The sequence below is a fragment of the Microbulbifer maximicatervae (SeqCode) genome (genome assembly GCF_056231245.1).
In genome coordinates this window covers 233,187-1,155,932 of sequence record NZ_CP174334.1, presented here as the reverse complement: position 1 = coordinate 1,155,932, position 922,746 = coordinate 233,187, and the positions used below count along the sequence as shown (strand labels likewise).

Annotated in this window: 771 protein-coding genes, 8 tRNA genes, 2 other RNA genes and 6 pseudogenes (2 of these 787 running past the window's edge); 382 read left to right on the top strand and 405 right to left on the bottom strand. The window is 48.9% G+C overall.

Features of this window, described 5'->3' with window-relative positions; all coding sequences use genetic code 11:
- Both ACJJIS_RS05015 and ACJJIS_RS05010 read left to right on the top strand, forming a co-directional pair.
- Positions 1 to 1,130, top strand: partial view of a glycoside hydrolase family 16 protein gene (locus tag ACJJIS_RS05015; protein WP_475709614.1) — the 3' portion only. Its footprint begins 904 nt before the window's first position; the window shows 1,130 of its 2,034 coding nt (coding positions 905-2,034); its start codon lies beyond the left edge, outside the window; the stop codon is at positions 1,128 to 1,130.
- A 514-nt stretch (positions 1,131 to 1,644) separates the two neighbouring features.
- On the top strand, positions 1,645 to 4,377 hold the full coding sequence (locus ACJJIS_RS05010) for a discoidin domain-containing protein (protein WP_475709613.1): 2,733 nt from the start codon (positions 1,645 to 1,647) through the stop codon (positions 4,375 to 4,377).
- 162 nt (positions 4,378 to 4,539) lie between these two features.
- Here the strand turns inward: ACJJIS_RS05010 and ACJJIS_RS05005 are convergent, their stop codons facing one another.
- On the bottom strand, positions 4,540 to 4,974 hold the full coding sequence (locus tag ACJJIS_RS05005) for a GNAT family N-acetyltransferase (protein ID WP_475709612.1): 435 nt from the start codon (positions 4,972 to 4,974) through the stop codon (positions 4,540 to 4,542).
- 31 nt (positions 4,975 to 5,005) lie between these two features.
- Between ACJJIS_RS05005 and ACJJIS_RS05000 the strand changes: the two genes are divergently transcribed.
- Positions 5,006 to 5,611, top strand: a complete 606-nt coding sequence (locus ACJJIS_RS05000) for a tRNA-uridine aminocarboxypropyltransferase (protein WP_444911313.1) — start codon at positions 5,006 to 5,008, stop codon at positions 5,609 to 5,611.
- A gap of 42 nt (positions 5,612 to 5,653) precedes the next feature.
- On the opposite strand, the gene ACJJIS_RS04995 is transcribed toward ACJJIS_RS05000, so the two are convergent.
- Positions 5,654 to 6,424 (bottom strand): TSUP family transporter, encoded by a 771-nt coding sequence (locus ACJJIS_RS04995; protein ID WP_475709611.1) that lies wholly within the window; start codon positions 6,422 to 6,424, stop codon positions 5,654 to 5,656.
- 3 nt (positions 6,425 to 6,427) lie between these two features.
- The gene (locus tag ACJJIS_RS04990; protein ID WP_282933761.1) at positions 6,428 to 7,216 is read right to left on the bottom strand and encodes a TauD/TfdA family dioxygenase; all 789 of its coding nucleotides are present in this window, start codon (positions 7,214 to 7,216) and stop codon (positions 6,428 to 6,430) included.
- A 551-nt stretch (positions 7,217 to 7,767) separates the two neighbouring features.
- Here ACJJIS_RS04990 and ACJJIS_RS04985 point away from each other — a divergent pair.
- Entirely contained in the window at positions 7,768 to 8,436 is a 669-nt protein-coding gene (locus ACJJIS_RS04985) for a FecR family protein (protein WP_475709610.1), read from the top strand.
- A gap of 270 nt (positions 8,437 to 8,706) precedes the next feature.
- Here the strand turns inward: ACJJIS_RS04985 and ACJJIS_RS04980 are convergent, their stop codons facing one another.
- From ACJJIS_RS04980 to ACJJIS_RS04940, 9 genes are all read right to left on the bottom strand, one after another.
- Positions 8,707 to 10,647: a hypothetical protein gene (locus ACJJIS_RS04980; protein ID WP_475709609.1), complete on the bottom strand. Its 1,941-nt coding sequence runs from the start codon at positions 10,645 to 10,647 to the stop codon at positions 8,707 to 8,709.
- 432 nt (positions 10,648 to 11,079) lie between these two features.
- Positions 11,080 to 11,382, bottom strand: a complete 303-nt coding sequence (locus ACJJIS_RS04975; RefSeq protein WP_475709608.1) for a macro domain-containing protein — start codon at positions 11,380 to 11,382, stop codon at positions 11,080 to 11,082.
- Positions 11,383 to 11,445: 63 nt separating this feature from the next.
- On the bottom strand, positions 11,446 to 12,285 hold the full coding sequence (locus ACJJIS_RS04970) for a GH12 family glycosyl hydrolase domain-containing protein (RefSeq protein ID WP_475709607.1): 840 nt from the start codon (positions 12,283 to 12,285) through the stop codon (positions 11,446 to 11,448).
- A gap of 284 nt (positions 12,286 to 12,569) precedes the next feature.
- Positions 12,570 to 12,698, bottom strand: a complete 129-nt coding sequence (locus ACJJIS_RS04965) for a transposase (RefSeq protein WP_475709606.1) — start codon at positions 12,696 to 12,698, stop codon at positions 12,570 to 12,572.
- 130 nt (positions 12,699 to 12,828) lie between these two features.
- A complete protein-coding gene (locus ACJJIS_RS04960) occupies positions 12,829 to 13,572 on the bottom strand; it encodes a lysozyme inhibitor LprI family protein (RefSeq protein ID WP_475709605.1) in 744 nt (247 codons plus the stop codon).
- Between the two features lie 46 nt (positions 13,573 to 13,618).
- Positions 13,619 to 13,915, bottom strand: a complete 297-nt coding sequence (locus ACJJIS_RS04955; protein WP_475710332.1) for an IS4 family transposase — start codon at positions 13,913 to 13,915, stop codon at positions 13,619 to 13,621.
- A gap of 17 nt (positions 13,916 to 13,932) precedes the next feature.
- A complete protein-coding gene (locus ACJJIS_RS04950) occupies positions 13,933 to 14,982 on the bottom strand; it encodes an IS4 family transposase (protein WP_475709604.1) in 1,050 nt (349 codons plus the stop codon).
- A gap of 134 nt (positions 14,983 to 15,116) precedes the next feature.
- Positions 15,117 to 15,824, bottom strand: a complete 708-nt coding sequence (locus ACJJIS_RS04945) for a hypothetical protein (RefSeq protein ID WP_475709603.1) — start codon at positions 15,822 to 15,824, stop codon at positions 15,117 to 15,119.
- Between the two features lie 158 nt (positions 15,825 to 15,982).
- Positions 15,983 to 17,539, bottom strand: coding sequence for a transposase (locus ACJJIS_RS04940; protein WP_475708433.1), 1,557 nt, complete (start codon positions 17,537 to 17,539; stop codon positions 15,983 to 15,985).
- Between the two features lie 382 nt (positions 17,540 to 17,921).
- Here ACJJIS_RS04940 and ACJJIS_RS04935 point away from each other — a divergent pair, with 382 nt between their 5' ends.
- On the top strand, positions 17,922 to 18,863 hold the full coding sequence (locus tag ACJJIS_RS04935; protein WP_475709602.1) for an IS110 family RNA-guided transposase: 942 nt from the start codon (positions 17,922 to 17,924) through the stop codon (positions 18,861 to 18,863).
- A gap of 40 nt (positions 18,864 to 18,903) precedes the next feature.
- On the opposite strand, the gene ACJJIS_RS04930 is transcribed toward ACJJIS_RS04935, so the two are convergent.
- The 3 genes from ACJJIS_RS04930 to ACJJIS_RS04920 form a co-directional block, all read right to left on the bottom strand.
- Positions 18,904 to 19,194 (bottom strand): hypothetical protein, encoded by a 291-nt coding sequence (locus tag ACJJIS_RS04930; RefSeq protein WP_475709601.1) that lies wholly within the window; start codon positions 19,192 to 19,194, stop codon positions 18,904 to 18,906.
- 485 nt (positions 19,195 to 19,679) lie between these two features.
- Positions 19,680 to 19,976, bottom strand: a complete 297-nt coding sequence (locus ACJJIS_RS04925; RefSeq protein ID WP_475709600.1) for a hypothetical protein — start codon at positions 19,974 to 19,976, stop codon at positions 19,680 to 19,682.
- A 213-nt stretch (positions 19,977 to 20,189) separates the two neighbouring features.
- On the bottom strand, positions 20,190 to 20,639 hold the full coding sequence (locus tag ACJJIS_RS04920) for a hypothetical protein (RefSeq protein ID WP_475709599.1): 450 nt from the start codon (positions 20,637 to 20,639) through the stop codon (positions 20,190 to 20,192).
- A gap of 326 nt (positions 20,640 to 20,965) precedes the next feature.
- On the opposite strand from ACJJIS_RS04920, the gene ACJJIS_RS04915 reads away from it, so the two are divergent.
- On the top strand, positions 20,966 to 21,907 hold the full coding sequence (locus ACJJIS_RS04915) for an IS110 family RNA-guided transposase (RefSeq protein ID WP_413662913.1): 942 nt from the start codon (positions 20,966 to 20,968) through the stop codon (positions 21,905 to 21,907).
- A 40-nt stretch (positions 21,908 to 21,947) separates the two neighbouring features.
- Here ACJJIS_RS04915 and ACJJIS_RS04910 read toward each other — a convergent pair whose 3' ends face one another.
- Positions 21,948 to 22,289: a hypothetical protein gene (locus tag ACJJIS_RS04910; protein WP_445360530.1), complete on the bottom strand. Its 342-nt coding sequence runs from the start codon at positions 22,287 to 22,289 to the stop codon at positions 21,948 to 21,950.
- A 327-nt stretch (positions 22,290 to 22,616) separates the two neighbouring features.
- Here ACJJIS_RS04910 and ACJJIS_RS04905 point away from each other — a divergent pair, with 327 nt between their 5' ends.
- Positions 22,617 to 23,558, top strand: coding sequence for an IS110 family RNA-guided transposase (locus ACJJIS_RS04905; RefSeq protein WP_445360964.1), 942 nt, complete (start codon positions 22,617 to 22,619; stop codon positions 23,556 to 23,558).
- 49 nt (positions 23,559 to 23,607) lie between these two features.
- Here ACJJIS_RS04905 and ACJJIS_RS04900 read toward each other — a convergent pair whose 3' ends face one another.
- From ACJJIS_RS04900 to ACJJIS_RS04875, 6 genes are all read right to left on the bottom strand, one after another.
- Positions 23,608 to 23,814, bottom strand: a complete 207-nt coding sequence (locus ACJJIS_RS04900; RefSeq protein WP_444914640.1) for a hypothetical protein — start codon at positions 23,812 to 23,814, stop codon at positions 23,608 to 23,610.
- Between the two features lie 79 nt (positions 23,815 to 23,893).
- The gene (locus ACJJIS_RS04895) at positions 23,894 to 24,226 is read right to left on the bottom strand and encodes a hypothetical protein (protein WP_444914641.1); all 333 of its coding nucleotides are present in this window, start codon (positions 24,224 to 24,226) and stop codon (positions 23,894 to 23,896) included.
- An 84-nt stretch (positions 24,227 to 24,310) separates the two neighbouring features.
- Positions 24,311 to 24,604, bottom strand: a complete 294-nt coding sequence (locus ACJJIS_RS04890; protein ID WP_444912470.1) for a hypothetical protein — start codon at positions 24,602 to 24,604, stop codon at positions 24,311 to 24,313.
- A gap of 107 nt (positions 24,605 to 24,711) precedes the next feature.
- The gene (locus ACJJIS_RS04885) at positions 24,712 to 25,017 is read right to left on the bottom strand and encodes a hypothetical protein (RefSeq protein WP_475709598.1); all 306 of its coding nucleotides are present in this window, start codon (positions 25,015 to 25,017) and stop codon (positions 24,712 to 24,714) included.
- A 67-nt stretch (positions 25,018 to 25,084) separates the two neighbouring features.
- The gene (locus tag ACJJIS_RS04880) at positions 25,085 to 25,600 is read right to left on the bottom strand and encodes a hypothetical protein (RefSeq protein ID WP_444942911.1); all 516 of its coding nucleotides are present in this window, start codon (positions 25,598 to 25,600) and stop codon (positions 25,085 to 25,087) included.
- An 85-nt stretch (positions 25,601 to 25,685) separates the two neighbouring features.
- Positions 25,686 to 26,159, bottom strand: a complete 474-nt coding sequence (locus ACJJIS_RS04875; protein WP_445356287.1) for a hypothetical protein — start codon at positions 26,157 to 26,159, stop codon at positions 25,686 to 25,688.
- A 324-nt stretch (positions 26,160 to 26,483) separates the two neighbouring features.
- Between ACJJIS_RS04875 and ACJJIS_RS04870 the strand changes: the two genes are divergently transcribed.
- Positions 26,484 to 27,563, top strand: a complete 1,080-nt coding sequence (locus ACJJIS_RS04870) for an integron integrase (RefSeq protein ID WP_444914441.1) — start codon at positions 26,484 to 26,486, stop codon at positions 27,561 to 27,563.
- 58 nt (positions 27,564 to 27,621) lie between these two features.
- Here the strand turns inward: ACJJIS_RS04870 and aroC are convergent, their stop codons facing one another.
- Both aroC and prmB read right to left on the bottom strand, forming a co-directional pair.
- Entirely contained in the window at positions 27,622 to 28,698 is a 1,077-nt protein-coding gene (gene aroC, locus ACJJIS_RS04865) for a chorismate synthase (protein WP_444933916.1), read from the bottom strand.
- A 173-nt stretch (positions 28,699 to 28,871) separates the two neighbouring features.
- Positions 28,872 to 29,795, bottom strand: coding sequence for a 50S ribosomal protein L3 N(5)-glutamine methyltransferase (gene prmB, locus ACJJIS_RS04860; RefSeq protein WP_444907556.1), 924 nt, complete (start codon positions 29,793 to 29,795; stop codon positions 28,872 to 28,874).
- Positions 29,796 to 30,136: 341 nt separating this feature from the next.
- Between prmB and folE the strand changes: the two genes are divergently transcribed.
- A complete protein-coding gene (gene folE / locus ACJJIS_RS04855; RefSeq protein ID WP_282933775.1) occupies positions 30,137 to 30,679 on the top strand; it encodes a GTP cyclohydrolase I FolE in 543 nt (180 codons plus the stop codon).
- 54 nt (positions 30,680 to 30,733) lie between these two features.
- Entirely contained in the window at positions 30,734 to 31,078 is a 345-nt protein-coding gene (locus tag ACJJIS_RS04850; protein ID WP_282933776.1) for a 5-carboxymethyl-2-hydroxymuconate Delta-isomerase, read from the top strand.
- Here the strand turns inward: ACJJIS_RS04850 and ACJJIS_RS04845 are convergent.
- From ACJJIS_RS04845 to ACJJIS_RS04815, 7 genes are all read right to left on the bottom strand, one after another.
- The gene (locus ACJJIS_RS04845; protein WP_475709597.1) at positions 31,075 to 31,953 is read right to left on the bottom strand and encodes an alpha/beta fold hydrolase; all 879 of its coding nucleotides are present in this window, start codon (positions 31,951 to 31,953) and stop codon (positions 31,075 to 31,077) included. The two genes, ACJJIS_RS04850 and ACJJIS_RS04845, sit on opposite strands and share 4 nt — an antisense overlap.
- Before the next feature lie 121 nt (positions 31,954 to 32,074).
- On the bottom strand, positions 32,075 to 32,527 hold the full coding sequence (sixA, locus tag ACJJIS_RS04840; protein ID WP_413662951.1) for a phosphohistidine phosphatase SixA: 453 nt from the start codon (positions 32,525 to 32,527) through the stop codon (positions 32,075 to 32,077).
- Between the two features lie 125 nt (positions 32,528 to 32,652).
- Positions 32,653 to 33,135, bottom strand: a complete 483-nt coding sequence (locus tag ACJJIS_RS04835; protein ID WP_413662952.1) for a DUF4389 domain-containing protein — start codon at positions 33,133 to 33,135, stop codon at positions 32,653 to 32,655.
- A gap of 13 nt (positions 33,136 to 33,148) precedes the next feature.
- Entirely contained in the window at positions 33,149 to 34,180 is a 1,032-nt protein-coding gene (locus tag ACJJIS_RS04830) for an NAD(P)H-dependent glycerol-3-phosphate dehydrogenase (RefSeq protein ID WP_413662953.1), read from the bottom strand.
- A 246-nt stretch (positions 34,181 to 34,426) separates the two neighbouring features.
- Positions 34,427 to 36,346 (bottom strand): molecular chaperone HtpG, encoded by a 1,920-nt coding sequence (gene htpG / locus ACJJIS_RS04825; RefSeq protein ID WP_444933917.1) that lies wholly within the window; start codon positions 36,344 to 36,346, stop codon positions 34,427 to 34,429.
- 97 nt (positions 36,347 to 36,443) lie between these two features.
- A complete protein-coding gene (locus ACJJIS_RS04820; RefSeq protein WP_413662955.1) occupies positions 36,444 to 37,646 on the bottom strand; it encodes a serine hydrolase domain-containing protein in 1,203 nt (400 codons plus the stop codon).
- Positions 37,647 to 37,887: 241 nt separating this feature from the next.
- The gene (locus ACJJIS_RS04815) at positions 37,888 to 38,490 is read right to left on the bottom strand and encodes a peroxiredoxin (RefSeq protein ID WP_143730920.1); all 603 of its coding nucleotides are present in this window, start codon (positions 38,488 to 38,490) and stop codon (positions 37,888 to 37,890) included.
- Positions 38,491 to 38,804: 314 nt separating this feature from the next.
- On the opposite strand from ACJJIS_RS04815, the gene ACJJIS_RS04810 reads away from it, so the two are divergent.
- The 3 genes from ACJJIS_RS04810 to bfr all read left to right on the top strand — a co-directional run bounded on the left by ACJJIS_RS04810 (position 38,805) and on the right by bfr (position 41,722).
- The gene (locus tag ACJJIS_RS04810; RefSeq protein WP_413662956.1) at positions 38,805 to 39,035 is read left to right on the top strand and encodes a bacterioferritin-associated ferredoxin; all 231 of its coding nucleotides are present in this window, start codon (positions 38,805 to 38,807) and stop codon (positions 39,033 to 39,035) included.
- A 570-nt stretch (positions 39,036 to 39,605) separates the two neighbouring features.
- A complete protein-coding gene (locus ACJJIS_RS04805) occupies positions 39,606 to 40,925 on the top strand; it encodes a DUF2254 domain-containing protein (protein WP_445358801.1) in 1,320 nt (439 codons plus the stop codon).
- 305 nt (positions 40,926 to 41,230) lie between these two features.
- Positions 41,231 to 41,722 carry a bacterioferritin gene (gene bfr, locus ACJJIS_RS04800; protein WP_020412720.1) on the top strand — a complete coding sequence of 164 codons (492 nt, stop codon included), beginning with the start codon at positions 41,231 to 41,233 and terminating at the stop codon, positions 41,720 to 41,722.
- A 110-nt stretch (positions 41,723 to 41,832) separates the two neighbouring features.
- On the opposite strand, the gene grxD is transcribed toward bfr, so the two are convergent.
- Positions 41,833 to 42,165 (bottom strand): Grx4 family monothiol glutaredoxin, encoded by a 333-nt coding sequence (gene grxD, locus ACJJIS_RS04795; RefSeq protein WP_282933784.1) that lies wholly within the window; start codon positions 42,163 to 42,165, stop codon positions 41,833 to 41,835.
- Positions 42,166 to 42,482: 317 nt separating this feature from the next.
- On the opposite strand from grxD, the gene ACJJIS_RS04790 reads away from it, so the two are divergent.
- The 6 genes and pseudogenes from ACJJIS_RS04790 to ACJJIS_RS04765 all read left to right on the top strand — a co-directional run.
- On the top strand, positions 42,483 to 43,667 hold the full coding sequence (locus ACJJIS_RS04790) for an acetylornithine transaminase (protein ID WP_444896447.1): 1,185 nt from the start codon (positions 42,483 to 42,485) through the stop codon (positions 43,665 to 43,667).
- 22 nt (positions 43,668 to 43,689) lie between these two features.
- Complete coding sequence (argF, locus tag ACJJIS_RS04785) at positions 43,690 to 44,604, top strand: ornithine carbamoyltransferase (protein ID WP_444907550.1); 915 nt, start codon at positions 43,690 to 43,692, stop codon at positions 44,602 to 44,604.
- Positions 44,605 to 45,411: 807 nt separating this feature from the next.
- On the top strand, positions 45,412 to 48,351 hold the full coding sequence (locus ACJJIS_RS04780) for a ribonucleoside-diphosphate reductase subunit alpha (protein WP_475709596.1): 2,940 nt from the start codon (positions 45,412 to 45,414) through the stop codon (positions 48,349 to 48,351).
- A 203-nt stretch (positions 48,352 to 48,554) separates the two neighbouring features.
- Positions 48,555 to 48,689, top strand: coding sequence for a hypothetical protein (locus ACJJIS_RS04775; protein ID WP_444907548.1), 135 nt, complete (start codon positions 48,555 to 48,557; stop codon positions 48,687 to 48,689).
- 74 nt (positions 48,690 to 48,763) lie between these two features.
- Positions 48,764 to 50,008, top strand: a complete 1,245-nt coding sequence (locus ACJJIS_RS04770) for a ribonucleotide-diphosphate reductase subunit beta (RefSeq protein ID WP_108734126.1) — start codon at positions 48,764 to 48,766, stop codon at positions 50,006 to 50,008.
- 431 nt (positions 50,009 to 50,439) lie between these two features.
- Positions 50,440 to 50,781: pseudogene (locus ACJJIS_RS04765) on the top strand (helix-turn-helix domain-containing protein); the annotation flags it as partial.
- A 272-nt stretch (positions 50,782 to 51,053) separates the two neighbouring features.
- Here the strand turns inward: ACJJIS_RS04765 and ACJJIS_RS04760 are convergent.
- Both ACJJIS_RS04760 and ACJJIS_RS04755 read right to left on the bottom strand, forming a co-directional pair.
- On the bottom strand, positions 51,054 to 51,425 hold the full coding sequence (locus tag ACJJIS_RS04760; RefSeq protein WP_475709595.1) for a hypothetical protein: 372 nt from the start codon (positions 51,423 to 51,425) through the stop codon (positions 51,054 to 51,056).
- Positions 51,426 to 51,445: 20 nt separating this feature from the next.
- Positions 51,446 to 58,297 (bottom strand): FG-GAP-like repeat-containing protein, encoded by a 6,852-nt coding sequence (locus ACJJIS_RS04755; protein WP_475709594.1) that lies wholly within the window; start codon positions 58,295 to 58,297, stop codon positions 51,446 to 51,448.
- A 715-nt stretch (positions 58,298 to 59,012) separates the two neighbouring features.
- On the opposite strand from ACJJIS_RS04755, the gene ACJJIS_RS04750 reads away from it, so the two are divergent.
- The gene (locus tag ACJJIS_RS04750) at positions 59,013 to 59,399 is read left to right on the top strand and encodes a DUF2750 domain-containing protein (protein ID WP_475709593.1); all 387 of its coding nucleotides are present in this window, start codon (positions 59,013 to 59,015) and stop codon (positions 59,397 to 59,399) included.
- 241 nt (positions 59,400 to 59,640) lie between these two features.
- Here ACJJIS_RS04750 and ACJJIS_RS04745 read toward each other — a convergent pair whose 3' ends face one another.
- A complete protein-coding gene (locus ACJJIS_RS04745) occupies positions 59,641 to 59,994 on the bottom strand; it encodes a hypothetical protein (protein ID WP_475709592.1) in 354 nt (117 codons plus the stop codon).
- A 93-nt stretch (positions 59,995 to 60,087) separates the two neighbouring features.
- Entirely contained in the window at positions 60,088 to 60,618 is a 531-nt protein-coding gene (locus ACJJIS_RS04740; protein ID WP_475709591.1) for a redoxin domain-containing protein, read from the bottom strand.
- A 72-nt stretch (positions 60,619 to 60,690) separates the two neighbouring features.
- On the opposite strand from ACJJIS_RS04740, the gene ACJJIS_RS04735 reads away from it, so the two are divergent.
- Positions 60,691 to 61,653, top strand: coding sequence for an alpha/beta hydrolase (locus tag ACJJIS_RS04735; RefSeq protein WP_475709590.1), 963 nt, complete (start codon positions 60,691 to 60,693; stop codon positions 61,651 to 61,653).
- 86 nt (positions 61,654 to 61,739) lie between these two features.
- Here the strand turns inward: ACJJIS_RS04735 and ACJJIS_RS04730 are convergent, their stop codons facing one another.
- On the bottom strand, positions 61,740 to 62,957 hold the full coding sequence (locus tag ACJJIS_RS04730; RefSeq protein ID WP_444907544.1) for a hypothetical protein: 1,218 nt from the start codon (positions 62,955 to 62,957) through the stop codon (positions 61,740 to 61,742).
- Positions 62,958 to 63,595: 638 nt separating this feature from the next.
- Here ACJJIS_RS04730 and ACJJIS_RS04725 point away from each other — a divergent pair.
- On the top strand, positions 63,596 to 64,204 hold the full coding sequence (locus ACJJIS_RS04725) for a class I SAM-dependent methyltransferase (protein ID WP_475709589.1): 609 nt from the start codon (positions 63,596 to 63,598) through the stop codon (positions 64,202 to 64,204).
- 136 nt (positions 64,205 to 64,340) lie between these two features.
- Here the strand turns inward: ACJJIS_RS04725 and ACJJIS_RS04720 are convergent, their stop codons facing one another.
- A complete protein-coding gene (locus ACJJIS_RS04720) occupies positions 64,341 to 66,545 on the bottom strand; it encodes a hypothetical protein (RefSeq protein ID WP_475709588.1) in 2,205 nt (734 codons plus the stop codon).
- Between the two features lie 373 nt (positions 66,546 to 66,918).
- On the opposite strand from ACJJIS_RS04720, the gene ACJJIS_RS04715 reads away from it, so the two are divergent.
- Positions 66,919 to 67,707 carry an SIMPL domain-containing protein gene (locus ACJJIS_RS04715; protein WP_444907541.1) on the top strand — a complete coding sequence of 263 codons (789 nt, stop codon included), beginning with the start codon at positions 66,919 to 66,921 and terminating at the stop codon, positions 67,705 to 67,707.
- A 68-nt stretch (positions 67,708 to 67,775) separates the two neighbouring features.
- On the opposite strand, the gene ACJJIS_RS04710 is transcribed toward ACJJIS_RS04715, so the two are convergent.
- The 3 genes from ACJJIS_RS04710 to ACJJIS_RS04700 form a co-directional block, all read right to left on the bottom strand.
- Complete coding sequence (locus tag ACJJIS_RS04710) at positions 67,776 to 68,444, bottom strand: DNA-3-methyladenine glycosylase I (RefSeq protein WP_444907540.1); 669 nt, start codon at positions 68,442 to 68,444, stop codon at positions 67,776 to 67,778.
- A 305-nt stretch (positions 68,445 to 68,749) separates the two neighbouring features.
- Positions 68,750 to 70,933 carry a S9 family peptidase gene (locus ACJJIS_RS04705; RefSeq protein WP_444915779.1) on the bottom strand — a complete coding sequence of 728 codons (2,184 nt, stop codon included), beginning with the start codon at positions 70,931 to 70,933 and terminating at the stop codon, positions 68,750 to 68,752.
- A gap of 84 nt (positions 70,934 to 71,017) precedes the next feature.
- Positions 71,018 to 72,397, bottom strand: a complete 1,380-nt coding sequence (locus ACJJIS_RS04700) for an SLC13 family permease (RefSeq protein WP_413662969.1) — start codon at positions 72,395 to 72,397, stop codon at positions 71,018 to 71,020.
- 397 nt (positions 72,398 to 72,794) lie between these two features.
- On the opposite strand from ACJJIS_RS04700, the gene ACJJIS_RS04695 reads away from it, so the two are divergent.
- Positions 72,795 to 73,391, top strand: coding sequence for an SLATT domain-containing protein (locus tag ACJJIS_RS04695; RefSeq protein ID WP_444907538.1), 597 nt, complete (start codon positions 72,795 to 72,797; stop codon positions 73,389 to 73,391).
- Positions 73,392 to 73,465: 74 nt separating this feature from the next.
- Positions 73,466 to 73,966 (top strand): TrmH family RNA methyltransferase, encoded by a 501-nt coding sequence (locus ACJJIS_RS04690; RefSeq protein ID WP_444907537.1) that lies wholly within the window; start codon positions 73,466 to 73,468, stop codon positions 73,964 to 73,966.
- Here the strand turns inward: ACJJIS_RS04690 and ACJJIS_RS04685 are convergent.
- The 3 genes from ACJJIS_RS04685 to purL all read right to left on the bottom strand — a co-directional run bounded on the left by ACJJIS_RS04685 (position 73,963) and on the right by purL (position 79,635).
- Entirely contained in the window at positions 73,963 to 74,847 is an 885-nt protein-coding gene (locus tag ACJJIS_RS04685; RefSeq protein ID WP_444907536.1) for an aldo/keto reductase, read from the bottom strand. The two genes, ACJJIS_RS04690 and ACJJIS_RS04685, sit on opposite strands and share 4 nt — an antisense overlap.
- A gap of 203 nt (positions 74,848 to 75,050) precedes the next feature.
- Entirely contained in the window at positions 75,051 to 75,374 is a 324-nt protein-coding gene (locus ACJJIS_RS04680) for a TfoX/Sxy family protein (RefSeq protein WP_282933807.1), read from the bottom strand.
- A gap of 394 nt (positions 75,375 to 75,768) precedes the next feature.
- Positions 75,769 to 79,635, bottom strand: coding sequence for a phosphoribosylformylglycinamidine synthase (gene purL / locus ACJJIS_RS04675; protein WP_475709587.1), 3,867 nt, complete (start codon positions 79,633 to 79,635; stop codon positions 75,769 to 75,771).
- A 413-nt stretch (positions 79,636 to 80,048) separates the two neighbouring features.
- Between purL and mltF the strand changes: the two genes are divergently transcribed.
- On the top strand, positions 80,049 to 81,527 hold the full coding sequence (mltF, locus tag ACJJIS_RS04670; RefSeq protein WP_475709586.1) for a membrane-bound lytic murein transglycosylase MltF: 1,479 nt from the start codon (positions 80,049 to 80,051) through the stop codon (positions 81,525 to 81,527).
- A gap of 94 nt (positions 81,528 to 81,621) precedes the next feature.
- Positions 81,622 to 82,026, top strand: a complete 405-nt coding sequence (locus tag ACJJIS_RS04665; RefSeq protein WP_444907534.1) for a hypothetical protein — start codon at positions 81,622 to 81,624, stop codon at positions 82,024 to 82,026.
- A 25-nt stretch (positions 82,027 to 82,051) separates the two neighbouring features.
- Here ACJJIS_RS04665 and ACJJIS_RS04660 read toward each other — a convergent pair whose 3' ends face one another.
- The 16 genes from ACJJIS_RS04660 to sdhC all read right to left on the bottom strand — a co-directional run bounded on the left by ACJJIS_RS04660 (position 82,052) and on the right by sdhC (position 100,294).
- A complete protein-coding gene (locus ACJJIS_RS04660) occupies positions 82,052 to 82,705 on the bottom strand; it encodes a TIGR04282 family arsenosugar biosynthesis glycosyltransferase (protein WP_475709585.1) in 654 nt (217 codons plus the stop codon).
- On the bottom strand, positions 82,698 to 83,372 hold the full coding sequence (locus ACJJIS_RS04655; protein WP_444907532.1) for a TIGR04283 family arsenosugar biosynthesis glycosyltransferase: 675 nt from the start codon (positions 83,370 to 83,372) through the stop codon (positions 82,698 to 82,700). The genes ACJJIS_RS04660 and ACJJIS_RS04655 overlap by 8 nt, the downstream gene beginning before the upstream one ends.
- Positions 83,372 to 84,847 carry a dihydrolipoyl dehydrogenase family protein gene (locus tag ACJJIS_RS04650; RefSeq protein WP_475709584.1) on the bottom strand — a complete coding sequence of 492 codons (1,476 nt, stop codon included), beginning with the start codon at positions 84,845 to 84,847 and terminating at the stop codon, positions 83,372 to 83,374. Before ACJJIS_RS04650 ends, ACJJIS_RS04655 begins: the two co-directional genes overlap by 1 nt.
- A gap of 7 nt (positions 84,848 to 84,854) precedes the next feature.
- Positions 84,855 to 85,538: a TVP38/TMEM64 family protein gene (locus tag ACJJIS_RS04645; RefSeq protein ID WP_444933941.1), complete on the bottom strand. Its 684-nt coding sequence runs from the start codon at positions 85,536 to 85,538 to the stop codon at positions 84,855 to 84,857.
- Between the two features lie 32 nt (positions 85,539 to 85,570).
- On the bottom strand, positions 85,571 to 86,518 hold the full coding sequence (gene arsS, locus ACJJIS_RS04640; protein WP_444933942.1) for an arsenosugar biosynthesis radical SAM (seleno)protein ArsS: 948 nt from the start codon (positions 86,516 to 86,518) through the stop codon (positions 85,571 to 85,573).
- Between the two features lie 5 nt (positions 86,519 to 86,523).
- Positions 86,524 to 87,423 (bottom strand): S-methyl-5'-thioadenosine phosphorylase, encoded by a 900-nt coding sequence (gene mtnP / locus ACJJIS_RS04635; RefSeq protein ID WP_444933943.1) that lies wholly within the window; start codon positions 87,421 to 87,423, stop codon positions 86,524 to 86,526.
- Positions 87,424 to 87,858: 435 nt separating this feature from the next.
- Positions 87,859 to 88,578, bottom strand: a complete 720-nt coding sequence (locus tag ACJJIS_RS04630) for a M12 family metallopeptidase (RefSeq protein ID WP_444917962.1) — start codon at positions 88,576 to 88,578, stop codon at positions 87,859 to 87,861.
- A 479-nt stretch (positions 88,579 to 89,057) separates the two neighbouring features.
- On the bottom strand, positions 89,058 to 89,930 hold the full coding sequence (gene sucD / locus ACJJIS_RS04625) for a succinate--CoA ligase subunit alpha (RefSeq protein WP_108734154.1): 873 nt from the start codon (positions 89,928 to 89,930) through the stop codon (positions 89,058 to 89,060).
- A gap of 2 nt (positions 89,931 to 89,932) precedes the next feature.
- Complete coding sequence (gene sucC / locus ACJJIS_RS04620) at positions 89,933 to 91,099, bottom strand: ADP-forming succinate--CoA ligase subunit beta (RefSeq protein WP_282933818.1); 1,167 nt, start codon at positions 91,097 to 91,099, stop codon at positions 89,933 to 89,935.
- A gap of 161 nt (positions 91,100 to 91,260) precedes the next feature.
- On the bottom strand, positions 91,261 to 92,703 hold the full coding sequence (lpdA, locus tag ACJJIS_RS04615) for a dihydrolipoyl dehydrogenase (protein WP_445362283.1): 1,443 nt from the start codon (positions 92,701 to 92,703) through the stop codon (positions 91,261 to 91,263).
- Positions 92,704 to 92,768: 65 nt separating this feature from the next.
- On the bottom strand, positions 92,769 to 93,968 hold the full coding sequence (gene odhB / locus ACJJIS_RS04610; protein ID WP_282933820.1) for a 2-oxoglutarate dehydrogenase complex dihydrolipoyllysine-residue succinyltransferase: 1,200 nt from the start codon (positions 93,966 to 93,968) through the stop codon (positions 92,769 to 92,771).
- Positions 93,969 to 94,014: 46 nt separating this feature from the next.
- Entirely contained in the window at positions 94,015 to 96,846 is a 2,832-nt protein-coding gene (locus tag ACJJIS_RS04605) for a 2-oxoglutarate dehydrogenase E1 component (RefSeq protein ID WP_282933821.1), read from the bottom strand.
- A 211-nt stretch (positions 96,847 to 97,057) separates the two neighbouring features.
- Positions 97,058 to 97,762, bottom strand: coding sequence for a succinate dehydrogenase iron-sulfur subunit (locus ACJJIS_RS04600; protein ID WP_282933822.1), 705 nt, complete (start codon positions 97,760 to 97,762; stop codon positions 97,058 to 97,060).
- 19 nt (positions 97,763 to 97,781) lie between these two features.
- Complete coding sequence (gene sdhA / locus ACJJIS_RS04595; RefSeq protein ID WP_282933823.1) at positions 97,782 to 99,554, bottom strand: succinate dehydrogenase flavoprotein subunit; 1,773 nt, start codon at positions 99,552 to 99,554, stop codon at positions 97,782 to 97,784.
- A 3-nt stretch (positions 99,555 to 99,557) separates the two neighbouring features.
- Positions 99,558 to 99,926 carry a succinate dehydrogenase, hydrophobic membrane anchor protein gene (gene sdhD, locus ACJJIS_RS04590; RefSeq protein ID WP_282933824.1) on the bottom strand — a complete coding sequence of 123 codons (369 nt, stop codon included), beginning with the start codon at positions 99,924 to 99,926 and terminating at the stop codon, positions 99,558 to 99,560.
- Positions 99,920 to 100,294, bottom strand: coding sequence for a succinate dehydrogenase, cytochrome b556 subunit (sdhC, locus tag ACJJIS_RS04585; RefSeq protein WP_282933825.1), 375 nt, complete (start codon positions 100,292 to 100,294; stop codon positions 99,920 to 99,922). Before sdhC ends, sdhD begins: the two co-directional genes overlap by 7 nt.
- A gap of 439 nt (positions 100,295 to 100,733) precedes the next feature.
- Here sdhC and gltA point away from each other — a divergent pair, with 439 nt between their 5' ends.
- The 5 genes from gltA to ACJJIS_RS04560 all read left to right on the top strand — a co-directional run bounded on the left by gltA (position 100,734) and on the right by ACJJIS_RS04560 (position 107,307).
- Positions 100,734 to 102,023: a citrate synthase gene (gltA, locus tag ACJJIS_RS04580; protein ID WP_413662987.1), complete on the top strand. Its 1,290-nt coding sequence runs from the start codon at positions 100,734 to 100,736 to the stop codon at positions 102,021 to 102,023.
- A gap of 317 nt (positions 102,024 to 102,340) precedes the next feature.
- Entirely contained in the window at positions 102,341 to 102,877 is a 537-nt protein-coding gene (locus ACJJIS_RS04575) for a hemerythrin domain-containing protein (protein ID WP_413662988.1), read from the top strand.
- A gap of 489 nt (positions 102,878 to 103,366) precedes the next feature.
- Positions 103,367 to 105,394, top strand: a complete 2,028-nt coding sequence (locus ACJJIS_RS04570) for an FAD-dependent oxidoreductase (RefSeq protein ID WP_444917966.1) — start codon at positions 103,367 to 103,369, stop codon at positions 105,392 to 105,394.
- Entirely contained in the window at positions 105,395 to 106,747 is a 1,353-nt protein-coding gene (locus ACJJIS_RS04565) for a cytochrome c3 family protein (protein WP_475709583.1), read from the top strand.
- Positions 106,748 to 106,758: 11 nt separating this feature from the next.
- Positions 106,759 to 107,307, top strand: a complete 549-nt coding sequence (locus tag ACJJIS_RS04560; RefSeq protein WP_282933830.1) for a Tll0287-like domain-containing protein — start codon at positions 106,759 to 106,761, stop codon at positions 107,305 to 107,307.
- A gap of 368 nt (positions 107,308 to 107,675) precedes the next feature.
- On the opposite strand, the gene ACJJIS_RS04555 is transcribed toward ACJJIS_RS04560, so the two are convergent.
- A complete protein-coding gene (locus ACJJIS_RS04555; RefSeq protein WP_475709582.1) occupies positions 107,676 to 107,885 on the bottom strand; it encodes a DUF3820 family protein in 210 nt (69 codons plus the stop codon).
- A 148-nt stretch (positions 107,886 to 108,033) separates the two neighbouring features.
- On the opposite strand from ACJJIS_RS04555, the gene ACJJIS_RS04550 reads away from it, so the two are divergent.
- Complete coding sequence (locus ACJJIS_RS04550) at positions 108,034 to 108,303, top strand: YMGG-like glycine zipper-containing protein (protein ID WP_475709581.1); 270 nt, start codon at positions 108,034 to 108,036, stop codon at positions 108,301 to 108,303.
- 457 nt (positions 108,304 to 108,760) lie between these two features.
- Here the strand turns inward: ACJJIS_RS04550 and ACJJIS_RS04545 are convergent, their stop codons facing one another.
- The gene (locus ACJJIS_RS04545) at positions 108,761 to 109,228 is read right to left on the bottom strand and encodes an RrF2 family transcriptional regulator (RefSeq protein WP_475709579.1); all 468 of its coding nucleotides are present in this window, start codon (positions 109,226 to 109,228) and stop codon (positions 108,761 to 108,763) included.
- Between the two features lie 509 nt (positions 109,229 to 109,737).
- Between ACJJIS_RS04545 and ACJJIS_RS04540 the strand changes: the two genes are divergently transcribed.
- Both ACJJIS_RS04540 and ACJJIS_RS04535 read left to right on the top strand, forming a co-directional pair.
- Complete coding sequence (locus ACJJIS_RS04540; RefSeq protein ID WP_475709578.1) at positions 109,738 to 109,920, top strand: hypothetical protein; 183 nt, start codon at positions 109,738 to 109,740, stop codon at positions 109,918 to 109,920.
- Between the two features lie 75 nt (positions 109,921 to 109,995).
- Positions 109,996 to 112,278, top strand: a complete 2,283-nt coding sequence (locus ACJJIS_RS04535) for a nitric-oxide reductase large subunit (RefSeq protein WP_475709577.1) — start codon at positions 109,996 to 109,998, stop codon at positions 112,276 to 112,278.
- A gap of 240 nt (positions 112,279 to 112,518) precedes the next feature.
- Here ACJJIS_RS04535 and ACJJIS_RS04530 read toward each other — a convergent pair whose 3' ends face one another.
- From ACJJIS_RS04530 to dcd, 3 genes are read right to left on the bottom strand one after another with little or no spacing between them, the layout of a single operon-like run.
- The gene (locus tag ACJJIS_RS04530; protein ID WP_475709576.1) at positions 112,519 to 112,704 is read right to left on the bottom strand and encodes a hypothetical protein; all 186 of its coding nucleotides are present in this window, start codon (positions 112,702 to 112,704) and stop codon (positions 112,519 to 112,521) included.
- Positions 112,704 to 113,912, bottom strand: coding sequence for a BaiN/RdsA family NAD(P)/FAD-dependent oxidoreductase (locus tag ACJJIS_RS04525; RefSeq protein WP_475709575.1), 1,209 nt, complete (start codon positions 113,910 to 113,912; stop codon positions 112,704 to 112,706). The genes ACJJIS_RS04530 and ACJJIS_RS04525 overlap by 1 nt, the downstream gene beginning before the upstream one ends.
- 33 nt (positions 113,913 to 113,945) lie before the next feature.
- Positions 113,946 to 114,515 carry a dCTP deaminase gene (dcd, locus tag ACJJIS_RS04520; protein WP_282933840.1) on the bottom strand — a complete coding sequence of 190 codons (570 nt, stop codon included), beginning with the start codon at positions 114,513 to 114,515 and terminating at the stop codon, positions 113,946 to 113,948.
- A 205-nt stretch (positions 114,516 to 114,720) separates the two neighbouring features.
- Between dcd and imuA the strand changes: the two genes are divergently transcribed.
- The 3 genes from imuA (at position 114,721) to ACJJIS_RS04505 (ending at position 120,214) form a co-directional block, all read left to right on the top strand.
- Entirely contained in the window at positions 114,721 to 115,428 is a 708-nt protein-coding gene (imuA, locus tag ACJJIS_RS04515) for a translesion DNA synthesis-associated protein ImuA (RefSeq protein WP_475709574.1), read from the top strand.
- Positions 115,429 to 115,449: 21 nt separating this feature from the next.
- Positions 115,450 to 116,955 carry a Y-family DNA polymerase gene (locus tag ACJJIS_RS04510; protein ID WP_475709573.1) on the top strand — a complete coding sequence of 502 codons (1,506 nt, stop codon included), beginning with the start codon at positions 115,450 to 115,452 and terminating at the stop codon, positions 116,953 to 116,955.
- A gap of 82 nt (positions 116,956 to 117,037) precedes the next feature.
- Entirely contained in the window at positions 117,038 to 120,214 is a 3,177-nt protein-coding gene (locus tag ACJJIS_RS04505; RefSeq protein ID WP_475709572.1) for an error-prone DNA polymerase, read from the top strand.
- Positions 120,215 to 120,360: 146 nt separating this feature from the next.
- Here ACJJIS_RS04505 and ACJJIS_RS04500 read toward each other — a convergent pair whose 3' ends face one another.
- Both ACJJIS_RS04500 and ACJJIS_RS04495 read right to left on the bottom strand, forming a co-directional pair.
- Entirely contained in the window at positions 120,361 to 121,101 is a 741-nt protein-coding gene (locus ACJJIS_RS04500) for a hypothetical protein (protein WP_475709571.1), read from the bottom strand.
- A 65-nt stretch (positions 121,102 to 121,166) separates the two neighbouring features.
- Positions 121,167 to 121,724: a pilin gene (locus ACJJIS_RS04495; RefSeq protein ID WP_475709570.1), complete on the bottom strand. Its 558-nt coding sequence runs from the start codon at positions 121,722 to 121,724 to the stop codon at positions 121,167 to 121,169.
- A 385-nt stretch (positions 121,725 to 122,109) separates the two neighbouring features.
- Here ACJJIS_RS04495 and pilB point away from each other — a divergent pair, with 385 nt between their 5' ends.
- The 5 genes from pilB (at position 122,110) to yacG (ending at position 127,071) form a co-directional block, all read left to right on the top strand.
- Positions 122,110 to 123,822 (top strand): type IV-A pilus assembly ATPase PilB, encoded by a 1,713-nt coding sequence (gene pilB, locus ACJJIS_RS04490; protein WP_475709569.1) that lies wholly within the window; start codon positions 122,110 to 122,112, stop codon positions 123,820 to 123,822.
- 156 nt (positions 123,823 to 123,978) lie between these two features.
- Positions 123,979 to 125,193: a type II secretion system F family protein gene (locus ACJJIS_RS04485; protein WP_445361280.1), complete on the top strand. Its 1,215-nt coding sequence runs from the start codon at positions 123,979 to 123,981 to the stop codon at positions 125,191 to 125,193.
- 5 nt (positions 125,194 to 125,198) lie between these two features.
- Complete coding sequence (locus ACJJIS_RS04480) at positions 125,199 to 126,083, top strand: prepilin peptidase (protein ID WP_475709568.1); 885 nt, start codon at positions 125,199 to 125,201, stop codon at positions 126,081 to 126,083.
- A 111-nt stretch (positions 126,084 to 126,194) separates the two neighbouring features.
- On the top strand, positions 126,195 to 126,803 hold the full coding sequence (gene coaE, locus ACJJIS_RS04475) for a dephospho-CoA kinase (RefSeq protein WP_475709567.1): 609 nt from the start codon (positions 126,195 to 126,197) through the stop codon (positions 126,801 to 126,803).
- Positions 126,804 to 126,855: 52 nt separating this feature from the next.
- Positions 126,856 to 127,071, top strand: a complete 216-nt coding sequence (gene yacG, locus ACJJIS_RS04470) for a DNA gyrase inhibitor YacG (protein ID WP_108734183.1) — start codon at positions 126,856 to 126,858, stop codon at positions 127,069 to 127,071.
- A gap of 53 nt (positions 127,072 to 127,124) precedes the next feature.
- Here yacG and mutT read toward each other — a convergent pair whose 3' ends face one another.
- The 21 genes from mutT to rsmI all read right to left on the bottom strand — a co-directional run bounded on the left by mutT (position 127,125) and on the right by rsmI (position 152,303).
- Positions 127,125 to 127,523 carry an 8-oxo-dGTP diphosphatase MutT gene (mutT, locus tag ACJJIS_RS04465; RefSeq protein WP_475709566.1) on the bottom strand — a complete coding sequence of 133 codons (399 nt, stop codon included), beginning with the start codon at positions 127,521 to 127,523 and terminating at the stop codon, positions 127,125 to 127,127.
- A gap of 9 nt (positions 127,524 to 127,532) precedes the next feature.
- Entirely contained in the window at positions 127,533 to 128,735 is a 1,203-nt protein-coding gene (gene argJ, locus ACJJIS_RS04460) for a bifunctional glutamate N-acetyltransferase/amino-acid acetyltransferase ArgJ (protein WP_475709565.1), read from the bottom strand.
- Positions 128,736 to 128,967: 232 nt separating this feature from the next.
- A complete protein-coding gene (gene secA / locus ACJJIS_RS04455; RefSeq protein WP_475709564.1) occupies positions 128,968 to 131,718 on the bottom strand; it encodes a preprotein translocase subunit SecA in 2,751 nt (916 codons plus the stop codon).
- A gap of 163 nt (positions 131,719 to 131,881) precedes the next feature.
- Positions 131,882 to 132,817, bottom strand: coding sequence for a M23 family metallopeptidase (locus ACJJIS_RS04450; RefSeq protein WP_413663007.1), 936 nt, complete (start codon positions 132,815 to 132,817; stop codon positions 131,882 to 131,884).
- 157 nt (positions 132,818 to 132,974) lie between these two features.
- Positions 132,975 to 133,889: a UDP-3-O-acyl-N-acetylglucosamine deacetylase gene (gene lpxC / locus ACJJIS_RS04445; protein ID WP_475709563.1), complete on the bottom strand. Its 915-nt coding sequence runs from the start codon at positions 133,887 to 133,889 to the stop codon at positions 132,975 to 132,977.
- 394 nt (positions 133,890 to 134,283) lie between these two features.
- Entirely contained in the window at positions 134,284 to 135,525 is a 1,242-nt protein-coding gene (ftsZ, locus tag ACJJIS_RS04440) for a cell division protein FtsZ (RefSeq protein ID WP_413663008.1), read from the bottom strand.
- An 88-nt stretch (positions 135,526 to 135,613) separates the two neighbouring features.
- Positions 135,614 to 136,849 carry a cell division protein FtsA gene (gene ftsA / locus ACJJIS_RS04435; protein WP_282933862.1) on the bottom strand — a complete coding sequence of 412 codons (1,236 nt, stop codon included), beginning with the start codon at positions 136,847 to 136,849 and terminating at the stop codon, positions 135,614 to 135,616.
- 115 nt (positions 136,850 to 136,964) lie between these two features.
- Positions 136,965 to 137,651 carry a cell division protein FtsQ/DivIB gene (locus ACJJIS_RS04430; protein ID WP_413665884.1) on the bottom strand — a complete coding sequence of 229 codons (687 nt, stop codon included), beginning with the start codon at positions 137,649 to 137,651 and terminating at the stop codon, positions 136,965 to 136,967.
- Between the two features lie 133 nt (positions 137,652 to 137,784).
- The gene (gene murC, locus ACJJIS_RS04425) at positions 137,785 to 139,248 is read right to left on the bottom strand and encodes a UDP-N-acetylmuramate--L-alanine ligase (RefSeq protein ID WP_475709562.1); all 1,464 of its coding nucleotides are present in this window, start codon (positions 139,246 to 139,248) and stop codon (positions 137,785 to 137,787) included.
- A 29-nt stretch (positions 139,249 to 139,277) separates the two neighbouring features.
- Positions 139,278 to 140,375: an undecaprenyldiphospho-muramoylpentapeptide beta-N-acetylglucosaminyltransferase gene (gene murG, locus ACJJIS_RS04420; protein ID WP_475709561.1), complete on the bottom strand. Its 1,098-nt coding sequence runs from the start codon at positions 140,373 to 140,375 to the stop codon at positions 139,278 to 139,280.
- Positions 140,375 to 141,598: a putative lipid II flippase FtsW gene (ftsW, locus tag ACJJIS_RS04415; protein WP_475709560.1), complete on the bottom strand. Its 1,224-nt coding sequence runs from the start codon at positions 141,596 to 141,598 to the stop codon at positions 140,375 to 140,377. Before ftsW ends, murG begins: the two co-directional genes overlap by 1 nt.
- Positions 141,595 to 142,977 carry a UDP-N-acetylmuramoyl-L-alanine--D-glutamate ligase gene (gene murD / locus ACJJIS_RS04410; protein ID WP_475709559.1) on the bottom strand — a complete coding sequence of 461 codons (1,383 nt, stop codon included), beginning with the start codon at positions 142,975 to 142,977 and terminating at the stop codon, positions 141,595 to 141,597. The genes ftsW and murD overlap by 4 nt, the downstream gene beginning before the upstream one ends.
- Positions 142,978 to 142,985: 8 nt before the next feature.
- Positions 142,986 to 144,071 carry a phospho-N-acetylmuramoyl-pentapeptide-transferase gene (gene mraY, locus ACJJIS_RS04405; RefSeq protein ID WP_413663013.1) on the bottom strand — a complete coding sequence of 362 codons (1,086 nt, stop codon included), beginning with the start codon at positions 144,069 to 144,071 and terminating at the stop codon, positions 142,986 to 142,988.
- Positions 144,071 to 145,450, bottom strand: coding sequence for a UDP-N-acetylmuramoyl-tripeptide--D-alanyl-D-alanine ligase (locus ACJJIS_RS04400; RefSeq protein WP_475709558.1), 1,380 nt, complete (start codon positions 145,448 to 145,450; stop codon positions 144,071 to 144,073). Before ACJJIS_RS04400 ends, mraY begins: the two co-directional genes overlap by 1 nt.
- The gene (locus ACJJIS_RS04395) at positions 145,443 to 146,975 is read right to left on the bottom strand and encodes a UDP-N-acetylmuramoyl-L-alanyl-D-glutamate--2,6-diaminopimelate ligase (protein WP_475709557.1); all 1,533 of its coding nucleotides are present in this window, start codon (positions 146,973 to 146,975) and stop codon (positions 145,443 to 145,445) included. The genes ACJJIS_RS04400 and ACJJIS_RS04395 overlap by 8 nt, the downstream gene beginning before the upstream one ends.
- Positions 146,972 to 148,732 carry a peptidoglycan D,D-transpeptidase FtsI family protein gene (locus ACJJIS_RS04390; RefSeq protein ID WP_475709556.1) on the bottom strand — a complete coding sequence of 587 codons (1,761 nt, stop codon included), beginning with the start codon at positions 148,730 to 148,732 and terminating at the stop codon, positions 146,972 to 146,974. Before ACJJIS_RS04390 ends, ACJJIS_RS04395 begins: the two co-directional genes overlap by 4 nt.
- Before the next feature lie 188 nt (positions 148,733 to 148,920).
- A complete protein-coding gene (gene ftsL / locus ACJJIS_RS04385) occupies positions 148,921 to 149,196 on the bottom strand; it encodes a cell division protein FtsL (RefSeq protein ID WP_413663017.1) in 276 nt (91 codons plus the stop codon).
- A gap of 4 nt (positions 149,197 to 149,200) precedes the next feature.
- Positions 149,201 to 150,133, bottom strand: a complete 933-nt coding sequence (gene rsmH, locus ACJJIS_RS04380; RefSeq protein WP_444907502.1) for a 16S rRNA (cytosine(1402)-N(4))-methyltransferase RsmH — start codon at positions 150,131 to 150,133, stop codon at positions 149,201 to 149,203.
- Between the two features lie 12 nt (positions 150,134 to 150,145).
- Positions 150,146 to 150,589: a division/cell wall cluster transcriptional repressor MraZ gene (gene mraZ, locus ACJJIS_RS04375; protein WP_282933875.1), complete on the bottom strand. Its 444-nt coding sequence runs from the start codon at positions 150,587 to 150,589 to the stop codon at positions 150,146 to 150,148.
- Positions 150,590 to 151,044: 455 nt separating this feature from the next.
- Positions 151,045 to 151,401, bottom strand: an RNA gene (gene rnpB / locus ACJJIS_RS04370) — RNase P RNA component class A.
- Between the two features lie 59 nt (positions 151,402 to 151,460).
- A complete protein-coding gene (rsmI, locus tag ACJJIS_RS04365; RefSeq protein ID WP_444925700.1) occupies positions 151,461 to 152,303 on the bottom strand; it encodes a 16S rRNA (cytidine(1402)-2'-O)-methyltransferase in 843 nt (280 codons plus the stop codon).
- 39 nt (positions 152,304 to 152,342) lie between these two features.
- Here rsmI and ACJJIS_RS04360 point away from each other — a divergent pair, with 39 nt between their 5' ends.
- The 4 genes from ACJJIS_RS04360 (at position 152,343) to ACJJIS_RS04345 (ending at position 155,854) form a co-directional block, all read left to right on the top strand.
- Complete coding sequence (locus tag ACJJIS_RS04360; protein ID WP_444893029.1) at positions 152,343 to 154,256, top strand: penicillin-binding protein activator; 1,914 nt, start codon at positions 152,343 to 152,345, stop codon at positions 154,254 to 154,256.
- A complete protein-coding gene (locus tag ACJJIS_RS04355; RefSeq protein WP_444893028.1) occupies positions 154,243 to 154,605 on the top strand; it encodes a YraN family protein in 363 nt (120 codons plus the stop codon). The genes ACJJIS_RS04360 and ACJJIS_RS04355 overlap by 14 nt, the downstream gene beginning before the upstream one ends.
- Positions 154,606 to 154,669: 64 nt before the next feature.
- Complete coding sequence (locus ACJJIS_RS04350) at positions 154,670 to 155,260, top strand: SIS domain-containing protein (RefSeq protein WP_108734203.1); 591 nt, start codon at positions 154,670 to 154,672, stop codon at positions 155,258 to 155,260.
- 3 nt (positions 155,261 to 155,263) lie between these two features.
- Entirely contained in the window at positions 155,264 to 155,854 is a 591-nt protein-coding gene (locus ACJJIS_RS04345; RefSeq protein WP_444893027.1) for a BON domain-containing protein, read from the top strand.
- 70 nt (positions 155,855 to 155,924) lie between these two features.
- Here ACJJIS_RS04345 and ACJJIS_RS04340 read toward each other — a convergent pair whose 3' ends face one another.
- A complete protein-coding gene (locus ACJJIS_RS04340; protein WP_444893026.1) occupies positions 155,925 to 157,115 on the bottom strand; it encodes an acetyl-CoA C-acyltransferase in 1,191 nt (396 codons plus the stop codon).
- 174 nt (positions 157,116 to 157,289) lie between these two features.
- Here ACJJIS_RS04340 and ACJJIS_RS04335 point away from each other — a divergent pair, with 174 nt between their 5' ends.
- Both ACJJIS_RS04335 and ACJJIS_RS04330 read left to right on the top strand, forming a co-directional pair.
- Positions 157,290 to 157,886: a LemA family protein gene (locus ACJJIS_RS04335; protein ID WP_444893025.1), complete on the top strand. Its 597-nt coding sequence runs from the start codon at positions 157,290 to 157,292 to the stop codon at positions 157,884 to 157,886.
- Positions 157,887 to 157,888: 2 nt separating this feature from the next.
- Complete coding sequence (locus tag ACJJIS_RS04330) at positions 157,889 to 159,796, top strand: M48 family metallopeptidase (protein ID WP_475709555.1); 1,908 nt, start codon at positions 157,889 to 157,891, stop codon at positions 159,794 to 159,796.
- A 38-nt stretch (positions 159,797 to 159,834) separates the two neighbouring features.
- On the opposite strand, the gene ACJJIS_RS04325 is transcribed toward ACJJIS_RS04330, so the two are convergent.
- The 9 genes from ACJJIS_RS04325 to zapE all read right to left on the bottom strand — a co-directional run bounded on the left by ACJJIS_RS04325 (position 159,835) and on the right by zapE (position 168,218).
- Positions 159,835 to 160,458, bottom strand: coding sequence for a Yip1 family protein (locus tag ACJJIS_RS04325; RefSeq protein ID WP_282933883.1), 624 nt, complete (start codon positions 160,456 to 160,458; stop codon positions 159,835 to 159,837).
- Positions 160,459 to 160,565: 107 nt separating this feature from the next.
- A complete protein-coding gene (locus ACJJIS_RS04320) occupies positions 160,566 to 161,753 on the bottom strand; it encodes a GGDEF domain-containing protein (RefSeq protein ID WP_444915738.1) in 1,188 nt (395 codons plus the stop codon).
- A gap of 134 nt (positions 161,754 to 161,887) precedes the next feature.
- Complete coding sequence (locus ACJJIS_RS04315; RefSeq protein ID WP_108735312.1) at positions 161,888 to 162,283, bottom strand: ClpXP protease specificity-enhancing factor; 396 nt, start codon at positions 162,281 to 162,283, stop codon at positions 161,888 to 161,890.
- Between the two features lie 25 nt (positions 162,284 to 162,308).
- Positions 162,309 to 162,935 (bottom strand): glutathione S-transferase N-terminal domain-containing protein, encoded by a 627-nt coding sequence (locus tag ACJJIS_RS04310; protein ID WP_108734210.1) that lies wholly within the window; start codon positions 162,933 to 162,935, stop codon positions 162,309 to 162,311.
- Positions 162,936 to 163,042: 107 nt separating this feature from the next.
- Positions 163,043 to 165,244 (bottom strand): ubiquinol-cytochrome c reductase, encoded by a 2,202-nt coding sequence (locus ACJJIS_RS04305; RefSeq protein WP_475709554.1) that lies wholly within the window; start codon positions 165,242 to 165,244, stop codon positions 163,043 to 163,045.
- Positions 165,241 to 165,840, bottom strand: coding sequence for a ubiquinol-cytochrome c reductase iron-sulfur subunit (petA, locus tag ACJJIS_RS04300; protein ID WP_413663029.1), 600 nt, complete (start codon positions 165,838 to 165,840; stop codon positions 165,241 to 165,243). The genes ACJJIS_RS04305 and petA overlap by 4 nt, the downstream gene beginning before the upstream one ends.
- 302 nt (positions 165,841 to 166,142) lie before the next feature.
- Positions 166,143 to 166,535, bottom strand: coding sequence for a 30S ribosomal protein S9 (gene rpsI, locus ACJJIS_RS04295; RefSeq protein WP_413663030.1), 393 nt, complete (start codon positions 166,533 to 166,535; stop codon positions 166,143 to 166,145).
- Between the two features lie 15 nt (positions 166,536 to 166,550).
- On the bottom strand, positions 166,551 to 166,979 hold the full coding sequence (rplM, locus tag ACJJIS_RS04290; protein ID WP_108734214.1) for a 50S ribosomal protein L13: 429 nt from the start codon (positions 166,977 to 166,979) through the stop codon (positions 166,551 to 166,553).
- A 114-nt stretch (positions 166,980 to 167,093) separates the two neighbouring features.
- Positions 167,094 to 168,218 carry a cell division protein ZapE gene (gene zapE / locus ACJJIS_RS04285; RefSeq protein WP_413663031.1) on the bottom strand — a complete coding sequence of 375 codons (1,125 nt, stop codon included), beginning with the start codon at positions 168,216 to 168,218 and terminating at the stop codon, positions 167,094 to 167,096.
- 350 nt (positions 168,219 to 168,568) lie between these two features.
- Between zapE and ACJJIS_RS04280 the strand changes: the two genes are divergently transcribed.
- Positions 168,569 to 169,009 carry a Z-ring associated ZapG family protein gene (locus tag ACJJIS_RS04280; RefSeq protein ID WP_157954137.1) on the top strand — a complete coding sequence of 147 codons (441 nt, stop codon included), beginning with the start codon at positions 168,569 to 168,571 and terminating at the stop codon, positions 169,007 to 169,009.
- A gap of 87 nt (positions 169,010 to 169,096) precedes the next feature.
- Here the strand turns inward: ACJJIS_RS04280 and sat are convergent, their stop codons facing one another.
- On the bottom strand, positions 169,097 to 170,287 hold the full coding sequence (gene sat, locus ACJJIS_RS04275) for a sulfate adenylyltransferase (RefSeq protein ID WP_475709553.1): 1,191 nt from the start codon (positions 170,285 to 170,287) through the stop codon (positions 169,097 to 169,099).
- Between the two features lie 391 nt (positions 170,288 to 170,678).
- On the opposite strand from sat, the gene ACJJIS_RS04270 reads away from it, so the two are divergent.
- Positions 170,679 to 171,821 (top strand): S1C family serine protease, encoded by a 1,143-nt coding sequence (locus tag ACJJIS_RS04270; protein ID WP_444958459.1) that lies wholly within the window; start codon positions 170,679 to 170,681, stop codon positions 171,819 to 171,821.
- 20 nt (positions 171,822 to 171,841) lie between these two features.
- Complete coding sequence (locus ACJJIS_RS04265) at positions 171,842 to 172,270, top strand: nuclear transport factor 2 family protein (protein WP_475709552.1); 429 nt, start codon at positions 171,842 to 171,844, stop codon at positions 172,268 to 172,270.
- Between the two features lie 49 nt (positions 172,271 to 172,319).
- On the opposite strand, the gene hisD is transcribed toward ACJJIS_RS04265, so the two are convergent.
- From hisD to ACJJIS_RS04240, 5 genes are all read right to left on the bottom strand, one after another.
- Positions 172,320 to 173,630 carry a histidinol dehydrogenase gene (hisD, locus tag ACJJIS_RS04260; protein WP_475709551.1) on the bottom strand — a complete coding sequence of 437 codons (1,311 nt, stop codon included), beginning with the start codon at positions 173,628 to 173,630 and terminating at the stop codon, positions 172,320 to 172,322.
- A gap of 14 nt (positions 173,631 to 173,644) precedes the next feature.
- Complete coding sequence (gene hisG, locus ACJJIS_RS04255) at positions 173,645 to 174,283, bottom strand: ATP phosphoribosyltransferase (RefSeq protein ID WP_413663036.1); 639 nt, start codon at positions 174,281 to 174,283, stop codon at positions 173,645 to 173,647.
- Positions 174,284 to 174,333: 50 nt separating this feature from the next.
- On the bottom strand, positions 174,334 to 175,596 hold the full coding sequence (gene murA / locus ACJJIS_RS04250) for a UDP-N-acetylglucosamine 1-carboxyvinyltransferase (RefSeq protein WP_444896352.1): 1,263 nt from the start codon (positions 175,594 to 175,596) through the stop codon (positions 174,334 to 174,336).
- Positions 175,597 to 175,640: 44 nt separating this feature from the next.
- Positions 175,641 to 175,874: a BolA family protein gene (locus ACJJIS_RS04245; protein ID WP_444896351.1), complete on the bottom strand. Its 234-nt coding sequence runs from the start codon at positions 175,872 to 175,874 to the stop codon at positions 175,641 to 175,643.
- Positions 175,875 to 175,961: 87 nt separating this feature from the next.
- Positions 175,962 to 176,615, bottom strand: a complete 654-nt coding sequence (locus ACJJIS_RS04240) for an MlaC/ttg2D family ABC transporter substrate-binding protein (protein ID WP_444907490.1) — start codon at positions 176,613 to 176,615, stop codon at positions 175,962 to 175,964.
- A gap of 410 nt (positions 176,616 to 177,025) precedes the next feature.
- On the opposite strand from ACJJIS_RS04240, the gene ACJJIS_RS04235 reads away from it, so the two are divergent.
- The 12 genes from ACJJIS_RS04235 (at position 177,026) to yjgA (ending at position 186,453) form a co-directional block, all read left to right on the top strand.
- Entirely contained in the window at positions 177,026 to 177,997 is a 972-nt protein-coding gene (locus ACJJIS_RS04235) for a KpsF/GutQ family sugar-phosphate isomerase (RefSeq protein WP_444907489.1), read from the top strand.
- Positions 177,998 to 178,088: 91 nt separating this feature from the next.
- Positions 178,089 to 178,628 (top strand): KdsC family phosphatase, encoded by a 540-nt coding sequence (locus tag ACJJIS_RS04230; RefSeq protein ID WP_444907488.1) that lies wholly within the window; start codon positions 178,089 to 178,091, stop codon positions 178,626 to 178,628.
- Positions 178,625 to 179,194, top strand: coding sequence for an LPS export ABC transporter periplasmic protein LptC (lptC, locus tag ACJJIS_RS04225; protein ID WP_444907487.1), 570 nt, complete (start codon positions 178,625 to 178,627; stop codon positions 179,192 to 179,194). Before ACJJIS_RS04230 ends, lptC begins: the two co-directional genes overlap by 4 nt.
- A complete protein-coding gene (gene lptA / locus ACJJIS_RS04220; RefSeq protein WP_444907486.1) occupies positions 179,181 to 179,738 on the top strand; it encodes a lipopolysaccharide transport periplasmic protein LptA in 558 nt (185 codons plus the stop codon). Before lptC ends, lptA begins: the two co-directional genes overlap by 14 nt.
- Before the next feature lie 92 nt (positions 179,739 to 179,830).
- Positions 179,831 to 180,556 (top strand): LPS export ABC transporter ATP-binding protein, encoded by a 726-nt coding sequence (gene lptB / locus ACJJIS_RS04215; protein WP_475709550.1) that lies wholly within the window; start codon positions 179,831 to 179,833, stop codon positions 180,554 to 180,556.
- Between the two features lie 194 nt (positions 180,557 to 180,750).
- Positions 180,751 to 182,217 (top strand): RNA polymerase factor sigma-54, encoded by a 1,467-nt coding sequence (locus tag ACJJIS_RS04210; RefSeq protein ID WP_475709549.1) that lies wholly within the window; start codon positions 180,751 to 180,753, stop codon positions 182,215 to 182,217.
- A 196-nt stretch (positions 182,218 to 182,413) separates the two neighbouring features.
- On the top strand, positions 182,414 to 182,704 hold the full coding sequence (gene hpf, locus ACJJIS_RS04205; protein ID WP_108734230.1) for a ribosome hibernation-promoting factor, HPF/YfiA family: 291 nt from the start codon (positions 182,414 to 182,416) through the stop codon (positions 182,702 to 182,704).
- A gap of 3 nt (positions 182,705 to 182,707) precedes the next feature.
- On the top strand, positions 182,708 to 183,169 hold the full coding sequence (ptsN, locus tag ACJJIS_RS04200; RefSeq protein WP_444896344.1) for a PTS IIA-like nitrogen regulatory protein PtsN: 462 nt from the start codon (positions 182,708 to 182,710) through the stop codon (positions 183,167 to 183,169).
- A gap of 105 nt (positions 183,170 to 183,274) precedes the next feature.
- Positions 183,275 to 184,135: an RNase adapter RapZ gene (gene rapZ / locus ACJJIS_RS04195; RefSeq protein WP_444918012.1), complete on the top strand. Its 861-nt coding sequence runs from the start codon at positions 183,275 to 183,277 to the stop codon at positions 184,133 to 184,135.
- 19 nt (positions 184,136 to 184,154) lie between these two features.
- Positions 184,155 to 184,424: an HPr family phosphocarrier protein gene (locus tag ACJJIS_RS04190; RefSeq protein WP_444918013.1), complete on the top strand. Its 270-nt coding sequence runs from the start codon at positions 184,155 to 184,157 to the stop codon at positions 184,422 to 184,424.
- A 99-nt stretch (positions 184,425 to 184,523) separates the two neighbouring features.
- Entirely contained in the window at positions 184,524 to 185,891 is a 1,368-nt protein-coding gene (gene mgtE / locus ACJJIS_RS04185; RefSeq protein WP_413663049.1) for a magnesium transporter, read from the top strand.
- Between the two features lie 46 nt (positions 185,892 to 185,937).
- The gene (yjgA, locus tag ACJJIS_RS04180; protein WP_444896341.1) at positions 185,938 to 186,453 is read left to right on the top strand and encodes a ribosome biogenesis factor YjgA; all 516 of its coding nucleotides are present in this window, start codon (positions 185,938 to 185,940) and stop codon (positions 186,451 to 186,453) included.
- A gap of 59 nt (positions 186,454 to 186,512) precedes the next feature.
- On the opposite strand, the gene msrB is transcribed toward yjgA, so the two are convergent.
- From msrB to ACJJIS_RS04145, 7 genes are all read right to left on the bottom strand, one after another.
- A complete protein-coding gene (gene msrB, locus ACJJIS_RS04175) occupies positions 186,513 to 187,055 on the bottom strand; it encodes a peptide-methionine (R)-S-oxide reductase MsrB (RefSeq protein ID WP_413663051.1) in 543 nt (180 codons plus the stop codon).
- 74 nt (positions 187,056 to 187,129) lie between these two features.
- Entirely contained in the window at positions 187,130 to 191,332 is a 4,203-nt protein-coding gene (locus ACJJIS_RS04170) for a YhdP family protein (RefSeq protein WP_475709548.1), read from the bottom strand.
- 36 nt (positions 191,333 to 191,368) lie between these two features.
- The gene (rng, locus tag ACJJIS_RS04165; protein WP_413663053.1) at positions 191,369 to 192,856 is read right to left on the bottom strand and encodes a ribonuclease G; all 1,488 of its coding nucleotides are present in this window, start codon (positions 192,854 to 192,856) and stop codon (positions 191,369 to 191,371) included.
- Positions 192,853 to 193,464, bottom strand: coding sequence for a Maf family protein (locus ACJJIS_RS04160; protein ID WP_475709547.1), 612 nt, complete (start codon positions 193,462 to 193,464; stop codon positions 192,853 to 192,855). Before ACJJIS_RS04160 ends, rng begins: the two co-directional genes overlap by 4 nt.
- Positions 193,465 to 193,561: 97 nt before the next feature.
- Positions 193,562 to 194,041 carry a rod shape-determining protein MreD gene (gene mreD, locus ACJJIS_RS04155; RefSeq protein ID WP_444896337.1) on the bottom strand — a complete coding sequence of 160 codons (480 nt, stop codon included), beginning with the start codon at positions 194,039 to 194,041 and terminating at the stop codon, positions 193,562 to 193,564.
- On the bottom strand, positions 194,028 to 194,870 hold the full coding sequence (mreC, locus tag ACJJIS_RS04150; RefSeq protein WP_445358854.1) for a rod shape-determining protein MreC: 843 nt from the start codon (positions 194,868 to 194,870) through the stop codon (positions 194,028 to 194,030). The genes mreD and mreC overlap by 14 nt, the downstream gene beginning before the upstream one ends.
- 139 nt (positions 194,871 to 195,009) lie before the next feature.
- Positions 195,010 to 196,044, bottom strand: coding sequence for a rod shape-determining protein (locus ACJJIS_RS04145; protein WP_020412569.1), 1,035 nt, complete (start codon positions 196,042 to 196,044; stop codon positions 195,010 to 195,012).
- Between the two features lie 357 nt (positions 196,045 to 196,401).
- Between ACJJIS_RS04145 and gatC the strand changes: the two genes are divergently transcribed.
- The 5 genes from gatC (at position 196,402) to cysZ (ending at position 200,906) form a co-directional block, all read left to right on the top strand.
- Positions 196,402 to 196,689 (top strand): Asp-tRNA(Asn)/Glu-tRNA(Gln) amidotransferase subunit GatC, encoded by a 288-nt coding sequence (gene gatC, locus ACJJIS_RS04140; RefSeq protein ID WP_445361249.1) that lies wholly within the window; start codon positions 196,402 to 196,404, stop codon positions 196,687 to 196,689.
- Between the two features lie 71 nt (positions 196,690 to 196,760).
- On the top strand, positions 196,761 to 198,206 hold the full coding sequence (gene gatA / locus ACJJIS_RS04135; RefSeq protein WP_475709546.1) for an Asp-tRNA(Asn)/Glu-tRNA(Gln) amidotransferase subunit GatA: 1,446 nt from the start codon (positions 196,761 to 196,763) through the stop codon (positions 198,204 to 198,206).
- 11 nt (positions 198,207 to 198,217) lie between these two features.
- Positions 198,218 to 199,669, top strand: coding sequence for an Asp-tRNA(Asn)/Glu-tRNA(Gln) amidotransferase subunit GatB (gatB, locus tag ACJJIS_RS04130; RefSeq protein WP_475709545.1), 1,452 nt, complete (start codon positions 198,218 to 198,220; stop codon positions 199,667 to 199,669).
- 66 nt (positions 199,670 to 199,735) lie between these two features.
- Positions 199,736 to 200,032 (top strand): PA4642 family protein, encoded by a 297-nt coding sequence (locus tag ACJJIS_RS04125; protein WP_475709544.1) that lies wholly within the window; start codon positions 199,736 to 199,738, stop codon positions 200,030 to 200,032.
- 43 nt (positions 200,033 to 200,075) lie between these two features.
- On the top strand, positions 200,076 to 200,906 hold the full coding sequence (gene cysZ, locus ACJJIS_RS04120) for a sulfate transporter CysZ (RefSeq protein ID WP_475709543.1): 831 nt from the start codon (positions 200,076 to 200,078) through the stop codon (positions 200,904 to 200,906).
- A 53-nt stretch (positions 200,907 to 200,959) separates the two neighbouring features.
- Here cysZ and ACJJIS_RS04115 read toward each other — a convergent pair whose 3' ends face one another.
- From ACJJIS_RS04115 to ACJJIS_RS04105, 3 genes are all read right to left on the bottom strand, one after another.
- Complete coding sequence (locus tag ACJJIS_RS04115; protein WP_475709542.1) at positions 200,960 to 202,108, bottom strand: hypothetical protein; 1,149 nt, start codon at positions 202,106 to 202,108, stop codon at positions 200,960 to 200,962.
- 298 nt (positions 202,109 to 202,406) lie between these two features.
- A complete protein-coding gene (rhlB, locus tag ACJJIS_RS04110; RefSeq protein ID WP_475709541.1) occupies positions 202,407 to 203,918 on the bottom strand; it encodes an ATP-dependent RNA helicase RhlB in 1,512 nt (503 codons plus the stop codon).
- Between the two features lie 47 nt (positions 203,919 to 203,965).
- The gene (locus ACJJIS_RS04105; protein WP_475709540.1) at positions 203,966 to 204,595 is read right to left on the bottom strand and encodes an HvfX family Cu-binding RiPP maturation protein; all 630 of its coding nucleotides are present in this window, start codon (positions 204,593 to 204,595) and stop codon (positions 203,966 to 203,968) included.
- Positions 204,596 to 204,727: 132 nt separating this feature from the next.
- On the opposite strand from ACJJIS_RS04105, the gene ACJJIS_RS04100 reads away from it, so the two are divergent.
- The 3 genes from ACJJIS_RS04100 (at position 204,728) to ACJJIS_RS04090 (ending at position 208,632) form a co-directional block, all read left to right on the top strand.
- A complete protein-coding gene (locus tag ACJJIS_RS04100; protein ID WP_444933985.1) occupies positions 204,728 to 205,441 on the top strand; it encodes an alpha/beta fold hydrolase in 714 nt (237 codons plus the stop codon).
- A 172-nt stretch (positions 205,442 to 205,613) separates the two neighbouring features.
- A complete protein-coding gene (locus ACJJIS_RS04095; protein WP_475709539.1) occupies positions 205,614 to 207,044 on the top strand; it encodes an MATE family efflux transporter in 1,431 nt (476 codons plus the stop codon).
- Between the two features lie 121 nt (positions 207,045 to 207,165).
- Positions 207,166 to 208,632 (top strand): succinylglutamate desuccinylase, encoded by a 1,467-nt coding sequence (locus ACJJIS_RS04090; RefSeq protein WP_444915717.1) that lies wholly within the window; start codon positions 207,166 to 207,168, stop codon positions 208,630 to 208,632.
- An 11-nt stretch (positions 208,633 to 208,643) separates the two neighbouring features.
- On the opposite strand, the gene ACJJIS_RS04085 is transcribed toward ACJJIS_RS04090, so the two are convergent.
- From ACJJIS_RS04085 to hemA, 4 genes are read right to left on the bottom strand one after another with little or no spacing between them, the layout of a single operon-like run.
- Positions 208,644 to 209,543, bottom strand: a complete 900-nt coding sequence (locus ACJJIS_RS04085; RefSeq protein WP_444892994.1) for a cation diffusion facilitator family transporter — start codon at positions 209,541 to 209,543, stop codon at positions 208,644 to 208,646.
- A 42-nt stretch (positions 209,544 to 209,585) separates the two neighbouring features.
- Positions 209,586 to 210,413: a peptide chain release factor N(5)-glutamine methyltransferase gene (gene prmC, locus ACJJIS_RS04080; RefSeq protein WP_444925732.1), complete on the bottom strand. Its 828-nt coding sequence runs from the start codon at positions 210,411 to 210,413 to the stop codon at positions 209,586 to 209,588.
- A gap of 50 nt (positions 210,414 to 210,463) precedes the next feature.
- Entirely contained in the window at positions 210,464 to 211,546 is a 1,083-nt protein-coding gene (prfA, locus tag ACJJIS_RS04075; RefSeq protein WP_282933938.1) for a peptide chain release factor 1, read from the bottom strand.
- Complete coding sequence (gene hemA, locus ACJJIS_RS04070) at positions 211,543 to 212,820, bottom strand: glutamyl-tRNA reductase (RefSeq protein ID WP_282933939.1); 1,278 nt, start codon at positions 212,818 to 212,820, stop codon at positions 211,543 to 211,545. Before hemA ends, prfA begins: the two co-directional genes overlap by 4 nt.
- A 237-nt stretch (positions 212,821 to 213,057) precedes the next feature.
- Here hemA and ACJJIS_RS04065 point away from each other — a divergent pair, with 237 nt between their 5' ends.
- The 11 genes from ACJJIS_RS04065 (at position 213,058) to ACJJIS_RS04015 (ending at position 221,872) form a co-directional block, all read left to right on the top strand.
- The gene (locus ACJJIS_RS04065) at positions 213,058 to 214,875 is read left to right on the top strand and encodes a tetratricopeptide repeat protein (protein WP_475709538.1); all 1,818 of its coding nucleotides are present in this window, start codon (positions 213,058 to 213,060) and stop codon (positions 214,873 to 214,875) included.
- Positions 214,859 to 215,506: a lipoprotein insertase outer membrane protein LolB gene (gene lolB, locus ACJJIS_RS04060; RefSeq protein WP_475709537.1), complete on the top strand. Its 648-nt coding sequence runs from the start codon at positions 214,859 to 214,861 to the stop codon at positions 215,504 to 215,506. The genes ACJJIS_RS04065 and lolB overlap by 17 nt, the downstream gene beginning before the upstream one ends.
- An 86-nt stretch (positions 215,507 to 215,592) precedes the next feature.
- A complete protein-coding gene (gene ispE, locus ACJJIS_RS04055; protein ID WP_475709536.1) occupies positions 215,593 to 216,498 on the top strand; it encodes a 4-(cytidine 5'-diphospho)-2-C-methyl-D-erythritol kinase in 906 nt (301 codons plus the stop codon).
- 11 nt (positions 216,499 to 216,509) lie between these two features.
- A tRNA-Gln gene (locus ACJJIS_RS04050) sits at positions 216,510 to 216,584 on the top strand.
- A gap of 355 nt (positions 216,585 to 216,939) precedes the next feature.
- Entirely contained in the window at positions 216,940 to 217,869 is a 930-nt protein-coding gene (locus tag ACJJIS_RS04045; RefSeq protein WP_475710331.1) for a ribose-phosphate pyrophosphokinase, read from the top strand.
- A 189-nt stretch (positions 217,870 to 218,058) separates the two neighbouring features.
- Positions 218,059 to 218,679, top strand: a complete 621-nt coding sequence (locus tag ACJJIS_RS04040) for a 50S ribosomal protein L25/general stress protein Ctc (protein WP_413663073.1) — start codon at positions 218,059 to 218,061, stop codon at positions 218,677 to 218,679.
- 5 nt (positions 218,680 to 218,684) lie between these two features.
- Positions 218,685 to 219,281 carry an aminoacyl-tRNA hydrolase gene (pth, locus tag ACJJIS_RS04035; protein ID WP_444892988.1) on the top strand — a complete coding sequence of 199 codons (597 nt, stop codon included), beginning with the start codon at positions 218,685 to 218,687 and terminating at the stop codon, positions 219,279 to 219,281.
- A 205-nt stretch (positions 219,282 to 219,486) separates the two neighbouring features.
- Positions 219,487 to 220,578, top strand: coding sequence for a redox-regulated ATPase YchF (gene ychF / locus ACJJIS_RS04030; RefSeq protein ID WP_413663075.1), 1,092 nt, complete (start codon positions 219,487 to 219,489; stop codon positions 220,576 to 220,578).
- Between the two features lie 57 nt (positions 220,579 to 220,635).
- The gene (locus ACJJIS_RS04025; RefSeq protein WP_475709535.1) at positions 220,636 to 221,589 is read left to right on the top strand and encodes a DMT family transporter; all 954 of its coding nucleotides are present in this window, start codon (positions 220,636 to 220,638) and stop codon (positions 221,587 to 221,589) included.
- Between the two features lie 92 nt (positions 221,590 to 221,681).
- Positions 221,682 to 221,758: transfer RNA gene (locus tag ACJJIS_RS04020), tRNA-Met, on the top strand.
- A gap of 39 nt (positions 221,759 to 221,797) precedes the next feature.
- Positions 221,798 to 221,872, top strand: a tRNA-Gln gene (locus ACJJIS_RS04015).
- A 119-nt stretch (positions 221,873 to 221,991) separates the two neighbouring features.
- Here the strand turns inward: ACJJIS_RS04015 and ACJJIS_RS04010 are convergent.
- Together ACJJIS_RS04010 and ACJJIS_RS04005 are read right to left on the bottom strand one after the other, a co-directional pair.
- A complete protein-coding gene (locus ACJJIS_RS04010; protein WP_475709534.1) occupies positions 221,992 to 223,074 on the bottom strand; it encodes a sulfite exporter TauE/SafE family protein in 1,083 nt (360 codons plus the stop codon).
- Positions 223,075 to 223,213: 139 nt separating this feature from the next.
- Positions 223,214 to 223,921, bottom strand: a complete 708-nt coding sequence (locus ACJJIS_RS04005) for a SapC family protein (RefSeq protein WP_475709533.1) — start codon at positions 223,919 to 223,921, stop codon at positions 223,214 to 223,216.
- A 428-nt stretch (positions 223,922 to 224,349) separates the two neighbouring features.
- Between ACJJIS_RS04005 and ACJJIS_RS04000 the strand changes: the two genes are divergently transcribed.
- Both ACJJIS_RS04000 and ACJJIS_RS03995 read left to right on the top strand, forming a co-directional pair.
- Positions 224,350 to 224,505, top strand: coding sequence for a DUF5993 family protein (locus ACJJIS_RS04000; protein ID WP_475709532.1), 156 nt, complete (start codon positions 224,350 to 224,352; stop codon positions 224,503 to 224,505).
- Positions 224,506 to 224,515: 10 nt separating this feature from the next.
- Positions 224,516 to 225,076 (top strand): disulfide bond formation protein B, encoded by a 561-nt coding sequence (locus ACJJIS_RS03995; RefSeq protein ID WP_444933996.1) that lies wholly within the window; start codon positions 224,516 to 224,518, stop codon positions 225,074 to 225,076.
- An 81-nt stretch (positions 225,077 to 225,157) separates the two neighbouring features.
- On the opposite strand, the gene ACJJIS_RS03990 is transcribed toward ACJJIS_RS03995, so the two are convergent.
- Both ACJJIS_RS03990 and ACJJIS_RS03985 read right to left on the bottom strand, forming a co-directional pair.
- A tRNA-Cys gene (locus ACJJIS_RS03990) sits at positions 225,158 to 225,232 on the bottom strand.
- 197 nt (positions 225,233 to 225,429) lie between these two features.
- Positions 225,430 to 226,611 (bottom strand): MFS transporter, encoded by a 1,182-nt coding sequence (locus ACJJIS_RS03985; RefSeq protein WP_475709531.1) that lies wholly within the window; start codon positions 226,609 to 226,611, stop codon positions 225,430 to 225,432.
- A gap of 408 nt (positions 226,612 to 227,019) precedes the next feature.
- Between ACJJIS_RS03985 and ACJJIS_RS03980 the strand changes: the two genes are divergently transcribed.
- From ACJJIS_RS03980 to ACJJIS_RS03970, 3 genes are all read left to right on the top strand, one after another.
- On the top strand, positions 227,020 to 228,033 hold the full coding sequence (locus tag ACJJIS_RS03980; protein ID WP_444958489.1) for a Vgb family protein: 1,014 nt from the start codon (positions 227,020 to 227,022) through the stop codon (positions 228,031 to 228,033).
- A gap of 364 nt (positions 228,034 to 228,397) precedes the next feature.
- A complete protein-coding gene (locus ACJJIS_RS03975; RefSeq protein WP_475709530.1) occupies positions 228,398 to 228,997 on the top strand; it encodes a class I SAM-dependent DNA methyltransferase in 600 nt (199 codons plus the stop codon).
- A 37-nt stretch (positions 228,998 to 229,034) separates the two neighbouring features.
- Positions 229,035 to 229,898 carry a DUF4396 domain-containing protein gene (locus tag ACJJIS_RS03970; RefSeq protein ID WP_444958491.1) on the top strand — a complete coding sequence of 288 codons (864 nt, stop codon included), beginning with the start codon at positions 229,035 to 229,037 and terminating at the stop codon, positions 229,896 to 229,898.
- Between the two features lie 77 nt (positions 229,899 to 229,975).
- Here ACJJIS_RS03970 and ACJJIS_RS03965 read toward each other — a convergent pair whose 3' ends face one another.
- The 3 genes from ACJJIS_RS03965 to ACJJIS_RS03955 all read right to left on the bottom strand — a co-directional run bounded on the left by ACJJIS_RS03965 (position 229,976) and on the right by ACJJIS_RS03955 (position 232,437).
- On the bottom strand, positions 229,976 to 230,377 hold the full coding sequence (locus ACJJIS_RS03965; RefSeq protein ID WP_475709529.1) for a hypothetical protein: 402 nt from the start codon (positions 230,375 to 230,377) through the stop codon (positions 229,976 to 229,978).
- 33 nt (positions 230,378 to 230,410) lie between these two features.
- Complete coding sequence (locus tag ACJJIS_RS03960) at positions 230,411 to 231,325, bottom strand: zinc metalloprotease (RefSeq protein WP_444958493.1); 915 nt, start codon at positions 231,323 to 231,325, stop codon at positions 230,411 to 230,413.
- 554 nt (positions 231,326 to 231,879) lie between these two features.
- Entirely contained in the window at positions 231,880 to 232,437 is a 558-nt protein-coding gene (locus ACJJIS_RS03955; protein WP_475709528.1) for a putative adhesin, read from the bottom strand.
- Between the two features lie 1,087 nt (positions 232,438 to 233,524).
- On the opposite strand from ACJJIS_RS03955, the gene ACJJIS_RS03950 reads away from it, so the two are divergent.
- Both ACJJIS_RS03950 and ACJJIS_RS03945 read left to right on the top strand, forming a co-directional pair.
- Positions 233,525 to 233,725 (top strand): hypothetical protein, encoded by a 201-nt coding sequence (locus ACJJIS_RS03950; protein WP_475709527.1) that lies wholly within the window; start codon positions 233,525 to 233,527, stop codon positions 233,723 to 233,725.
- 258 nt (positions 233,726 to 233,983) lie between these two features.
- Positions 233,984 to 234,556: a hypothetical protein gene (locus tag ACJJIS_RS03945; protein WP_475709526.1), complete on the top strand. Its 573-nt coding sequence runs from the start codon at positions 233,984 to 233,986 to the stop codon at positions 234,554 to 234,556.
- Between the two features lie 84 nt (positions 234,557 to 234,640).
- On the opposite strand, the gene ACJJIS_RS03940 is transcribed toward ACJJIS_RS03945, so the two are convergent.
- The 8 genes from ACJJIS_RS03940 to edd form a co-directional block, all read right to left on the bottom strand.
- Entirely contained in the window at positions 234,641 to 234,889 is a 249-nt protein-coding gene (locus ACJJIS_RS03940; protein WP_445362355.1) for a hypothetical protein, read from the bottom strand.
- The gene (locus tag ACJJIS_RS03935; RefSeq protein ID WP_475709525.1) at positions 234,873 to 239,930 is read right to left on the bottom strand and encodes an RHS repeat-associated core domain-containing protein; all 5,058 of its coding nucleotides are present in this window, start codon (positions 239,928 to 239,930) and stop codon (positions 234,873 to 234,875) included. The genes ACJJIS_RS03940 and ACJJIS_RS03935 overlap by 17 nt, the downstream gene beginning before the upstream one ends.
- 879 nt (positions 239,931 to 240,809) lie before the next feature.
- Positions 240,810 to 242,246, bottom strand: a complete 1,437-nt coding sequence (gene pyk, locus ACJJIS_RS03930) for a pyruvate kinase (RefSeq protein WP_444907446.1) — start codon at positions 242,244 to 242,246, stop codon at positions 240,810 to 240,812.
- Between the two features lie 117 nt (positions 242,247 to 242,363).
- On the bottom strand, positions 242,364 to 243,398 hold the full coding sequence (gap, locus tag ACJJIS_RS03925; RefSeq protein ID WP_475709524.1) for a type I glyceraldehyde-3-phosphate dehydrogenase: 1,035 nt from the start codon (positions 243,396 to 243,398) through the stop codon (positions 242,364 to 242,366).
- Positions 243,399 to 243,473: 75 nt separating this feature from the next.
- Positions 243,474 to 244,100, bottom strand: a complete 627-nt coding sequence (locus ACJJIS_RS03920; RefSeq protein WP_444940911.1) for a bifunctional 4-hydroxy-2-oxoglutarate aldolase/2-dehydro-3-deoxy-phosphogluconate aldolase — start codon at positions 244,098 to 244,100, stop codon at positions 243,474 to 243,476.
- A gap of 21 nt (positions 244,101 to 244,121) precedes the next feature.
- Positions 244,122 to 244,832 carry a 6-phosphogluconolactonase gene (pgl, locus tag ACJJIS_RS03915; protein WP_475709523.1) on the bottom strand — a complete coding sequence of 237 codons (711 nt, stop codon included), beginning with the start codon at positions 244,830 to 244,832 and terminating at the stop codon, positions 244,122 to 244,124.
- 69 nt (positions 244,833 to 244,901) lie between these two features.
- Positions 244,902 to 246,362: a glucose-6-phosphate dehydrogenase gene (zwf, locus tag ACJJIS_RS03910; protein ID WP_475709522.1), complete on the bottom strand. Its 1,461-nt coding sequence runs from the start codon at positions 246,360 to 246,362 to the stop codon at positions 244,902 to 244,904.
- Between the two features lie 53 nt (positions 246,363 to 246,415).
- Positions 246,416 to 248,236 (bottom strand): phosphogluconate dehydratase, encoded by a 1,821-nt coding sequence (edd, locus tag ACJJIS_RS03905; RefSeq protein ID WP_475709521.1) that lies wholly within the window; start codon positions 248,234 to 248,236, stop codon positions 246,416 to 246,418.
- A gap of 828 nt (positions 248,237 to 249,064) precedes the next feature.
- Here edd and ACJJIS_RS03900 point away from each other — a divergent pair.
- Positions 249,065 to 250,111 (top strand): LacI family DNA-binding transcriptional regulator, encoded by a 1,047-nt coding sequence (locus tag ACJJIS_RS03900; protein WP_475709520.1) that lies wholly within the window; start codon positions 249,065 to 249,067, stop codon positions 250,109 to 250,111.
- 29 nt (positions 250,112 to 250,140) lie between these two features.
- Here the strand turns inward: ACJJIS_RS03900 and nagA are convergent, their stop codons facing one another.
- Positions 250,141 to 251,271: an N-acetylglucosamine-6-phosphate deacetylase gene (gene nagA / locus ACJJIS_RS03895; protein WP_475709519.1), complete on the bottom strand. Its 1,131-nt coding sequence runs from the start codon at positions 251,269 to 251,271 to the stop codon at positions 250,141 to 250,143.
- 32 nt (positions 251,272 to 251,303) lie between these two features.
- Positions 251,304 to 252,302, bottom strand: a complete 999-nt coding sequence (gene nagB-II, locus ACJJIS_RS03890) for a glucosamine-6-phosphate deaminase NagB-II (protein WP_444915685.1) — start codon at positions 252,300 to 252,302, stop codon at positions 251,304 to 251,306.
- A 262-nt stretch (positions 252,303 to 252,564) separates the two neighbouring features.
- Here nagB-II and ACJJIS_RS03885 point away from each other — a divergent pair, with 262 nt between their 5' ends.
- Together ACJJIS_RS03885 and ACJJIS_RS03880 are read left to right on the top strand one after the other, a co-directional pair.
- A complete protein-coding gene (locus ACJJIS_RS03885; RefSeq protein WP_475709518.1) occupies positions 252,565 to 253,431 on the top strand; it encodes a DUF6279 family lipoprotein in 867 nt (288 codons plus the stop codon).
- Positions 253,432 to 253,622: 191 nt separating this feature from the next.
- Positions 253,623 to 254,897: an aspartate aminotransferase type Ic gene (locus ACJJIS_RS03880; RefSeq protein WP_475709517.1), complete on the top strand. Its 1,275-nt coding sequence runs from the start codon at positions 253,623 to 253,625 to the stop codon at positions 254,895 to 254,897.
- A gap of 84 nt (positions 254,898 to 254,981) precedes the next feature.
- On the opposite strand, the gene olsF is transcribed toward ACJJIS_RS03880, so the two are convergent.
- The 3 genes from olsF to ACJJIS_RS03865 form a co-directional block, all read right to left on the bottom strand.
- Positions 254,982 to 256,655, bottom strand: a complete 1,674-nt coding sequence (gene olsF, locus ACJJIS_RS03875) for a bifunctional ornithine lipid synthase OlsF (protein WP_444915682.1) — start codon at positions 256,653 to 256,655, stop codon at positions 254,982 to 254,984.
- A complete protein-coding gene (locus tag ACJJIS_RS03870; protein ID WP_444896292.1) occupies positions 256,652 to 257,443 on the bottom strand; it encodes a UDP-2,3-diacylglucosamine diphosphatase in 792 nt (263 codons plus the stop codon). Before ACJJIS_RS03870 ends, olsF begins: the two co-directional genes overlap by 4 nt.
- Positions 257,444 to 257,754: 311 nt before the next feature.
- On the bottom strand, positions 257,755 to 258,087 hold the full coding sequence (locus ACJJIS_RS03865) for a DUF1820 family protein (protein ID WP_172975496.1): 333 nt from the start codon (positions 258,085 to 258,087) through the stop codon (positions 257,755 to 257,757).
- A 180-nt stretch (positions 258,088 to 258,267) separates the two neighbouring features.
- Here ACJJIS_RS03865 and miaB point away from each other — a divergent pair, with 180 nt between their 5' ends.
- The 6 genes from miaB to ACJJIS_RS03835 all read left to right on the top strand — a co-directional run bounded on the left by miaB (position 258,268) and on the right by ACJJIS_RS03835 (position 264,998).
- Positions 258,268 to 259,635: a tRNA (N6-isopentenyl adenosine(37)-C2)-methylthiotransferase MiaB gene (gene miaB, locus ACJJIS_RS03860; protein ID WP_413663105.1), complete on the top strand. Its 1,368-nt coding sequence runs from the start codon at positions 258,268 to 258,270 to the stop codon at positions 259,633 to 259,635.
- A 194-nt stretch (positions 259,636 to 259,829) separates the two neighbouring features.
- On the top strand, positions 259,830 to 260,885 hold the full coding sequence (locus ACJJIS_RS03855) for a PhoH family protein (protein ID WP_413663106.1): 1,056 nt from the start codon (positions 259,830 to 259,832) through the stop codon (positions 260,883 to 260,885).
- A 16-nt stretch (positions 260,886 to 260,901) separates the two neighbouring features.
- Positions 260,902 to 261,372, top strand: a complete 471-nt coding sequence (gene ybeY / locus ACJJIS_RS03850) for an rRNA maturation RNase YbeY (RefSeq protein WP_444940901.1) — start codon at positions 260,902 to 260,904, stop codon at positions 261,370 to 261,372.
- Between the two features lie 71 nt (positions 261,373 to 261,443).
- The gene (locus ACJJIS_RS03845) at positions 261,444 to 262,340 is read left to right on the top strand and encodes a CorC family transporter (protein WP_413663108.1); all 897 of its coding nucleotides are present in this window, start codon (positions 261,444 to 261,446) and stop codon (positions 262,338 to 262,340) included.
- A 60-nt stretch (positions 262,341 to 262,400) separates the two neighbouring features.
- Entirely contained in the window at positions 262,401 to 263,966 is a 1,566-nt protein-coding gene (gene lnt / locus ACJJIS_RS03840) for an apolipoprotein N-acyltransferase (protein ID WP_475709516.1), read from the top strand.
- 114 nt (positions 263,967 to 264,080) lie between these two features.
- Positions 264,081 to 264,998, top strand: coding sequence for a TIGR01777 family oxidoreductase (locus ACJJIS_RS03835; protein ID WP_475709515.1), 918 nt, complete (start codon positions 264,081 to 264,083; stop codon positions 264,996 to 264,998).
- A 10-nt stretch (positions 264,999 to 265,008) separates the two neighbouring features.
- Here the strand turns inward: ACJJIS_RS03835 and ACJJIS_RS03830 are convergent, their stop codons facing one another.
- The 3 genes from ACJJIS_RS03830 to ACJJIS_RS03820 form a co-directional block, all read right to left on the bottom strand.
- Positions 265,009 to 265,422, bottom strand: coding sequence for a hypothetical protein (locus ACJJIS_RS03830; protein ID WP_413663111.1), 414 nt, complete (start codon positions 265,420 to 265,422; stop codon positions 265,009 to 265,011).
- Between the two features lie 172 nt (positions 265,423 to 265,594).
- On the bottom strand, positions 265,595 to 266,176 hold the full coding sequence (locus ACJJIS_RS03825; RefSeq protein WP_282931508.1) for a YdcF family protein: 582 nt from the start codon (positions 266,174 to 266,176) through the stop codon (positions 265,595 to 265,597).
- A gap of 197 nt (positions 266,177 to 266,373) precedes the next feature.
- Positions 266,374 to 266,823, bottom strand: a complete 450-nt coding sequence (locus ACJJIS_RS03820; RefSeq protein ID WP_108734284.1) for a zinc ribbon-containing protein — start codon at positions 266,821 to 266,823, stop codon at positions 266,374 to 266,376.
- Between the two features lie 161 nt (positions 266,824 to 266,984).
- On the opposite strand from ACJJIS_RS03820, the gene leuS reads away from it, so the two are divergent.
- The 3 genes from leuS (at position 266,985) to holA (ending at position 271,210) form a co-directional block, all read left to right on the top strand.
- Positions 266,985 to 269,582 carry a leucine--tRNA ligase gene (gene leuS / locus ACJJIS_RS03815; RefSeq protein ID WP_444934024.1) on the top strand — a complete coding sequence of 866 codons (2,598 nt, stop codon included), beginning with the start codon at positions 266,985 to 266,987 and terminating at the stop codon, positions 269,580 to 269,582.
- An 85-nt stretch (positions 269,583 to 269,667) separates the two neighbouring features.
- Complete coding sequence (locus tag ACJJIS_RS03810) at positions 269,668 to 270,192, top strand: LPS-assembly lipoprotein LptE (protein WP_444896284.1); 525 nt, start codon at positions 269,668 to 269,670, stop codon at positions 270,190 to 270,192.
- A gap of 13 nt (positions 270,193 to 270,205) precedes the next feature.
- Positions 270,206 to 271,210, top strand: a complete 1,005-nt coding sequence (gene holA / locus ACJJIS_RS03805; RefSeq protein ID WP_475709514.1) for a DNA polymerase III subunit delta — start codon at positions 270,206 to 270,208, stop codon at positions 271,208 to 271,210.
- 92 nt (positions 271,211 to 271,302) lie between these two features.
- Here the strand turns inward: holA and ACJJIS_RS03800 are convergent, their stop codons facing one another.
- The 6 genes from ACJJIS_RS03800 to ACJJIS_RS03775 all read right to left on the bottom strand — a co-directional run bounded on the left by ACJJIS_RS03800 (position 271,303) and on the right by ACJJIS_RS03775 (position 275,732).
- Positions 271,303 to 272,481 (bottom strand): hypothetical protein, encoded by a 1,179-nt coding sequence (locus ACJJIS_RS03800; RefSeq protein ID WP_475709513.1) that lies wholly within the window; start codon positions 272,479 to 272,481, stop codon positions 271,303 to 271,305.
- A 54-nt stretch (positions 272,482 to 272,535) separates the two neighbouring features.
- On the bottom strand, positions 272,536 to 273,021 hold the full coding sequence (locus ACJJIS_RS03795; RefSeq protein ID WP_413665886.1) for a hypothetical protein: 486 nt from the start codon (positions 273,019 to 273,021) through the stop codon (positions 272,536 to 272,538).
- 306 nt (positions 273,022 to 273,327) lie between these two features.
- Complete coding sequence (locus ACJJIS_RS03790) at positions 273,328 to 274,173, bottom strand: CsgG/HfaB family protein (RefSeq protein ID WP_413663117.1); 846 nt, start codon at positions 274,171 to 274,173, stop codon at positions 273,328 to 273,330.
- A 41-nt stretch (positions 274,174 to 274,214) separates the two neighbouring features.
- Positions 274,215 to 274,616, bottom strand: a complete 402-nt coding sequence (locus ACJJIS_RS03785; protein ID WP_444907428.1) for a curli assembly protein CsgF — start codon at positions 274,614 to 274,616, stop codon at positions 274,215 to 274,217.
- Positions 274,616 to 275,044, bottom strand: coding sequence for a CsgE family curli-type amyloid fiber assembly protein (locus ACJJIS_RS03780; RefSeq protein WP_444907427.1), 429 nt, complete (start codon positions 275,042 to 275,044; stop codon positions 274,616 to 274,618). Before ACJJIS_RS03780 ends, ACJJIS_RS03785 begins: the two co-directional genes overlap by 1 nt.
- Positions 275,045 to 275,048: 4 nt before the next feature.
- Entirely contained in the window at positions 275,049 to 275,732 is a 684-nt protein-coding gene (locus ACJJIS_RS03775) for a helix-turn-helix transcriptional regulator (protein ID WP_444907426.1), read from the bottom strand.
- A gap of 691 nt (positions 275,733 to 276,423) precedes the next feature.
- Between ACJJIS_RS03775 and ACJJIS_RS03770 the strand changes: the two genes are divergently transcribed.
- The gene (locus ACJJIS_RS03770) at positions 276,424 to 278,082 is read left to right on the top strand and encodes an acyl-CoA dehydrogenase family protein (protein WP_475709512.1); all 1,659 of its coding nucleotides are present in this window, start codon (positions 276,424 to 276,426) and stop codon (positions 278,080 to 278,082) included.
- A gap of 42 nt (positions 278,083 to 278,124) precedes the next feature.
- Here ACJJIS_RS03770 and ACJJIS_RS03765 read toward each other — a convergent pair whose 3' ends face one another.
- The 5 genes from ACJJIS_RS03765 to ACJJIS_RS03745 all read right to left on the bottom strand — a co-directional run bounded on the left by ACJJIS_RS03765 (position 278,125) and on the right by ACJJIS_RS03745 (position 283,749).
- Positions 278,125 to 278,865 carry an SDR family NAD(P)-dependent oxidoreductase gene (locus ACJJIS_RS03765; RefSeq protein WP_444907424.1) on the bottom strand — a complete coding sequence of 247 codons (741 nt, stop codon included), beginning with the start codon at positions 278,863 to 278,865 and terminating at the stop codon, positions 278,125 to 278,127.
- 31 nt (positions 278,866 to 278,896) lie between these two features.
- On the bottom strand, positions 278,897 to 280,945 hold the full coding sequence (locus ACJJIS_RS03760; RefSeq protein ID WP_475709511.1) for an aminotransferase class I/II-fold pyridoxal phosphate-dependent enzyme: 2,049 nt from the start codon (positions 280,943 to 280,945) through the stop codon (positions 278,897 to 278,899).
- A gap of 247 nt (positions 280,946 to 281,192) precedes the next feature.
- Complete coding sequence (locus ACJJIS_RS03755) at positions 281,193 to 281,597, bottom strand: NUDIX hydrolase (RefSeq protein ID WP_413663124.1); 405 nt, start codon at positions 281,595 to 281,597, stop codon at positions 281,193 to 281,195.
- 80 nt (positions 281,598 to 281,677) lie between these two features.
- Positions 281,678 to 282,790: a phospholipase A gene (locus ACJJIS_RS03750; RefSeq protein WP_413663125.1), complete on the bottom strand. Its 1,113-nt coding sequence runs from the start codon at positions 282,788 to 282,790 to the stop codon at positions 281,678 to 281,680.
- Between the two features lie 236 nt (positions 282,791 to 283,026).
- Positions 283,027 to 283,749: a hypothetical protein gene (locus ACJJIS_RS03745; protein ID WP_413663126.1), complete on the bottom strand. Its 723-nt coding sequence runs from the start codon at positions 283,747 to 283,749 to the stop codon at positions 283,027 to 283,029.
- Between the two features lie 945 nt (positions 283,750 to 284,694).
- On the opposite strand from ACJJIS_RS03745, the gene ACJJIS_RS03740 reads away from it, so the two are divergent.
- Positions 284,695 to 285,645: an IS5 family transposase gene (locus tag ACJJIS_RS03740; RefSeq protein WP_444959510.1), complete on the top strand. Its 951-nt coding sequence runs from the start codon at positions 284,695 to 284,697 to the stop codon at positions 285,643 to 285,645.
- Between the two features lie 427 nt (positions 285,646 to 286,072).
- Here ACJJIS_RS03740 and ACJJIS_RS03735 read toward each other — a convergent pair whose 3' ends face one another.
- Together ACJJIS_RS03735 and ACJJIS_RS03730 are read right to left on the bottom strand one after the other, a co-directional pair.
- Positions 286,073 to 286,582, bottom strand: coding sequence for a GNAT family N-acetyltransferase (locus tag ACJJIS_RS03735; protein WP_475709510.1), 510 nt, complete (start codon positions 286,580 to 286,582; stop codon positions 286,073 to 286,075).
- A 136-nt stretch (positions 286,583 to 286,718) separates the two neighbouring features.
- A complete protein-coding gene (locus ACJJIS_RS03730; RefSeq protein WP_444934032.1) occupies positions 286,719 to 286,922 on the bottom strand; it encodes a hypothetical protein in 204 nt (67 codons plus the stop codon).
- Between the two features lie 136 nt (positions 286,923 to 287,058).
- Between ACJJIS_RS03730 and can the strand changes: the two genes are divergently transcribed.
- The 4 genes from can to ACJJIS_RS03710 all read left to right on the top strand — a co-directional run bounded on the left by can (position 287,059) and on the right by ACJJIS_RS03710 (position 290,933).
- Entirely contained in the window at positions 287,059 to 287,715 is a 657-nt protein-coding gene (can, locus tag ACJJIS_RS03725) for a carbonate dehydratase (RefSeq protein WP_475709509.1), read from the top strand.
- A 94-nt stretch (positions 287,716 to 287,809) separates the two neighbouring features.
- Positions 287,810 to 289,426, top strand: coding sequence for an FAD-dependent oxidoreductase (locus tag ACJJIS_RS03720; RefSeq protein ID WP_475709508.1), 1,617 nt, complete (start codon positions 287,810 to 287,812; stop codon positions 289,424 to 289,426).
- Positions 289,427 to 289,529: 103 nt separating this feature from the next.
- Positions 289,530 to 290,042 carry a flavin reductase family protein gene (locus ACJJIS_RS03715; protein ID WP_475709507.1) on the top strand — a complete coding sequence of 171 codons (513 nt, stop codon included), beginning with the start codon at positions 289,530 to 289,532 and terminating at the stop codon, positions 290,040 to 290,042.
- Positions 290,043 to 290,201: 159 nt separating this feature from the next.
- The gene (locus tag ACJJIS_RS03710; protein ID WP_413663131.1) at positions 290,202 to 290,933 is read left to right on the top strand and encodes a glycerophosphodiester phosphodiesterase; all 732 of its coding nucleotides are present in this window, start codon (positions 290,202 to 290,204) and stop codon (positions 290,931 to 290,933) included.
- A gap of 126 nt (positions 290,934 to 291,059) precedes the next feature.
- On the opposite strand, the gene ACJJIS_RS03705 is transcribed toward ACJJIS_RS03710, so the two are convergent.
- The 3 genes from ACJJIS_RS03705 to ACJJIS_RS03695 all read right to left on the bottom strand — a co-directional run bounded on the left by ACJJIS_RS03705 (position 291,060) and on the right by ACJJIS_RS03695 (position 297,504).
- Complete coding sequence (locus tag ACJJIS_RS03705; protein WP_475709506.1) at positions 291,060 to 293,687, bottom strand: TonB-dependent receptor plug domain-containing protein; 2,628 nt, start codon at positions 293,685 to 293,687, stop codon at positions 291,060 to 291,062.
- Between the two features lie 357 nt (positions 293,688 to 294,044).
- Positions 294,045 to 295,610, bottom strand: coding sequence for a M28 family peptidase (locus ACJJIS_RS03700; RefSeq protein WP_475709505.1), 1,566 nt, complete (start codon positions 295,608 to 295,610; stop codon positions 294,045 to 294,047).
- Between the two features lie 472 nt (positions 295,611 to 296,082).
- Entirely contained in the window at positions 296,083 to 297,504 is a 1,422-nt protein-coding gene (locus ACJJIS_RS03695; RefSeq protein WP_475709504.1) for an amidase, read from the bottom strand.
- 248 nt (positions 297,505 to 297,752) lie between these two features.
- On the opposite strand from ACJJIS_RS03695, the gene ACJJIS_RS03690 reads away from it, so the two are divergent.
- Entirely contained in the window at positions 297,753 to 298,313 is a 561-nt protein-coding gene (locus ACJJIS_RS03690) for a DUF2799 domain-containing protein (RefSeq protein WP_444940888.1), read from the top strand.
- Between the two features lie 291 nt (positions 298,314 to 298,604).
- Here ACJJIS_RS03690 and arfB read toward each other — a convergent pair whose 3' ends face one another.
- A complete protein-coding gene (arfB, locus tag ACJJIS_RS03685) occupies positions 298,605 to 299,024 on the bottom strand; it encodes an alternative ribosome rescue aminoacyl-tRNA hydrolase ArfB (RefSeq protein ID WP_475709503.1) in 420 nt (139 codons plus the stop codon).
- Positions 299,025 to 299,451: 427 nt separating this feature from the next.
- On the opposite strand from arfB, the gene ACJJIS_RS03680 reads away from it, so the two are divergent.
- The 3 genes from ACJJIS_RS03680 (at position 299,452) to ACJJIS_RS03670 (ending at position 302,918) form a co-directional block, all read left to right on the top strand.
- A complete protein-coding gene (locus tag ACJJIS_RS03680) occupies positions 299,452 to 301,830 on the top strand; it encodes an autotransporter domain-containing protein (protein WP_475709502.1) in 2,379 nt (792 codons plus the stop codon).
- A gap of 119 nt (positions 301,831 to 301,949) precedes the next feature.
- Positions 301,950 to 302,480, top strand: coding sequence for a GNAT family N-acetyltransferase (locus ACJJIS_RS03675; protein ID WP_444925773.1), 531 nt, complete (start codon positions 301,950 to 301,952; stop codon positions 302,478 to 302,480).
- A gap of 147 nt (positions 302,481 to 302,627) precedes the next feature.
- Positions 302,628 to 302,918 carry a DUF1540 domain-containing protein gene (locus ACJJIS_RS03670; RefSeq protein WP_413663139.1) on the top strand — a complete coding sequence of 97 codons (291 nt, stop codon included), beginning with the start codon at positions 302,628 to 302,630 and terminating at the stop codon, positions 302,916 to 302,918.
- 71 nt (positions 302,919 to 302,989) lie between these two features.
- On the opposite strand, the gene ACJJIS_RS03665 is transcribed toward ACJJIS_RS03670, so the two are convergent.
- The 14 genes from ACJJIS_RS03665 to ACJJIS_RS03600 form a co-directional block, all read right to left on the bottom strand.
- On the bottom strand, positions 302,990 to 304,705 hold the full coding sequence (locus tag ACJJIS_RS03665) for an AMP-binding protein (RefSeq protein ID WP_475709501.1): 1,716 nt from the start codon (positions 304,703 to 304,705) through the stop codon (positions 302,990 to 302,992).
- Between the two features lie 783 nt (positions 304,706 to 305,488).
- Entirely contained in the window at positions 305,489 to 306,472 is a 984-nt protein-coding gene (lipA, locus tag ACJJIS_RS03660) for a lipoyl synthase (RefSeq protein ID WP_444934041.1), read from the bottom strand.
- Entirely contained in the window at positions 306,465 to 307,166 is a 702-nt protein-coding gene (lipB, locus tag ACJJIS_RS03655) for a lipoyl(octanoyl) transferase LipB (RefSeq protein WP_444934042.1), read from the bottom strand. Before lipB ends, lipA begins: the two co-directional genes overlap by 8 nt.
- Positions 307,166 to 307,447, bottom strand: a complete 282-nt coding sequence (locus tag ACJJIS_RS03650; RefSeq protein ID WP_282931473.1) for an HP0495 family protein — start codon at positions 307,445 to 307,447, stop codon at positions 307,166 to 307,168. The genes lipB and ACJJIS_RS03650 overlap by 1 nt, the downstream gene beginning before the upstream one ends.
- A gap of 167 nt (positions 307,448 to 307,614) precedes the next feature.
- Positions 307,615 to 308,760: a D-alanyl-D-alanine carboxypeptidase family protein gene (locus ACJJIS_RS03645; RefSeq protein ID WP_282931472.1), complete on the bottom strand. Its 1,146-nt coding sequence runs from the start codon at positions 308,758 to 308,760 to the stop codon at positions 307,615 to 307,617.
- 239 nt (positions 308,761 to 308,999) lie between these two features.
- Positions 309,000 to 309,875 (bottom strand): septal ring lytic transglycosylase RlpA family protein, encoded by an 876-nt coding sequence (locus ACJJIS_RS03640; RefSeq protein WP_282931471.1) that lies wholly within the window; start codon positions 309,873 to 309,875, stop codon positions 309,000 to 309,002.
- 147 nt (positions 309,876 to 310,022) lie between these two features.
- The gene (gene mltB / locus ACJJIS_RS03635) at positions 310,023 to 311,033 is read right to left on the bottom strand and encodes a lytic murein transglycosylase B (RefSeq protein WP_413663142.1); all 1,011 of its coding nucleotides are present in this window, start codon (positions 311,031 to 311,033) and stop codon (positions 310,023 to 310,025) included.
- 42 nt (positions 311,034 to 311,075) lie between these two features.
- On the bottom strand, positions 311,076 to 312,221 hold the full coding sequence (rodA, locus tag ACJJIS_RS03630; RefSeq protein WP_413663143.1) for a rod shape-determining protein RodA: 1,146 nt from the start codon (positions 312,219 to 312,221) through the stop codon (positions 311,076 to 311,078).
- A complete protein-coding gene (gene mrdA, locus ACJJIS_RS03625) occupies positions 312,214 to 314,109 on the bottom strand; it encodes a penicillin-binding protein 2 (protein WP_475709500.1) in 1,896 nt (631 codons plus the stop codon). Before mrdA ends, rodA begins: the two co-directional genes overlap by 8 nt.
- A 120-nt stretch (positions 314,110 to 314,229) precedes the next feature.
- Positions 314,230 to 314,706 (bottom strand): 23S rRNA (pseudouridine(1915)-N(3))-methyltransferase RlmH, encoded by a 477-nt coding sequence (gene rlmH / locus ACJJIS_RS03620; RefSeq protein WP_444896240.1) that lies wholly within the window; start codon positions 314,704 to 314,706, stop codon positions 314,230 to 314,232.
- A gap of 5 nt (positions 314,707 to 314,711) precedes the next feature.
- The gene (rsfS, locus tag ACJJIS_RS03615) at positions 314,712 to 315,089 is read right to left on the bottom strand and encodes a ribosome silencing factor (RefSeq protein WP_413663146.1); all 378 of its coding nucleotides are present in this window, start codon (positions 315,087 to 315,089) and stop codon (positions 314,712 to 314,714) included.
- Positions 315,086 to 315,769 carry a nicotinate-nucleotide adenylyltransferase gene (gene nadD / locus ACJJIS_RS03610; RefSeq protein ID WP_444934045.1) on the bottom strand — a complete coding sequence of 228 codons (684 nt, stop codon included), beginning with the start codon at positions 315,767 to 315,769 and terminating at the stop codon, positions 315,086 to 315,088. The genes rsfS and nadD overlap by 4 nt, the downstream gene beginning before the upstream one ends.
- 48 nt (positions 315,770 to 315,817) lie before the next feature.
- Positions 315,818 to 317,101, bottom strand: a complete 1,284-nt coding sequence (locus tag ACJJIS_RS03605; protein WP_444934046.1) for a glutamate-5-semialdehyde dehydrogenase — start codon at positions 317,099 to 317,101, stop codon at positions 315,818 to 315,820.
- 96 nt (positions 317,102 to 317,197) lie between these two features.
- Entirely contained in the window at positions 317,198 to 317,779 is a 582-nt protein-coding gene (locus tag ACJJIS_RS03600; RefSeq protein WP_475710330.1) for an LON peptidase substrate-binding domain-containing protein, read from the bottom strand.
- Positions 317,780 to 317,967: 188 nt separating this feature from the next.
- Here ACJJIS_RS03600 and ACJJIS_RS03595 point away from each other — a divergent pair, with 188 nt between their 5' ends.
- Positions 317,968 to 318,249: a peptidylprolyl isomerase gene (locus ACJJIS_RS03595; protein WP_282931463.1), complete on the top strand. Its 282-nt coding sequence runs from the start codon at positions 317,968 to 317,970 to the stop codon at positions 318,247 to 318,249.
- 72 nt (positions 318,250 to 318,321) lie between these two features.
- Here ACJJIS_RS03595 and ACJJIS_RS03590 read toward each other — a convergent pair whose 3' ends face one another.
- The 4 genes from ACJJIS_RS03590 to mpl form a co-directional block, all read right to left on the bottom strand.
- The gene (locus tag ACJJIS_RS03590; RefSeq protein ID WP_475709499.1) at positions 318,322 to 320,904 is read right to left on the bottom strand and encodes an efflux RND transporter permease subunit; all 2,583 of its coding nucleotides are present in this window, start codon (positions 320,902 to 320,904) and stop codon (positions 318,322 to 318,324) included.
- Between the two features lie 118 nt (positions 320,905 to 321,022).
- The gene (locus ACJJIS_RS03585; protein WP_282931461.1) at positions 321,023 to 321,310 is read right to left on the bottom strand and encodes an Rdx family protein; all 288 of its coding nucleotides are present in this window, start codon (positions 321,308 to 321,310) and stop codon (positions 321,023 to 321,025) included.
- Positions 321,300 to 321,962, bottom strand: a complete 663-nt coding sequence (locus ACJJIS_RS03580) for a flavin prenyltransferase UbiX (RefSeq protein ID WP_475709498.1) — start codon at positions 321,960 to 321,962, stop codon at positions 321,300 to 321,302. Before ACJJIS_RS03580 ends, ACJJIS_RS03585 begins: the two co-directional genes overlap by 11 nt.
- A 31-nt stretch (positions 321,963 to 321,993) precedes the next feature.
- Positions 321,994 to 323,376, bottom strand: coding sequence for a UDP-N-acetylmuramate:L-alanyl-gamma-D-glutamyl-meso-diaminopimelate ligase (gene mpl / locus ACJJIS_RS03575; protein ID WP_413663151.1), 1,383 nt, complete (start codon positions 323,374 to 323,376; stop codon positions 321,994 to 321,996).
- 287 nt (positions 323,377 to 323,663) lie between these two features.
- Here mpl and ACJJIS_RS03570 point away from each other — a divergent pair, with 287 nt between their 5' ends.
- Complete coding sequence (locus ACJJIS_RS03570) at positions 323,664 to 324,926, top strand: 6-phosphofructokinase (RefSeq protein WP_282931458.1); 1,263 nt, start codon at positions 323,664 to 323,666, stop codon at positions 324,924 to 324,926.
- A 65-nt stretch (positions 324,927 to 324,991) separates the two neighbouring features.
- Here ACJJIS_RS03570 and ACJJIS_RS03565 read toward each other — a convergent pair whose 3' ends face one another.
- From ACJJIS_RS03565 to ACJJIS_RS03555, 3 genes are all read right to left on the bottom strand, one after another.
- Complete coding sequence (locus ACJJIS_RS03565; protein ID WP_475709497.1) at positions 324,992 to 325,354, bottom strand: VOC family protein; 363 nt, start codon at positions 325,352 to 325,354, stop codon at positions 324,992 to 324,994.
- A 30-nt stretch (positions 325,355 to 325,384) separates the two neighbouring features.
- Positions 325,385 to 325,753 carry a hypothetical protein gene (locus tag ACJJIS_RS03560; RefSeq protein WP_475709496.1) on the bottom strand — a complete coding sequence of 123 codons (369 nt, stop codon included), beginning with the start codon at positions 325,751 to 325,753 and terminating at the stop codon, positions 325,385 to 325,387.
- 456 nt (positions 325,754 to 326,209) lie between these two features.
- Positions 326,210 to 329,062 (bottom strand): ExeM/NucH family extracellular endonuclease, encoded by a 2,853-nt coding sequence (locus ACJJIS_RS03555; protein WP_475709495.1) that lies wholly within the window; start codon positions 329,060 to 329,062, stop codon positions 326,210 to 326,212.
- Between the two features lie 264 nt (positions 329,063 to 329,326).
- Between ACJJIS_RS03555 and ACJJIS_RS03550 the strand changes: the two genes are divergently transcribed.
- Together ACJJIS_RS03550 and ACJJIS_RS03545 are read left to right on the top strand one after the other, a co-directional pair.
- Positions 329,327 to 329,797: a MarR family winged helix-turn-helix transcriptional regulator gene (locus tag ACJJIS_RS03550; protein WP_475709494.1), complete on the top strand. Its 471-nt coding sequence runs from the start codon at positions 329,327 to 329,329 to the stop codon at positions 329,795 to 329,797.
- A gap of 2 nt (positions 329,798 to 329,799) precedes the next feature.
- Entirely contained in the window at positions 329,800 to 330,774 is a 975-nt protein-coding gene (locus ACJJIS_RS03545) for a S41 family peptidase (protein WP_475709493.1), read from the top strand.
- Between the two features lie 28 nt (positions 330,775 to 330,802).
- Here ACJJIS_RS03545 and ACJJIS_RS03540 read toward each other — a convergent pair whose 3' ends face one another.
- Positions 330,803 to 331,402, bottom strand: coding sequence for a pyridoxamine 5'-phosphate oxidase family protein (locus ACJJIS_RS03540; protein ID WP_444940868.1), 600 nt, complete (start codon positions 331,400 to 331,402; stop codon positions 330,803 to 330,805).
- 103 nt (positions 331,403 to 331,505) lie between these two features.
- Here ACJJIS_RS03540 and pdxR point away from each other — a divergent pair, with 103 nt between their 5' ends.
- From pdxR to ACJJIS_RS03525, 3 genes are all read left to right on the top strand, one after another.
- Positions 331,506 to 332,960: a MocR-like pyridoxine biosynthesis transcription factor PdxR gene (pdxR, locus tag ACJJIS_RS03535; RefSeq protein ID WP_475709492.1), complete on the top strand. Its 1,455-nt coding sequence runs from the start codon at positions 331,506 to 331,508 to the stop codon at positions 332,958 to 332,960.
- A gap of 260 nt (positions 332,961 to 333,220) precedes the next feature.
- The gene (locus ACJJIS_RS03530) at positions 333,221 to 334,030 is read left to right on the top strand and encodes a right-handed parallel beta-helix repeat-containing protein (RefSeq protein ID WP_475709491.1); all 810 of its coding nucleotides are present in this window, start codon (positions 333,221 to 333,223) and stop codon (positions 334,028 to 334,030) included.
- A 201-nt stretch (positions 334,031 to 334,231) separates the two neighbouring features.
- Positions 334,232 to 335,164 carry an ADP-ribosylglycohydrolase family protein gene (locus ACJJIS_RS03525; RefSeq protein ID WP_475709490.1) on the top strand — a complete coding sequence of 311 codons (933 nt, stop codon included), beginning with the start codon at positions 334,232 to 334,234 and terminating at the stop codon, positions 335,162 to 335,164.
- A gap of 178 nt (positions 335,165 to 335,342) precedes the next feature.
- Here the strand turns inward: ACJJIS_RS03525 and ACJJIS_RS03520 are convergent, their stop codons facing one another.
- From ACJJIS_RS03520 to ACJJIS_RS03500, 5 genes are all read right to left on the bottom strand, one after another.
- The gene (locus ACJJIS_RS03520; RefSeq protein WP_475709489.1) at positions 335,343 to 336,386 is read right to left on the bottom strand and encodes an alpha/beta fold hydrolase; all 1,044 of its coding nucleotides are present in this window, start codon (positions 336,384 to 336,386) and stop codon (positions 335,343 to 335,345) included.
- Between the two features lie 25 nt (positions 336,387 to 336,411).
- Positions 336,412 to 337,002 (bottom strand): peptide-methionine (S)-S-oxide reductase MsrA, encoded by a 591-nt coding sequence (gene msrA, locus ACJJIS_RS03515; RefSeq protein ID WP_475709488.1) that lies wholly within the window; start codon positions 337,000 to 337,002, stop codon positions 336,412 to 336,414.
- Positions 337,003 to 337,067: 65 nt separating this feature from the next.
- The gene (locus ACJJIS_RS03510; RefSeq protein ID WP_475709487.1) at positions 337,068 to 338,252 is read right to left on the bottom strand and encodes an iron-containing alcohol dehydrogenase; all 1,185 of its coding nucleotides are present in this window, start codon (positions 338,250 to 338,252) and stop codon (positions 337,068 to 337,070) included.
- 105 nt (positions 338,253 to 338,357) lie between these two features.
- On the bottom strand, positions 338,358 to 339,764 hold the full coding sequence (locus ACJJIS_RS03505) for an aldehyde dehydrogenase family protein (protein ID WP_475709486.1): 1,407 nt from the start codon (positions 339,762 to 339,764) through the stop codon (positions 338,358 to 338,360).
- A gap of 18 nt (positions 339,765 to 339,782) precedes the next feature.
- The gene (locus tag ACJJIS_RS03500; protein WP_444907395.1) at positions 339,783 to 341,156 is read right to left on the bottom strand and encodes a glutamine synthetase family protein; all 1,374 of its coding nucleotides are present in this window, start codon (positions 341,154 to 341,156) and stop codon (positions 339,783 to 339,785) included.
- A gap of 162 nt (positions 341,157 to 341,318) precedes the next feature.
- Between ACJJIS_RS03500 and ppa the strand changes: the two genes are divergently transcribed.
- Positions 341,319 to 341,855: an inorganic diphosphatase gene (gene ppa, locus ACJJIS_RS03495; RefSeq protein ID WP_282931443.1), complete on the top strand. Its 537-nt coding sequence runs from the start codon at positions 341,319 to 341,321 to the stop codon at positions 341,853 to 341,855.
- A gap of 83 nt (positions 341,856 to 341,938) precedes the next feature.
- Here the strand turns inward: ppa and ACJJIS_RS03490 are convergent, their stop codons facing one another.
- From ACJJIS_RS03490 to ACJJIS_RS03480, 3 genes are all read right to left on the bottom strand, one after another.
- Positions 341,939 to 342,415 carry a hypothetical protein gene (locus ACJJIS_RS03490; RefSeq protein WP_444907394.1) on the bottom strand — a complete coding sequence of 159 codons (477 nt, stop codon included), beginning with the start codon at positions 342,413 to 342,415 and terminating at the stop codon, positions 341,939 to 341,941.
- Positions 342,416 to 342,433: 18 nt separating this feature from the next.
- Positions 342,434 to 343,240, bottom strand: a complete 807-nt coding sequence (gene cysE / locus ACJJIS_RS03485; protein ID WP_444934062.1) for a serine O-acetyltransferase — start codon at positions 343,238 to 343,240, stop codon at positions 342,434 to 342,436.
- A gap of 155 nt (positions 343,241 to 343,395) precedes the next feature.
- Positions 343,396 to 344,115, bottom strand: a complete 720-nt coding sequence (locus ACJJIS_RS03480; RefSeq protein WP_444934063.1) for a M15 family metallopeptidase — start codon at positions 344,113 to 344,115, stop codon at positions 343,396 to 343,398.
- A gap of 246 nt (positions 344,116 to 344,361) precedes the next feature.
- On the opposite strand from ACJJIS_RS03480, the gene ACJJIS_RS03475 reads away from it, so the two are divergent.
- The 6 genes from ACJJIS_RS03475 (at position 344,362) to ACJJIS_RS03450 (ending at position 348,445) form a co-directional block, all read left to right on the top strand.
- Positions 344,362 to 344,646 (top strand): TfoX/Sxy family protein, encoded by a 285-nt coding sequence (locus tag ACJJIS_RS03475; protein WP_108735343.1) that lies wholly within the window; start codon positions 344,362 to 344,364, stop codon positions 344,644 to 344,646.
- A 174-nt stretch (positions 344,647 to 344,820) separates the two neighbouring features.
- The gene (htpX, locus tag ACJJIS_RS03470) at positions 344,821 to 345,705 is read left to right on the top strand and encodes a protease HtpX (protein WP_475709485.1); all 885 of its coding nucleotides are present in this window, start codon (positions 344,821 to 344,823) and stop codon (positions 345,703 to 345,705) included.
- Positions 345,706 to 345,813: 108 nt separating this feature from the next.
- Positions 345,814 to 346,173: a hypothetical protein gene (locus tag ACJJIS_RS03465; protein WP_444915637.1), complete on the top strand. Its 360-nt coding sequence runs from the start codon at positions 345,814 to 345,816 to the stop codon at positions 346,171 to 346,173.
- A 7-nt stretch (positions 346,174 to 346,180) separates the two neighbouring features.
- Positions 346,181 to 346,711: a hypothetical protein gene (locus tag ACJJIS_RS03460; RefSeq protein WP_444915636.1), complete on the top strand. Its 531-nt coding sequence runs from the start codon at positions 346,181 to 346,183 to the stop codon at positions 346,709 to 346,711.
- A 285-nt stretch (positions 346,712 to 346,996) separates the two neighbouring features.
- Entirely contained in the window at positions 346,997 to 348,052 is a 1,056-nt protein-coding gene (locus ACJJIS_RS03455; RefSeq protein ID WP_282931426.1) for a S1C family serine protease, read from the top strand.
- A gap of 48 nt (positions 348,053 to 348,100) precedes the next feature.
- On the top strand, positions 348,101 to 348,445 hold the full coding sequence (locus tag ACJJIS_RS03450; protein WP_444915635.1) for a Rieske (2Fe-2S) protein: 345 nt from the start codon (positions 348,101 to 348,103) through the stop codon (positions 348,443 to 348,445).
- Between the two features lie 18 nt (positions 348,446 to 348,463).
- Here the strand turns inward: ACJJIS_RS03450 and sfsA are convergent, their stop codons facing one another.
- A complete protein-coding gene (sfsA, locus tag ACJJIS_RS03445) occupies positions 348,464 to 349,165 on the bottom strand; it encodes a DNA/RNA nuclease SfsA (protein ID WP_445361200.1) in 702 nt (233 codons plus the stop codon).
- A 258-nt stretch (positions 349,166 to 349,423) separates the two neighbouring features.
- Here sfsA and dksA point away from each other — a divergent pair, with 258 nt between their 5' ends.
- The 5 genes from dksA to ACJJIS_RS03420 all read left to right on the top strand — a co-directional run bounded on the left by dksA (position 349,424) and on the right by ACJJIS_RS03420 (position 355,607).
- The gene (dksA, locus tag ACJJIS_RS03440) at positions 349,424 to 349,861 is read left to right on the top strand and encodes an RNA polymerase-binding protein DksA (RefSeq protein ID WP_108734345.1); all 438 of its coding nucleotides are present in this window, start codon (positions 349,424 to 349,426) and stop codon (positions 349,859 to 349,861) included.
- Between the two features lie 80 nt (positions 349,862 to 349,941).
- The gene (gluQRS, locus tag ACJJIS_RS03435) at positions 349,942 to 350,814 is read left to right on the top strand and encodes a tRNA glutamyl-Q(34) synthetase GluQRS (protein WP_475709484.1); all 873 of its coding nucleotides are present in this window, start codon (positions 349,942 to 349,944) and stop codon (positions 350,812 to 350,814) included.
- 142 nt (positions 350,815 to 350,956) lie between these two features.
- On the top strand, positions 350,957 to 351,133 hold the full coding sequence (locus tag ACJJIS_RS03430) for a hypothetical protein (protein WP_169337099.1): 177 nt from the start codon (positions 350,957 to 350,959) through the stop codon (positions 351,131 to 351,133).
- On the top strand, positions 351,123 to 354,086 hold the full coding sequence (locus ACJJIS_RS03425; protein WP_444937308.1) for an ATP-binding protein: 2,964 nt from the start codon (positions 351,123 to 351,125) through the stop codon (positions 354,084 to 354,086). Before ACJJIS_RS03430 ends, ACJJIS_RS03425 begins: the two co-directional genes overlap by 11 nt.
- A gap of 129 nt (positions 354,087 to 354,215) precedes the next feature.
- The gene (locus ACJJIS_RS03420) at positions 354,216 to 355,607 is read left to right on the top strand and encodes a sigma-54-dependent transcriptional regulator (RefSeq protein ID WP_475709483.1); all 1,392 of its coding nucleotides are present in this window, start codon (positions 354,216 to 354,218) and stop codon (positions 355,605 to 355,607) included.
- A 182-nt stretch (positions 355,608 to 355,789) separates the two neighbouring features.
- Here ACJJIS_RS03420 and ACJJIS_RS03415 read toward each other — a convergent pair whose 3' ends face one another.
- Entirely contained in the window at positions 355,790 to 356,413 is a 624-nt protein-coding gene (locus ACJJIS_RS03415) for a hypothetical protein (protein WP_475709482.1), read from the bottom strand.
- A gap of 6 nt (positions 356,414 to 356,419) precedes the next feature.
- Here ACJJIS_RS03415 and pcnB point away from each other — a divergent pair, with 6 nt between their 5' ends.
- The 9 genes and pseudogenes from pcnB (at position 356,420) to ACJJIS_RS03370 (ending at position 363,910) form a co-directional block, all read left to right on the top strand.
- Positions 356,420 to 357,796, top strand: coding sequence for a polynucleotide adenylyltransferase PcnB (gene pcnB, locus ACJJIS_RS03410; RefSeq protein ID WP_444918100.1), 1,377 nt, complete (start codon positions 356,420 to 356,422; stop codon positions 357,794 to 357,796).
- Positions 357,796 to 358,272, top strand: a complete 477-nt coding sequence (folK, locus tag ACJJIS_RS03405) for a 2-amino-4-hydroxy-6-hydroxymethyldihydropteridine diphosphokinase (protein ID WP_445361196.1) — start codon at positions 357,796 to 357,798, stop codon at positions 358,270 to 358,272. Before pcnB ends, folK begins: the two co-directional genes overlap by 1 nt.
- Positions 358,273 to 358,373: 101 nt before the next feature.
- The gene (locus ACJJIS_RS03400) at positions 358,374 to 359,060 is read left to right on the top strand and encodes a deoxynucleoside kinase (RefSeq protein WP_444915629.1); all 687 of its coding nucleotides are present in this window, start codon (positions 358,374 to 358,376) and stop codon (positions 359,058 to 359,060) included.
- 5 nt (positions 359,061 to 359,065) lie between these two features.
- Positions 359,066 to 359,878, top strand: coding sequence for a 3-methyl-2-oxobutanoate hydroxymethyltransferase (panB, locus tag ACJJIS_RS03395; RefSeq protein ID WP_413663177.1), 813 nt, complete (start codon positions 359,066 to 359,068; stop codon positions 359,876 to 359,878).
- A 78-nt stretch (positions 359,879 to 359,956) separates the two neighbouring features.
- The gene (locus ACJJIS_RS03390; protein ID WP_475709481.1) at positions 359,957 to 360,136 is read left to right on the top strand and encodes a hotdog family protein; all 180 of its coding nucleotides are present in this window, start codon (positions 359,957 to 359,959) and stop codon (positions 360,134 to 360,136) included.
- 20 nt (positions 360,137 to 360,156) lie between these two features.
- Positions 360,157 to 360,204: pseudogene (locus tag ACJJIS_RS03385) on the top strand (hypothetical protein); the annotation flags it as partial.
- A gap of 33 nt (positions 360,205 to 360,237) precedes the next feature.
- Positions 360,238 to 360,747: an acyl-CoA thioesterase gene (locus ACJJIS_RS03380; RefSeq protein WP_475709480.1), complete on the top strand. Its 510-nt coding sequence runs from the start codon at positions 360,238 to 360,240 to the stop codon at positions 360,745 to 360,747.
- Between the two features lie 398 nt (positions 360,748 to 361,145).
- Positions 361,146 to 362,183 (top strand): endonuclease/exonuclease/phosphatase family protein, encoded by a 1,038-nt coding sequence (locus tag ACJJIS_RS03375; protein WP_444907381.1) that lies wholly within the window; start codon positions 361,146 to 361,148, stop codon positions 362,181 to 362,183.
- 164 nt (positions 362,184 to 362,347) lie between these two features.
- Positions 362,348 to 363,910 carry a hypothetical protein gene (locus ACJJIS_RS03370; protein ID WP_444911444.1) on the top strand — a complete coding sequence of 521 codons (1,563 nt, stop codon included), beginning with the start codon at positions 362,348 to 362,350 and terminating at the stop codon, positions 363,908 to 363,910.
- 55 nt (positions 363,911 to 363,965) lie between these two features.
- On the opposite strand, the gene ACJJIS_RS03365 is transcribed toward ACJJIS_RS03370, so the two are convergent.
- The 14 genes from ACJJIS_RS03365 to ubiM form a co-directional block, all read right to left on the bottom strand.
- The gene (locus ACJJIS_RS03365; protein ID WP_444911445.1) at positions 363,966 to 364,934 is read right to left on the bottom strand and encodes a zinc transporter ZntB; all 969 of its coding nucleotides are present in this window, start codon (positions 364,932 to 364,934) and stop codon (positions 363,966 to 363,968) included.
- Positions 364,935 to 364,985: 51 nt separating this feature from the next.
- The gene (locus ACJJIS_RS03360) at positions 364,986 to 365,390 is read right to left on the bottom strand and encodes a GFA family protein (protein WP_413663182.1); all 405 of its coding nucleotides are present in this window, start codon (positions 365,388 to 365,390) and stop codon (positions 364,986 to 364,988) included.
- A complete protein-coding gene (locus ACJJIS_RS03355; RefSeq protein ID WP_445361194.1) occupies positions 365,383 to 366,033 on the bottom strand; it encodes a hypothetical protein in 651 nt (216 codons plus the stop codon). The genes ACJJIS_RS03360 and ACJJIS_RS03355 overlap by 8 nt, the downstream gene beginning before the upstream one ends.
- 114 nt (positions 366,034 to 366,147) lie before the next feature.
- Positions 366,148 to 368,271, bottom strand: a complete 2,124-nt coding sequence (gene pnp, locus ACJJIS_RS03350; protein ID WP_444918105.1) for a polyribonucleotide nucleotidyltransferase — start codon at positions 368,269 to 368,271, stop codon at positions 366,148 to 366,150.
- A gap of 263 nt (positions 368,272 to 368,534) precedes the next feature.
- Entirely contained in the window at positions 368,535 to 368,804 is a 270-nt protein-coding gene (gene rpsO / locus ACJJIS_RS03345; RefSeq protein ID WP_252083174.1) for a 30S ribosomal protein S15, read from the bottom strand.
- A 413-nt stretch (positions 368,805 to 369,217) separates the two neighbouring features.
- Positions 369,218 to 370,159 carry a tRNA pseudouridine(55) synthase TruB gene (gene truB, locus ACJJIS_RS03340; protein WP_108734360.1) on the bottom strand — a complete coding sequence of 314 codons (942 nt, stop codon included), beginning with the start codon at positions 370,157 to 370,159 and terminating at the stop codon, positions 369,218 to 369,220.
- Between the two features lie 3 nt (positions 370,160 to 370,162).
- Entirely contained in the window at positions 370,163 to 370,561 is a 399-nt protein-coding gene (gene rbfA / locus ACJJIS_RS03335) for a 30S ribosome-binding factor RbfA (RefSeq protein WP_108734361.1), read from the bottom strand.
- 89 nt (positions 370,562 to 370,650) lie between these two features.
- A complete protein-coding gene (infB, locus tag ACJJIS_RS03330) occupies positions 370,651 to 373,545 on the bottom strand; it encodes a translation initiation factor IF-2 (RefSeq protein ID WP_444934074.1) in 2,895 nt (964 codons plus the stop codon).
- Between the two features lie 64 nt (positions 373,546 to 373,609).
- The gene (gene nusA, locus ACJJIS_RS03325; RefSeq protein WP_475709479.1) at positions 373,610 to 375,112 is read right to left on the bottom strand and encodes a transcription termination factor NusA; all 1,503 of its coding nucleotides are present in this window, start codon (positions 375,110 to 375,112) and stop codon (positions 373,610 to 373,612) included.
- Between the two features lie 42 nt (positions 375,113 to 375,154).
- Entirely contained in the window at positions 375,155 to 375,619 is a 465-nt protein-coding gene (gene rimP, locus ACJJIS_RS03320) for a ribosome maturation factor RimP (RefSeq protein WP_108734364.1), read from the bottom strand.
- A gap of 136 nt (positions 375,620 to 375,755) precedes the next feature.
- Positions 375,756 to 375,832, bottom strand: a tRNA-Met gene (locus ACJJIS_RS03315).
- Between the two features lie 37 nt (positions 375,833 to 375,869).
- Positions 375,870 to 375,946, bottom strand: a tRNA-Met gene (locus ACJJIS_RS03310).
- A gap of 41 nt (positions 375,947 to 375,987) precedes the next feature.
- Positions 375,988 to 376,064 (bottom strand) — tRNA-Met (locus ACJJIS_RS03305).
- A 288-nt stretch (positions 376,065 to 376,352) separates the two neighbouring features.
- The gene (ubiM, locus tag ACJJIS_RS03300; RefSeq protein WP_444911447.1) at positions 376,353 to 377,519 is read right to left on the bottom strand and encodes a 5-demethoxyubiquinol-8 5-hydroxylase UbiM; all 1,167 of its coding nucleotides are present in this window, start codon (positions 377,517 to 377,519) and stop codon (positions 376,353 to 376,355) included.
- A 194-nt stretch (positions 377,520 to 377,713) separates the two neighbouring features.
- Here ubiM and ACJJIS_RS03295 point away from each other — a divergent pair, with 194 nt between their 5' ends.
- Together ACJJIS_RS03295 and ACJJIS_RS03290 are read left to right on the top strand one after the other, a co-directional pair.
- Positions 377,714 to 378,505, top strand: a complete 792-nt coding sequence (locus tag ACJJIS_RS03295; RefSeq protein WP_475709478.1) for a PhzF family protein — start codon at positions 377,714 to 377,716, stop codon at positions 378,503 to 378,505.
- An 82-nt stretch (positions 378,506 to 378,587) separates the two neighbouring features.
- The gene (locus tag ACJJIS_RS03290; protein WP_444896197.1) at positions 378,588 to 379,010 is read left to right on the top strand and encodes a GFA family protein; all 423 of its coding nucleotides are present in this window, start codon (positions 378,588 to 378,590) and stop codon (positions 379,008 to 379,010) included.
- Positions 379,011 to 379,092: 82 nt separating this feature from the next.
- Here the strand turns inward: ACJJIS_RS03290 and ACJJIS_RS03285 are convergent, their stop codons facing one another.
- Positions 379,093 to 380,253 (bottom strand): NnrS family protein, encoded by a 1,161-nt coding sequence (locus ACJJIS_RS03285; protein ID WP_444907373.1) that lies wholly within the window; start codon positions 380,251 to 380,253, stop codon positions 379,093 to 379,095.
- Between the two features lie 810 nt (positions 380,254 to 381,063).
- On the opposite strand from ACJJIS_RS03285, the gene ACJJIS_RS03280 reads away from it, so the two are divergent.
- Positions 381,064 to 382,275: a hypothetical protein gene (locus tag ACJJIS_RS03280; protein WP_444907372.1), complete on the top strand. Its 1,212-nt coding sequence runs from the start codon at positions 381,064 to 381,066 to the stop codon at positions 382,273 to 382,275.
- 35 nt (positions 382,276 to 382,310) lie between these two features.
- On the opposite strand, the gene ACJJIS_RS03275 is transcribed toward ACJJIS_RS03280, so the two are convergent.
- Positions 382,311 to 383,699, bottom strand: a complete 1,389-nt coding sequence (locus ACJJIS_RS03275; RefSeq protein WP_444934079.1) for an MFS transporter — start codon at positions 383,697 to 383,699, stop codon at positions 382,311 to 382,313.
- 1,307 nt (positions 383,700 to 385,006) lie between these two features.
- Between ACJJIS_RS03275 and ACJJIS_RS03270 the strand changes: the two genes are divergently transcribed.
- The 5 genes from ACJJIS_RS03270 to ACJJIS_RS03250 all read left to right on the top strand — a co-directional run bounded on the left by ACJJIS_RS03270 (position 385,007) and on the right by ACJJIS_RS03250 (position 393,770).
- Entirely contained in the window at positions 385,007 to 386,302 is a 1,296-nt protein-coding gene (locus tag ACJJIS_RS03270) for a hypothetical protein (RefSeq protein ID WP_444934080.1), read from the top strand.
- A 554-nt stretch (positions 386,303 to 386,856) separates the two neighbouring features.
- A complete protein-coding gene (locus tag ACJJIS_RS03265) occupies positions 386,857 to 388,281 on the top strand; it encodes a hypothetical protein (protein ID WP_475709477.1) in 1,425 nt (474 codons plus the stop codon).
- 71 nt (positions 388,282 to 388,352) lie between these two features.
- A complete protein-coding gene (locus ACJJIS_RS03260; protein WP_444896190.1) occupies positions 388,353 to 389,651 on the top strand; it encodes a hypothetical protein in 1,299 nt (432 codons plus the stop codon).
- Between the two features lie 628 nt (positions 389,652 to 390,279).
- Positions 390,280 to 391,584 (top strand): hypothetical protein, encoded by a 1,305-nt coding sequence (locus ACJJIS_RS03255; protein ID WP_475709476.1) that lies wholly within the window; start codon positions 390,280 to 390,282, stop codon positions 391,582 to 391,584.
- A gap of 875 nt (positions 391,585 to 392,459) precedes the next feature.
- Entirely contained in the window at positions 392,460 to 393,770 is a 1,311-nt protein-coding gene (locus tag ACJJIS_RS03250; protein ID WP_475709475.1) for an autotransporter outer membrane beta-barrel domain-containing protein, read from the top strand.
- A gap of 841 nt (positions 393,771 to 394,611) precedes the next feature.
- On the opposite strand, the gene ACJJIS_RS03245 is transcribed toward ACJJIS_RS03250, so the two are convergent.
- Entirely contained in the window at positions 394,612 to 395,451 is an 840-nt protein-coding gene (locus ACJJIS_RS03245; RefSeq protein WP_475709474.1) for a right-handed parallel beta-helix repeat-containing protein, read from the bottom strand.
- A 410-nt stretch (positions 395,452 to 395,861) separates the two neighbouring features.
- On the opposite strand from ACJJIS_RS03245, the gene ACJJIS_RS03240 reads away from it, so the two are divergent.
- The 3 genes from ACJJIS_RS03240 to ACJJIS_RS03230 all read left to right on the top strand — a co-directional run bounded on the left by ACJJIS_RS03240 (position 395,862) and on the right by ACJJIS_RS03230 (position 399,882).
- The gene (locus ACJJIS_RS03240) at positions 395,862 to 396,104 is read left to right on the top strand and encodes a hypothetical protein (RefSeq protein WP_445355749.1); all 243 of its coding nucleotides are present in this window, start codon (positions 395,862 to 395,864) and stop codon (positions 396,102 to 396,104) included.
- Positions 396,105 to 397,174: 1,070 nt separating this feature from the next.
- A complete protein-coding gene (locus ACJJIS_RS03235; RefSeq protein ID WP_475709473.1) occupies positions 397,175 to 398,533 on the top strand; it encodes a hypothetical protein in 1,359 nt (452 codons plus the stop codon).
- A 125-nt stretch (positions 398,534 to 398,658) separates the two neighbouring features.
- Positions 398,659 to 399,882, top strand: a complete 1,224-nt coding sequence (locus tag ACJJIS_RS03230; RefSeq protein WP_475709472.1) for a hypothetical protein — start codon at positions 398,659 to 398,661, stop codon at positions 399,880 to 399,882.
- A gap of 127 nt (positions 399,883 to 400,009) precedes the next feature.
- On the opposite strand, the gene ACJJIS_RS03225 is transcribed toward ACJJIS_RS03230, so the two are convergent.
- Positions 400,010 to 402,445: a glycoside hydrolase family 19 protein gene (locus ACJJIS_RS03225; RefSeq protein ID WP_475709471.1), complete on the bottom strand. Its 2,436-nt coding sequence runs from the start codon at positions 402,443 to 402,445 to the stop codon at positions 400,010 to 400,012.
- A gap of 846 nt (positions 402,446 to 403,291) precedes the next feature.
- Between ACJJIS_RS03225 and ACJJIS_RS03220 the strand changes: the two genes are divergently transcribed.
- Positions 403,292 to 404,245 carry a hypothetical protein gene (locus ACJJIS_RS03220; RefSeq protein ID WP_475709470.1) on the top strand — a complete coding sequence of 318 codons (954 nt, stop codon included), beginning with the start codon at positions 403,292 to 403,294 and terminating at the stop codon, positions 404,243 to 404,245.
- Between the two features lie 109 nt (positions 404,246 to 404,354).
- Here ACJJIS_RS03220 and ACJJIS_RS03215 read toward each other — a convergent pair whose 3' ends face one another.
- The gene (locus ACJJIS_RS03215) at positions 404,355 to 404,861 is read right to left on the bottom strand and encodes a hypothetical protein (RefSeq protein ID WP_475709469.1); all 507 of its coding nucleotides are present in this window, start codon (positions 404,859 to 404,861) and stop codon (positions 404,355 to 404,357) included.
- Positions 404,862 to 405,143: 282 nt separating this feature from the next.
- On the bottom strand, positions 405,144 to 406,649 hold the full coding sequence (locus ACJJIS_RS03210) for an MFS transporter (protein ID WP_475709468.1): 1,506 nt from the start codon (positions 406,647 to 406,649) through the stop codon (positions 405,144 to 405,146).
- 28 nt (positions 406,650 to 406,677) lie between these two features.
- On the opposite strand from ACJJIS_RS03210, the gene ACJJIS_RS03205 reads away from it, so the two are divergent.
- Entirely contained in the window at positions 406,678 to 407,112 is a 435-nt protein-coding gene (locus ACJJIS_RS03205) for a helix-turn-helix domain-containing protein (RefSeq protein ID WP_475709467.1), read from the top strand.
- A 20-nt stretch (positions 407,113 to 407,132) separates the two neighbouring features.
- Here the strand turns inward: ACJJIS_RS03205 and cueO are convergent, their stop codons facing one another.
- Positions 407,133 to 408,704 (bottom strand): multicopper oxidase CueO, encoded by a 1,572-nt coding sequence (cueO, locus tag ACJJIS_RS03200; RefSeq protein ID WP_475709466.1) that lies wholly within the window; start codon positions 408,702 to 408,704, stop codon positions 407,133 to 407,135.
- Positions 408,705 to 408,940: 236 nt separating this feature from the next.
- On the opposite strand from cueO, the gene ACJJIS_RS03195 reads away from it, so the two are divergent.
- The 3 genes from ACJJIS_RS03195 to ACJJIS_RS03185 all read left to right on the top strand — a co-directional run bounded on the left by ACJJIS_RS03195 (position 408,941) and on the right by ACJJIS_RS03185 (position 411,922).
- Positions 408,941 to 409,675 (top strand): tetratricopeptide repeat protein, encoded by a 735-nt coding sequence (locus ACJJIS_RS03195; protein WP_475709465.1) that lies wholly within the window; start codon positions 408,941 to 408,943, stop codon positions 409,673 to 409,675.
- Between the two features lie 41 nt (positions 409,676 to 409,716).
- The gene (locus ACJJIS_RS03190) at positions 409,717 to 410,220 is read left to right on the top strand and encodes an endonuclease V (protein WP_475709464.1); all 504 of its coding nucleotides are present in this window, start codon (positions 409,717 to 409,719) and stop codon (positions 410,218 to 410,220) included.
- A 343-nt stretch (positions 410,221 to 410,563) separates the two neighbouring features.
- Positions 410,564 to 411,922, top strand: a complete 1,359-nt coding sequence (locus tag ACJJIS_RS03185) for a hypothetical protein (RefSeq protein ID WP_475709463.1) — start codon at positions 410,564 to 410,566, stop codon at positions 411,920 to 411,922.
- 783 nt (positions 411,923 to 412,705) lie between these two features.
- On the opposite strand, the gene cas6e is transcribed toward ACJJIS_RS03185, so the two are convergent.
- From cas6e to rlmE, 21 genes are all read right to left on the bottom strand, one after another.
- Entirely contained in the window at positions 412,706 to 413,476 is a 771-nt protein-coding gene (gene cas6e / locus ACJJIS_RS03180) for a type I-E CRISPR-associated protein Cas6/Cse3/CasE (protein ID WP_475709462.1), read from the bottom strand.
- A 10-nt stretch (positions 413,477 to 413,486) separates the two neighbouring features.
- The gene (cas5e, locus tag ACJJIS_RS03175; RefSeq protein WP_475709461.1) at positions 413,487 to 414,245 is read right to left on the bottom strand and encodes a type I-E CRISPR-associated protein Cas5/CasD; all 759 of its coding nucleotides are present in this window, start codon (positions 414,243 to 414,245) and stop codon (positions 413,487 to 413,489) included.
- 8 nt (positions 414,246 to 414,253) lie between these two features.
- Positions 414,254 to 415,330 carry a type I-E CRISPR-associated protein Cas7/Cse4/CasC gene (gene cas7e, locus ACJJIS_RS03170; protein ID WP_444911466.1) on the bottom strand — a complete coding sequence of 359 codons (1,077 nt, stop codon included), beginning with the start codon at positions 415,328 to 415,330 and terminating at the stop codon, positions 414,254 to 414,256.
- Between the two features lie 183 nt (positions 415,331 to 415,513).
- Positions 415,514 to 416,092, bottom strand: a complete 579-nt coding sequence (gene casB, locus ACJJIS_RS03165; RefSeq protein ID WP_444911467.1) for a type I-E CRISPR-associated protein Cse2/CasB — start codon at positions 416,090 to 416,092, stop codon at positions 415,514 to 415,516.
- Positions 416,092 to 417,693, bottom strand: a complete 1,602-nt coding sequence (gene casA, locus ACJJIS_RS03160) for a type I-E CRISPR-associated protein Cse1/CasA (protein ID WP_475709460.1) — start codon at positions 417,691 to 417,693, stop codon at positions 416,092 to 416,094. Before casA ends, casB begins: the two co-directional genes overlap by 1 nt.
- 739 nt (positions 417,694 to 418,432) lie before the next feature.
- On the bottom strand, positions 418,433 to 418,978 hold the full coding sequence (locus ACJJIS_RS03155) for a hypothetical protein (RefSeq protein ID WP_475709459.1): 546 nt from the start codon (positions 418,976 to 418,978) through the stop codon (positions 418,433 to 418,435).
- A gap of 2,954 nt (positions 418,979 to 421,932) precedes the next feature.
- Positions 421,933 to 423,972, bottom strand: coding sequence for a protease Lon-related BREX system protein BrxL (gene brxL, locus ACJJIS_RS03150; RefSeq protein WP_444911470.1), 2,040 nt, complete (start codon positions 423,970 to 423,972; stop codon positions 421,933 to 421,935).
- A 51-nt stretch (positions 423,973 to 424,023) separates the two neighbouring features.
- Positions 424,024 to 426,648 carry a BREX-1 system phosphatase PglZ type A gene (gene pglZ, locus ACJJIS_RS03145; RefSeq protein WP_475709458.1) on the bottom strand — a complete coding sequence of 875 codons (2,625 nt, stop codon included), beginning with the start codon at positions 426,646 to 426,648 and terminating at the stop codon, positions 424,024 to 424,026.
- Positions 426,645 to 430,244, bottom strand: a complete 3,600-nt coding sequence (gene pglX, locus ACJJIS_RS03140; RefSeq protein ID WP_475709457.1) for a BREX-1 system adenine-specific DNA-methyltransferase PglX — start codon at positions 430,242 to 430,244, stop codon at positions 426,645 to 426,647. Before pglX ends, pglZ begins: the two co-directional genes overlap by 4 nt.
- 53 nt (positions 430,245 to 430,297) lie before the next feature.
- Positions 430,298 to 430,954: a hypothetical protein gene (locus ACJJIS_RS03135; protein ID WP_444911474.1), complete on the bottom strand. Its 657-nt coding sequence runs from the start codon at positions 430,952 to 430,954 to the stop codon at positions 430,298 to 430,300.
- 56 nt (positions 430,955 to 431,010) lie between these two features.
- Positions 431,011 to 431,655: a hypothetical protein gene (locus tag ACJJIS_RS03130; RefSeq protein WP_444911475.1), complete on the bottom strand. Its 645-nt coding sequence runs from the start codon at positions 431,653 to 431,655 to the stop codon at positions 431,011 to 431,013.
- 119 nt (positions 431,656 to 431,774) lie between these two features.
- Positions 431,775 to 435,464, bottom strand: coding sequence for a BREX system P-loop protein BrxC (gene brxC / locus ACJJIS_RS03125; protein WP_444911476.1), 3,690 nt, complete (start codon positions 435,462 to 435,464; stop codon positions 431,775 to 431,777).
- A 23-nt stretch (positions 435,465 to 435,487) separates the two neighbouring features.
- Positions 435,488 to 436,069, bottom strand: coding sequence for a DUF1788 domain-containing protein (locus ACJJIS_RS03120; protein WP_475709456.1), 582 nt, complete (start codon positions 436,067 to 436,069; stop codon positions 435,488 to 435,490).
- A gap of 34 nt (positions 436,070 to 436,103) precedes the next feature.
- Positions 436,104 to 436,709 carry a DUF1819 family protein gene (locus ACJJIS_RS03115; protein ID WP_475709455.1) on the bottom strand — a complete coding sequence of 202 codons (606 nt, stop codon included), beginning with the start codon at positions 436,707 to 436,709 and terminating at the stop codon, positions 436,104 to 436,106.
- Positions 436,710 to 437,339: 630 nt separating this feature from the next.
- Positions 437,340 to 437,425 (bottom strand) — tRNA-Leu (locus tag ACJJIS_RS03110).
- Positions 437,426 to 437,434: 9 nt separating this feature from the next.
- A complete protein-coding gene (secG, locus tag ACJJIS_RS03105; protein WP_475709454.1) occupies positions 437,435 to 437,869 on the bottom strand; it encodes a preprotein translocase subunit SecG in 435 nt (144 codons plus the stop codon).
- A 70-nt stretch (positions 437,870 to 437,939) separates the two neighbouring features.
- The gene (gene tpiA / locus ACJJIS_RS03100) at positions 437,940 to 438,674 is read right to left on the bottom strand and encodes a triose-phosphate isomerase (RefSeq protein ID WP_444925834.1); all 735 of its coding nucleotides are present in this window, start codon (positions 438,672 to 438,674) and stop codon (positions 437,940 to 437,942) included.
- A gap of 119 nt (positions 438,675 to 438,793) precedes the next feature.
- Positions 438,794 to 440,146, bottom strand: a complete 1,353-nt coding sequence (glmM, locus tag ACJJIS_RS03095; protein ID WP_282931361.1) for a phosphoglucosamine mutase — start codon at positions 440,144 to 440,146, stop codon at positions 438,794 to 438,796.
- A gap of 94 nt (positions 440,147 to 440,240) precedes the next feature.
- Positions 440,241 to 441,086 carry a dihydropteroate synthase gene (gene folP / locus ACJJIS_RS03090; protein WP_444934103.1) on the bottom strand — a complete coding sequence of 282 codons (846 nt, stop codon included), beginning with the start codon at positions 441,084 to 441,086 and terminating at the stop codon, positions 440,241 to 440,243.
- A 91-nt stretch (positions 441,087 to 441,177) separates the two neighbouring features.
- Positions 441,178 to 443,097 (bottom strand): ATP-dependent zinc metalloprotease FtsH, encoded by a 1,920-nt coding sequence (gene ftsH / locus ACJJIS_RS03085; protein ID WP_475710329.1) that lies wholly within the window; start codon positions 443,095 to 443,097, stop codon positions 441,178 to 441,180.
- A 187-nt stretch (positions 443,098 to 443,284) separates the two neighbouring features.
- Positions 443,285 to 443,905, bottom strand: a complete 621-nt coding sequence (gene rlmE / locus ACJJIS_RS03080) for a 23S rRNA (uridine(2552)-2'-O)-methyltransferase RlmE (protein WP_108734402.1) — start codon at positions 443,903 to 443,905, stop codon at positions 443,285 to 443,287.
- A gap of 143 nt (positions 443,906 to 444,048) precedes the next feature.
- On the opposite strand from rlmE, the gene yhbY reads away from it, so the two are divergent.
- Positions 444,049 to 444,351: a ribosome assembly RNA-binding protein YhbY gene (gene yhbY / locus ACJJIS_RS03075; RefSeq protein ID WP_108734403.1), complete on the top strand. Its 303-nt coding sequence runs from the start codon at positions 444,049 to 444,051 to the stop codon at positions 444,349 to 444,351.
- Positions 444,352 to 444,385: 34 nt separating this feature from the next.
- On the opposite strand, the gene ACJJIS_RS03070 is transcribed toward yhbY, so the two are convergent.
- From ACJJIS_RS03070 to ACJJIS_RS03055, 4 genes are all read right to left on the bottom strand, one after another.
- Positions 444,386 to 444,760, bottom strand: coding sequence for a hypothetical protein (locus ACJJIS_RS03070; RefSeq protein ID WP_444896162.1), 375 nt, complete (start codon positions 444,758 to 444,760; stop codon positions 444,386 to 444,388).
- Position 444,761: 1 nt separating this feature from the next.
- Positions 444,762 to 446,369 carry a S41 family peptidase gene (locus tag ACJJIS_RS03065; RefSeq protein ID WP_475709453.1) on the bottom strand — a complete coding sequence of 536 codons (1,608 nt, stop codon included), beginning with the start codon at positions 446,367 to 446,369 and terminating at the stop codon, positions 444,762 to 444,764.
- Between the two features lie 213 nt (positions 446,370 to 446,582).
- Positions 446,583 to 447,974: a Re/Si-specific NAD(P)(+) transhydrogenase subunit beta gene (pntB, locus tag ACJJIS_RS03060; protein WP_413663233.1), complete on the bottom strand. Its 1,392-nt coding sequence runs from the start codon at positions 447,972 to 447,974 to the stop codon at positions 446,583 to 446,585.
- A 15-nt stretch (positions 447,975 to 447,989) separates the two neighbouring features.
- On the bottom strand, positions 447,990 to 449,537 hold the full coding sequence (locus tag ACJJIS_RS03055) for a Re/Si-specific NAD(P)(+) transhydrogenase subunit alpha (RefSeq protein ID WP_444934106.1): 1,548 nt from the start codon (positions 449,535 to 449,537) through the stop codon (positions 447,990 to 447,992).
- A 775-nt stretch (positions 449,538 to 450,312) separates the two neighbouring features.
- Here ACJJIS_RS03055 and ACJJIS_RS03050 point away from each other — a divergent pair.
- From ACJJIS_RS03050 to ACJJIS_RS03020, 7 genes are all read left to right on the top strand, one after another.
- Positions 450,313 to 450,900, top strand: a complete 588-nt coding sequence (locus tag ACJJIS_RS03050) for an ANTAR domain-containing response regulator (protein ID WP_444934107.1) — start codon at positions 450,313 to 450,315, stop codon at positions 450,898 to 450,900.
- A 7-nt stretch (positions 450,901 to 450,907) separates the two neighbouring features.
- Positions 450,908 to 451,972 (top strand): CmpA/NrtA family ABC transporter substrate-binding protein, encoded by a 1,065-nt coding sequence (locus ACJJIS_RS03045; protein ID WP_475709452.1) that lies wholly within the window; start codon positions 450,908 to 450,910, stop codon positions 451,970 to 451,972.
- A gap of 180 nt (positions 451,973 to 452,152) precedes the next feature.
- Positions 452,153 to 453,616 carry a NarK family nitrate/nitrite MFS transporter gene (locus ACJJIS_RS03040; protein ID WP_444958594.1) on the top strand — a complete coding sequence of 488 codons (1,464 nt, stop codon included), beginning with the start codon at positions 452,153 to 452,155 and terminating at the stop codon, positions 453,614 to 453,616.
- Entirely contained in the window at positions 453,606 to 455,387 is a 1,782-nt protein-coding gene (locus tag ACJJIS_RS03035) for a bifunctional protein-serine/threonine kinase/phosphatase (RefSeq protein WP_475709451.1), read from the top strand. The genes ACJJIS_RS03040 and ACJJIS_RS03035 overlap by 11 nt, the downstream gene beginning before the upstream one ends.
- Before the next feature lie 270 nt (positions 455,388 to 455,657).
- Positions 455,658 to 458,195, top strand: coding sequence for a nitrite reductase large subunit NirB (nirB, locus tag ACJJIS_RS03030; protein ID WP_475709450.1), 2,538 nt, complete (start codon positions 455,658 to 455,660; stop codon positions 458,193 to 458,195).
- A gap of 87 nt (positions 458,196 to 458,282) precedes the next feature.
- Positions 458,283 to 458,729 (top strand): nitrite reductase small subunit NirD, encoded by a 447-nt coding sequence (nirD, locus tag ACJJIS_RS03025; RefSeq protein ID WP_282931350.1) that lies wholly within the window; start codon positions 458,283 to 458,285, stop codon positions 458,727 to 458,729.
- Positions 458,729 to 461,491: a nitrate reductase gene (locus ACJJIS_RS03020; protein WP_475709449.1), complete on the top strand. Its 2,763-nt coding sequence runs from the start codon at positions 458,729 to 458,731 to the stop codon at positions 461,489 to 461,491. The genes nirD and ACJJIS_RS03020 overlap by 1 nt, the downstream gene beginning before the upstream one ends.
- Before the next feature lie 68 nt (positions 461,492 to 461,559).
- Here the strand turns inward: ACJJIS_RS03020 and ACJJIS_RS03015 are convergent, their stop codons facing one another.
- Positions 461,560 to 462,519 carry a LysR family transcriptional regulator gene (locus ACJJIS_RS03015; protein ID WP_475709448.1) on the bottom strand — a complete coding sequence of 320 codons (960 nt, stop codon included), beginning with the start codon at positions 462,517 to 462,519 and terminating at the stop codon, positions 461,560 to 461,562.
- A 375-nt stretch (positions 462,520 to 462,894) separates the two neighbouring features.
- On the opposite strand from ACJJIS_RS03015, the gene ACJJIS_RS03010 reads away from it, so the two are divergent.
- From ACJJIS_RS03010 to ACJJIS_RS03000, 3 genes are all read left to right on the top strand, one after another.
- Positions 462,895 to 463,497: a LysE family translocator gene (locus tag ACJJIS_RS03010; protein WP_475709447.1), complete on the top strand. Its 603-nt coding sequence runs from the start codon at positions 462,895 to 462,897 to the stop codon at positions 463,495 to 463,497.
- An 83-nt stretch (positions 463,498 to 463,580) separates the two neighbouring features.
- Complete coding sequence (locus ACJJIS_RS03005) at positions 463,581 to 463,994, top strand: VOC family protein (RefSeq protein ID WP_475709446.1); 414 nt, start codon at positions 463,581 to 463,583, stop codon at positions 463,992 to 463,994.
- 80 nt (positions 463,995 to 464,074) lie between these two features.
- The gene (locus ACJJIS_RS03000) at positions 464,075 to 464,800 is read left to right on the top strand and encodes a dienelactone hydrolase family protein (RefSeq protein WP_475709445.1); all 726 of its coding nucleotides are present in this window, start codon (positions 464,075 to 464,077) and stop codon (positions 464,798 to 464,800) included.
- A gap of 92 nt (positions 464,801 to 464,892) precedes the next feature.
- Here the strand turns inward: ACJJIS_RS03000 and soxR are convergent, their stop codons facing one another.
- Entirely contained in the window at positions 464,893 to 465,381 is a 489-nt protein-coding gene (gene soxR, locus ACJJIS_RS02995) for a redox-sensitive transcriptional activator SoxR (RefSeq protein WP_282931344.1), read from the bottom strand.
- Positions 465,382 to 465,465: 84 nt separating this feature from the next.
- On the opposite strand from soxR, the gene ACJJIS_RS02990 reads away from it, so the two are divergent.
- The 5 genes from ACJJIS_RS02990 to ACJJIS_RS02970 all read left to right on the top strand — a co-directional run bounded on the left by ACJJIS_RS02990 (position 465,466) and on the right by ACJJIS_RS02970 (position 469,202).
- The gene (locus ACJJIS_RS02990) at positions 465,466 to 465,621 is read left to right on the top strand and encodes a hypothetical protein (RefSeq protein ID WP_413663245.1); all 156 of its coding nucleotides are present in this window, start codon (positions 465,466 to 465,468) and stop codon (positions 465,619 to 465,621) included.
- An 18-nt stretch (positions 465,622 to 465,639) separates the two neighbouring features.
- Entirely contained in the window at positions 465,640 to 466,863 is a 1,224-nt protein-coding gene (locus tag ACJJIS_RS02985; protein ID WP_445355728.1) for an MFS transporter, read from the top strand.
- Positions 466,864 to 466,955: 92 nt separating this feature from the next.
- Entirely contained in the window at positions 466,956 to 467,921 is a 966-nt protein-coding gene (locus ACJJIS_RS02980) for an ABC transporter ATP-binding protein (RefSeq protein WP_413663247.1), read from the top strand.
- Positions 467,918 to 468,679 (top strand): ABC transporter permease, encoded by a 762-nt coding sequence (locus tag ACJJIS_RS02975; RefSeq protein ID WP_413663248.1) that lies wholly within the window; start codon positions 467,918 to 467,920, stop codon positions 468,677 to 468,679. Before ACJJIS_RS02980 ends, ACJJIS_RS02975 begins: the two co-directional genes overlap by 4 nt.
- A 58-nt stretch (positions 468,680 to 468,737) precedes the next feature.
- On the top strand, positions 468,738 to 469,202 hold the full coding sequence (locus ACJJIS_RS02970; protein ID WP_475709444.1) for a GFA family protein: 465 nt from the start codon (positions 468,738 to 468,740) through the stop codon (positions 469,200 to 469,202).
- Here ACJJIS_RS02970 and ACJJIS_RS02965 read toward each other — a convergent pair.
- The gene (locus ACJJIS_RS02965; protein WP_413663250.1) at positions 469,183 to 469,815 is read right to left on the bottom strand and encodes a TetR/AcrR family transcriptional regulator; all 633 of its coding nucleotides are present in this window, start codon (positions 469,813 to 469,815) and stop codon (positions 469,183 to 469,185) included. The genes ACJJIS_RS02970 and ACJJIS_RS02965 overlap by 20 nt on opposite strands.
- A 134-nt stretch (positions 469,816 to 469,949) precedes the next feature.
- Here ACJJIS_RS02965 and ACJJIS_RS02960 point away from each other — a divergent pair, with 134 nt between their 5' ends.
- Both ACJJIS_RS02960 and ACJJIS_RS02955 read left to right on the top strand, forming a co-directional pair.
- Positions 469,950 to 471,068 (top strand): efflux RND transporter periplasmic adaptor subunit, encoded by a 1,119-nt coding sequence (locus ACJJIS_RS02960; RefSeq protein ID WP_475709443.1) that lies wholly within the window; start codon positions 469,950 to 469,952, stop codon positions 471,066 to 471,068.
- A gap of 120 nt (positions 471,069 to 471,188) precedes the next feature.
- The gene (locus ACJJIS_RS02955) at positions 471,189 to 474,308 is read left to right on the top strand and encodes an efflux RND transporter permease subunit (protein ID WP_444896146.1); all 3,120 of its coding nucleotides are present in this window, start codon (positions 471,189 to 471,191) and stop codon (positions 474,306 to 474,308) included.
- Positions 474,309 to 474,371: 63 nt separating this feature from the next.
- On the opposite strand, the gene ACJJIS_RS02950 is transcribed toward ACJJIS_RS02955, so the two are convergent.
- The 3 genes from ACJJIS_RS02950 to ACJJIS_RS02940 form a co-directional block, all read right to left on the bottom strand.
- Positions 474,372 to 475,274 (bottom strand): MBL fold metallo-hydrolase, encoded by a 903-nt coding sequence (locus ACJJIS_RS02950; RefSeq protein WP_475709442.1) that lies wholly within the window; start codon positions 475,272 to 475,274, stop codon positions 474,372 to 474,374.
- Positions 475,275 to 475,331: 57 nt separating this feature from the next.
- Entirely contained in the window at positions 475,332 to 476,123 is a 792-nt protein-coding gene (locus ACJJIS_RS02945) for a glycerophosphodiester phosphodiesterase family protein (RefSeq protein WP_475709441.1), read from the bottom strand.
- Between the two features lie 162 nt (positions 476,124 to 476,285).
- Entirely contained in the window at positions 476,286 to 477,722 is a 1,437-nt protein-coding gene (locus ACJJIS_RS02940) for a hypothetical protein (protein WP_475709440.1), read from the bottom strand.
- A gap of 868 nt (positions 477,723 to 478,590) precedes the next feature.
- On the opposite strand from ACJJIS_RS02940, the gene ACJJIS_RS02935 reads away from it, so the two are divergent.
- The 11 genes from ACJJIS_RS02935 to ACJJIS_RS02885 all read left to right on the top strand — a co-directional run bounded on the left by ACJJIS_RS02935 (position 478,591) and on the right by ACJJIS_RS02885 (position 489,540).
- Positions 478,591 to 479,022: a response regulator transcription factor gene (locus tag ACJJIS_RS02935; protein ID WP_282931332.1), complete on the top strand. Its 432-nt coding sequence runs from the start codon at positions 478,591 to 478,593 to the stop codon at positions 479,020 to 479,022.
- Positions 479,019 to 479,447, top strand: coding sequence for a CsgE family curli-type amyloid fiber assembly protein (locus ACJJIS_RS02930; protein ID WP_413663257.1), 429 nt, complete (start codon positions 479,019 to 479,021; stop codon positions 479,445 to 479,447). Before ACJJIS_RS02935 ends, ACJJIS_RS02930 begins: the two co-directional genes overlap by 4 nt.
- Positions 479,447 to 479,866, top strand: coding sequence for a curli assembly protein CsgF (locus ACJJIS_RS02925; RefSeq protein ID WP_413663258.1), 420 nt, complete (start codon positions 479,447 to 479,449; stop codon positions 479,864 to 479,866). Before ACJJIS_RS02930 ends, ACJJIS_RS02925 begins: the two co-directional genes overlap by 1 nt.
- A 32-nt stretch (positions 479,867 to 479,898) precedes the next feature.
- Positions 479,899 to 480,771, top strand: a complete 873-nt coding sequence (locus ACJJIS_RS02920; protein ID WP_413663259.1) for a CsgG/HfaB family protein — start codon at positions 479,899 to 479,901, stop codon at positions 480,769 to 480,771.
- A gap of 59 nt (positions 480,772 to 480,830) precedes the next feature.
- A complete protein-coding gene (locus ACJJIS_RS02915) occupies positions 480,831 to 481,373 on the top strand; it encodes a hypothetical protein (RefSeq protein WP_444896142.1) in 543 nt (180 codons plus the stop codon).
- 467 nt (positions 481,374 to 481,840) lie between these two features.
- Complete coding sequence (locus ACJJIS_RS02910) at positions 481,841 to 482,863, top strand: hypothetical protein (protein ID WP_444896141.1); 1,023 nt, start codon at positions 481,841 to 481,843, stop codon at positions 482,861 to 482,863.
- Positions 482,864 to 483,311: 448 nt separating this feature from the next.
- The gene (locus ACJJIS_RS02905; protein WP_444896140.1) at positions 483,312 to 484,331 is read left to right on the top strand and encodes a hypothetical protein; all 1,020 of its coding nucleotides are present in this window, start codon (positions 483,312 to 483,314) and stop codon (positions 484,329 to 484,331) included.
- Positions 484,332 to 484,983: 652 nt separating this feature from the next.
- Positions 484,984 to 485,868 (top strand): hypothetical protein, encoded by an 885-nt coding sequence (locus ACJJIS_RS02900; protein WP_444896139.1) that lies wholly within the window; start codon positions 484,984 to 484,986, stop codon positions 485,866 to 485,868.
- 306 nt (positions 485,869 to 486,174) lie between these two features.
- On the top strand, positions 486,175 to 487,065 hold the full coding sequence (locus ACJJIS_RS02895) for a hypothetical protein (protein WP_444896138.1): 891 nt from the start codon (positions 486,175 to 486,177) through the stop codon (positions 487,063 to 487,065).
- 295 nt (positions 487,066 to 487,360) lie between these two features.
- Positions 487,361 to 488,242 (top strand): hypothetical protein, encoded by an 882-nt coding sequence (locus ACJJIS_RS02890; RefSeq protein WP_475709439.1) that lies wholly within the window; start codon positions 487,361 to 487,363, stop codon positions 488,240 to 488,242.
- Positions 488,243 to 488,664: 422 nt separating this feature from the next.
- Complete coding sequence (locus ACJJIS_RS02885; protein WP_475709438.1) at positions 488,665 to 489,540, top strand: hypothetical protein; 876 nt, start codon at positions 488,665 to 488,667, stop codon at positions 489,538 to 489,540.
- A 57-nt stretch (positions 489,541 to 489,597) separates the two neighbouring features.
- On the opposite strand, the gene greA is transcribed toward ACJJIS_RS02885, so the two are convergent.
- The 7 genes and pseudogenes from greA to dapB form a co-directional block, all read right to left on the bottom strand.
- Positions 489,598 to 490,074, bottom strand: a complete 477-nt coding sequence (gene greA / locus ACJJIS_RS02880; protein ID WP_413663270.1) for a transcription elongation factor GreA — start codon at positions 490,072 to 490,074, stop codon at positions 489,598 to 489,600.
- 87 nt (positions 490,075 to 490,161) lie between these two features.
- Positions 490,162 to 493,389: a carbamoyl-phosphate synthase large subunit gene (gene carB, locus ACJJIS_RS02875; protein ID WP_475709437.1), complete on the bottom strand. Its 3,228-nt coding sequence runs from the start codon at positions 493,387 to 493,389 to the stop codon at positions 490,162 to 490,164.
- A 112-nt stretch (positions 493,390 to 493,501) separates the two neighbouring features.
- Positions 493,502 to 494,650: a glutamine-hydrolyzing carbamoyl-phosphate synthase small subunit gene (gene carA, locus ACJJIS_RS02870; protein WP_475709436.1), complete on the bottom strand. Its 1,149-nt coding sequence runs from the start codon at positions 494,648 to 494,650 to the stop codon at positions 493,502 to 493,504.
- Between the two features lie 330 nt (positions 494,651 to 494,980).
- A complete protein-coding gene (locus tag ACJJIS_RS02865) occupies positions 494,981 to 495,556 on the bottom strand; it encodes a YfiR family protein (RefSeq protein ID WP_444896134.1) in 576 nt (191 codons plus the stop codon).
- A 168-nt stretch (positions 495,557 to 495,724) separates the two neighbouring features.
- Positions 495,725 to 496,633: a 30S ribosomal protein S6--L-glutamate ligase gene (gene rimK / locus ACJJIS_RS02860; protein WP_413665891.1), complete on the bottom strand. Its 909-nt coding sequence runs from the start codon at positions 496,631 to 496,633 to the stop codon at positions 495,725 to 495,727.
- Positions 496,634 to 496,762: 129 nt separating this feature from the next.
- A pseudogene (locus tag ACJJIS_RS02855) lies at positions 496,763 to 497,047 on the bottom strand (ATP-dependent zinc protease family protein); the annotation flags it as partial.
- 224 nt (positions 497,048 to 497,271) lie between these two features.
- Positions 497,272 to 498,087 (bottom strand): 4-hydroxy-tetrahydrodipicolinate reductase, encoded by an 816-nt coding sequence (gene dapB / locus ACJJIS_RS02850; RefSeq protein WP_444891981.1) that lies wholly within the window; start codon positions 498,085 to 498,087, stop codon positions 497,272 to 497,274.
- A gap of 232 nt (positions 498,088 to 498,319) precedes the next feature.
- Here dapB and ACJJIS_RS02845 point away from each other — a divergent pair, with 232 nt between their 5' ends.
- A complete protein-coding gene (locus tag ACJJIS_RS02845) occupies positions 498,320 to 498,769 on the top strand; it encodes a hypothetical protein (RefSeq protein WP_444959758.1) in 450 nt (149 codons plus the stop codon).
- 125 nt (positions 498,770 to 498,894) lie between these two features.
- On the opposite strand, the gene dnaJ is transcribed toward ACJJIS_RS02845, so the two are convergent.
- The 3 genes from dnaJ to grpE all read right to left on the bottom strand — a co-directional run bounded on the left by dnaJ (position 498,895) and on the right by grpE (position 502,938).
- Positions 498,895 to 500,019 (bottom strand): molecular chaperone DnaJ, encoded by a 1,125-nt coding sequence (dnaJ, locus tag ACJJIS_RS02840; RefSeq protein ID WP_282931314.1) that lies wholly within the window; start codon positions 500,017 to 500,019, stop codon positions 498,895 to 498,897.
- Positions 500,020 to 500,247: 228 nt separating this feature from the next.
- Complete coding sequence (gene dnaK / locus ACJJIS_RS02835; RefSeq protein ID WP_282931313.1) at positions 500,248 to 502,194, bottom strand: molecular chaperone DnaK; 1,947 nt, start codon at positions 502,192 to 502,194, stop codon at positions 500,248 to 500,250.
- Between the two features lie 123 nt (positions 502,195 to 502,317).
- Positions 502,318 to 502,938 carry a nucleotide exchange factor GrpE gene (gene grpE, locus ACJJIS_RS02830; protein WP_282931312.1) on the bottom strand — a complete coding sequence of 207 codons (621 nt, stop codon included), beginning with the start codon at positions 502,936 to 502,938 and terminating at the stop codon, positions 502,318 to 502,320.
- A 228-nt stretch (positions 502,939 to 503,166) separates the two neighbouring features.
- On the opposite strand from grpE, the gene recN reads away from it, so the two are divergent.
- Positions 503,167 to 504,834 carry a DNA repair protein RecN gene (gene recN / locus ACJJIS_RS02825; protein ID WP_475709435.1) on the top strand — a complete coding sequence of 556 codons (1,668 nt, stop codon included), beginning with the start codon at positions 503,167 to 503,169 and terminating at the stop codon, positions 504,832 to 504,834.
- A gap of 280 nt (positions 504,835 to 505,114) precedes the next feature.
- Positions 505,115 to 505,714, top strand: coding sequence for a 1-acyl-sn-glycerol-3-phosphate acyltransferase (locus ACJJIS_RS02820; RefSeq protein WP_413663277.1), 600 nt, complete (start codon positions 505,115 to 505,117; stop codon positions 505,712 to 505,714).
- Positions 505,715 to 505,764: 50 nt separating this feature from the next.
- Here ACJJIS_RS02820 and fur read toward each other — a convergent pair whose 3' ends face one another.
- Positions 505,765 to 506,175: a ferric iron uptake transcriptional regulator gene (gene fur / locus ACJJIS_RS02815; RefSeq protein WP_282931309.1), complete on the bottom strand. Its 411-nt coding sequence runs from the start codon at positions 506,173 to 506,175 to the stop codon at positions 505,765 to 505,767.
- A 278-nt stretch (positions 506,176 to 506,453) separates the two neighbouring features.
- Between fur and ACJJIS_RS02810 the strand changes: the two genes are divergently transcribed.
- Positions 506,454 to 506,798, top strand: a complete 345-nt coding sequence (locus tag ACJJIS_RS02810; RefSeq protein ID WP_413663278.1) for an outer membrane protein assembly factor BamE — start codon at positions 506,454 to 506,456, stop codon at positions 506,796 to 506,798.
- Here ACJJIS_RS02810 and ACJJIS_RS02805 read toward each other — a convergent pair.
- Positions 506,795 to 507,148 (bottom strand): RnfH family protein, encoded by a 354-nt coding sequence (locus ACJJIS_RS02805; protein ID WP_413663279.1) that lies wholly within the window; start codon positions 507,146 to 507,148, stop codon positions 506,795 to 506,797. The two genes, ACJJIS_RS02810 and ACJJIS_RS02805, sit on opposite strands and share 4 nt — an antisense overlap.
- Positions 507,145 to 507,585, bottom strand: coding sequence for a type II toxin-antitoxin system RatA family toxin (locus tag ACJJIS_RS02800; protein ID WP_413663280.1), 441 nt, complete (start codon positions 507,583 to 507,585; stop codon positions 507,145 to 507,147). Before ACJJIS_RS02800 ends, ACJJIS_RS02805 begins: the two co-directional genes overlap by 4 nt.
- A gap of 193 nt (positions 507,586 to 507,778) precedes the next feature.
- Here ACJJIS_RS02800 and ACJJIS_RS02795 point away from each other — a divergent pair, with 193 nt between their 5' ends.
- The 9 genes from ACJJIS_RS02795 to ACJJIS_RS02755 all read left to right on the top strand — a co-directional run bounded on the left by ACJJIS_RS02795 (position 507,779) and on the right by ACJJIS_RS02755 (position 515,568).
- Positions 507,779 to 509,197: a sodium-dependent transporter gene (locus ACJJIS_RS02795; RefSeq protein WP_444915565.1), complete on the top strand. Its 1,419-nt coding sequence runs from the start codon at positions 507,779 to 507,781 to the stop codon at positions 509,195 to 509,197.
- 15 nt (positions 509,198 to 509,212) lie between these two features.
- Positions 509,213 to 509,692 carry an SsrA-binding protein SmpB gene (gene smpB, locus ACJJIS_RS02790; RefSeq protein ID WP_445355710.1) on the top strand — a complete coding sequence of 160 codons (480 nt, stop codon included), beginning with the start codon at positions 509,213 to 509,215 and terminating at the stop codon, positions 509,690 to 509,692.
- Between the two features lie 40 nt (positions 509,693 to 509,732).
- Positions 509,733 to 511,079 carry a sodium-dependent transporter gene (locus ACJJIS_RS02785; RefSeq protein ID WP_475709434.1) on the top strand — a complete coding sequence of 449 codons (1,347 nt, stop codon included), beginning with the start codon at positions 509,733 to 509,735 and terminating at the stop codon, positions 511,077 to 511,079.
- Between the two features lie 173 nt (positions 511,080 to 511,252).
- Positions 511,253 to 511,642: a transfer-messenger RNA gene (gene ssrA / locus ACJJIS_RS02780) on the top strand.
- 185 nt (positions 511,643 to 511,827) lie between these two features.
- Positions 511,828 to 513,057: a tyrosine-type recombinase/integrase gene (locus ACJJIS_RS02775; protein ID WP_475709433.1), complete on the top strand. Its 1,230-nt coding sequence runs from the start codon at positions 511,828 to 511,830 to the stop codon at positions 513,055 to 513,057.
- Positions 513,058 to 513,096: 39 nt separating this feature from the next.
- Positions 513,097 to 513,645 (top strand): hypothetical protein, encoded by a 549-nt coding sequence (locus ACJJIS_RS02770; protein WP_475709432.1) that lies wholly within the window; start codon positions 513,097 to 513,099, stop codon positions 513,643 to 513,645.
- A gap of 309 nt (positions 513,646 to 513,954) precedes the next feature.
- Positions 513,955 to 514,263 (top strand): hypothetical protein, encoded by a 309-nt coding sequence (locus ACJJIS_RS02765; RefSeq protein ID WP_445355707.1) that lies wholly within the window; start codon positions 513,955 to 513,957, stop codon positions 514,261 to 514,263.
- Complete coding sequence (locus tag ACJJIS_RS02760; RefSeq protein WP_445355706.1) at positions 514,263 to 514,733, top strand: hypothetical protein; 471 nt, start codon at positions 514,263 to 514,265, stop codon at positions 514,731 to 514,733. The genes ACJJIS_RS02765 and ACJJIS_RS02760 overlap by 1 nt, the downstream gene beginning before the upstream one ends.
- Before the next feature lie 583 nt (positions 514,734 to 515,316).
- Positions 515,317 to 515,568 carry a hypothetical protein gene (locus ACJJIS_RS02755; protein ID WP_475709431.1) on the top strand — a complete coding sequence of 84 codons (252 nt, stop codon included), beginning with the start codon at positions 515,317 to 515,319 and terminating at the stop codon, positions 515,566 to 515,568.
- A gap of 343 nt (positions 515,569 to 515,911) precedes the next feature.
- On the opposite strand, the gene ACJJIS_RS02750 is transcribed toward ACJJIS_RS02755, so the two are convergent.
- Positions 515,912 to 516,796, bottom strand: a complete 885-nt coding sequence (locus ACJJIS_RS02750) for a putative phage abortive infection protein (protein ID WP_475709430.1) — start codon at positions 516,794 to 516,796, stop codon at positions 515,912 to 515,914.
- 576 nt (positions 516,797 to 517,372) lie between these two features.
- Between ACJJIS_RS02750 and ACJJIS_RS02745 the strand changes: the two genes are divergently transcribed.
- The 3 genes from ACJJIS_RS02745 to ACJJIS_RS02735 all read left to right on the top strand — a co-directional run bounded on the left by ACJJIS_RS02745 (position 517,373) and on the right by ACJJIS_RS02735 (position 519,149).
- Complete coding sequence (locus ACJJIS_RS02745; protein WP_475709429.1) at positions 517,373 to 517,984, top strand: AHH domain-containing protein; 612 nt, start codon at positions 517,373 to 517,375, stop codon at positions 517,982 to 517,984.
- Between the two features lie 6 nt (positions 517,985 to 517,990).
- Positions 517,991 to 518,533 carry a hypothetical protein gene (locus ACJJIS_RS02740; protein ID WP_475709428.1) on the top strand — a complete coding sequence of 181 codons (543 nt, stop codon included), beginning with the start codon at positions 517,991 to 517,993 and terminating at the stop codon, positions 518,531 to 518,533.
- Between the two features lie 73 nt (positions 518,534 to 518,606).
- Positions 518,607 to 519,149, top strand: coding sequence for a hypothetical protein (locus ACJJIS_RS02735; protein ID WP_475709427.1), 543 nt, complete (start codon positions 518,607 to 518,609; stop codon positions 519,147 to 519,149).
- Positions 519,150 to 519,226: 77 nt separating this feature from the next.
- On the opposite strand, the gene ACJJIS_RS02730 is transcribed toward ACJJIS_RS02735, so the two are convergent.
- Positions 519,227 to 520,333 (bottom strand): competence protein CoiA family protein, encoded by a 1,107-nt coding sequence (locus ACJJIS_RS02730; RefSeq protein ID WP_475709426.1) that lies wholly within the window; start codon positions 520,331 to 520,333, stop codon positions 519,227 to 519,229.
- A gap of 940 nt (positions 520,334 to 521,273) precedes the next feature.
- On the opposite strand from ACJJIS_RS02730, the gene ACJJIS_RS02725 reads away from it, so the two are divergent.
- From ACJJIS_RS02725 to ACJJIS_RS02705, 5 genes are all read left to right on the top strand, one after another.
- Positions 521,274 to 521,867, top strand: coding sequence for a hypothetical protein (locus ACJJIS_RS02725; RefSeq protein WP_475709425.1), 594 nt, complete (start codon positions 521,274 to 521,276; stop codon positions 521,865 to 521,867).
- A gap of 2,418 nt (positions 521,868 to 524,285) precedes the next feature.
- Positions 524,286 to 527,969, top strand: coding sequence for a S8 family peptidase (locus ACJJIS_RS02720; protein WP_475709424.1), 3,684 nt, complete (start codon positions 524,286 to 524,288; stop codon positions 527,967 to 527,969).
- Between the two features lie 14 nt (positions 527,970 to 527,983).
- Complete coding sequence (locus tag ACJJIS_RS02715) at positions 527,984 to 528,241, top strand: hypothetical protein (protein WP_475709423.1); 258 nt, start codon at positions 527,984 to 527,986, stop codon at positions 528,239 to 528,241.
- 764 nt (positions 528,242 to 529,005) lie between these two features.
- The gene (locus tag ACJJIS_RS02710) at positions 529,006 to 529,458 is read left to right on the top strand and encodes a nucleoside deaminase (RefSeq protein ID WP_475709422.1); all 453 of its coding nucleotides are present in this window, start codon (positions 529,006 to 529,008) and stop codon (positions 529,456 to 529,458) included.
- Positions 529,459 to 530,207: 749 nt separating this feature from the next.
- Positions 530,208 to 532,769, top strand: coding sequence for a hypothetical protein (locus ACJJIS_RS02705; protein ID WP_475709421.1), 2,562 nt, complete (start codon positions 530,208 to 530,210; stop codon positions 532,767 to 532,769).
- Positions 532,770 to 533,247: 478 nt separating this feature from the next.
- Here ACJJIS_RS02705 and ACJJIS_RS02700 read toward each other — a convergent pair whose 3' ends face one another.
- A complete protein-coding gene (locus tag ACJJIS_RS02700; protein WP_445362479.1) occupies positions 533,248 to 534,135 on the bottom strand; it encodes a LysR family transcriptional regulator in 888 nt (295 codons plus the stop codon).
- A gap of 110 nt (positions 534,136 to 534,245) precedes the next feature.
- On the opposite strand from ACJJIS_RS02700, the gene ACJJIS_RS02695 reads away from it, so the two are divergent.
- The 7 genes from ACJJIS_RS02695 to ACJJIS_RS02665 all read left to right on the top strand — a co-directional run bounded on the left by ACJJIS_RS02695 (position 534,246) and on the right by ACJJIS_RS02665 (position 542,639).
- The gene (locus ACJJIS_RS02695; protein ID WP_475709420.1) at positions 534,246 to 535,220 is read left to right on the top strand and encodes an MBL fold metallo-hydrolase; all 975 of its coding nucleotides are present in this window, start codon (positions 534,246 to 534,248) and stop codon (positions 535,218 to 535,220) included.
- Between the two features lie 82 nt (positions 535,221 to 535,302).
- Complete coding sequence (locus tag ACJJIS_RS02690; protein WP_475709419.1) at positions 535,303 to 537,135, top strand: amidohydrolase; 1,833 nt, start codon at positions 535,303 to 535,305, stop codon at positions 537,133 to 537,135.
- A 56-nt stretch (positions 537,136 to 537,191) separates the two neighbouring features.
- Positions 537,192 to 538,415 (top strand): MFS transporter, encoded by a 1,224-nt coding sequence (locus ACJJIS_RS02685; protein ID WP_475709418.1) that lies wholly within the window; start codon positions 537,192 to 537,194, stop codon positions 538,413 to 538,415.
- 711 nt (positions 538,416 to 539,126) lie between these two features.
- The gene (locus ACJJIS_RS02680) at positions 539,127 to 539,972 is read left to right on the top strand and encodes a pirin family protein (RefSeq protein ID WP_475709417.1); all 846 of its coding nucleotides are present in this window, start codon (positions 539,127 to 539,129) and stop codon (positions 539,970 to 539,972) included.
- An 863-nt stretch (positions 539,973 to 540,835) separates the two neighbouring features.
- Positions 540,836 to 541,825, top strand: coding sequence for a restriction endonuclease (locus ACJJIS_RS02675; protein ID WP_475709416.1), 990 nt, complete (start codon positions 540,836 to 540,838; stop codon positions 541,823 to 541,825).
- Between the two features lie 18 nt (positions 541,826 to 541,843).
- Entirely contained in the window at positions 541,844 to 542,137 is a 294-nt protein-coding gene (locus ACJJIS_RS02670; RefSeq protein ID WP_444915550.1) for a hypothetical protein, read from the top strand.
- 181 nt (positions 542,138 to 542,318) lie between these two features.
- Positions 542,319 to 542,639: a hypothetical protein gene (locus tag ACJJIS_RS02665; protein WP_445361149.1), complete on the top strand. Its 321-nt coding sequence runs from the start codon at positions 542,319 to 542,321 to the stop codon at positions 542,637 to 542,639.
- Between the two features lie 69 nt (positions 542,640 to 542,708).
- On the opposite strand, the gene ACJJIS_RS02660 is transcribed toward ACJJIS_RS02665, so the two are convergent.
- A complete protein-coding gene (locus ACJJIS_RS02660) occupies positions 542,709 to 543,173 on the bottom strand; it encodes a hypothetical protein (RefSeq protein ID WP_444940775.1) in 465 nt (154 codons plus the stop codon).
- 651 nt (positions 543,174 to 543,824) lie between these two features.
- Here ACJJIS_RS02660 and csrA point away from each other — a divergent pair.
- Positions 543,825 to 544,013 (top strand): carbon storage regulator CsrA, encoded by a 189-nt coding sequence (gene csrA, locus ACJJIS_RS02655; RefSeq protein ID WP_444940774.1) that lies wholly within the window; start codon positions 543,825 to 543,827, stop codon positions 544,011 to 544,013.
- A 23-nt stretch (positions 544,014 to 544,036) separates the two neighbouring features.
- On the opposite strand, the gene ACJJIS_RS02650 is transcribed toward csrA, so the two are convergent.
- The 3 genes from ACJJIS_RS02650 to ACJJIS_RS02640 form a co-directional block, all read right to left on the bottom strand.
- A complete protein-coding gene (locus tag ACJJIS_RS02650; protein ID WP_444940773.1) occupies positions 544,037 to 544,792 on the bottom strand; it encodes a hypothetical protein in 756 nt (251 codons plus the stop codon).
- A gap of 272 nt (positions 544,793 to 545,064) precedes the next feature.
- The gene (locus ACJJIS_RS02645; protein ID WP_475709415.1) at positions 545,065 to 546,159 is read right to left on the bottom strand and encodes a serine hydrolase domain-containing protein; all 1,095 of its coding nucleotides are present in this window, start codon (positions 546,157 to 546,159) and stop codon (positions 545,065 to 545,067) included.
- Between the two features lie 148 nt (positions 546,160 to 546,307).
- The gene (locus ACJJIS_RS02640; protein ID WP_475709414.1) at positions 546,308 to 547,159 is read right to left on the bottom strand and encodes an alpha/beta hydrolase; all 852 of its coding nucleotides are present in this window, start codon (positions 547,157 to 547,159) and stop codon (positions 546,308 to 546,310) included.
- Positions 547,160 to 547,379: 220 nt separating this feature from the next.
- Here ACJJIS_RS02640 and ACJJIS_RS02635 point away from each other — a divergent pair, with 220 nt between their 5' ends.
- A complete protein-coding gene (locus ACJJIS_RS02635; protein ID WP_475709413.1) occupies positions 547,380 to 549,545 on the top strand; it encodes a winged helix-turn-helix domain-containing protein in 2,166 nt (721 codons plus the stop codon).
- A 293-nt stretch (positions 549,546 to 549,838) separates the two neighbouring features.
- Positions 549,839 to 550,657: a hypothetical protein gene (locus tag ACJJIS_RS02630; RefSeq protein WP_475709412.1), complete on the top strand. Its 819-nt coding sequence runs from the start codon at positions 549,839 to 549,841 to the stop codon at positions 550,655 to 550,657.
- 167 nt (positions 550,658 to 550,824) lie between these two features.
- On the opposite strand, the gene ACJJIS_RS02625 is transcribed toward ACJJIS_RS02630, so the two are convergent.
- The gene (locus ACJJIS_RS02625) at positions 550,825 to 551,760 is read right to left on the bottom strand and encodes a LysR family transcriptional regulator (protein WP_475709411.1); all 936 of its coding nucleotides are present in this window, start codon (positions 551,758 to 551,760) and stop codon (positions 550,825 to 550,827) included.
- 146 nt (positions 551,761 to 551,906) lie between these two features.
- Here ACJJIS_RS02625 and ACJJIS_RS02620 point away from each other — a divergent pair, with 146 nt between their 5' ends.
- Positions 551,907 to 553,031 (top strand): alkene reductase, encoded by a 1,125-nt coding sequence (locus ACJJIS_RS02620; protein ID WP_475709410.1) that lies wholly within the window; start codon positions 551,907 to 551,909, stop codon positions 553,029 to 553,031.
- A gap of 373 nt (positions 553,032 to 553,404) precedes the next feature.
- Here ACJJIS_RS02620 and ACJJIS_RS02615 read toward each other — a convergent pair whose 3' ends face one another.
- A complete protein-coding gene (locus ACJJIS_RS02615; RefSeq protein ID WP_475709409.1) occupies positions 553,405 to 554,397 on the bottom strand; it encodes a hypothetical protein in 993 nt (330 codons plus the stop codon).
- A gap of 396 nt (positions 554,398 to 554,793) precedes the next feature.
- Between ACJJIS_RS02615 and ACJJIS_RS02610 the strand changes: the two genes are divergently transcribed.
- The 6 genes from ACJJIS_RS02610 (at position 554,794) to ACJJIS_RS02585 (ending at position 562,892) form a co-directional block, all read left to right on the top strand.
- Positions 554,794 to 555,153, top strand: coding sequence for a hypothetical protein (locus ACJJIS_RS02610; protein WP_444915539.1), 360 nt, complete (start codon positions 554,794 to 554,796; stop codon positions 555,151 to 555,153).
- A 116-nt stretch (positions 555,154 to 555,269) separates the two neighbouring features.
- Entirely contained in the window at positions 555,270 to 555,650 is a 381-nt protein-coding gene (locus ACJJIS_RS02605) for a DUF5329 family protein (RefSeq protein WP_475709408.1), read from the top strand.
- 26 nt (positions 555,651 to 555,676) lie between these two features.
- Complete coding sequence (locus ACJJIS_RS02600; protein WP_444915537.1) at positions 555,677 to 556,237, top strand: DUF4166 domain-containing protein; 561 nt, start codon at positions 555,677 to 555,679, stop codon at positions 556,235 to 556,237.
- A gap of 107 nt (positions 556,238 to 556,344) precedes the next feature.
- Positions 556,345 to 559,362, top strand: a complete 3,018-nt coding sequence (locus ACJJIS_RS02595; protein ID WP_475709407.1) for a DUF2339 domain-containing protein — start codon at positions 556,345 to 556,347, stop codon at positions 559,360 to 559,362.
- Between the two features lie 1,346 nt (positions 559,363 to 560,708).
- On the top strand, positions 560,709 to 561,593 hold the full coding sequence (locus tag ACJJIS_RS02590) for a hypothetical protein (RefSeq protein WP_475709406.1): 885 nt from the start codon (positions 560,709 to 560,711) through the stop codon (positions 561,591 to 561,593).
- Between the two features lie 36 nt (positions 561,594 to 561,629).
- A complete protein-coding gene (locus tag ACJJIS_RS02585) occupies positions 561,630 to 562,892 on the top strand; it encodes a hypothetical protein (RefSeq protein WP_475707777.1) in 1,263 nt (420 codons plus the stop codon).
- Between the two features lie 390 nt (positions 562,893 to 563,282).
- On the opposite strand, the gene ACJJIS_RS02580 is transcribed toward ACJJIS_RS02585, so the two are convergent.
- A complete protein-coding gene (locus ACJJIS_RS02580) occupies positions 563,283 to 564,149 on the bottom strand; it encodes an alpha/beta hydrolase (protein ID WP_475709405.1) in 867 nt (288 codons plus the stop codon).
- Between the two features lie 396 nt (positions 564,150 to 564,545).
- On the opposite strand from ACJJIS_RS02580, the gene ACJJIS_RS02575 reads away from it, so the two are divergent.
- The 5 genes from ACJJIS_RS02575 (at position 564,546) to ACJJIS_RS02555 (ending at position 568,710) form a co-directional block, all read left to right on the top strand.
- Positions 564,546 to 565,283: an OmpW/AlkL family protein gene (locus ACJJIS_RS02575; RefSeq protein ID WP_475709404.1), complete on the top strand. Its 738-nt coding sequence runs from the start codon at positions 564,546 to 564,548 to the stop codon at positions 565,281 to 565,283.
- 172 nt (positions 565,284 to 565,455) lie between these two features.
- Entirely contained in the window at positions 565,456 to 565,890 is a 435-nt protein-coding gene (locus ACJJIS_RS02570; RefSeq protein ID WP_444896104.1) for a DoxX family protein, read from the top strand.
- Between the two features lie 39 nt (positions 565,891 to 565,929).
- Positions 565,930 to 566,901 (top strand): glutathione S-transferase family protein, encoded by a 972-nt coding sequence (locus ACJJIS_RS02565; RefSeq protein WP_444896103.1) that lies wholly within the window; start codon positions 565,930 to 565,932, stop codon positions 566,899 to 566,901.
- Positions 566,902 to 567,002: 101 nt separating this feature from the next.
- Positions 567,003 to 567,905 carry a LysR family transcriptional regulator gene (locus ACJJIS_RS02560; RefSeq protein ID WP_475709403.1) on the top strand — a complete coding sequence of 301 codons (903 nt, stop codon included), beginning with the start codon at positions 567,003 to 567,005 and terminating at the stop codon, positions 567,903 to 567,905.
- A gap of 109 nt (positions 567,906 to 568,014) precedes the next feature.
- The gene (locus ACJJIS_RS02555; RefSeq protein ID WP_475709402.1) at positions 568,015 to 568,710 is read left to right on the top strand and encodes a pirin family protein; all 696 of its coding nucleotides are present in this window, start codon (positions 568,015 to 568,017) and stop codon (positions 568,708 to 568,710) included.
- Between the two features lie 55 nt (positions 568,711 to 568,765).
- Here the strand turns inward: ACJJIS_RS02555 and ACJJIS_RS02550 are convergent, their stop codons facing one another.
- Positions 568,766 to 569,590, bottom strand: a complete 825-nt coding sequence (locus ACJJIS_RS02550) for a right-handed parallel beta-helix repeat-containing protein (protein ID WP_444896100.1) — start codon at positions 569,588 to 569,590, stop codon at positions 568,766 to 568,768.
- 572 nt (positions 569,591 to 570,162) lie between these two features.
- On the bottom strand, positions 570,163 to 570,951 hold the full coding sequence (locus ACJJIS_RS02545) for a NosD domain-containing protein (RefSeq protein WP_475709401.1): 789 nt from the start codon (positions 570,949 to 570,951) through the stop codon (positions 570,163 to 570,165).
- A gap of 348 nt (positions 570,952 to 571,299) precedes the next feature.
- Here ACJJIS_RS02545 and mbhE point away from each other — a divergent pair, with 348 nt between their 5' ends.
- The 7 genes from mbhE to mnhG are packed head-to-tail and all read left to right on the top strand — an operon-like array spanning position 571,300 to position 577,043.
- Entirely contained in the window at positions 571,300 to 573,585 is a 2,286-nt protein-coding gene (gene mbhE / locus ACJJIS_RS02540) for a hydrogen gas-evolving membrane-bound hydrogenase subunit E (RefSeq protein WP_475709400.1), read from the top strand.
- Positions 573,582 to 574,001 (top strand): Na+/H+ antiporter subunit B, encoded by a 420-nt coding sequence (locus tag ACJJIS_RS02535; protein ID WP_475709399.1) that lies wholly within the window; start codon positions 573,582 to 573,584, stop codon positions 573,999 to 574,001. The genes mbhE and ACJJIS_RS02535 overlap by 4 nt, the downstream gene beginning before the upstream one ends.
- A gap of 1 nt (position 574,002) precedes the next feature.
- The gene (locus tag ACJJIS_RS02530; protein ID WP_444907269.1) at positions 574,003 to 574,377 is read left to right on the top strand and encodes a Na+/H+ antiporter subunit C; all 375 of its coding nucleotides are present in this window, start codon (positions 574,003 to 574,005) and stop codon (positions 574,375 to 574,377) included.
- Complete coding sequence (locus tag ACJJIS_RS02525) at positions 574,374 to 575,879, top strand: Na+/H+ antiporter subunit D (RefSeq protein WP_444925922.1); 1,506 nt, start codon at positions 574,374 to 574,376, stop codon at positions 575,877 to 575,879. The genes ACJJIS_RS02530 and ACJJIS_RS02525 overlap by 4 nt, the downstream gene beginning before the upstream one ends.
- Before the next feature lie 21 nt (positions 575,880 to 575,900).
- Positions 575,901 to 576,374: a Na+/H+ antiporter subunit E gene (locus ACJJIS_RS02520; protein ID WP_413663317.1), complete on the top strand. Its 474-nt coding sequence runs from the start codon at positions 575,901 to 575,903 to the stop codon at positions 576,372 to 576,374.
- Positions 576,374 to 576,709, top strand: coding sequence for a cation:proton antiporter (locus ACJJIS_RS02515; RefSeq protein ID WP_413663318.1), 336 nt, complete (start codon positions 576,374 to 576,376; stop codon positions 576,707 to 576,709). The genes ACJJIS_RS02520 and ACJJIS_RS02515 overlap by 1 nt, the downstream gene beginning before the upstream one ends.
- The gene (mnhG, locus tag ACJJIS_RS02510; protein ID WP_413663319.1) at positions 576,699 to 577,043 is read left to right on the top strand and encodes a monovalent cation/H(+) antiporter subunit G; all 345 of its coding nucleotides are present in this window, start codon (positions 576,699 to 576,701) and stop codon (positions 577,041 to 577,043) included. Before ACJJIS_RS02515 ends, mnhG begins: the two co-directional genes overlap by 11 nt.
- A gap of 3 nt (positions 577,044 to 577,046) precedes the next feature.
- Here the strand turns inward: mnhG and ACJJIS_RS02505 are convergent, their stop codons facing one another.
- From ACJJIS_RS02505 to ACJJIS_RS02490, 4 genes are read right to left on the bottom strand one after another with little or no spacing between them, the layout of a single operon-like run.
- A complete protein-coding gene (locus ACJJIS_RS02505; RefSeq protein ID WP_444896095.1) occupies positions 577,047 to 578,147 on the bottom strand; it encodes a 5-(carboxyamino)imidazole ribonucleotide synthase in 1,101 nt (366 codons plus the stop codon).
- Positions 578,148 to 578,159: 12 nt separating this feature from the next.
- Positions 578,160 to 578,651, bottom strand: coding sequence for a 5-(carboxyamino)imidazole ribonucleotide mutase (purE, locus tag ACJJIS_RS02500; RefSeq protein WP_282931253.1), 492 nt, complete (start codon positions 578,649 to 578,651; stop codon positions 578,160 to 578,162).
- A gap of 6 nt (positions 578,652 to 578,657) precedes the next feature.
- The gene (locus ACJJIS_RS02495; protein ID WP_282931252.1) at positions 578,658 to 579,587 is read right to left on the bottom strand and encodes a sodium-dependent bicarbonate transport family permease; all 930 of its coding nucleotides are present in this window, start codon (positions 579,585 to 579,587) and stop codon (positions 578,658 to 578,660) included.
- Positions 579,588 to 579,589: 2 nt separating this feature from the next.
- Complete coding sequence (locus tag ACJJIS_RS02490) at positions 579,590 to 579,808, bottom strand: hypothetical protein (protein WP_282931251.1); 219 nt, start codon at positions 579,806 to 579,808, stop codon at positions 579,590 to 579,592.
- Positions 579,809 to 579,921: 113 nt separating this feature from the next.
- On the opposite strand from ACJJIS_RS02490, the gene ACJJIS_RS02485 reads away from it, so the two are divergent.
- From ACJJIS_RS02485 to ACJJIS_RS02475, 3 genes are all read left to right on the top strand, one after another.
- On the top strand, positions 579,922 to 580,851 hold the full coding sequence (locus tag ACJJIS_RS02485; RefSeq protein ID WP_444896093.1) for a LysR family transcriptional regulator: 930 nt from the start codon (positions 579,922 to 579,924) through the stop codon (positions 580,849 to 580,851).
- Between the two features lie 323 nt (positions 580,852 to 581,174).
- Positions 581,175 to 581,939: an OmpW/AlkL family protein gene (locus tag ACJJIS_RS02480; protein ID WP_475709398.1), complete on the top strand. Its 765-nt coding sequence runs from the start codon at positions 581,175 to 581,177 to the stop codon at positions 581,937 to 581,939.
- Between the two features lie 151 nt (positions 581,940 to 582,090).
- On the top strand, positions 582,091 to 584,451 hold the full coding sequence (locus tag ACJJIS_RS02475) for an autotransporter family protein (protein WP_475709397.1): 2,361 nt from the start codon (positions 582,091 to 582,093) through the stop codon (positions 584,449 to 584,451).
- Positions 584,452 to 584,531: 80 nt separating this feature from the next.
- On the opposite strand, the gene ACJJIS_RS02470 is transcribed toward ACJJIS_RS02475, so the two are convergent.
- On the bottom strand, positions 584,532 to 585,449 hold the full coding sequence (locus tag ACJJIS_RS02470) for a glycosyltransferase family A protein (RefSeq protein ID WP_445358965.1): 918 nt from the start codon (positions 585,447 to 585,449) through the stop codon (positions 584,532 to 584,534).
- A 211-nt stretch (positions 585,450 to 585,660) separates the two neighbouring features.
- Complete coding sequence (locus ACJJIS_RS02465; RefSeq protein WP_444892036.1) at positions 585,661 to 586,563, bottom strand: bile acid:sodium symporter family protein; 903 nt, start codon at positions 586,561 to 586,563, stop codon at positions 585,661 to 585,663.
- Positions 586,564 to 586,826: 263 nt separating this feature from the next.
- On the opposite strand from ACJJIS_RS02465, the gene ACJJIS_RS02460 reads away from it, so the two are divergent.
- The 11 genes from ACJJIS_RS02460 to katG all read left to right on the top strand — a co-directional run bounded on the left by ACJJIS_RS02460 (position 586,827) and on the right by katG (position 600,936).
- Complete coding sequence (locus ACJJIS_RS02460; protein ID WP_475709396.1) at positions 586,827 to 587,780, top strand: DUF1853 family protein; 954 nt, start codon at positions 586,827 to 586,829, stop codon at positions 587,778 to 587,780.
- A 125-nt stretch (positions 587,781 to 587,905) separates the two neighbouring features.
- Positions 587,906 to 588,463 (top strand): GbsR/MarR family transcriptional regulator, encoded by a 558-nt coding sequence (locus ACJJIS_RS02455; protein ID WP_282931244.1) that lies wholly within the window; start codon positions 587,906 to 587,908, stop codon positions 588,461 to 588,463.
- A 317-nt stretch (positions 588,464 to 588,780) separates the two neighbouring features.
- Positions 588,781 to 590,169, top strand: coding sequence for a cytochrome ubiquinol oxidase subunit I (locus ACJJIS_RS02450; protein ID WP_475709395.1), 1,389 nt, complete (start codon positions 588,781 to 588,783; stop codon positions 590,167 to 590,169).
- The gene (gene cydB / locus ACJJIS_RS02445; RefSeq protein WP_444915521.1) at positions 590,166 to 591,185 is read left to right on the top strand and encodes a cytochrome d ubiquinol oxidase subunit II; all 1,020 of its coding nucleotides are present in this window, start codon (positions 590,166 to 590,168) and stop codon (positions 591,183 to 591,185) included. Before ACJJIS_RS02450 ends, cydB begins: the two co-directional genes overlap by 4 nt.
- Positions 591,186 to 591,330: 145 nt before the next feature.
- The gene (locus ACJJIS_RS02440) at positions 591,331 to 592,083 is read left to right on the top strand and encodes a TetR/AcrR family transcriptional regulator (protein WP_282931241.1); all 753 of its coding nucleotides are present in this window, start codon (positions 591,331 to 591,333) and stop codon (positions 592,081 to 592,083) included.
- A gap of 314 nt (positions 592,084 to 592,397) precedes the next feature.
- The gene (locus ACJJIS_RS02435) at positions 592,398 to 592,649 is read left to right on the top strand and encodes an HP1242/YdcH family protein (protein ID WP_282931240.1); all 252 of its coding nucleotides are present in this window, start codon (positions 592,398 to 592,400) and stop codon (positions 592,647 to 592,649) included.
- An 83-nt stretch (positions 592,650 to 592,732) separates the two neighbouring features.
- Positions 592,733 to 593,335 (top strand): glutathione S-transferase N-terminal domain-containing protein, encoded by a 603-nt coding sequence (locus ACJJIS_RS02430; protein ID WP_444934181.1) that lies wholly within the window; start codon positions 592,733 to 592,735, stop codon positions 593,333 to 593,335.
- Between the two features lie 291 nt (positions 593,336 to 593,626).
- Positions 593,627 to 595,210: an ethylbenzene dehydrogenase-related protein gene (locus ACJJIS_RS02425; RefSeq protein WP_475709394.1), complete on the top strand. Its 1,584-nt coding sequence runs from the start codon at positions 593,627 to 593,629 to the stop codon at positions 595,208 to 595,210.
- The gene (locus tag ACJJIS_RS02420) at positions 595,210 to 595,851 is read left to right on the top strand and encodes an Lcl C-terminal domain-containing protein (protein ID WP_475709393.1); all 642 of its coding nucleotides are present in this window, start codon (positions 595,210 to 595,212) and stop codon (positions 595,849 to 595,851) included. Before ACJJIS_RS02425 ends, ACJJIS_RS02420 begins: the two co-directional genes overlap by 1 nt.
- Before the next feature lie 87 nt (positions 595,852 to 595,938).
- Positions 595,939 to 598,287, top strand: a complete 2,349-nt coding sequence (locus tag ACJJIS_RS02415; protein WP_475709392.1) for a DNRLRE domain-containing protein — start codon at positions 595,939 to 595,941, stop codon at positions 598,285 to 598,287.
- 375 nt (positions 598,288 to 598,662) lie between these two features.
- A complete protein-coding gene (gene katG, locus ACJJIS_RS02410; protein WP_475709391.1) occupies positions 598,663 to 600,936 on the top strand; it encodes a catalase/peroxidase HPI in 2,274 nt (757 codons plus the stop codon).
- Between the two features lie 71 nt (positions 600,937 to 601,007).
- Here katG and ACJJIS_RS02405 read toward each other — a convergent pair whose 3' ends face one another.
- On the bottom strand, positions 601,008 to 603,215 hold the full coding sequence (locus ACJJIS_RS02405) for a S9 family peptidase (RefSeq protein WP_475709390.1): 2,208 nt from the start codon (positions 603,213 to 603,215) through the stop codon (positions 601,008 to 601,010).
- 412 nt (positions 603,216 to 603,627) lie between these two features.
- Between ACJJIS_RS02405 and ACJJIS_RS02400 the strand changes: the two genes are divergently transcribed.
- On the top strand, positions 603,628 to 604,050 hold the full coding sequence (locus tag ACJJIS_RS02400; protein ID WP_475709389.1) for a hypothetical protein: 423 nt from the start codon (positions 603,628 to 603,630) through the stop codon (positions 604,048 to 604,050).
- 128 nt (positions 604,051 to 604,178) lie between these two features.
- Here ACJJIS_RS02400 and fghA read toward each other — a convergent pair whose 3' ends face one another.
- The 3 genes from fghA to ACJJIS_RS02385 form a co-directional block, all read right to left on the bottom strand.
- Positions 604,179 to 605,036 carry an S-formylglutathione hydrolase gene (fghA, locus tag ACJJIS_RS02395; RefSeq protein ID WP_444896078.1) on the bottom strand — a complete coding sequence of 286 codons (858 nt, stop codon included), beginning with the start codon at positions 605,034 to 605,036 and terminating at the stop codon, positions 604,179 to 604,181.
- A gap of 14 nt (positions 605,037 to 605,050) precedes the next feature.
- Positions 605,051 to 606,184, bottom strand: coding sequence for an S-(hydroxymethyl)glutathione dehydrogenase/class III alcohol dehydrogenase (locus ACJJIS_RS02390; RefSeq protein ID WP_413663342.1), 1,134 nt, complete (start codon positions 606,182 to 606,184; stop codon positions 605,051 to 605,053).
- A gap of 174 nt (positions 606,185 to 606,358) precedes the next feature.
- Positions 606,359 to 607,372, bottom strand: a complete 1,014-nt coding sequence (locus ACJJIS_RS02385) for an AraC family transcriptional regulator (protein ID WP_413663343.1) — start codon at positions 607,370 to 607,372, stop codon at positions 606,359 to 606,361.
- A gap of 233 nt (positions 607,373 to 607,605) precedes the next feature.
- Between ACJJIS_RS02385 and ACJJIS_RS02380 the strand changes: the two genes are divergently transcribed.
- A complete protein-coding gene (locus ACJJIS_RS02380; protein WP_444911533.1) occupies positions 607,606 to 607,848 on the top strand; it encodes a DUF6868 family protein in 243 nt (80 codons plus the stop codon).
- A 145-nt stretch (positions 607,849 to 607,993) separates the two neighbouring features.
- Here the strand turns inward: ACJJIS_RS02380 and ACJJIS_RS02375 are convergent, their stop codons facing one another.
- The 3 genes from ACJJIS_RS02375 to ACJJIS_RS02365 all read right to left on the bottom strand — a co-directional run bounded on the left by ACJJIS_RS02375 (position 607,994) and on the right by ACJJIS_RS02365 (position 609,761).
- Positions 607,994 to 608,569: a PhnA domain-containing protein gene (locus tag ACJJIS_RS02375; RefSeq protein WP_282931227.1), complete on the bottom strand. Its 576-nt coding sequence runs from the start codon at positions 608,567 to 608,569 to the stop codon at positions 607,994 to 607,996.
- A 272-nt stretch (positions 608,570 to 608,841) separates the two neighbouring features.
- Positions 608,842 to 609,258, bottom strand: coding sequence for a CBS domain-containing protein (locus ACJJIS_RS02370; protein WP_108734525.1), 417 nt, complete (start codon positions 609,256 to 609,258; stop codon positions 608,842 to 608,844).
- Between the two features lie 74 nt (positions 609,259 to 609,332).
- Positions 609,333 to 609,761 (bottom strand): Hsp20/alpha crystallin family protein, encoded by a 429-nt coding sequence (locus ACJJIS_RS02365; RefSeq protein WP_282931225.1) that lies wholly within the window; start codon positions 609,759 to 609,761, stop codon positions 609,333 to 609,335.
- 315 nt (positions 609,762 to 610,076) lie between these two features.
- Here ACJJIS_RS02365 and ACJJIS_RS02360 point away from each other — a divergent pair, with 315 nt between their 5' ends.
- The gene (locus ACJJIS_RS02360; RefSeq protein WP_413663346.1) at positions 610,077 to 610,514 is read left to right on the top strand and encodes a host attachment protein; all 438 of its coding nucleotides are present in this window, start codon (positions 610,077 to 610,079) and stop codon (positions 610,512 to 610,514) included.
- Between the two features lie 52 nt (positions 610,515 to 610,566).
- Here the strand turns inward: ACJJIS_RS02360 and yihG are convergent, their stop codons facing one another.
- Entirely contained in the window at positions 610,567 to 611,469 is a 903-nt protein-coding gene (yihG, locus tag ACJJIS_RS02355) for a 1-acylglycerol-3-phosphate O-acyltransferase, YihG family (protein ID WP_475709388.1), read from the bottom strand.
- Between the two features lie 574 nt (positions 611,470 to 612,043).
- On the opposite strand from yihG, the gene ACJJIS_RS02350 reads away from it, so the two are divergent.
- The 3 genes from ACJJIS_RS02350 to ACJJIS_RS02340 all read left to right on the top strand — a co-directional run bounded on the left by ACJJIS_RS02350 (position 612,044) and on the right by ACJJIS_RS02340 (position 614,028).
- On the top strand, positions 612,044 to 612,712 hold the full coding sequence (locus tag ACJJIS_RS02350) for a hypothetical protein (protein WP_444907251.1): 669 nt from the start codon (positions 612,044 to 612,046) through the stop codon (positions 612,710 to 612,712).
- A 134-nt stretch (positions 612,713 to 612,846) separates the two neighbouring features.
- The gene (locus tag ACJJIS_RS02345; RefSeq protein WP_475709387.1) at positions 612,847 to 613,452 is read left to right on the top strand and encodes a cytochrome b; all 606 of its coding nucleotides are present in this window, start codon (positions 612,847 to 612,849) and stop codon (positions 613,450 to 613,452) included.
- A gap of 12 nt (positions 613,453 to 613,464) precedes the next feature.
- Positions 613,465 to 614,028, top strand: coding sequence for a YceI family protein (locus tag ACJJIS_RS02340; protein ID WP_108734532.1), 564 nt, complete (start codon positions 613,465 to 613,467; stop codon positions 614,026 to 614,028).
- A gap of 49 nt (positions 614,029 to 614,077) precedes the next feature.
- Here ACJJIS_RS02340 and ACJJIS_RS02335 read toward each other — a convergent pair whose 3' ends face one another.
- A complete protein-coding gene (locus ACJJIS_RS02335) occupies positions 614,078 to 615,472 on the bottom strand; it encodes a cytosine permease (RefSeq protein ID WP_475709386.1) in 1,395 nt (464 codons plus the stop codon).
- A gap of 716 nt (positions 615,473 to 616,188) precedes the next feature.
- Between ACJJIS_RS02335 and ACJJIS_RS02330 the strand changes: the two genes are divergently transcribed.
- The 3 genes from ACJJIS_RS02330 to ACJJIS_RS02320 all read left to right on the top strand — a co-directional run bounded on the left by ACJJIS_RS02330 (position 616,189) and on the right by ACJJIS_RS02320 (position 622,538).
- Positions 616,189 to 617,163: an FHA domain-containing protein gene (locus ACJJIS_RS02330; RefSeq protein ID WP_413663351.1), complete on the top strand. Its 975-nt coding sequence runs from the start codon at positions 616,189 to 616,191 to the stop codon at positions 617,161 to 617,163.
- A gap of 107 nt (positions 617,164 to 617,270) precedes the next feature.
- Complete coding sequence (locus ACJJIS_RS02325) at positions 617,271 to 619,886, top strand: protein kinase domain-containing protein (RefSeq protein ID WP_475709385.1); 2,616 nt, start codon at positions 617,271 to 617,273, stop codon at positions 619,884 to 619,886.
- 93 nt (positions 619,887 to 619,979) lie between these two features.
- A complete protein-coding gene (locus ACJJIS_RS02320) occupies positions 619,980 to 622,538 on the top strand; it encodes a protein kinase domain-containing protein (protein ID WP_475709384.1) in 2,559 nt (852 codons plus the stop codon).
- On the opposite strand, the gene ACJJIS_RS02315 is transcribed toward ACJJIS_RS02320, so the two are convergent.
- The gene (locus ACJJIS_RS02315; protein WP_475709383.1) at positions 622,535 to 623,032 is read right to left on the bottom strand and encodes a hypothetical protein; all 498 of its coding nucleotides are present in this window, start codon (positions 623,030 to 623,032) and stop codon (positions 622,535 to 622,537) included. The genes ACJJIS_RS02320 and ACJJIS_RS02315 overlap by 4 nt on opposite strands.
- A gap of 1,213 nt (positions 623,033 to 624,245) precedes the next feature.
- Between ACJJIS_RS02315 and ACJJIS_RS02310 the strand changes: the two genes are divergently transcribed.
- The 6 genes from ACJJIS_RS02310 (at position 624,246) to ACJJIS_RS02285 (ending at position 631,570) form a co-directional block, all read left to right on the top strand.
- Positions 624,246 to 626,027, top strand: a complete 1,782-nt coding sequence (locus tag ACJJIS_RS02310; RefSeq protein ID WP_444934200.1) for a trans-sulfuration enzyme family protein — start codon at positions 624,246 to 624,248, stop codon at positions 626,025 to 626,027.
- Between the two features lie 110 nt (positions 626,028 to 626,137).
- Positions 626,138 to 627,436, top strand: a complete 1,299-nt coding sequence (locus ACJJIS_RS02305; RefSeq protein ID WP_413663356.1) for a S1C family serine protease — start codon at positions 626,138 to 626,140, stop codon at positions 627,434 to 627,436.
- Positions 627,427 to 628,467 (top strand): FHA domain-containing protein, encoded by a 1,041-nt coding sequence (locus ACJJIS_RS02300; protein ID WP_475709382.1) that lies wholly within the window; start codon positions 627,427 to 627,429, stop codon positions 628,465 to 628,467. Before ACJJIS_RS02305 ends, ACJJIS_RS02300 begins: the two co-directional genes overlap by 10 nt.
- On the top strand, positions 628,464 to 629,537 hold the full coding sequence (gene hisC, locus ACJJIS_RS02295; protein ID WP_475709381.1) for a histidinol-phosphate transaminase: 1,074 nt from the start codon (positions 628,464 to 628,466) through the stop codon (positions 629,535 to 629,537). The genes ACJJIS_RS02300 and hisC overlap by 4 nt, the downstream gene beginning before the upstream one ends.
- A 76-nt stretch (positions 629,538 to 629,613) precedes the next feature.
- Positions 629,614 to 630,555 (top strand): penicillin-insensitive murein endopeptidase, encoded by a 942-nt coding sequence (gene mepA / locus ACJJIS_RS02290; protein WP_475709380.1) that lies wholly within the window; start codon positions 629,614 to 629,616, stop codon positions 630,553 to 630,555.
- Between the two features lie 4 nt (positions 630,556 to 630,559).
- Positions 630,560 to 631,570: a D-alanine--D-alanine ligase gene (locus tag ACJJIS_RS02285; RefSeq protein ID WP_445361105.1), complete on the top strand. Its 1,011-nt coding sequence runs from the start codon at positions 630,560 to 630,562 to the stop codon at positions 631,568 to 631,570.
- Positions 631,571 to 631,623: 53 nt separating this feature from the next.
- Here the strand turns inward: ACJJIS_RS02285 and ACJJIS_RS02280 are convergent, their stop codons facing one another.
- Complete coding sequence (locus ACJJIS_RS02280) at positions 631,624 to 632,193, bottom strand: HNH endonuclease (RefSeq protein ID WP_282931208.1); 570 nt, start codon at positions 632,191 to 632,193, stop codon at positions 631,624 to 631,626.
- A gap of 796 nt (positions 632,194 to 632,989) precedes the next feature.
- Between ACJJIS_RS02280 and ACJJIS_RS02275 the strand changes: the two genes are divergently transcribed.
- The 7 genes from ACJJIS_RS02275 to tcuB all read left to right on the top strand — a co-directional run bounded on the left by ACJJIS_RS02275 (position 632,990) and on the right by tcuB (position 642,304).
- Complete coding sequence (locus ACJJIS_RS02275) at positions 632,990 to 634,477, top strand: PQQ-dependent sugar dehydrogenase (protein ID WP_475709379.1); 1,488 nt, start codon at positions 632,990 to 632,992, stop codon at positions 634,475 to 634,477.
- A gap of 50 nt (positions 634,478 to 634,527) precedes the next feature.
- Positions 634,528 to 634,842 (top strand): exodeoxyribonuclease VII small subunit, encoded by a 315-nt coding sequence (locus ACJJIS_RS02270; protein ID WP_413663362.1) that lies wholly within the window; start codon positions 634,528 to 634,530, stop codon positions 634,840 to 634,842.
- A gap of 15 nt (positions 634,843 to 634,857) precedes the next feature.
- Positions 634,858 to 635,751, top strand: a complete 894-nt coding sequence (locus ACJJIS_RS02265) for a polyprenyl synthetase family protein (RefSeq protein WP_475710328.1) — start codon at positions 634,858 to 634,860, stop codon at positions 635,749 to 635,751.
- A 95-nt stretch (positions 635,752 to 635,846) separates the two neighbouring features.
- Positions 635,847 to 637,763, top strand: coding sequence for a 1-deoxy-D-xylulose-5-phosphate synthase (gene dxs, locus ACJJIS_RS02260; RefSeq protein ID WP_475709378.1), 1,917 nt, complete (start codon positions 635,847 to 635,849; stop codon positions 637,761 to 637,763).
- Between the two features lie 140 nt (positions 637,764 to 637,903).
- Positions 637,904 to 639,754 carry a DUF885 domain-containing protein gene (locus tag ACJJIS_RS02255; RefSeq protein WP_444934207.1) on the top strand — a complete coding sequence of 617 codons (1,851 nt, stop codon included), beginning with the start codon at positions 637,904 to 637,906 and terminating at the stop codon, positions 639,752 to 639,754.
- A gap of 80 nt (positions 639,755 to 639,834) precedes the next feature.
- A complete protein-coding gene (gene tcuA, locus ACJJIS_RS02250) occupies positions 639,835 to 641,244 on the top strand; it encodes an FAD-dependent tricarballylate dehydrogenase TcuA (RefSeq protein WP_475709377.1) in 1,410 nt (469 codons plus the stop codon).
- On the top strand, positions 641,231 to 642,304 hold the full coding sequence (gene tcuB / locus ACJJIS_RS02245) for a tricarballylate utilization 4Fe-4S protein TcuB (protein WP_475709376.1): 1,074 nt from the start codon (positions 641,231 to 641,233) through the stop codon (positions 642,302 to 642,304). Before tcuA ends, tcuB begins: the two co-directional genes overlap by 14 nt.
- Before the next feature lie 12 nt (positions 642,305 to 642,316).
- On the opposite strand, the gene ACJJIS_RS02240 is transcribed toward tcuB, so the two are convergent.
- The 4 genes from ACJJIS_RS02240 to ACJJIS_RS02225 all read right to left on the bottom strand — a co-directional run bounded on the left by ACJJIS_RS02240 (position 642,317) and on the right by ACJJIS_RS02225 (position 648,269).
- Positions 642,317 to 644,395, bottom strand: coding sequence for a TonB-dependent receptor (locus tag ACJJIS_RS02240; protein WP_475709375.1), 2,079 nt, complete (start codon positions 644,393 to 644,395; stop codon positions 642,317 to 642,319).
- 584 nt (positions 644,396 to 644,979) lie between these two features.
- The gene (speA, locus tag ACJJIS_RS02235; RefSeq protein ID WP_475709374.1) at positions 644,980 to 646,914 is read right to left on the bottom strand and encodes a biosynthetic arginine decarboxylase; all 1,935 of its coding nucleotides are present in this window, start codon (positions 646,912 to 646,914) and stop codon (positions 644,980 to 644,982) included.
- Between the two features lie 10 nt (positions 646,915 to 646,924).
- Entirely contained in the window at positions 646,925 to 647,254 is a 330-nt protein-coding gene (locus ACJJIS_RS02230; protein WP_444915492.1) for a DUF2218 domain-containing protein, read from the bottom strand.
- Positions 647,255 to 647,585: 331 nt separating this feature from the next.
- A complete protein-coding gene (locus ACJJIS_RS02225; protein ID WP_475709373.1) occupies positions 647,586 to 648,269 on the bottom strand; it encodes a response regulator transcription factor in 684 nt (227 codons plus the stop codon).
- A 476-nt stretch (positions 648,270 to 648,745) separates the two neighbouring features.
- On the opposite strand from ACJJIS_RS02225, the gene ACJJIS_RS02220 reads away from it, so the two are divergent.
- The 6 genes from ACJJIS_RS02220 (at position 648,746) to ACJJIS_RS02195 (ending at position 657,557) form a co-directional block, all read left to right on the top strand.
- Entirely contained in the window at positions 648,746 to 650,128 is a 1,383-nt protein-coding gene (locus ACJJIS_RS02220; RefSeq protein ID WP_475709372.1) for an MATE family efflux transporter, read from the top strand.
- A 125-nt stretch (positions 650,129 to 650,253) separates the two neighbouring features.
- The gene (locus ACJJIS_RS02215) at positions 650,254 to 652,095 is read left to right on the top strand and encodes an IucA/IucC family protein (protein ID WP_475709371.1); all 1,842 of its coding nucleotides are present in this window, start codon (positions 650,254 to 650,256) and stop codon (positions 652,093 to 652,095) included.
- Positions 652,082 to 654,001 carry an IucA/IucC family protein gene (locus ACJJIS_RS02210; protein WP_475709370.1) on the top strand — a complete coding sequence of 640 codons (1,920 nt, stop codon included), beginning with the start codon at positions 652,082 to 652,084 and terminating at the stop codon, positions 653,999 to 654,001. Before ACJJIS_RS02215 ends, ACJJIS_RS02210 begins: the two co-directional genes overlap by 14 nt.
- The gene (locus tag ACJJIS_RS02205) at positions 653,985 to 655,292 is read left to right on the top strand and encodes an AMP-binding protein (protein ID WP_444911553.1); all 1,308 of its coding nucleotides are present in this window, start codon (positions 653,985 to 653,987) and stop codon (positions 655,290 to 655,292) included. Before ACJJIS_RS02210 ends, ACJJIS_RS02205 begins: the two co-directional genes overlap by 17 nt.
- 43 nt (positions 655,293 to 655,335) lie before the next feature.
- Positions 655,336 to 656,712, top strand: a complete 1,377-nt coding sequence (locus tag ACJJIS_RS02200) for a DUF6005 family protein (protein WP_413663375.1) — start codon at positions 655,336 to 655,338, stop codon at positions 656,710 to 656,712.
- The gene (locus ACJJIS_RS02195) at positions 656,709 to 657,557 is read left to right on the top strand and encodes a sugar phosphate isomerase/epimerase family protein (RefSeq protein ID WP_444911554.1); all 849 of its coding nucleotides are present in this window, start codon (positions 656,709 to 656,711) and stop codon (positions 657,555 to 657,557) included. The genes ACJJIS_RS02200 and ACJJIS_RS02195 overlap by 4 nt, the downstream gene beginning before the upstream one ends.
- Before the next feature lie 53 nt (positions 657,558 to 657,610).
- Here the strand turns inward: ACJJIS_RS02195 and ACJJIS_RS02190 are convergent, their stop codons facing one another.
- On the bottom strand, positions 657,611 to 658,498 hold the full coding sequence (locus ACJJIS_RS02190; protein ID WP_413663377.1) for a carbon-nitrogen hydrolase: 888 nt from the start codon (positions 658,496 to 658,498) through the stop codon (positions 657,611 to 657,613).
- A 58-nt stretch (positions 658,499 to 658,556) separates the two neighbouring features.
- Positions 658,557 to 659,591, bottom strand: coding sequence for an agmatine deiminase family protein (locus ACJJIS_RS02185; RefSeq protein ID WP_475709369.1), 1,035 nt, complete (start codon positions 659,589 to 659,591; stop codon positions 658,557 to 658,559).
- Positions 659,592 to 660,066: 475 nt separating this feature from the next.
- On the opposite strand from ACJJIS_RS02185, the gene ACJJIS_RS02180 reads away from it, so the two are divergent.
- On the top strand, positions 660,067 to 660,384 hold the full coding sequence (locus tag ACJJIS_RS02180; protein WP_108734565.1) for a DMT family transporter: 318 nt from the start codon (positions 660,067 to 660,069) through the stop codon (positions 660,382 to 660,384).
- Between the two features lie 39 nt (positions 660,385 to 660,423).
- On the opposite strand, the gene rsgA is transcribed toward ACJJIS_RS02180, so the two are convergent.
- Positions 660,424 to 661,542: a ribosome small subunit-dependent GTPase A gene (rsgA, locus tag ACJJIS_RS02175; protein WP_475709368.1), complete on the bottom strand. Its 1,119-nt coding sequence runs from the start codon at positions 661,540 to 661,542 to the stop codon at positions 660,424 to 660,426.
- A gap of 590 nt (positions 661,543 to 662,132) precedes the next feature.
- On the opposite strand from rsgA, the gene pulA reads away from it, so the two are divergent.
- Positions 662,133 to 665,459, top strand: a complete 3,327-nt coding sequence (pulA, locus tag ACJJIS_RS02170; RefSeq protein WP_475709367.1) for a pullulanase-type alpha-1,6-glucosidase — start codon at positions 662,133 to 662,135, stop codon at positions 665,457 to 665,459.
- A 151-nt stretch (positions 665,460 to 665,610) separates the two neighbouring features.
- Complete coding sequence (locus ACJJIS_RS02165) at positions 665,611 to 666,885, top strand: amidohydrolase family protein (RefSeq protein WP_475709366.1); 1,275 nt, start codon at positions 665,611 to 665,613, stop codon at positions 666,883 to 666,885.
- 125 nt (positions 666,886 to 667,010) lie between these two features.
- Here the strand turns inward: ACJJIS_RS02165 and ribA are convergent, their stop codons facing one another.
- The 13 genes from ribA to ACJJIS_RS02100 all read right to left on the bottom strand — a co-directional run bounded on the left by ribA (position 667,011) and on the right by ACJJIS_RS02100 (position 677,091).
- Positions 667,011 to 667,628 (bottom strand): GTP cyclohydrolase II, encoded by a 618-nt coding sequence (gene ribA, locus ACJJIS_RS02160; protein ID WP_108734569.1) that lies wholly within the window; start codon positions 667,626 to 667,628, stop codon positions 667,011 to 667,013.
- Between the two features lie 17 nt (positions 667,629 to 667,645).
- Positions 667,646 to 668,281, bottom strand: coding sequence for a retropepsin-like aspartic protease family protein (locus ACJJIS_RS02155; RefSeq protein WP_444918235.1), 636 nt, complete (start codon positions 668,279 to 668,281; stop codon positions 667,646 to 667,648).
- A 17-nt stretch (positions 668,282 to 668,298) separates the two neighbouring features.
- Positions 668,299 to 668,787 carry a phosphatidylglycerophosphatase A family protein gene (locus ACJJIS_RS02150; protein WP_445361096.1) on the bottom strand — a complete coding sequence of 163 codons (489 nt, stop codon included), beginning with the start codon at positions 668,785 to 668,787 and terminating at the stop codon, positions 668,299 to 668,301.
- 42 nt (positions 668,788 to 668,829) lie between these two features.
- The gene (gene thiL, locus ACJJIS_RS02145) at positions 668,830 to 669,771 is read right to left on the bottom strand and encodes a thiamine-phosphate kinase (protein ID WP_475709365.1); all 942 of its coding nucleotides are present in this window, start codon (positions 669,769 to 669,771) and stop codon (positions 668,830 to 668,832) included.
- A gap of 10 nt (positions 669,772 to 669,781) precedes the next feature.
- On the bottom strand, positions 669,782 to 670,225 hold the full coding sequence (gene nusB, locus ACJJIS_RS02140) for a transcription antitermination factor NusB (protein WP_282931196.1): 444 nt from the start codon (positions 670,223 to 670,225) through the stop codon (positions 669,782 to 669,784).
- Between the two features lie 69 nt (positions 670,226 to 670,294).
- Positions 670,295 to 670,765, bottom strand: a complete 471-nt coding sequence (gene ribH, locus ACJJIS_RS02135; protein WP_108735355.1) for a 6,7-dimethyl-8-ribityllumazine synthase — start codon at positions 670,763 to 670,765, stop codon at positions 670,295 to 670,297.
- Positions 670,766 to 670,842: 77 nt separating this feature from the next.
- The gene (gene ribBA, locus ACJJIS_RS02130; protein ID WP_413663385.1) at positions 670,843 to 671,964 is read right to left on the bottom strand and encodes a bifunctional 3,4-dihydroxy-2-butanone-4-phosphate synthase/GTP cyclohydrolase II; all 1,122 of its coding nucleotides are present in this window, start codon (positions 671,962 to 671,964) and stop codon (positions 670,843 to 670,845) included.
- Between the two features lie 78 nt (positions 671,965 to 672,042).
- A complete protein-coding gene (locus ACJJIS_RS02125) occupies positions 672,043 to 672,705 on the bottom strand; it encodes a riboflavin synthase (protein WP_108734575.1) in 663 nt (220 codons plus the stop codon).
- Positions 672,705 to 673,850: a bifunctional diaminohydroxyphosphoribosylaminopyrimidine deaminase/5-amino-6-(5-phosphoribosylamino)uracil reductase RibD gene (ribD, locus tag ACJJIS_RS02120; RefSeq protein WP_445362541.1), complete on the bottom strand. Its 1,146-nt coding sequence runs from the start codon at positions 673,848 to 673,850 to the stop codon at positions 672,705 to 672,707. Before ribD ends, ACJJIS_RS02125 begins: the two co-directional genes overlap by 1 nt.
- Complete coding sequence (nrdR, locus tag ACJJIS_RS02115) at positions 673,847 to 674,314, bottom strand: transcriptional regulator NrdR (protein WP_108734577.1); 468 nt, start codon at positions 674,312 to 674,314, stop codon at positions 673,847 to 673,849. Before nrdR ends, ribD begins: the two co-directional genes overlap by 4 nt.
- Positions 674,315 to 674,467: 153 nt before the next feature.
- On the bottom strand, positions 674,468 to 675,736 hold the full coding sequence (gene glyA / locus ACJJIS_RS02110) for a serine hydroxymethyltransferase (protein WP_108734578.1): 1,269 nt from the start codon (positions 675,734 to 675,736) through the stop codon (positions 674,468 to 674,470).
- Between the two features lie 219 nt (positions 675,737 to 675,955).
- Complete coding sequence (locus ACJJIS_RS02105) at positions 675,956 to 676,450, bottom strand: porin family protein (protein ID WP_475709364.1); 495 nt, start codon at positions 676,448 to 676,450, stop codon at positions 675,956 to 675,958.
- 152 nt (positions 676,451 to 676,602) lie between these two features.
- Positions 676,603 to 677,091 (bottom strand): outer membrane beta-barrel protein, encoded by a 489-nt coding sequence (locus ACJJIS_RS02100; RefSeq protein ID WP_444915482.1) that lies wholly within the window; start codon positions 677,089 to 677,091, stop codon positions 676,603 to 676,605.
- A 480-nt stretch (positions 677,092 to 677,571) separates the two neighbouring features.
- Between ACJJIS_RS02100 and ACJJIS_RS02095 the strand changes: the two genes are divergently transcribed.
- Both ACJJIS_RS02095 and ACJJIS_RS02090 read left to right on the top strand, forming a co-directional pair.
- The gene (locus ACJJIS_RS02095) at positions 677,572 to 678,147 is read left to right on the top strand and encodes a hemerythrin domain-containing protein (protein ID WP_475709363.1); all 576 of its coding nucleotides are present in this window, start codon (positions 677,572 to 677,574) and stop codon (positions 678,145 to 678,147) included.
- Positions 678,148 to 678,176: 29 nt separating this feature from the next.
- Positions 678,177 to 678,620, top strand: a complete 444-nt coding sequence (locus ACJJIS_RS02090) for a SpoIIAA family protein (RefSeq protein WP_475709362.1) — start codon at positions 678,177 to 678,179, stop codon at positions 678,618 to 678,620.
- Between the two features lie 68 nt (positions 678,621 to 678,688).
- Here ACJJIS_RS02090 and ACJJIS_RS02085 read toward each other — a convergent pair whose 3' ends face one another.
- The 4 genes from ACJJIS_RS02085 to ACJJIS_RS02070 all read right to left on the bottom strand — a co-directional run bounded on the left by ACJJIS_RS02085 (position 678,689) and on the right by ACJJIS_RS02070 (position 682,571).
- Positions 678,689 to 679,390, bottom strand: coding sequence for a putative adhesin (locus ACJJIS_RS02085; protein ID WP_444915480.1), 702 nt, complete (start codon positions 679,388 to 679,390; stop codon positions 678,689 to 678,691).
- Between the two features lie 362 nt (positions 679,391 to 679,752).
- Positions 679,753 to 680,415 (bottom strand): putative adhesin, encoded by a 663-nt coding sequence (locus tag ACJJIS_RS02080; RefSeq protein WP_444934223.1) that lies wholly within the window; start codon positions 680,413 to 680,415, stop codon positions 679,753 to 679,755.
- Positions 680,416 to 680,812: 397 nt separating this feature from the next.
- Positions 680,813 to 681,535 carry a fumarate/nitrate reduction transcriptional regulator Fnr gene (gene fnr, locus ACJJIS_RS02075; protein WP_475709361.1) on the bottom strand — a complete coding sequence of 241 codons (723 nt, stop codon included), beginning with the start codon at positions 681,533 to 681,535 and terminating at the stop codon, positions 680,813 to 680,815.
- A 169-nt stretch (positions 681,536 to 681,704) separates the two neighbouring features.
- Positions 681,705 to 682,571, bottom strand: a complete 867-nt coding sequence (locus tag ACJJIS_RS02070) for an SDR family oxidoreductase (protein ID WP_475709360.1) — start codon at positions 682,569 to 682,571, stop codon at positions 681,705 to 681,707.
- Positions 682,572 to 682,873: 302 nt separating this feature from the next.
- Between ACJJIS_RS02070 and ACJJIS_RS02065 the strand changes: the two genes are divergently transcribed.
- Entirely contained in the window at positions 682,874 to 683,896 is a 1,023-nt protein-coding gene (locus tag ACJJIS_RS02065) for an adenosine deaminase (protein ID WP_475709359.1), read from the top strand.
- A gap of 52 nt (positions 683,897 to 683,948) precedes the next feature.
- On the opposite strand, the gene fnr (ACJJIS_RS02060) is transcribed toward ACJJIS_RS02065, so the two are convergent.
- From fnr (ACJJIS_RS02060) to ACJJIS_RS02040, 5 genes are all read right to left on the bottom strand, one after another.
- A complete protein-coding gene (gene fnr / locus ACJJIS_RS02060) occupies positions 683,949 to 684,674 on the bottom strand; it encodes a fumarate/nitrate reduction transcriptional regulator Fnr (RefSeq protein WP_444916193.1) in 726 nt (241 codons plus the stop codon).
- A gap of 73 nt (positions 684,675 to 684,747) precedes the next feature.
- On the bottom strand, positions 684,748 to 686,130 hold the full coding sequence (gene hemN, locus ACJJIS_RS02055; protein ID WP_475709358.1) for an oxygen-independent coproporphyrinogen III oxidase: 1,383 nt from the start codon (positions 686,128 to 686,130) through the stop codon (positions 684,748 to 684,750).
- A 123-nt stretch (positions 686,131 to 686,253) separates the two neighbouring features.
- A complete protein-coding gene (locus ACJJIS_RS02050) occupies positions 686,254 to 686,952 on the bottom strand; it encodes an OmpW/AlkL family protein (RefSeq protein ID WP_444896042.1) in 699 nt (232 codons plus the stop codon).
- 397 nt (positions 686,953 to 687,349) lie between these two features.
- Positions 687,350 to 688,255, bottom strand: coding sequence for a 3-hydroxyisobutyrate dehydrogenase (mmsB, locus tag ACJJIS_RS02045; protein WP_475709357.1), 906 nt, complete (start codon positions 688,253 to 688,255; stop codon positions 687,350 to 687,352).
- A 72-nt stretch (positions 688,256 to 688,327) separates the two neighbouring features.
- Positions 688,328 to 689,434, bottom strand: coding sequence for an enoyl-CoA hydratase/isomerase family protein (locus ACJJIS_RS02040; protein WP_475709356.1), 1,107 nt, complete (start codon positions 689,432 to 689,434; stop codon positions 688,328 to 688,330).
- A 180-nt stretch (positions 689,435 to 689,614) separates the two neighbouring features.
- Here ACJJIS_RS02040 and ettA point away from each other — a divergent pair, with 180 nt between their 5' ends.
- Positions 689,615 to 691,279, top strand: a complete 1,665-nt coding sequence (gene ettA / locus ACJJIS_RS02035) for an energy-dependent translational throttle protein EttA (RefSeq protein WP_413663399.1) — start codon at positions 689,615 to 689,617, stop codon at positions 691,277 to 691,279.
- Between the two features lie 112 nt (positions 691,280 to 691,391).
- On the opposite strand, the gene ACJJIS_RS02030 is transcribed toward ettA, so the two are convergent.
- From ACJJIS_RS02030 to ACJJIS_RS02010, 5 genes are all read right to left on the bottom strand, one after another.
- On the bottom strand, positions 691,392 to 693,509 hold the full coding sequence (locus ACJJIS_RS02030; protein WP_475709355.1) for an ATP-binding cassette domain-containing protein: 2,118 nt from the start codon (positions 693,507 to 693,509) through the stop codon (positions 691,392 to 691,394).
- Positions 693,499 to 696,231: an ATP-binding cassette domain-containing protein gene (locus ACJJIS_RS02025; protein WP_475709354.1), complete on the bottom strand. Its 2,733-nt coding sequence runs from the start codon at positions 696,229 to 696,231 to the stop codon at positions 693,499 to 693,501. Before ACJJIS_RS02025 ends, ACJJIS_RS02030 begins: the two co-directional genes overlap by 11 nt.
- A 2-nt stretch (positions 696,232 to 696,233) precedes the next feature.
- Positions 696,234 to 697,298, bottom strand: a complete 1,065-nt coding sequence (locus ACJJIS_RS02020; RefSeq protein ID WP_282931176.1) for an HlyD family secretion protein — start codon at positions 697,296 to 697,298, stop codon at positions 696,234 to 696,236.
- Between the two features lie 1,057 nt (positions 697,299 to 698,355).
- Complete coding sequence (locus ACJJIS_RS02015; RefSeq protein WP_444959510.1) at positions 698,356 to 699,306, bottom strand: IS5 family transposase; 951 nt, start codon at positions 699,304 to 699,306, stop codon at positions 698,356 to 698,358.
- A gap of 1,818 nt (positions 699,307 to 701,124) precedes the next feature.
- Positions 701,125 to 701,388, bottom strand: a complete 264-nt coding sequence (locus ACJJIS_RS02010) for a transposase (protein WP_475709353.1) — start codon at positions 701,386 to 701,388, stop codon at positions 701,125 to 701,127.
- A gap of 728 nt (positions 701,389 to 702,116) precedes the next feature.
- On the opposite strand from ACJJIS_RS02010, the gene ACJJIS_RS02005 reads away from it, so the two are divergent.
- Positions 702,117 to 702,434 carry a hypothetical protein gene (locus tag ACJJIS_RS02005; protein WP_475709352.1) on the top strand — a complete coding sequence of 106 codons (318 nt, stop codon included), beginning with the start codon at positions 702,117 to 702,119 and terminating at the stop codon, positions 702,432 to 702,434.
- Between the two features lie 143 nt (positions 702,435 to 702,577).
- Here ACJJIS_RS02005 and ACJJIS_RS02000 read toward each other — a convergent pair whose 3' ends face one another.
- Both ACJJIS_RS02000 and ACJJIS_RS01995 read right to left on the bottom strand, forming a co-directional pair.
- Entirely contained in the window at positions 702,578 to 705,592 is a 3,015-nt protein-coding gene (locus ACJJIS_RS02000; RefSeq protein WP_475709351.1) for a TonB-dependent receptor, read from the bottom strand.
- A 631-nt stretch (positions 705,593 to 706,223) separates the two neighbouring features.
- Positions 706,224 to 706,925, bottom strand: coding sequence for a glutamine amidotransferase-related protein (locus ACJJIS_RS01995; protein ID WP_444907202.1), 702 nt, complete (start codon positions 706,923 to 706,925; stop codon positions 706,224 to 706,226).
- 315 nt (positions 706,926 to 707,240) lie between these two features.
- On the opposite strand from ACJJIS_RS01995, the gene ACJJIS_RS01990 reads away from it, so the two are divergent.
- The 4 genes from ACJJIS_RS01990 (at position 707,241) to ACJJIS_RS01975 (ending at position 712,447) form a co-directional block, all read left to right on the top strand.
- On the top strand, positions 707,241 to 708,842 hold the full coding sequence (locus ACJJIS_RS01990; RefSeq protein ID WP_444896033.1) for an AbgT family transporter: 1,602 nt from the start codon (positions 707,241 to 707,243) through the stop codon (positions 708,840 to 708,842).
- Positions 708,843 to 709,578: 736 nt separating this feature from the next.
- Positions 709,579 to 710,637, top strand: coding sequence for an AraC family transcriptional regulator (locus tag ACJJIS_RS01985; RefSeq protein ID WP_413663407.1), 1,059 nt, complete (start codon positions 709,579 to 709,581; stop codon positions 710,635 to 710,637).
- A 396-nt stretch (positions 710,638 to 711,033) separates the two neighbouring features.
- Positions 711,034 to 711,288, top strand: a complete 255-nt coding sequence (locus ACJJIS_RS01980; RefSeq protein WP_475709350.1) for a hypothetical protein — start codon at positions 711,034 to 711,036, stop codon at positions 711,286 to 711,288.
- A gap of 52 nt (positions 711,289 to 711,340) precedes the next feature.
- Entirely contained in the window at positions 711,341 to 712,447 is a 1,107-nt protein-coding gene (locus ACJJIS_RS01975; RefSeq protein WP_475709349.1) for a YHYH protein, read from the top strand.
- Between the two features lie 83 nt (positions 712,448 to 712,530).
- Here the strand turns inward: ACJJIS_RS01975 and radA are convergent, their stop codons facing one another.
- Entirely contained in the window at positions 712,531 to 713,925 is a 1,395-nt protein-coding gene (gene radA / locus ACJJIS_RS01970; RefSeq protein ID WP_475709348.1) for a DNA repair protein RadA, read from the bottom strand.
- 261 nt (positions 713,926 to 714,186) lie between these two features.
- Here radA and ACJJIS_RS01965 point away from each other — a divergent pair, with 261 nt between their 5' ends.
- The 10 genes from ACJJIS_RS01965 (at position 714,187) to ACJJIS_RS01920 (ending at position 722,449) form a co-directional block, all read left to right on the top strand.
- Positions 714,187 to 714,630 carry a pseudoazurin gene (locus ACJJIS_RS01965; RefSeq protein ID WP_282931168.1) on the top strand — a complete coding sequence of 148 codons (444 nt, stop codon included), beginning with the start codon at positions 714,187 to 714,189 and terminating at the stop codon, positions 714,628 to 714,630.
- Between the two features lie 13 nt (positions 714,631 to 714,643).
- The gene (locus ACJJIS_RS01960; RefSeq protein WP_475709347.1) at positions 714,644 to 715,441 is read left to right on the top strand and encodes an oxygen-binding di-iron domain-containing protein; all 798 of its coding nucleotides are present in this window, start codon (positions 714,644 to 714,646) and stop codon (positions 715,439 to 715,441) included.
- Positions 715,442 to 715,522: 81 nt separating this feature from the next.
- Positions 715,523 to 715,870, top strand: a complete 348-nt coding sequence (locus ACJJIS_RS01955) for a hypothetical protein (RefSeq protein WP_475709346.1) — start codon at positions 715,523 to 715,525, stop codon at positions 715,868 to 715,870.
- Between the two features lie 108 nt (positions 715,871 to 715,978).
- Positions 715,979 to 716,467 (top strand): DUF411 domain-containing protein, encoded by a 489-nt coding sequence (locus tag ACJJIS_RS01950; RefSeq protein ID WP_444907198.1) that lies wholly within the window; start codon positions 715,979 to 715,981, stop codon positions 716,465 to 716,467.
- 11 nt (positions 716,468 to 716,478) lie between these two features.
- Positions 716,479 to 718,269 (top strand): copper resistance system multicopper oxidase, encoded by a 1,791-nt coding sequence (locus ACJJIS_RS01945; RefSeq protein WP_475709345.1) that lies wholly within the window; start codon positions 716,479 to 716,481, stop codon positions 718,267 to 718,269.
- A complete protein-coding gene (locus ACJJIS_RS01940) occupies positions 718,262 to 719,008 on the top strand; it encodes a copper resistance protein B (protein ID WP_475709344.1) in 747 nt (248 codons plus the stop codon). Before ACJJIS_RS01945 ends, ACJJIS_RS01940 begins: the two co-directional genes overlap by 8 nt.
- Before the next feature lie 146 nt (positions 719,009 to 719,154).
- The gene (locus ACJJIS_RS01935; protein ID WP_475709343.1) at positions 719,155 to 719,907 is read left to right on the top strand and encodes an alpha/beta hydrolase-fold protein; all 753 of its coding nucleotides are present in this window, start codon (positions 719,155 to 719,157) and stop codon (positions 719,905 to 719,907) included.
- Positions 719,882 to 720,427: a tetratricopeptide repeat protein gene (locus ACJJIS_RS01930; RefSeq protein WP_475709342.1), complete on the top strand. Its 546-nt coding sequence runs from the start codon at positions 719,882 to 719,884 to the stop codon at positions 720,425 to 720,427. Before ACJJIS_RS01935 ends, ACJJIS_RS01930 begins: the two co-directional genes overlap by 26 nt.
- A gap of 51 nt (positions 720,428 to 720,478) precedes the next feature.
- A complete protein-coding gene (locus ACJJIS_RS01925; RefSeq protein ID WP_475709341.1) occupies positions 720,479 to 721,009 on the top strand; it encodes a DinB family protein in 531 nt (176 codons plus the stop codon).
- Between the two features lie 429 nt (positions 721,010 to 721,438).
- Entirely contained in the window at positions 721,439 to 722,449 is a 1,011-nt protein-coding gene (locus ACJJIS_RS01920; RefSeq protein WP_475709340.1) for a hypothetical protein, read from the top strand.
- A 163-nt stretch (positions 722,450 to 722,612) separates the two neighbouring features.
- Here ACJJIS_RS01920 and ACJJIS_RS01915 read toward each other — a convergent pair whose 3' ends face one another.
- Complete coding sequence (locus ACJJIS_RS01915; RefSeq protein ID WP_475709339.1) at positions 722,613 to 723,689, bottom strand: MBL fold metallo-hydrolase; 1,077 nt, start codon at positions 723,687 to 723,689, stop codon at positions 722,613 to 722,615.
- A 134-nt stretch (positions 723,690 to 723,823) separates the two neighbouring features.
- On the opposite strand from ACJJIS_RS01915, the gene ACJJIS_RS01910 reads away from it, so the two are divergent.
- A complete protein-coding gene (locus ACJJIS_RS01910; RefSeq protein ID WP_444907191.1) occupies positions 723,824 to 724,435 on the top strand; it encodes a TetR/AcrR family transcriptional regulator in 612 nt (203 codons plus the stop codon).
- Positions 724,436 to 724,741: 306 nt separating this feature from the next.
- On the top strand, positions 724,742 to 725,467 hold the full coding sequence (locus ACJJIS_RS01905; RefSeq protein ID WP_444907190.1) for a L,D-transpeptidase family protein: 726 nt from the start codon (positions 724,742 to 724,744) through the stop codon (positions 725,465 to 725,467).
- A 297-nt stretch (positions 725,468 to 725,764) separates the two neighbouring features.
- Here the strand turns inward: ACJJIS_RS01905 and gbpA are convergent, their stop codons facing one another.
- From gbpA to ACJJIS_RS01885, 4 genes are all read right to left on the bottom strand, one after another.
- The gene (gbpA, locus tag ACJJIS_RS01900) at positions 725,765 to 727,435 is read right to left on the bottom strand and encodes an N-acetylglucosamine-binding protein GbpA (RefSeq protein WP_444907189.1); all 1,671 of its coding nucleotides are present in this window, start codon (positions 727,433 to 727,435) and stop codon (positions 725,765 to 725,767) included.
- Between the two features lie 783 nt (positions 727,436 to 728,218).
- Positions 728,219 to 729,046 carry a DUF417 family protein gene (locus tag ACJJIS_RS01895; RefSeq protein ID WP_445359001.1) on the bottom strand — a complete coding sequence of 276 codons (828 nt, stop codon included), beginning with the start codon at positions 729,044 to 729,046 and terminating at the stop codon, positions 728,219 to 728,221.
- Between the two features lie 155 nt (positions 729,047 to 729,201).
- Positions 729,202 to 729,570 (bottom strand): cupredoxin domain-containing protein, encoded by a 369-nt coding sequence (locus tag ACJJIS_RS01890; protein ID WP_282931156.1) that lies wholly within the window; start codon positions 729,568 to 729,570, stop codon positions 729,202 to 729,204.
- Positions 729,571 to 731,814 carry a heavy metal translocating P-type ATPase gene (locus ACJJIS_RS01885; RefSeq protein ID WP_475709338.1) on the bottom strand — a complete coding sequence of 748 codons (2,244 nt, stop codon included), beginning with the start codon at positions 731,812 to 731,814 and terminating at the stop codon, positions 729,571 to 729,573.
- 200 nt (positions 731,815 to 732,014) lie between these two features.
- Between ACJJIS_RS01885 and ACJJIS_RS01880 the strand changes: the two genes are divergently transcribed.
- The 5 genes from ACJJIS_RS01880 (at position 732,015) to ACJJIS_RS01860 (ending at position 736,713) form a co-directional block, all read left to right on the top strand.
- Entirely contained in the window at positions 732,015 to 733,322 is a 1,308-nt protein-coding gene (locus ACJJIS_RS01880) for a DnaT-like ssDNA-binding domain-containing protein (RefSeq protein WP_475709337.1), read from the top strand.
- Positions 733,234 to 733,899 carry a replication protein P gene (locus ACJJIS_RS01875; RefSeq protein WP_108734620.1) on the top strand — a complete coding sequence of 222 codons (666 nt, stop codon included), beginning with the start codon at positions 733,234 to 733,236 and terminating at the stop codon, positions 733,897 to 733,899. The genes ACJJIS_RS01880 and ACJJIS_RS01875 overlap by 89 nt, the downstream gene beginning before the upstream one ends.
- A gap of 142 nt (positions 733,900 to 734,041) precedes the next feature.
- Entirely contained in the window at positions 734,042 to 734,752 is a 711-nt protein-coding gene (locus tag ACJJIS_RS01870; RefSeq protein ID WP_475709336.1) for an outer membrane beta-barrel protein, read from the top strand.
- A 218-nt stretch (positions 734,753 to 734,970) separates the two neighbouring features.
- Positions 734,971 to 735,681, top strand: a complete 711-nt coding sequence (locus ACJJIS_RS01865; RefSeq protein WP_444915450.1) for an outer membrane beta-barrel protein — start codon at positions 734,971 to 734,973, stop codon at positions 735,679 to 735,681.
- 594 nt (positions 735,682 to 736,275) lie between these two features.
- Positions 736,276 to 736,713 carry a VanZ family protein gene (locus ACJJIS_RS01860; protein WP_475709335.1) on the top strand — a complete coding sequence of 146 codons (438 nt, stop codon included), beginning with the start codon at positions 736,276 to 736,278 and terminating at the stop codon, positions 736,711 to 736,713.
- Here the strand turns inward: ACJJIS_RS01860 and ACJJIS_RS01855 are convergent.
- Both ACJJIS_RS01855 and ACJJIS_RS01850 read right to left on the bottom strand, forming a co-directional pair.
- Complete coding sequence (locus tag ACJJIS_RS01855) at positions 736,691 to 738,571, bottom strand: phytase (RefSeq protein WP_475709334.1); 1,881 nt, start codon at positions 738,569 to 738,571, stop codon at positions 736,691 to 736,693. The genes ACJJIS_RS01860 and ACJJIS_RS01855 overlap by 23 nt on opposite strands.
- Positions 738,572 to 738,702: 131 nt before the next feature.
- A complete protein-coding gene (locus ACJJIS_RS01850) occupies positions 738,703 to 741,306 on the bottom strand; it encodes a TonB-dependent receptor (protein WP_475709333.1) in 2,604 nt (867 codons plus the stop codon).
- A gap of 229 nt (positions 741,307 to 741,535) precedes the next feature.
- On the opposite strand from ACJJIS_RS01850, the gene ACJJIS_RS01845 reads away from it, so the two are divergent.
- The gene (locus ACJJIS_RS01845) at positions 741,536 to 743,458 is read left to right on the top strand and encodes a PhoX family protein (RefSeq protein WP_475709332.1); all 1,923 of its coding nucleotides are present in this window, start codon (positions 741,536 to 741,538) and stop codon (positions 743,456 to 743,458) included.
- A gap of 111 nt (positions 743,459 to 743,569) precedes the next feature.
- Positions 743,570 to 744,652: a phosphate ABC transporter substrate-binding protein PstS gene (gene pstS / locus ACJJIS_RS01840; RefSeq protein WP_475709331.1), complete on the top strand. Its 1,083-nt coding sequence runs from the start codon at positions 743,570 to 743,572 to the stop codon at positions 744,650 to 744,652.
- Between the two features lies 1 nt (position 744,653).
- Here the strand turns inward: pstS and ACJJIS_RS01835 are convergent, their stop codons facing one another.
- Positions 744,654 to 746,516 (bottom strand): sensor domain-containing diguanylate cyclase, encoded by a 1,863-nt coding sequence (locus ACJJIS_RS01835; protein ID WP_475709330.1) that lies wholly within the window; start codon positions 746,514 to 746,516, stop codon positions 744,654 to 744,656.
- 912 nt (positions 746,517 to 747,428) lie between these two features.
- On the opposite strand from ACJJIS_RS01835, the gene ACJJIS_RS01830 reads away from it, so the two are divergent.
- Positions 747,429 to 747,788, top strand: a complete 360-nt coding sequence (locus ACJJIS_RS01830; RefSeq protein ID WP_444915443.1) for a putative quinol monooxygenase — start codon at positions 747,429 to 747,431, stop codon at positions 747,786 to 747,788.
- Positions 747,789 to 747,916: 128 nt separating this feature from the next.
- On the opposite strand, the gene ACJJIS_RS01825 is transcribed toward ACJJIS_RS01830, so the two are convergent.
- Positions 747,917 to 748,651 carry a sulfite exporter TauE/SafE family protein gene (locus ACJJIS_RS01825; RefSeq protein WP_444907181.1) on the bottom strand — a complete coding sequence of 245 codons (735 nt, stop codon included), beginning with the start codon at positions 748,649 to 748,651 and terminating at the stop codon, positions 747,917 to 747,919.
- A 150-nt stretch (positions 748,652 to 748,801) separates the two neighbouring features.
- Entirely contained in the window at positions 748,802 to 749,410 is a 609-nt protein-coding gene (locus ACJJIS_RS01820; protein WP_413663436.1) for a MarC family protein, read from the bottom strand.
- 156 nt (positions 749,411 to 749,566) lie between these two features.
- On the opposite strand from ACJJIS_RS01820, the gene aceK reads away from it, so the two are divergent.
- Both aceK and ACJJIS_RS01810 read left to right on the top strand, forming a co-directional pair.
- A complete protein-coding gene (aceK, locus tag ACJJIS_RS01815; protein WP_444934262.1) occupies positions 749,567 to 751,321 on the top strand; it encodes a bifunctional isocitrate dehydrogenase kinase/phosphatase in 1,755 nt (584 codons plus the stop codon).
- Between the two features lie 56 nt (positions 751,322 to 751,377).
- The gene (locus ACJJIS_RS01810) at positions 751,378 to 751,887 is read left to right on the top strand and encodes a hypothetical protein (protein ID WP_444907179.1); all 510 of its coding nucleotides are present in this window, start codon (positions 751,378 to 751,380) and stop codon (positions 751,885 to 751,887) included.
- Between the two features lie 124 nt (positions 751,888 to 752,011).
- Here ACJJIS_RS01810 and ppk1 (ACJJIS_RS01805) read toward each other — a convergent pair whose 3' ends face one another.
- Both ppk1 (ACJJIS_RS01805) and ppk1 (ACJJIS_RS01800) read right to left on the bottom strand, forming a co-directional pair.
- Entirely contained in the window at positions 752,012 to 754,063 is a 2,052-nt protein-coding gene (gene ppk1, locus ACJJIS_RS01805; RefSeq protein WP_475709329.1) for a polyphosphate kinase 1, read from the bottom strand.
- 360 nt (positions 754,064 to 754,423) lie between these two features.
- Positions 754,424 to 756,472 carry a polyphosphate kinase 1 gene (gene ppk1, locus ACJJIS_RS01800; protein WP_444934264.1) on the bottom strand — a complete coding sequence of 683 codons (2,049 nt, stop codon included), beginning with the start codon at positions 756,470 to 756,472 and terminating at the stop codon, positions 754,424 to 754,426.
- Between the two features lie 385 nt (positions 756,473 to 756,857).
- Between ppk1 (ACJJIS_RS01800) and ACJJIS_RS01795 the strand changes: the two genes are divergently transcribed.
- The 3 genes from ACJJIS_RS01795 to ACJJIS_RS01785 all read left to right on the top strand — a co-directional run bounded on the left by ACJJIS_RS01795 (position 756,858) and on the right by ACJJIS_RS01785 (position 760,472).
- A complete protein-coding gene (locus ACJJIS_RS01795; protein ID WP_475709328.1) occupies positions 756,858 to 758,330 on the top strand; it encodes a Ppx/GppA phosphatase family protein in 1,473 nt (490 codons plus the stop codon).
- A gap of 72 nt (positions 758,331 to 758,402) precedes the next feature.
- Positions 758,403 to 759,869, top strand: a complete 1,467-nt coding sequence (locus tag ACJJIS_RS01790) for a protein adenylyltransferase SelO (protein ID WP_475709327.1) — start codon at positions 758,403 to 758,405, stop codon at positions 759,867 to 759,869.
- A 183-nt stretch (positions 759,870 to 760,052) separates the two neighbouring features.
- Positions 760,053 to 760,472 (top strand): DUF2147 domain-containing protein, encoded by a 420-nt coding sequence (locus ACJJIS_RS01785; RefSeq protein WP_108734638.1) that lies wholly within the window; start codon positions 760,053 to 760,055, stop codon positions 760,470 to 760,472.
- A gap of 64 nt (positions 760,473 to 760,536) precedes the next feature.
- Here the strand turns inward: ACJJIS_RS01785 and ACJJIS_RS01780 are convergent, their stop codons facing one another.
- From ACJJIS_RS01780 to ACJJIS_RS01765, 4 genes are all read right to left on the bottom strand, one after another.
- Positions 760,537 to 761,616: an HlyD family secretion protein gene (locus tag ACJJIS_RS01780; RefSeq protein ID WP_282931136.1), complete on the bottom strand. Its 1,080-nt coding sequence runs from the start codon at positions 761,614 to 761,616 to the stop codon at positions 760,537 to 760,539.
- Positions 761,609 to 762,058, bottom strand: a complete 450-nt coding sequence (locus tag ACJJIS_RS01775) for a MarR family winged helix-turn-helix transcriptional regulator (protein WP_444907174.1) — start codon at positions 762,056 to 762,058, stop codon at positions 761,609 to 761,611. Before ACJJIS_RS01775 ends, ACJJIS_RS01780 begins: the two co-directional genes overlap by 8 nt.
- 137 nt (positions 762,059 to 762,195) lie before the next feature.
- The gene (parC, locus tag ACJJIS_RS01770; protein ID WP_282931134.1) at positions 762,196 to 764,445 is read right to left on the bottom strand and encodes a DNA topoisomerase IV subunit A; all 2,250 of its coding nucleotides are present in this window, start codon (positions 764,443 to 764,445) and stop codon (positions 762,196 to 762,198) included.
- A 236-nt stretch (positions 764,446 to 764,681) separates the two neighbouring features.
- The gene (locus ACJJIS_RS01765; protein WP_444926010.1) at positions 764,682 to 765,143 is read right to left on the bottom strand and encodes a DUF2846 domain-containing protein; all 462 of its coding nucleotides are present in this window, start codon (positions 765,141 to 765,143) and stop codon (positions 764,682 to 764,684) included.
- Positions 765,144 to 765,502: 359 nt separating this feature from the next.
- Here ACJJIS_RS01765 and ACJJIS_RS01760 point away from each other — a divergent pair, with 359 nt between their 5' ends.
- The 4 genes and pseudogenes from ACJJIS_RS01760 to ACJJIS_RS01745 all read left to right on the top strand — a co-directional run bounded on the left by ACJJIS_RS01760 (position 765,503) and on the right by ACJJIS_RS01745 (position 768,279).
- Entirely contained in the window at positions 765,503 to 765,823 is a 321-nt protein-coding gene (locus ACJJIS_RS01760) for a hypothetical protein (RefSeq protein ID WP_445362576.1), read from the top strand.
- A 153-nt stretch (positions 765,824 to 765,976) separates the two neighbouring features.
- Positions 765,977 to 766,168, top strand: a pseudogene (locus ACJJIS_RS01755) (ABC transporter permease); the annotation flags it as partial.
- 708 nt (positions 766,169 to 766,876) lie between these two features.
- Positions 766,877 to 767,479 (top strand): ABC transporter ATP-binding protein, encoded by a 603-nt coding sequence (locus tag ACJJIS_RS01750; RefSeq protein ID WP_475709326.1) that lies wholly within the window; start codon positions 766,877 to 766,879, stop codon positions 767,477 to 767,479.
- Entirely contained in the window at positions 767,479 to 768,279 is an 801-nt protein-coding gene (locus tag ACJJIS_RS01745) for an ABC transporter permease (RefSeq protein WP_444911598.1), read from the top strand. Before ACJJIS_RS01750 ends, ACJJIS_RS01745 begins: the two co-directional genes overlap by 1 nt.
- 72 nt (positions 768,280 to 768,351) lie before the next feature.
- On the opposite strand, the gene ACJJIS_RS01740 is transcribed toward ACJJIS_RS01745, so the two are convergent.
- The 4 genes from ACJJIS_RS01740 to ACJJIS_RS01725 form a co-directional block, all read right to left on the bottom strand.
- Entirely contained in the window at positions 768,352 to 768,657 is a 306-nt protein-coding gene (locus ACJJIS_RS01740; protein ID WP_282931129.1) for a hypothetical protein, read from the bottom strand.
- Between the two features lie 292 nt (positions 768,658 to 768,949).
- Entirely contained in the window at positions 768,950 to 769,357 is a 408-nt protein-coding gene (locus ACJJIS_RS01735) for a GFA family protein (RefSeq protein WP_282931128.1), read from the bottom strand.
- 92 nt (positions 769,358 to 769,449) lie between these two features.
- Positions 769,450 to 769,821, bottom strand: a complete 372-nt coding sequence (locus tag ACJJIS_RS01730) for a hypothetical protein (protein WP_475709325.1) — start codon at positions 769,819 to 769,821, stop codon at positions 769,450 to 769,452.
- Between the two features lie 478 nt (positions 769,822 to 770,299).
- Positions 770,300 to 775,498 carry a DUF748 domain-containing protein gene (locus ACJJIS_RS01725; protein ID WP_475709324.1) on the bottom strand — a complete coding sequence of 1,733 codons (5,199 nt, stop codon included), beginning with the start codon at positions 775,496 to 775,498 and terminating at the stop codon, positions 770,300 to 770,302.
- Between the two features lie 258 nt (positions 775,499 to 775,756).
- Here ACJJIS_RS01725 and ACJJIS_RS01720 point away from each other — a divergent pair, with 258 nt between their 5' ends.
- The 3 genes from ACJJIS_RS01720 to cobB all read left to right on the top strand — a co-directional run bounded on the left by ACJJIS_RS01720 (position 775,757) and on the right by cobB (position 780,460).
- Complete coding sequence (locus tag ACJJIS_RS01720) at positions 775,757 to 778,039, top strand: slr1591 family oxidoreductase (RefSeq protein WP_475709323.1); 2,283 nt, start codon at positions 775,757 to 775,759, stop codon at positions 778,037 to 778,039.
- 207 nt (positions 778,040 to 778,246) lie between these two features.
- Positions 778,247 to 779,554 (top strand): NAD(P)/FAD-dependent oxidoreductase, encoded by a 1,308-nt coding sequence (locus tag ACJJIS_RS01715; RefSeq protein ID WP_445355581.1) that lies wholly within the window; start codon positions 778,247 to 778,249, stop codon positions 779,552 to 779,554.
- 195 nt (positions 779,555 to 779,749) lie between these two features.
- A complete protein-coding gene (gene cobB / locus ACJJIS_RS01710; protein WP_475709322.1) occupies positions 779,750 to 780,460 on the top strand; it encodes a Sir2 family NAD+-dependent deacetylase in 711 nt (236 codons plus the stop codon).
- On the opposite strand, the gene ACJJIS_RS01705 is transcribed toward cobB, so the two are convergent.
- Positions 780,457 to 781,020: a SixA phosphatase family protein gene (locus tag ACJJIS_RS01705; protein WP_475709321.1), complete on the bottom strand. Its 564-nt coding sequence runs from the start codon at positions 781,018 to 781,020 to the stop codon at positions 780,457 to 780,459. The genes cobB and ACJJIS_RS01705 overlap by 4 nt on opposite strands.
- A 169-nt stretch (positions 781,021 to 781,189) precedes the next feature.
- Entirely contained in the window at positions 781,190 to 781,666 is a 477-nt protein-coding gene (locus ACJJIS_RS01700; protein ID WP_282931121.1) for a DNA binding protein, read from the bottom strand.
- A 550-nt stretch (positions 781,667 to 782,216) separates the two neighbouring features.
- On the opposite strand from ACJJIS_RS01700, the gene ACJJIS_RS01695 reads away from it, so the two are divergent.
- A complete protein-coding gene (locus tag ACJJIS_RS01695) occupies positions 782,217 to 782,663 on the top strand; it encodes a CBS domain-containing protein (protein ID WP_413663453.1) in 447 nt (148 codons plus the stop codon).
- Between the two features lie 11 nt (positions 782,664 to 782,674).
- Here the strand turns inward: ACJJIS_RS01695 and ACJJIS_RS01690 are convergent, their stop codons facing one another.
- Positions 782,675 to 784,516: an SLC13 family permease gene (locus tag ACJJIS_RS01690; RefSeq protein ID WP_445355580.1), complete on the bottom strand. Its 1,842-nt coding sequence runs from the start codon at positions 784,514 to 784,516 to the stop codon at positions 782,675 to 782,677.
- A gap of 128 nt (positions 784,517 to 784,644) precedes the next feature.
- Complete coding sequence (locus ACJJIS_RS01685; protein ID WP_413663455.1) at positions 784,645 to 785,235, bottom strand: hypothetical protein; 591 nt, start codon at positions 785,233 to 785,235, stop codon at positions 784,645 to 784,647.
- 351 nt (positions 785,236 to 785,586) lie between these two features.
- Between ACJJIS_RS01685 and mnmH the strand changes: the two genes are divergently transcribed.
- On the top strand, positions 785,587 to 786,678 hold the full coding sequence (mnmH, locus tag ACJJIS_RS01680) for a tRNA 2-selenouridine(34) synthase MnmH (protein WP_475709320.1): 1,092 nt from the start codon (positions 785,587 to 785,589) through the stop codon (positions 786,676 to 786,678).
- Positions 786,679 to 786,696: 18 nt separating this feature from the next.
- On the opposite strand, the gene ACJJIS_RS01675 is transcribed toward mnmH, so the two are convergent.
- The 9 genes from ACJJIS_RS01675 to ACJJIS_RS01635 form a co-directional block, all read right to left on the bottom strand.
- The gene (locus tag ACJJIS_RS01675; protein WP_413663457.1) at positions 786,697 to 787,626 is read right to left on the bottom strand and encodes an SDR family oxidoreductase; all 930 of its coding nucleotides are present in this window, start codon (positions 787,624 to 787,626) and stop codon (positions 786,697 to 786,699) included.
- A 23-nt stretch (positions 787,627 to 787,649) separates the two neighbouring features.
- Positions 787,650 to 788,024 (bottom strand): VOC family protein, encoded by a 375-nt coding sequence (locus ACJJIS_RS01670; protein WP_475709319.1) that lies wholly within the window; start codon positions 788,022 to 788,024, stop codon positions 787,650 to 787,652.
- 55 nt (positions 788,025 to 788,079) lie between these two features.
- Positions 788,080 to 788,448, bottom strand: a complete 369-nt coding sequence (locus ACJJIS_RS01665) for a DUF2750 domain-containing protein (protein WP_444895989.1) — start codon at positions 788,446 to 788,448, stop codon at positions 788,080 to 788,082.
- 61 nt (positions 788,449 to 788,509) lie between these two features.
- The gene (gene rlmD / locus ACJJIS_RS01660) at positions 788,510 to 789,871 is read right to left on the bottom strand and encodes a 23S rRNA (uracil(1939)-C(5))-methyltransferase RlmD (RefSeq protein WP_475709318.1); all 1,362 of its coding nucleotides are present in this window, start codon (positions 789,869 to 789,871) and stop codon (positions 788,510 to 788,512) included.
- Positions 789,872 to 789,914: 43 nt separating this feature from the next.
- Entirely contained in the window at positions 789,915 to 790,622 is a 708-nt protein-coding gene (locus tag ACJJIS_RS01655) for a M48 family metallopeptidase (protein WP_413663460.1), read from the bottom strand.
- Between the two features lie 33 nt (positions 790,623 to 790,655).
- Positions 790,656 to 791,084 carry a hotdog fold thioesterase gene (locus ACJJIS_RS01650; protein ID WP_444892114.1) on the bottom strand — a complete coding sequence of 143 codons (429 nt, stop codon included), beginning with the start codon at positions 791,082 to 791,084 and terminating at the stop codon, positions 790,656 to 790,658.
- A gap of 83 nt (positions 791,085 to 791,167) precedes the next feature.
- Positions 791,168 to 791,782: a DUF2799 domain-containing protein gene (locus ACJJIS_RS01645; protein WP_475709317.1), complete on the bottom strand. Its 615-nt coding sequence runs from the start codon at positions 791,780 to 791,782 to the stop codon at positions 791,168 to 791,170.
- Positions 791,783 to 791,837: 55 nt separating this feature from the next.
- Entirely contained in the window at positions 791,838 to 792,488 is a 651-nt protein-coding gene (locus ACJJIS_RS01640; RefSeq protein WP_475709316.1) for an MBL fold metallo-hydrolase, read from the bottom strand.
- Positions 792,489 to 792,538: 50 nt separating this feature from the next.
- Positions 792,539 to 793,432 carry a hypothetical protein gene (locus ACJJIS_RS01635; protein ID WP_475709315.1) on the bottom strand — a complete coding sequence of 298 codons (894 nt, stop codon included), beginning with the start codon at positions 793,430 to 793,432 and terminating at the stop codon, positions 792,539 to 792,541.
- Positions 793,433 to 793,864: 432 nt separating this feature from the next.
- Between ACJJIS_RS01635 and malT the strand changes: the two genes are divergently transcribed.
- The 14 genes from malT (at position 793,865) to ACJJIS_RS01565 (ending at position 808,827) form a co-directional block, all read left to right on the top strand.
- The gene (gene malT, locus ACJJIS_RS01630) at positions 793,865 to 796,579 is read left to right on the top strand and encodes an HTH-type transcriptional regulator MalT (protein ID WP_475709314.1); all 2,715 of its coding nucleotides are present in this window, start codon (positions 793,865 to 793,867) and stop codon (positions 796,577 to 796,579) included.
- A 210-nt stretch (positions 796,580 to 796,789) separates the two neighbouring features.
- Positions 796,790 to 798,433 (top strand): alpha-amylase family glycosyl hydrolase, encoded by a 1,644-nt coding sequence (locus tag ACJJIS_RS01625; RefSeq protein WP_475709313.1) that lies wholly within the window; start codon positions 796,790 to 796,792, stop codon positions 798,431 to 798,433.
- Between the two features lie 1,018 nt (positions 798,434 to 799,451).
- Positions 799,452 to 800,660, top strand: a complete 1,209-nt coding sequence (locus ACJJIS_RS01620; RefSeq protein WP_475709312.1) for an IS91 family transposase — start codon at positions 799,452 to 799,454, stop codon at positions 800,658 to 800,660.
- Between the two features lie 68 nt (positions 800,661 to 800,728).
- Positions 800,729 to 801,085, top strand: coding sequence for a hypothetical protein (locus ACJJIS_RS01615; RefSeq protein ID WP_445361047.1), 357 nt, complete (start codon positions 800,729 to 800,731; stop codon positions 801,083 to 801,085).
- Positions 801,086 to 803,749: 2,664 nt separating this feature from the next.
- Positions 803,750 to 804,139 carry a DUF6678 family protein gene (locus tag ACJJIS_RS01610; RefSeq protein WP_475709311.1) on the top strand — a complete coding sequence of 130 codons (390 nt, stop codon included), beginning with the start codon at positions 803,750 to 803,752 and terminating at the stop codon, positions 804,137 to 804,139.
- A 78-nt stretch (positions 804,140 to 804,217) separates the two neighbouring features.
- Entirely contained in the window at positions 804,218 to 804,538 is a 321-nt protein-coding gene (locus ACJJIS_RS01605) for a hypothetical protein (RefSeq protein ID WP_445361045.1), read from the top strand.
- An 80-nt stretch (positions 804,539 to 804,618) separates the two neighbouring features.
- Complete coding sequence (locus ACJJIS_RS01600) at positions 804,619 to 804,918, top strand: hypothetical protein (protein ID WP_444926028.1); 300 nt, start codon at positions 804,619 to 804,621, stop codon at positions 804,916 to 804,918.
- Positions 804,919 to 805,025: 107 nt separating this feature from the next.
- Positions 805,026 to 805,439: a hypothetical protein gene (locus ACJJIS_RS01595; protein ID WP_445361042.1), complete on the top strand. Its 414-nt coding sequence runs from the start codon at positions 805,026 to 805,028 to the stop codon at positions 805,437 to 805,439.
- Positions 805,440 to 805,548: 109 nt separating this feature from the next.
- Positions 805,549 to 806,004, top strand: coding sequence for a hypothetical protein (locus ACJJIS_RS01590; protein WP_445361040.1), 456 nt, complete (start codon positions 805,549 to 805,551; stop codon positions 806,002 to 806,004).
- An 88-nt stretch (positions 806,005 to 806,092) separates the two neighbouring features.
- A complete protein-coding gene (locus ACJJIS_RS01585; protein ID WP_445361039.1) occupies positions 806,093 to 806,770 on the top strand; it encodes a hypothetical protein in 678 nt (225 codons plus the stop codon).
- An 18-nt stretch (positions 806,771 to 806,788) separates the two neighbouring features.
- Positions 806,789 to 807,151 carry a hypothetical protein gene (locus ACJJIS_RS01580; protein WP_444917893.1) on the top strand — a complete coding sequence of 121 codons (363 nt, stop codon included), beginning with the start codon at positions 806,789 to 806,791 and terminating at the stop codon, positions 807,149 to 807,151.
- A 117-nt stretch (positions 807,152 to 807,268) separates the two neighbouring features.
- Positions 807,269 to 807,694, top strand: a complete 426-nt coding sequence (locus ACJJIS_RS01575; protein ID WP_445361038.1) for an ankyrin repeat domain-containing protein — start codon at positions 807,269 to 807,271, stop codon at positions 807,692 to 807,694.
- A gap of 101 nt (positions 807,695 to 807,795) precedes the next feature.
- The gene (locus ACJJIS_RS01570; RefSeq protein ID WP_475709310.1) at positions 807,796 to 808,368 is read left to right on the top strand and encodes a hypothetical protein; all 573 of its coding nucleotides are present in this window, start codon (positions 807,796 to 807,798) and stop codon (positions 808,366 to 808,368) included.
- A gap of 36 nt (positions 808,369 to 808,404) precedes the next feature.
- Positions 808,405 to 808,827 carry a hypothetical protein gene (locus ACJJIS_RS01565; RefSeq protein WP_445361036.1) on the top strand — a complete coding sequence of 141 codons (423 nt, stop codon included), beginning with the start codon at positions 808,405 to 808,407 and terminating at the stop codon, positions 808,825 to 808,827.
- A 42-nt stretch (positions 808,828 to 808,869) separates the two neighbouring features.
- Here the strand turns inward: ACJJIS_RS01565 and ACJJIS_RS01560 are convergent, their stop codons facing one another.
- A complete protein-coding gene (locus tag ACJJIS_RS01560) occupies positions 808,870 to 809,811 on the bottom strand; it encodes an IS110 family RNA-guided transposase (RefSeq protein WP_445360964.1) in 942 nt (313 codons plus the stop codon).
- A gap of 641 nt (positions 809,812 to 810,452) precedes the next feature.
- Positions 810,453 to 811,394: an IS110 family RNA-guided transposase gene (locus ACJJIS_RS01555; protein WP_413662913.1), complete on the bottom strand. Its 942-nt coding sequence runs from the start codon at positions 811,392 to 811,394 to the stop codon at positions 810,453 to 810,455.
- Positions 811,395 to 811,716: 322 nt separating this feature from the next.
- Here ACJJIS_RS01555 and ACJJIS_RS01550 point away from each other — a divergent pair, with 322 nt between their 5' ends.
- The 7 genes from ACJJIS_RS01550 to ACJJIS_RS01520 all read left to right on the top strand — a co-directional run bounded on the left by ACJJIS_RS01550 (position 811,717) and on the right by ACJJIS_RS01520 (position 814,889).
- Positions 811,717 to 812,076 (top strand): hypothetical protein, encoded by a 360-nt coding sequence (locus ACJJIS_RS01550; RefSeq protein ID WP_445361034.1) that lies wholly within the window; start codon positions 811,717 to 811,719, stop codon positions 812,074 to 812,076.
- A gap of 90 nt (positions 812,077 to 812,166) precedes the next feature.
- On the top strand, positions 812,167 to 812,568 hold the full coding sequence (locus ACJJIS_RS01545; RefSeq protein WP_445361033.1) for a hypothetical protein: 402 nt from the start codon (positions 812,167 to 812,169) through the stop codon (positions 812,566 to 812,568).
- An 84-nt stretch (positions 812,569 to 812,652) separates the two neighbouring features.
- Positions 812,653 to 813,036, top strand: coding sequence for a hypothetical protein (locus ACJJIS_RS01540; RefSeq protein WP_445361032.1), 384 nt, complete (start codon positions 812,653 to 812,655; stop codon positions 813,034 to 813,036).
- Between the two features lie 77 nt (positions 813,037 to 813,113).
- Complete coding sequence (locus ACJJIS_RS01535) at positions 813,114 to 813,614, top strand: hypothetical protein (protein WP_445361031.1); 501 nt, start codon at positions 813,114 to 813,116, stop codon at positions 813,612 to 813,614.
- Between the two features lie 75 nt (positions 813,615 to 813,689).
- Positions 813,690 to 813,968 carry a hypothetical protein gene (locus tag ACJJIS_RS01530; protein ID WP_445361030.1) on the top strand — a complete coding sequence of 93 codons (279 nt, stop codon included), beginning with the start codon at positions 813,690 to 813,692 and terminating at the stop codon, positions 813,966 to 813,968.
- 81 nt (positions 813,969 to 814,049) lie between these two features.
- Positions 814,050 to 814,268: a hypothetical protein gene (locus ACJJIS_RS01525; protein WP_444907144.1), complete on the top strand. Its 219-nt coding sequence runs from the start codon at positions 814,050 to 814,052 to the stop codon at positions 814,266 to 814,268.
- A gap of 144 nt (positions 814,269 to 814,412) precedes the next feature.
- The gene (locus tag ACJJIS_RS01520; protein WP_475709309.1) at positions 814,413 to 814,889 is read left to right on the top strand and encodes a hypothetical protein; all 477 of its coding nucleotides are present in this window, start codon (positions 814,413 to 814,415) and stop codon (positions 814,887 to 814,889) included.
- A gap of 251 nt (positions 814,890 to 815,140) precedes the next feature.
- Here ACJJIS_RS01520 and ACJJIS_RS01515 read toward each other — a convergent pair whose 3' ends face one another.
- Positions 815,141 to 815,263, bottom strand: coding sequence for a hypothetical protein (locus tag ACJJIS_RS01515; RefSeq protein WP_444934288.1), 123 nt, complete (start codon positions 815,261 to 815,263; stop codon positions 815,141 to 815,143).
- A gap of 223 nt (positions 815,264 to 815,486) precedes the next feature.
- Here ACJJIS_RS01515 and ACJJIS_RS01510 point away from each other — a divergent pair, with 223 nt between their 5' ends.
- The 3 genes from ACJJIS_RS01510 (at position 815,487) to ACJJIS_RS01500 (ending at position 820,242) form a co-directional block, all read left to right on the top strand.
- Entirely contained in the window at positions 815,487 to 816,134 is a 648-nt protein-coding gene (locus tag ACJJIS_RS01510; RefSeq protein WP_475709308.1) for an outer membrane beta-barrel protein, read from the top strand.
- Positions 816,135 to 816,846: 712 nt separating this feature from the next.
- Positions 816,847 to 819,372 carry a plasma-membrane proton-efflux P-type ATPase gene (locus ACJJIS_RS01505; protein WP_475709307.1) on the top strand — a complete coding sequence of 842 codons (2,526 nt, stop codon included), beginning with the start codon at positions 816,847 to 816,849 and terminating at the stop codon, positions 819,370 to 819,372.
- 39 nt (positions 819,373 to 819,411) lie between these two features.
- Positions 819,412 to 820,242: a polyphosphate kinase 2 family protein gene (locus tag ACJJIS_RS01500; protein WP_475709306.1), complete on the top strand. Its 831-nt coding sequence runs from the start codon at positions 819,412 to 819,414 to the stop codon at positions 820,240 to 820,242.
- A 764-nt stretch (positions 820,243 to 821,006) separates the two neighbouring features.
- Here ACJJIS_RS01500 and ACJJIS_RS01495 read toward each other — a convergent pair.
- Positions 821,007 to 821,321, bottom strand: coding sequence for a cupin domain-containing protein (locus tag ACJJIS_RS01495; protein WP_475709305.1), 315 nt, complete (start codon positions 821,319 to 821,321; stop codon positions 821,007 to 821,009).
- 298 nt (positions 821,322 to 821,619) lie between these two features.
- On the opposite strand from ACJJIS_RS01495, the gene ACJJIS_RS01490 reads away from it, so the two are divergent.
- The gene (locus tag ACJJIS_RS01490; RefSeq protein WP_475709304.1) at positions 821,620 to 822,678 is read left to right on the top strand and encodes a hypothetical protein; all 1,059 of its coding nucleotides are present in this window, start codon (positions 821,620 to 821,622) and stop codon (positions 822,676 to 822,678) included.
- Positions 822,679 to 822,758: 80 nt separating this feature from the next.
- Here the strand turns inward: ACJJIS_RS01490 and ACJJIS_RS01485 are convergent, their stop codons facing one another.
- Positions 822,759 to 824,159, bottom strand: coding sequence for an aryl-sulfate sulfotransferase (locus tag ACJJIS_RS01485; RefSeq protein ID WP_445362608.1), 1,401 nt, complete (start codon positions 824,157 to 824,159; stop codon positions 822,759 to 822,761).
- Between the two features lie 43 nt (positions 824,160 to 824,202).
- On the opposite strand from ACJJIS_RS01485, the gene ACJJIS_RS01480 reads away from it, so the two are divergent.
- The 3 genes from ACJJIS_RS01480 to ACJJIS_RS01470 all read left to right on the top strand — a co-directional run bounded on the left by ACJJIS_RS01480 (position 824,203) and on the right by ACJJIS_RS01470 (position 825,767).
- Entirely contained in the window at positions 824,203 to 824,454 is a 252-nt protein-coding gene (locus tag ACJJIS_RS01480; protein ID WP_444918344.1) for a hypothetical protein, read from the top strand.
- 585 nt (positions 824,455 to 825,039) lie between these two features.
- Entirely contained in the window at positions 825,040 to 825,363 is a 324-nt protein-coding gene (locus tag ACJJIS_RS01475; RefSeq protein ID WP_445361025.1) for a hypothetical protein, read from the top strand.
- Positions 825,321 to 825,767, top strand: coding sequence for a L,D-transpeptidase family protein (locus ACJJIS_RS01470; protein ID WP_238152069.1), 447 nt, complete (start codon positions 825,321 to 825,323; stop codon positions 825,765 to 825,767). Before ACJJIS_RS01475 ends, ACJJIS_RS01470 begins: the two co-directional genes overlap by 43 nt.
- Positions 825,768 to 825,834: 67 nt before the next feature.
- Here the strand turns inward: ACJJIS_RS01470 and ACJJIS_RS01465 are convergent, their stop codons facing one another.
- Positions 825,835 to 827,238, bottom strand: a complete 1,404-nt coding sequence (locus ACJJIS_RS01465; RefSeq protein WP_444907135.1) for an alanine/glycine:cation symporter family protein — start codon at positions 827,236 to 827,238, stop codon at positions 825,835 to 825,837.
- A 177-nt stretch (positions 827,239 to 827,415) separates the two neighbouring features.
- Entirely contained in the window at positions 827,416 to 828,933 is a 1,518-nt protein-coding gene (locus tag ACJJIS_RS01460) for an MFS transporter (protein ID WP_475709303.1), read from the bottom strand.
- A 186-nt stretch (positions 828,934 to 829,119) separates the two neighbouring features.
- Here ACJJIS_RS01460 and ACJJIS_RS01455 point away from each other — a divergent pair, with 186 nt between their 5' ends.
- The 3 genes from ACJJIS_RS01455 (at position 829,120) to ACJJIS_RS01445 (ending at position 834,374) form a co-directional block, all read left to right on the top strand.
- Positions 829,120 to 831,561 (top strand): glycoside hydrolase family 31 protein, encoded by a 2,442-nt coding sequence (locus ACJJIS_RS01455; protein WP_475709302.1) that lies wholly within the window; start codon positions 829,120 to 829,122, stop codon positions 831,559 to 831,561.
- Between the two features lie 51 nt (positions 831,562 to 831,612).
- A complete protein-coding gene (locus tag ACJJIS_RS01450; RefSeq protein WP_475709301.1) occupies positions 831,613 to 833,526 on the top strand; it encodes an alpha-amylase family glycosyl hydrolase in 1,914 nt (637 codons plus the stop codon).
- Positions 833,527 to 833,741: 215 nt separating this feature from the next.
- On the top strand, positions 833,742 to 834,374 hold the full coding sequence (locus ACJJIS_RS01445; protein ID WP_475709299.1) for a hypothetical protein: 633 nt from the start codon (positions 833,742 to 833,744) through the stop codon (positions 834,372 to 834,374).
- 47 nt (positions 834,375 to 834,421) lie between these two features.
- Here the strand turns inward: ACJJIS_RS01445 and ACJJIS_RS01440 are convergent, their stop codons facing one another.
- A complete protein-coding gene (locus ACJJIS_RS01440) occupies positions 834,422 to 836,974 on the bottom strand; it encodes an alpha amylase C-terminal domain-containing protein (protein WP_475709298.1) in 2,553 nt (850 codons plus the stop codon).
- Between the two features lie 898 nt (positions 836,975 to 837,872).
- Positions 837,873 to 838,031 (bottom strand): ADP-ribosylglycohydrolase family protein, encoded by a 159-nt coding sequence (locus ACJJIS_RS01435; RefSeq protein WP_444907129.1) that lies wholly within the window; start codon positions 838,029 to 838,031, stop codon positions 837,873 to 837,875.
- 249 nt (positions 838,032 to 838,280) lie between these two features.
- Between ACJJIS_RS01435 and ACJJIS_RS01430 the strand changes: the two genes are divergently transcribed.
- The 3 genes from ACJJIS_RS01430 (at position 838,281) to ACJJIS_RS01420 (ending at position 841,234) form a co-directional block, all read left to right on the top strand.
- Positions 838,281 to 838,610: a hypothetical protein gene (locus tag ACJJIS_RS01430; RefSeq protein WP_444911623.1), complete on the top strand. Its 330-nt coding sequence runs from the start codon at positions 838,281 to 838,283 to the stop codon at positions 838,608 to 838,610.
- 761 nt (positions 838,611 to 839,371) lie between these two features.
- A complete protein-coding gene (locus tag ACJJIS_RS01425) occupies positions 839,372 to 839,911 on the top strand; it encodes a hypothetical protein (RefSeq protein WP_475709297.1) in 540 nt (179 codons plus the stop codon).
- A gap of 471 nt (positions 839,912 to 840,382) precedes the next feature.
- Positions 840,383 to 841,234 (top strand): universal stress protein, encoded by an 852-nt coding sequence (locus tag ACJJIS_RS01420; RefSeq protein WP_475709296.1) that lies wholly within the window; start codon positions 840,383 to 840,385, stop codon positions 841,232 to 841,234.
- A gap of 67 nt (positions 841,235 to 841,301) precedes the next feature.
- On the opposite strand, the gene ACJJIS_RS01415 is transcribed toward ACJJIS_RS01420, so the two are convergent.
- Complete coding sequence (locus tag ACJJIS_RS01415) at positions 841,302 to 842,948, bottom strand: alpha-amylase family glycosyl hydrolase (RefSeq protein WP_475709295.1); 1,647 nt, start codon at positions 842,946 to 842,948, stop codon at positions 841,302 to 841,304.
- Between the two features lie 270 nt (positions 842,949 to 843,218).
- Here ACJJIS_RS01415 and ACJJIS_RS01410 point away from each other — a divergent pair, with 270 nt between their 5' ends.
- The 5 genes from ACJJIS_RS01410 to ACJJIS_RS01390 all read left to right on the top strand — a co-directional run bounded on the left by ACJJIS_RS01410 (position 843,219) and on the right by ACJJIS_RS01390 (position 851,176).
- On the top strand, positions 843,219 to 844,067 hold the full coding sequence (locus ACJJIS_RS01410; RefSeq protein WP_475709294.1) for a DUF3014 domain-containing protein: 849 nt from the start codon (positions 843,219 to 843,221) through the stop codon (positions 844,065 to 844,067).
- Positions 844,068 to 844,465: 398 nt separating this feature from the next.
- On the top strand, positions 844,466 to 846,463 hold the full coding sequence (locus tag ACJJIS_RS01405; RefSeq protein WP_475709293.1) for a DUF3857 domain-containing transglutaminase family protein: 1,998 nt from the start codon (positions 844,466 to 844,468) through the stop codon (positions 846,461 to 846,463).
- Between the two features lie 3 nt (positions 846,464 to 846,466).
- Entirely contained in the window at positions 846,467 to 848,638 is a 2,172-nt protein-coding gene (locus tag ACJJIS_RS01400; protein ID WP_475709292.1) for a tetratricopeptide repeat protein, read from the top strand.
- Between the two features lie 287 nt (positions 848,639 to 848,925).
- Positions 848,926 to 850,845: a VCBS domain-containing protein gene (locus tag ACJJIS_RS01395; RefSeq protein WP_475709291.1), complete on the top strand. Its 1,920-nt coding sequence runs from the start codon at positions 848,926 to 848,928 to the stop codon at positions 850,843 to 850,845.
- Between the two features lie 31 nt (positions 850,846 to 850,876).
- Positions 850,877 to 851,176 (top strand): hypothetical protein, encoded by a 300-nt coding sequence (locus ACJJIS_RS01390; RefSeq protein ID WP_444895935.1) that lies wholly within the window; start codon positions 850,877 to 850,879, stop codon positions 851,174 to 851,176.
- 90 nt (positions 851,177 to 851,266) lie between these two features.
- Here ACJJIS_RS01390 and ACJJIS_RS01385 read toward each other — a convergent pair whose 3' ends face one another.
- The 4 genes from ACJJIS_RS01385 to ACJJIS_RS01370 all read right to left on the bottom strand — a co-directional run bounded on the left by ACJJIS_RS01385 (position 851,267) and on the right by ACJJIS_RS01370 (position 857,406).
- Positions 851,267 to 852,778 (bottom strand): tryptophan halogenase family protein, encoded by a 1,512-nt coding sequence (locus tag ACJJIS_RS01385; RefSeq protein ID WP_475709290.1) that lies wholly within the window; start codon positions 852,776 to 852,778, stop codon positions 851,267 to 851,269.
- Positions 852,779 to 852,911: 133 nt separating this feature from the next.
- Positions 852,912 to 855,776 (bottom strand): TonB-dependent receptor, encoded by a 2,865-nt coding sequence (locus tag ACJJIS_RS01380; RefSeq protein ID WP_475709289.1) that lies wholly within the window; start codon positions 855,774 to 855,776, stop codon positions 852,912 to 852,914.
- Between the two features lie 170 nt (positions 855,777 to 855,946).
- Positions 855,947 to 856,909, bottom strand: coding sequence for a glucokinase (gene glk / locus ACJJIS_RS01375; RefSeq protein WP_282931051.1), 963 nt, complete (start codon positions 856,907 to 856,909; stop codon positions 855,947 to 855,949).
- Positions 856,910 to 857,097: 188 nt separating this feature from the next.
- Positions 857,098 to 857,406: a DUF1272 domain-containing protein gene (locus ACJJIS_RS01370; protein WP_444907116.1), complete on the bottom strand. Its 309-nt coding sequence runs from the start codon at positions 857,404 to 857,406 to the stop codon at positions 857,098 to 857,100.
- Positions 857,407 to 857,646: 240 nt separating this feature from the next.
- Here ACJJIS_RS01370 and ACJJIS_RS01365 point away from each other — a divergent pair, with 240 nt between their 5' ends.
- Together ACJJIS_RS01365 and ACJJIS_RS01360 are read left to right on the top strand one after the other, a co-directional pair.
- The gene (locus ACJJIS_RS01365; RefSeq protein ID WP_475709288.1) at positions 857,647 to 859,521 is read left to right on the top strand and encodes an MFS transporter; all 1,875 of its coding nucleotides are present in this window, start codon (positions 857,647 to 857,649) and stop codon (positions 859,519 to 859,521) included.
- A gap of 1,087 nt (positions 859,522 to 860,608) precedes the next feature.
- Complete coding sequence (locus ACJJIS_RS01360) at positions 860,609 to 861,916, top strand: NAD(P)/FAD-dependent oxidoreductase (protein WP_475709287.1); 1,308 nt, start codon at positions 860,609 to 860,611, stop codon at positions 861,914 to 861,916.
- Between the two features lie 384 nt (positions 861,917 to 862,300).
- On the opposite strand, the pseudogene ACJJIS_RS01355 reads toward ACJJIS_RS01360, so the two are convergent.
- The 7 genes and pseudogenes from ACJJIS_RS01355 to ACJJIS_RS01325 all read right to left on the bottom strand — a co-directional run.
- Positions 862,301 to 862,420: pseudogene (locus ACJJIS_RS01355) on the bottom strand (hypothetical protein); the annotation flags it as partial.
- Between the two features lie 228 nt (positions 862,421 to 862,648).
- Positions 862,649 to 862,759: pseudogene (locus ACJJIS_RS01350) on the bottom strand (DDE-type integrase/transposase/recombinase); the annotation flags it as partial.
- A gap of 853 nt (positions 862,760 to 863,612) precedes the next feature.
- Positions 863,613 to 864,326, bottom strand: a complete 714-nt coding sequence (locus ACJJIS_RS01345; RefSeq protein WP_475709286.1) for a cysteine hydrolase family protein — start codon at positions 864,324 to 864,326, stop codon at positions 863,613 to 863,615.
- A gap of 400 nt (positions 864,327 to 864,726) precedes the next feature.
- Positions 864,727 to 865,017, bottom strand: coding sequence for a hypothetical protein (locus tag ACJJIS_RS01340; RefSeq protein WP_475709285.1), 291 nt, complete (start codon positions 865,015 to 865,017; stop codon positions 864,727 to 864,729).
- 167 nt (positions 865,018 to 865,184) lie between these two features.
- Entirely contained in the window at positions 865,185 to 865,403 is a 219-nt protein-coding gene (locus ACJJIS_RS01335; protein WP_475709284.1) for a hypothetical protein, read from the bottom strand.
- A gap of 659 nt (positions 865,404 to 866,062) precedes the next feature.
- Positions 866,063 to 866,374, bottom strand: a complete 312-nt coding sequence (locus tag ACJJIS_RS01330) for a cupin domain-containing protein (RefSeq protein ID WP_475709283.1) — start codon at positions 866,372 to 866,374, stop codon at positions 866,063 to 866,065.
- Positions 866,375 to 866,422: 48 nt separating this feature from the next.
- Complete coding sequence (locus tag ACJJIS_RS01325; protein WP_475709282.1) at positions 866,423 to 866,722, bottom strand: hypothetical protein; 300 nt, start codon at positions 866,720 to 866,722, stop codon at positions 866,423 to 866,425.
- Positions 866,723 to 867,040: 318 nt separating this feature from the next.
- Here ACJJIS_RS01325 and ACJJIS_RS01320 point away from each other — a divergent pair, with 318 nt between their 5' ends.
- Positions 867,041 to 867,634 carry a TetR/AcrR family transcriptional regulator gene (locus ACJJIS_RS01320; protein ID WP_475709281.1) on the top strand — a complete coding sequence of 198 codons (594 nt, stop codon included), beginning with the start codon at positions 867,041 to 867,043 and terminating at the stop codon, positions 867,632 to 867,634.
- 68 nt (positions 867,635 to 867,702) lie between these two features.
- On the opposite strand, the gene ACJJIS_RS01315 is transcribed toward ACJJIS_RS01320, so the two are convergent.
- Genes ACJJIS_RS01315 through ACJJIS_RS01305 form a run of 3 tightly spaced genes read right to left on the bottom strand, consistent with a single transcriptional unit; the run spans position 867,703 to position 872,052 of the window.
- On the bottom strand, positions 867,703 to 868,887 hold the full coding sequence (locus ACJJIS_RS01315) for a hypothetical protein (protein WP_413663520.1): 1,185 nt from the start codon (positions 868,885 to 868,887) through the stop codon (positions 867,703 to 867,705).
- 11 nt (positions 868,888 to 868,898) lie between these two features.
- The gene (locus ACJJIS_RS01310) at positions 868,899 to 869,714 is read right to left on the bottom strand and encodes an outer membrane lipoprotein-sorting protein (RefSeq protein ID WP_475709280.1); all 816 of its coding nucleotides are present in this window, start codon (positions 869,712 to 869,714) and stop codon (positions 868,899 to 868,901) included.
- Positions 869,695 to 872,052 (bottom strand): efflux RND transporter permease subunit, encoded by a 2,358-nt coding sequence (locus ACJJIS_RS01305; protein ID WP_475709279.1) that lies wholly within the window; start codon positions 872,050 to 872,052, stop codon positions 869,695 to 869,697. Before ACJJIS_RS01305 ends, ACJJIS_RS01310 begins: the two co-directional genes overlap by 20 nt.
- A 726-nt stretch (positions 872,053 to 872,778) precedes the next feature.
- Here ACJJIS_RS01305 and ACJJIS_RS01300 point away from each other — a divergent pair.
- Positions 872,779 to 874,080, top strand: coding sequence for a M20 family metallopeptidase (locus tag ACJJIS_RS01300; RefSeq protein ID WP_444918366.1), 1,302 nt, complete (start codon positions 872,779 to 872,781; stop codon positions 874,078 to 874,080).
- Positions 874,081 to 874,206: 126 nt separating this feature from the next.
- On the opposite strand, the gene ACJJIS_RS01295 is transcribed toward ACJJIS_RS01300, so the two are convergent.
- Entirely contained in the window at positions 874,207 to 875,682 is a 1,476-nt protein-coding gene (locus tag ACJJIS_RS01295; protein ID WP_475710327.1) for a DEAD/DEAH box helicase, read from the bottom strand.
- A 461-nt stretch (positions 875,683 to 876,143) separates the two neighbouring features.
- Here ACJJIS_RS01295 and ACJJIS_RS01290 point away from each other — a divergent pair, with 461 nt between their 5' ends.
- Positions 876,144 to 876,746 carry a GNAT family N-acetyltransferase gene (locus ACJJIS_RS01290; protein WP_475709278.1) on the top strand — a complete coding sequence of 201 codons (603 nt, stop codon included), beginning with the start codon at positions 876,144 to 876,146 and terminating at the stop codon, positions 876,744 to 876,746.
- Between the two features lie 212 nt (positions 876,747 to 876,958).
- On the opposite strand, the gene ACJJIS_RS01285 is transcribed toward ACJJIS_RS01290, so the two are convergent.
- Together ACJJIS_RS01285 and ACJJIS_RS01280 are read right to left on the bottom strand one after the other, a co-directional pair.
- A complete protein-coding gene (locus ACJJIS_RS01285; RefSeq protein ID WP_444934320.1) occupies positions 876,959 to 877,183 on the bottom strand; it encodes a DUF7661 family protein in 225 nt (74 codons plus the stop codon).
- Positions 877,184 to 877,357: 174 nt separating this feature from the next.
- Entirely contained in the window at positions 877,358 to 878,401 is a 1,044-nt protein-coding gene (locus ACJJIS_RS01280; protein WP_444934321.1) for a hypothetical protein, read from the bottom strand.
- Positions 878,402 to 878,727: 326 nt separating this feature from the next.
- Between ACJJIS_RS01280 and ACJJIS_RS01275 the strand changes: the two genes are divergently transcribed.
- Positions 878,728 to 880,239: a CoA-acylating methylmalonate-semialdehyde dehydrogenase gene (locus tag ACJJIS_RS01275; protein WP_475709277.1), complete on the top strand. Its 1,512-nt coding sequence runs from the start codon at positions 878,728 to 878,730 to the stop codon at positions 880,237 to 880,239.
- A gap of 18 nt (positions 880,240 to 880,257) precedes the next feature.
- Positions 880,258 to 881,151 carry a 3-hydroxyisobutyrate dehydrogenase gene (gene mmsB, locus ACJJIS_RS01270; RefSeq protein WP_444911636.1) on the top strand — a complete coding sequence of 298 codons (894 nt, stop codon included), beginning with the start codon at positions 880,258 to 880,260 and terminating at the stop codon, positions 881,149 to 881,151.
- Positions 881,152 to 881,218: 67 nt separating this feature from the next.
- Here the strand turns inward: mmsB (ACJJIS_RS01270) and ACJJIS_RS01265 are convergent, their stop codons facing one another.
- Positions 881,219 to 881,749, bottom strand: a complete 531-nt coding sequence (locus ACJJIS_RS01265; RefSeq protein WP_444911637.1) for a hypothetical protein — start codon at positions 881,747 to 881,749, stop codon at positions 881,219 to 881,221.
- Between the two features lie 131 nt (positions 881,750 to 881,880).
- Positions 881,881 to 882,603, bottom strand: coding sequence for an SDR family oxidoreductase (locus ACJJIS_RS01260; protein ID WP_444895922.1), 723 nt, complete (start codon positions 882,601 to 882,603; stop codon positions 881,881 to 881,883).
- 117 nt (positions 882,604 to 882,720) lie between these two features.
- On the opposite strand from ACJJIS_RS01260, the gene ACJJIS_RS01255 reads away from it, so the two are divergent.
- Complete coding sequence (locus ACJJIS_RS01255; RefSeq protein WP_444916190.1) at positions 882,721 to 883,635, top strand: LysR family transcriptional regulator; 915 nt, start codon at positions 882,721 to 882,723, stop codon at positions 883,633 to 883,635.
- Positions 883,636 to 883,692: 57 nt separating this feature from the next.
- Here the strand turns inward: ACJJIS_RS01255 and ACJJIS_RS01250 are convergent, their stop codons facing one another.
- Positions 883,693 to 884,088, bottom strand: coding sequence for an FAD-binding oxidoreductase (locus ACJJIS_RS01250; protein ID WP_282931030.1), 396 nt, complete (start codon positions 884,086 to 884,088; stop codon positions 883,693 to 883,695).
- Positions 884,089 to 884,227: 139 nt separating this feature from the next.
- Here ACJJIS_RS01250 and ACJJIS_RS01245 point away from each other — a divergent pair, with 139 nt between their 5' ends.
- From ACJJIS_RS01245 to ACJJIS_RS01235, 3 genes are all read left to right on the top strand, one after another.
- Positions 884,228 to 885,340 carry a bifunctional nicotinamide-nucleotide adenylyltransferase/Nudix hydroxylase gene (locus tag ACJJIS_RS01245; RefSeq protein ID WP_475710326.1) on the top strand — a complete coding sequence of 371 codons (1,113 nt, stop codon included), beginning with the start codon at positions 884,228 to 884,230 and terminating at the stop codon, positions 885,338 to 885,340.
- A gap of 204 nt (positions 885,341 to 885,544) precedes the next feature.
- Positions 885,545 to 886,960: a nicotinate phosphoribosyltransferase gene (locus tag ACJJIS_RS01240; RefSeq protein ID WP_475709276.1), complete on the top strand. Its 1,416-nt coding sequence runs from the start codon at positions 885,545 to 885,547 to the stop codon at positions 886,958 to 886,960.
- Between the two features lie 34 nt (positions 886,961 to 886,994).
- Entirely contained in the window at positions 886,995 to 887,834 is an 840-nt protein-coding gene (locus ACJJIS_RS01235) for an ADP-ribosylglycohydrolase family protein (RefSeq protein WP_475709275.1), read from the top strand.
- A 20-nt stretch (positions 887,835 to 887,854) separates the two neighbouring features.
- Here ACJJIS_RS01235 and ACJJIS_RS01230 read toward each other — a convergent pair whose 3' ends face one another.
- Both ACJJIS_RS01230 and ACJJIS_RS01225 read right to left on the bottom strand, forming a co-directional pair.
- Positions 887,855 to 888,568 (bottom strand): NUDIX hydrolase, encoded by a 714-nt coding sequence (locus ACJJIS_RS01230; RefSeq protein WP_413663534.1) that lies wholly within the window; start codon positions 888,566 to 888,568, stop codon positions 887,855 to 887,857.
- A 60-nt stretch (positions 888,569 to 888,628) separates the two neighbouring features.
- Positions 888,629 to 888,985 (bottom strand): winged helix-turn-helix transcriptional regulator, encoded by a 357-nt coding sequence (locus ACJJIS_RS01225; RefSeq protein ID WP_413663535.1) that lies wholly within the window; start codon positions 888,983 to 888,985, stop codon positions 888,629 to 888,631.
- A 111-nt stretch (positions 888,986 to 889,096) separates the two neighbouring features.
- On the opposite strand from ACJJIS_RS01225, the gene ACJJIS_RS01220 reads away from it, so the two are divergent.
- Positions 889,097 to 889,888, top strand: a complete 792-nt coding sequence (locus tag ACJJIS_RS01220; protein WP_413663536.1) for an SDR family NAD(P)-dependent oxidoreductase — start codon at positions 889,097 to 889,099, stop codon at positions 889,886 to 889,888.
- 150 nt (positions 889,889 to 890,038) lie between these two features.
- Here ACJJIS_RS01220 and asnB read toward each other — a convergent pair whose 3' ends face one another.
- On the bottom strand, positions 890,039 to 891,973 hold the full coding sequence (gene asnB, locus ACJJIS_RS01215) for an asparagine synthase (glutamine-hydrolyzing) (protein ID WP_413663537.1): 1,935 nt from the start codon (positions 891,971 to 891,973) through the stop codon (positions 890,039 to 890,041).
- Between the two features lie 436 nt (positions 891,974 to 892,409).
- On the bottom strand, positions 892,410 to 894,095 hold the full coding sequence (locus tag ACJJIS_RS01210; RefSeq protein WP_475709274.1) for a histidine kinase: 1,686 nt from the start codon (positions 894,093 to 894,095) through the stop codon (positions 892,410 to 892,412).
- Positions 894,096 to 895,516: 1,421 nt separating this feature from the next.
- On the opposite strand from ACJJIS_RS01210, the gene ACJJIS_RS01205 reads away from it, so the two are divergent.
- Complete coding sequence (locus tag ACJJIS_RS01205) at positions 895,517 to 896,467, top strand: IS5 family transposase (RefSeq protein WP_475709273.1); 951 nt, start codon at positions 895,517 to 895,519, stop codon at positions 896,465 to 896,467.
- Positions 896,468 to 896,655: 188 nt separating this feature from the next.
- Here the strand turns inward: ACJJIS_RS01205 and ACJJIS_RS01200 are convergent, their stop codons facing one another.
- From ACJJIS_RS01200 to ACJJIS_RS01165, 8 genes are all read right to left on the bottom strand, one after another.
- On the bottom strand, positions 896,656 to 897,159 hold the full coding sequence (locus ACJJIS_RS01200; protein ID WP_475709272.1) for a hypothetical protein: 504 nt from the start codon (positions 897,157 to 897,159) through the stop codon (positions 896,656 to 896,658).
- Between the two features lie 528 nt (positions 897,160 to 897,687).
- Positions 897,688 to 898,458: a hypothetical protein gene (locus ACJJIS_RS01195; RefSeq protein WP_444907089.1), complete on the bottom strand. Its 771-nt coding sequence runs from the start codon at positions 898,456 to 898,458 to the stop codon at positions 897,688 to 897,690.
- A gap of 83 nt (positions 898,459 to 898,541) precedes the next feature.
- Positions 898,542 to 900,428, bottom strand: coding sequence for a DNA topoisomerase IV subunit B (gene parE, locus ACJJIS_RS01190; protein ID WP_282931020.1), 1,887 nt, complete (start codon positions 900,426 to 900,428; stop codon positions 898,542 to 898,544).
- 12 nt (positions 900,429 to 900,440) lie between these two features.
- The gene (locus ACJJIS_RS01185) at positions 900,441 to 901,034 is read right to left on the bottom strand and encodes a YqiA/YcfP family alpha/beta fold hydrolase (RefSeq protein WP_413663541.1); all 594 of its coding nucleotides are present in this window, start codon (positions 901,032 to 901,034) and stop codon (positions 900,441 to 900,443) included.
- A gap of 102 nt (positions 901,035 to 901,136) precedes the next feature.
- A complete protein-coding gene (locus ACJJIS_RS01180) occupies positions 901,137 to 901,811 on the bottom strand; it encodes a hypothetical protein (protein WP_475709271.1) in 675 nt (224 codons plus the stop codon).
- Between the two features lie 344 nt (positions 901,812 to 902,155).
- Complete coding sequence (cpdA, locus tag ACJJIS_RS01175; RefSeq protein ID WP_475709270.1) at positions 902,156 to 902,980, bottom strand: 3',5'-cyclic-AMP phosphodiesterase; 825 nt, start codon at positions 902,978 to 902,980, stop codon at positions 902,156 to 902,158.
- A 41-nt stretch (positions 902,981 to 903,021) separates the two neighbouring features.
- Positions 903,022 to 903,543: a DUF1249 domain-containing protein gene (locus tag ACJJIS_RS01170; RefSeq protein ID WP_444926083.1), complete on the bottom strand. Its 522-nt coding sequence runs from the start codon at positions 903,541 to 903,543 to the stop codon at positions 903,022 to 903,024.
- A gap of 87 nt (positions 903,544 to 903,630) precedes the next feature.
- Positions 903,631 to 904,293 (bottom strand): NUDIX domain-containing protein, encoded by a 663-nt coding sequence (locus ACJJIS_RS01165; RefSeq protein WP_475709269.1) that lies wholly within the window; start codon positions 904,291 to 904,293, stop codon positions 903,631 to 903,633.
- A 146-nt stretch (positions 904,294 to 904,439) separates the two neighbouring features.
- Between ACJJIS_RS01165 and ACJJIS_RS01160 the strand changes: the two genes are divergently transcribed.
- Together ACJJIS_RS01160 and ACJJIS_RS01155 are read left to right on the top strand one after the other, a co-directional pair.
- Entirely contained in the window at positions 904,440 to 905,480 is a 1,041-nt protein-coding gene (locus ACJJIS_RS01160; RefSeq protein ID WP_444892190.1) for a glycosyltransferase family protein, read from the top strand.
- A gap of 37 nt (positions 905,481 to 905,517) precedes the next feature.
- Positions 905,518 to 906,570 carry a glycosyltransferase gene (locus ACJJIS_RS01155; protein WP_444895910.1) on the top strand — a complete coding sequence of 351 codons (1,053 nt, stop codon included), beginning with the start codon at positions 905,518 to 905,520 and terminating at the stop codon, positions 906,568 to 906,570.
- A gap of 69 nt (positions 906,571 to 906,639) precedes the next feature.
- Here the strand turns inward: ACJJIS_RS01155 and ACJJIS_RS01150 are convergent, their stop codons facing one another.
- The 4 genes from ACJJIS_RS01150 to ACJJIS_RS01135 all read right to left on the bottom strand — a co-directional run bounded on the left by ACJJIS_RS01150 (position 906,640) and on the right by ACJJIS_RS01135 (position 910,917).
- Positions 906,640 to 907,191, bottom strand: a complete 552-nt coding sequence (locus ACJJIS_RS01150) for a DUF4136 domain-containing protein (RefSeq protein WP_413663548.1) — start codon at positions 907,189 to 907,191, stop codon at positions 906,640 to 906,642.
- Between the two features lie 22 nt (positions 907,192 to 907,213).
- A complete protein-coding gene (locus tag ACJJIS_RS01145) occupies positions 907,214 to 909,598 on the bottom strand; it encodes a PqiB family protein (protein WP_475709268.1) in 2,385 nt (794 codons plus the stop codon).
- Positions 909,591 to 910,127, bottom strand: a complete 537-nt coding sequence (locus ACJJIS_RS01140) for a paraquat-inducible protein A (protein ID WP_444934342.1) — start codon at positions 910,125 to 910,127, stop codon at positions 909,591 to 909,593. Before ACJJIS_RS01140 ends, ACJJIS_RS01145 begins: the two co-directional genes overlap by 8 nt.
- A 136-nt stretch (positions 910,128 to 910,263) precedes the next feature.
- On the bottom strand, positions 910,264 to 910,917 hold the full coding sequence (locus ACJJIS_RS01135; RefSeq protein WP_444934343.1) for a paraquat-inducible protein A: 654 nt from the start codon (positions 910,915 to 910,917) through the stop codon (positions 910,264 to 910,266).
- 350 nt (positions 910,918 to 911,267) lie between these two features.
- Here ACJJIS_RS01135 and ACJJIS_RS01130 point away from each other — a divergent pair, with 350 nt between their 5' ends.
- Positions 911,268 to 912,791 (top strand): TolC family outer membrane protein, encoded by a 1,524-nt coding sequence (locus tag ACJJIS_RS01130; protein WP_413663552.1) that lies wholly within the window; start codon positions 911,268 to 911,270, stop codon positions 912,789 to 912,791.
- A gap of 14 nt (positions 912,792 to 912,805) precedes the next feature.
- On the opposite strand, the gene waaA is transcribed toward ACJJIS_RS01130, so the two are convergent.
- Positions 912,806 to 914,131, bottom strand: a complete 1,326-nt coding sequence (waaA, locus tag ACJJIS_RS01125; protein WP_475709267.1) for a lipid IV(A) 3-deoxy-D-manno-octulosonic acid transferase — start codon at positions 914,129 to 914,131, stop codon at positions 912,806 to 912,808.
- 103 nt (positions 914,132 to 914,234) lie between these two features.
- Entirely contained in the window at positions 914,235 to 915,155 is a 921-nt protein-coding gene (locus ACJJIS_RS01120) for a glycosyltransferase family 2 protein (RefSeq protein WP_475709266.1), read from the bottom strand.
- A 237-nt stretch (positions 915,156 to 915,392) separates the two neighbouring features.
- Between ACJJIS_RS01120 and ACJJIS_RS01115 the strand changes: the two genes are divergently transcribed.
- Complete coding sequence (locus ACJJIS_RS01115; RefSeq protein ID WP_475709265.1) at positions 915,393 to 916,523, top strand: glycosyltransferase family 4 protein; 1,131 nt, start codon at positions 915,393 to 915,395, stop codon at positions 916,521 to 916,523.
- Positions 916,516 to 917,181 carry a YrbL family protein gene (locus tag ACJJIS_RS01110; protein WP_444940582.1) on the top strand — a complete coding sequence of 222 codons (666 nt, stop codon included), beginning with the start codon at positions 916,516 to 916,518 and terminating at the stop codon, positions 917,179 to 917,181. The genes ACJJIS_RS01115 and ACJJIS_RS01110 overlap by 8 nt, the downstream gene beginning before the upstream one ends.
- Here the strand turns inward: ACJJIS_RS01110 and ACJJIS_RS01105 are convergent.
- Positions 917,178 to 918,065 (bottom strand): ELM1/GtrOC1 family putative glycosyltransferase, encoded by an 888-nt coding sequence (locus ACJJIS_RS01105; protein WP_444940581.1) that lies wholly within the window; start codon positions 918,063 to 918,065, stop codon positions 917,178 to 917,180. The two genes, ACJJIS_RS01110 and ACJJIS_RS01105, sit on opposite strands and share 4 nt — an antisense overlap.
- A 353-nt stretch (positions 918,066 to 918,418) precedes the next feature.
- Here ACJJIS_RS01105 and ACJJIS_RS01100 point away from each other — a divergent pair, with 353 nt between their 5' ends.
- Positions 918,419 to 919,696: an O-antigen ligase family protein gene (locus ACJJIS_RS01100; protein WP_444940580.1), complete on the top strand. Its 1,278-nt coding sequence runs from the start codon at positions 918,419 to 918,421 to the stop codon at positions 919,694 to 919,696.
- A 24-nt stretch (positions 919,697 to 919,720) separates the two neighbouring features.
- A complete protein-coding gene (locus ACJJIS_RS01095) occupies positions 919,721 to 921,064 on the top strand; it encodes a UDP-glucose dehydrogenase family protein (protein ID WP_475709264.1) in 1,344 nt (447 codons plus the stop codon).
- Between the two features lie 52 nt (positions 921,065 to 921,116).
- On the opposite strand, the gene ACJJIS_RS01090 is transcribed toward ACJJIS_RS01095, so the two are convergent.
- Positions 921,117 to 922,070 (bottom strand): branched-chain amino acid transaminase, encoded by a 954-nt coding sequence (locus ACJJIS_RS01090; protein WP_444895899.1) that lies wholly within the window; start codon positions 922,068 to 922,070, stop codon positions 921,117 to 921,119.
- A gap of 59 nt (positions 922,071 to 922,129) precedes the next feature.
- On the bottom strand, positions 922,130 to 922,746 hold the end of the coding sequence (gene glnE / locus ACJJIS_RS01085; RefSeq protein WP_475709263.1) for a bifunctional [glutamate--ammonia ligase]-adenylyl-L-tyrosine phosphorylase/[glutamate--ammonia-ligase] adenylyltransferase. The gene runs 2,227 nt beyond the window's last position; the window shows 617 of its 2,844 coding nt (coding positions 2,228-2,844); its start codon lies off the right edge, out of view; the stop codon is at positions 922,130 to 922,132.

Below are 922,746 nucleotides of genomic sequence, written 5' to 3'. Positions count from 1 at the left end.
AGGGCAGCAACCTCTCCGAATCCTTGGAGCTTGGCACCGATACCGAGCTGTATGTCTGGAACCAAAACAGCATGTCAGCTACTGTCAGCGCCGAAGCTGCCGAGGGTGATGAAGCCCTGGAGTTTGATATTACCGCTGGTGAATGGTTCGGCATGGGCTTCTGGATGCACTATGACCTAAACCTAATGAACTACGAAAACGGTCATCTCAATTTCAAAATGAAAACCACCAGCAGCCAGACTATCGGCATTGGTATTTCCAGTACTGGTGGCGGAGATGCCTGGGTAGACCTGGTGGATGGTGATGATACCTACGGCCTGGAGCGCGATGGCGAATGGCATCAGGTCAGTATCCCCCTGAGCAAACTGGGAGTGGACTTCAACACTATCAGTCAGGCGTTTATGATTCGAGGTGATGCCGCCTCTGAAGATTTTGTTCTGTCCATTGACGATATCTACTTTAGCGAAAGTGTTGAGAAAACAGCCCCGACCGGTGTCTTTTCTCTCTACACCGAAACTACAGAGGCCAATTCAACTTTCACACTGGGAACTGATGGCAACCTGTATATTTGGGGCGATACCCTGCTGGAGGCCACTCAAACCCCATTCGAAGGTGAAGAATCCCTCTCCTATTACTCCTCCGGGGCCGGCTGGTTTGGAATGGCATTTACTGCCGACAGCTACTACGATCTATCCGCTTTCGATAATGATACTGCAACGCTGAATTTCGCCCTGAAAACCAGCTCAGAAACCACCTTTAAGATTGGCATGAAGAGCGGTAGCGTCAGCGATATTGGCCAGCAGTGGATTGAATTTGCCAGCGGCTCCGATCCTTATGAATTCGCGCGGGATGGCGAGTGGCACCAGATATCAATCCCCGTTACTGATTTCAGTAGCGAGGTAGATATGTCAAATGTTATTCAGTTATTTGAACTACTGGGCGTCGATGGAGATATCAGCGATATTGAGATTGACGATATCTATTTCTCTGGCGGAAGCTCAGACAGCGATAGCAATGGCAACTGCCGTCCTCACTCTCACAAGTGCCACCCTCATCATAAAAGGCACAAGCATCGCCATGGAAACTGCACCCCACCTGCACGATGCGCACAGGGACCTCGCAGAAACTAAAAGTACAAGGGCGCTGCCAAATAGCAGCGCCCTTTTTATTACACCACTCAACCTTTTTCACCAATATCAAAACCTGTCTTATCCGCCGACAGATATTATCTTTTAGGGTATAACCTGGTGTAAGACAAAGTATAAAAACAATAAATCCAGATTAAATCTGCCTACAATTTTGTTCAATGCAGCAAGACCAGGAAAAGAACTTCCACACAAAATATTTGCGAACAAAAACACAAAAAGGAATTTATTCTTTTGTAAAAAAATTACAAGGAATTATTTTTCCGCTGTATGCGACAAGCAGGACCGCAACCACGACGAGAGGTCTAAATTCACTTCCCAGCAGAACGATCGTTTTGCTAGGCTTTGCCCGTGGCCGGCACCTGATTTTCAAGTGAATTGAAGGAAACTGCAATTTAAGTATCTAGTATTCACTAGATTCATAAATAGCATTTAACTGTGCCACACCATCACTATCAGGCATTTTATTCTTATAAATAATTAACAACGAAAGAAAATTATGATTATTAAAAAATCAGCGATAGCCGCAGCTATTGTCGGCACTTTTGTGTCCTCAATAGCTAATTCAAAAACTCTGGTCTGGGAAGATAATTTTGACGGGGACACGATCGATACCTCCGTCTGGACCTACGACGTTGGCAACTCCGGCTGGGGCAACAACGAATTACAAAACTATACCGATGATAGCGACAACGCTTATATTGAAGACGGCAACCTGATTATTCAGGCCGTACAGGAAAGTGACGGCAGTTTTACTTCTGCTCGCCTAAAGTCTCTCGGGCGCCTATCCTACAAATACGGAACCATTGAAGCTCGAATTAAATTACCAGATTTGGATGCGGGACTATGGCCAGCATTCTGGCAACTGGGCAGCGACTACGGTCAAGCCGGCTGGCCTGCCTGTGGCGAATTGGATATTCTCGAAGCGGGCATGGCCGAAGCGCTAGAAGCTGACGTCGTAAATTCTGAAGTTTCCGGAGCCTTCCACTGGTGGCATGAATCCGATGACTATACCGGACAAGCAGATTACGGGGAGTCCAAGAACCTAGTTGATGATTTCGGCTCCAGCTCTGATCTCACCGAGGATTACCATATCTTCGGTATGACCTGGACGCCCGATAGCATCGTTATGTGGGTGGATGACGAATCCAACCAAATCGCAGCTTTAACGGATACCAGTGATTCCGCATTCGATGAATTTCGTCAGCATAACTTTTTAATTCTCAACCTGGCAGTAGGTGGCATCTTCCCGCAGATCTATGACAACAGCGAGATCACAGCCCCAATGCCCGCAAAGATGTATGTTGACTACGTACGTATCTACGACAACGATGACAGTAGCTACAGCACCGAACTTTCCCTGGCTACCGATACCGCCAAAAATGGCAACCTGGGCGTGTTCGGGGACAGCAGCGATATCTCCGAATCCCTGACGTTTGGAACTGATATCGAACTCTACGTCTGGAACAATATGGAAAGCCAATCCAGCGTCGACGAGAGTGATGCCCTGGAATTCCAAATCGATGCCGGCGAATGGTATGGCATGGGTGTATGGATGCACTACGACCTGAATTTGATGAACTATCAAAATGGTCACCTGAACTTCCGCATGAAAACCACCAGCGAAGAGACTATCGGCATCGGTATTAACAGTACCAGCGGTGGTGAGTCCTGGGTGGACCTGAGCGTAGAAGGCGATACTTTTGGCCTGGAGCGCGATGGGCAATGGCACGAGGTGAGTATCCCCCTGAGCAAATTTGGGGTTGACTACAACACCATTAGTCAGGCATTTATGGTGCGCGGCGATGGACCGGCAGAAGCCTTTACCCTGTCCATGGACGATATTTACTTTAGTGAGAGTATCGAAAAAGCGGCTCCGACCGGCACTTTCTCCCTATACAGTGAGACCACCGAGGCAGACTCCAGTTTCGAGTTGGGCACCGATGGTAACTTGTATATTTGGGGCGAAACCCTGATCGAGACTTCCCCTTCTCCATACGAAGGCTCTGAATCCCTATCCTACACCTCCGCAGGTGCTGGCTGGTTTGGCATGGCTTTCACTGCTGATTATTACTACGACATGTCAGCCTTCAATAACGATACCGCCACCCTCAATTTTGCGTTGAAAAGCAGCTCTACTACGACCTTCAAGATCGGCATGAAGAGCGGCAGCATCGGCGATGTAGAACAAAAGTGGATTGACTTTGCCAATGGCGCCGATCCCTACGGTTTCGCACGGGATGGCCAGTGGCACCAGATCTCCATCCCCGTAAGCGACTTTAGTGACGAAGTGGACATGTCTAACGTGGTTCAACTATTCGAGCTTCTAGGCGTGGATGGAGAAATCAGCGACATCGAGATCGACAATATCTACTTCTCTGGCGGTATCGGCGGCAACGATGACTCCGGTGACGACTCCGATAATGGAGATGACGAGGGTGACAACGAAGACTCTGGTGATAACGGTGAGGCTGGCAGCCAGGACCTGATCGCACAGGCAACCGTCACCGCCAGCAACGAAATCCAGTCCATCGCAAATGCAGTTGATGGCAACAGCGGCACCCGCTGGGAGAGCGCCCATGGCGGTGACTCAGTGTGGGTACTTCTGGATCTGGGTGAAGCAGAAGCTCTGAACACCCTGACTATCGACTGGGAAACCGCCAACGCTGCAACCTATACGGTGGAAGGCAGTAACGACGCAGCCTCTTGGACTACGCTGGCCAACTTTAGTGGCGGTACCGCCGGAGAGAGAACCGATGAACACGCCCTGAGTGGAAGCTATCGATATGTGCGCCTGTACTTCACTGAGCGCAGCACAAGCTATGGGTACTCCATCTGGGAACTGGGCTTAACTGGTGGCGACAGCCAAGCTTCAAGTATCTCTGCAACCTCTGAACTGCAAAGTGCTGAACTGGCAATCGACGGAGACAGTAGCACCCGCTGGGAGAGTGCCCACGGTGTGGACAATGTCAGCCTGACTTATGATCTCGGCTCTGTGCAGTCCATTGGCACCCTCAATATCGACTGGGAAACTGCCAATGCGGCTGCCTACACTCTGCTCGGCAGTACCGATGGCAGCAACTGGACAACTGTTGAGTCATTTTCTGGAATGGGAACCGGTGAACGCACCGACGCAATCACCGTAGAGGGAAACTACCGTTACCTGAAGATTGACTGCACCGAACGCAATACTGTGTACGGCTACTCCATTTGGGAAATTAGCACTTACTAATTGCAGCTGGTAGTAGCAACCTGGGCAGCACTTTTACAGTGCTGCCCTGCCTATAATCTGTCCCTGAAAGAACTAAAATTCCAAAGCTAGAGGTGCTCCACACCTTTGCACAGTAATTCTTTCTAATTCAAATCCAACCCGAAAATAATAATCTTCCCAAGGCTAGCGGTAGACCATCGCTAGAATCGAGCGCCCCTGCTTCACGTAACTGCAGAATAAATCCCCAACAGGACCACTTAGCTCATTCAATTCAATCCTCTCAAACCCCAAAGAGGAGTAAAATGGCTCTAGGTGGTCGTAGGGAAATGTATAGGTGTCACTATCAAAACGTTCAGCAAGGAGCGTCAACAGCTGCCTTGCAACACCCTGCCCTTGATGATCTGGTGCAACAGCAACTCCGGCCAGGAGCTTAAAGCTCTCATAGCGCCGCAAATAACCGCAGGCAATCACCTCCCCCCGTTCGCCGCGTACTATCCCGCAGTCCTCATGGCGTTTGGCTTTGCCACGAAATCCATACATGCGATAAAATTTGTTCGCTAGCGGAATCTCTATATCTGCCAGCCACTGAACACTATTAGAAGGCTGCGTTTTCGCCATAAACCTGCCCCTGTACCCCTGAAGTAGAAAAATGCCCAGAGAGACCTGTAGCACCTGCCTGCGCCCGCCCAATGTCTGCTACTGCAGTGCGTTGGTGAGCCTGACCAATACCGTAAAGGTGGTGATCATACAGCACCCACAAGAAGAGAAGCACCCGTTCAATACCGGGCGTATGGCGCACCTGTGTTTAAATAACAGCGAAATGCTTATCTCTGAAACCCTTCCTAATCATCAGCTGGACAGGCTACTCGATACACCCAGCGCTCTACTCTATCCGTCACTATCATGGCTACCCCAAACACCCCAATTAGCTGAAGGGAACAATACCCCTAGCCACCAAAATCAGCTGGAAAAGATTGAACAGCTAATTGTTATTGATGCGACTTGGAAAAAATCTAAAAAGATTCTTCATCTGAACCCCAAGCTACAACAGCTTCCAAGAGTCAATCTCAGTGGGGACTTGAAATCCAACTACGCTATTCGGAAAACCACTGTTGCCGATGGTCTATCAACCATTGAAAGTCTTGCCTTGGCTATGGCTCAACTTGAAGATAAAAATGAGTATTCCAAGCTTCTGCAACCATTTGAAAAGATGATTAGCCTGCAACAGCAGAGCTATTCAGTAGAGCCAGCTTAGGGTATTTGGTTGTCACAATCAGTGAGACCTCAAACAGAGAACCTAAACAATCGCACCATCAGGAAATACCAAATTAGAAATTCCCTGATAAGTCAGCACACACATAAAAACTGATAAGGCATACCGAATAATCGATCGATATCGCTCTTCATCAATCCTCGATTGAAGCTTAAATCCGATAACAAGTCCAAAATATGCAAACACGGTGATTGCAGATAGCGACATCAACTCCAAATCATCAAAACTCAAGTAAACTGAAAGCACAGAAAGCTGTATCAGCTTGCCAATCAAGAAACAAATATTGGAAACAAGAATTACTTCCTTTGATGATCTGGCAACTTCCAATAAATAAATCATCAGTAGAGGCGCAATCGCATTAGTTGCGCCACCAATCACCCCGGCCAAGCCGCCCATAATAACAGGAAAAAGTACTGGCCGACTGGAGAATTTGGACAGATAACCCCTTAAACGATTGGAAAACAGGTAAATCAAGATTGAAACCGCCAGTAACAACTTGAGAATATCCGGATTTGCCCAGGTTAATAGCCATGTTCCGGTAAGGCTTCCAACAGACACCAATAGTATTACTAAACTATATTTAGCAAGATTAACCCTATAATCTCGGCACTTATAAAGACTGGATATAATTACCAAAAGCGACGGCAAGATGGTTAACACCACTGCCGTTTTCAAATCATAAGCAAGCGCCAGAATAGGCGTCGCAAGCATTGGGAAACCAAACCCCAATGCTCCGTGAGCCATACCTGCTACCAGAATAAGCAACAACCCAACTATAACTATCTCTATGACCACCCGTTAAGCAACCCTCGATATAGCAGGCATATTAAAACGTATTCGTTTAAGGTGCCTTTTCCTATCCTTAATTCCTGTTCTCGCGTGAAGGTATCGTCGATTATCCAATAACAATATCTGATTATTATTCAACCTAACCTTAAACATATTATGTGGCAACGATATTTTTAGCTCCAGCTCACGTAAAGCATCAAGCTCATCTGAAGAGCAATACTCACGCTCGATAATATCATACCTGTATCTGAAACCATGGCTCTCATCAATTAAGGATGCCTCTATAAACTCAGACGACTTGCGAAACTCTTCAGGAACACGAAGTTTAAACTTACTACTTGAAAGTACCTGGAAAGTTTTATCGGAGAGACTCTCGATTATCCTGTCGGCACAGACAAGAATATTTTCTCCGCCTCCATGCATATCAGCGTGCACAACGAAGAGACCAAAGTAGCCAGGCATCTCCGATTCAAAAGCACCGTCATTGTGCAAGAAGAATTCTCTATCACTATGAGATATAGCCAATGCCTCATCGCCTGTCTCACCACCAATCCTCACATCCCAAACCGTTCGCCCCATAGAATCATGCTCATGTACCAACCCAATGGTATTGACAATATCCTCCATCACTTCAGCAGAATCATCAGAAAATTTGAGATGGATAAGCGCAATCCCCTTTTTAAACAGGGCTATCTTATAACTTTCATACTCTATGTCCGAGCAGGACCCAAGTTCAAAGCAGCAGTAACTTGGGACTCTAAGTGGCATGGCATGCGATGAAAAATAGAGTGACGACATTTTCAGCTCCCTTGATGAACAATTCCTTTACGATTCCCACAATATGAACTTCTACCCACAAGATAAAAGGAGCAATCTTTATGCCAAATATCACACATGTACCAAACTCATACGTCTCGAACTTTAGTCCCTGATGGCGTTTAAAGCTCTTTTACATCGAAAAAGTAAATGTCCCCGTGGAAACTCTCTGAATCGCCTATCACAAAGTAACCCAGGCCACCCTAATAAGCCCCCTGTTTATTTCACAAAACAGCAACAATCCCCGGTTCAGGCCAAGATAACCTACCTCCAAGCAGATAAAATTTATCGTAGTACGGTAAAACCACAGCGAAATATCTTTACCATTTAATAAAATCACAACAAATCCCCCTTAAAAAAGAAAAGAAAGCATCGCAAGATAACAGCCAGTATCGGAGACAAGCATGCCCTATTAATTCCCCAACCAGGTGGAATAATAAAAAGTCAGGCGCTAACAATAAAATATATAAAGCGAACTAAGGTCCCACCTATAAGGACCAGTTCTGATTTCGAGCCAAGCCGAGGGGGAAAGTATGGAAGATTTAAAGACACGGGAGCCATTTAAATGCCGTTACCAAACAGCCCCCAAGGAAATATCTAAACAAACCCTCCCCGATGGTAGCCATATAAAGTTGAGCGCCACAACTAAAGTACTCGTCAATTATTCAGAGACACGCAGACGCATACGTCTATTAAATGGGGAGGCCCAAATAAGCATTTGTAAAGAGGTAACCTGGCCATCTATAGTAGAATCACGACAAGCATTGATCCGTACACATAAAGCCACTTTCAATATTGACCAGCGATATGGGATAACAGAAGTCACTGTTCTCGAAGGGAATATCACTATCAGCCCAATAAAACAAAATAAAAATCGCGCCGAAATAAAGAAGGGGGAGATGCTCAAAGTAACTGAGCACAACACCGGTGCAGTCAAAGGTTTTGAGGTTTCCAGCTATAAGGATTGGGGAAGTGGATTTACAAAGGCTGATAACATCAGATTAACAGAACTCCTAATATCGCTAAATCGCTTTACAAATACCCCACTTGTGACGAGAGACCAGAACACTAGTAGACTACTTGTTAGTGGAGTTTATGACCTGAATCATATAGAAGATACCGTCCTCTGTCTGAGCAAATTTTATAACCTGAAAGTCACAAAAGAAGAGTCTCACACAGTGCTAGAGTTGCTTCCAGAATAATAACCTAGCTTGTTAAATACCAACAAAAGTAGTCTTGTGTACCTAACAATAAAGATAAAACAGTACTTTTCTGTAATTCTACCAGCAAATACGGTCAATCTTAGGGGCTCAGTATTACTAAAAATACGTAATTTGCTAGCCTAGTACCCTCAGCTGGCAAGGGGTACCAGGAATTCTCTTTCTGGTCCAGAGACTCCGAACCTTGCCAGCTTTTTTTATCACTTTGACTCAATGTAAGTGATAGTAGAACCAAAGAAAAGACTGTAAATCCTACTCAACCGTGTCCTTATCTTCTTGCCTCAAATAACCAGCCGCATTTTCATCTTGAGCTAATTGTCCCTGTTCTGTCATTGGCAAAGCACGACTTTGCTGATTAATAGCATGAATATTCGAAGTGTTTTCCAAATCTCTACTGCTTGTAATGGAGGCAATAGACTCTCTATCTTTCAAGAAACTAATTACGTCATCCCTGATTTCAGATAAGTCGCGTTCAGACTTATGCATTTCAAGTATATGCCTTGGATACTCCAAGTTTCTCATGCCAGATGCGGCAAATGTACTTGAGACAACCCTGGTTACTATCACCCAAGGCGTAATCGAACTTCTAACTAGTACATTTTCAGAGCGAGTGCTGTCATGTATTCCTGTGCCCGTTGAGATCTTAGATTCAGTGAATGTCCCTTCGCATTTAAAATACACCAATAGTGATTCAAACTGTATCTCAGCAAAGAAGATATGTGCCGCATTGACCAACAATCGAGCAAATGTATTAAGAATAAATCCTATCAAAAGCAGGTGAATTAGCGTCATACAGAGAGCGCCACCTGCTGAAATATACTGTTCTAGCAGAGCTAAGCGGCCAGCTTCCCCCTCTAAGGCGCCAAACTCCTGCTTAATGGCTGTAATAGATTCCGGCTGAAAGAAGTGAATAACATCAATCAAAGAGTATGCCAGCCAAATAGCTAGCGCAGTAACAACGATATAAAGCGCATTACCTGCGAAAAGACTAATATCGCGAATCAGCCTGAATTTTTCACCCAAATCAACAGGACGAACCGTAGGTTGTACTTCCTGGATCATTTCCCCATTGAATGAACCTTTACCATCCACTTGCTCTTCAAGTTTTGGATCAAGCTCTCTGTAAATACGATTGGGCACTTCCTTATAACGACGATTTGCCATCACAAGGTTATCCAAGTTTATAAAGATTTCCTTCGGGTGAACCGATTCCTGCCAGTTATCCCTTAATTCAGAAACCTCAGTGACCGGGTTTGCAATTTCGCTTCTAAAGCGCAGCATATAGACAACAGCGAAACTACAAGCGGCGCCTACAAATATAACCCCAAGAATATACAAGAACGGGCTAAAGCTCGGTAAAGCCTCAGTCAATACACCGGACACACTGATTATTTCATCTAGGGAAGTAGTACCTTCTCCCTTAAAAGCCTCAACGCCTAAACTTAACCCCAATCCCAGTAACAGGGGCACCACAATCGAGAATAATATCGTTTTTGCAATACTTCCCCCCGTAAGACTCGCTACACTTTTCTGGGCTTCCCGCGAAATACCTTTACTCGCAGAGTGCCATACAATCAATGTATAAAGTAAAGCGATGGCAGAGTACATCGGGAATAGCTTTTCTCCCATATCACCAGCAAAACCACTGAGACAAATAAAAGCGACAATGACATAAGAGAGCAAGACAGTTAATGTACTTACCCATGCGCCAAACTGTGCCTGAGCCATATTTCGAATGGGGTATGGCATATAAAGCAATTTAGGGAAGATACTGTGTAATACCCGAGCCAAGAAGCCCTTAGGCTCTAGAAAGGTTGGATTCTTACGGCCAACTAACATCTCTTCTAAGCCGGAAGCGGTATAAGCCACTTCATTTTTCTCTTCTGATGCCGTACTCGTTTCAGATTTCGAGTGGTTAAAAGCTAATGATACCGGATGATTTCGACCAACAAAGAAGCGTAATAAGGCCAAAATTCCACCTGATAGAGCTCTGATACCGCTGACCAGTAGGATTGCCCCCACCACGACAAGCACCCAACCACTTACGGGGTCCGACTTCACCTGGCCAGCAGCGATAAACAGCAAGATTAGGGCTACAAGAAACTGAACTCCCCCCCTAATTGCGGTAACCCGGCCTTCTTTCTTAAAAGGGTTCTTCAGGCCCAAATCAATCGAGCCGTAATCAAACGCCATAGAGTATCCCCTTAGTACTGGTACTTATGCCTAAAGCCTTAATCTGCTAAAAGAAGATGTACTTCTCAACTCAATGCAGCTTAAGGCTTTCCTGACTATTTTTCACTCACTTTCTATAAAGATACTTGCTATGCACTAGTAAGCTAATTGCAGCCCTCTATGTGTTGCATGTATTTCTGTATAACTAGGTATTCTTGAAGGCTTGGATAAGGAGTTATAGGCTGCTCGCATATGGCCTGTACAACGCCTAGCCGATAAGCTATCTATACCTGTTCCCAGGCCAGGACATAGAATCGAGTTAATTCTCTCCGAGGAGTTTGATCGGTTAAATAGCTGCACAGAGTTTAAGATTGCTCGAAAAACGTAATATGCATTTAGCGTATTGGAAGCCTCTTCCGGCACTCGCATAGTTGGAGCTGATATTAAATATGGCTAATTCTCATGGGAGGTAGGTACTACGACTGCTGACCCTACCGGAAGCTCTCCATGAAAGTCGTATTTGATCCGTTCTTGCACCCGATCCTCTACTTGAAAACCGAGCCTATCCCTAATTGGCAGATCTAACCCGCCATCCACAATTCCGAAGCTATTGGCAGGGCTAACCATTACATCAGTTGACTTGGAGAAGAAATCACCCTCTATAACGTCTATAATTTCAACATCTTCGAATACTTCACTCCAATCTTTCACAAGCTCCTTGGATTTATCAATTAAATAGATTTTATCTGGCAGCATAGGTATCTCGACCTTCAGAGAAACGAAACTTGTAGCAATATATAATCAACAATATCTACAAATTCACAATTCTCTCACCTGATAATCAACTGTAAAATCCTTTACCCATGTAATTCCAGAGCCACTCATAACTTCATTCCCAAGTTCTATATCGGCAATAAATAGACCCTTGGGGATTAAACTATTTCGAACTGCGTAATTCAGTAATTCCAAACCAGGAATAGTGGCAATCATGGAAGGTTGCTTGGCCCTAAATGATACATACACCCAATTATTATCATTTATTCCCGACATGTCCTTCCAATTCTTATGGTACCAAACCTCCCATACTGAATCATTAATTGATACCTCACTATGTTTTACCCCCGCAGGGTTGAAATGTCCGTCAGTAAAATATGTCCAGATCATAATTTCAGCCGCTATTACCGAACGATTTGGTTTACGCCCTCTATAAGCTTCAGAAGTTAACCACATCGTCGTAGCCGTATTATAATCTCCACTCGACTTACTTTCTGTATGATGTGAAATATCAAGATTCGCCAGACTGGATATCTTTAAGGGGAATGTATCATCAAACTTAGGTTCCGGCGACCAGGGGGAAGATCCTATTTTTATTTGTGGCTGGGAGTAAATTACCCGTCGATCCAAAGGCCAAGACCATGACCAACCAAATTGTAACTCCCCCTCTACCAGTCGCTTCTCCAAGCATTGGGACCAAGGGTCATCTTCTGCAGCATATTTATTCCAGACGTTATTAGTCACGATACCCAGCTTGGTAGGTACATTGTGAAAGTCTTCACAGCTGATAGTTGTAGTTTCTGGCTTTACCCAATTAGGATCATTACTAACTTTACCAGTACAAGCAACAATCAGAGTAACAAAAAAACATAACAAAAACCTCAAAATCCCACTCCTATTTAAATTATAAAATACCATTTTAAACCTTAATCTACCCAACTCTCTATTATTGATATAAAGCAAGACATTTATCTTCCAATATTAGCCCCAATATTTATATTTGCGATACCAAAGCAGGTTATTAAACAGAGTGTTGCCTTGACAGGTTGAACCTAAAGCTGCTTTTTTAGAAATTCAACCACCTGACGAGCTTCATGTAGTTCCTTCTTTAGCTTGCAAACTTCAGCGCTTTCCTGTTTGGAGTAGTCGACACCGTCTAAACTATTGAACTACTTCTGCTGTGCGCTGACGCCTAGCTCTCGCGCCATAGAAGCCGTTGTTGCTCCAGGCTTTTCCACTCTCTTAACTGCTTCTCTGCGGAACTCCTCCGTATACGCCTGAGTTCTTTTCTTACCCATGATACACCTCCGTGTTAGACCTAAACCTAACTATACAGGGTGTCTACTAAACGTGGGTAAGTCGTAAATTTAACGCCTGCGTCATTTGCCGCAGCGAAGTGGAGGTCAAATGCACGCGCTTGTTACGTTTTTATTCAGAACTAGCATAGATTTTTTCTAGTTCGACCACTCTCATTTCACTTAACCGGCGCTTACAGAATGTCATATGTAATCGGTAACCACTGAAGTTTTCAAGTCCATCCATTTCATTTGTAAGTGCGCAATGTGAATCTCTATATGAGCGCCACGCAGCTGAGGTTGATTTAAAGCGTTCTATTAATTCGTTTCCATCAGCAGCTTTACTTAGTTTCTCAATAATCTCTGTGTCTAGGGCATCAATTCTTCTTTCAGCTATCATATTATGAGCCCAACCACATTGTGCCACCCCCCATTTACCACCAGCATCGTCACATGGATCGTAAATATTCAACTTAATGCACTTTATTAGAATCTCCTGATCTTTAGTTGCCCTACATGACTGCCTATCAATCGAAAACGATTCTAAGTCACTCCCGCCCCACAAAAGTTCTCTGAGTTCTGCTGTGCGTTGCTTGTATGCCGAGATGCAACTCTTTTCATCTTTACAGGCATCATCCCGCTTTTTAATCCAGCTAATCTGCTCTTTCTTAATCTCCAACGACTTTTGCCCTGCAAATGTCGACATGACAGATTTATAGACAGCTGATAGATTTTCATCATAAGATCCAAGTCGCCTATTAGAACAGATCAATAATTCAGAACTGGTAGAAGCCTTCTCACAATCAAAGCTTGTGGCAAAAATATCAGGTGAGCTAACAATCAAAAAAGCAATTAATGGAAAGAAACTAATTTTCATTAAATGTCCTTATCTCACGTAACGCCTTGCCTGTGTTTTATACACATTATTTAAGTCCATTTAGAGCTTCTGCTGCCTCTATATAATGAAGTAGCTTGGTGTATCCCTGCCAAACGGTTTTAACCCCTGGCTCGCCATCCCCTTTACGCCCCAAAAAACCTCCTAAACCTGCCAACATACGGGTTATCTCCCTCATGCTTGGGGGTTCATTTGGTGGAGTAGTTTTATCTCGCATCATCCATATCATACGACATTCTTTTTCAGAGTAGGCACTTGTACACGGTGCGTCAGGAACTCTTCGTGCATGCGTAGTTATCGAATGTAGCCGCCATCCAATAATCATATAGATCGCAATGCAGTTCAACATGCGCTGCTCTGTTCTAAACGGTTACTTTCTATCTGGCATCCGCCTTTCACCACCCGAAAATAGGTTTCAATTTCCCACCGGCTTCGATACCACTCAATGATGACCCTTGCCTGCTTAAAGTCTTCAACTGGAAGATCAGTTAACAGCATCCACTCAATGCCTTTTTCACTCTCTGGTGGGTTTAATTCTTTAGCCAATACAGCATAGAGAGAAAGTGGTCGTTTAGATTTTCCTTTCCCAAGTAGCCGTATCTCAGTAGTGGATACGTTGACCTTGGCTTTTCTTCCAGGCTCTCCATTCCGTTTGGGAATATCTACCGTGTATAGACCGACAGATTTCTGCTCATTCATATGATCCCAAAGCAAAACCGTTTCTTCTCCATCGAGCTCTAAAGTGCGATTGGCCTTAGCTCGAACGATATAGCTCGCCCGCCGCTGTTCACTTTGATCTTCAGCCAGTTGAAACCACTCATGAATATCACCCTCTCTATCAGCAATACTCACAATTGTACTTTCAGGGCAGCGCTCCTGTATCTGACAAGCCGTTTCGTAATGGTCTAGCCAGCGTCGGCTCTCCTTATCCTTTATCGACTTGGTATAACGGGAATTAGAGCTTGATTCCTTGTCTCTCTGCCACATACTACCCTCAACAACACCCAAGTTAACTCTTGATGGCGTTATAGCGATGGAGGTGTGCAAGAGTTGCTGATTGGTCTCTTTCCGCCTAAGTGTTCCCATCTCTTTACTTTCTAAGTCAGTGGCAAAATTTAGAAAGGTGGTATCTTGAGGGATAAGAACAACGGGCTGCGCCTTGATTCTCTCAAGAGTTGCCGATTTATGGCCGCTCATAATAGAGTCAAAATTGACTTTATCATTTTCGATAAAGCGATAAGCTGCAAACGTTTCTGCCCAAGTTTTGTTTGCACAGGGAATGCTATTCTTTGGATCTGAACTTAAACTACTAAGAATATTGGACAAGCGCTTATTCAAGCGTGTATCACCCATAACCTGATTTTTTACTTCGTCCATGACCCAGTCCTGCATAATAATCCAATCAAACCTGTAATTCATGCCAGGTCAAACTGTAACTTATTGATTTACATAATAAAACCGGAAAAACTTGTGTATAAAACTTAGCGCCGCGCTCTGCGGAAAATTTGTCCGACAGCAGCGCCTTGTTAGGCATGATCTTCAAACCAATACCCCAAAGCCCCAAAGTAATCGCGGGCAAACCTTATTTTAAGTTCATCTGTCATCTTGAATGAACCTGAAATATTAAACAATTCGGTGCTACCTGTAGCCTCGGAGATATTTGCATCGATGATTTCTATGAAATTGCTCTTCGGTGATTCAGAAACTAGACGTTTTTCTACTTTACCGTTAAACGAAATATTCCATTCTTGGTCTGGCCCGATAAATAATTCAGAGCTACCATTTTCATAGTTCAAACAATCGCACTTCATTTGTAATAGTGAATCAGTACTTTTTAAAAAGTACCAAACAATATCAATATAGTGATGACACTTATCAGTTTCTGGAGGGGTTACATCCTCATGCTCTAGAAGGTTTCTAACCTCAAATAGATCTCTTAATATCGAAGGCCTAATCAGCCCATAATCTTGATATTTTTCTAGAGCTTGTTTTTTTGAGCGTAAACTTGGGAGTTTATTGAAATTATAGACACTTTCAATTGTTTTAAGTCGGCTGTTCACAGCACGTTTTAGCGATGAAATACAATCCACACGCTCAAACTCATTGGGCTCGCTCTTCACCCTGCTTTGAGCATGCCTCCACATATAATGGCCACGTAATAACTTATCGAAGTCTACTCCCGTAGCTTCATAATCACCGTATGGCCAATTAAAAAAATCATCGTTTAGATACATGCTAATTGCCTAACGAGGCTGTAGAAAAACAGTTTTAGAAAAAGCTGTCATTCCTCAGGTTCCTCCAAACAAAAATTTCGGTCTAAATTTAGCGATACCACTAAATTTCTTTCATTGTATTAAATTTAGGCGCCTTGATGCCCCTAATTTATACTCAATCAATGGATACTGCCATATCTCATCAACTTTTCTATATTATGTACCAAGCAGAACATCTGCCATTGTCCCTGAACCTTACTTTTTCCTCGTAGCGAGAAGCGATTCAATCGCTTGTTGGTACCAATGTTCCCGAACACTGGCTCGACAACAGACATTCGATGTCCATAAATGGTCTTGCCTTCGATACTATCAACCCGCTTTTTCATCCAGTCAGTGGCTGTCCGTCCGTTTGTCCAAGTTAGGGATACTTGCCTTCCATGTCCTTTTCGAGAGCTGGCAGATTCCGGGTTTCGCATACACTGATTTTTAAGGCTGCATTCCCTGCAGTCAGTGAGGCGCCCTTCGAACAGTAGTTTTTTCTTACCTTCACTGACATGCTCTTCTTTTAACAAGAGCATCGCTTTTCCTGCAGGACAGATACAGGTTTTCTTTTTCTTGTTGAATGTAAATTCACTAGCTGGGATAGTCTTCTGGACATTAGCCCTACCTTTTTGATTGCGCTTGCCATACTTGGTTTTTTGCTTTGTAAAAGCTTTATCACGTGAACGGAATTTATTGTCAGGTATATAGGCATTGATGCCGCTCTCTCGCAGGTAGCTGTAGTTAGCGTCGTTGGAGAACCCAGTATCAGCAGTAATGATGACCTGTTTGGCCAAGATGTCTTCATCTATTCCTATATGCTGATAATGGCAACTGATGCCATCGAGAATAGGCTTCAATGTATGATGTTCTTGCCCCTCACCAAAGGCCTGTGCTTCAACAACTATCTGATGCTTCCTATCAACTGCGGCAACGCCGTTATAGCCCTGGATGGTTCCCTTGCTGGTAGTCATCTTGGCTGACTCATTGTCTGTGATATTACTTTTTACTTCTTTAGGGTTTTTACCTTGTCCCATCCTGGGGGAGTGATTCTTTAAGAACTGATCAATTTTATCAAAGTGTTTCTGAAGAGTATCCGCCGCTTTAGCTACCGCTTGTTTTCGCTCTTTTTCATTAGGCTTCCTGCCATCAAGCCTCTTGTGCTCTTTGAGACAATATTTGATCTTCTTGAGAATTTTTTCCTGCTTCTGTTCTAGTTCTTTAAAAGTTCCCGAATGTTCTTTGCTGGCATTGGATGGCATCTTGCATCCATCTATTGCGAAAAGTTCGTTGCCAAGCAGCCCCTGCTGATCGCAGACCAGTAACACTTGCTCAAACACCGACTCAATCGCATCAGGATAACTGCTTACGAAACTCGCAATACTAGTAAAATGTGGAACGGTATCGCATGACAGTGCTTTGAAGAGGATATTGTTCTCACATTGCCATTGAATTTCACGGCTTGAGGTAATGCCTTTTGAGTAAGCAAACAATATGATTTTCAGGAGGATAGCTGGATCATAAGCGGTTCGCCCGCCGCTATCATTTTGATATTTTTTATGGAAGACAGAGAGGTCGATATGGTCATCAATCAGATGATGAAGTGTAAACTCAAAGGTTTCAGGTTGTAGTTGCTCTTCGAAATTGATGATTACCATTGCATCTTGGTTGTAATCGTAACGTTTGAAATTGGGCATATGGATAATCTCGACATCAAGACCTCCATTTTAACAAAAAAGCTACCTTTTAAGAGTTTTTCTACAGCCTGAACGTTGCCAACAGCGGAAGCTTTGCAGCGGCGAAGCTGCGGAAAAGCTGTCCAGCGCACGCAGTGCGCGTTGCTGCTTGGCCTTGTATGGTTGTTCTTGATCGATTCTGATGTTGAAAATCCTTTTCGCTAACGGGTAAATTGAGACCCACCTTCGGCGGCCACCGAAGGCCTTGTTTATCACAGTTCGCTGCCTGGCCGGTTCGTAAAAGACCGATAACAAGTATGAACGCGATAAGCACTCACTAGGCATAACTCGGATAGTCATGTGGGCCTCGAGCCCGAATAGCAAGGCGGAGATAGCTTATCTTATGGAACCTCAAGAGATCAATGTCGGTATCGATACCAGCAGTAAACAACTCGATATTTATGTGAGACCTACTGGCCAATTCTTTAGTGTTGCCAATGATAAAAATGGCATTAAGAATGCCATTAAAAAATTACAACCTCTTAAACCTCAAAGAGTATTAATAGAGTCTACAGGAAGACTTGAATTAGAGTTTGTTTGCGCCGCTGATAAAGCAGGATTACCTGTTGTTGTTTGCAACCCTTCACAGATAAGAAGCTTCGCTAAATCCACAGGGCGCCTCGCCAAAACTGACAAGCTAGATGCAATAGATATTGCACATTTTGGTGAGGCCATGAAGCCAAGGCTGTCGGTGCTAAAGCCAGAAAAGCTTAGAGAGATCAGTGACTTACTGGCGGTAAGAAGTCAGTGTTTAGAGATGAGTACAATGCAAAAGAATCGGCTTCAGAGAATGCCGAAATCAGTACACAAACCTATACGGACCATTCTAAACACCATCAAGAAAGAGCTACAAGGTATCGACAAGCAACTAGATAAACTGGTTAACAGTGTGTCTGAGTGGCGGCAAAGGCGCGACTTATTGTTGAGTGCTAAAGGGGTCGGAAATGTATTGGCTTATACGTTGATGAGTGAACTTCCCGAGCTAGGAAAATTGAACCGTAAAGAAATCGCTGCACTTGTCGGTATCGCCCCGATGAACCGTGATAGCGGCAGCTTCCAGGGAAAGAGATATATTCGGGGTGGAAGGCATCGTGTACGAACGGTTTTGTTTGTTTCCATCATGTCGGCCATACAGCATCATCCCAAACTAAAGCCGATGTACAAGCGATTAGTCGACGCTGGCAAACCTAAAAAGGTCGCTCTGGTTGCCTGCATGAGAAAGCAGATTACGATCCTGAATACAATGGTGAAAAACAACACCTACTGGGATGAAAGTATGGCTTAAAAACTTGACGAGCAACCATAGTCACTTGTTATAAGTGACGCTACCCAATAATTTCATTTTTAGCACCGACAATTTTGCGTGCAACCCTAAGACAATGCTCTTTGGTAGCACCCAAACCAATATTGCCCTCTATTGTTGCTACCAGTGACGAGGATATATGCTCGGCATCTTTACCCTCGACCGCAAGACGAAAAATATGTGGCAGATAACTCTGATACTCGTCGCGAGCTTCTGGCATGTCATTTACACCAATAGGGTCCCAATCACACCATAAAATTTCATCTATGGCTTTATAGAGTTCTAGTTCTTCTGGAGGTAATTTCTTGCCCATACTCTTACTTATAACGAAAATAGATATGCGGAACCGTTAAGAAAGTTGGCAGTGCCTTTGTGCAAGCAAAGGGAATGACAACTTTTAGGTTTCCGCATAATCGGGTTGTTATTTGTTGCTCGTGGCACTGTGTACAAATCCACTACAAATATCTTTCTTTTATTGTCTACCACGATTCGGAGAGAGAAACTAGCAGCACTAGGTTCGCGGCCTTGCTTCGAAGCGGCTGCGCCGTCCGCATTAACTTCGTTATGCGAGCGTCGCTGAAGCTTCGAAGCTTACATGAAGGTCGAACCGTTGGCTATGGGCTTTCCCGCCAATACTGTTTTTTTATACAGCAACCTAATAATTACCTGCTATTCTTTATTGAACCCCCGCAAAACTGGAGCGAGCGACCAATAACGCCGTGCTCAATTGCTGGCAAAAGTGGCGCGACTTTTGAATCAAAAGGCGTGACGCTTTTGACTGTCAACTGCAGCACTTGGTTATAACCTTTCCAGCACAACATCTGATTCAAAATCAGTATTATCACTGAGCCTTAGCAATAAATTGACCCCCTCAAATCTAAACTCTATTGAGGAGAACTCTTCGAAAGACCCTTTGCAAGTAATTGATAAAACTTTCTTATGCTTCAGGTCTAGCTCTTTAGCAAGATCTACATGCTCCAAATCATCCACGTCGCAAAATGCATCTTCTTCACTCCACTCTTCCCAAAACCCGAGCGCAGCATCAAGAAAAAAGCGCTGGTAGAGTTCAACTTCTTTTAACTTCAAAATGAGCATTAAAACATTGCTTTCACTCTCTTCCGTATAAATGACAATGAAATTCTCAACTGTCTTACTCGTTAGAGAGGCGCATTCAAAGCTATGATCGTTCGTAATTCTCTGACCGATTTCGATATCCTCAGAAAGTTATAACGCCCCGCACAGGGGCAGACAAATAAGCGCAGCGTTTTGGCTGTCCCAGCGACCAACGGGAGCGATTGCTGCGGATTGTTAAGTACTTTTAGCACGATCTACTCGCTTAATAAGATCATTCACTATTGGATTTTTAGTGAACATGTTAAAGCGCATGGGAGGATTAAATGCCAGCTCTTTGCCAATTGCTCCTTCTTTCCGCAAATGAAGTACAACCTTTTCTGGGGACTGCATTTGAGTATGACTAATATTGATGATGTCTTTTAAGTACACCCTTTGTTCTTTATCCCCTTTTCGGAACATTAACGAATCTCCTTCGTCGTAGACCTCATCAGCCAAGTCCCAAAGCGACTTCTTAAAGAATAAGAAACCAAACACCATCATAAAAGCAGGGACAACAACGAACATGAAAGACTCAGCCATTGCACCCGACAATGCCGCTGTAATGATAAAAAAAGCCAGAAATCCAAACCACACGGAGGGGAATAGCTTTTTAAAATAAAATGTCGAACCTGAAATTTTCTTCATATTCTTCCTGCACTTAACGCCGCCAACACGGGCCGAAATGGAGCAGCGAAGCTGCGGAATGTAGGTCCAGCCAGCCTTGCTGGCGAATGTGCTTGGCTTTGTATGGTTGTTCTTGCCCGATTCTGATGTTGAAAATCCTTTTCGTTAACGGGTAAATTGAGACCCACCTTCGGCGGCCACCGAAGGCCTTGTTTATCACAGTTCGCTGCTTGGCTGGTTCGTAAAAGACCGATAACAAGTATGAACGTGATAAGCACTCACTAGGCATAACTCGGATAGTCATGTGGGCCTCGAGCCCGAATAGCAAGGCGGAGATAGCTTATCTTATGGAACCTCAAGAGATCAATGTCGGTATCGATACCAGCAGTAAACAACTCGATATTTATGTGAGACCTACTGGCCAGTTCTTTAGTGTTGCCAATGATAAAAATGGCATTAAAGATGCCATTAAACAACTACAACCTCTTAAACCTCAAAGAGTATTAATAGAGTCTACGGGAAGGCTCGAGTTAGAGTTTGTTTGCGCCGCCGACAAAGCCGGATTACCTATTGTTGTTTGCAATCCTTCGCAGATAAGGAGCTTCGCTAAATCCGCGGGGCGCCTCGCCAAAACTGACAAGCTAGATGCAATGGATATTGCACATTTTGGTGAGGCCATGAAGCCAGGGCTGTCGGTGCTAAAACCAGAAAAGCTTAGGGAGATCAGTGACTTACTGGCGGTAAGAAGTCAGTGTTTAGAGATGAGTACAATGCAAAAGAATCGGCTTCAGAGAATGCCGAAATCAGTACACAAACCTATACAGACCATTCTAAACACCATCAAGAAAGAGCTACAAGGTATCGACAAGCAACTGGATAAACTGGTTAACAGTGTGTCTGAGTGGCGGCAAAGGCGTGACCTATTGTTGAGTGCCAAAGGGGTCGGAAATGTATTGGCCTATACGTTAATGAGTGAACTTCCTGAGCTAGGACAATTGAACCGTAAAGAAATCGCTGCACTTGTCGGTATCGCCCCGATGAACCGTGATAGCGGCAACTTCCAGGGCAAACGATATATTCGAGGTGGAAGGCATCGCGTACGCACGGTTCTTTTTGTTTCCATCATGTCGGCCATACAACATCATCCCAAACTAAAGCCCATGTATAAGCGATTAGTCGACGCTGGCAAACCTAAAAAGGTTGCTCTGGTTGCCTGCATGAGAAAGCAGATTACGATCCTGAATACAATGGTGAAAAACAACACCTACTGGGATGAAAGTATGGCTTAAAAACTTGACGAGTAACCATAGTCACTTGTTAAGCATTGGACTATCCATCGAAGCTCTCTAGTTTTTCAGAGCTTAGATCACATACCTCTTCATGGTATTGATAAGTAAACCATGACGAAAACAGCTCATATGTTATTTCTTTAGGCCAAAGCTTTTTATCTATATAGAGATAAGATAATTCGTGTTTCACGATCTTCTTATAATAATTCTCTAATGCTAAGCCGTGACAATTCTGATCTTCCTCTTCAATTAAGTATGCAGTTGGCCGATTATTGATCGTTTCAAGGGTCCATCTGTGAAGGTCAGGTTGAACCAACTTAACCCAAGACAGAAGCTCTTCGGTTGCATAGAGAGTAATCTGATGTCTATTTAAGTACTTCATATTGGATGCTTAACGCCCAGCACACGGGCGGCCGAAACAGAGCGAAGCGGCGTGTAGGCCGTCCAGCCTGGCGCTTTTTGCCGGGCGTTCGTGCTGCTGCTTGTATGGTTGTTCTTGCCTGATTCTGATGTTGAAAATCCTTTTCGCTAACGGGTAAATTGAGACCCACCTTCGGCGGCCACCGAAGGCCTTGTTTGTCACAGTTCGTTGCTGCGCCGGTTTATAAAGACCGTTAACAAGTAGGAACGTGACAGACACTCACTAGGCATAACTCGAATAGTCATGTGGGCCTCGAGCCCGAATAGCAAGGCGGAGATAGCTTATCTTATGGAACCTAAAGAGATCAATGTCGGTATCGATACCAGCAGTAAACAACTCGATATTTATGTGAGACCTACTGGCCAGTTTTTTAGTGTTGCCAATGATAAAAACGGCATTAAGGATGCCATTAAACAACTACAACCTCTTAAACCTCAAAGAGTATTAATAGAGTCTACAGGAAGACTCGAATTAGAGTTTGTTTGCGCCGCCGACAAAGCAGGATTACCTGTTGTTGTTTGCAACCCTTCACAGATAAGAAGCTTCGCTAAATCCGCAGGGCGCCTCGCCAAAACTGACAAGCTAGATGCAATGGATATTGCACATTTTGGTGAGGCCATGAAGCCAAGACTATCGGAGCTAAAGCCAGAAAAACTCAGGAATATCAGTGACTTACTGGTAGTACGAAGTCAGTGTTTAGAAATGAGTACAATGCAAAAGAATCGGCTTCAGAGAATGCCGAAATCAGTACACAAACCTATACGGACCATTCTAAACACCATCAAGAAAGAGTTACAAAGTATCGACAAACAACTAGATAAACTGGTTAACAGTGTGCCTGAGTGGCGGCAAAGGCGAGACCTATTGTTAAGCGCTAAAGGAGTCGGAAATGTATTGGCTTATACGCTGATGAGTGAACTTCCCGAGCTAGGAAAATTGAACCGTAAAGAAATCGCTGCACTTGTCGGTATCGCCCCGATGAACCGTGATAGCGGCAGCTTCCAGGGAAAGAGATATATTCGGGGTGGAAGGCATCGTGTACGAACGGTTTTGTTTGTTTCCATCATGTCGGCCATACAGCATCATCCCAAACTAAAGCCGATGTACAAGCGATTAGTCGACGCTGGCAAACCTAAAAAGGTCGCTCTGATTGCCTGCATGAGAAAGCAGATTACGATACTGAATACGATGGTGAAAAATAACACCTACTGGGATGAAAGTATGGCTTAATAACTTGACGAGCAACCATAGTCACTTGTTAGAGTTTGTGGCACTCATGTTAATTTTTAAATGACAATATTTTGAGACCAAGACAAACCAGCGCTCCAATTAACACGCCTTGCCCAGCAGCTATGATCGGAACTAATGGTACGGCTAAAAGCATATTACCAGGGGCGTCAGGTTGTACCAAAGCAGCAATTAAGAACAGCGGCGTAAAGATAACGGAAACACCCGTAGTCCAACCTTTCCATATTTGTGTGAACATTAATTACACTCGGTTTTATTGGTAGCTCTAACGCCCAAAGCTGCGGGTGCGAAGCATCCGTAGCCTTTGTTTGTTAAATTTAGTTCTCCATACCACCAGAAACATACTCCCGCAGGGCTTCAATCCCAACCCTAAACGGATGATTCTCATCTAATGGTTTAGGTTTTTTTGAGTAGTCTGAATAATTTAAAGCCCTCATTTTTCTCTGCATCCATCCCTCGTTTGTGGTGGGACAGTATGCCGCTGTACGTAACATCGTTTGAAAAATGTATTGACTGGGGATCAAATCAATTACTTCAGAAATATTCTTTGACGTTATGTGTTCTAGAAATCGATCACATGCCTCTCCGTTGGGTATTTCACCGGAGTTATAGGCCTCTAATACTTCTTCATATGTACGATAATTATCCATGGTTTTGCAATTTAACGCCCGCATTTGCGGCTGGTTTGGAGCGCAGCGGAAAACCAGTCCGACAACATGCGCTTGTTAGGTGGGTTACGCAATGTGATAAACCTCTTCTGGAAAGAGCTCGCCATTCTCAGCGCTTTTACGTATTTTGGAAAGAAGCGTAAAAATAACATGCTCTTCCGGACGGTTGCTAAAAAGCTTTACATCACCAGCCTTAGCCAAAATTTCATATTCTCGCTCTTGCTCGCCCACAAGGCTTGATGGTTTAACCTTAAATAAACCAACTGCCGACTCGTAAGATAGGTAATCAGGGTAATACTCGTAAGTCGCCCACTCACCATCTATAGAAACGAGTTTTCCTTTGTGATGATACGCTGACATTCTTTACACCTAACGTCTGGCTCAGCGGCGAGTTAAACTGGCGGGCCTTTTGGTACAAAAGGCGTGACAGTTTGACGAGTCCGATGCAGCCATTTGTTACACCTTGCCTACGATAAGTTTTGATCTACAAACATCATCGCGAAATGCTCAGCTTGTAGATCAGTGCTATTTTGTTTAGCAATCTCTTTGTTTCTATGCCACATATCACTTATCAGAGATTGCATATTATCGGGAAGCTCCATGACGCTCTGGATGATTTCCTTCCAGCTTCCTTCGATTCCATAGGTTTGAGACAGCTTTGGTGCCATTTGCTGTAATAGAGCTTCATCCTTTGCATCTAGAGAACCGATCGCATCTAAAACGTAAAGTTCTAACAATCTAAGTAGTGGCTTTCCTTCGTATCTCTCACTCATTCTCGATTCCTATTGAGGGTGTAACGCTCGGCTCTGGGGCTGCATGGAGCGCAGCGTAATGCAGTCCCTAGCAGCCGCTTGTTAAGGCCGACTCTAGGCTCATAGGTGAACCGGAGAATAGGCCATTTATTTTAACAATATATTGTTGGTGCCAATCTCTTATGGCGCCCCATTCTTTGGGACTTCCCGACCACCAACTAAACGTTGACTCAGATAGAAAGTCTTTGACAGACACGCCAGACCTAACACCATCAATACCAACTAAATCTCCAGGAATTAATGGGGAAACACTTACCTCTGAGAAGCTCTCGATAAGTTCTTCGAAAACACTGCTCTCAACTTTTACCTCTGCACAGTATGTTTGAGGATCACCAGAGGGCACTGTTTTGTACTGATCCCAGATCACCCGTCGGGCGTAAAACTCTTCTTTTTCCTTTGCCACCATAAATGAAATGAAAGGATCAAAGGAAGAGTAGCTCCAAATTCTGATACTTTTAAAAAGCACCTTACGTTCAATCATTGATGGATACTCAAATGGATTTTCGAGTAATTCATATGCTCTTTTGTCTTGTTCGATACCCATACTTAGTGAGCCTTAACGACCGCCGCAAAGGCCGACCGAAAGGGAGGTCCAGCACCATGAAATGGTGCGATTTTGCCGGCGCTTGTTAGGCATTTTTAATCTCCAAACTCGGAAGCTTTACTTTTGGTATCGGCTGACCCGGCCTCCAATCAGGAGGTAATCTCGGGCCTCTGAGCTGGAACGGTTCTTTTGGAAAGGTGCTTTCTATAAATCGCTTATTTGTAATATTTTCACTAGGACACACTTCGATGACTAAATGCGTAGCTGTTACTGCAAAAGGAGAAATATGTATCCACTCTGGGTACCAACCTTTTTCATTTAGAAGTGTATCAATCACTTTCTCAGACTCTACAAACAATCTAGTATTAGGCAGCTTAACTTTACCTAGCCCAGGCTCCCACTCCTGATCATCAATATCAAAAACGCGATAAAACAAAAGCTTATCTGGAAGTGGACCGATGCACGACTCTTCATTACATCTTTTTACGCAGCGGGTGACCTCTTCTAGAAACATTTCTAGAAAAGCTTCCTTCGTAAACGTTTCTTCAATTAGTTTCATAGCTTTACGCCTAACAGTTAATTCAAAAGAAGCGTCTTTATATCACCCTTCTATATAATTCTACTCACTTCTTTCAAGATAACCTCAAAAACCCAATAATATCAAAAAGTTAAGAAATTTGGCATATTTCTCAACAGGTAGATATATAGCAGGCGCTATATATCTACCTGCTTTTTCTGCTCTTTATAACATTACCGACCCTATAAAAATCAAAGAGATAGATCGCCACCCCCCAGAAATAGGAGAAGCTTCTCTTGAATTCTGATATTGACAGCAGGACAAAAGAGTAAATACTGTATATAAAAACAGTCTAAGAGCAATATCATGGACGACATTCGCCACAAAATCCCAGGTAAGCCTGAACGATTTATGGACAATCTGCGATTTCACATTCGAAAGCAGGGACTATCGTACCGAACAGAGCAAACTTACACCCATTGGGTTAAACGTTTCATTCATTTCAATAAAAAGAAGCACCCTGACGATATGGGAGCTGTTGAGATTGAGACGTTTCTCTCTCACCTTGCAGTTCAGGGTCTTTGCTCCGCAAATACACAGAGAATAGCTCTGAACGCTTTGATATATCTGTACAAGAGATTCTTAGGTAGGGATATTCAGGCTCTGGACTTTAAACTGGCAAAACAACAAAAGTACTTGCCCGTGGTTTATAGCCGTAGAGAAATATCAGCAATTTTGGATCACCTTGAAGGCACCTACAGATTACAGGTTGAGCTAATGTACGGTAGTGGCCTTCGCAGCGCCGAACTGCTTTCTTTGCGTATAAAGGATATAGACTTCGACAGCAATAATATTTTTGTTCGAGGTGGTAAGGGGGATAAGGATCGCACTACGATATTACCTAACGGGTTAATTGTGCAGCTACATAGGCAGGTAGAGACTGTTTCCCTATTACACCAACAAGATATTTTGGCTGGTTTTGGTTCGGTTTATTTACCTAACGCTTTGGAAAGAAAGTATCCAAGTGCAAGCCGACAACTGGCTTGGCAATACCTTTTCCCTTCCAGCACCATCGGCCAATGTCCTCGCTCCGGTGAAAACAGAAGGCACCATATGCACGCGTCAACTTTAGCGCGCCAGGTTCGTATAGCTGTCAAGCTAGCGGGAGTCAACAAGCCGGCTCGTTGCCATGCATTTCGCCATAGCTTTGCGACTCACTTGCTCGAAGCAGGTTATGACTTGCGTACGATTCAGGAGTTGCTAGGGCATTCGGATGTTAGTACTACTGAAATTTATACCCATGTCGTAAATCGGGGAAATAAAGGCGTTTTAAGCCCCTCAGATCGACTGCGCAACATTAATAAAATTGAGGAGGATGGAGCTAACTATTTTGTTGGGAGTAAAGTTGGGGAAGTACAGGGGCTTAGCTTATTGGCTGCATCTTAGTAGTGCGGAGACCGGATACCGGCTCCCGCCGGTATCTAATAGAAAAAAGCCGATCGAATTATCCCGGTGTTACATCGCCATTCTGCGCGCGATGGCGCAGTGCGTGATCGATCAGAACCAGGGCCATCATGGCCTCTGCGATAGGCGTTGCTCGAATACCAACACAGGGGTCGTGGCGGCCTTTGGTAACGACTTCAATGGGATTGCCGGAGCGGTCAACGCTGCGGCCGGGAATACGCAGACTGGAAGTCGGCTTCAGGGCGATATGAGCAATGATATCCTGGCCACTGGAAATACCACCCAACACACCACCGGCATTATTCGACAGGAACCCCTCTTCTGGAGTGATCTCATCTCGGTGCTCAGTGCCCTTTTGCTCCACGCTGTCAAAGCCAGCTCCAATTTCCACGCCTTTTACCGCGTTAATGCTCATTAAGCCGTGGGCCAGATCTGCATCCAGGCGATCAAAAATAGGTTCACCCAGTCCGGCTGGGACGCCGCTGGCGTGTACTGAGATACGCGCACCAATGGAGTTCCCCTCTTTGATCAGCTCCTGCATATAGGTCTCCATTTCGGGGACCCGATCAGCATCCGGGCAAAAGAAGGGGTTTTGCTCTACTTGGCCCCAATCCAGCTTTTGTACTTTGATCGGGCCCAATTGCGAGAGATAACCGCGCACTTCAATGCCATATTTTTGTTTTAGCCATTTTTTGGCGATGGCCCCAGCGGCAACCCGCATGGCAGTTTCACGGGCGGAGGATCGACCACCCCCACGGTAGTCGCGAATGCCGTATTTTTGCCAATAGGTGAAATCGGCATGGGCTGGCCTTACCTGTTCAGCGATATTGCTGTAGTCCTTGGAGCGCTGGTCGGTATTTTCAATCAACAGACCAATAGGCGTGCCGGTGGTTTTTCCCTCGAAAACACCGGAAAGGATTTTTACCTGGTCGGGCTCGCGGCGCTGGGTGGTATAGCGGGAAGTGCCCGGCTTGCGGCGGTCCAGCTCTCGCTGAATTTCTTCTTCACTAATCTCCAGACCCGGAGGGCATCCATCGACGATACAGCCGAGCGCGGGGCCGTGGCTTTCGCCAAAGGTGGTGACACAAAACAGCTTGCCAAAGGTATTGCCCGACATAGACGACTTTTCCAGCTAGTAGGTGGTAAAACAGGATGGCCCACAATAGGGGCGCGCATTATAAATGATCTGCCCGCCCCAGTGCGCAGACTGGGGCAAAAAGCACAAGTGTCCGCAGAACCGGGCTTGTGCCCATAACCCGGCAACCGAGATTGCCGGGGAGGCAAAAGGAATTATTCCTTTTCGAAGTAGGGTTGATAGGCGAGCAGCTCTTCCCGGCTGATGGCAAAAACACCGTGGCCACCATCCTCAAACTCGGGCCACATAAACGGCACCTCCGGGAAGGCTTTTTCCAGGGCTTCCCAGCTATTGCCCACTTCGCAGATCAACAGGCCATCGGGCTGTAAGTGGTTGGCAGCCTCGCGCAGCAAGCGACGGGTAAAATCGAGACCGTCATCGCCAGAGCCCAGGGCTATATCCGGCTCAGCGTGGTATTCCTTGGGCATTTCAGCTAAATCGCGGGCATCGACATAGGGCGGGTTGCACACGATCAACTCGTAACTCATACCGTGCAGGCCGGAAAATAGGTCCGACTGCACTGCACGCACGCGTTCGTTCAACTCGTGACGATTGATATTGATCTGTGCAACTTCGATCGCGTCCTCGGAAATATCGCTCACATCGACACGCGCTTCCGGGAAGGCCTCAGCACAGGCGATACCGATACAACCGCTACCACAGCAGAGATCCAGAATCGCCAGGGGCTCAACATTGAGCCAGGGTTGGAAGTTGTGGCGGATCATCTCGCCAATCGGTGAACGGGGTACCAGTACCCGCTCGTCCACATAAAATGTCATATCGCAGAAATGCGCTTCCTTAGTCAGGTAGGCCGCCGGTACCCGCTCGCTAAAGCGCCGCTCCAGGATAGTGAGTACGTCGCGGCGCTCCTCCATGGTCAAACGGGCCTGGAGTATCTCCGGCTTACTGTAAGGGGGGAGATGCAGGGCGTGGGTTACCAGTAAAACGGCCTCGTCCCAGGCGTTGTCGGTGCCATGGCCGTAGTAGAGGTCGGCCTCATTGAATCGGCTGGTCCCCCAGCGGATATAGTCCAAAACCGTGGTCAGTTCGTGGAGGCTTGTTTCACGCCTTTCTATCATCAATCTATCCTTAAGTGCTTTGTATCTCGTCGGGGCCCACTGTCACCTGCGGGTGCCCTCTGTTGTTGCTTCAGAGGGGCCAATCAATGCCCGGGGAGTGTAGTTTGCTCACACCAAATAAGCGACGAGTAAGGTTAAGTGGCCATTTTACAGCTGCTACCTAAAGGCCCTAAGCCATTTTTCCGCCCAACTTCCTCCGCCCTGCTAACAAAATAGCCTTCGTCAGTGGTCGTCAAATAACAGCTAACAAGCTCCTCGGGCCGCGTGGATCTTTACTCTCGGGTTACAAACGCTTAGGGTAGCGCACCCGCCCTTCGGGCTGAGATGTTGGAAAGAGCAGCATGAACGAACATTACGCGCGAATTATTGAAGCAATCGGCGAAGATCCGCAACGCCCTGGGCTCAAAGACACCCCGGAGCGCGCCGCCAAAGCCATGGAATACCTGACCCGCGGCTATAAACAGACCGTGGAAGATGTAGTCAACGACGCGCTCTTCCCGTCCGACTGCAGCGAAATGGTGTTGGTTAAGGATATCGAACTCTACTCCCTGTGTGAGCACCACCTGCTGCCGTTTATCGGCCGCGCCCACGTAGCCTATATTCCCAATGGCAAGGTCGTTGGCCTGTCCAAGGTAGCACGCATTGTGGATATGTTTGCGCGCCGCCTGCAGATCCAGGAGCAGCTGACCGTAGAGATCGCCGAGACCCTGCAAAACGTTACCGGTGCTGCCGGTGTCGGCGTGATCATCGAAGCCAAGCATATGTGCATGATGATGCGCGGTGTGGAAAAACAGAACTCTGTGATGAAGACTTCGGCTATGCTCGGTACTTTCCGCAGCAACCAGGCCACCCGCAACGAGTTCCTCTCCCTGCTGCGCCAGTAAACGCCACAGGTACCCAGCGGCCGCCAGGGCCGCTTTGACCGAGGAGTGACCGCTATGCCTCACCTGATCATAGAGTATGCGAAAAATCTGGAAGAGAAGATTTCTGTCGCTGCACTGGTCAGCTCGGCTCAGGAGGCGATGCACCGTTCCGGTTTGTTCGCCTCCCACAATATCAAGACCCGCGCCAAGTCCTACGACCAATTTATCGCTGGGGACAATGGCAACAGCTTTATCCACGCAGAGATCCGTTTGCTTGAGGGGCGCTCTACGCGGGAAAGGGAAGCATTGAGCTCGGCGGTTTTTAACAGCCTGTGCCAATTTGCCGAGGGAGTTCCCGCAGTCTCCGTAGAGGTGCGGGAGATGGATGCCAGCTGCTATTCCAAGCGGGTTCCCTTCTAAGCGGTCTCACCGCGCAAGAAAGGCCCAAACCACTCTGCAATCGCCCGGGCACCACTCTCCTCCAGGTGTAAGTGGTGGCTTCCGGGAATCTCACGCGCCTCAATACCCGGAAACTCTTGCAGTACAGGGCGCAGGCGCTTGAGCATATCTGCGATACCGTCTTCAGCGAGAACCAACTGCACCGGCATCTTCAATCGGGATAAGTAAGCTTTAATCTGTGGCTCATTGAGCTTGGCCGTGGAAGCCGCCATCAGCCGGGGATCATTACTCCACATATAGCCACCCTCCACTTCCCGGGTGCCCCGCTCGGTCAATACCTGCGCAGCCCACTCAGTTAGCGGAAACATGCCATTTTTGCGCGCTTCGACCGCCTCTTCGAAGGTACCGTAAACCCGCAGCTTGCGCGTGCCGTAACGGGCTCTCTGGGCAATGGCCTTGGCCAGGTTCTCCGGAGCTTTTTCATCTTCGGTGGAGGGAGGTACCAGGCCATCGATCAGTGCCAGGCGCTTTACCCGATCGGGAAAAGCACCAGCGGTTATCACCCCAGCGATAGCACCTCGGGAGTGCGCCACAATGGAGAACTTGCGCCAGCCGAGCGCGTGCACCGCCCCCAAAATATCTTCCGCCTCTTCCCAGATGTTGTAGTTGGCATCGAGTGAGCGGTGATAGCTGCGTCCGTGGCCCGACATATCTATCGCTACCAGGTTAATTCCGCTCAGCAGGGGAGCCAGCCGACTGAAGGTGGCACAGTTATCCAACCAGCCGTGAAGAGCAATTACCGGCTCTCCCTCCGGGTCGCCCCACTGACGTGCAGCAATCGACTTGTGATCAAACTCAAGGGTGATTTCACGGGGAGTGATTTGATTTATCGCCAAAGTGATATCCACCGGATAGTGACTAAAACAGGTGGTGAAATGGTGCGGCCCACCAACAACATCCGCAATGACAGTTGTGATCAGCGCAATAGGGATTTACTGGCAGACACGACCGGAAAAATTACTCTGCGTGCTGCAACCACTCCAGGTCAGCGCAGCCATTAGCCCATACATCCGCACTGACACAGGCGAGGCTGGAAGTGCCCATCGGGTGTTCATTAACGCTGCCACAGAGGCCATTGAGCAGGCTGCCCACCAAAGGCTGGTGGCTAACCAGCAGAAGCGGAAAGGTATCCTGGGTTTGCAAATGGTCGAGCAGTTGCTGTGGGTGGGTATTGCCGATCAGCAGCGGTTCGGTAATAACGGGCAATCCCAGTTGAGCAGCAGCAATCTCAGCGGTTTCCTGGGTGCGTACAAATGGGCTGGCCCAAATTGCCTTTACCGCCGCCAGTTCCTCGGCGCGCTTTTTACAAACCTGTGCAACCTGCCTGCGCCCGCGCTCTGTCAGGGCTCTCTCTGCATCATTGGCGAGCATGGGCTCGGCTTTACCGTGACGCAAAATAAACAGCTGCATGGGGCTTCCTCAAGGGTAGGTTGTGACTTTGTTGATATCTGCGGGAATATTCGTAGGGAGGGCAGCGGATATTTATCCGGTGCCCACGGATAAGGCACCGGATAAATTAGCGATAGGAAAAGCGATCAGTTCTTGTCGACAGGTTTGTCGGCGTCGTCGGCACTTTCCTCAACCAGCTCGGGCTTTTCGCTGCTCTCAGGCTCGGAGCTACCCAGGATAATGGCATCCTCGGCTTCGTCTTCAGCCTTTTCCTTTTCACGCTTTACTTCCGTAGAAACCACTTCTGCAGAAACATCTTCGGCGCCCTCGTAACCGGACAAATCCTCTACTTCAGATTCAGGCCACTCGGCAAACGGGAAAGGTTTTTCGTCGGAGTTGTAGATCAGGAACTGGATCGCCTGGTAAACATAGGAGGCGAGCTGATCGCCAAAGCGACGCAGATTATCGTTGGATTTCCCGCTGATAATCGAAAACAGGAATTGCAGTATCACTACCGCCATCAGTAACCACGCGGCAACCTGAAGGCACACTGCAAACAGCACCATATAGATAAGGCGCACCCACTGGTTGCCGGAAGTAAGATTGCGCTTTAGATCGTCATTTTTCATATGAGGCTTCCATTTAAGGCTTGGCCGAGTAGGCCACATCAAAAGTTTGTGCGCCCGACATCAAATTGCGAATCACCTCAGGAATCGGCCGCTGTTCAAATAATATGGCGTGAATCGCGGAAACCAAGGGCATGTAGACACCCATTTCGTCAGCTTTCTGTTTAATCAGACGAACCGTATTCACACCTTCGGCCACCTGACCGATTTCTGCGACAGCCTGATCGAGCGGCTTGCCTTTACCGACCATATACCCCACCCGGTAATTTCGGCTGAGGTCTGAGGAACAGGTCAAAATCAAGTCGCCAACACCGGCAAGACCAATAAACGTCATGGGATCAGCACCCATCGCTTCGGCAAAACGCATCATTTCTGCCAGAGAGCGGGTGATCAATAAACTGATGGTATTTTGCCCGCGCTCCAGCGCCGCAGCCATACCAGTGATGATCGCGTAGATATTTTTTAGCGCACCGGCAAGCTCTACTCCAAACACATCGCTACTGGAATAAACCCGGAAAGTCTCCGAGTGCAGTGCCGATTGAATCGCTTTACAAAGTGCCTCGTCTTCACTGGCCACCACCGTTGCAGTGTAGTGCCCCGCAACAATTTCTTTTGCAAAATTTGGTCCGCTCAAGACCCCGACACGCATGTCGGTGGTTTCCTCGCGCAGGATATCGCTCATTAAGTGGAAGTTGTCATGCTCGATTCCCTTAGTGGTGGAGATCAGCATGGTGCCCGGCGCCAACAACGGGGCTACTTTTTTTACCACCTCGCGAAAGGACTTACTGGGTATCGCAACAAAAACGATACTGCAACCATCGACCGCTTGCTCCAGGTCGCTGGTAAGTTGTAATTCCGGGTGCAGCGGCACGCCGGGCAGGTATTTATGGTTTTCTCGAGTGTCGCGACACTCAGCCGCCGTCTCCGCATTGCGCATCCACTGGCGGGTGTCGTGGCCGTTGCCCGCCACAATGTTAGCAATCGCGGTTCCGAAACTGCCGCCGCCCAATACGGCAATAGCGAGGGGGTTGGAAGTTTCTTTTTGCATTGTCACACCGATAAAGCTTCTTATAAGACTTGCGGATTATAGAGGCATGACCCGCTGAGCCCAATGGGGTCAATTTGTTTTAAACTTCTGCCAATTGTGCGAAACGGCACAGTAAATAGCAAAAACGGCCCTCTGCCTTGACCAACCGATAAAACACCGTTCGATCCGGCAGGGGCCGCTTCTGGGACCAGCAAAGTCTAAAACAACTCCGCTGGCCATCGCTTAGCACCAATCAATAGCGCTGACTTAGCCGTGCATTTCCAGCAGCAGCGTGTTCAAACGGCGCACATAATCCGCCGGATCTGCCAACTGGTTACCGGCAGCCAGATTAGCCTGGTCCATCAGGATATTGGTGAGGTCCGCAAAACGATCTTCATCCGCCTCCTGGTCCAGACGCTTTACCAGTGGGTGGGACGGATTGATTTCAAAGATCGGCTTGGCATCTGGCAGGGCCTGGCCGGCCTGTTCCAGGATGCGGCGCATTTGCGGGCCCATATCCTGTTCGCTCACCACCAGACACGCTGGGGAGTCCACCAGGCGAGTGGTTGCGCGTACGGATTCAACGCGACCTTCCAGAACTTCCTGTACCCGCTCAACCAGGGCACCGGACTCCTGCTCAACTTTTTCGCGCTCAGCCTTGTCCTCATCGCTCTCGGCTTCACCCAGATCCAGCGCACCTTTGGCCACGTCTTGGAACTGCTTGCCGTCGAACTCGTTCATATGGCCCACGAACCACTCGTCCACCTGATCGGTGAGCAGCAGCACTTCGATACCCTTCTTGCGGAATACTTCCAGGTAGGGGCTGGACTTGGCCGTAGCGAAGTTGTCGGCACACACGTAGTAGATCGCCTTTTGGCCATCCTTCATGCGACCCACATAGTCTTCCAGGGATTGATCCTGCTTCTCGGTATCGGTATGGGTGCTGGCGAAGCGCAGCAGCTTGGCAATTTTCTCTTTGTTGGAGAAATCTTCAGCCGGACCTTCTTTCAATACATTGCCGAACAGATCCCAGAACTTCTGGTATTCATCGCCATCTTTCTTCGCCAATTTATCCAGCATATCCAGAACACGCTTGGTCAGTGCGCTCTTGATTGCATCAGTATTGCGATCTTTTTGCAGGATTTCACGGGATACGTTCAGCGGCAGATCGTTGGAGTCCAGAACACCTTTCACGAAACGCAAGTACAGCGGCAGGAACTGCTCCGCATCGTCCATGATAAAAGTGCGCTGCACATACAGCTTGAGGCCGCGAGCGGCATCGCGCTGGTACAGATCAAACGGTGCGCGCGCTGGGATGTAAAGCAGGCTGGTGTAATCCTGTTTGCCCTCTACGCGGTTGTGGCTCCAGGTTAAGGGATCGTCGAAATCGTGGGAGATATGCTTGTAGAACTCCTTGTACTCCTCAGATTTCACATCGGAGCGGGGACGAGTCCACAGGGCCTGGGCAGCGTTTACTGCTTCAAACTCAGGCGCCTTCTCTTCTTTCGGCTCTTCGCCCTCTTCCGCCGCCGGCATTTCCTCTTTCAACATCTCCACCGGAATGGCGATGTGATCGGAGTACTTTTTAATGATGGAGCGCAGGCGCCAGTTATCGGCAAACTCTTTCGCTTCTTCTTTCAGGTGCAGAACCACCCGGGTGCCACGCTGGGGCCATTCAACAGTCTCTACGGAGTATTCCGCTTCACCGTGACACTCCCAGTGCACACCCTGGTCGGAATTCAAACCGGCGCGACGAGTGAATACGTCCACTTTGTCAGCGACGATAAAGGCGGAGTAAAAGCCCACACCGAACTGGCCGATCAGGTGCGCATCTTTTTTCTGGTCTCCGGTCAGCTGCTGCATAAACGCAGAGGTGCCGGAGCGGGCGATAGTACCGAGGTTTTCGATAACTTCATCGCGGCTCATACCAATACCGTTATCGGTAATGGTGAGCGTTCCCTCTTCCTTGTCAAACTCGATGCGAATGCGCAGGTCTGCATCTTCGCCCAGTAATTCGGGCTTGGACAACGATTCAAAACGCAGCTTGTCGGCGGCATCAGAAGCGTTGGATACCAGCTCGCGCAGGAAAATCTCCTTGTTGGAGTAGAGCGAGTGGATCATCAGGTGCAGTAGCTGCTTGGCTTCCGTCTGGAATCCATGGCTCTCTTTTTGGGCCTCAACGGTCATCTATTCGGTCTCCCCGTAAACGTCAATCGGAACAGGGAGCAAATATTGGGATCAGCCAGCAGGTTTCAAGGGGGGACTTCACACTTGCCAGTGGAGATCAGCGATCTCCACTGGTTTGAGCAGTAGCGAGGTTACCTTTACCGGTAATATCGATCACGAAATTGGCAGTGAGATCTGAGATCACACGGGACTCCGCATTCATCAGGATGGCGATACCCACTTTCAACTTTTCCGAATAGGCCACCGCTGCACGGAAGCCCGCAACCCAACCGCCGTGGTAAATAATACGATCGTCACCAATGGTATAGAGGCGCCAGCCCAGACCATAGCCCGCGTGAGACAGGTAATCTCTCCAGATACGATGGCGCATATGGCGCTGCGTAGCGACTCGCTCAGTAGTCATATCGGCGATCACTTCCGGTGACAGCACCTTCGGGTAGTAGCCCATCTGCGCTTTCAACCACTGGGCCATATCGGAAATACTGGCATTCACTCCCGCCGCCGGTGCAGCAAAGTAGTATTCCTTCTCCACTTTTACCGGGCGCCAGCCGCTGCCTGTCTGAATATGGGGTGCCGCACGGTTGTCGGAGGCCATAAAGCTCTCCCAGCCGACCGATGCGTTCTGCATTTTCAGCGGGACAAAAATCCGCTTTTTCAGCTGGCTGGCAAAGGAGACCCCGGTCGCCTCAAAAATCACATCTTCAATAAGACTGAACAACACATTCTGGTAGCCGTAGCATTTTCCCGGCGTGCAGCGCGGATCGATATTGGCAAACTTGGGCAATATCTTGCTGAGAGGCTTGTTGTCCTCAAGGTAGTTGTCGTAGGCGTTGGGGGTCAGACCCGAGGAATGGCTGAGCAAGTGTTCCACCTGAAGCTGGCGAGACAGCGAAGGCGTCTTAAAGCTCAGGTCCGGCACATAGTTGACCACCTTGTCATCCCATTTGAAGCGATCTTCATGCTCCAACATAGTGGCCATACTGGCAGCGAAGGTCTTGGATACCGAGGCCAGACGGAACACCGTGTCCTGATCCACCTTGCCGGATTTACCCCTGACCCTAACGCCATAGGTGTCCATCGCGACCACCCGGTTGCCATCCACGATGACATAGGCGCCGCCGGGTATAGATTTACCCGCCATCATCTGTTTGAAGTATCGGCCAAACTGTTTGGCCCTGTCGTCTATATCAGCCGCTTGCGCAGGCAGGGACAGACTCCCCAGAATCACCAGGAAGAGAAAAAAACGTGCCATAGAGGCGCGCATGACGTAGACGATATTTGAAAGAATTGCAGGTCTCATAAGCAAATCGAGCCGCCAAAGCAATCCGGTAGTTGCAGATAAGACTAGCAGCCAGCGGGCAAAAACTCTATTTAGGCGCCACGCAGGACTGACTGCTGAATTCTAGTCTGCACTTTTCTCCGGCGCGGGGACGGCCATGCCAATCAGCGCAGGTCAGCGCAACAAGGCTTGTACAAACAAAAAAACCGCCTTGCGGCGGTTCTTCTTTTTGGGGTCCGGAGACCCCAGTGCAAAAAGCGTCTTACAGCTTCTCAGCGTTCTCGCTCAGGTAAGCCGCTACACCTTCCGGAGAAGCGTTCATACCTTTGTCGCCTTCCTGCCAGCCGGCGGGGCAAACTTCACCGTGCTCCTGGTGGAACGCCAGAGCGTCAACCATGCGCAGCATTTCGTCAACGTTACGGCCCAGCGGCAGATCGTTAACTACCTGGTGACGTACATTGCCTTCTTCGTCGATCAGGAAGGAACCGCGGAAAGCAACACCAGCGTCAGCTTCTACGTCGTACGCCTGGCAGATTTCGTGCTTAACGTCTGCAACCAGGGTGTACTTAACCGGGCCGATACCACCGTCGTTGACGGAGGTGTTACGCCATGCGTTGTGAGAGAACTGGGAATCGATGGATACACCGATTACCTCAACACCGCGCTTTTCAAACTCAGCGAAACGGTGGTCGAAAGCGATCAGCTCAGAAGGACATACGAAGGTGAAGTCCAGCGGGTAGAAGAAAACTACAGCCTTCTTACCTTTGATTGCTTCTTTCAGGTTAAAAGTATCGACGATCTCGCCGTTACCCAATACCGCTGCAGCGGTGAAATCCGGAGCCGGCTTGCCTACCAGAACTGCCATGAAAACCTCCTCAATCCAATGATGGGTTGTTGATGATACGTAGAGTGTTCAATTTATGAGCAACAGCTATAAATCGAATGGGAATTAATAGTGGGCCGCTATGATACACACCCACTTATTTCAGGCCCATAAATTTTTTAAATCAGGCTGATAGCAGAACGGCTATGCGTGAACTAACACCCAAAATAGGATGACCTACCCGCAAAAATGTACAAATAGCAAACAAAGAGGGCGAAATGCGACCATTCCGGAATCTTATTGACACTCATTCTCAATTGCAATAGGATTCCTACCTGACTACTATTGAGTAAGAGTTGAACAGAGCCACCGCCATGTATGTATGTATTTGTAAGGGCATAACTGACCGCCAGATTAAAGAGGCGATCTATGATGGCTCCACTTCGGTGAAGGCGTTGAGGCGCCAGCTGGGCGTTTCTTCTCAATGTGGACGCTGTGCCGAGCAGACCAAGGAGATCATCGATGAGACCATGAGCGGTGGGATGGTATCCTCTGCCAACAACGGCCTCTTCTACTCCGCCAGCTGATTTTGGCTTTTGACCTGCGATCGTGTCCCTGGCGATCGCCTCCCCTCTTCTTATATCTCAGCTTCCACTCAACACCTGCTAGTTGAGTCAGGCTCTTCCCTTTAACGGCTTAGCGCGGTTCAACTGAAATTCAAAAATGGTGCCTCAGTTTTCCCTGCTACACACAAAAACGATTGTATTTAGATATAGCAATATTCCTGATCCATACATTTTTGTACCGCCCACTGACAACAACAAGTGCAGTGAACTGAACCAGAAATATGTATTTGTAAGTTCTTAGCAGACCGCCAGACCAAAGAGATAATCTATGGTGGTGCTATCTCAGTAAGGGCCTTGGGGCACCAGTTGGCGGTCTCATCCCTGTGCGGGAGGCCGAATAAACGAATGAGCTTATCGAATAGACCATGAGCGGGAGTATGGTCTACTCAGCTAACTACCGCCGATTCTACTTCACAAGCTGACCCCGAATCCCGGCTACCACAATCTATAACCACTAAGTTACCTTCCCGAATGCTCCCTCTAAAGCTCATAGACTAAGCTGATAGCACGCTGGCGTGCCTTTCTCCATCTATGAAGCAGTATCTTATACACCTCTATGAACGCCTCCACTCCAGTTTCTGGAGCGTCCCGCTGATTATGATCCTAGCGGCGCTAGCGCTCTGCGCCCTTACCGTTCACCTGGACACAGCACTTCCTGCTCCTCCCCTTTTATTCCGGGGCAGTTTGCAGTGGTTTAATTTGGGTAATATCGAAAATGCTCGAGCCCTTTTGTCAGTCATTGCTGGCTCCACTATCACGGTAGCCGGAACGGTATTCTCAATAACAATGGTTGCCCTCTCCCTCGCCTCTAATCAATTCGGCCCCCATTTGATCAGAAATTTTATCCGGGACCGAGCGACCCAGATATCCCTCGGGATTTTCCTGGCGACCTATGTCTATGCCATTGTCACTATGCGTTCGATTGGCACAGCGGAAAACGAAATAGCTAACTATGGCATTAGCGTGCTCACGGCTTTGGTGCTGACTTTAATCAGTGTTATCTACCTTATTTACTTTATTCACAATGTCGCACAGTCAATTCAGGTCGATAACATTACCCACCGTATTAATCTCGAGTTTCAGCAGGCGATAGAGCGTGAATATCCAGATTGCCATGAATCTACGAACAAAAAAGTATTCGATACTAAACGCCTGGACCTCGGCTCAAGTTGGATCGACATCCCCACCCCAAAGGGCGGTTATGTCCAATTTATCGATAAGCAAAGAATTACTCGCACAACCCAGAATTTCCAATGCTGCCTAAAGCTGAACTGCCACCCGGGAAGCTACCTGCATCACTGGGAGATGATCGGCCAGGTTTATCCGGCAAATAACCCAGAAAGAGTAATTCCTGCAATTCAGTCTGCAATACAGATCGGCACCCAGCCAACGGCAGAACAAGATGTGGTCTTTTCTATCCAGCAGCTTTCACAAATTGCTGTGCGAGCTTTATCTCCAGGCATTAATGACCCATTTACTGCTTATTCCTGCGTTGATCGCCTGATTGAGGGGCTTGGTACTGTATTATATCGACCTGAGCCCGCAAATTGTTTTACCGACTCATCGGGGGAATTGCGAATAATTTGCAGTAAGCTTGAGTTTTCTCAACTGCTCCAAGCTTCTCTCGACGAAATTGTCGAACACGGCAGATCAAGTAGTGTATTTATGTGCCATTTACTCAACGCACTAGAAACACTTGTTGAGGTTTGCCATAGGAAAACAGATAAACAGGCATTAAAGGACTATTTAAAGCGCCTGAATGACGACAACTCAGTTTTTATAAAAAGCAAAATCGATCAACAAATCATTAATGACAAATTAGTTTTTATTAGAGAAAAACTAAAAAGCTGAAATATTGCCCTACAACCTAAATGAGAATTATTTTCGTTGCCATTTTCGGCTAAATTTGCGTTAAAACCCTTGTTTTTCCTGCATTCCGCAAGAAAAATTATTTCTTGACTTGCCGCAAATCGCAACGCAAACTCAGCCCCGATTGCAGCTTAAACCCTAAAATAAAATTAGGTAAATCAGGCAGCCGCAGACTTTAGTGACTAATAAACTTTAGTAACTAAAAATATCAACTAATCTCTAGCGACTAACAAATAGGAACTCTCTGCAAACCTTATTGAGTTGGCAGGGCTTCAGGAGCACAGGCTATGAAAGGCGACCCCAAGGTAATTGAGCATTTAAATAAAGTACTGGGTAATGAACTGGTAGCTATTAACCAGTATTTCCTACACGCCCGCATGTACGACAATTGGGGTTTAAAAGAGCTGGGCAAACAGGAATATCACGAATCCATTGATGAAATGAAGCACGCCGATTGGCTGATCGAGCGCATTCTTTTCCTCGAAGGTATTCCCAACCTGCAGCACCTGGGCAAACTTCTGATCGGCGAAAATACCGAAGAGATGCTCAAGTGCGACCTGAAAATTGAATCCAAGGCCATTCCCGACTTGCGTGAAGCCATCGCCTATTGCGAGTCCGTTCGGGATTACGGCAGTCGTGAATTGCTGGAGAAAATCCTCGAGTCTGAGGAAGAGCATGTAGATTGGCTGGAAACCCAGCTGGAGCTGATCGACAAAGTTGGCATTCAAAACTACCTGCAAACTCAAATGGAAACTGCAGCCGGCCACTCTGGCAAGTAGTTTAAGTCCTCTCACAGGCATAAAAAAACCGCAGCTTCCGCTGCGGTTTTTTTGTTTCTACAGTATGCCTACTACCTATAGCAGCAGACATATTGGAGCAAAAGCGGAAATTAATCCTCGCCTTCGCTCTCCGCTGATGCCTCATCAATCAAGGTTTTCAGCTCACCGTTCTCATGCATTTCCATAATGATGTCACAGCCACCGATCAGCTCGCCCTTAACCCACAGCTGGGGGAAGGTCGGCCAGTTCGCATACTTAGGCAGCTCAGCGCGGATGTCCGGGTTAGCCAGAATATCAACGTAGGCAAAGCGCTTACCGCAAGCCATCATCGCCTGGGAGGCCCGCATGGAAAAGCCGCACTGGGGGGCATTAGGGCTACCTTTCATATAAAGCAGAATGGTGTTATCAGCGATCTGCTGCTTGATGTTCTCCAGTGTATCCATAAGCGTGAAAAACCTCAGGTGGTCGAAGCAAAAAGTAAGTGTACAGGCACCATACCATCATCTGATATAGCGCACCGGCATCCATTGTACCCCAGTGGGGCCGGCAATAAGTACACCATCCCCTCGATGAAAGCAAAAACCGCAGATCTACAACACCGGATACCATGTTGAAAATTCAGCCAGCCAGATAGCACACAGCTTATAAAGGCTGTGTTACCATTGCTCCAATCGATATAAAGTGCAGATTAAAAAGCTTAAACAGAATTTTCTGCGGAAAATAAACAATCTAAATAGTCAATATTTAAGGAGATGCCCCGGTGGCCACCCCGACACTCATGCAAAACTATGGCGATCGAACCCTCACACTGGTGCGGGGTGAAGGCAATTATGTATGGGATGATCAGGGCCGACGATACCTGGATGCAATCTCTGGAATCGCCGTCTGCGGCCTTGGCCACTGCCACCCCAAAGTTACCCTGGCCCTGCACGAGCAGATTCGGACCCTGTTACATGTATCCAATCTCTACAATATCCCTGCGCAGGAGAAACTGGCAGACAAGCTGGTACAGCTATCCGGTATGGACAATGTGTTTTTCTCCAATTCTGGAGCTGAGGCCAATGAAGCAGCGATTAAATTAGCCCGGCGGCTAGGCAATAGCCGCAACATTGAAACCCCTCAAATCCTGGTAATGGAAAGCGCTTTCCACGGCCGCACCCTGGCTACCCTGACAGCAACCGGCAATGAAAAAATCCAAGAGGGCTTCGGCCCTCTGCCCGAGGGTTTTTTGCGTGTGCCGTTTAACGATACCGCAGCCATCGAAAAGCTCGCAGGTGAGCGCAACGATATTGTCGCAGTGCTGGTTGAGCCGGTTCAGGGAGAGGGCGGTGTACGCGTGCCCACTTCCAACTACCTGGGACAATTGCGCGAAATCTGCGATCAACATAACTGGCTCCTGATGCTGGATGAAGTGCAAACCGGAAACGGCCGCAGCGGCAAAATGTTTGCCTACCAGCATGCGGACATATTGCCCGACGTGGTGACCACTGCCAAAGGACTGGGTAACGGTGTCCCCATCGGAGCCTGCCTGGCCAGGGGAGTTGCCGCACAATTATTTTCTGCGGGCACCCACGGCTCCACTTTTGGCGGCAACCCTCTAGCCTGCAGTGCCGCACTGGCTGTAATCGATACGCTGGAAAGTGAATGGCTGTTAGAGCGCGCCGAGGCATTGGGGCAACGCCTGCAGCACCAACTCAAACAGCAGTTATCCGATTGCGACCAGGTCAAAGAGGTGCGGGGCTTGGGGCTGATGATCGGAATAGAATTGCAGCAGCCCTGTGCCAAACTGGTGGACATAGCCCGCGAGCGCGGATTGCTGATAAATGTTACCGCCGGCAATGTAGTGCGCCTGCTCCCCCCACTCACACTCAGCGACGACGAGTGCCATCAATTGGCAAACGATGTCAGCTCACTGATTCACCAGTTTGCACTGCAAGCAGTCTGATGCAAAAAAAGGAGAACAGCTTATGGCGATCAGACATTTTCTCACCCTGACAGACTTGTCTTCGGAAGAGCTCAAGCAAATTATTGAGCGCGCGATCGAACTCAAAACACTGCGCACTCAAGGAATAAATACTGACCTTTTTCGCGGCAAAGTGCTGGGGATGATTTTTGAAAAATCCTCTACTCGTACCCGCGTTTCATTTGAGGCCGGTATGGCACAGATGGGAGGCAGCGCCCTCTTCCTGTCTCCCCGCGATACTCAGTTAGGCCGCGGGGAGCCCGTTGAAGACAGCGCCCGAGTAATTTCCAGCATGGTGGATATGGTGATGATTCGCACCTTTGGCCACCAGGTACTGGAGCGCTTCTCAGAATATTCAAAGGTACCGGTGATTAATGCCCTCTCCGACAGCTACCACCCCTGCCAGCTGCTCGCAGATATCCAAACCTTTGTGGAGCACCGCGGCAGCCCTGAGGGCAAGGTGGTCGCCTGGGTCGGCGATGGCAACAATATGTGCCACTCCTATATTAATGCTGCCCGCCTGTGCAATTTTGAGCTGCGTATAGCCTGCCCGCCCGGCTACGAGCCCAACGCCAATATCCTCGCTTCGGCAAGTGATCGGGTCACCGTAGTACACGATCCGGTGGAGGCTGTTAAAGGGGCCGATTGGGTGGCCACCGATGTGTGGGCTTCCATGGGACAGGAAACTGAACAACAGATCCGCCTGAAAGCCTTCGAGAGCTTCCTGGTGGACCATGAGCTGATGGGCCACGCCAATAGCGATGCCATCTTTATGCACTGCTTGCCCGCCCACCGTGGAGAGGAAGTGAGTGCCGAACTTTTAGAGGATGGCAATATCTCGGTGGTATGGGATGAGGCTGAAAACCGCCTTCACGCGCAAAAAGCCCTGATGGAATTCCTCCAAGACCACAGTCGATAAACCCTAATAGGGTACAGCCACTCCTGCGGTTGTACCCTGCTACCTGTACTCACTCCCCTGCGCCTCTCCTCCCGACAACGTATAAAAGATGCGATTGGCGACAAAAAATCCAAGAGATCACTAAATTTAGCAATCGGCGCCAACGACTAATTTACAGCCAGCCAAGATGTCAGAATTAAATAAGCGTCAGTAAATTGAGCAATTGAGTACCACTTTGCTCAAAGAGCAGCCATTTGCAAATGGTTATTGCCGTTGTTAATTTACAGCGCTCTAGCTATTAAAAAAAATTGTAAGACACTGTACCCAGCGTTCTTTCCCGGCACCCACTCCTTTGCAGCCCAGGGCTGGCGGGCTCTGCCGCGAAAGTGGCTACTGACTCAGCACCTCTACCCACAATTTATCCACAAACAACTACATAGTTATTCGCCTTGAACTGACCCGCCTACCGCATTATCTTGTAGCGCACTCGAGGCCGACCCCCTATATATTGGGGTAGAGGCTCAAGAGCACCCCCATTATGTGGGGCAAATTCCGGCGCACCACCACACTTTTTGGCGGTGGGCGTCAGGCGCTGCTTTTTTCAAAGCAGAATCAGAGGTAAGCGGGCGGAATGGAATTTCCGCCACAGGCAGCAGCTGGCAAACCTTTTCAGATAGCCGGTGACAAGCCGCCTGTTTCCAGTGTCCACAGCTGTGGATAAACACTGGCAAAGCGAAGGACACGCTCCGCCATGCCACACAGTCATGTGGCCGCCGTTCTTTTGAACGCACGCGGACAGACAACAGAACAAACCTTTCGGAGATTTACATGCACACAGAGACAGGGCGCTCTCAAGCCGTGCCTGCGGAAAAATCAGGCACCTCCAGCGACCAGGCGACTGGCGGCACGACTCTGGCCGCTACTGCACCGGGCCAGATCCGCGTAATCAAGCGCAATGGCACCGTTGTACCCTACGACGACAGCAAAATTGCCGTCGCCGTCACTAAAGCCTTCCTCGCTGTTGAAGGCGGCACCGCCGCTGCTTCCAGCCGTGTCCACGAGCAAGTTGAAGAACTGGTCAGCCAGATCAGTGCCACTTTCAAACGCCGCATGCCCTCTGGCGGCACTATCCACATTGAAGAGATCCAGGACCAGGTAGAACTGGCCCTGATGCGCGCCGGTGAACAAAAGGTTGCCCGCGACTACGTACTCTACCGCGAAGAACACGCCCGCCTGCGCGCAGAGAAAGAAAAAACTGCTCAAATTGCCGAGCAAGCCGTCGATGCCCACCCCAGCATCCGTGTAAAGCAGGACGATGGCAGCCTTGCACCTCTGGATATGGAGCGCCTGCGCACCGTTGTCAAAGAAGCCTGTGAAGGCCTGAAAGATGTCGACAGCGCGGCAATTCTTAACGAAGCCCTGAAAAACCTGTACGACGGTGTTTCCGAAAACGATATCAATACCGCGCTGGTAATCACTGCGCGCACCTTGGTTGAGCAGGAGCCCAATTACACCTTCGCCACTGCCAGCCTGCTGCTGGACAAGCTGCGCTCCGAAGCGCTGCGCTTCCTCGGTGTTGCCGAGCGCGCCACCCAGCACGAGATGGAAAAGCTGTACGCCTCTACCCTGCCCACTTACGTGAAAAAGGGTATCGAGCTGGACCTGCTGGACCCTGCACTGGCCACCTTCGACCTGGAAAAACTCGGCGAAGCTCTAAAAGGCGAGCGCGATCACCAGTTCACTTATCTGGGCCTGCAGACTCTGTACGACCGCTACTTCCTGCACAGCGACGATATTCGTTTCGAGCTGCCGCAGATCTTCTTTATGCGCGTCGCCATGGGCCTCAGCATTAATGAAGAGAACAAAAACGAGCGCGCGGTAGAGTTCTACAACCTGCTGAGCTCTTTCGACTACATGAGTTCCACCCCGACCCTGTTCAACGCCGGCACCCTGCGCCCGCAGCTGTCCTCCTGCTACCTGACCACGGTACCCGACGACCTGCACGGCATTTACGGCGCGATCCGCGATAACGCCATGCTGTCCAAGTGGGCAGGCGGTCTCGGCAATGACTGGACGCCGGTGCGCTCCCTGGGTTCCTATATCAAAGGCACCAACGGCAAGTCCCAAGGTGTTGTGCCCTTCCTGAAAGTGGCCAATGACACCGCAGTAGCCGTCAACCAGGGCGGTAAGCGCAAAGGCGCTGTCTGTGCCTACCTGGAAACCTGGCACCTGGATATCGAGGAATTCCTCGAGCTGCGCAAAAACACTGGTGACGACCGCCGCCGCACCCACGATATGAACACCGCCAACTGGGTCCCCGACCTGTTTATGAAGCGCGTGTTCGAAGACAAAGAGTGGACCCTGTTCTCCCCGGCCGATTGCCCGGACCTGCACGATCTGTTCGGCACCGCATTCGAAGAACGCTACAACCACTACGAGCAACTGGCTGCCGAAGGCAAGCTGCGTCTGTTCAAGAAGATCCGCGCACTAGACCTGTGGCGCAAGATGCTGGGCATGCTGTTCGAAACCGGCCACCCCTGGATCACCTTTAAAGACAGCTGCAACCTGCGCAGCCCGCAGCAGCACGCCGGTGTGGTTCACAGCTCCAACCTGTGCACCGAGATCACTCTCAACACCAAGGCCGACGACGAAATCGCCGTGTGTAACCTGGGCTCCGTCAACCTGGCTCAACACATTGGTGAGAACGGTGAACTCGACCGCTCCAAGCTGGCCAATACCGTAAAAACTGCGGTGCGTATGCTCGATAACGTTATCGACATCAACTACTACGCAGTTGAAAGTGCGCGTCAGTCCAACATGCGTCACCGCCCTGTGGGCATGGGCCTGATGGGCTTCCAGGATGCGCTGTACAAAGCCGGCATCGCCTACGCCAGCGACGAAGCCGTCGCCTTTGCCGACAACACCATGGAAGCGATCAGCTTCGAAGCCATCTCCGCTTCCAGCGACCTGGCTGCCGAGCGCGGCAAGTACCAGACCTACGAAGGCTCCCTGTGGAGCAAAGGTGTTCTGCCGCTGGATTCCATCCAGATCCTGGCTGAGCAGCGCGGACAGCAGTTTATCGAACAGGACACCAGCTCCACTCTGGACTGGGATGGCCTACGCGAGAAAGTCAAAGCCCAAGGTATGCGCAACTCCAACGTGATGGCGATCGCTCCTACTGCGACCATTGCCAATATCACCGGAGTATCCCAGTCGATCGAACCGACCTACCAAAACCTGTATGTGAAATCGAACCTGTCCGGCGAATTCACCGTAGTAAACCCCTATCTGGTACACGATCTCAAAGATCGCGGCCTGTGGGATCAGGTCATGGTTAACGACCTGAAATACTATGAAGGTTCTGTACAGAAAATCGATCGCGTACCGGAAGACCTGAAAGCGAAATACCGCACAGCGTTTGAAGTGGAACCGCGCTGGATCGTGGACGCTGCCAGCCGTCGCCAGAAGTGGATCGACCAAGCCCAGTCCCTGAACCTGTATATTGCCGGCGCCGACGGCAAGAAGCTGGACCTGACCTATCGCATGGCTTGGTTCCGCGGCCTGAAAACCACTTACTACCTGCGCGCACTGGCTGCCACTACCACAGAGAAATCTACGGTAAATAGTGGCACCCTGAACGCGGTAAGTGCACACGGCGGTAGCAACGGAGTGGCTGCGGCAGCACCTGCTGAGCAAGCTGCACCTGCACCGGCCGCAGTGCCTCAAGCCTGCTCACTGGACGACCCGGATTGCGAGGCCTGCCAGTAAAATTTAAGCCCCTTTTTTATAGGGGCTGCACTGACTCTCGGGGGAGAGCGTCGTAACCGCAAGTGCGGGCATGACCATGCGCAGCGACCCCGGTCCACCCATTATTTTAATAGTGGGTAATACCATAGGGACCGGGGATCGGCTGCGGCTTATTTTCCCGGGAAAACCCAGTGCAATTGCCAGCGAAAATTCAGTGCAAATAAATGCACAAAAGCGCAGCAAAAATTGATCTGGCACAGGATTTTCTGTGCCCAGGCGAGTTAAAAATACGAGCCTGTAATGAATTATTACCGGTAAAAAATATCACCGGTATGTCATCCCTGGTTGCACACAATTAGTGAGTAATACACCAGGAAGATTTAAGAATTTTTTATCGAACTTTCGATAGTGAGACCGATCAAAAGGGCCAACTATGCTGAGCTGGGACGACATCGACACCAAGCCCCAACAACCTGAAAAAGCAACCGAACCGCGACCGACGCCGGAGGCTCAGGCAAAATCCGTGCAGGAGCCCAGCGCTTCCTACACAGCCGCTCCGGCGTCGCCTGCGGCCCAAAGCGGCTCCACTGCCGTTGATGCCGCCCGTGCCGCAGTTGCTAATATGGACCCGGCTCCCGGCCTGGAAGAACTGGAAATGGGTGCGGCCCGCATCCAGGTAGATGAAAAGCGCATTATTAATTGCCGCGCTGACCTCAACCAGTTGGTTCCCTTTAAATACGACTGGGCCTGGCAAAAATACCTGGACGGCTGCGCCAACCACTGGATGCCCCAGGAAATCAACATGAACAAAGACGTGTCCATGTGGAAAGACCCCAACGGTCTGACCGAGGACGAGCGTCGCATCGTGGAATACTCCCTGGGCTATTTCTCCACCGCAGACTCCCTGGTTGCTAACAACCTGGTATTGGCGATCTACCGCCATATCACCAACCCTGAGTGCCGCCAGTACCTGCTGCGTCAGTCTTTTGAAGAAGCCATTCACACCCACGCCTACCAGTACTGTGTAGAGTCCCTGGGTATGGACGAAGGTGAAGTCTTCAATATGTACCGCGAAGTGCCTGCGGTTGCCAAAAAAGCGGCCTGGAGCCTATCTCACACCCAGGCCATCGGTGATCCCAACTTCAAAACCGGCACCGTTGAATCCGACCAGGAGCTGCTGCGCAACCTGATCGCCTTCTACGCTGTCACTGAAGGTATCTTCTTCTACTGTGGCTTCAGCCAGATCCTGTCCATGGGTCGCCGTAACAAAATGACCGGTGTTGCCGAGCAGTTCCAGTACATCCTGCGCGACGAGTCTATGCACCTGAACTTCGGCATCGACGTCATCAACCAGATTAAGCTGGAAAACCCACACCTGTGGACAGCAGAATTCCAGCAGGAAGTCACCCAGATGATTCTCGAGGGTATGGAGCTTGAAGTAGCCTATGCCCGCGACACTATGCCCCGCGGCGTACTCGGCATGAATGCGAATATGATGGAGGAATACCTCCAGTTTATCGCCAACCGTCGCCTTAGCCAGCTGGGCCTGAAAGAGCAGTTCCCTGGCGCCCAGAACCCATTCCCGTGGATGTCTGAAATTATGGACCTGCGCAAAGAGAAAAACTTCTTTGAAACCCGCGTTATCGAATACCAAACCGGCGGCGCACTGCAGTGGTAAGCGCTTCCTGGTTAGCGAATTACTAAAAAGGAGAAAGTAGTCGCTCACAGGAAGAGAAGTATTGAAAACGGGCTTAATGCCCGTTTTTTTTATGAGGGACAGGATTACGTTGAAATATCCCACAAACTACAAAAATCCAGCAAGTTGGACTACCAATAAGTTAAGTCACAACTTAAAATCTATATTCAAAAAATGTGCCCCTGGCAAGCGAGCCAACTCTTTTGCATCAAGACAAGTGCCTCAGCCCTTATCGTCCTTAATTTGAGGTAGAAGATTAACTGATATTAACAGCAAGTTCTAAACCTCCTTTGCAAACTGCCCCTTAAACCCCCTGGCACCACAACGTCCAAGGAGTGCCTAATAATGAAGCGCAGTGTCCAATTCTTAGGTCGACAACTAGTATGGAGAAGCAACTTTTATAAGGCACCCAAATCAAATTCAAGACCGAATTACTCAATCCTACAGAGAGTTCGGCAACGTATCCAAAGCTTGCAAGATGCTTGGTGTATCGAGAGAAACTTTCTATCGCTACAAGGAGGCCGTTTCAAGTTGCGATGTGGACGCCCTTCTTGAAAAGAATCGGCGGGTGCCCAACCACAAGAACTGTGTTGATACTGTCACTAAAGAGACTCTGTTAACCTGCGCCCGTCAAGAGCCTGCACATGGACAAGGTTCAAGTCTCAAATGAGCTGCGCAAACGCGGTGTATTTGTGTCTCCCAGTGGTGTACGGAGCATCTGGTTACAGCGCGACCTAGCTAACTTCAAATTCCGATAAAAAGCGCTGAAGGCCAAGGTAGCTGACGAGGGAGTGACCTTAGCTCGGTTATAGATTCAGGCTTTGTAAAAAAGCAATAAGATGATGTACCCTAGGGTGAGATCGATATTCAACACCTCATCCATTTAGGTCCTCAGGACTGTAGTGGTCTACTAAAACCGGACACCAATTTAGGAAGTAAAATTACCGCTAAAAAAGAGAAACTTAATTTTTTTGTCCGAAAATAGTTAATCACTACAGATTATTCTTTAAAGTATTGTGTCTACTGACTATCTATTATTCTCTCTCCTATAGTTTTCCACCTTTTGCCTCAATTCAGCGGGCATTTCCCAAGACACTTGAAACTTATCTTTAACTGAATCATAGAGCTCCAATCCAGCATCCATCATGGTCAAAAATGTAGCTCCACCTTGATCAGGGTACGACTCAACAAAGCACTTCAGACCAATCTCAATAAATTCTAAATCAGCCTTTCCATATTCGTATACTTGTAATCTAGGGGGTATTAAATGAATAAGCTCTAGAATAAGAACAGGCCTATTATCAAAGATTTTTTTATACCAGGGCTGATAAAAAAAATTTTTTGAGAAAATCAACCCAAAATTCAAAATATGCGTGTATAGTGAAAGTCTTCTTTTCACTTTAAAACTCTCCTAGTGAGCTATTTTTTTCTTCTCGGTAACTTTGTAGATTTCCAATCAGGGGTACCTTTTGGTAGAAAGGATCGTCCATCAACCCCTTGTCGCGCGCTTTGAAGCAGCCGATTAACATAGCTTGCATCGCCATTTGAGTCTAATATTTCCAGCGCCGCATTCATTCTATGCTGCCCCTCTCCTAGATGGATTACGCCTCTTGAATCTTCTACTCCCGATATAATTCCTCTAGGCGAATCAAATTCATAGTCTCCACTCAACATATCGTCTTTTATTTGATCAATCTGTGATGGATTTCTTAGAGACTTGGTATGGCCACGAATTTCAGGTATTCCTTGATTAGGCTCCGGCTCTTTTTTAGATAAACGTTCTTTGAGGCGAGTCTTAGCCTTTTCCACCAGTGATTTAAGACTACCCTTGGCTTTCCTTAAGCCAATTTTTACCGTAACGGTCACTCCTTTTTGAGTAACTTTGACAACTACCGCAGCAGGCGCTCCGGCTCCCCCGGACAAGGCAGTTCCCGTCACAGCAACTGCGGTCGTAGTAACGTCAATTACATCTAGGGTTGTGTTGGTTGTATCGATTGCAGACTCAATTGCACTCTGATTTTGAATCAGGAACATCGCAGTCTGATCAAGAGCATCATTTATGAGCACAGAAGTATCATGCTTAAAGCTATTTAAATAACCACCAATATTTTCCACCGTCAAAACAACTTCATCCATAATGTGATCCCCCATAAAGCCGGAGGGATCGACAAAGCTCAGCGGATTATTGAAAACATAGGTGTAACGATTGTAACTTTGAGTGTTATTGGGCTCCTGCACGAATGGATCTGCACTCAAAAAACGGCCTATCGATGGGTCATAGACTCTCCCATTCATATGCACCAAACCGACGCTATCTAAATGCTCATGATCGGTAAAGCCTCGAGCAGTATTTGATGGCTCAAAGGTTATTTGAACATCATTACCATCCCAAGTTGTTTCCACCCGTGCTCCCCAAGGATCGAAGGAGGTGAATTCCACATCCGCATCGGAGCTCACCGCATCACCAGTTACGGCTACTACAGAGCCTAAATGATCCCTGTGAACGTACTGATACTCAGCTCCTTCTTGAGTACCCGAGTGCATTACATAGCGGACATCATCCCCAATATAGTGAACCTCCTGGAAATGCCCGTTCTTACCAATGACCTCATAGTGATCACCTACGTAGGTAAAAGCAGTGCCATCACTATCATTACGACTCACTCTATCCTTGTGAGGACCATAAACAACTGTCGCTGAGTTTACTCCATTAGTTATCTGTGCTGGCTTATCAAAAGCCGTGTATGTCACGGTTTTTAATTGACCACCACCCTTCACTCCAACCAAGCTACCATTATCATCGTAGGTATAAATCGCATCGCCAATAGAGGTAACTGCATGAGGACCAGCATTACCGCTACCATAACTATAATTACCCGTGACCCCTTCTTTAGAACGAATGTTTCCCAATACATCGTAGGTAAAATCTGCATGAGAGGAAGTGCAAGTACCAAAGCGTGCCGCTTTCAGACGATTCAAGTTGTCATAGCAAAATGACTGGGTAACACCGTGCTTATAGTCAACACGCCGAGTCAAATTACCAATCGGTGAAAAGTCATAGTCATGATCCTGAACCGTATAACTGTTACGAGTTGCAACAATGGTATCTATCAAACCGGTATTGGCATCATAGTTACGATTGGTGACCACGCCATTTCCAAAGGTAAAGCGCGTCATCTGGTTGCGCGCATTGGACGTATTACCCGTCCACATCACCTTCTTCGTGGTAGCGTCTTGTAACTGTCGGGCAAACCCATAGTCATTGTATCGGGTGGCGACGGTAAAACTGGATGGGTAAACAGTACCAACTGCACGCCCAAAGTCATCGAACAAGAACAGAGTCGAGTAGGAGAAACCATCAATAGTGATATCTGACTGTACCTGCTGTGCTAGGTCATCGTAATGCAGGACCTCCGTATACTTGGAGCCATCGGTATTAAAGCCATCGACCCGGGAGAGCAACCCCTCACTCGCCCCTGAAGCATTGTCGTAAGTCCAAGAATGGGTGCGCTGTGTGCTACCGCTACCCAGGGCATCATCTACTCGCTGGATTATCCGCTCCAGCTTATCGTATTCGTAATAAGTGCGCTGGCCCTTTCCGTCGATTTCGCTAGCCAACATATTCAACGGGTTATAATTATAAGTCCGCGTGCCCAAATCCGGATCGATCAACTGTGTTTTTCGCCCTACGCTGTCATAACGCATGGTTACTAAGGTGCTGACATCATTATTGATCCGTACGGTTTCCAGGTCACCGAATGGGGTATAGCTGGAAACAATCGGCGTACCATTGGCATCTTGGCTACGCATGATCCAACCAGGACCATTAAGTAGCATCATCATTTTTTGTCTCGCACGATTCATCTTGGTGATGACGTATCCACCGTAAAGGGTAGTTTCGCTGGAACCATCCGGAAATGTACGAATACGCACTCGATCCACCTCATCGTATTTAAACTGATGCAGGGGAGGCGTCCCACCTATAAAAGGCTCACTTTGAGTCAGAATACGACCAAAAAAATCATAGGATGTTGTGGTATAGACATAATTGCCATCAAAATTACGTTGACGGGTTCCCACACGCCTATCTTTCTGGTCAAAGTAAATTCGTTCCGCAGCCATACTGCGGGTCTTGGATTGCTGGAACCAACGCGCTTGCGGTTGCTGAGAAAAGCAATTAGAACATACTCTATACCAATACCTTGTAGTGTTTCCCACATGGTCGACCGTTGTTTCAATACGGCCTTGTTTATCATAACTGGCTGTAGAAACTAGGTCGTTAATGTCAGTTTCCTTTCGTGGCAAACCAAACTTTGCCTCGAATACTGTCGTAGAGCTCTGATTTAGGGCGTTTCGAGTGGTCGTGGTACGCTCACCATTGCTGGCATAGGAATTAGTGATTGTGGTTGTTCGAGAGGTAAAGTTGACCCCATCGTTGCTAAAGTCGTTCCATCGTTCAGTGATATCTCGCTTTAAGCCATAAACATCATATTTATAGGTAGTAGTGATCTCTACCGCTTGATCTCCACCCGGCTCGACCGTATCACTTTTTTGCATACCGGCATAACCATCTGCCCCACTGGTGGAATAGTAGGTATAGTCGGTGCTGCGCGTCGCACTAGTAGCACCGCCAGTACTTGCGCCAGCCCAACGATGTCTACGTACGGTCTGCGGCAACCCCCTAACATTACCAGCATCAATAATGTCAAGCTTTTCCGTGGCATGGGCGGTGACATCTTGACTACTGCCCGACGTGTCACAGGTCGTGGTACGCGTATAAAAGATTACTCCCGAGTCCGAAAGGTCGCTATCTCCGACACTGCCAGCAGCAACCTCTACAATATCATTAGCACTATCCAGTTCGCTCAAGGGTACCGCACTACAGCTCAATGATGCCTGTTGTGAATTTTCTGTACGGGTGTCTGCCAAATGAACTTTAGCGATATCGCGTTGGGTGGTACTGCCGTAAATAACATAGGGAAAGAAATGCGGACTATTAAAACTGCCGGAATCTATATCATCTGAATATTCCCGCACTTTCCAGCGGTACCGTTCATCGGAGAGTACATTCAGGGAGCTGTCGGATACCCCTACAGCGCCTGCTTTGTCGATTTTGCGTTTGACTCTCCCAGCTAGATAATAGCGCCCTTGCGCATCCACCACTTGGTGGTACATGGTCAGGGTCTTCATTTGCTGATTAAAGCCCGATTCATCAGGCTTGATAATCAGCTCTTCGACTTGGCTAAATCCCAGATGCCCCAAGCCGCGGCGGTGGAACAAAGAACCTTTATAAGTAAAATCTTTAGAGAGCCTCCCGCCGATACCATCATTCATATTTACTGATTTCACGACCGGGTATTGGGAGCTAGCAATGGTGATTGTTTGGACTCCGCTCTCATGCCCATTATATTGGCTAGTGGCTCTGGTCGCACTGGCGGTTTCGATCAGGTCATTCTCAGAGCTCGCTTCGTGCCCTAGGTAAGTACTTTTATCCGACAAGTTACTGTATTCAACATTTACATAATCACCAAGCGCATCACGAATCTCTGTGACCCGATTGTGGCTGCTACTCAATGTCGATGTACTGACAAAAACGCCTAAACCGTCATCCCCCATATAAGCGGCACCCAAATCACTGTAGCCATCCCCATTCAAATCTGCGGTAAAGCGACGAAACTTAACGTCATGTAAGTCACCGTCATAACCGAAATAAGTACCTGGCAGAGCTGTGAACTTGGTGAATGTGCCGTTGGCAGATCCGTAGGCTACATAAATCTTGTCCTCATGATATTCATAGTTCACTAGGTCTAGGTAACCATCACCGTTGAAATCTGCTGTGACAATACCATCCCAAGGAGCAATAGCCCCTCTTGTCTTTAAACCTCCTGAGTACCCCTGATCTAACGGTAACCCATGGTTAGCAATTACAACTGGTGCTGCAAACGTACCATCCCCATTACTCAAGTGCGCATGGTAGGTGCGTTCTGCCCGAGTGCGAAGAGAATCATTTTTATAGAAAAGGGTAGAGCTCAGTAAGTCAGCATTACCATCGCGATTGAGATCAACAACCAGTGGTTTACTCGAAAATTCAATATAGTTAGTGGGCGTAGAAAAATACTGTTTTTCCTGCATTTTAAAGGTGCCATTACCAGTACCTAACGCCACATGAAAAGCAATTTTTTCTATGGGGTCTCGTGAATTTAACAGATTTTCTCCCTCTAAACTCCAGATCAAGAAGTCATCAATGCCATCACCATTAAAGTCACCAGTATAATTAGAGCCAGGCAAAGTAGGGGCGGTTGTAATCATGCCACCTATTTGTGGCCGGAAAGTGCCATCACCGTTGCTTAAAAACGTATAAACCTCTACTCCTACTGAGCCCCAGCCGCTGCCCGTGTTTCTTCTGATAAACACCACATCTTCTTTTAAATCTTCATTACATTGGCAACTAAAAGAGGTGAAGGTCAGAGATTTTGATTCTGAAACGCCACCCACCGTAGATGTGCTACCGCCACCCGCAAGCGGATACTCAAAGGTGCCATCACCTCTCCCCAGTGCGGTATAAATCTTAAATTCATTCTGGTATTCATGTGTAAATAAAAGATCGAGATTACCGTCACCATTGTGGTCATAGACCATGTTCTGCCAATCTACTGAGTCACCTTCGATATAAGCTGCGGCATCGGGAAAACCACCCACAGCATTGATGAAACTGTCAGGCGGAGTCACCAAGGTGAATGTACCATCACCATTTCCCAGCGCAGACTTGTAACCAACACTAGGGCCGGTGGTATAAACCCATAACAAATCCGCCAACCCATCCTTATTCAAGTCGGCAGGAATTGTCGTATGGGTGCGATTCAAAAGATCTGTGTCATCTATAGTCTGGTGCGTTGTAGGCGCATAAGTAGCGGTTAGGTCTCCCCAGTCAACCTCTGTTGGGTCTGCACAATTGGAAAGAGTATCGAAGCACAACTGGATACTGGACAAGCGGCTTGCCTTCAAATCTGCCGATATAGTTTTGCCGTAGTAAGTTTTACCCGGCACTTGATAGTTGAGCTGATAATTTCGAACTAGTGCATTGTTGGTTTTAACTTCAATGCGTGACAAACGTTGATCCGTGATGCGCATCGCCCCTGCAGTCGCGGAAGATATGGGGTCAAAACGACTTTCGTAAACAAAAGACACATCATGGTTAGTATTTCGGGCTCCACTGCCATCATTCATCGTATATTCAATGAGGGAAATACGGTTGTCGTTGCCAGTGTAACTATAAGTAAGGTAATTCCCGGCAATGTCAGTTGTTCTACTAATGAGCCATGCTAGATTCTGGCTCGCGCCGTCTTGAATGCGACTATTTGTATCCAATCCAAAATGATCCACCTTGCCGTCTTTGTGGTATACCGTCCAGAAGTAAGGCGCAGCGGCGCTCCCAGTACGTTCAATACGGCTAAAAGATTCAACTTCCGTTTGATATACGCCGCTGCTAGTTTCGACCAAGCGTCGTCCATCGAGACAGTATTTGTAGCCATCCCCCCAATTCACACTAGCAAAGTAGTTATCCTGAAAGGGTGTTGCCTTGCACCGAGTGATTGAGGACAAGCCAGAAAGATTCCAACCCCAACCAAGTAGCCCATTCCCTGCCGAGCTTGAGTAGGTGAGTGCCAACTGTGGCTGCATGTCGTTGATACCGGGGGGGAGTTCTATAGGCACTCGGTAATTAAAAATGCCATTCTTAGTAACGGCTGGCTCGGCCCCCAAACGGCCTTTGTATTCAGATCCAGTTATGATATCGTTGCTGGGATCAACAGCCACCATTGCTACATTACCAATCTGGGTTATCGGAGTATCTACACCCAAGACCGTCGGCACAACGCCACTGGAACTTCCTGCAATTACCAAGCTGTACGACATAGCATTCTGCTGGTCGATGCTCAGGTCTACGTTACCGTCTCCGTCAAAATCAAACTGAGTAATGCCATTTTGCACTCTAGCAAGGGAGTCGGGGTCTACGTTGTTGGAGACCACCCCATCCTCGTATGAAAGAGCACTGGAATAAAACGTATAGCTATCGTTCGTAGTTGGCAAGACTATAGGGGTTCTTACATCACCATGGATAATGATGACTTTGTCCAACGCATGTAAATATACATCATCAACCTGATCACCGTTTAGATCACCTAGATATACATCGTAAAGCTCACCATTAAACGTGAGTGCATTGGCAAAACTGCTTGCGATTACAAGCAACAAAAATAGAATTACGCGCATTACAAAGCTACCGACGATAGACCGAGGCGCAAGAGTGCCAGATTGTGGCTATAAAAAAAAGTGGCTAGTACCAAAGGGCAATCGCTAAAATAGTTGAGGTCAGCCTGCAGTAATCATTTTTTTCCTTCAGGTCTCGAGGGTTATAATACTAATAGCAACTCTTACTCGCATGACCCCACCTATAAACCTGATTAAATTTACAAAACAGCCGTTGGGTAATGATGGCCAAACATAAAACCTTAAAATCGCGCTCTGATACAAAGTCTACGCGCTGAGGGCCTATAGTACTGCACTGATCAAGAACCGCAGGCCCCAGTTACATGTCGCTTGCTGACCTACAGACTTGCCCCTACAACTTCAGAACAATTGATGAAAAAAACCACACCATTTTAGGCAGCCTAATAACCTTAACTTCTAAAATCACTAAATAAAGAAAAAAGTAGTCACTCACTGGGAGAGAAGTATTAAAAACGGGCGTTATGCCCGCTTCTTATCTTGAGAATCCCAACTTACTCTCTATGCTAACCACAGACTTAAGCTCCAGGGAATTACTCCTCCAACCTCTTTAGCCTTGGATACAGGACTAAACCATTTGGACAGCCGCTTGTATTCGCGCATAATGCCTCGCGCTTATTTGTGTAGCAGCTACACCCCGAAGTGAACAGGCTTTGAAATATCCCTAACTGCCTATTATCCAGCTATTGTGAATTTTTATATGAACAACCCTGATTTAAATAAAGTACTTAACCTCAGCTGCGGAGATCGCTACGAGTATTTTCTGAGCATATCCGGAGAAGAGCGGGAGATCTGGATACTGATCGATAGCCAAAATTGCTTTCTTAAAATACACACCGATGAAGACGGTGGCTTTGAATATCTGCCAGTATGGCCAAGCGCTGAATTTGCCCAAGCCTATGCTGAGAATGAAACGGGCCTCACCCCTAAAAGCATTCCCTTACCACAGTTTTTAAAGAAGTGGCTTTCTGGCTTAAAAGGTGACGGCATTGAAATAGGTGTGTTTCCTGCGCCGGATAAAAGCGTATGGATTACTAGCTCAGAGGAACTAGAGATCGATCTACGGGAAGAACTGAACAACTTCTAAATAGGCTCTTCACATTGAAGCTATCGCTTCAAAAATCCGACAAAGAAAGTTCAGCTCTGTTGAATAAAAGTAAGATAACAGGGTGAACACCTGTTATCTTACTTGGGTAATATACAATTACAGATTCGCCGCCTGATATTTATATATACTATTCACTTGAGGCGCTGCAATGAAAACCAGGAATAAAATTAGTTTCGACGCCACCAAAAACTATAAGGCAAAGAAAGATATAAAGCCGGCCTTACCCGCTTATAGCAACGCAGTCGCCAGTGCAAAGCATTCGGAAAAGAAAGCAAATAGTATCCGGCTGGATAACTTTCACGTCATCAAAACCTTCCCATAAGTCGATATCCGAACTCAAAGTAAAATCCAAAAATCTTCCTCTAGAGAGCAGGTAGATATTAACTCCCTGATCCAGAGACCACCAATCATGTAGGATAACTAACACTTTATCGAGAAATTGGTATTGAGCAACAATCTCTCTACCATAAACGGGTATAGCTCTTTGGCTGGAGCCATCAATTAATACGACTTTACTATTATCAATTGGATTAAGCTTGAAGTTATTCACCACAGAGAGAAAAGCGTTCGTCACTACCCTACCCCCTTAAATTCCAGACCTCTAACTTTACTACAAACTTTTAATCCAAAATATAGCTCGCTGAATTAGCAGGGTATTTAAAAAAACTTAATATGTTCCCCTAATTGGGTAATGGTTATCAGGATTTCGGATAAACTCGATACCCACCAATAGCGTTTGCAAGTCAGGCCTCGCAAAAGGTGCATTGGAAATGTCGACTATTTGCAGCCTTCCAGATTCGTTGATGACAAAAACACCCGGTTCAGCAAAGGGTCTATCTGTTTCTTCAGGGGAGCGGGGTTTTGAAATATAGAGCCCAAGCTGCTGCATTTGGGGTATTGATAAACCGTAACCGATAGTAAATCCCGGCTGAATTGTTTCCATATGCAGAGAAGCTTTTTCCTCCGTATCAGCAGAGACAGCGACCACATCAATACCCTCCGCGTGATAGCGGGGTAGTAGCACACTCAATACACGCAAATATTTGGTACAAAGAGGGCAGTGCTTACCTCGGTAAACGACTACCATCTGCCAAGGGAAACTATCTTCGGGCTTCCCCAGTACCAACTCACCTCCACCAAGTCGCTTTACTTCTATAGCAGGAAAATCGATACCAGCAGCAAGCTTTATATTGCTCATTAGCGCCCCACTTGAGAATATAAGAAGAGATTTGGTCAACCAATGAATCCCACCGTTAGTATAGGAGACTCGATGAAAAAGCCCCTTATTCGTTTTCTATCAACGCTATTAGCAGCTGGAATGCTAAGTGGCTGCCCTGCTAACCACCAAAGTAACTCTTCTCCTGAAAGTCATTCCCAGCCTCTTGAGTTTTTGCCTGCCCTGAAAGGGGACTACTTTAAGCTGGATTCAGCGATTATTGGGAGCCCCTACCATATCTATACTCGCCTGCCTGAGGGCTATAATCCAAACGAGGATACAACTTACCCGGTCATCTATCTCCTTGATGGGGATTCCCTGTTCCCAATTTTGGCTACTAATCACCTGTTTATGCATTACGATGATTATGCCCCCGAGGCGATTATCGTTGGTATTGCTTACGGCTCATTTAAACCCGAGATCAATCATCGCAGTTTTGACTTTTCACTACCCGGTGACAATGACAGTGACAGTGACAGTGACAGTGACAGTGACAGTGACAGTGACAGTGACACACTTAAGTATGGCGGTGCACCTCAGTTTCTCAACTTTCTAGAGCAGGAGCTCTTACCAGCAGTTGAAAGCCGCTACGCGGTAGACCCTCAGCAGCGAGTTCTCTTCGGTCAAAGTCGAGGGGGATATTTTGTGCTTTACACAGCATTTTCTAAGCCCGACTTGTTTAAAGGATTGATAGCCAGCAATGCCACCTTCCTACCACAACAGGAATTTTTCTACAGGGAACCTGTACAAGCGACAAGAGAGGATCTGACTCTGGTAGTAACAAGTGGCTCCAAAGACATGCCAAACCTGCGCAAAGATGCACTCTCCTGGCATAAGCACTGGAAAGAACAAGAGACCACTCCCTGGCGCATTGCATTTACAACGATTCCAGGCGGTACCCATGCGACAAATAGTACTGACAGTTACCGTTTCGGCATCCACGAGATTTTTGCAGAAGAGATCGAAATATCTCGTATGAAAGCAGAGAACAATTTGCAAGTGGTAGAGGATCACTAGAGCTAAAAACTAATAGAAGTAAATATGTGATTCCCGCAAACTAAAAAGCCCGCTTTTAAGCGGGCTTTTTTAAAACGATGAGCCAATTACTCTGTACAGGCAGCAATACGACCAGCCGTATTTTTACCGGCACCACAGTTCAGGCCATCGGGGATACCCGTGTAGTCTGGGGCCATAATACCGCCGTTACGCTGAGCGTCATGATCGGTATAAATACTCGCCAGGTTATAGGAACGCGCTGTCCCCTTATTGTCATTATCGCAGGAGAAGATAGCGCTTCCGTAAGCAATACCCAGAAAGGTCTTGTATTCCTTCAGGTTTGACCACAAGTTGCGCTTAGCTGAACCAGAGCAGTTCATCTGGGAAGCCAGATTGATGTAACCATCGTCTTCACCGCCCAACAGCAAAGAGCTAGCACTCTCAATACCAGGGAAACCGGCGTAGCCTCCAATGGTATAAACCGGTGCAGCCAGGTTGGTGCCGACATAGTTGCGCACAGCATAGACATCATTAGTCTGCAGGTAACGTACTGCTGCGCACTCGCGACCGATAAACCAATCGTTGATCAAATCTTCGATCCAGCTACCGTTACACAGTCGATCAACCCCCTCAGTACCGGTGATTGCACCACCAGTAGTAAAGATTGCCGCGATACCGCTAATAGCAGTGTCAAAGTCCACTTCAACCGCGTAACTATCATTCAGGCCTGCGACATTAACGGTTTCGGTTTTCGTCTTACAGCTTTTCCAGAACCAGGAGCCAGTACAAACCTTCGAGGTTTCGGTCACAGTATTGGAATCCAGCTGGTTGTAAGCACGGTTATAGTAAGGGGACCCCGGTACGGCATTGCCTGCGAGGTACATCATCTGGGTGGCGCCCTGACTGTGGGCAATCACATAGAAAGTGTCATCGGCAGCACACTGGTTTTCATGCTCATAATCATCGCCTTCGCCATTGCGAATAGCGATTATCTGCCGAGCGATTTCACCCGCTGTGCCGTCATGCCAGTAGGGCATCTCGCCCTCATCGGTGGAGTTGTAACCAACCACACCGTAATTGCCGCCATTTACACGCAACTGTTCAATAAAGTCACTACCCGCGTATTCATCGAAGTAAGCCTCACTCCAATAATCTAAAGCCGGCTGCTCAAGATTACCCTGGGAGTTAGTACGCTGCTTAATATGGCCCTCAGTACCATGGCCATGAACCAGGATGTAGCAGTTATCCGCACTAGCAGAGGCTGATCCCAAAAGCCCCGCTAATAGTAAAGAGAAGCTCGCACCCAATCGTTGATAAAGTGTCATTGTGATGTCCTTTTATTTTTGCTCGGGCTTGATCCCAATTTTTTAAATTGTCTTTTTATGTTGCCGAGACTGTTTTATGGCTTGCGAAAGGTATCTGGTTAATTAGTGCCAAGAATATGACTAATAGCGCCAAACAGAATCTTAGGGCGACAAGCAATATGACTATTTAGTCATAAAGAGAAGGAGGCTTAGGTGAATGTGACATAGTTCGCAAAAACTAAGAACCGCGACTTCGCTCTAGGTCACAGTATTGATGAAGCTAAAGGTGAGTGAGCACTTCTAAAAAACTTTTGGAGCAAGCTATCTTTTCGAAGAAATAACTTACGTAAAGAAAAGGTTGAAATCGTTTAAATTTTGATCAACCCCTATCGTAGCACACAAGTATCGTAGCCACTTTTCTATCGATATACCTATGACACGTTATGCACCCTTTCCATAAAAAATTGTGGCACTAAATTAAAACATGCAGCAAGAATTACAAGGTATAAATATATGAGCACCTCTACGGAGATAATTTTTAGAGTCTAACGATTCGGGAAATATACTACATATACTTAAAATCAAAAGGTAATCATCTAGTAGTAGATTATCCGCCGACCGAATGCATACTCATTGAACATCTACGGTAGGAAGGAAAAATGATAGAGCCAAAAAAGTTTTGGGATAAAACTGCAGCGCGCTATGCCAAAAGCCCTATAAAAGATTTAAAAAGTTACAAGAGAAAACTGGCTATAACACAAGAATATTTGCAGGCAGACTGGTCTGTACTGGAATTTGGATGCGGCACCGGCAGCACCGCTATTCAGCACTCTCCATATGTGAACAGTATAACTGCTACTGATATTTCCGAGAAGATGCTGGATATTGCCAAGCAAAAAGTAAAAATCGCTTCCATAAAAAACATAAATTTTAAACAAGGCACCTTAGGTTCACTAAAATTCGAACCAGATAGTTTTAACGCCATCTTAGGGCTAAATATATTACATCTTCTGGAGGATATAGATGGTGCTATCGCGCGGGTTTACAATTTATTAAAACCGGGGGGCATATTTGTATCAAGTACTGCATTAATTAAGAAAAGCAATTGGCGATTCCTGATCCCAGTGATGCAACGCATAAATCTGGCCCCTTATGTCCACAAAATTGACAGACAGGAGCTTTTAGACAAGCTTACACGAGTTGGTTTTCTTATTGATCAGGAGTGGCAGCCTAGTAAGGAATCAATTTTTTTGATAGCAAAAAAGTAAGTTCTTCATTCCCCATATACGCGGCCACATTTCAGAAATCAGGATGAATTCCAGTAAAAAAGCAGGAGAGCGGTAAGGGGGAGCCCCCTTACCAAACTTATCTCCCAGTATCATTACAACAGTTCAGGAGAAAAAATTAATTAACGCTATTTGAGTGGTAAATCATCGCCTGCCAAATATTTTTCTGACCACTCACATAGTTATCGTAGGTGGGGTTTTTAATATAAGTCCAAGCTACTTTTCCATCACCTAAGTACATAGGCTCATCCAAACCACCCCATCCATAATTAGGTAACTCGATTGGCCCTTCAAGTACGTTTAGATCTGCATCGACTTCCATTACATAATAAGCTTTTGGTACTAATAACCGTTTAGAGCCGCTGTCGGCATAAATACGGTTATAGGACAAGTTATCAGAAATACACTGGAATTTTGCATACCCAAACAAGTAGCGTCCATTTTTTAAATCAATAAGTTGTGGATCACTAATTTGGCAATCATCATCCTCAACCAACCAATTAAAACCCTGGCCTTCCATACTACCGGTAGAGCTGACCTTGGCGATGCCAATACGGGTTAAAGAGCTGGAGTCTAATGCATCACCAGAATAAAGTCCCTGTCTTGTTATTGTGGCGAAACTATCATCATCTTCCCAATAGTTATAACTCATATAGGACAGGAAACAGTTTGTGGTGTCGTAATCTGCACAATCTTCATCAAACGGACCTTCCCCAGACGGATCAATACCGACTTCATCCTGGAGAAAGCGATCCATATCCGCATCTTCAATATATTTAGGCGAGACGATCAAAGAAAGGTTCGTATTGGCATCCACTGGTACAACAGTATGACCGCCACCATTAGATACCATCGCAGACGTTGATGGTACGAAGTGATTAAAGCGCCCTTCTGTAGACGAACTGGAAGTTTCCATTTTCACTGCAATGGTACCCAGTTGCCCATGAGTGCTACCTATCCAGTCGTTCCAATCACTGGTGCAAATTGCACCAAACATCTCATTGTCTGGATTATAGAATGAGCGAATGTTTACTACGTGACCATCGCCGCAGGCCCAATACCAACCGCGATTATCTGAGCTGCTCATATCCAGGGACCAATTATTACGGTCAATAACCGTTAAGCCTGCCGAATAGTGAGAACTCCCATTTCCATCAAATACCCGTGCAGAAACTGAGAAACCATAGCTACTACGACCCTGGCTGTCATCCTCAACATAAATCAGCTCTTGTGCGCCAAGATGAGTTCCACCGTGCATTTTATTTACTACGTAAGCATCAGGAACTTCACTTAAAGGCTGATTTTCCCACTCTAGCAGCCAAATTTGCTCGTTATAGCTGTAACTGGCATCTCGAATGTGCTGCAGTAAATCGTCATAGTCGCCAGAGGAAAGACTGGAAATAATATACTCCATCTCCTCTTGCATATCGGACCCTTTAATAGTGGTAAAGGATGGCGAATCCCCAAAATCAGTATCCGGGAAGTTTGCCTCCAAACCGGCAAGGAAATCGTCAAACGTCAGCGTAGGGTGTTCAGTAAAAAAGTCGATATATTTACCGTGATTGGTCGCAACCAGAAGACCAATTTCATTCGCAATACGGGATTCAATGGTGTCAATGTTATCTTCCATTTTCATCCACGTTGAACCGTATTGCTCAACAAGGTCAGCTTCAACCTCATAACGCTCATTGGCTTGATAATCTGTATTGCATAGAACTGCTACTGTGGAGCAATCAGAGCTTACAGCCACACCGTGGGATTCATAACACTGATTTAACAGCGTTGCATTACCTGTTGCCTCAAAACTGGAAGTATCCGGATCATACTGTAGCTCATAAATAGAACCGTGAGTTGTATCCGCAGCAGTGTCCCCCTCTGACAAAGTAGTGGAAACAAACATTCTCGGAGTATCGGTATCTGTTGCACAGGTCGCAGTATAACTACGAATCGGGATATCAATATCCTCTTCATCCTGCTCCCCGTCAGTTCGTGCTATATAGTGTGCCATCTGGTAAACCTCACGGGCATTGTTCATACCTTCTGGCAAAGTTACGTCAATGGCAGTCAATGAGGCGAAGCCTAAATCTGTATGCTCTACGTCTCCCACCACAACTGTAGTGCCCACATTATCCGAGATCGGATTATCATCGCTGCCGGACGAACCCTGATCGCTACCGCTACTGCCACTATTATTACCACTACCGCTACTATCTGAAGAGGGGTTGTCCGAATCCGAAGAGGAGCTCCCTCCACCACCTCCACACGCGGCCAGCAATGCCGTCAAAGAAAGCGCTATTAACTTCTTATTTATCAGTAAACCCATCAGCTCTGCCCAACTCGTATGTCACTAAGATAATTTGTTATTACTTGCCGTCATCCATTGAATTTTTATCCTCAATTGATGACCAAGTGCGCACTTTAAAGTGATGCAATCGATTGTCTGTGAACTGGTTTTAGAACCTGGCTGAGACCGATAAGTGGTAATTTTGCAGCGATAAACGGTACTAAAATACCAAAGCAGAAATAGTCGCATCATGAATGGTAATTGGGCGATACTTTGCGAATATACAACTACAACGAACGGTTTCAGCTGCAACAATTGGATAGAAACTAGGAAAGCCGATATAGTGCTATTGATCGGCAATAAGCTAGTTTCCTGATAGATTGTCATTTATTCACAGTTTGGAAGTGTCAATATGAAAAGACTTGCTCTTTTAGCTTCGCTACTCATTCCCAGCCTTTCAATGGCAACCCCAGAGATTAAAGGCTCCCCCCAGGACTTACGCGACCTAATTTACCCAATATCAAGAGTTGTGACTCTCCACGGCAGTGCAAAAGAAACGGCTTATTCAGACCAGGCTATAGTCAATATTATTGTCACCACTGAAGAGCCCCTCCTATCAGACGCCATTGCTAACAATAGTTCTTTGCGTGAACAATTAACCGAGAGCTTAATAAAGGCTGGCATAGACCGAGCTAAGATTAAAAATTCAAAATTTTCATCTTCCCCACAATTTGGTTGGCTAGGCAAAAATCCTTCCAGCTATAAAGTTATTAATAGGGTCGCAATAACTATTAACAAGGAGGGACATTTACAGTCTATCGCAAGGCTAACCGATGAAAATAAAGAAATAGAAATAGTGAGTACTTCTTTTGAGCATTCAGAAGTATCTGAATATACAAAAAAGGTCCGATCTAAGGCACTAGCCAAAATCATGGAACAAAAAGCTGACTATGAGAGAACCCTGAGCATTCAGTTAACACCAGTTAATGTCCGTACAAATAATATCGGCTATCATGGGACAGCGGGAGCTGGAGCAATAGAAGAGGTTATCGTTACTGCTTCCAGAACTCGAAAAAGCAAATTTGAAGATAGCTTTTCAGAAGCATATATAGAAACAGAGGTTAGTTCCTTCGACGAAGTTCAGTATGAGGCTTCATTGTCCGTGGATTTTCAGGTTGTGCCGTCAGCTACAACCGATTAACTTTTGATTAAGCATTCAGGTTGGTAGGAGTGAAATAGATACTTCTACCAACTAAATACCCCAGTTGTTTAACCTACCGAAAGTGATAATATCTGGCTAATCTCATTCAAACTACGATTTGACTGAGACTGCCAAGTTTCGATGGCTGCTTTTAGTGCAGCCCAGTCTTTCTTGGAGGAGGGAGACTTGTCGACAACCCCTTCTCGGATTAAGGCTCGAATGGTATCACTTGCAAAAACCAAAGTATCAACTCCCATTCGTCTTAGAAATACCTGGGCAGTCTTACCGCCGAGTCGATCACCACCTTTACGCAAGTACAAAAGATTCTCAATATAGTTGTCTGTATTCCAGCTAGAGAAATACGCTCCCAAACTTCCATGCTCATTAGATAAATGCCAAAAGAAGTCTGCATTTCTCTGAATGGAGCGAGTTTTAGTCCAGTGCTTGATCATTCCTTCCTGCCGCATTAGGTCATCTAATGCCTCCTCCGGTAAGTAACGACAGAATGAAACATCAAAGCCATAAAAGATCTTCTCTATATCCGGCCACTTTTTTTCAACAACCTTCCAACTAAAACCGGCTTGAAAAACAGCCCGGGATGCCGATGACAACCACTGACTGTCATGTATCTCTCTCAAGAGCTGCGCAGGCTTTGGCTTAACCAGCTTCGACTGAAGTCCGTCTAACCCTCCAAATCGATCAATCACAGGTGCCTCAATGGCGGCGAACTCACGCATAATTCAGACCTTCCAGTAAATCTATCTCCATTCTACGCCTATAAATAGAAATTCAAAGCATTTGGAGTTTTAGCGGAATACTAAAAAGGTGGTGCGTGTTTATCCTGCCCAAACAACACGAAAAGCCAATTGACTCTAGAAGTTAATATTTCAGAAAGCTGAAAAAGAAAAGGACATTTCAACTTCCCCAACAAATAAAGGGGAGCTAGCTCCCCTTTATTTACATGATACTTAAGTAGAGATATAAAGAATAATTAGCTACCCATAATCAGACCTATATCTCTAAAATAAGCATAACATATTTATTACTTAACCTTCTTATCAGTCTCTCCATTTTTATACCCAAGTAAATCGAGGTAAAATGCATACTGTAAAGCGGTCTCCTTATAGCGACGGAAACGACCCGAAGAGCCACCGTGACCTGCTTCCATATTGGTATTGAATAACAACTGATTTTCATCGGTCTTCAATTCGCGTAACTTTGCCACCCATTTCATTGGCTCAAAGTATTGCACCTGGGAATCATGTAGCCCAGTGGTTACCAACATATTGGGGTAATCCTGAGCTTTCACCTGGTCATAGGGAGAATAGGAAAGCATATATTCATAACTATCCTTATTATTAGGATTGCCCCACTCGTCATACTCATTAACAGTCAGGGGAATTGACTCATCCAGCATGGTAGTTACCACATCAACAAATGGCACCGCCGCAGTAACACCCCGGTACAAACCCGGTTCCATATTGACTACCGCGCCCATCAACAGCCCCCCAGCACTACCACCTGAAGCAAAGATCTTATCAGGGGCCCCATATTTTAATTTCCCCAACGCCTTGGTAACGTCGATAAAATCAGTGAAAGTATTCTTTTTATTGAACATCTTTCCATCTTCGTACCAGGCACGTCCCAGTTTTTGGCCGCCACGAATATGGGCAATAGCAAATACAAAACCTCGGTCAAGCAAGGACACCACTGAAGAGCGGAACCAGGGGTCTACGGTACTACCGTATGAGCCATAGGCATATTGCAGTAATGGATTAGAGCCATCTTTCTTAAATTTATCTTTACGATAAACCAAAGATACCGGCACCTTAACGCCATCTCGTGCCGCTACCAGGATACCCTCGCTCTGATAGTGCTCTGGGTCAAAACCACCCAGAACTTTGTCTTGCTTAAGCAATTCCAAATCGCCACTATCCAACTTGGCTTCATAAACACTATTTGGTGTCGTTAAACTCGAATAAGATACTCGAACACTCTCTGAGTCCAAGTTTGGGTTTGAACTCAAGCCCAGCCTGTATACTGGATCATTAAACCCGACTTGAAGGTCCTTATTATTCTCTAAATTAATAATTCGGAGACCCGTTTGCCCCGCTTTTCGTTCTATTACTGCCAGATGATGATCAAATAAAGTGAAATCTTCCAACAAAACTTTACTACTATGAGGTATGACTTCCTGCCAATTAGACTTATCTGTTGCGTCGTCCATGGCAACCTTCATAAGGCGGAAGTTTTCAGCTTGCCAGTTGGTCATGATATAAAAATCATTCCCTAACTTTAGCGCTGAATACTCGTGATCCTCTTCCCGGGGATATAAGGGAGCAAAATCGGCAAGAGGGGTGTTTGCGTCCAGGATTGACTGGCCACTGCTAGTTGTAGAACTGTGGTGAATGCGTATCAGCTCTCCATCCCGGGATTTGGAAATCCACGTATAGAAAGCCTTATCCATCTCTTCGTAAACAACAACATCTTCACTCTGCGGCGTGCCCAACTTATGGCGCATTACTTGATAGCCGAGCAGAGTTTGATGGTCCTTATTGATATAGAAGACAGTTTGGTTATCGTTTGCCCAAACGGCAACTGGTGAAGCATTCTCCAATTTATCTGGCAGCATCTCACCAGTCTTTAAGTCCTTGAAGCGAATCGTGTAAACACGGCGCCCAACACTATCTTCAGGATATGCTACCAATTGATTACTGGGAGAAACCGCCAGGCGCCCTACACTAAAGTAGCCGTGGCCTTCAGCCAGCACATTCACATCCAGCATAATCTCTTCAGGTGCTTTCTGGGTCCCTTTACGCCGCGCGTGGATCGCGTATTCTTTCTCAGGAAGATAGCGGCTGTAATACCAGTAGCCATTATAATAAACGGGAACCGTTGATTTATCTTTCTCCAGGCGGCCAGTCATTTCTTCAAAGAGTAATTCCTGTAACTCTTCGGTGTGGTGCATTACCAAATCGGTATAAGCATTTTCTGCTTCCAGATGAGCAATAACATCTGGCGCCTTACGTTCATCGTCACGCATCCAGTAGTAATTATCGATGCGCTCATGGCCATGCATAACCATTTTGTGTGGTACTTTCTTCGCTACAGGAGCAGAGGTTTGTTCACTAAACAAGGCTTTTTCCTCTACAGCTTGGTTGCTCTTCTCTTCGCCACACCCTGTTAAACCAAGGGTGAGCAACAGTGTTGCTGTGGTTTTATTCATCGAACTCTATCTCTCCTATCTATTTTTCTTTTATCCATTCGCCTGCTTATGCACATCTCACACTGGCTATGATGGAGACAAACACTATCCAGCCAGGATCAACCAACTCATCCCCGCTATTATCAGCGATGCCGTCACACTGAGTATCGCGCCCTCTCGAACCATATCCTGTATACGTACTTTACCGGTTCCATACGCAATCGCATTAGGCGCTGTAGCTACAGGCAACATAAATGCACAACTGGCACTCATCGCCGCAGGTATCATCAGCACCATGGGCTCAAAACCCGCTGAAGTGGCGGCTACAGCTAAAATTGGCATAAGTAGGGTTGCCGTAGCTGTATTGCTGGTTATCTCTGTCAAGAAGGTCACACTAAGGCATAGAATTACCAACAACAACCACAGTGGCATCGCCGTCAGGAAAGAAAGACCGTTGCCGAGCATATCGCTCAGTCCGGAACTGGAGAAACCTTTTGCTAGCGCTATACCACCAGCAAACAGTAATAGCATTCCCCAGGGGATCGTCTCTGCCGTCTGCCAATCCAGCAAGCGCCCTCCCTTACCGTTGGGCACTAGAAACATAGCGACAACGGCTGCTAGAGCCACGGTTCCATCACCGGCAGCATCAATACCTATCAATTCGCTCCAACCACCAAACGGTGCATTGCGAGTAACCCATAGGAGAATTGCCACACCGAAAACCATTAAGGTTCGCTTTTCCTCTTGCCTCCACTCTCCCACTTGAGGGGGCTCAATATCATTTTTCAGATGCACATGACGGGTCAGCCAGAGGGCCATTATAGGCAGCGTCACCAAAGCAACTGGGACTCCTATTTTCATCCAGCCCAGGAAGCTAAACTCTCGTCCGGTTACTTCCTCGTATATTCCCATAAAAATAACATTGGGCGGCGTGCCCAGAGGAGTACCTACCCCACCCAGACTTGCGGCATAGGCAATACCCAGGATCAGGGCAATACTTAAGCGCTCGTTGTCGATCTTACTGAGAATTGCCAGGGCTATAGGCAGCATCATCAATGTGGTAGCAGTGTTGGAAATCCACATGCTCAGGAAGCCTGCTGCCAGCATAAATCCGAGCACCAGCCTGCGGCCGCTGGAGACGCCCACAATACGCAACATATACAGGGCAAGGCGCTCGTGGGCCCCACTTTTCTCCAGGGCCTTGGACAAAATAAAGGCCCCCATCAGCAACAGAATGACATGACTTCCCAAGGAAGCTGCCACCTCCCGATGATCCGCTACTCCAAATAGAGGCAAGAGGACAAAAGGCACCAGTGACGTTGCGGGGATTGGAAGTGCTTCCGTTATCCACCAGATCACAGTTAACAAGGTAATTGCAGCAGTTACTGCCGGTAGATACTGCATCCCCAACGCTGATAAAAAGAAATAGAAGGCCACAGCAAAAAGAGGCCCCAAAACTATAAAGCGCTGCCGCGCGATTGACATACCTGCCCCCAACTACTCAAGGGTTTAATTTTTATAAGTTTGAATCTTGGGAGGGGGATAAACTCCTCGGTCAAGATGGCCGATAAAAATACAAGAAACTGGTCCTTTTGCGCAGCTCTTTTTATTCCTAGAGTAAAATTCCCTCATGGAATTGGGTGTTACACCGTTGAATCCCTTAAATAGCTGATGTTCAGTGATCAAATAGCAATCTATGTAACTGAAGGCATTTCGAGCAGCAAGGGTATGCAATCACTTACGCGAACCCCAAAATATGGACATACCTGACTATCAAGACTGAAAAACTAGCCCTTTGTACCATCACTTTTGTACATCTCGCTGGCATCCGTCAAACTATCGCCCACAATAGCTAGTAGTAGAATGAGGGCGGAAAGGAATCATGAGCAATATACCCAACACTGTGGAAGTCCTGGAGAAGCTCCGCTGGAATGCCCACCTGTGCAAACACAGCCACTTCCGAGCCTCCATGAAGGGGCGCAATTTGCATGTGCTTTGCGGGGTGCCCATCGTTGTCGTCAACCTGTTCCTCGGTTCGCTTTTCTTCTCCCTGATCAATGCAGAGCTGCCTGATTGGACCAAGTGGAGTGGTGCGGCGCTGGCCCTGCTGGCCGCGCTATTGGGCGGCGTGCAAACTTTCTTCAATTTTAAGAAAAACTATGAGGGACATCGGCAGGTAGGCAACGAGTACCTGGCAATCGCCAGGGAGTGCGAGCGGCTGATCGCCCTTTACTTCGACGATATCCTGGATCTTGAGCATCTATCCAAGAAGATCTCAGAACTGAATACACGCTACAGTGAAATCAACCAGCGAGCGGAAGAGTTTATTGTCTCAGATAAGGTATACAGGCAAGCGGTGCATATCCAGAATCAAAAGGCCAACCGGGAGCCCTCTCTGGTAGAGCAGATGCGTAATCGCCAGGCCACTGCGCAAAGAGTCGCCGAGGAGGCTCTCGAAATCGCAGAGAGCAGTCACTAACTCCCCCATCAATACCGCAACATTATCCTGGGGAAGTGGTAACTTCCCTACTTCCTATAGTAACAAATCGAAAAATGCAGACAGATCACAGTAGTCATCAACCCAGTAAAAACACTTACCCATTATGCTATTTAGCCACCGATATCGGCACACCGAGCAATGTCGGCGGCCTATTTCGTATCGCCGATGCACTCGGCGTAGAGAAAATTTATTTAACCGGTGAAAGCCTGGTTCCACCTAATTCCAAAATTCGAAAAGTTTCCCGGTCTACAGAAAAGTACGTTCCCTACGAATATCACTCATCTGCAGTCAATATCGCGCAAACCTTAAAAAATAAGGGCTATCGATTAATTTGTCTGGAGATTGCCTCAAACAGCGTCGAACTCAAAGATACCCCCGTTTCCAAAGGGGATAAAATATGTTTGGTATTGGGCTCTGAAAAGGATGGAGTTACCCCTGAACTCCTTGAACTGGCAGATGCTGTGGTACACATACCTATGCAGGGTATCAATTCCTCAATGAATGTTACTTCCGCCTGCGCTATAGCGACCTATGCTTTGTTGGAAAAAATTTAATCGGGCACTTTGACCATTATATTTTTCTGATTAACATAATCGGGATCACCGCCCAACCTTTTATTGCAGTTCAATCCATTAATTGCCTGGATCTCCGCATTGCTCAAATTAAAATCAGATATTAAGAAGTTATTGCGTATGTGATCCAGGCTTTCCGCCTTGGGAATAACTATGCGATGCTGCTGGATATTCCACTTAAGGATAACCTGCCCCGAAGTCACCCCATGATTATTCGCAATGTCCACAATTACTGGATCTATGAGAGGTTTTTCATGAGCCTCGACACCGCTCCATGTAGATCCCGACCCCAAGGGAGACCAGCTGCAAATCGCAATTTTATGGAACTGGCAATAATCTACTAAAGGCTGCTGAGTAAAATAGGGATGCAGTTCAATTTGATTACAAACAGGGCGCACTTCCGAGAAAGTCGCCAGTTGTTCAATATCAGATTTACGAAAGTTTGACACCCCCAGGGCCCGCACTTTTTTCTGCTGGTAAAGCGCCTCCATTGCACCCCAGGTCTCCCGGGTATAGGCCGGCATGGGCCAATGGATCAGATATAGGTCCAGGTATTCCAGCTGCAAACGCTCTAGGCTACGGGCAAATGCATCGTGAGTTTTATTGGTTCCCTGCTCCGTATCCCAAACTTTACTGGTAATAAAAAGCTCTTCCCTCGCTAGGCCGGATTCTTTGATCGCTCTTCCCAGCGCTCGCTCATTTCCATAGACCGATCCTGTGTCAAAATGACGATATCCCACAGACATGGCTTTCAAGATAACTTCTGTTACATACTCATCATCCTGCTGCCAGCTGCCAATCGCAGCCATTCCCATGCCGAGCTGAGGTATCTCTACACCGTTATTCAATTCGAGAAAATACATAATCAATATCCTTTCAGACTACTGAGCGGTAAATCAGCAAGGACCAAGAGGGAATAGAACCGGGGTCACATTTATTTCGCTGAGTGTAGGCCGTACAGAAGTCAACGCGTAGAAAACAGCGAACTCACGCCAACTCCTGACTGCTAATCACTCACCATGCAATAAAAAGAAACTAATTTGCTAAGTTCAGTGAATATAAGCGATTATTTTGGAGGAAGTGAGCCCGCAAATACCGCTCCACGACTGACCCAGTTATCCAAATCCTCTGCGACAGCATCTTCTTCCACATACACCATGCCTTTTAAGGGGCGCCCGGTGTAATCCATAGGCCGGGTATAGCGTTCGGCCAACGCAGTTTGATACTCATCAGGCCCAACCCGGACCATCAACTCCTCTCCAACAACCCCACAGGCCATATTGCCATTCAACATAAAAGCGAGACCTCCAAACATCTGCTTTTCACTGAGGCCTTCATTTCCCTGAAGTAATTTGCGCACTTTTTCAGCCAGAGTTTCGCTGTACGCCATAGTTTTCTCCTTAATCACTTTTACCAGGCAGGAATACCCCCTCAGAAACTGCTTTTTTCTGAAAAGGTTAAAAACGATGAAATTTGAAAAGAATCGAGCGGAATTAAATGTGAACCCTAATCCCAGCAAGACATTGGATGGAGCAATGAGCAAGTAAACTGCAAATACAACAGATAACTGCACCATAGCAAAAACGTTATTTCGAATAATCGTTTAAGTATAGCAGTAGCTGAAGTTTCTACTTTAAGGAAGGGAAAAAATACGCCAGGAAATGAAAGGGCTGAAAAAAATTACAGAAATATTTCTATATTTGCTAAAGATTGTGGTGACCTGAAACGGCCACCACAATCTTTACGTGTACCTCGGCAGGCAAAAACCGAGGGAATGACTTGTCTTAGTCGACAAACACCCGCGCGTTACGGAACAAGCGCATCCAGCCGGAATCTTCTTTCCACTCATCTGGATGCCAGCTATTGCTGACAGCTCGAGCAACACGCTCAGGATGCGGCATCATAATAGTCACGCGGCCATCCTCAGAACTCAGAGAGGTAATACCATTTACCGAGCCGTTGGGGTTGGCCGGATAAGTTTGGGTAATTTCCCCTTTGTTATTCAGGTAGCGCATCGCGATAGTGCCGGAAGCTTCACACTTCTCGAGCGCCTGCTGGTCAGCAAACTCCACTCGCCCCTCACCATGAGCAACGGCAACCGGCATGTAAGTACCCGCCATACCTTTAAACAACACGGAAGGTGAGTCTTCAATGCCTACCAGTGCGAAGCGCGCTTCATACTGCTCAGAGAGGTTGCGCACAAAGCGCGGCCAGTGATCAGCACCTGGTATCAGCTCTTTGATCACCGAGAACATCTGGCAACCGTTACACACCCCCAAGCCGAAGGTATCGTTGCGATTGAAGAAGCCCTCAAACTGATCGCGGGCACGATCGTTAAAGAGGATGGTTTTAGCCCACCCCTCACCAGCACCCAGTACGTCGCCGTAAGAGAAGCCACCACAGCCCACCAAACCTTTGAACTCATCCAACGCTACACGGCCAGACAGGATGTCACTCATATGTACGTCGACAGCGTTAAAGCCAGCGCGGTGGAAAGAGTGCGCCATTTCCACTTGGCTATTCACGCCCTGCTCTCGCAGTACAGCAACTTTCGGGCGAACACCTTTAGCGATATAAGGTGCGCTGATATCGTCGTTGATATCGAAAGTGAGGTTTACTGTCAGGCCCGGGTCTTCTTTGGCTATTGCAGCGAATTCCTGCTCGGCACACTCGGCGTTATCGCGCAGGGACTGGATACGGTAGCTGGTTTCCGACCAGATCTGCTGCAATTCAGCACGGGAGCGCTTGAAGATTTCAACACCGTTATTAGTGATGCACAGGTGTTCGTTATTGTTCAGGTAACCGATCTTGTGGGTGGGTACACCCACAGCGGCAAAGCGCTGTACCAGCATATCCGCTTCACAGGCGGGAACCTGCAATACCGCACCCAGCTCTTCACTGAACAGCGCCGCAATCGGGTCTTCACCCAATTCGTAGATTTCCACATCCATACCCACGCGGCCGGCAAAGCCCATTTCCGCCAGGGTTGTAAACAGACCGCCGTCAGCGCGGTCGTGGTAGGCCATGATCAGGTCTTCATTCAGAGCCTGCTGTACCACCTCGAAGAAACCTTTCAGCTTCTTGGCATCGTCCAGGTCTGCGGGCTTGTCACCCAGCTCGTTGTAGACCTGCGTCAGACAGGAGCCGCCCAAGCGATTTTTGCCGGCACCCAGATCGATAAACAGTAACTCACTCTCACCTTTATCGGTGCGCAGCTGCGGTGTCACTGTCTTGCGGACATCAGTTACCGGAGTAAAGGCAGAAATTACCAGAGACAGCGGTGCAGTAACCGATTTCTGCTCGCCCTCTTCCTCCCAGGCAGTGCGCATAGACATGGAATCCTTGCCCACCGGGATGGTAATGCCCAATTCAGGACACAACTCCATACCCACCGCTTCTACGGTTCGATAAAGTTTTTCCTCTTCACCCGGATGGCCCGCAGCACACATCCAGTTGGCGGAGAGTTTGATATCGGACAGTTGCTTCACTGGGGTACAGGCGATATTGGTAATTGCCTCACCCACTGCCAGGCGGCCCGAGGCCGGTGCATCCAGCAATGCCACCGGGGTGCGCTCACCCATAGACATGGCTTCGCCGGCGTAGCTGTCATAGGCAACGGTAGTTACCGCGCAATCAGCCACCGGCACCTGCCAGGGACCGACCATCTGATCGCGGGAAACCTGACCGGTTACAGTGCGGTCACCGATAGTGATCAGGAAGCTCTTGCTAGCCACTGTGGGCAGGCGCAGCACCCGCTCAGCCGCTTCATTCAGGTCGATATCTGCTGTGGAAAATGCCTTACTTTCCACCTGGCGAGTTTCTGCTTCACGGTGCATGCGCGGCGGCTTGCCGAACAACACCGACATCGGCAGGTCTACAGGCTTGGATTCAAACTTCTTGTCATTTAACAGCAGGTGCTTGTCTTCGGTAGCTTCACCGACAACGGCGTAAGGCGCGCGCTCACGCTCACAGATTTGCTCGAAGCGCTCCAGGTCTTCCGGCATCACTGCCAATACATAGCGTTCCTGGGATTCGTTACACCAGATTTCCAGCGGGCTCATACCCGGCTCATCACAGGGCACATTGCGCAGTTCAAAATTACCGCCGGTACCGCCATCTTTCACCAACTCGGGGAAAGCATTGGACAAACCGCCCGCACCCACATCGTGGATAAAGGCAATGGGGTTGCTCTCACCCAACTGCCAGCACTGGTCGATCACCTCTTGGCAGCGACGCTCGATTTCCGGGTTTTGGCGCTGTACTGAAGCGAAATCCAGATCTTCAGAGCTGGAGCCGCTGGCCATACTGGAGGCTGCACCACCACCGAGGCCAATCAACATCGCCGGGCCACCCAGCACTACCAGTTTTGCGCCAGGGGAAAACTCGGGCTTGTCTACATGCTCTTCGCGGATATTGCCGTACCCACCAGCCAACATGATCGGCTTGTGATAGCCGCGACGCTCGCCATCGAAATTTTCTTCAAAGGTACGGAAGTAACCGCAGATATTCGGGCGGCCAAACTCATTGTTAAATGCTGCACCACCGATCGGGCCTTCGATCATAATATCCAGAGCGGTAACAATACGCTCAGGCTTGCCATAGTTGGCTTCCCAAGGCTGCTCCCAGCCGGGAATGCGCAAGTTGGAAACCGTAAAACCGGTCAGGCCCACTTTTGGTTTGGAGCCACGGCCAACTGCACCTTCATCACGAATTTCACCACCGGCCCCGGTACCAGCACCGGAGAAAGGAGCAATCGCGGTAGGGTGATTGTGGGTTTCCACTTTCATCAGCAGATGAATGGCTTCAGTGCTGAAACCGTATTCCTTGCTGTCAGGATCCGGGTAGAAACGCCCCGCTTCGCTACCAGTAACGACGGCTGCATTATCCGCATAGGCGGACAACACATTGTCCCCCCCCTTCTGGTAGGTATTCTTGATCATGCCGAATAGGGAGTGCGGCATTTCTTCGCCGTCGATGGTCCAGGAGGCATTGAAGATCTTGTGGCGGCAGTGCTCGGAGTTTGCCTGGGCAAACATCATCAGCTCTACATCTGTGGGATTGCGCTCCAGCTCTTGGAAACTGGTGAGCAGGTAATCAATCTCATCTTCGGCCAAGGCCAAGCCCAAGGTGACATTGGCATCTTCCAGAGCTTCGCGACCGCCCTCGAGAATATCCACACCGCGCAACGGGCGCGGCGCTTCTTCCACAAATAATTGCTCAGCTTGAGCAAAATCGGTGAATACCGCTTCAACCATACGATCGTGTAAGCGGGAGGCCAGCACAAGGCGTTCAGCTTCGGTTAACTCGACACCAGTAACGTAGTAGGCGATGCCACGCTCCAGGCGATGAACTTTGTTCAGGCCAGTGTTATGAGCAATGTCAGTAGCCTTGGAAGCCCAGGGAGAAATTGTGCCCGGACGCGGCACTACCAGGATCAACTCGCCTTTCGGCTCGTGCTTTTCCTCGGTTGGGCCGTATTGGAGCAGTCGCTCCAGCAGGGCCATCTCCTGGTTATCCAGTGAGTCGCTGTCTGCAAAGTGAACGAACTCAGCGTAGAGATCGTCGATGGTCGGTTGCAGCGCGCGCAGTTGATTGAGCAGGTTTTTATGGCGGAATTTCGACAGTGCAGGAGCACCACGCAGAACTAACATTGCGGGAGATAGCCTCTTGTCTAAATGAGAAAGATTGCGCGAATGGGATTTCGCACAAGGCCCCGGAAATTTGAGAGGCGCAATTGTACCTGAAGCATCGCTACTCCAACACACCCGCCCGACACTTGGGTACACATGAACTAATTAGTAACCTGAATGTTCAAAAGACCAGCAAGCTTGGCTGTAAATAAACCAACTTTGTATCAAAGTCAGGCTCGCCTACCTAAGTCTGTAATGCTTTGCAAGCGCGCAGATCACAGTGTTCAAAAGACAAACTGGGCAGATTGTCGTCAAATAATGTAAAATTGGCGGACTGCGTCAAATTTTGCCCTCGTACTTGAGAGCGAAATCGACATACAGGGCCTTAGGCACAACAGCAAATAAACCAACGGACTAGCTAGAGAGGACAGCCTATGATGATGAAAAGCCGTATGCTGCGCTACGTCCGCCGTGTGTGCAAAGGGATCGCCTTGTCCTGCTGCGCCTCCCTGCTGGTTGCCAGTAAAGCACCGAATACACTCGAGCGTGTCAAAGCCACCGGTGAATTGGTTGTCCTGTCACAAAACGGCCCCACCACTTATTACGAAGACGCCTCCGGCAACCCGACGGGCTTTGAATACGGCATGCTGCGTGCATTTGCTGAGGAGCTGGGGGTGAAATTGGTAATTCGCGACGTGCACGATCTGGACGAAATGTTCGATCAGCTGCGCGACCCGGAGGGTGGTGCGCACTTCGCGGCTGCCGGCCTCACGGTAACTCCAGAGCGTCGCGAACAAGTCCGCTTTACCCCATCCTATTTTGAGATTCGCCAACAGGTTATCTACCGAGTTGGCGAACAGCGGCCGCGTAAAACTAGCGATCTCGAAGGAAAAAAGGTCGCCGTCATTGCCGGTAGTGCTCACGCAGAAGAAATGAAGAAACTCTCCACCCGCTATACCGAGTTGGATTGGGAGGAAGTCTCCGACGTGGACGCCATGGAATTGGTGGAGATGGTGCAGGAAGGAAAATACAATTATGCAATTGTGGATTCCAACGCTTACGCAGTTCACCGCGGCCTTTACCCAAACACTGCAGTTGCGTTCAACCTCACCCAATTCCAAGCGGTTTCCTGGGCCTTCCCACAAAGTGATGACGACAGCCTATATCGCAGTGCACGCCGCTTTATGTTGCGCGCCAATACCAATGGCATGATTGCCCAGTTGCGGGAAGAATTTTTCGGCCACGTCAGCGACCTAAATGTGGGCGGCGCCAAAGCCTTTGCCAAGCGCAGCCGCGAGCGCCTGCCCCAGTGGCGCGGCACCATGCAAAAGGTTGCCGACCAATATGACCTCGACTGGCACTTACTCGCGGCCCTCAGCTACCAGGAATCCTATTGGAATCCGCGTGCCCGCTCTCGCACCGGTGTACGCGGCCTGATGATGCTGACTCTGAACACCGCAAAAGATCTCGGTGTAAACCGCCTAAACCCCGAAGAGAGCATTGAGGGTGGTGCCCGCTATATCGTACAAATCCGCAACAAACTGCCGGATCGCATTCGCGAGCCCGACAGAACCTGGATGGCACTGGCTGCCTACAACGTAGGCTATGGCCACCTTGAGGATGCCCGGGTACTGACAGAACGAATGGGCGGCAATCCAGATCTTTGGCCCGATGTGCGCGAACACCTGCCCCTTCTGGCCAAGCGTCAGTATTACAAGACCACCAAACACGGCTATGCCCGAGGCTGGGAACCGGTGACTTATGTACAGAATATCCGCCACTATCAAGCCCTTCTGAGCTGGAGTAGCCGCATTGAGGAACAACGACTGGCCGCAGCCAATGATGAAAACGGCGGGATCCTTGCTGAGAACAGCGCAGTGAATTCCGAAGCCAGCGCCGCCCCCGCTCTCTAATCCCCCTCTAGGCCAGCTTAGCCTGGCCGAAGAAAGCCCCAAATATCTCCACCTTAATCTATATTCATCTGGTCCCGGTTGGAGTGCCTGAGCGATGGATAATCCAGATACGGTAAGAGAGATCGAGCAGTTTATTGACTACCTCGTGCAGGCCGGGGTGTACTGCAGAGAAGACGAACTGGAAAGTGTCTACCACCGGGAAATGGAGGTCTTCATACTAGATCCTTCGGACCGGGTCACGGTGGCAGACAAAACGGCCTTCATCAATATGTTTAAAGCCAAGCGTGACGCGGGTGAACTACCTCTCAACGACTGGAAAAAAATTCACCGCATAGTGGCAAATGAAAACAGTGCTTTAGTAATCTTCTCGCGAAAAAACAATTTGGCTGGCCAGGAGCAACTGTTAAAACTGGCGATAGATTTGGTGTATGAAAATGGGCGCTGGCAGGTCACGAGGGAAGTTATATTCCTAGAGCCAGCACTTCCTGGTTCAAGCTAGAAATACTCCTTACTCTCAATTGCTTTTAATCTGCTTCCCGAAAATCTGCCAGATTCATCGAAAGAGCTCTAGGTAAAAACTGCAAATCCTCAGGTTCATCAATATCCGCAAGCACATCCAATTGCTGACAGCGCATATCACATTCCAGTAATCGCTCCAGGGTTTGCTGGGCAACGACTTCAGTACTCCAACATATATCTTCAAACAAGCGAGAATGCAGGTACTTCAAGCCCAACAGGGTGTAGCCACCATCATTTGCGGGATACATAACAGAGTCCGTGTGCACTAGCGCCACAGCTGCGGCTCGGATTCTTTCTGCATTTAATGCCGGACAATCTGTCCCCAATAAAAAGAGCCCCTGGCCAGCGGCATAAGAACTTTTCGCTGCCCGCCACAAGCGCTGACCGAGATCACCTTCTGACTGGCTGTATAGCTTTACCCCCTGAGGCAACTTGAACTCCTGCCAAAAAGGGTGCCTGGAGTTAGGCGCAACATGCAGCTCGACAGGGCCCAGATTCGCCTTAACCGCTTCTGCCAATGTATCCTGCAATAACTGTAATGCGAGAGCGGCTGCGCCCTTCTCTCCCAAAGTAGGAATTAGCCGAGTTTTTGCATACCCTGGCAACGGAGCCTTAGCCATCACTACAAGACGCATGGGCGGCAATAGAAAACTACTCATAGCGTTTTGCCAAACTCTCTGCTGATACGCCCCGCCAGTAATCAAAACGCAATCGCCACATCAATAAAATGGTTCTCAATACGCCGTACTTTTCCCAGCGACGCCCTGAGGTTTCTACTTTTTCACGAGAACAATAGGGCCAGTAATAACTGCGCAAACGGCGACTCAGCTCAATATCTTCCATCAACGGCTGCGCAGGGAATCCACCGATAGTTTCGAACAAACCACGGCGCACAAAAATGGCCTGATCCCCTGTAGCAATACCACTAAAACGAGAGCGTAAATTAACTAAAGTCGCAATCAAGGGAAACCAAAAACTGTGTCCGACAATTTGAATATTAAAACGCCCCCAGTGGGCATTCTCCTTTTCGAGGTTTGTGATGGACTTGAGGGCATCTGCGGGTAGACGGCTATCGGCATGCAAAAACACTAACCACTGACCTTTAGCCATTAACGCACCGGCATTCATCTGAACCGCCCTACCCCGAGTGGCGTGGACCAGCTGCAAACCAGACTGCTCTAGGGTCTCAACACTACCATCGGTACTGCCGCCGTCTACGACAATAACCTCACAATCTTCCTGCACGCTCAATTGCTGCAAGTGCTCCAGTAAAGAGGCTATGTGTTCCTTTTCATTTAATAGAGGAACTATCACACTGAATTGCATTAGTTGCGCCTCCAGCGGTTAAAAACCTCTAAGAAACGTAAAATAGCTGCTGGTGCGTGAGCACGTTTCCAATTGCCCGCGACAAATTTATTGGCTTCACTCATGGTCGGATAGATATGGATGGTTGAGAGAATTTTATTCAACCCCAACCCATGCTTCATCGCTAAAATAAACTCCGCAATTAGTTCTGCAGCATTTTCCCCAACAATAGAAACACCTAGTATTTTATCTTTTCCCGGCACCGTAAGGACTTTGACAAATCCTCGCCGCGCACCATCGACTATAGCTCGGTCCAAATGCTCGATATCATAGCGGGTTATCTCGTAATTCACTCCCTGCTCACTAGCAGTTTTTTCAGAAAGGCCTACAGTCGCCACTTCCGGATCGACAAATACAGCACTAGGAACCAGAGAGTAGTCTACGGCAAATTTTTTAATGTCACCGAAAAGGGCATTTACCGCTGCATACCAAGCTTGGTGTGAGGCCATATGGGTAAATTGGTATGGCCCTGCCACATCCCCAGCTGCAAGGATATGTGGATAGCGAGTTCGCAGGTAGCCATCAAGTTTCAACCTGCCATTATCCAGCAAGTCCAGGTTCTCGAGACCTTCGTCGGTTACTTTCGCCTTTCTGCCGAGAGCTAGTATCACCTCATCAAACTCGAGCTTAACCCTATCGCCCTTATTTTCTACAATGAGTATGCCTCCTTCTCGATCAGGAACACCTTCAAACTCAACAGCTTCGTGGTCTGTCAAAATTTTAACGCCATCCAGAGTAAGCGCCTCAGCGACGGCCGCAGATACGTCAGCATCCAACTCCAATAATATAGTGTCGGACCTCTCCACCAGAACCACTTCCGAACCCAACCTGGCCATGGCTTGTGCCAGCTCACAACCAATAGCTCCCCCACCCAGTAATACCAGCCTGTGGGGAGGGGTTTTTAACTGAGAAAACCGCTCCCATAAAGTATCACTGGTGAGGTAATTCACTTGATCGAGCCCAGGAAAAGGCGGAACACTCGGCTCGGCGCCAGTGGCTAGTACAATAGCCCTTGCCGTCAGGATTTTCTCCCCTCCACTATTTAATTGGGTTTTAACTGTCCAGGGATCGATAAGCTCTGCAGTTCCCTTGAGCACTTCAACCCCCAGCTCGTTATAGCGCTCCACACTATCATTGGGTTCAATAGTTTTAATCGACTCCTTGATATGTTGCATAACCCGGGGAAAATTAATTGTTGGCTCATGGAGTACAACCCCAAACTCACCCGCACATCTTGCCCTATGGGCCTGTCGCGCACACATAATCAATGCTTTACTGGGTACACAGCCGGTATTGAGACAATCTCCCCCCATTTTACCTGCTTCGATCAAAGTGACTCTTGCTTTTATCGCCGCAGAGATGTAAGCCGTAACCAGGCCCGCCGCACCACCACCAACGACAATTAAGTTACGATCAAACTTCTTAGGTTTCTGCATAATTAGATCATCCAGCCTGACGCCTGCGCTTAAGCCAGTTGAGCGCATATTTTGCAATTAAGGGAAACACACCCAATAGAACAAAAGACAATAACAGTGGCAAAGATAAAATATCCTTGAGATTTTCCACTCTCATCAACTGGGTGCCGGCATTTACGTAAACTATCGTACCCGCCAGCATTCCGAGCTGACTAACCCAGTAGAAAGTCCAGGCTTTAATATGGGTGAGCCCCATCAGGATATTAATTAGGAAAAAAGGGAAAGCCGGCACCAATCGCAGCGCAAAAAGGTAAAATGCCCCCTCCCGCTCAATTCCCTTATTGACGACTTGAAGCCGCTCGGAGAAACGCCCCTGAATATAGTCCCGGAATAAATATCGAGCCATTAAAAAGGCCAGGGTGGCACCGATACTGGAAGCAAAAGAAACGATTACAGTACCCCAGAAAAGACCGAACAATGCGCCGGCTGCAATAGTTAGAATTGCCGCCCCGGGAAGTGATAAGCCAGTCACCAAAATATAGAAGACCAGAAACAAAAACTCGACTAAAAGCGGTGACGACATCTGCCAGCGCTTAAAGTCCTCCGCTCCATCCTTTAACTTTTCCAGGCTCAACCAATGGTGTAGATCAAGCAAGTAGAAAGCCACCACCAATACGACAATAGCGGCTACCAGCAGGATTTTTTTACTCATCGTTTTCAGGTTCCATCTGCGTTAACAGAAAGTTAGAGAGCCCCACCACAACTACTTCCCTGCCCGGCTGTACAACCGTAACAGTGATCTGCAACGCAAATTGCCGCCCCCTTTAGATCTATCTCGATTAAATCTCGCAAATGTAATCGGCCGGGAATAGGCATGTTGAGCTGTTGGTTAAAATCGCAATCAAATAGGTTTCCCTGCCAATCGACACTAACCAAGCTGCGACACATAACATCAGCGAGATTATCCGCACTGTAACTGTCTTTAAGTAGCGCCATATAATCGTGAAACTGCCCCTTGGAAACCAACATGGAACCAAAACGCTTGATTGGCATATTGGCGAGAGCGAACAAATGATTAAATTTAATGGAAAAGTGGTTCGCCAACTCTCTTCGGTAGTCCGCCTCCAAAGCACTTTGCTCCGGGGGTAAAAAGGGTCCTTGGGGGTTATAGACCAAGTTGAGCTCTAAGCCACTGCCGGGCTTGCCATAGCCCAATGCATTTAATTTTTGTAGCGCCGCAATGCTCTTATCGAATACTCCTTTACCTCGTTGCTTATCGACATTATCGATTGAGTAACACGGCAGGGAGGCAACGACCTCAACCTGGTTTTCAGCGAGGAATTCAGCGGTATCTTCCTGGCCCGGCTCAAAAAGAACTGTCAGGTTACAGCGATCAATTACATGTACTCCGCGCTCTCGCGCCCCTCTTACAAGGGATCGAAAACCCCAGTGCAATTCCGGGGCCCCACCAGTCACATCCAGCACACGGGGTTTACGGACCGTAAGAACTTCCAATAACAGCGCCAAATTGTCGTCCGACATCATCTCGGTTCGATTAGGCCCAGCATTGACGTGGCAGTGTAAACAGCGCTGATTACAACGGTAGCCAATGTTGACCTGCAAGGTCTCAATGGCCCCTCGGTGCAGAGAGGGGAAGTCCGATAGCTCCAGCAGAGGTAAGGTCTCACGCATCGATATCACTGCTCCATTTCTTCAAGCTCCGGTTCTGTCGGAGCGAGCAGTGGTTTTATTACAGCTTGTGTTTCCTCAGGCATAGCTTCGAGGGGAGTCACCAGACCGCTCAACAGTGCTGTATGAGCGGAGGACTCCGGTTGCTCAGCCCCTAAAATACGTATGGTTTCCATCGCAATTTGCTGCGCGCGCGTGGCATTTTGCTGAAGATTCGCAATCGCTACCTCTGCGGTTACCGCCTCCTCACGAGGGTGCCAACAATCATAGTCAGTAGCCATAGCCAGCGTGGCGTAGGCAATTTGTGCCTCCCGGGCCAACTTGGCCTCAGGCATATTGGTCATGCCGATAACCGACGCCCCCATACTGCGATACCAGTGGGACTCGGCACGGGTGGAAAACTGTGGGCCCTCGATACAGATATAACTGCCGCCTCGGTGTAACTCAATTGGCTGCCCTGCCTGGGTCTGCGTGAAAGCACGCGCCAAACTATCAGCGACAGCAGAGCATACTGGATCGGCCATGGACACATGGGCAACCGCGCCATCTCCAAAAAAGGTACTCTGCCGCCGGCGAGTCATATCAATGAACTGATCGGGGATTAACATATCCAGCGGCCGTACCTCTTCCTGTAGGGAGCCCACAGCCGAGAGAGACAGGATGTAGCGCACGCCGAGCTGGCGCAGGGCATGGATATTTGCCCGATAAGGCACTTGGGAGGGGATCAGGTGATGATTGCGACCATGACGGGCCAGGAAAGCTACTGATACACCTGCGAGCTTACCGCAGACAATGGCGTCCGAAGTCCTGCCAAAGGGAGTGTCGATATGGACCTCCTCCACCTCAGTCAGCCCCGGCATATCGTAAAGGCCACTTCCTCCAATCACCCCAATCAATGCCCTGGTCATATTCGCTCCTAAACAATTGGTTTTCGGCAGTATAGGAGTGGGGGCAAGTCGTGTATATCACCAGCTACGAGAAAGGAAAATTAGAAAAGCATTGGCATCTATATTACCTATACCCCTGGCCGCTAAAATTTGACAGGTAAGCTAGAGTTACTCTTCAGAATTTAGATCAATAGGGCGCCACGATTTACAGCTTACGATAATAAATTTTTATCCGCCACATTAAGAGCTGACAGTTAATAATCATCGACACCGAAAGGCAATATTCTCCTAGTAAAACCCAGCAAATTCTTTTCTTAATTGATAGATATGAAATTGAATTTTAAAGAGGCCACTACAGCTCAGCCCGACACCATGTAGCAACATAAAAAAGGGAGCAAAAAACTCCCTTATTTTTATTCCAATAAAAATAACCGCATCGCACCCTAGCTCTTTTGGCTACATCAAAGGCCCGGCAAAAGATCTCGGCAGAGTCTGACGATTGCCATCATAGAGATATGAAAGCATATCAAGATCCCCAGCACTGGGATTCCAGGTAGAACTATTCACCTGATTGGCCGATATTTTACAGCCTCCCTCACGAGTGTTTTTTACAATCCCCAGTGCCCTTGCCTGGTCGTCATACATCATGATGGAGTTTCCATCAAAAGCAGAATTGTGTGTTAAAAACCTGGTGAGGGTTTGCACCCGAGTTTGCTGCTGCAGGGAGTCAAGTGTGTTCTTCACTGACAGAGGGGCGTCGGCACGCATGTGTTCGTGGGCCAAACCCAGTGTATGACCGATTTCATGGGGAAGGGAGGCAATCGCTGCTCTATTAGTTTTCCAATCTACACCACAATATTGATCGGTTTTATTGGTAAACCCTACCGTCGCACTACTGCGGTCGTCCTTAATTGTAACCACTCCACGGCCTGCCGCTCCAACCTGCAGGAACTTAATCGCTGCAAATCTGAACTTTCGATAAATGCAAATTTCCCAATGAGACATAGCCTTTTTTACCGAATTAACATAACCGGAATCTAAATTGGAGGGCACATAATATTTCACCACACCATTCGGCCAAACCCCACCTACCTCTTCATTCCTATCCAAAGAAAATCCACCAAAGTCTATCTTATAGGATATTTTTCGAATATTTTTATCTATAGCTAGCCCCATGCTGACGCACCTCCTGAAAAGTTATTTTCGCTGCCATAACGAGAACCAACACTGCCGCACCAAATTCGGCAAGTCAAAATTCACCCGACAGAAATAGAAAACAAAAAGAGGGAAGAGATCACAAAAAACCTTTCCCAAACACCAAAACCAAAATCGATTCCTGTAATAAAAAATATTCAAATATTTTCAGCAAGCAACCAAAAGAACTAGGAACCACAAGAAAAGCCTTACAAAACGCAGACTTACGTGACCTATAGATAGAAGTACAAAAATGAAGAGAGAATGAAAATCAACTTTCAGCGATAAAAAGAAAACTTAACAACAGATAAAACTGTAAACACCATGAAAATGTAAAGATAGGTAAAACTATTTACTGGGGGAGCCCAGCGCAACTCTGCCTAATCTGACCCGACTTTATACAGCCATAAAAAAAGCCACCCAATGGGTGGCTTTTTTGAAAACTAAAAGTTGGCAATTACTTACCAGCCAGTAATTTCCTTCAGAGCGTCGCCGATCTGAGCCAGGGAGCGCACGGTTTTAACACCAGCGTCTTCCAGAGCAGCAAATTTCTCATCGGCGGTGCCTTTACCACCAGAGATGATCGCGCCCGCGTGACCCATACGCTTGCCGGGAGGAGCAGTTACACCAGCGATGTAGGAAACTACAGGCTTGGTAACATTTTCCTTGATGTAAGCAGCTGCTTCTTCTTCAGCAGTGCCACCGATCTCACCGATCATAACGATTGCTTCGGTCTGCGGATCGTTCTGGAACATTTCCAGGATATCGATGAAGTTGGAACCCGGGATGGGGTCACCACCGATGCCCACACAGGTGGACTGGCCAAAGCCGTAGTCGGTGGTTTGCTTAACCGCTTCATAGGTCAGGGTACCGGAACGGGAAACGATGCCCACTTTACCCGGCTTGTGGATGTGACCTGGCATAATACCGATCTTGCACTCACCCGGAGTGATAACACCCGGGCAGTTCGGGCCGATCAGGCGCACGCCCAGCTCGTCGCACTTCACTTTAGCGTCGAGCATATCCAGAGTCGGAATACCTTCGGTGATACAAACAATCAGCTTGATACCAGCGTTGGCCGCTTCCAGGATGGAATCCTTACAGAAAGGCGCAGGTACGTAGATTACGGAAGCTTCAGCGCCGGTCTTCTCTACCGCTTCTTTAACGGTGTCGAATACTGGCAGGCCCAGGTGAGTCTGGCCGCCTTTACCCGGAGTTACACCACCAACCATCTTGGTGCCGTAAGCAATCGCTTGCTCGGAGTGGAAAGTACCCTGGGAGCCGGTGAAGCCCTGGCAGATTACTTTAGTGTCTTTGTTAATCAATACTGACATGATTATTTACCCTCCGCAGCTTTAACCACTTGCTGAGCCGCATCGGTCAGACTGGTAGCCGCGATAATGTTCAGGCCACTGTCGCTCAGAACCTTGGCGCCCAGATCTGCGTTGTTACCTTCCAGGCGAACAACAACCGGTACTTTAACGCCAACTTCTTTTACTGCGCCCACAACGCCTTCGGCGATCATGTCACAGCGAACGATACCACCGAAGATGTTGATCAGTACGGCTTTTACGTTCTCGTCAGACAGGATGATCTTGAACGCTTCAACAACGCGCTCTTTGGTCGCGCCGCCGCCAACGTCCAGGAAGTTAGCTGGCTTGCCGCCGTGCAGGTTTACGATGTCCATGGTACCCATGGCCAGACCAGCACCGTTTACCATGCAGCCGATGTTGCCATCGAGAGCTACGTAGTTCAGGTCGAACTTGGCAGCGTGCGCTTCACGGGAATCTTCCTGGGAAGGATCGTGCATTTCGCGCAGGTCAGCGTGGCGGTATAGCGCGTTGCTGTCGATTACCACTTTGGCGTCCAAGCAGTGCAGGTTGCCTTCGGTGGTGATTACCAGCGGGTTGATTTCCAGCAGGGCCAGATCTTTTTCCTGGAACATTTTTGCCAGGCCGAGGAAGATCTTGGTGAACTGCTTAACCTGAGTCGGGTTCAGGCCCAGTTTGAAAGCCAGCTCGCGCGCTTGGTAAGGCTGAGCGCCTACCAGCGGATCGATAGTGGCTTTCAGGATTTTTTCTGGAGTCTCTTCCGCTACTTTCTCGATCTCAACGCCGCCTTCGGTGGAAGCCATGAAAACGATACGACGGGTGGAGCGGTCAACAACGGCGCCAAGGTACAGTTCTTGGTCGATGTCAGTGCAGCTTTCAACCAGGATACGGGAAACCGGCTGGCCATTTTCGTCTGTTTGATAAGTTACCAGACGCTCGCCCAGCCACTTCTTGGCAAACTCTTCAATCTCTGCCTTGGAATCTACCAGCTTTACACCGCCAGCCTTACCGCGGCCACCAGCGTGTACCTGGGCCTTTACTACCCACTTATCACCGCCAATTTCGTCAGCCGCTGCTGCTGCCGCTGCCGGGGTTTCCGCTGCAATGCCTTTGGAAACCGGCAATCCGTATTCCGCAAACAGTTGTTTGCCCTGATACTCATGCAAGTTCATAGTCAATACCAATTCACATATAAAATGTGTTTACTAATTGCAGATCACTCTGCACCTGAAAGAGAAATTTAAAATTTCCGTCGTTGCAAATTTCAAATTCCACAAATGAAACCGGGGCGCTAATTAATCAATAATTAGTGCCCCGAAATCGAAAAATATTCTTACTTGCGCTTCTTGCGATTTACGGTGTGAATCGCATGGCCGTTCACTCCCAGCGCCGCTTCTTTCACAGTTTCGGAAAGAGTCGGGTGCGCAAATACCGTCATACCGATGTCTTCAGCACTGGAGCCGAATTCCATCGCGATCGCCACTTGCTGAACCAGGTCTGCGGCAGACGGGCCAACAATATGGGCACCCAGTACGCGGTCAGTTTCCGCGTGAGCAATGATTTTCACAAAGCCCTGGGTATCGTTGGCGGCCATAGCGCGGCCGTTGATAGCAAACGGGAAGCTGCCTACGTTGTAGGGCTCGCCATCGGCCTTCACCTGCTCTTCGGTGCGACCAACCGCAGCGATTTCCGGGTGAGTGTAAATAACGTTGGGGATCACGTCGTAGTTCATCATCGGCTTCTGGCCAGCGATGCGCTCGGCAACCACAACACCTTCTTCTGAGGCCTTGTGTGCCAGCATTGGGCCGCGCACCACGTCACCAATCGCCCATACGCCCGGTGCAGAAGTCATGCACAGGTCATTGACATAGATGAATCCACGCTCGTCCATCTTCACACCGGCATCTTCAGACAGAAGGCCTTCGGTGTAAGGACGACGACCAACGCAAACGATCAGCTTGTCGAAAGTTTCCTGGTGCTCTTTACCATCTTTGTCCTGGTAAGTAACAACCACTTCATCGCCTTTCACTTCGGAGCCGGTTACGCGGCAAGCGAGGCGGATATCCAGGCCCTGCTTCTTGAAGATCTTCTGGGACTCTTTGGCAACCTGTTGGTCCATGATCGCCAGGAATTTATCCATCGCTTCCAGAACAACCACTTCAGAGCCCAGGCGGTTCCATACAGAGCCCAGCTCCAGACCGATAACACCGGCACCGATAACACCCAAACGCTTTGGAGTTTCAGTGAATTCCAGAGCACCAGTGGAATCGACAATAATTTTGTTATCTACCGGAGCGGGCGGAATATTTACCGGTACAGAACCGGAAGCCAGAATGACGTTTTCAGCTTCGTAGACGGTGCTGTTGCCTTCGTCGTCGGTTACTTCCACTTTCTTGTTCGCCAGCAGTTTGCCGGTGCCGAAAATGGAGGTTACTTTATTGGCTGTGAACAGACCTGCTACACCACCGGTCAGCTTCTTAACGATCTCGCCTTTGCGCTCGATCATCTTGCTCACATCCATCTTGACCTTGCCGACTTCAATGCCGTGCACGTCGAGAGCATCTTTGGCTTCGTGGTATTTCCAGGAGCTGTCCAGCAGTGCCTTGGAAGGAATACAGCCAACGTTCAGGCAGGTACCGCCATTTACGTATTTACCTTCCTTGTTTTTCCACTTTTCGATACAAGCCGTTTTCAAGCCCAACTGAGCGGCACGGATGGCAGCGACATAACCACCAGGACCGGAGCCAATTACGATTACGTCAAATTTTTCGGACATGATCAGTTCCAGATATTTCTAATGCAGTGTGATCGAGGGGGCCCGCAGGCCCCAAGATTTATTGTTTAAACTTCGAGCAAGATACGCGCTGGATCTTCGATCATTTCCTTGATCGCTACCAGGAAGCCAACCGCTTCCTTACCATCGATCAGACGGTGGTCATAGGACAGCGCCAGGTACATCATCGGCAGGATTTCCACCTTGCCATTTACCGCCATCGGGCGCTCCTGGATTTTGTGCATACCCAGAATTGCAGTTTGCGGTGGGTTCAAAATCGGAGTGGACAGCAGGGAACCGAAGACACCACCGTTGGTGATGGTGAAGGTACCGCCAGTCATCTCTTCGATAGACAGTTTGCCATCGCGGGCGCGAACACCCAGATCGCGGATATTGTTTTCCATATCCGCCAGGCCCATGTTCTCCGCATTGCGCAGAATCGGCACAACCAGGCCTTTCGGAGAGGAAACCGCTACACCGATATCCTGGTAACCGTGGTAAACGATATCGTTGCCGTCGATAGACGCGTTCACTGCGGTGTAGCGCTTCAGCGCTTCTACTGCAGCTTTTACGAAGAAGCCCATAAAGCCCAGGCGAGTGCCGTTGTGGGTCTTCTCAAACAGGTCTTTGTAGTTCTTGCGCAGGTCCATAATCGGCTTCATGTTCACCTCGTTAAAGGTGGTGAGCATGGCGGTGGACTGGGAAGCGTCCAGCAGGCGCTCAGCGATACGCTTGCGCATACGGGTCATGGGAACACGCTTCTCTACGCGCTCACCCGGAGCAACCGCAACTTCAGCAACAGCGGCGGCAGGTGCAGCAGCGGCAGCCGGCGCAGTGCCCGCTTTCATTACGTCTTCCTTGAGAACGCGACCACCCTTGCCAGTGCCTTCAACACCCGCCAGGTCTACGCCCTTCTCAGCAGCCATTTTCTTGGCAGATGGCATGGCAATTTTGTCGCCAGCCGCAGGAGCTGCGGCTTCGGCAGCCGGAGCTTCTGCTTTTTCTTCCGCCGGGGCAGCAGCTGCGCCAGCGCCCGCTTCAAACTTGGCAATCACCTCATTGGAGAGAACGGTATCGCCCTCACCCTTGATGATTTCAGTCAGGGCACCATCGGCAGGTGCAACAACTTCCAGCACAACTTTATCGGTTTCGATATCCACGATCAGTTCATCGCGGGACACAGCTTCACCGGGTTGTTTATGCCAGGTGGCGACAGTTCCGTCCTGAACTGATTCAGGGAAAGTTGGCGCTTTAATCTCGATCGTCATTTTTTCTGTTTCCTGAGATTGACTCTTCACTTATTACTGCCGCCGGTTATTTGACGGTCAGCGCCTCGTTGATGAACTTATTCTGTTCTTCAAGGTGCGTGGACATATAGCCCGCCGCAGGTGCTGCGGATGGGGCGCGGCCCACATATTCCAGATCCAGCTTCGGATGGGTTTCCGACAACAGGCGACGCAAGTGGTGCTGGCTGGAGTACCAGGCGCCCTGGTTCATGGGCTCTTCCTGACACCAGGCAACACTCTTGATCTTCTTGAATGCGGAAACCGCTTCCACAAACTCTTCGTCCGGGAATGGGTACAGCTGCTCGATTCGTACGAACGCCACATCTTCCTGTTCGCGCTCCATACGGGCTTCCAGCAGGTGGTAGTAAACCTTGCCGGAACACAGAACCACACGCTTCACTTTGTCTGGATCTACGCCCTGGTCCTGGATCACGTTGTGGAAGCGACCTTCTGCCAGCTCTTCCAGGCTGGAAGTGGCCAGCTTGTGACGCAGAATCCACTTTGGACTCATAATCACCAGAGGACGACGCATGGGGCGCACAGCCTGGCGACGCAGCAGATGGAAGATCTGTGCCGGGGTAGTGGCGTTACACACCTGGATATTGTGCTCCGCACACAGCTGCATAAAGCGCTCGAGGCGCGCAGAGGAGTGCTCTGGGCCCTGACCTTCATAGCCGTGCGGCAACAGCATTACCAGGCCGCACATACGGCCCCACTTGTGCTCACCGGAAGTGATGAACTGGTCGATCACAACCTGGGCACCGTTGGCGAAGTCACCAAACTGGGCTTCCCACACCACCAGGGACTTTGGTGTCGTGGTGGCGTAGCCGTATTCAAACGCCAACACCGCCTCTTCGGACAGCAGCGAGTCGTAGATATAGAAAGGCGGCTGGTCTTCAAACATATGCTGCAAAGGCACGTAGCTCTGACCGTCTTTCTGGCTGTGAACCACCGCGTGGCGGTGGGAGAAGGTACCGCGACCCACGTCTTCACCGGTAAAGCGGACCATAAAGCCCTCTTCCAGCAGAGTACCGTAAGCCAGGGTTTCCGCCATGCCCCAGTTCAGAGGCAGGGCGCCACCGGCCATTTTGCGGCGGTCTTCATAAATTTTGGAGACCTGGCGCTGCATTACCACGCCGTCGGGCACGTTGGTCATGCGAGTAGCGACATCCTGCAGCTTCGGCAGCGCATAGCCGGTATCTGCAGGCACCTGCCAGTCGTGGCCCAGGTAGGGGCTCCAGTCAACAAACATGGAGGAGTCCGGCTTCTTCACAAGACCGGTAGCAACGTCTTCACCGGCATCCAGTTTGTCGCGGTAGTCGTTAGCCAGCTTGTCTGCGGCAACCTTGTCCAGGATGCCCTCGCCCACCAGCTTCTCGGAATAGAGCGTGCGGGTAGTCTTGTGCTTGCGGATAGTCTGGTACATCAGCGGCTGGGTACCAGAGGGGTCATCGGTCTCGTTGTGGCCGCGACGACGGTAGCAGACCAGGTCGATAACGATGTCTTTCTTAAATTCGTAGCGGTAGTCCACCGCCAGCAGCGCGGCCAATACGACCATTTCCGGGTCGTCGCCATTTACGTGCAGCACCGGCGCATCGATCATCTTAGCGGGATCGGTGGAGTACTCGGTGGAGCGGGCATCTTCGCGCTTGCTGGTGGTAAAGCCCACCTGGTTGTTCAGTACGATGTGCACAGTACCGCCGGTGTAGTAACCGCGGGTCTGGGACATCTGCAGGGTTTCCTGCACCACACCCTGGCCGGCAAAAGCCGCGTCGCCATGGATGTTGATCGGCATTACTTTCTCACCGGTCGCATCTTTGCGGCGATCCTGGCGGGCGCGTACGGAACCCACTACCACAGGCGCACTGATTTCCAGGTGCGACGGGTTAAAGGCCAGGGCCAAGTGCACTTCCCCACCGGGAGTCATCACGTTGGAAGAGAAGCCCTGGTGGTACTTCACGTCACCGGAAGTATCGAGGGTCTTCTTGCCTTCAAACTCCTGGAACAGATCCGCAGGGTTTTTACCGAGGATATTAACCAGGGTATTCAGGCGGCCGCGGTGGGCCATACCGATCACCACTTCCTTCACCCCGTAGGTGCCGGAGCGACGGATCAGGGCATCCATCATCGGGATCAGGCTCTCACCACCCTCTACACCGAAGCGCTTGGTGCCGGGGTACTTGGAGTCCAGGTGGCGCTCCAGGCCTTCAGCGGCGGAAAGGCGCTGCAGGATTTCAATCTGGATGTCGGTGCCGAAGTTGGCTTTAGACTGGCTGCGCTCAAGGCGCTGCTGGAACCACTGCTGCTCTTCCAGGTTGGAGAGATGCATGATCTCCGCACCCAGATTGCCACAGTAGGTATTCTCCAAACCCTCGACGATTTCACGCAGGGTCGCCTCTTCTTTACCGAGGAACAGGCTACCGGTATTGAAAGTGGTATCGAAATCACCTTCAGTCAGGCCGTGGTAGCTCAGTTGCAGGTCGGGCACTTGTTCGCGAGCCATCAAACCCAGGGGGTCGAGGGTCGCTTTTTTATGGCCGCGATGGCGGTAGGAATCGATCAGTTGCAGAACTTTAATCTGCTTGCGCTCGTGCTCAATATTGGCAGAGCCGGCCGCACCGGGAGCGGCCACCGGACGCGCGCGGTGTTTGCTGAGCAGCTCAAAGTGCTGGCGAACAGCGGCGTGGGAAACATCGCTGCTGCCCTCAACGCGGGGGAGGCTATCGAAATAATTGCGCCACTCCTCGGGGACACCGTTGGGGTCGTGCAGATAGGTCTCGTAAAGCTCCTCCACGTAGGCAGCATTGCCCCCGGAGATATGGGAGCTACGCCACAGCTGCTCCATGGTACTTTCGTGCATGTTGATGCCTACCTCAATTGCAGTGTGCTTATCTTCTCTTGAGCCACTGCGCTTTCCTTTCACTCACAAAAGGGGAGGCGCACAAAGCCACCTCCCCTTTTCAGTTTTTTACCGGTTAGAACCGGCTTTTTGTCGTTTGCTTGGCACCCTACCTGGCACCGGGTTCGCAGAGCGCGAACCCCAGCGGGCCGATAACCGGCCGCAGCATCCCCTACACGGCGCGGGTCAGCAGCATATTGCGGATATGGCCGATCGCGCGCGTCGGATTCAGTCCTTTCGGGCAAACATTGACACAGTTTTGAATACCGTGACAACGGAATACGCTGAAGGGGTCATCCAGATTTGACAGGCGCTCATCAGTAGCCAGGTCGCGGCTATCTGCCAGGAAGCGGTAAGCCTGCAACAAACCAGCTGGGCCGATAAACTTGTCCGGATTCCACCAGAAAGACGGACAGGAAGTGGAACAGCAGGCGCACAGGATACACTCGTACAGACCGTCAAGCTTTTCGCGATCTTCCGGAGACTGCAGACGCTCGATGGCCGGAGCCGGGGTATCGTTTTGCAGGTACGGTTCAATCTTCTTGTACTGCTCGTAGAACTGCTCCATATCCACAACCAGGTCGCGGATAACAGGCAGGCCCGGCAGCGGACGCAGAACCAGTTTACCCTTGGGGGCAGCTTCAGACAGTGGCGTAGTGCACGCCAGACCATTGCGACCGGAAATGTTCATACCGTCGGAGCCACAAACGCCCTCACGGCAGGAACGACGGAAAGACAAGGTCTGATCTTCGGCTTTCAGCAGTTCCAGAACGTCCAACACCATCAGGTCCTTGCCCTTGGTGTCCAGTTCATAGTCCTGCATATAAGGCGCTTTGTCGGTTTCCGGGTTGTAACGGTAAATGCTTACTTTCAACATACTCTATTCCGCTCCCGAATCAGTAAGTCCGAGCTTTCGGTTCAAAGGCTTCCATAGTGTTAGGCGCGAAGTTTACTGCACGCTTGCCAACACGTTTTTCCGTGGGGAAATACATAGAGTGGCACAGCCAGTTTTCATCATCGCGCTCCTGGAAGTCCTCACGGGCGTGAGCACCGCGGCTCTCAGTACGGGTCTCTGCAGCAACTGCAGTGGCCTCGGCAACTTCCAGTAAGTTTTGCAGCTCCAGCGCTTCAACACGGGCGGTGTTAAACGCGCGGCTCTTGTCTTCGAGGCGCACATTTTCAATACGCTCGCGCAGATCTGCAAGCTTCTTCACACCTTCGGCCATAAAGTCGCCGCGACGGAATACGCCGAAGTGGTTCTGCATCACGCCCTGCAGCTCTTTGCGCAGGTCGGCAGCCTTCTCACCCTTCTCATTGGTTTCCAGGTGATTCAGGCGAGCCATAGCGGCTTCGAGATCAGACTCGGAAGCTTCGCGGTGCTCGATACCTTCGCGCAGGGACTTCTCAATAAACAGGCCAGAAGCGCGACCGAATACCACCAGATCCAGCAGGGAGTTACCACCTAAGCGGTTGGCTCCGTGTACGGACACACAGGCAACTTCGCCACAGGCGTAGAAGCCATCAACAATCTGGTCGTTACCCGCAGCGTCCTGGGTCAGAGCCTGACCGTGAACGTTGGTGGGAATACCACCCATCATATAGTGACAGGTAGGTACTACCGGGATCGGCACCTTAACTGGGTCGGCGTGGGCGAAGGTCTTGGACAGCTCACAGATACCGGGCAAACGGCTGTTGAGCAGCTCTTCACCCAGGTGATCAAGCTTCAGGAATACGTGATCGCCTTCCGGGCCACAGCCGCGGCCGTCGAGAATCTCGAGAACCATAGAGCGAGCCACAACGTCGCGGGAAGCGAGGTCTTTGGCGTTGGGCGCATAGCGCTCCATAAAACGCTCACCATCTTTATTGATCAGGTAGCCACCCTCACCGCGACAACCTTCGGTCACGAGTACACCGGCACCGTAAATACCAGTGGGGTGGAACTGCCACATCTCAATATCCTGGACCGGCATGCCAGCACGCAGGGCCATACCGACACCGTCACCGGTATTGATGTGTGCGTTGGTGGTGGAAGCGAAGATACGACCGGCACCGCCGGTAGCGAATACAGTCGCTTTGGATTTGATATAAACCACTTCGCCATCTTCGATGCACATGGCGATCACACCCACAACAGCACCGTCCTGGTTCTTCACCAGGTCAATCGCAAACCATTCGTTCAGAAATTCGGTTTTGTGCTTAACGTTGTTTTGATAGAGGGTGTGCAGCAGTGCATGGCCGGTACGGTCAGCAGCAGCACAAGTACGTGCAGCCTGGCCACCGCGGCCGAAATCTTTAGACTGACCGCCGAAGGGGCGCTGATAAATACGACCTTCCTCAGTACGGGAGAAAGGCAGGCCCATGTGCTCCAGCTCAAATACCGCTTCCGGACCTACGGAACACATATATTCAATAGCGTCCTGGTCACCGATATAGTCGGAACCCTTAACGGTATCGTACATATGCCAGCGCCAATCATCGTTGGGATCTGAACTGGCAATTGCACAGGTAATGCCACCCTGGGCAGATACTGTGTGAGAACGAGTCGGGAATACCTTGGTAATAACCGCAGTTTTATAGCCGGACTGGGCCATCTGCAGGGCAGCGCGCATACCGGCACCGCCTCCACCAATTACAATCCCGTCAAATGAAATAGTACGCATGTTCGCCATTGCTTATACACCCCAAAGAATTTCAATGCCCCACACCGCGTACAACACGGCAACGGCAGCCAGAATCACTTCTACGAACAAGCGCAGAACAGTGGCTTTACCGCCCATCATCCGGTTGGTGATGTAGTCAGTTACCACGGACCAGAGGCCAATCCAAGCGTGAATAATGGTGGACAGCAAGGCAACCAGGCTGAAAACACGCATCCAGCGCTGGGCGAACAGTTCGGACCAGGCTTGGTAGCCGAAGTCTTTACTAAAAAAGATAAAACCCACTATAAAGAGGGTATAGGCGAGCAATATTACCGCAGTGACTCTCTGGTAGAGCCAATCGAAAGTACCGCTACGGCCAAAGCTTGTTACTGTTTTTACCACAACCATACTCCCGCCAGAAGAATAAGGATTACAGCCAGCACCAGCACTGACACAGCGCTGCGACGGCCGCCTTCGAGACTTTCACCTACTCCCATATCCATAAACAGATGACGAACACCTGCCAGAATGTGGTAAATAAGTGCCGCCAGCGATGCCCAGAGAATGAGCTTGGCAGGGATACTGTTAAATACCGCTGCAATTTCGGCGAATCCCTGCTCGGATTCCAAACTGACATCGAGCATCCACAGTAGTAGTGCAACAACAACGAAGAGCACTACACCGGAAATACGATGCAAAATGGAAACCACAGCGGTAGCGGGAAGCTTTATAGTGGAAATGTCTAAATTGACAGGTCTGTTTTTGTTCACAGGAAAAACACCTTGTTGCCCTGAACGACCGGGCGCCCGTTAGCTTTTCAATGGAGGGACGAGCTGCTTGCTGATTACTTTGCACTCGACCTGATGAAGCCTTATACAAAGTAGCCGTACCATGGCGCAAGCCGCGCGGATTATAGGCATTCACTAGTCAAAACACAACGAACGCCTGCGATTACGCCGGGTTCCCACCAGTATCGCGCAGTAAATCGGGAATCGCGGGATTTCCTCAGACTTTCCTGTGCATTATCTAGACAAATACTCTAAGAGTATGGAGCGGAACCGGATATCCTGTCGCCAATAGACTGGTCGTCCATTCCTTTTGGTTTGACAATTTGCGGCGCGGCACTTAAGTTTGGCCCCGCTCAAAAGGCCGCTAGCTCCCGAAAACAGCGGGAAAAGGCCGGCATAAGAACATTTTTAGGAGTCCGCAATGTCCGATAAAAAAGCGCACCTCACAGTCGATGGTATCGACGGCGCCCTTGAGATGCCAGTTCGCTCCGGCACCCTCGGCCCCGATGTTATTGATGTCGGCGGTCTGACCAGTAAAGGCTTATTTACTTACGACCCGGGCTTCGTATCTACCGCCTCATGTGATTCCAAGATCACCTTTATTGATGGCGGCAAGGGCCAACTGCTGCACCGCGGCTACCCCATCGAGCAACTGGCAGAAAAATCCGATTACCTGGAAACCTGCTACCTGCTGATGAATGGCGAACTGCCCAACGCAGAAGAAAAGAAGAAGTATGTAGACACCATTATGTCTCACACCATGGTTCACGAATCCCTGGTGAGCTTCTTTAAAGGCTTCCGTTACGATGCCCACCCAATGGCGATGATGTGTGGCGTAGTCGGTGCCCTCGCTTCCTTCTATCACGACTCCCTGGATATCACCAATCCGGAGCACCGCGAGATTTCCGCCCACCGCCTGATTGCCAAGATGCCAACCCTGGCAGCCATGTGCTACAAGCACTCCCAGGGCATGCCTTTCATGTACCCGGACAATAGCCGCAGCTATTCCGAGAACTTCCTGCACATGATGTTTGGCAACCCCTGCGAGCCAAGCAAGATAGACCCGGTTGTCGCCAAGGCAATGGACATCATCTTCCTGCTGCACGCAGACCACGAGCAGAATGCGTCCACCTCCACTGTCCGCCTGGCTGGCTCTTCTGGTGCCAATCCGTTCGCCTGTATTTCTTCCGGCATTGCCACTTTGTGGGGACCCGCTCACGGCGGTGCCAATGAAGCGGTATTGAACATGCTGCAGGAAATTGGCGACGAAAGCCGTATCGACGAATTCGTGAAGCGCGCCAAAGATAAGAATGACCCCTTCCGCCTAATGGGCTTTGGTCACCGCGTCTACAAGAACTTCGATCCACGCTCCCGCGTAATGCAGGGCATCTGTGATGAAGTTTTGGGCGCCATGGGTGCAGAAAATGATCCTCTGCTGAAGATCGCCAAGAAGCTGGAGAAAATCGCCCTTGAGGACGATTACTTCGTAGAGAAGAAACTCTACCCGAACGTAGATTTCTACTCCGGCATTATTATGAAGGCTATCGGTATCCCCACCGATATGTTCACCGTAATTTTCGCCACCGGCCGTACTTCAGGCTGGATTGCACACTGGAATGAAATGATTTCCAATCCGTACAAAATTGGTCGTCCTCGCCAGCTGTATACCGGCTACCCGCAGCGCGATTATGTACCGCTCGAGCAACGCTAAGCTCAAGCAATTAAAAAAACCCGGCTATGCCGGGTTTTTTTATTAATTAGATATTTAAATTTATTTTGATTCTACCGGCAATAATCAACTGCATTTCGATAAAAATTAAAAAGCAAAGATCTAAAATGTGACACAAGTCCCACTTTGAAAATTTTGCTTTACTCGCCCCTTCCATAACAGTTAAACCAACTGTCATCCAATGTAAAATCCGCCACGCCCGCCGGGACCCAAATAGCTTTGCTTTCTTTAAGTTACCCCCAACTTCGCGGCGCGATCAAACCTAATAACAAACCTTTAAATTTACTGAGACTAAATTCATGCTTAGTTTTATTTCTGGAATGTTCCGAAGTAACAAAACAGAAGACGCGGCGGACCTTGAGGAAAAATATACTCGCAGCTCTTATGCAGGAGCTAAAGGTGCCCGCACAATCTCTTACGATCCCACTCTAATTAAAGCCCTTGAAGACGATCACCGCACCTTGATCAGTATTTTTCAGCGCATGTGGTCAGAGGGTTATGAGAAGCAGAACTACCGCCAGCTATCGCAGCTACTGACCCAATTTAAATCTGGCTTCCAGGCCCATCTAATCAAAGAAAATGTACGTTTTTACGTATACCTGGAGCAAGCACTGGCTGGCGATGCCCACACACTGCAAGTAGTTAAAGATTTCCGCACCGATATGAATGAAATTGCAAATGCTGTTGTGCAATTTTGCAAGCGCTATAACCACGAAGCCTTCACTCCTGAAATGGTTCGCGACTTCAAAATGGATTATCAGAAAATCGGTGAAGCGCTAACTCGTCGTACTGCCCTAGAAGAAAAAGAACTCTACGTCCTTTACCAGCCCTCCTAAAAGCAACGTTTAGTTTTTTTATCAGGAGTAGTGAGATATTTAACCTAGGAATGCCGATAGGAAACAAATCTTTACAATAGGCATACTATTTTACAGTCCGCAGCCCACAAGGACGGGGCCGCATATTTTTTGGCCGCTCAGCGGTCACAAAGTAACTGGAAAGCACTCCCCTCACCCCACCAATTTTTCACAGCCAAATTAAATTTAAGCACTGAATTTGGGCAAGATACATTTAGCCCCCCAAAAAAACTGTGCGCATCAGTTAAATCCAGCCTTATTTTCCGACCTGACCTTACTTTACACCCAATTCTCTATCGTCATGTTCTAATCGGTACTAGACGTTTATTTAATTTTGTTTAAACATATAGGGATTAGAATTCAAAAAAACACCTAAGAGTGGGATATTAGTCTAAGAAAATTAGCAGGCCATCTGGCAGACAAATTAAAAATACAAAGACTAATAGAAAATCAAAGCAGTCGGGGGGAGGTATGACTGAGCTAGACGACACACTTGTCGAGCAATTACCAAGCGGCATCCACACTAATGATAACAGTTACCCAATTTATGTAATTATCGGTACTGGTCCGGTGGGTGTGCGTTGTGCACAAAAATTATTAGAATTCTGTGATGAAGCTCAAATTGTTATCTATGGAGCAGAAACAGAGTCTCCCTACAACCGGGTTAAACTTTCTCAATATCTATCAAGCCATGTAGAGTTGGAGGAGCTTGATAACCCTATTCTCAGTCAAAGTGACCACCGCCTGGCAGAATATATTGACCGTAAAATAGTCTCTATTGATCGCTCCAAAAAAACAGTCACCGATGCTGCAGGGAATATACAACCTTATTCCAAGCTAATAATAGCGACTGGATCAAATCCTATTATTCCGAAGATTCCGGGTGCGGATCTGCCTGGTGTTTACCCTTTTCGAAGTCTGCGTAACACCAATGATTTACTTGAGTTAAGGGAGCAGAATGCAGACATCTGTGTTATCGGTGCTGGTGCTCTGGGCCTTGAAGCTGCAACCGCGTTAAAAACACCTAAAAACAACATCACTTTACAATCCAGAGGACACTTACTCAGCGGGCTCCTGGGTGAAGAAGGAGAGGAGTTCCTAAAGTCCGCACTCACTGCACTGGGTGTAGAGTTAAAAATTTCGGACTCCCTAACATCCATTGAAGAGAGCGATAGCAAGCGCCTACTCACTTTTGAAAGTGGCGAAAAAATTCCCGTCGACGCTATCGTGTTGTGCACTGGAATTAAGCCGGAAATTAGCCTGGCCGAACAGAGCGGACTTTCAACTAAACGCGGAATCGTAGTCAATGAATGGATGCAAACTTCCGACCCGGATATTTACGCCGTAGGCGAGTGCGCTGAGTTTGACAAGAAAGTCTACCAATTGGTCCGACCGGGCTACGAACAAGCTGAAAGCTGCTGCTCACATATTCGTCGCAACCATAGCGGTAAATCTCTCTCGCAGCCCTACTCCGGCACTTATACCGATATTCAGCTGAAAATTGCCCATATTCCCTGCGGAATAATGGGAGAGGTAACCCCGGAAAACCTCAATCAGCAAGAGGGCGTTGAGAGCCATGTCTATCGCAATCGTTTTAAGGGGATCTATAGACGCTTATTTATCAAAGGCGAATACATCGTTGGGGCCATTTATATTGGCAGCTGGGATGAAGCCAATGAATTGCGTCAGACTGTAGCACAGGAACAAAAAATCTCTCTGCGCACACTGAAAGACTTTGAAAGCGAAGGGCGAGTGTTTGCCAAAAAAAGCGGCAATAGCATTAAAGATTTTCCCGATAGTTATCTAGTCTGCCAGTGCAACTCTGTCACCAAAGGGGAATTATGCAAGGCTATTTCCGCTGGGAAGCGCAATTTAAATGAGCTGCAACAAGCGACAACAGCCGGGTCTGTTTGTGGTAGTTGCCGCCCACTAATGGCTGAGCTTCTGGATGTGCCAGCTCCCAACTTGGTAATGCGGCACTCCAAGGGGATATTGATAACTTCTGTTCTGTCATTAATCCTGATAGCCCTGGCTTTCCTGATGCCGCCAGCTCCAGTTTCCCCCTCAGTACAGACTGCACTTTTTTGGGAAAAGCTCTGGTACGACAATTTTTGGAAGCAGGTTACGGGCTATACCATTCTCGCTATGTGCTTGTTTACTGCCGCTCTCAGTATCAGGAAACGTTGGAATAAACTTAGCCTTGGGCATGTCGATCACTGGCGCTATGCACACAGCGTTACAGGTTTAATCGCTCTACTTGCTCTCGCTGTACATTCAGGCTTCCGCCTTGGTGAAAACCTGAATTTGGCATTGATGCTGGTATTTCTAACTGCAACCGCAACTGGTTCTCTCGTCGGCGTTTTTATGGCGCGCAACCACCACTGGACTGACCTGAAACTTCGCGAACACCGAAAATGGTGGTCCCGAGTTCACTATGCCCTGCTCTGGGCCTTACCGGTCCTTCTCGCCTACCATATTTTTGCGGTTTATTACTTCTAGATGAAATCATATCAATTTAAATTCTGGCATTACGGTGTATTGCTAACGCTGGCTATCGGCTCTGCGGTGGCATACAACCTTAACGTTGACGATAAATCTCTATTTATCAGTGGAGATGCCACGCACGGTCACCATCAAATTGAGCTGGCTTGTACTTCCTGCCATACCGATGGCTTTGCCGGTGAGGATGCTGTTCAGCAAGCTTGCCTGAATTGCCATGCGGAAGAACTGGAGCTTGTAGACGACTCACACCCCCGGCAGAAATTTTTAGATCCGCGCAATGCTGTACTTCTGGAGACTCTTGACGCCCGGCTATGTGTAAGTTGTCACACTGAGCACAAACCACAAATCACCGGAGAGATGGGAGTAACCCTGGCGGGCGACTTTTGCTTTCACTGCCACAGCGATATTGCCGAAGAGCGCAGTAGTCACAAAGACCTGGGATTTGAAACCTGCGCAAGTGCGGGCTGCCACAACTATCACGATAATGGCTCCCTCTATGAAGACTTCCTTATCGCCCATGTTGATCAACCTGATCTATTGGAAACTGCAAAGCTTCCCGCTCGTACAGCAGTTCAGTCCTGGCTAAATGAGCATTCAGATAAAGCCCCTTTAAAAGTTAGCGAAGCAGACATTAGCAGCTCTAGCCAGACTGCAGAAATCGCAACGGTCTGGGCACAGAGTATTCACGCACAAACAGAGGTGAACTGCAGCAGCTGTCACGTCGATGGGCAAATGCTATTCAGTAGCGTTGAGATTGTCGAGCAATGTGCTAGTTGCCACAGCGATCAAAAAGAATCCTTCACTCAAGGAAAACATGGAATGCGCATGTCCAACAAGCTGGAAGAAGGCTTTATCCAGCAGGTCGGTGCCATCTCCCCGCAACAGGCCCGCCTTCCCATGAATACCAGCGCAACGGATGAATTGAGCTGTGTCAGTTGTCACGGGCCCCATGAAGTAAATCTGCAATTTGCCGCTGTAGAGGCTTGCCTGGGTTGCCACAGTGATGAGCACAGTCTCTCTTACAAAGAGTCCCCTCACTTCGATACCTGGAATTCAAACCCAGAGGGTGGCGTAAGCTGTGCCAGCTGCCATTTACCACGGGAAACCCATGGCGAACAGGTTGTAGTTAACCATAATCAAAATCATAACCTTCGCCCCAATGAAAAAATGATGCCCGTTTGCCTGAGCTGTCATGGAGCCGAATTCTCCCTTGCTGCCCTGGCTGACAAAACTCTGATTAACAATAATTTCAAGCATAAACCCGCAGAGAAGCATGAAACCTTCGAGCTGATCCGCGAGCGTATTGGCAGGATTTCCAAAAGCAAAAACAAGCAAAATCAATCCCAATAGGAGGGGAAAATATGCGTATTGCCGCTTGTATTATCGCTGGACTGGCACTGCTCACCGGCTGTGAGAAAAACCAGGGAGTTGCTCCGGAGCGAATGGCGGATGCCATCTTTGCCGTTATCGAGGCAGACAGGGCCAACTACACCAACAAGGTTGTAAACCGCCTGCAGAACGAGGAGAAAATCCTCGACGCTGATGAGCACTGGCAAGATAAGAAATTGCTACCACTCCCCGCGCAGATGATGCGTATGGGAGCTGAGCGTGTTGCCGAAAATGAGTCTGGCTTTAACTATGCCCTGCTCTCTCTGTGGCCAATCAACAAGCAAAACAAACCGCGCACTGAGATGGAAAAAGAGGGCTTGCAGTACGTAATCGACAACCCAGGGAAAAACTTTTACGGCCGCGAAAAACTAGGTGATACCGAGTACTTCACTGCAGTATATGCGGATGTAGGTGTTTCACCTGCTTGTGTGAGCTGTCACAACGATCACGTAGACAGCCCGCGCACTGACTTTGAGCTGGGCCACACTATGGGTGGTGTTGTTATCCGAATCCCACTCTGATCAGTTAGTTAGTAGATAGTTGCGTCCGACTTTCGAGTCGGGCAACTCTCTCACAAAATATTTCCGGCGGATATTAGTCGGTGAGAACTGAGTTTAGAATAATTTAAAAGAGTGGCGGCCGAATTCGTTTCGACCGCTCCCTCTTTTAAGCTGACTGGCTCTACTCCCGCTACTACCTCGCTGAAATCATTCAGACCAGTGGTTACCCGCTGTGGGCCTATTTCCGGGTCAGTCCAGTCTCCATTACGGCCCGCTTTTTCTTGGGCTTCGCTCCGCAAAGCACACCTAGGCATTACTATATTAATGTCAAAGTCCCGCAGAGCAAACCGACCAAGGTGATTGCAATACTGGGAAAACCTGCTAAAAGGTCAGCGCAGTGGATCAATAAGCCCCTGCAATCCCGCTACTTTTATCTCCAAGGCTAATGCCATCAACTGTCCTAGACGCCCCTCTGGAAACCCCTTTTTTGCGAACCAAAGCAGGTACTCCTCAGGCAAATCTATTAAAACCCGGCCCGAGTATTTTCCAAATGGCATTTTGAGTCGAGCCAGTTCTACCAAGTCTTGTTTTTCGAACACCTTAACAACCACCTAAATATCGACAAAAAAAGGGAATGAAACTCCCAATTTGGATTTGTTGCCAGTGCATGCGGACTCTACACTGGCTCCGAAATAGTCGGCCTGCGCCGATTCTTTATACCTCAACCTTCCAGTAACAGAGGTGTCTATGCGTATCAAAGCTATCAAATATCTCAGCTTGGCCGCAGTATTGACTGCAAGCCTTGGAGTTACGGGCTGCGCCAATATGAGTGATACCGACCGCCGAATCGGCACCGGTGTCGGTATAGGCGCAGTAACAGGTGCCTTGATCAGTGGCGGGCGCCCTGGTGGCACTGCCGCAGGTGCGGTTATTGGTGCCGGTGCAGGCTACCTCTATGATAGGGAAAGAAAGCGCAGAGATTACTATCGTTATCGCGGTCGCTACTATCGTTATTAATTCGCTGCTGCTTTTAAGTTGTTAATCAGTATCGTGCGGGTTCGTAGTACTTCGATACTCGCACTACTCAGGCAGGGAAGCCGACTCCCGATTAAACTGATTCCTTTAAGACAAAATTGACACAATCCTCGCTTTCGTTTTGCCACAGCACTCATAACGATATTCAGTAACCATCTCCCAGAACAAGGAGTTGCGCTTGTGCAGGAGCAATAAATTTGTGCGCTGAGTATTTCCCTACTCCAGGAAGCACTCCCAATACCCCCTAAAACCTAAAAGTCAGACCAACGTGCATTGAGTGGCTATCCTGATATAGGGTGAAAGGAAATTGAAGATCGGCTTTTCATCTGGTGGGATAAAAAGCCCCTTATGTAATAAAGATCCTAGAGTATGAATATTCCAGGCTTTGAATGGAAAACTGTACTTTTTCTCCCTCAAGCAAATATTAGATAAGCCTAACCTAGGGACCTTGCTGCGCCCTCTCAGTTTTCGCAGGAAAAGCTAGTATATTGATAAGGTCAGTCTGACTCGGGCCTGATACCAGGTCTTCCAAGGTGTATTGCTCCAAACAAATAAAAAAATTTTCCATAGCCTCGGCGAACATTTTCTTTAACCTACACGCAGGAGTTATGACACATTGATTATTTGTCCCAAAGCATTCTACTAACACGGTATCTTGCTCCAATAATCGAACTAGCTCTCCAACATTAATGTCTTCAGGAGTTCGGCTTAGCCGAATGCCACCATACTTACCCCGGGTTGCAATCAAGTAGCCTTTGAGATTCAACTCTTGTACCACCTTCATTAGGTGGTTTTTAGATATTTGGTAGCGCTCAGCAACTTCTCTGATGGTTACTAACTCTCGATCCTGTATAGCAAGGTACATCAACACTCGCAAAGAGTAGTCGGTAAATTGCGTGATCTTCATTGGCAAAGTCCCTCATTGTGAAGCCAAGAATTTTCATCCCTTGAAAATTTAAAGATGCATCTAGTTTACATCATTGGGATTTAGGTGTAAATTGCCACGCAAAAGATGCATCTTATATGCATGTATAGATAAAGGGGTAGAGAATGCTCAGTCTCAAATGTTCGTTCAACCTAGCCCTTAGGCTGCGGTTACAGCCGAATGTGCTATTTATGACTGCCCCAAAAGCTATTAGAGGAATTTCGAGCGAAAGCGCCCTGAAGTCAGAGGCTGCTTTCCTGAATTCAAGGTCGCTAATTAATCCAAGAGGCCGAGAAGTGAACATCGATATATTCGCTTACGTAAACTCTACCCAGGAGCGGCAGATTAACAACGATTAATGGTCACTTTTCATTACCCAAATACAAGGTATCAGTCACCTAAAAATTCAATGTCTTACAAGACCAAACATTATTTTGAGAAACCCATTCTCAATTTGATTTATTCAAGCAACACAAGGAAAAGGAGAGTTTATGTTTTTTCTGTTGCAAGTTAACGCCTCTGCTGGAGGCCAATCTCGTGAGATCAACACAGCTAAGCAAGAACGTGAAAAGTCAGGCTTAAAACCTATTAACACTCAATCAGGTAGCATAGATCCACTCCAAAAAATTAGAGATACCCGATGTTTACGTTGTTTTGTTTTACAAGCAGCCTAGGGAGATATACAAAAATTAATAGTTTAAATAGCATATTGCTAAAAAAGCCAATTTATATTGGCAAGGATAATTCTGATGAGAACTTACAAATCTCTTTGGTGGACATTGATCGGCGTTTTAGCTGTAACCTTTTCAATACTCGGATATTTTGGCAGTGAAATATATCGGAAAGCACCTCCGATACCTGACGCCTTTGTCTCAGAAAATGGCAACATACTGACCACTAAAGATAAAATTTTAGATGGTCAAACTTCTTGGCAATCCGTTGGAGGAATGCAACTGGGATCTATTTGGGGACATGGAGCCTATCAAGCCCCAGACTGGACCGCTGACTGGTTACATCGAGAGCTAATTAATTGGTTATCAATAGCGGCAAAAGAGGAATTTGGCCTACCATATGAATCTTTATCCAAAAGAGAAAAACACAAACTTCTGTATGATCTTAAATTAGATTATAGAACCAACACCTATAGCAGCGAATCTGGAATTGCCACTTTATCTAAGCGAAGAATCACAGCTATAGAGAAAACTGCAAAATATTATAATGCACTTTTTGGAGGTGATCCCGCTTTACAGCCAACCCGCGCAAATTACGCAATGAAAGAGGTTACACTGCCCGATGCTGATCGCCGAGCACGACTTACTGAGTTCTTCTTTTGGACATCCTGGGTAGCTTCAACCGAGCGTTCAACAGGTGGCGCAACCTACACTAACAATTGGCCCCACGAACCATTAATTGACAACAAGCCAACTAGCGAAAATATTATTTGGTCTATTATTAGTGTGGTCTTATTGATTTCCGGTATTGGCGCCCTAGTTTGGGCATGGGCGTTCCTACGCACCGAAGACAAACACCCAACTGCCCCCAAGCAAGATCCAATCAGCACCTTTAAATTAACTCCCTCACAGAAAGCTCTTGGAAAATACTTACTAGCTATAGTAGGACTATTTACTTTCCAAGTTTTCTTAGGTGGTTTCACTGCACATTATACCGTAGAAGGACAAGGATTCTATGGGATAGAAACATCGGAGTGGTTTCCATACAGCCTGGTACGCACCTGGCATATACAGGCTGCTCTATTTTGGATAGCTACAGGATTTTTAGCTGCCGGACTATTTCTTGCTCCAATTATCAACGGTGGAAAAGATCCTAAGTTCCAAAAACTTGGTGTTGATATATTGTTTTGGGCATTAATAGCAGTCGTTATTGGATCATTTGTCGGCAATTATCTAGCCATTGCGCAAACTCTGCCACCAGAACTCAGCTTTTGGCTAGGTCATCAAGGATATGAATTTGTAGATCTTGGCAGACTATGGCAAATCGGTAAATTTACCGGCATCGTATTATGGTTGGCATTAATGCTGCGCGGCATTGTTCCAGCATTAAAGCAAAAAGGTGATAAAAACCTGCTAGCCCTGTTTACTGCCTCCGTAATTGCCATAGGATTGTTTTATGGTGCTGGCTTCTTTTATGGCGAGCGCACACACATATCGGTCATGGAGTTTTGGCGCTGGTGGATAGTGCACTTATGGGTAGAAGGTTTCTTTGAAGTTTTTGCTACAACTGCGCTTGCATTTATCTTCTTCAGTATGGGCCTTGTATCTAAACGCATGGCTACTGTGACTTCTCTAGTATCAGCGTCATTATTTCTACTAGGGGGGGTACCGGGAACTTTTCACCACCTATATTTCTCAGGGACGACAACACCCGTTATGGCGGTAGGGGCCACATTTAGTGCGCTCGAAGTGGTCCCACTTATCTTATTGGGTTATGAAGCCTGGGATCACTATAGCTTAAAAAATCGTGCACCCTGGATGGTGAAAATCAAATGGCCTTTGATGTTTTTTGTAGCTGTTGCTTTCTGGAATATGTTAGGAGCAGGCGTACTTGGCTTTACCATTAATCCACCGATAGCGTTATATTATCTTCAGGGCTTAAATACCACAGCCACACATGCCCATGGTGCATTGTTTGGAGTATATGGGTTCTTGGCATTGGGCTTTAGTTTACTCGTTCTTAGATATATTCGTCCCCAGTTTATATTTAGCGAGAAATTGATGAAAACGGCATTCTGGTGGATGAATATAGGTTTGGCTTTAATGTTGTTCACCAGCCTTTTGCCGGTCGGTATTATCCAGTTTATGGCGAGCGCTTCAGAAGGCCTTTGGTATGCCCGCAGTGAAACCCTAATGCAAAGTGGAACGCTAGTTACTCTAAGATGGATACGAACTATTGGTGATGTCGTGTTTATCGTCGGTGCACTGGCTATCACATGGCAAGTAACACAAGGCGTGCTGAACCTAAAGAGGCACAGTTCAGTAGACTATCTATCAGGGCAAACCAAATCAGTCTCTTAATCTACTTATAAACCTATGCAACGTTGCTGCGCAACTCATCAGTAACGTTGCATTATTTGCTAACCCCGTAATCATAGATAGGTGAATTATAGAAATTCCTGAGACCCCAAAATATCTTTTCGCAGTAATCACCCGTATTAGAGATGTTGAATTTTGACAACTCTCTTAGTAGGGGAAAGTAAATTACCTAATTATTAATTGAGTCGGCCTATGAATGCCCGATCTGGCGGGAATGAAAATTTACAAGTGTTTAATTTTCTTTTTTCCGCAGCGTTCACAGCGATATTCAGTAACCAACTTTCCCTGCTTTACGTCAAACTTGCGCTCGGTGACCACTTTCCATTTATGAAAACCTTCCCTGCACAGGGTGCTGCCCTTGTGCTTTTGCCAAGCGGTTTTTCTTTTGAAAGGAATAACATCTCCCATTAAGCCACCTCTCCTGCAGCATGACCTGAAGCCCAAGCCCATTGGAAGTTAAACCCGCCGAGCCAGCCGGTTACATCGAGAACCTCACCAATAAAATAAAGCCCCTGCCGGGTTTTACATTCCATAGTACGAGAAGAGACCTGTGCAGTATCGACTCCACCTAATGTTACCTCAGCAGTGCGATATCCCTCAGTGCCCACCGGTACCAATTTCCAGCTTTGTAACTTTTCCCCAGCTTGCTGTAACTCCCCCTCCCCAAACTGTTTTAGGGGGCGGCTAACAATTTGCGCTCGCTGCAGGAAAAACTGTACTAACTTTTTGCTCCAAACCTCAGCCAAAACGCTGTGTAAGTGGCTATCCGGGCTCTGTTGTCGGCGCAGCGGTAACCACTCTGCCAGATTTTTCTCTGGAGCCAAGTCAAATATTACCGTTTGACCTTCTCGCCAGTGGCTGGAAATTTGCAAAACCGCAGGGCCACTTAGCCCCCGGTGAGTAAACAGCATCTGCTCGTGAAAACTGCCCTCAGCACAAGAGGCTGTCACCGAAAGAGAGGTACCGGGCAGGGTGCTCTGGCGCTCCAACTGGCGTTTATGCTGGGTAAACGGCACCAGTGCGGCTCGTGTCGGGACTATCTCCAGTCCAAACTGCTGGGCAATCTCATAGCCAAATCCACTCGCCCCCATGGTGGGAATAGAAAGGCCTCCAGTAGCCACGACCAAGGATTCACAGGTAACCGTCCCCATACTGGTTTCGACCTTATACCCCTGCCCCAAAGCTCGAATTTGAGTAATGCTACAGCGCGTGCGGATCTGTGCCTTGGCCGCACGGCATTCCGCTAGTAACAAGTCGACAATATCCCTTGATTTATTGTCGCAAAAGAGCTGACCGAGGGTTTTCTCGTGGTAGGTAACCCCGTGCTTCTCCACCAGTGCAATAAAGTCCCACTGGCTATAGCGAGCCAAGGCGGACTTACAAAAATGGGGGTTATTACTGTAGAAGTTCTCTGCACTGGTGTAGAGATTGGTAAAGTTGCAGCGGCCACCACCAGACATCAGGATTTTCTTTCCGACTTTGTTGGCGTGGTCTAGGACCAACACGTTGCGCCCGCGCTGGCCCGCTGTAGCCGCGCACATTAGTCCAGCTGCCCCAGCGCCAATGACCAATACATCGACGCTTTCCGGTAGCTGGCTGGTAGAAACCTCTGTCATAGGTAGGAAATAGTACTGCAGTAAGACCGGTGATCAGGTGCGAGGCAGGGTAACGCCGCGCTGGCCCTGGTATTTGCCACCACGATCGGCATAGGACACATCACAAACTTCATCGGATTCGAAGAACAGCATCTGTGCCACGCCCTCGTTGGCATAGATCTTCGCGGGCAAGTTAGTGGTGTTGGAGAACTCCAAAGTCACATGACCTTCCCACTCCGGCTCCAGTGGCGTCACATTGACGATAATACCGCAACGGGCATAAGTGGATTTACCCAGGCAAACCGTCAATACAGAGCGCGGGATACGGAAATACTCCACCGTACGCGCCAGGGCAAAGGAGTTTGGCGGAATAATGCAGTGGTCGCCTTCAACATCCACAAAGCTGTTTTCATCGAAGGTCTTGGGATCAACTGTCGCTGAGTGAACATTGGTGAAAATCTTAAATTCACGAGCACAGCGAACATCGTAGCCATAGCTGGAGGTGCCATAGGAGATGAGTCGATCGCCATTATCGTTATGACGCACCTGACCAGCCTCAAAAGGCTCAATCATACCGTGCTGCTCTGCCATGCGGCGAATCCACTTGTCGGACTTGATACTCACTCCGTCCCCCTGAATAGAATAATTAGTGCTCAATTAAAGAGGCGGAATCATAGCCGGTTTAGGCTGTGCAAAAAAGTGCCTATCCAATGAATTCTCACTTGTTGCCACTGGATGGATACTGTATAAATTAACAGTATCACTGTATACACATACAGATTAAGACGAAGACAGTGGCCAGATCGGACTAAAATTCAGTGGTGGAATCGTGGGCAGCGCAGAAAACTTCATAGAAAACAATCAGTTAGAAAGCCAGGCAAAACACCAGAAACTGGCACAGCTACTCACCAGAGCCGATATCTGGCAAGCAGCGAATGAACCCCGACGACAGCGAAACGGCATCGCCAGTGGTTTTCCAAGCCTCGATGCCCTCCTAGCGAACCACGGCTGGCCAAGAGGGGCCACTACTGAGCTACTCATGGACCAGATGGGTATCGGTGAACTCACCTTAATACTACCGGCCCTGGCAGGCCTCACTCAGAGGGGGCAAATGGTCATACTGGTCAATCCACCCCATATCCCCTATGCGCCCTCATTGGCCAACAGTGGTATCCGCCTTGAGAACCTGCTGATCCTGCACCCCCGAGGCCCCAAGGATACTCTCTGGGCGATCGAGCAATCCCTACAATCCGGAAGCTGTGGTGCCTTACTCAGCTGGCAGGGGCGGCAATCCATGAACCATAAAGATCTTCGTCGCCTGCAACTCGCTGCCCGCAATGGGGACTGCCTGCACTTCCACTTTCGCCCTCAGTGTGAATCAGCAAACCCCTCACCCGCGAGCTTGCGCCTACAGCTCACCCCCAGGGAAGGAGAGCTGGCACTAAGGCTTTTAAAGCAATTGGGTGGAAATTCAGGCCAAAACCTCTATTTGGCAAGAGCAGCAAAACTGGTCCGACGGGACCAACCAATGCACTGAACGGTTTCGAGGGATAGCTCCATGCTCTGGCTTTGTATTCAATTCCCCAGGCTTCCGTTAGAGGTTCTGACCCGCGCTCAGCTACAAGGAGAAGAGGCTCTAGCCCAAGTTGTGGTTGAAAAACAGTTGGTGATTGATAGAAACCCAGCGGCATCCCAATGCGGCGTTGAGACCGGGCTCAGTATTGCTACTGCGTCTGCTCTCTGTGCAGACTTACAGCTGCTACAACGCGATTCCCAGCGGGAACAACAAGAATTACAGCAACTGGCCCAGTGGGCATACAGCTTTACACCGCTTGTATCACCTCAGTCCGCAGGGCCTATGAGCAATGCTGAGAGCACTCCCGCCCACCTCTACCTGGAACTGAGCGGCTGCCTAAAGGCCAGCGGTGGCTTCAAGGCATTGATACAACAGCTGAGCGATGAGCTTGAGCAGATGGGAATCCACAGCCTGATGGGCCTCAGCCACAGTCCCAGTGCGGCTCATATGCTAAGCCAACTGACCGAACACCGGCGCTGGCTTGCGCAATCAGATTCTCCCCCCAGCCCTCAGCAGTGGAGACAGTGGATTAGCTTTGCCCCATCCAAGCTCCTTAATTGCGACAACAAAACTATTTCCAAGCTCTACGCATGTGGTATCAAGCGAGTAAGCCAGCTGCTCGCTATTCCACTCTCTGAGGTAGGCTCTCGTTTTGGTCGTCCATTTGTGGACTACCTGGCACGCCTGAACGGAACTCGCCAAGATCCAGTCTGTAGTTATCAGCCCCCAGCACAATTCCGCAGCGAGCTATTTTTCCCCAGCCCCTTGGATAATAGCGAACAGCTGCTATTTCCTATCGGTCGCCTACTAAGGGAATTATGCTCCCAGTTGCAGCGGCGCCAGCTCTACACACAACAGTTAAATTGGCATATGGATTTCGGCCAAAATAAATCTCAGGAAATAACCGTAGAACTCTCCACTCCGCAGTTGGACCCTCAACGCCTAATAGCACTAACCAAACTGCAATTGGAAAGAGCAACTCTTGATCAGCCAGTACAATCGATCAGCTTAAATTGCAAGCATTTACTCCCCTTGGAGCAGGGATCACTGGATGAAGATTTATTTGGTGAAGGCAGCCAACACAAACGCAACCAACAGCTATTAGACAAATTAAAAGCCCGCCTCGGTCATCAAGCACTCTCGGGAATCGCCCTGAGAGAAAGCTACCTACCGGAGCAGGCCTGGCAAAATACAGATACCCTGATAATTAAAAGTAACGCTAAGGGACAGCAAATTAAGCCCATCCAAGCACCGCGCCCCAATTGGCTATTAGCTCGTCCAACCAAACTGGAAAGTAGCGAGCACAAATTATTTTATCAGGGAGAGCTACAACTATTACAGGGGCCAGAGCGAATTGATGGCTATTGGTGGCAGCACGGGCGTCACGGGCGGGATTACTATATCGCAAAAAATAGAAGAGATGAGCTCTACTGGGTCTTTCAGGATCTTACAACCGAAGAGTGGTTTTTACATGGTGTTTATAGCTAAGCCTAAACCCCCTTCGTAATACTGATCTTCACCAAAATCCAAATCCCATCACAATCAACAGATAGACGCCGAGAGAATCAGCATGAGGTACGCCGAACTCTTTTGTCAAAGCAACTTTTCTTTTCTGCAGGGGGCATCGCATCCGCAGGAATTGGTCTACACTGCTTACAATCTGCAATATACAGCCCTTGCTATCACCGATGAATGCTCTCTTTCCGGAGCCGTTAGAGCCTATAAAGAACTTGAAAACATCAAGTCTACAGACTCTAAAAACCCTGAGTTTAAATTAATTTTTGGCAGCTATTTCCGGCTGCATGACAACATAGAAATAGTTCTACTGGCTCCCGACAAAACTGCCTACAGCGAGCTATGCCAGTTAATTTCAAAATCACGCTTAAGGGGGGAAAAAGGAACCTACATTACTTATCAAAGTGACTTGGTAGAGTTATGCAAAAACCTAATTGCCATCTGGATTCCAAATTTTATTAAGATAGAAATACCTGAAGAAATCAAGAAAACCTTCAGCGAACGGTTTTACATTGCCATCAACAACCACCTACACGCAGAGGAAAGCCTTAAGTCCAATAGAATTACTGAGCTTGCAAGAAGAGAGAATATTTCCTTGGTTGCAACCAATCATGTGTTGATGCACTGCTATAGCCGAAAGCCATTACAAGATGTACTCAACGCAAATTATCATAACTGTACCCTGGATAATCTAGGGTATCGTATTGAGCAAAATGCTGAACGTTACCTTCGCAGCTTAGGTGATATCCAGTCATTACACTCCAAAGAATCTATAGATAATACCAACTTCATTGCCAAACAGTGTACTTTTTGCTTGAGTGAACTCAGCTATGAATACCCATCAGAAGTTATCCCCCAAGAAAGTAATGCGAGCAGCTATTTAAAGAAGCTAGCTCAAATAGGAAAGGCTGCTCGCTGGCCACAGGGCCCTGAAAAGCGAATTGATGAGATTATTAATAAAGAGCTCGCAATAATAGCAGAGCTGCAATATGAGCATTACTTTCTAACCATTTACGATATAGTCCAGTTTGCCCGGAAAAATCATATCTTGTACCAGGGCCGTGGCTCCGCAGCCAATTCAGTAGTTTGCTACTGCCTATTCATCACAGAGATAGATCCTCATAAAATTGGATTACTATTTGAACGGTTTATCTCACGGGAACGCAATGAACCCCCCGATATTGATGTAGACTTTGAGCACGAACGACGTGAAGAAGTTATTCAGTATATTTACACAAAATATAGCCGCGAAAGAGCTGGACTTACCGCTAGCAAGATCACCTACCGCTTTAAAAGCGCCGTAAGGGATATCGGCAAAGCCCTTGGTATCAACGCTGCCACAATAGAACAACTTATTGCTGAACGCGCCTGGTGGGACACTCTAGATGGTTTCCCCCAGCAGATGCAAAAAGTGGGAATAGATCCGAGCAGCGCAATAGGAAAAATGTTCCCGCAGTTACTGCAGCAAATATATGGTTTTCCAAGACATCTATCGCAACATGTAGGCGGTTTTGTTATTACAGAACAACCATTACACCAGCTGGTTCCAATTGAAAATGCCGCTATGGAGGATCGCACCCTAATCCAATGGGACAAAGAGGATATCGAAGATTTAAAACTAATGAAGGTCGATGTGCTCGCCCTGGGTATGCTGACTGCACTGCGTAAATCCCTGAATTATATTGCTCTATACGGCCCCAAATTGCGATTGCAGGATATTCCCGGCGAAGACTCACAGGTCTACGAAATGATGTGCAAGGCCGATACCGTTGGAGTCTTTCAAATTGAATCTCGCGCTCAAATGAGCATGCTGCCAAGATTACAACCTCGAAATTTTTATGAGCTTACTATAGAAATCGCCATTGTCCGCCCCGGGCCAATTCAAGGCGGCATGGTACACCCCTATCTGAAACGCAAGCAGGGATTGGAGACCGTGCGCTATCCTCATAACAGTTTACGCCCAGTGCTTGAGCGCACTCTCGGTGTCCCTATATTTCAAGAACAAGTTATTCAACTATCGATGGTCGCAGCAGGGTTTAGCGGCGGTGAAGCAGATGAGCTTCGCCGAGCCATGGCCAGCTGGGGAAAAAATGGGGACTTGTATAAATTCAGGGATAAGCTTGTGCGGGGAATACAAAGTAATGGCTACAAAGAAAATTTTGCTGAGCAGCTCTTCAACCAGATGAAGGGGTTCGGCTCCTATGGCTTCCCCGAATCTCACTCTGCAAGCTTTGCGCTTTTAGCCTATTTTTCTGCCTGGATTAAATATCATCATCCAGCTGCCTTTTACTGCGGACTACTCAATAGCCAACCGATGGGCTTCTATGCACCGGCACAACTGGTTTATGACGCCCAGCGGCATGGGGTGAAGGTTTTGCCTATTGATGTATTTTATAGCTATTGGGATCACAGCTTAGAGATACAAGAGCTCTCTTCACCTCAACAAAGAGCCTCATCAAAAAATTACGATACTAAAGGAAAAACATCAGTTAATACGCCGGCAATGCCGTCCAAGGAAAATTCAGCATTCAGCAATAAAACTCCCGCTTTACGCCTGGGCATGCGTCTAATTAAAGGGCTAAAAGAAACCACAGAGAAAGCTATCCTAAAGCTTAGAGCGGATGCAAAAGTCCATTCTTTAGAACAATTTCAAGAACTTTCAAAGCTAAGCCATGAGCAGCTTTCCTGCCTTACTAAGGCTAATGCATTTATCAGCTTGACTCGAAATCGCCATAACGACAATTGGACGTCTATAGAAACCGATCACAGCAAGCCACAGACAAAATTTTTACCGCGAAATTATATAAAAGACAGTAGCGATATTGACTATAGCAGTACAGGGCTAACCCTTGGTGAACATCCTGCCGCATTACTAAGAAGGCAAAAAAAGTTTCAGAAATATACTAAAGCAAAGGACCTTACCCACTGCCGTGATCGGGAAAGAATTGAGATCATTGGACTGGTAACTTGCCGACAACGGCCCGGAAGCGCATCTGGAGTGATGTTTTTAACCCTCGAAGATGAAACAGGCTGCATAAATGTAGTGATTTATGAGGCCTATCAAACCTTATATAGAGCAGAGATTATCCATGGAGGCATATTGATTGTTCATGGGGAGCTACAAGTCTCTAAAGGGGCCAATAACAACAGTTATAAGACCACCCATGTCATCGCCAAAAGAATATCAAGTATCAGTGAGAAAAATCACCAGAAGACAAGAAATTTTCATTGAAGAGACTTCCCCTAGACGTACTCCAGTGACCTTATCGAGCAACCCTCACTCAAGTAACTCTACTTCACTTAGTAAGGGAGGAGTTTACATCTAAGTATAAGAAGACAGAAGGCTGTAAACTCACATCACTGGCAACCCTAAAGTCATTACTGCTCAAAAGGATAGATATTATAGTAGGTCGCGTTATCAACTCCCTCTTCCTTCGTAAAAACGGCGGTCCAAGCCCCAAATCGTGTTACAACGGGCAACCATAAGAAGTCTTGATCCTGTAGATCTGAAGGTAGAGATTGCTGTTCGGCCTTGGCAATAAGTTCAAAATTGTCCCTTCCAAAGGCCCTACCAGCTATTTCACCCTTAAAGCAGGGTCGGTAATATTTAGGGTACAACTGGATGTCTTTACCTTTCAACGCTGAGATAAGCAAATCTGATTTTTCCTGAGCATCCACTGGCCCCTCTGTACAGACCAGCTTTGGGCCGAACCAGGGCTTATCCGTATAGCCATTAGCTCCCGCTTTCATATCAACGGCATCCAACTCAGAGGCGGCAACAACTTCTATTCGATCTTTAACAAAAACCAGATAGACCGGCCGCGATAGTGTGACTACATACAACCCATAAATTAATGCCGCCAGCTGTACAGCTCCCACCAAAAGATAATCACGGACTAACTCACGCCTGGGCTTCTGGGGATTAAAGATCACGAGGGACATCAAAGGCCCCATAGCCAACTCTACCCCCATTACAAGCAAAAAGAGATTCGCCCCCGCCATCATGTCGGCAAGTTCGCCTGGATACCAAATCCCATAAACGGCAACCAGCATCAAAGCCGCTACCGATAATGTAATCAGAGCGTGGTAGCCCGTCGCTTTTAACTTTGCTTGTAACATCTACCTACCTTATCAACAAAAAAAGCCCCCTATAAAGGAGGCTTTTTATCACAACTTAAGCAGGATTATGCGCGACATTCAGCCGGTGCAATATTGCCTGGCAGAGTTGCCTGTGCTGGAGCATTAGCCTTACCTGCAGCGTAGCAAGTCCAGATAATTGGTGCGGTTGGGCGAGTACCTACCACTAGGGCAGCGCCTGCAGCAGTGGGAATCAGGCTCAGGGTCTCAGTACCTGCAGCGGATACACGAGTACCGAAAGCGATATCAATCTGACCAGTAGAGGTTGTTACCGCAATGGTGTTTACATTCTGGGAGCCACCTACAGCACCGTTATTACCCAGAGTCAGGGTACAAGTACCGGCAGCAGCACAAGGGGTAGTCGCAGCATTAATTGCAGCAGAGATTGGGTAACCGGCTGCAAAGCCACCGGCAGCATCCGGCACTACGTTAGCTGCGTTGTCAGCAACAATTGCGCGCGCTTCAGTAGCCAAAGTGAGGCCCTCTGCTACTCGGGAGCGAGCGGTGTAATCTTGGTAAGCCGGCAGAGCTACGGCTGCCAAAATACCGATGATCGCGACTACGATCATTAATTCAATAAGAGTAAAACCCTGTTGCTTTTTCATTGTAACCGTCTCCATACAGACTATTTGAAATAGTGAATCCCGTGAGGAAGTCGCAGAACAATATACAAGCTTTGTGCCAACGTTAACAAATACTAATTACAACCCCATCCTGCAACTGCGTTACTGATCACACATTCGTTCTCTGCATCAGATTCACCCTATGGAGATTGACACTAATCTTCGATATCCGACAAAAATTGTCACTCTTTAGCAGTTGACGGCTATACCCGAGACATTTAGTCAAGCTTTCAATTTATTGGCTCTCGTTCATTATTTCGCTATATTCCGTTCGATATCCTAAATATACGCTTTGGATGTAATGCTTTAGGCTAACCCAGCTTCTTAAGCAACAAGCATGTAGTAACCCTATACGGCAGTGTGACCAATGACAGCACCCCCTCTTAGCGGCCTAGCCAAGCGTTTGGTTGCCGATCAAATTTTTGATGAATCAACCGCGCTATCTGCCGTTAAAGCAGCCCGGCGAGAAAATCAAAGCTTTGTCCAGCATATAGCGGAAACCAAACTGGTTAAAAGCTCTGAACTCGCCAAGATCGCTTCACTGGCATTTGGCACTCCGCTTTTTGACCTCAGCAGCTATAACTTTGAGCTGATTCCAAGGGATATCGTCGACGATAAGCTTGTCATCAAACACTTCGCTCTTCCGCTGTATAAAAGGGGCAACCGGCTATTTGTAGCGGTGGCGGACCCAACCAATCTTGCCGGCCTGGATGAGATAAATTTTAATACTGGATTGAATACTGACCCCGTTATAGTCGAAGCCGATAAGCTCGCCAAAGCCATTGAGAACTACCTGTCCCAGGGTGACGATATGGGAGCAGGTCTCGATGGCATGGAGGACGAGGAACTTGATTCCCTCAATGTTGGTGAGGACGATTCCGATCGCGGCAGTGATGAGGAACCCGGTGGCGATGAAGCACCGGTAGTTCGCTTTGTGAACAAAGTGCTTCTCGACGCAATCCGCACCGGAGCTTCGGATATCCACTTTGAACCTTACGAAAAATCCTACAGGGTGAGATTTCGTACCGATGGGGTCTTGCACGAAATTGCCAAGCCTCCCATTCAATTGGCCTCCAGGCTTTCCGCACGCCTCAAAGTGATGTCCAAGATGGATATTTCTGAGAAGCGGGTTCCCCAGGATGGCCGCATAAAAATGAAGCTCTCCAAAACCAAGGCTATCGATTTCCGCGTTAACAGCCTGCCGACTCTCTGGGGTGAGAAAATTGTACTGCGTATTCTCGACCCCTCCTCTGCCAAGCTCGGCATTGATGCCCTTGGGTATGAGGATGAGCAAAAGCAAATCTATATGGACGCCTTGGCCCAACCGCAGGGAATGATCTTAGTTACCGGCCCCACAGGATCAGGAAAGACGGTCTCGCTTTATACGGGACTTAATATCCTGAACACCCCGGAGCGCAATATCTCTACCGCAGAGGATCCGGTGGAGATCAATCTCGAGGGCATCAACCAGGTCAATGTTTCAGCAAGAGTCGGACTCGACTTTGCCGAGGCCCTGCGTTCGTTCCTGCGGCAGGATCCCGATATTGTTATGGTGGGGGAAATTCGGGACTTGGAAACGGCCGAAATCGCCATTAAGGCAGCACAAACCGGGCACTTGGTGCTTTCAACACTACATACCAACTCTGCACCGGAAACCCTGACTCGCCTAATGAATATGGGCGTCCCTACTTTTAATATTGCCACCTCTGTGAGCGTTATTATTGCGCAGCGCCTGGCTCGAAGATTGTGTAATGAGTGTAAGAAACCAGCCACCCTTCCACCCGAAGTACTCGAGGCTGAGGGCTTTTCCGCCGTTACAATCCCCGAAAGCGACTGGAGCATCTTTCAGCCCGTGGGTTGTGAGCACTGTTCTAAAGGCTATAAGGGCCGCGTAGGTGTGTATGAAGTGGTTCGCATCACTGACGGCATCTCCAGAATTATAATGGAAGGAGGCAACTCTATTCAGATTGCAGATCAAGCTCGGCAAGAGGGCTTCAACAATCTGAGAGTTTCAGCACTGAGAAAGGTTGTGATGGGTGTCACCAGCCTGGAGGAGGCCAACCGGGTCACGAAGGATTAACTGCTATTAGCCTAATATGGGATTAGGCTCCGCAGTGAAATCTCGTTTTAAGCCGGTATAAGCCGCCGAGTTTTAAGATATCGAATAAAGAATCAAAAGCACTCTTCTGTCGACTTCAAAAATGCAGAAGTGAAAAGTATATCCAGGGTAACATTTATGGCCAACGCTACAGCAGTTGCATACATCTACAAGGGAGTAGACAGTAAAGGGGCTAAAATTCAAGGTGAGATCAACGGTACGAGCCCAGCACTGGTAAAGGCCCAGCTGCGCAAACAGGGAATCATCGCCAATCGCGTACAGAAGAAGCCTACCCCCCTGTTCGGCGGCGGTAAGAAAAAAGTCAAACCTGCCGATATCGCGCTGTTTACTCGGCAGATGGCTACCATGATGAAGGCTGGTGTACCTCTGGTACAGAGCTTTGAGATTGTTGCTGACGGCATGGATAACCAGGGGGTCAAAGAATTAGTTTATAAAATACGCACCGAAGTTGCCTCGGGCACGGCATTTGCTGATGCACTGCGTAAACACCCCATGTACTTTGACGATTTATTCTGCAACTTAGTTGCCTCTGGTGAACAGTCTGGCGCACTGGAAACCATGCTGGACAGAATTGCTACCTATAAGGAAAAAACAGAATCCTTAAAGGCAAAAATCAAAAAAGCAATGACCTACCCTATTGCGGTAATTGCAGTTGCACTTGTTGTAACTTCAATTCTGCTAATCAAAGTAGTCCCTCAATTTGCCACCACTTTCTCTAGTTTCGGAGCGGATCTACCCGCATTCACAAAACTGGTCGTCAGCATGTCAGAATGGATGCAGGCAAACTGGTTTATAGCCCTTGTTATTACTATTGTCGGTATTGGCGGCACGATCGAAGCCAAAAAGCGCAATAAAAAAGTGGCCGAGTTTTTTGACCGCCTTATTTTAAAACTGCCAATTATCGGCCAAATTACCTACAACTCTATCTCAGCGCGTTTCGCCCGTACCCTTTCGACAACCTTTGCCGCCGGGGTTCCCTTGATCGACGCACTTAAGTCTGTTGCAGGAGCAACCGGAAACAGTATCTATACCGAGGCTACCCTTAAAATAAGAGATTCTGTCGCAACGGGTATCCCCCTCAATACCGCGCTGCGAACATCGGGGGTTTTTCCCACCATGCTGATACAAATGACAGCCATCGGTGAAGAGTCTGGTGCCCTGGATGAAATGCTGGGTAAGTCAGCCGACTACTACGAAGAGGCTGTAGACAATATGGTCGACAACCTTACCACTCTGCTTGAGCCGCTAATTATGGCAGTGCTGGGTATTCTGGTCGGCGGCTTGATGATCGCCATGTACTTACCTATTTTCCAGCTGGGTCAAGTTGTTTAAAACAGATGATTGAAACCCTAACCTTTTACCCGGCGCTGCTCATAGGCAGCGCCTTTATTTTGGGCCTACTTATAGGCAGCTTCTTAAACGTCGTAATCCTGCGTCTCCCCGTTATGATGGAGCGGGAGTATAAGCGGGACTTCTATAGTTACTTTGATAAAAAGCCTCCTAGCGAGGAGCAGAAAGAGTTAGAAAAGCCTTTTAATCTGGTACTACCACACTCCCACTGCCCCAAATGCCAAGTTGAGATCAAAGCCTGGCAAAATATCCCCGTTATTAGCTACCTATTTCTTCGCGGTAAGTGCGGTTCCTGTGGTACCTCCATTTCCAAACGTTACCCAATGGTGGAACTGATTACCGGCATTTTGACCGCTATCGTTGTCTGGCAATTGGGCTTCACCTGGCAGGCTTTGGCTGGATGCTTTTTTACCTGGGCTTTGATTGCTCTAACAGCTATCGATTTTGACAAACAACTACTTCCAGACAGTATTACTCTGCCGTTACTCTGGGCCGGTTTGCTAATCAATATTTGGGGAGTGTTTGCTTCTCTGCAGGACGCTGTAATCGGTGCTATTGCCGGCTACCTATCTCTTTGGCTGGTGTTCCACATCTTTAAGATTGTTACCGGCAAAGAAGGTATGGGGGCTGGTGACTTTAAAATCCTGGCAGCTATCGGAGCTTGGTTTGGCTGGCAGGTGCTACCGATGGTCATCCTGCTTTCTGCCGTCGTAGGGGCTATCGCGGGAATATCCTGGAGCATTGCCGTAGGGCGGGACCGAAACCTGCCCATCGCTTTTGGTCCCTATCTCGCTGGTGCCGGCTGGATCGCTATGCTTTGGGGGGATCATATTATGAACTGGTATTTCAATATCTCTGGGCTTACCGGTTAGGCCGCCAGCTACCTACTCTCCATCCAATTGCATTACCATGACCCCGGCCAGCTATCTGGCCGGGGTTTTTATTTATACCGCAACCTTATTTATTCTTGGGGAGGGCAGCCATTGTTTACCGTAGGCTTAACCGGCGGGATCGGTAGCGGAAAGTCAGCAGCAGCTGGGTATTTCCGTGGTCTGGGCATTAATGTAGTAGATGCAGACTGGGCGGCAAGGGTTGTGGTACAACCGGGAAAGCCCGCTCTGGAACAGATAGCCCGACACTTCGGGGCCGATGTCTTACTGGAAAGTGGCGAGTTAAACCGGAGCAAACTGCGCACACTGATATTTGACGACCCAGGCGAACGGCAATGGCTGGAAAGCCTTTTACATCCACTGATTAGAGAAGAAATAACTTCCTCACTGAACGCAAATCAGGGGCCCTACGCAATATTGGAATCCCCCCTCCTGATTGAGTCAGGCCAATATGAGCTCGTTAACAGGATTTGTGTAGTCGATCTACCCGAGGCTTTGCAGCTTGAGCGCGCCAGCGCGCGCGATAACAGCCAACAGGAACAGATTCGCAAAATCATGACGGCCCAACTGACAAGGGAGCAAAGACTAGAGAAGGCGGATGATGTGCTGGATAACGCTAGTGACTTAGCCTCACTCAAAGCTCAAATAGAGCAGCTCCATCGGGAATACTTGCAGATTGCCCGGTCAAGACAATCGAACTAAGTTAATTAGAGTACAATTCCGATCCAGATCACTTTAGAGCCCAAGCTAACTTATGCCTAAATCCAGCGTAACGCCGACACTCAACTGCCCTACCTGCAAAAAGCCCATTGAGTGGAGTGATAAGTTTCCCTTCAAACCTTTTTGTAGCGAACGTTGCAAGCTGATTGATCTCGGCGAATGGGCTAGTGAGGGACACAAGATTCCCGGGGAGTCAGTGTATGACGATGTGCTGAGTGATGACCTGGACCCGAACAAGCCCCGCCATTAAGGCCATCCAACCCATTTGAACAGCTGCCTGCAAGCAGCTGTTCAAGATGAAGCTTAGGAGAAATTCCCTTTTACCGCTTCAATAATCGCTTGATTAGCATCGGGGAAGTGGAAGTTATCCAGCTCCCCAGCAGACACCCACTTGATTTCCTGCTGCTCTCGCCCGAGGGCCTCACCCGTGAACTGCGTTACCTGCCAGGTATCCAGCAGCACGGTTTTTTCAGGGTAATCGTGGCGAATTTCTACCAGAGGCTGCAACTCCTGTACTTCAATGGCCACTTCTTCAAGTAGCTCTCTATAGAGCGCCTCCTGCACAGACTCACCAGCTTCCACCTTGCCACCGGGAAATTCCCAGCGCCCCCCCATATGCAAATGGTCGGGACGGCGGGCAATCAGGATCTTGCCGTCCCCTCGGGTTACTACACCGACAGCAACATGGACAACCTTACTCACTCTACTACCTCAAGTCCGATATTCTGCGTTGATGGTGACATACTCGTGAGAGAAGTCACAGGTCCAGATGTGCTCACTGCTGGCACCGCGACCCAGCTCTATACGGATTGTAAATTCAGGTTTTGAAAATACCTGCTCTCCAGCCTGCTCTTGATATCCAGATGCGCGCCCACCGGCACTGACCACCTGTACATCATCGAGGAAAATCTCCACCTTATCGGTGTCTAACTCGCCTTGGATAGCATTACCGATCGCCATAACCAGCCGACCCCAGTTAGGGTCTGAGGCATAAAGTGCAGTTTTCACCAGCGGAGAATCACCGACTTCAAAAGCTACTGCCAAGGCCTCTTCACTGCTGAGCGCGCCATCCACTTGTACGGTAACAAACTTGGTCGCCCCCTCACCGTCCCTGACAATGGCCTGGGCCAGTTCTATATGTATTTCCGAAATTACTCTGTACAGCTCCAGGTAGCCAGTGTTCTCAGAGCTGCTGATCATCTCCCCCCGCGCACCTGTGGCCATCAAAACACAAGCATCATTCGTCGAGGTATCTCCATCTACGCTAATTCGATTAAATGAGGCCCCGACAACTTCACGCACCATTTGATCTAGCAGAGGCTGCGCCACACCGGCATCAGTGGCGACATAGGCGAGCATGGTCGCCATGTTCGGCTGGATCATGCCGGATCCTTTGGCAATACCGACAACGGCAATCTCTTCACCATTAATCATTAACTTGCGGCTCGCAATCTTTGGCCGGGTGTCCGTAGTCATAATGGACTCGGCCGCCAATTCCCATCCGGCGGGATCAAGCTGTCCAGCAGACCCCGGGATAGCAGTGAGTAACCTCTCCATCGGCAAGTGCTCACCAATGACACCAGTACTAAAAGGCAATACTTGTTCAGCAGAAATCTTCAGTGCATCTGCCACCGCCTCGCAAGTAGCCCGGGCATCCGCCAGTCCCCTTACCCCAGTAGCGGCATTAGCATTGCCGGAATTAACCACCAGGGCTCGCACTTCTCCTTTGGCGATATGCTCTTTGGCCACCGTTACTGGAGCCGCACAAAAAGTATTCTGGGTAAAAGTGGCTGCAACTGAAGTTCCTTCAGCAAGCTCAACCAACAACAGGTCATTGCGTTCCCAGTCTTTGATCCTGGCAGGCACACTGGCGAGGCGAACCCCTTCGACAGCGGGTATGGATAATTCAGGCATAAGAATAACGACTTTGGGCTATCACAGCTGCAGGTAAACCTAGACCCCAGTTCACCCAAACGGAATAGCGGAAATAAATGAGCGGCCGACATTATCAAAGCCGAAACTCAGTAAGGCAAGCCAAAAATAAACTTATCTGCGGGATTGGGATTCTTTTCCGCAGATAATTCTTTTTCCAGTTAAAAAAATACCCCTCTAAGCGGGGCATTTTCTGAATTCAAGCAGTAGAGAATTAGCTCTGGGTAGAGGAAGCCAGCTTGCCGTGACACTGCTTGTACTTTTTCCCGGAACCACAGGGGCAGGGATCATTGCGCCCGACTTTAGGACCGCGACGCTCCGGTGCCGGGGTAGCCGGCTGCTGCTCCTTGGGCTCACTTTCTGGAAGCGCCGAAGCTTGAGCGTGTTGCAGCTCAAGCTGCTGCCTGCGCTGCTCTTCCAGGCGACGCTGCTCCATCTCTTCCGCTTGCTCACGAGTCATCGGCTCTACGTGGGCAAGAATACGCACCACTTCATGCTTGAGGTTCTCCAGCATGCTCTGGAACAGGTGGAAAGACTCGCGCTTGAATTCCTGCTTGGGGTTTTTGTTGGCGTAAGCCCGCAAACCAATACCCGCACGCAAGTGGTCCATGCTGGAAAGGTGCTCCTTCCACAACTGATCCAATACTTGCAGCATAATCTGACGCTCGATAGTCGGCATCAGATTGGCATCACCGGAAGATTCACCAATGCGGGAGACTTTTGCAGCATAGGCTTCCTGCGCGGCGACAGTAATCTTTTTCCGCAGGCTCTCTTCGTGCAGAGTGCGATCTTCATCGAGCCACTGCTGAACCGGCAACTGGATACCCAATTCGCCAGAGAGCTGCTGCTCCAGGGCTGGAATATCCCACTGCTCTTCCACGCTCTGGGGGGGAATAGAACCGGAGACAATGCCGTCAACCACATCTTCACGAATGGCAGAGATCGTATCACTGATAACCTCAGCTTCCAGCAGCTCATTGCGCTGGCCGTAAATCACCTGACGCTGGTCATTGGCCACGTCATCGTATTCCAGCAACTGTTTGCGAATATCAAAGTTGCGGCCTTCAACACGGCGCTGGGCTTTTTCGATAGCGTTGGAAACCATGCGGTGCTCAATCGCCTCACCGCGCTCCATACCCAGCATCTGCATAAAATTCTTCACCCGGTCGGAGGCGAAGATGCGCATAAGGTTATCTTCCAGGGATAAGTAAAAACGAGTAACACCCGGGTCACCCTGACGACCTGCACGGCCTCGCAGCTGGTTATCAATACGGCGGGACTCATGGCGCTCAGTACCGATAATATGCAGACCGCCCGCAGCGATCACCTGCTCGTGGCGCTCATTCCAATCTTCCTTGACTTGTGCGAGCTCCGCTTCGGTCAGCTCACTACCCTTCTCCTGGGCCAGGGCTGCCGCTTCAGCCTCCCAGTTACCACCGAGAACAATGTCGGTACCGCGACCAGCCATATTGGTAGCGATAGTCACTGCACCCGGGCGACCCGCCTGAGCGATGATCTGTGCTTCGCGCTCGTGGTATTTCGCGTTGAGAACCTGGTGCTTAATTCCCGCCTTTTGCAACTTGCGGGACATTTCTTCAGAGGTTTCGATAGAAGCGGTACCTACAAGGATTGGAGCCTGCTTTTCACGACAGTGCTTCACATCCTCAATAATCGCTTCCATCTTCTCTTCCTGGCTCAGGTAAACCAGGTCATTGAGATCTTCACGTTGAATTTGCTTATTGGTGGGGATCACCACCACGTCCAGGCCATAAATTTGCTGGAATTCAAAAGCTTCTGTATCCGCAGTACCGGTCATTCCCGCAAGTTTGGGGTAGAAGCGGAACAGGTTCTGGAATGTTGTAGAAGCGAGGGTCTGGCTCTCACTCTGAATCTGCACACTCTCTTTTGCTTCCAGCGCCTGGTGCAGGCCTTCGGAGAGACGGCGACCGGGCATGGTCCGACCTGTGTGCTCATCAATTAACACCACCTGGCCGTTCTGCACGATGTAATCCACATCGCGGTTAAACAGCACATGCGCGCGCAGGGCGGCGTGCACGTGGTGCAACAGGCCCAGGTTCCCAGGGGCGTAAAGGGACTGATCTTCCTTCATCAACCCACTGCGTGACAGCAGGTCTTCGATCAACAAGTGGCCCTGCTCCGTCAGCTCAACCTGGCGAGTCTTTTCATCAACGGTGTAGTGCCCCTCCCCACCTTCTTCGGCACGCTCCAGCTGGGGAACCAACTTATTCATTGCCATATAAAGGTGGGACGAGTCTTCGGCGGCTCCAGAAATGATTAGCGGAGTACGCGCCTCATCGATCAGGATGGAATCCACCTCATCGACAATAGCGAAGTTCTGAGGGCGCTGGGTACGGTCCTCTTTGCGCAACACCATGTTGTCACGCAGGTAATCAAAACCGAATTCGTTATTAGTGCCGTAAGTAATGTCAGCCTCATAGGCCGCTTTCTTTTCTTCCGGTGGCTGCTGGGAAACAATAACTCCCACTGTCATACCCAGGAATTCATACACCGGGCGCATCCAATTGGCATCCCGCGAAGCGAGGTAATCGTTCACCGTAACAATATGAACGCCCTTGCCTTCAAGTGCATTCAGATAGGCCGGCAGGGTTGCAACCAGGGTTTTACCTTCACCGGTACGCATTTCTGCAATACGCCCTTCATGCAGGGTCATCCCGCCGATCAGCTGAACATCGAAGTGGCGCATACCCATGGCCCGGCGACCCGCTTCACGCACCGCCGCAAACGCCTCAGGCAGGATTTGATCGAGTTTTTCCCCGTCAGCGAGTCGCTGCCTAAACTCATCCGTTTTAGCCCGCAGGCCTGCATCATCAAGCTTCTGGAAATCCTCTTCTAAAGCGTTGATCTTTCCCACGACGCGTCGCATGCGCTTCAGCTCGCGGTCATTTTTTGAACCAAAGACCGATTTAATCAGTTTGCCAATCATTATCTAGAAACCACTTATCTTATTTGCGCTGTCGGCGCTAATATCGGGCAGATCGATGCACCGACGCTCCTTTATGCGAGGGGTGCAAGTAAACAGGAAGGCGCAAGCGCTGGCAACTCTTATGCCAAGCTACCAACAATTACGCGTAAAGGAAGGATAGTTCTTATCTGCCTGTGCGGCGGATATAGCTAGCTGGATCAACCGTGCGGTTGTTCTTATATATCTCAAAGTGAACATGGGGCCCGGTAGAACGGCCACTGGAACCCATCAGGGCAATAGTCTGCCCCCTCTTGACCACGTCACCCAACCCCACTTTCAGCTCACTATTGTGCCCATAGCGGGTTGAATAACCATTGCCGTGATTAATTTCTACCAACTGACCATAACCATGGCGCTCATCAGCCCAGGTGACAACACCTGCGGCTACCGAAACAACATCGGAGCCCATCTTGCCAGCAAAATCCACACCCTTGTGCCAGGTCCTACGGCCAGTGAATGGATCGGTGCGATAACCATAACGGGAAGACATCCATCCCTTGCTGATCGGGCGGCCCGCTAAAAACTGCTCGTCCTCAAGCTTGAGGTTGGCCATCAGGGATTCGAGTGTGTTCAGCTGCATTTGGCGATCTTCAATCTGATGAGAGAGATCTCCAATAACATCCAGGAATTCCGGTGGCTGATACGGCAACTCCGATGCACCTGCGATTCCGGGGTCTTCCGGCCCACCGATAGCAGGTGCACTGCCAAACTCAAACTCTCCTTCATCGAGGTTGGCAACAGAGGTTAAACGCTCACCCAGTGCATCAAGGCGAGTTAAACGCGCCTGCAACTCTGCAAGCTTAACGGTAAGAGCTGCCAGCTGCTCCCGCGCCTCTCTATCTGCTTCAGCAATTTCTTCCTGCTGTTTGCGCAGTGCGCGGCTCCAGGCCTTGGCCGTTCGGGAATCAAATAGGTCAGTTTTAGTAACCGGTAAATTCGCCCCCAGCAGAAATGCACCCACAGGGAGGCTCAGCAAGCACAACCCCAACAGGGCTTTGCTCAAACTGCCAAAATTAAAGCTGCGAGTCGCACCGCGCTCATTAACCAGGATTACTTTCATAGGAGCTGTGAGGAGTTCGACATTTTTAATTTTCGTTAGTCCCCAGCTCACAAGCCGAGGTGCCAAACCAATAAGGATACCAAAAATCTATAGGCTTTCTCTGTGAAACAATCATACAAAAAAGCCGGCACTATAATGCCGGCTTCTTGCGAAAGTATCAAACTGCCAAAATAGGCTTAATATAAGAGATCGGTGCTTCTTCCTGCTCACCTTCAAAGGTGACCATTTCCCAAGCATCCTCCTGAGCCATCAGGTTGCGAAGGGATTTATTGTTCAGCGCATGGCCAGACTTAAAGGCCTTGAACTCACCAATCAGGCTGGTCCCCAGAAGATAGAGATCGCCAATCGCATCCAGAATTTTATGTTTCACAAATTCGTCTTCATAACGCAACCCGCCTTCATTCAGAATGCGGTACTGATCAATCACAATTGCGTTATCAACGGAACCACCCTGAACCAGGCCCTTGGAGCGCAGGTACTCGATTTCGTGCATAAAGCCAAAGGTACGGGCGCGACTCACTTCCTTCACAAAGGAGGTACTGGAGAAGTCCACGGATGAACTCAGGTTACGCCCCTGGAAAACCGGGTGGTCAAAGTCGATTGTGAAGGACACTTTAAAGCCATTAAAAGGCAGGAAGCTGGCAACCTTATCGCCATCCTCTACAGTTACTGGCTTCTTGATTCGCAGGAATTTCTTCGGAGCTGCTTGCTCTTGGATACCTGCAGATTGAATTAGAAATACAAATGGGCCGGCACTGCCATCCATAATGGGCACTTCTTGCGCGGATAACTCGACAACCGCGTTATCAATGCCAAGGCCCGCCATTGCCGAGAGCAGGTGCTCTACCGTAGCAATGCGAACATCACCCTTTTCCAGGGTGGTTGAAAGGAGAGTGTCGCCGACATTTTCCGCACGAGCCTCGATTTCAATTACCGGGTCCAAATCGGTTCTACGGAACACGATACCGGTGTCTACGGGCGCTGGTTTAAGGGTAAGTACAACTTTCTTGCCAGTGTGCAGACCTACGCCAGTGGCGCGAATAGCATTCTTAAGCGTGCGCTGTTTGATCATGAAACTATCTTTTCCCCGTCGGTGGACTACGCCCCTAAGGCGCAGCAAGCCATCGATACTAGCACAATTGCGACGCCAATACCAATTCTGGGCGAGTGGTCACCACAACTGTGCACCACCTACCTATATGAGGATAGATCAAGCAAAGATTGCAGCGCCAACGCATGTCGCTATGACAGCATTCTAAGATCCTAAGCTCCGCAAGCGCTGTTAATAATTGTTAATTATTTTAGATAGTTATTGCGACTCACCAGTTCTGATCAAAATCTACACAAACGGGGCAAGGGCCCACCCATTCGACAAGGTAGACCCGAGCAAAAGCCGCACCGCAGCGGCAATACCCAGCCGGAGCCGGGCAGACATGAGCGGTGTTCTGCCTCTGCGGTACCGTTTCCTAGTCTGCCTGACGGCGCAGGAAGGCTGGAATATCCAGGTACTCCATATCCGCATCAGCGGGATTCAGGGCAGGAGCCGGGCGCTTGGGGCGCTCCGCTTCAGCACGAGGGCGCGGATCAATGGCCTCGCGGCTTGCCAGTCCCGCAGAGCTGTGGCCAGCGTGAGCGCTGTGATTATCGCGAACCTCACGGGTTTCACGAACAGGCTCGCGAGGCTCTGGGCGGCGAGTATTATCCACCACCTTCGCCGGACGCGCTGCAGGAGTACCCTCTCCAAGACCTGCGGCCACAACGGTAACCCGCATCTCATCACCGAGCTTATCATCTACCGCTGTACCGATAACCACAGTAGCTTCATCGGAGGCGATTTCCTGGACAATCTCACCTACTTCAGAGTACTCACCCAGGGTCAGTTCCTGACAGCCCGCCTCTTCGCTACCGGTGATGATATTCACCAGGATACCGCGAGCACCTGCCAGGTTGACGTTATCCAGTAGCGGGCTTCGCACGGCTTTCTCAGCCGCTTCGCGCGCACGGTTTTCACCGACGGCAGAACCGGACCCCATCATCGCCATGCCCATTTCAGACATTACGGTGCGCACATCGGCGAAGTCCACGTTCATGATGCCCGGACGAATCATCAGGTCGGCAATGCCTTGTACAGCACCCAATAAAACGTTATCTGCCTCTTTGTAAGCAGATTTCATTGTGATCTTGCTACCGAGTACTTCCAGCAAACGATCGTTGGGGATAGTAATCAGAGAATCAACTTTATCACGCAGCTCAAGGATACCCTCTTCAGCTACAACTGTGCGTTTGCGCCCTTCGATCTTAAATGGGCGAGTAACTACCGCAACGGTAAGGATGCCCAGTTCTTTTGCAATCTCAGCGACAATCGGCGCACCACCGGTACCGGTACCACCGCCCATACCGGCAGTGATGAATACCATATCCGCACCGGTTAATACCTCAGCAATGCGATCGCGATCTTCAAGTGCGGACTGACGGCCAATATCCGGGTTTGCCCCTGCGCCCAAACCGCGTGTAATTGTGTTACCCAGTTGCAGGATAGTGCGGGCCTCAACATCTTTGAGGGCCTGTGCATCTGTATTTGCACAGATAAAATCTACGCCCTCAACATCATTGGCGATCATATGCTTAACAGCATTACCACCACCGCCGCCGACACCAATCACCTTGATGACAGGCTTATCCTGTACGCTATCAACTAGTTCGAACATTGCTGTTCCCCTTTCTTGCTCATGTCGAATTTTACAGCCATGCCTAAAAAAAATCCTTCACCGGATGGCTAAATCTGGTTGCACTCTATTACAAATTTCCGCGAAACCAGTGCTTTACCTTGTCCCACCACTGATTATCGTTGCGCACAGGCTGTATTTTGCCCTCTCGAGCCTCTTCCTGCTGCATCGCATACATCAATAATCCAACTCCAGTGGAATAAATTGGGTTGCTGACGATATCCGTCAAACCTGCAATACCCTGAGGCACTGCTAGGCGAACCGGCATATGAAAAATTTCCTCAGCCAGTTCAACCGCGCCCTCCATTTTTGAAGAGCCGCCGGTAAGTACTACACCCGCCGCACACAAATCTTCGAAGCCGCTGCGACGTAACTCCGCCTGTACTAATGTAAACAATTCGTCGTAGCGCGGCTCAACGACCTCGGCCAATGCCTGTCGGGATAAATCCCTGGGCGCGCGATCACCAACGCTCGGCACCTTGATGGTTTCACCTTCCCGAGCGAGCTTTGCCAATGCGCACGCATATTTGATTTTCAAATCTTCTGCGTGCGGTGTCGGTGTGCGCAAAGCCATGGCAATATCATTGGTAACCTGGTCTCCAGCAATCGGTATCACACCCGTATGCCGAATAGATCCACCAGTAAACACAGCAATATCGGTAGTTCCTCCACCAATATCTACCATGCACACTCCCAACTCTTTTTCATCTTCGGTCAGGACTGCGTAACTTGAAGCCAATTGTTCAAGAATGACATCTTCTACTTCCAGACCACAGCGACGAATACACTTTTCAATATTTTGTGCGGCATTCACCGCACCGCTGACCAAATGGACCTTTGCTTCGAGGCGAACACCAGACATTCCGAGAGGTTCTTTTACCCCTTCCTGATTATCAATCAGGTATTCCTGCGGAAGCGTGTGCAAAATCTTCTGGTCCGCAGGAATAGCGACAGCCCTGGCAGCATCAATAACACGATCGAGATCCTGCTGGGTAACCTCTCGATCCTTAATCGCAACTATACCGTGAGAGTTCAAGCTGCGAATGTGACTTCCCGCAATCCCTGCGTACACAGAGTGAATTTCACAACCCGCCATCAACTCAGCTTCTTCCACAGCGCGCTGTATAGATTGCACGGTTGATTCAATATTAACCACTACGCCCTTTTTCATTCCAGTGGAACGATGAGAGCCGATACCGACAATATTAAGTTCCCCATCACCGGAAGCTTCACCGACAATAGCGACTACTTTAGAGGTGCCTATATCCAGTCCAACAATCATGCGCTGATCGGATACCTGTGTCATTTTCGTGCCAACCCCGCTGAGCTGCATTCTGTTTCAGGTTCTGCTATCGGACCAGAACACAGCATTCGCTTTTAAACTTTTATCTATAAAACAGCCACCCGGGCTGTCTCGATGTTTACTTTTCTTCGTCTTTCCACTGAACCGCTACCGCATTGCTGTAGCGCGTATCGACGCTGACAACTTTTTGCAAGTGCGGCGCCAGTACACCCCGACTCAAATACAGAAAACGGTGTACCCGCTCCAATAAAGCATCATGGCCAAGTTTTAATTCAATTCCCGACACTAACTCCAGATGCCAACCGCTTAGGTCGTCAAATGACAACCGCTTAACCTCCATATCCCGCGTGGTCAGTAACCCCGCAAGCGCGCGGTATTGCAGCATAATCCGCTCTACCAATTCTTCATCCCCGGCAAGCTCGGGCAGGGACTGAACCCCCATATGTGACGGACGCGGCAGCAGATCCCCACTCGCTACCAACAATTTATCTTTACCCCAGGTCGCGAGAGGTTGTGCTTCAGTGATATCAACCTCAACACCCTTCGGCCAACGCCTGCTCACCGAGGCGGAAGTAATCCAGGGGTTAGACAGTAATGTCTGCTGCATCGCCTGAATGTCCGCTGAAAAAAAGCCCGCTTTCAAGTGAGGAAGAAGCACCTCTCTTAACTCTTCTTCAGTTACCGCATTAAAAGCCCCGCGTACTTCAACTTGCTCCAGGGCATCAACATTACTCAACTCAACCGATGGCACCCATCGCCATAACCAAACTGCACCATAGAGCAAAGCACTAAAGCCTGCGAACATCACCAATAAAAAAAAACACCGCTTCCAGTTCAGACGAAGCTTCTCGGGATCATCGGTTCCAAGAGGGCTCGCTCCGCGAGCTGTCTTTTTTTTTCTCCCGGCTGATTTCGTTCCAGCTCCTTTCACTAGCTACTTAGCCCTCGCCGCTGCGCTCGCCCAAGCGCCAATCAGCCAACCTTTGCGAAAGTGCTCCGACGTTGCCAGCTCCCTGGGTCAGGACAATATCACCTGGCTCCAACAGATCAGCTAATACCGGGGGAACCTGATCGATAGTTTCCATAAAAATCGGATCTACCTGTCCCCTGTTGCGTAAACTTCGCGCAAGCGTTCTGCCATCGGCACCGGCAATTGGCGCTTCACCCGCACTGTATACATCCAGCAAAATCAACTTATCCACTTCAGAGAGGACCTGAACAAAGTCTTCAAACAAGTCCCGTGTACGGGTATAGCGGTGGGGCTGATAAATCATTACCAAGCGACGATCCGGCCAGCCATCTCGAACTGTCTTTACAGTAGCGGCTACCTCACGTGGGTGGTGGCCGTAGTCATCTACCAACATCACCTTATCAGCTTCGGTATCATCGCTAACGGCATAATCACCGTAGATCTGGAATCGACGACCAACGCCCTGGAAGCCTATTAGACCTTGGCGAATTGCTTCATCACTAACGCCTTCATCACTAGCTACAGCAATTGCTGCAGTCGCATTGAGAACATTGTGAATACCCGGTGTATTCACAGAAACCTGCAATAGATCACCTTTGGGTCTCTGTACCGTGAAATGGCTGCGCAGAGGTTCCTGCTTTACTTCAACGATGCGGTAGTCATTACCCTCATCAAATCCATAGGTCAGAACCGGGCGGGAAAACTTGGGGATGACTTCCTGAACATTGGTATCATCCCCGCAAACTACCGCCAGACCGTAAAATGGCAGGTTGTGTACAAAATCAATAAAGATCTGTTTCACCTTTTCGAAGTCGCCACCATAAGTTTCCATATGGTCCGCATCGATATTGGTAATCACCGTCACCATCGGCTGTAAGTGAATAAAAGACGCATCGCTCTCATCAGCTTCAGCCACTAGATAGCGACTTTCGCCCAAGGCAGCATTGGCACCGGCAGCGTTGACCAGGCCACCGATAACAAAGGTCGGATCTTTTTTATCTGCTGCAAAGATTGAGGCGATTAAGCTGGTCGTGGTGGTCTTTCCGTGGGTTCCCGCCACAGCAATGCCATAGCGATAGCGCATCAGTTCACCGAGCATTTCGGCACGGCGTACAATAGGGATTCTCTTTTCTCTCGCTTCAATCAGCTCCGGGTTATCGCCATGTACGGCAGAGGAGTTAACAACAACATCAACGCCGCGAACATTTTCCTCGCTGTGTCCGATTTGGACCTTAACCCCTAATTTGCGCAATCTATCAGTAACCGCAGATTCACGCAGGTCAGAACCTGAGACTTCGTAGCCCTGGTTCTGCAATACCTCTGCAATGCCGCTCATACCGGCACCACCGATCCCAATAAAGTGGATACGGCGGATACGGCGCATGGCCGGTACCGCATAACTTTTATCTTCGTTTGTCCGCACTGAAGACATTACTTTAACCTTCGTCCACTTATTCTGTGTTACCTGGCCGAGGCCAGCTCTTCTCTGCAAGCGTTAACCACTTGCTCAGTCGCATCAGTTTTTGCCGCGCGCCGCGCGGAGGTCGCCATTTGCAATAGTTTCTGACGATCTTCTAACAGGCTTTGTAACAAGCCGGATAACTTCTGCTCGTCCATTTCCCGCTGCTGCATAACAATCGCTCCGCCAGCATTTTGCAACCACTCGCCATTACGCGTTTGATGATCATCAATTGCAAAGGGGAAAGGCACCATGATTGCACCGACTCCCGCCGCTGAAATTTCAGAAACAGTCAAAGCCCCGGAACGGCAAATAATCAGGTCCGCAGAGCGGTAGGCCTCAGCCATATCCGCAATAAAAGGGAGCACCTCAGCTTCTACTGCCGCCTCTTTATAGGCGTCTTTGGCAGCCTGAAGGTGGCGCTCTCCAGCCTGGTGGACCACTACCGGGCGCAGGGAGGGTTTCAGCAATGCGATTGCCTTAGGAACCAGTTCATTAATTGCTACAGCACCGAGACTACCGCCCAATACCAAAAGGCGCAGAGACGACTGGCTGCCAATTCGTGTTTCTGGCTCAGGCAATTCTGCAATTTCTTTGCGCACTGGATTACCCACCTGCCTGGCACCGGGTAACCCACTGGGAAATGCTTCAAGCACTTGGCTGGAAATCCGCGCTAACAAGCGGTTTGTCGTTCCGGCAACAGCATTTTGCTCGTGAATAATCAACGGTATCCCCCTGAGACGGGCTGCAACGCCCCCTGGGCCGGTCGCAAAGCCGCCAAAGCCGAGTACTGCATCAGGTTGTACCTGCTTAACAACTGTCCTGGCCTGAGCAATTGCCCGCAAAATTTGCAACGGGGCTTTAAGTAAGGCCAACTTTCCCTTCCCCCGAATACCCTCCACTTTAATGCAGTGCAAAAGAATATTCGCCGCAGGTATTAAACGGGATTCAATCCCACGGGCAGTACCTAACCACTCGACAACAGCTCCCTGCTCTTGCAACGCTTTAGCCACAGCCAACGCTGGGAACACATGACCGCCGGTACCACCGGCCATCAGCAAAAACTTCTTTCCAGAAAAACGCTTATTTACTTCAGACATCAAACCGTTTCTCCGTTGCTGCCCTTCACACTGAACTTGGTTGAATGGAATATTGGCAGCTGACGCAAAAGCTCAAGCCCCCCGCTTCCGTTTTCAGCAGGCTCTTTTAGTTCAGCCCGAATCCGCATCGCCAAGCCAAGTAATGCACAACATACAATCAGGCTGCTGCCACCAGAGCTGACAAATGGCAGCGTTAGCCCTTTAGTCGGCAACAGGCCTGAAGCAACGCCCATATTCACGAAAGCTTGTCCTGCCAATAGCACTGCCATACCAAAAGCTAGAAGTGCAACGAAAAATTTCTCCTGCACCAGGGCCTCTTTTACCAGGCGGAGCAGTGAGTAGGTGAGAACAACAAAAAGCCCTACCAGCACTACGCCACCCAACATTCCCCATTCCTCTGCCAGAATGGCAAAAATAAAATCCGTATGAGCCTCAGGCAGATAAAACAGTTTCTGCACACTATTGCCCAAACCAACTCCAAACCACTCTCCGCGACCAAATGCAATCAGGGACTGGGTAAGTTGGTAGCCACTGGCAAACTGATCCCCCCAAGGATCCAGAAACGTCAGCAATCGCTGTAAGCGATAGGGACTCATCAGTGCCATTAACGCCAGTCCACTCGCAGCCGCAGCTACCAATAAAAAAGTATGGGGGAGGCGCGCTCCCGCCAAAAAAACCATTGCCAGCACGGTGCCTGAAATTACAACCACCGAACCGAAGTCCGGCTGTAAAAGCAGTAACAGAGCAACCGTTGCGAGAATCACCACTGGCACCATAAAGCTGGTCCAATGGCGTAGTTGCTTATTTCGACGTGTTAAAAAACTGGCAAAAAAAACTAGCAGACAGAACTTAGCCACTTCCGCGGGTTGCACAGTTATGCCTGCAAATACCAGCCAACGCCGGCTACCGTTCACCTCCCGTCCAATCCCCGGCACAAGCACTGCAATCAATAACAGGCAAGCAAACAGTAATAATGGCCAGGACAGTCGCGACCAAATTGACAGGGGAATCTGACTAACGACAAATCCAGCTAATCCGCCAACCATCAAAAAAGCCAAATGACGCCTGAGGAAATACCAGGGGTCACCATAAATATCCGTAGCGAAGGCGATAGATGCTGAAGCAACCATCACCACACCGATGCTAGCCAGAACCAGAACACTGAGTAGCAGCAGCCCATCCTGCCATTCACTACCTTGAGCCTTGATAACCTGAGCACTCAAAGGGAGTCACCAGCGGTATCGCATAATTCCAGAACGGCCTGGCGAAAATCATCACCGCGGGCTTCAAAGTTCTGGTACATATCAAAGCTGGCACATGCCGGTGATAACAATACATAGTCACCGCCATTGGCTAATTGTCTGGCCTCAACGACGGCCTCTGCCATTGTGCTAGCCCTGCGAATCTCACACAGGCCATCAAAGACACCTGCTATTTTGTCTCCATCTACACCGATACAAACCAGAGCCCGGAGTGCTCTTGCACTTTTCCGTAAGGGGGCAAAATCAGCACCCTTGCCATCCCCTCCAGCAATAAGCACTATTTTACTGGTTGCCGTAGCCAAGCCATCCAATGCCGCCTGGGTTGCTCCTACATTGGTGCCTTTTGAATCGTTAACATAAACAACATCTTCAAAATCAGCCACGCGCTCACAGCGATGTTTCAACCCGCGAAAGTTGCGTAAAACTTTTAGCATCGCCTCAGTGGGCAGGTCCAGTGCATAGCCCATTGCCAGGGCTGCCAAACCATTGGCAATATTATGCTTACCCACCATAGCCAAATCGGCCACAGGCATTAAAACTTCTGTGCCTCGAGCCAACCAGTTCTGCCCCTCATGCAAGCGCAGGCCAAACTGATTGAGATCCGGCTGATCAAGCCCAAAACTCCACTCCCGTCTCTCTCGGGAAAGAGGCCCCTGGGATAAAGGGTCCGCGCGATTTATCACGAACTGATCCGCTCCGCGATAAATACGCTGCTTGGCCCGGTGGTACTCCACCATACTGGGGTAGCGGTCCATATGGTCCGCGCTCATATTTAAAATGGTGGCTACAGTAGGCGCCAGCGAGTAGGTGGTTTCCAATTGAAAACTGGAAAGCTCCAAAACAAAGATGTCCGGCAGAGGTTTCTCAAGCAAATCCAGCACCGGTACACCGATATTGCCACCCACATCAACTATCAGCCCCGCTTCTTCAACCATCTCCCCCAGGAGTGTGGTCACTGTACTCTTTCCGTTGGAGCCGGTGATCGCGGCGAGCTTTGCTGTCGACTGCATCCGAGTCAGAGCCTGGGCAAATAACTCAATATCCCCAACCACAGGAATCCCATCCGCAATCGCCTGCTGCAATACGGGTTCAGCAAGCGCAACTCCGGGGCTGGCAATAATCAAGCTCGCCGCGAGTATTGTCCCCGGGCGCAATGGACCTGTTTCCACCGCAACCTCTGGGAACTCCTGACGAAAAGCTTCGAGCCCCGGCGGGTTATCGCGACTGTCTGCCACGACCGGCGTATGGCCGTGACGCAGCAGGTAGCGCACCACCGACTTTCCGGTAGCGCCAAGACCTATTACCACTTTCTGCTGTGAAGAAGTCGCGATCAGGCTCATTTATCTATTTATCGAATTTTCAGTGTTGCCAAACCAGCCAAGACCAGAATGACGGTAATAATCCAAAAGCGCACAATGACTCGGGGCTCCGGCCACCCTTTTAACTCAAAGTGGTGGTGCAGAGGCGCCATGCGAAAAATTCTCTTCCCCGTTAATTTAAAGGATGCCACCTGCAAAATTACGGAAACCGTCTCCATCACAAACACACCACCCATGATGAACAGAATAATTTCATGACGGGTAATTACCGCAATAATTCCCAGCGCCGCCCCCAGTGCCAGAGCGCCCACGTCCCCCATAAACACCTGGGCCGGATAAGTGTTAAACCATAAGAACCCAAGTCCGGCACCACCGAGAGCAGCGCAGAACACCGCCAACTCCCCAGCTCCTGGAATTGCGGGAATATGCAGGTAGTCAGCAAATTCCATATGGCCGGATAAATAAGCAATCACCCCAAGTGCTCCACCCACCATCACAGTAGGCATAATCGCCAAGCCATCGAGGCCATCAGTCAGGTTAACCGCGTTACTGGAGCCAACAACGACAAAGTAGGTCAGCAATATAAAAGATATCGGTCCCAGGTTTATCGCAACATCTTTAAAAAAGGGAACAAAAAACTGGGTCTCTGCCGGGCTTGAAGCACTCATATACAGATAAATAGCTGCACCCAACCCGGCAACGGATTGCCAGAAATATTTCCAGCGAGCAATAAGGCCACGGGGGTTTTTATAAACGACTTTTTTATAGTCATCCACGAAGCCCACAGCACCGAAAACAAAGGTAACTAATAAAGTAACCCACACGTAACGATTGCTGAGGTCAGACCAGAGTAGGGCTGAGGCAAAAATTGAGGCGAGAATCAAGGTGCCGCCCATAGTCGGGGTGCCAGATTTACTCAAATGGCTTTGTGGACCATCATCGCGAACAGCCTGCCCCACCTGTAAATGGTTCAACCAGTGAATCATGCGCGGACCCACAAGTAATGAAATACCCAGAGCCGTCAAAGCAGCAAGAATTGCGCGCACTGTCAGGTAGTTAAATACCGAAAATCCGCTGACATGTTGTTGTAATAGCTCCGCTAGCCAAAGCAGCATTACTTCTCCCCTCTGCTATTGCCAAGCAGTGCCTGCGCTACCAATTCCATACGGGCGCTGCGTGATCCTTTAACCAAAACTGTGGTTTGTTCATCCAATTGTTGAGCGAGAGCAGTAACCAGGGGTTCTCTCTCGCGATAATTGCGCAGCGACTCTTGCCTCCCCGCAGAAAAGGCCATGCTGGCGGCAGTACCCAGCGGCCCCAAGGTAAACAGCGCATCCAAGCCCCGCTCTCGTGCCAAAGCTCCAACGCTTCTATGCATTTCCTCCGCGTCCGGCCCCAACTCGGCCATATCCCCCAGCACCAGAATTTTTTTACCTGAACGCTGTGACAGCAAGTCAATGGCCGCACCTACTGAGCCCGGGTTCGCGTTGTAACTGTCATCGATAACGGTTGCACCGGCTATACCTGCCTGCTCCTGCAAGCGCCCAGCAACCCCCGTCACCGTGTTAAGTCCGCTGATTATTTCCACCGCAGGTATTCCCGCAGCAAAAGCACATCCAGCAGCAACGAGAGCGTTGTGAACGTTGTGCTCACCAAGCAATTTCAGGCTAACAGGGTGGGCAACGCCTTCAATTACCAAGTCAAATGAAGGGCAACCGTTAGGGTTCAATACAATATTATCCGCATGGATAGCACACTCATTGGATAAGCCAATACCCAGAGTCTTTACCCCTTCGGGCATATTCTCCAACCAGTAATTCGCATAGCCATCATCGGTATTGATCACCGCCGTCGCCGATACATCCAAACTGGTATAAATTTGGCCCTTGGCTTTTGCAATAGCATCAACAGAGCCAAAGCCCTCGACATGCGCTGGCAATACGTTATTTACCGCCGTCACCTGCGGCTTGCCGATACTACACAGGTAGCCAATATCGTCAGGGCCGTTAGCTCCCATTTCGAGAATCAACACATCGTGTTGCGCTGTCAGCCCAAACAAAGTCATGGGTAAACCGAACTGGTTGTTCAGGTTTCCCTCGGTTACGCAGGGTGTATGACTCTGGGAAAAAATTGCAGACAGCATCTCTTTAACAGTGGTTTTACCGCAGGACCCTGTGATCGCCACAACCGGACCGTCAAACTGCTCACGACACAGTAAGCCAATTTGTCCCAATGCGACCGTCGTATCTTCAACGCGCCACTGCGGTAAACTGCAACTGGGTACTTCACGATCGACGACCAATCCCAATACCTGGCCATCCAGCTCACCGACAAAGTCGTGAGCATCAAAATTTTCGCCAACCAGAGCAACAAATAAAGATTTGGGGTCCAGCTCGCGGGTATCCGTACAAACCAGTTCAAACTCCACAGAGCCATTGATTAACTCACCACCAAAACGGCTTTGCAGTTGCTGCAACGTAAGGGAATTAATCACCTTGGCTCTCCTTGCCTTCACTTGACTGGCCCGGTTCATCCACGCGGGCTTTGAGAGCTGCAGCAGCTTGCTCACGATCGCAGAAGTGAATTTTTTCACTGCCGATAATTTGGTAATTCTCGTGCCCTTTACCGGCGATCAATACAATATCCCCCGGTTGGGCTGCAGATACCGTCTGAGATATCGCTGTCGCGCGATCAATTTCAACTTCGATATTACTGGCAGCCCCTTCGAGAATATCGTCGATAATTTTTTGTGGCTCCTCGCTACGCGGATTATCGCTAGTCACAATGGCACGGTCCGCCATCTCGGAGGCAATACGCCCCATCGCCGCGCGCTTACCCGTATCCCGGTCACCGCCACAACCAAAAACACACCACAAATTACCGCGACAGTAAGGGCGCGCTGCGGCTAAAGCCGCGCGAAGAGCATCTGGTGTATGGGCATAATCCACCAATACACCCACATCATCGGAACCCTCAACCAGGACACGCTCCATACGCCCCGGTACCGCTTTAATAGTGGGGAAAGCGGCAAGAATATCTTCAAAAGGCATGCCCTCTGCCGCTGCAGCAGCTACGACAGCCAAGGCATTGTGAATATTAAAATCGCCGATTAAGGGTGCGTGCAGCTCACCGCTGCCCCAGGGGGAATTAAGTTTTACAGAAAAACCGCGCTCATGGCGACGCAGATCAGCAACATATAAATCACCCGCCTGCAGCCCATAAGTAATAACGCGCAGGCCACGCAATTTGCAGCGCTCTGCCAACTGGGCGCCAAACGGATCATCCAGGTTAATGATTCCTCGCTTCAATTTAGGCAGTCCGAAAAGTTTCTCTTTGGCTGCGCCGTAAGCGGCCATATTGCCGTGATAATCCAAATGATCGCGGCTCAAATTGGTAAAAATTGCCGTATCAAAAATCAGCCCATGCACACGTCCCTGAGAAAGGGAATGCGAAGAAACTTCCATTGCGGCAGCGGCAACGCCACTATCGCGATAATTTGCAAAGTCCGCTTGTAAACTCACCGGGTCAGGCGTTGTTAAACCCGTTTCCTGCAATTCGATTTGGTTATCTTTCCAGACACCATTGCCGATGGTGCCTATCAATGCTGCACTGCCAAAGTGGCGAGCCAGTAATTGGGAAGTCAAATAGGCGCAAGTGGTTTTACCGTTAGTGCCAGTCACTCCAACCAAGTGCATTTCACCACTGGGATTACCGTGGAAGCGCGCGGCAATTTCCCCTACCCGCTTTGCCAGACCGGGAACACTGACCACCTGGATATCACCACGGCTTTTACATTCCAACTTGTCGCCGTCGGCAAGCACTACCGCAGCACCTGCAGTAATTGCCGCATCGATATATTCCCGACCATCGACCACAGAACCGCGCAAGGCCATAAATGCATCGCCCGCTTTTATCTTGCGGCTATCCAGGGCAATACCAGTGACAGAAATATCGGGAATACCGGCGTATCCCGGCACTAATTCTTTGATAGAAACAGAATGTTGTTCGCGCTGACTCACGATTTTGAACCCCTCTCGCTTAACTGCGCGGCCAATTGCCCTTCCGCCGATTCAATTTTTTCCGGCGGAACCTGCAACAGGCGCATAGCACCAGTCATCACCGCACCGAATACCGGTGCAGCAACTTCACCACCGTAATATTTGGCGTGACTGGGATCATCAATAACAACTACCGCGGCAAGGCGCGGATTATCAGCGGGGATAAAGCCCGCAAATACTGAGCGATAGCGATTATCCGCATAGCCACTACTGCCAACTTTGTGCACAGTACCGGTCTTGCCGGCGACACGATAACCTTCTACAGCGGCAAGGCGTCCGGTACCCTTAGCACCAATCACCGTCTCCAACATCGCAGTAACCTGCCCAGCCAAGGACTGCTCAATAACCTGCTCAGGCTCGCCCGGAACTTTGTCACCGGATAAAACCAGGGAAACAGGACGCTTAACCCCTTCATTCGCCAGTACACTGTAGGCTTGTGCCAGTTGCACAGCGTTAACTGTTAAACCGTAGCCGAAGGCGAAATTAGCCCGCTCGATTGGGTGCCAGCGGCTGCGACTGGGCAAGATCCCCTGTGCTTCACCGGGGAAGCCGCTGCCCACTGCCTCGCCCAGACCCAAGCGATAAAAGAGTCCCCGCAGAGAATTTGGTTCCAAATCGAGAGCAATTTTTGTAATTCCCACCTGGCTCGACTTGGTAATAATCTTGGTGAGGTCTATTTTTCCGTAATTAACCGGATCCACCAGGGTTTTTCCCGGCACGCGAATATATCCAGGGCTGGTGTTTATTTCTGTTCTTGGGGTGTAGCGCCCGGTTTCCAAAGCCGCCAATACTGTTAAGGGTTTCACTGTAGAACCCGGCTCAAACTGGTCGATCAGCGCACGGTTGCGCATAGCCGCCGATTTAACCCCTTTGCGGTCATTGGGATTAAATGAAGGCTGGTTGGCCATGGCCAACACATCGCCACTGTGAGTATCGAGAATCACCATAAAGCCGGAAGCGGCGCCGTTTTCCGACACCGCCCGCTTTAATTCCCGATAGGCCAAATATTGCAGGCGCATATCGATAGACAAACGCAGATCCCTGCCCGGTTGCGCTTCCTGACGAATTGCCAAATCCCTTACCGTACGCCCTTTCAGATCTTTAATTACCTGACGTGATCCCGGCTGTCCGGACAGCCAATCGTCGTAGGCCAATTCCATTCCTTCCTGGCCGCGATCATCGATATTGGTAAAACCGAGAAGCTGGGCTACGACCTCCCCAGCAGGATAGAAGCGCCGATACTCTTTTTTACTGAAAACACCTGTAATACCCAGGTCCAGCACTTTCTCAGCCTCTTCTGGAGACAGGTGCCGGCGCAGGTACATAAATTCTTTGTTTCGGTATTTCTTCAGGCGAGAGCCCAGTTTGGAAGACGGTAAATCCAGCGCGCGAGCCAAGCGCACTAAATTCGCATCGCTTATTTCACTCAACAGCTTGGGATTGGCCCACAGGCTGTGTACCGGTGTACTGACAGCGAGAAGCTCACCGTTTCGATCGACTATTGAGCCCCGATAGGCAGCAATCTCTTCGGTGCGCAAGGTGCGGGCCCGGCCCTGGTCTTGCAGGAAACGATATCCGCGCTCAGCAGCAGGCACTACCTGCAGTTTGGCCAAGTGGAACACAAGGGTAAGAGCGAGCAGGCACAGCAGGACCGCCACCAGCGCAAAGCGCCAGCGGGCTATACCCGGCTGAATATCCTTTTTTTTGACTGCGCCCATGTTTTCCCAGTTGGCGTTATCTATTTATTTTGCATCCCGGCTGAGCATGCCACTCTCCAGGGCCTGAACTCCAAAACTCAATTAACGCAAAATTCTTTATAATTATTTAAAGGCCAAAGCCCCCAAACGCAGAAACCCCACCGGGCAAGCAGTGGGGTACTTACGTCTTCATCCAAGGCGGTTAAAACTTAATCCGCCACTACCAATACCTGTTCCGAAGGTGCTGGCATATGCATTTTTAATTTTTCTCGAGCGACCTGTTCGACCCGGCTATAGGCAGACCAGGCACTTTTCTCCAAAAGGAGACGCTCCTGCTCATAGCGCAATTCATCGTGGGCTTTTTGTGCCTTACCGAGCTCAGCAGTTAACTCTCGGCTTTGTTGGGTGGTATGAATAACAGATAGCGACGACAGTATTACCGCTATCCACATTACCCCCACTCCAAGTAGAGCCTTGCCAGACATAAACTCAGCTTCCCGCCAGCTTTTCTGCCACCCGCATTACTGCACTGCGGGACCGCTGATTTTCATCCACTTCAACCGTGTTGGCTTTCACTGCCTTGCCCACCGAACGCAGTGACTTGGCTATCTGACTATCCATAACCGGAAGGCCACGAGGCAACTGGGGACCGCGCTCTTTTTCCCGAATAAAACGCTTCACCATTCGGTCTTCAAGAGAGTGGAAACTGATAATCACTAGGCGCCCACCCGGTGCCAACAACTGCAGGGATTTATCCAATGCGCTCTGCAGATCATCCAACTCGCCATTAATATGGATACGAATAGCCTGAAAGACTCGGGTAGCAGGATGTTTACCTTTTTCCCAAGCCGGATTCGCCTCTTTCACAACCTCGGCAAAATCGAGGGTGCGCTCAAATGGTTTTTCCAGCCGGCGCTTTACAATGGCAGCAGCCATTCGACGGGCAAAACGCTCCTCGCCGTACTCTTTAAACACCCGGGCCATTTCGGCCTCAGCCTCAGTGTTGACCCACTCCGCTGCACTGATACCCCGACTGGTATCCATACGCATATCCAGGGGGCCATCCTGCATAAAACTGAAACCGCGCTCGGCCTGATCCAGTTGCGGCGAAGACACTCCTAGATCGAGCAATATTCCACTGACCTTACCGGCAGCTTGCCCGGCAGCCTTATCCATATCGGCAAAAGACCCATGCCAAATGGAAAAACGGGATTCACCGGAAAACCGCTGCTCTGCAAATTCAACAGCCTGGGGATCTTTATCCACCCCTACCAACTGGCCATTGGGCCCCAAATGCTCAAGGATTGAGGCGCTATGCCCACCCCGGCCAAAGGTGCCGTCGATATAAAACCCATCCGGCTCAGTCACCAGAGCGTCTACGGCCTCGCGTAACAACACACTGCGATGCAATTCTTGAGACACCCGGTACTCCCCTTATAAAGAGAGGGATGCCATTTCCTCAGGCATACCCTCTTCGTCTTCACTATCATCGAGCCAGGACATCCAGCGCTCCTCACTCCAGAGCTCCAGCTTTTTCCCCTGACCCACTAACATCAATTTCTTTTCCAGCCCCGCGTACTCACGCAGAGTTGGCGGAATCAATACCCTGCCATTGCCATCCACCTGCAGCTCACAGGCATACCCGATCAGCAGGCGCTGAGCGCGCCGAGCCACTTTGTTAAAGCTGGGCAATGCTTCAATCTTCGGGAGAATTTGCTGCCACTGGGGCGACGGATACACCAACAAACAGCGTTCCTCTGTATGGGCAGTCACCACCAAGCACCCCGCACACTCATCCAATAGCCTATCGCGGACGCGTGCCGGTATTGCCAGACGCCCCTTGGCGTCCATATTGATTGCGTGGCTGCCCAAATACACGTTTAGTGGTTCTCGCTTTGGAGATCGCGCCTCTCGCGACTCACTCCCATATGGCAGGTCAATGGAGAAAGATGTTCGACTTTAACCTGGCGGTGTGAACACCCACTTACTTATCGCGAATAAACCACAAATTTCCACGATTTTCCACTTTTTCCCACTCTCGACACTATAAAACTGGTCGACACAAAGTCAAGGAATTCGACCCCAAAGTCCCCATAACCCCTTGTAAAATCGCGGCCTCCAGAGAAGTGGCGCATATTGGCACATTGAAACTAGTCGGAACAGCCCTATCTGGCACGATCGCCCCCTTAACAGTTAATCAATTTTTTTGCGCCAAGAAGAGGCTTTAGCCGAAATTAAACGAGAAGAAATAGGCGAACACAAAGAGGGCTACCGGAGCCAGGACCACCACATCAGGCAAACAAAAAAGCCCGGCGAATGCCGGGCTTTTGAAATTGTTGAGCTGGCCTGTAAGCCGGGTTCTGTCGAGGACAATCATTCATCTGGGATGCCTGTCACCAGACACCTCAAGCGACCTACCCGCCCTCAGTGCGGGTCACACCTATAGAGGGCCTATTTGGTCTTGCTCCGAACGGGGTTTACCATGCCGCGGACTGTTACCAGCCGCGCGGTGCGCTCTTACCGCACCCTTTCACCCTTACCTGTACTCCCAAAAAAGGAGCCATCGGCGGTCTACTCTCTGCTGCACTTTCCGTAGGCTCGCACCCCCCAGGCGTTACCTGGCGTTCCACCCTATGGAGCCCGGACTTTCCTCCATCGCACAAGACGACAGCGATTGCCCGGCCAGCTCGCGGCGAAGAGTAAAGAGGCGACAGACGGATTGCAACAGGCAATTGCAGCAATCAGTGCCTTATTTTTGCTCCAGGCTCCAGTTGTACAGGGCTTTCTTTTTCACTCCAGTAATTTCGGCAGCGATCGCCGCCGCTTTTTTCGGCGGTAACTCTGCCAGCAACAGTGACATCACACGCTGCGCCTCCCCATCCAGCTCACTGTCACGAGAGCGCTCCGCACCACGTACCATCAAAACAATCTCACCGCGCTGCTGATTGCTGTCAGCGCGGACCCACTCAACCAACTCTGCCAGAGGCATCAACTGAAAAGTTTCAAAGGCCTTGCTGACCTCGCGGGCTATCACCGCTTCGCGATTGCCGCCGAACACGGCCGCCATTGCCTCCAAAGTGTCGGCAACCCGGTGAGGGGCCTCGTAGAACACCAGGGTACGGGTATCACTGGCCAACTCCTGTAGGGCTCGCTCACGGGCACCGGACTTAGCCGGCAGGAATCCCTCGAAACTAAACTTGTCACTGGGGAGTCCGGCGGCGCTCAGTGCGGAGATAAAAGCACAAGCCCCCGGTATCGGGGAGACTTTGATTCCACGCTCCCGGGCTTCACGTACCAGGCGATAGCCGGGATCTGAGATCAGTGGGGTGCCCGCATCGGAAATCAGGGCAATGGTCTGGCCCTGCTCCAAACGCTGCAAAATCTGCTCTGTGCGCTTGTCATCCGAGTGATCGTGATATGCCATCAATGGCGTATCGATATTAAAATGGGAAAATAATCGCTGACTGTGACGTGTGTCCTCCGCCGCAACCAGATCGGCACATTGTAGAACTTCGATCGCTCGCGGTACCATATCGGCCAAATTACCAATGGGCGTAGCGACAATATAAAGCAGCGCCTGATCCGGCCCCATAGCTGTTCACTCCAAATATAAATATTGCGGGAGAAGATTATGTCCGCCTCTTCCCGGCGCACCTCTACTGTAATCACCAGAATGGCAGCTGCCTCACTGGCAGTCGCACTGGCTGCTTGCCAGACACCGGCTTCCCGGCCAAACGTTTACCAGCCGGATTATTCGGCCGGCCACACCGCAAGCCGCAGTGAAGCTGTACGTATGCTGCGCAGTGCCGACACCCTGCCGGCACCGGCGCGGGATCAACAGCGCCTGCAAGCGGCCGCTATTCTATACGAGCTGGGAGATAAAGAGACGGCAAAAGAGGCGGTAATCAAAATTACGCCCGAACAGCTGGACGACAACCTCTTCGCCAGCTATGCACAGGTCTATGGCAGCCTACTTGCCGCAGACGACGACTTCTTTGAGGCCCTCGACCTGGCAGCCTCTCCACGCCTGGAAAATGTGTGGCCGGAGTTACCACAGAAGACTGCCTTACCTCTACGCAGCCTGCGCGCTGACCTATGGGGACTTCTGGGAAATCTCGACAGCGCAATTAGTGAGCGGCGCGAAATCTCCTATATCGCCCAGTCCGACGAAGCGATCACAGAGAATAACAACGGCTTTTGGCATCTCTTGACCCAGCTGCCCTCCAGTGAATTGCAGGCTCGCGCCACCCAAAGTAATGACACCCAGATGCGCGCCTGGTATCAACTCGCCCTGCTGGGCCGCGACACCCAGACGGATATCAGCTCACAGCTGACCGCACTCAGCCGCTGGCGCGAGCGCTGGCCCGCCCATAGTGCCAATTCCCATCCGCCACAGGCATTGCAGCTGTTAGAGCGCTTGGCCGCCCAGCGGGCAGACCGCGTGGCGCTGCTCTTGCCACTGTCCGGCCCCCTGGGCAACGCCGGCAGGGCAATCCGGGATGGCTTTATGGCCGCCCACTACACCGCTCTGAATGCTGGCGGCGCAACTCCGAAAGTGATGGTTTACGACACCGGTTCCGATCAGCCATTTGAGGAAATTTACCAGAGCGCCGTAGATGCCGGTGCGCAGATGATTGTTGGCCCACTGGATAAGAGCAAGGTAGCCAACCTGCTTGCCACAGAAAAACTGCCAGTGCCTACTCTCGCCCTCAACTACGGCGATGAGGGGCGCCTGACCACAGACCTGGTCCAGTTTGGCCTGGCAATAGAAGATGAAGCGCGGCAAATTGCCCAGCACGCTTACCGGCAGGGCAAGCGACAGGCAATGGTCCTCACCGCTGACAATAGCTGGGGGCAGCGCGGCGCTGAAGCATTTGAAGAAGAGTGGCTGCGCCTCGGTGGCTCAGTTAGCATTCGCCGAACGTTTAAGGACAACAGCAAGTTCTCAGCCCTGGTCAGCGATGCCCTGTTAATTCCCGCCAGCAACGCGCGCAAGAAGGAATTGCAGAGTCGCCTGGCGGCAAAGCTGGAATTTACCCCCAGACGCCGTGACGATGTCGATATGGTATTCCTGGCAGCACAACCCCAGCAGGCGCGCCAGCTCAACCCCATGCTGACCTACTACTACGCCAGTGACCTGCCCGTATACGCTACCTCTCATGTCTTTGGTGGCAGCATCAACCGCAATCGCGACAGGGATATGAACGGTATTCGCTTTACCGCCCTGCCCTGGCTATTTGAAAGCAATCAAACCAAGCAGGATATCGAGGAGCAGGCGTCGCCCGTACCGGCTTTTGCCAGACTGTATGCCCTAGGTGCCGATGCCTTCCGCCTCTACCCGCGCTTGCCTATGTTGCGCCAATTCCCGGAACAGAAAGTACACGGTCTCACCGGCGCATTGAGCCTGAGCGCTGATGGCCGCATAGTGCGCGAACAAATGTGGGCGCGAATCGACAAAGGGGTGCCGGTGCCCATCACTACCGTCGAGCCCCAGTTGCCGCAGCGGGAGCCGATTGAATTAAGTGGGAATCGTGAGGCTTTTTAAGGGCTCAAGCGGTACTGTCGGCAGCCAAATGGAGGCTGCCGCAGCCCGCTATTTGCAGCGCGCGGGGCTCACCTTATTGGAGCGCAATTATCGCAGTTCACACGGAGAGATAGACCTTATCGCCCGTGAAAGCGATACTGTCGTGTTCGTGGAGGTGCGCTTCCGCCGTAAGAGCCAATTCGGCGGGGCCGCAGCCAGCGTGGATTCACGCAAGCAAGCTAAGCTACTGGCCACTGCCAGCCGCTATTTGCAGCAACATAAACTGGACTGTCCGTGCCGCTTCGATGTCCTTGCCATAGATGGCGATGCACAAAACGTCCAGTGGATTAAAAGCGCCTTCGAAGCCTGAGGCAAAACCGAGATTTACCCCGTCAAGTTATGGTGAGTTCGAGCTCACCTGAATTAAGGACACAATGGAACAGCGAGTCGTAACCCTTTTTCACCACAGCCTTGAAGCCACAATGAACGCTGGCGAGATACTGGCCCCGCTGATTGCAGAAGCCAGCGAAATGGTGGTGCATACACTCTTGGCAGAGAGCAAAGTCCTGCTCTGTGGCAATGGTGTCAGTGGCGCATTGGCGCAAAGTTTTAGCTCGCAACTGACCGGCGGCTTCCAGCGCGAACGCCCCGGCTTACCGGCTATGGCCCTCAACAGCGACGGCGTCTCCATGGGCACTGTTGCCTCGAACCACGGCGGTGCAGACACCTTCGCACACCCGGTTCGCGCCCTGGGGCAGCCCGGTGATCTTCTCGTAATCATCAGTAGCGATGGGCGCGACTCAAACCTGGTTCAGGCCATGCGTGCGGCTCGGGACCGGGATATGGGCATACTCGCACTGACCGGCGGTGATGGCGGCGACTGCGCCGCCCTGCTCGATACCCATGATATTGAACTACGGGTGCCATCCGATGTCGCAGCAGAGGTACACCAAGTACATCTTCTGACAATTTTTTGCCTGTGCGACCTAATCGACAGTAGTTTGTTTGGTGGCTACGAGGAATAAACGATGAACAACAAAAAGTTGACCCTGGGGAAATATCTCCTGGCTGCCTTCGCGGCAACCACCTTGTTAGCTGGATGCAGCACTGTATTGGAGGCCACCCATGACGGTCCCATACAGCAGGACCCCGGCGAGCGATCTTTTGGCACCTATATTGATGACCAGCGCATCGAGACAGTGACCACAGTCAATATCAACAAAGCTCACCCGGACCTGAAAACCTCGAATATCAATATCAATTCTTTTAATGGTGTTGTACTGCTCACCGGCCAGGTGCCCAGCCAGGAACTGCGCCTGCTCGCCGGGCGCACAGCGGAACAAGTACAGAATGTTCGCCAGGTCTACAACGAAATTCAGGTGCGCGGTAAAGTCACTTTACTGGCTAGCACCAGCGATACCTGGCTAACCACCAAGGTGAAAAGCAACTTGTTTGCCAATAAGGAAGTAGACAGTGGTCGCATCAAAATCGTGACCGAGAATGGAGTTGTTTATTTGATGGGACTGCTAACTCCTGCCGAAGCGGAACGGGCAGCCGAAGTGACCCGCTCGGTAGGCGGGGTACAGAAGGTTGTAAAAGCAGTGGAATACATCAACTAATACTTCCCGCACTACACAAACAAAAACGGAGGCAACTGCCTCCGTTTTTGTTAGCGCTCAAGTCTGTAACTTATACGCGCTCTATAGCAACCGCTGTAGCCTCACCGCCACCAATGCATAGGCTTGCCACGCCCTTCTTGGCATCGCGCTTTTCCATCGCTGCCAACAGGGTAACCAGGATACGGGCACCGCTAGCACCTAACGGGTGGCCGAGGGCACAGGCACCACCGTTAACATTGACCTTTTCCCAGGGCAAATCGAGCTCACGCATTGCAGCCATAGTCACTACCGCAAATGCTTCATTAATCTCGAATAGGTCCACATCCGCCGCAGACCAACCGGCATTCTCCAGCAGCTTGTGCATAGCGCCGACCGGAGCCGTAGTGAACCACTCAGGCTCACGGGCAAACTGGGATTGCCCCTTGAGAACAGCCAGAATTTTCAAGCCGCGCTTCTCGGCTTCACTTTTGCGCATCAACACCAGCGCCGCAGCACCGTCAGAAATAGAGCTTGAGTTCGCAGCGGTTACAGTGCCGTCTTTACGGAACGCCGGTTTTAGCTGAGGGATTTTGTCTGGACGGGCATTACCTGGGGCCTCATCGACACTCACCTCAATCTCACCTTTGCGAGAGGCAATCGTGACCGGGGAGATTTCACGAGTAAAATCACCACCTTCAATCGCGGCCTGGGCACGCGCCAGAGATTCCAGGGCAAAAGCGTCCTGCTCTTCGCGGGTGAAATCGTACTTATCGGCAGTAGATTCGGCGAAAGTACCCATCAGCTTGCCATCTGCAGCATTTTCCAGGCCATCCAGGAACATGGAATCTTTGACCTCTCCATGACCGAGGCGCATACCAGAGCGGGCCTTGGCCAGCAGGTAGGGGGCATTGCTCATGCTTTCCATACCACCAGCAACGATAACCTTACCCTCACCCATCAGCAGGGCATCGCGGGCCATCATCACAGTCTTCATTCCGGAGCCACACACCTTGTTAACAGTGGTGCAAGGAGTGCCGACAGGGATGCCTGCACCCAGTGATGCCTGGCGTGCCGGAGCCTGACCGACACCTGCCGGGAGCACACAACCCATCAGCACTTCATCCACATCGGCAGGTGCCACACCCGCGTCCTCAAGGGCTGCGCGAATCGCCGCAGCACCCAACTGCGGGGCAGTGAGGGCTGAAAGGCTGCCCTGCATAGCGCCCATTGGCGTACGCGACATTCCGACAATCACTACAGGGTCCGAAGTTACATCACTCATTCTGGCTGCTCCAAGTTCTGTGCCGCCATCACTGTGGTGGCGGCAATTGTTTTAATGTCGCCGCATTATAGCCGAAGCCCCACCCCGCTCCGCCAGGGGTGCGACCGGTGCGTATCAGTATCAGCCCATCGTGTTACTATTTACGCCACCAACAGGGATAAATAGGGGAGCGTTATGGGGTCTACGGGACTTATTGTGCTGGCGGTGGTCATCGCACTGTTCTTTTTCATCATCAGTATCTTTAACAAACTGGTTTCACTGAAAAACCACAGCGAAAATGCTTTTGCGCAGATAGAGATACAGTTAAAGCGACGCCACGACCTGGTACCAAATCTGGTAGAGAGTGCCAGGGCATACCTAAATCACGAGAGGGAAACCCTGGAAGCGGTAATCAGTGCGCGTAATACCGCAATTTCAGACCTTAAATCTGCCGCTAAAAACCCTACCAATCCGGCCGCTATCGATAAGCTCGGCCGCGCAGAAAGCCTTCTCAACAGCGCTCTGGGTCGCCTGAATATGGTGATTGAGGCCTACCCGGAATTGAAAGCCGACCAGACCCTTCGCGAACTCAACGAGGAGTTAAACAGCACCGAAAACCGCGTGGCATTTGCACGCCAAGCTTTTAACGACTGCGTCACCAGCTACAACATCTACAAGCAGAGCTTCCCCCCAGTATTTCTGGCCGGCTTTTTTGGCCACAGAGCCAACGCCCAACTGCTTGAGTTCGCAGACTCAGAAACCTTTCAAGTCGCGCCACGTATCGAGTTTTAAATATGAACTTTTACGTTCATCAGGACAAAGCCAAGCACAGCAGTCGTTTGCTGGTTTTCCTCTTCAGCCTGGCCCTCATTGCCCTAATTAGTTTGAGTACCCTGGCTACGGCGGCCATGGTGTCACTGTCTCGCGGCCAACCATTTACTCCCTTTGAAGTTGTGCAACTTCTGGGCTGGGAGACCCTTGGCTCAATAGCCTTTGTCATCGGTACCGTCGTTATTCCGGGCAGTCTGTACAAGTTCCATCAATTATCCCCTGGGGGAAAGGCTGTGGCGGAATCCCTGGGAGGGCACAAACTTAATACTTCCGCGCGGACTGAGCGGGAAAAGAGAGCACTCAATGTTGTGGAAGAGATCGCTATTGCAGCAGGTATTCCGGTACCCGATGTCTACATCATTGAGGACAGCACCATCAATGCCTTTGCCGCTGGCCAAAACCCTACCAACGCCATTATTGGCCTGACGCGGGGCTCCTTGGAAAAGCTTACCCGGGAGGAACTACAGGGAGTTGTTGCCCACGAGTTCAGTCATATTCTCAATGGAGACATTCGTCTAAACACCCAAATCACCGGGCTGCTCCACGGAATCTTAATTATTGGACTTTTGGGGCAGCTCCTTATCAGAAGCCCAGCACCCCACAGGCGCGTAACCCCCATAAGATATCCGCTACTAGGCCTGGGAATAACTCTGATTATCCTCGGCTACACCGGTACGCTAATCGGCAACCTGATCAAGGCCGCTGTCAGTCGGCAACGGGAGTTTCTTGCCGATGCCTCCGCAGTACAATTTACTCGCAACAACCTCGGTATTGCCAACGCACTGAAAAAGATCGGTGGCCGCGATTTAGGCTCAGAACTCAGCAGCCCCAACGCAGCAGAGTTTAACCATATGTTGTTCGCGGTTGGGGTAAAACACTCGCTGCTCAGCCTTTTTGCCACTCACCCTCCACTACCGGTGCGTATAAAGAGGTTAGAACCCGCCTGGAACGGCCTATTCGCCAATACGGAAGAACAGGTAAAAAGTGAAGCCCAGACTGTAAAACCCAGTGAATTGCAAAATCCTCAGTTCGCCATGGCCGCTCCTACAACGCCTTTCCAGGCTGCTCTGGATGCGGTGGACAACAGCATTGCCAAACCAGATACACACCAAGTTGAGCTTGGGCATCAACTGCTGGGTTCTATTCCACCTCTGATCCAACAGGCTGCACACGAACCTTTTACCGCCCGGGCACTGGTTTACTACCTTCTTCTGCACAAGGATAAAACCGAGCGAGACAAACAGCTAAACCTCTTGGAGAAAATTGCCCACCCCGCTGTTATCCGCGAGATGAAAAAACTCACACCACATATGGAATCACTGCCGAGCAACGCCCGCCTCGCATTGATAGACCTATGTATCCCGGCCTTGCGTGCCCTAGTCCCTCAGCAGTACCAGATCTTTAAACGAAACCTTATCAAGCTTCTACACAGCGATGGGAAAGTTGAAGTTTGGGAGTGGGCCTTATACCGGGTATTAATGCACGCGCTCGACGGCGCTCCAGATCGACAGCGCCTCTCCCACAGCAAACATGCCAACAAAGATGCTTCACGATTTATCATTGCAGCCATCGCCCATGCGGGAAACAGCCAATACCTTCCAGCAAAACGTGCTTATGAGAAGGGACTCAGTGCTCTCAGGCTTGAAATAACCCCGCTACCCGGCATCGCTGATATCACCCTGCCACGACTGGACAAGGCCATTGCAATCGCCAGCCTTATACCGCCCCTGGAGAAACCCGACTTACTGAAAGCGATTGTGATCACCTTGAATCACAATGGGGTAATTAAAGCGGAGGAGATCGAACTGTTAAGGGCCGTCGCTGACAGCCTGGACTGCCCTATGCCACCGATTATCGATAAGTCTAGGTAGCCGCACAACGCCAGCACAAATGCTGGCGTTGTGAAGCCTTAATAGGCGTGGTGCTGATAAACCGGCCCGATGCCCACACTCCATAAAATGACGGAGCCAATAAGCACCGTAACCATCATTACCAGGGCAACGGTTAATACTGCACAGGCATACAGAAAAGCTCGATCCTTATTCATATTCATCAGGATCGGAATGCCGGCAAAGACCAGGTAAATAGAATACATCCCGGCAATGCCTACCGACGCCATCGTGAGCCAGGGGTGCGGATAAAGGACGACGATACTCGCCAGGAAGATTGGCGTAGTAATAAACACCGCAAGTGCCGTCCCTTCATAATGGCGCGTGGGCTCATCGCCCTCAACCCCGTAGGATCGCGCCATCCAGTTAATAAACTCTCCGAGGCAATAGACGCCAACCAGCAATGCAAAGTAAGTAACAACCGACAGAACAGCTGCACTTTCAGGTGTCAGCTTTGCTAGATGTCCCCCAACCTGAAAGCCTACCCGGGTAACCCCAAAGTAACCGGCCACAGTAGGAATCAACGCCAGAAGCGGCACATGAGTTACAAACACCTCAAAAAAAGAATGGCGATCAGCGCGTATCGCTTTCCACTCTTTTTCCGGGTTGGTAAGAATACCTATTGTATGACTGAGTATCCGCACACCAAATCTCCCTTCCAATACCCTGCTTTGCAGTATCGGTGGCGCACAACAGATTGACCAATGCCAAAAGGGAATTAAGCGTCACTTTCAAATTTACTTGATTTATATCAGCTGTGGACCGACAGGCAATTTCGCCCGCTGCGCTTTGCTTTATAAAGCGCTTGATCAGCCGCTTTAAGGATATTCTCGGGTTTCTTTAGTTTTTTATTGCGGTGGGCAACGCCAATACTCACAGTAACTTTTACTGGCCTCCCTCCGCCCTTCCCCCTTAGTGAGGCCCCTGCGGCAAGACGCCCCGATGACCTTAGGCGCAGCGGGTAGCTTGAGATTTTCTCCCTGATTTTTTCCAATAAAGCTTCTTTCGCCTCGCGACTGCGGCCCGGAAGGTAAATAACAAACTCCTCGCCACCATAGCGAAACACGGCACCGTGAGAGTGGCGCGCGAGTTGAGCCGCAACCATTTGCAAAGCCTGATCACCCACTTGGTGCCCATAGCGATCATTCAGCCTCTTAAAATGATCGATATCAACCATGGCAAGGCTGTAATTCCATGTTGGCGTCAGCATCTGATAGCGGAAGGCCCGCCTGGAATGAAGCCCAGTCAGCTCATCGCGAAACGCCAATTCATAACTGGCCCCAAGCAGCGAAGCGACCAACAATATTCCCGCTACAGACCCGGTAAACTCGAGAGGAAAGCCCAACCAAACACTGCACAGCAGCAAAATAGAACAACTAAACAGACCCATAGCGGTGGGGCCAGGGTAGAGAAAAAGTAAGGCAAAAGCACCGAGAGCGGAGACACTGCCGATCAATTGTGGCAACGAAAATGCGTCGGGTAAAAACCCGGACAACCCCCTGGGCAAATTCTCGACCGGAAATGCCAGCCTCAGCGGCGCGCAGCAATCGTAGAGCAAGACAAAACCCACCCCCTCAGCCAGCAAAAACAGGCCCCACAGCAGCCCAAAAATACTGAAGACACTGCGATCACGACTGCAAGTAAAGAGAACAAGATTTACCGCTACCAGTGAGAGATATAGCGGGAGATCCCTGTCCAAGCTGGGGAGCAACTGGGAGTGAGCCGCGATGTATAGGGCCATGATAAGCAGCGCTGAAAGCGCAACCCGGCTTGAGCGAAAACCAAAACTGAGCAATGCTGCCATAGCCAATAGCAACACAGGCAGCTGCGGACTGTATAAGTGGGTCAGATCGATCCAGGGAAGATACTGCGCAACGAGAAGCACCAGAAGCATCCCTGGCAGCCAAATAAAGCGCAGCCATTGAAGGTACGGCGGCATGACATTCGCGGCAATAAAAGATAACGCGACATTATACGGACTTGGGACAAGCGTATACCCGGAACCGGGTCACAAAAGTGAAGGAAGGGAACTGGCAGGGCTTCAGAAATCTGCCCTACCAGCGAAAAGGAGCACTATTTAACGACACGCAGAGCCGGTTTTTTCACCGATTTTTTACCCAAACTGGTGGGTGGCGTCGGTTCGGGCGGCTCTGGAGTTTCCTCGGCCTCAAATACCATTCCCTGTCCGTTTTCCCGCGCGTAGATTCCGACCACAGACCCCACTGGAACTTGGATATCTGTCGGAACCCCGCCAAAACGGGCGTTAAACCTGATGGCGTAATTATCCATAGTCAGACTGGCAACCGCTGATTCCGAGATGTTCAGCACTATCTGACCATCGTCGTTCACATGTTGTTGCGGCACCAAAACACCGGGGAGGTGCGTATCAACCAGAATATAAGGAGTGCACCGGTTATCGGTTATCCACTCGTAAAACGCCCGCAGAATATAGGGACGATTGGATGTCATGGCCGGCTTGCTCACCAGTATTCCCTCAACGCATTTCCCGTTCGTATTCGGTCAGACTCTGCTGGAATGCCTCACGGGCAAACAGGCGGTCCATATAATCCAGCAACGGCTTAACCTGCTTGGTTTTCGGAAGACTGATTTCAAACTGCTCAAGGCGCCACAACAGCGGGGCCATGCAGCAATCCACCAGAGAAAACTCTTCATTAAAGAAGTACGGCAGGTCGGTAAACATCGGAGCGATACCAACCAGGTTGTCGCGCAGTTCTTTCCGAGCGGAGGCCGCGTCCTTACCACCGGCAAGGATCTTGTCCACCAGAGGACACCAATCGCGCTCGATACGATGCATGATCTGGCGGCTCTGCGCGCGGGCAACCGGGTAAACCGGCAGCAGCGGCGGATGCGGGAAACGCTCGTCCAGATACTCCATCATCACTTTGGTCTCGAACAGAACCAAGTCGCGATCTACCAGGGTTGGCAGGGAGTTGTAAGGATTGAGGTCAGCGAGTTCAGCTGGTTTATCATCAGCGTCCACATCGGTGATATCGACGGAAACCCCTTTCTCTGCAAGTACGATACGTACTCGGTGGCTATAGTGGCTGCGACCATCGGAGAAGAAGGTCATCGAGGAGCGCTTGTTGGTAGGCACACCCATGTTCAAACTACCTCAAACTTTAAGCCGGCTAGAGCCGACCTTTTATTCAAAATATAAAAGGGCAGTGAGTAAACCCACCACCCATTAGAGACAAACTAGCGACGGCTTTAGTGGTGCACGTCTTTCCAGTATTCGCGGTTCAGCAACCAGGCGAAGATAAAGAACACAAAAATAAACGCCAGCACATAGAAGCCAACACGTTTGCGATCTTCAGCCATCGGCTCAGCAATGTACTCCATAAAGTTGACGAGGTCATACATTGCCCCATCAAACTCTTCAGGTGTCATAGAACCCTTCACCTTGCCGACTTCCAGACTACCACAGGCAGCATCCATAATCGGGTTGCCGAGCTCATCGCGGACAACTTTACCGTGATCGCGCTTAGGGCCAGGGGCACATTCCTGCAAGCCTTGCAGTTCCATCAGAACGTGAGGCATGGCCACACTCGGGAAGACCTTGTTATTTACCCCGGTAGCACGACTGTCGTCCTTATAGAAGCTGCGGAGGTAAGTGTAGAGCCATTCCGGTGAGCGAGAACGAGCAACCAACGTCAGGTCCGGCGGCGCGGCGCCGAACCATACTTTGGAATCATCTGGACGCATGGAGATCGTCATCAGGTTACCGATCTTGTCGTCACCCAAAACCAGGTTCTCCATCATCAACTCAACCGGGATATCCAGGTCAGTGGCCACGCGCTCCCAACGGGAGTAATTGGCACTGTGACAACCCATGCAGTAGTTGACGAAGTACTTGGCACCGCGCTGCAGGGACGGCTTGTCCCGCAGATCGATATTGATGTGATCCAGCTCCACTTCAGATTCTGCACCTACCGCTTTAATCGGGATAAAGGTCAGCAGGCCGACAACGATAATACCGATAAACAGGATGCCGAAAGTTTTACCACCAGACGGGCTGGTTACACGCTCGGGCTCTGGGTAAACCTCATCGCGATTGGTAATCCAGGGCAGCAACGTAAAGAAGGCAGCTAGCAGCAGAGTTACAACCACCATGAAAGTATTCACGGAGTAATTAGCAACCGCCATCCACAGGAACAGCACGCCAAAGATGACACAAACAGCCCAGGAGCCAATGCCTTTCTTACTCTTCGGATTCGTCCAAACCGGCATGGTCAGGAAGAAGGCGAAGTAGAACAGGGTCGCTACCTGAGACAGGAAGTTACGATCCGGGGTCGGAGATTTAACACCCAGGTAGCCAAGGATAATAAATACTGCAGCAAACAGAAGCAGCAAGCCCTTCGGCAACCAACCCTTGTAGCGAATCGAGCGAACCGGGCTCTTGTCCAGCCAAGGCAGCACAAACAGCACAGCAATAGCGGCACCCATTGCTATCAAGCCAAGGAATTTCGCAGTAAGCGGACCGATATCCATGGTAACCGCACGCAGGATTGCGTAGAACGGCGTGAAGTACCAAACCGGAGCAATATGCGGCGGTGTCTTCAGCGGGTTCGCTTCTTCGAAGTTAGCGTACTCCAGGAAGAAGCCGCCCATTTCCGGGAAGAAGAACACAACAGTTGCGAAGATAAACAGGAATACCGCGATACCTACCAAATCGTGCACAGAGTAGTAAGGGTGGAAAGCAATACCGTCTTTAGGAATGCCGTTCTCGTCCTTGTTCTTCTTGATCTCGATACCGTCTGGGTTGTTGGAGCCAACCTCGTGCAACGCCAGGATATGCAGAACTACCAGCAATACCAATACCAGCGGCAGTGCAATAACGTGCAGGGAGAAGAAGCGGGTCAGGGTAATACCAGAAATCAGGTAGTCTCCGCGAATCCACTCAACCAGGCTATCGCCAATACCGGGAATTGCTCCAAACAGGGAAACAATTACCTGGGCACCCCAGTAGGACATCTGGCCCCAAGGCAGTACGTAACCCATAAAGGCTTCTGCCATCAGCACCAGGTAGATACACATACCGAAAATCCACACCAGCTCGCGGGGCGGCTTATAAGAGCCGTACATCAAACCGCGGAACATATGCAGGTACACCACCACGAAAAAGGCAGACGCACCTGTGGAGTGAAGATATCGTATCAACCAACCCCACTCTACATCTCGCATGATGTACTCAACCGAGGCAAACGCCTCCTCGGCGGAGGGGTTGTAGCTCATAACGAGCCAAATACCGGTCAACAGCTGGTTGACCAGGACCAATAAGGAGAAAACACCGAAGAAATACCACAGGTTAAAGTTTTTGGGCGCGTAGTACTTGCCCATGTGCTTATCCCAGGCCTGGTAAATGGGTAGTCTCTGATCTACCCAATCACCGAAATCTGCGAGCCATTTCATGCGGTGCCCTCCTGGTCTACGCCAATCACGATTACATCGTCGTTTTCATAGGAATAAGGCGGCACCTCCAAGTTGGTAGGCGCGGGAACACCGGTATAAACACGGCCAGCCATATCGTATTTGGAACCGTGACAGGGACAGAAGAAGCCACCCATCCACTCATCGCCACCCAGATCGGCAGCACCCACTTCCGGGCGGTACATAGGCGCGCAGCCAAGGTGCGTACACAGACCAACCAACACCAACAGCTTTGGCTTGATAGAGCGGTTTTCCGGATCTACATAAGCTGGCTGGATAGACTCCTCGGAGTTAGGGTCGCGCAGTAGAGGCTCCACTTTCTCCAGGTCTTGCAGTATTTCATCGGTACGGCGCACAACATAGACCGGCTTACCTCGCCACTCTACAGTGACCATTTGGCCCGGTTCAACTTTGCTAATGTTGTATTTAACCGGAGCGCCCGCAGCTTTCGCCTTGGCACTCGGCTTCCAGGAAGCGACGAAGGGAACGGCAACCCCCACCGCACCCGCGCCACCAACAACTGAGGTGGCAGCGGTTAGAAAACGGCGCCGTCCTACATTTACACCGTCATCACTCATGACGTAGTTCTCCCATCACAGCGACCCCGATAGCCCGGAGATTCGCTGGCCCAAACCCAAAAAGTCTTGAAAGAAGTCCCGCCCCGGCAGATTGCCCGCGCGAATAAACCCCACAAATCAAGCGGATACAAATCGGCGCAATGTTAAAGAAAATGCCAATTTGATACAAGGCAATGCTATGGGGAACGTCGGGAATCACGCGGCGAAACCGCGATAAATCCAGCAAAAGTCATAAGAGCGCTGGATAACCACAGATACGGGAATATAAAAAAGCCCGGCAAAAGCCGGGCCAAAAAGAAAGCTTAACGCTTGGAGAACTGCGGCTTCTTACGCGCTTTGCGCAGACCCACTTTCTTACGCTCAACCTCACGGGCGTCGCGGGTAACATAACCAGCGGCGCGCAGCGGTTGACGCAGCGCTTCGTCGTACTGCATCAGGGCACGGGTCAGGCCGTGACGGATAGCACCCGCCTGACCAAAGGAACCGCCACCTTTAACAGTGACAGTGATGTCGAATTTCTCGACCATTTCAACCTTTTCCAGCGGCTGACGCACGATCATGCGAGCCACTTCACGGCCGAAGTATTCGTCCAGAGTGCGACCGTTTACGGTGATCTTACCTTCGCCTGCTGTGAGGAATACACGAGCAGTAGAGGTCTTGCGGCGGCCGGTACCGTAGTATTGAGTAGTTGCCATCAGATTTATTCCCGTTTAGATCGCCAGTTCAATCGGCTGTTGAGCCACATGAGGATGTTCACTGCCGCTGTATACTTTCAGCTTCTTGAACATGGCACGACCCAAAGGACCTTTCGGCAGCATGCCTTTAACGGCGCTTTGAACGGTGCGCTCGGGCGCTTTTTCGATCAGCTTTTCGAAGCTGATGGATTTAAGACCACCAGGGTAGCCGGAGTGGCTGTGGTAGATCTTGTCTTTGGCCTTGTTACCGGTCACGCGAACCTTTTCTGCGTTGATTACAATGATGTAATCGCCAGTGTCCACGTGGGGCGTGTATTCAGGCTTGTGCTTGCCGCGCAGGCGGGTTGCGATCTCGGCAGCAATACGGCCGAGGGTCTTGTCCGCAGCGTCAACAATGTACCAGTCGCGTTTTACCGCCTCTGGCTTGGCACTGTAAGTCTTCATGTTATAAACACCTGTAATATGACCCCCAGAATTAGGGGCCGTCCCACAAAAGAGCGCGGATAGTACAAAAGGAGTGTATGCTTTTCAAGCGGAATTTACCCCGACTCGACAGACTTATTCGGGGCGATGGGGCCGCTCCAGATATTCGCGGGACTGCATCTCCAAAAGCCGACTCACCGTGCGCTCAAACTCAAACTTAAGATTCCGGCCGACGTACAACTCCTCAGCTGGAACCTCCGCAGAAATCACCAACTTCACGCACCGGTCGTAAAATTCATCCACCAGATTAATGAAGCGACGCGCCTGGGCATCCATACGCTCATCAAACTTGACCACCGACCCCAGAAGCACCGTATGGAACTCCCTGGCCAATTCGATATAGTCATTTTGCGATCGCGGCCCATCGCATAGATCCACAAAATCAAACCACGCAACATCATCCGCTACTTTCAAGGCTCGAATTGGGCGCCCCTCCACTTGCAGCTGAACCTCGCTACGAGCTTCGCAGCCGCTGACACTCAGCTGTGAAAAACTCTGCTCCAGACTGCTATCCGCCTCAGGTCCCAGTGGAGAATGATATAGCTCCAATATCTCCAGGGTGCGCAGCCGGTAATCGGTACCGCTATCGACATTAACCACTTTGGTGTACTTCTCCAGCAGATCGATGGCCGGAAGGAATCGTACCCTCTGCAACCCATCCTTATATAAGCCTTTGGGCACAATATTCGAGGTCGCCACTAGGGCCACCCCCCGGCGGAACAGCGCATCCAACAGACCGGCCAATATCATGGCATCGGCAATATCTGAGACGAAAAACTCATCAAAGCAGAGCACCCGAGCGCGGCGGGCAATCTTATCCGCCACCTTCTCCAGCGGATTCTTCTCCCCTGCGTACTCCTTTAGATCCTGGTGAACTCGACGCATAAAGCGATGGAAATGGGTGCGCTGTTTTTCCGCGAACGGCAGGGACTCAAAAAACGCATCCATTAGGTAGGTTTTTCCGCGGCCTACCCCACCCCAAAAGTAGAGACCCTTCTCGGGCTCATTAGCGCGACTGCGAATGCGGGACAAAAAACTGATGATCGCACCGCGCTCAGACCGGGCCACCAGGCGCCGATGAAGATCCTGCAGCTCCTCAACTGCCTGACGCTGGGATTGATCCTCAACAAAGTCCGGACGCTGAAGATCACTCTCATAACGCTCAAGAGGGGAAGAAAATAGTGGTTTGGCGGGCAACATAGAGGAAAATTTCTTCGACTACTGAATAACTGGCGCGCACTCTATCAAATTCAACCAATCTACGCATAGACCGCGGAGAGACATGGTTGGCACCCTTTACAACAGTGCAACTACCCGAAATAGCCAGCCCTCCCCGCAAACTGGAACCAGGCACTAACCATTCTGTCGCAATTGACCGACAACATTAATTGTCAGCGTAATAATCGCGTATACTGGCCTCTCTATTATGAGGGGCAATAGCCACGAACGCGGGCTACCCAAAGTGCAGAAACCGGCTGGGCCAAGATTGGCAGCCTCATCTCCCCGCGAGGCGATCTGTACAATAAAAAAGCAAGTTGAGGAGGTAGTAAGTGCACTCTACATCGGTATTAATTCTAGTCGGCGTCCTCGGTATGACCCTGGGTGCATTCCTCGCATTCCTGGCTGTGCGCGGGCGTACCAGTGTGGAGCGCTCAGAGGAGCTGGAGCAAAGGCTACGTGAGGCCAACAACAAACTCGAAGACTTCCAGTTGCAGGTCAACGATCACTTCGACCAAACTTCACAACTTGTTCACAACCTCACCGAGAGCTATAAAGAGGTTCACGAATACCTGTCTAATAGCGCGCTGCGCTTATCCAGCCAGGATATTGGCCGCCAGATGCTAAAAGCCGGCAGTGGAAAATTAAAAGACAACGATGAGAAATTGCAGGATATAGAGCCGCCTCGCGACTGGGCCCCTAAGGAACCTGGCGCCAAAGGCACACTTGCTGAGGACTACGGGCTCGAAAAAGAGGCCCATGAGAGCAGCTAATAATTAATAAGCTGTACGAGATAATGAAACGCAGCTTTCCAAGAAATAGAAAAAGGCGGGTAATCACCCGCCTTTTTTATTCGGTACTTACAGGCTCTGATAGTAATCCATCAAAATCTGCGCCACTTCAGGGCGAGAAAACTCTGGGGGCGGCGCAATACCATCACCCAACATTTCACGCACTTTAGTACCTGAAAGCAGAATAAAGTCTTCTTTCGTGTGATCAGGAACATCACGCATCATTACCACCTTATTCAACTTTTTGGAATAAGCGGTGTGGTCGGCACGGAAAATCTCAATCTCAAGAGCGCCTTCGGGCACCTTTTCATCGAAGATTGTCTGAGCATCGAAAGCGCCGTAGTAATCACCAACGCCGGCGTGATCACGACCGACAATCAGGTGGCTACAGCCACAGTTCTGGCGGAATACCGCATGCAATACCGCTTCGCGCGGGCCAGCATACAGCATATCGAAGCCGTAGCCGGTCACCATCACAGTATTCGCCGGGAAGTACAGCTCTACCATCTTGCGAATGGAAGCATCGCGCACCGGAGCGGGGATATCACCAGGCTTCAGCTGGCCAAGCAGCATATGAATCAGTACACCATCGGCCTCTACCCCGTCGAGGGCCATCTTGCACAGCTCTTCGTGCGCGCGGTGCATCGGGTTGCGAGTCTGAAAGGCTACAACCTTATTCCAGCCACGCTCCTTGAATTCATTGCGAATCTCTACCGCAGTGCGGAAAGTATCCGGGAAGTCATTCTGGAAGTAGCTAAAGTTCAGCACTTCGATCGGGCCCGATACTAGAGTTCGACCCGCAGACTTAAAGGTTGCGACACCGGGGTGTTTCTCATCCAGAGTGCCAAAGACCTGCTCAGCCATGGTGTCCATTTGCTCTTCTGAAATGGTTTCGATCGCCTCAACATCCATCACGGCGAGAACCGGATTACCCTCAACATTCGGGTCACGCAGGGCAATACGGGAGGCACCCTCAATTTCACTAGCGTCTTTAACAACATTGACAACCGGCACCGGCCAGAACAGGCCATCTACTGTGCGCAAGGTTCCAGCAACACTCATGGCATCTGCCAGGTTCATATAGCCGTGCAACGGATTGAAGTATCCTGCCCCAAGCATTACCGCATTAGCGGCAGCTGCCGAACTGACCACGATTGACGGCAGGGACTCCGCTTCGTGCATCAACTGGTGATGCCTCTCACTGTCATATACAAAGCGTGGCTGAAGTTCAACGCTACCATGGGGGCGAACTAGGGACATTTAGGTCTCCAAAAACAGTAGTTACCGGTTAGTCTTAAAATTTCGATTGGCCATTATACGCATCTATCGTAAGCGACCAATGTCATTGCCATACAGGAGTTAGATTATACCCCCCAAGTTCCACTCCCTGAGCAACTCCAGGGTCTCAAAAACCAAGCAAGCAGACCCGGACACTGGGCAATCACTATATAGTAGAGTGAGAAATACAAGCGCCCTCCAATTAGGCTCACAAACTGCCCCTCTGTCCAAGCCATTTTGTAGAGCCCCTATATGCTAATTGTTGTGCCGTGAACAACCACCCAGCCAAAAGAAACTATTTCCTCTAACAAAGTCCATGTGCAGCGATTCCGCCTGGAGACGTGTGTATAATCAGCGCAAAGAGGAGTCACGAGTGTCCCAAAACCGATTTTTACAAGATTGGATCCTACCAACCCTGGTAGGCCTTGCCATGGCTGCCCTGCTCTTGGTTATATTCCCACAACTGCGTGGTATCGCCCCTGAGGCCAATGGAAATAATACCCAAGGTCCGGTTTCCTATGCCCATGCCGTCAATGTGGCAGGCCCTGCTGTAGTCAATATCTACACCCGAATGGCCATGCCGCAGCGCCAGCACCCTTTGTTCAATGACCCCCTTTTTAGGCGCTTGTTCGACAACATGGATGTCCCGCAAAGACAGAGGATGCAATCCAATCTTGGCTCAGGTGTCATTGCCAGTGATAACGGTTATATCCTGACCAACCATCATGTGGTCGACCAGGCCGATGCCATTGTTATTCTTTTAGCTGATGGACGGGAAGCGCAAGCAAGGCTCGTCGGAAGCGATACAGATTTTGACTTGGCCGTCCTCAAAATTGACCTCGACGGCCTGACCTCCATTTCTGTTGGCGAGCCCGACAGGGCACAAGTGGGCGACGTCGTCCTAGCAATCGGCAACCCTTTTGGAGTTGGGCAAACTGTGACTCAAGGTATTATCAGTGCGAAAGGCCGCCACCTAGAAAACTCAGGTACCGGCAGCTACTTACAGAACTTTTTGCAGACAGATGCTGCGGTCAACCCTGGAAACTCTGGTGGCGCACTGGTTGACTCTCAAGGGCGCCTGCTCGGCATCAACACCTCAATTCTCAATCAATCCGGCTATTCAGGCGGAATCAGCTTCGCCATTCCCGCCAATATTGCCTTCAAAGTCATGCAAGATATTATCGCTTACGGACGGGTTGTACCCGGCTGGCTGGGCATTGAAGCTACTGGCATTAGCCCTCAAATGGCCAAGGAGTTCAATTTAAACTCTACTGGTGGCGTGTTAGTAACAGCTATTTACAACGAGGGCCCCGCGCATGTTGCAGGTCTTCAGCCAGGAGATGTCATCACGCATATTGATGGCCTCCCTATCGGCGATGGCAAACAGGGAGAGGCCACTATGGCCACTCTGCGCCCCGGAGATACCATCTCAATAACCTTTATTAGAGAAGGCGCCTCCCATACGGTTAATGCCACAGTTTCAGAAGAGCCACAGACAAAAACAGCAATAGAATAAACTCTCAAGGAGGAGCCTCCATGCGCTCAATGGTTTTTGCTCTACTTTTTACAATAACTGTAACTCCCGCAATAGCGGAAGATAAAGAAGACTTACAAAAACTGCTGATTGATTTTATCAGCAAAGCTGCCTCTGATCCCCAGGCCCACCAACGCTTTTGGGCCGAGGACCTGGTATACACCAGCTCAAACGGAAAGCGCTTTGGCAAAAGCGAAATTATGCAAGGAATGCAAACACCTCCCACTGAACCAGTGACAACAAGCTATGCCGCCGAGGAAATTGACATTCGATTGTTAGGAGATGCCGCTATTGCTGCATTTAAACTATCGGCTAATGACAGCAGTAAAGGGGAACAAAGCTATTACCTCAACACCGGCATGTTTGTTAAACGAGACGGTGAGTGGCGCGCCCTAGCCTGGCAGGCTACCCGCATACCCCCTACAGAATAAGTGCACTATGTACACACCCCGCATAGAGGAATCTGTCGGGGTGTATTACTCAGAAATCCTTGACCCGAAAACCCGCAGAGCGGGCATGAGCTTCTAACCCCTCCCCGAGCGCAAGAGTATGCGCTACGCGCCCCAAGGTATCAGCGCCTTTTTCAGAACAGTAGATCACCGAACTGCGCTTCTGGAAGTCGTAAACTCCCAGCGGTGAGGAAAAACGGGCAGTGCCACTGGTAGGAAGGACATGATTGGGGCCAGCACAGTAGTCCCCCAATGCCTCTGCCGTATAGCGCCCGAGGAAAATGGCTCCGGCATTCCGGATCCCAGGAAGGTAAGCCTCAGGATTATCTACTGAAACTTCCAGGTGCTCCGGTGCAATCTGATTAGAGATTTCTATCGCCTTCTGTATGGACTCCACTTGGATCAACGCTCCACGATCAGCAAGGGAGCGGGAGGCAATTTCAGCTCGGGGCAACTCGACCAAAAGCCTTTGCAGCGAACTCTCAACCCGATCTAGATACTCAGCATCAGGGCACAACAGAATTGACTGCGCCTGCTCATCGTGTTCAGCCTGTGACAGCAGATCCATGGCAATCCAGTCGGGATCTGTTTGCCCATCGCAAATAACCAGAATTTCAGAAGGGCCCGCAATCATGTCGATAGCAACATGACCAAAAACAGCACGCTTGGCACTGGCCACAAAGATATTCCCCGGACCAACAATTTTATCCACCGCAGGAATAGACTCAGTACCATAGGCTAGTGCCGCTACTGCCTGGGCACCACCAATCGTAAACACCCGGTCCACCCCTGCTATTGCCGCTGCCGCCAACACCAGGTCGTTCAGCGCCCCTTTCGGAGCCGGCACCACCATATTTACGGCGTCAACCCCAGCAACTTTTGCAGGAATTGCATTCATAAGCACGGAAGAAGGGTAACTCGCCTTACCTCCAGGAACATAAATGCCGACACTTTGCATTGGGGTAATCTGCTGCCCAAGCACAGTCCCATCGGCCTCCGTATAGCGCCAGGACTCCTGTCTTTGATGCTCGTGGTAACGCCTCACTCTATTAGCAGCTTCCTCCAGGGCCTCGCGCTCCTCGGTACTTATACGACCTAGAGCCGCGGTAAGCTCAGCAGCCGGCAGAGCAAAGTCTTTCGCCCTTTCCAGGTGCCGATGATCAAAGCGGTTGGTGAACTCGATAACAGCCTTATCACCATGAGCGCGAACACGCTGCAATATTTCTGCAACGATACTTTCAACCTCTTGATTTGCCACTGCCTCCCAAGCCAATAACTGCTTCAATTGGCCATCGAAATCTCTATCGACCGTATTTAGCCGACGAATTACTTTGCTCGTCATAATGCTTCGGGTATCTATTTGGTTTGTGCTACAGCCGATGCCAACTTCTCAATCAAACTATTGATTGGCGCATATTTCATCTTCATGGCTGCCTTGTTGACGATCAATCGACTGCTGATTTGCGCAATAGTCTCTCGGGCTTCAAGGCCATTGGCCTTTAGCGTATTGCCACTATCTACAATATCGACAATCTCGTCGGCCAAATTCATTAGCGGAGCAAGCTCCATAGCCCCATACAGCTTAATAATGTCAACCTGACGGCCAATCGAGGCATAGTGCTTTTTGGCACTCTGTACAAACTTGGTAGCGACCTTAATTCGGCCACTGGGCAATTGCCCCCCCTTAACACCAGCGGTCATCAGGCGGCAGCGGGCAATGCCCAAATCGAGAGGCTCGTATATACCATCAGAACTATGCTCGAGTAGGGTGTCTTTCCCCGCCACACCAATATCTGCGGCTCCATGCTGCACATAAGTGGGCACATCCACTCCCCTCAGGAGGAGGAGATGCACCCCTTCGCGATTCGTCGGAAATATCAACTTTCGACTTTTAGTTAGGTCTTCAGCAGGCTCCAACCCTGCCGCCTTAAGAAGCGGTAGGGTCTCCTGAAGAATCCGCCCTTTTGTCAGTGCGATTGTAATTTGTGCAGTCATTTCGATTTACGCCAGTCCGTCATTGGCTCTTGGGATTAACTTCGTAGCAATCAGCCGGGAACACGCCGAATATTCGCGCCCAGCTGTCGGAGCTTCTCTTCAATACACTCGTAGCCGCGGTCAATATGGTAAATACGATCCACCATAGTAGTGCCCTCTGCCACCATACCAGCAATAACCAAGCTAGCTGACGCGCGCAGATCTGAAGCCATTACTGGAGCGCCCTTAAGCTTCTCCACCCCGGTAACAATTGCCGTATTGCCTTCCAGGGTGATATCTGCTCCCATTCGATTCAGCTCATGAACCTGGATTAAGCGGTTTTCAAAGATTGTCTCAACTACAGTCCCCTTTCCTTCGGCTACAGCATTCATTGCTGTGAACTGGGACTGCATATCTGTAGGGAAGGCTGGGTAAGGCGCTGTACGGAAGCTCACCGCTTTAGGGCGATTGCCTTTCATATCCAGCTCAATCCAATCGTCGCCACAACTGATATGAGCTCCAGCCTCTTCAAACTTAACCATAACCGCATCGAGGATATCGGCACGAGTATTGAGCAGGCGCACTTTGCCCCTCGCCGCTGCAGCTGCCGCAAGGAAGGTTCCAGTTTCAATACGGTCCGGCATAACAGTGAACTTGCAGGGGGTAAGCTTAGGTACACCGTGAACACGCAGGGTGTCAGTGCCAACCCCTTCAATCTGAGCCCCCATAGCAATAAGGAACTCTGCCAAATCGACGATTTCAGGCTCGCGAGCGGCGTTGTGCAGAGTCGTAGTTCCCTCTGCCAGTGCCGCTGCCATCAACAGGTTTTCAGTGCCGCCAACTGTCACTTTCTCCATGACAATATTGGCTCCCTTAAGACGACCATTGGAGCGCGCCCGAATGAAACCACCATCGATGGTTATCTCAGCACCCATCGCCTCAAGGCCCTTCAGGTGAATATCGACTGGGCGGCTACCAATTGCACAACCACCGGGAAAGGAGACATTCGCAACTCCATGCCTAGCCAGCAGGGGCCCAAGAACCAAGATTGAGGCCCGCATCGTCTTAACCAGCTCATAGGGAGCGGTCAGGTCATTGACTGAGCGAGGGTCAATTTCAACACCCAGCTTTTCATCAATAGTGACATCACACCCCATGCACCGGAGCAGGGTAATCATGGTGGTAATGTCGTTGAGATGCGGCAAATTATCGATTTGCACGGGCCCGTCAGCCAACAAAGCAGCAGCCAAAATCGGCAAGGCTGAATTCTTAGCACCAGAAATCCGCAGAGTCCCGGAAATTGGGCTGCCGCCCTCTATTATCAACTTATCCATTCAATTTCTTTCTAGATAGCCAACACCTCAGTGGCAATGGCAAGTTAACGACTGGCTTCTTCTGGAGTCAGAGTCTGCATTTGCACGGCATGCAAGGTGCCGTCGGCGATTTTTTCACCAAGAGCGGCATAGACAAGCTGTTGCTTTTTTAAACGACTCAGACCTTCAAAGGAACTGCTCACTACAGTGACCATCAGGTGACTACCTTCAAAAGCCACTTCAACAGTACTGTCGGGAATTTGCCCTTCAATTAGGGCCTTGATTTCGTCTGGTTGCATAGGAGGGACTTGCGATTGGTTAAAAACAGCACGCAAGTGTACTTGAATCAAGCGGAGTGCGCAGCTACGCACTCCAAAGTTCGCGGATCAACTCACTTTATTTGCGGCATCGTCTGCCGCTGACCAATTAGAAATCACCTTGTCGATGTCCCCATAAGTCTGCATTGACTGCGAGAACTGACTGCGGAAAGTCTTACCCAGGTTGACCCCATTCAGAATCACATTGATCAACTTCCACTGACCTGCCCGATTGCGCACCAAGGTATACGAAACTTTTGTTATACCCTCTTTACTGCGAACTTCCTGCAGTACATTTACACGATTACCTTGAGGTGTGGTGCCGGGATTGACCACTTTTACATCCAGGTCGCCAAAATTTGCCACGCCACGAGCAAATGTCGCTACAAGATCGCGACGAAAAGCATCCGTAAAGCGAGAGCGTTGATCGGCAGTCGCCTGCTTGGCATAGCGCCCCATTACACCACGAGCGATAAAGTCAAAATCAACAACCGGGGTTAGCACCCCTTCAACAGCACTGTAGTATCTTTGCGGGTCTGAATTTGCATACTGAGCATTGGTACGAATTACCCCCAAAAGCTCATCGGAAACCCCTTTAATCATTACATATGGATTTTGGGCCGCATTGGCTACAGGCACCACTGCAGAAGCAAAAACAACACAAAGCGCAAATCTAATCCACCGCGACAAACCGTTTCGGCCAATCCAAAATGATGCGTTCACAAATTATCTCCAGTTAGCAAATCATTCCTTGGACGCATATGACAGAATTTAGTGCCATAGCAATACCACATATCAACCTTCCCGCAGCCCAACTGAGAGTGTGTCGATCATCCATTGAGTGACATAGCTGACAGCGGAGACGGCAAACTATACCATGGCCGCACCCGGTAATGTGGCGGTGTACGAGCGTGTCATTTGACACATCTAAAATGCGCACTGGCTTTTTTCGCCGCCAGTAGCCCGCTAATATAGATTAGCACGACAGCAAAAAGTCGAGTCGCCTTTAAATACTGGACTCATATGACAAAAATTATCCACGCTGTCGCATAAGTAAATATCGAAACTGTCGCATAATTAGACAGTTTTACGGCAACTTTTAAAAAGCACTAGTAAGCGATTCGAGGCAGTTGATGACACAGGATCTAATTTTGGAAGCTGGGCGCCGCACCGTCCGCATGGAAGCCGATGCCGTAGCAGCACTGGAAAACAGAATAAACGAAGAATTCCAGCAAGCTTGTAAATTGATTATGCAATGTCGTGGCCGTACAATTGTTACCGGCATGGGCAAGTCAGGGCATATTGGCCGCAAGATAGCCGCCACCCTTGCCAGCACTGGCACACCAAGCTTTTTTGTTCACCCCGGCGAGGCGAGTCACGGCGATCTCGGTATGATCACACGAGATGACGTTGTTATAGCCATATCAAACTCTGGCTCCTCCGCTGAAGTCCTCACATTACTGCCGCTATTAAAACGCTTAGGTATTCCACTTATTAGCATGGCTGGCAAAACCGACTCTCCCCTCGCTCAGGCCGCAGAAGTTAATTTAGATATTTCTGTAGAAACAGAAGCTTGCCCCCTCAACCTTGCACCTACCTCTTCAACAACTGTCACTCTCGTGATGGGAGACGCCCTTGCGGTCGCTTTACTCGAGGCTCGCGGCTTTACCGCCGAAGACTTTGCCTTCTCTCACCCCGGTGGCGCACTCGGGCGCAGGCTTTTATTGAAAACAGAAGATGTAATGCATGTCGGTAACGAACTTCCGCAAGTAACGCCGGAGACATTACTTTCAAAAGCCCTACTTGAAATGACCAGCAAAGGCTTTGGTATAACCACCGTAGTGAACGATGAGGGAGAGCTGCTAGGAGTGTTCACCGATGGAGATTTGCGCAGGGTAATCGATCAAAAGATTGAGCTAGACAAAGCAATTATGGAAGAAGTTATGAGCCGCCGCCCCAAAACGGTCTCTACCGACACACTGGCAGCCGAGGCTCTACGAATTATGGAGGACTACAAGATTACCGCTCTAGTAGTAGAAGATGAAACGCATCACCCCCTTGGCGTACTTCACATGCACGACATTCTACGTGCCGGTGTTATCTGAAAAGTAAAATGAAGCGCACGGAATAAATCGTGCAACTTCAAATGAAAGACTTGTATTGGCACACGACAGTAAGTTTATAGGAATAACCCTAGTGATCCATGAACAACTACTAAACGACTCCCTTAGAAATGTACGCTGGCTTGTATTAGACGTAGATGGCGTCCTGACAGACGGCAAGCTTTATTTTGACAATAGCGGCAACGAACTCAAAACCTTTCACACCCTGGATGGGCATGGCATTAAAATGCTGCAAAACTCTGGTGTACGTGTAGCAATCATTACCGGCCGGCGCAGTAATGTTGTAGAGCGCCGAGCGCACGACCTGGGTATCAATAAATTGATTCAGGGCCGGGAGGACAAGTTTGCCGCACTACAGGAGTTACTTTCTGAAGAGTCATGCCGCCTGGAAGATATCGCCTATGTCGGGGATGATTATCCCGATCTACTGGTAATGACCAAGGTCGGATGCCCCATCGCACCACCTAATGCAGCCCCCCCCGTACGGGAGCGAGCCCTGTGGATCACAGAGGCCCGTGGCGGCGAGGGCGCTGTACGCGAAGTCTGCGACCGCATTATGATTGCACAAGGGACCTTTGACGCGGCGCTCGCCCCCTATATCGGAGAAAAATGATGCGCTCGTGGTTGCCTCTCATACTGGTCATTCTGCTTATAAGTGCCGGGCTCTGGTTTTCCGAGAGTCCGCCAGAACAGTTCTTAGGCAAAAGGCCCACTCCTCAGCAACAAAATCGGGCTGCGGACCTTGTTATCAAAGGGGCTGAAACTCGCCATTTTGACCAGGCAGGCAACCTAGCTTATCGAGTGGATGCAGAGCAAATCACCTATTTTCAATTTAAACGTCGGGATCGAGCCAACCTTAAAGAGCCGCGCATGCTGTTCTATACGGACGACCAGCCCAAGTGGGCAACTCGGTCCAAAAGGGGTGTGGCCTTCAATCGAGGAGAACGTATCGTACTTAGTGGCGACGTTCAAATTGATGAACTCCCTGGCCCGAATGGCATCCAATTGGAGACACAGCGAATCACAATCTTCCCTGACAGGGAATTCGCCGAGACCGACAAAGTTGTTACTATTAGCTCCGGCCCCAACCGCACTGAAGGAACGGGGATGCGCGCTTACCTGAAAGAAAACCGGATGGAAATTCTATCCGACGTGAAGAGCAGCTATGACACCCAATAACCGCTATCCCTCTATGCTTAAGACCTTCACTGCGATTACGCTGGCAGCTATTACCACCGTAGCACAGGCTTTACCTGACGATAGAACCCAAAGAATCTCTGTGGGCTCGGAATCTATGTCAGCCGACCGCGCCAATAATTTAGTGGTTTATAGTGACAATGTGGTCATCACGCAGGGCTCCCTCCAAATCAGGGCAGATCGCGTGGAAGTCTACTTTACCGCAAGCGATGAAATCAGCCGAGTCATTGCTGTGGGCCGCCCCGCGCACTTCCAACAAAAGATATTGGAGAGCGAAGAGCCTGTTAAAGCCCGTGCTGAGCGCATCGAGTATGTCATCAGCTCTGAAGAACTGCAGCTCACCGGGCAAGCTTATATCGATCGCGATGGCAACACCCTAACTGCGGAGAAAATCGACTACGATCTCGCAACTGAGCAAATGAGCGCTCGCAGCCAGCCTGGCCAAGGCAGAGTTGAGATGATCTGGAAACCTGAGAGCACCGAAGCCAGCGAGCCTGCTGAAGCTAATACCGACACAGACCAGTAGTTCATCCAAATTTCAATGCCTGTAAAACAGCGCTATTTACAATGATGTAATCCGCTGCCCCTCTCGGCCGCGGTTAGATTTCAGGACTCATTATGCCAACGCTACAAGCGTTACACCTCGCCAAACAATATAAGAAAAGAAAAGTTGTCCAAGATGTATCTGTCAGCGTGTCAAGCGGACAGGTCGTTGGCTTACTTGGCCCCAACGGAGCTGGGAAAACCACCTGCTTCTATATGATCGCTGGGCTGGTGCAGGCCGATGCCGGGCAAGTCCTGATCGATAACGAAGATATTACCCGCCTATCAATGCACGGGCGCGCCCGCAAAGGGATCGGTTACCTACCTCAGGAAGCCTCTGTTTTTCGACGCCTGTCTGTACGCGACAATATTCTCGCAATCCTCGAAACCCGAAAAGGGCTCAATCGTGCAGAGCGCGAAGAGCAAGCCCAGGAGTTGCTCGAAGAGTTCAACATCACACACATTAAAAACAGCCTAGGAATGGCCCTATCCGGCGGAGAGCGGCGCAGGGTGGAGATTGCACGAGCCCTGGCTACAGACCCAAGCTTTGTCTTGCTCGATGAACCCTTTGCTGGTGTAGACCCTATTTCAGTGAACGATATCAAACACATTATTCGCCACTTGCGGGACAGGGATATCGGCGTCTTGATCACAGATCACAACGTAAGGGAAACCCTGGATATCTGTGAAACTGCTTATATCGTTAGCGAGGGACATATTATTGCCTCAGGCACGCCCGATGATGTCCTCGCTAACCAGCAAGTGCGCGAAGTCTATTTGGGACACGAGTTCACCATTTAATGGCAAATGATGACAGGCGTAACTAAATAGGTAAAATTTCGAAAAACATATCATACTTCACATAGAAATCGACCTCCTGGCAGGCAATAGTCGGCATGCTTATTGCTTGTAATAGTTTGAGGGCCAAGGTAGTCTGCGCCATCTCGGGTTAATTTTGACGAACCCTTTGTCGCACTGGCCTGCAACTTTAAATTATGAAGCAGTCTCTCCAGCTCAAGCTCGGCGCACAGCTAACCATGACCCCCCAGTTGCAGCAGGCAATACGCCTCCTGCAGCTCTCCACACTAGATTTACAGCAAGAAGTCCAGGCAGCCCTCGACAGCAACCCAATGCTGGAAGCTGAGGGTGAAGACCTGGCTCAACAAGCAACAGCCAATAACGAGAGCAACGCACAACAAGAGCCTCCAGCCGCTGTAGGAGAGGATTTAAACCACGCAGCCGCTGAGGAAAAAGAGCTTGGTGATTCCGACTGGAACCAGGATATTCCAACAGAGCTGCCCGTTGATTCTCACTGGGACGACATTTACAGCAGCTACAGTGGCCCCACCGAGGGCGACGACCCCAATTTTGAGCGCAACTCTTCCACCGACACACTTCAAGACCACTTGCGCTGGCAATTAAACCTGACAGCACTTTCCAGTCACGATAAATGGATCGGCGAGCACCTTATTGACGCCATCAACCCAAACGGTCTTCTCAATACCACCGTTGATGACGTAGCCACCTCCCTTCAGCTCGAAGAAGATGAAGTAGTTGCAGTCCTTAAAGCTGTACAACAATTCGAACCAGCTGGCTGTGGGGCCAGAAACCTCCAAGAATGCCTTCTACTCCAGCTCAAGCAGCTACCAGCGGAAACTCCGTGGCTAAACGAAGCGCAGACCATTATTGAGCGCCACTTGGAATTACTTGGAAAAAGGGATTTCAGGCAACTCACCCGACGCACACGCCTCAACGAAGCCCAGCTCGGCGAAGTGATCCGCCTTATCCAGACACTAACCCCCAACCCAGGTGAGGAGTTCAGCGGGGAACAGCCCGCTTATGTCATTCCCGACATTATTGTGTCCCGCAAGGATCACCGCTGGCTGGTCGAACTCAATCCAGAAATCACTCCCAAGATCCGGATTAATGGCCACTACGCCTCCTTGGTAAAACGGGCGGACAACTCCCGGGAAAACAATTTCATGCGGGATCACTTGCAGGAGGCCCGCTGGTTCTTGAAGAGCCTGCAGAGCCGCCACGACACCCTGCTAAAGGTCGCTACGTCCATTGTGGATAAGCAGCAAGGCTTTTTTGAGGAAGGCCCAGAGGCAATGCGACCAATGGTTCTGGCAGATATTGCTGAAACCATTGGCATGCATGAATCCACCATATCCCGAGTGACCACTCAAAAATATATGCTGACTCCACGGGGAGTTTTCGAACTCAAATATTTCTTCTCAAGCCACGTCAGTACAGATTCCGGTGAGGATGCGTCATCCACCGCCATTCGAGCCCTGATTCGCAAGCTGATTGACACAGAAGTACCTCGAAAGCCGCTATCAGATAACAAGATCACTCAGGAGCTGGACAAGCAAGGCATCAAGGTTGCGCGCCGAACGGTAGCGAAATACCGCGAATCTATGGGTATCCCCTCCTCAAGTGAGAGAAAGAGGCTCATTTAAGTTACAACCCAAACACAGCCAATTAATCTGACCCCTAACCCACCTTCAGTCATACGCTACTGGCACCTTCCGCCCCCAACCTGCAACCAAAATCCAAAATTTGAGTGTATCCTTCCATTCTGGCCCACTTCCTAGTAGGGTTGCGACCCGATAGGGGGTGAGCGCCGGCTTGTGATGCACCTTTAAGGAGAAATCCATGCAGATCAATATTAGTGGCCACCACGTCGACGTTACCTCACCTATGCGCAGCTACTGCGAAAGCAAAATGGAGAAGCTGTCCAGACATTACGACAACATCACCAACGCGCAAGTAATTTTATCCGTCGAGAAACTGATCCAAAAAGCTGAGGCGACGGTACATATAAACGGTCACGACCTCTGTGCTGGATCCGAAGACAGAGATATGTACGCGGCAATTGATGCGCTCACCGATAAGCTGGACCGCCAACTGAAAAAACACAAAGAGAAGTTGCAGAACCATCGCTGAACTATGACACTGGAAGCATTACTCTCTCCCCGCCTTAGCCTTTGCCATCTGGCGGGGAGCAGCAAAAAAAAGCTACTGCTCAATATTGCCCAGGCCATCGCCGAACAATATCCCCAACACGACTCCGATACAGTTTTTAACCAACTGATCGCCCGTGAGCGCCTTGGTTCCACCGGTATCGGCGATGGTGTTGCCATTCCCCATTGCAGGCTGCCCGGCTGTGATAGCCCCATTGGGGTTCTCTGTACCACCCAGCCCGCCATTGATTTTGACTCTGTCGACCGCCAGCCTGTCGATTTGCTATTTACTCTTCTGGTCCCCGAAGATGCTGAGCAGGAACATCTGGATACGCTAGCCGAAATCGCCGCTCTGTTTTCCAACAGCCAGGTTAGAGATAAGCTAAGGCAAGCACAAAGTAGTGATGAGCTATATGCCCTCGCTATTGATAGTACTGCAGCCGCCTAGAGGAGGTTTTGTTAGTAACTGAGTCTCAGAGCTGACATTCGCCTCATTGTTCAGGTAGTGCAACAAGCGAAATAATAAAGACTTGATCAAAGAAAAGGGCTCTCCATGCGCTTGGTGATAATTAGTGGACGCTCCGGCTCCGGAAAAAGTTCTGCACTGCAATTACTGGAAGATGTCGGCTTCAATTGTATCGACAACCTTCCCACCAGCCTGCTCCCGGAGCTGGTTAAGAGGGTCAAGGCACAACCGCCAAAAGAAAACACACCTCTGGCCCTGGGTGTCGATGCCCGCAACCTCTGGCAAGACATTAGACAGGCTCCCAGTGTTATTGAGTCCTTGCGCGAGGCAGGGGTTCAATGTGATGTTATCTATCTCGATGCCCGCGAGCCGGTTTTAGTACAGCGATTCAGTGAGACCAGACGAAAGCACCCTCTCAGCAATGATTGCACCCATTTGCTAGAAGCTCTCAATCAGGAAAAAGAGCTTCTCACCCCTATCTCAACCATCGCGGATATGGTTATTGATACCAGCACCCTGAGTTTGCACCAACTGCGCGAACTGATTAAAAATCGTGTTGTTGGTGAACAATCAAACAGCATGGCGATTCTTTTCCAGTCCTTTGGGTTCAAGTATGGGGTGCCTGTGGATTCAGACTTGATTTTTGACTTGCGCTGTCTACCCAACCCCTACTGGGAACCAGCTCTAAGAGAAAAAACCGGTAAGGATATCGAGGTCGCTGAATTCTTGCGCTCTCACCCAGAGACCGCAAAGATGGAGGCTGACATCACCAACTTTTTGGAAAACTGGCTACCCTCCTACCAGAAAAGTAATCGCAGCTACACCTGTGTCTCTATCGGCTGCACTGGGGGCCGACATCGATCAGTTTATATGGTTGAACAGCTGGTAAAGAAATTTTCTAAAGAGTTTGATAACGTCCAGATACGCCACAGGGAGCAACAAAAATAGATTTTTGTCGAGCAGCGCAATGCAGAAACACCAACTGACCATCATCAATAAACTCGGCTTGCACGCCCGCGCTGCAAGCAAGTTCGCGCAGACTTCCTCCAAGTTCTGCTCCAATATTAAAGTGCATTGCCAGGGTAAAGCCGTAGATGGAAAAAGTGTGATGGCCCTAATGTTACTAGCTGCAGGCAAAGGCACGGAGCTGGAACTGGAAATAGAGGGGACAGATGAAAGTGCCGCCCTGGAAGCTATCAGCACACTGATCTCCAATCGATTCGGCGAAGCTGAATAGAGGCCAGTATACTATTGCTACGAAAAGCTCACTCTAAACATTAAATCGCTAAGCTTTTACATCGCCTCCCAAATCCACCACTAGCAGTAAGGACTTGTTGTGCCCAGCTCTCCCCAAGCCGAAATCAAATTCCGCGCACAGAATCAGCTGGGTGAGCTGTATGCCGCGCTGGATAGCGGTACGGGACAAGAAGTCCGGCGCATGCTCAAGACCCTAACTCCCCAGAGTGTTGCGCAATTGCTGGAGAGCTCTCCACCGCGTATCCGCCAGGTACTTTGGAATTTGGTGGACAGGGAAATAGAGGGTGAGGTCCTACAGGAACTCACCGACGATGTGCGCAGCCAGATCCTCGCCACTATGGATACCGAGGAGATGGTAGAGGTGATGGAAGGCCTGGATGCCGACGACATCGCCGATATACTTCAGCAGCTGCCGGAGCGAGTTGTTGCCGAAGTGCTCTCATCGATGACGGAAACCGACCGTCTCCGGGTTGAAAGTGTTCTCGCCTATGATGAGAACACTGCTGGCGGTTTAATGGATACGGACACCATCTCTGTCCGCCCCAACCTGACTCTAGATGTGGTACTTCGCTACCTTAGGCGCCACGAACAACTACCGGAATCTACCGACAGCCTTTTTGTGATTAACCGGAGGGGCCAATATATCGGTCTCTTGCCACTATCCAAACTTCTCACCACAGACCCATCGGTGACAGTTCGCGAAGTGGTCAATACCGATGTGGAACCAATACCCGCAGATATGCCCGACACTGAAGTCGCGCGCTTGTTTGAGAAATATGATTGGATTACCGCACCGGTAGTCGATGAAGATAACCGCCTGCTGGGGCGAATCACTATTGACGATGTAGTAGATGTTATCCGAGAGGATGCAGATCACTCCCTGATGAGCCTTGCCGGCCTCGATGAGGAGGAAGACACCTTTGCCCCAGTAGGGCGCACTGCTCGGCGCCGGGCCGTTTGGCTGGGTATTAATCTGCTCACAGCTCTGCTTGCCTCCTGGGTGATCAGCTTGTTCCAAAATACCCTGGATAAGGTGGTAGCCCTAGCAGTCCTAATGCCCATCGTCGCCAGCATGGGGGGCGTGGCCGGTAGCCAAACGCTGACAGTGGTCATTCGCGGTATGGCCTTAGGCCAGATAGGACGCAGTAATTTGAGCTGGCTACTTTCCCGTGAACTGGGTTCGGCGGCACTCAATGCTCTTTTATGGGCGCTTGTGATGGGCTTGATAACCGCCATGTGGTTTGGCGATATATGGATTGCGGTCATTATCCTTGCCGCCATGATAATCAACCTATTAACCGCCGCACTCGCCGGAGCGATATTACCAGTAGCATTGCGTGCCATGAATATAGACCCGGCATTGGCCGGCGGGGTAGCGCTTACTACAGTCACCGATGTAGTAGGCTTTATGTCTTTTCTGGGCTTGGCCACTTGGTACTTTAGCTAAATCACCTCTGGACCAAGCCCCCTTATTTACCGAAAGCGAATCAAAGATGTACGAATACGACGATTACGATGACGACCTGCCGAAAAGTAAAACTCAGGTCAAAAAAGAAATGCACGAGCTGCAGGATCTCGGCAAGCAACTAACCGAGCTCTCCAAGGCCCAACTGGCTGAAGTCCCCATAGATGAGGACTTGCAGGAGGCTATTGCTACGCTACATCGGATCAAATCCAATGAAGCTCGCCGACGCCAGATGCAGTACATCGGCAAGTTGATGCGCAGTGCCGACCAAGAGGCGATAGAAACAGTGCTGAGCCGCTTTAAAGAGCGAGACCAACAACACCTGCGTTTCGATAAAATGGCTGAAGACTGGCGCAAACGACTACTGGAAGAAGGCAATAGTGCCCAGGGTGAGTTCTTTGACCAGCATCCCGGTGTCGACCATCAACAGCTGCGCCAACTGATTAGGGACTCCCATCGAGAAATCAAAAACAATAAGCCACCAACCAATCAACGAAAATTATTCCGCTATCTTCGCGACTTCTTTATCCAGGAAGCGGAATAAGGGCTCCGGGCGCTCCAGAGTTAACTGGCCGGCAGCGCCCGCAATCTAGACACCAGAAGTTATTGCGCTTTCTTATCCCCAGAAGCCGGCACAAAGTCCAGGGCGAGAGAATTTAGGCAGTAGCGTAAACCAGTGGGCTCCGGGCCATCTTTAAAAACATGCCCCAAGTGTTCCCCGCACTTTGATAACACCTCAGTCCGCTTCAAGCCCCAGCTGTAATCGTCCTTTAAGACAATATTTTGTGGGTAGGCAACATCCCAAAAGCTGGGCCAACCAGTACCCGATTCAAACTTCTGCTCAGAGCTGAAAACCGGTAAACGGCAACCCGCAGTGACATAAACCCCTTTCTCTTTGTTATTCAGAAGCTTGCCACTAAAAGCGGGCTCGGTACCTTTTTTCCAGAGAACCTTATAGCGATCCTCTGGCAGGATCTGCTTCCATACAGACTTAGGGATCTGATCGAGATCAGTCCCCTCTGCAATATGCTTTTCAGCTTGAGCCACCGTCATATTCTGGTCGCGCTGGTGGTCATCTGCCTCAGAACACGCCGAAAGGGTGACGGCTGTAAAAAGAAGGAGGGGCAATAATGAATGCAACGCCATCTAGAGTGCTCCTTTTACAGGGGATCATCACTAAGATTAGATGGCTATTGCACGCTGCCTCTGGATATTAAAACTCAAGCTGTAGGTGGGGACTTCTCTTCAGAACCGACCCCAACCTGTGTCTTGTTCCCCTCGTGGTCCAGAACCGCGCCCTCACGTTTGGCGCCATCCCCATCAAACAATTTCTCAAATCGCATTTGCGGGTCTGACCAACCGCCACTAATTCGGTAACTGACACTGGCGACCTTTTTAACCTGCTTTTTAAATGCCTTACTGATCAGGTAGACACCCGCAGCTGCAGGCAAACCACCGGCTAGGGCTGCAACCAAAGCCAGGTTGTTCCCAACTGGCAAAGTAGCCACCAACGTTAAATCCAGATCTTCGCGGACTAAATTAACCCGCCCCGCCATCTGTAGTTCACTGGTGGGTCCCTCTACCTGGATGGGTACAGCGATTAAAAGCTGACCATCGCCTTCAAAGACTACTTCGCCACGCACCCTATCAAAAGCCATACCACTCTTGTAAAGGTCAGTGAAATCAAGACGCAAACGTCGCGCCCAGGTATCAAAATTAAACAGTGACAATAGACGCAACACGGTAGAGCCTGTCGCACCGGTTGATCGCAGGAATCGGCCATCGCGAATATCAACCTTAAGCTCTCCGGAGAGAAGGCTTCCTTTCACCTGAGTCGGGGCCCCCTCCCACTTCAAAGCAGTTTCAAAGATCGCTGACTTACTCTCAATCAACGGCTCATGGCCCATCTTGCGCTGGATATCTGCAAGATCATCAGCCACCAATCGGCCGATAAATTGTGATGATTGCTGCCCCTCGGCATCCCTCATCCACACCAATTCTGCACCTAGCTCGCCATTGTGCTTGCCCTGTCCCTCAATGCGGAACCCTCTCACCGTGCCGTGGATATCACTCACCACCAAACGATCTGCAGCTGTCCTCAACTTAAATGACCAAGGCCCCAAGGCCTCTTCACCTATTTGAAGGTTATCAGTACTAAAATCGATTTGTGGCAAACTAGTAAAATCAAACTGCGCCAAAGGATCCGCTACTACCTCCTCCGCAAAGGGGTCTAAGGGAAAAGCTTCATCACTGACTTCCGCCGGTTTCTCTGGCTGAGGCAGACGCAAATGAGCCAGTTTGAGGCGTAACGGTGTACTGCCATCCAGTAAGCCGGTTAGATTTCCTGCAATCATTTCACTGTCAAGTTTGAGCTTCCAATCTGTCCCCACTCCCTCACCGATAACATGAATATGCTCAATTTCTGCAGAGCCCAACTGGAGCTTGTCTGTACTGAGATCCAGGCGTATCGGAAGTGGCTCACTGGCACTACCCGCAGCCTCTCCTGGATTTTCTGCATTACTTGCAACAGAACTGGCAGCGCTTGGCTTCGCTGGTTCAGGCAACTGGTAAACATCCAGCAGAGACTGCCAGCGAGGCAAGTCAACAGTGGAAATATCTCCAGTGACCGTCAACTCCCGTTTGGAGGGCAAATTTGCCTCAGCATTCAAGGCGATTGCAGCCCGATCTAACTCTCCATCAATCAGCCAGAATTGCCCCTGTAAATGTTCTCCATAGTCCAAGTGGAACAAGCTGCCCTGCTCTCCAATCGGCACTCGCAATACAAAATTGGTTTCTGTTTCCGCCGTCTTGCCAAGTGGGTCAGGTAGGTTTACAGCCACACCGGCCAGGTTGGAAGTGAGTTCAAATACTGCGGCGTAGGGGGTTTCCGCTGATTTTGCAGGAATGGTCACCAGGGCTTGATAATCCATTTCTCCTTCCAGCCACTGCAGTTCTGGCCGCGAACTCCAAGCGTGTACCGACTCAACCAATGCATTGCCGTCGATAACCACCTGGGTATCCCGCGCATCCCCCTCGCCAATATGTTGGATACGAGCAGTCAGCGGGCGGCCCCACAATTTGCCATTCAGCTGGGTCCCTTCAAGGCCTGTCGCACTATCGTATTTCACCAAACCATTCAACGCAGTCGCATCGAGGCGGAGCCCTTTCAGTTGAAGGTCACCGTGCTTCAGGTTGACTTCAACCTGTTGCTCGGGAACTACGGATGACTGTCCCAAGGGTAAAGTTAAGGATACAGCGCCATCCAAACTCCCAGTCAGGCTCCAATCATCAAAGGCACTTCCAAGGTGATCCCTGAGTGGTGATTCACGCAATAGTCGCAAACCATCGGCAGCCGGTCCAACCACCTCAGTTTGTACATCAAGGCGTGAGCCTCCACTCTTCTGAGGGGTTACCGCAACCAGAATATTTCCAGCATCCATATTCCAGAGCTTGGCTTTATCGGCATTGACCCGCACAATTTCATCATCGAGCAACAAACGGCCGTCCACATTCCTGACCTCAGGCCACTCACTGGCGTAGTCCAGGCTCGCATTTGAAAAATCGAGTGCCAACTGAATCGTTCTGCGCTTCTGGTGAGTCGCGAATGCTTTAAGGGTTTCTTCTTTACCCTCTTTGCTATAACTGCTGCCTCGATAGATAAAGGCCGCACTCTCAACGCGCCCTTGATTGTTCTTACCCAGGCCAGTTTTCAACCAGCTGCGCAAATCATCGCTTACCACAAATGGCACCAGCTCTTCCTGGGTAATAACCCCCGCATCTTTTATCGATAGGGAAAGCACCAGATCCACAGGTCGTGTTTGGGCGTGGAAGGGTAGTGACAGCATAAACTGACCACCGACCTGACCAAGTTCACTGCCAAGCATCAGCGGGCCCGACAATACGTTGACTTCGTTCAACGCCTTATCGACATCCCAGGCAATGGTGCCGCTGGCTTGATCGAATCCGAAAGCACTCTTATACAGACTGGGAAAGTGCGCCCCGAGGGGGGTACCGTCGAGTTCAACCCGGCCACTGGCGCCCTCAACCTGAAGATATCCACTCAACTGAGTAATTGCCGGGGCCCCTCGAAACGCCTCGACCGCAATATCTTCCAAGTTTGCGCTGATCTCTAACTGCCGGTCCGCGCCAGCTCGCAGACGCAGGCTGCGCAACCGACCTTGAGGTTTTAGTGCACGCAACCATTCATCTGCAGCCCCCTCAAGTAACGACAAGCGATTTAAGATACTGCTCCAACCAGCGAGATCGACCAGATCGGCCATCAGGGCTATACCCTCTTGGTCACTGTTAACCTGCAGGTTCAGCGACGGCATTTTCAAGCCCTGCCAATCGATTTCAATATCCTGCAGCGCTAATCGCCAGTGCTCTCCCGGCAACCAACGGCCCGACAAGTTGCCAGAAAAAGCGCGCAACGGAGCCAGTGTATGCTCTTCTATATCTTCTCCTGCCCTTTGCATATCGGTCAGGCTTTCTACTTGGGCCAAGTCCACCTGGCCCACTATGCGATACCCACTTACGGCATCACTATGCAACCACAAGCGGCCGTCTGCCCACTTCTTCCCCTGCCAGTGAAACCGGTCGGGTAACGGGGTGAGTTCGTGAAGCAAGCTGACAATGTCTTCATCCAGTAGCAACTCATTAAGCTGCATATAGCCGCGCAGTGAGAAGTGCTCTTTATCTTTGGGATTGCCCCGCCCCTCTAACACAACCCGTAGGGTCTCTTCATCAACCTGGCTACTCTCCCCTTCACGGGAAATAAAAGCCCGTGCAGTCAGTCGGTGAAAATCCCCGCTATTTTCCAGCTGGATTTCAGGCAAATTGATTTCTGCCAGCTGCTCATCGGGAAGGCGCACAGTGATCGCTGCATCACTGATTTGAATTTTGGGGCTCAACTGGAATAGGCGGGCCGGATCTGCCGCTTCGGGATTGGGTGCAGTGCTGCCTTCAAGCTTAAGCGGGGCATCGGGAAACCCCTGTAGATACCAGAGGCCATTTTCATCGCGGTTGAGCCCGGCCGAAAACTGATTCATTTGCAGGTCTTTCCAGACCAATTCCCGGTTCCAGAGACTGGAAAGTAGATCCAGCTGGAACAGGCCGTGCCCCATTTTCAGCTCACCGTGTTCCCCCAGACGCAGTCCATCCAGCTGCAATGCAACTTCAAGGGCCTCCCAACGCAGGGAAATACGATCCATCTGTACAGGAACGCCTAGCTGCTCACTAAGCCAATGACTAATCTGGGGACGATAGTTCTCTACCTGCGGGGACAGCAGTCGGCCTGTTTGCACGATGATTGCCAGTGCAATCACCAAACTTACCGACATTAACCAGAACTTTCTTGCAATCCAGCGTATTACAACCATCGCTATACCCTCACCACCAAACAGGCATGGACCGAGCGCTGACAATAAGCTCTCTTAGCTTGCTGGCGAGTGAATAATGGATTACACAAGAACAATGTCATATTGCTCCTGGTTGTAAATGGGCTCTACCTGGAACTGAATCGGCCGACCAATAAATTCTTCAAGATCGGCGACATTAGCCGACTCTTCATCCAGTAAAAGATCTATTACCACCTGACTGGCCAGTACCATAATTTTTTCACTATCGTAAGAGCGCGCCTCTCGAATAATCTCGCGGAAAATCTCGAAGCAAACTGTCTCCGCACTCTTTAAGGTGCCCCTACCACTGCAAACAGAGCAAGGCTCACATAAAATCTGCCCCAGTGACTCACGGGTGCGTTTGCGAGTCATTTCCACCAACCCCAGTTCGGAGACCCCGGTGATACTGGACTTGGCATGATCGCGCTCCAGGGTCTTTTCCAGGGTGCGCAAGACTTGTCGCTGGTGCTCGGGGTCTTTCATATCGATAAAATCAATAATGATAATCCCACCCAGATTCCTCAAACGCAGCTGGCGGGCAATCGCTGTAGCGGCCTCCAGGTTGGTCTTGAAGATAGTCTCTTCAAGATTTCGATGCCCAACAAAAGCACCCGTATTGACATCAATTGTACTCATCGCCTCTGTCTGCTCTACGATCAAGTAGCCGCCAGACTTCAAGGTGACTTTGTTGTGTAGTGCCCTTCTTATTTCTTCTTCAACACCGTATAAGTCAAACAGTGGGCGCTCACCGGGATAGTGTTCCAGGCGACCGGCAATTTCCGGCGCATATTTACCGGCAAATTCTGCCGCACGGCCGTGGGCCTCTCGGGAGTCTATACGAATCTTTTCGGTATAAGGGCGCGCAAGGTCACGCAATGCACGCATAAATAGTGGAAGGTCCTCATAGATAACCGAAGGCACTGGACGCTCCTTAATGCGCTCATCCAGCTCCCCCCATAATTTGTACAGAAAGGGGATATCTCTCAGCAGCTCTTCCTCACTCACCCCCTCGGCAACGGTACGCAAAATAAAGCCCCCATCGGCCGACAAACCATCTTCCGCGAGGCGTAGAGAAGCTGCTTCAACCAACTGGCGCAATCGCTCGCGTTCGTTCTCGTCTTCAATTCGATTAGAGATACCGATATGGCGCGTCTGCGGCATATACACCAGGTAACGTGCAGAAACCGACAGATGGGTAGTCAGCCGGGCACCTTTACTGCTGATAGGGTCCTTCACTACTTGCACGATCAGTGACTGCCCCTCTCTGACTAGCGCGCGGATATCCGCCACCTCGGCATCCCGCGCCTCCATGCCTTCTTCGTCGAGAGGTGCAATATCCGAGGCATGGATAAAGCCCGCACGCTCGAGGCCTATGTCGACAAAAGCGGCCTGCATTCCGGGCAGTACGCGAATCACCTTTCCCTTATAGATATTTCCTACAATCCCTCGCCGCGCACTCCGCTCCAGGTAGACCTCCTGGAGCACACCATTTTCTACCAGCGCAACCCGGGTTTCAGTCGGCGCAACATTAATTAACAGCTCTTCGCTCAAGATTGGCCCTCCTGCCAATAGGGAATGCCCGCATGATCCAGCATGGGGACTACAGCTTCCAATGGGAGCCCTACAACATTGCTGTAACTGCCACTAAAAGCTTCTACCAAGGCGGCACCAAAACCCTGAATACCGTAACCGCCAGCTTTATCGACAGGCTCTCCAGTACTCCAGTAATCCGCTATTTGAACTTTGGACAAGTGGCGGAACCTGACTCGAGTTTCCACTACTCGGCTAAACTGTCGATCCTGTGAACGCAAGCACACTGCAGTGAAAACAGAGTGCTCTACTCCCGATAGCGCCAGCATCATGGACTCAAAGTCAGCAAAATCTTGGGGTTTTTCCAGCAGCCTCTCACCTGCAATAACCACCGTATCCGCTCCCAAAGACCAGAGTCCCTGCGGGCTGTCAGCGGCTTGAAACCCGGCGACAGCCTTGTCGTGGGCCAAGCGTTCTATGTACTCAAGAGGGCTTTCAGCAGGTTGGCGTTGTTCTACAACAGCGGGGGACAATTGGGAGAAAGGCACCCCAATCTGGGCCAACAGTTCGGCGCGGCGCGGCGAACCAGAGGCCAAAAGAAGTCGATTTTCTGAAGCGCTTGTTGTCACTCTATTACATATTCCCTGTGGGTCAGCGGCTGATTATAGCGGCACTGTTCGAAAAATGATCGATTTTTTACACTGATTTACAGTGCCGACGAGACGGTCAACGAACGTGTAAACGCCCGGAAAGCCCCCTGAGCCACGGGGTCACCCAGGGCCAGAGCAGGGCTGTAGTCAGAGCGGGCCAAAGGAACGTCAGCCCGGGTACCGATTTACCTTCAAGGCCGTGCACCCAATTGCCCACCACTTGATGAATGCCCACCAGAACAAATACCCACAACAATTGCTGGGCCGGATTAAATGCCCGGGTGCGCTGGTAAGTCAGTAAGCTGAAATAGGCGAGTACCGATAGGGCCAGGGCATGGGTTCCCAAGCTCGCCCCCGTAGCCAAATCCTGGACAATACCGATCATCCAAGCGAACCCCACCCCGAAGGTCTGGGGCATTCGGGTAATCCAGAATATCACCAGCAAAGCCGGAAATGCCGGCCGAAACCAGAGCCACTGCTGTGGCAGGGGCATAACCGAGAGAAGCAGTGACAGCAGAATAGTGACCGCGATAAACCAGCGGTTATTCGCTTGCAACAGAATGCCCTCCACTGCCAATGACCGCCAATACAAAGCGGCTGCGATTCATCCACCCCCTCGGCAACACTTCAGCCTCCGCAAAAGGTTTACCCGGGTCTCTCTGCACCGAGATAACCTCCCCGACCGGATAACCTGCGGGAAAGCGGCTACCCAAGCCGGAGCTGAGCAGCAAATCGCCCTCCCGAATATCACTGGTATTAGCAAGATGGCGTAACTTCAAGCGATACAGGTCACCTGTACCCTCGGCGACGGTGCGCATACTGTTGCGCAGAACCTGGACGGGAATGGCATGACTGGAATCAGTTATCAGCAGGATACGACTATAGGAGTCGCCAGCTTCAATCACCTGCCCCAGCAATCCACTGGCATCCATTACCGGGGTACCGATATCAATGCCGTCATCGCGGCCTTTGTCAATCAGCAGCACATGCTCCAAAGGGTCCGGGGTAACGCCAATTACCTGAGCCACCAATACTCGGTCATCGACCATTTCTGCTGAGTTCATCAGTTCTTTGAGCTGAGTGTTTTCCGCTTTTACGGCCGCCAATAGCTGGCTGCGCTGCTCCAGCAGTAAAACCTGGCGCTTGAGGCGGCTATTTTCCTCTTGCAGTTCTTCGCGCGAGCGAAACTGCTCATCGGCCCAATCGCCCACACGCTCGGGGGCTCCTGTAACCCAGTACAGTGGAGCAATAACTCCTGATAAGCGTTCTCTAACAGGCTGAAACCAATTGGTGTAATGATCGGAAACGATCAGCGAGATCGCGAGTATGATGAGAAAGCCCAGGCGGTATTCGGCAGAGGGACCGCGGGTAAATAGCGGTTTCACAGGCAACCCCCTCTTAACAGGTCAATCAAAGATGGTGAGAACAGTACAAGCCACAAAAGATGACTCGCATTTTTTTATTTCAAGGAGCTTGCGGATATAGCCACAAGCTCCCTAGCAGTTTTCATAATACCGATGTCTACTAGTTAGACATCAGGTAGAGACGGCTGCGATCCAACATATCCAGCGCTTTACCGCCCCCCCGCGCCACACAGGTCAGCGGGTCATCGGCAACAATTACCGGTAAGCCCGATTCTTCCATCAACAGACGGTCTAGATCGCGTAACAGAGCACCACCACCAGTCAGCACCATACCGCGCTCAGCGATATCAGAAGCCAACTCGGGAGGGGATTGCTCCAGTGCACTTTTGACAGCCTGCACAATACCTGTCAGAGGCTCTTGCAGGGCTTCGAGAATTTCGTCGGAGTTCAAGGTAAAGCTGCGAGGCACGCCCTCGGCCAGATTGCGTCCGCGCACATCGATTTCGCGAACTTCACTGCCTGCATAAGCACAGCCAATTTCCTCTTTGATCCGTTCAGCAGTTGCATCACCAATCACACTGCCGTAGTTGCGACGCACGTAGTTGACGATAGCTTCATCAAAACGGTCACCGCCGATACGCACCGAATCGGAATAAACCACACCATTCAGGGAGATAATGGCGATCTCGGTAGTGCCCCCACCGATATCCACCACCATGGAGCCGCTCGCTTCCTCGACATTCAAGCCTGCGCCTATGGCAGCGGCCATGGGCTCTTCGATCAGTGACACTTCGCGAGCACCTGCACCCAGGGCCGACTCGCGAATCGCGCGGCGCTCCACTTCTGTTGACTGGCAGGGAACACACACCAGCACTCTCGGACTCGGGCGCATCCAGCTATTTTCATGCACTTTCTTGATAAAGTGCTGCAACATTTTCTCGGTCACTTGGAAGTCGGCGATAACACCGTCCTTCAGCGGGCGAATAGCGGTAATATTGCCAGGAGTCCGGCCGAGCATGCGTTTGGCTTCTACTCCGACAGCCTCAACGATTTTCTGGCCATTGTAGTGACGGATTGCGACGACAGAGGGTTCGTCGAGTACTACGCCGCGATCGCGAACGTAAATCAGCGTGTTGGCAGTTCCCAGGTCGATGGAGAGATCACTGGAAAACATACCCCGCAAACGTTTAAACATGGAATTCGATTACCTTGTACTAATTATCAGCCCCCAGGTCGGGCACTGCGGGCGCGGCTTCTTTTATGGATACAAATCCTAATTAGTCCGCAAAAATAATTCTGAGTTCCGAGCCGCATTTCGAATCGGATTCTACGCAAAATACCGGAGTCTCTCATCACTCGGCAGGATTCGGCAAACTCTAACAACCGCTAGGCATCAGGGCAAGGCTGAAGGGAGGTCATTTGAGGCCCACTATCCATTACTGCCGGAGCCGGTGAGAATATAACCCCAATGTGCTAAATTTGCCGGTTCTGCCCGCCGCAATTAATCCGGGCAGTTTTCGACTCGCAACTCAAGCTGGAGGAGTCCATCACCATGGCAGTGGATACGCAAACTGTAGAAAAACTGGCGGAACTGGCCCGTATCGCCATATCCAAAGAAACCATCGAAGAAGTCAGCAACCGCCTCGGCGATGTATTACAACTGGTCGACCAGCTGCAATCCACCAATACCGATGGTATCGCCCCGATGGCGCACCCACTGGACGAAGTCCAGGAGCTGCGCGCTGACGCAGTGACAGAGGCTGACAAGCGCAAAGACTTCCTAGAACTGGCTCCCCAAACCGAAGAAGGTCTCTACCTGGTTCCCAAAGTAATTGATTAGCCGGCCCAACACTGACGAAATTCACCTAAATACCCAGCCCTCAGCCCGTCTAGAGCCTTTAAGGGAATAATATGCATCAGCTTACTATCGCCGAGATCATCCATGGATTGCGGAGCAAAGAGTTCTCGAGTACAGAGCTAACCCGCCATTTACTCGGCCGCATCCAGCAACTGGACAGCAACTACAACAGTTTTATTACCGTCACCGAAGAGAGCGCCCTAGCGCAAGCCGCGGCTGCCGACCAACGCCTGGCCAACGGGGAGGCACCGGCACTGTGCGGTGTGCCCATCGCCCACAAAGATATTATTTGCACTAACGGCGTGCGCACCAGCTGTGCCTCAAAAATGCTGGATAATTTTATCCCTCCCTACGATGCCACGGTGGTAGATAACCTTAACGCTGCCGGAACCGTCTCCCTGGGCAAGACCAATATGGATGAATTCGCCATGGGCTCATCCAACGAAAGCAGCTTTTACGGCCCAGTAAAAAACCCTTGGAATACCCGCTGTGTGCCCGGCGGTTCCTCCGGTGGCTCAGCTGCGGCAGTTGCTGCACAACTGATACCCGGCGCCACAGCTACCGATACCGGCGGCTCTATTCGCCAGCCGGCGGCGTTGACAAACACCACCGGGCTGAAGCCCACCTACGGGCGTATTTCCCGCTATGGCATCGTGGCCTACGCCTCCAGCCTGGATCAGGCCGGCCCCATAGCCCGCAATGCGGAGGACGCTGCTTATTTGCTCTCCGCCATGGCCAGCCACGACCCGAAAGATTCCACCAGCCTGAAGCAGCAGCCCTCTGATTTTACCGCCGAACTGAATAACCCGATTGCCGGGCTGCGGATCGGAGTACCCCGGGAGTACTTTGGGGAAGGTCTCAACCCTGAAACCGCAAGCCGGGTTCAGGAGGCTTTGAGAGCATTTGAAAAGCTGGGGGCTCAACTGGTCGATATCAGCTTGCCACATACCGATTTAGCGATACCTGCTTACTATGTGATCGCCCCCGCTGAAGCCTCTGCCAACCTTTCTCGATTCGATGGGGTGCGCTATGGCTACCGCTGTGAAGAGCCCAAAGACCTGCGCGATCTCTATATGCGCTCCCGCGGTGAAGGCTTCGGCGAAGAGGTACAGCGTCGCATCCTGGTAGGCACCTACGCTCTGTCCGCCGGTTATTACGATGCTTATTACAACAAAGCCCAACAGGCCCGACGCCTGATCAAGCAGGACTTTGTCGAAGCATTCGAAAAAGTGGATGTGATTATGGGCCCCACGACCCCCTCCCCCGCTTTCGAGCTTGGCGCAAAGAGCGCTGACCCGGTAGCTATGTACTTGGAGGATATCTACACCATCGCCACCAACCTGGCCGGACTACCGGGCATGTCTGTACCCTGTGGCCTGGTGGACAATATGCCGGTGGGCCTGCAAATTACCGGCAATTACCTGGAAGAGGCGCGCATGCTCAATATCGCCCACCAATACCAACAGGTAACCGACTGGCACAAAGCCAGCGCCGTATAAGGAGATAAATTGTGGAATGGGAAATCGTTATCGGGTTGGAAATTCACGTCCAGCTCTCCACCCAGTCAAAACTCTTTTCCGGCGCTAGCATCCGCTTTGGCGCCGAGCCGAATACCCAGGCTTGCGCTGTGGACCTGGCTATGCCGGGCACCTTGCCGGTACCGAATGAAGAAGCATTTCGCTTTGCGGTAATGTTCGGCCTGGCGATGAACGCGGAGATCGGCAAGCGCTCCGTTTTTGAACGCAAGAATTACTTCTATCCCGACTTGCCCAAGGGCTATCAAACCACTCAATTGGAACAGCCGATTGTCGGCCCCGGCGAAGTGGAAATTCACCTGGAAGATGGCAGCAGTAAGAAAGTGCGTTTGCATCACGCTCACCTGGAGGAAGATGCCGGTAAATCCCTGCATGAAGATTTCCACGGGATGTCCGGTATCGACCTGAACCGCGCAGGTACGCCGCTGATCGAGATTGTCTCTGAACCGGACATGCGCAATGCCGCCGAGGCTGTGGCCTACCTGAAAAAAATTCACAGTATCGTAACCTACCTGGGCATTTCCGATGGTGATATGTCCCAGGGCTCACTGCGCTGTGATGCCAATGTATCCGTGCGCTTGAAAGGCGAAGAAAAACTCGGCACTCGTACAGAATTAAAAAACATCAACTCTTTCCGTTTTGTCGAGCGCGCAATTAAAGTCGAAGCTGAACGTCAGATCGACATCCTGGAAGACGGCGGCACCATTACCCAGGAAACCCGCCTCTACGACGCGGACAAAAATGAAACCCGCTCTATGCGCAGTAAAGAAGTGGCCAATGATTACCGCTACTTCCCCTGCCCGGACCTTCTGCCAGTTGTACTCACTGATGAATATGTCGAGCAACTGCGCAACATCCTGCCAGAACTGCCCGATGCAAAAGCAGCCCGCTTCCAAGCGGAATACCAGCTATCTGCTTATGATGCAGACCAGCTGACACAGGAGCGTGCCAGTGCAGACTATTTTGAAACTGTGAGTAAATCCTGCGGCGAATCCAAGCTTGCTGCCAACTGGATAAACGGTGAACTGGCAGCGCTGCTCAACCGTCGTGAACTTACTATTTCACAGTCCCCGATTTCTGCTGAACACTTGGCTGGCCTGATAGTTCGAATCAAAGACAGCACCATTTCCAGCAAAATCGCCAAACAGGTATTCGAGGCTATTGCCGACGGAGAGGGCAGTGCCGACGAAGTCATCGAAAAACGTGGTCTGAAACAGGTTTCGGATACCGGCGCTATCGAAAAAATGGTGGATGAAGTGATCGCTGCAAGCGATGCCCAAGTAGAAAACTACCGCAAGGCCGATGAATCAAAGCGCCCCAAAATGATGGGGTATTTCGTCGGGCAAATTATGAAAGCGTCCAAAGGGCAGGCAAACCCACAGATGATTAATAAAATCCTCAAGCAAAAATTGGACGCACTGCTTTAACCCTCAACATTTCAAGACCTGGGTCGGGCTTCGCCCGCCCCCTATTTATGTAGCAAGGATATAGTTTTGAGCCTGAAAAAAGACAAACAGAAAGTACTCGGAGAAGTTTTTGACGAGGAGCGTATTGCTGGATTCTTGATTGGTGAAGCCCCCGCAGGCGTAAACCGGGATTTTCACCTGCTCGAGCGCGCCTATCGAAGCATGAAAGCAGAGAGTTTTGCCACATTTGTTAAGTTGTTTCTCGCTGAAGGCATGGATCTGAACAGCCCTGGCCCCGATGGAAAAACCCTGCTGGCACGTATTGCCGAACACCGCCAGGGCGCAGAATATAGCGAGATTTTAAAAACCGCTGGCGCCAACTGAGAACTCTGGAAATTTAGGCATCGTACCAGCGAAAGGTGAGAGTATGACTTCAAATCCCGTTCACGGTATCGACGCATTGGTGCGCGGTATCCACTTGATTACCCGGCGTGAGTTACGCCCATTTATCCTGGTGCCATTACTAATAAATCTGGTGCTGTTTATTATTATCAGTAGCATAATGATTTCACAGCTCGGAGGGCTTACCGATTATATAAGTAGCCTGCTTTCCCACACGCCGGTAAATACGGAGAATATGCCCTGGTGGGAAGCCATTATGGCCAAGGGTGCAGCATGGACCGCCAGTGCTTTTCGCTGGCTCGCCTGGATCATTGCACTAATAGTGCTTTTCTTATTCTTCCTCGCCTACGGCTATTTATTTAGCGTTATCACCAACATTATTGCCGCCCCCTTTAATGGATTGCTCGCTGAGAAAGTAGAGGAATTGCTAACCGGTAAAGCTCCTCCTGCCGAACCGATAATGCAAATGGTATGGCGTACCCTGGGCCGGGAATTGCGCAAGCTGGGTTACTTTATATTTTGGGGTTTGATCGTATTTATAATTGCCACCATCACCAGCTGGACCATTATTATCCCCGCAGTGCTCACCGCAGTTTGGGGCGCTTGGTGTATGGCTATTCAATACGTTGACTACCCACTGGATAACCACCAGCGGCCATTCGATGAATTAAAAACGGTACTGCGCCGCCGTAAACTCACTAGCCTTACCTTTGGCGGGGCCGTGATGCTCGCAAAGATGGTACCAATTTTAAATATCTTTATTATGCCTGCGGCAGTTGCTGGCGGTACGGCTCTGTGGATTGAAAGATTGCGTATCGAGGGGGATCCGGGAACTCAAACTCCAGTACTTCAGTAACCTTACCAGTAAGATAGGAAGCCCTCTCGTACAGAGGGCTTTTTATTTTGACACTATCTTCCCGATGTTTTCTTCTTTTTCAGTGCGCGATACCAGGGCTGCTGATCCTTGGCAATATAAGCGCTAGCCGACAGGCAATTGGCCAAATCCTCAAGCTCCTGGGTAAGCACTTCACCTGAAAATTTTTTCCTTACCATCTGCTGGAGCTTGTCTGCCAACAATGCATCACGCAATCCCTCTGGCTTCTGGATACCTGCAGAAAGAATTTCAGGAATCCACTCAGACAGATCCCTAACCGTTATCCAATCGTTTCCCTGCTCAGGATAGCCAGAAAAATCAGTATCGAATGCCAGGCCGGAATCGTTATTAAGAAAAGTATTATTTAACAAATGGTTGGAATTTTTGAACCTCATAAAGAACTGCTTGGCATCCCTCCTTGAAGGCAGCAACTGAGTGTCATCCTCCAACATCATTGGCTTCAGCTTAATCAATTCAGATTCCGCCACCCCCAATTCCAGTAATTTATGGGTCAGCAAAAACTCCTTTCTACCTACCCCCTCATTCACTCTGCGAGCAGAAAGCTCCACTCCCCCGCCAAGCAAAGCGAGAAAGTCACTCACTATATCACCACCGTGTAAGGCTTCCCGACTGAAAAGCCTCACTCTGAGGGAATCAGCTCCAAATACATCCGCCCACAGTATTAACTTGTTAAAATAGTCGTAGTAAATTTCAATATCTTTACTGAAAGAAGGGAAAGCCCCTTCAGCGTGGCCAAGTAATTTACTCGAGGAACTCCTATTGGAAGCCGCTCCTCTAGCTCCTTGCTTCTTGAAAGATATTGCCTGTAGGTCTTGCCTGCGCAAGTAAACAATTACCACAATCTTATCGAAATACTTGCTACATACTCTCTGAATAAGCTCGATACTATCGCGCTGATACAGATAGGAAAGATGCTCAGCTGAAACTATCACTTGCTCATTGCGGCTCGCAGCAAGAAGCTCATCAAGTCGGGAATTTACCTGGAAATGGACGCGGCCTTTCTCTTTGCATACATCAATACACCCTGAAGAGTTCCCCTTTTTCCCAAGGGAAAGAAATTCAAAGCCTGCCTGGTCCAGAGCCTGTACTTGCTCCTTCATTGCCAATTGAAGGGAGCTGGAGCCGGTTTTATGGAAACCAATATGTAGATAAAGGATGCGCATCCGAATGTGAACTGTAATTTTTATTGAATGAAGGATGTCAATTTCAGGCCGCAAGTAGACTCCAGTATTACCGGTGTCATCTGAAGTTGCAGGGCCTTACTTCACGTAATAGGCCAAATTTGTTTAATCTTAGGACAGATTTGAAAGCTTGAATGAAATTAAAGCCTCTACTGGTACATTCGTCACAGTTTAAACCTTAACAAAGCAAAAGAGCGGTGAATAGCAGGAGGGGGAAAAAGCTTTCTCGAGCAGGTAGTAAGTGCTGTAAGGGCTAACCTCCTTACAGCACACAGGAGAATCAGTGCCGACGTGGACGACGATGACCACCAGAGCCACCGCGACGCCCATCGCGATCGCCGTGACTGCGCTGAACTTTCACCTTGGGCGGTTCAACCAAAAGCTCTTCTGGCGGCACTTCGCACTTGAGCTTGCCCCCGAGCAACTGCTCAATAGGTTCCAGGCGCATGGCATCATCTTCACAGGCGAAACTGATAGAGGTGCCCGTTTTACCCGCCCGACCAGTTCGGCCAATGCGGTGAACGTAATCCTCCGGCTCTTCAGGCAAGGTAAAATTCACCACATGGCTGATACCGTCGATATGAATACCACGCCCGGCGACATCAGTAGCTACCAGCACTTTAGTTTTGCCAGACTTAAAGTCATCAAGGGTGCGAACCCGCTTATTTTGTGCCACTTCACCGGACAGCAGGCCCGCAGAAATGCCGTGAGCAAGAAGCTGCTCGTGTAAGCGGCGGCATTGGTCGCGGCGGTTGGCAAATACAATCAGGCTATCCACCTCTTCCCGCTGCACAATGTTGTAAAGCAAGGTGTACTTTTCTTCGCTGGCGGACAGGTAGACATGCTGCTCTACGGTATCCGTGGCAACCCTCTCCGGCTCAATCTCCACAACTACCGGATCATCCGTCCACTGCTCCACCAGATCATCCACTTCGGGAGTAAATGTGGCGGAGAAGAACATAGTTTGGCGATGGGTTTTACGCGGCGTCTGACGAACAATACGGCGCACTTGGGGGATAAAGCCCATATCCAACATGCGATCCGCCTCATCGATCACCAGGACTTCCACCTGATCCAGGAAGCAATCCCGATTGCTGACAAAGTCCAGCAGGCGACCCGGCGTCGCCACCAGGATATCCACCAGCCGCTCATTCAGGTTTCTCTGCTGCTTGTCATAATCCATACCGCCCACCAGGGTATGAATTTCCAGCTCGGTGTGTTTACACAGTGCCTTGGCATCATCGGCAATCTGCATTACTAGCTCACGGGTCGGAGCGATAATCAGGGAGCGGGCTTCGCCGGCATAGCGCTCACCTTCAAACGGGTGCTTGAGCAGATCGTCAATCACTGTGATCAGGAAGGCCGCTGTCTTACCGGTACCGGTTTGTGCCTTACCCACCAGGTCGTGGCCATTGAGGGTGTGGGGAAGGGAACGACCCTGAATTGGCGAGCAATACTGGAAACCCAGGTCGTGGATAGCGCGCATCAGCTCATTGGGCAGTCCCAGGTCGTGGAAGCGGACCTTGCCCTCCTGTTCTGGAACTTGGAATTCATCCAGTGACCAAAGCGCAGCTGCCGGAGCTTTCGGTTTTCTGCTGCGCTGGCGCCCTTTCTGGGCGCCACGGCCGCCGCTCTTTCGCGACTTCCCCTCCGCCGGTGCGGACTTTGTGCGTCCCTTGGCAGCCTTACCAGAAGGTTCTTGCCCTTCTTTACGGCGCCCTGAGCTTTCTTCTCCCCGGCGGGAGCCCTTATCCTCTTTGGAGGAGGAACGGCGGAACAACTTTCCTATCAAGTGAAATACTCGCTCAAATGTTCAAATAATCGGCGAGTATACCATCTCTAGGTGGCACTCGGCCCGCTATAGTGACGGCACAGCCAGTAATCCACACTGAAAAACCGCCCTGCCCCACTACAAAATAGCGCTAGCAGCATAATGAAGTAGGTAGCAGCGAACTCAATACCATTTTTCAGGATGGTCACTCCTCCAGTTTCCACCAACCACTCATAGTTGCCGTGCAACTTGAGCAAGCCGACAATCTTCTCTTTACGCACCGAGGCTTCGTCAATAAGGTCCTTGCGCCATTCCCAGGGCACACTCAGTGTTTTATCCGGTAACGCTGACCAACCGTTCTCCCAGTGGGCCGTAAATGCTGCCACTGCCATCACAAACATCAGGGGAATCGCTACCAACCGAGTCGCTACGCCCAGCAAGATGGCGATACCACCAAAGAATTCCACCAAGGCAGCTATCCACGCCATCAACATCGGCGCTGGAAGCCCCAAGCCCCAATCGGGATTGCCAAACCAGGCAGCGACATCTTCGATGTTATTCATCTTATTCATACCGGCCAGGATAAAAATTGGCGCCAAATAAATCCGTAGTAATAATGGCCCCAGCCAGTCTATTTTGCGTACATAATGTACAAAGCAGTTGTACCAACCGCTCAGGCTATTCATAGCTCCACTCATTTAGCTCACTCTCTTATCAGTGTCTTTGTTCACTTTAGTCGAGTGATATCGCCAACTCTTACACAGCCCTATCTCAGCGCCCCAGAAAGCACATCTATGCTTGCAGAACCCAAGTAACTTGAGAGCAACCTGGTGGGGAAAACTTACGTACTGGTCCACGGGCTATTTCATGGAGGCTGGTGCTGGAGCAGGGTCGCCAACCTCCTGCAGCGTAATGGGCATCGAGTATTCACCCCCACCCACAGTGGTCTGGGGGAGCGTAAACACCTACTCTCACCCTCCGTTGGCCTGGATACTTTTATCCAAGACCTGATCAATACAATCCTTTGGGAGGAGTTGCAGCAAGTCACCCTTGTGGGCCACAGCTTTGGGGGAATGGCCGCAACCGGTGCCGCCGACGCTCTACCCGAGCGGGTACACCGATTAATCTACCTGGATGGCGCTGTTCCTGAGCCGGGGCGTCCATTTAGTAGACAGCTCCCCAGCGGTATAGAGGAGCAGCGACTAAAACAAGCGCAGAATATTGACGGCACTCTGTGCATTATGCCGCCGCCACCAGAAGACCTGGGGATAACCCACCCCGATGATATTCGCTGGCTAAACCGCCGTATGACCCCACATCCCATCAAAACACTACTGGACCCGATTCATTTGCAACGCCCCCCAGAACAGGGCCCTCCATGCACTTTTATTCACTGTACCCAACCCGAGTACCCGCCAGCCATCTACAGTAGCCGCAAAGCAAAGCGGATAAGCGGGTGGGTTTATCGGGAGGCAGCAATAAACCACGACTGCATCATTAATAAGGCAGAAATTGTGGCCAAACTACTTGAGGAAAGTCCGTAATCAGCACTGGGCGCAGGCGCCGTTTGTACCGTAGAATGTCGGACCTTTTTGCAGTACCGCCCCGCCTTCCCCCGGCAGACTGAAAGCCTCTACGAATTTTGGCCCACCGCCCGTTTTCAGCTGTATTTGCGAAGGCCAGGGCCTGTTAACAATCCCCCGCAGGATTAATTTTTTGTCAAAATTAGCCCAGACCCCAGAACCCTCTATCGAGACCAGTAACAAGAGCTCAGGTTTTTCTTTGTTCAAGCTTTACCGAAATGCCACTAAAACCGAACTGTCGCACCTAACCACCTTGGGAGGCCCCCTGGTGGTCAGTAACCTGGCTGTGGTGAGCATGGGAGTTGTCGATACTCTGGTAGCAGGACGCGCTGGAGAAGTAAGTCTCGCCGGGCTCGCCTTGGGAGCCAGTATTTGGGCTGTTTGCGCAGTGACACTAATCGGCCTGCTCGCTGCTATCTCCCCGGTTGTTGCACACTTGCGCGGTGGTCGCGATGAAGCCGGCTGCGCCAGGCAATTACACCAGGCGCTGTGGATCGCACTGATCGGTGGCATTCTGGTGTTTTCCGCCCTGCTTGCGGTTCCTATCTGGAGTCACTGGATAGACACGGAAGAGCCGGTTCGCAAAGTGATGGAGGGCTATGTACTGGCCCTGACTGTCGGCACCCTGCCTTTTGCACTCGGCACGGCGTTGCGCGGTTACTGTGAGGGTATGGGACAAGTGCGCCCGGTAATGCGTATCTATATCACTGCCGCTATTTTAAATATTCCCCTGGATATTCTTTTGGTATTTGGTGCCGGCCCCATACCGGCAATGGGAGGAGCGGGATGTGGGTGGGCTACCGCAGCGGTCAGCTGCCTGATCGCACTGGCACTCTTCTGGCACGCGAACACTGATCCGGTCTACCACAAGCTAAAACTTAGGATGTTACCGCCTCGCCCCCACTGGCCAACCCTGCGCCACTTACTCGCAGTTGGCCTGCCAATTTGTGTGGGTGCGGCCAGTGAAGTTACTTTTTTTGCCAGTCTTACCATTTTGCTTGCCCCCTATGGCGCAGCCATTGTCGCCGCCCATCAGATCGGCATGAATGTGGGCTCAATTTTTTACTTGGTCGCACTCGCACTGGCCCAGGCCCTGAGTATCCGCACCGCCCAACTACTCGGTCAGGGACGGCCAAAGCGCGCGCGCTTCTGTGGCAAAGTGGGCATCAGTAGCGGGCTAATCTACGCACTGGGCACCGGTGTACTTTTGATTACCCTGCGCACCCTGTTTGTTCAGGCCTACACCAGCAATGAAGAAATTATCGCGGTGGCCACCAACCTGCTATTGCTGTGTGCCGCATTCCAGCTGGTGGATGTCACCCAGGCAATGACCTGGGGCGCACTGCGCGGATATAAGGACACCAGTGCGCCCATGTTTATACAGCTATTTTCCTACTGGCTGGTGGGGCTTTCTACCGCCTACTGGCTGGGAGAGAGCTTCTGGGGGGTATACGGTTATTGGACCGGTGTCTGTATCGGCTTGGGAACGGCTTCAATCCTGCTGGGAATTCGCTTTTGGCGAACCAGCCGCAAAGCCATCGAGCGAACCTACGGATACGCGTAATTCGGCGCGTATCACATTCTTCGGGAACGTATTGACTATACTGGCGCTCCAAAGTCCCAATCTGTGCCGGACACAAGGCTCTCCGGCACACCCAGATATATGAAGTTGACCGGAGTGCCGAATGATCCCGCGCCAATCCTCCCGAAGGACCCGACACCTGCTAAGCCTGGCTTTACTGCTTTCATCCACCCAGGCCCTGAGCGCCGATGACAGCACTGGCGAAGAGACAGAAGCGGTCCCCCAGGCTGCCAATATGCAGCTGGACCAACCGGTGATCACAGAGCTGGGGCCACCCACCAACGCTGCCCCTACTGAAGAGCAATCCCAGTCGACAGATGCTGGTTCTGAAGAAATTTCCCTGCCCCAAGCGGAAAATCTGGAGCTGGACCAACCTATTCAGGAACTGGATAAACCGGCAGCTCCCACCGAGACTGCTCCCACTGCCGATAAAGAAACTGAAACAGTTAAACCTCAACCCGAATTACCGGAGCCCGGCACCATTTCCCTGGTTCCGGGCGAGACGGCCAAGCCTCTGCGATTATTAGGCTCAGAGGTTCCCCCTGCGACCTCTACACGCCTGGCCTGGTCTCCCAGCCAACACTTTGAAGGGGTCTATAGCCCCACCGCTGTATTGGTGGTTAACGGCGCCAAGCCAGGGCCGGTTCTCTGCCTTACTGCGGCGGTGCACGGTGATGAGTTGAACGGTGTGGAAACTGTGCGGCGGGTTATGTACGACCTGGATGCAGACCATTTGAGCGGTGCGGTAATTGGCGTACCCATCGTCAATCTGCAAGGCTTCCATCGAGGCTCCCGCTACCTGACTGATCGACGCGACCTGAACCGGCACTTCCCCGGCGATCCCAATGGCTCTTCGGCTTCGCGAATTGCCAATTCATTTTTCCACGAAGTGATCAGCCACTGTAACGCCGTGGTGGACTTACATACGGGTTCTTTTTATCGCACCAACTTGCCACAGTTGCGCGGCGACTTAACCAATCCCAAGGTAGTGAAAATGACCCAGGGTTTTGGCTCCACTGTGGTGCTGCACAGCGCCGGAGCCAAGGGTACCCTGCGCCGCGCCGCTGTGGAGGCAGGTATCCCCACCGTCACTCTGGAAGCCGGAGCACCCATGGTGCTGGATGAGCTATCGGTAAGTCACAGTGTGAAAGGTATACGCACTCTGCTCAACCAGCTGGGTATGGTGAGTAAATTCCGCCTCTGGGGCGATCCCGAACCGGTTTACTACACCTCCACCTGGCAGCGGACATCGACTGGCGGGGTTATCTTTAGTGAAGTCCAGCTCGGCGAGTTTGTGCGTAAAGGCGACTTACTGGGAACAGTAACCAACCCTATTACCAATGTACGCACAGAAATTCGCTCCGAGCACAACGGCCGCATTCTCGGCATGGCATTAAACCAGGTCGTGCAACCGGGGTTTGCCGCCTACCATATCGGTATCCAGGCTCCCCAGGAACAAATCAGCCAGCCCCAGGAAGTAGTAGCGGAAGAATCGGTCGCTGACAAATCAGAGAGTAAAGTACCAGCCACCCCAGAAAACCGCCAGCCGCCGACAGAAGGTGAGGAGTAAATCCCCACCTATTAATCACTGACTTTATCGATCACCGTCACTTCGGGCATTGCCAAAGGTTCCGGTTGAAGGGTGATATGATCGATATCGAAGCGCTTGACCAGGGTTTCCCGCAAGCGCTCCAGTACGCTGGGCCAAGCCTGTAAGTCATCCACCACAATATGGGCCGACAGTGAAATAGTGCTGGAATCCAAGCGCCAAATATGGAGATCGTGCACAGAGCGCACCCCGGTTACCGCCGCCAGTGTCTCGCCCACAACCGGAAGGCTCAATTCCCTGGGTACCCGCTCCATCAATACATCGATCGCATCCCTGAGCAGTCGCACGCAGGAAACCAGGATTAACAGGCAAATAAGCAGTGAAAGCAGGGGGTCGATGGGTACCCAACCGGTAAAATAAATCACAGCTCCGGAAGCCAGTGCCGCGACAGAGCCCAGCATATCGCCCATCACATGCAAAAGCGCACCGCGAATATTGAGCGTGCGCTCGCCTTTTAATAAAACCCAGGCCGCCAGAATATTAATCAGCAACCCCATGGCTGCAATCAACATCACCGTACTGCCATGCACCGGCTGGGGATTGCGCAACCTATCAATGGCCATAAAAGAAATACCGACCACGATCAGAAGCATAATCAGGCCGTTGGTTACCGCAGCTAAGACCTCCGCTCGCCCCCAGCCAAACGACAATTCCCGATCAGCGGGTTTTTTCGCCAGTACTGCGGCAATAGCCCCCAGTGCCAAGGCAAAAGTATCGGTAAGCATATGGGCAGCATCGCCGAGCAATGCCAGGGAGCCAGATAGCCAACCACCTATGGCTTCAACTATGGAAAAACTGAGAGTGAGAACCAGTGCAATAATTAATGGGCGCAAAGCCCCATTGCCGGTTCGGTGGTGGACATGATCATGCATAGGCTCCCTCCTCAAATCCCTGTGGCAGCTCCGCAGGTATCACTATTTTTGCCCTAAGGTAATTCGCTCCCAACCGGAATAATCCCTGCGACTTGAAACTATATTCAATCCCGCCGCAGAAAAAATATCCCGCACGCTCTCGGCTTGCTGCCAACCGTGCTCCACCATTAGCCAGCCATCGTTTTCCAGGTAATCACTAGCGGTTGTGGCGATATGCTCAATATCTGCCAAACCCTGTCGCTCTGCCACCAACGCAGTGCGGGGCTCAAAGCGCACATCGCCCTGCACCAAGTGCGGGTCAGATGCATCGATATAGGGAGGGTTGCTGACGATCAGGGAAAACGGCTGTGGCTCCAAACTAGAAAACCAATCGCTCTGGATAACTTGCACATTTTGCAACTTGAGGGAGCGCCGGTTTTCCTCTGCCAGTGCTACCGCAGCGGGTGATTTCTCCGCTGCAATAATTTCCCATCCCGGTCGCTCCGACGCCAGAGCCAGTGCAATAGCACCAGTGCCAGTGCCCAGGTCCAGTGCTCGCAACCTGCCCTGGGGGAAAAACTCCAGCGCGGTCTCCACCAACAATTCAGTGTCCGGGCGGGGGATCAGAGTGGAGGAATCCACCTTTAGCGATAGGGACCAAAATTCGCGCTCACCGATAAGGTGTGCCACCGGCTCTCCCGCTTGCCGGCGCTGGAGCAACTGCTCATAGCGCACTTGCTCAGCTTCACTCAATTCGTATTCCGGCCAGGTATAGAGCCAGGTGCGCTCGCGCCCCAACACACTGCCGAGCAGAAGCTCTGCATCCAGGCGCGCGCTGTCGCTATCGGTTAATTGGGCGCAGCGTGCGATATTTTCCTTGACGCTGGTCATGGAGAAAAACCTATAAAAACGCCGCTCGAGGCGGCGTAAAAAATCTGGATTTATTGGGCCAGGGCTGCCAACTGATCGGCCTGGTATTCCGTGCGCAATGGCCCGATCACCTCCCCCAGAGACCCCTGCATAATCTCATCGAGTTTATAGAGAGTGAGGCCGATACGGTGATCGGTAACCCGGCCCTGGGGATAGTTGTAGGTACGGATTCGCTCAGAGCGATCACCGCTGCCCACCAGGCTGCGGCGGGCATCGGAAATTTCCTGGGCCGCCGCCGTTTCCTGCGCAGTATTGAGCTTCGCTTGCAACAGTGCCATCGCCTTGGCTTTGTTTTTGTGCTGGGAGCGCTCGTCCTGACACTCCACCACAATCCCCGTGGGAATATGGGTTAAGCGCACAGCGGAATCGGTTTTGTTAACGTGCTGACCACCGGCACCGGATGCACGGTAGGTATCCACACGCAAATCCGCTTTATTAATTTCAATCGCATCGCGCTCATCCGGCTCCGGCATCACCGCGACCGTACAAGCCGAAGTGTGAATACGACCCTGGGATTCTGTTTCAGGAACCCTTTGTACCCGGTGCGCACCGGACTCAAATTTTAATTTTGCGTAGACATCTTCACCGGCGACGCGAGTGATAATTTCCTTGTAACCGCCGTGCTCACCGAGATTTTCGCTGACAATTTCTATTCGCCATCCCTGCTTCTCCGCATAGCGAGAGTACATGCGGAACAGATCACCGGAGAAAATAGCTGCTTCATCACCACCGGTTCCTGCGCGAATTTCCAGAAAGACATTTTTTCTGTCGTTAGGATCGCGCGGCAACAGCAAAGTCTGTAGCTCTCGCTCCAGCGGCTCCACTTGACCTTCAGCCTCGCGCAGCTCTTCCTGAGCCATTTCGCGCATTTCCGGGTCATCTTCCCCCAGCATCTCCCGAGCCGCGACCATATCTTCCTGCAACTGTTTGTAAGCGCCGTAGCATTTAACCACTTCTTCCAGCTCAGAATACTCGCGGGAAAGATCGCGGAATTGATCCTGATCAGCAATTACGTCGGCGTCGCCCAACAGCGCAGATACTTCCTCATGGCGCTCAAGCAGGGTTTCCAGTTTATTCAGTAACGATTCTTTCATTGATGCTTTTTCTCTAAATCGATATCGGTGAGATCATCCAACCCAACGACCTCGCGAGCGATACGCAAACGCTCAATATCACCCTCCGCCGTAGCTTTTTTCAGACTGACGGTGGGTGCATGAATTAATTTATTGGTGAGAGAGCGAGCGAGCTGCTCCATCAGTCGACGAGGGTCCTCGCCTTTTTCCAGCTGCAAAAGTACCCGTTCAAGTTCGGAAGTGCTCACTTCCTGGGCTCGCTGCCGGTAGCTGCGAATACTATCCACAGCCTCCAAAGAGCGGCTCTCTTTGGTAAATTCAGCCGCTGCAGCATTTACGATTTCTTGAGCGGCCTCCGCCGCTTTCTCACGGGAGCGCTTGCCCTCATCGATAACCCCACGCAGATCGTCCACCGTATACAGATAAACATCATCCAGCTCGCCAACTTCCGATTCGATATCGCGGGGTACCGCAATATCCACCATAAACATGGGGCTGTGCCGACGCTTGCGCAGCGCCGATTCGACCGCTCCCTTACCCAGAATCGGCAGCTGGCTCGCGGTGGAACTGATAACGATATCCGCGCGTGCCAGATGCTCGGGGATATCCGCAAGCAGGATTGCCTCGGCACCAAAGCTCTCTGCGAGCAACTGGGCCCGGCTCAATGTGCGATTGGCAACAATGACCTGCTTGATTCCCTGATCGAGCAAATGGCGGGCAACCAGCTCCACGGTCTCTCCCGCACCGATCAACAGGGCAGTCTGCTTTTTCAGGTCGGTGAAGATACGCGAAGCCAGAGAAACAGCAGCGTAGGCAACAGAAACCGGGTTTTCACCGATTGCAGTTTCGGTGCGAACCTTCTTGGCGACGGTAAACACCCGCTGGAAAACCCGGTGCAGTTCACTGCCAACACTGCCGGATTCCCGCGCCACCGCATAGGCGGACTTGATCTGGCCGAGGATCTGCGGCTCACCCAACACCAGGGAATCGAGACCACAGGCAACGCGCATCATATGGCGTACCGCTTCTTCATCGCTGTACACATAGGCACAGCCCTTGAGCTGCTCCAGGGGCACTTGGTGGTATTCAGATAGCCATTGCAACAGGGCTTCTGACTCCACATTTCCGTATATTTCGGTGCGATTGCAGGTAGACAGGATGGCCAGCTCGCGGCACCCCAGTGCTTTTCGCGCATCTCCCAGTGCGCCGGGCATCACCTCGGGGGCAAAGGCCACCCGCTCGCGCACTTCGACCGACGCGCTATCGTGGTTGATACCCAGGGTAAGAATTGGCATAGACTTCCGTTAGCATTAAATCTTAAAAGGCGGAAACCGCACTGGGAGCGCATTTTCATAGGCAGCCGTCTCCCTTGCAAGCGCAAGAGGCAGTAAAATTGCCCGCCGATTTGGCAAGAGCCACTGCCCACCACCGTTCCAAACCCGATTCACGACTAGAATTATATGGCGATAATCGTTTAAAACACGCCAGTAATACCCCGCTTTCAGCGACAACGTAACGTATGGACACGATCTATGCTCCCACCTCGCGCACATCAGCTTCCAACCCGAATTTCCAGCCACCAGCTCAAGCTTGCCGCATTCCTTGCCGTATCCGTAATACTTGCTTCTTGTACCCAGCACCAGACGCCGGCAGCCCCCTCTACAGAAATCGCGAGCACAGCACTGGAGCCGAGCAACCTTAAGGGGAAGGAAACCACTGAGTCAGAAGGGCCGGAAGCTAAAACTTTCCCTATTGATACCTTTTACACCCTTCTGGTGGCCGAAGTCGCCGGTATCCGCGAACAGTACGATGTCGCACTGGCCAATTACTACCACCAGGCGGAGGTCACCAAAGATCCCGGGGTTGCCGCCCGCGCTACACGCATTGCCCGCTTTTTAAATGCCCGCCAGGCCGCCTTGGATTCAGCCAGGCTATGGGTAGAGCTTGAGCCACAAAACGCCGATGCACAGCTGGCCCTCACAGCCGAGCTGACTTTGTCCGGCGACTTACACACAGCCCTGATTCACGCCAGTAAAACCCTGGAACTCGGCGGCAACCCACCCATGCAATCTCTCGCAGCAACCGCTATTGGGCACGAGCAACTCACGGAACAAGCCAAGCGGGAGTTTGCCCGACTGGCAAAAGTCTATCCCCTCGATGACGAGGTCGTGCTCGCCTATGCCATGGTACTGCGCACCGAAAGGGAATTTGCCCGCGCCCTGTCCCTGGTGCGCCGCGTCCAAGAGCACCATCCAGACCAACTGGATGCACCACTGCTGGAAAGTCATCTATTGGTTGATCAGGGCAAGCGCAAGGAAGCCATTTCCCTTCTCGAACGACTCGTCGGCATCCATCCCTCCGAGAGCCGCCTGCGCCTTCAGTACGCCCGCCTGTTGATTCGGGAGGACCTGGCCCTGGCTCGCAAGCAGTTTGCCGAACTGGTTAAGCAGCGCCCTGAAGACGGCAACCTGATTTTGTCGTTGGCCCTAATTCAGTACGAGACCGAGCAAACTGACGAGGCCAAAGTCCTCTTTACCCAACTACTTGAATTACAGCAGCACGAATCCGCTGCTTATTTTTACCTGGGCAGCATTGCAGAAAAATCTGGAGATTTTTCCCATGCAATTAAATATTTCCGCGAAGTGGGGCCCGGTAGTGATTACGTAGAAGCCATTACTCGCGGTACGGAATTACTGGCGAGCCTCGGACAGTACAGCATTAACCGGGAGTGGTTTGCTGAACTGAGAAAAAAACACCCCACTCAGGAAGAACATTTTTATCTGATGGAGGTCGAATTACTTCGCAAAAGTGGTGAAGCCAGTATGGCTTTGCAGCGAATAGACGAGGCACTACAAACCAACAGCACCAGCGGTCGCTTGATGTACACCCGCGCGCTGCTGCATGACCAACTCGGCAACGCACAACAATTCGAAAAGGACTTGAGAAACCTGCTGGAAAGAAATCCCGATAACGCCACAGTTCTCAACGCGCTCGGCTATAAACTGATTGAAGATAAATCCCGGCACACAGAAGCCTACCAATTGATTAGCCGCGCTTTGGAACTCGAGCCTGAGGACCCGGCAATAATCGACAGCATGGGGTGGATAGAGTACCGTCTCGGCAATCACGAAGCTGCGGAAAAGTATCTGCGGCAGGCGATGGAAAAGTTGCCCGACCACGAAATTGCCGCACACCTCGGTGAAGTACTCTGGGTTCAGGGAAACAGAGAAGCCGCCATGAAAATGTGGAGAAAAGGTCTTCTGCTGAATCCCCACAGCAAAATTATTCCGGCTGCCATGAAGCGCCTACAAATCAAAGAGTCACTGGAACAACATGCATCAGATAGCTGACAAGACAACCGCGCGAAGATTCTATCTGTTATTGCTGGCATGTCTGGCAATAATGATTTCCGCCTGTGCCGGACAAAAAACCAAACAGGAACCGGAGCCAGGGTCCCCAACTGAAAATCAAAATCCAGCACCGCAAACAGTCGCTGAATTTACCCAGTGGAATCTCAAGGGCAAACTGGGTGTTCGCTCCCCCAAAGAAAACGGCAGCGCTAACCTGGCTTGGCTTCAGGGCGGCGCGGAGAATTTTCGCCTGCATCTCAGCGGTCCGCTCGGAGCAGGTACCACCGTCATCACCGGCTCAGCCGGTGGCGTCAGTTTGGTGCGCGGTAGCGAGCCCCCAGTTTATGCGCGCAACCCGGCACAGCTAACCCAGGAAGCACTGGGCTGGCCCCTGCCCGCCCGGGAGATGTTCTACTGGGTACGCGGTCTTCCCGCGCCCGGCGCCAAAAGTGGCGAGCAGCGCAACGCCCAGGGCCAGCTGCAAAGCCTGCAACAATCCGGCTGGGCCTTGAGTTTTAGTGAATATCGCAGCGAAGGCCCCTTTATGCTGCCAACCCGGATCAAAGCACAAACCAACAGTCCTACTGGCCCGGTATCCGTCACCCTGGTGATTAAAGACTGGGGTTTGTAGAGAGTTTCACATAACTCTGCCAATGCCCAAATCGCAGCATGCAGGTATTATGGTGACCCTGTAATTGATTGACGTCTTTTTGCCTCATGCTGCTAACCCTGCCCGCCCCAGCAAAACTCAACCTGATTCTGCGCATTCTCGGCCGTCGCCCGGATGGCTATCACGAGTTACAAACCCTGTTCCAACTTCTCGATTTCGGCGACTTATTGGAATTCAGTGAGCGCAGCGATGGCATTGTCAGTGTCGATGCAGGCCAGCTGGATGTGGCTGAAGAGGACAACCTGGTTTATCGCGCAGCTCAATTACTGCGCAAACAAGCTGAGCCGGACCGACAAAATTCTCTCGGCGCCTCTATTCGGTTGATAAAGAAGTTGCCTCACGGCGGCGGCATCGGTGGAGGCAGTAGCGATGCCGCCACCACTTTGCTCGGGCTCAACCACTTATGGCAGTGCAATTTATCGATCGATAAACTGGCGGAGCTGGGGCGGCAATTGGGCGCGGATGTTCCAGTTTTTGTGCGGGGGCGCACCGCTTGGGCGGAAGGGGTTGGTGAAAAATTAACCCCAATAACCACCGAGCAACGCCACTACCTGGTTGTCTCAACTGGTTGCGAAGTGAGCACTGCAAAAATTTTTCGCGATTCACGTTTGACAAGAGATTCAGTCGCAATTACATTAGCGGCCCTTCGCGAGGAGCAGGCCAACGAGATGCGACTCGGCAGCGAAAAACTGGAAACATTTTCCGGCAATGACTGCCAGCCATTAGTTGAGAGGCTCTACCCTGAAATACGCGATGCCAGAGAATGGCTCGAGCAATTTGCTCCAGCACAACTCACCGGCACCGGGGGCTGCGTTTTTGCAGCATTCCCTACGGCAGAGGCGGCCACTGAGGCACACGCCAAACTGCCTGAAGCGTGGCAGGGTTTTACAGCCGCGGGTGTATTGGTTTCACCGACACATCAAGCGCTAGCGAAAATCTCCTCAGATTTTTGAGGAAACATTACTGGGGCGTAGCCAAGCGGTAAGGCAGCGGGTTTTGATCCCGTCATGCGAAGGTTCGAATCCTTCCGCCCCAGCCACTTTCTTTATATGCAATGGCACAGTCAAAAACCGGTTCCGACATGATTCAGTCTACGCTGATCCAGCCGGCCCAGGCCATTCGCACAGGGCTTTACAGAGCCACCCCCCAATTTTTAAAGAATCCTGAAGGCAGGCTTGAGTGCAAGCGCCCGATGGTTGTGCGAGCACGCACCCAGAGCAACCCGTTGAGCAAGGAAAAAAACTGTGGCCAAACCCCTGTTTTTATCCGCGCAACAGTGCGCCGCTCAACGCAAAAGTGTTGCAGCAAAAACCCTGACTGCTAGCAAATATGCAGGCATCTACACTTCAATTCACTTCAAGACAGAATTAAAGGAACTCGCAGTGGCTGACTTAATGGTCTTTACCGGCAACGCAAACCCGGAACTGGCACAGAAGGTTGTCGACCATATGGCGATCCCCCTGGGTGAAGCCACGGTCAAGCGCTTCTCCGACGGCGAGATTGCAGTAGAAATTACCGATAACGTGCGCGGCCGCGACGTTTTCGTGGTGCAATCCACCTGCCAACCCACCAACCGCAACCTGATGGAACTGATCCTGCTGGTAGACGCCCTGCGCCGTGCCTCCGCCGGCCGCGTTACCGCTGTAGTCCCCTACTTTGGCTACGCCCGCCAGGATCGCCGCGTAAGATCCCAACGCGTGCCGATTTCCGCAAAAGTGGTTGCCGATATGATGGTGAGCGTAGGTATCGACCGCGTATTAACCGTCGACCTGCACGCGGAACAGATCCAGGGCTTCTTCGACGTTCCTGTGGATAACGTTTACGGCTCCTCTGTCCTGCTCGACGATATCGAGCGCCAGAAGTACCAGAACCTGGTGGTGGTATCCCCGGATATCGGCGGTGTTGTGCGCGCCCGCGCCGTGGCCAAGAGCCTCGACTGCGACCTGGCCATTATCGATAAGCGCCGTCCAGCCGCCAATGTTGCCGAAGTCATGAATATTATCGGTGAAGTCAACGGCCGCACCTGCCTGCTGGTAGACGACATGGTCGACACCGCCGGCACCCTGTGTAACGCCGCCAACGCCCTGAAAGAGCACGGCGCCGAGAAAGTTGTCGCCTACTGTACCCACCCGGTACTGTCCGGCAACGCCATCACCAACCTGAACAACTCCGTTCTGGATGAGCTGGTGGTTACCGACTCCATCCCCCTGGGTGACAAAATGGAGAAGGCACCAAAAATTCGCCAGCTGACCCTGTCTGCAATGCTGGCCGAGTCCATGCGCCGTATCAGCAATGAGGAATCCCTGTCCGCAATGTTCCGCTAGGAGCTTGCCGGTCAAGGTATCCCTGCGCCCCGTATACCGGGGCACTTTGCCTTTAGCGCTGATTCCCGTAGAATACGCGCCCGCCCGGCACTGCCGGGCAATTACTTTTGGGCCCAGTGCCCATTTAACATCCATGCCAGAGCGGTCCGGTCGCAGGTCACTCTGGACAGACAACCCGAGGTTTATCCCATGTCTGATATTAAATTGAACGCCATTGCCCGCAGCGATGAAGGGAAAGGTGCGAGCCGCCGCCTGCGTCGCCTGGAAGGCCGTGTACCCGGTATCATCTACGGCGGTGAAGCAGAGCCTGCTTCTATCTCCGTGCTGCACAAAGACCTGACCAAAGCTCTGGAAAACGAAGCTTTCTTCTCCTCCATGCTGACTGTTGACGTAGACGGCAAAGAAGAGAAAGTTATCCTGCGCGACCTGCAGCGTCACCCGGCTAAAGCCCTGCTGCTGCACATCGACTTCCAGCGCGTATCTGCCAACACCAAAGTACACGTTAAAGTACCTCTGCACTTCCTGAACGAAGAGAGCAGCAAAGGTGTTAAGGCTGGCGGTATCGTTTCCCACACCCTGACCGAGCTGGAAGTTAACGCTCCTGCCGGCAAGCTGCCTGAGTTCATCGAAGTGGACCTGGCCGACCTGGAAATGGACGGCGTACTGCACATCTCCGACCTGAAACTGCCGGAAGGTGTTGAGTCTGTGGCACTGAGCCACGGTGCAGACCACGACCTGGTTGTAGCTTCTATCCACAAGCCTCGCGGCGCTGTAGAAGCTGAAGCCGAAGCTGGCGAAGGCGAAGAGTAATCGCCTTGGCTGCGGCACCGGATACTCCGATCCAGTTGATTGTCGGCCTGGGAAACCCCGGACCGGAATACGATCGGACGCGACACAACGCCGGTGCCGACTTTGTTGTCGAGCTGGCCCGCCAACAAGGCACCCAGCTCAGCCTCGACAGCAAATATCACGGCCTCACTGGCCGTGTGCGGGTCGGCAGCCAGGATATCCGGCTGCTGATTCCCACCACCTACATGAATCGCAGTGGCCAATCTGTCGGCCCACTGGCGAACTTCTTCAAGATTCCCCCGGAAGCCATTCTGGTCGCTCACGATGAGCTGGACCTGGCCCCCGGTATCGCGCGCCTGAAAGCCGGCGGCGGTCACGGCGGACACAACGGCCTGCGGGATATCATTGCCGCACTGGGCAACAACCGAAACTTTATGCGCCTGCGACTCGGCATTGGCCACCCCGGCAGCTCGAGCGAAGTGGCCCGGTTTGTACTCCAGCGAGCCCCCAGGGCGGAACAGGAAACACTGGCTGATGCGATCGATCGCTCGATCGACGTTCTGCCCACCGCCGCTTCCGGCGACTGGGGCGCAGCCATGAAAACGCTGCACACCAACAAATAGATCCCACCCGCCGGCTTGCCTTTTGCCGCGGAAATCTCGATAGTGTGCTGCGCTAAATTGCCGGTATTTTCCCGGCTGGCCCGGACCCTGTGGTGGCCGAGACACCCCGCCCATCCAAAATCCCGCCAGCGCAATCACTACCGGACCTCAAACGCAATTAGCAGAGCGCGCTGTATGCGCCTCGGGCAAACGGAAAAATATCACCATGGGTTTTACTTGCGGTATTGTCGGCCTACCTAATGTGGGCAAATCCACCCTATTCAACGCATTAACCAAAGCGGGTATCGATGCGGAAAACTTCCCCTTCTGTACCATCGAGCCCAATGCCGGTGTCGTGCCGGTACCAGATCCCCGCATCGACAAGCTGGCTGAGATCGTCAAACCGGAAAAGGTAATTCCCACCACCATGGAATTTACCGATATCGCCGGCCTGGTTGCAGGCGCCTCCAAGGGGGAAGGGCTGGGTAACAAGTTCCTCGCCAATATCCGCGAGACCGACGCTATCGCCCACGTTGTTCGCTGCTTCGAAGACGATAACGTTATCCACGTCGCCAACCAGGTACACCCGGTAGCGGATATCGAGGTGATCAACACCGAGTTAGCCCTGGCCGACCTGGACACTGTGGAAAAGGCCCTACAGCGCTTTACCCGTGCCGCCAAGGGGCAGGACAAGCACGCGATCAAGATGAAAGCGTTGCTGGAAAAAATCCAGCCACACCTGGATGAAGCCAAGCCGCTGCGCTCTTTCGAGCTTTCAGAAGACGAACTGGCAGACCTGCGCGAACTGAGCCTGCTCACTATCAAGCCCACCATGTATATCGCCAACGTGGACGAAGATGGCTTCGAGAACAATCCGCATCTGGATGCTGTAGCCGCCATCGCCGCTGAAGAAAACGCGGTACTGGTACCTATCTGCAACAAGCTCGAAGCGGAAATTGCCGAGCTGGACGACGAAGAAAAGCAGGAGTTCCTGGAAGAACTGGGTATGGAAGAGCCCGGGCTGAACCGCGTGATTCGCGCCGGCTACCAACTGCTGGGCCTGCACACCTACTTCACCGCTGGCGTGAAGGAAGTTCGTGCCTGGACCATCCCACTGGGCGCCACCGCTCCCAACGCCGCCGGTAAAATCCACACCGATTTTGAAAAGGGTTTTATTCGCGCAGAAGTGATCAGCTACAGCGATTACATTGACAACAATGGTGAAGCCGGCGCTAAAGACGCTGGTAAATGGCGCCTGGAAGGCAAGGACTACATTGTCGCCGACGGCGACGTAATCCACTTCCGTTTTAACGTCTAACCGCCTCTCCTTTTTTGCCTCCCCACCCCGGGGAGGCGCGCCACCCGTGTAAATTCCATGGCTCAATCAAACTGGAAAGTCGGCCTGCCCCTGTCGCTGATCACCGTATTTATGTGGGCAACCCTGCCCATCGCTCTCAAAGGGCTTCTCGAATACATCAGTCCCGGTACCGCCACCTGGTATCGCTTTGCCGGTGCAGCACTGTTAGCGGGCGTCTACTACGGACAGGCGCGCAAATTACAGCTCAAGCCACTATTCAGTCGCGGCTTACTGCTTTTCACCTTCCTAGCCGTTGCCGGCCTCCTGGTGAACTACCTCGCCTACGCCAGTGGACTCAATTACATCACCCCTGGTGCCGCTCAGGTTGTAATCCAGCTGGCCCCCCTGCTTCTACTGATATCCAGCGTGCTTTGGCTGGGAGAGCGCTTCTCTCTGCGTCAGTGGAGCGGCGTGGTACTGGTGGTAATCGGGCTACTGCTATTTTTTAACCAGCGCCTGGGAGAGCTGACCAGTGGCGCCGGCGGCGAATACCTGCTGGGGCTCGGCTATATCCTGATCGCCGCTGTCACCTGGGCGATTTACGGCTTTTTTCAGAAAAAAATATTGAGCCGCGCAACGCCCCAGGATCTACTGGTAGTAATTTATATCGCAGGGACCCTGCTCTTCCTGCCCATGGCGGAGCCAATGAAGGTTTCTCACCTGGGCTGGCTCGAGTGGGTGCTATTGGCATTTCTCACCGCCAACACGCTGATCGCCTATGGGGCTTTTAGCAAGGCACTAGCGCACTGGGAGGCATCCAGTGTCAGCGCAACCCTGTCATTAGTGCCAGTCATCACCCTATTGTTCAGTACGCTGATCAGCTCTATCTGGCCCGACTATATTGCAGTTGAGCCGCTCAACTGGATCAGCTGGGCCGGCGCCGGCGCCGTGGTACTCGGTTCCGCCCTCGCCGCAATCAGTTCCAGGCGCGGTTCTGAGCAGTCCCGGGCATCAGATGAAAAAAATCGCTAACTATCTGAAAAGAATACAAAAAAAGTGTTGACACCCCCGGCCCATCGTTTAATAATGCGCGCCCTCGGGACAGCCGAGACAACAAAAGAAATGGCAAGGTAGCTCAGCCGGTTAGAGCGCAGCACTCATAATGCTGAGGTCGGGAGTTCGAGTCTCCCCCTTGCTACCATTTCAAATCACAGAGACTATTCTTTGTGAATCTTGAAACTGGGGCGTAGCCAAGCGGTAAGGCAGCGGGTTTTGATCCCGTCATGCGAAGGTTCGAATCCTTCCGCCCCAGCCATATTCCTAAATTATCTAGCAGGCCCAAATCTGGGCAGCAACCAAAAACGCAACCGTTTTTTTATCTGATTCTGCGAATAGCTCGCCAGAACTCGTCCTCGAACGCTATCCAAAAATCAACTACTCCGGCAGCACCACACCATTAGCTTCCATAACGGTCACTCCGGCGCTATCGGGCTCCAGGTCAGCAGTTCCTGAAGTTGCGGTAGGCGTTCGCACTTGTTCCCTGCGCAAACCCAGGGCTCGCAGCCACTCGAACCCCGCCAGGCAGCACAGCAATGCCAGCAGCACTAGCGGACCGCCATATCCCTTCATAGCCTCACTCTCGGACATACAAGTCCACACAAGCTGCACAACGCACAGGAAGGCCACAATCAACAGGGTCGGCTTGCGTCCCAGCAAGCTAACGACAAAAACGCCCAGAGGCGCCCCCAGGGCTACTACCGGTGCTGCCGCCAGCCAATTCCCAAACACCCCAGGCTGCCAATCTCCCGCCAGCGACTTCACTATTACTCCGAGTACCGAACAAAATGCCATGATCACCACTGATGTAGGGATCGCCACCTTGAGGTCCACCCTGCTCAATAGCACAAGAGCCGCATACACCAGCATGTCCACACCCACACCGGTAACTGCCACCACGCAAAAGCCGGCAAAAGCGCCCAATAGCAAGCCGACACGAAAATCTGTTGGGCACTGAGGGTCCCCCGCGTGCTCACAATCAGTAATTTCGCTGAGGCGATACAAATGAAAAATGCCAAAACTGCCCCAGAGGACGGCAAAGGAAAGCTTCACCCAGAGTTCGGGTATCAGAGGGGCAAACAATAGGATACCGGCGGGAGTCGCCAGAAGAGAGCCCAGCAGCGCCCCCCGCAACATCGACCAGGCCAACTGCTGGCGCCGGCAGAGAATAAACAAGCTGGCACTGACCATACCTATCGACTGAACCGCAAAACTAAAGTCGCGACCCAGACTTGCCGGCATATCAAAAAACAGCACCAACACGGGAAACCCAACTGTCCCGCCGCCCATCGGCGTAGAACCTGCGGCATAGCTACCCAGCGCCATCGCCATCGCCATAGACCAATGCTCGAGCGCCAGGGCCAGGTTCTCGCCCTGTAAAATCAGGAATAACCAAACACCGTAAAACAGAACCAACCAAGCGAACCAATAGCGAAGAGAGAATCGCGCCACGTTTTTCATCTTATTATTTGTGAGCTAAAGCGTCAGAGGGAGACAATAGTGGTACGAGTGTGAGATGGGATCAAGACAAGATTTGGCGAGTTCGCCTATTCCGGTCAGGAGGGTCGCCCGACAGCCACAGCTGCCGGGCAAAGCGCGATTAGTTCAAGCGCTTCTTGCGAATCAGGTTTTGAACCTGCATAGAGGACATCATAGAGGCGTAGATTGCCGGCAGGGCGCCACGTTTACGCAGCTCCAGGAAGTCTTCATCAGACAGCTTGTTAAGCTTCTCTTCATCGATAACAAAGAAACCTGTCAGATCGTAAGGCTTGTCATCTTCGCTAACACGCAAAGTCAGCTTCTTCTGGGTCAGCAAGTCCTTGGAGACCAGGAACTCGATAAAAGACTCAGTCACTGCAACACGCTGTGCAGTTTCAACCACTGCCTGAGCACGATTCTTCAGGAAGTCAGTTTGCTCGCCTTCCCCATCGAACAGCGCTTCACCTTCAGAGTCGCTCAGCATCTTGGAGTCTTCGTCGATGCACAGAACAGCCTGATCAGCGTTGTCTGGATTCTTCACCAAAACAAACGGGTAAGTGCGCACTTGTACAGGAATGTAGCTGCCATTCCAGCCATCAGCGCCAGAGAACAGGTTTTCACCGGGGCGCAGACCGGTAAGCGCCACAACTTTAAACTGGTCAGTATTCTGGTCTTTAACGAACAGGATCGGGTAGCTCTGGGCTGCCTGTACGATTTCCTGAACCACCAGCGGCAGGACATGATTACTGCTTACATGGTCAAAAGTAATGTCTTGGGTGAGTTTCAGGTTGGCATGCGCCTTTTTGTCCAAAGCTTTGATCTGTGCCATAAGTACAACTCCTAGCTACTTTTATAGTTACTAAATTTTCAGAGATACCCTAACGTACCACTCTTCTACGCATCTACGATGACAAGTGCTTCCCGACAGTCGCCGGAAACCAAAGCCAGCATTAAACAGGGAAGAAGCCCAACTGGCAAACAAAGTCCGCCAACATTAACCTAAAGACAAATTTATTTGGTTAAGTTCACACTATTCAAGACTATCAAACCAATTAAATTCACTGCTCCCCCCTTCAAACGACTCGGCAACCTTCAAAATCAACGAATCGAGTATTAGTTAGCCAACCCTGACAGGTAGCGCATTACCTGTATCACCCCTCCCCCACCTCTACAGCTATCGTAACAAGTGGTGCTTTTTTATACGATTGAAGAAGTGGTTGGAGTGAGTTCGATGCAAAAACCGAGGGGCGCCTCATTATGATGAGCCTACTATTTCTCTTCTATCTCCTTGCAATGGCTCTAGCCGTGAAGAATTACCACACCCTAGCAACCGCAACATTCATTTTTGCCTTGATATCAAGCATCGCCTGGCTGGGCTATCACACCGGTGACAATCTCAACTTAGCCTTATAGAGGAGGGTGAATGGGGCAAACATTTCGCGAGCTTAATGCACTGGGCATACTCGCCGTATGTGCCGTACTCGTCGCCGCAGAGTACTTTCAATTAGTGAATGGAGAAATGCCCTGCCCTCTCTGTTTACTTCAACGAATTGGGCTCACAGGAGTCTTATTTGGCCTGATGCTAAATGTACTCTATGGCAACCGCCCTCTACACTACAGCTTGGCAACATTCTCAGCGCTATTTGGTGCCGCTACCGCACTGCGCCAAGTCAGCCTACATGTTATTCCCGGAACACCAGGTTATGGCGATCCATTAATGGGATATCACTATTACACCTGGGCACTAATTATCTTCTATATGACAATTATTGGCATCGCGATTATCGGTGCATTTGATAAGCAATATGGAAAACCCATATTTATCAGTTTCCGCGATCAGGGAGCTCTCGGAAAAATGGCCATAGTAACTGCATTTTCAATTACCGCACTTAATATATTTATAACTTTCGCAGAGTGTGGACCTACTGTCTGCCCGGATAATCCAGACAACTATTGGCTCTTTGGCGCTATCGACGGAATTTAAAAGCAAGCTGAGAAAAGAAAAGGGGTATGGCTATACAAAAGACAGCTTGCCAAGCATATATCCATAGATCAACAGAATAGATGGAGGCCAGGACCGGATTCGAACCGGTGAAAAACGGTTTTGCAGACCGTCGCATTTCCTCTCTGCCACCTGGCCATAAAAAAACCCGGCGCTTCCGCTCCGGGTTCTTTGACTCTACGGAAGCAAAAAACGCTTCCGAATAAATTTACAGAAGCACGCAGGTTGCCTGGCAGCAACATATAGAAAGAAGTTCTTGCGCGTATTTCATAGTAAATTGTCTTGTTCAAGTTGCCGCCAAGGATAATGGAACAAAAACTCCATTTCAACTCTTTCTAGGTAGCCCCAGAATACTGCCCAACCCTAATCTCATTACCGGGCAACGGCTGCTCTGGAACCAGCTGTGCCAACCCAAGAGAAATTAAGGCCATTAAAGACCCGGCAAAGAATACCATTGGCGGAGAGACAAGCCACAGCAAGCCAAATACTACAGGGATAACCACAGCGGCAATATGATTGATTGTAAAGCTGACTCCAGCCGAAGCCGCGATATCCCGCTCGTCGACTATCTTCTGGAAGTAGGTTTTAATCGCAATTGCCATAGAAAAGAATAAATGGTCAACAATATATAATGCCGCTGCCAGCGCAGCACTTTCTACCAGCGCATAACCCGCAAATACCAGTATCAGGCCAATATATTCCAAAGTGAGGATACGGCGCTCGCCAAACCGAACGATAAACAGTCCGATCTTCGGTGCGATATACAAATTAAGTAAATGGTTTACCGTATAGAGAGCAGCAACCTCCCCCACGCTGTATCCAAATTTCTCCACCATCAAAAAACCAGCGAATACTATAAAGATTTGCCTGCGAGCCCCACTCATCATCGTGAGCGCATAATAGAGCCAATAGCGTTTTCGCAGAATAAGCTTCTTATGCTGACTGTGGGGCTGAGCAAACTGAGGGAAAAGGACCCAGGCACCTAAAGCAATGACAATGGTCGCGCCACCACCAATTAGATAAACCCAGGAATAATCCAAACCTGCGAAGTTCATTAAACCCCACACCAAACTATAAGCCAGAAGCGCAGCAAAGGAACCAGCGGCAGCCATGCGTCCCATCCAAACTGCTGCTGTTTGTTTAGGAAACCACTGGAGTGCCAGGGAAGTCTGCAAGGTCTCATAAAAATGAAATCCCGTAGACATTAAAAGTGTAGTGAGTAACAACCCGGTCAATGATGGATACAGTCCCGTTAGCATCACTCCAAGGCCAGTTGCTACCAGTGAGATTATCGCCAGCCGCTGCTCCCTGACAAAAAGCAAAACAAAGACCACTAGGAAGGCTAAAAAGCCAGGTATCTCGCGCACACTTTGCAACAAACCAATATCTGCACCGGTAAATGCTGCCTTTTCAATAACAAAGTTATTAAGTAGCGTATTCCAAACAGCAAATGAGAGCGGCATCGAAGCTGCCAGAATAAGCAAAAGAATTTCAGGCCGGCGAAGACGTTGTAGCATAAATGACCTCCTATAGCTAAGGTCCGCAATATACGCCCTCAATATCCAACTGTAAAATTATAAAAATAGTACTGAGGAATGAGTTTTCATTGAGAATATTGCAGTTCATAAAATCAAATACTAATTAAGCCATTAAATAGAGGTAACACCGACCAACAACTTGCTCAAATGCCCGAAAAAACGGTGAATAAGATGTACCAATTGGAAAAGTAGCAAGCCATCTAATTATGTATAAATTCCCGCTAATCATGTATTTTTAATGAGATGAGTAAACTTAGTTCACTACATATAATGACTAGAATCAGACAACTCCAACCTAAATTCACCTATGCTTTAACTGCTATATGTCTAGGCGCCTTACACCACAGCATGACTGATTACCAACATAGATAACTCTTGGAGAGAAAAATGCGCATTCATTCCTGGCGAATTCATCATCTCACCTTAGTCATGCTACTTACCACACTCCCTTTTCTACTGACGAACGCCGCTGCTCAAGAAGATAACTTACCTGACAAACTTAAATTAAACGAATGGAAGGTGCCCTGGGAGGGACTCCCCAGAGACCCGCATGTAGACAGTAAAGGTAATGTCTGGTTCTGTGGACAAGCGGGTAACTACATCGGAAAGTTTACACCGACCTCTGAAGAGTTTAAGCAGTATGAAATACCTGAAGGCACTCACCCTCATAACCTGATTGTGGATTCAAACGATATTGTTTGGTATGCAGGTAATCGCAATGCGCATATTGGGCAATTAGACACCAAGAATGGGCAAATTAAACAGTACCCAATGCCTGAAGGTATCAAAGACCCACATACGTTAATCTTCAATCGAGAGGGAAATATCTGGTTCACGGCCCAGCAAAGTAACCGCATAGGCCTGCTAAATATACAAAGTGGCAAAGTTCTAAGTGCCACCCCAACAACCGCTAATGCTCGCCCCTATGGTATTAAGATTGATGCTCAGGGAAACCCCTGGGTCGCTCTATTCGGTACCAACAAGTTAGCGCGAGTAGACGCAAAAACCATGGCCATAAGTGAGGTTAACCTGCCGCGCCCAAATGCTCGCCCTCGCAGACTGGAAATCGACCCTACCGGCAATATTTGGTACGTAGATTATCCAGAAGGCTATTTGGGGCGCTATACCCCGACGACCAAGGAGTTTAAAGAGTGGAAGCTACCCAGTAAGAATCCACGCCCCTACGGAACAGCACTGGACAACAATAACCAACTTTGGCTCGCTGATACTGGAGAGGTTCCAAATATCATTTTTGCCTTTAACACAGAAAAAGAGAAATTTACAAGCAAGACCCCAGTTCCAAGTGGTGGAAATATAAGATATATGTATTTTAACAATATGGATGGAAGCTTTTGGTTTGGTGTTGATTCTGGATTTATCGACCAGGGTATACCAAAATAGAAGCATATATAGCTCTATTGACATCAATCGATGTATGGCGTCACTGCAATAGTTCTATATATCCTGATACAGGACAAACTGTTCAAATACAGACTTCCATTTAGAATTCTAATTTTTTCAGCTCTATTAACAGCCATTCACGGCGCCCTTATGAGGCAACCATTGATGGATTACCTTATTGGCAACCCACTACAAGTTACACTAGCTTAAAATGGCATGAAGTGGCTCGCGTGGATACTCATGGCGACCGTTATAATTATAGGTGTTGAAGTATTCGCCTCAAATAAATCAAACTCTAACGAATCTAAAAAACAAAAAACGTGCAGCAATCATTATATAAAACTCATAAACAGAATTTACAATTATGGAACCGAAACAAACCGGGATAGCATACGATACCATCACACATCTATGGGAACGTAAAGAGTTCAACAGGAACAACGGTATTAGCCAGTATAAGCGGGCACTTGGCTTTGTAAAAAATAGAGGCTCCGCACTAGATGTAGGGTGTGGTTGTACAGGAAGGCATATCGAGCTTCTGCTAACTGAAGGATTTTCTCCCGAGGGAATTGATGTTTCTGATAAAATGATAGAGATCGCCAGGGATAAGCACCCTACTGTCAACTTCTATCTAGAGGATATATGTAAGTGGAAAGCCACAAGAAAATATGACTTTATAAGTGCGTGGGATAGCATCTGGCATATACCAATTGAAAAACAAGAGGAAACAATAAGGAATCTAGCGTCTTACTTAAACAAGGAAGGCGTTCTAATATTCTCCTTTGGTGGAACAGATAAAGAGGACTATCATACGAATAATGCGATGGGACCGGAATTATACTACTCTACGTTAGGCACAAATAAATTTATACAACTTCTTATTTCATCTGGTTGTATTTGTAGATATCTGGAGTACGATCAACCACCAGAATTACACGCCTACTTGATTGCTCAGAAGATATAATTGTTTTATATCGCCCCCTCAATCATGGGTAGCCTATATGTTAACCGGAGCAATGCTTGTTTGGTTTATTCTTACGAGTCTCAGCCTAGTTTTTATTATTTGGGACTCAATCACTAATGCGCCAACCAGCTGGGTTCAGCGCCTGGCTTGGGTATTAGTAATTCTTTATACCGGTGTTATCGGCTTAATCTTCTACCTACTCACCTGTCGCCGTCCTTTTCCTGGCGGCCACGATCAATTCACTCGGGCGACATGGAAGCAAAGTGTAAATAGCGAAATGCATTGTCTTGCAGGTGATGCAACAGGGATCCTTATCGCAGCATCTATTGTACCCACACTGGGCCTCGCCAATGGATGGGACTCCATAATTGAGTACTTGGCTGGCTTTGTTTGTGGTTTGTTTATTTTTCAGGCATTGATGATGCGAAATATGTATCAGGGAAACTACTTAAAAGCAGTGGGTAAAACTTTCTTTGCTGAAACTGTATCGATGAATATGGTTATGGCTGGAATGATACCCGCTATGGTGATACTGACTTCCATATGGCCACACTCTGAAGACCCAACAAATGCTACCTTTTGGTTTCGTATGAGCTTGGCAACCATTGTTGGGGGTATCATTGCTTACCCTATTAACTATTGGCTGGTAAAAAATCACTTAAAACATGGATGTATGACTCTTCCGGGAAAAGATGGAGCCGCGCCCAATTTTGGTCATTGCTCACATGAATGCGCCTCAAATTCAGCACCGCACATCCATGCTACCTCACAAGCAGAAACGCCTAAAATGGAAATGCATTCTTTATCTTTAATGGAATCGAGTATATGGATAATGGGCACTTTTATAGCTCTTTTTCTTGCAATTTATGTCACAGATAAAATCACACCAATATACTTTTGATCTCAGAACTTTATGCACTCAAAATAATCGCTTAAGCATAAGATTCAAAAATTTCTTTCTCCGCCTATAGTAAGATTTCACTCTGAGGCTGGTTGCCAATTGATTACCGGGTTTACTCCTTCAGTATTACATAACCAAACAATCGCTTTTATGCCAACCTTAAGCTTCCCCTTAGTATCAATGAGTTTCTCCCAATCGCTGGAATGAAAAGAACGGCCATGGATGCGGAACTGCCCGAGAACCTCCTTCCAATTTGGCATAGTCAGGTTTAGAAACTCATTTGTTCCATGGTCAGTAGCAACCCAAAGCTTAATTCCATCTTTCACCCGCACAAGTTTTGTAATCTCCCCCTGCCATGAAGTTAATTGGTTTCGATCACAAGTCACGTACTCTGGAACAGCTAGCCTTTGAGCCAAAAGATTCGGGCTAGCAAAAACAAATAAGCTCAGCACTAAAAATAAATAATGTTCTTTATTCATAATTAAAGAAGGGGGGCAAGCCCCCCTTAACCATTAAAGACCACGATAAGTCGCGCTTTGTTCATCCGCGCGAGTGGCTTGACCTTCAGTGAACTCGTACATACAGCTATCGTCAGTATAATCCATAAAGTTAGTTACCGGATCTTCCCCTTCAGCATTTCTTCCCCTGGTACAGGTATCCCGACCAACAGGGCAGCCATAAGCAGCCGATCTCTCCGCAGGAGTATCTGAGACGTAGTCCCCCCGGCCAAAACATCCACCTTGGAACGTATGATAAAGACCCAACCAGTGGCCAACCTCGTGAGTTAAGGTGTCCCCCTCATTGTAGGGCGCAGCATCACCTCCAGGCACAGAACCAGTTAAAATTACTACACCATCATCAAGTGGATCAGAGGAGTAACTACTTGGGAATGTAGCCCACCCAAGTAGGCCGTCACTAATTTCAGCTACATAGATATTCAAATCCCCGGCATCGCCAACTCGTAAGGAAGATTTCATTGACTGCTCAGCCGATGAATTGTAACCAACGTTATACCAAGAATTATTTGCTGTAACAGTGGTTGAAACTAAATTAAAAGTAAATGGAGTATTTGCGTAAGCATCATTCAACACATCCATTTGCGCATTAATCTCACTATTAGAAAGCGCTCCATTATTAGCTGAGTCAGTAATTACATGAAAGTAAACATCAACTTCTACAGAACCTGCGGGCCGCAATGTGTGTGCCACACTTCTATCACTTGATATACCACGCAGAGTAGAAAAATGCTGCTCTTTTAATGCAGCTTCCTGAATTGATGGGTGGTCTGTACCGCAGCGCTTTAGCCCAACGCTATTGTTGGCAGCCTCAACCGAAGAAACACTCTGAGCAAAACCTATAGTTGATGAAGCAAGCATGCACAATGATAGAGCAGTTTTTATCGAGATATTAGAAACAGTCTTTCTCATAACCTAAGCCTTAATTTTATTATTTATTTACACTCCCATAAGAGCCCGCCAACTTTCCACGCTTCCATAAACTTTTGTCAATAGCACCAATTCTTAAATTGATGATAATGACATCAAACTCTTTAATAAGGCGTAACGTTCAACAAGAAAAATGTAAATATAAAAAAATAAAAACCCAAAAAAACAAAATGCAGATACATTTTTCTCTGAAATTAGTTACATATGAAATTTATTCACGGAAAACATAAAGTGCGACTCACTTAAAAATACGAACAAAAAATTGAGGAATCTGAAATTACTGACAGGTAAAATTCCAATAAAAAATACCGAATTTTGTTTCAACAAAGCGGACAGCTACATTTTTATGATACATCATCACAAAAACAGCTCGCGCTAACTGAGGTTAACAATAAAAAGATATTCCAACCACTAGAGCACCTAATTCAAAAGGCCAATCACAAATAACAAAGGCCACTTACCTTCTGTGGCCATGGAGGTAAGCGGCCTTTATAAATTCTACAGTTTTTAAACTAAAGTGAACACTCTACTCTAAATTAACCCCACTGTTTTTGAGAGCTAAGATCATTTCCACTGCTCGGCGAGCGACAGGCGGTAAAGTGAAGCTTGTTATAACCTAGCTTATTTTCAGTAATGACTTTTAGAACATCATCTAAATGAATATGGGCCCCCTCTTCAACCAAAATCAAATCATGATCATGATCATGAAGACCACTCTGCCAAGCCTTCTTAATATTATCCACATGACCAGGGCTTTTTTCATTATATGAGAGATTATAATTATAAACACTCGCACCACCACCAGCTATAGAGTGGACTTTTCCTGACCCCATATTTAGGAACTCTAAAGTTCCAAATTTTTCTTTACTATTTTCCTCATTGGCAGGCTTACCTGTTTTTGTCAAACTCTTGACTGCATGATCAGAAGACGCCGAACCATGAAATGAGTAGAAGTATAGAGCCAAATTCTCTGGCAATTCAGCCTTACCAAAAGAGCCGTTATCAAATGAACCATGTGCGTAAAGGATCGCCTCATTACCACTGGCTTGTTCTTTTTTATGAATTATTACTTTTCCAAACTGAACAGTTTTCATCACATTCCTTATCGATCAAAGGTTGGAGAATCTTTTTTTTGACCACACCATCAAGATGCGGTCACAAATTTAAGATTATTCTTTTCAAACAAAACCCAACTGTTTTTAATGGTTACAGATAAATAAAACTAGATCAACGAAAATAAAATCTATGTAAGCGACTGAAATCCAATCTTTATTACCACCCTCTCATTCGAGCAAAACCGTAATCAAGACAAGCAAAAAAACTATGGACTGCGAAACAAGCGTCATACAAAACCCAAAAAAAACCACAAAATCTCAATTGAGGAATTTTTCATACACATTTCAAGCCAGGAGCAAATGGATTTAAAACCTGATGAACAATCTCACAAAAAATGATTATGTAACCTTCGAGAAACTGAGGCTCAATTTCGCGTGAAAAAAAGTTCTATTACAGATAAAAGACAACATTATTGGCTATTGCAACCATCATACAGTCAAGCACACCTAGCAAACTCTTTATTTAAATTTTTTTGGTTAAAATTTGAGATGAAAGGTATACCATCTCTCATCATTGCTCTAGGAAGAGAGACCAATAAGCTACAAAAGCCTAGATTGCTAACATAAGTAACACCATATGAAATACAGAGTTATTTTTTACAAATATACTAGAGAGAAATCTCTCACAGACGACTAAGACTTAAACAGCTTGACAACCCACCCTCTCAGTTGGATTACTATTTTAAGCTGAAAAGAATGAATTGATGAGCTGTGGACGAATGTCTACTCTGAAAAGAGTGGCATATGGCATGGATAAAAATTCCTCACCAAATTAACCTCCAAATATGAGAGATATAAATCGTATGCTGGTAGAAATTGGAGACTTTCTGGGGCTAAGAAGCGGTGGTGAGCCTGGTATCAAAACTGTTTGGCAGGGACACTTTAAACTGCTTTATTATTTGGAGGCAGCGGAGACTTTAAATCGAATTAAAGGGTGTGTATAAAATGTAGTAGTTCAGACTTGTTATCACAGTTATCAGCTTTAAAAAGGTGCCCCATCAGGTCAAATTCAGGTTACAATTTTTTCCTTCCTGATACTTTTCTACCTTTAAGTGTTGCCATCTGTGTGCTGCGTGCATTTCTTTGTATCAGAGATGCTGTATCCGGAAAAGATTACGAGCATCGGCACGAATGGATTGAAAGCCATATGCATAAGTTGGTCGAGGTGTTTGCGCTAGATATTGCTGCCTATGTGGTAATAAGTAATCATCACCATATAGCCCTATACATCGACACAGAATCTGCTGATAAGTGGTCGCAGAGATAATTACTCGCTGACAAAAGCTCTTCAAAGCCTCTAACTTGGCCCAGCGCTATCTTCGAGGCGATACCCTCGATCACGCTGAAGTAAACAGACTAAAAGAATTCTTCTCCCAATAGCGGGAACGCTTCACGGATATCAACTGGTTTATGCGCTGTTTAAACAAATCTATCGCCTGTCAGGCCAACGCTGAAGATAATTGTACAGGCGACTTTTGGTAGTAAGTCTCAGGCATTGCTGGATTAAAGAGCCCTCACCGCCTGTATGGCCTATGTAGACCTCAATCCGGTCCGTGCCAACATCGCCAAGACACCTGAAGAATCTAATTACACTTCGATTCAACAGCGTATTCGTGTCGCAGTCTTAGGCAAGCAGCCCAAAAAGCTACCTCCATTTATCGGCGATGAGCGTTTGAATACACCAAAAGGACTACCGTTTCACCTGGACCACTATTTGGAGCTAGTAGACCCGAGTGGCCGAGATTTAGACACCAGAAAACGAGGTTATATTGCTGAAAAAACGCCTCCCGTCCTGGAGCGGCTTGACATTTCACCCAAGCACTGGCTCTATCTCAACCGGAATTTTGAAAGTTACTTTAAAGGATTGGTAGGGTTTGTAGAGGCGGTACAACAAACTTGTGCGCAATTCAATAAACGCTGGGTACACGGCTCCTCTCAGCTACGCCCTGCTAACCTGCTCCTGCCTCAAGTACTCGATAGCGCGATTATCGCCCTTGTACCCAAAAGCAGCGCCCCCCAAAATCTAACTAGCCATTCCCAGCATTTAATCTCCTTTACCTGTAAACCATTGAGAAAGTGCCGCCAGAAAGGAGGTTAGCTCTATTGCTGGCGCCTCCCTCTAGTCTTTGGCTGTCCTAGATCTTGGCACACGGTAGTGTCCAGAATAATTCATTCCTGCCATTCATCTTTTTCGCCCAGGCACGACTGACGGGATAATCCTTCTGCCTTTATACAACTCTTTATTTTGCTGAAATTCCTGCGCTAATTTAGCAGTTTCTTCCTGGCTAACTGAGACTCTAGTAATTTCTCCTTCCGTTAGTTTCACACAAATATCAACTTCAAATGGCCCTCCAGAAAAAAAAGTTAGGTACCAATCAGCGTCATCCTGAACCAATAAGTATGAATAAGGCTCTTTAAAAACTATTTTCATCTTTTTTCTTCGCGCTATCAGTTGCATCAGAGATACTCATTTCTTTATAAGATCCTATTGGTATCGCATCTGTTACGGCCTCATCATGCCCAGTCGGCAATTTTCCTCCTGGCAACCAAAGTTCATTGGCTCCACCCTCTCGACCTGTAGGTATTCTAAGATTATGGTTTGCAGGATTACTTATCTCAATAACTACCATTTCTTGACCTTGCCAAGCACCTGCAGGAATCCCCAACTCTTTTTCTACTAACGCCATATCTCCATTAGTTCTAATTAATAGATCATCTACTTGCGCTTTGGTCATAACAAACTGGCCATCTGCACGCCCAACTGGATCTCTCCCAAATTCATCTAACGCCCACTTAGGCGCAAAGTAAGCTGCACCGCCTGCAAACTTGCCTTCATGGGCATCAATATAGGACTGCGGCAAGTAAGTTGATGGATCTGGTCGTACGCCATTATCCATTGCTTGAACAGCTTTCATCTTTTGGTAAGAAGCAGCCGCTTCCGAGCTATTCGCAAAATGCCCTTTGGTATTTTTCTGAAATTCATTCCAAGAATTTACAGGCGGACAATCTTTACTCGTTAATCCATAAGGATCAACCCAAGTTACAGGGTTGGGTACATATTGGTAATTATTAACCCCACCCAACAACCCAATCGGGTCCTGCTGAGTAAACTCCCCTACTTGCGGATCATAGTACCTAAACCGGTTGTAATGCAGCCCAGTCTCTTCATCAAAATACTGTCCCTGAAAACGAATCGACTGCTCTATCTGATTCTCATGAGCTAACGCAATACTGCCATAACTCTTATAGGCAACACTCCATACGACTTCACCTTCCTGATTGGTAAGGGCATCTGGGGTTCCCAGATGATCCAGATGGTAGTGGTATACCTGCTCATCTTCTTTCAGTGCAACCGGTTTGAAAGTCCCCGGTTCAAAATAGTAAATCCGAGTATTCAGATCTTGTTGGGTGTGGATATCAGCTTTGTTTTCGCGAAGCAGAACATCCCCATCCCAGAGGAAGCTGGTTTGTTCACTGTTAGTTACCTTACCAATACGACGGCCCAGCGGGTCGTACTGGTAGTGAATCTCTTGTTGAAGCTGTTCGCTCCCCTCTTCCACCTTGAGCTTTTCAACCCGCACCAACTGCTGGCGACTGTTGTACTGATAGCGGGTTTGAAGCTTCTGCCCTTTACCGCGCAGCTCGGCGATACGGTTGCCGTGGATATCGTAGCGATAGTGAGTATCGCCACGGAAGGCTAAACGGTTACCTTTGACCTGGGTGGCGCTGGCCTGTTGCTTGGCTTCATCCTTTGAATTAGCGGCGGCCAGAATATTGTGTGCGGGATCGTGCACAAAATGCTCTGGGTTAGGGCCATCAACCTGGGTGAGGCGATCCAGGGCGTCGTAGTGGTAGCTGCGGGTGCCACGTAGACTGTCCTCGACTTTGGCAATCTGGCCAGCTTTATTGTACTGATAGCTTCGCTCTAGGATTGAGTGAGAGTTTTGAGTTGGGTCGGAGACTGGGCCACTAGCTTTGTTTAGACATAGCCTTTGCAGCCGCCCTTGAGGGTCATAATCTCGCTGGCTCTCCAGCCCATTGCCGTGCTGGCGCTGACTCTCCCTGCCCTGCTCATCGTGATTAATACTAGTAATCAGCTGATCGGTGTTACTGCCTACCGGGCGACGGTGCAGGCTCTGGAATTGGCCGGCGGGATTGAAGGCGAAGTTGAGCACTTCACCATCAGGCAAGGTGGTGGCAATGCGGTTGCCTGCGGCATCGTAGTTATGGGTGAGTTTATCTTTGCCCTGCCAATCCGCAGTTACACGGCCATTAGCATCGTATTCCCAGCGCAGTTTACGGTGGGTGTTTTCCGCTTCAATTAACTGCCCACTGCGGTTGTAGCGGAAGTTAGTAATGCCGTCTGGAGTGACTTCTTCTAACAGGCGGCCGAAGGGGTCGCGCTCAAAGATGGTATCCACACCTTTGCCGGTATCAGCATCAGTGACTGCCCTGGAACTGATCAGATGCCCGGCACGGTTATAGGCGTAGCGAGTCACGCGTCCATCGAAGCCCACTTCTTCAATCAGGCGTTCGTTCAGGTCGTATTTGAGCTGGTACCGCTCACCATTCTCGTTGGTGAGGCCCACAAGGTTGCGCTCGCCGTCGTAGTGGTACTCCAGGCGGCTGCCGTCCGGGTTAGTGCGCATCTTAACCTGGCTGAGGCCGTCGTAAGCGTAGCAGGTGCTGCGGCCTTCGGAGTCCATAACTTCCGCAAGCAGCCCCTGGGGGTTGTAACTGTACTGAGTCCTGGCTCCATCCGGGGTAATAACTGCATGGATTCGATCCTGGGCGTCGTATTCATAGCGAGTAATTTGGCCTGGGGCATGCTGCACTTCTTCCAGACGGCGGGCACCATCGTAGCGGTAGTGCTGAGTGCGGCCCATGGGGTCTTTGACCGCTGCCAACTTGCCTTCGGGGTTCCATAGATAGCGGGTGGCGTTGCCCAAGGGATCGGTAACACTGCCGATCAATCCTACCGGGTTATAGCTATATCGGGTGCTACTGCCAAGAGGGTCTTTGGTCGTGACGATCTGGCCTTTCTTGTTGTATTCACGTTGCCAGGTGTTACCACTGGGGTCAGTAACTTTGGCTGGCAGGCCTTCACTATTGTATTCGATGCGGTGGCTATTGCCGGCGGCATCGGTCTTTTGTATCAGGCGACCCTGGTCATCATATTTATAGAACTCCTCACGCCGACTGCCATCATCGCTGGGCAATTGTACTTTGGTAACTTGGCCCAGCTCGTTGTAGCTGTAGAGGGTCTCTGCACCTTCAGGGTCGCGGTGGTAAATCGGTAGGGCGCGATCATTAAAGCGGTAGCGTTCCTGTCCGCCACGGGTATCCGTAACGGTAACGCCGTGGCCATCCTCATCCCAGGCAAATTTGTAGTTGTAGGTAGCCTGCCCGTCGATAGCATCACCCCATTGGCGTACACAGCGGGCAGAAGGGCCCTCTCTATCCCATTCAAAGTAGAAGCGGTAACCGGTTTTTAAAGTACGCTTCGAAATAATATGCTGATGATATTCATATTGCTCACTGTAGCCATCCGCATCGGTGGCTTTTATCAGATCGCCTTCATCACTGTATTCGTACTTAGCCAGTATTTTAATGCGACCATCGCGAGTTTCTTTTTTCAGTTCGCCAATGCGCAGACTATTCGACTGCCCTTCGGGCGGGCTGATATGCAGAGCTTCACCAAGGCTGCTCTCGATACAAATCAGACGCTCATCGATATAGTGGAAGAGGTAATAGTTACCATAACCATCGCGAATCTCGGACAACTTTAAGGCACCATTATTACCCATAGCCTTAAAGTGTTTCTGAATACCATTTAAAGCACCGTAAGGAGTTACAACCCAGTGCTCATCATTGATGCGAGTCAGCGATAACTTTTCCACCACATTGTGGCTTCGACCACTATTACCTGGTGCCGGCAAACTAATTACCCGGCCTTCTGCATCGTAAAACTGTACCGCTTTGCCTGGACGCCAGACCAAGTGTTCATTTAATGTATGAGTCCAGCCATGGCCCAAGCCAAAGTCTTTACTGTTACTACTGCGATACGTGCGGGTTAAGGTCAACGGCAATGGGCCATCCAGTACCGCATCTACCAAGGAGAGGTTCTCTTCCCCGGTTTTTAAGTTGACTGGCTCACCGCCGAAACAGGTATTCGCTTCACATTGTGCCTCATCACCTTCCGGGGTCTGCCCTGTTGCTTCAGTAGTATTATCGGGTTCGTCAGTATTGTTCGCTTGGTTATTCTCTGCTCCATTTGAATCACTATTGGAGTTACTGTTGCTTTGGCTGGAGTTTGAAGCTGAACTATTGCCCGAGTTGCTTGTGCTAGAGCTGCTTGAAGATGTACCACTAGAACTGGTGGGTGCCGCCGCTTCTGAGGAACTCAAATCGGAGAAGTTAGCGCCTTCCCCTCCTTTAGCGTTGCCACCCTTTTTCTTGGAAACTAGCTGTTGCTGCTTCTTCAGTTTGGCCAAGTCCAACATCAGCTCGCCGACATTTTTAAAGGACTTCAGCAGGCGCGCATTTTTGGCCATAGCTACAGCGGCGCCGACGCCTCCAGTAATCGCCGCTAGGACGATAGTGAGGATAATTTCAAAGGCACCACCGCCGGCTATTTCAGTAATTTCCAGACTGTGTTGTGCTTTTACATAATCCTCGGCAAAACGGAAGATAACCCCGCGCAGGGCCGGATCATCGTAAATAATTTGAGCAACGTCGAATGCCAAATCCAATTGCTGCCGAGTAACCTTTGAAGGGTCAAAACCGAGTACATCCACCACTTCTTTTTGCAGATCCGAAACGTACTCCTGGCCAGATTCTGCGAAGCTCTTGTCATTCCAGAAGTAATTTGCTGTGGCAACACCCAACCTATGCGACTGACGGAGAGGATTCAGCATTTGCGCCACTTCAAGCACATCTTTTGTCCATACCGCCAAGCCCCAGGCGGCATTGCCAAAACCGGTCGCGCCACTTTCAATATAGGCACCTACTTTTTCCAGCGTTGAGCGCTTCTCATGCTGCTGCTGGATTTGGGCCGCCTCTGCTCTCTCCTGGGCAATAATTTGCTGTAGGCCGATACGAATCTTGGCAATCAACTCAGCCTGTTTCTCAGCAATTACGGTAGCTGCCGTTGGCGCTTCTTCAATAATCAGTCGATTCTGGATTAAAGCGCGATAAATCTCTCGTTCAGAAAAGGACAAGTGGCCGGGCGGCTCAGATAGGGGCCCCAGGAAGATTGTGCCCGAAGTACCCGCTTGAATACTGGTACTGAGCAAATTGCAGGAGCTACCTCCCAGGCTGAAAAAGTGTTGGTAAATTTTCTCAATAACCGCATCGTCGAACATCGAAAGCAAGTGGCCGACATCGACCTGCATAGGAATTCCCAGCGGGTACGTCCACCCTACTCTCACTTCGTACTGGATGCCTTGCTTATTTTCAACACGTAGCTGCATGATAATCCTTTAAACACTTACGCCTATCTGGACCTAGTGGGGACCTAATTCAGTTAACTCTCACCCGCGAACATTAGGGAACCCCCAAAGAACTCCGGTAAGCTTTCGATTCCGTCTATTTTTCGGACAAAATGCCCTTAAGCTGAAACCAGCGTGACTTCAACTGATAATTTCACCGGGCTTTGTCGGCGTCGATTAAAATCGAAATTGAAAGACCAGCCAATACCACGCCATTACACAACGAAGCCGCTGAGAAGAACATTCTCTATCCAAAAAAGGGAGCTTAGGGGCTACCGTGCTAGAAGAATACTAACGATTAGATTCTTATCTTCCTTGTCAATCTAAAGAGGTTAAGAATCCAGGTGGCGCCGAATAAAATATAGGGCTGAGATCTACTTCGCGAGGTTACCGCAAATTAGGTAAATACGGTAGATAGCAAGTGTTAAGCTGAGTCGCGAAGCTTTCGGGAACAGTGATCAAAACTTCAGTAATGAAGAATTAGACTAAAACTATCATCGATTAATTTTTAATAATCAAATAAATATAGTACCTGCGTATTAGAAAAATATCCCGCAATACAATTTCTATGAACAATTATTGTCCAGTTGATTACAGTAATTGGATAATTTCTCAACAGCGATTATCAATATTCCGTTATTGATAAAAGTATCTAATTAGATAGCGTTTGGCGGACCGCGAAATTGAATTTTTAGATTTGTGACATTCATCACAAAATAATTCAATTACAGACTGAGGGAAAGGGGAAAATCAGCAAACATGAATGGCTGGAAAATAGCGTTAACTGCAAATAAAGCGCTTATGGGTTGAAGTAGGCCCAGTAACCTCATGATCAGGTGCCTGAGCCTTTTTTCAGAGAGCCTATTCGATCTCTTTGATCCGCATGGAGTTGGTATGCCCACCCATATTGAGGCGTTCCCCCTGGGTAATCAGTACCCGCTGCCCTTTCTGCAAATCGATTCTAGAGCTTAATACCTCGATAACCGCCTCGGTCAAATGTCCAAGGGGAACTGAAGCCGGATCAAAGCTCACTGTCTCTACTCCCCGTAACAGCATCAGCTGGCGAGCGATCTTAGGGTGCCGGGTTAGTGCATAGATCGGCAAGCGAGTATTTGCACGGGACATCATTCTCGGTGTGCGGCCAGACTCGGTCAATGCGGCTACAGCACAGAGGTTCTCTACTCGCGTTGCAACATCAATCGCCGCCTGGGCAATCACAGTATCGATTAAAGCTGAAGAACCGTGGTCCTCTGCAGTATAGGGAACACTGCCCAAATACTGTTCAGCGCCGATAATCACTTCACTCATAGATTCCACGGCGGCAACCGGGTAATCACCCGCTGCTGTTTCCGCCGACAACATAACTGCATCAGTACCGTCCAGCACCGCATTGGCAACATCCATCACCTCGGCACGGGTGGGAGTCGGGCTGGTAATCATCGACTCCATCATTTGCGTTGCAGTGATTACGGCGCGATTGAGAGCATTTGCGCGGTTGATCAGTTTTTTCTGCACCCCGACCAGAGCGGGATCACCGATCTCTACCCCTAGGTCACCTCGAGCTACCATAATCGCATCGGAAGCCAGGATTAGGCTGTCCATTTGCTCATCATCGGCAACAGCTTCGGCCCTTTCAACTTTGGCGACGATCGCTGCTTGGCTACCAGCCTCTGCCATGGCTTTGCGAGCAGTATCCAGGTCTTCCGCACAACGCGGGAAACTGACTGCGAGGAAATCCACTTCGAGATCTGCTGCCAGCTTGATATCCCGGTAGTCTTTTTCTGTCAGTGCCGGTGCAGACAGGCCCCCGCCCAACAAGTTGATGCCCTTGTTATTCGACAGCTTACCGCCTTGTAATACCCGGCAATAGAGCTTGCTTGGGGTAGTGCCGGTTACTTCAAGGCGAATCTTGCCATCATCCAACAGCAGGATATTGCCGGACTGGCAGTCGCTGATCAGGCTTGGATAATCCACTCCAACGCGGTGCTCATCTCCCCCTTCAACCGGGCAATCCAGGTCGAGGGTAAATTCGTCATTGTTTTCCAGTTGTACACTGCCCTTGGCAAAACGGGCAATACGAATTTTGGGACCCTGCAAGTCCCCCAAAACCGCAACAATTTTTCCCTGCGCTTCGGCGGCGTTGCGCACCTCTGTAACGCGGCGTCGGTGATCCTCCGCCGATCCGTGAGAAAAGTTCAGACGTACAACGTTCACCCCTGCGCGAATCATTTCATCGATTACGCGAGGCTTGTCCGTACCCGGGCCTAAGGTTGCTACGATTTTTGTATGGCGAATCATAAGATCCCGTCATCTAATAATTTGAGAAGGAGGTTCAGAGGGCTAACAAACAGGAATTCTATGTCCATTTAATGGCCCTCAGTAATTGAATTACCAAAATATGCCAAATGAAGGGGATCAGGCGGATTCAGCAACAGGCTGGTTCAACTGAAGCGTTTCAGCCATCGCCAGACTGGTATCCAACATGCGGTGGGAGAAGCCCCACTCATTATCGTACCAGGCCATGACCTTCACCAAGTTACCATTCACACGGGTATGGTTGGCATCAAAGTGACTGGAGGCACTGGTGTGATTGAAGTCCACAGATACCAAAGGCTGATCGCAGTAGGTCAGTACACCGCCACTGGCCTTAGCAGCTTCCTGCATGATGCGGTTAACTTCTTCGGCGGTGGTGTCACGGCCGGCAATAAACTGGCAGTCCACCAGAGACACATTGCTTACCGGCACACGGACGGCCATACCATCGAGGCGACCTTTTAACTCAGGCAATACCAAACCTACCGCTGCAGCCGCACCTGTTTTGGTAGGGATCATATTATCCGCCGCCGCACGGGCACGATAAATATCTGCGTGCACCGCATCTTGGGTATTCTGGTCATTGGTATAAGCGTGCACGGTGGTCATAAAGCCGCGCTCAATACCCAATTCACGATGCAGTGCTTGAGCTACAGGTGCCAGACAGTTGGTGGTGCAGGATGCATTGGACACCACACGGTGATCCGCAGTGAGATTGCTGTCGTTTACACCGTAAACAACTGTGAGATCCGCATCTTTTGAGGGTGCAGAAATCAGCACTGCAGCGGCACCGGCTTCAATATGGGCAGAAGCGGAAGCGCGATCGGTAAAGCGGCCAGTACACTCCAGGACTAAATCCACACCCAATTGCTTCCAAGGCAATTTGGAAGGATCGCGCTCCTGGCAAACCTGAACTCGATCACCACCAATAACCAGAGCATCACCATCGACTTTGACGTCTGTACCAAAGCGACCGTGAATAGTATCGAAGCGAGTCAGGTGAGCATTAGAAGCTACCGGAGCGAGATCATTAATCGCGACCAATTGAACACGATCGCTGTAGCCTGATTCGTAGATAGCTCGGGTGACATTTCTACCGATACGACCGTAACCATTAATGGCAATTTTAATTTTCATCTCGCTTTACCCTCTTTATATGCTTCTGGTTTTTCAAGTGGCACCCGCTTGCGAGTGCACCATACCGAGTGTGTGTTATTTCAATTCCGCAGCTTGTTTTGCCAGACGAGTAATCTCTGCCCAGTTCTTTTCACGAACCAGAGTGCTGCTCGCCATCCAGGAACCACCGACACAAACCACATTGTTCAGAGCCAGAAAGTCCGGGGCATTTTGAGGCCCTATACCACCGGTGGGACAAAAGCGAACGTCCTGTAGCGGACCGCCAATGGATTTCAGCATTGGCACTCCCCCTGCCGCCTGGGCTGGGAAAAATTTCTGGTAGCGATAACCACGCTCGTAGAGGCGCATCACTTCTGAAACACTGGCAGCACCGGGCAGCAGCGGTACTTCACTGCCTTCAGCAGCATCCAGTAAGCGGTCGGTTGCGCCGGGGCTCACCATAAAGCTGGCGCCGGCTTCGATAGAGCGACGCAGATCATCACCATTGAGCACCGTGCCAGTTCCCACATGGGCTTCCGGCAGGTGTTTTGCAATTTGTTCAACAACTTCCAGGGCTGCCTCAGTGCGCAGGGTTACCTCAAGTACTTTCAGGCCACCTTCAATCAAAGCGCCGGCAAGAGGGAGGGCATCTTCAACTTTATCTACAACCAGTACTGGGACAACGCCAGCTACCTGCAAAATCTCGGCGATATTTTTCTGCATCAGATAATTCCAAATCTTTCGTTAAGGCGCCCAGTAAACAGTGACTGGTTTCAGCCCCTGCTTAAGAATACTGCGCACCGGCATTTCTAACTCATCACTGCCGAGCAACGCCTCGCGATAAACTTTTAGCTTCTCTTCGCCAGTGATCAATAACTTAATATTGCGCGCTTGCAAAATTGCACTCAGAGTCAAAGTCATACGCTCGGTATTGGAGCCGGTAACTTCACTTTGATTAGCAGTAATTGCCTTGCACAACTTTTGTGATTCAGGATTTAGTGCATCCTGTAAGCCCTGTGCATGGGGGAATAGTGATGCGGTGTGGCCGTCACTGCCCATACCCAGCAAACAAACATCAAACGGTTTCTGCAACTCGCTATATGCGCGCTCACAGGCCTCTTCACCTTCAGCGGCTGATGCATGTGAATTTTTCATACCCAGAAAATTGGCTTCATCGCCAAAATTCTGTAAAAGCGACTTCTCAATAAAAGCTGCGTTACTACCGCTTTCGGTTTTTTCTACCCAGCGTTCATCAACGAGAGCCGCTGTAATTTGCGACCACGGAAGTGGGCGTTTGGATAGCTCGCGATATACTGGTTCCGGCGTACTGCCGCCAGATACCAGGAAACTTGCGTGATTATTTTCTTTAATGCCTTTTTGCAGTTCGCAAGCACAATCGTGGGCTAGAGCCTGCACCAGGCGCTCGCGATCTTGGAAAAATTTTTCTTCAGCCATGGATTCTTCCATTTCTCTTAGTGGAAACCGGCGCGGTAAAATTAATAGCTGCGCCGGCTTTCCAGATTATTACTGCGCGTTAAACCAATGACGATCACTGCGTGACAGCAGTTTTTCTGCCTCTTCTGGCCCCCAGCTACCTGCAGGATAGGGCTGCGGCTGATTAGCCGTTTCGCGCCAATGCTCAATAATTGGATCCACCCACGCCCAGGCAGCGGCAACTTCGTCACGGTGGATAAAGAGCGCGGAATTATTTGCTGCAGCATCCAACATCAGGCGCTTATAAGCGTCGCTGCGGAAGCTGTCGTAAGTATCAGAAAGGGTTAAATTCAATTCGGCCGGTTGCAACTCGGTGGTGAGGCTGTCCATTTTCTTCGCCATCAAAACCAGTTTGATACTTTCTTCTGGCTGTAAGCGAATAACCAAACGGTTGGGAACAATCTTTCCGGCTGACTTATCGTATACATGATGAGAAACATTTTTGTATTGCACTACAATTTCGGCACAACGCTTTTCCATGCGTTTGCCAGTACGCAAGTAAAACGGCACCCCTGCCCAACGCCAACTATCGATATGCGCTCGAATGGCAACGAAGGTTTCGGTTGAACTGGTTCCTCCGTCGAGTTCATCGAGATAACCAGGAACATCACTGCCATTGATTTGCCCAGCTATATACTGGCCACGCACAACGTTTTTATCGACCAAATTACCGGTAAGCGGGCGCAAAGCCTCAAGCACCTTAATTTTTTCTGCACGGATATTCTTCGCCGACATACTGTTGGGAGATTCCATGGCGATAAGGCACAGCAGTTGCAGCAGATGGTTTTGCACCATATCCCGCATAGCACCAGTTTCATCATAAAAACCCGCACGCCCTTCCAGCCCTACGGTTTCTGAAATACTGATCTGGATATGATCAATGGTTTTTGCATCCCAAAGATGCTCAAACAATACATTGCTAAAACGCAGTGCAAGAAGGTTTTGGACAGTTTCTTTACCGAGATAGTGATCGATACGGAAGATGCTATCTTCCGGGAAGTAACTGGCAATTTTACTGTTAATTTCATCAGAGGTTTGGGCGTTATAGCCCAACGGTTTTTCCACCACAACTCTGGAATTTTCAGTAATCAGGCCTTTTAAGGAGAGGTTTTCACAGCAGGGACCAAATACTGCCGGCGGAATTGCCAGGTAGAAGATGCGAACCCGCTCCGGGTCGGAGCCGAGAGTTTCTGCCAAGTGGTCCCACTGGGCATCCGGTACGGCAATATCCAATGTGACGGGGCAAAGCAATTGGCTAAATTGGTCCCAGCTCGAAGCGCAGTACTCGCCTTCACGAAGATACTTTTGCAGTGCCTGGTGGGCTGTTTCGATATATTGATCAATATCTGACTGGCGGCGACACACCGGAAGGATGCGACAGCCCTCAATCAAGCTGCCCTCTCTAAATGCTCGGTAAAGCGCCGGTAGCAACTTGCGCAGTGCAAGGTCTCCGCCTCCACCAAATAACACCATATCAAAAGGGTTAATCATAAATTTTGCTCTGAGATCGTTCTTGTCTCGGAGCCTTACTGGCTCCGCAATAATCAATAAAGAATACTTGCACCGGTCTCTGCACCGCTGGCAAGCCCGCGCATATTAGCGAATAGTTCACGGCCGGTTCCACGGGCACTTGCCGACAGATCACACTGAGCCGGTTGGCGGGCATTAAATTCAGCTTCGTCTACCAGTACGCGCAGGACGCCAGCCTCTGAATCCAGCTCAATCATGTCACCCTCTTGCACCTTGGCAATCGCGCCGCCCTCTACGGCTTCCGGTGACATATGAATAGCAGCCGGTACTTTCCCGGAAGCGCCGGACATACGCCCATCGGTGACTAATGCCACTTTAAAGCCACGATCCTGCAGCACCCCCAACGTCGGTGTCAGCTTGTGCAGTTCCGGCATACCATTGGCGCGAGGCCCCTGGAATCTCACTACAGCGACAAAGTCGCGCTCTAACTCACCAGCTTTGAATCGCTTGAGCAGGTCGTCCTGGTTATCCAGGACAATGGCAGGCGCCTTCACCTTGAGATGCTCAGATTTAACCGCAGAGACTTTGATTACACTGCGCCCAAGGTTTCCTTCGAGCAACTGCAAACCACCATGCTGGGAGAAAGGGTCAGTGGCTGGACGAATGACCGTCGTATCACCGCTCTCTTCTGGAGTAGGTTTCCAAACCACACCGCCGCCAGCATCACTGTTGAGGAAGGGGTCTTCACAGTAGGGTTCAAGACCGGAATTACCGAGTACCGTGTGCACATCATCGTGTAAAAGGCCAGCGGAGCGGAGTTCGCGAATCAGGAACTGCATACCGCCGGCTGCGGCAAAGTGGTTAATATCCGCAGTGCCGTTCGGGTACACATGACAAAGCAACGGCACCACTTCAGAGAGGTCTGCCATATCCTGCCAAGTCAACTGAATACCTGCTGCACGCGCCATCGCAATAAGGTGCAATGTGTGGTTTGTGGATCCGCCGGTAGCGAGCAATCCCACCACTCCGTTGACGAATGCTTTTTCGGTGAGAATTTTAGCTACCGAAGTGTGCTGGCTAGGTTCAGTAATTTTTACCAATTGCGCCACGGCAGCTTCATTTAATGCCGAGCGCAAATCAGTACCGGGGTTTACGAAGGAACTGCCGGGCAATTGCAGCCCCATAATTTCTACCAGCATCTGGTTACTGTTGGCAGTGCCGTAAAAGGTGCAGGTGCCGGCACTGTGGTAGGAAGCACTCTCGGCTTCCAATAGTTCAGAGCGCCCTACTTTGCCTTCAGCATACAGCTGGCGAACCCGGACTTTTTCCGCATTGGACAGGCCAGTGGGCATTGGACCCGCAGGTACAAAAATTGAAGGCAAGTGGCCAAAAGAGAGAGCACCAATAACCAGGCCGGGGACAATTTTGTCGCAGATACCCAGGAATATGGCTCCTTCGAAAACATCATGCGAAAGCGCGATTGCTGTGGACATGGCAATCACATCTCGCGAAAACAGGCTGAGTTCCATCCCTGCACGCCCTTGAGTCACCCCATCGCACATTGCCGGTACGCCACCGGCAACCTGGGCCGTTGCGCCATTGCGCGCAGCTGCCTCTTTCAATTGAGCAGGGTAGGCACCATAGGGCTGGTGAGCGGACAACATATCGTTATAGGCGTTGACGATACCCAGGTTCGGCCCCCGCCCAGAGGCGATCAACTGCTTATCACCTTCCGGAGATGCGGCTATTGCGTGGGCCAAGTTTCCGCAAGACACATGTGCCGCTGCCCGCCCTTCAATATGCGCTTTCTCAACCTGCGCCAGATACTCTGCACGAGTTTCTTCGCTGCGCTTAATGATGCGTTCGGTAACGGTCTGAAGCTTGCTGTGAACCATGACTATTCCGTAATAACTCTGTTGAGGTGATCTCTAGTTACAAAAACCACCAGGGTCACATTTCAGTGGCATCAGCCACCTGTGATTATCTTTCCGTGGAGCGCCTTTCGGCGGAATGGCTCCCACTGCAACCCTTTGGTTGTAGTGCCATCGATGTCCTATTACCCAATCGTAAACCTGAAGCAGAAGGAACAAAGTTGCTTTTATCAGATCGCTGGAAACCCAATCATTCCAGCGGACAACCTTTCAGCCCACGGCAAGACTGCTTATGGAGACTCATAGGAAATCCTGTTATCGGGTAGAAATCTCACTTCCGAGCCTCTTCCCGCTCTTAGAGCTGAATGTTAGTGATCCAACAATGCCGGAACCTCCTCCCCACTGAGGTGGTAGAGACTTTGGACGCCCGGCTTGAGTAATTCACCCAATCTGTAGCCACTCAATCTTATTGATGCGCATTATGTAGTAAAACTACAAAAATTTTCAAGAGGCTTCAAATAGTGATTGAAGATGTTGACCAGGGGAGACAGGCATATAGGAAGTATTTGGCGTAAAAGCCATCATTTTCTTTAATAATAGAAAACTAACTGCTTTTACTTGGTCACAAAGAGAAAGATTGGCCTTACTTAGGTGTAGGATTTTTACAGACAAATGATAAGGTCTGGGAATCTCAAAGAATTGGGATAAAAAACTACAAATTACCCACAAATTAAGAAAGGAGGCGCACCCCATAAGCTAATTGCAGACTCATAACTGTTAAAATCCCACCTTCCAGCAATACTTACTTGTCGATGCCAGCAAGGCCAAGGCTCAGATAGAACTAGTTGATGCATGAAAGTCACAATTAACGATGTTGCCGAGCGCGCCGGCGTATCTATCAAAACAGTGTCCAGGGTGATCAATAATGAGCCCTCTGTACGCGCAGCCACTCGGCAAAAAGTACTCGACGCAGTCAAAAGCCTGAACTACACACCCAGTCTGGCAGCGCGGAATCTGGCGGGGACACACTCCTATTCCATCGCATTTATTTATGACAACCCTAATGCCCACTACGTTATCGATATGCAAAACGGCATATTGGAAGCCTGCAGAGCAAAAGGGTATGAGCTACTTATCCATCCTTGCAATTCGAAATCTCCAGTTATCCACAGCGACCTAAATAAACTTGTCGAGCACGGCAAAGTAGCCGGATTGGTCCTGACCCCCCCTTTTTCAGAGTCACCTTCTTTTATCGATACGCTCCAATCCATGAATGTGGAATTTGTGCGAATTATTTCCTCCACCAATACAGAGAAAGCAAAGGGAAAGTCTATACAGATTGACGACCGCCAGGCCGCCTACAATATTACCCAGCACCTACTTTCACTCGGGCACAAGCGTATCGCTTATTTAAGCGGAGGCGAGGAGCATCTTTCCACCTTGGGGCGCCAAAATGGATACCGCCAGGCACTCGAAGATGCAGGAATAGCAGTAGACCAACATTTGATTGTTGAAGGGAAATATTCATTTGAATCGGGCGAGATCAATGCGAGAAAGATCCTCGACAGCGACAAACCTCCCTCAGCAATATTTGCCGCTAATGACGAAATCGCAGCGGGCGCTATATTTGCCGCCCGTATGTTAAAGATTGATGTTCCCGGGCAAGTCTCTATCGCAGGATTTGAAGACAGCCCATTTTCTCGACAAACCTGGCCCAAACTTACAACCGCACACCAACCCAACCAGGAAATCGCCCGCTCGGCAGCCGAATTACTGCTTGAGAAAATTCAGTGTAAAAGTTCAAAAGAACTCAATGGTTCCGGGCAAGAGGGAGAAACGTACCGCAGCTTCACCCCCGAGTTAATTATTCGACAATCCACTGGCCCCGTGCCCAAATAACCCCTTCAGCTTAAGAGAGATCTGGAAGGTTAATTTCGTCGATAAATTTCACGCCCCAGGCTCCAGGTCCTATTCACTTGCAGATCCTCACCTAATAAAACCATATCCGCTCGGGCCCCTTCAGTGATTACACCTGCTCCCAGACCAAGGAACTGCGCCGGATACAAACTTGCCATGCGCAGCGCTTCCGGCAATTCAATCCCACACCAGTCGCGGATATTTTTAACCGCGCCGATCATATCCAAGTGAGAACCCGCTAACTCTCCGGTACTGGAGGTCAGTTTATCCCCTTCTCGTGTAACCACTCGATCAAATAGGGGAAAACTGGTGGCATCACTGCCCACTAGCGACATTGCATCGGTTACCAGTAACAACTTACCGCGAGGTTTTGCTTTCAAAGCTAACGCCATAGCGCCGGTACTGACATGGTGGCCATCGGCAATTAATCCACACCAGGCGTCATCCCGGATCAAGGCTGCCCCCACCATACCCGGCTCACGCGAATGAAGCGGGGACATTGCATTGTATAAGTGGGTAAATCCTGTCGCTCCAGCATCCAACGCAGCTTCAACAATTTCAGCACTCGCATTCGAATGGCCGAGACAAACATGAACCCCCAGGGAAACCAACTTTCGGATAGCGGATACCGATACACAATCTGGCGCCAGAGTGACCAAGCGGATTCCCAGGTCTTCCCGGGCGTAGAGGGAGAGCTCCTCATGACTCAAAGAGCGGATAAACCCTCCTTCATGGGTACCCTTTTTGGCCTCACTTAAATGCGGCCCCTCAAAATGTACTCCAATCACACCCGGAACACCGCTGGACAAGGCCCCACTTACCGCATCGGCTGCCCGCTGCATCACTGCAAAGCTATCCGTAATCAAGGTGGGCAGGAAAGCACTGGTACCAAACTGACTATGGGCTTCGCTTATTTGCTGAAGCGCATTAACTGAGGGCTCCTGATTAAACAGTACACCACCACCACCATTGACCTGGATATCAATAAAGCCCGGCACCAACAAACCCGGTAAGCGCTCAGCATCGGAACTCACTCCCCCACCCACTGCGGAAATCAGTCCGCTATCTCCAATGGTGATAGCAACATCTGCAAGTATGCGCTCGCCATCAAATAGCTTTTCAGCAATCAGGATAACCCCCACTTCCCCCTCCCAAATATTATTTTCTGTTTTATTCAGACTGTCTGAGTAACTTTCTTTAAACCCGCCGGCTCATCGGGATTAATCCCCCGACTTACCGCCACGTGGGCCACATCGATATAAAAACGCTGCAACAGCGCCAGTGGAGCCACTCTCGGGTGAACCCCCTTACTCGGCACATGCAAATTAATCAGAGCCGCCCCACGCCGTCGAATTTCATCAATCTGCTGGCTGTGTGTGGGGAATGACTCATCCTCGATTGGAACATTCACCACTGTCAATTTCCCTTCCACCAGCGTAACGGGGCCGTGCAAGAATTCCGCACTGGAATAGGACTCCGCATGGATATTGCAGACTTCTTTTAACTTCAGCGCCAGTTCCCGAGTGATCCCATAACCGGGACCCCGCCCCAAAACTACCAGATTTTGTACCGAGGCCAGGTTTTCCGGACGCAATTGAATTTCTGCCCGCACCGCAGATCTCAAAGTTTCCGGCAACTTTTCCAGAGCACTGCAAAGAGCGGGATCCTGCGTCCAATTGGCGACCATCTGCAGTATCGCAGATAGGGTCGCCAGATAACTTTTCGTAGCTGCAACCGCTTTTTCCGGGCCAGCCTTTAAGGGAATTACCAGGTCAACCACATCTTTAATCGGCGCATCTTCATCGTTAAGCAAAGCGACGGTATAAGCCCCCTGCTCTCTCGCCATGCGGGCCTGGGTCAGAATATCTGGGCTTCTCCCAGACTGGGAAATGACGATAACCAGGGCCTCATCGAGCTTTAATTTGCGACCATAAACACTGGAGACCGACGGTGCGGCAGCAAAAGTAGGGGTACCAGTTTCAATCTCTATCAGATACTTGGCAAAGACGCCCGCATGATCAGAAGAACCCCTCCCCACAATCATCACAAAACGAGGAGGCTTCTGGCGCAGCCGCTCTCCCAGATGAGACATTATATTGGCATTGGAATGCAGCTGTTCAGCAATCCTATCCGGCGCCTCACGAGCCTCAGCCTCCATGACCGTGGTAACCATAATACTTCCTACCTGACTCACTCAAAATATGAACCCAGCTCTCACATTAATACCGAGTTCCATCAATCAGTCTATGCCCAGCTGTACTTCACCTCGGTTAATTGACGCCATTAATCGTCCTGCTTTGTTTTCAAACACCCACTAGCTCGCCAACCCGATACCCCATTACTGTCACAATAAAACTGGAATTGGGTATACCTTTTTAATCTATGCTTAAGGCACCCCTATCAGTCGCTGCCGATCATATCTACAGGAAGGATCAATGCCCCAAACCCCGGGCAGTTGCACCACACAAAAATGGCGTTTAATCATTCTCCTTGTTGTTGCGAGCTTACTGAGCAGCTGCTCCAGCATTCAATTCGCCTATAACAACATTGATTATTGGATACGCTGGAAGCTTCGTGACTATGTCGACTTAAATTCCCAGCAAGAGCTGGAGTTTCAAGGGGCTCTTAACAGCTTTTTTCACTGGCACCGCCAAACACAACTACCAAAATATGCCGATTTCCTGAGCCAACTGGCAGATAAAGTAGATCAAGGCCAACTTGAGAATCCTCAGCTGGCCCCAGTTGAAAACGAGGTGTACCACTTCATCGAAAGCGCCAGTAACAACGCCTTCAACTTAATGCTTCCTATTGTGGCGCAGTTAACACCACAACAGATTGATCACCTGCAACACAACCTGGCCAAAAAGCAGCAGAAAACACTGGAAAAATGGCAGCGCTCGCCGTGGAAAATACAACGACACCGCGATCGGCAAATTCGCCGGGAGAGCAGGCGATGGCTGGGAAGTTTAACCGAGCAGCAAAAGCAGCTGATCGCAGCCTGGGTAAAGCAGGTAGAGTACAACCCTGTATTACGTAACGAACAACATATGATTTGGCAGCAACATGCCATTGAGCTTCTCCGACAGAAGCCTGATGGATACCAACAACAGTTGCGCGGTCTGTTGGAAAACCCAGACCAACTTTGGTCCGACGAATATCGCAAGGCGCAAGAGCAGCGCAAAACCCAAGCTCGCGAACTGGGAGAACAAATTCTATCCAGTACCAGCCCCACACAACGTCGTCACCTAAGCAAAACTCTGCGCGACTATGCCCAAGACTTCCGCTCTCTAGCCAGCCAATAATCAGCCGCCCAGATCCCAACACCACCGCCAAGCTAATGAACGACATGAGAGCTCAAAAAGCTAGCGTATCCAGGATAAATTCCACCCAATAGATTCAAGAGAAACTAATAATCATGTGTGATTTCCTGCTGACGAAAGCGACCTAAGGCTGATAAGCTCGCCAACTCACATTACCAGCCAGGGGAATTCAAGTGCATATCGAATCCGCCACACAGGAACAATTGATTGAGTGGGAAAAAGAATTAAGCGCTCACTACAACAAGATCTGTCAACACGAGTTAAGCCTGGATATCACACGTGGAAAGCCCTCGGCGGAGCAATTAAAACTTTCCGATAAACTTGATGGAATTCTCTCCGGTGACTATCGAGCGGCAGACGGTACCGACACTCGCAACTACGGTGGCCTAATCGGTCTGACCTGCGCAAGGGAGCTGGGAGCCGAAATGCTTCAAGTGCCTGTCAGCGAAGTGATTGCCGGAGGCAACAGCTCTCTCACACTGATGTATCACGCCCTAGTCACCGGTTACCTGTTCGGCTTTGCGGGCACTACCCCCTGGCGCGAATTAAAAGCTCCCAAATTTCTCTGCCCTGTTCCCGGCTATGACCGCCATTTTACGATCTGTGAGCAGCTGGGTATCCAAATGATTAACGTGCCCATGGGAGAACAGGGGCCCGACATGGAGCTTGTGGAAAAGCTCGTGCGCGACGACGCAGAGATTGTTGGTATCTGGTGTGTGCCCAAGTTTTCAAATCCAACAGGAGCCACTTACAGCAAGGAAACTGTAGAAAGATTGGCGCAGCTGGGACAACTTGCCGGCGCCGGCTTCCGGATATTTTGGGACAATGCCTATTCGGTGCACGACATTGGCAACTATGTAAGTCTGCCAAATATTCGCACAGCAACCCTGGAAAATGATACTGCAGACTCCGTAATACAGTTTGCCTCAACTTCAAAAGTCACCCACGCTGGCGCAGGCGTTGCGTTTGTGAGCGCCAGCCAGGCAAATCTCGATTCCCTCAAAGGCCAAATGCAGGCAATGACCATTGGTCCTGACAAAGTCAACCAATTGCGTCACTCGAGATTTTTTACCGAATACACCAGCCTGACAGAACACATGCATAAACATGCAGATATTCTTCGCCCGAAGTTCGAGTGTGTTCTGGAGCATTTACATAATGCCCTCACCGATGCAGATATGGGTACTTGGGAAAAACCCGAAGGGGGTTATTTTGTTTCCTTTAATACCCTTCCCGGTTGCGCAAAAGCAGTGGTTAAAATGGCTGCGGATGCCGGAGTAAAATTAACACCTGCCGGCGCTACCTTCCCTTATGGTAAGGACCCTGAGGACAGCAATATTCGTATTGCACCCAGTTTCCCACCGCTGGAAGAACTGGATACCGCAATGTCTGTTTTCGTCCTCTGTGTCAAACTGGTGAGTCTACGTAAAAAGCTTGGCAAAATTTAACCATCCAAAATGCCAGGTGAGATTTCCTGAATCATCAAAAAAGGCAGCTTTACGCTGCCTTTTTCATAAAGAGTCGCTTCTAAGTCAGCTGGATAAATAACGTTTAGCAAACTTCTCGTCCACTTTTGATAAATCAACAACGACCAGCCCATCCACAGCATCGCAAAAATCCGGGTCAATATTAAAGGCGTGGAAACTGGTCCCTCCCGTTTTAGTAACAGAGGCATACTTTTTAAATAGGGGAGGTAGCATAACGCCCTCCTCACGCAAAATATGCTTCAATTGACGCATATCTGACACCGAATCCCCGAGTAATTCAGGCAGTTCAGATTGTGCTTCCGGAAATGGCAGTCGAGCATCCCCCAAGGAGTTTTCAGGAGCAAAATAATGGGAAAAATAGCGCACAATGACGGACTTCGCTCTCACGGAAAATGTACCGGGCATAGACACTGGGCCAAATAGGTAGCGTACCTTATTGCGCAATACCCACTGTCCAATAGCACACCAGAGCAGGTCTAACCCGCGTCCTCTCCAATATTCCGGCAGTAGGAAGCTACGCCCTAGCTCAGCAGAATCTGGCAGGCACTGCCGAGGAGGCTGCGGGTAATTAAATAGCGTACTGCTGTATATCTGATCATCCGAGAGCGCCTCGGTCGCTGCTATGCGGTAAGCTCCTGCAATCTGTCGATTTTCTGCATCCCACAACAATAGATGGTCGTAATGAGCATCAAACGCATCCCAATCCCGGCTCTGCCCGGTCCCTTCCCCCACTGAGCGAAAAGCAATCTCCCTCACTCTGGCCAATTCCCTCATGACGGGGCAATCTGCTTTCTGCCGATATAAACGCACAGAAAAATTACCCAGTTCAGAGAGTGATACACAGGACTCAACCACTCGCGCTACATCGGCTTTTGGCTCAGCTTCAACAATTAATTCCGGTCCCAGAGGGGCCGGTGAACGATGTAATTGGTAGACATGTTTACGCCACAGGGCAGCCTTGGCGCGGGGTGTTAGCGGCCAGCTACGAAAGTGTTCAGCTTCCAATGGACGACCTATACGAATATCGATACTGCGGCTGGCCTGTTTAAACATCTCCCTGATCAACCATAAAGTCGAGAGAGGCTTGTTCAACATTGAGAGGCCATAGAACCACCAAGAATTCCTCCCTAAAACCTGCACCGGCAATATCGGCGCATTGGTTTTTTCCGCAAAACGGGCAAAGCCTGAATTCCAGCGTCCATCCCGAACCCCATGGGGGGTGAGCCTGGATACTTCGCCCGCCGGGAAAATGATGATCGCTCCCCCGTCACCTAAATGGCTATAAATACCTTCAATATCGGCTCGACGGGTACGCCCATTAAAGTTATCTACGGGCAATAAACAGGGGCGCAGGGATTTTATGTTCCATAATAGTTGGCTCGCGACAGCTCGAACATCTTTCCGTACCCGCGCCACCATATCAATCAGAGCGAGACCATCCAGGCTTCCTAAGGGGTGATTAGACACAATCACCAGCGGCCCACTAGTGGGAACCCGAGCCAACTCTGATGGATTTAATTCGTAGCGAAAATTCAAGTCATCGAATACTTGGCGAATAAAATCCAGGCCGCCAAGATGGGGGTAACTGCTGGTAAATTCCTGTAGCTGCTCCTCACAACAGATTTTCTTTACTGTGGCAGAAACCAATTTTCGCGTGGTTTTTTGTGGTGCCGCGCTGTACCAGGCGTTTTTCTGCAAAAGAGTCTCAAGATGAATCATGCCGCAACCACCTCTGTCATTATGCTGGCAATTTTTGGAGTCCGATACCAATGTAAAAGATCTAAATTGCCATCCTGTTGTTCTACAACCGCACTCATAGAGTCGACCCAATCACCACAATTCGCATAGGTCACAGCATCCCCACACACTGTTTTATTTCTAAGGGCAGGCCTATGGATATGGCCACAAATAACACCATCGAACCCCCGCGATATCGCTTCACGGGTGGCGACATCCTCAAAATCACTCATCATTTGTCGAGCGGCACCCACACGATTTTTTATTTGGCTGGCCAGCGACCACCAAGGCTTGTTAAACCGATTGCGCCAATAATTGATCCAGCGATTAAAGCGCAGCATCAGGTAATAACTGCGATCGCCGATATGGTAACTGATTGGATTTATTTTAATTCGGTGTTCAAACTGATCGCCGTGGGTTACCCAAAAGCGGCGCCCATTAGAAGCAGTGTGGATATAGTCTTTTTCAATTCGGATATTGCCGAGCCGCTTTCCGGCCCAGCTGCGCATTGGCGCGTCGTGATTTCCAGGAATATAAATGACTTCAGGCGTCAGGCTACTTAATTCGGAAAGCATTTCCAGTAGCAGCGAAGAGGCCTGACACCATGTACCTCGTCCTTGAGCGAGTGCCTGCATATCAAAAATATCCCCAACCAGATAGACCGTATCGGCGCGATTCTGAGCCAGAAAATCTGCAAGTCGATGGGGCTCACTGTCTCTGCTGCCCAAATGGACATCGGAAATCCACAGTGCGCGATAGCGATTGCTCATAGCAAAGTTCCAGTCTGTACCAGTTATCAGCCCATAAAAATCAGGACAGATACGCGGCAAAAATATAGGTCGTCGCTTGAGCTAACTTGAGAAAAATCGATAAATCCGTATTTGCTCTCTTGCTAGCAAATTGAGATCAACTAAATACAGAACGGCGTTGATCGTCAGCGCAACCACTTTGCAGCGATTTGATGACAGTCAGGAGGATTTTTATTGAAGCTTATATTGCAGAGGAAAAAAAGGTGCAGCGGATGATTTTGGCGCTAAAAACCGGGCATAGAGCCCGGCCTGATTCAGAGTAAAAATAAAGCTCACTCTGTGTCCTGGGGATGACGGATAGGCGGGGCAAAAGGAAACTTGGCAACTTTGTCACCCTTTACTTCAACAATCTTGCCGGTGCCCTCTTTTTCCACTTCATCAATACGCACGATGCTGTGCATCGGAATATAGGAACGGGTTACCGAAGCAAATTCGGTTTTCAGCTTTTCCTCACTGGGATCGACCACAAGCTGAGCCTTTTCCCCAAATACAAACTCCTCCACCTCGATAAAGCCGTACATATCACTTTGATAGATGGCCCGAGCGTAGAGTTCGTACACTTGGTTTTGATTGTGGAAAATAACTTTATAAATCGGGTTGGCCATAAGTCTCTCAGGATGGGGATGACCCCGAAGCTCAAATTGATCAAAGAACGGGCAAAGCCCGAAAAAGCGCGCAAGAATAGCACAGGTTCGCAACAGCTAATATAGCCATCTATGCAGTGCCGGGTCGTATCGCTATAATGCCCCACCCTAATTGTTGACCAGTTTTTAACCAGGCGCGATATGTCCGAAACATCGGTGAAAAAGCTATATATTAAGACCCACGGCTGCCAAATGAATGAGTACGATTCCGCGAGGATGCGCGATCTGCTCGGCGAGTCCCACGACATGGTACCTACCGACGATCCCGACGAGGCGGATGTACTATTGGTCAACACCTGTTCTATCCGCGAGAAAGCCCAGGAAAAGCTGTTCCACCAGCTGGGCCGTTGGAAGCACCTGAAGGAAAAAAATCCCGACCTGGTGATTGGTGTTGGCGGCTGTGTAGCAAGTCAGGAAGGCGAGGCGATTGCCAAGCGCGCGCCCCATGTAGACTTGATCTTTGGCCCCCAGACCCTGCATCGCCTGCCGGAGATGATGGAGACCAAGGAGCAAAAAAGCGGCGCAGTTATCGTCGATGTGAGCTTCCCGGAGATCGAGAAGTTTGATCGCCTGCCCCAGCCAGAGGCCGACGGCGCCACCGCATTTGTCTCTATTATGGAAGGCTGCTCCAAGTACTGCACTTTCTGCGTGGTTCCCTACACCCGTGGCGAAGAAGTCAGCCGCCCTGTGGCCGATGTACTCGAAGAGATCGCCCACCTTGCAGACCAGGGTGTCCGCGAAGTGAACCTGCTTGGGCAAAACGTAAACGCCTACCGCGCTACGGGAGAAGATGGCCACGAAGTGGATTTCGCCGAGCTGATCACTTATGTGGCAGCGATTGATGGCATCGACCGTATCCGCTATACCACCTCTCACCCGGTAGAGTTCTCCGATGCGCTGATCGATGTCTACGGACAGGTACCAGAACTGGTTAGTCATCTTCATCTGCCCGTACAGAGTGGCTCCGACCGCATTCTGATGGCAATGAAACGCGGCCACACCGCCCTGGAGTACAAATCCAAGATCCGCCGCCTGAAGAAAATTCGCCCGGATATCTGCCTGTCTTCAGACTTTATTATCGGCTTCCCCGGCGAAACTGACAGGGACTTTGAAGCGACCATGAACCTGATCCAGGACGTGGGCTTCGATATCTCCTTCAGCTTTATATATTCCCCTCGCCCAGGCACCCCAGCTGCCGACCTGGCCGATGACACGCCGGAAGAAGTGAAAAAGCAGCGCCTACAGCTGCTTCAAGCGCGGATTAACCAGCAGGCGGCAGCTATTGCACGCCGCATGGTTGGCAACACCGAGCGTGTACTGGTAACCGGTGTTTCCAAAAAGGACCCCGGACAGCTGCAAGGCCGCACCGAGAACAACCGGGTAGTCAACTTCCGTGCGGACGATCTCGCCCTGATCGGCAAATTTGCCGATGTTGTGATTGAAGAGGCCCTGCCAAACTCCCTGCGCGGTACTTTAGTCACATCTGAGCTGGAAGAAGACCTGTTCTAAGACTTTGTGATTACCTCAAATAGCGGCAAGATGTACTTCGAAAGCACATCCTGCCGCCAAATTAGGCTCAACTTACCCCCCAAATTACGCCCCGTAATTAAAATCAGGTAAAGTTAGAACCTATTTGTAGGAATCACCTCTTTCCCCTTTAGGGAAAATGGGTATACCCTAGCAATATAACCCCTGGATTAAAGGTGCCGGAAACCAATTTGGAAACACAAACCCTCGCTCACAGCATCACTCTCGAGCCCAACGACGCACGCCGTCTCGCCAATCTCTGCGGTCAGTTCGACCAACACCTACGCCAAATAGAACAGCGCCTGGATATCGAAATTCGAAATCGCGGCAACCAGTTTTCATTTTTCGGCGATGCCAAATCGGCGCGTGCCGCTGGCGAACTACTCAGTAGGCTCTACAAGGAAACCGGTACCAAGGACTATCTCACTCCAGATGAGATTCACCTGGCTCTGCAGCAAGCGGGGGTCGAAGAACTCACCGGCCAAGATGGTAGCGGTGACTCCAGCGAAGCTGACCAAGTAGTACTGATTCGCACTAAGAAGTGCTCGGTACGCCCCAGAGGGCTCAATCAGCGTAAATACGTTCGCGCTGTGCAGACCAATGATATCAATTTCGGTATCGGACCCGCCGGTACCGGTAAAACCTACCTGGCGGTAGCCTGTGCTGTGGAGTCTCTGCTCAAGGATGAAGTTGAGCGAATCCTCCTGGTCCGCCCCGCCGTTGAAGCCGGCGAGAAATTGGGCTTCCTGCCCGGTGACTTAAGCCAAAAGGTAGATCCTTACCTCCGCCCACTCTACGACGCCCTCTACGAAATGCTCGGTTTTGAAACTGTTGGCAAGCTGATCGAGCGCAACGTTATCGAAGTGGCTCCCCTTGCCTATATGCGCGGGCGCACCCTGAATAACGCCTTTGTTATTCTCGATGAGAGTCAAAATACCACCCGCGAGCAGATGAAAATGTTCCTCACGCGGATTGGCTTTGGCTCAACCGCCGTAATTACCGGTGACCCCAGCCAGGTCGACCTGCCCCGTGGCCAAGCTTCCGGTTTGCGCCATGCTGTTGGAGTACTGGGACGGGTTAATGGAATCAGCTTTACCCACTTTGGAGCCAAGGATGTGGTTCGCCACCCCCTCGTGCAGCGCATTGTGGAGGCCTACGATATTCATGAAGCTGAGCTGGAAATGGCCTCGGCAGATCGAATTTCCAATAAAGCCGATGAGAATGCCGCTTAGAGTCCGCACCTGAGTTATGACTGATTTAACACTCGATGTGCAGCGGGTCAGCCGCTGCCACGACATCCCTTCCGATGAGGCTATCAGCAACTGGGTATCCAAGGCTTTGACCGGCCACCGCAACGAAGCGGAACTGTCGGTGCGAATCGTGGACGAAAGTGAGAGCCAGGAACTTAATCACCAGTATCGGGGTAAGGATAAACCCACTAACGTTTTATCCTTCCCTACCGATTTCCCTGCGGAGCTGGATCTCCCGATGCTTGGAGATCTTGTGATCTGTGCCCCAGTAGTTGAACTGGAAGCGGAGCAACAGAGCAAATCACTATCGGCGCACTGGGCACATATGGTGGTCCATGGCACACTGCACCTTCTAGGTTATGACCATATCGAAGATGCAGACGCTCAGGTTATGGAAAGCCTGGAAACGAAGTTGCTCGCCAACCTCGGCATTGCAGACCCCTACGCCCCACAGGATGAAGTGGGATGATAGCCGCTGTACCACCGAAGTGATGGCAAACTGCTACTGAATTTTATCTACAAACGAGAGAACCCCGGAGCATGGCCACTTCCATGACCACAGACGAGCCCCCAAGTAGTCACTCAGCGAGCAAATCCCGCGCGAGTGAAAAAAGTTGGCTGGAAAAGCTGTTCAGCGCCTTTTCAGCTGAACCCAAGTCTCGCGACGAATTATTGGACATCATTAAGGACGCCGCTGAAAATCAGCTGGTAGATGCTGAAGCGCTCTCTATTATCGAAGGCGCACTGGACGTTTCCAGCCAGCAAGTCCGCGAGATTATGATTCCACGCTCGCAAATGGTTGTGGTAGGCCTTCACGATAAGCCGGAAGAGTTCCTCCCCAAAATTATTGATTCGGGGCACTCCCGATTCCCTGTCGTCGGCGAAAGTGTCGATGATATACGCGGGATATTGCTCGCCAAAGACCTGCTCCCTCTCCTGTTGAAAGGTTTCGACGGATTTCAGCTCGAAGACCTGATCCGCCCAGCCAATATTATTCCCGAGAGCAAGCGCCTCAATATCCTGCTGCGCGAGTTCCGTGAGAACCGCTACCATATGGCGGTCGTGATAGACGAATACGGCGGTGTATCCGGTGTTGTGACTATTGAAGATATCCTCGAGGAAATTGTCGGTGAAATCGAAGACGAGACCGACGAGGAAGAAGCGGATAGTTATATCCGTAAAGTTGGGGAAAACGATTTTATCGTTAAAGCTCTGACTCCCATTGAAGAGTTCAATGAATTTTTCGAGAGCGCCTTTAGTGATGAAGAATTCGACACTGTCGGCGGTCTTATTATGCAATCATTCGGCCATTTGCCGGGCCGTGACGAAGTCACCCGACTGGGTGACTTTATGTTCCGGGTACTCTATGCAGACAGCCGCCAGATACACCTTTTGCGGGTTGCCCATATGCGCAAACCGCCAGAAGAAGACAGCTGAGCACTGCAAGCTTTAACACACTGATACCCTTAGAGAACGGGGTATCCTGACAACAACTTTATGCGCAGATTATTTTCTCCTCTCGCCAGCGTTGTAGCTGGCGGGTTGATGACACTTTCATTTGCCCCATTTAACTATTGGGTATGTGGCCTGCTGTCCCTGACACTATTCGCCTGGATTCTGCTCTCTGCAGCCAAAGGGCAGGTGCTACCGGGTCGCAAAAGCTTCTGGCTCGCCCTCTGCTATGGATTGGGCCTCTTCGCCAGCGGGGCTTCCTGGGTCTACGTTTCGATTACAAATTTTGGCAACTCATCGGTGCCATTAGGACTGGCCCTCACCGGAAGCTTCGTCGCTATTATGGCGCTGCTGTTAGCCGCGCCCTTCTACATTCTGGGCCGCTTCACAGATAATAAATTCAGCTTCGCTCTGGCTTTTGCCGCATTGTGGTTTATCAGTGAATGGCTGCGCAGCTGGGCCTTTACCGGTTTCCCCTGGCTCTTCGCCGGCTATGGCCATACAGAAACCTGGCTAGCGGGCTGGGCGCCGATTTTGAGTGTCTACGGCATAGGCCTGCTATTGGCATTTACCGGCGCAGTGCTGGCCCTGGTTGTCAGTGGCCGCCTATCCCCGCTCAAGCGGCACAGCCATATCATTCTACTCACTGCGGCACTGGCCCCCTGGCCAATAGGAGCTGCCCTCTCCCAAGTAGAGTGGACCTCCGCAAAAGGTCCTCTTATCAGCGTTGGGCTGGTGCAGGCTAATATTCCTCAGGAAAAGAAGTGGTTGCCAGAATTTCGCGGGGAAACTATCAGTCGCTACCAGGAGGGTACTCGCGCCCTTAGCGATCAGGATGTAGATGTTATTATCTGGCCCGAAGCCGCTCTGCCCATGCTCTACGGGCAAGCCCCCAACCTTATGCAGGCGCTGCAACGCAATGCTGAGACTACCAACATCGATTTGATCACCGGTATTCTCTATGACACCCGGGGTTCGACACAGAAGGCGCTGAGTATTCACAACTCCGCCGCAGTTTTTGGCCAGAGCCCCAGCGTGTATCACAAGCGCCACCTGGTTCCCTTTGGTGAGTATGTACCTCTGGAGGATTTTATTCGGGGCACTATCGAGTTTTTTAATCTCCCCACTTCCTTTATCCGCTCAGGCCCGGACGAACAATCACCACTCAATGCTGCTGGTGCAAGCTGGGCGCCGCTTATCTGCTATGAGATTGTCTATCCCAGGCTGGTTGCCGACTCAGCACTGTCTTCCCAGGTTTTGCTGACCATTAGCAATGATGCATGGTTCGGGACCTCTATTGGCCCCCTACAACATATGCAAATGGCGCAGATGCGCGCTTTGGAAACTGGTCGCTACCTGGTGAGAGGGACAAATACTGGTGTGACGGCAATTGCGGACCCCAAGGGGAGGGTTATTAAAAAACTCCCCCAATTCGAGCGCGCGAATATGACCGGAGATATCAGAGCGATGAGTGGCGCCACTCCGTTTATGCTAGCCGGCATCTCATTGGTATTTGCCTTGGCGCTCCCAATGCTGGCCCTGGCCCTGTTTTTACGCCGTAGGGTGGAACCCCAATCCAACTCCCCTCTCAGTGGCGAGCTACCCGATTAAAACAAGCCCTGTGGCCACTCCCTGCCGGGGTGGCCATCGGTAAGCTACCGCCACTGAATATCACTGCTATGCTCCATTCAATTTTCTAGCGAATATAAGGCAAGGTGATTCCCCATGCATTGCTTGATTAGCGGTGGCACCGGGCTTATAGGCAGACTCTTTTGTCGGCGCTGGCTGGAGCGAGGCAATACTATTACGGTATTAAGCCGACATCCGGACAGGGTTCGAAACTTATGTGGCGAATCAGCCAACGCCTGCCGCGATCCCGCAGAGGTAAACCAGCCCGTAGATGTTATTGTGAACCTTGCCGGGGCCCCCATCTCCCGTCGCTGGACAGAAAAATATCGCACTGAAATTCGCGGTTCACGCCTGGACACAACAGAGAAGCTGGTTCGCTGGACCCTGGGCCAAAGAGACAAGCCATCCTACTTCTTGTCCGGCTCCGCAATCGGCTATTACGGCAATCGCGGAGGGGAGTTACTGAAAGAAGACAGCGCTCCAGGGGGGGGCTTTGCCGCACAGCTGTGTCGGGACTGGGAGGCCGCCACGCTCCCGCTGCAGCACTCTGGCGTTAAGGTAGGCATTATCCGCACAGCTATCGTTCTCTCCATGCGCGGTGGCGCCCTTCCCCAAATGCTGCCACCATTTCGGCTCGGGCTTGGCGGCCCCATGGGCTCGGGCGAGCACTGGATGAGCTGGATTCACGAAGAAGACGAAGTCGGGCTGATATTACACGCCATCGACAATCAACTTTGCCGTCCATTTAACGGAAGTGCACCAGAACCTGTCACCAACAACAGCTTTGCCCGGATCCTGGCCAAAGAGCTGCATCGCCCGGCGTTTTTACGCTCACCGGCCTGGGCTTTAAAGATAGCTTTTGGAGAGATGGCTGATGAATTACTGCTAGCCAGTGATAGGGTCGAGCCCTGTACAGCATTGGAAACCGGCTATACCTTCCAATTTCCAACTCTGGAGCAGGCCCTCTCAGACCTGCTCAAGGGTGACGGCGCTGCCACTAAAGCCAGCGCCTGAACAAATGAATTTAAGCGGCGGCCATATCGCTTTCGAGTGCCTGGGCTAAGTAGCGTCGGCTAGATTCACTGGTCACCAGGTCGCCATGGCACTCCATTGGCGCAGAACCCACCCATTGGGCATGCCAGCGATACCAATGGGACTCCTCGGCTTTTGAACGCAGCTCGATAAACTCCACTTCGGCGGGAGCAAAACCGAACTCCCGAACAATCTGCCCAGCAAAGGTCTCAAAATTTTTACTGAGTTGGGCGCCGCTATCGCCACCAGCACACAGAAAAACCAGTGTGCGGCCATCTTGCTCAACCCGCTTGAAGCCAATCCAAACAGCCCGGTTTAACCGGTTATGTAACTGTATCGGAGAGAAAGAAAGTGGGATGCCCTTCATCATAAGGTTATCTCGATTATTGTTATGTTTCTTATCCACAGCCGCTACTCCATATAAAAAGATAATCAATGGGTATGTCCTGTGGCGCCAGTCATCCTAAGCCCGGTACAACTAGCAATCAAGAGCTCTCAAACATTTGGGCTCGACGCCTGATCCCTCAAACCCTGTAGGCCTCTGAGATTACATTTATCAAAAAGTTCCTTATCCATCCTCAACATTTTCTGATGGACGGTAGCGAACTCCACCGATACCAGATCCGTGCCAGTATTTCCCGCCAGTAGACCTGGGTCCTTAGCAGGGAGACAGCATTGGGCAGCCAGCGCCCCACACCTGTTTGAGCGCGGGGCATCAACTCTCCGGCACTCCCAACCGGCAGGGGCTGTACCTCTAAGCCAGCGCGGGAAAAAATTTCCGCTGCGCGAGGCATATGCCACCAGTGAGTGGCCAAAAAAACCGACCTCACGTTAGCACTGTGCAAAATATCAGCACTATTTACTGCATTCTCTGCAGTAGTACGACTGCAATCTTCACGCCAAGTGACCGGAGTGGAAAACTCCTCCTCCAACAACGCAGCCATTAAATCAGACTCTGCCAGCCGCTCTCCGCTGTGAACCCGACCGCCAGATACCAGAATCGGTAAGTCTTCTGGTGCTTGCTCGACAGCACCGGCAACTCTTTCGAGACTCGCCGCAGAGAGTCTCTCCCTATTCGAATACCTGTCGCGATAACGCCCTGCACCAAGGATCACAACGGCCTCAGGCCTTATATGGGGTTGATAAGGTACCTTGCCCAATCGATCCCCAAGCCAGGATGAGAATGCCGGGGTCGCCCCTAACCAAAGCACACAAAAGGAAATCACAGCCAAGGGTAGAGAGCATCTCTCAAGCAGGGACCCGGATGAAGAGAATCGCAAAAGGAATGCAACCAGCAGCCCCAACAATGGGGCTGCTGGTTGCATCAGAAGCGTGGCCGCCGCCGTATAGAGCCCATTCAATACTCGAGACCACCCTCAATCTGTCGAAAGCATCCATAACCACACCGGTGGCAGGGGGTAATCTGGGTATTTGCCGGCGGCATAGCTCGGTATCCACAGCCCAAACACTGCAACTCCTCATCCGGCCCTACAAACTCGCCGGCCAAAGCCCAGGGCTTGCCCTCTTTGATGCATCGCATTAAGTTTGGCCAGGCGGTTTCTGTGGGGTCCGCCGCATCCAGCAGCCAATCACCGCTGCGCTCCTCCAGGGTCTTCAATTCCCCACCTAGTCCCCGGATATAGTCAGCAGCCCGATGCAGGTCATCTTTCAGCCAAGCCCGCAAAAATGCCATCTTATTGGCGGTGAGATTCTCAACAGCCAGCTCACCTTCGACCAAATCTTCAAAGTCTTCGCGAAACTCATTAATCAGATCGTCCTTCGGCGGCAACTTTGGTTCCTTCGTCACGGTATCCCTCCTATAATCCCGCGTTTACGCATCGTAAAAGATGCACTGGGAGCGAAACTTGATCGCGATCAATCTTTACCGATTGACAAGCGTTCACATCCCCCAATAAACACTGAACAGTTTCCCGCAAATTTTGATCACAGAGTATAGGTCCCGAATCGATGGAAGAGCAGTACAACCCCTCCGCAGTCGAAGCTTCCGCCCAGGAATTCTGGGAGGCCGAGAAGAGCTTTGAAGTAAAGGAAGACGCCGGCAGGGAAAAGTTCTACTGCCTATCCATGTTCCCCTACCCCAGCGGCAAGCTACACATGGGGCATGTGCGCAATTACACCATTACCGATGTAATTACTCGCTATCAGCGCATGCAGGGCAGAAACGTGTTGCACCCGATGGGCTGGGATGCTTTCGGTCTGCCGGCAGAGAATGCGGCCATCCAGAACAAGACCGCTCCAGCCAAATGGACCTATGCCAATATCGAGTACATGAAAGGCCAGCTCAAGGCTCTGGGTTTTGGCTTTGACTGGTCCCGCGAACTGGCCACCTGCCAACCCTCCTACTATCGCTGGGAGCAGTGGTTCTTCACCCGCCTCTACGAAAAAGGCCTGGTCTACAAGAAAAACTCTGCAGTGAACTGGTGCCCCCACGACCAGACAGTACTGGCCAATGAGCAGGTAGAAGATGGCGCCTGCTGGCGCTGTGGCACTACCGTTGAGCGCCGCGAGCTGGCCCAGTGGTTTATCAAGATCACCGATTATGCCGAAGAGCTGCTCGAAGACCTGGACAAACTGCCCGAGTGGCCCGAGCAGGTGCGCACCATGCAGCGCAACTGGATCGGCAAGAGCCGGGGAGTAGAGCTGAGCTTTGCCCTGCCCAAGCCTATTGCGGGCATGGACCACTTCGATGTGTATACCACCCGTCCGGATACACTGATGGGCGTTACCTATGTTTCCCTCGCCGCCGAGCACCCCATCGCTCTGGAACTTGCCGAGTCCAACCCCGAACTCAAAACTTTTATCGCCGAGTGCAAAAAGCAGTCCCTATCCGAAGCCGATATGGCCACGATGGACAAGAAAGGCATGGATACTGGGCTCAAGGCGATTCACCCCATCAGTGGTGAAGAAGTCTCCGTATGGGTGGCTAACTATGTTCTGATGGATTACGGCTCAGGCGCGGTGATGGCAGTACCGGCACACGACCAGCGCGATTGGGAATTTGCGCAAAAATACCAGCTGCCCGTTATCCAGGTTATCGAGGCTGCCGACGGCGAGTCCATCAACTTGGAGAAAGAGGCCTATACGGAGAAAGGCAAACTGGTGAATTCCGGCAGTTTTGACGGCCTGGATTTTGATGGCGCCTTTACTGCGATCTCCGAAGCGCTGATTGCTGCAGGTAAGGGTCGGGTTAAGATCAACTATCGCCTGCGCGACTGGGGTGTCTCCCGCCAGCGCTACTGGGGTGCGCCCATCCCCATGTTCAACCTGGCCGACGGCGGAGAAATACCAGTACCCGCAGACAAGCTGCCGATCCTGTTGCCGGAAGATGTCGAGCTCGACGGCGTTCAATCACCTATTAAAGCCGACCCCGAATGGCGTAAAGACGAACTCAACGGCACTCCCGTAGAACGTGAAACCGATACCTTCGACACCTTTATGGAGTCCAGCTGGTACTACGCCCGTTATACCTGTCCCGATTTTGAAGAGGGCATGCTGGACCCGGACCGCGCCAACTACTGGCTGCCAGTGGACCAGTATGTCGGCGGTATTGAACATGCCATCTTGCACCTTCTCTACGCGCGCTTCTTCCACAAGCTGATGCGGGATGAGGGCCTGGTCAATAGCGATGAACCCTTCAAGAAGCTGCTGTGTCAGGGCATGGTGTTAGCCGAATCCTTCTACAAGGAAGAACACGGCCACAAGACCTGGATCAACCCCGCCGATGTGGACGTCGAGCGCGATGACAAGGGCAAGCCGACCAAAGCGATTGAGCGAGCCACCGGCGAAGAGATTATTGCCGGCGGCGTGGTAAAGATGTCCAAGTCCAAGAACAATGGCATAGACCCTCACGCTGCGGTTGAGGAGTACGGTGCCGATACCGTTCGCCTGTTCACCATGTTTGCCGCCCCTCCGGAGCAGACTCTGGAGTGGCACGATGCCGGTGTGGAAGGTGCCAGCCGCTTCCTGCGCAAACTCTGGAAGACCGTTCACGCCCATATTGCAGCGGGCTCCAGTGAAGCACAGATCGACCAGCAGTCCCTCAATGACAAGCAACAGCAGCTGCGCCGCAAAACCCACGAGACCATCCAAAAAGTGGGGGATGACTATGGCCGCCGCCAGACCTTTAATACCGCTATCGCAGCAGTAATGGAATTGCTCAATGAAGTCGGCAAGCTGGCAGATCGCAACAGTGATCAAGGACTGGCTGTAGAGAGAGAAGCCCTACAGACCGCCGTCTTGCTGTTGGCTCCGGTTACTCCTCATATCTGTCACCAACTGTGGCAGGTGCTAGGGAATACCAGTGCCCTAATCGATTCTCCTTGGCCAATGGCAGATGAAAAAGCACTGGTGCGCACCTCGATTACTTTGGTCGTCCAGGTCAATGGCAAGGTACGCGCAAAACTGGATGCGCCTGCTGATGCAGACAAAGAGAGCCTGGAAAAACTCGCCCTCGCCGATGAGAACGTTCAGAAATTTATCGGTGAAGCTACGGTGCGCAAAGTAATCGTCGTTCCTGGCAAGCTGGTTAATATTGTCGCCAAGTAGAGACCCGCAATATGATGCCGGGAGTTTCACTCCCGGCTCACTTAAGTCAGCTCGCTGTAGCCGACAAGACCAAGGCAAGTAGTTTATGAAAACAATCGCAATTCGAGCCTTTATTTTTCTTCTCGCTATCACTATTGCCGGTTGCGGCTGGCATCTAAGAGGCGCCCCTAAGAATTTTCCTCCCGGTAGTACACTCTATATATCCACAGTAGACCCTCGCAGTGATATCGCAGATCAATTAACTCGACTGCTCAATAATGCGGGGGTGCCTATGGCGGAATCACCTGCAGAAGCTGACTATACACTCATCATTCACCAGGAAACCGAGAGAAAACTAACCGTAGCTGTAGACTCTGAAGGGCGAGCATCTGAATACGAATTAATTACCAGTGCAATCTATAGCGTACGCACAGCTTCAGGCCAAGTCCTCCTAAATAAAGCACAGGCAGACGTTTACCGCACCTTGGAGTGGGATGTCGATGAAATTGTCAGTAAAAGTGAAGAGGAAAATACCTTACGCGCGGAGATGCAGCGGGAGCTTATTGGGCGCATTATCGACCGCTTACGGCGTATCGATGTGAATGCTTCATTAGAAGAAAAGAGCTACTAGGTTAGTTTTATTAATGCGCGTTAACCCCCATCAATTATCGCAAAATCTAAAAAAGGGCCTATCGCCAATTTTTATTATCACTGGTGATGAGCCCTTAATAGTACAAGAGTGCTGCGATTTAGTCCGCTCAACAGCGAAAAAGCACGGTTTTACCGAGAGAGAACTTATCCACGCAGAACATAATTTTGACTGGAGCACGCTGGTTGCTTCAGCCGGAAATATGTCTCTTTTCGCAGAAAAAAAACTCGTCGAGCTGCGTTTACCCGGAGGTAAACCGGGGGATAAGGGCAGTAAAGCCCTGCAAGAGTTTGCTTCATTGGCGAGTGAAGATCTTTTGCTTTTACTGGTATTACCGAAACTTGATAAATCGCAACTCAACAGCAAATGGGTCAAAGTCCTAGAACAATCAGGAGTACTGGTTCAGGTATGGCCTGTGACGATTCAGGAAATGCCCCGCTGGATCAACCAGCGCCTTGCATCTGCAGGCCTCTCAGCCGAACCAGAAGCAATACAAATCCTGGCAGAAAGAGTAGAGGGCAACTTACTTGCCGCAAGCCAGGAGATAGAAAAACTTAAGCTTTCCAGCCCCGGGCAAGAAATCACCCGGGAAATGATGGAGTATAGTGTTACCAGCTCCGCCCGTTACAGTGTTTTTGACCTAATTGACACAGCACTCTCTGGCAACTCAGCCAAAGCAGTCAAAACACTCGACGGATTGAGGGTCGAAGGTATTGAACCACCCATTGTACTTTGGGCAATAGCAAGAGAAATTCGCACTCTTCTCGACATCATGGAAAAACTGGATCAAGGCCAACCTCTAGCGAGATTGGTTCGGCTGCAAAAGCGACAGCCATTGGTCCAAGGAGCCCTACACAGACTTAATAGGAAGCAACTGGAAAGCTTATTAATTCGCGCTCGGGCTATAGATGTCTCTATCAAAGGTGGTAGTGGGCAGCAATCTCCATGGACAGGGCTATTAGAGCTGACTCTCAATTTTTGCGGGCAGAGAACCATTTAATCAATCTAATCTTAGAGAAGTCTCTGCAGCTATTTTATACACAAAAAAACCGCCCAATAGGGCGGTTTCTTCATGCCTGAGTCTTTTCAGAATCAGTTCTGAGTGATGGTGGCAACGTTGCTCGCACCAACCTGCTCAATGCTCGCCATATTGTATGCACTGCTCTGGCTAACAGTAGCAACATTCTCATAGCCTCCCTGTCCAACATGAGCGGAATGCTCATAACCAGTTTGAGCCACAGTAATCAGGTTATCGCCACCAAAGTCTTGGTGAACATCTGCCAGGTTCAAATCTCCCGCCTGATCAATATCTACAGTATTTGCAACACCAGCACTGTAACCATAGGCATAGTTGCTGTTGCCTGTCTGATCAATATTTGCCAGGTTTGCATCGCCATACTGACCGAAGTCAGCACTATTCATGTCACCGGTTTGAACAAGATTAGCAGTGTTATCAAAGCCGGATTGAGCCATATAACCCAAGTTATTGGTCTCATTCTGGGTGATATTGGCAACGTTGTTAGCACCTGATTGGTAACCAAAAGCAGCGTTAGCATCACCTTGCTGCAGGATAGTAGCGGTGTTGCTAATGCCGGATTGAGACAGGTCGAGCAGGTTAATATCACCGCTCTGCATCAGATTCGCAGTGTTCTCGGCACCTGACTGATAAACAGTACCTACGTTGAAGTCACCTACCTGACCACCTACAAAACCGTCAAATGAGGAGTACCAGGTGCTGTTCCAAACACCATTGTTGTCTCCTACCTGGGTACTAACGAAGTAGTTGCCATCACCTTCCTGTTGCAGAACACCCATGTTGTCATTGCCGTCTTGATACATATCGGCATAGTTAAAGTTAGAATTAGTATATTGATCCAAGTGGATCATATTCTCACTACCAAACTGAGCGGCATAGGCGCTATTGTAGGAACCGGTCCACTGGTGGATAGTTCCATTGTTGCCTTCCCCATCCTGGTAGGTCAAAGCTTCACTGCCCATTTGATCTGTTTGACTAGTGTATGCTGCGTTGCGATCGCCAAGCTGGGTCTGGTCAATGTAGTTATCATCAGCAGATGCTTGATATGCACTAGCTACGTTATCGTTACCCTCTTGCCACTGATAAGCAGCATTATTATTAGCGGCAGATACCTGGGTAACATCAGCATAGTTATTGTCACCGACCTGTACCTGATCACCGTAGTTATTGTCGGCTACAGCCTGGCCTGCGCTAGCAATCAAAGCAATAGCAGCAGCAAGTGTAATCTTTTTCATTTATCAATCTCCCTCGGAATAAAATTATAAATACAAGTAAAATAGTGCAATGCCTTAATCGTACTGCACCAGTTGCACCGCATGGTCGTCACCGAACTGCGCGACATAACCAAACAATCCATCACCATTTTGAATAATGTTTGCAGAATTTCCGTAACCAACCTGGCTAATTAAAGCCACATTATCTACGCCATTCTGTATCGCTGTAGCTTGGTTGTAGGCTCCTGACTGCGATATCGCAGCATAATTAGAATCGCCTGTTTGTTGCACCAACGCTGCATTGGAGCCACCCTCCTGGATCAGGACAGCCTGGTTGTAAAGACCAGACTGGGTAACTTCAGCAAGGTTGTAATCACCTACTTGTGAAACCTGGGCCAAGTTACCCGTAATTGAATCTTTTCTTAACAAAAGAAGATCCAGAGCACCCTGCCCAGCAGACAATTCATTGTGGTCATCTAAATCAGAAGCCCAGCACACCGAAAGCGGTAAAACCAGAAACAGAAATAAAATTGCCGTTACTCGTTTAGCTGTAGCAATCACCAACCACCTCTCCAATAAGAACGGTTAACAACTATAAGAAACAACATGGACACTATAGGTAAAAAAAAATATATCTTAAATCAGAAGAAAGATTACATTTAACCGGAAAGAGTAAGAAGAATGTAAAACTTTTGTATTAAGGTGGTGATTTAAATCAAAACACACAAAAAATAAAACAGTTCAATCCCACCAAATTACACACACAAACATGAAAACACATAGATATAATTTAATAAAATTCCATTTCACTAAATTACATATACCCCTAAATGAACATACCAATAAATTTAAATATCCGCTAAAGATTTATAATATTTTTACTGGTGTCGCAGAATATTCACTGAGGACAGACATAGGGTATTGGCTATTATCTTCCAATGCCCACAAATTAGCATTAACCCCCTGGGATATAAGATGAATTACCGCCGACTCTATCGCAGAAAGAACACATAATTGAGCTGGATCGTTAGTGGTCATCCCAGCCTCTATTTCAAGTAAGCGCTTATATTCCACAAAAGTGTAAACATCGCCTTGAACTTGCCTCGACAAGATTTTCTTGCTCGTTAAAACACTACTTAGAACTCGTCCACTTCGGACATCTACCGCACGCAGGTTTACAGTAACCTCATCTACACGATATTGTTCAGAAATACCGATACCGAAGTAACGTGCCCCCGCACCCCCTGTTTTGATGTTTGTATCGTAACCGACTATTCCACCCTCTAACATAATATTGGCTGACATAAGAGAAGGCAGATCGAATACAGGACTGGCAGGATTGTCCTGTTCTTTCAGTGCAGCTCTAATTATTTTCCTTTCGGTTAAGAGGTTTTGTAAACCCTCCCGCTCAAGAGTCACAAACCACCCAGATTCATTCAGAACCTGAACCAGCATAGCTGCAGCCCCTTGAGTCACTGCGGTCGAGAATGAGCTGGAGGGCGCTGGCCGATATTGTCCAGTTTGATCACTAAAACCGTACACTGCTGCAACTATTTTCCCTCTAGGGGCAGGCAAACTGACTAAGTCAGAATAAGTGCTCATTCTATCCGTTAAAGTTGCCTTTTGTTGTCCAGGGCCGAACAACGCCTCCTTAACAGAACTACACCCACTAATACTAAAAACAATAATTAGAATAAATATTCTCGATAACATCGCACCACCCCACAAAACCTAAGCTTGCAAATATAATTTTATTAGTTGCTTGGATTGAGACCTACAACTACAATTTCAGATATTTCACCCGTAACAGCGTCGGTGATGGTTATCGTCAATTCACCATCAATATCAACAATATTTACGATATAGTCATCAGTTACCAAAGTACCATCATTACCATTTCCCACATCTGTCAGCAGCTGTGAGAGCAGACGAGATTCTAGTGTGTCAGTAAATCTATCCAAGGAAGATGAATCAGAGTACGGCGAATCCTTAGCATCAGGATCTTTTTTACTGTTCTGTGCACTAGCATTATTCAGCAAATAATTACCATTAAGAGGATTACCTCCAAACGATGGATTCACAGGTGTGTACACCAGCTCTGTTGCAAACACCGAGCCAGAAAATAATAAAAAAGCCGTTGTAAATAAAAATCTCATTATATTTCATCCCCCGCCAAATCAACATTTTGAGACAAAAGATCCTGCAACCTCTGCTGCCTCACATTATTATTTATTTGCGAAGCAGCCTGCTCGACAATTGCACCAAACTTTCTCCGCCCAGGATAAATGACAGTCTTAAAGACTTGCTTGCTCTCAAAGGTTACCCAAACAACACTGCCCCACCTTGCCGAAGGCCTTTCATGCACGGTCAGGTTGTAGTCGAATCCTGTCAAATTAGTTGTTATATAAATTGATAGCGATCTAGCAAACTCATGACCTATACCGCTTACCGTATTATCAATTACCAATCCAGTAAGCAGGGATTCCTCAGAGCTTTGATCACTTGTTTCTTGAGCGTAACTTTTGTGAACGATACACGAAAGCGCAACTGTTAACACAGTTGCGCACAAAAATAGTGATTTCATAATATTACAAGTTTTGACTGGCCCAACTGCTTGCTTCTAACCGATTCTTACAGCCTATTTTTCTATAGATCTTATATAAATGACTTTTAACGGTGTGCTCACTAACACATAAGGTTTCGGCTATATTTGCATTGGTATTACAGTCACAGATCAACTGTAAAATTTGCCGTTCTCGCTGCGTGAGGTTTGAAGCCTTATCGCACCACTTTTTAGGCTTTCTGTGTTGCCTGAGAAAATTATGGAGAACATCTCTTGGAAACCAGTATTCTCCCGAGAATATCCTACCCAACCTCTCCATAATGACTTTTGCTTCGCACTCGGAGGGTATTAACCCCAGAACTTTTTCCCAATGCAGAACAAAATCAATATCGGCCTTCTGATCGACATTGATTAATACTAAGTTGGGAGGTGTGGGCAGGGAGTGTATCTCCCTCAAAAGATTCTCGAGATCTGAAGAGGATACATCGGCACAATCAAGAAGAAGGTATTCGGCCTTAATACCACTTAGGGATGAAAGTGTCGAGCGCTGAAGGATAGCGCAGGTAGTCTTAAACTCATCTTCAATTCGCCCTGCAAATATTGAGGATTGAAGATTGATGCATGCGGTTAAAAAGGCAACTGTAACCCCTGTTTTTTCTAACTTAGGGCTAACAACCTTTAGCGGTGCATAATCCTTATGCAAATTCATCTGGGTTCCCCCAATGTGCAGTCCTTTTATGTTTCAGCCTGTTACCAGCCTAACTATTTTTTATCAATTTTCCGCGCTCATCTTACGCTGTGAGCTAAATCTATTCGATCAACTCATTAACTGCAACCGGTAGTGATCTAGATATCAAAAATTCAATCTTAAGTGTGCCAACTTGGTTCTCTAATACCATTTTGTAATACAAAGGTATCATGGATCAGTAAACTAAAAAGAAAAATCAACATGCTTTGGTATAGATTTTCTATCGACAATAGAACTCTATAAATATCAATTTTTTTGTACTGGTCCACATTATTAATAAATTTATTTTGAATAATTTAAGGTAAAAAAAATTGCTACCAACAATAAGACGACAAACACAAGATGATTCGAGCCTCATCGGAGACAGACTGACAAAATGGTATTCGATAGCAATAAAATATAAATTTCACCTCATTACTTTTAAGCCATATTTGATCGAGTAAAATCACCTGAGAATTCATAGGATCAGGCCCTGCAAATAAAAACGGCAAAATCACGACTTAAAATTAAACAGCTTAAATAGTAATCAGGAAAAGCTTGTTTTATGCTCATATTCGGCTATGCCTGAATTATTCCCCCTAGGGGAATTGGCAAAACCGTACAAGTTAAATTACAGCATCAAATAGAAATCTACATCCTCCAGGGTGAAGTTATGAACAGTGAGATCCACACATCAGATTGCAAAACCAATTATCAGGTTGCCAACCAGCCCTGCCCGCTTTCTGGTCATAACCTCTATATTGCTGATCAGGCGTTAAAGGAAGCCGTACATATTAATGGGGCCCATTGGGCTGAAGATGACCTGGAGCGGTATGGGGAGGTGTGTGGTAGGCCAGAAATGATTGAGCGGGGCTATGCTGCCAATGAATTTAAACCTATCTTCGAAAGTCACGATCGTTCCGGCCACCGCATTGATTTGGTTCGATACCATCCCTCTTATCACCAGCTAATGCAGCTGGCACTTTCAGAAGGTTTACACAGCTCTCCCTGGACCGACCCACGGGCTGCTGCCCATGTGGCCAGAGCTGCAAAAAATTACTTGCACACTCAGCTTGAAGCCGGTCATGGGTGTCCTATCACTATGACCTTCGCCTCAGTACCCACTATCGAGCTAAACCCTGAAATCGCCACTGAATGGATACCCAAAATAACCAGCCGCACTTACGATGGAAGTAATCGCCCATATTTTGAGAAAAACTCATTGACGATCGGTATGGGCATGACCGAAAAACAAGGGGGCTCAGATGTCAGGGCAAATACCACCGCTGCAATTCCCCTCGTCGATGGAACCTATGAATTATTAGGGCACAAATGGTTTATGTCCGCCCCTATGTGCGATGCCTTTTTAATTCTTGCCCAGGCGCCCGGCGGCTTATCCTGCTTCTTGGTTCCAAGATGGAGGCCGGATGGATCGAAGAACCAGCTGGAGATTCAACGCCTGAAGACAAAGTGTGGCAATGTTTCCAATGCTTCTTCAGAAGTTGAAATACGCGGCGCATTGGGCTGGCTAATCGGTGCAGAAGGGCGTGGGGTCAGCGCCATCATCAAGATGGTAGCGATTACACGGTTTGATTGCATGATGGGCTCATCTGCAGGGCAGCGGCAAGCTGTTATCCAGGCAATATACAATGCTAGTGAGCGTAAAGCATTTGGCAAAAAGCTGATTGATCAACCACTGATGCAAAATGTGCTTGCCGACCTGCAATTGGAGGTGGAAGGCTCAATTGCCTTTACCATGCGCATAGCCAGAGCAATGGATCAAGAGGGCAACGAACACGAAAAGATGCTACTCAGACTCGGGGCCGCGGTGGGAAAATACTGGATATGCAAACGCAGTCCTCATCACGCCTATGAGGCTATGGAGTGCCTGGGAGGTAATGGAGCTATTGAAAATTTTATTACGGCACGGCTGTACCGAGATGCTCCGATAAATGCAATCTGGGAGGGCTCAGGGAATATTCAAGCGATGGACGTGTTACGTGCCATCACTAAAACCCCTGCAGTAATTAGCCACTGGTTTGATGAATTAAACATTAGTCGAGGCATAAACACACAATTTGATACGGCAGTCGACAAGTTAAGAAACGACCTTTCCGACCTAAATCAATTTGAATACCGTGCACGTCATATTATTGATCAAATGGCCCTGACCATGCAGGCGCACCTTCTGCTACAGGGGAGTAGCCCTTGTGTAACTGATGCCTTTATCAAATCAAGAATAGGGATTAACGGCACACACAATACTGGAAGCCTACCCACCGGGATTGACATCGCCACTATTCTGGAGCGGGGAAACCCTCTTATAACTTAAGATACGATAACAGCTACTATCGCGCCTATTTCACGCTGATCGCTACCAGGGTATAAGACTTCCATCCCATGATAGTAATTTTCCGGTATCTGACGATGCCAGTTGACTCAAGACATCTACAATACGATTCGCACTTAATTCAGGGGTGTAGAGTTTATCTGGGGGCAAATTAGACTGGAAAGGCTTGGATAGTGAAGTATCTGTCGTACCTGGATGAATCGCCACCACACAACTTTCCTCCAGTTTCCGCGCCCACTCAATAGACAGGTTCTTAACCAGCATATTTAATGCGGCCTTACTACACCGGTAGCTGTACCAGCCACCGAGCTGGTTATCCGTGATACTTCCCACCTTTGCCGAAAGCGACGCCCACAACAAAGGGCGTCTGCGCTTCAAGAATCCATCCAGTGCGCGCGCTAAATGTAAATGGGAAAGTACGTTGACCTGAATCGACTGCAATAACCAGTGATCATCACATTGCGATAGAGACTTCTCCGGTCCATGGAACTCATCATGTAAAATGCCACAGCAGTTGATTATCCAACCTGGAGGCTCAGAGTGTTCGGCCAAAAAATTTTCAACAATATCGATGGACTCGGCTTGCTCTAAACAAACGGATAAATGGTGTCGCTCACCGACATGGCCAGGAATCATATCAACTGTGATTCGACTCAAGGTCAATAATGTAACTTGAGGATAGCGCCGAATAATTTCGGCGCCAATGGCCTGCGCTATGCCACCGGAAGCACCGGCTATCAACACAGATTGTGGACTTTTGAGCATACCGGCCTCCATGCCGGATTATGGAGTTTTACTATTTTCCTTTCTTTTTCTCTCCAGAAGACTGCACTTTCTCAGCTTTGCCCTTGGAGGCTTCCTTAACGACCCTTAGCATCGGCTCATCAGAGCGGAAAATAAGACCGTGAATTTCTGTCGTATTCTGCCCCTGAAGTAGCTGCTGTAAAAACTGTACTATTTGGGCTGAAATTTCCTGTCCCGGCACAAGGACCGGAATACCTGGCGGATAAGGAACAATTTCATCTGCACTGGTCCGGCCAACCAGGTTCTCAATAGCTTCTGTGCCGTTGTCCATCAGCGGCAATTCTTCTGCTTCCGAAAAATAAGCATCTGCCGGTAAACATGTAAAACGGGTAAATTCTGGCAAACGCCTCGGCGACCCGATATGAATACGCTTGTGAGTATTTCCTGCCAATTGCTTAAGAGCATGAATCAAGCGAAGTAATTTGCTCTCTGTACTACCGAGGGTTACAAGCACAGTAATGGTATTGTAGGTGGTCTTTTCCACCTGGATGCCATACTGATCAAACAATTTAATCTGCATTTCATTGCCAGAGTAACCACTCTTGGAAATATCAATAGTCACCTTGGTGGGATCAAGGCGAATGTTATCACTGGCAAGTGGGTCAGCAATCAAGTCATCACGTGTTAGCGCGCGGAACACACCTGTCTCATTAACGGCATTACGTAAAATTTCCACCATCTTTAGACATTGCTTCAAACGACCATACCCCTCCATCGCCATTTGTTTCCGCGCCACATCTAGGCTCGCAATCATTGCGTACTGAGGACTGGTAGAGGCGTGCATATTCAGGTTTTCGCGAAAACGGAATTCATCAAAGTCCGGGTCTTGCACGTGGATCATACTGGCCTGGGAAAAGGCCGACAGCATTTTGTGGGTGCTTTGGGTCACATAATCTGCCCCACACTCCAGTGCTGTAGGCCGCAACTCGGGATGGAAGAAACCATGGGCAAACCAGGCTTCATCCACCAGCACTTTCACTCCACGCTCATGGGCGTAGTCGATAATTGGCTTAAGGTCGTAACGTAATCCATCATAGGTGCAGGAGGTAATTACCAATAGGCGCGCATCACTGTGCTCATCCAGGGCAGCTTCAATATCCGAACGCTTTACCGGCCCGTAAATTCCAAATTCTGGATGCAGTACAGACTTCAGGTAAACCGGCTCACAGCGATTCATCACAATCGCATGGTGAACTGATTTGTGACACGCTTGGTCAACGATAATTTTTCCGCCACCACCAAGAATTTGCTGAATAACCACTTTATTCGCGGTAGAGGTGCCGTTGGTCAGGAAAAAGGTATGGCGAGCTCCAAAAGCCTGAGCCGCTAGATCCTGCGCCTCCTGAATAACCGAGTGGGGCTCGAGTAAACTATCTAAAACTTGAACAGATACAGACAAGTCTGTATTGAAGATATGTTCACCCATAAAGCGATAAAAATCCCCCACCCAGGGACTATTGCGCAGACTGTCACCACCAGAATGGCCGGGTGTATGCCACGCATCCCGAGCTGAGAATACGTATTCTTTCAGAGTGTCGGCAAAAGGAGTCGAAGCTCTTCGAGCAATAAACGCCTGCACCAAGCGGAACATATGGTTGAAATTGCCCTCACGGCGGTCGAACAACTCATCGAAGCGGCGACGCAAATTTGACAGGGATTTTGAACCGGATTTGCCCGGCTTGGAAGTTGTTCCAGCAAAACCACTGTGGGCTACGAGGAAGATGTTAAGCTGGGAACGCAAAGCGTGAACTCGGTCAGCGAGTTCATCTGCAGCATCCAGCCTCTGCCCATCACTGCCACCATCGACAATGACCGCTTGCAGGGAATCCTCTTCTTTTGCCAACCTCTCAGCATCTGCGGGCATTACGGCTTCAAAATGAAGACCAAAAGGATTGTCGTGTACTGCTGCCGTATTATTGAGAGCGGTAATCCACTCATTGGCCAATTTGCTATCAGAACTGACCAGAGCGACCCGACACTCTAATTCAAGGCTATTTTCGTTTAGGTTGCCCAACTCAGGCATCTTCAATTCCAAACCCATAATTCTTATCCATCAGCATAGCTTGTAGGTGAGTACAACTTGCTGTATCAATTATTCAACTATTTGATTTTATTAACTTTTATAAGGCCCCCGCGAGTTGCGGTGGCTCTGGAATTCCAGGGCAATAAACACCAGGGGGCAAATACTAATGTAGGAGGGAGGGGAATTCTGCGACTACATTGCATTTGGCGATTTTCGCCAAATGTACCCAGGCATACCAGATCTATTGCCAAGGAAGATAATAAAGTTAGAACTTTGCGCTACGCACAATACCATTAAACGTGAGGCAATCCTCGACCCTGTGACGCTGTACCTGGGATAATTGGTGAAGCGGAAAGTAAGCCCATTGGGAATGTTCATCAGAGAGAATATAGTCACCCTCTTTAATGAAATGGGCTCGAAAAATAAAAACATGTGAATTGAATGCGTTGTGGTAGTAGATGCCACTGAGATACTCTATTCGAACTTCTCGTCCAAGTTCCTCATGGCACTCCCGCACCAATGCCTCATGGGCAGTTTCACCCGGGTCTAATGCTCCGCCAGGCAAGCCCCAGCTACGCTCAGCATAAGTCGCTTTCAGCTGCAGTACTTCTCCACCAGTATTCGTGATTACCGCATGGGCACTCAAGCGGTAACTATCATCAAAGGCCATGAACAAACCCTGATAACAAGTCAGGTTAAGAAGGGAAAAACGAGAGCCTATTCATTGCGAGTACGCCCTCGTCGTTAAGGTTAAAACCCCTGGGCTAATACAAATCCAAATCCTAAAGTTTGCACTGATTCATCATAATCAAGGAGGCTCTCTCCGTAACCATTGAAATAGCGGATATATCCATCAACGCGTTTCCCGAGAGGGAAGCCCCAGGTCAGCTCCACTGCACCACGATTATCTGAGCGCAAATTGTTACGTAACATCAGTGAAACCGTGTGATCTCCATCGCGGTATCGCCCACCTAGTTCAAAATGCCCCAGGTAGTGCTCAATATCCGGATTATCATCATCATCCTTATCTTCAGGAACCCTGTACCAGGGCTTTAGGCTGATTGAATAATTATCCCGCTCAAAAATGAAATTCGCATATATTCTATTCCAGCTACGGGAATAGGGTTCACTACGCCCATTTGACTGGTGGTTAATCGCTACCTGGTTAGCTACATTATTCCAACCAAATAGACTCCAGTCATTGAGCCAACTCAGAATCAATTCCGGCTCGTGGTTTGTTTCACGGAAGGGAGCGGAGTCATCGGAGTTGTACGCCTGCCAAAAGCTGCGATTTGTATAGGCGACACTCAGTACAGAAGCCTGCCCCAAAAAACCCCGCCAAATAGGCACCTGCACAGAAAGCTGGAATTGAACTTCGACGTTATCCAACTCTTCTGCCTCAGCAAGGCCTTCAATGTCTGCCAGCCCTCCCTCTTCCGGGGCTGGATTGTAGACCATTGGCAGCACGTAGTTAGTTTTATGGGAAGCTAAAGTAAAAGGGTTATTGGCAGCATCCCTGATAGCCTGAGCCCTCCCCCCTAACAATACTTCATCTGTCGGAAGGTCTTCCTCATACTCGTCGACAATAAAGTCCGCTATCACCGGATCCTCTTCAAGAGTCAGTTCAGCTCTGACTCTTTCAGCGCAGATACGTCGAATTTCCCTTATCGTGACATCGGCATCCGAAACAAGAATTTGCTCGTTCAAGCAGCGCTTATGGTGGGTCTGCAGGTTTTCTCCCGCATCCATAGAAAAAGTTGATTCTGGCGCCTCTTCAGCTAAAGCTGTTGGCAACTGTGCAACTAACCCAACAGAAGAAAGTAATGTGAGCCCGGCAAAAACCCTTCTTCGATAGTAGGACAAAACGCTTTCCCCCAGTCATTTATTGCAATCGTGATGCAAGCTTACACTGGAGAGGATTACAAGTCCCACTACATAATTTTGCGATTATCGTGACAAGACAGCCAATCAGGCTAGATAAGCTCTAATTTCAGCTTAGATAGAACAGAAAACTAAATAGTGACAGGTATAGAAACAGGAATCTCCATTTGAGCCTATTTGTGTGACCAATAGTGGTTATAAAGTTTCCTCAAGCTGGGCTAAAGTAGTCCTTTTAAGCTCGACGACCACTCCAAGTCCCTCAGCCGAACCTGCCACAGGCGACCAGTACTAGATGGCCAATCGTACCCTACTAACAGGCTCCGACTATCAACATAGCAATGGGCATCTCTTTCAGCTTCATCACCCTGGTAAATGTAAGCAATAATATCGGAACCCAGTTCCTGAGCCTTCTGGCTCGAAACATCCCCCGCCATTGATCTTGCCGTGCGATGGCTCACCCTAGGAGAGAGCAACTTACCCCGCTGAGATGGATCGACGATATCAGGGGATACAACTTCCAGGCCATTTTCATGTTGTACCAACCTCGACAAGACAGGCCCCATAAAAACCCGCATCAGTGGAAACAATAGCCGCTCTTCCCCTTCAATGTTGAGTTGCTGAGGGCCATTGGGGCCTGTCCAGCTGGCTTGAATATCATCACCTATCGCAGGACTCTTTCCCTCTTCTGGAATTAACTTGTAGTGGGCGCTCACCTCATCAACTTCATCTCGCCAATGCACAACACACTCACTCACTAGCCCCCCTTCCAAAAGAGCAAATACTTCGATACCAAACCCCTGGTCCCCGACTAAGCGCCGACTGACAAGCGAGCGTCGCCCCTGCTCATCATTCCCTAACTGCCAACTATCTTGCACAGGCATTTCCCTGCCATCACAACTATAGTGATAGCGACCCTGAGCCAAAGTTGAATTTAAACGCATCGCAGGTTCCCTCCTTGCTCGCTGTACATCAGACCGGCGGTCCAGTACCCAAAAAGTATTGCACATGGAGGGAGGCTAACCTCGTTTTTTACGCCTCCTTTAGCCAAACACTATGGAGACAGTGACCAACACAAGGATTTAAAAATAGGGGAAAACTATGAAACAGCTGAAATACCTCCAAAGTGAATGACTTAACCTGAAGTAGTTGAAGAATTTTCCAGCCGGATGCACCAATAGAGTGAACGTTTTATATAAAGCACTACTGAGGTTCATTTAAGGTATCCAGAAATTAGGCTCGCCAAAATTCCAGGTAACTCCTGACCTAGAACCAACTATCAATCATTGGAAAACCTATATCTACAAAAGTACTTACAGCCTCTTCTTTTATTCTCATTCACCCAAAAGAAACTTAAGCTATTTAAGCGGAATAACGTCAAGCTGGCGCAATAAACATCAAATAACTTTTCCCACATCACATAAGCACAAAATTCCAGCTAGCAGCACAGGATTTCCGGGGGAATGATCCAAATATATTTGGTAGCCTTTAATTCTTGAGCATGACCAAAGAGAAAACTCTCGAATTTTATCATTATCCATATCACTCATCGAAACCAGTAACTTGCTGGTACAGCAAAGTGAATGGCTTTCATGGCGAGTAAAATTAGACGCAACAGCATGTCAGAAATTTGTTTGAATAGAGGATCGCTAATTCAACTACTAATTCTCTTAGAAGAGCTACGGAGACAATATCTTTAGGTATCCATGATGTTGCTGGAATACAACCATTAGATCCCTATAAATATCGCTTTCTCCTACCAGCTTTCACGTACTAGCGTCACCGAAGTCAAGAAATATGATATTGGTATTTAGGACTCTTAAGGAACCTCTGAATAATTCTGAGTCAATTTGGTAATATTCACCTACCCATCAAGACTACGATGAATCATGCACCAAGTCACCTTTGCCGAAGCAGAATATAAGCTAAAGCGTCGTATAACTCGCCGAGAGAAGTTTCTTTCTCAAATGGAAACCCTCGTCCCATGGCAGCGACTAGAAGCTCAGATCACTCCTTGTTACCCACAAGGTAAACGTGGCCGACAGCCATATCCATTGAGTGTCATGCTTCGTATTCATTGCATGCAGCTATTTTACAATCTCAGTGATCCCGCTATGGAAGATGCACTGTATGAAATTGAATCCATGCGTAGTTTTGCTGGATTGACTTTGAGTAGCCCAATTCCCGATGAAACAACGATTCTTAACTTTCGCCACTTACTGGAGCTCAATCAGCTAGGTGCAGCTCTTTTTGATGAAATCAACAAACACCTTGCTGAGAATGGGATGGTACTGCGTGAAGGCACGATTGTAGATGCCACTATTATCTCTGCGCCAACTTCAACTAAGAATGAAAAGAAAGAACGTGACCCGGAAATGCATCAAACAAAGAAAGGCAATCAGTGGCATTTTGGGATGAAAATGCATATCGGGGTTGATGATGTGCTCGGAGTAATACATAGCATAGATACAACAGCAGCGAATTCGCATGATGTCACAACCACAGAGCGAGTTCTCCACGGGGAGGAGAAAAGAATCTGGGGAGACTCTGGGTACATTGGTGCGGAGAAACGTGAAGAGTTGAAAGAGCGGGAGGCGGATTGGTATATAGCAATGAAGCCGAGCAAGCTAAAAACTCTTCCAGGGCGTGATGCACTCCGTAAAGCGGAAAAGATCAAGGCGCAGATAAGAGCGAAGGTCGAGCACCCCTTCCGCTACATCAAACGGGTATTTGGTTATGACAAGGTCCGCTATCGGGGACTGGTAAAAAATACTGAGAGGCTGTGCTTACTGGCAGGCTTTACCAACTTATTAATAGGGAGAAAATACTTGGCTGCCTAGGGGTGGTTCGCCTGAAACCCACCTATTGAGGGTTTCAGATGAAAAATTAGGGGACTATTACGCGAAAATTACGCGTTTGTGCGTAATAAAGTGAATTTTTCAAGCAGCTCAGCTTAATTCTGGAAAAATGCTTCGTTGATCAGAGGATCCTTAAAACACCCAAAACCCCAAGAAACATCCCCTTACAAAAAGCTTCTGCGTATCTACTGCTACCACCGTTTGTATGGACATTATTTTTAATATTATCAATCAGTAAAGTCTCAGGGCTACAGACCTAATCTATGGAACTAATAATTGGGGTACATCGCACTTCAGCAGCTACCAATAAAATATCTAACAGTATTGGTCAGCCGTAGCTTTCAGATCACAGCCACGGCTTATCGGAATATAGCCCCATACAATGACTACAAATTTGAAAAGGTGAATATTAAAGATATCGCTGCCAAAATTCGGCCTGACCGAACTCCTCATCCATGGCGTACGGTTTAAACCCAGTCTTACGGTAAGCAGCCTGCGCAGTGTAATTTTTTTGTAGAACTTCCAAGGTTAACTTACAACAACCTCTGTCTTTTGCTTCTTTCTCAAGAAAACCCAGCATAGCCGTACAAACGCCCAAACCTCGTGCAGATTCACTAACAACAACATCGTGAATATTAATAAGAGGTTTACATAAAAAAGTGGAAAAACCAGTAAAGCAATTAATAAGACCAACAGCTCTACCATCTCGATATGCTAAAATACTAAAAGCTCCAGGAAATTCATTTAGTGCCGACACCAACCCTGTTCGACAATGATCAGAAAGAGCTTCACCACCACCAAATGGATGAAGTGCATACTCTTCCATTAAAGCAATTATGCTTTTTGCATCATGCAAGTCATCATAATTCGCCAAACTAATTTTTAAATCAATATCTACATTACAACCTGACAACACCATATGATTCTCTTTTTACTTTTCCATTAGCTCAACTGCTTTATTGAATGTAATTTATTAACCACTTATACAGCCAACTTATCCACCTCACTTATAGATCTCTGATGCAGCGTGGACAACAGAGGGTACAATATCGGATTTACTCCGTAACTTCAGCACCCTTCTTTTCCAGTACCGCCTCGATATTGGCTTTTTCATCCACTGGGAAATGCTGTAAATAGCTACGCAAACGCGTCCGTCTTGCAAGCAATTGACGCACTCTCAAGCGATGCCGCCCCACTGAATTCGAGTGCCTGGAAACCCTCTGCCGCCTTCTGGGAATGGCGCTTTTCTTTCTTCCCATGATCTTAGATTCCTTTTTAGACCAGGTTTTAGGCAATAGTCATCTTTTTAGATTAGACCAGATACACTTGGCGCGCACGAACAAAGTCGCTATCCTGCTGACTAATTGTCCAAACGGTCACATCAGGATAGATTCATTGCACCCGCTTAATCATTTAATAGAGAACAACCAACATTGGTCAGAGGCAACTCGCGAAGATAAGCCTGACTTTTTCCTTAAACTGTCTGAGCAGCAGAGCCCTGAATACCTCTGGATTGGCTGCGCTGATAGTCGCGTTCCCGCGAATGAAATTGTCGGCCTATTACCCGGGGAGCTTTTTGTCCACAGAAATGTTGCCAATGTAGTAGTCCACTCAGACCTGAACTGCCTTTCAGTACTGCAGTACGCTGTAGAAATCCTAAAAGTAAAACATATTATTGTCTGTGGTCATTACGGCTGCGGCGGTGTCCAGGCCGCACTTAATAACGAGCAACTTGGCCTGATCGATAACTGGCTGAGACACATTCAGGATGTCAGGGATAAGCATCACACCTTGATAGATCTTTTCCAGCAACAGCAATGCACAGACTTACTGTGCGAACTCAATGTTCTGGAACAGGTAATACACGTTTGCCAGACCACCATTGTCCGCGATGCCTGGCGTAGGGGCCAGGAACTGACCGTCAATGGGTGGGTATATGGACTCAAGGATGGCCTGGTGCACGATTTGGGTATTTCAATCAAGCACCCGGGGGAAATTGCTGATATTTATCAAAGTGCTCTCAGTAAAATCGCCCAGCGCAGCACGGAATAATACCGCCCAACCACAACTCCTTTCGTTTTTACCGCTATAAATGGGAAAGCCCCGGTATTTATTTATCGGGCTCGACCCTGCTTGGTGGAGAAACATGTCGGCATACAGAAAGTGGCAGTGCCAGAACTGCGGCTGGATATACGATGAGTCCAAAGGTTGGCCCGAGGATGGAATTCTTCCCGGTACTCGCTGGGAAGATATACCTGGAGACTGGTACTGCCCGGAGTGTGGTGCAGCCAAACAAGATTTCTCCATGCTGGAGATTGGCGCCGATACCACTCAAGCCAGCTTAGCTAGCAATGATGGCTTCCGGATCTGGGAGTGTATGGTATGTGGCTGGACATACAATGAGGCCGAGGGATGTCCACAAGATGGCATTGCTCCTGGTACTCGGTGGGAGGATATTCCCGACGAATGGAATTGCCCTCAATGCGGCGTTAGTAAACAAGAATTTGATATGGTTCTTGTAGGCCAAGCCCCCATCGCCCCGTCCCCTTCAGCCAACCAAAAAACAACCACTACAACCTCAGCACTTTTAGTTATTATTGGCACAGGGCTGGCCGGGTATAATCTGGCGCGAGAGTTTCGCAAGCTTACCCCCCAGTCTCCTCTCCTGTTAATCACTGCCGATGATGGAGCTTTTTACTCCAAGCCTTTGCTGTCAGCCTCTTTCTCTCACGGCAAGACTGCACAGCAACTCAGCACTTCCAGTGCCGAAGATATGGCTAGCGAACTCAATGCACAAATTCTGGTTCACACGCGGGTAATACATATAGATCGCCAAAACAAAACTCTGACGATTCAGCAGGATGGTGCAGAGCATGTATCCAAGATTCCCTATGGAAAGCTAGTTCTGGCAACCGGGGCCAAGTGCCGCAAACTTCCCCACTATGAGGGGGATGCCCAATCACATATCTTTCGCATAAATAATCTCAGAGACTACCACCGTTTTCGCACTGCCGTGGTGGGGCGCAAGCGCATACTACTCCTGGGCGCTGGTTTGATTGGCTGTGAATTTGCCAACGATCTGGTACAGACCGGCTTCGCAGTGGATCTGGTTGACATGGAGCAATGGCCACTGGCGACACTGCTGCCGGAAGTCGCCGGGCGCGATCTGCAGACGGCCCTGGAAGACTATGGCGTTCGCTTCCATGGGGGCTCATCATTAAAGGGTATCGAGAAATTGAGCACCGGTTTCCGGGCCCAGCTGAGTAGTGGAGAGCAAATAGAAGCGGATGTTGTTCTCGCCGCACTCGGACTTGAGGCTAACACCGGCTTAGCCTCCATGGCCGGTATAGCCGTGCAAAGAGGTATTGCTGTAGATCGATATCTGCAAACAAGCGATCCCGATATCTACGCCCTGGGGGATTGCGCAGAAATAGACGGCCATCAGCTACTCTTTGTCGCCCCCCTAATCAGCTGTGCGAAGAGTCTGGCACAAACTTTGTCAGGAAATCTGACTCCCGTTTGCTTTGGCGTTATTCCTGTGGCCGTAAAGACAACCCTGCACCCAACTACCGTTTGCCCGCCAAGCCCTGACTCCAAGGGGACTTGGCAAATCAACATAGAAGATTCAGGGGTTTGCGCCGAATTTCGCGACGAAAAGGGCAATCTACTCGGTTTTGCCCTTACCGGTGGTGCGATCGCCCTCCGGGAACGGCTCAGCCAAGAGTGCCAGCCAATTATGAACGAACAGTCAAAAAATAACTGATAATCGTACTTATTTTAATAGCTATTCGAGGTAAAGCGCGCAAACCGTTAACTTTTGCCTTAAAATGGCGGCCCTTCAAAGTTTTGGTACAAGTAGCCTTAGTATGACGACAGAGAAAAGCCGTACGATTTCCCCGTCACCCGAGCAAAGCCGGCTACTGCGGGACACCCTCGGCCACTTTGCTACCGGTGTAACTGTCATTACCACTCAGGATACCAATGACCAACCTGCCGGCATGACGGCTAACAGCTTTAATTCCGTTTCCCTGGACCCCGCCCTGGTTCTATGGAGTATCGATAAGCAGTCCATGGGCTATAAAGCATTTACCACCCGGGAGCACTTTGCCGTGCATATCCTGCGAGCAGACCAACAACATGTCTCAAACCTATTTGCTGGTCGAGGGGCAGACAAGTTTGGACAGGTCAACTGGTATGAAGGCCCCAATGGTATACCCCGCCTAGAGGAGTGTGCAGCCTATTTCCATTGCCGCCGCGCGCAGTGCATTGATGGTGGAGATCACACAATATTGCTTGGAGAGGTGCTGGAATTTGCCGCTTTTGGTGGTGAACCCCTGGTCTTTCATCAAGGCTGTTATCGTGCATTGGCTGGAGAGTAGCAGCTCACTTTTTGGAGCCTAATCACTACCCAAAGGCTATAAAAATAATTTTTTAATGCCAATTAACCAGTATTTGGCAGAAACTTTGGTGTTGCATTAGTGACCTCGTAATAATTTAAGGGCAGTCTGAAGCAAACCATGAAAATGGACTGATAAGCCATGACTTCAACTACGCTCTTCTGTTTCGCCCACCGGGGCTATCAACAGCGAGCCAGTGAAAACACTCTCCAAGCAATCGGGCATGCGTTGGAACTCAACGTCGGGGGTATCGAAATTGATGTGTGGAATATTGGTGGGCAGCTTCTCGTCAAGCATGACCGGCGACTCGGACGCCTAATCGCGGGCTCTGAACTCATCACTGAAATGCATCCCGATGCCCTGAAAGAGAGACCTCTCCCTTGCGGGAATAAGGTCCCTACATTAAGGGAAGTCCTGGAACTTGTGGGAAATAGTGCCCAACTCAATATCGAGCTGAAAGGGCCTAACTGTGCAGCCCTTTTCGCGGATGAAATCCACACCTTTACGCAGGATACTGGTGCAAGCTACGAGCAATACATCGTCTCCTCTTTTGATCACCGCCAGTTGTACCAGTGCCTGCAATTAGCTCCTGAGGTTCGGCGGGGAGTTCTGGTTTCCGGTGTTCCCCTCGATCTTGCAGCCTGCTCTGCTCCATTAAAGGCCTATTCATTACATACGAACGTAGATTTTATAAATGCAGATTTAATAGCCGATGCAAAACAGCGCGGGCTTAAGAACTACGTATTTACCGTCAACGACCCCAACGATTTGATACTGTTGGCAGCTCAAGGTATTGATGGGGTTTTCACTGATGAACCTCAAATCGTATCCGATTTTAATGCCCGTGTTGAATTCACAAAAACTGGCACTTAGACGTTGGAGAAGATCCCCTTCACCAATTAAGAGAACAGACAGTAACCCGGGACAATTACCGGGCTACTGCTGTGAGTTAAAGCAGGAAAAGACTCGAGGCTAAATAGTCTCCCCTATTTATACAGCTTAAAACTCTGCGCTAGCACGTAAATACCAATAACCACCATTAAAGCCAAATGGTGATGTGAGGGCATGACGTACCCCGAGATATCGCAACGTGGGCTCCTGCTCATCATCAGGCATTACGTCAAAGATATTCTCGCCCCCCAACGACAATTTATAATTTTCATACAGCGTAAACGTCGCTTCGATATCAACGAGAATTTCACTGCCATAACTATAGGTATCACTGGCATCCCCAGCACCAAACAACCCGCCTGTTGATTCCCAACTGCCATAGCGATTAAAACGCAGGTACCCTGCAAATAAATCACCCGTATCGAGGTCAAAAGTTAAAGTCGTTCGATCACTGGGAACTTGGTTTTCCAGGTCAAATACCCGTGAGGCATTGATGGTATTTGGCGTAACACTGGTAACTTCCTGGCGATTGTGATTGTGGCGTAAATCCACCACCAATAAACTTTCAAAAATCTCGAAATCACTGGTAACTGCCAGATCTATACCAGACACTTCCGAGTCATAAGCATTGACGAAATAGTTTGCATTGCTGCCGTTGAGTAGTGCTGCATTTTCTATACCGGCATTTTGCAACAGAATCACTTCGTCATCTCCGATGGCATTGTTGCGCAGAGCCAGGCGATCCTCGATGTCGATGTTGTAGTAATCTATTGTCACACTGGTATTGTCCAGTGGGGCAAAAACCGCACCCAAGGTGAAACTGGTGGATTCCTCCGGCTCCAGCTCAACGGCTCCGAGCGCTGACGCTACCGGATGAGCCACAGGATAGGTTCCATTGGGTATCAGGTTGCCACTGGAGTCTGTCGTAGTAGTAACATTTAAGGTATTCACCTGTCCGGGTGTTGGCGCCCTGAAACCAGTATTTACCGTCGCTCGAAATGCCAGTTGTTCATTCACATCATACCGTGCTGACAATTTCCAATCCGATGTCGAGCCAAACTCATCATATTCCTCTAACCGTAAAGCCGCTCCCAAAGTCAGAGCCTCAGTCACATCGGCTTCAAGGTCAATATAAGCCGCAATACTCTCGCTACTGAAACTGCCCAGCGCTTCAATCGGGAAACCCTGAAAACCATCTGAACCCACACCAAAGTACGCAGCAGTTGGGCCTACCGCAGTGGACGCTGCATCCCCCCTACCAATTGAGTAAGTCTCTTCACGCCACTCAGCGCCGAATGCAAGGTTCAATGGCGAAGCAAAAGCCATGACATCAATGGGGTAGACAAAATCCGCATTGAGGCTGGACTCTTCCTGCGTGAGGGTTCCCGGCTTGAAGGAAGTAGGAGACAAAATACCCAAACTTGGATTGATTGAATTTTTCAGGACATAGTCCACTTCATTTTCAGCCAAACGTCCGCGTAGATCCCAGGAGAGACCATTGGCAAGCTCTCCACGCGCCCCGAATACAGCAGCGATATCATAAATATCTGCACCAAATTCAGGGTTGTAGCCGCCGGGGAACTGAGTATAAATTGGGTTTCGCAACACGTACCCACTGTCGCTGGAAGTATCTGCTACCAGGTAATCCGAGGGGTTTAGGCCCTGCGCCAAAATAGAATCCACTAAAGACTGGGGAGCTGGGTCGGGCATGTAATCGATACTATTCGGATCAAGGGGGTCATTGGGGCTGTCTACTTGCAGGGTACCTCTCGCAGTAAACTGGTGTTCTGGGTCGAGCACCGGTCCACGATAGAAAAAGTCAGAAATTGTTTCATTTTGTGAATAACCGAAGTTTCCATAGAGCTCTACCGAATCAGAGATATCCAGGCCGCTGTTAATAAAAAACTTCAGGGACTCAACATCGGGATCACCCCATCTCTGACCCAAGCCATCCAGTGGTACTAAATTATTTCCCACAACTGATCCTACCTGTTGCGCATCTGGCCGCGCTTCGCTGCGCCAGGTTTTATCTGCGCGGGAGAATTCAACGGTGCCATTAATAAATCCTGCATTACCCAGCGCAAATCCCGTATTTGCGGCAATACTCATCCGGGTTCCATCCCCTTCAAAATACTCCCCTGTCTGAGCTGATAAGCTAAATCCCTCTGCATCATCCTTCAGGATAATGTTAACGACACCGGCAATCGCATCGGAGCCATATTGTGCTGAAGCGCCATCACGTAAAACCTCAACTCGCTCTATAGCCATAGAGGGTAGCGCCGAAAAGTCGACGGCTTGGGCACCCTGGTTAACTGTACCCAGGGGGGCAAGCTGCAAATTAACCAGCGCAGAGCGATGGCGGCGAGTTCCATTGACCAGTACCAAAGTTTGATCTGGGGATAAATTACGTAAAGTTACCGGGCGGATAAAAGCGGTACCATCAGCAATTGGAAATCTCTGCGTATTAAATGAAGGGGCAATTTTTGCCAGGGACTCAGTAAGATCAAAGCTCGCTTGATCCGCAATATCCTCTCCGCCAAGCACATCTACCGGAGAAAGAGTCTCGGTGGGAGATACACCCTCTTTGCGTGTACCTGTGGTTATCACTTCCTCCATTGCCCGATCAGCAGTATTAGAGGCACCCTCTTCCTTTTCCTCAGCAATCGCATACCCACCAGAGTTAAAAATCGCAACTGCCACCGCCAATGACAAAGGTCTCAACAAGTAACGCTTCATATTCACCACCCTCTCTTCTCATTATTAACATCAAACAGAACATCACCGGATAATTCATCAAAGCAATGCACATCAAATTAGATCCGTGCAGGGGTTAAACAAAAAAAGCGGCATACTGACGTTCCGTCTAATTGCATCCATGCCAGAAATTAGTGCACGCCTAGGGTAGATCTTTTACGCGATTAAATGTCAACTTCCAACAAATCAAAAAATTAATGTCGCGATATTTATTTTAAAAGGAGGGGGTACACGTTTAGCAAATGCCAAAAACTGCCAAACGTGACTTTTAGAAAGGCTGAAGCAAAAGTGACAGCAATGAGTTCACTTAAAAAAATAAATAGGTAAAATCAACACCGTCTATTGAGGTGTATAAGTAACATCAACCTCATAATCCGATCCCAGGCGACTGTAGCCCCGCACCATAAAATAGGCTTCACTCTCACCACTTGGCACGGTTAAGGAACAGTTCTCAGAGCTATCTCCCTCATAGGGACGGCAATCGTAATAGCGCCAAGTAGGTGCCGCACCAAAACGGACATATAGATCGGCATCATTAGTACCGGTCATATCCGCGATAAAATCTGTACCGGGCGTTACACTGAGAGGTCCATAGTGATCCTCCGAACCTCGCCCCACATCATCACTAAAGGTTTCTGTTTGTTCCTCACCGGGGTCTGGATCGGGATCGGGGTCCGGATCGGGGTCTGGGCCCGGATCATCCCCTATATAACCCTTGGCCAATTCAGCGACATAGGCAGCAGCAAGCTTTCCAAACTTCACCGCATGACTGGCATCTCCACCACTATTAGCGAGGGTATCACTTGAAGTGTGGATATAAGGGTTTGAGCCATTAAAAGTCGCCTCAAAAGGAAAGGAAACCGGATAACCCTGGTTATACCAAGATGCGTGATCAGAACACGCATAACCACAATAAGTTGTTCCAACAGTGAGGCCGCTCAGGTAGGTCTGGGCCAGATCCTCAAGAAAGCTATTCTGGGCACTATTGGTGTAATCTCCAATAATATAGATATCACTATTTGAGCCATAGTAATTAGTCATATCCAACTGCAAGGCACCTATCACATTTTTATTCTGTGATTTGTAATCGCTAGCAATATCATCTGACCCCCGCAGCCCCACTTCCTCAGCAGCGTACCCCATAAAAGCCAGCGTTTTATCCGGCTTATAGTCTGTAGCGACAATTGCATTAATGACATCAGTCAATGTTGCTATGCCAGACGCATCATCGTCAGCCCCCGGCGCTCTCGTACCTTCACCAGTGCCAAAACCGACCGTAGAATCCAGGTGCGCCCCCAGCACGATAATTTCATCCGGGTCAGTTTGCCCCTGAATCGTCAAAATTACAGAGGGTTGCGCCCAACTATGGCTATAAAGTTCGACAGAGGCATCACTTCGTGAATTCGTTAATGCCTGCCACTCATCCCTTATCCACTCAGCACCATCCACGCCGGTTGAAGTGGTGTAATAGCGATTAGTAAAATTCGACAAACTTTGAATAGTTGACCGTATATTAGACTCTGAGATCTCTGCTTGCAGGGCGTTAACCACATCTGCATTATCAATAGAGTAAGCGATCACGTTATTCACTGTTGTCGTCAGCGATGAAATCTGGGCAGCTTCTGCTTCCTCCAATGAGTCATGTACCATAAAGCCGCCACAACGGTTATGGTTGATATGCATCAGAGTCGATATTTCGGAAAGATTCTTTTCATTAACTTTTAGAATAGTAACTCCGTTACGTTCCTCACCTTGAATCGCGAGTGGTTGCTTGGCAACCAGGCTACTGTTTTGCTTTAAGGTTTTATAACCATCACTACCTATAGTTATCCACAGCTCTTCTGCCATAACAGCGCCGGGGAGTGCAAGAACCCCAACTAAAGACCTACTAATAATTTTTTTCATTATCTTCTCCACATTAAGTTAGCCCCCTGCGAATCCCTGATATTTCAAAAACACAGGCAGGCAATAAACACACATGCAAGAAGCCTGCACAAACAGCAGTTTTGAATCTCAATAATATTCAAATAATACAAAAATCAATGAGGATGGAACTACAGGCCATACCTATAAACAATCGCAGACAATCCAGAAATATTTTTATTATTCGAATTTCGAAAAGCGCAGAGAGAACAAACAAAACCGGATTGACCAATCCGGCAAGGAAAAGCTAGCACATTCAAATAAATACTAAAACAATTTGGCATCTTTCAGCGTAAGAGCCGCAATAAACTTTAAGTGGATCACAAATACACAAAAAACATAGAATATAAAAACACTATTAATAGCAAATAGAACTAGGAATAATTTCTGAACTAAAGGGTTTTTCAGCCCTTTATTTTAATTAGATCTACAAGAAGAATTTTAAGATTGCAACTCACACAGAATCTACCCAACCAGGAAGCCTCCTTTTTAATCCCTGCTGGTTTTGTAAAGCAGCGGCTGCACATAAAACTGTCTCATCAGCATATTTTCTGCCTACTATTTGCAGACCTACTGGCAGACCATTCCCTGAAAAACCGCAATTAATTGATATTGCCGGATGGCCTGATAAATTGAAGGGGTAGGTATAAGGTGTCCAGGAATACCATAGAGAGCCTGGATTATTATCCGGCACATTGGCCCCAGCACTAAATGCGGTAATGGGTAAAGTTGGGGTCACTAACAGATCATATTTCAGAAAAAATTCCTGTAATCGCTCGACAAAGTTATCTCGCCACTTCAGCGCGTCGAGATAATCAGGTAAGGATAACTTGTCCGCTTGTTCTGCGACCTCTAACAATTGGGGCTCCACCAGTTGGCGCCTGGTACTATCCATCGCCCTAAAGATACTCGCTATTCCCGCGCAAAATAGACAGCCAAAAGCTGCACTAGCATCATCAATACCTGGGTCAACCTCTACAACTTCAGCACCCAATTCCTGGAAGTGCATTACACTAGCAGAAACGTTGCTCACCACCATGGGATCAGGTTCTACGTAACCAAGACTGGGGCTGTAAGCAATACGCAACTTTCCTGTTCTTTCAATCAACCTTCCCTCTGTAGCTGCAAGGAAATCAATGTTCCGACGTGGTATTGCGCGGATATCCCGATGATCCGGTTCACTGATTACATTCATCATCAGTGCACAGTCTTCCACCGTCGATGCTAAGGGCCCCACATGCACCAGGGAGGAGAAGGTACCTAATGGCCAATGGGGAACCTGCCCAAAACTCGGTTTGAACCCAACCGTGCCACAAAAGCTGGCAGGAATCCGGATAGATCCACCGCCATCAGCCCCCACAGCCAGAGGGCTCAACCCCAGTGATACTGCAACCGCGGCCCCGCCACTCGAACCACCCGATGTCTTATCCCTATCCCAGGGGTTTCTCGTAATACCGTCTATGGCATTATCCGTCACCGCCTTCCAACCAAACTCCGGTGTCGTAGTTTTCCCTATTGGCGTGTACCCGTTGCGCTGTAATGCCGCAATGCAAGGGGCCGCACATCCCAGCGTCGTCTCTGGATCAATTATTTGGGAGCCGAAAACCGTTGGCCACATCGGTGTATAGAAGACATCCTTTATTGCCACTGGCACCCCATCAAGTAATCCCCGCGCATTACCAGACATATAGCGGTGTTCAGCTTCCCGCGCATAGGCGAGGCTCGTATCTCTGTCAATCAAACAAAAAGCCTTAACATGCCTATTAAGTCGCTCAATTTTGTTGAGTAACTCTGCAGCAACCTCAACCGGTGAGAAAGACTTCTTCCTGTATCCATGCAACAGCTCAAGAGCTGTCATCCCAACGAAATCGCCCATCGAGTAAGCCTTCCAATTACTGATCCGCTAACTTCATCAGACTAGTCGTCGGTAGCTAACTACTTGCTCCACCTTCTCTTAAAAAGATCCGATGGAATAATTTCACGCAATACAGAAAGTTCAGCTTCCAGTCAGGAAATTCACAGTAAGCTTTGGTGAAATCACCGACACGGATAACCGCTGTGAAATTTCCCTCTCAAATTGCACTCCTCTTTCTTTTAGTTTCATTGATCTCGGGATGTGCCACCATGAGCGAAGATGAATGCTATGTCGCAGACTGGCAGGCAATCGGGTATGAAGACGGTGCAGCAGGTCGAGACATTTCTTATTTAGGGGGGCGTCGTGAGGCTTGTGCAAAGTACGGTGTGTCAGTCAATACAACGGCTTATCGCAATGGGCGAACTGAAGGGCTGGAGCTTTTTTGCACCGAGCTGCGCGGCTTTGATCAGGGTCGCTCTGGCAACAGCTATAACGGGGTCTGCCCCGCAGACCTCGAAGGGTTATTCTTGCGGGGATACAATTCAGGCCAGGATATTTTTCTTGCCAAATCTGCTGTCGAGGAACTGGTATCGACAATTCATGACCTGGAACTGGCAAGAGAGCATATTCTCGATGATATGACAGAGATCGGTGCTTTATTGGTAGATGAGACAGTCGACAACTCTGAGCGGGTGACATTGCTCGCTGATATTGCTCGCCTAAAGGTCAGGCATTCAGAACTGGGGATGGAAATTACTGGCTTGCAGTTCGAACTAATGCAGCGAGAAGCCGAGTATCAGGAAGTATTGGCCCGTTCTCCCTACTTGTAACCCTGCTCTAAAATCCCATAAGAGCCAAGATTACCTCTGTGGGCCCTAATCTGCAGAGGTTAATTCCTGTCTCTATCTATGGTCGTGAATCAACCATTTCTAATCCCGGTCTCCATCACTACCAAACTGACACCATATGATAAATAGAAAAGTAGGCCTCCTACAAAAGGCAGGCTTGCAGCGGTTGCCCCCCCCCTTTGCAACTTATAGACCACTAGAAAATTTGCACCAAAGAACCAAGTAAAAAGACAGCTTCAAGAAAAATTATTCTCTATATTTCGGACAACCGGATCAGTGCTGGTCTTTTATCCTACCCCGCATTGATTTCACTTGAGAGCGACGACTTTTTGCTTGCAGGCGACGCTCCTTAGCACCACGACTGGGTTTTGTGGCCACGCGGAATTTTGGCTTAAATGCAGCTTTATCCACCAGTTCTTGCAGTCGCTCCAGGGCATCCAGGCGGTTTTTCTCCTGGGTTCGGAACCTCTGAGCCTTGATAACCACCACGCCATCAGAGGAGATTCGACGATCTTTTAACTTTAAAAGACCACCCTTAATCAACTGTGGAAGTGAAGAAGCCCGAATATCAAACCGCAGATGAATTGCACTGGAAACTTTATTTACATTTTGGCCACCGGCGCCTTGTGCGCGTATCGCACTCATTTCGATTTCTTCTTGAGGGACAGACACCTTCCCTTTTCCATAAACCATAAACACCCAATGCCCGAGTTACATCATTTTACTAAAAATACAAAATCTAATGACCATTCTGCCCAAATAGTGCAGCTATTAACCAGCCCCACCACACAGATACAATTCGCCATTGACAGAAATCAAATTATAAAAAAATGCTTCCTATAAAATGAGCGTATCTAGGGGTAAACCTCATTTACCGGGAAACCCTCATTAAGTAATATTGCGCCAGCCGAATAAAAGCTATTAAAGGGGCCTTAAAGGCCAACCAAGATTTGCGGAATGATTTGTGACTTATTTTCAAGTCATAGTCAAATCCGCTAAGATTGCCCGGCTTCCTAGAAGTACTGGAGCAAAGAACAATAAAGACTCGCGCCCTGTAGTTTCCTCTGGACTGCTCCCGATGTCTCCGCGGGTGTGAGATTACCGCGACAAGGAGAAAACCATGCATAACGCCAAGCGTAGCCTCGCAGCGGCCATAGCACTCGCAACAATGACAAGCTCTGCGGCTTTTGCCAAAGAGGCAGCCTTTTCCCAGGTTATCGCCTTTGGTGACAGCCTAACCGATGTCGGCAACTACGATGTATTCACTAATGGGGGCGACGATCGAGAAGTAGCCATTAGTCTTTTATCCCAGAATCTGGGCCTGGGTGCCGTAACTCCGTCTTGTGCAGGTATGGAATCTTCCTTTTGCCTACCCACCGTAGACCCCTCACTGAGTGCAGAGGAACTTGAAGCTTCCGTTACTGCTCAGATTGCTGCTGGCTTGAGCAATGCCGGTACAGGCTGGGCCGTAGGCGGGCATAAAGCAGCTGATGTTCTGATGAATATCATCGGTCCCGACAACTATGCGGCCTACCTGCAGGCATATGGCCTGGAGGCTGATCCGAGCCGTCATAACCTGTTAAGCGCCCTGATGCCAACCACTGGTGACGAAGGCTTAACTCCCAGCTACCCGGACTCCGAACTCCTGACCCAATTGCTGGTACAACAGGCCACTGCGGCCCAATTAGTAGCCCAAGCCGAAGCTGCTCTGGCAGAAGGTGATACCGCAACTTATGCTGACCTGATGACCCAAGCCTCTGCTATGGGCGACGCCATTGAGGGCACCTTTGCTGATCTTATAGCCACTACTGGAACTTCCGGTAACCCACACCCACTGGGAATGGGCTACCTGGAAAGTACTCTGGGAAGTGCTGATCACAACGCTCTCTATTGGGTAAACGGCGGTGGTAACGACTTGCTCAGCGGTTTCGAAGATGTCGTCGCTGGCACCTCAACCATCGAAGAAGTCACTGCGGACCTGGACGTTGCATCAACGATGCTGGCAAGCGCAGCTGGCGCCCTATCCGATGCAGGTGCCAATTACATCCTCGTATCCAATGTACCGGATGTCAGCAAAACTCCTGGCGTTTACGCTGCAGCATATGAAGCCGTTTATTCCAGCGATGATGCAGACGCACTGCAAGCCGCAGTTGAGGCTGGACTGATGAGCCAGGAGGATGCGGATGCTCAATTGGCCGCCGCCTTCGAAGAAGTACTTCTGGAAGCAAGTGCCACGTCTGAAACCTTCAACTCAGCACTGTTAGCTAAGGCCAAGGATATCGATGGCGTTCTGATGGTTGACCAGGCAGGTATCCTGAAAGTCGCCCTTAATAACCCGACCATCTTTGGTTTATCCTCCTCAGAGAACCAACTGTTCTGTTACGACGGCAGTGGCAACGACTGTATTGAGCACTCCGTTTACGGCATTAACGGCACCGACCCCGATGCAGACAAACTGATCTTCAACGACAGTGTTCACCCCACTCAAATTGGTCAGGAAATCCTCGGTGACTACTACACAGCAATCGTGAATGCTGCTCAGGTTGCCGGTCAGCTGCCGGATATCGCAATCCAGGCTACTCGCACCCACACCAACAGCCTTGACGAGAGCCTGGCCAGTGTTCGTTACCGTTCCGCTCAGACTGGCGTTTTCGCCGGCAGCTCCCTGGGTAACGTCGACTACGATACCGATTACACCGCCAATGTCAGGGGAGACGGCTACTCCAATATTCTCGGCATGACTTTCGCCGTGCGCGACAATGCGGAAATCGGTTTTGCAGTAAGCCGTTCCAATATTGATGTGGATAATTCACAGCTTGCTATTGATTCCACCTCGACCAACTACAGCGTTTTTGGCCGCATGCACTACGACATTTTCTTTGTCGAAAGTAACGCGACCCTGACCGATGTAGATTACGATGACGTCAGCCGCTCTATCTCTCTGGGCGACACTTATAACGGCAACCTGACCGGGAATACCTCTGGCGAGAACTTGTCCCTGGGTATTACTGCTGGTGCCAACCTGCTCAACAGCGAAACCTTCCAGTTCGGTCCATTTGTAAGCTTTACCAAGGTAACTACGGATGTAGATGGCTACACCGAAGATGCCATCGAAGGCTTTACCTACACCGACCTGAGTGGCAATGAGCTCGACCCGCTGGGTATGCACTACGGTGATCAAGAGCGCCGCCTGAGAAATATGCGTTTTGGTGCCTTCGCCAATAAGAGCTGGGACACCATTAATGCCTATGCAGAAATTTGGTACGAAGACACTAACGGTACCGAAGAAGACACTATTGAAGTGGGTATAAAATCCATGGAAGGAAATATGAATGCCATGCCTAGCTATGCCAGTGTCGACGAAGGTATCTTCAACGGTGGTATGGGTATGATTGCCGGTATCCGCTGGCAAGCAGCTGACGCTATCGCTGTTAGCGCAACTGTCGCTTCCCGCCCAACGACTGAATCTGCCTCTGTCAATTTGACTTACCGCTTCTAAGTGGTAACTGTGCCCCCTGCCAGGGGGCACAGCCTCCCCTTCTATTTAATTTAACTACGATTCTTCTCACCTCAGAGCCTTCCCTCATCAGTGAAACTGAAAAAATAGGGTCCGTCCAAATGCTCCGATTAGAAACTGACAATCTGGTTATTCAAGAGCTTAATGAAGACCGGGATAACGGTTTAATGCTGGCACTACTCAATGATGCCGATTTTCTAAAGAATATTGGCGATCGCGGAGTTCGCACAAAAAGTGAGGCTCGCAACTATATCCTAAATGGTCCCATTGCCATGTATCGTGAGCACGGCTTTGGTATGTACAAAGTGTCCTTGAACAATGGCACTGCAATAGGCATCTGCGGACTGGTTAAGCGAGAGGGGCTCAATGGAGCCGATATTGGTTTTGCCTTTTTACCTGATTATCGTGGCCAGGGTTTTGCTTTAGAAGCTGCCAAAGCTGTAATGATGTACGCCAGGGATATACTGGGATTAACGCGAATCCTTGCGATTGCACAACCAGAAAATAAACCCTCTATCCGATTACTGGAAAAACTCGGCCTAGCCCACGAGAAGCAAATTGTATTGCCAGGCGAGACTGAGAAACTGGCTTTAATGGCCTGGGACAAAGACGCAGCTGAAATAACAAACTAGAATAAAAACTATTTCTTAAGAAAGTAATTCTGATATACAGCGTCACTGCACCTTGATAATAAAAATACCACACAGACCCTGTGGTTTTTCATTGACATGCAACCATGCTGGTCTAGTCTCCAACTTACTATTAAGGAGAGGACTGCCATGATTATCGCAACCGATATGCCAGAAGTCAGTCGATGTGCCGCCAGCCAATGTGCTTATAACGCCAATGATGCTTGCCACGCCAGAGCAATTACCATTGGTGACGGTGCCGATCCCGACTGTGATACTTTCTTCACCAACTCCCGTCATACAAGCAGCTCCCGTACCGCCGGCGTTGGTGCCTGCAAAATGGAAGACTGTAAATTTAATGATGACTTCGAGTGCTCAGCAGAAAGTATTCAAATTGGGCTGACAGGAAAATCCCAGCACTGTCAGAGCTACACTCACTGACTAGGCAACCAACAACCCAATAAAAAAGCCCGGATCAATACTCACCGGGCTTTTCTATTAATCGGGGGCGATTAACTCACAGGTTCAAGTGAAGCCTCTTTTGAGCCCTCACTCACCGCAGTGCGAGGCTCCCATACAATCCCCTTGGTATCCACGTGTTGTTTAAATAAAGGCTGATAATGAGCTTCAAGTACCTTTCGCTTAATCTTTAGTGTCGGCGTTAGGAATTCATTGAGGGGAGTCCACTCTTCTTTGGTAATAAAGATGGTCTTAATCCGCTCATGTTGCGGTAACTTATCATTCACTGAAGTCAGTAGCTTCTGCAAATGCTCATTAACTTCTCCCCGTGGTAATTTCTCAGCGGACTCGGAGATAGTCACCAGCATTACCGGCTGATCCATACCGTGCCCCAGAACACAGAGCTGGGCCAGCATTGTCTCATTACCAAAAAATCCTTCGAGTCGGCTGGGCTGAATAAACTTGCCTTTACTGGTTTTGAAGGTTTCTGAAATACGCCCAGTGATATGTACCAGACCGTCCTTATCAATAAATCCAGAATCACCCGTGTGGTAATAACCGTCCCGTATTACCTCCGCAGTTTTTTCCGGTTCAAGATAGTATCCCTTCATCAAGGAACCGCTCTTAAAGAGTATCTCCCCTTCCTCAGAAATCTTAACTTCACAGCCGTGATAAGGCTTACCAACCGTCCCCGGCACAGGATCTTCCCCCGGCGGAGCAAAGCAACCATAAATAAAATTCTCGGTCATACCGTAGCCATCGGCCACCTTCATTCCCATACGGTGGTACCAGCGCAGTAGTTCAATGGAAATAGGGGACGCACCGCTAACCAATATTTCTGCATCATCCAACCCCAGACCATTGCGAACTTTCTTTCTTAACCAGGTATTGATTCCAGGAATACGTAGCAGTACTTCTTGCAGCGACGGCGGGATTTTTTCATCAATTCCCTCTTTAAACTTGGTCCAAAGGCGAGGAACCGAGAAGAACATCGTCGGACGCGTTCGCTTTAAATCTTCCAGGAAAGTATCCAGAGATTCGGGGAAATGAATTGGGGTACCAGAATACAAACAATGGAATTCAACCAATATCCGCTCTGCGGCATGAGCTAAGGGCAAATAAGAAAGAACACGGTCATTCTCATCCATTCCATAACCGCGAATCATATTTGGGGAGACAAAAACCACCGAAGACCAGCTATGCATAACCCCTTTTGGATTACCTGTAGTTCCAGAGGTGTACATGATCGTAAAGATATCATCCAGATCAAAGGTCGGCTTTTCCTCAAAACGCTCACTCTCTTTGATTAGGGTTTCCAGATCCTGGTCACAACGGATCTCACAGCGTTGGATAGCAACCGAGGGCAGCATATCAGCAACTTCCTGTAGAGCCGCATTATTGTCGGTGGCCCCACAGAAAAGCATCTTCGATTCAGAGTGCTGTAAAACATAAGTCATCGAGGAGACAGATTGACCTGGGTAAAGCGGCACGCTGATCATTCCCGCCAGCATGATACCCACATCCGCAATAATCCAGTCCGCACAATTTTTGCCGTGAATAGCGATGCGATCACCGGGCTCGTACTGAGCGCGCAAGTAGCCAGCAATCCTGCGAGCCCGATCCATTACCTCACCCCAGGTATAGTCTCTCCATTGCCGCTGCTGCATTTGGCGAAGAAAGACCGTATCAGCCTGCTGCGCCTCCCTCTGATAAAGAAGCTCTAAAGGTTGCAGGCCCTTCACCTTCTCGTACTTTTCTTCCGGGGTCATCGCTAGTCCTCTCTGATTATTGTGTTTTTTTTAATTATGAGCAGTATCATTTGTCCGGGCAGATTGCACCAATATGCAGCACACCCTGAGCGGAGTTACCAAGATAACTAAGCAGTAAAGCCATTAAATAACGACTTTTACCCGGCTTGGCTAGATCCGCCGAATGAATATGGCAGATGAAACACCTAAAAAGGCAGAATCTCTGACAGTTATTGTTTTACCTTAAGTTACTGAAGATCAGCTATTAGTGCAATTATTGTTATCAACCATAAAATGCGAATGGCTGGTCACAAAGGAGCAGGCTCTTTGCTGCTTAATTGGGACATCAGGTCTAACAAAAGTATCCCATTTATCAGGACGCTACTTACTAATAGAACTAAAAACTAGTGCATTGTGGTACACAGTGTCACATGAATGTAATTCGAAATGACTTTTGATTTCTTAAAAATTTAATCCGCACTAATTTCTAATTTGATATCAGGCTTACAGAAAAACGACAAAAATCCACGGAGACTTAAAATCTATTTAAGGCAATTAATACATTAACCTTAATTTAATTAAGAGCATTAACAGCTCTTAAACATTGAAAATAGCCGCCTCAATACTTCAGAGAAAATAACTTTAATTTCTCAATCAAGAATATACTTTCAGAGCTCGCAACAGCGAAAGCACTGTCAGTTTTGTTTAAAAATAGATGTGTTTAACTGGGCGTTAAAAGCGAGATTGAGGAGGGAGAAATGGGGAGAGGGATGTGAAAAACACCCCCCTCTCCTACAAATTGTATTAACCTACCTTTTCTCCGTGAGCCTGCTTATCAGCATGGTAAGAAGAACGTACCAAGGGACCACAGGCCGCGTGCTTAAAGCCGATTTGCTCGGCGTAGCGGCGATACTCTTCAAACTCATCCGGATGGACGTAGCGTTGTACCGGTAAATGTTCTTTACTCGGTTGCAGATACTGGCCGATCGTAAGCATATCGATATCATGCTCGCGCATATCGTCCATTACCTGGAAAATTTCCTCTTTCTCCTCACCCAGGCCAACCATCAACCCGGACTTGGTCAGTACGTCAGGGCGACGCTTTTTGTATTCCTGCAGCAGCTTTAAAGACCACTTGTAATTGGCACCGGGACGAGACTCTTTATACAGGCGTGGCACAGTTTCCAAATTGTGGTTAAACACATCCGGAGCTTCTTTCTCCAGAATGTCCAGCGCTACATCCATACGGCCGCGGAAATCCGGAGTGAGAATTTCCACTTGCAGGTTCGGGGATTGCGCTCTCGATTCACGAATACAATTGGCAAAATGCTCGGCGCCACCATCGCGCAAGTCATCCCGGTCAACAGAGGTGATTACCACATAGCGCAAACTCATTGCAGCAATGGCATCCGCCAGGTTCTTGGGCTCTTCCGGGTCCAGTGGATTGGGCTTACCGTGGCCTACGTCGCAGAAAGGACAGCGACGGGTACAGATTTCACCCATGATCATAAATGTCGCGGTACCGCCACTAAAGCACTCTCCCAAATTAGGGCAGCTCGCCTCTTCACAAACCGTTGACAGTTTTTGTGAGCGGAGAATATTTTTGATGCGATCCACTTCTTTTGAAGCGGGAACCTTTACGCGAATCCAGTCAGGCTTACGCAGCAGGTTATCGCTGGCAATTACCTTCACCGGGATACGCTCTACCTTATCGCCATCGCGAAGTTTCTCCCCCTGCTGGAGGCGGCGAGTGCGCTTAACGGGCACCAGGTTGGGTTTATCAGCCATTACTTAATTCCTGCTGTTCTGCGCTCAGCTGCGCAAATACTTTTTCATCAATGGGTTGCCACTGGGCGTCGGGCAACTGAAGAGTGTGGAGCAGCTCGCGTACAAAAATCTCGGCGACCTGGCTCCAACTCGGGGTTGGTTCCAATATTTCTGCCATCTGCACCATCTGCATCCCCGCATAGCCACAGGGGTTGATCCGCAGGAATGGAGCCAGATCCATATCGATATTGATGGCGATACCGTGGAAACTGCACCCCCGCCGAACTCGCAATCCGATAGAGGCAATTTTACTCCCCGCACCTGGGCCTTTAGTGAGGTAGACCCCAGGCGCATCGGCCCTGGGTGCCGCTGCAACACCAAAGGTTTCCAGCATTGCCACCGTGGCAGTTTCCAGGGCAGTGACCAGATCACGCACGCCGATTTTTGCTCTGCGCAGGTCCAGCAATGGGTACACCACCAACTGGCCGGGGCCGTGATAAGTCACCTGTCCCCCACGATCCACCTGAACCACGGGTATATCACCGGTATTCAGCAGGTGCTCGGCTTTGCCTGCCTGCCCCTGGGTGAAAACCGGCTCGTGCTCTACACACCAGATCTCGTCGACACTTTCGCCATCGCGACTATCGGTATAGCGCGACATCGCCTGCCAGACACTCTTGTAATCTCGCCGCGCAAGATCGCGAACAATGGTCATCAGAGCACCATATGCACAGCGGGGTGCTGTTTCAGTTCTTCAAATAATGCTTTGAGCTGCTCCTCACCAGTGGCGAGGATAAAGAAAGTCATTGAGGTGAATTTACCAGTACTACTGTCACGTAAGGTAACGCGCTCTTCGTCCAGGCCGGGGGCATGGCGACGCATCACATCCAGTACAAATTCGTGCGCCTCATCATTGGCATCACGCACGACCTTGACCATGTAGTCTTCGCAGGGAAATTCAATTTTCGGGGCTTTTTGATTGGGATCTTGACTCATACCACTCTCCGGGGCCGGGCTGTTAGATATTGAGAAAAGCTTAGGCACAGCCGGGCGGCGATTATACAGCGGCTAAACAGTAGTGGACAGTGAGCAAAAGGGGAAGTGGACAGAGACTGGGGAGGGATGGACAGGGATGGGAATCATTCCCATCCCTAAATCAGCAATTAGCTAAAAAAGCCCATTACAAAGCGCTTGATGGAGTCCCACATGCGCTTGAAGAAACCGGCACGCTCCACATCTTCGGCAGCAACTGCTTTAACATCGGCGACAGTCTCACCATCCAGGGTCACAACAACTTTACCCACTGGCTGGCCCTTCTGCACAGGCGCTTCCAGCTCACCATCCACAATCAGGTCGGCCTTAATGCCTTCCTCACCGCCACGGGGGATAGTAACGAATACATCTTTAGCTACGGCAATACCCACGCTGGGCTCTTTACCACCCCAGACACGCTCCGTCTGCAACTCTTCACCCTGACCATAGACCTTGTGGGTTTGGTAGTAGCGGAAGCCGTAGGCGAGCAGTTTTTGGGTCTCAGAGGCGCGCTTCTCATCACTGTCGGTGCCGACAACAATAGCAACCAGGCGCATGCCGCGCTTCATTGCAGAAGCTACCAGGCAGTACCCTGCTTCTTCCGTATGACCGGTCTTAATTCCATCTACAGAGGAATCGCGCCATAGCAAACGGTTGCGGTTAGGCTGGTTAATTCCGGAATAGCTGAAATACTTCTCGGAATAAATATCGTAATGCTCTGGGTGGTCCATTATCAGCGCGCGCGCCAGTACACCCAGGTCATGGGCAGTCGTTACATGCCCCTCTGCAGGCCAGCCAGTGGCGTTGACGAAGTTAGTATCTTCCATTCCCAGCAGCTCTGCCTGCTGGTTCATAACTTCGGCAAAGACCTCTTCGCTACCGGAGACGTGTTCTGCCAGAGCGATACTCGCATCGTTACCGGACTGAATAATCACACCGCGCATCAAGTCGATAACCGGCACCTGGTCACCCACTTTGACAAACATCTTGGAGCCACCCTTACGCCAGGCCTTTTCAGAGATACGAACCATATCGTTTTCTTTGATGCTCCCCTTAAGGATCTCCTCAGAAACGATATAGGCCGTCATCATCTTGGTAAGGCTTGCCGGCGGTACCGGAGTATCCGCCTCGTGCTCAACCAGGACCTGACCGGTATTGGCATCTAAGAGCAGGTAAGACTTCGCCGCCAATTGGGGCGGTGCAGGGATAAGAGATTGCGCCTGGGCCAGGCCCGCACATAACAACAGGAAAGAACAGGCGATAATCCGTGTGATCATAGGTATATGTCTCGTCATTCCTCGTTTTCGTTGGCTTAACCTGCAACGAAATCTACAAGGTTAATCAGCGGCACTAGAGCTTGTCACCAAACGCCGCCTATCATTACAAAATTACAAAATACAAGAAAAAACGCGTCAATGCGCACTATTTTGTGAACGGGTATTCAAATGACTGCCACCGATATCATCAGTCACAATCATTTAAGGCGGTTATCACCCATCCCTATTAGCCCACAACACTATTCGTAAACTACTTGTGGCTGTCCAAATTGCTTCTGCTCAACAGTTTCCCGCGCTGTTGCCAAAGCTCTCTGCTGGGTGAGTGGACCAATTCGAACTCGATAATAAGTCTTGCCGCCACTCTGAACAGAACTAACAGCAACAGGATAGTCAATGGCCGCTGCCAATTGGGTGCGAATTTCCTGGGCCTGCGCGGAACTGCTATAAGCACCAACTTGCAGATAGGTATTGTCGGGCAACTTGATAGTCGTATCTTCCGCCAAACCAGCGGTGCCATCACTATTGGCCAGCACTTCATTGGCCGCCGGCAACGCGGCCGGGTCCAGAGCCTCTACCTCAACCCGAGCAATGCCTTTATCAATGTATCCAAGCTTTTGCGCAGCAGTATAACTGAGGTCGATGATGCGCCCGTGCACAAAGGGCCCCCGATCGTTTACCCGCACGATAATACTGCGGCCATTGTCGAGATTGGTGACCTTGGCATAGCTGGGCAGTGGTAGCGTTTTATGGGCAGCAGACATGGCATACATATTGTAGACCTCGCCATTTGCAGTGCGTCGGCCGTGGAATTTTGTTCCATACCAGGAAGCCTGCCCCACCTCTTTATAGCCCTTGACGTCATTGCGTACACGATACGTGACACCGTTGACCTTATAAGGGGATTTATTGCCGGCGTCGCCGATCGGCTCGCGGACAGGGATCGGCTCAGGGGCTGCTTGCATATTTACCGGAGCAGCAGGGCCACTATCCTTGATGCTATTAAAGTCCGGTTGCTTGGTGTTTTCGGTTTTCTGTGGTTTTGGCTGCGGGCCACTACAGGCCGCTAATATCAGGACCGCCAGGGCCACTCCCCAACGCGCTTTGCACTGAAACATAATCCCCCCGGCGCGCGACAACTTATTGCTGCCGTCTCCAAGCCGCTATTATCTGGAACTGCTAAATAAAATAGAAAAATATGAACACTAAAAACCCAAATGGTTCCCTCCATTTGGGTTAAATTTAGCTGCGGGACTGAAGCCGCCTTAAGACTTGCCGCCTCTCGCTTTAACAATCTCTTGGGCCAGGTCATTGACGGCCATAGCGTAAAGGCGACTGCGGTTATAGCGGGTGATAGTCGCGAAATTATTCAAACCGAGCCAATACTGTTTTCCCTGCTCAGTTTGCAGGGAGAATACGTTGGCCGGCATTTCCGGAGCCACCTGGCTAGTAGCGTTAAAGCCTTTGTCCGCCAATTCTCCAACGGTCCACTGCGGCTGCAGAGTATCGTTGACGATTGTCATGTCCGCATTCGGGCGGGGGCTGGCCAGTACCGCGACCGGTTCACCGGGCTTCCATCCATGTTTAACGAAATAGTTAGCCACACTGCCGATCGCATCGGTAGGGTTGTTCCATATATCCGCCTTGCCATCGTCGCTGAAGTCCACCGCATAAGAGCGGTAGCTTGAAGGCATGAATTGACCGTAGCCCATAGCCCCAGCATAAGAGCCCTTGAGAGCCAAGGGGTCCATATCCTGCTCACGAGTCAGCAGAAGGTAGTTTTCTAACTCTTTGGTAAAAAACGCAGAGCGACGGGGGTAGTTAAATGCCAGCGTGGAAAGTGCATCCAAAACCCGGTAGCCGCCCATATTACCGCCGTATCGGGTTTCAATTCCGATGATGGCAACAATCATCTCTGCCGGTACACCGTATTTCTTTTCAGCCTCAGCCAGGGCCTCGGCATTTTGATCCCAAAAGTCTACCCCACCGGCAATGCTCTGCGGGGTAAGAAACATTTTGCGATATTCGTGCCAGGGCTTGGCTTTCTCAGCTGGCCGTTTGATCGCCTTTAGGATGGAATCTTTGCGCTTGGCCTCACGCATCAGAGTCTGCATTTCTTCGCGATTAAAATCGTGCTCTTCCACCATATAATCTACGAATTCTTGCGCTTGTTTATTATTTCCGTGACCCGGTTCCTGCGCACAGGCGGCGAGGGCCAGTCCCATCCCGATTAATAATCCCGAGGTCCACTTCAAAACGACCGCTCCTGTCTTCATCTCGCGTCTCTAAATCCGGTTATTGTCCCTATGCAGTGTTCCTCAAAAGTGAACTCTGCGCCGCTCAGTGCCAACAGCCATCAACAAGCCAAATCCGGCCATCAATGTAATCAAGGATGTCCCGCCGTAACTAATCACAGGCAAAGGCACCCCAACTACCGGCAACAATCCTGTAACCATACCAATGTTTACAAATACATAGACAAAAAAAGTGAGGGTAATACTCCCCGCCAACAATCGGCCAAATACGTGCTGGGCCATAAAGCTGATGTAAATGCCACGGGCGATAATCAATACATATAGCAAAAGCAGCAACAGGGCGCCGCGCATGCCCCACTCCTCCGACAGTACCGCGATAATAAAATCGGTATGGCTCTCCGGCAGGAAATCGAGCTGTGACTGGGTTCCCTGCAGGTAGCCTTTGCCGTAAACACCACCGGAGCCGATAGCCGCTTTGGAGTTAAATATATTCCAACCAGCACCAAAACGGTCATCATCTGGGTTGAGCAGGGTCAAAATTCGCTGCCGTTGGTAATCGTGGAGCCCCCAGTGCCAAATTGGATAGGCAGCAACCAACAGCGCCATTGCCGCCGCACTGATCATCTTCCAACTCAACCCAGCTAGATACAGGGCAAAAAGACCGGACGCCGCAATCAGGATCGAGGTCCCCAAATCCGGTTGCCGTACGATAAGAGCTGCGGGAATCGCCACAATTGCCAAAGCTCCAATCACCGTGGTCAGTGATGGCGGCAAGCGGCGTTGATGCAGGTAAGCTGCCACTGCCATGGGAACACCGAGCTTCATCACTTCCGACGGCTGGAAGCGAAATCCGCCTATCTCCAACCAGCGCTGCGCCCCCATCGCCTTGGTGCCAAAAAACAATACCCCAACCAATAGCGCACAACCGGCCAAATAGGCCCAGGGAGACCAGCGCCGATAAAAATCCAGGGGAATTTGCGCAACGATAAACATGCCCACGAAGGCCACGCACATAAAAATCGACTGGCGCCGCACATAGTTCATATCACCGCCAGAAGCGCTGTACAGCACTCCAAGTCCTACGGCTGCCAACACCAACAACAGCACCAGTAGCGGTATATCAATATGCAGGCGGCGGGAAAGACTGACCGGCTTGCGCAGACTGCCGTGGGCATCTGACAAACGGTGGGAGAAATCGCGACTAGCCATTGCCAGCCCCCTCGCTCAAATAAGTGGTATCCGCCGTCTTCTGCGGTTCCAACTGCGGGCGTGACATCCACTCCGCAAATAGCTCTCTTGCCACCGGGGCAGCGACCTTGCCGCCGCCCTCACCATTTTCGACTAATACCGAAACAGCGATACGGGGGTTATCCACAGGCGCGAAGGCCACAAACAGGGCGTGGTCTCGGTGGCGCTCTTGCAGGGCCTCTGAGTCATAGCGCTCCCCCTGGGCAATACCGACCACCTGAGCGGTACCGGACTTACCCGCCACGCGGAAGTCCAGATCTTTACCTGCCCGTTTCCCGGTACCGGTACGGTGGTTGACTACAGCCTCCATTCCCTCGAATACCAAATCCCAGTGATCAGGGCGGGCCTCGAGGTTGTGCAGTATCTCGGGAGGTTGTTCCACCCCGTTGATCGACTTGACCATCTGCGGGCGGTAGTGGGTACCGCGATTGGCAATCGTGGCAGTCATTACTGCAAGCTGCAGTGGCGTCGCCAACACAAAACCCTGCCCCAGCACCGCATTCAAACTGTCACCGGGAAACCAGGGCATACCGCGGGCACCGCGCTTCCAATCTCTAGAGGGAAACAACCCGGAGCGCTCCATGGGCAAGTCGACTCCGGTCTTTGTCCCCAGGCCAAAATGGGAGGCGATGCTGTGCATATCATCGATATCCCAGCGGTGCGCCATATCCCAAAAGTAGACGTCACAGCTCTGCGCCATGGCCTGTATCAGATCCACTTTCTCACCGTGCCCCCAGCGCACGTGGTCGCGGTAGATGCGCGGATCGTTGGGCAGCTTGTAAAAGCCGGGGTCCTTGACTGTACTCTCTCGAGTAATAATGCCCGCCTGGAGTCCACCCAGCCCCATCAACGGCTTTAAAGTGGAACCCGGTGGATACTGACCCTGCACCGCCCGATTAAACAGGGGCACATCGAGGGAATCGCTGAGGGCGCGATAGTCGGCAAAGCTGATGCCGGTCACAAACAAATTGGGGTCGAAGGACGGCTTGCTGACAAACGCCAACACGCCACCGCTATTTACATCGATCGCAACTACTGCACCGCGACGATCTCCCAGGGCATCAGAGGCGACTTGTTGCAGTTGAGCATCCAGGTTGAGCACCAGATCCGAGCCCGGTTTGGGGTCCTGGCGCTCCAGTACTCGTAAAACCCGGCCACGAGCATTAATTTCAACATTTTCATAACCGACCTCACCAAGCAGGAGGTCCTCGTAGGAGCGTTCCAACCCAACCTTACCGATGCTACGGGTACCGCGATAGCGGCGCACATCATCCTCGGTAAAGTTACTCAGGTCCCGGTCACTGATTCGCCCCACATAGCCCACACTGTGGGCAAATAAATCCCCGAGGGAGTAGTAACGCACCAACTCCGCCTCCACTGACACCCCAGGCATACGGAATTGATTAACACTGATCCGTGCGATTTCATCTTCGTTCAAACGAAACCGGAGAGGCACTGGCTCATAGGGGCGCCGGCGCTTGAGGCGTTTCTGGAATTTGGTGACATCGTTTTCATCGAGTCGCACCAGGTTACCGATCAGCTCTAGCGTGACATCCATATCGCGAACGCGCTCGCGAACAATCGACAAGTTATAACTGGCGCGGTTATCGGCTAGCAAAATGCCGTTGCGGTCGTAGATCAATCCGCGGGTCGGCGCGACCGGGCGCACCTGGATACGGTTCTCATCAGATTGAGTGCGGTAGTCTTCGTAATTAACCACCTGGAGGTTGTAGAAACGCGCTACGAGAACACCCAGTAAAAAGATAACCCCCACAAGCGCCACCAACATACGATTGCGAAACAATCGCTGCTCGGTATGGGGGTCCTTGAGATGGTAATCGTGCGGCATCAGAATTTATTCGATGGTTTTTGACTGGCGTGCAAAAAATCTAATTCCCTACATTAACACAGGGCGAGTCAGGAGAGAGAACCGAGTCGGCAAATCTCTTCGCGACTTATCGCAAATATTTTATTTGTGATAGGGATGGCCGGCCAATAATGTCCAGGCGCGATAAATTTGTTCAGCCAGAACCACCCTCACCAGCGGGTGCGGCAAGGTCAGTGGGGACAGAGACCAGCGCTGGCGAGCACGGGCGAGGCAGTCTTCGGATAAACCGTCGGGCCCGCCAATTAACAGGCTGATATTTTCCCCAAGCATTTGCCAATCACTTAATTGCGCCGACAACTGCTCGGTACTCCAGGGCTTGCCTTTCACATCGAGCGCTACCACGTGGTCCCGCGGTCCCAAAGCGGCGAGCATCGCCTCGCCCTCTTTTTTTCGCGCTTTTTCAATCAGGGCTGCAGAGCTCTTTTGGCCTCGTTGGCCGAGTGGAATTTCCACCATTTCCAGAGCAATTTCCCGGGGCAGGCGCTTAGCGTACTCGGCGTAGCCCTCCTGCACCCAAGCCGGCATTTTTCCACCGGCGGCAAGAATGCGGATTTTCACAGCAATTAACCCTGGTGCGGATCACTGCCATCGGCATCGTCACGGGTATTCGGAGTCATAGACCAGAGTTTTTCCAGATCGTAGAAACCGCGAACATCTGCGAGCATCACGTGAACAACCAAGTCACCGTAGTCGACTAATACCCACTCGCCCTGGTCAACACCTTCAACACCAATGGGGCGAATACCTTCTTTTTTCAGCTCGTCTACAACGTTCTCTGCCAGGGACTTAACCTGGCGGCTGGAAGTACCAGTACAGATCAGCAGATTGTCCATTACATCTGAAAGCCCGGAAACATCCAGGGAAACAATATCCTTACCTTTCAAATCTTCCAGCGCATTGAGAGCGATATCTTTAATATTTGTCATAACACCTTGATTCATTGCGGGTCGCCTGAAGCAACCTCTGTATAAAGTCGATGATCTTCTATGTACTGCAACACAGTTGCGGGCAGTAAATAGCGTGGCGACTGGCCACTTTTAATTAATTCGCGAATTTGCGTCGCGGAAATTGGCAACATGGTCTGCTCCCGCAACAGCAGGCAACCACATGCTCGTGTATGCAAGCCTGCAACCGTGCCCCGATGATTCTCCAGCAGTTCTGCCAGAGGGCCATGCTCTTCGCTATCGCGATCTGGCAGGTGCCAGCCCGGCCTTGTTACCACCACCAGATGTGCCAGCTCCAAGAGGCGCTCCCAGCGGTGCCAGCGGTGCAGACTCAATAGGGAGTCCAATCCCATGCAGAAACTGATGGAGGTTTCACCTCCCAGTTCACTGCGCAGCTCCTCCAGGGTATCTACCGTATAAGTAGCTCCGCCACGATGGAGTTCTCGCTCATCCAGGGTGAGCTCATCACACCCCTCAAGCGCCAGAGCCAGCATTTCGCTACGCTGGCGGGACGATACACCTGGCGTCTGCCGGTGGGCAGGCTGGTGGCTGGGTAGCAGGCGCATTTCATCAAATTCGAGCACCTGGCGCAGCTCCAGCGCCATGCGCAAATGACCGAGATGAATCGGATCAAAGGTTCCGCCAAACAGGGCCAACTTATGCCTTTTGCTCGCCACAATTATTTCTCGTACCCCCCGCACTCGCTGCCCCAAAGGGAAAAGTGCTTATTGCCGGATATGGCCATCTCCGAACACAATCCATTTTTGCGAAGTGAGCCCTTCCAGGCCAACCGGGCCGCGGGCGTGGATTTTATCAGTACTGATACCAATTTCCGCCCCCAAGCCGTACTCGAAACCGTCAGCAAAGCGGGTTGAGGCATTAATCATCACTGAGCTGGCATCCACAGCACTCATAAAACGGCGGCTGCGACTGTAATCCTGGGTGACAATTGCCTCGGTGTGGCCGGATCCGTAACAGGCAATATGGTCCATAGCCGCTTCCATATCCGCAACAACACGCACAGCCAGAACCGGGGCAAGGTATTCCTCACTCCAGTCATCTTCTGTCGCCGCTACACAGTGAGCAATGATTTCACGGGTCCGGTCACAACCGCGCAATTCAACCCCTTTGTCTTCGTAGGCACCAGCCAAGCGCGGCAGTATATCCGCCGCAACCATCTCGGCAACTAAAAGTGTTTCCATGGCGTTACAAACACCATAGCGATGGGTCTTGGCATTGAGGGCGATATCGAAAGCTTTGTCCAGGTCAGCCCGATCATCGATATACACATGACAAACACCGTGCAGGTGTTTGATTACCGGCACCCGGGCTTCGCGACTGACCCTTTCAATCAAGCCGGTTCCGCCCCTGGGTACAATCACATCCACATATTCCGGCATAGTGATCAGGGCACCCACCGCCGCTCGATCGGTGGTATCGACAACCTGCACCGCCGTTTCCGGCAAACCCGCTTCGCGCAAGCCGGCGGTAATACAGGTGGCAATTGCCTTGTTCGAGTGCAGCGCTTCACTGCCTCCACGCAAAATTGTGGCATTGCCGGATTTTAAGCACAGGCTCGCTGCATCAATGGTCACATTGGGCCTGGACTCATAAATAATGCCCACCACCCCTAGGGGCACACGCATTTTGCCCACTTGAATACCGCTGGGGCGATAGCGTAAATCTTCAACTTCTCCCACCGGGTCGGGCAGCTCTGCCACCTGCACCAAGCCCTCGATCATGCCATCGATGCGGGCATCGTTAAGCTCCAGACGATCCAGAAGAGCCGCATCCAGGCCGCGCTCGCGACCGGCCTGCATATCCAATGCATTGGCCTTCAGTAAAGATACTCGCTGTGTCTCCAGTTGGGCAGCGATGGCTTTAAGAGCATTATTTTTGGTGGAGGTATCCGCAGCAGCTATCTGTTTGGCGGCGGTACGGGCTGCGCGCCCCATTTGTTCGAGCTTGGCGCGAGTGGATTGCTGATCAGCGGTGTCTGTGGCGGTCACTTGGCTCTCCGTGCAAAATCCGGTCGGCCGCGCAGTATAACCCAGCGAGACCCGGTTGAAAGTGCCGATTACCGGGCCCCACAGCTTTATATCTAGCTATTCCCGCGCCCAACGGTCCAGGTTCTCGGCAATGGTTGCAAGCCGAATAAGAGGATCTTCTACCGCTAGCAAGTCGGTGCGAACCTTATCTTCCAATGGCAGAAGCTGAGCCAATTGCCAGGATAGTGAGTCCGCAGACTCCACCGGCTCAAATTTAAGTGATAGCGTCTGTGCCCGCTCCTTCAACTCCTCCAACACCGACAGAAGACCATCGCAATCCGCTGGAATCGGCTTTTCATCTTCATCTGGTATCCATTCCACGTCCCCCAGAAGCAAGTCATCTTCTGCGCGACGGGTGTGGACAATGCGAAAGCGACGCCGACCTTTCACCTCCACATTTAGCAGCCCTCCCTCGCCCTGCCCCCAATCCACGATGTCGACATAAACACCGAGAGGCCATACTGAAGCGCGCCCCACTTCGCCCCCGGAGCGAATCAAAACAATGCCGAAGCCACTATTGGTTTTCATGGACTCACTGACAAGGTGAATATAGCGCTGCTCAAAAATCCGCAGGGGCAAAGTCACGCCGGGGTATAGAGGGACACTCAGGGGAAAAAGGGGTATCTGTTGCAAAGTCATCACTCATTATTTTTTGTGTGCCCTAAAGATAACATCGCCCTAGGGAACTCTGCGGCAGGTTAAGAGACTTTTTACCGCCAACCGGTTGGATTGCAAGCAAGTTTTTCCACTTTGCGGTAATTGTCGCTGGCAAGCCCAACACCCAGCCTTTAAGCTGCTGCGGTAAATTGACCAAACGGAGATTTTTCATGCCTACAGCAACCGCTCGCCATATCCTGGTTGAAAATGAACAGCAGTGCCAGGACCTGAAACAGCAAATCGAGAACGGCGCTGACTTCGGTAAAATTGCCGAGCAGTACTCCCAGTGCCCCTCTAGCCGTTCCGGCGGTGACCTGGGCTCTTTCAGCAAGGGAATGATGGTTCCCGAATTTGACAAGGTCGTATTTTCCGAAGAGCTGCATAAGGTACATGGCCCAGTCAAAACCCAGTTTGGCTACCACTTGCTGGAAATTACCAGCCGCCAAGACTGAGTCCCGACTGTTAAGCAGACATAAAAAAGCCGGGGTTATCCCGGCTTTTTTTATATTTCAAATTCCTTCGCTTCAGGCGCTGGGCGCCTCCTGCATCGGTGCCTCGGGCTCAACTTTATCAGCTTGCCTCTGACGACCGAGGGGCTTGAACATCACCAGCAACAGGGGCAGAAGTGTCAGGGAACCCAACAGTGCGGCGGACATCGCCAGCGCGGTGAGGAGGCCGAAATAGATCGACGGAACAAACTTCGACAGCGCCAAAATTGAGAAACCGACAATAATCGTGATCGCTGTGTAGAACATGGCACGGCCAATCGTCGCATGGCTGCGATGCATGGTCGCCAGGTAATTGCCATCTTTGGCAAACTCCGCGCGGAAGCGATACAGGTAGTGAATCGCGTGGTCCACCCCGATACCCACGGTAATCGCGGCGATAGTGATGGTCATCATATCCAGCGGGATACCCGCCAGCCCCATACCACCAAGTACCACACAGGCCGCCAGCATATTTGGCACCAGTGCAATCAGAGCAATCCACAGAGAGCGGAATAGCACCAGGAACATCAGCAGGATTCCGACAAAAACAGCACCCAGGGTCAGGATCTGGGATTTAAACAGGCTCTGTAACATATTGTTGTACAGAACCAACAGGCCGGTCTGATGAACATTCTCTGGAGCTATGCCCATCTCATTGTGAGCGTAGTTGTAGATACGCTGGATCAGCTCATCGCGACGCAGGGTGGGGTCTGTCTCCATCACTCGCAGGGTGATACGAGCCTGGTTGTTCTCCACAGATAAATAGGGGTCTACCAGAACGGAGCGAATTTCGGCCGGCAGGCTGGTATTGGCCACCGCCAGCTCAAAGTCATTGAGGGGACCGCCATTCAGATCCACGGCAACTTTATACAGGGTCGCCAGAGATTGAACCTTACCTATCTCCGGCTGCTCCTCCAGGTAATCATGCAGCTGCTCCAGCTTTGCCAAACCGGCAACCGTAAACCAGTAGCTCTGCTCCACTGACTCATCTTCACCGCCAAATGGATCATCGGAGGCAAAGGGGTCCTCTTCTACAGCGAAGGGATCTTCCTCTGCTTCCATCGCAAAGGGATCTTCTTCTCCCTCGAAAGCTGCCTCCTGCTCCTCGGGCTGATCCAGAATAATATCCAAGGTCACAGTGCCACCCAGGCGGCGGTCAATCACCAGCATGCCCTGATAAATTTCCGTGGAATCATCGAAGTAATCGATAAAGCGGTTTTCCACTTTCAGCTGGGATATACCCACCACACTCACGACGGCTGCCAGCAGTGAAATACCTAGCACCACAAACTTGTGGCGCTCAGCAAAGCGGGAAAACTGCAGGGTAAATGCGTGGGAGTTATCTGCACTTACACTGCCCACACGCTTCGGCAGCACCATCAGGAAACTGGGAATAATCAGGAACGACAGCAGCAGAGCCACAGTCACACCCATCGTCATCATCCAGCCAAAATCGATAACCGGGCGAATGCCGCTCACCACCAGGGACACAAAAGCCACGATGGTGGTCAGTGCGGTATACAGGCAGGGCTTGGCCATAAAGCGCACTGTCTGCAATACCAGCTTTTCAAGATCCCAATCCGGGTTCTGGGCAATATATTCCCGGTAGCGCACCGCCAGGTGGATGGTAATTGCCAAGGTAATAATTAACAGCAGTGCGACAAAGTTGGCCGAGATCACTGTCAGTCGCCAGTCCAGCCAGCCGAGTAGCCCCAGCATCACCACCGCAGTGGTAACACAAGTCATCAGCGGCAACAGCACCCAGCGCGGCTGGCGGAAAATCAGCAACAGAGTAATCACGATAAAAGCGAGGATCCCCACACCGAATACCAGTAGGTCGCTTTTAATAAACGAAATCATATCGGCGGTGATCATAGTGACACCACCGAGGAACAGCTCCGCTTCGCCGTTGTAGCCAGCCAGAATTGCGCGCACGGTATCGACGCGCTGGTGGGCAATTTTCTCTTGCTCAGTACGGTGGGCCAGATAGACCGCGCTGATCTCCTCCAGGCGAACGGCCTCTTCCGGAGTCAGTCCCTCTGTATTGCGCTTGCTGCGCAAAGCATCCCGCTCGCGCACCATCTCGATGCCACGGCTATCCAGTTTCAGGTTCGCCAGTATGGCCGTCGTCTGCCCGTCCGGACTCAGGATCAACTCCCGATAAATCGGACTGGAAAGGAACTCTTGCCGGGCCATATCCCGGTCGACATCGGGCCTGGAGAGCGTGCGCACCTCATCGCTGATATCGGTGAGAACCAGCTTGGGGCTGTATAGCAGTGGGACATCGAGAATGCTCTGCACACTGGACACACCATCTACCTTGGCCAATTCATCCCGCAACTTGCCCAGGGTTTCCAGGGACTCATCACTGAACAGGTCCCCAGTCTTGGAGCGGTAAGTGACGACCAGGAAGTCGCCACTGGCATAGCGCTCGGAAATCTCGCGGAAATAATCCAGGGATTTATCAGCTTCCAGAGTGAGGGAATCGGCAGAGGCGTCGATCTTCAGGCGGGACAATCCGAGGGCTGCCAGCAGGGTTAACAGGCCGATAACCACCAACACCGCAGCGGGCCGCTTGGTCACCAAGTATTCATAAGACTTCTGTAAAGCTGACAGCATAAATTTCCGCTTCTTTCCAAACTAAAAACTGGCCGCATTGCGGCGCGCATATTGTTCGCCTATGCGATGAATTAGCAAACCTAAAATTTGCCACCGCACCGTTTTATTGGAACTTTTTTCAGGGATTGTCGATATGCCCCAGGTCGCGTTCGGGAAACAGGGTATCCCTGACGCGACGTTTGAGCTCCTTAGCACCGGGAAAGCCGCCGTCACGCTTGCGCTCCCAGATCAAAATTTCGCCAATCCGAATCTCGAATACTCCCCCAGTACCCGGTTGCAATGCAACCTGATTAAGGTCATCGGCGAAAGTGTGCAGCAATTCCTGGGCCATCCAGGTGGCTCGCAACATCCAGTTGCACTGCACACAGTAGTGAATCGTAATACTCGGTTTTATCTCATTGCCCATCCTGCTCTCCCCAGCTGGGCAACAGCTTCTGCTCGATGCCCAACTGGTCGAGCAACCGCGCCACCACGAAGTCCACAATATCTTCTACCGAACTGGGCCTCTGGTAAAAGCCAGGGCTGGCCGGCAGGATCATGGCCCCCATGCGGGTGAGTTTCAGCATATTTTCCAGGTGAATCTCTGAGTAAGGCGCCTCGCGGGGAACCAGAATGAGCTGGCGGCGCTCTTTCAGGGCTACATCCGCAGCCCGCTCAATCAGGTTGTTCGATGCTCCGCAGGCCACCGCGGACAGGGTGCCACCACTTGCCGGGCAGATCACCATACTGGCTGGCGCCCCGGTTCCAGAAGCCACCGGGGAAAACCAATCGCGCTTGCTGAACAGAGTTAGCTGACCTTCCTGCGCGGCAAAACGATCAGCGAGGAAATTCTGCAACTCGCGTTCATCGCCCTCCGGCAACTGCATATTAGTTTCGGTGTTGATGACCACCTGAGCCGCCTCGGACAGCAGCAGCCATACGCGCACATTCGAAGCCAGCAGGCACTGAAGCAGGCGCAAACCATACTGGGCACCGGAAGCCCCGGTCATAGCCAGGGTCACGGTCTTCTCGAAAGGGGATTGATGCAAAGTCGATACCTTATTCAGCCCTGCGAGCATAGGGCTGCGCAGGAAACATTAGTCTTCTGACTTAGAGATCGTATTTCTGTTCCAGGGCACCGATAAGGCGCTGGTGGATACCGCCAAAGCCGCCGTTGCTCATCACTACGATATGGCTACCGGAATCGGCTAGCTGCAACACAGATTCCACACCATCTTCAATCGAATCAAAAGTTTTGGCCGGCACCGATGAGTGGTGGGCGACGTCTTCCAGGGACCAGTTAACTCCCTCAGGCTGATACCAGAGCACCATATCGGCCCCGGAGCAGGAGTCGGCCAGCTTGCCCTGGTGCACTCCCATACGCATGGTATTGGAACGCGGTTCAATCAGGGCAATGATTTTATCCTCCCCAACCTTCGCCCGCAGGCCATTGAGGGTGGATTCAATCGCGGTGGGGTGATGGGCAAAATCATCGTAAACACGGATGCCGGCCACTTCTCCCAAGCACTCCATACGGCGTTTAACCCCCTGGAAGCGTGCCAGAGCTGCCGCACTCAAATCTGGGGTGACACCCACATGCCGCGCCGCAGCCATAGCCGCGAGGCCATTTTGCACATTGTGCTGCCCGGTCAGGTCCCACTCGACCCGCGCCACAGCTTCGCCTTTAAACTGAACCGTAAAGCTGCTGCCATCAGCGGCAATATCCACTGCGCACCAATCACCCACTCGCACACCATCGGCAGACTCGCTGCCAACCCGCTGTACTTCACTCCAGCAGCCTTTATCAAGCACCTGCTCTACATTCTCTTCGGCAGAGGCCACTATCAAGCCGCTAGCAGGCACAGTTCGTACCAGGTGATGGAATTGTTTCTGGATTGCCGCCAGGTCCTCAAAGATATCTGCGTGGTCAAATTCGAGATTGTTGATAATCACCGTGCGCGGGCGGTAGTGCACAAACTTGGAACGCTTGTCGAAAAAGGCAGTGTCATACTCATCCGCCTCAACAATAAAGAAGGGAGACTCTCCCAAACGAGCAGAGACACCAAAATTAGCCGGGACCCCACCAATCAGGAAGCCGGGCTGCATATCTGCCGCTTCCAAAATCCAGGCCAGCATACTGGCGGTGGTGGTTTTACCGTGAGTTCCGGAAACCGCCAATACCCAGCGGCCACCCAGGAAGTGATCGCACAACCACTGGGCGCCAGAGGTGTAAGCCAACCCTTTTTCCAACACCGCCTCTACTGCCGGATTTCCCCGGGACATAGCATTGCCAATAATCACCAGGTCCGGGGCGGGCTCCAGCTGTGCGGGATCATAGCCCTCGGTAATTTGGATACCCGCTTGTTGCAACTGGGTGCTCATAGGTGGATAAACATTGGCGTCACTGCCGGTTACGCGGTGCCCTTCCGCCACCGCCAGTTGGGCCAAACTGCCCATAAATGTGCCGCAAATACCTAGAATATGAATATGCATAGCGGAAAAATGTACTCCTACGGGTTGCGGCGCAAGCTTAACACGGCAAATCGGGCCAGTAATTGCCAAATACCCCAATTACCATGCAATTTACTCGCTATTCCATTAGACTCCGCCCCCGCATTGGTCGGCCTCATCCCCGGTACGGTGGTAGGAATTTTCCCGAAAGGGTCGACACCCGATACGAGCTCCCGGTTATCCCCACTGGCACAAATGTTTAAAACTAGATGCGAGGCGGATTACCGGATCGGGATACTTCTCTATATCTCTATAAGCACAGGATAACCATGTCGAAAAAGAACGCCTTTTATGCGCAGTCCGGTGGCGTTACCGCCGTGATCAACGCATCCGCCTGCGGCGTAATTGAAGCTGCGCGTGAAAACCCGGACCAGATTGGCAATGTCTACGCAGGGCTAAACGGTATTCTCGGCGCGCTGCGCGAGGAGCTGATCGACGTGAGCCAAGAGAGCGCAGAGGATATTGCTGCACTGCGCCACACCCCCTCCGGTGCCTTTGGTTCCTGCCGCTATAAACTGAAGAGCCTGGAAGAGAACCGCGCAGAATACGAGCGCCTGATCGAAGTCTTCAAAGCGCACAATATTGGCTACTTCTTTTACAACGGTGGTGGCGACTCCGCAGACACCTGCCTGAAAGTATCCCAACTGTCCGAGACCATGGGTTATCCAATCCAGGCCATCCATATTCCCAAAACTGTGGATAACGACCTGCCCCTGACCGACAACTGCCCGGGCTTTGGCTCCGTTGCCAAATATGTTGCCGTTTCCACCAAGGAAGCGGCCATGGACGTGGCCTCCATGTGCGCTACTTCCACCAAGGTATTTATTCTCGAGGTGATGGGCCGTCACGCGGGCTGGATTGCCGCTGCCGGCGCTCTGGCCCAAGAACAGGAAGGCGATGCACCCCACATTATCCTGTTCCCGGAAATCGCTTTCGATAAAGAGAAGTTTCTCGCCAAGGTACAAAAGACCGTAGACGAGAAAGGCTACTGCGTTATCGTCGCCTCCGAAGGCGCCCAGTACGGCGACGGCACCTTCCTTGCCGATGCCGGCACCACCGACGCCTTTGGTCACAAGCAGTTGGGCGGTGTTGCACCGACCCTGGCCAACATGGTCAAAAGCGAACTCGGCCTGAAGTACCACTGGGCCCTGGCAGATTACCTCCAGCGCGCCGCCCGCCATATCGCTTCTGCTACCGACGTTGAGCAAGCCTACGCCGTAGGTCGCGCCGCAGTGGAAATGGCTGTAGCAGGCAAAAATGCCATTATGCCAGCCATTATTCGCGCAGAAGGTGAAGAGTACAGCTGGTCCATCGCAGAGGCGCCGCTGTCTGAAGTCGCCAACGTAGAAAAATTTATGCCGCGCGAATATATCAGCGAAGATGGCTTTGGAATTACTGAAGAGGGACGCAAGTACCTGCTGCCATTAATTCAAGGCGAGGATTACCCTCCCTACAAAAATGGCATTCCCCAGTACGCCACCCTGAAAAAGCAGCTGGTGGAAAAGAAGCTGGGTACTGATTTCGAAGCTTAATAGAAACGGTTGCCAGTCTCCCAAAAGCCTCCGAGTAAAATCAGGGGCTTTTTCTGTAAACGCCTCTACGCAGACTCCACATCAGACCAAACCGCAAATTCATTGCCGCAAGGTTCCCTAAAATGGAAGCGCCTGCCACCGGGAAACGGGAAAATTGGCTTGGCTATTTCGGCTCCGCATTGCGTGACTTTTTCCAGGGTACCCTCCAGGTCGCGGCTGTATAACACCACTAATGCAGATCCATTTTCAGTAGTGCTCTGCAACTCTGCCTTGAAAAAGCCACCGTCCAATCCAGCATTTGAAAAAGCGGTGTACTCCGGACCGTAATCGGTAAAAGTCCAATTAAAAGCCTCGGTAAAGAATGCTTTTGTCTTACCCAAATCCCTGGAGGGCAACTCAATATAATTAATTTTCTCGCACTCTCTCATAAGCTCACCATTTTCCTTATTTTTCAATTTTCAGGCTGTAGGTCGCACAGGGGTATTCACCACCTGAAAACTGCCATTTGCCAGCGCTAGTGGCCGATCCTGATAGAGAATAATGGCGCGATCCATCATCTGTACAAAATCGAGCATCGCATAAAGGATCACACCTTTTCGCCCCTGATATATATCAGGCCGATAAATCAACGCCGCCATCCTATCGTCCATGGCTTCATAGGTATATGAAGCCTCCCCAACTAACTCTCCCGACGCCGTAACATAACAATGTGTCGCGGTTTCATAGGTTACCGTGTGGGTAGAAAGGTCGGGGAAATCACCTTGTTTTGAATAGTGTGTGCCGGTCCATTCCAGGCTTAAACCTTCCAATGTCTTAAATGCCTGCAAACTATGTCTCCCCCAGTGGTTTAATAGCTTCGCCGATCACTAGTAACTGATTTACCTGAAGCAATAAAACACACGCTGACTGAAAACGACACTCCTTGCATTAAATATTTATCTATTTTGATACGTCTCCGATAGTCCCCAATGATACCTCAATACTCCAGAAAGACATCTTAGGCACTTTGCTCAAGTCTTTTTCCAATTCAGGGATCGGGCACGCACAAACACTTTCCCCTCCAATGGTCCATATAAAAAAGATTTTAATGACTCGCAATGGAGCCTTGCCGGGCTACCAATATGAAAACGAGGAAGTGAAACACTCGGGCATATACCCACGAAGGTAAAGAAGAAAAATACGCAATTAACGCGGGGAGGAAAGAAAACGGCCGAATATCTCTTGCCTTAATATCCGACCGTTCAATATGTGGAGTTAATTATTTATTGTTGTTGATATCCATCTCAGTGCCAAAACGGCTTGCGAATCTCAATTTCACGGTAGGCTTTATCTTCATTACCGAAATCGTCTTTCACAGTCAGGGTAATTTCATAACTACCACCGGTGGCATAGCGATGCAGTGCCATGGGGCCGGAGCGGCTGGTGCCATCACCAAAGTCCCACTCATAGCTCAGGTTACCGTCACCATCGTAACTACTGCGCTCTTCAACCCACACCCAGCGCAGGAAACTGTGCACTTTAAAGTCAGCCTGAAGCTCAACAACTTCATCAACCTGTACAAGCTGCTCAACGGTGGAGATCGCTCCCCGGTCGTCCTCAACCTGGAGAATTACAGAATAAGTGCCTGCTGCATCGTAGCTATGACTGGGGTTTTGCTCAGTACTGGTAGTGCCATCACCAAAATCCCAGGCCCAGCTAACGATAGTGCCATCGGTATCGACGCTGCTGTCGAAGTAGTTCACTTCGAAGCCTTCAACACCCCACTCAAACCCGGCAACCGGCTCCTGGTTATCTGCCCCCAGGTCCAACTCAACCACAAGCGGATCGTGATCTGAAGCGCGGAATGCATCAGTCGAGTAGAAACTCTCCACCTGCTCATCGGTTTTATTCTCGATGTTGTAATCCAGCACCCGAGGCTCGTCGGCATTGATATGCCAATCGGCCGCACCTGTTACCAAAGGAGCCAGTGATTCACTGGCGAGGGCGTGATCCAAGTAGCCGGACTCACCGCTGTAGACATAGGAGTAAGCTTCTCCTTCACCGAAAACCTCCAACAAATCAGCGTAACCAGCGTCCTTTAGAGTGCTAATTGGGTTTTCACGGGCGTAGCTATTGAGGTCACCGAGCACCAGAACACGATCGGTGCCGCTACCTGTCGGGTCAGAATCAATCCATGAAACCAGGGCATCTGCGGCTTCGGTGCGCAGCGAGTTCCAGCAGCCCTGTCCATCACCCAGATCATCGTTCAAACTGCCATCGTCAGGACAACTTCCCTTTGATTTAAAGTGATTGACCACCACGGCCAGCTCTTCACCACTTGATAGTTCGGCAAAAGCCTGCAGCAGTGGTTGGCGGTTACCGTCATCAAAGGGATAGCTATCAGTTGTCGCAGCAGCGCCTATAGGCATTACCCGATCGCTGCGATAAATCAGCCCCACAGTAATTTCATCGGTGCCCAGTTGAGCCAGGTCTGGATTAATAAATTGATAGTTTTCACTGCCAGTAGCCGCGTTAAGACCATTAATTAAATCCTGAATAGCACTTTCCGAACCGTAGCCATCGTTCTCAATTTCCATTAAGCCAACTACATCGGCATCCAGGCCTAAAATAGCGGAGATAATTTTATTTCTCTGGCGCAGGAATTCTTCTTCAGTATCAGCCCCACGGGAGGTAGGGAAACCGCCGCCATAACCATCGCCATTAAAATAATTCAGAACATTAAAGCTGGCGATCTTTAAACTGCCCTTACCCGGTAATTGTGGAGCGCTATCACGCAGGTTGGCAGCAACAAATTCTGGCGCCTCCACGGGATGTACTCGGTAGGCGCTGTAGCTATACCCCATTACTCCGCGCAACCCCTCTACCGTATCGCCATTGCGTAAGGTATTGCTGGCACTGAGGCCGGAGACGGGATAAGGCACAGCTTCCGGGTTCTGCACACTGGAACCATCGTCCAGCACAATCCTATTCAGATCGTTTGCACTTTCCTGTGCTACGGCTGCAACCCCAGGCTCATTGTTGTGGGTGGGAATATAGAGACGGCCATTGGCCAGGGTGACTTCACCATAGCGCCCCAGGTTATAGTGGTCATTCACCATCAGGGCTTGCGGGAACTCAACCAACATCCCCTCGTATTGCTCCTGCTCTTCGGCAGAACTAAACGGCAGGGAGACTTCCTCGGCAGTCACACTGTAGCCGCTACCGCAAACCGTAACGCCATCTACCTCATCTAACTCGGTAAAGTCATAGTATTCAGTAACCACACCACCGACGCGAACCAAATCCCCGACTTGCACATCTACACCGAAGCCTTTGTCGTGTACAAACAACCCCTCAGAGGTATTTATCTGGCCATCCTGATCACTGTCTTCCTCTTGCAGGAAGAAGCCGGAAAGGCCGGTGCTGGTATCTTGGAAATCACCAACAACAACCGCTTCAATTTCGTGGCGCTCATTCTCCAGAGCGCTTTCAAACTCATCACCCTGAACCTGGCTGATTAACGTAGAAATATCTCCGCAATCGCCGAGAACAACATCGTCATCACCGCCGTCATCTCCACCACCAGTGCCGTCTTCGCTGTGCCAGCCGAGGTTGGAAAAGTCGTCCTGGCCCAAGCTGGACCACTCTGAAGCTGGGTTAAAATCCATGCTGCCATCAACACGGCCTTCGCTCACACTCCAGTTGCGAATTAAGGTTTGATTTTGGGTCCCCAGACTGTTGTCGCCCCATTGGCTACCGGGATCAACACCGATCTGGCCGATAACATCCACATATCCATTGGGGCCACTCAGGGCAACCGCATCATCCCCGTTAAACAGGCCGCTGGTATAAATCTGATCGGCTACTGACAGGATTGAGGAATCAGCACTGGCGTGGGCGAATACGTAAACATCGCCGTCTGCCAAGCTGCCACTTAGGGCGATGGTTGAAGCCGCCGCAGAGGAGCCATTGAAGTAAAGTTCAATGCTGTAGCTACTGAGGTCAACCGCTGCACCCGTGCCATTGTAAATTTCAAGGGCCTTATTATTGCTACTGCCCTCGATATATTCAGAAATAATGAGGTCGCTGGCTTGGACCTCTTCAGCCAAAAATGGTAACCCCAGGGCTGCAAGGGCAGCCAAGCCAATCTCTTTCATAATGTTCTCTTCACTCGTACCTGACACAGATCACGCGGCGCAAAGATTGGCGGTTAATTCCTAAAGTTCGATGAATGAAATATGAAATTTAAATTTCAGCTCTTTGTTCAAAAATCCATTTCACACAAAACCCGCCAAACTCGCCACACAATGCAAAAAAAGCGCCAAAGAATTTGTGCGGGGTGATGAATAGCGGCAAAGAAGCTTGAAAAGTTCGCCAAAAATTATATAGTCACTTATATAAGTGCTTATGGAACAGCTTTTATGAAATACAGCCAACTGGGGACTCAGCTTCGTCACATTCTGGAATTACTGGATGGCGATGTAGCAGAGAGCTATAGGGCCTGTGGCCTGGAGAATTACAAACCCCGCTACACCCCGATAATGCGTGCACTTATCCACAAGAGAGATATAACCATTAGTGAGGTGGTAGCGAGCACCCATATTTCCCAGCCCGCAGTGAGTCAAACTGTAAAAGACATGATTAAACAAGGGCTGGTACAGACCTCTTTTGGAGAAGATGCTCGCCAGCGCAAAATACGCTTGACCCGCAAAGGCAGTGCGTTGATACCCAAGCTAAAACAGCAGTGGATAGCAACTCGGGAAGCTGAGCAGTCCCTCAATAGCGAATTACCGACAGAACTATCAGAGCTGCTCAATCAAACAATTCAAGCTTTAGAGAAACGTCCTTATTTAGAGCGGATACAAGAAAATCTATCAATAGAGGCTACATAAATATGAAACGCCAACTCAAGATGAGTTTAGCGGTATTAATCAGTTTTTTTTCCATGTCTCTCGCGGCAAGTTCCGGCGCAATGAGTTCCTGCCAGTTTGAGACAGGCCCGGTTATTAAAGCTGCTGCAGTAGCTATTCAGAAGCACTATATATTGGAGGAAAAAGGACAGGCGCTATCCGCTCAACTCAATAGACTGGCAGAATCCAAACACTTTAATCATCTTTGTAGTGACTACCAACAATTCGCCAGCGCACTTACCAAAGAAATTCGCACCCTTTCCGGTGATAAGCATTTCTATATAGAGCATATAGATAACCAAAAAGAAGCCCACAATTGGATTGAACAGTGGCAGGCTGAAGCGCCCATCAATAACTACGGCGTTAAGAAAATTGAGATTCTTCCCGGTAACATTGGCTACCTTTCCCTCTCTTCTTTCCACACCTATAAAAATGCCCGCCAAACCCTCGCTGCGGCTTTCACCCTGCTTCGCCACAGCGAGGGCCTAATACTCGATTTACGCAGTAATGGCGGCGGAGACGAAGAAACCGCCAATGCTGTTCTGCAGTCATTTATTGATCCCCATTCTCCCTTTCCCTTTGTTATTGAAAGCCGCAAGGGGAGAGAAATACCGAAACGTATTTCACCTCAACCCTGGCCCAGCTATGGGAGTGACAGACCAATGGTCATTCTGATTGATGGGAGATCCTTCTCTGCATCTGAGAGTACCGCCTTCGCACTACAACAGCTGGGCCGAGCCACGATTGTCGGTAATGCCAGCGCCGGTGGGGCACATATGATGGAGTCACCCCAAACCCTCCCCTATGGCTTTGAAATCGGTATCCCAGATAAACGCCCGGTTTCTACGATTGCCGGCAGCCGCCCCAACTGGGAAGGACAGGGTGTGATCCCCGATATCGAAGCCAGTGAACAGGAGGTCATTCAAATCGCATTAAAAGTGATGACAGAGGCCCTATAAGTGTTCCTTTACGCTGCTACATCAAGCATTAACGAAACGGACACACAGGCTTGACCCCACTCCATACAGGCAGAGCCAAGTCCTCTTTATTATCTGATGGTGCGCCAGTTCGGCTTTTGAAAGCCCCTTCCTCGATGGTCAGGCGCATCAAAGCTGTTCCCTTCCGCTCCTGTAGGCTGGGGAGACGCACCTGATCCCAGCGCCCCGGCTCTATATCGTCAATAATCGCTTTAAAAACTGCATCAAATTCCCGCTGCTCTTTGACTCTCTCACCTCGGCAAAACAATACCGCAGAGCGATAATTAGCACTGTGATGATAAGCTGACTTGGCCAGTACCCACTCATCGCAGCGGGCAAATGAAATACAGACCTGTTCTCCAGCCTCCAACAGTTTTTGTAGCCGGCTCTTGTTAGCCAGGTGAAAATACAAAAACTCCCCCAGGCGCCAAATGGTTAAGGGAATAATGATGACTTCACCGTCTTCAATAAAACCGACATGGCCCAGTTTTAGCTCGTCGACAAGCTTATAAACATCCTCTCGCCGATAACTGGCACGTTTCGGGGCACGACGTACACGACTCTTCGCTGAGGTTGGCAATTCATCAGAGATTGGCGAATGCAAATTCATAAAACCTCCTTTAATTCACTCTGGTATGAAATATATATCGCCAATGTAGGATCTTGCTGGTACGCTGATAAGCGCCAGTATTAACTATTTTATGGTGCCAGTTTTGAGTAGCGCCGAGCTTACAGACCTAACTCTCAAATCAGGCCAGCCGCTACAGGAACAATTGTATCGGCAATTAGTAGATTGGATCTGCAACGGCCGGCTGGTTGCTGGTACCAAGCTCCCCTCCTCGCGCCGGTTGGCAGAATCCCTCTCTATCAGCCGCAATACAGTGACATTAGTTCTGGACCAGCTGAAAGCGGAGGGCTTCCTTACCAGCCATCCAGGGAAAGGCGTATTTGTATCTCCCGAATTACCGGCCTACACAAAGAAAACACACAGGCAAGGTTGGCAAGCACAGAGGAATAGGTACCTGCCATCACTTTCTCACTATGGTGATTTTGCACAGACATTATCTTGGGGTGAGAAAAGTGAAGATCAATCTCTCCCCTTCACCCCCGGCCTACCGGATCTAAGCGCATTTCCATTCACTATTTGGAACAAATTATACCGCCGCCACCAATCCAGGTTAGCTCTCACAGGTTACGGGCAAAGCCAAGGTTATTTACCTTTGCGTATGGCACTTACTGAATACTTGCGCAACTCCCGGGGAGTTCGCTGTAACGCTGAACAAATTATTATTACCAATGGAGCTCAGGAGGCCCTGAATCTATGTGCACTAGTCGCGATTAACCAGGGAGACAAGGTTTATATAGAAAATCCGGGATATCGCCGTGCTCGAGCAGCTTTCCAATCTGTTGGAGCAAAGCTCGTACCAGCGAACCTGAAAGATAAGCACTTGGATGTTGATAAGCTGGTCAATAGTGCAACCCAAGCCAAGTTACTTTTTACCACTCCAACACATCAGTACCCGATGGGTGGTGTTATGCCTGCTGGTGAACGAATCAAATTATTGGATTGGGCGACAGAGGCAAGCTGCTGGATAATTGAAGATGATTACGACAGTGAATTTTCATTCCAACATAAACCCGTCGCGGCGCTCCAGGGGATGGGAGAAAATACACCTGTACTCTACATGGGGAGCTTTAGTAAGACCTTACTACCCAGCCTACGATTGGGCTATTTAGTGGTGCCTAGTTCCACAGTAGAGGCATTTACCCAAGCCAAAGAAATGTTATCTGGCCACTCCCCCTTAGCCATACAAGCTGTCGTGGCAGACTTTCTCGATGAGGGGCATTTTGTGCGACATCTTCGCAAAATGCGTGCTAACTACATGAAGAAATGGGAACATTTCTGTCAGCTTATTCGAGAAGAAATACCACCTCCAGCCGGACTAATTGCCAGTAGCGCCGGTATGCACTTGGTAATATCTACACCGGGACACGACGACATCACCCTTTCAAAAAAAATACGCGAATACGGATTTGGCAGCACACCACTATCGCTCTTCTATTCCAATAAAACTGAAGATCCAGGATTGGTACTCGGGTTTGCCAACACAACTTTCGAACAGAGAGCAGGTTGCGCAAAGATTCTCGCAAAAATCCTGAAAAAGTAGCCACAACACACCCAAACAAAACTTATTTTTATAATGCAGGTTTCTTCATTTTTCGCATCAGCATTAAGCACCTCCACCTAAAATAAAAAAGTAAATATTTTAATAGAATAAAAACAATCTATTATCACCAAAATATCAAATAAAACCCAATAAATTAGGAAAAATTTCCTATGGCTCTTTCTCAAACCTAGGTCACAATCTCCATGGCTTTGGGTGTTCACTCTCTTTTTTAATTACTCAGATAATTAGGGAAATTTGATATGAAAAATAGAAATATGAATTCTATAAAAGCATCTTTGCTCGCTGTATCCGGTATTGCCGCACTATCGCTCTCCGCCGTCGCTTCAGCGGTCAGCTGTGGAGATACCATTACAACCGCAGAATCACTTACCGGCGATATTCTTGGCTGCGCAAGCCATCCTGCACTCGTGATAGATGCTGGCGGATCACTCGATATGGCGGGTTACCACCTCAGTTGCGATGGCAGCGGAATCGGCATTCAATTGAAAGACAGTGATAGAGTCCTTGAGGATACTGTTGGTGGAAGCACTATCACAAACTGTAACAATGGCGTATCTGCCGAAGGCGATGGCAGCCATCAAATCTTTGATATCACTGCTTCATCAAACTCTATTGCAGGAATCGCACTTTGGAGTTCAGGTAATACAGTGGAAGCCTCCGATGCTAGCGGCAATGGGGGTATGGGCATACGCGTTATGGGTGACGGTAATCGTGTGAGATACTCTTATGCATCAAGTAACGGTCTCCAAGGAATAAAAATCGTTGGTGACAATACTCTCATCAGATTCAATGAAACGATTCTCAATATGTCGAGTGGGATTGTAATTGATAGTGGAGATGGCGGCATTGTTGCCAATAATCTATCAGATAATAACGGCGTTAACGGCATTATGATGTTGGGACTGGGTCAAGTTGGATATCTAATTATAGGCAATAAAGCAGAAAATAATACCGGTGCAGATCTTGCTGACCACAACCACCCTGCTTGCACTGGCAATGTATGGATTAGAAACACTTTTGGCAGTGCTAACGATGCCTGTATTAATTAAATGATATAGCGACTTTAGTGGCGAGCCGATTAGTTTTAAATATCGGCTCGCTCTCACCTAAAACAAAACCCTTCCACTCGCGAGCCATTAACTACCAACAGATGTTTTTCTAGAATAAAATTATTACTTATAACAGCAATTAATAGTGGTCCTTATAGCTAGTAGCGACTTCCCCTGAGAATAAGGTATAGAAATTAAAAAATGATAATGCTCAGTAAATACAGAGGTTGCTTTAAAGGAATAGCCATCGGCGATTCATTTGGCGCCCCATACGAGGGTGGTGTTCTAGAAAGACAACTCTGGAAAATTATTGGGAAAACCGAACAGGGCAAAAAGCGCTACACCGATGACACGCAAATGTCTATTGATATTGCGACCTCCTTTCTTGAACATAATTACCTTGATCAAGACCACATAGCCAAAAAATTTTCCCAAAGTTATCGCTGGAGCAGAGGGTATGGTCCCAGTGCAGCGAAACTACTCAAAGGCGTCAGGGATGGTAAACGCTGGCAAGATTTAAACCGAAAAAAATTTAAGCACGGTTCTATCGGCAATGGGGCCGCCATGAGGGCACCTATTATTGCCCTCTGCCATCCCCAAAATGACTACCGCCTCAAGCAATATGTACAATCGGTGTCTGAAATCACCCACGCCCATCCAGTTGCTGTCGAGGGAGCATACTTGATCGCTATCGCCATCTGTGAATCCCTGCAAGATCGCTCAAACAGAGAGATTTTGAACAAACTGGAAGTAAGCTGTAAGTCCGAAATATATCGCTGCAAACTGGAAAAGTGTGCGACTCTACTGTTTAACCAGAAGATCCCACATCCGCAGCAAATCAAGCAATGGCTGGGTAATGGCATTACCGCGCCAGAGTCCTGTATCACCGCCATTTACTTTGGACTTAAGTATCGAAACTCTCCTTTAACGTCTGTATTAGCTAATATTTTTTCTCTAGGTGGTGACACAGATACCTTGGGTGCCATGGCTGCTAGCATCTGGGGGGCATTAAATGGAGAAGACCGAATGGAAAGTATGGCCGACAAGGTCGAAAACATCGATTTTATTACCGAGCTTTCTGAGAAACTCTATTTCACCCAATATCAGCATGAACAAGCCTTACAACCCGCATAGCCTACTAAAAAGGGAGAAGGGAAGAATACACCGTGCTTGGACCCTATGGTGATTCTTTTCTTCCACCCCAGTAGTAAGCCTTAAACAAGTAGAGCGGATCGTAAAATAACCAAAATGTTAATTTAAAAATCTCTGACAACTTAACCAGAGCACCATGAGGCTATTAAGAAGTGCTTTATTAGGACTGGATACTTCTCACCCTGGCCAAAAGCTTTTCGATACTTTTAACAGTAGTGCGCGCCCCAATAGCGCCAACAAAGAAGAAATGGTTACCTGTAACGGTCTGTGAAAAATAAGCGGAAGACGAGCGGATAATAAGCTGTACTAGCTCCCACCTTTCCCTTGGAATCTGCTCTGGAGATGCACCTCCTAAAAGTTTACTGGCAAGAACTCGATTGCGAATAAATGCCCAATCATCAATATTGCACAGCACGTTTTCCAAATCCCCCATTGAATCACTCTGAATAACAACGGGAATTGGATAGTCCAAGAAATCAAAGGTGTTTGCCGTTTTCAATGCCCTGGAAAGATCTTCCTTAAACCCTTGTCCATCATACATTAATCCAGTGCCAATAAGCGCGATGGGAATTGCTCCAAGGAACGCCTCCCGATAGATATCTTTGGGGATAATTGTGTGTTGGTTTAAGGCATTCTGCTCATCAAGCGCGGCCAAAAAGGCAGGATATATGCCCTTTCGACTGGCCATTCCATCAACTGTCATTTCGATGGCCTTGGCATTAGCCTCAGGAAGAAAACCCGGCAACGCGGGTTCTGCGGCCATAGCCACAAAGCATTCAATCGAAAAATTCAAGGTTTTCGCCGCCCTCGCTAGAGCCCCAGCGATTTTCCCTCCCATACTCCAGCCGCACACCACTACCGAATTTGGAAGGTTATATTCAGACAAAATCTTGGCAATAATTTCTGCAGCCTGATCTCCCCAATCTTGAATTGTAAACTCCGGGTGAGTACTGCAAAAAACCGCATTTTCCATAGGGTAAGAAATAGCAAGGAAGGGAAAACCCGCTCGATTGACCCAGTGACTTATAAAATCATCTGAGCGGCCACCGGGATAGCCGTAGAAAATACGCGCTAGATGTGCTGTGCCTGGAATAAATACCATTAGCGGATTGGTACTAACCGCCGAAATATAACGGTAAAGCACTGGAAAATCATTGATTGTTTCCAGGACTTCCCCGTCAAACAAAGTGGGACTCGGTGCCATATTCACCCTGCGGAGAGGCAATCCGTTAACTTGGCGCTTTCCCCCAGACCTCCTCTAAGCGCTTATCACGCCCACAGCGGTAGCGATAGTACTTGTAACGCAGGGGATTACGTTGGTAATAGTCCTGATGGTAGGCCTCTGCGGGATAAATGGTTGCAGCGGGTTTTATTTGTGTCACCACCTTTTTACCCAACTCCGCTTCTACCTTTTTCTTGCTCTCCTCTGCTAACACCTTTTCTTCTTGATTGCCGTAAAAAATCTCGGCTCGGTACTGGTCACCGCGATCGCAAAATTGACCACCGGAATCAAAAGGGTCAACGTTGTGCCAAAAAATATTCAGTAAGTCGGAATAGCTGACTTTATTCGCATCGTACTTTACCTGAACAACTTCCGCATGCCCCGTACCACCGGAAGATACCTGTTCATAGGTGGGGTTTTTGACATGGCCACCGCTGTATCCTGAGGTGGTTTCCAGGACGCCATCGACCTTGTCGAATGGCGGCTCCATGCACCAGAAACACCCTCCTGCAAAAATAGCCGTGCGAATATTCGATGAATCCTGAGCCAGGGAAATACTGGCCAATGAGAGGAACAAGAGAGCAATAATACTGCGCATCATTCAGTCCTTTACCGATTGTCGATGGAACACATTCTCTTCTGTCGTCTATTCGCAGGAATTTATTACAGGGAGACGGTACCTTCACAGGCGCGCAAGAAAATATCCCGATACTCTATCCCGTTAAAACGCATCGGGTTAGTACTAGCGGAAGGTTCCACCGATGCCATTTTCCCAACTCTGTCGGCATCAGTGTCATCAATTCCAATCTCCGACAGGCTGTGGGGAATCCCCAGCTGCTTGCGCAATCCGAGCAACCAGTTGAGTACCGCATCAAACCCACTGTCAAACATTTCATTACCGGCCAGTTGTAGATAAAGTGCCAGATGCCCCATGGGCACCTGGATGGCTGGACGGTTGGCGATCAGAACGTAGGGCATCAATATCGCATTTAACAAACCGTGGTGCTTGTCGTACAGGGCTCCCAGTGGATGTGCCAGGGCGTGGATAGCGCCTAAGCCCCGCTGGAAAGCTGTAGCCCCCATACAGGACGCTACCAACATTTGCTGGCGCGCCTCGAGTTCTGCGCCTATAGCATAAGCTCGAGGCAAATACTCCTTGATCAGGCGCATCCCCTCCAGGGCAATTCCCTCGGCCATAGGATGGTATTGAGGGGAGTAAAAAGATTCCAGATTGTGTGACAGCGCATCCATTCCCGTCGCTGCGGTGAGGTCTGGCGGCAACCCCATAGTCAATTGAGCATCGAGAATAACGATATCCGGCATCATGCGCGGATGGAAAATCAGCCTCTTAACCTGTGCTTTCTCATCGGTAATTACCGCAACCCGGCCAACTTCAGAACCTGTGCCAGCCGTCGTGGGAATGGCAATCAACGGTAAAATACCCTCTGGGTCCACACGCCTGTAGTTATCGCCTATATCCTCAAAATCCCAAATACTGTGCTGCTGTCCCGCCATAAGGGCAATGGCTTTGCCCGCATCCAGGGCCGAGCCCCCGCCCAAGGCAATGACCCCATCGCACTTCTGCTCACGCAGCCTGGCCACCCCATCGGCGATATTTATCTCATTGGGATTACCTTTGATTTTGGAAAAAACGCTAACTTCCAGACCCACCTGTTGGCATGGGTTAATCGCACTATCGACCAGTGGCAATGCGGCGACTGTAGGATCAGTAACTAATAGAGGCTTGTGAATATTCAGCTCCAGGCAAGCTTCAGCCAATTCAGTAATGCGACCGGGGCCAACCCAAACGGTCGTGGGATAATTCCAATTGACATGGTATTTATCCACAATTTCCTCTCTGACGTTCTGTCACTTTTGCATATTCAAAATAGGCTGTGACCTTTCGGAAAACAGACAGACAATTTCACTTTCTGCATCCGGCAACCGTTCCCGCTAACCATCATGTTTAAAATGAAATGACTTGGGGCGGGTTAAATTCTCAAATCCAATTTTAGAAAGCGTACATCCACGACCAGATTGCTTAACACCCGTCCAGGCCAATTCCGGATCCAGGTAATCACAACGATTTAAAAAAACAGTGCCGGCCTCTAAATACCCTCCCATCTCCATTGCTACATCTTCATCGCGGGTAAAAATAGCCGCAGTAAGACCAAATGGGCTGTTATTCATAAATTCTAGAGCTTCGCCATCATCGTGCACTTTCTGCACCCCCAGCACCGGCCCAAAAGTCTCCTCGCGCATCACTCGCATATGGTGTCGCACCCGGGTTAACAGTTGCGGTGCCATATATTGGGTGCCCCGCTTGTCCATTGGGAATTCACTCACATCCAAGTGGACCTTCGCGCCCTCCGCTATCGCTTCATCCACCTGCGCGCGAACCCGATCGGCAGCTTCCGCACGCACCAAAGGCCCCAAAGTGGTCTCCACTTGATCCGGGCGCCCCAGTCGATAGTCACGCAGTAAGTCGACCGTTTGGGAAATAAACTCAGAAAAAATATCTTCATGCACATAGGCCCGCTCAATACCGCAACAGGACTGCCCGGAATTAAAATAGGCGCCGTCGACTACCGCTGCCACAGCTTGGCTAATATCGGCGTCGGCGCGAACATAGGCTGGATCTTTTCCCCCCAGTTCAAGTCCCACTTGAATAAATCGACCGGCAACTGTGCGTTCTAGATTCGCGCCAGCGCCAACCGAGCCGGTGAAGGCAACATGCTGGATTTCCCCTGCACAGGCTAATCGCTGGGTATAAGCATGATTTAAATGAAGAAACTGAAAAACACCGTAGGGCAGTCCCGCCTCGCGAAAAATCTCCACCATTCGCTCAGCACAAAGCGGTGTCTGTGCCGAGTGTTTTAAAATAACTGCATTGCCCGATAGCAGTGCCGGTACCACTGCATTAACCGCCGTCAGGTAAGGGTAATTCCACGGGGCAATTACCAGGGAGACCCCTAAGGGCTCGCGGCGGATAAACCGGGTAAAACCCGGCTTCTCAGGTAACTGAATGTCAGCAAGGGCTTCAGTAGCAAGCTGTGCCATGGTCTGCGCACGATCCATAAACCCGCTAATTTCCCCTCCTGCATAACGGATTGGACGCCCCATCATCCAACACAGCTCCCGCCCCAAACGCTCTTTTTTAACGGCAAATATTTCCACAGCCCGCTCGACAATGGCGATGCGCTCATTGAGGGGAGTTCTCCTCCATGCTTTTTGTGCTTTACTGGCCCGATCCAGCACTACACGGATTTCCACCTCTCCCGCCAGAGCGCGCTCTACATAAACACTGTTATCAATAGGGGAAATACACTGAAGATGGTGCATGATTTTTGTAGTCTTCATCGGCGTCGATACTCCCAATTAAATAATTTCGAAGTACCGCTCCAACTCCCAGTCACTCACATGGCGGCGATATTCCCGCTCCTCCCACTCGCGACTGGCAGAAAAGTGTTCAACAAAGTCGCTGCCAAATAATTCCTGTGCCGCTTCTGACGCCTTAAATTGCTGCGTGGATTCCCACAGTGTGCCCGGCAGCACTTGTTCGTTTTCCAACTCCAGCGAGTAAGCATTACCGGCGACAGGCTCACTGGGCTGCCATTGCTGCATAACACCGTAAAGACCCGAGCCCAAAGCTGCTGCCAATGCTAAATAGGGGTTGGCATCGGCGGCCCCCAAGCGGTATTCGACGCGCTGGGAAGTATCGCCGCCGGGGATAGCACGCAGTGCCGTTGTGCGGTTTTCCACCCCCCAATTGGCTCCCGTCGGCGCCCAAAAACCTGGTACCAGGCGGCGATAACTGTTAACGGTCGGTGCCATCAGGGCAAGGAATTGCGGCATCAGCCTTTGCTGCCCAGCTATGAACTGACGCATTATCTGGCTGATACCATCTGGCTGGCTCGAATCGAGAAAGGCGGAATCACCGCTGCCACTATTGCGCAGTGACAAATGAATATGCCCGCTTTGCCCCGGGTACTCACTGGACCAGCGGGACATAAAAGTAGCCATCAAACCCATCCGCTGTGCCAGCACTTTTATAAAGGTTTTAAACAGGGCAGCTTTGTCTCCAGCAGCCTCAGCACCATCCACTGCAATAGCCGCCTCTAAAACTCCCGGGCCTGTTTCCGTGTGTAAGCCCTCCAAGGGGAAATCCATGCGCTCGCTCAGCTCCAGGATTTCCCGATACAGCTCTCCGTGTACGGAATTTCGCAGTATGGAATAGCCAAACACATCGGGGGTAAAAGGCTTTAAATTACGGAAACCCTTGTTCCGCACTGAATCGGGCGTTTCGTCAAACAGGAAAAATTCGTATTCCAGGGCGGCACAGGGATCAAATCCCAATGAGCGACAGCGTTCAATCACCCTGCGCAGAACTGCGCGGGGGCACAGCGCCTGGGCTCGACCATCAAACTCCGCGAGAAACAACAACATATCGCCTTCAAAAGGCACATCACGGCAGCTATCGGGGAGTATACGTACCGGGGCGTCTGGATATCCGGTATGCCAACCGGTATAACGAGTGTTGTCGTAGAGCTGATCCTTAACATCCCAGCCCAGGACCACATCACAAAACGAGAAGCCCTTTTCCAGGGATGAGAGGAATTTGGCGCGGCTCATATATTTACCACGCATTACACCATCGGTATCGAATAAACCCACTTTGACATGACTGAGGCCTCGTTCTTCGACAATTGCGCGGGCCTCCTGAGCGGTTTTTACCTCCCGTGCCTTTACCATGACTGGTCCTGCCCCGTTGTTGTTATCTCCGAGTTACAGGATAGACCCGCCAGACGAGCTTCGACGCCATAAACCCGGCGCAGGCGTGACTTTCAGCCGAGCCCCTCAGCATATATAATCCGCGCTCCAGATTTTCAGTTATCTATTCATTCAGGACCAGCAATGAGCTTCGAAAAGATCCCGGCAGGTAAAGAACTGCCCAACGATATCAACGTAATCATCGAGATCCCTGCCAACCACGACCCGATCAAATACGAAGTGGACAAGGACTCTGACGCAGTATTTGTGGATCGTTTCGTTGCCACCCCGATGTTCTACCCAGCAAACTACGGCTACGTGCCCCAGACTCTGTCTGAAGACGGTGACCCCCTGGACGTGCTGGTTGTAGCGCCTTACCCGGTAATGGTTGGTTCTGTAATCCGCTCTCGTGTTGTTGGCGTTCTGAACATGACCGACGAATCCGGTGTTGATGCCAAACTGCTGGCCGTACCGCACACCAAGCTGACCAAGTTGTACGATCACGTTGAAGAAATCAGCGACCTGCCCGAGCTGCTGATCAAGCAGATCGAGCACTACTTCGAAAACTACAAAGCCCTGGAAGCGGGCAAGTGGGTTAAAGTAGAAGGCTGGGCTGACGCCGAAGCTGCACGCAAAGAAGTTATGGCTTCCCGCGAGCGCTACCTGAAAGAAGAAGGCTAAGCCTCACTTCTTTCAGAAGACTCTGAGCAATAAAAAAACCGGCCTAGTGCCGGTTTTTTTATTGCCTGTTAGGAGAGACCCTGTCAGTTAACTTCCCAATTGGGAACAGGGACAGGAGACGGCTCCTCCCCCTTGCGCTCACTCTCATCCAGAAGCTGGCCTTCCGCTGCACGCAAACTGAGGTGCTCTACCTCAACGCTGACCGGTTCCACCGACTTGCGTTCGTGCTCCTTTACGAGGTTTCCCTCCATGGGTGCCAAGGTCCATTGTGGGCTAGCCGCAGTTTCCGCCTTGGGCTTGGTTTGCTCGGCAACAGCTGCTCCGCTGCTCTCATCCTTAATACTGACCTGTGCGCCTATTTTGGCCAGGTTTGCACGAAACTGCTGTGCCTGGGGCAGAGATAACCCTTTCTTCAGTACCAGCGGGCGCCCACTGAACAATTTCTCTATCGCCTGGGGATTACTTTTAAACAGGCGCACCATACTGGCTTTTACATCACCAGCGGTAAAACCCGCCACCAAATCACCGCGAAAAACCAAGCTGTAGGTGGATTGCGACATCAATAATATTTCCCTGAGTTACTCTTCCGAATCCAGAGTCTGGTCCATGGTATAAGCCGGGGCCCCTTCAACACGCCCTCCTACCTGGCGGGCGGGAACACCTGCGACGGTTGTATGAGCGGGCACATCGTGCAAGACCAAGCTACCGGCGGCAATTTTGACGTCCTCTCCCACCTTAACCGGACCCAGTACTTTGGCCCCGGCGCCAATCATCACTCCGGGGCCAATTTTCGGATGGCGATCGCCACTGCCGCAGCCACTGCCACCCAATGTCACCGAGTGGAGAATCGATACATTGTCCTCTACCACACAGGTCTCCCCCACCACCAATCCAGTAGCGTGGTCAATCATAATGCCGCAGCCAAATCGCGCTGCTGGGTGAATATCCACCGAAAACTGCTCTGATACCTGGCTCTGGAAATAGAGCGCCAGGGTATGGCGACCTTGATTCCACAACCAGTGCGCTATCCGGTGGGATTGCAGGGCGTGAAAACCCTTAAAGTACAGGAAAGGCGTCAGGTACTGGTCACATGCCGGGTCACGGTCATACCAAGCGCAAATATCCTCGCCCATACAGCGGGAAATACTCGGGTCATTGGCCAGAGCCAGGGCAATCACTTCCTGAAGCGCGGTTGCCGTGAGGGCATTGTGCTCAAGCACCGAAGCCAGGTGATCAGCTATAGCATCATCCAAGGACTTGTGGCGCAAAATGGTATTGTGGAAATAACTTGCCAGGATAGGCTCACCGGCAGCTGCCTCTGAGGCTTCAGCCCGCATCGCCTGCCAGATATCCCGCTGGCCTTGAACGGCCGCTTCCTCACCCATAATTCATCTCCCTTATATTCCCCAGGGCACTCACTGCGGCGCAGCTTGGCAGGATCACTAGCCCCTTTCAAGAGGAAGCCTCCATCGCAAAGTAGCTTTCTTGCCACCCCCAATGAGGTGGTAATGAACTGTAACCAACCTATCTCAACAGGCCGCTATAGTTGCCCATTAAATGGGGGATAGCAGTGATCCGGAACCCAGATATAGCGCGTATAAATGTCCTGAAGGTGCTCGCAAACCGCAGTGCCCAGGGATAGTTCTGACTCTTGCAGCAGCTCGGACAGGCGTTCCACGCTGAGAAGTTCCTGAAGCTCTCGGGCCCTGGGGGCATAGCTCAGGTGCCAGCGTTCCGGTGCGACTCCGCCGCGATCCTCTGCATAGGGTCGGAACAGCCCATAACTATTACCCGTGCTGATTTGGTTATCCAGCCAACGGTGGAAGGCGCCAAAAGCTCCGTCGTCCGCCACCTCCTGGGGGGTAAGCTGGACTGCATAGTCAGCGGGGACCGCCGCCGCATCAATAATATCGAAATCGGTACCCCAGTGGTGACGGGATGCTCCCGGCAATGCGGACCAGCGCAGAATGGCGAAGATCAGCTCCCGCTCGCTTAACTGTTCAATATCCAGGGGAGTACCGTGACTATCGAGAACCGGGCGGTGACCCTGCGCTTTGGCATTCCAAATCAACAGTTGTCGATCAAAGGCGCGAAAACCGGAAACGATTTTAGGGGCAAACCCCTCTTCACGGGCATCCCGACTCAAGCGCTGGAAGGCGATCAGTGCTTCGGGATGTAAAAGCTGGTCAGAAGCTGGGTCGACAATGACATGCTCATCGCCGAGTCCAAATAACATACGCTTCAGCGGTGTCGATAACATTTGCATCTCATTATTAGGCGAACTCCAAAGGGCAGGCTAAATTATTCAACAGGCTATGCCTACTTTAACAGAGCGCAGACAGTCGCCCTTAACTATGGCACCAAAGCAGGGGCACCAAAAGCAGGCGCGCCGCACAATAATCTGGCGGTAATGTTTGTTAGCCACCTGTTAATTTATGTTAAGTTCAAAGCCGCAGTCGAGGGGTTGGCTGCGACAACGGACGCTCAAACTGGTAGGGAAAACCGAATGCACCCGAGTCAATCAGAACTATTAAAACTAAAAAACCTGGGCCTGGCCTCGGTCAATATTCTCCACTCTATTGGCATTCGTTCCCACGATGATCTGCGCAGGGTTGGGCCTGTCGAGGCCTTTATCAGCATTCGCAATCGGGGGATTAACGCCTCCAAAGTAATGCTCTACGCTCTTCAGGGCGCGCTGATGGACGTGCACTGGAACGACCTGGAGCCGGAGCTGAAACAACACCTTACCAGCGAGGTCGACCGCCTCCTTGCCACCCAAAACTCTGACTAGCAATTCCCCTCAAACACCCCGGAAAGAGTCGCAGACACACGCACTCGACGGACTCGGCACAGCAAGCCAAGCTGTGCCGATCTACAGTAAGGCAAGTTGCGCCAACCCTATCTAAACTTACCGGTGGAGCCGCGGAATAATTCCGTAAAGACACTCACTCAAAGGAGAGATCCGATGTTGCGCATTGGGCTATTCCTGCTGACCAACCTTGCTGTCCTTGTATTGGTTGGCATTATTTTCAATATTTTTGGAATTGGGGGAATTCTTCAGGCAAACGGTGTCGATCTCAACCTCGGCGCCTTGTTGCTGATGTGCGCAATTTTTGGTTTTGGCGGGTCTTTTATTTCCCTGCTCTTATCGAAAACCATCGCACGGGTCAGTACCCGCACACAAATTATCGAGCAGCCCCGCAGTGCCGATGAACAGTGGTTGGTAGAAACCGTACGGGAACTCTCCCGCAAAGCGGGCATCGGTATGCCAGATGTGGGGATATTCCCAATGCCCCAGGCGAATGCCTTCGCCACCGGTTGGAATCGCAACAGCGCCCTGATCTCTGTCAGTGCCGGTCTGCTGCAGCGCTTTAGCCGAGAGGAAGCCCGCGCCGTAATTGGCCATGAAATTGGTCACGTGGCCAATGGCGATATGGTGACGCTGGCACTGATCCAGGGCGTGGTAAATACCTTTGTGATGTTCCTCGCCCGCTTGGTTGGATTCTTCGTAGACCGGGTTATCTTGCGCAACGAAGAGGGATTGGGCATCGGCTATTTTGTCACATCCATTGTTATGGATATCATATTCGGCTTCTTCGCCATGATGATTGTCGCCTGGTTCAGTCGCCGCCGTGAATATCGGGCCGACCATGCCGGCGCCACACTGGCCAGCCCCCAATCCATGATTGCCGCGCTGCAACGGCTCAAGGTGGAGTCCGATCGCGGCCACGAGGAACCCCTACCCGGCAATATGAAAGCCTTCGGTATATTCGGTAGCATGGGAGCGCTTATGGCCACGCACCCACCACTGGATGATCGTATTCTCGCCCTGCAAAACTTCCGTAATTAGTGCCTAACTGGATAGATAAGTGATCAGAGCTGTAGTTTCAATTTCTCACAGAGCTGCCACTAAAACGTAATTATTTTCTATGTGGACAGATGCAAAGTAAAAGCATTTATGCAAAGAAGTGTCCTGAAGTACATCCCACTACTCGTCGCAATATTTTTAATTGGGTGTTCTCCTTCATGGAGTGACGGCCCTTACGAGATTTATTGGATAGATGGCGAAAAAGCCCTTGGTTTTAATTTGGGTGACGATGCCTACATCCGCCGTATCGATAAGCCACATCATATCAGTGCAAACGAGATGTTCGTCTCAGTCTACGCTTGCCCTGAGGGTGCCTGCGTTTACTATTACATAGATCGACTTAAAGACCACAAATTTGCAGATTCTTCCAAGTTTGTTTTTGGCCCCTACACAGAAAAAACCTTTGTTCAACTGGAACAAAAGCTAAAACTACCAACATTGGAGCAATAATAAAAACATGAGAAAAGCATCAAGATTTATGCCTAAATACAAGCCTAAAAGGGCAAGTAAATTTACACTATTTGCTTTTCTAACAGCAGTGTTAGCTCTCCTTATTTACCATCCAATATACCTTTTAGCTTTAGTTGGCTTAGTATTATTGGCCATAATTTGGGGCTATCTCGAACAACCCAAAATTGATAGGCATTTCCAACATCTACGTGACAACCGCAAAGGTTTATCCATTTGTGAATTTGCCCGGGAGTTTGATTGCAAAATTGTAGATACATGGATTATTAGAGCGGTGTATGAGCAACTACAAGCGACACTTCCCACCAAACAACTGGTCCCAATTCAAACATCAGATGATTTCTTTAATACCCTAAAACTGGATGAAGATGATCTCTATCTGGACTTATTTGAAGAGATCGCACAAAGAACCGGGCGAACCCTTGAGGACTATCAAAGCAATCCCTATTTTGGCAAGGTAACAACGGTCCGGAACCTGGTACTGTTTTTTAATCACCAGGCCCGTTGCGAGTCAACCTGACAGGCCGTAACAGGTTTTGTACTGTTCGACAAAACTAGCGCAGATGTCACCATTAATCCCACCGCAGAAATTTCATTGCTCCAGCAGCAGTCGGCGACGCTCAGCTAAAGTGAGTTCCGATCCATAGCCCCCAACTTTAAATCTCGCCAGCAGCCCCCAATAAACAGCCAACACCGCATAACGATTGCAAACAAGATACACTTTCAAAACAGCAACAAACAAAAAGGAAGACGACAGTTACAGACGTCTCTTCCAATCCGGTAGTTCAAAGGGAGGATTGTATTAATGACTCTACTTAAAACTCTACGCGCCAGCTTAATCTCAGTCTTTTTACTGCTTACCCCGGCAATATCTGCGCAGGCGGAAACCTTTGCCACCGACGACGAGCGCAACACCATGCAGGTGTTCAATTTTGCCAGTCCGTCAGTGGTCTATGTCACCAATGAAACCCTGGTGCGGGATCGCAGGACCCTGCGCCTCCACTCAGTGCCCAAAGGCGCCGGCAGCGGATTTATCTGGGACACTCAGGGCCATATTGTCACCAATTTTCACGTTATTGAGGGTGCGCGGCAAATCACTATTACTTTGCAGGATCGCAGCGAGTGGCCGGCCGAACTGGTGGGATCTGCGCCGGAAAAAGATCTGGCAGTTCTGAAAATTAACGCTCCCAGGGAGTTGCTAAAACCGCTGGTTGTGGGCACCTCCAGCAATCTCGCGGTAGGCCGTAAAGTACTGGCTATCGGCAACCCGTTCGGCCTGGATACCACTCTCACCACCGGGGTGGTCAGCGCCCTAGGGCGGGAAATTGAAGCCGCCAACAACCGCACCATTCGCAATGTTATCCAAACAGATGCGGCTATTAATCCAGGTAACTCCGGCGGCCCGTTGCTGGATTCCCAGGCGCGTTTAATCGGAGTCAATACCGCAATTTACAGCCCTAGTGGCGCCAGTGTCGGTATTGGCTTTGCAATTCCAGTGGATACGGTCAAAAAAATTGTGCCGGAACTGATCAATCATGGCCGCCTGGTGCGCCCGATTATTGGTATCGAATCCGCCCCGGACCAGTGGAGTAGCCGCTACGGCTTTGAGGGGGTGGCTGTATTGCGTACCGCTCCCGGGCTTCCCGCAGAGAAAGCCGGCTTGCGCGGTATCCACCGCACCCGGGGTGGAGGCTGGGAATTGGGCGATGTGATTGTAGAAATAGAACAGCAGCCGATTCGCAGCTACGACGATCTGCTCAATGCCCTGGAAAAGCACAGTGCCGGTGACGAAATCACTATCGGCATACTGCGTGACGGGACAATTCGCTACACGTCCATTAGACTCGCGGCACCCGAATAAGCAGGCGCTTGCGCCCTGAACAAGAATTAGGCCGGGAGCCGATAATCTATGCAGAAGTACTTCCTGTGTCGCTATGACGAAATAAGCGAAGGTCAATCCAAAGGGTTCTCCCTCGGAGACACTGCCGCCGGCACTGACAATGTGTTTGCTGTGATGAAAGATGGCGAGGTCTACGCCTACAAAAACACCTGCCCTCACCGGGGTATCAACCTGGACTGGCAGGAAGACCAGTTCCTCGATCCCGATGGCGCACTTATTCAGTGCGCCTCCCACGGCGCGCTATTCCTGATTGAATCTGGGGAGTGTATCGCCGGGCCCTGTACTGGTGATGCCCTGACCCCAGTACCGGTGGAATATGCACAGGACGGTCTCTACGCATTACTAGCCGACTGACAGCCCCCTGCCTTTCCCTTACGGGAGAAAAGGCAGGGCCTCCACCAGCTCGACGCCTTCAGCACCGAGCTTCGCGCGGTATGCAAGCACTTGCACACCAGCATCGACAGCGGAATCCAGGGCCTTAGCATAAGCGGGATCAATTTCCCGCGCCGCCTGCACAGTCTCGATACCGCTGTGTTGGACGCAGTAAAAAAGTACCGCCCGCACACCGCTCTCAGCCAGTTTTTGCAGCTCGCGCAGGTGCTTGGCGCCCCGGGCACTTACCGCATCGGGAAAGTAACCCTGCGCCCCATCTGCCAGGGTCACATTTTTCACTTCTACGTAGCAGTCCCCATCGGCACCGGACAACAACAGATCGATACGGCTATTTTCCTCGCCATAGCGCACTTCCCTGCGTAGGGATTCATAGCCCTGCAACTCGCTGACTACCCCGGACAGAATGGCCTCTTCAACCAGAGCATTGGCGCGGCCTGTATTAACCCCCGCCAGGGCTCCATCCGGGGTCGTACAGATTTCCAGAGTGTGGCGATACTTGCGCTTGGGGTTGCCAGAATCGGAGTACCAGCAGTCTCCCCCCTCCACCCAACAATTCTTCATAGACCCCGTATTTGGGCAGTGGATGGTAAACACGTCGCCACTGGCAGATTCCACATCGGCGAGAAAGCGCTTGTATCGGCGCAAAAGTGTTGCCTTTTGCAACTGAGGGGTAAATTTCACGGGCTGGACCACTTGGCTGTAATTTCAGGCGCCACAAAATAGCAGACAACTATTTGTGGCGCGAATCGCGCAGATTTGATAGCTTCCTCGCTCTCGGTCGCCAGGGGTATCGGTACCGAGAACAGGATTAGCCTGACACCGCAGCGAATTTGATAGGTGAAAAAAGCATCACTTAGAAAGATTCCGGTCTAGGCTAGATTGAATTTGGTGGTATCGCCCCCATAAAGGGGGGCCCGTATAGAAAGAGAGGCAACGACTATGCCCAAAACTGCTGCGAGCACCGAATCTCTGCACGGCTTTGAGCCCTACAAGGAGACGCAGGGCGAAGAGTACATGAATGAGAAGCAGCAGGAGCATTTCCGCAACTTGCTGTTGGCCTGGAAGGCCGAGCTGATGGCGGAAGTGGACCGCACCGTTTCCCACATGAAAGACGAGGCCGCAAACTTCCCCGATCCCGCAGACCGCGCCAGCCAGGAAGAAGAATTTAGCCTGGAATTACGCACCCGCGATCGCGAGCGCAAGCTGATCAAGAAGATCGATGCCACCCTGGAGCTTATCGACCAGGATGACTACGGTTTCTGCGAAGCCTGTGGTGTTGATATCGGCATTCGCCGCCTGGAGGCCCGTCCAACCGCCACTCTGTGCGTGGACTGCAAAACCCTCGCGGAAATCAAGGAACGGCAGATCTCCGGCTGATCCACAACCGATAGCGGCACGGCGTTCGCTTGCGATCGCCCTGCTCGGAGGGGGCGATCAATGTATCGCCCCTATTCATTTTGAACAGCACAACTCCCTATATTGGTCGCTTCGCACCCTCCCCGAGTGGACCGCTCCACTTCGGCTCACTGGTGTGCGCCGTCGGCAGCTACCTTGACGCCCTCGCCCATGGCGGACACTGGCTCCTGCGCATGGAAGACCTCGACCCTCCCCGGGAAGAGCCCGGCGCGGCAACCCGCATTCTGAAATCCCTGGAAGCCCACGGACTGCACTGGCACGGCCCCGTCGAATGGCAGAGCAAGCGCTACGCACTCTACGAGGAAACCCTGTCCACACTGCGCCAACGGCAACTGATTTACCCCTGCGACTGCTCACGCAGCCAGATTAAGAAAAATGGTGGACATGCGAACGACTTCTGTCGCCTTAAATACGATGTGAGCGAACCCTCAGCGCTGCGATTGCAATGCGCAGGCGGCGAGGAAAGCTTTGTGGATATTTGGCACGGAGAGCAACGGCAGCTCATCCGCGAAGACACCATTCTCAAGCGCCGCGACGGCCTCTATGCCTACCAACTGGCAGTCGTTGTCGACGATATCGACCAACAAATCAACCAGGTGGTGCGCGGCTCAGATCTATTGGATACCACCGGTGCACAACAGCGCCTGTTTAAAATCCTCGGCGCTACTCCCCCCCAGTTCGGCCATCTGCCGCTGGTGATGGGCCCTGACGACAGGCAAAAACTCAGCAAACAAAATCACGCGCCGGCTATCGACGACAACATGGCTTCCGATAACCTGTGTAAGGCCTTACAGTTCCTCGGCTTCAAACTGCCAAACACTGCCCTAACAGAATCCCCCGAGCATATTCTCAAGTGGGCTACCGCGCGCTGGCGCCGCCATCAGATAGATATGCGCAACCGCCAATTGCACTGATTCCAAGCTGCACTTACCATTTCCGCGCCAGCCGCCCTTAGGGCTCCGGCTGATAACCCGCGTTGACGATTACACAGGGATGACTTCTCACCGGTACAGTGCGCGGGCAACAAATTTCTCTAGCGGGTTTTCAAGGCGATCTATGAGTAACCGCACACTATTAATTCTGCTGGTGCTGGTGGGTTATGTATTCTCCCCCACCATCTTTACCTGGATGATCAATCCCGTCGGCGCCTGGTACCGGCCTTTTATCCTCTGGTTCGTGCTGATCCTACTGGCGATTTTTATCCAGTGGAGGCGCAAATCGAATGAGCTTTGATATTGCCCACATTGCCCTGGTGGGAGTGGCCTACATCGCCACCCTGTTTTTTGTCGCCTTCGCCACCTCCAAGGGCTGGCTGCCTTCCCGCTGGGTGCGCCACCCGCTGGTTTATGTGCTCTCCCTGGGCGTATCGTTATCGGCCTGGACTTTCTACGGTATCGTCGACCTGGCCTGGCAATATGGTTACGGGGTGCTCGCCTACTATCTGGGCACCGGCGCCATGTTCCTGTTTGCGCCAGTAGCCCTTGAGCCACTGGCGCGCCTGGCACAGCGCTACCAGCTGTACTCCCCGGCAGATCTTCTGGTGTTCCGCTATCACAGCCGCCAGGCGGGGACTCTCGCCACCCTGTTTATGCTGTTGGCGCTGCTCCCCCTGATCGCCCTGCAAATCCAGGCGGTATCTGAGACCCTGGCGCTGCTGTCGCGGGATAGTGTGGCAGCCCTGGCGCTGCCGGACAGCGGTGTATCGAGCAAAAATTTAATCGCATTTTTCTACTGCGTGCTGCTGGCGGTATTCACCAGTATGTACGGAGCTACCCGCGAGCGTGGCGAGGGCCTGGCCAGTGCCATGGCCCTGGAGTCCCTGGTAAAACTGGTGGCTCTCACCGCTGTGGGCGGCTATGCCATTTACGGCGTCTTCGGTGGGTTTTCCGGCCTGGATGAGTGGCTGCTGGAGAACCCCGATATGCACCAGCTGCTCTACACCCCCATCAAGCAGGGCTCATCCCACACCCTGCTGCTGGTGTTTATCGCCACTGCCGTGGCTATGCCACATATTTTTTACCTGAGTATTGCCGAGCGCCCCACCGGACAGGCAATGCGCACCGCCAGCTGGGGCTTCCCCCTGTTCCTGCTGCTGATGGCCCTGCCCATCTTCCCCATCATGTGGGCGGGCTTTGCCCTGGATGTGGCCGGCCCGGTGCAGTACTTCTCCCTGGCGGTTCCCCGCGCCAGTGGCTCGGCGCTGCTCACCACCCTTGCCTTTATCGGCGGCCTATCGGCAGCCACTGGCGCACTGATTATGATCACCCTGGCCCTCGCCACCATGGTGATGAACCACTGGCTGCTACCCGGCACCCGCTGGCACTCTGAGGACAATATGTACCGGCAGCTGGTGTGGCTGCGCCGCGCGCTGATCGCCGCTCTATTTATTGCCGGCTTTGCCTTTTACCTGTTGCTCAACAACCGACTCTCCCTGTCGGACCTGGCCCTGCTGGCATTTATCGGATCACTTCAGTTCCTGCCGGGGATTTTTGCTGTAATCCACTGGCCGCGAGGCAATCGACGCGGATTTGTCGGTGGTCTGCTGGCAGGCATGTTACTTTGGGGGGGCGGCCTGTTAATTCCGTCAATTTTTGGGATTACCGGCATCACCCTGCCCGGCACTTCCCTCCAAATTCCCCTGGGAATGTCTATCTGGACACAGATCACCACCCTGTCACTGGGGGTCAATGTCCTGTTATTTGTCGGCCTGTCTCTGTTCACCCGCACCAGCAGCCTGGAGCAGTACGCCGCTGACCTGTGTAGCGACGACACCATCGCCCAGGCTCTGCGCTTGGGACTGGATGTGGAATCCGCCGCAGATTTTCGCCTGCGCTTGGCTGAAAGCCTCGGAGCCGCTACTGCGAATAAAGAAGTTAAACGCGCTCTCGCCGCTCTCAATCTGCCGGACAACGAGCGCCGCCCCTACGCCCTGCGTCAACTGCGCAACAAGCTGGAGTCCAATCTCTCCGGCCTGCTGGGGCGTGTTCTGGCGGTGCAAATTATTGATCGACACTTCCCGTTCCAGAACAGCGATCAGCCGGCAAACAAGGACATTCACCTGATCGAGACCCGGTTGGGCCGTTACAAGCACCAGCTCACTGGCCTGGCCGCAGAACTCAATAACCTGCGTCTGTATCACCGCCAAATGCTGGAAGAGCTGCCGATGGCCGCTTGCTCCCTGGGGCGCGACGGAGAAGTCCTGCTGTGGAACTACGCCATGCAGGACCTCACCGGTATCAGTGCCAGCGAGGTAATCGGCTCGAAACTGGAATACTTGGCGGAACCCTGGCGCAGCCTGCTGGGCGAATTCGCCCTATCCACTGATGCCAGCCGCTTTAAGCAACAGGTGAGCCTCGACGGCAATAGCCACTGGCTCAACCTGCACAAGGCACGGCAAAAACGCAGCCGCAGCGACCGCTCCCGCGACGAGCGCGGCGATGCACAAATGTTGTTGCTGGAGGACATTACCGAAACACAGGTCTTGGAACAGGAACTTATCCACAGCGAGCGCCTGGCCTCTGTGGGTCGCCTGGCCGCCGGCGTAGCCCATGAAGTGGGTAACCCGGTAACGGGAATCGCCTGCCTGGCACAAAACCTCCAGTACGACTGTGACAACCCGGAGGTCCTGGAAACCGCCGACCAGATCTTGAGCCAGACCCAGCGCATCAGCCGTATCGTCCACTCCCTGGTCAACTTCTCTCACAGCGGCAACCAAGAAGACAGCGAGCGGGCCCCGGTAGATCTCTATGCCTGTGTGCAGGAGGCGGTCAACCTGCTGTCCCTGCAACGGGATAAGACCGAGGTCCAGTTTGAGAATCGGGTACCCGAAGACCTGATCGCCCCGGGAGACAACCAGCGCCTGATCCAGGTGTTTATCAACCTGCTCAGCAATGCCCGCGATGCCAGCCCCGATGGCGGCCAGATTCTAATTGAGGGCTATCGCAAGAGCGGCAGCGCCTGTGTCTCTGTCACCGACAGCGGACCGGGAATTTCAGCTCAGCATCGTGAACGGATTCTGGAGCCCTTCTTCACAACGAAAGAGCCCGGCGAGGGTACAGGACTGGGCCTGGCAATGGTTTACAGCATTGTCGAGGAGCACGGCGGCCAGCTGGAATTGGTCAGTCCCGCCAACCCGGAAACCGGGACTGGCGCCCGCTTTATTGTGCAACTCCCCCTGGGCGACTGAGATGGCTGGACACCCATATCGATCATTATTTGTGCAAAAATAACCCGATTAACCGTTTTTGAGTTGCATCGAAACGGCGCCCGGGTAAAACTAGGCGCTTACTGAGCATTTTGTAACCAGGCGTAACATATGAGCCACATCCTCATCGTCGAAGATGAAGCCATTATCCGAACGGCGCTGCGCAAGCTTTTAGAGCGGCACCGCTACAAAATCAGTGAAGCGGGTTCGGTAAAGGAGGCGCTCACCAAGTACCGCCTCAATGAAGTTGACCTGGTTATTTCCGATTTGCGCCTGCCCGGCGCACCGGGCACCGACCTGCTCAAGCACGCCGGTGATATTCCGGTACTGATTATGACCAGTTACGCCAGCCTCCGCTCTGCGGTGGACTCCATGCGTATGGGGGCCGCCGACTATATCGCCAAGCCCTTTGATCACGACGAAATGCTCGCAACCGTCCGCCGGGTCATAGGCAAAGCGGAGCAGAATCGCGCCCAGCCCATCAACGAGAAAGAGAATACCGGCACTATCGCCGGCATGATTGGCAGCAGCCCAGTGATGAGGGAGCTCTACGGTCGCATCCATAAAGTTGCCCCCACAGACGCCACCGTCCTGGTGCACGGTGAAACCGGCACCGGTAAGGAACTGGTCGCCCGGGCTATTCACGAGGAGAGCCGCCGGGCCAACAAACCGCTGATCTCCGTCAACTGTGCCGCGATTCCCGACACACTGATTGAATCTGAGCTGTTCGGCTACGAGAAAGGTGCATTTACCGGTGCCCAGAGTTCCCGCGAGGGACTGGTAGCGGCAGCCGATGGAGGAACCCTGTTCCTCGACGAAATCGGTGAGCTGCCCCTGGAGGCTCAGGCCCGCCTGCTGCGTGTATTGCAAGAGGGCGAAGTGCGGCCAATCGGCTCGATCGAATCCCGCAAAGTGGATGTGCGCCTGGTAACAGCCACCCACCGCAACCTGCGCCAGCTGTCAGCGGAGCGTAAATTCCGGGAAGACCTCTACTACCGCATCAATGTGGTGCAAATGACGCTTGCCCCCTTGCGCGAGCGAGGCAGAGACGTCCTAGCACTGGCAGAGCACCTGTTGGAAAAGTTCTGCACCAAGATCGAGCGCCCCTTATTGCGCCTGTCACCGGAGGCCATCCAGGCTGTTACCACCTACACCTGGCCCGGTAACGTGCGCGAATTGGAGAACGCCATCCAGCGCGCTGTAATCCTGACGGATAAGAACAGCCGCGAGATCGACCACAAAACCCTGGATATCGATCTGGACCTGGTGCCGATCGAAGAGGCCGACGGCATCCCGCGCCCCCGCAGCCTGCACACCGACCCCCGTGAGGACCTGTCCCTGGAAGACTACTTCGCCCGCTTCGTTATTGAGCACCAGGACACCATGAGTGAGACAGACCTGGCCAAGAAGCTCGGCGTCAGCCGCAAATGCCTGTGGGAACGACGCCAAAAGCTGGGCATCCCCCGCAAGAAGAGCCGCCGCAGCGCCGCCGCAGAAGCTTAAAACTAACGTTATCCCCAGGGGGCTTCGCCCCCTGCTCCCAATCCGTCCTCACCTGTCAAACTCCTTCGACCACTTTGTTACCCCACCCCCACAGGGGTTACCAACCAGAGTGTTACCCACACCCACCCAGAAGTAACAACTCTCGCACCTTCCGTAACGCAATGGCTCTCAGAAAAGTTCCGTCAAATTTCGTAAAGATCGTAAATTATTGATTTATAAGGATTTTTAAAAGTTGGCATACTAAGTGCTTTACTCTTAGTACAAAAATTGAAAACAGCCAACAATAAAAATAAATGACTGTTAAATGCCCTATAACAACTAACAATAAGCGGGGCGAAACATAATAAAAATAATGGGGCGGCCGACAATAAAAGCAATGAGTGGCCAAAACCGCAAGAACAACAATAAACAATAACAATAAAACTCAAGAAGAATAAGAATAACAACAAGCGCGTTGCAAACTGACTGAACTGTACCTGGGAGAGGGTGTTTGCTTGAAAGCAAATTGAGAGCGCAAGGAAGCCGCTGCCTTCATACTGGTAATAATAATTCCCATATTTCTTTTCCCCCGAACTTACAGGCACCCGCATATTGCGGGCGCATTCCTTTGCGTGTGTTAGAATCGCGCCCGCGAGTCCCGATCTCTGAGGATAAACAGCCACTGAGGCTCCTTTCCGGACTCGCTCCTGGGGTAGCCCAGGTATAGAGGCTCCAGCAGTGCCATCGTGAATCTCCCCAGAGGGACCACCACTTATACAGGCCGCCAACCAATGCGTGGCCAAGCACAGCGGGGCTTTCCCGGCCATCCCTAAATGGCAGCAGTCAACATAGACAGCCGTATGCTCAACAACCTGATTAGTAGTATCAAACGCTGGCGCAAGCCGGCCAGTAAAGGCCCCAGGGTTATCGCCCGCAACGACCACAGCATCTCGCGCCGAGAAATCAGCCGCGCGGCCTTAACAGTTATGAAGCGCCTTCAGGATGCCGGATACCAGGCGTATATCGTAGGTGGAGGTGTGCGCGACCTGATGCTCGGCGGCCACCCCAAGGATTTCGATGTGGCCACCGACGCCACTCCAGAGCAGGCCAAGGTGCTGTTTCGCGGCGCCCGCATTGTCGGCCGCCGCTTTCGCATCCTGCACGCCCGTATAGGCCGTGAAGTTATCGAAGTGACTACCTTCCGCGGTCACCACAGCGATGGCGAGACTCACGAAGCCAAGCAGTCCGAACACGGTATGCTGCTGCGTGACAATGTCTATGGCGACCTGGAAAGTGATGCCATGCGTCGGGATTTCACGGTCAATGCGCTCTACTACACCACCAAAGGGTTCGAAATCCACGACTACACCGGCGGTGTCGAGGATATTGAAAAGCGCCTGATTCGAATGATCGGCTCCCCGGAGGTCCGCTACAAGGAAGACCCGGTGCGCATGCTGCGCGCAGTGCGCTTCGCCGCCAAGTTGGATTTCACTATTGAAGGCAAGACGGAAGCTCCCCTGCACGAGCTGGCGCCACTGTTACGTAATATTGCCCCGGCTCGCCTGTTCGATGAGATTCTCAAGCTGCTGATGAGTGGCCACGGAGAGCGCACCTTTGAGCTGCTGCGCCAGTACCAGCTCTGGCAACACCTGTTCCCGGACAACGCCGCACAAATTGAGGCCAACAACGCGGCCCTGAAACTATCCCAGCAAGCCCTGCGCAACACGGACCAACGTATCCGCGCCGATATGCGTGTTACCCCAGCGTTCCTCTACGCCGCCCTACTCTGGCCTGCGGTGAGCACCGAGCAACAAAAGCTGATTGCCAAGGGCACCCCACCAGCGCCAGCGCTGGCCCAAGCAGCACAAAAAGTTACCAGTTCACAGCTAGCCCACACCGCTATTCCCAAGCGCTTCTCAATCCCCATGCGGGAAATCTGGGACCTGCAACAGCGCCTGCCCCAGCGCGGTGGCAGTCGGGCCCAGCGCTTACAGGAACACCCTCGTTTCCGCGCCGCCTACGACTTCCTGTTGCTGCGGGAAGAAAGTGGCGAGATTGAAGCGGGCCTGGGCAAATGGTGGACCGACTTCCAACAGGCTGACGATGAGCAGCGCCAGCAAATGGTGCGCAAGCTACAGCGCACAGGCAGCGGTGGGCGCCGCAACCGCAACTCTCGCGGCCGCCGTCGCAAGCCGAGAGCAGAACAGTAATGGAAACGGTATACATCGGCCTGGGCAGTAACCTGGCAGAGCCCGGCAAACAACTGCGCAGCGCCCTATCGGCCATGGAACGAATCCCCAGTACAGAATTATTGGAGTGTTCGAGCTTTTACCGAAGCGCCCCGGTCGGCCCCGGCGATCAACCCGATTACATCAATGCCGTCGCAGCATTGAAAACAGCACTGTCCCCGCTAGCACTACTGGACCAGCTCCAATCTATCGAGCTGTCCCACGGGCGCGAGCGCTCCATCCGCTGGGGCGCCCGCACCCTGGACCTGGATATCCTGTTGTTTGGGGAATCTCAAATCGATGAGCCCCGCCTACAGGTCCCACACCCGCGCATGGCCGAGCGCAACTTCGTACTGCTACCCCTTTCTGAACTGGCTCCCGCGATGGAACTGCCCGGATTGGGAGCCCTTCCAGCACTCTTACAGGGCTGCCCGGAAAACCGCCTGGAAAAGGTTTGATCGACTGAGGCTCCCCAACTACTCGACGGGCGGCCCTCTCAATAGTACTTTTGCGTTTGCAACTCATCAGGGAAGACCCCAGACAAAGAGGAGTCGCTCAAGTGGTTATCGAAAAACCCGAGACCAGCACAGCTGAACTCAACCTGTCCAATAAAACACCGCCTAAATTTATCGCGGTGGAAGGCAATATTGGTGTGGGAAAAACCACACTGGCAAAGAAGCTGGCCTCCACATTCAATTACGACACGCTGTTGGAATTACCCGAGGAGAACCCCTTTTTGGAGCGTTTCTACCGGGACCCCCAAAACGCCGCACTGCCCACCCAGCTGCACTTTCTCCTCCAGCGATCACAGCAAATCCAGGCACTGCGGCAGGACGATATCTTTGAGCCGGTGCGGGTGTCGGACTTTTTGATCGAAAAGGACCAGCTGTTTGCTGAAGTCACCCTGGATAAGGATGAGCTGCACCTATACCAACAGGTGTACAAACACCTCACCCTGGAAGCACCCAAGCCGGACCTGGTGATCTATTTGCAAGCCCCCCTCGATGTGCTGCAAGCCCGAATCCGCAATCGGGGAATCCCGGCTGAGCAGGCGATAAGCAATGAGTACCTCGCCACCCTCAACAACGCCTACACCCGCTTTTTCCATTTTTACGATGAGGCGCCTCTACTCATCGTCAATACCGAGGAGATCGACATTGTCGATAGCCCAGAGGACTACCAACAGCTGGTCGAATATCTGTTCACGATCACCAGTGGCCGGCACTATTACAACCCAGGAAGTTAATCGTTATGTATGCACCCTCTGAATTAGAAAAGCTCGTAACCGTTCAAACCCTGCGAAAAATGAAAGCGAATGGTGAGAAGTTTATTACCGTTGCTCTCTACGATGCCCCTATGGCTGCGATGGCACAAAAGTCCGGGGTTGAGACACTGCTCGTCGGAGATTCCCTGGGCATGACCGTGCTGGGTTACGACAGCACCGTGCCAGTGACGATGGAGCAAATGATTTACCACGTCGAGGCGGTCGCGCGCGGCAATAAGAAGTCCCTGATTATGGGGGATATGCCGTTTATGACCTACGCCACCCCAGAGCAGGCACTCCAGAATGCAACCCGGATCATGCAGGCCGGTGCACATATGGTGAAGATCGAGGGAGGCGCCTGGCTCGCCGACACCGTGAAGATTCTTACTGATCGCGGTATTCCCGTTTGCGCCCACCTGGGCCTCACCCCTCAATCAGTACACAAACTGGGAGGCTATCGCGTTCAGGGGCGCGACGAAGAACACGCCAAGCAAATCCTCGAAGACGCCCTACAACTCGACGAAGCCGGAGCTGATCTGCTGGTGTTGGAATGTGTACCCGCCGACCTGGCAAAGCGTATTACCGAAGCCGTATCCATGCCCACCATCGGCATAGGCGCGGGCCGCGACTGCGATGCCCAGGTACTGGTAATCAATGACATCCTGGGCCTCACCCAACAGCCCCCCAAGTTTTCCAAAAACTTCCTGGTAGAGGCTGAGGATATTCCCGGGGCCCTGCGCAAATACGCCGAGGACGTCAAGCAAGGCGTTTTCCCCGGCGAGGAACACATATTTAAATAATACTCCCCTCATCCGGGTGCTTCTCACCCGGTATTTTTCTGCGGCAGGTCCCACCTGCCGCTCTCAAGCGGTAACACTATGACTTTCGACCAACTAATCCAGGATTGGCTCTCGACCAATGGCGCCACTTCTGTGCCCGAAGGCTGGACCCAGGGGCGGGCTACATTTGGCGGCCTTGTAGCCGCAATGTTGTATGAGCAGATGGCTTCAGAGCTGCCTTCTGACAGCAGCTTGCGCTCTTTTCCACCTCATTCGTAGGCCCGGTTGCCCCAGGGGCGATTAACACCCGCGCGGATGTCCTTCGCGCAGGCCGCTCTGTCACTCAGGTACAGGGGCACCTCGATCAGGATGATGCCGTTATGCTGGCGGGCCTCGCCAGTTTTGGCCGCGGCAGGGAGTCATCCGTTCTCGCCAAAGGTCCCTCAGCACCGGAGTACCCCACCCCGGATAAATGCCTGCCCCTGCCCTATATCGAAGGTGTAGTGCCGGAATTTACACAGAAGTTCGATTACCGTATCGCATGTGGGGGCCTGCCTTTCAGCGGCGCGAAAGAGAGAGTTTTAGGTGGCTGGGTACGATTTAAGGATGGCAGTGAGAGCCGTACTGGTATCAGCCACTTACTCGCACTGATCGATGCCTGGCCACCGGCGACACTCCCGATGATGAAAGAGCCGGCTCCCGCCAGCTCATTAACATGGACAGTGGAGTTTATGGAGCCACTCCCAGAGCGCACCGCTTCTGACTGGTGGCAATACGAGGCCGAAGTGGAACAGGCCGAGGATGGCTACGCAGTAATACAGGCCCGCTTGTGGGATGCCGATGGACGTTTAACCGCCCTCTCCCGCCAAATGGTCACTATCTTTGGTTAACCAGCACTCGTCGATCAACTATCCCTTTACCGCCACTCATTGAGTGCCTTGGCTCCACGGATGGAACCATTTAAGTGGTCCTAAAGAATTTTGTAACTTTTCTACGGCCTTCAGACCACTCTAAATAATACTTCCCGATCCTGCTTAACCCGCCTAACGAATCAATTATTACCTGCATAAAAATATACAACTTTCGTGATTTTTATTATTTTCTTATGAAAAAAATAAATCGCGCCGCCCTTACAGAAAAATAAAATAAAAAAAACCTCCTTTACTCCAATTTGTAATCTACGCTATCCATCATCCCCCCCATCGAAAACAAAGGGGCCGCCAGAGAAACGCCCCAATTTTCGACCCCACTACAAAACCGTCGGTAACAACAAAGTTGGAGAGCAATAATGATAAAAAGAATATTTTTTTCACTCACACTTCTATTCAGCCATTCCGCCGCAGCAGTAGATTTTGAAGACGTTTGGGATGCAATTACTTCTTGTAACTGGTTTGAATTTATTGATGATGTCGACGATACCGGCTCAAAAGACCTGGACGGCTATGAATACGGTGACACTGAATTTGCCGATGCCAATTCAGGCAGCTTTGACATGATCGTCTACAACATGGATGGATTTTTGGAGTGTATAGGCGGCAACAGCAAGTCTGACTTCAAACAAATTATTAACACTTTTGATAATAACCCCAAAGACCTCTGGTTGATGCAGGAGGCTTGGAGCAAAACCAAAGCCAATTATCTGGACGACGACGACAAGCTCGATAACGACACAGTCCCCTATCGCTCCAAACACTGGAAAGGCACTGGTACCAGCTTTGGCAATGGCCTGCTGACCTTTTCCAAGTTTCCGTTTGACCGAGATAATCGCGATGACGACGACTACACCTTCGCCACTTATGAGGAGGAAACTTTTGATAAGTGCGCAGGTAATGACTGTGATACCGAAAAAGGCTTTACCGTAGCAAAAGTTGAAGTGACCAAAAACTTCCATGTTCATGTGTACAACACCCATATGGATGCAGGACACCAAGACGATGATCTAAATGCCAAAGCCAAGCAACTCGACCAGATTGCCGATATGATCGTCGCCCACTCAAGTAATGCCACAGTCATTTTGGCTGGTGATTTCAATATGGCGTTTGATGAAAATGACGACGGCTGGCGCGGTACAAACTACCAAACTTGGAAAGCATTTTTTGCCAAAACCGGCGGCAAGCATGCCTGCCAATATATGCTATCTGGCAGCGACACCAGCTTGGAAGCCTGTGCTGATGAACTTCAGGACGATACCGATCATGTCGTCGTTATTAATAACAACCCCAATTACACGCTGGACGTAACCAATTACTACATTGGCTCCGCGGAGTACACCGGGCTGAGCGACCACGACCCAGTATTTGTAGACTTCTCATGGGTTAAACACTAAACGAGCGGCACACAGCCTCTTCCGCAGGGGATCGGTAGGGGCTTAACCAATTTACCGACAAAGTGAACGACACCGGACTGAAAACCCAATCCAGCTACAATTTTGCTTATTGAGGAGAACTTTAACCCACGCATAAACCGCATGCTTGGCGGGAAGGGCTTTCAGTGGACAGGATTAAGAACCTAGTTGTCGGGAGTGGTCCTGCGAGTATCGCTACAGTCAAGGCATTGCAAGATATTGGGCAAGAAGTTGAAGTCGTTGATGTTTCATATGACCTTGAAGACGATATCAAATACCAAGTTAATATCTTATCCAAAAAAAACATTGATGCATGGACTCAGGAGGACAAAGATAAACTGTTTCCAGCTCCAGTAGCCTCCCGAAAAGGCCTGGAAAGAAGATATCTATTTGGGTCTGACTTTCCATACAGAGTACCAAAACCTCTCAGCATTACGACAAAAAACTGTAATACAGAATTTTCCCATGGCTTTGGTGGGCTTGGGAACGTATGGGGTGCAGCTATCATGCCCTACAGTGAAAGTCAGCTAGCAAATTGGCCTATCTCCTTAAATGAACTAACGCCATCCTACAAAAATGTACTCCGCTATATGCCTATAAGTGCGGAGATAGACAATCTCAATAACAAGTATCCACTATTCCCTAACAACTTTACTGCCATCAAAAGAAATGCGCCGACAGATTTCTTATTGAAAAAATTGAAGGCTATTGAAAGTAATCTCCAGAGGAATGGCATTGAATTTGGTCGAGCCCGCTTAGCGGTAGATGCAAGCAAGGGGGAGCATGGATGTAGATATTGCGGCCACTGCTTTGACGGATGCCCATACCAATCTATTTTCAACCCTAAATACTTGTTTGAAAAACTACAAAAAGACAAACTCACCATACATAAAGGTCTTCTTGTCCTGGAGATTCATGAAACAAGTCAAGGCGTAAACGTGATTGCAGTTGATATAACCAATAGCAAAATAAAAAAAATTACCGCACAGAAAGTTTTTCTCGCAACCGGCCAGTTTGCCACCACTACAATACTGGCAAGATCCCTCAATCTATTAAATACTCCAATCAAAATCAAAAACAGCCAGTATTTTTTCTTCCCCCTCTTTCTCTACAAAGGGTATCGTTATGAGATTGAGTTTACCCTCGCAGAAATCTTTTTAGAGATTGACAATCCAAACATAAGCCCTGAACAAATACACCTTCAACTTTACGGTCGAAGCCAAATTATTGAAGAGCAATTAATATCTCTACTCCCCCCCCTTTTCCCAAAGCAAGTCGCCTTGGATCGCTTATACGTAATTCAGGGTTTTATGTCCTCTGAGGATTCTGACTCATTGGAACTAACTTTAACCGACAAACAAGCAGATAGCTCTTCAATAGAAATAAGAGGAATTGAAAATACGAGAGCCCGAGAAATCGCCCAAAGAACACAGTCTTTAATAAGGCGTTCACTGATAAGGCTTGGTATGGTCCCCCCCTTCTTTCTCACCGTACTACCACCAGGCAAAAGCTTCCACCTTGGTGGCAGTTTCCCGATGGGAGGAAAACATGAGATATTCCGCTCAGACCTCTTAGGAAGGCCGGCACACTTTAAAAATGTCCATATTGTGGATTCTGCCAACTTTCCCAATATTGCAGGCTCAACCATCACCTTTACCATTATGGCGAATGCTGATCGAATCGTAAGGTCTATAGGGTTTCGTGGCTGATTGGCAGCCCAGATAACTGAAATAACCTATTTAGCTAGGATACTTCAAAAGATAACTACAACCACTTTTTCCAGTAAAACAAAGCGATCTGCCCAGCCAATGCCACCACCAGCAAGATGCAAAAAGCAATAAAGCCCAATGACGACTGCCCCCAGGGAATACCGCCGACATTAATCCCAAACAATCCAGTGAGAAAGCTCAGCGGCAGAAAAACTGCTGCCACCACTGATAGTACATACATACGACTATTCAACTGATCCGAAGTGCGACTCAACAATTCCTCCTGAGCGATTGCCGCGCGCTCCCTTACCGCATCGATATCGTCAACATGGCGCTGTAACCGATCATTTACCTCTCCCAAGAGGGCGTGGCTGTGCTCATCAAACCAGGATAGGGATTCCTGCTGCAAACGCCCGAGCACCTCCCGCTGCAGGCATAAGTAGCGTCGCAATACGATAGTTCTCTTGCGCAGCCGAACCAGTAGGGAAGAGAGCTCCGAACCTCCCTTATCTAATAACAGGTTTTCCAGGTCATCGATTTTTTCTTCGAAGTCTTCGGCCCGATCACACATACGCAAGACCAACAGATCTGCCAGGGACATCAAAAGAGCCGCAGTTCCACGGGGACCAAAGCCACTGCGCAAGCGAGAAAGCAAGTCATCCTCTGAAAGCAACTTCCGTCGGCCGGTACTGATAATACGGTTTTCCTCGGCCCAAATGCGAATGGCGATCATATCCTTTGCACGCGGTTTGGATTTTCGCTCAATGCCGTACATAGCCAACATCAGCCCCTGATCCACAGTCATTACACAGGGGCGCGTTGTCTTCGCAGACAGGGTCTCTATCGCCGTAGCTGTGAGTCCACTATCCTGTTGCAGCCACTCGACGGTGTTGGTGCTGTCGTAGTCAAAATGCAACCAGAGAATTCCCTGATCAGGTTGCCAGGATTTCACCTCTGCCCAGGAAAGCTCTCGGCCCGAGCCTTTGCGATCGAGTAAGACAGCGTAGACCAGACCAGTTTCCATAAGCTCTCATATCACCTGATATTGATTGGAGCATCACTTTCTTTGCGCGACTTATTTACTGAGATGGGCCAGCTCTGCGGCGTTCTGCTCCCAGTTTTGACCATCGAAAGGTTCGACCTCCAAGTCTCCGGGCCTCTCATCAAAACAGCGCGCATTAAGACTATAGCCATCCGGGTTGGAGCGCGGCACATAAAAAGACTTAACGCCGCAATGGCGACAAAACAGGTGCTTGGCCACTCCCGTATTAAACGTATAACAATCCAGGTCTTTTTCCCCAGACTCCAGCTTAAAGTTTTCAGCGGGAATAATGACGTGCAGAAAACCCACTTTTTCACACATCGAGCAATTGCACGCATGGGCTACCAGTTTCTCCTCTGAGTCGCGCTCGTGCCGCGCCCGATAGCGAATAGCGCCACAGTGGCAACCTCCGCGAAGTTCAGTAGTAACTTTACTCATTTGAATTATTGTCCTTTTCAAATAACGGGCGGGCAGCCAACAGTGAAAACAGCGAAAGGCCCAGCAGCAGGTGGAACCAGTTTGTACGCGCCAAACCCAGCACCCGAGGAGCGCCGGTACCCACAAACAATCCATCCATTGCAATGACTACTGCCCCTGCCCCCAGTAACAAAGGGCCTGGTGGCGATAATCGTCGCGGTGACATCAATTCCATCATTGCAACCCACAACCACAATAGAAGCCCCAGGGCGGAAAATACCTCTGTCACTTCCTGCGGCGATAACCTGCCACTTTCCGAGACGCCAATAGACGAGGCCAATACCAGCACCAGCACTACATAAGCGGGTCCCCGGGCACTCTGTCCAATACCTATCTCGAAACGTGCCCAAACCAACCCTATTCCAATTAGCAACAGCGAACTAAACCCGGATAGCTGCAGTAAAGCCCGGTGTAATTGGGTTGCCCCGGGATCAATACCGTAGCGATAGGCACCGACAATCGCGGAGACAGCGATAAATAGAAGACCCGCCATCACCAAGAGTGCAGCTGATTGGAAGCGAGCATTGGTAAGACGCCAGTACTGATTGGCAATCAGCAGTGCGGCGAGGGTGAGGAGAATGTCGATCAGCCAGAAGTTGTCCAATGTTTTGCCCTTTTTTTCCAGAATTCTAATAGAAAACCGGTAATAAGCGACAATTCCGCTTCGGCAGATACAAAAAAACCCGGCTTAAAAGCCGGGTTTTTTCAGTCCGTAGACTTAAGCTTCGTCGGAAGCTTGCTTGGCTTCTTCAGCGGCAGCTGCATCGGCCTTGGCTTCCTTGATAGAAAGCTTGATACGTCCACGCTGGTCAACGTCGAGTACCTTAACCTTAATCTTCTCACCTTCACTCAGGTAATCAGTTACGGCATTTACGCGCTCTTCAGCGATCTGGGAGATATGCACCAGACCGTCTTTGCCCGGCAGGAAGTTAACGAACGCACCGAAGTCTACGATACGTACCACGGTACCTTCGTAGATAGCGCCAATCTCAGCTTCCGCAGTGATCTCCTCGATGCGGGTTACCGCCGCTTCCAGGCTCTCACCGTCTTCACCGAAGACTTTGATAGTGCCGTCATCTTCGATATCGATGGAGGCGCCGGTCTCTTCAGTGATGGAGCGGATAGTCGCACCGCCTTTACCAATCACGTCGCGGATCTTGTCCGGATGGATCTTCAGGGTCGCGTAGCGCGGTGCGTTCTCATTCACGGTGGTACGGGAAGAGTCGATCACCTTGTTCATTTCCGCGAGGATGTGCAGACGCGCGTGCAGAGCCTGCTCCAGAGCGGTTTCCATGATCTCTTCGGTAATACCTTCGATCTTGATGTCCATCTGCAGCGCGGTTACACCAGAGGCGGTACCCGCTACTTTGAAGTCCATATCGCCGAGGTGGTCCTCGTCACCGAGGATATCGGTCAGAACCGCGTAGCCTTCGTCTTCCTTCACCAGACCCATAGCGATACCGGCTACCGGTGCCTTCAGCGGAACACCCGCATCCATCAGCGCCAGGCTGGAACCACATACGGAAGCCATGGAGCTGGAACCGTTGGATTCAGTGATCTCGGAAACTACACGCACGGTGTAGGGGAAGCTGTCCGGGCTCGGCAGAACTGCAGCGATACCGCGACGAGCGAGGCGGCCGTGGCCGATTTCGCGACGACCGGTAGCACCTACACGACCCGCTTCACCTACAGAGTAGGGAGGGAAGTTGTAGTGCAGCATAAAGTAGTCTTTGCGCTCACCTTCCAGGGCGTCGATGATCTGTGCATCGCCAGTGGAACCGAGGGTAGCCACTACCAGAGCCTGGGTCTCACCACGGGTGAACAGCGCAGAGCCGTGGGACTTGGGCAGAGCGCCAACTTCCACAGCGATCGAACGTACAGTTTTGCTGTCGCGACCGTCGATACGGGGCTCGCCGCGCACTACAGCGCCGCGCACCAGCTTCTTCTCCAGCTTGCCGAAGTAGCTTTTTACCAGATCGGCGCTAATTTCTTCAGTAGCCAGGGCTTCAGCGGCTTCGCTGCGCAGTTCCGCCAGGCGGGTGCTGCGCTCTTGCTTGTTGGTGATGCGGTAGGCTTCGGCAACCTTTTCGCCAAACTGAGCGTCCAGGGCAGCTTTCAGCTCGGTGTTTTCCGCCGGAGCCTGCCAGTCCCACTGGGGCTTGCCCGCTTCCGCTTTCAACTCTTCACAAACCTTGATAATGGCCTGCATTTCCTGGTGTGCGTAGAGTACCGCACCCAGCATGATGTCTTCCGGCAGCTCCTGGGCTTCGGACTCCACCATCAGTACGGCGTCTTTGGTACCGGCAACGACCATGTCCAGCTCGGAGGTCTTCAGAGCTTCGTAGCCCGGGTTCAGCAGGTAGCCGTCTTGCTGGGTGTAACCCACACGCGCAGCACCGATTGGGCCTGCGAAAGGAATACCGGAAACAGACAGCGCTGCGGAAGTGCCGATCATGGCAGCGATATCCGGGTCCATGTCCTTCTCAGCAGAGAGAACAGTACACATCACCTGAACTTCGTTCATAAAGCCGTTCGGGAACAGCGGGCGGATCGGGCGATCGATCAGACGGGAAGTCAGGGTTTCTTTTTCAGACGGGCGGCCTTCACGCTTGAAGAAACCACCGGGAATTTTGCCAGCCGCGTAGGCTTTTTCTTGATAGTGCACGGACAACGGGAAGAAGCCCTGATCTGGCTTGGCTTCTTTAGCGCCGACAACAGTACACAGGACAACAGTCTCTCCCATGCTAACCAGGGCAGCACCGGTAGCCTGGCGCGCGATACGGCCGGTCTCGATGGTGACTTGGTGTTGTCCGTATTGGAAAGTTTTGCTTACTGGATTCACTAGTTTTTTTCCTATTTCCTTACGGTTACTGGCCCATTCCAGTAACCCCTACAGTGGTTGCCTGGATAGAAGTTCCAAACCTTCAATCCAGAGCGATACGGGGATGTACCGCTACCGACCCGGGTGGCCGGTGCAAACGCAGCACATCCGCCGGGATATTTGTCCCTGGGGTTGTGTTGCGAAACTGCCGAAAAGTGACAACAGCGCCACTTTTCAGCAAGCATTAAAGAAGAAAGCCCGCCAGAGGCGGGCATTCCAGGGTCTTAGCGACGCAGGCCGAGCTTAGCGATCAGCTGTGCGTAACGGTTCAGATCCTTGCGCTTCAGGTAGTCCAGCAGCTTGCGACGCTGGTTTACCATGCGGATCAGACCACGGCGAGAGTGGTGATCCTGCTTGTGCGCAGAGAAGTGACCCTGCAGTTTGTTGATGTTGGCAGTCAGCAGGGCTACCTGGACTTCCGGAGAACCGGTGTCGCCTTCAGATTGGCCGTGCTCTTTCAGGATTGCTGCTTTTTCTACTGCAGACAGTGCCATAACGATTAACCTCGTCGTAATATGCTTTAAAAGATTCGGCTGGCCCGTGCATATTTACAGACCAGCTACTCACTGTTGTGGACTTAAGGAGCCTCTAAACAACTCCGTGATACCTCTGGCATGCAGAGCGGTTCACAATCAAGGCGCGGCTTCGCAGGAATGTCTAGACCTTTCAAGAAGTCGCAACGCGGAGTGTGAATCGCTCTGCAAGCCCCGAAGGGCGGGCCTTGAAGGCCACAGCTGCTGCGTTACAGCTCTTGCAAAGGGCTAAGGCCATTCGCGGCGAGCTGCGCCTAACATCTGCAGCCTTCAAGGCCCGCAGAGGCATTACGGAGTTATTCAGAGGCTCCTTTGCCCACTGCAATACTCTCACATCAACCGCTATCGGCTCTCACCAATATAGCGTTTTCTGCTTAAGTACTACTTACCAGACGCCGAGGCGCTACACACCCGTCGTCAGTAATTTCTCCTACGCCCAGAAAATCGCCATTTTCCAGGAAGAGGCGCACCATATCACCTTCTTCACCGATACGGTAGACCTGCAAATCCATTACCGGCTGCCCCTGACGCACATAGTAACCAGACTCGTCCGGAAGGGTGAGTTTGGGCAGCGAGGAGGCAGGAGAATCCACCGATAACAGGTGGTGATCCAACTCCTCCGCCATTCCCTCACCGCGCTCTGCGGTGAGCTCATCCAGAGTCACTGAATCGGCTTCGACGTAGGGACCGGCTGCGCTGCGGTGCAACTCTTCCACATAGGCACCGACACCCAGAGCCTGGCCCAGGTCTTCGGCAATACTGCGAATATAAGTGCCCTTGGAGCAGTGAACCTCAACTTCTGCACGGGGCTGGGCGCCCGGTGTAAAGCTCAGCAGTTCAAATTCAAAAATCTCTACTTCCCGCGCCTCGCGCTCCACTTCCAAGCCCTGGCGCGCCAACTTATACAGCGGCTGCCCCTTGTGCTTGAGGGCCGAGTACATGGACGGCACTTGCTTGATGGGACCGCGAAAGGCTTCCATCGCTTTCAGCACAGCTTCTTCGGTCAAACCGGAAGCATCTTTAGTTTCCAGTACATCGCCATCGGCATCGCCACTAGCAGTGGTCATGCCGAAAACAAAAGTACTGCGATAGCGCTTGTCCGCATCGAGCAGGTACTGGGAAAACTTGGTCGCTTCGCCGAAACAGATCGGCAATACGCCGGTTGCCAGGGGGTCCAGCGCTCCGGTGTGACCGGCGCGATTGGCGAAAAAGAGTCGTTTGGCTTTTTGCAGGGCGTCGTTGGCGGTAATCCCGGCGGGCTTATTCAATAACAGCACGCCGTGAACCGGCCGGCCCCATTTTGGTCTGCGGCCCATGGATTAATCTTCGTTGGAGTCGCTATCGTCGTCTTGGTGTTTGCGATCTTCTTTAACCGCCTTGTCGATCAGGGCAGACAGCGCCTGGCCGCGCACCGAGGTCTCGTCGTAGCGGAAGTGCAAACGGGGAATAGTGCGAATCTGGATCGCGCGCGCGAGCTGCGTGCGCAAAAAGCCGGCGGCTTTATTCAGCACTTCGATAGAGGTATTAATTTTGCTGCGATCATCCTCACCCACCAGGGTGACAAAAACTTTAGCAACGGTTAAGTCGCGGCTGACTTCAACATCATTGACGTTGATCATACCCAGGCGAGGATCGCGAATCTCGTGTTGGATCAGCTGGGCCAGCTCGCGGCGCATGGCGTCGGCGACGCGGTCTGCGCGATGAAATTCTCTTGCCATTGTTTACCTATTGAGAATGGCGGTTTAAAGACAGGAAAACCCGCACGGCTAGGCCGCGCGGGTTTATCCTCGATCCGCTGCGGAACTCCTTAGAGTTCGCGAGCAACCTTAACGATATCGTAAACTTCGATCTGGTCACCGGACTTAACGTCGTTGTAGTCCTTAACCCCGATACCACACTCCATGCCGTTGCGCACATCTTGCACATCGTCTTTGAAGCGACGCAGGGATTCCAGTTCGCCCTGGTAGATCACAACGTTGTCGCGCAGTACGCGGATCGGCTTGTTGCGGTAGACGGTACCTTCAGTAACCATACAACCGGCAATGGCGCCAAACTTCGGTGAGCGGAATACATCGCGAACCTGGGCAATACCCACGATTTCTTCGCGTATTTCCGGATCAAGCATACCGGACAGCGCCTGCTTCACTTCGTCCAGCAGGTTGTAGATCACGCTGTAGTAACGAATCTCTACGCCTTCTGTCTCAGCAACCTTTCGGGCAGCCACATCAGCACGGGTGTTGAAGCCCAGTACGATAGCGCCGGAGGTCAGGGCCAGGTTGATATCGTTCTCGGCGATACCACCTACACCGCTGGACACGACGTTGACAGAAACTTCTTCGTTGCCGATATCCGCCAGTGCGCCCAGGATAGCTTCCAGGGAGCCGCGAACGTCCGCTTTGATAACAACCGGCAGAACTTTGCGCTCGCCGGCTTCCATGTTCGCAAACATATTTTCCAGCTTGGCCGCCTGCTGGCGCTGCATGCGCTCACGACGCTCTTTATCACCGCGCTGTTCGGCTACTTCACGAGCTCTGCGCTCATCCGCAACCACCATGAACTCGTCACCGGCGTTGGGTGTGGTGTCCAGACCCAGCAGCTCAACCGGAGTTGAAGGGCCAGCTTCTTTAACCTGCTTGCCCAGCTCGTTGGTCATGGCGCGAACACGGCCGTAGCTCTGGCCTGCCAGTACGATATCGCCGCGCTTCAGCTCGCCGTTCTGTACCAGCAGGGTGGCCACAACACCGCGACCTTTTTCCAGGCGGGATTCGATCACAACACCTGTTGCCGGTACCTTGACCTTGGCCTTCAGCTCCAGCATCTCTGCTTGCAGGGAAATCGCTTCCAGCAGGTCGTCGATGCCTTCACCAGTGTGTGCAGACACATTGATAAACTGGGTATCACCGCCCCAGTCTTCAGGAATTACATCTTTCGCAGCCAGCTCGTTTTTAACACGATCGGGATCGGCAGCTTCTTTGTCGCACTTGTTGATTGCAACAACCAGCGGTACACCGGCAGCGCGGGCGTGGTTCACAGCTTCTTCAGTCTGCGGCATCACACCGTCGTCAGCAGCCACCACCAGGATAACCACGTCAGTCGCCTGGGCGCCACGGGCGCGCATCGCAGTAAAGGCGGCGTGTCCGGGGGTATCCAGGAAAGCGATCTCGCCCTGGCTGGTTTTCACACGGTAGGCACCGATGTGCTGGGTAATACCACCGGCCTCACCGGAAGCCACCTTGGTCTTACGGATGTAGTCCAGCAGGGAGGTTTTACCGTGGTCAACGTGACCCATAACGGTAACTACTGGTGCGCGGGACACCTCAGTGCCTTCACTGGCCTGGGTCTCGGCAACCAGCGCTTCCTCCAGCTCGCTCTCAGAGCGGAATACCACCTTGTGGCCCATCTCCTCGATGATCAGCTGTGCAGTTTCACGGTCCAGGCTCTGGTTGATAGTAACCATCTCGCCCATTTTCATCAGGCGCTTGATCAGGTCACCGGCTTTCACATTCATCTGTTTGGCCAGCTCGCCAACAGTGATGGTTTCGCCCAACTGTACTTCGTACACCTGTTTCTCCGTGGGCCTTTTAAAGCCGTGCGTAGGTTTAACCTTCAAGGTCGGACGAGACAGGGAGCGCGTGCTGCGCTTGGATGCTTCGTCTTCCTCAAATACTTCCAGCGCCTGTTCGTACAGAGCGGTTTTGCTGGATTTTTTCGGGCCGGACTTGGAGCGGCGACCGCGACGCTTACGCGGCTCGTCCTCAGAGCGATCAGCTTCAGCGGGGGCAGTGGATGCTGCCTCCAGCTTGCGACGCAGAGCTGGCTTGACCTCAGTGGTCTTCTCAGCACTTTTTGCCGGTGCTGGCTTAGCCTTGGCTGTCTGTGCAGCTTGTGCAGCTTTCTCTTTCTTTTCCTGGGCTGCGCGTCGGTCAGCTTCTACTTTAGCTTTCTTCTCTTCAAGTTCACGCTTTTCCTGCTCAGCCTGCTGCTTGCGACGCTCCATCGCGGCAATTCGCATTGCCTCGATATCGTCTGAGTAGCTTGAGCGGATTGGTGCGGCGGGCTCTGCCTTTTTCACTACGTTTTCCGCGGTCTTATCCTCTGATTTAGCCGCATCTTGATCGGCTTTTACTTCATTGCTTGCTTTCGCTTCGGCTTCAGCCTTGGCTTTTGCTTCTGCTTCGGCCTTGGCTTTCGCTTCGGCTTCAGCCTTGGCTTTCGCCTCGGCTTCGGCTTTGGCTAGCGCCTCTTCTTCCGCCGCTAGGCGTGCAGCTTCTGCCTCGGCTTCTACGCGAGCGCGTTCGGCTTCGGCCTCCAGTCTTTCCTGCTCATTTTGCAGGGCATCGACTGCCGCTTCCTGCTCGGGGCTGCTCGATTCTTCGCCTGCCGCTACGGTTTCAAGCTCAGCTTGAGGGCGCTTCACATAAGTGCGCTTCTTGCGCACTTCCACATTCACAGTCTTGCGGCCGGTGCCAGAGCCAGTCTTCAGCGTGCTTGTGGTTTTGCGCTTCAAGGTGATCTTGCGCGGCGCGGCGCCCTGCTCCCCGTGACTGCTTTTCAGGAAACTGAGCAAGACCTGCTTTTCCTCGTCTGACACCACTGCATCCACAGAGGTGTGAGGCAAACCCGCTTCTTTCATCTGCTTGAGCAGACGGTCTTCGGTGGCACCAACCGATTTGGCGAGTTCACTAACTGTTACTTCGGCCATTCTCTCTCCTAAAAGTCACTTGGTCGGAGGGGGTTACTTATACGTAAGTTATTTTTCGCTGCATTTAAGCTTCTTCGCCGCTGTCATCGGCAAACCAGGGCTCACGCGCCTTCATAATCAGCGCTGCAGCGCGCTCCTGGTCGAGACCTTCGATATCCAGCAGGTCATCGACAGCCTGCTCTGCCAGGTCTTCCATCGTGGAAATACCACAGCTGGCCAGTTGGAATGCCAGCTGGCGCTCCATACCGTCCATATTCAAAAGGTCTTCCTGGGGCTCAGATGCATCCAGCTTCTCTTCAGATGCCAGCGCTTGGGTCAACAGGGTGTCCTTGGCGCGGGCGCGCAGCTCCTCAGCGATATCCTCATCGAAGCCCTCAATTGCGAGCATCTCTTCGATGGGTACATAAGCTACTTCTTCAAGAGAGGCAAAGCCCTCTTCAACCAGCACACCAGCAACGTCTTCATCGATATCCAGGCGATCCATAAACACCTGCATGATGGAGCTGGACTCGGCTTCCTGCTTGCTCTGCCACTCGTCACTGCTCATGACATTGATCTGCCACTGGGTCAGCTCGGAGGCCAAGCGCACATTCTGGCCGCTGCGGCCGATAGCCATTGCGAGGTTTTCCTCTGCCACGGCTACGTCCATAGAACCGGTGTCTTCGTCGACCACGATGGATTCAATTTCTGCTGGCGCCATCGCATTGATAACGAACTGAGCGGGGTTTTCGTCCCACAGAACGATATCTACACGCTCACCAGACAGCTCGTTGGATACCGCCTGAACACGCGCGCCGCGCATGCCCACACAAGCACCCACCGGGTCGATGCGACCGTCGTTGGTATTTACAGCGATTTTTGCACGCAGCCCGGGATCGCGGGCCGCGCCTTTAATTTCGATTACCTGCTCGGAAATTTCCGGCACTTCAATGCGGAACAATTCGACAATCATTTCCGGGCAGGAGCGGCTCAGCATCAGCTGGGGGCCGCGGGCTTCCGGTTGGATTTCCAACAGGATTGCGCGCACGCGATCACCGAGTCGGAAAATTTCGCGACCAACCAGCTGATCGCGGGGCAAGCGCGCTTCGGCATTATTACCCAGGTCTACAGCGATAAAGTCGCGGGTCACCTTCTTCACAGTGCCGCTAACCATTTCGCCAACGCGATCGCGGTACTCGTCTACAACTTTGGCGCGCTCGGCTTCACGTACCTTTTGTACGATGACCTGCTTTGCGGTCTGTGCGGCGATGCGTCCAAATTCTACATTTTCCACCTGCTCGCGGAAAACGTCACCTGCTTTCAGGTCAGCATCTTTTTCGTGGGCTTCTTCCAGGGTGAACTGGGTACCCAACTCAGCCAAGACTTCATCACCGACCACTTCCCAGCTGCGGAAAGTCTCGTAATCGCCTGAACGACGATCAATGATAACCTCAATGGTTGAATCTTCGTCGTAGCGCTTCTTCGTGGCCGTTGCCAATGCCGCTTCGATGGCCTGGAAAATAATCTCCTGGTCAACGCCCTTCTCGTTGGATACCGCCTCGGCTACCAGCAAGATCTCTTTGTTCATGCAACTGTGCCTCAAAATCGCCTGAGCTCAGGCTCCTACAGGTTATTTGGTAAATTGGGGAATGATATTTGCTTTTTCGATACTGTCGATCGGCAAAAGGTATTCGTTTTCACTATCTACACGCAGAACCACTTCATCACCCTCTACACCGGCCAGCAGTCCGCGCCACTTACGCTGCCCATCCAGAGGCATACGCAGGCGAACTTCAATTTGGGCGCCGATAAAGCGCTCGTACTGGGCCAGCTTATAAAGAGGGCGGTCGAGCCCTGGGGAAGAGACTTCAAGTGTGTACTTACTACTGATGGGATCTTCCACATCCAGTACAGCACTGGATTGGCGGCTCACTTTCTCGCAATCCTCAACGGAAATACCGTTTTCGGAGTCGATATAAATGCGCAGCAGCGCGTTGCGACCGTGGGTTTGATACTCAATACCCCACAACTCACACCCCAGCGATGCCACCACCGGCGCCAGAAGCTCTTCCAGCAATTCGCGTTTGCTCGCCATTCTCGTCACCACATACAAAAAATGGGCCTACGGCCCACTTCGAAAAATATCTGCAACTTTTCTTGCAGATACGAAAAAGCCCCTGACGGGGCTTTGACCGCACATTCGTGCAGTCAGTGTGCACGAATGCAAAATTTGGTAGCGGGGGCAGGATTTGAACCTACGACCTTCGGGTTATGAGCCCGACGAGCTACCAGGCTGCTCCACCCCGCAACAACGAAAGCGCAATCAAAGTTTCCCTAAGGAAAGTTGGTAGCGGGGGCAGGATTTGAACCTACGACCTTCGGGTTATGAGCCCGACGAGCTACCAGGCTGCTCCACCCCGCAACAACAAATGCGCAATCAAATATTTTACCCGAAGGTAAAATTGGTAGCGGGGGCAGGATTTGAACCTACGACCTTCGGGTTATGAGCCCGACGAGCTACCAGGCTGCTCCACCCCGCAACAACTCCAAGAAACAAAGCCTGGTTGATCTTTGTTTCCCTGCGGTGGGACCTGCCCAACCACTCAAGAGGCTGCGCATTCTATTGGTGCTGACCCGGTGAGTCAAGCCGTAATTGGCATTTGTTTTCACCGGGGGGTTAAAGCCGTCTCTACCATCTCGCAAATCAGTATAGAAAAGGAAGAAAATCCCGCAAGCAGGCCACTTCCATATACCGTCTTCTTTCTTGCACATGTACTTTTTATAAAAAGAACGAAGAGTAAAACTCTCTTAACAAGTCTCTGAATAAGCTAGCGAGTTAACTGGTGCACTATTGCTTTTCGAATTGGGGGAAAGCGATCACTGACCCGCAACACCATTTTGCGCAGCAACTTGGCCGGCAGGCGATCGTCGGTAAACAAATCCACCACCCTATTAGTTCCAGAGTAAATCGGCTTGGATTCAACCCGGTGCAGCATCTGGTAACGGGCCAGGGCCCGAGTCAGCTTGGCCGGGTTATATAGACGGCTAACACTATCCAGTTGACGGGCCAAAGTATCCGCACCGGCCAAGCCCAAATTAAATCCATGTGCGGTCACTGGATGCATCCCCACAGCGGCATCTCCCACCAAGGCAAAGCGCTCAGTGAAAAAGTGATGTGCGTATACCGCAACCAATGGATAACAGTGGCGCTCACCAAAAGCTTCGACACCGCCGAGCTGGGACGCGCTTTCGCGGGATACGTGCCCGGCAAACTCTTCATTACCCATCGCCATAATCTGGGCAGAGAGACTGGCGGGAACAGTAACCACGGCCGATGAAATATTTGCCTTGGGCAAAGGCAACAGCGCCAGTGTCGAGCCGTAGCGGAAACACTCCCGGGCAATACCATCGTGGGGTAATTCGGTGCGTACAGGGCCGACAATTGCCACTCGGCCAAAGTCGCGCATATCGGCGCCAATTCCCGCCATGCGTCGCACTTCAGAAAAACGGCTGTCGGCTGCAACCACCAGGGAAGCGCGCACGCCCTCCCCCTCTGCCAACTCAAGATGACGCATGGCGCCACTCAATGTCATCCCGGTAACGGTCGAGTTATCGAGCAGCGTTATATTCTCAGTCTCCAAAACTGTCTCATATAAGATTCGCCGGATTGCAGAGTTGGAGACAATAAAACCCAGAGGCCCCCTCTCTCCCGGGCTAAAGTGGAGTGTCGAAGGGGAATTGCCGTCGACTACTTCGGCAGCATTTAGCGGGCTAATCTCTTCCGGGGATAATCTCTGCCAAGCCCCCAGTTCTTGCAGCAGCTTGTAGGATTTATGTGTCAGAGCAATCTCGCGGCCATCATCAACGGGAGCGGACAGCGCCGACTTATCCTGGCGCTCAATAATTGCCACCTGACACCCTTTGCGGGCGAGCATCACCGCCAAGGAAAGTCCCGCCGGTCCAGCACCTACGATAGCTACATCGGACTCCGTCATTTTCACACCCCTGATTTGCACGCAACAAATACAAGTCACTCTAGTGACTCACATCCGGGATAAACTGATCCAGATCAGGTTAAAGCCAATCCCAAGCCGCTCTACAGAGGTATAAATTGGTGAACTTTAGGGGTATAAAATATCACGCCCGCCACCAGCGCTTCTGAAAAACTGGAGCACCATGGAGTTCAAATATGGAACTTGAAATTCATTTCATTAACGCCTTTACCGACAAAGTCTTTCACGGAAATTCAGCCGGAGTTGTTGTTACTGAGGATTGGCTGGATGAAAATTTAATGCAGTCCATCGCTGCAGAAAATAATCTTTCCGAAACCGCGTTTCTGGTAAAACGCCCGGATACCAGTTATGGAATTCGCTGGTTTTCACCGTTAACGGAAATTGATTTTTGTGGTCATGCCACCCTGGCGTCAGCCCATGTTCTTTTTTCTCAAAACCCTCAATGTGAGCAACTCCAGCTCCATGCTGCCGCTGTGGGCAAAATGACAATAAGCCGAGGGGAAAATGGAATTATTTCCATGGACTTCCCACGAAGGGAGCCACAACCCGTAGATCGCATACCGCCAGAATTACTGGAGGGGCTTTCAATAACACCAAGTCAGGTGTTACTTAACAACCAAGCTTACTTTGCCATCTACAATAGTGAGCGAGAAGTATTGGATGTACAGCAGGATGCGAGCAGCCTGCGAAAGCTCGCCCCCTACGATGTGGTCGTCACGGCAAAATCCGATAAGTACGATTTTATCTCCCGATATTTCTGGCCATCCAATGGTGGTGCCGAAGATCCGGTGACCGGTTCTATTCACACAGGGCTCACCCCTTACTGGTCACAAATTCTGGATAAGAAAGAGCTGATCGCCTATCAAGCCTCCAAGCGCGGCGGCCTGCTGAATTGCACCATCGCCGGGGACAGGGTCATTATCTCAGGCAAAGCAGTACCCTATTTGAGCGGGACCATACGGGTTTGATACCCCAACGCCGGGATTTCCAAAATAAATCACAGTTTCCCCTAATTACGATAAGTACAGCTAAACAGAGGAGCATTAAGCAATGGAACAAAAAGGATCGTGCCTATGTGGCACTATTAACTTCGAAATTGAAGGTGACTTTGGCGGCTTCTTTCTCTGCCACTGTAGTTACTGCCGCAAAGATACCGGTTCAGCCCATGCAGCAAACCTATTCTTCGCATCAGCGAAACTTGAATGGCTATCCGGTGCAGAACAAGTCAAAACCTTTAAGCTGGCAGGGACGAGGCACAGCAAAAGCTTTTGCAATCAATGCGGTTCCGCAGTGCCACGAGAAGATCCTGAAATTGGCCTCTTAGCGGTTCCCGCTGGCAGTCTGGATCGCCCAATAGATGTAAGGCCTAATGCCCATATCTTTATGGCCAGTAAAGCCGAGTGGGACCGGGAACTGGAAACAGTACCTAAAGTAGACAAACTACCCCAGGTAGCTAGTGCGGACTCTGAATAGACCAGTTAATGATGGCTTTACTCGACCACAGTTGCTGCGATGATAAGGTTTCTCGCAGCAACTGAAGATCACATAGAGAGAATTAGCCGGGATGACCGTCAACGCGCGGCTGGAAAAGCACCGGGGTGTAATACAGTAAGAAAAGCGTGTAACCGACTACCCAGGCAATAATTGCTGCGAGCAAACCACTCGGGGCGGGTGCCCAAAACACACGTGCGAGAGCAGATAACGCCAGGGCCATAAAAGCCAGGGGCATCAAGCGCGGCGCCTTCAATATCCGACCTGTGTGGCCGAGACTGACGCGACTGGTCATAGACAAGATCAATCCGCCGATACCGCCAACGGCAAATGCGTGCAAGGCGGGACTCTGCCAGGAAGGGGCAATTTGGCTCCAGGCCAGAGCCGCGAGAAAACACCCCAAAATAACCAACCAGTAGCTCACATGCAGAGACCAAACCATCGGTTCTGCCCATATTTTTGTAGGGTGCCAGCGCACCACCCGGATCACCTGCAAAATACCCAGAGAGACCGCAAAAAAGGCCCAAACCATTTGCGGCAAACCAACAGCCACCGATAGCAACAAGCCCACCGCAGCAATATGGGTACCCCACTCTACAGCCGGTATCTTATCTCTTGGGCTCAAGTGAAAGCGGCGCGCCGTAAAGAAGGGTATAACCCGCCCGCCGATTATCAGAATAATCGCCGTCACCAACAGCAAAGCCAGCAAGGCGATTCGGCTCTGTGCCCCTGGCAGCAACCAGTGGCTAGCGGACAATGCAGCAAACATCAGCATCGCAGGCAATACAAACATATTTCGCCACTGCTTGGTTCGCAACACCCTGGCTCCGAGCAAAAACGCTGAGAACAGGAAAAAGGAGACTTCAGCAATCACCGGCATCCAAATAGGGACCGCCGCCAACAGGTAACCCAAACGGGCCAAAAGCCACAGGCCGACCAAAGCAATAAGTTGGGTTCCCTTTGGCGAGGGGATACCAGTCCAGGTTTGCATGGCCGTGCCGAGAAAACCCACAACAACGGTAGCCGCGAACCCAAACAGCATCTCATGGGAGTGCCAGACTACCCCCATTCGAAAAGCCGGCATCTGCCAACCGAATAACTGCCCCTGCCAGATAACCAGGGCAACCATACTCCACAGAGCAGCTCCCCAGAAAAAAGGGCGAAACGGCATACGCCAAATAGGTGCAATAGACTCCGCGCGCGCGCGGTCAACGATAGGTATCAAAATCCATTCTCCTTACCAACTACGGGAACACCAGGCTCCCTACACAAATAATTCGCAGTACAAGACCACCCCGACAGGCCTGCTTTGCTTGGAGAATCAAAGGCGTCCTAAAAAAAGCAGGACACAGGGGTTTATCTGTCCGGCGGCGCCGCAACCTAGGCAAAAGCGCCGACTTTTCAGTCATCCGCATCAGTGCGGGATATCGCCCGAGATTCCATTTCCAGGGATTGGGAAAGAGCCCTATTCTCACTCAATTAACAAAAATAGTTAACAAAAAAATGAGTAGTCTGTGAATTATTCTAACTGGGGTGAAGAATCTTTTTCTGTGTAGATAACCTGAAAAAACCACACGTTTTATAGGGTTATTTCTATTTTCAGGAAAAACTGGGCAAAGGTGAAGTGGACTTGAAGTATCTCACAAGTTTACTCAAATTGGGAAGCACTTCCATTTACAGAAACATACACGGAGCCACCAATAAACAAACACTCAACCAGGAATAAAGCTTGAACCTATTTCCCTAGTAATTCAGTACTTATCTCTCATATACAAACCATTATATTTTCACCATAATTTTATATGGCAATCATTACACGGTGCCCAGTGCCGGCAAGATACAGCCTAAGTTAAAGATTTACGCCAGCCTGTGCAGTGGAGGAATTATGCTCATACCAGGCTATCTTATCGCGGCATCAACCTTACTATTCTGCTGCCAGGCCCTCGCAACCAACACTTATATCCTGTCACAACAGGGTATTGGCAATCGGGCTATAGGGGACCAAAGCGACCCAACCATCATTAACAATCTCATCATGCAAACACAAGATGGTGAATTTAATAATGTGGTGGCTCAGCAATCCAACGGCAATACTGAAGGATCTATTATCCAGTTGCAGAGAGGCGTATCAAACGAGCTAATGTCAGTCCAATCCAGCAGCCTGGGTAGCACGACATCAGTCTCCCAGCTTAATGTTCTCAACAAGGCCGAAACCTCACAGACAAGTACACTGTTTAGCACTATAAGCATCAGTCAGGAACAATCCCTAAATCAAATTACGAGCATACAAAACCTTTCCACTGGTACAACTGCTAACATCTCGCAGATAGGAACCCTAAATTTTTCGGAATCTATCCAAGATGATGTTGCTCTTAGTGATGTCTCTATTAGCCAGTTAGGTAATTTTAATAGAGCTGAGATTATCGATAAAGAAAGTGGCATAGCAAACTCTGCCAGTATTATCCAAAGTGGAAGCCAGAATATTGATACTAGAATTATCCTGATACAGTCTCTGGGAACCAATAATCAAATTCAACAATTTGGCAATAACAACACTGCCCGGATAACAAATACTAACGGCGCCTTTAATACCAACTCAATAGTACAACTTACAGATTCCAGTGCTACTAGCATCCAAACAAGCAACTCTATTCAGGGATTTAACAGTTCCATCCAGCAAGGACAGAGTAATCGCGCTTCTATAATTGTTAATCTTGCTCAAAACAACCAGGCCTTTACATCTCAAAGTGGAACAAACAACGGGTCCACAATCAACCAGATAAACATCAATAATTTTTCCGAGATAACACAAACAGGAACAAGTAATAGCGCCACGTCAATACAACTCGCTATTGAAGGGGCCAGTAGTGTTGTCACACAAAGTGGATCGGATAATAGTGCTGATATTAGTCAAAGTGGATCAGCCTCTGAGGCAGCTATAGACCAGGAATTTGATCAAAATACATTAATAGCCATTCAAGATGGCTTTAGTGCAAGACTACAGTTGCTGCAACAAGGCCTACAGAATCAAGTAAGTTCAACGCAGTCTGGTTATATTGATGATGCGGACATCATTCAACTGGGTGAGCTAAACACTATCAATCTCACTCAAACCGGCAGCTTTAATAGTGCAGAGCTACTACAACTAGGTACAGACAACTTTCTCCAGGTAATTCAATTGAGTTTTGGTGCTACTATCTCCATTTCACAGATTGGCAGTAACAATTCTGCGATATACATACAGTAGAGAAAGAGGCTAAGAAAAACCATATTATTTATTGCTCAGATTTTTTCTTTCTGGGAAACATCCCCTTTCACAAACAGCAAACTTACAATCAGTGCTGCAGCAGCCAAACACGCATTAACAGTAAATGCCCGATCAATACCTTCAGATAATTCCGGAGCCATCGCAACAACCGTTGTATTCATCGCCAGACCAATAGCACCGCCGATAATTTGGAACATATAAATTAAGGCCGCCGCCAAGCTTGCCCTGGCAGGCCCCAATACCGTAACCGCAGTAGTCGTTATCGTAGGAAAATATAAGCCTAATCCTATACCGAGAGTGAGCATTCCCGGTACCAAGTGCAGATAGTGATCGCGAACCACTAGGCCAGAAAGTAAAAACATTCCCAAACCTAAAAAGAGTGCCGCTCCCGCTAAAATTAGGCGAGCCCCCAAAAATTCATATAACCACCCTGCTATATATGAGACTACCGCATAGGTAATCATCACCGGCAATAAACCCGCACCAGACCAAACTGCAGAATAGCTCAACTCCTTAATTAAAAATTGAGGAATATAAAGCAACATAGATACAAAAGTGACCGATAGAAGCAAAGTCACCAGACAGATAGAAAAAAAGCGCCAATTAGTAGCTACATCCGGGGGAATAAGTGGGTCAGAGCGAGTATGAGGCTCAACCCAGGCAAATACCAAAAAGAAAATCACCGATGTTACTAAAAGTCCAATCACTAAAGGACTTCTAAATCCTACATCGATAACAAAATCCAGAGATAACATTAAAGCCAAAAGGCTAATTGATAATGAGGCCATCCCCCAATAGTCAACCTTTTCATTGCTCTCATCGGGCTTATCATCCTCAATTACTTTCCAGCCCACCAACATTGCCGCCAAAGCGATGGGTAAGTTAATAAAAAAAATCCAGCGCCAGCTAAGAAAATCTGTAAAGAAACCACCCAACAGTGGCCCTACAGAGTTCGCAAAGCCACACACCGTCATTATCAAACCGCCTGCCTGACCGGCGCGGTCATCAGGCATGATCTGATAGGTCATGCCGAGCACAGCGGGCCACATCAGAGCACCACCAACACCCATTAATGCCCGGCTTCCCAGCAGCATCCATTCATTGACGGCCAGACCACCCAAAACTGAGAAAAAGACGAAGATTGAGGTTCCAACAAAAAATAGCCGGCGCCGACCAAACATATCCGCCAAGCGCCCGCCAGTAACTATAAAAATCCCGAACACCAATGCATAACCGTTAATCACCCACTGAAGGGTGGAGATATCTGCGTTAAAGTGTTTTTCCATTGCAGGGATAGCGACGGAGAAGGCCGTAAAATCATTGGCCACCAAAAAGACTGCCAACGACAATGCTGTTAAGCCAATAATCTGTGATCGCGATAGCGGGGTCTTTGAGGCTGCCATAAATGCCAAACTTCACACTTTGCAAGTTATGCAATGGATATATAAGCTTGGACCAATGAAGGACCAACTGCAGCGCAAATTATCAGGCAACACCAAGTAACAGCCTAGAACCAATGGGGTTCTCATAAACTTTATTACTAGAATCTCGGTGCTTTTCTCCTATATCCAGAATTACTTTCTTCCGCAATACTCTGATTAGGTCCCAGCTCAGGCATAGACAAGCATTAATGCCAACAACAATGGCTTGATGTCAGTGTAAGTCCGCAGTCTCACTAATCCTCATTCCATGTTAAGCAGATCGATCAACCCAAAAAGCAGTATCCGGTAGCAGAAGTATTTAAAGCTATCAGCCGATGATCAATCAGGATTGATCGACAGGCTTGAGCGGGGCCCCTTCTCCAATTCTTATAAATCAAAAATCAAAGACTGACAGGATTTTCCCATCAAGGTGCTATCTTTAGCCATTACCATTCTCTCGATCAATCATGGCCATCAGGCCCTGGCGAACAGTACTTACTCATCAACCAAGTAAGAACTGGCAACACTGCTACTGAATATCAAATTGAACAAACAACCACTAACAACTTAATAAATCAAGCTCAGATTGGTGATAATAATAACGTTGAAGCAACACAATTTAACGGCAACAACAATTAAATAATGCCCACGCAGGTAGGAATGAACGATAGCATCACCACTACTTAAATTGGTAATAATACCGCGATTTCTCTGCAGTAAAGCCATGTGCCTATCTCTAGAAATTTGTATGTTCAGACAGCTATCTCCCAGAATCTATCATCCAACCCTCCTCCCAGCAGCCACATCCTAACACACTGAAAATATCAGATATTTTCCGACTTTAGTCCCAGTATCTCAGTGTTTTTATCTCATTCCCCTGAGGAGTCTCATGGTCAATACTTTTTCCAAGGCTCCAATATCTGAAACGAGCTGGATTTCGACTTTTGGAGAGCCCAATCAAACGGATTACAGAGGAGAAATATCTATGACAAACGGTGAGCACTTATGCCCACCAGAATTTGGAATCATTGAGCCTTTTAGATAAAGCCGCCAATGATCACCGCCCCGGCATAGCCAGGTATTAATGCCGATGGCTTGGAGCCAGTGCAAGTCAGCCGTCTCACTACTTCTCTCACCATTTAGGGCCGATCAAATAACCTCCAATGCCCGACGGATGGTAGGTCGACGTTCGATTACACGGGATTGGATATGGATTTCACCTGTGTTGTACAGGAAGTACTGTGGACGCCATCAAAGCGCCATAGCGAGTTGAAGTAAAGGAGTTACTTGTGAAGATCTTACCTATAGCCGTTACCGCTCTATCCCTTGCCATAAGTGGCCTGGTTCATGCAGATGACAATGAATATATTCTCTATCAAGAAGGTACGGGAAATACAGCCTCAGGGGATCAAAGTGATCCCTCTATATTTAACAACCTCATCGAACAGACTCAAATTGGGGATAATAATGATGTTGAGGCCATCCAGTCTAATGGCAATACCAACGGCACTATTATTCAATTTCAAGAAGGGGATAATAACACTTCAGATGCCACTCAAGATGCCACCACTGACTCCATCATTGAGGTCATTATCTTTGGTGACGGCAATGATATGGATCCCACGCAAACATCAACCAGCAATTCCTTCATGCAATTGGATGTAACAGGGAATAATAATTCTGGAGGCGGCTCACAGGATGCCACTTCTGATACCTCATTAATATACATCATGGAAGGCAATGACAATCTTGGCTTTTCAGTTCAGAATAATGTTTCCAACAGTTCAATGAGCTTTACCTTTGTAGGTGACGATAATCTTGGCTCCTCTGTACAACAAGACTCCGATTCCGCAACTTTAGTAGCTGAAAGTTATGGTGACGATAATCTTGTTAGCACCACCCAGAATGTCAGCTCAAGCACTACGATAATGATCTTTCAAACCGGGGATAGTAATCTTGCGGCCGCTGGAGAGCAGATTGGCAGTGCGAATAATACAGCCACAATTACTCAAATTGGGAGCTCAAATATAGGTGGACTTGGTCGTTTTAATAGCTTTAGTCAAAGCACTACGTATGAGCAGTTTGGAGACGGTAACCTATTTGATAATGCAACCATTGACTCAAGCAATAGTATTGGAACGGTCCTACAGCAAGGAAATGGCAATACTAGTCTTGCCCTATTACAGACGGTATCTGATAACGCCTATTACATATCACAGATCGGTGATGGAAATATGGTATTTCTTACCCAGTCTGGATCAAGTCACACTGCTGAGATCATTCAGATGAGTGATTTAAATGAGATAAATGCAGATCAACAAAGCTTTGATAACGATCTGTACGCTCTACAAAACGGTGAGGACAACCTGATCAATTCACTGCAGGATGGGGACAGTGAAATGGCAACACTAAGTCAGGCAGGCACCCTGAATGAAATAGATCTCACCCAAAGTGGACAACAGGACACTGCCACTCTATCTCAGGACGGTAACAACAACTTTCTAAGTGTTACCCAAACCGGATTTAGCGATAGCATCAATGTTACCCAGTTGGGTGACAACAATAGTGCCACTTTTACACAATAACTAGTTAATGGAAGCCCATATACTCATATATGGGCTTCTTCTTACCATCCATATTCTATCCACTACCAAACATAAATATAAATCTGTAATGAAATTACTATATAAATCAGACTTTTTTACTAGTATCTCAGTGCTTTTATCTCATACCAATTATCTTATTTATTAACAATACTAAAAGCGATACCGTAAGTAGGGATCATTCATCACTTCACCATAGGTTGATCAACCGACAAACCAAACAGGAGCAAATTAAATGAATAGTAAAATCACCCAATACAGGTAAAAAAACAGGAATAAATATTTTACTTTAACCGAAGCAAAAATGAACATGGCCTCGGCATCTCCAAGCATTAATGCCAAAAAATGGCTTGGGATCAGTGCAAGCAAGCATTCTCACTACTTCCCTCACTATTTTGAGCCTTTAAACTTCTTACCTAGCGCTCATTAAAATTTAACTGGGCTACAGAAGTTTCATGCGTTAATTACCTTTATAGAAGCAAGAGATCTACCGCTCTTAACGCCATCCATAACTCATTAAATGAAAGGAATCATTTATGAAAACATCAGCCTTTGCAATCACTGCCTTAGCGTTAGCCATTTCCGGTATTGCATACGGTGACAATACTTATATTGTCAATCAAGAGGGAACCGGAAATATGGCCATGGGGGACCAAACTGGTGCCACTGACAGTCTAATCTCGCAGACACAGATTGGAGACAATAACGATGCCGAGGCAATACAATTCAATGCCACCAGCAATGGAACCATTATCCAAACCCAGCAGGGCAACAACAATTCCGCAGATAGTGAGCAAGATGGAAGCAGCAGTTCTTCAGCCGTCATTACTTTGATAGGTGACAATAACAACGCAGGGACGGACCAAATATCAACCAGCAACAGTGTAATGCAGAAAACCTTTATTGGTACTGATAATTTTGGCGGATCAAGACAAGAAGCTACTTCCAATACCACCATGATATATACCATGACGGGAACCAATAATGGTAGTGGCTCTATTCAGGAAAATACAACGAGTACCTTAATGAGTTTTACCATTACGGGAACAGACAATATAGGTAGTTCCTTACAGGAAAATACTTCTAATACTTCAATGATTTACACTATTAGCGGCACAAGTAGTGTTGGCAGTTCACTGCAAAGAGACTCTACCAATAGCTCGATGCAATTTACCATGATTGGCACCGATAATATTGGTTCATCGGGACAGACTAATATGGATTCGGCATTTCTGAATGTAGTTTCTATTGGCGATAGAAACGTCGGCACATCGGGTCAAACGGATAGCTTCAATAGCAGTATCAGTGTTTTTCAAATGGGTGACGATAATAGCGGTGGAGGAGGAGATGATGACGGCAGCTCAAACACTACAGTTCAAGTAACACAAGTGGGAAATTTTAATGTAGGATTTACCGTACGAAGCCAAAGTTCTGATCAATTTACTACAGTTGAGCAATATGGAAATGACAATTCCTTTAGCTCCTCAGATGACAATGCCAATAACAGTGTCGGCTCCAACCTACAGCAAGGTGATAACAATGACATTTTTGTTAACCTGCAATCTGTATCTGATAATAACTACTCCATCAGCCAAATTGGTAATGGCAATGATGCGGAATTGACACAGACCGGTTCCAACCACTCGGCTGAGATAATTCAAATGAGTGAATTAAACACTATAAATGCGGAGCAAACCAACTTAAACGCCGATCTTTACGCCTCACAAGATGGTGAGGACAACCTGATTAATTCCCTCCAAGATGGTGACAGTATTTCAGCCACGCTTAACCAGAGCGGCAATCTCAACGAAATAGATCTGACTCAAAGTGGATCGTCAGATATTGCTACATTATCCCAAGATGGCAATAGCAATTTCCTAATGGTAACGCAGACCGGCTTTAGCGATACCATTAGTGTCACCCAGCTGGGAGATAACAACAGTGCGACATATCTGCAGTAGTTATTCAAGTAGGCATACTTTTTACACGGCTACTTGATAGCAACCTAAATCGATCTAAATATGGAATTATCATGAAGAATATACTATTAATCCCAACCCTCTTCAGCATTTGTATTAGCGCCTATGCCAACAATACATATATCGTTAATCAGGTTGGTGCAGGCAATACCGCCATTGGCGACCAGAGCGATCCAACAATCAGCAACAATTTAATTTCCCAGACTCAAATTGGAGACAATAATACCGCTGAAGCAGAACAAATCAACAGCAATGCTAATGGGGTCATTATTCATAGTCAGCAAGGTAACTTAAACAATACACTCAGTACTCAAGATAATAGTACCAATGGTACTGTTAACGCCACGCAGGTAGGGGACAACAACGAAGTTGTCACAAGCCAAATTAATGACAACTTTAATGGCAATATTATCTCACAGTTTGGGATATTAAATTCCACTAATATAATCAATAACACTTCAAGCTTTAATACCAGCATTGTATTTCAGCAAGGAACCGATAATTTCAGCTCGGTCGTCCAAAATTCAGGAGGAGCAAATAATAGCATTACAGTGACCCAAAACGGCATTCAAAATTCGGCCAGCGTAGCCAGTTTTAATAGTGCAGCAAATACATCTATAGCTATTCAGCAAACAGGTAACTTCAATTCAGTCGGCGCCTCACAGACAGACTCATCACAATTTATGAGTAGTACAATCATTCAAACTGGTGACGATAATCTTGGAAATATCTTTAGTGGAGGAAGTACTTCTGGTAGCGTGACAATGATTCAGTCTGGCAACGCCAATTTATCCTCCCCAGTGCATACCGATAGCACACTTAGCCAAGGTATTAGTAATCAAATAGGCAATGATAATATTGTTGGTGCACTTATTCAGGACGCAACCACCAATGGCTTTATTAATATAACTCAGATGGGCAATCAAAACACTGGAAGTTTTGTGCAAGTTAATAGCGTCAATGATTCCGCCATGCTAGTTCAGCTTGGCGCTAGCAATGAGGCAACCGGTTTTCATTTTTTTAGTAACGACAGTGATGTAAATCTCCACCAGATTGGAGACCAAAATTTTATCTCTAGTTTCCAGACAGGATCAACCAATACTGTGGATGCAGAGCAAACTGGCAATCAAAATACAATAGATTTAGATCAGGACGGCGATTTATTGATAGCCGATATAAATCAAGATGGTATGTTAAACACGATTAACTCAATACAAATGGGACAGGATAACGACGCTTTTTTCTCCCAGAATGGCAATAGTAACTTGCTGGATTCGATGCAACTGAACACTTCATCAATTGCTACAGTTTCACAAACCGGTGACAATAATAGCAGCACTATTTTGCAGTAAAATTAGATTTTGGGCTGATCCAGCGATTAGCCCACTCTCTCGAAATATCTATACTTCTGCAAGCTAGAAATTCATCAAGGGCATTAACAGGAGCAGATCATTAACACAACAACTCATACTTCTACTCTATAAATTCTCTTGACAGCCTTTACATCTAGAAGATAAATACAACCTTCTTCATTGATACATATTGCTTGCAAAACTTATCACGGCCCAGAATCAAGATATCCAAAATTTATACGGATACACCTTTCACTATTAACATCTGCATTTTCAATATTTTCTTCCCAGAATTTCAGTGCTTTACTCCCATATTCGATAGCAGTGACATTGACAATACTATAATAGGCCCTCAACGAAGGCAGCTTCATAGGGCTTATTAATTTCCGTTCAAATCAGAAATTCTACATAGGGAGAGCTTCAATTAAGCATGGGAAATGATTACATCACTACAATTGTTAGTAACCGGACTCAACTGTAATGGCTGCACTCTGGCACTTCAAACTTTCATTGCCAATGAAAACGTACTGAAATCTGTAAAGTAAGCAGCCTCAACGATGATACTCACACCTAAGTCACTTACTAAACCAAATCTCAACCAGAACCTGACTTGAAAAGGAATTCAACAATGAAATTCAAAGCCACAATTGCCGGATTATCCACCCTTGCTGTGATACAGCTAGCACAAGCGAGCAACACCTACATAGTCAATCAAAATGGTAACAATAACACCGCCATGGGGGATCAAAGTGACCCCACCGTTACCAACAACCTAATTATGCAAACCCAAAATGGTGATAACAATACTGCTGAGGCGGAACAAATCATAAATAGCAATAATTCAGTGATCAGTCATACCCAGATTGGAGATGGAAACTTAGCCATAGCGAGCCAGGAAAATAGCACCAACACAACCTACTCAGTCATACAGATAGGTAACAATAACGAAGTTGATTCCTCTATGTTAAATGACACCGCGAGCACCAATTTCATTTTTCAAAGTGGTGAATTGAATTTCACCTCTACCAATAATTTTAATTCCATGTCTAATATTACCAATGTTATACAGATAGGAACAGACAATGAAACTTTTACTGCTCATGCCTTCAATTCAAGTAACAATTCCATATTGGTAAACCAAAGCGGATCTCAAAATACGAGTTCTCCAGGCGCAAGTTTCGATGCGGAGAACAACAGTATTGTCATCTTACAGGATGGATCGCTGAACAATGGGGGAGTTGGGCAAGTTAGTGGCTCTCAATTTATGACGAGCACGGTCATTCAAAGTGGCGATGATAATCTAGGGGGAGCCAGTAATTTAAATAGTAGCTTCGGCAGTACCTTTTCTAATCAAGTGGGAAGTTTAAATTTAGGAAGTTCAAGCCAAATTGATAGCACACAGAGCCATACATTTATCCAGCAAACCGGTACTGACAATTTAGGTAGCATATCGATAAACTCCAGCGATAATGTTAGCGCCTCCTTCACACAAATAGGCGACCAAAATATAGTTGGTGGCGCAGGCCATTCCTCTAGTAGTAATGGTACTGTAGAGGTCACTCAAATAGGTATTGCGAATGAAGCAATTGCCTTCCAAATTATGAGCGACTTGGGAGTATTAACTCTTTTTCAAAATGGTGAACAAAATATGGCCCTGGCGGGGCAAACAGGGATATCTAACATCCTTCTTGGCGTGCAAACAGGAATACAGAACGTACTTTCTATTATTCAGGATGGTGATTCAATTTCTGCCGATACCAATCAGAGTGGCACACTTAATGAAATTGACCTTGATCAGACCGGCATGAGTAGTGTTGCCACACTTACACAAAATGGTAACAATAATTTTCTACAGGCTATGCAGGCAAATCCATCTGCCTCATCCACTGTGACGCAGTTTGGCGAAAACAATAGTGGTAATATCATGCAGTAACTCACCCACTATTAGCTCAAAGTACACAAAGTAGCGGAATACATGACCATTCATAAAGGACATGCATTAGGAGAAATGCTCATATCATTTACTCCACTTAAGACGTGAATTTCTTTATATGTAGTCGATGATACCAAATGCTTCTGTTTGGTGTCATTTTTTCTGTTAAAAAAGGGTGTAAGTTTATCCCCGGATAATCTTCCTGGATAAATCAAGGCAACAGGGTTAGCCTAAAGCTTTCATAAGCTAGGACTGCAACCTCTATCTAGATTTAAAATTATTCACAACCAGATAAATTTTGATCCATTCTAGAAGAGAAAAATTATAGTGCAAAAAATATCAGTTGGCCTAACTCACTGGAAGTAAACTTTATTACTAGCAGTTACACACTTATCTCTCATTGAAAAGACTCATGCTTCATCAATACTTTTACCAAACTTTCAACATACTCAGGGAAACCAAAGGCAGTAATCATATATAGGTAGGGTAGAAGATTAAATAGCTCTACCCGGCATTAATAGATTTCAGGAGGTTTAAAGGAGAATTAGACAGTAAGCATGCATTTATTAATCGCAAAATTTTTAGTCCATACTTGATGAAATCTTAAGCATTTTCAGCTTTGATCAATAACAGGCATAGCTAAGTATTAATGCCGATTAGTCAGTTTCGGAAAATTTCTTTTGGCAGCTCTGAAACTTCCCCAAGCAAATATTGATCTCTATAGCGCCAACCTGCTATCAGCTCCAGATAGAAATGGACATTAATGATATTCATTTAAGCTTGTACCTACTCAATTTAAATATGTAACAAGCCTTTTTAAAATTTTGTTTTAGGAAAATGACTACACTAGAGAAGTCGAGGTTTTATCAATGAGAATGTCTTCGTATATTCCAGCAATCCCATGCATTTTAGCAATTAGTATCAGCGCTGCGGCACAGGCTAGTAATATATATATTGTAAACCAAACCGGCAATAACAATATGGCTATGGGAGACCAAAGCGATCCCACCGTTACCAATAATTTGATTGTACAAACCCAGAATGGGGATAATAATACAGCAGAGGCGGAACAGATCATTAATAGCAGTGATGGCGTGATTATTCAGACCCAGATTGGAGATGGAAACTTAGCCAACGCGAGCCAGGAGGATAGTACAGGCACAACGCTGACAACCTTACAGGTAGGTAATACTAACGAAGTTACATCCAGTATGCTTGGTGACTCCAATAACACCAACTTTGTCTCCCAAACCGGTGAAATCAATTTTGCTGAAACCGTAAACTTTAACTCCAGCTTAAACAGTACAAATATTGTTCAGGTTGGTACTGACAACCAAGCAGCAGCTTCTCATTTCAATAATTCAAATAACAACTCCATATTTATTAGCCAGGATGGATCTGAAAATATTGGTTCTGCATCTGCAAGCCTTAATACAGACAACACCACCTCCGTAGTTTTACAAACTGGATCACTTAACAACGGTGGAATTTCACAGTTCGACAATTCTGACTTTATGACAAGCACTGTTATTCAAAATGGCACTGATAACTTGGGGGGGAGCAGTAATTCAAACAGTAGTTTTGGTAGTACTTTTACTAATCAGGTCGGGAACTCAAACCTTGGGGGCTCAAGCCAACTTGACAGTACACAAAGCCACTCGTTTTCCCAGCAAATAGGGAATGATAATTTAGTAGGTGGTGTGCAGGCACTTTCAAGTTCCAATGTAATCGCCTCTGCAACCCAAATCGGCGATCAAAATATCATTGGAGGTATGGGCCATTTTTCCAGTAGCAACGGTATTGTAGAAGTCACTCAGATAGGCATTGCCAATGATGCAATTGCTTTCCAAATTATGAGTGATTCATCAATATTAACCCTTTCACAAAATGGCGAACAAAATATGGCCTTGGCTAGCCAAACTGGATCATCAAATAGCCTTCTAAGTACGCAAACAGGTACACAAAATGTCCTCTCTATTTTTCAGGATGGTGATTTGATTTCTGCTGATACAGACCAAAATGGTACGCTCAACGAAATCGATCTTAACCAGACAGGTATGAGTAGCTGGGCCACACTCTCACAAAGTGGAAATAATAATTTTCTACAGGCCATGCAGGCGAACCCATCTGCCTCAACTACCGTGACACAGTTTGGAGACAACAATAGCGGAAACATAATGCAATAATATGCCTGGCTTCAAGCTCACTTTAATTTCATAGAAAAATATTTAGTGATCATAAATTGGGGATTCACTGAACTGATACAATTATTGAATATATATTATTCTGTTTTGTTATCATATCTATCGTCTCAGTGCATCCCCAAAACTACTATTTCTTATAGAACCAACCATCAGCACATTGAATATCGTGGTAATACCACAAAAAGAGGCAATTTAAAATTACACCCACACTTACTCACACTCTTCGGTTTGTTTGCGCCCCCCCAAATTACCGAAACACTACAGCATCGCTGCACTCACATAGTACTCTCCAAAAAAAGTCCCCTCTTGAAAATTTCAAATACCTGGCTACATACACGCCATCAGACATCCATCGTATTTTAAGTGGTGAACTTAGGAATATATATTTAACATTTAGATCATGCTTACTAACCGCATACCTGCTGTCCAACTCAACATCCTATTAATGCCTAATATTTAAAATACTCAACTAATCTTCCACATCAAAATCTTATACATGGAAACATATCAACATTTAGATGCAAATATTATTGAATTCATACAATAACATTTAATGTGAAAAATACACGCCTGAGAGCCCTTTACAAGATACTCACCTTGGAGATATTTTTATTTTAATTAAACCCCTACCACATTCCACTATAATAGATATATTTATATTATGCTATATAAAGGAAGCTCATATATTTCACATACGAGCCCCTAATAGATTACTGATTGATAAATTTTATAAAAAATTAATTAAATCGGGCTATAAAATTCCACAAAACGTTACCACCAAATTTAACAGGCCATGGAAAAGAAATTGTCTAATAAAAACTTGTTAATCCAAACAATCTGGATCTTTAGTGAGATATTCATTGTTTACCCAAATATTAGTACCACTGCAATCAGGGTCAACTGTATCCCTCAGATCAAAAGGATCATTATCAAAAGAAGAGTTCGCAGAAATAATATTGAAGTTGGAATTAGTAAAAATAAGAACTATACCACCATCTTGGCTATCACCGTTGCCATTATCAGTAGTTGTGTTCTGTGATATCACATTATTTGACGATCCTTCTATTAGAATACCAGCCCCTCCATTTCTGCTTGAAGTGTTGTTAAAAACTCGTGAAAAACTATCATCCACCTGGATTCCATCGGCAACACTACCTATTACGGTACAGCCAGAAAAAGTATTGTAGTCATCATCCATATCGACTCCGACTCTACCACTATCAGTAATAACACAGTCATTTATAGTATTGTAAATACTATCTATATCTATTCCATCATTAACGCTATTAACAACTTCGGTACCAAGTACTTTGTGATACCCCTCTCCCTCTAAGAAAATTCCATCAAAACAGCCATCAATAACGCCTCCAGTGAGGGTGGCGCCATTACCTTCCATTCGAATTCCTGCACCACCTAGGTCTCCTCCTGTAGTACAGGTCAGGGAATAGTCGCCCATATTTAAGCTGCCACTTGGGCCGACAATAGTAAGTGCATCAGGTTCATCGGTTGTTAGATCACAAGATAAGTCCTCAGTGAGCACTTCTGCAGTTGTAATCACATCGCCACAAGCCACTTCAGCCAAGGCAATTGATGAATATGAAGACGCCGATAAAGCCATTATCGCTAATAGTGCCACCTTATCTACAGACTGCTTAATTTTCACATCCAACTCCTATCAGTTCAGAATAAAGAATACATCTCAGCACAGAGATACTGAGTCCCCTAAGTTTGGATGCAATAATAGCTTCCACCATAAGAAAAATTGCCCAAAATAATTGACGTCCGAATGTATAAAAAACTACGTCATTCTTTTGAAGAAACTAGTGCAGCTATATCGATAGCAATGATTAAATACAGAAAATTAAGCTGGCGCAATTACTTTCTGATGATTACTAGCATTTAACCCTAAACACCATACTCTGATCCAACTTTGGAAAGTACGATTTTATTCGCCAGCTAATGTATGCAGCTTAATTATGAAAAACTTAGGTTGTTTATATAAAATTTACTCATGATAGAAGTACTAACTCCGGGAAACTGTTACTTAATGTTCGGTCATAAAAAGGAGTTATCATGTACACCAAGGCTGGTATTTACGTCGCTCTATCTTTATTTGTTGCCACAAATTCTTTGGCTGAAGCAAATAGTACATCACTGTATCAGCAGGGTAGCGCTAACAGTGCCACTACTGACCAAAGCGATATTACTAGTATTCACTACCAGATTGACGATAGCAACCAGGGAAGTTCACTACAAGACTCCATTACGAACAGCGATCTTAACTATATCCAGTTAGGCCATCAAAATAACGCCTAAAGTGTTCAAACCGACTCTGAAAATGCTTCTATTTCTGTCTATTAAAAAAGGACAGAAAATTCAGACACCAGTTCACAAGATAATATTATCAATGGAGAAATGCAAGTTCATCAGATAGAACTTAATAACAAACCAACAATAATAGATTTAAACAGTGGCTCTAATAATAATACAATTTCTGTCCAAAGCGGTGATATCAATCAAAATTATGTATTTATTAGCGCGACAAACTCTACAATAGACTATATCAAGTAAGTTGGTGCGGACAACCAGTTTTTCTAACTCACAATGATAATGACAAAGTAGAGATTATACAAGCTGGGGCCAGGCACACTATCGATATTAGTTTTTTCTCTACAGCTAATAATGAGGTCATTATTAATTAACTCGGCAGTAGTAATATTGGAACAGTGAATTTAGGCGGCACAAGTAGCGAACTGCAACTACTCAAGGAGGGATATATTAATAGTGTAAACGTCACTCAGAGTGGAGAAGAGACTCATCTCTACACTCACCAAATAGGTAACCTTAATGGGCTCAGTCCAACCCAGAGTAGAAGACAAAATACTGTCAAATTCTCTCCAGTTGTTAACAATAAATTTATACACATGATCCAAACTGGGGTTAGTAGCAGTGCCGACATACTACAAATAGGTGGTGACAATAGCACGAACTAGCAGCAATAATTTAGCCCTTTCAAGGTTGTCTCGATAGATGTGTTGACCGGTGAGCTGACGTGATCATCAGGGCGCAAACTCGACTTTATTCCTAACTTTGCCAAACTAAATTCTCATAGCCACATACCAATTCATCGACAAAAATTAAAGTAGCCTTTGATTGAGCTGACGCTATAAATCAAATGGCTAACAACCCAACCTATGGCTTTAAACCATATCATCGTGTAGTAGAGTGATATTTTTTATGTATTAGCCTCCACTTAAGATTTCCAATCATTATTGACCGCACATATTTTTTCGTAGAAACACGGAAAGTACTATGCCTTTATATGGATGTTAAAGGCAGAGTATATGCTTACCACCCAAAGTCCAAATTGGTAAAGGAGTTATCCAATGAAGACCTATTCGCTTATAGCCACGGCCTTATCCCTTATGATCAGCGGGATTTCCTATGCGGAAAATACTGTCATCCAGAACCAGATGGGTACAGATAATAACGCGACAGCAGATCAAAGTGATCCGACCGTATTTGATAACCTTATTGTGCAAACACAAATTGGTGATAACAACGACGCTGATGCCAGTCAAACTAATGGCAATGTCAGCGGCGCCATTTATCAAACACAGCAGGGGGATAATAATAGTGTCACCTCGACACAAGATGCCACAACCAGCACTACGGCATCAGCACTCCAGGTCGGGGATAACAATATCGTTTTAACCAGTCAGGAAACCGCTTCAAACGGTAACAGTGAAATCCTCCAGAATGGTGACACTAACTTTGCCAGCTCTGAACAAACCTCCTCAGATTCTGATTCTATTTCAATCAGCCAGTATGGCGATCAAAACCTGGCTACTAGTACTCAGGACACGAGTTCCAGCAATGTTGTAGTCATTACCCAATCCGGTGACTTAAATATTTCAACTACATTGCAAAACACAGCAAGCTCTGGTAACAGCGCTACCACAATTCAATTCGGGCAACAAAATGCTGCTGGGATATCTCACCTTAACTCCTTTACCAATTCGGACTTGATAAGTCAGGTTGGTGATTTCAACAATGCCTCAATTAACAGAAACACCTCAAGTTCCGATAGTGCTATCGTAGTACAGTCCGGAGACTCCAATTTTGTCAGTGCTACTAGTTTTGATACGGCAGACAATACATTATCCATCTATCAATATGGTGATAATCAATCAGCGGTTGCCACACAAAGTAGTGCTTTTGAAAATAACATTTATATTAGCCAAAGTGATGACAATAATATGGCTTTGGCAACACAATCAGGAGCCAGTGACAACATTGAAGTTTATCAGTCAGGCTCATCCAATATGGCTACAGCCTTACAGGCGTCGACTGACAATAGCTCCAATATTATTTCCCAGGACGGTACACAAAACGATGCTACTGTCACACAAAGTGGTTCATCGGATACATCCTCTGTTGAACAAATTGGAAATATGAATATGGTTTCAGCCAGCCAAACAGCCTTTAGTGGCTCCCTAGATATCATTCAAGATGGTGACGAGAACGATATTATTTCCACTCAAGATGGCGATATGGAAACTGCGTCAGTCCTACAGGCAGGCGATTTAAATACTGTTGAGCTAGCCCAGAGTGGTATGCAAAATAACGCCACCCTATCACAGGATGGCAGCAGTAATTTTCTTTCTGTTACTCAAACCGGCTTTAATGACACAATTAGTGTTACCCAACTAGGTGACGGGAATAGTGCAACCTTTATCCAATAGTTTCCTCCCAATGGATAAAGGCTACACCAAGCCTTTTCAAGTGCCCTTATGTTTTTATGTAAGGAGCTACTTCAAATAACTTCCAGAAGTGCCTTCATTAGAGATTTTGCAGTTAAGGAGTATTTATGAAAATCTCAAGTTTAGCGCTAACTCACCTTGCATTAGCTATTAGCTGTACTGCAGTTGCTGACAATAATTTTGTAATCCAGGATCAGATTGGAATTGGCAATACTGCCACAGCCAATAATGCTCAAACAGATGTTAACAACAGCACAATTATTCAAACCCAAATCGGTTTCAATAATAGTGCAGACGCCTTACAAATTGACGGTACATTCCTTAGTACTATTATTCAACTCCAAATTGGGGATACCAATGAAAGTGAAACGGCCCAAGAGAATACGACCAGCAGCGAGATAAATTCTCGACAGCTAGGGGCCAGTAACAGCGTTAATGCCGGTCAAGGGACTGTTACCGACAGCATACTCGCCGTTAACCAGTTTGGCACATCGAACACTGCCAATTCACAGCAGGTGGTAGCTGACGCAATTTTTTCACTGGCTACACAGGTAGGTATGCAGAACTCTGCTGAGATCTACCAGGAAAACCTAAATTCAGGATCTGGTACTTTACAGCAATTCGGAAGCTTAAATACTGGGAATATACTCCAGCTTGCTAGTGGTAACCCCAACGCAGCCCTACTGCAAATAGGTCTTCAAAATACGGCCAGGGTTGACCAACTGAGTGTCACCGATTCTTTTACCTTCATTAGCCAGATTGGAGAAAATAATGATGCTCAAATCAATCAAATAGATGCCGCAGCAGATAACGCCCTGATAGTTCAGGCTGGCGCAGAAAACTCAGCAGAAGCGACACAAGATATCAGCAATTTTAATACTGTTTTTATCGCTCAGGTCGGCACACTGAATACAGCTACAACCAACCAGAATACTTCAGAGAATGGTACTTTAATTGTAACCCAGGCGGGTTCGGCAAATAGTGTCGAAGCAGATCAGAATACCGATCTTAGCAGCGCAATTATTATTCAAGCCGGAGACCAAAACTCAACAGCTACAGATCAGGTGGGGGCTGATGTAAATCTGACAGTTACCCAGTTCGGCTCTAGCAATTCAGTCACTCTCCAGCAGGACGGCGCTCTCCTTGATGCGACAACAGCACAATTTGGCACAACCAATGAAGCCGTAATTGCTCAGAGTGGTTTAGGTAACACACTAACATTGTTACAAATCGGCGATGGGCACTATAAGGAAATATCACAAACCGGAGTAGACCAGTCATCCTTTACTGTTCAAATAGGCAGCTCAAACTTTGTCAGTGTTATGCAATAGTTTTAACACTGAGAGGCTTCAAACAGGGGCAGTATTAACTCTGGTACTAATAAAAAAGTGACCTGGCTGCGGGGGAGAACCAGGTCACTGAAACGGTTTGGGTGGGGGCTATTCGGCCCCCTGGTTTTTAGTCTTGGTAATCGATGGTCATATCAAAGTTGCCCTCAACACACTTGGCATAGTCGCCCTCATTCAGTGCTGAGTAGGCAGTCTGGTAATTCACCAACTGACATGCGTAGCTCTCATTATTTGGGGTATCTGCAGACCATCCCCAATCTTTATCCCAGTAAATATCCAGGGATGCTGCACCACCAGTCTGGAACTGCCCCATATTGGCACAACCGAGTTCTTCATCTGCCGGAATTTCTACACCGAAGTATTCCGCTGTGCTCTGGTAGTACTCGATCCGATACTGTGAGCGGTAGTCTTCAGTACCAGAACTACATTCGATCGCACCATTAATAATATTGGTGGTAACGCCGAATCCAGAAGTCAGGTTATTGGCCAGATCCACACTGTTCGGTTCCCAGGTGCCATCGATTACATGCAATATGCTTGGCTTGGGTGGCTGTGGATAGACGAAGAAGAAGATGGAGCTTGCCAGGTTCAACCAGGTATCCGCTACCAACTCCGGTGCTTCCAGCAGGGTGTAAATATCACCGTACATTGCCTGGGAGAAGGGACCGTAGTTATAGTTCCAGCTCAACTGCTTAGCGCCGCGGCCGAAGTAACTCTTGTAGCCACCATCACTATTGATCGCACAGGGCCATGCTTCTGCTGCCCAGCTGCTGCTGGCATCACAGGCGCCGTAGCCGCCGGAAGTATCTTCAGTCCAGCCAATTTCCCGCAACCAGTACAGGCCTTGGCGCCATTCCGGCACTTCCCAACCTGTCGCGTGGGCACCGGTTTCCTGGGCGTAGTGTGCAAACATGACAGCCATCGACTTGCGACAGATCGCTTCGGCATCGCGACCATCGGTATAGTCACCACAGAAAGCTGGGAACTTGGCTACGGCTCGGAGGAAATTGGTGTAGGTGTACTCTTCCGCTCTGAGGGCGAAAAGGTAATCCCAATCTTCTTCAGACAGGATGCTTTCAACGCGGAGGACATTTTCAGGGTTTGCACTGCGGCCAGGTTGCACCGCCTCAACCACGGCATTGTCCCGGGTTTCGACGGTATTCTTTACTTCCTGAAGCAGGGAATCACTGCTGGTAATCGACTCTTCCGCAGCTTCCAGTTCGCTGATGCCCATCACATAGCCATCAGCTGCGGCACAGCCATCCTGGCTAATGGAGACCTCGTCCACATCACTGGCTTGAGTGGAGTCAGAAGCCGTCAGCTGGAAGGTGTAGGTTACATCGCTGTATACCTCAGACAGGGTCACTGAGGTAGCGCTGCCGGTATAGTTGGTCATCTTTACAACCGGGCCACTGGTTTGGCTCCAGATGTAAGAGATATCGCTGCCGCCGGTACTGCCTGAGCCATCCAGATTAACCGTTCCACTACAGCCTACATTGATACTTGAGGCCGAGATATTTGCGGTTACTGAGCTTTCAGAACCATCGGTATTATCATCATCGTCGTCTTCATCGGTATCGTCCACCGCGAGGTTTTGCACGGTTATCTGTGCTTCTTCAGTAGTGTCACCATCACTGACGATTAGGCTAAAGACATAGCTCACATCAAAAGTGCTTGATGGTAGGGTAACAGTGGTGGATGCGCTGGTCGCAGAAGCAATATCTGCTTTAGGAGAGGCCGGGGATAATTGGGCCCAGCTGTAAGATAAGTTGCCGTCGCCACCGGAGGCACTGGCATCAAGTGTTACAGTGCCACCACCGGTAATTTGTGTCTGCGACACTGAGGCACTGATCGTAATGGGAGTGCTGTCAGAATTATCGTTGCCATCGTCACTGTTGTCGTTATTGTCGTTATCACTGCCGCCATCATTGCCACCGGTGCCGGTGTCATCATCGGAGCCGCCATCACTGGAGCAACCATCCGCTTCCTTAAGAAGCCAAGGGGAACCCCAGGTATTTTCAGCCGTTAATGCATCGGTGGGGTGGTCGTCACCATTAGCCCACCACTGGGCAACAAATAAGTCGCCGTCGTAACAAACTTCTTCGCCTTTGCGATAGTTTTGACCGGAAATATAAGTATCGGAATCATCGGAACCACCAGTGCCACCACCGCTGCCGGAATCTGTATCATCATTGTTACCAGAATCCGTATCTCCGTTATTTCCGGTATCAGTATCATCATCAGAATCGGTGTTATCACCATCACCAGAATTGGAGTCATCGCCACCACTGGTATCGCACGCACCTGACTCCTCCAAAATCCAGGGGGAGTCCCAGCGGTTTTCTGCTGTCAGGGCATCCGAGGGGATTTGAGAAGCTGTTGCCCACCATTGAGCTTTATATAAGTTTCCCCCGTAGCAAACCTGGCTGCCACCGGAATAACTCTGCCCCGCAACGTAGTCGTCGGCGGGTTGTGCCGCACTCAAACCTTGAGTGCCCAGCATCAGCGCCGATGCTATGGCTGTGCGAATAAAAATATGGCTCATAGAATCTCCAATTGTCGTTTTTAGGGTTCTATTTAAAGTTTTACGCGATGAGGCAAATACCAAACTGCCAGGTATTATTTGCAAAAATAGAGATCGAGAGCTTGTGTGAATAACGTATAACGGAAGGCATTAATAAATAGAGCAGACATTCTTGGCATAAATATTTATACACTGCCAGGATGCTCTAAATTGAAAGGAGCCCACTTCCCTTCCCCGTCTTTATTTACTCAACTGGGTGCAACTGCCCCTGCACCTTTAATAATTATCACAAACACTTACTTTATTTCTGTACGCTGTTCAAATAGCCCCATACGTACTCAGCAGTTTCGATAAATAGCAAACGGAATGGTTCCAGATTTAAACAGAATATTTCGTGACCACATCGACACAGGTCACGTGCGCCAGTGAGCAAATATCTAATTTCAAGATCAAAGTCACGTAAAAAGCGGAAATTATAGGTTTTTAAATCTACATAAAACCATAAAAGAGAAAAGTTTTACCAATAACAATACAGGATCAAAATGTAAGGATAATTACCTAGCCAACAGACACCGATAGACAAGTTCATGGCGCTTTACATCGTCTAAGTGAGAAAAAGTTCCCAATCTAATCAGGAACCACAACTGATAAATACAGTTTGTCACAATTCCTGTATCTTTCGTCAGTGACTTTTCTCTCAAAATAAAAGTACTTCTGGCCCATAGTATTTCCCTCACTCCATGGCGACACTTTAGATCGGCAATATCAGCAGTAATAAGCCGTAACTGACAGTCACTTATCCTTTGGCTAGCACCCCGTGCCCCAAACAGGAAAGAGCTCAGATTAGTTCAACAAAGGGAGATCTTTGTGAAGCCTTACCTCATCCTTTTTTCATCCACAATTCTGTTGTTAGGTACTATTAGCCACGCGGACACAAGTACTACCACTGTAGAGCAATACGGCGATAGCAATCTGGCAACAGCCGAGCAAGCTGACTCAACCATTGAAAATAACTTAATAGAACAAAGGCAAACGGGTAGCTCGAACTCTGCCGAAGCGATGCAATCTGTGAATTCATCCTTGGGCTACATACTTCAAATGCAAACTGGAGACAGTAACAGCGCCATCGCCAGCCAAGAAGAAAGCACTTCAACCACGGTGCAAATTGTGCAATTGGGTGATAATCAGACCGCACTCAGTACCCAGATACTTACCACTACGACTAATGGGGAAATCTATCAGGAGGGGCTATTGAATAACGGTAGACTCTTCCAAAGTGACTCCATTGGCAATACAGGCTACTTGTTCCAATCTGGACAAAGTAATATGGGGTTTGTTCGCGCCACCAGTGGTGATTTCCACTCAGGCTCACTTCTCCAAACAGGAACCTTGAATGATGGTGTCCTAATTCAACTACGCGGTACCTTCTATACCTCTACCGTGACACAAAACGGAACAGGAAATGAGGCGACCAGCTTGCAGAACTTTGGCGAGTCCCTTACTAGTGAAGTCACCCAATTAGGTGATGGCAACAATGCCATTCTCTGGCAAATATTCAATGAAAACAGCTACGCCCAAACAAGTCAGATCGGGTCGGACAATATCTCTTCCTCTCGACAAGAAGGTGAACTCATGAGCATCACCACCACACAGGAAGGTATGTTTAATGAGGCTGTTGCATTTCAGGAGGGTACTTCGAGTTTCGCCTTATCTCAACAAAATGGGCTGGATAATTTTATTGATATTTCACAGAGTGAAGTCAATGGAAATATCTCAGCCAGTCAAGTGGGCAATGGTAATATCGGGATGATATCCCAATAATAGAGATTAAGATTTTTAATCGAGAGTTTTGATTGTACTGGGCTTAGGAACCGTCCAATCGATAATTGCCCGTTAGCAACTGGCCAGCGGGCAATTGTTAAACTCTTGCTTAAGATGAAAACACCCTAAGACGTCCCTCACGCTTCTCCTCGCTAAAGTCACAGCTGGTCAATCTAAACATCAACACATACTCGGAAAGGCAGCGAGTATCGTGAATATCCCCTGGTAAGAACGCACTACAGTCACCGGGCTTCATTTGATAACAGCCCCGGCTCACCAGTTGTTCACCATCGTCTTGATTGAGCAAACCATAGGTAGACATCTCCACTTCACCATGTTGCACTGCGTAAAATACCCAGCCATTGCCATGATTATGTGGTGGGCGATAGAGCCCACGCGGCTCCACATGAGCCAGTAAGATAAAACCCTTATCTTCATCCCGGTATAACTCTACACTGGGTTCTTGGCGACTATGTAGATCAGCCAACCATGCTTCATCAGAATTTGATACCGCCAATTTTCCCAGGGCTTCTCGACATCTCACAATTGATGAAGTATCAAGTCCCTGCCAATTCGCTTTAAGTGCTTCAACACACTGTCTCAAAGAATTCGTCACTGATTGGTCCTCCTAAAGCTCTCTCGATATCTTGTTGAAAATTACTGCGAATCCACAAATTCAAGATACAACTTGAAGCCAGCTTTAAGTCAACCAGATCTGTGCCTGTATTTTTAGCTATTTAAGTCGTGGGTGAAGTGTAAAAGCGTTGGCCTGGAAAATAGGAATAAATCAGGAAATAGAGATGGGTATTAATAGCTCCAGCAGCTATTAATACCCGCAAGTGCTCACTAAAACGAAGCACTCGCTAATGGGTTTACTTTATAGCTCTGGAGGTAATCGTTAATTTTGCTCTCGGGAAGCAAGCTTGCTGGCAAGAATAGACACGATCTGTATTGTTAATGCGGTTAACAAGAACACTGATGCCAGGCGATAAACGGCATTGAGACCATCCGCTATCTGCGACGGACTCATGTCTTGCAGGGGCTGGCTGGGTACAAGCCCTACAAAAATCACACTCATCACTGAAGCTCCGGTCAATAAACCCAATCCTCGTGAAAGGCTGAGAAACCCGGAAATACGCCCACGAACTTCGGCCCGGGCGCTATTCATGGTCATAGTATTAACTGTCGAAAGGTAGGTTCCGTAACCCATTGCCATAGTGACGGAAAAAACCAGATAGCCTACCAAGCCCTGCTCCACCCTGAGCAGTCCCATTCCCATGGCTCCACAAAGCAAAATTAACAGACCCAGTAATACGATACCCCGACTATTGAATCGATCCACGGCTCGACCGGCAAGATTTGAACAAGCAGCCACCATAAATGATCCGGTTGTCATCACCAGCCCTGCGATAAAAAGGTCCAGATCCAGTGCCAGAGTCAAATAAAAAGGCCCTACAATCAGGCTACTCATTACCGATGAAGCCACCAAAAAGTTTCCAGCCACATTCGCCAAGAATGTCTGCTTTCCAGAAGATTCCGTAAATCCTTCACGCAGGGGTTGTACTTTCTGCCTGACATAAAACAACCCCACACCAAATATCACCGATAGAGCGATAGCAATTCCATTAACCGCGGAATATCCCTCTCCCAATGGTTTAATCGCCAGGGTATAAAAAACAATGCTAAAGAACAGGAATGCTGCGGCCAGGTAGCGTTTGAATCGACTTCTGCCATCAACAACTTCGCCGACTATGTTTTCCGGCAGAGTTCGATATGCCAGGAAAAACACCCCCAATCCCACCGGAACTACCAACCAAAAGATAGCCTGCCAATTCAGGTTTTCGACAATCAAGCCGCCCACAATAGGACCCATACCAGTCCCAACCGCAGACAGGCTGCCCAGTAATCCAATTATCTTTCCCGTTTCACTTTTATCGAAAACGTCGCTGGCAATAGCCATAGACACAGCCACGAACATCGCGGCACCGACCCCTTGTATTGCGCGGAAAAAAACCAGAGTCCAAACATTAAAAGACAGTGCACAAAGTAATGTCGATAAGGTGAATATCAATCCACCACTTAGGAACAATTTTCTGCGACCCAGCTTATCACTGAGGCTTCCAGCAATAGGCAGGGTCGCAGTCATACACATCATGTAGGCCACGGTAATCCACTGAGTATTACTAAAAGAAGCCCCTAGACTTTCGATTAATACAGGCAGCGCCATATTAATTGCGCTGACTCCCAAGGCTGCGAGCAAGGTCGCCAAGCACAAGGTGATCAGGACTCCTCTTTTGGAAACCTGAGCAGCCTCTTGGGAAATTGGGTCTTCGGAATAACTTTTCGCGGTGTGCATAAGCTGAACTTTGACTTGCCAGTAATGACGCGTGAAACTAGCATACAACTTCAAGTGAGCTTGAGGTCAATAAGCGATGAATAACAGGGAAGAACTGGATATACGCGAAGTCTCCAAACTGTCGGGACTCCCCTCTTCCACACTTCGGTATTATGAGGAAAAAGGCCTGATAAAGTCATGTGGTCGTCGGGGAATTACCCGGATTTTTAAAGCCACAGTGATAGAAGAGTTGTCCCTTATCTCCCTTGGCCGCTACGCCGGTTTTTCCCTGGATGAAATTGGCGAGATGTTTTCCTCTAATGGCAACCCCGCTATCGACAGGGAACAGCTCCTCGCCAGGGCCGACGATCTGGAAAAGAATATCCGCCGACTCGAAGCTATGCGCGATGGGCTACGCCATGTAGCCAACTGTCCCGAGGTCAATCAGCTGGAGTGCCCCAACTTCCAAAACCTGATTAGGAAAGCTACCAAGTTACAGCATAAGGAAGACAGGAAACAGAAGCGACGCTGACAGAATAGCAGCGAATAAAGTCAGGAGACACTAAACTCTGTCATCATTCCCGAGTCCTCATGCTCCAAGACATGGCAGTGCACCATATAGGGCATATCCGGCATCGCCGGCAGCGGGAAACGAACAAATATTTCCGCTTTGCCGCCATCGGATATGGGCATCGTATCTTTCCAGCCACGCATATAGAGTGGCGGTTCTGCATTATTGTATTTCGTGACTCGAAACTGGCAGCCATGGATATGTACCGGGTGTAGCATTCGGTCCTGTCCTTCAGAGATCTCCCAGCGCAGGTCCTTATTCCTCGCAACCTTAAATCCAGGCTCGGTAAATGCAAAGGAAACCCCATTAATCGCATTCGCAGTTAGCTGCTCTTTTAACGGCAATGCCGGCCCCTCAGTAATCAGCTTCAATACTTTGGCCACCACATCGGGGTTGGTCGTACCGGCGGCAACCATCTGTGGTAGCCCCGTTGCACCAATCACTGCTTGCGCCTGCTTCTGTCGGTTCATTTGCATCACCAGCTTCTGACTGATTGGTGGCAGGTTTTGGGGAATTGTCGGCAGGGATACCAGGCGCTCCGGCAATTTTCCTTTCCCCTCAGATGTTCCAGGCACCACACTGAGAAAACTGTGGGCCTGATCAAATGGCGGCAGGCGCATTATTGGCTGGGGCACTGGCAGTGTTTGGAAGTCGAAAGGCTTGCCATCGCGGGTGTCGATCATTACTTCGTAGCGCTCTCCCGCAGCAATAGGCAGTACATCCACTTTCACTGGTTCCGAGAGAAAACCGCCATCGCTGGCGATCACGTAGAGTGGTCGCTTGTCACTGGTGGCAAGCCGATAGTTGCGCCCGTTGGAGCCATCCAAAATACGAAAGCGCACCCAGCCTTTAGGTGGCCTGACCACCGGATTAATAACGCCATTAACCAGAAGTCGATCCCCACAATAGCCCGCCGCAACCGTCACTTCGTTAAAGCGATGGAAGAACTGACCATCATCGGTAAAGCGGCGATCCTGAATCACTAACGGAATGTCATCCACACCCCACCGCGAAGGTATCGGCAGTGCATCGCCTTCTTCATCATCGATAATAATCAATCCCGCCAAGCCTTTGAGTACCAACTCGGCGGTTGTCGGGTAGAGGTGGGGATGAAACCACAGAGTGGCGGCGGGCTGGATTATGTTCCAATCTACGGTCCAGGTTTCTCCAGGCTTCAATGGCATATAGGGGCCACCATCGGCATTGCCGGGTACGATCAGTCCATGCCAATGCGCAGTTACATTTTGCGGCAGATGATTGACCACGCTGACGGTTACTTTCTCGCCCTTGCGCACCCGTATCGCCGGACCTAAAAACGGACCATTGAACCCATAAGTACGCGTAGTCACCCCCGGTAGGAAAGACTGCTTGCCCGGGCGCGCTGCCAATTTAATCCGGCCTTGCCCGTCTGCACGCAACTCCGGGGGAATCGGTAAAGCCTGACGGCGACCCTTCTGTGCCTGGGCAGCTTTGGATGTCGACACCCCTGTTAGCAAGGCCGCCCCCAATGCGCCAGTGGCAAAACAAAAATCCCGTCGCGACAATTGAGCCATGGGTCCACCTCCCTATGCGCCATAGCTCCAAGTGTCTAAGGCACTGGTCATTTTTATCCCCAGAAATCTTAGACGGCTTATTCCAATGGCCCAGTAGTATATTGCGACAACTGTGCACTCAATACAGAGTGGTACCCTGGTGCACAACTCCGTGATCCACAGCTCTTGTGTTCTAAGCGAACTCGGTTAACCTTGCCCACGAAAAGTTAGTAGCGAAAATAAGAAGAGTAATCCCTATGCCGTTTCTTATTCTATCCATCCTTATTCAGGCAGCTTTTGTAATTCACGTGCTCAAAACCGGGCGCAACACCACTTGGATTTGGGTTCTGGTGATGCTGCCCATGGCCGGAGTTATTGCTTACCTGGTCCTGGAAATCCTGCCGGAATTAAACCAGTCACGCAGTGCTAAAAATGCACGCAGGACGGTGCGGGAAACACTAAATCCCAACCGGGATATCCATCAGGCGGCACAAGAGTTGTCCCGTTCCAATAATGTGGAAAACTCTATGCGCATGGCCGATGAATGCGTGAAGCGTGGCCTTTATCACGAGGCAAAAACTCTCTATGAAAAGTGCCTCCAGGGGGTTCATCAGGATGACCCTGAGCTGATGTTAGGGTTGGCACGCTGTCAGTTTGCTCTCAATCTGTTTGAACTGACCAAGGAAACACTGGACCAATTAATCGAAAAGAACCCCGATTTTAAAAATCAGGATGCTCACTTACTTTACGCTCGTACGCTAGCGGCATTGAAGCAAGTAAAAGAGGCCTACCACGAGTATGAAACGCTGTACCAATACTACAGCGGACCAGAAGCGACTTTTTACTTTGCCTTATTCTTGAAAGATCAATCCCAGGTGGAAAAGGCCAATGTCTTGTTCAATGAAATCCTTGATAAATCCAAAACACTGGGCAAGCACTACAAAGCGACTCATAAGCAGCTGTTAAAGCAAGCAAAACTGGAAGTATCCTGAACCAATCGCAACATTCGGCTCAATGGTAAAAGGCTCCCAATATGATTTTGGCGGTAGATGTAGATTACCGGGACCCCGGAGCAATAGTGGCCGGGGTCGGCTTTGAGAATTGGTCAGCTCCTGAGCCCGAGCAACTCTATCTCAGTAAAATAGAGAGTACCTTGGCCTATGAGCCCGGTGCTTTCTACAAGCGAGAACTCCCCTGTATCCTCACCCTAATCGAGGAGCACAAGATAGAAGCAGAACTGATTGTTATCGATGGTTATGTATTTCTCGGAGGGGAACAAAAACCGGGTCTGGGTGCCCATCTCTACTCCGCTCTCCAGCAGGAAGTTCCCATCATCGGTGTCGCCAAGAAACCGTTTAAGGACACCCCTGTTGAGGCGGAGCTGCTGCGGGGAAAAAGTGTAAAACCGCTGTATATCAGCAGCCTCGGTCTCCCTTTGCCGGAAGCCAAAAATTTGGTGAAAAAGATGCATGGAAACCACCGTATCCCCACTTTATTAAAACGCGTGGACCGCGAGTGTCGAAAGTCCCCACGATAATTCCCGAGAGAATGAAAGGCAGTTATCGCCGCCATTTCCCAGTCACATCCCTGGGACTTTCTTCCTACATTTTCAATACTTATTTCTCATATCCTACCCCTTCGATGCCAGCAATAATTTTTCTATTCGGCGGGAAATAGCTACTGAAAGTAAAAGCTACCTGGCATCCGTTTATCCCATAGGGTTAATTTGGCGCTTAGATAGACGGCTAGCAGTAGCTAAGATCCCATACTGATGTATTCGGCTCGTAGTTTTTGATGTCTACTTGTGAAGCGCGAGTGGGCGATGTTCATTAGCAGCCCCGAATGGGCTCCTTAGAAGTTTTGTAGTAAAGGAGTTACTCATGAAATTATGCGCCAGTATTGCGACACTCGCACTGGTTGCCTTTAGCGGCAATGCGCTGGGCACCAACTCTACTGACTTGGAACAAATCGGTTCAGGTAACTCAGCAAATTCCGATCAAACTGAAGCGGGTTTCGGCAATACTATTATCAAACGCCAAATAGGTGATACTAATACCGCTACCGCCACTCAAAGTGGCGGTGTTATTAACAGTAGTATTCAGAGTTCCCAGATCGGCAGTCAAAACGAGACCACGATATCTCAATCCGGTGGTGCTTCTCTAAGCGCAACCAATACACAAATCGGATCGCAAAATACTTCCGAGATCACCCAAGAACTCTCTCTCGATAGCCAGGTATCTATTCTGCAACTCGGTACCTCCAATGCTTCCACTATCGAACAGCGCTTTGGCAGCGGTAATACCATTACCAATATCCAGGATGGAGACAGTCACTTTTTTATTGGTCGCCAGGAAGCCAGTGCTAACGGCAGCATTTTTGTATTCCAGGACGGCGAACGGCAAAGTGCCGTGGTAGAGGAAACCGCAGGCAATATAGGCAGTTCCGTTTTAATCTTCCAGTTTGATCGGGACAACTTCGCCACCGCCAGCCTGGTTGCCACAATCGATGGCACCTTGGACATACTGCAGGATGGCAGCGATATCTATGGCGGGCTCGCACAATTTGCCAGTGTCAGCAGCAGTATGACCTTACGGCAAACAAACAATCGCCACTTCGCCTTTGCAACCCAAGTAGACAGTCTGTTCAATGACCTTCTGATTATCCAAAGGCTCGGCGATGCCAATATCACCTCGATTACCCAAACCGGTGCCTTTAATACCCTTGAGTTGCGCCAAAATGGTGGGGGCAACAACGCGGCTTTAGAACAATCCGCACTGAGTAGCAGTATCAATATACGCCAGACCGGTACCACCAACCAGATTACGGGTTCCCAGCTGGGTGCCGAATTCAACACCATGAACAGCGAACAGTTCCTGATTGATAATGTGGTTGTTATTAATCAAGGCGGCTTCCTGATCAGCGCGACCAATGAACAAACCGGGTTGCAGAATGTTGCCAATATCGAGCAGGCTGGAACAGAGGTAGATATATTCACCCGTCAATTGGGTTTCGATAACCGGGCAACGTTCGAACAGGCTGGTGAGTCTCTTTCAATAAGCTCCCGCCAGTTTGGCGATAGTAATAACATCACCATCACCCAGAGCGGTGACTCCAACTCAGCCTTTAGCCTGCAAATTGGTAACAATCACACCAAGGAAATTACTCAGACAGGTTCTAATGGCCGCGCTTTTAACTTCCAGATCGGCGGCGAGAGTAATACCGGCGTAATCATCCAATAATTTCAGCCAAAATTCAGAAGCCCCCGGTAATACACTGCGGGGCTTTCGATTGCGAAATCTACAGGAAAAAGAAGAAGGGAAAAGTCGTTGTGCAGCCCCGCGAAAGCGGGGAACAACTAGGATGCACTCCGACAACTTCTCCATCGTCGGTTTATCCCCGAGCATTCAGGGAACACCTTGCGCAGAGCACAAAGGCTATGCCTTATCCGGTTTACCCCTGTACAAACAGGGAACAGTCGCGCAAATGGAGCGCGATCATAGCACACCCTCATTACATCCCCGAGCCTTCGGGGAAACATTTTCAGAACTAATGTCCGTGCGCTATCGGCTACGGTCCAACCCCGCCCAGCGGGGGAACAAACTCAGGTGTCGGCACAACCCAACCCCACACTCGGTTTACCCCCGCAGCAGCGGGGAATAGCCCGAATCATTACCGTGCAGCTTTGACGATTTTCCACGGTTTAACCCCGCCTGGGCGGGGAACAGACTCGGTTAAGATCGCCTTATTGCGCAATTACCGGTGCAACTCCGCTTATGCGGAGAACCTATTCGGAAAGGAGTGTATAACAGGATACCCTCCGGTTTAGCCCCGTATATACGGGGAACAGTATCAAGCTGGTTTGACCATCATCTCACCGGTAGATTTATCTCCGCTGATGCGGGGAACTCTCTAAATCTGCCTATTTGCTATCCACTAAAGTCTTAGTATCGTTGCCGATACTTTTGAATCCCAGCCCTCGCTCTCAAACACTTCCAGCTGTATAACAATTCTATTTATCCCAATCAGATTCGACGGATTAACATCAATCCACAACCAAATGCTTTGGCCGGCCCCATACCCGCAAAAATATTTTTTATAAATAATTCGGGTTCAGTAACCAAAAGCTCTCCCCGGTAATCCACAGAACTGAAACCAGCACCGCGCTGCTTTTTATGTAACAAATTCCAACGATACCCATTGCAGTGAAGCTTTGGTGGGTAAATATCAAATCCGAGGCGCGTCCCCCGGTGAATTAACCAGCTGCGGGCGGCAGTTTGGCTGACATCCTGTAACCGGGCTTCAATCTGCCCCTGGTCAAACTGCTCCGGCTTTTCCTGCACCAAGCTCTGCTTCAGCTGCCCTTTGCCACCTTCAACAGGTAAACCATGCAATTCGCACTGCTCCCTCAACCAATGGTATTGGGCATCCATCAGCACATCGTGCCGCTTGCCGCGCTTTTGCCCTTCAGTTTTACGAGCAACTGTAGGGTTCGCCCGCAGGCGGAAGGCCAGCCGATCGCCGGGGTTTAAACGGGGCTCGAAGATTTTAGTCTCTACCAAAAATATCGGATTGTCCTGCGCAGGCCGGACTTTAGACAGCAGGTAATACACCGGTAGATTGCGTTTACTAAGCAGCTGTTCCCGCGAGGATTCCTCACGAAATAAAAAACGCTCATCACCATCAAAAAGATCCCACAAGATTTGATGAATACCGTAGCTGTTTTCGCTGAGCAACCGTGCCAGCTGCTTCTGCACCGCCAGCGAGGGAGATAGTTGAACTCTGGATAAATACATAGCCGCTCCCTTATGACTGCCAGAGATTTTCAATACGCGGCTGGAACTGCCAGCGCTTGCGAGATAGGGGCTGATCGAGACGGCTAAGCCGCTGTACAGATCCTGCTGAAAACACTCCATCTTCCGCAGAGAAATCATCCAAGCTACCCTCCCAGTAGTAACGACAACTCTCTTCAGTGGGCAACCAGCGCTCCTGCCGGGCCCATTCCGGTTGGTAATCCAGCAACTCCGGGGATTCATAATGATCCAGGGCGCTGCGGAAATTATCCGCACCGATCACCCGTGCGGCAGTGGGGGCTGAAAGGGGAAATGCCTTGCGCCCCAGGTAGAGGTGATACTTTGGCCGGGCCAGGGCTTCACACAGCTCCGCCAGAGTCCAGTTAGCCTCTTCACAGGATCTCAGGGCCACTATCGCCTGCGCATCCACCAGATACTCCCTGCGAGATAACAGGGTTCCCAGACGCGCTTTCCCTACAACCAGCTCATCCCGGCGCGTATGATAGCGGCGCTTGCCGGCGGAATCTGGGACCTGCACCGTGTGGAAATCCTTTAGCAAAGTACCGACATTCAGTACCTTTACCGCCTGGCGATATTGCCGGGCCAGGTTCTGGTGTAAGTCCTCTCGCTCCCGGGGTATTCCCAGTGCCGCACCAAATAGTCCCGCGATAGCGGATTTACCCGGATATATTGCGCTGTGGCGGGATTCCCCCACAGCCACTTCCCCCCAGGAAGCCATGGCACCGTAAAGACGAAATACTAGGTATTCCATAGCGCCACCTATTCGCTGACAAAGGCCAAAAGTTCCTCGATATTACCTTCGCCAGTTACGGCATTGAGAACGTAGCGACTATCGGCACAATCCCCGTACACCTTATCGAAACTCTGCAATTGCTTTTGCAGTGCATCAATAGCGTCATGGGCGTAATCCTCGCTATAGCGATCAACCGGCTTCAGGTAGGCCGCAGAGAGAGAGCGCGGTTGCTGGTCACCGGCTTCGGCCACGACATAAGAGGCATAGGCACGGCTGGCATAGCTGTTTTGTTTACCGCTGGGAGAAACTTTAAGGATTGTCTCAGTTAGCGCAGCTACAGCTCGATCGGCCAGGGGTTTATCCCCGCCCAGGTTTTCAATTAGCAGCTCTTTGTTAATGCAGATATAGGAATAAAATAGTCCCGCAGCAAAACCCGCCTCCCCCAAGTGAGCGGCACCGGCATCCTCGCTGCGATCATTCAAATCGTCTACCGCAGTAAAGTAATCATCTTCAATCACTACAGAGTGAGCCGAGAGTGCATGAGCCACCTGGCACGCCGCTTCCACGTTATAGGTGGGCTTGGAAGCGAGCATACGGCCAAACAAGGCGATATCCACCGCCATGTTTTCCTTGCGCAATAAATCCAACTCTGTCTTCTCCGGCTCCCTCCCCTCTTCTGCCAAGGTTTTCAGTAGTGCATTGATCCCATTTTGCTCAGCACTACTAAGGTGAACTAACTGCTCGATTTCCAAATCGGCCAGAGGGTTATCTTTTTCCGGCTTTTTTAACTTACCGAATTGCTCGGCAATTTTCTGTGCCCACAATTTGGCCTTTTTCTCAGAGACGCCCAGTTCCAATAAAATCTCATAGGCCAGTACCCCCTGACGCTTGGTTCTGGTGCCAATTAGGCTATCCCCCTGCTCTGTTGCCAATACCTGCTGAAACAACTCTGACGTTCGCCAGTGACGCTTAAGGCTCTGGGAAGAGATTCGCAGGCGATCACAACCTCCCATCTTCGCTGTTTTTGGCCGCCCCAAGTCATCCCGGTTCAGGTTCGCAGGGGGATAGGCGGTCAATACATGCAATTGAATAAAGCGGCTCATAAATCTCTCCTTGTTGCGACCGTCAGGCCATCACATTACTTCGATTCATTTCTCAAGTATCTGATCAACAGTCACTGTCAATCGGTCTGGCTTTGCTCTGTGCTTAGTGTTATTATGGGAATAGCATTTAAAATATTTTTAGGCCCCTAAGACCCCTTTAATTTGTAATTCTCTAAATACTTCTCAGTCTGGTAATACGGCGTAGTAATCAGTTGCCCAACGCACAGCCAGGCGTTCCTGTGGATGCCGTGCTGGAATCGTGCGCATCTCTCTTTGCCAGTGCAGCAAATCATTGGCAAGAGAAGCTATATTTGCTCTGCCATCCAGCAGGGCCAGGGCCCGTACTATGCGGCGGTAAAACTCAGCCGTATCGCGACTTTTTTGCAACTGAAAAAAACGTAGCTCACTTAAAGGGGGGCGCCCGCCTCTCTCCCGGGGCATAGCCAGGGACCGGGCAAAACTGACATCCATAGCCTCGCTGCTATCAACATCAATTGTTTTGCTGGTGTTATCAGTTTTTACGTGTGCAATTACGGTGGCTACCAGAGCCGCATCTTCGATACGAATTTGCTCATCTTTCTGCCAGCGCTCGGGCATATCCTTTAAAAAACGGATAAAGGCGGGAGTAGGCATTACATCCATAGGCTCTACCGCACGGCGCAAACGCGCTCGGTCGGCCCGGCCAGCTCTGTCATTGAGCCAGCGGTGCCACTCGCGCAGTCGGCTCACATCTGTATCGCTAAGATATTGATATCCGGCCATCACAATTCCTCCTGTTGTTGCTCAACTTTGGCTGTATTATCCAGAGTCTTTAAACTTGCCAGGCTGGCGAGCTTACTCCTTAAAAGACGTCGCGCCCGAGTCACTCGCTGCAATTTCAGGTCTTCCGCAGAGCCCTCCATTGACCAATGGTCAAACTGCGCTAAAGCCGTTTTTCTCAGTGTGTGTGCCCAGGCAATAGCCACCGGTGCAGGTGTAAATAGGGATTTCTTGGATTCGAGGGATAATTGCTTGAGCAAGCGATAAAACTGGCTTTCCGTCGCCTGCCAAAACGCCTGATCGACAAATGAAAAATCCCCTTTGGCTTCATTAGGGTTATTAAACCAGGCAGCCTTTACCCTAAATCGCAGCTCTTTCAAAGTATCTTTTGCAGCCGTTAAAAGCTGCCCTGCCAGCTGAATAAACAGCGACTGATGCTCAGGGGAAATAGGCAGTACTGGCAGTTCCTGTTCATACCAGCAACGCGCTTTCATATTGTCCATGTCATAGCCAAATCCCCACAGGCGTGCATCGACATTCGAGTCCAGCTCTTCGAGAATTTCCGCATATTCCTCATGGAACAAGCGCACCGCCCGGCTCGCTTCATCACCATTTGAATGGTCATTCCACATAAGCCCTAACCAGTGTCGATAACCGAGACCACTCTGTTGCCCCTTCAAACTCAAGGGTGGGGCTTTTTTCTTGGGGTCACATCGATAGGGCGTAAGGGGATGAATCCAGGGCCCCTCGTAATTAATGCCATAATTCTTAGTGGTATATTCCCGGATTAGTTGATTCGTCTGCTCTCCACAAAGGTCGCAGTAATCCTTGCCTTCTCTCGGGATTTGGAAACGTATCCTGCGCGGCATACCCCAGTACATTTGCAGAGGATGGGTATCATTGGGAGACGTAGAGGAACCTTGTTTGTCAGAGAGGCGGGAGGGAGCGAGCCAGGGGAAGATACAACTATCAGAGCTTTCAGACCTCGCCCCAAACTCCTTTTGTGGCAAGATATTGAGCCACAGTTTCTGCCATAGGTTGGCATTTTCAGCCTCTGGTATTATCAATGTGGTCAGGGGACCACCACCACGCAAACTGGTTCTATGTCCCACACCTCCAGAGGGGGCGTTAATTTGCAAAGTAAACAAGGCACTAGCGGCACAGCTGGGACATACACCCTGCACCCTACCGCCCTTAATAAATAGATCCTGATTATCTCTACAGGTTTTACTGCCCGGCGCCTCAATCAATAGGGCAGCAATCGACTTTGATTCTCCCTCGCTCAATTCCAAGTCCTGCATAAATGCAGGCCCGGACTCTTGAAACAATTCAAAATTGGAAGCGTAGTTTTGCAGCCGTGATTTCAGTGTTTCCTCAGTAGGCGCCTTTTTCCAGTAGACTCCCCAATCATCGACACTTTCAGGTGCAAAAGCTGTTTGCAACAGGCCAATTAAAAACTGGAACAGCGCCCCGCGAAAATCCGGTCGTACCGTGCAAATGTCTACGACAGGATTATCCACCTCGGCAATTTGCCAAGGAGCAATTCTTTCCTGCATACCGCATCGCCGGATAATTGGCAGCCAGGAATCTTCAACCAAATTCACCACGATCCTCCCTGATCCAGTCTCCGCCCTCTTACTCCGTTATAGCCATACTTTTTTCAAGAGCTAGAGGGAACAGTTACACTCAGAGCAGTGCGAGCGCCTCTGCCTCATTTTTGAGTGCTCAATCTCTCAGCGTCACTGCCGGGACACTAATTCCGTTACCTTATGCCACTCTGACTGGGGAAAAATGATCTGGCTCAAGTCTGGGCATCTTTCTCACTTTCCGCACCGGAAATCAGGGTAGCGCCTACTACCTCACACAAAGAAAAGTGCTCAGTTATCGCATAGACCACACACAAGATAAGGGTATTAATCCCATTCGCCTCTCTATATGAGAATATTCCTGTACAGACAATTCCCCCACCCCTTAGCCTGCATCAGCTATTGATATCAATTGTCAATCAACAGATACAAAAAAGCCCCTTGATGGGGCTCAAAACTAGCAACAGATTCTATTGTGAAGGAAATTTAACGAATCGGTATCCAGCTCAATACTAAGTTCATCACTTTTAACCGGCCGGTAGCTATCGGCACTGAATCGCCACTACTAATTCGCTCAACCCTTACCGACTTCAGATAAAAGAAAAGACTTTATTAACTACTTCTGACTCTGCTACAGAGCTGACATCATTTCTATTAGATGTGCGGTGATCCACTACTTTTGATTGTATGGATATACTCGATTGGAGTTCGACTGTGAAAGTGCCGGCAATTATTACCGACACTTTCATACTATTAACTAGAAAATTTCGTAGGTGAAAACTTTTAAATTTACATCTTCAATAGCCTCTAAACCACCCTGAATATCAACTGTCAAGGTATCGCACATATCCGCGGCAATTGAACCATTATCTATCGTTAAGACTACTTCATTGCGAAAATCTGAAATGGGCACATTCGTATAAATATTTTTATCGTCCCTATCAACCCCTATTGCAGTTTGAGTACCATCTTTGGCAACACAACTTGCCGTGATCGAAACGTCATACACATAGTCAAAAATTCTAGGATGATTTCTAGTATAGCAATGTTCTCCCCCATACGAATAACGACAAACGACGTCTGGCCTCAACCGCCCTAAACCAGATACAACCGCAGTAATATCAAAGCGAATTTCTTGCGCACTATCACCTAAGACATCAATTCCAGCAACTCGCCGAGTATCCGAAGTAAAAGAGTACTCAGTAACATTGTGCTTAACGCCACTAATAAAAGCCATTTCTGCAAACGACTGACTCGCTAACATCAAGGCAAACACCGGCAACACAGACTTCAAAAACTTCATTTTTCATCCTTGAAAAAATAATCGAGCAGGCAGTATAAATACCCAATTATTAACTATCAAGAAAACCCACCCAGAAATTAAAATTATAAATATTTCAGTAATTACTACAAAAAAACTTACATATTCAGGCTGCATTCACACTCAATGTGCCCCTCAAAAACGTCAGAAAAATATAAATCCAAACTTAAATCAACCGGCCATTTAAATTACCCACTTATCTTTTTCCGCTACAAAATGGCAAATTACAACACCCCATCAAATAACAGGAAGCCATTCACAGAAAAGCCTGACTTTCATTTAAGCCTTACCCTGTGATTAAAAAGCGACAATTAACGAAGTATAAGAAACATCAACCACATCGCAGACATCGACAACATGCTTAAGAATTTTCTGATAATTAACAACCAAAATGAGCAGTGTAATAAATTGTTAATTCAGCAACCTAAAGCTTGTTCCCGATCGCATTACAGCTTAAGCTGCTCTTTTAGTTTACCTAAAATACACTACCTCGATTACAAGCTAGATCCTGGGTTATCTCAAGCGGGTTATGTTTATTTCACTCGCTCCAACCACTTTTCTTTATTACTGAATCTAGCATAAATACTCCTCAATCAGTTTTCTGTCATTACTTGATCTACTGGTGAAGAAGTAGCAGATATTGACTCCAACTATCCACTCTTTTCCTTATGATCAGCTGATACCCTTCAGAGTTGAAATCTGGTGACCTACCACCTAAAGAGAAAACAAGATCAGGAGGAAGATCCTTGCTGTATTCCAGGTTATGGAGGCCACAGAGAGCGATTAAAGACAATTGCCCGGTACTGTCTTAACTGGGAGAGTCTTGGAGAAGTGAAAAGAACAATAAGGGAATATTGCCCACGGGCTAAACATGTATCGAAAGCTGTAGAGGCCTTCTTAGCCAATCATAAAGCTATCAACTTGTTAAAGCACGATAAGTGCTGGCCGTGCCATTGTGTTCACCGTCAGCTGTCTGACTGGATACGTCCAGTAATCGTTAATACCGCCCAATTCCAACAAGAAGTTTTTTAACCACAAAATGCACTACCCCCAGGTTCTCTATAGTCTTGGCTCTTTATTATCCGCACAGCCTATATACAGATCTGAATATTTCGCATTGGCTACTGGCATTCAACAAATTGGTAAGGTACTGGGCTTTTATGAAGTAAAAATTAAGTGAAAGGTGGCGGCTATCCGGGCGCGTCAAAAGGTACATGAGTGTGTATGAATTGTATGCGAGCGAAGTACCAGACATAAAAAAGGGGGGCGAAACCTCCTTTGAACTCTTTGAATGGACTGAGACTTTCTCTCGGTTTCATGTGTGGTGGCAGAAAAACAACCTCTAGAGCGGTGCTTACGGCGTGCATAGGGAAGCGCAGAAAAAAAGCACCACATGTAATTCCCGCCCCCTACTAAGGAGTCTCAACGGCTGAGCGTAATGCTGAAATTTAAGCGTGGTTTCACCTACTCCAATCGACAAAGTATCGGTTTACTCAATGCTGAGCAGGAAACTCGCTTTAGGCGAAGTGATTTCCAAAACATCCCAAAGGGCGCCCGGAATCACGGTCCCCTAAAACCCTTGATGGTTGGTAATGTACAGAAACTTAAACCTCATAGACCGCCAAGACGACACTATGCAGCTATGCATATGCGCGCCTGTAAAAATTTTCATTCGTCTTCGCTATACATACCAGAGTAAAGCCATGTTGAAAAAGCGACGAACATTGCACCAACTACAAGATAGCCAATCACCCACAGCCATGAATAGGCAAACAGCCAGCGAAGGACATAAATTAGGAGTAAAGTACTAGAACTTATAAATAAGCAGCGACGTAAGACATTCATAATTATTCCCTTACTTAGTCGAATGGCTAGTAACCATATAGTTATTTCTGAAATGACTAGCTATCTACTTGGCCAAAGTTAAGGTCTAAAGTTGAAACTAAGGTTCAAGTTATATTGGTTACATCACTTTCCGTATTGAACACTACAACCAAAGTGCTTGATACAAAACTATCAAAGACGAAGAATACCTGCTCCCCACCTGTAATCCCTCCACAAAAATTCTACTTTTGGGCTACGCACGACTAGCGCGGCGGTGACTGCTGGATCAATCATAGAGATTAAAACCACCCCTCCCACCTCCAGTGTGATTTTTGTATTCAATTCAGATCACATAAAAAATAACTTAGGTCGGCGGTAGTTCTGTAATGAGTTACCGGATTAGCAACCTCTCCCCATAGGTTCAGCTGGTCAGAACACCAAACCCCGAATTAGGGGGGTGCCCCTAATTGTCTCTAAGGAGGGGATAACCCCCTAGGAAAAATCAAATATCTGTTAAAAACACACGCCCAAATCACTCGTGTGTTGGCTCCCTCAGGAGGATCCGTTAAACTCTAGGCTTGGTTTAGAGTTCAGCTATAGCCATCACTAACTAGTGGGCAGTTAATCTATATGTTGTCCCAGAAGTCGAAATACCGAATGCCCGCCCCGCCAAAGACTCAGCCATAAACTGGAGCTACGACGTTACGCCTGCTAGATATTCACAGCCTGAGCCACCATGCATGGGCGTGAATTAAACTCACACCTTTACCGTCCAGGGTACGCACAATCTGCGTTCTCTAGAGGAGAAGTAAGTACATCCGAATAGATTCCCCACTCCGTCATGAATAGAGGCCCAGGAGCAATTCAGTAATGCCCTCTCAATATCTGCCGGGGTATACCTTCCACATCTAACACTTTGATGATATCCCCCTAGTCCGCAAGGTCTGTGTCAGACAGCCCATCCATCCCAACTTATCAGTTCGACATTTATATCCACTGTGATTTACACTCAAATTTTGGCTTGACTGAAATACAGCTTCATAAAAAGCAAAATCATCAGGTTAGGTTTACTTCTGGAATTAATGGGCATCCTTACTCACTAGCATTAAGCCTCAATCTACCCCCAGCGCTTTAAAAACTGCATCGACCGGATCTGCATAGAAGCTAGTTTGAAACTTGGTAAACAGTTCTGCGGGAATTGTGGGGATATCTGCGGCACTGGTAATCGGTAGTGCAACACGCTTACCTCCTCCATCAAAAGCGACTTGCAGACTCTCCGCGATACTTTCGGCAGGAGTAACGCTCCCCCCCAGACTCATATCCCCTAGCACAACTAATTGGGCCTGAGCGGGTTTACCCATAATGCCGGATGCGAATGCCACCAAGCTCGGCAACGCCAGGGAAGCCAGTGGGCCGTTATTCTGGAGTTCAACGATATGTAGATGAAAGTCGTACTCCAGTACCTTAGCCGAGGCGGAGATCCGGGAGGCATTGGCCTTGAAGTAGTTGAAGGCAATTTTAACCTGCTCTTTCGCCGTATTGGAGTTCCACAGCCCTGAAGTCGCCAGCTTGCCACTGCCCTTGGTAACCTGTAACTCCAAGCGATAGAGTCCCGGAACACCCTTATTACTAATGCCAATGGTATGGATAAAGCCCGGTTTCCCAGGACCCTCGGCAATCAAAGCGCCGCCGCCCTGCTCTTTTACGGAGACAAAGTGCTCTTCCAGGGATTCAGCATCGATATAGCTAAAGTGCACATCATAGAACTCCATTCCACCGATTTTCTTTAGCTGCTCTTTCACTCGCCGACGCACCTGCAAAGCGTACTCCAGACACTGGCGAACGGCTTCTTTATCGAACTGGCCATGAGGATATAACAGCTTAAGCAGGCCCGAGACGGTTTTGCGCACAGCAATAGTGTCCCGCTGGTTTAGGTTACTGCCGAGTTTGAAGTACTTATCGATAGCGTCGGCAAAGCTGCGTTTACGCATTTCACGAAAGAACTCCGCCAGGTAATCAACAATTAAACCGTAGCGATTGGTGAAAAACTCCGGGCGCATTTTGGGAATTTCCCAACCTGGAATATAGGCGTGAAAGCGATCGAAGAAGGCGGAGTCAATCATCGGCTCTGGAAAAGGCGCCAATAGATGGCTCGTTTTGACCAGGGACTCGACAGACTGGTTGATATTGCCCACGAAGACCATGGAAGCAGAGGCCTCCATCTGTTCACGACCACGGGCAAATGAACCCGAGGCCATGTAGTCTTTCATAATCTGGACACCATCTTTATCTTTGAAATTAATGCCGGCTACTTCGTCAAATGCAACTAAGTCCCATAAGCCCACCAAGCCAATGCGGCGCGAGCTCATGTTGTAAAACAAATTGGCAACGGTGGTTTGCCCCCCGGATACCAAAATACTGTTTGGCGAGCACTCTTTATAAATGTGGCTCTTACCGGTACCCCGGGGCCCGAGTTCACACACGTTGTAGTTGTTCTCTACAAACGGGATCATCCGCGCTAGCAGGTGCCACTGCACCGAATCATCCAGGTTAGAGGGCTCCATGCCGATAGAGCGAATTAATGTTTCTCGCCAATCCTGCACACTCAGAGCCTGCCGGCCCGCGTACAACTCATCCATATGCATATGCGGCATCTGGATGGGTTTGAGCACCGTTACTCCAAATGGTGAACCTTTTTGCCCCTCCTCGTGGTAGTAGCTCAGGGTAGCAATCACCCAGATTCCACCAACGAGAAGTTTTTCATTATCCTTAACGATGCCGGCAGAAATCTCTGCATCCTTGATCCCCAGATTACTAAAAGTCGCCTCATAGACATCTTTGCGCTCGTTTAAGCGCACACTGACACGGTCAATAACTTTGTAACTTCCGCGCTCACGTACCAGGGATTTCACCTTCTCGGCTTCATCCGGGCGTACATAGTTTTCAGCCAATACGGTTTTGACGTTATTTAGACCCTTTTCAATCACTTCCGGGTCATCCGAGGCGCAGTACATACCCAGTAGATATTCCAGCACGTATACGGGAACGTTGGCACCCTCTTTGATCAGCTTGGTTAAATCTTTGCGTACCACACGGCCGGCAAAGTGTTCATTCAAAAGCTGGTCTAGATCCCTGTTAACTTCACTGTTCATTGCGTATTCTATTTATTAATCGTTTTGCAAGCAGCCTGTTGATGCGGCAGCTCAGAAAAAATCATCGGTGATCGCAAGGTCAATCACTACTCGGTAGCGCGCAATCTCTGTGCCTAAATCCTTATCTCGCAACAGCAGGAAATACTCCTTTTTGCGCTCAAAGTCAGTACCTGAGAGAGATAGGCGCACTTTCTTTATAAGCTGTGAAACCTCAGTGGAAGTACTGTCAAATGTCACGGTCTCTTCACTGGATACCAAAACCTCACCCCCATAAATACCCACGGCGATGGTGACTGGCAACACCTGCTCGCTGACCTGTTCTGTCTGCATCAGGTCAAACGATTGAATGTTGTTCACCATTTTCAAGCTGGGTTTGGGCGAGATCACAGACACTTTGCGTTTGCTGCGGCGCTCTGCTTTATCGCCGCGCAATTGCTGCACCGTGAGTACTGGCACCACAATTTCCTGGGGCATGGCACCGCCGTGTACAAAGCGGGCACCACCGACAAAGTGAAAACGGTTTGCGCCCTTTGGTATCCAGAAATGGGTATCCGACTGGGTACCCGCAGTATTTCGGCTGGAACCACACCAGGCCGCGCCGGTGCTCGGCATATTGTGGCCAATAACGTAGCGCTTTTTGCTCTTTAGTGTGTTGCTCGGCTTATCCGCCAAGGATGTTCGATCAGCGGCTTCCAATTGACTGTGTTGGAATAGAAAACCATGGTCCGCCGTTATGAGTACCGTACTCGTATTAAGCGCCATCATGATCTTGCGGGTAAGCTCTGTCAGCTCCTCAATGGCGTGCTCCACCGCATTGAAAGTCTCCGACTCGGTGGAGGCGCTATCACCCCGGGCATCGACCACATTGTGGTATACGTAGACCAACTGTTGGTTTTTTAATGCCTCGCGGCCTTCGTCTCGGGTCCACCGTTGTACCGTCTCCGCCTGCACCGCCATACCGCTGTAAGCGCTGAGAATCTTGTTGCGGGCCTCGGTGCCCTTGCTGGATTTGCCATCCACAAAGACATCGTCACCGCTGTCCTCGCGGTATTCCAACGTTTGATGGGGCAACAGGGAGGCCATTCCCAGCGTGGTATAGCTCGGCAATACGCCCAACTGGCTGGCCAGCGTCGCTTCGCTATAGCGTTTCTTATTGATGCGCTCCCGCAATTCTACAGCTGCCTCGTACCTAAAGGCATCGCTGATGATAACCACCAAACGGCGCTTGGGTGCTTTATCAAACCGGCTGCGCACCCAGTGCTGATAAAAGTTGTGTTGATTGGGCACGCCTGAAATCTGCCAGTGTGCCAACTTATCCTCAGCCTCCAGCAACTCGCCCCAGTTCCGCGCCAATTGGCCCATAAACCAGTTGGCATAACACTGCTCTATTTCGCTATCCAGCGGTTTGAGAAGCTCCACCTGCGCATTGTGAGAGGCCGCCCAGTAGTGGCGGTAGGCGCTGTCGAAGCGGTATAGCTCAGATTCATAGGCCTTGTAGAGCGCCTCTGCGGAAGAGAAATGGAAACCGCTGTGATGCTCGTAGCGCAACTCAAACAGCTCAATAGCCGCAGTCAAGGCTGTGTATACCCTGCGGAACTTGCGCCGCAAAGGGTCATCTTTATGGCGCGAAGCCCAGTAGCCATCCAGCCGCTCCGAGATCACCCGCAGGAAGCGCTTCAGATCCGCAGGCTGCGCCGCTGGAATATGCTCGGCCAGGTCGGCAATGATTCTCAACTCGGCTTGTCGGAAAGTGGCTACATTGACCAGCGTATCCATGGGTAGACTCTGGATACGCTGTTCTATATTGAGCGCGGTCGCAACCCAGTCCGCAATAACATCGTAAGCCCCGTAGTAGCGGGAACTGTCTCTCCAGCGGGAAAGCAAAGTGCGCGCAGTGGCGCGGGCGTCGGCGCTGGAAATCACTAAAGAGCGCGCCCAGTCAGGCACCTCTGAGATGCTCTCGCAGAAACCGGTGGCCAGTAACCGCAGCAGGCACAGGCCAAGTTTGAACGGCTCCTCACCCTTCAGTTCTTCTGGGGTGGCCGGGTAGCCCACTTCCGCCTGCAATGCCTTTACCAGTGGCGGTACCAGGGCGTACTTCTCCAGCGCGCCCATCGAAGCGGGATTTTCTTCCAAGCCGCGCTGTTTATCGGTGAGCTCAGCGCCCAAGGTAAACAGAATAGAGGCGATATCGGCACTCTCGGCAGTAGTCACCACCGCAATCATGGCAAGATCCAGTGCCGTTTCATCCATGTCCGACGATTTAAACCGCTTTAGCCCCGCCAGACGCTCTTTGCTACTAAGGAACTTTTCGCGCTTGGCCAGGTGTGCACGCAGGGATTGCTGCTGCAGCCGCAGATCGTTAAAGAGGATGGAGATTCGATCGGCATGGAAGCACCGGGCATAGAGCTTAATATCCAGCAACCAATCGTCTTGTGCGACGGGCTCCGCATAAGGGAAATACAGCAGATATTTTCCGGCACTATCCTCAAGCTCCAAGCGCAATTTAACCGCGAGTGAAGACTCGGCTGACATATTGAGTGTTGTTACCTCCGCTAGAGATAACTCGGCTAGCACCTCAGTAAAACTTTGCTCAGGATCGTACCAAAATACGATGCGACCGTTTTTCTGGGAAAACGCCTGCTCTAAGCCTTGCTGTAACTGCTGTATATTCATGCCGCCTCCGGTTTTTTCCCGGTAATCGCTTTAACCTCTGCCAACAAATCGCCGAACTTGCCGTAGTTCACTTTTACCCCATCATCCAGATCCAGTGGAATGCGCTGATCCGCGAAGTGGCGCAGTTTTTCGTCGAACTGGGCTAGCTCCGCCTGTTGTTTGTGCAGCTTGGCGATTTCCTTTTCCAGGCGCTTGGTTTCCGCCGCTGAGCTGCTGGCCGCCTTGTCCTGCTCCAGTTTTTGCTCGTAGGTACTCATTTTTGCGCTTAAAGGAATCACATATTCCGTGCGCATACGCGCCAGTGTGCCTTCGTTATAGCGATGTAGATAGACCAGGCATTCAAAGGCCTTTTGCTTGCCAGAGCTGAACAACCAATAAATGGGGCGCTTTTTATAGGTTTGCAGGTGATCTTTGAAAAACTTAGCGCTGATGTAGCGGCGCAGGGTGTCGCGGCTGGACTCGTTCTTTTTGGGTGAGAGGTTGTCGGCCAAAAAGGCCAGGTTTTGCTCCAGCTGTGCCGCATCCCACGCTGTGCCGATAAATTCGATCACGCGATTGCAGGCGTCATCTGTAAACCACTCGATATCCGTCAGCGGGATAATGCCGTCTTCGTCGGCGGGAAAGCGGGTGTAGTAACCCTCTGCTAAAAGCGCATCGAAGCCCTCGTTACCGCTGTGGGCATAAATCAGGCCGGGCCGATCTAATGAATAGCGCCCCATGATGCAGCCGATGGCGTAGGAGACCAGCTCCTGCATAGTGTCCTGGCGGAAGCGGGTCCACTGCTCCTCGGTTGTCAGCTTGCCGCCGTAGCGGTAGGCGGGATTTACCGTGAGGGTAATCTGCTCGATAGGGACGTCAGGAGTGAGCTCGTCGGCCAGGCCATAGGCGTCGATAAAGAGGCGGTTATTCTCCTCCTCCAAGCGCTGCATTTCGGCGATGGTGGCGCGGTTTTGGGTGATCCAGGCGGTGTAGCTGGATTCCAGCGTGGGCACAGTATCGGAAGAGGCCGTTAGAAGGGGGAGGGATTGGAAATCCCAGGAGGTTTCGAAGCTATCCCAGTCTTGTCGCGCCGCTGCGACCGCCTCAATTGCCAGTCGCTGGGTCTCTGGCGGTGTCACTTTTTCTGGATAGGGAAGACGCCTAAAGTCGCCAACTTGAAAATGAAAACTAGCATTTAGGATCGATCCCAATCGCTCTGCAAGTCGAGTATTCAAAAAACAGAGGATGAAACTTTCTTCTTCTTTAGTCTCCGAGAACGCACTGTGCCCCGAGACATCAAAGATGTGCCCAGTTGGATAGTACCTAGCTGCAAGCCCCTTCGAGGTTAGGTCAGTCCAAGAGACGCTGGAACGGAAGTAGAATTGTTTTGCCCTAACTGGCGCGCCTGCATAATCCATAGGCAGATCTGAGTACCGGTGAATCTCTCGACCATAGTCTTGCCAGTTCACTACGTACTCACTGTTTCCATACCAACTTCGGTACTCTCCACCCTTGTTATATGGAAACCACTTTAGGCCCGACTCGGCCGCAGCCTGACCATCGGCGAATGTGAATCCGACGTTGCCTAAGGCAACTTCCGACCAGTTTCGCAAGAATAGCTCATTCTTGCAGGTAGCCAGTCCTTGCTTAGCAACAACCTTCTCAGCGCAGTTTGTTCCTGTAAATAACTCTCGAATAGCTCGAGGTACCCAATAAGACAACGGGCTGCCAGGAATCTTCTTGAATTCTTGCTGGGCCGTTGCGCCGAATCGTTGCTCGCCGCTCACCAAGGCAGCTTTTTTTTCCTCCTCGCCCCCTTCCAGAAGCTTTAAAAATGTCGGTTTGTAGCCAGGTGATGGGGTGTTTCTTAGGGCGGAAGCAGCTGTCTGAACGACCTCTCCCGAAATGCTTCCGAAGGCCCGCGCCCCAAGGTGAGCCATTGTAGTGATGGTCTTTGTTTCGAGGATCTCCTTCCGCATTTTTTCGAATGACGACAACGACATCCAACTCTGCATCGTAACCATGGCACTGTGGCCAGCTTCCTTCGCCAGAGAAAAGCCACGCTCAATAAAGCAAGCAAAGAGGTCGGCCTTGGTATCGGGAAAGTGACCCTTGGCAAACTTCTTGATGAGGGAGTTCATTCCTTTACTCCCCATATACGGCGGATTCGCCACCACCGCATCGTACTGCGCCGCCAGCAATTCGGCCTGTGCTACCTGTGGCCCCAAGCGCTTGAGCGCCTCCGCCACAAACAGATCCTGAGTCGTAGTCTCGCTCAGCTGCTTTAGCGCCGGCAGCTTTGCCGCCAGTTCCTCGGGTACCTGAATCAACGACCCAAAGGTTGTCGCGTGCTCGAACAGGCGTTTTAGCTCGATAAGATCGCCAATCTCCAGCCCATAGTTCGCGAGCGCCATTTGCACTTCGGGGTTTTGCGCCAGCCCCTCTGCATCAAAGCCTGCGCTGTCTTGCAGTGCCATCACATTGAGCTTTACACCGCGCTCAAACAGCCGCCGGTCATCGGCGCGGCCCTTCATCATCAGCGCAAAGCCCGTCAGCTGCGCGGCGCGCTCATCGATATCGAGGCCGAATAGGTTCTTCTCAAGAATCAGTTGCGGTAGATCCCGCTGCCGATAGCCGCGCTCTAAATAGATGGCCTTAAACAGCTCATAGGCCTCCACCAGAATGTGCCCGGAGCCACTGGCCGGGTCGATCAGGGTCAGCGCTTCGGGGTTTAGGCTATCCGGTGTCATGGCGGCGAGTTCCGCATTGACTTCATCGGTCTGCTCGGCGGGTTCGATGTAGTACGCCATCTGCGCCTTGAGGGGTGACTCGGGATAGGTCGCCAGCCATTGAGCTCCCAACGAGTTCTGCACCATGTACTTCACAATCCAATTGGGTGTGAATAGCTGGGTGGCCGCCGGAATATCTTCTGACTTAACCACCTTGCCGATCACCTGATCTTTCTTATCGGAGATATAGAACTGGTACAGCCAGCCGATAATCTCGATATCCTGCCAGTCCTGTTCCGGAATCCCGGCGATTAAGTCGCGAATCAGTGAGTCGGTTTTAGTGAGGTTTTGCGGCAGCAGCAGTTCGGTGGCATCGTCGAGCGCCTCAAACAAAAATGGCATGGCGCTGTGCAGGGCGTGACACTGGGCCAGTAACAGCTCGCGGTACAGCGCCTCATCTTTGCTGCCGTCCAGTTTCAACTCGACTAGGGTTTCCCTATCCAGCCCGGGCAATTCGATATCCAGACAGTCATCCAAAATCTGGAAACCTTGCGGGTCGCTGGGGTGTGAGAGTACGCGGCGGCCATGGTCGAGATAGCCTTTGAGCTCCATAAAACGGATAGCACAGAGACGGTTAAACCAACTGTAGGCGGCCTGATCCATGGTGGCGTGGAAGCCTTGCGCTTGCACCAGCTGCTGAAGGGCATTGCGGGCACGGGCAATACTTTTCGGAAACGGGCGCTCGCCAATCAGTACAAGGTCACCCTTTTGCACCATCGGCTCAATACACTCAGCCGTGATGCCATAACGAGCCGCCTGGCGGGTAACGGCATCGATAAAATCAATACGGGCTTTGGGCGCGTAGCGGGCGATATTATGGGTATTCATTGCAATATCAATTCCTGGGCACTCAACCGCAGCGAGCGCTTTACTATTTATATTCAGTGGGTTGCTGAGAGAACGGCGAGCTGTTCCAGGCGTTGGAACAGGAGCTCTTCACGCTCGGTGGCGCCCTCGGCCTGGCTCTGAATGGCATAGGGGAGATTGCTATGCCCTAGCAGCTTGGCCACCTCTGTGGCGATGTAGTGCCTGACGCCTTTTTCCGCAGCCTCTACTTCTGCCTGAAGCTCCTCACGGCCGTCAATGAGGTTGAGGATATCCTCAATATCACGACTGGACATGGGGTCACTGTTGCCCCGCCCTTTATAGGCCTCCAGTTTGGTGGCGATAAAATAAACGGGATTGATAAGGTTAATGTCCAGCTCATCGCTGAGGGCGTAAGTGGTGGCGGTTTCCACGGCATCGCGGTACCAGCGATTGCCAAAGCCGAGGATTGTTTCATCATCGGGCATAAAATCAACGCGCAGATCACCTAGCCGCATTGCGCATACCGGGAAGTCTTCGTCAGAGGCAGCGCTGTACTGCTTAAATCCCCGCCCCCGCAATTGCTCTTGCAACTGATGGAAACCCACGTAGCCCATCACGTGGACGATAAGGTCCACGTCATCGGTATGGCGCACTTGTTCCTGCGTGTAAGTATCGGTGAGCAGCAGCCCGGTGGTGCAGCCGCCCACGAACGTCATTTGCCGGCGCAGCACGGGACCCAGCGCCCGCGCGACCAATTTCAACATGTCGATATGCCGATTAAACGCGGTCATTCGGGAAGCTCCAGATGCTGCTTTAATAGTTTGGCGGCGAGATTGCGCTCGCGGGGCTGGCCTATGCGTATGGCATCGACCAACGCCAGTAAGGCATACATCTCCGGGTCTCTCTTTACCGCTTGGGGAGCGCTTTTAAATAAGGGAGCGACTTCCATACCTTTGGTATTGCCTCGGGCATCCGCCCAAACTGGCTGTAACTCGCCTGCACTCATCAGCTTTTCCTGTAAAACCGGAGCGGCAAAGGCCGTGGCAATACCGCGAGTGATTCGCCCGGGCCTTGCCGGGAAGACATAGCGAAGGCCGTACAGGATAAATTCGTACAGTGCTTTGGTATTCGCTCTGGGCACGCCGAGCTTGCGATCTTTAATGGCCAGGCCAACCTCGATACAGCGATTCAGGGACAGGCTGATCTGGCTTTTGCTAATACCGGTCTCCGCCGCCAGGCCCCGTGCCGAATATTCAAAAGCCGGCAGAGTACCCAGCGGTGCAAGCACATCGCCAGCAGCCGGCGGATCTTCTGGCTCCCAGCCTTGCCAGTCGTCAGGCCAGGCCTTTCTCGCTCGGTCACAGCCTCGCTGCGCCTCCCGCTTCTGCAAAGAGACCAGTTTGAGCAGCAAACCAATATCTTGACTTTTCATATCTCCCCACCCTTGTCTGTCCCAAGTCCCGGGACAAAGGACAAGGTTGATCTTATACTTTTAAGAAAGCAAGCGCTATGGGGGGAAATTTGCAGTGCCGAGCGTCATTATTTGGCTTTTTAGCTCAATCGAATGCGCTTTTTGCCCTCAATCGCGGTTTCCAGCTCCTCTCTCAGGGCGGTGAGGAACCGATCGATATCCTCCCGGGACTCCAGATAGGCACCGCTGTGGACTTTGTTCAGCACACTACTCGCATTAATCACGACGGCGGGGTTAAGCCCGGCTGCTGCAGCAGATGCCGGGACAGGCTGAATGCCAGCGGACTGGGGAGCCAGCTCTTTTATCTTGCCGCCGGCGGCCGGGGCACTTTTCTTAGCCGCTTCCTTGGTAGCTTCCTTAGCAATCGCGTCTTGTTCGAGGCGCGCTTTAGCCGCCAGCTGCCGCTCTAGCTCGTAAAGACTGTCCTCCAAACGCTCTTCAGCGGTTTGCTGTTGCAACATATAGATCTGGGCAATACCGGTCTCGGCCTCTATATCCTTTTTGACCTGCTGCAAGGGATGCAGCAACGAGTTACTGAGTTCCGGGGTTCCAATACCGCTTTTCGCGATTTCAGCCAGAAGCTGCTGGACTTTAAACTCAACACGTTCACAGGCGTGTTCACGGCGCTGTTGCAACAGCGCTTTATTGACCTGATCCAAGGTTTCTACCAACTCGGCAACTTTGTTCAGTTGGCCGTAGGGAGATTTGGCCTTATTAATATGCTCCAGTTCGGCCAGTGCTTTGGCCGCAGCAGTATTCTTTTCCAGCTCTACACGGTTTTTACCGAAGTGCTGCAGGGCATTTTGGAGCTGCTGCCAGGTGTGTAACTGCTTGGTAAAGAAGTCATGGATATCCCGGTAGTCTTCCTCCAAGTCCAAGTAATCATTTTTCTTGTCTACCAGTGCTTTGAAAAAGTCAAAGCTCTCCCGGTTGGCCAGCAATCGCTCGAGGGTAAGCAGGCAATCTTCTATCTGCGCGGCACCTGGAAAATGACCGACATCGGTCTTGCTTTTGTAGCTCTTCAGATGAGCGAGCCACGCATTGAAGTGCGTGCGGTAAAAATCAAACAGCTCTTTTTCTGCGTCTGGGCCGAGGGCGTTGAACAAATCCCGGGTTAAGTCGCGCGCCTTTTTAAGCACGGTATTATCGGTCTGCCGCTTTTTCTGTACCGATATCTCACGGCGGCGACGGCTGTTGTTAAGATCTTCGAAGATCTCCTTAACCGGCAGCGATGGACCTCCGGCATGGAAGGAGATACGCCCTGCAACAGCAAGACGCCCAAGAATAAGAAGAATTTCACCATCGGGCCAACCGTAGGGCCGAGAGGAAAAACGCCCGATTATATCGCTGACAAGCAGCCGGTCTCTCTCGGCGCGCAGAGCAATAAACTGCTCCACTTCCTTGACCGCCTGGGGATTGCCCTCTTCACCATCCAGGGCGAGTTTCATTTGACCCAGGTCATCGATGGTCAATACCGCCTTTAATTCCCGCAAAGGCTCCTTTTGCAGGACTTTAAGCTGAGAAAGCTTGTTATAAGTGTTTTCCAGCAAGTACTTGCAGGCTTCATCATAACGGCTAGCAAGGCTATTAGTGGGCAGTTTGAGACGCTGGCCCAGGGCATAGCTCTCTGCGCGCAAAAGTAGATCTTCTAATGCTATGCGCAAGCGCTTGCGACGGTCCTGGTTTTCGCGGCCCCGATCGGCAAGGATACGAGTAATATCGGCATTGCTGCCATCGTCATTCAGGCGAATGAATTTATCGGTTTTCAGCCAGGTGCGCAGTTCGGTAAAGAATTGCTTGTCATCGGCTAGTTTCCACAGGGCCAAGCCACTGCCTTCGGTAGATTTGTTGATGCAGCCTGCCTCGTTGTATTGAGCATAATCGAGGTCCTGCGGAGAGACGATTTCAAGTCGCAGATCAGCTTCGTAGCGGCCATCCAGGGTGTGGCCGTCCAAGTAGCGGCCAATACTGTAATCGGTTTTATTTAATGGATAGCGGTATTTATTTTTGTCTTTAAACAGGTCCTTGAAAATCAGCTCGGAGAGCGCTTTATTTTCATCGCTACTCGCAATTTCAACCGCTTTGATCTTACGGGTAATATCCCGCTCTTCATTGGTAAGGAACAGGAACTCATCACCGTTACGAGTAATTAGGCTTTCTTTTTCCAGCCGTTGAAGCGTTTCTTCAATGCGTTTGCGCAGTGCAAGCTTATCTTCATCGATCTTTTCAATGGATAGCGTGACCAGATTATCCAAAGTGCCTTTGACCAACTCTACATAGCGGATCATAAACAAAGTGCGCAATATCTGCACATCAAATACATCCAGAGAGGCGTTCTGATTGGCTTGATCAATAGTTCGTTTTACGGCGGTATCGAGAAAGCCCTCTACAGCGCGATAAAAACTGTGCATAGGTACCAGTGCACCAACCCCCTGGTCAGAGATACTCTGTGCGGCCATTTGAAATGCGTCGAGCATGGAGCGCTCGCCGTAGGCGAGGTGCGCACCCGTAGCGCCCACCTTGCGAATTTCTTCAAAGACCTTTTGGACCAGCTGGAAATGATAGGGGGCGAACGGATAGTTAACGACGAAACTTTCGGCACCATCGAAATTGCGCAGAGTGGGGCCAGTGCGATCGAAGGTGATTTGGTTACGTAAAATATCGCCGCTCTTTTCCCAGGCACTGCGCAGCTCACTTTCCGCTTTGGGAGTCTTACGCAACAGTCGCTTTTGAATCACCTCATCCGTATTTGAGCTGGACAGGGATAGGCGGGTTTTGAAACGGCCTGCAATCTTGGAGAAGTCGTTTGCCTTACTGGCGGTGAGTTCACCGATTACCGCCTCCATATCCGCCTGGGAGGTCACAATGATCCAGGCTCGACCACCACAGATGGTGCCCAGGTTCTCGGTAATGGTCTGCAAGGTGAGCATCAGCCTAGTATTGGAACCGATAAACTGGCCTACCTCATCCACCATAAAGACTATGCGCTGTTCTGGCCCCTTTCCGTCCAGGTACTCTTTGACCCAGCGGCAGAAGTTTTCCACAGAAACAGAGAATGTCTCTTCCGATGCTTCAAACCACTTATTGGCGGCCTCGGGCGAGAGGTTCAAGGCAGTTGCAATAGCCTTTTCTATATCGTCTTGATAAAACTGGTAGCCATCGCGCTCTCTTTCCCAAGTCGAGCCTGTGCTATCTGCAAATGCATCCTTGAAGCGTTGGTAGGCGCCCTTCTGCGCCAGATGGCGTTCCATATGCGCGATATGCGGGTGGTCACCGCTGAATCCCTGATGCTCATTAAATACGCGCAGAAATACATTTAAAATCGGATTACCAGCGTCATTGGAACTGGCCTTGCTGTCGATATTGAACAGGATGACATCTGCAGGGTGGGTAACGGCCTTGTCCAAGTCTGCGCGGATCATGGCATCGCGCAGCTTTTGCTCATCAAAAAATTCCACTGCCTGACGCCTATTGCCATTGGTAGCCTGAGCTTCGATATTGGCCAGCAGGTAAGACAGGGTTTTCAAAAAATGCGATTTACCAGAGCCGAAAAAGCCGGAGATCCATACTCCCACTCGGTTTGCGATAGATGGATCGCGCAGGTCTGTGCTGTAGCTTTCAAAAAAAGCACGGAAGTGATTTTCCAGCTCATTGGTGACGACGTACTCATCCAGCTCCTGCCAAATCGTGGCATCGTCGGCTTGATCAGCCTTAACCACGCCATTGATGGATCTATCCAGGGATTTGGAAAACAGGTCTTTAATGATCATCACAAGAATCCTTGTACCACCGATTATGTGCGGGGAACGAGCGGGAATGCCCGGTAGTAGTTATTGCTGGGAATCTGGTTAAAAAGGGTGAGGCTCTGGCCGCTATATTCGCCTGGGTAGAACAACACTACGGGCTTGTGCCCGAGCAGGGCGTGGAGTTTGTTGAGTAAATTGTGCGCCCGCAAAACAGGCCAGACTGAGCCGACACCATGAATCAGTATCACATCCTGCTCGCCCCCCACAATCTGATCCATTAGAAAGGGGCCAAAATTATCCATGTGCATAGGGCCCGCCAGGGCTTTTAACAGCGCCTGATCACCTTTTGCTAACTGCATCTGATAGGCTTTGTCGAGAAAGCGACGCTTGGATAGGTAGTCCCGCATAATCTGCAGCAGGTTAATAGTGGCTACCTTCAAATGAGGCTGTTTCTTTTCTAGAAAACTGGTAAGAAAACCAAGGTACTCTCGGACTTTCAGTTCCTCTTCCGGCGCGTAATCAAAAATCCAAAATCCAATTTCATTTCCGAGACCTTTCCCCTGGAGAAACTCATGAGAGAGGATTTTGTCTGGAATCTGGTTTAGCCGTTCTTCTAGCGGCTGAATCATATCGCGACCTTTACTTCATTATTTTTGATCTATGTCAGAGAGCACTGGAAATATTGAGACACTTTTTAATACGCTGGCAACAACTGCCATCCAGGAGTCCGTTTACCTCAGGCCTCACCAAAATATGCTGCAACTGAGGATTGCGGGTACTTTTCACAAACCCCACCTCTGCCAACATTCGAAGTACCACCTGCCCCATTTTCTTTTTGGATGACTCGGTCCAGTTCCCGATCTTACTATCGCGCTCTACCCTTTCCTCAAGAAAGCTGCTCCACAAATAGGGTTCTAACTTCTCAGCTTTAACGGCGAATGCATCGCTAACGACAGCTTCAACAAACTCCACTAATAACAGATTCCGCGCTAGGGCTGCAACAAATGCGACCTGGGTGGCCAGCTGCTCGTCACCGTCTCGCAACACTCGCCAGAATGGTCGATCAAGACGCTCCAACCGCTGGCGCAATGCGCGGGATTGGCGCTTGGCCGTTGCCGGACTGCGCTTCTGTAGTCGGTTATTCACCTGGATCTCGAGCTGCCACCTTTCCGTATCGACGCCCTGCAGTAGTAATTCTGCGACCACCCGGCACTCGCGCACTTGCAGAGAACCAGCAGTGAGATCACTATCGTAATGAAAGTTATACATATCGAATATCAGGCTTTAGATACAACCGGCCAGTGTACCGGGCAAAAGTACTTAGTCAGCAGAGTTTGCCCGTTGCCACCCACACGCCAGAGCAGACATGTAGACAGGAATTTCTTACGAGTTTATCCGAGAGCATGACCAAGTTCACGCCATCCAGCCAGTATTTCTAATGATTTTAGGGTTTCACCGTGAGGGCCTGTGGGAGCTTTGAGGCCATGTGAGGAGTCAGGATTATTTCAACTACACCAGCATAATTTAAAGCCAACAAAAACCAATTCTTCCCATTATATGGTTGCCGCTACGATATGTTTTGGGTAAGCGCTTTTGGTTGCTAGTCAGAACCAGACAGAAGTGATACATGCTGCTGTCACCCATACCCTACTCACAGCAACAAGCGCGCCCCAGCGATTCCGGGGAGCCCCTACCCAACTATAGGCCTCTGATCTTTGCCTTTTAACTTAACCTTTTGAGTATTTATAAGAGCTATTTAGGGGGTAGCAGCTTCCAAATTGAATCAGATAGCACCGGATGACAACGAACGAGAGCGGAGGGCTGTGTACCCTCCAGATAGCAAAAAGCCCGGATTTACCGGGCTTTTTGGATGATTCCGAACTTCTTCGGATCTTGATGTGGTGCCCAGGGCGGGACTTGAACCCGCACGAGCATAGCTCACTACCCCCTCAAGATAGCGTGTCTACCAATTCCACCACCTGGGCAAAAATCTTTTACTGCTGTTCCTCACTTTCCTGGTTAGCAGCTGGCTCTTCTGAACCGGTGCTGTCTGCAGGAATCTGCGGGATATCGCCAGTTTCCAAATCTGTTTCGAGCTGCGGGATATCGCTGTCGATAGCCGGCAGTTCTTCAGCTGGGCCAATTTGCTGTACCTCTGCTGGAATTTGCGGAAGGTCCGCATCAACATTGGTGCCTGCACCTTGCTTAGCCAGGATGGCCAGGCCGAAACTGGTGACGAAGAATACCGTCGCAAAAATTGCTGTCAAGCGGGAAAAGAAATTTCCGCTACCTTGACTGCCAAAAACTGTCTGGGACGCGCCCGCACCAAAGGATGCACCGGCTTCGGCACCTTTACCTTGCTGCAACAAAATCAGGCCAATAATGCCTAATGCGGTCAAAACGTGTACAACTAATACCAATTTTTCCATTTTCTGGAAACTCTCTACCGGGGTCTAAACAACCCGTTATTCAGTATTCGCCAACCCGCGTGCTGTCAATTTAAACAGCAGCGCGACAAATCTCAGCAAACTCGCCGGCATCCAGCGAGGCTCCACCCACCAGGGCACCATCAATATCTGCCTGGGCAAAAAGCTCCCTGGCATTTGCGGATTTTACACTACCGCCATATAAAATCTGTACTTCAGCGCCCAAATCTCCCAACTGCGAGCGAATAAATGCATGTACAGCTTGGGCTTCATCAGGAGTAGCAGTTTTTCCGGTGCCAATGGCCCATACCGGCTCATAGGCAATCACGGACTGCTTCCAGCCAGCCGAATCAATGATATCGGCAACCGCTTGAAGTTGTTTTGCAACCACTTCGAGAGTGCGCTCCTGCTCGCGTTCTTCAAGGGTTTCCCCGACGCAAAGTATTGGAGTCAATCCCGCCTCTTGGGCCGCAACAAATTTTTTCGCCACTAACTCACTGGTTTCTCCATAGAGACTACGGCGCTCAGAATGCCCGACAATAACGTAACGGGTATTCCAATCCAGTAACATGCTAGCGGAAACCTCACCAGTAAACGCCCCTTTGGGCTCCTGGCTAAGGTCCTGGGCACCCAAGCTGAAACCTCCGCTCTTTTCCGCCGCATCAGCCACTAGGCCGAGATATGGAAAAGATGGGCAAACAACAACACCGGACTTCACACCTTCGAGGTTGAGTTCGGTGAAAAAACGTTCGGCAAACTCGCGGCTGCCGTTCATTTTCCAGTTTGCTGCTACTAGCGGTGTTCGCATGTGTGCTCCTTCAAGGGGCGCAAATCTTAGCGACATTGACGCCAACATACAACCAAAATTATACGAGTTTCTTCTGCGCCCCAAGAGGACCGATTTACTACGGGTTAAATCGCAGCAGATCAGTTATTTCCAATTCGCTCCACCACGGAGGAAATATCTTTGGCCAGCTGTTCCACCAAGGCGCTGTCGCGGCCTTCAACCATTACCCGGATCAGAGGCTCTGTGCCAGATGGCCGCAGCAGCACACGTCCGCTGTCTGCGAGCTGACGTTCTGCATCGACAACAATGGCCTTAACGTCTGTGTGATCGAGAACACCATCGCGATGAGCCAGTTGCACATTAATCATGTGCTGGGGGAACATTGTCATACGGGATTTAAGCTGATGCAAGGGCTCATCAAATTCACACAGGCCACGCAGTACCTGCAGTGCGGCAATGATACCATCGCCGGTGGTAGATGCATCGGCACAGATAATGTGGCCTGACGACTCGCCTCCCAGCTTCCACTGATTAGCTGACATTTTTTCAAGCACATGGCGGTCGCCCACTTTGGCTCTCTCAAACGGGATTTTGTTTTCGCGCAATGCAAGCTCAAAACCGTAATTGCTCATCAAGGTGCCGACAACACCACTACAACCGCCCAGGAATTTATGCTGGTGCATAGCGATGATATACAACAGCTGATCGCCATCGACCAATTCCCCATTGGCATCGACGAACAACACCCTGTCCCCGTCACCATCAAAGGCTATACCCAGGTCCGCACCGCGCTTAACCACGGCCCGTTGCAACTGCTGAGGTTTAGTGGAGCCGCAATCTAGATTGATATTGAGTCCATCAGGGCCCGCTCCAATTACGCTGACTTCTGCTCCCTGCTCGCGAAACACCATTGGCGCTACGTGATAAGTGGCACCATTGGCGCAGTCGAGAACAATTTTCAAACCCTCAAGGGAGAAACCCCAGGGCGTAGAAGCCTTGCAAAACTCAATGTAACGCGCGGCTGCATCATCAACACGATAGGCGCGACCGAGATCGTCGGAAGTTTCCATCGGCAGCTCGAGAGCGGCTTCAATCTCCAATTCAACCTCATCCGGTAACTTGGAGCCTTCAGCGCTGAAAAACTTAATGCCATTGTCGTGGTAAGGATTATGGGAGGCGCTGATAACAATGCCTGCACCGGCATGGAAAGTCCGGGTCAGGTAGGCGATCGCCGGAGTCGGCATTGGCCCCAACAGGGCGACATCCACGCCAGCATTAATCAGGCCCGCCTGCAGCGCTGCCTCAAACATGTAGCCGGAGACCCGAGTGTCCTTACCGATAAGGATGCGGGGACGTCGGTGGTGTTTAGCTTTGGAAATTCTTCCCAGTACCTTGCCCGCTGCATATCCCAGGCGCAGCATAAAATCGGGAGTAATTGCTCCCTCGCCAACGCGACCACGAATACCATCAGTGCCAAAATACTTTCTTTCCATAACGCTTCTCAATTGTGTACTTCGCCGCTTTTCTATTCTGTCGGAAAACCACAACAGGACCCTGCGGCTTAAGGTCTCTGTAAGACATCACTCATCAAATTTCGCTGCAAACCAATTGCTGCATGCGCAACACATCCACGGTTTCCGCAACATCGTGGACACGTAAAATTCTTGCGCCTTTTTGCGCAGCCAACATGGCCAGGGCCAAGCTACCGGGGAGTCGGCCATCTACATCTCGATCGAGCAGGCGGCCGATCATCGACTTACGCGACAAGCCTGCCAGTATGGGCATATCCGCCGGCGCCAGCTGCGACAAATTACGCAACAACGCTAAATTGTGCTCATCGGTTTTGCCAAAGCCAAAACCCGGGTCGAGAATGAGCCGGTCCCGTGTCACCCCCAGATCGATACAGAGATCGACCCGTTTCTGCAGATACCTGGCGACATCCTCTACAACATCAGTGTAAGACGGATCATCCTGCATAGTGCCGGGCTGACCCTGCATATGCATCAGGCAGATCGCCAAGCCACTTTCGACGGCTGCTTCCAGTGCACCCGGGCGCTCCAGGGCGCGAACATCATTGATCAGTCCCGCCCCTACCGCAGCTGACTCACGCATCACTGCCGGGGTACTGGTATCGACAGAGATAATCGCGTCAAAGTTCGCTTTGATTGCCTCCACCACCGGCACTACCCGATCCAGCTCCTGCTGCTCGGTGACCGGCGATGCGCCAGGGCGTGTCGATTCTCCGCCAATATCCAGGATTGTCGCTCCCTCAGAGAGCATCTGTTCCGCTCTCTGCAGAGCCAGGGTCAAGTCCAGGCTACCGGAGGCATAGTAATTGCCACCGTCGGAAAAGGAGTCTGGCGTTGTATTCAGAACCCCCATAACCACCGGTTGGGAGAGGTCTAAGGTGTGGTTACCACAGATAATTTTCATTGGCTGAAATAAAAAAATGCCGGATCGGAACAGGCTATCGCCCTATCCCCAACCCGGCATTTGGTTTTGTCCAGTTAGTCGCTTCGGAGAATCAGTGGCCGTTTAATGGGCCGCCGACGGTATTGCTCTTATCCGCCTCAGTTGAGGCCTCTGTGGTTTCAGTATCCTGGGTCGGGCTGTTTCCACCAGAGCCGAAGTTATTGTCTTCCCAGTCCCTTGGTGCGCGTACTTTACGACGAGCCATCAGGTCGTCCACCTGCTCCGCATCCAGGGTTTCGTATTCCATCAGCGCATCTTTCATCGCTTCAAGAATATCTCGGTTGTCTTCCAGCAGTTTCTGAGCACGGTCGTAACAGCCATCAATAATTCGGCGTACCTCTGCTTCGATCTCATAAGAGGTCTTACCAGAAACCGGATTACCCTGGCCGGGCTGACCGCTTTCATCTTCGCCGTAATGCAATGGGCCGAGTTTTTCAGACAGGCCCCACTTGGTCACCATATTGCGTGCCAAGTCAGTGGCCCGTTCAATGTCGTTGGAAGCGCCGGTAGTAACACCGTCGATACCCAGGGTCATTTCCTCGGCAATACGGCCGCCAAACAGGGAGCACAGTTGCGATTCAATCGCACGCTTGGACAGGCTGTACTTGTCTTCCTCAGGCAGGAACTGGGTGACACCCAGGGCGCGGCCACGGGGGATAATGGTTACTTTGTGTACCGGATCATGCTCGGGTACCAGTCGACCAATAATGGCGTGACCGGCCTCGTGATAGGCGGTATTCACCTTTTCCTTTTCATTCATCACCATGGACTTGCGCTCGGCACCCATCATGATCTTGTCACGGGCGCGCTCAAACTCTTCCATGGTTACCGTGCGTCTATTGGCCCGCGCAGCAAACAGCGCAGCTTCGTTGACCAAATTGGCCAGATCCGCACCGGAGAAACCAGGGGTCCCACGGGCAATCGTCTGCGGGTTCACCTTGTCGTCCATAGGCACCTTGCGCATATGAACTTTGAGAATTTGTTCGCGGCCGCGAATATCCGGCAGCCCAACAAATACCTGGCGGTCAAAGCGACCTGGGCGCAGCAGGGCGTGGTCCAGTACATCCGGGCGGTTGGTCGCTGCAATTACGATCACACCCTCATTACCTTCGAAACCATCCATCTCAACCAGCAACTGGTTCAGGGTCTGCTCGCGCTCATCGTGACCACCGCCAACGCCGGCTCCACGGTGACGGCCAACAGCATCAATCTCGTCGATAAAGATGATGCAGGGAGCCTGCTTCTTGGCTTGGTCAAACATATCCCGCACCCGGGAAGCGCCCACACCAACGAACATCTCAACAAAGTCAGAACCGGAGATGGAGAAGAAAGGTACTTTTGCTTCGCCGGCAATTGCTTTGGCAAGCAGGGTCTTACCGGTACCGGGAGGGCCACACATCAATACGCCACGGGGAATATTGCCACCCAGGCGCTGGAACTTGGTGGGATCGCGCAGAAACTCAACCAGTTCCTGCACCTCTTCCTTAGCTTCATCTACACCGGCAACATCGGAAAAAGTTGTCTTGATCTGGTCTTCGCCCAGCAGGCGCGCCTTGCTCTTACCAAATGCCATAGGACCTGAGCGACCGCCGGCTCCACCCTGCATTTGGCGCATAAAGAACATAAATACAGCGATAATAATCAGGATCGGGAAGCTGGCTACCAGGAGCTGCTGCCAGATACTCGGTGACTCAGGCTCACGACCAACGAATTGCACATTGCTGCGAACCAGCTCATTGGTGAGTTCATCGTCGATAATCTGTGGCTGGATAGTCTTGAAGCGGCTGCCATCGGCTTTTTCGCCGGTGATCACCAGACCGTCTACGATCACGTTCTTAACTTGGCCCGACTGCACATCCTGAACAAAGTCGGAGTAACTGAGAGCCTCATCCCGTGACTGCGGTTTAAAGTTTTGAAAAACCATCAGCAGTACCGCTGCGATGATCAACCACAGTACCAGGTTCTTTGCCATATCATTCAAAGGGATAGCCCTCTCGCTTTCGCAATCAAAATCCGTTCATTCCGGCAATGCCGGCCACATCAATACCGGATAAAACCAGTATAGGTGCGGGGGGTCAACAGCCTTCGCCCCCGATACAGGTATCGCTTATACCATATGGGGAGTCAGACTAGAAATACGCCGATGTTCTCAGTCGCTCTCAGCCCTTAAATCCTCGCGCCACCACGTATACTTCACGTGAACGGGGGCGGGAAGCACCAGGTTTGCGAGTTACGACACTGTTGTAGCTCCCACGCAAGTCGCGGATCAACTCGTCGAAACCCTCTCCCTGGAATACCTTTGCAACAAATGCACCACCGGGCTTAAGTACCTGCCGGGCCATATCGACCGCCAGTTCCACCAAATACATGGAGGCGGGCTGATCAACATCGCGTATCCCACTCATATTGGGGGCCATATCGGAAATCACAAGGTCTGCCAGTTCATCGCCCATGCGCTGTAACAGTTCACTGAGCACCGACTCCTCTGTAAAGTCCCCCTGGACAAAGTCCACACCGGCCAGCGGGTCCATCGGCAATATATCTGACGCCAAAACCTTGCCTTTGTGCCCTACCAACTCCATCGCTACCTGGGACCAGCCCCCTGGAGCCGCACCCAGGTCGACAACAGTCATTCCTGGCTTGAATAAGCGGTCCTTATTTTGTAGCTCCTGCAGCTTGTAGCTGGCACGGGAGCGATAGCCCTCTTTTTGGGACTGTTTGACGTAATGGTCATTAAAATGTTCACGCAGCCAACGGTGGCTGCTCTTAGATCGGCCCATCGGGTACAATGCCTACAATCACTACAGCTTAATTGTAAGAGCGGCCACTGGCCGCGATCGGGTCCGCCGAACAAACGCTGGCGACGATCGCGGTCTGTGGCCGCTCCCACATCGAATTCCACAAAGTGGTAATGGAGTATTGTATGCCTTTAACCGCCGACCGCAAAAAAGCTCTTCGCTCTCTAGGTCACAACCTGAAACCTGTCGTGACCGTAGCCGGCAATGGGCTGAGCGAGGGGGTGATGGAAGAACTGAACCGTGCACTCGAAGACCACGAGCTGATCAAGGTCAAACTGATGATCGCCGACCGGGAAGTACGCCACCAAATCGTTGGTGAGCTTTGCGAAAAATCCTCATCCGAGCTGGTACAGGAAATCGGCAAGATTGCCCTGATTTTCCGTGCGGCGCAGAAGCCGGATATTCGCAAGTCCAACCTGCTGCGTTAAACAAAAAGGGGAGCTAATGCTCCCCTTTCTTTTCTCAACCAGTGGAAACAGGCTTACACATCACAGGCAACTCCCAGGATTCTCCATTGGACAGTCGCCTCAACCAGCACTTCTCACCATTGCCGACTAATTGAAACTTGATCGGCCGCCCCATATCCCGGCCAATCAGAGCCATCTTTTTGGGATCATTCTCAATCACCAAAATAGTATCGTCCACAAACACCCTCGGGCCTAGGGTCACATTAACCCCGCCCAGCGCTTGCGAAACTGCCACCTGCAACTTGCCCTGAATCTCCGGGCTCGTTTCCTGTAACAGTGCCGGTTGTGCAGTTTCAATATTTTGCTGGGAGGAGCAGCCAAGACACACCAATGCAAAACCACAAAGTTTAGCCAAAGCTGCCTTTTTCATTTTATTTCACCATTATGCGGTTACTGCGAGAGACTTCCTTGGTCACTCGTGCATTGAAAGCGGGGGCACCCTCGCTTTCACCGGAAATGGAGAATGCGCTAACCGCAATATCTCCACATTCGCCAGTCTCAATGTAATTCAACGCAGTGGCAAACCGCGCTTCATCAGCATCACCCAGGAGATTGTCAAAGTCATCCCCAATCACACACCCGGGCAAATCGGCATCAGTTCCATAATTACCATTGGGTACAAAACCATCGGAGTAATCGCCAAAGCCTTTTGCATTCACACCGGAGAACTGAATTGTGAAGTAAGTAGTGCCACAGTTATCCAGGGGGTAAAAACCGTAAGGCTTACCGCAAGTAGTCTCACCGATCTGAATAACTTCTACATCAATTCCGCGCAAGCCATTGATAATGGCCTCACTGGCTGAGCAGGTATTTTCACTGGTTAAGACAAACAGTCGCGACAGGTTTAAAGTCGGCAATTCTTCCCCGTATAAAGACTCATCAACAAAGCCCAGACCGGTCGAGTAGAATGGAGTCCCATCCAATGGCGCTCCGGTAATTGGATTAGTTTCCGGGTGCTGGTCGTTAAACTGGGCAATTTCAAATACCTGCCCCGCAGTATTATCACCTGCGATCATATAAGCTAACTCTGCAGCGATATCGAGGTAACCACCACCGTTATAACGAAGGTCTAGTACTAAATCGTCAACAGACTCAGACTCAAGCTCGCTGACAGCATCAATCAATTCCGCTTCGGCTGTCGCAATATGATCATTGAACAACATATATCCGACTTTGCGGCCCGAATTTGTGTCCACCGTTTTAACATATTGAACAGGATCTGATTGCACTGGTGATGCAACCAAAGTGACAGTCTCAATCGTTGAAGAACCCAAAGGTCTTATTTCAAATACATGGGACTCACCATCGTTTTCCGGCCACATACCGTAATTTAAGGTATCGACATCATCACCATAAGCCAGGTCAACGCCGTCCACACTGATAACTTCTGCACCGCGGGTGATAATATCCGGCAGATTACCACCGTTTTCCTCATCCAGATAAGCGACTACCGCTTTACGTGGCGGCTTATCGGAAAGTAGAGCCCACTGGACACCATAACCTACGTACACACCAGATTCAGTTTGTGAATACCACTCATCTGACGGAACCGTATAATGGAAGCGGTCCTTCTCTCGACCGGAGGGCGTTAGAGCGAAAGTTCTTAGCTCTTCGAAATAAGCTAAAGAATCATCGAAGCTCGCTGGATCCTGGTCTTCAATCTCGTCGTACCATAGGTAGAGCTCATTACTCATTGAGCGCAACCAGTTATTTTCATCCTCGCGGGTGCCCGCTACATCAGCATAAGCTGAACCCGTTGCTGGGTCTGTGCCACTGCGGGGAGCAACACACCGGCTCGCATATGTTGAGACAGGCAGGAAGTTATCCTTTTCCCAAGTGCCGCCAACGGCAGTTGGCGTCTCAGAACCATCTCCACTATCAGAGTCAGAGCCACCTCCGCCTCCCCCACAGGCTGCCAAGCCTAAAGCTCCCAGAGTAACAACCCCTGCTAAAGCTAGCTTACGTAGACGGATTTCCATCCCCAAACTCCTATTAACCTTTTTATTAGTAAAGATATGTAAAGCGGTGGAGCCTACCACTATTTGAAAAAGGGTTCGATAACCAAGTTTTTCATCAAAAGAAATTGCTAAACCAAAATACAGAAAGGCCTGAAGAGGCACATCACAATTTGTACCCCACCAGGCCTTTCAGTACAAAATAGGTTAATTACTATTATTAACCCGAGTCAGCAACTAATTGCCGACTTTACCCAAAACCCCCTGCAAACTATCTTTTGCATCACCGAACAGCATGCGTGAGTTTTCTTTGTAAAACAGTGGGTTAGCAACTCCCGCATACCCTGAAGCCATAGAGCGTTTGAGAATAACAACCTTACCGGCCTTCCAAACTTCCAACACCGGCATACCGGCGATAGGCGAGCCCGGTTTTTCCACTGCATCCGGGTTTACCGTGTCGTTAGCACCGATCACCAAAACCAAATCTGTAGCGGGAAAATCTGGATTAATCTCATCCATTTCCAGAACGATATCGTAGGGCACATTAGCCTCAGCCAAAAGCACATTCATATGTCCGGGAAGACGTCCAGCTACCGGGTGAATACCAAAGCGCACTGTTTTGCCCGCTTTTCTCAGACGATCGGTCAAGTCACTAACCGCCTGCTGTGCATGGGCTACCGCCATTCCGAATCCGGGAACAATAATGATACTGTCCGCCGCATCCAGTTCATCCGCAAGCTCCTGTTGATCAATGGCAATTACTTCACCATCGACTTCCTCATCGGAAACTTCACCACCATCAGAGCCAAATCCACCGAGAATAACGCTGATAAAAGAGCGATTCATTCCCCGGCACATGATGTAACTCAGGATGGCACCGGAAGAACCCACCAAGGCGCCCACTACAATTAACAGGTCATTGCCCAGCATAAATCCGGTAGCGGCAGCGGCCCAACCGGAGTAGCTGTTTAGCATGGATATAACCACCGGCATATCAGCGCCGCCAATAGCCGCCACAAGGTGAATACCTAACAGCAATGCAATTGAGGTCATTAACAGCAAGTTAATAACCGTACCCGCATGCACATCTGCCGGTACAAACAACACACCTAGAACAATACAGGCCAAAATGGCAATCAAGTTAAGCCAGTGCCGGGCCGGTAGCATTAATGGTTTCCCGGAAACCAATCCCTGCAACTTACAAAAAGCAACCAAAGAACCGGTCAGGGTAATTGCCCCAATAAATACACCCAGGTATATCTCAGTGCTGTGGACAACATGAGCAGCCCCGTGTAACTCCACAACCGGGTCGAGGAAACCGCCCCAACCAATTAATACCGCAGCCAGGCCGACGAAGCTGTGTAGCAAAGCCACCATTTGTGGCATTTGAGTCATAGCCACACGCTTGGCTAGTGCCAAACCAATCACCGCACCGACGATCATGGCGATGGCGACCATCCAGTAAGCCCCGGCGGCCACTCCAGCAATAGTGGCAATAATGGCAACTGCCATTCCCACCATGCCGTAAATATTTCCCCTGCGCGCAGTTTCGTGACTGGATAAACCTCCCAGGCTCAAGATAAACATCACTGCCGAGAAGAGATAAGCCATTGCAATCATACCGTTCATCACTCTCTCCTCCCGTTACCGGCGAAACATTTTCAACATACGGTAGGTCACAAAGAAACCACCGAATATATTAATACTGGCCACCAACACGCCGATGAAAGCAAGCAGGCTCACCAAACCCGAATTGGCAATCCCAAGCTGTACTAATGCACCAACAACCACAATGCCGGAAATTGCATTAGTAACACTCATTAGCGGAGTGTGTAGCGCATGGGTAACATTCCAAATCACTTGCCAGCCAACAAATATTGCCAGGACAAATACGGTAAAGTGCGAGACGAAATCAGGAGGTGCCACACGCCCCAACCACAGCAATAAGATTGCCGCGATCGCCCAAAATGCAAAAATAGATACGGGAGATTTTCGTTTCTCAGCTTTCTCCTCAACAATTTTCACTTCTTCAGTAGCTTTCGCCGATGGCTTGGGCTGAGCAGAAATTTTTGGTGCGGGTGGAGGCCAGGTAATCTCACCGGATTTAACCACTGTGGCACCACGAATCACTTCATCATCAAAATTGAGATTAATCTCACCATCTTTTTCTGGAGTTAGCTCCCCAAGCAGGTGAGCAAGATTGGTTGAATACAGGCGCGAGGATTGTGCTGCTGCTCGACTGGGCAGATTGGTATAACCAAGAATAGTGACGCCGTTCTGCACCACTTTTTCATGAGCCACTGTATAGTCACAGTTACCGCCCATTTCTGCTGCTAAATCCACGACGACAGAACCCTTAGGCATACTGTCGACCATATCTGCAAGCCATAATTTCGGAGCGGGTTTCCCCGGAATTAAGGCTGTGGTGATCACAATATCCACTTCTTTGGCCTGCTCGCGGAACAGTGCCATTTCAGCATCAATAAATTCCTTCGACATCACCTTGGCGTAACCACCGGAGCCCGAGCCTTCCTCCTCAATTTCTACGGTGAGGAATTCAGCCCCCATGGACTCCACTTGCTCACGTACTTCAGCGCGGGTATCGAAGGCCCTCACTATAGCTCCCATGCTTTTTGCCGTACCTATTGCAGAGAGCCCCGCTACACCAGCACCAATAACAAGTACTTTTGCCGGGGGAATTTTTCCTGCTGCCGTGATCTGCCCGGTAAAGAAGCGACCGAAATTGTGGGCAGCCTCCACAACCGCACGATAGCCGGCAATATTTGCCATGGAGCTGAGCGCATCCATTTTTTGCGCGCGGGAAATTCTTGGAATCGACTCGACCGCTAGCGCATTGATATCGCGCTCGGCAAGCTTCTGTAGGAACTCGGCATTTTGTGCCGGCTTCAGAAAGGCGATCAGCGTAGCCCCTTTGGGAATCAGGGCCAACTCTTGATCAGTTGGTGCTTGTACTTTTAATACTATGCCCGCATCAGCCAGGCACTGTTGCATATCCTCACGGACTTCTGCACCGGCTTCAGCATAAGCTTCATCAGTAAAACTGGCCCTGTTACCAGCCCCCTTCTCCACCGCTACGGAAAAACCCAAATCGCGTAATCGTCTTACGCTATCGGGAGTCGCTGCAACACGTGCTTCTCCCTCTGCGGTCTCTCTAGGTATGGCTATAATCACCGCCGTGCCCCTCTTAGTTGATTTTATGAACTTACAGCTACATCTACCTCAAAAAGTATTGGATTGCCCAATTTATAAACAGATCGAGTGTAAACGTCGTCAAAGGGGATGAAAAGAGGGATAACCTGATAGCCGTAATTGGTGAAATTAATAAGACTATATATCCTGAATTGGCTATATAGACCTGAGAGAAATCAGCCAAAATTAGTCTCGCTCGAAACCTTTTTCCCTGAAGTTAAATTGCTATTTGTTTATCCAAAATATAAGGAGTTGTCCTTTTTAAATGGCCTTACCGCTCAATTCACTATGAATTTTCAACCCAAGAAAATCCCCACAGTGGAGTGACCACCTACAAACAAACAAAAAACAACAAAAATTTAGGGGTAACTGACTATTTTTAATAACCGCAAATAGATCACCAAACACACCGTGTTAGTTAAATATTGTCGATAAAGACGACTATCACATTACACGTATAATAAAAAATAACGCGCCATGTGACAGTCTACTCACGCAAACCACAAATGTGCAGATGGTTTTGCTTCCATAGTACCAAGTCACACTTTTCTGCCTGAAAAATATGTACTAGCCCCCTACTTGTGCAAAAAAAACAATATCCGCAGAATGTCGCACCAGGAAAAAGCAGTAACATCAGATTTACCTCATGGAATTAGAGACATACATCCACTCCCCCACCTCTGCGTATTTGGCACAACTATTGATTAAAAGTTGGTAAAGCCCAATAAAAATTATTAGATGAGTGCCGCAGTAAATTGTGACTAATCCAAGCCCTGGAATCATGCTGGTCGATGACAATCCCGAGCGCGCCCAATTGGTTTGTGAGCGATTACGTGCTGCTGGCTACAGCATTCTCGCCCAGATCAACAGTGCCGAAGGCCTCCTCTTCCAGGTGGAAAAATACCGTCCAGATATTGTGCTGATAGACATCGAATCCCCGGACAGGGATATCCTGGAAAGCCTGGCCATAGTCAATCGTGAGGCGCCAACCCCAGTGGCTATGTTTTCAGGTAGCGGAAACGCAGACTTTATTAGTCGCGCGGTCGACTCCGGAGTAAGCGCTTATATGGCCGAGGGAATGACTCCTGAGCGCGTGGCACCGGCGATAGAAATCGCTATGGCACAATTTAAACATTTCCAGCAATTGCGCCAGTCTCTCGAGCGCACCCAGCAGCAACTCACAGAGCGAAAAGCGATCGAGCGGGCCAAAGGGCTATTAATGGCCAAGAAGAACCTCAGTGAAGAGGATGCCCATAAGACCTTGCGCAATCTCGCAATGAACAGCAACTCGACCATCCATACAGTTGCCGAGCAAGTAATCCAATATTTTCAGAAAGAGCATTAGAGTACCGATGTCAGCCCTTCTGTGCCCGGAAAAAAAGACCATCAAACTGCTTTACCTGCGCCTGACCGACAGCGCACCGCTGATTGTCGCCAAGGAGCTAGGCTACTTCCAAGAATATGGATTAAAGGTACAGCTGCAAAAAGAAACAAGCTGGGCCACCCTGCGAGACAAGTTAATTGCGCGCAAAGCAGATGCTGCAGCAATGCTCGCTCCTATGCCCCTGACACTTGAACAAGCACTACCCAATTGCCACGAACGCTTGTTAAGTGGATTAATTCTCAGCTGCAATGGTAACGCTATTACCCTTTCCGCAGAATTGTTCGAACGTCTGCAAAATTACTGTGAAGGTGACTCACAAAGTGATATCGCCTTGGCGCTAAAGCGCTACCTGCACGACAATAAATACCCACCTACAGTCAGACTCGCTACGGTTTATCCATTCTCCAGTCATAGCTTGCAATTAAGATACTGGTTGCGCTCTGCCGATATCGACCCGGACCGGGATATAAAACTGGTGGTATTACCGCCTGAACAAATGCTGGAAAACCTCCACAGTGGCGTTATCGATGGCTATTGTGTAGGCGAACCCTGGAACTCCCTGGCCGCCCACAAAGGGTCCGGCGTGGTTATTGCGGCTTGTAATACACTGCTGCCAGCTATGCCGGAAAAAGTGCTGACCGTCACTGAGAGCTGGCACCAAGCCAACCCTGCGACCCACCTGGCCCTAAGGGCCGCTCTTCTCAAAGCCTGCTCTTGGCTTGCCGCACGCACAAACAGAGCCGAAGCTGCCAAGCTCTTATCCCAGGGGCAATACCTCAACCTGCCTGAGGAGCTGATTCAACGCTCCCTCAATGACCAGATTCTCTACCACCGGGACCGGGAAATTCTCGCCAATCCCGGCTGGCACCTGTTTGCCCATATTGATAACGACTGCGGGCGTCCAACTCAGGAAAAAGCACGGCAGCTGCTGGAGATGTATTCAGACCTGGGGAGTTCGACGCTCCGTGCAGCAGAAGCCTATCGTCCAGACCTCTATCGACAGACAGTAGATTTCCTGCTCGCAAAAAAATAGTGGCACATTAATTGAATGGAAATAATTCGATGATGCAATTGCCTTCCCTCAGGCGCATCAGCGCGGTGAAGCGGTTGTTCGCCGAATATAACGGGCAACGAAGTCCATCGTCTGCAGTCAAGCGGCTGCAGCTTTGGGCTTTTTTTGTGCCTGCGGAATTAGCAAACAAAGGAAATGCGCATGTCCAGTGACTCACTCAATCTATTCTCGTTCCGCGGGAAGATAAAAGTGCTCCACCTAACTTGGGTGGCCTTCTTTATCACTTTCTTTGCCTGGTTTAACCACGCACCATTGCTAATGGCAATTGCGAAAAGCCTTTCATTAACTCCGGACCAGGTCAAAACCCTACTTATTTTAAACGTGGCCCTGACAATACCCGCACGCATTGTAATCGGGATGCTCACTGATAAATATGGCCCCAGACTCACCTATTCGCTATTACTGGCAATCGGCAGTGTGCCTTGCTTTATTTTTGCCCTGGCAGACAATTTTGTGCAGGCAGCCATTGGCCGATTCCTTTTGGGCTTTATTGGTGCAGGTTTTGTTGTAGGTATCCGCATGGTATCCGAATGGTTCCCGGCTCGACAGCTGGGTACCGCAGAGGGTATTTACGGGGGATGGGGAAATTTTGGCTCAGCCGCAGCGGCCATGTCCCTACCCACCATCGCCCTGTTTTTTGGCGGTGACGACGGCTGGCGCTATGCCATTGGCCTCACTGGCGCAATCGCACTGGTTTACAGCGTAGTTTATTACTTCTCTGTGACTGATACGCCCAAGGGGTCAACCTATTTCAAGCCCAAAAAAATTGGTGCTATGGAAGTCACCAGTCCCGGGGATTTTTTCCTGCTTCTGGTGATGAAAGTGCCCATGTATGCGGCACTGGCTCTGCTAACCTGGAAATTATCCAGCGGCGTTGCATTAATATCCAACCTTACCGCCAACCTGATCTATGCAGGCCTGGTATTACTGTATCTTCTGGACGCGTATAAAACCTACAGTATTAACCGTGAAGTACTCAGCAACCCACCAGCACCGGTACACCGCTATAAGTTTAAGCAAGTAGCAGTTTTGAATCTGCTCTACTTCGCGACTTTCGGTTCCGAATTGGCTGTGGTTTCCATGCTGCCCCTGTTCTTCTCCGAGACCTTTACACTGGACCCGGTAAAAGCTGGCTTGCTGGCCTCCGCCTATGCCTTTATGAACCTCATGTCACGCCCTGCCGGCGGATTGATTAGTGACCGCTGGGGGCGCAAACCTACCCTGCTGATCCTCACCGCTGGCCTGGCTCTGGGTTACTTCACTATGAGCATGATCGATGCCGAGTGGCCCCTGTACCTGGCGGTCGCCGCTGCCATGGCCTGTTCCTTCTTTGTGCAAGCTGGCGAGGGCGCTGTATTCGCAGTGGTGCCCTTGATCAAACGCCGCCTAACCGGGCAGATTGCCGGCATGACTGGCGCCTACGGCAATGTCGGAGCCGTTTTCTATCTCACCGTTCTCAGCATGGTGTCTTACCAGGCCTTTTTCCTGGTAATCTGCGCTACCGCATTGCTCGGCTTTGCCGCCCTGCTTCTACTGGAAGAACCGGAGGGACAAATGGCAGAAGTACACCCCGATGGCAGCGTATCCATGATCGATGTTGCCTAATAACGATCTACCCACTGCAGCGAGCACAGAAGAATCCGGGCTCGCTGCCAGTGACAGTTCGCAGGGCGATAAAGAAGATGCCCTGCAACTGTTCACTGCCTCCTGCGCCGGACTTCGCCAACACAATGACGACGCCTGCGCAGTGAGGCTTCCCGAAGGCGCTGAATTACAGCGCCACGGCAGCCTTGCCGCAGTAGCCGACGGTGTTGCCAATGCAGAAGCCGGCGGTGAAGCAGCCCGCGCTGCCATCAATGGATTCTTTTCCGATTATTACAGCACCCCGCAAACCTGGTCGACAAAGCACGCTGTTGCGCGGGTTTTGCACTCGCTCAATAGCTGGCTATTTCGACAGAGTGGCGGCAGTGCAGAAATTAAACGGGGTTGGTTGACCACTTTTTCTGCCGTTATTTTCAAAGGCACCAGCGCACATCTGGTTCACATCGGCGATTCCCGGATATACCGGCTCCGCGACAGGAAATTAGAGTGCCTGAGTAGCGATCACAGCCACAGCCTTGGACCTGGACGCACGTTTTTGAGTCGCGCCCTGGGAATGGATGCCCATATTGAGGTGGACTACCGCTGTGAGGAATTACAGTCCGGGGATATTTTCCTGGTGAGTAGCGATGGTATTCACGATTTTCTGCCTGAGACGGAGATGATTGAGCGATTGCTTAACTTTTCCAGCTCAACACCACAAGGGCTTATTGATGCTGCTCTGGAAGCGGGCTCTACCGATAACCTGACTGCTGTCACTTGCCGGATAAATTATGTAGGGCTGCCCCAGTGCGATGAATTGGCTATGCGCAATCGCGAACTCCCGTTCGCACCTGACCTGCGCCCAGGCCAAAAGCTCGACAACTTTCTTGTTTTACAGGAATTACATGCCAGCAGCCGCAGCCATCTCTATCTGGCCCGAGACCTCAATACCGAAGTATTGCGGGTGATAAAAACTCCCTCGGTTAATTTCTGCGATGACCCCCACTACATCGAACGATTTATTGCTGAGGAATGGACCGGGCGACGAATCTCCCACCCAGGAATTATTAAAGTTTTTGCTCCGACTTCTGAAAGGCACTGTCTCTATCATATTCTCGAATATATCGAAGGACAGACTTTGCGTCAGTGGATGCAATTACATCCACAACCTCAAATTCCCCAAGTGCGGGAGCTAATGGCACAACTGGTTAGTGCGTTGCGAAGTTTACAGCGGTTGGAGATCGTTCACGGCGATCTCAAGCCAGAGAATATTATGATGCGCAACGACGGGCGCCTGGTAATCATTGATCTCGGTGGTGCCGATGGCCCAGGGCTCAGAGAGCAATTACATCTATCTGGTGAAACAGCACCCGGCAGTAAGAATTATGCAGCTCCGGAATTCTTTTTTGGGGATAGCGCCAGCCATCGATCAGACATCTTTTCCCTGGGAATCATTGCTTATGAATTGCTCACGGGCAAATATCCCTATCCCGAGCGCTTTGGTAGCTACCACTACCGTTTAAAGAGCTATAACCAAATGCGCTTTACTCGCGCATCCGCACACCGCAAAGATATTCCCTACTGGATTGATAGCGCTCTACAAAAGGCTTGTGCTCCTGATCCTAAAAAGCGCTACAACGCATTGTCAGAATTTATCCAGGATCTGCAATCTCCCAGCCCGGAATTTAAAGCCCCCCAAAGCCGCCCCCTGCTAGAAAGAAATCCGGTTCTTGTCTGGCAGCTACTAACTTTAATTCTACTGCTCTCTCATCTGCTCTACTTCTTTTGGCGCTAATACATAAGATTTGAATAAGCACATTTACAGCGCAGAAAATTAATTAAATGCACCACTTTGTCGCAAAAATTGTGGACAATCAGGCCAAAACCCCTTTATTACTAAAAATAAAATTGGCATAGAGATTGAATGTATTTAATTACCAACAAATTATTCCCCCATTACGAGGCAACGGCGCCTGTACTCTTCGGCAGAAGAGGAGACGCCCTTGCCATTTCAGACGGGCCCTCTTCCTGCCGGATAAAACGAATTGAGACGGCAGGATTGTAAATGAAGGCAAATGTTAAACCTCAAAAGCTGATTGTGATTGGCAACGGTATGGTCGGGCACCATTTCCTGGAACAGCTCGCCAACCATCAATACGCCAACCAGTTTGATATCACCATATTCTGTGCAGAGCCCCGTCCCGCTTATGACCGGGTCCACCTTTCCGAATACTTTGCCGGGCGCACAGCTGAAGACCTGTCCATGGGAGACCTGGAGCAGTATCAGCAGTGGGGTTTTAATATCCTGCTCAATGACAAGGTGGTGCAAATTGATCGGGACAATAAAACAATTACTGCGGCAAGTGGAGCCTGCCACTCTTACGATCAATTAATACTCGCCACTGGCTCCTACCCATTTGTCCCACCAATACCCGGACACCAACACCAGCACTGCTTTGTATATCGAACCCTGGAAGATCTCGATTCCATTCGCTCGATTGCCGCCAGTGCAAAAAGTGGTGTAGTTGTCGGCGGTGGCCTACTGGGCCTGGAAGCTGCCAATGCCCTTAAAGCCCTGGGACTTGAAGCCCACGTTGTCGAGTTCGCCCCAGGCCTTATGGCCACTCAGTTGGATGAAGGTGGTTCAGCCCTATTAAGATCAAAAATTGAAGCACTCGGGGTTCAGGTACACACCAGTACTGCCACTGAATTGATTGAAGAAGTAGACGGCCGCCTGCGTATGCAGTTCAAGGGAGATAAAGAACTGCTTACCGATATGATTGTTTTCTCCGCAGGCATTCGCCCCCAGGATGAACTGGCAAAATCCAGCGGGCTGGAAATTGGCGAACGCGGCGGGATCGTAATTGACAGCAACTGCCGTACTTCAGACCCGAATATTTTCGCTATCGGCGAATGCGCGCTTTACGATCAGAAAATTTTTGGCCTGGTCGCTCCCGGTTACAGCATGGCGCGTACTGCTGTCGCTCAACTGACCGGTGGAGAGGAAAGTTTTAACGGTGCTGACATGAGCACCAAGCTGAAACTCCTGGGCGTACAGGTCGGTTCTATTGGCGATGCCCATGGTCGCACCAACGGCGCTGCCGCTATTACTTTTGTAGACGAGCAGAGCGGTGTTTACAAACGTATGATCACCGATAGCGAGGGAAAAAAGCTCCTGGGCGCGGTAATGGTAGGAGATACGGATGACTACGATACCCTGCTGCAATATCACCTCAACGATATTGATCTGCCCGAACACCCGGAACAATTAATTTTACCGGCAACCGATGGCGCCACTCCCGGGCTGGGTGCTGCTACACTTCCCGCGTCGGCTACCGTGTGTTCCTGCCACAATGTAAGTAAAGGCCAGATTATCGACGCCGTTGCCGGTGGCTGCCACTCACTGGCTGATGTCAAGGATGCAACAAAAGCATCTACAGGCTGCGGTGGTTGTGCTGGGCTACTGAAAAATATTGTCGATGAAGAGCTAGCGGCGCTCGGCATGGAAGTGAACAATCACTTATGCGTGCACTTCCCCTTCTCCCGCCAGGAGTTATTCCACATTATCCAGGTGGAAGAAATAAAAACCTTTAGTGAATTATTAAGCAAACACGGTTCAGGGCGCGGCTGTGAAATTTGTAAACCTGCAGCCGCATCCATATTTGCCTCCCTGTGGAATGAACATATTCTGGAGCAGACTCATGTCGGCTTACAGGACACCAACGATACTTTTATGGCGAATATGCAGAAAAACGGCAGCTATTCTGTAGTTCCGCGTATTCCCGGCGGCGAGATCACACCGGAAAAATTAATAGTGATCGGCGAAGTGGCCAAACGCTACGACCTTTATACAAAAATTACTGGCGGCCAGCGTATCGACTTGTTTGGCGCGCGCCTGGAGCAGCTACCGGAAATTTGGCGAGAGCTGATTGATGCCGGATTTGAAACCGGCCATGCCTACGGCAAATCCCTGCGCACGGTTAAGTCCTGTGTTGGTAGCACCTGGTGTCGCTTTGGGGTTCAGGACAGCGTTTCAATGGCCCTTCAAGTAGAGAACCGCTACAAGGGATTGCGCTCTCCACACAAAATAAAAATGGCTGTCTCCGGCTGTACCCGTGAATGCGCTGAGGCTCAAAGCAAAGATGTCGGGGTTATCGCCACTGAAAAAGGTTGGAATCTATTTGTTTGTGGCAACGGCGGCATGCGCCCCCGCCATGCAGATTTGTTCGCCACTGACCTGGATGACGAAACCCTTATCCGCTATATCGACCGTTTCCTGATGTTCTATGTGCGCACCGCCGATAAATTACAGCGCACATCTGTGTGGCTGGAAAATCTTGACGGCGGCCTGGATTACCTGCGCGAAGTCATTATCGATGACAAGCTGGGGATTTGTGCCGAGCTGGAAGCCCAGATGGCCCGGGTAGTAGACACCTACCAATGCGAATGGAAAACAGCCATTAACGATCCGGAAAAACTCAAGCGCTTCCGTCAATTCGTTAATAGCAACGAAACCGACGAAAAGATTGTTTTCGTTAAAGAGCGCGGGCAACCGCGTCCGGCGACCACTGACGAGCTAGTGGAAACAGCCGAATCCGCCTAAAGCTTCTCCCGGCGGCGCAAGCCGCCAGTTATACCTTTATTAATAAATTGCTTTTGAATCCTTTCCATCCATTGTGAGGAAATTATTATGAGCCTGGCTGCCCTGCAAGAAACTCCCTCAAATTCAGTTGCCATAACCCACCCCCAATGGTCTCCAATCTGTCAGCGATCAGATTTGGTCACCAACTCTGGGGTATGTGCGCTTTGGGGCGATACCTCCGTATACCCAACGAAGGCTTTGAATACAGTGACTAAAACTGTCTATCAAAGAAGCATCGCCCTGTTTTTTTTACCCGACCAGGAACAACAGCTTTATGCCGTTGACAACTGGGACCCAATCGCACAAGCTGGTGTGATTGCAAGAGGAATTATTGCGGAATTGGAAGGGGAATTAACCATTGCTTCCCCAATGTATAAAAACCATTTCCGCCTTAGCGATGGAGTCTGCATGGAAGACAGCGATATCAAGCTTGCCACCTACCCGCTGGCATTTAGTGGGAACACGGTTTACATCGGCAACAATAAGCTACAGTAATGGCAGTACAGGAATTTCTGAGCGCGCACCGCTCCTGCACTACCTGCCCCTATTGTGGTGTCGGTTGTGGGGTTTCGGTTAACAGGGAAGAGCGCGCAAATACTACAGCGATTACTGTTAGTGGCGATTCCCAGCACCCTTCAAATTTCGGCAAATTGTGCGTTAAAGGTTCTGCGCTCGGCGAAACGCTGGGCGAACACGGCCGTCTCCTGCACCCTCGCCTGCGCGGAAAAGATTGTGACTGGGATACTGCGCTCTCTTATATGGCCGATGCCTTTAAGCAGACAATTCGCGACCATGGCCCTGACTCTGTAGCTTTTTATCTGTCCGGTCAGCTTCTCACCGAAGACTACTATGTGGCCAACAAGTTAATGAAGGGATTTATTGGCTCTGCCAATATTGATACCAATTCCCGACTTTGTATGGCCTCTGCGGTGGTGGGATATAAACGCGCATTTGGTGCCGATGCGGTACCCTGTTCCTATGAGGATCTGGAACAGGCTGAACTTATCGTGCTTATCGGTTCCAATGCAGCCTGGACACATCCGATCTTATTCCAGCGAATGCAGGCAGGTGCTGCAAAGCTTGTCGTTATCGACCCCCGTGGCAGCGCTACCAGTGAAATGGCAGATCTTCACCTGGCAATTAAACCCGGCACTGATGCGGCACTATTCAATGGACTACTGCGTTTTCTCAGCCGGCACTATTATCTAGATACCGGCTACATAAAAAATCATACACAGGGATTTGCCGATACCTTAGCTGCGGCTCAAGACTGGTCACCAGAATTAACTGCGGCCACCTGTGGCATATCTATCGAAAAACTATTGGAATTTTTTCAGGCATTTGCAGCAACAGAAAAGACCATTAGTTTTTATTCCATGGGAATCAATCAGTCCAGCAGCGGCACTGATAAAAACAACGCAATCATAAACTGCCATTTAGCCACCGGACGCGTGGGCAAAATTGGTGCAGGACCATTTTCTATTACCGGCCAACCCAACGCGATGGGTGGACGCGAGGTGGGCGGACTTGCCAATACCCTCGCCGCGCATATGGAGTTTAACGAGCAGGATATTGACCGGGTATCACGATTCTGGAATTCCGATCAAATTGCTACCAAGCCGGGAATGAAGGCTGTGGATATGTTCCGCGCGGTAGAAAGCGGAAAAATTAAAGCCATTTGGATTATGGCTACCAACCCCGCCGTCAGTATGCCCGAAGCCGATAGAGTCAAAGCCGCACTACAGAAATGCCCGTTGGTTATTGTCTCCGACTGCATTGCCAATACCGATACCGCTCGCTGTGCCGATTTGCTACTTCCCGCAACGGGCTGGGGAGAAAAAAACGGCACTGTCACCAATGCAGAACGACGTATCTCTCGGCAACGTGGATTTTTATCCCCAGCGGGAGAAGCTCGCCACGACTGGCAAGCCCTGTGCGGACTGGCCCAACATCTGGGTTATGGAGATCAGTTTAATTATTCACACCCCGCCGATATTTTTCGTGAGCACGCCCAGCTTTCCGGCTTCGAAAACCACGGCTCCAGGGCTTTTGATATCTCCGCACTCGCCAATATCAATCGCAGTGAATACGATGCACTGGCCCCGGTACAGTGGCCGGTCAACCAGGAGCATCCAGCCGGGTGCAAACGCTTATTCACCAGTGGACAGTTTTTTACCCCGGACAAACGTGCTCGCTTTATCCCCATAGCGCCGCAGCCTCCGGAACAGCAGATCAGTGGCGAGTATCCTATATGGCTCAATACCGGCCGTATGCGCGACCAGTGGCATACCATGACCCGAACCGGGCGGGTAAGAAAATTACTCGATCACAGCGAACTGCCGGAAATACAAATAAACCCCAAGGATGCCGCTCGCTTCCAGGTTAAAGATGGGGAATTAGTTCGGTTAAACAGCGCCTCATCTAAAATGGTCGGCCGCGCCGCTCTCAACGGCGGGCAAAAAAGAGGGGAGATCTTTGCCCCCATTCACTGGAGTGAAACCTTCTCACAGGATTCCAAGCCCAGTGCCCTGGCGGACTCCAGTATTGATCCCTATTCCGGTCAACCTGAATTCAAACAGGTTCCCGTCAATGTCAGTCCCCTGGCAGCTGAATACTTTGCCACAATGATCTGTGCCGAAGAGACTGCCGATAGAGTATGGGATTGGTTACAGCAGTCCAACGACAGCAGTATCCTGCACTGGTATCGAGTCCCCTTGGAAAATGGCTTTCGCTATGAAATTGCCGCGAACCAACTTATCCACGGGCGGGATCTGGCATCCAAGATAATGAACGACCAGCCCCAATTGTTCTGGCAGGAATTGGTTACCTCTAAAAGTCAGCGCTGGATCGCCTACGATAATAGCTTAAAGCTGCTGATTTTCTCTGGTAGAAACTGGCACCAATTACCCAGCCGACAGCACCTGGAAAACTACCTGGCCACTCCCCTGCCTGAATCACCAGGGCAACTGCTTCATCCCATAAAGCCCGGTGTGAAGATGATTTGTACCTGCCTCCAGGTTTCCCGGCCACAGATAGAGGAGGCCATCGCCCAAGGCATTAACACCGTCGAAGCACTGGGAGAAACCCTTGGCTGCGGTACCAGCTGCGGTTCCTGCAAACCAGAAATTTCCAGCATTATTCGCACAGTTAACGCCTCTGAAGACACATCCATGGAGTCAACTCCGGTAAAGCAAGATCCGGTAGAAATAAGCAGTAATGCCCGAATAAATATGGTTCAGGAATTTATTCCGCAGTAAGGTTTTAAATTCCCCCATGAATAAAAGAACCTCTGCCCGCAAGTGACCAACCTTGACGGCAGAGGCCTCTACCGAGCTATTGAGAACCTTCCGGGACAATCAACCGCTTCTGCAGCTAGCTTTTGCGTTAAATCGCGAGGATGGCAAGCAGCAAGCTGGGTATCACTATCGGCCAAATAATCAATCAGTTTCTGTATAGGACCTTCGGAGACTCCGTTTGAAGGCCTAACTGCATAGGCGGGTAAATTCGGAAGCGGCCAGTCTGGCAATAACTCTTGTACATCATCCTGTGCGCTTATTAAAAATCGAGGTGGTGCCGATAGTCCCAGGCCGCAGCTCGTCAGTCGATAAGCCGCTTCAACGCTGTCGACAGTCGCTACCGGGGTGTAGCTAACTTCATATTCGCCCTGCTGCCGATGTAGAAATTGCCTGTGATTGGGCCGCATTGTCAGCCCAATCCAGGGCCAGACTGCAAGGTCGCGAGGATGACCCGGAAAACCATAGCGATCCAGCATATCGCCACTGGCAATTAACACCCGCTCTAATTCAAATATCTTACGCGCTTTCAAATTGCTGTCAGGCATATTACCCAGGCGAATTGCCAAGTCAAAACCACCGCCAATTACATCCTCGTGCTGGTCGCTGCATTGAAGTTGTAAATGAATACCCAGATCCCGCCGGACAAAGCCCACTATTTTGCTCAGCAAGCGGCTGTGGATCAAAACGGCGGGGATTGCAATTTTAAGCCGACTGATACTGCATTCCTCTCGCGCTTTGTATTCTCCGAGACCATCGGCGTACAAATCCAATATATTCTGTGCCGTTTTATAAATCTTTTCCCCATCTTCGGTCAGGGACAACTTGCGGGTATTGCGATACAAGAGCGCAACGCCAAGACTTTCCTCCAACCTCGCCACATAGGAACTAACGCTGGCGACAGAAATATCCAGTTCCGAAGAAGCGCCTCTAAAAGAGCCGCTTTCCACAACCTTGGCAAACACCAGTAAATAGCGAATATCCTTTAGCACAATAGCAACTCCCTATGAATTCTCTAAAGATACTTCTGGGTCAGCAGGAAAGAATACACCGCTCTTGCGAAGATCTGTGAATATATTGCTGTTAGCACGTAATCGGCACCCAGTCTCATGCAGCACACTCTTCCATACTTACTACTGGGGTGGAAGGAAAGAATACACTGCACTCGAGACACGCAGTGAATACATCCCTGTAAGCTCCTAATCGGCATCCATGCCTCATAGGGTCCCAAGTGCAGTGTATTCTTTCCTTCTCCATTTTTAGTAAGTAAATTTTTATAAACAATATATTTCAGTTTTAAGTATCTAATCATTTTCCTACCAGGCCATTAAAGTCTCCAAACAATTGATAACTGCTAGGAGCAGCGAATGTCACTACTTCTTGCTATGTTTGGGTTTTCCCTGGCTATGTCCATTACACCGGGGCCGGTGAATATGGTTATCATTTCCTCTGGGGTGAATTATGGATTTATCCGCACCTTGCCCTTTGTATCAGGAGCCACAATAGGCTTTACACTGTTACTTGCAGCTATAGGCCTTGGGCTCTATCAGGCAATAGAAATTTATCCCCAGTTACTACGATATGTTGCGATATCAGGATCAATTTATGTGGCCTTTATCGGCTACCAAACAGCGGCTGCACCTACTAATCATGCGGATATTGAGCAGTTACAGAAACCACGCTTTTACCAGGGGTTTTTATTGCAATGGCTCAATCCGAAGGCCTGGATCGCCTGCCTTTCTGGAGTGGCTATTTTCTCCAGCAGCGATAACCACAGCAATTTACTCTCATTCACCCTGATTTACTTTCTGGTTTGCTACATCTCATTAAGTATTTGGGCTATTGCCGGAGATCGGGCTCGCCTATTATTAGAGAGTCAATACCGGCGCAAAATATTTAACAGATCCATGGGGAGCCTTCTGATTATTTGCGCTACCTACCTTCTCTATAGCCAGGCTTTTACAGATTAACTAAAAAATCTCTAACATTTAATTCACTCGACAACTACCTTGGGGTCCACCTAGTCTTAGTAAAAACTAAGCTTGGGCAGCCTATGATTAAGCTCCACCATATTGACCATATTGTATTGCGTGTCCAATCCCTAAAACCCATGCTCGACTTTTACCAAAATATTCTTGGATGCAGCATTGTGCGCCAACGGGACGATATTGGCCTCTACCAACTCCGCGCAGGCACTTGCATGATAGATTTAGTGCCAGTTGATAAAACTATAGGCCAGAGAGGGGGAGCAGCACCAGGAAAGGAAGGGCGGAACCTGGATCATTTTTGCTTCCGGGTTGAACCCTTTAATCCGGAGAGCATCCAGGCCTTTTTAGCGCAGGAACAGGTAAAGTTTTCGCCAGCAGAAGAGCGCTTTGGCGCCGATGGAATTGGCCTGTCAATTTACATCTCAGATCCCGAAGACAATGTGATTGAGCTGAAAGGGCCACCCACTGACAACAACTGAAGTTTGTGCCACGCTTGCGGAGTAGCCGGGCCCTTACCGGTTTCCCAACGACTCTTTCTCGATCAGCCAGGCGACTCACTATGGAAGCGGAAGTAATTGACTACACCGTAAACGGGGATACTTTTTGCGGATATCTCGCATGGGATGAAAATATCAGTGACAAACGGCCGGGGGTTTTACTGGTACACGAATGGTGGGGGCACAATGCCTTTGTTCGCGAGCAGGCGGAGAAACTGGCCAACTGCGGCTACCTCGCTTTTGCAGTGGATATGTTTGGCGCAGGCAAACAGACCGATGATCCACAAGAGGCACAACAGTTCAGGGATGAAGCCCTGAAGGACCCGGTGGTCCTTGAAGCGCGCTTCCGCACAGCATTATCACTGCTCCAGCAGCGGCCCCAGGCAGACTCGGACCAGGTCGCAGCACAGGGCTATTGTTTTGGCGGCGGAGTCGTACTCGCTATGGCTCGAGTCGGCGTGGACTTGCGCGGCGTAGTCAGTTACCACGGGGCACTGGCAAGAAGTACGCCCGCACAAAACAAACCTATTAATGCTGAAATACAGGTCTACACCGGCGGCGCCGATGTGATGGTTCCACCGGACCAGGTCGGCCAGTTTGTTACTGAGATGCAGGAATCCAAAGCCAAATTAACTCTGGTCAGTTACCCGGGGGTTCTACATGGATTTACCAACCCCTGTGCAACAGACCGGGGAGAAAAGTTCGGCCTGCCGCTGGCCTATAACCGTGAAGCCGCTGAGGACGCTTGGCGGGGAACACTGGCATTTTACGAGAAGATTTTCTCCTGAAGTGAACGCCGGAAAACTGCTAGCAACCTTTTAGCGCGATAAAAGTACGCCTTGGGAGTTGGTAGCAGTACTCGTGTATTGCTACTACTTTCCTACTCGGTCAAATCCAAATAGCGAGCTCCCCCTCCCTGCTCCGCAGCTTCATCCCCGGGATTCCGTAAAGGGCATTTCTGCATAGACAAACAACCACAGCCAATACATCCCTCAAGATCATCGCGCAACTTGGTTAACTGCTGGATACGCTGATCCAACTCTTCACGCCAGTGAGAAGAGAGTGATGACCAATCCCCCGCATTGGGCGTGCGTTTATTGGGAAGCTCCCCGAAAGCCTCGCGTATTTCCGACAGTGGAATCCCGGTGCTCTGGGCCACCTTGATAATGGCCACTCGGCGCAACACATCCCGCGAGTAACGCCTTTGATTTCCCGAGGTCCGCCAGCTGGCAATCAGGCCTTTGCTTTCATAGAAATGCAGGGCGCTGACTGCCACGCCGCTGCGCTCGGCCACCTCGCCAACAGTCAGCTCCCGCTTGATTTGCTTTGACTTTACCGCTCCTTTTTCGGCCGATTCTTCAGCTGCCATAAAAATGCCCACCAACCATTGACCTAAACATTAGTTGAGGTTTTACACTGCTGCGCAACCTAATGCAAGCGAGGGAGAAAAGTGATGGAAAAGCACCAAGCAAACGGCGTTGCGCAACCAGTCGGTCAAGCCAACCCAAACCTGTTCTTACTACTAGTGGCAGCTGCAAGCCTGAACCCCAAATTTGCTACTGAAATACGCGAGTCTGGAGATACCGCGAAGAGAAACCCAGGGACCTAGAAGCAGCGACTAATAATCATGAAGCACACGACCAGCGGGATACCGTCTCAGAGCCGTATCACATTACTGTGCTTGGCAGCACTCACTATCATGTCGGGGGCCACTGTAGCCCCGTCACTACCTGCACTGCAGCAGTATTTCTCAGGGACACCCAATAGTGATTTGTGGAGCCGACTGGTAGTGACCCTGCCCGCTTTGAGCATCGCCCTCTGCGCTCCATTAGCAGGCTGGATTGCTGATCGCCATGGCCGCCTGCAATTATTGAAAGCAGCCCTGGTACTCTATGGACTATCCGGTCTACTAGCCCTATTTCAGGATAGTCTCGCAGGTATCCTGACTAGCCGCTTACTATTGGGAGTTGCCGTGGCCGGAACAATGACCTCGGTAACAGCCCTGGTGGGGGATTATTTCAGCCGGGAGCAACGCCTAACTTATTTGAGCCAGCAGAGTACTTTTATCAGTATCGGTGGGGTCGTATTTCTAACCCTGGGCGGACTACTGGCCAGCTTACATTGGCGCGCCCCCTTCGCAATTTACTTGTTGGCCTTACTACTAGTTCCAGCAGTTAAAATTTTCCTTTGGGAGCCCATGCGAGTAAGGCCTTTCAAGCACAGAGACCCCAAAAAAGAAAAGCAGGATAACCCGCTTGCATTTTATGCACTACTGGCGGCGGCAACTTTAAATAGCCTGGCTTTTACCCTGATTCCAACTCAGATCCCTTTTTACTTGCGCGAGATAGAAATCTCCTCACCCAGCCTTATTGCTATGGCTATCGCCTCCAGTAATGTTATGGGAGCCATCGCCTCATTATTGATTTACCGGCGAGCCCGGAATCGACTGGGAGTGCTCGGCGTTTTTGTCGCAAGCTTTACTATTATGGCCGCCAGCTTTGGGCTGCTCGCCGGCGCTGAAAACCTGACGGAAATAGTTGCTTTTATTGCCCTCTACGGACTTGGAATGGGTACCCTGATACCACATATCTTTTCTACGGCTCTCGAATCTGCTCCGGAGTCAAAAAGAGGGAAAACTGCGGGATTTCTGACGACTGGAATTTTTCTTGGGCAATTTATTTCGCCTTTCATCAGCCAGCCCTGGATTGATAAAATGGGATATTCCAGTGCATTCTCATCCATGGCTTTAATTTTGATGTTCGCCGCCTCCAGCGCAGCTTTGATATACATCATTAAAATTAAAAAAGAATTCTCATTGGCATATACTTCCGGGCTGGGATCGGGAAACTGATCCGACAGGAAAGGTATTCCTCCTTTCTGCCCGATAAATCCACCTGACAACACACAGCCAAAGCCGTACGGTAATTTTGGCAAGGAGAAAAAGTGGAATCGATTATTTCCATCAAAGGCTTGGGAAAAACCTATGCCGAGGGGTTTACCGCCCTGAAGAATATCGACCTGGAAATTCAGCGGGGAGAACTCTTTGCCTTGCTCGGCCCCAATGGCGCGGGCAAGACAACCATGATCAGTATTATCTGCGGCATCGTAAATCCAAGCTGCGGTGAGGTCACTGTCAATGGTTACAATATTCAGCGGGACTATCGCAATGCCCGCAATGAGATTGGTCTGGTGCCCCAGGAGATATCCACCGATGCCTTTGAAACCGTTTGGGCGGCAGTGAAATTCAGCCGCGGTCTATTCGGCAAGGCTCCCAATCCCGCCTATCTGGAGAAAATTCTACGGCAGCTATCCCTATGGGAGAAAAAAGATAACAAAATTATTACACTTTCAGGAGGAATGAAGCGCCGACTGATGATCGCCAAAGCGCTATCCCACGAGCCCAATGTGCTCTTCCTCGACGAACCCACCGCCGGGGTCGATGTGGAGCTACGCCAGGATATGTGGCAAATGGTGCGCGAACTGAAAGAGTCGGGAGTAACCGTTATCCTCACCACCCACTATATCGAAGAGGCCGAGGAAATGGCCGATCGTGTCGGTGTTATCAATCACGGCCAACTGGTTCTGGTTGAGGAGAAAAATGCACTGATGAAGAAAATGGGGGAGAAAGAACTCAGCCTGCAACTGCCCACACCACTGCAACAAATTCCAGAGAGTCTCGCTGACCTGCCACTCAGTCTCAGCAGCGATGGCAGCCAGCTGGTTTATCGCTTTGATATCAAAAGCGAAGACACTGGTCTTGCGGAATTTCTGCGCCGTTTAAATGCCGCCAATATTGAATTCCGCGATTTACACACCCGGGAAAGCTCCCTGGAGGAAATTTTCGTCAACTTGGTTCACGGTGCCCGCCTTGAACGGGAAGAGCAGCTCAGCAAGGAGGCACAGGCATGAATTGGTATGGAATTGGCGCCATCTATAAGTTTGAGATGGCCCGCACCTGGCGTACCCTGATGCAGAGCATCGCCTCACCGGTGCTCTCCACATCTCTCTATTTTATTGTGTTTGGTGCGGCGATTGGATCGCGTATGGGGGATATCGACGGAGTCAGTTATGGGGCCTTTATTATTCCAGGATTGGTAATGCTGGCGCTGCTCAGCGAGAGTATTTCCAACGCCTCTTTCGGAATATTTTTCCCTAAGTTTTCCGGCACCATTTATGAAGTACTGTCCGCTCCCATATCCTCCTTCGAAATCGTCACCGGATATGTGGGTGCCGCAGCGACAAAGTCCATTTTATTGGGGCTGTTGATATTGCTGACCGCTCGCTTTTTTGTGGATTACGAAATTGTCCACCCCTGGTGGATGCTGACATTCCTGGCGCTGACTGCCGTCACTTTTAGCCTGTTCGGATTTATTATCGGAGTTTGGGCCGATGACTTTCAGAAGCTGCAAGTTATTCCGCTGATGATTATTACGCCGCTCACTTTTCTCGGCGGTGCATTTTATTCGATCAGTATGCTGCCGGAAATGTGGCAAAAAATTACCTTGTTCAACCCAGTAGTTTATTTGATCAGCGGCTTCCGCTGGGCTTTTTACGGCGTAGCCGATGTTAACCTGGGGCTGAGTATCGGCATGACTTTGCTCTTTCTGGTGCTGTGCCTCACCACCGTCTGGTGGATTTTCCGCACCGGATACCGCATCAAAACCTGATTCCTCCCCTACGCCGCTGTGCCAACCTTAGTAAAGGCGGTACAGCGGTGGACTTGGCATGATGGAGGAATATCACGAAGGGGGCTGCGTTTGCGGGCAACTGCGCTTTCGCGCCCACGGCTCCCCTCGCCGGGTCAGCCTGTGCTCTTGTCAGTGGTGCAGAAAGCGCAGCGGTAGCCCCATCGGCTTATCGGTCTACTTCAAAAAGAAACAAATAGCCTTTCTTCAGGGCCATTTGCAAACCCACATTCTTTACTCCGATGCCTGTCGCTGGATAAAGAGCCAGTTCTGCCCCGATTGCGGCAGCACGCTCACCTGGACACTGGAATTCCTACCCGAATATCGGGGCTTCGGCGGCGGCGCCTTTGATGCACCGGAGTTTATTTATCCCGAGCGCTATGTTTACAGCCGCAACAAACCTGAGTGGCTCCAGGTAGCCACTGATATTGTCCTGTGCCCCGCGATGGCGGAGCAGCCCAAGAATACAGGCAATAATCCCGGCGCTAGTGGTGGGCACACATAAAGGTTCTCACCGCCTTTTGTACGCGTTCACGGCGCTCTTCCTGTGTCGACATTTGTCGGCAACCGATCAAGACCTGCATATGGTGGCAACCCAGCAACAAGCCGATAAAATCTTCCGCCGCTACGGCGGGATTATCCACCTTCAACATCTGTAACTGATTGGCTCTGCGCAGTAGCTGCTCTATCTCCCCCAAAATCCGCTGGGGACCTGCGTCAAAAAATAGCTGGGCCATTTCCGACTCCTGGGATGCCAGGGCACACAAAAGGCGTAACAGACGTACGCTATCCTCGCTCTCCACCATCCCCATAAAAGCGTCGCCAATACGCTCCAGGACCTGCTCTACCGATTCCCCCTCTTCTAAAGCAAAGATGGGCAGGGGCATCATCATTTCGCAGCGAGAGGCAATCGCGGCGCTAAAGAGCGTCTCCTTATCGGAGAAGTGGCTGTAGACCGTAAGTTTGGATACTCCCGCAGCCGAGGCCACCGCATCCACGCTGGTAGCGGCAAAACCGTGGGATAAAAACAGGTCCCGGGCGGCATCCAGAATGGCTTGGCGTTTCACCGGATCCTTGGGGCGACCGCGCTGGGCGGCCGTCTGGGTCTGCTCAGACATAGCTCTCCATATACTAGACTCGTTAGTTCATTAAATATACTATACTCGCCAGTATAACATTGATGGCCGCCCGGCCATGCTTGACCCAGTCACGGATCTGCCTCGACGCGCCAGCGCCGGGGAAGGAAGCCAATATGTACCGAATGCTAATCCTCGCTGCGCTCTCACTCAGCCTTTTGCTGAGCGCTTGTGCCCCCTCTGAATCTCAGGAACAAGAAACCAAACCGCGGCCCGCTGTTATGGTGCGCCCCACCCTGGCCAGCGCCCAAACCGATGTCTATCCCGGTGAGGTAAGAGCCCGCTTCGAGCCGGCACTGGCCTTCCGTATCGGCGGGAAAATCCAGCGGCGCCTGGTAAATGTCGGCGACCGTGTGGAGCAGGGCCAGCCCCTGGCAGAACTGGATACTGAAGACCTGCTGCTACAACTGGATTCAGCCCGCGCCAGCCATACTTCCGCCGAGGCAGACCAGCGCCTGGCTAGCAGTGAACTCTCGCGCCACCGCAAGCTATTGGAAAAGCAGCTGGTGAGCCTATCCCAGTTCGATACCGTAGAAACCCAATTCGAAGCCAGCGAAGCGCGACTACAGCAGGCCAAGGCACAGCTGGATGTTGCCCGCAACCAGGCTGCCTACGCCGTACTCAAGGCGCCGGAAAGTGGCGTGATCGCCCGCCGCATGGCCGAGGCCGGCCAGGTCGTTGCCGCAGGACAAGGCATTTTTGAGCTGGCAGCCGATGGTGAACGGGAAGTGCGTATCGACCTGCCGGAACAATCCATCAGCCGCTTTAAAGTGGGCCAACCGCTAACTGTCGAACTCTGGTCCCAACCGGGCCAATCTTTCCCCGCACGCATCCGCGAACTATCGCCGGCAGCCGATCCCATATCCCGCACCTTTGAAGCCAGGGTCGCTTTCGAAAATAAAGTGAGCGGTGTAGAAATCGGCCAGAGTGCACGGGCATTTGTCCCCAGGGCGGAAAAAACTGATGTACTGCAAGTTCCGATGTCAGCAGTCAGTGCTGACGATGGCGCCGCATTTGTATGGGTATTAAATCCAGAGACAAAAACGCTGCATAAAACCCCGGTCAGCCTGGGCCCCTACGGTGAGGAATTTGTCTCGGTATTTTCCGGGTTGGAACGCAATGACTGGGTCGTGGCCGCAGGTACCCATTTGTTGCAGGAAGGTATGGTGGTGCGCCCTGTGGACCGTATGAACCGCCCCATCGAACAGGGGCCGTCTCTCGCCCATCAGGAATAAATTAAAGACGCGGGAACAATAACGCCTGCCCGCGAAAATTAATTCCCAATAAAGCCTCGATAACAATTTCCAAAGTGCGGCCGCGAAAAGCAGAGCCGCCCTTGAAACAGAGAAACTGCCATGGGTTTTAACCTCTCCGAGTGGGCCTTAAAAAACCGCCCGCTGGTGCTTTACGCAATGATCGTCCTGGGACTGCTGGGAACCTTTTCCTATACCCAATTGGGGCAAAGTGAAGATCCACCCTTTACCTTTAAGGTGATGGTGATCAACACCGTCTGGCCCGGCGCCAGTGCCGAAGATGTGTCCCGCCAGATTACCGAACGGGTAGAAAAGAAATTACTGGAGACCGGCGATTACCAGCGTATCTCCTCTTTTTCGCGTCCGGGGCAATCCCAGGTATTGTTTGTTGCCCGGGACGATATGCACTCCCGTGACATTCCCGATCTCTGGTATGAAGTGCGCAAAAAGGTGGGGGATATTCGCCACACCCTGCCGCCGGATATCCAGGGCCCATTTTTTAACGACGAGTTTGGCACCACCTTCGGCAATATTTATGCCCTCACCGGCAGTGGCTTCGATTACGCACTGATGAAGGACTACGCTGAGCGACTGCAACTGGCCCTTCAGCGAGTTAAGGATGTAGGCAAGGTCGAGTTACTGGGATTGCAGGACGAAAAAATTTGGGTGGAGATATCCAATACCAAATTAGCTTCCATGGGCATTCCACTGTCTGCGGTTCAAAACGCCCTGCAAGCGCAAAACCAGGTCACCGATGGCGGCTTTGTGGATACCGTCAGCGACCGGGTGCGCATCCGTGTGAGCGGACAATTCACCTCCGTCAATGAAATACGCCAGTTTCCTATTACCGCAGATGGCCGCACCCAGCGCCTGGGAGATATCGCCCAGGTCCACCGCGGCTTTAGCGATCCGGCCCAGCCCCGCATGCGCTTTATGGGAGAGGATGCCATCGGCCTCGCCGTGTCCATGAAGGAAGGGGGAGATATTTTAAAGTTGGGTAAAGCCCTCGACGAAACCTTTGCCCGACTACAGGAAGATCTGCCCATAGGTATGGAACTGCGCAAGGTCTCCGACCAACCGGCGGCAGTAAAACGCGGCGTCGGCGAATTCCTGCAAGTGCTGGCCGAAGCCCTGGGTATCGTACTGCTGGTGAGTTTTTTCTCCCTCGGCAGCCGCCCGGGATTAATTGTGGCGCTGTCGATCCCATTGGTATTGGCGATGACCTTCGCGCTGATGCACTACTTCAATATCGGACTGCACAAGATCTCGCTGGGGGCACTGGTACTCGCCCTGGGCTTGATGGTGGACGATGCCATTATCGCGGTGGAGATGATGGCGATAAAAATGGAGCAGGGGCTCAGCCGGCTAAAAGCCGCCGGCTTCGCCTGGACCAGTACCGCTTTTCCCATGCTCACCGGTACACTGATTACCGCCGCCGGTTTTTTACCGATTGCCACCGCCCAATCCGGCACCGGTGAATACACCCGATCTATTTTCCAGGTGGTCACCCTGTCGCTAATCGTTTCCTGGATTGCCGCCGTGGTCTTTGTACCCTATCTGGGCCACTACCTGCTGCCAAACCTGGCGCGACACGGCCACGGCGGTGAAGTGGCAGACCCCTACCAGAAACCCTTTTACCAGCGCTTCCGCCGCTTTATTACCTGGTGCCTGCGCAATCGCAAAACAGTGATCGCAGCCACCCTGGCAATTTTTGTCGGCTCGCTCGCTCTGTTCAAACTGGTTCCGCAACAGTTCTTCCCCTCTTCCGGACGCCTCGAATTGATGGTGGACCTGAAGCTGGCCGAAGGTGCCTCGCTGAAATCCACCGAGCACCAGGCCAAAAGGTTGGAAACCCTGCTGGCGCAAAACGATCAGGTAGAAAATTACGTGGCCTATGTGGGCACCGGCTCCCCGCGCTTCTACCTGCCTTTGGACCAGCAGCTGCCCGCTGCCAGTTTCGCCCAGTTTGTTGTGATGACCCGCAGTGTCGAAGAACGCGAGCAAGTGCGCAGCTGGTTGATCAATACGATGAATGAGGAGTTCCCCACCCTGCGCAGCCGTGTGTCCCGCCTCGAGAACGGCCCGCCCGTGGGTTACCCGGTGCAATTCCGCTTGTCCGGCGAACATATTCGCGAAGTGCGCGGATTGGCCCGGGAAGTGGCCGAGCGCCTGCGGGACAATCCACAAGTGACCAACGTGCACCTGGATTGGGAAGAACCCAGTAAATCTATCAACCTCAATATCGACCAGGACCGCGCTCGCGCCATGGGCGTCAACAGTGCAACCTTGTCCCAGGCTCTGCAAAGCTCCTTAACGGGTATCACTGTGAGCCAATACCGGGAGGATAACGAGCTGATCGACGTGCGTGTGCGCGGTAATGAAGACGATCGCTATGCCCTGCGCCAGTTGGGTAACCTCGCGGTACAAACCGACAGCGGCCGCAGTGTACCGTTGAACCAGATTGCCACCCTGGAATACGGTTTTGAGGAAGGTATTATCTGGCACCGGGACCGCCTGCCCACCGTTACCGTGCGCGCTGATATTTATGGGGAAGAGTTACCGGCGACCGTCGTCAATGCCGTGTGGCCTCAGCTTCAATCCATTCGCGATAAATTACCGCCGGGCTACTTGCTGGAAGTGGGTGGTACCGTGGAAGAATCTGCACGGGGGCAAAAATCGGTCAATGCCGGTATGCCGCTATTTGTGCTGGTGGTCTTTACCCTACTAATGCTGCAATTGCGCAGTATGTCCCTATCCACCATGGTATTCCTCACGGCTCCCCTGGGCCTGATCGGCGTTACCCTGTTCCTGCTGTTGTTTGGCAAGCCCTTTGGTTTTGTCGCCATGCTGGGCACCATCGCCCTGGCGGGAATGATTATGCGTAACTCGGTGATTTTGGTGGACCAGATACAGCAGGATATCAGCCAGGGCCTCAGCCCCTGGGATGCAATTGTCGAGTCGACGGTAAGACGCTTCAGGCCGATTGTTTTGACAGCGCTGACTGCGGTATTGGCGATGATTCCACTGTCCCGCAGTGACTTCTTTGGCCCTATGGCGGTCGCCATTATGGGCGGATTGATTGTCGCAACCGGACTCACCCTACTGTTCCTGCCAGCACTCTATGCCGCTTGGTTCCGAGTGCGGGAAGAACACAATGAAGAGGCGGTGGAAAATAGCCCTGAATTTGGCGGGCCCATGACCCCAAATGCCACTACAGATTAAAATCACCGGGTAATCCAACAAAAAAGGCGGCGCAGGCTTTCACTGCGCCGCCTTTTTTATTTCCTAAGATTGTGTCAGGGAGTCGTAAACAATCCCGGTCCAAATATCCGGTGTCATAAAACCCTGGCCATACTGCGCATCAAATTCCGCTGTGGGCTTTGCAGAAATCACTTCCTGCCGGGTTTTACCCTCATCCACCATCGCTTTCACTTTGTCCCTAAGCCCTGCCAGTATATTGCGCTGCTGTTGCAGTTCTGCCCGATTACTGAGAGGACCGTGACCGGGAATAATTTTTGTATCTTCCCCCGCCATTGCCAGAGCGGTGTCCATAGCTGCGATCATGCCATCCACCGAGCCGCCGGAAGAGAGGTCTATAAAGGGATAGTTGCCGTTAAAATAAATATCCCCCATATGAATCACATCGGCTTCGGCAAAATGCACGATGGAGTCACCATCCGTGTGCGCCGGCCCCACATGTTGGACCTTTACCCTATCGCCATTCCAGTAAAAGGTAGTGGCATCGGTAAAGGTTATCACCGGTAATGCTTCTGGGGGAGACGGCTCAACCTTCCGCTTGAACGCCTCAATAAACTGCTCGGTACTTACCCGTTTGCGCACATTCTCGTGAGCCACAATCAGGGCGCCGCTTTTACCCAGGTTTTCATTGCCGCCGGTATGATCTCCATGCCAGTGGGTATTAATGACAAAACGCAAAGGTTGCTTGGCTAACTCAGCTACTGCCTGTTGAATTTTTGCGGTCAAAGGCGCGTATTGGTCATCCACCATAAAGGTGCCGTCCTCTCCCACCAGTACTGCAATATTGCCCCCAGCCCCTTTGAGCATATAAACATTGCCAGACACGGCTTCACTACTAATTTCCACATTGGCAAACCGATCCTGCGCAGAGGTAAAAGATGCAGCCAATACAGAAACCGCCAGGGCGACGAAACCTACTACGTTCTTCATAAGAACTCCCAGTTGTTATTATTTCTTTCCAATATCTTTGGCAACTGATTATTTAGCTCAGGCTGCCTGCTTCAATAAAGTTTCTCGCTGCTGCGCCAACATCTCCAACAGCAGATCCGGTCGGTCAGTCACAATGCCGTGTACGCCCAGATCAATATAGCGCCGGTAATTCTCCATACCATTCACTGTCCATACCGCCAAGTGGACGCTCTTCTTATCAGCGGCTCGCACCATACTTTCAGTAACTACGGGAATACCTTTTTGCTCCATCGGTAGCTGCATCGCGCTATAGCTTGGGCGCAGCAGTTTTTCTGCTCGGAGTAACTGTGCAATATAAAATACCACTGCCTCTACGGTAGGCGTGCCTGTTGCCACTTGCGGACAGAGTCGACGAAACTCATTAATCACCCCTTGGTGAAATGAGGAAACAACGACCTGCTCGCCTTTTCCACACTTTGCCAGCACATCCTTCAACACTTTTGCCGTGCGATACTGGCGGCTTTTAATCTCCAGTATCATTGGCATATCCCCCACCATTGCCAGCGCCTCTTGCAGAGTCTGCACTCGCAGGGGATTTTCTCTATAGGGGTAATGCTCTCCATCTCGGGTCCAGAGATAGGCAACATTTAACTGTCGCAACTGCTCTAGAGTCTTATCTTCTACAAACCCCGCACCATCAGAAAACATTTCCAGCTCCCTGTCGTGAACCAACACTAAATGACCGTCGGCAGTGAGCCACAGATCCACTTCAATAGCATCCACGCCCAGTTGCACCATTTTTTCAAGGTAAATCGCCGTGTTTCCTGGGTAGAGGCCGTTGCCGCAGTCATTACCATGTGCGATCACCATCGGCCCCTCCCCCTGAGGAAACCACAGGGGGCAAGGTTTGCCCGGTGCAGACAGGGCATAAAGAAAAAGGACGACTAGGGCAATTAAAAAGAACGACAACCAAAACATGCTCACCACACTTATTATTTTGTCAGTTTTCAAGCTGGATAGTGTTAGCTTCGATTACGCCTCTTCCACTAATTTGGCAACAGAATCAGTGTCAGCAAACACGGTATTCTTTTTGGACTCTTCTTTCTCCGCCGGTTCTTTAGCCTCACTGCCAGTTCCCTGTTTCTGACGGACATATAAAGCCTGTAACCAGAGGGGAACAAAAATAACGATGTCGTAAAAACGATTAACCAAAACACCTAAGTGCAGTGAAGCCATCGCCAAAAACCGCAGTATTATGGTCATTCCCCGCAGGGATAAGCCCACACCAATACCAATTACCGTTCGCGCTGAACGGATAAACTGCTCCAAAGGAATTGCCAGAAAAGCCAGAATCAAGGGAAGCACAAACCCAAGTCCCATCTGTGCCAGAGGAATTGGCCAAAGCTGCTCAGAACCTAATAACTGCTGTTGCAGAATCAACTCACGTGAGAAAGCCAGGTTTCCACCGACTACAGCCAAAACCAATAAGAGTGCCAAAGCCACTCCCAGCAATAACCTGCGCGTACTCTCACCGAGGGAACCTACCGCAGGAAACATTCGAGTAACCTGCAAGCATTCCATAATCAACAATCCGACAGTGATCTGCAAAAAGATAACCACTGCGGCTGAAATACTGGCGAGACTATAACTGCCAAGTGAAGCTTCAGCGCCCAGTACTGCCGCCATAGGCTGTGCCAGTAACTGAAAATTCACCATAGCGCCAGCTAAAGCAACCACTAATACCAGAGAAGCTGTCAGAAAGCGGCTGAAAGAGGATGAAGACAGCAAGTGAAGGCTTTTATCCGTTTCCTGTAAAATCTCTTCGTAGCGCTCCATATGGCCATCCAGCGCTTTGGCCCGCCGAATAACCGATTCTACATTTTTGTTAATACGTCCCAATGTCGAAAGCATTGCACGCCAACTGGGCAGCATACGTTTTAGTAATTGATGCCTCTCTCGGGTGGACTCACGATAGGACTCCAGAGCTTTGGACTCGGCCTTGCGCATAGACTGATTAATAGTATCGAGAACATCTGCTACCACAGGGTCCTCTTTGCCAGGAATTTCCGAAACAGCTCGAATAGCCCTGGCCCAGTTTGACGGTTCCGGTGCTATTTCAGCACTGCGTACATAGTCTTCATCCAAGCTGCTGAGTTGTTCACAGAGCTTTCTATGTAAGGTTGGATACAGTGCCAAATCCCGATGTACGGTTTGCTCAATACGTTCAAATTCTCTTTCAATCTGGCGCTCTGCCGTGTCCCTGCCTTCGGCAAAAAGTACTTCTCGATTGCGCTCTACCAGTCTTTGTTCTGCGGAATCAATATTACCCGCGATAAAGCGCAACGCCCGATGGCCCAGACGCGCTATTGCATATACGGCGCGATGCACAGGCTCACGGGCCAGGAACAAAACAATCAATCCCAGGATGCCCCAAAGCCAAAGTGGTAAACTTTGCATTAGTTGACTCATCTCTCCCCCCTTCATTATCAGCCCAATTGGCCTCTATCCTAACAGCTGCGGACAGCACATTCGCCCAAAAGTTCACAATTTGTACAGGAGTATGACGACAGCTTTGCCACTAGGATCAGGCCCTAATATTGGAAACACTGGGAAAGCTGATATAGACGCAGGGCCGTTAAGGCGACCCAACAATACGGAACCATACAGGTGACATCATTAAGTTACCTGAAAACAGTTGTTCTTTTACATCAATTTAAGTTTATCCCGTTAGAAATTAAAAAAATAAACGTCTACATCTAGTAGAGAAAATCAACAATAAAGCACAATAGTTGCCAAAGAAAAAAACAGCACCATATGCGAGACACAAAATGCCAAAAAAATAAATTGCACGCATACCTTTCAAAACTTTGACTGAGAAAAACAATACATTTCCAAACTTAAAAACCACATCCAAACCAAACCAAAAATATTCAACCTCCATAAATAAGGCACATTTTTTCCTAAGCCTTACCCCTCCTACGTCTACACTCCAAACTAAATTCTCATTGAGTGAGTGTTTTTCCCTAACACGGCAGAAACAATTTTACGCTGACTCCCACGTCGTCATGGCAGATAACGTGGGGTAATTTTGGGAACCTAAACGACAGGAGTCGATGGAAGGTCAAACTCTTATTTTAAGAGAGATCTATCTGTATCAAGGAGAGGTACGAGGTATATGCCGGTTCTTTTTTTTAGCAACTCCGGCCTTCAAGGCGATCTATTATTTTCACTGTTTTCGCAAGCTATTCCCATACCCTGGGAAAAATCTAGCATTGGAAAACAAAAAAACTGCCTGCAGCATTATCAGGCTATCGTGATAGATTGTTGGCAAATTGGTGTGAGTTCTGACTCAAAGCAGTTTCTTTCAGACCTAAAGAAGATTAGTCATGCAAAAGCTTTACTGATTAATCTCCCAGCCAACCTACCCATTCATATATCGGAAAAGTTACGCCAGAAAGGTTTTCACCTACTTTGTGATAGCAATACCAGTCAGGAAAACCTTATTCACAAATTGGATACCGCGATTCACAGTGCCGAGGGGCGACAACATATCAGCCCACAAAACTCCCTCCCTCTTACCCGCAGGGAACAGGAAATACTCGGACAACTCACTACCGGTGAACCCAACAGTGTGATCGCAACAAAATTGCACCTTAGCGAACACACTGTGAAAAATCACATGTATAACATTTTCCGAAAAATTGGAGTTAAAAACCGGCTGCAGGCCAGTAATTGGGCCAAGCTCAATCTCCAGGAAGAGAGGATATGAGACTAACCCTGTTGATGTTGACACTGTGTGCATCCTTGGCCTTTGGCCAGGATGACACAGAGGTCCCTCCAGCAGATACCGATTCTGGAAAACTCGAAGACGAAATCAGTGGATTCAATATTGATCGAACAATAACCCGTACCGGGCACGATTTTGCCCGCTATATGAGCGAATACAGAAACCTTAATTATCCAGATGCCACTTACAACTTAACTATTTACGAAAGACCCTCAGCACGTTGGGGAAATCTCATCTGGGTTACCTATAACGACAAAATTGTTTTCAGGCGTTTTATCAGTCCAAGCACCAATAATATTCATCGCTTGGCCGATGAGGCCGCGCAATATATTCACCAGGAAGTACTGCAAGCGCGTGTTCGCAGCTCACTCACAGACACCTTTGATTTGGGTAAGGATGAATTCTAATGAAGATCAAATCATTACTGGGTACCGCTTTTTTTTCTCTGGCGGCGTTCTCATATCATCACGTCTCGGCCACCGAATTAATCTATGAACCGGTAAACCCCAATTTTGGTGGCAACCCACTCAATGGTACTTACCTTCTGCAAAATGCGCAGTCACAAGATACTCACGAAGATCCGGATAAACCAGACAGCCTCTATGAACAACCCAGTGCTCTGGATAGGTTCAGCGACTCGCTGGAAACCCGCCTGCTAAACCAACTTCTAACCGATGTTGGTGATGGTAATAGTGGAGAACTGATTACAGACGACTTTATCGTACAAATCGTTGATAACGATGGTGTCCTGACAGTACTTATCACCGACCGCAGTACCGGAGATAAAAGCGAAATCGTTGTAAGCGGGCTAAACCCGACAAACTAACGAACGTTTAAATTTCAAAGGATTCTTTGGCAATGCGTAATGCAATAAAAAAAGTGATAGCTTTGCCCATCGTAGCGACATTAATGACGCTAAGTAGTTGTTCCGCGGTCAAAGATGTGGGCGATGCACTTTTTGGTCCGGGCATCACAGATGCAATGCTCACCCCGAGGAAAAACACCTATCGGGACCTGATCAACCTTCCGCAACCGAAGGGTAAAATATTGGTGGCGGTATACGGTTTCCGCGATCAGACTGGCCAGTACAAACCCGCACCAAACAGCAGTTTCTCTACCGCAGTCACCCAAGGTGGCGCGGCCATGCTGATGGACGTACTCAATGAGTCCGGCTGGTTTATCCCGTTGGAACGTGAAGGGCTGCAAAATCTGCTGACAGAGCGGAAGATTATCCGTGCAGGATTAACCAAGCCGGATATTCCCGTCAATAACAGTGTGCCACTTCCCACACTTGTGGCTGCAAATGTCTTATTAGAAGGCGGTATCGTTGCCTACGATCAAAATATTCAAACCGGTGGCGCAGGTGCTCGCTATTTTGGTATTGGCGCAGACGAGCAGTATCGCGTGGATCAGGTAACAGTAAACTTGCGGGCCATAGATATTCGCTCTGGGCGGGTATTGCACTCCGTTTTAACTTCAAAAACGGTCTACTCCAAGGCAATCAGTGCCGATGTTTTTCGCTATGTAAAATATCGGCGCCTGTTGGAATTAGAAGCTGGTACTACTTATAACGAACCCGCACAGCTTGCTATGCTTTCAGCGATGGAATCTGCTGTGATTCATTTGATCAGTGAAGGCATCGTGCACAACTCTTGGGCACTTGCCAATCCGGATGAGATTGAAAATCCGATATTGCAGTACTACCTCAATGACAGCACTGTCATTATGTAGAATCAATGACTGACAAATTAGATTTTTAAGCCCGGCTTAAAATTGGGATACTTGGAAAGATGTACCATAAATTCAGAATTATTTTTTCTGCCACCCTAGCAATGGCTGTTGTTAACCTTCCGGGTTTAGGCCATTGCTCAGACTTGGATTCCAGTAGTGAATTGGCTGTTGCGAGCGAATTAAGCGCAGCCAACCTTTACTCCGTCACAAATTTAACCGTTATCAACCAGGAAGGTGGAAACAACAACATACATACCCGCCAATCAGGTAGTAACAACTACACTTCTGCTCACCAGGACGGCAATAGAAATAGTTTATCGGTCACCCAATCTGGTGAGGATAATATTGTCACATCGAGTCAGGTCGGGAATTACAACTATTCAATGTTGATACAAATAGGTTTTGAGAATTTTATAGATATCGACCAGTATGGAGTTGGCAATACTGCGGGCATATCCCAATTTGGAATACAAAATAGTGCCCATGTGGAAGAGATTGGCAGCTTTCATAACGTCAATATTTACCAAAGTGGGAATGGCCTTCACACCTCGGTCACTGTTACCGGAACCGCTACAACAACGTATATTAGCCAATATGACTAATAACTAATAATACTTCTCTGGTTTCCCTTCATCTGATTGGACTTCTTTACTTCAATTCATGTAAGCTTATTAAGTGACAATAATGATTACAGCAACTTAGAAAATTTATCAGAAATGTGATTATTTGAACCTCGCGCCGTATAAAAGAATTTTCTGACAAGCTTTATCACCCCACCTTAAAAAAAGAACTTTCTTCCTAAAGTTTCAAGACTTCTGCCCTATAGCCACAACCTCCAAAGACGACAAAACTCTATTCAGCATCAAGCTGCTGTTAAAAATGATATTGCTAGATGTTTCACAAGGAATGTGAAGGTTAGAAGCAGTCGGTTTCACTCCAGATAACTCACATACGCCTGACACAGCCGTATCGTGTCCTGAGACAAAACACTCCCAATATCTAATGGTGCTGAATTCTTTTATTTGTAAAAAGCTGTACAGCTATATTTGACATCCCTATGGAGTTACTGATGACTAAGTACACACCTATTGCCGCCAGTGTTCTTCTGGCGATCGCCAGTACCGGAGCCTTAGCTACCAACAATACCGCCATTCTCAACCAAAATGGCACTGGCAATATGGCCACGGCTGATCAGAGTGATGCCACTGTATCCAACAACCTGATCACACAAAACCAAACTGGTGACAACAACGTAGTTTATGCAGAGCAAACCAGCTTTAATGATTCCGGTGTAATTACCCAAACTCAAGTCGGAGATATGAATGACGCAGAGTCCTTCCAGAATGATTCCAGCACTGCGATTGTTACTATCACCCAAATCAACGACGGTCACTTTGCAACAACTACACAAAGTTTTGTAGATACCAGCGTTGCTACTGTCACCCAAAGTGGTAGTCCGCAAGTAGCAGCAGTAACTCAAGTTTCCAGTACAAATGATAATGCTGTAGTGACTCAGTCTGGCGACGGCAATGTAGGTAATGTTATCCAAACTAACGGTTCATTTAACACCGCACTCTTAACCCAAACAGGAACCACCAATACTGCAACTTCTACTCAAACTTCCAGTACCTCGAGCACTGTTAACGCTACCCAGGCAGGTACCACAAACTCTGTAATACACATTCAAACTTTGGCCACCAACAGTACCTCTGTTTCCTTCCAGGATGGCACTTCCAACACATTCACTACATCACAGACAGCAGGTGATGGGAACTACAGCGAGGGCTTCCAAAATGGTACTACTCAGGGCTTGACTCACATTCAAGTTGGAGATGATCACTGGGCTTATACTGAGCAAGTGGGCACCACCAATATTGGCGTGATCTCCCAGACAGGCTTTGATAACTATTCTGAAGGCTACCAGGATGGAACGTTCAATAGCTTGACCGTTACCCAGCCAGGAGATTTCAATACCACTGTCGCCTCGCAGACCGGTAATAACAACGTTATTGCCGTAACTCAGGCAACCGATACCAACATGGCTACACCTACACAGGTAGGTGATTTCAACATGGCAATTATCATTCAATAGTAAAGGGGGTAGGCCGGCTTAATTGGCCGGCCTATTTTCAACTTGGTGGGCTAAGTGCAAGCTTCAATTATTATTACTAGCCCTAAATTCCCATGAAACAACCATTTCATGCATTTAATGCCACCCCCCAAATCAGCTGGCATTATTTGCCATAGCTAGTTCAAAAAAGAACTTTATTCCTAAGGTTTCGGCACTTCCGTCCTATGGCTGTAACTCCAGAAGACGACAAAACTCTAATCAGCATCAAGCTGCTGTTTAAATGGTATTGCTAGGTTTCACAAGGAATGTGAAGGTTATTAAGCAGTCGGGTTCATCCCAGTTTCCTCACATACTTCTGGCACGGTTGTAATATGCCTGAGGATGAGACTCTTCCAATATCAAATGATGCTGTTTTCTTTTTGTTTGTAAAAGCTGTACAGCGATATTTGACATCTATATGGAGTTACAGATGACCAAGTACACACCTATTGCCGCCAGTGTTCTTCTGGCGATCGCCAGCACCGGAGCCTTCGCATCGAACAATACCGCCATTCTCAATCAGAACGGTACTGGTAACATGGCAACCGCTGATCAGAGTGATCCGACGGTAACTAATAACCTGATCACCCAGACTCAAACTGGTGACAACAATGAGGTTTACGCAGAGCAAACCAGTAGTAATAACTTAGGAGTAATTACTCAAACTCAAGTAGGAGACTTGAACTTTGCGGAGTCTTTTCAAAATGATTCTAATGTTCCTGTCGCTACTATCACGCAAATAGATGATGGACAGATTGCTACAACGGTCCAGAGTTTTGTAGACACCAGTGTTGCAACTATTACCCAAAGTGGTGGATCACAACTTGCAACTACCGCTCAGACCACTAGTGCAAATGATACTCTAGTCATTAATCAGTCCGGTGATGGTAATGTTGCTGCAGGCATACAAACCGCTACATCATTAAACTCAGCGGTTATTAGTCAAACAGGTACTAATGGCACTGCTTCAGCGACACAAAGTGGCACCACATCAAGTAGCATGACGATGATTCAAGCGGGAGACACCAATGTAGTCGCCCATCAGCAAGTCTTGGCCAGTAACAGTACAACACTCTCCTTCCAGGATGGCTCTTTCAACACCATCTTCTTCAGCCAATCTGACGACGGCAATTATAGTGAAGGTTTCCAGAGCGGTACTGGCCAGACTTTGGTACACAATCAAAGTGGTGGTGATCACTGGGCTGTCACCGCACAGGTAGGGACGTCTAACGTAGCTGTTGTTACGCAGGTAGGTTTCGATAACTTTTCATCAGCAGCCCAGGACGGCACGTTCAATAACTTAACTGTGACGCAGCCTGGTGACTTTAACACCACTACGGCATCACAACTTGGCAACTTCAATACAATTACCGTTACTCAGTCTACGGATCTTAATGCAGCAGCGCCTGCTCAAGTAGGTGATTTCAACATGGCAATTATTATTCAGTAGCCAAAATTAAGGCCGACTTTTAAAGCCGGCCTTTTTATCTGAAAAAATTTATCGGTTTATATTGTGCTAAACAAGTATTAACCCCTATATACACGTAGAATCAGCCCCACAAAATCCAAACCTCTCCCGACTCAGCTTACCAAAAATGGCACGCTACAGTAGACCAGGGCGATCTCATTGCTGCGAAAAATCCAGCTGCCAAAATTAAAATTGGAGACCCCTACACATTTAATACTACCCAAAACAGTAATAATATGGGATTTATTTTTAAGCAACCCTGATTAGGGCTTTAAACAAGGGTCGCCCTATCGAGCCCCTAACTGAATTTCATTTAAGTCCACTTATCCAGCAACCTTAGTGCTCTAGCGTAAAAAACAACAACAAAGAAAATATTCCTATTTTTTAGGCACTAACTTCCCATAGCAATATTTGAGGCTTACGATAAAACTCATACCAGCATCAGGGTATTGTCAGGTACTCCAGAGATAATACCTATTAGGGATAGCAATAAAACAAGGTGTGCCAAACTCCTTGCGCAATAAATGCCATACCCTATCTATGGAGTCTTTTGTCCTTCCTAGGCTTGATGCTTCACCGCAACTGAAATCATGGGGATAAGAAAAATCCACCTTACCTTCAATCGGAGATATCGATGCGAATCCATACACCAATTTCCGTGGGCATCAGTCTATGCCTTGTCGGGTCAATTACTTATGCGGATGGAAATACAACTACCGTGGAACAAACGGGTAACAATCACCAGGTGACTGCAAACCAAGTAGACCCAACAACAACTAACAACCTTATTGAGGTTATTCAGGCAGATGAAGCACAGGTTAGCAAAAGCCGGCAAGACACTTCAACCAACTTGAGTATCATCAGGCATGAACAGGTAACGCTGGGGAATGAAGCTGACTCGACTCAAACTAATTTTTCAGATGATGCAGAGGTAAATATCTATCAGGAGGGCGCTGGAAATTTCGCCTCTACTTTACAGGACAGTACATCTTCTAGCTTTGTTGACATTTCTCAGTTCAATTCTGCAAATGACATCATTTTCTCCCAAACAGATAGTAGTTTCGATACAGTCAACCTCTATCAGTCTGGCTTTGATAACCAGATGTTAGTGACTCAAACTACCACCACGTTTAACAGCCTAAATGTGTCTCAAACGGGTGATCAAAATAGCGCAGATGCCGAACAAACAGGGTTTGATAATCTGTTGACCTCCTCGCAAACGGGCAATCTGAATACTTACTTTTCTATACAAACGGGTGACATCCTGGTAGCAACAAGTACCCAGATAGGAGATGGTAACATTAGTACCCAGACCCAGACGGGAGATATTTTGTTGGTTTCTACGCTACAAGATGGTACTGGCAATATGTCCATCGTGGATCAAGCTGGAGCAATGCAAACTGCAAGCAGTACCCAGATAGGAACAACTAACCTTCATACTATTACCCAAAGCGTCGACAATCAAACGGCTATTGGCATTCAGAATGGTATGTTAAACCAAGGATTTATCATGCAGTAGCGGCATATTCGTTCCGGCTGAAAGTTATTATATTTTCAATATACATAGAGGAAAGAATGCATTTTTTAATGCCAGCTTTAATTTATGAGTCACTTACAAAGCTACCCAAAGAATGGCATTCTTTCCTTACCTGATAAAAATACTGCATCAATATTTTCTTACGTAGCAGTGGTTTCAAAATTCTTCGTCTACAGTTTTCCATGTAAACGATTTCTCACATTTTGACGTTACTCACTTCACAGGTAACACAGGCAAAAGTTTTAACGACCGGATTTACCACTAGACGGTAATACACAGGAGTTAGCCGTGCAGAAGATTACCGTAATTCCACTGGTACTGGCGATATCTGCCACCAGCTTGGGTTATGCTGCAGAAAATACTACATTAATCACCCAAAGTGGCTCCAGTAACTCAGCTGTAGCGGATCAAACTGACCCAAGCGCTATCGATAATCACCTGGAGATCAGTCAGGACGGCTCTGCTCATATTGCAGAGGCCGTACAGCAAAACGAAATTGAAAGCTCAATTATCCAAATACAAGAAGGCAGTCTTAACGACGCCTATAGCCTGCAAATGGATGGGATCGCAAATAGCGTAGAAATATTCCAGTCGGGCTCTAATAATCGTGCCAGTAGCTATCAATTAGCCACACAGCATGGGCAATCGACAATACGCCAGGTGGGGTCCGGTAATGAGGCAGAGATCCAACAACACCTCGGTAGCGATAATGTCTCTGTTATTGAGCAAATGGGCGAACTCCACGGCGCATTAATTGGACAATATGCAAGCTTTAATTCCGATGCGATGATTTTCCAGCAAGGCTCAAGTCATGAAGCCATAATCAGCCAGGAAGGCACCGGGCACTACGCCAGTATCCAACAGATCGGCGCCGCCAACAGCGCAGATGTCGCCCAGTCCGATATGTACAACGAACTGGACCTCTATCAGGACGGCGAGGGCAACATGGCCACCATCGTGCAAGTGTCCTGGTATAACAGTGCCTATGTCACTCAGGACGGCTTCTTGAATTCCGCCAATATTATGCAGGCCGGCAATGGTGGATTAGGCGGTGGCCATATGGTGATCGTCAATCAGTCTGGCAGTATGAATGATGCAACTGTGATTCAAAATGGTTTCTCCCAATCTGCCAATATTACCCAAACCGGTACCGGTAATACGGCAGTGGTTTTACAGTAACGAAGTTATTACCAGTCGGAGTAAGGTCAACTTATTCCGACTGGATTCCTGAGGTAAAAGCATTCATTTCTTGATACTTATTTCTCATTAAATTGAGACTAAAGCCCTATAGAGACTTACTATACCGCCATCAACAATGAAAATAGCGGTAGTTGGTTCAGTTCGCTTTTGGCGCTCTTAATAATTACTGTCCGGAATTTAATATCCGGCAGTAATTTTCCTATGTTTACTTACCGACACCGCACTTCAAAGCCGTAATTTTCATGCTCCTTGTTATGTAGTCGTGGAGGTATTCGTGAAAAAATTTATTTACTCACCGGTAGTCACATTTATCGCTTTTCTGTCCGTCAATTCCGCCTTTGGAAATGACCAAACCATAGAGCAGATACAAATTGGTATTGGCAATAATGCCGTTGCCAACCAAAGGTTTCCGCTTAATGAGAGCAACTTGATCCTGCAAGAGCAAATTGGCTTTTTCAATGACGCCACTGGCATTCAATCCATAGAAATTAACAGCACGATTTCCCAATTCCAAACTGGCCGCAATCATTTTTCCAGAGTCTCTCAATCTACTGGGAGCGACAATGCGGGACAGAGCGTACAAATTGGCTCTAATAGCAGATCGCTCACCCGACAGGTTAACCAAATAAACGGTTTCTCCCTGCACACTCAGGATGGCCAGGGACAGGTTGCCACCACGGTACAAATTTCTGGGGCCAATAACAGCGTCAATATTGAGCAGACAGATAGAGCCAATGTCGCCGCCGTGGCACAAGTATTCAGTTTTACGGGTAATGCTTCAATCTCACAGGCGGGCTTGCTTAATTTAGGTGTCAGCGAGCAAACTGGCATCGCTCACGAATCTTCAATTACCCAGACAGGTGCACTTAACTTTTCCGAAATGGAGCAATTGGGCGCAGGAAATTTATCGTCAGCTTCACAGGAGGGTTTATTAAATTCAGCAAATTCTCTGCAAGCTGGTGTTGGCAATAGCAACCAATCAAACCAAATTGGGCTGGAAAATACCGTTTCATTTTCTCAACTAGGCCTGAATCAAATGGCCAGCAGTACCCAGATTGGCCTCTCTAACCAGGTCCAAGCCAGCCAGATGAGAGCGGGAGTATCGAGTAGTACCCTACAGATCGGCACTTCCAACAGCAGTCATGTTTCCCAATAGAATAAGTCCACCTAAATTCCTACGCTGTTCATAGCAACAGGCAAAAGCTATAGAGGGGGAAAAAGTAAATTCGGTACTGTGCAATAGCACTTTCTTCTCAAGGATTTACAACTTCTCTCCTATAGCGACTGCCTCAATTCCCAGCAAGAATATTGGGGACGGAACGAAATTTTGGACTCCTAAGCAGTATCAGGGAAGCCATCAAAATGTATCAGTCCTACCCTTCCGCTAACCTGTTTGACTGGCGGCAATGCCTTTGCGGCAACGCTGCTCCCCCTCTTTACAGTGATACCTGCCCCTCCGGCTAGGTGCACCTGCTGTAAAACCCTTGGCGCAGGATGACGTGCCACCCCCTTTTCAGCCATTTAGGCTGGTAATTCACCGTGTGATATTCATTGAAGTTTGTAGTAATGGAGACACTCATGAAGACTTTAACCCCTATCGCTGTAGCCCTAACCCTGGCCATCAGTGGAACCGCTTATGCGGGCGGTAACACAGCCACTCAGGACCAGAATGGCGGCCACAACAATGCCACCATCACTCAGACCGGGCCGCTGACCTGGGATAACAACGCTATGCAGGAGCAACACGGCCACAGCAATGATGCGGAGATCACTCACAGCATTGAACTCGGCAGCTATGGCTACCAGTATCAGGAAGGTGATCATCATTCGGCGGAGTTGCTGCAAAGCGGCGGTGCCGGCAATGAGTCGTTCAGCTTCCAGTCCGGCAACACCAACGTATCTGAGACCTACCAGATTGGACAGCTGGGCAGTTACTCCGCCCATCAGCAATCTGGTGACAACCACTACGCCCTCACCTATCAGTTTGCTGGTGCTGGCAACATGGTGATGATTAGCCAAATGGACAGCCACAACACGGCAACCGCCACCCAGGTTGTGAGCGTTGGTTCTGAGACCGTTATCCGTCAGAGAGGGGAATTGCACAACGCAGATACCTTCCAGAGCGGATTCGGTCACGATGCAGGCATGCGCCAGTCCGGTGAATCCAACGATGGTGATATCCGCCAGGTGGGTGGTGATCACTACGCCCGTATGCGTCAGCGCGGCCACAATCATGAAGCCGATATTTCCCAGGCTGGATATGACCACAGTGCGAGCGCCCGCCAGAGAGGCCACCACAATGACGTGTACCTGGGACAAATCGGTTCCGGACACACCGCTACAGCACGCCAATCAGGGCACAACAACAATAGCCTGGTGGGACAGTTTGGCCTCTACGAAACTGCGACGGTAATGCAGTCTGGCCACGCTAACCAAAGCCTCGTATTCCAGTAGAACTGGCAACAACAAAAAAGGGCGGCCCATGGCCGCCCTTTTTTTATCACCTGTAATTTACAGGTGCTCAACCGCATCGATTTCGTACTCCACCGCACCGGAAGGTGTTTGGACTACCACCACATCACCCACTTCCTTGCCAATCAGCGCACGGGCAATCGGAGAGTTCACCGAAATCTTGTGCTTTTTAACATCGGCCTCGTCGTCACCCACAATTTTGTATGTGACTTCCTTATCGTCATCCAGGTGAATAATCGTTACCGTAGTACCGAAAATTACCTTGTCACTGGGCTCGATGCTTTTCACATCAATGACCAGCGAGTGGGATAGCTTGCTCTCGATTTCCTGGATACGGCCTTCGATAAAGCCCTGCTTTTCCCGCGCTGCGTGGTATTCGGCATTTTCCTTCAAATCACCGTGTTCGCGCGCTTCAGCAATCGCCTGTACAACAGTAGGGCGTTCAACTTTCTTCAGATTGTCCAGCTCTGAGCGCAGCGCCTCTGCGCCTTCAACGGTCATTGGTACCCGGTTCAATGTGGGACCTCCATTATTGTTACGACGAAACCGGGCCCAGTGAGATCACAGGGCCCGGTTGGATTTCACAAGTTGGTTTTAAAGCTATTAGGACAGCTTTACGACACGCTGGTGAAGGTCTTGCAGGCGGCGAACCTGCAGCGGCTGCTCCTGACGCATGGCCATCGCCATGGCCTGGGCCGCTGCCAGGGTGGTGGTGTAACACACCTGGTGGTTCTCGGCACTGCGACGGATATCCGCAGAGTCGCGAATCGCCTGGCGCCCTTCGGTAGTGTTCACTACCAATGCAATCTCGTCGTTCTTAATCATATCGACGATATGCGGGCGACCTTCACTCATCTTGTTGACGGTTGTAACGGGAATATTGTTTTCTTGCAAGACCTTGGCGGTGCCACGGCTGGCAATTACTTCGAAGCCAAGCTCCACCAGATCGCGAGCTACGCCCACTGCGTCGGCCTTGTCGAAGTCACGCACAGAGATAAATGCGCGTCCGGACTCCGGCAGGCGGTCGCCAGCGGCAACCAGGCCCTTGTCGAAGGCCTCTGCGAAGGTAGCGCCTACGCCCATTACTTCGCCGGTGGATTTCATCTCGGGGCCGAGAATCGGGTCCACTTTCGGGAACTTGTTGAACGGGAATACAGACTCTTTAACGGAGTAGTAGTCCGGCACGATTTCTTCGGTAAAGCCCTGCTCCTGCAGGCTGATACCCGCCTGACAGCGCGCAGCCACTTTCGCCAGTGAAGTGCCGATGCACTTGGAGACGAAAGGTACAGTACGGGAAGCGCGCGGGTTCACCTCGATCACGTAGATCTCGCCGTCCTGGTAGGCCAGCTGGGTATTCATCAAGCCAACTACGCCCAGCTCGCGAGCCATGGCTTTCACTTCTTCGCGCATACGGTCCTGCACATCCGCCGGCAGGCTATAAGGCGGCAGGGAGCAAGCGGAGTCACCGGAGTGAACACCACACTGTTCGATATGCTGCATGATGGCGCCGATCACAACGTCCTTGCCATCGGATACCGCATCGATATCCACCTCAATAGCGGCGTTGAGGAAGTGGTCCAGCAGTACCGGCGCTTCGTCGGAAACCTGTACCGCTTCTTTCATATAAGTGAGCAGCTCGTCTTCTTTGTAGACGATCTCCATGGCGCGGCCGCCCAGTACGTAAGATGGGCGCACAACCAGCGGGTAGCCCACGTCTTTCGCCGCCTGAATGGCTTCGGAGACAGAGCGCACGATAGCGTTCTTCGGCTGCTTGAGGCCGAGACGCATGATCATCTGCTGGAAGCGCTCGCGGTCTTCGGCGCGGTCGATCTGCTCTGGTGTGGTACCGATAATCGGCACACCTTCGTTGGCCAGGTAGCGCGCCAGGTTCAGCGGAGTCTGGCCGCCGAACTGTACGATCACGCCTTCCGGCTTCTCTTTGGCAACAATTTCCAGCACGTCTTCCAGGGTTACCGGCTCGAAGTAGAGGCGGTCAGAAGTGTCGTAGTCGGTGGAAACAGTCTCCGGGTTACAGTTGACCATGATGGTCTCGTAACCGTCTTCGCGCATCGCCAGAGCGGCGTGTACACAGCAGTAGTCGAACTCGATGCCCTGGCCGATACGGTTGGGGCCACCGCCGAGTACCATGATTTTCTTCTTGTCGGACGGCTGCGCTTCGCACTCCTCATCGTAGGTGGAGTACATGTACGCAGTAGAGGTGCTGAACTCAGCAGCACAGGTGTCCACGCGCTTGTAAGAAGGGAATACACCCAGCTTGTGGCGGAACTCGCGCACAGTCTTCTGGCTCACCCCCAGCAGGTCCGCCAAGCGGCGATCGGAGAAGCCTTTGCGCTTGAGGAAGCGCATTTGCTCAGTAGTCAGCGCCGAGGTAGGCAGTGACTTGAGCGGCTCTTCGATTTTGATCAGCTCTTCGATCTGAACCAGGAACCAGGGATCGATACCCGACAAGTCGTAAACTTCGCCGACGCTCATGCCCATACGGAAGGCGTCGCCCACGTACCAGATGCGCTCGGCACCCGGAACGGAGAGTTCGCTGCGCAGGCGGTTCTCGGCGCCGTCTTTGCTCGGGTCAATCTTGCTTTCCAGGCCGAAGCTGCCCACTTCCAGGCCGCGCAGAGCTTTCTGCATGGACTCCTGGAAGGTACGGCCGATTGCCATCACTTCACCCACAGACTTCATCTGGGTGGTCAGGCGTGCATCAGCTTCACCGAATTTCTCAAAGGTGAAGCGCGGGATCTTGGTGACAACATAATCGATAGACGGCTCGAAGGACGCCGGAGTAGCACCACCGGTGATATCGTTCTGCAACTCGTCCAGGGTGTAACCCACTGCCAGCTTGGCCGCGACCTTGGCGATCGGGAAGCCGGTGGCCTTGGAGGCCAGTGCGGAGGAGCGGGATACGCGGGGGTTCATCTCGATCACAACCACGCGACCAGTCTTCGGGCAGACGCCGAACTGTACGTTGGAGCCGCCAGTCTCAACGCCGATCTCGCGCAGTACCGCGATAGAGGCGTTGCGCATCAGCTGGTATTCCTTGTCGGTCAGCGTCTGCGCCGGGGCAACGGTGATGGAGTCACCGGTGTGTACGCCCATCGGGTCGAAGTTCTCGATGGAACATACGATGATGCAGTTGTCGTTCTTATCGCGAACCACTTCCATCTCGTACTCTTTCCAGCCGAGCAGGGATTCGTCGATCAACAGTTCGTTGGTGGGGGAGAGGTCGAGACCACGCTTACAGATCTCTTCAAACTCCGGCCAGTTGTAGGCCACACCGCCACCGGAACCACCCATGGTGAAGGACGGACGGATAATTACCGGGAAACCGAACTCTTCCGGTACTTTCTTCGCCTCTTCCATGGAGTGGACGATCTTGGCGCGCGGAGTTTCCAGGCCGATGGCCTTCATCGCCTTGTCGAACAGGTCGCGGTCTTCCGCTTTCTCGATAGCGTCTTTGTCCGCACCGATCAGCTCGACATTGAACTCCTTCAGGACACCGTGCTTGTCCAGGTCAAGGGCGCAGTTCAGTGCCGTCTGGCCGCCCATGGTGGGCAGGATGGCGTCGGGGCGCTCCTGCTCAATAATCTTGGCAACGGTGCGCCACTCCACCGGCTCGATGTAGGTGGCATCGGCCATGGCCGGGTCGGTCATGATGGTGGCCGGGTTGGAGTTCACCAGGATCACCCGGTAACCCTCTTCGCGCAGCGCCTTACAGGCCTGGGCGCCGGAGTAGTCAAATTCGCACGCCTGGCCGATCACGATGGGGCCTGCGCCGATAATCAGAATGCTTTGGATATCTGTGCGTTTTGGCATCTTTCTTCCGTTCTACTACCGGCAAAGGCCGGCTGCGCTAAATTTCATTCGTTTCTTGTTAAAACCGCCGCAAAAGCGGCGGTTAATTGCCCTACCCTGGGCGGCTACGCCCTTAGGCGCGCTCTTTCATCAAATTGATAAAGTGGTCGAACAACGGCGCCACATCGTGTGGGCCCGGGCTCGCTTCCGGGTGTCCCTGAAAGCTGAAGGCCGGCTTGTCCTTCAGGTGAATACCCTGCAAGGTACCGTCGAACAGGGACTTGTGGGTAACTTCCACATTGTCCGGCAGGCTATCGGCGTCCACTTCGAAACCGTGGTTCTGCGCGGTGATCATCACCTTGGTGCTGTTCAGGTCTTGTACCGGGTGGTTACCACCGTGGTGACCGAACTTCATCTTGGCAGTTTTACCGCCCACCGCCAGGCCCAACAACTGGTGGCCCAGGCAGATGCCGTAGGTGGGGATGCCAGCGTCCAGGATTTCGCGAATAGCGGTGATCGCGTATTCACAGGGCTCGGGGTCGCCGGGGCCATTGGACAGGAATACACCGTTGGGATTCATCGCCAGTACTTCGGAAGCCGGAGTCTCCGCCGGTACTACGGTGATGTCACAGCCGCGATCCACCAGCATACGCAGGATATTGCGCTTCACACCGAAGTCGTAAGCCACCACTTTGAAGGGCTGTTCCGGCGCGGCCTTGTGGCCTTCGCCCAGTTCCCAGGTACCTTCGCTAAAGGGGTAGGCTTCCTTGGTGCTCACTACCTTGGCCAGGTCCATCCCTTTCAGACCGGCAAATTCCTTGGCCTTGGCCAGAGCTTCTTCGCGGTCGATATTATCACCGGCAACGATGCAACCGCTCTGCGCACCTTTGTCGCGCAGCAGGCGCGTCAGGCGACGGGTGTCGATATCGGCGATACCAACGATATTGCGCTCGCGCAGGTAGTCCTCCAGGGACTGCTCGTTGCGGAAGCTGCTGGCCAGCAGCGGCAGGTCGCGGATTACCAGGCCGGCGGCCCAGATATCAGCGCACTCTTCGTCTTCCTGGTTGGTGCCAGTATTGCCGATGTGCGGGTAGGTCAGAGTCACAATCTGGCGGGCGTAGGAGGGATCGGTGAGGATCTCCTGGTAGCCGGTCATGGATGTGTTGAACACGACCTCGCCAACAGAACTGCCATGGGCACCGATTGCGCGTCCTTCAAAGACACTACCATCTGCGAGCACCAGCAGCGCGGGAGTTGTACTCTGCATAAAGTTGTGGGGCATGAAAGCCTCCGACGTAGGGACAGCTTTAGTCAAATTGAACTCCAATCTTCAGAACTGCTTCCGGGCGGGGTTTGCGGGCTTCGGAGCACGCGGGCTCCTGACTGGTGCGCGCATAAAAAAGCGAGATGAAACATCGCAGCTTCATCTCGCTTTAAAAATCTGTTCACGCGTGATTCTCACAAAGTGGCCGACGGTTGCCGCCAGCTTTTTAGTAGGCTCACGCTGCGCGATTCAGCTTCGCGGCACCGGCCCAAATCGGGCGCAGATTCTACGCGAATTCACCTCTGGACGCTAGTGCAAAAATACGCCAGGCTACTTTCCCTGAAAATCTCACTCCGGCTTGCGTCCCAACCGGAAAAGACTGCTGCCCATTTTCAGCTCCGCCTTCTCCAGCATGGTCTTATTCATACGCAGGGCCACCTCCCGGCCGCTGTCGGCAAACTCGATCATACCGCCAGTGGCGGCAAAGCGCTCGGCATCGCTAACCGTCAGTACCGGGAAAAACTCCAGTGCCACCAACGCCTTGAGCAGTGTGGGGCGATCCAGGGTACTCAGCACCACAATCTGGCACTTGCGCGCCCGCAGCATCTCCTTGACCTCAATTTTCTCAAGCTCCACATCCCGCCCATCAATACGCTGATTCTTGAATCGGGCCGCCAGTGGCTCACCGAGAGAATCCCCACCCATTAGGCACACCTTGAACGGGGCACTACTGTTGGCAAAGGCATTGACCGGCCACTGTAGGTGGTAGGCGAAGTGCACTATGTAATCCACCATTACCCGCCGCCCCAAAGGCGTATCGGAGAGCTGCACCGCAGCCTGGGCACCCACACCGGTGAAAAGTACTGTCAGGAAAAGTATCAGGGCGGGAATAGTGCGGAGTGAACCTGGGCTGGATATCGTCATAGAAGCTCAAACCCTGTGGTTTGCATCTCCCGAAAGGAAGCTGCGGTGGGCTGTTACCCGCAGCGGCCAAAGCTCGCTGCGGCTCTATTTGCGCGCCAGCGAAAAGCCCGGCCACCTACTCAGGTTAGCCCAACGCAAAGGCCCCCGCCGGGACCAGAGTTACAGCGCCTAAAGATCCTCCCCCGGCAAAATCGGGCGCCACTTCAACGCCTTTTCGATAGATATGATCATGGCCCCAGCAACATCCTTGCGCGTAGCGCTCTCGATGCCCTCAAGTCCCGGTGAGGAATTGACCTCCAATAGCAGCGGCCCCTTGCGGGAGCGAATAATATCCACACCCGCCACCTTCAGCCCCAACACCTTGGCAGCCTTGACCGCCAGGCGCTTCTCCTCTGCGGTGACCTTAACTACCGAAGCCGTACCGCCCTGGTGAATATTGGCACGAAACTCCCCCGGTGCCGCCTCGCGCTGAATCGAGGCCACCACACGACCATCGATAACAAACAAACGAAGATCCTTTCCCTCCGCTTCGCGAATAAACTCCTGCACCAGGAGATTGGCCTTGAGGGACTTAAACGCATTAATCACCGATTCCCCGGCCTTGCGGGTTTCTGCCAGGACCACACCGCGCCCCTGGGTTCCCTCTAGCAACTTCACCACCAGTGGCGCACCGCCCACCATTTCGATCAGCTCGTTGGTATCCACTGGGGAATTGGCAAACCCGGAGGTGGGGATATTTAATCCACTTTGTTGCAGCAACTGCAGGGAAAATAATTTATCCCGGGACTGACTGATAGCGGCAGAGCCATTCAGGGCAAAAATATCCAGGCTCTCAAAGTGCCGCGTCAGCGCACAACCGTAAAAGGTCTGGCTGGGGCGAATGCGGGGAATAACTGCATCCAGGCTATTGAGTATGCGGCCATCCCGGTAGTGCACTTCCGGCTCATCAGGGTCGAGCTTCATGTAGCACTGGCGGATATCGAGAAAACTCATGCGATGTCCGCGTTCGGCTCCCGCTTCCATAATGCGCCGGTTACTGTAGAGATCCGGGTTCGATGCCAGCAGCCCGATGCGCAGGCCGGTACCGGCAATATGGTGCTCATCCCGATAATATTCATCCAGCTGGCTTTTCGGGATATCGCCAATACAGAAGCTCTCAGCCGGATCTACCAGCATTCGCCCAATCATGGCTTCGCGCCCCAACAACATGCGATAGCCCATGCTGTCCCGATTGGTCAGGGTCAGTTCGATATCCCAGACACTGCCACCAATGGAAATAGAGGTACGAATTACCGGGCGCTTTTCACTTTCACCGGAGGAGCTGCGCACCAGCCTTTTATCCAAAAGCCTCGCCTCACAGCGCACTGAAGGGCGGCGCTGGTGCTGCAGTGGATGCGCCTCAAAACTCACCCAGGGTTCGCCATCGCGCTTGAAGGTATGGATGTTGTAAGCGTGCAAACAGGAAGTTTTAGCCCCGGAGTCCACACGCACCTTAATCGCCGGGACGCCGAGTGCGGGAAGCCCGCACCACTCTTCGCTGCCGACAATCAGCTTTCTTTCCAATCGAGGTTCCTCAAAGGAAGGTTACAGGGTGACCGGTCGAACGAATGTCGCCGGCCTTTTAGTTTTACCCGCAAAAATGGCGGGCAAATGAAAATCGAAAATTTCTTTCACAGCGCCCCTGCAGGCGCTGAATTTATTTACTCTTTGTAAGATTAGTTAAGGCCGAGCACATCGCGCATATCGTAATGCCCAGGCGCCCGCGCACTCCCTTCCTCTCCCATCATCCACAGTGCCGCGCGCACAGCACCGCGAGCAAAAGAGAGCCTGCTGCTGGCGCGGTGGCTAATTTCGACCCGCTCACCTTCCGCCAGAAACATCACCGAATGCTCACCTACCACATCACCACCGCGCACTGTGGCAAAACCGATAGTGTCCCTATCGCGGGCTCCGGTTTGACCTTCGCGGCCGTAAACTGCCACTTTATCCAGGTCGCGCCCCAGAGTTTCCGCAATCACTTCTCCCATACTCAGTGCCGTGCCGGAAGGTGCATCCACTTTATGGCGATGATGGGCTTCGACAATCTCGATATCGGCCTCTTCCGCCATTACCCGCGCAGCAGTTTCCAACAATTTAAAGCACAGGTTTACCCCGGTGGAAAAATTACTGGCAAGGCACAGCGGCACCTGATCCGCATAAGCCAATACTTTATTTTTTTGCTCGCTATCAAAGCCCGTGGTGCCGATTACAATGGGGAGATTCTTCTCCGCACAATAGGCAGTATTTTCCACGGTCGCTTTAGGGGCAGTGAAATCAATAAGTACGTCAAAGTCTGCCTTATCAAGGCTGTCCACAATAGCGAGGCCGCTGCGGCCCAGACCGGCAACTTCACCGGCATCAGCGCCGACCAAGCTGGAGCCAGGCCGCACTATAGCCGCTGACAGTTCGGCCTTATCAGACAGGGACAAAGCCTCCGCCAACGCTCGCCCCATTCGACCACCAAATCCCGTCACCGCCACTTTTACCGCCATCACAGTACTCCAGTCCAAATCTATAAGGTTCTGGATTCTACAACGCACCCGGTAGAGCGCATAGATACCAGTAAGCCAGTATTAGCGAGTCTAAAAATGGCTAGTCACTCCGCAAAAGTAAAACAAAAAGAAATATCCACATATTTTAAAATTGCCAAGAGGATACTTGCGCAAAACGCGATATCAGCGGCCACTGCTACGCTTTACTGTGAGGGGTAAATGGAGCGCCAATATGCGACTGATGATCCTGTCCAACCATCTACCACACATCATGGTGGTAGTGATCTCTCTGAGCCTGGCTTTTGGCAGCACGCCGGCATCTGCCCAGCAGCAAAATGCCAATCCAGACTTTTGGGAGAAGTATGATGATATTACCGATTGGGTGACGCTGCGTTTGCAGCTCACCCCGGGACAGGAAAAAACCGTATTACCCATTATGCAAAAGAGCTTCGCAGAGAAAAAAGCGGTGCTGGAAAAATACGGTTTACTCAGTGGTAAAAAGGTCGCCCTAACCCCCAAGCAACGCGGCGAAATTGGCGCTCAATTCGCAGCTATCAGCCTGGAAACACACAAAGAATTGGAAGGTATTTTAAATAAGGAGCAACTGCGCAAAGCGCAAAAAATCCAACAGGAATTCCTGAGTGAATTCGCAGCCCGTTTGAGAACCAAAACTTCCCAATAGAAGGCATTCCATTGGGGGGATAAAACTCACCCGGAAATAAAAAAGGCCCGAAAGCTAATGCTCTCGAGCCTTTTTAAATAGGCAACCCGAAAAACAATTTAAGGTTTTGCCGGTGCTAACAGCGATTAAAGCTTCATATCACCAAAGAAGTTTTTCACCCCTTCAAACCAACCGGTCTGACGCGGTGAATTTTTCTTTTCGCTGAGGGTATTAGAGAACTCTTGCAGCAAGTCTTTTTGCTTGCCGGACAGGTTCACTGGAGTTTCTACCACAACGCGACACAGCAGGTCGCCGGTTGCACCACCGCGAACCGGGGAAACACCTTTACCGCGCAGGCGGAACAGTTTGCCGGTCTGGCTTTCCGCAGGAATCTTCAGCTTCACTTTACCGTCGAGAGTCGGCACTTCCAGCTCGCCACCGAGGGCAGCGGAAACAAAGCTAATCGGCACTTCGCAGTAGAGGTTCTTGCCATCGCGCTGGAACAGATCGTGCTCTTTCACCACTACCTGTACATAGAGATCACCAGCGGGGCCGCCATCGGGCCCGGCTTCACCTTCACCGGACAGGCGAATGCGATCGCCAGTATCCACACCGGGCGGTACCTTAACAGACAGGGTTTTGGTTTCCTCTACGCGACCGCGACCGTGACAGCTGCCACAGGGATCGGAGATAGTGGTACCGCGACCGCGACAGTTGGGGCAGGTTTGCTGAACAGAGAAGAAACCCTGCTGCATACGCACCTGGCCAGCACCACCACAGGTACCACAGGTTTGCGGAGAGGAACCGGGCTTGGCCCCGGAACCGCTACAGGTACCACAGGCTGCCAGAGTTGGAACGCGAATCTTGACCGTGGTGCCACGCACCGCGTCTTCCAGGTCCAATTCCAGGTCATAGCGCAGATCGGAACCGCGAGCAGGGCCGCCGCGACGGCCACCGCCGCCACCACCGAAGATATCGCCGAACACATCGCCAAAAATATCGGAGAAGCCACCGAATCCACCAGCGCCGCCACCGCCCATCTGGCCTTCCACACCGGCGTGGCCAAACTGGTCATAAGCTGCGCGCTTCTCGGAATCCGACAAAACCTCGTAGGCCTCATTGGCCTCCTTGAATTTGTTCTCAGATTCCTTGTCATCGGGGTTACGGTCCGGGTGAAACTTCATTGCCACCCGGCGGTAGGCTTTTTTCAGCTCTGCATCCGAAGCGCCGCGCTCGACGCCGAGGACTTCGTAATAATCGCGTTTCGACATAAAACTATGTTCTCTGGTCCGGCATCAAGAACGGCCAAACTCTCTTTCTACTTCTCGGTTTCTAACTAAGCTCCGCGAACGGAGCACCACCAAAACTGCGAAAACTCGGCAAATATTGGCAGATACCTGAAACAACACAGGGCGCGGGCCTCTGAAAGTAAGGCGCCGCGCCCCTGAAGTTCTCCGGCGGCCACTTTAAAAGCTGCCACCGGAATTGCAAGCGAACGCTTACTTACCTTCTTTTTTGTCGTCCTTAACTTCTTCGAACTCTGCGTCTACCGCGTCGTCGCCAGCGGAGGACTGCTGCTCGCCCTGGGCACCAGCGCCAGCGGCACCTTCAGCACCAGCGGCTTGAGCCTGCTCGGCGTACATCTTCTGGGCAACCGGACCGGAAGCTTCAGTCAGCTTGGTAGTTGCAGCTTCCATAGCGGCCTTGTCATTGCCTTTAACGGCTTCTTCCGCTTCGGTAACAGCCGCTTCAATAGCTGCTTTCTCTTCAGCGGTGGCTTTGTCGCCAGCTTCTTCCAGAGTCTTCTTGGTCGCAGAAATCAGGCCATCGAGAGTGTTGCGAGTCTGCACCAGCTCTTCGAACTGCTTGTCCGCTTCGGCATTGGCCTCAGCGTCCTGAACCATCTTATCGATCTCGTCCTCGGACAGACCGGAGGAAGCCTGGATCACGATGGACTGCTCTTTACCAGTGGCCTTGTCCTTCGCGTGTACGTGCAGGATACCGTTGGCATCGATGTCGAAGGTTACTTCGATCTGCGGCATGCCGCGCGGTGCCGGTGGGATATCGGCCAGGTCGAAACGCCCCAGGGATTTGTTCTGTGCAGCCTGCTTGCGCTCACCCTGAACCACGTGAATGGTTACCGCAGTCTGGTTGTCATCCGCAGTGGAGAAAACCTGGGACTTCTTGGTGGGGATAGTGGTGTTCTTGTCGATCAGCGGAGTCGCAACGCCACCCATGGTTTCGATACCCAGGGTCAGCGGGGTTACGTCCAGCAGCAGTACGTCTTTAACGTCACCGGACAGTACGGCACCCTGGATAGCAGCACCCATGGCAACGGCTTCGTCGGGGTTAACGTCTTTGCGCGGCTCTTTGCCGAAGAACTCGGTTACTTTCTGCTGAACCATTGGCATACGGGTCTGACCGCCTACCAGGATCACTTCGTCTACACCGGAAGCGGACAGGTCGGCGTCTTGCAGAGCGATTTTTACCGGCTCCAGGGAACGGGTAACCAGCTCTTCTACCAGGCTTTCCAGCTTGGCGCGGGTCAGTTTAACCACCAAGTGCTTGGGACCAGTAGCGTCTGCAGTGATGTACGGCAGGTTGACTTCGGTCTGCTGGCTGGAGGACAGCTCGATCTTGGCTTTTTCTGCAGCTTCTTTCAGGCGCTGCATTGCCAGGGGGTCACCTTTCAGGTCGATGCCCTGGTCTTTCTTGAACTCGTCTGCGAGGTATTCGATCAGGCGCAGGTCGAAGTCTTCACCACCGAGGAAAGTGTCACCGTTGGTGGACAGTACTTCGAACTGCTTCTCGCCGTCTACGTCGGCAATTTCGATGATGGAGATATCGAAGGTACCACCACCCAGGTCGTATACCGCTACAGTGCGGTCACCGCCCTGCTTGTCCAGGCCGTATGCCAGTGCAGCGGCAGTCGGCTCGTTGATAATACGCTTAACGTCCAGGCCCGCAATGCGGCCGGCGTCTTTAGTAGCCTGACGCTGGGAGTCGTTGAAGTAAGCCGGTACGGTAATTACTGCAGCTTCTACTTTCTCGCCGAGGAAGTCTTCCGCAGTCTTTTTCATTTTCTTCAGGACTTCGGCAGAGATCTGCGGCGGAGCTTTTTTATCGCCTTTCACTTCTACCCAAGCGTCGCCGTTGTCAGCTTCAGTGATGGTGTAAGGAACCATCTTGATATCTTTCTGGACAACGTCGTCTTTGAATTTACGGCCGATCAAACGCTTAACCGCAAACAGAGTATTTTGGGGATTGGTCACCGCCTGACGCTTGGCAGACTGACCTACCAGAATTTCGTTGTCGTCAGTGAAGGCAACAATAGAAGGTGTAGTGCGATCGCCTTCGGCGTTTTCGATTACACGCGCTTTGTCACCATCCAGTACCGCTACACAGCTGTTAGTGGTACCCAGGTCGATGCCGATAATTTTTCCCATCTGTAAAATCCTCTTTTGATGCGCGCTGCCAGCTATGTTCTGTTTACACCGCGCGAATAATTCTTGATGTCAGCTATATTGGTGCCGGCCGCTAAATTTCAAGGCCGCTTTACACTTCTGCCGTTACGGCGCTTTGCTGACCACCACCATGGCCGGGCGAACCAGGCGGCCATTGAGGCGATAACCTTTTTGAAACACATCCAGAACCGTGTTCGGCTCCACCTCGCCGTTGGGCACCTGGGTCATAGCCTGGTGCAGTTCTGGGTCGAAGGGCTCACCGGCCGGATCGACAACTTCCACAGCATTTTTCGTCAGGGTTTCAACGAAAGATTTGTGGGTCAGCTCGATACCTTCTACCAAGGCCTTGTTGGCTTCGTCGGCCGTATCGATCGTCGCCAGTGCACGCTCGAGGTTGTCCACTACAGGTAGCAAATCCTGCAGCAACTTCTCTACCGCAAATTTGCGCGCGCGCTCGATATCCTGTTGCGCGCGGCGGCGGGCGTTCTGCTCTTCCGCCTGGGCGCGCAGGGCCATATCCTTGTGCGCTGCCAGCTGCTCCTGCAACTTGATAATTTCCTCGTGCAGGGCATCGGCACCTTCGGCCTCTTCCCGCAGGGCTTCCTCGGCAAGTTCGCTTTCTATAGAGGAAGGGTCTTCAATCTCTGCTGAAACGCCCTCGTCTGTAGCTGGTGCGTGCTCCGCCCCCTCTTTAATCTGATCTTCTTCGCTGCGCTCTCTGGCCACTGCTTTCTCCGTCGCGTCGACTCTGTCAGTAATGTGAGTTGAGCCCGTCTCTCGGGCACTGGAGCCTATATGGGGACATCCCCGCACAGTTCAAGTGGTTTTTCGCGCTAGCGCACATCCTCAGAGTAATGTGGCCCCGCCCCTATAGCTAACCGGGAACGAATACTGTATAAATAACCACTAATTGGGCCGGGCGCCCGCCGATTAGCAAGGACACAAGCGATCTCTATGCTGCTGCATCTGTCTATCAGCCAATTCACCCTGGTGGACCAACTGGAGTTGGAGTTTGGTCCTGGTACCAGCACCCTGACCGGCGAGACCGGCGCGGGTAAGTCAATCACCCTGGATGCCCTCGGCCTGGCGCTGGGCGGTCGCGGCAGCGCTGAACTTGTGCGCACCGGCGCCAATCGCGCCGATATCAGCGCCACCTTTGATATCGCCGAGCACTCCAGCGCCGCCAGCTGGCTCGAGTCCCAGGAGCTGGACGCCGGGCAGGAGGTCATTCTGCGCCGCACTATTGGCGCCGATGGCCGCTCACGCGCCTATATCAACGGCCAACCAGTCACGCTGTTGCAGCTACGCGCCCTAGGCGAGCAGCTAATCGATATCCACAGCCAGCACGAACACCAATCCCTGCTGAAGAAAGAAACGCACCTGCGCCTGCTGGATGAATACGCCCAGGCCCAGGATCTCGCCGCAGAGACCCGCAGCCGCTTCAAAACCTGGCGGGATCACTATCGCCGTTATCGCACCCTGGCCGACAGCGCCGAGGAAGCCGAAGCCCGCCGCCACTTGCTGGAATACCAGCTTAAGGAACTGGATCAACTTGGCTTGAGCGAAGGGGAAATAGAGTCCCTCGAGAGCGAACAGCAACAGCTGGCCAATGCCGGGGAAATCCTCAGTGGCAGCTACCAGTTGGCCGCTTTCCTTTCCGGCGGTGAAGGCGATATCGCCGAACAGCTGCACCGCGCCCTGCAACTGCTGTCCTCCATGCCCGGACAGGCTCCGGCCTTAGTAGAGGTGGCGCAGATGCTCGACAGCGCGCGCATCCAGGTGGATGAGGCCGCAGCCACCCTCTCCCGACACATCGATCGCTTCGAGATGGACCCTGAACGGCTCTCCGAAGTTGAAGACAGGCTCAGCGCCATCTACCAGGCGGCGCGCAAACACCGAGTCCAACCGCAGGAGCTGCCGGCACTACAGCAACAGTTACAGGCAGAGCTGGACGATATCGGCAGCCCAGATGCCCTGGAGCGCCTTGCCGCAGATTGTGAACAACTGGAAAAACAGTACAGAAAAGTGGCCGGCAAGCTCAGCAAACTGCGCAGTAAAGCGGCAGCTTCGCTGGCGGAGGCCGTGAACGGCCAGCTGGCCGATCTGGCCATGCCTCACGCTCGAGTAGAGCTATCACTACAAGAGCTGGATACGCCCAATAGCCAGGGACTGGAAGAAGCAGAAATTTTAATTTCCACCAACCCGGGCCAACCGCCTCGCCCCCTGGGCAAGATTGCCTCCGGCGGTGAACTCTCCAGGGTCAGCCTCGCAATCCAGGTGGTAACTGCGCAAACCTCCCGCACCCCCACCCTGGTATTCGACGAGGTGGATGTGGGTATCGGCGGTGCCACCGGTGATGTGGTGGGCCGCCTGCTGCGCCAACTGGGGGAAACCCGCAATGGCCGCAGCGGCCAGGTGATCTGTGTGACCCACCTGGCCCAGGTAGCGGCGCGAGCCCACCGCCAATACCTGGTGGAGAAGCACAGCGATGGCGAAAGTGTTTTTGTGGCACTGCGCGAACTCACCAACGGCGAGCGCCGCGAAGAAGTGGCGCGCATGCTCGGCGGCGCCCCCACCGCCCAATCCCTGGCTCATGCCGAGGAAATGCTGGAGAGAATTTAACTTTCCAACCCTTCTATCAGGCTGGCTATGGAGTCAGCCCTACCTCCTCCATACGATTCCGGCGCCAAATGTCACCAAAGGGCAAAAATGATGCATTTTGGTAAGCAATCTTATACCGTAGATCAATAAATGACCGCCACACAATCCGGTATACCACCCCTTTCGTCGGATATATATGCCGATTTAGGACAAACGCACAAATATGACTGGGAGCGGCGGCTAAAGTCACCATATACTTGGCGGCTTATTTTTCGATGTATGAGTAGTCCCGGCCGAGGTTATGCAGAGAACGATTTTCAACACCCCTATTGTCACCCCAATCCTCCGCTTGGTTGCACGGGTGCTACTGAAGTTGCACGGCTGGCGTGTCAAAGCTGACGAGCAGTCTCTCAAACTAAAGCAGTACGTATTGATCGGCGCCCCCCATACCACTAACTGGGACGGCTATTACTTTATTCTCGCCGCACTCAAACTGAAGATGACCCCGCAGTGGATGGGCAAAGACAAGCTGTTTACCTTCCCCCTGGGTGGCCCCATGCGCTGGTTCGGCGGTATCGCCGTAGACCGCAGCAAAGCCAACAACCTGGTGGATGCCACCGCCAGGCAGTTCAAACTGCGCAAAGAACTGGTTATCGCTATTCCCCCCGAGGGCACTCGCGGTTTGGCGGAACGCTGGAAGACCGGCTTTTACCATATCGCCCGCAACGCCAGGGTTCCGGTAGTACTCGGCTATATCAGCTTCCCCAAAAAAGAAGTGGGCATAGGCCCGATAGCGCAATTCAGTGAAAACCTGGAAGCCGAGCTGTTGAAGCTCAAGGAATTTTACGCGGATAAAATTGGCAAGTTCCCAGAGCTTTACACCCCACCCTGCCAGTCGTAACACTCAGCGTAAGCATTTGAAGGGTGCGGTGAATACCGCACCCGGAAGAATCACTTCTCTTTTTCTGTCACATACAGAACCAGGCTGTGGCCAGTCAGCTCATAGCCGTGCTCTTCAGCGATCTGGCGCTGTAGCTCCTCAATCTCTTCATTGTGGAACTCGATAACCTTACCGGTATCAGTGCACACCATGTGATCGTGGTGATCGCCACGGTCCAGCTCGAATACGGAGTGGCCGCCATCGAAGTTGTGGCGCACTACCAGGCCCGCGCTCTCAAACTGGGTCAATACCCGGTACACAGTAGCTAGGCCGACATCCTCTCCCGCCTCCAGCAACAGCTTATAGACATCCTCAGCACTCAAATGCTGCTCACTAGTGCTTTCGAGCAATTGCAGAATCTTCACCCGCGGCAGAGTGACCTTGAGGCCAGCCTTGCGCAATTCCTGGTTTTCGTTCGACATGTATCAATATTTCCCGGCAGGATTTTAAAAGTTATCCGAAGTTGCCCAAACCCACAGCGGCCATTTATAAAGGATTCCGACCCTGGAGTCCCGTCTGTCAGCGAGCCAACTCTTCAGGTATTATCCCATGCCCTACGGAGTCAGAGAAACCCCGTACTGCTCACTTAGGGCAGAACTGGTAAGTGGAGGAACTTTTTTTCTCCACTTGAGACTAAACTGACTGTTTGTAAGAAATCAGCGTGAGCGCTGCCGTTTGAAACCGAATAATGGAGCAATGAATGCCGCCTAGTCTGAGATTTCTCACTATCGCCTTCCTGTGCAGCTTGCTGGGAGCTTGCACACTCGTAAAATTCCCCGGTGTACACCGTATTGAGGTGCAGCAGGGCAATATCATTACCCAGGAGATGGTGGATCAGCTAAAGCCAGGGATGACGCGACGCCAGGTACAGTTTGTTCTGGGCACTCCGCTGCTGGAAGATACGTACAACCCCAACCGCTGGGATTACGTCAATCGCCTTCGCGACAAGAAAGGCAATATCACCCAAAAGACCTTTAGCGTTTACTTTGATGAAGACTCCCTGGTAGCCACCAGCGGCGACTGGCAGCCCACAGGCTGGCCCTAAGCGGAAGTCCCCTCGGCGCCTTTCTTCTTCTCAGCCATACGCTTGGCTTTCTCGGCGCGCTGCTTGCGCGCCTCTTTGGGATCGGCGATCAAGGGACGATATACCTCAACCCGGTCCCCGGGTTGCAGGACATAACTTTCCGCCGGCGGTAGCCCCTTACTCCCCAGCACCTGGGCAAAAATACCCATCTTTGCCGTATCCGGATCAACTTCGGGATACTCCTTGGGAATTCCCGAGCGAATTAGCGCCTCCCGCGCAGTGGTACCCTCAGACACCAACAAACGCATTAATCGCTGTTCGTGGGGCAGTGCGTACACCACCTCCACCGAGATTGTTTTCTCTTCTGTCATTGGGGTTTCCCGTAAACTTCTTCCGCGCGCTCACACATAACCGCGACCATCTGGTTGGCCAGGTCACTGAAAATTTTTCCTGCAGCCGCCGCGATCAATCGATTTTTCATCGAAAACGAAAGGGTAAAACTCACTTTACAGGCATTTTCAGCCAGTGGAGTAAATTCCCACAGTCCCTCGAACTGCTCGAAAGGACCATCCACCAGCTTGAGCGTCATCGACTTGGGACGCACCAGCTGATTGCGGGTCACAAAGCTCTGCTTTATACCCGCGCGCGACAAATCCAGGCGCGCCTCTAAAGTGGTGTCATCGCTGTGGATAATCTCCGCAGCGCGACAGCCGGGTAAAAACTGTGGGTAACTGGCCACATCATTGACCAGATCAAACATTTGTTCCGCGCTGTACATGACCAGCGCACTGCGTTCTATTTCAGTCATTCCTACTGTCTAATCCAGTCCATCAGGCAAAATCACCTGGGATTACCGTTGAACGGCTAATTTTGCCAGCCGACGCTACTCAAGCAAGACAATTCCTGTAACAATCGCATTTTTTACCGGTGGGCCACATTTAGCCCCAACCGCAGTAACAAAAAACAACAAGCATTCATAAAAAATAATAGCGAGAGTACTTATGACCGCAGAGAGAGAGCATTTTGGGTCAAGGCTGGGCTTTATCCTGGCCGCCGCAGGTTCCGCCGTCGGTATTGGCAACCTGGTTGCATTCCCTGTAGCAGCCACCAAGAGCGGAGGCGGTGCCTTCTTACTGGTCTATGCTCTCTTCGTATTCGTGATCTGCCTGCCGGTGATGATGGCGGAACTCGCTATGGGACGCCGCTCGGATAAAGACCCTGTCGGCGCTTACCGAGAAATTTCCAAAGGTTCCAAGCTGTGGAGTATTCCCGGCTGGCTGGCCCTGATCACCCCATTTATGATCGCGGTTTTTTATCTGGTAGTCACCGTTTGGGTAATGGGATACCTGGTAGAAATCTTCTCCGGCAACCTGGATAAGCTCGCCACCCCAGATTTCTTTATCCACTTTATCAATACACCCACGGTATTTATTTACCTGGTAGTGCTGATGTTAATCATCAATGCCATTCTCGCTATGGGCGTTAAAGACGGTATCGAACGGGCCGCAAAAACCCTGATGCCCATGCTGTTTGTAATGTTATTAGGGCTGGTGTTCTTTGTACTGACCCTGGATAACGCCGCCCTGGGCTTGCAGTACTACCTGGTACCCGACTTCAGCAAAATTGACGGCAACGTAATCAGCAAAGCCATGGCCCAGGCCTTCTTCTCCCTGTCTCTGGGAATGGGCATCATGATTACCTACGGCTCCTATATGAAGAAGAAGGACTCCATCCCCGGTTCTTCCCGTGCCGTAGCGATTACTGACACCTTGGTAGCCTTTACAGCCGGTCTGCTGATTTTGCCGAGTATTTTCCACTTCAATCCACAAATCGATCCGGCAGAACTGAGCGACTCCTCCGCCGGTATGATCTTCCTGTTCCTGCCGAAGATATTCCTCGCTTTACAGGACGGAATCGGCTACATAGGCGCTAGCGCAGTAGCGGCCACCTTCTTCTTCCTGGTACTGGTTGCCGCAATCACCTCGCTGGTTTCCATTATCGAGGTGCCCATTGCCACCCTCCGCGACGAGCGCAACATGGAACGTAAGAAGGCCATCTACATCGTTGCGGCAGTTCAATTTGTGCTGGCCATCGCTTGCGCCGTATCATTCGGTATGGCCACTTGGTTTACAGAGTTTGTACAACTGGCCGGCGCAAACAAGTCGTTCTTCGATTTGGTGGAGATCATCTTCTACGACACCATCCTGCCTTTAAACGGCCTGCTGGTATGTCTGTTCGTGATCTACAAATGGAAGAAATCCAATTTTGATAAAGAGCTGCAAGAAGGTGACAGCGACTTTGCAGGCTCGTTTTCGCAAAAATACGTTAACTTCTCCCTGGGCACTTTTATCCCATTGATACTGCTGCTTATCTTTATCAATACCGTGGCCCTGAAGTTTTTTGGACACAGTTTTATATAGTCACTCGTAGTTTTCATGGCCAAGAAAAAGAAAGCACAAACATCCAATACCATCGCCCTCAACAAGAAGGCCCGCCACGACTATTTCATTGAAGAAAAGTTTGAAGCGGGCGTTGAGATGAAAGGCTGGGAAGTCAAAAGCTGTCGGGAGGGCAAAGCCCAACTGACCGACAGCTATGTCATTTTTAAAAACGGGGAAGCCTGGTTGCTGGGTGCCAACATCCAGCCCCTGCCCAGCGCCTCCACCCACTTTGTCACCGAGCCCGACCGCACCCGTCGCCTACTGCTCACCAAGCGCGAATTAGCCAAGCTGATCGTCGCCGTTGAGCAGAAAGGTCACACAGTGGTTGCCACCGCTATGTACTGGAAAGGGCATTTGGTGAAGTGCGAAGTCTGCCTGGCCAAGGGTAAGGCGAGCCATGACAAGCGCGAAACTGAGAAGAAACGCGATTGGAACCGCGAAAAGCAGCGCCTAATGCGCTCGACGCACAAATAGTGCACAGTGAACCATTAGAAGAATAATTACGGGATTTACCATGAGTGCACCGCGAGGACAGTTCAGCTCGAATATTGGCTTTTTGATGGCCGCGGCGGGTTCCGCCGTTGGTCTCGGCAATATTTGGGGCTTTCCAACCAAGGCCGCCAGTAACGGCGGCGCCGCCTTTGTAGTCGCCTACTTATTTCTAGCCTTTGCGCTCGCCTACCCAGCCCTGATGGCGGAACTCACCATCGGCCGCCACGCGCGCCGCAATATGGTGCAAGCGCTGCGCTCCATTTCCAACGGGCCCATCAGCCGCTTTTTCGGAGGCCTGACCGGCTTCGGCGGTATCCTGGTGGCCTCACTTATCCTGAGCTTCTACGCCATTGTGGCGGGCTGGATGGTCGCGCACCTGGCCGAACCTTTCGCCGGCCTGTTCGGCGCCCAAGAGGCAGCCCAGTGGTTGGCCGGCAACAGCACCGATCGCAATATGATCATGACCGCTATCTTCAGTGGTCTCACCATGCTGATTATCGCCAGTGGTGTTGAGAAGGGGATCGAGCGCTGGTCCACCCTGTTGATGCCATCGCTGATCATCCTGTTATTGCTATTGATCTGCTACGTACTCACCCAGCCCGGCGCCCTGACCGGCCTGGAAGTGTACCTGATGCCCAACTTCGACCACTTCACCCCGGATCTGCTGATCTCCGCCATGGGTCAGGCCTTTTTCTCCCTATCCCTGGGTGTAGGCACCATGCTGATCTACGGCTCCTACCTGAGCCAGCAGGAGAGCCTGCCGCGCCTTGGTGCCCTGGTAACCCTGATTGATGTGGGCATCGCATTTACTGCAGGCCTGTTGATCCTGCCCGCCATGTACGTAGCCCAGGAAGCCGGTACCCAGATCTTCTCTGCCGACGGTTCCCTGATCGCCGGCCCGAGCCTGATCCTGCAAGTGCTGCCCGCGCTATTCGACACCATGGGTGAAGCCGGGATATTCGTCGCCATCGCCTTTTTTGCACTGATGGTTATCGCCTCCCTCACCTCCTCCATTTCCATGCTGGAAGTGCCAGTGGCATTCTCTATCGAGAACCTGAATATCCCCCGCCGCATCGCCACCCCGATCGTTGGCCTGATCATCTTCGGCGTGAGCTGCGGCATCATCTACAACTTCGACGCCCTCTTCGGACTGGCAGTCAGCATCAGCACTGAATACGGCCAGCCCCTGCTCGGCATTGCCTTGTGTATCTTTGCCGGCTGGATTTGGCGCCGCGACCAGCTGCTGAGCGAACTCAAGAAAGGCCATGAAGATATCGAAAACACCCTGTTCTGGAAGATCTGGCCCTGGTATGTGCGCATCGTCTGCCCACTGCTAATCCTGACCGCTTTCGTACAGTCCATTCGCTAAACTGATCTCTCTCCCGGCGGTACCCCACCGCCGGGAACTCCCCGCCTTCCCAAGCACTCCCTCAAAGCGCCTGACTAAAGCGACTCTGATCGCACAAATGGCGAATACATAAAATTTATTGCTAACGTGAATTTTGAGGTATACTTAGATGACACACGAAAGTGTTTCTTATCGGGGATGACTTGGATTCGACGCCGGTGACGAAACCTTGGGTGCATGCCGAGATGGCAGCGAATCTCGTTAATCCAAAGCTGTATTTTATTAGTTGCCAACGACGACAACTACGGTGCCCAACTCGCTGCGTAAGCAGCTTGTGAAGCGCTAACTAAGGGTTCGTCCCTTAGCAGTCTTCAGCAAGGTTCCAGTATCGCGCTGTAGACTGTTATACAGAACTGGATCGCCGCAAGCCATACTCGTGGGTAAGCGGTTAAACAACTTACGGGATCGCCCTATACGTCCTGACCGCCGGGCTGTAATGGGTTAAATCAATAGACGGAGCTAAGCATGTAGAGCCTCTGGCAGAGTGCTGACGGACGCGGGTTCGACTCCCGCCATCTCCACCAAATTGCTGTCTCAGACAGCCCACGAAAGCCCCGCAAACCTAGTGTTTCCGGGGTTTTTGCTTATCTGGACCATCCCAGTTAATCTAAGCTAACTCGTCCAAATCCAGCCTCAAGTGGACGGGTTATTGGACGGGTTGATAGCAGTGCCACCGTCCAACCCGTCCAAAATCCATGGAAGGTGAGCTATGCCGCTGTCTGACACCAAGGTCCGCGCCCTCAAGCCACGCGACAAGAAGTACATCGAGTCCGACGATAAAGGGCTCTCAATCGAAGTGACCCCGACCGGGACCAAGCGCTGGGTATTCCGTTTCCGCCTGCATGGCAAACGCCCAGAGATGGCACTTGGGCTCTACCCAGATGTAAGCCTGAAGCGAGCCCGCGAACTCCGCGATGAAGCCCGGCAGCATGTTGCCGAAGGTGTCGACCCTCGCGATATAAAACGCGCCCGCAAAGAATCCGCCCTGGAAACCAATCGCAACAGCTTTGCCGCAGTAAGTGAAGAGTGGTTCTTAGCCAAGATGACCCACCTTTCCAAGTCGTCCAAGGACCGCGCCACCCTGGCACTCGAGCGTGACTTAAAACCCTATCTTGGTAGGCGCCCTATCTCCGAGATAGACCCGCCGGAAGTGCTGCGCTGTCTGCGCCGCATTGAAAGCCGAGGCACCCTGGAGACAGCCCACCGGGTAAAGCGAGTAGCCAGCCAAGTATTCCGCTTTGCCGTGGCCACCGGAAGGGCCGACCGTGACCCCACCACAGACCTGAGTGGCGCACTCACCCCCACTAAGAAGAGACACTTGGCAGCAATAACCGACCCCGCTGAAGTTGGGTGCCTGCTAACTGCCATAGAGGAATACCAAGGCACTCCAGCAGTGAGAGCAGCCCTAAAGCTGTCGCCGCTCCTATTCTGCCGCCCTGGAGAGCTACGCAAACTAGAGTGGACCGAAATTAATTGGGAAGCCAAGCAAATAGAGTTTCCCAGCAAAAAAATGAAAATGGGCCAGCCACACATTATCCCGCTAGCAGAACAGTCGCTGGCAATACTGCGGGAGGTGGAGCCACTAACAGGCCGTGGCAAATATGTATTCCCTTCAGCCCGAGGCCAGAGCCGCCCATTGTCTGATAACGCGGTGAGGACTGCACTCAGGTCACTGGGCTATGACAATGAAACCATGACCGCCCACGGCTTCCGCGCTATGGCCCGCACTCTCTTGGATGAGGTTCTGGGCTTCCGTGTGGATTACATAGAGCACCAGCTGGCCCATGAAGTGAAAGACACACTAGGGCGTGCCTATAACCGCACCAAGCACCTTGAGCAGAGAGCTGCAATGATGCAGAGGTGGGCAGATTATCTGGATAACCTCAAGCTTCAAACAAGCTCGACCAACGTCATAACAGCAAAATTCACCACGCACTAAATAAGGCTCAATATTCACCCAAGGAGGGAAAACAACGGCATGGATAAAGCACGAGAAAAAATGTGGCGAGAAAGCGACCTCCGCGCGATTAAACATGAAATTGAAAATGCCCGGAGCTGGAGGCCAGAGGAACGAGCGAAGTTCATTGAGGCCGACAACAGAGAAGCCGCTTTTGGACTGATGAAGCGGTTTATCGAAGCGGTGCGTGATGGGCTGGAAGTAGAACCTATTCTCTTACAATATTTCGCGGATTGCTTCTCAAAGTTCCTGAATCTCAATGGCGATAATAAATACTGGCCTGAGTGCATGAATACTTACCGCCAAGAAGGCAATCCAGGCCGCGAGCGACGTGACCGCTTGCTTAACCAAGAATATGCCGCACATCTGAATAAACCTAAAGAGAAAGGGAACAGCAAAGAAGCATTCATCAATGAAGTCATTGAAAACCCTCCCGAATATTGGGAGGGCAACCCGCCAACTAGGGATAACCTTTTAAAAATTCTCTACCCTAAAAACCACAACGAAATTCGGTCTGCTCAAGCAATAGATGCTGAACTAGAGCGCGTACTTTCTAAGGTTCCTGAATAGGGAAAATACCCCCAAGTTCCTTCCACATACAGTTAGCCCAGATTAACCCATAGTTCGTCCCCGTTAACCAACGAGGACTTTCTAAATGCGTATTCATCCACAAACCATTAACCCTGATGCTATGTATAGAGCGCATGAATGCGCTCGACTTTTTGGTATCGGTTTGAGTACATGGTGGAACTGGAGCAACACCGGCAAAGTGCAAAGAGGAGTGAAACTCGGACCAAGGACAACAGCATGGCCAGGAGACTCCCTAATCCAGCTCAAAAATCAACTAATTGCAGATTCACAGGGTTAAGGAGAGCAGCCATGAATAAAAATAACCCTAGTCAATCAAGTCGTAATATTAGTATTAAACAACGCCCCTTTACCGCTCGCCAGGAAAGAGCACTGAAAACCTTACTTAATGGTCCTTGCAGCCGTGAAAGGCTTGACCGGGTTGCAGGTGCTAGTAATGGTCCCGAAATTATTTCTCAACTCAGGAAGCGAGGAATTCAAGTTCAATGTCGTAGAGTGGCCCATATCGACCGCGACGGCTTATCAGGCAGTCACGGGGTTTATTGGCTACCTGATAGCGAGCGCCAGCGCATCAACTCCCTCCATTTACTGGGGGACTAATGGCAAGACGGAGACAGAGGCCTGAAAACGGCAGCTACATCCAATGCCCGCACCGTGTTTACGATAGCCCCCGCTTCCGGGGGCTAGGCGCCCAAGCCCATAAGCTGCTGAATAACGTCATGGTTCAGTACAAAGGGAATAACAATGGCCATCTGTCAGCCTGCTTTTCGATTATGAAGGACTATGGGTGGGCCAAAGGAACACTTTATCGGGCACTTGCGGAGCTGGAGCATTCAGGCATATTCGTCGTCACCCGAAAAGGGGTTAAAAAGCGAGGCTGCCCGACTCTGTTAGCTGCGACTTGGTTTGGGATTGATGAACCAAAGAGCGGGACAGAATTTCGGGAAGGGATTATTCCCGGGCGTCAGTCATTGGGCTATTGGTGCACCCACCCCTCAACCTGGAAGCTAAAACCAACTCTAAAGGCTCCTGCAAATTTCGATTTTACCAGTCTCATATTGGAGGACTAACTACCTCTACCTACTCCAATATGAGACAAGTTAAAGAGGGAAACAGTTGATACGAGTGCCAGCAGTACCAATATGGAGGACTAACAGCCCTTTTTTGGGCCTCACTAGTCCCATATTGGAGAGTCTTATACTTAGCCATACCCATTGTTAACCAATTCTAATACTCCTTACAGTGCGCGGGCCCCACATCACAGATTCAACTTCGAATAGCGATTAGGTAATTGGATTTAGCCTTCTGATAACTAGCACTCCAAAGGTCAGCCAAGCTTCTCCAAAATATTGGCAGGCCATTCGACGCCAAGCATTGAAAGGCTTTACACTGGGCAAGCATACTGGAGGCGTTGCGGCAAAATCCGTAACCGGGATTGGAACCCCGAAACTATCAGGCGCCCCGAAGCCGCCTACCCTGTATGCGGTTTTTTTGTGCCCAGACCTCTATGGTCTCACCCTGTTATGGTGGGCTTTCTGGGGGGCCTTGTGCCCGCCGTTCCTGATAGCGGTAGTTCCAACCCAGTCAGCCCGCCGCCCAATTGAGATTGGAACCTCAAGGGCAGCGGCTCACCCAATATCAGGAGCCCAAGCCATGGCAAATCAAGCCCCAGCTGTATCTATCCCTCAAGCTGACAACCTTATTGTTCGCTCCCTTGACCTCGCAAATCTCAGCCTGGAATCACTGAGCAAGCTGCGCACCCTCTTTCACAGCATCAGCCAGGTTTCTGAAAAGAACACCACTAGCCAAGAGCTGGCTGTTATCGGCGCCCACCTTGCTGATGAATGGGCAAACCTAATCGACTGTGAGCGGGAAGACTTGGAGCGCCTGGAGGGTGAACAGTAAGAGGCTTTTAGCTGGCTCATAGTGCAAAGGGGGCCTTGAAACAGGGCGCCCTTGCCAAAGGACCTTTAAAGTTATCCCTGAGCGGGAATTCTCGCTTTGACCCTTTCACGTTTGAAGCCTCGAAAGGTAAAGCCTTGCCGCAGGGCGGGACTATCTCATAGCTTGATTTCAAGCCGTCAGAATATAAAAACGAGCATGGGACCACTCAGACCCAAACCATTAAGAAATATTAAGGTGATATTGAGAGTTGGCAGCTCAAACCCCTAATTCGGGGTCTGATACTCTGAACGTCAGTTGAGAGGGCTTTCACCAATTCTAGTATGACCAAAGGTAAACATTGCCTTCAAGTAGTCTCTTCGACTAATGTTTTGCCCAAAGTCTCTGCTCTCACCCCAAAGGCAAGCGGCTTGTACATCTCTAGGTGAGCTATATCATCAAGCAGATTCTTCTTATCGAGATTTGAAAAAAAGGAATATTTTTCGAGTACTGCTTTGATATCACCAGTTTCAGGCCTATGAACACAATCATAAAACAGAAACATTTCTTCATACAAAGAAAGCTGAGCCCTTAAGATTCTAATATACTGCTCTTTATAATCAGCCCTACTTTTATCAATGAAGCGGAATATTTCATGCAAATTCCTAAAATAGTGACCAAAAGTATCCACCCCTACCTTTATAAATTTTAGATAAGCTTCCTCCGAAGAAGTTATCGGGTCATTTTTATCTAAATTTATTTCATCATACCATTCATTCATCCTTGCGTAATAATATGAAAAGCAAAACCTTCCTTCTAATTTTCTAGTATCTCTTAAAAAGCCTACGGTTTGGTTCATTCCGCCAATAATCTCATTGTGCAAACTTATTAGCTGAAAAAAAGTATTCTCAAAATTCTGTCTTTCTAACGACTTGCTTTGCTCCATTAGAGCTTCTGCTGAATTTCTAAGCTCCTTTGTAGAATTATTAAGCTCTTCACTCTGCATAGAAATTGTAAGTAAAAGAGCAATCAGCCCCATAAACGCAAAGATAGGGTTCAGAACCCCACCCATAAAATCTCCAAAGGCGCCCCAGACGCCACTGTCAGTGGATAACCCCCCGTTAAACGTAGATGCGTACATCGCCCCAGCGCAAATAGCGATGATGAGTGACACTGCAATTAGCCGCTTAAAATCTCTAATTAGCGACCTCCATTTTGGAGACGTATCTATTTGATTAGAATCTATTTCCATATTGAGAACTCCCTTACGGCTCAGCTGTACGATTATGTATGACATAAACGCCCCTAGTCTTGAGGCTTGTTTACATCACTTGCCACAAGAAAACAGATATGTGGCATGTGTGCCAGAAACTCAGAGGTTAATGCGGATGTGGAGCCGTGTCGATTTACCTGACTCATTAAAACAATTAAAAAGGAGGTTTTTGCAGCTCGATTCGCAAGCCACAGTCATGAGGTGCACTAACGTACCAATATGGTCTTTGTTCGCAATTCTTACTGAGAAATACTGAGGCGCTCCCCAAGCAGCACTAAAACGCATCAACATCAACCACCCCCAGGGCCAGTAAAGCGGCTCAGAGGGCCACAGAGGCCCTTTCAGCAGAGGGGGCGCCCCATTGCCACCTTCTCAGAGTTTTGCGACCAGTACGCACGGGAAAGCTGAAAGGCGGTTCTTGCGAGACAGTAGAAATAAATCGAAAAATTCCTGCCATCATGGCGAAAGTAAAGGCTTGTAACTCACGATATATTTATTATCCCACCTAGCTTAGGTATTCTACGGTGCCAGAAACATCAGGGAGGAAAGATACAAATGGGACACTACGAACAGCCAAAACCGTACTATTTGAAAGACCGCCGCGAAGTAGCTATCGATAGGTTTGCCTCAAAGAAAAATATAACCAAGGCGGACTATATGGCTTTAAAGGTCGTCGAGCAGGTTGAGAAGGTGCTTGATAAATATCGAAAAGCTGCTGGCAATATGTCGGAAGAAAAACTAGTAACCGAAGAGCATGACTCCGCTAAGCTAGGCCGACATATGGAGAAGAATGGGAAACCACACCCTGGCGGCAATTGTGATGCTCACGCCATAGTTTCTGGTTCACACCCAAGTGCTGTGCCGCAAAGGGGTATTTTAGCCGCAGTTAACATCAGAATAGACGACATAAGAAATGGGACATGGCTTCCCAGCAGAACAGCAGATACACCTCACCCTAAGATGCCCTGTGCTGTACCCCACTCGCGCATCCATAGAAATGGCTACTATCAATGGTTAGAATTCGAATTTAACACTTTAGATTTCGCCAACCTTACACCGGACAGTGTAGAGAGACTTCTAAAAGGGATAGAGTATGATTTGAAGTTCTCCAGCTTCCCAGATTGGGTTATGTTGACCGCCGATGAACTCAGAGTTTATAAGTTTTAGAAAAGCATGAAAATATACCAAGTATTTAAGAACGATTGCGACTACATGACCCCCTACTTCGAGCCTAAAGAAATCATAGGTAAACAGGGGAGTATTCGCTTTTCCTTCGACACAACGCCCAAGTCTTATGCCAGCAACTGGAAACCAATGGAGTTAAGCCTCAAATCGTGCGACTCCCCCCCTATAATTCCAACTCTTTCCAAATGGCAGAATTATTTAGTGTTGCATGAGTCTGCATATCAGGCCCTGGAGGGCGCACTAGGTCCTTTTGGTGAGTTTCTACCTTGCACACATCAGGAGTCTAAGTTCTACCTCTTTAATCCCCTGACAATCGCTGATGAACTCGACGCAGTAATACCAGGCTCTGTCACACGGAAGGAAAACTTACTCTCGGGTATTGAGTTTGATGAAAACAAGCTCAAGGATATTCCGGTATTCAGAACCAAAGAGGCTTATATCAGTATTTACTGTACTGAAACTTTTAAAGACCTCGTTGAATCTGAGAAGCTTGACGGCTTAAGTTTCACGAGCAATTTAACTCACCTCTAGCTTAATAGCGTCTGGATGGACTCTGGCCATTTTGTAGGTGCACTAGAAAGGAAGAACAAACCAGATTATTACTGTGAAATTCTACCAAGTACTTGAAGATGATAATAACTACATGACCGTCTACTTCGACCCCGATGAGGTTGAGGATAAGCGCGGGGATGATGACTTTACCATCTTCACAACCCCTCAAATTTACGCAAGTGACTGGGTGCCACTGGAACTGAGCATCAAGGCTTGTGACTCTCCGCCCTTGATTCCCACGATTTCTACATGGCTAAACTATCTCGTGCTACACGAGTCAGCGTACAAGACCCTTGAAGGTATTCTGGGCCCATTCGGGGAGTTTCTGCCTTGCACCTATCAGGGAGCCAAGTTCTATCTGTTTAACCCACTTACAATCGCTGAGGACCTCGACGCTGTAGTGCCAGGCTCTGTCACGAAAGATGACGGCTTGCACGCAAGCATTGCTTTTGATGAGGAAAAGTTAAAAGACGTTCCGGTATTTAGGACCAAAGAGTCATATATCTGTATCTATTGCACCGAGACGTTTAAGAACACTGTTGAGTCTGAAAAGCTTGACGGCCTACTGTTCAGCACCAACCTTACTCACTACTAGTGACCATCTAGCAGGCCCAATCGGTGAAGGCTGCAACAGCCGCCAGATATGGGCCTTAGCCTGAGAATACCTGAGCTTCATTTTTTAGCTGAGATTCCACAGCTCGGGCATGTTTTTACAGAACGTGTCCCATCACAGTGTTGGCACGAAGTCCTGGTATATTCGTTTGGAGAACAAGAGGCGCACTTTTGAGCAACAAGTTTATGCTTACAAACTGGACAGTAGCTTTGAGTGTTAGGCCATTCACCTTCTAATAACCGTCTTTTAGATTCTTTTTCTTTCCTTTCTTCTTCTTGAACCCTTCTTCTCATTGCTTCATGAGTATACTTATCACTAGGAAATTTAGGGGGGATAACTCTCTGATGCCTATGTGCCCCTATAGAATTATTTGCATTCCTTGATATTCGGCGTTGTTCGCGTAACATATTTTTCGAATGTGCTATCTCATTATCAAGGCTTTCATTTAGCTCCTCTCTTAGCTTATCAAGCTGCTTCTCTTTTCTTTTGTGATTAAGCCATCTTTTAGCTAAAACCTCTTCAGTTACCCATCTACGCATAGCAGCCTTATAAGTAATTCCGCGAGGCACCTTGCTCTCTAGTGAAGATAGATAATCTGACACGTCAAACTCCAAGTGGCCTGACACTTTATCAGGGTAATCATCAAGGCTTATTGCCACACGCTCTCTATGCGTGATATCGAGAAGCAGCTCATGATTTTGTATCGTTGCTATGAGCGTATACGGAATCGAAAATTCTTTGTACTCACTCACTGAATTGGTTGAAGCTTCAGTTATCGTGATTGAGTCACGACGCTTATATCCACCCTTATTCAGGCACAAAAACTCCTCATATACTGGAAGCGCTAAAGGTTCATTTTTCGCGTCAAGTAGCATCTGCCTTAGCATTTGCGCACAGACCAACTCGAAAGATAGTTCACACTCCTTTTCAGCCATTACTTCAGCGCGGCTATCATGAGCAAAGTGCCATTCCACCTTCTCACCACGCCTAGCAACAACGCTCTGCCCGCAAGAGGGACAGACACAATTACAGCTGCGCCCACGTGGCACATCTTCAACACCACAAAGTTCGCCACTTTCCCTGTTTATCGCAAATGGTATTAGTGTACTCATAACCCTATGACTCATAATCCCTTTTCTGTCGCCAATTATTACAAATAAGCTCATCTTGAAACTACAGCTGGGAAACCAGAATCTCGGCTCTTTTTATGGACTAAAAAAACTAGGCACCATGGAAGGGGAAGATTTTTCCACAATCAGTTGCCTCGCCTTATCTGAGGGCTCTCTCACGGCCAGGAAGGTTTATGCGGAACAGGACACCAGGACAAAGAGGAGCAGCGCTCTCCTGTTGACAAATGTTGACATCAGCGAAGGTTTTGTTCGCGTCAGTGCGGGGCTCCGGGAAGCCTGCCAGTGCATGCCACATTGGGCCAACCAGGGGCACAGCAGAGCTAGGTAACTTACGCGCCAAACTGGGGTTACTTTGCTCTAGTGGACGGGTTTATTGACGGGTTTTGGAAAAAAGAAAATATTTAATCTATATTTATCAATGGGTTATAGCTATTTTTCGACTCCCGCCATCTCCACCAAATTGCTGTCTCAGACAGCCCACGAAAGCCCCGCAAACCTAGTGTTTCCGGGGTTTTTGCTTATCTGGGCCATCCCAATTAATCTAACCCAAATCCAGCCATTGCAGACCCTACTGAAATCGGGCGCCTACTAACTGCCATAGACGACCCCAATAGTAAGAGCAGCCCTAAAACTACCCCCTCTCTTACTCTGCCCGCTAGAGAATTGCGAAACTTGAGTGGACGGAAATCAATTGGGATGCCAAGCACATAAAACTGCCCAGCGAAAAATGAAAATGGGCCAGCCACACATTAACCCTCTTGCTGAACAGGCTCTAGCCCTGGTCACTGGGCTATGACAATGAAACCATGACCGTCCCGGCTCCCGTGCAATGGCCCGTACTCTATTAGACCGCGATACCCGGCAGATTTAATTTAGAATTCGCGTTTTCATCAAGCAAAAACCTGAATGTGGCACATTCATCTCAAGTCAGAGAGGTGGAACACATTCTTCAATGGATTTACGAGGATAAAAGGATATGTCCATCAACGAACATGCAACCAAGATACAGGTGAGTCGACTGGTTAACACCGCTCTGACAGCGATTAAGGATAAAGATCCAAGATTTGATCAGACTCTGGTTCGCACTCTGGATCAACTCAACTTAATCAGCCGGAACCTGAATACCGCCAAACATAACGTACAGCACTTTGGTGGAGTGATGACGGCCGGCGCTCATGGACAAAACGCCTACCGAGTCAATCAATCCATGAACTCGAAGCTTGGAACCCTTTCATCACTTGAAGACTTCCTCGCAGAAGAGTGGAAAAAGCTTGGTAAAGCAGTTGACGCATATAGGACACAGCTACCATGGGAAGGCAAGACCGAATTGGAACTCCTGGATATGCTTGCGGGAGAAATCGAGTCGTTCGATAAATTACTTAAGAAAAACGTCATTCAGGTTCCAAAGCACCAGACCAATCCACACCAAACGATGACCCTTCAAAGAGAAATCACGCAATTAAAGGCAATACCCGCTCATACAGCGCCAAGTATGCTTGTCTTAATTTCCATCGGCCTTCGTTTATTTGCAATGTACGTCGGCTCTATAAGAGTGAATAGCAATAGATAATCTCGATTTCTCTTTTCGCAGTTCGCTAGGCGCTGGACATTTTTAATCCGACAGGCTCAATGCTTGTCGGAGCCTTCTAAATAAGCGGGGCAAATCAAGATTGTGTTAGGAATACCCATATTTCTACCCATTAACCTGGTTAAAACAATACCTTAAAAAAACCACTTAGCCACTCACCTCATAAAGAACAAAGCCTCACCCATCGATCATGTGATGCACTCCTTACAATACTCACGAGCTGCACCTATACACGAGAGAAAGGTTTATCAACAATCAAGCAGGCCGCTCGCCTGTTGACATCGATAAAGGTTTTTTCCACATCAGTAAGAGCCCCCGGAATGCCTACTGAGTCATGACGCATAGAGAGAGCCTAGGACACAGTTGAGCTGGATAAATCATGCGCCAAATTGGAGCTACTTTGCTCTAGTGATTAGGTTATCTGAGCTACTTTGATTAATCCAAATAAAAACCGAGCAAATACGTTAGCTACAACCAACTATTCAACTCCCGTCATCTCCACCAAATTGTTGTCTCAGACAGCCCTATTCATTCAGAGGGACTAGAAAAATAAGAAAATCAGTATGGAACTCCAGCATTTATGAGTTACCCAGAGCCGTTAAACATGACTTCTTGATCAAATTTGCCCTAAACATCGGTGATGATCAGCTTATCGAGAACATCAAACAGTTTCTTACCGGTTATAGAAAGGAGCACCCCATCAAGCAACCTCTAGTAGGGAATAGGAGAGAAAAAATACTGAGAGGCGTTCGAGCGCAAAAGGAAATGCTCCATCAGACCTTAATATACTTTTCAACACAGAGGAAAACGTCGTGGCAATCTTGACTAAGAACGCCCCTAATTTCTATAGGGGCTCCAAATGATTAGAAAAGGGACTCGTGAATGCAAAAAGTTCCTTTCCTGACTTGCCATTACAACAAAGCTAACTAATCGCTCTCAAAAATGCCGCCAGGTATCATGGCACCAAGACTAGATAAAAATAGGATATAGCCATTTCGACTAATTTTTGCTATTTCTGGTCAAAGCACTCAGGAATAATCATGCTCACGGAAATTAACCGGTACTGGAAAACTAACTTTTTGGTGCTGAGCCTCTTGATCAACTTGTCCCATCAGACCCACTACTACGCTCAAAAGCGGCCCCGGATAGGCCTTAATCTCACTTTCTGAGACTATTATTCTGACAAAAAATGATACGTCAGCACCCCAATCGCCTTCTTATCAGTTTACTTATTCATAAACAAGTGGAAAGTGTGAGTTACGAGCATTTTATGCTTCAATGGAAACGCCCCACTACCAAGCCTTCTGTGATTTATAGTTTTTCCAGAGTAAAGCCCCCTACCACTCCATAGAATTGGTACATTTTCGCAGCCGCACTGGTAGTTTCAGTATTGAAAAAAACTTTCAAGATACCGGTGTAAACCCAAACCAACCCTATTGAAATTGAAATCGCAAATAGCGATACCACAGTACTAGATAATTTTATTTAAGACTTACCCATCTGATGATAAACTCGCGATCAATATTATTAAATACCTTTTATAAAAAGTTAAAAATAATGATTTTCAACAGCGCCGAACCTATGCATAGGAAAAATAACTTAAACTAAATTTATCTCCTCACATCAAGAAGCGCTGAAACCAGAAAAATTATAAAATGCCAGCATACTATAGTAGGCATTCTTTTGCGGATATTGAGAAGAAAATTTCTGGAGTCTTTTATATACCTGTCAGGGTGGTTTTCACCATCTAAACGTGTCTTGAAAAAGCAGAAAAATTATAAAAAAAACCTATAGTTTACACACATCACAGGTGTACTGTATCACCTAGGGCAAGGGTCTTAAAGCATATAAATATGACAGCAAGCTTCTACTTTCTCTACCTTGAAAAATAGCATTACTCTAATTACTGTGAATCACCACGAAAACATTCAAGGCAGCAAGAACTTAAATTAAGTGATTAGCAACGTCAGAGAGTCCTAGGTTGAATAGGCCATATGTGATCAGGACTATCGAAAAAGGCGATGGCCCAGGTGCGGCAATAGTTTTGGCCAGACTTTTACTGAAAAAATAATCACTACCAGTGAGAAAAGAGGCGAAAAATGTTGGTATTGAGAAGCAACTGATCCGTTAATTGGGCTCTTAAAATCTGACTTTCTGCGACCAAGAAACTTCCTTAAAGGCGCCCTCGGTGATGTGTTCAATCTTTTCATGGCCTCATGCACCTGACATTTAAGAAAATGAATGATTAAGGTACTTTCACAGTTTTTTAAGCCTTAAACTCACGCTCGCTGACAATATGGCTCTTTTGCATACGCCTTGAAAGCTGAAAATCCATGCTCCCCCGTAATAGAGATGAGTGTTTGTTTCTTTAGGGTCGACTACTTAAAAAGGAGGTTAACTATGCATGTAAAACCGATTCTGCAGTATCTTACAGTGACCACTTTGGTTGCATTACTGCAGCCCGCGGCAGCCGACCCGGGGGAAAAAGCTTCAGAGCCTCACTCTCTGCAATTGAGCGTTTCCCCCGAAGGCCTGCCTAGGGCAGAGAGCAACAGGCAAACCAGGCCGGAGGTTATCAGATATCGTTCAGATGAAGAGGTGCGCATTATCATCGAACTGCACGGACCTTCCGCTGCGGAGCAAGCTGGCTTGCAAGCATCGGACGCTGTCGGCACACAGCGGGATATGCACGCTTTCGCCGCCCGGCAACAGGAGCTAGGTCTGCACCAGCAACAAATGGTCGCCAAACTTCAACAACACAAACTGATTTCAAGCCACCGCCACCGCTTCACTCGTGCAGTCAACGCTATCAGCGCAACCGCCAGGGTGGATCTGCTGCCCGCTATTGCCGCCATGCCTGAGGTGCGCGCCGTAACGCGAGACCGGCAGGTACGCGCTTTTCAGACCGAAAGTCCACAGCAGGTACGCGCCCCCGAGGTATGGGCTATGCGCGACGCGCAGGACAGGGCCATCAAAGGACATGGAACCAGCATTGCTATTATCGATACCGGTATCGATTACACCCACGAAGATCTGGGAGGCTGTTTCGGCAGCGGTTGCCGCGTGGCTGGTGGCTACGATTTCGTGAACGGTGATAGTGATCCGATGGATGACGACTTCCATGGCACCATGGTGGCCGGCGTGGCTGCGGCGGTGGCACCCGAAGCCAAGCTCTACGCCTACAAAGCGCTGAATAGCAATGGCTTTGGTAGCGAGAGCGACATTATCGCCGCCATTGAGGCTGCGCTGGACCCAGACGGAGATCCGCAAACGGACGACGCAGTGGACGTGATAAATCTGAGCCTGGGCGGCGCCGGTGGAAACAACTCGGCTGCGTCCGTCGCTGCCAACAATGCCATGCGCGCCGGTGTTGTAGTGGTCGCCGCCGCCGGCAACGACGGGCCTCGTCTCAACTCCATTGGCAGTCCCGGTTCCGCAGAGGAAATAATTACCGTGGGCGCGGTGGATGGGGCGGGCAACTTGGCGGACTTCAGTTCTCGAGGCATGTTCGGTACCAGCCTGGACCTGAGCAGCAATAGCATCAAGCCGGAGATGCTCGCACCGGGTGTAGACATCACCAGTGCCAACCTGGGCGGTGGCCTCCGCACCGAATCAGGTACTTCTTTTGCCGCGCCCCATGTGGCAGGAGCCGCAGCACTACTGCGCCAGCTGCATCCTGAACTAACCAGCGCCGAGATCAAGGCGCTACTGGTCAACCGCGCCTCGCAAGTGGCCGGCAAAATGGCCGAGGTGGGCAACGGGCAGCTAGATGCCTTCGCGGCTGCAAGCGCTCGTTTTCTAGTCAGCCCGCCAACTCTCTATGCAGGGCACTTTGGACAGGGCGCTCACAGCCAGAGATCCCTGCAGGTGACAATTAAAAACCTAAGCGCTCCTGTAGAATTCACAGTTGCCGACGGGGATACTTTTCCCGAGGGCGCCGACTTGGATCTTTCCACCGACCAGTTCGATTTGGAAGTGGGTTCGAGCAGAGCCGAGCTCGTCGACCTAATTGTCGATCACGGTCAGGTGCCCTACCATGAACCGCTGGAAGCCGCCTACGATTCAACGCTTGAATATTTATCTGGCGATGAGCAAGTGCGTCTGCCTGTGGCCTTTCATCGCGCAGGGGTGCTAGCCATGCGTGAATCTGAAGCGCCAGGGGACCTCTGGTACTATTCTGCACATTTGTTCAATGAGAGCTGGTCTGCTTGGGGACAGCTCTCCGATTTCGAAAGTGCTGAACCAGTCCTATATATGGCGGTGCGTGACGAGCCTATCAATATTCTATTCCGTACGTACGTTTTTGCTGATGAAGAGCAGTATGACGTCTGGCACGCATTTGAGAATCGACCCCCTTCGGATGGTGAATTGGTAGTGCCTGCAAGAGTTAAAGGGGCAGGTATTCCCCCTCTGCAAACAGAAAACGGTGAGACGCTCCTGTTTATGGATCAGGCACTTGAACTCACCTACCCCGAAATTCCCGAATTCGCTTTACACCTGAATTACAGTGGGGATGTGCCGATGGCAACCCTACGCAACCTATCCGACAACTTCCATGTTAACTATATGGGCCTGGCGGAAGAAGGGAGCGCCCCCCCCCAGGACCGCAAGCTGTATACGGTTAAGCACGGACAACAGGGCATGTCCGAAGATCTGCACTTCGATCTCAGTAATCCCGGTAGTGTGCAGTTGCTAATTGGCAACCCACTCTGGAATCAGGAGGGCTATGCCATAGGTTACGGGCTCCCTATGTACAAAGCATTTATAAACTGGTGGACGACACCGAGCGAGCTGACCCATAAATCATCACTGCTTACTTTGCATGGACGCGAGGAGGATATTACCGCTTGGCCCACATTTTTGAATTTGCATGTACCTTTAGGGGAAAATTGGACTACGGAGACCCACAGCTACGATATTTCCATTGGCCGCACGGTCTACCGCAAGCTGCGGCGTAGCGATGAAGACTTCACTATCCCCGAAGTAATACTGGAGCGGTCCAGTGGAATCATGCTTATGGGCCAGGGGCCCATGTATTTTTCCGGCGGTCTGCGCAATAACGGCGGCAATCACCGCTTGCTCCCCAGCAACAATGGCAACCTTTTTTCAAGCTGGATAATGGACAGCTGGGGAAACGGCTATAGACCAGAGTCCAAATACCGCGCCCTTTGCCTGCCCGGTGAAAGTGAATTGAGTAGCGACGACTTTATTCCAGAGTACCTTTTCTTCGCCGACAGCCAATGCACCTCGGTGCAGATGGATGTCGAATACACCACGTCTCTCGGTGAAGATGAATACACTTCCAGCGCCCGGATACAACTCAACAACCTAGACAATGCCACCGCGCCGCGCATCGCCATGCTGGAACTGCTGGACGACGGCGTAATTTCGCACTATGCGCGCCATAACGCCAAGCTGTATTTGTCCTTCGAAAGCCAATTGCCGCTCGACTCTGTGACCACCGAGATGGCGCTGAACGGGGGTGATTGGTTACCGCTGGAAACCGCACCAGAAGACGGTCGCTACCTTACCCTGCTGCCCGAAGTGTCGGAATCCTCCGTCGTCGACCTGCGCATTGCCGCCACAGACAATGCCGGCAACAGTGTTCAGAACACGATTCGCGGCGCCTTTGTACTGGGCTTAGATGCGGCAACGGTAGTGGATACCGATAATGACGGCGCTGTAGACAGCGAAGATGCCCAACCCTTTAACCCCCGCTTCCAGCAGGGATCGAGTTCCGGTGTGAAGTTTAATTCGGGAACTGCGAGCGATCTCGAGGCAAGTCCCGGCGAGAAGGATGTGGTGGTACAGGCATTTAGCCTGGAGACGGACGTGCAATCGGAACTCAACAGCCTGACCTTACAAGCATCCGGCAGCGGAGATGACGGACTGGAGATCGCCCAAGCAAAACTCTACCTGGATAAAAACAGCGACGGAGTCCTGAATGAGAGTGACACCATGCTTGCCAGCAGCAAGTTTGAAGCAGATGACAGCGAGCTGACTTTCCAAGTCGACCTGCCGGGACCGCTGGCGCTGGAGTCTGGCGTGAGCCATTTCATCGTCACTTATGATTTTGTGCAATGAAGGAGCGCAAACTAATGAACGGGAAAAGCTTCATACTCAAATCTGCGGTCTCCGCTCTGCTGCTATTAGCCCTGAGTGCTTGTGGCGGCGGGGGCGGGGGCAGTTCCAGTAGTTCCAACAGCAGCGGCAGTTCCGGTGGTTCCGGTGGTTCCGAATCCAAAACCTTCTCTAGCAGCATTACCGCCGTGAATATTAGCCGAAAAGATAGCGGTGATTCGCTGCCAGTATCTGAATTACCTGGTGAAGGTGCAGAAATTACGCTAAGCGAATGAATTGCTTTTGGGTATAGGGGGCTGAAAACCCTTTTTGACACCTATGAGCAAACGCCAGCTGTAGCATTCCACTTTGGATTCTGTCGCAAACTTTGCGACAGAATCCAACAATAGTCACTCTATAAGCCACCCTTATACTTTGCTCAAAGATATCTTTAGCTGTTTAGAGTTTCTTAGCCTTCTCACCACAGGTAGTTAGTACACCACAATCAAAGGCTTATTATTTCGTTAACCTGAGTAGAAACCTTATCAAAGAAGGGGCTTGGATACCCCAACTACTGGGCCAGGCCAGCTCTCAGGAGCATCAGCCAATCAGCACCCTATACAACTCGCACCTGCACAAAAATAGTCCCCAACTCCCGTAGTTTGCTCTATTGGGTAGACTCATTAACGGGCTATCAAATGCACGAAATTTTTAATTAATATTTACCAAAAAATAAAAAAATATTTTCAACCGTTAACATCTCCTCTAAAGCGAAAAAGGCCAGCCGCTAGGTTAGCCTTTTCTATCACTTGCCAGTGCTCGACTCCAAGCCCCCCACGTCCTCACGCAAAATCTTTTCGGGTAATTCTTTCACGTTTTAGGTACTACTTAGCGATAAATTCCAGAATTAAATTTACTACCTAGGGTAAGAGCCGCACTAGTGAAAAACCCAAATCTATTAATAATAGACTTTGCCATCACCTTGGCTGTCAGTGATATATCAATAAAGCTCTACACTCTATACTTCAAGCACCCTTAAAAACTTAAATAAAGGACTGCCATGAGCAAGTCTGAGCACGAAGCGTTTATGCAAGCAGCCATTGAGGAAGCGCGCAAGGGCTTGGCCGCAGGAGGTGTTCCCACCGGCTGTGTAGTAGTGCGTGATGGAGAAATTATCGGCAGAGGCCACAATCAGCGTATCCAACAGGATAGTGTTATCAAGCATGCTGAAATGGACGCATTGGAAAAGACTGGAAGGTTACGAGCGGTCGAGTATCAAAAGTGCACGCTTTATACGACCCTTTCGCCCTGCCCTATGTGCAGCGGAGCCATACGTCTATACGGCATTAGGAATATTGTTATCGGTGAAAACAAAACCTTTCAGGGAGATGAACTATTACTCAGATCTGAAGGCATAAGCCTAACCATCCTAAATAATTCTGACTGTATTAATCTTATGAATGAATTTATCCAGCAGCACCCTGATATCTGGCATGAAGATATTGGCGAGTAAAAAATATTAAAATATTGAATGAAAGTGGAATTAAATCAAAAACAATAAAAGAATTATTTCTGTACATAGAGAGTGAGCATTCAACCCCTCGATTTTATGAGTACCCCACTATCCAAAGCCTCGCTACAGAGCGAGCTAGAAATACGTGATTAAAAGATAACCCAGCTAACACAGAGCCGGCATGCATTAGCTCAGTTTATTGGCGAACTTCTACCAGATAGGGGTTAGCTTTTTTCTTTTATCATTTAGACCAGAGTCGTGCGGGTTTCCCGTCATGAATATCGTGCCACATCGCATTTTCATCCCCACCAAAAAGCCCAGTCTTATCCGGCTCTTCAAAATCTGATAACAGCTTTTGGCACGTTATTTAGCCCTCTCCTTCCTCCGCTTTTCATATCCAAGGGAACGTTTTTGATCTGTCACACAATACTCATCCAGTAGCAATAACCTCAAGAGCAATGGATAAAACCTTTGCTGCTGCAATAGTCCCGTAACTTTTCACCGAAAGGCTCCATTTAGAACATCCCAATAACGGCGCAAAAAATGTTATCAAAAAAAAGACTTCAACATTTTCCCTGATAATGCCTTCGACTTTGTTGGCTGGTGCCTTTTTAAAGAGTAACTTAGGGCGGGTGGCAATTTTCTAGTAGGCCTGATGTTCGATTGCCGCATCAAAGAGGGCTCGTGGTGTTACCCGGCCACTCGCCTTTTCAAAAAAATCAAACTAATGAAGATTACGGAGCATCATCATGGAAGAGACTCTCACACTCTCTCCCGACAGCCTGCAGCGCCGCCTCAAAAAGCAAACCGCGTCCCTCACACTCTCTCCTGACGACCTGCAGCGCCTGCTAGGCAAGCAAGCCTCACAATTAGATAGTTCGACCTCTCTCTCTTTCGAATTCACGCCAACATCTCAAACAGACCCACTGCGACGTGACCCCGTCCTGAGCAACCTATTGCAACATGAAGCTCGCATGCTCAAGTGGCTCGGTGAATCTGAAGGCAATGCACGCCAATTTGCGCTCGACCCAATTTCGACCTTTCAGCGGGTATGCGACCCGAACCCCGAGCTGGTCGAGGAGCTGCGCGGCCTGTTTGACCGAGAAGAGCCAAGCGACTTAATTGAAGAAGAAATTGAACAGCAGCAAGGTCTGCAAGAAGTTGAATCCTCGCCAGACCCAGACCTTTCGCAAGGCTGGGACTTGATCAGTGCCTCGACCCAAGGAGCGGTCAACAATTGGATTGGCGAGCTCTTCGAAGGCGACTCAGGCCAATGGTCCTTCAGCGGAAGTGTCGGCAAGGGCCCCGCCAAGGTTCGCTACGAATTCGCATTTGATTTTCCCGCCTTCATTGATCCCGAAGACCAAAAGGCGACGCTCGACCTGCCCATCACAGGGTTCATCAAGTTCCCAGGTATCACAAGCAACATCGAAGATGCGCAGGGCCAAAGCCCCGGTCACGCCCGGCTCATTCTTGACCTCAACAAAATGCAAGCCAGCGCCAGCATCAACCACTATGGGCAAGTCACTGCGACCATCCAAAAGCCCAACTGGGACATGATGGAACTTGACCTCAGCGATATTCAACTCTCAAAGTCGATCAAGGGCCTCGACATTACCGACGCGGTGAAAGGAGCAGTCGACCAACTCATCTCAAGTTTTGATTGGCCCATCACATACACGGTTGCTCAACACACTCCCCTACCCGCCGGGAACCTGGACATCGGAGTGATGTATACAGCCTTTGATGGCGGCTCCGACCCAAACTTGTTCGGACTTGGGATATGCCGTGGGAATCGCCAGCCAATAGACGCGCTTCTACCACAGACTATCCCTAGCAACTGTACATCGGCACTCATCGTATCCAACGACATCATTTTGACTTCGGTGGCCGCGGCGATTGCTGAAGCAACGCCACTGACCTCTTCGCAGCTGACGGTGACCGATACCTACCCCGAAAAAATGTACCTCAACACCGACGTCGAGGATGTGATTGAGGGTGCGCATATCAAAATCAAGGAAAATAACCTCCAAACGGCGTTCAACAACGACGGCGATCTTGTTATCAGTGCCGACATCAGAGTGAAGCGTGGGGCCATGACCCTGTGGGTCTACCAGACCCTAAAGCTCTCTGCGACGATAAGCTTCAACGCCTACGACGATGTGCTCAACATTCAGGTGAAAACAAAAGCGAAGCTCCCCTTCTGGTGGGCGTTCGTACCGCTTGGCTGGGTCCTTCAATTGATCATCTCGATTCTGAGTTCGAAGAAAGGGAGTGTCGACATCGCGATTCCCGGCTTCCAGGTCAAGAAGACGAATTCGCCCGCTTATCTCCAGGTTGGTGGTGATTGGGCCTATATGCCAATCAAGCTTCATTCCACCCCAATCGCGCCTCCGAATATTCAGATGATGCAGATCAATCAGCAGCTGGATGAAAACGGCGGAAGGTTCCGGTTTGACTTCAGTAGATACGGCTCAGAAGTGACGAGCTTTATCGTTGCCGCCACCTACTGGTTCTTCAAGTACGAAGGAAGCACGGACCACCAGACGCAAACGCTGGGCCTGTCACTCACCCAGGTTCACAACAAGAATGCCGTCCTCACCGTCACTCCTGACGCCACTTTGTACGGCCAGAAGAAAGGTTTAAGCCCCTCAGCCTCCCAATTGACATTGTCCTGCATCGCAGTGGTCGACGGCCCCAAAGACGGTGTGATCTTACCGAGAACCATCACCGGTATCCCCGATGAATCAACCAGCCCATACATCCCCCTCGATGAGCCAGAGGCTTATGCTGCCCTTGGAGGCTGGGCGTGCGAGTACCACAAGGACAACGACCCGAGCGACCCCCCAAAGTCACACCATGTTCGCACCATTGAGCTCGATGCAACCACCGCGGTTCCTAATAACTACGAAGTGGGTATCCAATCGACTGCACAGATGCACGATGACTCGGGCAACAATGCCATCGCATCGATTGATGGCAATCTCATTGAGCTGAGCAAGAGCCCCCCTCTGATCGCAAAGTACGTGACAAACCTCCAAAAAACGAGTGATGACGCGTATGTTGAGATGGGCCAGCCTATAAGCGACGCAGCAGTGTTCCTGTCTGGCTATCGCGTCCACTACGACAGCAGTGACCACGACATCCGGCAAGTCGGCGGAGGTTCGGAAACCTACTCCACGTCAGGCTCGCAGGTCATACTGCACAATCCACACGCACTGATCGGCGACGGCGACTCGGGGAACAGCAAGCACACTCAAGAAAACAGCGAATCACACGTGTCGTTTCTAATTATCGCAGTACCGGAGTAAATCGCGCGGTTGCTCGGGTGGCCATTGCACGCCCGGGCAACCCATGCGATACCTGGCGACCGCTAGGCTGGTATTTGGTAGCACTCGACTGCTAGGGAGCCTCTGAATAACTCCGTAATGCCTCTGCGAGTCTTCAAGGCCAGCCCTTCGGAGCTTGCAGAGTTATTCAGAGGCTCCCTAGACATTCTCAAGAGGAAGGTTTACTCGTATCAGTAGCAGCTATCTATTCAGGTTGGAGTATCAGCCTAAATTTACACAATAATTTACCACTTTCTACCGGATAACTGATTAGGCTCCCCCGCATAATAAAGTTTTTGATCATCGCTATCCTCAGTGACATTGCGGAAGCAATCCACATTTATCTATAGCTTCTTTATTAATCATTCTAAATTTAAGGATGGTAAATAATTGATAATGCTTTTACATTTAAATGCGAACAACTAAAGGTCTTCTGGTCGACTATAAGATCGAATTAAAATCAGCAACTTTTAATTTGATACTTTTTTACGATGTCGAACAAAATTTTTGAAAATAGCTTGACTGAATTATTCTGTGCTTTATTACCTACAGTTAAATAAAGAGACACTGTATAGGAAAATCCATGAATCATATCAATTTTACATAGCTTATTTGACTGAACATCCTCGGCAACCATGTGCACCGGCAACCTGCCATAACCAAGCCCCCCCTTTACAAGGCGATAGGCCTCGTTCAAGTTGGAAACGGAGCATTTCACATTTGGTGAAAGCCAACCGAAAGAAACATCCATCGACCCGGAGTCTGCTACTAGAACTTGAGTCTCTCTCTTCAGTTCATAATAAGAAACATTTTTTTGGTTAGATAAGCTATGTTCTGGGCTACACACTAAGATAAATTCAACATCTAGCAATTTATCGCTTAAGAAACCGGGGGGTGGGGTCATACCGATACATAAATCCACCGCATTATTAAGAAGTAACGCATTAGTTCCAGACATCGCTTGCTCCTTTATAGACAAGCGGACATTTTTTTGCTGGCTGTGAAATAATTTTAAAGTAGCATCGAGAATACTCTTTGGAAATGAAGTATCTACTGCAATACTCAACGTAGCTGCCGCCCCCTGTTTTAGCTGGCCAGCTAGATTCTCAATGTCATAATGTTGTCTCAGTAACACCTCAACTTGCTCACTCAAAAGCAAACCGGCATGATTTAATTTGGTTTTCCTTCCATCTTTTTCAACCAGAGTTAAACCTAGGGTATCTTGAAGTTCTTGTAGCGTATAACTAATTGTGGATTGACTCTTGCCAAGTTGATCAGCAGCTTTTGATACTGAGCCTTCCTTCCTTAAAGCATCCAAAGCTTCTAACTGTTCGAGCGTGGTTTTCACGGAAGTACACCATATATCGATAGATTCGATCCATATTATCTTTGCCGTAACTACTAAGCAAACATGATGTAGGATTTCTCGCGTTTTAATAATTACCGGAAATGTCTACAATGCTTAAATCCATTACTACACTGCTGGCTGGTGTAGCTTTTACTGTGAATGCGATTGCCCAAGAGCCCGTGTGGGATGGCAATACAATCATCCTTGAATCTCAAAAGGTTTCAGATGGCATATATGCTGTAATACCTTCAGATGCCTCTGAAAAAGCTGGCAGTGGCTATCCTATTGCAACAAGTGGCGGATTTGTTATCGGCGAAAACTCTGTTCTGGTGATAGAGTCAATGATAAATGAGCGCCTTGCCGAACAAATGATATCGTTGGTCAAGGCTGAAACAGATAAACCCATCAAGTATTTAGTTAATACAAGTTATCACGGTGATCACTCATATGGAAACTATGTTTTTCCAAGCAGTGTATCTATTATCCAGCATGAAAGTGCAAAGGATTATGTAGATAACTACTTCGAGCAAGATACTGCGTTCATGATTAGTAACTTCGGTGAAGGCAGGGGAATTGAGGATGTAATACCCAAAACCGGCGATATCTTAGTCCCCAAAAACGGAAGTATTTCTATTGATTTAGGAGGCAAAACTGTAGACATAGATGATTTTGGTTTTGCTCAAACTGGCGGCGATCTATTCGTCTCCGTTAAAGGAGAGAACATACTTTGGACAGGTAATCCCGTAGTCTCTACCAAACCTGCCTTACCTTGGCTGCTTGATGGCCATCTATTAGAAACATTAGCGACCATGAAATATGTATATGGCGCAATAAATGAATCTACACTAGTTATCCCTGGTCATGGCCCAATTACAAACCGTTCAGCAATAAAATGGCATATTGATTACTTGACTGCACTTAAAAATAAAGTGGAAAAGGCAATTGCAAGAGGACTATCCCTTGAGGAGACAGTTGAGAAAGTTCAACTGCCAAAATACCAAGGGTATGCCCTTCACGGGTGGGTTCACTCTGGATTGAATGTCCCCGCAGCATATAAAGAGCTTTCCTCTTCTAAAGTTAAATAACCCTCTGATCTCATTCCTCCATAAGCGCTTACTATACCTCCTGAGTAGGTAGGTGAGCGCTTTCAAATCTAAGAAATCTAGTATGTCATATTCAAAATATGTATGGCGAAAACGCCTAATCTTAATGGGTGCCGCCACGGTTTTGGCTGCATGTAAAAACGCAACCATCGCAAATGAGGGGATGATAGAAAATTTCGACAGCGCCGTTTATGCGGATATGATCATTATTAATGCAAAGGTAACGACCCAAGATAAGAATAAGCCAGTTGCCCAGGCCATAGCGGTTAGAGATGGAAAAATTCTGGATGTAGACACCGATGAAATAATACATCAGTACAGAGGTGAAACGACTGAAGTTATTGATGCGAAGAATAGACGAGTTATACCGGGCTTGATCGACTCTCATTCACACTTCTTGCGTAGCGGATTAGCATATACAAGGGAGTTACGTTGGGACGGTGTGCCCGATCTAAAGACAGCTTTAAACATGTTGTCTGAGCAAGCAAGTAGAACACCAAAAGGTGAATGGGTAAGAATTATAGGTGGCTGGTCTCCATGGCAATTCAAGGAAAAACGGTTGCCAACTATTGTTGAAATTAATAAGGCAGCTCCCGACACCCCAGTATATATTCAATATTTCTATAGTGTTGGAATGCTTAACCAAGTGGGCATGGATAAACTTGGAATCAACAGAAATACGGAAGATCCAAAGGGCGGAAAATTCGTACGTGACTCACATGGAACACCCACAGGGTTAATGCTAGCACAGCCACATCCTGGAATTTTTTACGGCAAGATCGCAGCTCTGCCAGACACTTCAGAAGAAGTAAAAGTAAATTCAACAATTCACTTATTTCACGAACTGGCAAAATTTGGTTTAACGTCTGTTATTGACGCTGGAGGTGGCGGGTTCGGTTATCCCGATGGATATAGTGTCGCAGAAAAACTGGCCACAGAAGGAAAACTACCACTGAGAACATCCTTCTATTTATTTACACAGAATCCAGGGAAAGAGCTGGAAGACTACCACAATTGGACAAGGGGAAATAAAGCGGGGACAAACACCGACAGTACTAAAGAGCACGGCTTTGAAATTGATGGAGGAGGTGAGTATCTACTATGGAAAGCTGGAGACTTTGAAAATTTTAGATCCGACAGACCAGTGTTGGATGCCGATATGGAAAAAGATCTAACACCAATTATTGAGTTACTGGTAGAGCGTAGATGGCCATTTAGGATTCATGCAACCTATGATGAATCAATTACCAGGATTTTAGACGTTATTGAAGACGTAAATAGCTATAAACCGCTTCGCGGACTTCGATGGTCGATTGAACATGCCGAAACGATAGGCCTGAATAATATAGAGCGTATAAAGTCACTTGGTGGCGGCGTTGCCATTCAAAGTCGTATGGTATTCCTTGGTGATGACTTTTCTGAACGGTATGGAGCTGAAAAGGCAAAAGCTACACCTCCATTGAGAATGCTTGTCGATAAAGGTATCCCTATTGGTATGGGTACTGATGCCACACGGGGCTCAACCTTTAACCCTTGGCTAGGCCTACATTATTTAGTCACCGGTGAAACCGTCAGTGGCCGCAAGCTCTATGAGTCATCAAATCTTTTAACGCGAGAAGAAGCGCTCAGACTTTATACAGTTGGCAGTGCCTGGTTCTCAGGAGAAGAGCATATCAAAGGAAGGTTGTCTAAAGGTCAATTAGCAGATTTTGCAATTTTGTCGAAAGATTACATGGAAGTCCCCCTGGAAGAAATCAAGTCAATCAGATCTGTACTAACTGTTGTAGATGGAGAGGTTGTATATGGAGATGGGGATTATCAGTCTTTATCACCAAAACTAGAGCCCCTTCTGCCTAGTTGGTCACCTGTAAAATTCTATGGCAGCTACTGGCCATAAATAGCTTCCACAGAAAGGCCACCTTAAGTAGTGGCCTTTATAAAGAGAGTTAAGCCTTGACTTCCCTTGCCCCATTCAAAAATAAACTGTTTTTGATCATTTGGACTGCAACATTAATCTCAAATACAGGAACATGGATTCATGAGATTGGTGCAAATTGGCTAATGATTTCACTAACCTCATCACCATTTTGGATCGCTATGGTTCAATCTGCAGCATCCTTACCCACACTATTTCTTGCGATTCCAGCTGGTGCCTTCGCAGATATTGTCGACAAGAAAAGATATTTAATAATATTACAAATATGGATGTTCCTGCTTACCTCCATATTATGCCTTCTTACAGCAACCGGATCGACATCTATTTTATCGTTACTGACGTTAACCTTTTTAATTGGTATCGGAACTGCATTAATGGTCCCAGTCTGGTCTTCTATAACACCACTAATAGTAATCAAAGCAGACTTACCCCAATCCATAGCCCTAAATAGCATGGGAATTAATCTGGCAAGAGTGATTGGTCCAATACTCGGCGGAGTACTTTTGATCTATTTTAACCTGGAGGTACTTTTCGCTTTAAACGCTATTTCTTTCTTATTTGTAATAATGGCTCTTAGCTATTGGACACCGAATAGAAACGGCGCAACAAATCAACATAGTGAGAATTTCGTATCAGCAATAAAAAATAGCCTGAAATACATAAAGCGAGAATCAAAACTTCAACACGCACTGGTTCGAGCGTTGTCGTTTTTTATTTTTGCTAGTACTCTATGGGCGTTACTCCCCACTTTTTCATCTCAATTATATACAGACGATCCAAAAGCATACAGTTTATTAATGTCATTTTTAGGGCTCGGTGCGGTAAGTGCTGTGTTTTTCACCAATAAGCTCCGCACAATCTTTAAAGTAGATAATTTACTATGTATCGCATCTATTGGCTATGCTACATCCATGTTATTACTGTCATTTCTAACCAGCTATATCCATGTATTAGTAGCAATGTTCACTGCGGGATTTTGCTGGTTACTCTTTTTATCTCCGCTTATTCTGGCTACTCAGGAAATGCTACCAAATTGGATAAGGGCAAGAGGAATGTCATTTTTTATGGCAACATATATGGGCGCTATGGCTATAGGAGGTATGCTCTGGGGAAAAATAGCTTCCTACGCAGGAATATCAAATACGCTGCTAATTGCTTCATGTTTTTTGCTCGTCGCAACAGTATTTGTAAGAAATCAGCTTGTAGGCCCTGCAGACCAGGAGGCCTTGAATATCCCCTAGCAGAGTAGACCTAAAACTCTTATTTTAATAACTTATGATACCAATAAGGAGCTCCCACTATAGCCTTGAAAAATCAACTGTCATTAAGCTTGAAAAAAGTAAACCCATAATAGCTATTCTCAAAGGTACAGAAAGCACCCATGGAAGGGGTATAAGCTTTTAATCCCGATCGAGACAAAACACTTATAAACACCATTAAACTCTAATACACAACTGCAAAAAAACCTAAAGACAAGCAACTCGCTATAGTATTTTTCACAAGAATAGTTGAGTCCAATACATATTAGTTTCCTAACTGTTATCTAATTTAGCCCTCCCAGAAAGACAACTAAAAACTAATATAAGCCCACTTATTGGAACAATAAAACAGATACGACACTGTAACCCGGCACCTCATTTTAACACCACCTGAAAATATAATATTCCACTCTATTATTTTTGTATCAACATATCTAACAATGACTGGAATCCACTTAACCCAGCCAGCTTCCTCTGACAATTCTAACAAATCGAACGAATACATCTATATATTCATATTTTACTACTGCCGATATGGCTTTAAACTTCCCCACATGGGTCTTTATCTGAACTATGTTCGTCAATAGTCTCCCTTTGAAATTTAAAAGTGGAGCATGAATAGACACAATCAATCTGATGAAGCCTTTGATCCTACCCATCAACAACGAAACCGATTAATTCAAGGAATTTACTATGTTAAAAGGTATTAGAGAATTAAAGTTCTCAACATCTGGTGAACAGGGTTCTGATGGAGCCGGAGTAAAGTTAACTCGCTTGATTGGGACACAAAACCTGGAAATGCTGGACCCCTTTCTTCTATTGGATTCATTCGAAAGCGACAACCCCAATGAATATATTGGAGGCTTTCCCAACCATCCGCATAGAGGTTTTGAAACTGTAACTTACATGATAAATGGAAAAATTAGACATAAAGACAATATGGGAAATGAGGGCATTATAGAGCCAAATGGCGTGCAATGGATGACTGCAGGTAAAGGTGTCATACATTCGGAAATGCCTGAGCAAAAAGATGGATTGTTAAGGGGCCTTCAACTATGGGTTAATTTGCCTAAAGATAAGAAAATGATTGATCCTGACTACCAGGAGTTTGAAGAAAGTCAAATTTCGTCTGAAGCAACTACAAAAGGCCAAAACATCAAAGTCATTGCAGGGACAACTAATTTTGGCACAAAAGGTGTTGTGGAAAATAGATACGTTTACCCCACCTATATTGATGTAACCTTGGCGCAAGACCATAAATTTGTACAGAATCTAGAAGAAACACATAATGCATTTATTTATGTAATTGAAGGTTCTCTAAATACGGGATCAAAGAAGTCAAAGCTGGTTGAGCGTCAACTAGGCATTTTAACAAAAGGAAGTAAAGTTTTAATCGAAGCCGGTGGTAAAGGTAGCCGCTTCATACTGGTTGCGGGGAAACCTCTAAATGAGCCGGTAGTTAGGGGCGGCCCTTTCGTAATGAATACAAAGGAAGAGCTTTTTCAAGCATTTTATGATTTTAATAATAACACGTTTTAGAATTATCATGTGATTCTACTGACCAAGGGCACTATAACTTGGAAATATTGAAACCGATGGTACTTTTTCAAAGGTACTATAAAATCTAGAAATGGATTCCTAAAGGTAATCAGGATGTACTGAAATAGTTCGATCAGATTTGAGTATGGCATAAATGAGTATGGATAGAATTCGTAACCCAGTATTCGAGCCTTTCATACAATATTTCTTAAGACCACAAATTAGTCTGTCCCGTAGCGATTATGCGTGCCACTATTTTCTGAGTTCACAAAATAAAAACCGCAAGACCCACGTAGAAAATAATCACCTTTATTATAAGGGGCTCTAATGCCACAACATCAATATAACCTACAAGCCCCCCCCTGCCGGTATAGTAGGCCAAGAGCAAACCAGGGGGGAGGTTATCAAATGTGTTATTGATGGAGCAGCAAGATGATCCACTTATCGTATACGGGAGTTTCAACCACTACTTAAAGCCAATTGTTATAAAATAGTTAGAGTTACAAGCTTTCTGTCTAGCGCCAAGTTTTCAAACCTTTAGCTTTCCTATAGGCTAGTGTCACTCATTAGAATGAAAGTAACTAAAAGAGAATATTGAATAAAGTTTAATTCAGGTAGCAGATTGCATTGACCTTCAAGTTACCTGGAGTTGGTTCTGGTAATAAGCCATTTAAAGGTCGGTAACTCATTAACTTAAGAGTTGCCTGGTTTGTGGCGACTTATTTTTGATCTCCGGTCTTGACACACCTACACCAAGTTTCATTGAATGCTACTCAGGACCACCACTCCTTGCGCAAACCATGTAAGGGTTACAATGTATCGACTAATTGATTAAATGAACTGGAAAATAGGGAAATCGAAGTATGACCAACGCATGGATGATCCGCGCCGGGCGCGGTGGTATTTACAGTGAAGACTTCGAGAAAGGCTTTGCCGCAGTGGGTTGGTCACAGCTGGGAGACCTAAGCCAGTATTCAAGCACCGAGCGCTTGCGGGATGAATACATCAAGATTTACGGTAATGATAAACCCTCGGCTACCGCCAACGCCCTAGCCATGATCCTGAAGTTTCGCGATCAGATTGCCGCTGGCGATTATATTGTGAGCTACAACCCGGAGACACGGAACTACCTGTTGGGCGTCGATAAAGGGGAGTATCTCTACCAACCGGATATTATCGGCGACTACGCCAACCTGCGTAAGGTGGAATGGCTCGGTAAAGTCAGCCGCGACCAGCTGCCACAAAAAGCCAAGAACTCCCTCGGCTCAACCCTCACCCTCTTCTCCCTAAGCCAGGAAACCATTGATGCCTTCCTAACCATATTCGAAGGCCGTACGCTAGCGCCGCAGGAAGACGAGGCCGCAGAAACTGATAGCGCACAGCTCAAAGACGAAACCGTGGCCCAGAGCCATGAGTTAATCAAAGACAAGATCGCCGCACTACTGCCCGAAGAAATGGAAGAGCTGGTTGCGGCGATACTGCGCGCGATGGGCTTTAAGGCCAAGGTATCCCCCAAGGGCCCTGATCGCGGTGTGGATGTGATCGCCTCACCGGACGGCCTGGGCCTTACCCAGCCTCGCATTAAAGCCGAAGTGAAACATCGCGATGGCTCCATGGGCGCCCCCGCCATACGCGGCTTTATCGGCGCCCTGCGGGAAGGGGATTCTGGCCTGTTCGTCAGCACCGGCGGCTTCACCCGCGAAGCCCGCTACGAAGCCGACCGCTCCACCTTCCCCCTCACCCTAGTGGATCTCGATGACCTGGCCGATCTTATCGTCAGCCATTATGAAAGCTTCGATTTGGAAGGCAGGGCACTAATGCCTCTGGTGCGTATTTACTGGCCGGTGGATTAAGACAGGCGGGCTAGTACCGTGATCGAATATCGCTATCCAGAAGAGAAAACCGTTGCCCTGTTTTTTGCTGAATTACTGCAAGATTCAGTGGCAATGGATATTTTAGAACGTGGATATGTAACCACTTCAGAAGAAGCCACTCATCTCAGTAAGTTCTTCTGGGCCATGGTTGAGAAATCCGCACAAGAGCCAGAGCTACCTTGCGAGGCCAGCTCTGAATCTTGGCTAGAAAAGCTGTACAACAGCTTTGGCGGATACCTTTTCGAAAAGGGTTATGAGCAGCAGTGGGATGATGAAATTGATAATGCCTAAACTTCAACATTAGAACCATATAATAATGAAAAGCTGCTTTTAAAACTTTTATGGTCTCTGAAAATACTAACATCACCCTACCTAAGCCTTCTGACATAATGCCTAGCGAAAATTCTCAACTTCCTCTACACCTCGAAAACTCTTTAAAAAGTAGAATATATATCGAGGCTTACACATAGTGATGAAATTTAACGAACATGAACTTGCCATCAAAGATATAGCAATTCACTACTCCCACAAGCTAAAAAACCAACTGGCCGAAGACATTCTACTTGGCAAGAGAGATATCACTTCAGCTGAAGAAACTAAACTACTGACTCAGTTTTTCTGGCAAATGGCAGATCAGGCAGCTAAAGATTATCAAAACGATGGACAACCAGATATTGATGTCGACCTTGAGGATTGCATGGAAAAGCTAATGAATATTTTCATCGGCTATACCAAAAGAGCAGGCTTTAACCAACAATGGGTTGAAGAATCCAATAAGACTAACAGCACTTAAAGTTGTTTTCACCATCGAGTCCAATGCCAGCTATTACCGGCCTTTCATCTATCCGTTTCTCTAGCGCTATTATTCTCGGCGGCTCAATAAAACTGGCCAACAGTTTCCCGCCATCAGTGAACTAAAATCATCAATAATTCTTCTATCTATTTTTTCTTCATAGACATAATAGACAATAAATCTCGGCTGCTTACCAGTGCCTAACTTTGACTCTTCATAAAAACAGAAGGAAAAGTGTTGAATAACCTCATCACCGTCTACATCTTCATAAGCCACAGTAAGAGAGTCCCATGAAGGCGAAGATATACCCTTAAGTAATTCTTTTTGGGCACGCACATTATGGTCCTTGTAAGCAACAGTCAAACCTGCAAGCTGGTTGCTGGACACATGGAAAGACAGTTTCGTATCACCAAATGTTTCCGGTAGAGAATACATAAAATCTGCTTTATCCGCTTTTAATACGTCAGGAACTCCTGCCTGCGCAATCATAGAAAAAGAGGCTAGCAGCAATATTAAAATTCCACTTTTCATCATCCACCTTTCAGCTCTTTTGATAAAACCGCCCCACCTCATCAAAGAGGCAAGAAATTCTAGCAAGTTAAAAATACAAATCACATCAACTAGAAAAAATCTACAGACCAATATACCAATCACCTGTGAGATATAGAACCAGACAACCAATAAAATATAGGCGCACAAATAATCTTATTGGATTTTATTAAGTTTTCTTCAGCGTCAAAGCTGCGTAGAATCGAAAGATATTTATCAATATTTTGGGCCGTGATCAAACCGGCTTCGACAAGCCAGCAGCCCAAGATAAAACAAGAACATCAAGAGTTATATAAAAGACCCATTCTCAAAGGAGAACGGTAGCGTGACGTAAGAGTAAGTAAAAGGCGCTGACCCAGGGTGCGGCAACACCCGGGGCCAGCTAACCAAATTGATACCATAGTTATCAAAGTGGCTCCATGAATGGTACGCTAGAAACCCGCTCGTCTTCAATAAAAGGTTGCAAATTCAGTAACCTGAGGCGATTCCCCAAGCACTGGGAGTCTAGCGCCCGCCTTTTCTTCTTTTACGCCTACCGTTCTCGCGCCCCTCCTAATACCTGCAACCGTTCTTACTTTCCTGGCCTTCCCGTTGCGGGAGGTTTGCCAATGCTTTGCGTCTCATTAGGAAACCAATATGTTGATTTTAAACCGCCGTACTGGCGAGAACCTCAGGATTGGGGAAAACGTCTCAATCACGATATTAGAAGTTAAAGGTAATCAGGTGCGGGTAGGTATAATCGCTCCCAAATCCTTACCGGTTCACCGTGAGGAAGTTTATAGGCGTATCCGAAAGGAACAGAAAGTGGACGATGGAAATGATTGAGCAACGGATACTTCTCATCATTTCTAAATAAGATAGCGGGCTTGGTACTCTTCAAACCAAGTATCAGCAACGCTGCTCCCGAGACGCATGGATGCTATTGCATATAATTCATACTCAGAGTCGGTGGGATGCTCCAAGGCGAGCGAAAGTAATACGGGCACCTGTACAACTTTGTGAAACCAAGTTTTCAAAGTCTTGGTGCCCTCTTCGCTCCAAAAGGGTGAGGGTGACTCACCCTGGGTCAGTACATCTACCTGGCTTGCTAAAAATTCGATGATGCATTGCCGGGAATCAGGAGAATCATCTTCCCACCACTCCCTAAGCTCCTTGGAAATATCGCATCCTGCACAGGCAAGTGTGGCCAAGCAGGTTTCTACATTACCGGCATCCCAGCGTTCCGACTGCCACCATGCGTTTAAAAATAGAGTCACGGCCCTTCGCTCAGGCTCTAGCCACATATTCCAGTCTGCATATACAAGTTTGCCGGCGATGATCTCGCTATAGCTCGTTAATGGCGTATCAGTGGCAATAAGCTCAAGAATCCTGGGTAGGAAATGCTTGAAATCTTCGACCCCACCCCAGGTGGTCATAGCTTTATTGGTATATCTCTCAAGATCACTGCTGGTAAGTTCGCCCAGAGGTGCACTATTTAGCGCTTTATGGTCTTCCTCTGAGATACAGCATGGACAACCACTGACATGTGCGGAACGCGGGTACCGAGCGAAGGTATCGTAGGCATTCTCAATAGCGGCCTGTAACGCTGGAGACAGTGACTTCATAAGTTAACCCAGTAAAACTAGAATGTGGCTTTAAAGGCAGTGGTTAGCAATATTACAAGGCCGTAGTTGAGGATTCTAGAAACTTATCTTGGCAATCTAAGAAGTACCTATATACCAACAAGCAGTCGCTTAGTGGTGTGTCCGTTGTCGCTGGGCAGGATCATCGATCTGAAATAAAGCCACCTCAAGGAAGTGGCTATAAAAACCAGGCAATGAGCCCACAACTGCTTTTCGACTATCCTCGGTAAATCATTTTCTTAAGCCGCTTGAGGTTAAATTGATAAAGCAAAAGCCGGCAAAATACGTTGCTCTATCAAGCCCAGGGTTTTGTCATCATCTCTGTGGCCGGTGACGGCAATTACCAAATCAAGGTCTTCAATAGCCATGACATACTGGCCACCACCGCCCCAGCCAAACTTTGCGATATATTTCTTGTTGCCAACCTTCAGAGGCGTTCGCCAGAAGAAGTAGCCGAACGAAAAATTGGTATAGTCAAACTCATCATCTGTGGGAACAGCCACTTTTCCAGTGGCCTTAGCAATAAACGCTTCAGGGATTAACTGATCGCCATTCCATCTGCCTTTATTGAGTACCAAGGTGCCCCACTTAACCATACTGCGAGATGTCATCATGGCCCTTGACCCTGCCTGGGGCACGCCACTGACGGCTTCCTTCCAGTGATAGTTGTCGATCCCCATCTTCTCTAGCAGCTCTTCTTTAATAAAGTCGCTCGCGGAACCGGGAACCACAGCATCCAGCACCAACATTACAATCATTGGGTCTGAGCCTTGGTATAAGTAGGTTTGCGATTCTGAGGTTATCGGTTTGCTATGGCTTAAATAGATTTGGGCCAGCTTTTTTCCTGTCAAATGCTCTGGATTTTCCAGTAAGGCATCCCGTTTTTTTTCATCAATACGAATTCCAGATTGCATACTCATGGCATGGCTCAATGTCACAAGATCTGCGCCTTTAACAAGCTTCGTCCTATCCAGCCCTTTCAGGAGGGAAGTGACGGGCTTGTCTAAGTCTTCCATGGTTAAATAGCCCAACTGTATCGCCCGCCCAATCGCCAGGGCTGTATAGGCCTTGCTGGCAGAGGCTTGTGGGTGCGGAAAATTAACACGACCAAGGGAGTAGTAGGATTCAAATACCAGTTTGTTATTTTGAGCAATTAGTAGGCTATCGTAGGGTGTATGTTGGTTGTCTGCTATTTCCTGTGCCAGTTTTTCCAAGCTCTCTTTGATGGTATCGATTTCACCAACAGGAATACCGTCTTTTCTATCCGCTGGGGCTGTATCAATAAATGCTTTTTTAAGCTTGGGAATTGATCTCTCCAGGCCTGTGAGGTCGCTACTATAGTCGGCCATATTGACTTCTGGTGCTTGTAGGTCTCCTGCGCTTACAGTAGTACATATCCCGTACGTTAACCCGATTGTGATTAGCTTCTTGATTAACATTTTATATCCTGTATTTAATTTTTAACGATATTATTAATATGGATCGATATAATATTGATTAGTGTTTCACTTTATCCGCAAGCCAATAAATACTGCGTACTGAAGTCTTTGGAAACGCCGTTGTGTGATTAGCCGATTCAATAACCACTGGTTCTATGGATAAGTTAGCCAGCTTTTGGCTCTTTAACTCACTAACAAACCTTTCTACCGTCGCACCCAGCTCCTCTTCTAAAGCGCCGTAGGCAATAAATACATTGGTTTGTTTTGGTAGTTCTATCAATGGTTTGTTAGGCTCTAATTCAAGACGAGAATCCACATAAGTGCCTATCAATCTTGATGGACTGCCGATAATGTAGTTCTGAAAAGTATCCGGTTGACTTATTAAGGCATAGACTCCAAAGAGACCACCAAATGAGTAACCGAAATATGTCCGATTATCTGGATTCGCGCGGTAATTGCTTTCGATATACTTTATAACGTCATTTCTGATAAAGGCGAGATGCTGATGGGCCTCTCCTTTAAAGGATTCTTTATCGTTAGCTTTATCATCTAAGGGTAGTGCTGGTTTAAAGTCCCGATATCGACTCGACCATTCATTTTCATCAGCTGGCATACCTTTCCGCCAGCCAATGCCCACCAAAATTGCATCTTCCAGTGCATACTCTGTGGTGGCCGATAGTATTTCAACCGCCCACAAAGCATCTGTATAATAAATGACCGGATGCTTTTTGGTGTCACTCTCCTCATATTTCTCAGGCAGCTTGATATACAGCTCGTATTCCCTGTTATTGCCGGAGTCCTGAATGGGTATCACTTGGATTGTGGATAACTCCAGGGCTTTATGCTCACCTGCTTCAAGGGCAGCGATAGGTAGCAACAGGAGAAAGGCGACTAGTAAACGCTTTTTCATATCAGTATTTATACCGTTACATGTGATCGAAGAAGCGTTCAATCTAAACAAGGAGCCTATGAAACACCTGAAGTGCTCCTGACTTTTGAATGACTTTGTTCTGTTACTATAAAGTGCTTATTTATCAAAAGCTTACAAAGTCTGCTTTAGCTGTAATCAGGGTTTATGCTAGTATCCATTGCCAAAATTTAGCTCATATTTTGTTCAGGTAGATACATCAATGGCTTCACAATATTGGGTGGGTGACTTCTTTGTTGATTTATCCAGAAACCAGATCACCCGACATGAGCACTCGCAAACTGTCCCCCCTAAAGCCCTTGCTGTCTTAACCCACTTAGCAAGACATCAGCGAAAAGTCGTGAGCCAGGATGAGCTACTGTCTGAGGTCTGGCCGGATACAATAGTCACACCCAATACGCTGCAAAGAAGTATTGCGCAACTTAGAAAAGCCTTTGGGGAAGATCGGAAGCAGCAGTCTTATATTAGGACCCATGCGAAACAGGGTTATAGCCTGGAATGCGATATTGTTTGGCAAGATGGTGATTCTATTCCACAGGGTAAGACAGCACCGGAAGAGGAAGCTCCCTCCCCTACTCCCCCTGAGCATGAAAAAGATATAACACCGGTTAATCCAAACCACCAAACCCAGACGATCAAACCAAATCGATTTCCAATCTTTGCACTTGTCGGGTTGGTATTATTAGTATTTGTTATATTTAAACACTCTCCGCCCGAGCAAAGCTCTCAGCTTGTATTTGATCGATTACAGGCGGTAACTGCAACTGACCGTAAAGAGTTTAGCCCCTCTTATTCGCCTGACGGTGAATATATTATATTTAATCGTTACTTAGATAAGCTCTGCGTTAATAAAATCTGGGCCAGGAATATACATACCCAGAAGGAGACGGAATTAACTCCAGAATGGGGTACTTATGGCCGCCATACACTATCACCGGATGGCAAGAAACTGGTATTTATTTCTGAAGAAGACTGCACCATACCGCTAACCCAAAATACTTGTTACAACCTGGTAAGCCTGGATTTTCAAAAGGCATTAGCCAGCCCACAGCAGCCAAATGTATTAATGCGCTGTAGAAATTCCGCGATTAAGAACCCGGTATGGCTAAATAATAATGATCTCGCTATTTTGCACAAAGAGACTGACCGTTGGCGGTTGATCAACTATTCAGTCAGGGATAATGCCAGTCGGGTTCTTTATGACCTGGAGAATGGAAACCTGGCCTATTTTGATTACTCAATAAGTGAAGGGTTAATAGCCGTAACCAGCCATCATCAAGATGGCCAGCTTTATATAGATATACTGGATTCCAAGGGGGCGCTTTTATCCAGCCACCCGATAGACTATCCGGATGAAATCCCCCAGCGCAGGACCATATCCCCTAACTTTTCACCGCTTACAGATGAGTTAATCTTTAGCACAGGGCGGCGACTCTTCTCTCTCACTTATGATGGAAAGGTCAGTAAGCTTGATTTACCCCTGGATCAGTCTGCCAGCTCGCCGGAATTCCACCCAAATGGGCAGAGGGCACTTCTGATTAAGGGCCGATACGATAGTGACATTGCATCAATACCGCTTAACCAACCTGAGTCAATCGATACACCTTCGGACGAAGATGTCAGCGAACTCTACCCAAGCACAACACGGTCGATTTTGGGAGAAGATGATGGCATTTTCCAACCCAATGGCAACTTGATTGCATTTACATCCAGGCGCTCTGGTGAAGATCAGGTGTGGATAACTGATGGCAGCGATTTACGGCAAGTCAGCCAGTTTCCAATGGATACCAATATCTACGGCATTAGCTGGTCTACCGACGGCCAAAGCATACTAGCGAGTGCCAATCAGATACTTACTAAAATCTCCCTGGGCGGTAGCAGAGGAGACTTCTCACTAGCGCATCCAGTTGACCGACTATTCCAGTGGGATAGTGTGAGTAACCTCGCGCTGTTAACTTTAACGGTTAAAGGCGTTACAAAGTTTGCGGAAGTAAACTTGGATAATCTTGAAGTAAGCATTATCAACGATACCCAAGTTAACTGGGCCCAACGAAGCGAAGATGGCCAGCTGATCTATATGGATCATATGAACCGCTTCTGGCAGCCCGGCCCTGCAGAAGATCAGCTAATCGAAGAGCTGGTTCATCAAGGCAGTGAGAAAAGGTTTGTAATCAAAGGGAATGTGATTTACTCAATCAATCGAGATGATCAGTTATGGTCCTACGAACTCGACACCGGTAACTTTTCTATTTTGAGAGCAGTGCATAGAGATATCGATTATATAACTGATATTAATCAGGAAAACCTAATGATTACCTATGTTGTTGCCGCTAAAAAAGAAGTTGCTGAGCTTTTTTTAAGAGAATAGCTCTATTACTTATACGCTCTTGATATATAGATAAAAGCAGCCTCTTTTAGCATACTCAAGTGATTTATTACCGATTGAATCGTTTCAATTCAGTAAATTTAATGGGCCTTCTTAACCTTAACTTTTATTAATTTTGAGCACATTGAAATACAGATATAAAGCTTCTAACATTACTACATAGATAAATTAGGGCACTGACAGTACAATTACAACCCAACACAAAACCTTAAAGTCATTGCTTTTATTTACAAAATAATATGCACTAGATACTAGAAAATAGACTGGATTTAGATTTGAAACTACTTTTCAACTTATTAGCTTTCACAGCTCTAATTTTTACCACCGCAGCTAACGCTGACATTTCAGAAAATAGCCTGGCGCCTCAAAAAGAGGCAAATTTTGCCCAGAATTATCTGGACCGGTTTATGCAGAGAGATTTTGACTATGTAATGAGCCTTATAGATACTGAAGTTGCTGGTACTATTTCCCCAGAAAAACTTGAGGAGATGCACGGTTATCTTCCCTCTGGCAAGCTACTCTCCACTGAACTTATCGGTTCACAGGTGAAGGTTATCAATGATAATTGGGAGGGGAGCTTCACCTTCGAATATCACTTTGAAGATGGTTGGGCTCTGGCCAGTGCATACATGATACGCACCGAAGGAAAAATTTCTATTGCCGGATTCAGTGTTTACAACACACCTGACTCACAAAAAGAACTAAATCGTTTCTCGTTATCGAATAAACCGCTTGGTCATTATTTAGTACTAACGATGGCTATCATTTTCCCAGTTTTTATCCTTGTAACCCTGGTTACCTGCATTAGAACACCGGTTCAGAAGCGAAAATGGTTATGGATACTATTCATTCTATTTAGTGTCGGAGCTATCAAGCTTAACTGGACTACTGGGGCTTACCATATAAAGCTCTTCAGCTTTCAGCTTTTTGGTGGCGGAGCGGTATCTGCAAGTGAGCATGCTCCACTAACTCTTACCGCAGGATTCCCATTAGGTGCAATAATTTTTTGGTTCAAACGCCGCAGCTTGATTGGCCAAAAAAAGAAGACCCAAAAGAGTCAGACAGAGCTTAAGGAATCAGATAATTCTGTTTGAGAGTAGCTAGTCCTACGCATAGCTGTAGAAGACCTGCTGGAGCCAACTGAGAGTCAGGGCTTTGTCTACTATCACAGTGAGCAGCTCTCCACCCCGTAGGGCTGCTCACTGGGCCGAGAAATCGACACCTTTTTCTGGAGTCGAAGATTCCAGAATATCACCACTTATTAAAAGGTTTCACTCTTAAATAATCTCATCAGCTGTTCAACCATCCACATATGAAGCTGGCTATGGTTAGATCGGCTATGCCATGCTGCAATAACTTCAAATTTTGGTGTTTGCGTGTCCAACTTAAGGGGGACAACTTTTTTGTTGGGCAGTAATCTTGAAGGGTAGAATGCAATGGTGTCTGTCGCGGCAATAATATCTGGGGCGGCGGAAAAGCTGGGTATCGACATAACAATATTGCGTTTTAGCCCCTGCATCGCAAACCACTCATCGTGTGATCCTTTGAGGTTTGCCCGTGACGGTGAAATAATCAATTGCGGAATCTCGGCCACGTCTGCCAACGTTAATGACCTACCCTTCAGCGGAGACTTTTTTCCCGCTATACAGACATGCTGCTCCTCAAATAACAGTTTGTATGGCAGATCATCCGGAATAAAATCAGGAAAGGTGAGCGCTAAGTCGATCTCACCGGCCACCATTAATTGATTGAGATTATCTGTTTCAAAGTCCCTGACGATAACTTTAAGTTCCGGAGCAGATTTACGGACAACCTCTAATAGCTGGGGTAGTACCGATTGAATCGCGTAATCCGTGGCACTAATACTAAAAATCCCTTTATAAGTTGCCGGATCAAACGCTATTGGAGTTAGCAGTGACTCTACATCCTTCAAAATAATACTGATCCTGCCTCCCAGCTGCTCAGCAACAGGGGTGGGCACCATACCGTTGCCTTGCCGGATAAACAGCCGGTCATCAAACACTTCTCTCAGCTTACGCAACTGTTCGCTTATCGCTTGCTGGGTTAACCCCACCTTTTCAGCTACCCGGGATAGGTTTCTCTCTTGAAGCAGTGCTTCCAGTATACGTAGCTGTTTTAGGTCCAAGCGGCTTATACCATTCATATTTGTAACCAAGACAAAGAGTAGTTGTTTCAAATTGTATCCTTGCACCTCTAGTATTCCCACCATCACAAGGCACAGCCAAAACTGGCTGGGGCTATTCAGTTGCCCTTATCACCGCTGCTTTTTACCTGTGTCTTTTCAAACACTCACTGCAGTCAGTTTTTAACAGGAAGGTCATTATGAAAAACGAGTCACTATTCAGTGAGATCAACCTGGGCCCTTACACCCTGAAAAACCGTATTGTTCTGCCACCCCTGACCCGATCACGCAGTAGCCAGCCTGGAAATATTGCCAATGACTTGATGGCTAACTATTACTCACAGCGTGCTGGTGCTGGGTTTATGGTTACAGAGGGCACGCAAATCGAACCCAGGGGCCAGGGCTACGCTTGGACACCTGGAATCTATTCCAAGGAACAGATCGAAGGCTGGAAAAAAGTGACCAAAGCCGTGCACGATCAAGGCGGTATCATCTTTGCCCAGCTCTGGCATGTTGGGCGTGTATCCCACACTTCACTACAGCCTGGCAATGCAGCACCCATCGCGCCATCTGCTATCCGCGCAGACGCTGTTAAGGTCTTTATCGAGACAGGCCCAGGACAAGGCGCCCTGGCTGAACCCAGTGAGCCTCGTGCGCTGACAACAGAGGAAGTTAAAGAACTGGTTCAACTTTATGCCCAGGCCGCGCGCAACGCCATGGAAGCCGGCTTCGACGGTGTTGAGCTACACTGTGCAAACGGATACCTTGTGAACCAGTTTATTTCAGAACATACCAATCATCGCGATGATGAGTATGGTGGTAGTTTAAAAAATCGTCTGCGTTTCCTTAAAGAAATTGTTGCAGCGGTATCAGAAGAAGTCGGCAGCGAACGGCTCGGTGTTCGGTTTGCACCGCTTTTCGAAAGTACCGATGAGGACAGAGTCTACCTTGGGTTGGTAGAGAGTGATCCCCACAAGACTTATATCGAGGCTATCAAGCTGCTAAACGAAGCTGGTATTGCCTATCTGTCACTGGCCGAGGCGGATTGGGATAACGCACCGGATTTGCCTGAGAATTTCTATCGAGAAGTACGTGAAATCTTTGGCGGACGCATCATGTATGCAGGAAAGTATTCCCCCGAAAAAGCTTTGCGAGTACTTGACGCAGGTAATGGAGATATCTTTGGCTTTGGCCGACCTTTTATTGCCAACCCGGATCTTCCCACGCGTATTCGCAATGAATGGCCACTCAATCAGGTTGATCCAAGCACTATGTATGGCGGTACCGAAGTAGGATATACGGACTACCCTCTCTACCAGCCGTGATCTGGTGTAGGTTGGGCTCGTTCATTATGAATTGCTAGCTGTAAGTAGTATTTCTAAAGCCCTATGGGCGCTAGTCACAAGGCTAATGCACTTATTGATTAGGAATAGGTAACCTCAGAGAGCTCTATTCTCTGGGGTTCTTTTTCCTGGCTACTTATAAGGGGTAATATTTTTAAGCTTTAAAGCTATACCTTTATCTTATGCAAACACTCATCACCCTAAAAAAATAGATTTATATCATCAGGACGATGAGTAGACCGAACTACCCTTAGGTAAAAGGTAAAACCCGAGAATTTAATAAGCCTCAAGTTTACAAGTATCTTGAGGCACCGTGAAACCATCAATATTACTACTTATTTATATTAGTATAAGATCAAGCAGCCTTCTTTGATAAAGCTACCGCAATATTACTTATCGCAACCTCCATAGAAACTTTTCCATCCAAGTAAGGCTTCCAATACTTATCAAGAAGTACTTTGTAGTCCCAGTGCCCGCTATACAGGCCACGTATTTCGGCATAAGGTACATACTCAGAGTCATCCTCGAATATCACTTTCTTAACTATTTCTCCAACGGTATAGAACTGTATCGGATGCCAAATTCCTTTATGATTGTCCAGCCCCAACCGACTAAATTCTTTATTAATGACTCGCTGCAACTTACTATTTCGACCTACTCCATTAGCATGAGAAATTTCATGGAAAAACATCTCAAACGCATACCAGTCAGTATATTCTGAATAGGTACTATTAATAATCGTTTGAAAGCTTCTCCCAGAAGTGGTAGCGCCCTGGCGCATTCCAGGTTTGTAAACAATATTTACCGTATGCTCATCAAGAACCAGCTTTTCATCAAATAGCTTTTCCAAGCTACTAGAAACCCTATCTCCATAAACATCAAGTTTACTTTTCAAATTCTGGTACCAATTAAGATTTCTCGCTTCATGAACCGGCCACAACTTGGCTTTATAAATAGTTGTGAGGTTATTTATATATGTATATAGAATATTTTCCACAGAACCTTGCTTAACGGCGTGATGTGATAACAAGAGCGCAGTTAAATCTGAAATCTCAGAATTAGACCTGATGATATGTATGTTTTTGCCAGCGCCATATTTCCTATACTCGCCAATTACAAGGTCAAAAATCTCTTGCTCCTCAACAGAAAGAGTTCCCCCCTCTTTTAAATCATTATGTAAATCTTTATCTCTCGCTAATTCATATAAATAGAGGTGTAAATTTAGTAACAGCTCATTTTTAAATTTAACCGAATGCCAATTTTTCACTCCATTGACAACTGGCATCTCAGCAAGAACAGAACAAGACAGAGCGGAAATTACTAAAGCTAAGAATAAAAGTCGAAACATAACAATGGTGCCATTTATTTTTAGTATATTTATATTTCAGAGATCATCAGATACTAATAAAAACACATAGTTCAAAATATTAGCCCATATATCAACACGATATAATTTAACCTGTATTATTATTCAAAATCCAGCGTATGGAAAAAGTAGCTGATATCCTGCAGTTAACACTTTTGAAAACTATCAACCTCAATCAGAGAGGTATTTTCAGCGGCAATAATTCAATTGATAGACTGTTTTTCAACCAAAAAGACCATTAAACAGGCAGGCAACCACTTACTCTTATTGTTATAAAGGCCACTTGTAGGACTCGTTGTTATTCCTCATGTAAAATACCTTAACCAAGTACACTGTACTGTTTTAAAGAAAACTACAATTTCCAGAGCCCAAAAAGAAATGAAGAATCTCTTGAGCATTATTACACTAGCCCTTGCTACCACTTCTTGTATGAAACTCGAGGTTCAGCCCGGCAACGTTATCGGGGACACTGTAGATGCGGGTAAAGAGGCGTTCCAAAGCATCAAGAGAAGCCGTAATGGTGAAGAAGAGAGAGACTTTTCTCACAAAATCAGCTACGATCCGACTGCCTCTAATGCAATCAACATCACCAACTGCAAGAAGGAAATGATGGAGGTGATTTCTGCCTCTGAACTTACCGTCTCACAAATTTTGACTGAATCTTCTGAAATTACTGGAGAGGAAGCTAGCAAGAGCGTACAGTGCGCTGCAAAAGTGGTAGTCACTAAGAACGCTTAAAGCACCAGACTGCTGACTTTGATATATAGTTCTGGTATAGAGCCCCTCTTGACCCTATGCCAGTTCTTGGCCCGCAGATAAACTCCCCTGATACTCCATAGCCAAGGAGTGGAAAAGTGGTTAAAAGTCTCTCAACTTTACTTACTATTATCTCGCTAAGTATATCCTCCATCCTGGCTCAGGCAGATACCCCTATCAACGAAATAAACCACTTAATGGAGTTTGTCTCTGCTTCAGAGTGTACCTTTATCCGCAACGATAGTGAGCACACCAGCCAGGAAGCAGTGGAGCATATGGAGAAGAAATATAAGTATTTCTCCAACAAAATTGATAGCGCGGAGGATTTTATTAGGCTAAGTGCAACCAAAAGCACCTTTAGTGGCAAGCTCTACCATATTCAGTGTGCCGATAAGCCTAAAGAAGAATCCCAGAGGTGGCTTCTGAACGAATTAGCACGCTACCGTGAAACGACACAACTAAGACCCAATACTAATTGAGAAATTTGCAATGCAATCAAAATAGTATGGTAAATGCCGTCACCAACTGGTTTGGCCCCGACTTCAACAAGCTAAACCCGCTACTACAACGCCTACATACAAAAGGGGCAAAGCTCTCCGGGGAAGTTAAAGTTCAGTTCGGCTCTGGATTAGCTGGAATTATAGGCAAACGAATTGCTGGAAAGCTGGGTGTCCCACAAAATACAAGGGAATCTCCTTTTTCAGTAAATATTCAGCACACACAGCATAAATTAATCTGGTCTCGTACTTTCTCAAATAGCCATTCGATGACCTCAGAATTTGTACCTATAGGGACAAGAGAAAAAGCTGGTTATTGGATTGAAAAAACAGGGATAATTAATATCCGACTTGGCGTTTCCATAGAGGAAGGAAACTGGTTTTGGGCCCCACAGTCAGTTTCTATTCTTCATATCCCAATTCCCTCAGTCTTAAGGCCCAGGATCGTCGCAGGCAAATCAATCATTAACAATCAATATCACTTTGAGGTATCGATTTCGTTACCCATTATAGGGTTCTCATTTGGCTATTCGGGCATATTGCGTGAACAACTCCCTGAAACTAGATAGCTGTGCGATTAACCTCTGGCAAAAGGTCTTTCAAAAACCTTGATTACATATACTTGTAGCCGAGCGTAACGAGAGATAATCTCACTAAAAACAATAGTGAAAGATATATGGAAAGTGAACTGCAATCACTTCGCGCGGAACTAGCCCTGCTGGAGCGAGACAATCGCCGTCGCATTGAGATATTCGAACAGCGGTTATCGGCTCTAGAAGCGCAGATACAGCAAGATACTAGGGATCAGTTAGCAAGTCAGCTCCCGGCAGTGGATGAGCCTGAAGATGAGCTATCCCAATTAATGGGTACTCATCCCTCCAGATCCCCGTCGACAAAGCAACCTAATCCCTCTCTTCCTGAAACCCCAACCCAGCCAGCAAGTACTATTACCAATGCTCCTAACAGAACCGAGAAGCCTGGTAGACAGGCTAAATGGCTATCTGAGGAGCTACCGAGCCTATTGGAACCTGCTCTCGAACCCATGAGCCGAGTATGGGGCTCCCTAATGAGTTTCTACCGGCACTACCAAAGCCAAGGGAAGGCTCCTGTCTTCTTTATGACCGCTGCCGGCATCCTGGCGCTGGTGTTTGGCTTTGCTTACCTGTTGCAGTTTTCTTTCAATGCCTATTTGGGGCCTGTAGGTAAAGTGACTTTAGGCTTCCTGGTAGCAGCGGCGACTACTACTGGTGGAGTAATGTTCAGGCGGCGCATGCCCAACATGGCGGATTACGGCTCAGGACTGATCGCTCTCGGGGTCATACTGCTTTACTTATGTGGTTACTTTACTGGGCCTTACTATCAGCTGGTTCCGATTCCTATCGCTGTGGGGCTGCTTGTAGTAACTACCGGAGTTGCTTATTTACTCGCCCTACTATTCGAGACCCGGGTTGTTTCCATGGTGACTCTGCTGGGTGGAGCCACGATGCCCTTGGTGGCCAATCATTTTGATCCATCCGCAGTTATTTATCTCAGCTACTTGTTGGTGCTCGCGCTCGCAATGCTGCGTTTGTCCAAGTTGATTCAATGGCCTCAGCTGGCAGTGGTCACCATGGTGCTCAGCGCAGGGATGTTCGAGTTTTCAGTCGCAAACTTGGGCGAGTCTAGCTCAAACTGGGGTCTGTTACTGATACTGCATGGTTTCTTCTACGGGTTTGCCCATTACATACTGGGTGGGCTTAGTGGCAAGGAAATCGATAGGAGGCGCCTCGGTTTGCTGGTAGCAAACCTGGTGCTATTTATTCATATTAGCTGGTCTCTAGCACCCACTGCTAATGCACTAGGTGTGGTTTGGTTACTCAATCTAATACCCTGGGCCGCGCTCGCCATCTACTCACGCCACCTGTTCGGATACAGTGTTAATAGTTCCTCGGCCCGTAGTATCCTCGCAATGGCTTTACTCCATGGGGGCTTGTTAACAGGCCTGGCAATTCTGGCACTTTGCAGCCCTGACTTTTTGGGCATTGTGTGGTGCCTGGAAGGCCTCCTGCTGATTTACCTTGGAATACATTTTGGTTTTGTCAGCGTGCGAAGTGAGGGCTATATCGCTCTAGCCCTCGCCGGCGCAACCTTATTCTTGCAAGCTCTCGTATGGGTGGCTGAGAGCTTGGTTCCTGCTCCACTACTATTATCCTTAGAGGTGAGTGCAGGCTGGACTAACTGGCTAACCCTCACTGCTGGGGCCTTTGCTCTCACCCAGTTATTACGCCGTAATGTCGGTAAAATCACTCCCGCAGAACAACGTTTCACTTATATCGCAGAGAATGCCTTCGGACTGCTTTTATCTGCGAGCTTCCTGCTATCGGTGGGTATTATCTGGCCGCAAGGGATGTGGTTGCTGGCACCACTGCCAATGACTTTCCTGATCTGGCGTAGCCAGCGCATGAATTCAGCATTTAGCGAGTGGCTCGGTCTCTGGCATTACCTTCTGTTGTTTGTCCCACTGTTAGCCAGTGCATCGGTTGTAGGCAACCTTCATTTCTACGATCAAATCCCCTACGGAAAAATCGCCAGTATTGAAGCTTTCCTGGGACTTTGGTTGCTTGCGGAGCTTTATCACCAGCTGAAAATACAATCACCAGGGCAGAAGCTGGCATTGGCACTGCGTAAACTCTTTTACGCTTTACTACCCATTATTGCCTTACCCACCATACTGTATAAAGCCAGTGACTACTTCACTGTTGCTATATGGTTCTCGTGTGGTATTGCCTTATTCCTCTACACATGGCTGCGGATGGAACATCTAAAACAAGAAGTTCGCATTTTGATTTCTGCTGCAAGCCTTATCACTATCGGCGGTTGTCTCCTACAAGAGTTTGTCGGCTGGCAGGGCAAGGCGATGGAGGGGTTATTACTGGGAGTCGCCAGCTTCATAGGGCTCATATGGCTTGGCCAGGGCTTAAAGCGATACCCCGCAGGTAGGGAGTGGCAGCATGCTATTCACTGGGCGCTGAAGCCTGTATTCCCGATGGCCTTCTACTATTTTGCGGCAGTACTGATAGCTGTCAGTTACACTTTAACTCATGACTTTGTCCTGTCATTACTACTCACCCAGCTCTATTTTGGAAGCCTCTTTTTCAGCCAACCCAAGCTGGGACCAGTACGCAACCAGCTTACGCCCTTCTACATACTGACACTGGGTATTTTTGAATTAATAACACTGATTCAAGTCGGAGCTGTCATTGTGAAATCGCACAATGCAGAGTGGATTGGAGCCTATAACCTGGTCTCTCTTGGCATCGCTGTCCTGCTGGCTTACCACAAAACCCTGCCTACGAGAGCCGTTTGGTCTGGTCATCGAATGGCAAATATGTGGCTGGTGCATGTTACCGCGATTATTGTTTACGTAGCTCTATTAGCACAGCTATTTGATGCCATGTGGCTACCGGCAGTTTCTTTCGCTCTCGTTGTCCATGCAACCCTACTATTATTCCAGACATTAAAGCCCGAAACTCAGAAGTTACTTAAGTTGTCACTAATTATCTACGGCATAGCTGCACTGAAGATTGTGCTCTGGGATATGCAGGACTTCTCACTAATACAGAAGATAGTCGTTTGTATGTTAGTGGGATTATGTATGCTGGGGGCGGCATATCAATATCAGAGGTTTTTATCTAGACACAAGTTGCTCGAATAGCAGCTAGTTCATCAAAGCCACATCGGGAGTTTGGTATCGACAGACTCCCGATTATTTGTCTGTCCATTTATAAGCGGGGGCCATTTACACAAAGACATTCGTAGAGGCCCAGTGGCTAACCGGTTAGCACTAGGAATTTCCAAAATAGATGAATGTCCCCGTAATGTGAAAAGCATTTCTCAGATACTCCCTAATAATAGTCTTGTTACAGAAGAAGATTAGTTTCAAAGTGGCAAGGTTCTGATCTTTTTAGGCCAAACTCCTGCTCAGCGGCTCCAACAGCCGCAAATGTTTCTTCCCGGCCCAGCCCAACTCCCCCAGGGCTAACCTGGGCTATCTGGTCGTCGACAAAATTGAAGGCGGCGTCCCCCTAAAAGAACTGCGCCTGTTCCACACAGTCGACGCTCTTGGCTTAATTCTCCTGGATACAAAAAACTCGACGGAAATCCAAGCCCCGATCCCCACCCGCGAACGCGCAGCCATCGATTGGGATATCTCCAACCGCCTGACGGAAAAGAACGAAGACTTCCTCACCTATATCAAAAGTATCCGCCGCTTCTACCGAACCGGTGGCCTTCGCCCCTCGGATTGGCAAGCCACTGGCAGTGAGTAATCCGTCGTTAAGGCCATTATTACTGGATTTTAAAAAATTAATGTATCAATCTATCAATAAGCTGATGAGATCAATGCAGTAGAAATTTGTAAAACTATAATAAGCCAATTTTTCACCTCAAAGCCAGAGAGAGAAAACCTAGAAAATATTACTTAAACATTAGCTATATAACTATATTTTATGTATCTACCAACGGTATAACAAAGATGACATCCCAACTTATATATTATGAACGCCAACATCAACTTCGAAACCAGTTTCTTGTAATTCTTATTCAGTGTTTATTTTTTATCATGCAGGATGTCTACTGGCTAGCAAACCTTTCATATCAAAGTTGAAAAAAACATCTTGTCAAAATTAACTCAAAAATTAGGTATGCTAATTTATGTTGTTTTTCTATCAATTATAGATACCTATTTTATTAGTGACCAAAAGGGTCTAATATTTGGCTTGTTAACTCTTCTAACACATTTGTTACACTATAGAAACAATCAGTCAATAATGATTTTAAACAAGTATAAATGGCTCCCATCTACTTAACTCCATAGAAAAGATTCCCCAACAATAATACTTGGCTGATAACATACCCGCTTACTGCACGAGCGTACCTCAAATAAGACGCCCCTCACAATAAAAACGTGAAATAGTTTGCATTTCATTATGTGGCCAGCACTATAATGCGGCATCCAAAATCCTGTAAGCGCTAGCGTTGTGGATAGGAACCACCAAGTCTATGTTTGAACGCCTCTTTGCCTCCAGAAAAAAGCCATTTGTACCAAATCGGGACAAACTTGAAACACTGACTGCCAACTTGTCCGGTAGCCGCTTTAGCATCTCAATACCGCCCAACAGCGTGCCCGATATTGACGAGGAATATTATGGTCCCCGTCTTGATATCTATAACCGGGAGGCCTATGACGATCTAAGTCGTGGAAAATGGTACCAAGAGGGGAGAATGCCTGGGCAGTCCATTTTAAAACGTCATTGGGGCTTTTATGGCCCCCCCTGGATTTCCATGGAATATGGATTCCTTTCACTGATAGTTAGGGTCTTCCGTGTAGATGATTTACCGGAGAGTATGAGCTGCTTTAATCCAAGTCATTTAGAGCAAATCATTTTAAGAGATTTGTATTTTCGCTACGGCCCTCCCAAACTGGATATGAATCCTAGAGCAGCCCCAGTGAAATGGCAGAAAAAGGATATTAACGGTACAGACTGGCTGTACTGTGAGGCGCACCCAAAATGTAGCGAACAGGAATTACGGAAAAATCCATTTAGTGAAGCCGTTTATCACTCTCAGCTCTATGCCCCGTTGGATGACCAATACTATATTAATGTTTATTTTAATGCTATGGGCTACGCACCTGCCATTTATAGTATTACCGCCATGGATAAATTAATGTCTGAAACTTACTCAACTCTTCAATTAGAGTTGAGCCCAGCCATGCAACAGCGAAAAGAGAAAGTTATCCAACGATTTCCAAATTCAGACTTTAGCGAAACCCGTACCCCAGAACCCTGGATTTACCATAAAGTGCGTGAAGGTAATTGCGGAATTGGGGAAGACTTACTTGAAGTGGTTGAAAAGGGCTCGCCGCCGCCTAGCTTTACACCTTAATAGATTTTTTACCTGTATTTATTATAAGGAAATAATATGCCAGCATTTAGAGCCGGTTGGACCAAGATTATTGAAATGGCCCCAATGGGTACAAAACAGGGCCGCGATGTCTATGTTAACAATACTCACTACCCTATGTATGAAAAAGTGAAGCAAGAGGCACAGACTAATTACTACTCTGCCACTTTACTGCGCGCACTCATAAGCCTGAATGCCGATACTGGCAGCAGTCAGAGTGCCAATGGCGCCGGGACTATTCGCTATCTGGTACGCAATGGTATGGCCATTGAGTACTATATCGACAATGGCGATGTGTTGATCCATAAACTCCATTTCGACAACTCACTGCAAACAGATTCCGGAAGTCAAGGAACAGGAGTTTACAAAGTTCAATATGATGGAAGCACTTGGGGAACAGGTGACTCTCCCGGCAAGCAAATGAATCTGAAGCATAAATGGAATGGTGCTCATTATGCAGCAGTAAGCGGTAAGTTTCGCTCAAAGGACTCTGCTGGAAAACTGTTAGTTAGGCATATTGAGAAATCCTATGGAGGGACTGAAATACTGCCCAGAGACATTCCCCAGATGGACAACTTCTACTCACTTTATTGGATTAACAATAAAGAACATAGTGCACTTCCATCTGTAGATGGCCTGACCTCCTTGATTCAGCAGGCAGCAAGCGCCAAAGAATCCGTCAACTGGTTGGTACACGGTGAGGGTGCCAAGACTTTCCAACGCGCGCTGGAAATTTTGCAGAACACCCCTTCTTTGAGCCGTTTTGAAGCAAAAGATGAGGAAATAGTTCGCAATTTGCGCAATAAAATGTCCGGACAAAAAGTTTTCTTCTCTAATCCAGTAGGAGCAAGTCCCGACAAGTTGGAAAAGCTCTGCAATGTCGTTGGCCTCACCTATGTAGATAGCAATACTAACCCCCGCAATCTTAAAACCGCCGCAGGAAGAGAAAACTCCTGGGGTGAGATTAAAAGAATCGGCGCGGCAGCGTTCACTACCGGCGGAACAGCAGTTGCCTTAAAAGAGACAGGTGTCATTAGTATTCAAAAACAAGGTAGCATGTTATCGAACGTGTTTGAAGCTGCCATGAGCAACCCTACTGCAGCCGGAGTTGGGACTGCCATATTCGCTACTGGTGTCGCTTTTGTGGTTGGTAAAACTCAGGCAACTAAGTGGGCAAGCCAAGTCCGAGCGGTACAAGCAACCGCTAGCAGTACTTTTGGACGAGGTAACGAATATTGGTATGAAAGCGATGAAGATCTTATAGAGCAGCTATCCGCTTGAGTAAGATAAGAATATTAGATTTATAAAATCAAAAGGGGGGTTATAAATTAATGACTACAGGATACTCCAAAATAATTTTATAACCACTGACCTTCTCAACAGTTTTTAATTAATGTGCGACTTAGTAGAAACACCTAGTGCTTTTACAAAGTCGCAATTAAGCATTATGTACCCATCTAAAAATTAGCAGGCCACCCCTAAAGGTCACCTCCAAATTTAATCACAAAATATACATTTAAAGCTAGAAACCCTTATATATTTACAGACATCTAAAAATCGAAAGCCTCCCCGAATTAATTTACTAATGTATCCCCTAAAATCACAAAGATTAAAAAGTTAACATTTAATATATTTACCAGACAAATAAAGATTGAGAGCTTATTACAGCAATCAAGCAATTTTATTTATATCAATGCCGTCTATTTTTTCATTACTAGCATTTGATAACAGAAACTCCACCACAAATTCTATCACTTCAGTATCCCAAACCATTTTCCGATGACCAACATCGTTGATTTTAATCATCTCCGCTGCGGACCAGGTTTTATGAATCCTCTCTCCATGAAAAATTGGCACTTCATCGTCTTCGGTATCGTAAATCATCAGAAGCGGGGTCTCTTCCGGTGTATACATTTTGCACTGCAACAACTCCTGCCAAGAGTACCCTATTTGATTGGCTATCTTGTCTTGGCATAGCTCTGCTGTTCCAGGGCTCACATTCAGCATATTTTTCATAATTTCTATAATGGGCAGGGGAGCACTCGGTGAGCCAAGTATTGCGTAGCACTGGGCTTTAAGCCCAAACTCTCGAGCACGCATTGTCATCATTCCGCCCATCGAGTGACCGACGATGGCAAATATTTCCGAAAACTGTCTGGCTAGAGAGCAGATATCTTTCGCCATAATATCGAAATTACAAACCTTGCCCTCAGAGTGGCCATGAGCGGTAGCATCGATGGCTACCGCTTGGAAACCCTGATCGGCAATTGCCATTGCTAGGGTTGCCATTTTTGCAGCTTTGGCCTCCCAGCCGTGGCATAGAATCACCACAGGGCCCTCACCCCAGGACCAGGCGGTGTTTTCTGTACCTAAAGCACCCCGGTAGGTAATCTTCTTGGCTTGGGCCAGCTGCGATCTCTCACGCTCGGAGTCAGCATAGCGTCTGGGTCGTGAAGACAGATACATTGCAATATTTGCCGATAACTTTGGGGATAGTCGCCCTGTGAGCTGCATTGCTCCCTGTATTATCTTAAGCATGTTATTAAATCTCTAGCCTGGTGTCTTATATGATCATTGATAGTGAGTTTTACTGCACATCAAGCAAAATACACTGATCAGGAATCGCTAAATACATATCAACGTAAAAACACAAAATAATACAGGGCAATTTCACTCAATAAATTAACCGATTCTACAATTATCCTCGCAATAGGAAACCAAACCCTTTTCTGGGCAATCTTTCTCAGAAAATAGGAATTTATTCCCAGCAGAAGCTTACAAAGTTATACCAATAAATTACTGCGCCTCAGCTCTTGCTATCTATAAACCCAGACCTCGAAGACATCTACACTAATAATCTAGCGATAGATTACAGTATTCCTGTAGCTATCAACCCTCCTACATATTTTCAGTCGTACTTCTGGAAAGTTGGGCATGAAAGGAATCAATCTGACAATAGTTTTTTGCATGGCACTATTGCTCACCGGCCATTCCGTGGCGGACTATAAAAAGGGAGATTTTATCGTTCGCGTTGGCGCTGCTGCGGTCGATCCAAACGACGACTCTGGCAGACTCCGCCTAAATGGCACCCCCTTGGACTACACCCGGGTCTACGTGGATACAGGATACTCCGCTAGCATCACTGGTACCTGGTTATTTGCAGACCATTGGGGACTGGAATTACTGGCAGCTGTACCTTTCCGGCACGATCTTGATGTTCGCGGTTTACCGGACCCGGATACCGGTGATCCACTGGGGCGGGTATCCTTGGGTGACATCAAGCACCTTCCACCAACCCTCAGCTTACAGTGGTATCCGGTATGCACCGAGTCCTGGGTACAGCCTTATATTGGTGTGGGAATTAACTACACCCATTTCTTCGATGAAGATATCAGCCGCACGGCACAAAACTACTTCGATACAGCCCTGGGTGCAGACTCAAGAGCATCCCTGAACCTGAGCAATTCCTGGGGCCTGGCAGGGGAAGTGGGCATAGATATTGCCTTTGGACGAGAGAGCAACTGGCTGTTTAATGCGGCCATCTGGTACTTGAGCATCGATACCAAGGCCAAAATTCGCTTCCGCACAGAAGATAACGACTACGACCGCATCAATGTCGATGTGGATATCGACCCTTGGGTTTACTCGGTGGGCATCGGTTACCATTTCTGAACTAAGGCCCTATTGCACCTAATGATAAGATAGGCTCAACAATCATTCTATTTTTTAGAATGGTTTGGTCGAATTTAACCAATTTTCATTCTATCGATCCTCTGTAAACTGCCTCTTACTCACAGCAGCGACTACTGAGTAGCGCAAAATTCACAGTTTTAGGAGCGATACCATGAGCACATCCACTTTATCCACAAGCGCCAATATCGACGGCAGCTCCCTGTTTTCCGCAAGTGCTGACTTGGCTGGCCGTATCAGCTTGGCGGCGATCTTCCTGTTGGCGGGAATGAACAAGATCCAAAATTATGAGGGCAGTGCTCAGTACCTAGCCTATGGCGGTCTGCCAGAATTTCTGCTGCCGCTTGTTATTCTATTTGAAATAGGTGGTGCGCTCGCACTAGTCGCCGGCTTCCAGGTTCGCCTGACCGCCTTGGCGTTTGCTGGCTTTAGCTTAGTTACTGCTGCCTTGTTCCATAACAATCTGGGCGATCAGATGCAGTTTTTGATGTTCTTCAAAAACCTGGCGATTGCCGGCGGCTTTTTGGTAGTGGCAGCCCATGGCGCCGGGCGTTTCAGCTTGGATCACCGCAAAAGCACCAAGCAATAAATTCCTCTGGACCAGAAAATACCGATTGTGGAGTAAAAAATGGGACTGTTAGTCAATGGCCAGTGGCACGACCAGTGGTACGACACCGAGAATTCCGGTGGGAGCTTTAAGCGCGAAGCGGCGCAACTGCGCAATTGGGTGACTGCTGATGGCAGTGCAGGTCCCAGTGGTGACAGCGGCTTTAAGGCGGAGTCTGGCCGCTATCACCTATATGTTTCACTGGCCTGCCCTTGGGCCCATCGCACCCTTATTTTCCGCAAGCTGAAGAAACTGGAAGAGCATATCGATGTTTCGGTAGTAAGCCCCGATATGCTCGATCAGGGATGGAGCTTTAACGTCGACGAAGGTAGCAGCGGGGACACTCTGTTTAGCTATCAGTTTATGCACCAAGTATACACTCGTAACAAGTCTGACTACTCGGGCCGGGTGACGGTACCAGTACTCTGGGATAAACAAAAAAACTGTATCGTTAGCAATGAGTCCTCTGAAATTATCCGCATGTTCAACAGCGCGTTTAATACCATTACCGGCGATACACAGGACTTTTTCCCCGAAGAGAAGCAGCAGGATATAGATACCATTAATCAACTGGTCTATGAGAATATAAACAACGGAGTTTATCGCTGCGGCTTTGCCACAACCCAGGAAGCCTACGAGAATGCTTACTATAATTTATTCTCTGCTTTAGACCAGGTTGAGAAAATTTTAGGGGAACAGCGCTATCTGGTCGGAACAGAAATTACCGAGGCAGATTGGCGACTGTTCACTACCCTTATTCGCTTTGATGCTGTCTATCATGGACACTTCAAGTGCAACCGCCAGAGACTGGAGGACTTTCCTAATCTGCGTAACTATGTACGCGAGCTATACCAGTGGCCGAAAGTTGCTGAAACAGTAAATTTCCACCATATTAAACGTCATTACTACTTTAGCCATACATCGATCAACCCAACCCAGGTTGTACCTGTAGGGCCGGAAATCGATTACAACAGCTCTCACAACCGCAGCTAAAAACCCTTGCCTATCCAGCCTGGGCCAGTCAGGATATTCAGGGCTGCCCCAGGCTCCTTAAACCTTGGAACAGCCCTTCGCAGCCTTCAAAGAGTACCCAGATGCAAAAAACCACTCTGGAACAGTGGCGAATGTTTAAAGCTGTCGCAGATGCCGGCGGCTTTAATCAGGCCTCTTCCCACGTTCACAAAAGCCAGTCCAGTATTCACAATGCAGTTAGCAATCTGGAAGCTGCTCTCGGCGTGAAATTGTTTGAAGTCTCGGGTAGAAAAGTAGTAATTACTGAAGCCGGTAATTTAATGCTACGCCGGGGCCAATACCTGCTGGATGAAGTCTCACGTATTGAGGATATTGCCGGCTCCCTTAACCGGGGAGTGGAATCCGAGCTGCGCATTGCCGTAGATGGCGCCTTTCCCCAAAGTGTCGTTTTTCAGGCTCTGGAGAGAGTTTCCGCAATTTATCCACAAGTGAATATTGATATCGTTGATACCGTACTATCCGGCACTAATGAGTTGATCCAGGAGGGGCTGGTAGATCTGGGACTTTCCGCCTTCCGCATGAAGAATGCCCTCAACGATGAGATTTGTCGCATCGAATTTGTGGCTGTAGCCCATAAGAACCATCCACTGCATCAGCTGGGATACGAGCTGAGCTATGAAGACTTGAAGTCCTATCGCCAGATTATTGTGCGGGACTCCGCACTACAGACCAATAGGGATTCCGGCTGGCTGGGGGCAGAGCAACGCTGGAAAGTGGGCAGTTTACGGGCATCCGTGGATTTAATTGTACAGGGGCTGGGGTTCGCCTGGCTGCCACTGCCAATGGTCTCAAAGCTACTCGAGAATGGCACTCTAAATCGACTCCCCTTGAAAAATGGCGGAGTGCGCTCCAGCAGTTTTTACCTGAACTTTAAAGACCAGGATAAATTAGGCCCCGTGGCGAGGGAGTTTATTGGCGAGCTTCGATTACTCACTTTAGATATGCCCACTTCTGAGGAAGGCTGAGTATTCTATTGATACGAATGGTAAGATTCTTTTTACCCAATATTCCCTTATACCGCAAAAGACTATCATAGCCCTAACATTCTATTTACTGCACTAATAGGAGCTGGCTATGTATTACTTCAGACCGTCACATGAACGCGGTCAAGCCCGATTTGGCTGGCTGGACAGCAAGCACACCTTTTCATTTGGGCACTATTACGACCCAAAACACATGGGTTTTTCTGCACTGCGCGTTATCAACGATGATACAGTAAAAGCAGGGGCCGGATTTGACACCCATGGACATCGGGATATGGAAATTATTTCCTATATTCTTGAAGGTGCTATCGAACATCGGGATAGTGAAGGCAATCACTTTGTCGTTCCCGCTGGCGAAGTTCAGATAATGAGCGCCGGAACCGGAATTACCCATTCCGAGTTCAATCACTCGAAAACAAAAAAATTGAAGTTTCTTCAAATCTGGATTCAGCCAAATCAGAGGGGTATTCAACCTGTCTATGAGCAAAGGACAATAAACCAAACGAGCATGCTGACTCCATTGGTAACACCCAGTGGTCGAGATAATTCGTTAAAAATCCATCAGGATACCAGCCTATATCGTCTTCAAATAGAGCCTGGAGAGATTCTACAATTGGATACATTGCAGCGCCCTGGCTACCTACATATCATAGATGGAGACATCATTATTAAAAATAATCGCCAGTTAAGTGCCGGGGATGGTCTAGGCATATTTAAAGAAATAATAAGGCTAAAAGCAACAACAGATGGAGCAACGGCATTATGGTTTGATTTGCCTATAGTCTAATATTCATAACCTCACTAGGCTACTGGCCCACAGAGTAGCCCCCTGACAACACTAACTAATCAATACAAGAATTATTTGCTGTACCAAAATCATTATTTATCCACTGAAATCGCCCACAAGGAATAGTATTTTGATCACTCAAATCATCTCCAGAATTATCTCGCGCAGTACTATTAAAAATCAATCCACCTGACATAGAACTGGCTTCAGCTAGTATTCCATCAACACCATTATCATTGGCCGTAACACTATCTAAGGTAATATTATTAGCGGTTGTAATTACGAAACCCGATCCGGAGTTTGATAGAGCGCTACTTTGTTTAATATAATTATTATTTCCAGAAATCTCCACACCTGACTGTGTATTCTTTTCAAATGCAGAAAGTATAATCTGATTATTCGCGCCAGCCAGCCTAACCCCAACACCACCATTACCAATAGTAGAGGAACCAGAAATAACATTGTAAATAAAATTAGTATCAGAAATAACGGAAATACCAGAAAAATTATTAAGAACTACTGTTATAAATTCCAAATAGTGCCCCCCCACTCCCTCTACAGAAATGCCAACATCACAAGATTCAACACTTCCCGCGCCGAGAGAACTATCTGAAAGTGTCCTTCCTGACCCTAGTATTTGCACCCCTATCCCAGCCCCATTGCAGCTAATAGTATAACCATTTAAATCCAAGGATCCTGCATCAGTGATAGTAACAGCGGGACTTGTAGCACATGCAACAATAGATGCATCCAGAGTCTCTGGAGTAGTAACCGTGTCACCGCAGCTTACCGCGAAGGCGGCACCCGCCAGTGAAAAAGCTGAAACACCAGATATCGTTAAAAGCGTAAATCTTGTGAGGTTAGCACATTCAGTTTTCATATCATTTCATCCAATCATAATTAATTACTACAAAGCCTGGAATTTTCGAGGCTATTGATAGTGTGACAGAGAGCTAGGATTTATCTATGGGATCTCCTTCCCAATTAAACGTGAATTAAATGTCTCGTAAAGTGAATGAAAAATATGCCCCGCACAAGATGGTCATTCCTAGTGGTAGTATTCAGAATTCTGAATACTACCACTAGGAGACCCGCCAATATTTGAAGAGTTGGTCTATTATGATGTGCCATTTCCAAGTCTCGGAATCGATTACTTTAAAAATGGCCAACTCATTATCCAATACCTAGATCCCCCCTAACTGCAACCTTTAACACCTACCCTTAAAAAGGCGGAGTTCGGACCTACAGCTTTTACCCGAACTTTAAAGATCTCGATAAACAGGAGTCTTTGAAATATAGATTTTGGCGAGTTAAGCTTGCCAACAAGTTATATAGATACTGCTGTCCCAATGTGACATAGAAATTAGCTTATTTTTATGTCTTGCAATAACACCTAAACTTGCGTCAACCAAACCAAATACATCTGCAAAGAATATCAACCCCATAACCCTCCTATTGGATGCACGAATCATTAGAGCTGCCAAAGGTATTTGAAATCCATACATTATTCACACAGGCAGGATTATTTTGGTCCCTAAGGTCCGTATTACCACTATCATTCACCTCATTCCCTGTAATAACATTACCATGCTGATCATCTGCCTCCAATAGAATTCCATTTGTTCCATTTTCATCCAATGAATTCCCAACAATTAGATTATTATCTGCATCTGAAATCACAATTCCGTTATCATCATTTAGTTGATATTCACTTGAACTTATTACATTGCTACTTCCAGAAACTTCCATACCGGAAGAATTATTAGCGCTTATTTCTGCATTTATTACTTGGTTAAAGTCACCCAAAACCCGGACACCCACACCGGAATTAAAACTTGAAAATAAATCCAAAACAACATTATTGTTACTTGTAATTGCAACACCAGAATTAGAATTACTCATGACACTTACATTTTGAATAAAATGCGCTCCAACCCCTTCAACGGAGACACCTGTTGCACAATTCTCTATAAACCCTCCCCCCTCTGAGTTACTCAGAATCCTTCCAGCACCTTGCAGATTTACGCCCACCCCAGAACCATTACAGCTAATTGAGTAACCATTTAAATCCAATGTTCCAGCATCAGTAATAGTGACCGCAGGGCTTACGGCGCATGACTCTATCGCCCCTTCCAAAATTTCCGGTACAGTTACAACATCCCCACAGCTCACAGCAGAAACACCACTGGACAGAAAAACAGCAGAAGCTCCCACTGCAGCTAAGCATGCCAATTTCAACATATCTATTCTCCTATGTTATATTCCACACTTCTTCATTGTGCATAAATACTTGCGACTCAATAACAGGAACAGTGTGAGGGGAATGGGGTATTTATCTATAGGATATTTTTCTTAATTATTAATCCAAGTAATTGGATAAAATTATAAGAATACAAATCCGCTGCCGCCTTTAGCATTAATCATCATACTCTTTCGAGATCCCGGTTTGACCTCTCAGATTATTCACCTGATACGGACAATCAAGAGTAATTTGATCCTAAGCACTCTAGCTCAGGAATAACACCTAAACTATTACCCTGGCAGTGAATCACTACTGTATATAGGCATCGAGTCACCAGGGATAAAATAATGGAATCAGAAGGCGACATGGAAAGTCGCAATGGCGATAAAAAAACGCCGGGAAGATGGATCTCCCTACTTTCTTCGATCCCTCCGGCCATTATTGCCTTGTCATTGCTTTTTCATCTGCCCGATATTTCCGCTGGTAGAGAGTTTTCTTTTGGCATTAGCTGGGTTCCAGAACTTGGCGTATCCCTACGCTTCTATATTGATGGCCTCAGCTTTTTATTTGCCTTATTAATCAGCGGTATCGGCTTTTTCATCACCATTTACGCCGCTGAGTATTTACGCGGCAATCCACTATTGCGGCGCTTCTTTCTCTATCTCTATCTCTTTATGGTCGGAATGCTGGGGTTGGTATTGGCATCCGATCTCATTACTTTATTTGTGTTTTGGGAAGTGACGACGGTCGCAAGTTACCTCCTGATTGGCTTTAACCACTCCAGTGCTGTTGCACGACGCTCAGCTTTACAGGCTTTACTAGTGACCGCCTTAGGGGGGCTTTGCTTACTAACTGCTTTCCTGTTAATGGGAGAGATTGTCGATAGCTATGATCTTGAAGAATTGTTAATTAAAGGGGAACAGATTAAATCCAGTTCACTGTATCTTCCTATCTTGATACTGGTACTTATCGGAGCATTCTCAAAGTCGGCACAGCTGCCCTTCCATTTTTGGTTGCCCAATGCCATGGCGGCGCCAACACCGGTGAGCGCATATCTACATTCCGCCACTATGGTCAAAGCCGGTATTTACCTTCTTGCGCGCCTACATCCGGTACTGGCTCACACTGAATACTGGGAGTGGATTTTAACCTGCACCGGTATTGCCACTGCCGCAGTAGCGGCATTGGCCGCCCTGCGTCAAACAGACCTGAAACTGGCCCTCGCTTATACCACCGTGATCGCTCTGGGCACTATCACCATGTTTCTGGGTTCTGATGCTTCAGCTGCCGTCGCCGCTGCAATTACTTTCTTGCTGGTTCACTCTTTTTATAAAGCCGCACTGTTTATGGTGGTGGGCATTATCGATCGGCAGACAGGTACTCGAGATTTAACCAAGCTTCATGGCCTGGCGAAGTTATTGCCCTTTGCTTTTATAGCTGCACTGGCTTCAGCCCTATCCATGGCCGGATTCCCGCCGTTCCTTGGATTTATTGGTAAAGAACTTAAATATGAAGGTGCACTGGCGGTAGCTTCAGAGCCCGCACTGGTGGGCACAGCAGCAATTTTTGCCAATGCGGTAACGGTGACAGTAGCCGGCATGGTGGCCATCAAACCTTTCTTTGGCCCTCCCCCAAAAGATTCCAGCCGTATTCGCCGGGCAGCTCCCGGTTTGTGGATAAGCCCAATAGTTTTAAGCGCCTTCGGCCTCACATTTGGCTTAGCCCCGGACTTAGTAGGAGGCGGACTGGTGGAACCGGCACTAACGGCGATACTCGGACTTCCAGAAACCATCGACCTAAAACTCTGGCACGGTATTAACATTCCGCTCCTGATGAGCATTCTTACTTTTGTGCTCGGGGTGCTCATGTATGTCAATCTAAAACGTATGCGCGCCTGGCTAAACTGGGATTTTACCCATGCGCCAACTAGCGCCGATTTACTATGGGATAAATCCTTAGAACTATTAAAAGCTTTTGCCGCACTGCAAACACGCATATTGCAAAATGGAATTATGCGTCGTTATCTCACAGTCATTTTTGTTACGCTCTCGATGGCCCTTTTTTATGCCTTTGTTCATACAGGCCACTTCTCACTGGAATACACCGCACCACGACTCAATTTAAAAGAGTGGGCAGCCATACTGCTGACGGTAGGAGGTACGTTTACTGCGGGTTTTGCGCGTAAACCTCTCACCGCCATTTGCGCTCTCGGCGCTCTCGGTGTGGGTATCGCTCTAATTTATCTCTTCTTTGGTGCACCGGATGTGGCCATTACACAGATTCTGGTGGAAACACTCTACCTGGTATTAATTGCTGCGATTCTTCCACGTCTGCCCGTATTTACTCCCGGCAAGAAGGAAGGCTTTCGTCCCAGGGATGCACTGCTCGGTGCCACAGTTGGCCTTTTATTTACCATTAGTATTCTGGTGGTTCTGCAAACCCCATTCGAGAGCCCTGTGAGTGAATTCTACAAGGAAGCCGCAGTACCCGAGGCTCATGGGCGCAATATCGTTAATGTCATTCTGGTGGACTTCCGGGCCCTGGATACTTTCGGGGAGATTATTGTGGTGTTTACCGCAGCTGTCGCTGCGGTGACTTTACTCGGTCATCATTTAAGACGGGGCAAGCAGTGAATTCTATTATCCTACAGACAGCGACCCGTGTGTTGGTAGCCCTGATCTTGGTCTTCTCCATTTATATGCTGTTGCGTGGACACAATTATCCCGGAGGCGGATTTATTGCTGGATTAATTGCCGCTTCTGCTTTTGCCTTATTTGCCATGGCTTGGGGTATGGAGGCGGCACAAAGTGCTCTGCGCATACCTCCAGGGACCCTCGCCGCCTGGGGAGTTGTCATCGCCGGATTATCTGGATTGATGGCTCTATTTTGGGGAGACGGTCCCTTTTCCGGACAGTGGTTTGCCATAGTAGGCAGCAAGGAAGATGGCGGAATCATTATCAGCAATCTTTTGTTTTTTGATATTGGGGTTTACCTGACAGTACTTGGAGCCGTTCTCACACTCATTTTTTCTTTGGAAGAGGCCAGTTGATATGGAGTCTCCCCTCGCCGTTGTCGTCGGTATTCTGATTGCTACCGGCGTATATTTGATGCTTGCCCGCCATCTCTTGCACTATCTATTTGGCTTGGTACTAATTAGCAATGCCGCCAACCTGGCAATTTTTATCGCCGGGCGGTTGACTCGCGCCTCACCACCCCTGGTACCCGAGGGCCAGGAAGCCCCACAAATTATCGTTGCCAACCCCCTACCCCAGGCCCTGATCCTAACTGCGATCGTAATTGGCTTCGGCCTGCTGGCCTTTGCCCTGGCCCTGATCGCCCAGGCTTACCGTGAGCTGGGTACATTGGATGTGGATAGCATGCGTATTGCCGAGCCTGTCAAACCCAAGAGGAAGAAGACTACTTGAGTTGGTTATTGGCCCTGCCATTCCTGATCCCTATCGCCACGGCGTTAATCACATTTCCCGCTCGAGGCCGTAGATACCTTTGCTCTGGTATTTCGATATTGGGGTGCCTTACCGCCCTTTGCATTAACCTTTATATTCTTGTCCTGGTAGAAAGCCAGGGCCCTCAAGCTGGGCAAATGGGAGACTGGCAGGCTCCCTTCGGAATCACATTGGTCGCCGATCGGCTCAGTGCGGTAATGCTGTTGATCAGTGCCATCGTGGGTTTGTGTGTCTCTCTATTTGCCATTTCAGATATCAGTGAGAAACGGGTGAAACTTGGCTTTCACAGTTTCTTTCAACTGTTATTGGCCGGTGTTAGCGGTAGCTTTATCACCGGCGACCTATTTAATTTGTATGTGTGGTTTGAGGTGATGCTGATTGCCTCTTTCGCACTGCTGGTACTGGGGGGGGAAAAAATACAGCTGGACGGTGGCATCAAGTATGTAGCATTAAACCTTGTATCCACGCTGTTGATGCTGACCTCTATCGGGTTGCTTTATGGACTCACCGGCACCCTTAATATGGCGCAGCTGCATATTTCTTTGGCCGAGGTACAAAACCCCGTCGCGATTTCGACATTGGCAGTTATTTTTATCTGCGCTTTTGGAATTAAGGCGGCAATATTTCCACTATTTTTCTGGTTGCCCGCTTCATACCATGTTCCACCGGTCGCTGTAACCGCTGTATTTGCCGGTCTTCTGACTAAAGTCGGCGTCTATGCGCTAATTCGCACCTTTACTTTAATATTTCCCAATGATTTGGAGTTCACCCGGGATATTTTATTGGGAGCTGCATTACTCACCATGCTGACGGGTGTTTTGGGCGCAGCAGCACAGTACGAATTCCGCAAGATACTCGCATTCCATATCATCAGCCAGATTGGATTCCTGGTATTGGGATTAGCACTGAACAGCCCTTTAGCATTGGCCGGATCTGTGTTCTACATGGTCCACAATATTGTGGCAAAGACAAATTTATTCCTGATCAGCGGTACTGCCCAGCGCCTTACTGGCAGTTATGAGCTCAATGAAATTGGTGGTTTATATCGCGCCAGCCCACTTCTCTCTACTTTCTTTTTTATCGCCGCATTTAGCTTAGCGGGGTTCCCACCATTATCTGGATTCTGGGCGAAACTGCTATTAGTCAAAGCGAGCCTCGACCAGGCCGCCTATATCGTCGCTGCCGTCGCACTGATTACCGGGGCGCTTACCCTGTTTTCAATGAGTAAAATATGGGCAGAGGCATTCTGGAAGCCACACCCCCAGGAGCACTGCAAAAATTTATATAGCCTCAGCGGCGCAGAGCGCTTCCAGCGGCTGTTGCCAGTCGCGTTATTGGCATTAATCACTTTGGCTTTGGGATTGGTTCCCGAGCCTTTTATCGAATACTCCCTGGGGGCTGCCGGAGAGTTATTGGAGCCTGATGATTACCTGAACGCCGTGTTACCAGGTACCACTCATTAACTTTGGGATGGATAAATAGAAATGCGTATTTTTCTATTAAATTTATTGCTCGCGATCAGTTGGTCGGCCCTGACCGGTAATGCTTCCATGGCAAATTTTTTCTTTGGTTTTCTGATCGGATTTCTGGCACTGCGAGTCTCACCTATATTACCCGGGGCACAGACTTACTTTACCCGCTTGCCCCGTTTGGCTCATTTATTCTTTTTCTTTATCGAGGAGCTTGTTTTATCCAGCCTGCGTGCCGCCTACGAAGTCTTTTCGCCTCGCTTGCAAAGCCGGCCCCTGGTAGTACGACTACCCATGGAGAGGCTCGATAGAAACCAGATTTTTATTCTCACTAATTTAATTTCGCTGACACCGGGCACTATGGTATTGGATGTCACACCCAATAATGATGCCTTAATCGTACATACTATGTTTGTCAGTGATCCAGAAACCTTTCGCGAGGAGATTAGGGAGGGATTTGAGAAACGGGTTAAGGAGGCTGTTTCCTGATGTTTCTCACAATTATCGATATTCATTCGCCACTGGTCACAGTAGCAATCAATATTGCTTCCTTTCTATTGTTACTCGCCCTGGTGATGTGCTTCCTGCGTATCGCTTTGGGCCCCACCTTAGCAGACAGGGTTGTCGCCCTGGATGTTCTCAATATTTTGGCGGTAGCCTACTGTGCACTACTGGCAATCGCCTCGGGACAACCCGTGTATCTGGACGCTGCCATCGCCCTGGCCCTGGTCGCATTTTTAGTGAGTGTGGCCTTTGCCCGTTTTATTGAAAAAAGCGGCTCGCGCACAGTCACCCACAGCCATAGGGATCATGATGACATTTGATGAAATTTTTATCGCTTTGATAATTCTGGTGGGCAGTTTTTTTGGGTTCAGCGCCGCTTTGGGCTTGCTGCGAATGCCGGACTTTTACACTCGAATGAGTACATCGGGAAAAGGGGCTACGGTGTGTTGCGGATTATTGCTGGCGGGCGTAGCAATTCTTTTTAGTGACGCTCAGGTAACAGCCAGGGCCATAGCCGCTATTTTATTCTTATTACTTACAGTGCCAATTGGTGTCCATATGATTGCCCGGGCGGCTTATCGAGCCGGCACTCCCATGTGGCGGGGTACCGGCTACAAACTCAAGTTCAAGAACCCGATGCGCAATATTCAGTAAGCACTAAATCTTTTCGCCGTAAAGTTCTTCAATCATACTTTCGCTGCGCTGGCGCAGGTGCTCCATATCTGGGTCCTGTAAAATGACATGACCCATTTTGCGCCCAGGGCGAAGTGCTTTGCCGTACAGCCAAACACCATCGTTATCCTGCTTCGGAGCTACATCAACCCCCAACATATTGACCATCGCAACTGGCACCGGGCAGGCAGTATCGCCCAGGGGCATATCCAGTATCGCGCGGATATGATTGGCAAATTGGCTGGCCTCAGGGCCGACAAAGGTCCAGTGACCGCTGTTGTGAACTCGCGGTGCCACTTCGTTGACAATCAGGCCGCTCTCACTGACAAAACATTCAACGGCCAATACACCCACATAGTCCCAGTCCTTCAGCAGGGTCGCCAGGTAACCCTCTGCGGCCTTGAGCAGCTCCGGGTTGTCGTAGGGAGCGGTGGACAGCAGTAAGGTGCCGTTGCGGTGGCGGTTTTCCGTCAGCGGATAAGCTTTGATTTCACCGGATGCCGAGCGAGCACCGATAATGGAGACTTCACAGGCGAAATTCACCCCAGCCTCAACCACACACTCCTGATCACCAGCTTGGGGAATGGCAGCATCCAAGTCTGCAGCACTCTTCACACACCATTGGTTCTTGCCGTCGTAGCCATTTTCACAGCTCTTAATAAACGCCGGATATCCCAGTTGGTCGACCGCTTCCCGCAGCTCTTTTTCACCCTGTGCTGCTGCGAAAGGTGCAACAGGCAGTCCAGCGTCTGTGAGTGCTCGCTTCTCACGCAAGCGGTGCTGGGCCTTCTCTGTAATATGCGGGTCCGGATATACCGGACAGAAGGGCTGAAATGAGCGCAGCAAGTCCACACTCACTTGCTCTCTCTCACTGGTGATCACTTCCGGGCGTCCCAATGCCTGATACAAGGCCTCAGGGTCCTGTCCCGGTTCCATCTCCACGATAGTCCCCAGTCCCTTCACACAGTCGGTGTTTTCACCGGTCTCAGCCAGGAAACTGAACTCCACTCCGAGGGGCTGCCCCTCTTGAGCCATCATCTGTGCCAACTGCCCACAGCCAATAATGGCAACTCGTCTCTTACTCACAACGATCTCCTATCACTCAACCGTGATCGGGACTTGCTCGGTCTGGCGCTCACGCCAGGCGATCAGGCGCTTCTGCAATTCCGCATCAGCCAAAGACAACATCTGCGCAGCCATTAAACCTGCATTGTAGGCACCGGAAGCACCGACCGCCTGGGTTGCTACCGCCACACCGCGAGGCATCTGCACAATGGATAATAAGCTGTCCATACCCGTCATAAAGCGGCTCTCAACCGGCACTGCGATCACAGGCAGGGGAGTCAAAGCAGCGATCATACCCGGCAGGTGGGCGGAGCCGCCGGCGCCAGCAATAATCACTTCGGTACCGGATTCGTGGGCACGGCTGGCAAATTCAACCATGCGCTGGGGAGTTCTGTGGGCCGAAACCACAGCAGTAGCAAAGGGAACTTCGAGCTCTTCCAGAGGCTTAGTCGCGTTGCTCATGGTGGCCCAATCCGAGCGGGAACCCATTACGATAGTGACTTTTTCAAAAGGAATCGGCTTCACTTGCGATTAACTCCAATATTGAACGAGCGCCAGATAGACGGGAATCGCCACCAGCACATTGAAAGGAAAGGTAACTGCCAGGGACAAAGTGATGGACACACTAGCATTGGCCTGCGGCAGGGCAACGGACATAGCCGCAGGCACAGCGATATAAGAGGCACTGCTACCGAGCACCGCGAGCAGAAAGATACCACCAGGCGACAAACCCAACAAACTCCCCAAGATACCGCCAGCGGCACCGCCAATCAGCGGCATAAAAATGCCGAAGCTGAGCAGGAAAGCACCCTGCCCTCTAACATCGGCCAACCGCGCCGCAGCGACACGCCCCATTTCCAGCAGAAAGAGCGCCAATATGCCATGAAACAGGGTCCCAAACAAAGGCATTACTGAAGCGGTGCGCTCTCCAGCCCAGGCTCCGATAACGATTCCCCCCAGGAGCAACAGTACTCCCTGGTTGCAGGTGACCTCGTGAAACACCCGGCGCTTGCTCGAACTGCCCATCGATTGCCGTGCCAACAACATGCCGACAATGATTGCCGGGACTTCAAGAAGCGCTACAAACAGAGGGAAATACGCTTCGTATTCAATATTCTGTGACTGTAGCAGGGCTACAGCCACCGCGTAGGTGGCAACACTGACAGACCCATAGTGCGCCGCCGTTGCCGCCGCATCCACACGTGACCACTTGCCAATCCAGCGCAAGATAGGGAAAGCCACCAGGGGTAACAGGGCACCAAAAGCCACCACCGCCAGGGACTGGGGAACCAGGGTGGCAGCGGAATACGCACTTAAAGCAGCACCACCTTTCAGGCCGATGGCGATTAGCAGGAAGATAACGCAGCTCTGGTAAAGACCTTTGGGTAAACGCAGGTCACTGCGAACCAGCTGGGCAAAGGCGCCCAGCAGAAAGAAACCAACAACAATATCCAACTGCATCTCTATCGCTGTCCCCGGCGCTGTCTGGAGCGATTATTGGAGATACGTATACGTTTCGGGGTTTGCTGCGCCATCAGCCAGTAAGCAGCATTGGCCAGAACCACCACTAGGCCTACAGCCATCAAGGGAACCCCGTTCATACCGGCAAGATTTACTGATAAGCCTGTGCTTAAAACTAACAAGCCGACAACCACGCCAAAGAAGAGTTGTGATCTCTGCATTGATAATGCCCCCACTGGTTATTGAAATTGACGCATTATCGGAATTGCTATTGATAGATAAAAATAGATATTTATTATATAAACTATAAACCAAAACCTATATAGGTGATTTTGTGCCCTTAACTCGTGCTCATGCCCGCATTGGAACCGTTCGACAACTGGAGATCCTGCTTTGTGTCTATGAGTTGGGCAATATCAGCGCCGCAGCCAGAAAACTGCACCTAACCCAGCCGAGCGTATCGATGCAGCTGGCCAAACTCTCCGATGCGGTGGGTTTACCTCTGTATTACTCGGTGGGCAGGCAACTGCAATTTACGGAGGCCGGGCAAACCCTGGTAGAAAGTGCCCGGGAAATCCTGAAGAGTTACGAGTACCTGGACCTGAAACTGGCCCAATTGCGAGGGTTGGATACCGGCAGCTTACAACTGGCAGTAGTGACCACCGCCAAATACTTTATCCCCCACCTGATCGGGGAGTTTTATCAGCAGCATCCGCGACTGGATATCCACTTCAGGGTGGGCAACCGCCAACAGATCATTGATTACACCGGTGAGGATGAAGATGACTTCTACGTATTCAGCCATCCCCCAAAGAGCCAGGACCTGGAGCTGGTGGAGTTTCTACCCAACCGCTTACTGGCGATAGCGCCTGAGAAGCACCCACTGGCCTCCCGCAAGAAAATCTCCCTGCAAGAATTTGCAGGCTGTCAGTTCCTGCATCGGGAAGAGGGCTCCGGTACACGCCATGCCATTGAACAGTTCCTGCGCAAACGCAATGTAGACCTCAAGCTCCGTATGACCATAGAGAGCAATGAAGCCATTAAGCATGCAGTTATGTCCGGTCTGGGGGTCTCTATATTGTCGGAGCATACCCTGGCGTTTGGCGGACGCGCAGGCTTGTCAATTCTCGATGTCGAAGAGCTTCCTATTGTCACCCACTGGTATTTGGCTCGACGCAAATCACGTCCGCTATCACCAGCAGCACAGAAGTTCCTGGAGTACGCCCGCAATCTGGAAAAAGTGCCCCTGGGTAATCTCCCGTAGCCCAGCCTTATCATTGGAAAAGAGGGAAAGAATACACTCCACCCAAGACTCACAGTGGAAATTTCCCTGTAAACCCGAATAGACACCTATACCCCCAAAGGCACCAAGCGCATTATTCTTTCTCTCCTTATAAATTCCCTTCTCCCTGTAAACCGGGCTAGATAATTTAGGCCTCAAATTTTGAAAAATTCCCTGCGGCCTTTTTCAGTCCTGCTACTTTTTGGGGTACTTGGCCCATGCACTGCCAATAATTATCAACCAAAGCCACCTATGGCAGATAAGCTGTTTTGCCTGTGTCCGGATTTTCAGAGATGGATATCGAGATGACCGCAAAAGGAATTAATAAAGGAATTATTACTCTACTTTTCACTCTCTCAGCACTATCGACCCATGCCCAGGATGATTGGCGTGATATCGAATGGGGTGAATTTATTGTTCGTTTTGGCCTGACTTATGTCCAGCCAAACGATGAGGGCACAGCGCTTAAATACAGAGTTTTACAGCAATGGGATTTATACAACAGCAGTTGGCAAATCGACTCGACCCATGCATGGCAAATATCGGGAGTGTGGCGGCCCAGCGATCGCTGGGGCATAGAATTAATGCATATTAATGGCGCCAGCTATGGTACAAAACTGGATAATTTCACCGGCAACCCTGGGCGAAACCAAATCCAGCTCGGCGACTTTAGCACTACAACGACAATGGTCTTCGGCAACTGGTATTTCTTAGACCCATCCTATCGCGCTCGCCCCTATATCGGTGCAGGAATCAATTACACCAATTTCCACACCGTTGAAATCAGCCGCCAGTTTAACGAATACCTGATAGATTCAGAGCTCTCGGTCGCACCGGGATCATTTAATATGGGGCACTCGTGGGATTGGGGGCTGCAGGCCGGCCTGGATTATATCTTTGATTTCCGCGACTGGAGATATCCTCTACTACTTAACGCATCCGCGATTTATTACCTGGCAGACACCGATGCCACTATCGACTTCCCCACTGAATTGGGCAGGGATCGCCTCTATGCACATTTTGACTACAACCCCTGGATCTTAAATTTCGGGGTGGGTATTAAATTTTAGTTACCGGAGCAATTTCATACAGTTGGGCGACAGCGAATACTCTTAAAATTTGAAGTTATTTCATACACGAGCTGCGTTGTCCCCAACTATAACTTTACCGCTAAAAACCTAATCGGTATTACAACTATCTGGCACAATAAAAGGAATAACTGTGTCCCCCCAAAAAACTGGTTTCCAGCTTTCTTCTGTAGGATTCGTAAAAATATTCCTACTCATTATGACGCTTTCTGCACTGCTTGTTTTTAGCAGCAACTCTCTAGCACAATGTAACCCCGGCAATAGTGGCACCTCTGCCGCAGATGAAATCACCTGTGACGAAGACAATGACCCCGATGGTGCGGACATAGAAACTTATGCCGGCAACGATACCATCATTCTTAACGGTGGAACGGCGGAAAATGTACTTGCGGGAGAGGGAGATGACGAAATTACTATCACGGGAGGAATTGTTACCTTATTTGCCGACGGTGGCGCTGGCAACGATACGATAACTCTCGACGAGCGATCCAGTGATGTAGGGAATTATCTCGGGGGAGGAGGCATTCATGGAGGCGATGGAGATGACACCCTGATTCTACTCGATGGGCTGTCCTTTCACGTCTGGGGAGGAGAAGGAAACGATACCATCACCTTGGATGGAGGGTTCATTTTTAACTACCTGGATGGCGGAAACGGCGATGACTATATCTATTGGGATGAGGGCATCAGTAACGAAATTCGAGGCGGCTCCGGATCAGACACCCTACTGATAGATTCACACTCTTTCGATGGAGATGTCATACTGGATGGTGGTGATGATCTCAGTGCAAATGATGGTGAAGTCGACAATTTAATATTTAAATTGGATTACTCCGTTGATGGGACTCTTCTAAACAACTGGGAAAGAGTCGTTATCTGGGGTAGCTCCAAAATGACATTCACTGGGAGTTTAGCTGTCGGAGGAGGTCTCGATTCGGAAGGAAATTCCCTCGGCCTGGATATTCGCTGGGGTGGGCAGGCATTTTTTGATAGCGACAGTTATGTAATTTCAGGAGATGTATCCAATAGTGGAACCATTGATCTATCCAACAATAGGTTCAACACTCTCACCATAGCCAAAGACGATAATGGAAATTATGGGCAATACCGCTCTAATAATGGGCGCCTATGGGTAGACGCCGTCCTTGAAGATGATTTTTCACAGAGCGATCAACTAATTGTGGAAGGAGACAGCTCTGGCACCACCATTATCTCTGTCTTTAACCGCTCAGGTAAAGGAAAGCGGACTGAGGGCAATGGTATTAAGGTGGTTTCCGTCAAAGGCGAATCAAATGCACAATTCACTCTGGCAGGGGACTTTGTCAGTAAAGATGATCAGCAGGCAGTGATAGGTGGAGCCTATGCTTACACATTGCACCAGAACGGCGCAGGAGGAAGTGATGATGGCAGCTGGTATTTGCGTTCAACTGTGGATAACTCTTCAATATTTCCTGAAGGCGGAATGATCCGCTGGCAACCTACTGCAGTACTCTACGAAGCCCTCCCGCAAATTCTCAGAACACTCAATATTCCCTCTTCACTACGCAGCCGCCTGGGAAATCGCTATTGGGTAGGTACAAGCTATTTGGACTTGGCCAGTAGCGAGTATAGCGATGCCCAAGAGCAGGCAATTGATAATCGTGGACTTTGGATCAGGAACTCTGCCCGACATATTACCCTTGATCCCAATGAGTCCAGTACCCGTGCAAACTGGAAACAGACTTACTATCAAGTACAAGTGGGCTTTGATTTACCAATACAAGTCTCCGTGTTTGGAAGCCAACTTATTGGCAGCGCCGCTTTGCACTACGGCGATTCAAATAACGATGTGAGTTCATTTTTTGGTGATGGCTCAATCGATGCGAGTAACTACGGCGTCAGCGCATTTGTCACCTGGTATGGATTGGATGGCATTTTTATTGATAGTCAACTTAAGCTAAATTGGTTTGACTTTGAAATGGATGCCAAATCACTGCGCGAACTCAATAATAGCGATGAAGCATTTGGTTACGCCTTGTCTATCGAGGGCGGCAAGAGTTTTAAACTGCATGATTACTATTCCTGGACACCCCATGCGCAATTGATTTACACCTCGGAGGAAGCCAATAACTTGCAGGATATCTATGCAGTACAAGCTACAGATATCAATAACAATGGCTTCCTCTTACGCTTGGGAACCATCTTTGAAAAGCGCAAGAGCCAGCGTAAGAGCAGTCGCAATATGTATGGCTCAATTCCCCTGGAAAGGTTCTCTCTGTTCGCAACTCCGAGCCTTATTTACAATATCGACCAGAGGACTAATTTACTCGTATCGGAAACCCGACTCAGTCAAAAACCTGATACCTGGTACGGTGAATTGCGCCTGGGCGCGAGCTACGATGAGTGCGGTGATCACTGTTCTATCTATTCAGAAATTTATTACAGCAGCAGTTTGGAAAACCTGGGGAATAGTTTTTCCGGAGGCTTGGAATTAGGATTTCGTTATAAGTGGTAGCAGTTTGAGATTAAACTGAAAGCCAAATATCAACCTTAGAGTGCGACAACTACATTACCTCTAGATAAAGCAGTGCCTATTCACTCTAACAGTAACTGAGATAAATTATATTCGGAGAATACTCTGTGTATTTTCTTATCGTTACCACACTTTCCCTTTAAATTTTGTTTCTTCAAGCCGCTAGCCTGACACCCAGGGATTGTTAAAAACCTATCCCTCCAGAAACGAACATCTGGCACTCTTGCACAACGGACTCCTTGCCTCATACTCATGGCTTTAAGCCAGATATCATCCGCACTAGGACATAACTCCAAAAACTTATCTTTATTCAGAACATCGGGATGTAAAGAGCCGGGATAATATAAAACACCACCAACTCCAGTAGGAAAAACGCGATAAGAAGGTTTGATATTCATATTGCACTTCCAAGTTTCCCGCGTTGTCCTCCATTTATTGTAAGGCAATATATTGCCTTTTTTATCAACACCTATCCTGTGAGCTCGATGACAGAAAATATGTGACGGGAACTTTAAATATGACTGATACAGCATATCGATGGTATCCATCGGGTAGAGGATATCGTCATCCACCGTGACTATCAGGCTATCAGGAAATTTTTGAAGCGCGTAATAATACTTTGTGTAAGGTCCTAAATCTTCATCAACAAATTCAACTCTCAACCCACGATCCACCTGCCTCATTAAAATATTGGGCAACATATAATCTGGAAATTCTTTGGTCGACAGCCAAAGTACAATTAAATCCGCTTTTAGCGACTGCTGAAATAAACTCTCGATACACAAATGGATATCATGGATTCGCTTTCCATAGCTAGTCAGAGAAACAACAATACTGTGTTTAGCCGCATTACCTACCCCAGAATCATTACCACTGAGGGCCGACTGCTCCAATATTCTCTTCCAGACCAGAGCATCTAATTTTAGGTTGTTGTTGATTGTATTTTTCTTGCTGCGCTTCGCCGTAAAACCCTTGAACATATTGACTTTACAATCTGGGGTTGAGACAACTCAATGCCTGGTTTTAGACATATACCTAAAAAGGACATTCAGTAATCCGTGGCCGCACATTAGAATTATTGAAATTCATAGTGCAGTAACAGAAATTGGTATAGGCGAGCTCAATTTTCCAAGATCGACCACACCCTCAATAGTAAAGGTATGGTCTAGTTTTCGGTAAATGCAACATTTACTACCCTACTTCACCTGCTCCTTCCGTCTCAGAGGCCAGTTTTTTCGTTGCACCACGGCGACCATATAACGCCAAAAGAACGCCAGATGGGAACATCAATACACCGTAAACTGCTGAGGGCACGGACATCTCGCTCGAGTGTAAGAGCGTGAGGGTTACCATCATTCCGATGGTACTGTTCTTAATACCGAGTTCCGTTGCAACCGCAACCCCTTCCCGCTTTGGCAGGCCAGCAACCCGGCTGATAAGAAGTCCCAATAGCACACCACAGAGATTCAATAGAATGACCGAGGGTCCAGCTTGAACCATCAAGTCTGCAAGGCGATCGCGAATTCCCCAGATAAGGCCTGCTACCAGTGCAAGCAATACAACCCCGCCAAAAATACTGACTATTCCCTCTGCGCGGCGAGCCAGGTGCGGTCTCCAGGCACGAAATAGCATCCCTATCACAACAGGCAAGAGGACAATACTGGATAACATCACCACTGTACTGGCGAATGGCAGAGTTATAGTCTGGTCAGCGCCGAAATAAGTTCGAAGCGCATAATTTGCGAAAAGCGGTAAACTGGCAATAGTAATCAGGCTGGCAGAAACTGTTAATACAATAGAAAGCGCCACGTTGCCGCGAGCCATCAAGGTAAACAGGTTCGATGTTGTGCCTCCCGGACAGGCGGCAATAATGACTAGGCCAACAGCAATGGCCGGTGGTAGATTTAATCCCCAGCAGAGGCCAATTGCTATAGCTGGCATCAGGAGAATTTGGGTAAAAGTTCCGATAATAAGGCCAATGGGCTTTACCGTTACCTGATGGAAATCCCTGGCAGTTAGGGTCATCCCTATTCCCACCATGATGATAAACAGCGAGATAGGCAAGCCGATCGAAATAAGGGGACCTGATTCCATGATTTTCTCCAGTATCAGTCACTGTAAGAAAAATACCCGACCAAAATCAACTCCCAGAATAAAGCTGGCACTGGAGATGGATAACGAAATCAAGGCAGAAACTCCACTGCCAGGCGACTTATTTCGACATCGGTAATTCGCTGATTTTTTTGGTGCTCGGATCGATTCTTATAAGTGTAATTATTATTTTTAGTTCAGATGGTAAAGCAATCATAGATGACTTCACCAATCTGTCTTGTATTTTAGCAATATACAGAAGTTTAATGACTCAGGAAACGATACAGAAGGCCATGATTTCCTCCCTGAAAAGCGGACAGGTAGATAATTGGGACAACTTAATGTGGTCCGTGGGAAGTTCGGATATTCCCACTAGCGAGGACTCCGTTACAGCTTTTAGTGCAGCTAACCAACTCCCCTGGCTTCTACCCACGCGACGAAAGTCCCTATTGGAATACTTCTCCTGCCCGAAAGTAAAAAATGCACTTTCCCCTGAACTGGATAATTACCTGCACGAACTCAACCTCAACAAACCCAACAACCGCTTGGGCACTTACTTTGAAAGGCTCTGGTCATTTGCCTTTGACAAACATCCCGACTACCAGCTGCTCTACCAAAACCTCCCTCTAAGGTCCGGGGGCAAGACACTGGGGGAACTCGACTTCGTCGTGCAACACCTGCCCAGCAACCAGTGTGAACACTGGGAAATTGCCGTAAAAATTTATCTCCAGGTTACCGATATCCATTGGGTGGGGCCTGGAATCAAGGACCGACTGGATATCAAACTGGCAAGAATGGCAGATCATCAACTGCCACTGATTGAAATGCCGGCAGTTCAATCAATGCTGAAAGAGCACGGCCTAGAGATAGATCGCCAGTGGGCGCTAATGCCCGGGAGACTATTCAAACCGCTGGATACACTTCACCGGCCCTCCAGTCATGATCTTTGGTGGGTATCGTTATCTGAGTTTCGGTCATTCTCCTTGAGCCAGGCAAACCGCAGTGCTCTCGAGTGGCTGGCACTCCCCAAGCAAGCCTGGCTGGCGCCTCAGAGCAGCACCACCGGCATGACTGCCGATCAATTGCTAGAGGCACTGCTGCCCGAAAGTTTTACCCACCCCCTGTGCATCGCCGCCGTCGATAAAAATGGCGAAGCCTGCAGAGGCTTTATCGTGCCCGACAACTGGTACCAAAGAGCCAAAAGTAGCTTAAGCATATAACCAGCCTCTCCCCAGATCAGAATCAGGGAGCCTTTCGCTGGCCTCACATTATTTTCTAAATTGGTGATTGACATAGATCAATTTACATTTACAATTTTCAGAAATTTCTGAAACTTAAGAAGTAAATGAAACTATCGAGTCAAGCCCAGGCATTCGTACTGCACTTTGGTGAAATGGGTAGCCGCTGGGGATTCAATCGCACGGTCGGGCAAATGTTTGCCCTACTCACCATTCATCCCACGCCACTCAATGCCGAGCAATTGGCCCAGGCCCTGAAGATCAGTCGTGGCAATGTCAGTATGGGGCTCAAAGAGCTACAGGCCTGGCGCTTGGTTGAGCTGCATCATCAACCGGGCGATCGCAAAGATTATTTCACTGCAGCTGGGTCAATCTGGGACCTCGCTCGCACTGTCTTCGAGGAGCGCCGCAAGCGAGAGCTCGACCCTACATTAAGTCTGCTTCGCCAGCTGCTGCTCAATGAACCCCAAGATGAGCTGGATGCCCAGGCACAGGAAAAAATCCAGGAAGTTTACAGCTTGCTGGAGCTGCTCGAAGAATTTGCCAACACACTCAGCAAGCTAGAACACCAGGACCTGCTTAAATTGATGAAGCTAGGCTCCGGTATCGTCAAGCTACTGGAACTCAAAAGTAAGATGACAGGTGGACAGAACACCTCAAACTAGCGAAAAAAACGCTAGTACGAGGAATATACCGCTGCACTCAAAGCGAAATAACACCTTCATCTGAAGCACTTATTCCGGGGAGAAACCCATAGGGCCAAATCCATGGCTAAAAGCCCCGGCATATTTTTAATCCGGCAGCCCATAGTGTTGGATTAAAAACGGCACAAGGCCGTGCCGCTGCCGATCCAAAGTCGGCTCCTGCAGGATTGTATACGCGGGAACACACACCTGCCTCTATATTTTCTTGCAGTGCCGATTAGCACAGGAGGTGCTAATCGGCTCACTGGTTCAAAGATCTCAGACCAGCAGAGGCTCTCATGCTAGATACCCTGATCCTTTCCAGGATACAGTTTGCCGCAAATATCAGCTTTCATATTCTATTTCCAACAATCACCATCGCACTCGCGTGGATCGTTTTCTTTTTTAAATTACGCTACGACCAAACTAATAATCCGGTCTGGATGCGCGCATATCGTTTTTGGGTAAAAGTCTTTGCCCTGACATTTGCTCTCGGCGTAGTGAGTGGCATCACCATGTCATTCCAGTTCGGAACAAACTGGCCCGGCTTTATGGCCCAGGTCGGCAATATCGCCGGCCCGCTTCTCGGATACGAAGTACTTACTGCATTCTTTCTCGAAGCAACCTTTCTCGGCATTATGTTGTTTGGCATTAATAAGGTGCCAAGCAAAATACATACTTTATCTGCCTTTATTGTGGCAACAGGAACCACTCTATCCGCTTTTTGGATTATTGCTCTCAACTCCTGGATGCAAACACCTGCCGGATTCGATCTACGGGATGGGGTCGCCTACCCGGCAAGCTGGATGGAAATTATCTTTAACGCCTCTTTCCCCTACCGACTTACACATATGCTGCTGGCTTCGGGTTTGACGGCATCTTTCTTTGTTGCGGGGATTTCCGCTTATCGGATTCTTAAAGGAGACCCCAAACGCGCGCCCCGACTCGCCCTTAAAACAGGACTGATTCTCGCTGCCATCTTTATTCCGATTCAAATCTATGTGGGTGACTTACACGGACTCAACACTTTTGAGCACCAACCGCAAAAAGTCGCCGCAATGGAGGGAGTCTGGGAAACAGAGCGCGGTGCGCCCCTGCTGTTATTTGCGATACCCGACGGAGAAGAAAAAACCAACCATTTGGCGATCGGCATTCCCAAGATGGCCAGCCTTATCCTTACCCATGAGTGGGATGGTGAGATCAAGGGAATAAATGAATTCCCCGATAATCACCCACCGGTAGCCCCCGTATTTTTCGCCTTCCGCATTATGGTCGGCATAGGAATATTGATGCTGCTAACCGCTTGGGGAGGGGTCTACCTATTGCGCAAAGGTGAGCTGCCTCGCTGGATGCTTAAAACCCTGGTCGCGATGACATTCTCCGGCTGGATAGCCACCTTGGCCGGTTGGTATGTCACAGAAATTGGACGCCAACCCTGGCTCGTTACAGGAGTACTGAAAACCGCCGATGCTGTTACTCCAGTACCACCTTCCCATGTCGGTTTTTCCCTAACCCTTTATCTGGTTGTCTATGTGATATTGCTCTATGCGTACACAAGAACCCTGAAAGTGATGGCCCTGAAGTCTGTAAAAGTCGAGGAGTTTGAAACTCAGGAACTATTCGCCGGAACTAGCTTAACCAACCGCCCAAAAGATACTGAGAAAAATGACAAGGGGGAAGGCAAATGACCGGTAGCGCTTCTGCAGCGGCCTATTGGCTGCCTGTCGCCTTTGTCGCCCTTATGGGCCTGGCGGTAATAGTCTACGCAATTCTGGATGGCTACGATCTTGGCGTGGGCATTTTGCTCCCCATGGGAGAAGAGGAGGAATCCCAGCGGGATACCATGATCGCATCCATTGGCCCCTTTTGGGATGCCAACGAAACTTGGCTGGTGCTGGCAATCGGTTTGCTCCTGATTGCATTCCCAATCGCACACAACCTGGTGTTAATGCATCTATATATACCAGCTGCGATTATGCTGGTCGGGCTAATCATGCGAGGAGTGGCATTCGACTTTCGTGCCAAGGCTGCCATCGACAAAAAGCTAACCTGGGATCGAACCTTTAAAGCGGGATCTATTATTACCAGCCTAGCGCAGGGGTACATGCTGGGGCAGTACGTGATTGGCTTTAAGCCCGACTGGTCTGCACAGCTTTTTTCAGCGCTCAGCGCTCTGGGAGTTACCGCCGCATACGCCTATATTGGCGGCGCCTGGCTGGTTCTTAAAACCGAGTCGGAGCTGCAAAAACGAGCGACCACATGGACCCGTTACGCAGGGCGGGCCACCCTGCTTGGGGTGGTTGCAGTATCGGCCATCAATCCACTGGTAAACCCAACCGTATTTGACCGATGGTTTACCTACCCTCTGGTTATGTTTGTACTACTCGTCCCCACCCTGTGCTTTATCGCCTTTGTCTCCAATGATGTTCTGCTGGCGAGAATGCCTAAGCCTGCGGACAGACATAAAGCGGTTCCTTTTTTTACCGTCGTTGTTATTTTTCTGATGTGCTTTGTCGGCCTGGCCTTCAGCTTTTTCCCTGATATTGTTCCCGGCCAACTAAATATTTGGCAGGCAGCCAGTGCCACCGCCTCATTAAAATTTATTCTTGTGGGTGCGGTAATAGTAGTTCCCGTCATCCTCGCCTATACCGTTTTCTCTTATTACGTCTTCCGAGGAAAGGCGACAGAGCTACATTATCACTAGCTGCATTTCCATTCGGCTGGCAGAAATACCCGCTAGCCGAATTTAATTAATTAATGTGGAACTACCCCACAAATCAAACAAGTTCTTCTTGCTCGCCTGAATTTGGTACGATTATAATAATCAATTCCAAAAGACAATTTTTTACATGGAAGTAAAGCGTATGCTAGCCCATGGCCAGTACCGCTTGTCTATAGGGGGAGGTAATTTGAACCAAATCGATCGACGAGCTATCAGCCGGCGCGACACTGCCAGTCCGCGCAAACCACAACGCAAAAATGGTCGGGAGAAGTATGAAAAGCTTCTTGACGCCCTTGAAGTATTAATTACTGAACAAGACTCTACGGATATTAGCCTCGCAAACCTTAGTCAGGTTGCAGGTGTTCCAGCAGCGTCTGTTTATCATTTCTTCCCAAGTGTAGATGCCAGCTTAACCGCCCTGGCCGAGCGTCACTATAAGTCTTTCGGTGACGTAGTATTGGGCCATTCGGATTTTTCTCCGTCAGAAAGCTGGCAGGATATGCTGAATCAGCTGTGCGACCTTGTGCGCGGCTACTATGAAGAGAATCTCGCAGCACTAAAAGTACATTTTGGACCTCAGTCCAGTTGGGCATTACGCCAACTACAAATGGAAAACAATTGGCGCCTGGCAGATACTCTGATCAAAAACCTGTCTCGGGAGTTTGAGTTGCCACCCTCTCAGGATTGGCGAGACCGGTTTATGTGTGCCATCAACATTAACGACTCTTTCTGCTCCCAGTCTTATTCCCGCTTTGGGAAAATAACAGAAGACTCTGCAGCAGAGGGGAAACGGGCCGCTGCAGCCTACTTAAAGCTCTATCTCGGTGAGCTTTTGCAGAGGCGCCAATTGCGCTTTGCACCACTGGAGGCTTCGGCCTAAGCCCAGTAGCAGAACCGCAACAAAAAAGCCCGACAAGTAATTGTCGGGCTTTTTTGTGCCCGTCACTTCCACCCAGCCCTCTGTTTAAGCCTCACCTGACTAACAATTACCGATAATCAAAAAAAAGAGGGTAAAAAATATTTGCTAATAAAATAGCTTCAACTTTTATATATATCAAATGGCTATATAAAGGCTTATATTAACTTCACTTTATAACTATGTTGATTAAGGGAAGCAGCGCTAGAATTGCATTTTTGTGACTGGCAAGACTGAACCTACACTTCATTAACTAATATCGATTGTGGAGGTCCCTTATGCCCATTGCTTCACACGAGCTCTCGGTGGATTTCCCAGAATATGCAGACACAATCAAGCAGCTCATCGAAGACGATATTCAATTCAAACTTGAAAACGACATCTACAGCAAACTGGATAAACAAATAAGAGGCCTTCAGGATAGTGGTATTGGCACCGACGACGATCACTATTCCAGCCTCAAAAAACAGAGAGCCTACTTAAAACAGCACCTCTATAACCGCATTACTTCAGTGATTACCCATCACTAAAGTACGCGTTAACAGTTGCTCGTAGCAGCACTGGCGGTCACTGCAGTTGCTGAAAGGGCACGCAGCCTAAAAGAGCTTGGCCTATGCAACTGTACTTGACCTTTTCCTCCCCCTTTGCGCGCAAGGCGCGCATTGTTGTGCAAGAACAGCGTCTGCACTCTGTGGTAACAGAGCATTTCTCTCACCCCTTTCACAATGACGACGAACTTATTTCCAGCAACCCCTTGGGAAAAGTCCCCTGCCTAACCCTGGATAATGGCTCCTCGATCATTGATAGCGAAGTCATCTGTGCGTTTCTGGATAAAAGCTTGGGGGATGGTCACTTATCTGCGCCACTGGATAACAATTGGGATCTGTATACTTTTCACAGTATCAGCTCTGGATTAATGGACGCAGCAGTGCATCTGCAAATGGAAAAGCTGCGCGCACGGGAAGAACTTAGGTCTGATTTTTGGTGGCAGCGCTATTTCAGTGCTATTGAGAGATCTCTAGATTACCTGGAAAAGCACCTGGATCGATTACCCGCCAGTCTTAGCTTGCCACATATTAACTTGTGCTCAGCACTATCCTATCTTGATTTTCGCCATGAAGATTTTGACTGGAGAAGTGACCACCCGAAACTTATGGCCATATCGGAAGATTTGGAGAAAAGTGAAAGCCTGAGTAAGTGTCAGCTGCATGAATAGTTACAAAATGCGGAATACCAACAAGAATAAGTTATCCCGCTATTTGTTCTGAACAGGTCAAAATACTGAGTAGTAAACTATTGTGTCAGGTGGAAAGGACACTCTACAACTGAGACTCGCTGTGATTACATCTCGGTAAGCTCGGAATCGGCATTCATTCTTAATGCGTTACTACAGCGCAGCGCATTCCTCATTTTAAGGCACCGTGACTCCATCAGCAGAATGTAGTCTATTTTAATTAATATAAATGCCACATTTTTTTACTAGCCTAATCCCTTTTGGAATACTCCCATGGCCAAACAACCGAAGAGTACTCTTTGGATAATTCTGCACAGTGTGGCCATTGTTGCAGTTTTATGTAACCTGCTAACGGGGCTCCGTATCTCCACCTTAACTAAGCCAAGTATTGGAAATATCGAAGAACTTTTACCTCAGGGACAGATTCATGATATTCACTTCTTTGTAGCAATTGTTACTTCAGCCATCCTTATCTGCTACTTATCCTATAAAGTAACAATTAAATTAAAAAATACAAACTCATACAGCGAACCTAATAAAACATCAATTAGCTACCATAGAGTAGTAACACGCATTGGTTCATTTTTTTTAATACTCATGATCTTAAGTGGATGGATTTTATTTATTGGTTCCGACAATGCTTCTATCTTTCGCCAGGCACACTTTTATAGTGCTTTTGCGATCCTACTCTATATATTCCTTCACGCTGGCGTTTACCTAACAACCTATGGCCTGAAGACTTTGAGTTATTTACTTCCCAATACTCGATCGGGCTATCGAACTTCAATTTTTACCTACTTATCTTTCGGCTGTGTCACTTTATTACTTTGGATTATTGTTACAAATAACAGTTACCACGATCTTACAGTTGAGAAAATAAGTCCGGAAACCTTTATAAACATAGATGGAATTTCCAAAGAATCCGCATGGTCATTAGCTACACCACTTAAAATCCATACTGACGGAGGTGCTAACTTTATTGATGGTAGCTCAACCGTCAACTTGAGAGCCTTGCATAACCAACAGGAAATATTTCTTCATATCACCTGGGAAGACCCTACTGAAAGCTTGAAACACCTACCACTGAAAAAAGTAGATTCTGGCTGGGAAGTACAACAGCAAGGTTTTCAAAATTTTAATGAAACCCGTCACTATGAAGATAAGTTTGCCATCCTGCTCTCCAATTCCTGTGATTTCGGTGCTTCGGGAACCTCTCACCTGGGCCGCAAACCATCAGCACAGTTGCCCGCAAATTGGCATGGCAAGGGCTACCACTACAGCTCATCCGATGAAATACACGATCTCTGGCACTGGAAAGCAGTAAGAACCAATAAAATGCACCTGGCAGATGACAATTATATTGGCAGGCCTGATATTGTAAGGCCAGGAGCACGCCGCTATACCGCAGGATATCTCCAGGATGGCAAAGAGTCCGGGGCATACTTAATGAACTGGAAGTGGTACTCCTCAAAAAACGTTACACCAAAAAGACTACCCAAAAGTCCCTCCAGCCTGACTCCATATCAAAACGAGGATACAAAGAGCGATTGGACTATTTCCTGGTTTGATTACCAACCATACGCGGCTGAAGATGACAATTATCCTATCAATACGATTATGCCTTCAGTCCTCTATACCTCAAATCGCTTTGAGGGAGATCGTGCCGATGTAAGGGCCTATGCTGTTTGGCAGGACGGCCAATGGTCTATGGAGATGGTGCGAAAATTAGATACTGGGTCAGCGTTAGATGTAGTAATAAAAGACGGCATTTGCCTCTGGGTTTCTGCCTTTGATCAGTCGCAAATTGCCCACACTCGCCACGCCCTCCCCGTCAAAATCAAGTTGGCAGATCAATAATGTTTGTGCGCATATTTTGGGTATTCATTTTTCCTGCAATCACGGTCTGTGCAGTCATACTGCACCAACCATCACAACCTCTGCCAAGTGAATACCACTTAGTTAAAATTGATAAAAATGGGGAGACTATCGAGGCTTGGGCAGGCCCCTGGTCCTGTATCTGCGACACCGATACAGGGCTTCTTTGGGAAGTAAAAACCGACGACGAAGGAATTCACGATGGAAGGTGGACCTATTCATGGTATCAATATGAAGAGGGTATAGAAAATAATGGAGATTGTTATTTTGAAGAAGAGCGGTGTGATACCGAGGACCTGATTCGCAATACCAATCAACAGAAATTGTGTGCAACGCAAAACTGGAGGCTCCCCGATATTACAGAGTTACGATCCATTATCCTGCAGGAGAGTAAATCTGGCAGACCTCTAATTGCGACTGAATATTTCCCGAAAACTCAAAGGGGAGATTACTGGACCCGTAATTTTGACAGGCCTTTATATGGCATCTACCAATATCTGGGAACAGGTGCTGGCGCAATCAATTTTATGAATGCAAAAACCATCACAATTCCCTATCGAAACGCCGCTTTCGTTCGTTTAGTCTCCAATCATTCAACGGCCTGTAATAAAGATCCACAATAATTCCGGCGCGCCGCACAAGTCTTTTGCAACTAATCTCTAAAGCTGCTGCGCCTGAAAAGAATAACCACTACTTACAGGAAACCCCCAATGAGACGGTTCTTAAGCACTGCTTTTGCTATCTCGGCTCTATGTTTGGCAATTGATGCCAGTTCAGCAACTAAACACCACAGATTGGCCTGGGATGGTGATGCATCCACCAGTGCCGTTATCGGTTTTTCGCCAGATGGCCACAGTAGTAACCCTTACATTAATTTTGGCTATTCAACCAATGAAAATAGCTGGAGCAGTCAAGGGGTTGATTCTACATCTACCTTCGATGGCAGCTTAGATAGCTACTTTGTCAGATTGGAAAACCTAACACCGGATTCAGCAGTTTACTATCGTGTGTGTGATCAGGACGGCTGTGGCGACCGGTTCTGGTTTAAAACGGCTCCTGCGGAGGAATCTCCCTTCGTCATAGTCGCTGGGGGAGATACCCGCACGGGGCATACAACACGGCGCGAGGGCAATGCTTTACTAGCCAAAATTCGCCCACTGGCCGTTATGCATGGCGGTGATTTTACCAACGCCAACAGTGCGTCGGAAATGGATGACTTTTTACAAGACTGGACGCTGACCTACTCCAACGACGAAATTGATGGCTATAGCTATCAACGTATTTACCCTCTAATACCTACCCATGGAAATCATGAGGATGACAACTATTCAACCACCTGCCAGGTCTTTGGTGTGGACTTCAATGCGGATGGTAGTTGTAGCCCCAGTGATACCTACGGCGCAGTACAAATTTCCCCCCTATTGCGTGTCTACACACTAAACAGCCAGTTTCAAGAAAGCGGCTGGTCATCTTATGCTACCGCCATGAACAATTGGCTTGAGAGTGATTTAGCAGGGACTGGCGCCTACAGTCACTGGCGCTTTGCCCAGTACCACAAACCCATGTTCCCCCACTACAGCGGTAAATCTGACAACCCCACATTATTTAATTGGTGGGCACAACCCTTTTATGACTACGCCATGAATATGGTGGTCGAATCAGATACCCATCTCACCAAAGTCACCGAAGTCGTTGCCCCCAGTAATAGCGATTTTTCAACCAACGAAACCGGCGGCACCGTTTACGTTGGTGAGGGAAGCTGGGGAGCACCAGCTCGCTCAGCAAATGATGCCAAGTTTTGGACCATAGATATGGCCAGCATCCAGCAGTTCAAAGTTATCCAGGTCAGCTTTGACCAACTCACTGTACGCACAGCACAGTTCGATAACAGCGCAAGTACTCTAACACGAGAAGATCGAGCCAATAATCCTCTTGTATTACCGGAAAATATCAATTGGTGGAGCGCCAACCGAATTGGTGAAGCTATGGTTCTCGCACAAAATAACGTTGGCAGGAGCGTTATGCTTGAGGACGACACTGGTAATGGCGAACTGTCACTACCAGTGACTGATGACACATTTATTTCATCGCGCTACTCTTCCAGCAATTTTGACAATGACTCAGATGGACTTCTCGCAGATGGCAGTGATAGCACCTATGGAACGCTTTACTCACTGATTAAATTTGATCTCTCCAATTTATCTCACTGCTCGACGATAAATTCAGTTGAAATCGAATTTAATATCACCAACCGGTCCAGTAATAGTTACGGTATTTACTTGGCTGAATCCAACTGGAGTGAGGAATCAGCCACCTGGGATTCTGTCGGTGGATCAACGGTGCTTTCACAGTTGTTCGCCAGCTTTACCCCGTCGTCTACTGGTACCCAAGTGGTGAACTTGAGTTCATCAGGTCTTCTGGATAGTTGGCTGAACAATGAAAATACTGGCTTGGTCATTGCCTCACTGAGTGGCAGTGATGGGGTAGATATCTCTTCACAAGAAACCGGTATTGCCCCAGCCCTCAGGGTAACCGCCGATTGCAGCGATTCTATTAGTGAAGAGGTATCTCAAGTTGCTTCAGACGATGTGTTTATTTCATCCAGAAAAGAGGATGATAATTTCGATGGTGATAGCGATGGACTCCTCGCCGACGGCAGCGATCTAACCTATGGAACTCTCTATAGCCTCATTCGCTTTGACTTATCAGATTTAAGCTGTCGCCAGTATATTGATGCGACACTCGAATTGAATGTAACCAATACTTCCAGCAATAGCTACGGCATTTACATGGCAACACAAAGTTGGCGGGAAAAGTCGGCCACTTGGGATTCTGTCGGAGGTAGTTCTATTCTCGGACTTCAAGTGGGCAGCTTTATCCCCTCCTCTACCGGCCGACATCTCATTGACCTGGGAGCCTCAGGAATCGTCGACAGCTGGTTAAACGATAATAATAACGGCCTGGTCATCGCATCGGAACGGGGCATTAACGGTCTGGATTTAAGCTCCAAAGAGAGCGGGCAGAGCCCTCTTCTTACCTTACAGACACTCTGCAATTAATTGCCTTCAGGGCTCTCTGTCCGGAGAGCCTTATTTATCCCGTTCTGTGTATCTTATTTCTCCAACAGTGGTTTAGATTTACAATCCAAATTTTTTGGCACGAACTTCTTCAAAATATAAAAATATCAACGTCGCCCTACCCCAAAACCATAATTCCTTTAAATAAAAGAACCAGTAATTAAGTTTACCAATCTACCTTATTAATTCCTTTTAAACCTGACGCTATAAAATTTATATACTATTAACCCCATATCCAAGACTACGCTTCAGCCAAAGGGCAAAAGAAATCAGCGGTAAGGAATAGAGTCAGGTATTTCATCATCAAATAAATAATGAGCCAAAGGATGTACCAACGATCGTACGGAGATACTGTAAATGTTAATGAAATATAATCGTAGTTATGTCGCTTTATTAATCTCAATATTTATAGTCGCGCCATTTAGTGTCGCAGATACCCATGAGGAAGTCGTCACTGATCCAGTAATTCTTGAGGGTGCAGTAGAAGGACAGCCAAAGTCCAATCGGTTTTGGTGGCCTGATCAGCTGGATCTGCGTCCCCTCAGGCAGCACTCTCCAAGATCCAATCCAATGGGTGACAGCTTTGATTACGCTGCCGAATTCCAAACCCTGGATCTTAAAGCGGTAAAACAGGACATCGAAACTCAGCTCAAAACTTCACAGGACTGGTGGCCCGCAGACTACGGTCATTACGGCCCATTTATGATCCGAATGGCCTGGCACAGCGCTGGCACCTACCGGATCGGTGATGGTCGTGGTGGTGCCCGTGGCGGCCAACAGCGTTTCGATCCCCTCAACAGCTGGCCTGATAATGCCAACCTGGATAAAGCCCGCCGTCTACTCTGGCCCATCAAACAAAAATATGGGCGCAAATTGTCCTGGGCTGATCTTATGGTGCTAACCGGCAATGTAGCCCTGGAGTCCATGGGATTCCCCACTTACGGATTTGCCGGGGGGCGACAGGATGACTGGGAGCCCGACCTGGTTTATTGGGGGCCCGAAACCAAGATGCTCGCAGATGAGCGTTACACCGGCAACCGAGAGTTGGACAAGCCCCTGGGCGCTGTGCAAATGGGGCTTATTTATGTCAACCCGGAGGGCCCCAATGGCAATCCCGATCCGGTGGCTGCCGCCACAGATATCCGCGAAACCTTTGCCCGCATGGCGATGAATGACGAAGAGACAGTAGCCTTGATTGCTGGAGGGCATACTTTTGGTAAGGCTCACGGTGCAGTGAAAGCTGATTGCCTCGGCCCAGAGCCCGCCGCCGCCCCAATTGAGCAACAGGGGCTTGGCTGGAAAAATAAGTGTGGGAAAGGTAATGCCGACGACACAATGACATCCGGCCTGGAAGGGGCCTGGTCTGCCGCCCCGATCAATTGGAGCCAGCAGTATCTGGACAACCTTTTTAAATTCAATTGGGTCAAAACAAAAAGTCCAGCTGGTGCCGTTCAGTGGATACCCGATGATCAGAGCGCGGCAAATCTGGTGCCCGATGCATTCGACAAGAACAAGCGCCATGCCCCCATCATGTTTACCACGGATTTATCCCTTAAGTTCGATCCCAGCTACAAAGAAATTGCCAAGCGGTTTCAGGAAAATCCGGAAGAATTTCAACGCGCCTTTGCCAAAGCCTGGTTCAAGCTGACTCATCGGGATATGGGCCCTCGCGCGCGCTATTTGGGAGCGGAGGTGCCCGAAGAAGATTTAATTTGGCAAGACCCTATCCCCAAAGTTGATCACTCTCTGATTGACAGCCGGGATATAAATTCTCTCAAAGCAAAAATACTGGCGGCAGGCATTAGCGTTCCCGATCTGGTGAGGACTGCCTGGGCCTCTGCTTCTACCTTCCGTGGTTCAGATTTTCGCGGTGGCGCCAATGGTGGCCGTCTTCGCCTGGAACCCCAAAAGGACTGGTCGGTAAACGATCCCACTGAACTATCACAAGTCCTGGCATCGCTGGAAAAAGTCCAGCAGGAATTTAACAGCTCCCAATCCGGGGGCAAAAAAATCTCAATGGCAGATATCATTGTACTTGGGGGCGCAGCAGCCATTGAAAAAGCTGCAGAGCAGGGCGGGCATAAAATTCAGGTCCCCTTCAAGCCTGGACGCACCGATGCTTCCCAGGAACAAACAGATGTTAATTCTTTTGCGGTACTACAACCTCTGGCCGATGGCTTCCGCAACTACTTTGGCGATGGTTATGGGAGAACCCCTACAGAGTTATTAGTTGATAAAGCCAGCCTGTTAACCCTGAGTGTGCCTGAAATGACTGTTCTGGTTGGTGGAATGCGCGCACTTAATGCAAATACCGACTCCTCACAGAATGGTGTACTTACTCAGCGCCCCGGCACACTGACGAATGATTTCTTTGTGAACCTGCTCGATATGTCTACTGTCTGGTCCAAGTCGGCAAAATCAGAGGGTATCTATGAAGGAAAAGATCGCAAAAGTGGCCAGGCAAAGTGGACAGCCACACCTGTAGATCTGATTTTTGGTTCAAACTCTGAATTAAGGGCAGTCGCAGAGGTTTATGCTTCCAGTGATGGCGCTGACAAGTTTGTAAATGATTTTGTGCAGGCCTGGACCAAGGTAATGAATTTGGATCGGGTTGATCAGCCTCAGTCTTAAGAATCATATACCTCAATAAAGAAAAAACCGAGGCTAGCCTCGGTTTTTTCTTCTGGGAGATTATTTAAGTTTTAATCCTGCCCCTTTAAATGCCGATCAAAAAATCGCTTGATCATGCTGTATTGGTGGATGCGAGTCTGCTTACCGCGCAAGCTATGCTTCTTGCCTGGATAAGTCATCAGCTCAAATTGTTGGCCGTTGTCCTGCATCTGTTTTATGAGTTTAGTGGTATTGGTAAACAACACATTGTCATCCGCCATGCCATGATAAATCAGCAGATCACCTTGTAAGCCCTTCGCATAGGGAAACACAGAAGATGCCTCATAGGCATCCATATCCTTGGTTGGATTGCCCATATAACGCTCAGTGTAATGGGTATCATACAGCGTCCAGTCCGTAACCGGCGCACCCGATACCCCCGCCTTAAAGTAGTCTCCGGCTTTGAACATACTCATCAGTGCCATGTAACCACCGTAGCTGTGACCGAAGATACCTACTTTATTTTTATCAACGTAAGGCAAGGTACGCAGGAATTCAACGCCGGTAATTTGATCTTCCACTTCAGGAGATCCCATATTCTTAAAGATAGGATTCTCAAAAGTGGTACCGCGGTTTGCTGAACCACGATTATCTAGGGAAAAAACAATATAACCCTGTTGGGCCATATACTGGTTGAATAGCTTATCCCAGCTATTGGTAACCACCTGAGCGTGTGGACCACCATAGACAAACACCATTACCGGGTAACTTTTCTTCGCATCAAAATTAGCAGGTTTGTACAAGCGGTAGAAAAGCTCCTGGCCATGGGGCGCCTCAATACTGCCAAATTCCGGAGTGATCCATTGATCTTTATAAGGATAGAGAGGGTGAACACGATTTACAGCGTTCTGCTCAAGCCAGGTGATTCTGGCCCCTGAGCTGCTGTGCAGGCTCACTTGAGGCGGCGTGGTAACGCTGGAAAATTTATCAATATATCCAGAGGCATCCTCAGAAAATTCGATAGAGTGCATACCACTACGCTGTGAAATTCTCTTAATGTCGCTCTCCCCTTGCAGGGAGACTGCATAGAGATGCCTCTCGATTGGAGTATCTTTTCGTGCGGTAAAATACAGACGGTTAGCCTGCTCATCAACAGCCTCTAACTCGTCAACCACCCAATCTCCCTTAGTCAATTGTGCCTGTAATCTGCCGCCAAAATCATATTTATACAGGTGTTTGAAGCCATCCCTCTCCGATGACCAAATAAAAGCATCGCTATCTTCCAAAAAGTGGAGATCATGGCTCAGGTTAACCCAGGTATTGCTGGACTCGGTAAGGAGCGTTCGGGTTTTTCCCGTATTGAGATTGTAAGCACGAAGCTCTAACTTTTGCTGGTCTCGAGATTGCCACTGGAAAGTTAGCAGGTGATCACGGGCCCATTTTACTCGGGGAATATAAATATCCTGATTATCTCCCAGGTTGACCCAACGGATATCCCCCGAATCAATATCTATAAGGCCAAGTCGGATTTTTGCGTTCGCACGCCCAGCAGCGGGGTAACGTTGCTGTATCATTTCGATACGATCCGCATAGATTTCGCTACGGGTTACCTGATCAACTGGCGACTCATCAACTTGCAGGAAAGCAATATGCCGATCATCAGGAGACCACCAATAACCGGTCATCCGGTCCATTTCCTCCTGGGCAACAAACTCAGCCATTCCATTTTTAATATGATCTTTGCCGTCGCTGGTTAGCTGCTTTTCCCTACCGGTTTTCAGATCGACAATATAGATATTTTGGTCGCGAATAAACGAAACAAAGTGCCCCTCGGGAGAAACCTTTACATCGGTTTCAAAGGTTTCCGTTTCAGTCAGTCGACGCGAAGAACGGTCCTTGAGATCGTAATAGTAAATATCGCCGGCCAAAGGGAACAACAGAGACCGACCATCCTCTGACCAGCTGTACTCCATTATTCCACTACCATAAATTCGCTGGCGCTCCCGTCTTGCCTTTTCCTCATCCGAAAGAGTTTCACTACCGCTGTGCAGACTATCGGAATTGACCAAAATTCGGGACTGACCGTCTTTCAGGTTGTACTCCCAAAGATCGTAACGGTTGTAATCTTCAACTCTACCTTTGAGGAAAGTTACGCGCTGCCCATCAGGTGAATATTCCAGCGCTCGGGGAGCGGTACCACTCAGAGCCGGGTCGGAGAATAACCGTTCAATGCTGAGTGACTCTGCAGAACATATTCCTGCAAAAGTACATCCAAGTAATGCAAGCAGTGCTTGTTTCATAGGAAAACTCTTTATATTAAGTATTGTTGGCAATTCACGTACCACCTTGCTAGCAGGGGTATTATTTAGAAAATTCTGATTAATTCCATGTTATCTCCGGCATCCTTAGGAGCCGGCCTAAATGGCATCCAGGTAAGCCATAGCTTCTCTTTGGGACTTGTTCTGATCACCAGAAGTATCTCAAATTTATCGGAAACCCTCTAAAAAATGCAGCTATATTGTGGATAGAGCAAACCGGTGAAGGATTCTACAACGGAACCTTCCGGGACATGCAGTACCTTACAGTTTTGGGTTTGCGCACAAACAATCCTGCTGCAATAGCCCCCCTTTACAAATGTTTACTCTGCTTAACCAACATTTGTGGTTAGCTAATGTCGGACTAAAGCTTTTATCAAAATACGGGGTAACAATAATGAAGGTTCATCTCTTTGCATCTGCAGCTGTGATTTTGATCGCTGCTGGCTGTAGCTCTACACCAGAGATCCCCACCACTGAATCGTTTGTCACTGACATCACCGAACTGGGCCATCGTCGCTTTACCTACAAGGCAACCATTGGGGCCGGCCCCAAGGGCCAAGGCGGTAAGCGTGGTGGTCCGGGTGGTGGAGGTCCAGGTGGTGGTGGTCCCGGCGGCGGTGGTAAGGGTAGTGGTGGCCCAGGAGGTGGCGGTCCCGGCGGCGCCAATTCTGGAGATGTGAAGAAAGTTGCCCGGCAGAGAATGGAACTCTTGCTAGCCGAAAGTGGCTTCTGTCCCAATGGCTGGTTCCTGATCGAACAAACTTTTGACCAGAACAGAGCTGAAATTATTGGCGAGTGTCGGGCGGTTGCACGATAAGCTTACGCCTCTCACTTTGGCTCTATGTATTCTGCTCGTATTGCTTTATACATAGCAAGCGCGAAACCCTTTACCCAAACAGCCCCTCAACTGAGGGGCTAACTTCACTAGTCCGTAATTTATCCAGCCTAATATATATGTCTGCTCAACAATGAGTCTGCATGGAACCTTAAGTGCTCCTCAATAAATGAAGCGATGAAATAGTAACTGTGATCGTAACCTGCATGGTGCTCTATCCGAAGAGGATAATCACTGGCTTCAGCAGCTGTTTGCAGGGAATGTGGTCTCAACTGTTCCTCAAGAAACTCATCCTGTTCCCCCTGAGAAACCAAAATCGGAGTTTTCTCTACAGCGCGCCCCATTAGCACTGTTGCGTCATATGGTTCCCAGCTCTTGGGATCAGCTCCCAAGTAAGTTCCCAGCGCCTTTTCTCCCCAAGGACAAGCAATAGGATTGCAAATTGGACTAAAAGCAGAAATTGATTGATATCGCTTGGGGTTTCGCAGGCCGATTACCAGGGCACCATGGCCGCCCATGGAGTGCCCGCAAATCCCGCGTCGACCATTGGTGGGGAAATGAAGTTCTACAAGGCTTGGAAGTTCATCCACGACATAGTCATACATTTGATAATGCTGTTTCCAGGGTTCTTGGGTCGCGTTCACATAAAAACCAGCCCCCTGCCCCAGATCATAACCCGGGTCATCCGCCACATCGTCTCCTCTGGGGCTGGTATCGGGTATCACTAAGATAATCCCTAACTCTGCAGCGACTCTCTGAGCACCAGCCTTTTGACTGAAGTTTTCATCCGTGCACGTCAAGCCCGAAAGCCAATAAACAACAGGATATTTCCTCTGTGTATTCCCCTCTGCATCCTGTGGTAAAAAAATGGAGAAGACCATAGAACAGTTGAGCGTGCTGGATTTATGTCGGTAACGCTGCTGAAAACCGTCAAAAGATTTAGTACTGCTAACCAATTCAATCGACATTTTAAGTGGTCCTATCAAGCCTGCTGGAAATGAATAACACTGCGAATACTTTTACCTTCATGCATTAAATCGAAGGCATCATTTATTTGCTCAAGGGGCATTGAGTGAGTAATAAAGTCATTCAATTTAAATTCTCCAGCCAGGTAACGCTCTACGAAAGAAGGCAATTCAGAGCGCCCCTTTACACCGCCGAATGCTGATCCCTTCCAAACCCGCCCTGTAACCAACTGGAATGGGCGGGTACTGATTTCCTGTCCGGCACCTGCCACTCCAATAATAATGGATTCCCCCCATCCTTTGTGGCAAGACTCCAAGGCAGCTCTCATCAGGTTAACATTGCCCACACACTCAAAAGAATAATCCACTCCGCCATCGGTAAGCTCTACGATAACCTCTTGAATAGGCTTATCGTAAGCCTTGGGGTTAATACACTCAGTGGCTCCCAACTTCTTCGCCAGCGCAAATTTGTCCTCATTAATATCGACACCAATAATTCGTGAGGCGCCAGCCATCTTGGCTCCGATCACTGCGGATAAACCAATTCCGCCCAAACCAAAAATTGCCACACAGGAGCCCGGCTCAACCTTGGCGGTATTGGTAACGGCTCCCATTCCCGTAGTAACACCACAACCCAGCAGACAAACCTCATTTGAGGGGGCTTCGGGATTAATTTTGGCCACAGATATCTCAGGAAGGACTGTGTACTCAGAAAAAGTAGAGCATCCCATATAATGGAAAATGGGTTTCCCATTCACCGAAAAGCGTGTCGAACCATCAGGCATTAACCCCTTGCCCTGGGTGCCCCTGATTTTTTGGCACAAATTGGTCTTTCCAGAGAGACAAAACTTACATTCGCCACATTCAGGGGTATACAAAGGAATTACATGATCCCCGACAGAGACACTGGTCACCCCCTCACCAACGGATTCAACAACACCCGCACCTTCGTGACCGAGGATTGCCGGGAATACCCCTTCAGGATCATCTCCTGACAAAGTGAACGCATCTGTGTGACAAACGCCGGTGGCGTGTAATTTCACGCGAACTTCACCCCGTTGGGGAGGCATAACATCGACATCCTCAATAACCAAACGCTCCCCAGGCCCCCAAGCTACAGCTGCTTTACAACGGATTGTCTCTGCACTCATTTTCAATTCTGCCTTTCATCATTCGTTCCAGTGGCGCCCAGCATAGTCCCCTAAGATTATTGGTGCAAAGCCAAGCGCCGCTGCTGAAGTAAAATCAGGAAAAATCTAAAAGCTCACCCTTATAGTAATAATTGGTAGCGCCGAACAATTATTCAAAATAATTCCTTTAATTGATTAACAATTAATAGCTTGTCGCTTCCTCCACTGCAGTGGGGAGCTTCCATGAATGGCTCGAAATGCTTTTGAGAAAGCACTGATATCGGTGTAGCCCAAACTTGCTGATAGTAATCCCACATCAATACTTGAGGCCCGTAGATGCCAGCGAGCAGTCTTCATTCGCGCCCCCTGTACCAACTGCTTAAAGGAGGTTCCCGCTTCATTTAAACGGCGCTGAAGCGTTCTCATTGGCATACCGAGTAAGCGAGAAATTTGCTCCAGGGAGTGCTGCTGGGCCCCGAGAGTTTGAAGGATTAAGACTTGAACCTGTCGGCTGATATCACCCTTGTGCTCTGCCAATAAGCACTTGGAAAACTCCTCAAAATATCTCATAAGACCGCTGCTGGGTTTAGCGAGGGGATAGTTCATCAATGATCCATCAAAAACCAAGCGATCTCGATCTTGCTCAAAACTAGCCTCAATGCCAAAAAAATTTTGGTAACTACTCAGCGGAGATTGGGGCTTATGCCGAAATGAAACAGAGCGGGGAGATACTTTAGAGCCAACCATCTCCTGTATCAGGCGATAGGCAGCGCCTACTGAAAGTTCAGTATACTGTTGCGCGGGAATTGCGTCGGGGAAGTGATTAACTCTCTCTGCAATCAAGCAGTCATCGGTTTGGTAAATTTTCCAGTGGTCCGCCTGGTTGTGTAACACCATATACCGATGAGTTACTGTCAAAGCACTGGATAGATTCTCACTTTCCAGTATCAGCTTACCAAGGACGCCCAGCATACGTAGCCCTTGCTTCCCCGCCAATCGCAAGCCAAAGTCACTACAGGACAAGTCCCGTGAACACAAATTAAGGAGGTCCACCAGCGTTGCAATGGGGATCAAGATATTTGGACGACGTGTACAATCCGCAGGAAGCCCCACTTGCGCTAAAAAATCTGATGACTGACCACCGAGCTGTGGCACCAATAGATTAAACCCAGCCAGCGCACCACTGCGAATTTCATAGATAGGCTTCATGTTTTATAGCTACCATATTGCCAACCTCTCATTTGCACTATCACACAGTGTCTAGGAATAATGAGCATCGGACAATAGCTATATCATATAACATAGCTCTTCAACTAACTGGGACTACCCCTATCCACAAACGCAACTTATTTGAAGGCTAGTGCCTGACTATTGTGGCACTTTCCACTATCTACTCATAAAACTATCGGTTTATACGAGAAAGAACTGCAAGGAAATTTCACATGGAAACTGAAAATCTAACACTATTTTTAGGCTGGGCTTCGATTATAAACATATTGATACTACTGCTATCAACTATTGGACTTGTCTGCCTGAGGAAGTCGATCACCAGGATTCACGCACGAATATTTGAGCTTAATGAACAAGATTTAGGCCGTGCATATTTTCAATATCTAGCACAATACAAAATTGCTATTATCGTCTTCAATATTACACCGTATTTTGCTCTAAAAATTATCAGTTAATTGATAAAAGCGGAAATATTTTGCAAAAAAATAAGAAAGGTAAACTATACCTTTCTTATTTTCATAATTAAGACGGACAGGGGAGTATTTCGGGTCCGCCGGCAGATACCCTTTTCAGAAAATGAAGTTATTTCTGAAATATTTATCAGCCACTCTTTTTCACAAACTTTGTCAGAATAACAATTCTCTGACCCTCGACCCGTCCTTCGATATGCTCAGGATTATCGCTTAAGCTGATACCGCGAACTGCCGTTCCCCGTTTTGCAACCAAACTGCTTCCTTTTACATCCAAGTCTTTGATAATAACTACATTATCTCCAGCTTGTAACTGGGCACCATTACTATCCCGATGAATCACCAACTCACCAGCCTCTGGTATTGCCCCGGCCTCTGCCCAGGCCAGCAAATCGCCATCCAAATACAACATGTCAAACAAGTCTTGGGCCCAGGTCTCGCCAGATAAGCGCTTTAGAATACGCCATGCCAACACTTGAATTGCCGGCTCGGTACTCCACATAGACTCCGACAGACACTGCCAGTGCGCACTTTCCAGCTGTGCAGGATTTTCCAGCTGGTCCCTACAGGTTTGACACAATAATACTGCCGCATCTGGATAGCCCTCTGACTGGGGTACGTCATAAACCGCCAAGCCATTTTCTGCTTTACAGAGCTCGCACTGATTTCCACTGCGTTGTGCCAACTGCTCCTGAGTCACAGCCATAAGTAACCTCAAAAAAAGTAGGGATTATACGACTGATTCTTCCTTCACGCCTCCCAAATAATCACATTTAACGGACATCGGGGTCGACCGTGAACATGATCAAGCTCAGACAGGAAGTAAATAAGACTATCAACAGCCCAGTAGTAGATGGAGCCATTAGGTTGCCGAGGGATTCATAAGCTTCAGACAAGACACTCTAGAGCACTAAAACTTCCAACAGCCGCCAATATAGATTGACGACTGTAAAGAGCATTATGCGTTAAGTACCACACTCAGTGGTGCGAGGAGACCGCTGCTGCGAACTGCCCACCCTGCTTGCTGGCGATGGCACTGGTAATATCCCCTAAACTGAGAATACCGACCATACGCTTTTCACTATTGAGTACCGGCATTCGTCGTAACAACTGTTGCTCCATTTTGTGGACAGCAGACAGCAGATCATCCTCTTCCCAGCACCATTCAATCCCCTCTGTCATAACATCTCGGGCGGACAGCGAGCTGAGATTACCCCCCTGAACCACACCGCGACATACAATATCTCTATCAGTCACTATTCCTACAAGCCTGTCATTTTCTCCGATCGGCACTGCACCAATATCTTCATCTCGTAAAATTTTTGCCAACTCCTGTAATGGAGTATCCGGGGTGCACCAGGTAGCCCCCTCATGCATTGCGTGTTTAACTTTCATAGGTACCTCAAAGCTCTTTAGACAAATGCCAAAGAGAGTGACGGGTAAAACCCATCACCCTTAACCCCTATAGATCAGTGCACTTCAATCCGCTTTCTTTGCGGGGGATGCCCCTCATGTTTTGGTACCGTGAGCGTGAGAATCCCATCTTTGAAATTTGCATCAATCTCACTTTCGCGAACATCTTCACCAAGATTGAAACTGCGCAAGAACTTGCCGTAACGCCGCTCCTGACGAAGCACGCGGCCATCCTTCTTCTCCTTAACCTCGCGGTGCACCTCAGCTTCAAGGGTCAAAACCCCATTTTCTAGGGTTACACTGATATCGTCCTTACCCACTCCCGGCAGCTCAGCGCTAATTTCATACATATTCTTGCGCTCACTCACATCGATACGCGGAGAAAAAAACCCCTCGCGTTCAGAGCCGATTGCACGGGTCGGTGAGAGCATTTGTTCAAACATATTATCAAGGTCCAATAGGGACCCTCTGGGGATCAGACTCATATCTACAACCTCTTTTTACGCTAAGCCGCAAAAGGCGCCAGAAAACTCAAGAGTCCGTCTTGCGCCTGTTACATCTTGAGTACAGTCTAGGAAATACTGCGACAAACGAAGGGATTAAGTGCCGATAAAAGCCATTACAAATTGAATATGAGAGCTGTCGTATATTTCTTTTGTACATATAAATATTAAAAACTTCCTTTCCAATTGCACCTAAAGAGAATTTCCACCTCCATATCCATCAATAAGCAACCAGGGCTCGTGGCCAATATGGCTATTTACTAGGATTAAATAAGGCAGTTAAACGAGGATATGTTCATGGCCTTAGCATGGGTCCTTGTGGCTAACCAGTCCCAAGCGCGAATTTTTGAAGCCAACAAACGCGCGGGAAATCTCAATGAAATCCAGGCACTTCTCCATCCAGAATCGCGGCTCTCTGGCAGAGACCAAGAGAGTGATGCACCCGGACGCACTTTCGACAGCTATGGTCAAGGAAGGCACTCAGTAGGTAATTCTGCAGGATTACATCGCCGTGAAGGCGAGAATTTTGCCAGAGAAATTGCACATACCCTGGAGAGGGGAAGACAGGAGGGCCAGTACGAAAAACTGTATATTGTTGCAGAACCCTACATGGTTGGCAGCTTGAGGGATGCCTTGAAAACTCCAACCCGCGCAACAATAGCGGGAGAAACAGGAAAAAATCTGGTGGCTTGTGAACCCGAGGAGATCCGGGCTCAACTTCCTATTTGGCTATAGTGACGTTCGGCCAGTAGAGAGGGTCACGAGTGAACCTCTCTACGGACCCCGCTCAAGCCCTGCTTTCCATTAAAAGCTTATCAATCAGGGCATCCTTTTCAGTCCATAACTCATTTACCCACTGATTAAACTCCACCCGAAACTCCTGATCGGTTGCGTAGTCTCTCTCAAAAAACCGGCTCGGCAACTGGACTTTCTCAATGCGAACAATCACTTTCTTTAACTTACCGGAAAGGAAATCTTTAAAGGTAGGTATACCATCCGGGTAAACAATAGTGACATTCAGTAGCTGGTTCAGCTGCTCACCCATACAGTGCATTGCAAAGGCAATCCCTCCGGACTTGGGCTTTAGAAGGTGTTTGAAGGGCGATTGCTGTCTTTGATGCTTCTCTTTACTAAACCTTGTTCCTTCAAGAAAGTTCATAATACTGGTGGGTATTAGCTTAAATTTTTCGCAAGATTTTTTCGTCGCTTCAAGATCCTTACCGCGCATCTCCGGATGTTTTTTCAAAAACTCTTTGCTGTAACGCTTCATAAATGGAAAGTCGAGTGCCCACCAGCACATTCCAATCACAGGAACTTTGATCAACTCTTGCTTCACAAAAAATTTCAGGAATGGAATTCTTCGATTAAAAATCGACTGCATCATAAAGATATCAACCCAGCTTTGATGGTTCGCTGTGACCAGATACCATCCATGTTTATCGAGATGCTCTATCCCCTGTACATCCACCTGGGTTCTTTGGGTCAGCTTCATCCATCCTTTATTTAGGGTTATCCACATTTCTGCCCAAGAAATAAAAAAACCCATGAAAATTTTTTGCAGAAAGGCAAAAGGGAGAATAAATCTAAAAACTGAAAACAAGAGTATGGGGGCTGCACAAACCAATGTGCTAACGGCCAGCAACACCGAAGATATGACCAACAGCAAAAACGAAGGGAGAAAGTTAAACATCTAAAGGCTCTTTTAATTTTCCGGGCTTACAGGTCAGGCTGTTACGCCATATTCACAGGTTACCCGTTTCTTTTTTAATATCTTGAAATCCACTTATCACAAACTAAGCGGACTCTGCTCTCATCAGTGTATTTACATAATCCGGGCTACAGGCTGCCTATCGCAATCAACATGGCTGTGTATATTTATGGCTCATGGGAAACTGCTCCACTGCAATAAATTCATGCGCCGAGCGCCTAGGCTTTAGCCGCCCGCGCCAGAGGCAATATCAAACCGCAGCAACTCTGGGAGAGTAACACGCATTTCAACCCCATATTTATTGACTGAATAGTCTGAATCTATCGGCGATACATCAGCGCAAACTGCACGGATAAAACCAGTGACAGCAGCCCAGTGAGCGGCCTCATTTTTTCAGCATGCCCTGGATATGAAAAGGCGCCATTGTACCCTTTCTATAATCATGGATTAGCAACTTTTATCTTCCCACGCCGCAAAGGCACGATAGTGACTGGAGCAGCGTTGCACCCTGCTAAACTTGAGGCTCCAGGTCGTAGAATTGCGCCGGGAGAATAGAATGGGAATTACAGGTAATAAGCAACACTTCCACCGCAAGCAATGGCTCAGCGTACAGCAGGCCGTTGACCACCTGAGTGCATTGTCTGAAGAGCCACTAACCAGTGCACATCTTGCAGACCTGGCCGATGAGCAGCTTCTTAACCTGTACTGGTACCGTCCAGGCCAAAAACTGTCCTTGGAAGATCACAAGGGGACCCGTGAACTAGTAGAGCCTGTCAGGCTCTGTTACGAAAATCCCAGTGACTGGCACGCCATCGTGGATATTTTGCGGAATAATCCAGCGCTGCCCGCCTACGAACATGACACTCCGCTTCTGGAAGATGCCGACGGAAACCGGCTGCGAATCACCTTCGACTACCACCAGCGACCAGAACCGTTTAGCAGCCGCTGGTACCCTACCTATGCGGAGTTAGTGCTCAAGCGCAACGACTTGGAACAACTGGAACCCCACCTGTTTACTAGCCAGGCGGTTGAGACCGGGTTTGAGCGTGAGACCCTACTGAATGTTATCTGGCAGCTGGAACAACTAGCCCTTGGGGATGAAGAGCACTCCACCAGCTGGCTGGCAGACCAACTGGCACAGCGCTCTTCCGCGCTGGATCGGCTATCTTGTGAGCGCATCCTTCAGGCGGCCGAGCGCGAAAGCTCTCCGGGGCGCTCGATATAGCACGGCATTTCCTACTAATACCTTTGACTCCTTCCCCATACTCAGGAACTCCCCATTGGTGGTAGAGCCCAAAGGCTGTACCCTAGTGGCACTTAGCAAATCTAAGTGTGACGTACTACCAATAGGAGAGAGAAGTGCAGGCCAAAAACAGCTCCTCCAGCTACGGCTGGGTAGCCATCGCCCTCCACTGGATAATGGCCCCTGCGATCATAGGGACTTTTATTCTCGGTTGGTGGATGCGCCAGCTATCCTACTACGATCCCTGGTATCAACGAGCCCCTGAAATTCACAAAGGGGTGGGCATCATCCTGCTTGGGTTTCTACTCTTCAGGCTGGCTTGGCGCTTTGCCAACCCATCTCCGGCGAGCAACCCCCAAACACCCAACTGGCAGAAATTTGCCACCACCGCCACTCATGGACTGATTTACCTGTTACTACTGGCAATCATGGTTTCCGGCTATCTGATTTCTACCGCCGATGGCCGCCCTATCGATGTCTTCAGCATAGTGAGCATCCCTGCAACCTTACAAGGAATTCCCAATCAGGAAGACATTGCGGGATCTATCCACGAAATCCTTGCCTGGGGCCTGATTGGACTCGTAACAGCACATATCTTGGCAGCCCTCAAGCGTCACTTTATTGACCGTGACGGCACACTGCGCAGAATCCTTGGCATCCGTGTAAAGGGCTCTACAGACGATCACTCACACGTACAAACAACACTCTCAACCACCAAATAAGGAAAAAATGACATGAAGAAGCTCTCTGTATTTCTTATTGCAGCTCTGATGGGGACTGTAGCCCAAGCAGCGGAATACAAAATCGACACCAAAGGGGCTCACGCTTTTGTGCAGTTTCGTATCAAGCACCTTGGATACAGCTGGCTGTACGGCCGTTTCGATGACTTCAACGGCTCCTTCTTTTACGATGAAAAGCAGCCAGAAAAATCTTCTATCAATGTCGACATCGATGTAACCAGCCTCAACAGCAATCACGCTGAGCGAGACAAGCACCTGCGCAGTGATGACTTCCTCGATACCGCAAAATTCCCCACTGCTACTTTCAAGAGCACTAGCTTTGAACCTCTGGAAGACGGCAAAGCCCGTCTAAATGGCGAACTGACCCTGCGCGGTATCACTAAGCCAATCACAATTGACGTTACCAATATCGGTGGCGGTAAAGACCCTTGGGGCGGCTACCGCCAGGGCTTCAGTGGAACCACTGAGTTCGAGCTGAAAGAATTCGGTATCAAATCCCTAGGCCCAGCCTCACAGAAAGTTGAGATGATCCTGGATATTGAAGGTATCCGTATCTAACAACAAAAAAGTACACCCCCTGAGCCCGGAAATTCCTCCGGGCTCCCCCCTAACTGCGCTTCGCAACACTCCAATAAACAACGCAAGCAGCAGCTGCAGCCAATAGCCAGTCGACGCCTGCCATCAACCCTCTCGGTAAGAAAAAAGCTAGCATTGTGATGACAATACATGTCCCCAATAAAGTCAGCAGTGCTCGCGGGTTCCAGCCACAGAAATAGTAATAACGCCCATCACTTTCGCTGTAATACAACTGCCCTACATCCATCTGGCGCTTCTCTACTAAGTAGTAGTGAGACAATATGACACCATAGGCAGGCGCCAGAAAAACCCCCATCCAGTTTACGAACGCCACTAAACCGATTTGTTTGATAACAGCGGGCCACAAAGCACTAATCAGAAAGGCCAGAAACAGCGTTATCAATGCCGCCCTGCGAAACCCCAGGTACTTTGGCAGAAGATTTGAAATATCGTTAACTGGAGCCACAAAGTTCGCCACCACATTGATGCCGGCCGTTGCTGTAAAAAAAACAACCGCGGCGATCAATGACAGTTCCAGATTCCCAAGCTTCTGCACAATATCAGTGGGATTTGCCAAGTTCTGGTGGAAAACTGACTGGGCGGCGATAGTGGTGAACAGAACAATTATCGCAAAGCCAGTCATATTTATAGTGATTCCCAGCCAATTTCCCCTTCGCATAACAGACACGTTCTTACAGAAGCGAGCAAAATCTCCATAACTTAGGATTATCGGCGCATAGAGAGCCAACATAGTACCTGTGACTTTGATGAGCTGGACCAAGCCATCGCCCCAGGATGCTATAGACCGATCAAAGAAAGTAGCAACAGCAAATGAAAACTGTCTGTCACTGCGAACCACTAGCATCCACAACAGCGCTAGCATCACTCCATAGACACAGGGTGCAGCCAGGTTGATAAACCAACGGATCGTATTGATACCTTTGAAAAATAGAAGAGCTTGAAATAATGAGACAAGTACGAGGGAAGCCCAATCGATCCGGTCCATTGCCAGCCACTGCCCTCCGACAGCTTGAGGCCACCACTCTCTCAGTAATAAAGACATGGCATGGGCAGCAAACCAGGTCTGCGCACCGTACCAAAATATTGCCACGCTCCCCCGAAGCAGCGCAGGGACGTTAGCACCTCGGATCCCCATACTCGCCCTGGCCAATACGGGAAACGGTATACCGCATTTAACACTCGGTTCACCGATTAAATTTAACAAGATGATAATTAAAATTGCTGCAATAGCGATCCCAGCGAGAACCAGCCAAGCATTCGTATTGGGACCGAGGAATAGGGTTGCCGCCAGGGTATAGCCAGCGAGACTTTGTGCAGCGTTGGCCCAAAGGTTAAATATCGTCAGAGTGCCCCAGCGTTTAGCTTCGGGCTTCACCACCGCTAAATTTTCATTCTTTAGCTGCAAAGTGTCACCTAAGTGCATCTGATAAATAGCGCGCCAAAGCAGCTACTTCAAATTAGCCTTTTCAACAATGACATACAAGCCGTCAAAAGTGCCAAATTTAACAGTTAATAATATATATTCTCTTTTACAATTGAGACTTGTTTTCATTAACAGCAAAAGTGGTATCCATTTACCAAATTAGCAGTAATGCCGCTAGCACTGGCGCACAACTGTGAAATATATTGTGTAGCCATCGATTAAAGAAGATCCGGTCGACAAAGATACAGGCAAGTATCCATTAAACTAGTGTGCAGCCGTGTATTTGGAGAACATTAACCAATGTCACAAGTAAAAGTATGAAAAGGTCTTTAAGATTTTTGACGGCGGCACAACTTTTCAGCGAAAATGGAAGCAATTACTGACAATTATTGCACTCCCTCTAGAGACAGTTATCAAGGGAGCGCAAAAATAGAACAATTTCCAAAAATCGTAGTGACTAAATCATTCAGAACTGGGGCAATCCTCTCCGAGACTATCAGTGAGGCAGCGGCGCAGAGCAGCGCCAATCACAACAAGTAGTGTCTCAGCTCAAGGGAAATAATCGCCGCAGATGGTAAGCCAAGACTCCGTACTGCTAAGGTATTCGCAGGACAAGCACAGCGGGCATCCACCAGTATGAATGAACTTTGTCGCAATCAGGCCACAACATGAGTTGGCCACGGCAGAAGGGTAGGAATATGGCTTGCTTACAGCATCCAGATAGGGAACAACCAGTTTACTTAATGGCACACCACACCATTGGGCGCCGGCAGGGTGCAGTAGACACAAGAATCACAAGTGCTGAAATATCAGGCATCCATGCAGCAGTGCAGTGGACCGGTACACATTGGAATATTCGCGACCTGAGTCGCAATGGCACCTGGCTAAATGGCCAGCAGTTGGTACCCGCTAAAAGCTACCCACTCCAGACCGGTGATAAGATCGCTTTTGGGCGGGCGAATAACCCAGCTTGGATCGTCGAAAACCTCGATGCTCCCGAGAATTTGCTGATCGATATTCACTCTGGCGAGGCACAACCGCTGGAACAATACCACCTGCTGCCCGATGAGAACGAGCCCCTCGCCAGCCTTCAGTACAGCCCCTTAACAGGGCAGTGGCTGTACGAGTTCACAGGTCCATCAGCTGAAGACGGCGATAAGACCCTGATAAATCATGGCGATCGTATCGATTGCGGCCTGCATAGCTGGCAGCTCTTTCTTGCGGACAACCAAGGGGCAACGAAAGAGTTATCTCTGCAGCAACTGTCTATTGTCGACTTTGAGCTGAAGTTCTCTGTGAGCTCCCACGAAGAGCATGTGCAGTTACAACTTCAGCGGGAAGGTATGAAGCAATCCTTACCAGCAAGAATCCACAACTATCTCTTGTTGTACCTTGCTCGTGCCCGCCACAAAGATATGCAGAGCGGCATGGACACTGACTCCCAGGGCTGGGTTTCTATTCAGGTAGCCACTCACGAGCTGGGTATCACTGTTAACCACTTAAACACCCAAATCTTCCGCGCCCGCAAACAAATCTCTGAATCACTACCTGATGCAGTGGATACTTCGAGTCTGGTAGAGCGTCGATCCTGGGAAATCCGTATTGGCTGTCCACAATTCGAAATTTATAAAGGCAACCAACTCGAGGCAAAAACAGAGCCGGAAGCGGTATAGCTTCATCTCTAGAAAGGGGGCTTAAGGCTAAGCCCCTTCATTACCTATTCAGTAATTATTTGCCAGGGTGGCGGAGCTGAATCTCTTATCCCTCGGCAAGAATTACAATGTCAGCGCAACCACCCTCTTATATCGGCCGGTACAAGATCATCAGGCAGCTTGGAGCCGGGGGAATGGGAGTTGTGTACCTCGCCAAAGATGAGCGACTTAACAGAGAGGTCGCTATAAAGCGATTGCTCAACAACCCTGAAGACGAATCTGCCTCACAACGAATTCGCCAGGAAGCATTACTGCTCGCACAACTAAACCACAACCACATCGTACAAATTTATGATGTTGTGGAGGAACAGAACGATGTAGCCCTGGTTATGGAGTATGTTGATGGCCGCCCACTCACCTATTGGGCACGGGAGTTTAACCCCAGCCTCTGCCAGAAAATCCAGCTACTCAAGCAAATCACTAGCGGTCTTGCGCGTGCCCATGCGGCTGGAATTATTCACCGCGACTTGAAAGCTGACAACATCCTTATTGACAGCAATAACATCGCAAAAATCGCTGATTTTGGAATTGCGCGGAGCTGGCAGGATACGAAAGAAATTACCCGCGAGCAGCATATCGCTGGCAGCTGGTACGCAATGTCTCCCGAGCAGGCCCTCGGCGAGAAACTGGATAACCGCTGTGACTTATTTGCCCTGGGGATGCTCGCCTATCACCTACTGTGTGATCAGCCTCCCTTCGGCAAGCATGGAAGCCCATACGTTATTATCGATCGGATCATCAACAACCCGCACCCACCCGCAGGAGCCATAAACCCCGGACTTCCTACGGCGCTTTGCAAGTTACTGGATAAGCTGCTGGCCAAAAACCCGGACAAACGCCCCGTCAGTGCTGCCGTTGTAGCCACCGATTTGGATGTGATACTGAGCCAATTAACATCGGATCATGAAACCGCCGATGACCATGACATCACGATCACCACGGAAGACTTTCATGTACAACATCGACGTACAAACAAAGGACACAAACTTCTAGCCGGCATACTCCTGGCATCCGGTGCGATGTTACTAGGCTTAACCGCCGCTGTTTTTCCTGAACTTTCTCTATGGGGAAGTAAAGAACCCTCGGCAAAGTACATTGCGATTATTGAGCCAGACTTATCAAACCTGCGCAGCCGAGAGGAAAAGCTACTGGCCAATAACCTTCTCAGCTCCATCAAACAGGGGCTTTCCGATCAACCAGCGCTACTACTGGTGCCCTATTCGGAATCCCAGCAACTAAAAGGCAAGCCTTTGCGGGAGCAGGCGCAAGCGCTCAACGCACAGCTGCTGCTCCAATTTGCCCTAAACTGTGAAGCCACCGCCTGTGAAGCTTCATTTGCCCTTATAGAAACCGAGGGGTTTGCTGAAGTCGCCAACCGTAGTGCCATGCTGAACCTGGATGCACCGCTGGAGAGCCGCGCACGTGTTTTGCAGCAACTGCACTATCTACTTCCCAACTACCCAACAGGAAGCCTAAGAGTTCAGTTCAGCCTTAGCCCTGAAGATTACCAGCAATACCTCGAGATATTCGAACAGCGCAATAATGAAGCTAATGTTACCGGGGCAATTACCAAAGTTGAGGCTCTGCTAAAAAGGAACCCCTACTTCCCCTCCTACTATGAACTGTTAGCGGATCTATTAGCCACCCACCTATATCACTCGCGGGATACCAAAATACGCAGCCGACTCACAGGGCTTCTCAACAACATACCAACAAAGATTTCTAACCACCCAACGGTGTTGATCACTAAGTTGCGTATTGCCATCTTCCTGGCAGATACAGAGCTTACAGAGTCCTTACTTGCAAAACTAAAGCTGCAACTACCTGATCAGGCTCTCTACTACTTCCTGCGCGCGAAAGCCCACCAGCGAAGGGGGAATTTCAACCGTGCGCTGGAAGTCATTAACCAAGCGCTCAACATTCGTACCAGCCCTCTTTATCTTCGCCAAAAGGCTCTGACCCTGACCCTGATGGGGCAAATGGAAAAAGCGAGACCTTACCTTTTACATGCGATCCGTCTCAACAATCAATATATTGATGCTATCTCCTTGCTTGCAGCCAATGAATTGGATTCAGGCCGCCCCAAAGAGTCTATCCGGCTCCTTAGTGAGGTGGGCTTAAAGCATTTAGGGGACCGGGATACCTTCAACCTTTGCTTGTCCTATTACATCGAACAGCAGCTGCAGGATACAAAAAACTGCCTGAGCCATGTTGCTGAACGAGCCCCTAACGATCCCCATGTATATCTGCTACTGGCAGAGATTGCCCGCCTGGAAAATAGACAGCTGCAATCACAAGAGTTTGCCCAGCGCGCTCTGACCTTGGCACAAGAGCAGGAGGACTGGCTTGGATTGTTACTGCGAGCAAGAGCCTATTCTGAACTGGGCCAGGGTGAGCAAGCCATTGAGACACTATTAAAGATGGATAACACCGCTCCAGACGGCCTATTTGTCAATTACAGCCGCGCCCAGGTTTACATGGCCAGCGGCGATATGCTTTCCGCCAAAGCCTATATACGAAAAACTTTGGAGTTAGGCATGGCTCCAGTGTGGTTCACAACAATTGGCTTTCAGCCTATTTGCACTTTGGCAAGCTTTGATGATATACGCGCCAATTACCCAACATTATGCTCTGGCATAACTGTCACTTTAACAGCCAAAAACAAATCAAACAGAATGGAATAACGTGAACCATTTCCCTTTAAGAGGGGACAGATGCCTTCACGAAATTGTACTATCAGGTAAAATCCCCTATCCATCCGAGAAGAATACAATACAATGGACGTAGTTGCGTTGGAGAAAACTGAGGAGTATCAAGGCCGTTACAGGGTTGAGCGCACCCTGGGTGCTGGTGGTATGGGGGTTGTTTACTTAGCCGAAGATATCAAACTTCGGCGAAAGGTAGCTATTAAGCGCCTCCGCTCTGACTTAAGTGGAAATTCTGCAGAGGCCCGTTTTCGCAGCGAAGCTGAACTTTTAGCCAGGCTGAACCATCCAAATATTGTGCGGCTTTATGACGTACTGGAAGAGAATAATGGCATAGCCCTTGTCATGGAGCTAGTTGAAGGCGTCACTCTTAAAGAATGGCTTCGCGAGAACAGCCCCACCCTGGCAATTAGACTCGACTTATTGATGCAATTATGTCAGGGGCTCAGTAAAGCTCATTCCCTAGGTATTATTCATCGCGATCTAAAGCTGGAAAATATCCTTGTCACTAATGATGGTGTAGCAAAGATTACTGACTTTGGCATCGCCAAAGCGCTGGACTGTGACCAACAACTAACCAGAGAGGATCATATTGCTGGCAGCATACAGGCAATGTCCCCAGAGCAGGTTCAAGGCGCCCCTCTCGATGCTCGAAGCGACTTGTTTAGCCTGGGTAGTATTGCCTACGAACTACTTTGCAACAACAAGCCCTTTGAACGTGGAGACTTAAATGCGCTGGCATTTGCCCAACAAATCTGTAGCGCACCCCACATTCCTCCACAAACCCACTGGCCAGAAATACCTAAGCCACTTATAGCACTGCTCGATAGACTCTTAAGTAAGCGTCCCGAGCAACGTCCAGACTCTGCCCAGCAAGTTTTCGAGGCTCTCTCTTTAGTCCGCCATCATGGCATTGATGCTGACACCCAACAATATTCTGAAACAGTAACACAGTTGCTTATCAAACCGCGCAAGAAATATAGCCGTCTGAATAAGTGGCTAGCCGGCTTTGCCGTTCTAGCTACAGCCGTAACATGGGGCTGGAAAACTTACTCCAAGCTGCCCCCCAAGTATATCGCGGTACTTCCTGTCGAATTTAGCGGAGAAACAACCGACCAGAGCACTAACACTCTAATCACAGCTATGGTACGCCAAGCTCTTATGAATACACCAAGCCACCTAAAGTCAAGTGCTTTAGTAAGCTACACCCCGAGAAAGCAAACCAGCTTAGATGATCGATTACAGCAATTAAAGGATCAGGGGATTACGGATGCCTTAGTAGCACGCCTTGAGTGTATGCAATTACGTTGCAATATTGAAATACAGGTTATCAGTCCGTTAGATAAACAAGTCCAAAAACAAACTTCTTTTATTTTTCTTCCGGGCCAACAGAGACAAGAATCACAATATTCAATACGGAATAGTGCAATAGACCTATTTCCAAGTAAGTACCATAAAGAGTCAGTCATCGATGTCAAAATGACATCAGAAGACTACAATAAATATCTTTCTACAATTTCGAAACTTGCGAATACCGCTACTGAGCCTAAAGACTTAGAGATAACAAAAGAACTGATTGGAAAATATCCCAAAAACTCAAACCTTTACTCTCTATACGCAAATATAGCCACTAAATTGTATATGGCTAGCAACGATGCCAGCTTGCTTACCTCGGCCCTTGGAATATTAGCCAGCGCAGAATCTACTGGGGCCGACAAAACCGCTCTTCTTGAAGCCCAGCTTTACATAAAGTCCACAGGTATAGATAGAGAGGGTTTTGAATCGATATTGGATAAACTTCAAGCTAAAGGATACCCTTCTGCGCACCTGCTTGCACAGTATGCCCGATACCGTTACTCCCAAGGAGATTATAAGCAAGGTCTATATTATGCAAAGCAAGCTTCAGCCCTAAATCCTTCTGCACACAATCTATACATAGTCGCAATAAATCAGCTTCAGGCTGCCAACTACAATGAAGCACGAAAAACTTTATCCAATCTTTTAGAGGGATATCCAGATTTCTGGTCAGCTTATTCCGTTATCGGAGTTATTGAGTTGGAGCAAGGTAACTTAGAACTCGCTCAGAAGGCTATTACTACTATTCCAGAGCAGTTCCGAAGCTTAAGCGCTGAAGCCAACTTGGGAGTAATTTACTTCCTCCAACGGAAGTATCAGCAAGCTCTTAAGAAATATAGAAAAGTTATATCTATATCTCCCAACAATTTAACTGCGATCTACCAAATTGCAGAAACCCACCAAATGCTGGGGAACAATCAACTCGCAATTAATGAATATGAGAAAATTTTAAGATTAACCTCAGATATTGAAAACGAAGAGCTGAATACACAAAAGTATCGATTTAGAGCCATCGCTCTGGCAAACCTCAACCAACATGCCGACTCAATAGTTATACTAAATAAGCTACTAAAGATGAGCCAAAATGACACTGATATTAAGTATAGCGCAGCCCTTATCTACGCTCTTTCTGAGGAGTGGCGATCAGCAAACTACTATATTCTAGAGTTAATCGAGCAAGGCATGGGCGCAGAATGGTTTACCTTACCTGCGTTTCAAAAGCTCTGCACCCAGCCTCAGACTTCACAAAAAGTTATTGAGACTATTTGCTACTAGAGTGGATCGTTAACTGGAAATGGATCAACCTGCGCATCTGGATCTCCAGAGACAAAGTGCGCTCCAGTTTCCGCATCCACGCACATCCATAGGAAAGAGAAGTTATCGGGGATATCTTCTCTATCCTTGATTTTGATAATCAGTTTAGTGAATTCGCCATCCACCTCTTTAGCGCGAGCACGGAACTGGTGACGAAAATCCGGGCTCAGGGCAATAAGACCATCTAACTTATGGCTCTGGCGATAGCGAACAAATTCCAACTCGCGACCCGGCACTTGCGATAAATCCAAGGTCACCTCCAGAGTCAATACTGCACGCCTATGGATTTTGAAGTGCATATTGCCGAAGTGCTCTTCAGGGTTAGCCGCATTAAACAGCGGCCAGTACTGAGGCTTACCATCTTCTTGCTCTTTAGGCTGAAGAACCAAATCCAGTTTTAACCCTTCTTTAGGCACCTTTACGTCAAGCACAGGTAGGTCAGCACAATTGACCATATTTCCATCCCTCTCTAAAAATTTGTTATATGGTGTCACCAAAGGACGTTTTATCTTTTGTAAACTACGTCCGTGACCGCGTTATCATAACCGGTCTCAACTTTTAAAAAAGCCAGCAGAACTGAAGTTACTGACCCGAAGCATCGACAGTTACAACAACACTATCAAGAGCAAAATTCAGCATCCGTGCCCGGACAAGTATACTAAGTTGAATCGACCAAGACTCTGGATCTGTCAATTCCAACTTGACCACTCAGCTTGCGCTGAATCCCTTTTCTCCCTAACACGCAAAGGGGCGATAGGGGAATTAAATCCATCCAAAATTTTATTGTGGAAGCTGCCTTTCCATGGCTTGGTAACTGTTTCCACAATCACCGGTACTCTCTCACGTGGACCTCAATGTACAGACTTAAGGACTACAGGTCGATCACACCTCATTACAGGGAAGCACACACCAAATATTTAAAAGGGGCGCATAGAGTCATCATACGCCAAAAAAAATGTTTGGTAAGCGCTTAACTCAAGCAGAAGCTAGAGCGGAAGGATTATTCCTTTTCCACTATGGCGACACCGAGACCCCAAAAAATAAGGCCATATTTTTTAAAATAAATATAAAACTATTCTTGGAGCTTGTTGAAATTAATCGATGATCCCATTCGCCAATTTAATCTAATTTGAATTGCGTTACAGAACTTTATTGGGGTCTACACGGCAGGCTTGAAGACTGGAAAATACTGTATGGGTAATAGCTCTCAAAATGGAGTCCAAATTAAAAAAAAGCCGGCAGTAATAAAACTGCCGGCCCGAAATGATGGTCCCAACCATCGACGGTTACAACAACACTATCAAGAGCAAAATTTGGCATCCATGCCCGGACAAGCTCATCCAAGAGAATCGACTAAGACTCTACACCTGTCGATTCCAGCTTGACCGTTCAGCTTGCGCTGAATCCCTTTATTTCATCGCACCACCTAAGGCTACGAGGAAATTAAATCCTGTTTAAATGTTGTGGGGGCTGCCTTTCCATGGCCGGCAACCATTAACACAGCCACCTACCCCCTCAACTGGAAGCTACTGTACAGATTTCCAAATTACAGATCGATCACGCCAAAACACAGCAAATTACATACTAATTGCCCGCCAAGTGTTTTATGCGCCGCACAGGACTGTTAGAGTCGCCATATAACAAAAAGCATCACGTAGTGAGGACACAATGGAAGCGAACCTAGAAGATGTAAAAATTCTCTCTCCCCGCCGCAACAGCACCGAGGCAAAAAATATTGATGAGCTGGCAAAAGAGCAATTGCAGCACTTTTGCATTGATAGTGAATCAGAACATGGAAAACTGTTAGAACAGACCGCAACCCTGCTCTACCAGGCACAGGGAAATCTGAGCCAGCTGTGGAGCCAGGTAACGGACACACTCCAGCGCTTGGACAAGTCTGACAAGATTGCCTATTTCAATGCCAAACGCTTTATGAGTTTCCAGCTGGCGAAATTATTGGACACCTTACAAAACCCATTGCGAGCCAGCTTTCAAAGCCTACAGGGGGACGACTTTAATATCACCACACGGGGTGGTTACCCCCTGTTCGATAATATTCCTGCTATTTTTTCTGCAACCCCGGTAATTGCCCGCACGGCAACTTACATTTATGCCTGCACCGAGTGGGTGGACGATGCTTTCCGTGGGCGCGAACCGAGCCACGATATTTATTCACGTTTACTCAACCCCACTTCCATTTCCCTGGCCAATGCTATTGTGGATTTGGAATGCGGGCCTGAAGCCAGTGAGTATATGGCCTGGAATTTTAATTCCGGTATGGCTGCAATCGATGCACTCCTGTCAAATCAATTGCGCCACGGGGATATTTTAATTGTTTCCAGGAATATCTATGGCGGCACTCACCAGCTGTTACAGGATTTCTACGCCCGCAAAGATAAACTGTCTATCAATCTGGCCTGGTTTGATGGCACTACCGGTGAAGAGTTCGAAAAGCTACTGGCTGATACCCAGCATGCATACGCAGACGAAATCAGTGCCGGAGCAAAAATACACGTCTATATTGAGTCTCCATGCAATCCCCACGGGATCATGCTGGATGTACCGGCTATTTGTAAAACCGCTCACCGGGAAAATATCCTGGTAAGCCTGGATGCCACCCTGGCAACCCCTTTCCTATATCAGCCACTGCGCCGCAAAGATAGGGAAGAGAGACCGGATTTTGTTGTTCACTCCTACACCAAGGATATCGGTGGCACCGGTGCCGCCACTGCCGGTGTGGTTATCGGCGAAAACCACCGCATGTTTATCCCTAAAGGCGACAGCGCAAAAGGCCTTAATTGGGATCAGTGCATGTTCTGGGATGTTTATTACATCAAGGGGGCTTTCCTGGATGCAGACAAGGCCTGGGAAGTGCATTGCGGTATGCGCACCCTGGAAATGCGTATGCTCACCAAGTGTATTAATACTTTGAGCCTCAGCCATTTTTTCGCCAGTCACAGCAAGATTCGTGTCAACAGCCATGCAGTGGAAACCCACCCCAATTCCGGGCTGCGAGAATCGCTGATGCGCTACCAGTTCCCCACACCATTATTCAGCATCGACATGGAAGCTGCGCAAATTCCCACCGAAGCCTTTAAAAGTTTCTTTGACGCGCTGGAGCCCGCTTTCGGGCAGATGGTGAGCTTGGGCCAGACAAATACCATGGTGCTCTGCCCTGCCCTGACATCTCACTCAGAGCTATCACCTGAAGCGATGGAAGCGGCGGGTATATTCCCAACCACCATCCGAATTTCTGTTGGGGATGAAAATATGGCGCAGATGGCCGCTCATGTGATCAACTGCGCGCGCCTGCATCTCGATCCAGCTAGCCCAGGATTTAGCGAGGGCTTTATCGCTCCGGAAGAAGCCGACAAACTCTTCAGCCGCTTTTATCTCGAGTCGCACCAAAAAGTGATAGAGACACAGCCAAAAATTGTGGACTATCTCTAACCATCCAAAACAAACCCATCACTGGTAGATAGCGCCGGTGATGGGCGCTTGTTGCACTATCCTATATCCCGTAGTATCACGCTTCCTGTCCACAATTTAATCAATTCAAAATGCCGAAACTTTCCACGTGGCTCTTCGCCTGGATTCTGTGCTGCTTATCCACTGTTGCAATGGCGCAAGGCTATGAAAAGCTCTACAGTGATTATCGCGGCAGCCTCTATCAAATTCGACTTATCGAAAAATCCTCCAATTCAAAAGCCGGCCTGGGGTCAGGCTTTCAAATCTCCCCCGATGGATTGATCGCCACCAATTACCACGTAGTGGCTCAAGCGGTTAGCGAGCCGGACGAGTACTCCCTGGAATATCTTGCAGTTAATGGCACCCGGGGAAAATTAACTCTACTGGATATTGATGTGGTCAATGACCTGGCGCTGCTGCGCCAGGAGAAGCCGGGAGACGAATACCTGGAGTTGGCGACAGACACCCCCAAAAAAGGGGAAACCATTGTCTCCTTGGGTAACCCATTGGACCTCGGCATGACCTTGATTCCCGGGACCTATAACGGTATTGCCGGCGGTAGCTTCTACGATCGTATTCACTTTGCCGGATCTATTAATCCGGGAATGAGCGGCGGGCCAGCGATCAATACCCAGGGGCAGGTAGTGGGCATTAATGTGGCGACTGCAGGCAACCAGGTTAGCTTCCTGGTACCAGTGGATAAGCTGTCGTCACTTTTAAAACACTACCGCGCTGAAGGCGGCACTCTCAACCTGAAGCAAGTAACTTATCAACAGCTTTTGGATAACCAGCAAAAAATTATCGACTCAATACTTAGGGCCGACTGGCAGCGTCGCGCCCTCGGTGAGGCCCAGGTTGTCGGTGAAATAATTCCAGCCATTAAATGCTGGGGAAACACCCAAGAGAGCGAAACCAATCCGATCAAGCGAATTGATAAAGGCTGCACCGGACAAGATGTTATTTTCCTGTCCGACGACTTCAACACCGGGCGGGTAGAGTACGAATTTTTCTGGCTGCAAGCCGAGGATCTTCTGCCCGCGCGCTTTTATGCCGAGTACGAAGGGCAGATGGACTCCTTTTACCCAGGCAATAGCGCTGGAGAAGAAGATGTAACCAATTTCCGCTGCCAGCAAGGATTTACCTCTCAGGAGCGCGGCAATGAAACCTCGGTATCGAAGCCGGATCGCAATCGCGAGCCCCTGATCGCGCGCACCAGCTACTGTGTCAGGCGCTACAAGGACTTTCCTGACCTCTACGATATTTTCTTCCTGAGCCTAAGTGTGGATCAGAAAAATCGCGCACTGGTCAGCCACTTTACCTTGTCCGGCTTTACCCAGGAGTCCGCCGACGCCTTTACTCAGAAGTTTACGAGCGAGATCCAATGGCCCTGATTATTGAAGAACTCAATCGCGCCCATCGGGTGCAGCTGCGCTACCGAATGGACGGGGATAAATTTACCCTGGGCCGCGCTTACGACAACGATGCAATTCTGGAGGACATCCATTCCGATGCCCACCATGCCGAAATCAAGCGGGGAGAGGACGGCCAGTACGTCTTACACGACCTCAATTCGACCAACGGCTGCCAGCTTTTGGGAAACCTGAAAGATAAGTCCGTTAAACCCGATACCATCGCTCAACACAGGATTTCCTCCGGTGACTTGCTGCAGTGTGGGAAGTCACGCTTCCGGGTTTTCCATACGGATGACCCGGTACCTGAAGCTACCCCTCTCCATTCACTGGAAAACCTGTTTTCCAGCTTGTCCCACCCCCTGGGAGCAATACTGCTGCTGTTGTGTTTTGGCTTCGCCAGCGTACTGATGAGCTACCTCGGTTACGCCCGAAACTATCAATGGACTATTGCCGTCAACATTCTTGCCACGGCCATAATTGGCATGGTGATTTACGCCGGAGTCTGGGCGTTTATCGGCAGGGTTGTCAGGCATGAAACGCACTTTTTCACCCATCTATCCATCGCCGCCATAGGTGCACTTACTTACACTTTTTGGGAATGGCTGAGGGGGCTAATCAATTTCAATTTTGCCATCGGCACTACTATTCAGGTCTTGGACTTCCTGGTACTCGCCATCATATTACCGGCAATGCTCTGGTCCGCCTGCTATTTGGCCACCAACCTCGCCAGAGGCTGGCGCTGGACAGTGGCACTGACACTGCCACTGGCATTCCTCGGCCTAGGTTTAGCTGAAAGCGTTAACAACATGGACGAATTCAGCGAGGTTCCGCCGATATCCACAGAGCTGAAATACGATAATATGCTGTTCCGCAACCCTGTTCCCATGCAGGAATTTATTGGAAATTCGGCCGACCTGTTTGATATCTCCATTAAGAAAAAAGAAACTAAAGAAGGCGCTGAAGGCTCTTCCAGCGACAATCAAAGTAGTACCGCAGAGGTAGAATCATGAGCAAGATTTATTGGAGCCCAGGGCTCGACCAGCTGGAACCCTATACACCCGGGGAGCAGCCCAAGAGTGAAACCCTGATAAAGCTCAATACCAATGAGAACCCCTACCCTGCCTCTCCCGAAGCTTTAAAGCTCTTGGAGCAACACGACTTTGCCGATGCATTGCGCCGCTATCCCGACCCGGAGTCCTGTGAATTGCGCCGCGCTATTGCCGATAAGCACAATCTCTCTGCTGAGCAAGTATTTGTGGGCAATGGCTCCGATGAAGTGCTGGCTCTGAGTTTTTACAGTTTTTTCCGCCGCAGCGAGCCCCTGCTATTTCCGGATATCACCTACAGTTTCTACCCAGTTTATTGCCAGCTCTTCAATATCAAAAGCCGCACTGTTCCCCTGCACGGTGATTTCTCTATCCAGCTTGAGGACTATGCAGCCCCTGCAGCCGGTGTAATTATTCCCAACCCCAATGCACCCACGGGACGGTACCTGCCGCTAGAGCAAATTGAACAGCTCTTGCGCTCACAGCCTGAAAGAGTGGTGGTTATTGATGAGGCCTATATCGATTTTGGCGGACAGAGTGCAGCAACACTCATCGATCGCTACCCCAACCTGTTGGTGATACACACACTGTCAAAGTCCTATGCCCTCGCAGGGCTTCGCCTCGGCTTTGCCATGGGGCAGAAGCACCTGATTGAAGGATTGCTAAGAGCCAAGAACTCCTTTAACTCCTACCCCATTGATGCCATTGCCCAGCGTGTGGCCGCTGCAGCGATCCGCGATACCGCCTGGCACAGCGACAATTGCGGCAAGGTCATCGCCACCCGGGAGCGCTGTGAGCGGGCGCTTACAGACCTGGGGTTCGAAGTGATTCCCTCCCAAGCCAATTTCCTTCTGACCAAACCACCGGAGCCCGGCGCAGAAGCCCTATATCTGGCACTGCGGGAGCGTAATATTCTCGTGCGTTACTTCAACAAGCCCCGGATCAGTGAGTACTTGCGTATCTCTATTGGCACCGATGAGGAAATGGAGCAGCTGATAAGGAACTGCAAAGAGATACTTGCGTCACAGAGCTAGCACTCTGTCTGTCTATACTCGTCGGGCGCCACTTGAGGTGGCCCGACAACTGTGACTTATTGGTATCCAGGGACCTATGCACCCGAAAGCTCAAAATTCAGTATCCACTACCGAGGCCGTCAGCCCCTTTAAAGCGGGATTTTTACGGCAATTAACCCACACCCTGATTCTCACCTCGGCCCTAGCGAGCGGCGCCGCAAGTGCCAACGACTGGGATAAGGTCGAAGGGCCCAGTGCACAGACACCATCGAGTATTGGCACCTACACCAATGGCTGCCTGAGTGGCGGGGAGACCCTGCCATTGAGGGGAGAGGGCTATCAGTTGGTGAGGACTGGCCGCGATCGACATTTTGCCCACCCCCAGACCATTAACTTCCTAAAGGAGTTTTCCCAGAGCGTGGCGCAGAAAGATCTGGGCAGAATCCAGATCGGTGACATGTCTATGGCTCGAGGGGGCCCTTTCGGCAGTGGTGGGCACAACAGCCACCAAACCGGCCTGGACGTAGACATCTGGTATTCCCAGGATCGGCGAGCCGCAGAGCGTCCCCTCACCCCGTGGGAGCGTGATAATATTTCTGCTGTTGCCTTGGCTGATGAGCGCAAACACCGCCTAATCCCTGAAAACTGGGACGACCGGGTTCCCAAAATCCTGCGCTTGGCCTCAGAGGACCAGCGGGTCGAACGAATTTTTGTACACCCGACCATCAAGCGCCACCTGTGCGAAATATCCGGCGAAGATAACGAGTGGCTGCGCAAAGTGCGCCCCTGGTGGGGGCACAATTACCATTTTCATGTACGCCTGGCGTGCCCAGAGGGAAGCACCAACTGTAAGCCCCAGGCTCCGGTGACCACTGCAGCCTGTGGCAGTGACTTGGATTGGTGGTTTAGCGATGACTTCTATGCAATTCTCAATGGCACTAAACCCCAGCCGAAACAGAAAAAGCCGAAACCAAAGACCTTGCCCCAACAGTGCGAACAGGTATTAACCGCACCTTCGGCAGGCACTACGACGGAATAATTTTATGATTAACACCTTGCTTATCTGCGGCGGTGGCGGCAGCGAGCACGACGTATCCCTCAGAACTGCTGATTTTATCGAGGACAAGTTGTCAGCGGCAGAGGACATCGCCCTATTGCGGGTGGAAATGGATAGCAGTGGCTGCCTTACCGACAGCCAGGGCCGGGTTTACCATATCTTTTACGATCGCAAAATTCGCGATGAAGAAGGTAACTCCTGGGATGTGGACTACGTAATTCCTGCAATTCACGGCTACCCGGGAGAGACTGGCGATTTGCAGTCGCAACTGGATATGTTCGGCATCCCCTATTTCGGCTCTGCACCTGAGCCCAGCAAAATCTGCTTTAACAAAATTAAAACCAAGATGTGGCTCAGCGCTCTGGGTATTGAAAACACACCTTACGAGTTTTTGCACAGCACTGAAGTCGAGGAACTACAAAAAGCTCACGATGCCCTGGAGAACTGGGGCGAGGTATTTGTAAAAGCCTCCAATCAGGGATCTTCCGTAGGTTGCTTTAAGGTCCGTGACAAAGAGGGCTTAGAGGCCGCGATCGAAGACGCCTTTAAACTCTCCCCTTATGTGCTGATAGAAAAAGCATTGAAAGCCAGAGAGCTGGAAGTTGCGGTTTACCACTACAACGATGATGTCATCGCAACCCGCCCGGGAGAAGTACGCGCCCCAACAGATACTTTTTACACTTATAAGGAAAAGTATGCCGAGGGCAGCCGCGCGGTCACCTTTATCGAAGCTGCTGATCTTCACGAAGAACAGCTTCAATGGATAGCCGAAGTATCCCTGCGCACTTTCAAGGCCCTAAAGCTTAAGGATTTGTCCCGCATAGACTTTTTCCTGACAGAGACCGGCGAACTCTACCTCAATGAGGTCAATACTTTTCCCGGTATGACCCCAAACTCCATGTTCCCCAAAATGATGGAAAACCACGGGCACAATTTCACCGAATACCTGGCCGGTCTGATCCGCTCTGCGGTATCTTCACCTAACGACAAGACATAATTAAAAGGGGCCTGTTGGCCCCTTTTCTTTTTTGCTCATTTCGATCCGACGGGCTAGTGCAACAACCACCCCTGTTGACGTCGCCGTGAAAACTGGCCGCGCAGAAACTCCATCTGATCGCCGCGAATCCGCTCACTGTTAATCAGGGCAAGGTATTCAGCTGCATTGGGACAGAAGGGCAAGGCCAACAGCTCCATGTCGATATTTTCCAATAGTTGATTGCCCTTATGCTGGTTACAGCGCCTGCAGGCCGCGACCACATTTTCCCAGGAATCAACTCCGCCTTTGGAAACAGGAATAACATGGTCCCGTGTCAAATCCACACTTTTAAAGAAATTACCGCAATAAAGACAAGTATGGGAATCGCGAAAAAACAGTGCTCGATTTGTTAGGGGTGGGCGCCGGCGCGGACGGGCCATACGTGCACCGCCACAGGCGATAATAGCGGCCAGATCGAGGCTGGAACGATCGCCATTGCGATTAAAGCCTCCTCTCACCCGCTGGACAACACCTCCCAGCGACCATGTAACCAGCTCCCGCACGTACAAACAGGATGCCTCTTGCCAACTCAGCCACTCCAGCGGTTGACCCGCCAGATTTAAACGCAATATTCTCGCGTGCATAACCTCGCCTCCCCACAGTCGAATAGAACAAGGCAGCCCCGGAACTGTTTCCGTGTAATCACAACGGTTTTTATAAAGAAGAAAAAAGAAGTTTTGGAGTGACAGATCGAAGGGACTGGATGACGATGACAGAAGCTGGCGCGATTCGCAGCATTAGAAAAAACTGCCACCTTCGAAAGTAAAAGCTTGCTCCCAGACAAGATGGAGGAGTCTGAAAGCTTTTTTACCAACGAAAATACAGATGCCCACAGGCGTAGTTTTGCCTTGGGTAATACGGGCACTTCTGCTGGTAGATTACTGAATGCGCCACCCTCCGCCGGCCCATGGGTAATTTGGCCGGCCTATCAACATTAAAGCGGATAACTATTACAAATTCCAGGCAGCGACATGCCGCTGATGGAATAACAGCAAATTACAAAAGAAAGGTGTAAATTGTAGAAAGCGTTGCAGGCAGCAACAGGCAGGTTAAAGCAGAATGTAAAACACCGCCCAGGCAATCCGGCCCGGGCGGTGCGTCTCACAGGATGGTGCCCATATCCCTAGGGCGAGCGGCGCAATCCATTTATCCATTGCCGCAGTAGTGCAGTCCCTTTCGCGTCCTTGCAAGTTAATTATGGACATCAAGGGAGAAAAAAGTAGGGGAAATCTGCTGAATTTTGTGTAAGAGATATCTCACAAACTGAGTTACCTGTTACAAAAGGGAGGGAAGACAGGAAATTAATCCCGTGTTAACTATAGGGGTAAATAGATAAGCGCGGCAACTATAAACATCTTTATTTCAAGTTCAATCGATACCATGAAGAAAACGTTGAAATATACGCTAATATTTTTTATCGCCCTCGGCGCGGTGCTTTCTACCGCCTTAGCCACCTTTAAATCCAGCGTCAGCGTGCCTTGGCGCCAGCTGGTCGGTGGTGTCAAAACAACAGAAAAAGAAGTGACAGGCCGGCTGACCGCAGCAAATGGATACTCGGTCCAGTTATTTGCAGGGGATGTTCCCGGCGCACGCTGGCTCACAGTGACCCGCAATGGAGACATCATCGTCTCTCAGCCTAAACATGGCAAAGTTTCACTTTTATTACAAGATAAAGACGGCGACGGCCGCAGTGACGGGCAAAAGACCCTTATTGATAATCTTCAACGGCCCCACGGATTATTGCTACACGACGGCTGGTTATATATTGCCGAAAGTGACGCAGTTGGACGGGTTCCCTTTGATCATTCTGATGGGCGACTCGCTGGGCGCTACCAGAGAATTATTGAAAATCTTGAGGACGATGGACACTGGACAAAAACTATTGATATGAGTCCCGATGGATGGCTTTTTCTCAGCAGTGGTTCCAGCTGCAACGTTTGTATTGAAAAAGATCCTCGCCGCGCAACCATCATGAGAATGAAACCAAACGGAGATAATTTTGAAATATACGCCACCGGCCTGCGTAATAGTGTGGGGTTCGATTGGTCTCCAAAAGATGGCGGACTTTACGCAACAGATAATGGCCGCGATTGGCTCGGCGACAACTTGCCGCCAGATGAGCTCAACCTGATTCGCAAAGACCAATTCTACGGATGGCCCTACGCTTACGGTGACCGGGTTCCCGATCCGGATCTTGGGGTGGATGCAAGCCCTGAAATCCAGCAAAAGATTGCTGACTCAATTCCTGCTGTGTACGAATTTCGCGCTCACAACGCGCCACTCGGGATTAAATTTTTGCGCAGTGTGGAACAGCCTAAGGATTATCGCCATGCAGCGCTGGTCGCCCTGCACGGCTCGTGGAACCGCAGCGTGAAAGATGGTTATAAAGTTGTCTCCCTGCACTGGAGTAACGACGGGGAAATTCAACAGAGGGATTTCCTGTGGGGATTTCTCAGTAATGACCGCCAAACGGTTTACGGCCGCCCTGTCGCCATCGCCGAGGATAAACTGGGCAACATCTATATTTCCGATGACTACGCCGGTGCAGTTTATCGTGTGAGCCAAGGGACCCCTCGCCAAGCTGTATTGACAACACAGCAGCCACAACTGCAAAAAACATCCACGGCCAACGCGCTTTCAATAGATGCCGAGGTGGTGCAACTGGGCGCGCAGCTCTATCGGTCTAACGATTGTGCCCACTGCCATCAGGCCCAGTTTCCCCTGCGCAACCTGTCCGCTAAATACACAGCGCAGACCCTGGCTGACTACTTCGATGCCCCAACACCACCAATGCCTAACTACAACTTTACGGCGGTGCAGAAAAAAGCCCTGGCGCACTATCTATTATCCCAAGAGTCGAGCCTCTAGGAATTGCACGCCTAAACGACACTGAGAAGAGGCTCCCGGATGAGGGGGCCATGGAATTGACCCCCGCAGCGCCAGCCGCTAAGGTTGCCCCGCAATTAAGAGGCGATGCTATGGCGGCAAAGAAAAAAACAGCAACTTTTGAAGAGAGTCTCGAGGCGTTAGAACAGCTGGTTGAGCGACTCGAAGGCGGAGATCTCCCATTGGAGGAGGCTCTCGCTGATTTCGAAAAGGGAGTGAAACTCACCCGGGAGTGCCAACAGAAGCTCGCCAAAGCCGAGCAGAAAGTGAAGCTGTTAATTGAAGAGAGCGGCAATATCCGCGAGCTCCCCTTTGATGCCGACGACAACTCCGGGGACCCAGTTTAAGTGAGTTCCGCAAACCTGCCAGAGGAGCTGAAAGCCTTTCTACAGGCCTCCTCCACACGCGTCGAAAGCCGAATCCAGCAGGCGCTCAACACCCCGATCGACGGCTCAGAAAAGCTGTTCGAAGCAATGCGCTATGCCGCACTGGGCCCCGGCAAACGCCTGCGCCCCGCTCTCGTCTACGCCTGTGCCCAGGTTTTTCGGGGTGTCGATTTTGACCTGGCCTATTGCGATAGCACAGCGGCGGCCCTGGAGTGCATTCACGCCTACTCCCTGGTCCACGACGACCTGCCGGCAATGGATGACGACGACCTTCGTCGAGGTCGCCCCACCTGTCATATCGCCTATGACGAAGCCACAGCCATTCTCGCCGGCGACGCACTGCAAACCCAGGCTTTCGAGTTGCTTCTCGCAGAACCGCTCGCGCCTCAATTGCAGTTACAACTTATGCGTGAGCTCGCCACTGCGGCGGGGGCCCGAGGTATGGTCGCCGGCCAGGCTATCGACCTGGACTCCGTTGACCAAACCCTGACCCTGGATCAGCTGGAGCCCATGCACCGCCTGAAGACCGGGGCTCTGATTTGTGCCAGCGCACGTATGGGCGCACTGCTGGGGGGTGCCAGCGAGAGGGAGCTGGAGATTATTACCGGCTACGCCCAAGCTATTGGACTGGCATTCCAAGTTCAGGACGATATTCTCGATATCACTGCTGAAACTGCGGTTCTGGGCAAAACCCAGGGCGCCGATGCCCTGCGCAACAAACCCACTTATGTCTCTCTGCTCGGCGTCGACGGCGCCCGGGACAAGCTGGCAAAACTGCACGCCCAGGCCTCCCAGGCACTGCAAAGTCTCGATGGCGATACCCTGCTACTGCAGCAGCTCGCAGACTATATCGTGCAGCGCGGACACTAAGTCACAGCCTTGCCTGTGGGGTTTGGGATGCAATATGCCCGCCACGGGCATACAATCCCCCTCAATATCACCATCTGTTGCAACTGATACATTTGATGCTCGAAGAAATTCCACGCACACGCCCGCAGACACCGCTACTCGACTCGATCGACGACCCGGCGCAGCTGCGCGCCCTCGATGAACGCCAATTGCCGGAACTCGCCAGCCAATTGCGCGAGTACCTGCTGTATTGTGTCGGCCAGACCGGCGGGCACTTTGGTGCCGGTCTCGGTGTGGTGGAACTGACCATCGCCCTGCATTACATATTCAATACCCCGGAGGACCGGCTGGTTTGGGATGTGGGCCACCAGACCTACCCCCATAAAATCCTCACCGGTCGCCGCGAACAGATGCTGTCCATGCGCCAGCAAGGGGGCCTGTCCGGCTTCCCCAAGCGCAGTGAGAGCCCCTACGATACCTTTGGAGTCGGCCACTCCAGCACTTCGATCAGCGCCGCCCTGGGTATGGCCCTGGGCTCCCCTGACGATCGCAAGGTAGTGGCGGTGATTGGTGATGGCGCCATGACGGCGGGAATGGCTTTCGAAGCCCTGAACCACGCCTCCCATACCGGCAAGGACATGTTGGTTGTTCTCAATGACAACAGTATGTCTATCTCAAAAAATGTCGGCGGCCTGGCTACCTATTTCGCCAAAATCCTGGCCAGTAAAACCTACCTGAATATGCGCGAGGGCAGCCGTAAGATACTGTCTGCCATCCCCAAAGCCTGGCAATTGGCGCGACGCACCGAAGAGCATGTCAAAGGTATGATCACGCCGGGTACCCTGTTCGAAGAACTGGGTTTTAACTACGTGGGCCCCCTGGATGGCCACAACATGCACGACCTGGTCCACACCCTGCGCAACTTGCGCAGCCAGCCGGGCCCGCAACTCCTGCATATTGCCACCATCAAGGGCAAAGGCTTCGGCCCCGCTGAAGAAGATCCGGTGGGCTACCACGCGCTGAACAAGCTGGAGCCGGAAGCCAAGGTGCAAGTAGCCATACCCGGCAAGAAGAAACTGCCCAAGTACCAGGATATTTTTGGCCAGTGGCTGTGCGATGCCGCAGAGCAGGACGAGCGCCTGGTCGCTATTACCCCGGCCATGTGTGAGGGCTCCGGTATGGTGGAGTTCTCCAAGCGCTTCCCGGACCGCTTCCACGACGTAGCCATTGCCGAACAGCACGCCGTCACTCTCGCTGCGGGCCTCGCCTGTGAAGACCAGAAGCCGGTAGTTGCTATTTATTCGACATTTTTACAGCGCGGCTACGACCAAATGGTGCACGATGTGGCAATCCAAAACCTGGATGTCACTTTCGCCATCGACCGCGCCGGCCTGGTTGGGGAAGACGGCCCCACGCACGCGGGTAGTTTTGACCTCACATTTATGCGCTGCCTGCCCTACCTGGCTATCGCCGCGCCCAGTGACGAAAACGAATGCCGCCAGCTGCTCTATACCGCCTACAAACACAGCGGCCCCACTGCTGTGCGCTATCCGCGCGGAACTGGTATGGGTACCGCCATCAACAAGGAAATGACAGAGCTACCGATCGGCAAGGGGCGCCTGTTGCGCCAGGGCAGTGGTGTAGCCATCCTCAGCTTCGGAACCTTACTCGGCCCCGCTATGGCCGCTGCAGAGCAGCTGGGGGCCTCCGTAGCCGATATGCGCTGGGTAAAACCCCTGGACGAGACACTGATCGATGAACTTGCCGAGAGTCACCAACTCTTAGTTACCATCGAAGAGAACACCATTGCTGGTGGTGCTGGCAGTGCCGTACTCGAATACCTTAATAGCACTGCGCGGTCGGTACCGGTGCTGCAACTGGGGCTTCCAGATCAAATTATTGAGCACGGCAAGCACAAAGACCTGCTGGCGGCCATCGGCCTCAATGCCTCCGGTATTGAGGAACAGATTCGCAGGCGCTTGCAACTGATCAATCACCAGGAGTTTGGCAGTCGCACAGCGGCAGCCAATTGACCCAGCCCGCCTTTGGCAGCCAGCTAATGCGGCTGGCTGCTCTTCGAATGCCCGGCAATAAATTGCCGGCAGTGGTAACAAACCACCCATTGACTAAATCCGGCCACTATTGGGGCCACACGTTTTCACTTGAGGGGATTATGTCGTTTATCAGAAAAGCCCTATTTACATCCCTGGGACTTGTTGTGAGCCTCAATGCCTCAGCGATGGACCAGGACACCTTCCGAAAAGCTTACAAATCCCTTCCTGAGCGCAGCGCCTCCGAGCGACTCACCGCCCTGCAGGATTTGCGCTATCGCTGGATCATGGAGAGTTATCCCAGCCAGGCAACCTACGAGGGCTATCCCGGGCAAAATCATCGCTGGGTGGATAACTCTCTTAAGTCTGTGGAACTGCGTCAAAAGCAGACCAGAATCCTTTTAGGGGCTGCACGTAATATCGATCAAAGCGATCTGCCAGCCGAACAACAATTGGATTACCAGCTGCTCTACCAGGACTTGTTGGGAGAAGTGAAAGGCTTCCAGTTCCCGGACCACCTGCAACCGCTTACCCATATGAGCGGCATCCAACGCAGTATACCGGAAGTAATCAACAGCATGCCCAAGCGCACTGCAACCGATTATGAGACGATAATCAGCCGTCTGGAAAGGTTGCCAATCCTGATTGAACAAACCCAGGGGCTGATGCGCCGGGGTCTGCGCAAAGGAGTCACGCCACCACAAATCACCCTGCGCGACCTACCGCGTCAAATACGCGCACTGGTACCTGCCGCGCCGGAGCACAGCCCATTGCTGACAGCATTTAATCAAATGCCTGAGGCCATTCCAGCAACTAAGCGGAAAAGCCTGCAGCAACGCGCCTATGCCATTTACAGCAAACAACTGGTACCGGCCTGGCAGGGTATGGCTGAATTTGTTGAGCGCAAATATATTCCCGAGGCCCAGATAGATACCGCTTTAACCAGCCGCCCTGATGGTCTGCGCTGGTACGCCCATAAAGTGGAAGAGAATACCACCACCGACCTCAGCCCCGAGGAGATCCACCGCATTGGGCTTGCGGAAGTGAAGCGAATTCGCGGGGAGATGGATAGAGTTATCCAGAAGACAGGCTTCCAGGGAGACTTCAAAGCATTCACCGAGTTTCTGCGTACCGACCCGCGCTTTTACCACACCAGCCGGGAGGGGTTACTGCGGGATTACCGCGATATTGCCAAGCGCATTGATGCAGAGCTGCCCGCTCTGTTCGGCACCTTGCCACGCCTGCCCTATGGCGTGAAACCTATACCCAGTTATTCAGAACAATCCCAAACCACAGCTTATTATCTGCCCGGCTCCAACGAAGCTGGCCGTGCAGGTATCTTCTTTGCCAATACCTACAACCTGCCCAGCCGCCCAAAATGGGAAATGGAGGCGCTCACAGTGCACGAGGCGATGCCGGGTCACCACCTGCAAATTGCCTTGGCACAAGAGCAAACTGATATTCACCCACTGCGCCGTATGGCTCTCTATACCGCATTTGTAGAGGGTTGGGGCCTTTACTCCGAAAGTCTCGGTTACGACCTGGGCCTGTATAAAAACCCCTACAGCGAATTCGGTGCACTCTCTTACGATATGTGGCGTGCAGTGCGTTTGGTTGTGGACACCGGTATGCATCAGCTGGGCTGGAGCCGCGAGGAAGCGATCGAATACTTTATGGAAAACAGCGCCAAACCGCTCCACGATGTGACCGTCGAGATAGACCGCTACTTAATTTGGCCCGGCCAGGCCCTGGCCTACAAGCTAGGGCAGCTCAAAATTAAAGAGCTGCGCAAAGAGGCGGAGGAAACCCTGGATAGCAATTTCGACATTCGCAGTTTCCATGACGCTCTGTTGGGATCTGGAGCACTGCCACTGAATATTCTTGAAGAGCGCATGGACAACTGGCTGGAAAGCCAGGCCTCTGTATCTGTTCACATCGACATGCAGCAAGCTGAACAACCCGCCACCAGCTAACGATTTTTTGCGGCAGGGATTGCCTGCCCGCCTATTTATTCTCAATTTTCACCTACCTTTTGCAATGGAACACTGATCCATTGCAAAAGGGTTTTCTATCGGTGAACACTCACTACGACCTCGCCGTAATTGGGGGTGGCAATGCCGCTCTGTGCGCAGCGATAACTGCTGCCGAACTTGGGGCCAAGGTGATTATCCTGGAAACTGCCCCCAAGCCCTATCGAGGCGGCAATTCCCGCCACACCAGGGATATACGCTGTATGCACCGAGGCCCCCTGGGTCCACTGGAAGGTGATTACAGTGAAGACGAGTACTATGAAGACCTGCTAAAAGTTACCGGGGGTAAAACCAATGAGCAGTTAGCTCGGCTGGTTATACGCTCATCAGAAAAAGCGCTTCCCTGGATGCAAAAGCACGGCGTTCATTTCCAGCCGCCTCTGTCCGGCACACTATCCCTCACGCGCACAAATGCTTTTTTCCTTGGCGGCGGTAAGTCCCTGGTTAACGCCTATTACCGAACTGCAGGCAAATTAGGTGTTGATGTGCTGTATCGGGCACACGTTAAGCACCTGCAGCTAGAGGGCAATCATATTACTCGTGTCGACTATGTTTACGAGGGACAGCAATACCAAATTGAACCCAGGTCAGTTGTAGCAGCCTCCGGCGGATTCGAAGCCAATCTTAAGTGGTTGGAAAAAGCCTGGGGCCCAGCTGCTGAAAATTTCCTGATACGCGGAACACCTTATAACCGGGGTGTGGTCTTGGAAGATTTACTGGAGCAAGGCGTGCAGTCCGTCGGAGATCCCACCCAGTGCCATGCAGTGGCAATTGATGGGCGAGCGCCGAAGTTTGATGGGGGCATAGTAACCCGCCTGGATTGTGTCCCCTTTTCCATCGTCGTTAACAAGGAGGCCCAGCGCTTTTATGACGAGGGAGAAGATATTTGGCCCAAACGCTATGCCATCTGGGGCCGCCTTGTCGCACAACAGCCAGACCAGGTGGCTTTTGCAATTATCGACTCCAAGTCTTTAAAAATGTTTATGCCATCAGCATTTCCTCCGACCGAAGCGAACACCTTGGAGGAACTCGCGGAAAAAACCAGTTTACCCTCTGAAAAACTGATCGATACCATAGCAACCTTTAATGCTGCTTGTGGCAGTAGTGACGCTTTTCACCCCACCGAGCTGGATAGTGTCGCCACTACCGGCCTGACACCAGAAAAAACTAATTGGGCCCGCCCCATCAGCGAGCCACCATTTTACTGCTATAGCTTACGCACCGGGGTTACCTTCACTTATCTGGCGCTCAAGATTGATGAGAATGCCCAGTGCAGCACTGCCACAGGGCCGGTAAAAAACTTGTGGGCTGCAGGAGAAACCATGGCCGGGTCAATCCTAAGTCAGGGATATCTGGCTGGGTTGGGTATGATGATCGGCACCGTTTTTGGGCGTATTGCTGGCAGGGAAGCCGCTAACTATGCAAATGGATAATTTGGAAGAGGCACGGCGGCAAGCAGAAATCTGTAATGCCTGTCGCTATTGCGAGGGCTACTGCGCCGTTTTTCCAGCACTTCAACTACACCGCTCTTTCTCAGAGGGAACCATCACCCAGTTGGCCAATCTCTGCCACAACTGCCGAGGTTGTTACTATGCCTGCCAGTATACCGATCCCCACGAATTCAATATTAATATTCCTCAAGTCATGGCCGAAGCGCGACAGAAAAGCTGGGAAACTTTTGCCTGGCCGGGAGGTATTGCTAGAATGTTCCAAAAACGCGGCAGTCTGATCGCCCTGGCTACTATCATCGGATTTGCCGTTATCTTTTATGTAATAAGAGTATTGAAACCCAGTGGTGGTGAGGGCTTCTACGCAATTGTTTCTCACGCCACTATGACCAGTATTTTTTTACCGGCCTTTCTTTATCCGCTGTTTAGCCTGGGGATAAGTTTACGTCGCTACTGGAGGAAAGTCGACGGGGAAAAAATTACCTGGGGTCAATTTAGAAGTGCATTAATTTCAGCAGGAAAACTTAAGAATCTATCCGGGGGCCACGGGGATGGATGTAACTTCGAAGAGGAAGACCGATTCAGCAACCAGCGACGATACGCACACCAAGCTGTTCTATACGGCTTCTTATTGTGCTTTGCAGCTACCTGTTCGGGCACAGTAATGTATTACTTTCTGAACATGCCAGGGCCATACTCGATTTTTTCTATACCCAAATTACTTGGTATACCCGGTGGATTACTCATATTAGTGGGGTGTAGCAAGCTTATTCAGCTAAAGCTCAAGGCTGATCCAGAACTTGGCTCAGCAAGGGTTTGGAGCGGGGAGATGGGGTTTGTTGGCCTACTGTTATTCATCGCACTCAGCGGTCTATTACTTTTTTCCCTCGGGGGGACAGCCGCACTCCCCCTACTATTGGATTTACACTTGGGTGCAGTTCTCGCATTTTTTTTACTCACGCCCTACACTAAAATGTCTCATGGTTTTTATCGCATGGCAGCGTTGATTCGGGACGCTCAAATGAAATCCGAAAGCAAAAAGTAAGGCCTTATTACACTACCAATCAAAATTGATTCCAAAGTAAATTGAACGAGGCTCTCCAGGGAAATAACGGCTACCACTAAAACTACTGTAATCCGCACGCTCAGCGTAGGCTTTATCGGTAATATTCAGTATTCGTGTAGAAATTTCATATTGTTTCCACTGCCAGGCCAAATGGAGGTTCAGTAAGTCATGTCCTGGATACCGATGAGCATTTTGAGGATCTGTAAAATAGCTACCCTGATGTAACCATTCAAGCTCCGCCGATACCAAAGAATTCGGGGACCAGTGAAGTCGATAACTACCAAAGGTCTTTGGTGCAGTATCTACAAGATTTCCATCCAGATCTACACCTTGCAACTCCCTTTGATCTGCATAACGATGTTCTGCATAGCTGGTACTCACCTCTAGCCGTAAGCTTTCAGTGAATTCATAATCTACAGCCAACTCAACTCCCCAGTGCCGGGTTTTGCCATTGGACTGGTTAAAATAGTCGACATCACGAAATATTACACTCTCCTTTTTCATCGTATAAGCCACCCACTCATATGACAATGAGTTGCCGATTTTCCTCAGCCCTATTTCAAAGCTATTAATTTCCTCTGGATCCAGCTCTGCTACCGTCTGCTCTCGCTGTAATCGATATAACTCTGTCGCTTGGGGTACACGATAACCCTGGGCCAATTGAGTAAAGAGTTGTAGTTCATTACTTAACCATAATAGCGCTCCCAACTTGGGGGATATATTGTTAAAGCTATCTTTTCGGTCATTTGGCCGGCTAAACCGACAGCCTCCAAAGTCACAGGGTAATCCATTTTCATCTGTGCGCCCGGGAAGCATTTGATTATCGTAGTCATAGTGTGCAGATTCAATCCTGACTCCACCAGTGATTTCCAATTGATCATTAACCTTCCAGGTTGCCGATGCATAGGGGGCGACATTCCAAGCTACGACTTCATAATCGTAGTGCTTTCCCATTGGTATGGTTGCTTGCAGAAATTCAGAGCCCTCGGTAACACTCTCTTGGGCTTCCAGGAGATATCCTTTACTTAATTCAGTATCAATACCAGTTAGCAGATTTAGCTGCTCATCCAGCTCCAGATAGTAACTGCTTCTTACCCCAACACTCTCCTGGCCATTTTCCTCCATTGGTTGCCCCGGTAAATAATGCTGCAGAAAACGCATGTCAGTTTTACGGAGGTAAGGAGCCAAATGTAATTGACTAGTTTGATTCACAGGTATATCAATCAGAGAGTAAAATCTGAGAGAATTGGCATCTCGAAACGCCTCTGGATTAGGGTTGGTACGACTCAATCGACGATTGCGGTAAACTCCGCCACCCTCGAGGTAACCAGCCGTCTCCTGATTTAAGCTTGTCGCTACTAGACGAGTTCGAACTCTGCTATCACCGACCTGGTGGGTATACTGGATGCTAGCCTTTTGCTGGTCCAATCCTGACTGATCCCTATATCCTCCATCAGTCATCAAATACAAATCTGCACTGATCACATCACCTTCAATACTGAGGCGACGATCTGCTGATACACCCAGTCGATAGTAATCGTGGGGCCCCGCTTCAGTGTTGAGAGATCCATTCTCTCCTTCTACAGGATCGCGGCTGATAACATTGATCAATCCATGCATTGCATTAGAGCCATAGAGGGTACCAGCAGGCCCTCTAACCACTTCGACATGCCGAGCTGTCTCGCTGAAGGATTCAAATAACTCATTGATATTACAAAATCCATTTGCTCTCAATGGAATCCCATCTTCTGCTGTCAACAAACCACCACAGGCTCCTGCACCAGTCAGTACTGGAGAACGTAGGGCTGGCAGGTATTCCTGTCCATTCCCTCTTGCTAGGTTTGCTCCAGGTACACTCACCAGGCTTTGTTGAATATGGGTATTACCACTTTTTCTGAGTACATCATTATCTACAACAGAAATACTCTCCATCCGCTGTGAAATATCCTGTTCATATCTACCCGCAGTCACAACGATAGTTTCAATCTGAGTTTCACTGCTATGTGAAAAACTGATCGGAAGCAGAGCCAGTGCAATATAACCCAAAGTGATCTTATTTATGATCCTCAAGTCCACATCCCTATTCTTTAAAAGATAGAATATCTTATGTTGTGACCAGATAATATCAGAAAATCATATTCATAATCCTTATAAATATTAGCTAGCTCTAGCTTCCTTACTAAATGGCGTAGAATTTAATATTTTACTTCTCGTTACTCTTTACGCAATAAAAAATGCAAGTAACAATTAGACAAAGAAACAAAAAAGATCAAAACTCTTAACAATTTTTACAGAGAGATTATCTTTCGAGTACAAGCACACTAAAGTATAAAAGTAAGTATATTCAGAGTTCTGCACTAGTCATAAAGAAGAATAGATTCTGCATAATTGTATATACTATCACTATAGAAAATTATCTGGCGCTAAAGTAACCAATATAAACCTAAAACACTAAATCAGGATAGGTGCTAACAGCATAACTATATAAAAACAAAGAATTTATTAACGTGGTCAGGAGCTAGCTTCACAGAGTAGGGCTTAAATATTTTAGCCAGATCGAAGATCTGGCATCGTCGACATACTTAGATTTAAGCCTTCATATATACAGATAAAGATTTAAACAGGTCATGTCTCTCACTGTTTTCTACTCTATTCTAATCTCTTTCATAATAGGTATAACCTTGCATACTTGCATTGAAGGTCTTAATTATTTGCTGACGTTCACGAGCACTAATACGCCCACTGCGAACAGCCGCTTCAACCTTATTACGAAAACGCGTCTTTACTTCATGCGGCTGATACTCGACATAACTTAAAACATCCTCAATAGTATCCCCATGAACCTCTTTCACAAACTCAAAGCTGGCATCTGAATTCAGTCTCACACTGACAACATTCGTATCACCAAATAAATTATGCAGATCACCTAGAGTTTCCTGATAAGCGCCCACTAGGAAAACACCGAGATAATACTCCTCGCCGTGCTTTATTGAATGCAGAGGTAAGGTTTTTTCGACTTCCTGGTTGACTACGAATCGCTCAATTTTCCCATCACAATCACAGGTAATGTCGGCCAAGATAGCACGCCGACTTGGAGTCTCATTTAGTCGATGAATAGGCATAACAGGAAATAACTGATCAATAGCCCAGCTATCAGGTAAGGACTGAAATAAACTAAAATTACCATAATAGATATCAGCTAGTGAATCTGCCAAGCCTTCCAGATCTTCAGGTATTCGCTTCATTTCTGAAAGAGTCTCTTTTATACGATGCAAAACATTGTAATAAATTATCTCTGATACAGAACGAACACGAAGATCTATTTGGCCACGCTTGAATAATTCGCGAACTTCGTCCCGATAAAACTGCGCATCATTGAAGCACTCTTGTAATCTTTGAGGCTTCAAATAAGTCAGAATTTCACGCATATTTTGAAGCAATTGATGCTCATCTTCCTCAGCTTCTTTTAACTCTTCTGAGTCGAAACTTACAACATCAAGGATATTAAAGAGCAAAATTGATGTGTAGGCTACAGTAGCACGACCAGACTCCGTAACAATTATCGGGTGGGGTAAGTTATTACTATCTAATGTACTCTTAATTGTATCAATGATATCTTCGCAGTATTCCTCAAGTGAGTAATTTCGGCTTTGTCCAGTACTTGACTGTCTACCAGTGTAGTCAACTGCTAAACCACCACCTAAATCAATATACTTTAATGCCGCGCCCTCTTTACATAAATCGGAGTAATAGCGACAGGCTTCTAGTACACCACCGCGGATATCGCGGATGTTAGGAATCTGAGAGCCCAAATGGCAATGTAGTAACTCAAGGCAATTGAGCATTTGATGCTCGTTTAAGTAATCAACCACATGTATAAGTTGACTTGATGACAGTCCGAATACACTTCTCTCACCACTAGTAGCACTCCAATGCCCACTCACTTGAGTCGTCATTTTAACGCGCACGCCAATATGAGGGAAAATATCTAACGCTTGACTTCGCTCTACAATAATCGGCAGTTCGGTTAAGGTTTCAATAACAAAGATACATTTCAATCCAAGTTTTGTTGCCTCTAACCCCAATTCTATAAATTCTTGGTCCTTATAGCCATTACAAATAATTAGGCTATCTAGTTCTTCGATAGTGGATAAAGCTGCAATCATTTCGGCTTTACTACCAACTTCAAATCCATGTTGATAGCGAGAACCAAACTGAGCTACTTCATCGACAATTTGGGCCTGCTGGTTTACTTTAATTGGATAAACACCTTGGTATTTATTCTGGTAATCCAGTTTTTCGATTATCTGACGGAATGTTTCATTAAGTGAGCTAATACTTTTATCAAGAATATTCTCGACACGCAGTAAAATAGGCATGTGTAAACCGCGGTCCTGCATACCCTCTATAATTTTCATCAAGGGAACAGCGTCTGCCTCATCATCACTAGGATTTTTTACGACAACATTACCCTGTGAATCTATATCGAAATAACCATTGCCCCACTGGTTAACCCCATAAATATTCCCTGCCTCAGCCATATTCCACTGAGTATTAACTTCACTCTTGAGTTTATCTTTCTCTAACATCTTTTTACCATTAAGAATTCATTAGATTCCACTGAAGTGAACATTCCACACCTTGCGCAAATCGTAAGAAGTGGGAATCAATGCAATCTATGATCTCTTTTAACTCCGCGTCAGAGTTAGCACCACAACGCAAATCCAATTGATCACCACTTCCGTTCATATCACAGAAACCCATATCAAACTCAATATGGCCGCAATCGCTGCTCCAGTGGGCATTAACTTTGTGAGCGAAGTGCTTACATAAACGCCTAATCATCCTCTCGCTGTCAATATGAATTACCGTTGAAAAAGCTAAAAATTGGCTATCATGCTCAGCCTCAACTTTATTAATAGTGCTCATATCCCCACTTCTTAATTAAATCACTTTATGCCGAGCCAACTTTTAAACGAAAAGATGTATTCAGCAATTAACATCTCTGGTAATGATAATCATTATCAAAGATGTTAATTGCTTTCATGGCCGAAAAAAACCACTTTTACAATTGTTACGGCAGTATAATAGCTAATAAAAACCGTCGATAATTAAAACATTTTGAACTCAAAGACAGCTTTAAGCTTGCTAATGTTAAACAAGCCTGATTAGAATTTTAGAAAGGAGAAAATACTTGAATAATGCCTAAACCGATACTTAGTACACCTAAATTTACCGTTTAACTTAAGCTAGTCTTTTATTATGAAAATCTATAACCTTTGCCATGAATCGTAGCAAAGCGGTCAGCCGATATACCAACTTCAATAAACTTTTTCCTGATACGACTAAGATGCATCTCAAGGCTTCGATCATAACGGGAAAATTGCCTGTTGAGTACCGCACGATATAAAAATTGCTTACTAACTACCTTGAATCGGTTCTCAGCGAGTATCCAAAGTAATCGAAATTGAATAGGTGTAAACGCTAAATTATCTCCCCTATAAAAAACCTGCTGCCTTGATTTTAATAACCTTAAATGATCGATATCAATCTCACCCTCAATGTTACTTTCCCCCTTGTGAGCCCTACGCAGTATTGCGTTTACACGCAGCACTATCTCAGTGGAATCAATCGGTTTGGATATAAAGTCATCAGCCCCCTGCTGAAAGCTCTCTATCCTTTTTGCCGTTGTATTAATTGAAGAGAGAACAATTACAGGCGTTTGCCCCCAGCTACGTATAGCCTGTAAAGGTGATAAATCATCATTGGTGGGCAAAAACGCATTAACTAAAATAAGATCAAAATAGTCTGCGGGCATTACCATCAACCCTTCACTAACATCTTGACATTGAGTGACATTAAATCCTTGCTTTTGCAAAGTGCCGCTCAATTGTCTGCTTATTTTAGTATCACTTTCCAATATTAAAATATGCGCAGTTGCCACAACAGCCTCTTATCCACAACCAAATTAAAACTTGAATTTTTTGAATCCAAAATTATTCATAGCGCAAAAATACTCTCGCCCACCGACGACCTTAATATGGAGGAACCCGACTGGAACCTACACATAGCTCTTACTTTTGACGTCTGACAGTAATTTTAATAGTACATTTTCTAAACTATTTTCAATGGATACACATATGACTTACCAGGACATTTAGCACTGCAAAACATTAATACTGCTGCGCACTTCCTGTACAACCATTGCACGGGACACGCCACCAACACGCTTAGTGCCCAACACAATATTGCATTGGCTCAAACACAAATCTATTCACATTTAGAACACCAAAACTTCACAATGCAGCTTTATGTATCAACCTAAATTCACCGATATTAATGATAATCACTATCATTTGCAACAAGTGAAATATATAATACTCCCTCAGAACCTATTTTCTCATGATTTGAGACACTTTAATGTCAGCCCAAAATCCAGCGCTTTCCGGTCGTATCGTCAAGACTTTTTTTTACTATGTGCTACCTTCAATAGTCGGCTTAGTTGCAATAACAAGCGCCAACCTGATTGATGGCTTTTTTGTCGGCAACACCATAGGTACAGACGCTCTCGCTGCAATCACTCTAATGATCCCGTACTTCACTTTGTTGATAGCTATTGCCATCATGCTGGCAATAGGCGGGGCTGTGAGCGTAGGTAAAGCCATAGGTGAGAAAGATCCGAAAACAGCAAACGCGATCTTCAGCCAATCCCTTATTGCCGCTGTGGTTATTAACACTCTGTTAGCGCTGGGCAGCTTAGCCTTCAATGATTTACTTTTTGAAATACTCAATATTTCAGCCCAGGTTGCTGTATTAGCAAGGGAATATTTCGACGTCATTCGCTGGGTGTTCATTTTACAGCTAACCACAATGGTGCTGTATTATTTTGTACGTGCTGATGGCCATCCGATATTAGCCACATGTGCATTAGTAATCGGCGCTGCTCTCAATATTATTCTCGATGCTTGGTTTATCGTGTACTTGGAATTCGGATTAGCTGGGGCTGCTTATGCAACTGCAATAGCACAAGTTATACAGTTTTTAGTATTGAGCCGTTATTTTTTTAGCAAGAAAAGAACACTTAAGTTCGAATTACAACAAAGAAACTGGAAACTACTTCTTAACTCAGCTTATAACGGTATATCAGAGTTTATAAACGAGATATCTGTTGGTATTATTTTTTTCATTCTAAATACTTTAATGATAATGCGGCTAGGCGTAGATGGTGTAGCGGCATTTACTCTGGTCAATTACTTCATTTTCTTAAGTGTCATGCTTAGTTATGGTTTAGCTGATGCACTTCATATCGTTGTCAGTCAAAATTTTGGCGCTCGGCACTTAAATAGAGTGAAATCTTTTTTGTCAATTGCAATATTAAGTACCATCTGCCTGGGTATCATAATCGTTGCGCTGCTCGTTTTTTGGCCAGAAACTGTTCTGAGTTGGTTTACCAATGAACAAGATCAGGAAATATCCCGAGTCAGCATGCAATTATTGCCATTGTTGCTTCCACTATTTTTAATTAATGGGACTAACATCGTCTTAACCTGTTACTTAACAGCAATACACAAACCAAAACCTTCAGCTTTAATTGCTATTAACCGCAGCTTATTATTCCCCGCCGTATTTTTAATTGCCTTTTATTATATGTTGCCCAGCTGGCACTTATTACCAGCAGCAATAAGTGATTTATCATTTATTGTTGCACTGCCATTAGCAGAATGGTGCACCTTTTTGTTGGCCGCCTATTTTTGCTACCAATACAGGCCTACGAAGCTGAAAGTGAATCAAACTTCAGTCTAAGTAACACCAAGTGAGATACAGCTCTAAAACAATAGTAACAATTGTAAACTTACTTGCTGGTGAGAATGTGTATCATTATCATCTGAGTAAGTTCTTTTACTTAGTATCTCCAGGAGAATATCGTCATGCCATTCACCGCAAAAGAGCTGGCGGAAAAGGCTTCTTTTCAAGCATTTGCTAATGCATATATAAGAGAAGTTGACCCCGGTGTTTGGCATACAAGCTCTGATTGGCAATTACAAACTGGTGTGGCCCTTGAAGAAGAAAATGGTTATGCACTAGAACTTTATTTGAACGGAACTGGAGTTACACTTGCTTTAGAGGCTTCTTATCGTTCAATTGTCGGCCGACATGTATTTACTAAAAGCTATCGCAAATTAGCGAATCAATGGAATTGGCAACCCATAGATTTTACTTCTGCGATTATGATGTTAATAGATAACATTTATGCAAAAGATAATAACCAAAACAATAAGCCAAATACTCCAGCCAACAAAATAGAACTATTAAATCGCACTTTAGAAAGTCTTCAAATCATGCAGGATTATCTTACTAAGCGACTAGATGATCCTACACTTAATAGCTCCGATTATATTTGTTCTGAACAGTCTCTGTTATTTGGACATTGGCTTCATCCAACACCTAAGTCACGCCAAGGCATTCACTCTTGGCAACATGAAAAGTATACGCCGGAATTGAAATCTAAATTTCAATTACACTTTTTTGCCGTGTCAAAAGATCTTCTGGAGCAAGATTCTTTACTCGATGAGAGCGTTGAGGAAATTATCAATAATATATTAGGGGCCGATATCGATATTGATATCGATAAACAACTAATACCTGCACACCCCCTACAAGCACAGTGGCTGTTACACCAGGACTATGTTCAGCATTTACAACGTGACGGATTAATTGTCGACTTAGGTCTTATGGGTAAGATGTTTACGCCCACTTCTTCTGTCCGCACTTTGTACTGCAGTGAGCTGAATTATATGATTAAGCTCTCGATCCCTGTAAAAATAACTAATTCGCTAAGAAAAAATATGGCTCACGAATTAGATCCGGGATTAAATGTTGGAAAGTTGTTCTCATTAAGCAACTTCAAGCAAAAATTTCCACAGTTTGTTTTAATTGAAGATCCTGCCTTTATTACTGTTAAATTACCTAATATGCAGGAAACAGGCTTTGAAACTATTATACGGCAAAATCCATTCAGTAAAGATTCAAACAGTCTAGAACTACCCACAGTTTCAATCGCTGCATTGGTACAAGACCCTATCTTATCCGGAACTCAGTCTAAATTAGCGCAGCAAGTTTTAAGCTTGGCTTCCAAGCAGGGCATTAGCGTAGAAGAAGCAGCGTTAAAATGGTTTAATTGTTATTGGCAATGTGCAATTGAACCAACAATTAGACTTTACGATAGTCAGGGTATTGGTTTAGAGGCTCACCAACAAAATTCTCTATTAACTATTTATGATGACTGTCCAATTAGATACTACTATCGAGACAATCAAGGTTTCTACTTGTCAGAAAAAATGCAGGATGAGTTGCTCGAAGCTGTACCTGAGTTGAGGAATAATCCTGACTTATTTTATCCTGACAATATGATTGCAGACCGGTTTGGATACTATCTTTTTGTCAATCAGTTATTCTCAATTATTGGCCGTATGGGACAAGATGGCCTTATTGATGAGAATAAACTATTACAATTAAGTTACAGCAAGCTTAATCTTCTAAATTCTAGGGTACTGACAAGCGTCGGCAAAAACTTTACAGATAGATTATTTAATAATTCTAGTATTCCCTGCAAGGGAAATCTTCTAACTCGCGTTGAAGATGTTGATGAGCTGGAAGCGGAAAAAGAATTAGCCGTTTACACTAATATACGAAATCCTTTCTTCGACCTGCATCAAGAAAGCTTGACTACCCATAAGCAAGTTAACGAGGTGACTCTTGCTCACAGTTAACCCACGGCAGTATTTATCTCAACAAGCCCCAGAAATCTCTCCTTATAAAAATTCTGACAGCTACTTAGCTGAAGAAAAAAGAGTGATTCGCCAGCTCCTGGAAGCATTATTGTTCGAGCATCTTTGTGATTACTCTTATCATGATGGTTTTTTCTATTTTACATTAGGAAGATCTTTTTATCGTGCCTCAGGAAGAATTTCTGGTTTTAGTCGAATTAGAATCAATGCAGAAGAAATGTTTTTTTCTCAAAGAGATGAAATGCATGTAGATACAAAATTTCAGGCACAATGGATAAAAGATAAATCTCAAAGTATTGATTGGCAACCAATAACACTAAATGCCCTCATTGAGGACTTGCCTGCTTCTGTAGCAGTAAAGAAAAAGCTAGCGATTGAGCTCGAACAAACTGTTAAACTTTGCCAGTGGAACAATAAGCATTTAAACCGCCATATAAGCCGTCGTGAATTAACATATACCCAGTTAGAGTCTGCAATTGATGAAGGGCACCCTTATCATCCATGCTTCAAGGCACGAACTGGGTTTAGTGAGCTTGATCATAAACTTTATGGTCCAGAGTTTGGCAATAATTTTCAACTACATTGGTTGGCGATTAGACGATGCTATTTGAAGCGTCGATTTAACTCTGTAACTGAAAAAATATTTTGGGAAACTGAGCTTGGTGAACAATGTTACCAGCAGTTAAATACACAAATTAAAAATCTAACTTCCGATAGTACTGCATTTTCATTGATGCCTATCCATCCATGGCAGTGGAAGTTTTTAAAAGATAAACTTGAGCCCGCTATTGCTGATGGACAAGTATTTTACCTTGGAGAGGCTGGCGATCAATATCAAGCCAGCATTTCTATTCGTACATTATTAAATATTAGCCATCCTGAAAAAGCTAATATAAAACTACCTCTGAATATAATTAATACTTCTTCACTACGCACTATAGAAAGTCACACCATTTGTACTGCACCTGCTATATCAAACTGGTTAATACAAATTCTGGAGTCGGATAACTACCTGAAGCAAAATATGATTTTGCTGGCGGAGTACGCCGGAATAAGGCCTACAAATGATGGCACTGAACATCAGGAATGGATTGAGAATCTCGATGGTCAATTGGGTGTAATTTTTCGACAGAGCCTGCACTCATACTGTGATGAGAAAACTGTAATACCTTTTGTAGCCCTAATTATAATAGAACAAGATGGCAGCCCTTTTATCGAGCCCTGGATTGCCGAATATGGTTGTCATAGTTGGCTGGAGAACCTGCTCGAAAAGGTGATTATTCCCATATGGCACTTACTAGTTCATCACGGTATTGCAATTGAGGCGCACGGGCAAAATATCTTATTGCAACATAAAGATGGTTGGCCTGAAAAAGTTATAGTGCGCGATTTTCATGAAAGCATGGAGTACGTTCACAATTACTTAGCACAACCGGAATTAGCGCCTACTTTTACTGACTTCGAGGAAGAATATAGTTTTGGCGGGCCAAACCAATATTATTGGATGGAAAGTGTCGAAGCTTTGCGCGAACTTTTAGTAGATACCTTATTGGTTTTTAATTTATCTGACTTGGCCGTATTACTTGAAGATTACTACCAATTTCCAGAAAGTGAATTCTGGAAATCAGTTTATCACAGCTTTAGAAAATATCAGCAATCAAACTTAACTGATCAAAAGCGCATAGCCCAAATCGATTTATTCCAACCGAAAATTAAAACCGAATCACTATTGGATAAGAAATTTCGCGGGAATCGTGAAACAGAATTTCATCATCACATAAGAAATCCGTTAGCAGACGCTGCTTTACATGATACCCAAAAGGAAACCTCCAAGACATCAATATCAGTGCCAGCAGTACCAGGAAAATCCTATGCTTACAATAAATGATAAGTTTTATAGTAAAGAAGACTTTAACGAGCAACAGCAGTCCTATGTCTCAATAAATACTATTAATGAGAGTAACGCTGTTGCGGTATGTGTTGAAGATAATTTTATTTGGTTGACTCTATGTTATTACTTAAAGTCAAAGAAAATATCTGCCATGCCTATCCACCCCAGTGTTCCAAAGGATACTGCAAAGCGTATGGCAGAAAAAGCTGGCTGCGAATTGCTGATTTATGGTGACTTAGCAGGATTAATTGAGCTACCGGCAACTAATTTGAATAAATCTGAAGCAGGTATTATTCAAATGAGCTCCGGCACCACAGGTGAGCCAAAATGCATATTGCGAAGCTGGGCGGATATTGATATTGAGGTAAAGAGTTATTGCCAGGCTTTCAGCGACCCGGACAGCATGACTCCAGTTGTCGCTTGTCCCGTTACCCATTCATATGGATTAATTTGTGGCGTAATGGTTGCTCTGAATCGGGGTCAGTCACCACTGATAATTAGCAATATCAATCCTAAATACCTTATCAAGAAGCTGCAGAGTTGTCAGCGTCCGCTTTTGTATTCTTCTCCGGTAATGTTGCAGGGATTATTACGTTTATGGCCGGCCAATAGCAAACTATTTGCTGCTATGACTTCAGGTTCCACTATGCCACAACAGGTATTTGAGCAGATTCAGGCACGTGTAGAAAACTTATATCAACAGTATGGATGCTCTGAAGCGGGCTGTATTAGTATAGGACAGGATTTATCTGCTGCTAACGATCAAGGAAAGCCATTACCTCATGTCGAAATTACCTGTGGTAATCTCGACAATAAACAGCAAGAGATAGTTGCTTATGTAAAAACTGCATCAGGAATTAAAACTGTTAAAACACAGGATGTCGGCTATTTGAGTGAAAATGGTCGGCTGCATTTTCTTGCACGAATGGATGACACAATCATCGTATCAGGGCTAAATGTATATCCTGCAGAAGTAGAAGATATCATACTTGAACACCCGCAAGTTAATGATGTAGTGGTATTTAAGATAGATGATCAATTTGCGGGCCAACGAGTTTGCCTACAGTATGTCGCTTCCCCAGCAATAGACCCCTCCGAACTACGCCAATGGTGCAGTCAACACTTAGCACTATTTCAAGTACCGCAAATATTACAGCCGGTCGATGAGATAATGCGAATGGCTAACAGTAAAGTGAACCGTAAGCAGATTGCGCTGAACTATCAACAGAACATACTAACCAGAACAAATAAAAGTAGTGAAGGAAAACAAGCTGAAAGAGCCAACTAGTAAGTAGGGGCTATCTATTGAGCAAACAAACAATATATTAATTATGCAAAAGACTGAAATAGTAGATTCGATTCAGAGCATACTTACTAATGAGTTGAATCTAACACATATAGAAGATGTTCAGCTTCACTCCAAGCTAAATGAAGATTTATACCTTGATTCCGTACTGATCCTGCAAGTACTTATTAGCTTGGAATTAAAGCTGGGAATTGATATACCCGATGAAGCCTTGAACTTGAAGGATTTTGATACAGTCGATAGCTTTAGTGAGTTTATATTAGGCCGGGTTAACTATAAGAGCGAGAATGGCGCTTCTCCCAAACATACCGATCCTCAAGAGAAATCAGGAGTCGAAATAGCTCCAGCAGAACAAGCTGAAGAGCAGACAGAAGAGTTTGAGGATATTAAAGTACATTGTTTTGTGAGTTGTCTATGCGAGTGTATCAAAGCAAATGATCATGTTGACCATAGACCATTTTATTTTGGTGTATGGGACGCCGATGTTGTAGTTGATAATGATTATTGTATCAACTATCACGCTGAGAATTTGAACCATGACTTCTTTCGAAACTGGTTCGAGAAAATTTATGGTGTCGAGGTAAAGTCCTGGTACAACCAAGGCTTATCCAAAAGCGACAATATTAACACCTTACTAACATTACTAGACAATAAATCTGCCAGTCAGAACATAATGGTAATGCTAGATATGTATAGGTTGCCAGAACGCGAAAATAAGTTTAACCAGAATCCATTCCCTCACTACGTAATGCTGGAAAATAGCCAAAATCCAGAAATGTTATTTATGTGGGATCCTGATTTTCGCTGGGAAGGAGAGCAAAATAAAAAACAAGTATTACACGCAATTGAGTCGGATGCTGTTGCTGGCGGTTATATCTTTGATAGCAGCCAAATTAAACCAAGCTCCAATCAGGCAATCCATGACTATTTTACTACCTGTTTGAACTTAAACAATAATCCGATGACGGATGCTGTGCGAAAAATTGTCAAGGCACATTTGGCTCCTGAAAGTCAGCTAAGCCCCTCTAATTTAAGCCGTGCTCTCACTCAGCTTCCCGTATTGGCTATTCGAAAGTATGCCTACGAACATGGCTTAGCATATTTTATGTTGCAGCTAAATTTGGATTTTGATGAATTTGAAACATGGTGCGACATTATTGAAGAGTTAGTTTCCACTTATAAGCAGATTCAATTTCGTTCTATGAAAATCGCGAATTACGCTACTGAAGGAAACTATCCATCCGAATCATCGACAGATATTAAAACAGAAATCATGCAGCTACTGGATCAACAAGATCAGCGAGAATTTAAAATCAAAGGTCAGCTACATACATTATTTCAACAATGGCAAAACCATGTAGCTATTACTAACAAAGAACGTTCCAATGAGGTGTGCATATGATTTTATCTATCTGTACAATCTCTTTTCGCCATCAACTGGTTTCAATTGATCATTTGGCAAAGTGGGCGAAGCATAATCATTTTCAGGGTATTGAATTGTGGGGAACTCACGCAAAAAACCTCGCCTCTCAACCAGAATATAATAAAGATTGGTTGGCGGACTACGGCCTAAAAATCACGATGTTAAGTGATTATTTAGCACTATATGCCACTGAAGCTGAGTTACATAAACAAGTAGAACATTTATGTTACTTAGCAAAACATTGGGGTGCTAAGAAAATTAGGACTTTTGCCGGCTCCGAGGCAAGCGCAAACACATCTGAGCATGGCTTTGCACGATTAACAAAGACGTTGCGCAAGGTCTGTCAATGGATGTCCCGACATGATCTCAACTTGATTATTGAAACACATCCCAATACATATGCGGATTCCGTCCCAGCAACAAAGCATTTATTACAGAGCGTTGCTTGTGACAACCTTCAAATCAATTTTGACGTACTCCATGTCTGGGAATCAAAAACTGAAGTGATCCCAGCTTTTGAGGCTTTAAAAGATAATATTAATCATATCCACTTAAAAAATGTAAGTTCTGCAGAATTCCTGAATGTGTTCTCGCCTGCTAATGTATATTCTGCTTCTGGCTCGCGGGAAGGTATTGTCCCGCTGTTTGATGGCGCTGTTAACTATCAGGAATTCGTAAGTCATATTAGTCAACATCCAGACAAGAGAGTCCGCAACATTGAAGCTTCACTGGAATGGTTTGGTGATGACTGTAAAGAAACACTAGCTAGAGATAGATACCTAATTCAACAACTTCAGCAGTGTCGCGAACCACTAGCCATTTAGTAAATTGGGTCTGCTAATTTCTAGGAAATCTGGCAGACCCAAACTATCAACTCTTAATCACGGTAAATTTTCGTTAAGTCTTGGTAATGATCGACACGTCTATCTCGCAAGTATGGCCAAATACGACGTACTTGTTCACTTTTCTCCATATCTATATTCGCAATTAGTATCTCACCATCACTTTCACTTGCACAGGCAAGTAGCTCGCCCTGTGGACCACAGATAAAGCTATTACCCCAGAAATCAATGCCGGCAGAACTTCCACTGGAATCACTTTCATGGCCCACACGATTACAACTAATAACTGGTACGCCATTCGCTACCGCGTGGGACCTTTGTACAATTTTCCAGGCTTCAAGTTGCCGTTGCTGCTCAGCCGCATCATCGCGCGGGTCCCATCCAATTGCGGTTGGGTAAATCAGTAATTCTGCTCCAGCCATTGCCATCAGTCGGGCAGCTTCAGGAAACCATTGATCCCAACAAACCAATATGCCCAACTTGCCAATACTCGTATCTATAACTTCAAAGCCCAAATCACCAGGCGTGAAATAAAATTTTTCGTAAAATCCCGGATCGTCCGGAATATGCATTTTTCGATACTTTCCGGCAATAGAGCCATTTTTATCCAATACCACTGCAGTATTGTGATAAATACCTGCAGCACGCTTTTCAAATAAAGAGGTCACTATGACCACGCCGAGTTCTTTTGCAAGCCTTCCAAAATAATCCGTACTGGGTCCAGGGATCGTCTCAGCTAAATCGAATAAACTCACATCTTCTGACTGACAAAAATACAGACTACGATGCAACTCCTGCAGCACTACCAAATCAGCACCTTCACTCGCTGCGGCACGTATTCCCTGAGTTGACCTATCAATATTTTGTTGGCAATCAACAGTGTTATCTTGCTGAACAAGTGCCACTTTAACTATGTTACTCATTAATAAATTCGCTAGATTGTTTAATTTTAGATTAGATGCAAAAAATTTTTTTTAACGCCTAATTAGCCAAGAGGTTTTTCGGCAGCTGCATAGTTAAACAATGCAAACTACCGAACTGTTCGATAATGGGCCGGCAATTAACCGCAACTATCTGATGCTCCGGAAATGCCATCTGGAGAGTTTGTAACGCCTCAGTATCTTCTTCAACATCATATACAGGAGCTAGTACCGCATCATTGATAATTAGAAAGTTGGCATAAGTGGCAGGTAAACGCTCGCCACTTGCATTTGCTTGTCCGCTAGGCCATGGTAATTCCAGCAAATTAAATGGTTTCCCATCAAGCGAGCGCATTTGTACTAAACTCTGCTTCATTTTCTCAAGTTCATCAAAAAAACGATAACCACTTTCATTACAGCCCTGATAGACAATAGTTTGGCCAGGTGCGAACCGTGCAAGAGTGTCGATATGACTATCTGTATCATCGCCCTCTAATGCGCCATGATCCAGCCATAGAATATTCTTTGCACCTAACTCAGTTTTTAGCAGTCCCTCGATATCCGCTCTTGTCATGCGGTGGTTACGATTTTTATTTAGCAGACAGCGCTCAGTCGTTAAAAGGTTGCCCTTTTCATCAATATCTATTGCTCCACCTTCAAGAACGACGTCAATTTTCCGCCAATTACAGATACCCAATTGCTTAAACATTTCCTGGTTAATCTGATTGTCTAAATCAGCCGGGTATTTGCTTCCCCATCCATTAAACGTAAAATCGAGAGCAACAACTTCTCCTTGGCTGTTCACTACTGAAATTGGGCCATGATCTCTCGCCCAACTATCATTTGTGGCAACAACAACAAACTGAATATTTTGAATTATTACATCAGCCACATGTAATAGCTGGCTAATATGTTTTTTTAAAACCTCATCATGACAAACGACTACCAGTTTTTGTCGAGCAGTTATAGCTTCGCAAATAGAAACATAAACCGCTTCTACTTCGCTTAGTATCGGCTTCCAATCAGTATCCGCATGAGGCCAAGTGAGCATTATTGCATCTTGCTTGGCCCATTCAGGTGGCAATCTATTTGACATAAGTTTTAATTACTTTATCTGATAGTTATTTTAAATTTACAGGGGTATTGAACCAGCACCAAATGATAATAATTATCATTACAATAATATAGAAAAATTCATTTCGCGCAAGTTTGGGCTCGGATTTAAATAGACTTTCGCACAGTTTTATCGTTTTCCTGATTTCATCTGGAAAACAATGCAAAGCCCTCTCAGTAAAGATTTTATTTATTTAGCATGCTCCAACTTCCTCCGAAACAATGCACTTGGCAATGTAACTAATAGATTGCGTTTTAAGAGCTCAAACAGGTCCGACTGCACTTTGAGATTAATTACTGGATGGGAGCGAGGCACAGCTATCCACCTGACTTTCAATAAAGCTATCTCAGCTATTCTCAACTATATCTGTTCTAATACGGGAAAGACTTGTTTACTGACATGTCAACATTGATTTCTCCGCTAGAAGCAAATCGCCGAGTCTCTTTAAAGGAATATCATGGCCTGGTTCTACTTAATACTCGCCGGACTATGCGAAATTGGTTGGGTGCTGGGACTGAAAATTTCACAGGGCAGTAACACCCGCCTTCTGGGTGTGGTTATGGCTGTGGTATTTATTGGGGTCAGTGGATTTCTTCTGTGGCTGGCGCAGCGGGAGATACCTATTGGTACTTCCTATGCGGTCTGGACAGGAATTGGTGCCGCCGGAGCCTTTGCGGTAGGAGTGCTGTTCTTTGGAGACTCCACCAGCCTTGGACGCTACCTGGGAGTTTTGCTCATTATCTTAGGCGTTGTCACGTTAAAACTCTCTCATTAATTGAGAAGCACCCGGGAAAATTCCCGGGCGCCAGTTCTATTAATCTTCTGAATATTTGTGTTTACGTGCCTGGTTTTGCACAGATCGATACATCTGGGATAGCGCTCTCTCCCCTGCCCGTTTCTGCGCAAGAGTTTGACCGTTACGGCTTAGTTCCTGTTGCAGTTTTTGCCAATTGCGCAAGCGCCGATCATCCAACGAACCGCCCGTTATTGCCTCTTGTACCGCACAGCCTGGCTCTGACTGGTGCTGGCAGTCAGAGAAGCGACACTCTCTGGACAAGGCCTCAATATCAGAAAAAGTCTCCGCCACGCCATCTTCAACATGCACCAACCCCAGCTCCCGCATTCCAGGGCTATCGAGTAACAGCGCTCCCCAACTCAGGGAGTGAAGAGAGCGTTTCCGTGTAGTGTGACGCCCTTTACTATCGGCTTCGCGAATGGTCCCAGTCTCAGCCAGGGGTTCGCCATACAGCGCATTTAGCAAAGTGGATTTACCCACTCCAGAAGAACCTAACAGCGCGATAGTTTCCCCAGGTAAGCACCACTGGCGCAGCTGTGCCACGCTTTCTCGATCCAGGCTATTTACCATTGCAGCGGGTAATTCGCCGAATGGGCGCAATGCCTGAAGAAAAGGGGATGTATCTTCACACAGATCGGTCTTAGTCAGTATCAGGTGTGGGCTGCAACCAGACTCCCGAGCCAGAGCCAAATAGCGCTCAATACGTGAGAGGTTAAAGTCATCATTCAGGGAGGAAACAATAAAAACACTATCGACATTGGCGGCGATCATCTGCACCTGATGCCCCCCAGGTGCCATGCGCTCAAACTGGCTGCTGCGGCTCAACAAACGCACGAAATATCCACTGCTCTTCTCTAACAACAGCCAATCCCCCACTGCGGGCAAATTAGCCACAAGACTCCCGGTTAGCGGAAGGGACACAGCCCCCTGCTCGCCGGCCAACTCCAGGCGACTGCGGTGTACAGCCATAACCCGCAGCGGCAAACACTGCTCGAGTTCTTCGAGCGTCAGCTGCTGTTGGAAAAAAGGCTTCCAACCGAGTTTTTGCAGCGGAGAAGCTTCCCGCTCAATTTTGATAGATGGGGATTTAGTGCCGAATCTATTAACAGACCGGCGGGTAAAGCGAGATTTACTCAAGATTGAAACCCTCTGGGCGCAATAAAGCACCAAGCGACCGCACATGCGCGGCCAACAGAGCTTTCTCAGGGAAAGCCCGACGTCTAGGAATCTATCGCCGGGCGTGGGCAGCTGGAGGCTGCTACTGGACCCGACGGAGGGTTGCAACAATCATCAATCATCCTCCGCAGTCATTGAGTTCTGGATTCCGCCAAAGTACCTGGCGGGTTATGGGCAAATTAGCACTACCCGGGGATAGGAGCAAGGATAATCCCGGGAAGCCTCTTAGTAATTGCCCCGCCATAAAAAGCAAAGCCGGCAAAAGCCGGCCTTCGAATCCGATTACAGCGAGTGCATCACCTTTCTCGACTCACCATAACCCGATCAGCTGAGTATAGATCCGGCTTTTTCTTTCGCCATCGCGTTTACTCGAGAAGCATCTTCTCCTGCGGGTATTTCCACCAAGTGACGAATCTATAAAGGTTTTATGACACCCCCAACCACCTCCCCCAGACCTCCACCTCCTCGGGGTGGGAGGCCGTCAATGCGTGACTGCGATTCAATACCAACTGAGAGAACCGCAACAAGTACAACAAAAAATGGGAAGCGCTATGCCAACAACAAAATTTACAGGGCCCGGCACAAAGGCCGGGCTGATTCTGGGGGCAGTCTTCTGCTCCATCCAAATACCGGTGTGGGCATCTGACACACCAGACCCCACAGAGGTCAATATTCCCGGCAACCTACAAAGCCAACTGGGCTGCGATGGCGACTGGCAACCAGGTTGTGTCGCCACCCTGCTCAGCTATGACAGCGAAGACGACAAATGGCAAGGCAACTTTTGGATACCCGCCGGCAACTGGGAGTACAAAGCCGCTCTCAACAACAGCTGGGATGAAAATTATGGCTGGGGCGGCCAGCGGGACGGCGGTAATATTTCCCTTAGCCTGGATGAGGCCCGCGAAGTTAAATTTATCTACGACCACGAGAGTCACTGGATCGCCGACAACCACAATAGCGTGGTCGCTACTGTAGCCGGCAACTTCCAATCCCTGCTGGGGTGCCCGGGAGACTGGCAACCCGGTTGCCTGCGCAGCTGGATGCAGGATGCCGATGGAGATGGCACCTACACCTTTATCACCTCAGCACTGCCTGCCGGTTCCTATGAATTCAAGGTAGCCTTGCACGAAGGCTGGGAGGAGAGCTACGGAAACAATGGAGCTAACGTCAGCTTTACCGTGGCTGCCGATTACGACGAAATCTACTTTGCTTTTGACTCGAATAGTAAAGAAGTCACCGTCAGTAGTGATGGCTTCGCCAAGGGTGACCTGAGCAGCGATAAAGCTCACTGGGTGGATACCAGCAGCTTTGCCTGGGATATCCAGGTGCAGGAAGGCACCAAGGTTAAATTGCACTACAGCAACAGCGCCGAGCTAAAACTGGAGGACGGTGATATCCGTTCCGATGGCACCATCGATCTCACCCCTCTCGCCACCCTGCCCGACAGCGCCCAACAAAAATTCCCGCACCTGGCCAGTTTCAGTGCCTGGCAATTGCCGGGGCAGGCTTCCACTAGTGATCTGGTAACCCAGCAACTCGCCCTCGCCGCTTACGATGCGGAGGGCACGTTACTGGATGCGACTGGTGTGCAGATGGCAGGCGCGCTCGATGATCGCTTTTACTACGACGGTGAACTCGGTGCCCGTGTCGGCGAGGAGAATATCCAGCTCGATCTTTGGGCTCCCACCGCACGGGCAGTAAAACTGCACCTGTTTACAGACTCCAGCAGCGACAGCGCCGATCAGGTGGTATCCATGCTGCGCGATGAATCTACCGGGGTTTGGAGTGCCGATATCGACAAGCAGTGGGACCGCAGTTTTTATCTCTATGAGGTCGAGGTGTACTCCTACTTCAGCCGCCAGATTGAAACCAACCTGGTCACCGACCCCTATTCCCTGAGTCTCTCCATCAATAGTGGCAAAAGCCAGATCATTAACCTGAATGACCGGGACCTGAAGCCGCGCGGTTGGGATCGTCTGCGCAAGCCCAAGTTAACCCAGCCGGAAGACATCAGTATCTACGAGCTGCATGTGCGCGATTTCAGTATTGCGGATCAAACTGTCCCCGAAGCAGAGCGCGGCACCTTCAAGGCTTTCACCCGCAAGCACAGCGACGGCATGCGCCACCTCAATAAACTGGCCCACGCCGGCCTCACCCATATCCACTTGCTGCCGGCCTTTGACTTTGCCACAGTCAATGAGGATCGCACCCAGCAGCAGCAAACCCCGGACCTCTCAGACTACGCGCCGGACAGCAGCGAGCAGCAGGCCCAGGTAGATGCTATTCGCGATACCGATGGCTTTAACTGGGGCTACGATCCATTGCACTACACGGTCCCCGAAGGCAGCTATAGCAGCGCTCCCGATGGACCTGCGCGCATTCGCGAATTCCGTCAAATGGTGCAAGGGCTATCCCACTCCGGCCTGCGACTGGTGATGGACGTGGTTTACAACCACACCAGCTCCTATGGCCAATACGACAACTCCGTACTCGATAAAATCGTCCCCGGCTATTACCATCGCCGCAATCTGGAGGGTGGTGTGGAAATGAGCAGCTGCTGCGCCAATACCGCCAGTGAGCACGCCATGATGGAAAAGCTGATGATCGATTCCCTGGTCACCTGGGCCCGGGCCTATAAGGTGGACAGCTTCCGTTTCGATCTGATGGGACATCACAGCCTCGACAATATCCTCAAGGCGCAAGCGGCATTGCAATCACTGACCCCGGCAGCCGATGGTGTCGACGGCAAAGCTATCTACCTGTACGGCGAGGGCTGGAATTTTGGCGAAGTGGCTGACGATGCTCGCTTTGTACAGGCCCGCCAGGGCAATATGGCCGGCAGCGGTGTCGGCACCTTTAACGATCGCCTGCGCGATTCCGTGCGTGGCGGCAACCCCTTTGGAGGTTTTGAGGAGCAGGGCTTTGGTACCGGTCTGTTCACCGACAGCAACGGTAAGTTTGAGGGAGAAGATGAGCGTGCCACACTGCTAACCCTGGCAGATAAAGTCCGCGTTTCCCTCGCCGGCAACCTGGCGGATTATCCTTTTGAAGATGCCAACGGCAATATCATTACCGGCAGCGAGCTGGTCTATAACGGCCAGCCCACCGGCTATACCGCCGACCCGCAGGAATCCATTAATTATATTGCCGCCCACGACAACGAGACGCTGTTCGACGGAGTACAGATCAAAGCCAGCGACAGCGCCGACTTGGCTGAACGAGTGCGTATCCAGGCATTCAGTAATTCCCTGGTTCTGTTCGCCCAGGGAGTGCCGTTTATCCACGCAGGCCAGGATTTCCTGCGCTCAAAGTCGATGGATCGGGACAGTTACAACTCCGGTGACTGGTTTAATGCACTGGACTTCAGCCTCGCCACCGATAATTGGGGTGCGGGTTTACCTATCGCAGATAAAAATGAAGATAACTGGTCCCTGATGCAACCTTTACTGGCAAACCCGGAACTGGCTCCCGAGCGCCGGCACCGCTTGTGGAGTTCTGCTCTATTCCGCGAGCAACTGGCGATTCGCAACAGCTCTCCCCTGTTCCGCTTGTCTGATGCAGAATCCGTAGAGGCACACCTTAATTTCCTCAACACCGGACCCGACCAGATTCCTGGGCTGATTGTGATGGAGTTATCCGAATCCAGTGGCAGCATCGATCGCCGCTTTGAACGTATTGTGGTGCTGTTTAATGGCGATGACGAATCATTGGAATTTACCAGCGAAAACTTTATTGGTGAGTACCTGTTCAAGCACCCACGTCAGCGCCGATCAGTAGACTTACGCCTGCACAAAGTAAAATTTGATAGGAGCAGCGGCACCTTTACTCTGCCTGGCCGAACTACCGCAGTATTTGTGCAGCCACGCCGTAGATATTAATTCTTCATAAATTTTAAAAGGCCGGATTTTCCGGCCTTTTTTTCATTTTTTAGAAACTATTTCCTGGCTCTAACCAAGTAATCAACTCGCAATTGTCATATTCCGCAGATTGATTTAGCGTGTACCTAAATAATAAATAGGTGTACAAATCATGAAGCGTCTCCTTCTCTGCGGCATCGCAACTCTTCTCTCATCCGCGACACTGGCAAAAACTACTGTTATCCATGCAGGCACACTCCTCGCCGTTCCCGGTGAGAAACCTTTGCAAGAGCAAAGTGTAATTATCGAGGACGGCAAGATCAGTGCTGTCAGATCCGGTTATGTAAGCCCGGATAACGCTGAAGTCATTGATCTTAAGAATAGTTTCGTAATGCCGGGCTTAATGGATATGCACGTGCATTTACAAGGTGAGCTGGGCCCTAAAAATGATACCGAGGCTCTCAAGATGTCCATGCCGCTGACCCAGATGCGCTCGCAAATGTTTGCCATGCGAACCCTGGAGTCTGGTTTTACCACTGTGCGCGATGCTGGTAACAGTGGTGAAGAAATGTATGCGATGCGCGATGCGATCAATAAAGGTTGGGTAGATGGCCCGCGAATTTTTGCAGCCGGCAGGGTGGGAATAACTGGTGGCCACGCAGATATCAGCGGAGTCAGTCCAGAGCTAATGGAGCTGCACGATGACAAGACCAAAACTGTATGCGACGGCCCCTACGAGTGCCGACGCGCGACCCGCCATGCGATCAAATATGGTGCTGACTTTATCAAGATTACCTCTACCGGTGGTGTGCTCACCGATCGCGCTACCGGAACTGGTCAGCAGATGGAAATGGATGAGTTAAAAGAGGTGGTCCTTGCAGCCAAACGTATGGGCCGCAAGGTGGCCAGTCATGCGCATCAGGAAGAAGGCATTATCGCCGCACTGGAGGCTGGTGTAGACAGTATTGAGCACGGCACCTACGCAGGTCCCCGCGCCCATAAGTTATTTAAAGAAACCGGCGCTTATCTGGTTCCGACACTTCTCGCCGGCGATACTGTGGTACAGCTGGCAAAAAATACCGATGTCTTATCTGAGGCTCAGAAGGAAAAAGCCATTCGTGTTGGCACAGACATGCGCGGCAATTTCCGTAAAGCGGTCAATGCCGGAGTAAAAATTGCTTTCGGTACCGACTCAGGTGTATCCAAGCACGGCATCAATGCCCGCGAGGCGGTACTGATGAGTGAAGCCGGTATGGACAATATGGCCATCCTGCAATCCGCTACCGTTAACGCCGCCGACCTGATCGATATGAGCGATTCACTGGGCACCATTGAGTCCGGTAAGTACGCCGATATTATCGCCACCGATGGCTCGCCACTGGATAATATCGATGAACTTTTAGATGTGGATTTTGTGATGAAAGGGGGCAAGGTCTTTAAGAATTAAAAGCCTCTGAATAGTTTAATAGCGAAATTAAAATATTCGAACCCAGTTTTAATTAATTTCTACAAAATAAAAAAGGCCGGATAACTCCGGCCTTTTTTATTGGGGTGCTTAAAGAAAAGTGAAAGTTAGTTTTCCTCTTTTCCTTCTTCATCCTCATTTTCGATCAGGTGACCAAGTTTGCCTTTTTTAGTGGACAAATACTTGGCATTGTGGGGATTGCGCCCAGACTGGTGCGGCAGGCGCTCAGTCACATTGATGCCCAAGTCCTCCAGCGCTTTTACCTTACGCGGGTTATTGGTCATCAAGCGAATGGCATGAATACCCAGGTGTTCGATCATTGCTTTCAGAATTGAGTAATCCCGCATATCGGCGCCAAAGCCCAACTGCTCATTGGCTTCCACCGTATCCGCACCACAATCCTGCAAGTGGTAAGCGCGAATCTTATTTAACAGACCGATACCGCGGCCCTCCTGGCGGAGATAGAAAATAGCTCCACGCCCCTCCATCGCTATGCGATGCATCGCATGTTGTAGCTGGGCACCACAATCACAGCGCAGGGAGAAAAGTGCATCCCCGGTCAGGCACTCAGAATGAATACGGGCCAACAGAGGCTCTTCGGTATCGAAGTCACCCATGGTGAGCACTACGTGCTCTTTTCCGGTTTCCACTTCCTCGAAACCGTGCATCTCAAACATACCCCAAGAGGTGGGCAGTTTTGAGGATTCCACAAAACGAATGGTCAACTTAATACCTCTTTAAATCAGTGTCGGGCGCGCAGTACCAGCACACCGCCCTGCTGTTCCATATCAACCTGGCTGAGAAAGCTGTTGCCAAGAAGTACCACCTGGGGGAAGTCATCTGCATGAACTGTCGCATCAACATTGTGAACTTTGATTCCACCTATGGTGACACTGCTAAGATTCACTCGATAAACACTAGTAATACCATTAGCAGTAGAGACTAGTACTTCCTCGGCATTATCCAGATTCAGCCTTAGGCGACGAGCGGTAGGATAATTAATAGCAATATTGGTAGCGCCGGTATCCACCATCATCGGCACTCTCAGGCCATTGACCCAGGCATTTGTTAAATAATGTCCACGGCTATCGGCGGGAAGCCGTACTTCTGCTTTCGCCGCCTTGGCAAAACTGGTTGCTATAGGTGCATCCAAGGTCAGCTTTTGCTCCCGTCCAGACACACTAATCCGTGCATAACGAGTAGTCGCTTCCAACAGGGTGACACCCTCTGGGGATTTTTGTCCCGCCTTAAGAATTTTCTGGCGGCCATCAATTTCCAGCATGGCGCTATCGCCAAATAATCCCTTTAATTGAACCTGCTGTGCATTAGCACTCAGAGCAATCAAGAGACTTAAAAAAAATACAAAATAGCTGCGCATTGATCTTCCCTATCAATCTAAGCGCCCAGTACCCACGCCGTTAATTGCAGTACCAGGGACGCATAAACGGCGGCCAGTATATCGTCGAGCATAATCCCAACGCCACCTTGCACCTTGCGATCAGCCCAGCCAATGGGCGGGGGCTTGGCAATATCAAATATCCGGAAGAGGACAAAGCCGTATAGCGCCCAAGCCCAACCTGCAGGAGCCATAAACATGGTGAGCCAGTAGCCCACCATTTCATCCCAAACAATACCGCCGTGATCGTGAACTCCCATTTTCTTGGCAGCTGCACCACATAGATAGCAACCTACCACACCGGTAACAAACACAATGGCCAGATACCAGAATGGAGGCAAATCCTTCATCAACCACCAAAAAGGAATCGCTGCCAGGGTACCAAACGTACCCGGCGCTTTGGGTGCCAGCCCGGAGCCGAACCCAAATGCCAACAGTAAGGTGGGATCGCGCAACAGCTGGGAAAATGTCGGGTTGTTAATGCTCATATTATTGAATTCTCACAAAGGCACTATGGTCTACACAATGACTTAAAAGTGCCTATAGCCTGGCGATTGAGCAACCCAGGGATTGCTGTGATAGGAGCAACGTACCTGCGGCTCCCCCTCAACGAGTTTCCCTATGGGTGTAAAACCCAGTTGACGAACTTGCTCAACTGCGGCTGCCGGTGCGGTAAAACAAAGCTGGTAGTCATCCCCTCCACAGGCCGCCAGCTCTACGGCAGTATCAGCTGCCAATCGATTGGCTAGGGGGGCTATGGGCAGAGACTCCAGGTTTATTTCTGCTGCCACACCGCTCGCTTTGCAGATATGGCCCAGATCCCCCAGTAATCCGTCGGAAATATCCAACGCACTGGTAGCAATGCCTGCAATCGCGTTGGCAGTTTCTAATTGCGGCTCGGGAAAATAGAAAGCCTGCTCCGCTTCCCGCCGCACTGACTCAGTCACATTCCGCTCTGCCAAAACAACGGGCAGGGCTGCTGCGGCAGCGCCCAGTGGGCCGCTCACATAAATATTGTCGCCGACAGAAGCGCCATCCCGCCGGAGGGGCTTTTCGGTATGGCCGATCACCTGAATCGTAATGGACAAGGGGCCAGCGGTAGTGTCACCACCCACAAGGGAAACCCCAAACTTGCCAGCAGTTTCCAGCAGGCCACTGGCGAATTTCTCCAGCCAAACGGAGTCGCTATCGGGTAAGGTCAGGGCAAGGGTAAACCAGAGGGGGCGGGCATTCATTGCCGCCAGGTCACTGATATTCACACGCAGTGCACGGCTCGCAACCATGAATGGGTCAGCACCTGCGGGGAAGTGACGGCCTGCTACCAGGGTGTCCATAGAAGTGGCCAACTGCCCGCTGACAGGTGCTTGCAAGAGCGCGCAGTCATCGCCAATCCCCAGGGCTACACCTTCGCCCTGGGGAGCGCGGGCGAAGTAATCGCGGATGATCTCAAACTCCCCCGGCGCTTTAGACATAATTGCTGGCTCAGCCCTTCTTGTCTGCGGCTACCTCTGCCGAGCGCAGGTCCGCAGCGGTCTTATCCAAAATGCCATTGATAAACTTGAAGGCATCGGTGGGACCAAATTTTTTCGCCAGGGCCACCGCCTCATTAATGACAACCTTGTAAGGCACATCGATACGGTTTTTCAGCTCGTAAGTGGCCATGCGCAACAGCGCGCGGGATACAGGGTCCAGGTCTTCCACTTTGCGATCCAGGTGCGACGTGTAAGCGCCCTCTACCTCATCGAGGTTTTTCGCTACGCCGTGGAAAATATCACGAAAATATTCCACGTCGGTTTTGCTCATATCATTATCGGCGTGAAACTCGGCCTCAATGGAATTAAGGCTGGCGCCGGCCATCTGCCACTGATAGAGCGCCTGCATGGCGTAGTGACGTGCCTTACGGCGGGCGGATGCAGTTACGGTCATTGTCTTTTCCGGTAGATACTTCACAGAATGGGCTGCACCGACACACCTTTTGTGCCGGCGCGCCGGCAATTAAATCTTGCCGAGTAGGGAAACCATTTCCAGGGCGGTTTCGGCAGCTTCACAACCTTTGTTGCCAGCCTTGGTGCCGGAGCGCTCGATAGCCTGCTCAATGGAGTCCACTGTCAGCACGCCAAAGGTGACGGGAATGCCAGTATTCATGGATACCTGAGCCAGGCCTTTGGTGCACTCGCCAGCCACATACTCAAAGTGCGGGGTGCCACCACGGATAACCGCACCCAGGGCAATAATGGCATCAAACTTTTTAGTCTCAGCCAGCTTCTGTGCCGCCAGGGGAAATTCGAATGCGCCCGGGGCGTAGTAGATAGTGATATCTTCATCCTTGATACCCTTGCGGCGCAGGGTGTCCAGTGCACCATCCTTTAGGCTTTCAACCACAAAGCTGTTCCAGCGGCTCACCAACAGTGCGTATTTGCCCGTACTGCCGACAAAGTCCCCTTCGATCACTTGAATATTGCTCATAATTTTCAATCCGTATTTCTTGTCCATCGCCGCCGCTATCAGGACAGTAGCGGCGCTTCAGTATTGTTACTCTTTTATTAGGGTTGCGGCGCCTCTACGTTCAGGTATTCCTCTACTTCGAGATCAAACCCGGAAATAGCACTGAACTTGAACGGTGCGCTCATCAGACGCATTTTGCGCACCTTGAGATCCCGCAGAATTTGCGAACCGGTACCTACCTGCTTGTACACCAGGTCCTGGCTAGGGCGCTGTTGCTTGCCGCTGATCAGCCAATCAATACTCTCTTCGATTTCTTCGGTGGTTTCGTTGTGGCAGATCAGTACCACAACACCCTTGCCCTCTTCTTCAATACGCTGCATCGCGCGACGGAAGGTCCACGGGGTGAATTTTTCATCGCCGCGCTGAATCGTAAGCACATCGCGCAGAGTATTTCCCACATGCACACGAACCAGGGTCGGCTCTTCTGGGGTGGGGTCGCCTTTAACAAAGGCAAAGTGGCGCTCGCGGCGGGCCTTATCGAGATAAGTGCGCAGCTTGAACTCACCGAACTCGGTGCGCACCTTGCGCTCATTAACGCACTCGACGGTTTTCTCATTCAGGGCGCGATAGGTAATCAGGTCGGCGATAGTGCCGATCTTCAGGTTGTGCTCTTTCGCGAACTTTTCCAGGTCCGGGCGGCGGGACATGGTGCCGTCTTCATTCATGATCTCAACAATCACCGCAGCCGCCTCAAAACCCGCCAGGCGGGCCAGGTCGCAACCGGCTTCGGTGTGGCCTGCGCGGCTTAATACACCTCCGGGCTGGGCCATAATGGGGAAGATATGGCCGGGCTGTACAATATCGCTGGGCTTGGCATTTCTGGCCACAGCGGCGCGAACCGTGCGCGCGCGATCGGCGGCGGAAATACCGGTGGTGACACCCTCTGCCGCCTCAATGGATACGGTGAAGTTGGTGCTGAACTGGGCTCCGTTGTCCCGCGACATCAGCGGCAGGTCCAACTGCTCACAGCGCTCTTTGGACATGGGCATACAAATCAGGCCACGGGCATGAGTGGCCATAAAGTTGATGTCTTCAGCGCGAATCTGCTCCGCAGCCATCACCAGGTCGCCCTCGTTCTCGCGATCTTCATCATCCATCAGGATTACCATTTTGCCCTGGCGGATATCGTCGATCAGTTCTTCAACCGTATTTAGTTCCATGGTTAACTCTGGATAAATTTATCAATTGCAAATAGAGCGGCTATCGCTGCTGTTTTCGCCGTGGTGCACGGCCCATCTTTAGCGCTTGTAAAACCCGTTCTGGGCCAAAAATTCGAGGGTCATACCCCCACCACTAGGCTTGGCTGCCTCATCACCGAGGAGTAGCCGCTCCAAGTAGCGCGCAATCAGGTCCACTTCCAGGTTGACCCGAGTACCGGCGGTATAGCCGGCCATAATCGTTTCCTGCAACGTGTGTGGCACTATGGTGAGTTCAAACTCAGCCCCATCCACGGCATTGACCGTGAGGCTGGTGCCGTCGACGGTGATAGACCCTTTATGGGCAATATAGCGAGCCAGGTTTTCCGGTGCGCGCAGGCGGAATCGCTCGGCGCGAGCCTCGGACTTGCGCCATACCACCTCGCCAATACCATCCACATGGCCGCTGACAATGTGTCCACCCAGGCGGGTCTGGGGTGTTAGTGCTTTTTCCAGATTGACCCGGTCGCCTTTTTTCCAGCGGCCCACCGTTGTCACATCCAGGGTTTCCGCAGAGACATCCGCCCAGTAACCATCACCGGGCAGGTCAACAACCGTGAGACAAACACCATTGGTGGCAATACTGTCCCCCAGTTGCACATCACCCAGATCCAGCTTACCGCTGCGCACACGCACACGCAGGTCGCCGCCCTGGGGTTTTAACTCTGCAATCTCGCCTAAGGCTTCAATAATTCCGGTAAACATCAGCGCTCGATATCGGTTGTTGCAGTAATGCGCCAGTCGTGACCAACTGCGCGCATATCGGTAATCGTAATCGGCAGCATCGAGCCCATACGCTCGATAGGCAGTTCAAACAGCGGTCGCCCGGTGCTACCCAGCAGTTTTGGCGCCATATAAACAATTATTTCGTCGACATGGCCCCGGTAGAGGAATTCACCAGAGAGGGTCGCACCGCTCTCTACCAAAACTTCATTGCACTGGCGTCGCGCCAACTCCTTGAGCAGGGCGAGCAGGTCTACGCGGCCCTCTTTGTCGTGGGGTAAAACCACGACTTCCGCACCCGTTTTCTCAATACGCTCGCGGCGCTCGGCCTCCGCGCGCTCTGTCGTGCACACCAATGTGGGGGCATCCCCCTGCAAAATAAAGGCTCTCGCTGGGGTGCGCAGCTGGCTGTCAACAATTACCCGCAGCGGCTGCACTTCGGCGGCTCGCTCTGCGGCCAGCATTTCCAGTGCCATTTCATCGGCGCGCACATTGAGATTGGGATTGTCGAAACGCACCGTCTCAACCCCGGTGATCACTGCACAACTGCGAGAACGCAGGCGCTGTACATCGGCGCGAGCCGCAGGGCCCGATACCCACTTTGATTCCCCACTGGCCATAGCGGTGCGCCCATCCAGGCTCATGGCGGATTTGCTTCGCACCAGGGGCAGTCCCAGGGTCATACGCTTGATAAAGCCGGGGTTTAGAGCGCGACACCTCTCTTCCAGGATGGGGCCTTCCACTTCGATCCCAGCATCGCGCAATATTTGCAATCCGGCACCGCTGACATTCGGATTCGGATCCTGCATTCCGTAAATAACCCGGGCCACGCCGGCCTTTACCAGCGCCTCGGCACAGGGACCTGTGCGGCCGGTATGACTGCAGGGCTCAAGAGTGACATAAACCGTAGCCCCCTGAGCCAGGTCGCCGGCATCACTCAAGGCTTCGATCTCAGCGTGGGGTTCGCCGGCCCGCTTGTGCCAGCCTTCGCCGACAACATTGCCATCCCCGTCAGTAATCACACAGCCCACTCGCGGATTCGGCATAGTGGTGTAGAGACCGCGCTCTGCCAACTGAATAGCGCGGGCCATCAGTGCTTCCGCACTGTGTACAACAGTTTGACTCATTCTGTCTTCGATCCCTTACTGGTCAGTCGCTCAATCTCTTCTCTAAACTCGCTGACATCCTCAAAACGGCGATAGACAGAAGCAAAGCGCACATAGGCCACCTGGTCCAGCTCACGCAGCTGCTCCATCACCAATTCACCAATAGCACGCGCCGGCAACTCCCGTTCTCCGGTCGCCTGCAGGGCGTGTTTTATTTGAGATACCGCCGACTCCACCCGCTCAATACTCACCGGGCGCTTTTCCACAGCGCGCTGAATACCCGCGCGCAGCTTGTCTTCATTAAACGGCTCGCGCTGGCCGTTTTGCTTGATCACTCGCGGCAGCAGCAGCTCCGCAGTTTCAAATGTGGTAAACCTCTCGTGGCACTCCAGGCACTCGCGCCGGCGGCGTACTTGGTCGCCCTCAGCCACCAATCGGGAATCGACTACTTTTGTTTCTTCTGCGCTGCAGAACGGACAGTGCATGTGGGATTATCCCCGGAATGGAAAATGGGCCGCAGTTTACCACAGCCGTTGCACTGTGTGACCGCGGCACGCACAGCCACAGTGCATCGCAAATTCAACATGGACACATAAAAAAAGCGGCTCTATGAGCCGCTTTTTTGTCAGCAGTGCTGATCAGCCTTTTTTATACACAGGAAACTCTGCGCAAATACCCAGAACCTTCTGCTTCACATCGGCGATAGTGGCTTCAACATCACCTTTCTCCAGTGCGTCCAGCACGTCGCAGATCCAGTGAGTGAGCTGTTGGGTTTCCTTTACACCAAAGCCGCGAGTAGTGATTGCCGGAGTGCCAACACGCAGGCCGCTGGTAATGAAAGGAGAGCGCGGATCGTTGGGTACCGCGTTCTTATTAACGGTGATGTTGGCGTTACCCAGGGCTTCATCCGCATCCTTACCGGTGTACTCTTTGCCAATCAGGTCAACCAGCATCAGGTGATCATCGGTCCCACCGGATACAATGTTGATACCGCGATCGAGGAAGGTCTCCGCCATTGCGCGGGCATTTTCCACAACCTTCTTCTGGTAGGCCTTGTATTCAGGGGTCATGGCCTCTTTGAAAGAAACCGCTTTCGCCGCGATCACATGCATCAGCGGGCCACCCTGACCACCGGGGAATACAGCGGAGTTGAGCTTCTTCTCAATTTCTTCGTTGGCGCGCGCCAGGATGATACCGCCGCGGGGGCCACGCAGGGTTTTGTGAGTAGTAGAAGTCACAACATCGGCGTGGGAGATTGGGGAGGGATACTCACCAGCGGCAACCAGGCCTGCAATGTGAGCCATATCCACAAACAGGTAAGCACCCACTTTGTCAGCGATCTCGCGGAAACGCGCCCAATCCATCACTCGGCTATAGGCAGAGAAACCAGCCACGATCATCTTCGGCTTGTGCTCAAGCGCCAGGCGTTCAACTTCCTCGTAATCCACTTCGCCAGTTTCCGGGTTCAGACCGTACTGCACTGCATTGTAGATCTTGCCGGAAAAGTTAACGCGGGCACCGTGGGTAAGGTGGCCACCGTGGGCCAGACTCATGCCCAGTACAGTGTCACCTGGGGCGCAGAGCGCCTGGTAAACAGCCGCATTAGCCTGTGATCCTGAGTGCGGCTGCACATTGGCGTAGTCAGCACCAAACAGCTCCTTGGCGCGCTCAATGGCCAGGGTTTCCACTTTGTCCACGTACTCACAACCGCCGTAATAACGCTTGCCTGGATAGCCCTCGGCATACTTGTTAGTCAGGCTGCTGCCCTGAGCTTCCATTACCATTGGGCTGGTGTAGTTCTCAGAGGCGATTAACTCGATATGGTCTTCCTGACGAGAGTCTTCCTCCTGGATGGCTTCCCAAATTTCCGGGTCGTAAGAAGCTAAAGTGACAGATGAATCAAACATGGTGTTCCCTCGGTAAAGCGGGCTTGAGTAGAGGCTTGTAAAACTCGATACCACAGCGCCCAGACTTATGAGTAGGACCAAAGGCTCCCAGCGTGGGATGGCCCTACTGCTCAATGCATTCTGGGCATTTTAGAAAGGCGCGCATTGTACACCAAGGGCAGCATGAATGCGCAAATGCAGAGACGTGGCGGGACCAACCCGCCCACCTTAAAAAGACGGTCAGAATTTGTACACTACAGAGCCAGACCAGTAATTCACGTCGGACTCAATGATGGTGTAATCCAGTTCCAGGGTCGCCTCGTCGGTCAGTTTGAAACCAGCCCCGAGCCCGGCAGATGCACCGTTATCCGAGTACTCTTTCTCCCAATTATCTATCTCCAACTCCTCATGGAGGTAGCCGATACGACCTTTCAGATAAATGTTGCCCGGGCTGCGATAGGTGGCATAAACAGCTTGTGTTGCCAGGGAGTAGTTGTAATCGTGCCAGTAGTAGTCGAACTCACCATCAATGACAGAGTCGGTGACTTCTGCCTCGAATCCCCAGCCAGAACCCCAGGTATAACCGGCTCGAATCCCCCCATTTAAAGGATTCTCCCCCCTGGCATCAACATCCAAAGCACCGAAGACGCCACCGATATACGCACCCTGGCCATAAGCGGTAGCGGAACACAACAGAGCGGTAACTGCAGCCATTGCCTTGAGATTAAAGCCCACCATCTTCCCCTTAAATCTCGAAGTCTGATCAAAGGGCAGGGATTATAGGGGCACAATCAACTGGCACAAGTGGTCACTTAGACAGGTCAGTATGTAACCTGGGAGCTTTTAAAAAGAGGTGTCACCATTAGTCAAACTTAGGAAAGAGGCAATTAAAATCTCAGGCTAAACCCGCCTGACCAATAACTGACATCCTTCTCTAATACGGTGTACTCAAGCTCCAGATGATAAATTTCATTCAGGCTATAACCAATTCCAGCCCCTAAGCTGACACCCAAGTCATCACTACTTGCACTGCCAACAGAAACGTCTTCATAGAGAAGGCCCAGGCGTCCTTTCAGGTACCAGTCCCCCTCTGTTCTGTAAGTCGCATAAGTAGCAAGAGTACGTATGTCTACATCCACATTCCGACCATAAGCCTCAGTCTCACCACTTAATAGTGAACTGGTATATTCACCTTCCACCCCAAAACCCGAGGCCCGCACATAACCTGCTCGCAGTCCCAAATTCAGTGGATTATCGACCCCCTTGAAATCAAAATCAGCTATTCCGGCCACACCCCCCCAGTAGGCGCCCTCGGCAATTGCGCCCGTTGAAACAACGAGTGCCAGCACACCTATACCAGCCTTAACTATTTTCATTAACACTCCCATCCTGTTGCATTAACTTTGTCGTGACACATAAATAGAGCGCTGCGGAATAATTCGATGACAACCTACGACTTCAGCACCAATAAATTTATTGAACAACGGGAAACATCGCAGCATGCTTAAATGTGCAACAACACGTCATTAGAAATTATTAAAATATGAAAGATCAGACACACCCTTATCTAGGTCCGACAGAAGAGCGTACTTGTGGAAAAAACTGAAGAAAGGGCTACTCGAAAATAGGTTTAATTTATCTTGTGGTCAAATACAACGAGGTACAGATAAGAGTTGAACCAAGGAATTCAGCGGCATCATCAGCCTCATACCTATTGATAACCCCAGCCCTCCCCTGAGTAGGTAGCGGTAAATTCCACCTTGAGTCCCACTAAGTCCCCCTCACTTGATCCAAATCAACTTTGGATTGGTACATCTGGCAACAATAGACCCATCGACAAATCGCGGAGGTCTGGGATGAATGCCATCTACCGACAACTGTGCTGTGACCATAAACATATGCAAGAGTTGCTCAACGCCTTTGAGCAATTACTCCTGGATCTTTTTGGCTGCAGCAATCGCGATCCAAACACCTTGTCACTGATCCTTGATGCTTTGGATTATTTATCGGCATACCCGGATAGGTATCACCACCCAGTTGAGGACTTAATATTTTCCCGGCTGTTGACTAAGCCAGTACATGACAGGGAATCAATTTACGAAGCGCAAATGCAGCATGAAAATATAGCCGCAGCGACAAAACACATGTGCGCTTTATTTTACGCTATTGCCAATGATGCGACCGTTGAACGGAGAGTGCTGCAAGGAGCTTGCAACACCTACCTGAAGCTGCAACGCAAGCATATGGACTTGGAAAATAAATCTATTTTCCCACAGATCGAACAGTACCTGGGGACTACCGACTGGATTTATATTCAGAAACAGGTCAGTGAATTAAGCTGCAGATATTTCGACAGGGCAACCAGAAAAATTTACGAGTCCCTGCACGAAGATCTGACACAACATCAAATGCCCGCGCAGGCATTAGCTTAGGTCACCAAAGCAGCAGGGAGGAAATGTTAATGCAGTTTAAACGCCACGGCATATCCATTGGCATGGAACGCATAAATGATGAATTTTTCCTTTACATAAAGGCAATTGGTGAATTAACCCATGAGGATTATGAGCATATAACACCACTATTAGAATATGCTCTGGAAGGGGTAAAAAAAACTCAGGTTCAATTACTGATTGATCTCCGGGATTTCGAGGGCTGGGGGATTCACGCGATCTGGGATGAGTTCAAGCTGGCCTTAAAGCACGGCAATGAATTCTCGCATGTCGCTGTACTTGGGGATGAGGAGTGGCAGCAAATAGCCACAAAAGTCGGGAGCTGGTTTGTTAGCGGTGAAGTCCGCTATTTCAAACAGCAACAAGAGGCCATGGATTGGCTACAGGAAACAAGGAAGACGGGTATTGGTCACAAGGAATCTGAAAAGGAATTAGCTTTCTCCACACACTCCTGATAAGTAGTGGATTAAGGGGGCGTTTACGCCCCCCTTTTTTTGCCCGTAAATTACTCAGTTACTTATTTCTAAGTATTCACCTTCCTCTTTTTACTGTCCCAGGAAGGCGTTCCCAATATAAGATTACCTACGCTCAACTCGTTACGGCAAAAAGAACAGTAAATATTCTCATAGTGTAAGTTGTTCCGATGCAGAATATTGAGCACATCAGCCAGGGTTGGACTCTTTTGATTGTGCCTATTTCGAATCGTCAAGAAGTTAGCTTCCATCTTTGTGGTGTACAAAGAAGCACCAACTTTTGCGTCATACAGAGACTTTTGAAAGGGATCATTTAAGTCATATTGCTGCAGTCTTGCCTGATTCCGAATAGCTTTCACATTGTGTTTATGGGCTTCATCCACAACATTCTGAATCTGAGCGTAACTCTCACCATCATTAATAAATCGGCGCGATAGGCGACCAAAAATCTGTCCGGCTGTACTGCCGTGGTACCCCTGGAATTTTTTTAACATATAGTTACGGCATATCTTACCCTTGCCAATATGCTCATGAACTTTTGCTTTCCCATCTACAACATCTTGTAGGCCAGGATCTTCCAACGTGTAACCGTGAGGTGCAAAGAAAAGCAGGTTATCGCCACCGTGACCTTTATTATAAAAAACCTGCTTGGTTGCGGCGCCGTGGGCAGAAATCACCAGGGACGGCGCATCCCCAACATTGGTACCTTCCGGTGCAAAAATTTTGACCAAATCCAATTCACGAACAGGCATATGACACCTATCTAACGTCGAGTACAGAAATAAGAGGGTCACCCCTCCAAACAAAACAACCGTACTAACAACCTACTATGACCAACCATCCATACTCAAGTTTTATTGCATGATTTTTGACATTAGTCACGAAGAGGAAAATTTTTTGGACTAAGTATTAGTCAAATAAGTGAGGTATGAAATAAATATGACAGAAATAAGGAGGAATTGAGGAAAGCAGTACAGGCCTGGAAAGCTCAAAGAAGTGAGCCGTAACAAATTGGTAGATGGTGACCCATAATAAAAATGCATTCACATTTCTAGCTTAACGGACACCATCTTCTCTCTACTTAAGAATTGAATACGAAGTTAAAAAACACCGATTAGGTGGTTGGTCGCTGCATTTTGCTGTCCCAGGATGGGGTTCCAATAAGGATATTGCTAAAACTCACTTCGCTTCGACAAAAAGAACAGTAGATATTTTCATAGTGCAGATTATTTCTATGCAGAATATTTAGAACATCCACTAAGGTGGGGTTATCCATTTTTACTCTATTGCGAATAGTCAATAAATCCGCCGACATTACCGGCTTAACCCCTTTCTTAATATAAGGTTGATGCATGGGATTATTGGGATCCAGATTTCGCACCATCTCATTGTGCTCATGGGCATTATCCACAGCCTTTTGCACATCAGCATAGCTCTCACCTTTTATAAAAGGCCGGGTAATACGCCCTAAGATCTGGCCAGTAGTTGACCCGTGATACCCCTGATATTTACTCAGGGTATAGTTATGGCAAACCTTTCCCTTACCAATCCATTCATGATATTTCGCGTTGCCACTCAAGACACTACCAATACCTGGATCATTTAGAGAGTAACCATGGGGAGAAAAGAAAAAGAGGTTATCCCCTCCGTGTCCTTTGGGATAAAAAATTTGCTTAGTTGTTGCACCGTGAGCGGAAATTACCAGGTTGGGAGCATCTCCCACCTGCGTTCCTTCCGCTGCAAAAATCTTAACTAGATCAAATTCTCTGACAGGCATACTTCCCTTCCTCTCACTTCTTATTTTGTTGAGGCTTACTGACTAGCGCTCTGTGACAAAGGCTACTATGGCTTATTGGATATTTGCTAGAGGTGTGAAATACAAAAAATACCAGGCAAGGGAGCTACAAATATCCAAGCTATACAGCTAAACCCTCTTAAACAAAGGAGAAAAGAAAACGTTCCCAAAATAGCGGCATTTAATTAGAACCATCGTACCCTTTTTGAGCGGCAGTATTCGCAGTTATTTTGGCTGAAATGGCCCAAGTGCTGCCAAAATAGGCAGGTAAGAGAAACTAACCTCAGGAAGAATTATGCGCCAATACCCGCAAACCAGTCTGACTAAAAAGAACTAGCTTCAAGAAAATCAATTGGAAAAATGAAAGCCTTTACTACTGTCAATCGTAGCCGCAATGGGTTCCAGCCAATTCACTCAACGCCAACAAGTCAAGGATTTCAACCATTCGACCACTAACATTCACCAGGCCATCTCGCTGAAAACGCGAAAATAAACGGCTCACCGTCTCCGCTGTTAACCCCAAGTAATTGGCGATGTCCATCCTCGGCATAGAAAGTACAAATTCACGGGGGGAGTAACCACGACATGCATAGCGACTGGAAATATTAATCAACAATGCCGCTAAGCGGGCATCAGCAGCACGCTTTCCCAGCAACATTAAGATTTCATTTTCCTGCCGCAACTCTTCGGAAAAAATGCTATAGATTTGCTGCTGCAGTGCTGGAACTTCCTGAGCTAAGGTTTCCAGTTGGTCAAATGGCAACAAGCACACACTGCTGTCTTCCAGCGCCTCCGCATAACTGGGGTGAACCCGACTACTATAAGCATCGAGCCCCAACAGCTCACCAGGAAGGGCGAAATGTGTTACCTGGATATTCCCATCTGCACCAATGACTACCGTTTTGACACTTCCAGAGCGAATCGCATAGAGATTTTGGAAAGGGTCACCTGCTCGATACAAGGTTTCACCCGCTTTAATTACCTTTTTCTTGCGGGTAACACGTTCAAGCCGATCAATATCCGCCTGCACCAGCCCTGCAGGCAAGCACAAACGCCTGACTGAACAGTTACTACAACTTACGGCCTGCGCTGACTTGGTCATAGCTAGGCAACCAAATTCTTTTACTGACAGTAATACTATTGCCGGCCATGAATCAGCTTTTTGACTCTTTCATAAACGGCTTGTCCTGGTAAATACACTCCATAATACTAAGCAACACACATGGTAGTTAGTAACTTGCCCTATGTGCTAAATTCGTAAAGTTAAAAGATTAAAATTCAGGTAAAAAGCTTTCGATTACCATTCGTTGCTGTTTTTTACCATCCTGATCCAAGCCGCTCTTAAAATTGCAAAGTTCATTGGCCCACTTGGATGTTCTGACCCGAATAGGTGGCTCCTCAGCCTGTACCACTTGTAAAACCACGTCGGCTACTTGGTCAGATGTCTGGTATATCTCAGCTGTCTGCTCTGGGCTTCGCGACCTCATACCACCAATATACTGATTGAAGACCCCCTGGTATTCATCTTCGGGATACCCCTGGCTCCGCTCCAACTGCGAAAGCACATTATTGGCAAACTCTGAGTGGATTCCACCGGGCTCGACAGCGGTAAAATTAATATTAAAGGCAGGGGTTATATAACTTGCCAGAGCCTCTGTATAACCCTCAACAGCAAACTTTGCCGCACAATACAGCTCATTGAACGGCTGCCCAACTAGCCCCCCCACTGACGAAATATTGATAACGTGTCCACTACGAGCTTCGCGCATATGGGGTAAAACTGCTTTAGTGCAGCGAACTACACCGAGGTAGTTCACATCCGTCACCCAACGTATCTCTTCTTCGCTGGCGTGTTCAGTGGTCTTTACAAAACCAGCGCCAGCATTGTTGATCAATAAATCGATACGCCCAGCATCCCGGATAATGGTATCGACGCAGTTCTGAATACTATCAGAATCTGTTACATCCAATTCCATCACTTCGAGAGCCGCCCCCTGAGGAGCGGCATTTATCAGCTGGTCGGCCTTGGAGAGATCTCTCATGGTGGCAAAGACCCTAAACCCCTGCTTGGCCATTTGCAGCGCCAGACTCTGCCCCAGCCCTGTAGAAGTCCCGGTAATCAAGGCAACCTTACTCATTGCTCTCTCCTCAGTATCTGTTAGTCAATCTCAAAATGTAAACTACTCAGTGCAGCATACACATGAATAGCAGAAAGTAAACCGATCAGTGTATTTTCTGGCAATATATCTGGCTGCAGCTAAACAATAGGGCTGGCGAGTCAGAATAAGCCGTAAAATAAGCTCCGCCAGCTTTATTCTCAGAGGGCGTAACCTGATACCATTAGCGCCCTTCTATAGCCCAGACAGTTTCTGTGAATCGGAATGTTGGATAGCCTCCGGCGCATTCACGTTCACAGGTAGTCCCGCAACAAGGTATTTCTATGTCCATTGCCGATTTGAACTTTTTGAAAGCACTGCCAAAAGCCGAGCTTCATCTCCATATCGAGGGTTCACTGGAACCGGAGCTAATGTTCGAGTTGAGCAAGCGCAACAATATTGAAATTCCCTTTTCCAGTATTGAGGAAATTAAAGCTGCTTATAAATTTCATAATTTACAGTCGTTCCTCGATATTTATTATCAAGGCGCTTCGGTCCTGATCCATGAGCAGGATTTTTATGATCTGACCATGGCTTATCTCAAGCGCTGTCGTGAAGACAATGTTGTCCACACAGAGATCTTCTTTGACCCCCAAACCCATACAGAGAGGGGCATTGATATCGGTGTGGTTATCAAGGGCATTAACAGCGCTCTTGATGATGCAAGAAATGAGTGGGGAATAAGTAGTCACCTTATTTTGTGCTTCTTACGCCACCTGAGTGAAGAGGAAGCAATTGCCACCTTGGAAGCGGCAAAACCATACCTCAACTTAATAAAAGGTGTAGGACTGGACTCTTCTGAGCTGGGTCATCCACCCAGCAAATTTGAAAACGTTTTTGCTATGGCCAAAGAGCTAGAGCTTGAGAGAGTTGCCCACGCTGGTGAAGAGGGGCCTGCCGATTATATCGTAGAGGCTCTCGATCTTCTGGACGTGAGCCGTATCGACCATGGGGTTCGCTGCGTTGAGGACGAAGCACTAATTGAGCGCCTGAAAGCGGAAAATATCCCCCTGACCGTTTGCCCGCTCTCCAATACCGCACTCTGTGTCTACGACAATATGGACCAACACCCGATTTTGTCACTCCTCGAGCGCGGCCTGTGTGTCACTGTTAATGCAGATGATCCCGCTTACTTTGGCGGTTACGTTAATAAAAATTATCTGGCCCTTAGCGAAAGTCTGGGCATGACTAAAGAGCAGGCGAAAAAACTGGCCCTGAATAGTTTTAAAGCGAGCTACATTTCAGAGGCAGATAAAGAAAAGTGGGCGGAGGCAATATCAGCAGTCGAAACGGTTGCTGAAGTTTAGTGGATTGGGTAGTGTCCTGACTGACTATAAAGCCAGGACACTATTTAAAAATTCAGTCTTCATCATAACCACAGTGAGTACCCGCTAGCTCACTGAGTTCAATTAAATTAATAATCTCAACTGATCGACCACTCACCTTAATTAATTTTTCTCGCTGAAAACGCGAGAAAAGCCGGCTGACAGTTTCCGCTGTCAAACCCAAATAATTGGCGATATCAGTGCGCGGCATCGATAAAACAAACGCACTGTGAGAGTATCCACGACGAGCGTAACGGCTGGAAATATTAATCAGAAGAGCCGCCAAACGAGTATCGGCAGAGCGCTTGCCCAACAACATTAAAATATCGTTTTCCTGGCGCAACTCTTCAGAAAAAATGCTGTAAATCTGCTGCTGCAGGGCTGTCACCTGCTGGGCCAAAATTTCCAGTTGAGTAAAAGGCAGCAGGCAAACACTGCTGTCTTCCAATGCTTCCGCATAACTCGGATGTACCCGAGTACTGTAGGCATCCAGACCGAGCAGTTCCCCAGGTAAAGCGAAGTGGGTGACCTGAGTGTCACCATCTGCAGCAATCACCACAGTTTTAAAACTGCCAGAGCGAATTGCATAGAGATTGGCAAATGGATCGCCAGCTCGGTAAAGGGTCTCCCCCGCTTTAATTATTTTCTTTCGACGCGTGATCTGCTCTAGCCGATCAATATCAGACTGACACAAACCAGCTGGCAAGCACAAACGCCTGACTGAACAGTTGCCGCAACTAACAGCTGTAGAGGAATCCATCATACTAAACCGGTCGGTAAACTAATTTGCCGCAATTGTAACGGCTGTCGAGCCGTTAGTCTCCTGCCGGTAGCTATAGAACACGTGAATATTTCGCATCTGTTTCTTGACTGTGCAAATACATATCAAATGCAGCGGCAACATTTCTCACGAACCAGCGGCCTTCCTCGGTAACAATAATATTTTCGTTATCCTGATAAATTAGACCATCGTCAAACATAGGCTGTAAGCGCGCTAATTCCTCAGAGAAATACTCCTCAAAGGAAGCACCTATACGCTGTTCAACAAGGTTTTTATCCAGGCGCAAACGACACATTAATTCACTAATAATCCACTGGCGCAAACGATCTTCATCATCCATTAACCAGCCGCGGCAGGCTGCAGATTTCCCTTCTCCAATCGCCTGAGTATATTCTTTTAGGCGATGTAAATTTTGCCAGTAGCCATCGCGACTGTAGCTGATCGCCGATGCCCCCAGACCGACCAAAGCATCTGCCGGCATTAGGGTGTAACCCTGGAAATTGCGCTGCAGCATACCGGCATGGGCTGCCTTAGCCAGTTCATCCCCAGGACGGGCAAAGTGATCCATCCCCAAAAATTCATACCCCGCCTTACCCAGGTGCTCTACAGCCGCCAGCTGCATCACCACTTTTTCTGCGGCAGAAGGGATTAAATCCGTATCAATTAGGCGCTGGGCCTTAAATCGGTGTGGCAGGTGTGCATAGTGATAGAGAGCGATGCGATCCGGTTGCAGCTCCAGCACTTTATCCAAAGTACTGTGCAGGCTGCTCAGCCCCTGCTTGGGTAGTCCGTAAATCAGGTCGTAGGAAATGGACTCAAACCCGCGCTCACGCGCCGCTACGGTCAACTCCGTAACTTGGTCGGCACTGCAGATACGATTGATTGAACGCTGAACTTCGATATCGAAATCCTGCACCCCCAGGCTCAAGCGGTTAAAACCCAGTTCTCGCAGGGTATCCAGGGTCTCTAACTCAAGGGTACGTGGATCGGCCTCAATACTGTATTCAACCCCGTCGCCAGGGCGCAAATCAAAAACTTCAGCCAGCCCTCCCATTAAGCGACGCATATCACTATCACTCAAGAATGTCGGTGTACCACCGCCCAAGTGCAATTGGGTAACGGGGACATCAGCCACCTTATCCCGGTACCACTGGGCTTCCTGTAGCAAGTGATCCAGATAACTGGAAGCCAGTCCATACTGGTGAGTAATTACTTTATTACAAGCGCAGAAGTAACAGAGAGAACGGCAAAAAGGAATATGAACATAAAGGGACAAACTGCGAATATCCTGCAGCGCTGCCCAGGGCTCAATTCCATTTAATGTGTGAAAACGATCGGCGGTAGGATATGAGGTGTAGCGCGGGCAGGGTCCGCTATAACGGGATAAGAGTTCTTCAGACAACCCTCCCACGGGGCTTTTAATCTCTTGCTTCATATTAATTCACACCTCGTTCGGTAGTTTGCTTGGAAATCCGACACAAACAAAAAAGCAGCCACCGGGTCTTCGACCAGAAAACCACAGTGACTGCTCTACCCCAGACCTATTTATTGCTACCTTTTAGAAGCGGTAGCCCAGACCAGCCATGTAAACCAGCGGATCAATATCCACATTGGCAGTCACTTCACCCAGGCCAGGTACTTTGACTTTGGCGTCGGTCTCGATGTCCATCCAGAACACAGACATATTGAACAGCCAGCGTTGATCGGCACCGAAGGTAAAATCGATACCGGCTTCTGCTGCCAGGCCAAATGAATTGTCCAGGGACAGTTCTGCATCACCGGTGGCGCCAAGGCCTTCGAAAGCGCTATCGGCGGTGCTGCTGATTTCTTCATCAAAGAAAGCGGTGTAGTTCACACCCAGGCCAACATACGGCTGAATGTTGGACTGTGGCTCCATCGGATACCATTGAACCAACAGAGTCGGCGGCAAGTGCTTGGTTTCCCCCAGGTTGAAACTGCCCAGGCCCTCGCCAACAACTTCGATATCGTGGCTGAACGGCGTTGCGGCAACCAGTTCCAAACCCCAATGATCGCGGAACATGTAGACGCCGGTCAGGCCCAGTGCGGAACCGTTATCCACATCAACACCAGTTTGGTCGATGCCGGTTCCATTCAAGGAAAGTACGCTGGAATTAGCATCGGGTGCTACAGTGGCCATGCCACCGCGCAGAATTAAACTGCCTTGTTCATAGGCCAGTGCGGGTGCAGAAAGTACGGCGGTCAAAGCGGCTGTCGCACAAGCAGTTATACGATTCATTAACTTCTCCATAAAGCGATTAGGCATTTTTCCCGACTCAGGAAGGGCCCCCCTCCAGGCACAATCACAAGTCGCGGACAGGTTACTCGCTGACTGCTTGAGACTGCTTGATCCAAATCAAGCTGCCGAATTACCTGGAAAAAAATCCATTGGAATGTGCAGCAGCAAGATAGTTGCGCTGTTTAAGGGAGACCCGTTTCCGGGAAGGGGCGGGGAAGATAGCGGCTCAGAAAGTCCGAGGGAACCGAGCACTCAATGGTATTTGATACGATCTTGCCAAATTGAGAACTACCGCAAATTTTTTCTTTAGATGACAGAGTTGAGGACAAGCAAACCAGGCCAAAACTGCACCACTGCCGACATTGCCAGACTGTGGTGCAAGGCCTTTAAACAGACGCTAAGTAAGGCTGCCCGCCGGGCGCCGGAACATATTCTGAATACTGGAGAAATCCAGTTGCTGGTTTTCCTCACTGGCGCCATGCAGCTGGAAAAGATTTTTCGCCAGGGCTCCCATCGGAGTAGAGGATGCACTGGTTGAGGCGGCATCCATAGCCAGTCCCAGGTCCTTGAGCATCAATGCCACACTGAAACCGCCGGCATAGCCCTTTGCCGAAGGCACGCTCTCCATAGTGCCCGGGTAGGGATTGTAGTTAGCCAGGGACCAATTATTACCCGAACTTTCCTGCATAATATCGCTCAGTACCTTGGCATCCAGCCCCTTATCCACTCCCAGCTGTAAAGCTTCTGCGGTACCGGTCATATGGATCGCGAGCAACAGATTGTTGCAGATCTTTGCCACCTGCCCGGCACCGGCAGCACCGGCGAGGAATATCTTGCTGCCCATCACCTGCAGCGGGGCCCGCGCTGCATCAAATGCCGCTTCATCCCCGCCGCACATAAAGCAAAGCGTCCCCGCCTGTGCCGCAGCTGTACCACCGGATACCGGAGCATCTATCGCTCTCAACCCACGCTCCCCGGCAGCCAGGCTGACCAGGCAGGCGTCCTCTGCAGAGATAGTCGAACAGTCGATAACCAGGGTATCGGCCGGGAGTTGTTGCAACAGCCCAGCCTCTCCCAGGTAGAGCCCTTTCACCGCGTCGCCACTGGGCAACATGGAAATTACGATATCCGCGCCCTCAACAGCCTGTTGGGCACTGTCACAGGGCAGGCAGCCATCTCGCTGTGCCTGTTCCAGAGCAACAGGGCTCAAATCAAATGCCGCTACGGTATAGCCGGCCTTCGCCAAGTTGGCAGCCATGGGGCCACCCATATTACCCAAACCAAAAAAGGCTATCTTTTCCATAAAAGCCACTCCCTATTTTGTTGTTGGTATCCCTGGCGATTAACAGCCCGGGACGCTCGGTAAATACGATATCTACAGGTCGGCCAGTGGGTGCTCACCAGCCCAGGGTCCCTCAAAGCAGCTTTCCACCTGCGCAGGTGTAATCTGTTCCAAGCTGTCAGGTTGCCACTGGGGTTCGCGGTCTTTATCAATCAACAGCGCGCGCACCCCTTCCTTAAAGTGGCCACTGGCACAGAGGTTTACCGCGAGTGCCAACTCCATGCGGTAGATATCCGCCAGGGACAGGTGTCGAGCCCGCTGTAATTGCTCCCACACAATCCAGGGTGTCAGCGGAGAGCCACCTGCCAAAGTGGCAGCTGCCCGCTGCAACCACTTATCCACACCCTGGTATGCACTGATGGCAGCACAAACCTCTGGCAAGGTGGCAAAATCGGTAAGCTGCTGGATTTGGTCATAATGCTCTCGCAGAGCAGACTCAGGCCGCTCCAGAAGGGGCAGCTCCTGGGATTTAAGGCAATTGCTAATTAACTGGTGATTGGCTTCCAGGTTTTCACCGAAACTGAGCTCCGCTAACGCAGACAAGACTGATTCCCGCTGATCCTGGCCTATCATACGGTCCGCCATACCGGTAAACAGGGCATCGGCACCATTAAACTGCGCACCGGTCAGCCCCAGGAAAAGCCCGAGGCGCCCGGGCATACGATTCAGGAACCAGCTGCCCCCCACATCGGGAAACAAACCAATCGTAATCTCCGGCATTGCCATGCGAGTGGTTTCGGTCACAATCCGGTGGCTGGCTCCCGCCATAATGCCGATACCGCCCCCCATCACGAAGCCACCGCCCCACACCACGACGGGCTTGGCGTAAGAGTGAATCTGGTAGTCCAGGCGATATTCGCGGGAGAAGAAGTCGGTGGTGAATCCGTAGTCCGGTGTCTCACCATAGGCGGCGGACTCCCGATACAGCGCCACCACATCGCCGCCAGCGCACAGCGCCTTGTCGCCACTGCCATCGATCCAGACTGCTGCGACTTCAGAGTCTTCAGCCCAGCGGTCCAACTGGGCCGACAACAAGTCGATCATGGGTGAATTTAAGGCATTCAGAGCCTTGGGGAGGTTTAACGTCGCGATCGCCAGGGCGCCGCGTCGGGAAAACAACACCGGGGAATCCTGATCCATTTTTATTCGTCTTATAGCTCTTGTACTAGATAGTGTCGCAGTTAAACACAGATCACATTTGACGTCAGCCACACGCGAGTACAGCGGGCTACCTAAGAGATGCCCGGTTGCACTTTTTACGCAAACTGATAAGTTGCGCGCAAAATCTGACCGATTCCAACACCCATTACGGAACCCCAAATGGCCGAATACGTATACACCATGAACCGGGTGGGCAAAGTAGTGCCCCCCAAGCGCGAGATCCTCAAGGACATCTCCCTCTCCTTCTTCCCCGGCGCCAAGATCGGCGTACTCGGTCTAAACGGCGCAGGTAAATCCACCCTGCTGCGCATCATGGCCGGGGTCGACCAGGACTTTAACGGCGAAGCCCGCGCAATGCCCGGCATCAAGGTCGGCTACCTGCCCCAGGAACCGCAACTCGATGCCAGCAAGACCGTGCGCGGCAACGTAGAGGACGGTGTACGCGAAGCCATCGACGCCCTTGCCGGCCTGGAACAGGTCTACGCCGATTACGCCGAGCCCGACGCAGACTTCGATGCCCTGGCCAAGAAACAGCAACAATTCGAAGACATTATCCAGGCCTGGGACGCCCACAACCTGGAGCACCGCCTGGAAGTTGCCGCAGACGCCCTGCGCCTGCCGCCCTGGGATGCGGACGTAAACAATCTGTCCGGCGGTGAAAAACGCCGTGTGGCCCTTTGCCGCCTGCTGCTGTCCCGCCCGGATATGCTGCTTCTCGACGAACCCACCAACCACCTGGATGCGGAATCCGTATTCTGGCTGGAGCGCTTCCTGCACGATTTCACCGGCACTGTGGTTGCCATCACCCACGATCGCTACTTCCTCGACAATGTTGCCGGCTGGATTCTGGAACTGGACCGCGGCCACGGCATCCCCTGGGAAGGCAACTACACCACTTGGCTGGAACAGAAAGAAAAACGCCTGGAGCAAGAGCAGCGCGGCGAACAGGCCCGCGCCAAAGCCATGCAAAAGGAACTCGAGTGGGCCCGCCAAAACCCCAAGGGCCGTCAGTCCAAAAACAAGGCCCGTTTGTCCCGCCTGGAAGAAATGCAGTCCCAGGACTTCCAGGCCCGCAATGAGACCAACGAAATCTACATTCCGCCCGGCGAGCGTCTCGGCGACAATGTGATTGAGTTTAAAGGTGTGAGCAAAGGCTTCGGCGAGCGCCTGCTGATCGACAACCTGTCTTTCCGCGTGCCCAAGGGCGCAATTGTAGGTATCGTCGGCGGCAACGGTGCCGGTAAGTCCACCCTGTTCCGTATGATCAGCGGCACCGAACAGCCGGACTCCGGCGAGATCAAGATGGGTGAAACCGTTAAGGTCGCCTACGTTGAACAGGGCCGTGAAAATCTGGATGACAGCAAGACCGTATGGGAAGCCATCTCAGACGGCCACGATATGCTCAAGATCAACAACTACGAAGTGGGCTCGCGCAACTATGTTGGCCGCTTTAACTTCAAGGGCAGTGACCAGCAGAAGCGCGTAGGCGAACTCTCCGGCGGTGAACGCGGACGCCTGCACCTGGCCTATACCCTCAAGCAGGGCGCCAACGTACTGCTGCTGGATGAACCCTCCAACGATCTGGATATCGAAACCCTGCGCGCCCTGGAAGAAGCCCTGCTCAACTTCCCAGGCTGTGCCCTGGTAATCTCGCACGATCGCTGGTTCCTGGATCGCGTTGCCACCCATATCCTCGCCTATGAGGGTGAGAGTGAAGCGGTATTCTTCGAGGGTAACTACACCGAGTACCACGAGGACTTTGTGCAGCGCAAAGGTGAGGATGCAACGCCGCATCGGATGCATTATAAGAAGCTTAAGACTTGATCCTGATAATAAAAAAGCCCGCATAGGCGGGCTTTTTTATTAGATTCGAAGTACATAATACCTCTCCTTCCATAGGTTACTTAAGTAAAATCCCAAAAATAAACTTTGCGCTCTAGGGGTGGGCAATCACCATCAGGGTTTTTGCATTTTTTTGCACACAGGCTACCGCCATCTGCAGGTTCTCCGGATCGAGTGCCGCAAAACTCTCGTCCAGCACCACTAACTCGGCATTTTGCAAAAGCGCACGGGCGATAAATAAACGGCTCATCTCACCATGGGACAACCTCCAGCCCATCTCGCCAACCGTTTGTAAAATCCCTGCCGGCATTTTTTCCAATAGCGGGGTCAACCCCAACTCATCACAAATTGCATAAGCCTTGCGCAGGCTCTCCTGGCGAGGTGGCCACTGGTCTCCCATTAATAAATTAAAAAGAAATGAATCTCCCAACACATGATTTTCATGAAACTGGGGAGCTGATGCGACCATCCTGCGCCAAGGTTCAGCACCGATACTTGCGCGGTCGTAGCCATTGAGCAGCAACAGGCCATCATCCGGTTTCTGGATGCCGGTGAGAACATTCGCCAATGTGGATTTCCCTGAACCAGAAGTGCCCTGCAGTAAAAGCCGGTCGCCGGGATAAATGCTGAGGTTACACCCCGCCAACACTGCTTGATCTTTTCCCTCGTAGGTGAAACGGATATCGCGTAAATAACACAGCGGCTGCAAGGAATCCTGCTGGCCGGCCGACGCGGCCATTGCCAAACCTGCACTGCCCCTTAAGTGGCGATCTTCAAGGGAAAACAGTTCACGTACTTTTTCCCAGGAAATTGCCGCACTTAAGGCGCTGGTAAAACCATTCATACACTTTAAAACTGCGCGATACCCCAACAACATGCCTCCAAAGGCAATCGCGAGCTGGGTACTACTGACACTGTTAGCGATAAATATTGGAGCCAACCCCACTACCCCAAGAAGTAACCAGAGGCGCGGCAAAAAAGCCTGCAAACGCGCCATGGTGCTATCCATGTGAGAGGAAATTTCCAGGTAGTTATTTAACTCACTGTCTTCGCCCCGGTGCCAGTCGCCAGGTGCCTGCTGCGCGAGGCGGGTGCGGTGGCCGATCATTTTCTCAATCAAACGGTGGGTCATTGAAAGGCGCTGTAACGTCCACTCTTTGCGGCCGTAGTACTGTGCCCGCCCCAGGAAAAACGCAACCGCTAAAAATAGGGGCAAAATTGCTGCGTAGATAAGGCCACCAGCTCCCATCAGTAAAATTGAGGCTGCAATTAACAGTTCTACAGCGCCAAGCAACAATAAAAAGGCACCCTGCAATGCACTGGCTTCTATATTCTCCGCATCATAAACCCTGCCCAATACCTGACCCGACCCCATATGGCGAATACGACTGGGAATAACGCGCAGCGCGCTGGCAAGCAATCGCTGCTTCAGGAGTGCACCGGTCTCAACGGAGAGCACGCCTCGCAGCCGGGCTGTGAGCAGGGATAGGGGAACCTGAGTCACCAATAACAATACCCAGGCAGATAGCCAGCCCGTATCAATATGGCTCTCGAGCACAGCCCTACCTATCACCCACCAGCTACACAGAAAAATGGCCATCTGGGCACTGTGACAGGCAAGCATGGCGGCAAAGCGCCAATACAACCCGCGCTGGCGAAGCTGTAGGCGGAAAGACCGGTGAGAGGATTGACGCAACAACCAGAAATCATCCAGGCGTACGCCGGCAAGATTTTCCCGCAGCAGGGCAGTCATGGCTTTCTTGCGGCGGCGCCCTTGAATGTGTGCACTATCCAGCAACTGTTCAATACGCTCGCGCTGGGGCCCTTCAAGCTCGCGAGCCAGCTGCTGAATAACCAGCTCTAGGCAAACTTTCTCCAGGTGCAGTGCCGGTGTGAGCAGCTGTAACTTATGCCCCCTGCCACCACACAGTGCGATAAAATATTCCCCCTCGGGAAAGCGAACCCGCAACAGCGCCGGGGCGGCTCCCAACAGCATGGTTTCCAGCTCTGGGTAGCTACAACTCACCTGCTCCACTTGCAAGTCCAAAGCTTCAGCACCTGCCTGCAACCTGGCATTCAACTCCAGGGTGCTTCCAAGGGATTTGTGCTCCGCTACTTCAGGCTCCAAGCCGCTGTATTTTGCCAACGCTTGTAAGGCGGCCTCCAGCTGCGACACTGGCCAGCAATAGGACATTAATTCTTTACTGCTCACTGGCAACCTCCGTAAACCGGGAGGCCGGTGTCGCCCCAGGAACTCCTTGTACTTCTGTCAATTGACCGCTGGCCATGCGCAAGTGACGCCAACTGCTACTCTGCCAACACTCTTGCCAGAGACTGCTTTCAGCTGCCAGTAGCTGCGCATAGCGCGTGTCGCCCTCGGCTTGAAGCTCACTGGGCTTACCATCTTCAATAATGCAACCCTCGTCCACGACCAAAACACGAGGAAAGTCTCGGGTTTCACTGATATCGTGGGTAATACAGATCAGGGTGACCCCCTGCCAAACCTCCCGCACCCGGTTCATCAGGCGCTGCCGCTGTTGGCGATCAAGCCCCCGGAACGGTTCATCCAGAATCACACAAGCAGTTTCCTCGCGGCCAAGTGCGCGTCCCAGACGTACGCGCTGCCCTTCACCACCACTGACCAGGGCACCACTTTCGCCTAGCGGGCTTTGCAGCCCCTCCGGTAACGCTGCTACCAGCTTGAGCAAATCCGCTTGCTGTAAAATGGGGTAAAGGGGAGCTCCGGGCTTATTGCCGTAACTCAAGTTTTCCAGAAGGCTGCTATTCCACAGCTGAATTGCGGGATCAACCCAGGCACAGTGAAGGCGAAAACGATGCAGTAATTCTCCCTTCAACTCTCCACCATTGAGCATCACACGGCCACTGGCGGGTTTGTGCCACCCCAGCAATAATCCAGCAAGGCTCGACTTGCCAGCGCCGGATGCTCCGACCACAGCAATTTGCTCACCGGGGCTGATTTCCAGATTTACCCTGTCGAGAATAGTGCGACCGCTGGCATTAACGGTGACATTCTCAAACTTGATAGCCACCGGTTTTGCCGGGGAAAATTCCACACTATCAGCGGAGCTTTTATCTGTGTCTGTTTCAGTGACTGCTTGCAGTGGTTCGAGGGCTCTCAGTAAAAAATTCCGTTGCCGTGGATAACTTCGCATCAGTCCCGCAATTTCTTCACCCAGCGGCGGCAGTGCCAATACCCAATAAATCAATAAAAGCAGATCGGGACTTGCCCCTCGTGCATTAACACAATAAATCACCAATACACTACTGAGGGTACAATTAATCAACAACTGTACCGCCTGGCTATTGAGCTGAAAACTCAGTGATGAGTATCCAGCCCTTATCCATTCAGTGAGCAGGTTTTCATGCTCACGCCGTACAGACTCACCGGCGCCGTGCGTACGGATTGGAATAACTCCCAGCAGCGCATCCATATAGAAGCGAGCCAGGGCTCCCGCATGAGTTTGTACTCTCATACTGTAATCAGTGAGTACTGGATGGAACATCAAGGGTACAGCAACTTGCAATACCGACATGACTAGCACCAAAGGAGCGGCAGCTGGAGCAAGCCAGATTATTCCGAGTGCAGTAGCGAACAGGGAGAAAATTTTAAAAATGAGACTCGTTCCGAGAACAGGCAAACCTCTCAAGGCGGCAATGCGGTGTGAGCGTTCGGCTGTATCAGAGGTGGGACGGCTCTGAAAGAAATGATCAGGTATTTTGGGCAGCGCCGCTAAAAAACGCATGCGAAATCGATTTTCTAAACGCCGCCCTACCACCATTTGGATTTTTGCTGCAGGAAACTGCAATAGCAGTAATGTGATCATGAAGACCAGCAGTAGTGCAATCGTGCCTGCTCGCTGTATCTCTGTCGCTAACTCACTGTGAATATCAATCAGGCCACGGAAAAGCAAGGCCTCGAACATCAGCCCCAATACCGCTCCGAGCATAGCAATAAATATAGAGAGTGGCGCAATCATTCCATCTTCACGCATCAACCCCCATAGTTGCTTGAGAGGTTGAACCTGTGGCTCTCGCAAAGCCCTCGATAGCGCTTCCGATTTCGGTTTAACTTCACTGACATCGCGAACCCCTTTAACACTCACGATGACCGCACCACTAAATGCCAGCTGCTCTGGCGACAGTTCAATTGTCTCTGCCGGCTCACTTCCACTGGGACGGGACGGCCTAGCGCACCAGTAACTCTCTGGCACTAGAGAAAATGCTTGACTGGTATCTGTAGAAAACTCAACAAACAGCCGCTGCAACATACCACTGACTTCAGCTCCTCGCTTTATCGCCCCGGACGTAACTAATGAGGTGAGCATTCGAACGGATGCATCGAGAAATGCCAGCGACAGCCAACTCTTATCTTTTAGCCCTTTGTCACAGAGCGTGGTGGCCACAGTATCGCCAACCTTTAAGTATGCAATACGCTCTTTAAGCGGGGCAATAAAGTCATCACCACCTGCCCAGCTTCTCCAGCCCTGAGGAGGCACCCGTAGGATGTGGACATGCAACTCATCCAAAAAACGACGTGCGCTAGGCCAACGCCTGCCACTGGCAGGGTCCATCACTTGCACGATACCGCGATGATTTCTCCAAGCCACAACAAAATGAGTGTTGCCATTAGGTAGGCGCACCACAACCAATCCTGGTAAGTAATCAGTGGAACTCAGTAAAAGGTGATCCACAGGAACTACCATCTGGGCGGCATCCAGCCCTAACTCTATCGCAATCTTTTCCAGAGTATTTATTGAGGTGCCATCTACATCAGTCTGGCAAGCATCGCGTAAATGGCCGTAATGTGTGTTTACACCAAAGCCTTCAAGCAAGCACTTCAGGGAAGCCGGGCCACAGTCCATATTAGAGGTCTGAACAACCTCTGGAACTAACCAGCGTGTTTTGCATTTCACTATCACGCTCCCTCTTCTACTATTTCTGCGGAAGCTTTACCTGAAAGTATTTCGCCCGTCCTTTGTAGCAGCAGCTGATAAGGTGTTTTCTTACCTGTGGCAATTTCTACTCTGGCCGGTAAATCGTGTAATAAAGGGAGGTGGGGCGGTGTCTCACCTTGCAAGGATAGCTGTACAAGAACTTTACCTTGCTGGACGGCACTCGCCACCCGCTCTACACGAGCCTCCAATTGCCCGTAACGAGCCCAGGAAAATCCATCCAATTTTACTTGGGCTTGCTGCCCAGGCTGAATATGTCCCAGTGCTAATGCGGGCGGAAAAAATGCCTGTATAGAAATAACGCCTTCTGCCTGAATCGTTGCAACTTGTTGCCCGGCAACCAGTACTTCACCTTCCCGAATTTTCGCCAGCGAAGCCAATACCCCGGTAATTGGGGCACGTAAGTTCTGTTCACGTACTGCAAGATGGCTTTGCTGGATACGGGTATCAACTTCCGCAAGCCTTCCATCGATATCCTGATGTCGCTGTTTTAATGCGCTCACCTCAAGTTGATATTCACTAATCAGTTGCGCTCGACGATCCTCCAAAGCACGAATATCCGCTTGTACTTTCAAGGTTGCCATCGCCATTTGTTGGTACGTTCGCTTTGCGGCGAGGTAATCCAATTCTGAACTTTGTTGTTTTTGTAACAGTCGCTCATAACGATCAGTAACATCCGCTTGAATTTTCTGATTACTCACTTGAAGCTGGTACTGTTGTTCCAGTAATTTTAATTGATCGCTAAGAGCCTTCTCGTCTTCACCAAATTTTTTATCGAGTAGCTCTTGTTCTCTTTGAACTGATTCAAACTGATCTCGCAAGCTTCCGGATATCTTGTTATCTCCCTGCAAGCTCAAATCAAGTACGGACGTATCAAGACGAATTAATATATCGCCTTGCTCTAAGGCATCTCCCAGCTCTGCTTCAATATGCACAACACGCCCAACTCTCTGGGTACTTACATGGACGGTATTGTGATCTTGCTCCAACCTCGCATCTTCACTCACGCTATATGTTGTGATTTCCATTGTAAAAAACCATATAACCCAAGCCGATAAAAGCAGGACACCGAGAGCAGTAGCTAAAATCAGACCACGAATAGAATCTGAAACAATGGAACGTGAAGTGTGAAAAAAAGGAGTTGACAATATAAGAAACCTATCAATAGTTATCGCATTGAACAGGAGTAAAATTTGACTCTATTCATTCGATCTTTTGTATTTTTCTACTGAAAATACAGGAAATACAAATTTAGATTTCTCAGGTTATGGAGTCAATTGGAATCTGTATATTCCTCGCTCTAGCATAGTGATTTATAACTATCCCCGCCTAAGCTAAAGTGACGGTCCATGCAATGCTATTTGCTCCACAGCCAAAGTAGTCAAGGCGAAGCTTTTCAACCAAAAATAATTGAGGATAAAATGCAATATAGACCTGGAGTGCACCTAAACACCCTCAATTCATATTCATCTAACATGGAAAGTAAGTACAAACTAACAGCGGGCATAGTGGCCTGTTCACTTATAGTTATGCTCCATCACTAAAACCTTGATACTGATCAAAGTAGCTGTCGAAAAACAAGAATTTCACATTTTTCAGCTAAGTAGCCATAGTACTATATAGGCAAGAACCCATTTTCTGATAAAGTAAATCTAAAAGCAAAGCACAAGAGTTAAAATCAAAAGCATAAATTCGGCTTACCATCAATATAGATTCGAGACTTGCTTAATACTTTGCAGTATTTCCGAAATTGCAAAGCCAATACACATGCTAGAGCCCAATCACAAAAGGTGGCTCAAAGATTTTTATTAGAGATCTCTGTAGAAAAGTGGCAAATCGGGCCAATATAAAATCTACGAGACGGCGCTATCAAGAATCTGAAATAAACACCATTCAGAATTTTTATTGAACAAAAAACTTATTGACCCCACCTAAGGATCCTCTGATCAACGAAGCATTTTTCCAGAATTAAGCTGAGCTGCTTGAAAAATTCACTTTATTACGCACAAACGCGTAATTTTCGCGTAATAGTCCCCTAATTTTTCATCTGAAACCCTCAATAGGTGGGTTTCAGGCGAACCACCCCTAGGCAGCCAAGTATTTTCTCCCTATTAATAAGTTGGTAAAGCCTGCCAGTAAGCACAGCCTCTCAGTATTTTTTACCAGTCCCCGATAGCGGACCTTGTCATAACCAAATACCCGTTTGATGTAGCGGAAGGGGTGCTCGACCTTCGCTCTTATCTGCGCCTTGATCTTTTCCGCTTTACGGAGTGCATCACGCCCTGGAAGAGTTTTTAGCTTGCTCGGCTTCATTGCTATATACCAATCCGCCTCCCGCTCTTTCAACTCTTCACGTTTCTCCGCACCAATGTACCCAGAGTCTCCCCAGATTCTTTTCTCCTCCCCGTGGAGAACTCGCTCTGTGGTTGTGACATCATGCGAATTCGCTGCTGTTGTATCTATGCTATGTATTACTCCGAGCACATCATCAACCCCGATATGCATTTTCATCCCAAAATGCCACTGATTGCCTTTCTTTGTTTGATGCATTTCCGGGTCACGTTCTTTCTTTTCATTCTTAGTTGAAGTTGGCGCAGAGATAATAGTGGCATCTACAATCGTGCCTTCACGCAGTACCATCCCATTCTCAGCAAGGTGTTTGTTGATTTCATCAAAAAGAGCTGCACCTAGCTGATTGAGCTCCAGTAAGTGGCGAAAGTTAAGAATCGTTGTTTCATCGGGAATTGGGCTACTCAAAGTCAATCCAGCAAAACTACGCATGGATTCAATTTCATACAGTGCATCTTCCATAGCGGGATCACTGAGATTGTAAAATAGCTGCATGCAATGAATACGAAGCATGACACTCAATGGATATGGCTGTCGGCCACGTTTACCTTGTGGGTAACAAGGAGTGATCTGAGCTTCTAGTCGCTGCCATGGGACGAGGGTTTCCATTTGAGAAAGAAACTTCTCTCGGCGAGTTATACGACGCTTTAGCTTATATTCTGCTTCGGCAAAGGTGACTTGGTGCATGATTCATCGTAGTCTTGATGGGTAGGTGAATATTACCAAATTGACTCAGAATTATTCAGAGGTTCCCTAAAAACACACAATTAAAATGAATTCAGGGTGTTATCTGATTGGATAAAGCTCTAACAAAGCCGCCACTTGTGAACCAAGCATTGTATCTGCACCGTCAAGATTCCACTAGCAACAGACCATCTTTTTCGGCCCTGCTTTTCGCAAGGATAGTTGTCGAGACAAATTCTCGCTAAATTATTGACAAAGTCAAAGCTGACAAAGATAGGCTTAAATTATGAGCTAAATAGCAATAATCATATTAGGATATAGGTTTTATAGTTAAAAAAATCATAGCTCACTTTCACCGTCAACTGAAGGCAAAAAGTAGAGGGGGAGCAAACTCATTTAGATTGATTCTAGTATTTAAAAATAAACAGCTAGAGCTATTCCTGTAGCAGAAATAAAGTGGCACCAATCGACATCATTTGACGATTGGCGCCTGCGAACCCATATTATCCCATCGAAAGTAGACCAAGTGATAAGAGTCATGTAAAAAAATTGCAAATTTACGAATGAACTCTTACAAAATAGGTGTGTCGAACGATCAGTGCGAGTTACAACCATTTACGTACATTGGAATAAACTCGACAGGTAAGTCAGGGCCGGCAATCCCCCCTCAGGAAAGCAAAGCCTGCAGTGCAAGCAGATATAACTACAAGGTTATTTGAAGTTTTCAATAAAGCAATACTGAAAATAGCCTCAAAACCTATCGAGATCAATCTGTAAAAAGCACTCCAAACAGCCTAACTTTGGGGGTCAAGGGAAAGATTACTTAATCTTCATCCCAAGGCAGTTCTACTTGTGCATCAGGCCCAGCTTTAATATCAGTTTCAGTGTACATAGCGCACCTTCCTTTCCGTTAGTTCATATAGTTTGCCGGATAGGAACCTCTACCCAGCAAGCTAAAGCTTAACTCGATTATGCCCCAATATGCCAATGTTGACTGGTAATTATGGGTGAATGATCACAACAAAAATTTTTGTCTACCGCTAGAAATACCCACTACATGCATTAAAGCTCTGAATTGAGCGAAAATTTTCTTAGCCCAACAGGCTCAACACTTCAGGACTATCTATCCTATCTACAACCTACTAATCCTCTTATAATGTAATATCCATCCTACATCAATCGACTTTTGTAAAATACTTATCAATATTTTTAACTGGATTGATGAAAGCCTCAACTAATTTAACGCCACCCATAATCTCCTAGTGAGAATTTCATTAAACCGGTCCTTAATACAATCAAATTAGTCTAAATTTTCACATTATTAATGAAGCTATCGTACCAATTCATGCAGGTAACCCGGACCTAAATACCCCCAAGAATATTCAGAGCTCCTACTAAACTGACTTAAATTCTATAGCTCTCCTTGAAAAGACTAAATATTAGGCTAAAAAATTAACGAATTTGGCAAAAAATAGTAAAAAATTTAAAAATTGGCCATTTTGCAACAATAAATATTGACACACCCTTGATCTAACCAAGCTCACTCTTAACACTGGAGTAATGAGATATTGCCAATCTCAATGCAGGAAATTCAATCCATTCAAATTATGGCTATTTATAAATTTCTGCGCCTCCAGCCTCAACTATATGCACTAACCACCCCCCTCAGTTGATACCAATGTTTTGTTACATAAAATCAGCAGCCACCCGCAGTGCGGGCGAAATGGTGAAAATCCCCAAAGGGGGCTAGTTACAATCCAGTCAGCTGCCTCTGCTCTTGACGGTGCTATTCAGTCTCTTGATTCTTGATGTACTCTCGAATTATCTGCTCATCAAGCCCCACTTTACTAACAATCCCCGAGCCGAAAAGTGTCTTCCTATAAAATTTCTCTCTACATGCTTGTACTTCCGAAATATCTGGTTAGAAACACTGAATTTCGGAGGAACCACTAACAACATATGGATGTAATACCTCATTGCGTATCCCTCGACCGACTCAATACCCTTTTGACGGAATAAGTCTCGAAATATCGTTCCTATCTCCCGCTTCAATCTTCCAAATAATGCTTCACGTGAGCTTGGCACCGCCAATCTCGCATATGGCCTCCTTTATATAACTTGCTGGTTCATGGAGGCCATATTTTTCATTCTTCGCGCCTGAACGGCAGAGCCCTCTCATGTCTCACCGTCAGAGACGGTGGTTTACCTATGTATTTATTAACCCATGAGCGATTTGTCAGCCCTAAAACTACCTCTAAAGTAACATTATTTAAATTTTATTGACTTATGTCTCGAGACTAAACTCCTATAAAAACAATCGTTCTGCTATAATAAAGGTGAATTTATGGGTAAATAAATTGGTTCCCCCCGGGAAAGAGCATTAGTACCTTCACATCGTATTTGACAATATTATTCCCACTATCAAGTCAATTTACCCGATAAAAATTCATGCATCCTGTTATCACCAAATAATCATTAAAACCCAAAAAATTACCCGCCAAGTTTATTTTGACCTAATTACCTATCCAACATAAAAATCCATCTACTCGAACAACTCCTATCTAACACATAAAACAGTTAATCAGTTTGACCCAAACCTTCAAACTCAAAAATTAGATACTATTAATTACAAAAAGTTATAACTAAGCAGGACAACCCTAAGAAAAAAACACAATCTTTTGCTATTATCTTTGGACGGTTCAGCATATGAAAACCTAAGGGATATTTAAAACCCACTCTCACACACTAGCCCCTTTAAAAGTAATCTAAAGACTATTGATATAGCTATTAACGTTTCCAATAGGAATTTCCCTATGGTAAGTTGCAAGATTTTTTTGAGTTCATTAAAGCTAGCTCCGGATGCAGCCTCTAAGCTATTCCAAGATCTAATCATTAAGGAGTTAGATACAGAAGAAGACCCTAATGTAGAAATCATTAACACCCTCCAAATAACACCAGGCGAGTGCCATATCGAAATAATCTGCTCGAAGAAACCCAGCCTAACACATCAAAAACTACAAACACTATCCATCCAACTTGATGAGCGGGCGCGAAGTTATTTTCAAATTGAAGACCCGATTCAAGTAAGAGTTCTAATATTTGCAGAAGACTTCATTACTGGAATAAACTAAATTGCAAATTAAATATAGAAAAAGGGTTATTATGCAATTGTTAATAGCCATCTTAAAATTAAGGAAAAACAGTAAAGTGGGCTAAAATACAAACCCCTGTAATAATCATATAAAGTGATTACTACAGGGAAAGTACTATAAATCTAGAAGGTTGCTACCAAGCCAATTCGTGCAGATCTTGGAGCTGTCCAATCATATGCAGCGCCATACCAATCGTTAACTTCAGCTGAATTTAGCTCATAGTGCTCATTAACATTCGTAGCCTCTTGATTGTCGAAGACATTGTAGATGTCAAGTGATGCAGTCATGTCAACTCCATTCAATGAGAATCTATACCTCATAGAGGCATCTACATTGAATGTCCATGGGGTTCTGCCAACCTCTCCTCTTGGAATGTAAACATACTCGCCTGTTTCAGGATCCAAATGGTAGAAAGTATCACCATAGCTACCATAAATGTTTGGATCATCACTTGGGTAACTATGACCAAATGCAGATATTGGTCGCCCACTCGCCAAAGTAGCGTTTAAGCCGAATGTAAGGTCTTCAGTAAAGTCATAACTTCCAAACAGCTTGAAGACATGCCTGCGATCATTAGGCTGGTAACCTTCTGCGCCGTCCATAAGAGCGGGGAAATCGAAATCTTGAGTGACACCAGCATCAGCCTGGTCAATATCAGACTTTACTGCCCCCTCAAAATTACCAGTGCTACGAGACCAAGTATAAATAAACTTCCAGGTCATTTGATCTGTACTATAAGTCAGATCTGCTTGAAGAGCGCGATAGATATTTTTTGCTTCAGGTAGACCTATTGTTTCTGCAGAAAATTTCCTTAAGGAATCAGGATCTGGTGAGCCATCAAATAAATCCCCCTTCACTACAAGTTCGGAACCATCCCAATAATACCCATCGGCATACCAAGACATCGACTCACCCGGATTTACCATTACGCAATACGGCCATGCATAGCGCCCGCAGTAATCATCAAGGGCAGAAACAACTTCACGATAGACCCCGCGAACTCCCACACTTAGATCATCGTTAATCGCTGTTTCAAAGCCCAAAATATACTCGTCGCGAGCAAATGGTTCAGCTTCTTGAGCTTGGAATATATCCTTTTCTGGAATTACAGGAACGGAACTTACATAGGAAGAAGAAACAACATCACCATTTATAGGCGTAATTCCCGTAGGAGCATTAGTTACTGAGTCAATGCCAGTGTAAGTGTAGTAGGTTGTTACATCACTTACGCCTGATGCAGCTCTATAGATCGTATTATTTGCAATTGGTAAATAGTAGCGCCCCCAAGTACCATAAACCTTTGTCTCACCATCACCAAAGGGGTCCCAGGAAAATCCTAAGCGAGGGGCAATGTCTGTATCAAACTCGAACAGCTGTTTTCCTGTAGTACCATCTCCCTCATAGATATCTTTGCGGAGACCGATGCTTATCATCAAGTCATCCATTATTTGCCACTGATCTTCGATATAAAAAGCAGTTAAATCTGAACTAAAACCGCCCCCTCCTTCGAAGATACGATCACTTACGACTTGTAGCGGTTCTCCAGTTTCGTTTGTAAATAAAACTCCCTGATCACCTTGTACACTTCCACCAATGCCAATAGTTTCATAAGTCCAACTATGACCAGCAACTGGAGCCGTAGTACGAGTTGAAGAGCGTTCCTGAATATCAACTCCCGCTTTAAGGCTATGATCTCCCAGTGAGTAATTGATATCTAAACGATATTGAGTGTTTTCATCAAAATTAGAACCAATAGTTCCACCACCACAGGTACTTACTCCCAACCCAGCTTCATCTGCAATTGCTGGACACTCTAAGGCTAGTGGCTCGGTGGTGTACTCAGTTTCAATTTGGCCCGCCATAGCAGATATACTTAAATCATCTGTTATATATCCGGTATAATTAAAGGAGTGGGCATCAGATCCCCTTATTCTGGTGTTACCTGTAACAACCCCAGCTGAAGCACCGATATTTGGCCCAATTGACCCGGTATTTGCATCAAACTCATAGATAAGTTCCTCAGTTTCATTCCGATCAGAAAAACCGAAATAACTCAACCGATGATTATCAGTAATATCCCAATCTATTTTTGCCCCCCAAAACAGATTGTCAGTACCAGATGATTCCCGGGTACGAAACTGAGTATCTGGATTTCCTTGGTCAAATCCAGATCGATAAGCAAACTTATCAGTTTTATCCCTAGGGTTTATCAAGCCATAGAAAAAGAGCTTGTCCTGAACAATTGGACCCGAGGCAGAAAATGTGTAGGAAAATTCATCATATTCATTTTGGGATTCATTGCGGAATACATCTCCTGTTCCGCCATTGCCCCTAGAAACAGACCCTTCTGAGCGAAGGAAGTCTGGATCCCAGTAAACAGTGCTACCGAACTCCCAGGTATTTCCACCACTTTTAGTAACGGCGTTGACAACGCCGCCCGTTGTGCGACCAAATTCTGCTGAATAGCCGCCAGTTTTCACCTGAAACTCTTGATAAAACTCAAATGGAACAGAGCTACATCCTATCCCCTGCCTAGTATTTGTTACTTCCAATCCATTGATATAACAAGAGTTTTCTGCGATCGATGCTCCGCCAAAGGAAGCGGCGCCAAAACCATTACCAGTGCCAAAACCGGTATCCCCGGCAATAACACCTGGCGCCAACAATGAAACCGCTGTCAGGTTCCTTGCGATTGGCATTGCATCAAGCTCAGCCTCTCCCATAACCAAACCAGAATCCATTGTATAGGTGTCGACAGAGGTTAAAAGTCTCCCTTCGACAACAACCTCTTCATAAGTAATATTATCAATATCAAAATTGGCATTCGCATTAGTGCCAAGGGTGACCCTTACTGTACGCTCAGCCACCTGTTCTCCATCTTGGGTAACCACAACTTGATACATGCCAATAGGCAGCTTGGTAAACCTGAAATTCTCCCCCGATACTGTTTCAATTGAGCGCGTTAGCCCCGTACTCAAATTATTAACAGTTACTACGTACTCTTCTCCCACCTTTTGCTCAGAAGATTCGATAACACCAACAATATTAGAACTTGAGTTACCTGTCGCATACACTTGATTGCCAACAAACGACAACCCAATAGATGTCGCTAAAAGCGTCTTTTTAAACAAATTCATAAACCCGTCCTTTTGATTATTAAATATGTTTATTAATTATGCTAATCAAACCACCCTACTACTGCTTACTCACCCCATTAAATTATCCCCTCCACCAAACAACCATAAAAATGAAAAAACACCCAGAACAACGGCCCTCCCTTTTATTCTGATAGACTCATAAAAATTAAAAGTGGGACAATCATTTCAAATACTTAAAACTACCCCTCTTGGCACCCCACATATTAAGCAATCATACTTTTTTAAAACAACCAATAAAAATATTTTCTATCGATCTCAAATATACATCAAAGAGAAAAGGCAGAAATACCGCCAAAACCGGACATAATTAACAAATAGAAAATCTTTAAAGTCTATTTAATAGATTTATACCACACACAGCTGCCATCAAAAAAATGCGGGAGCAACTTCAACAAAAGATAATCAGAACCAAATAAAATAAATGGCACTCTATATTCAAGAATATCTAATTTATAGGTACTTCAAGTCACACTAATTTACTACGCATCCATACTGGATTAACGATAAACAAGGTAAATCTCAATATAAATAAATAGAGTGCGGCAGGTTAAACAAAGTCAGGAATGACTGATTAGCAAGGAAGCGAAGCCGTTCACTTCCTTGCAGGAATTTACTTACGTAAAAACTCCAGCATCCATCTGGCAACTGCATTTTCATGGATATCGTTCTTGAGCGACTCCTGCCCTTTATCAACCACAGCTTCACCAAAAGCCTGCCGTCGAAGCTCCATTAAGCTATTCGAGTAGGGCTTAGTAAATTCTGGATGCGCCTGGAAGCTAAGCATATGATCATCCACCTGCACCATTGCCATGGGGCAGAACTCACTGGAAGCCAGTACTCGCCCACCAAGCGGCAGCTGATCCACCTGATCCTGATGCGTTACTAAGAGACTAAAGTTGGGGGCGGGTTCAGACATCCAGCTAGGCGTCTCCTGCATTTCGTAGGTGTGCACTCCCAGCCCCCAGCCCTTATCTGACTTACGAGCCCGGCCTCCCAGTGCCTGGGCAATTAACTGGTGACCAAAGCAAATACCAATGGTCGGCTTTTTCTCACCATGTAACTTGCGTACAAAATCCATTAAGGGCGCAATCCAGGGTTTGTCGTCATAAACGCCTGTCTTGCTACCGGTAATCAGGTAAGCATCTACTTCATCTATATGGTCGGGATACTGGCCGTGCTGGACTTCGTAGGTGTTAAACTCCAAATTGGAGTCCTGGTCGCGCAACAAGTCGGCAAACATCTCCGGGTACTCCCCAAATTCGCCGACAAGCTCTTTGCGCACATCATCGGTTTTTAAAATTCCAATCTTCATTATTTTCACCGCTGAATTGACTACGTAGTATTGGGATTATGGCATATCCAGTCATCAGAGACCGCAATCAGAAAGATTTGCCCCACTGTAACAAGCGCCATAACAGCACATCTTTCATCATAGATCTTTTACCTATCCGGGTCGCCTGATAGCTCTTTGGCCCGCCGCCTAGGAGCAACATTTCTCTCTGGGCATTCTTAGCTGAAGTAGTTTTGTGTATGATCTCGGCTTTAGCACATTTTTCAGCCAACCCTTCGGCTACAAGGCGGCCCAGAGGCAATTAGGGTCGCTTGCAGTAACGACTGAGGACCAACAATGACCACAACAACCTCCCCGAGTGATCGGCAGGATAGTCCCCCAGGGCGCAAGACAGCCTTTATCCGCTTCTTAGATGCAGTGGAATGGCTCGGCAACCTTCTCCCCCACCCAATCACACTGTTCGCGCTATTCGCCGTTAGCGTGATAGTCATTAGTGGTATCGCTTCTTACTTTGGCCTGTCTGTCCCCGACCCCCGCCCGGTTGGCGCTGCTGGCCGAGCTCCAGATGGCGTCATTGAGGTCTTCAACCTTATGAGTGGCGATGGACTCAGGATGATCGTTACCAGTCTGGTTAAGAATTTCACCGGATTTGCTCCGCTGGGGACAGTTTTGGTGGCCCTATTGGGGGTTGCGATTGCCGAGCACTCCGGCCTGTTAAGTGCCGCTGTTCGCGGTCTGGTACTCCAGGCCTCCAAACGCACAGTCACTGTCATAGTGGTTTTTGCCGGCATCATCTCTAATACCGCCTCTGAATTGGGCTACGTGGTACTGATCCCATTAGCCGCAATGATTTTCCACTCTCTCGGTCGACACCCTATCGCTGGCCTGGCCGCCGCGTTTGCCGGTGTCTCTGGCGGCTACAGTGCTAACTTGCTGCTGGGAACGGTGGACCCGCTGCTATCGGGGATCACAGAATCAGCAGCCCATATGATCGACCCGACCTACTCCGTGGGCCCGGAAGTAAACTGGTTCTTTATGATTGTCAGTACCTTCCTGATTACCGGAGTTGGTAGCTGGGTGACCATGAAGATCGTAGAACCCAAGCTGGGTAAATATGATCCCAGTGAAGCATCTGTCGACCTGACTCAAGACAAAGTTGGCACCCTGACCGACGCCGAGAAGCGCGGCCTTAAGTACGCAGGTTTGGCTGTTTTGGGCGTATCTGCAGTACTAGCTTTGACGGTGGTGCCTGAGTGGGGTGTTTTACGTAATCCCGAGACAGGCTTGGTCGCGGGCTCTCCGTTCCTTAAAGGTATCGTCTCACTGATCCTGGTGTTCTTCGCTATCCCGGGATTTGTTTACGGTAAGGTTGTCGGCACCATGAAGAATGACCGAGATGTCATTGATGCCATGGCCAAGAGCATGAACAGTATGGGGATGTACATTGTCCTTGTGTTCTTTGCTGCACAATTTGTCGCCTTCTTTAAGATCACCAACCTGGGCACCATTTTTGCCGTTTTAGGTGCTGATGCGCTACAAAGCATCGGCCTCACTGGGCCACTACTGTTCCTGTTCTTCATCATGATGTGTGGCTTTGTGAACTTAATGCTGGGCAGTGCCTCTGCTCAGTGGGCAGTGACAGCTCCCATCTTTGTACCCATGCTGATGCTGCTGGGCTACGCCCCCGAAGTAATCCAGGCGGCCTACCGTATCGGTGACTCTGTGACCAACGTTATCACGCCGATGATGAGTTACTTTGGCCTGATCATTACTTTTGCTGCGCGCTATAAGAAAGACTTGGGCATGGGTACATTGATCGCCACCATGATTCCCTATTCCATCTTCTTCTTTATTGGATGGACAGCCCTGTTCTTCATCTGGGTTTTTGCCCTGGGACTGCCCGTCGGCCCCGGTGCAGCTACCTACTATGGTGGCTAATCCACTGATTAATCAGTAATCCTAGAGCCCGCTTATGCGGGCTTTTTTGTCTCCCAAAAATGACCGTACATTTGAACTGGTCATTTATATCCGCTGGTAACTACCCAAAAAGTGTTAAAGCGTTCCTGAAATCACCAGTCATTCAAGATAGCTTTAGGCAGGGGTAAAAAAGTGGATAAATTAAGAAAAAATTATTATTCCCAGATATGGAGTCACCATAAAACAAAAAAATTTTTTTACTGTCATAAGGGAATAAAGTTTCAATGTATTAACTTTAATTGGTATTTTTTTTCATTAGGTGACATTTTGATTATGAGCAAAAGCCAAAAGCCCTTCGAATCCACAAAAAAAAACAAGTAATATAGGCCTTGAAATAATACTTAGCGGAGACTGATTGGCGGATTACGCCAGTTTCGGCTGCCTTGTTTTAATCTCATATATTATTTTCTCAGGATGAGTCGTGTGCACTTTGTGGTAGTTAGTGCAGTAACAGTTATCCATAGCGCACAATACATATCAGGAATTCGAAATAAAACAGGCATTCGCCAATATGACGGTTTTGCAAATCCGTCAGACAATGCCCAGGAATGTGTAATCCTGGAATTTGCATTTATTTGTAGATTCCTAAAATTATCGGGCGCGCCTATCAGTTGAATATTTCCGCTCAAATAGAAGTTGCGACCCGGCACGCCTAATAATTAAATCAGGCTGGGTTCTTGGAAGGATTTGGAAGAAATTGACCCAACAAATAAGAGCTAAGCTGTTAACCGGCTTTTATGACCAAGTATCCCAGCTAAATGGCTGCCCGGAAACACTGCTTAATAGCGCCGGTATTAACCCCGAGCAAGTTGAAAAACTCGAGGGGTATCTCCCGTTGAGTAAAGTGACTGACCTTGTTGAAAAGGCCGCACGACAACTCAATTGCGCGGATTTCGGACTGAGACTGGCAAAAAGCCAGGGGGCTGCCGCCCTCAGTTCTCTTGGAGCAGCAGTATTGCAGTCGTTGACCCTCGGGGAATTCCTCAATGCTGCCGTAAAGCAATTTGCCGCCCCTCCTTATAACCTGCGAGTTGAATTGGAAGTTAAAGGGCTCCAAACGTTTATAACTTTTCATTGTTTAAATGATTTAGAAAGTTATATACCTTCGGACTCTCCATTGCCTCTCGAGCTATTCCGGGAATTTCTCCTTGGGGTTTCTGTTGTCGCACTACAAATATTATGTGGTGAAAAGTTCAATCTGGAGGCGGTTCATTTAAAGTCCAAACAGCCGCTCCACGACCAATATGAAAACTTTTTTGGTACAAATGTACAGTTTTCACAAAATAGCGACACCTTGATTCTAAGTAGCGGCCAGTTAGCCCAACCGACCGAGAAGTGCAACCCGGTTTTAAGGCCTCTATTAAAGTCTTATATCGACAAAGTACTGGAACAAGGTGAGTCAAACCTGATTCACCAGGTAGAACAGCTGATCTATTGCCTGATGCCGCTAAAGCGCTGCAGTTTGCAGGAAGTCGCCAATCAGCTGGGGATGCACAAGCGCACCCTGCAGCGCAGGTTGCGAGATCGGGAATTGGTGTTTGAGGATATTCTCGACCGTATTCGCCGCGAACGCGCAGAACATTACCTCAGTAGAAAGTTGCCACCTATGGCCCAGATTTCCAATATGCTGGGGTATCGGGAGCAGAGCTCATTTAACCGGGCCTGCGACCGCTGGTTTGGTACCACTCCAATGAAAGTTCGCCGCAGGTTGTTGAGTGAAGCTGCGGCGAAAGCTGCACTGGAAACTGAAAGTTAAAGCCCCTTCAGAAAAATACAGAATCAGTCGTGAAACAAGCCAGATTTTAGCTTGTGCCACGACTGATTAAATACCCAGCCTTTCCTACTTACTCATCCCCTAATTCCCACCTCCACCACTGATCAATTAGAGCCTGTCAGATCTCTGGATCATTAGTCGTAAAGTGAGCTCTCCAGCCCCACACTTCTTTACAAGTGATCCACATTACTTACTCATTCCTCGACTATTTTCGATGGCAGTCCCAGGCCAATTCGAGAAGCCAGCCCTTCGCTGAGCGGTAATCGCCATTTCCCGAGTCTATAGTTTCGGGCGACAGCAATAACCTCTGTCAAAACCCAATGAGCAAAGTTGAGGCTCCAGGGACTCCCCTCAAAGTGCCTACGACAGGAGAACACGATGAAAAAAATATTTATCCCAGTAGCAGCCCTCTTACTGGCCACAAATGTATCTGCACAGCCGCGCCAGCCTCCGCAGGAAGCGATTGATACCTGCAGCAGCTTGGCTGAAGGAGACGCCTGCACTGTCGAGACACCCAGAGGCACATTGGAGGGCACCTGCCGTATGCCCCCGCAGATTGAGCAGCTGGTCTGTGTACCTGCCGGCGGCAAGGGCAAAGGCGGCCCTCGCCCCATGGAAGATGAAGAACAGTAACTCCCAATAAATCGCAACCGGCCAGCGGTACTGTAAATCTTGAGATGTCATTATGAAGAAGTGGTTATTTGTGGGGCTTTGCAGTATTGCGCCTCTCTCGCTGGCTCACGTACCCGATAGCGCCCTGGAGGCTTGTCGAAACCTGTCCAGTGGCGCCAGCTGCTCAATGGAACTGCCCAATGGCCGAGTCAGTGGTCGCTGCCGCAACCACCCCCAATCACATGGCCTAGCTTGTGTTCCCGAGCGCAAACCGACTGCGCGCTCTACAGGAGGGGACGCCACTGGTGGACGCCACACCGCTCGCAAACACACAGTGGTGCAATCCGATGGTCTGCAGCACACTGTTCCCGCTACCGAAGCACCGATTACCTTTAGTGAAGTGAGTATCAGTATCCAGGGGCCCTGGCGCGTTATTGAGGCCAACGGTATTTCTGAGCATAAGACTGGAGCCTTCCCCAATCGCGGCAATCCCCACGAAATCGAGGTGCAGCGCTACCGTTTCCGAGTTCCAGCTATCCCCCAAATTGCCGCTCAATCTACACCGGTTCCGTTGCAGAATTTTGGTATCGGACTGAATGGAGTGCCTTTCGACCCCAGTGCTGCGGAATGGTACCTGGGCAATCGCGGACGCTGGCGCTACGAAGCCCTATCCGGCGCGATTCAGCTGGGTGTAGACGATAACTACGCCCATGTTCAGCCCAATGGTGCCTATCACTATCACGGAATTCCCACCGGTTTATTACAGCGCCTGGGGGTATCTAAGGAAAGGCATTCGCCGCTGATTGGCTGGGCTGCCGATGGATTCCCCATTTATGCCCTGTACGCCTATGCCGATGGTTGGGAACCGAAATCCGGGATTGCGGCAATGACTTCAAGCTATCAGGTGAAATCCGGGAAACGCCCCAAGGGCAGTAAAGAACCTGGAGGCTACTACGATGGTACCTTTGTGGATGATTACCACTATGTGGCTGGCTCCGGCACATTGGATGAGTGCAACGGCAGAATGGTTCGCACCCCGGAATTCCCCAAGGGCACCTATGCCTATTTTCTAACAGAGGACTGGCCCATTATCCCGCGCTGTTACAAGGGCACTCCGTCAGAGGATTTTCGACGGGGCCCCGGAAACAACCAGCGCAAGGGAGCAACTAGGCGCCCCTAACGCAGAAGGCTATGAAAGCTCACCTCCCCAGAGGAATACCGCAAGGTATTCCCCTGTCAAAATAGCCGCCCCTGGCTGGAGTGTCAGCTCATATCAATTACCGTCAGCGCTTCCGCCAGGGTTTTGACCGAATGCATTTCCATTCCCTCGATATCGTTCTTCAGGCGGTTGGCTGCAGGCACAATGGCTTTGCGGAAACCGTGTTTGGCCGCCTCGCGCAAACGCTCCTGGCCCGAAGGCACTGGGCGAATCTCGCCTGATAGCCCCACCTCCCCGAATACCACCAGATCCCGAGGCAGGACACGGTTGCGGAAACTGGAGACTACCGCCAATAAGAGTGTCAGGTCGGCGCTGGTTTCCATCACCTTTACCCCGCCAACCACATTGATAAAGACATCCTGGTCCCCCACCAAGACCCCACCGTGGCGATGCAACACAGCGAGCAGCATGTTCAAGCGGTTCTGGTCGAGGCCCACCGCTACCCGGCGGGGGTTGCCGAGACTGCTATCGTCCACCAGGGCCTGCAACTCTACTAACAGCGGCCGGGTGCCCTCCCACACCGAAGTCACCACAGAACCGGCCGCGATCTCCTCGGCCCTTTGCAGGAAAATGGCTGAGGGATTGGATACCTCTTTCAGGCCCTGCTCTGTCATGGCAAACACGCCGAGTTCATTAACGGCCCCAAAGCGATTTTTATGGGCCCGCAATGTGCGGAAGCGGGAGTCGTGGGTGCCTTCGAGGAGAATGGAGCAGTCGATAATATGTTCCAGCACCTTGGGGCCCGCGAGACTGCCATCTTTGGTGACATGCCCCACCAGAATCAGCGCCGTGCCAGTCTGTTTGGCAAAGCGGGTCAGGTAGGCCGCACTCTCGCGCACCTGTGCCACAGAGCCGGGTGCCGATTGCACATCGCTCATGTGCATCACCTGGATCGAGTCCACTACCATTACCCGAGGATTCACTTCCTTGGCCGCCAGGCAAATACGCTCCACATCGGTTTCGCTGAGCAATTGCAGGGAATCCGTGGGCAGACCCAAGCGCTTAGCGCGCATAGCAACCTGCTGGAGAGATTCCTCGCCGGTGATATAAAGCGCCGGCATTGAAGTCGCGAGATGGCACAGGGTCTGGAGTAAAACAGTGGATTTACCCGCACCAGGATGGCCGCCGATCAATACGACGGAGCCAGGCACCAGCCCGCCGCCCAGCACTCGATCCAGTTCCGAGGCCGTAGTGGGAATACGCGGCAATTCACTGAGGTCGATTTCCGATAGTTTTTGTACTTTGCCAGCACCAGCGGAACCGGCGTAACCACCTTGTGCATCGGTAAAATTCGCGGCGCGACTGTCTTTGTGATCCGGTCCCAGGCGTACTTCCGATAGGCTATTCCAAGTGCCACAAGCACTACACTGCCCTGCCCATTTGGTGTAGTCAGCGCCGCATTCATTACACACGTAGGCAGTTTTACGTTTTGTGGCCAAAGCACTCTCCCGAAAAGTCACAGAATTGATCGGCGCACAGTTTACCCCTTATCCGGCCGAGGCGGGTGGTGCTCAGCAGTCTAAAATGACTCTCCTACACGGATCCCTTCTATTGGCATCTTCTCCTTCCAATTGGTCTATCTACGCGATTGATCTAGATCAATTCACCCAGCCCCCTCCGAGATAACATCCGCCGCTGCCTCTACCCACTAATGGGGAGGCGCAGAACAACACTGACTAACCATCGAACAGGAAGTAAGTATGTCGTCTATTACTCTTCGCGGCGCGATTCTGGCGCTCGCCATGGCCTCGACCTCCGCCCTGGCTGCGGATCACGAAGTTAAGATGCTGAACCAGGGCAAGGACGGCATGATGACTTTTGAACCGGCATTTCTCGCAGTAGCACCGGGCGATTCTGTCACCTTCCTGCCCACTGATGCGGCCCACAACACTCACTCAGTTTTGTCCCCTGCCGAGGGCGCTACCTGGAATGGCAGCATGGGAGAAAAGGTGACTGTCACTTTGAACCAGGAAGGTGTCTACGTATACCAGTGCGACCCACATCTGCCGCTGGGTATGGTTGGGGTAATTCAGGTAGGTAAGGCAACCAACTTGGAAGAAGCCAAGAAGCATGCCGAAGGCATGAATGCCACCATCGCCATGAACAAGGAGAGGCTCACTCAATACCTCGGCCAAGTCCAATAAGAGGAGTCGCGGCGTGGACATCCTATTTGAAAAAGGTCACCACCTGGTTGCGCGGTTCGGCGATTTGGTTAAAGAGCAGAATGGCAGCGATGGGGTACAGGCCAATCAATTTGTTATTCGCCGCGGCACCAAAGGGGCGCTTATCGATCCCGGCGGCGATCTGACTTACACACACCTCACCATTGAGCTCAGCCGCCATTTGAACCTGAGCGAACTGGACCTGATCTTGGCCTCTCACCAGGATCCGGATATTATCGCCTCGCTGCCGCGCTGGATGCTGCATTCGCGCTGTAAGGTGGCGGTGTCGAAGCTGTGGTCGCGGTTTTTGCCACACCTGGTTTCCGGCTTTGTCGCCTCGCGTGCCGGTGCTGAACGCTGGCAGGAACGTATCATGCCTCTGGATGATAAGGGAGAAATTATCCCCTTCAGCGACAGTGAGATCTGGGCGCTGCCGGCGCACTTTATGCACTCCTGTGGCAACTTCAGTTTTTATGATCCGGTCAGCCGCATATTGTTTTCCGGCGATATCGGTGCCTCACTCGGTGGTGAGGAGGGCGAAGTCAAAGATTTCGACGAGCACCTGCCGTCGATGGAAGGGTTCCACCGCCGCTATATGGGCGGGAACTGGACCTGTCGCCTCTGGGCCAAGATGATTCGGGAACTCAACCCCGCAATGATTGTGCCCCAGCACGGCGGTTACTTTGCCTCAGGCGATGTCAAAGAATGCTTCCTGGGCTGGCTAGAGCGCCTCGAATGTGGGCCGGACCTATTGCGACACCAGGACTTCCGCCTGCCCCTGGGCCGCTCTTAATCCGCCATCCCGCAAGCGGGAAGTTGCACCGGCAGAGGCCAGCCCATACACTGCGGGCTGGCTTGTTTTCTGAATACCGCCATGCACACCGGGATCTTCCGCCTATTTTTGCTCATACTGCTACTGGCCTTCGGCGGCCAGGCAGTTGCGTCATCCTGTGCGGAAACACACGAACCCCCAGCGGCATCCATCGCTGCAGAAGAAAAAGGCCATTGCGACGAGGCAACCCTTGAGAACTGCAGCGACAGCCATCCCTCCAGTTGCACTGCTGAATGCAGCTGCTGTGCAGGGCCAGGCACCAGCTCTGCGGTAAACGCTCAATATAAAATCCTTGTATACAACCGCAATCTACTTGTAACTGCCTACCGGGAATTTAATTCCTCTCCAGATCCGGAAATGGCACTACGCCCACCCATATTCCGCATTTAACGGGCCCCGTATGCCTAGGCATACGCGTACTCCCCAGTTTTACTCCAAATATTTTTTATAAATACTCGCGCGCCTGTGTGCGCCCTTAATCTCATCATCGGAGTTCATATGAATCGTTCAATTTTGGTCGCTATTGCGGCGCTACTCACAACCCTAGCATTAAGTGCCTGTGCCGAATCTTCAGACCCCAAAAAGGAAACTGTGAGCCTGACCACTTACAAATCCGCCACCTGCGGCTGCTGCAAAATTTGGGTTGAGCATGCCCAACAAAGTGGCTTTGACGTCGTAGCAAAGGATGTCGAAGACCTTAACGGCGTGAAAAAGCAGCACCATATCTCTCCGCGCTACCAATCCTGCCACACCACAGTGTCAGAACAGGGCTATGTTTTTGAAGGGCATGTACCGGCAAAGCTGATACAACGTTTCTTGCAAAATCCACCGCAGAATGCCATTGGCCTCGCAGTACCAGGTATGCCCCTGGGCAGCCCCGGTATGGAAGTGGGCGACCGTTTTACGCCCTATCAGGTAATGCTGCTTAACAAAGATGGCAGCAGCGAAATTTACGCCGAAATCAATACGGCACAGGAGCAGTTTTAAAAGGGACATCGATGAAAGATAGCTTCCGCACCGACGCCGTATCAAGGCGTACTTTCGTCACAGGTCTCGGAGCGGGAGCCCTGCTGCTGGGGTTACCCCACAGTTCGCACCCAAACTCGCCAACAGCTTCGGCAACAACCCTGCGCGGTAACCACTTTGATTTATCCATCGGGTACCGCCAGGTAAATCTTACCGGTCGCGAACGACAAGCCCTTACCATTAATGGCAGTCTACCCGGCCCCATTTTGCGCTGGCGGGAAGGGGAAACTGTCACCCTGAATGTCCATAACCAATTACCCGACAAATCCTCCCTGCACTGGCACGGTGTTAGGGTACCCAGCGATATGGACGGCGAACCGGGATTGAGCTTTAGCGGCATTCAACCCGGGCAAACATTTCGCTACCGATTCCCTTTGCGCCAAAGTGGTACTTATTGGTATCACAGCCAATCCGGGTTTCAACAACAACTGGGGCTAATTGGGGCAATAGTCATTGATCCGATATCTCCAGAACCATTTTCTTACGAGCGGGATTATGTTGTTGTCCTATCCGATTGGAGCGATGAATCTCCCCAAACTATTTATACCCATCTAAAAAAAGACCCGGACTACTACAACCGGCAACAGCGCACGGCTACAGATTTATGGCGTGAAGTGCGTACAAAAGGTGTCGCACGAACCTGGCGGGACCGGCATCAATGGAACTGGAAACAGCTTTCCGACCGCAATATCTCCCAGGTCACAGGCGAGACTTACACCTACCTGATTAACGGGCATACACCCGATACCAATTGGACTGCATTATTTAAACCTGGTGAGAGGGTTCGCCTGCGATTAATTAACGCAGCTTCGATGACCTTATTCGACCTGCGTATCCCCGGCCTGAAAATGAAGGTGGTGGCGGCCGATGGACAAAATGTCGAGCCCGTTAGCGTCGATGAAATTCGCATTGGCAGCGGCGAAACCTATGACATAATTGTCGAGCCAGAGAGTGAACAAGCCTACAGTATATTTGCGCAGTCCATGGACCGCAGTGGCTATGCGCGAGGCACACTGACAGGTGATATACGTCTGAGCGCAGAGATTCCCGCGATGGATCACCGCCCAGTGCTCACTCGGCAAGATCTGGGACTAGGGAGAAAAACCGAAGAGACAGACACACACTTTAAAACAACCCAGACTGCTCACACCGAAAAACATTCCTATTTGCCCGATGCAACTGAGGGGGGATGGTTTTACGGAAACCTCGCTGCAGCGGGGCTCGGTAGTAATAGCCCTATCATTCACCAGCCAAGTGAATCCGGATTCAGGGTGGATCACCGCGCGCTGACGCCAGCAAACGGCATCTCTGACCCCGGTGTAGGACTCAGAAACCATAAACATCGCTATAACCGCCGTGTACTGACTTACAGCGACTTGCGCAGCAATAAGCCTACTCAGGATCAGCGAGAGCCACAGCGGGAATTACAGTTACACCTGACCGGCAATTATGAGCGCTATCTCTGGTCAATAAATGGTGAAAAGTTTCGCGATGCCAGCCCATTATTATTTCGGCACCAGGAGCGCCTGCGCATTACCCTGGTCAATGACACTACGCTTCCCCAGCCCATGCACTTACACGGTTTTTGGAGTGAGTTGGAAACCGGCGACGGAGAGTATTTACCTCGCAAGCACACGGTAATCGCACAACCCGGATCAAGCATCAGTTACTTGGTCAGCGCCGACACCTATGGCCGCTGGGCTCTACACAGCCAAATGCTTTACCAGAGGCCCGGTATGTATCGGGAGGTGCGCATTGTTTAAGAATATTTCAGGGATAGCAGCAACACTATGGCTACTTGCTGCCCAGGCCAGCTATGGGCAGTCAGAACCTCAGCATCAACACCACAGCTACCAGTCCTCTGGCGAGGATAACGAAGAAGAACCCATGGCTGAAGTCAGCCTCGACTATGTGGAACTGCGAGGTGATAACGGCGGGGAAATCGAGGGAGACTTCAGCTATGGAGGAGAGCAAAATAAGTTTGTTGCCGAAGTTGACTATGAACGAAGTAGTGGGGAAATTGAAAAAAATGAACTCTGGGCGCTCTATAGCCGGGCAATTTCAGCAAACTGGAATTTCCTAATTGGAATTCGCCACGATTTTAATCTGGAGACTACCAGCCGGAATTGGGCTGCTGTGGGTATTACTGGAGAGTCTCCCTACAAATTCGAAATGGATGCAGTATTTTTCTATGGAGAACATGGCAGTACTGCATTTCGCCTGGAAGGCGAGTATGAAATAAAGTTGGCACAGGACTGGAATCTGGTCCCACGTATCGAGCTGAACTTTTTTGGGCAGAACGATGAGGCCCGAGGTAGCGGTTCCGGCTTATCGGAAGCGGAAGTCGGCTTTCGGCTCATGTATGAAGTCACCAGGAAATTCTCACCCTATATTGGCGTCCACTATGAACGGGAAGTGGGCAATGCCGCTGATTTCGCCCGTGAAGAAGGTGAGGATGTGGACTCAACCGTATGGGTACTGGGGTTTAGAGCTTGGTTTTGACAAAATCCAACTTCTTATATCTATACAAGTTGTACCACTTCGCATCAGCTGTAACTAACTTTACCGCCTCTTCAATCTGTCATAGCATCTAATAGATCTTAATCGCCTTTTTAAAAATATTTAAATTCAGCAAGGATGCCGGTGATATGATTTCCCCCCGAATACTGTTAATCGCAGTTTCCCTACTGTGTGTGGGCCTATCAGCAAAAGCTGAAAGCCCACAGAGCCACTCTTCTGTTAGCACGACCAATCACCTGAGTTATGGTGATGAAATTCTTTTCTCATCCAGAATCTTGAGTCGTGAAATACCAATCAACATATATTTACCGCAAACGTTCCATCAAGCATCAAAGCAGCATAGATACCCGGTTATCTTTATTAATGGCACTCACGGCAAAGAATTTTTCCACGCCTTAACCGGGGTAGTAAAGCATCTAAGTAGCGTAGAACGTATGCCGGAAAGTATTGTAATCAGCCTTAATGATGGCGGTGATGAACCGGAAACCTACCTACATGGAATGTGGAAGCATACCACTGAGGAGAAGTTTAGCGCCCTGGGAAACCCTGAGACCTATAGTAAATTTCTAACTGAAGAACTATTCCCATATTTAGAAAGCAATTACCGCGCACTCAACAATAGAATGATTATTGGTGTCTCAACTAGCAGTATCTTTCCTCTCTACGCCCTAACTAACAAACCTGGATTGTTTCAGTCTTACTTCTTTTTATCTGCAGCTGACATATTTGGTATGGGGCCCACTTCAGAGAGTACTTTTATTAATGAAATAACCACAAGTATGCAGACCTCATCAAACAAGATCAATGCTTTTTATTTCGCGATGGCTGACAGTGATATGCGTAAAGATAAGCGCTATGAAAAAAATCTTAAGTCAAATTAACACCAAACTTTCTCCTTACGCAAAAGAGAACCTCAAACTAAAAATAGAAATTATTAACAATGAAAACCATTACGGTGCCTTTATAAAAGCCGCGTTATCGGCTATCGAGCTTAATTATCCCCACGAAGAATGGTCCGCAAATTATCGAGAATTGATATCCCAGCCTGGTGACGCCTTACAAAATATCGATCATTTCTACCAATCACTCTCACAGAAATATGGCTTTCCTATTTTACCCTGGGCTACACGCTGGAGAAATGTTAACAAATTAAGCTATATCACCAGTTTGTTACTAAAGGATCGTCGCATCCAAGAAGCTATCAGTGTTGCAAGGCGATGGGTGGAATATCGGCCAAACTCTATTGATGCCCACCAAAGTTTGGCCCAGGCGTTACAACAGAATGATGAAATTTCAGAGGCTTCTGATGTTTTGAAAAAAGCACTAGAAATTTCTCGCAATCAGGATAAAAGTAAAACGGCGGTGATAAATCGACAAATAGCTAAACTCAAGCTCAATTAGCATACGATTAAAAATTGTATTTACTTAAAATAAAAGGAGATAAATATATATATGGATTTCACCAGTGCTTTTCAATATAAAAAATGGGCCAACTTAGAGCTATTATCAGCTGGCGAAAAGCAACTTCATCTTCTACCCAAGGAAGATGCGATCTTCTTTATCCGTATACTCAATCATACTGCGGTGGTCGACAGCCTGTTTATCAGCCGCATTACCGAAACACAGGAGCTGTTTTCTTCAGATAACACAATTGAGACACCTACGATTCCAGAACTAAGAGAGAGAATGAATAACAATGATTCCTGGCTAATCAATTTCTCTCAAACAGCAACTTTATCCGATCTTGAGAGAGTAATTAATTTTCAATTTACGGACGGGGATTCTGGGCAACTGTCACTTTACGAAATTTTTGTGCATTTATTGACCCATGGTAGCAATCATCGAGGAATGGCATCGCGAACGTTATCTTCGAAAGGCCTGGAAAGGCCAAAAGACACTTTCACCCGCTTTCTACATGAAGTTGAGCCTCAAAGAGGAAAAATAGTAAGCACTTACAATATCAAATCTAAGGGCAAATTATAGAAAGTTATTTTTAGGGATAAAAGCAACAAAACAATGAGGGTTGTGTTGAAATTTTTTTTGCAATCTTATGATTTCCTCAAAAAACTAATTTATAGATTTCCATTCAACAAACAAGAACAAATAAACTTAACATGTTAACATTAGCAATCTGCAATAAGACATAAAAGATAAATAGCTAGGTAAGCGGATTAAGCTACTTGCCATCTAGTTCAGTCGTACCAATATTGAAAATAGTATTAATAAGGAAAACCTAAAAAGATCAATAAGATAGAATTGATACAGCAAAGACTATAAACTGACAAGACACTATAATTTTACATGCCGCAATGCAGCGGTTAAGCACCAATTTCCAGGGGTAACAACTATTAAACGAAGCCCTAAATAAGACTTAGATAGAGCATCATATTGAGCAATAAAAGGAGTTTATCTTTGAAGCACCTTCAAATTTTATCTATTTGCACTGGCCTTTTGACTACAGCTTCCATTCCTCTGGTAGCAGAAGAAGTAGAACCCACCCCGGCAATGGATTTAAAAGAACCGCCAATGGTGATAATCCATGGGCCTGTATCTATCCCCCTCTATGCTGACCCAGGAAATGTTGTTCCTGATCATCTAGAAGCATTTGGTTTCTACCAGTCAGGATGGGAAAAGGACGACATTCCTGATGCTGCGACATTGTCAACTTTTGTCAATATTGACTATGGAAAAGTTGACACATATATGGATGTTGCAAAAAGCAGTGGCACCAAGGTCTGGATATCGCTTCAATCAATTTTCTTTAGTGGTTATGATGACGGCAATAAAAAGAACGATGATTATTATGAAAGTTGGTTAGAAGCCAAGGAAAAGCTAAAACCTTACGAAGACATGATCTATGCATTTGACCCTCTTGACGAACCATACCATCGCTCAGATATGAACAATGATGACTTAAAGGAGTACCTGGAGGAAATAGGACTTCTACTCAAGGCTGATTTCCCCAACGCACGTAGAGCGATAAACTTTACAAAAGAAACCGTTGGGAAGATGAAGGATGCATACAATACTCCCCCCTGTTCGGGCTGCAGACTACCACCTAACAATTATGATATGTTTGGCGCAGATTACTACAAGCATAAGAATTTTCAGTCTGATGTTGTTAACGACCTTATGTATGCAACGCAAGACATGGATGTAAAATACCACATAGTACCCCGCGCATTTAAAACCGACAGCCCAAGCTATAGTGTCATGACAGAAGAGGAGTTAATTATCCGCGCTTGGGATGCTTATGATTTTGCTGCAAGCAATGAAAAAATTGTAACAATCTTTCCCTTTGTCTGGCGCATAGCTGGGAATAATGAACATGATAAGTACACTTATTATGGTGTAAAAACTCTGCCACTTGTAAGATCACAGTATGAGATTCTTGGAAAAGCAGTTGCAATGTTTAGAGACTAAAAGGAAATAATATTTTCCAGGACGTCCACTTCTGAATAAAAAGTTGGGGTTACCGGAGCTTCACTCTGGTAACCCTATGCTTAGCAATTTAAATTACACCCAACCTGAGCCACAAATCACAATACATTTGCCCCCCCCTTCGAGTATAAACTTCAAATCCGAGCTATTTAGTCACTAGGTTTAAATTATCAGCTGCCCTCACCTCATCTTTCCACCAGGCCTTTGTTGTGGTGGGAGATCGCAGGCGAACAGCCTCTCCAATGATAGGCGTTACCAAAGTGACACCCTGGTCTTTGGCTGCCGCCTGTGCGCGCTCCAGGGGTTCATACCAATCGTGTAGGGCAAGATCAAAAGTACTGTTGTGGATAGGTAACATTGCTCGCCCTCTGAGATCGATATGTGCCTGTACACTCTCTTCGGGCATCATATGAACCGAACTCCAAAGCTTGTTGTAAGCACCCGTTTCCATCAGTGTCAGGTCGAACGGACCAAATCGCTCACCAATTTCACGAAAGCCACTAAAATAGCCACTGTCACCGCTAAAGAATATACGGCCCTCGCGCCCTTCAATTACCCAGCTGGCCCACAATGTTGAGTCTTTATCCGTTAGTCCACGCCCGGAAAAATGTTGAGCCGGGGTCGCGGTAAAGTGCAAACTGCCCAAGGCAAACGATTCCCACCAGGCCAACTCCTCAATTTTTTCGGCCGGAATTCCCCAGTTACGCAAACGACTTCCCACCCCGGCAGGAACGATAAATTGCTCTACTTTATCCTTGAGTGCGCGAATACTATTTTTGTCCAAATGATCGTAGTGGTCATGGCTGATAACGACCGCTTTAATCGAAGGCAAGTCTCGAATCTCTATGGGCAACGGATGAAAGCGCTTCGGGCCCATCCACTGAACCGGGGATGCCCGCTTGCTAAATACCGGATCTGTCAAAACATACTGATCATCCATTCGAATCAGTACTGTGGAGTGCCCGAGGCGATATACGGCACTCTCAGCGACTGGGGCAGCCAGCTCCGCAGCGGGAATCTGTCGCAATGGAATAGGCTTCACCGGTGCGGGGGCTGCACGATCCGCCTTAATGTAGGCGCCGATCATCTCAACTATACCGCCACTACTGACTTTGTAGTCCGTATCACTGTTGCGGAACTTCTCGGGTTGATTTGTACAGCTACCAAAGAGACCTACCGACATAACAATCACTCCTGCCAGAATCCACCAGCGCTTCTTCATTTCACTTACCATGTAAACTATACAGTGCAGTGTATAAACTAACTATATAAAAGTAAACTATATAGTGTAAAATTTGCGTAATAAGTAACTCGCCGGCAATGGAATCCCCCGGCCCAGATTTCACAGAGATACCCATGACTGAAAAGAAACCAACCAGAAGTGAGCTGAAACGCCAAGCTATTATTGATGCCGCCAAGCAGGCTTTTCAGGAGCTGGGAGTGCAGGGCACGAGTATGGACGAGCTGGCAGCCCGAGCACAGGTATCAAAACGCACCGTGTACAACCACTTCTCCAGTAAAGAAGCCCTGGTGATGTATTTGATCGGTGAACTCTGGCAGCAGGCCACCCAGCCCTCCGGTTGTGACTACAACCCGGATAGTGATATGCAATCACAACTCCGCACACTGTTAGAGCAGGAAATAAAAACGATCTGCAACCCGCAGTATATTGAGCTTAACCGCATGGCCTTCGACTACTTCTTCCACCAGCCGGAAGCACTACAGAAGGAAATGGAAAAATATAAGGCCCATGAGACCGGGGTGCAGCGCTGGATTAAATCTGCCGTAGCTGACGGCCGACTAAAGTCTCTCGACATAGAGGTCGCCAGTGGGCAGATTCATAACTTAATTAAAGGCGGTTGCTACTGGCCTCAGTTACTTCAACTCTCTGGCCCACCGAGCTCCGCCGAGCAAGAGGCACTGGCCGAGCGCACCGCTGCGATGTTTTTAAGTTATTACCAAGCCTAGACCTACTATAGTGGCCGAATCCTTCTTGGCCACTCTATCTACATTCATGGCTTCCGACAGATGACCTACTAAATCCCAACGAGAAAAACACCTCTCAGAAATTGAAGCCATAGTCCCATCTGGCTACTGGCTTTTATCACCACTAAATTAACATCCAGAAAACAAACGCAACCAGCTTTTCAAAATTTAATTATTAATATAAATTAATACCCATAACAATTGTTAACAAGAGAAAACCGCCAACATCCTATATGCCTAAATACCCTCGACTGCTTTAAGAGAAGGCCAACCCAAAAAAATACCAGCATGAGAAATCCTAAAGTAGCCTCTACATTTATATTCTTACTCTGTGTAGTAAGCTCTTGTTTACAAGCGGAAGTCATCCCCACAAGTGTTAGAGCAAAAACATCTATATCTAGTGTTGAAGAGGAGCTTAAACAGGAGCTTTCTGAAAAAGGGCTTAAGTATGGCGCCCCTATTTTTATTCGCATATTTAAAAACCCCGGTATCTTAGAGGTCTGGATAGAGTCGGATAATAATTTATATTCTAAGTTTAAAAGCTACGATATTTGCACTTTCTCAGGAGATCTGGGGCCAAAATTGAGAGAAGGTGATCTACAAAGCCCGGAAGGTTTTTACTTTGTAAATGCTAGCCGGTTAAACCCTTGGAGCCAATATCATCTTTCATTTAATCTAGGGTATCCCAATCAATATGATCGGCACCATGGCAGAACAGGTAGTGCTCTTATGATACATGGAGACTGTGTATCTATTGGCTGCTTTGCAATGACAAATCCATTTATCAATGAAATATATGCACTTACTGCTTCAGCAATAGAATCAGGACAAAGAATTGTCAGGGTTCACTCCTTCCCATTTCCACTTGAGAATGAGATCTTATCTCAATACAAAGATAATCAATGGCATTCTTTTTGGCTGAACCTAAAAGAAGGATACGATTACTTCAACAAATATAGGCGCCCTCCCAATGTAGAAGTTGTCGAAGGCCTGTATACCTTTAATGAAAGTTAACATTTAGAGTATCAAAGTTGCCATTTATGGCAATAAACCAACGAGCAGGCAGAAAGCTACTAGCAGCTAAAAAATCACTGCCTGATACTCATCAAATGATTTGATACATAGCGCCCCAAAAACCCCGCAATATAACTATGGGTCATAAAAGTGCATAGTTCTATTCCTATATAGTTAATCGATGTTTTTAAGTTATTACCAGGCTTGAATCGCTGCCCTAAGAGGCCATTTTTCACCTACTAATTTACTCATAAAAAAGGCCCCCAAAGGGGCCTCTTTTATTTTATCGGGAACAAATTACAGTCTTTCCCAGAGTATTTCCCAGTTCCCGCCAACACCCGGCTCGAACTGTTTTGCACCTCTTCTCACTTCCTTACAGTAGTGGGAGTAAGCAGAGTCCTTACACTCGTAGACATTACCATCACGGCCCAGGACTTTAGTGCCCGCAGCATAGTTTCTATGGCCTCTAGGGAAGACATAATCATAATCCTGATCACTCGAGGATTGGTCATCGTCATTGGAGCTATCATCGTCTCCGTTTGAAGTATCGTCGTCATCATTAGAGGTGTCGTCATCGCCGTTGGAGCTATCGTCGTCACCATTAGAAGCGTCGTCATCGCCGTTCGAGCTATCGTCGTCGCCGTTCGAGGAGTCATCATCCCCATTAGAGGAGTCATCATCTGAGGTATCTTCAACCAGATAGAAGTTCAGGGTATTTTGATCAACCATGTTGCCATCGCGATCTTTTACCACCACTACAACCATATGGTGCCCTGCTACAGTCTCTGAGAGAGTCAAGCTAGTACTGGCAGTATCACCATCATCAATGTTATTGCTATAGCTTGATAGAGTATCACCGCCATGATTTACCACTGTAACCTCAACGCTGACATCTCCCGTAGCACTGAGAGCCAAGTCTAGAGAAATAGCACCGCCTGTAATTGTGTATTCACTTTCAAGGCCACTTACCGTTACTTCATAGTTGGGCTCTTCTTCGCTCAACTCGTAACCGATCTCGACATTTTCCAGGCCACTGCCATCTTTTAGATAAATGCGGTTGATACCGTACAGAGGCTCAAAGCTGTTATCACCATCGAAATCACCGGCGCGGATATCGGTCTGCTCTGCATTAATCAACTCAGCCAAATCGTGTGACCAGTTTTCAGCGATGCCCTGCTCTTCGGAGGCAATTTCCAAAACAGTGCTGTAAGACGAGTTTTCACCTGAGCCATCAAATACGCGGGTATATACTTTATCGCCAACGTTCAAGTCCTGCGCCGGATTGATGGTACCCGCAGCGCTCCATTCGGTATTAGTGACATTATCGCCATCGAATTCTACATCGATAACATTGTAGAAAGCGTTAACCGTATCACCCACATCCCAAACAGCCAGAATTACATGATAGCCCTCGCGATCCGGCACCTGACACTCGTGAGTTGTATTTACATCTGGCTGTTCATAATTGCCATCTATCTCACAGAATGGGTCGAGATCAAATTGATCGCGAGTCAAGACTGAATTCGGATTCCAATCTTCTTTAGTAATATAGTATTTCCAATCACGAGTTACATGGTTGGCGGTGAAGTACCATTTGAAGGTTTGCCAACCGGAGCTAATATAATTTTTTACCCAGCGATCAGATGTCTGTTCATTAAGCTCAGACCAGGCACTGCTTCCTCCACTGGCAATTTGCCCATCGGCAGGGCCGCTATCGGGAAAGCCTTCAGGACCTTCAATACTCTGTGGCTCCCACTGAACTGCGCCACAATTCAAATTCATTTCACCGGTATCTAATGCGTATTTACACAGGGTACCACGCGCAGAAGCTACACCACCGTCAGCGGCCTCAACATAACCATGACTGAAAGCATTAGAACTGGCACCGGCTAATACCACTGCCATTAATGTGCGATTGACTATCGGTTGTTTAAATACGGATGCTAATTTTTTCTTACGTAGAATCATATCTCTGCCCATTTATTACTTTGCGCTCAACTTCCTTCCCCAGCTGAACACAAATTTTTACTTTTAGAGGATGTAAATCCTGCAACGCTAGCGACAGAGTTATGGACCGCCACTAATTGGCACGGTTCCTATTATTTTTATAATTTAAATAAACAACTTTCAGCATGTCACCGAAAGATAAGTCTAATTTTTAATAAATACCATCCCATTAAAAGCTCCATACAAACACAAAAATAAAAACATAAACAATGACAAAATAATCTCTTACAAAATAGAAAAATTACGATCTAAAAAAAAATAAGACCACAATTTCAGTTAATTAATGCAACATAACATCAATAAAATCGACATTTAGTGGTATTTTATTCCAGCAAGGGCAGTCAGGTATAAATCCGAATATACCGCTTATAAAAATATAAAAACAAAATATGGAAGAACTATGAATTTCACACTTAAGCCCTCCCGAAACTCAATATGAAACCCTAACTAACTCCACCTATCGCTTACCGGCAAAAAAACACGGTGCACCCACGACAAAATAGAAACAGAAAAAATCTAGAAAACAACGGCCAATACTTCTTCTGTAACTAATCGGGCAGAGGGTTTTCCATTGAAAATTAAAAATATTAGTTTTTTAAAGCTTTCACTTCACTGAATTCACGCCGGCCAGATATCCCTGAGCCCACAGAAAATGCCACCTTTCGATAACTTACAAATAGTATTCCCAATGTATCAAAGCTGGCATTTTGGGGGCCTCAGAGCAACTCTTTGACCCCATCAGTTTTAAGATTTAATCATGGAGTTTCTAAAGCCCAAGATTAATATCAGGTTTGCGATAAACCACAGATCTTTAATAATAAAAATACCGCTGGAGCTAAGTTGCCAGGGAGCTACCCAACTGCCTGGATAGGAGTAGAGGAAGGTCTGGGTTGTTATAAATACTGCGGCACAAAGCAATAGTCCCGGCCAAAACAGCTGCCGGATATAAATACCCAAGGCGAGGATAGCCAGCGCAATCAAGTCATATATACCGATAAGATTTGAGGCCACCTGCACGCTAAATAGACTGTATAACCACGACATCAGTGGCGAAGTGCTTACCAGGCCTTCAATCCCCTCAGCCTCAAGCGCTGTGAATTTCATCCCACCAATCCAGAGTAATACCAAGCCGACAGGGAAATAATTGAGCCATATCAGCTTTAGTGGACTCAACGAATCCCTATACAACCAGGTAATACCCAAGGTTAACAGGGCAAAATACTTAATTATCCCCTGTCCTGAGCCAATTGCCGGAAAACCGCCCAGGGAGTCGATCCAATGGCCGCTGCCAAGAAGACTCAGTAGGGGCACTAGCGATATTAGAATCAGAAGGATTGCCAAGGGCTTAATAACCCGCTCAAAGCGAAGGGCGAGTGCCCCCAAAATAGCGGCGACTGAAAAAATAATGGCGGTCAGTAAACGTATAGAGGAAAGCACTTCCTCATTAGTGATACCGTAGAATTCAAATACGCGCTTGATACCACCCCATTGGCCGGAAAAAAGCGCCACCGCAATAAGCGCAAAGGCGATGGCCACCAGGGCGAAGGGAAGTTTTCGAAGAAGAAATGACATTTGTTGACGACCTCTTAACAAATTAGAGCTTAGTCACCAGCCTGACCAGAGCCCCTCTCTCCATACAGGTGAAAGGCAGCTCTGGGGTATTGGTTATATCTATGTCGTCTTGGCCCGGGGAATTATTACACCCCCATAGAGAATCACATTTACTGTTACTCCAGTATCAATGTGCCCCGATACATTTGCATCTGGCAGTTGAACGGGTATTCACCCGGCTCGGCTTTTGGTATTTCCACCAAGGTATCCTGATTCAGGGCAAGCTGAGCGCTGACTTCCAAGTCTGGAAACAATACCCACTCGGAGCAGGGGCTTGGGTCCTCCCGGTGAAAATGCAAAGTCGCTGTGCGACCGGCGGGCAGGCGGATAAGATCCGGTTCGTAAACTCCATCCTTAACCAGAATCTGTAAATTATCCGTGCTCGGCGTCGCCTTACTGGCACTTCTTTTTGGGCCCAACCAAAACCACCAGATAACAGCCAGAATCATCAGCACACCGACGATATTTACGAGAACTTCAGCCATTTAGCGAGCCTCCGATGGTTTAAAGAAGCGCAGGCGGTTGGCATTACTGACCACTGTCAGGGAGGAAAGCGCCATAGCACCACCGGCAACAATGGGGCTCAGTAACATACCCGTAATCGGGTAGAGGACACCGGCGGCGATGGGAATACCCAGAGTGTTATAAATAAAAGCTCCAAACAGGTTTTGCTTGATGTTGTGCAAAGTGGCCCGGGACAACTCCACGGCATTGGCGACCCCGTGCAGGGAGGAACGCATTAGGGTGACATCGGCGCTCTCAATAGCAACATCGGTACCGGCACCTATCGCAAAGCCCACATCGGCCCGCGCCAGGGCCGGGGCATCGTTAATCCCGTCACCCACCATACCCACTCGCTCGCCTTTTTTTTGTAATTCAGCGACGATCCCCTCTTTATCTTCCGGCAATAGTTCTGCGTGAACTCGATCGATGCCCAGTTGCCGGGCAACCGCTTCGGCACTGCCGTGATTGTCCCCGGTAAGCATTTCAATGCGTAAACCCAGTTTGCTCAGTCGCTCGATAGCAGCTTGCGCATCAGCGCGAATCGGATCGGCTACGGCAATAATCCCCCGCAACTTGCCGTCCACGGCGGCGTACATCACCGTGCGCCCCGCCGTAGCCAACGTGGCTGCCCGCTCACTCCAGGCATCCAGGGAAATGGCTTCCTTTTGCATTAACTTGGTATTCCCCAACAGCACGCGACTGCCACCGATGTCACCACTCACACCGTGAGCTGTGATGGCCTCAAAGTTAGCTGGAGACTGCAATTCAAGGTTTTTTTCGTGAGCAGCCGTCACTATGGCTTCGGCCAAGGGGTGCTCTGAGCCCTGCTCCAGGCTCGCCACCAAGCGCAGCAGTTCATCGCTGTCGCCATCACTATCGATATCTGTCAGACGCGGAGAACCCTCGGTGAGAGTCCCGGTTTTATCCACAACCAGGACATCCAGAGTGCAGGATTGTTGCAGGGCCTTGCCGTTGCGCACCAGTACACCATACTCGGCACCTTTGCCCACCCCCACCATAACCGACATGGGAGTCGCCAACCCCAAGGCACAGGGACAGGCGATAATCAGCACCGAAGTCAGTACTACTAACATATGGGCAACCCGAGGATCGGGGCCCAAGTTGAACCAAACCAGTGCGGCCACCAGGGCAATAATCATCACCACTGGCACAAAGATACCGGATATCTTGTCCGCCAAGCGCGCGATAGGTACCCGGGAGCTCTGGGCATTCTTTACCATCTCGATAATCTGCGCGAGGCGGGTGTCGGAACCCACTTTATCTGCGCGAAACAACAGGCTGCCATTTTTATTTAGAGTGCCGGCGGCGAGGCTGTCACCCTCCGCCTTTTTCACCGGCACTGGTTCCCCGGTGAGCATGGACTCATCCACCAGGCTGCGCCCTTCAAGCACAGTGCCATCCACCGGAATTTTCTCGCCGGGGCGGACGCGCAGCTGGTCTCCCTGCTGCACCTGCTCGATAGGCAGGTCCACCTCTCGGCCATCTCTCAATACCCGCGCGGATGTATCCTGGAGCTCTAACAGCTTCTCCACTGCGGCACTAGTGCGCCCGCGCGCCCGAATCTCCAGTGCCTGGCCGAGGCTGATCAGGCCAATAATCATGGCACTGGCCTCGAAGTACACATGTCGTGCCGCTTCCGGTAAGAGATGGGGAACCAATACCACGATCATAGAAAAGAGCCAGGCCGTTCCCGTGCCCAATGCCACCAGCGTATCCATAGTGGCATTGTGGTGACGCAGTGCCTTCCAGGCACCACTGAAGAAGTTGCCGCCACAGAAGACCAGCACCGCCAGGGTAATCAGTCCCATAACACCCCAGGCCAGCTGCTCCACCGGGGTATTCACCGATACCTTGTCGGTGATCAGCCCCCAGGCCATCATTGGCACGCCCACGCCCAAAGCAAATGCCGAGCGCCACAACTGCTGTCGGTAGTGCCGCTGTGTCTGCTCCCGCTGTTCCGCGCGCTGCTCTCGTTCACTACTTCGCAGGAGTTCAGCGCCGTAGCCCGCGCCTCGGACGGCTTCGATACAGGATTCAGCCTCTGCCGGGCCGTATACCGACAGGATTTTATCGGACAGGTTTACCCGGGCATCAGTCACCCCGGCTACGGCCTTAACCGCAGTCTCAATTTTGTTGATACAACCGGCACAATTGACTCCACTCAAACGGAACACCGTTGGCGCAGATTGTTGCTCCTTCGTCATCTTGCTCTCCCGCAACACCAATTACAGCGACAAAGTTACAACCTTACCGCTAGGGGAAGGCAACAGTTGGCAGCGCACCGCCCGCCGAAATTTCGCAGTCAATTCATCCTTCAGCTTAGTGGCTGGCACCAGGGGCGGGAAAAGGCTGAGGATTCGCCAATGATCGCGCATGCGATGCGCCGGAATGTTATTATCGCGCCATGACACATCCCCTGCTTCCCGAAAGACCCCTGAGTATCTCTCCTTCTCTGGCTGCCACTGTCGGCCTGGAGGAAGCTGTGCTGCTCACTGCACTTGGCGACCTGGCTCCATTCCTTCCCCTGGAGCCCTACGGAGGCCGGGATTGGTATACCGCCGAGGGGGAGCAGCTATATCTGCTGCTGCCCTTCTGGCAGGCAGCGGATATCCAGAGGGTAGCCACCAGTTTGCGCAACCGGGGTGCCCTTCTGCTGGGGGCGGCACCATTCGGCAGTAGTGAGATTCTGAAGTTCGCCCTGCCCGGTGAGTACAAGCGCCCGGTGGCAACACCCCCTACCCCGTCCAACCGCAATGCCAACACTATTGCCCCCAGTTGGCAGCCGGATAGTGAAACCATGGCCCGTATCGCCCAACTGGGTATTCCCGAGCACTTTGTAAGGGAGCAATTGCCGGAGTTTGTCACTTACTGGCGCGAGCGCGCCGAGCCCCGTCACTCCTTTGGCTCCCTGTTCCTGCGCCAGGTTAAAAGCAAGTGGGAGGCTTTTCGCGCAACGGCTCAGCGCAAACAGCCACTGCCCAACGGCTGGCAACCCAGCGATGAGACCCTGCGCAAGCTGGCAGACGAGGGAGTCCCCAGCACTTTTGTCGGTCGCGGCCTACAGCGCTTTCTCGATTACCACCGCTCCAGTGGCAAGCAGTCCATTTCCTGGGATTTGGAATTCAATGACTGGATTATGGAAGACTGGGAAAAGCAGGACACGCCATTTATCGAAAAGCGCAAGCCCACTGCTATGTCCCGCGACTGGCAGCCCAGCGAGCACACCTGGGAGCAGTTACAGCGCCTGGCCATCAATCCGCGCTTTGCTGCCGAATTGCTGCCGGAATTCATTTATAAATGGACCGAGCGCGGTGGCCACAGTGCCCGCTGGGGTGAACTGTTTATCGAGTATGCGCGGGAAGAGTGGGCCTATTACTGCCAGGGTATTGAGAAAAACCCGGTGGCCAAACCCATCTCCCGCAACTGGCAGCCCAGTGGTGACTGCCTGAGTCATTTGATGAACCAATGCGAGATAGATCGCGACTTCGCTCTATCCCTGGTTCCGGAATTTATTATTTACTGGCGCGGTCAAAATGCCGCACGTAAAAGCTGGGACGCCGTATTTGTGCGTCACGCGCGCCACCAGTGGGCGGAGCGCAACAAACTGGCAATAGGAAACTCTTATGGCAATCCACAAGACTCCCACAACAACACCAACCAGCGCACCCGCGACCGGTCAATCGGCGACATACTCACAGACACAAACTGGTAGTGAACAGGGCCAGGAACTGCTGAACGAAAAGAAGCGCGCAATCAATGAAGTATTTGCGCTGTTTAAACTGAATTATCACAATCAGTTCAGCGCAGCGTTTCCAGACACTGAAACCCTTCACCACGCCAAGCGCCTCTGGCTGGAGGCCCTGCTTGCTTTCGCTCCCCAGGATATAATGCAGGGTGCCAAGCGAGCAATCCTGCAAAGCGAGTACCTGCCCACCGTACATAAAATGCTGCAGCTGTGCGCCGCTGGGGAGAATGGTTTACCGGAAGCACGCGCCGCCTATCGCGAAGCCTGCAATGCCCCCAGCCCCAAAACCAATTACAACTGGAGCCACTTAGCGATCTATCACGCAGGGCGGGAATCCAACTGGTTTTTTCTTGCCAATAACCCCGAGTCTATCGCCTACCCGGTCTTTGCTGAGCACTATCGAAAAATATGTGAACGAGTCCTGGGGGGAGAAAAACTAACCGCTCCAGAGCAATTAAAGCTGGAGGAAAACCCCGGCTCACCACTTTCCAAGGAAGAAAATTCGAAAAGACTCTCGGAGATGCGAGCAAAGCTTGGCATTTAGAAATTAACAGCCAACTGCTTACTCTGACTTTGAATACAGGGCCTGATACCTAAAGGCCCTCACGCCAATGACTTGTGAAGTAAAAGCCCTGATCTAGCTTTACTGTGCTTGAAATAAAAATAAACAAAGCACAGGACAGATCATGAATAATTTTAAGACCACCGTAAAAACAAGTTTGTTTTCCAGCCTTATATTCACTTTCGCTACAAATACCAGCGCTGACTTTGCCAACAGGAAATATATTGGGGCTACCCTCGGTGAAACCTCTTATCCTCAATTTTGCTCATCTGCAAACCCCCGGATAAAATCACAGATTCCTCAAGGATCTACAGACGGACGCTTTCATTGCAATAGTAGCGGCAGTACGATTAAGTTTTATGGCGGCTTGCGCTGGAACAGATACCTCGCCCTTGAAATCAGCTATCTAAAACCTTCAGCTGCGCAAAGCAGCTTTTATACCAATAATGAAAATGGAGAGTATGCAAAGGCTGCATACCAGGTTGAGACACATTTATTGACCGCCTTTTTATTGGGTTTTTATCCTGTTAACTCCAATATAAATATGTTTGCCAGAGTCGGGGCTGGAGCTTGGAGAGGAAAATTATCAGAGCAACAATCCGCTCAATTTTATATCCCCCAGCAATTATCCAATGGACAATTCACGGCACAACTTCAGACGTTCGATAAAGACAAGTCCCAAAACCACAAAGCCCCTCACTGGGGTGTTGGGGTCGGCATGAATTATATCTATAGGAATCACTGGATTTGGAGACTGGAGTGGGAGAAACTGGAGCCCACTGGAGTAGACTTCAATGCAGAAACACTATCACTGGGTTTAGGGCGGCTTTTTTGAATTTTGTTAATTGACACCTATAACTTTATACAAATTAAATAGAGTTCCCGCGAACTATTACTGGGAACTCTACCTTTAGGCGCCGAATCCAGTTAATAGAGTAGGTCCTACCTTCGATCAATCTAAAAGACGTTATTATTTTGGTGGTTGCCTTAATCAAATTTCACTCTAAAATCAGCTTCAGCGGTCCCCCCATATAAGCTAAACAAGGTCAAACCATGAACCGCTTTAGCCCCCTATTCATTATTTTTCTACTTTCCTTGCCTGCCCTTACTTGCGCCGATTTCTACTCACACAAATATGCTGGTATCTCTTTCGGTAACCAGCATGCCAATAACTTGTGTAGCGAAGCAGAGAAGCGGGTTCAACAAATTGGCGCCAGCTTAGATCAAGTGGATCTCAGTCAGTGTGATGATAAAAATAACGCCTGGAAACTATTTGCAGGAATTCGATGGACACCTTACCTGGCAATTGAAGCCAGCTATCAAAATTTCAATAAGTACCAGCTGAATACCCATATCTCATATGGGGATGGTGAATATTTAAACTATTTCTCTGATTTTGATAGCCAGCTTTTCAATATATTTTCCCTGGCGTATCTTCCCCTGGGAGAGTCATTTAGCTTATTTGGGAAACTTGGCACCGGCATCTGGTACGCGGAAACCAATGAGATTCAGAAGGGTGAAGTTTTTATCCTATACCAGCTTGAAGATGGAAGTTTAATAGAACAATTAACTCCAGTCAGAGGTGAATTAACCGATAGCAGCAATGGATTCCACTGGGCTTATGGTGCTGGTATTAACTATAGCTATAGGGGTAAGTGGAGCCTACGGATAGAGTGGGAACAGTTTTCAAAAATTGGGGGCGATACGTTTCTGGATGAAATAGATAGTGAAGCTATCACTATGGGGTGGAGTATTAACTTTTGATAAAGCAAGGAAGGTTCAACATTAATTATTCCTAGAAAAACAGCTATCAGATCACCGATTCAAACAATAAAAAAATGAAAAATAAGAAAAAAAACCTACAAGTAAAAGATCTAAAGGAATACAGTGAAGACTATGGAGCAAAAATAAAATTTGAAAACCGATTAAAAGATGAACATAAATTAATTAAAACATTTTCACTATAATTTTTCACTATAATACTTATTATTTCATTTTTTCTTTCGGGTTACGCTCAACGATATGACGAACTTTTAATGGCCATTACCTTTGGGACTATACTTACTTTATACGGTCTTAACTGGCAATTGGAACAGAAGAAAATTAACACCCCCCCTATCTGCAGTAATTGCAATAAAAAGATGCGGCGCTGTGAATATACCAGCGGATGCAGGTGGCAAGATCTGAGGGGAATCGTCTATCTATGTGAAGACTGCAAGTCAAAAATAATTGATACTGAGCCATCACAATCTGGTTAACTCACAGTTTTTTAAGGCCTCTCTTTCCCCTCTCATAAGATATAGATAAAATCAACATCTAGATTTCACAAGATTAAACAAAACTGTATCAATAAGTATTATGCCAAGATTTCTCAAGGCTTCAGCCCTACTGTTTTTTCTTTTTATTCTTTGGATTATCTATCTAGCCAATACCGGATCGAGTAGTATATTTTTTGACCTTGTCCGTGCTATGCCCTATGGCGATAAACTAGGCCATATCGCCTTGTTTGGTACTTTTGGTCTTATCCTGATAACTGCCACCCGCGCCACTTATTTTAAGCTCGGCTTTATTAGAATTTACTATGGTGCTATCGCAGTGCTTGGCTTTGCCCTGATTGAAGAGATAAGCCAGGCATTTGTTCGCTCAAGGACTTTTGACTTACTTGGTCTGGCCGCCGATATCGTTGGAGTGATACTTGCGAGTTCTCTGGTTTACCTGGTTCAAAGAGCCCGCAATATTAACAATTTAAGCCAGCCTGAAAACCCCGATACCGCTAGTGAGACAACAGACGATTGATATCCCTCCAATCAACCAATTTAAAATTCTGGGCTGCGCTGGGCATTCGGTTGCGCCCATCCTGAACAACTAACAAACCTTGCGGATATTCCGCACCCAAAGCTGAACTGGTAACGGCCAAACCATCGGTTTCCGAACTGCCATCCACACCTAGCTGGGGATTCATACCAACCCGAAAATGGGTAATAAATTCATTCCCACTACGGCTGAATAGTGAATAGCTATCATTACCTTGACTGGATATCACTAGATAGCCCTTGTCGCCATCCTGATAAAGTGCCAATCCCTCTATATCTGCCACCAGCTTTTCACCATCCACTTCTGCCACCAACTCTGGAGAGGCCTCTGATAAGGACTTTAGGTCCAGCCGCCAAATCCCCAGGTCCTCCTCAGCAAAAAACAGGGTTCCGAACTGGTCATCCACAACACAGCCTTCTACCTGTCCATAGTCATCAAACTGGATACCCTGCTCAATCTCAAACTCATTGGAGGACTCAGAGACATTGATTTTGAGCTGATGCAAGCTGGCCTCCTTGTCAGAAACCCAGGCATAAAGCCCACTATCGTCCTGTTGCAGGCACAAGCCATAGGGATCATGAAGCCCTATACCCCGGTATCCAAGATACCCCACCTCGCCCGTTGTACTGATAGAAAATAGATCCAAACCGGGGTTAGTACGATTAGAGGCAACGGCAATCGCATCAATATTAGGGTGGGAAATTTTACGGATATCAACATTATTAACCCTGCCTACCGGAAAGTGCTGTTTTAAGCTGCCTGAAAGATGATAGATATTGAGCCCCTTTTTTTTATCTGTAGCAAAAATCAGGCTGTTTGCCGGCGAATGAGAGTTCACCCAAATAGCGGGATCATCAGCAGCATCCCCATAAGAGTGAACGGGGTCAGTTTGTCCCCTGGCGGCAACAGTGGGAATAATCTCAAGCGGATTATCTGTAACGCTGGTCAGCTTGGTATTTATCGGGAAATAGGTTATTTCACTCTGCTTATCATTTAACACGGCCAACCTATCACCAAAAACTGCAATAGAGGCAGGACTTTCTGCAGGCAATGTCCAAGACTGGTCGGGCCTACCACTTCCTGACAAGTCGAAAGCCTGTACTCCCTGTTCCACAGCAATCCAGATTTGGTCCTGCTGATAACCCAATCGCAAGCTGCCGAAATCATCACCGAGCTGTTTCGCCGAAATTAAAAGCTCACGCTCCTCATCACGCTCTGCATCGGCATTCAATGCCAATATCCCTACAGGCGGCTGTGATACCAGTAATCGCCCCCGACGGTTATCCACGCTACAACTATTAACCTCCTCCCCCAAATATATTGGGCGGATCTCGGTAAAATCCCAGTGCTCATCACTGGGAGAAAGCAGGTACTCAACTCCCAACCCATCCTCTCCAATGACAAACAGGTGGTCTCTTCCTGCTTGCAATGAAAAACAGAGTGCGCTCACAGGCTTGGCACTCTCAAGCTTTCCTAAAAGTTGAAGCTGCAAATCATCGTTTAGATCAGTAAATAATTGATATAGCTGTAATTGCGCTTCCAGCTCTTCGTAAGCCGCCACCAGGTAGCTACCATCTTCCCTTGGCTGAATGGCAAGTGCCTCTACTCTGCCATCCTTTTGAACTTGTATTTCTGCGGACTCATCTACAAGCACTAGCCCCTTATCTTTACTGGATAGCAACAAGTATTGCTGCTTAGGGAAACTGACCAGCTGAATCTGTTCAGCTATCAGCCCCTTTAAAGAGATGATCTTTTGTGAAGATAATCTTTGACTATCCTTTTCAAGATCACATCCGAGTAATATAAGGCAGGACAAAACACCCACTATTGAAAAACGCATAATAAAACCTGCTTAGAACTTACCGGTAACTGACAGAAAATATTATTTTTACAAAAACAAAGCCCCCACAATATTGCAGGGGCTTTATCAGGGTAAAAAATTGCACTAATCCAAAAATTCCAGTGTAAATTCTAGAAAGTGCTATAGCTCAGCCCAATCGCATAGGTCGGACCGTATTCTTCGTACTGACCATTAAACCCAGACATGTGAACATAGTAAGGTTCATCCGTGAGGTTAACCCCAGTAAAAGTAAGTTGAAGGCCATTATCAAAGCGGTAGCGGGCCGACAAATCCAATTGCAAATGGTCTTCTTCGTAGCGATCATTAGCCTCATTTTCAAGGTCTACTTCCAGCAGGCGTTCACTGCGAAAAGCTGCTGACAGGCGCATACTAAAGGCATCGCGCTCATAGCCTACAATAAAGTTGCCGACAAAATCCGCCTGGGAAGGCATAGATATTTTGTCACTGCGATCACTGCTATTGAGACCCAGATCAGCTTCTGAATCGGTAAATGTTGCATTGGCCCTGAGTAAGAACCCATTTTCAAAACCTTGAGTCCAGGCCAGTTCGGCACCGCTGATACGGGCGTTGTCTCCGTTAATCGGTTGCCATACTTCAGCATCATCAACCGCTAAATTCCCTACAAAACGGGTAAAATCGGTATTACTGGAAACCTCAGACATAACAATAAAGTTATCGATACTCTTATGGAATAGTCCCACAGAGAACATACCCAAATCGTCCGCATAGTATTCGGCAGACAGGTCGATATTGCGGGATTCATAGGGGTCTAATTCTGGATTTCCAGCTTCAACCTCCAGTTCCCCATCATCGTATTCAATTTTGGCCGGAGAGGGGTTCAAATAGCCAAATGATGGACGCGATAAGGACTCCGAATAAGCTGCACGGAGAACAACATTATCGTTGTAATCAAACTTGTAATTAATACTGGGGAAGAAATTGTCGTAGTCCCTCTCGTAGTTAACCTCAGTGGCATAAACCCCTTCTGAAATTAAATCGGCACCCGGCAGGGGCTCTTCCGACTCTGCCACATTCACTCCTTCAGCAGTAAATTCGGTGCGCTCATAGCGAACCCCAAAAACCAGCTGGGAGCGATCCAACTCAATAGAATTCATCACATACAAGGCCGTGATGTCTTCATTCATTGCGTAGTCACGGGCGGATGCCAAAGCGGTCTCCGTCTCATCTATGTCAAAATCACTGAGGTTAGCATTGATAAAACTATTCAGGCTTCCAACATTGACGCCAGGTCCAAATGCATCCAAACCATAATCGATACTATTGCGAGAAAAGTCCGCCAGAGTGTAATCCCCACCAAACCCTTTATATACAGTCGCATTTAAGTCACCAGCCTTTTCTCGCTGACGCTCATGTAATCCGAATTTAACTACTGAAGGATTGCTAGCCCAATCCATTTCTCTACTGATATCAATACGGAAGCTGATTTCTTCATCTTCAGTAAAGTTATCTTCAATGACCAATTCATCGAGTTGATAGCTGGCCGGGTCCAATACTGCTTCAACATCCTCACTTCCCACCGCCATACGGGGAGTATCACCAGCTTCAACATACCCCAAACGCAGGGAGTCCAAGACAAAATCGGTATCGCGGCGATTGGGTTCAGATTCCTCTGCATGGGAATATCCCAAGGCATAGGACAATCCCCATTGCTCAAAATTATGCTCTCCGCCAAATACCGCAGAAATAATTTCCTGTTCTTCCAGGCGGTCCTTCAGGGACTTCTCCAGTGCTGCCTCTTCCCACTCTGCCGAGTTGGCCGAAATAGTCTCCGGCTCATCGCGTTCATCATCGAGCTTCCAGGAATTGCGCTGGCGGATTTCCTGATCAGAAAAATCGGAGTACAAGCTGTGGAGATAGATACTGGAGTCACTGCCCAGGTCCAGGTCGAAGTTGGCAGCAAGACCTGTGCGCTCCCGGGTAATACTGTAATCGCGATGTTCTATTTCGGTCGCGCCCTTAGCTACAGAGCCATCTTCAGCGGTCAGTTCTTCCCAGCTACCGTCAGTCTCAATATTATCTGAGCCAAACTCCCGCTCCTGGTGACTTAGCGCCAATGCCACCCCGAGACGGCGCTCTCCATCAAGTTCAAAAATGTTGGTCATGGTCGCAGCCACTTTGGGGCTGTACTCTTCCTGAAGCTCGCTGTAGCTATTCTCTACGCTGAACTTGTAGCGATTGCTGTCATAATCCAGGGCATTCAGACTTTTGATCTCAATGGCACCACCAATAGAGTCTGCGCTCATATCAGGCGTAAGAGTTTTAAATACCTCCAAACTCGCCAATAAGTCCGATGGAATAACATCCAGGGCTACCGCCCGGGTGTTTGTTTCCGGTGCGGGCAGGCTCACACCATTAATTGTCGCCGCATTCAAATTTGGGTCTATACCCCGCACACCAACGAATCGCCCCTCACCCTGATCTCTCGCAATAAACACACCGGGCATCCGCTGTAACGCTTCTGTGACATTGGCATCGGGGAGTTCACCAATCGCATCAGAAGTTTGCACCGCTACGACCTTATTGGCGTCCCGCTGTCGATCCAAGTCACTGCGCGCATTACTTGCCTGGGCGGTAACCGTCACCGTTTCCATTAGCTGCTCATTTTCTGCGACAGCATTTGCACTAATGATGGCAGTCGCCAGAGCCGCCAATGGCATTCCCAGTAACCGCAAGCCTGAAGTTCTGTATTTCATTGCGTCCCACTCCCACATTACCGGTGGTTAATTGAATTGGACGCAGACTAGAAGGCCGCTATGAACTTTACGTGACATTTTTTTTAAGCTTGTCATCACATAGTCAATTAGTACTGCGACGATAGATGTAAGCCCTGCTATTTACACAGATATCAATCGCCTTAAAAAGAACCATCAAGGCAATTAACAGTAAAAAGCGTCATATACTGAAGCCAAATATGGAGCAGTCATGAACGAAAGCCCCAAAAACCCAGCACGCCGCTCTCTATTTAAAGTCCTGGGTGGTGTAACCGCCACCGGTACTGTAAGCAGCTTACTACCCGGCTGTAGTGAAAGTGAAAATCCCACACGCAACTCCCTCATCTTTAAAGAAATCCCCCATAGACTGGATTACCAACACCATCTACCAGAGGGTTATAAATCCACGGTTCTATTGAGGTGGGGAGATCCCTTACATAGAGAGGAAACATCTTTTCAGCCTGAAGAACTTAGCGCCAGTAGCCAGGAACAGCGATTCGGTTACAACAACGATTTTATTGCTTTTATGCCCTTGGCAGCGGGGATCAGTTCAACCCATGGATACCTGCATATACAAAGTAAAAATAGTGATCGCGGGCTTTTATGTGTCAATCACGAATACACCCAGCCCCATCTAATGTTTCCCGGTTATAACGACGAATACAGTGCCACCAGAGGAGTGAGTGCCGAGCATGTGGCCATTGAACAGGCCGCCTGCGGACACTCCATCGTGGAAATTCGAAGAAGTAAACAGGGCTGGAAAGTAGTGGCTGACAGTCCCTATAACCGGCGGATAACTTCTACGACGCCAATGGAAATCACTGGCCCCGCCGCAGGCGACGAACGTTTGAAGACCCGCCAAGATCCCAGCGGAACCCAGGTCCTCGGCACCATAGGTAACTGTGCAGGAGGGAAAACCCCATGGGGAACCGTATTAATTGCCGAAGAGGGGTTTGGCGGCGCTTTTCAGGGAGCCCCAAAAAAGCTCGAAGATTCCCGGGAGATCGAAAACCATCAACTTTTTGGTATAAAACCGGAAAATCGCAACTGGGGTGACCACGACCGCCGATTTGATATTCAGGTAGAACCCCATGAGCCCAATCGCTTCGGTTGGATGGTGGAGTTTGACCCCTATAACCCCCAATCAAAACCGCGCAAGCTGACCAGTTTGGGGCGCTTTGAGCACGAAGGCTTTACCCTGGTCTGTAAACCGGGACAACCGATCGTTGCTTACGGCGGCGATGATGATGAACATCAATTTGTCTATCGCTATGTATCCCAAGATAACTATCAGCCCGAAGATCCCGATACAAACCGAAAGCTACTCGTTAATGGCACGCTCTATGCCGCGCGATTTGCCGACGATGGCAGTGGCGAATGGCTGCCGCTGATATATGGCCAGGGCCCACTGACCGCAGAGAATGGTTTTCGCAATCAAGCAGATGTAATGATTGATGCGCGCCGCGCAGCCGCGCTATTGGGAGCCACGCCAATGGATCGGCCAGAGGACGTGGAGACTAACCCCCACAATGATTGCACCTATGTAATGCTGACCAAAAACAAGAAGCGCAGTGATACCGATGCCGCCAACCCCCGCGCACGCAATACTGCCGGCCATGTATTGGAAATAGCGCCCCCCGGGAAGAAGGGAAACCGCGACCACACAAGCGCACAATTTCAGTGGCAGCAATTTCTACTTGGCGGAAATCCCAATGCTGAAAACCCGGCTGAAAGGGGCGCCTATGGACAGCAGTCCCCTTACGATATCTCTGAGCACGGCTGGTTTGCCAATCCCGATAACGTCGCTTTCGATCCCAGGGGCAATATGTGGATTGCTACCGATGGCTGTGAGCGCTTTGGGTTCCACGATGGACTTTGGGCAATGGCTACTGAGGGGCCTTTGCGAGCGGCACCCAAGCATTTTTTTGGCTGCCCGCAAGGGGCTGAAGTGTGCGGGCCGGAATTTACTCCCGACGGAAAAACCCTGTTTATTGCCGTGCAACATCCGGCCGATTCACGCAACTCCACTTATGACCAACCCCTGCACCGCTGGCCAGATAATAATCCCCTGTTACCGCCTCGGCCATCGGTACTGGCCATTTACCGTGAGGACGACCAAATAGTCGGTAGCTAGGCAATTGATATGACAAACCAGGGACCCTGCTAAAATTTTAATCTAAAGCAGTTTTCGGCCTCTCACCCCGCCTATAGGCAGGTTGTCGGAGGCCTATAAGCCGAGGTCCCTATGATATCGAGGTGTGCAACCCTTTTACGCCGCCTTACCGCTGTGCTGGCAACCGCCAGTTTTATCCTTGCCGCCACACCGGGAACTGCCCAGGTACCAGAAAATCCTGTAAATCTCCGGGGCAGTGGCGCCAGTTTCCCCTATCCAATCTATGTGGAGTGGTTTCGGCAGTTCACCCACCGGGAAAACAATATATTTATTTTCTACGAGATGAGCAGTAGCGGTGACGGCATCAGGGACTTTCTCGGTCATACAGTTGATTTTGCCGCCTCAGATGCCGCTATTGAGATCGATGAGTTACGCAAGCTGAAAGGCGGTGGCGTGGTACTACCGGTTACTGCTGGGGAAGTCGTACTGGTATTTAACCTCCCTGGAATCGACAAGCTCAAACTGTCCAGGGAAGCTTATGTGGGGATTTTCCTGGGAGAGATCACCCACTGGGATGACCCCAAGATCGCAGCTGCAAATCCCGATATCAAGTTGCCCAGAGATGAGATTACCGTTGTCACCCGCTCTGAAAGCTCGGGTACCTCATATATCTTTTCTGGACATATGAGTAGCGTGAGCCAAGATTTTCGCGAAAAAATTGGTTTGGACAGAACACCCAGTTGGCCAAAGTTGCCCAGATTTAAAAGAGCACCGGGCAATCAAGGCGTAGCCGCTAAGGTTCGCAAGAAAGTTGGGGCCATTGGCTATGTCGAGCACGGGTTTGCCCAACTGGTAAACCTGCCTGTGGCTTTACTGGAAAACCGAGCGGGCAATTATATTGCTGCCGGGCCCAAGAGCGGAGCAGAGGCACTATTAGAGGTTGAATTTCCAAAAGCATCACTGCCAATTAGTGGTGCTCCCAACCTTATCGCCTGGATCTGGGACCCCAAGGGAGAAACCGCCTATCCCATTACCAGCTTTTCCTGGCTGTTGCTCTACGCAGACCAGGATGATCAAAAAGCACAAGCATTGCGGCAAATGCTGGTCTTTATGTTGAGCAACGCATCCCAAAGCCAGGCCGGAAGCTTGGGCCTGGTGCCCCTTCCGGAGAATATACGTCAAAAAGTACTCAATGCCGTTACCTACGTACGCTAATTTACGTAGCTTCAGCGCACTCCACAATACGATTACGTCCAGCGCGTTTGGCCTGATACAACGCAGAGTCTGCCCGTCGCATTAGCTCCAGGATATCTTCTCGCCCCTGAAGACGGGCGATACCAATACTTGCGGTAAACTGGGCTTGCCCAACTGCACTTTTAATCACGATTTTAGCGATATCCCGGTGTATACGATTGGCAACCTTCATAGCTCCTTCGACATTGGAGCTGAGTACTAGCGCGAATTCCTCCCCACCAATACGCCCGAAGATATCCACATCCCGCACGTGTTGAAAAATTACTCGGGCAGTCGCACAGAGTGCCTGATCGCCGATTAAGTGGCCATGAATATCATTAACAGATTTAAAATTGTCGATATCCAGCATTAATACACACAATGGCATTTGGTTATTAATTGCCACAGCCACCAGGTTACTGGCCTCTTCGAAAAAGCAGCGGCGATTAAAAATACCTGTTAGCGGGTCTGTGCGCGCCTCCTCTTCAGCCTTGGCTTTAGCGTACTCCAATTCCTGTGTGCGAAGTTTTACCTGTTGCTCCAGCTCGGTTCTCGAGGCTTCCAGGTGTAGTAGATACCTTTTTTCTGCAGTCTCTTTTTGTTGCCTTAAACGTTTTACCAGTAATCCGATAGCTATCATTATTGCCAACATCTCAACAAAAGAGGCAACCGGGGGCCAATAGTAATTAATTGGATTGTGCACCACATAACCGAGATCCCTCATCGCCTGCACCAAAAGCCCCAACACCAAAACGCTCCAGGCTAAAGCAAAAACGGCCGCAGAAGTATCCCCCTGTCGCCAACGCACCAATGCGACAACAACAACACCAGGATAGAAAAACAGAGCGAGCATCATAGAGATGTGCCCCAGAGCCTCCCACTGCAGTACAACGCAAATAACCAGGAATAAACCGTTGAGTAAAATTAATTTTAAAAAGTAATCCAGTCTTGGCGTGTACTTTGCCGTTTCAAGAAAGTATCGGGCAAAAAGAATTCCGGTCAGGATCGCCACAGCACTACTAATCGATTGATAGCGCCAATCAAATTGCTCTTGGAGCAAATATTGATGGGTATATCCCAGTAAAGACCCCCACACCCAAATTTTCGTTACAGAATATAAAGAGTATAAATACAGGATATTCTTACGCGCAGCAATAGCACCAATCAGCGCAAGAATGGCCATCAAAAAATAACCACCAAAAAGAAATGACGTTAAAATGGCCTCAGCCTTACTCCTCTCTTCAAGTTGTTCAGGTCTCCAAATACGCATACTGGGAAAGGCAACACCCAAAACTCCAACATCAAATTTAACCATCATTTCCTTTGATGCGAAGGGGGGGATTTTAAGTGGGAACGCAAAACGATGATGCTTGATTTTTCGACTGGAAAAAGGCTGGTTCGCAGACAGACTTGCCAGTTCAGTGTAAGGCTGACTGCCGCCCTGAATCCTAGAAAAGGCCGTCAGCCCATCGAGCTGGTTATCCACATATTCAATTGAGACATAAACTGTTTCACTACTGGAGTTTTTTAATATGAAGTGAGACCAGAAGGCTCCGGATTTAAGTCCGGTAGATCCGGCAGTCCCCAGGGGAAGAAAAAGTTTATTTTTGTAAGCTTTTTCAGCTTCAATAATGTTTCCAAACCCCGATGGTTCATGCCAAATTGCATTTAGGCCACTCGGTTTACTTCCTCCCTCCAACGAGGTGACATCCACAACCGTATGGGGGTAGCTGGGCATAGAAAGAAGTATGACAAACATCAGCACTGCACAACAAACAAAACGGTAGTGCCATTTAGGGCCACCCTTTTGAGTCCACAGTTCAAATTCACCAATTGTTTTTTTCATTCTTACTATGTAGATGCGCAACAATTTCCGTCTTCATAAAGACCAAATCAGTCATAATGGATACTGACTTCCAAAGTAAATTGATGATGCTTTTTGTATTTCAGAGAAATAGCTTCCATACAAGAAAGTCATCAATTCATACTTACATAAAATAGCTATGTATGAATTCTACAAGTCCGCACCTGTACAAAAAACACACTAGCAAGGACTTTAAATTATCAGGTACAACTTTTTTCTGCTCCCCCTATTTGGCAGTTTCACTTTTCATTTATCAAGCGCTTAAGTAATGTGTTTTATGCCTTTTAGCTTGAAATAAGGGTACACAGGCTGTTACGCCGTCTTACACCTTGGGGCTAAGCCTTAAAGTCAGGTATTAATTAGGATACAAAATCTTAAATACGCCAAAGAGAAAATTCCTGTTAACGATTACATTTGACTACCCACATCAAATTTAAATATTGTCTCTAGAACGCTAAATTTAGAAATTGTTGCTGATCCGGGGATCTCATCATTGTTTACCAATCAGTACATATAGAAAATATGCCACTCTTAGATATTAAGGAGCCTCTAAAGAACAGCTCAATAGAATTGGGCTTATCTCACAACCCAAGCATTGACCCCCCCCTTAGACCAAACAATGAACCAATAGTCATTCCTGAAGCAGGTTTCTTATACAAGTAGCCCGGTGAGGTTCAGTGCAACTGGAGAGCTATCAAATAGCTAGCCTTACCAAACTAGACGCCACGATGTCGTCTACAATATCTAGGACCATCACTTGATCTTCTTCCTGAGTAGAGCAGTTACTCCCCCTCTGGTATTTAGCGACAGGTTGCTTATCAGTCAGCATGCTTCCAGGACAGTTGTTGCTCTACCACTTATGTCAAAGCCTCTTAAACCGTATTGGAGATACTTATGTTTAATAATGTTGGCTGGCTTGTGGAGGCGAAAATAAAGAACGGACAGGAGCAGGCCTTTAGGTCAATTGTTGATGAAATGGTAGAGGTAGTCTCGCAGAAAGAAGCGGGGACATTGAATTACCAGTACTATATTTCTGATAGTGGAGAAATTATTGTATACGAGCATTTCAAAGATGTAAGTGCCGCACATAAACATGTGGATACCTGGGAGAATTATTCAGAGCGCTGGCTCAAGACGGCAGAACCCACTCGCGTCATCTATTTAGGCGATCTTCCCAAAGATCTTCAGGCACGCCATGCAGGCCTACCCCCCCAGCAGTATCACACCTATGCAGGATTCGAACGCAGCCATTAATAAACTGAATATAAAAAATTATACTAATTCTTATGATGATAGTATTGTAATTAGGAGAGCGAATTTTAATTCTTTGCTTTCCAAACGGTTAGTTCTGGCAATAAATTATAAACACTATCCCTATAAATCTAAACCATGTCATAAAGCGCTTTTATCACTAATACCAAGCCACACAAAAACATTACCAATAGAGTGTATTTCCTAAATTTTTTAAAGCTGACCTGATTCAATCTCCTTTTAGCGAGGGTTACACCAATAATCCCCCCAAGCCCAGCCGCCACACCATAGAATGCCAACTCTAGGGATACCGCCGAGAATGTAATATAAGTTCCCAGCTTTACAAGCTGCATTAACAGCCCATTAAAGGCCTTAGTGGCTATCAGGGATTCTTTCTCGAGACCATAATTCAGCAAGAAAGGGTTCTTAAGTGGACCCATTGCCCCAATAAGACCGGAAGCAAAAGCAGTCACCAATCCCAGAGGTAAAAAATAGGGAAGTGACATGGGAAAAGATCTTTCCCTATGGCCAAAGCGATACTGAAGTATCGTGGACATTAAAAAAAGCCCAACCACTATTTGTATCCACTCTGGGGACATCTGTGTATAGGAATATGCACCTAGCAATGCCCCGACTAAGCTTCCTGGAGTAAGCCAGCGTACTACCCGCCAATCAATATAGGACCAGAAAACCAGTGCCCGGTAGGGCGAAGCCAGGCACTTGGCAATGGTTACCGTTGGTGCAACCAGGTGTGGGCCAACGATAAAGCTAATCACTGGAACAAGGAGCAGTGCCCCGCCCCCGGCCGCAAGCGTGCTGATATACCAAATCAAGACGCCAAAAAACAGCAGCAATAGCTCTATCATTTTACCGCTTCAGAAGTCACCAAAATCACAGTGAATAAAGTAGAAATTCAGGCTTGGACGCAATTCCAACACCTAACCGGCAATCCAATACTCTCTTCACTAGAAGAAACGCAGCCTTAGCTCAACCAGTACAAAACCAAATGCCAGGAGCTAAATTGAAAAGAACTGCTGAATCCCGACAAGTACATTGGTTGTTGCCACTGAGGCCAGGATCAGCCCCATAACTCGACTCACGATACTGGCCCCGGCATCACCAATAAATCGATATATCCAGTTGGCAGTTAGCAGCAGCAATATCACTATCGCCAACACAGCTACCATGGCAGATGCTGTACTCAGCTGATGAACCACATCAAATCGATGGTTATCTGTGAGTACCACAGCCGCGAGCATGGCTCCGGGTGAGGCAATGGAGGGCACCGCAAGAGGGAAAATCGCTGTCTCATGCCCCTCACGGATGATTTCTATCTCCTGCTCTGGCTTGCTCTCACCAAATATCATGGTTAAGGCAAACAGGAACAGGACGACGCCTCCAGCTACCTGAAATGCAGAAAGGGGCACGCCAATCGCCTCAAGGAAGAATTGCCCTGCGACCAAAAAGAACAACAAGATCCCGGTTGCGACGAGTACTGCCAGCCAGGCTATCCTGCGCTTTTGCCACTCTGCATGTCGTGAAGTGACTGCGATAAACACTGGCAGAGTACCCACCGGGTCAATCACAGCAAAGAAAAAGACAAAGCTACTGATCCAATCGTTCAATTGGGACTCCGACGTGCCGTGCTACTATCCGCTTAATTAGAGCCCCAGGCAGTATGGGCAGGACCGGAGCGAGGTGTGCTTAGGGGGTCCAACGCCGTTATCTACGGTAACTGCTGGCGCAAGCGTAACTTGTAACTTAGAAAAAAAGTCTAGTGCATGACGAATCACTCACCGACCGCCCGACGCATCGCTAAAACCATCCTCAATGGTTTTGACGCCTATTTCGCAGACTATCAGAACATCACTTTGGGCGCCAAGGCCCGTTTTGAAACCGCCTCCTGGCAAGCGGCACATGAGGCCAATAAAGCCCGGATCGATCTTTACAAAACCAAGGTCACCCAAGTGGTGGACCTGGTCCATTCGGTAACCAGCAAGGACACCAGCCAGCTGGAGCTGTGGCGTGATGCCCGCGCCACTTATGCACAGCTGATTGCCAATCACAGCAATTATGAGATCGCCGAGACCTTTTTTAACTCGGTGTTTTGCAGCCAGTTTCACCACACCAACATTCACGACAGCAATATCTTCGTCAAGCCGTCCCGAGCACCGGAAGACAAACCGCTACGGGATTACAGCATCTATATCAGTTACAGCGGCCGCCACGGCCTCGAGTGTATGGTCGAAGATATTCTCAAGGATTTCAGCTTCTCCACGCCCTGGGAGAATATGGAGCGCGACATTGCCCATATCTGCGAATCCCTGCGCAGCGCCCCCCTGGCCAATGTGGACAACGAGAAACACTTGCGGGTGGACATGCTGGAGTCGGTTTTCTACCGTAACAAAGCGGCCTATCTGGTGGGGCGCATAATCCTGAACGGCGAAGTTATCCCCATGATCCTGCCCTGCCTAAACAACGGGCGCGGCGGTATTTTTGTGGACACCCTTATCTACAATAACGACTCCGCCAGTATTATTTTCAGTTTTACCCGTTCCTACTTTATGGTGGATGCGCCAATCCCCTCCCGCTTTGTGCGCTTCCTGTCCACCATTATGCCGCTCAAGGAGAAGTCTGAGCTTTACAACTCTATCGGCTTCCACAAACACGGTAAGACCGAGTTCTACCGCCATATCCTCGCCCATATGAAGGTCAGTAACGACAAGTTTGTTATTGCACCGGGCATTAAAGGGATGGTGATGAGTGTATTCACATTGCCCTCCTACCCGGTGGTATTTAAAGTCATTAAAGATGAGTTCGACCAGCCGAAAACTGTCACCGAGAAGATCGTAAAAGAAAAGTACAAGTTCGTATCCCGCTCTGACCGGGTCGGCCGTATGGCTGACACCCAGGAGTACTCTTACTTTATTTTCTACCGCAATCGCTTCAGTGAAGAGCTGATCAAAGAACTGCAGGAAGTGGCACCATCAAAACTGATCATTGATGAGAAGCGGGTCATCATCAAACATCTATATGTAGAGCGGCGTATGGAACCGCTTAACCTCTACCTGCAACACGCCAATGAAGAGCAAACTAGAGAAGCCATGGAAGAATATGGCAATGCCATCAAACAGCTGGCAGCCGCAAATATCTTCCCAGGCGACATGTTGCTGAAAAACTTTGGGGTTACCCGTCACGGGCGGGTAGTCTTCTACGATTACGATGAACTCTGCCCATTGACGGAATGTAATTTCCGCAAGATTCCCGAAGCTCATACCTCTGAGCAGGAGCTGGCCGACAAGCCCTGGTATACCGTCGCAGAAGCCGACGTCTTCCCGGAAGAATTCCGCCTGTTCTTCTCTGGCAATCCCACCGCGCGCGCTGCATTCGAAAAGCAGCACGGCGATTTATACAACTATCGCTTCTGGAAACTCTTACAAGATCGTATTCGCGCCGGACATGTGGAGAGTGCTTTCCCCTATCGACGCAAGTGGCGTTTCCCGCGCCGTTCCCATAACCGTGCACAACAAAAGTAGACGACCAATCTATGACTATATTGGTAGGAGGACTTTTCCAAGGGAGCGGATAATCCGTGCATATTTTTCGCTGGGCTCTAGTTGCCGCAACTGTTTCCCTGCTGACGACCAGCGGTTGCGGCTATTTCCCCAGCGAGATGTCCATCCCCGGTAAGCTTCCGCCGGCAAAGCGCCCACCACCTTACGCACGAATCACAGGAAAACCCCACGTAGTTAGCTGCGCAACCCCCGCTCGGGGGTTTCCAACCCTGTCCTTTGATGAAGTGTTTACTTTTACCGAAAATCCGCGACAACCATTCGTAGAGTCATACGGCCTCCCCCAACAGTTCGACGTGATTGCCTATGTCTGGGGCGCGGAAAGGTGTACGCCAGCAGCCTTCTGTAACTACGGAGATTATTACCAGCTGCTGGGACGAGGACCCAGAGGCGACTTTGCGACCTGGATCTCAACACCACAATATCCCCGTATTACGATTCAATCCCCCTGCGGCCAGCGGCTGAAGGTGGGCCAGGGCTATCGTTTTTCATTTAGTGATGGACAACTGGTGGGATTTAGCCCCAACTAAAGAAAAGAGTTGCCTCTAGCGTGATAGACAGTATTTGAGACATGCGGTGAAGACACCCAGTTAGGTCTGTAAAGCATCTATGCCCATACACCCTTGGGCACCGTACAATTCCCTTCTGCCTTTTTTAGTACCTCTGGGAATGCTTCTTCAAGTAGCGGTAAATAGCGTCCTGGGCCCGACAACCTCTACTCCCTTCATTAGCCAATCTGGTATTGGTTTGACCGGCATCAATTAAGCGGGCCTTCTGATTATCATGCCACTGTAATTCCATGATCTTCTTAATGGTTCGGAGGTGTCGAGAATTGGTCACCCGGTAAGTGACTTCGATCCGTTGATCCAGACAGCGGTTTTTCAGGTTTGCAGAGGACATCCACATCAGTTCATCGCCACCATTATGAAACACATAAATCCTTGCATGCTCCAGAAACTTATCCACCAAACTGATCACCTTAATGTTGTCGGATAATCCAGGAGTGTCGCATACCAAAGAGCACTCACCGCGAACGAGTAATCGAATCTCTACTCCCGCAGCGCTCGCCCGATAAAGGTGGGCAATCAGCTTGCTGTCTATCAGGCTGTTGCACTTAAAGAATATGCCAGCTTTACGCCCAGCAAGGGCAGCCTCTATTTCCCGGTTTATGGCCTGCTCAAACGAACTTCTCAATGAGAAAGGAGAAACGATAATATGCTTGAAAACCTGTTTTGTATTGGGGAATCGCATAAATTCAAACAAGTTATAGATGTCGCGCCCCACTCCCTGATCATTAGTCAATACACTGAAATCACAGTAGACACGAGCAGTACTCTCGTTAAAATTCCCTGTTCCCAACTGGGTATAAAAGCGATTCTTTCCCTGTTCACGGCGAACTACAGAAATTAACTTCGCATGAACCTCCATTTCTGGAACACCGTAAACAACCAACACTCCTGCTTCTATTAATTTACGGGACCAATAAATATTGGCTTTTTCATCAAAACTCGCCCGCAATTCAACAACCGCAATTACTTTTTTATTATTTCTAGCCGCATTAATTAACGCCGCGATTACCCTTGAGTTTTTCGCCATTCGATACAAAGTAATACGTATCTCTTTTACCTGCGGGTCAATAGAGGCCGAAGCAAGGAAATTTGTTATTGCCCAAAAATCATGATACGGATAACAGAACAATCCATCATCGTCTTGCAATTGGTCAAAAATATTTTCACTGGTGGATAAAGCCAAGAGCGGTGCCGGCCTTCTATACCGACAACTTTTGGAGTCCGGGGCAAAGCCCATAAGATCTTTGGAGTTGTGATAACGCCCACCAGGGGTATAACTATCCCTGGACCCCATCTTCAGCTTTTTCTTAATCAGCTCCAACAGTGTATTAGGCATTTCCATGTCGTAAGCAAGACGTACCGGCTCTGCACGCTTACGCTGTTTGAGCGACCGTTCAACACGTTCAAGAATATCCCGGTTGACATACTCCCCCAGCTCAATATCTGCATCCCGACTTATCTTGAACATATATGCCTTGGCAGAAAGAATAGGCAGAACATTGCGGAAGACTTCTTCCAGGCACACTCGAATAATATTATCCAGAACGATGTAAACTTTCTCTTTCCTGCCTTGGCGCGATGGGATTTCCAGGAACCGGGGAAGAATAGCAGTGGGAATCTCCATAACTGCATATCTGCTTGGCTCCCCTTTTAAATTCAAAGTAATAGCGAAATAGATATTGTTGTCACTCAGCAGTGGCATTGCTGATCTGCCATCGATAAAAAAAGGCTCTAACTCCGGTAAAACCAGGCTATGGAAATAATTTTTTACAAATCCCAACTGATGGCTATTTAAGCTATCCTCACGAACAAGATAAATACTATGTTTTTTTAATCCCGATAACACTTTGACATAAGCTTCGGCATAGCGCTTTTCAAGTATCAAAATACGATCATTAATAGTTTTCAATAGCTGGGAAAAGTGCTCCCTCTGCCCCACACCAGAATCAATACTCGCCAACCTCCGCACACCAGCCACCTTAATGCGGAAAAACTCATCCATATTCTGGGAGAAAATTCCGAGAAAGTGTACCCGTTCGATAGCCGGGACTGTTTCATCCTCCGCTTCCTGTAGTACTCGCTCATTAAAAGATAGCCAGCTTAATTCGCTGGGAAATAGAGGAATATCATTCAGCATAGATAGAGCACTTCACCAACGCTTCTACTATTGATCACCAAAATACAGATACCAGCCTCCCCAAATCCGCCCTACTGGTACAGAGCTTAAAATCTGGCTAACTATAAAATAATAGAACAAGGTGACAGCGTATTTTTGGATTCACTCCTTGTGATATCGGCTATAAAACCAACAGTAGAGCTTCTATCTTGGTAGCGGGATCAATAAATAAAGGAAAGATGCACTCTATCATGAGTGATAGCCTAAATTGGGTAGAATAATGATGTTAGCAGTGCAAATGGTATTTGTGACCCCACAGACAAACTGAAGGGTCACCTTTTTATCTAGGGAAGGTCTACAGCCCATTACTGACGATCTATACTACTCCGCCTCGCGCTGCTTTAAAAAGCGATAGATGGCATCCTGAGATCGACAACCTTTTCGTCCCTCATTAGCTAACTTGGAATTTGTTTGCCTGGCATCAATTAGCCGTGCCTTCTGATTATCACTCCACTGCAATTCCATAATTTTGCGAACTGTAGCCTGGTGCTCCGGATTCATAAGCGGGAAAGTGACTTCAACTCGCTGATCCAGGTTTCGTTTCATCAGGTCCGCCGAAGACAACCACATCAGCTCATCACCACCATTGTGAAAAATATAGACTCTGGCATGCTCCAGGTACTTATCTACCAAACTGATAATACGAATATTGTCTGATACGCCCGGAGTCTCACAAACCAATGCACACATCCCACGAACGATAATACGAATTTTTACACCTGCGGCACTGGCACGATACAGCTGCTCAATAATCTGGCTATCCACAAGGTTATTGCACTTGAAAAATAGCGCCGCTTCCTTCCCTGCCTGGGCGGCATCAATTTCACGATCTATCGCTGCAGTAATCGCATCCCGATAGAAAAATGGTGAAGTGATAATACGTTTAAAAGAAGGGCGCTTACGCGGTGCCTGCATAAACTCAAATACATTGTACACGTCCCGACCCAGCTCCTGGTTATTGGTCAATAAGCTAAAATCGCAATAGACCTTCGCTGTATTCTCATTAAAGTTACCGGTGCCAAGATGGCTGTAGAAACGATCTTTGCCATCCTCGCGGCGAAGCACAGAAATTAACTTGCAATGTACTTTTAGGTTGGGCATGCCATACACCACATTCACCCCGGCATCGCTCAACTCATGGGACCAATGGATATTGGCCTTTTCATCAAAGCGTGCCCGCAACTCCACCACCGCAGTCACTTTTTTGTTATTGCGAACCGCATTAACCAGAGCCGCAACTACACGGGAGTTCTTTGCTACCCGGTAGAGATTAATCCGAATTTCTTTAACTTGAGGGTCTAGTGCGGCAGATGCCAGGAAATTGACAATCGCATGGAAGTCATAATAGGGATAATAATAAAGCCGATCCCCTGCGCACAGCTGTGAAAATACACTTTCATTTTTCGGTAAGGCTGGCAGTGGTGTGAGGCGCTTATAGCGAAGTCGGGCGGATTCCCCCGGGAATTTCATCAGATCTTTGGAATTGTGATAACGCCCACCGGGGGTATAGGTATCATAACGCCCCATTTTCAGTTTCTTCTTCACCAGCTCCAGTAGAGCCTCAGGCATATCACCATCGTATGCCATACGCACCGGATCTGCGCGCTTTCTCTTTTTTAGTGAGCGCTCCATTCGGTCGAGAATATTCTGGGTTACCTCTTCACTTAACTCCAACTCAGCATCGCGACTGATCTTAAAGGTATAGGCGCTGGCTTTAGCGATAGGCACCACATGGCGAAATATTTCTTTAAGGCATCCCCGGATAATATTATCGAGAACGATGTAGACTTTCTCCCGCTTCCCCTCCCGTGGAGGAATCTCCACAAAGCGGGGAAGTGTATCCGTAGGAATCTCCATTGCCACATAGCGCTCGGTACCATCATCCAACTCAAGTGCTATCGCAAAATAGATACTGGTTTCATTAATCAATGGCATGGGCTTGCGCCCATCGATAAAGAATGGCTCCAGCTCCGGCAGCACTTCCCGGTGAAAGTAACTTTCTACAAACTGGCGCTGGTTATCGCTAAGCGAAGTCTCCCTAACCACATGGATATCATGCTTTGCCAGATCCTTTAAAGCTTTGTTATAGGCCTTCGCATAGCGCAACTGTAACCTCAACACCCGATTATTAATCGATTGCAATAGATTACTGTAATATTCCTTCTTTTCTCCGCCAACGGAAAAGGCTGCTAAACGACGTACCGCTGCAACATGCACACGGAAAAACTCATCCAGGTTATTAGAGAAGATTCCCAAAAAATGTACGCGCTCAATAACAGGCACACTTTCATCTTCCACCTCCTGTAAAACACGCTCGTTAAATGAAAGCCAGCTCAACTCTTTGGGAAATAGAGGCACATCGTTAGACATTGCAAAACCATAAAACGCACCCAGTATCTAACGGCAGTTTAAAAATCCAGATTATTCTGGAAGCAGCCTTAACACGGGGCTGAGGGTCAAGATTAAGTAAAGAAATATGCCACTGAAATGTGGCTGTGAGCAAGCGCCTATAGCAATATAACGATCTAGTATGGCTTCACAGTTTTCTGCCACACTGTTTCAGTCCATAAATTGGCACAAATAAATAAAAAATATCTTTTATTTATAAAAGATATTTAATAATTTTGTAACACTTTTAGAGGTGGCGCCTTTTTGGTGCGCTGTAAATTGACTGCACTCACTATTGGACTGAAAAGTGGCAAAATGAATAATAGAGTGTCCGACTCCATACATTAGCGCTTTCAACGGGATATTGATGCAAGCTCCAAACGAACGCTATGCCGCCCTAGATTTGGGCTCAAACAGTTTTCATCTGCTCCTGGCAGAATTTCGTGATCAGCGCATGGTACGCCTGCACACAGACAGAGCCATGGTGCGCCTGGCCGAGGGGCTGGATATTAACCACCACTTGGACCCGGCGGTAACCGAACGGGCCCTGACCGCTCTGCAACGCTTTCAGCCAGTGATGGATAAACTGCCCCTCGACCATGTGCGTGTTGTGGGTACAAATACACTGCGCATGGCTGCGGCCAATGCCGATGGTTTTTTGGAAGAAGTGGAATCAATACTCGGAGTGCCGGTGGAAATTATCAGCGGTATCGAGGAGGCCCGCCTGATCTTCACCGGGGTTCTCGCCGCCGCCAATGGCCCCCCTCGCTTGCGCTGCATTATTGATATTGGCGGTGGCTCCACGGAGCTGGTTCGCGGTGGTGATACTCCACAGCAACTGGAAAGCCTGGATATAGGCTGTGTTTCCTACAGTAAACGTTTCTTTGCTGATGGCCTGATCAGCCGCAATACCGTAAACCACTTCCAACGCGCGCGGCGAGCGGCGCGGGCCGAATTGCAGGAGCTACAGCATATTGCCGAAGGCGCGGAAGTTACCGGTTGCTCCGGGACTATCAAAGCGGTTGCCAGGATTTGCAATGATGGCGAAGTAAAGGCGATCAAGCGCGGGGATATCGATCAGCTTGCGCACCGGGTTTCCTCCGCCAAACATATCACGGACCTGGATTTACCCTACCTGGATGAAGAGCGTCGCCCAGTTTTCGCTGCCGGCCTGGCGATACTGCATGCAATATTCTGCGAACTCGACATTATGCGTATGGAAGTCTCCCCCTATGCAATCCGCGAGGGCATTGTGCACGACTTGGCCGGGCGCTTGCACGGCGGGGATCGACGTGCAGATACGATTGCCGCCATGGTAGAGCGCTGGCAGGTAGATACCAACCAGGCTAAGCGTGTCAGTTCCTCCTCACTCAAGCTCCTGCAGCAGTTGCGCCCCCAGTACCCACCAGAAGGCAAGGTGCGACTGCACTGGGCTATCCAGTTGCACGAAACCGGCCTGGCCCTAACTCACAGCAGCTTCCGCAAGCTGGGGGCCTATATGGTTAAACACGCCGATATGGCCGGATTTGCCAAAAGTGAACAGGAGCACCTGGCCTACCTGGTGCAAAACCAACGGGGAAGAATCAAGCCGCCACGGGAGCACTATGGCTTCCATCCCAGCCCAGATCTTCTGTTATGCCTGCGCCTCGGATGTATTATTCACCGGGACCGCACCGAACGCAGCCTGGATGGCTTAAAGCTATATGACCAGGGAGACGCCTATCACCTGGAAGCCGATCAACAGTGGCTGGAGGATAGCCCGGCAATTGCAGAATTGCTGGAGCAGGAAGAGCAACACTGGCGCTCACAGAATCGGCCCCTACAGATAACGGCGGTGTAAGAGCCTGGGGCCCTTGTGAGCCACTTTGGACACTGGCGTTTTACGCAAATATTCACCCTACAATCAAAAGCTATGAAACTGAGCGAAGTCACTCTCGAACACCACTATGCGGATATGGGGGAAGCCTTTGGCACCCCCATAGCACCCACTCCTTTCCGCCACCCCAAGGTAATCGATACCAACCCTTCAGTGCTGCAACTATTGGGAATAGATCCCAACGAGAAATCTGACCCCGCCTGGGCCGAGCTGGGCTGTGGCGCCCGCCTGTTTAAGGGAAGCCGCCCATTTGCGATGAAATACACCGGTCACCAGTTCGGGGTCTACAACCCGGACCTGGGGGATGGGCGAGCACTGCTGTTGGGTGAAATCGAGAGTGAAGGCCGGCGCTGGGAACTGCATTTAAAGGGTGCAGGAAAAACGCCCTACTCCCGCTTTGGCGATGGCCGCGCAGTATTGCGCTCCACCATACGGGAGTACCTCGCCAGTGAGGCACTCTACGGCCTCGGTATTCCCAGCACCCGGGCACTGTGCATTGTTGGAAGCGACGAACCAGTCACCCGAGAGAAAATCGAAACCGGGGCCATGCTGATCCGAGTGGCGGAGAGCCACGTGCGTTTCGGTCACTTTGAATACCTGTTTTACACCAAGCAACTGGAGGCCCTGCAGGAGTTGATCGGGGTTATTTGCCGACGCTTTATACCGGGTACAGAGGGTATGGCAGTGGGAGACCAAGCTGAAGCACTGCTGCGCTTTACCACCCGGCGCAGTGCAGAGCTAGTGGCAGCCTGGCAGTCCGTAGGCTTTGCCCACGGCGTGCTCAACACCGACAACATGTCGATTATTGGCGACACCTTTGACTACGGGCCCTACGCCTTCCTGGACGACTACGACCCCACTTTTATCTGCAATCACTCCGACCACACCGGCCGTTACGCCTTTGAGCAACAGCCTGGAGTCGTACTGTGGAACCTGAATGCTCTCGCCCATGCACTGTCGGCCTTTGTCGGTGTAGACGCCCTACGCGAATGCCTGGAGCAATTCCAGCCGGTGGTAAGCGAGGCCTATGCGCAACGTATGCGGGCCAAACTGGGCCTGGAAAAAGAAGAAGATGGCGACCAGGCCCTCTGCTCGGAACTGCTGAAGTTGCTACAACACGGCCAGGCCGACTACAGCCTGTTTTTCCGCGCCCTGGCCCACTACCGGGGGGAGCGTCCGGCTAGCGCTTTGCACGAGTTACTCAAACCCACTCACCACAGCGCCCTGGATCAATGGCTGGAGCACTATGATCGCCGCCTCACCCGGGAGACAAATAACTCCCGGGAGCGCAATCTAGCCATGCTGTCAGTCAACCCGAAATACATTCTGCGCAACTATTTGGCACAGAAGGTCATCGAGGCTGCTGAAGATGGCGACTATCATCCTTTGCGGACTCTGCGCCAGTTACTGCAATCCCCTTTCGCCGAGCACCCGGAGCGAGAAGTCTGGGCCAGTGTACCGCCAGAATCCGGCAAGCGTATCCCCTTGAGCTGCTCCTCTTAAAGGTGCCTTTGGGTAATTCACAAAGGTCCCGAAATTGGGACAAATAGAGAGAAAAGGCAGGGATATGTGGCCAAATGCTACTTTTTGACTGTTAGATTTTACCTGATGACGACTGGCCCACTGCCCTCGCAGGTGACTTGATGTAATATCTGGGTCACCCTACTTTACATAGGAAAATAAGTGATGATTAGAAACCTGCTTCTGGCCACCTTTGGCCTGCTGTTCGCCCTGCAGGCCAGTGCTGCAGATATCCTGGGCAACTGGCGCACTATCGATGACGAGACTGGAGAGACAAAGTCCATCGTCAACATCTATGAAAAGGATGGGAAGTATTACGGCAAGGTAGTGGATCTTCTGATGAAGCCTAACGACACCGTTTGCGACAAGTGCCCAGGCGACCTGAAAGGTAAGCCCATTGTCGGCATGGATGTCATCAGCGGGCTGGAAAAGAAAGGGAAAAAATACGAGGACGGGGAAATTCTCGACCCGGTTAAAGGCAAGGTTTACGACCTGAAAGTCTGGCTGGAGGATGACAATACCCTTAAGCTGCGCGGCTACCTGGGCTTCCTCTACCGCACCCAAACTTGGCACCGAGTTCAATAAGCAACTAGGTGCAGCTCTCGGGCCCGAGTTCTTTCGGGCCCAGAAACCTCTCTCTCAAACCCAGTTAAAGCACCACCCTGCCGCTTTCACCGCTCGTTGCACGGGCCGACACCACTTTATCATCTTCACTGGTATCAATTCGTACCTTGGCGCTCATACCTGCGCGCAGAGGCGGAGAATCCTTGAGGGGGTATAGACGCAATCGCACCGGCACCCGCTGCACGACTTTCTCCCACTTGCCACTGGCATTCTGCGGCGGTGTGGAAGCAAACTCACTGCCACTGGCGGGGCTCATACTGTCCACCTGAGCCTGCCACTCAAAATCCGGGTAGGCATCCAGGGTCACTTCCGCCTGTTGGCCCGTGCGCACGCGACCCAGCTCGGTCTCTTTCAGGTTGGCCTCCACCCAAAGGCCAGTGGAGCCAATCATTTGCAGCAGGTTAATGCCCAGAGTGGCCATCTCCCCCACCTTGGGTACGGTATTGGCGATAGTGCCATCCACGGGAGCAATAATGCGCGTGCGCGATAACTGGTAGCGGGCGGTATCCAGCTGCGCTTGAGCCACTTTTAAATCTGCCTGCTCTTCCAGGGCAATACTGGGATCACCTCCCAGTTCAGCGCGCAAGCTGGAGAGCTTCTCAGCATTAATCGTGATCTGTGCACGGGCCCGCTCCAGCTGCTGGCGGGCGCTGTCCAGCTCCGCCTCGGAAAACGCCACCTTGCTCAGTTTTTCATTGCGCTCCAATTGGCGGCGGTAAAAGTCCGCATCTTTGCGTGCCTGCTGCAACGCTGCGTCTGCTTCAGCATATTCTGAACGGCGAGCGAGCAATTCGTTGCGCACCTGGGCCAGGCGCGCCTCCGCCTCAGTCACCGCCAGTTCGAAGGCCGTGCGGTCGATCTGAATCAATAATTGCCCCTTCTCCACGACCTGGTTGGCACTCACCAGTACCTGGGTGACAACACCACTAACCTCAGGCGCCAGGGAAATCTTGTCCGCTTTCACGTAAGCGTTCTCTGTCTCGACAATATCGCTGCCGCGCAACAGGTTCCATCCCCCTATCAGGACGGCCAATACCAGGAAAAAGGAGAGTGCGAACTCTCGTTGTCCGGCGCGGTCTAGCTTAATGGACAGCTTTTCAGTCACATTCAATCTCTTCACGTGTCAAATTCTTGCGCAACCGCAATAGCAGCGACTGCAATTGATCCACCTCTGCGGCGGAAAAGCCCACAAGTGCCTCACTGCGGGTCTGCTGGGCTACACCGCCCAGTAACTCAAGGGCCGGCATTGCCTGCTCCGTCAGATAAATACGGAAACAGCGCCGGTCCTCGGGATCGGGCCTCCGCTCCACCAGTCCCTCCTGCTGGAGGTTATCCAGCTGGCGCGCCAGACTGATCGGTGCTAGGTCCAGGCGCTCGGCCAACTCTGCCTGCTTGAGGCCCTCCTCGCGCAGTAGATGCCAAAGCACCTGCCAGCGGGATCCACTCAGCCCGTGGTCCTTGGCTCTGCGGTCGAAGTTTCGCCGCAGCAGCCGTGCTGCACTGTGTAGTTCAAAACTGATTTCAGTAACGGCATCTTCCCTGGACATATCTGCTCTCCCTGTCTAAGGCCGCTCATTATAAGCCTGCTTATTATTTCATCAATGTGTGAGTTATCAATATCCCAAAACCCCATTAAAAAAGGCGGTCACTAGGACCGCCCTTTCGACCTGCATCCGGGATGGATCTATTTCTCCAGAACCTCAATCTTATCGACCTTCTGGAAGCCCCGGGGCAGCTTGTTGCCGCGCCGGCCACGCTCGCCGCGATAGTGATCCATCTCCGAGATCTTGATCTTGGTATGGCGCTTACCGGCGTGAACGACCAGTTGATCCCTGCCCTTCAATACAGCAACACCGATGACCACCTCTTCGCGGGCCGCAGCTCGGGCCGAAGTGATATTGATAATCTTGTTACCCTTGCCTTTGGACAATTCCGGCAATTCAGTCACCGGGAACACCAACATGCGCCCCTCGGTAGTCACCGCTGCCAGCAGAACATCATCGAGGCTCTCCAGCAATTGAGGGGAAAGCACCTGGGCTCCCTTGGGCAGGGTCAGCATGGCTTTACCTGCCTTATTGCGCGACTGCAAATCAGAGAGCTTGGCGATAAAGCCATAGCCCGCATCGGAAGCCAGTAACACTCGCTGCTCATCAGGGCCCATCAACAAGCCCTCAAAGGTGGCACCGGAGGGGGGGTTGATACGCCCGCTGAGGGGTTCGCCCTGCCCCCGTGCCGAAGGCAAAGTATGGGAGGCAATGGAGTAACTGCGACCAGTGCTATCGAGTAATAACGCGGGCTGGTTACTCTTGCCCCGCGCGGCAAAACCGAGACTGTCCCCTGCCTTATAACTGAGCGCTGCCGCATCAATTTCATGGCCCTTGGCCGCGCGAATCCAACCTTTCTCAGAAACGATAACGGTGATGGGATCTGAAGACAGCAGCTCAGATTCACTAAACGCCTTGGCCTCTTCACGAGCCACAATCGGGGAACGGCGGTCGTCGCCAAACTCTTTGGCTGCGGCCAGAAGCTCTTTCTTGATCAAGGTCTTGAGGCGACGCTCGCTATTCAGGGTCTTGGTGAGGGTATCTCGCTCTTTTTCCAGCTCCGCCTGCTCGCCGCGAATCTTCATCTCTTCGAGGCGTGCCAACTGGCGCAGCTTGGTATCGAGAATGTAGTCCGCTTGGATATCCGTGAGCTCAAAGCGATCCATCAGCTCCTGCTTGGGCTCGTCACAGGTACGGATAATTTCGATCACTTCATCAATATTGAGGAAGGCAACCAGCAAACCTGCCAACAGGTGCAGGCGCTTCTCAACTTTATCCAGACGGAACTGCAGACGACGGCGGGTGGTAGTGGCGCGGAAAGTCAGCCACTCCCGCAGGATTTTATCGAGGGACTTCACCTGCGGGCGCCCGTCGATACCGATCATATTCATATTGACGCGGTAGTTGCGCTCAAGATCGGTAGTGGCAAACAGGTGATTCATCACCGATTCCATATCCACCCGATTGGATTTCGGCACAATTACCAGGCGAGTGGGGTTTTCGTGATCCGACTCATCGCGCAGGTCGCTCACCATGGGCAGCTTCTTCGCCTGCATCTGCTGGGCAATCTGCTCCAACACCTTGGCACCGCTCACCTGATGAGGCAGCGCAGTAATGACAATATCGCCGTCTTCCTTACTCCACAGGGCGCGCATCTTGATAGAACCGCGACCGGAGGTGTAAATCTTACGGATATCATCCCGTGGCGTAATAATCTCTGCCTCAGTGGGCATATCCGGGCCGAGAATATGCTCACACAGCTCTTCTACTGTGGCCTTGGGATTCTCCAGCAGCTCTACAGTCGCGTTGACCACTTCGCGCAAGTTATGCGGGGGAATATCCGTAGCCATACCCACGGCAATACCGGTGGTACCGTTCAATAGAATATTGGGCACCCGCGCAGGCAGTACGCAGGGCTCATCCATGGTGCCGTCAAAGTTGGGCTGCCAGTCCACAGTGCCCTGCCCCAACTCCGACAGCAGCACTTCCGAATATTTCCCCATGCGCGACTCGGTGTAACGCATCGCGGCAAAGGACTTGGGATCATCCGGCGAGCCCCAGTTGCCCTGGCCATCAATCAGGGGGTAGCGATAACTAAACGGTTGCGCCATCAGTACCATCGCCTCGTACACCGCGCTATCGCCGTGGGGGTGGTACTTACCGATCACATCACCAACGGTGCGCGCGGACTTCTTATACTTGGCAGTATTCTTCAGGCCCAGCTCACTCATGGCGTACACTATACGCCGCTGTACAGGCTTAAGGCCGTCACCGATATTCGGCAGGGCGCGGTCCAGGATCACATACATGGAGTAATCCAGGTACGCCTTTTCGGTGTACTCCTTTAACGGCAGGCGCTCTGTGGCCTCATAAACAGAGGTGTCGGTCATACAGCTCTCGTTATTCGATTCGGAAGGAGCGGATTATGGCGGACTGGAGCGGGAGGTTCAAAGGGAAGCTGAAAAAGGAAGGGGAGAAGCTCATTGTAAGTTCAATACAATCTCTAAAGCTTACCCAAAAAGTCCGGTGGGTATCGAACCAGCCTAATGCATTCTTAAGGGAATAAGACTCCCAGGTAAAATTTGGAGAAGCACACATACTAAGTGTGCCTCTCGCAGAGCCAACTTTATTTCTGGCTGCACTCGCCAGCTTTTGCAAGCTTTAATTTTGTAATATCAGCTTTACCTTCTTCAGACTCAACAAGTTTCAAGTCTGCACCACCAACGAACACTCCCATTTTAATGTATTGTTCGATAAAGTAATTTTCACCTGCTTTTACATCAACCAACAGGTCATTCGGGGAGAACTCCGACTCGGTTGAGACCTTATATTCTTTATCCCCAATAACCTCCTGGTAGAAAAAGACGTTGGGTGCAGATTGACCAACACATTCATCATTAACCCAGATATCTTTCTTCAGAGTAGTACCGGGACCAGAAGCTCTATAGATGTAGAGACCAGCATTCCCCTCAGTAGGTGAATTGAACTCTTTAGCTTTATTCGATAACTCATCACTCTCCATAGGAACCGACGCACAACCCGCAAAAAGAGATGTAGCTATAGAAAGCACCGCTAATTTTTTGTACATGTTTTATCCCCAATATAATTTAACACCTGCTAACGGCTGTTTTTTGTACAGCTTCTGCGTTAACAGACGCGCATCATATCAGCTTGACTACCAACTAGAACCTTTAATCAAATTGATCAGGGAGATAAAACTCGACTCTTCAGCCATATCCACAAAGCTTGAGTATTCCACCGACTTTAAGGTGAAGGAAATTGAAATAGATAGACACGATTATACCTGAGCTAAAGCTGGAATCACTGAGCATTGGCCCACATAAAAGAGTACAACTAAAAGTACTGGCAGGAAAAATCAATTGCCCTCAGGTCCCTATAGTTCGGGTAAAAGCCGTCTACTCAGAGCCATTACAGACATTGAACCCCATGACATTGATAACATTTGATGACGAAAGCCAGAAGGAAATGGCAAATCACAAGTGGCGGCAGCAAGTTATATTGGTACCACTGCAAAATGCCTGGTGGGACGAAACAATAGGCGAAAACTTTAATCAACCAATGGGGCATACATTAAACACTTTAAGATTTCCCGAGAATACGACAGACCGGCAGATAAGCCGGCTATCCTTCATAGAGAAACAACGCTTGACACTTATTCTCGAGCTTTCCTACACCGCACAAGCTTTTTTACAGGATGGGCTCAGTGTCAATGTGGAGACAGATACTACTAGTAAAATAGAAGCATGACTTATGGATGAAATCAGCAATCACCAATACCCCGCCACCTGGACGACCCATAAGAAAAGGCAGATCCAACGAGTGTAGAGCAGGCATTTTGAAATTAATGGGAGTAGCTTATTAAGTAACAATTAGTGTGATCATCTTTGATGGTGGCAATTATCGTTGGCTGCGACGTTGGTAGTCGTCCTGGCAATTTGCTCCAATATCACACGATCACAGCGCAGCAAGCCACTGATTGTCGCGGCAGTACGCACAGCGGTTCAATTGCCTCTTGTCGAGGTCATACTGGAAGTCCTTATCGCTATTGGTACCTTGTATAAGGCTCCACCATTTGGGCTGAAAATAAATTAGTGAATAGATCATCTCATACTGCAACGATACAACCGTATGCCTCTTTATGTAACTTGCCCTCTACTGGGAACCTATTTCTTTCCGAGTTGTGATGTCTATTTGTTGCTACTCACCAGCAGTCACTTTCTGTGCCTATCCTTGTCAGCATCCGCGCAAACCAGTACTACATCTCATTTCTTACCTGATCGACAAGGGGTGTCTTTCCAACAGCTTTTCTACTACTTTCTGTAAGTGCCAATATTCTTAGGTTGTAAATTTGATACCGTTCTCACTCAACTATAATTATCTCATTAGTGCCTTCCTCATGATCAGGATAAGAACCAACTCTATCAGCTGACCCACCCTTTACCGACTGCACTTATTAAAAATCAAGCCCTTTAAAATAATAGCTTCCGGCATACAGATTAAAATATCGATACGACTAAAGTTTTCTCTTCCACTGATTCTTAGATAAAATTACAAACAATAACCACAACAATACCTACAAAATTTATATCACCAGATTTTCATTGTCACCTTCCTTAACAGAGTCTACAATTTTTACAGGTTATAGATTTAATCCATAACCCCAGAGTATCAAGACATTCCCCAACCCAAGAAAGATCAAAAATTCATATACAAAGAATAAGAAATTAAAAGATAAAACTTACTTTACACAAATGATCATTTGCTGATAATTTCTATTAAACACTAATCTCCACGAAGCTCATGTCGACTCTGGTGCTAAAAAATATTTTTGTAGGTTGTCTTCAAAATATAAATTTAACCATGGCATCTGGCCAAATTATTTGCTTATCTGGTCCATCTGGCTCAGGGAAAAGCCGCTTACTCAGAGCCATAGCTGACCTTGAACCCTACACAGGCGACATATGCTTTAAGAATAAATCCCAGAGTACGTATCCAGCACACCAGTGGAGAAAGCATGTGATGTTGGTTCCCGCGCAGACTGCCTGGTGGGAAGAAACTGTCGGCGATCACTTCGCAACACCCATGAATGATGCACTTAAACTTCTCGGCTTTCCTGAGGACGCGGTAAAGTGGCAAGTCAATCGACTCTCTTCGGGAGAAAAGCAGCGCCTGGCTCTTATTCGCGCAATATCCTACAAACCCCAAGCGCTTCTTCTAGATGAGCCTACGGCCAACCTAGATGCCAGATCTGCCCAGGAGGTAGAGCAATGGCTGACAGGGCTCATTGAGGAGCACAAGCTGCCTACGATTTGGGTAGCTCATAGCCAGGAGCAGATTCGAAGGGTAGCTCACCGCCACTTGGCCATTGTTGATAATCAACTGGAAGAACAGGAGATCCATTGATGAGTGTAATCGACCTATCCTGGTGGCAATTGTCTTTGGCAGCGGGGCTGGTATTGGCTCTAGCCGTATGCACTCATGTAGCGCGACTACAACTAAGTAGATCGTTAATTGTTGCTGCTCTACGCACGGCTATTCAGCTCACCCTGGTAGGACTGGTACTGGAAACCCTTTTTGCAGTTGGCACCCTACTTTGGGTGGGACTTCTGGCTTTGGCAATGCTGCTATTTGCCGGGCAGCAAGTGGCAGCCCGACAAAAGTATCGCCTGCTCGGCGGCTGGAGCTTTGCCGTAGGCACCTTATCAATGCTGGTGTCCGCTTTCAGTATCACCATATTGAGTTTGGCCGTACTGATTGGCCCTACCCCCTGGTACCAACCACAGTATTCCATTCCACTTTTAGGTATGTTGCTGGGTAATACAATGACTGGTGTTGCCCTAAGCCTGGACCGCCTAACAGAAAGTATGCACCGCTCCAGGGATATTATTGAGAATCGCTTGATGCTGGGGCATACCTGGCAACAAGCCAGCTTGGAGTTTCGGCGGGATGCGATGCGTGCAGGATTGATGCCGACAATTAATTCCATGGCTGCCGCTGGGATAGTATTTTTACCGGGAATGATGACAGGGCAGATTCTCTCAGGCACCTCCCCTACAATTGCCGTCAAATATCAAATCCTGATTCTTTTTGCGATTGCATCAGGCACTGGTTTCGGCACTTTTCTCGCTGTTGCCCTGGCCTCAAGACAGCTCTTTGATAAGCGGGAGCGCCTGCGCACTGATCGCCTGATTAAAAATGCCTAAAGTCTGTGGAGAGATGATTCGATCGAAGGAAGGAGAGCGCCGGACACCTGAGAACCAGCGCTCTATTAACCTTTAACGGCCAAAGAATAAGATAGCCCCGGCGATAATCAGACCTACCAGCAAGGCCCATACACCCCGCAGCATCAGCGATCGGGCATATTCCGCCTCTTTGTAACGCAATGCATAGGGAATGCCGGTAATCGGCCCGAGGACGATCGTTACAATCCCCCAAACCCAGCGCTTGTTACCCAAGGCCGTCAACGCAGCCATCAGGCCACCAAACCAGCATAAAGTTACGCCAATTACAATTACCACCAACGCCAGGATGGACCACCATTGGTTGGCCAGGAAAATTTCTACAATTTGGGTTTCAGTCATGGAATTTAGCCAGTCCGTATTACCTTCCGATTACATCTTAATGCTCTCGGCACCTTAAAAGATTAGGTGCTTCCAGAACGAGACATCCGGATACCAATGCAAAGATGCTAAAAGAGCCGCCGCAGTGAGCGAAACCCATGCAGATGACCCTTTTGGTACCCTTCTAAGCTGAAATCACCATTGAGGGAAGCAGCGATACAGCCCTAGGACGCTATAGTAACCCTAAAGTGAATCCCGGGCGCATATTCCGTCTTGACTAAAAGATACCCATAGAGATAGCGAGCACTCACTATCATGAGTACTCAGTAACTATCTCCAGCCCCGTGATGTTCTGGGTATCGTTGGCAAATTCGTAGTAATCCGGCTTTTCATCGATAAAGATTTGATGGGTCATTGTTGTCTCGGCCGGAAGATCAAAGATCCCCGCAGGTACTGAGTACTGGGAAGTTTCCTTTAAGCGATAAAAGAGGTGCGAACCGCACTTTGAACAAAAACCCCGTTCAGCCCAAATTGATGAATCAAATACACTGACATGTTCCTCACCGGTAATCTCAACACTGGTTTGACAATCCACTGCCAACAGAGGACCACCGCCCCATTTTTTGCACATACCGCAGTGGCAAACCCCCAGATTTGAAGAGGGCAAAGATGCGCTAATTGTCACTGAACCACAGAGGCAACTTCCGTGCACTTGAGTCATATTGTTTTACCTTGCTATTACTTATATCAGGAAACGAATAGAATCAAATATTTGTGAAACCTTTCACAAATAAAACTACAAACTAACTTTTATCAATATTCCTTGCAGCGTCGCTGAAACCAGCTGACCCGCTTCTCATAATTAACCGGGCAATTTTCCTGGCAAGCTTCACCTAGCTCATTTAAAGATTTAGCCTCGGGATAGTAAGCCACAGTTTTCCCGTTGATTACATGAGAATACCCAGTATCCACAGAAGAAATTAGAAAGTGATTATCTTTACTCCCAATAAGGACCTTATCTCGGGCAAGCGCATAAACATCATACTGCCATATACCCCAAGCATTCCAACCATTCATAATCAAACAAGTGGACATGGTTTTTAGGGGTTGCCGCTCTACCTTCGCCTGCTCTGCGGAAAGAAGAGGGGCGAATAAAAAAACAAACATAATTAGTATTTTTTTCATATGCAGCCCTAATGAGTATTCAGAACTTAAAAACACACACAATATTAGGAGAAAAATTTTTGATATATTGAATGTCAGGCTCACTATGCCGGAATTCTACGACCGCATCAAGGAAGCAACTTGCAAGCCATAATTCAAATTAATTTGAAAATTACGTTAATCTAAAGGCAGACCTGGAAACTACTTAACCCCACAACAACCTGTAAAAAGGTCCCAACTCTCACCCTACAAATAACAAACCTTAAAAAAGTCGAAAAACTGAGGCATATTTAAACACAGTGAATCGTTTCACAAAAAGAAGGCAAACAATCTTATATGTACTAATTACAGCAAAATAAATAATTAACGCTGCCCTCAATAACGACCTTGACACCCTAACAAACCTATAGCGGTACGAAGCTACCACAAGCTGTAAGGCAGGAAAGGAAGACGGAAATTTATACCATTATTTATATAGATATTAATGTTACATGCTTACTTAATTCGAAAATTCCACCCTTGGATCACCAAAATCCTTACCAATATAGTCAGGTGCGCAAGGGATTAATTCTGAAGCTTCTATTCCTGCATCAATCAAATACTTTTCGACATTTCGGCTTCGCTCCATTGCCAAATTTTCAAGTTCCTCACGAAGTTCCAGAGATGGGGTTTGGTAAAAAGCAACCTGGGCTCTTCCGCTTCTGCTCATACCTGCCATGGAATAGGGGTACAGGGCTTGCCAGTCCCGGGCATTAGATATGCCGCATACTCCTGGTCGTGCGTCAGGGTTCTTAAGTAAAACAAAGACCATACGCTGTAGTTGTGTCAGTGCTAAATTAGTTAATTTTGCACTTCCAGGCTCAAAGTCAATAGACGCAAATGATTTCGCCCTGAAACGCCCCCAGGCATAACGTGCCAACAAATAAACGCCATAGGGAGTCAAATAGCTTATCAAGGCATCTATAATTGCCTTTTGTAGCAACTCACTAAATACAAAACTGAAGGAGAACTTGGGATCGCGAATATTGCCGCTAACAGGCATGCCAAACTTGATATCCCCCCGCCCGTCTTTTAGCAACCATAGAGCAATATTCAAGGGAATCAGCGTGGACTTCACCGGTAGCTGATCATCTTTCCGCACCCGGCGAACTTTTAGTTTTTCCAGTCGTATATCGGCAAAGCCATCGAGTTCATTTTCAAATACCCGAATATTAACTACCGCATCTCCCTGCCCTTGAAGGATTTTGTAACCTAACAACTTGGCCATATAAGGCGTAGCAGGTATCAAATTTACGCTGGTGAGATATCCGGTAAGATCAGCATTCCACTTTTTATCTCCCAAGTAATCTACAGTTCCCCCTATCTGAACCTCACCAAATCCGCCAGGCCTTCCATTAACAACAATCACCGCAGGGGGGTGTTCGGCCAAGTTACTTAAATCACTGAGATTAAAGTTGATATCCCGGACCGGTAAGCGGGCCCTGAATTCATCTTGATAGTCTACCCAACTAAAAGTGCCGTGTTTTAGGTAGAGGTCACCGAGATGATAAAGTAGCGGCGGGCTGCCCTCCTCCCTGAAAGCAAACGTGTCAATGCCGCCAAAGCCTCGCAACTCATTAATTTTTCGGGCCACCGGAAACTTCCCCGATAAATCCCTTAAGAGAATAAATCGAGGGCGCAGAAAGTCGATAAAACCAACAGTGAGTGTTTTCTTAGGGCGGTAGTAGCTCAAACCTTCAACCCACAGGGACTTAAAATCAGCCATCCATCTATGGCGATCAAAATCCAAACTATCCGGGTTTCTCTCAAAAAAATGAAAGTGAATTGCCTCACCACTGGCAAAGCGCCACTCGGTATCGGTAAAGAGCAAATGCGACAAGGTTATGCTTTCACCGTGCACTAACTCTTCCCCAGAAGGTGAAAGCAAAGTGATGCCATTGACCCTCACAACAGCAAGTTCTGCCCCCTGACCACGGCGGTAGTTCCCCTCCAGCATTAAACTCGAGAAGCTGAAGCAATGATCTCCCTGATCCAGGTAACCACTGGGAAAACATCCTGCAATTTCCTTAAACTGTAAACCCTTGAAATCAACTCCCTGCCGGCTGATATTTAAGTGTCCGGCCCCCATACCGGATACAGATAAAAGTTTAAGTGGCAATTCCTGTGGAAAATTTTGCTCATGCAACTGTACATTACTTATTTTTATCCCAGAAAGGATAAGCTGCCTTCCGCCAGTGCCATTAATACCTTCTGCCTTGCCAATACTAAAGGCCCCAAATTCATAACAGGGCGCTATCTTTTCGTCTTTTAATAGTCCCCCTGGCATACATCCCCTCGCACCAGAGGCTTTCGCCAAAGATTCCCCTTGCAAGGAGATATTATCAATTTCAAATTTTGGTATTTTCAGTGGCCCCAAATTTTTCCTGGGTATTGATAGCCCAACCAATTCTACAGAACCTTGAACTGACCAGGGGTCTGACAATTTGATTTTCTGTAATCCCGGCATGGATAATTTATCAACCCCAAAACAATGGTGGGAGTCACCTGCCCTGGCCCGACTCAGCTTATCCACAGTTACTGCAAGCCCCGTATCCCGCGTACACGCCCGGATATTCTGCAAGCTTAGATTCGACACTGAGAACTCTGCACCTCTATCCCAGATAAATCGACTCCAACTCAAGCCCTGCACACCAGCTTCTAAATAGTCGCGACCCTTTTGCCAAAACGCGATAGGCTTACTCTTTAACGGCCCTAAATCCAAGCGGGGGGCGCCTGAATCTATACCCAATTTTACCCAGGAATCACCAAAGCTTATTTGTGGGGTCTCAATGCAATCGGCAAGACCCATATCTTCATCATTTTCAGAAGAATAAGATCTCAACCCACAAAGCAGAACCTCATCGATATTGAGCCCATAAAAATCGAGAGTATTGGAGGAAAAAGACGTTCTCTTCGTGAATACTCGCCCCAGTTGCAACATGGGTACAGTTTCAAAGTCCTCCTTTAATTCCACTTCTTCGATCGACCAACCGCTTTGCCCTACCGAATGGATATCTTGCCCAAATACACAGGTCGGTATCGATTTATACGCCTCTGCTAGCCAGGGAAGACACAAGGTTACTCTGTCAGCAGCAATATCCTGCAATGCAATTTTTGACTGGGTAGGTTTTTCCCGGGACCATAGCAACTCTAGCTTTGGTATAAGTACACCTCCAATATCAAAAACATTCGCGCCAGATAGGTTTTTCAGCTGCACGGATTGAATTGCTGAGTCATCCATATTGGCAATCAAATTGCGTTGGCTGAAATATATGTAGGAGTAATCTCCCAGTGAAAGGCGCTCAACATCTACACAGTGAATATTTAGTGAACTCACTTGCCTACCGCCGGGAAAGCAGCCACTCACCTGCTCAGCATTTGCACCGGGCAAAGCGAGATAAGATTCAGAGCCTGGTGTACGCCTATGTCTTAGTCTGGCAAGGGGCAGCTCTATCTTTTTTAAGTCAAATAATTTCCTGCCCCCCTTTGTCTTTGCTTCAGCACTAACCATGGAGATTTTTTTTACAGAAAGATCTATCCCCTGCTGCCAAGATATAAAGAGCGGCTCCCCTTGCTCCAATGAGCGGACATCAAAGCAAACTGGCAGATTTTCGTGGTTTTTATTGGCGCGATAAAATAACCTTTTCCAACCATCAGTGAGACAGCCAGCCAGTTTCTTCAAAACAAGGTTTTTTATTTCCAGGTTTGGGTTTTCTATGGTGGCCAGCCCTAAGTCGTCAGGGTTTTTATCCGCATCAATATTCTGTTGATCCAGTCTTCCTTTTTCGGTGCCGTAATTATTATCACCAACTCCTTGAGGAATACCCGGTAACTGACTAGTCACCAGCCAGGGATTATTTGTAACCTTTCTTTTAAATAAGCTATCGCCACTTTCAAACTGCTGTATCAGTAAGCCATTTCCTGCACCAGCTGAATCATTTAGAAGCAAGCGGTGAAGGCGCAGGTTCCCCAAAATGGCATAGCCATCTTCACCTCCCTGCCAAGCGAAATGTCCCCGCCCTGAGAAGCTGTTTAAACGTGCGCACAAAGGCTGCCAATCCGAGGGGAGAAAGTCCTGCGGCAAACACCCTGATAGTGACTGGATAAAAAAGTCCTGAGCAGATAGCGGGCCGTTACGACCTATTGTATCAATGGCCCGCCAGCGTAGGTCCTGTAGTTTAGCTCTGGGACGACCTCTGGCACCTATTGAAAATTGAGCCAATTGCAGAGGACCGCTGGAAAGCCCCCAATCAATATTGTGTTCAGCGGAACCGAACTGAAAGGCAAACTCCTCTGTACTTTTGAGACCAACCATAGAGACACAGTGATCGGGTTTCTGCCACAGACCACCCGGTACACACCCATTGGCTGTTTCAATCGCGAGGTGGGCAAAAGATAATATTCGCGTTTTGGCATAAAACTGAAGAGGACCAAATACGCCATTATTAGCCCTGATGGGATGGCTGGTAGATCGAGCCATATCCAAGAGGTAGCCCCGATTAATTGAACTGGCCCCTGTATTTATTTTTAAGCGATCGTTCCAGTCGAAAACCGTTTTTTCCGGCAGGTCTAAATTAGCCGCTCGCAGACACAGGTGGGAATTAGCGTTACGCAGATGTCGTGGACACCAATCAAATGCCTGGGCAAAGCCTCGCCTCCATCCCAAGCGCTTTTTCGGGCGCTCAAAATTAAACTCACTGATACTAATAACCCCGGCCCGCCAATCCTGCCAAAGGCGATCACTGTGCCTCAGTACAACACTCTCACCATTGAGCTGCCGCCACTGGGCACGAGCTTTGCGGCCAAACCCGAATTTCATATCACCTGCTGCGGTAAGCCGGCGGGCGGAGGCGCAATGTCCAATCAGGCTTTGCAGCCCTGCTATTGCATCGGCCCAACGCTGTGGCGGGCATCCTATAAAGTATTCCGCAGTAAACTTGTTAAGATCTGTATTGAGGCTCGGCCAGGAAAAATTGACCTGAGTTCCTTCCAAACTGCCTATCACCGTGTTGTATCGTGATTCACCTCCCTCCCAGGCCAATAAATCACTGACCTGTAAATCCCCAATAGCAATATCTACGTTCAGGGGAACATCACCTTTGCGCCATAATGCCAGCGTGAATTTATCGGTTTGGAGCTTGCCGATGGCTGCACAGGTAGCTTGCTTCCAAATAGGCTTGTGCAGGTAGCAAAGTTCACTATCCCGTATCTGGGCGCGACCGATAAGCAGCCTGAAATCGCGATCCTGCCGCGCTCCGCCTCCAAGATTCCAGCCACCCACCTCCCACTCCCGGTACAGTTCACCCGGGTAAGACTGCAGGTCCATATAGGCACCGCTCACCGATGCCTTGGGTAAATGAGCTCGCCCCCATAACAATTGCCACCAGCTGTAATCGAGCATTACCTCATGAGCAGAGAACCCCCGCCCTTCGCGATTCTCAGCTTTTACATCAATCGCTATAACACTTAGATCCAGCAGCGATACGCGCAAGTGATCCACATGGAATTCAAGGCCTCGCTCCTCCATCCAGTCGCCAGTTTTTACCCGCACCCAGTTTGCTGCCCACCAGTGAAAAACTTCCACCAGCAATAGCCCAGCTAGCAGCCACCAGATTAAGCGACGGAAAAAGGCACTCTGAGAAGCGGACTCTGGGGGCATTAGAATTAAGCGCCAGAAAATGAATTTTATGCAGATTACAACTGCAATTAGGCCCATACAGTAAAGACCAGCACCTGGGGATTTTTTTGCCTTGGCGCTGCTATTCGCGATAATAAGCAGCTGCGTCGTCCATTCGCTCGCAGTCAAATGCGAACTGTCTACTATTTATCCAGGGGTGTATTTGCGCGGCGCGGAAGTTTGGGAAGCCAGTATCCTTACCGCCTCTCATTTTTTCTGTTACCCAGCCAGTGAGTAGACATGCAGGAGCATCCAAACTACCAGGACATCCTTTTGGTCGGCGGCGGCCATAGCCATGCTATTGTGCTGCAAATGTGGGCCATGAAGCCTCTGCCAGGCGCGCGTCTGACCCTGGTCTCTCCCCAGGTGCAAACCGCCTACTCCGGTATGTTGCCCGGAATGGTTGCGGGCCATTACTCCCTGGAAGACACTCATATAGATCTGGCCAGGCTCTGCCGGGCCGCTGGTGCCCGCTTTATACAAGCCTGTGCACACGAAATTGACATCGAAAATCACACCGTATCCCTATTGGGCAGGCCTCCGGTAGAGTACGACCTGCTCTCTTTGGATGTCGGTGCGACTCCCGCCCGCGAGTTACCGGGCTCCGAATTGGCAATCCCGGTAAAGCCTATCGGGCATTTCTACCGTTTCTGGCAAAAACTGCAAAAACAGGTTGGTGAAAACACCTCGCCCTTCCGCTTGGGAGTTGTCGGCGGCGGTGCCGGAGGCTGCGAGCTGTCGATGGCAATGGCGCACGCTTTACAAGATGCCGTTAAGAAAAAGCAGGTAGAGGTTCACCTGATTCATGGTGCCGCCGCAATTCCCCAGGGCTATCCCGTCAGAGCACGCAAATTAGTCTCAAAGGAGATGCAAGAGCTAGGCGTTCAGTTACACCATAACTGGACCGTTAATGAAATTACCGAACAGGGTGTCGTTAATGGGAGCGGTGACTGCCTGCCCCTCGATCAGGTAATACTCACCACCAATGCCTGTGCCCCCCCTTGGCTGGCCAACTCGGGCCTGTCCCTCGATGACAAAGGCTTTGTGGTGGTAGATCAAACACTTCGCGCCCAGGGGTGGGAAGACATTTTTGCAGCTGGTGATGTGGCCAGTTTCGCCCCAGAGCCTCTACCCAAGGCCGGAGTTTACGCCGTTCGCCAGGGGCCAGTTCTATTTCACAATCTGCGCGCCTCCCTGACCGGACGCCGCTTAAAACAATACCGGCCACAAAAAGATTTTCTCAGCCTGCTCTCCTGTGGTGGCAAGCGGGCTGTGGCAGTTCGAAATGGCTTCGCCGCTGCAAGCGGTCTGATGTGGCGATGGAAAGACTCTATCGACCGCACATTTATGCGACGCTTCAGTGAGCTGCCAATGGACATGGCTGATCACACTGCCAAAACCAAAGACATCGTCGACCAGCGCTCAGGCTCTTCTCTATCTCCTATGCGCTGTAATGGCTGTGGCGCAAAAGTTGGAGCCGACATCCTGCGCCGCACGCTGGCGACCCTTCCGGATCAGCATTCGGAATACCTGTTAAAGGGCGTCGGTGACGATGCCGCAGTTATGGACCTACCGGCTAATCATTTATTAGTGCAAAGCTCCGACCAATTGCGTGCACCTGTAGATGATCCGTGGATATTTGGTCGCCTGGCGGCTCTGCACGCCCTATCCGACCTATTTGCTATGAATGCTCGACCCGCCACCGCACAAATCCTTGCAACCCTACCTACGGCTGCAGAGGAAATTACCCGGCGAGACCTACAGCAGTTGCTTGCGGGAGCCATCCACGAGCTGAACCGGCACCACTGTGTCCTATCTGGCGGGCATACCGCCGAAGGTTCTGAAATGCTAATGGGCCTAACCGTCAATGGATTTTCCGAGCGGGAGCAACTCCTGGAAAAAACGGGGGCCCGCGGGGGAGACTGCTTGATCCTGAGCAAGCCATTGGGAGTAGGCACTATCCTGGCAGCAGAGGGCGCGGGAGAGGCTAAAGGCCTATGGTTGCAGCAGGCACTGGAAACCATGTTGCATAGCAATGCCGACGCCGCAGAGATATTTGCCCGCCATAACGCCAATGCGCTGACAGATGTCACGGGCTTTGGCCTGTTGGGCCACCTATTGGAAATGCTCGGCCCTGAAGGGTTAAGCGCGACACTGATCGCTGAGAATCTACCGCTAATCTCCGGCGCCGCCACTTGTATCGAGCGCGGATGGCTATCCAGCCTGCAACCGCAAAATGCCAATGCCTACGCCTTTGTAGAAAACCCCCAGGAGTGGCAGCCATTGCCACAGTGGTCATTGATTACCGATCCACAGACTTGCGGGGGGCTCCTCGCTGCTGTTCCTATTGACCAAGCCGAAGCCTGCGTGGGCGCACTGCTAGAGCGCGGTTACACCCAGGCGTCAATTATCGGTGTAGTGACGGACTCACAGAATCCAGAAGTGAGCGTACACTTGCGCAGGTCAGCAGACTGGCGAGCGCTAATTTCACAGGACAACGAGACTGTACCAGGCCAGGTTTAAGGATTTTGCGAAACCGGAACAACAACCGGTTATGAGCTTTGTATGATTTCTATTGAGAGAGGCCTTCACCGACTCTGTTAACTTGTCATCTGTCTTTCAGCGCGACATACTGGCGCTAGAAAAAACATCGGTGACATATTTCCCGATACCAAAAAAGGTCTTCACAGATTGGGGAGTCAGCTTTTAGCAATCGACAGGAAGACCCCTATGAAAAAGATCGTCATTATTGGCGGCGGTGCCAGCGGCCTGCATTTGGCTACACGGCTCGGTCAATATTTTTCTTTTACCCCTTTCTTTAAGCGCCGCCGCAAGTCCCCCGCTGCACAAGTTACTCTGGTTGATCGAAATCGCACCCACCTGTGGAAACCACTGCTACACCAGGTTGCCTCCGGCGCATTGGATGCCAATATGGATGCACTGAATTATCAGGTGCATGCCCGCATTCACGGCTATGAATTTCAGTTGGGTAGCCTGCAGTCTCTGGATCGTGAACGACAGGTAGTTGAGCTCGGACCCGTTAATGATGAGGACGGTAGCGAGTTAGTACCCGCGAGGGAATTGGAATACGATTATTTGGTGCTGTGTATCGGCGGGCATAGTAACGACTTTCATATTCCCGGCGTCAGGGAAAATTGTATTTTCCTGGATAGCAGTTATGAAGCACAAAAATTTCACCAAAACCTTCTCAACCGTTTCCTCCGTTTAGAAACCCGTGTTGACGATAAATTGCAAGTAGCGATCGTTGGTGGCGGGGCAACGGGTGTAGAACTCTCGGCAGAACTAGTAGATGCCGTAAAGTTGGTTGGCAACTATGGACGCATTCGTCCCAATGCGATGGAAATCACCTTGATAGAAGGGGGTGAGCACCTACTCCCAGCACTACCAAAACGAATTGGAAATAATGCTGAACGCGAGCTGGCCAAGATGGGGGTTAATATTCTTACCGGCCATCATATTTCAGCTGCAACAGAGAGCGGACTCACCACGTCTTGTGGCAAGGAAATTCCAGCCGCAATCCGAGTGTGGGCTGCCGGCGTCAAGGCTCCGAAATTTCTCACTCAACTGGATGGCCTCAGTACCAACCGACTCAATCAAATCGAAGTGGAAACTACCTTGCAGACCCAAACTGACGCAAAGATTTTTGCCATGGGGGACTGCGCCAGTTGCATTGACGGCAATCACCAGCGAGTGCCTCCGCGCGCCCAGGCAGCACAGCAAATGGCTACCCTGGTTGGCGACAATATTATTGCCCTATTTGAAGATAGACCTTTGCACCATTTTTATTATCGCGATCGAGGCTCTCTGGTATCCCTCAGTCAATACACTGCCGTTGGCAACCTGATGGGGGCGTTGGTTAAAGGCAGTCTTACCGTAGAAGGACGCCTTGCTGGCCTTGCCTATCGCTCACTCTACCGTATGCACTTGGCGGCAATCCACGGCTGGCCGAGAGCTATGCTGCTCTACCTAATCGGGCAGGCGAACCGGTTTGTGAAGCCGAAGCTCAAGATGCACTAAAGTATCGATCCCATGGAGCTAAGGGGATATTAGACAGTTAGTGTAAAATTAACTAATAGTGCTACCAATAAACCCTGCACATGGAAGTGCCAGGGCGGTAACATTATGAGTCACACCAGCCCATCAATTAAGACCTCTGAACTGAATGCGAGTTCCTCTGTAGATCCAGGCAAAGCCCTTGTTTGAAAATATAAAATGAAAAAACAGTATCAAAAAATCGTTGTACTTACCGGCGCAGGAATTTCAGCTGAATCTGGCATAGGTACTTTTCGCGGTGCCGATGGCCTGTGGGAAAACCATCGCCTGGAAGATGTCGCAACGCCAGAGGCATTTGATCGCAATCCGGCACTGGTACATAGATTTTACAATGAACGCCGCCAGCAGCTGCTATCTGCAGACATCCATCCCAACCCTGCCGATCTCGCCCTGGCCGAACTGGAACAGAAATTCCAAGGGGATTACTTACTGGTTACACAAAATATTGACAACTTACATGAGCGCGCGGGCAGTGACCAGCTAATTCATATGCATGGAGAGCTACTAAAAGCACGATGCAGCCGGAGCGGGAAACTATATCCCCTCAATTCGGATCTTTCGATAGCTGATACCTGTAGTTGCTGTCAGCAGGCGGGAAACCTTCGCCCCCATGTGGTCTGGTTTGGAGAAATGCCTCTGGAAATGGAAACTATCTATCAGGCGTTGTCCGATTGCGACCTATTTATCAGCATTGGCACATCTGGAAACGTCTACCCAGCAGCGGGATTTGTCGAATGTGCCAATCAGGCTGGAGCTCACACCATAGAGTTGAACCTGGAGCGCAGTAGTGTCGGCGATGCCTTCAAGGAACACCGCCACCGACTGGCGTCACAGGTAGTCGATACTTTTATAAAAGAAATTATTAATTAAGATGACTCTGAAACTGCATTTTCTGTCTGCGAGGATTTCATCGGGCCATAGCGCTGTATCAAAGTGGTTACCCCCTCATTATCACGCACCAGGATATAGAGTCGGTCAAACTCACTGGCCTCTCGAATGGGTCGCCCTTTTTCACCGCCGAGCAATTCCGCCAGTTTTGGAGTGGTATTGCTGTGCCCAACCACTAAAATCCGATTTCCTGCCTGCTGCAAAGAGTTAGCAAATTCTTTTAAATCTCTGGGGTTATAAATTTCCACTTCAAGCCCCAGCTCTTTTGACAGAGGCTCAACCGTTTCCCGGGTGCGGTTGTAGTCAGTGCTATAGATAGCATCTATACCCACTCCCCCAAGAATATAGGCGAGTTGCCGAGCACGCTGCTGGCCCACCTCAGTCAAATGAGGGTCGCGACCCACCCCGGGCCCTTTCTCTTTTTCTGCATGGCGTATTAAGTAAATAACCTGAGACTCAGAAGAGTCGGCTAAAACCCAATTTGAAGCCCCAACCAGAACAAAAAGTGTACAGAAAATAAACGACTTAAGTCTTGAAAGCACAGTATAAACTCCCAGGTAAATAACGGGGCAGACATATGCTGAATATAATAAGGTAAGTAAAGAGAGGATGCGGCGAAAATGCCAAATAATGCGATGAATTAAAATCGAACGATTTTTGAAAAAATATTTGATGCCGGATATCCGGCATCAAATTAGTGGTCATCCAGAATTAGATTTTCCACTCTTTTACGGTATCCAGGCCGTACTCATCAATCCACTGGCTCAGGGCCTTAGGATTACGCTTTTTCTTTTCAACAGTAGCGCCGGTATACGGGTTGCGATAGTGACCAGTTTCCAGCTTGGGCTCTGCTGCCTTTGCTGCCGGTGCTGCACGACGGCCGCGACGGGGGCTGTCACCTTCCTTCTTGAGGTGACGGGCAACGCGAGCCTTCAGGGTTTGTACGTAGTCTGCAGGATCTTCATCACCCAGCTGTGCTACCAACCACTCAACGATTTGCTGGCCACGGGCAACGAAGAACTCCTCTTCATCCATGTGGTATTCAGCAGCAAGGTTTACCAGTGCTTTATCATAGGCAATTACGCCATCTTTCTTGCGTTCAGCCTGAGCCATTTGCTCTTGTAACTCTTCGATTCTTGCCTGATGTTCGGCGATTTGTTGTTCAAGTTGTTCGTATTCCTGAAACATTCAATAAACCTCAACGACGGTTATTAAAAAACACAGAGATATATCTGTGGCGCAGGGCGACACAGATTGTTATTTCGGATATACCGTGTAAAAAATCAACAAACACCATGGCTGGCCAATGGCAAGCAATTTAGTGATGTTTAGTCCGGCATATTATGAATTGCCCGATATACATGAGTAGATACCACTACACATCGTGTAGTTCTGGTGTTAGGTATATTCGGCAAATACATTATTAAAAACTAGCCGATTTCAGCTCGGTTCGGCAAACACTCCGAATCACTGATTATATTTTTCGACTGAGGTCGCGAATAATAATCTTTCACCGGCAAATATCAACCATTTGTGTCCCTACCTTTGAATATAATAGGAATAATTCAAAATAAGGGCTAAAAAGTGTAACAAAGGCGGCCATATCTGCAATCTTAAAAGGATATCCCTAGGGAGCGCAATTAGCTATATTGTAGCTGCAGTCGTCAATTGCAAATTAGTCGCTGTGTAACGGTAATCGAGCATATTGCCAAATACAATTGGATACCCAGATCATACTATGTCCACTCACAATAATATCCACCATATACCGACTTTGGCCGCTCTGATGACGCCATTTCCCTACCATATCGATATCAATGCCACGGTAGAGGATGCTCTGGCAATGATGGAGGAGCACAAAGTACGCCACCTGCCGGTAACACGTGCAGGCGACTTGGAGACGGTCATTTCCCGAGGGGATATCGAAAGAGCCAATGCACCGGGACACCGTTTAGAAGAGCAGCAACTTTATGTACATGACCTATGTGCCAGACGTCCCTTTATTGCAGATATCCACGACCCGTTAGATAAAATTCTCTTAGCTATGGCGGATACAGGCATTGGCTCGGTACTGGTTATGCGGGAAGGCGAGCTGGTTGGAATTGTAACTGTGACTGATATTTTGCGCTTTTGTAGCAGGTTTATGGCGGAGTTGGCCCAGCCGGTAGACGATTCTATTGCTTGAGCTCACTGCGATTACAGGGGCCAAACCCAAAGCAACATGGGGATACTCACAACCAGTACCAACAATTCTAGTGGCAGCCCCATTTTCCAGTAATCACCAAATTCAAACCCTCCCGGCCCCAAAATTAAGGTGTTATTTTGGTGCCCAACCGGTGTTAGAAATGCGCAAGAGGCTCCAATTGCGACAGCCATCAGGAAGCTATCTGGATTCACCGCCAGTTGTTCTGCAGTACTCATGGCAATTGAACACATCACTGCCGCAGTGGCGACATTATTCATAAAATCAGACAGCGTCATAGTAACCACCAGGATCAGCCCCAGGGCCAAAACAGCACTGCCCTGAGCCAGAACATCCAACAAAACCTGAGCGACCAAGTCTGCAGCTCCCGTTGACTCCATCACATCAGCAACAGCAATCAAAGTCCCCAATAGCACGACGACGGACCCGTCGATAGAGTCATAAACATTTCGCAACGGCACTATCTTCAACGCCATAAAAGCCAATACACAAGTGGCGAACGAGATTGCTGCCGGTAATAAGCCGAACGCTGCACCAGCGACACCAAGCACCATAGCCAATAGGGCAATGGCCGCCTTCTCCTTGTTGGGAATGCTAATATCCCTTGAGGCCAAAGGCACACAGCCCTTTTCCCTAGCAAAGCTGTTTAGGTTTTCATCGGCCCCCATCATTAACAGAGCATCACCGGCCAGTAATGGTGTCGAACGCAACCGGCGCACCGAGCGGCGCCCCTGGCGCGAGAGTGCTAGCAAGTGAATCTGGTATCTCGCTGCGAGGCGTGAAAACCTCATAGGGCGTCCCACTAAAGGGGAATCTGGCATGACAACCAACTCCCGCAGCTGCATTTCGGTACGATCCGCCAGTGCTTTTATTGGGGTCTTATTCTGAGAATCACTCTCGGTGTTATTGCTACCCGATTGTCGAGCCTTACCCGATGAATCTGCCCCAAGGGCTCCCACTGTTTTCAAACTGAGATTGGACAAGCAGGTGGCAAGGCTCTCCGGCTCCGCCTCAATGACCAAAATGTCACCGCTATTTACTTTATGCCAGGGAGTCGCGGGAGAGACCCTGGCATCATTGTGTACGACACCCACAACTTGGGCATCTTCTGTTCCCAGCATTTTGGAAATTTCACGTAGATTCTTACCGGCAGCTACACTTTTTTCCTCAACAAGTGCTTCTGTTAAATATGTGCCAGTTTCAAAGGAGGAGGCCCCCGTTCGATTGCGCGTAGGCACCAAGCGCCACCCAACAAATGCAATAAACAAAACTCCGGCTATCGCAACTGCCAGACCCACCGGGGTGAAATCAAACATACCGTAGCTACCGGCGCCAGAATCCGCCCGAAAACCGGAAACGACCAAGTTTGGCGGTGTACCTATCAGTGTGGTCATTCCCCCCAGAATCGTTGCAAAAGACAGGGGCATTAAAACCCTCCCCAGTGCCACTTTCTGTTTCTCGGCCATATCCACAGCCACGGGCATTAATAAAGCCAACGCGCCGACATTATTCATAAAGCTAGATAAAAACGCGCCGAGCCCAATGAGTAACAATATGGATACTGAGATACTCCCGCTTTTGCGGACAACTCGTTGTGCAAGTGCATCCATTGCGCCGGTATTTTGTAAGCCGCGACTCAGGATTAACACACAAGCTACAGTCACGACCGCTGGATGGCCAAAACCAATAAAAGCATTTTCCGGGGGAATCAGACCGGTAAAGACACAAGTCAATAAGGCTGCTATAGCAACCATATCGTGGCGCCACCGCCCCCATATAAACAGGGTTATAGTGACACTTAAAATAATCAGGATTAGTAACTGGTCAACAGTCATGGAGAAAGATATCCCTGAATATAAAAGCTGCTCAGATTTCTGTTCAGCTATCTATTCAGGGTATACCCGGGAAATTACATGGAGCGCACTTCTACGCCATAACCCCAGCTACATTAGGGGTACAAAATTCAGGAGAAAGTAACTGCCCGCTCTTCCAATGGATAAAACTGAGTACCTACTTTAATACAAACCCTGGCAGTACTGCAGGAGAACCAACCTCTATATCCAGTGACCTGAATATTTCTATAGGTGCCAACCATCGCCTGGCGCAAGCGTTGAGCCCAAGGTCTTAACTTTTCTCCATCGTAGCCGGAACCACAGGCACAAACATGTAAATTAACGAAATTAGCAGGAAGCCCCTCTTTAACCAAGGTATCTGCTAGCTGTCGAGGCGTGTAGGTTTTCCACTCTCCTCCTTGCCAGTTAGGCATGCCGTTTACATATACTTTTTTCTGCTTGTTGTTACTCGTGGAGCGCTCAGCACCAATAAATTGTCCATCCCCGGCACCCGTGCCATGGGTTACGATGTAAAGGGTATCGGCAGGGTTCAGCTTACTCAAACACTGGTTCACCCACCGATACATGGCTTTTCCAAAACCGGAGGTTACTTTATTGGCCAGGATTTGATTCACCGGTATGCCCCAGGCTTTCGCCAACCCCTCCGCATATTCCTGCATTTCATCACTATTTATCGGGATATAGATATATTTTTTAGCCACGTTTTTATCCTCTATACATGCAGGAGCAACCCGCCCCTTATGTAATCCAAATGCTTCCAGGATTTTTAAATCCGCTGCAATAATTCAGGGAAGCTAAGATTTACCTTCTGTGACCTGAAATTGCATTAGGTTCAAAAAGTAAATGTAAACACTGAGCTATCGAGCAATAAATTAAAAAAGTATTCTCTCATACTGAGCATTAATTTCCGGTGTAAATATCAAACTGTCATCTAACGCTAAGCACATCATATATTGCATACACAAGTAGCTTCTTCAGTTGCCATAGGCCTGGAAAGAAAATGGAGATACAATCAAATACCACCTATTTCCTAAATAAGCAGGAGTGCTACCTTGCGGACCGATACTGCGAATTACACGGACATCTTCCTGAATGATATTCCGCTGATGGACGTACGCGCCCCGGTTGAGTTTGTTCGCGGCGCTTTCCCTTCCGCAAGAAATCACCCCCTGCTTGACAATCACCAACGTGAACTGATCGGGACTGAGTACAAGAACAAAGGCCAGCAAGCAGCAATTGACCTTGGCTGGCGTTTAGCAACAGATGAAGTGCGAAGCTTATGTCTTTCACAATGGAGCGCATTTATACGTAAACACCCCCAAGGTTACCTCTACTGTTTCCGAGGCGGTTTACGCTCCCGAATGACACAAAAACTGCTACGCTCGAATAATATTGAATACCCGATAGTAGAGGGTGGCTATAAAGCCATGCGGCAGTTCCTGTTAAACAAGCTGGAAAAGCATTGTACCCAGCTACCCTTTATCGTTGTTGCTGGTCACACCGGCAGTGGCAAAACAGAGTTAATCCAGGCTGCGCGGCGGTATATCGACCTTGAGGGGATCGCAAAACATCGAGGTTCTAGCTTTGGACGCACCAGTAGTAGCCAACCTTCACAAATCGATTTTGAAAATCAGATCAGTATCGACCTGCTGAAGCTTTCCCAGCAGGCAGGTGCTATTGCGATTGAAGATGAAAGCCGTCTAATTGGACGCTGCGCACTTCCTCCAGTATTGCAAACCGCCATGAAGGCCGCTCCCCGGGTTCTTGTCGAGGAGCCATTGGAAACACGGGCACAGCGCATTGTGCAAGATTATGTTCACGAGGGCTTAGAGCGCTTTAAAAGCAGTGAAAAATCAGCAGCTGAATCTTTGGGGGAAGAATTACATCTCAATCTCAATAAAATCAGTAAACGCCTGGGAGGGCTGCGCTACAAGCAGCTCAACGAAGCCTTAGCTTCAGCTAACCAAGAATTACTGAGAACGAATAATAGCGATGTGTACATCCCCATCGTGGTATCACTGTTGCAAGAATACTATGACGGCAGCTACGACCATCTTATGAAGAAATCGGAACAGAAAATTCTGTATCGAGGCAACTACAACGAAGTACAACGGTGGTTGAAGGAGTCCAACCACTCACTGTAAAAACCAGAATAACAATCCTCAGCTTTTGTGAGCGAGGCGATTTAATTTAAATCTCCGCATTAAAAACCAGTCCCTAAAACTGCGCGGCAGCCAGCGTGCCATCCAGGGCAACAGGCTGCTGCGGTTGCCAATACGCACCAAAGGACGAGCGCGTTTTCGCAGCAGCTCACGCACCAATTTTTTAGCCAGCGTGCTTGCCAATGTAGCATTCTGTTGGGACTCCTGGGCTCGGGCCCTAACCGCCTCTTCCTGCCGTTTATACAGGGAGTCCGGCGGCAAAAGACCGCGCAAGGATGTCTCAGCGTGGCGACCAAATTCCGATGCGATCGCACCGGGTTGCACCGTCATTACCCGAATTCCAAAGGGTTTTAGTTCGAGTCGCAAAACATCAGAAATGGAGTGTAGGGCCGCTTTAGAAGCACAATAGGCACCGGAGAAAGGTGTAGGCATTACACCGGAAACCGAGCCGATATTACACACAATTCCGCCCTGCTCCGAGCGCATTAAAGGTACACAGGCCCTAATCAAAGCGAGAGGGGCAAATACATTGGTTCGGAACTGTTTTTCCAGTGCTCGCGTGTCCAGTTCCAGCAACGGCCCCATCTGACCGTAACCGGCGTTATTAACCAAAATATCGAGCCGTCCGTATGCCGCTTTTACTGCGTGAACTACTCGATTGATATCCGCCTGGGAATTCACATCCAAGGCCTCTGTGGCAATTCCCAGGTCCGCCAGCTCTTGTAAACTTTCCGGCCGGCGCGCCGTGGCAATCACTATGGTTCCCCGGCGATGTAGTGCCAAAGCCAGCTCCCGCCCAATACCGCTTGAGCAGCCGGTAATTAAAGCCACTCGATCCGGAACCACATAACCCCGCCCAATTTGCGCAAGGCTTTCCGCAGCAAAACTTCGATTGGGGGAACGAAATCTGGAAATGGGCGGCTTATCCACAGGAACTGCTCCGTTTAATGGTCCTATCTCTCAATGGGCGTTTGCAGGTACTCAATCAATCCGAAAACATTGCCATAGGGGTCAAGAAAGCTCGCCATCAGCACACGTCCAAAAACTTCCTCTATATCCGAGTGCTGCCGCACCCCCATAGTACCGAGTCGCTCAATCTGCGCGGCCAAATCCAAAACCTGCCAGTAAGCAACTACACCATCGGCCCGGCTGATCGCACTGCGCGCATCGGCATTTAATCCGAGCTCGCAATCACCAATACTAAACGCCGCATAGCTATCGCTTTCATGGCTGGGTTTCTGTTCGAGTACCTGCGTATACCAGGCCACAGCCTCGGTAATGTTGGCAACTCCGTAGACTGTTTTGCGCAAGCCAAGAATCTGCCCCATTTGAGACATCCCGTTGAGTAATTTTTATCCACTGGGTGGGGCACTATGGCGCAGTTTATTGCAGCTCTTGCTCCAACTGCTCCAGTAGGTCCAGGGGTTCCATCTCAACCCCTTCCAGTTCGGCGTTCCAGTTTATCCCCACCAATAAGACATCTTCATGCATGCCGGTGAGCCAGTCATCCATAAATTCTTCCAGGTCAATTGCCACTGCCTCATAGTCAGCCCAGTCTCCTTCGCAGTGGTCTTGTGCAAATTCTCTTTGCGACCAAAAGGGCATAACCTCGGTATCGGCCCGCTTTTCAGACTCACAAAGTGCAAAGCCCTCCTCACCCTGCAGGGCCCAGACGCAGCCCTGGCCTACAGCTTCAGGCAAAAAGCGCGCGCAATTATCTTCAAAATTATCGGTTAGGGTTTCGCTTTGCATAACAACTTCGCTTAAACGGTTTTACCGCAGTTTACGTTAGTTTTCCCGGCCTCAATAGGCCCTAAATTCTGTCGAATACTGCCATCGACTCAACATGATCGGTATGGGGAAACATATCCATGACACCCGCCTTACTCAACCGGTACCCCAACTTCACCAATTCACCGGCATCCCGAGCCAGCGTGGCCGGGTTACAGGAGACGTAGACGATCCTACTGGCAGAAAATCGCGCCAACCCGCGCACAGCCTCCAGAGCGCCGTCCCTCGGTGGGTCCAACAAGATTTTATCGAAACCTTCTTCTGCCCAAGGCGCACCTGCCATTTTTTCGTTCAGGTCGGCAGAATAAAATTGCACATTTTGTAATTGGTTCAAAGCGGCATTGTCCACACCCCGTTGAGTTAAAGCGCCGACACCTTCGACCCCGATCACTTCCGCTGCACGACGCGCCAATGGCAGGGTAAAATTCCCTAACCCGCAAAATAAATCCAATACGCGCTCGGAGGGTTGCGGATCGAGTAACTCAACGGCTCGACTCACCATCTGCCGATTTATCGCAAAATTTACCTGCACAAAATCCTGCGGTTTAAATCTCAGCGTCAGGTCAAATTCCGGCAACTGATAACTTAGATAAGCGGCTCCTTCTGTCGGCCAGATTCTCTCCAGGGAAGCATCACTGCCACCTTGTATATACAGGTGTATACCAGTGCTTTTAGCAAATGCTAACCAGAGCGCCAAGTCCTTATCTGACAGGGGCTTTAAATGGCGGAGCACCAGAGCTGTCACATCATCTCCAACCGCCACTTCCAGATGAGAAAAGTTTGCCCGGCCTTCACTTTCGCCAACAAGTTTTTTTAGCAACCCTAAATGTTCGGCAATTTTTGTATGTAGTACCGGGCACTCATCAATATCTACCAAATCATTGCTGTGCTTTTTTCGAAAACCAAAAAGCAACTCACCACCCTGGGATTTTTTCAATTTGCGAATGCCGATACGGGCCTTGCGCCGATAACCGTAGGGATCAGCGGTTAACGGCGGCAGTATTTCTTCAGGTTCAATTCCACCAAAGCGCGACAACTGATCCAAAAGAATTTTTTGCTTTTCAGTAATTTGTGCCGATGGCTCCAGGTGCTGAACCGAACAGCCTCCACATGAATCCACATAGGCGCACTGCGGCGCGCACCGATCCGCTGAAGCCGATAGGATTCCCTCAACAATTCCCTCATCAAAACGGCCGCGCCGTGCGGTATAGCGGAATTTAACCTGCTCTCCCGGTAAGGCACTATCAATAAACACCGTTTTGCCACCCACCCGGGCAATACCGCGCATATCGTGACTAAATTTTTCTATTGTCGCTTCAGCGCGGCTCGGCAAGTTTTTTTTAACCGGCTTGCGGCCAGTAATAAAACGGGGCTTCTTACTCATAATTAATTGGGAGAATTCAGTACAACTAAAGAATAGAAAAAAGTTACAGGGTCAGGCGGTGGCCGTTATCGCGCAACCAGCGGCGCAACTCTTTAAATCTGGGGCACACACTTTGGACCAAATCCCAGAAAGCGCGGCTGTGGTTATGGTGTTGCAAATGGCAGACTTCGTGAGCCACCAGGTAATCCACTATAGGCTCAGGAGCGAGACAAACAAGCCAGTTAAACTGCAGCTCACCGCGAATACTACAGTGACCCCACTTGCTTTTGGTACGACGGACTTTTACTGATGAAATACTTAACCCCAGCTGCTCGGCCAACACATGGGATTTTTGCGTTAACAATGCCAATGCTTCCCGCTGGTAAAGGCGTTGTAAAGCAGTTTGCAGCTGCGTGTCATCAGGCTCGCGATAGCGGGTATAAAGCCCGATAGCACCATCGCCAATACCGGCACTTTTACTGCTTGTCGCACGCTGTAAGGGAAGCTGTTGTCCCAGCCAGGGAAAACTCTCACCAAAAGCGTACCGATATTGCGGCACCTGCGCAGCGCGCCGGTCGGCTGCGAGTAACTGTGCTCTCACCCACTGGATATTTTCCTGCAGGAATTCATGCCCATAACGGGCTGCGCAACGCTGTGGAATTCGCACTTCCACACCACCGGAAGACAGTACCAGCCCCAGACGCTTGCGCCGGCTCGAACGCACCAAGCGATAGGGAATATCTTCAAAAATAAAGTCCTGGGCCTGTTTCAAGCGGGATCTCCACTCGCAACCCAGGAGCTAATACTAGGCACCATGAGCTACAACAGCCATGGTAATGCGAGAAATACAACTGAGTTTCCCATTGGGTGCATAGATCAGAATTTCCCACACCTGGCTGCTGCGCCCAATATGCACGGGTTTCGCACGACCGCGAACCTCTCCCTCAGGGACAGGGCGCAGGTGATTGGCGTTAACCTCCTGACCGACACAATAAAATTTATCGGTATCCACTAATAGGTTGGCACCTATGGAACCCAGCGTCTCCGACAATACGACATTAGCACCACCATGCAAAATACCGAAGGGCTGGCGAGTGCGATGGTCTACGGGTAAGGTCCCTTCCAGGTAATCATCGCCAATTTCCGTAATTTCCATTCCCAGGTAGCCGGGCATGCATTGGGATATTCCCTGGTTCAGTTCTTCCAGTGAAGGATCTAAATGCCAAATTGCCATTACAATAAATCTCTTGTACGTGTAATACCGGAGCATTAACCCGGACTTTTTTACTTACATTCAGGACCAATAAATTTTTCTACTTACCAATAAAATAATCTGGCAGAAAAAAATCCGGGGGGATAATAGCCGGGTGTTAAATGCGAGGGGCCAAACAAGCCATAGCGAAACAACTCCATATCCAACATCCGCAGCTCCCAGCGAAGGCGGCTGCGCTGCAAGTACAATGCCTGGGCCTGGGCTTCACTATCAGTGTTCCGATAGGCGTAATGCAGGGAAAGCAACTCACGCTCTAAATTATCCCGGCGCCACAAAAGGCGCTGGTAATGCTGCTCTATACGGTATTCAGCGAGACCGCGCTCGTAATTCTGTAAAAACAAATCAGCAGTAGGGCCAGTGCAAACCCCTTGGTAATTACGTCCCCTACGCCCCTGGTGATAGCCATTTTCAGCAGTGCAGTAAGTCTCTACACCCTCTTCATGGCCCTGCAGCCATGCATCGCTATCCACATGCATATCGTAGCTGTCACACTCTTGGGCAATATCGTACACCAGCGACTGTGAGCGACCGCGAGCGCCGTCTTGCAGGCCCCGCTCATACCAGAGCCCCGCGCGGCACTCCTCTTCGGAAATTACTGCGCAGCCGCTTAACCCCAGCACCAGCAAGACGAGAAAAAGACGTATTTTTCCTGCAAACATAAAATGGGACTCCCGGCGCTGTACTTCCCGCCTGTTATTGGAATCCAGGTATCACTTAACCAAAGCGCTTGTCGGCGACAAAAGGATTGGTTTGGCGCTCCTGGCCAAAAGTGGACATGGGGCCATGTCCCGGTACAAATTGAACCTCATCACCCAGCGGCCATAGGCGCTCTTTGATAGAGCGAATCAGGGTATCGTGATCTCCCTGGGGGAAATCCGTACGCCCGATAGAACCGGCAAACAAAACATCTCCCACCAGAGCCAACTGGCTGGGGCGGTGGAAGAAAATCACATGGCCGGGGGTATGGCCCGGGCAGTGGTGCACCTCCAGTTCCTGATCCCCTACAGTAACCCTATCTCCCTGCTCCAACCAGCGGTCTGGAGTAAATACTTCGACAGCGGGGAAACCAAACATCTGCGCCTGCATAGGCAACTGCTGAATCCAGAAATCATCGCCTTTATGCGGCCCCTCTATCGGCAGCTGGAGCTGCTTGGACAACGCCGCAGTGCCCCCTACATGGTCCAGGTGACCGTGGGTCAGCAGGATTTTCTCCAGCTTGAGACCGCGCTCCTCCACCGCCGCCAGAATCTTATCGAGATCGCCACCGGGGTCGACAACAGCCGCGCGCTTACTGTCTTCACACCACAGCAACGAGCAGTTTTGCTGGAAAGGAGTAACCGGAACCAGGTGATATTGCAGCGACATAAGAAAGCGGCCCTTCATCTTTTACAGGAGACTGTTGAGGTAATTGGGGATTATACCGCGAGAGCCTGCTGAGAGGGTTGTGGATGCCGATGAGCGGGCTTATTCACCGTCTTGAGCAGGGAGCGCACATCCTCTATCAGCTGCTCAACAACTTTCGGGTTCCGCCAGTAATCCTCAGGGGGCGAGGGAAAAGCCACTGAACTCAAAGCGCCGTGATCGCTCAGCGAACAAGTCTCATAGTCTCGGCACACCGCCTGGTTATAGGAGGGGCTCAGGGGTTTAAGGGGCCAGCCAAACAGGTCATTGGGGTGATAAAAATTCTTCCAGCGAAAATTGTATCCCCGGGTATTGGAGGTGACCGCCTGAATTTGCTCCCTGGGTCGATCGGCGCACCACAGGGGCATTGTCGGCCCCAGGGTGTACCAATGGCTCAAGGTCTTGAGGCGCAAAAACCTCTCACGCGCCGACCCTTTGTGAACTCCTGCGGGACCGCCTTCACGCCAAACACCGCAACTGACATTGGGCCGCTGGGCGTCCCAGAGGTAATTAGATAGGTTGATACAACCCACCGAATGGCTGATCAATATCACCGGGGCCCGCTCATCAACCTGATCAGCGGCCTTGGCCAGCGCCGCATAGATCTCGCGCTGGGTCTTTTCGTAGTTGCTATCCCGGCGATCCACAGTGCCGGACTGCGCCGCTGTCTGCGACATCCCCAGGAGTAAATATTTTCGTGCACGCAGGAAGTCCAGCTCGCGTTTCTGCATACTCTCAAAGGTGCGTTCGATGTTGCTCTGGAAGTGCTCCAGGCCGGGTAATTCAGCGCAGTAGAGACGCGACCACTCCTCCCCAAGCTCGGTTTCCAATGCCGAAAACAGTGGCTTTGCAAACGTGTTATCCACAGCCCCCATACCCGCAGCAGCAAGGATTACGATATCCGCCATGGCTTCCTCTTCTTATTATTCTATCGGCGCCTTCGCAGCGCTCGGCTTTTTAATTGAATGAACATTGATGAAAACCCGCACAAGGGGCATTCTTACTGCCAAAGAAAAATCGAAAAAATACTGAAAGTGGCGCGAGGGGAAGCTGCACAATAATGCATCCCTTTACGAGCCGTGTGGATACATCACAGTAAATATGAACTAACGTACCCACTAGTGAGCCGCAGAAACTGCATTGCGACGGGTTGAGATGACCGATTTAACCCGAATAGTAATATACTGCCCAAAGCTAAACCGGCGCCACTCCAATTTGCCACCCAAGAGGCAGAATCACCAGAAAGCTGACCGATTACAGTGCTGTAACAATACCCGGGTCCTGGTGCATAATAGTGGCTGTACAAAAATCAAACATTTATAACAATCCCTCCCGCAGCGATGCTTTTAACTTCCAAATACAGCCTGCCGGATTGCCCCGAGCACGCCCTATCGCGCCCGCGCCTGCTGTCGGTTCTGAACCAATGCCACAGCGATCAACTGCTGTTGGTGACGGCTCCTGCGGGATACGGCAAGACCACGCTGGTTACCTCCTGGGCCTCACAGCAGGACAACCCGGTCGCCTGGTATACGCTGGATGCCAGCGATAATGAACCGAGCCAATTCTGCCGCTACCTGGTGGAAAGCGTGCACAGGGCGACCGGCAATGGTGTCCCCCAGACTCACCAATTATTGTCCGCGCCCCAGCGCCCGGACCCCTCAACCCTGGTGAGCCACCTGCTGTCGGAACTGCGGGGCCTGCCCAGCGAACTGCGCATCGTGCTGGATGACTACCACCAGATCGACAACCAGCAGGTGCACGACACTACCCGCTTTTTGTTGCGCCACGCTCCCGCCGGTGTCGGTATTGTTCTCACCAGTCGCAGCCAACCGCCTTTGGGCTTGGCCACCCTGCGAGTTCAAGGGCGATTACTGGAATTGGGCAGTAATGAGCTGGCCCTCAACATTGAGGAAATCGCCACCCTGCTCAAGCAGCGCCTACCGTTTAATCTCGACGGCGACCGCGCAGCCCAGCTGCATCACCTCAGTGAGGGCTGGCCCCCCGCCGTACAGCTATTCACTTTATCGGTGCGCGACAGCAACGAAGTGGATCGCTATCTGGCAGAGCTGGAGCAGGGCCACAGTCATATTCTCGATTACCTGGCTGAGGAAGTGCTGGAGCGGCTGGAACCCCAACTGCGCCAGCTCCTTTCCTGCACATCGATCCTCACCCGGGTTAACGCCCAGCTGGCGGAGCGCCTTACCGGTCGGCAAGATGGTCAGCAGTTGCTGGAAGAAGCCGCGCGCCGCGGGTTATTCCTGCAGGCGCAGGATTCAAGCCGCCAGTGGTTCCGCTTTCACCCGGTCTTCGCCCGCTTCCTGCAGCGGCAAATTAATGACCGCGAACACTTGCTGCAATTGCACAGCACTGCCTGTGATACCTGGCAAGAATTAGACCAGCCAGTGGAGGCCCTGCGCCACGCCCTGGCCGGCGGCGACCGCGAGCGGTTAAAGCAACTGCTCAACGATCGAGGAGAACAGCTTCTGCGCGCGGGGCAGTCGCGCCTGCTGCGGGACTGCCTCGACTGGCTCGGTGACGAAGCCCTGCAACACAGCGCCCGCTTTACCCTCCTGTCCGCAAAAATGGCGCGGGAGAATTTTGAATACGACCTGTGCGAGAAAAACCTGGCGGCCTCGGAAAGCTGGCTGCAGCGGGAGGATCCGGCACAGTGGCGCGACTTTGAAGGCGCCTTTGCCACCATGCGCGCCCAGGTGGCCATTGCCCGAGGGCAGACACTGCAAGCCAAGGAGTATGCCGAAGAAGCTTTGGCCCTACTCCGCGCAGACCAGCTGGGCGAAAGAATCTCCGCTCTGCTGGTCACCGGTGAGACCAGCTTCTGCCTGGGTGCCTTGCAAGAGGCCAACCGCTATATGCAGGAAGTGGAAGCCCTGGCGATCGCCGAACGGGATATCCCCAGCGCCGCCTGGGCCATCTGCCAACAGACAGAGATCGCCTTTGCCCAGGGCCTGCTGAAGAAAGCGTCCACGCTGCAGGAGAAGGTGCAGACCCTGGTGCAGAAAAATCACCTGTCCACACTGCCCATCTCGGAATTTGTGTGCCGGCTGCGCGGCCAGCTGCAATGGGAGTCCGGCGATCTGGAAGGTGCCGAGCAATCCGCTCGCCGAGGTATGCAAATCAACCGCCGGGTCGGCGAGCACTGGCTGCTGCCGGAGTACACCCTGCTGTTAAAAATCGCCCAGGCCCGAGGAGAGAAAGAGGAGTCCCTGGAGTGGCTGGAGCGTATCGAGCGCCTGCTCACTGACGGGCGCTACCACCGGGACTGGATCGCCAACGCCGATGCCACCCGCATCCGCACTTGGCGCGCCCTGGGCAATCAGCAGGCCATCGCCAGCTGGTTGGAACAAGCAACGCCTGTCGCCGACAGGCCCAGCAATCACTTTGAACAGTGCCACGGGCGCAACCATGTGCGCGCGATGATTGAGCTGCACCACTGGTCCGATGCCAACCGCCTGTTGAGCCGCCTGAAACAAGTCGCCAACGAGTGCGGCCTGGAAACAGATCGCCTGCGTAACCGGGTGCTGGAATCCCACCTGCTGTGGCTGCGGGAGCAATACCCGCAATCTGTGGGGGCTATTAGTGAGGCCCTGCTTCTCTCCCACGAACGGGATTTTCGCGCCAGCTTCCTGCAGATCGGCAAACCTTTAATCGTTATCCTGAAAGCCGCCCTGGAAAATGGCCTGGGAGAGGCGGAGTCCAGCAAAGCCCAACAACTGATCAAAGCGGCACAACAGCAGCCAGAGCTGGACGGTGGTATTCGCATCGAGCTGGATGACACCATTATCCGCGAGATACTGGCCAGCGATGCCGTGCCAGACTTCCTGCGCCACTCCCCACTCACCCCAAGGGAATGGCAGGTACTGAATGCGATTCACTCGGGGCTGTCGAACGAAAAAATCGCCCGTCACTTTAAGGTGGCGCCGAGCACCATCAAGACCCATATTCGCAGCCTCTACCAAAAGCTGGACGTCAAGGATCGCCAGGAGGCCATCGCCCTGGCCGAGCAAATGCTTCGCTCGGTCCAGGACAAGCCCTAAACAGTCCTGCTCCAGCGGCACAGGGACGTGCCCACTATGCTCCTCATCCCCCGCCCGCCAATACCAAACCACCCCAGACCGGTCACCCTTTACCCCGCTCTCCCCCCTCGCCGGGGAGGAGGAAGCCCGCCAATGACTGCTCCATACTCACCCTATCCTTTAAAGGTGGACTATCTCCCCCTTTCAAATAATGAAACAAGGCAGTAATCCATGAGCGGCTACAGCTATGAGTGGTGGCGCAACAGTGTCATTTATCAGATTTACCCACGCAGCTTCTGCGACGCCAACGGAGATGGCATCGGTGATATTCCCGGAATTACACAAAAACTGGATTATGTAAAATCCCTCGGCGTAGACGCCATCTGGATCTCACCCTTTTTTAAATCGCCGATGGTGGATTTTGGCTATGACGTTGCCGACTACCGCGATGTAGACCCTATTTTTGGCAACCTGGAAGATTTCGACCGAATGATCGAAGCGGCCCACGAGCGCGGCCTGAAAGTGATTATCGACCAAATCCTCAGCCACACCTCAGACCAGCACCCCTGGTTCCAGGAGAGTCGTGCCAACCGCGACAACCCCAAAGCGGACTGGTATGTCTGGGTTGATCCCCAAGAAGATGGCACCCCTCCCAACAATTGGGTCTCCGTATTCGGAGGAGGCTCCTGGCGCTGGTGTACCCGCCGCCGCCAGTACTATTTAGCCAACTTCCTAAAAGAGCAGCCGGACCTGAATGTGCACAACCCAGAAGTCCAAGAGCAGCTGATCGCCGATATGAAGTTCTGGCTCGATCGGGGTGTAGATGGTTTCCGACTGGATGCGGTCAACTTTATTTTCCATCAGCAGGCCCTGAGCAATAACCCGGCGCGCCCGCTCAAGCTCGACGAGAAAGGCCTGCCACCAGTCAATCACTACGACTACCAGTGGCACCAGAATGATAAATCCCAGCCGGAAAACCTGGTGTTTCTCCAGCGGGTACGACAGTTAATGGATCAATATCCCGGTACTGTGACCGTGGGTGAAGTTGGCGACGACAATACCCATAAAATCATGGCCGAATACACCACGGAAAAACGCCTGCACATGGCCTATTCCTTCGATCTATTGACCGAGGATTGCAGTGCGGACTTCCTGCGCGAAACCCTGGAAAAAAACCGCGACGTAATCGACAAGGGCTGGCCCTGTTGGTCGATCAGCAATCACGATGTACCCCGCTCAATAACCCGATGGAACAAAGGCTTTAGCGACGACCAAGCCGATACCAGAGCCCCGCTATTCCTGCTGATGCAATTGGCACTGCGCGGAAGTGTCTGCCTCTATCAAGGGGAAGAACTGGGCTTGCCGGAAGCGGAAATTGCCTATGAAGACCTGGTAGACCCCTATGGCATTAATTTGTGGCCGGAATTCAAAGGCCGCGACGGCTGCCGCACACCGATGCCCTGGACCAATACCAGCGACGACAACGCCGGCTTTTCCACAGCAAAACCCTGGCTACCCATCTCAGGGGAGCACCAACAACGGGCGGTAGAGGTTCAGCAGGACGCCCAGCGCTCCATGCTCAACCGCTTCCGCGCACTGATCGATTGGCACCGGGAACTACCCCAGTCGTTGGCGACAGCAGAGCAGGAAGTGATCGACACCGGCAGTGATTTATTTGCTTTAGTAAGGCGCAGCGACAGCGAAGAAATGCTGGTTGTTCTCAACCTTGGGCAAACCAATGGCACCCTGGAATTACCTGCTGAGTTCTCCGGTGCGCACAATATTACCCCGGCATTGTTTGCTGGCAATGCGGAAGGAAATAGCTTAGAGCTAGCTGCCGCAGACGCCTGTGTGCTACTGCGTAAAAAAGCCTGATTGATTAGCAATATTTAAAAGATGCCCAGCTCATATTCGAGCCTGGGCATCGAGTAAGAATTACAGTCTCTCTGCAACGTCTCTTCCTTTCGACGTCTGCTTTCCCGCCGGCACAATGCCGGCTTTTTTCTCCTTAACTCCAATAACTCATCGTCTATTGCCTGCAATACAAAAAGCCAGATAAAAATATTCGATGTGACTCCCCTCTCAACGTAAGTCTTCGCTATTGGAAATAACCAAATGCAAGGCCAAAATCATCAACTAATGAAAAATACCAACTCATCGAGTTAAGAATCCTTCAATCTCAATTTAAAGCACTACCACTGGAGAGTCACGTCATATGATTTTTCAAATTAAAAATTGAAAAATTCAAAACGTTTATATAAAACCGATAATAGGGCTTATATTTTAGCTACTTCGAAATGGGACTGTCCTTCCTTGAAGTACAAGGTGAGAGAGGCTTCTCGCAACCTTCCCACCCTATCAGTGAGACTAGTTTCCTTAACAAAATATATGAATTGCTTCTCCCAGTGAGTATAAGTTTACCTCTTCTTTCTAAAACAACCGTACTTAATTTCAAATATGTTACCAGGAGACTCCCGTGAAGCATTCAGTCTTACTTGGTACTTTACCGCGAATATCTTCCATAACATTGCTATTCAAACTGTCTTATATACAGCATTTCATATCTTGTTCTACTTTCAATATAAGAATTCAAGAGAAGCTTCTCCTATTTCTGGAGAGAGCGGGCTAAGTCATTGACTTTAAAGGGGGTGGCACTATTGTCACGAGCAAGAAAAGCAGGTAGATATATATCCGCTGTTATATATCTACCTGTTGAGAATTGCGCCAAAGCCTCTAACCTACTGATATTGCTGTGTTTTTTGGGTAATCTTGGATGACTGCAGCAGAATTATATAGAAGGGTGATATAAAGACGCTTCTTTTGAATTAACTGTTGTACAAACCCGCTACGCGGGAGTGGTGCCACTTTTAAATTATAAGAGGCATTTTAGAAAATGCATAACCGGGTATTGCAAAATATATTTTCTGCGTACAGTGGTTATTTATCTAAAACTGCGCAACCACTAAAAAATTTAAAAGCTATCTCCTCGATACAAGAATGCCGTACAAAATCGATGGGAAGCAGTTATTATCGTTGTAAGCACAACCATGTCACTGAGCAGCATCATTCTTGTAGGCATAGAAGTTGCCCCCTTTGCTCAGGCAGAAAACAGCTCCAGTGGGTTGATCAGCAGCGTCGTAAATTATTTGATACAGATCATTTTCATGTGGTCTTTACTATACCTCATGAGTATCTGCCGATATGGCAATACAACGAGGAGAAGCTTACAGATATACTCTTTTTGTCGAGTAAAGAAACGCTATTTGAATTGATGGCAAGTAAGGACTATCACGGCGTAACCCCCGGGATGCTTATGGCTCTGCATACTTGGGGAAGACAGTTAACTTTACATCCACATATACACTGCCTGATCACCGCTGGCGGTTTGACTTTAAGAGAAAACTGGAAAGAAACAGGTGAGTATTTATTACCTGTGCGAGTGGTTAAGAGTTTTTATAGGGGAAAGTTTCAAGCGCTGTTACTAGAGCAGTATCGTGCTGGGCTAATCAAGCTGCCTCCCAGTTGGCCCATTGGCCAGTTTGATATTCTCTTTAAAGCTTGCTATCGCAAAGAATGGTCAGTTCGTATTCAGGATCGATATGAGCATGGACAAGGCGTTCTGCTGTATTTTTCACGATATATCAAAGGTGGCCCGCTGAAGCCAAAGCAGATATTAAACGTGGATCATAAGGGGCTGGAATTTCGTTATTTTGATCACCGTGACCAGCGACGCAAGCGACTAAGATTAAAGCCTGAAGAGTTCTTAAGACGTGTCTTGCAGCACATACCTCCAATAGGAAAACACATGGTACGGAGTTATGGATTATATGCTGGGTGCAATAAGAAAAAGCACGATCTATGTAGTAATCAAGTGGGTTTAATGAAAGATCAACGACTCCCAGCTGGATTGCAAATCCAAGATCTGGTGGTAGAGTGTGGGCAGTGCCATGAATCTACAAAGTTGACTGGCAGAGTGTGGTCTAAGGCGAAAAAAGGAATTTCCTTTATAAAGGGGGCGGCTCGGCAAGATAGTGCCGGCGGGAATGTACAACATGGCGATGAACCAGACACTGCAGGAATGGGCCTCTTTAGTTCGGCCTAAATTCAATGCCAGATCATTTTTTTTACCGCCTGCAGTGCAGGTTATCTAAGCGTTATGGGTCATAAAGTATGAGCAAAGTATGGAGAGAGATCGCAGACCCCAAAAAGCACATTGACTACATGAGCACTCGAAACGAAGGTGGTGTACCAGTTGAAGCTTCAAGAGATAATCTAATTGAAAAATGGGTTTACTTTGCAGACGTATGCAATTTCATTTTCCAGTTTGCGAGCATTGACCAAGTACTAGAGTGTAAGGATTACTTTTCAAAGTCTGTACACCCTTCTACTCGGGAAAAGGGTCACGAGTTAGAACATTATTGGCATCCCTGGTATTCAAAACTGCCTAAGAGTATAAATAAAGGCGCCAAGCGTGAGGAAGTTATCAAAGCGCTAGACAGTATTTTAAATATATGGGCCAACCCATAACAAGCCAAGGCTGTCGGACGCTTCGCGCCGCAGCTTGGGGCGTTATGCGTCATCCGGTTGGGACAGCTATGAGAAAAATTAGAATTTTATTCCTATTGCTTTTACTTCTATCATCTATTTCTGTGCAAGCTCTAGACGGGCAGGAGTGTAAGTCGAGCGTAGAAGCGTTCAGAGGTTTTAATGTAGCAGTTTCAAATGATGAGAATTGTACATCTATAAACTGCTCTGGGGTCAAAGCCCGAAACATAGAGTCCGCACTTGCTCTGTGTCATCAAACAGAAAAGGACCACAAGTTTTGCGGTTGGCATGGCAGTCAAATCGTAAATCATGCAAATATCCTGTTGGTTAATCCAGGTAATTACAATGTATCTATCAGCAAGTGCAGCACATAACAAGGCGCTGTTGTCGCAGCCTGTGGCTGCTGGGACGTCCCACTGCGTGGTCCGCCCCAAAGCTTGGCGTTAGGTGCCCAATTAAATGAATAGAGTGCTAACCGGCATAACATCACTTTTACTGGTTTTTAGTGGCTTAGTGCACCAGTATTTAGGCGGTCTTCGGATAATACTCAATGGGAAGCCTGGGTTTAGTAGTTCGCTAGTAAGCTCGGGAAGTGGAGACAGTTTCCTGGTTCAGCTCAGTATGTATGCCTTTGCGGTAAGTCTTTTGGCCGCAATGGTAAATAAAGCCATCAACAAATGTTTCATTATTAATGTATTCATTTTTTATGGTGTATTGATTCTCGTAAACCTTGATGTACCAATTACAGAATCTATAAAACTAGGTGACTACACGTTGGCTGCGGCAATGCTAATAGCTTCAGTTCCAGTGGTTTTTCACCTAACAATGCGGTCAACCTGATGCAGCATACTCCGCTTCTTTTTTGGGTGGCTACGCCACTTTACCCCAAAAAACAGCTCCATATGCTGCACAGGTTACCTTGGCGTTATGCGTAAAAATGAATCATAAACTTCGATATATTCTAGCATTCACTTTGGGCTCAGCTTTAGCTGTAATCCTTTGGTTTTCTATTGCTACTTCACATCCAATATTTATGCAGCTAAAAGTTTCTGGGTTAATTCCTCCGGTAATCGCTAGCCTGGTTGCTGGTGCTGTAACATCTGCAATACTTCCTAGCAAAAAAGTATCATTAACTTTCTTATTAGGTTGTTTGGTGGCTCTTCCAATGCTTCTATTTCTCTTATGGCATGGGTTTAGTCATCTTGGGCGCAACCCTCTGTTGTGGTATTGGCCAATTTATGTTCCTCCCGCGTTTCTTCTTGGGGGCCTTTTAACTAGAGGGGTATGGCGTGCCGCATAACCAAGCAATCTTGCGGAACTCCGTGAGCTGTCACCTTGTTTGCAAAAACACGCAAACAAGTCGCCATCCCACTCCGTCGCGCAAATTGCGGCGTTATTGTGGCGGTCAATTTTTAGATGGTTTGTAGTTGCTGCAAGTAACAATCTCTACCTGAACACGCTTCGCCAGAGAGTTTTCCTGCAAACTGGCACCGTAGTTTCGTTCAAATGCCTTCGTTTTAAGCCAACAAGTTCTGCAAGTTAGCTGCCGCATTGTGGAGTGCCAGGCGGATAGTTAATTGGTGGGGAAAGTATGGTACTTTTCCCTGTAAATTTATCGGGCAGTGGCCAGCCAAAGTTGGCTGGCAGAGAGCAAGTAGGTCGTTCAGTGTGCGCCAGCTATAACCAGGCCAGGCAAGATCGCCCAGCCGGAGGCTGGGCTGGACAGCCTACGCTCCGCTTCGGCTGCCCTTGCTGGCAACGTTATAACCAAATCAGACATAAGAGATAAATTTGAGAGCAGTCCATCTATTTTTTATCATTGCCTTTCCAGCTAATTCCTATGCGTGTTTTATTCAACCTGAAGGATTGGCCGAACAGCACGTGTCAGAATTTTTCCTTCTCTTAGGGATTTCTGCAACGATTCTAGTTCTTGCGCTTTTCATACGCTACTTAACAAGCAAGAAGCGTCTATGGGCACCAATAATTAGCGCGCTAGTTGTAGGCTACATTCCTGCGTGTATGTACTTTCTTTTTATGGAAGGTATCGCAGGTCCTGGAGGTGCTTGCGGTAGACCTGAACTCTTACAGGCAGGGCAAACCCTCTTAGTAGGTTTCGTAGCTATCCTAGTGTATGAAATTTTTAAGTATTGGAGAGCTAAGCGAACCAATGGGCTATAACAAGTTGCTGAAATACGTTTCGGTCGCAAAAATTGCGCCCTTCACCGGACAGCCTACACTCCGTTTCGGCTTCCGTTTAGCAAAGCGTTATTGTGGCGGTTAGTTTTTAGGTAGTTTGAAGTTGCTGCAAGCACCAATCTCTTCCTGAGCACATTTCTCCAGAGAGTTTTCCTGCAAGTTGGCACTGCAGTTTCGTTCAAGTGCCTTCGTTCTAAGCCAACAAGTTCTGCAAGCTAGCAGCAGCATTGTGGAGTGCCAGTCAGTTAGTTAACAGGTGGGGAAAGTATGGTATTTTTCCCAGTAAATTTATCGGGCAGTGGCCAGCCAAAGGTGGCTGGCAAAGAGCAAGTAGGTTGTTCAGAGCGCGCCAGCTATAACCAGGCCAGGCAAGCTCGCCCAGCCGGTGGCTGGGCTGGACAGCCAGCGCTTCGCTTCGGCTGCCCTTGCTGGCAACGTTATACGTAGGCAATGAACGAAGAAACACTAAAATTTATTGAAGAGCGGCGCCTTGTTTCGTATATGAACAAAACAAAGTGGCGAGAACTCGCTAATGCCATTACAAGTAACAGTGATTTCGAGCCTCAAGTAAGGCTTAAATATCTACGAGACTTAGAGGCAATGCCTGGGTTTTCGCTGCTTGATTGGGAATGGGTTCGCTATGGTCAATCTAACTGTATCGAGTGGATGGATATTGACCCATTCAAAAGAGAGCGAAGGGGCAATCTTTTGAGTGATAGAATTACTGACTTCAGTGGCTTTATAGCAACTGTTCTGAAAAATTACAATATCCCATACTCCGTAGAAAATGGGTGTTACAGGGTATGGGGATATGCAAACCAGCAACCAGTTTTCGTATAACAAACGCAAGCACGCGGTCCCGTTTTCCGCTGCGCTCCAAACGGCCCGGTGTTGCGGGCGTTATGCAATTGAGGCCTTATGAAAGACGAATACATATTTTTGGCCCTCGCTATAGGGGTTACAGCACCTTGGCTGCTGAGGCTTTTTCTTAAGCATTGGGCTTTCAACGCGGTGTTGTTCTTAAGCGCCTTTGTTTTGGCTATGAACTACGGGCTATGGGGTTACAGAGAATCGATGTTTAGAGAAATGGTTTCATCGGGCATGCTCACTGAAGATGATATCTGGCGGGTTTATCTATCGTGGTTTTTAAAAGGTTTTCTTACTGCTTCGGGCATTATCTTTGGTATGTCCATATTTGGTAATTATCGAAAAGAGAAAGATGAAAATTCAAATGCATAACAAAGCTAGGCAAGTTCGCGCTTCGCGCTGGACCTCGTCGCTTAGGCTCCTCGGCCCTTGCTAGCGACGTTAAGTGAAAAATGAATATCTGGGAACTATACAAAGAAGACCAAAAGTTGGCCGACTTAACACAAATAGACCTTGATCAGCCTTGGTTCATAGGTGTGTTGGTTCCAACTCCGCCTTTTGATGAATACCGTAATCTCTTTGAAAAAGCTCAGAAATTTATAGAAACCGAAGAATTCGATTCTGAAGAATCAGAAGATACCTTTGTTGCAATTGATAATTTAAAACTGCAATTGGTGCGTATGTCGGATAAACGTGTATTTAAAGACGTAATGCTATGTATATCTGGTGATGAGGTATGGTGGCGTATTTAGTAACTGTATGTGAGTCACTTAACAAACGCAGGCACAATCGCACACTTCGTGTGCTGGACCTCCGGTGCTTCGCACCTCCGGCCTGTGCTGCGGGGCGTTAAATTTCTATGAGTAAGAATCAATATCGAACACTAATTGTATTATCGCTAGCCATAGGCTTACTTTCTGGCGTATATGACTATATCTGGCCTGACCCAATAACTGATCAGGTTTTTGATTATGTTGTTGAGATTGAGCCAGAGATTGAAGGCACAAAACTTGTCGCGGCTGGCGTATTGGCTGTTGTTTCCATCATTATGGTGCTGGTTTCACTGGTCGGCCTGCTTTTATTCAAGTCATGGGCAAGGCATGTTTATGCTGCTGGATTTGTTGCTGCATTTGCACTGTATCCATTCATGGGTATCATGGTTTACAGCGGTTTTAGCCAAGTGCTCTATGACATATCTATGGTGCTGTCTGGCGTGCTGCTGGCATTAATGTATTACTCACCTGTAGCGCTGTACTATGAGCAAAAAATTTAACAAGTACAAGCAGGTTGCTGCGGGCCTTTGGCCCTTCGCGGGACAGCCTACGCTACGCTCCGGCCGCCCCTGTTGTAGTCGTTAAATTCAAAAGCTAGGGAGAACGTAAATGAATCTAAACGATGAAATCAACTATATCTTATATCAAATGGAAGATGGGCAAGTTGAAAGCTTTGATAATCCTGATTATCAAGCCAAGATCATACATATTGCAGAGGAAGCAATTAAGCAAGATCATTCCGATGGAGAGTATCTACTTTCAGTTGTCTATGCAGTCCAAGGAGATAAAGACAAAGCCCAACAAAAAAGATGGGAGTCTGCGATAAAGAGGGGAAAAGCAGTGGCTGTTGTAAACTATGCATATGCCCAAAATGACGGCATGGAGAATGCTAAAACCATCGCATTACTTAAAGCTTGCTATGAGGATTGTGGTGATGTCGCTAGTGCAGAAGATGACTTAATAAGCTATCTAGAAAGGCCTCCTAGTGAAGAATTTCAAAATGAAATGGAAGAGCACTATAAAAATATTAGAAATCAAATGACTGATGTTAAGTTTAGTTGGTAGAAAAATTTAACAAGTCAATGCATGGGACAGTCCCGCTGTACGGGTCTGCCCGTGATTGAAGCGTTATGCATCTTAGGTACTGATCACCATGAAGAAATCATCCGGTTATCTTAGACGCTTATCAGTTTCTGTATACCTTTTTGCTTTTGCTGGTTTCTTTGATCGAAGGTACATACCTTCAGAATTAGCCGTCAGTGTTGGGATGGGATTTTTGGCGGCGTTTGTTGTGCTTTCAGCCGTGCTTTTTATGCGTGAGAGCACCCTTGAAAATACTAATAAATTGAGCAAGAAAAAGAGAAAGGAATATCGTATAAAAGATACTATCGGAATGCTATACATATTCTTGACGCCATTTTTGGCATATGTCGCGATATTGAAAGTTGGTTCTCTTTACACATATCTTTCAGCAGAATCCAAGCTGTCTAAATATAGCGTTAGCCTCCATCTAGAAGAAAAATTACCTGGCAGGGGAGGTGCTCTGGGATTCTTGAAGTGTGAAAAGTATTTGAAAGCTGAGTCTAAGCATAGTGATGTAGTTTATGCTTACTATTGCCTTGATCAAGAAGAGGATATGGTGTGGGGAGAAGAGATGGAAGTTTGCCCTTATGTAAAAAAATCAATTTTTGGAACTTGGATATCAGATTGGAACTTAGATTCGGCTAAGGGCAAGCATAACAAGGCGTTTCAAAGCGACCCTCAAATTTTTTCAATTTTTTTGGACGCTACACTTATACCCAAAAAATTGAAAAAAATTGAGTGCACCTGAACGCGGCGTTAGCCATACATGAGAACGAATAAACTTATTGTCGCGTTTCTATTTATAAATACATCAGGGTGTGTTTATTATCCAAGCTTGGATTATGTTGAGTATTATGGAGTGGACTATGGGTATGCACATGGATCTCAAGAAAAGATCTACTACCGAGATCATAGCCGGGTCACTAAGAAAACCGATACTATCTTCCACTTTGCAATCGGGGCAAAAAAGCTAGATGAATATGGTGGGAATAGGGGGGTGGCTTCAAGCACAATAACGCGCGAAGTCACACGGAAAGAAGGTTATTGCCCTAATGGCTATAAAATTGATTTTCACCCAACAATAACAACTGGGGACCATGGTTTTGCTTGGAAAGTATTCTGCCAATGAATGGCTAACAAGGCGCTCAACCGGACAGCAAAAGCTGCGCTTTTGTTCCCTCCGTTTCGCTCCGGCTGTCCAGTTAGCTTGGCGTTATATTTTTCGCAGTAATGTACTGTCAATATTATGAGAAAGAAAGTTAGGCCTCCAACCTACGATGCACTAAAAAAAGGTAGAACACATGGATTTGGTTTGCTGCTCGACGCAGTATTGAATGAGCCTCAGAAGGTAAGGGATATAATTTCAGAGAATCCCGAAGTGCTATACGAGACATGCTGGGTGGGTGAAAATGTACTGCACTGGTTGGCTGTAGAAAATAAGCATGAGGAAATTCGTCTACTGAGAAGCTTGGGGTCGCCCATACCAGTCTATGCTCTTGTTGAAGCTGTCGAGCATGGCCATGCAGAAACCATTATTGCACTATTGGAACTAGGAGCAGAGGTTATTCCTAGTGACATAACACGAGCATTGGAAAATACGTATTTTTCGCATAGCAAAAAGAAAAAGTCGTTAATTAGACGCTACTTTAGGCAGTTTGGGCATGAAATATAACAAGTTTATGAAACACCGTTCCGGTCAAAAGACGGCCTCTACTGGACACGCGAAAAACGCGCGCCGTTTATAAAATCGTTATGCTTCTGGAGGATTAATAGTTGCGCAAATTGAATGACATCGATTCGATTAGATGTTTTAAATGCGGTGAAGAATATTTTTTTCCTCATGGCCCTGGGCGTGTTTACTACTATTCGTTGGTTGAGATTGAATCATCGATGGATAGGTTGGAATATAAAGATTTAATACCTGCAATAATTAAACCTGTCTGGTGTTTTGATTGTGAGGCTGCTTCCGTTGCGGAAGATATACCAACAATCAGAGAGTTTGAGCATACCTATAAGGCTGTTTCAGATGGCGTTGAAATAGAAGTTCCGTTCTGTAGTAGTAATATACCAGTAAAAGAATCACAAGAAATTCTAAAGAGTTATATTTCTTGGAAAATGAATCGGGTAGCAGGAGAAAAGTGCTTACATTGTGGGGGAGCAAACTTTCTAACAATTACTGAGGAAATGAATTTAATCCATGACAGTTGTGAGGATGGAGTTTTTTGTCATCGTCTTGCGGCGAGAGGGCCTTTCAATGGGCCAATATATGCAAGAGTATATAGTGCTGATGGTGAGCTTAAACTAGAGGGTAATGCAAATTATTCTCATGTCTCAGTTAACAAGTAAAGCATAATACACTGTTAGTTGCATGAGGGAATTCGAGTGAGGTTAATATTTGATGAGCAAGAAGACGATTGGTGGACTTGTACAGAGCATTTCATCAAGGAAAGGAATGAGACAATCAGGTTAACTTTTACATCTGAAGAGCAACCTTCTGAGTCGTACATCAATAAAGTCTTAGACAAATTAAAAGATATTGATCAATTAGCGTTACAAGCAGCCACAGAAATTCTAGGCAATTATTCTTATGAGCATTACAAAGGTCTCGGCGTACCAGAAGAGAAATTAGAAAAAGAAGAGACACCAGAGGCAATATTTAAGCGTGCAGAATTAATCTCTATTTGGTTTATGTCAGAAGAATGCGATGAATTTGAGCTTTCGTTCGAGTTGCCCTGGGATGAATATCACAGCTACGATGTTGAGTTTGAGAACAACAAACCACTATGTTGTGCGGTTAATGGTTAAGAAAAAGCAGCTAACAAGTGACTATGGTTGCTCGTCAAGTTATTAAGCCATACTTTCATCCCAGTAGGTGTTATTTTTCACCATCGTATTCAGTATCGTAATCTGCTTTCTCATGCAGGCAATCAGAGCGACCTTTTTAGGTTTGCCAGCGTCGACTAATCGCTTGTACATCGGCTTTAGTTTGGGATGATGCTGTATGGCCGACATGATGGAAACAAACAAAACCGTTCGTACACGATGCCTTCCACCCCGAATATATCTCTTTCCCTGGAAGCTGCCGCTATCACGGTTCATCGGGGCGATACCGACAAGTGCAGCGATTTCTTTACGGTTCAATTTTCCTAGCTCGGGAAGTTCACTCATCAGCGTATAAGCCAATACATTTCCGACTCCTTTAGCGCTTAACAATAGGTCTCGCCTTTGCCGCCACTCAGGCACACTGTTAACCAGTTTATCTAGTTGTTTGTCGATACTTTGTAACTCTTTCTTGATGGTGTTTAGAATGGTCCGTATAGGTTTGTGTACTGATTTCGGCATTCTCTGAAGCCGATTCTTTTGCATTGTACTCATTTCTAAACACTGACTTCGTACTACCAGTAAGTCACTGATATTCCTGAGTTTTTCTGGCTTTAGCTCCGATAGTCTTGGCTTCATGGCCTCACCAAAATGTGCAATATCCATTGCATCTAGCTTGTCAGTTTTGGCGAGGCGCCCTGCGGATTTAGCGAAGCTTCTTATCTGTGAAGGGTTGCAAACAACAACAGGTAATCCTGCTTTGTCGGCGGCGCAAACAAACTCTAATTCGAGTCTTCCTGTAGACTCTATTAATACTCTTTGAGGTTTAAGAGGTTGTAGTTGTTTAATGGCATCCTTAATGCCGTTTTTATCATTGGCAACACTAAAAAACTGGCCAGTAGGTCTCACATAAATATCGAGTTGTTTACTGCTGGTATCGATACCGACATTGATCTCTTTAGGTTCCATAAGATAAGCTATCTCCGCCTTGCTATTCGGGCTCGAGGCCCACATGACTATTCGAGTTATGCCTAGTGAGTGTCTGTCACGTTCCTACTTGTTAACGGTCTTTATAAACCGGCGCAGCAACGAACTGTGACAAACAAGGCCTTCGGTGGCCGCCGAAGGTGGGTCTCAATTTACCCGTTAGCGAAAAGGATTTTCAACATCAGAATCAGGCAAGAACAACCATACAAGCAGCAGCAACCGACCGTCAAAAATGTCACTTAAATTGCTGTCGCAATTACGCGCCACGTTTGCCGGCGGCTGGGCTAGGCGTTAGGTGTCATATGAAATACAGGCTTATTACTACGATTCTATGCTCGGGCCTATCTTTTCTGGCTATAGGAGTGTCGATAAAAATAGCTTTCCCGTTTTTCATTCCCGCATGGATTTTATATTTTTTAATTTTGTTTTACTGGGTAAGAGATAATCGCGCACCTAAAGCACTTGTTGTTATAGGTACTGTCATTGGTGTTTTGTCCGTAGTATTTTCAGCATTCATAGCAATTTTTTGGGCATTTCCAGCAATAGCGTTAATGCTGCATGTAGCGAAGTGCTCCTTTTGGCCAAAAACACCTAACAAGTGACTATGGTTACTCGTCAAGTTTTTAAGCCATACTTTCATCCCAGTAGGTGTTGTTTTTCACCATTGTATTCAGGATCGTAATCTGCTTTCTCATGCAGGCAACCAGAGCAACCTTTTTAGGTTTGCCAGCGTCGACTAATCGCTTATACATGGGCTTTAGTTTGGGATGATGTTGTATGGCCGACATGATGGAAACAAAAAGAACCGTGCGTACGCGATGCCTTCCACCTCGAATATATCGTTTGCCCTGGAAGTTGCCGCTATCACGGTTCATCGGGGCGATACCGACAAGTGCAGCGATTTCTTTACGGTTCAATTGTCCTAGCTCAGGAAGTTCACTCATTAACGTATAGGCCAATACATTTCCGACCCCTTTGGCACTCAACAATAGGTCACGCCTTTGCCGCCACTCAGACACACTGTTAACCAGTTTATCCAGTTGCTTGTCGATACCTTGTAGCTCTTTCTTGATGGTGTTTAGAATGGTCTGTATAGGTTTGTGTACTGATTTCGGCATTCTCTGAAGCCGATTCTTTTGCATTGTACTCATCTCTAAACACTGACTTCTTACCGCCAGTAAGTCACTGATCTCCCTAAGCTTTTCTGGTTTTAGCACCGACAGCCCTGGCTTCATGGCCTCACCAAAATGTGCAATATCCATTGCATCTAGCTTGTCAGTTTTGGCGAGGCGCCCCGCGGATTTAGCGAAGCTCCTTATCTGCGAAGGATTGCAAACAACAATAGGTAATCCGGCTTTGTCGGCGGCGCAAACAAACTCTAACTCGAGCCTTCCCGTAGACTCTATTAATACTCTTTGAGGTTTAAGAGGTTGTAGTTGTTTAATGGCATCTTTAATGCCATTTTTATCATTGGCAACACTAAAGAACTGGCCAGTAGGTCTCACATAAATATCGAGTTGTTTACTGCTGGTATCGATACCGACATTGATCTCTTGAGGTTCCATAAGATAAGCTATCTCCGCCTTGCTATTCGGGCTCGAGGCCCACATGACTATCCGAGTTATGCCTAGTGAGTGCTTATCACGTTCATACTTGTTATCGGTCTTTTACGAACCAGCCAAGCAGCGAACTGTGATAAACAAGGCCTTCGGTGGCCGCCGAAGGTGGGTCTCAATTTACCCGTTAACGAAAAGGATTTTCAACATCAGAATCGGGCAAGAACAACCATACAAGTCAATTAACTACGCGCCTTTGGCGCCGGACAGCTAAAAGCGTGTCTTCGCCACAACGCTGCCGGTTATTGAGGCGTTATGAGCCTCTCAAAGTATGAATATTTTTAGAGTAATTTTTATAGCTTTATTAGTGGCGTCTTGTTCAAGTACCGAGAATTACCAAGAGGGTTTTGACTGGATTTTACACGCAAATCCAGAGAGCGAGGCTATCTCTGCGGCTGATAATGGTGATTTACGGCTGATTGGCCTTACAGGCATGCTTCTTAACGAAGTTCCTCTCATTGATAAGAATTGCGAATATGGCAGCAATGTCAAGTATTTAAAGATTGACGACGCAATAGATAGCTTCGCAGAAAGGAAGTACCAAGTAATTGCGCCAGTATATGCGGAAACATATAACTATCATCTCATCACCTATCTTAGGAAAAAGGGTATTGATATATGCAGCCCATAACAAGGTACTCAAACACCGTTCCGACCGAAAAACGGCCTCCACTGGACGCGCGAAAGGCGCGCGCCGTTTAGCACGGCTTATGCTCTATAAGTGATGGATAAAATTTCAATTAATGGCGATTGGCCAGAAATAGAAAACAAAGAACTTGAGAAGCTGATCGCTCAAGAATTTTGGTGTGAGAATAAAAGAGAAGATCAAGCCAACATCCTTTATATAAAAGTTTCAGGTGATTGGTTCAGAGTTTACTTCGATTATGAAATTTTATTTTGGCGCTCAGGTAACAATGGCCTAGAAGACCCTAAAGCCAGTAGAGAAACAGATTTTGGCTACCCGTTAATAGATTGGGGCAAAAAGTTAGGTATTGAAGGTACAGTTATAAAATCAGTTTCAGCAAACCGCATAACTGGTGGTGCGCAAATAGAGTTTAAGTTCTCAAATAACAAAGTTTTTAAAGTCCAAAGCATAGATGACTATACTACAATCAAAACATAACCAGTTGCCGCACAGTCACCCTCCGGGCTGGACCGCCCTGACGGTCAGCCTGTAGGCAAGACGTTTTATTTTTGGGTGCATCCGATGGACTTAGGAAGGTGGGATTCAGCAATTTTAAAGAGCGTGTTTTTCCCCGCGCTTCTTGTTCTCTTCTATACATTGTATGAAATTGGACTTCCTCAAGATTTATATAGTTGGGCGGGCTTTGGGTTGTTCTCATTAATTTTTCTGGGGGTTTACTTACTATTCTCAATCGTTGGCTGGCTATTATTTGGTTTTCCTGTTCATTGGTTAATTTGCAGGTATGGCAATGGAAGTTATTTTCTATATTTCGGTGCGGCAGTGGTTTTTACTGTCGTTATATATATTTTCTCAGGTGTAGCAGAGACGGCAATAATTTATGGTTCTTTTGCGTTAATTCAAGCAATGCTGTTCAAGTATTATGCATATAAACAAGTACAAACATAACTAAGCCCGCCAGAGGCGGCCAAAAAACCGCCGCTTCGCTCTGGTTTTTTGGCCCCAGCTGGTAACGTTAGCTCTCTATGAAGATTCGAGTATTTACATTTCTGATACCGATGATCTTGTCTTCTTGTACGTCACAAGAGAATAAAGAGGATGTATTGCAGTCCGCATACGGGGATGACCTTGATTACTTTGGCGGCATCACCTTCCTAACAGGGCCTTGGTATGCACCTGGATCTGAGTACGGTTACCACATAAATGATGATGTTCTCTATATTGCTTATACTCCGGAAGTTGGCCTCGACAAGCGCATTATCAAAGTTTCAGACTGCCCTCAAATAGAAATTGGCATCAAAGAAATTAAACGTGCCATATTTGAAACAACAGAGATATTTGTTGGCATTAAAAAGCCGGCTGAGTCAGAGATCATTATAATGGATGGCCCTAGCTACCGATTGGAGTATTACTCCGATAGCATAGGTGGTTCAATCATCCTTGAGGGTGGAGCAAATAACAGTTACGTCACCCCTTGGATTAACGCGGCACTAAAAATTGGAGATATAGCCGATGCTTGCGAATGAGCTTACAATCCATGCAAGCGGGACACAGAGCTACGCTCTCCCTCCTTCACTTAGCGTTATGTGTAAAGGGACTTTATGACACTTTTCATATTAGGCATTCTTTCGGTGACAGTATTTTTCCCATTAGTATTACCTTGGGGTGAAAAACTACTGATTTATTGTACTGCCGTATGGTTTTTGTTGTGGCTTATCTTTTTCTTGCAAACTGAGCGTGAAAGTAACCCAATTTATGATGTAGGTATAGTTGGCGATAGTGCTACTTTAGGTATTTCAATTTTGGCCTTTGCTATCGTAGTATTTGCACGTAGCTTTATTCATTTTGTCATGAATAAAGCTAATCATAATCAAGTATGATAAGCGTAGGTAGAATTGCAAATACCACATATTTGCTGGACCTCCGCCATTTGGTGAATGTTAACTATCTAAGGGCTTTCGATGCAAATTAAATCGGTACATCCAGTAGTAAAAGCCTTCCTGATTTATCTTTTAAGTGTTATAACAATTGCGATGCTCTTTGCCCTATTTGATGATTGGATAAAGGAAAAAACCAACTACTCGCTCATTTTGAAAGGATACATTGTTGGCCCCCTCGTTTGGCCGGTAGCTTATTTGGGGCTGATTTATGGTAAATCGAGAAGTTCAGACAGTAGTTAGTGATGACAACTCCAAATCTTACCAAGGTTACAAGCTGATAGAGAGGCAGCCACATAACAATCACAGGCACATCGACGGCTTTTCCATTTCGGCCTCGCCTTGATTTTAAAGCCCTGCATATTGCGGGGAGTATGAGGCATAAGAGTGTATACCTACGAACTTGAAAAGAACATTTGGTCTGAGAAAGACTTCTCCCTAATGGGGTGGCACGACTCCAAAATATGGGGTTTCCTGGCTGATACGGAGAATTTCGAGTTTATGATAGATCTCGATTACATTTTTCAATGGATTCATCCAAGGGAAGGGGAAACGTATTTTAAGTTCTGGGTTGCTCCAGTTACGATGGTATTTGAAAATGCTTGCAATATTTTTCTTGACATTGAATCAAGGCAAGGTGAGCTAGAAATCGCCGATCTGCATATGGTGAATGAGAGAAAAACAAAGAATGGTCGCTTCGATGAGTACGATTTTCGTTTTGACTGCCAGGAAGGGGAATTTAAAATAAGCGCCACAGGTTTCAAAATGTACGTTCGTAAAGCACCAATTTTACAGAGTGGGAAAGCTTTGAATTACAAATTACGCGGAGGTATAGATTTTAGCCGAGAGTACAGTAGCTCATAATAAGTGACTATGGTCGCTCATCAAGTTTTTAAGCCATACTTTCATTCCAATAGGTGTTATTTTTTACCATCGTATTCAGGGTCGTAATCTGCTTTCTCATGCAGAAAATCAGAGCCACCTTTTTAGGTTTGCCAGAGTCCACTAATCGCTTATACATCGGCTTTGGCATGGGATCGTATTGTATGGCGAAGAGTTTGTAGTTGTTTAATGGTATCCTTAATACCATTTTTATCACTGGTAAAACTAAAGAATTAATCAGTAGGTCTCACATAAATATCCAGTTGTTTGCTACCGGTATCGATACTGACATTGATCTCTTGAGGTTCCATAAGATAAGCTATCTCCGCCTTGCTATCCAGGCTAGAGGCCCACATGACTATTCAAGTTATGCCTAGTGAGTGTCTGTCACGTTCCTACTTGTTTTATAAACCGGCGCAGCAACGAACTGTGACAAACAAGGCCTTCGGTGGCCGCAGAAGGTGGATCTCAATTTACCCGTTAGCGAAAAGGATTTTCAACATCAGAATCGATTAAGAACAACCATACAAGTCGCAGCAATCGCTCTCTTTGTGCGAAGCGTTACTTACGGAGAAACTCTTGAAAAAAACAACCTTTTTTTTATTCGCTCTATTTGCCACAAGTAATACCATCGCTCAGGAAGACAATTACTACTTAAGAATATCTTATGGCAGCGTTGACACAGATATTGAAGCCCAAGAAGTTATAGATAGTTATGATTATTCACTGTCAGATTCAGAAGGCTGGAGCTTTTCAGCCGGTTACCGGATCAATAGGTTTCTCGCTTTAGAAGGTGGATTTAGCGATTTAGGAAAATCTAGTGGAATGTACCACTACTCAAGTACAGATACTAACTTTAGCATTACAGAAAACCTCAGCTCAGAGATTAAGTTAAAGACACTAGGCTTATCTATTTCTACTGATACGAAAAAAGCATTATATACAGGTCTTCGATTTGGATATCAACGCTGGGATGTTAAATATAAATTCAAAGGGGAGTATTTGGAGTACCTTACAGCTCCAACTGTTATTGGAGCTCCAGGTACTGGGGGACCTGTTGAATACTCAGAATCAAGCAAATGGCGCAACGATGGTTACGATTGGTACTATGGGATAGCAGCAGGTTGGAATTATCAGAATTGGGCCATAAGCCTGGAACACACAATCTATAGCGTCGATAATGAAACCCCATCTTTCTCTGCGTTAGCGCTTAGCTATAATTTCTGAATAATCAGTTTACAGATTCGAAGGCGGCCTCATCGAGGGCCGCGCTATTTTCAAAATAGTATCAGATCCTTGATGCATCTCGATCTAGAGCCAATACTCATGGATAGATCGAGTGGTATGATAACAGAGCAACCTAAATGTCCATCGTCATCGCTGTGAGTCCTCACTTAACGGCCAGTGGTTCAAGCAACCGAGATGGGTACGTGGCATCCTTGATTTAATGTCGCTCTTGAAAGGTAGATCCTTAACAAATTAGTGCTGTTCGCCTAAACACTATGGTTAGGACTTACCTACTAATAGTAGATACCCTATATAGTTGGGTTTTGGCCTATCATGAAATGCACTATAAGCTAAATAGAACTTAGGCATATACTGAAAGCACCTGCATATGGCCTATACCTTAGGCTTGTTGGCCAAGTACTACAGCACGGATTGCTATTCGAAACCCCGTAGAAAAACCGCGACGTTATCAAGATAGGCTGCCCCTGCGGCTTAATCAGTTGTCACGGATATATCCCTTTCAATAGCCCGCAGGAATAATGGTTTTTCACGCCAGCTTAATGCCGGCTATTTTATCTTTAACTCTACACCTTCAAATTTCTCTTACCACCGTCACCAATGTCCACATAGCGAGTGGCGCAAACTGCTAGATTGAGTTATCTAGTGCTGGAACAGACTCCACAGGTAAACCTTTGTCATTGGGAAACCCAAAGTGCAAGGTCAAGAATCATCGCCAAATAATCAAAACAACAGCGATCAGCAATCGCTGGATTTGCAGAACGCTGATATTGATGCAGTTTACACTGAACTAAACACATCACCCGCCGGCCTCACCAAAAATGAAGCCAGCACCCGCCTGCAAAAATATGGTCCCAATGCCATTCAGGAGAAGGAGCAAAGCGCACTCGCTAAGTTTTTGCGATTTTTCTGGGGCCCCATTCCCTGGATGATTGAAGCGGCCGCATTGCTCTCTGCATTAATTGGCCACTGGCCCGATTTCGCCATCATTATGGCCCTGCTGTTGTACAACGCGATTGCCGGGTTTTGGCAGGAACACAAAGCTGCCAATGCGCTGGCAGCACTGAAGGCCAGCATGGCCCCCAAAGCCAATGTATTAAGAGATGGGGAGTATCAATCTATCGATGCGGCGATGGTGGTCCCAGGCGATATAGTGCGAATCAAGCTAGGGCAAGTCGTGCCTGCTGATGTGCGCTTTACCGAAGGGAAATCCATCAGTATTGATCAGGCTGCCCTTACCGGGGAATCTCTACCCGTCAGTAAGAGCATCGGTGATATTGGCTATTCCAGCAGTATCGCCAAACGCGGGGAGATGACCGCTGTGGTCATTGGTACCGGGCACAATACATTCTTTGGGCGCACCGCCCAACTTGTTGCCGGCGCAGGGCAAAGTGCCTCACATTCGCAGAAAGCCGTCACCCATATCGGTGACTTCCTCATCGTGCTGTGTTTGGTGCTGGCCGTTATTCTGGTGGGCACAGAGTTATACCGCGATATCGTGGTCGCCGAAACATGGCACTGGTCAGATATCATCAATATTCTTCGCACTGTACTGGTGTTGCTGATCGCATCGATTCCCGTTGCCATGCCTTCGGTCATCACTGTGACCAATGCTCTCGGTGCCCTGGCGCTATCCCGTAAAAAAGCGATCGTCTCGCGGCTGGAGTCCATCGAAGAGTTGGCTGGTGTTGATATCCTCTGCTCAGATAAAACTGGCACCCTCACTAAGAACCAATTGTGCCTCGAAGAACCTACCTTATTCAGCGCGGAAAACAACGACCAGTTAATTCTTGCCGCCGCTATCGCATCTGAAGCAGGCGCCAGTGATCCAATTGATCAAGCAATTTTTGCCGGCCTGAAAAATAAGGGAGAACTGAAGAAATATAAGGTTGAGGAATTCACTCCCTTTGATCCGGTGAGCAAACGCACTGAAGTCAAAGTACAAGATCAGGATGGGCAAACCCTATATTTCAGCAAAGGGGCCCCCCAGGCTATTGTCGACTTATGCAACTTGAGTGGTGCGAAGGCCGACAAAGCCACTGCATGTGTGCAACAACAGGCCTCCAGGGGGTTGCGCTCCCTCGGCGTTGCGCAGAAGGCAAACGCCTCTTCGTGGCAATTCCTGGGTATTCTGTCTCTTGAAGACCCACCTCGGGATGACTCCAAAGACACTATTCAGCGCGCACGGGAACACGGGCTTCAAGTAAAAATGATTACTGGCGACGATGTGGCTATCGGCAAGGAAATCGCCACCCAAGTCGGTATTGGAACAAATATTTTCGCTGCCAGTAGTGTGTTTACAAAGTCCCAGGATATGGACCACCTGCCATCTACTATCGTCGATACCGTTGAGCGTGCAGATGGATTTGGGCGAGTGTTTCCCGAACATAAATATGCCATTGTGAAAGCATTGCAAGGTAGGGGTCACCAGGTTGCCATGACTGGCGATGGTGTGAACGATGCGCCGGCCCTTAAGCAAGCTGATTGCGGTATCGCCGTTAGCGGTGCAACCGACGCCGCACGCGCGGCAGCAGCCATTATCCTGACCTCTCCCGGGCTATCTACCATCGTCGATGCGATTGACGAAGCCCGAAAAATATTTGAACGCATTATTAATTACGTACTTTTCCGGGTATCCATGACTCTAGATATTATGGTGGTGGTTGTCTTTGCTACCATAATGTTCGGCTTCTCGCCCCTAACCCCGGTTATGATCGTACTAGTGGCTCTTCTTGATGACATCCCCATTATGACCATTGCCTACGATAATACTCTGCTTCCCAAGGAACCTGTGCATTGGCAAATGCGAGACCTATTACTGGGCTCCAGCATTATCGGCCTTTTTTCTATTGCTCAAACAATGGGTATTCTCTTTATTGGAATGGAATGGCTCAATAACACCAACTGGCAATCCTGGATCGCATTAAATAAAGAGCAAATTCAAACTATCGTATTTTTACAGATCGTAGCGGGTGGACATCTACTGTTATTCGTTGTTCGCTCTCGTACAGCTTTCTTTTCCAAACCACTACCCGCTTTCCCTCTGTTTATCGCAATTGTTGGCACCCAAGCATTTACCGTGCTGATGTGTGGATTCGGCTGGCTGGTGCCGGCAATACCCTGGACTATAATCGGTCTGGTATGGCTATACATGATTATCTGGATGTTTTTCCTGGACCTGGTCAAGAAACTTCTTTATCGAAGATTAAGTGATATCTGAGCCATCTACAAAAGCCTAACAAAGGTAGGCAGTCGAACTATGAATTGTTTCGAAGATTTCAGGGTAAAGCCTGGCAGCAAGATAAAGCTCTCCGAAATAGACCCGGGCTTCAAACATTGTTACGAAAATCGTGAAGAGGCACTCCCAGATACCCAGCGTATAGATGAGCAGATACGTTCATTCACTTACAAGCTTTACGCTGAGCGTAAAACATCTCTACTTATCTGCTTGCAGGGAATAGATGCCTCGGGGAAAGATGGCACCATCAAGCACGTATTAGGCGCAACAAATCCACAAATGTGTAGAGCGATTTCCTTTAAGGAACCTTCAAAAGAAGAGAGCGAGCATGATTTCTTATGGCGATATCACAAAGTAACCCCTGCCCGGGGGCATATATCAATCTTTAACCGCTCTCAGTATGAGGGCGTACTGATTGAACGAGTGCATAGCCTGGTTCCAATGGACATTTGGAGTGAACGCTATGAACAAATTAATAACTTTGAGAAATTACTCTCTGAAAGTAACACAATAATACTGAAATTTTTCCTATATATCAGTCAGGATGAGCAGTTGGAGAGATTCAAGCAACGTATTGATGATCCCGCCAAACAGTGGAAAATCAGCGAAAGTGATTATACTGAGGCAAAATATTGGGATGAGTATATATGTGCTTTTGAAGATATGCTAAATCAATGCAGCACCGAATACGCGCCCTGGTTTGTTATCCCCGCAAACCACAAATGGTTCCGGGACTTGGCCGTAGCTTCAATTATTTCTGAAGCATTAAAGAAATTAAACCCCCAGTTTCCTGCCCCCACCGTCAACCTGGAAGAGATAAAAACCAAGTATCATCAACTTAAGAATTCTTAACAAATTAAAAGCTAAAAAATTAAGGTTCTATTATTCCCTAAACCTATAATAAACAAGTTATCTTTTAATTATAGATTTCTATCAGAAGACTTAAAGTGGATGCGCTGGGCAGCTCGCCGTCATTCCCAATAGACTTTACAAAATCACTCTGCCTCAATACGAAATCAGCTGCAGTATCATTTTCCTCTGGCCACTGATCCCAAATAAGTATTCAATTGTTATCAGGGATAATGAAATTATCTTCTATCGCAGAATCTATCCACCCATAACTATTGAAGTCTTTCACCCTAGTACTAAATATACTGAAACATAGTTTTCTATAAAAAATCCACCCCAAGGCCTAGCCCATAAAAAAGACCTCTAGAATAGACATACATAGGGTATAACCGCTAGATACTCCAGCCGTCGATCTGATTATAGATAACCAAAAATAAAATTTTATAAAATCTATGCAGATATCACTGCTTGACGTAAGACTAAAATAAAAAACCAGGTAGCATAAACTACCTGGCAGAAAAGGATTTGACTTGGTATCAAACGATCAGACCAAATTAAAGCTATCCAATTTAAGCAAAGCCCCGAAAATTTTAACAGGCCTCTTCGGTATATGGAGATATGCACAGGCTGACCTGCTAGTCAGTAGACACACCTGTCTTAAAGCTAACAATACTAACTCGTCAGAGGACTTTAGATCCGATTTACATTGGTAGGTATAGAACTCTTGATAGGAGCTCATAAGATTTATATCTTAAAAGATAACTGCTTCACTGAAAGAAAACTGCCAACCATATAGTGGCCTCATCTGCAGCTGTCTCCACCACCCGGTGCCTTTGATTTGCCCCAATCAAGAAGTTATCCCCCTTCCCCAGGTGGTGCCTCTCACCATTTTCCATTTCAATAACACCATAACCGGAAAGTACTAACACCCACTCATGCTCATCTTGATCATACCACCCTGTTTCAGGCGAGGACTGCCCGTAAGATACAATCCGCTCAACCCTGCAGCTTTTCCCCTCTAGCAAACTCTCAAAATGCTCCCTAGAGTGATCACCTGGTAGCTGAGTGAAAAAATTACCCATAAGTCTCCCCTAACATTAAATCGGCATGAAAAAACAATTTACAAAAATACAACTATACTAAAACCAATAGACTCTACAATTGGGATTAATATAGAAAAACATACGCCAACCGAAATCAAAATGAGCCCGAGACCAGAAAATAGAATATCTTTTACTAAACCTTCAATATTGGCTCTTTGACGCCCCCAAAACACAACACTCACATAAAATATAAAATAGATCATTCGAAATAGATATGAGCACCTATTAAACAGCAGTAGATACCAGATCACGATCTATAAAACACAAAGAACATATAATGACTATATATTTACATTCAGGGCTACATAAAACCGGCACCACAGCAATACAATGTTACGCCTATAAATATAGAAGGCTGTTAAGAAGTAAAGGTATTTTATATCCCATTATTCATCGAAATTTAATTAGCATAGATAAGGGTCACCATCTTTTTGCACACTCATTTTCCGATCACCCTGAAAGTCCACCTATCTCCAGAGGAAAGTTGCTAGCATATGACTGGAAGTCAAAGTCGCAGAAAAACAACCTTGATCTATTAATTAGTGCAGAGCCTATTTGTCGACATACTTATAAAACAAAAGATTGCTCCTGGATTGAGGCTCGGCACCATTATTTAGAACAACTCTCCAACACATTACCCCCAGAGCAAACTAAAATCATCTTAACCTTGCGCAGACAAGATAATTTTGCCCAGTCTCTATACAAAGAACATATTATGAAAGGAGTATCTCCACTAGCGAAACTGCCATTCAAGGAGTTCCTATCAAAGATAGAAGGTAGAAACCTGAACTTTTATAAAAATATAGCAGCATTCAAAAAGTTCTTTCCCAATATACAAATACTCATTTACGAGCAGCTATGTAATGGCGACCTACCAGTTAATTTCTTTCGTGCTCTAGGGATTTCCGGCCTACCAAACTCTAACAAAATCATAAGAGAGAGTCTATCAAATGAAGAGGCCGCTTTAAAGCAGATATTAAACCAGCAAATACACTCAAAATCTGAAAATACAAAACTATTGAAATGGATAAAATCTGGCAATACACAAAATATAATCAAGCGAACACTACCGAGATCACCACACCTATGGAACTCTGATGAAGATAGGGCTAATTTTTTAGATCGATATTCACAGGAAAATAAAAAAATAAATGATGAGTTCCTCGAAGGAGGTGAAGAACTGTTTCCATCAAATCATAAACTTCCCAAAAAAAAGCCTAACATTATCACGCTAAAGCCATATTTAATTAAAACACTTCAAGCCCTATCTAGTGATATTCAACAGTTACTGGGGGAATACCGCTTTAGAAACATAATCAATGCTATAGAGCACTGATTGCCAAATCTGGTTAGAAGTCCTTTAATAAGGATCGCCAGCAACAAAGTATGTTACTGGCGCCTAACTATTTAGAGGATCTAAAGCGATAAATCACTTACCACTGATATATCATTCCAAGTAAAACGCTCAGCACGATATACACTCGTATCATTGACTATCATCTCCCAAACCGTCTCTGCAGTCTGATCGCCGGCGATTTCAACAATATATGCATCTCTATTGTTGCCGGTACTAGCACTGGATGGGCCGCCCGCGCAAAGTAGAATATTCCCACCGGGAAGTTCATCTACATCCCCTAAAGAATTGGTGTACTTTGGTGCAACGTACTCCCAAGTTTGCACTGCCACCATTTCCTCTGTGTTTAAAGAGAATTTCACTGCGCGGCTATTATAGACCTCACCACTGTATTCGGACTCATTCCTATTATCGTAAATCAGAATGTCTCCGTCTGACGCAAGCATAGCTGCATGCTGAGAAGCCATCCAGGTGCCATCTTGCAATGAAAATAATTTCTCAAGAAATCCCTCGGAAGCATCCAAATCCCTACCCATAATCCAGTTTACTTCGCCACTATTATGATCAATATTGACCACCCAGCTTTGAGAGCGACTTGACAGTAAAATCGAATTATCGGCAGAAATATAGTGTAACGAGTTAGAGTGAGTCCAATCCAGCGCACCATTGCTCGCTTCTCGATTGGCTAACTCACCGGGGAAACGCTGAGTATCGAGATGATCGAATGCAGACCATTCCCATACAGTATTGCCCTGCCCATCCACTTCAAGAATCGCATCTCCTTTTATCAATTGACCATCAATTGTTTCATAGGCGTTTGTTAATACCAGTAGATTTCCATTTTCAAGAAGAATTGCATCGTGGTGATAGGCTGGCAGCTCAAATGATTGCAGCGTTTCACCAGCAAAGGAGATAATCCTTGCTTCCTGATCCAACAGCAACATTAAATTGCCATCCTGTAAATTGCGCACTACCGGAGCTCCGGTTAGAGGAACATCTCCGTGAAGGTACCAGACAACCTCACCCTCCTCATCGAATCCCCAAAAGGTATTATCCCTGTCACCTGAAGGTGCAAAAATAGTTACACCTCCTTCGCTTTGCTCTGTAAATGTAGTTACCTCAACTGGGGGAGCGCCTTCAGGTAACGAACCAGTCTTGAAAGAAATAGTCGAACTCTGCACAACGTCTCCACTTTCCAGCATTGCCAGTGCAGTAAAACGGTAAGTGGTATCGGCCCTTAAACCTACTAGGGTCATATCATGCTCTGTGCCCCAGTCGGTATAATTTGTTCGCCGACGGTCGGTTACCGCCGAGTTGATCCTGATCGCCACTCGCGACTCACTGCTAGTCGATACTTGCGCATTCACCATTAAACTATTTAGTGGATGCATCGAAAGGGTTAATTCTACTTCGTCATCCAAAGCAAGCAGAGCTTCATTCGCTTGCTCTACCTCAACACTCACGCCCGGATTGCTGTACAGCATTACAATACATACTAGAAAAAATATGGGTAACGTCGATCTTCCAGTCATAGCCAAATCCTATTTAATAAATATTAAAAGTAATCATCCCTACCCTGGTATTTCATTTTCAGGGGAGCTTCCAATAATCAGCTATCACATAACGCAAAAAGGGTGGATTCGTTTACTTGGTTTTCAAACCAGAAAGAAATATTTTAGCGATCCCGAAAAGGAAATTTCTTCATTCAATTTTCTAATGCGCAATGGCCCGCACAACAAGAATGAGAAATGGGGATAATTTTGGATAACGATATAGTCGCGACACTTACTAAGATGAAATAAATAATAAAAACTTTTTGAACGCTATTTCTATTATTCTGGCGTGGTTCAAGAACGCTGGAAATTGACTCGCAAGTTACGGTAGATTACTCATAAAACCTTAGCAACTAAGACAAAATCCCTAAAAATCACTAACAAATAGAAGAGCATCCTCTAAGAGAACCTCAGTATATTCCTTTTTGTTGTCACCAGCCCTTAAGACCCACCTTACCATCCCTTGGACTTGTAGTGGTTCATGCCGCCGCAGTACCAACCCGCAGCCGAGGCCGAGTATACGGTTATCTGCTTTGGGGAAATCACCAGCTATGGACTTGTCCCTGTAGTAGGGCAGAAATACTTGCCCTAAGACAAACTGTAGCTGGATTCAAAATCCACGGTTGTTTACACGGCCCACTGGTAGTAGAGAGGTGTGTAATGCATAGCCGATCTTCGCTGCAAAATCATCAATCCATTTCCACGAAACAGAAGGGATCTCTACGCAAAAAATCATCATTCGCCGCTGCCGTAGTGATTGTGGGATCTGCAATTCTTGCCCCACTGACCTATGCCGTGGATTATTCCAATTCCCGCTATAATTCGCGATACAGCGCTCAACATGGACATGGAAACTACGGAGCACACTCCAGGTATAGCAGGGACTACCGAGCAAATTCACGGCATAGCAGGAATTACAGATCGCACTCAAGGCACAACCGGGACTACAGAGCACACCCCCGATACAACAGAAATTACAGGGCGCATTCCCGATACAACAGGAATTATCGGGCTCACTCCAGATACGGAACACATTCCAGATACGCGGCGAATCCACGGCATAGCCGCCATATGTGGTTTAAATCCAATATTCAGGGAACACCGCGTATTGTGATCGACCTCAGTGATCAAATGGCATACTTCTATAAGGGCGGGCGTCTGGCCGGTATGTCCCCGGTATCTACTGGCAAACCCGGACACCGCACACCTACCGGTAACTTCCGTATTTCACAGAAGAAATACAGCCATCGATCAAATCTGTACGGTCACTACATCAGCCCACGGGGCTATGTAATGCGCAGCAATGTGGATGTGCGCCGCCACCGCAAACCTGCGGGTTCTCGATTCCGCGGGGCATCTATGGATTACATGATGCGTATCAATGGCCCCGTTACCATGCATGCCGGCCACGTCCCGGGATATCCCGCCTCTCATGGCTGTATTCGTATCCCCTGGCATATGGCTAAGATTTTTTATGCCCACGCCAAGGTTGGTACCAAGGTGTCCGTGGTGCCTTAAGTTGGAAGTAACAGGTAAATTTTTACCAACCATAAAAAAGGCGGACTATTTAGTCCGCCTTTTTTAATTAGGAGGCCTCGGCCTCTTTTCTCTTTGTTAAATCCATACGGGTAAAATAATCGTGCGCCGCTCGATTAACATGCCTTGCCAGCAATAAAGTAGACACCATTGTTGGAATCGCCATTACCGCATACATCCCGATGATGATGCTGTTTACCGCACTTAAAGAAGCCACCGCACCCAATATAATCAGCACCATGTAGAGTCCGGTATAAAGACCCTGCCAGCGGCCACCGAAAAGAAAAACATAGCACTTCATACCGTAATACCAGCAGGTAACGATAGTGCTGAAAGCCAGCGGAAGGACCATTAGCAGTAGCAAAATTGGGCCGAACTGCCCAAACACCTGAGAAAATGCCTGTGCTGTCAAGGTAACGCCGGCAATATCCCCTTCCTGCTGCCAAGCGCCAGTCAGTAGTATCACCAGGGCAGTGCAAGTGCAGATAACCAGTGTGTCTACAATGGGGCCCAGCATGGCAACCACGCCTTCTCGAACGGGCTCACGGGTTTTCGCTGCACCATGGGCCAAAGATTCTGTGCCTATACCCGCCTCATTGGAAAATGCGCCCCGGCTTACCCCTACTGTGATTACCGAACCCAGAGTACCTCCAGCAATAGCTTGACCACTGAAAGCATCCGAGAAGATCAGCGCAAATGCTGCCGGTACCTGCTCCCAGAAGCTGGCAATCACCACAAGAGTCATGCCCAGATAAAACAGTACCATGCCCGGCACTACTCTTGCGGAGAATTTACCGATACGCTGGATACGACCGGCAATAACGTAGGCCGATGCAACAGCAATTAATAAGCCAATAACAAAATCAAAAGTGAGTGAACCTCCGGGTGCTACCCAACCCAAGGGCTCAGCAAAAGACTCTCGCAATAGCTGCGTGGTTTGATTGGACTGAAACACCGGCAACATACCGCAGAGTCCCGCCACGGCAAACAGTACCGCGAGCGGCATCCAGCGTCGGCCCAACCCCTCGCGAATAACATACATGGGGCCACCTTGCAGTTCCCCGGAGGCATCGCGACCGCGAAACATCACCGCCAGCGTCGCTGTATAAAACTTGGTAGCCACCCCCACCAGGGCGGTTACCCACATCCAGAAAATCGCCCCAGGCCCACCAATCGTAATTGCGATGGCAACCCCAGAAATATTGCCAAGTCCCAGGGTTCCCGAAAGCGCTGTGGATAGCGCTTGGCTGTGATTCACTTGTCCAGGGTCATTGGGGTCATCGTATCGGCCACTTAAAAGCCCAATACTGTGCCCAAGATGGCGGTAGGGACGGCCACGAGAATAGATTAATAGCGCGAGGCCTCCACCAACGAGTAGCACCAATAAGGGGGGACCCCAGACAAAACTGGCAAAAGCCTCTAATGCCTGATCAATAGCAGGGAATATCGACATAATTTAATTCATTTCCGGTGAGATTCGCCCAGTCTAGGTACGCTCACACCAGACTGTCAAAATGCCGCCATAAAACTCCGCAGCCTCATAAATGCGAAAAATTTGGGAAAACCTGGAATCCCGGCAATAAAAAAGCCCCAAATAGGGGCTTTTTTAACAATCTTTTACAACTTTTTATCAAGCTGTAGTAGTTGCCTTTAATGCGGGCTCGGGTTCTGAACTCTCCCTCACCAGCGCCACCGATATAGCGCCAAGCAACATACACACCCCCGCCAGAACAATGATGTAAATTGCCTGGTTTTCGAAAACTGTTTTCAATATCAAGCCAGCTACCAGGGCAGAAACAATTTGTGGTGCGGCGATAGTGAAATTAAAAATCCCCATATAAACACCGGTCTTATCCGCCGGCAGTGAGTCGGAGAGGATCGCATAGGGCATCGCCAGAATAGCGGCCCAGGCAATGCCCACACCCACCATCGGTAGCAATAATCCCAGGGCGCCACTGGGTACGGAAACTTCTGTAATCAACAGATTCACCTGTGTGGGATCGCCCCCCTGGAAGAACAGGAAGCTGATGTATCCCAAACCGCCCAGTGCCAGCGATAGGGAATAAGTGAGCTTACGCCCCAGCACCTGAGACAAACGGGCCAGGACAATAGAGAAGATCGCTGCAAACAGGGAGTAAGCAGCAAAAATAATTCCTACCCAGTCACCGGCAGCACCCTTAGCGGCAGCGATATGTGCGGGAATTTCTTTGACACTTTCCAGATAGGCGGGATCAAACCACTTGGCTTCCACTCCCCAAACGTGTTGAGTGATCGCGGGCGTGGTGTAAACCCACATAATAAACAGGGCAAACCAGGAGAAGAATTGCACCAGGGCCAGCTGGCGCATAGTGCGCGGCATTTTAATTAGCAGCTGGAAAAAACCGATCAAGCGCTTTGCAAGTGGGGGTTTTTGCTGTCTCTCCCACTCAAGTTGTGCGGAGTCGAGACCTTTATAGGCATTGTACTGCTCCGGCGGATACTCCTTGGTGCGCAGCACAGTCCACAACACACTGCCCAGCAGCACTGTGGCGCCGATATAGAAAGCCCATATAACGGAGGGCGCCACCTCTCCCGCACGAGCGGTATTTTCCAGACCAATCACATTAGTCAGGATGAATGGCAACATGGAGCCGAAGATGGCGCCAATGTTAATCAGCAAAGACTGTATCGAGTAACCCAGGGTGCGCTGCTCTGATGGCACCATGTCGGATACCAGGGCGCGGAAAGGCTGCATGGTAACGTTAAAGGCCGCGTCCATCAGGGCCAACATAACGCCGCCAAAGATAATTGGGGCCACTATCGCCACCACAATCCCGGCATTGGGCATAAACGCCATCCCCAGGGCTGCGGCGATGGCACCAAAAAGGATAAAGGGGTTGCGGCGACCGAAGCGACTCCAGGTCCGGTCCGAAGCTGAACCCACGATCGGCTGTACGATCAGTCCCATGAGCGGCGCCACTATCCAGAATAGAGACAGGGAGTGAAGGTCCGCCCCCAGATCAGACAAGATTCTACTGGCATTGGCATTTTGCAGAGAAAAGCCAAATTGCACCCCGAGAAAACCTAGACTGACATTCCACACCTGCCAAAAGGGCAAGCGCGGTTGCTGGGCTTGCGGCGCAATGGCGCTGCTTGCTGATTGGGTCATAGAGGTCACCGCATCACTAGTTATGCTTATTCTGCCATTCTCACACGCTCTCCCGGAGCATCCATCCTCCCCCATAGGGGAGGATGCGGGCCAGATCCTTCGCTTTAGGATAAACTCAGGCCCATGCGTATACGCCGGGCCAACACGAAACTGTGAATCCTAATCAAGCAACTGAAGTCCCGCGCGATGATCCTAAAACTCCCACTCCTGCGCCTGGTGTGTCTCGCAGCTACACTCTGCCTGAGCGCTCAATCCCTGGCCGCTGAACAGCGCAACTACCGCGATCACACCATGAGCGAAGACTCACTAACTGTACAGACGAGTGAGGGCGAGGTCACCCTCACCCCGGTTGGTCCGTCAGCGCTATCGGTGCACTATCGCCGCGAAGGCCTGAAGCAGTTGCCCTCATTTGCGTTGGCCAGCGATTCTGCCGGCCGACCCGAGGCTACGCTGAAGCAAAAAGGGGACAAGCTCGTTTACCGCACTGGCTCGCTTACTGCAGTCATCCACAAGTCTCCCTTCCGAATCGAGTACTTGCGCGGTAGCGAACAAATCCTGAGTGAAGAGAGTGGTTTCTTTGCCACCGAGACGATGCGCGGATTCCGTTTCGCACTGTCGCCAGAGGAAAAACTGCTGGGCGGCGGAGAGCGGGTTATGGGGATGGACCGTCGCGGTCAACGCCTCCCTCTGTATAACCGTGCCCATTACGGATACACCACCGAATCCAACCAGATGTATTTTTCCCTGCCAGCAGTACTGTCCAGCAACAAATACATTCTGCTGTTCGACAACTCTGCCACCGGCACCCTGGATCTGGGCGCAAACGAAGAAGATATCCTGCAATTTGAAGCCGTAGCCGGGCGCACCGCTTACATCGTGGTAGCCGGTGATACTTATCCACAGTTGCTGGAGAATTATGTATCCACAACTGGCAAACAGCCCCTGCCACCCCGTTGGGCCTTGGGTAACTTCGCCTCCCGCTTTGGCTATCACAGCGAAGCTGAAGTCCGCGCAACCGTGGATAAGTTTGCCGAAGAAGATTTCCCCCTGGACGCCCTGGTGTTGGACCTCTACTGGTTTGGCCCAGATATAAAGGGTCATATGGGCAATCTTGCCTGGGACAAGGAAGCCTTTCCCGAACCAGAAAAGATGATGGCTGACCTTAAAAAATGCGGCATCAATACCATCCTGGTGACCGAGCCTTTTGTCCTCTCCACCTCCGAACGCTGGCAGGAAGCCGTGGCGAATAATGCCCTGGCCAAAAACCTGACCGGAGAACCCAAGCGTTTTGATTTCTACTTCGGCAATACCGGCCTGATCGATGTCTTCTCTGAAGATGGCGGCGACTGGTTCTGGAATATTTACGACGGATTATTGGAACAGGGCGTAGCCGGCTGGTGGGGCGACCTGGGTGAGCCGGAAGTTCACCCCTCCGATACCGTTCACGCAATCGGTATGGCCGATGAAATCCACAACGCCTTCGGCCACGCCTGGGCGCAATTACTGCACGAACGCCAAACGGCAAAATACCCAGAGCGCCGCCCCTTTATTATGATGCGCGCCGGTTTTGCCGGCTCCCAGCGCTACGGCATGATCCCCTGGACCGGCGACGTCGCTCGGGAATGGGGTGGCTTACAGCCCCAGGTGGAATTGGCTCTGAGCATGGGCTTGCTGGGTTTTGGCTACACCCATTCAGACCTGGGTGGCTTTGCCGGCGGTGAGAAATTTGACCGCGAACTCTATATCCGCTGGTTACAGTACGGCGTATTCCAACCGGTTTACCGCCCGCACGCCCAGGATCATATTGCTTCCGAACCGGTTTTCCACGACCGCCGCACCCGCGATATCCTGCGCGAATATGTAAAACTGCGCTATCGCCTGCTGCCCTACAACTACACCCTCGCCTTCGAAAACAGCCAGACCGGCATGCCACTGATGCGCCCGCTGTTTTTCGAAAACGAAAGTGACCTATCTCTCCTGGACTACAAGGATGCCTACCTGTGGGGTCAAGATTTCCTCGTTGCCCCAGTCGTGGAAGAAGATGTGGATGAGGTCGCGGTAAAGCTGCCCGGCGGCACCTGGTTCGATTACTGGACTGATGAACAATATTCTGGCGATCAGGCCCTGGTAGAAGTGAACCTGAAAACGATTCCTGTACTGGTGCGGGCCGGCGCCATTATTCCCACCATTGACGATGTCCACAGCAGTCGTGATTACTCCAGTAAAAACCTGACCCTGGACTACTACGCGCACTCATCAGCAGCAAAGTCCGAGCGCTATGTTTATGAAGATGATGGCGCTACCGCACAGGCTTTTGAAAAAGGCAAATACGAGAAGCTGCATTTCTCAGCTGAAAACAAACAGCAGGGTTTAACCTTCGCCTTTAATCGAGAAGGAGACGGTTATACCGGTATGCCGGAATCCCGCAAGGTCAATTTAAAGATCCACAACTGGCAACAAGTGCCTGCGCAGCTTGATGTTACCGGCGAATCCCTGCCTATTTTCGACAGTGAAAAAGACTTTGCTCAGGCACCCCGTGGGGCCTGGTACAACAAGCGCAAGCAGCAACTGCTGGTTAAATTTGACTGGCACAAAGAACCGCTGGATTTAATGCTCAAAAATCAATAATTCAGCAAACCGCTGTTCACTGACAAAAAAATTTAAAGTCATCAGGAAACAATGAAGAAGTTACATTCCCTGTTTATTGCCAAACTCCTTTCGGCTTCCCTACTGGGTGCTGCTCTATTCGGCACTGCCGGCTGCAGCCAGGATAGCAGCCCGGAAGAATTACAACCCGCTGAAAAAGTTGCGGAGAAAAAAGCCGTTATCTACCAAGTGCTACCGCGCTTATTTGGCAACACTAACAGTACCAACAAACCCTGGGGCACACTCGAAGAGAATGGTGTGGGCAAGTTCTCCGACTTTACCCCAAAAGCACTGAATGAAATCCACGCGATGGGCGCCACCCATATCTGGTACACCGGCGCCCTGCACCACGCGCTCGTCGGCGACTACACCGAATACGGTATCAGTAACGATGATCCAGATGTGGTCAAAGGCCGCGCCGGCTCTCCCTATGCCATCAAGGATTACTACAGCGTAAACCCAGACCTGGCCAATAACCCAGCAGAGCGATTACAGGAATTCCGCGCACTGGTGGAACGCAGCCACGCGGCCGGCCTGAAAGTAATTATCGATATAGTGCCTAACCATGTAGCCCGCGCCTATCATTCTCTCGATAAGCCCCAAGGCGTGCAGGATTTTGGAGCTGGCGACAACACCCAGGTCACCTATGCCCGCAACAACAATTTCTACTATGTGGTGGGCGAAGACTTCCGCGTGCCCGTTGCAGAAGACAGTTATCAGCCTCTCAATGGCGAGGCAAATGACCTTGTCGATGGGCAATTTATAGAAAGTCCAGCCAAATGGACCGGTAACGGCGCGCGCAGTGCACAACCTGCCATGCACGACTGGTATGAAACCGTCAAAATTAATTTTGGCGTTCGCCCCGATAACAGCAAGAACTTTTCTGAGCTACCCCAGGAGTATGCCGAGCGCGACTACCGGGCCCACGCCCAGTTTTGGGCAGACAAGAAAGTCCCGGATACCTGGAAAAAATTCCGCGATATCGCCCACTACTGGCTGGACTTTGGCGTGGACGGATTCCGCTATGATATGGCCGGTATGGTGCCGGTAGAATTCTGGAGCTACCTGAATTCCTCCATCAAAATGCGCAACCCCAACACACTGCTACTTGCCGAAATCTATACTCCAGAGCGCTATCGGGATTATCTGCAGCTGGGCAAAATGGATTATCTCTACGATAAAGTCGGTACTTACGATGCTATTCGTGCGGTCATGGAGAACAAGGGCAGCGCAGATAAAATCGCAGAGGTACAGGCAAGCCTGGTAGATATTTCCTCTCATATGTTGCGCTTTATGGAGAACCACGACGAGCAGCGTATTGCCAGCGCACAATTTTCTGGCAACCCAGAGGCAGGCAAACCTGCAATGCTGGTGTCTGCCACGCTCTCTCCAGCCCCTACCTTGGTTTACTTTGGCCAGGAGTTAGGAGAACCCGCCAACAAAGATACCGGCTTCGGCAAAGCCAGCCGCACCACCATTTTCGACTACTGGTCAGTACCCAGTGTGCGCCGCTGGAACAATGAGGGCGCTTTTGACACTGCACTGCTGACAAAAGAAGAAAAAGAGCTGCGCAGCTTCTACCAACGCCTGCTTAATTTCTCCAAACAGAGCCCGGCCTTACTTGGCGATTACCTGGACTTGCACAGCTACAACCGCAAGCAAAACTCAGGCTATGGGGAAAAACAATTTTCCTTTGCCCGCTGGAACGAACATGAAAAATTGTTGGTAATCGCCAACTTCGATAACAGGGCAGTGGAGTTTGATTTTCAGTTGCCTACAGCACTTCTAGAGGCCTGGAAACTACAACCGGGCAGCTACCTGGCTGAAAGCCAGATATCCAATAAGGTGGCAAACCTTATCTTGGAAAAAGACCAAGCCTCCACAAAGATCCAGTTGGCCCCCTACGAAAGCCATATCTTTGCAATATCCACTGCCCCCCAGAAATAGCCACTCAGCCCTGGAGGGGATTACTCCCCTCCAAGAGCGCTTAAGCACAGCAATTTATACCCACCCTACCCCCTTTCTCACAACATAATCCCGACAATTCCTAACCATACTCATCAGGTAACTCGCTTGACATAAACACTACTCCATGTATATTGCTCACAATTATATTGTGCACAATTTAAATAAAAGCCGAAATTGATATGCAAGGGGACATTATGAACCGACAACATAGCCGCTATTTTTCACTACTAAACCTAATTTTGGCTGCACTTTTAGCATCAGTAGCACTTCCTGCAATGGCTGAAACTAACAAGGCTGAACAGAGCGAAGCACCTATCCAGGTGACAAACGAGACTTTTAACTGCATCCGAGATATGACCAAGGTGCGGGGGTTTTATGTGGATAATTTACTGGGAGATCTGGATGGGACTCTAGAGGTCGCAAACTCCAGCACTGGAGGTGTTTATCCTCCTGGATCAGTGGTCCAGTTAGTACCCGGGGAAGTGATGGTCAAACACCAAAAAGGCTTTAACCCCGCCACTAAAGATTGGGAGTTTTTTGAACTGGATGTTTCTGAGGAAGGCAGCAAAATCCGTAAGCGAGGTTTTGTTGATGTAGTTAACCGTTTTGGAGGTAACTGCTTTGCCTGTCATGTCCAGGCCAAACCGCAGTGGGATTTAATTTGCGAGACCGGACACGGCTGTGAACCCATACCACTGACAAAAGAAATACTGGCCTTACTGCAAAAAACCGATCCTCGTTGTGAATCGAACCCAGAGTTAAATCAAGAAGAGATTGCAAAATTGCAGGCGTTACAACAAGCACTGCTGGCTAAAGAAAATAAATAACTAAAGAAGCCTGCAGACCAACTTCCTGGCCTGCAGGCTCTTATCAATTACAGTGCAATCACACTATAAATCATGGTTTGATCATTCACCTGCACCTTGTAGCTTCCGCTTACAGAAGTGTAGATATCAGACCCACCCTGCTCCAAGTCGCCATCGGAGTCGCTATCGCCGTAGTTTTCACTCCAGTCAGCATTAACATCGAACTTGAAACGCTGCTGCGATTGACCATCAAAATTTACCTGGATTTCCCAGGTGTTGTCGGCCACTAATTCCATAGCATCAGCACCCCAACTATTTGGTGTGCCACGGAAATAAAGTGAGGAAAAGTTGGATGCGTAACTACCACAGTCTGCACAGGTCAGGCTGTAGCTCAGGGTTTCATCATTAACCTCAACAATATAGGTACCTGATACATCGGTGTAGATATCATCCCCACCCTGCTCCAGAGAGCCGTCCGCATTGTTATCCCCGTAGTTTTCAGCCCAGTCACTGCTGACATCAAACTTAAAGCGCTGGTTACTGCTGCCATCAAACACCACAGTGGCACGCCAGGTATTATCTGCAACGAGGGTCATCGCCTGAGTGCCCCAGCTATTGGGCGTACCGCGGAAATTTAATGCCGTAAAGTTTTGAGCATAACCAGCATTGGGATCAGTCACGGTAATGGTTGCCGTAGCACTATCGGTTAAGCCATCGTTGTCAGTAACAGTGACTGTCTCGGTATAAGTGCCCGCACTGGCGAAGCTCAAAGTTTTCGAGGAAGAACTACCACCACTGCTCCAGCTATAGGAAATCACACTACCGTCGCTATCAGTAGAGCTGCTGGCATCCAGGGTGACACTCTGATTGACTTCTATTGTGCTGGATACTGGAGTCACACTTGCAGTGGGTGCTTGCTGGGAAGAGACCTCGGTGATCGAATAGGCCAGAGTCTCATCATTTACTTCAATTAAGTAGTTACCGGTTACAGAGGTATAGATATCTTCTCCGGTTTGATCCAGCGTGCCATCAGCACCATCGTCACCGTAATTTTCGGCCCAGTCACCATAGATATCCAACTTAAAGCGTTGGTCCGCCTGGCCATCAAAATTAACCACCAATTGCCAGGTATTATCTGCTACCAATTCAAAAGCCGTCGCTTCCCAATTATTTGCTGTGCCACGGAAATAAAGGCTGGGGAAACCTGTACCAGAACATTCATCACCACAGGGACCAGATAGCTGCCCACCGTGAATGGCAGCAGCGGAATAAGCTGCAACATTGAAAGTTGCATAGCCATTGCTGCCTACGGAAATAACGTCGCCGCTGCACTCATCATCTCCCGCCAGGACATTGCAGTAGTCCCCAGCAGGAAGGCCTGTATACAGTGTCTGGCTGAGAGAGTTGCCCTCGTTATTGATAACGACATAGCCTTTATCACCGCGTCCAAAGGCAATCTGGTTATCTCCGTTATCCCACCAACTTTCCATACTGGTGCCGTCGGTGTAGTTACGGAAACCCACCATATTGGCAATATTGCCCCATCGGTGCTGACATACCCATTCGTTGTTTTCACAACTCTCCGGACCAGTATTGGGGGGACCAATATCCGTATCGGTAAAGTCATAACCTGACATTACCTTCGGATAGCCATAGGGGTGTGCCAACATAAAAACATTGGCCAGGTTATACTTGTAGCCATCGTGATAGGTCAGGTTACCGCCACCCCCGTGGCCACGTTCACGATCGTGGTTGTCAATAAAGTGAACTGCATCGCTGGAAGATAAAAGTCCCCAACTCTCGCCAATACTGGCGAGGTTTTTAATTTGTCCGTTAAAATTACTCGCTACATCAGTGCCGTACTTAAATTCAGTCACACGGCCCAGGAATGTATAATTTGATGGCTGGATTTCAGAGGCTTCGCCAGCTGCGCCGATAACTTCAGAAAAGATCCAGGGATTACCAGCTTTACTCATGATGCTGTACATATCGCTGGGAGACATATGCTTAACCGCATCTACACGGAAACCATCAACGCCCATACCCTGTAATTTATTTAGGTAATCGGCCAGGGTCTGCTGAACATAACTGGAACCAGTATCCAAATCTGGAAGTCCACTCAAGCGGCAATTCCAGACATTATTTGCATCGCTATAGTTATCAATAGTGCAATCGGAGTGATAATCCCAAGAGGAAAACTCACCGGGGTGATTCAACAGTGTCCACTCGGTGCCACCCCAACCCGTGCCTCCACCATTCCAGGCCGCCGTATGGTTGATGACTACATCTGCGTAGACTTTTACACCCGCCGCATTACAGCGGCTGATCATGCTCTGTAACTCAGCCTCAGTACCGCTGCGGCTGGTCAGGTTAGTGTAGGAAACCGGCTGGTAGCGCGCCCACCAGGTGGAGTGGCTGATATGTTCATGGGGCGGGGAGATCTGCACCGCATCAAAACCTTTCGGCCCCAGGAACTCCTCACATTCACTGGCGATATCATTCCAGCTCCATTCAAACAGGTGTACAAAGGCTGTACCTGCGCTGGCATGGGTACTGGAAATGGCTCCGAGTACGATACTCGCGCCTCCCAGAAGCCCTTTTAACGGAAATTGTTTTTTCATTTTAGCTTTCCTTTTTCTCTCATCTGTAGTCGTTATCTTTTTTGTATAAAGAGAACCCCGGAGGCAGTTGCCTACCAATGATTAATGGTTCTCCATTTCTACATAAGTAGGGTCAACTTATAAGCACACCTTTTCCCAGGCACTTGCAAATACTTGGATTGCATTCGCCCCACAGTAGGGGCTAGAAATATTCTCCTCAGGCGACACAACCAATAGGCATTCGCTCAAGAAAAGAATCTGTGGGAAGCACCGCAAGCGGCGAAGAAAAGTTCAGGCTTATCATCACAGGTGACCATTTATTATTTTTTGCAATTCAAGCCGGATATTTGGAAACCCCAACTACGCAGTATCTAAACCGCTGGATTTCAATACCCGACCAATTGATCACTCATCCTGAGATATCCACAGACCACCAAAGGCATCAATAAACCGGTAGTGTGTGAACAGATACCGAACAGCAGCGGTAATATGCACCTCCTGTGCTACTGCAAACCCGAAATTACAACTATTCGGGCATTTGGAAGGCTAATAATCAGTGCTTGAGAGCACATCCTCCCTATAGGGGGCGTAGTAGATATTTGTGCTACAGGTCTAAATAGCGAAGAGAATTTGGCTTTTAAGACCAAAATTTAAACAGACGGGAAAACAGAATCACTCACAACTCTAGCTTTAAATGCTTGAAGTAATGACGGTATGTGAGCACTTCTTAGCGATGACTCTAGATAGATAGAAATTAATACCCCAGATATTTCTTAGTTATTCCATGAGCATAATCGCAGTGTTCATCAAACTCACTTACAGGCCAATCTCGAAACTCCAGTAGATCCTGACCTATTTCTGATATCTCATCAGATAGCTCAAGTTGAGCCAACCAGTTTGCAAGAATTGCACCCACACCCTAATTGGCACCAATCAGGATTCCGCTAATAGAGCCTGTAGAATCTAAATCGCCATCGTGATTAACAGCCATCAGCAACGCTTCTTTGAAGCTTGGAGCTTTAAGGGCACAGTAAACTGAAATAACAAGAGCCTCTTCAGCCACCCAACCTTCCCCCACCTGTTCAATCGCCCGACCTCAAGGTCTATCTCCACGAGCAAGCTCTTCAGCCAACTCTATAGCTATAGCGTCTCCATATGATTTGGATGTTTACACAGCTCCGTTATAGCTGTAGTAATGCCTTGTTTACCGTAGTCTAGAGTAATATTGCATCCAGGATATCGAGAAAATCGACATAATCCTGCATTATGTGCGCTGGGCTTACAAGAAATTACTCGACTGTTCGACAAGTGTAAATGGAGGCAGTAATTGAAATTTAGCAAGCGGCAAGTAACTTTTCTTTCACTTGCCTTATTATCTGGATTTGTTGCATGGTACGCTCTCGGTGCTGCATCTTCTTGTGCTCATTTTGATATTAAAGATTTTTGCAAAGGCGTATTTACTGTTGCACAAGATGAAATGGTGCTAAGCGAAAAGTTAAACTGCTTCCGGCTAGCCGAGTTATCTAGTTCGCTATGCGACTACACTTTCAAACTGGGTATAGGTGCGCTAGCCCTGGGTATATCGACGTTAATAATTAGCATTAGAGAATTAATCTACTCAAATGTCGTAGACAACTGGAATATCGAAAATTCATAATAAATTAATGAAAGTCACTCCGACAGGGCTGGAGCTTCACTTCGCAGTTTCTCTGTAACGCTTAAACCTTTTATAGCGCGTTATGAGCCAAGTAGAATGAATAAAGAAATTGCTAATTGATAAATAGCATATAACTAGTCAATGAACTACTCCTCTTCGACATTTCAGGACTTACATTTCGTCTAACTACGTTTTAGGTACACAATGTGGTTACCTCAATACTCAGAGACTAGATTTGTGTCAGTTTAGTCAGTAGCTAAAAATACGTATAACAAGCGACGGTACAAATACACGTTTTGCGTTTTGGACTCTCTACAAGTCGCTAGCAAAAGGAGCGGGCGTTAAACATAGAAACTTTCTAAAAACACTTCAATTTGTCACTTAAACACCCAAATCACTTAGTTTATCTACCTACCTCCTACAGCAGATGTGGCAATCTGCCATACAAAACCTGCTATGCATCTAAGCTATTGCGGTAGATAATTTTGATTAGTTCCTCAGACTGCAGGCTCAAGTTTTGGCATAGTGTATCTGAAGGAAATTACCTTACAACTTGGCACCATAGCTTCATTCAAGTGTGATCTCACCTTATCAGTAGAGAAAGTAATGTATTTTCCTTGTAAACTTACCGGGCAGTGAACATGTAGTTCATTCCATCTGCACTAACTATAAAACCGCTCAGCCGGTAACTGAAATAGACAGCTAGGGCTCGATCCCTACTGTGAAGCTTCAGCTTTTATATTCAAATTAAGGGGAAAAGGATGAAATTTTTCAAAGGGATAAAGGTATTTTGCCTTGCAGTGACACTTTTAGCTTTATACGGATGTGGTGTCGCACACGTAAAAACAGACGTTCAAGCGCAAAGTTTTGAAGACTATAAAAATATATTAATACAAGACGTAAGGGTGTACTCAAATGAAAGTGCAGCCAAAAACAATAGTGCCCTACAGGAAAAAATGAAAAGTTGGGAGCTCCATACCCGCAGTGAACTCGAGGAATTTGCCAGAGAGAGCGATTATCAACTCGTCAATTCCTTAGATGAAGCTGAAGGCAAGACTTTGCTCGTTGATCTTGATGTGAAGGTTCAATACGGAAATCGCGCATTGCGCTGGGCTGTTGGCTTTGGCGCAGGAAAGGGAGGCGTTGACTCTGTCCTGACTGTTAAGGACTCCGAAACCGGTGATGTTAAATACAAGGCTCACGCCGATAGTGATCTGTCCGTGGGCGGTGCAGGTGGAGATATTGGCGCTGTACTTAAGAAAAATATCAAAGCGCTCATTGACCAGTATCGGGAAGTCTAAACCTTACGAATTGAGCACTAGGGACGCGCGTATAGTGCGCGCTCCCTCTTCACCGAGTAAGTTTCTTTGGGAAAGACTAAAAGAACCGATCACGGCTTAACTCAAAGAGCCTGTAGCCGATAGTTACTTATGGTGTTGTAGTTAGCCCCCCACTCTCTAAGTAATTCCAATCCCAACATACTCCAACCAGCTCTCAATAACGCTACCAGGCAAGAATACATTTTGAATTCTGGTCACCCGCATTTTGGTTGTAGTAGGGCTTGCACGCGCTACCTATAAACTTGATCTACCTCAATACCCCCACCCCCAACTTCGCCATTATGCGCAACAAAATTATTCGATGAGATAGGCGCCAAATTCGACAAATGGGACAGTCAGGTACTCGGGCTGACCACCCCATCATGATAGATTAGACCTCTTGGTCAACTGCAGGTCGCACTGGCCAGTAACACGCTTAGTTGAGGAGAAAAAATGGAGCAGCAAAGCACCGTATTCGTTGTAGTGGACCCTAACGATGAGAAGCATGTAGCTCTGGAGCGAGCCCTGATCACTTCACGTGGACGCAATCCTCAGCCGCGACTGGCTGTATTCGTCGCAGTTGATGGTGAAGCGGTGGATACCCGTGCAGTTAACGACCACCTATTTCGCGATGAGTCGTGGTTCCGTGAACAAATTCGTGAACCCATCTCAGAAGCTGGTCTTTCCTGTGAGATCACTGTTTGCTGGTCCAGTGATTGGCAGGCGGCCATCGTGCAGGAATCAAAGCGTTGCAACGCAGAAATGATCTACCTACCAGTACACGCGAAGAGCAGCCGTCGCTTTACCTTCGCCGAATCCAAATGGCGAGTCCTGAAAACAGCGCGCTGCCCAGTGGTATTGATTCGCCCCGGCGCCAAGGATGAGCGCAAAGTTGTATTGGCTACCGTTAACTACCAGGCAAAAACCCTCGAGCAGCGCGAGCTCAATCGCCAGATCAGCGAACGCGCGACCTATATCGCAGGTCATTACGGAGCAGAGCTACACCTCGTAAACGCCTTCCTGGATTCCATGCTCTACCCAGATCGCGGTGCTTTGGCCAAGCTTGCCGATAAAACCGGTGTCCCCACCCATCGCATTCACGTAAAGCGCGGCTATACCAGTGATGTTGTTGAGGATGTGGCCCGTGAGATCGATGCAGACCTGGTCGTGATGGGAACCATGAATCAGTATGGCGAGACCGGTTCATTCCTGCGTGGCAATACTGCCGAGCGTGTAATTGGCCAGTTAGACGTTGATGTGATGGTATGTAACCAGTTCACTACAACAACGATGGATAACGATTAAGTCATCCCATTTTCAAGGATGCTGAAAGCCCCAGCAGTGCTATCTGCAGGGGCTTTCTTTTTTGGATTTACTGCGATTTAGCAGATAGCAGTAGCAGAGTTCCCTCTGTATCGAAATTCACCCTGCCATCCTCAACTTTGGCTCGCTTACCCGAGTAGTAATCGGTCAGTTCGATACCATCGGCAAACACACCTTTAACTGATACGCTCTTCTCACCCCCGGACAGTTCCATCGCCACAACTACCGGCTGCTCACCAGATAAGGTGCGGGAGAATGTATAAGGCTTATCCTCCAGCTTCTGGTGTACACCAGCGCCTACTGCCGGGTGCGATCGCCGAAACTGCCCAAGCTTCTGCCAATGAGCCAGCAATGCACGGGTTTCCGGCTTTTCCAAGTCATCCCAGTTCATATTGGTGCGCATAGAGGCGTCGCCAAATGCGCGATCATCAATCATGGGGCGCGCCAGTTCATCACCGTAATATATCTGCACTGCACCGGGCGCCAACATCAGTTTACTTGCGGCACTCAGTGTGTGCTGACGCTCGCGGTCAAATGAGTGATGGTCATCGTGGGAGCCTAGATAATTCAGGACACCGAGCCCTTTTAGTTCACCACTGTTCAAGGAGGAGGAATAGCTGGAGAAAATATCCTCCGCTGGCTTGCCCGCAACCTGGGCAAAATCGAAGTTAATCAGACTGTCAAAACCGTACTGATAAAAGTCCACTTTCCGGTCGCTATAATCGTAAGAGCGACCAACACTGGGACCAAAGTTGTTAACGCCGAAATGGTAAACCTCACCCACCATAAAGAAATTGCGATCGTCCAATTTCTTCTTTGGATTCTCAGCCTTCCACTCCGCCAGGGCTATATCCGCTTCGTTTTTCAGTATTGCCCAGGCTTGTGGCTCTACGTGTTTGACGGTGTCCACACGAAAACCATCGACACCGTATTCACGCACCCAGTCGGTTAACCACTTGATCAGGTAATATTTGGGGGCGCGGGGATAGCCAGTGCGCTCGAAAAAGGCATCCAGTTCACGATGCTCTTGCTGCAGGCGGCCTTCTTTTTTCCACTTTGCCACCAGTTGTGGCGGCAACTCGACATCTTTCTCGCTCTCCGTGAGGATATCCGTCAGGTTCGCGTGAATTGCACACTCAACATTGCCGGCATAGTCAGACCAATCGCATTGCTGGCTATTACGCAGCCAACTCGAGGGCCATCTGGAATCCTGTTCAGTGACTGGCCCGGTGTGATTGAGAATTACATCCAGCAATACGCGAATCCCCTGGCTGTGAGCTACCTCAATCAATTCCGCCAGGTCTGCTTCAGTACCAAAGTTGGCATCTACGGCAGTCCAGTCCTTAGGCCAGTAGCCATGGAAAGCGTAGGTGCGTTTATCGGACTCATTGTAGCCATGGATGTTCTCAATCACCGGGGCCATCCAGACAGCATCGACTCCAAGATCATTAAAATACCCCGCTTCAATTTTCTCGATAACGCCGCGCAGATCCCCTCCCTCAAAGCCACGCAGGTATGCCGCATCGTCTTTGCGGCCGTAGGGGAAGTCATTGCTGCTATCGCCGTTATTAAAACGGTCCGGCAACATAAAATAGACTGTCGCATTGCGCCAAAAAGGATCTACCGGCTCTGCAGCCACGGCAGCTTGTACACCACCCAGCATCAGGCCAATCAATAAGCTGGTGAATTTTCCCATTGTTCTCTCTTTTATTCGCCGCTCAGAATTATTCAGAAGCTCCCCAGGCCACTCTAATAGGCCCAGTAAATCAAACATCCTCCCGCGCGGGGGCGTAGGTGCTGCGCAGGGTATAAGACCGGCGATAAGGTTGTGCAATTACCCCATAGTAAAACTATTTTGCGAGCGGCGCTTTTGCAGAGTAATGTAAAACCAGCAGATCGCGAGAAACCGCAGCGCTTTGTCGTGGTCCAAGCGTCACATTCTGTTAGCAGTCAAAGGAGGCAGGGAATGTCGGAACAACAATCTAGGCAAGGGTGGATCATCGGCATTATTGTGGTGGTCGTTGTCGCTGCAGCAGCCTATTGGCTCTGGACCGGCGAGGAAAAGAAAAAAGAAATTCCCACCATCGGTGTTGTCGAAGAACCCCAAACTGCTCCCGAGCCGGAAGCCCTGGCACAACCTGAGAGCCAGGAACCAGCCCAACCGCCCGAGGAGCCGGTCATTGAAGAGGAGCCCGGCAGAGAGCCGCCTCCCCCCCTGAACGAGAGCGACAAGGCCGCATATGACGAGTTAATGTCATTGGCACCCGACGGAGCCCTGTCCCGCTGGCTGGTACCCGACGAAGTAATACGTAAATGGGTGGCCGCTGCCAACGCAGCATCCCGTGGTGAGCTGATTCACAAGCATCGCCCGCTGAAAACCATTCGCGGCCCCATCATCGTTACCGGGTCATCCGCTGAAGGCTACCAGCTATCCCCGGAGAACTATCGCCGTTACGACCAACCAGTACGATTGTTCGCACTGGCTAACACTGATGCAATCATCACCTTGTATCAATACTGGTACCCCCGTTTAGCCCAGGCCTACGGCGAGCTGGGGATTCGCAACAAGTCATTCCACCAGGTGGTGATTGGAGCAATCGACAATGTACTGGCAGCGCCAGATGTTGAAGGCCCTATTCAATTGATACGCCCGTCGGTGTATTACAAATTTGCCGATCCAAAACTGGAAAAACTCCCTGGAATACAAAAGCTGATGATCCGCATGGGCCCCGACAATGCAGCCCGAGTTAAGGAAAAGCTGAAAGAGATAAAGGCTAAGCTCGAAGAAATGCCCGTTCAGGAGCAAACCCAATAAGCAGATCTCAGGTCACTCAGCTTACAAGCTGGGTGGCCTCCCACCTTCAAGATTCGGTTGTTTTTTAACCACTTTATCGCCTGGACACAACAAACCCTGCCTTCATCAATTTGAACCTCCGAAAAACTTATTCAAAACGCCAGCGGTCATACCCATCCGATACTCAGCCCATAGCCATTGGGGTATATTACCGGCTGTTCACTAAACGATCCCAACACCAAGCGGTAACGGAGCGCCGCTGCCAAACGGCAACAGGCACTGCCCTATAGGGAAAGATCCAGGGTTCAACAGGAGCGAATCAATCGTAGGGTGCCCTGCGTGCCCCTTCTGCTTACTCCCCACCCAAGATCTATTCTGTCTCCGCCGGTATAGGCTGTAGATAACAATCGAGGCTCATTTTGAAATATCGTTCCTTCGGCCAAATTCTGGCTGTGACTCTCTTATTTGCTGTGTCGCTGGCCCAGGCTACCCCTGAAATTAACATAGCCCCAACACCCACTTGGGTGGATGCCGTCGATCTCTCGAGTAGTGTCACTGCACCCGAAGGCAGTGTTAGGTATCACCTGAGTAACTCCCAGATATCCCATACGAACGAACAACACCAATACTATTTTCAGCTGGTGATGGAGCCCCTCAATCAGCAGGGGGTTAAACAGGTATCGGAACTGAACATTAGTTTTTACCCCGCGTTCCAGCAGCTGGTCGTTCACGAAATTACCGTAACCCGCAATGATCAAGTGATTGATCGCCTGGACAAACAGGACTTCAAGTTATTCCAGTCTGAGCAGGAGCTGTCCAGCAAACTCTACTCTGAAATGTGGAATGCGCTTTACATTCTTGAGGATATCCGACCCGGTGACAAAATCTCCTACGCTTATACACTCGAGGGAAGCAATCCTATTTTTGAACGCGGGGATTTTGGTACTTTCTACTTGTCATGGCCGGATGCCATCGACAGGCGCTATGTAAAAATTACCAGTGACAACAAGCTCAATTACCGTTTTAACAATGAAAAAGTACCGGTGAACGTTACCCGCAATAACGACACTTACCAGTACACACTGGACCTGAAGCAGGTGTCTCCGATACTTCAGGAAGGGGAATACCCTCACTGGCATGACCCATTCAACTACATCCAATATTCAGGCTATAACAGTTGGGCTGAAGTAAACGACTGGGCAATGACACTCTACGATATTGACCTCTCCCTGCCACAGGAACTCACCCGGCAATTGGATCAATGGCGTGCAGAGGAAGGCCTTGAGGGAGCTGTCAGCAAGGCTATTGCCTACGTTCAGGAGGATATTCGCTACTTTGGGATCGAGTTTGGAATCAACTCACACCAACCGCGAACGCCGAGAGAGACTTTGGATAAGCGCTATGGCGACTGTAAAGACAAGGCCATATTAATAACCGCCATGTTGTCTCACCTGGGGGTTAACTCTTACCCCGCTTTAGTGTCTTCAGGACGCGGTCGTGACCTTGCCAATGATATCCCCTCTCCCAGTTCATTTGATCATGTAATCAGCGTCATTGAGCTCAATGGACAAGATTATTGGGTTGACGGCACCGCTTCCGGACAGGGCTCCAATATCAAGAGCAAAGGCTTCTTTGATTATGAATTGGCACTCCCCATTCGAAAGGGAACCCGAGCATTAAAACAAGTAACCACGATTTATCCCGCCAACGGCACTCTGCAACTGGATGTCACCGAAAATTTTGAAATCAATGCCGGTGCCAATACCGCAGGGCTAACTGTTGAGTCCACCTACAGCGCTCTCAAAGCGGAGCAGATGCGTCAATTTTTCCAGTCAGCAGACTCTGAATACATAAAGAGTAATTACGCAAACTTTATGGCAACTTACTACCCCGGTATTGAAATCACATCCAATATCAAGCACCAGGACAATCGGGGTGAAAATGTACTTCAGGTATCGGAGCTATATGAGATCAGTGATTTTGCCGAGTTGAACTCTGCTCGGAAGATTTTCTCACTGTATGGCTCCAGTATCGCCTCTTATATTACCAGCCCCCAGAAGCGTATTCGCCAGAGCCCATTAGCGCTGGCACATCCTGTGGATATCAACCACAAAGCAGTAGCCAAAATTACTGGAGAGGTTTTATGGAGAGAGGAATCCCAGGATCTACAGATAGACAATCCCTGGTTCACCTTCTCCAGAACCTCCGATCATATTGGCAATAACATCTCGGTGAACTACGCCTTTAAATCCAAAGCGGACCATGTCCGCAATACGGATATTGCCGAGTATATGGAGCAACTCGATAAACTGGATGAAGCACTTCAATATCAGTTCTGGGCCAAGGGCGATAATTCGAATACTCAGGAAACCAGCAAGGCAATGAAAAACCTGGTTAAGTCACTGATCAGGAAGTAAATAATGAAAAAATTCCTTTTTGCCCCCGTTATTTACTTACTGGCCTCTTGTGCGGCCCACACTTCCATCGAACCCGGCGATAGTGAAATAAGGCGGCTAACCGAACAAGTTGCTAGCGCTCCAGATACAGTTGCTTATGAGGATTTCTGGGTTGCCTATCTTGAGTCTCAGCAACCCCTGAATAATATCGCGGCCAGAGAGCGCTACCAGGCGGAGCTATCCGCGATTGAATCTGGGGATAAGTCTTGTGAAGCCGTGGACTGGAAGGCCGTAACAAACAACAACATCCTGTCACTAACGCCCCATCTCAGCGCTGCAGAATGCTATGAGTCTGTGGGACAGTTAGAAGCAGCCAACTACCATAAAAACCTGTTTGAATTTATTGCTACTGGTATCCTCTCCGGACGCAGTGGTGAGTATAGCTACAGTGCCTTTGAGGTCGGGAGCTGGGCAGATGCAGAAGACCTGCTCACCATATCCGGCTATGAAATTATTGATAGCTATTTTGAATTTGCAAATAGTCGCAATGCTATATACCGCGTTTATAACGTAAAGGAAGTAGGCGGCTATCAGGTATCGAAAATCTACTTCGATAATGCCCGCTTTCTACACCGACTGCTCGCGATCCGGTATCCATTTGCCGGCACATCAGATCAGCTCTATACAGATGTGATCCAGGTACTAGCCTCTACAGATTATGCCGCTCGACACGCCGAAGGCATTGTGTTTCATGCGGAGGGGCAGTATCCACAGGCTGAACAGGCTTATCTGGACGCTATTGTTATGGGATCCATTTCCGCCAATATCAGTTTAGGGCGGCTGTGTCTGAGTGGCAAAACTGAAAAATTTGCAGTTAACGAGTGCGCACAATTATTTGTTGCTGCTGCGGATCTGGGGCTCGAAGAGGCGAAGGTTTACCTAGCCTATATAGCCTTTATGGGCCTGGGAATTGATCCGGATAAAGAATTAGCAACTTCACTACTCTCCAGTGCCGAACAACACTTGAAGAAAGGCCAGGCGGAGTATGAACTCTACTCCCTTTTTGCGTCAGAGGAATTTAACTCAGCTAATGAATCCGGTGCTACACAATTCTTGCAAGCCAGCGCTAATAAAGGTTACCCCGTAGCCCACTTTACCCAGGCTATTGGTTACCTTGAACAGAATGATTACTATCAATTTGAACAGCTTATTCAAAAAGCTTCCGGTAACGGCTTTTCCCCAGCCCAGTTTTTTTATGCCAGCTACCTGCTGGAGAAGAAAAAAGAAACTAGTAAAGGCATGGCGCTTCTCAATGAGGCTGCAATTGCAGGAAACCCCGCCGCACTCTTTGAGAGAGGGCGTATCACACAACTAGGCGCCCATGGCCAACCGGTTAATATCAATCAATCTATCAGGGACTATCAAGCTGCGGCATATCGCAATCATCTTCCTGCACAATTAAAAATGGGGATCCTGCATTCCAAGAATATTATTGCAAATGCCAACGCCGATATTGCCTATGCCTGGTATTTATTGTGTGGACGGGCCGGCCACCTGGAGTGTATTACCAATATGGGTTACTCCGCCGAAAATGGTTATGGAGTGGAACAAAACCCGACCCATGCAGCACAACTTTATAGGCTCGCAGCTGCGGAAGGCTCAGCCAACTCCAGTGCCAGGTTGGCCGGACTCTACGAGGCAGGTAACGGAGTAGAAAAGGACCTGGAACAGGCAATCTATTATTACACTCAAGCAGCAGAGAGGGGATTAGCAAGCGCTATGAATAAGCTGGGGCTCATATATTTGGACTCCGGTAGTGATTCTTTCAACAACTATCCCGAGGCTCTTCATTGGTTCGAGCAGGCAGCGAATCAAAATTCAAAGTATGGATACTTTAACCAAGCCCGTATGTATGAACAGGGGCTTGGTGTAGAAGTTGATCTAGATCGAGCAATGTCACTCTACGAGGAAGCCTCAAAGAGAGGGCACGGCATAGCTTCACTGAAAATTGCTGAGGCCTATAGTCAAGACGATAATCCAGGAAAAAACCTTGATCAGGTACGTTACTATTTGAAATTAGCTACTGAACAGAGTGACGACCAACAATTGAAAAAAATCCTGGAAAACTGCGCTGACACCGAAGAGTGCAATGTCTCACACTTAAAACAGTTTCTGAGTGGACTCCCTGCAGAATAAGATTATTTTTGCGGTCGACTATTCACAGCGAATAGTTGACCGCGTTCAACTTTATTTTGCCAACAGGATCCCAAACCACTCTTTTTCCTACCTTAAAATCCTCAACTATTTTCCGACCTATTTTCTTTATTTTTATTGACAAAAATTTCTAGGTGCGACCGATAGCACCATTTTTTGCTCAAGCAAAAGATCAGCCTCAAAAGCAAGCCAGCCATCACAGAATATGACTGACAGCTCTTTATACTCCGCGCCAATTACATTTGGTTTAACGGATCTATCGAGGCGATATGACCTATTCACTGAAGTTACTCACGGCTATCAGTTTATCTGTATTTCTTACTGCTTGCGGTGGGGGCGGAAGCTCCGATGACAACGAACCTGACGGCACTCCAGTAAGCAGCGATAGCGATTCAGGGGCAAACTCTGACGGCGATGATGACGATGGCAATACTGGCTCTGATGATGACAGCTCCAGCTCTGATGATGATGACAGTTCAGATTCGGATGACGACGACGGCGATGATTCCCCTAGCATAAGCGGTGACAACGGCAGCGTCAGTGAAGATGTCGAGACAACGGTTTCAGGGCAACTAGTCGATAACTCAAACAGCAATCAAACCTTTGAATCCGGAAATTTTCAAGGGACTTACGGAGAGCTTAAAATATCCAGCGATGGCAGCTGGACCTATACCTTGGACAGTGAACTATCCGATCCAATTGCTGGCTCAGAATTAGTGACCGACGCATTTAATATTGGTATCGGCTCCAGTGATTCAGAAGCCACTATATCCATTTCCATAACCGGTTACGACGATGCCTACACGTTCAACCCCGCCAGCCCACTGGCCACTTTGATTGTTGAAGGTAAGGAATTTTCTTCAGGAACATTCCTTTTGGAGGATGTCGATGGCAATACTCCGGAGTTTGTCGAGGAAACTCTTAGCGGATCCTACGGCGATTTCAAGTTATACAGCAACGGAGATTGGGAATACAGCCTGAATAATTCTGCAGACAGTTTAAAAAATGGTGAAACGACAGAAGATACCATTTCATTCCAACTTAGCGATGGCACTACTCAATCGATTACCTTCTCTGTCGTCACTTTAGAGCCTGATGAAAGCAGTATCGTATTCATTTTCATGAACTTCTCTGATGCTGTACCTACAGATACCACTGATATCTCTGATATTGCAGATATGGTCTTTAACGATGAAGACTCTCTCGATAATACCTACCTAAAGAATTCATTGGGACAACTAAAATTCCTGCGCCATCGCATCAGCGACAGCTCCCTGGAGCATTACTGCTATGGAGAAGGTAGCAATGAAGACAGCTCCATTGACTGTATCATTTACAACATCCCAGATAACCAAGACGGTGGCACTTTAAGTGTTGACGATGCGGCAGCCCGCTCCAGCCAGGGAGGAGAATATACAGACGGAGGATACACTTGGCGTGACAATGCAACAGAATGGGCGGAAACCAATTTAGTTGATAACAATAACAACCCTATCAACCTAAGCGACTGGCGCCACCGTGTTTACATCTACCCGCCAAAGGCCAAGAGTGCTGGGCTGGTTGGGGCTGGTGTCGCCTCTGTTGGTGGTAAGTGGAGCATCGTTACCGCTTATACAGACCAGATAATAATGGGCCATGAACTTGGCCACAATATTGGACTCAGCCATGCCGGCAATGATGACAACAACGATGGCGATACCTTCGATAGTGGCGAAAGCGAGTATGGAACAGATGGGAGCTTTATGGGGAATGCCTGGACTTCGCGCTTATTTGGCAGTGGTCACCGAGAGTACATGGGCTGGTATGATTTATTCCCCGAATATACCCAAACGGTAACCCAGAACGCCGGCAGCACCGAAGAGGTGGAGGTTGAGGCTATTGAGCTGACTGCGGGAGAGCTCTCAGGAAACCTGCCCCAGCAGCTGAAAGTTGAGAGTGCGGGTAGTCAGAATGGAGAAGACTACTACTACGTGAACTACCATGTAGGCCATGACATACTGAACCCATCGTCTCATATGGAAAATTCAGTATCTGTTCATTATCTCGATAATAGACTCTTTAACCATGTAGCAGAACTCAAGGAGCCAGGAGATAGCTTTACCGACTCAAATATTGGCTTAACCATTGAGTTTCAATCTGTGGCCTCAGACAAACAGTCGGCCACTATCTTAGTCAGTTACAGTGATTAGACTGTAAATCCGTTACCGTAGGATAAATACTATGAAAAAGTTCATTCTAATAGCGTTTGCATTGAGCTTCTCCCTGTTTGTACAAGCAGAGGAGATTGTAACTGGCACCTTGGAAGAAATTATCTCTGAAGATTTTGAAACGGGAAAATCCGAGCGTAAGTTTTCCCTGAAAGATGAGCAGACTGGCCGCTACTTTTTCCTGGATGCCGATGAGGCCAAGCTCAAAGGTATGAAATCTGGAGATCGAGTTAAAATTCGTGGTGAGCGTGGAGAAAAGCACATACTACGTATAAAAGAGTCAGAGAAAATAGAAGTAAAGGATAGCGAATAGTCATTTATTAATTAAAAACGATTTACCTCCCTATCTGATTAAAGTGGAATAGTACTCAGAGATAATCCGAGCACTATTCCAGATTTTCTTCTACCCCACCCTTAATTGATTTAACTGATCCATGTGTGGCATAAAGTTCAGAGCACAGCGGCGGTTAAAATCCTTGATTTCTTCCAGTTTATATTTGTGTGCAAACTCATTACCTGGACGCAACTGTTCCTGTCCCGGGTAAATTCCCTTGCCAGTCAACAGGCAATTCCAGGATACATTCGGGAAATAGACATCCAGTTTTTGATCCAGTAGTTCATCAGTAATATTCTTGCCTGCCATCCAAGACATCAAGATTGAACGCAGGGAGGGAGATATCTTTTCATTAGTGCCATTGGCAATCCAATAATCCGTATCTGTTCTCGAACTAATACGGTAGTGACAGACGATATAGTCCCGCACCGCATCAAAACGAGCGCTGATACGATTATTAAAGTCATCTCTATATTTATCAGTATGATCACCATTGTTATAGGCCTCTATAAAGCGCACAACAGTCTCCTGAACCATATCAAGCGCCGTTGCCTCCAAAGGCTCAATAAAGCCTTGGGAGAGCCCCACCGCCAGGCAGTTCTTGGCCCAGTGTTGGGCAACCCGTCCCACCTTGAAATTTAATCTACGCGCCTCGACATCACTGTCCAACAACCCCAAGTGAGCGCGAAATTCCGTTTCTGCCTTGTCATCGTCGACAAAGCGAGAGCTGTAAACGTAGCCGTTGCCATTGCGATTAGTCAGTGGGATTTTCCAGGCCCAGCCATATTTCATCGCAGTAGAAATAGTATGCGGTGCATACTCTTTCTCCTGATCTGTAGTAAATACAACCGCAGAATCGTTAAACAGACTCTCAGCGCTACTAATAAAAGGAACCTTCAGGGATTGTTGTATAAGACTTCCACGAAAGCCGGAACTATCCACATACAGATCCGCTTTAAGAACCTCACCATCAGTAGTTTTCAGGTGATCAATATTCCCCTGTGCATCGAGCATGGCGCCAGCCACTGTCGCCACCTTATAGCGAACGCCTTTCTGTTCTGCAACACGACGCAGGAACTGGCCCAATAAACCAGAATCAAAATGGTAGCCATAGGCAATTTCAAAAGGGAAGTTTTCCGGCGCGACTGGAGATAATTTTTGCCGAATCATCTCAGTGGCCAGAAAGAAGTGGTCCGGGTGCCCCTCCAAGTCAACGCCTTTCCTGCGCAGGTAACTATTATGAAAAAATGCCGGAATAGTAAATTGGTCCGGCTGGCCGACAAAGGGATGAACATACTCGGTAAAGCCCGGTTTGACCGACCAATCCCTAAAGGTAATACCGACCTTGTAAGTAGCGTTACAAGCAGGCATCCACTCCGATTCGCTAACTCCTATAGTCTCCATAAAACCCTTTAGTGGCGGAGTTGATCCCTCCCCCACACCGATAATCCCAATATCCGGTGATTCCACTAGGGTGATTTCAAACCCTTTATTCTGCCAATGGGTCGCCATCAGATTGGCGGTTATCCAGCCAGCGGTACCCCCGCCAAGAATAATTATTTTTTTGCGTTGATTGCTCATGGCGACCCTCAAAAATTCGGCACCGCACTTATTGTCGGGCCCTTTAATATTTAAAAAAAACCGCCCGGCAAGCGTAGCTCAGCGGGCGGTCTTTTATCACATCTTCGGTTTACACCGAAAGAACCAGTGATACTTAGTAGCTATAGTTCAAGCCGAGGTAAAACTGACGCCCAAACTCAGTATATTCACCGAGGACACCATCTACTCCATATGATTTCACATCAGCCTCATCAGTAAGATTGTTCGCTGAGAAAACCACATCGATACCATTATCAAATGCATAGGATATCTGAGCATCAACGGTAGTGTACGCCTCAGCTAAGGCCGGAGTAGAGCCTCCCGGTATCGGCATAATCAGGATAAATTCATCCCGATAGCGAACATTGACGTGGGAGCTGAAATTACCGATGTCCCAGAATACTGTAGTGCTCCAGACATTTTCAGAGAGGCCCGGCAACGGCAGGTTTTCACCATAGAGGTTACCGCCACTCACTTCGGTTTCACTCTCAGTATATGAATAGCTGGCGGTCATACCCAAGCCAGCCCAAATACCCGGCAACTGATCAAAGGTTTTGGTACCCGCAAGCTCAATGCCTCGAATATAACCACCCTTGTCGTTGTTCACGTAAGTTTCGAAAGCGCCGGCTTCCAGACCAACGGGAATTTCAATGCCCAGGGAATCAAACAGCGCCGTTCGATCTGCCTGGCTATCCAGGTAGATATACTGCTTTTCTACCAGGCTTTCGATATCTTTCCAGAAAATGGCTGCAGTTACCGCACCGCCATCTTCAAAATAGTGCTCATAAGCCAGGTCAAACTGGTTTGCACGGAAAGGATCGAGGTAGGGAGAACCTTTGGTCCATACATTGTATTCAGTATCGTTCGTTTCGTTATTAACGCTGTTCCAGGAACCAGCGCCGCCTTTCAGCTGCCCAACCGGTGGACGACCCATCACTTTAGCTGCAGCAAAGCGAATGTAGTCCTGCTCGGTCAGCTCAAAGTTCAAGTTAAGGGAAGGCAAGGTGTCTGTGTATTCGGGGCCGTACTCAACATAGTCGAAGCTATCTGAAGTTACACCCACGTCATCAGTAATTTCGATACCATTGCCAGCTCCCACATTTTGGATACCACTGGACTTCACATCGGTTTCAACAACCCGTACACCGAAATTACCAGTTACTGGAATGCTCCCCAGCTGAGTATCGATATTGGCCATCAGGTAGTAGGCAAAGACTTCCTCTTTCATCGTCCCGGACTCAACGAAAGTCCAGTCCTGGCTAAATACCTTTTTACCTTCGTAGTTACCGGCTCCAAAAATACTGGAAGCCAGGGCATCCATATCGTTGACTACGAACTGTGGTATCCCGCTGGTGGATTCAACACTGACATAGCCGTCCAGTAGTTGCGGCTCACAATCGATGTCGGACAGGTTATCCGCACAGTAGCCATTGAATTGGCCATCGCGGCTACCGTAAAGGAAGGCTCCACGCTCAGAGTCAAAAGTGCGCTCAGAGACACGGAATCCTGCCTCAATAGAGGCAATGGCTCGCCACTCCAAATCGAACTTGTAATCGAACTTGAAGGATTCAACCTTATCGGTGTACTCGTGAGGGTATTCTTCGTAGCGCGACAAACGCATGGTATCCAGATCGGTAAAATCTACACCGGAGAAAACGCCTGAGGGAATACCATCGCCATTGAGGGAATAGGCAAAGCTCTGCCCAGCAGCTTCCTCCCAGGTATCTAAGTTACCATCGTCATCGTAGGTCAGGTCGTAAGCGTGCATGGACACAATCTGGTCCTTGCGCGTCTTGGTGCCCTTACTGTAGGAGTAGTCAACGGCCAGGGTGTGGCGATCACCTAAATTCCACTCCAGGTTTAGACCAATACTATCGCTGTCCGCCTGGGTGGATTGATCCTCAGAGCGGGATTCAAACCAGGGGCTGGAATCATCAGTTGTCTTAGGGTCGGTAATAATTACCGTACCATCGGTAACCACACCGCCATTCACTTCGGTATCGGAAAGGGTGTAAAAGTTTGTATTGGCCAGGCCACCAACCGTAATACCGTGGCGAGTATCAACACGCTCAAAGTCAGACTTAAAATAATCTAACTGGGCCTTGAAGCTATCGGTAGGCTCGAAAACGACGCTGGCCAGGTAACCATTACGAGTATCGGTACCATCACCGGATTGCCACTGGAACGCTCGCGGTAAAGCATCTTCACTGCCATCACCATCGAAATCGTTCCCTGGCTCATAACCGATTTGGCCGTCTGCACCCGTGCGGGACTTTACAAAGCTGTTCGGCTGCTCAAGGTGAGAATAACCCAGGGCTACGCCCACCTTGTCATCCATAAATTTACCCATGTACGATAGGGTGACGCGCTCACCGAATTCGTCGGCACCGACGTCGTCTGCTGCATCGTTATACGACATACGCACATTGGCATTAAAGTTGTGTTCTTTGTCGGCGTCGAGAGGATTGGCTGTTTTCAGCTCTACAGAGCCCGCTACACCACCTTCAATATGAGAGGCTTTCGGAGTCTTGTAGACCGCTGCCTGATTAATCAGCTCAGCTGGGTACTGGTCAAAAGACATCCAGCGAGTACTTTCGGTATAACCACTGGTAGAGGCCTGCTCGCGACCATTCAGGGTGGTTTGCAGGAAGTCGCCGTTCATACCGCGGATATTTAGCTGTGAGGACTGACCGTTGGATCGCACGGTGGTTACGCCGGGCAGACGACCCAGGGCATCGGCGATTGATTGGTCGGGAAGAGATGACAGAGCGCCCGCATCTACCACATCGGCCACAACATCGGCGGCGCGCTTGGCTTCAACGGAGTCCAAAACGCTGGTGCGAATACCGGTAACTGTTACTTCTTCCAGTGTTTCCTGCTCCTGCGCATAGGCCCCAACCGAGGTGGACACGGAGGCCGCGATGGCAGCAGATAGCAAAGTGGGTCTGAGCGCCCCTTTACCTTTATTGGATAGACTCATCATCTTCTCCCTGGACTTATCGTTATGTTGAGACCCTGCATCCTAGGGCGGCCCCTAATCCATAACATCCTCCCCCGAGGGGGGAGGAGACGGGAAAAAGTGTGAGATCAATCACAGGTGTAATTTAATACACGTTTGTCAGGCCATAACCCAACAAAAGTACCGAGTAATTACCCCTCAAGCTGTACTGCAGCGCCAATCAGAGCCTGATAACCCGCATTCAACGCGTATACCGGAACGGCCTCCATCCATTGAGCGACACGCCCTTTCGTCAGGAAACGCTGCTCAAACTCGCTCTCAGGTAGCAGTTCAGCGATCCTGGGCAGTATACCACCCCCCAAAAATACCCCGCCACGAGCGCCCATATACAAGGCCGCATCCCCGGCCGCACTGCCGAGGAAATTGAGGAAATCTATCAGAGCTTCACGGCACAGCGGATCTGAACCTTCAAGGCCTCGGGCGCTGATATCGGGGGGCGTCAGGTCCTCAGCGATCTCTCCGTTCAGCTCGCAAACTGCGCGATAGAGATTAACCAGCCCATTGCCCGACAAAACCCATTCGTTGAAAACGGGTAGCTGGGTTTTCATCAGGATTTGCAGCAACTGCAATTCACGCTCAGTGGAGACTGTCAGGTTGGCATGCCCGCCCTCTCCCGCCAGCACATGGTATCGGCCATCGGCTTCAGCCAGTCCGGCAACACCGAGGCCGGTTCCGGGACCGAGCACCGCCATAGGGGCACCTGCCTGCCGGGGAGTATCGCGCAGTACCTGGTAATCTGATTCGGCCAGACGGGGCAGAGACTGAGCCAAGGCGGCAAAATCATTAATCAGCTCTAGGTGGGGAAAGCTAAACTCTTGCGCCAGCTCGCCGGCGTCAATAGTCCAACCCAGATTGGTCATATAAACCTTTCCACCTGTTGGAGTCATCTCCAGCGGACCGGCTGCTGCAATACACGCCTTCTCCGGGCGCGGCTGGTTTAACCCATCGAGCCAGTGCTGTAGTGCTGCATCAAATCCCTCGAAGCGTTGGCAATCAACGACTTTGAGTTCTTCCAGCTGGTAACCCTCTGCTACAGGCTTGGCGATGGCAAATCGGGCGTTGGTCCCACCGATATCCGCTACGATACTCGTCATAGTTATCCTTCTAACTTCCCCCTAAAAAAGGCGATATAACTTAAGGCGTCAGACAAAATATTGCCAGCCCCAAAGCTTACTACAGAGGACAACTCACCCTATAAAGAAACCGCATGACCCCAGCTTGATACAGATAGACCTGCCGAAATGCATTGCTTGAAACTACCTAAATGCTTTCAGTCACCTTTTTACCTGTCCGCTGGCGGGATACCTTTTACTTGCTGAACGAATACTTGGATCTCTTCCTGGCTGTAAGGCGTATTCACCCGCTTTTTTGAAGCAGGCTGATATTCGATGCCCACCCCACTGCGCCGTGCACTTTGCGGGCGAATCGGTCGTGAACAAAAGTTACCCCCGCAGTTTGGGCACACATTTTTTAGCAGCACCTCAACACAGGAGCGGCAGAAGGTACACTCGTAAGTACAAATCATCGCCTCTTCTGAACTCGGTGGTAGGTCTCTATCACAGCTCTCGCAATTTGGCCTTAATTCCAACATGAATTACCTATCCTAACTTAAAACCTTTATCCAAACCGATAATTTCCATCAGTCCCTGAGCTTTATACCGTAGAATTTAATTACAACACTTCGGGCAGTTTACTGAATTCGCTATATTCAGGTACAGATTCGGATTTCAGCCAAAATGCCATAGCTGCCATAGGCTTCATTGAGCCTTTAACCAGCAATCTATAGCGCCACAGCCACCATGCGGAGCACTGCCCACAAGAGCGATAAATAATGGCTCAAAACCAGTTTAAGCTGCTCGGTACGCGGCGTTTCCTGCCGCTGTTTGTAACCCAGATTGTTGCAGTTTTCAGTCGTAATATGTACAAAAATGGGTTAATAGTCATACTGGCATTTCGTATGGCTGAAGAGGAAGCTAACACGCTGATCAATATTGCCATTAGCCTAATGATTCTTCCCTACTTCCTCTTTTCCTCCTTGGCAGGACAAATCTCCGATAAGTTCGATAAAAGCAAGCTCATCAGAATCTACAAATTGACCGAAATAGGCATAGGTATCGTGGGAATTATTGCGATGTTTACCCAACATTATGCCCTGAGCCTGGTGGTCTTTTTTTGCTATGGCACATCCTCAACACTTTTCAGTGCGGCAAAGTTTTCCCTGATACCCCAGCAATTAAATAGAAGTGAGCTACTTGCTGGCAATGCATTGATCCAAATGGGATCCTTTATTGGTACCCTGACCGGAACAATTGTCGGCACTATATTGGTCGGATTTACCCATCCCGGCCAACACGGATTGACATTTATCGCGGTCACCTTGATATTCATGGCCTTCATTGGTTTTCTGGCAAGCTGCGCAATTCCCAAAGCCCCACCTTCATCCCCAAAACTGCACATCAATTGGAATCCGGTGGCACACGTCATGCGTGTCATGTACTTAGCTTGGCAAACACCTCCAGTGTTTTACTCAATTTTCGCTATTTCCTGGTTCTGGCTGACAATCACCGCATTCCTTGCGCAGATTCCCAACTTTACCCGCGATACTCTTGGTGGAAACGAAGATGTTATCACGTTCTTACTGAGCAGCCTCACTGTAGGCACTGCCTTGGGGTCGTTGCTGTGCAACTGGCTATCCCGAGGTCGTATCGAATCGGGTTTAGTGCCATTGGGTGCTATTGGCATCACTTGCGCTGGATTAGCGCTGGGTCTCCAATCCGATAGTTTTCAAACACTTCCCAACGCAAACCCGACTCAATTTTTTAACCATCATGGTTCCTATTGGATCCTTCTCAATATGGCGCTACTTGGTATTTTTGGCGGTATTTTTACTGTTCCTTTGTACGCAATGATCCAAGACCGATCAAGTGTAAAGATCCGCTCGCAGATTATCGCAATCAGCAATATGGTCAATGCGTTATTTATGGTGACAGCTACTCTCGTGAGTATCACTTTCCTGGATATCCTAAAGATCTCTATCCCCAAATATTTCATCATTATCGCTTTACTAAACCTGATTGTGGTCACCCTGATTTTTGCCAAGCTACCAGAGTTCATCATGCGCGGGCTGCTATTGCTACCTGCGCGAATCCTCTATCGAGTCAACCAGAAAGGACTGGATCAAATCCCCAGGGAAGGACCCGCCCTGATTATTAGTAATCACATCAGTTTTCTAGATCCAATAATATTAGCGGATACCGTCGAGCGTTATGTGCGCTTTATCGCACATCCTAAAATCTATAAATCCCGCTTACTGCGCTGTATCTTGCATATGAGCGATGCCATTCCCATAGGCTTGGATCTCGATGATCCAAATAGCCGTGAACGCACTTACAAAACCATAGTGGAGAGCCTGGAAAATGGGGAATTACTCTGTATTTTTCCCGAGGGAAAAATCAGTGAAGATGGCGAACTGCAGCCATTCCTGAAAGATCTTGAGGAGATTTTATCGCGCAAGTCTGTTCCGGTTATTCCCATTGCCTTACATCGAGCCGGCACCCAGGACGAAAACTCAACGCAGCAGTCTAAAAAGAAAAGAAAACGACGTTTATTTCCTGAAGTTCTTGTTATCGCAGGGCAACCGGTAGAGAGCATCAATACAGATTCGAAAAGCCTGCAAAAAAAAATGCGAGACCTAAAGAAAAGCTAACAAGAATAGACGATTAAAAGGAGAATGCGCACCAAGCGCTTAATTATTATTAATCCAGCAAATCAATAGTTCCTTTATATTTCTTGGATCCAAGTTGCATATTTAATTAACTCATACTGTAAATAGAAAGCTACGCGCGGGCCTCCTCTATAGTATTTTCATGTGAGAAAATACTTTATAGAGTTCGACTACTTCCTATGACTCAAGTACTCTCATCAGGGTGAAACCGTTTATAAAACTCTTGGTGTGAAACATCAAATACCTACATAGGAACCTGACATCAAAACCCCACAGACTAAGGACCGTCAACGCGAATCTTTCAGGATTACTTCCCAATTTTTCTAGGCAACCCTTTTCTTTTTGCAGTTTCTTAGTCTGTTTATTTCTTTATCATCACTTTGAGACTGAGATTTCGCTGTCTTTTTCATGCTAATACTGCGGCTGGGCTTCCCAACCAACTTGCCTTCTCTACTTTCAGCTGATTAGTGAGAGCTACCATTCTAGCCTTGAAATCTGCTGTGTATTCAACAATACGTTCTTCACTCAGTATTGCACCATTTTCTCCTACCCTATTCAAAAGGCCGGCGTCTACTCACCGGAGGTAGGTTTCCCATGTCCTAGTGTTGCAAATGTGGACTATTAATCCGTTGCCGGGCGCGCGCCTGTGTCGCAGCTTTTTTGAAGATCCCGTGGGAATAGCAATCCCTGCTACACTAGGTCTTGATCACAGATCCACAGGCCTGTGGTGGCCTGTTCACTGCAATGCCAGCAGACAAAGCGGAGCTGTGTGCGCGGACTACTGTAGAGCACCTCTATCATTGATGTGACCAGCAGTAATGAGAATCCACAACCAAAGGTAAGCCTACGTAGAGATGGCCACTGGCGGCAGTTACTTACCTGCGATAACCAAGCGGAACACAGCCAAGTGTGATAATTCCGTACTAGCCTACATTACTTTATCACCCTTCATTCAGGGAATTCTTGCGCCCAAATTGACGCCGGTAAACACCTATATACAAACACAATGTGAGTTATATACAGATTAGTGAGTTAACTTTTTAAGTAATAAACGGGGTGACCAACCTCCATGAAAAAGATTGTGATCATCGGTGGCGGAGCCAGTGGCCTTTATTTGGCAACTCGGCTTGGGCACCATTTCAACTCTACTCAAACACGAGGGTTTAAACATAAGGCCCCATCTGCTCAGATCACTTTAGTCGATAAGAATCGCACCCATACCTGGAAACCCCTTATCTATCGGGTAGCCGCTGGTACATTAGACACCAGTATGGATGCTCTTGAGTACCAAGTTCACGCCAGCTCTAATGGCTATGAATTCCAACTCGGCTCACTGCAGTCCCTCGACAGGAAGCGTCAAATTTTGACCCTAGGGGCGGTACTGAATGACAAAGGCTGCGAGCTAATACCTCCGCGTGAACTAGAGTACGACTATCTAGTAATCTGCGTTGGCAGCATAAGCGATGACTCCAATATAGAAGGGGTACGCGAGCACTGTATTCCCCTCGACAGCATTGAGCAGGCACACAAATTTCACAAGCACCTGCTCGATTACTTTCTATGCCTAGAAACAAACCCCGATAAAACATTACAAATTGCCATTATCGGCGGCGGCTGTACCGGAGTGGAGCTTTCTGCTGAACTGGTGGCTGCTAGTAGACACGTTAGCCAATATGGGCGTATCCGAACCGGAGCCATTGACATTACCTTAGTCGAGGCTGAGCCCCAGCTGCTACCGGACTTACCGGCAAGATTAGGCAATAGCGCCGCGCGCGAACTATCTAAAATGGGGGTTCGTATACTTACCAACTGCCATATTAAAAATGTTAGTGCCAACAGCCTCACTACCGATGACGGCAGAGAGATTCCCGCAGCAATTCGAGCCTGGGTTACCAGGGTTAAGGCACCGGAGTTCCTCACTCAGCTGGATGGCCTCATAACCAACCAGCGCAACCAGATAGAGGTGGAAACCACCCTGCAAAGCAAAAATGACCCCCATATCTTTGCTATAGGGGATTGCGCCGGCTGCATCGACGGTAACAATCAGCGTGTACCATCACGCGCACTCGCCGCGCAACAGATGGCCAAGCTCTGCTCCACCAACCTGGTCGCCCTGATAGAAAATAAATCCCTGGGGCACTTCCATTACCGGGATCGTGGTACGCTGGTTTCCCTTAGCACGAACACTGCTGTAGGAAACTTAAGGGGTGCTTTACTAAGAAAAAACCTTACCCTTGAGGGACGTATTGCCAGTTTGGCCTACCACTCCTTCTACCAAATGCACTTGGCGACAATTCATGGCTGGCCCAAGACCATATTGCTCTATTTACTTGGTCAAGCCAACCGCGCAATGAACCCCCGTCTTAAGTTGCACTGATAGGGATTAACTAAAAGCTATCGCAACGATAAAAGATGACTTTCCACCGAGGCCGCCTTAGTTCAGATTAATCTACACCGCCAGTTCAATAAAGCTAGTACCAATGCAGGGGATACTGACGCACCAGCAGCAAAGTATTATGGCAGTAGGTCTTCAAAGATCGGGGAACCGGCTTATTAGTAAATCGACCGTAAGAGCACCCGCCATAAAAAAGCTATGATCGCCTTCGGCGGCGCCAGCGGACTACACCTGGACATGCAGCTCGGGCACTATTTAAACTTTGCTCCAATCTTGGGGAAAAGGCACCTCGAAGCACAAGTCACTCTGGTTGATAAAAATCGCACCCACATTTGGTATTGTGGTCAACTCCAACCGGAAACTTCTTTAAACACATTTATTAAATTCGATGGGGGCCGTTTTCCCCAGTGTTGTATGTATTCTACGTGAGTTATAATAACCAATATAGGTTCTCACATCAGCTATAGAGCCCTCCCTTGTTGGATAGAGAGTCCCTGTTAACCACCCCTCGCTTCAAGCCGCTAAAAAAACGTTCAGTCGGTGCGTTGTCCCAACAATTTCCCTTACGGCTCATTGAACACACCATTTCATACTGCTTAATTAGCGTCTGTTGGATAGAGCCGGCCCTAGATCAAAATGATACAGAAGCCCCTTTGGTGGCGTATGCTAGTTGACAGCTAGCATCAGCGCACGGCTTACCAAAGCCACTTCCATCTAATGCTCAAGGTGCCACCCAACAATACGACGCGAGTAGAGATAAATTACTACTGACAAGTACAGCCAGCTCTGCAAAGTCCAGACGTACGTTATATCCATAGTCCAAACTTGATTTTGAGTACTCGGAGCCCCCCCAACTCAAAAAGTTCTCTCCAACCGGCAGTTGGTGCTTACTGACTGTCGTCAGTGTAAATCGCTTCTTGCGCTGCACTTCCAAACCTATTTTATTTATGATCTTGCGAACTCGACGGCCCTTAACTTCAAAGCTTTGTTTGCACAACAATCTCATTAGTCGACGGATTCCTGGGCTCTGCCTTGATTCTGGAAATAAGACCTTTAACTGCTCCTATTTACTTGAATTATCCGGCAAGCATCCTGATTGGAAGCTGCCCTGCTGACTCTTAATTAAGCTGTACTTAATTTCATTTCTATCGTAAATAAAGCACTGGATTTTTTAGGATTTATTTCTCCATATGCAACTGATTTAACTCAGCTCGTTTCTCCGTTACCAACTCCACTACCGCTTTACTCCAACTCCTTTACCCAGCCTCGTAGGTTATTGGCAGCGGTTCCTACAGTCTCTGCTGCATTAGAAATTGAATATCTCTACTCAGAGACTAGAGTTTCGGCGTCTCTATTGAATTCTGGCTTAAAATGCTGACGTGCCCCTTCTGTTGTCAGATTTCGATTCGCTTAGTAGTTTTACCATCTTAGCGAGTTGCGCGGAAGAAATAGACCACTACAATTTACTTGACCTTGGGCGCGGCTACTACGTAGTTTATCGCTTAAGAGGGTTTCCATCGTTGGCGGGTAGGAGCAAACCTTATTTTCACAGGATCTATCCATGGCATCGACCTGCTTTAGTACCTAAAACTATCCAAAGTGTCTAGGTGATGACAGGCTATTCAAAATGGCTCAGGCAGAAAATCATATTCAGAATAAGCTATCTCTAATTTATTGCTTAAGGCGAGCCATATGGTACACCCACAAAAGACAAAACCTTATGATCAGTGATATAGCCATAACCATCTTTAAATATTGAAAGTGCATGCTTAGCAAGCTTACTATTGGCACTCCAAACAGAATCTTCCAAAAGATATGTCTTGAACCGAAATGAAGCACTTTGTGCAGTAGCCAAAACACATATGTGTGTTTCCACACCAACAATAAAAATTGTATCAACCCCTAAACTTAGCAATTCCTCCTCCAGGGAGGTATCAACAAAACCATTATAAACATGCTTTTCAACTACAACTACACTCTCATCTGCCAATTGCCAAACAGGCTCTATTATCTCCGCGCCCCAAGTATTTGACTTACAAGGGTAGTAACACCTACCTCTATTTTCCTCGCCCCGAAGAAAAGAATTACGATATTTATGATCTGGCTTAATAACTGTCTGCAACAGAAGAACAGGGATCCCTCTCTCTTTGGCAACCCTCATACATAAAATAACATTATTAACTACCTTTTCCAGATCATCACCCTTGCGGATAATTCGCGGACTCCAATCTCTACGTCGCGACGGGATTTTTAGTTCAATATTACTGGAACCCCGTTGCCTGCGATCGTAATAGCCTCCCGCACAACAAAAATCGTTTTGCATATCGACAACAACCAGAGCCGCGTTGGTATTTGCTGACAGATAATTTAGCACATTGTCCTCTTCCATCATCAGCCCTACTCAAATGTTAGATGTTAGGGGTACCAAAGCTGTTATAGCTGTCCCACGAAACCACAGCAGGACTATCCTATAAGTCTTAAATCGTAACACTTCGGACAGCTTTATCCAGCTATTGCCCCACAGTCACTACACCATTCGTAAACACTGAAAACTTTTCCACACATCAGATCCAGACCTAAATCGTTGAAAATTCTGTCCATGAAATGCTAGTTAAATTTATGGCGCTTCCAGCTGGCTATTTAAATAAATATTGCTTCGTCTATTGCTTCTATTTTTTTAAATTGAGGACTATCAACACTTTATTTACTCATAGATTGATAGCCTCTTTTCGTGCTGGCTGGCAGTAGATTAGACCTGTGTACTGTTTGACATCTTTGAATGAAAATTCTATTTAAAACATTGACTTGTAATAGGTAATCCATGTCATCGCATCCAGTTCTGGGCTGTCAAATACGGCAGGTAGTACGTGACTATATTTGTCGCCATTAATAAACTTTAGCATCACAACACGAATAGCTCTTTTCAACAAACTGACATAGACAGTCTTTGTGTAAACCTCAGCAGTATCATTAAGAGCGCCAACATGTTTAAAACGATTGAAATCGGCAACAAAGTCAACCGCTCCATCGTATCTTCTGGGGCGTTCTGTGCCTCTGTAAACACTTTCATACAGCCACCGCAAGTTCGCGTCAGATCGCTACCTGACAACGATATGTAACCTTGCCGGAATGATGGCCGAAACAGATTTCACCTTGGTGTAGGAAATATCTGCAGGAAGATAATTAATATCTAGATCAAGGGATTTAGTGCAAGTTAGAAAGCATGGTGAGTATATAACTCATTTCGGGATCAGCCATCTTCGTCTAGGGTCTGCTGGACATCCATGGTATCAGCAATATTCGACTTCAGATCAGTGACGCTAATCATAGATATTTCAAGGCCACGGTGTGAGGTTCCAAAAATATCATTGTAATACCACCCCAATTCCTCAGTCGTTTTTTCTGATTTACAGTTAAAACCGGCACCTATATCCATCACACATTCAAGGTTGTTTAGGAAAATGTGCATGAAAATCCTGCATTGAGCTTAACGAAGTAAAAGTTACGACAAAGCTGTCAACGATTGAGCTTCTCATTGGCTAAACTGCATCGTTCCATGTTCAGAAACTTCACTTTTCCTGGAAGACCATCAGCACAGGAAACAGCATGAACATGTAATTTATTTTAGTTTTTTGACTTGAAACGCGAACAAAAAATCTTTCACTATATCTTCCATGAACAGGTATTAAACCAAATAGGTCCAGGAACTTTATTTTCTCAATTTCTGCCTATGGTTCCCTCCCATTTTATTTTTTAAAACTGTCCAAAGTATTGTGATTAGCAGCATCTACCAAAACCTGCAAAACGAGGAGTATAGACCTCATATCAGACAAGGTGGGCATTAAAAATAGCTTCAGTGATATTTTTTGAATTTATGGGCTATTTGTAGTCAACCTCTATAAAGTACACAGTCCCGTTTCAATATTATTGACTCTACCGTTTTATATTCAGTGAAATTGGTATTTAAATGACAAGAAGTCGACCTATTCAGTCACATCCTTTAAAAGTAGGCACATTGCGCAAGAGACCACATGAACGCAGATCCCAATTGAGAGCCGACAGGGATCTTTTCACAGTATAACTCTAGTGTGATATCTTCCTTACGGCCCAGCAGGAAATAAAATTTTCCTAAATGCTCCCCTCCGACTCCACTACCAAAATGCGGGCCTCTCCGATAGGGTGTGCAACATGCTCGGTTCCTTCAGAGGCATAAAATATATCACCAGATTTCAACAGGGTGGAATCTGTCCTCCCCCCAGTTTTAAAAAACATCTCCACGCAGCCATCGAGTACAGCAAAAACCTCTTTTCCATCGTTGACATGCCAAACATAAGGCTTATCACTCCAATGCAACCTGATGGTAATTCCATTCATATTGGCGATTAATTTAGATGCCCAGGGCTTTTCACCTGTAAAATCCCTACTTCGAAAAATATCCACAGCTTCAACTCTAATTATATATTTCGATTTATGATTCAAGAATAACTATTATTCTCTGTCAGCCTCCACTGGCACCTGTGAATTTTCACTGACAGCTTCATCACAGGTCTCACCGCTAAATTCATCCACTCGCCTTACGCCAAAAGTTACCGTCGGCGGTATTCCCATTCCCAGGTCAATATCGGCAACCCGGTAATTACAACCCTTGGCTTTCAAAATAGCATTGACCTTTTCCTGCTTTTCAACGGCCTTAATCACAGTATTTGCTAGGACTTCATCGCTGCTGAATGCAGTTACTGACTCGTTGACTTTTTCACCAAGCTCCTTAGCTTTTTCAAAAATTCCCATAATGCTTCCTCTCTCCCCTAATTATTGAACGGAGAAATCATAGGTGAAATATCAAAGAGAGGAAACTGGATAGTATCACTCCATACGGTAACTCACCCCTACCCAAATGCTTAACATACCTTTGTTCCAAATTGGCCCGCCATCATCGACTTCTTGCCCTCTAATTCAGAAGCCTTGGTCACGCTCTCCCGGTTCAAAGACTGCCAAGCTGCCTGACTAACCATCCACATGAGTGAAATATCAGTCAAAAACCTGCCCTGTCTTGCCCCCCCCAGATTGATGTGTCACTATCATTTTTTTGAGGTTTGGTAACGATAAATGAGTGGGCGCAAGCAGTTCGATGAGTCACAAGTACTAGACAAGGCCATGCGCATTTTCTGGGAAAAAGGCTACAAAGCAACTTCCTTGTCGGATCTTGAATCGGCCATGGGACTGAATAAATCCAGTATCTACAACACCTTCCAAAGCAAGGAAGGGTTGTATGGCCGCTGTCTGGAACATTTCCACACCCAATACGCCTGCGATGCTATGGATACCTTGAATCACCCGGACTTCCGCACAGCCATGGGCGGCTTCCTGGAAATGCTTCAGTCTGGTATGGAGAGCTCTGAAACTCCTGAAGGCTGTATCGCTACTATGGCAGCAATGGAGGTGGGTGCCAGTGAAGGATTTCTCGCTGATCTGGTAGCAAAGGGTACCAATGATATGCTGAACCGGATCGAAACCCGTATGCAGAAGGCTATTGACGATGGCCAATTGCAAGCCGGTGTCGATTGTGCCGCCCTCGCCGCGATGGTTATGGCGGTAAGCCGAGGCGTAGTGGCCCTGAATAAAGGCACGGGCAGTACCACAGCAGGCAAAAACAGTTACCAACAGCTATCCACAATTCTGGACCAGTATACACTTCCCTAAAAAAGCCCACCCCAAAACTTCTTGCCTCTTTGGGGTGGGAATGGGGGTATTCCTGTGAGAATTAACTTTTAAAAATAGCGACGTAATTCCAACTGAAAATAGTCGTCGTTGCGCAAATTGTAGGTAGGGTCTTCTTCATCGGCATTACCGAAAAAACGCGCCTCAGCTTCCATTAACCAGCGGTCATTTAGTCGGTGGGTCAGTTCCAGATTGGAAAAACGACTACCGTTATCCAAATCGGTACTTACGGCAAATAAAAGCTCCGTATCCTGTGTATTATTTAGGGCGTATCGCGCACCTATTGCAATGTCATTTTGACTGGCCGTAGACCAAGGTCCGGTACGATCATCAAATTGATACTCCATTAATACTCCAAGATCTGAGATCGTTTCGCCAATACCATAAAATGTATATTCGAAACCGCCGACAGCCGCTGTCTGGCGATCTTCACCGCGAGGTTTAAATGAAATAGCTTCAAACTTCCACAACCAATCTCCACGGGTAGTTTGGATGTCCACACCCGTCTGATCGATCTGTGCATAGTAAGGCGCAAGCAAGCCATCTTCCGTAAGCAATAATAATGGATCCCGATTAGTGCCGGAAAAATGGCTGAGGCCCAGGTCCCAATCCCCAAGTACATGGCTGTAACGCAAGGCCCAATCTATATGCTTCTCCTCCCGGTCAGATTGATAGACCGCAGCATCCTCATCCACCGGCAGCGGAGCACGCAATCGCCCTTCCCGGCCAGCAAACTGACGCTCGCGAAAGCCCAGTAAACCGTACACCTCCAGTGTTCCCCAATCACGCTCCATCAGGAGGTTAATCATGGGTTGGCCAAGCTTGTCTTCACCATCGATATTTTCCAGCGCATCATCCTGGTTAATCACATCCACCAAATGCACGGTTTCAGTAACTCCCCAAAATACTTTGCGCACCCCGGCATAAAGCTCGAAACTATCGTAAGCTTTCCACCAGTAAAGCTCGCCGAGATCCGCGTGATTGCGATCGCTATCCTCACTGTCCCAGCGCCCAAAGACACTGGCCACAACACGCTGGTTTCCATCGTCAAAATCTCGGTAGTACTCGAGATTTAAAGACGCAGAAAGACCGGCATCACTTTGTGCTGAATCCAAAGGGTCTGCGGTGAATGCCCGGGCCTCCAGGCCCGCATAACCGCTCAACTCATTTGCTCCAGCCATATGACTCAACGCCGCCAATAGTGGCAACAAAGTGAGTATTTTTCGGTTAACCATGGGCGCAATCCCTATTTCGCCCTGGAGAGACTATTTTTGGTGAAGTCGCGATCGGTAAAACCATTGCCAAATATCCAGTCGCCGTACAACAACTCTGTGGATTTACCAGTCTGGTGATTAACCATTTCCATTTTATTGGCTCGCCAGTATTGATCGCCGTACTGGTTGTAGTCGGAAATCGTGAGGGTCTTCATCAGGTCCCCTTTTCGGTCATAATAGTCGGTTCTCCATGCGCGGTACTCCTCTGTATCAACCCAAAGGTGTTGAATGGAATAACCGGATTTAGGATCGACCGGGTCCAACTCCAGAACAAAGTGATCGCGGCCATCGAAAGACTCGTTGCGCAAATATTTATAGGTGTATTTCTCCACCTCCTGTGAGGCGATATCTTCATAGGAGAATTCACTACCCATAAATGGTCCAGACTTGTTACTGGAGGAAATACGCTTTACTCGCTTTAAAGCAGGCAAATAGAGCCACTGGTCATCGGAGCCCACTTTATGAGTAAAGGACAAAAATGCTGTGCCCTTTACATCCCGAGGGTTGTCAAAAATCACCAGGGATTTATCTCCGTCATTTTCCTGCTCCAGAGTTTTGGTGCGCATAGCCCGCACACTCTCCTCACCATATTTATTGCGCAGGGTCATTGTAAGGCTGTTGCTGAGATCGCCGAATCCCAAGTCGCGGCGGTCCGCCTCCTTGGCAATTTCCAGACCTTTTTCTGCGGCCAGATCCAGTTCACTGGCAGAAACAGATAAAGCTGCCAGAGCCAGGGCACCTGCTAGGGCCCGTGTCAAAAACGGTCTATTAGAGCGGCTGGGTTGCATAGTTTTGCTCCTTATTTTCAATAGGGGTAATAGCGGGGTCGTATGCCTTGGCATCAAGCTTCATCAAGAGAATCGGAAGAAGTAGGAAATCCGCCAGCAAGGCCATCAAAATGCAAATTGCGGTCAGAAGTGCCATGGAGGAATTCATACCGAAGGAGGACTGGGCCAACACCATAAATCCGGCAATCAGAATGACTGAGGTCACAACTATCGCTACCCCCACTGAAGAGAAGGCGTAACGCAGTCCGTCCTCCACGTTGTAGCCTGCACGGCGCTGGCGCAGGTATTTACTGAGGAAGTGCACTGTGTCATCTACCACAATACCCAGTGCCATACCGGTCACCATAGTGACAGCCACATTGACTTCAGCTACCAGTGCACCCCAGAGGCCAAATGCCAGGCCGGCCGGCAACAAGTTGGGAATTAAGCTTAAGAAACCGAGTTTGACACTGCGCAGGGCAATACCAATCAGTGCAGAAATTAACACCAGCGCAACCAGAGTGCCCACCAACATGCCCTCCATATTGCGCTCGGCAATATTGGCAAACATGATCGCCGGACCTACACCATAGGCAGTTACACCAATGTTTTTCTCCAGCCAATTACTGCCGGCATCAGCTACCGCTTTGAGTTCTTTCGACTTGAGATTATCGAGAGTTACAATAATCTGCGTTGACGACTTAGCCACATTCAGCTGATTATTTAAATCCAAGCCATAGGGGAGAGACAGCTCGTACAGTAATAAATACTGGGCTGCCAATTCCTGCTCTTCAGGCAACCTGTAGTAGGCCGGATCATCAGCATGCAGATTTTTGTTCAAGCGCTTGAAAGTATCGCCAATGGTATTGACATGGCGCACCCCAGGCTGGGCCTGCATCCACTCAGTGAAACGCTCCAGATTGGCAAGAAACTCCGGATTGCTAACACCATTGTTGTCACCGGATTCGATCGAGTAAATCAGCTGGTAAATACCAGAGAGGTTGTCATTGATATAATCTGAATCGGTTCGAAACTCCACAGATTCATCAAAGTAACCAACAAAGTCATCATTAATCTCATTGTTTGGAATCATTGCCAATAATCCCAACGAGACAATGACTCCCGCCAGTAATATCGGGCGCTGGCGGCGAATCACAAAATCTCCCAGAGTATCCATGGAGCGTCCAATTTTGGATTCACTGGCGCGACTCTTGGCTGGCAGTATCGCCATCAATGCAGGCAGTAAGGTAACCGATAAGAAGAAAGCCACCATCACACCCATCGCGGTAATATTACCCAGATCGTGGAAGGGAGGCGCATCGGAAAAGTTCATCGACAAAAAGCCAATGGCGGTAGTGATCGAAGTTAAGAACACAGGCCCCATGTTGAGCTGCAAGCTCTCTTTAATTGCATCGTGCTTGCTGAGTCCACGGCGCATTGCAGCAAATAGACTCACCAATATATGTATCGAGTCCGCCACTGCGAGAGTCATAATAATGGTGGGCGCAGAAGCGGAGGGCGGTGTCAATTTAACACCTATAAAACCGGCCAAACCCATGCCTGCGGCCATGGAGAAGACGATAACCAACAGCGCTGCAAAAGTCGCACTGAAGCTCCGCACCAATAAAAATACAACTGCAATAATCACAAGGTACATGAGCGGAACTAAGGTGCTCATATCTGACTGAGAGGCTTCAAAAAATGCATTACTCAGTAAAATAATACCGGTCGCATAGACCTCTACATCGTATTTTGCCTCAATCTCTTCCATCAATGCCTGTGCAGCTTCAGCCGCTTCAGGGGTTTCATGCATGGATTTTTGTGGAAGCTGGAAGGTGATATTTATCCCTGTAACGGAACCATCACTATTTACCAGGCGCTCCTTCAAGGTGGGATCTGCCAGCGCTACAGCCTTGATAGAGGCCAGGGTTTCGGCATCTAAATTGCTGGCATTTTCCACCAAGTCCTGTACCAGGAGGTCATCTTCCTCGGCAATGGTGTGCTGGAAGTTGGTGATTGAATCCACCCGCAGCGCATAGGGTAACAACCAGGATTTCTCGGTCATCTCCTCTACGGCTGCTAGGGCATCATTGGAAAAGGCATTGCCATCTTTTGGCACTACCGCAAACAGAATATTGTCATTCTTAGTGTAAGTGCGCTGGATTTGCTCATAAGCTTGTAGTTGAGGATTAGCTTCACTAAAGAATGCCCGGTAATCATTGTTGAAACCCAGGAATCTTGCTCCACTTACCGCAAAGAAGGCTAACAGTAGTGCGCCAATGGCTACTAGCCATCGATATCGAATAAGCCAATCCGCATAACGGCTGACCCAATTCGAAGGTAATTGGGGGGATGACATTAAATCAGCTCCTTCAAACAACTTGATGAAAAAATAATTAATCAACAACCTAAGCAAATGGATATTTACTTACGGCCACAGAATCCCGTAATAGCCAATATAAGATCAGCTACAAATTTAATAAAAAGGTACACTAATGCCATCAGCCAAACCGTAAATGTGGCCGAGACATCAATAAAGAGTTATCGCTTTAGGCGATATAAGAACCACATCTTTGTAATTAATGGTAGCCAATAATCAGGCAAAGCTTAACTTTCCCCAACACAGGGGCGACCACGAGAGAGCCACCGAGTTAAGAGAATACCTAATTTACAGTGTCGTAAATCTAACAATAAATATAATAATTATTTATATATGCCTGAGACATACAGATATATTAGTAACCTGCCTATTATTATCACTATAAATTAACCCGTTAATTATCCTCTAAGAAATAATTAGAGGGCTCGACAAGTTAATCATCTCTAATTATTTCCAACCTATGACCAATCAGTATAACTTTCTGTGCCACTCAGTCTCGTGAAAACCTTGAGAGCCTCCTGCAACCCTCATTGTTCTGTGGTTATAGCTCTTTCCACAACCTATGCAGAACATCTTGAACCGTCCGGTTCATCATGTCAACAGCGGAAACTGAAAATATATAAAGGCAAGCCAGCTCGAGGGAGTCGGTTACGCAAAATCTGGGGTAGAATCGGCCGACGATAATGAGAATGAAGGAATTGTGCTGTGAAAAAACTGCTCCTGCCCATCGCAATCGGTGCATCGCTGCTAGCTACCCATGCTTCTGCAAGCGACCCTAAGCCTCAGCAATTGCTGGAAAACACTGAGTCCAAAGTGATTGAGTGGCGCCGCCACCTGCATCAGAACCCAGAACTGGGCAATCGCGAATTTGAAACAGCCAAATATATTGAAAAACACTTACGTGCACTGGGCCTTGAAGTTGAAACAGGTATCGCCCATACCGGCCTTGTGGGCTTTTTGAGAGGCGGCAAACCGGGACCAACTGTGGCCTTGCGCGCGGACATGGACGCTCTGCCAGTCACCGAGAGAACCGATGTGCCCTTCGCTTCCAAAGCGAGAACCACTTACCAAGGTAAAGATGTTGGCGTTATGCATGCCTGTGGCCACGATACCCATGTGGCCATGCTGATGGGCACTGCCGAGGTCCTGGCAGGCCTTCGCGATGAGCTGGCTGGAAACGTCTTGTTTATATTCCAGCCCGCAGAAGAAGGCGCACCGGACAATGAAGAAGGTGGCGCGGAGTTGATGCTCAAAGAAGGGATCTTCAAGAAGTACAAGCCGGACGTGGCCTTTGGCCAGCATGTCACTTCCTCGCTACCCACCGGCGTCATCGGCTATCGCTCGGGCCCGCTTATGGCCGCTGCCGATGAATTCCGTATTACCATCAATGGCCGCCAAACCCATGGCTCACGCCCCTGGGGTGGAGTGGACCCTATTGTCGCCGCCGCACAAGTCGTAATGGGCACCCAAGCCATTGTCAGCCGCCAGATCGACATCACCAAAGAGCCCGCAGTCGTTTCTTTCGGACGTATTGACGGTGGTGTCCGCAACAATATCATTCCCGATAGTGTCTATCTGAATGGCACCATCCGTAATTTTGATATGGATAACCGTGCAGAAATTTTCAAACGCTTAAAAACCACTGCGGAGTTAATTGCTGAAAGCTCCGGTGCAAGCGCAGATGTGGAGATTCTGGAAGGCTATCCGGTAACGATAAATAATGCAGAGCTGACAGAAATGGCACTGCCTATTCTGAGATCTGCTGTCGGCGACAAGAATGTTGTAGAAGTACCCAAAATCACGGGGGCAGAAGATTTCTCCTACTACGCCAATGAGGTCCCTGGCTTTTTCTACTTCCTAGGGGTAACTCCTAGAGATCAGGATGCCAGCCAAGCTCCAAGCAATCACTCACCCCTTTTCTATGTGGATGAGGATGCTTTGCGCAAGGGCACTGAAGCGCTGACTCTGTTAACTCTGGATTATATGGCGAACTATAAAAAACAGTAATTGTAAAAAGAGCCTCATTTTGAGGCTCTTTTTTAGATGCTTGTCACTCTTATAACTCGATATTAAAGATTACAACACCTTCGCAGGTGAATACCTTATTATCGGCATTAAGAGTCCAGCAAAATACTAGGCACTTTCAGAGCGCCCTCTAGTAGTAGGACGCCGTCTCGGAGCTCGTTGTGGTTTCTGTCCATCACTGCGACCAGCCTCAGCACCGCGCCCTTTACCGTTACCGCCCGCGCGCTTGGCTGGGGCCCCTTTACCCGCAGAGGCGTTACCACTGCGGCTGCTAGAATTTCCACGCCCCTCAGGCTTACCGCGTCCATTGCTGCGGTTGCCCCGACGTTCCTCGCTATTGCCGCGCGCTTCACGCCGCCCTTCACTCTTCTGAGAGTTACCCGCTGGGCGCTTGCTGGAGCCGGGCTTTTGCAACCCACCCCGCTTTGGATTACCGGATGCGGGCACCTGGTGGTCCGGCTCAAACTCTTCAATCTCCTCACGCGGAATTGGCTTGCCGATCAAGCGCTCAATATCCCGAAGCTGCTTAATCTCATCAGCGCTAACAAGAGATACCGCTTGTCCCTGAGCGCCCGCACGCCCTGTGCGGCCAATACGGTGGACATAGTCCTCAGGTACATTGGGCAAATCAAAATTTACTACCTGGGGCAGTTGGTCAATGTCGATGCCTCGGGCCGCGATATCAGTCGCCACAAGAATCTGAACCTTGCCAGCCTTAAAGTCCGCCAGGGCACGAGTTCGTGCATTTTGACTTTTATTACCATGAATGGCTGCTGCCAGGATGCCGTCACCTTCGAGCTGCTTCACCAGCCTGTTGGCACCATGTTTAGTTCGACTAAAGACCAAGGCTTGGTGCCAGTTATTCTCCCTAATCAAATGACTAAGCAGTTTCGTTTTTCGAGCCTTATCCACAGGATGGAGTTTCTGTCGCACCGATTTAGTAGTGGAGTTGCGTGGACTGACATCAATTTCCAGCGGGTCTTTTACCAAGCCTTTCGCCAGCTGACGAATATCTGGTGAAAAAGTTGCGGAGAATAGAAGGTTCTGACGCTTAGCCGGTAAAATCCTCAATACTCGTTTGATATCGTGAATGAAGCCCATATCCAGCATGCGGTCTGCTTCATCAAGTACCAGGGCTTCTAAGCGATCGAAGCGAATTGCCCCTTGATTGTGCAGATCCAGCAAGCGCCCAGGGGTAGCTACCAAAATATCCGCTCCGCCTCGCAGACGAGAAATCTGGGGGTTGATCTTCACACCACCAAACACCACCGCATGGCGCATAGGCAGGTACTGGCTGTACCCCTGCACATTATCGAAAACCTGAGCCGCCAATTCACGGGTTGGAGTGAGCACCAGTGCGCGTACTTGCCCTTTTCTAGCGCGCTCCCCCTGGCTAAGACGATGCAACAGCGGCAAAGTGAAGCCAGCCGTCTTACCGGTACCAGTTTGGGCTGCGGCCATAATATCGCTGCCCTTCATTACCGCTGGAATAGCTTGTGCCTGGATTGGCGTAGGCGCAGTGTATCCCTGCTCTGCAACGGCACGGGCAATCTCCTGGGCAAGGCCCAGATCTTCAAACAACATAAAAAAACCTCGAACTGCGCCGCAGGCGCAATCAAACACACTCACTCCCCCTGAGGGAATGAAGAGAGAAATCGGAGTCGACATCGGGAGCCTGTATTGCTCCCAGCGTGTACAGCCGTCTAATCGCCAGTCCTCGTAACCGGCGCGCGGCATTCAGTAGAAATTTCCTGGAAGAATTTTTGAAAAGTTCCGGAGGGGCTACCGGCGGATCACCGGCCTACAAATGACGCAGCTGAGAAAAATCAGCGGCGGTACTATACCACACAAAGGCTGACTGTATAGTTTCGCCCAGCCAAACTCCTTTCCTTTATAGGTTTATACAGAGCAGTTGTTGGGGAGGTCGTCTTCAGGACCGTAACATAGTTTCACGTTCGCAGCGCGAGCGTCTATCTTTGAGGTACCCCATCCCGTTGCGAACTTGTAAAACAAAGCTGCTCAAAGCAGCCAGGATAGGAACCGTTATGTCACCCAACAACAGTGTGAATACTGAACACCAAGTTGAGCTGATCACCCTCGGCAATGGACGCAAAGTCTCAATACGCCCCATCTGTCGCAGTGATGGCCAGCTTGAGAAAGAACTAATTGAACAGTTGTCTCCAGAAACTCGCCGCGATCGCTTTATTGGCGGAAGCTGTAAAGCCAGCCAAAAGCTATTGGAGTTACTCACAGATAACGACCACCATGTACATGAAGCTTTTATTGCACTCTGCAGTAGTGACAGAGCACAAAGAGCTGTTGCTATAGCACACTACGCACTTGACGTTGACGGACGCGCTTGTGAGTGTGCCGTTGTGGTGAGCGATGACTGGCAGGGGTTAGGTTTGGGACGCTTAATGTTAAAGCGACTCATCAACTGCGCTCAGGATCAGGGGCTTGAACGAATCTATTCGATTGAGTCAGCACAAAATAGACGAGTGGACAGTTTCGCAAAATCCATGGGCTTTACCTGTAAAGCCGATGCCAAAGACTATACCCTGCTCACCTATACACTAGAATTGAAAGCTAATATTGAGACTAATGGCTTTAGTCACAAAGAGGAAGTTTCCCGAATAAATTTGGAGTAAGTGAGTAATTTAAGAATTTCAGTCCATATTTATATTTATTTATCTATATGAAGCAGGTGCCCTTGGTACTTGCTTCATATATTTTCTACTTAACTGTACATCGTTTTCCCAATGCAGTCTTGGCGACCTCAAAATTTCTTACAGTTATTGGTCTTTTACAAAACGACCTCAAGAGAAGTTGGATCACCACCGTCCGCCAAATTTCCATATACTTATTTTGTATTTATACGCTCCACACCAGGGTACCGCTCACTTGCCCATTCATGGCAGATATCTGCCAAGTATTGGGCTAAATCTTTCTCACTAATTTCTGAAGGTATTGATATCCCGGCACTGCGACGCTTACCTTCATTGCCCTGATAGAATGTGGCCCAGCTATTCGACTGCCTTTCGATCAAAACCTCTCTACCAAAAACATTGAATTTAAGCTTTTTCATAAATAACTATGTACAACTAAAATGCCTCAAAGCTTTGCAATTGCTCACACAAATTTCGAAAACCTATTTTCTTTGCATGGATACAATACGCTCTCCATCAGATACAATAAAGTATTTGCAGGAGTTAATTTAACTCCTGCAAACCCAATAATTTCTTCTTTTATACCACTCTTCTTAATCAAAAAAAGCATCACACGCCAATGGCCCACTAAATTCGAGCAAGGCCTGAGGCATTTGAATTTGCTCCTTCAACTGTCCAAATTGATACAGATAGAAGTTGACATCTGCCTGCATGGATTTCATATAACTCTGCTCACCACCAAAAATAATTACAGAGGGAAACTCCAGTGGATAAAAGCTGGCAATGTCTGCCTTTGCTTCGACAACTAACTTGTATGAAATTTTGTTAAGTTCAACTTGTAGATAACCAGAACAGGCATCTGCTTCCCGCTTAACAGAGAAGCCATTAAAAGCCGGTAAAAAAATCAGGTCATACTCTTCAGAAACATATCGCCCCGCCCACATTTCAATCTCTGAGTCACCCAGTTTAGCTCCGGTAATCATATAGTAGAGGTCATCTGTTAGCCCCATTGAATAGATCATACCGGCACTGGATTCTTTGTCATACCAGCCCTTATCCAATTGCGCATAGCCAGCACCGGCTAGAGACATAGAACCATCAAAATAACTGTAATTGACTGGGGTACCGACCGTATAAAGGAACCACTTTCCTCCTACCCCAGGTATCTCAGGAATAAATCCAAAAGGGGTTTGACCGGGGTTTAACCCATGCCAGTAATGGTGGTGTTCACCAGCCCACTCCATATTAAACAGGAAATCTGGATGTAAGACCTGTACACCCTGCTCATCGGCCACAACTACTCCCGGTACTTCATAATAGAACTCATCAATACCTTCGGGGTGCTTCAAGATCACTTCATCAAAAAAGAGATCATACTTCGTGGTAGCTCCGGTCTCTGAAGAAAAAGCTAAATGGATATAGGCTTTAGGCTTGACAACTGCAAAGTCAGGTGCAATATAGGTTTGTAAACTAACTTTGAAATATCCTACATCGGGAATTGCAATGTTATAGAACCATTGCTCGGCCCAGGTTTCGTCAGAGCTAGGCTCATGTGCACTTAAGTCACTTAGAGTGGTAGCACCAACAAATATGGGAGATATCATTAATCCGATTACAATCAGTATTCTTTTTATCATAAAACACATTGAATAATCCTCTTTTACTCTTCACTAGTTACATTACGACAACAACATTTAAGCTAGGCATTAATCCAAAGCCGAATTGCCAGCCACAAGATACTAGCCGTACAGTGCAAGATTATTTTTTCATTTCTTATGGGTGTTAATTATTTGCGATCTATTCTACAAAGATAATCAAATACATTTATTTTAATTTTTTGGTCAATCAACCTTCTGCTCAGCAAAAGTGAATAGTCATAAAAGCAGCGTGATATTCCTCTTTAATCGCGAAAAAACACCTAAACTGTTGGATAAAATCCCCTCCTCTCGGCGCTTTAATTAACATGAATAAGAATATTCCTTCCAAGTTACCAATAATGATTGGTGGTGAGTGGATTCAGTCCAAAAGTACTGAGTGGCTGGATGTAACCAACCCCGCTACCGGCGATGTTCTTACACAGGCGCCATTGTCTACCCAGACTGAACTGGAGAATGCAGTAATTTCCGCCAAAGAAGCATTTGACCAATGGCGAAATACGCCGGTTACCGCAAGAGCACGGATTATGTTGAGGTACCAGGCGCTTCTGAAAGAAAATCAGGAGCTGCTGGCTGAAATCCTCAGCGAGGAAACAGGTAAAACTTTTGAGGATGCCAAAGGGGACGTCTGGCGCGGTATTGAGGTTGTTGAGCATGCAGCCAATATCGCTTCACTAATGATGGGTGAAACCGTAGAGAATGTTGCCAACACCATCGACTGTTACTCCTATCTACAACCTATTGGAGTTTGTGCGGGGATCACACCATTTAATTTCCCCGCAATGATTCCACTGTGGATGTTTCCAATGGCGATTGCCTGTGGGAATACTTTTATTCTGAAACCCTCTGAACAGGATCCTGTCACGCCTTGCAAACTGGCCGAATTATTTGCTGAAGCGGGGGCTCCAGCAGGTGTTTTACAGGTAGTACATGGCGGCAGGGAACAGGTGGATTTTCTTCTAACGCATCCCGGCATTCAGGCCATTTCATTCGTTGGTTCAGTCCCCGTAGGGCGGCATATTTACCAGATGGGTACCCAGCACCTAAAACGAGTTCAAGCTTTTGCCGGTGCAAAAAACCATATGGTCGTGATGTCCGATGCCAATAAGGCTGCGGCTATTAATAATATTGTTGGATCATCCATCGGAGCTGCCGGGCAACGCTGCATGGCGATTTCCGTCGCTGTACTTGTTGGGGAGACACAACAATGGGTAGACGACATTAAAGACGCTATGTCAGCTATCAAGCCCGGTCATTGGAAGGATACGCAAGCGGGCTTCGGTCCACTAATATCACCCGCTGCTCGTGCGAGGGTGCTTGGGTATATCGCCCAGGGCAAAAAGGAAGGCGCCCGCTGTGTATTAGATGGCTCTGAAATTACTGTCGAAGGGTTTCCCAATGGAAACTGGGTTGGTCCCACCCTATTTGCCGATGTAACTTCGGACATGTCGATCTATACCGACGAGATTTTTGGTCCCGTACTTTGCCTGGTAAATGCCGACTCCCTGGAAGAAGCAATCCAATTAATCAATAACTGCCCCTATGGCAATGGCACCTCAATATTTACGGCTAGTGGCGCTGCCGCACGTAAGTTCCAACACGAAATATTAGTGGGGCAAGTCGGTATTAATGTACCTATTCCAGTGCCATTACCTTTCTTTAGTTTTACCGGCTGGCGAGCGTCTTTTTACGGTGATCAACACGCTTATGGAAAACAAGCTGTACGGTTTTATACCGAAACCAAAACTGTTACGGCACGCTGGTTTGACAGTGATATAGAGCATGCAGAGCACACCAACTTAACCATACAGCTCAAATAATGTTAACTGGAGAGCAGCATGACTAAAACAGTCGCATTTTTAGGGTTGGGCCATATGGGACTGCCTATGGCCACCAACCTGGTCCAGGCGGGCTTTGAAGTTAAAGGGTTTGACCCGGTCACTGAAATACTGGATACCGCTGTAGAAAGCGGTATCAAAAAGTGCTCCTCTCCCCAAGAGTCCGTCGAGGAAGCAGATTTTGTGGTAAGCATGCTGCCTAATAGCGCGGCGGTTGAGTGCCTGTATATTGATACCGACAAACTACTCGACAGTATTTCTCGCGACTGTTTGATTATCGACTGCTCCACTATTTCTTCCAACAGTTCTAAGCGCCTTATTCGTGAAGCCAGAATCAAAGGCCTGCAAGCCATTGAAGCCCCTGTTTCCGGGGGAGTGGCGGGTGCTAGCAAAGGGACTTTGAGTTTTATGTGTGGGGGAGAGGCCGGTGATGTCGACAGGGCCCGGGAAGTTCTAGAGCCAATGGGTAGCAATATTTTCTATGCAGGAGCAGCGGGATCTGGCCAAACAGCAAAGATTTGTAACAATATGCTGCTGGCTATTCATATGATTGGTACCGCTGAAGCCCTACAAATGGGGGTAGATAATGGACTCGACCCCAATGTGCTCTCCGACATTATGTTAAAGAGTTCAGGAGCCAACTGGTCCCTACAAAATTACAATCCCTATCCCGGAGTAATGCCCGAAGTTCCAGCGAGTAAAAACTATAGCGGTGGCTTTATGGTAAAACTTATGTGTAAGGACCTGGGGTTGGCGCAGGAAGCAGCCACTCAGAGTAAGAGCTATACGCCTCTCGGCTCAATGGCGCGCAATCTCTATGGAATTCTCAATTTGCGCGGAGGTAGTGATTTGGACTTCTCATCTATTCAAAAGCTATTTCAAGAAGTGGATTAGCCGCGTAGCAGGCTGGGTATCCACAACCCCTGCCGCAGCTCCACTTCTCTCCAGCACCAGTTACTGGCTATGGTTGCATGACTTTACCGAGAATTCGGATTTCACGCACTTGATCCCACTCTATAGCAAAGTAGAACTTTTGTTTGCGTCCAGCATTACTGGGAATCGTGAGTTCTTCAGGGTTTCCTTTGCCCCTAAACAAGTTGGTTGCATAGCCATCCTGGTCAATAAGGATCACTGCCTCGGAGCTATCCAGGTCGATTAACCGCACGGGGAAGTCATTTTGATTTTTAAAACCAACTTCAACATAGCAACCACTCTCTGCATGGGCGGTCACTGCGATAACGTCGCTTTCCAGATACTTATTGAGATCTTCCAGCGTATTGATAAGTACAGCACCATCAGTACTCTGCCCTGTTTTACGTCCATCAACCACACCTTCACTGGCACCATCCATCAGGTTTTTACCAAAGCTGACGATGTTAGACATCACTGATTTTGCCGTTTCCGCTACGCCACTCTCTTGCTCATCTGTATTTTGCTGTGCAAACGCAGAGGAACATAAAATCAGGCCGGCAATTAAAATCGTTCTTCGCACTGATATCTCCATATCCTTTACTATCCATTCCAACTTAAGCCAGCTCCAGTTAGCTGGCTTAAGTTGGGAATATTAGCAAAAGAAATATTGCTTGGAAAAACGATTAGTGTTTGCGCGGTACAAAATCAGGATTACTGTCCCTGCCCTGTTGCTGCAATTTGAACCTCTCGAATATTTACATGCTGGGGCTGGGAGTACATGAACATAGCTGTGCGAGCAATATCCTCTGCATTAATTGCACCACCAATGGATTCTTTCCATTGTTGATAGGCCTCAATAATTTCTGCTGAGGTAGTGTGGCTTAGCAGCTCTGTTTCCACCGCGCCGGGGCATATGGTCATTACACGTACCCCGGTAGGCGCCACTTCCTCGCGCACGGTTTCACCAATAGCAGAGACAGCATATTTGGTACCACAGTACGCAGCATGATTGATAAATGTTTTTACTCCAGCAATAGAACTGATATTGATAATGGTCCCGGAATGGCGAGTTTTCATATCCTCCAAAACTGCCTGCATACCGTTAAGCAAGGCCAATACATTCACATCGAACATTTTCCGCCACTCATCGGGGTTCTGGGTTTCAATATTGCCCAGTAACATTTTGCCGGCATTGTTAATCAGACAGTCAACCGGACCAAACTGAGTCTCAGCCTCACGAATTGCCTCGCGCAAGGCTGCCATATCAGTCACATCCACTTTCCTGCAAAGAGTATTTGGCAGATTTAAAGCTTCCAGCTTGTCCACACGCCTTGCCAACAATAATAGAGGATGCCCGGCAGCAGACATATGTTGGGCAATGGCAGCACCAATACCTGAACTGGCTCCAGTAATAACAACGAGTGGTTTGGACATGGGCTCTCTCTCCTTCAATGAGTTATCCCGGCGGATAGTTTTGTTTAAGTAGACCCAGTATAGGAATTCCGACTAATATGATTAGCCCAACCAATAGGAAAACATTGTTTGGTTTTTATGAACAATATCTCATGGCGCGCTATTCGTGCATTTATTCAGGTGGCCGATGCCGGAAGCTTCACCGCTGCAGCGCGGGACAGCGGCTTTTCCAAGGCCAATTTGAGCCAACTGGTCACAGAGCTGGAAACAACCCTGGATATACAGCTTCTCTACCGCACGACAAGACAACTGCGTCTTACCGAGATTGGTGAGGGTTACTATTTGCGTTGCAAGCAAGCGATGCAGCAGTTGGATTCAGCCGCCGAGTGGGCCAGTGAATCAAAGGGAGGACTGGAGGGAAACATCCGCATCAACGCTGTTGGTGGCATTATCGGAGAGAGCTTAATTGCTCGGCTGGTGATCAAGTTTCAGCAGGCCAATCCAGGAGTTAGAGTTCATCTGGACTTTTCCAGCACCCGAGTAGATTTGATTCAAGACCAGTACGATTTGGTTATTCGTATGGGCAGTTTGCCGGACTCCTCTCTAATCGTGCGTAAACTTCACACTATCAAAACCCGATACGTAGCCAGCCCAAAGTTCCTTCAAGAATATGGACCTATAGAAAAACCTGCTGATTTAGCATCTGTACCGCTAATTTCCGGCAGTGTAGATCAATGGCTGCTGACACGAGGTAAGAATCAACAGGTTGTGCAAGTTGAAAACAGCACTAAATTGATTAGCGGAAGGGTAATGCACCGCGCTGCAATTGAGGGACTTGGAATTACCCGGCTGGCAGATATCTATGTCCAGGCAGATATTGCCAGTGGGCGTCTGGTTGAAATTCTGCCCGGCTGGTCTGAGTCTACCGAGCTCTCCATGGTATGCCCGCCCCTACGCCACCAATTATTACGGGTGCGCAATTTGATGCAGTGGCTAAAGGAAGGTTTTGCGGATATTTATTTACAGGCTTTAGCTGTTAGTCCTATTGAATAAAGTACCTCAAATAAACGCGAACAATTTGTCTCTGTGACTAGCTTTTCCTAATTACCGTCAAAGTTCACCTTCTGATTGTTTTATTGCCTGTAATTCCACCGGTGACAAAGCCTTGTAGCCACGCAAATAGGGCCAGCCATACCCCCAGCGAAATGGGGTGGGTAAAAAAGGCGTACCGCCAACCCGAACTCCAAGTAACATCATTAGTGCAACTTCTTCTTCCCCGGTTCCAGCTACACAGACTTCCAGATCTTTATCCGCCTGCTCGCGTTCATCGTATGTGCCCCCTTTCCAGTAGGCATAATCATGGGCAATACAGCAGTCGAGCCACAACTCCTGTTGATCAAAAGTTCCATCGGGAAATGCGCTACAACCATCAGTAGTAAATGGCTCTATTTCCTGCGCAAAGGCTTCCAAACTCAATAAGGAAATGAACAACAACCAGCGGCACATCAGTTCTACTCATACACTCAAAAAAAGTAAATCGGCTCGGACACTGAAATATAACCCCACCTCTTCGGTAAACCACTAAAAATTGAATTTAAGCCCGCTTGCCATTAGTGTCTATTAGACACATAATGTTTCAAGACCCATTATTCAAGCCCTGGAGAGACCGGGGTTTATTCACAGCAAGGAGCTTGCTGCTATGGCCCAGCACTACGATTTTGCCGTTTTTATCGGTCGATTCCAGCCATTCCATTCCGGACATCTAAAAGTAGTCCAGTGCGGATTAGCTCAGGCCCAGCACCTGATTATCCTGATTGGCTCCGCCAACCAGCCCCGCAATCCTCGCAACCCCTGGACTCATCGCGAGCGGGAACAATTTATCAGGAAAAGCTTAAGCGAGAGTGACAACAAGCGCTTGACCTGCCTACCTTTAATGGATGTGCCTTACAATGATGAACTGTGGGTACGCAATGTACAAAACTCAGTTAACGGCATAGTGACCGCTCATCACAGCATTCCCCACAAGCCACCCCAAATTGCATTAATCGGGCACCAGAAAGACCAGAGCGGTTTTTACCTCAATCTCTTCCCCCAATGGGAATCCCTTGGGGTGGAGAATCACAACGAAATCAGTGCAACCCCCTTTAGGGAGGCACTATTTACCGACAGCGCCGATAGCTTGTTGAATTCACTCAACCAAGAAAAGCAATTGCCAGAGGGCACTATTGGCGCTTTAAGAGAGTTTGTGGAGACCAATCCAGCCTACGGCGAAATGCGCGAAGAAATGGCATTCATCCAGCGCTACAGATCCTCCTGGGCCACCGCTCCCTATCCGCCAACTCACGTTACTGTCGATGCTGTAGTGGTCCAATCTGGCCATATCCTGCTGATAGAGCGACGAGCTTTTCCCGGGCGGGGTTTATGGGCGCTGCCCGGTGGTTTTGTCGACCCCGGTGAGCGACTGATCGATGCCTGCCTGCGAGAATTGCGAGAGGAAACACGCCTTAAAGTCCCGACACCAGTGTTGAAAGGATCTATACGCCGGCAGGATGTATTCGATGAACCCTATCGCTCGGCCCGTGGAAGGACTATCACACACGCCTATTACATAGAACTGGCTCCCAGCCAACAGCTACCCAAGGTAAAGGGCGGTGACGACGCTCGCCATGCCCGCTGGGTTCCCCTCGCTGATCTGGACCCTCAGCAGCTATTTGAAGACCACTATTACATCATTCAATCCCTGATTGGCGGTGCCTAAAGCTGGTAGGAGGTGGCCAATTGCCGCCTCTTGCACATTCAACAACTCGCATTACCTTCACCAATACCCAAAAAAACACGCCAATACTTGACAGCTTAGTATCGAAAAGACACTATTAACTTAGTTGGTGTCCTTTAGACAATAATTGGCAAGGCCCGCACTGGAGAGACCGGTGCTAACAACTACTCACGGAGGATTTCCGCGATGAACCAGTACAACCCAATCCTGAATGTCGACAGCTATAAAACCAGCCACTACCTTCAGTACCCAGAGGGAACCCAGTATGTCAGCAGCTATATCGAGAGCCGGGGCGGCCAGTTCAAAGAGGCTGTTTTCTTTGGCCTACAGGCATTTATCAAGCAGTACCTGACTACCCCGATCAACGCAGAGCACATCGAAGAGGCAGAGGAGCTCTGTCTGGCCCATGGCCTGCCATTTAATCGCGAGGGATGGGAATACATTCTCCAGGAGCATCAGGGTTACCTGCCCATTGAGATTCAAGCAGTTCCCGAGGGCAGCGTTATCCCGACTAGGAATGTCTTAGTCCAAGTAGTCAATACAGACCCCAAGTGCTTCTGGCTAACCAGCTATATCGAAACCGCCCTGCTGCGCGCAATTTGGTACCCCACCACAGTTGCCACCCAAAGCCGGGAAGCCAAAAAGGTCATTCAACGATATTTACTGGAAACTGCTGAGGGCCTCGACTCACTGCCCTTCAAGCTACATGACTTTGGCGCACGCGGTGCTAGCAGCGAAGAGACAGCTGCGATTGGGGGCCTGGCCCACCTGGTAAATTTCCAAGGCACAGACACCATTGCCGCCGTACTCGCCGGCCGCCGCTACTACGCAGCCCCAATGGCCGGATTTTCAATACCCGCTGCAGAGCACAGCACCATGACCAGTTGGGGGCGCGAGCAGGAAGCCAAAGCCTATGAAAATATGCTGACGCAATTCAGCGGTGACAACAGTCTGGTCGCCGTAGTGAGTGACAGCTACGATCTTTGGAGTGCAATCGAGAATATCTGGGGCGGTGAATTAAAAGAGAGGGTAGAAAATAATGGCGGCACCCTGGTAATTCGCCCGGATAGCGGCGATCCCGTTGATATAGTCACTCAGACTATTGAGCGCTTGATGAGAATATTCGGAGCGACCATTAATAGTAAAGGTTTCCGAGTACTTCCGGACTTTATTCGGGTGATCCAGGGTGACGGGATTTCTCTACATACCATTGAGGGTATCCTCAGCGCAATGAAGGCCAGAAAACAGAGCGCTGAAAATATTAGCTTCGGTATGGGAGGTGAGCTTTTACAAAAAGTTAACCGAGATACCATGAGGTTCGCCATGAAAGCCAGTGCGGTTCGAGTCGATGGCCTATGGCGGGATGTTTACAAAGACCCCGCCACCGATAGCGGTAAGCGCTCCAAGAGAGGGCGCTTGGCATTAATAAATCGTACTGACGGAACGCCCTACACTATTCGTGAGCAAGATATTGGCGGCCGTAATAATCTGCTAAAAACCGTATACCGCAACGGAAAGTTACTTATAGAACAAGACTTGGAAACTATTCGAGAACGGGCTGTTATTGTTGAAGGTAGAGATGTATTGGCTGTTGCCAGTTAATATTAATTAATCGGTAATCCTTTAGGGGGCTTTGATGTTATTGGAAATTGCAGTTGGAGATGCCTACGGAGCCGGATTTGAGTTTTGTAGCCGTGAGATTATTAACAATAACAATCATACTAACGGGTATATCTCTCATCCCCTTGGCATCAAACCCGGTTGTTATACCGACGATACTCAGATGAGCTTGGCTATTGCTGAGCTCCTTCTTGAGAATTCGAATCCCCAAGAGTCGGACTTTGCACAAGCTTTTATCCACGCTTATAAGCGTGATCCTCGCCTTGGATATGCATCAGGCTTTCAAAGCCTTCTCGATAGCTGTGAAACTGGAAAGGATCTAACTCGCAAGATAAGGCCTCACAGCAAACGTAACGGTGCAGCAATGCGCTCAGTACCCCTTGGGCTTATTCCCGATATTGATCAACTACTAACAGTGGCTAAATGCCAAGCTAGCGTTACGCACAATACCGAAGAGGGGATCTTATCTGCTCAAGCAGTTGCCCTAATGGCACATCTATTAATCTACCAAAAATCAACTCTAATTGAGTTGCCCAAGCTTATTGAGAAAAAGCTCAACCTAAAATTAATAGGAAGCTGGTCTGGCAAGGTCAACTGTGATGCCTTAGAAACCTTGGCTGCGGTAAATATAGCACTACAAAGTAATCGAGACTTCCTTGGACTATTGAAGACCTGTATAGATTTTGGTGGTGATACTGATAGTGTCGCCGCAATTGCCTGCGGGCTTGCAGCACTTACCAGAGAGTACGATTTGGAACTTCCTTTCAGTTTACTCTCTGGCCTGGAAAATAGTACTTATGGATACCAATACTTGATTGAGCTAGATAAAAAATTAGTTAACAATTTTTTATCTTAAGAAGCGAAACTATTTTTCAGTTAAAGCTCTAAATTTCTTATAAATTTATGATCAGCGGAGCTTTCACTCAAACGATAGAGCGCTGCAGGCCGACCTTTTTCAGAACGTTTTTCACCAGTATCTACTAACAAATTTGCCTGCTCAATTCGCCTGCGAAATGATTTTTTCTGTATTGGTTTCCCAATTATTGCCTCATGTACATGCTGCAACTCTGGCAAGGTAAAAGTTTCCGGTAATGCAAATGCAGGCACAATAGTATAGAGCGCTTTTTGAACCAAACGCTCATGGGCACGACTAATAATTTCCTGATGATCAAAAGCCAGAGATAATTGAGATATCTGAGAGTAAGGCAACCAGTCCACACTCGATACGGTATCGATTGCACTTGCACAGCGCTGGTGGGCAATCAAGGCAGTATAGGCAACCGATATCGACCATCCGCGCTTGTCTCGGCTAGATCCACCAAAGGTATAAAGCTGCTCTAAATAGGGAGGTATAACTGATGTCTTTTCTTTTAGCTTTCGGTTAACCGCCGCCTCCAGACTATTATCTTCGGTTTCAGAGACAAATCCTCCAGGCAAAGCCCACTTTCCTTTCTCTGGGTGAGCCGAGCGCTTAACCAATAACACCTTGAGAAAGCCTTCGTGATAGGTAAATAGAACTGCATCCACAGTAACTAAAGGAGCGTCAAAGTTACGCTTCTCATAGCGAGCTATATAGTCTTTTTCATTCATAGGGAGAGACAAGTATCATTTAGACACTTAGTGTAACTCGAAGGTATTGGTGGGATAAAGTTATTTACTTTCAGATAATTCTGAGCCGTCAATTTCCTCTTGTAGCTTTTCCAAGTCGTCCAGAATTCTCAGGAATTTCTGTCCAAATTCTGTAACGTTATATTCCACACGGGGAGGAATCTCTGCATAGCTGATCCGCTCCAGTATCCCGAACTCCATATTTCTTCGTAAACATTCATTCAGGACCTTGGTAGTCAAACCCTCAACGCTGCGAACCATCTCCCCCGGTCGATTTACCCCTCCAGCCAGAAGCTGATAGACAGTAAGGGACCATTTACAGCCATAGATAGTCTCAACCATTCTGGCACTTCTCTTGGGCGGGCGCTTTCGCGTGAGCATGTTTTTCTCTGATTTCATCAATACTTACCAAAAAGTAACTAGTGCACCATTTTGTGCTTACTTTTCAACCTATCCGATTCTTTTCTAAACTCCACTCACGTAATGAGCATATCTCAGTGAGGAAATAATATGAGTGACTCCACTAAAAGACCAGATTCTACTGAACAAAAAGAAGTTGCCTTAATCGTTGGTGGTTCCAGTGGTATGGGACTCGCCATTGCAAATCTACTGGTGAAACAGGGAATCCACACAGTTATTATTGGCAATAATCTCAACAAACTTGAAAGAGCCCACAACGAATTAACTCAGATGGGCTCTGCAGAAGCACTTCAGGCAGACCTCTATCAACAGGCTGATATCAGCGATATTATCGAATATATAAAATCCAGCAATCATCATTTTAAATACCTGGTAAACGCCGCTGGATATTTTAATCCTACTGCATTTCTTGAACATACTCGGGAAGACTACGACACTTATCTCGACCTCAACCGTGCCACCTTCTTTATTAGCCAGGCCGTAACAAGAAACATGGTAGACAACGGCGGAGGGAGTGTAGTGAATATTGGCTCCATGTGGGCCAAGCAATCCGTAAAGGCGACACCCTCCTCAGCCTATTCAATGGCCAAAGCCGGTTTACATTCGCTCACCCAACATATGGCGATGGAACTGGCCGATCACAAAATTCGTGTTAATGCAGTATCCCCTGCGGTGGTTAAGACGCCTATCTATGAGTCCTTTATCGATTCGGGGGAAATAGACCAAGCACTTGCTTCCTTCGATAACTTTCACCCTATTGGCAGAATTGGTACCCCCCAGGACATCGCTGGTGTCGTAGATTTTCTTTTAAGCGACAAAGCAAGTTGGGTAACTGGAGCCATTTGGGACGTTGATGGCGGGGTAATTGCTGGGAGAAACTAGAATACCAAAACGCCCGGATAGAAGTATTTTATTCGGGCTCAATTTAGAGAAATTCCTGCACTGCAGCTCCTGCTAAAGAATTGTTATTTTACCTTTTATTTAAATATCCAGAGTAAACCATCAAAACCATCTAAAGTAGAAAATTAAATCCTAAGACATGACCAATCGCTTGTGCAACAAAATACCACTCACTATAAGGTATTTTACAGCATCAACAACATTCTGATCGGCTTGCAATAAGCTATCACTCTTCTCAAAAAATCTAATTGCCTTCTTATGGTCCAAAAACGGCATATCCAAAGTTGCACGGCTATGAACAATATCCTTCATATATTCATAAAGTTTCCTGTTTTTCTTATCCGTAAGTGGTGGAGTCCAAAGAGGCTGTTTTTGCTTCTTGTATACTTGCTCTGTTAACACAGGTTTCATGGCTTCTCTGAGTATATATTTCTCCGTTAACCCGCGAATCTTGTATTTATCCGGCAATACTGAGACATACTCAACCAGGTGATGATCCAGAAAAGGTAGGCGCCCTTCGATAGAGTGAGCCATTTCTGTTCTATCCCCCATCATTGTAAGAACATAGTGGGGCAGCATAGACTTGGTAAAGGTATATAGACTTTTTGATAAAATGGACCTGTTCTTAACCGAAAAGGCACCTCCCAAGTGTTCCAACAGAGTTTCTGCAGGCTGTAAGTTCTGTATATACTCGGCATAACCCTCACAAAACAATGGGAATATCTTTGTGCCCATATCCATAAAGCTCTGCATCCAGTTTGGAAAGAAGCCAAGGGCTGACTTCACCACCTGTGACTGATGCATTCTTGTAGAGGCCATAAAAACGCCTTCGGAAACAGGATCACCAGACTGCAATTTCTGCAAGATAGCTTGCTTTTCTTTTTTTGGAATTGCATCTAAATAATTTTCGATAAAATCTTGCCTGAACCAACCGTAACCAGCAAATACTTCATCTGCTCCATCCCCAGTAAGAACCACTTTATAACCGTGCTCTCGAACAACTCGGCTTAGAACATATTTAGTGATAGCGTTACCGTTAAAGAACATTTTTTCGCCGGTATAAGCAGTATCCTCAAAGCAAGAGATCAGTGTGTCACTATCAATTTCAACAGGGTGATAATTACTTCCCAAGTAATCAGTCATGGATTTTGCGTTAGAGGACTCATCATAGGCCGGATGATCAAAAGATAAGGTGAATGCATCGATCGGCTTATCCACCATACCTTGCGCTATACCAAGCACGGAAGAGGCATCTATGCCACCACTCAAATAGCAGGCAACAGGTACATCAGCTTTGAGCCTTAACTTAATCGATTCAGAGAAGCGCTCGCGCACCTCACTAATAACCTCTTTCTCATCGAAAACATTACTTCTTTGTTCCGCAATAGTGGGGAAGTGTAAATTCCAATAAAGATGAGTCGAAAATTGTAGATTATCCAAATAGGCCAAACCATAATGACCAGGAGGAAGCTCATGAATATTGTTAAATAAGCTAGAGGCTGGAGCATGCAAGAAGCTAATTTCTTGCCAAAAAGTATGTGGATTCCAATCTATCGGCAAGCCAAGCGCTTTGAAGGCCTTAACTTCTGATGCAAAACACAAGCATCCATCTGCCCAGTAATAAAAAAGAGGTTTTATTCCAAATCTATCTCGAGCAGAAAATATTAAGTTTTTTCTTTTATCGTAAAGTACGAAAGAAAATTCTCCTCGAAGATAGTCCAAGCAATAAACGCCAAACTCTTGATATAGGCCGATAAGTATTTCACTATCCGATTGTGTAAGAAAACGATAGTTCCGCCTTATCAAATCATCTTTTATCTCTAAATAATTATAAAATTCACCATTAACAATGCAGACTACCTCTCCATCATCACTCAATAGTGGCTGCTGACCACCTTCCAAGTCAATAATACTTAGGCGCTTATGAGCCAGCCAGGCCCGTCCATCTCCTGATGACCAGAACCCTTCACCATCAGGCCCTCGATGGGAAAGGGTCTGTAATGCTCGATAAATCTGTTCCCGGTTGTATACAACGGTATTTGAAAATACAGCTAGCAGCCCACACATTTTGCTGCCTCCCCAATATCGATAGAAGGACTGCCTCAGATTAGCAAAAAAGTACTTCGCGCCATCTACTCAAAAAAAAGCGAACAAATACTTATACATTAAAGAATTGAACTAGAGATAAGTATGAGATTAAAATTTATAACCAAACTCACATTTCACTAGCTGAGCTTGATTACAAGCTCAGACTTAAAGAGAGTTATAAATTTTAAAGATATCATTTTCTTTCACTATCCAGCTAAGCTTTAGCTAAAACTCTAGATATATTGCTGCTCTAGGAAAATCTTTTGATTTACCTGAGCAACCTAAAATCTTTACTTAGAATAAAGATCTCTAAAATTTACATTGTACGTATTCCATTCGGTCTAGATTAATGATAACAATACCATTTAAACTCAAACAACTAACTTTATACGTAAATACAAATTATACAGCCCAATCAATAAATATAAACCGCTCCTGAAGAATAAGCTTCATTGTTCTCAGGGCTTGCGAGTAAACCACTATCGGCACTTCCTTCACCGTTCGCCCCTACTGCTAAACTAGCTCCATCTCCACTTAGCGCAACAGAGCCACCAAATTTGTCTCCCGAGTCTGTGTTGCTCGCCTTAATATAAGCCTCACTAGACCAGTCTACGCCATTAAATATATAGGTATAAACTGCTCCTGCTTTCTTTGAAGATTCGTCTGTACTATCTCCGAACAATCCTTGGCTATAGCTTTTCTCTCCCCATGCTCCCACGGCGATAAAACTGCCATCATCACTCAGGTTTACCGCCTCTCCAAAGTAAGCCGATACATGAGGATTGGAAGCTTTCAAATAGGCAGTTTGCTCCCAAGCGTTTTCTTTTCGAGAAAAAATATAGACAGCGCCACTAGAAGCTACACTTCGATCATCCTGATTTTCATTAGACCCATCTTGATATGGGGCTCCAACAGCTAGAGTTTTCCCATTACCACTTAAATTGAGTGCAAATCCAAACCAATCACCAACATATGCATTACTAGCCGATATCTTGCTATCTTCTACCCAAGATTCACCATCCAACTGGTATAGATAAACGGAACCTGCCTCTGCATTGTCAGCATAAGCCCCAACTGCGAATGAAGCCCCGGCATCATCAAGGCTTATCGAAGAACCAAAACCTAACCCCTCAGAACTATCAGTAGCCTTAATGTAGGCATACTGTGACCAACTTCCCTCCTCATTACGGAACACATATACCGCTCCAGAATCTTCAATAGAATCGCCATCAAGACCACCATCTTCACTGGGTGCGGTTACTGCTAAAGTAGAACCATTCCCACTAAGGCTAAGGGCATAGCCAAATAGGTCATTATTTCCTCGATTGTCTGCTTGAAGTCGGGCGCTATGGACCCAACCTTCATTACTTCGGGAAAAAATATGAACAGCGCCCGCAGAAAAATTATCATTTTCCCCGTTCTCCTTAAATGCCCCTACTGCAAGCGTATAACCATCATCGCTAAGGCTCAATGCAGTTCCAAACTCTGCAGCTTCTTGAGGATCTGGAGACTTAAGATAGGCTTGCTGTGTCCATTCGCCATCTTCCCGACTAAAAATATAAACTGCACCTGAATCAGGTGTCAGGTTATCCTCTTGGTCACCACCGCTATCTTCGCGAGGAGCACCTACTGCAAGCAGGTTGCCATCATCGCTAATTGCTAGATTCCAACCAAACTGATCGTCAGCATCCGTATTACTGGGTTTAAAATAACCGATACTACCTATCACATCCTGATCAATCGCTACTGCATCAGAATCGATACATCTCTGATCATCGCAGGTTTGCAATAAGTATTGGGCATTAAGCTTTTTGAATAAAGGCACCACTAATTCAATGCGCTCTTCTTTTGGCGCAATGGGATTTCCAATAGGTTCAAACCCAGAGTGCCCATCAGCATTTTCAAATAACTGATAATAAGTTGCCCCAGAAACATCGCTCCAGCGAAAGATTAGCGTTTTAGGTTTCTCATAATGGACCGCCATCGTAGCAGCTGTAAGCTCGCCACTTGTGTCTGGATCATCTCCCCCGCTCGAAGATCCATTACAACCTGAAAGATATACACTGAACATCAAGATTGCTAGATTAATATTAAATTTCACTATATGCTTTCCTTATAGGTCATCGTATCATTTTTCAAAACTCTCATATCCTTAGCCCTTAATTAGATATGACTTTTATTGTCAACACGAAAATACAGACTATTCTCGTATCGCCTTAGCACTAAAATATTTCCAACAAGAACCACTGCAAGAAGTAAAATTAGAATGAACTTCGAATATATTCGTAAATAAACATCCCCTTTTATAGACTTAGGTTTGATTCTCTTTTAGAGCCTTGACAGGATTAAGGGCTCAGACTGCTTTATTAATTTGCCAATTAAGACTTAGAAATTCATTCTTGAATTCACAATAACTAATTAACCAGCATGAAAAAACATAAAACATAAAAATCAAACACTCAGACGAGCAGACATTATTATGTATATTTTATTTATTCAGCAGCCGGCAGTAATAACTACTAAACAAAGTGTAAAACACTTATCAACGTCTATACTATTTACCTTTTATTATTGGGTTTGCGCCAATCATCCTGCACATCAAATAGAGCAAACGACCAATACGAAACCAATACGAAACCAATACGAAACCAATAGTAATATCTATAAATATAATTTGTTAATTTAATCTATAAACTATCATTCTTCACATTACAACCGAGACTTTATAAGGCACTCATAATGAAACAGCCATCTAAATACACTGATACTTTTAAGCAGCCTACAAGATTCAACTGACAGAGTGAACTTTTTTTAAAAAATATATTTTTACCCTCCGAATTAGAACAACAGGTCCAACTAAAAGTCTTTAATGGCTAGACATCTGTCCGAACTTGAGGGTACGTTCTTATAAAGAAATGTGACTCAAAATTTCTTAGCCAACAAAAATACGGATAATTTTTTAGCAGCTTGAAACCAGATATCTCACATGTTTACACAAAATAAATCGATGAATAGATGGCAGCTTAAAAATTTTCGTGCGTCAAAAATAAGAAATGTGGACTTCTAGTCATTCAGATAATAGAGTATTATTTTATCGTATCTCATACCTTTTATGCATGAAAACAGCTTAAAAAGATGTAGTGATAATTTCTTGCAACAAAAATTTGTAAGTATTCCAATATTTATTTGGAGCTCAAGATATTAGATACTCAACAACTCTTCCAGCTCGCCCTGCATATAATTTTCGAGTCCACGGCCTCACCTTGGATTTACTAACTCCCATGACCTCACAATATTCATTCATTATATATTTTGATTGACTATCGGTTACACAACCTTCTACTGGTACTCAGAAAGAGAAAATACCTCTTTCACAATTGGATTATTATTGATCTTGTTGAGAGTGATGCTACCAGTAGCCAAATTTAATATGACGATTCCTTTTACAACATCTAGGGAACCTCTGAATAATTCTGAGTCAATTTGGTAATATTCACCTACCCATCAAGACTACGATGAATCATGCACCAAGTCACCTTTGCCGAAGCAGAATATAAGCTAAAGCGCCGTATAACTCGCCGAGAGAAGTTTCTTTCTCAAATGGAAACCCTCATCCCATGGCAGCGACTAGAAGCTCAGATCACTCCTTGTTACCCACAAGGCAAACGTGGCCGACAGCCATATCCATTGAGTGTCATGCTTCGTATTCATTGCATGCAGCTATTTTACAATCTCAGTGATCCCGCTATGGAAGATGCACTGTATGAAATTGAATCCATGCGTAGTTTTGCTGGATTGACTTTGAGTAACCCAATTCCCGATGAAACAACGATTCTTAACTTTCGCCACTTACTGGAGCTCAATCAGCTAGGTGCAGCTCTTTTTGATGAAATCAACAAACATCTTGCTGAGAATGGCATGGTACTGCGTGAAGGCACGATTGTAGATGCCACTATTATCTCTGCGCCAACTTCAACTAAGAATGAAAAGAAAGAACGTGATCCGGAAATGCATCAAACAAAGAAAGGCAATCAGTGGAATTTTGGGATGAAAATGCATATCGGGGTTGATGATGTGCTTGGAGTAATACATAGCATAGACACAACAGCAGCGAATTCGCATGATGTCACAACAACAGAGCGAGTTCTCCACGGGGAGGAGAAAAGAATCTGGGGAGACTCTGGGTACATTGGTGCGGAGAAACGTGAAGAGTTGAAAGAGCGGGAGGCGGATTGGTATATAGCAATGAAGCCGAGCAAGCTAAAAACTCTTCCAGGGCGTGATGCACTTCGTAAAGCGGAAAAGATCAAGGCGCAGATAAGAGCGAAGGTTGAGCACCCCTTCCGCTACATCAAACGGGTATTTGGTTATGACAAGGTCCGCTATCGGGGACTGCTAAAGAATACTGAGAGGCTGTGCTTACTGGCAGGCTTTACCAACTTATTAATAGGGAGAAAATACTTGGCTGCCTAGGGGTGGTTCGCCTGAAACCCGCCTATTGAGGGTTTCAGATGAAAAATTAGGGGACTATTACGCGAAAATTACACATTTGTGCGTAATAAAGTGAATTTTTCAAGCAGCTCAGCTTAATTCTAGAAAAATGCTTCGTTGATCAGAGGGTCCCTAGATAAATCACAGTCCTATTAAGGTATGATTTAAGATTAACCTTTGGAGTCACCCCTATTACTAATTGAATTTGGTAAAACCAAATCCACTGGTTTTCTTGAGTTGACATAATCACGGAATTCGGGGGCTACATATTCAGAGCGCAACTCCCATATCCTTTTAAAAGGTTCCATTGATAAGTATGCTGTATATTGACGAGTCATTGAGTCCCAAATAGTAAAATCGAGTCTGTTTGCCTTGTATTGGAAATAAGCTTCTTCCCAGATCTTAAAAAAACGATATACAAAACCAATGATCCTTAAAGTATCGGCACTCGACAAAGAATCAAAATCCTTCATCGCCTTCGCAAATATGTCTGCCATTGGTCCGTCACATATTGCTGCCACAGCTTCTCGATGAGCAATGGATATTTCATGCATAGAAGCGATCTTCGATTCTTTATTCTGAACTCTTATTAAAGCGGCAAGATAGACTAAAGATGCGACAACCGCAAAGGCACCAACAAGCTCACCAACGGCACTTAATGTATCCCATACCATAATCCGGCTCTACTCCTTCGAACAAGACGGTAATTTACATAGCTTTTAGTGCCAACTCTTATATTTTACAGATTTACCAACAGATAACGTTCTATTACCAAAATTATATAATCACCTACCCTGTAACGTTCATTTCCTATTTCTAGGCATCTGGAAGACTGACGACCTAAGAAAACAAGAAGAAGGTTAACGTATCCACAACTCTAATATTATTGTCATCTAATAGATATCACCAAGCAGAAACAAATACTTGCACGCCTGAATACCCTATATACAATCAGCCAACGACATAACCTTTAGATAAAAGCAAAAACAATTCCTCTGCCATTAAATTTCAGAAATTTTAAATTAGTAAGTAAATGCACCCGCCAAGATTAAACCGAGAAGGAAGAGATGACGTATATCAACCTAAAGAAAATCGCGGCCACATGTGTTAAACATATTTCTATGCCAACAGAAAACAGGAGAGGAGGGTGAAAGATGAGTTATGAGCGAAATGAAAAAGGCATTTCGCTCAGTTATAGCTACCTAACCGAGAATTTTCTTAACGTGTCTTCTGATTTTTCTGTGTACATTTCTATCATTAGCGATAGAGTTCAGAAATTCCTTGTACTCACTTTTATTAACCGTACCTAGTGCTTTGCAGTACCAAGCGAGTGTATCGATATGCAGTTTATCTACAGGCTGTCGAACATCCTTCTCTACCGCCTGGTAAAACCACTCCTGAATTGCAACTTCAGCAGTTCCGTCACGGACAACTTCCTCAGCGGCAAATCTTTGCATAATCATATCGTTACTATTGAGCAAATTTAATAACCGTGTAGTATGCAAGCTATTAGTGGCTACATGGCCTTCCATATTCTGCATCAATGCATTGCGCTTTTGATAAAAACTAAACTTGGTCAGCACATGCTTCGCTCGATTTCTAATCGCACGATTACCACTTTCACGCATTATCTTATTGATAGTGGGGGAATATTTTGTATTCCCAGATGACGAAAGTGTACGTAACAAATTAACGATTTCACTAATCACTTGTTCATCACGTTGAGCAACTGTCATATTCGCCTGGTGTTTTTCCAGGAGAAGCTGTTCAGCCACATCAAATAAACGTTCATCACTTAATCCAGATCCTGTAATACGATTAGCAGCTTTGGTTAAAGCTAAGTTATCTTCACCTTTTAATTCAGCTATAAAGTTATCTACTTCCTGATTTAGCAAAGACTGAATGTCTTTGGCCAATCCGGTTAAAGGAGAAACTAAAAAAACAAATAAGATAAATAAATGGCTTAATTTCACAAAACACCTTCCATAGAGCTTTAAATTGTTGCCCTAGTAAACTAAGGCAACCTAAGAAAAATAGATCTGAGATTAATTAGAATTTAACCTACTTCAGCCAGATTCCCTTTACTTTCCAGCCACTGCTTGCGGTCTCCAGCACGCTTTTTAGCCAGGAGCATATCTAGTAGTTGATTACTGTCATCTCCTGAATCTATGTAAAGCTGTACGAGACGTCGGGTATTGGGGTCCATCGTAGTCTCACGCAATTGCATAGGATTCATTTCTCCCAATCCCTTAAATCGGGTTACCTGAATCTTGCCCTTTTTCTTTTCTGCACTGATACGATCGAGGATGCCCTGTTTCTCAGATTCATCCAACGCATAATAAACGTCTTTACCGATATCAATTCGGAACAGTGGGGGCATGGCCACATAGACATGGCCGTTAGTGACCAACGGTCGGAAATGACGTAAGAAAAGCGCGCATAACAACGTGGCAATGTGCAGACCGTCCGAGTCGGCATCGGCGAGGATACAGATCTTGTTGTAACGCAAACCTTCCAGGTTATCGCTGCCCGGGTCCACACCGAGGGCTACAGCGATATCATGCACCTCCTGGCTAGCGAGAATTTCCCCTGAGTCAACTTCCCAGGTATTCAGGATTTTACCGCGCAGAGGCATGATAGCTTGGAACTCCCGGTCTCGCGCCTGCTTGGCAGAGCCACCGGCTGAATCTCCCTCTACCAGGAAGAGTTCAGAGCGCGTGGTATCGCCACTGGAGCAGTCTGCCAGTTTGCCAGGTAAGGCCGGTCCCTGAGTAACTTTTTTACGTGCAACTTTTTTCGCGGAGCGCATGCGCTTCTGTGCATTGCCAATACACAGTTCCGCCAGTTTATCGCCCTCTTCCGTATGCTGGTTCAGCCACAAGCTGAATGCATCTTTGGCGACACCGGAAATAAATGCGGTCGCTTCACGAGAGGAAAGTCTTTCTTTTGTCTGGCCAGAGAATTGAGGGTCAGCCAGCTTGGCAGAGAGAACGTAAGAACACTGGCTCCAAATATCTTCTGGTCCCAATTTAATTCCGCGCGGTAGCAGATTGCGAATTTCACAGTATTCGCGCATTGCTTCCAGCAGGCCAGCCCGCAAACCGTTGACATGGGTACCGCCCTGAGCGGTGGGAATCAAGTTTACGTAGGACTCAGCGGTGACCTCTCCGCCCTCTGGCAACCATTGAACCGCCCAGTCTGCCGCCTCAGTAGTAGCTGCAAAACTGCCTACAAATGGCTCTGCTGGCAGTACTTCCCAACCCTGATTTGCAGCGGCCAAATAGTCCTTGAGGCCATCTTCGTAATACCACTCATCGGACTCGCCATCCTGCTCATTGATAAACGTAACCGTGAGACCCGGGCAGAGCACCGCCTTGGCACGCAGAAGGTGTCTTAGGCGCACCACTGAAAATTTGGCGGAATCAAAATATTGGGGATCTGGTAAGAAGCGAACACTGGTGCCTGTTGTGCGCTTGCCGCACTCACCTACTACTTCCAGATCTGAGGCCTTTTCACCATCCTTAAAGCCAATGCGATGAACCTTGCCATCTCGCTGGATAGTAACCTCCAGAACTTTTGAGAGGGCGTTAACCACCGAAACACCGACGCCGTGAAGGCCACCGGAGAATTGGTAATTATCATTGGAAAACTTACCGCCGGCGTGCAAAGTGGAGAGGATAACCTCTACACCAGGCCGTCCCTGCTCAGGGTGAATATCGACAGGCATACCGCGGCCGTTGTCGCTGACAGAAAGCGAGTGGTCCTTGTGTAACACCACTTCAATTTTCTTGGCATGTCCGGCCAGGGCTTCGTCGACACTGTTGTCGATTACCTCCTGAGCCAGGTGATTTGGGCGTGCGGTATCGGTATACATCCCGGGGCGCTTACGCACCGGATCTAGTCCCGTGAGTACCTCAATATCTTCGGCGGAATAATTAGCCATAATTCTTATTGATTACTGCTCGTTAAATAGAAATTCGGTGATAGGGTCGCAATAGCGTGCGAACTCCTGAAAACTATGATCGCCACCGTCTTCAATGGTCTGGCGTTGCCCTTGGTAGAAATCCTGCGCATCGCGATAATCCAGAACTTCATCCCCGCGCTGGGCGAGTAACCAGTAGCGACTCTGTAACGGCTTCTCCAATTCAGCCTGTACCCGCTGCATGGCATCTACATCAACCTGGGTAAGACGGAATTCCTCTTCTTCACCGCTATAGGGTTTTAAAACCTTCCCCACATAGGCTGGAATAAAGCGCGCGGGGCGCACTGCGGGATTTATCAGTACAGCGGGCAATCGGAAGCGCTCACCAAGGTAAGTGCACCAAAATCCCCCCATAGAACTCCCTACCAGTCCAATGGGCCCCCTATCGGACTGCCGAAGGAGATCCTCCACAAGAGCCACCAAAGATTTCTGCGCCTCCTCTGTATAGGGAGGAATCTGCGGTGCACAGAAGGTAACATGCGGGTATTGGGCCTGGAGCCGTTCTCGCATCAACTGGCATTTGAAGGACTGTGGTGATGAAAGGAAGCCGTGCAGATATATCAGCACCGGCCTTCCCTGAAGATCATTAGTTTGCATAGGCGGTGATTATAGCGCCCATATCGTCAATCGGGGGCGCTATGTAACCAGAAGCCTCAAACCGTGTGGGAATCACAGCAATGTGCGATTCAAACTGGCAAAGGCCCGCCCCATATCTACACGCATATCAGACCAGAAAGTAACACTGGTAAAGCGCTCCATGCGCCCACCCGGGCCATAGGCACCAAAGTTCTCACCGATATCGCGGCGATCCCGGAAGCGCATCACTGCATTGCCCTCTCGATCATAAAGAGTTCCAACCAGTACCCCATAGGCACTCTGCTCGGTGTAGACGCGCCAGGTCCAGGGAGAGGGGTCCAGTGGCGCAGCTACCGAAAATTTCTCCAGGGATAAGGACAATGTGTAATCTGCCTCTTCCTGCTCCTTTGCTACCACGCTGTTACGCGGTTCGAGAAACTTCTCGGCAAACGTTTTGACCAACAGTGCATTCATCTGCTGTAGGTCCCTATCATCCAGCTCGTAATCTTTCTCTCTGTAGCGGGTGCGCGGCACCGAAGAAAAGCGCTTGGTGTAATCAATTTGTACAGGGGCAATAAACACTTTGGAGCCGCTCATATCAAAAGCAAAGGCCGCGGCAACTTCATCCAACGAGCTAGATCTGGGAACCAAACCTTGGCTATCTTCCTGTTCAGCCAACTTTAAGTCCCCCACCTTACTGGGATCATGAGCACAGGCACCGACTAATAACGCCAAGCCAATGAGCGGTAAAACAAATATTCTGTTCATTATTATTCCTCACTTCCCGATGTTATCCACTTAGCAGACGGAGTAGCTGCAAAATACGCATGAAATGAGGGGCAGTAGCACAAATAAAACCCCAGTGCCTATTAGCGTATTTTATCAACTGTCAAATACTACTATTGATTCTGGTATGCCCCATTAAACAAATATCATCAATGATCATAAGTCTGGGGAAATTTCATTGTACGGTGAGAAAACAAAAAAGATAATGGTAAGTTCGTAAAGGGAGGCTTTACAAATAAAGGCGAGCTAGAAACTCTTAAATAACACGATAGAAATCCCACAAAGTGGGACTTCAAAAAAGCAGGCACATCTCAAGGAGAGGTGACTCAGTAACCGGAAGACGCAAAGTCAACAGAGTATTTTGAAACCTCAACCCGTTCGACACCGGTTTTATAGCTACCGTCATCATATAAATCGAACCAACGATATCCCGGCATCTCGTCGTCTACGGCAAAAGGCCCACTACCCGGAGTAAATTGTACAGAAGTGGAAGGTGTCGCATGTAAGCCGATCCGGCCCTCATGGTTATCAAACTGCTGATGAACATGGCCCCACACGAGCGCTTTGACTTGGGGCGCTTTGGATACCATTTGCAAGAGTTGCTCGCGTCCATCGCGCAGCATATGGCCATCAATCCACTTACTACCCACCTGTACCGGCTGGTGGTGCATCATGATCATTACCGGGTGTTCCCGGGTTTCCCAAAGCAGCAGCTGCAAACGCTCAAGCTGAGCTTCGCTGAGACCGCCACATATCTGGTTTTCAACACTGGTATCCAGAAGCAAGAGGCGCCAACTTCCTAGGGCAACCACTTCTGTACAGCGTTGTGGGGCCAGCTGTTTCATACGAGAGCTTAAGTCGTGATTCCCCGGTAGCCAGTACCAAGGTTTCTGCACCCTGCGCATTTTCTGAAGAAACCGGCGGTAAGAGGCCTCGGCCCCATTCGCGCTAATATCTCCTGTCGCCACCAGCAATTGCGCTGCCTGCTGCCTGGAAACGATTGCGGACAGTACCTCATCCAAAGTATGACCGGTGTCCAAACCCAGTAATTGATAATCCGGCCGGCTGCCGATGTGTGGGTCTGTTATTTGGATCAGACGATATGAATTGGTCTTATCGGACCTGCTAGGCTCATTGTGCTCGCGAATCACTTGCTCACCTTGTAATCACATCCATGTGTTCTACCGCAGAATTAAATTTTTCGGCCATCCAGCACTAATTGAAATTCTGCGCGACCATTTGCAAGACAGTACTCAAGCCACTCACCGAGAAAACGGTTGGCCTGAGGCCTCTCATCTGCGCGCTGCATACGGGGATTTGGGTAAGCGATATCCACTCCTTTACCACCTACCGGCCCACAGCCATTAACTGTTATCACCTCTGCCATCCGCGCATCGTGATAGAGACGAGCGGTCAGGTTAGGAGATGCCAGCCAGTGGCTTTCACTGAGATTTACCTCTGCGTCCAGTGACACTTCTGTCGTGTACCTGGATCTCGCTACCACTCTCAGCTTTAAGCTGCCACCAGGGATTTGATAGCACCATTGCTCTCTCTCTGAAAGCTCAGGTAGCAGCCTCAGTAGACGTAGGTAGTTAGCGTCGCAGTCGGCATGATAAGACGGTAAATCGACGCGATATACTGCTTTACCGTTGCCATTTGGCGACATTTTCATCTGCCTGCGCTGACGCGCACCTACCTCACGCACTAGAGCCATTATCAACACTCCAATTCAATTGCCGCCGTGACTTACATCTCAGTTTACCTTTTGTGCAGGTAAAGTAGCGCAAAGAGCTGTGACCGCTCAGGCTAGTGGCGTCATATGAGTAAACCGCTTCCGATTTAACTCTAGCCACTGCACCGAAATCAGTGTGGTGGCATTGTCTATCGGGTTTTCTCCCGGGGCGTAATCCCCCCGCATCGCATCTACGACGTTCTGCCTCGGGAATACCCGCAAACGGATATCCTCATTTTCCTCAGCCAAGCCGAATACGCCCTCGGCCTGCTCCAAATCTACCAGGGCACAATACAGATGTATCCGCTCCGAGCTGCCCCCTGGGCTGGGGATATAACTGTGGATAAAATGCAGATCGTCCACAGTACATCCAGACTCTTCCAATACCTCTCTGTGCGCTACATCCTCCAGACTCTCCCCTTTCTCCACCATACCGGCTACCACTTCAAGACACCAAGGCCCTGCTGGGCGCCCCAGGGCACCAGTGCGGAATTGCTCGGTAAGTGCCAACAGGTCCCTGACAGGATCGTAAAGTAAGACTCCAACGGCCTCTCCGCGCTGAAACAGTTCCCGCTCTATTTCATTGCTCCAACCCCCGCGAAACAAGCGGTGGCGCAATCGCAGGCGCACCATAGTGAAAAATCCCTTAAACACGGTTTCCCTGGAAATTATGTCTACCGAATCAGCGGTGAACTCCGGGTTTAAATCAGTTCGACTGTTATCTTGTGGCATGGTTCGTCTTTCCCTAGGTTTCGGTTTTGCTGCGCTGCTTCCGCGACAAGACCGGGGTACCAGCTGTTATACTCTGCGCCCACCGTACCAGCCGCTGACTGCAGAGGCTATCCGGGTTTCCGTGTTGAATTTCGAGAGTACACAACATGAGAGTGCTGAATATCGCCTATCAGCAGCTACGGCGCTATGGCAAGACAAGGGTTAGCTGGGCACAAAAGCTCACCTTCGGCCTGATTAAAAATGACCACTACACCCAAGTGTTCAGCGACCGCGATATCGCCGCATTTGAGGCACCCTTTGGTATTCGCGACCTGGGTGTAAAAAAGGCGAACCGACGCTTGATGGAAACTGTCGAGGCCTTTGAGCCAGACCTGATCATCGCAGGCCACTGCGATATGATCACTAACGACACTCTGAAGGCCATTAAGCAACGCCTGCCCAATTGCTTTATCGCTCACTGCAATAATGATCCCCTCTTTGTTCCCAGCAATGTCGAGCGAATCAAATACCGCGCGGAAGTCGCCGATGCAGTTTTTGTATCCACCGGGCGAAGAGAACTGAAAATATTTGAGGGCTTTGGTGCTCGTGTTTATCACATGCCGAACCCGGTTGAACCCTCGATTGAAAACCTCAATAACGCTGAACGCACGGATTTAGCCATCGACCTGCTTTTCTGCAGTAACAGCAATAATTTCACCAAGCGTCTGCAAATGGTTAAAAACCTGAAAGATGCCTTGGGGGATTCGCTGAACTTTAAAACCTATGGCAGCTTCGGCGAGGCTCCCGTTTGGGGCCGCGACTACGACCACGCTCTATCTCAAACCAAAATGGGACTGAATTTCAATCGCCAAGATACCCATTACTGGTACTCCTCAGCACGCATGGCGCAGTTGGCGGGCAACGGTATTTTGCAGTTCACCAGTGATAAATTACATTTTGACGACTTGTTGCCTGCTGAGAGCGTCGTTTATTTCTCCGATGAGCAGGACCTATTAGAAAAAATCCGCGAATTTAACGGTGACGATGCCAAGCGACGCGCCTGGGCCGCACGGGCCAGGGAGTTTTTCCACAATGAAATGAACTCGAAGCTCTACGCTCAGTACATTGTCGAAGCCACAAGCTTACAGCCTTTTAGCCACGACTATGCTTGGGCTCAAGATATCAATCTGGATGGCACACTCAGGTAGTGTTACGCCCACTCTATTCGATCAGATGCAATAGATTATGAGTAATAACCCAATTCGAGTCGCACAGATACTCGCCGGTGCTGAGCACGGTGGTGCTGAGAATTTCTTTGTGCGTCTCGTCAGTGGATTAAATCCCCGCAGCGAAATTACAGAAAAAGCGTTTATTCGCAACCACGATCACCGGGTACAGGCACTGCGTAGCAACAGTGTTGAAACCGAAGGTTTTAAATTTGGTGGCAAGCTGGATTTTCTCGGCCGAAAAAAATACCGAGATGCCCTGAACCAATGGCAACCGGATATCGTGATGACTTGGATGGGACGTGCCACTTCAATCACCCCCAACTCTGAAAAATACCGATTGGTAAGCCGCCTAGGGCACTATTACAACCTGAAGTATTACCGTCACGCAGATTATTGGATCGGCATCAGCAAAGGTATCTGCCAGCATTTAAGGGACGGAGGCATCCCCAAGGATAAGATTTTCCATATCCCCAATTTTGCCGATGAGACACCAGTTAATCCGCTGCCTAGAAATAGCTTCAATACTTCGGAAGACCGGCCCCTGATACTGGCTGCAGGCCGCCTACATATCAATAAAGGGTTCGACACCCTCCTGCATTCACTCACCCAGGTACCCAACGCCACTCTGTGGCTTGCAGGTAGTGGCCCTGAGGAGAGCAAGTTGAAATCCCTGTGCCACCGACTCGGCCTGGAAGAGCGGGTTCGCTTCCTCGGTTGGCGCAATGATGTCACCACCCTGATGCGCACTGCGGATATGTTCGTGTGCCCTTCTCGACATGAGGGCCTGGGCTCTATTGTGATGGAGTCCTGGGCCCATCGCTGCCCTATAGTAGCGACAGACTCTCAGGGCCCTGGAGAAGTGATTACCAATGGCAAAACCGGTCTGATTACCCCTATCGATAATGCCGATGAACTGGCCAAAGCCATGAAGTCCGTTATCGAGTCGCCGGAATTGCGCCAAAGCCTGATCGAAAATGCGGCCGAGGAGTACGCAACGACTTATGCGAAACAGGTTATCGTCGACTCCTATATCGATCTATACGAAAACCTGATGAAGAAAGGGCGCTAGCGGTGAATGGCAGCCACCGAATACCCGGTGGCTGCTAAATCGTATTTTTCGTTTCGTGCCAAATCGTACTTATTGATAGGCCGGGGGCAAATCCCGCAAAAGAGCGCTAACCCCATTGGCGATCAGTCGTTGACGCTGCTCAATACTATCGGGGCGTGTTAACAATTCGCTGGCTCTCCCCCCCCAAATCACAGCCCCGCCCGGGCGCCCAATACCCACACTCATAATCACCAAGGGGGCATCTGTCAGGGGCGGTAGTTCCACCACATCCTGTGGCGCATTGCTATCAAACTGTTTGTCCCAGCTGGGATCCCGGGTATCACCGGAGAAAAACTCATCGACTACCGCAACCTGGTAATCCACCACCATATCCGCATCCTGGTCCTGGGAGACTTGGCGATATCCTCGTTGCTGTAACTCTGCGGCAACGGTATCCCGCATTTCTTCATCCAACTCCACCAGCTGGGCAGAGGCATCTTCTGAGCCACTCAACGGCGCTACCCCCCATTTATACGTGGCAAAGGCAACCGGTGGCTCCCCGGTAGCGGCTTTTTCAACCTGTATCTCCTGGCAACCCGCCAATACCAAGATACTCAGCAAGCCTGTTAATAAATAGCGCATAAAAACTCCTACATTCCCGTACTTATTTTACTGGTTCGACCGTGCCGTAAAGTTCTATCTTAGGACTCCAGGTATACCACTTGGGTTCAGCTTTCGGGTAGAGAGGGAAATGGCTGCCCGACTCCACTTCAAATCCCATAAAAGGGGCTTCTGGCGTGGCAAATGCGATCCCCCCCTGCAACAGGGCCTGAGCCGATTCTGTGTTGATATTAAGCCCACTTTTCAGACCGAAATTCACATCGACGCCACTGGCATTCCAAAACACCGTGTACTCTCGCACCAGGGGCTGGTATTGGGGTTCGATATGAACATAGATATACACTCGATCAGCATACTCCCCCAAGGAAAAACCTGTAACCTCTCCCACTTTTACCTGGCGATAATAAACCGGACTCCCTGCTACCAGAGATCCTCGCCTCGCAGCATCCAGGATAATTCCCAGTCCAGGGCGAGTAAAAGTTTCTGCAAGATCCTCTTCCGGTGCCTGTTCCAAAGCGTAAAACTTTGTCTGTGGATCTCCTAAGCCAGGCTCAAGCGCCAGGTAGCGCCCTGTAATCAGGGTATCCAAATGGGCAATCTTATCGATGCTAATTTGCGGGGAAACCACCCATATACGTGTGCCCTCCCGAGCAAACTGCTCTCCGCGATGATAAAGCTTGGCCCTGGCCCACACCTCGCCCAAAGAGCGATCGAGTCTCAGGCGAGTAATCTCTCCAACTTGTACCCCGCGGTAGCGCAGCGGTGCTCCAACTCTCAGCCCCTCGGCACTGACAAGGCTGACTTGAATTTGTATTCCCCCCTCCATAGCCGCTTCCCGACTGCTGAAAAGAGGGAACTGGTCTCCATTTTTTGCCTGCCCGCCTTTTCCAAGGTCTTCCCGGCGTATGCCAAAGGCGATACCGCCACGCAGAAGTGACATCAGCGAATCTGCCTCCACTTCCACCCCCTCGGTCAAGCTTGCTGTAGCCCGCAATCCGCTCACATTCCAGAACCGAACGCCTTCCTGCACAAAGTGGGCATAGCGGGGCTCTATCACCACATAAACCTCTACCCCCTCGCCATCCCTACGCAATTCCATTCCCTGCACTTTTCCTACCTCTATACGGCGAAAATAAACCGGCGCGCCCCGCTGCAAAGACCCGGGATTGCGTGAAGTGAGGCGTAAATGCAGCCCCGGCACACGGGGGTCCATCGGTGGCGCAGAGGTTCGCGCAGTGAAATTGCGCTGGGAGCGCTGTCCTTTGCGCAAATCTACTTCTATGCGATTACCTTGGATTAAATCGTTTAGTCCGCCAGTAAAATCGAAGCTCGGGGGGGCTAGCCAAAAACGGGTATTTTCGGTGAGCAATTCATCCGTTGTCGGATCCATCAGAACTTTGACTTCCATACCATTCAAACGGCGGTTTGCCTTGGTCCCACTGACTTCCCCTACCTGGATGCCCTGATAGTAAACCTTCGTAGAATCCGGAGTAACATTCACCCCCTGATCGAAATTTAATGTCACAGGAATTCCCGCATCTGCTGCGGCAAAATTTTTATATAACTCAAACTCACTACCATTTACAGCGAGTGGAGACTGACGTTGATTTTCCGGGGTATAAAAACTTACGCCTCCGGCAAAAAGTGCTGCCAGGGATTCTAAATTGACACTGATACCGCTAATACCGCCTTCGATAGAGATCCCTGAACTATTCCAAAAGCGGCTGCCCCGATGAACCAGGTAGGCATATTCCCGGCGAATGAATAATTCGATACTGACTTCAGTTCCGTTTCGATCCAAACGGTAATCCGCTACCTGACCGACTCGCAACTGACGATAATATACTGGCGATCCTCGACTTAAAGAGCCCAAGCGACGGGACTGCAAAACAACACGCAAACCATCCCCACGGATAAATGCAGGAGGCTGATCCAGGGCAACAAAGTTGCGCTTGCGCTTTCCACTACCTGATTCAACGGCAATGTAATTGCCTGAAAGTAGAGTTTCCAAGCCGCTAATACCGGTAATAGATAACTCGGGTTTTACTACCCAAAACTCAGTGCCCTCTACCAATAAATATTCTGCACTGCGATTTAAACTAACTTCGGCCAGAACGCCATCGGCTCCATTCAGCTCTTTCGCATTAGGTACAAGGCGCACATCCTGGACCATACCAATATCGACCCCGGAATATTTGACCACCGTTTTTCCTTTTACCAGGCCGTCGCCAGAATGAAATAAAATAGTGGCTTTAACGTCTCCCTCTGACAAATCCTGATAGAGCAACCAGAGAGCAATCAGCCCCGCGATCAAAGGTAAAATCCACACTAGGGGTAACCCCCTGCTTGCGCGCACTACTCCCCGCTGAGCTCCTCCATCCAAGCGAGACGCATCACTCGTATCCTGCGGGGGCAGCTCATCAGCCATTTTCTGCGGCGCTCCTATGAGCCGTTTCTGGCTCTACTGCAGACTCATATAAATCTCCGTCATAGGCATCCCAAATTAAACGGGAATCGAAAGTTCGTGCCGCCAACATGGTTACCACTACCACAGAGGCAAAAGCAGTCGCACCAGCTCCAGCGGTTACCTGAGAAATAAATCCCATATCCACTAGCGACACCAAAATTGAAATCATAAATAAGTCTAAGAGTGACCAACGCCCGATGCCGGAAACTACTCGATATATTTTCATGGACTGAATGGGGTCGAAGGACAGACGCAACTGAATTTGAATCAGGAGCACTCCCAATCCCAGTAGCTTCATCACAGGAACTGCAATACTGGCAACAAAGACAATTAAAGCTATTCCCCACATTCCCGAGTTATAGAGTTGCATGACCCCGCTAATGATAGTGCTGGGATCACCGGCACCTAAATAAACAACCGTCATTATCGGTAACACATTGGCAGGTAAAAGCAATAAAGTGCCAGTAATCGTCAGAGCCCAAGTTAACATCAAGCTTCCTTCGATTCTGCTGTGTACTCTCGCTCCACAGCGCGGACATCGGCAACGACCATTTTGGGGAAGAATAATTAATTGATGACAGCACAGGCAGCTGGTTAAGCCTTTTTTTAAACCTTTATTTGGTACGCTATTCACAAGCTTGTCCCTTAAGCGCACGACGCTGTGCCAAGCGGTGCCAAATTTCTGTTTGGTCAAAACTCAAGGAAGAGAGATTTGCCAGTAGCATCATGGCACCAAAACAGTACAGCCCCGGTTCTACCTCCATCTTGCCCAAATCCCTTAATTTAATCAGGGCCACCAAAATTCCGAGCATATAGACATCGAGCATGCCCCACTCTTTCAAGTGCTGGTAAAAACGAACAGCATTGGATACCGGCCGGTCAAGCCAGGCCCAAGCACTGCCCCAACAAATAAATAACAACAGGGCAAATTTACCTACCGGAGCCAGAACGCTACAGAAAAGCACCAGCGCCGAGAGCCAAATAAACCCCGCCTTGAAAAGAGAGTAAACGCCATTTAGCAATGTACTTTCTGCACCAAATGAGAACAGGGAGAAGTCGAGCAATGGCAAGCTGACAGAGGGAATAAACAGTAATAGGCCGGTTAGACTGAGAGCCAGTGTGTAGTAAATACTATGATTGCCATTGCGATGCAAAGTACAGCGACATCGTGGGCAAATTAGCTTTTGTCCCGGAGGCGCCAAGCCGCCGGTTAAAAGTAGATCGCATTCGTGACAGACCCTCTGCCAATTGGTCAGCACTGCGTTGCGCCCCTCATTCATGGACAGTCAGTCCTTGCCTTATTCTGCACAATTTTTGCCGCATCCAAATGCTTATGAGGCGCGTCTATTGAAATATAGGCCCTCAACCTTATTCAATGGGCCCTAGTTATTGCCAAGAAATTACCGATAAACGCACATAGGTGTCGGTTTAACGAAGATATAGCAAAAAGCCGATTGCCGTCTCGACGGTCGGTTTGACCCCGGGTAAACTCTCGCGACTGCTATTGGGGAGACTGGCAATATTAGTAATAACCGCAAGCTGGAGCCCTCTATATCCCCACTACATGACACCAGCTCCAAATAACTTGCAAAAGCTTGAAGACCGTACCCTCCACAGGAAGTCGAAACAGATGAAAAGAAGTAACCGCACAGAGCCGCAAGGCCGCAAGTTGCGTCCGCTGAAAAAACTAATCGCCGCTACGCTGCTGGGCCTGGGCGCCATGCAGGCGCAAGCCGACACCCTGTGGGATATCTATACACAGGCCCTGGAGAATGATCCTCAATTAGCAGCTGATCGCGCCGCTTACCACGCGGGTATCGAGGCCAAATATCAGTTCCGCGCATTCCTGCTTCCTCAGGTTAATGCTACTTTCGAAGCCGCTAGAACTCACTCTGATAGCAGCCGGAATTCTGCTCAGTTACTGGATTTGACTGATAATGACGACGACAATGATGTCGAACTAGTGGATTTTAGAAGCCAAACTAGCAATTCCTTACAGGAAAGAACCTATAGTGCCAACCTGACCCAGGCTATTTTTGACGCTCCAGCCTGGTTCGATTATCAACAGGGCAAGAGATTAACAGAGCAGGCGACAGCAGAATTCAGTGCTAATCAGCAAGAAATGATGATTCGTGTCGCCACCGCCTACTTTGATGTATTGCGTGCTTATGACGTCCTCGAGGCAGCTGCTGCCGAAGAACAAGCCCTGGCTAAACAGCTGGAACAGACGCAACAGCGCTTTGAAGTCGGTCTAACAGCAATTACTGATGTCTACGACTCCCAGGCTGCCTATGACAGTTCCGTTGCCCGGCGCTTAACAGCTCAAGACAACCTCCTCAGTAACTTTGATGCCCTATCAGTATTGACTGGAGGCTACCATGATCAAGTAGCTCCTTTGGTAGATGACTTCCAGGTAGCTCCGCCGGTGCCTTCAGATCGCGCCGATTGGGTTGAGTTTGCCCTCGCCAACAACTTTGTCCTTAAAGCTGCACGACTTGGCGCCGATGCCGCCCGCTATAACGCTCGGGCAGAAGCCAGTGAACACCTACCCACTGTCACTGGCTCGCTTTCTTATAATAAACTCACTCAAGATGGTAACGAGAAAAATCGATTCAGCGACATAACGGGCAGCCAATTTGTACGTTACCCGCAAGATATTGACCAATGGGGAACAAGTGCAGGGGTAACTGTAAATGTGCCCATCTTTACTGGTGGCCTTCTCAGTGCCAACCGTCGCCAGGCTAGAAACCAAGCCTTCCAGGCCCAGGACCTTAGCGTCCTTGCAGAGAGAGATACCATACAAACCACGCGCACCCTGCACCGCGCTGTTGTCACCGATGTATCGAGAGTAGCGGCCCGAGAGCAAGCCGTCGTTTCTGCCAAGAGTGCATTGGATGCCACTCAGGCAGGATACGAAGTAGGCACCCGAAATATTGTAGATGTGCTCCTGGCTCAGCGGACCCTGTTTGACTCACAAACTGACTACGCCAACTCGCTGTACGACTACATTCTAAACTCACTGAGCTTGAAGCAAGCTGCAGGACTCTTATCCCCTAAAGACCTTCAGGATCTGGATATGATGCTGAACCCTGCAAGTAACGTCTCTCGCGTGGAGGAAACTGGCGGTACCAGCCTTCCAGCACCTTCGAAGTAACTGCGTATACGCATCTACCAGAGAGCAGGATTTTTATTCTCTCTCTGGTCTTCATTCTGTGTAGCCAGCCGCTCCACCTCGCCCAGTAAGCGCTGCAAAGCACCACTATTTTCTGAAGCTACTTTTTTCCCTCTCTGACCGGCGGCTTTTCTTTGCCCCACATCTTCCAGCCAAGCCTGAACTTGTGAAGCCATCGATTCACTGTCTTCGACTACAACCATGGCTCCAGCCTCCTGCAACAAACTGGATACAGTGGCGAAGTTATGCAGGTGGGGACCGGAAATAACTGGCACACCCCAGGCAGCGGGTTCAATCATGTTGTGGCCACCAACAGAAACCAAGCTACCTCCCACAAAAGCAATATCACTGGCTCCATAGAAACGCAGTAACTCCCCCATGGTGTCTCCCAGAATAACCTCATCACTAGCTTTAATGGCTGTGCCTTCACTCCTTCGAACCAGGGCAAAGCCACGCTCCCGACACAGGCGGGCAACACCATCAAAACGCTGTGGATGCCTGGGCACCAACACGAGTAAAAGATCTTTAATCTCTCTCTTCAAAATAGAGAAGGCATCCAAGATCACCTCATCCTCACCCACATGGGTACTAGCCGCCAGCCATATAGGCCTGGAAGACTCCCCCCGCCACTGGTGCGCCAGCGCCTGGGCTTCACTGGCCAGTCCCATATCAATACTGAGGTCAAACTTGATATTGCCGTTGGCTACTGCTCTCTCCGCTGGTAATCCCAGATCGATAAACCGCTGCATATCCGCAGGGTATTGCGCAACAACACGATCCAGGTTGCTCAACATCGTTCGACTCAAAGAGGGAAAACGCCCGTAACCTCGTGCAGATTTTTCACTGAGCCGTGCATTGGCCAATAAAATTGGGATCTTCCTGCTCGAGCAGAGCTTGAGTAGGTTGGGCCAAAGCTCAGTCTCTATAATCACCAATGCACTCGGGCTAAGCGCATTGAGAAATGGCACCAGGCATTCAGGGAGGTCATAGGGAAGGTAGTAGTGAAGTAAGCGGCCACCAAGAATTGGCTGCAAGGCTTCTTTTACGCGCTCGGATCCGGTTGGAGTTGTAGTCGTTACCAACCACTGCCAGTCTGTATGTCGCGCAGCCAATTTAGAGATCACTGGTACGGCGGCTAGGGTCTCTCCTACAGATACAGAATGGACCCAGATTAACGGTGCCCGGCTGTGCCTTTTTGGAACCTGACCCAGACGCTCTCTTAAACGCAACCGATAGGCCGGCTGGCTACGCCCTCTCCACCAGAGACGTAGAAGGACAACAGGTAAAAACAGGCGGAAGAGCCAGGAATAAAATATTTGCATGAAGCAGGGATCACCTAAAGATCAATATTGCCACCAAAGAAAGTGCAATGATGACGGTTATCTCTTCCAGGTAAAACACCCCCGTAAGGAAGGCCTCAGGCCATTAGTGATCGACCACCCGGTAAAACTCAGAGCGCACCCCAAAAACACCACAAGCCATGCCGGCTGAACGGCAAGCGCGGAGCCAAGGCCCAGAACCCAAGCGCTTTCCACCGAAAATCAATCCTAAAATACAGCCTATGCTGGAGATCAAAAGTTGCCCCAGAGCCGATACAAAGATGCTGGTATGACCGCGACCTTTGGCAAGTTTATGCTTTGCCAGAGTGATACCAGCGGAGAATTTTCTACGCGACAACCAACGCATATTGGCGCGACTCTCCGGTACAGCCTCGTAAACCCTCGCCTCCAGGCAGTAAACAATCTTTCCTCCCTTGGCCTTAAACTCTGTGAAAAAAATCACATCTGTACCGGCACCTAGAGGGTCCTGCTCATTAAACCTCAGGCCTAGCGAGCGGATACTGCTCATCGGTATTAATACATTGCTGGTCGCACAGTAGTTGAGCTGTTCTCCAGTCTTTCGTTTCTGCCGATAAAAAATACGTGAATAATAGGCAGGTACAGAATCCGGCCAACGCCGAACAACACTGCCACAAACCACGCTACTGCCCCCCAGCTTCTGCGCGTAATCATATAGCTGGATTAACCAATCGGGCTCGACCCACTCATCATCATCGATGAAAACCAGATAGTCAGCCCCCATGTTATCCAGTTCATTGATACAGCGATTGCGTGCACAAGGGATTCCCCGCCGCTCTTCTACGGCACAGTTGAGGGAGAAGGGAAAGCTTCCCGACAACTCCTCCACAACTTCTCTACCAGCCTGAGTGTCCGAATCATTATCGACAACCAATGCAGCCACATTTAAACCTGAAGGTAGCTGCAGGTTGGCCAAGCTTTGCAGAGAACTGCGAAGCCGCTCTGGTCGCTGATAAGTACAAATACAGATCACTAACAAGGGGTGCAATGTAAACTCCAGATTACGGCCAAGGACAAATCAGATATAAGCTTTTGAGCTGGGTTAAAAAAGAATCAGCCTATACCCTTAAGAATGACCTGTCTATAATACCACTTTTGCCAAATGCTTTATCAGGGCATCTATGCTTCATTTTATATGCTTGTGCCCGACCTTCCCTGCTAAAACGCAACCCATTAGTCAAATTGATTTAAAGAACAAATTTTATAAGTCTTGGTATATCTCCCCATGAAAATTATGCAACTTTTACCCGCCCTGAACTCGGGGGGGGTTGAGAGGGGGACCGTTGACCTTGCCCGCTACCTGGTAGCAGGCGGTCATCAGTCAATCGTCGTTTCCAGTGGGGGGAGCATGGTCGGGCAACTGAAGGCTGAAGGCTCAGTCCATATCGAACTTCCTATCCACAAAAAGTCTCTCTTCAGCCTGTTACAGGTCAGACCACTTCGAGAGGTTATAGCTCGTGAGAGGCCCGATATCATCCATGTGCGTTCCAGGGTTCCAGCTTGGCTAGCCTATCTTGCCTGGCGAAATCTTGACCCCGCTGAGCGCCCCCGCCTTGTCAGCACGGCCCATGGCCTTTACTCGATAAATCGATACAGTGCGATTATGGCGAAAACCGAACAGGTAATCGCAATATCAGAGTGTGTGAATAGCTACTTACTGGAGAACTATGCAAACGATCTAAAGCGTCCTCCACAGATCGTTTATCGGGGTGTAGATACGGATGAGTTCAATCCCGATGTCCAGCCAACGGAGTCCTGGTACCAAAAAGTACACCAGGATTTCCCCCAGCTTGCCGGCAAACGCTGGCTCCTCTTACCCGGAAGACTGACCCGCTGGAAGGGACAAGAAGACTTTATCAATCTAATCCATCAGCTAGTCCAAAACCGTTCTGATATCCACGGCATCATTCTCGGCGGAGCAGAGAAGAATAAACAGCACTACGCCGATGAATTGGAACAAAAAATTCACTCCATGAAGCTTCAGAACCACCTTACCCTGGTTGGTCACCGTAGTGATATACGCCACTGGTATAGTGCGTCCAGTTTGGTGTATAACCTATCACGTCGACCCGAGCCATTTGGCAGAACCGTTATAGAGTCCGCTGCGATTGGCACACCTATTATCGGTTATAACATTGGGGGCCCGGCAGAGTCACTTAATGCCTGTTTCCCTCAAGGGCTAGTTGATATCAATGATTCAAAAGCTTTATTCGCGCGTACTCAAGAGCTGCTCGACAGCCCTGAACAGAGGCCTCACCTATCTACCGATTTCACTTTGGGAAGACAGGCCGAACACACCATTGAAATCTACAAAAGCTTACTCACAGAGCGTACCGGAGCGAACCCGAGTGATTAATTTGAGCCAAAGCGAGCCGTTTGCCAGTGGAGGCAATCGCTTTTGCTACCGACACCCGGAGCGGCCTGAAATCTGTGTCAAGGTGATGCGACCAGGGCGAACGGCTGAACTACTGGGACGGGCGCCCTGGTATAAAACTTGGCGTGGAGAGTCATATTTCGACGACAATCTTCGCGAGCTGGAAGGCTACAGCCAACGGGCGCTTGCCGATAATCGAGATGAGCTTTGGCAGCATTTACCAAGGTGGTATGGGATACAGGAGACCAACCTGGGGCCCGCAGCAGTTACCGACATGATTCTTGATCGAGATGGCAACCCAGCATCCACTCTGCGCCAATACCTGAATAAATATGGCCTTAATGCCGAGGTGCGCGCATCTTTGCAGCGTTTTTCCGAGTGGCTGCTTGAATATGAAGTACTCACCAAAAACCTGATCGCCCACAATCTGGTCTTGCGAAAGGAAAATGGTGAACTGCAGACCTATCTAATTGATGGGTTGGGCTGCGCCTCTTTTCTACCCTTGCCTAAAGTTTCCAGCTACTTCGCGAAACGCTATATCCACCGTCGTATCGAGCGTATGTGGCTTAGAGTCGAGTGGGAGATTTCCAATAAAGAAACCCCCTGGCGAAAGTTTGAAGCCGAAGGGCTCAAACGCTAACGACTTGGCAACCCAGATCGGCGTAATAATGCTCGGGCACACAACAGAAACTGGTTAAGGGGATCACGCCTGCCCCCTCCTTTCACTTCAAACTGCTCGCTGACCAAACCCTGATCCAAAAGCCTCAAAACTGCTGAACGCACCTTGTTTGACTTACTGCGACTCGGAACCCGAATCACACCGACCTGGGCCTGACTTTGCAGCGATTCGAACAACATAGAGATACTATCCTCTGTTACCCAAATTCTCTCTGCTTGGGACAGTTGCTCCTGAAGCCAACCCGGCGGACACGAGAGCCAATCAACCAACTCTGCGCCCCCTTTCCCCAGCCCCTCCATTGTGCCTTTCGGAGTTCTCCGACTATCCGAAATACACCAGTCCAAGGGTTGCACCAATAACTTCTCAACCTGCTCCCTGATTGAAGCTGAGTTCCAACTGTAATGCTTGCTGGGTCCACCCAATAAAATAAGCCCCTTTCCAGATTGCGGCACACTTTCTTGGAGTGGTTCGGTCAAGGCGCCCTGGCTTACGATGACATTGGGTAGGGGCGGGGGACGGTCGTGCTCCGGAACGATGGCGAAGTCAAACCAGCGATACGGCCATAAGGGGCGATTGATTGCCACTGCGCGACCACCAAACCTGTGACGGGCGGACAACATGGGAAGGCGACTGCGGCGGCCTGTGCCAATCAGAAAATCAGGGGTAGGGAGGCTTTCCAGCCACTCGCCTGGCTTAAGGGCAATTCGACTGGCGCTGTACTCTGGCGGTATGTCAAAAGCCTGTACCTCCCCGACAAAACTCCTGCGCAACCCCTCAATCAGAGCAGCGCTCTGCTTTTCATGAGCCCGGTTGCCATCCAGAAAACGCCAAACAGTAAGTTGCAATATTGAACCCTAAACTACTAAAACACCGAGGATATCGCGCAGTGTACCTAGCGCATGCCAGTGGGGCTACAGTAACAAGGCTATGGGAGCCCCAAAACATCCAGTATACTGCCAACCATACCCCCCCAGGGAGCACCAACGGGTGTCCCTGGTAAATCTATACCTCAGGAGACCCCCTTAAAGCGCTCAGCCAAATAGACATCCGCTATTAGTTTGTGTAAAGCCCCACAATTATCACCAAAAAGCAAAATTTGAGCGCTCATGGACAACAGACTTTTATATAGTACCCACTCAAACAGCCTGATTCCGCACACCTAAATACAATCTTTTCTGAACGGCCGACAGTTGCACCTATGCCTGAACTTGGAAGTACTCTAAACAATCTTTCCCAGCCCATTTATCGCCAGCAAAGCTCGTTGTGGATTTCAGGCCTGCTTAAGTGGGCCTTTCTAGGGTTATTTATACTGGTATGTGGCTACTATGTTTCCCCCAAGGTATCGGGAGTACAAACCAGCTTCTATCTAACTTTAGTGCCCACAGCCCTTCTACTGCTGGCGTGGCGAAAGAGCTATCACTTCCTGATTTCCTGGCAGTTCCTAACCTTTTGCAGCCTGCCTATCATTCTAGCGCTTTCAACACTGTGGGCCTCTCCGGATGCCGCAGATGTTTATAGGCAATCTGATTACTACTGGAAATTGGTATTATACCTAGCTCTATTTTACTGCGCTGTTTTCTTCCTATTGGAGCAATACGGCGACAACATCCTCCATAAGCTATTACTCTCGCTTATTGTGATTGGACTGCTATCCGGTATTGCCTCGCTAATTGCTTATTCCCTTGATGGCGGGCTACAGGATCTCCGCCGGATTGGCGGTATATCCCTAGAGGGCAATATTGATAAAACAGGAATGCTGTTCGGCTTCCACGCTCTTTTTTGCTGCTACGGCCTCTACCAAAAACCCCGTATTTGGCGCTGGCTATCAGGAGCGGGCCTACTCACTTCCTGTATCTACATAGTTTTGTCACAAACCAAAGTCCCAATTGTTATGGCGGGCTTTTCAATTTTCTTGGTTGTATTCGGCAACCTTTCGCGCCTGCTGAAAATTTTGGTTGTTGTGGCTATCGTCTGTGTTTTGCCATTGACCTATTTTGCCTTGTATGGTGACTTGCCCCTCCTACACCGGGGTAGCGCTTACTCTATACGTCTGACACTCTGGCAAAAAGCCTTTGAGGAGTTCCTGCAAGCCCCACTATTTGGCCAGGGGTTAGTGCATAAGAAATTTATTGCACTAAACAGGATGGTGCCCCATCCACACAATTTTCTTCTGGATATCGCGCGTTTTAGCGGGCTATTAGGGCTGGCAGCCTGTATCTGGCAGGGGCTTGCAACTCTGTGGACCGTGAGATCCAAAGAAAGACTTTTGAGTTGGATTCCTGGTTTGTATTTCACTTGGTTCCTGTTCGGTGTACTGGCAATGCTGACATACGCCCAGCAACCTTTGGCTAAGCCCAATTATATTTGGTTCTTTTACTGGATCCCCCTGGCTATCCTGCTGGCGCGAAGCAGCATTGAAGACCGGGGTTTGAGCCAATGTAAAACTATCCAAGAAAGTAACCCTCAAAAACAGTAACCGCTGAGAGATAGAGTCACACTGATGAATGTAACCGTATTTGGCACCGGCTATGTGGGCCTGGTGCAAGCAGCAGTCTTAGCTGAAGCTGGGAATAAAGTAGTTTGTATCGATATAGACGCGGACAAGATCAACCGCCTCAAGCAGGGAATTATCCCTATTTATGAGCCCGGCCTGGAGCCTATGGTGAAAAACAGTATCACCACAGGCAATCTATCTTTTTCAACCGATGCCGCCTTTGGTGTAGAACACGGTGAGCTAATTTTTATCGCTGTGGGCACTCCTCCAGATGAGGACGGCTCAGCAGATCTTCGCCATGTGTTAACTGTTGCAAGAACCATCGCCAAATACATGGAGTGCAAGAAATATATTATCAATAAGTCCACAGTACCTGTGGGGACTGCCGATAAGGTGCGGGCTGCCGTTGAGGAAGAACTCACCAAGCGGGACCGGTCTGATCTGCCATTCGATATTATTTCGAATCCTGAATTCCTCAAGGAGGGGTCGGCGCTCAATGACTGTATGCGCCCGGATCGAATTATTATCGGCACCTCCGAAGAGGAATCAGAGCAGAAGCTTCGCCACCTGTACGCACCATTTAACCGAAATCACGAAAAAATCCTGGTGATGGACGTAAAAAGTGCGGAGCTGACCAAGTATGCCGCCAACTGCATGCTGGCAACCAAGATCAGCTTTATGAATGAAATGGCAAATATTGCCGATAAAGTGGGCGCTGATATTGAAGCAGTTCGGGCCGGAATCGGCTCAGACCCACGAGTTGGCTACCAGTTTATCTACGCAGGTATCGGCTACGGTGGCTCCTGTTTCCCGAAAGATGTGAAAGCCCTGATTTCCTCGGCTCAACAGCTGGGCATTGCTGCAGATATTCTCGCCGCCGTGGAATCCCGCAACGAGCGCCAGAAACACTATCTCGTTGAAAAAATACAACGTCATTTTAACGGAGATATTCAGGGCAAAACTTTTGCGCTCTGGGGCTTGTCATTCAAACCCAATACAGATGATATGCGCGAAGCCCCAAGCCGTGTGCTGTTAGCTCGATTGTGGGAGCAGGGTGCGAAGGTGCGGGCATTTGACCCTGAGGCCATGGAGGAGTGTCAGCGAATTTTTGGCGATCGCGAAGACCTGACCCTTTGCGACTCCAAGACAGAGGCTTTACAGGGTGCCGACGCCCTGATTGTCGCGACCGAATGGCAACAGTTCAAATCTCTTGATATCGATGAAGTGAGCAGCGCTCTCAGTGCCCCGGTTGTGTTTGACGGACGCAACCAGTACGAACCAGAGGAAATGCGCGAGGCAGGCTTTGATTATTACTGCGTAGGGCGCCCGGACACCACCAGCTCTTACTAAGTAAACCTTACTTAAAATAAAAACCCGGCATCTGCCGGGTTTTTATTTTCCGTCATGCTATTCGCATTTTTACTTCCGCCTGGCCCGCCACATCACTGAGCCAGCCCCGATGCGCGGCACTACGCCCATGTACCACATCAAAATAAAGGTTTTGCAAACGCCCTGTGATAGGGCCGCGACGACCACTGCCGATAGAACGCCCATCCAATTCACTAATGGGCAATACTTCCGCCGCTGTGCCAGTAAAAAACGCTTCGTCAGCGATATAGACTTCATCCCGAGTGATACGCTTCTCTAGCACCCTATAGCCGCACTCCCGTGCCAGCTCAATAACTGTATCGCGGGTAATTCCATCCAGGCATGAAGTCAACTCCGGGGTATATATAGTCCCATCGCGAACAATGAAGACATTTTCTCCACTACCCTCAGCAACATAACCCTCGGGGTCCAGTAATAACGCCTCCTCGCACCCATTGCGCACCGCCTCCTGTAACGCCAACATCGAGTTTATATAGTTACCATTGGCTTTCGCCTTACACATGCTGATATTCACATGGTGTCGGGTGTATGAGGAGGTATTCACCTTAATCCCCTGCTCCAGCGCCTCGGGGCTCATATAGCTGGGCCACTCCCAGGAAGCGACAATCACATGGGTTGAAAGATTTTCCGCGCGCAACCCCATTCCCTCTGACCCGTAAAATACCATTGGCCTTAGATACGCTTGGCGCAGGTTATTTTCGCGCACCACAAGCCGCTGAGCTTCATTCAGCTCATCAGTGCTATAGGGCATTGGGATATTCATTATTTTTGCAGAGCGAAACAACCGACGGGTGTGCTCTTGCAAACGAAAGATACTGGTGCCGTTACCGGTTTCATAAGCCCGTACGCCTTCAAACACCCCCATTCCATAGTGCAGGGTATGAGTGAGGACATGCACCCGGGCATCGCGCCAGGGAACCAATTCACCATCAAACCAGATAACGCCGTCGCGGTCGGCAAAAGACATGGGTAACTCCTACAAATCCTGAAAAACAGTTTAATCGGGCAGCAGGTAGAAACCCGGTGTTAACCGAGTAATTGCTGCCAGTTTGTTTGAACGGTCTTTCTTTCCGCTGTGAATTGGTCATCGCTCACAATCCCTGGCAGTTGTTGTAGTGCCAGGCGATGACCTTCAGATCGGTAGGCTTTGTAGGCGTCGATCAGATGTCCGGCTTGTTGGGCCGGCATCAGGCCTGCGTCAATTAGACTTTCGAGAATGCGAATATTATCGGTATACCGCACGATCGAGGGCGAAGTTTTTGCCCAGGCCAGAGCAGCATATTGAACCATAAATTCAATATCGACAATACCGCCCTCACCGTGCTTTAGATCAAACTTTTTATCGTTGCTCTTATCGAGGTGCGCACGCATTTTATTGCGCATTTCCACCACCTCATCACGCAATTTATCGCTCTTTCGCGACTGGCAAAGCAATTTCGTACGCAACTGTTGAAACGACTCACTCAGGCGGAGGCTACCGGCGACAGATCGAGCTCTCACCAGCGCCTGATGCTCCCAGGTCCAGGCACTCTCCCTCTGGTATTTTTCAAAGGCAGCCAATGAAGTCACCAAGAGTCCTGAATTACCCGAGGGGCGCAGTCTTGTGTCTACCTCATAAAGAGGCCCGCTGAGTGTACGGGTTT

Bases quoted from the DNA above. Each gene is read 5' to 3' on its own strand.
- ACJJIS_RS03240 (WP_445355749.1), top strand. From the start codon at position 395,862: ATGTACACCAAGGCTGGTATTTACGTCGCTCTATCTTTATTTGTTGCC.
- ACJJIS_RS01760 (WP_445362576.1), top strand. From the start codon at position 765,503: ATGACATTGATAACATTTGATGACGAAAGCCAGAAGGAAATGGCAAAT.
- ACJJIS_RS03360 (WP_413663182.1), bottom strand. From the start codon at position 365,390: ATGAGTAAAGTTACTACTGAACTTCGCGGAGGTTGCCACTGTGGCGCT.
- ACJJIS_RS02615 (WP_475709409.1), bottom strand. From the start codon at position 554,397: ATGTTTCGACTTTTATTCTTAGCTTTAGTAATTTCCGCTCTGTCTTGT.
- ACJJIS_RS02185 (WP_475709369.1), bottom strand. From the start codon at position 659,591: ATGTCAAATAGATTGCCACCTGAATGGGCCAAGCAAGATGCAATAATG.
- dxs (WP_475709378.1), top strand. From the start codon at position 635,847: ATGCTCGAAGAAATTCCACGCACACGCCCGCAGACACCGCTACTCGAC.
- ACJJIS_RS03520 (WP_475709489.1), bottom strand. From the start codon at position 336,386: ATGGCACCGAGTCCCACTTTGTTTGACGGGGAAGTCCTGGAAACAATC.
- ACJJIS_RS03970 (WP_444958491.1), top strand. From the start codon at position 229,035: ATGTTAACCGGAGCAATGCTTGTTTGGTTTATTCTTACGAGTCTCAGC.
- ACJJIS_RS03790 (WP_413663117.1), bottom strand. From the start codon at position 274,173: ATGTTATCGAGAATATTTATTCTAATTATTGTTTTTAGTATTAGTGGG.
- ACJJIS_RS03555 (WP_475709495.1), bottom strand. From the start codon at position 329,062: ATGAAAGAGATTGGCTTGGCTGCCCTTGCAGCCCTGGGGTTACCATTT.
- ACJJIS_RS01205 (WP_475709273.1), top strand. From the start codon at position 895,517: ATGCACCAAGTCACCTTTGCCGAAGCAGAATATAAGCTAAAGCGCCGT.
- ACJJIS_RS02005 (WP_475709352.1), top strand. From the start codon at position 702,117: ATGGTAAGTTGCAAGATTTTTTTGAGTTCATTAAAGCTAGCTCCGGAT.
- ACJJIS_RS02760 (WP_445355706.1), top strand. From the start codon at position 514,263: ATGGCAAGACGGAGACAGAGGCCTGAAAACGGCAGCTACATCCAATGC.
- ACJJIS_RS03870 (WP_444896292.1), bottom strand. From the start codon at position 257,443: ATGAGCAATCGCTATCGCGCACTGTGGATTTCCGATGTCCATTTGGGC.
- ACJJIS_RS04605 (WP_282933821.1), bottom strand. From the start codon at position 96,846: ATGCACGAAAGTACCATGGAGCAGCTGTGGCGTAGCTCCCATATCTCC.
- pglX (WP_475709457.1), bottom strand. From the start codon at position 430,244: ATGAATACCCATAATATCGCCCGCTACGCGCCCAAAGCCCGTATTGAT.
- yacG (WP_108734183.1), top strand. From the start codon at position 126,856: ATGCCTAAATCCAGCGTAACGCCGACACTCAACTGCCCTACCTGCAAA.
- rodA (WP_413663143.1), bottom strand. From the start codon at position 312,221: ATGGCTAGTCGCGATTTCTCCCACCGTTTGTCAGATGCCCACGGCAGT.
- ACJJIS_RS01595 (WP_445361042.1), top strand. From the start codon at position 805,026: ATGAGTAAGAATCAATATCGAACACTAATTGTATTATCGCTAGCCATA.
- ACJJIS_RS04705 (WP_444915779.1), bottom strand. From the start codon at position 70,933: ATGAATAAAACCACAGCAACACTGTTGCTCACCCTTGGTTTAACAGGG.
- ACJJIS_RS02190 (WP_413663377.1), bottom strand. From the start codon at position 658,498: ATGAGTAACATAGTTAAAGTGGCACTTGTTCAGCAAGATAACACTGTT.
- ACJJIS_RS02415 (WP_475709392.1), top strand. From the start codon at position 595,939: ATGAGACGGTTCTTAAGCACTGCTTTTGCTATCTCGGCTCTATGTTTG.
- zwf (WP_475709522.1), bottom strand. From the start codon at position 246,362: ATGATTAACCCTTTTGATATGGTGTTATTTGGTGGAGGCGGAGACCTT.
- ACJJIS_RS03900 (WP_475709520.1), top strand. From the start codon at position 249,065: ATGAAAGTCACAATTAACGATGTTGCCGAGCGCGCCGGCGTATCTATC.
- ACJJIS_RS03275 (WP_444934079.1), bottom strand. From the start codon at position 383,699: ATGGCAGCCTCAAAGACCCCGCTATCGCGATCACAGATTATTGGCTTA.
- ACJJIS_RS04040 (WP_413663073.1), top strand. From the start codon at position 218,059: ATGTCTGATATTAAATTGAACGCCATTGCCCGCAGCGATGAAGGGAAA.
- ACJJIS_RS01475 (WP_445361025.1), top strand. From the start codon at position 825,040: ATGCCGTGGATTATTCCAATTCCCGCTATAATTCGCGATACAGCGCTC.
- ACJJIS_RS03480 (WP_444934063.1), bottom strand. From the start codon at position 344,115: ATGTTATCGACACCGCTGAAGCGTATGTTATTTGGACTCGGCGATGAG.
- ACJJIS_RS02350 (WP_444907251.1), top strand. From the start codon at position 612,044: ATGGGAATTACAGGTAATAAGCAACACTTCCACCGCAAGCAATGGCTC.
- infB (WP_444934074.1), bottom strand. From the start codon at position 373,545: ATGGCCGAAGTAACAGTTAGTGAACTCGCCAAATCGGTTGGTGCCACC.
- ACJJIS_RS01495 (WP_475709305.1), bottom strand. From the start codon at position 821,321: ATGGGTAATTTTTTCACTCAGCTACCAGGTGATCACTCTAGGGAGCAT.
- ACJJIS_RS01610 (WP_475709311.1), top strand. From the start codon at position 803,750: ATGAACGAAGAAACACTAAAATTTATTGAAGAGCGGCGCCTTGTTTCG.
- ACJJIS_RS02745 (WP_475709429.1), top strand. From the start codon at position 517,373: ATGGGACACTACGAACAGCCAAAACCGTACTATTTGAAAGACCGCCGC.
- ACJJIS_RS01455 (WP_475709302.1), top strand. From the start codon at position 829,120: ATGATCCTAAAACTCCCACTCCTGCGCCTGGTGTGTCTCGCAGCTACA.
- ACJJIS_RS04685 (WP_444907536.1), bottom strand. From the start codon at position 74,847: ATGTATTTTCTCGAATTGAATAACGGTGTAGAGATACCTCAGCTCGGC.
- ACJJIS_RS01750 (WP_475709326.1), top strand. From the start codon at position 766,877: ATGTCGACTCTGGTGCTAAAAAATATTTTTGTAGGTTGTCTTCAAAAT.
- mnhG (WP_413663319.1), top strand. From the start codon at position 576,699: ATGACATTTGATGAAATTTTTATCGCTTTGATAATTCTGGTGGGCAGT.
- fur (WP_282931309.1), bottom strand. From the start codon at position 506,175: ATGTCGAACGAAAACCAGGAATTGCGCAAGGCTGGCCTCAAGGTCACT.
- ACJJIS_RS02675 (WP_475709416.1), top strand. From the start codon at position 540,836: ATGACCAACGCATGGATGATCCGCGCCGGGCGCGGTGGTATTTACAGT.
- ACJJIS_RS01230 (WP_413663534.1), bottom strand. From the start codon at position 888,568: ATGAATGAAAAAGACTATATAGCTCGCTATGAGAAGCGTAACTTTGAC.
- ACJJIS_RS04570 (WP_444917966.1), top strand. From the start codon at position 103,367: ATGACTGAGCTAGACGACACACTTGTCGAGCAATTACCAAGCGGCATC.
- ACJJIS_RS04990 (WP_282933761.1), bottom strand. From the start codon at position 7,216: ATGTCGTCACTCTATTTTTCATCGCATGCCATGCCACTTAGAGTCCCA.
- sat (WP_475709553.1), bottom strand. From the start codon at position 170,287: ATGTCCCTAGTTCGCCCCCATGGTAGCGTTGAACTTCAGCCACGCTTT.
- ACJJIS_RS01690 (WP_445355580.1), bottom strand. From the start codon at position 784,516: ATGACTGTTGACCAGTTACTAATCCTGATTATTTTAAGTGTCACTATA.
- ACJJIS_RS02285 (WP_445361105.1), top strand. From the start codon at position 630,560: ATGATTAACACCTTGCTTATCTGCGGCGGTGGCGGCAGCGAGCACGAC.
- mtnP (WP_444933943.1), bottom strand. From the start codon at position 87,423: ATGACCAGGGCATTGATTGGGGTGATTGGAGGAAGTGGCCTTTACGAT.
- nirD (WP_282931350.1), top strand. From the start codon at position 458,283: ATGAGCCTGGCTGCCCTGCAAGAAACTCCCTCAAATTCAGTTGCCATA.
- ACJJIS_RS02480 (WP_475709398.1), top strand. From the start codon at position 581,175: ATGACCGCAAAAGGAATTAATAAAGGAATTATTACTCTACTTTTCACT.
- rlmD (WP_475709318.1), bottom strand. From the start codon at position 789,871: ATGAGTAAGAAGCCCCGTTTTATTACTGGCCGCAAGCCGGTTAAAAAA.
- ACJJIS_RS04960 (WP_475709605.1), bottom strand. From the start codon at position 13,572: ATGAAAATTAGTTTCTTTCCATTAATTGCTTTTTTGATTGTTAGCTCA.
- ACJJIS_RS01605 (WP_445361045.1), top strand. From the start codon at position 804,218: ATGAAAGACGAATACATATTTTTGGCCCTCGCTATAGGGGTTACAGCA.
- ACJJIS_RS03945 (WP_475709526.1), top strand. From the start codon at position 233,984: ATGGCCTATGTAGACCTCAATCCGGTCCGTGCCAACATCGCCAAGACA.
- ACJJIS_RS02065 (WP_475709359.1), top strand. From the start codon at position 682,874: ATGTCCATTGCCGATTTGAACTTTTTGAAAGCACTGCCAAAAGCCGAG.
- lipB (WP_444934042.1), bottom strand. From the start codon at position 307,166: ATGACCATTGTTCGCGATCTTGCGCGGCGAGATTACAAGAGTGTCTGG.
- ACJJIS_RS04335 (WP_444893025.1), top strand. From the start codon at position 157,290: ATGGGGTCTACGGGACTTATTGTGCTGGCGGTGGTCATCGCACTGTTC.
- ACJJIS_RS02125 (WP_108734575.1), bottom strand. From the start codon at position 672,705: ATGTTTACCGGAATTATTGAAGCCTTAGGCGAGATTGCAGAGTTAAAA.
- ACJJIS_RS02205 (WP_444911553.1), top strand. From the start codon at position 653,985: ATGCTTACAATAAATGATAAGTTTTATAGTAAAGAAGACTTTAACGAG.
- ACJJIS_RS03465 (WP_444915637.1), top strand. From the start codon at position 345,814: ATGCAAAGAAGTGTCCTGAAGTACATCCCACTACTCGTCGCAATATTT.
- ACJJIS_RS01250 (WP_282931030.1), bottom strand. From the start codon at position 884,088: ATGTGCCGCTGGTTGTTGTTCATTTCCTTATTGAGTTTGGAAGCCTTT.
- ACJJIS_RS03415 (WP_475709482.1), bottom strand. From the start codon at position 356,413: ATGGCCGGGAAAGCCCCGCTGTGCTTGGCCACGCATTGGTTGGCGGCC.
- secA (WP_475709564.1), bottom strand. From the start codon at position 131,718: ATGATTGGCAAACTGATTAAATCGGTCTTTGGTTCAAAAAATGACCGC.
- ACJJIS_RS03225 (WP_475709471.1), bottom strand. From the start codon at position 402,445: ATGAGCCATATTTTTATTCGCACAGCCATAGCATCGGCGCTGATGCTG.
- ACJJIS_RS01285 (WP_444934320.1), bottom strand. From the start codon at position 877,183: ATGAAAAAGCTTAAATTCAATGTTTTTGGTAGAGAGGTTTTGATCGAA.
- odhB (WP_282933820.1), bottom strand. From the start codon at position 93,968: ATGACGATCGAGATTAAAGCGCCAACTTTCCCTGAATCAGTTCAGGAC.
- ACJJIS_RS03985 (WP_475709531.1), bottom strand. From the start codon at position 226,611: ATGCTACAACGTCTTCGCCGGCCTGAAATTCTTTTGCTTATTCTGGCA.
- arsS (WP_444933942.1), bottom strand. From the start codon at position 86,518: ATGCGTGAGACCTTACCTCTGCTGGAGCTATCGGACTTCCCCTCTCTG.
- ACJJIS_RS03010 (WP_475709447.1), top strand. From the start codon at position 462,895: ATGTCACTACTTCTTGCTATGTTTGGGTTTTCCCTGGCTATGTCCATT.
- ACJJIS_RS04105 (WP_475709540.1), bottom strand. From the start codon at position 204,595: ATGAGTGGAGCTATGAATAGCCTGAGCGGTTGGTACAACTGCTTTGTA.
- ACJJIS_RS01315 (WP_413663520.1), bottom strand. From the start codon at position 868,887: ATGGTTAACCGAAAAATACTCACTTTGTTGCCACTATTGGCGGCGTTG.
- ACJJIS_RS01635 (WP_475709315.1), bottom strand. From the start codon at position 793,432: ATGGCGGATATCGTAATCCTTGCTGCTGCGGGTATGGGGGCTGTGGAT.
- ACJJIS_RS04680 (WP_282933807.1), bottom strand. From the start codon at position 75,374: ATGGCGTACAGCGAAACTCTGGCTGAAAAAGTGCGCAAATTACTTCAG.
- ACJJIS_RS01365 (WP_475709288.1), top strand. From the start codon at position 857,647: ATGGCTCAAAACCAGTTTAAGCTGCTCGGTACGCGGCGTTTCCTGCCG.
- ACJJIS_RS02155 (WP_444918235.1), bottom strand. From the start codon at position 668,281: ATGCGCAGCTATTTTGTATTTTTTTTAAGTCTCTTGATTGCTCTGAGT.
- ACJJIS_RS03565 (WP_475709497.1), bottom strand. From the start codon at position 325,354: ATGAGAGAGTGCGAGAAAATTAATTATATTGAGTTGCCCTCCAGGGAT.
- ACJJIS_RS03765 (WP_444907424.1), bottom strand. From the start codon at position 278,865: ATGCTCAAAAGTCCACAATCTGTGTTGATAGCCGGTGCTTCCGGTGGC.
- ACJJIS_RS02865 (WP_444896134.1), bottom strand. From the start codon at position 495,556: ATGACGATATCCAGCCCAGGTTCACTCCGCACTATTCCCGCCCTGATA.
- ACJJIS_RS01670 (WP_475709319.1), bottom strand. From the start codon at position 788,024: ATGGGGCAGATTCTTGGCTTGCGCAAAACAGTCTACGGAGTTGCCAAC.
- ACJJIS_RS02280 (WP_282931208.1), bottom strand. From the start codon at position 632,193: ATGCACGCGAGAATATTGCGTTTAAATCTGGCGGGTCAACCGCTGGAG.
- ACJJIS_RS01585 (WP_445361039.1), top strand. From the start codon at position 806,093: ATGAAGAAATCATCCGGTTATCTTAGACGCTTATCAGTTTCTGTATAC.
- ACJJIS_RS03770 (WP_475709512.1), top strand. From the start codon at position 276,424: ATGAACAGTGAGATCCACACATCAGATTGCAAAACCAATTATCAGGTT.
- ACJJIS_RS01420 (WP_475709296.1), top strand. From the start codon at position 840,383: ATGGAGCAGCAAAGCACCGTATTCGTTGTAGTGGACCCTAACGATGAG.
- ACJJIS_RS03745 (WP_413663126.1), bottom strand. From the start codon at position 283,749: ATGCGTTTAAATTCAACTTTGGCTCAGGGTCGCTATCACTATAGTTGT.
- ACJJIS_RS04575 (WP_413662988.1), top strand. From the start codon at position 102,341: ATGCTTAGTTTTATTTCTGGAATGTTCCGAAGTAACAAAACAGAAGAC.
- ACJJIS_RS02490 (WP_282931251.1), bottom strand. From the start codon at position 579,808: ATGCAGAGATCACAACTCTTCTTTGGCGTGGTTGTCGGCTTGTTAGTT.
- ACJJIS_RS01725 (WP_475709324.1), bottom strand. From the start codon at position 775,498: ATGCCCCCAGAGTCCGCTTCTCAGAGTGCCTTTTTCCGTCGCTTAATC.
- ACJJIS_RS04905 (WP_445360964.1), top strand. From the start codon at position 22,617: ATGGAACCTAAAGAGATCAATGTCGGTATCGATACCAGCAGTAAACAA.
- mltF (WP_475709586.1), top strand. From the start codon at position 80,049: ATGATGATGAAAAGCCGTATGCTGCGCTACGTCCGCCGTGTGTGCAAA.
- msrA (WP_475709488.1), bottom strand. From the start codon at position 337,002: ATGCGCAGTATTATTGCTCTCTTGTTCCTCTCATTGGCCAGTATTTCC.
- ACJJIS_RS01155 (WP_444895910.1), top strand. From the start codon at position 905,518: ATGAGTAATAACCCAATTCGAGTCGCACAGATACTCGCCGGTGCTGAG.
- ACJJIS_RS02665 (WP_445361149.1), top strand. From the start codon at position 542,319: ATGAAATTTAACGAACATGAACTTGCCATCAAAGATATAGCAATTCAC.
- ACJJIS_RS03645 (WP_282931472.1), bottom strand. From the start codon at position 308,760: ATGATCACACGGATTATCGCCTGTTCTTTCCTGTTGTTATGTGCGGGC.
- ACJJIS_RS02340 (WP_108734532.1), top strand. From the start codon at position 613,465: ATGAAGAAGCTCTCTGTATTTCTTATTGCAGCTCTGATGGGGACTGTA.
- ACJJIS_RS01790 (WP_475709327.1), top strand. From the start codon at position 758,403: ATGAAACTGAGCGAAGTCACTCTCGAACACCACTATGCGGATATGGGG.
- ACJJIS_RS03785 (WP_444907428.1), bottom strand. From the start codon at position 274,616: ATGAGATTTTTATTTACAACGGCTTTTTTATTATTTTCTGGCTCGGTG.
- secG (WP_475709454.1), bottom strand. From the start codon at position 437,869: ATGGAAAAATTGGTATTAGTTGTACACGTTTTGACCGCATTAGGCATT.
- ACJJIS_RS02905 (WP_444896140.1), top strand. From the start codon at position 483,312: ATGACCAAGTACACACCTATTGCCGCCAGTGTTCTTCTGGCGATCGCC.
- ACJJIS_RS03700 (WP_475709505.1), bottom strand. From the start codon at position 295,610: ATGAAAAAAATTATTAGTAGGTCTTTAGTTGGGGTTCTTGCACTCCCC.
- ACJJIS_RS02200 (WP_413663375.1), top strand. From the start codon at position 655,336: ATGCAAAAGACTGAAATAGTAGATTCGATTCAGAGCATACTTACTAAT.
- ACJJIS_RS02405 (WP_475709390.1), bottom strand. From the start codon at position 603,215: ATGAAACAAGCACTGCTTGCATTACTTGGATGTACTTTTGCAGGAATA.
- ACJJIS_RS03550 (WP_475709494.1), top strand. From the start codon at position 329,327: ATGAAATACAGCCAACTGGGGACTCAGCTTCGTCACATTCTGGAATTA.
- ACJJIS_RS05000 (WP_444911313.1), top strand. From the start codon at position 5,006: ATGCCCAGAGAGACCTGTAGCACCTGCCTGCGCCCGCCCAATGTCTGC.
- asnB (WP_413663537.1), bottom strand. From the start codon at position 891,973: ATGTGTGGGCTGCTAGCTGTATTTTCAAATACCGTTGTATACAACCGG.
- ACJJIS_RS01160 (WP_444892190.1), top strand. From the start codon at position 904,440: ATGAGAGTGCTGAATATCGCCTATCAGCAGCTACGGCGCTATGGCAAG.
- ACJJIS_RS04495 (WP_475709570.1), bottom strand. From the start codon at position 121,724: ATGAAAAAGCAACAGGGTTTTACTCTTATTGAATTAATGATCGTAGTC.
- ACJJIS_RS03995 (WP_444933996.1), top strand. From the start codon at position 224,516: ATGGGGCAAACATTTCGCGAGCTTAATGCACTGGGCATACTCGCCGTA.
- ribBA (WP_413663385.1), bottom strand. From the start codon at position 671,964: ATGGAACTAAATACGGTTGAAGAACTGATCGACGATATCCGCCAGGGC.
- ACJJIS_RS02305 (WP_413663356.1), top strand. From the start codon at position 626,138: ATGCCGAAACTTTCCACGTGGCTCTTCGCCTGGATTCTGTGCTGCTTA.
- ACJJIS_RS03780 (WP_444907427.1), bottom strand. From the start codon at position 275,044: ATGAAATCACTATTTTTGTGCGCAACTGTGTTAACAGTTGCGCTTTCG.
- ACJJIS_RS01995 (WP_444907202.1), bottom strand. From the start codon at position 706,925: ATGAAGATTGGAATTTTAAAAACCGATGATGTGCGCAAAGAGCTTGTC.
- ACJJIS_RS01945 (WP_475709345.1), top strand. From the start codon at position 716,479: ATGAAAGATAGCTTCCGCACCGACGCCGTATCAAGGCGTACTTTCGTC.
- ACJJIS_RS02400 (WP_475709389.1), top strand. From the start codon at position 603,628: ATGAAGGTTCATCTCTTTGCATCTGCAGCTGTGATTTTGATCGCTGCT.
- ACJJIS_RS01535 (WP_445361031.1), top strand. From the start codon at position 813,114: ATGAAGATTCGAGTATTTACATTTCTGATACCGATGATCTTGTCTTCT.
- waaA (WP_475709267.1), bottom strand. From the start codon at position 914,131: ATGCAAATATTTTATTCCTGGCTCTTCCGCCTGTTTTTACCTGTTGTC.
- ACJJIS_RS04340 (WP_444893026.1), bottom strand. From the start codon at position 157,115: ATGAGTGATGTAACTTCGGACCCTGTAGTGATTGTCGGAATGTCGCGT.
- ACJJIS_RS04935 (WP_475709602.1), top strand. From the start codon at position 17,922: ATGGAACCTCAAGAGATCAATGTCGGTATCGATACCAGCAGTAAACAA.
- ACJJIS_RS01260 (WP_444895922.1), bottom strand. From the start codon at position 882,603: ATGTCCAAACCACTCGTTGTTATTACTGGAGCCAGTTCAGGTATTGGT.
- ACJJIS_RS02465 (WP_444892036.1), bottom strand. From the start codon at position 586,563: ATGGAATCAGGTCCCCTTATTTCGATCGGCTTGCCTATCTCGCTGTTT.
- ACJJIS_RS02910 (WP_444896141.1), top strand. From the start codon at position 481,841: ATGACTAAGTACACACCTATTGCCGCCAGTGTTCTTCTGGCGATCGCC.
- ACJJIS_RS02220 (WP_475709372.1), top strand. From the start codon at position 648,746: ATGTCAGCCCAAAATCCAGCGCTTTCCGGTCGTATCGTCAAGACTTTT.
- ACJJIS_RS02920 (WP_413663259.1), top strand. From the start codon at position 479,899: ATGCGTAATGCAATAAAAAAAGTGATAGCTTTGCCCATCGTAGCGACA.
- ACJJIS_RS03020 (WP_475709449.1), top strand. From the start codon at position 458,729: ATGGCAGTACAGGAATTTCTGAGCGCGCACCGCTCCTGCACTACCTGC.
- ACJJIS_RS02020 (WP_282931176.1), bottom strand. From the start codon at position 697,298: ATGGAAATCACAACATATAGCGTGAGTGAAGATGCGAGGTTGGAGCAA.
- rimP (WP_108734364.1), bottom strand. From the start codon at position 375,619: ATGGCGAGCAAACGCGAATTGCTGGAAGAGCTTCTGGCGCCGGTGGTG.
- ACJJIS_RS03980 (WP_444958489.1), top strand. From the start codon at position 227,020: ATGCGCATTCATTCCTGGCGAATTCATCATCTCACCTTAGTCATGCTA.
- ACJJIS_RS02555 (WP_475709402.1), top strand. From the start codon at position 568,015: ATGTATTACTTCAGACCGTCACATGAACGCGGTCAAGCCCGATTTGGC.
- ACJJIS_RS04755 (WP_475709594.1), bottom strand. From the start codon at position 58,297: ATGCGCGTAATTCTATTTTTGTTGCTTGTAATCGCAAGCAGTTTTGCC.
- ACJJIS_RS04535 (WP_475709577.1), top strand. From the start codon at position 109,996: ATGAGAACTTACAAATCTCTTTGGTGGACATTGATCGGCGTTTTAGCT.
- ACJJIS_RS02620 (WP_475709410.1), top strand. From the start codon at position 551,907: ATGAAAAACGAGTCACTATTCAGTGAGATCAACCTGGGCCCTTACACC.
- ACJJIS_RS04545 (WP_475709579.1), bottom strand. From the start codon at position 109,228: ATGAAGATCACGCAATTTACCGACTACTCTTTGCGAGTGTTGATGTAC.
- ACJJIS_RS02095 (WP_475709363.1), top strand. From the start codon at position 677,572: ATGAATGCCATCTACCGACAACTGTGCTGTGACCATAAACATATGCAA.
- glyA (WP_108734578.1), bottom strand. From the start codon at position 675,736: ATGTTTGATTCATCTGTCACTTTAGCTTCTTACGACCCGGAAATTTGG.
- ACJJIS_RS01875 (WP_108734620.1), top strand. From the start codon at position 733,234: ATGGCAATCCACAAGACTCCCACAACAACACCAACCAGCGCACCCGCG.
- ACJJIS_RS04115 (WP_475709542.1), bottom strand. From the start codon at position 202,108: ATGCGCATCCTTTATCTACATATTGGTTTCCATAAAACCGGCTCCAGC.
- ACJJIS_RS01990 (WP_444896033.1), top strand. From the start codon at position 707,241: ATGACCACAACAACCTCCCCGAGTGATCGGCAGGATAGTCCCCCAGGG.
- truB (WP_108734360.1), bottom strand. From the start codon at position 370,159: ATGGGCCGCAGACCAAAATGGGGCCGGCCGGTTCACGGCGTGCTGTTA.
- parC (WP_282931134.1), bottom strand. From the start codon at position 764,445: ATGACCGACACCTCTGTTTATGAGGCCACAGAGCGCCTGCCGTTAAAG.
- ACJJIS_RS02040 (WP_475709356.1), bottom strand. From the start codon at position 689,434: ATGGATCAGGATTCCCCGGTGTTGTTTTCCCGACGCGGCGCCCTGGCG.
- mbhE (WP_475709400.1), top strand. From the start codon at position 571,300: ATGGAATCAGAAGGCGACATGGAAAGTCGCAATGGCGATAAAAAAACG.
- rplM (WP_108734214.1), bottom strand. From the start codon at position 166,979: ATGAAGACTTACAGTGCCAAGCCAGAGGCGGTAAAACGCGACTGGTAC.
- ACJJIS_RS03580 (WP_475709498.1), bottom strand. From the start codon at position 321,962: ATGCTCGCAGGGCTGAATAAGGTATCGACTTTGCATCAATCCCCTTTC.
- ACJJIS_RS01345 (WP_475709286.1), bottom strand. From the start codon at position 864,326: ATGATGGAAGAGGACAATGTGCTAAATTATCTGTCAGCAAATACCAAC.
- cysZ (WP_475709543.1), top strand. From the start codon at position 200,076: ATGACTTCAAATCCCGTTCACGGTATCGACGCATTGGTGCGCGGTATC.
- ACJJIS_RS04085 (WP_444892994.1), bottom strand. From the start codon at position 209,543: ATGCATGATCATGTCCACCACCGAACCGGCAATGGGGCTTTGCGCCCA.
- ACJJIS_RS01885 (WP_475709338.1), bottom strand. From the start codon at position 731,814: ATGACGAAGGAGCAACAATCTGCGCCAACGGTGTTCCGTTTGAGTGGA.
- dnaK (WP_282931313.1), bottom strand. From the start codon at position 502,194: ATGGGAAAAATTATCGGCATCGACCTGGGTACCACTAACAGCTGTGTA.
- ACJJIS_RS02640 (WP_475709414.1), bottom strand. From the start codon at position 547,159: ATGAAAAAGCGTTTACTAGTCGCCTTTCTCCTGTTGCTACCTATCGCT.
- ACJJIS_RS04740 (WP_475709591.1), bottom strand. From the start codon at position 60,618: ATGAGCAATATAAAGCTTGCTGCTGGTATCGATTTTCCTGCTATAGAA.
- ACJJIS_RS02705 (WP_475709421.1), top strand. From the start codon at position 530,208: ATGGAAGAGACTCTCACACTCTCTCCCGACAGCCTGCAGCGCCGCCTC.
- ACJJIS_RS02230 (WP_444915492.1), bottom strand. From the start codon at position 647,254: ATGAGCACTATTAATAAAGTTGAGGCTGAGCATGATAGCCAATTTTTA.
- ACJJIS_RS02315 (WP_475709383.1), bottom strand. From the start codon at position 623,032: ATGGTCAATTGTGCTGACCTACCTGTGCTTGACGTAAAGGTGCCTAAA.
- ACJJIS_RS01275 (WP_475709277.1), top strand. From the start codon at position 878,728: ATGAATAAGAATATTCCTTCCAAGTTACCAATAATGATTGGTGGTGAG.
- ACJJIS_RS04920 (WP_475709599.1), bottom strand. From the start codon at position 20,639: ATGAAGAAAATTTCAGGTTCGACATTTTATTTTAAAAAGCTATTCCCC.
- nusA (WP_475709479.1), bottom strand. From the start codon at position 375,112: ATGAACAAAGAGATCTTGCTGGTAGCCGAGGCGGTATCCAACGAGAAG.
- ACJJIS_RS01855 (WP_475709334.1), bottom strand. From the start codon at position 738,571: ATGCGTTTTTCAATAGTGGGTGTTTTGTCCTGCCTTATATTACTCGGA.
- pcnB (WP_444918100.1), top strand. From the start codon at position 356,420: ATGGCAGCAGTCAACATAGACAGCCGTATGCTCAACAACCTGATTAGT.
- ACJJIS_RS01200 (WP_475709272.1), bottom strand. From the start codon at position 897,159: ATGGTATGGGATACATTAAGTGCCGTTGGTGAGCTTGTTGGTGCCTTT.
- ACJJIS_RS02765 (WP_445355707.1), top strand. From the start codon at position 513,955: ATGAATAAAAATAACCCTAGTCAATCAAGTCGTAATATTAGTATTAAA.
- ACJJIS_RS01745 (WP_444911598.1), top strand. From the start codon at position 767,479: ATGAGTGTAATCGACCTATCCTGGTGGCAATTGTCTTTGGCAGCGGGG.
- ACJJIS_RS01880 (WP_475709337.1), top strand. From the start codon at position 732,015: ATGACACATCCCCTGCTTCCCGAAAGACCCCTGAGTATCTCTCCTTCT.
- ACJJIS_RS01240 (WP_475709276.1), top strand. From the start codon at position 885,545: ATGAACCAGTACAACCCAATCCTGAATGTCGACAGCTATAAAACCAGC.
- ACJJIS_RS03835 (WP_475709515.1), top strand. From the start codon at position 264,081: ATGCATTGCTTGATTAGCGGTGGCACCGGGCTTATAGGCAGACTCTTT.
- ACJJIS_RS01225 (WP_413663535.1), bottom strand. From the start codon at position 888,985: ATGAAATCAGAGAAAAACATGCTCACGCGAAAGCGCCCGCCCAAGAGA.
- ACJJIS_RS03740 (WP_444959510.1), top strand. From the start codon at position 284,695: ATGCACCAAGTCACCTTTGCCGAAGCAGAATATAAGCTAAAGCGTCGT.
- ACJJIS_RS04190 (WP_444918013.1), top strand. From the start codon at position 184,155: ATGCAGAAACACCAACTGACCATCATCAATAAACTCGGCTTGCACGCC.
- murG (WP_475709561.1), bottom strand. From the start codon at position 140,375: ATGTCTGAAGTAAATAAGCGTTTTTCTGGAAAGAAGTTTTTGCTGATG.
- yjgA (WP_444896341.1), top strand. From the start codon at position 185,938: ATGTACGAATACGACGATTACGATGACGACCTGCCGAAAAGTAAAACT.
- ACJJIS_RS04950 (WP_475709604.1), bottom strand. From the start codon at position 14,982: ATGCAGGACTGGGTCATGGACGAAGTAAAAAATCAGGTTATGGGTGAT.
- ACJJIS_RS02440 (WP_282931241.1), top strand. From the start codon at position 591,331: ATGGAAGTAAAGCGTATGCTAGCCCATGGCCAGTACCGCTTGTCTATA.
- ACJJIS_RS03540 (WP_444940868.1), bottom strand. From the start codon at position 331,402: ATGAATTTGCATTCGCCAATCTCTGATGAATTGCCAACCTCAGCGAAG.
- ACJJIS_RS01695 (WP_413663453.1), top strand. From the start codon at position 782,217: ATGTCCACTCACAATAATATCCACCATATACCGACTTTGGCCGCTCTG.
- ACJJIS_RS02430 (WP_444934181.1), top strand. From the start codon at position 592,733: ATGCAACTGTACTTGACCTTTTCCTCCCCCTTTGCGCGCAAGGCGCGC.
- ACJJIS_RS01235 (WP_475709275.1), top strand. From the start codon at position 886,995: ATGTTATTGGAAATTGCAGTTGGAGATGCCTACGGAGCCGGATTTGAG.
- parE (WP_282931020.1), bottom strand. From the start codon at position 900,428: ATGGCTAATTATTCCGCCGAAGATATTGAGGTACTCACGGGACTAGAT.
- lpxC (WP_475709563.1), bottom strand. From the start codon at position 133,889: ATGATCAAACAGCGCACGCTTAAGAATGCTATTCGCGCCACTGGCGTA.
- ACJJIS_RS04710 (WP_444907540.1), bottom strand. From the start codon at position 68,444: ATGCGTGAGTTCGCCGCCATTGAGGCACCTGTGATTGATCGATTTGGA.
- ACJJIS_RS03775 (WP_444907426.1), bottom strand. From the start codon at position 275,732: ATGAATTTGCATAAGGATTATGCACCGCTAAAGGTTGTTAGCCCTAAG.
- ettA (WP_413663399.1), top strand. From the start codon at position 689,615: ATGGCCGAATACGTATACACCATGAACCGGGTGGGCAAAGTAGTGCCC.
- ACJJIS_RS02585 (WP_475707777.1), top strand. From the start codon at position 561,630: ATGCCAGCATTTAGAGCCGGTTGGACCAAGATTATTGAAATGGCCCCA.
- ACJJIS_RS04540 (WP_475709578.1), top strand. From the start codon at position 109,738: ATGTTTTTTCTGTTGCAAGTTAACGCCTCTGCTGGAGGCCAATCTCGT.
- lipA (WP_444934041.1), bottom strand. From the start codon at position 306,472: ATGGCTGATAAACCCAACCTGGTGCCCGTTAAGCGCACTCGCCGCCTC.
- tcuB (WP_475709376.1), top strand. From the start codon at position 641,231: ATGCAAATGGATAATTTGGAAGAGGCACGGCGGCAAGCAGAAATCTGT.
- hpf (WP_108734230.1), top strand. From the start codon at position 182,414: ATGCAGATCAATATTAGTGGCCACCACGTCGACGTTACCTCACCTATG.
- ACJJIS_RS01515 (WP_444934288.1), bottom strand. From the start codon at position 815,263: ATGTGGGCCTCTAGCCTGGATAGCAAGGCGGAGATAGCTTATCTTATG.
- ACJJIS_RS03045 (WP_475709452.1), top strand. From the start codon at position 450,908: ATGTCAGCCCTTCTGTGCCCGGAAAAAAAGACCATCAAACTGCTTTAC.
- ppa (WP_282931443.1), top strand. From the start codon at position 341,319: ATGAGCTTCGAAAAGATCCCGGCAGGTAAAGAACTGCCCAACGATATC.
- ACJJIS_RS02710 (WP_475709422.1), top strand. From the start codon at position 529,006: ATGAGCAAGTCTGAGCACGAAGCGTTTATGCAAGCAGCCATTGAGGAA.
- rpsO (WP_252083174.1), bottom strand. From the start codon at position 368,804: ATGGCACTGTCTGCAGTAGAAAAAGCAGCAATCCTGAAAGAGCACGGC.
- ACJJIS_RS03250 (WP_475709475.1), top strand. From the start codon at position 392,460: ATGTCTTCGTATATTCCAGCAATCCCATGCATTTTAGCAATTAGTATC.
- ACJJIS_RS01560 (WP_445360964.1), bottom strand. From the start codon at position 809,811: ATGGAACCTAAAGAGATCAATGTCGGTATCGATACCAGCAGTAAACAA.
- ACJJIS_RS02300 (WP_475709382.1), top strand. From the start codon at position 627,427: ATGGCCCTGATTATTGAAGAACTCAATCGCGCCCATCGGGTGCAGCTG.
- smpB (WP_445355710.1), top strand. From the start codon at position 509,213: ATGGCCAAGAAAAAGAAAGCACAAACATCCAATACCATCGCCCTCAAC.
- ACJJIS_RS01115 (WP_475709265.1), top strand. From the start codon at position 915,393: ATGAAAATTATGCAACTTTTACCCGCCCTGAACTCGGGGGGGGTTGAG.
- ACJJIS_RS04965 (WP_475709606.1), bottom strand. From the start codon at position 12,698: ATGGGTAAGAAAAGAACTCAGGCGTATACGGAGGAGTTCCGCAGAGAA.
- ACJJIS_RS03965 (WP_475709529.1), bottom strand. From the start codon at position 230,377: ATGAATAAAGAACATTATTTATTTTTAGTGCTGAGCTTATTTGTTTTT.
- ACJJIS_RS03800 (WP_475709513.1), bottom strand. From the start codon at position 272,481: ATGAAAAAGATTACACTTGCTGCTGCTATTGCTTTGATTGCTAGCGCA.
- lptB (WP_475709550.1), top strand. From the start codon at position 179,831: ATGCCAACGCTACAAGCGTTACACCTCGCCAAACAATATAAGAAAAGA.
- ACJJIS_RS01580 (WP_444917893.1), top strand. From the start codon at position 806,789: ATGAGAACGAATAAACTTATTGTCGCGTTTCTATTTATAAATACATCA.
- ACJJIS_RS02575 (WP_475709404.1), top strand. From the start codon at position 564,546: ATGAAAGGAATCAATCTGACAATAGTTTTTTGCATGGCACTATTGCTC.
- ACJJIS_RS02565 (WP_444896103.1), top strand. From the start codon at position 565,930: ATGGGACTGTTAGTCAATGGCCAGTGGCACGACCAGTGGTACGACACC.
- ACJJIS_RS03475 (WP_108735343.1), top strand. From the start codon at position 344,362: ATGCACCCGAGTCAATCAGAACTATTAAAACTAAAAAACCTGGGCCTG.
- ACJJIS_RS02610 (WP_444915539.1), top strand. From the start codon at position 554,794: ATGAAGAATCTCTTGAGCATTATTACACTAGCCCTTGCTACCACTTCT.
- murC (WP_475709562.1), bottom strand. From the start codon at position 139,248: ATGTCTTCAGTGCGGACAAACGAAGATAAAAGTTATGCGGTACCGGCC.
- ACJJIS_RS03760 (WP_475709511.1), bottom strand. From the start codon at position 280,945: ATGGGTTTGGAATTGAAGATGCCTGAGTTGGGCAACCTAAACGAAAAT.
- ACJJIS_RS02435 (WP_282931240.1), top strand. From the start codon at position 592,398: ATGCCCATTGCTTCACACGAGCTCTCGGTGGATTTCCCAGAATATGCA.
- ACJJIS_RS03650 (WP_282931473.1), bottom strand. From the start codon at position 307,447: ATGAGTCAAGATCCCAATCAAAAAGCCCCGAAAATTGAATTTCCCTGC.
- ACJJIS_RS01925 (WP_475709341.1), top strand. From the start codon at position 720,479: ATGGATTTCACCAGTGCTTTTCAATATAAAAAATGGGCCAACTTAGAG.
- ACJJIS_RS02960 (WP_475709443.1), top strand. From the start codon at position 469,950: ATGTACCGAATGCTAATCCTCGCTGCGCTCTCACTCAGCCTTTTGCTG.
- ribH (WP_108735355.1), bottom strand. From the start codon at position 670,765: ATGAGCAATATTCAAGTGATCGAAGGGGACTTTGTCGGCAGTACGGGC.
- ACJJIS_RS04510 (WP_475709573.1), top strand. From the start codon at position 115,450: ATGCTCTGGCTTTGTATTCAATTCCCCAGGCTTCCGTTAGAGGTTCTG.
- ACJJIS_RS03195 (WP_475709465.1), top strand. From the start codon at position 408,941: ATGCCGTTTCTTATTCTATCCATCCTTATTCAGGCAGCTTTTGTAATT.
- mraY (WP_413663013.1), bottom strand. From the start codon at position 144,071: ATGCTGCTTTGGCTAGCGGAGCTATTACAACAACATGTCAGCGGATTT.
- ACJJIS_RS02320 (WP_475709384.1), top strand. From the start codon at position 619,980: ATGGACGTAGTTGCGTTGGAGAAAACTGAGGAGTATCAAGGCCGTTAC.
- hisD (WP_475709551.1), bottom strand. From the start codon at position 173,630: ATGACGAGCAAAGTAATTCGTCGGCTAAATACGGTCGATAGAGATTTC.
- mepA (WP_475709380.1), top strand. From the start codon at position 629,614: ATGCACCCGAAAGCTCAAAATTCAGTATCCACTACCGAGGCCGTCAGC.
- soxR (WP_282931344.1), bottom strand. From the start codon at position 465,381: ATGGCAGCTGAAGAATCGGCCGAAAAAGGAGCGGTAAAGTCAAAGCAA.
- ACJJIS_RS01720 (WP_475709323.1), top strand. From the start codon at position 775,757: ATGCAGGAGCATCCAAACTACCAGGACATCCTTTTGGTCGGCGGCGGC.
- hemN (WP_475709358.1), bottom strand. From the start codon at position 686,130: ATGAAGCAAGAGATTAAAAGCCCCGTGGGAGGGTTGTCTGAAGAACTC.
- ACJJIS_RS03585 (WP_282931461.1), bottom strand. From the start codon at position 321,310: ATGGGCAATGAGATAAAACCGAGTATTACGATTCACTACTGTGTGCAG.
- ispE (WP_475709536.1), top strand. From the start codon at position 215,593: ATGCTGCTAACCCTGCCCGCCCCAGCAAAACTCAACCTGATTCTGCGC.
- ACJJIS_RS01665 (WP_444895989.1), bottom strand. From the start codon at position 788,448: ATGCAAAGCGAAACCCTAACCGATAATTTTGAAGATAATTGCGCGCGC.
- ACJJIS_RS03260 (WP_444896190.1), top strand. From the start codon at position 388,353: ATGAAGAATATACTATTAATCCCAACCCTCTTCAGCATTTGTATTAGC.
- ACJJIS_RS02150 (WP_445361096.1), bottom strand. From the start codon at position 668,787: ATGAGCATTAACAACCCGACATTTTCCCAGCTGTTGCGCGATCCCACC.
- ACJJIS_RS01765 (WP_444926010.1), bottom strand. From the start codon at position 765,143: ATGTACAAAAAATTAGCGGTGCTTTCTATAGCTACATCTCTTTTTGCG.
- ACJJIS_RS01740 (WP_282931129.1), bottom strand. From the start codon at position 768,657: ATGACTGAAACCCAAATTGTAGAAATTTTCCTGGCCAACCAATGGTGG.
- ACJJIS_RS01095 (WP_475709264.1), top strand. From the start codon at position 919,721: ATGAATGTAACCGTATTTGGCACCGGCTATGTGGGCCTGGTGCAAGCA.
- ACJJIS_RS04805 (WP_445358801.1), top strand. From the start codon at position 39,606: ATGAAGCAGTATCTTATACACCTCTATGAACGCCTCCACTCCAGTTTC.
- ACJJIS_RS03920 (WP_444940911.1), bottom strand. From the start codon at position 244,100: ATGCAGAAAAATATCGCCGAGATTTTGCAGGTAGCTGGCGTTGTCCCA.
- pulA (WP_475709367.1), top strand. From the start codon at position 662,133: ATGCCAACAACAAAATTTACAGGGCCCGGCACAAAGGCCGGGCTGATT.
- ACJJIS_RS04305 (WP_475709554.1), bottom strand. From the start codon at position 165,244: ATGAAATGGCTCGCAGATTTCGGTGATTGGGTAGATCAGAGACTACCC.
- ACJJIS_RS04945 (WP_475709603.1), bottom strand. From the start codon at position 15,824: ATGTATCTAAACGATGATTTTTTTAATTGGCCATACGGTGATTATGAA.
- ACJJIS_RS01470 (WP_238152069.1), top strand. From the start codon at position 825,321: ATGTGGTTTAAATCCAATATTCAGGGAACACCGCGTATTGTGATCGAC.
- pgl (WP_475709523.1), bottom strand. From the start codon at position 244,832: ATGGCTGAAGAAAAATTTTTCCAAGATCGCGAGCGCCTGGTGCAGGCT.
- ACJJIS_RS03155 (WP_475709459.1), bottom strand. From the start codon at position 418,978: ATGAAGTTTTTGAAGTCTGTGTTGCCGGTGTTTGCCTTGATGTTAGCG.
- mmsB (WP_475709357.1), bottom strand. From the start codon at position 688,255: ATGGAAAAGATAGCCTTTTTTGGTTTGGGTAATATGGGTGGCCCCATG.
- nirB (WP_475709450.1), top strand. From the start codon at position 455,658: ATGAAGGCAAATGTTAAACCTCAAAAGCTGATTGTGATTGGCAACGGT.
- ACJJIS_RS03365 (WP_444911445.1), bottom strand. From the start codon at position 364,934: ATGGAAACTGGTCTGGTCTACGCTGTCTTACTCGATCGCAAAGGCTCG.
- ACJJIS_RS02925 (WP_413663258.1), top strand. From the start codon at position 479,447: ATGAAGATCAAATCATTACTGGGTACCGCTTTTTTTTCTCTGGCGGCG.
- ACJJIS_RS04505 (WP_475709572.1), top strand. From the start codon at position 117,038: ATGAGGTACGCCGAACTCTTTTGTCAAAGCAACTTTTCTTTTCTGCAG.
- ACJJIS_RS01525 (WP_444907144.1), top strand. From the start codon at position 814,050: ATGCAAATTAAATCGGTACATCCAGTAGTAAAAGCCTTCCTGATTTAT.
- ACJJIS_RS02645 (WP_475709415.1), bottom strand. From the start codon at position 546,159: ATGGCCGACTATAGTAGCGACCTCACAGGCCTGGAGAGATCAATTCCC.
- ACJJIS_RS01650 (WP_444892114.1), bottom strand. From the start codon at position 791,084: ATGGCAATTTGGCATTTAGATCCTTCACTGGAAGAACTGAACCAGGGA.
- ACJJIS_RS02380 (WP_444911533.1), top strand. From the start codon at position 607,606: ATGGAAACTGAAAATCTAACACTATTTTTAGGCTGGGCTTCGATTATA.
- ACJJIS_RS01825 (WP_444907181.1), bottom strand. From the start codon at position 748,651: ATGATAGAGCTATTGCTGCTGTTTTTTGGCGTCTTGATTTGGTATATC.
- ACJJIS_RS01425 (WP_475709297.1), top strand. From the start codon at position 839,372: ATGAAATTTTTCAAAGGGATAAAGGTATTTTGCCTTGCAGTGACACTT.
- sdhA (WP_282933823.1), bottom strand. From the start codon at position 99,554: ATGGCGAACATGCGTACTATTTCATTTGACGGGATTGTAATTGGTGGA.
- ACJJIS_RS02375 (WP_282931227.1), bottom strand. From the start codon at position 608,569: ATGGCTGTGACTCAGGAGCAGTTGGCACAACGCAGTGGAAATCAGTGC.
- ACJJIS_RS04530 (WP_475709576.1), bottom strand. From the start codon at position 112,704: ATGGGAGATGTTATTCCTTTCAAAAGAAAAACCGCTTGGCAAAAGCAC.
- zapE (WP_413663031.1), bottom strand. From the start codon at position 168,218: ATGTTGCCCGCCAAACCACTATTTTCTTCCCCTCTTGAGCGTTATGAG.
- ACJJIS_RS03380 (WP_475709480.1), top strand. From the start codon at position 360,238: ATGCTGGCGGGCCTCGCCAGTTTTGGCCGCGGCAGGGAGTCATCCGTT.
- dapB (WP_444891981.1), bottom strand. From the start codon at position 498,087: ATGGCGGTAAAAGTGGCGGTGACGGGATTTGGTGGTCGAATGGGGCGA.
- ACJJIS_RS01165 (WP_475709269.1), bottom strand. From the start codon at position 904,293: ATGCCACAAGATAACAGTCGAACTGATTTAAACCCGGAGTTCACCGCT.
- ACJJIS_RS03035 (WP_475709451.1), top strand. From the start codon at position 453,606: ATGTTGCCTAATAACGATCTACCCACTGCAGCGAGCACAGAAGAATCC.
- ACJJIS_RS03115 (WP_475709455.1), bottom strand. From the start codon at position 436,709: ATGTATAACTTTCATTACGATAGTGATCTCACTGCTGGTTCTCTGCAA.
- ACJJIS_RS04775 (WP_444907548.1), top strand. From the start codon at position 48,555: ATGCACAAAAGCGCAGCAAAAATTGATCTGGCACAGGATTTTCTGTGC.
- ACJJIS_RS02550 (WP_444896100.1), bottom strand. From the start codon at position 569,590: ATGAAAACTGAATGTGCTAACCTCACAAGATTTACGCTTTTAACGATA.
- ACJJIS_RS01955 (WP_475709346.1), top strand. From the start codon at position 715,523: ATGCACACCGGGATCTTCCGCCTATTTTTGCTCATACTGCTACTGGCC.
- ACJJIS_RS03640 (WP_282931471.1), bottom strand. From the start codon at position 309,875: ATGTTTCAGTGCAAAGCGCGTTGGGGAGTGGCCCTGGCGGTCCTGATA.
- ACJJIS_RS02000 (WP_475709351.1), bottom strand. From the start codon at position 705,592: ATGAATTTGTTTAAAAAGACGCTTTTAGCGACATCTATTGGGTTGTCG.
- recN (WP_475709435.1), top strand. From the start codon at position 503,167: ATGCTGCTGCATCTGTCTATCAGCCAATTCACCCTGGTGGACCAACTG.
- ACJJIS_RS04695 (WP_444907538.1), top strand. From the start codon at position 72,795: ATGAGCAATATACCCAACACTGTGGAAGTCCTGGAGAAGCTCCGCTGG.
- ACJJIS_RS04955 (WP_475710332.1), bottom strand. From the start codon at position 13,915: ATGATTATTGGATGGCGGCTACATTCGATAACTACGCATGCACGAAGA.
- ACJJIS_RS01415 (WP_475709295.1), bottom strand. From the start codon at position 842,948: ATGGGAAAATTCACCAGCTTATTGATTGGCCTGATGCTGGGTGGTGTA.
- ACJJIS_RS01180 (WP_475709271.1), bottom strand. From the start codon at position 901,811: ATGAACAGAATATTTGTTTTACCGCTCATTGGCTTGGCGTTATTAGTC.
- ACJJIS_RS02690 (WP_475709419.1), top strand. From the start codon at position 535,303: ATGTCATATTCAAAATATGTATGGCGAAAACGCCTAATCTTAATGGGT.
- ACJJIS_RS01385 (WP_475709290.1), bottom strand. From the start codon at position 852,778: ATGAGCAATCAACGCAAAAAAATAATTATTCTTGGCGGGGGTACCGCT.
- ACJJIS_RS03005 (WP_475709446.1), top strand. From the start codon at position 463,581: ATGATTAAGCTCCACCATATTGACCATATTGTATTGCGTGTCCAATCC.
- ACJJIS_RS01575 (WP_445361038.1), top strand. From the start codon at position 807,269: ATGAGAAAGAAAGTTAGGCCTCCAACCTACGATGCACTAAAAAAAGGT.
- ACJJIS_RS01795 (WP_475709328.1), top strand. From the start codon at position 756,858: ATGCAAGCTCCAAACGAACGCTATGCCGCCCTAGATTTGGGCTCAAAC.
- gbpA (WP_444907189.1), bottom strand. From the start codon at position 727,435: ATGATTCTACGTAAGAAAAAATTAGCATCCGTATTTAAACAACCGATA.
- ACJJIS_RS03450 (WP_444915635.1), top strand. From the start codon at position 348,101: ATGCAGAAGTACTTCCTGTGTCGCTATGACGAAATAAGCGAAGGTCAA.
- cobB (WP_475709322.1), top strand. From the start codon at position 779,750: ATGAAAAAACAGTATCAAAAAATCGTTGTACTTACCGGCGCAGGAATT.
- ACJJIS_RS04885 (WP_475709598.1), bottom strand. From the start codon at position 25,017: ATGAGTGAGAGATACGAAGGAAAGCCACTACTTAGATTGTTAGAACTT.
- ACJJIS_RS04725 (WP_475709589.1), top strand. From the start codon at position 63,596: ATGATAGAGCCAAAAAAGTTTTGGGATAAAACTGCAGCGCGCTATGCC.
- ACJJIS_RS01500 (WP_475709306.1), top strand. From the start codon at position 819,412: ATGAATTGTTTCGAAGATTTCAGGGTAAAGCCTGGCAGCAAGATAAAG.
- ACJJIS_RS02360 (WP_413663346.1), top strand. From the start codon at position 610,077: ATGGCCTTAGCATGGGTCCTTGTGGCTAACCAGTCCCAAGCGCGAATT.
- ACJJIS_RS03255 (WP_475709476.1), top strand. From the start codon at position 390,280: ATGAAATTCAAAGCCACAATTGCCGGATTATCCACCCTTGCTGTGATA.
- ACJJIS_RS01445 (WP_475709299.1), top strand. From the start codon at position 833,742: ATGAACCGACAACATAGCCGCTATTTTTCACTACTAAACCTAATTTTG.
- ACJJIS_RS02515 (WP_413663318.1), top strand. From the start codon at position 576,374: ATGTTTCTCACAATTATCGATATTCATTCGCCACTGGTCACAGTAGCA.
- prfA (WP_282933938.1), bottom strand. From the start codon at position 211,546: ATGAAAGAATCGTTACTGAATAAACTGGAAACCCTGCTTGAGCGCCAT.
- ACJJIS_RS03230 (WP_475709472.1), top strand. From the start codon at position 398,659: ATGAAAATCTCAAGTTTAGCGCTAACTCACCTTGCATTAGCTATTAGC.
- ACJJIS_RS02795 (WP_444915565.1), top strand. From the start codon at position 507,779: ATGACCGCAGAGAGAGAGCATTTTGGGTCAAGGCTGGGCTTTATCCTG.
- ACJJIS_RS03755 (WP_413663124.1), bottom strand. From the start codon at position 281,597: ATGGCCTTTGATGATAGTTACCGCTTGAGTGCCCATGCGGTAATCACG.
- ACJJIS_RS03690 (WP_444940888.1), top strand. From the start codon at position 297,753: ATGAGCGAAGATGAATGCTATGTCGCAGACTGGCAGGCAATCGGGTAT.
- ACJJIS_RS04915 (WP_413662913.1), top strand. From the start codon at position 20,966: ATGGAACCTCAAGAGATCAATGTCGGTATCGATACCAGCAGTAAACAA.
- ACJJIS_RS01640 (WP_475709316.1), bottom strand. From the start codon at position 792,488: ATGTCGCTGCAATATCACCTGGTTCCGGTTACTCCTTTCCAGCAAAAC.
- aceK (WP_444934262.1), top strand. From the start codon at position 749,567: ATGACGAATCACTCACCGACCGCCCGACGCATCGCTAAAACCATCCTC.
- ptsN (WP_444896344.1), top strand. From the start codon at position 182,708: ATGACACTGGAAGCATTACTCTCTCCCCGCCTTAGCCTTTGCCATCTG.
- ACJJIS_RS02420 (WP_475709393.1), top strand. From the start codon at position 595,210: ATGTTTGTGCGCATATTTTGGGTATTCATTTTTCCTGCAATCACGGTC.
- ACJJIS_RS01140 (WP_444934342.1), bottom strand. From the start codon at position 910,127: ATGTTAACTTGGGCTCTGACGATTACTGGCACTTTATTGCTTTTACCT.
- ACJJIS_RS01220 (WP_413663536.1), top strand. From the start codon at position 889,097: ATGAGTGACTCCACTAAAAGACCAGATTCTACTGAACAAAAAGAAGTT.
- ACJJIS_RS02570 (WP_444896104.1), top strand. From the start codon at position 565,456: ATGAGCACATCCACTTTATCCACAAGCGCCAATATCGACGGCAGCTCC.
- ACJJIS_RS04025 (WP_475709535.1), top strand. From the start codon at position 220,636: ATGGCTCAATCAAACTGGAAAGTCGGCCTGCCCCTGTCGCTGATCACC.
- ACJJIS_RS03460 (WP_444915636.1), top strand. From the start codon at position 346,181: ATGAGAAAAGCATCAAGATTTATGCCTAAATACAAGCCTAAAAGGGCA.
- ACJJIS_RS04565 (WP_475709583.1), top strand. From the start codon at position 105,395: ATGAAATCATATCAATTTAAATTCTGGCATTACGGTGTATTGCTAACG.
- ACJJIS_RS02660 (WP_444940775.1), bottom strand. From the start codon at position 543,173: ATGATGAAAAGTGGAATTTTAATATTGCTGCTAGCCTCTTTTTCTATG.
- ACJJIS_RS04730 (WP_444907544.1), bottom strand. From the start codon at position 62,957: ATGACACTTTATCAACGATTGGGTGCGAGCTTCTCTTTACTATTAGCG.
- ftsL (WP_413663017.1), bottom strand. From the start codon at position 149,196: ATGTCTGGCAAGGCTCTACTTGGAGTGGGGGTAATGTGGATAGCGGTA.
- ACJJIS_RS02775 (WP_475709433.1), top strand. From the start codon at position 511,828: ATGCCGCTGTCTGACACCAAGGTCCGCGCCCTCAAGCCACGCGACAAG.
- ACJJIS_RS04925 (WP_475709600.1), bottom strand. From the start codon at position 19,976: ATGCTCATTTTGAAGTTAAAAGAAGTTGAACTCTACCAGCGCTTTTTT.
- ACJJIS_RS01540 (WP_445361032.1), top strand. From the start codon at position 812,653: ATGGACTTAGGAAGGTGGGATTCAGCAATTTTAAAGAGCGTGTTTTTC.
- ACJJIS_RS02970 (WP_475709444.1), top strand. From the start codon at position 468,738: ATGATGGAGGAATATCACGAAGGGGGCTGCGTTTGCGGGCAACTGCGC.
- ACJJIS_RS03280 (WP_444907372.1), top strand. From the start codon at position 381,064: ATGCAAACACAAGATGGTGAATTTAATAATGTGGTGGCTCAGCAATCC.
- ACJJIS_RS02370 (WP_108734525.1), bottom strand. From the start codon at position 609,258: ATGAAAGTTAAACACGCAATGCATGAGGGGGCTACCTGGTGCACCCCG.
- ACJJIS_RS01450 (WP_475709301.1), top strand. From the start codon at position 831,613: ATGAAGAAGTTACATTCCCTGTTTATTGCCAAACTCCTTTCGGCTTCC.
- ACJJIS_RS02590 (WP_475709406.1), top strand. From the start codon at position 560,709: ATGTTTGAACGCCTCTTTGCCTCCAGAAAAAAGCCATTTGTACCAAAT.
- folK (WP_445361196.1), top strand. From the start codon at position 357,796: ATGGAAACGGTATACATCGGCCTGGGCAGTAACCTGGCAGAGCCCGGC.
- ACJJIS_RS01620 (WP_475709312.1), top strand. From the start codon at position 799,452: ATGCATAACCGGGTATTGCAAAATATATTTTCTGCGTACAGTGGTTAT.
- ACJJIS_RS04560 (WP_282933830.1), top strand. From the start codon at position 106,759: ATGCGTATTGCCGCTTGTATTATCGCTGGACTGGCACTGCTCACCGGC.
- pyk (WP_444907446.1), bottom strand. From the start codon at position 242,246: ATGATTCGCCATACAAAAATCGTAGCAACCTTAGGCCCGGGTACGGAC.
- ACJJIS_RS02805 (WP_413663279.1), bottom strand. From the start codon at position 507,148: ATGACAGAAGAGAAAACAATCTCGGTGGAGGTGGTGTACGCACTGCCC.
- ACJJIS_RS05010 (WP_475709613.1), top strand. From the start codon at position 1,645: ATGATTATTAAAAAATCAGCGATAGCCGCAGCTATTGTCGGCACTTTT.
- ACJJIS_RS01255 (WP_444916190.1), top strand. From the start codon at position 882,721: ATGAACAATATCTCATGGCGCGCTATTCGTGCATTTATTCAGGTGGCC.
- nrdR (WP_108734577.1), bottom strand. From the start codon at position 674,314: ATGCACTGTCCGTTCTGCAGCGCAGAAGAAACAAAAGTAGTCGATTCC.
- cas5e (WP_475709461.1), bottom strand. From the start codon at position 414,245: ATGGAATACCTAGTATTTCGTCTTTACGGTGCCATGGCTTCCTGGGGG.
- ACJJIS_RS04910 (WP_445360530.1), bottom strand. From the start codon at position 22,289: ATGAAGTACTTAAATAGACATCAGATTACTCTCTATGCAACCGAAGAG.
- rpsI (WP_413663030.1), bottom strand. From the start codon at position 166,535: ATGGCAACTACTCAATACTACGGTACCGGCCGCCGCAAGACCTCTACT.
- ACJJIS_RS01600 (WP_444926028.1), top strand. From the start codon at position 804,619: ATGAATATCTGGGAACTATACAAAGAAGACCAAAAGTTGGCCGACTTA.
- ACJJIS_RS03595 (WP_282931463.1), top strand. From the start codon at position 317,968: ATGCCTACAGCAACCGCTCGCCATATCCTGGTTGAAAATGAACAGCAG.
- ACJJIS_RS02560 (WP_475709403.1), top strand. From the start codon at position 567,003: ATGCAAAAAACCACTCTGGAACAGTGGCGAATGTTTAAAGCTGTCGCA.
- ACJJIS_RS01410 (WP_475709294.1), top strand. From the start codon at position 843,219: ATGTCGGAACAACAATCTAGGCAAGGGTGGATCATCGGCATTATTGTG.
- ACJJIS_RS03205 (WP_475709467.1), top strand. From the start codon at position 406,678: ATGAATAACAGGGAAGAACTGGATATACGCGAAGTCTCCAAACTGTCG.
- ACJJIS_RS01280 (WP_444934321.1), bottom strand. From the start codon at position 878,401: ATGATAAAAAGAATACTGATTGTAATCGGATTAATGATATCTCCCATA.
- ACJJIS_RS02635 (WP_475709413.1), top strand. From the start codon at position 547,380: ATGGCTTCACAATATTGGGTGGGTGACTTCTTTGTTGATTTATCCAGA.
- ACJJIS_RS03705 (WP_475709506.1), bottom strand. From the start codon at position 293,687: ATGAAGCGTTACTTGTTGAGACCTTTGTCATTGGCGGTGGCAGTTGCG.
- ACJJIS_RS05005 (WP_475709612.1), bottom strand. From the start codon at position 4,974: ATGGCGAAAACGCAGCCTTCTAATAGTGTTCAGTGGCTGGCAGATATA.
- ACJJIS_RS02650 (WP_444940773.1), bottom strand. From the start codon at position 544,792: ATGAAGTCACTGTCTCCAGCGTTACAGGCCGCTATTGAGAATGCCTAC.
- ACJJIS_RS01615 (WP_445361047.1), top strand. From the start codon at position 800,729: ATGAGCAAAGTATGGAGAGAGATCGCAGACCCCAAAAAGCACATTGAC.
- ACJJIS_RS01380 (WP_475709289.1), bottom strand. From the start codon at position 855,776: ATGAGTCTATCCAATAAAGGTAAAGGGGCGCTCAGACCCACTTTGCTA.
- ACJJIS_RS01870 (WP_475709336.1), top strand. From the start codon at position 734,042: ATGAATAATTTTAAGACCACCGTAAAAACAAGTTTGTTTTCCAGCCTT.
- ACJJIS_RS04345 (WP_444893027.1), top strand. From the start codon at position 155,264: ATGAACAACAAAAAGTTGACCCTGGGGAAATATCTCCTGGCTGCCTTC.
- gatC (WP_445361249.1), top strand. From the start codon at position 196,402: ATGGCAGTGGATACGCAAACTGTAGAAAAACTGGCGGAACTGGCCCGT.
- ACJJIS_RS04485 (WP_445361280.1), top strand. From the start codon at position 123,979: ATGGCCAACGCTACAGCAGTTGCATACATCTACAAGGGAGTAGACAGT.
- ACJJIS_RS03715 (WP_475709507.1), top strand. From the start codon at position 289,530: ATGACGACAGAGAAAAGCCGTACGATTTCCCCGTCACCCGAGCAAAGC.
- ACJJIS_RS01290 (WP_475709278.1), top strand. From the start codon at position 876,144: ATGTCACCCAACAACAGTGTGAATACTGAACACCAAGTTGAGCTGATC.
- ACJJIS_RS01390 (WP_444895935.1), top strand. From the start codon at position 850,877: ATGAAAAAGTTCATTCTAATAGCGTTTGCATTGAGCTTCTCCCTGTTT.
- fnr (WP_475709361.1), bottom strand. From the start codon at position 681,535: ATGACCAAGTCAGCGCAGGCCGTAAGTTGTAGTAACTGTTCAGTCAGG.
- ACJJIS_RS02945 (WP_475709441.1), bottom strand. From the start codon at position 476,123: ATGGTGATCGCACATGGTAATGACTGCGGCAACGGCCTCTACCCAGGA.
- leuS (WP_444934024.1), top strand. From the start codon at position 266,985: ATGGAAGAGCAGTACAACCCCTCCGCAGTCGAAGCTTCCGCCCAGGAA.
- yhbY (WP_108734403.1), top strand. From the start codon at position 444,049: ATGCCTTTAACCGCCGACCGCAAAAAAGCTCTTCGCTCTCTAGGTCAC.
- ACJJIS_RS02955 (WP_444896146.1), top strand. From the start codon at position 471,189: ATGGGTTTTAACCTCTCCGAGTGGGCCTTAAAAAACCGCCCGCTGGTG.
- ACJJIS_RS04975 (WP_475709608.1), bottom strand. From the start codon at position 11,382: ATGCTGCCAGATAAAATCTATTTAATTGATAAATCCAAGGAGCTTGTG.
- ACJJIS_RS04430 (WP_413665884.1), bottom strand. From the start codon at position 137,651: ATGTTCGCAGGCTTTAGTGCTTTGCTCTATGGTGCAGTTTGGTTATGG.
- rsfS (WP_413663146.1), bottom strand. From the start codon at position 315,089: ATGAATCAAGGTGTTATGACAAATATTAAAGATATCGCTCTCAATGCG.
- mrdA (WP_475709500.1), bottom strand. From the start codon at position 314,109: ATGCCGCACGATTACCATCTCAAGGACCCCCATACCGAGCAGCGATTG.
- ACJJIS_RS01400 (WP_475709292.1), top strand. From the start codon at position 846,467: ATGAAAAAATTCCTTTTTGCCCCCGTTATTTACTTACTGGCCTCTTGT.
- ACJJIS_RS02450 (WP_475709395.1), top strand. From the start codon at position 588,781: ATGCTAGATACCCTGATCCTTTCCAGGATACAGTTTGCCGCAAATATC.
- nagB-II (WP_444915685.1), bottom strand. From the start codon at position 252,302: ATGGTTACCACGGTCATGGAGGCTGAGGCTCGTGAGGCGCCGGATAGG.
- ACJJIS_RS04630 (WP_444917962.1), bottom strand. From the start codon at position 88,578: ATGGGGCTAGCTATAGATAAAAATATTCGAAAAATATCCTATAAGATA.
- argJ (WP_475709565.1), bottom strand. From the start codon at position 128,735: ATGCCTGAATTATCCATACCCGCTGTCGAAGGGGTTCGCCTCGCCAGT.
- ACJJIS_RS01135 (WP_444934343.1), bottom strand. From the start codon at position 910,917: ATGAATGAGGGGCGCAACGCAGTGCTGACCAATTGGCAGAGGGTCTGT.
- ACJJIS_RS02940 (WP_475709440.1), bottom strand. From the start codon at position 477,722: ATGAGTCAACTAATGCAAAGTTTACCACTTTGGCTTTGGGGCATCCTG.
- nusB (WP_282931196.1), bottom strand. From the start codon at position 670,225: ATGACCGTAACTGCATCCGCCCGCCGTAAGGCACGTCACTACGCCATG.
- katG (WP_475709391.1), top strand. From the start codon at position 598,663: ATGTTAATGAAATATAATCGTAGTTATGTCGCTTTATTAATCTCAATA.
- ACJJIS_RS02195 (WP_444911554.1), top strand. From the start codon at position 656,709: ATGATTTTATCTATCTGTACAATCTCTTTTCGCCATCAACTGGTTTCA.
- ACJJIS_RS04045 (WP_475710331.1), top strand. From the start codon at position 216,940: ATGGTCTTTACCGGCAACGCAAACCCGGAACTGGCACAGAAGGTTGTC.
- ACJJIS_RS04895 (WP_444914641.1), bottom strand. From the start codon at position 24,226: ATGGATAATTATCGTACATATGAAGAAGTATTAGAGGCCTATAACTCC.
- rlmE (WP_108734402.1), bottom strand. From the start codon at position 443,905: ATGGGCCGATCTAAGAGCAGCCACCGTTGGCTGCGTGAACATTTTAAT.
- ACJJIS_RS02990 (WP_413663245.1), top strand. From the start codon at position 465,466: ATGGAAAAGCACCAAGCAAACGGCGTTGCGCAACCAGTCGGTCAAGCC.
- ACJJIS_RS03940 (WP_445362355.1), bottom strand. From the start codon at position 234,889: ATGAAAATAGTTTTTAAAGAGCCTTATTCATACTTATTGGTTCAGGAT.
- ACJJIS_RS01530 (WP_445361030.1), top strand. From the start codon at position 813,690: ATGACACTTTTCATATTAGGCATTCTTTCGGTGACAGTATTTTTCCCA.
- ACJJIS_RS03455 (WP_282931426.1), top strand. From the start codon at position 346,997: ATGACTCTACTTAAAACTCTACGCGCCAGCTTAATCTCAGTCTTTTTA.
- ACJJIS_RS02985 (WP_445355728.1), top strand. From the start codon at position 465,640: ATGAAGCACACGACCAGCGGGATACCGTCTCAGAGCCGTATCACATTA.
- ACJJIS_RS04890 (WP_444912470.1), bottom strand. From the start codon at position 24,604: ATGTCAGCGTATCATCACAAAGGAAAACTCGTTTCTATAGATGGTGAG.
- ACJJIS_RS01965 (WP_282931168.1), top strand. From the start codon at position 714,187: ATGTCGTCTATTACTCTTCGCGGCGCGATTCTGGCGCTCGCCATGGCC.
- ACJJIS_RS04665 (WP_444907534.1), top strand. From the start codon at position 81,622: ATGGATAATCCAGATACGGTAAGAGAGATCGAGCAGTTTATTGACTAC.
- ybeY (WP_444940901.1), top strand. From the start codon at position 260,902: ATGACTGATTTAACACTCGATGTGCAGCGGGTCAGCCGCTGCCACGAC.
- ACJJIS_RS03975 (WP_475709530.1), top strand. From the start codon at position 228,398: ATGGAACCGAAACAAACCGGGATAGCATACGATACCATCACACATCTA.
- ACJJIS_RS02015 (WP_444959510.1), bottom strand. From the start codon at position 699,306: ATGCACCAAGTCACCTTTGCCGAAGCAGAATATAAGCTAAAGCGTCGT.
- edd (WP_475709521.1), bottom strand. From the start codon at position 248,236: ATGGTTCACAGCAAGCTTCAGACCGTTACCGAACGCATCATTAAGCGC.
- ACJJIS_RS02365 (WP_282931225.1), bottom strand. From the start codon at position 609,761: ATGAGTCTGATCCCCAGAGGGTCCCTATTGGACCTTGATAATATGTTT.
- murA (WP_444896352.1), bottom strand. From the start codon at position 175,596: ATGGATAAGTTGATAATAGAGGGCGGCAGCCCAATTTCCGGGACTCTG.
- mltB (WP_413663142.1), bottom strand. From the start codon at position 311,033: ATGAAGACAGGAGCGGTCGTTTTGAAGTGGACCTCGGGATTATTAATC.
- ACJJIS_RS01865 (WP_444915450.1), top strand. From the start codon at position 734,971: ATGAACCGCTTTAGCCCCCTATTCATTATTTTTCTACTTTCCTTGCCT.
- ACJJIS_RS01555 (WP_413662913.1), bottom strand. From the start codon at position 811,394: ATGGAACCTCAAGAGATCAATGTCGGTATCGATACCAGCAGTAAACAA.
- ACJJIS_RS03865 (WP_172975496.1), bottom strand. From the start codon at position 258,087: ATGGCCAACCCGATTTATAAAGTTATTTTCCACAATCAAAACCAAGTG.
- ACJJIS_RS03730 (WP_444934032.1), bottom strand. From the start codon at position 286,922: ATGGGAAGAAAGAAAAGCGCCATTCCCAGAAGGCGGCAGAGGGTTTCC.
- ACJJIS_RS02845 (WP_444959758.1), top strand. From the start codon at position 498,320: ATGCGACTGATGATCCTGTCCAACCATCTACCACACATCATGGTGGTA.
- ACJJIS_RS04480 (WP_475709568.1), top strand. From the start codon at position 125,199: ATGATTGAAACCCTAACCTTTTACCCGGCGCTGCTCATAGGCAGCGCC.
- ACJJIS_RS02740 (WP_475709428.1), top strand. From the start codon at position 517,991: ATGAAAATATACCAAGTATTTAAGAACGATTGCGACTACATGACCCCC.
- ACJJIS_RS02930 (WP_413663257.1), top strand. From the start codon at position 479,019: ATGAGACTAACCCTGTTGATGTTGACACTGTGTGCATCCTTGGCCTTT.
- ACJJIS_RS02310 (WP_444934200.1), top strand. From the start codon at position 624,246: ATGGAAGCGAACCTAGAAGATGTAAAAATTCTCTCTCCCCGCCGCAAC.
- ACJJIS_RS01845 (WP_475709332.1), top strand. From the start codon at position 741,536: ATGAACGAAAGCCCCAAAAACCCAGCACGCCGCTCTCTATTTAAAGTC.
- petA (WP_413663029.1), bottom strand. From the start codon at position 165,840: ATGAGTGATGACGGTGTAAATGTAGGACGGCGCCGTTTTCTAACCGCT.
- ACJJIS_RS02820 (WP_413663277.1), top strand. From the start codon at position 505,115: ATGCAGAGAACGATTTTCAACACCCCTATTGTCACCCCAATCCTCCGC.
- grxD (WP_282933784.1), bottom strand. From the start codon at position 42,165: ATGGATACACTGGAGAACATCAAGCAGCAGATCGCTGATAACACCATT.
- ACJJIS_RS02520 (WP_413663317.1), top strand. From the start codon at position 575,901: ATGCGTATTTTTCTATTAAATTTATTGCTCGCGATCAGTTGGTCGGCC.
- cas7e (WP_444911466.1), bottom strand. From the start codon at position 415,330: ATGAGCCGCTTTATTCAATTGCATGTATTGACCGCCTATCCCCCTGCG.
- hisG (WP_413663036.1), bottom strand. From the start codon at position 174,283: ATGACTGCACAAATTACAATCGCACTGACAAAAGGGCGGATTCTTCAG.
- dnaJ (WP_282931314.1), bottom strand. From the start codon at position 500,019: ATGTCGAAACGCGATTATTACGAAGTCCTCGGCGTCGAGCGCGGCGCT.
- csrA (WP_444940774.1), top strand. From the start codon at position 543,825: ATGTTGATTTTAAACCGCCGTACTGGCGAGAACCTCAGGATTGGGGAA.
- ACJJIS_RS02090 (WP_475709362.1), top strand. From the start codon at position 678,177: ATGCAGTTTAAACGCCACGGCATATCCATTGGCATGGAACGCATAAAT.
- ACJJIS_RS01325 (WP_475709282.1), bottom strand. From the start codon at position 866,722: ATGGGAATTTTTGAAAAAGCTAAGGAGCTTGGTGAAAAAGTCAACGAG.
- ACJJIS_RS02070 (WP_475709360.1), bottom strand. From the start codon at position 682,571: ATGAGTAAGGTTGCCTTGATTACCGGGACTTCTACAGGGCTGGGGCAG.
- ftsA (WP_282933862.1), bottom strand. From the start codon at position 136,849: ATGACACAGGTATCCGATCAGCGCATGATTGTTGGACTGGATATAGGC.
- ACJJIS_RS03420 (WP_475709483.1), top strand. From the start codon at position 354,216: ATGAGCCACATCCTCATCGTCGAAGATGAAGCCATTATCCGAACGGCG.
- brxL (WP_444911470.1), bottom strand. From the start codon at position 423,972: ATGAACAGTGAAGTTAACAGGGATCTAGACCAGCTTTTGAATGAACAC.
- ACJJIS_RS03490 (WP_444907394.1), bottom strand. From the start codon at position 342,415: ATGTCGCAATCCACCTACAGCTTGGTTTTTCGCGGTGATTTGGTGGCG.
- ACJJIS_RS01490 (WP_475709304.1), top strand. From the start codon at position 821,620: ATGACTATATATTTACATTCAGGGCTACATAAAACCGGCACCACAGCA.
- ACJJIS_RS01645 (WP_475709317.1), bottom strand. From the start codon at position 791,782: ATGTTTGCAGGAAAAATACGTCTTTTTCTCGTCTTGCTGGTGCTGGGG.
- ACJJIS_RS01905 (WP_444907190.1), top strand. From the start codon at position 724,742: ATGAGAAATCCTAAAGTAGCCTCTACATTTATATTCTTACTCTGTGTA.
- ACJJIS_RS01735 (WP_282931128.1), bottom strand. From the start codon at position 769,357: ATGACTCAAGTGCACGGAAGTTGCCTCTGTGGTTCAGTGACAATTAGC.
- ACJJIS_RS01170 (WP_444926083.1), bottom strand. From the start codon at position 903,543: ATGGCTCTAGTGCGTGAGGTAGGTGCGCGTCAGCGCAGGCAGATGAAA.
- ACJJIS_RS03235 (WP_475709473.1), top strand. From the start codon at position 397,175: ATGAAGACCTATTCGCTTATAGCCACGGCCTTATCCCTTATGATCAGC.
- ACJJIS_RS04330 (WP_475709555.1), top strand. From the start codon at position 157,889: ATGAACTTTTACGTTCATCAGGACAAAGCCAAGCACAGCAGTCGTTTG.
- ACJJIS_RS03935 (WP_475709525.1), bottom strand. From the start codon at position 239,930: ATGCAGCTACGTGTTGAAAATAAGCAAGGCATCCAGTACGAAGTGAGA.
- ACJJIS_RS02455 (WP_282931244.1), top strand. From the start codon at position 587,906: ATGAAACTATCGAGTCAAGCCCAGGCATTCGTACTGCACTTTGGTGAA.
- ACJJIS_RS04835 (WP_413662952.1), bottom strand. From the start codon at position 33,135: ATGAAAAATGACGATCTAAAGCGCAATCTTACTTCCGGCAACCAGTGG.
- ACJJIS_RS01910 (WP_444907191.1), top strand. From the start codon at position 723,824: ATGACTGAAAAGAAACCAACCAGAAGTGAGCTGAAACGCCAAGCTATT.
- ACJJIS_RS04830 (WP_413662953.1), bottom strand. From the start codon at position 34,180: ATGCAAAAAGAAACTTCCAACCCCCTCGCTATTGCCGTATTGGGCGGC.
- ACJJIS_RS04770 (WP_108734126.1), top strand. From the start codon at position 48,764: ATGCTGAGCTGGGACGACATCGACACCAAGCCCCAACAACCTGAAAAA.
- ACJJIS_RS04780 (WP_475709596.1), top strand. From the start codon at position 45,412: ATGCACACAGAGACAGGGCGCTCTCAAGCCGTGCCTGCGGAAAAATCA.
- ppk1 (WP_475709329.1), bottom strand. From the start codon at position 754,063: ATGCTGAATGATATTCCTCTATTTCCCAGCGAATTAAGCTGGCTATCT.
- ACJJIS_RS02965 (WP_413663250.1), bottom strand. From the start codon at position 469,815: ATGTCTGAGCAGACCCAGACGGCCGCCCAGCGCGGTCGCCCCAAGGAT.
- ACJJIS_RS01980 (WP_475709350.1), top strand. From the start codon at position 711,034: ATGAAAAAAATATTTATCCCAGTAGCAGCCCTCTTACTGGCCACAAAT.
- dksA (WP_108734345.1), top strand. From the start codon at position 349,424: ATGCCCAAAACTGCTGCGAGCACCGAATCTCTGCACGGCTTTGAGCCC.
- ACJJIS_RS02785 (WP_475709434.1), top strand. From the start codon at position 509,733: ATGAGTGCACCGCGAGGACAGTTCAGCTCGAATATTGGCTTTTTGATG.
- gltA (WP_413662987.1), top strand. From the start codon at position 100,734: ATGTCCGATAAAAAAGCGCACCTCACAGTCGATGGTATCGACGGCGCC.
- rapZ (WP_444918012.1), top strand. From the start codon at position 183,275: ATGCGCTTGGTGATAATTAGTGGACGCTCCGGCTCCGGAAAAAGTTCT.
- ACJJIS_RS04850 (WP_282933776.1), top strand. From the start codon at position 30,734: ATGCCTCACCTGATCATAGAGTATGCGAAAAATCTGGAAGAGAAGATT.
- ACJJIS_RS02695 (WP_475709420.1), top strand. From the start codon at position 534,246: ATGCTTAAATCCATTACTACACTGCTGGCTGGTGTAGCTTTTACTGTG.
- ftsZ (WP_413663008.1), bottom strand. From the start codon at position 135,525: ATGTTCGAACTAGTTGATAGCGTACAGGATAAGCCTGTCATCAAGGTG.
- ACJJIS_RS02390 (WP_413663342.1), bottom strand. From the start codon at position 606,184: ATGAGTGCAGAGACAATCCGTTGTAAAGCAGCTGTAGCTTGGGGGCCT.
- ACJJIS_RS02325 (WP_475709385.1), top strand. From the start codon at position 617,271: ATGTCAGCGCAACCACCCTCTTATATCGGCCGGTACAAGATCATCAGG.
- ACJJIS_RS02275 (WP_475709379.1), top strand. From the start codon at position 632,990: ATGAAGAAAACGTTGAAATATACGCTAATATTTTTTATCGCCCTCGGC.
- folP (WP_444934103.1), bottom strand. From the start codon at position 441,086: ATGAAAATTATCTGTGGTAACCACACCTTAGACCTCTCCCAACCGGTG.
- ACJJIS_RS03000 (WP_475709445.1), top strand. From the start codon at position 464,075: ATGGAAGCGGAAGTAATTGACTACACCGTAAACGGGGATACTTTTTGC.
- prmC (WP_444925732.1), bottom strand. From the start codon at position 210,413: ATGACCAGCGTCAAGGAAAATATCGCACGCTGCGCCCAATTAACCGAT.
- ACJJIS_RS02755 (WP_475709431.1), top strand. From the start codon at position 515,317: ATGGCAAATCAAGCCCCAGCTGTATCTATCCCTCAAGCTGACAACCTT.
- ftsH (WP_475710329.1), bottom strand. From the start codon at position 443,097: ATGGCAAAGAACCTGGTACTGTGGTTGATCATCGCAGCGGTACTGCTG.
- ACJJIS_RS01730 (WP_475709325.1), bottom strand. From the start codon at position 769,821: ATGAAAAAAATACTAATTATGTTTGTTTTTTTATTCGCCCCTCTTCTT.
- ACJJIS_RS04450 (WP_413663007.1), bottom strand. From the start codon at position 132,817: ATGAAAGTAATCCTGGTTAATGAGCGCGGTGCGACTCGCAGCTTTAAT.
- ACJJIS_RS02180 (WP_108734565.1), top strand. From the start codon at position 660,067: ATGGCCTGGTTCTACTTAATACTCGCCGGACTATGCGAAATTGGTTGG.
- ACJJIS_RS03720 (WP_475709508.1), top strand. From the start codon at position 287,810: ATGTCGGCATACAGAAAGTGGCAGTGCCAGAACTGCGGCTGGATATAC.
- cydB (WP_444915521.1), top strand. From the start codon at position 590,166: ATGACCGGTAGCGCTTCTGCAGCGGCCTATTGGCTGCCTGTCGCCTTT.
- malT (WP_475709314.1), top strand. From the start codon at position 793,865: ATGCTTTTAACTTCCAAATACAGCCTGCCGGATTGCCCCGAGCACGCC.
- gap (WP_475709524.1), bottom strand. From the start codon at position 243,398: ATGAAAATTAAAATTGCCATTAATGGTTACGGTCGTATCGGTAGAAAT.
- panB (WP_413663177.1), top strand. From the start codon at position 359,066: ATGTATGCACCCTCTGAATTAGAAAAGCTCGTAACCGTTCAAACCCTG.
- ACJJIS_RS02715 (WP_475709423.1), top strand. From the start codon at position 527,984: ATGAACGGGAAAAGCTTCATACTCAAATCTGCGGTCTCCGCTCTGCTG.
- ACJJIS_RS02255 (WP_444934207.1), top strand. From the start codon at position 637,904: ATGTCGTTTATCAGAAAAGCCCTATTTACATCCCTGGGACTTGTTGTG.
- ACJJIS_RS04360 (WP_444893029.1), top strand. From the start codon at position 152,343: ATGTCCGCCTCTTCCCGGCGCACCTCTACTGTAATCACCAGAATGGCA.
- ACJJIS_RS03680 (WP_475709502.1), top strand. From the start codon at position 299,452: ATGCATAACGCCAAGCGTAGCCTCGCAGCGGCCATAGCACTCGCAACA.
- ACJJIS_RS03545 (WP_475709493.1), top strand. From the start codon at position 329,800: ATGAAACGCCAACTCAAGATGAGTTTAGCGGTATTAATCAGTTTTTTT.
- pstS (WP_475709331.1), top strand. From the start codon at position 743,570: ATGATATCGAGGTGTGCAACCCTTTTACGCCGCCTTACCGCTGTGCTG.
- ACJJIS_RS01625 (WP_475709313.1), top strand. From the start codon at position 796,790: ATGAGCGGCTACAGCTATGAGTGGTGGCGCAACAGTGTCATTTATCAG.
- ACJJIS_RS02080 (WP_444934223.1), bottom strand. From the start codon at position 680,415: ATGCCTGTCAGAGAATTTGATCTAGTTAAGATTTTTGCAGCGGAAGGA.
- ACJJIS_RS02600 (WP_444915537.1), top strand. From the start codon at position 555,677: ATGGTAAATGCCGTCACCAACTGGTTTGGCCCCGACTTCAACAAGCTA.
- ACJJIS_RS02885 (WP_475709438.1), top strand. From the start codon at position 488,665: ATGAAGACTTTAACCCCTATCGCTGTAGCCCTAACCCTGGCCATCAGT.
- ACJJIS_RS02800 (WP_413663280.1), bottom strand. From the start codon at position 507,585: ATGACTGAAATAGAACGCAGTGCGCTGGTCATGTACAGCGCGGAACAA.
- ACJJIS_RS04550 (WP_475709581.1), top strand. From the start codon at position 108,034: ATGCGTATCAAAGCTATCAAATATCTCAGCTTGGCCGCAGTATTGACT.
- ACJJIS_RS02425 (WP_475709394.1), top strand. From the start codon at position 593,627: ATGGCCAAACAACCGAAGAGTACTCTTTGGATAATTCTGCACAGTGTG.
- ACJJIS_RS01975 (WP_475709349.1), top strand. From the start codon at position 711,341: ATGAAGAAGTGGTTATTTGTGGGGCTTTGCAGTATTGCGCCTCTCTCG.
- ACJJIS_RS04315 (WP_108735312.1), bottom strand. From the start codon at position 162,283: ATGACATCCAATCGTCCCTATATTCTGCGGGCGTTTTACGAGTGGATA.
- ACJJIS_RS01150 (WP_413663548.1), bottom strand. From the start codon at position 907,191: ATGCGCTATTTATTAACAGGCTTGCTGAGTATCTTGGTATTGGCGGGT.
- ACJJIS_RS04525 (WP_475709575.1), bottom strand. From the start codon at position 113,912: ATGACAGAGGTTTCTACCAGCCAGCTACCGGAAAGCGTCGATGTATTG.
- ACJJIS_RS01335 (WP_475709284.1), bottom strand. From the start codon at position 865,403: ATGCACATTTTCCTAAACAACCTTGAATGTGTGATGGATATAGGTGCC.
- ACJJIS_RS04310 (WP_108734210.1), bottom strand. From the start codon at position 162,935: ATGGGTGTGCCTACCAACAAGCGCTCCTCGATGACCTTCTTCTCCGAT.
- speA (WP_475709374.1), bottom strand. From the start codon at position 646,914: ATGTTAGAGAAAGATAAACTCAAGAGTGAAGTTAATACTCAGTGGAAT.
- htpG (WP_444933917.1), bottom strand. From the start codon at position 36,346: ATGACCGTTGAGGCCCAAAAAGAGAGCCATGGATTCCAGACGGAAGCC.
- ACJJIS_RS01360 (WP_475709287.1), top strand. From the start codon at position 860,609: ATGAAAAAGATTGTGATCATCGGTGGCGGAGCCAGTGGCCTTTATTTG.
- ACJJIS_RS02165 (WP_475709366.1), top strand. From the start codon at position 665,611: ATGAAGCGTCTCCTTCTCTGCGGCATCGCAACTCTTCTCTCATCCGCG.
- ACJJIS_RS03070 (WP_444896162.1), bottom strand. From the start codon at position 444,760: ATGAAAAAGGCAGCTTTGGCTAAACTTTGTGGTTTTGCATTGGTGTGT.
- ACJJIS_RS01320 (WP_475709281.1), top strand. From the start codon at position 867,041: ATGAGTGGGCGCAAGCAGTTCGATGAGTCACAAGTACTAGACAAGGCC.
- ACJJIS_RS04875 (WP_445356287.1), bottom strand. From the start codon at position 26,159: ATGAAACTAATTGAAGAAACGTTTACGAAGGAAGCTTTTCTAGAAATG.
- ACJJIS_RS03665 (WP_475709501.1), bottom strand. From the start codon at position 304,705: ATGACCCCGGAAGAAAAGTACGAGAAGGTGAAGGGCCTGCAACCTTTA.
- ACJJIS_RS04980 (WP_475709609.1), bottom strand. From the start codon at position 10,647: ATGGCGTTTGATTACGGCTCGATTGATTTGGGCCTGAAGAACCCTTTT.
- cysE (WP_444934062.1), bottom strand. From the start codon at position 343,240: ATGGGTGAGGAAGCGGCCGTTCAAGGCCAGCGGGATATCTGGCAGGCG.
- ACJJIS_RS02750 (WP_475709430.1), bottom strand. From the start codon at position 516,796: ATGGAAATAGATTCTAATCAAATAGATACGTCTCCAAAATGGAGGTCG.
- ACJJIS_RS04065 (WP_475709538.1), top strand. From the start codon at position 213,058: ATGCTCCCACCTCGCGCACATCAGCTTCCAACCCGAATTTCCAGCCAC.
- ACJJIS_RS03590 (WP_475709499.1), bottom strand. From the start codon at position 320,904: ATGCTGTCAGCTTTACAGAAGTCTTATGAATACTTGGTGACCAAGCGG.
- sixA (WP_413662951.1), bottom strand. From the start codon at position 32,527: ATGCAGCTGTTTATTTTGCGTCACGGTAAAGCCGAGCCCATGCTCGCC.
- ACJJIS_RS03845 (WP_413663108.1), top strand. From the start codon at position 261,444: ATGGCCACTTCCATGACCACAGACGAGCCCCCAAGTAGTCACTCAGCG.
- ACJJIS_RS01850 (WP_475709333.1), bottom strand. From the start codon at position 741,306: ATGAAATACAGAACTTCAGGCTTGCGGTTACTGGGAATGCCATTGGCG.
- ACJJIS_RS04985 (WP_475709610.1), top strand. From the start codon at position 7,768: ATGGAAGATTTAAAGACACGGGAGCCATTTAAATGCCGTTACCAAACA.
- ACJJIS_RS03290 (WP_444896197.1), top strand. From the start codon at position 378,588: ATGGAACAAAAAGGATCGTGCCTATGTGGCACTATTAACTTCGAAATT.
- ACJJIS_RS04715 (WP_444907541.1), top strand. From the start codon at position 66,919: ATGAAAAGACTTGCTCTTTTAGCTTCGCTACTCATTCCCAGCCTTTCA.
- ACJJIS_RS03600 (WP_475710330.1), bottom strand. From the start codon at position 317,779: ATGACTTTGCAACAGATACCCCTTTTTCCCCTGAGTGTCCCTCTATAC.
- ACJJIS_RS01930 (WP_475709342.1), top strand. From the start codon at position 719,882: ATGAAAAAAATCTTAAGTCAAATTAACACCAAACTTTCTCCTTACGCA.
- ACJJIS_RS04735 (WP_475709590.1), top strand. From the start codon at position 60,691: ATGAAAAAGCCCCTTATTCGTTTTCTATCAACGCTATTAGCAGCTGGA.
- pilB (WP_475709569.1), top strand. From the start codon at position 122,110: ATGACAGCACCCCCTCTTAGCGGCCTAGCCAAGCGTTTGGTTGCCGAT.
- ACJJIS_RS02810 (WP_413663278.1), top strand. From the start codon at position 506,454: ATGCCGCCTAGTCTGAGATTTCTCACTATCGCCTTCCTGTGCAGCTTG.
- ACJJIS_RS03500 (WP_444907395.1), bottom strand. From the start codon at position 341,156: ATGGTAAAGGCACGGGAGGTAAAAACCGCTCAGGAGGCCCGCGCAATT.
- brxC (WP_444911476.1), bottom strand. From the start codon at position 435,464: ATGATCATTAAAGACCTGTTTTCCAAATCCCTGGATAGATCCATCAAT.
- ACJJIS_RS02545 (WP_475709401.1), bottom strand. From the start codon at position 570,951: ATGTTGAAATTGGCATGCTTAGCTGCAGTGGGAGCTTCTGCTGTTTTT.
- ACJJIS_RS01370 (WP_444907116.1), bottom strand. From the start codon at position 857,406: ATGTTGGAATTAAGGCCAAATTGCGAGAGCTGTGATAGAGACCTACCA.
- ACJJIS_RS01440 (WP_475709298.1), bottom strand. From the start codon at position 836,974: ATGAAAAAACAATTTCCGTTAAAAGGGCTTCTGGGAGGCGCGAGTATC.
- ACJJIS_RS03810 (WP_444896284.1), top strand. From the start codon at position 269,668: ATGAAAACAATCGCAATTCGAGCCTTTATTTTTCTTCTCGCTATCACT.
- ACJJIS_RS01950 (WP_444907198.1), top strand. From the start codon at position 715,979: ATGAATCGTTCAATTTTGGTCGCTATTGCGGCGCTACTCACAACCCTA.
- ACJJIS_RS04600 (WP_282933822.1), bottom strand. From the start codon at position 97,762: ATGTTGAAAGTAAGCATTTACCGTTACAACCCGGAAACCGACAAAGCG.
- holA (WP_475709514.1), top strand. From the start codon at position 270,206: ATGCGCGTTAACCCCCATCAATTATCGCAAAATCTAAAAAAGGGCCTA.
- ACJJIS_RS02470 (WP_445358965.1), bottom strand. From the start codon at position 585,449: ATGTTCAAGGGTTTTACGGCGAAGCGCAGCAAGAAAAATACAATCAAC.
- ACJJIS_RS02950 (WP_475709442.1), bottom strand. From the start codon at position 475,274: ATGAAGAACGTAGTAGGTTTCGTCGCCCTGGCGGTTTCTGTATTGGCT.
- ACJJIS_RS04720 (WP_475709588.1), bottom strand. From the start codon at position 66,545: ATGGGTTTACTGATAAATAAGAAGTTAATAGCGCTTTCTTTGACGGCA.
- ACJJIS_RS01830 (WP_444915443.1), top strand. From the start codon at position 747,429: ATGTTTAATAATGTTGGCTGGCTTGTGGAGGCGAAAATAAAGAACGGA.
- carB (WP_475709437.1), bottom strand. From the start codon at position 493,389: ATGCCAAAACGCACAGATATCCAAAGCATTCTGATTATCGGCGCAGGC.
- ACJJIS_RS02595 (WP_475709407.1), top strand. From the start codon at position 556,345: ATGGAAAGTGAACTGCAATCACTTCGCGCGGAACTAGCCCTGCTGGAG.
- ACJJIS_RS01715 (WP_445355581.1), top strand. From the start codon at position 778,247: ATGAAAAAGATCGTCATTATTGGCGGCGGTGCCAGCGGCCTGCATTTG.
- gatA (WP_475709546.1), top strand. From the start codon at position 196,761: ATGCATCAGCTTACTATCGCCGAGATCATCCATGGATTGCGGAGCAAA.
- carA (WP_475709436.1), bottom strand. From the start codon at position 494,650: ATGCCCCACAACTTTATGCAGAGTACAACTCCCGCGCTGCTGGTGCTC.
- lptA (WP_444907486.1), top strand. From the start codon at position 179,181: ATGACACCCAATAACCGCTATCCCTCTATGCTTAAGACCTTCACTGCG.
- ACJJIS_RS03960 (WP_444958493.1), bottom strand. From the start codon at position 231,325: ATGAGAAAGACTGTTTCTAATATCTCGATAAAAACTGCTCTATCATTG.
- ACJJIS_RS04265 (WP_475709552.1), top strand. From the start codon at position 171,842: ATGCGCTCAATGGTTTTTGCTCTACTTTTTACAATAACTGTAACTCCC.
- ACJJIS_RS02100 (WP_444915482.1), bottom strand. From the start codon at position 677,091: ATGAAAATAGTTAAGGCTGGTATAGGTGTGCTGGCACTCGTTGTTTCA.
- ACJJIS_RS02330 (WP_413663351.1), top strand. From the start codon at position 616,189: ATGGCTTGCTTACAGCATCCAGATAGGGAACAACCAGTTTACTTAATG.
- ACJJIS_RS03295 (WP_475709478.1), top strand. From the start codon at position 377,714: ATGGAACTTGAAATTCATTTCATTAACGCCTTTACCGACAAAGTCTTT.
- ACJJIS_RS01395 (WP_475709291.1), top strand. From the start codon at position 848,926: ATGACCTATTCACTGAAGTTACTCACGGCTATCAGTTTATCTGTATTT.
- ACJJIS_RS04700 (WP_413662969.1), bottom strand. From the start codon at position 72,397: ATGTCAATCGCGCGGCAGCGCTTTATAGTTTTGGGGCCTCTTTTTGCT.
- ACJJIS_RS04000 (WP_475709532.1), top strand. From the start codon at position 224,350: ATGATGAGCCTACTATTTCTCTTCTATCTCCTTGCAATGGCTCTAGCC.
- ACJJIS_RS01890 (WP_282931156.1), bottom strand. From the start codon at position 729,570: ATGGCTGAAGTTCTCGTAAATATCGTCGGTGTGCTGATGATTCTGGCT.
- argF (WP_444907550.1), top strand. From the start codon at position 43,690: ATGGCGATCAGACATTTTCTCACCCTGACAGACTTGTCTTCGGAAGAG.
- ACJJIS_RS01100 (WP_444940580.1), top strand. From the start codon at position 918,419: ATGCCTGAACTTGGAAGTACTCTAAACAATCTTTCCCAGCCCATTTAT.
- ACJJIS_RS03120 (WP_475709456.1), bottom strand. From the start codon at position 436,069: ATGATTCAGCCGCTAGAAGAACGGCTAAACCAGATTCCAGACAAAATC.
- msrB (WP_413663051.1), bottom strand. From the start codon at position 187,055: ATGGCGTTGCATTCATTATTGCCCCTCCTTCTTTTTACAGCCGTCACC.
- ACJJIS_RS04245 (WP_444896351.1), bottom strand. From the start codon at position 175,874: ATGCAACCAGACGAAATCAAGGCCCTAATTGAAGGGCAAATTCCCGAC.
- lptC (WP_444907487.1), top strand. From the start codon at position 178,625: ATGATGCGCTCGTGGTTGCCTCTCATACTGGTCATTCTGCTTATAAGT.
- ACJJIS_RS02085 (WP_444915480.1), bottom strand. From the start codon at position 679,390: ATGCCTGTTCGTGAATTGGATTTGGTCAAAATTTTTGCACCGGAAGGT.
- ppk1 (WP_444934264.1), bottom strand. From the start codon at position 756,472: ATGTCTAACGATGTGCCTCTATTTCCCAAAGAGTTGAGCTGGCTTTCA.
- yihG (WP_475709388.1), bottom strand. From the start codon at position 611,469: ATGTTTAACTTTCTCCCTTCGTTTTTGCTGTTGGTCATATCTTCGGTG.
- ACJJIS_RS02530 (WP_444907269.1), top strand. From the start codon at position 574,003: ATGGAGTCTCCCCTCGCCGTTGTCGTCGGTATTCTGATTGCTACCGGC.
- ACJJIS_RS03955 (WP_475709528.1), bottom strand. From the start codon at position 232,437: ATGAAAACTGTTCAGTTTGGAAAAGTAATAATTCATAAAAAAGAACAA.
- aroC (WP_444933916.1), bottom strand. From the start codon at position 28,698: ATGTCGGGCAATACCTTTGGCAAGCTGTTTTGTGTCACCACCTTTGGC.
- ACJJIS_RS01835 (WP_475709330.1), bottom strand. From the start codon at position 746,516: ATGAAAAAAACAATTGGTGAATTTGAACTGTGGACTCAAAAGGGTGGC.
- ACJJIS_RS01895 (WP_445359001.1), bottom strand. From the start codon at position 729,046: ATGTCATTTCTTCTTCGAAAACTTCCCTTCGCCCTGGTGGCCATCGCC.
- pntB (WP_413663233.1), bottom strand. From the start codon at position 447,974: ATGAACGGTATGATTGCAATGGCTTATCTCTTCTCGGCAGTGATGTTT.
- ACJJIS_RS04660 (WP_475709585.1), bottom strand. From the start codon at position 82,705: ATGAGTAGTTTTCTATTGCCGCCCATGCGTCTTGTAGTGATGGCTAAG.
- ACJJIS_RS03710 (WP_413663131.1), top strand. From the start codon at position 290,202: ATGACTTCAACTACGCTCTTCTGTTTCGCCCACCGGGGCTATCAACAG.
- ACJJIS_RS01935 (WP_475709343.1), top strand. From the start codon at position 719,155: ATGATTTCCCCCCGAATACTGTTAATCGCAGTTTCCCTACTGTGTGTG.
- ACJJIS_RS03505 (WP_475709486.1), bottom strand. From the start codon at position 339,764: ATGAAGACTACAAAAATCATGCACCATCTTCAGTGTATTTCCCCTATT.
- ACJJIS_RS01310 (WP_475709280.1), bottom strand. From the start codon at position 869,714: ATGCAACCCAGCCGCTCTAATAGACCGTTTTTGACACGGGCCCTAGCA.
- ACJJIS_RS04750 (WP_475709593.1), top strand. From the start codon at position 59,013: ATGAACAACCCTGATTTAAATAAAGTACTTAACCTCAGCTGCGGAGAT.
- ACJJIS_RS01145 (WP_475709268.1), bottom strand. From the start codon at position 909,598: ATGGCTGATGAGCTGCCCCCGCAGGATACGAGTGATGCGTCTCGCTTG.
- ACJJIS_RS03375 (WP_444907381.1), top strand. From the start codon at position 361,146: ATGATAAAAAGAATATTTTTTTCACTCACACTTCTATTCAGCCATTCC.
- tpiA (WP_444925834.1), bottom strand. From the start codon at position 438,674: ATGCGAACACCGCTAGTAGCAGCAAACTGGAAAATGAACGGCAGCCGC.
- olsF (WP_444915682.1), bottom strand. From the start codon at position 256,655: ATGATTCATCTTGAGACTCTTTTGCAGAAAAACGCCTGGTACAGCGCG.
- ACJJIS_RS01305 (WP_475709279.1), bottom strand. From the start codon at position 872,052: ATGTCATCCCCCCAATTACCTTCGAATTGGGTCAGCCGTTATGCGGAT.
- ACJJIS_RS01295 (WP_475710327.1), bottom strand. From the start codon at position 875,682: ATGTTGTTTGAAGATCTGGGCCTTGCCCAGGAGATTGCCCGTGCCGTT.
- ACJJIS_RS02915 (WP_444896142.1), top strand. From the start codon at position 480,831: ATGTACCATAAATTCAGAATTATTTTTTCTGCCACCCTAGCAATGGCT.
- lnt (WP_475709516.1), top strand. From the start codon at position 262,401: ATGCGCAGATTATTTTCTCCTCTCGCCAGCGTTGTAGCTGGCGGGTTG.
- ACJJIS_RS01465 (WP_444907135.1), bottom strand. From the start codon at position 827,238: ATGTCGATATTCCCTGCTATTGATCAGGCATTAGAGGCTTTTGCCAGT.
- ACJJIS_RS03040 (WP_444958594.1), top strand. From the start codon at position 452,153: ATGTCCAGTGACTCACTCAATCTATTCTCGTTCCGCGGGAAGATAAAA.
- ACJJIS_RS04655 (WP_444907532.1), bottom strand. From the start codon at position 83,372: ATGCAATTCAGTGTGATAGTTCCTCTATTAAATGAAAAGGAACACATA.
- ACJJIS_RS03670 (WP_413663139.1), top strand. From the start codon at position 302,628: ATGATTATCGCAACCGATATGCCAGAAGTCAGTCGATGTGCCGCCAGC.
- ACJJIS_RS03425 (WP_444937308.1), top strand. From the start codon at position 351,123: ATGAGCTTTGATATTGCCCACATTGCCCTGGTGGGAGTGGCCTACATC.
- fnr (WP_444916193.1), bottom strand. From the start codon at position 684,674: ATGGATTCCTCTACAGCTGTTAGTTGCGGCAACTGTTCAGTCAGGCGT.
- hisC (WP_475709381.1), top strand. From the start codon at position 628,464: ATGAGCAAGATTTATTGGAGCCCAGGGCTCGACCAGCTGGAACCCTAT.
- ACJJIS_RS03265 (WP_475709477.1), top strand. From the start codon at position 386,857: ATGAAAACATCAGCCTTTGCAATCACTGCCTTAGCGTTAGCCATTTCC.
- ACJJIS_RS04210 (WP_475709549.1), top strand. From the start codon at position 180,751: ATGAAGCAGTCTCTCCAGCTCAAGCTCGGCGCACAGCTAACCATGACC.
- cueO (WP_475709466.1), bottom strand. From the start codon at position 408,704: ATGGCTCAATTGTCGCGACGGGATTTTTGTTTTGCCACTGGCGCATTG.
- ACJJIS_RS04090 (WP_444915717.1), top strand. From the start codon at position 207,166: ATGATCCCGCGCCAATCCTCCCGAAGGACCCGACACCTGCTAAGCCTG.
- mmsB (WP_444911636.1), top strand. From the start codon at position 880,258: ATGACTAAAACAGTCGCATTTTTAGGGTTGGGCCATATGGGACTGCCT.
- ACJJIS_RS02680 (WP_475709417.1), top strand. From the start codon at position 539,127: ATGTTAAAAGGTATTAGAGAATTAAAGTTCTCAACATCTGGTGAACAG.
- ACJJIS_RS02725 (WP_475709425.1), top strand. From the start codon at position 521,274: ATGTCCATCAACGAACATGCAACCAAGATACAGGTGAGTCGACTGGTT.
- ACJJIS_RS02580 (WP_475709405.1), bottom strand. From the start codon at position 564,149: ATGCTTAAGATAATACAGGGAGCAATGCAGCTCACAGGGCGACTATCC.
- ACJJIS_RS02050 (WP_444896042.1), bottom strand. From the start codon at position 686,952: ATGAATCGTATAACTGCTTGTGCGACAGCCGCTTTGACCGCCGTACTT.
- ACJJIS_RS02495 (WP_282931252.1), bottom strand. From the start codon at position 579,587: ATGCAGTTGGATATTGTTGTTGGTTTCTTTCTGCTGGGCGCCTTTGCC.
- ACJJIS_RS03885 (WP_475709518.1), top strand. From the start codon at position 252,565: ATGCCCCAAACCCCGGGCAGTTGCACCACACAAAAATGGCGTTTAATC.
- ACJJIS_RS04235 (WP_444907489.1), top strand. From the start codon at position 177,026: ATGACACAGGATCTAATTTTGGAAGCTGGGCGCCGCACCGTCCGCATG.
- ACJJIS_RS04350 (WP_108734203.1), top strand. From the start codon at position 154,670: ATGGAACAGCGAGTCGTAACCCTTTTTCACCACAGCCTTGAAGCCACA.
- pglZ (WP_475709458.1), bottom strand. From the start codon at position 426,648: ATGAATATACAGCAGTTACAGCAAGGCTTAGAGCAGGCGTTTTCCCAG.
- rsmI (WP_444925700.1), bottom strand. From the start codon at position 152,303: ATGGGGCCGGATCAGGCGCTGCTTTATATTGTCGCTACGCCCATTGGT.
- fghA (WP_444896078.1), bottom strand. From the start codon at position 605,036: ATGTCGATTGAATTGGTTAGCAGTACTAAATCTTTTGACGGTTTTCAG.
- murD (WP_475709559.1), bottom strand. From the start codon at position 142,977: ATGAGCCTGATCGCGACTTCTTCACAGCAGAAAGTGGTAATAGGTCTT.
- ACJJIS_RS03065 (WP_475709453.1), bottom strand. From the start codon at position 446,369: ATGGAAATCCGTCTACGTAAGCTAGCTTTAGCAGGGGTTGTTACTCTG.
- ACJJIS_RS04815 (WP_143730920.1), bottom strand. From the start codon at position 38,490: ATGGCAGTTCTGGTAGGCAAGCCGGCTCCGGATTTCACCGCTGCAGCG.
- folE (WP_282933775.1), top strand. From the start codon at position 30,137: ATGAACGAACATTACGCGCGAATTATTGAAGCAATCGGCGAAGATCCG.
- ACJJIS_RS03430 (WP_169337099.1), top strand. From the start codon at position 350,957: ATGAGTAACCGCACACTATTAATTCTGCTGGTGCTGGTGGGTTATGTA.
- ubiM (WP_444911447.1), bottom strand. From the start codon at position 377,519: ATGACGGAGTCCGATGTAGCTATCGTAGGTGCTGGACCGGCGGGACTT.
- miaB (WP_413663105.1), top strand. From the start codon at position 258,268: ATGTCCGAAACATCGGTGAAAAAGCTATATATTAAGACCCACGGCTGC.
- ACJJIS_RS02460 (WP_475709396.1), top strand. From the start codon at position 586,827: ATGACTCAGGAAACGATACAGAAGGCCATGATTTCCTCCCTGAAAAGC.
- ACJJIS_RS01915 (WP_475709339.1), bottom strand. From the start codon at position 723,689: ATGAAGAAGCGCTGGTGGATTCTGGCAGGAGTGATTGTTATGTCGGTA.
- ACJJIS_RS02975 (WP_413663248.1), top strand. From the start codon at position 467,918: ATGAATTGGTATGGAATTGGCGCCATCTATAAGTTTGAGATGGCCCGC.
- arfB (WP_475709503.1), bottom strand. From the start codon at position 299,024: ATGGTTTATGGAAAAGGGAAGGTGTCTGTCCCTCAAGAAGAAATCGAA.
- ACJJIS_RS01480 (WP_444918344.1), top strand. From the start codon at position 824,203: ATGGGTAACGTCGATCTTCCAGTCATAGCCAAATCCTATTTAATAAAT.
- ACJJIS_RS03530 (WP_475709491.1), top strand. From the start codon at position 333,221: ATGAAAAATAGAAATATGAATTCTATAAAAGCATCTTTGCTCGCTGTA.
- glmM (WP_282931361.1), bottom strand. From the start codon at position 440,146: ATGGAAAGAAAGTATTTTGGCACTGATGGTATTCGTGGTCGCGTTGGC.
- ACJJIS_RS04005 (WP_475709533.1), bottom strand. From the start codon at position 223,921: ATGGCACAGATCAAAGCTTTGGACAAAAAGGCGCATGCCAACCTGAAA.
- ACJJIS_RS03525 (WP_475709490.1), top strand. From the start codon at position 334,232: ATGATAATGCTCAGTAAATACAGAGGTTGCTTTAAAGGAATAGCCATC.
- ACJJIS_RS04930 (WP_475709601.1), bottom strand. From the start codon at position 19,194: ATGGGCAAGAAATTACCTCCAGAAGAACTAGAACTCTATAAAGCCATA.
- ACJJIS_RS01785 (WP_108734638.1), top strand. From the start codon at position 760,053: ATGATTAGAAACCTGCTTCTGGCCACCTTTGGCCTGCTGTTCGCCCTG.
- ACJJIS_RS04820 (WP_413662955.1), bottom strand. From the start codon at position 37,646: ATGAGACCTGCAATTCTTTCAAATATCGTCTACGTCATGCGCGCCTCT.
- ACJJIS_RS01090 (WP_444895899.1), bottom strand. From the start codon at position 922,070: ATGTCTTTTGCCGACCGCGACGGCGTTATCTGGTTTGATGGTGAATTG.
- ACJJIS_RS04650 (WP_475709584.1), bottom strand. From the start codon at position 84,847: ATGCAGAAACCTAAGAAGTTTGATCGTAACTTAATTGTCGTTGGTGGT.
- cas6e (WP_475709462.1), bottom strand. From the start codon at position 413,476: ATGTATTTATCCAGAGTTCAACTATCTCCCTCGCTGGCGGTGCAGAAG.
- ACJJIS_RS01550 (WP_445361034.1), top strand. From the start codon at position 811,717: ATGAATATTTTTAGAGTAATTTTTATAGCTTTATTAGTGGCGTCTTGT.
- glk (WP_282931051.1), bottom strand. From the start codon at position 856,909: ATGACGAGTATCGTAGCGGATATCGGTGGGACCAACGCCCGATTTGCC.
- ACJJIS_RS04900 (WP_444914640.1), bottom strand. From the start codon at position 23,814: ATGTTCACACAAATATGGAAAGGTTGGACTACGGGTGTTTCCGTTATC.
- ACJJIS_RS03570 (WP_282931458.1), top strand. From the start codon at position 323,664: ATGTCGAAAAAGAACGCCTTTTATGCGCAGTCCGGTGGCGTTACCGCC.
- ACJJIS_RS03390 (WP_475709481.1), top strand. From the start codon at position 359,957: ATGACTTTCGACCAACTAATCCAGGATTGGCTCTCGACCAATGGCGCC.
- purL (WP_475709587.1), bottom strand. From the start codon at position 79,635: ATGTTAGTTCTGCGTGGTGCTCCTGCACTGTCGAAATTCCGCCATAAA.
- ACJJIS_RS02385 (WP_413663343.1), bottom strand. From the start codon at position 607,372: ATGAAGCCTATCTATGAAATTCGCAGTGGTGCGCTGGCTGGGTTTAAT.
- ACJJIS_RS03185 (WP_475709463.1), top strand. From the start codon at position 410,564: ATGAAATTATGCGCCAGTATTGCGACACTCGCACTGGTTGCCTTTAGC.
- ACJJIS_RS04940 (WP_475708433.1), bottom strand. From the start codon at position 17,539: ATGCCCAATTTCAAACGTTACGATTACAACCAAGATGCAATGGTAATC.
- ACJJIS_RS03675 (WP_444925773.1), top strand. From the start codon at position 301,950: ATGCTCCGATTAGAAACTGACAATCTGGTTATTCAAGAGCTTAATGAA.
- prmB (WP_444907556.1), bottom strand. From the start codon at position 29,795: ATGATAGAAAGGCGTGAAACAAGCCTCCACGAACTGACCACGGTTTTG.
- thiL (WP_475709365.1), bottom strand. From the start codon at position 669,771: ATGTCTAAAGCGCCGGGGGAGTTTGAGATCATCCGCGATTACTTCGCC.
- bfr (WP_020412720.1), top strand. From the start codon at position 41,231: ATGAAAGGCGACCCCAAGGTAATTGAGCATTTAAATAAAGTACTGGGT.
- ACJJIS_RS03130 (WP_444911475.1), bottom strand. From the start codon at position 431,655: ATGAAAAGTCAAGATATTGGTTTGCTGCTCAAACTGGTCTCTTTGCAG.
- ACJJIS_RS02720 (WP_475709424.1), top strand. From the start codon at position 524,286: ATGCATGTAAAACCGATTCTGCAGTATCTTACAGTGACCACTTTGGTT.
- lolB (WP_475709537.1), top strand. From the start codon at position 214,859: ATGCATCAGATAGCTGACAAGACAACCGCGCGAAGATTCTATCTGTTA.
- htpX (WP_475709485.1), top strand. From the start codon at position 344,821: ATGTTGCGCATTGGGCTATTCCTGCTGACCAACCTTGCTGTCCTTGTA.
- ACJJIS_RS02215 (WP_475709371.1), top strand. From the start codon at position 650,254: ATGCCATTCACCGCAAAAGAGCTGGCGGAAAAGGCTTCTTTTCAAGCA.
- ACJJIS_RS04500 (WP_475709571.1), bottom strand. From the start codon at position 121,101: ATGTTACAAGCAAAGTTAAAAGCGACGGGCTACCACGCTCTGATTACA.
- ACJJIS_RS01590 (WP_445361040.1), top strand. From the start codon at position 805,549: ATGAATCTAAACGATGAAATCAACTATATCTTATATCAAATGGAAGAT.
- mpl (WP_413663151.1), bottom strand. From the start codon at position 323,376: ATGCATATTCATATTCTAGGTATTTGCGGCACATTTATGGGCAGTTTG.
- ACJJIS_RS01460 (WP_475709303.1), bottom strand. From the start codon at position 828,933: ATGACCCAATCAGCAAGCAGCGCCATTGCGCCGCAAGCCCAGCAACCG.
- ACJJIS_RS02900 (WP_444896139.1), top strand. From the start codon at position 484,984: ATGCGAATCCATACACCAATTTCCGTGGGCATCAGTCTATGCCTTGTC.
- casB (WP_444911467.1), bottom strand. From the start codon at position 416,092: ATGGCCGGATATCAATATCTTAGCGATACAGATGTGAGCCGACTGCGC.
- ychF (WP_413663075.1), top strand. From the start codon at position 219,487: ATGGGTTTTACTTGCGGTATTGTCGGCCTACCTAATGTGGGCAAATCC.
- ACJJIS_RS03695 (WP_475709504.1), bottom strand. From the start codon at position 297,504: ATGGGCGATTTCGTTGGGATGACAGCTCTTGAGCTGTTGCATGGATAC.
- ACJJIS_RS01700 (WP_282931121.1), bottom strand. From the start codon at position 781,666: ATGTTTCAGGAATACGAACAACTTGAACAACAAATCGCCGAACATCAG.
- ACJJIS_RS02270 (WP_413663362.1), top strand. From the start codon at position 634,528: ATGGAATTGACCCCCGCAGCGCCAGCCGCTAAGGTTGCCCCGCAATTA.
- lpdA (WP_445362283.1), bottom strand. From the start codon at position 92,703: ATGTCCGAAAAATTTGACGTAATCGTAATTGGCTCCGGTCCTGGTGGT.
- ACJJIS_RS01130 (WP_413663552.1), top strand. From the start codon at position 911,268: ATGAAAAGAAGTAACCGCACAGAGCCGCAAGGCCGCAAGTTGCGTCCG.
- rbfA (WP_108734361.1), bottom strand. From the start codon at position 370,561: ATGGCAAGAGAATTTCATCGCGCAGACCGCGTCGCCGACGCCATGCGC.
- sucD (WP_108734154.1), bottom strand. From the start codon at position 89,930: ATGTCAGTATTGATTAACAAAGACACTAAAGTAATCTGCCAGGGCTTC.
- ACJJIS_RS04390 (WP_475709556.1), bottom strand. From the start codon at position 148,732: ATGGGCGCAGTCAAAAAAAAGGATATTCAGCCGGGTATAGCCCGCTGG.
- ACJJIS_RS01775 (WP_444907174.1), bottom strand. From the start codon at position 762,058: ATGTCCAGGGAAGATGCCGTTACTGAAATCAGTTTTGAACTACACAGT.
- ACJJIS_RS04145 (WP_020412569.1), bottom strand. From the start codon at position 196,044: ATGTTTAAACGTTTGCGGGGTATGTTTTCCAGTGATCTCTCCATCGAC.
- ACJJIS_RS02770 (WP_475709432.1), top strand. From the start codon at position 513,097: ATGGATAAAGCACGAGAAAAAATGTGGCGAGAAAGCGACCTCCGCGCG.
- ACJJIS_RS03190 (WP_475709464.1), top strand. From the start codon at position 409,717: ATGATTTTGGCGGTAGATGTAGATTACCGGGACCCCGGAGCAATAGTG.
- sucC (WP_282933818.1), bottom strand. From the start codon at position 91,099: ATGAACTTGCATGAGTATCAGGGCAAACAACTGTTTGCGGAATACGGA.
- ACJJIS_RS01860 (WP_475709335.1), top strand. From the start codon at position 736,276: ATGCCAAGATTTCTCAAGGCTTCAGCCCTACTGTTTTTTCTTTTTATT.
- ACJJIS_RS04010 (WP_475709534.1), bottom strand. From the start codon at position 223,074: ATGAAAAACGTGGCGCGATTCTCTCTTCGCTATTGGTTCGCTTGGTTG.
- ACJJIS_RS04690 (WP_444907537.1), top strand. From the start codon at position 73,466: ATGCAGACAGATCACAGTAGTCATCAACCCAGTAAAAACACTTACCCA.
- ACJJIS_RS04320 (WP_444915738.1), bottom strand. From the start codon at position 161,753: ATGCCGCCGTACCTTCAATGGCTGCGCTTTATTTGGCTGCCAGGGATG.
- ACJJIS_RS03735 (WP_475709510.1), bottom strand. From the start codon at position 286,582: ATGGTGTTGTCAGGTTGTAATGTAGATATTGATTTAAAAATTAGTTTG.
- hemA (WP_282933939.1), bottom strand. From the start codon at position 212,820: ATGCCAATTCTTACCCTGGGTATCAACCACGATAGCGCGTCGGTCGAA.
- ribD (WP_445362541.1), bottom strand. From the start codon at position 673,850: ATGAGTCAAACTGTTGTACACAGTGCGGAAGCACTGATGGCCCGCGCT.
- ACJJIS_RS02730 (WP_475709426.1), bottom strand. From the start codon at position 520,333: ATGAGCTTATTTGTAATAATTGGCGACAGAAAAGGGATTATGAGTCAT.
- ACJJIS_RS04880 (WP_444942911.1), bottom strand. From the start codon at position 25,600: ATGGGTATCGAACAAGACAAAAGAGCATATGAATTACTCGAAAATCCA.
- ACJJIS_RS04645 (WP_444933941.1), bottom strand. From the start codon at position 85,538: ATGAGTAAAAAAATCCTGCTGGTAGCCGCTATTGTCGTATTGGTGGTG.
- ACJJIS_RS04870 (WP_444914441.1), top strand. From the start codon at position 26,484: ATGGACGACATTCGCCACAAAATCCCAGGTAAGCCTGAACGATTTATG.